The following is a 922,746-nucleotide window of genomic DNA, read 5'->3' as shown; positions in this document are numbered from 1 at the left end:
TTAACTGAAACATTTAAAGTATTTAGGTCTTGATGTGTAAAAAGAGGCTTAGAATTATTATTTTGAATGAATTCATACGAATAAATTTTTTTAATTACATTTCATTTATCTAAGTATAAGAATTTATTTATCGTTATTTGGTTTTTTTGGGTGGCTGAGGGGAATCTGCTTTGAATAACATAAAAGGTTTTACCCTAATCGAGTTAATGATCACTATTGGTATCGTTGCCATTATTACAACCATGGCAGCACCAGCATTTTCAAATCTTGTTGCTAAACAAAAGTTAGATGCTTCTGCTCGATCATTGGTATTGGTATTTGGTGATGCGCGTGCAAAAGCAGCAACGTTAAGAAGAATGGTCACGGTAACACCAACTGCAGGTACGAATACCGAAATTTTATTTCATTGGGCATCTAAATATGAAGATATTCAGCTTATTAATGGAACTCAATCGGTATCGTTTAATGAAAATGGTTTAGCTCGAAGAGTAAATGTTGTTGCAAATATTGAAACAGAAATTCCATTAAATTTTCAACTTTGTAGTGCGCGTTTAAAGCAGTCTAAGACAGTAGCTTTATCTAGAACTGGTGTTGTTGAAGCAATTAGAGATTCGGGAGCTTGCTAGTCATGTATAGAAAAAATCAGACAGGCGTAGGTATGTTCGAGGTTCTAGTTGCATTATTTGTTTTAGCAATAGGTGTGCTTGGATTTTCTGCACTGCAATTACGAGCTGTAGATGCAACAATTGAAGCAAACGATAAGACATTAGCGATGAATGTGGCTCGAGATTTAGCAGAAAGAATTCGAATCAATCGATTGGCGTTAGATAATTACATAACTGCAATCAATACTCGGGCATCGAATACAACTTGTCTAATTAGTAACGCTACAGCAACCTCAAGACCTACCTGCACAGGAGCAACTTTGGCACAGTATGATGCTGGTGAAATTGTGCAAATTGCACAAAATCAGGGGCAGCAAATTGTAATGGGCAACTGTCAGGGAAGTACACGGACATGTATTTATGTCGCTTGGGGACATACAACTATTTCTGGTGATGATGTTACTAGTTGCATGGTTAATGGTAGTTATGTTGCAAATGCTAAATGCATTGTGATGGAGGCCTTTTAAATGCAAATTTTAAAGCATAAAGGTTTCACAATTGTTGAGCTTATGGTGTCGCTTGTATTGGGATTAATTATTTCAGCAGCGGCAATTCAGTTGTTCTACACGGGGCAAAAAAGCGCGATGATTCAACAAGGTGGATCAAACCTTTTGAATAGTGGTTATTTTGGTTTGGATTATATGATTAATGATCTAAGACTTGCTAACCTAGAGGCACAAGAGACTTTAATTGATAATCAAGTATTACACGGTGGTCTTGTTTTAGATAGGCGAAATATATCAACTACTACAGCATTTCAAATGACTGGTGCTAATGCTGGAAATAGTTATTTAACATCAGCAAACATTGGCCCAACGAATTTAAATATACCTAATGTAGGAAGTGATCAATTAGTTATTCAATATAAAAATACTGTTGCAAATCGATTCGATTGTGAAGGTAATGCAATTCCAGTGAATAGCTATGTAGTACAACGGTATTTTTTACGTCGAGATGCCAATGGAACAGTAAATGAACCCAATGCACCACTTGCTTTAGCATGTACTGCAGCAAACTATAATCAAGATAATTTAGCTTCACTTAATTTAAGTGGCGAAGGGCGTATTGTGATACCTCGGGTAGATCATTTTCACGTGCTTTTGGGAGTTGCTGATGATACTCAAAATACAAGTGTATCTCCTGCTGTAGCTGGTCAAGATGGGGTTCTTGATCGATTTTCATATATGACAATTGCTGGTTATCAACAATTAAACCCAACTGCCCCAGCAAGAAAGCCTCAAATTGTTGCGATTAAAATAGCTGTTTTGGTTAGGTCTCCAAATAGTGTTGGAAGTTCAGATTTATTTAATGCTACTAGAGCTTATCAATTATTTGATGTAAGTGGTCCTTTAACTGCACATGCAAATAATCACTTATATCTGCGCAATGTTTTATCGCAAACAGTTGCTCTTAGAAATGGCTTTGGTTTGGAGAATTAATATGAATTATTCAATACGTTCTTCAAGTCAAAAAGGTGCAACGCTGATTATTGTTTTAATCATGCTTCTTCTTATTACCATTGTGGGTACATGGGCAATTCGTGGAAGTATTACGAGTTTAAATATTGCAACAAATACACAAGCTCAGGCGCTATTGAAACAAAGCTCAGATGCTGTGTTTTTTAAGTTAGAAAATGATACTTCTAATGATTTAACGCTAGCAAATATGCAAATTGGTGATGGGATTTTAGCGTATTTGTTGAGAGCTGAAAATAAAGGTAAAGAGCTTGTTTTTTGTGTGCGTGGCAATGTCGCAAACAATTGGGAGGGTGCTCGACAGGGAAGTATTGTGTATTGGCAGGGTTCTACTATTAATAATAGAGAATTAGGTGCTAATGGTTTTTGTCAAACAACGCGATCAGCTGATTTTACCAGTGGTCGGCAAGCTGTTTTAACGCGAGTAGCAATTCGAGTAGCTCCGAACAATAAAGATTTTGGACATATGGTGGATGGTGATGATAAAGCAGGCAAAGGGAAAGATATTTCCACTGTTATTGTTAATGCTACATCACTTTTACCAAATTTAAGTACGGCTACAGATGCACAGGTAAATAACTGTATTTCAAACTTCACAACATTTGTTGATGGATCTTTGAATAATGAGACGGTGATTGATTGCCTTTCAAGAAATAATATTCCTTATAGTTCGCAAGAAATGGTATATACCTTGCGCGCTGTAAAAAGTAGTTAAGGGGAAAATAAAATGAAAAAAGTAAATGACTTAGTCCATATGAGAAAGTATTTCCCCGAAGATACTCTTATGAAAAAAATAAATGTCACAGCTCTGTCAGCAATGATTACAACAGGTATTTGTTTGGCGAGCTATCCAGTTTATGCAAGTGATATTGAAATATATAAAGTGCCTGAAGAGAGTGTTGGTTCTACGACACTGCTTTTTATGTTGGATACTTCAGGAAGTATGGGGACAAGAGATGAGGGAACGGGCTTTCCAACAAGAATGGAATATCTTAAACAAGGTATGAAAGATGTGCTATTCGGTAGTGTAAATAATGAGCCTTTAGATGGGAAAACTATTATTGGTTTATCTACTTTTACAAATAATAATGGCGTAATTAGACTACCTACTCAAGCGCTTAGTACGCCTAGTACTGGTGAAAAGGTAACAAACAAAAAAGAATATTTCTTTAGCGTGAACGGTCAAAATTATGAGTGTACTTCAACGCACTCTTTAACAGAAACATGTAAAACATGGGTTGCCAAAGGATCAATATCTACCACTGGATACTCATCCGAAAGATGTTATTTATCTAAAAATTGTACCGTTTATTACAAACTAGGGAAAACTAGAGGCAAAGAATATAGAGATGAAATTTATAGTATTGCTTCTGGATTGTCTGCGAGTGGAACCACTCCAACCCCTTATGCTTATGCGGAAACTGCAGCCTATTTATTAGGTACATCATCGGTACCTAGAGTTAAGCTAAACAATGCACCTGTATATTATGCTCTTACAGGGGGTATTCTGTGTATTGGCAGCAATGTAATAAATTTAACAGTGATGGTACCGCATGTTTGACATGGGGGGGTGGCAGAGTGCCATTGGTGGATTACCTTCAAATCTAAAAAATGGCTTAACTGAAGACAGTTGCGGTACTAATAATAATGTAGAAACACAATATAGTGCTACAAAATGTTATTATAAAACAGGTGATTACTTCACACCTTCCTCGTATTCTGGTATTACAGGCTCCCCTAAATCAGTCTCCTCTGTATTAAATGATATGTTTTATATTCAACCAGAGTCTTTAAGTGTTCAAGCAACAGATTCTGCTAAAAAGGAGTGTAGTGGTCAAGGAATATACTTCTTAACCGATGGTCAACCTGAGCCGGCAGGTGTTGGTGTAGGGCAAGATAACAAAAGCGGTAGTGCATATGAAATGATGACATCTGCATTGGGAGCTAAGGCTAGCAGCTTTGATTGTACTTCAAGTCCATTAGGTAAGCTTAAAGATAACGAATACTTTAAAAAAGATAGAACTCATGCTTGGACTTGTATTGGAAGATTGGCAGAAGCTTTGCTTGATCCTTCTAAAAATCCAGCAAATATTCAGATCAAAACAGCAGTAGTTGGTTTTGGGAATGCATTTAATGGAAAAACAGATCCTAGTAACGATGTAAAAGAAGCTATGCAATGGGGCGTTGTTGGTGGCGGTGGGTGGTATTCTGGTTCTAATTCTAAAGACATTGTTGATAGTGTTAGTGCATTTGTAACAGAATTAGTGAGAGATATTCCAAGTTTAAGTACAGGAACTTCTGTAATTCCAGAAGATGCTTTAAATCCAACAGTTATTCAAGGATATGCTTATTTTCCTCAGTTCGAACCAAAAGTGAACCCTGTGGATACAAATCAAATTTGGTTCGGAAATTTGAAAAAATATTATGTAGTGAATAATGGGGTGTATGCAAGTGCGGTTGCACCAACTGTAGATAACTTAGTTGTAAATAATGGTGTATTAAAAGATATTCCAGATATTTGGAAATCAAATAGAAGTTATGCTGATAATTATCCAGTATTTGCAAAACATGGTGCATTAAGTCAACTAAAATTAGGTCATACTTTAAATGTAACCAATAGAAATTTATTAACTGATTATAAGTATGATAATAATACTAGAGTTAAAGATGCTAAATTAATTAAAATTAAACATACTTATACAACAGATCAAAATACTAAAAGTGATACGACCTACTCAAATCAATTAATGGGGTTGTTGGGGTACGATATTCCTACTACAGTAGAAATGAATAACTATGACTTGACTAATGTTTCCCCTGATTTACGCCAAATGGGTGCTCCACTTCATTCGGAACCTATGTTGTTAACTCAATCAGGTAAAGTGGAGGTTAGGAGGAATTCAACAACAAATCAGATAGAAACCATTACAACAGGGCGTCAAGACTATGTATTATTTGGAACTACACAAGGTTTAGTTCATGTTGTAGACAGTAATACAGGTGTAGAAAAGTTTGCTTTTGTGCCAAAAGAAATTATAGAAAAGCAGTCTGAAACTTTTAAAAATAAAGGCGGAAATTTAGTTGGTGGCAAAAATGCTTTATATTATGGCATGGATGGTGAATGGACTAACCATAGTGTTTATGTTACTGACAAAGATGGTGTTTTAACCGCGGGAACAGTAGAGCGCCCTATTTACGGAAGCTCAACAACAAATCAAAAAATATCAGGGCATCAATGGGCATATGGTGGTATGCGTATGGGGGGGAGAAGTTATTACGCTTTAGATTTATCTGATATTGAAAAGCCAAATTTAAAATTCCATATTGAGCCAAATTCAGGAAAAGTTTACTCATACGATCCTGTATCTGAAGTTATGTCCACGAAAACATACAATGATATTTCTCAAATGGGGCAGAGTTGGTCAAAACCTGTATTGGGTTATGTGAACTGGAAAGGTTCTCGTAAGTTGGTGATGTTTGTTGGTGGTGGCTATGATGCTGGCGGTGATAATGGTGATGGTTTGTATTCAAATAATGTACGAACTGGTTATGCTGGCTATGAGCAATATAATTACACCCAGTCAAATGGTATTGGTTCTGGTGTGTATATGTTTGATGCGGAAAATGGTGATTTATTGTGGAAAGCGAGTGCCACAAATAAAGCAGACTCAAAAGTTAAATATTTAACTCAGCCAGATTTAAAATATAGTGTTGTAAGTTCAGTACATACAGTAGATCGTAACAATGATGGTATCGTTGATCATCTATATTTTGGTGATTTAGCTGGGCAAGCGTTCCGTGTAGATTTTGCAAATGATGGACAACCAACGAATTCTAATTTTACATCTCAAGTAACAAAAATTTTGAATGTAAATAAAACAGACGGTAATAGTCCTCGGTTTTACTTACCACCTACATTTACAGCTCACAGTAGTTCTGGTAAGCCCAATGGTGCAAATATTGTCATGGCTATATTTGCCTCTGGTAATAAGAGCTCGCCGTTGTTAGGAACATCAGATTCACCAACTAAGCAAAACACAAGTGGCTTAGAATACAATGGTGTTTATGCTATTTATGATTTCGATGCTTATAACAATAATCTTGGTGAATATCCATATTACACAGCAACAAAACCATTAAGACCTGCTAGAACTTTAGCTGCTGAAAATGCTAATGCAGGATCTAATGTATTAAAGTATATGAATGGAGCATCAGCAGGTGCATCTACGAGTGAATGGGGTGGGTGGTACTATTTATTTAAGCAAAAAATGGATGAGTCTGTTGTTGGGGTGAATGGTGCTGGAGCAGGTATTATTAAAGCTTTAAGACCATTAATTGCGATGGAAAATAATTTATATGTAAGTCAATTTGACCCAACAGATAATGGAACAACAACAAGTTGTGGAGCTGGTGTCAAAGGACATACATTTGCAACGCGGATATGTTTACCACAAGGAATTTGTACAGATGGGGCTAAATATACATATAACTTAGGGTCTGGTGATGTAAAACTAAATGTTGGTCCTGGAAGCACATCGGGTGCACGTGAGTTGGTTGTTCCAGATCCGACGAATGCTGGTGGTAATAAGGGTAAAATTTGTACAGGTAGTGGTTGTGGTGGAGGATTTATTCCAGCAGGTGGGCCTATTAAATTTATCCCTAATAAATGGTATGAGAAATATTCTCGTATTGGCAATACTAGTGGTGGCTAAAGTATGCAAACCAAGGGTTTTACATTAATAGAGCTAATGATTGTGGTTGTTGTGGTGGCGATTTTATCTGCCATCGCACTTCCTATGTATAATGAATATACACGTCGAGCTACAGCATCTCAGGTGATGCAAGAAATGCAAAAAATAGTTGAACAATTAGAGCGTCATAAGTCTAAGAATTTTAGTTATAAAAACTTTAATGCAGATTTTTTGTATCGTAATAGTGCGGGAACTGTATCTACATCTTTTTCAAATGCGAATGCAACCGTCACATTGCCGATTAGTGCTACAGGAAGTGCTATAACGTATAGGATATATATTCGTGACGGAGGTAATCCAACATTAAGGTTGGTCGATGCTGCTGCAACTGGAAAAAGTTGGATAATATTAGCTGAAGCAAATTCAAAATTAAATAATGGTGATGCATGTACAACGTGTAATTCATCACAACAACAAAATGATAGTTTTTTAATGGGAAGTGCGGGAATTCAATGTAAAACAAAGTTAGCTTTAAAAGCTACGGATACATTGAAAGTTGCAACATTAATTTTAGCTCAACCGTGTGGGGGTAAAGGTGAAAATTGGTAATATAAAAGGTTTAACCTTAGTTGAGTTACTTATCGTTATTGTGATTATTGCTATTATTTCAGCAATAGCGTACCCCTCATATCAGAATAATAAAGTGAAAGTTCAAAGAAATGATGCTAAAGCAGAAATGCTTTATATTGTTCAGCGAATGCAAGCATATAAATCTGCTAATGGTACTTATCTAAATGCAACTCTTAATGTTCTTTATGGCGCAACAATAACGCCTAAAAATGGAACTGCGTTATATAATTTAAGTTTTCAAGCATTACCTACAGCAAGTAGATGGGTGTTAGTTGCTACTCCTATTGTAGGTACAGTGCAAGCTGGTGATGGTGTTATTTGTATAAATGAACAAAATCAAAAGTTTTGGGCTAAAGGTGCTACAAACTGTAACTTATCAAATGTGTCAGATTGGGATGGAAGATAAAGCTAAATTCAAAACTGTGGATAAATCACTTTTTAACCTTTCCCTTTTGAATAATTTCAAGTAAAATACTGCCCTCTATGAAAGGGGTTTGAAATGTATCGATGGTCGATGCACGGATAATCCGTAAAAACTATAAGGTTCTATCATGGTTGTTATTCGTCTTGCACGCGGTGGTGCTAAAAAACGTCCGTTCTATCAAATCATTGTGACTGATAGCCGTAATGCACGTGACGGTCGTTTCATCGAACGTATTGGTTTCTTCAACCCTACAGCTCAAGGTAAAGCAGAAAAACTTCGTTTAGATGCTGACCGTTTTGCTCATTGGGTTTCTCAAGGCGCTCAACCGTCTGAACGTGTTGCTTCTTTAGCTGCTCAAGCTAAAAAAGCTGTAGCTGCTGCGTAATTCAATTAAGTAGTAGATAGCCCATGACACCAACACAGAATGTTCCAGAAGATCGAATTCAGATTGGACAGCTACGTTCAGCATATGGATTAAATGGGTGGCTCTGGGTCTATTCCAATACAGAACCTATGAGCAACATCTTTGACTATCTTCCTTGGTACATTGAGACTAAGGAAGGTTGGCAAACAGTAGATGTAAAACGCTGGAAACCGCATGGTAAAGGCTTGGTTGTTAGCTTAAAAGGTGTAATTGATCGCACCGCTGCTGATGGCTTAGTGGGTACCAATGTTTGGATTTCAAAAGCGCAACTTCCGAAAGCAGGTATGGATGAGTTTTACTGGACAGATTTACAAGGCTTAACAGTGTTTGGTTTAGATGAATCTGAACAAGAAGTAAATCTCGGTAAAATCCATGAAATGTTTGAAACAGGTGCTAACGATGTCATGGTGGTTCACGCAACACCAGATAGCGTTGATGCTGAAGAGCGTATGATTCCATGGCATAAAGATGTGGTGCAGCGAGTTGATCTTGAAGCTGGTCGTATTTACGTTAATTGGGGCGTAGATTACTAATCCTTAAAGGATGAACGCATTCGGAAAATAGAGGAGTCTGCGATGTTTTTTGCAGTCATAACGCTTTTTCCTGAAATGTTTGAAGCGATTACAGCCTACGGAATTAGCGGGCGTGCAGCAAAACGCGAAATAGTACAAGTCACTTGTATTAATCCTCGTGATTATGCTGAGGGCAACTACAAACGAGTGGATGAACGTCCATTTGGTGGTGGTCCGGGTATGGTGATGATGGCTGAGCCATTGGCGAAAGCAATCCAACATGCCAAAGAGCTTGCGACGCAAGCGAGCGCAGTTCAGGTACCTGTGGTGTATATGTCACCACAAGGGAAAACTTTAAACGAACCTGCGGTGCAACAATTTGTCGAATACGATGGATTGATTGTATTGTGTGGACGTTATGAAGGTGTCGATGAACGTTTGATCCAGCAATATGTTGATCAGGAATGGTCAATTGGAGATTACGTATTATCTGGCGGTGAACTTCCTGCGATGGTTTTATTAGACAGTATTATTCGGAGACTTCCGGGTGCAATGTCTGATGAGCAATCACACGTTCAAGACTCATTTGTGGATGGTCTTTTAGATTGCCCACAATATACCAAGCCAGATCATTTTGAAGGTTTGGATGTGCCTGAGGTGTTAAAGTCTGGGCATCATGCAAATATTGAAAAATGGCGGTTTTTGCAACGTTATCAGCGTACACTTGAACGTCGCCCAGAGTTGGTGGAACAAGTCGAACTGACAAAGCAGCAAAAAAAATGGCTAAAAGATTCGCAAGGGAAATAATAGTTTCTATTGTTTTCTAAGCAAATATACGAAGCTTTGCTTCGAATCGGTACTTAATTTTATGTTAAGTATTCTTTAATAGGCTCTTATGCATTGAAGTGGTCAAGCATAAAGAGAAAGATAATCGGGTGTATGCGCTTTAGCCTCTATACCCAGCGATGATTAGACCTCTTCTGACTCGCACATATTGGAGATACCCCATGAGCGGTAAGCATCCTTTAGTACAAGCTGTTGAAAACGCACAATTAAGAACTGATCTTCCTGCATTTGCACCAGGTGATACAGTAGTTGTATCTGTAAAAGTTAAAGAGGGCGACCGTGAGCGTCTTCAGGCTTTTGAAGGTGTTGTAATTGCGATTAAAAATCGTGGTTTAAACTCTGCGTTTACAGTACGTAAAATCTCTAGCGGCGTTGGTGTTGAGCGTGTATTCCAAACTCACTCTCCAATCGTAGCTAAAGTTGAAGTTAAACGTCGTGGTGCTGTTCGTCGCGCGAAACTTTACTACCTACGCGAATTGTCTGGTAAAGCTGCACGTATCCGTGAAAAATTACCAGCTCGTAAAGTTAAAGCTTCTTAAGTTTCGACTAAAGTTAAGTTTTATACGAGTTCGAGAAATGCGCCTTTGGGCGCATTTTTTATGCTTTAAATTTTTAAATATTACTCAGTAACATTGATAAAAACACCCGCAGATTGTTAACATGGCGCAGTTTATAAATAACCTAATTTTTATATGAAAAAATCGTCTCCTAAAATCCAACGTCGCCATATTAGTGGTGTATTTCTTTTAAATAAGCCTTTAGGTATTAGCTCTAATGGTGCATTACAAAAAGTGCGTTGGTTGTACCGTGCGCAAAAAGCAGGGCATACAGGAGCATTAGACCCTTTAGCATCTGGCTTATTGCCTATTTGTTTAGGGGAAGCAACCAAGTTTTCACACTATTTATTAGATTCTACAAAGCGTTATCAAACGACGGTAAAGTTGGGTAATAGCACAACAACGGGTGATGTAGAAGGCGAAGTTTTTCTTGAAAAAGAAGTAGCAGAGTTAACAGAAGAAAAAATTAAAGAAGCTTTAGCGAAATTCACAGGCGATATTTTACAAGTACCACCCATGTATTCGGCTTTGAAAAAAGATGGGCGTCCTTTGTATGAATTGGCGCGTCAAGGTATTGAAATTGAGCGTGAAGCACGTCCAATACATATTTTTGCAATAGAGTTACTGTCTTTTACAAATGACAGTATTACGTTAGATATCACTTGCTCAAAAGGTACTTATATTCGAGTACTAGGTGAAGATATTGCACAGGCATTGGATACATATGGTCATCTGACTTATCTACATCGTATTCAAACAGGACAGTTTGAACTCATTCCAACATATACCATTGAATATTTAGAAAGTTTGACAGAAATGGAGCGAGAGGCTTTATTGCTGCCTGTATATGCACCCATTGATCATTTTCCAAAAATTCAAGCACCAGAAGGGCGTGCGGAATATTTTAGCCGTGGTATGGAAAGTAATATCGATCATGCTGCTGAAGAGCAAGTGGTGGTATTTGATGGCGATAAATGTTTAGGTTTAGCCGAAATTACCGATAAAAAGAGATTAGTGCCAAAAAGAGTACTAAACTTGTAATACGTTTTTAACGTTTGATCAAAAAGCATAAGGAAGGCAACCGTGGATATTGAGATTATTCTCAGCTTGATTTTTTTTGCTTTTTTCGCAGGAGCAATTGATGCTGCTGTTGGTGGTGGTGGACTTATTCAAATCCCTGCCATTATGGGTGCAATGCCTCAGCTTAGTCCTGCAACAGTTTTTGGTACAAATAAACTCGCATCAATTTGTGGTACGGCATCGGCTGCGTATAGTTTTATCCGTAAGGTTAAACTCAGATGGAAATTATTAGCAGTTATTGGAATATGTGCATTTGTTAGTTCATTTGCAGGTGCTGCATGTGTTTCCATGATTCCAAAGGAAATTTTGCGACCATTTATATTGATCATGTTGATTGTGATTGCAATATATACTTTTACAAAGAAAGAATTTGGTCAGGTACATGTACGTCAAGAATTAACACCTAAAATTTTAGTATTAGCGGCTGTTGGTAGTTTGCTGATTGGATTTTATGACGGTATTTTTGGACCGGGTACGGGCAGTTTCTTCATTTTCTTCTTTATTCGTTTTTTACAAGCAGACTTTTTACATGCATCGGCATTGTCTAAAGTTGCCAATTTTATGACAAACTTTGCAGCACTTAGTTTCTTTATTCCAACGGGTCATGTGCTTTTTGGTATTGCCTTTATGATGGCTGTTGCAAACGTTTGTGGCTCATTGATTGGTGTAAAAATGGCACTTAAATATGGTAGCGGTTTCATTCGAATTTTATTTTTAATTTTAGTTTCAGTATTAATTGTTCGACTAGGTTATCAAACATTTTTCCCTGCTTAAAACTTATTGTTTAAAAAATAAGCTACAAAAATATACACAGACCTCTGCAAAGTTATTGCATAAATAGTGAGTGTAAAATCATTCACTTATTTTTGTGAGATTGAGTTGATCATATAGCTTACTGCCAGAGGTCATAATAATGAATATATTTGAAGCATTACGTAATAGTCATAATAAACAAAGAGAAATTGCAGAAAAGTTAATACAAACTTCAGGAGATACACCTGAAAGACGTGAATTGTTCGATCAGTTAAAAAATGAATTATTTGCACATGCCGTTGCAGAAGATCGTTATTTTTATATTCCATTAATGATGACAGATTCGGGACTGAATATTACGCGTCATGCACTTGCAGAACATCATGAAATGGATGAATTACTTGAGCAGTTAACTGAAACAGAATTTAGTAATTCTGGATGGTTGGCTATTGCGAAAAAACTGTCTGAAACGGTTCATCATCATTTAGAAGAAGAGGAACATACATTTTTTCAACAGGCAGGAAAAATTTTAGAAGATAAACAAAAAGAAAGTTTGGCGAAGCAATATCAAACTGAATATAAAAAATATATTAAGTCAGATAAAGACAGCTTAACCTAAATTGTAAAATCTAAGAATTAAAAAAGGATGCACAAGCGCATCCCTTTTTATAAGTTTATGGTGTATTTGTTGTTTTACTCGATCTTAAAGCAACGCCAATAGAAGCAAGCATGACACATGAAAGTGCAATCCATTGTAAAAAGCTAATTTTTTCACCCAATAAGAATAAACCTGCTAATGCTGCAAGTGCAGGAGAAAGACTGAGCAGTGTGCCATAACTGAGTTTATTTAAACGTTTTAAGGCTTGTAGATCTAAAGCATAGGGGATGGCTGTTGCTAAAATAGCAATTGCTAAGGCTTTGCCCCAATATTGGGTTTCGAATAACGCGGGTGCGTTGTTGTATAAACCAATAGGCAACAAGCTAATGGCAGATAAAGCAATGGCAATGGTAAGTGCATGCATACCTATATTTTGGTGAGCCACTCTTTGTCCAAAAAAGATATATCCTGCCCAACACAAACCTGCACCTAAAGCATAAATTGCACCAATAATAGAGAAGTTATCGCCTTGTGCTTGCCCCCAAGGCACCATCAGGGCAACGCCTAAAATGGCAAGAAGAACCCAAATATAATCACTACGTTGTTTAATCGAAAGCAAGGCTAAACCTAAAGGACCAATGAATTCTAAGCCCACAGCAATGCCTTGAGGCAATTTACCCAAAGATGCATAAAAGAGCACGTTCATTAAACCTAAGGCTGCGCTATAGCACAGCAAATCTCGCCATTTTAAAAAAGATAATCGTTTTAAGATGCTCCAAGAACGAAACATGATGCAAACAATAACGGCTGCAAAACATAAGCGTAAAATGGTGACAGAAAGTGGATCTAAAACGGTGAATAGCTGTTTGGCAAACGATGCGCTAATTTGGTAAGAAATCATGGAAAGAACCATGAATAGCACAGCGAGAAGTTGGGATCTTGGCATTTTTATATCACTACACCAAAAGAGGTGTAAGCATTAAAGTCGTAGCTTGAGTATAACCATTTTGCTTATTTTTTGATGTCTGAAATATAGCCGAAATGTAAATTAAAAGTTTTGATTGTAATTCAGATTCGGTATATCTTTTATCGGAAGAATATTTGCTATTAATTGCTTTGCCATAAAAATAATCAATGTTTCTTCTATATATTTAAAAGGAATACTTACTATGATAAATAAAAGTGAAGAACTAAAATCAGTAATTCAAAAGTTAATAAAATTATTTAAAGAACAAAATTATAAAAATTGGGAAGAAGAGTATACAAAAATATTATTTTATATAGACGATGATCTAGAATATGCAAAATATAAAATAAGACGTACCTTTGGTGGGATGGGATCAATGAATGATATCATTCTATATGATAATGGTAATCTACTTATAGAAGAAAATAGGTTTTTGGATGAGTTAAGGTATCAATTATTTGAGTTGTGCTAGGGTTTAATTTCTAATATTCAAAATGGATGTTAAATATTAGATATAGACTTAAAATCCAGATTTTTCTTGGCTTGTTGTGTGGTGTAGGTACAACCAATTGATGCTGTAATAATAGTGGCTAAAGCAAGCCATTGATTCCATAGCAGTTGTTCGCCTAAGAAAATAAAACCTGATAATGCTGCAATTGCAGGTTCAACACTCATTAACGTACCAAAACTAAGTGCGCTTAAATTGCGTAAAGCAATCATCTCTAAAGTAAAAGGTAGTGCACTTGCAAGAACAGCCAAAGCAATAAAATACATTAAGCTTGTCGGTTCAAAAGTATGTGCGGGTATTCCAAAAAATAGAGCAATAGGCATTAAAACTAACATGCCAATAAACATACCTAAACACACAGTATGATTGCCCGAAATACCTGATGGTTTTTGTCCTGCAATAATATAAAGTGCCCAACAAGCACCTGCAGCTAAAGCCAAAAGAATTCCAATAGGGTCTAAAGATTGCGCCGCTTGATTAAAAGGGAAGAGCAAAATTAAGCCAAGAATAGCAAGCCCAACCCAAATGAAATCGAACTTTTGCCTTGCATAATAAAGTGCAACGCTTAAAGGGCCAATAAATTCAAATGAGACAGCAATACCTAATGGAAGCCGATCAATAGCCAAATAAAATAGCATGTTCATCCCTGCAAGGGCTAAACCATAGCTGATAATTGCAGACCATTTCACTTGTTTGAAATTGATTTGCCAAATTTTAAAAATAATTGCCAATACCAATGAGCCTAAAAGTAGACGCATTGCTGAAACGGTCAATATAGGAAATTGACCGAATAAGTATTTAGCGAAAGAACCACTACTTTGCATGCTGATCATTGCGATCAGTAAAATAAGAGGCGCTTGCACATGTGGTGCAATTTTAAAACTCGGCATGAACTAAATTCGTTTGGTTTTCACAAGTAGCGGATGATGAAAAACATAAAATGACGCAATAAAAAAACCACAGCACGAATGCTGTGGTTTTAAATATAAACGAATATTAGAACAATACACGTACGCGAATTGTACCTTCAACTTCGTGAAGTGTATCAAGCGCTTCTTGAGATGCTGTTGCATCTACGTCCATAACTAAGTAACCAACATCACCTTTAGTCATTAAAGATTGACCAGAGATGTTGATGCCGTGTTCAGCAAACAAGTTGTTAATTTTAGAAAGAACACCCGGAATATTTTTATGAATATGAAGTAAACGATGTTTACCTTCAGTCAACGGTAAAGCAATTTCAGGGAAGTTTACAGCAGATAAAGTCATACCTTTATCTGAGTAAGCAACGAATTTCTCACCAACTTCTAAACCAATGTTTGCTTGCGCTTCGATTGTAGAACCACCTACGTGAGGTGTTAAAATCACGTTAGGGATGTTACGAAGTGGAGAAACAAATTCTTCACCATTCGCTTTCGGCTCTTTAGGGAATACGTCAACCGCAGCACCTGCAAGATGACCAGATTTCAATGCATCTGCCAAGTCTTCAATAACAACACATGTACCACGTGCAGCATTGATGAAAATTGCACCTTCTTTCATTTGTGCAAATTTTTCTTTGGTCATGAAGTTGCGCGTAGATGGAACATCAGGAACATGCAGTGATACAACATCAGCATTTGCCAATAATTCATCTAGGCTACCCACTTGACGTGCATTACCTAAAGGTAATTTAGTCACTGTGTCGAAGTAGATCACTTTCATACCCAAGCTTTCTGCAAGTACAGAAAGTTGAGAACCGATAGAGCCGTAACCAACGATACCTAATGTTTTACCACGTGTTTCATACGAGCCAACAGCAGATTTGTTCCAACCGCCTGCATGTGTATCTGTAGATTTTTCAGGTACACGACGAAGAAGAAGGATTGCTTCAGCAAGCACAAGTTCAGCAACTGAACGTGTGTTTGAATATGGTGCGTTAAATACAGGAATACCACGACGCATTGCTGCATCTAAATTCACTTGGTTCGTACCAATACAGAAACAACCCACAGCAATAAGCTTGTTTGCAGCTTCGAAAATTTCTTCAGTCAGTTGAGTACGAGAACGAATACCAATGAAGTGAGCATCTTTTACCGCTTCTTTCAACGCTTCACCTTCAAGCGCAGTTTTATGGTAATCGATATTGGTGTATCCAGCAGCATTTAAAGTGTCTACAGCGTTTTGATGAACGCCTTCTAACAACAAGAAACGAATTTTATCTTTAGGCAAAGAAAGATGTTGGCTCATTACGGCTCCGCTACAAAGGCCAAATTTAGTGGCGATATAATAGCATAGGAAATTAGCCTATATACATTTCCTTTATGGCTTTGGGCAGAGGTATTTTTCTAAAATATGTGACAAGGTTTGTCGAAATTGGTCTAATTAACTGTGTAATTTCAAAGGCGACATTCTAAAAATACGATTTTCTGCGGGATTTTGTAAAAATGGCTTATAATACTGCCTCGTGAAAATCTGACACGTTCATGCTGTCGGATTTATCTTCACGATCAGTCTAAGAAATGTGCATTTGAACATGGTAAATATTGTTTAAAAACAGCACTCTCTAAGACACTAACTACTTGTTTACTTCTTGCAAGGTCTGAAAACGATGAATGCTCCAGTCGCTTTAACCCCAGAGTTATTGACCCAATTAACTGCAATTGTTGGTGAAAACCGCATTAAAACAGATGCGGATAGCCTCCAAAATTGGGGACGTGACCATACTAAGCACTTCGACCCTAATCCATCGGTTATCGTTTTTCCATCGACGACTGAACAAGTACAAGAAATTGTAAAACTTGCGAACCAATTTAATGTTGCGGTAACGCCATCGGGTGGTCGTACAGGTTTATCTGCAGGTGCTGTGGCTACCAACGGTGAAATCGTGGTGAGCATGGACAAAATGAACCAAATTCTTGAGTTCTTCCCAGCAGATCGTATGGTTCGAGTTCAAGCAGGTGTGGTAACTGAGCAACTTCAAAATTATGCTGAAGAACAAGGCATGTACTACCCAGTAGATTTCGCATCTGCAGGTTCATCGCAAATTGGCGGTAACATTGGTACAAATGCTGGCGGTATTAAAGTAATTAAATACGGCATGACACGTAACTGGGTTTTAGGTTTAACGGTTGTGACGGGTAAAGGCGACATCCTTCGTTTAAACAAAGGCATGATTAAAAACGCTACGGGTTATGCGCTTCAACACTTATTTATTGGTGGTGAAGGTACTTTAGGTTTAGTAACAGAAGCTGAAATTAAACTTGAACGTCAACCACATGATTTACAAGTTATGGTATTGGGCGTTCCCGATTTTGACGCGATTATGCCTGTACTTCATGCCTTCCAAAAGAAAATTGATTTAACCGCATTTGAGTTCTTTGGTGAACTTGCAATGCAAAAAGTTTTGGCAAATGGTCATGTGCAACGTCCATTTGAAACTGAATGTCCATTTTATGTATTGCTTGAATTTGAAGCGCCGTATGAACCAATTATGGATGCGTCGATGGAAATCTTCGAGCATTGCATGGAAGAAGGTTGGGTGCTTGATGGTGTAATGAGCCAAAGCTTAGATCAAGTAGAAAGCTTATGGCGTTTACGTGAAGATATCTCTGAATCGATTGCGCCATTTACACCATATAAAAATGACATTTCTGTGTTAATTACGCATGTTCCTGCATTTATTAAAGAAATTGATGCAATCGTATCTGAGAATTATCCTGACTTTGAAATTTGTTGGTTTGGTCATATTGGTGACGGTAATTTGCACTTGAACATCTTAAAACCTGAAAACTTAACGAAAGATGAGTTTTTTGGTAAATGTCAGGTGGTGAACAAATATGTATTCGACACTGTGAAAAAATATGACGGTTCGATTTCTGCGGAACACGGTGTAGGTATGACGAAAAAACCTTACCTTGAATACACGCGTACTGCTGAAGAAATTGAATACATGAAAGCGTTGAAACAAGTATTTGACCCGAACGGTATTATGAACCCAGGTAAATTGTTCGATCTTTAATTGTTTTACAATTCTCTTATTTTTCAAAATTAAAAGATGCAGCATTATTTAAATGCTGCATCTTTTTTTATAAATAGAGACAATAGAATGTTAAAAAAAATAAGCTTTTCCGTATTTACAATATTGGCTTTAATGGGGTGTGCAAGCACTCAAAATTTAAGTTCAACTTCAAGTAATAAAGAAGAAACAAGAGTTTATCCTGAAACAAAAGCTGGTTCTCCATTAGATCAGGTATATAAAACTGTTGAAGATTTTCATGACTACAACACGATTCAAATAAGCCAAAAACTTTCGGCAGAAAATAACATTCGTGAAGCTACCGTAACCTTAATTCAAGAGGGTTGGGCAGATGATTCAGTGGTTGGAACGCGAAAGGATTTTAAATTTAGATTTATAGATGGCGAGTGGAAACAACTGAGTGTTGATGAAACGCAAAAGTGTGGACGTGGCGCAGATACGACGACATATCACAAAAAAACATGTCCTTAATTGAAAGTGTTTTGCTAGAAAGACACAGATTTTCTATAGTGTAATTTTAAAAGGCATAGCATGATATATGGTATGCCTTTTTTATTTTGAGTAATGAAGATGTTAAAAAAAATAGCAATGATGTCTGTATGTGTTGGGCTTTTGGCAGGCTGTGCAACCACGAAGGATTTAGTGTCTAAGGTAGGTGTGGGAACTTCTCATACGCCATTTGAGCAAGTTTTAAAAGCTCATCCAGATTTGAAGTCTGAGTTAAATACAATTGAAATTCGTCAGGTATTTAATAGTGTGGAATCGCCAAATGTAGCGCAAGTGATGGTGTTGCAAGCGGGTTTAATGGATGATTCTGTGAGTGCGATTCGTACGATTTATAGTTTTAAGTTGCAGGGTAATGACTGGAAACAGGTAGATAAAAAAGAAGAGTTTAAGTGTGGACGTGGTAAAAATACCAAGACTTTCCAAACGGCACTTTGCCCTTGATATTAGCCCAAAATATGATTGATTTTTAATGTATTTTGGCTCATAAAAGCGTATCAATTGATACGCTTTTTTTATTTGGGGAAATATAAAAACAATGAATATTTTAATTGTCGGGAATGGTTTTGATTTGTCACATTATTTACCGACCAAGTATGATCATTTTATGATTGCAATGGATGCTATAGAAAATGGGGATATTGCTAAAGGTGAGATGGGTTTTGATGATCTATTTATAAAGGATTATTGGCATAAAAATAATGAAACTGAAGAAGAATGGCAGAATAGTTTTTTTCAACATACAAAGGCGATGTATAAAACTGAGGAAATTAAAATTTCTGTTGATGAAGTTGAGAAACTACAAAATCAATTAAAAGAAAATGTTTGGTATCAGTATTTTTCTGAACATGTTCGAGAGGTTAAAACTTGGATTGATTTTGAATTAAAAATTGAAGAGGCTTTAAATATATTGAGCGGATTGTTTGCCAATATTTATCAAGTTTACGAATCAAAAGGGAAATTTGATTATGATATTAGCTTAGAAACGCTAATTGAAGATCAAATTTATAAAATAAGTAAAAGAAGATTTGATATTTTAAATTTACTAGGTATTTTTAAAAAGAATGAAAGATTTGGATGTAATATACCTAATGGTTTTGGTAAAAAAGATAAGATAGCAGGTTACTTTTCACCAATATGCTTTATCGTACCTGATGACGGTACTTTAGGTTTCAATTACTCTAAATATATGTCTATGTTACATTCTCAACTTGATGAATTTACGAAAATATTTAATCTATACTTAGAGCTGATAGTAGATAGATTAGAACCAAAAGTAAAATTTAAAATTGAATCTAAAGATTGGATTCAACCTGATCATATTTTTTCATTTAATTATACGAATACATTTAGAAAATTCTATGAAAGTGAAGTTAAAGCTGAATTTCTACATGGTCGTTTTGGAGAAAAACAAAATATTGTGCTAGGAGTATCGGATTTAGAAGATGAATCCTTAAAAAAGCTAAAAGCTTATGGGTTTACGAAATATCATCAAAAGCTTTTTAAAGATACTGAGTATTTATTTTTAGATCATTTTAAAGAAAGCATTGAATCTGGAAAACGTAAATTTGAAAATGATTTAAAATTATTGAGTGCAAATGCATTGAACAGTGTCACCACTAAATTTATACAAATGGGGCGAGGTGACCATAACGTTATATTGGATTTGAATTTTTCTATTTGGGGCATTCATTAGATTCATCGGATAAGGATTATATTAATGATTTATTTTGCTTAAATGATGATATGGATCGTAGAGTTCGAGTTGTCGTTTATTATTATGATGATAATGCCAAGTTTATGTTGTTAAATAATCTATTAGCTATTTTAGGTAAAGACAAAGTTGAAAAATGGATGAAAAATAAATGGCTTATTTTTGAAAAGAATCCCGAAGTTAAATTTTAGAAACCATTCCTGAACAAACCGCATAAAGACAATAAATCATCGCTCTGCTACAATACACCTACTCATCCCAAGGTGTATTGGCATGAGCAAACAAATCTCACAGCAAAAACCAATGAAATAGACATCACGTGAATACGATGTTTTTCAAAGCCTAAAATAGGCAAATCTCCAAAAAACTTAAATTCAAAAACTCAGAGTTTGTCATTGGGCAGAAGCTTATCTCCCCCAAAATAAATGTGGTTCAGACAAACCAATAACCACACGAAGAAATAAATGCAAAATATACAAACAGTAAAACTAAACCGTGCCACATTTATGTTTCCGTTGGCATTGGTACTTTTCGAATTCTCCGTCTATATCGGCAACGACTTAGTCCAACCTGCCATGCTCGCCATTACCAAAGACTTTGGCGTAAGTAGCACATGGGCACCATCTTCCATGTCATTCTACCTACTGGGTGGGGCATGTGTTGCTTGGCTACTCGGGCCACTTTCAGACCGCTTAGGACGTAAAAAAGTCCTATTGGGTGGCGTACTCTTTTTCGCATTAAGCTGCCTGCTTATTCTACTAACAACCAATATCGAAAGCTTTTTAGTACTACGCTTTTTACAAGGCTTTGGCTTGTCGGTCATTGGCGCAGTAGGTTATGCAGCAATCCAAGAAAACTTCGAAGAACGAGATGCCATAAAAGTTATGGCACTTATGGCAAACGTATCCTTACTTGCACCGCTTTTAGGTCCTGTATTGGGTGCATTTATGATTGACCATATATCTTGGCATTGGGGCTTTATTGGCATAGCAATCATCACGCTTATAAGTTGGTTTGGCCTAAAAGCAAAAATGCCAGATGTAAAAGTCAGCAGACCAAAACAGCCACTGACTTATATTTTAGATGACTTTAAACAAGTCTTTAAAAATAAAAGATTTCTTGCCTTAACCTTGGCATTACCTTTGGTCGCAATGCCATTAATGCTGTGGATTGCACTTTCACCCGTTATGCTTGTGGAATATTTAGGTTTAAGTAGCATGGAATATGGGCTTGCTCAATTTCCAATATTAGGTGGGTTAATTGCGGGAAATTTAGTGCTACTTAAAATCATCGATAAATATGCTTTAGGCAAAACTGCGATGATGGGCTTACCACTCATGTTTTTAGGCACATTCATTTTAATACTCGGATCAATTTGGCAAGACTACTTTGTGCATAGCCTCATTGTAGGAATGACTTTAATTAGTTTTGGCGAGGGCATTAGCTTCTCTGTGCTTTATCGCTTTGCACTCATGTCCTCTGAAGTATCAAAAGGGACAGTTGCTGCAGCAGTTTCCGTACTGATGATGATGAGCTTCTTTATATTTTTAGAGCTTGGACGAATATTATTTGAAAGTTTCCACATTTGGGCATATAGCTTAACCTGTTTTGCATTCATTGCTTTTTGGTTTACTTTGCCACGTTTGCATTTGAAAAAAGTGATGCAAGAGCGCGTTGAAAATGGGCAGTTTTAAATTATTTAATCTATAAGTAAAAACCTCCAAATGTGGAGGTTTTTTATTTTGAAAACATCACATGATTATGATTTTTCTAAAGTCTTTAACTTACGGTCAAATACAAAAGGACCAAATGGCAAAATTGATGCAATTAAACCTAAAATAAACATCTTAATTGACCATTTTTGCTTTTCACAAACGACAAATAAAACAGCAAGAAATAAAACGAAAAGTACGCCGTGCCCCATACCTACATATTTCACAAGAATTGGATTATCCAACATGTATTTAACAGGCATTGCAATGAAAAGAAGAAGTAAGAAGGAAATACCTTCCAATACCCCCACAAAACGTAGAGTTTTAATATTCATGTTCACTATTAAGCCAATGAGAATGAACTTGGAGTGTATAGCAGAAAGATGAATGATTGAATGAGAAATACAAGAAATCTGTAAAGATTTTCAAGGGAAATATCATTCAAGTTCATGACTAAAATCTATATTTAAAAAATGATGAATGCTCTATTTAATCTCTAATTTTAATAGGGTTGTTTTAAGTGATATTAATTCAGGCAAAGTTTCGAGTAATAAACTCATTTGTTTTAATACCAAAAGTAGGTCATCGGACAAAGCATCTTGGTTATTGAGCTTAGAAATTTCATCTAATTTAAGCTGAATCATCTGCTCAGAAATAGCCTCTTGATGAAGTAATACCGCTTCTAAAGTTTTTTGCGTCCATTGCATAAGTGTAAGGACTTGAGCGTCTTCAACATGTTCTCTATGACTGCCTAAAGCAGAAACATAGCTGAGTTGGCTGTGGCTATAAACTAAATAACGAAAGGCATGATGAATGAGTTCAGGGTTCGGGTTGGGTTCTGTACTTAAACTTGAAATCATGGTGGAAAGTTCAGTTTGTGCATTGTGTGCAGAACGACGTGCTTTACGGTATTCAATACTGTTATTTTTGCCAAATTGATATTGTTTCACCACAGCATCTAAATAATCTAAAGTTGTTTTGCTGCTTTTTTTGATGGTGTTGGAAATATTGCGGAAATCCCAATCTGGCCAAATGGTACTTACCGCAAACCATGCAATAAAACAGCCTAAAAGCGTATCGATAATGCGCGGTAAAATAATGGCATAACCTGCACCTTTTAAGTTAAAAATCAGTAAAACCATTAAGGTTGCCATGAGTGTTGCCACAGCATATTTTTTTGCACTTAAATAGAAAAAGCATACGCCAAAAATAATGGTTAAAAGTAATTGTCCCTCAATACTTGGCACAAAATACAAAATTGGAATGCCAAAAAGTACCCCTAAAAGCGTGCCTAAAGTTCGCATTTTTAAACGGCTTTTGGTGGCAAAGTAGCGCATTTGGCACACGAATAAACTGGTCAGTAAAATCCAATAACCGTTCTTTGCAAAGGGTAAAAGTGAAATGGAATACCCCACAGCAAATACAAAGGCGATGCGTACCGCATGACGAAATAGCGCAGATTGAGGGGTTAAATGTTGTTTTAACTTCAGCCATAAATCGTGTATGTCTTGAATATCATCATCAAGTAAATTCAAATTATCTACATGCTGTTGATAGTGCGATTCTTGTTGTGTTTGTAAGTTTTTAAGCCCAGTAAAACGCTCTAAAAAGGTTTCTAAATTGGTGAGAATTAATTGTAAATTTTTAACATCAATATTGTTCGGATTATTGGCAATCCAATCGTGCATAGAGCTTTTTAAATAGTGTAAAGCTTGTATGCGTTCTTGGCTTGGTTCATAGGTTTTATTGTGCAAAATACATTGCGCAAGTTCTTGGCAACTAATGGCATGTAAACGAATATTTTTTTGAATTCTAAAGATTAAATCTGTACGGCTAAAATTTTTGTGAATATGTTCATAATGTAAATAATTCGAGCTCGCTTGTTCGTGAATATCTTGTGCTAAAAAGTATAAATTGAGCCAGTAAATTGTATTTTGATTTGCCCTTGAGGCTTTTAAACGGGTGAGTAATGATGTTTTAGTTTTATTAAGCGCTTGTACAACGTCACTATTTTTTAAAGATAATTCATATAAAAGAGATTCTACATTTTGAGTATTGTCTGGGTCGAAAAGTTTGGCTTTTGCAAAAAGAAGTTCCGCTATTTTTTCGAAGTTTTGGCTTAAATTATCTTGTACCGCAAGGGTGGGTTTTATTAAATAAAATACAATTGCGGTAAGTCCATACCAGAGTGTGCCCATCACAAAACAGGTGGGTTGGAAGTACCATTCCGAATATTCACCCAAGCCAAACATGGTGTAAATAGAAAGTAAAATTGTCCCAAAAGAGATGGTCGCATAACGCTGTCCAAGTGCGCTAAGTAAAATAAGAACAGCACTAGAAAGTGATAAAAATAAAATGAAATAGAATTTATAAGGATGTAAAAAATCTAAGATGGTGCTGACACCAAAAAATAGCACGCAGACATACAGTAAATTGCGTAAACGAATACTGAGCCGATCATCAAAATCTGTAAGTGCAGTCGCAATTGCACCAAGGGTAACGGGAACAATCAGTTCCTGATAACCCAAGTAGAAAAGACCAAGTGTTGTGCCTGTTAAAACAATACAAATTTGTAAGCAATAGACCAGAATTGCATTTGTTTTAAAGGCTTGAAACCATGAGCTAAAATGATTCACAGACATCATCTAAATAAATTTTTATGGTGAATTTTAAAGTGAACTTTTTTTGCTTTGCTGTCAATTTAAACAGTTTATAAATCTGAATAGATTTGTCATTTGAGCTCTGTGCATAAACTGGAACTTATCCACATTTTTATTTTTGGTAAAGATGAGTTATGAATAACATTTATAAAAAAAGAGCCAAAAAATGGCTCTTTTAAAAATTAAATTGGCATATGTTTAGGCTTTGGGTTCTTTGTGCTCTTGTAAACTGTCATCTTCAAGATCATATACCAATGTGCCTTTGGGCATCATAATGGGCTCAGGTTGAGCCTCATGTAACCATTCACGCCAAATGGCTAAAAGCACCGCAAGTATCACGGGGCCAATAAATAAACCGACCATACCAAAACTTGCTAAACCACCCAATACACCAAACATAATCAGCAAGAATGGAATTTGTGTTGCGCCTGAAATGACCAATGGGCGAATCACATTATCTGCAGTACTTACGACACAAACGCCCCATGCCATAACACCAATGGCTTCAACGGTTTGTCCTTGTGAAAATAGCCACAGTGAAACCGAGGTATAAGCAACAGGAGGGCCAAATGGAATGAGTGCAAATAAGAACGTGACAATGGTGAGTACCATTGGGTTAGGAACACCTGCAGCAAAGTAACTTACGCCTGCTAAAAGTGATTGAGCGACAGCAGTTAAACCTACACCATAAACAACAGCACGAGTTGTGTCTGAAATTGTTGAAATATAATGGTGAATTTGTGGGCCAACAACTTTCTCAAAAGCTTGACGCACTTGGTTCAAAATGGTTTGACCGTCTCGGTAGAAAAAGAATAAAGACATCACAGCAAAACACAGTTTGAAGATGTTTTTACTCACTTCATTGAGTACTGCTTTTCCGTAATTTAAATGCCCTTGTATCCAAGCCGAAACATTTTGAATAATGCTGTTTGGGTCTTGGTTAATATCATTTAGTGTACGTGAAATTTCTTTGCCAATTAAAGGAAGTTCGCGAACAAAATCGGGCACACTTAAGTGACCCGAGAATACCTGCTTTTGTAGTGAGAAGTATAAGTTTCGACCTTCGTGCTGAAGTAAGAAAATAGCGCAAATAACAGGAATACCAATCACAAGCACCACTAAAATAATCATAATAGTTGCGCTTAAGGTTGGTCTGTTTCTACCACAAAAATTCAGAATTCTTTGATATAAAGGCCATGTCATATAGGCAATAATTGCAGCCCAAAGCACAGGTACAATAAAGTATTTTAGAACATCGAAGCCTAAATAGAGCAGAATGAAAAAAAGTCCGAATAACAAAAATTTTTGTATTGTAGGTGCGTATTTTTGTGTTGAATTCACTAGGTTATTCCTTAATTCATAAGCCATATTAACTCAAAAAAAAACTTCCGCAAATGCGCACTGAGTAAGTTCTAGTGAATAACGTTTACAGTGTGATTTTAATTCATTTACTTGTGTACTAAATTTTGTTTAAAACCACTCACTCGGATCTTCAATAATGGCTTTTAAAATAGGCTGCCACTGTTTTTGAATTTCTATGAAATTCTTTTGTGTTTTGTCAAAAATGCTTAAACCTTGCATCGCCAGTTGTCCATAAGCGGCACGTTCTGAAATCCATGTAATAGGTTTTTGTTCAACTTTGCTAAAAAAGTCCTGCATTTCTTTTGAATTTATACCATTGGGTTTCACGCGGTTAGCAAGTAATAAAATTTGCACTTTACCTTTGCGAATACGTTTAATATCTTGCAGATGTTTGAGAAAACGACGTGTGCTGTCGATATCAAAAAAAGAAGGTTGTAGCGGGGTAATAATGGCATGTGCTTCACTTATAAGTTGTTCAGCATGCTCACCAGAAAGTGCACCTGGTGCATCAATAATTAAATATTCAATATTCTTCGGGGCATCACCAATTGATTTTTCATGACGCCAATCTAAGGTTTCAATAGGTGCTGCTGTTTTTGGACGTTGTTTTAGCCATTGCAAAGCAGATTTTTGATTGTCTGCATCTGCAAGTGCTACACGATAGCCTTTCTGAGCTAAAGCTGAAGCTAAACTAATTGCTGTAAGTGTTTTACCGCAGCCGCCTTTTTGGTTTGCAACTAATATTGTTTTCATGACCCAACTAATAAAGAAAGATGTAATTCCGCTCACAGCTAGCATATCATTGTTTATTGGCTGAAATATGACACAAAACAAAAGTTGTATGCAGTCTTACTTATTTGCTTATTTAAGAACTAGGAAAGTGTAATGTCCATATGGATGGCAATGTTGATTGGTGCAAGTGTAGGGATTATCCTCACCACCATTATTTTAAGTAATTCAAGAAATGGACGTATTAAAGCAGAATATGAACAATATATTGCAGAGTTGGAATTAGAACATCAACACGCTTTAGTTCATGCGCAAAAACGAAGTGTGAATACTAGTCGTGCTGTTCTTAAAGGTAAAATGGCAGAACAACTTGCACCAATTATGCCTGAATTTCAATATTTACCTAGCGATGCAAAATTTTTAGGTGATCCTGTCGATTATGTGGTTTTTGATGGGTATACAGATTTCCGCGATGGCGATGGCGATGCTGAAGATATAGAAGTGGTTTTAATTGATATTAAAAGTGGTGGAGCAAGATTAACCAAAGGTCAGCAAGCCATTGAACAAGCCATTAAAGAGGGACGTGTCCGCTTTGAAACCATTCGAATAGATTTTCAAGATTAATTATTAGTTGCATGTTATCTACTCTTGACTAAATCTTGGAATCAAAAAATGATGGATGAAAGAACATTAATATTTACTTGAAATCATGATCCAACTCAAAAGATTCTTATTGTTACGAAAAATATAAAATTTATCCTTAATCTAGGTTTAAGATAAAAATGATAGAAATGCAAAGACAATAAAATGAACAGTTTAAATAAGTTCATATTGTGTTGTGCAAATAATTGAAAAATGGCGAGGTATTTATAATGAAACGTTTATTGTTGGGGATGTTGCTTGTAGGTTCTGCGCTACAGATGACAACGCATGCATCTACGGAATATAACATCGCCAAAGGTTTAGCACCTGTAGAAAGTACGCAATCTATTGCACCATTGAAAGATTTTAAAGGTGATTTCCGAATTTTGGGTTCAAAAATTTATACAGATGATGCTCAAGCAAAATTTTCACCTATCGATTATGCCGTGAGCTGGGGCTTATTTGCTCAGTCTGAAATTGCAAGCCAAATTTATGTCAGACAGTTTGATCGCTTTTTAAATTGGAAAATGGATAAAGTTCCTGTTCCAAAAGAGTTAGCAATGCAAATGGTGTCGAATATGCACATCATTCCTGCAAATCCAGAAATTGCCAAAGAAATTAAGCAAGTGAAACGTGGCGATTTAGTTCGCTTGAAAGGTGAGCTTGTTGAAATTAAAGATAAAGACTTGGTTTGGACATCATCTTTAAGCCCAACCGATACAGGTGATGGTGCTTGTGAAGTATTCCGTGTAAGTTCAATTCAGTGGATTGAAAAAGTTTAAATACAGCTCCAATGACATAAAAAACCGCTTATATTTAAGCGGTTTTTTATCGCGTCATTTTTCAATTATTTTGCTGTTAAAGCCGTAGCTTCAAATGCAATACCATCCCAACCATGAATCATAAATTGGCGAATGTTTTGGTGATCTGTTGCTTCAGGTGTTGCAAGAACAGAAGCATAATGTTCTGCAAATAAACTCAAAGTTTGTGCTTGATTTAAATCATTAAGTTGAGCAAAAGAAAATACTTTCGCACTGCCTTGGTTTTCTGTAGCAGCATTGGCTTGAGCACCATTTTTAAATGCTGTAGGTGTATGGTTATAACGTGCTTCAATAAATGCGATTACATCAGAAAATTTTGCTGTGCCTGCTTGAAGCTGAGCCAATAAATCTTGAGCCATGATTGATTTTATCCTTAGAAAATAGTGTAAAAGCTTGCCGACTATAGCAATTTTTTAAGCTAAATTTGAATACTCAAATCAAGTTTTAGTGCTATAAATAAATTTAAAATATCCGTAAGGATATTTTGTATATTGTTTTAACCCATATTGGAATTTACATGAATTGGTTATTGGTCGCGCTTGGTGGTGCAATTGGTGCAACATTTCGCTACGGCGCAGGCGTATGGTTTGCGAAACCTACAGGATTATTTCCTTGGACAACGTGGTCAGTGAACTTACTTGGCTGTTTTCTTGCAGGCGTATTTTTTGCATTTAGTCAAAAATTTTCAATTCTTCAAAATGAAGCACGCTTACTTTTAATGGTGGGTGTTTTAGGTGGATTTACTACATTCTCAAGTTTTGGTTTAGAAACATTTCAATTAATAAAACAAGGTCAAGTTCCAATGGCTTTGGCTTATGCAATGAGTAGTTTAATTTTAGGTGTGATGGTACTTGCAATTGGTTTTTATGTATTTCAACTGATTTTACAAAACAAGTAATTCAAAATTTAGAATATTAAAATAAAAAAAGCCTAAGTTCTGGAGTGTCACTTAGGCTTGGGAATAGAAGGACTTTATATTTGTTTTCTTAAAATAATCTGAAAAACTTGTTATCGTTTGAAACGTGCAAAGCGTTTATTAAAGTTCGCAACACGACCTTCATTACTTGTTTGACGTTGTTCACCTGTATAGAACGGGTGAGATGCACTTGAAATATCCAAGGTCACATAAGGGTACATTTTACCTTCATGCTCTTTCGCTTGGGTTGTTTGCAATGTGCTACCAATAATAAAAAAGGCATTTGCATTGGTATCGTGGAAAAGAACTTCTCTATATTCAGGATGGATGTTAGGACGCATGATTTATCTTCCATTACTTAATACATATTATGTTATAACATAACAATTGTTATTGCAAATAAACTCACATTACAGAATGTAAGTGAGTTTAGGTTTTTATATTAATGACGTGGTGGAACAAGCTCATCGAATACATCGGTTAAATTGTCATTCACTTTTAAGTGAATAAGATTCCAATATTGACCTGAAACCGTTCGGTTTACCATTAAGGTATCGGGTGAAGGTTTGAAAACATCCCAATATTTTAAAGAGCGTTTAACCAGTTCTACACCATCATGATGCGCAGAATTTTCAGCAAAATCATATTGTGTTGTAAGTGGTCGCATCAGCACTTCAAGCCATTCTTGATAGAGTACTTCGGGAAATTTTCCAAGTTCAGTCAAGGAATGTAGATCATCCAATTTCTGTTCCATTTCAGCAATATTGCTTTCACGTGCCGCATTAATCAGTTGCTTAAAATTCGCAATAACATCTGCTGAAAGGGTTTTAACACCACCGTAGTCATACACAATGACAGAGCCATCTTCACGAAAAGCAAAGTTGCCGGGGTGAGGGTCGCAGTGGAAACGTTTTAAATAGAAAATTTCTCGTCCAATTGCTTTAAATAAACGGCGACCTAATTCATTGCGGGTTTCTTGTGACCATGTACTTGCGGTTTCAATACTTTCACCTTGTTCTAAACTTAAAGTCAAAATATGACGAGATGAAAAGTCTTTAAATACACGTGGAATAATAATTTTACTGTCTAAAGACTCATGGAAAGTTCGAGCAACATCTAAGTTTTGTGCTTCAATTTGATAATTCAATTCGTTATCTAAACTTTCTTGAATTTCTTTAAATAACTGCTCTTGAAGTTTGCGGTCAATTTTTAAAACACCCATTAAACGCAGTGCCAAACGAACCTGCTTCAAGTCACTTTCGCAGGCTTCATCTACGCCTGGATATTGAACTTTCACAACAACGTTTTCGCCCGAAGGAAGTGTCGCTTTATGAACTTGCCCAATAGATGCCGCGGCAAAAGGAATTTCTTCGAAATGTTTAAAAATTTGATTGATTGGCTTACCAAGTTCTTTTTCGACTTGTGCTTTAATTTCGGCAAAAGGCATTGCAGGCGCTTGTCTTTGTAATTTTGAAATAGCACGTGCAACTTCAGGCGGAAAAATATCTTTATATTGAGATGCGATTTGCCCAACTTTCATAACCGCACCTTTCATTTCCCCTAAAGTGTCGGCAATTTGAAGTCCAATTTCTTGAAACATTTGGCTTCTAGATGCATTTTTTTGATCTTCATCTGCTCTAAGATTTTTAATCGAGTTGGATACAGTTTTAGTCGCAATACTTGCAGTCATGCTCGCAAGTTTCATAAAGCGACGACCGGGCGTACTAGCCGATTTAGCCATTCGATTTTCCTTAAGATCATTTTTATAGGATGACTTTGATGATAAGTCTAGAATGCCAAAAAGCCTACTTTATTTTGTTAAGACTATGGAGATTTCATGTGTTTTTATCGTCTAGATATAAAAAAGCCGAAAATGAATTCGGCTTTTTTTATTGCATCAAGTTTTGGTTATAAAAATTTTTGTGCAAGTCGTTGATTATTGAAATATAAGCGAGTAAGGAGTAATACGCAGGCAACGCTTAATCCAACAATTAAGCCAACCCAAACACCTGCCGCACCCATTTCTGTAAAGCGTGCTAAATAAATACCAACAGGGAAAGCAATAACCCAATAGGCAAGCATGGTAATCCACATTGGTCCTTTGGTATCTTGCATACCACGTAAACAACCTGCTGCACTCACTTGCCATGAATCCATGAGTTGATAGGCGATGGCAAATAACACAAGGTAAACCGCAATTTGTGTTACGTCATAATCACTTGTGTAAAAAGATACAATTTCAGGGCGGAAGAACCAAAGTAAGCTCATTGAAACGAGCGCAAGAATTGTGCCTGTTGCTAGACCTAAAACTTGGACTTTACGCATTGCTATTATATTTCTTTCACCATAGTAAGTGCCAATACGAATGGTTAGCGCAATAGCAAGCGACATTGGAATCATGAACAATTGCGAGGTAATAGAAATTGCAATTTGATGCGCTGCAACGGTCACTTCACCCAATGGGCTGAGAACAATAGCTGCGGTACTAAAAATACTGACTTCAAAGAAAATGGCTAAACCAATAGGAAGTCCAAGCGCAAGAATTCGTTTTACCCAATAAAAATCTATTTTTTCAAATAGGGAAAAAGGTTGAGATTTTTGGTAAGCCGATGCTTTAAAAATATAAAGCGCTAAAGCAATGAACATCAACCACTGTAAAATAGAGGTAGCAAAACCACAACCAGCGGAACCTAATTCAGGAATTGGTCCTAAACCGTACATAAATACCAAGTTCAATGGAATAAGCACAACCAATGCAACTAAGCTAATGACTGTTACGGGGCGAGGGTGACCTAATGCTTCTGAATAACCACGAAGTGCGGCATACATAGTGACTGCAGGCATACCTAAACCAATGGCGTGTAAGAATAAACTTGCTTTCGGAAGTAATACATCAGGTACGCCAAACAGCGGTAATAGGAATGGCATTGTCTGTAGAATTAAACCTGCAATTATTCCTAAAATAAGTGCGATCCATAATGATTGTCTTGCAATCGTTGCAATTTTTTCAGGTGTTCTAGCACCTTGTGCTTCGGCAACCAAAGGCGTTGTTGCAATCATAATGCCACTAAAAAGGAGCATGATTGGAATCCATAAACCTACGCCAACGGCAATTGCAGCCAAATCATTTGCAGAAAGATGTCCCGCCATAATGGTATCAATTAGACCAAAACCTGCTTGGGCGAATTGAGTGATCAAAATGGGGATCATTAACTTAAATAATTGTTTTAACTCGTAACCTGTACTTGTAACTTTAGACACTAAAAAAACTCATTTGGTGCTTAGTATTAAAATATTAGCGTTGTAGAGTGAGAAGCACACCAATGAAAATCACTACACCACCTAAAAAGCGTTGCCAATTAATAGGCGTTTTTTCTACGCCCAATAATCCGAACTGGTCTAAAATCATAGACGTTATAATTTGACCAAAAATAATTAAGCCTGAAAGTGTGAGTAAACCTAATTTAGGAGCAGCAAATAGGCTCATGCTGATGGCATAAACACCTAAAAATCCACCCATCCATAAATACCAAGGCATAGTCATCATGTGACTAAAATCGGGCTTGGCTGAATTTTGAACGAACACTAAAAAGCAAAGCAGTATTGTACCAATCAAAAATGAGAAAAGGGCAGCTTGTAAAGGAGATTGTACATATTCCCTCAGTTGGGTGTTAATTGCGGTTTGAAAAGTCAAAGCAACGCCAATACCTAATACTAGAGGAAGTAATAAAATAAGCTGACTCGATATTTTCATCATTTTAGCAGTCTATTTTTTATGTAATTTTCATCAGTTTAAAGTAAATACCAATATATTTCATGAGCAATAGAATCTCTCATGTTAAAATTTGCAAAGTCTTATTTTTGAGTCATCTCCTTGTCTGAGCTAAATCCTGCAATTGTTCCATTGTCTTTATATATTCATATGCCTTGGTGTGTGCGTAAATGCCCATACTGCGACTTTAATTCGCATGCAGTACCCGATGGAAAATTGTCTTTAGACTTAGAACAAGAATACTTAAATGCTTTGGTTGAAGATTTCAAAACTCAATTAGATTTTGCTCAAGGGCGTGAAATTCACAGTGTGTTTATTGGAGGAGGTACGCCATCTTTAATTTCTGCAAAAGCTTATCAATGGTTATTTGCACAATTAAAAGCATTACTTCCTTTTGAAGATGGCTGTGAAATTACTTTAGAGGCGAACCCGGGAACGGTTGAACACGATCCTTTTGCAGGTTATTTAGAAGCAGGAATTAACCGCCTTTCGATTGGTGTGCAAAGTTTTAATACCGATCATTTGCAAAAATTAGGTCGTATTCACTCGAATGATGATGCAATTTCTGCAATTAAACATGCCAAAGAAGCAGGTTTTGAGCGTGTAAATGTGGACTTAATGCATGGTTTACCTGAGCAAACTTTAGAACAAGCATTGCTAGATTTAAAATTGGCCGTTGAAAGTGGCGCAACGCATGTGTCTTGGTATCAATTGACGATTGAACCGAATACGGTATTTTTCCGAACTCAGCCTATTTTACCTGTAGATGATGTTTTGGAAGATATTCAAGAGCAGGGTGAAGCGTATTTAAAAGCCAATGGTTTTGTGAATTATGAAGTTTCGGCATGGCGTAAAGAAAAGCCATCTGCACATAATTTAAATTATTGGAAGTTTGGCGATTATTTGGCAATTGGTGCAGGTGCACATGGAAAGATCACACAAAAAGATGGTGTTTATCGATTCCAAAAAACGCGGTTGCCGAAAGATTATTTAGCTAAAGTTCCTGCGGAAAATTTGCAATTTAAGCGTATTGAAAAGAACGATATGCCTTTTGAATTTATGATGAATGCACTACGTTTAAACAATGGGGTAGATGCAAAACTTTATGCTGAACGTACAGGGTATAGTTTGGATGATTTATCTGAACTACTTACATCATTGCGTGAGCGTAAATTGATGGTGAATGATGAACAGCAAATTTCATGTACGGAGCAAGGGCATGTGTTTTTAAATTCGGTGTTGGAAGAGTTTTTGTGATTTTCTAAGATACCTGATTCATATTTAAGAAATAAATGTCATATTGTGAAGTAGAAGATTATTACTTGGAATGATCTTCTTAAAGTTCGCACAATATTTACGAATAAGAAATAAAATTTATGCCATTCACTTTTTCACATACAGTTGCAACATTCATATTTAGTCCTTGGATAAAACAAAAGAAGTTGTCATTAACAGGTATTCTTTTAGGATGTATCGCACCTGATTTTGAGTATTTTCTTAGAATGAAAATGCAGGGTGATATTGGGCATCATTTAGTTGGTGTTTTTTTGTTAGATTTACCTATAGCACTTATTGTTGCTCTTATTTTTCATGGCCTTATTCGTGATGAACTAATTGATAATTTACCTATATTTTTCAAAAATAAATTTATTAGATTTAAAAACATAAATTGGTTTTCCTATTTTAAGCACAATATCTTGATTGTTGTTATTTCTATTCTATTGGGAGTTTCTACGCATATTTTATGGGACTCATTTACACATAAAACGGGATATTTTGTCGTTCATTTTCAGCTTTTACAAAGTGATTTATTGTTGTATGGGGTAAGAGTTCCTTTTTATAAAGTATTACAGCATTCAAGTGCTTTATTGGGATTACTAGGTGTGGCTTTTTATCTTTTTAGATTACCTTCCTATTCATCTGAGCAAATAAAGAAGGACAGTACTCAAAAATATTGGGGATGTGTATTTTTATTTCTGCTCATATTTATGTGCATCTGGTCTTTTTTGAATCTGGGTTTAATAAACTTTATCGTTCATATTCTTGTCGCTTTTATAGCATGTACTTTTTGGAGTTTCGTATTTACTTCAATCGTATTAAAGATGATAAAAAATGGCATTCAAACATAGAAGTGTGACTTTAACGGTTTATTTATATTAGCGATATGTTAAATGTAATGTAGCTGTTGAGTTTACTTTACCTGCTATAGTTGGTAATGAATCTAATTTGTAGTATTTGGCATAAAAACTATGACTGGTGATTGGTGTACTTGCACTGTTTGTGGTTCCAAAAGGAAAGCTTTGACCAAGTTTAAGAGGAATATTAGTGGTTGCATCAAAAATTTGAATACCTACATTTGTCGCACGCTCACTAATATTTGCAACATTATCTAATACACCTACTGAAGCTAAACTATTTGATGCAATAACATTATTGTTATCTACTATTATTGAGTTGAGCTGTGTATTTGCTAAAGCAGATCCACAAGTGGCAGAAATAGTAAAATTTACTTGTCCACTAGTTGATCCCTGAGGTGTTAAAGAAGAAGCTGCTAATGTGGGCAATAGTACGTTTGAATTATTAACACTACATGTCCTTGCCGTAGTTGGTGTTACTTGAATCTTAATTTCAGCAATTTGTGTCGAACTTTCAGTATCAGTAACACTTGGTAATTGGATGTTTACGTATGTCCATACTACGTTTAAAGTCCCTATATTTATGGATGTTATTGGTATAGCCTCAATGGGTGTTTTATCAAAGGCTATTGAAAGATCGTGAATTCGCAGGCCTTGGGTATTACCTAATGAGCCAGCAATATTGGGTGTAGAAGCATCAATATTATATTGAAGTGCTAGGGCTTGGTTATCACTGTACTTAAAATAAATATAAGCATGATTGTTAATAATAGGATTATCAGTATTAACAATTTTAAAATACGTTGCCCCATTAAATGTTTTGGTTAAGTTGCTAATATTACTACCAATAAATGTGCGAAATCGGGAGGTTTTGGTGATTGATACAGCCGGAATGGGCGAAGAGCATGTAATTAACCCAGTACTTTGAATTTCTGTGTTAGATGCGGGAATGACTAGATTTGTTATAGGGTCTGAAGAAACTAAAGTTTTTGTCACATTTTTATCTGTACTATTATTCGAAGGGTGTAAGGTACTTCCAGTATTACCACAAGTAATTTCGGCATATTGACTAGGTGCTATTACCATCATTAAGACGAAATAAAGTATTCTTTTTATATTCATTATTTACACTCCACATTAATAATTTTAAAGAGTGCTTTATTTTCAATATGATCTAATTTTTCTTTATTAGGCACCCTGAAGTTACATTGCTGCATGTTTTCGGTTCCCCATTGGATAGTAATTTGATCTTGAAGAAACTCCTCATTTTCAATAAAAAGTTGATTTGATTGACCAAATGTACCAATAAGCTGATTATTAGAGTTTTTGACTTGTAGTCCAATTGGAATTTGAACGTTATTAGGTGTAGTTAATTCTAATAAAATATTTGAAGTTTTTTGTGTATCTAAATGAATGAGTGTAGAACTATATCGGCGAGGAATGATAGACATTTGATTTTCTTTCAATTGAATATCAATTGGTAAGTTTTGAATATCTATACCAATTTCATTCTTTTGATACGGTGATACATTAGAGTAAATAGCATTACCAAAGCGATCTGTTTTAATTCCCCAGCCATTTATAACATTGGCATGAATAACATCTTTAGCATGAAGAATGGTATATGTATCTGAAATATTATTAGTCGCTGTTAATCCATATGGATGTAATACAAAAGCACCATTCGTATTAAAGCCATACTGACTATAATTTTCAGCAAATGAGGCATTCGCGCCAAATTTAAACTGTGGAAAGTTATATCCTATATTGGTAGAAAAAGAGCTTTCATTTTTAGAGTCATTAAAAGTATTGTTATTAGAAATACCAAAATAACCTTGAGATTGCTCCCCAAATGTTGATGATGCACCAATAGAGCTTGTGAAGGTGTTTGTAGGTTGATTTGTATGTTGAATAGTGGAATAAATATTTGCTCTTCGCTTATTCCAATCCAATGGAATACTTAAAGTAATATAATATCGATCTTCGTTACTTATTTGGTTTAAATAATTATATGTTTTTGAAAATCCAATAGAATAACTTAATTTTTGAAATAAATTGGAATATCCCACTTGGTATTGTACATAATCATCATTGGTATTCCAGTACTTACTTTGAGTAGCACTTAAGTAAAAGCTACCTAATTTTTTGGAAAGTTGCTGATAAATTGAAATGTCTATTTGTTGTTTAAGTAAATAAGTTCTAAATAAATTATCTAGCTCAGCTTCATTTAAATAATTGTAATTTTTTAAACTCATTGTATTGCTTAAGGACATATATTTTTGAGTCTGATATAAAGCACCAAGCATTAGGTTTGTTTGTGTATTTATAAAATTATATTGATATGTTGTACGGTATTTATATCCTTCAATATCCTTATTAAGTAAATTTGCATTTGAATAATCTCCACTAAATTTCACGCCTCCTAATTTTGTATTTGCTCCAATACCAAGTATATAGTTTTGGAAAGATTCACTAAAATTTGTACCTGAAAATAAGGTTAAGTTGTTGGTAAGCCCGTACTCAAAGCTAAACTGTGCTAAATAGTCTTTGGTTATTTTTTCATTTAATCGATAACGACCTAATGCGAAACTATAATTAAATTGATGGGGGCGGATTAGATTAAATGAACCTTGATTTGGAATAATAAAACTCGATTTATCACCGTTTGTTTCTGTAACTTGTACTGTTAAATCTCCGCTATTGTTAATAGTTGTTAAATCATTAATAACAAAGTTGCCTGCGGGGACATTACGTTCATAAACTTTTTGACCATCTTGGAAAATAGAAACCAATGCATTCGTATTTGCAATTCCTTGAATAACGGGAGCATAGTTTTGTTGAGATGATGGTCTCATTGAATTATCTGTAGCTAATTGAAAGCCTCTAATATTTGCAGAAGAAATATTATAGCTTTGAGTATAAAAGTCACCAGTGGTTAAACGAGACTCTATAGGTAATAAATCGGTTGATACTGCATTTAAATAAGAAGTATATTTATTTAATTTAGTTTGATCGGAGCTAAATGATCCACCATGACGAAAGTTGAAACCATTCCAATTAATACCACCTTTTAAATTTAAAAATAAATAATCTATTCGATCTTGTGTGTTGAATTTTGATGTATTGCCATTTAGGTCATAACCAATAAAGGCAGAACTCACCCCTTTATCAAATTGATCAATGGGGATATATCCTTTTGGACGTTCATTAATGATTGCTAAAGGTAGAGATATTTTTAAATGTAATGTGTTTTGATCAAATTCATAGAATGAATTTTTATCGATCTCTTTTATATTTATACATTCTTGTTGCAATAGTGATTTAAAAAAATCATTCTTTAAATCAAATAATTCTATTAAATTTGCATTTACACAAAGTTCTGGAGTTATATTTGTCTCAGAAGGCTTAAAGCTAACAGTATGATTACCACGATTTATATTATTTATTGAAATTTCAACATTATATATTCCTGAATTTACTGTGTTTTTATATATGAAAATATCTGAATTTATTGCTTGAGTGCTACCACCAAAGAGTGACTTTGAATCAAACTCATAGATTGGTTCATTTGTTTGTTTTATTGAGTTTGTATCAGGTTCTAAGGCAACAATGATTTGAGCATTGCTCAAAGTGATTATGCCAAGAATAATATACGCAATATTAGTTTTTAACTGGAATCGTATAGAACCTGTTAGCCCCGAAGTCATCAATAATGGCATATTTAATTTCAATCACTTTGAAGGAATTATTAGATTTTATTTTCAGCTCTGAAAAAGGCTCAAGCATATGAGCTGAATCATCAATTACATTTTCTTTTTCTGGATTGTATATAATACTTAAGAAGCTTATATAGTATGGTGAATGATTTTTTATTTTTAATTCATTCGTTTGTTGTGAATAATTAAAAATCAAATTTTTGTAAGCATCAACCAAACTCATATTCAGTTTATCAGGTCTATAGAAAAGTTTTATTCTCGAACGAATTGAAATATTTAATTTATTTTGTTCCTCATTTTTTAATGATGATGGAATATCTAATACGTTAAACCAAAATAAACTTTCTCGATCTTTAGGTAAATAATCTGTATTTTTTATTAATAACCGAATCATTTGTCCTTTTTCTGGTCCTATTTGAACTAATGCTGGGGTAAGAATAAAAGGAAGTTTATCTGCAGATGGTATGTTATTAGCATCGCCATCATCGAGCCAAACTTGAGCTAATGCTGGAGTATTTGCAGAATTATTTAATTGTACAGTTATAATTTTTTTACTAGATGGATAAATAATTCGAGTACCAGTTATTGTAATTGCAGCATGTAATGATTGAAAAAATAAAAAACTACTAAGGGCAAATAATAATGGTACTTTCATATAATTTTCCCATTTTATTTATAAATAAGATTATAAGTTATTGTTCCTAATACTGGTCCAGCTACAACAGGATAGGCTTTAGCGTAGTAACGAGCATAATATGAGAAATCAGTTTTATTTGTACCTACATTTGTTTTTACAGATGTTGTTTGATTTAATTCATTCGCTGTTAAATTAATAAATATATTTTCGCTGTTTAAAATTTCAATATCTACACTGTTACCAGTAGTAGCATTTGTATTGATGACACGACCTTGGGCATTTACTTTAGTTGTATCATACATAAAATAAGGTGTTGCATATTTTGTAGGGGTTGACAGGGTGCAATTAGCCCCATCTAAATGAATTGTAAAAGGGATTTGCCCAGCAGTACTGTTTAGACTTGGGAATGCTGATATAGCTAATGTTGGGAGTGTAAGAGTAGGGCTGTTGGCAGCCGTTACACCAGTTGAAGAGACAGTAGTTACACATGTTTCATCGACAAGTAATCCACTAAAAGTAATTACCCCTCCTGCAAAAGTTGGGGATGTAATCGTAATGAGGGTGATAAGTCCATATATTTGATTCTTGTTCATAGTATTTCTCTTTAGTTTATGGCTTTTTTTTGTGATTTCTTTTATATTTTTATGTAAAAATACATTAATAAATTACATTATAATTAAAATATGTGCAAGTTGTTCAAAAACTTAATTTGACCATGATCTTTTTTACATTTAGTAATAGTCGAATAAATGAAATAAAACTTATTTTCATCTCCACATATAGTTTATAAAAAAGACCGCCTAAGCGGTCTTTTTTACAAGCTTATAAATTAATAATCGAAACTGAAATGCTCAGGTGCAAGTGAAGTCATCGTTTTAGATGGATTAATCATCGCCTCAGCATGACCTTGCGTACGTGGCAATAAACGCTCGAAGTAGAAATCTGCAACTTTAATTTTTGCTTTATAGAATTCAGGAACATCCGCGCCATTACCCGAAGCAAGCTTTTCAGATGCAACAGCAGCTTGTTGTGCCCAGAAATAAGCCATCATCACGTAACCTGAGAACATCAAGAAATCTACAGAAGCACTTGATACAACATCACGGTCTTTACGTGCAGCAAGCATTAAACGAACTGTTAAAGCATTCCATTGAGCGCAAAGTTTCGTTAAATCCCAAGCAAAACGACGCATATATTTATTCGTTGCGTGTTGACCACAGAATTTCAAAATTTCCCCTGTGTAATCACGAATGACCTTTCCTTTAGAAGACAGTAAAACTTTACGACCAATTAAGTCTAAAGCTTGAACGCCTGTTGTACCTTCATAAAGCGTAGAAATACGTGAATCACGAACAATTTGTTCCATGCCCCATTCTTTAATATAACCATGACCGCCATAAATTTGCATGCCGTGGTTCGCAGCTTCATAACCTAATTCAGTTAAGAAACCTTTTAAAATAGGTGTGTAGAAACCCAAGTGTTCATCATGTGCTTCAAATGCAGCATTGTCGCCACGAAGTAGGGCATCATTCATTTTATCTGCAAGCATTGCTGCATGATAAATCATTGAACGACCGCCTTCGGCAATGGCTTTTTGAGTAAGTAACATGCGACGTACATCTGCATGATGAATAATTGCATCTGCAACTTTTTCAGGATCTTTTTTACCAGAAAGGGCACGCATAGACATACGTTCTTTTGCATAAGGTAAAGAACCTTGGAATGCTAATTCAGCATGTGCAATTCCTTGAATGGCTGTACCAATACGCGCAGTGTTCATGAAAGTGAACATGGCATGTAAGCCTCTATTCGGCTCACCAATGAGATAACCTTTTGCGCCATCAAAGTTAAGCACAGCCGTTGCAGAAGCACGAATCCCCATTTTGTGTTCTAAAGAACCACAAGTCACAGGATTACGCTCACCAATACCGCTATCTGCTGTTGGAATAAACTTAGGTACAATGAATAACGAAATACCTTTAGTACCTGCAGGCGCATCTGGAAGACGAGCAAGCACAATATGAATGATATTTTCTGTTAAATCATGCTCACCTGCAGAAATAAAGATTTTTGTACCTGAAATGGCATATGTACCGTCTGCATTAAGTTCTGCTTTGGTTTTAACTTGTCCTAAATCTGTACCGCATTGAGGTTCTGTTAAGCACATTGTGCCTGCCCAAGTACCTGCAACTAAATGGGGTAAATAGGTATTTTTTTGTTCATCTGTACCAAATTGCATAATGGTATTGATACAGCCAACGCTTAAACCAGGGTACATCTGGAATGACCAGTTTGCTGTACCCATCATTTCAGATTTAACTAAATTTAAAGATTGCGGTAAATTTTGACCACCAAATTCTTCAGGATAAGACAGACCTTGCCATCCACCTTGTACAAATTGGTCATACGCTTCTTTAAAGCCTTTCGGTGTTTTAACTTCACCATTTTCAAAGTGGCAACCTTCTTCATCGCCAGATTGATTTAAAGGAGATAGAACATTTTCACAGAAATCGGCAGCACCTTCCAAAATCATATCTACAGTTTCGGAATCTGCATATTCACCGTTAGAAAGTGTTTGGTAATGTGACGTAAAGTCAAAAACTTCGTTCATTAAAAAACGAATGTCATGCAAGGGAGCTTTATACGCTGGCATATGTTTAATCCTAATATATAAATTGTTTTGGATTATCTAAGTCGATGTTTTGATTATTCACATCTACCGTAAAATTACATTGATGTTTAGAGCTATTAAAAATGTCAGAAAAGCGAATTTTGTAGAGTAGATGTCATTGTGAATTGTCGAGATCTACCATATGAAGTATTGATGATTTAATCCAATATAGCATGATAGAAAGCAGATTAAATAGTGAATTCACCTGTTTTATATTAGGATTTTTACAGCTAAATGTCGTATTTTTTGTAATGAATAAAATTGGGCTGTATGGTCAAAAAAATAAAATTTAAAGATATTCAAAAATCGCAATTTGAAACAATAAAAGAACCACTTTGGTTCTTTTATTGATGAAAAATGATTTCAAATAAAATCTTTTAAATTGGGTTTTACACCATTCCAAATTGAAAAAGATTCAATCGCTTGTCCCACAAGCATACCAAAGCCTTCAGAAGTTGGAACACCGCGCGCTTTGGCTTGATCTAAAAATGATGATGGTTTGCCATATGCCATTTCATAAGCATGTTTAAATTGAAGTGCTTCGGGCAACACTAAAACATCACCACTTAAACTTGCAGAAGTTGCATTAATGGCAATATCAAAATGACCTGCTAATTCATTTAAAGCAATGGCTTGAAGTTGCGCTTCAGGAACAGCATCTTTTAAGTCTGCAACCAATTGTTCTGCGCGTGCTAAAGTACGGTTCGCAATGACAATTTTTTTAACACCCGCTTTTACAAGTGGATAAATCACGCCACGCGTTGCACCGCCTGCGCCAATAATTAAAATTTCAGTATTTTCTAAATTCCAATCGAGTGTATGAATGGCATCGACCAAACCTTGACCATCGGTATTGTCTCCATGAAGTTTGCCATCTTCTATCCATAATGTATTGACTGCTTTGGCAATTGTGGCACGTTCCGTTAGTACAACACATTGAGCAAATGCTTGCTCTTTAAATGGCACGGTCACATTCATGCCTATGCCACCGCTAGCAAAGAATTCTTGGATATTGGCTTCAAAGCCATCAATTGGGGCAAGGCGTTTAGAATATTGAAGTGAAATTCCAGTTTTTTCTGCAAAGGCTTTATGCAGTTCAGGAGAGCGTGATTGTTCAATTGGGTTGCCAATTACCGCAAATTGTTTGCTCATTGCGCATGATCCTTGTGCTGAAATGGCAATTAATATACGTTAAAAATGAGTAGCGCTCAAAGTCGGAAAATAAATAGATCTTATATTTTTTCTTTATATCTGAAGTTGATAGTGTTTCTTAGTTTATGGATTACAAATATCTAAGATCATTTCAAAGACAGTAATGACTGCTGTAAAAAACAAAGAAATACCTGCAATAACACTTACAGTAATCGACAAACCATCAGATAGATTGTTTTCATATATAAACGTAATGCTCATTGAGCAAAGTAATAAAGTAAAAATTGCGATAAAAATAAATAATTTTTTATTCAGAGTATTCATCATCATTGTAGTCCTTGCTTGCCTTAGATGTAATGTGCCATCCAAGTGTTGCAATAAGATGAATAGCGATAGAGTGAAGTGCTCTAACAAAATGTATTAAATCGTACTTTATGCCATGGGGATAGTTAAAAGATGTATGTAAATATATTGCTATGTAAGTTGCGGTCTTTTTCTTATAAAAAAAGCCATCGAATTGATGGCTTTTTTTATTTATTAAACTGTTATTTTTTTAGCTCATCAAGCCAGTTTTGAGGTTTAAGATAATAATCAGTTAGGCGTTTTTCAGCAGAGTTTTCATCCCATTCTGGACGATATGACCAACCTGCAAGTGGGGGCATACTCACTAAAATAGATTCAATACGTCCGCCTGTTTGCAAGCCAAACAAAGTACCACGGTCATAAACCAAATTATATTCGACATAACGACCACGACGGTACAATTGGAAGTCACGTTGAGCAGCTGTGTAAGGTTTATCTTGATTACGTTCAAAAATAGGAACAATTGCTTCTAAATAACCGTTTCCTACAGCTTGTATATACTTAAAGCAAGTTTCAAAATCCCATTGATTTAAATCATCAAAGAACAAACCACCCACGCCACGTTGTTCATCGCGATGTTTTAGATAGAAATAATCATCACACCATTTTTTATGTTCTTCATAAATTGCATCACCAAAAGGTGCACACAAATCATGTGCTGTTTGATGCCAAGATAAAACATCTTCATCATTTGGATAAAAAGGCGTTAAATCGAAACCACCACCAAACCACCAAATTGGGTCTTGTCCTTCTTTTTCAGCTACGAATAAACGAACGTTTGCATGTGAAGTTGGAATATTTGGATTTTTAGGATGAATCACGAGTGAAACACCCATTGCCTGTGCTTTTGCACCTGCAATATTCGGATGGCGCTCTGTTGCAGAAGCAGGAAGTTTTGAAATATTGATGTGAGAGAACATCACACCGCCTTTTTCAATCACTGTCCCATCTTGTAAAACGCGTGAACGACCACCGCCACCTTCAGGACGTTCCCATTCATCAATGATAAATTCTGCTGAACCACCGCCAATTTTTTCTTGTTGTTCTAAACGGGCACAAATACGTGCTTGTAAGTCTGTTAAATAATCACGAACACGTTGAATATCAGCTGAAGTAGGATTCTGCATCACGACCATCATAGGGAGTTATTAATGGTTTACATCAAAACATAAATTGGCTGAAATTTTAAGGGGTTTTTCTCGATGTTCATCATCGGTGGTTTAAAAAGCCTTATAATTATTAAGGGATTTGTGATGGGTTGTTGAAATATTTGATGAAGCCCATCACAATGGAATAAATTGCGGTATAAATAACTTGAGTTGTGGTCACAACGTAGCCGAAAAAAGTGGGTAAATATGGGTATTTCTTTAGTTCAAAAATATAATGTTCCTGGACCACGTTATACCAGTTATCCAACGGTACCGTATTGGGATAATAGTACTTTTTCTCTTGAACTTTGGAAGCAAAGTTTAAAAAAATCTTTCGATGAATCGAATCAATCTGAAGGCGTAAGTCTTTATATTCACTTACCATTTTGTGAAAGTCTATGTACATTTTGTGGTTGCCATAAACGTGTCACAAAACGCCATGAAGTAGAACAACCTTATATAAAAGCAGTATTAAAAGAGTGGGATTTATACTGTGAATTATTGGGTGATAAACCTATTGTTAAAGAAATTCACTTGGGTGGGGGGACACCAACATTCTTTTCCGCTGAGCATATTCAAGAGCTTATTCAAGGTATTTTAGATAAATCTGAAATTGCAGATGTGCATGAATTTAGCTTTGAAGGACATCCAAATAACACCACGAAAGAACATCTACAAACTTTATATGACTTAGGTTTTAGACGCGTTAGCTATGGTGTTCAAGACTATAACGAAACTGTGCAAAAGGCGATTCACCGTATTCAACCTTTTGAAAATGTAGAGCGCGTAACGCAGTGGGCGCGTGATATTGGTTATGAATCTATTTCACATGATTTAGTTTTTGGTTTGCCATTTCAGAACTTAGAAGATGTTTTAAATACCATCGATCAAACCAACAAATTAACGCCAGATCGTTTGGCATTTTATAGCTACGCGCATGTGCCTTGGATTAAAGGTAATGGGCAACGTGGTTTTAAAGATGCAGATGTGCCTAAAGATGATTTAAAGCGTCAATGCTATGAAGAAGGCAAAAAGAAACTGCTTGAAAATGGCTATTATGAAATTGGAATGGATCATTTTGCTTTGGAAAAAGATGGTATGTATCAATCTTTCCAAGAAGGCTCATTACATCGTAATTTTATGGGTTATACCGCATCTAAAACACAGTTGATGATTGGCTTGGGCGTATCTTCAATTGCAGACAGTTGGTACAGCTTTGCGCAAAATGAAAAAGTTTTAGAAGATTATTATGCGCGACTTGAAAACAACGAAATTCCAGTTTTTCGTGGACATGTTTTAAGTGCTGAAGACTTAATTATTCGAAAACATATTTTGAATTTAATGTGCAGATTTAAAACGTCTTGGGCAGATCCTCATCTGTATTTCCCAGAGATTTATGATGCTGTTGATCAACTGAAAGAAATGCACAAAGATGGTTTATTAGAATTTGGTGATCATGAAATTTCAATTACGGAAAAAGGAAAACCATTTGTCCGTAATATTTGCATGGCATTCGATTTACGTATGAAGCGAAAAGCGCCAAATACACAAATTTTCTCAATGACGATCTAATCCCTCCTTTGCGGAGCAATGCTCCTTATCCTTTTAAAAGAAGGAAAGCCTCCCTCCTTTAGTAAAGGAGGGTTAGGGAGGATTTGTATAAATTTAAAAATCGTCCTTCTGATACATATGCGACATACGATCATGTTTGGTTTTTAAATATTCTTCGTTATAAGGATTAAGACCAACGGTTAAAGACACACGATCAACCACATTAATCCCTTGATCTTTTAAAGCCTGAATTTTAAGTGGATTATTTGTGATCAATTGAACTTCTTTAATTTTTAAATGATCGAGCATGATATTGCACATATCATAACGTCGCGCATCGGCAGGTAAATTCAACATTAGGTTGGCATCGACGGTGTCATGACCTTGGTCTTGAAGAGCGTAAGCACGAATTTTGTTGGTTAAACCAATACCACGACCTTCCTGACGAAGGTATAAAATTACGCCTTTTCCTGCTTCGCTAATCAGCTTTTGAGTGGCTTGTAATTGAGGTCCACAATCGCATTTTAAAGAAGCGAAAGCATCGCCAGTCAAGCATTCTGAGTGAATTCGTACCAATACTGGACCCGTGGGCGGAGTATCCAAACCTGTAGATAGCGCAACATGCTCTTCACCTGTTTGAGGATCTTGAAAAACCGTAATTTTAAATTCACCGAAAGCGGTTGGAAGTTTAGAAGTCGCAACAAATTCTATAGGCACAGCTTAACCTGTTAAATCGTTTAATAATTGAATAAAGTATAGCGTAATGCTCAGACATTAGTAGAAAAGCTCATAATAATTATGTATAAGATTTTCTTTTTTGTATAAACAAGACAATAATAGTTGATAATTAGTAGAGTTATTCAGGATAATCTACGCACCAAATACGCGCCAAACTGAAAATCATAGCTCAAAACTACATCGCTAGAAGTGTTGTTGATTGAAGGTGATACCATTCGATTATATGATCGATAAATTCCCATTGACCTAGCTTAGTATTTGCCAGGCTTTAGAAGGCTTTGCCATATATGTTGTATACCGAAATACCAACTCTTCGCCCTGTAACACCGTTGCTTGATGGCATAGATCATCCACAGCAATTACGTTTACTCGAGCAAAGCCAATTAGAAAAGTTGGCGGATGAGTTACGTCAGTACATTTTGTACTCGGCAGGTCAAAGTGGCGGTCACTTTGGTGCAAACCTAGGTGTAATTGAGCTTACAGTTGCTTTGCATTATTGCTTCAATACGCCTAAAGATCGCCTAGTGTGGGATGTTGGTCATCAAGCCTACCCACATAAAGTGCTTACAGGCCGCCGTGAAGAATTAAGTACAATTCGTTCTAAAGATGGTTTAGCAGCATTTCCTGCACGTGAAGAATCTGTTTTCGATACTTTTGGTGTTGGACATTCATCTACTGCGATTTCTGCAGGCTTAGGCATGTCTTTAGCACGTCGTTACCAAAAAGACCCTTGTGATGTGGTTGCTATTATTGGTGATGGTGCAATGACGGCAGGTATGGCGTTTGAAGCCATGAATGATGCAGTTGCTCATAATGCAGATTTAATGGTTGTTTTAAATGACAACGATATGTCTATTTCATGCAGTACAGGCGGATTTGCAAAACATTTAGCTGCAATCTGGGAACGTGGCGAATCTGTAAATATTTCAGAAGATGGCGAAGCATATGTTCAGTCACACCCTGAATGGACATACAACTCACGCTTACACGCATCTGCAACAGATGCGGCAGATAATTTATTTAAAGCCATTGGTTTTGACTACTTTGGTCCTTTTGATGGACATGATGTCAATCAATTGGTTCACGTTTTCAATGCATTAAAGAAGCGTAAAGGTCCACGTTTAATTCATATTTATACCGTGAAAGGTAAAGGTTTTGCGCCAGCAGAATCAGATCAAATTAAATATCACGCAATTTCTAAATTGAATGCTCAAGCATCTACAACAAAAATTCCAAAATATTCAGATGTATTTGGTCAATGGTTGTGTGATGAAGCAAAGCAAGATGAACGCTTACTTGCAATCACACCTGCAATGTGTGAAGGCTCGGGGATGGTTCAATTTGCCAAAGAATTTCCTGAACGTTTCTTTGACGTTGCTATTGCAGAACAACATGCGGTGACTTTAGCTGCAGGTATGGCTTGTGAAGGCCTGAAACCAGTTGTAGCAATTTATTCAACATTCTTACAACGTGGCTATGATCAGCTTATTCATGATGTTGCCTTACAGAATTTAGATGTAACTTTTGGAATAGACCGTGCAGGTTTAGTGGGTGAAGACGGCCCAACACATGCAGGTGCATACGATTATGCATTTATGCGTACCATTCCAAATATCGTAATTATGGCGCCTAAAGATGAAAACGAATGTCGCCAAATGTTGCACACTGCATATCAACATAAAGGTCCTGCGGCTGTTCGTTATCCACGAGGTACAGGCGTAGGTGTGGCTATTCAAGAACAAATGACAGCTTTAGAAATTGGTAAGGCTGAAGTTGTTGCTAAATTCAATGAGCAATACGACGAATATGTTTCAGTTTTAGCATTTGGTAGTCGTGTTCAATCTGCAATTGAGGCGGCTCAAGCCCTTGCTCAAAAACTTGAAATGGCAGTTCGTGTTGTGAATATGCGTTTTGTTAAACCACTCGATGAACAAATCATTTCATCTCTTGCAGAAAGCACAGCATTGTTTGTGACTGTTGAAGAACATGCAATTATGGGCGGCGCGGGCAGTGCAGTGAATGAATACCTAGCAAAAGCAGGTATTGTGAAGCCAATTCTAAACTTAGGTTTAGATGATAGCTTCATGCATCAAGCTGCACATGAACAAATGTTAGAGCAAGCAGGATTAGATGCAAAAGGCATACAAGCCTCTATTCATCAGGCTTTGCTTCGACTCACAAATGCTGTTTCTTTGTAGTATTTAAAATTTAACAACATTTTTTCAACATAAAAGCGCTTATATTTGCTAAGATATAGGCGCTTTTATGCATTATTCTTTATCAGTATCTTCAAATTTGTAGTGGGTGTTCAATGGAACCTATGGTGGTTATGGCTGCGCGTGCGGCTCAATTAGTTGGTCAAGAGCTTTTAAAAGCGCATCAAAATCGTCATAAACTCGATCTACAAGTCGAAGAAAAAGGGATTGATGGTCCTGTAACGCGTGTAGACCGTTACTTGGAACAGTTGGCTATCGATACTCTACGTAAAAGCTATAAAACTCACAGCTTCCTTGGTGAAGAGTTTGGTTATCAAGAAGGTAAAGGTCAAGACGCTGAATGGTGTTGGGTGATCGATCCTCTTGATGGCACATTAAACTTCATTAACGGTGTCCCTCATTTCTGTATTTCTATCGCAGTTCAACATAAAGGTGTAACTCAACACGGTGTTATTTATGACCCTGTGAAAGATGAGTTGTTCTCTGCAAGCCGCGGTCGTGGCGCTATGTTGAATCAACGCCGTATTCGCGTAAATGTAAAAGATAGCTTAAACAACACATTCTTATCTGTTGGTCATGCATTCCGTAAAGTTCGTAATGGTGAAGTTGTTTCTTATGCGAAAAATCATTTCGATGCATTGTTAAATGTAACTGAATCTGGCGCTCAATTCCGTCGTACGGGTTCTGCTGCATTAGATCTTGCATATGTAGCTGCTGGTCGTTTTGATGGTTATTTTGAACTTGGCTTGAAGCCTTGGGATATTGCAGCGGGCGAATTAATCGTTAAAGAAGCTGGTGGTACTGTAGTCGATGCACGTGGTGGTAGCGAATCTATGGAAAATGGTCAAGTACTTGCTTGTTCTATGAAAATGCTTAAACCGCTTATGAAAGCAGTTGTTCCTGCTTGGGGCGATGCTGCTAAGTAATAGAACTTAGATCTAAAGTTTATGAAATTTTAAAAAGCCCTCTCAATGAGGGCTTTTTATTGTTTAGAGTTTATGCATTTTGTATCAACGGCTTTAAGCTCAAAGAAAAGATGATTAGAATCAAAAAATATTGAAAAACAAAATAACGTCTGCACGATGTTGATATCGTAAAAAGGAATTTAAATTGGCTGACTATATTCATTCATTTGCACTTTTTTTCACATTGCTTAATCCATTTATGATGAGTATTTATATGCTTGGACTCATCAAAAATTTAAGTGCACCTGTTTTTAATAAGGCTCTTATACAGGGTTCGCTTGTTTCCTTTGTTGTGTTTGTGCTTTTTGCATGGGGCGGTGAGGCAATTTTTTCTGAATATCTTCAAGTGCGGTTTGAGGCCTTTCAAATTTTTGGTGGCATCATCTTTTTAGTTATTGGTTATCGTTTTGTGTTTGAAGGTGCAGATACCATTGGTGATATACGTGGTGGTAATGCTGCAGGCATGATTGCAATGCCATTTATGATTGGACCAGGAACAGTCAGTGCATCGGTGATTACAGGCTCGAAAATATCAGTTTTAGGTTCGGCAGGCGTAATTGGTTTGACCTTGGTTGTCAGCTGTAGCTTATTAATTCTTATGAAATTTGCACACGATAATTTAAAAGTAAAACATGCCGATTATGTAGATCGCTATGTCGATATTGTTGGACGTATTGCTGCACTTTTAGTTGGAACCATTGCAATTGATATGATTATTAATGGTGTTGTGGGTTTAATTATAGACTTTTGAAAATAAAAAATTGTTCTTTATCAGGTAAATTCATCGATTAAATCAGCTGATCTGAATAAAAAAGGTGACATTTAAAAAAAAACTGCTATACTCCGCCAACGCACTTAAATTTCCGTTCTTTACCTGAACATTATCTTCTAATCATTGTATGCGCGTGCTGTCCATAGAGAGGACATATCCTTCGCGCCCCAATCGCTTAAGCGATTCTTCAGGTTTGCGGCCGTAATCATATACGTGCGTTATATCCACATCGACGTTACTCGGATCGCTGCTGAATCATATATTTTCAGCTCTAATTGCTGTACCGCTTTTTGCCGATGTCCATAATTGTTATTTATTTAATGGAGCACCCACTTTAGGGTGAAACTCTCTATGAGCAAAACTTTTGCTGATTTTTCCCTTGACGAGTCGTTAACACAGGCTCTTGAAGGTCTAGGCTTTACTTCGCCAACTCCTGTACAAGAACAGGCAATTCCAGCGGCACTAGAAGGTAAAGACCTTTTAGTATCAAGCCAAACTGGTTCTGGTAAAACTGCTGCATTCTTACTTCCTACGCTAAACGCATTAGCAAACGAAGATGCACTTGTACCATTTAAAGACCGCATGAAAGCGGTTACTCAACCAAACATCTTGGTAATTTCTCCTACACGTGAATTGGCACAACAAGTATGCCAAGACGCGATTGCACTTGTACGTCACATGAAAGGTGTTCGTATTGCTGCAATTATGGGTGGTATGCCTTTTGGTAAACAAATCCAACAGTTAAAAGGTGCACAAGTGGTTGTAGCGACTCCAGGTCGTCTACTTGACTTAGTAAACCGTCGTCAAATCAAACTTGATAAAGTTGATGCTTTAATCGTTGATGAAGCAGACCGTATGCTTGATCTAGGTTTCTCTGAAGACTTAGAAGCAATTGGTGAATTGGCTGCAAACCGTAAGCAAACTTTAATGTTCTCTGCGACTTTTGCACCACGTATCATTACACTTGCTGAACGCATGATGAATGATCCAATGCGTATCTCGATTGAAACTGGCCACTCTACAAATACTGATATTACTCAGACTTTGCATTGGACTGACGGTTTTGAGCACAAGAAAAAATTATTAACTCACTGGTTAAGCGCTGAAGATGTTGATCAAGCAGTTGTATTTGCGTCAACTCAAGAAGACACAGATATGTTGGCTGAAGAACTTGCTGAAGCAGGTTTATCAGTTGTAGCACTTCATGGTGCTATGCCACAAACTGTTCGTAACCGTCGTTTACGTAGCATCCGTGAAGGTCGTGCTAAGATTTTAGTTGCAACTGACGTTGCTGCTCGTGGTCTTGACGTACCAACAATTTCACACGTAATTAACTTTGGTCTTCCAATGAAGAACGAAGACTATGTTCACCGTATTGGTCGTACTGGCCGTGCTGGTCGTACTGGTAAAGCAATTACGCTTGCAACTTACCGTGAACGCGGCAAGATTCGTGCATTAGAAGACTTCCTTGAAGCTCGTCTAAACGTATCTGAAATTGAAGGTCTTGAGCCGTCTCCACCTCCTGCACGTGGTAGTCGTGATGGTGGCGGTCGTGGTCGTGATGGCGGTCGTGGCGGTCGTGATGGTCGTGGTCGTGGCGGTTTTGGCGGTCGTGATGGCGGTGGTCGTGCGCGTTTTGAAGGTGAAAGCAACTTTAAACGTCGTGAAGGCGGTGATGATCGTCCACGTCGTGAAGGTGGTTTCGGTGATCGTCCGCAACGTTCATTTGATGATCGTCCAAAACGTGATTTCGGTGATCGTCCAGCTCCACGTCGTGAAGGCGGTTTTGGTGATCGTCCACCACGTCGCGAAGGTGGTTTCGGTGATCGTCCACAACGTTCATTTGATGACCGTCCAAAACGCGATTTCGGTGATCGTCCAGCGCCACGTCGTGAAGGTGGTTTCGGTGATCGTCCTCGTTCTAACGATGACAACCGTGGTAACCGTGTAGATTACAAACCTCGTGAAGGTGGTTTCGGTGATCGTCCAAAACGTGATTTTGGTGATCGTCCAGCTCCACGTCGTGAAGGCGGTTTCGGTGATCGTCCAAAACGTGATTTTGGTGATCGTCCAGCGCCACGTCGTGAAGGTGGTTTCGGTGATCGTCCACAACGTTCATTTGATGATCGTCCAAAACGTACTTTTGGTGGTGAAGACCGTCCACGTCGTAGTTTCGATGACAAACCTCGTGGCGAACGTCCGTCATTTGGTGGCGAAGATCGCCCACGTCGTAAATTTAACGACTAAGAAAATCTTTAGTTGAAAAAAAGCCGATGTTCATACATCGGCTTTTTTTGTTGTTGTGAATTTGCATTAAAAATTAATTATTGTATAATAAATCACATAATATTTACTTTTTGATAACAATGAAGAATAATCTAATAGACAAAACACAAAATAAGCATATGAGTGAGCTAGTTATGCCACTTGTAGGTTTCGTACTCGTCTTTTGTAATCTGCTTTTTTATCTATATACTAATTTTTCGTAATCTACTATTTTGAATATACATTATTACAAGTATTAAATTTATATAAGAGCAATTTAATAGAGAGGTAACAATTTTATCTCTAATCATTTATATTATATGCGCTGAAATATTTATTCAGGAAAGCTCGGCTATGAATAATCAACAACCCCCAGAAGCTCAATCACTAATTGAGGTGAAAAATTTGAGCTTTAAACGAGGGGAGCGTGTTATTTACGATAATATTAATATGCACATCCGCCGAGGTCAAATCACCGCAATTATGGGGCCTTCTGGTACAGGTAAAACAACGTTATTGCGTTTAATTGGTGGTCAGCTAACACCAGATTCTGGTGAAATATTATTAGATAATAAAAATATTGCAAATATGTCTCGCCAAGAGTTATTTGCTGCGCGCGCACGTATGGGGATGCTTTTTCAAAGTGGCGCATTATTTACTGATATGACAGTTTATGAAAATGTTGCGTTCCCAATTCGTGCACATACCAAACTATCTGAGCATTTAATTGCTGAACTTGTCGCGCTTAAACTCGAGTCTGTTGGTTTGCGCGGTGCAGAAAAGATGATGCCAGCTGAATTATCTGGCGGTATGAATAGACGTGTTGCTTTAGCGCGTGCAATTGCTTTAGACCCTGAACTTATTATGTACGATGAACCCTTTGCAGGACAAGATCCCATTGTTATGGGGGTTCTGACTCGGTTGATTCGTTCGCTACGAGAAGCTCTGGACTTAACAACAATTATTGTGTCGCATGATGTTGCTGAGACATTATCGATTGCAGACTATATTTACGTCGTTGCTGAAGGTAAAGTGCAAGGTGAGGGAACACCCGAACAATTAAAAGTTCATCCATCACCATTTGTACAGCAGTTTTTAACAGGTTCTGTTGAAGGACCGGTAGATTATCAATTTAGTCATCAAGCGTATTTAAGCAATGAGGTTGGTTCATGAATGCTATTGCCTTATTAGGTAGACGCGTTATTGAACGTGTTCGCGGCATTGGCGTTGCAACGCTTATGCTTTTGCAGATTTTGACATCGTTACCCACATGGCAAGGTACTAAGCTTTTTATCTACCAAATGTATCGTGTTGGTGTGATGTCTTTGCTGATTATTGTGGTTTCAGGCTTGTTTATTGGTGCCGTTCTTGGTCTGCAGATGTACAGTATATTGGTGACTTTTGGTAGTGAAGCGATGCTTGGTACGGCTGTTGCTTTAACATTATTAAGAGAGTTAGCACCTGTAGTTGCAGCGTTACTTTTTGCGGGTCGAGCAGGTTCTGCATTGACTGCGGAAATTGGTCTAATGAAAGCGACAGAACAGCTTTCTAGTATGGAAATGATTGGTGTTGATCCATTAAAACGTGTGATTTCACCACGCTTATGGGCAGGTATTTTTAGTTTACCTATGCTTTCTGTGATTTTTGCTGCTGTGGGTATTATGGGCGGTAAAATGGTTGGTGTGGACTTCTTAGGTGCCGATGAAGGCTCTTATTGGAGTGGAATGGAAAGCAGTGTTCAGTTCTATAAAGATGTCTTTAACGGCACTATTATTAAAAGTTTTGTATTTGCATTAATTTGTACATGGATTGCGGTATATCAAGGATATGCTTGTGAGCCAACATCTGAAGGTATTGCAACTTCAACAACACGTACAGTGGTGTATTCATCACTTTGCGTTTTAGGTTTTGATTTCGTGTTGACTGCGGTCATGTTCGGAGGTATTTAATGAAATCACGTACTAGTGAGCTGGCAGTCGGCATATTCGTCATTCTTTTTGGTATTGCACTATTTTTCTTGGCAATGCGTGTGAGTGGTTTGGTTGGCACAAATATTAGTGACAGCTATGAAATGTCAGCAACATTTGACAATATAAATGGTATTAAACCACGTGCAAAAGTTGCTTTAAGTGGCGTGAAAGTGGGGCAGGTAGATTCAGTTACCCTAGATCCTGTAACTCGTCTTGCAACAGTACATATGACTTTGGATGGAACGCTAACATCATTCAATGACAAGCAACTTGCACAAGTGCAAAAAGAAGCATTGGAAGAATTACGTTACAGTTCAGATTATGAAGCAGCATCTGCAACACAACAAAAAGACATGGAAAAGCAACTCATTGCTAACATGAAATCCATCACAAATATTGATGAAGATGCGTATATTATGGTGGCAACAAATGGTCTTTTGGGTGAGAAATATCTCAAAATTGTACCAGGTGGTGGCTTAAGTTATTTAAAACGTGGTGATCAGATTTCAAATACCCAAAGCACAATGGAAATTGAAGATTTAATTTCTAAGTTTGTAACGGGTGGTGCTGGTGAAAGCAAGGCTAAGGAAGATGATAAAGCGAGTTCTGCGAAAACATCTTCTGATACAACTGATGCAGAACCATCATTTGTTGAATAAATAATATTTGGAGCACATAAATGAATACTTTATTAAAACAGACATTAACAGTCAGCATTCTTTCTGCAATGATTGCAAGCACAGCTTTTGCTGCTCCTGCTGAAGCACCTCCTGCATTTGTGAAAAAAGTAGCTGATGGTTTAATTTCACGCTTAAAAGCAGACAATGCTAAGTTGAAAACAAACCCAGCTTTGGCAAAAACAATTGTTCGTCAAAATTTAGATCCGTATATCGATTCTCAAGCATTTACCCGAATTGTGATGGGTACTTATGCGACTAATCAAAATAGTTCTGCTGCACAGCGTGCTCAGTTTGAAAAGAATTTCCGTGAAACTTTAATTGAAAATTATGGTTCAGCATTTGCAAAATTCTCAAATCAAACTTATACCTTGCGTCCTTATAAAGATACAGGCAGCAAAAACCCTGTTGTAACGATTGATTTCAATAATAAGGGCGAAAAAATTCCAGTATCTTTCCAATTGGTAGATAAAGGAACTCAATGGAAAGTGCGTAATATCAACGTATCTGGTATCGACTTAGGTTTACAATTCCGCAATCAATTTGCCGCGACAGTGAAACGTAATGGCGGAAACTTAGATAAAGCAATTGCGAACTTTAAACCAGATGCAGAAGCTGCTGTAAATAAATAATTATAGGTGATCAGTGATTGAATACATCAATCAGCAGTTAGTGGTATCGGGTAAAATCGATTACGACAATGCTGAAGAATATTATCAAGAAGGTTTGGCGATCCTCCAGACTCAGATTCAACTACCTGTGGTGGTTGATTTGTCTCAACTAGAGCATGGTAGTACTTTAGCTTTGGCAGTATTGGTGCGTTTATTGCGTCATACACCTGAGGCAAAAGGCTTACAGTTTAAATCTGTACCGCCAAAAATGATGAATATTATTCAGGCTTGTCACTTAGAAAGTGATCTGCAATTACTGAGTTAAACCCTAAAATAAAAAAGCACCGAAAGGTGCTTTTTTTTATTTCACTGGAAGTACTTTGTGAATTTCCCTCTCCTGTTAGGAGAGGGCTAGGGAGAGGTTTTGTTGCCCTCTCTCTAACTCTCTCTCAAAGGGAGACAGAATTTCAATAGGTGAAAATGGGTGCTTTCAAATCCATTTTTTCCAGCGGAAATAAATCATGGGGCCAATAAAGAATGCTAACAAAATGGCACTTACCATGACAAAACTTGTTGTACCGTGAGCAAAAGGAAGAACATCGGTATTCATACCATAAACACTTGCAACGAGCATAGGTGGCGCAAGCATACTTGGTAAAATAGAGAATCGACGGATCGTGTCATTCTGTTCGGTATTAATGAATCCAGACGTTGTATCAAGTAAGAATCGAACTTTTTGGAATAGGAAAGCATCATGTTCGACAAGTGAGCGAACATCTTCACTTAACTCTCGGATATCTGCATCGTATATATGACTGCCTAATGCACGAGGACGTGCTAAAAAGGTCAGTACACGACGTAAATCAATTAAACAGAGTTGTGCTTTTCCAAGCGTATCTTCTAATTGAGCAAGTCGAGTAATCATGTCATCTAAATCTAAGATTTGTTCACGATGACGGTTGTTCAAAACTTCTGTGGAGTATTTTTCTAAGTCTTTGTGGATATCTTCTAAAATATCCGCAAGCTCATCGAGTTTTGCTTCTAATAAGCCTAAAAGTACCCAAGTTGGGTCTTTGTAATCAATTTCATAATCATTACGACGTGCTCGTGCTCGGAACGCACGAAAGGCAACGAGCTTTTCACCACGTAATGTAAATAAGCGATCTTTATGAAGAATAAAGGCAACGGTTTGAACCATTGAAAGAATACTTGAGTTTTCTTCAGGTTCACCATCAAGTTGGAAGTTTTTATTTTTCGTTAAAAAATATGTGCTGATATGTAAAATACCGTCGTCATCACGGTAGAATCGAGCAGAAGATGAAATGTCTTCTAAAGATTTGAGGGTTGGAAGATTTTGATCGTAAGCATCGAGCACCCATTGTTGTTCTTCTTGAGATGGTGCAATGAGATCGATCCAGACCAAGTCTTGATGTAAGTCAAAACCGCCATTGATTGTGGCGTCTGCTAAACTACCGCGCTCGGTCGGGTAAAAGGCTTCGAGCATTCGTCTTTTCTCCTTTGCGCAGTATCCATATTCGTAATGCGTGTATTTTAGACAAGGTTTAGATTAAAAGCACTGTTCATATCGTTATTTTATTTAAAAAAATGAGCTGAACGTTATTTAATTGTATTTCAACACGATAACATGGTGAAAAAATGACAAATTCTATTGCTGTTTTTTGTGGTTCGGCTTTTGGTACAGATGAAATTTTTACTCAAACAGCACAAGAACTTGGTAAAGCAATTGCTCAACAAGGCAAAACTTTGGTGTATGGCGGTGGTCGTTCAGGCTTGATGGGTGTTGTGGCTGATAGTGCATTGCAGGCAGGTGGAAAGGTCGTTGGTGTTATTCCTGAAGTGCTTGTGAATAAAGAGTTGGCGCATCCAAATTTAACAGAGCTTCATGTTGTAAAAGATATGCATGAGCGTAAAACAAAAATGTCCGAGCTTTCTGATGCTTTTATTGCAATGCCGGGTGGTTCTGGAACATTAGAAGAAATTTTTGAACAATGGACTTGGGCGCAGTTGGGTATTCATTTAAAACCTTGTGCATTTTTGAACGTCGATGGTTTTTATGATGATTTAATTAAATTCATTGAAGTAACAACAACTAAAGGTTTTACTCATTCTCGCTTTAATGATTCATTAATTTCATCCTCTTCAATTAACGAAATTTTAAGTCAAATTGAAACATTTGTAGCACCTGAACCGAAATGGGGAATGGTTGAACGTCCGAAAGAAGTGAAAAAAGCATGAACATAATTACGGTTGCAGCGGCAATTATTTTAAATGAGCAACAGCAACTTTTAGTGGTGCGTAAAAAAAATACCGAATTTTTTATGCAAGTGGGTGGAAAGCTAGAACCGAATGAACAACCTGAAGTGACGATGCTTCGTGAAATTCATGAAGAAATTGGTTGTGAAGCGCAAATAGAAAGTTTTGTAGGTCGATTTGAAACGATGGCGGCTAATGAACCTGATCATCAATTGATTAGTTATATGTATCACGTTTCGTTACACGAGCAACCGCACGTTGAAGCTGAAATTGCAGAAATGAAGTGGATTGATATCGATGATCAAGATACTTTGCTTGCGCCATTAACGCTTGAAGTGGCAATTCCTTGGGTGAAGAAATACTTATCTGAAGTTATGGTTTAAGTTTCATTCGTTTATTAAAAAAGGAAAGATAGAATCTTTCCTTTTTTATTTTAGGGGGTGAACTTTAATTATCTGCATATGCTAAACAAGCGGCATAAATTTTTTGACAGCCTAGTTCTTCTAATTTTAGTTTTAAGGCGTGAATTGAACTACCTGTAGTGACAACATCATCTAGAATTAATACACGACGATATTGGATTTTTGAGCTGTGGTTAATTTCAAATTGTTCATCAATATTTTCAAGTCGTTCTAAGCGGTTTAAGCCTTTTTGTGAATGTTGATGTGAGCGTGAAATGGGTTGCCAAACAGGAATATTTAAATCTTGAGCAAGTGTGTTTGCTAGAACTAAGGTTTGATTAAAGCCACGTTCAATCAAGCGCTCATTTGAAATAGGCATAGGCACTATGGCTTGTATTTTAGGAAAGCGCAGTTCTTTTAAAATACCTGAAAGTAGCGTTTGATAATGCAGTTGTTGTTCATATTTAAACTTTTGAATGATTCGATCGATTGGGTAAGCGTAATGGCAAGCCACTGAAATATCCATTTCTTGGCGTTGAACCGTTTGCTTATACCAAGGCAAACTATCCCAACATTCAGCACAAACAGAATATTTCACTTGAGCATCGACACCACACAGTTGGCAATGTGTAAATGAGCGCATTAATGCTGAAGTATAGTGTAGAAGATTAAACATAGGCATACCTTGGTGCTTCAGGTAACCATCGTTTTAATAAAGCATCTGCATGACTTGGGTAATCTTTTAAAATTTGTTGTGCGACATAATGCGCCTGACTCAGAAGATGGTCATCACGTTCTAATTTAGCAACACGAAAACCCATATCTCCCGTTTGTTTGGTACCTAACAATTCACCTGGTCCACGAATCTCTAAATCTTTTTCTGCAATTAAAAAGCCATCATTGGTTTCACGCATTATGCGTAAACGTTCTTGTCCATTTTGTGATAATGGATTCTTGTAAAGCAGGGCGCAGAAACTGGCTTTCGCACCTCGACCAACACGACCTCGTAATTGGTGAAGCTGTGAAAGTCCTAAACGTTCTGCATTTTCAATGACCATAATCGACGCATTTGGAACATCTACACCCACTTCAATAACTGTCGTGGCAATGAGGAGTTGAAGTTCATTGTCCTTGAACTGCTGCATGACTGCTTGTTTATCATCGGCTTTCATTTTGCCGTGAACCAAGCCCACTTTTAAGTGTGGAAAACGTTCACGTATTTCTTGATAGCTTGCTTCGGCAGCTTGAGCATCTAAAGTTTCAGATTGTTCCACAAGGGTACAAACCCAATAGGCTTGTTTGTCTTCTGCACAATTTGTCGCAATTCGATTTAAAACTTCTTCACGACGGTCAAGCGGAATAGTGACGGTTTGAATAGGTGTACGACCCGGAGGAAGTTCATCAATAACAGAGGTGTCTAAATCACCATAAGCAGACATTGCAAGCGTACGTGGAATCGGTGTGGCAGTCATAACAAGCTGATGTGGAGTCATTCCATCTAAGCCCTTATTGCGTAAAGCAAGGCGTTGATCTACACCAAAACGATGTTGCTCATCAATAATTACTAAACCAAGTTTGGCAAATTCAACATTTTCTTGAAATAGTGCATGTGTTCCGACAATTAACTGTGCTGAACCATCTTGAATGGTTTTTTCTGCTACTGCACGAGCTTTACCTTTTTGTTTGCCTGAGAGCCAAGATACCGACAAACCTAAAGGTTCAAACCATTTTTTGAAATTCAAATAGTGTTGTTCTGCCAAAATTTCTGTGGGTGCCATCAGTGCAACTTGCCAACCTTCTTCAAGTGCGTGACATGCCGCTACACCTGCAACTAAAGTTTTACCTGCACCTACATCACCCTGAACCAAGCGAAGCATGGGTTTATTGAGTTTTAAGTCATCTGCAATTTCTTTAGAAACACGTTTTTGTGCGCCTGTCATTTCAAAAGGTAAGGCACTTAATAATGCTTTTGCGTACTTTTTACTTGGCGAAAACGAAGGGGCTTCAATTTGTTGAATATAGGCACGTCGTGTTAATAAGCTAACTTGATGTGCGACCAATTCTTCAAAAATTAAACGTTGCTGCGCAGGATGTGAACCTTGCGCGAGTTGAATCATATTGGCATCTACAGGTGGATGATGAATATAATTCAATGCTTCTTTTAAAGCATATCCATTGGTGAATTTTTTAGGCAGTAATTCGGGTAAATCATCACTATGTTGTTGCAGTGCCTGCTTTACATATTCACGTAGTTTAGATTGTGTTAAGCCTTCTGTACTTGGATAAATTGCAGTGAGTTGTGTTTTTGGTAAAGGTGTATGTTCGCTAATGACCTGAATTTCAGGGTGATAAAGCTCTAAACCGCGAGCACCTACACGAACTTCGCCAAATATTCTTAAACGATTTCCAAGCTTTGCTCGATCTGTAATGCCTTTATAAATATGATAAAAACGTAAAGTAACTTTACCAAAATCATCATCGAGTAAAACCGCCATAGATTTGCGTTTTCCCGGTGGAAAATCGACACCTTTGACAATACCTTCAAGCAAATAGCTTCTGCCTACATCCAATTGGTTCATAGGAATGATCGTGCTACGATCTTCATAGTCACGTGGAAGATGAAACAGTAAATCATCTGTATTAAAGATATTTAGCTTTTCTAGTAAAGCGGCAGAGGCATTTCCTACGCCTTGCAATTGGTGGACTGCGGCCATGTCCTCTCAACTCAGTATGTGATTGGTGCTAAATGCATATTTTATTTATAGGTTATGGTAAAACATCTCAGCGCGTTGCTAAACAACTATTTGCGCTGGATCATCAAATTACCACAATTAGTTCAAGTCCGAAAACAGATGAATACGCAACGCATCTTATTCAAGATATTCATCGTCTTAATTTAAGTCAAATTTCACCTATCGATTGTGTTTATATTTTATTGTCGCCTAAGCAAAGCAATGTTGATGGCTATAGGGAAGCATATTTAAATTCTGCTCAATTGATTATTTCAGCGCTGAAAGATCATCCGATAAAACGCATAATTGTTGTTTCTTCTACGCGGGTTTATGGTGAGAATGCAGGGCAGGGAGTTGATGATGAGTCGCCAATTAATCCATGTGATGAGCAAGGGCAAATTTTGGCAGAGATGGAGCAAGTGTATTTAAAGGCTTTTTCTGAAAAATGCACCATTATTCGCCCAACAGGCATTTATGATGGTTTATCTAAACGCATGATTGGTCTTGCTGAAAATACAAAAACGTACCCCAATATTCATTGGTCGAACCGAATTCATGTTAATGATTTAGCCAGTTTTTTAGCGCATGTGCTTCACGTGGAACATCTAAAGCAGAGTTATATTGTGACCAATAACAAGCCTGAGCCCTTGCATGAGAAGATTCTAAAAATTCAGAAAGAACTAAATTTGCTTGAATTGGTTTTGGAAAGCACAAAGGAAACAGGGAAACGTATTTTTGCCACAAGAATGTTGGATGCTGGATTTCAATTAAAACACGATTAATTTGTTCTATTAAAAAAGCCTCTCACTGGAGAGGCTTTTTTTGCTTATTTTTTCTTACGCTTTTGGCGTTTCTTCGCTTGTTGAGCAGCTAATGCATCTAGTGCTTCTTTTAATTCTTCATCTGTAAATGAAGTAATGTGATGAAGCATTTGCAAGGTAACATCATCTAAAACAAGATTTGCATATTGAGTGACATTTTTAAATTGTTCATCAAAGACAATAGCGTTGTTTTCGTTGGTGCTGATATAACCTTTTTGCGTAAGCACTTTAATAAAGCTTTGGAATAGTGCTTTATCGAAAAATTCAGGTGAGTTGAATTCATAAAGTACAGATAAACGCTGACCTACTAAATGGCTAAGTTCTTCAACTTGGCGTGTAGAAATATTGCCTGAACCACGTTGCGTAATTAAAGATAAAGTCATGTAGTAGCGTTCAAGACTTTGCATAACAGGCGTTGCAAGAACAACAAGCTGATTATGATCTTCAGTATTTGGTGCAGGAGAAATTAGATTTCCATCTGCATCTTTGCTAATGAGTTTTGCATTCAATAAAGCATCAATATACGCTTCAGTTGGCACTTGAATTTCGTCTTCATTCCACTTTAAGAACAATTCAGCTTTTAAGAATGGATATAAAGTTTTGATGACATTGCATAAATCTTTCGGTGCAATAGAACCATTATGATTGACTAGTGCTGCAATTAAAGATGGTAAAACAAAGGCATGTAAAATGTTATTACGGAAGTAAGTTAGCAATACGCCTTGACCTTCTTCAATCGCAATAATATCGCCTAAAACATGATTGACTCGTTTAATTAGTTTGAGTTTTAAACCATAAGCAATAATTTCTTTGCCTGATAATGGCGTCACTTGAATGCGTTCATCATAAGGTAGTGATGCAAGCAAATTACGGTAAGTATCAATTTGTTTTACACAAATTTCTTCATCTAAAGTGTGTTTTGGCGTAGCAAGCAGAATAAGAGAAAGTAATGAAACAGGGTTAATCACCGCGGCACGGTTAATGTTTTCTAAAATTGCATTTGCAGAGCTATTTACAGCTTGTGAAACTTCATCTGGAATAGCATCATCATTTTTAGTGACCGTGACATTCTCTGCATGATGTTGCTTTAGCATGTCATCTAAGAAAACAGGCTCGCCAAAGTTCACATGAACCTTACCAAACACTTTCTCAATTTTACGTAGGGTTTTAATAATCCCCATAATTGATTCAGACTCTTTAGCCTTACCATTCATTTCACCAACGTAAGTTGAACCTTCCATTAAGCGTTCATAGCCAATATAAGTTGGAATAAATACGATAGGTTTAGAGCGACCACGTAAATGACTGTGAACCGTCATAGCCAACATGCCTGTTTTAGGCGGTAAGATGCGACCTGTGCGTGAACGACCACCTTCAATGAAATATTCAAGCGGTGTATTGCGTGACAAAATGCTATACAAATATTCTTTAAATACGGTGGTGTACAAACCATTTCCACGGAATGAACGACGAATAAAGAATGCGCCACCACCACGTAAAATTTGACCTACAAAAGGCATGTTTAAATTATCGCCTGCAGCAATGTAAGGCACCATCAAACCACGTTGATAAATCACATAAGAAAGCAATAAATAGTCGATGTGGCTACGGTGACATGGCGTATAAATAATTTCGTAGTCTTTGGCTAATTCACGAACCGTACTAAAGTTGTGAACATCTACACCATCATAAAGCTGTGTCCAAAGGCGAGTCAGTGCCATAAATGCAAAACGCACCGTTGAGTGTGAATAATCAGATACGATTTCGTTTAAACACCCTACAGCGCGACGTTCTGCTTCAAGCAAACTAATTTTGCTACGAATACTTTCACGACGAATAGCATCTTGAACATCGGGAGATTTGATCAATGAATGCATGACATTGCGACGGTCTGATAAGTCAGGTCCTAAAACAATTTCACGTTGATTATCTAAGTAGTTATTTAAGGTATTTAAAATATATGTTGCAGGTGAAATATTTGGATGGGTTACTTTCGCAAATTCAATAAGCTTACGTAGTGATTGTGGCTCATGGAATTCTAAGTAAGATTGACGACCATGCATCCCAATATTTACAAGCTGTTTTACAGTTCCTGGTGTAGACCAAGTATCTGTCATTAACAGTTTTAGCAATGAATCTTCTTTATCGGGTGAACGTCCCCAAAGTAGGGTCACAGGCACAAGATCAATATCTGCATCTGGATATTTTTCTAGTAACTCAACCAAGCTAAGTAAGCGTGGAGGGAGCTTATGTGCAGATGGATTTAAAATATTATTTTCATCTGAATGTTGTAAGAAAAGGACAGAGACTTTTTCTTCGTGATCTTTAATAATAAGCGGGTCTAATGCAGGTGCTAATTTTAAGCGACGTGTTTCGCCATCAACCACTAAAGCATTGCTGCGAGAATGGTTTTGTAAAACATAACAAACCACTTTAGGTTTGTTCGAGGCATCACCTTGTTTTTCTGCAGTTTGGGTTGCTACAGGAACTTCACCAAGAACTTGTGGCGTTACCACGAGGTCAAGTAGCTTGCTAGAAAGCTTGCGATAAATTTGACCGAAACCACTCTTGGACATAAGAACTCCTACTTAAATGACCGTTATTACAGAGATATTTTTTTAAGGGCTGTTATTTTGAATATATCTATTCAAAAACAATATGCCATTTTCTAACAATATTCGTAAGTACGGGTAATTTTACAGTTAAAAAGCATACTTTTAGAAGATGTATTCAAAAAATCATATGACAAGCGAGTCAGTAAAACTTTATTGCTTTGCTTGGTTTTATGGCAAAATAGCCTTCTTTTTTAGTTGTCACACACAATTAAAGCCTCATTTCATTGTGATCATATCGATATAGGTTGCCCCATGAATACGTTAACTCAGGAATTGGTTGATTTACTTAGCCTTGAAAAACTTGAAGAAAATATCTTCCGTGGACAAAGCCGAAATTTGGTAGGCAAGCGTGTCTTTGGTGGGCAAGTTTTAGGTCAGGCATTACGTGCTGCTTCATACACAACAGATCGTCCTGCACATTCATTACATGCGTATTTCTTATTTGGTGGCGATGTAAACGCCCCAATCATTTATGCGGTTGATCGTATTCGTGATGGGCGCAGTTTTGTCAGCCGTCAAGTACGTGCAATTCAGCATGGTAAAACCATTTTCATGTGTATGGTTTCATTTGCAGAACAAGAAGAAGGCTTGAATTATCAAACGACAGAGCCTGAATATCCTGCGCCTGAAACTTTAAAAACTGAAGCAGAATTAAAAACTCAAATTGTGGAATTTGTGCCTGAAAATGTACGCGCAAGTTTTATGCGTGATCGTCATGTCGAGCTTCGCCCTGTGATGCCAATTAATCCTTTCGCACCACAGCCTGAAGCACCAAACTATGCACATTACATTCGTACGCATGATAAAATTGCCGCAGATGTGGATGAAACTTCGTTACATCAAGCGATTGCTGCGTTCTATTCAGATTTTACTTTAATGACGACAGCACTTCGTCCGCATGGTTTAAGTTATCTTTCTCCAAGTTTACAATGTGCGAGCATTGACCATGCGATGTATTTCCATAAGCCATTCCGTGTAGATGAGTTTATGCTTTACGACATGGATGCAACCATTAGCGCAAGTTCGCGTGGTTTGAATTTTGGTCGAATGTGGCAAAATGGTCAGTTGGTCTGTAGTACAACACAAGAAGGCTTAATTCGTTTGCGTGAAATTGAATCGCTATAAATTTAAGTTTTCAATATTTCAAAAGCCGAATCATTATTCGGCTTTTTTATTTTTAAGATTCACTTGAAGATTTAGTGGCAATGGTATGTGCCATTTTTATGATTATTATGACAACCTTCAGAATTTGTTCGACCTGAATGTGCAAATACAACATTCGTGATTATGGTTACGACGATAAATAGAATAATTTTTTGCATAAAGCCCCCTAAAGAAAAAATATAAAATTTAATTATAATCATATATTTATTATTTTTGGTTGGCATGTTTTACTAGAAATTCATTCTTTGTATTTGGTTTAGATTTAAAAATGAAGAATAAGCATATGACAAAATAATTCTCGATTCTAAAAAGCGTGCATGGCATATTGTGGGTCAAATTAATTAAAAAAAGCATTCTAGGATGAGTTTAAATTCACAAATTCTAATTGCAGCCATATTGGGTGTGATTTTTGGTTTCGTTCTAAACCTCTTTCCAAATACACAATTTTTTGATGCAAGTATTTATGGCTTAAGTATTGTCAGTAGTATTTTTATTGGTTTACTTAAAATGCCGTTGATTCCCTTAATCTTCAGCTCAATTGTGGTTGGGGTTTCAAATTTAGAGGCGTCAGGTCAGTTAAGTAGAACGTGGAAAATTACTTTAATGTGTTGTGTCACCACAACAACATTGGCGCTTATTTTGGGCTTAGCATGTGCGCATTTATTTAATGTCGGCAAAGGTGTCGATATTGTTATGTTCCAAGATGCAATGAGCGCACATAACACGCCCGACACATTAACACCGTCATCTTTCTTCACCAATTTCATTCAAAATACTTTAATTAATCCATTTAAAGCATTTGCAGAAGGCAATGTTTTAGCTGTGGTTGTTTTTGCCTTATTTGTAGGCGTGGCTTTAGTGAAAGGTGGTGAAAATTTCAGAACGGTTCGTAAGCTCAGTCACCAGTTTTTTGACATTATGATGTTGATGATTGGCTGGGTGATGAAGCTTGCACCATTGGGGATCTTGGCATTACTTGCAAAGCTTATTGCCACCGAAGATGTGTCTGTATTAAGTCGTTTAGCTGAATTTGCCGCCGTGGTCACAGGTACAACAATTTTCCACGGGGTAGTGGTGTTGCCATTGTTGTTGTGGATTTTTGGCAAAATGAATCCATTGACCTTTTTTAAAGGGACACGTGCAGCATTAATTACTGCATTTGCAACAAGCTCAAGTTCTGCAACTATGCCACTTTCTATGAAGTGTGCGCAGGAAAATTTAGGTGTTCGTCCGCAAACAGCAGGTTTTGTTATTCCATTAGGTACGCAGTTAAATATGGATGGGACAGCACTTTATGAAGCTGCTGCTGCTTTATTTATTGCAAACTTAATGGGTTTAGATTTAACCATTGGTCAGCAACTGATTGTATGTGCAACCGCAATGATTGCATCTTTGGGTGCGCCAGGTATTCCAAGCGCAGGCATGGTAACGATGATTATGGTTTTGCAATCGGTTGGTTTGCCTGCCGAAGCCATCGCAATTTTATTACCGATTGATCGTTTGTTAGATACGGTTCGTACCGTGGTTAATGTACAAGGGGATATGATGATTAGCGTGGTTGTTGATCGTTATACCAAAGAAGAAAATACGGTTTAGTTTGTCTATTTTAGAAACTGAGCAATAAAAAAGGTCGGATATTCCGACCTTTTTTATCTGTATGAAAAGAAGGTTAATCTTCTTTTTTTACATCAATGGCTTCAACAGATGCGTCATTTTCAACATCAAGGTTGTCTTCAAATTCGATGTTGTCAAAACTGCCTTCTTCAAATTCGAATTCACCTTCTTCAAAATCATTTTCAGAAGCTTCTGGAATGCTATCTAAATCAAAATTATTTGATTGTTCAAGCGTAAAGTTCAAACGACCTGCCATTACACTTGCAAGCTCTTCTAAACCTTCTTTGTTCATTGAAGAGAAAAGTTGAATTGAGAAATTCAATTTCATCTTTTTCAATTCTGCCTTAACTTCTTGTAATGCTTTAGAAGCGGGGCCACGGTTGAGTTTGTCTGACTTGGTTAAAAGTACATGAACAAATAATTGTCGTGAATACGCCCATTCCAACATCATTACATCGAAATGTTGTAATGGATGTCGAATATCCATAAGCAACACTAAGCCTTGTAGGCTTTCACGATGAATAAGATAGTTTTCTAATTCTTTTTGCCAAACAATTTTCATGGCTTCAGGTACGGCAGCATAACCATAACCTGGTAAATCGACCAAGCGTTGGTCTGGGTTGCCTAAGCTAAAAAAGTTGATCATTTGTGTACGACCAGGCTTTTTAGATGCACGAGCCAATTGCTTTTGATTGGTTAGTGCATTAATCGCGCTCGATTTACCTGCATTTGAACGACCTGCAAATGCAACTTCATAACCTGTATCTTCAACACAAAGATTAAGCTTAGGCGCACTCATTAAGAATTCAGCTTTTCGTAACCAATTTAATGAGCGAACAGAGTACTCAGTAATGGCAGAATCAACTTTTTTCACATAGCTGATCTTTTGCTTAGGCGCATTTGCTATCTTACTGTTTTTAGACTTTCCTCTGCTGTGGTGCATAGCTTAACTTCAATCAATAATCTACAAACGACTATTATAAAGGAAGTCGAACATTCAAGCGACCTTTGCAGATTTTAAAGCGAAGTAAATTTACAAAGTACTTTATAAATGAATGAGGGGAATGGCAGATAAAGTTGAATATTTCGCTTGAGGTGATGTATTCAGAACATCATTGAGTGTGTATTGATTTAAGCTGACGTAAAACTGTTCAAGTGCTTGATCTAAAATGCCTTTTAATCCACATTTACTGCGTAAAACACAGGGTGGGGTGTTACATTCAACAATTTGATGATCGCCTTGTAAAATTCTAACAATTTCACCAAGTTGTGAGTTTAATGCTTTTGGATTTAATCGAATTCCACCACCTTTGCCACGTGTGGTAATAATCCAATCATGTTGTCCCATAAAATGAACAATTTTCACCAAATGATTTTTAGAGACATGCAAATCTTCCGCAATTTCGGCAATGGTATACGGCATATCTCTCGGTTGAGCGATATACATTAAAATACGCAGTGCATAATCGGTAAATTTGTTGAGTTGCATGTAGTCACATAAATGATGGGGAGCTTTCTAGTTTAGCGTGAAAGTTCCCCTAAAGGAACTTTCAGCACAGAATCATCTATTTAGAACAAAGCAATAATGCTTATAGAGGAGCGGTAACTTGTACTGTATCGCCTACTTTATAGTTCTCTACCAAGATATTCGTTACAGAGAATTCTGTACGATTTTCTTCTGCTTTAACACTAAATGTAAATTCGTTATTTGCTTGAGCATCTGCGAATTTAAATTGTTGAGGTTGTTGAAGTTCATGATTTGGAACTTTAACTTTAACTGAAATGTATTGTCCTGCTTCAGCATTTACAACATCTTTGCCATCAGTTGCTTTAATTGTAAATGTCTTACCGTTTTCATTTGTTTCAATTGCACTAATGTTAAATGAACGCCATCCGCTCCAACCACCTTGTTTTGCAGCAAGGTTTTCGAACTTCTGTTTTTCTGCATTAATTAAAATATCAGCCAATTGTAGATAAGCTTCTTTCCATGCCGCAATTAAGTCTGAATCCATTGGTACATCTAAAACTTCACTAATTGAATGAAGTAAGTTTTCACCCACAATTGAATATTGATCTGGTCGAATGTCTAAGCTGACGTGTTTCGTTGAAATGTGCTCAATTGCTTTAGCCAATACGCTTGGATTTTCAATATTCTCAGCATAAGCCAAAACAGCAGCGGCAAGAGCGCGTGGCTGACGACCTGTACTTTGATGATCGAGGTTAAATGTATTTTTAAGTTCAGGATTATTGTTCAACATGCGGTTGTAGAAATAGCTTGTAAGTGCAACACCATTCTCACGAAGTACAGGAACAGTAGATTTAACGAGTTTAATATATTGCGGGTTCATAGTTCGGCTTCTAGTGAGTTATAAGATATATTTAAAATACATCTTATAAAATGTATTTACAATACATCTGAATGAAATAACCATAAAAAAAAATATGGGATATTTGAAATATCCCATAAAAATATTAACTTAGTTAAATGTAAAAATTATTTTTTTCCAAATAAGGAACCAAGTAATCCACGTACAATTTTTTGCCCTGTAGATCCGCCTAAGCTACGCGCAGCACTTTTTGCAAAAGTTCCAACAGTATCTTGAATGATTTTTTCACGTTGCTTTGCAGCACGTTCAGCTTCTTTTTGCTGTTCTTTGGCGATGCGTTCTTGCTCCTTGGCTTGTTGTTTTGCAAAAGCTTCGGCTTCTTTCGTTTGCTGCTTTTCTAAAGCTTCTCTTTCTTTTGCAGCTATTTTTTCTTGTTCCGCTTGAGCAGCTTGTTGTTGGGTTTCAGCAACTTTATTTTGTAAAAGTTCAAATGCACTTTCACGGTCAATCTCTTTTTCATAAATACCTGCAACAACACTTTGACTGATTAAAGCATTACGCTCATCTGTACTGATTGGGCTGAAAGATGAGTGGGGAGGCATAATCCATGCACGTTCCACCATTTGTGGAATCCCTTTTTCATCTAAACAGCTAACCAATGCTTCACCTACACCAAGTTCGGTAATGGCTTGATCTACTTTAAATTCAGGATTCGCACGGAATGTATCGGCAGCAGTTTTCACTGCTTTTTGGTCTTTAGGTGTAAATGCGCGTAAAGCATGTTGAATGCGGTTACCTAATTGACCTAAAACACTTTCAGGTAAATCGAGAGGATTTTGTGTGACGAAATAAATACCCACGCCTTTAGAGCGAATAAGGCGAACCACTTGTTCAATTTTTTCTTGTAGTGCTTGGCTTGCATTGTCAAAAAGTAAATGTGCTTCATCGAAGAAGAAAACAAGCTTTGGTTTATCCATATCGCCAACTTCAGGAAGTTGTTCGAAAAGTTCTGAAAGCATCCAAAGTAAGAACGTTGCATAAAGCTTTGGTGTGTTCATCAATTTATCAGCAGTCAATAAATTAATATTGCCTCGACCTTGGCCATCGGTTTGGATGAAATCCATAATATTTAAACTAGGTTCACCAAAAAACTTATCTCCACCTTGATCTGCAAGAGCAAGTAAATTGCGCTGAATTGCACCTAAACTTGCAGGAGATAAATTGCCGTAATCAGCTTGATAACTTGCTGCATTTTCGCTGACATGGCTAATCATGGCTTTTAAATCTTTAAAGTCTAAAAGCAATAAACCTTGATCATCTGCAATTCTAAATACAGCGGAAAGCACACCTTCTTGCGTATCGTTTAAATTCAACATACGTGCAAGAAGTAAAGGTCCAATTTCAGAAACTGTGGTACGAATAGGATGACCTTGTACACCAAATAAATCCCAGAAAACTACGGGATATGCAGCAAAATCTATCGATTCAATATTTAGTGTTTTTAAGCGTTCGTCAAATTTTGCATTGCTTTCACCTGCTTTAGCTAGGCTTGAAACATCGCCTTTTGCATCGGCTAGAAATACGGGTACACCAAGACGGGAAAAGCTTTCTGCAAGTACTTTTAATGTTACAGTTTTACCTGTCCCTGTCGCACCTGCAATTAAGCCATGTCGATTGGCAAATTGAGAATGTAAAACAACATCTTGCGTTGTGTCAGATGTCTTTTTCGCAACAACAATTGGTGTACCCATATTTATTCCTATTTCATTGTAATTTATGACTTATTTAAGGTTTTAATTGCGTTTTCTATATCTTGTATTAAATCTTCAGGATGTTCTAGCCCTATGCAGAAGCGAACCAGTAAACCTTCTTTTAAATGAGTATGTTCTAAAGTTCGCATCTCATTCAAGTTATATAGCATTACAAGGCTAATTGGACCACCCCAACTGAATCCTAATTTAAATAAAGTGAGCGCATCACAGAATTTTCGCACATCTTCTAAAGTATATTTAGGATCTAAAATAACGCTGACTAAGCCTGCGCTATGACCTTCTTTACATACATCTTTCCAGTATTGATGTCCTGCAGAAGCTTCATCATGAGGATGTAAAACTTGTATAAATTCTTTTTGCTGTTTTAGCCAATCTAAAAGTTTTATAGCACTTTTAGATTGATGCTCATAACGGAGTTGCATTGAAGATAAACTACGTTGAATTTGAGCAACATCATCACCTGAAATACTAATACCGTGAATTGCATGCATACGGAAGAGTTGATGATGTAACTTTTGATTACGTGTAACGATTGAGCCCATTAAAATATCACCGCCACCACTAGGATATTTTGTGAGTGCATGAACAGTAACATCGACACTTAAATGTGCATCGCTAAAGTCGAAGGCATTAAAGGCTAAACCTGCGCCCCAAGTATTGTCTAAAGCGGTAAGAATATTGTGTTGTTGTGCTTTTTTCGCAAGATTAACTAAGTCTGGGAATTCTAAAGTCACAGAACCTGCTGCTTCTAACCATAAAAGTTTGGCTTTTTCTGTTGGTTGAAAAGATGAAGCATCTATTGGGTTATAAACTTTGACTGAAATACCATAACGAGACGATAAGTTTTGTAAATGTTCCATGTTTGGACCATAAATATTATCTGCAACCCAAACTTCATCACCTTGAGATAAAAAACATGAGTTCACTAGGTTAATGGCAGATAACCCACTTGGTGCAAGTAGTGAATATTTTCCGCCTTCTATTTGGGCAATATTATCGCCAAGCGTAAATGTTGTAGGTGTTCCATGAGTGCCATAACTATAGTCGTAATCATCTGTCCAATGGCGATTAAACAAAGCATCTGTATTATCAAAAATAATTGTAGATGCACGATATAGGGGAGGTTGAATTGTATTTATAAGTTGAGGGGCTTTTCTTGGTGCGTGAATCAGTTGTGTTTGTTGGTTCTTTTTCACAATAAATCTCTTGGAATGTATTTAATGAACCTAGCTTAAGAGAAAAATATCGCTTTATGCTAATGAATTACGTAATTCTGTTAAAAATCGACAAATAAATAAAAGTTGGCTTCATTTTTGCAAAACTCAAACCAGAGCTATAACAATTAGGTTAACGCGCATGAAGTCGCATTTAAAAGTACATTATTTTCAGCATATTGCTGGCGAAGGATTCGGAAGTTGTTATGAATATTTAAAACAACTCGATGCACAAATAACAGCAACAGAATTCTTTGCTTTGCCTTTAGATCGTTCATTGGATATTGAAGCCTTGCCCACGGTAGAAGAAGTTGATTTGCTTATTATTATGGGGGGTACAATGAGTGTGAATGATGAGGTGAATTTTCCATGGCTAAAAGTAGAAAAAAGATGGTTGAGACGATACCTATCATCAGGTAAGCCGGCTTTAGGTTTGTGTTTAGGAGGGCAGTTAATTGCAAATGCATTAGGAGCAGCTGTAAGCCGTAATCCACAGCAAGAACTAGGTTGGGGGTGGTGAAAAAAATAGAGGATGTGCCTAAAGATTGCTTTAAATTACCAGACTCATTTAATGTAATGCAGTGGCATAGCGAAACATTTGAAATTCCAAAAGGTGCAATACATCTTGCACAGAATCATATTTGCCGAAACCAAATGTATCAAATTGGAAAAAACATACTCGGATTTCAGTTTCATCCAGAAATTACGCCCAGTGCTTTAACATTATTTTTAGAGAATGATGATGAGTTGTCCAATTTTTCAGGAAAGTATGTTCAAGAGAGATGGGTGCTTGAAAAAACACCAAAAACAAGCTTTATTGAGGGAAATCAAATACTAAAAGATGCAATAGATTATTTGATAAAAGCAAAGCTGAGTGAATTAAAATCGGTTACAAAATAATCGGAAAGATAATTTAGATTATCTCTATAAAGGATAAAATAGATTTGCTTATGCAATAAACAATCGTTATAATGAGCGACCCTTTAATGAAAGGGGTTAGCTATAAATAATTAGCTAACATCGTGACAGTCATGGCATCGATCATGACCTTAGTGATTTTCACTGCCTTTGACACTTGCCTTACTTTTGTGGGGGAGATGCGTCAAGGGTGATTCTTTATATATTTTGGCTTGGAGTTAACTGGTATGTCTAACCAGAGAATTCGTATCCGTCTTAAGTCTTTTGATCATCGTTTAATTGATCAATCTGCTCAAGAGATCGTAGAAACAGCAAAACGTACTGGCGCACAAGTTTGTGGTCCAATTCCGATGCCTACACGTATCGAACGTTTTAACGTTTTAACATCACCACACGTTAACAAAGATGCGCGTGACCAATACGAGATCCGCACTTACAAACGTTTGATCGATATCGTTCAACCTACAGATAAAACTGTAGATGCGTTGATGAAATTAGATCTTGCAGCTGGTGTTGATGTTCAGATCGCATTGGGTTAAGGCTTTCGGGTTAATTAACGTTTTAAGTTAATTAGGCCGCTTTTTTAGAGGTTTATGCACATGGCTATTGGTTTAGTCGGTCGCAAGTGCGGTATGACACGTATCTTTACAGATGCTGGTGTTTCTGTGCCTGTAACAGTGATTGAGGTTGATCCTAACCGCATCACTCAAATCAAAACGCTTGAAACTGATGGTTATCAAGCGATTCAAATCACTACTGGTGAACGTCGCGAATCTCGCGTAACTAACGCTCAGAAAGGTCACTTTGCGAAAGCTGGTGTTGCTGCTGGTCGTCTAGTTCAAGAATTCCGCGCTACAGAAGCTGATCTTGAAGGTCGTGAAGTTGGTACTTCTCTTACCGTTGAATTGTTCACAGTGGGTCAAATTGTTGACGTAACTGGTCAATCTAAAGGTAAAGGTTTCCAAGGTGGTGTTAAGCGTTGGAACTTCCGTACGCAAGACGCAACTCACGGTAACTCACTTTCTCACCGTGCTGTAGGTTCTACAGGTCAAAACCAGACTCCTGGTCGCGTATTCAAAGGCAAAAAAATGCCTGGTCACTTAGGTGCGGATCGCGTAACTACTCAGGGTCTTGAAATCGTTTCTATCGACACAGAACGTTCAGTTCTAGTTGTTAAAGGCGCGGTTCCTGGTGCTACTGGTGGCGACGTTATCGTTCGTCCTACGATCAAGGCCTGAGGGGAAATATTGTGAATTTAAATACTGTTTCCGGCTCTGCTGTTGAATTATCTGAAGTTGCTTTCGGTCGTGACTTTAACGAAGCACTTGTACACCAAGTTGTTACAGCTTATTTAGCTGGTGGTCGTCAAGGTTCGAAAGCTCAGAAATCACGTGGCGATGTATCTGGCGGTGGTAAAAAACCTTTCCGTCAAAAAGGTACTGGCCGTGCACGTGCTGGTTCTATCCGTAGCCCAATCTGGGTTGGTGGTGGTAAAACTTTTGCTGCTCGTCCACAAGATTGGTCTCAAAAAGTTAACCGTAAAATGTACCGCGGTGCTATGCAATGCATCCTGGCTGAACTTGTTCGTCAAGATCGCTTAATCTTAGTTGAAGAGTTTGCTGTTGTAGCTCCAAAAACTAAAGAATTGCTTGCAAAACTTAACGACTTGAATGCTACTCGTGCATTAATCGTTACTGATGCTGTTGATGAAAACTTGTATCTTGCTGCTCGCAATATTCCACATGTAGATGTGGTTGATGCTGCTGCAATTGATCCTGTTAGCTTGATTGCGTTCGATAAAGTTGTTATGTCTGTTGCTGCTGCTAAGAAAATTGAGGTAGAACTAGGATGAACAACGAACGTTTATATCAAGTCCTACAAGGACCTGTATTTTCAGAAAAAGCACAAGTTTTAGGTGAAACTGCTGGTGTTCAAGTTTTTAAAGTTGCTTTAAGCGCTAACAAACTTGAAATCAAAAAAGCAGTAGAACAATTGTTTGGTGTGGAAGTTGTTAAAGTTAACACGACTATCACTAAAGGTAAGACTAAACGCTTTGGTAAAACATTAGGACGTCGTTCTGATGTTAAAAAAGCATACGTCACCCTGAAAGCTGGCCAAGATGTTGAAATGGCTGACTTGGGCGATACCGCTGAAAGCGCAGCGGAATAAGGACGAGAATTATGCCTATTCAAAAATGTAAGCCAACGTCACCAGGACGCCGCTTTGTAGAGAAGGTTGTTCACGACCATCTACATAAAGGTGCTCCTTACTCACCGTTGGTTGAAGCTAAAAAACGTACTGGTGGTCGTAACAATAACGGTCACATTACGACTCGTCACGTTGGTGGCGGTCATAAACAGCACTACCGTCTTGTTGACTTTAAGCGTAACAAAGATGGCATTCCTGCTGTAGTTGAACGTATTGAATACGATCCTAACCGTACTGCACACATTGCACTTGTATTGTATGCTGACGGTGAGCGTCGTTATATTATTGCACCTAAAGGCCTTCGCGCTGGTGATCAAGTACAGTCTGGTAACGATGCTCCAATTCGTCCAGGTAACTGCTTGCCACTTCGCAACATGCCAATTGGTTCTACTCTTCACAACATCGAGCTTAAAATCGGTAAAGGCGCACAATTAGTACGTTCTGCTGGTACATCTGCTCAATTGTTGGGTCGTGACGGTTCTTACGCAATCATTCGTTTGCGTTCAGGCGAAATGCGTAAAGTACACGTTGAATGTCGTGCAGTTCTTGGTGAAGTTTCTAACCAAGAAAGCAACTTACGTTCACTAGGTAAAGCTGGTGCATCACGCTGGCGTGGTGTTCGTCCTACCGTTCGTGGTATGGCGATGAACCCAGTTGACCATCCACATGGTGGTGGTGAAGGGCGTAATAAAGGTATTCAACCTGTAAGCCCATGGGGTCAAAAAGCTAAAGGGTACAAAACACGTACCAATAAGCGTACGACTAAGATGATCATTCGCGACCGTCGCGTTAAGTAACAAGTAAAGGAATCTGACAATGCCTCGTTCTCTGAAAAAAGGCCCATTCGTCGATGCGCACTTGTTCGCTAAGGTTGAAGCGGCTATCGCGGCTAATAACCGTAAGCCGATCAAAACTTGGTCGCGTCGTTCGATGATCCTCCCGGATTTTGTTGGTTTAACAATTTCTGTTCATAATGGTCGTAACCATGTTCCGGTAATTGTATCTGAACATATGGTTGGTCATAAACTCGGTGAATTCGCGCCAACTCGTACCTATCGTGGTCACGGTGTTGACAAGAAGTCTAAACGTTAAGGTGCTATGATGGAAGTTACTGCTAAATTACGCGGTGCCGCTATCTCGGCACAAAAAGCACGTTTGGTTGCAGATTTAATCCGTGGCAAATCTATTGCTCACGCGCTTAATATCTTGAACTTCAGCAATAAAAAAGCTGCAGTGATAGTTAAAAAAGCATTGGAATCTGCAATTGCGAATGCTGAACACAATAACAGTTTAGATGTAGACGACCTTAAAGTTTCTACGATTTACGTTGATGAAGGCACTAGCCTTAAACGTATTTTGCCACGTGCTAAAGGCCGTGCAGATCGTATTACTAAGCGTACTTGTCACATTACCGTTAAGGTAGGGGTTTGATATGGGTCAGAAGGTTCATCCAATCGGTATCCGCCTAGGTGTTGTGAAACGTCATAACGCTAATTGGTATGCGAGTCCGAAACAATACGCTGAATACTTGCTTAAAGATTTGCAAGTTCGTGAGTTTTTGAATAAAAAACTTAAGAATGCAATGATCAGCAATATTCTTATCGAACGTCCTACGGGCGCTGCTAAAATTACTATTAGCACTGCACGTCCTGGTATCGTTATCGGTAAAAAAGGCGAAGACATTGAGAAATTACAACGCGAATTAACATCTATTATGGGTGTTCCTGCGCAAGTAAGCATCAACGAAATCGACCGTCCAGATTTAGATGCTCGTCTAGTTGCTGAAGGTATTGCTTCACAATTAGAAAAGCGTGTTATGTTCCGTCGTGCTATGAAGCGTGCGGTTCAAAACTCTATGCGTGCTGGTGCTAAAGGTATCAAAGTTGAAGTTTCAGGTCGTTTAGGCGGTGCTGAGATTGCTCGTACAGAATGGTATCGTGAAGGTCGTGTACCTTTGCATACTCTACGTGCTGACATTGATTACTCATCAGTTCGTGCTGAGACTACTTACGGTACGATCGGTGTTAAAGTTTGGGTATTCCGTGGTGAGATTTTAGGTGGCATGAAACAAGTCATGAACCCTGCTCCTGCTGAAGAACGTCCAGCTAAACGCGGTCGCGGTCGTGGTGAAGGTCAAGAGCGTCGTGGTCGTCGCAATGATCGTTCTGCTGAAAAAGGAGAATAATCCATGTTGCAACCTAAACGTACTAAATTCCGCAAAGTGCAAAAAGGCCGTAACACTGGTTTAGCACATCGCGGTAGCACTGTATCTTTTGGTACAATTGCACTTAAATCAATTGAACGTGGTCAAATGACTGCGCGTCAAATTGAAGCAGCGCGTCGTACAATCAGCCGTCGTATTAAACGTGGTGGTAAGATCTTTATCCGTGTTTTCCCAGACAAGCCAATTACTGAAAAACCATTAGAAGTTCGTATGGGTAAAGGTAAAGGTTCTGTGGAATACTGGGTTTGCCAAATCAAACCAGGTAAAGTCTTGTACGAAATTGATGGTGTTAACGAAGAATTGGCTCGTGAAGCGTTTACGCTTGCGGCTGCTAAACTTCCGTTTAAAACCACTATCGTGACTCGGACGGTAATGTAATGAAAACTAAAGATCTACGTGAAAAGTCGGTAGAAGAATTGACAACTTTGCTTGATGAGCAACAGTTAAATCAATTCCGTCTTCGTATGGCTAAAGCAACTGGTCAGTTGGGTAAATCGCATGAAGTAGCGCTTACTCGTAAGACTATTGCTCGTATTAAGACCCTCCTTACCGAAAAACAGGGGAACGCACAATGAGTGAGCAAACAGTTCGCACGTTAACAGGTAAAGTAGTAAGTGACAAAATGGAGAAATCTATTGTTGTTCTTATCGAACGCCGCGTTCAACATCCGTTGTATGGCAAATCAATCCGCCGTTCAACAAAATTACACGCTCATGATGAGAACAACACAGCTAAAACTGGCGATGTTGTAACCATTAAAGAAAGCCGCCCAGTTTCTAAAACTAAGTCTTGGACTTTAGTTGAAGTGATTGAAGCAGCTGCTGAGTAATTAGACGTTCTTGTTGCATCATCGGTTGATTTCGAGTACTCTTTGAGCCTTTCGAAAATGTGACCGGTGATGCTCGGTTTTGGAGTAGGGCAATGATTCAAACCGAAAGTATGCTAGACGTAGCAGACAACAGTGGTGCTCGCCGCGTACAATGTATTAAAGTACTAGGTGGTTCACATCGTCGTTATGCTTCCGTTGGCGACATTATTAAAGTTACTGTAAAAGAAGCTATTCCACGTGGTCGTGTTAAAAAAGGCGACGTGATGAATGCTGTAGTTGTTCGTACAAAGTTCGGCATCCGTCGTCCAGACGGTTCTGTAATCCGTTTTGATGATAATGCTGCTGTTATCTTGAATACGAACAAAGCGCCGATTGCAACTCGTATTTTCGGACCAGTGACTCGTGAACTTCGTACAGAACAGTTCATGAAAATTATTTCATTGGCTCCTGAAGTACTATAAGAGGCGATCATGGCTAAGATTAAAAAAGGCGATCAAGTAATTGTGATCGCAGGTAAAGAAAAAGGCAAACAGGGTTCTGTTCTGTCTGTTTCAAATGACCGCGTTCTAGTTGAAGGCTTGAACTTGGTTAAGAAGCATCAAAAGCCGAACCGTGCAACAGGTGCTGAAGGCGCTGTAGTTACACAAGAAGCTACGCTTCATATCTCAAACGTGGCAATTTTTAATGCTGCAACCCAAAAGGCTGACCGTGTTGGTTACCAAGTTGTAGAAGGCACGAAAACTCGTATCTTCAAGTCAACTGGTGAATCAGTGGCGGCAGCGAAGTAATAGGTTGAAATAGGCGATGGCCAGACTTAAAACACGTTATAACGACGAACTTAAGACTCAGTTACAAGAAACTTTGGCTCTTAAGAATGTGATGGATATTCCACGCATTACTAAAATCACCATTAACATGGGTGTTGGTGCTGCTTCAGCTGACAAGAAATTGTTAGATGGCGCTCTTTCTGATATGCAAGCTATTGCTGGTCAAAAACCAGTTCTTACATTAGCTCGCAAATCAATTGCTGGTTTTAAAATCCGTGATGGTTGGCCGATTGGTTGTAAAGTTACTTTACGCGGCGAACGTATGTACGAATTCTTAGACCGTCTGATCTCTATCGCGATCCCTCGTATCCGTGACTTCCGTGGTTTCTCTGCGAAATCATTTGATGGTCGTGGTAACTATTCAATGGGTCTTAAGGAACAAATTATGTTCCCTGAAATCGATTTTGATAAGATTGACCGTATTCGTGGTATGGATATTACCATCACTACGACTGCTCGCACTGATGACGAAGGCCGTGCGCTTATGCGTGCATTCGGCTTCCCGTTCAAATAAGAGGTCGATATGGCTAAGAAAGGTATGATTAATCGCGAATTGAAACGCGAAGCTACTGTTGCTAAATACGCTGCGAAACGTGCTGAATTAAAAGCAATTATCGCAAACGTAAATGCATCAGACGAAGAACGTTTCGAAGCGATGATGAAATTTCAAGCATTACCTCGTAATGCGTCTCCAGTACGTCTACGTAACCGTTGTGGTTTAACTGGTCGTCCTCATGGTTACTTCCGTAAGTTCGGCTTAAGCCGTAACAAATTACGTGAAACTGTAATGCAGGGTGATGTACCGGGCGTTGTTAAGGCAAGCTGGTAAGGAGCACTATAAATGAGTATGCAAGATACCGTTGCCGACATGCTAACACGTGTTCGTAACGCACAAATGGCTAAGAAACAAACTGTTTCTATGCCGAATTCTAAGTTGAAAGTTGCAATTGCAAACGTACTTCAACAAGAAGGTTATATTTCAAACGTAGAAGTTGCTGATAATGAAGGCAAGCCTACTTTGACTATTACTTTAAAATACTTTGAAGGCAAACCAGTTATCGAAACTGTGAAACGCGTAAGCCGTCCAGGTTTACGTCAGTATCGCGGTAAAGATGCACTTCCAAGCGTTAAGCAAGGTTTAGGTATTGCAATTGTTTCTACAAGCAAAGGCATCATGACTGATCGCGCTGCACGTGCTGCGGGTATCGGTGGTGAAGTTGTTGCTTTTGTTTCTTAATAGGTGATTCCTCATGTCTCGTGTGGCTAAAGCCCCAGTAACTGTACCTAACGGTGTAACAGTTACTCAGAACGGCCGGCAGGTCGAAGTGAAAGGCACAAAAGGTACTTTGTCTTTCAACCTGCATGCGCTGGTCGAGTTAAAACAGGAAGAAGGTCAGCTTCATATTGCTCCAGTTAAAGAATCTAAAGATTCTTGGATGCAAGCTGGTACTGCTCGCGCTGTTCTTAACAACCTTGTAAAAGGTGTTAGCGAAGGTTTCGAACGTAAGTTGCAACTTATCGGTGTTGGTTATAAAGCAGCGGTTAAAGGTAATATTATTAACCTTAACCTTGGTTTCTCACACCCGATCGATTACAACCTTCCTGAAGGTGTAACTGCAGAAACTCCAACTGCTACTGAAATTGTTCTTAAATCTGCTGATAAAGCAGCTTTAGGTCAAGTAGCTGCTGAAATCCGTGGTTACCGTCCTCCTGAGCCTTATAAAGGTAAGGGTGTTCGTTATTCTGACGAAGTTGTACTTCGTAAAGAAGCTAAGAAGAAATAAGGCGCGAGGTTCTTATGAACGAAAAGAAACAATCCCGTTTGCGTCGTGCGAAAAGCACACGCTTGCACATACGTGCATTGGGTGCGACTCGTTTGTGTGTAAACCGCACTCCGCGTCACATCTATGCTCAAGTTATCTCAGCAGATGGTGGCAAAGTTTTAGCGCAAGCTTCAACTTTAGACGCTACTCTACGTGCGGGTACAACTGGTAACGTTAATGCAGCCCAACAAGTTGGTGCTTTAATTGCTGAGCGTGCGAAAGCTGCTGGTGTAACTAAAGTTGCATTTGACCGTTCTGGTTTCAAATATCATGGTCGTATCAAAGCCTTGGCTGATGCTGCTCGTGAAAACGGTTTGGAGTTCTAATCATGGCTAAAGTTGAACAAAACGAAGGTCTTGTTGAAAAGCTGGTTGCCGTTGATCGTGTAGCCAAAGTTGTTAAGGGTGGTCGTATCTTCTCTTTCACAGCATTAACTGTTGTGGGTGATGGTAATGGTCGCGTAGGTTTTGGTCGTGGTAAAGCACGTGAAGTTCCAGCTGCTATTTCTAAAGCGCTTGAAGCTGCACGTCGTAACATGATTACTGTTGATCTTGTTGATGGTACTGTTCAGCACCCTATCAATGCTCGTCACGGTGCAAGCCGCGTTTACATGCAACCTGCTTCTGAAGGTACTGGTGTAATTGCTGGTGGCGCTATGCGTGCAGTTTTAGAAGCTGTTGGCGTACGTAACGTATTGACTAAATGTTATGGCTCTACCAATGCTGCTAACGTAGTAAACGCAACTTTTAATGGTTTGCGTGATATGACTTCTCCTGAGAAAGTCGCTGCGAAACGTGGTTTGTCAGTAGCACAAATTCAAGGGTAATCAATCATGAAAACGATTAAAGTTACCCAGACTAAATCTGCAGCTCATCGCTTGAAAAATCACAAGCTTAGCCTGCAAGGTTTAGGTCTGCGTCGTATTGGTCATACTGTAGAAGTGCAAGATACGCCTTCTAACCGTGGTATGATCAACCAAGTCTACTATATGGTTAGTGTAGAGGAGTAAGCCATGACTCTGCGTTTAAATGAACTTGCACCTGCAGAAGGTGCAAAACGCGACAATTTACGTAAAGGTCGTGGTATTGGTTCTGGCGTTGGTAAAACCGGTGGCCGTGGTGTGAAAGGTCAAACTTCACGCTCTGGTGGTGGTGTACGTGCTGGATTCGAAGGTGGTCAAACTGCGTTGTATCGTCGTTTACCTAAATTCGGTTTCACTAGCCAAATCGCTTTGAAAACTGCTGAAGTACGTTTATCTGAGCTTTCTAAAGTTGAAGGTGATATTATTTCACTTGAAACTTTAAAAGCTGCGAATATTGTTCGTAAAGACATGATTCGTGCTCGTATCGTACTTTCTGGTGAAATTACTCGTGCCTTCACTGTTAAAGGTATTGTGTTGACTAAAGGCGCTAAAGCTGCTCTTGAAGCTGCTGGCGGTAAAGTCGAGGAGTAATCCCCAGTGTCTATGACTCCTAGTTCTTCAGGTCATGTAAACATGATGAAAGGTCAACCGTTTCATGTGAAATATCGTGAAATTATTCGCCGAATGATGTTCCTCATTGGTGCTTTGTTGGTTTTTCGACTAGGAGCGCATATTCCAGTTCCGGGCATTAATAATGCTGCCCTCGAAAACCTTTTTAATGCAAATCAAGGTACTATCCTTGGTTTGTTTAACATGTTTTCGGGTGGTGCATTAGAGCGGATGTCGATTCTTGCTTTAGGTATCATGCCGTATATTTCTGCATCTATTATTGTACAGTTAATGTCTACGGTAGTGCCTTCGCTCGAAGCTTTGAAAAAAGAAGGCGAGCAAGGTAAGCGTAAAATAAATCAATATACGCGACAAGGAACTTTGTTTCTTGCACTTGTGCAAGCAACGGGTATGTGTGCTGGATTAATTAGTCAGGGTATTACTTTGACAGATGGTCTTGCATTCTACATTCCTGCAGTAACTTCTTTGGTTGCTGGTACAATGTTTCTCATGTGGTTAGGCGAGCAAATCACCGAGCGTGGTGTGGGTAATGGTATTTCCATGATCATCTTCGCTGGTATTGTTGCAGGATTGCCGAATTTAGTTCTGCAATCATTAACATCGGTTGATAGTGGTCAGTCAAGCCTGATTGGTTTGGTTGTATTTGGCTTACTATCTTTAGGTGTTTTGGCGGCAATTGTATTTATTGAGAAGGCGCAGCGTCGTATCCCAGTAAATTATGCTCAAAAACAACAAGGTCGTCGTGTGTTTACTGCACAACAGACACATTTGCCATTAAAAATTAATATGGCTGGTGTTATTCCTGCAATTTTTGCAAGTTCATTGCTTTTGTTCCCTGCGAGCTTAGGGCAATGGGTGGGAAGTACTGATCCAAATGCAGGATTTATTAAACGTGGTCTGCAAGATTTAGCACTCGTGCTTTCGCCTGGACAGCCGTTGTATTTGGTGCTCTTTGGTGCGTTAATTATCTTTTTCTGTTATTTCTATACTGCGCTAGTATTTAGCCCTAAAGAAGTTTCAGAAAACTTGAAACGCAGCGGAGCTTATGTGCCTGGTATACGTCCAGGTGAGCAAACTGCTCGTTACTTAGATCATATTCTCAATCGTTTGACATTTATTGGCGCGATTTACATTACAGTGATCTGTTTAATGCCGATGATTCTGCAAAGCTCTTTTGGTATTCCATTTAGCTTAGGCGGTACATCTTTGCTGATCGTTGTGGTTGTTGTGATGGACTTTATGGCTCAGCTTCAAGCACATCTCACATCGCACCAATATGATAATCAATCACTAATGAGAAAAACGACTGCTCATCCTAAGGGATAAGCGCACTTAGAGGTTTCATCATGAAAGTACAAGCTTCTGTAAAGAAAATTTGTGGTAGCTGTAAAGTTATCCGTCGTAATGGGGTTATTCGCGTAATTTGTAGCGCTGAACCTCGTCATAAACAGCGTCAAGGTTAATCTAAATTAAGACCTGTTGATTTCAGTAGGCTAATTAGGTTATTATCCGCCCCTCAAGATTTTTGTGGGGCGGTTGATTATCTCAATTGCCTTTTTGGAGAAAATTGAATGGCTCGTATTGCCGGTGTAAACATTCCGGATAACAAGCATGCTGTTATCTCTCTAACGTATATCTTTGGTATTGGTCGCCATACTGCTAAGAATATCTTAGCTGCTGTAGCTATCGCTCCAACGACAAAGATTCGTGAATTAGATGATGCTCAGCTTGATGCGATTCGTGCAGAAGTTGCTAAGGTTCCGACCGAAGGTGATTTACGTCGCGAAATTTCCATGAACATTAAACGTTTAATGGATTTAGGCTGCTACCGCGGTCTTCGTCATCGTCGCAGCTTGCCTGTCCGTGGACAACGCACTAAAACTAACGCTCGTACCCGTAAAGGTCCGCGCAAACCTATTAAGAAATAAGATTTCTGGAAGCTAAAAGATGGCTAAAGATACTCGCGCACGCAAGAAGGTCACTCGTACCGTCTCTGAAGGTGTCGCACACATTCACGCTTCTTTTAATAACACCATTGTGACTATTACCGATCGTCAAGGTAATGCACTGGCTTGGGCTACCTCTGGTGGACAAGGCTTCCGTGGATCACGTAAATCAACTCCGTTTGCTGCTCAGGTAGCTGCTGAAGTTGCTGGTAAAGCTGCTTTAGATTACGGTTTGAAAAACTTGGACGTCCTTGTAAAAGGTCCTGGTCCTGGTCGTGAGTCTGCGGTTCGTGCTTTAGGTGCAGTGGGTTATAAAATTAACAGCATTACCGATGTGACGCCAATCCCGCACAACGGTTGTCGTCCACCTAAAAAACGTCGCGTGTAAGGAGAAACATTCATGGCTCGTTATATTGGTCCAAAATGCAAACTCTCTCGCCGCGAAGGGACAGACCTGCAACTTAAATCAGGCGTTAAACCGTTTGATGTTAAGACTAAAAAACACGCTAAAGCTCCAGGCCAACATGGCGGAGCTCGTGGCGGTAAACAATCAGAGTATTCACTACAATTACGTGAAAAACAAAAAGTACGTCGTATGTACGGTGTTTTAGAGCGTCAATTTAGTAACTACTATAAAGAAGCTGCTCGTGTTAAAGGCGCAACAGGTGAAAACTTGTTGAAATTGCTTGAAAGCCGCCTAGATAACGTTGTTTATCGCATGGGTTTTGGTTCTACACGCGCAGAAGCTCGTCAGCTAGTATCTCACCGTTCAATCACTTTAAATGGTCGTCGCGTTAACATCGCGTCAATCCAAGTTAAAGCGGGCGATGTGATTGCAGTTCACGAAGGTGCTAAACAACAATTACGTATTAAAAACGCAATTGAGTTAGCTGCTCAACGTGGTATTCCTGCTTGGATGGAAATTGATCATTCTAAGTTGGAAGGTACGTTTAAAGCTGCACCAGATCGTTCTGATTTACCTGCTGAAATCAACGAAAGCTTGATTGTAGAATTGTATTCTAAATAATCCTTGAGGTAGCAATATGACGCGTACTGCAAATGAGTTTCTAACTCCGCAAGCGATCAAGGTCGAAGCGGTTAGCGGGACCTCGGCAAAAGTTATTCTAGAACCCTTAGAGCGTGGCTTTGGTCATACTCTTGGTAATGCTTTACGTCGCATCCTTCTTTCTTCTTTACCTGGCGCTGCTGTGGTTGAAGTTGAAATTGAGGGTGTTGAGCACGAGTACAGTACTTTGGAAGGCTTGCAGCAGGACATCGTCGAGCTCTTGCTGAACCTAAAAGGATTGTCGATTAAGCTGTTCGATCAAAACGAAGCATATTTAACATTAGAAAAACAAGGTCCTGGCGATGTAACAGCCGCTGATCTTCGTTTACCTCATAATGTTGAAGTGGTTAACCCTGAACATTTGATTGGTACTTTAAGTGCTTCAGGCTCATTAAAAATGCGCCTGAAAGTTTCTCAAGGTCGTGGTTATGAAACTTCTGATTCACGCTTCCCTGAAGGCGAAACTCGCCCAGTGGGTCGTTTACAATTAGACGCTTCTTATAGCCCAATTAAACGTGTGTCTTACACCGTAGAAAATGCGCGTGTAGAACAACGTACTGACCTTGATAAGCTGATCATTGATCTTGAAACAAATGGTACTGTTGATCCAGAAGAAGCAATCCGTAAAGCGGCAACAATTTTGCAACAACAAATTGCAATTTTTGTTGATCTTCAGAAAGATCAAGCACCAGTTGCTCAAGAGCCTCGTGAAGAAGTTGACCCAATCTTGCTTCGTCCAGTAGATGATCTAGAGCTTACTGTTCGTTCTGCTAACTGTTTGAAAGCAGAAAATATTTACTACATCGGTGATCTTGTTCAACGTACTGAAGTTGAGTTGTTAAAAACTCCTAACTTAGGTAAAAAATCGTTGACTGAGATTAAAGATGTTCTGGCTTCAAAAGGCTTGCAACTCGGCATGCGTTTAGAGAACTGGCCTCCGGCTAGCCTCCGTATGGACGATCGCTTTGCCTATCGTAGCCGTTAATTAAGTAGGACTATCACCATGCGTCATCGTAATAGTGGTGTGAAATTAGGCCGTACAAGCAGTCATCGTAAAGCGATGTTCCAAAACATGGCTAATTCTTTGTTCGAACATGAGTTAATTAAAACTACTGTTCCTAAAGCGAAAGAATTACGTCGTGTAGCTGAGCCTTTAATCACTTTAGCTAAAGTCGATACAGTAGCAAACCGTCGTTTAGCGTTTGCTCGTACTCGTTCAGCAGCAACTGTTGGTAAATTATTTACCGTTCTTGGCCCTCGTTACAAAGAACGTAACGGCGGTTATCTACGTGTGCTTAAAGCAGGCTTCCGTGCAGGTGATGCTGCGCCAATGGCTTATGTTGAGCTTGTAGATCGCGAAGTTAAATAATTTCGTAAGAATAGCTTCAGTTGTTCTTAGAAAAAGCCGGTTTTTAACCGGCTTTTTTTTATGTTTGAAATAATATAATGGATTAAACACAAACGTATTCATGTTGATCTATGTGTTCTAATATGGAGGATATAGCTCAAGTCAAACTGATCATGCAAAAAGAAATAGATATTTTAATTATTGGTGCTGGTATTTCTGGTATTGGCTTAGCATCACACTTATCAAAAGAATGTCCAAAACGCAGTTTTAAAATAGTTGAGCAACGCCAAAATATTGGTGGTACTTGGGACTTATTTAAATATCCTGGCATTCGATCTGATTCGGATATGTCGACCTTTGGTTTTAACTTTAAGCCTTGGACAAAGGCGAGTGTATTGGCTGATGGTACTTCTATAAAATCTTATTTATCTGAAGTCGTGACTGAACAGCAATTAGAAAAGCATATTTATTTTAATCATCGTATTTTATCTCTGAACTTCAATTCTTCAAAGAAGAAATGGGTCGTTGAAATTGAAAATGCTCAACATCAAATGGAAGTTTGGGTAGCAAATTTTGTCTGTGGATGCACTGGCTACTATAATTATAATCAAGGCTTTCAGCCGATATTTCCTCAGCAAGAGGTATTTAAAGGGGAATTAATTCACCCGCAGCATTGGCCTGAAAATTTAGATTATAAAAATAAGAAAATTACTATTATTGGTAGTGGCGCAACAGCAATTACTTTAGTTCCTGCTTTAGTGAAAGGTGGTGCGAAGAATGTGACTTTATTACAACGATCACCAACATATATTGCATCTGTTCCATCTGTAGATAAATTTTACAAAAAAATACAAAATATATTGCCGTTGAAAATGACATATCAACTTACACGTGCACGTAATGTTGGTATGCAGCGCCTTGTATATGTGTTGGCACAGAAACAGCCTCAATTGTTGAGAAAATATTTATTGAGCTCTATAAAAAAACAGTTGCAGGGCAAGGTGGATATTAAGCACTTCACTCCTACATATAATCCATGGGAGCAACGTTTATGTGTTGTACCTGATGGTGATTTGTTTCAAGTTTTACGTGATGGGCAGGCAAGTATAGAAACAGATCTTATCGAAAAATTTACAACCTCAGGTATTTTACTTAAGTCAGGTAAAACGATAGAAGCCGATATTATTGTTTCTGCGACAGGTTTGGAAATTCAAATATTGGGCGGCATAAAAACCACAATCGATGGTGTAGCTTTAGATACCTCTAAAACAATGTTGTATCGTGGTGTGATGGTCAGTGATGTGCCAAATATGGCAATGATGATTGGTTATGTGAATGCATCTTGGACTTTAAAAGTTGATATTGCGTCTAAGTATATTTGTCGCCTGTTAAATTATATGGATCAAAATAATTATAAAGGGGTAGTGGCCCAAGGCGATATAAATGAAATGTTAGATGATACCGTGATGGGTAGTTTGTCATCAGGCTATATTTCAAGAGCAATGGATGTTTTGCCTAAGCAGGGTAAAAGTAAAATTTGGCAGGTGACGAATAATTATTTGGCAGATCGAAAAGCCTTAAAAGCTGCAAAATTTAAAGATGATATTTTGAAGTTTCATTAATTTTTAAATGTATTCATCGCACTGGCTTTTCATATAAATGCATCGAAACTTTTTAAGGGCTAGGTTACACTAGAGATTACTGAAATAGATTTATTTTTGGATAAAACGATGACTGAAGAAATTAGTTTAGAAGAACGTAAGGTAATTTACCGTGCACGTCGTGGCTTGAAAGAAATTGATGTCTATTTTGATCCTTATGTTAAAAACTATTATTTGAAAGCTGATGCTGAAGAAAAACAGATGTTCTTTGAATTGGTTGAGCAAGAAGATCCAGATCTTTTAGATTGGTTTATGGAAGTTTCTGAGCCTCCACGTCCTGAGCTTAAAGACTTCATTAAGAAGTTGAAGTTTTACGTGCATGGTGCATAAAGAATTTCATTTGAAACACAGTCGAATCTCGATTGTGTTTCAATTAGTGATTATTCTCTTAATTATTTTCATACTATATCCATTATTAAATATTGTATTTTTTATCTTTTCGATTGTTTTATTAATCATCTCATTTCTATTCTTTCATAAAAAAGCACACATTGAATATTTTGCATATTTAGATGAAGATGTGTGGAGTTTAAAATATAATAATAATGAAAAAATATATAGAGTTGAACTTCAACGTATTTTAAATCATCAATTATATATTGTTGTTTACTTAAAGAAATCTGAACAAAAACCTTTGGTTGTCTGGTTTGATCAATTAGATCGTGATGAGTGGAAGAATTTAAAAAAATTAGCGATTTTGAAATAAAAGTCATGTAAAAACGATGAAAAGTTAAGCATTGTTAGACAATTTTCATACAATATTTTTTATTTCCATATACATTAATGTTATGAGATCAAAATAAATAAAGAATTCGAATTTTTACTTATTTCTCAATTGTTTTCAAGGAATAGCCCGTTTGGGTCATCAGTTTATAAGTAGCATGTGCAGAACCGTCGCAGTGCTACTTTTTTTTATCTAAATTTTTCTAAGAATATTGTGTTTTATCTTGAAGAGTTTTTTAGCTTCCTTTGCAAGATTGGGCTACATAATAAAATTGCAGATAAAATAAGTGCAAAGCCAATGATGCTATACACGTCTGGTAATTCGTGCCAAAACAAATATCCCCAAATTCCTGCAAAAATAATTGCAATATAATTGACTGGACCAATTTGACCTGCAGGCGCAAGTTTATAAGCATTAGACATAAAAATTTGACTAATATTTGCCAAAACCCCCGCACAAATTAAATAACCTAGCTCTGTATAGGTGTATGGTCGCCAAACAAAAAACATGGGAATAGATGAAATAATTGTTCCAAAGAAACAAAAATAAAAGACAATACGTTCGGGTGGTTCTGTTGAAGTGAGTGCACGCACAGTTACAAATGCCATAGCAGCTAAAAAGCTTGAAACAAGCCCAATAACAGAGAGTAAATTAAGTAAGCCTGAATCGGGTTTTGCAACGAAAAGTACGCCAAATAGCCCGATAGTTGCTGCAAAAATCATGGGTTTGGTGACTTTTTCTTTTAAAAATAACCATGCAATAAGCGGAATGAAAATAGGTGAGGAGTAAGAGAACACCATTGCATTTGAAAGTTTGAGATGTGCAATTGCATAGAAAAAACCATACATTGCCATTAGCCCAACCACTGAGCGCCACGTATGCATCCAAAGTTTTTCTGTTTTAAAAAATGCAGTGCCGTATTTCATGATGAATGGTATGAAAATGCATAGACCCACAATATTTCTAAAAAATACCACTGTGGCATTATCTACTGTATAAGATGCATATCGGATACATACACCCATCAGTGAAAAAAGCAGAGCTGAGCAAGTTAAGCAAAGAATGGCTTTGAGCAGATTTTGCTTTGAAGAAATAGGGGTCATGAAAAACGGCTAGGATGAGTTTTCATCATTCTAACCGAATTATGTAAAAATGAAATTTTATTGCGATTCAGCGAGCTGAGCTTCGAGTAGTTTAATTTGCTCTTCTTTAAGTTCGATGAGTTGATCGACATCGGAATGCTGTTCTTTGAGTATTTTTTCTTGGTCTTTCAATTGGCTTTGAATATCGCTGAGTTTAGCGACTTCTTCTTTGGCTAAAGATGCATTTTTAGGAACAGCTTCTTGAAGAATTTTATCTGAAATTAAAGCAGAAGTATTTGCTTCTGTTGGAATGACGTCACTTGCAGGAAGATCAGGTTCACTTGCTACAACAGCTTCTGATGCAGGTGTTTCAGTATTCAATTTGCTTTCATCTTCAGTCGATGAAAAGTTCAAATATGCAAAAATTACAGCAATAATTAGAATGAGAAAACCAATAATTCCCCATAAAAGTTTTGGATTATTTCTTTCTCTTATTGCCATATCATTAATCCTGTCATTATTTTTGACGTGGTTTGAATTGTATTACCCCAATATCATCTGGAATAGCAGGGGCTTCTGGCTCATCGATATGAGTCGGACGGTTCTCGCTATAACCACAATCAATACATTCAATCCACTCATTTTCACCTGAAGTAAGCATGACAACACGGTCTAAGGCCTGACATTTTGGGCATTTTGCACCAGCGATGAAACGACGCTTAATAGTCATCATACTTACCTAAAATTAAAACTAAGACAGGTAGTTTAAGATTTTACTAGGCTTTCGTCCAACCCTGATGACGTAATAATGCATCAATTTTCGGCTCACGTTTGCGGAAATTGATAAATGCATCAAGTGCTTGATCTTTTCCGCCAACTGCTAGAATAAACTTTCTAAACTGTTTGCCTGTTTCTGTGTTGAAAATACCATCATTTTCAAAACGATCAAACGCATCGCTTGCTAAGACTTCTGCCCATTTATATGAGTAATATCCTGCTGCATAACCACCTGCAAAAATATGGCTAAAACCGTGTTGGAAGCGGTTATAAGGTGTCGTTGGCGCAACAGAGTATTTATGGCGAATATCATCCATTGTTGCCTGGATGTTTGTCGCATTTAAAGCAGGGTTGGCTTTATGAATATTCAAGTCAAATAAAGCGAATTCAATTTGACGTAAGGTTTGCATACCTGATTGGAAGAAACGTGCATCTAACAGTGCTTTTAAAAGTTCTTTAGATAATGTTTCTTTGGTTTCGATATGTTCGCTTAATAGATCTAAACTTTCATGATCCCAAGCCCAGAATTCCATAAATTGGCTAGGAAGTTCTACCGCATCCCATGCAACACCGTGTGTGCCTGCAACAGCAATGTTATCTACTTCAGTTAACATATGATGTAAGCCGTGACCAAACTCATGGAATAAAGTAATCACCTCATCATGCGTTAATAGCGCAGGTTGATTGCCAACAGGTGGAGTAAAGTTACATACCATGTAGCAGATTGGATTTTGTAAGCCATTTGCGGTTTGCATGCGTGAACGGAATCCACTCATCCATGCACCGCCACGTTTTCCACTACGTGCATATAAATCAAAATAGAAGCCACCTACAACTTTGCCTTGATCTTCTAGTTCGAAATAGCGAGCATCTTCATGCCAAACAGGTGCTTGGCGTTCTACAATGTTAATGCCGTAAAGACGGTTCACAATACTGAATAAGCCTTGCTGAATTTTAGGTGCAGGGAAATAGGGTTTGAGTGCTTCTTGTGAAAGATTAAATTGTTGAACTTTGAGCTTTTCTGAATAGTATGTGGTGTCCCAAGGTTCTAAATCTGAAATACCATCTTCAGATGCAATAGCTTTTAATTCTGCAATTTCTTTTTCAGCAGGTGCGCGAGCATGTTCGGCTAAATCAACAAGGAATTTATCTACAGTTTCAACATCTGGCGCCATTTTGCTAGCCAATGAAAGTTCTGCATAATTTTGGAAACCAAGAAGTTGTGCCATTTCTTGACGTAAGCTTAAAATTTCTTCCATTGTTGCTGTATTGTCAAATTCAGGGTGATCACTCATTTCCGATGCACGTGTTGTATAGGCTTTATAAAGCTCTGCACGTAATTCACGGTTTTCGGCATAAGTCATAATCGCAAGATAAGATGGAATATCTAAAGTTGCGACAGCTTGATCAAGTTCGCGTTGCTGACCATATTGTTTTAATAGCTCGATGCTACTTTGTGGCAAGCCTTTGAGTTGATCTTCAGAAAGTACTTTGAAATAAGCTTGCGTTGCATCTAACACATGGTTTGAAAAGTCAGATGATAGTTGTGATAAACATGCAGAAATTTCTGCATAACGTTTTTTGGCTTCGCCTTCTAAAGCCACACCTGAAAGTTTAAAGTCACGAAGTGCGAGTTTAATTGCGCTTTGCTGTGCTTCTGAAAGTGTTGAAAATTCGGCAGAATCATGTACGTGTTGATAGCTTTGATAAAGCACCGTGTGTTGACCAAGCTCTGTGTAATATTCACTTAAAGCAGGAAGGAGTGCTTGATAGACTTCGCGTGTTTCTGCGTTGTTCATGACTGCATTTAGATGAGATAAAACGCCCCAAGCTTCGCTCATATTGTTTTCTAGCGTATCGACTTGCTCGAGTATTTTTAATTGCTCTTCATGTGATTGAGGGACATCTTTAAGTTCTTTGAGAAAGGATTGTCCTTGTTGAATCGCGTGTTCAATATTTTGTTTTAATGATTCAAGTGTAATTTGATCGAATTGTGGTACTGGCAAAGTTGCCTTTTCTAATGTCATTGCAATACGCCATAAATTTCTAAGTTAATGTAGATGTAAGGGCTGTAGAGGGATAAATCAAGAAGAATTATGAGCTTTCGCTGAATTAATCATTTTAAAGTATGATTTGAAATGATCAGATAAAAAATTTTTAGATAAAAAAGAGCGCCTAAGCGCTCTTTTTTCATTTTTAAGAATTAATCTATTTTTACTTTCGCATTAGATTTTTTCTTTTTTGCTTTGGCTTTTTTCTTAGCCTTGGCTTTTTCTATTTTCTCAGCAGATTTCTTACTTGGTTTTGTGTAAGACGCAGGTTTAGCTTTTTTCTTACGAAGTGGTTTTTCACCATCTTCACTGACTTGAGCTTTAGGGCGTTCACCAAATACTTGCTCTTTGTTTTGAGCAGGTGCTTTGGTCGCAACTCTTGGTGCACGACTGCGAACCGTACGACCTGCATGTGTCAACTGTTGAAGCAATTCAAAATCAATCTTACGATCTTCTAAGTTTACTGATGCAACTTTAATTTTGACTTCATCACCTAAGCTAAAGGTCTGACCACGACCTTGCCCGACTAAACTTTGACTTGCTTGATCGAACACAAAGAAGTCATCGCCCAATTGGCTGACATGAATCATGCCATCGACATAAAGATCTTTTAAGGTAACAAATAGCCCAAATTCAGCAACAGCTGAAATCGTACCGACAAACTCTTCACCTAAATGCTGATGCATATAATGGCATTTCAACCAAGTGGTTACAGAGCGAGATGCTTCATCTGCACGACGTTCAGTTGCAGAGAAATGTGTTCCTGCTTCTTCTAAAGCACCACCAGAAAGCGGAGATGGCTTTTGTTTTAAGTGTGCTTTGATTGCTCTATGAAGCAACAAATCTGGATAACGACGAATTGGCGATGTGAAATGCGTGTATGCATCGTATGCCAAGCCGAAGTGACCTGCATTGTTTGGACCATAGTAAGCTTGCATCATTGAGCGTAAAAGTACGGCATGAATGCTTGGTGCATCAATACGGTCTTTGGTTGCTTCAATAACAGCTTGATAATCTGCTTGCGTAGGTTGTTCTGGGAATTGCAAACCTAATAGTTTTACAAAGTCACGAACTTTTTGAATGCGTGAAAACTCAGGTGGCTCATGAATACGGTAAAGCATTGGAATTTCATTTTTCAATGAATATTCTGCCGCTGCAACGTTCGCAAGTAACATACATTCTTCAATGAGTTTATGCGCATCGTTACGGCTACGTGGCAAGATTTGAGTAATACCACCAAGCTCATCGAAAGTCATATATGTTTCGACGGTTTCAAATTCCATTGCATGACGTTCAGCACGTAAGCCTTTTAGCACTTGATACAACTGGAACAATGTATTTAAAGATTTACGAACATCACGATTTTCGGTAATTGCATTGCTGTCGCCATCAAAGTATTGTGCAACTTGGTCATAGGTTAAGCGTGCTTTTGAATGCATGACAGATGGATAGAACTCGTATCCTGTTACTCGACCTGCACGTGATAGTTTTAAATCACACACCATACATAAACGATCAACATCTGGATTTAAAGAACATAATCCATTTGAAAGTGCTTCAGGGAGCATTGGTAATACAAAGTGAGGGAAGTATACCGATGTACCACGATCTTGTGCTTCGTTATCTAAAGGCTTATCTGTGCGAACGTAATGGCTTACATCGGCAATGGCAACAACAACACGGTAACCACCACCTGAACGTTTCTCAGCGAATACTGCATCATCGAAGTCACGCGCATCTTCACCATCAATAGTCACTAATGGTAAATCACGTAAGTCGATACGACCTTCACAATCTTGTGCGGAAGGTTCTTTGAAGCTTTCCGCATCTTTAACCACTTCAGCAGGAAATTCGTAAGGCAAACCAAATTCTAAAATAGTTTGCGGAATAATAATTTCCGTATCTGCTTTATCTGCCATAGATTGAACAATATGACCTGTGGCAAATTCTTCACGTGTTGGGTAGGTATCAAGTTCAACACGAAGAGAATCGCCAACATTGACTTTGGCATGTTCAATCAGTTCTTTTTCTAAGGTAATAGGCTGATGTGCATTGGGGTTTGCAGGTTGAATAAAATATTCACCTTCATGAATAGCCAATTTACCAATAATTTGTTTAACACGATGCTGAACAACTTCTGTAATAAAACCCCAAGGCTTACCTTTACGATCTACAGAGGTTTGGCGCACTTTTACACGGTCGCCATTAAATACAAGGCGAAGTTCGCGTTCAGGTAATAACATATCGTCATGACCTGAGATGTTGGCGTTACCCATACCCTTAGAATTGATATAAACAGTCGCTTCGTAAACAGGCTGTTCTTCGGCAATTTGGAATTTAAACCCATCTTTCATGAGTTGACCATCACGTACCATTGCGATTAGACGATGACTCAACGCGTCAATACTTTTTTGATCTACAATTTTAAAGTGTTCAACCAAATCTGCATGAGAGAGTGGTGCAGCTTGCTTTTCAATAGTCTCTAAAATAAGAGTACGGCTTGGAATGGGATTTTCATAACGTTCAGCTTCAGCTTTCGCTTCAGGATCGACCCAATTTTTCATAATATCTGTGACTTCAAGTGAGAAGAATAGGTTTAGCATAAGTCATGCAACAAAATACTGCACGTAATTGATGACAATAATGTGTATTCAATCATTTTTTCTAAAACGAATACCATCATAAAAACAAAAAAGAGATGAAAATTGATCAAAAGTAGCAAAATAAAGCTCAAATTGTTTAAAAAGTATTTAATTGATCGAAAATATGCAAAATATATAAAGACTAGGCTTGCAGTATCTACGTTTAATTTGTATTATGGCGCCTCGTTACGGTGAGATGGGTGAGTGGCTGAAACCACATCCCTGCTAAGGATGCATACGGGTAACTGTATCGAGGGTTCGAATCCCTCTCTCACCGCCAACGAATAACTTGTAATGCGCTCATAGCTCAGCTGGATAGAGCACTTGGCTACGAACTAAGGGGTCGGGAGTTCGAATCTCTCTGAGCGCACCAATCAAGTTAATCGTGAACGAAGTCGAAAGACACTCAGGTACGCGCTCATAGCTCAGCTGGATAGAGCACTTGGCTACGAACTAAGGGGTCGGGAGTTCGAATCTCTCTGAGCGCACCAACTTAAACATTATTGCAAGTGTTTAAAATAAAGAACCGCACATGTTGCGGTTTTTTTGTGTCTGTAATTTTCATGTGAACATGTCAAAACTCATCGCTCATTTAAATGAATTTATGGTTTAAAAGTTTGAATGTGCTGAAGGATTATCCATAAAATTGAATGTTGAATAATAACTAAACACTTGAAAGCTAAATTATAAAATAATACTTAACATATCTGAATTATCACGTATAATGCCTCCCATTAAGACGTCGCGCTCATAGCTCAGCTGGATAGAGCACTTGGCTACGAACTAAGGGGTCGGGAGTTCGAATCTCTCTGAGCGCACCAACTTGATCATCATCAAGATGTAAAATAGAAAGAAACCGCATTTAGTGCGGTTTTTTTGTGCCTGAAATTTAGCGTTAGTCGTGTTAGAAAAATATATCACCAAATAACATCATTGTTTCAGCGTATAAAAACAGAAGAAGCTCTTTTTCTAGTGTAATATTTAGCTTACTTTATAGAATATTGATGATGCATAGATGTCTGAAACTAAGCCTACTTTGTCTGTACGTTATTTTTTAAATTTAGAAGAATCGCAAGATGGTTTCGCACTTGCGACTTTTGGTAAAAAACAATTTACCCGTTTTATTACGCCTGCAGTCAGCCTTGGTATTGTTATTTGGGGTTTCTATTTAGGTTTTGAAGGTGTAGGACGTTATTACGTTGCTTTAGGCGCTGTGTTTTTACTTTTACAATTATTTATGCGCTATTGGTTTTTACCGATGATGTTTAAGCGTCAATTTGTGAAATATCAGTTTGGTAAAAGCGAACAAGGTTTGGATTTATTCCAAGATTATGCAGATCTTTATGCAAATGGTCGTAAAGCCGTTGTAAATTATGCAGATGTGCAAAATTTTGCGATTGGTAAACTCACTTATATGCTTGAATTAAAAAATAAAACAGTCATTATTGTGCCAAAGCGTGCCATTAATGATTCAGCAGACAGAACCATTTTCGAAAATACATTTAAAAAATAATTTAATTTCAGTGATAGAAAGGGAACATCATGAGTACACGTCCATCTAAAATTGTGTGTGTCGGTCGTAGCTATGCAGATCATGCGAGAGAATTAGGAAATGCAATTCCTGATCGCCCAGTTTTGTTTATTAAGCCACCAAGCAGTTTAACTTCGCTAGAAGATGGTATTTCATGGAATCCTGATTGGGGCAATTGCCATCACGAATGTGAGCTGACTTTACGTATTGATCGTACTTTAAAAGCAGAAACAGATCCGAAAAAAGCTTTGGAAGCGATTGGTGCGATTACTTTAGGTTTAGATTTAACTTTGCGTGATTTGCAAGATGATTTGAAAAAGAAAGGTCAGCCTTGGGAACGTGCAAAAGCTTTTGATGGTTCATGCATTCTTGCAGATTGGATTGATGCATCAGAAGTTAAAGATTGGGACGATGTGCATTACACGCTACATATTAATGATGAGCTACGTCAAAAAGGTGATACATCTTTCTTAATTTTTGATATTGGTTATTTGCTTTCAGACATTAGCCAAGTGTTTACTTTAGAACCTGGTGATGTGGTAATGACAGGTACGCCAGCAGGTGTTTCTGCATTGGCAAAAGGTGATCGCTTAAAAATGACTTTAAAAGGTCAAGCTCAAGATTATGTTTGGAATACTGAAGTAAAAGCTTAATTCTTCAATATTGAAACAAATAAAAAAGGACTGTTGAGCAGTCCTTTTTTATTGCTTAGGTTTTTGATAAATCCTAATCAATCTTATTTGAGTAATTCTGTGAATTTACTACGAAGTTTTAAAAGTTTGGGTGGAATTGAAAAATTGCAGTAACCCTGTGTTGGATTCTTTGCAAAATAATTCTGATGATATTCTTCAGCAGGGAAGAATTGAGGTGCTAAACTGACTTCAGTGACAATTGCTAAATCATCTTGTTCGAGTTGTTCAATTAAACTTTCAGCTTGTTGTTTTTGTTCATCATTAAAATAATAAATGACAGAGCGATATTGTGTGCCAATATCATTTCCTTGGCGGTTTAAGGTTGTAGGATCATGAATTGCAAAAAACACATTTAGTAATTGTTCATATGAAATTTGAGTTTCATCGAAGTCAATTAAAATAACTTCTGCATGATTGGTGTCGCCACGGCAAATATCATCATAGCTTGGATGTGTTGTGTGACCACCTGCATAACCACTGGTAATGTGCGTAACGCCTTTTAGTTGTAAGAAAACAGCTTCTGTACACCAAAAGCAGCCACCACCCAATAATGCTTGTTGCATGAAATGATCCTAAATATTTATATATGGCTCAATATATGGGGGGAATTTATACAATTACAATATTCTTCATATAAATAGATACAAAAAAAGCCTACAAAAAGTAGGCTCTTTTTAAAATTTTATTAACGCGGTTGAATTGCGCTTTCAAACTCAATTACAGAATTACCTTGGTTATCAAGAAGCTGTAATACTTTGCCTTCTACTTTGTAGTGGGTTACTTGTGTTAAAGCCTTGTTGAATAACTGATCGATATTTGCATTGTTCATACAAGCCATGCGTGTAGATGCAACTTGGCTGAAAGAAATTGAGTGTTTACCAGCATCGAATGAACCCATTAAACGGTTACAACCATCTGAACCTGTTACACGTTTTGTTGCTTCGTCAAATTGTAAGCTTGCGATATTACGTTCTGATGGATTTGTGATAATGGTTGAATTACCAATTTTAGTTGCAACCCAAGTTTTATTTTGTAGTTGATTGAGGTTCGCAGTCGTCCCTGGTAGTTGCGGTAATGATTGGCAACCAACGAAAGCCAATGTTGAACCTAGAAGTGAAACTGCTAAGAATTTTTTCAACATTTTATAAATTTCCTTATGAGTGGATTTAACTAATATAGCTAAAAAAATTAGAAACTTATGAAATTATTTGTATACAAATCTTTCAGATTTATAGGCTTCTTGTTTAATCTGTTTGTAGATATGGTGTTGAAAGGTGATTACGAATAATTTTTGAATATTTTTCACTCGTTAATTCATGCATATTTTGTACTTTGGGATTTACATGCGCTCTTTCATACCATGTTTTCATCGACCAATTCTGATCAAGTGCGCGTAAATCATATAAATAATTAGGTAGATAGCCAGAAGCAAGCAAACGATAATCAACAGGTAATTGATGATTTGAAACAGATTGCACCATATCAAAAACAAGTGTCGTGCAGTTACTGGTGAGGGTGTTATACCATTTGGGCTGCTTTTCTAAGTCTGCAGATTTTTTTAAGTATTCTTCGAATAAAGCTCGCATTTCGGCTTTTGGCATTTGAACAGGAAAAAAGTAAACTTGTTCACCTCGTACATTACTACGCGTGTAAATAATATCTTTTTCATCTGCAGCAATTAAGCTGAGTTCAAACTTTCTAAAAAAACCACCAAGCGTAGAAAATTCTTCATTTTTTTCTTTTCGAATTTCAATAGAAAAAGTCAGTGGCGCACTATTTTTAAAATCGAAACTCACAAGTGTGTGGGCAATCTGAGGTCCCATCCAATACGATGTAATCACATTCACACCTGAAATTTCATTCAAATTTACAGTGCGAGTTTCCCATTTTTCATCATAATCTTGTTCTGTGCGCCAATTGAAATTTCGAACATTTTTAAGCGTAACAATATCGCCGTGTTGTTCAAATTTTAGTGTTTTTGCAACTTCAGGATTCCATTCTCTATCTGCCAAAGCGGGTATGCTGAAGTACCAAAACAAGCCACATAAAAACATAAAGCAATAAAGTAGGATGTCTTTTCCACGGCTAAAAAAATGCTGTGTTGCATAAATGCCTAAAACACTAAGTGCAAATGCAATCCAAATTCCAATAAGAATTCTACTGATGAGCCAGCCAAATGGTTCTTGAAACCAAATGGCTAAACATAGCCAAACAGATGAAAGAATGACAAAGAGACTAAAAAGGGAATGGATGAATCCGATTCCCAAAGCAGCGAAGAATTCCTTTCTACCGATATTTTGCATAATTGTTATTTTTTAAAAGATAATTACTTTATTTTCGGTAAGTTGCGAACTCAAAAGCAATCCCTGTTTTGTCGTCAATATGTTTTTCAGAGGCAACTTTTATAAAGTTATTTGGAATTTCAGGATAGTGCGCATCGCCTTGAACATCAAGTTCTACATGTGTAAGTTCTAAACGGTCTGCAATAGCAATGGTTTGTTTGAAAATTTCACCGCCACCAATAATAAAAACAGTTTCTGGTTTTTCAGATGCTTTTACGTCTTCAACGGCCTGAGCCAAGGCATCTTCAATACTATGTGCAATTTTAGTGCCTTCAAATGACCAGTTTGTATCGCGTGTAATAATCCAATTTACACGTTTTGGTAAGGTACGACCCATTGATTCAAGGGTTTTTCGTCCCATAACAACAACGCCACCTTGGGTAATTTCTTTGAAGTGTTTAAGGTCTGCAGAAATATGCCAAGGTAAGTCGTTGCCTTTACCAATGCAGTGTTTCTGATCCATTGCAACAACGTGAACAACTTCTAAATTTTGAAATGCCATAACAGACTCTAATCAGTTTAATCCCTCCCTTTGCGAAGTAGCACTTCTCACCTTTGTAAAGAGGAGGAGTGATACAAAAGTTCCCCCTTTTTTAAAGGGGGATACAGGGGGATTATTTTATAAAAGAAAGTAAATACTAAACCGCTACAGGTGCTTTAATACCAGGATGTGATTCATAACCAATAATCTCAATATCTTCAAATTTAAAGTCAAAAATATCTTTAATTTTAGGGTTAAGTTTTAATTGGCATAAAGGCAAGGGTTCACGGCTTAACTGAAGTTGAGTCTGTTCAAAATGATTGGCATATAAATGCGTATCACCGCCTGTCCAAACAAAATCACCTACATCTAAATCGCAAACTTGCGCAATCATGTGTGTAAGAAGAGCATAGCTTGCAATGTTAAAAGGTACGCCTAGAAATACATCTGCACTACGTTGATACAGCTGACACGACAATTTTCCGTTTTGTACAAAAAATTGGAACAATGTATGACAAGGTGGAAGTGCAACATTTCCAGCTTCATTCGGGTTCCAACCTGACACAATTAAACGACGTGAATTTGGATTGGTTTTAATTTCATTCACAAGCCATTTAATTTGGTCGAAACCATCTTGCTCGTATAAGCCATTTTCTTTTTTTGTACCACCAAAGTTACGCCATTGATGACCATAAACAGGGCCAAGTTCACCTTCAGGACGACCAAAACGTGCAGTTTGTTCTGCCGTAGACCATTCATCCCAAATAGAAACTTTGTTGTCTTGCAAATACTTAACGTTTGTATCGCCTTTTAAAAACCAAAGTAATTCAATTACAATTGAACGGAAGTGAACTTTTTTAGTGGTTAAAAGCGGAAAGCCTTTAGAAAGGTCAAAACGCATTTGATGACCGAATACAGAACGTGTACCTGTACCCGTGCGATCGCCTTTGTCGCCACCGTTGTCTAGGATATGTTGTAGTAGGTCTAAATACGCTTTCATAAATGTCCTGTCATTGTCCTCATGGGGAAGTCAAATATAAGATAAGACTATAAGGATGCTAAAATTATTGAGATGAGTTTATCTTAATTTAATTATATTTTTAAGTAATGAATTTGAGAAAGTCTATCTTATTGAAAGTAAAAATAAAAAATACACATTAAGTTGATTTAATTGTATTTAAAACAATATCTTATCTTTAATTTATTTTATTTAAATCGATTGGTAATTTAGTATTTATAATAAAAATGATATTCAAATCTAAATTGAAGTTGTTTAGCTAAAATCAAGATTGATTCAGTGGTATTTTTATTCCTAAAAGTTTTTTAACTAATAAAAATGATAAATTAGATTTATATTATATGCAGGCTATAATCGAACTAATTTAAAAATATACCCAGTCCAGTGGAGTCAATCGACATGGCAGGCGACATTCAAAAAGCAAAGACATTGTACGATAAATTGTGGGATGACCACTTAGTAAAACAACGCGATGATGGTTCAGCTTTACTTTATATCGATCGTCATTTATTACATGAAGTAACGTCTCCACAAGCATTTGAAGGCTTGCAACTTGCAGGTCGTAAACCTTGGCGTTTAAGCGCAAATATAGCAACACCAGACCATAACGTTCCAACCTCTAAAAAAGAACGTTCAGAAGGTATTGCAGGTATTGAAGATGATACATCGCGTATTCAAGTTCAAACTTTAGATGATAATTGCAAAACTTTTAATGTTGTTCAGTTTGATATTAATGATGTACGCCAAGGGATTGCACATGTTGTTGGGCCTGAACAAGGTTTAACTTTGCCGGGTATGACCGTTGTATGTGGTGATTCTCACACTGCAACACATGGTGCATTTGGTTGCTTGGCACATGGTATTGGTACTTCAGAAGTTGAACATGTATTGGCAACGCAATGCTTAGTTCAAAAGAAAATGAAAAATATGTTGGTACGTGTTGACGGTAAATTGGGTCAAGGCGTGACATCAAAAGATGTTGTTTTAGCAATTATTGGTAAAATTGGTACCGCTGGTGGTACGGGTCACGCGATTGAATTTGGTGGTCAAGTATTCCGTGATATGTCGATTGAAGGTCGTATGACGGTATGCAACATGGCAATCGAAGGTGGTGCACGTGTTGGTATGGTTGCTGTTGATGACAAAACCATTGAATACGTGAAAAACCGTCCTTATGCACCGAAAGGCGAGCAGTGGGATGCGGCAGTTGCATATTGGAATACTTTACATTCTGATGAAGATGCGCATTTCGACACAGTAGTTGTATTACAGGGTGAAGAGATTGAGCCACAAGTATCTTGGGGTACTTCACCTGAAATGGTGATACCTGTTTCCCAAGCGGTTCCAACTTTAGAACAAGCGAAAGATGAAGTTCAACGCAATGACTGGACGCGTGCTTATAACTATATGGGCTTAAATGGCGGTCAAGCATTGGCTGATATTCAATTAGACCGTGTATTCATTGGCTCTTGCACAAACTCTCGTATTGAAGATATTCGTGCAGCTGCTGAAGTTGCCAAAGGCAAAAAAGTAGCTTCATCGATTAAACAAGCGATGGTTGTTCCGGGTTCTGGTTTGGTGAAAGCACAAGCAGAAGCTGAAGGTTTAGATAAAATTTTGGTTGAAGCTGGCTTTGAATGGCGTGAACCTGGTTGTTCAATGTGTTTGGCAATGAATGCTGACAAATTGCAACCGGGTGAGCACTGTGCTTCAACGTCTAACCGTAACTTCGAAGGTCGTCAAGGTAATGGTGGTCGTACACATTTGGTGAGTCCGGCAATGGCAGCAGCAGCTGCAATCGCGGGTCATTTTGTGGATGTGCGTACGTTCTAAGATTATTCCCTCATCCCAACCTTCTCCCTGAGCCACATCATGGCGCAAGAGAAGGAGTTCCCTCTCATTTTAGGAGAGGGCTAGGGAGAGGTTACGGATTCAGTGAGAAATAACCATGAAAAAATATACCGTTGAACAAGGTATCGTTGCACCATTAGACCGTGCCAATGTAGATACAGATTTAATTATTCCAAAACAGTTTTTGAAATCGATCAAACGTACTGGTTTTGGTGAAAATTTATTTGATGAATTACGTTATTTAGATGAAGGTTATTTAGGCTTAGATAACTCTAAACGTCCTAAAAATCCTGATTTTTCTTTGAATCAAGCGCGTTATCAAGGTGCTTCAATCTTGATTTCACGTGCCAACTTCGGTTGTGGTTCAAGTCGTGAACATGCGCCGTGGGCATTGGAAGAATACGGTTTCCGTACTGTGATTGCGCCAAGCTATGCAGACATTTTCTTTAATAATAGCTTTAAAAATGGCATGTTGCCGGTGATCTTGTCTGAAGAGATCGTAGATCAATTATTTAAAGAATGCTTTGAGACCGAAGGTTATCAATTAACTATCGACTTGGAAGCTCAAGAAGTGCGTACGCCAAAGGGTGAAAGCTTTAAGTTCGAGGTTGATCCATTCCGTAAACATTGTTTATTGAATGGCTTAGATGATATTGGCTTAACTTTACAAGCATCTGATGATATTCGTGCTTTTGAAGAAAAGACAAAACAATCACGCCCTTGGGTTTTTAATGACATTAATGGCTAATTCACAAGATATTTAGTCATAGATTAGAGCTCTAACTCTTGATAACATCAAATCATAATTACTCTTATTATGAATTTGACATTCTTGGGCTAGGTTTAAATGATGACGAAATCTTTGGGTCAAATTATTTTGTTGTGCGGTGCTGCTATTTCTTTATCGGCATGCCAAAGCTTAGATACTGCTCGATTAAAAAAGATTAAGGAAACATCAAGTACGCAATCTAATGCGAAGCTCTATTGTTCAGGTGTTGATGTTTGCGAATTTGAACGTTTAGATGAAATTCAAGTTGTAAATGAAGACAATCATCGAATTGATCGTGATGCACTAAAGCAAGGGGTTGTACGTTTAGATACGGCTTCGAAAGAATCGAATTCACTTTATTTGTCTGTACCTGCACAGCAACATGAAGTGGTCATTCGTTTTTATCCTGTGACTAAAGATCGAGCGGAAAAGTTACATGTCATACATCGCTTTAAAGCACAGCAAAACTATACATTTCACATGTACCGTGAGCGAAACTTCGTAAGTGGTAGCCTTTTGAATGTATCTCCACCAGAGCCTTTGTGTGTAGATCTGAAAGAAGGCAAAAAAATAATTCGTACTTTTTGTAAGCCTTACAACGTTTTAAATGGACTTGGCGAGTTTACAGAGAAAAAACTTTAAATTTCATCAATTTTAGATTGATACTAAAAATGGAAAAACTCATGTCAAAACATATCTTGATTTTACCGGGTGACGGCATTGGTCCTGAAATCGTAAAAGCGGCTGAACAAGTGCTTACACGTGTAAATGAAAAATTCAACTTAGGTTTGACGTGGGAACAAGGTTTATTAGGCGGTGCTGCAATTGACGCACATGGCGAACCATACCCAGCTGTAACAGCAGAACAAGCGAAAAAGGCAGATGCACTTTTGTTAGGTGCTGTAGGCGGTCCTAAATGGGATACGATTGAGCGCTCAATTCGACCTGAACGTGGTTTATTAAAAATCCGTAGTGAATTGAATTTATTCGCAAATTTACGTCCTGCTATTTTGTATCCACAATTAGCTGACGCTTCTAGTTTAAAGCCTGAAATTGTTGCTGGTTTAGATATTCTTATTGTTCGTGAATTAACAGGTGGTATTTACTTCGGTCAACCGCGTGGTATTCGTGAATTAGAAAATGGCGAAAAACAAGGTTTCAATACCGATGTTTATGCTGAATCTGAAATCAAACGTATTGCTAAAGTTGCTTTTGAAATGGCAAATTTACGTGGCGGTAAAGTGTGCTCTGTAGATAAAGCAAACGTACTTGAAGTGACTGAGCTTTGGAAACAAACGGTTACTGCATTGAAAGAAGGGCAGTACCCTGAAATCAATTTATCTCATATGTATGTAGATAATGCTGCAATGCAGTTGGTTCGCGCACCTAAACAATTTGACGTGATTGTAACAGGTAACTTATTTGGCGATATTTTGTCAGATGAAGCAGCGATGTTGACAGGTTCTATTGGTATGTTGCCATCTGCATCTTTAGATGAAAATGGTAAAGGGATGTATGAGCCTTGTCATGGTTCTGCACCAGACATCGCAGGTCAAAATATTGCGAACCCATTAGCAACTATTCTTTCAGTTGCAATGATGCTTCGTTACACATTCCGTGCTGAGGAAGCAGCTAAAGCCATTGAAGATGCTGTGGGTGATGTATTAGATCAAGGCTTACGTACCGCAGATATTATGTCTGAAGGCAACACAAAAGTAGGTACAGTTGAGATGGGTCAAGCAGTTGTATCTGCATTGAACTAATTTTATTTGTATTAAAAAACGCAGCTTAATCGCTGCGTTTTTTAATTTAAGAATCTGAATTTTTAGAATTTGAAAGATCGCTTTTCAATATTCATTTTTTAGGCATATAAAAAAGCCACTTCACAGTGACTTTTTTGCTATCGCTAAAACTTAACGTGCACGGTAAGTGATACGACCCTTAGTTAAATCATAAGGTGTCATTTCAACTTTCACACTGTCGCCAGTTAAAATACGAATATAGTGTTTACGCATTTTACCAGAAATGTGGGCAATCACTTCGTGACCGTTTTCTAAACGTACACGGAACATAGTATTAGGAAGCGTTTCGGTGACAACGCCTTCGAACTCGATGAGTTCCTCTTTATTGGCCATAGCCTACCTGAGTATCAAATTGGAAAGGCGCAAATTATAGTCAATTTTTTTGCATATTACAAGGTTCTAAGCCTTTAACTATGCTCATCTGTCAATCAAATAGGCGAATCATGCGTTTAAACTTTTTTTCATAAAACATGGTTTGCTCTGTTGTCAGTTTGGTCAATCGCAGTTAATCTAAATTGAATGTTTTAAGTATAAATAAAGAACATACAAGGAAGGTTTTTGAGTGAGTCAGCAAACAGATGCATCGGTAATACTACGATTGGGCTACCAAGCGATTCGTCGTGCTGGTTTGCCTACAGATGAAATTTTGACAAAGGCAGGTGTCGCTTTAAGTCAAGTTGATGCCAATGACCGCACTCCATTGAATTCGCAATATGCTTTTTGGGTGGCAGCAGAAGAAGTTAGCCGAGATACAGATATTGGTTTGCATTTAGGTGAAAATTTACCTCTGTATCGTGGGCAAGTGATTGAACATCTGTTTATTTCTTCTGTAAATTTTGGGGAAGGCTTAAAGCGTGCACTGGCATATCAACGTTTAATTAGTGATGCTTTTCATGCAACTTTGGTTCTTGAAGATGGTCGTTGCTATTTAACCAATGGCGAACAACCTCATGCTGAAAATATTGTAAATCGACATTTTTCTGAATGTGCGATGAGCGGTGTTTTACGCTTCTTTAAATTTATTACTGAAGGTCGTTTCGAACCTATTTATATCGATTTTAATTTTAGTCAGGGATCATCTGATGATGAATATCTAAGGGTGTATGAATGCCCTGTAAGTTTGGGGCAAAAGGAAACACGTCTTTATTTTGATCCTGCAATTTTAGATTATCAATTGTGGCAAGCAGAGCCTGAACTTTTTCATTTACATGAACAGTTAGCCGTTGAAAAATTACAAGAACTTGCACGTTATGATTTGGTGGGTGAGGTCAGACGTGCGATTGGTTTCACCTTAGAAAGCGGTGAAACAACTTTGGAAACAGTGGCTTCACAATTAAATATCACGCCACGTCGTTTACGTACGCAATTGAGTGAAGCAAATACAAGCTTTCAGCAAATTCTTTCAGATTATCGTTGTCGTTTAGCAAAACGCTTATTGGCAGGTACAAATGAAAGCGTAGAGCGTATTGTGTATTTAACAGGTTTTTCTGAGCCAAGTACGTTTTATCGTGCATTTAAGCGTTGGACAAATGAAACGCCTGTGGAATACCGAAAAAGAAAGCAACGTTAATCCTTATATTTTTAGAATCCACCCCAACCCCTCCTTTGTCAAAGGAGGGGGACCTCTCTTTTTAAAGGTGAGAAGCACAGCTTCGCAAGAGGAGGGATTTAAACATTAAAAATAATTAGCTTATTCCGGCATATTCAACCAATGTGGTCCTAAAGGCATTTTGGGCAAATCAAACTGTTCAGGGTAATCCGCATGAATGAAATATAAGCCATCAGGTGGTGCAGTAATACCTGCTGCTTTACGATCTTCCGCTGCAAAAATTTCATCAATATGGTCAATTTCATACATACCTTGACCAATTTCCAATAAGCATCCGACAATATTTCTCACCATATGATGTAAGAAACCATCGGCTTGAATGTCTAAAACTAAATAACAACCATGACGAATAAGTCTTGAATGGGTGACATGACGTACAGGTTGATTTGATTGGCAAGCAGCTGCTCGGAAACTTTCAAAATTATGCGTGCCTTCAAATTTTTTAGCCGCTTCCATCATTTTTTCAACATTCAGCGGGTTAAAAACATGCGTCACTTGTTTGTGTAAAAGTGCAGGGCGTTGTGGATTGTTATAAATTACATAACGATAACGACGTGCTTGAGCTTTGAAGCGTGCATGAAAGTCCGAATCCATTTCTTTAATCCACTGGATAGAAATGTCTTTGGGCAATGTGCTATTTGCACCCATTAACCAACCACGAATTGGACGAATAGCGTGAGTATCAAAATGTGCAACCATATTTGTGGCATGTACGCCTGCATCGGTTCGACCTGCACCGTGTAGCATAATGGGCTCATTGGCAATTTTAGACAAAACCGTTTCAATGGTTTCTTGCACGCTTACTACGCCAGATTGTTGAGTTTGCCACCCTCTATATTGAACGCCAGAAAACTCAATACCGACTGCAAAACGTTGCATATTCACCTCAAATCCACTTAATTTTTCCAATGGTCATGCCATTGATCTACCGCGTCGTATTTTAAATACATTTTTAATGTTTTTGCATAAAGATCTGCGTGACTTAAGCTATTACTCACTAAAAACTTTGCATGACTGATCCACTCGCTTATGGCATAACGCTGATCGAGTAATCCAAATGGCACTTGACTGGTAATAATCACGGCACATTTTTTTGCTTGGATATTTTGTAAAACCTGTATCAGTTTTTCATTCACTGCAATATTTCCTGTGCCAAAACCTTGTAAAATTAAGGCATTTGGAGGATTTTTTAAGAATAATGCTAAGTTTTCAATTTGCTGATCAACTGAAATAGGTTGCCACATTAAACTCACACAATTAAAGTTTTGAGCTTTAGCGATGAGCGCATCATTCACTTGAATTACGTCTGTATTCGCGTAGATGGGCGTATTTTCTTCAATGCCAGTAAATGCATCTAATTCTGTTGTATGACGTTTTAACGCTGTTTGAGCGTGAATTAAGCGATGATGGAAAGCGAGGTAGACACCTTGTGCACATTTCACAACGGAATCTAAAGCAAAATTAAGATTATCTATGGCATCTGTAAATTCACGTGTGTCATTGCCTTTGACATTAAGTAAAGGATATTGACTGCCTGTAAGCACAACATGAGCAGAATGACCAAGGCAATTTGCTAAAACGGCACTGGCATAACTCAAGGTGTCTGTTCCGTGAATAATCACAAAATTTTGATATTGTTTTTGCTGTAATTCTTGAATAAATTGAGTCAGCCTTAACCAATCTTCCGCAGTACACGCGCTACTGTCTTTAATAACAGGTGATACAAAGCATTCAATATCTAATTGAAGTGGAAGTACATGTTGTAATAATGGAATAAATTTTTCCGCAGGCATTGGTGCTAAAGGTTCGCCAACACAGCCGAAAGTTCCGCCCATATAAATTAAAGCAATTTTTTTCATCATAAAAAAAGCAGCCAAGAATGACTGCTTTAGTGTAAATCGTTTTTTATTAAGATGCGATTTGATTCAGTAACTGATCTGCAACTTGACGTTGTTCAGGTGAATATTCGGTTTCGTTGTCCGCTAAAATTTCCCGAGCTGCATCATAAGCACCTAGCTCAATATATTTTTGAGCTAAGTCTAAATCTAGCTCAATTTCATTCATATCGATAAGAGAAGGGAATGATTGAACCAAAGGATCGGTGTTATCAAGCTGATTTTCTGAAATGCTAGGAGCTTGATTTGCTATTGGAGTGGCTTCTTCTACAAAAGTAGAATCTAAACTTTTTTCAATTTCAGTTGGTGTAATGCCAATGTCTGTCGTAGGTTGAGTGTCTAAATTAAAACTAAAATCAGGTTGTTCATCTAGAATAGGAGAAGGCTTTTCTGTCTCTTCTACATTAAATTTATGTGTAGAAAAATCTAAATCAAATTCATTTGTTTTGAGAGGAGCTTCTTCAATAACATCAGCTTGTTGGCTTACTTTTTCTTCAATAACGTCATCATTGTTTGAAAGTGTAAAAGAAAAATCAAGCGGTTTAATTTCATCTACAGTAGATTTTAATTCAGCTTGTGGTTGAATATCTTTAGCTGTAAATGATGGGCTAAACTCTAGTGCTGAAGTCTCTATTGTGGGTTCATCAATTTCTTGAGTCTCTACAATTGGAGATGGTGTGAAGTCTAATTGTGTCTCTTCAATATCAGCTTTTACATTTTCTGTTGCGTTAAATGTTGGCTTGCTAATAAGTGCATCAAAAGCATTGTCCGAGAGTGGAGCTGGAGCAATAGGTTTTACAGGTTCTTGAACTGCTTCTACATGGTTTGGTGTAAATTGGATAAAATCATTTTCTTTTGCCGATGATTTTCCCTGATTGACTTTAGCTTCTGCTTGTTGAGCAATATCATGCAGTTCTAATGCATTTAAATGGCTAAGTAGTTGATTGATCGCAAAATCATCTTTTTGTTTAAGATGAACATCAAGCAATAACAGGTACAGTTCATGTTGAGAGTTATCGCGTTTTAAGGCTTGGTTAATTTGAGCTTCTGCTGCAAAGAAATTACGATCTTGAATTAAAGATTCAATTTTTTTGCGTGTATCTGCTGAAATGGGCTGTGTTTTTTTGGTTTCAACAACATCATCTTCAACGATTTTCGTAGGTTTGGAATGAGTACGTGTTGAACTTGTTTTTTTTGCCTTATTTTTCGCGTTTCCTTTTTTAGAAGGCTGACTTGATCCTTGAGCATCTTGACGCTTTTTGACCACAAGTAAAACGACAATCAAAATGATGAGTGGAATCACATACATCAGCATATCTATACCCCTTATGGATCATGTCTTTTAGATGAAGACAAATCCTGAAAAAAACTTTTGGTTGTAACACATTAGTTATGAGATTTTTTTGCGGCTTGTTGTTTTTTCAACTGCTGTTGAAGTTGAGCAAGACGGGCATTTAATAATTGAATTCTATGATCCTTTTGATTTAATGCCATTTCCAACTGAGTTACGTTTCTCTGTAATTTAACGGTTTTTTCACGAGATGTCATAACCTTTGATGATAAATCATCGGAAGTTATATTACTTTTCGTGCTTTTTGATGCAGAACCGTGCGCTGAGTTCTGTTCGCTCTGTGCAACTAAACTCATTTCCGCTTGGTTTAATTTGTATTTTGCTGTTCCAGATTGTTTTGTTTGATTGTGATCTATTTTATTTTCAGCAACTTTTTTTGCTTTTTCTTCTGCTGTTGCCTCTTTTAAATTGAGCGTTGCCCCACGTTTTAAGCGGTTAACATCACCTTTAATAAAAGCATGTTCATTGTTGGTTTTAATTTGTTGCATCACTGAGTTTACAGAGCGATTTTGTTGATCTGCAATTTTCGCAGCAATTGCCCATAAAGATTCATTCGTTCTTACAACATGTTTTTCTACATGACTTGTTGAAATATTATTTTCAGTCTTTTTGGATTCAACTTTTTGCTCTTGGGTTTTTAAAGCATCGGTTTTTTTAGCGTCTGTCTTTTGAAGTTCAGTTTTCTTTGTTTCAGCTTTTTGTGGCTCTACTGATTTGACAGCAGGCTTTGCACTCTTTTTCTCAATTTCACCACTTGCATACTTGTTCACTAATGGATCTGCTGAAATATTAGATTGTGGAATAGGAGGGGCAATTTGAATAGTCTGATCAGGCACTTTTTTAACAGCGTTAGTTTGTGCTGTTACAGGTTTTTTAGGTGTTACTTTTTCTATTGTTTGCTCAGTGTGAGTTTCTTTTGGTGCTTGTTGAGCGTTGGTAGTAGGTGCTGCAGATTGTAGAACAATAGGGGTAGGTGTAGGTGGTAAAGGCGTTGCTGAAATCGTTTTTTGTATTTGAGGTGAAATGTTTTTTGATGGTTCCAGATTTACCATTAGGCGTGTTACAGCAGGAGCTGTATATGCACTACTTGTAGGTAAATTTAAAGCAATGTCTTTTTCATTCACAATCACAATAGGCGTTAATGCATTTTCTTTTGTTGTTGTTTTATTTTGTGTTGGAGCACTATTACGAGCAAGCGGCTTTTTAATTTGCTGTAAACGTGTTGTAGAGCCTTCTTTGATTTTAACAATAATGTTCAATTCAGCATCGGTAATTGGTCTAGAAGATGTAATAGTGATTACGCCTGTTCCATTTGCATTGCGACGTGTGAAAAAGTTTAAATGACCAGGAGGCTGATGTGTCGCACCAATGGACATTAAATCTTCAGCTTTAGCTAAGCTCACTTCAATGGGTGTGTTTATGTCCGATTGACGGAAATTTAATTCGGCATAAAGTAATTCACCTGCACTTGATTGAATAACAGCAGGGTCGACATTGAGCGCATAAATATTTTGTGATGCAATAATTGTTAAAATCGCGATCTTTAATTTGTTATACGTGGTCATATTAGTCTATTAGCTCGGTCACAATCGCAAAGCGGAAATTATAATTATAGATTAGCGATTTGTTGTCTATTTGTAAAACAAATACCGTGAACTGTCATAAAAAAGCCGATCATGAAAGATCGGCTTTTTTAGATTTTTAGTTGCGCTTAAGCACTTTTAAAATCAATTAATATACGAAGCATACGACGTAAAGGTTCAGCAGCACCCCAAAGTAATTGGTCACCCACTGTAAATGCACCTAGGTATTCTTTACCCATATTCAATTTACGTAAACGACCTACTGGAACACTCAAAGTACCTGTTACTGCTACAGGTGTAAGATCTGTCATAGATGCTTCACGCGTATTTGGAACAACTTTAGCCCATTGATTTGCACTACGTAACATATCTTCAATTTCATCAAGCGGCACATCTTTTTTCAATTTCAATGTTAAAGCTTGAGAATGGCAACGCATTGCACCAATACGTACACAATGACCATCAATAGGAACAATTTGTTGATTGCCTAAGATCTTGTTGGTTTCAACTTGACCTTTCCATTCTTCTTTCGATTGACCGCTTTCAAGCTGTTTGTCGATGTATGGAATTAAAGAACCTGCTAAAGGCACACCAAAGTTTGCAGAAGGGAAGCCTTCACCACGTTGAAGTGCTGCAATTTTAGAGTCGATATCTAAAATTGGAGATTTAGGATCATCAAGCAAATCTTTAGTATTGTTATATAAATAACCCATACCATTGATGAGTTCACGCATGTTTTGCGCGCCTGCACCAGATGCTGCTTGATATGTCATTGATGTTGCCCATTCCACTAAATTGTTTTGGAATAAACCACCAAGACCCATCAACATAAGTGAAACTGTACAGTTACCACCTACAAATGTTTTAGTACCATTTACTAAACCATCTTTAATTACATGCATATTCACAGGATCTAGCACGATAATTGCTTCATCATCCATACGTAATGTAGATGCAGCATCAATCCAATAGCCAGCCCAGTTTTCCGCTTTTAATTTAGGGAAAACTTCAGACGTATAATCACCACCTTGGCAGGTAATAATGACATCCATTTGCTTCAGACTCTTAATGTCTGTCGCATCCATAAGTGCTGGGGCAGTTTTACCGCCAAACGCAGGCGCTTTGCCACCTGCATTACTGGTAGAGAAGTAGAACGGCTCAAAATGAGCAAAATCATTCTCTTCAACCATACGTTGCATAAGGACAGAACCAACCATCCCGCGCCAACCGACCAGACCTACTTTCATGTCACTTTGCCTCGGTGCGTTAAAATAAAAAAAGGGGGTTTGAGTGTATCAAAAGAGCACGTAACTGCAAGTGCTACAGAATGAAAACAGCATTTATATTGTGGAATATAACTTGTTTATGTTACATGGAAAATTGATATAAATTTATGAATCAATAAAAAATTAAGAATATAAGAGAAAAGATATGATCTGGATTGAGATATTAGCTGTTGTGGTTGTTTGGTTGAGCTTCTGGTCACTGATTCCTCGAGATGAGTGGTGGTTTCGTGGTGCAGACTTCCCGCGTTTACAAATACTTGTCTTAGGATTTTGTGCATTTGTATTGTTGTTGATTTGGGATTCACCATGGGATATTTGGCGTGAAATACTACTTGTTGCTCTCATTGCAGCCTTGGCATATCAGCTAAAAATGGTATTGCCTTACACCTTTATTTGGAAAAATCAGGTGAAAAAAGTTCGAGAAGGGCAACTTGATCCGAAAAAACAAATTTCAATTTTAGTTTCAAATGTATTAACGCCAAATAAAAAATATGATGCATTAATTTCACATATTAAAACGTATCAACCAGATATTGTTTTGACCTTGGAAACAGATGAAGTTTGGCAAAAAGAGCTTTCAGTTATAGAACCTGATTATCCATATCGAGTTCCTGTTCCTTTAGATAATTTGTACGGTATGCATTTATATAGCCGTTTAGAATTATCAGATACAGAAGTGAAATTTATTTTAAGTGATGAAATTCCATCTATTCATACAACAGTCACTTTAGATTCAGGGAATAAAGTTCAGCTGTATTGCTTGCACCCTAAACCGCCAAGTCCAACCGAAGCAAAAGATTCAACATTACGTGATGCGGAACTTTTAATTGTGGGTGATCAGATTAAAGATTTAGATGAAAGTTGTATTGTGATGGGGGATTTAAATGATGTGGCTTGGTCTAGAACCACACGTTTATTTCAGCGTATTAGTGGTTTATTAGATCCACGCGTTGGGCGTCATTATGTCAACACTTTTCATGCTGATTATCCATTACTACGTTGGTCTTTAGATCATGTGTTTCATAGTACCGATTTTGCTTTGGTAGAAATGAAGCGATTGCCTCATATGGGGTCAGATCATTTCCCTATTTATGTGGTTTTACAAACAGGACGTATATTCGAGAAAATTCAGCAAGAACTAGAACAAACCGATGCAGATGAAGAAAAAGCACAAGCTGCTATTCAGCAAGGAATTGAAAAAGCAGAGAAAGAAGAAAAAATTGTGACAGATGAAATTGCGCAGGATTATAAATCTTAAAAGTTAGACTCATGCCTTTGTAGTCAATCTCCTACAAGGTTTTGAGGATTTAGAGGCTAGTTATAAAAGTGGGGGGGGCTTATTGTTATTACATCAGCACATGGAACGGGAATGGATAGTCCCACTATGGAAGACCAAGCTGAAGGAAAGACATCAAGGACATGATGTGTGGTTAGGATAGCCAGATATAAAATAAAAAAGATATGAAACAGCACAACCCCATATAGCCCGAGTTTTACAGGATGTAAAGCTCGGGTTGTTGTTTTTAAGGGGGATAAATTTTTAATCCAAATGATTAATATAAGCTTTCTGAACCTTCAGGTCGTGTTTTAAAACGACGGTGAAACCACATGTACTGTGTAGGTGCAATACGAAGTTGACGTTCAATAATTAAATTGGTGCGTGTCGCATCATCAAGTTCATCATCACTTGGTAAATTTTCGACAGGTGGTTCAATTAAAACTTTGTATTTTGGATTAGAAATATCACCATCACGATAGAAATAAAGCGGAATTGCTTCTGCCTTGGTCATTTTTAATAAACGACGATGTGCGGTTACTGTCGCGGCAGGAACACCAAAGAAGGGTGCCATAACACCTTGTTTTAAGCCAAAGTCTTGGTCTGGGCTATACCAAATTGCACGTCCATTTTTTAAATGACGGATTAAACCACGCATATCATCATGGTCAATTTGATGCGTATAAATGGTTGAACGACATCGGTAAATCAGCATATCAAGCAATGGGTTGTTTTGCGGACGATAAACAACATCTGGGTCAAAATATTGTGCGCAAACATAACCGCCAGCATCAAGCAACGTTGAGTGTGTACCTAGAAGTAATGCACCTTTGCCTTGTGCTTGAGCATTTTGAATATGTTCTAAACCTTCAATTTCTACACGACCGTTAAACCATTTTGGGCAGTACCAAGCATTTAATGTTTCAAAAGCGCCAAGCATTTGGTCGATAAACACTTGTTTTGAGTTTTCGAGAACTTCAGCTTCAGACCATTCAGGAAAGCAGAGTTCTAAATTTCGAATTGTGGTTTTACGACGCGATTTTAAATATTTGAAAGCGGTTGAGCCTAATAGCTTTGCAAGTCTATGTTGAATTGACCAAGGTAAAATAGCCAAAATCATCAGGAAGATAATACCCATCCATACGCCCCAATATTTGGGTAATAAAAATGACCATTGAAATTCACCGGGTTTGTAATCTGGCTTTTTACTCATTGCAAAGAGGTAACCTTAAAAATTTTATATAGTTTAACATGAACTGATTGTGCAAATAAAAAGACACCTAAACCAAAGGCGTAGATGTCTTTTTATTGACTTGGAATTAAGCTTAGTTGCCTTTGCTTAAGTTCTCAAGTTGTTCCCAGCGTTCTAACTTTTCAAGCAAAAGCTCATCAATTTCAGTTAAACGGTTTGAAAGCTTCATGGCTTTATCTGCATCAGATACAAACATAGAACCATCTGCAAGTTGTGCATTAATGTCAGCTTGCTCTTTTTCAAGTGCTTCCATTTCGGCAGGAAGTTGCTCTAAAGCACGTTGATCTTTATAGCTCAATTTTGCTTTTTTAGGCACAGCAGCTTCGGCTTTTGCGATGGCTTTTTTCACATCACTTTTTTGATCTACAGCAGTTTGATCTGGACGTTGTTCTAGGTAATCTTGGTAACCACCGATGTATTCATCGATATGACCTTTACCGTCAAATACCCAAGTTGAAGTCACAACGTTGTCCATAAATGCACGGTCATGTGAAATCAATAACAATGTTCCTTTGTAGCCACCTAACATTTCTTCAAGTAGCTCTAAAGTCACCATATCTAAATCGTTTGTTGGCTCATCCATTACAATTAAGTTAGATGGTTTAAGTAGTAACTTCGCCAATAGAATACGGTTACGTTCACCGCCAGACAATGCTTTTACAGGTGTACGTGCACGTTCAGGTGAGAATAAAAAGTCTTGCAAGTAGCTGTAAATATGACGACGGCCGCCATTTACATCTACAAAGTCGGAACCTTCAGAAACGTTATCTTTTACAGATTTTTCTAAATCAAGCGCATTACGCAATTGGTCAAAATAAGCAACCTCTAGCTGAGTACCTGTTTTAACCGTACCGCTATGTTCGAGTTCACCTAAAATTGCTTTAATTAAGGTGGTTTTACCTACACCGTTATCACCGACTAAACCAATACGGTCGCCACGAAGGACAAGAGTAGAGAAGTCTTTGATGATCGGTGCATTATTACCAAAGGTCACACTAAGGTTAGCGATATCAAACACTAATTTACCTGAACGATTGGCTTCTTGCGTTGCCATGTTCACTTTACCTTGTTGTGAACGACGTGCTTTTGACTCTTCACGCAATGCTTTTAAATCACGTACGCGACCTTCATTACGAGTACGACGTGCTTTAATACCTTGGCGAATCCAAACTTCTTCTTCTGCAAGCTTTTTGTCGAATAAAGCATTTTGCTTTTCTTCAGCTTCCATTTGCATGGCTTTAAGTTCTAAGTAACGTGAATAGTTACCTTCGTAGCTACGCAACGTACCGCGGTCAAGCTCGACAATACGCGTTGCAATGCTGTCTACAAATGAACGGTCATGCGAAATAAATAATAATGTTAAATTATTTTGATCGAGTAAGAATTTTTCTAACCATTCAATACTTTCAACGTCTAAATGGTTGGTTGGTTCGTCAAGTAATAAAACGTCAGGTTGAGTGAGTAAAGCACGTGCAAGAAGTACACGACGTTTACGACCACCCGATAAATCTGCAAGGTCTGCTTCAGGATCTAAGCCCATTTTACTTAAAATAGAATTTACTTTAGTTTCTAAAGCCCAGCCATCTAGCTGATCCATTTTATGTTGCAAGTTCCCCATGCGGTCACAAGCTTCCATATCACCAAGTACACAAGCATCGCTTGCCTCATGGTAGGCTCTCATTACTTCAGCTGCTTCACCCGCGCCATCGGCTACGATATCGGCAACTTTTCCTGAATCCATGGGTACATCTTGAGCAAGCATGGAAATGGTAATGCCATTTTGTAAAGAAACCTCACCAGTATCTGGTAATAAAGTTCCCTCAATCAGTTTAAGTAAAGTAGACTTACCTTCACCATTACGACCGATTAAACACACTCGTTCGCCACGCTCTAAACTGAAGTTCGCGCCGTCGAGTAGGGCAGGTCCGCCAAACGCAAGCTGGACGTCCCTTAAAGTAATATAGGCCATAATGTTTCCTAAAATCCTACATGAGGAGTGTAAATTGACTAAACAACAAAATCTTGATGAACAGGCGTCATTTTCCGCACCCATTGAAGATTTGCAAGTGCGAATTGCCTTTTTAGATGAATTAGTTGATCAGTTGAATGAACAATTGGTCATTCAAGGTCGGGAACTTGCTGATTTAAAAAAACAAATGAATATTTTGTATCAACGTGTAGAAGCATCAGATATTTCTGATGGAATAGCAGCATTTGATCCATTGACAAACAAGCCACCGCATTATTAATGAGTTTTAAGACATTAACAACTTTTTTGATGAGAGATATATTCTAAGTTTAGAATATATTTGATCTTTATTGTTGTTATTTGTCGAATAAAACTAAACACAAAAAGACCGTATTTATGAGCCAAAAAGTCATTTTATTTGATCTTGAAGATAATCCGCCTACAGCATCTTTACTGCGTAAAATTATTGAACATTATGCAACGATATATGTGTTTAATTGTAGTGGTAAGTTCGAATTTCCTTTGGGAGATTTGACGGAGTTTTCGAGTTGGGTAAACAGCGGTCAAGTTGTTGTATTAGATACGCCTCAAGCTTCACAGCGAGAGTTTGAGTATGCGGTTGTGGTCGGGCAGTTATTGGCATTATTAGATGCAGATAGCCATGTAGAAGTTATTTCTGCTACCGACAGCAGTGACATGTTGATATTAATGCTACAAAGCTCGAATATCAGTTGTCATCTAATTCAGGTGGAATTAGAAAATAAAGATGTAAAATCTGCGAAATATGTTATTCCAAGTATTCAATCTATTATAGAAAGTCCAGACTTAAAATTAGTAAAGCAGTATTGCGATGCTTTAGAAAAAATGTCAGGTAAGCCAAATAATATTGAAAAGCTTAAAAATTCAATTTTGAATGTATTAAATGTTGAAGCAGAAAAAGCACAGCATTTAATTGGCATGCTCATAAATTTGAAAATTGTCAAAAAATTTGATGAGCAAATTTCATTTCGTAAGAAAGTCTTAAAGCAATGGGCATTGCTCGATTTAGACAATATTGATGAACAACAAAATTCGACTCAATCTACGTCGAATTTTATGGCGCATATCAATACTGAAAAACAAGCTTCAGACCTTACTTCAGATGCGAATGCCAATATTCAAAATGCTCAAAATGGGTTGTTCAAGAACTTCGCAATGATTGATCCTGTTCAATTAGAATTTGCACGAAAATTACGTGAGCTTAAATCGAATAAACCTAAAGATATTTATGAGTTACGTGACTTATTAGAACAACTTTTTCCGCAATCTAATATTCGTCTGCTTTTAAAAGAGTTGTTGGATAAAGGTTATATTTATTGGAATGGTCATGAGGTTTTATATAGTCATGAAATGTTTTTGAATTAATAATATGGTCATTTATTTGAACTTTAAGTTAAACGAGGGTTCTGCTATCAGATGCTCTGCGTTTAATTTACGATAATTTACTAAAACTCCTTAATGCATTAGTCTATAAGGAGTTTTTTTTAAATAAAAAACACTATTTGTAAGAAAAAACAATAAATAAATAGTGCAAGAACTATTTTAAACTTGCGTTTTATATTGCGCTTATGCAACTCTAATATAGGAATATTGAGGCTTTTCTATGGAAAATACTGGAATTTGGGTTGCAGTTATCATTGTTGTTTTTGTTTTAGGATCAATTTTTGGTCTACGTGTAAGTCCTAGAGAAAGAGCTTTAGGTATGATGCGTGATAAAGCAAGAAAAATGGGACTACATCCTCGATTAGTTGCAGCACCTGCATGGACAAAAATTCCAATGGCGACTGAAAATCGTGCCAGCATGGTTGCTTACTACAGTATTTTACTTCCAGAAGCTCGACTTCCTTTAATGCGTGCACGAATTGTAGATCAGCAGTTTGATCTTGTGCATGGGGATGAAAAATTTAAAGATTTTCCCATTGCATTAAAAGGTATTTATGCTATTGATATGCAAGCTAACTGCGTAGGACTCTATTGGGATGAAGAATCTGACCTAAGAGCCACTCAATTAGATGATATGAAAGCATTATTAATTTCATTGGCTGAATTTTAATTTATACCCATATAAACAGGAATAACGGTTCATTATGGCGAACGCTCCTCGGTCCACATCCAAAAGCACTACTACAGCAGCTAAATCTTCCGAAGCTGGGAAAAAACGTGCACTCGTGATTGTGGAGTCGCCTGCAAAAGCGAAAACAATCAACAAATACTTAGGTTCTCAGTACATTGTTAAATCATCTGTGGGTCACGTACGTGATTTGCCAACAGGTGGTTCTGCGAAGTCGACAGAGAAAAAACCTGCTACGCGTACAAAGTTAACCGATGCTGAGAAAGCTGAAAAAGCTCAAAATGCATTAATTAACCGTATGGGTGTAGACCCTGAACATGACTGGAAAGCAAAGTATGAAGTGCTTCCAGGTAAAGAACATGTTGTTGCAGAACTAAAAAAACTCGCATCGCAAGTCGATGAAATCTATCTCGCAACGGATATGGATAGAGAAGGGGAAGCAATTGCTTGGCATTTAAAAGAAGTGATTGGTGGAGATGATTCACGTTATCAACGTGTTGTTTTCAACGAAATTACGAAAAATGCTATTCAAGAAGCTTTTAAACAACCTTCTCGCCTAGATACTGACAAAGTTAATGCACAACAAGCACGTCGTTTCTTAGACCGTATTGTTGGTTTTATGATTTCGCCACTACTGTGGGAAAAAATTGCCCGTGGTTTGTCGGCAGGTCGTGTGCAATCTGTTGCAGCAAAACTCGTTGTGGAACGTGAACGAGAAATTCGTGCATTTATTCCAGAAGAATATTGGCAAGTTTTTGCAGATACGCAATCTCAAAAAGATGACATTCGTTTAGAAGCAGTGAAACAAGGTGGTAAAACCTTAAAACTGCAAAATAAAGCACAAACAGATGCTTTATTAAAAATTTTAAACGATGCTGAATATAAAGTTTCAACACGTGAAGATAAGCCAACTAAGGTTAATCCTAGTGCGCCATATATCACGTCTACGCTTCAACAAGCGGCAAGCACACGTCTTGGTTTCTCTGTAAAGAAAACCATGACTATGGCACAACGCTTATATGAAGCTGGTTTCATTACCTACATGCGTACGGACTCAACATTCTTAAGTGATGATGCTGTAAGTATGGTGCGTTCGCATATTGAAACTGAATTTGGTGAGAAATATCTTCCTGAAAAACCAAATAAATACGGTAATAAGGCAGGCGCACAAGAAGCCCATGAAGCAATTCGTCCATCGAGTGTTGCACTCAAAGGCGATCAGCTTGCAGGTGTAGATCGAGATGCTCAACGTCTTTATGACTTAATTTGGCGTCAATTTGTTGCGTGTCAAATGACACCTGCACAATATTTATCATCGACTATTTTGGTTGATGCAAATGGCGTAGAACTGAAAGCGAAAGGTCGTACTTTAGTATTTGACGGTTTCACCAAAGTTCGTGGTCAAAATAAATCTGATGACGATGTGTTATTACCTGCAGTAAAAGTGGGTGAAGTGCTTAAACTTGAGAAGCTTGATCCATCTCAACACTTCACAAAACCACCTGCACGTTTTACAGAAGCATCGCTTGTAAAAGAACTCGAGAAAAAAGGTATTGGTCGTCCATCGACCTATGCTGCAATCATCTCAACGATTCAAGATCGTGGTTATGTGAAAATTGATAACCGTCGTCTTTTTGCAGAGAAGATGGGCGAAATCGTGACTGATCGTCTCGATGAAAACTTCAATAACTTAATGAATTATGCGTTTACCGCAGATTTAGAAAGTCAGCTCGATAAAGTTGCAGATGGTGATCGTAACTGGAAAGAGTTGCTTGATAGTTTCTATGGCGATTTCAAAAAGCGTTTAACGACTGCTCAGGGCGAAAACGGTATGCGCCGTAATCAACCTGTAGAAGTTGAAGCGGTTCATTGTAAAGAATGTGACCGTCCAATGCAGATTCGTACAGGTACAACAGGCGTATTCTTAGGATGTTCAGGTTATAACTTGCCACCCAAAGAACGCTGCAAAGGTACATTTAACTTAACGCCAGTAGAATCGCTTGCAGCATTGTCTGATGATGATGCAGCCGAAACAGCTGACTTAATGTCTAAAAAGCGTTGTCCAATTTGTGAAACAGCAATGGACAGTTACGTGATTGATGGCGGTCGTAAATTACATGTTTGTGGTAATAACCCAGACTGTAATGGTTATGAACTTGAAGAAGGTGAGTTCAAAATCAAAGGTTACGATGGTCCAACCATTCCATGTGACAAATGCGAAGGTGAAATGCAATTGAAGACAGGTCGTTTTGGACCGTACTTCGCTTGTACAAGCTGTGACAATACACGTAAAGTTTTGAAAAGCGGTCAACCTGCGCCTCCACGTGTAGATCCAATTAAAATGGAGCATCTACGTTCTACAAAACATGATGATTTCTTTGTATTGCGTGATGGTGCGGCAGGTTTATTCTTAGCTGCAAGTAAGTTCCCTAAAGTGCGTGAAACACGTGCACCTAAGGTTGCTGAGCTTCGTAGTGTTGCTGAACAGCTCGATCCAAAGTATCAATTTATTTTGCAAGCGCCAGATGTTGATCCTGAAGGGAATCCAACATTGGTGAAATTCAGTCGTAAAAACCAAGTGCAATATATTGGTTCTGAAACGCCTGAAGGTAAGCAAACAAAGTGGAGCTTAGTTTACCAAGATGGTAAATGGGGCGAAGCTTAAAATGCTCATCTAAGTGATTAAAAAAATGCTGACTTTGGTCGGCATTTTTTATGTCAATTTAAAACCTAAGTTTGTGGATATTGTCCATTTTATCCACAGTTTACTTTTTAAATGTGGGTAAGTTTTCCTCAATTAGAAGAAAACTTTTATGGTTTAACAGTGTAACGACTTGAAATTGCAATTCGATTCCATGTGTTAATCACGATGGCTAACCATTCAACAGCACTTATTTGTGCATCGGTTAAAAAGGGTAAGGCATCTTCATAAATAGCATCATCCACTTGTCCTTCAGACACTAAGGTAATGGCTTCGATCAAGCTTAATGCTGCACGTTCTTGTTCATTAAAATATTCAGTTTCAGACCATGCATTTAGCAAAGTTATACGATCTATACTTTCACCTGCTTTTAATGCATCTTGCGTATGTAAACGAATGCAAAAAGCACATTGATTCATTTGTGATGCACGAAGTTTAAGTAAGTGAGCAAAACCATGAGTTATTCCTGACTCATCAAGCTTTTGCATTGCGATTTGATCGAGCTCAATTACTTTTTGATAAAGTTCAGGTGCAGATTGTCCTAAATTAATTCGCTTCATGGTTATTTATCATATTGCTGTATTTACATATAGTATGAAGCATCAACCTTACATCCTAAAGTTCTTTAGCACATGCCTACAATAAAAACATTTGTTCTTGCACCAGATTCATTTAAAGAAAGTATGACAGCCGAACAGGCGTGTATGGCAATGCAACGAGGTATTCAGCAGGTATTTCCGCAAGCACAGTGTATTCATGTTCCTATGGCAGATGGTGGCGAGGGAACGGTTGATGCGCTTATACATGCGTTAAGTGGAGAAAAAGTTCATTGTTCAGTTCAAGGGCCATTGCCACATCAAACGATTCAAATTTATTTTGGGCTTGTGGATGATGGTCAAACCGCCATTATGGAGATGGCAAAAGCCAATGGCATAGATTTACTTGAAAAATCACAGCGTAATCCATTATTTACCAGTACTTTCGGCACAGGGAAAATGATTCGCCATGCTTTAGATTTAGGCGTGAAAAAAATCATTATTGGTTTAGGTGGTAGTGTGACCAATGATGCTGGAAGTGGTATGGCACAAGCTTTGGGTGTTCGTTTTTTAGATGATTTTGGAAATGAAGTTCAGATGTGTGGTGGTGTTTTAAATCAAATATCGAAAATTGATTTAACTCAACTTGATGTTCGCTTAAAAGACGTTGATATTTTAATTGCTTCAGATGTGAATAATCCTTTGTGTGGTGAAAATGGTGCATCTTATGTTTTTGCTCCGCAAAAGGGTGCTACGCCTGAAATGGTCAAACAACTCGATGCAAATCTTCTTCACTTTTCCAATATTGTTGAATCGGTTTTAAATTTTGATGTTCGAAATGTTGCGGGTGCAGGAGCTGCAGGTGGTTTGGGTTTTGGCTTAATGGCTTTTGCCAATGCAAAAATTCAATCGGGTGCGAGTTTAGTCATAGAGCAAACAGGTTTGGCTGAAAAGATTGCTGAAGCGGATTATGTGTTTACAGGTGAGGGAAGTATCGATTTTCAGACCAAGTTTGGGAAAACCCCTTGGGCTGTGGCGCAAGTTGCGAAGCGGTTGAATAAGCCTTTAATTGCTTTTGCAGGGCGTGTTGGGGATGATGTTGAGCCTTTATTTGATGAGGGTTTTACTCAAATTATTTCGATTAATGAACCCAATTGTAATTTGGAAGTTGCTTTGAAAAATGCAGAGAAGAATTTAGAAAAGAAAGTTGCTAAAGTGTCTTTACTTTTGAAAGATCAAAAGTAACAAAAATCTTTTATTGAGCTGAAGGTATTTCCATATACCTCAGCTCAATGAGCGACATCCATGTCGCTATACGCTTATCAGAATGCTAGAAAATATAAAGTGGTATGTAATTAAATGAGCGATATATTATTGGGTTTAATAACTGGATTGATTTCTGGTGTCGTAGCGGGTCTTTATACAGCCGTAATCGGAGTAAAATATGCTGCTTTTGAAGAAAATAAAAGAGAGATTTTGAAAGTGCTAAGAAGCATTCATTGGGATGAAAAATATCTACAGGGACATGAAGAACAAGAATTAAATAGAATATGGTTAGCTTCGAGAGATTTTTGACAATGAAACAAAAAGAGGCTGGTAAATTGGTAACTACTCATTACGGAATTTTGATGAAAGATATTCAAGGAAAGTCCGATAAAAGTGTTTTAAGTCTAGAGATCATTATGAATTTTCAAGTAGCTATTAAAGAGCTTAAAATGAATAAATTGGAATTATTAAAGTTTTGGTAGTAGCTCTGCTAAACTACAGCTTAACCAAGCACGATGAGACACCATGAGTTTAGCCAGCCTAATTGATGAATTAAATCCACAACAAAAACAAGCTGCGACAACAGAGTCAAAGCATAGTCTAGTTTTGGCAGGTGCGGGCTGTGGTAAAACCAAAACCATCGTAGCGCGTGCTGCATATTTAATTGATCAAGGTGTTCCTGCAAATCAAATTCAAATTTTGACTTTTACGCGTCGTTCGGCAAGTGAAATTGTTGCACGTGTAGAACTTGCATTGGGTGATCAAGCCAAAGGTTTACGTGCATCTACCTTCCATACATTTTGTATGTATCTTTTACGCCGTATTCCAAAAGCATTTGGCTTAGAACAATTTTCAATTATCGATCGTGATGATCAATTGATGATGTTCCGCCTTATTCGAGGAAAAGATGATAAGAAAAATCCAAATCAATTGCCTAAACCACAAGAACTCTGCGACTTATATTCTTTTGCACGAAATACACGTCAGAAACTTAGTATTGCCTTAGAAAAACAACATCCTGAACATATTGTTTTTAAAGACCAAATTGCTGAGATTATGAAAGAATACGAAACACGAAAACGTGCACGTAGTTTTCTTGATTATGATGATATTTTAGCAATTGTAGCTAAAGCTTTAGATGAGTCAGATGGTTTGGTCGATTATGTATCTTCAATTTGTCGACATATGTTGGTCGATGAAATGCAAGATACCAATCCTCTGCAATGGGCTTTGTTAGAGCCTTTAAAAGAAAAAGTAAGCCTCTTTTGTGTGGGTGATGATGCACAATCAATTTACGGTTTCCGTGGTGCAGATTTTGAAAATATTCATCATTTTAAAGATCGAGTACCCGATGCAAAAATTCATAAATTAGAAAAAAATTATCGTTCAACGCAAGAAATTTTAGATTTATCGAATTGGTTATTGGATCAGAGTGAAATTAAATACGATAAGCATTTAGAAGCACATCGAGGTGAAGGTGTTAAGCCAAGATTACATATTTTTCCAAATGAATTTGATGAAGCCAAATGGATTGCAGTTGATATTAAAGAACGTCATTTCTTAGAAGGAAAACCGTGGAAAGATCACATGGTTTTGGTGCGTTCAAGTTTTGCGGCTCGTCATATTGAGGCGGCTTGTATTGCTTCAAATGTACCTTATCGATTTATTGGTGGTATGAAGCTTCTTGAAACAGCGCACGTGAAAGATTTGGTGAGTTTGTTACGTGTAATTGCCAATCCATTAGATGATATTGCGTGGATGCGTTTTCTCACCTTATGGAATGGCGTGGGTGATGTAGGCGCAAGCCGTTTGGTACAGCAATTACTTATAGAACCTGAGTTTGATAAGCTTGTTGAAAAATTAGAAGGTTTTGGGCGTATTCCAGAAAAAACGTTACTCATGATGAAGCAAATGAATGTGCTTCGTGGTGAAGTGAAAGAATGTGTGAGTTTAGGTGTTCAAGCGCTTGAAGATCAATTAGCCGAAAACTATAAGAAAGATTGGAATCGTCGCCAAGGTGATTTTGAACTCGTCAAACAATTGGCATCTAAGCATGATCAATTGAGTGAATTTTTAGAAGCTTATGTGCTCGATCCTGTTTCAATTTCAGAAATTGAACGCCAGTCTGAAACGGATGCCGTGACTTTAATTACTATTCACTCTGCAAAAGGCACAGAACAAAAAGTTTGTTATGTTGCGAATGTAACTGCAGGGCAATATCCAAATGCACGTGCCCAAGGTAATTTTGATGATGTTGAAGAAGAGCGTCGTGTTCTTTACGTGGCTTTAACTCGAGCACAAAATGAATTGATTTTAACCAAGCAAAATTTAAACTTATGGGCAAAAGATATTATTGATGAACAAGGTCGTAAAGTTGAAAGTTATTTCTTAAATGATTTAACTCGAAATTTATGCACTATGGAAACGCATCATAAACCACGGCAACAAACTGTGAAAACGGCATTAATTGAGCGTCAGTCGATTAATTTAGATTTTGGTATCGATCTCGATTAAACTATAGCGAGATGTTTTGTACAAAAAGTAGAGTAGGCGAGTGCTTTTTGGTGATTTTTGCCTATTTTAAGGTTGTAAGATGAAAATTTTAGTTCGTAACTTAGAACGCACTGTAACAGAACCAGAACTTTTAAAATTGTTCCAAGGCTTTGGTACTGTTGGATCTTGTACATTGGTTCTAGATGCAGAAACAGGAAAATCGAAAGGTTTTGCTTTTGTTGAAATGCCACATGCGCGTGAAGCAATTAAAGCAGTAAAAGGATTAAACACTTTACGCTTACACGGACATGGTATTCGTGTGAAATTGGCTGAAGATAAGCCTAAAGCGGAAGAACAGCCAAAAGCTGCTGAATAAAAGTGATATAAAAAGGGAGCAAATAAAGCTCCTTTTTTATGCATTGATTAAATTGAAATAGATCATGCATAAATTTTATTGTGAATTATCAATAATTACGTTTAATCTAGATGATGACAAAAACGCCAAATATTAGGAATCATCTTCATGTCACGAGTTGCTCGCTTTCACGCAGATCGCACAAATCAAAAATTATATTTTGCACGTCTTTCGTGTCAACAAGCAGAGCAAACTGAACATATTCAACAAGTGCAAGCATATCGTGAAGCTGCGGTCTTTCATTTGCATGGTGCTGTTTTAGCTTTTTTACAGGAATTGGTTCGTTACTACAGATTAAGTGATGCAAATCCAACATTAAAGTCTATTGAAGAACATATGACAGCAAAAGGGCAGGTTTCGCCTGAAATTAGCATTTTACAAAAGCTTGCGAAAGATGGTTTTATTGCAGAGTTAAAACGTGCTTATCGTTTATGTCAGTACACGCCAGAGCCAAGTGCACCAGAACCAGAGCAAGAAACATCATCTAACTTAATTATAAAAGTGACGCAAACTTCACAAGCTTGGTTGCCGGACACAAAAATTTTAAGAGAATGGCATCGAGATATTACGCAACTGATTGATGGTTTTCGTAACGAGATGGTCGAATTTTAATACTCAGATGAATGGCTCTTGAATTCTAAAGTTATGACCTAATATTAATCATTCAATGAATGAAAATACATTTGCTACCATGTTGAACATGGAGGATATATGTCGATAGAGCAATTGAAAGAGTTATTTGGTAGTCAAGAAGCGATCTTAGAACTCGTTCAACTTGAAGATGGTGAATTGGCATTGCGTAATGCAGGTTCTGAAGATCCTTTGGTGAAAATTCAGTTTAATGATGAAGTTCGTGCATTATTGGGTGAAAAAATGCCCGTGGTTGCACAGCAAATGATTCAGGCTGCTTTATTTGCACTTATGGAAAAGGAAGTCGCTGAATTTGAAGCAGTTGTTGTAGATGAAAAACCAAAATTTATGAGCTAAATTTTTTGCTAAAAAAGCGCACCATTGAGTGCGCTTTTTTAATTTTGATTTAAATATTTTTAATGCGATGAAGATTGATGATGTGCAATGTCAATTTGATGGAGAATATGATTGGTCATATTTTTCGCCATTTCTTCTTTTGCAAAATAAACTTCACCAATATTATCTTTACGAATCACTTCAGCTTCGGCTTTACTTTCCGCACAGACTAAAACTTGAATTTGCGGATTTAGTGTTTTTGCAATATCTACAATTTTATGAATATCTAAAATATCCATAGGGGAAAGGACTAAAAGACGTGCATGTTGGATATGCGCTTGAATGAGTACACTTGGCTCGGTTGCAAGACCACAAACAGCAGCGATATCTTTTTCACGCAAATTTTCTACAATTTCACGGTTTTCTTCTGCAATCACAACTTTAATATTTTGTTCCATTAAAGTTTTGGTAATACGACGACCAACTTCACCATGTCCAACAATAACGACCTGATCACGTAGGTAATCTTGTGAAACGGCATCTGGAAGCATAGCTAATGGGTCACCACTACGCTCAAGTAAACGCGCCAATTGTGAGCGATTACGGATCCAGTTTTGTATTGGTTCTACCGCAGAGAAAATAAATGAGTTTAAGGTAATTGAAATTAAAGCACCTGCCAAAATTAAATTTTGACCCTCAAGTGATAATAATTGTAGAGAGACCCCAAGCGTTGCCAAAATAAAGGAAAACTCACCAATTTGGGCTAAACTAGCCCCAACTGTAAGTGCTGTATTAATTGGATATCTAAAGAAAAGCACCAATGCCATGGCTGCAATTGTTTTACCAATCATAATGATGGCAACAACGCCAAGTACATGAAGGGGTTGCTCAATTAAAATTCGTGGGTCGAATAACATTCCGACAGAAACGAAAAATAAAATAGAGAAAATTTCACGAAGTGGGAGTGTTTCTGCTTCTGCGCGTTGACTAAAGTCCGACTCTTTGACCACCATCCCCGCAAAGAACGCACCTAAAGCCATAGAAACGCCAAAGACTTTATATGCACCAAAGGCAATGGAAACTGCCGCAGCAACAACGGTCAGGGTAAATAATTCACGAGAACCTAAACGTGCGACCACTTGCATAATCATTGGAACAAGTCGTTTACCAATAATGAGCATGAATGCAATGAAACCAACAACTTTAAGTAAGGTAATGCCTAATGTTAGCCAAATATTTTCATTTGCAGCATCTGCTGATAATGCTTGTCCGCCAAGTAAAACGGCTGTTGCAGGTAAAAGTACTAAGACTAAAACCATAACAAGGTCTTCGACCAATAACCAACCGACTGCAATTTTTCCGTTAACAGAGTTTATTAAACCTCTGTCGCCTAAAGCTTTGAGTAGAACAACGGTACTTGCGCAAGAAAGACTTAAACCAAAGACCAATGCAGAGCCGAAACTCCATCCCCAAAGCATGGAAATACCCATACCAAGTAAGGTTGCAACTGTAATTTGTAAAATAGCACCAGGTATGGCAATACGACGTACTTGTACTAAATCTTTTAATGAGAAGTGCATACCAACACCAAACATAAGGAACATTACCCCAAGTTCGGCAAGCTGATTTGCAAGATGTAGATCACCAACAACCCCAGGTGTATTGGGGCTAATAATAATACCGGCAATAAGATAGCCAATAAGAGGTGGTAAACGTAATCGGGCGGCTATATAGCCAAAAATAAGGGCAACCCCAAAGCCAACGGCAAGTAATATTATGAGCTCTACATCATGTGGCACTAAAAACTCCTTAAGTCAAAGTTAAGGTTTAAGATAAATAAGCACAAAGAATGCCAAAAAAATCATTTATAAAGTGTAACAAGCCGAATAAAAAAAAGGCAAAAAAAAACGACCTTTGGGGTCGTTTTTCTTAAAAAGCTAAAATTATTTAATTTTAGCTTCTTTGAAGATTACGTGTTGACGGATTTTTGGATCAAATTTTTTGATTTCCATTTTTTCCGGCATAGTACGTTTGTTCTTAGTAGTGGTATAGAAATAACCTGTACCAGCTGAAGAAACTAGACGAATTTTATCACGCATTGTACAGACTCCTTAGATCTTTTGACCTTGAGCACGAAGGTCAGCAACAACCTTTTCGATACCCAATTTGTCGATAATACGCATACCCTTAGTAGTTAGACGAAGACGTACGAAACGTTTTTCGGTTTCTAACCAGAAACGGTGGTGATGCAGGTTCGGCTCGAACCGGCGTTTGGTTTTGTTATTGGCGTGCGAGACATTGTTTCCAACGACTGGACGCTTGCCGGTAACTTGGCAAACCTTAGACATGGTGAACTCCATTGCTAGACAGCACCGATTGTGCTGCTAGTCATTAAAAGTAAACGGATGAAATCATTCAAGGGGCGTTTTATACCAAAAATACGCTTAAAAGACAAGCGAATTTATGAAAAACACGACCTACTCATGTGCGATAGCTCATGCCTTGATCAGTTATCGAAGTAGAGTCTTCGAAATTAGTCGATGAATCGGCTTATCGAACGGAGGGAGAATGAATTTCAAGCTATACAACTTGGGATTAGACATCATAGACCGTTCATGTGACAAACTGAAAAAACCTTCTGGACCGTGATATTTTCCCATACCTGAAGCACCAACGCCACCAAAAGGTAAATCGTCTTGTGCAACATGGGTTAAAACAGTGTTCAATCCAAAGTGACCTGAATGTGTGCGCTGTGCGACATAATCTGCACGCGCCTGATCAAAGTCGAAATAGTATAATGCAAGTGGACGCGGACGGCTATTAATAAACTCAATTACATCATCTATTTGATGATATTCCATAATAGGAAGGATGGGTCCGAAGATTTCATTCTTCATGATTTCCATGTCGGAAGTCACGCCAGTCAAGATTGTTGGCACAATTTTACGATTTAAACTGGCATCTTCGCTTTGTGGATTTATTTCAATTATTTTTGCACCAAGTTCTCGTGCATTTTCTAAATAACCCTGCAAACGATTATATTGTTTGTCATTTACGATAGATGTGTAATCTGGATTATTTAAAATGCTTGGATACATTTCGAGCACATATGTCTTGAAATATTCGATGAATTCAGCTGTTTTTCCTTTAGGGAGAAACATAAAGTCAGGTGCAACACAGGTTTGTCCTGCATTCCATAATTTTCCTACGGCAATTCGCTGTGCAACATCGGCCATATCGCTTGATGAATGTACAAGTACAGGCGATTTACCACCAAGTTCTAAAATAACAGGAACTAAGTTTTCTGCTGCTGCTGCCATAATTGTTTTACCAACATTGGTTGAGCCAGTAAAAATAATTTTATCGAATGCTAAATGACAAAATAAGTCAGAAATAACACCGCCACCATTTACTACAGCTACAAGTTCTTGTGGAAAAGCTTCTGCTATTGCTGTTTCTAAAACACGACCAAAATTTGCAGATGCACTCGAAATTTTAATCATGGCGTGATTACCTGCTGCAAGCGCACAAATAAGTGGGCCAACGGAAAGTAATAAAGGGTAATTCCATGGTGCAATAATGCCAATAACACCTAAAGGTTGATATTCAACCCAAGCTTTTGCAGGTTGATGGATGATTCCAACATGACGTTTAGAGGGTTTCATCCAAGCTTTTAGGTTTTTACTGTAATATTTGATATGCTCTAAGCAAGTTAGGAGTTCGCCAATTTTTGTTTCGCTTACTGAGCGGTTTCCATAATCTTGATTAATTGCTTCAGCAAATTGATCTTGATATTTAACTAAGACACGTTTTAATCGAGCAAGTCGGTCAATACGTTCTTTCGCTGTAGGCACAGGATAACGCTGATAAGCGAATTTTTGTAATGAAAGAAGTTCATTTAAACGCTGTTCGTCAAACGAATGCGCGGTCATCGTTGTATTTTTTGTTTGACTGTTCATGGCAAATTACATTTAATAAAAGCGAATAAGTTAGTTTTTAGAGTATTTACTCTAAATAGTCAAGATACTTCATGTTAGTTTGTTAACATTATATACAGATGGTTATGTCAGGATGTCTCAGTCAAAAACGGTCAAAACCAAAGAGCGTATTTTACAGCTAAGTTTGCAATTGTTTAATGAGCGCGGTGAGCGTTCAGTAACAACGAATCATATTGCCGCTGAGCTAAATATGAGCCCTGGTAACTTGTATTATCATTTCCGAAATAAAAGTGAAATCATTAAAGAGTTAATGGAGCAGTATCAATCTGAAACGCTTGAAATGTTGGCATTACCAGATGATCGAGTTTTAGATGCAAATGATAAAATTCGTTATTTCCAAGTATTAAGTAGCCAATTATGGGCATATCGTTTCTTGCATCGTGACGTTTATCATTTGGTTGAGAATAACGAAGACTTCAGAAAAATGTATCCACGTTTTGCAGGTCAAGTGATGCAGCAAGGGCAGAAGGTCTATAAGGCTTTTGTGAAAGCTGGCTTGATGGAAATGACGGATTCAGAAATTGAAGCATTAACCATTAATTTATGGATTGTTTTGACCAACTGGACAAACTTCCTTTATATGTCGGGTCATATTAAAGATTCAAATACATTGGAAGAAAAGTGGGTATGGCAAGCTTTACGTCAAATGGTCTTCTTAGAAGGTGCTTATTTGCGTGGTGAAAGCAGAAATACGTATGAAGGATTATTGGAATCTTTTGGTTCATCTGAATTATTCGAAAGTCTTTCATCTGCAAAAAAAATAGATAGTGAATAATTCTATTTTGTCTGCAATAGAAAAGCGTTAGAATACTCGGCTTATTTTAATTTACTGATTAGCGATATAAAACAACATGAATATGACGACTGCCAACACTGCACGTTTGTTAATTACCTGTGAAGATAAACCAGGTATTGTGCAAGCTGTTTCTAGCTTTTTGTATCATCAAGGAGCGAATATTACAGCTCTTGATCAATACGCTACAGCGGCTCAGGGCGGGCGTTACTTTATGCGTGTTGAGTTTGAGCTAGATAACTTACAAAGCCGTAAAGAAAACCTAACCCAAACTTTTGCATCGAATGTTGCTGAACGTTATGAAATGCAATGGCGTTTGGCTTTAGTGAGCGATGTTAAAAAAGTAGGTATCTTGGTTTCAAAAGTAGACCATGCATTGCTTGAGCTTTTATGGCGTCATGCGCGTGGTGGTTTACCATGTGAAATTACGAAAGTTGTTTCTAACCACGACACATTACGTGAGTCTGTAGAAAACTTTGGTATTCCATTTGAAGTTGTACCTGTAAATAAAGAAAATAAACGTGAAGCTTATGCACAAATTGATGAGTTGATGCAAGGTAATGACTTGCTTGTGCTTGCACGTTATATGCAAATTTTAGATGAAGAATTTGTAAAAAAATGGGAAATGAAAGTGATCAATATCCATCATTCATTCTTGCCTGCTTTTGTAGGTGCAAATCCTTATAAACAAGCGCATGAAAAGGGTGTGAAGCTTATTGGTGCAACAGCTCATTATGTAACAGCAGACCTAGATCAAGGTCCTATTATTGAGCAAGATGTTGAACGTGTAAGCCATGACTTTACCGTGGATCAACTTCGTGACTTAGGTCAAGATGTAGAGCGTAATGTGTTGGCACGTGCGGTTAAATGGCATTTAGAAGATCGAATTATTGTAGATGGTAATAAGACTGTTGTATTCCAATAAGTCTTTATTTGATACAGATAAAAAGGCATACTAAAAGTATGCCTTTTTTATTGAAGATATGAATCACAAGTAATATAAATCAATAAAAAAGTAATAAAAATAGACAAATTAAATGTTGCAAATGAAAACACTTCTCATTTATCATTGTGCCACTTTAATTGTACAAACCGATAAGTTTAATTGCTGCTTTGAAACTGCAATTTTCTTTTGAAGGTAACAGAATTTAATGACTCAATCTGCCGCACCTATAATGCCTGAACATAATCCGATGAAAAAGAAAGTCATTATTGCTTTAACTGCAGTAATTGTCGGACATTTGAGTATTATGTGGGCTTTGAGTCATATCAAGACTTTAGAAATCAAGCCAAACGAAACCAAACCAATGAGTGTTCGTTTCGTAACAATTGCAGATGAACCGGTGGTTGAACCCGTAAAACCAGTTGTTCAACCGCCAAAACCAGAACCCAAAGTTGTTGTTGAGCCTGTTGTACAACCTAAAATTATTACTCAAAAGCAAAAAGTAACTGAGAAAAAGGTTCAACCTAAAGAAGAAGTTGTAGATAAAAAGAAAGTTGATCAAGAGCGTTTAGACAAATTAAAGCAGCAACAAGAACAGCAAGAACAACAAAAGCGTTTAGAGCAACAACAGCGTGATCAACAGCAACGTGAACAAGCTGAACGTGATCGCCTTGCAAATGAACAACGTGAAAATCAACGTCGTCAACAAGAAATGAATACTCCGAAAAAGCTAAACATCGGTCAAATTTCTTGGTCACGTTCACCAAAACCAGTTTATACAAACAAAGATTTACAAGGCTCTAATCGCATTATTGTTGTTTCTATTGAAGCAGATGCGAAGGGTAGCATCACCAATGTAAGAGTAATTAAATCAAGTGGTATAGATGCCCTTGATCAAAAGATTGTACGCGCTGTAAAAAGTGCAAAATTCAAACCTTATAAGGAAAATGGTATTTCATATCCGTTTAAAGCGGATCAACCATTTGAACTTACATTGAATTCTAACGGCTAACATTTATCAGGAGTTCGAGTATGAACTTTTCAGTTTATTGGCAACATGCAGATGCAGTCAGCAAAACGCTGTATTTTGTATTATTGGTGATGTCGATTACGACATGGACCGTCCTTATTTTACGTTTAATAGGAACGCGCCAACTGAAACAAATTGCTTATGCTCAACTTTCTAAAGCTATTAATGCATTGAAAAATAAGCTTTCACCGTTATCGTTTGAACAACGTAAAGCGGTTGCAGAGCAAGCACTTCTTCGTCAAATTTCTGTTGAAAAATCTTCTGCTGAAAAAGGCGTTGCAGTACTTGGAACAATTGCTTCACTTGCACCATTTGTTGGTTTATTTGGTACAGTTTGGGGTATTTTCCATGCTTTAGTTGCTGTTGGTAAAAGTGGTCAAGCAGGTTTGGCTCAAGTTGCAACACCTGTAGGTGAAGCACTTATTATGACTGGCTTTGGTTTAGCGGTCGCAATTCCTGCGGTTATTGCATATAACATTTGCACACGTTTCAACAAAACATTAAGCAATGAATTGCAAGATCATGCACATAGCTTATTAATTGACACCATGTTGCAACAAGATTCATCAGCTCAAAAAGTTGAAGTACAAGAAACAGGAAAAGGTTTAGTTGGAGGTCAAGTTTAATGGCTTTTCAATTGGGTGAAGACAACGATAGTGGCATGAATGAGATGAACCTCATTCCACTTATCGACATTATGTTGGTATTGATGATCATCTTCTTGGTGACTGCGACCGTTGCCAACCCATCGATTCCATTAACTTTGCCGCAAACATCTGCTGAAATTCAAGATCAACCACCAAAAGCAATTACGGTAAGTATTAATGCAAATGGTGATGTGGCTTGGGATGATAAAATGATCACTTTGGATGAGTTAGAAACTCGTTTTAATGAAGCTGGTCAGCAAGAGCAAAAACCAACTGTACAACTGCGTGCAGATAAAGAATCTAAATACGATACTGTTGCACAAGTGATGTCACGTGCGAGTGAAGCCGGACTCAGTGATATTGCCTTTGTAAATGAAAACTAATATTTAGAAATTTTTTCTAAAAGCGATCCAAGTGGGTCGCTTTTTTGTGCTCAAATTTAAAGTTAACGCTTACGAAATTGATCGGGCGTCAGGTTCATCCATCGTTTAAACATATTAATAAAAGCTGTCGCGTTGGAATAGCCTAAATCGAGCGCAATACTTTCCACTTTTTTACCTTCATTCAGCATCGACATGGCTTTCATTACTTTCAGCCTTTGTCGCCATTCATTTAACGACATACCAAGTTCTTTTTGACTATAACGAGCAAGAGTACGTTCGGTCATATTACTCATTTTTGCAAGTTCTTCTAAAGAACTATGATCTGATGGGTTTTGATGTAAGTAATCTAAAATTTGTTTAAGCCCTGAATGATTTGAATGTGGTAAATAAGTGCGAATTATTTCTGCATCCTTTAATTGATCAAGCAAAACATAAAGTAAGCGCATATGTGCAGGATCATTCAGATCTTTAGGATAATCACGTAATTGATGTAATAACGCACTCACAAGCGGCGTGGTGAGCATAATGCCTGCATGTTTAGGTAAGTGTGCGCAGAGGTTTTCATGGACATATAAAGTGCCATGAGAGACTTGTGTTCTATTCAAACCACTGTGTTTTAAGTTGGGCGGAAGCCAAATACCATAAGGTGGTGGGGTGATGTAATCATTATTGGCGATATTCACTTCTAGAACGCCATTAAATGAATACACAAACTCACCCCAAGCATGTCCATGCACAGGATAAACCGACTGAGCAGGGTCTTCTCTAAAATGAATCCAGAGAGGGGCAATAATCTCATCATTGGTTTTGAGCTGTTTGAAGGTGCTTATATCATCGTTGCGATTTTTGCCCATGTGAAAATTGCCTGAATAAGATGATTATTTGTCTGAATAAGATTATATATTTAATTTACGACAGTTTTATAGTGTGTTTCTTTGTTGTAATTGAGTAAGCATCGTGGAATTGCGTAAGTCGCTAGATGCACAAGCATCTGGCTTAATGGTTATATTGTGTATTGTTTGGGGAGTACAGCAGGTGGTGCTGAAATTGGCTGCGCCTGATATATCACCGATTATGCAAATTGCCATTCGATCGGGTTTAGCTGCAATTTTAGTGTATCCACTTATTCAATTACCGAAAGGAACGCATTTATATACCAAAGAGTATGTCTTGCCAGGTATTTGGCTCGCATTTTTATTTTCTGCTGAGTTTATTTTTGTGGCTGAAGCTTTACGCTTTACATCGGCATCTCATACAGTGGTATTGCTGTATACCGCTCCAATTTTTGTAGCTTTAGGTTTGCATTGGAAATTGCCATCAGAGCGGTTATCTACAATTCAATGGGGCGGTATTTTCATTGCATTTTCAGGTATTGTTTTGTCCTTTGTTGGGCGTGAGCAAAAAGTAGGTATCAATTTACAGCAAGTTTTGTTTGGTGATGCTTTAGCGTTATGTGCAGGTATTATGTGGGCATTGACCACAATTTCTTTACGCTTAACAAAACTAGGTGATGCACATCCTACACAAACGCTTTTCTATCAATTGGTGGGAGGGTGTCTTTTTTTATTGCCTGTCGCTTATTTTACAGGACAAACGGTAATTCATTGGACTGTACTTGCTATAAGTAGCTTGGCATTTCATGTGTTTGTGATGTCTTTCTTTAGTTTATTGCTTTGGTTTTGGTTGCTTAGAAAATATTTAGCCAATGGTTTGGGGGTTTTCTCCTTTTTAACGCCAATTTTTGGTATGGTCTTTGGCGTTGCATTCTTAAATGAAAATATTGAAACCAACTTTATTTTAGGTACTTTGCTAGTTATGGCAGGAGTATTTATTGTGACTTTGCATCAATGGATTAAACGCAGTTTAGCTTTTCCTAAATCTCTTAGATAAATTTTAAAATGAATACTGTAAATAAATATACGTGGCTTGGCTTTAGTTCAATTTTAATTTGGGCAAGTTTAGTAGCAGTTGTAAAACTGATTACTGAACAAGTTACGCCTGTTTCAGGTATAGCCATGATTTACAGTTTTAGTGCTTTGTGCATTTTAATATTTGGAAGCATGCCTTCACTTAAAGAAATGCCCAAAGCCTATTTGTACGGTTGCGGTATTTTATTTGTGAGCTATGAAATTTTATTCTTAATTTCTATTGCGCTATCACATAACCATGAACAAGTCTTAATTATTGCCATGATTAACTATTTATGGCCACCTATTACCATTTTATTTTCAATGTTTGCAAAGCAATTAAATTTTAATAATTTTGTTTTTGTTGGATTTATTTTGGCTGTGATTGGTTTATTACTTGTCGTGAATCCAAGAATATTAGATGTAGCTCAGTTTATTCATGTATTAGCACAAAATCCAAAAGCATATTTATTTGCATTTTTGGGCGCACTTTTATGGTCTTGTTATAGTGTTTTAACGAAAAAATATGCGCAAGGTTGTAATGCAGTACCGTTATTTTTTGTGCTTACTGCTGTTGCTTTATGGGTTTTACATTTTGCATTAAATGAGCAATTCATTATGCCAAGCTTGAATTTATGGTTGGCAATAGCAGTTGTTGGAAGCTTAATTGGTATTGCATATAGCAATTGGAATCAAAGTTTACAATTTGGAAATATCCAAGTTTTAATTTTGGCAACGTATTTCATGCCAATTTTATCATCTATGATGTCTATGCTTATTTTAGGTGTGATTCCTTCTTTTGCTTTTTGGATTGGCACGGCATTGGTAACAGTTGGGGCATTAATTTGCTGGAAATGTACTTTTGCAAATATTCAAAATGAATTTAAAAATTAAGCAAATGCATGATAAAAAGCCCTCAATTAAGAGGGCTTTTTAATGTCTGTGAAAAGATTAACTTTTACTTTGCTTCAAATATTTTTGAAAGTGGAATTGAAAGTTTTGCAGATAAGTAATCATCGGCCTCAATAAGAGCAGGTCCTATTTTTTCCATCCACTCATTTGCTTTAAAGTCATCTCCAATATCGTGTTTATGTGGGAGTGAATAGGGGAGATTGCTATAAAAACTCCAAAAATCGACTTGTGATAGGTTTCGAACAAGTACAAATTTATCGTCATCTGTGCGTTTAATTAAATCTTGTTTTTCTAGCATTAAAATATACGAAGGTAATCGTCCAATTTCATCACGTCCTAAAACTTCTAATGCTTCATGTTCACTGACAGATTTTCCGATTTTTTGTTTTTTATAAAACAGCTCAAGTAAGTCTAAAAGCATAAGTAATGGATGATATTTTTGATCTTTTCCTGAGTTGAATGCAGTCAGTGCATAGCTAATTTCAACACCAAGTAAAACAATATTCCAAGAGAGGAAAATCCATAACAGGAAAATAGGGACAGCAGCAAAAGCGCCGTAAACAATTTGATAACTGGTAAAATTCGACATGGTGTAGCCGAATAAATTTTTCAGTAATTCAAATACAATTGCACTGAATAAGCCTGCAATAAATGCAGCTTTAATCGGGACATTTCTGTTTGGAATAGTCCAGTTCAGAATAAAAAAACCAAGAATAGATAAAGAAAACGAAATCACCCATAAAATAAGTGCACCATCTAGTTCATAACCAGCAAAGTTATTACTTAATACATTCATTGAAGCGAGTGTTGATGAAATAACAAAAGCACTTCCAAGTAAAATTGGTCCCAAAGAAATAATGGTCCAATAACGCATAAAACCTAAAATGCCGCCACGGGTTTCTTTTACCCGCCAAATACGATTAAACACCGTTTCAATGCTTGTAAGCATCATGACTGTGGTGAAGAATAAAAAGAGCACGCCAATGACGGTTAAATTACTCGATTTTTCAGTAAATGCACTGAGTGCTTTATCAAAAGCAATGGTAGTGTTGGGTAAGAAGTTACTATAGATAAGCTGTTGTAATTGTTGTCTGGCAGGTTCTAGTGCTTTAATTGAAGAAATAATCACAAGAAAAACGGTGAGCATTGGTACAACCGCAAACAGCGTTGTATAGGTTAAAGAGCCTGCTTGTTCACGGCAACGATCTGCTTCAAAGCGACGTAAAACAAATAGAATAAACTGAAACCATGTCTTTTCATAAAAAGGTAGTTTTTTAAAATACTCAATGATCATGCTTTAGTAATCTCAATTGTTTTTAGTGATATTTCTCAACTTTCTTGAATAAGCTTACCCAAAAAAAGATAAAAATACCGTATAGTTTTCTTTTTTGTTCTGTTTGTTAAAAATATGCAACCTTATATTTTAGTTCTATATTACAGTAAATATGGCTCAACAAAAGAGATGGCACATTTAATTGCAAATGGTGTTGAATCTACTGGAATGGCTGTAAAAATTCGTACAGTTCCAAATTTATCGACTGTGGTAAAAGAAGCAGAGCCAAGTATTCCAAGTGATGGCGATATTTATTGTAGCTTAGATGATTTAGCAAACTGTTCTGGTCTAGCTCTAGGTTCACCAACGCGTTTTGGTAATATGGCATCGGAACTGAAATATTTTTTAGATCAAACCACAAGTTTATGGTTAAACGGTGCATTACATAATAAGCCTGCAAGTGTGTTTACGGCTTCGGGTTCTATGCATGGTGGGCAGGAAAGCACCTTATTAACAATGCTTCCACCATTGTTTCATCACGGTATGATTATTTTGGGTTTAACCAATGAAAAGCCCGCGTTATCGAATACAAAAACAGGTGGAACACCTTATGGTGCAACGCATGTTAGTGGTGCTCGACATGATCAAAGTTTAAGCCAAGATGAAAAATGCTTATGTGAAGAGCAGGGTAGAAGACTTGCAGAAACAGCGTTGAAGTTATTGAAATAATAAAATGAAAAGGAGAATATTAATTCTCCTTTTTTTCTGCCTTAAAGCGTTTGCCACATTTGCTACATTGGTAATCTAAGAAAATGTTTTGATCTACAATTACACCTGCTTTTTTACCAACACGATGGCCTAGAAACCCACCTGTTACACCCACACTAATTGCACCAATAAAAGTGCCAACAGTTCCACCCACAATAATACCTAAAGGACCTGCAACCGTTCCAATGGCAGCGCCAATAGATGCACCAGATGCTGCTCCGCCCACGGTACCTGCGGTTGCTCCTGCACCACTGAGTAATACGCCACCTAATTTTTGTAAGTTTTGCTCATGGTTGCGTTGTTCAATTTCGCTAGATCCACATTTTGGGCATTGCATGATTTTATTCCTTGAACGGTGTGTTTTTAATAAGAACACATTATTTTCTCATTTGAGTTTAACCGATTATTTCCAAATAAGTTATATGCACAATCTTCCAAAAAAAATCTTATATCTGTTTAAGTGAAAAATATCTCATAAAAACAATTAAGTGCGTGGTTTTAATCTAACTTATTAAAATAGATATAAAAAATATCCTAATGCATAAAATAGAATAAATAATGATCTTTTTATGATTTTTTTGAAAGTAGATTGTCGCGCTATTTTTATTTCAGTTGATGGAATTGGATAAGTAAAACGTTCATGAGTAATTTAAATTTGGCTAAACACAGCTCCGACTTTGATATTGATTCTTTACCGATATTGAATTTGGAGTTGTTTAAGCGAGAGGATAGTCAGGCTCAATTTTTAAAAGATTTACAAACCATTGCCAAAGAAATTGGTTTTTTCTATTTGGTTGGGCATGGTATTTCAAAGCAAAGAATTGAAGAGATTCAGAATATTTCTAAACAATTTTTTAGTTTAGATCAAAATAAAAAAGATGAATTGGCGATGATTAATTCACCGCACTTTCGTGGATATAGCCAACCAAATGCAGAAAATACAAGAAATGTTCCCGATTTTCGTGAACAGATTGATATTGGACCTGAGTTAGATGCTTTAGCTGTAAATGATGAAACACCATTATGGGCGCGTATGCAAGGACCCAATCAATGGCCGAAAGAATGGTCTGAATTTCAAGAAATCACGACAGCTTGGTTAAATGATTTAAGGCAAATCGCCATCGACTTACTTCATGCATTTATGTTGGCTTTAGGGCAAAAAGAAGATGCTTTAGATCATCTAATTTCAGGTTCTCCAAATGAATTGCTGAAGTTAATTCATTATCCAAAAGTTGATGATTCTTATCATCAAGGTGTTGGTGCGCATAAAGACTCCAATATTTTAACCTTGTTGTTGCAAGACCAAACAGGCGGTTTACAAGTGTTAAAGGGTGATGATTGGGTTGATATCCCCTACGTGGAAGATGCTTTTATTATCAATATTGGTGAAATTTTAGAGCTAGCAACAAACGGATATTTAGTTGCTAACGTCCACCAAGTTCATTCACCAAAACAGCAAGATCGTTATTCTGTGGCTTATTTTATTTCGCCTAATTTATTTTCAGGAGAAATTCCTGTTTTAGAACTTGCGCCTGAGTTACAGAAGTTGGCAAAAGGTCCAACGAGCGATCCGTTGAACGTCATTCTTAAAAATGCAGGTCAGAATAGTATTAAAAGTCGCTTACGCTCACATTTAGATGTGACGCAAAAATTTTATCCTAAGCAATATGCTGAAATACAAAATAATATAAGGTAATAAGATGAAAAACTTAATAAAAACGGTTGTTTCGGCAGTTGTTGCAGTTTCATTGGTCGCATGCTCTACACAAAAAGAAGAGAGAACAGTCGCACAAACTGAAACCGATAAAATTGTTTTAGGTTCTATTGGTTCAGATGCGCAAATTTGGAAATATATTGCGCAATCTAAAGAAGCTAAACAGCTAGGCTTAGACATTGAAGTGAAAGAAATTAATGATGGTGTCGCACTGAATCAGGCGGTTATAGACAAAGAAGTTGATGTGAATGCATTTCAGTCTTGGGCTTATTTTAAAGCATTTAATAAATTGAAAGGCGAGCCACTTGAAGCCATAGCAACCACTTATTTAGAACCTATGGGGCTATATTCAAAACGCTATAAAAGCTTAGATGACTTACCGCAAAAGGCTGTAGTTGCAATTCCAAATGATGTGGCAAATACATCTCGTGCGCTGAAACTTTTGGAACAAGCAAAAGTGATTCAACTGAAAGCGAATTTCAATCCAATATCAGGCGGCTTAAATGATATTGAAAAAAACCCGAAACAGATTTCAATTAAGTTGGTGAAAGGGGCACAAGGACCACGTGTTTTAGATGATGTAGATGTGGTGGCAATTGGAAATACAAATGCTTTAGAAAGTGGTTTAAATGTGATTCAAGATTCTCTTTCACATGAAACCGTTGAAAACAAAGTGGTCGAAAATATTAATATTTTAGTGGTAAGAAAAGACCGTAAAGATGATAAAAACTTACAGAAATTAAATACGCTATATCATCAACCATTTGTTGAAGAATATATTCAAAAAAATTTTGGTGGTACCAAGCTCGATATTAATCAGCCTGTATCAACGCTTAATTAGAAATTAAAAAATGAAGCAATAAAAAAGCGCCCTAAAAAAGGCGCTTTTTTATATTCACAAAATTAATCGCGAACAAATTCAACAGTACCGTTTACTAAAGATTTAACACGCGCTAAAGATTCTACGCGGTAACCTTTTTCAAGAAGCAAATCACGACCTGGTTGGAAAGATTTTTCAATCACAATACCAATACCAACAACTTCAGCATTTGCTTGATGAATTAAGTCTGCAAGACCTAAAGCAGCTTGACCATTTGCCAAGAAATCATCAATCACTAAAACTTTATCAGTTGAGCTGATGTGTTTGTTTGAAATCGCAATAGTGCTTTCAATTTGCTTAGTGAAAGAGAAAACTTTTGAGCGATACAAATCATCTTTCAACGTTAAAGATTGGTATTTACGTGCAAAAATTACAGGAACACCAAGTTCTAAACCAGCCATCACAGCAGGAGCAATACCTGAAGCTTCGATGGTAATGATTTTGGTGATGCCAGCATCTTTGAATAGACGAGCAAATTCTTGACCAATGAGTTGCATCATTGCAGGGTCAATTTGGTGATTTAAGAAAGAATCGACTTTCAGAACTTCCTCAGATAGGACGATACCTTCAGCTAAGATTTTCTGTTCAAGTGCTTGCACGGGAGAATCCTCAAGAGCAGTTGCTTTTTAAAGCAAAAGCGTATTTTAAAAAGCAACTGAAAAAAAGCAAGCAAAATTGAAAAAATAATTAATTAGTTTGCCCTTTATAGCTTGTTAGTAACAAACCATAAGATGTTTTTTTATCGACATGAGTAACTTTTACAGGTAGATAATCTAATTTAGGTGCTAACCAGAAAATAGTTTCTCGACCAGGTTTTTCATGTTTTAAAACAACTTTCATGGTATCGAAAGTACCATAATTGGTTTTAACTTGTTCATTACCTTGTTTCACAAATCGACGTGATTCAATTTCTTTTGCATCAGCAAGCAAATATGCCGATTTTAAAGCACCATTTTTAAGATCTTCACGTAATTGTAGTTCTGCATTTAGCTCATCAAGCACACCAGATTTCCATGCAAAAGAACGGTTGGTATCATCCTTTTTGGTGTTAATTAGTTTGGTACTTGGGTTGAAGTTAATTGACATGGTGTTGTTATGTACAAGAACTTTACTCGTACGACTAAAATTTGATGAAGAGATTTGCTTATTATTAAAGGTAAATTTACTTGTTTCAGTTGCAGATGCTAAACCAACAGCTTTAGCAGCAAATACATAAGTCCAATTATTACCAGATTGGCTTAACGTACGTGTAGCCGAGCCAATATTTTTACCATTGTAGTTAAATTGATAACCTGCTTGAAATGGACTCATTGCGAAAGCTTGGCTTGAAATACCGCCCATTACCACGGTTGCAGTAATTGCAGAAAGGCTGAGAGCTTTTAAAATATGTTTAGCCATAAGTTGAGTTCCTATTAGTCAGGGATATGTGTATCCACAGATTAAAACTTGTTTAAATAATTATGCAGATAGATCATGGAGATAAATCCAGTATTTCTCAATTTTCTGTATCTAAAATGTATCGAATTAAAGTTGTTTCAAGTGCTATTTCTGCTTAATCGGTGTTACGACCACATCACTTAAATCTTCAATATTACTTTCGATTCGTTCACTCGACATCTTACTAAAAAGTGCCATTAAATTAACGTTACCCATTACAACAAGTTGAGCTTCACGAAGTACGGCATGGTTTACATTTACTTTAGCCAAAGTCTCAATAATTGATTTATTTTTGCCTAACCAGCGGTTTAAATCTAGGTAAAGTAAATCATCTTTTACTTTAATGACATTGAGCTTTTCTAAAATCATGCCTAAAGGATCTTTATTTAAAACTTTTTGATAGAACCATAATGCACATTTCACACCACCTTTATGGAAAATACTTGGATATTTTGCGTCAAGAATCGTGGTTTCACTAATTTGTTCAAATACAATAAGTTGAGATTTCTTGTTTAGCTCCATGAGCGCGAGTTTTAAGTCTACGCTTAAGGTAATACTCAACCCGTTATAATCGAGTGTTGCATATAGGCGTAACCAATCATCGTGCAAATCTGCATGAAGGTCTTTGAGCATTTTTACGTTATCTGTAACGAAACGTTGAAAAGTCGCATTAAGAAACACTTGAGACATGGGAAATTCACGTTCGTCTTCAATGTAATCTTCAGCTTTTTGATAAGCTTGTTTTAAGCGGTTGGAGATATTTGAGATGAGCGTTTGCATATCGTGTTCCAAAAATTGGGTCTATCTTTGACTCAAATGACTTTAATTATATTAAAAATACGAGTTTATCACTTGCAGTTTATCAAAATAAATAGCACCATTTTCAATAGTTTATAAGCTTAGTTTATTTATTGATAGGTTTCACTGTTATCTATGTAAATAGATAACTTAGTCTATATTATTCTGTTTTTACAGTTTGGGAAAACTGACTTTTGTCCGTTTATTGTGATGTCGATTAAAACATTTTTGATACCATTAAAAAGCCACTGGTGGCAAGATTCTATTTTTACTGCGGCATTATTGGTTGCAGGAATATTGCATCTTATTGTTTTAACTTTGCAATTTGCAGAACCAACCGAATCGGATACGTCTACAAAAGATATTGCTGTTTCTATTCGTCCTGCCGAAGCAGAAGTTAAAAATGCAGATTTTTTAGCACAAGAAGATCAACAAGGGTCGGGGACTTTTCGTGAAGCGCATCGTATATCGAGTGATATGCCTGCTGCTATGGAAGATGTCAGTACTGGTGATAAAGAACTTGAAAGTCTAGAGCGAATGCAACAACAACGTGAGTTGAGCTTTGAAGAAAAAGTGTTAATGACCACTTTAAGTTGGAAAAAAGAAGCCGAACAAAACAATCGTAAAAAAGCGATGGAAGAGCTAAACAGTCAATTTCAAGCAAAAGCTTCTATGGTTGCAAGTATTGAAGCACAATATTTAAAACGTCAGCAAAATTTTAGTCGAACTCAAAAAGTAAAAACTTTAGATGGTATTCAGGCGAAAAAAGATGTTTCGGCTGCTTATATGGATAAGTTCCGTGAAAAAGTTGAATTTTACGGTAACCGTTATTATCCAGATCAAGCGAAACAAATGCGTTTATCTGGCGAAGTTCGTTTAATGGTGATTTTAAATGCAAACGGTGGTATTCGAGCAATTCGTTTAATTGATAGTTCTGGTCATATGGTTTTAGATGAAGCTGCAAAAGCATCGGTACGTAAAGCAGCGCCATTCGGGGCTTTCGACTCTAAAATGAAAGATATATCCGAACTTCGTATTATTCGTACATGGCGTTTTGATCCTGCTGAAGCAGAAATTGAAGTGCATTAAGTTATTTAACTGTATATGAAAACCCTTCCTCTCAAAGGGAGGGGCTTTTAATTATAATTTGTTAATAATTAAAGTTCCCTCTCCTTGTAGGAGAGGGTTAGGGAGAGGTCTTCATAAAACCTCTAATAGAAAAGCGAGCCGTAGCTCGCTTTTCTATTGATGAAATTAATTTTGTTCCAAATAAGGATTTTCAAATCCTAACTTGGCTAAAATTTCAATTTCTAATGCTTCCATTTCTTCTGCATCTTCATCAGAAGTTTCATGGTCATAGCCCATTAAATGCAAAGTTCCATGTACAAGCATGTGTGTGAAATGAGTCAGTGGAAGTTTGTCTTGCTCCCGAGCTTCACCTAATACAACAGGAATACAAATGACCAAATCGCCAATAGGAAATGAATCTAAAATTTCAGCCATTTCATCGGGAAGGTCACTTGGGAAAGATAAAACATTGGTCGGTTTATCTTTGCCACGATATTCCAGGTTGAGCTTGTGACTTTCATCATTATCTACACAAGCAATACCAATTTCACAATCGCTTTTTGTGTCGATATGACGTAAAGCTGTTTCTACAACTTTCTTAATATGTGCACGTTTCAAAACCAATTCAGGGGATTGAAAGTCCTGTTGTAGGGAAAGACTCAGTTTCAAAACAAATCCTTAAATCATGTTTAAATTAGTCTTGTGCATCGGCTGCTGTATCATTTTCAGCAATTAATGCCGCTTGGAGTGCTTTACGTTCCGCACGAGCTTCTGCGCTAAGACGTTGTTGATCGCTGTCCCATCCTTCGTATGCTTCTACAATTTTTTGAACTAATTGGTGACGCACAACATCGCGAGAATGGAAGCGGGTAATATGAATTTCTTTGACATTTTCAATGACACGTAAAGCATGTGATAAACCTGATTGTTGTCCTCGAGGTAAATCGACTTGCGTTACATCGCCAGTAATGACGGCACGTGAACCAAAACCTAAACGCGTTAAGAACATCTTCATTTGTTCAGGTGTGGTGTTTTGTGCTTCATCTAAAATGACGAAAGAATGGTTTAGTGTGCGACCACGCATATAAGCAAGTGGTGCAACTTCAATGACTTGGCGTTCAATGAGTTTAGCAACCTTCTCAAAGCCAAGCATTTCGTACAATGCATCATAAAGTGGACGAAGGTAAGGGTCGATTTTTTGGCTTAAATCTCCAGGTAAGAAACCTAGTTTTTCACCTGCTTCAACAGCAGGGCGCACAAGTAAAATACGTTGAATTTCATTACGTTCAAGCATATCTACTGCGGCTGCTACTGCAAGATAAGTTTTACCTGTACCTGCAGGGCCAATACCAAAAGAAATATCACTTTGTAAGATGCGTTGTACATAACGCTTTTGGTTCGCACCACGCGGGTTGATGCGACCTTTTCGAGTTTGTAAATAAACATCTTCTAGGCCAGTATGTTCTTGGTCTAAATCTGTTTGTAGTTCATGGTCTGTTTGGCTACCTTGAATCATAAGATGCAAGGTGTCTGAGGAAATTTGCTGAGATGTTTCAGCTTCATTGTGCAGACGTTGGAGCAAACTTTCGGCTCTCTCGACTGCTTCTGTATTTCCATCGACAAAGAATTCTTCGCCACGATGGGAAATTTGGACATTTAAACGTTGTTCGATTTGTTTTAAGTGACCGTTATAAGCACCTAACATACTTTTTAAACGGTCTACTGAAACACCAGGAAAAGCTACTGTACGTCGAATCGTTGCAGTCAAGAGAGTTCCTTAAAAGTAATCTTGTTATAACCCTACATTACGCCACGTCAGGTTCAAGATTCAAGAGCTCACCGTAAACTAAATTTAAAGTTTTTATTTCAGTAATTTCAATTTCTGCAAAGCGACCTACCCAAGATGCATCACCAATAAATGTGACATAACGAGTGTTGTCTGCTGTGCCGACTAAAAGGTTAGGATCTTTGTCTGAAATTTTTTCAATAAGAACGCGTTGAATTGTGCCAAGCATCGCATCAGTTTTATCGATACTTGAACGTTTAATCCATTTTTGAACTTTGCCTAAACGTTCTTTTTTCACATCTTCAGGAATGGTATCTTCCAATTCTGCGGCAGGCGTACCCGGACGTTTTGAGTAAACAAAGCTATAAGAATGGTCAAAATCCATATCTTTAATAAACTGATATGTTTCTTCAAAGTTTTCATCTGTTTCACCAGGGAAACCAATAATGAAATCTGAAGATAAATGCATATCTGGACGGACTTTACGTAACTTGGCAATTTTTTCGATGTAAACGTCGATGGTGTGGTTACGTTTCATTGCCTGAAGTACATCGTTTGAACCACTTTGTACAGGCAGGTGAAGATGAGAAACCATTTGTGGTAAATCTCGGTAGCATTGAATTAAGTCATCGTTAAATTCAAGCGGGTGAGATGTGGTATAGCGTAAACGACCAATTCCCGGGATTTCTGCAACTAAACGAAGTAAGTCTGCAAATGTGCAAATTTCACCTTCGAAAGTTTCACCACGGTAGCCATTTACGTTTTGACCTAAAAGTGAAATTTCACGAACGCCTTTTTCTGCCAAAGTTGCAATTTCAGCAAGTACATCATCAAGTGGACGAGAAACTTCTTCACCGCGTGTATATGGAACCACACAAAATGAACAGTATTTAGAACATCCTTCCATAATTGAAACAAATGCTTTATGACCTTCAACACGTGGTTCAGGTAAAAAGTCGAATTTCTCAATGTCTGGGAAAGAAATATCAACCAACTTGATTTTATCTTTCTTTGGTTTTTCTATTTGCTCAAAGTGCTGATCAAGCATTTGTGGCAAACGGTGTAATGTTTGTGGGCCAAAAATCATGTCGACATAATTGGCACGTTTTTGAATGTTGTCACCTTCTTGAGATGCAACACAGCCACCTACACCAATAATCAGGTCAGGATTTTTTTCTTTCAGCTTGCGCCAGCGACCCAGTTCAGAGAATACTTTCTCTTGTGCTTTTTCACGAATAGAACAGGTATTCATGAGAAGAATATCTGCATCTTTCGGGTCTTTGGTTAGCACATAACCGTGTGAGTCGCCTAAAAGGTCTGCCATACGGTGACTGTCATACTCATTCATCTGACACCCTTGCGTTTCGATGAACAGTTTTTTGACTGAACCGTTGGCTGGGGTGTGCTGTGGCTGGGTAACAGTGTTTTCTGAGGCAGCTTGGGCACTATTGGGAATGAAGGTTTGAACCGTCATGTAGGCTCCTAAAGGATAAATCTTTATGAAACATGCTCTTATGTCAGGATTTTAGACCTAGTGTATGTACACATGGGTTCCATCTGCATCATAAATACTGAGCAAAATTCAAGGAATGTAAGAAGGCGCATAGTTTAGCAGGAAAATGTTAGAAACTTATAATTTAAAATAAACACGTATTTGTATTGATTTATGGACTAAAATTGTTTGAAAATTAATATTGTTGAATCATGAGGTTACACAACAGAACAGTAGAGTTGTTTTAGAATAACTAAACTACATTTGCTGTTGGTTAATTTCTATATATAAAAGGCACAGTAATGAGAGAAAGCATAAATATGCTCACAAAGATTAAAAAAGAAAAAAAACGCTATAAAAGTCTTGTGTTGGGTATGGGTTCTTTGTGTATGTTTTCTTTTGCTTATGCAGGAGATGAGCAGTTTAATGATGCCTTGAAAGCTGCAAATTCAGGAAATACACAAGCCTTACAACAATATCAAAACTCTATGCAAAATGATGTTTTGGGCTATTACCCAGAATATTGGAATTTAAATAACAATTTGGCTTTTCAGCCATCAAGTGCAATTATAAGTTTTGCTCAGCGCTATCCTCAGTCTGCAATGGCTGAAAAGCTGGCAGCAGATTATGTCGAAGAAAAAGTAAAACAATCGGATTTTTCGAGTCCTATACCTGTACTACAGTATGTTTCGAATCCTGATAAAGCTGAAAGCTGTGCAATGGCTCAAGTACGTGCGCGTTCAGGTGATCCTTTAGTTTTTGCAGAATTTAAAGATGTTTGGCTCACGACAGATTCACAATCTGATTTTTGTCATGGCTTGGCACGTATGATGTCATCAAGTCCTTTAATGACCAAAGAAGATAAAGAACAGCGTCTTTGGGGGCAATTGCGCTCAGGAAAAAGTGGTTTGGCTGTAGCAACGGCACAAAGCTTGGGATTGAATTTAACGCTTGCACAATTTAATTCTATTCAAGTAAATCCTTTAAATTATATTTGGTCTGCGCCAAAAGCTTCAGATGCTGACTATGCATATTTAATTTATGCGATAGGACGTGTGGCGGATAGCGATTTAAACTCAGCATTATCGTCCATGAATCGTAGTGCGGAAGGTACTCCAGATAAAATCCAAAAAGCGATATATCGCACTGTTGGTTATATTGGTGGCACAACGGTGATGAAGAATAATTTCAATCAAGATGTATTGAAAGCACTAGATGCAAGTTACGGACTGCCATTTAGCCCAGAAGAAGCTGAAATTTATGCAAGACAAGCCATTCGTTTTAGTGCGTGGGAAAGTTTAATTCGTGCCATTGATTCAATGTCTGTTACTCAACGTCAAGAAGAGCGTTGGCAGTATTGGTTGGCACGTGCATATGAGCAACGTTCAGATTCTGCATCTAAACGTACATCTAAAGAAATATTTAAAAAACTTGCAGAAGGAACCGGATATCACAATCTATTGGCTAAAGATCATGTAGGACAAACCTATAATCTTGCATCAAGTTACGAGCCTTCTAGTAAAGATATTCAGCGTTTAAGCCAAGATATTCATTTTAATCGAGCGTTTGCTTTAAGAGATGTAGGCGCACCTGCGACTTATATTAACCGTGAGTGGAACTGGGCAGTTCGCCAAGCATATTTAAAACAAGATGATGAACTGATTCTTGCTGCTGCGAAACGTGCAACAGATATGGGTTGGTATGATCGCGCGATTTATGCGGCAGATCGTACAGTGAATAAACACAATTATGTTTATGGCTATGCAACGCCACATCGAGATTATGTTGTAAATCATAGTCAAAATGCAGGAATCGATCCTGCTTGGGCCTATGGTTTAATGCGTCAGGAAAGTCGTTTTAATACCACGGCTCGCTCACATGTTGGGGCAGGTGGTCTTATGCAAATTATGCCTGAAACAGCGAAATTGGTTGCTCGTAAAATGGGTGAAACTTATAATCCTGCTGCATTAAGTGATATGAATGTAAACATTAGATATGGTACATATTACTTATCGACTATTCAGAATCAACTCAGTAATAGCCCTGTTTTAGCAACTGCAGGATATAACGCAGGACCTAATCGTGCACGCCGTTGGCAACCTGAATATCAGAGCATTGCTGCTGATCAATATGCAGAAACCATTCCTTTGAGTGAAACACGTGATTATGTAAAACATGTCATGACCAATGCGGTTCACTATGGTTTATTGCTAGGTCAAGGTTCACAATCTATTGGTAAGCGTATGCAAGACATTCCTTTGCGTAGTACTGGGCAATAGACGACTTAGACTTGGTCTAGTAAAAGTCATGACTTTGATGAGTATTTAAAAGATGAAAAAAGGTGTTCAACAGAAGATGATGAAACTGGGTATGCTTATTCTCAGCATGTTTGGTTTAAGCATTGTTACACCTCATCTTTTTGCAAATACACCTGCAGGCTATGTTTTAGAAATTCAAATGACACCTGCTATATGTCTTCTAGATACATCTAAAGTCAAAAAACGGAAATGTTTGGAAGGTTATACTTTAAACATTCAAGGTTTGTACCCTGAAACTTCTCGTAGAGATTGTAGTACTAATTCATCTGCAACTTTAACGCCTTTACAAGCAAAAGTGGTTGCTCGTGTTATGCCAGATGAGGCTGCGCGTCGACAATTGTGGGGCGCTGTTGGTGGATGTACATCTATGAGTGCGAGTCAGTATTTTAGAACCATTATTAATTATGCAGATCACTTGAAAATTCCATCGGTCATGACAGGGCAGCAAACAACGGAAATTCATACACTTGCACTTCAAACAATGTTAACGAGATTAAATAAAGGCTTGCCTGTAAGTTCGTTGCGCTTTCAATGTGCAAAAAATCGTAATACAAGTTATTTAACTGAATTAAATATTTGTTACGCGACAAATGGAAAGTATAAATCGTGTTCAAGCAATGTCGTTTCTAATTGTCCAAGTACATTTACAATTAAAGGTTCTTACTAAGCTTTTTAGGCTTTTAATTTATATTTTCTATGAGACTTTTGTTCAATTAGATTCTGTTTTACATGCATCAAGCGAATGATTGGAGTACAATCTTTGCCGTTTATGATGATTAAGATTAAATAGAACAGCTATTTAATTGCATTGACTATCCTCTCAATTGGAGATAATTACATGAAGCAAGCAGTTCGTGTTGCCATTACTGGCGCAGCTGGTCAAATTGGTTATAGCTTATTATTCCGTATCGCAAGCGGTGAAATGTTGGGTAAAGACCAACCAGTTATTCTTCAGCTATTAGAAGTTCCTTTTGAGAAAGCTCAACAAGCGCTTAAAGGCGTAATGATGGAGCTTCAGGACTGTGCATTTCCACTTCTAGAAGACATGATCGGTACTGATGATCCTAAAGTTGCATTTAAAGATGCTGACTATGCATTGTTAGTTGGTTCACGTCCTCGTGGTCCTGGTATGGAACGTGCTGACTTATTAAAAGTAAACGGTGAAATTTTCATCGGTCAAGGTCAAGCACTTAATGAAGTTGCTAGCCGTGACGTTAAAGTTCTTGTTGTCGGTAACCCTGCTAACACGAATGCTTACATCGCTATGAACTCTGCTCCAGATCTTCCTGCGAAAAACTTCACAGCAATGTTGCGTCTTGACCACAACCGTGCGGCATCTCAAATTGCTGCTAAAACTGGTAAAGCAGTTAAAGACATTAAAAACCTTACTGTTTGGGGTAACCACTCTCCAACAATGTATGCTGACTACCGTTTTGCAACAATCAACGGTGAAAGCGTTAAAGACATGATCAACGATCAAGAATGGAATGCAAACACATTCCTTCCTACAGTTGGTAAACGTGGCGCTGCAATCATTGAAGCTCGTGGTTTATCTTCTGCTGCTTCTGCTGCTAACGCTGCAATCGACCATATGCGCGATTGGGCTCTTGGCACAAATGGCGAATGGGTAACTATGGGTATTCCTTCAGATGGTTCTTACGGTATCCCTGAAGGTGTAATGTTCGGTTTCCCTGTAACAACTGAAAACGGTGAATACAAAATCGTTCAAGGTCTTGAAATCGACGAATTCAGCCGTGAACGTATCAACTTCACGTTGAACGAACTTGAAGAAGAGCGCGCAGCAATTGCTGACATGCTTAAATAATTTAATCTTTCTAGATTAAGTTAAAAAAAAGCACTCCATTTGGAGTGCTTTTTTTATACAAAATTAATGAAATAATATGTTTAATTTATAAATTTTCTGTTATAAACCAATAGATAATAATAAAATTCAAAGGTGAGTGTTATGTTTGATGCGCAGATTACTCTGGAAACATTGTTCCAACAGCTGGGTCTTGCTTCAGATGAAAAAGATATGGATTTATTTGTAGATCAGCATCAATTGACAACCGATGTAAAGCTGTATGACGCGCCTTTTTGGAATGAAGAGCAACGCCTTTTTCTGACCACTCATGAAACCAATGATAAATGGGGAGTTGTTATTGAGCTTCTTGATGAGTTATTACATGATGATTAATGATATTTGAAGCAGTATTCACAATTTGAAACAACCTAGCGGGAAATATCGCTAGGTTTTTTTATAAATATCTTATAGGTTGGTTAAATAATAAACTACAAATAAACTACAAATAAACTACAAATAAACTACAAATAAACTTATAAGGAGGGCGAAAGCTCATGCAGAACAAACCATCCTTAGAATTATTGTTTTCACAACTTGGTTTAGCCAATAGTCCAGCTGCAATTGAGTTGTATGTTCGTACACATCAGTTACCCGCACAAGTTTCTCTTCATGATGCGCCGTTTTGGAACAAAGGACAGAGATCATTACTCATTAGCCATTTAGTACAAGATGATGATTGGGCAATTTGGGTAGATGAACTGAATCAACAATTGCATTTAGATGCTTATCAGATGCAACCCGTACTGATTTAGAAATACCATATTTAAGCGAATAAAATAAAAGCCTCAATAGAGGCTTTTATTTTTCAGGAAATTTAGTGGAGTTTTGCTTGAATAAGTTGAGAAAACCAAAGTTCTTCTCTAAAAGAATTAAATGCAGGATGTTCATTCAATATTTCTAAATCACATAATTGAGTTTTACTATATTTTATCAACCAATGACGTGTCATAGCTGGTTCTTTTTTAACAGCAGAAGCATAAGCTAAGAAGAAATAAATATCGCCATGTTCGGCTTTAGACATTGGCTTCATAATTTGTTGGGTAATAATGGCATAACGTTGTTCTTGAGTAATTTCATAGAACATCATATATGTTTTGGCTAAATGCAAAGATAAATTGATATATAAATCAAAAGGCATTTCGGTAAATTCAATACGTGCTTGTTCAAGCAAAACAATGGCTTCTTGTAAAAAGTGAACCTGTTCTTGACGAAGATCACTGATCATGACCAATTGAAGACGTAAATCAGCACGTTCTAATGCAAGTTGAGGTGTATTTTCATTTAGGTAAGCTTGGTCAGTTTCACCAATACGTTGAATAATTTGCTTCGTGTTTTCACGCATAGTGAACATCCTCATTGAATCATCCAAACTATATGAGGATGTTTCTTTAAATTTAAAGTTACAAAATAGAATCGTTATGACGCAACCATGAAGTAATAGATAAGCGTTGATGTTTTGCTTCTAAAACTTCGTGTAATAAATCACTTTGAAATAAAGCAATACGGTTTGGTTTAGGTTGAAGTGTATGCCATACATTATTTTTATCTTCTAAGCGTAACTCGCCACCCCAACCATCTTGCCAATCTTCATGTAAATAATACACAGCAGAAATAATACGACCATTTTTACCTTGAGGGTTATCTCGGTGCAAAGCGTAAAATTCGCCTGCGTTATAACAAGCAAAATGCGCTTCTACATTATTGATACCCAAATAAAATGCCCGATTAAATTGTTCAGCAAGAGCATAAAGTGTTTTGGTGTGTTGATGAGAAACTTCTAAGGCTTCATTGAGCCACAAAATATGGTCACTGCGAATAGTTGAAACAATGCCATTTTGAATTGCAGCATCGCGAAATTGATTTAAATGAGAGGTGCATTCTTCTACAAGTTGATGAATATATTCAGAAGAATAAGCATCATCAATAATTGCAAAACCATGTTGATCTAGACCATCTAAGATCTGATCAACATTCCACGACTTTGGGAGAAGAACTGCTTCCATAACTGCAAACTCAAAATAATAAAAAGTGTTCGTTATTCTAGAACAAGATATGCTCCTGAATGAAACTAAATTTCATGCTAAAATACTCGTTGATATGAGGAATAAATGAAACATGAATTACCGTCACCATTACCATGCAGGCAACTTTGCCGATGTCATGAAGCACGTTTTACTGCTTCAATTGCTGACTCGACTCAATGCAAAAGATAAACCCTATCGCTATGTAGACACGCATGGTGGTGCAGGTAAATATGATTTATCGACATCTGAAGCACAAAAGTCTGGTGAGTTTTTAACAGGTATTCACCGCTTAGTTAAGCTTGATGATTCTATTAAACGTAATGCACCTGAAGGCATTCAACAATATTTGAAAGTTGTTGATGCTATGCGTGAAAACTTTGGTAAGGGTGCTTACCCTGGTTCACCATGGTTTGCACTAGAAGGTATGCGTGAAATAGATAAAGCTACTATTTTTGAAATGCAACGCGATGTATTCCAACAATTACGTCATAACATTTTCGATAAGCGTGCAGGCTTGCATGAGCGCGATGCTTACGAAGGTCTTTTAGGTGTTATTCCACCAAAAGAAAAACGTGGTTTGGTTATGATTGACCCTCCATACGAATTGGAGCGTAAAGATTTCCCGCAACTTGTAGAGCTTTTAGTTGCTGCATACAAAAAATGGCCGACAGGTTGTTTCGCAGTATGGTACCCAATTAAAGATCGCGCGATGATCGAACGTTTTGAAAAGAAAATGTATAAAACGGGTATTCGTCGTCAATTGGTTTGTGAAATTTGTGTATGGCCAGATGACACACCTGTTGGTCTAAATGGTTGTGGTTTACTTGTGATTAATCCACCATGGAAATTCTCACAAGATGCAGATGAAGCATTACAGTGGTTATTCCCACATTTACGCATGAGCGAAAATGGTGGACACGCTGCTGTACGTTGGTTAGTTGGCGAATAATTTATAAATAAGTCAGAAATGGTCACATTTAGGAACGAAGAATGACAAATACAAATAAACCTGAACGGGAAATCTCCTCAGCAAAGGAAAGTGGTTTCGATGGAATCACTTTTGAAGTTGAAGAGGAAGAACATACTCATGAAGGGCAGAAAGTAAAACGTCGTGGTATCTATTTGTGGCCAAATTTGATCACAACAGCAGCGTTGTTATCTGGCTTTTATTCGATTATTGCGAGTATGAATCATGATTACACGCATGCTGTTTATGCCATTTTTATTGCAGCATTATTAGATGGTTTAGATGGTCGTGTTGCACGAGCAATTGGTGCGCAAAGTCCATTTGGTGAGCAATTTGATTCATTATCAGATTTGCTCGCTTTTGGTGTTGCACCAGCAATTTTAATGTATAGCTGGAGTCTGCACGATTTAGGTCGTATCGGCTTGGCAGCTTGTTTTGTATATACCGCATGTGCTGCATTTCGTTTAGCACGCTTTAATGTACAAATTGGTGTTGTTGATAAACGCTACTTTATTGGTGTTGCAAGTCCACTTGCAGCCGTCATGATTATTTCACTTGTACTTGTAGCACGTGATTTCCCAGAATTATTCAATTTAAAAGAAGCTGGTAGTCAAATTCTAAATGCTGTAATCATTGTTGCAGTTGGCTTGTTGATGATCTCAAACATCAAATATTATTCATTTAAGACGGTAGAACGTAAGCGCGTTCCATTCTTTGTTTTACCAATTATTGTTTTCATCTTTGCTGCAATGACTTACAACATACCTGTAGGTATATTTGTTATTTCTATTCTTTATGCATTATCGGGCTTTGTAACGACATTCTTTGCAAGAAATAATGCGGAAACAACATGATTTAAAATGAGGAGTTCGATATGACATTGTTTCAAGATTTTCTAGATCAATCTAAACAATGCAATCGGGCTTCTCAACGCTCTTATGAAAGTTTGCCTTATCATCCTCCGAATAAAAAATATAAAATAATTCATAATGCGCTAATCATCCCGAATTTACCTGCGCCACTTCATTATCTAAACTTCCATAGCTTAATTGGACAGCCTAACTCACCTATATTTCAAAATAATAGTTCAAGCCAAAGCCATGGGGTAGATATAGCAACTGTATTGGCAAGCACGAGTGCTCAAATGGTTGGGCATTTACATACCTATTCAATTCAAAATGAATGTTCATTTCTTCAAGATAAATTTCAATTTTCAGATAGAGAACAAATTACAGGTCATTTTCCTGAGTTCTTTGTAGAGCGAGAAGATTCTGAATTAAGTTTTAAACTCAAGATCACAACAACAAATACAATTTCACACTTTTTGAAAATAAGAATGTCACTTGCAGAATATTGGTCATCGTTATGTTTATGTGAGGGAGAGGTGATTTATAAACAGCAAAAAATACATATTAAACAGATTGGATCTTTTGAATATGCACGAATGGTGAATTTCCCATATGTATCTTATGCATTTTTTACATATCAAATCATCAATCTAGAAAATAATAGACAGCTCTTGTGTATGCAAATAAGAAATGAAACAAATCAAATACTACAATCGAGAATGTATTTAAAAGATGGTGTAAAAGGACAAACAGAAATGTTTGAAGACAATGTTGCTTTTAATGTTGATCGAGTTTATCCAAAAATAAAAACACCAAACGGACAACATATGTATTTGCCACGAGAATTTTCATGGGCATGTTTAGATCATGATGGTTGTGGAATATTGGTTGTAGCTCAAAGTAGGGGGGATTTCAAATTTGGGGTTGGTGCAGGTTATGTGGGGAGCTTTAGCTATAGCGTAAAAATAAATAATCAAGAAGAAATAGGCGAAGGTGGCTATTGTGAATACATCGATTGTCGTTCTTTAAGGTGGCAGGAACAAAATAAGGATGATGAAATATATAATTCCAATGCTAATTTCGTCCCATTTATGACCAAAAGATAATAAAAAGTGGTTATTTTGTAGAATAAATAAACAGACGGATAAAAAAAGAGAAATAAATTAAAAAAGGGGGTTGCGTTGGGTAGGGAATGCTGTAGAATGCACATCCATCGGCGGTGATGAAGATTAAAACTTCTGATAAAACAGCAACTTAGCATGAAGTGTTAAGATTGGGTTTTAGAAAGAAAGTTTAAAATAATTTGAAATTACTAGTTGACTTTCTAGAGATAGAGAGTAATATAGCTGACCTAGCTTGCTACTGACGAAGTAGCAAGAAGATCATTAAGAGATTATGAAGAACAACTTGTGTGGATTTTTACTGGTTGATCGATCGAAATTATTTTCATTGATTGAATGGTAGAAATTACTCGAAGTTTATTTGAGAAATATTTGTCAGAAAATTGATGAGCCAAGATTGGTGCCCTTTAAGGCACTAAGCAATATTAAACTGAAGAGTTTGATCATGGCTCAGATTGAACGCTGGCGGCAGGCTTAACACATGCAAGTCGAGCGGGGAAAGGTAGCTTGCTACCTAACTTAGCGGCGGACGGGTGAGTAATGCTTAGGAATCTGCCTATTAGTGGGGGACAACAGTTGGAAACGGCTGCTAATACCGCATACGCCCTACGGGGGAAAGCAGGGGATCTTCGGACCTTGCGCTAATAGATGAGCCTAAGTCAGATTAGCTAGTTGGTGGGGTAAAGGCCTACCAAGGCGACGATCTGTAGCGGGTCTGAGAGGATGATCCGCCACACTGGGACTGAGACACGGCCCAGACTCCTACGGGAGGCAGCAGTGGGGAATATTGGACAATGGGGGGAACCCTGATCCAGCCATGCCGCGTGTGTGAAGAAGGCCTTTTGGTTGTAAAGCACTTTAAGCGAGGAGGAGGCTACTTAGATTAATACTCTAGGATAGTGGACGTTACTCGCAGAATAAGCACCGGCTAACTCTGTGCCAGCAGCCGCGGTAATACAGAGGGTGCGAGCGTTAATCGGATTTACTGGGCGTAAAGCGTGCGTAGGTGGTCTTTTAAGTCGGATGTGAAATCCCTGAGCTTAACTTAGGAATTGCATTCGATACTGGGAGACTAGAGTATGGGAGAGGATGGTAGAATTCCAGGTGTAGCGGTGAAATGCGTAGAGATCTGGAGGAATACCGATGGCGAAGGCAGCCATCTGGCCTAATACTGACACTGAGGCACGAAAGCATGGGGAGCAAACAGGATTAGATACCCTGGTAGTCCATGCCGTAAACGATGTCTACTAGCCGTTGGGGTCTTTGAGACTTTAGTGGCGCAGCTAACGCGATAAGTAGACCGCCTGGGGAGTACGGTCGCAAGACTAAAACTCAAATGAATTGACGGGGGCCCGCACAAGCGGTGGAGCATGTGGTTTAATTCGATGCAACGCGAAGAACCTTACCTGGTCTTGACATAGTAAGAACTTTCCAGAGATGGATTGGTGCCTTCGGGAGCTTACATACAGGTGCTGCATGGCTGTCGTCAGCTCGTGTCGTGAGATGTTGGGTTAAGTCCCGCAACGAGCGCAACCCTTTTCCTTATTTGCCAGCACTTCGGGTGGGAACTTTAAGGATACTGCCAGTGACAAACTGGAGGAAGGCGGGGACGACGTCAAGTCATCATGGCCCTTACGACCAGGGCTACACACGTGCTACAATGGTCGGTACAAAGGGTTGCTACCTCGCGAGAGGATGCTAATCTCAAAAAGCCGATCGTAGTCCGGATCGCAGTCTGCAACTCGACTGCGTGAAGTCGGAATCGCTAGTAATCGCGGATCAGAATGCCGCGGTGAATACGTTCCCGGGCCTTGTACACACCGCCCGTCACACCATGGGAGTTTGTTGCACCAGAAGTAGGTAGTCTAACCGTAAGGAGGACGCTTACCACGGTGTGGCCGACGACTGGGGTGAAGTCGTAACAAGGTAGCCGTAGGGGAACCTGCGGCTGGATCACCTCCTTAACGAAAGATTGACGATTGGTAAGAATCCACAACAAGTTGTTCTTCATGAAGATGTATCTGAGGGTCTGTAGCTCAGTTGGTTAGAGCACACGCTTGATAAGCGTGGGGTCACAAGTTCAAGTCTTGTCAGACCCACCAAATCTGACTAACGCAGTATGAGAGTACTGAGCAAACAGAAAGCAAAGATACATTGAATCTAATGATAAGCTGGGGACTTAGCTTAGTTGGTAGAGCGCCTGCTTTGCACGCAGGAGGTCAGGAGTTCGACTCTCCTAGTCTCCACCATCACATCATTGACTACTTGGTAGTCAAATGAATGTAAGATGAGCTAAGAAACATACAAACAGCTAGATAGCTTATAGAGATTAACAAGTATAAGCGTTAATATACGCGGACTTGGTAATCTCTGTGATTTATCACAGTTTCTAGACCTGACGAAGGCTAGAGCAATCATTAACAGATTAATTTGAGTTGAAATAAATTGTTTAAGGCTCAGAACTGAATTGAATTTAGCAGTAACTTGTTACTGTTGAGTGAAATGAAGAACTGAGAAACTAGCGATTAACTGAATCAAGCGTTTTGGTATATGAATCTAATAGAAGCTGTACTGTAGTTAAATCTACGGACAACAAACTGTATGAGTGTGTTGAAAGACACAATCTGTTGTTATCCTCCTTGTAGGGATTAACGACTGTTTGGGGTTGTATAGTCAAGTAATTAAGTGCATGTGGTGGATGCCTTGGCAGTCAGAGGCGATGAAAGACGTAATAGCCTGCGATAAGCTCCGGGGAGGCGGCAAATATCCTGTGATCCGGAGATTTCTGAATGGGGAAACCCACTTAGCATAAGCTAGGTATCATACACTGAATACATAGGTGTATGAGGCGAACGAGGGGAAGTGAAACATCTCAGTACCCTTAGGAAAAGAAATCAATTGAGATTCCCTCAGTAGCGGCGAGCGAACGGGGAACAGCCCATTAAGTCATATAAGCTTTAGTGGAACGCTCTGGGAAGTGCGACCGTAGTAGGTGATAGTCCTGTACACGAAAGGGCTTATATGATGATGACGAGTAGGGCGGGGCACGTGAAACCTTGTCTGAATATGGGGGGACCATCCTCCAAGGCTAAATACTCCTGACTGACCGATAGTGAACCAGTACCGTGAGGGAAAGGCGAAAAGAACCCCTGTGAGGGGAGTGAAATAGATCCTGAAACCGCATGCATACAAGCAGTGGGAGCCGGCATTGCGTCCGGTGACTGCGTACCTTTTGTATAATGGGTCAGCGACTTATGTTCAGTAGCGAGGTTAACCGAATAGGGGAGCCGTAGAGAAATCGAGTCTTAATAGGGCGAATTAGTTGCTGGGCATAGACCCGAAACCAGGTGATCTATCCATGAGCAGGTTGAAGGTTGGGTAACACTAACTGGAGGACCGAACCCACTGTCGTTGAAAAGCCAGGGGATGACTTGTGGATAGGGGTGAAAGGCTAATCAAACTTGGTGATAGCTGGTTCTCCCCGAAAGCTATTTAGGTAGCGCCTCGGACGAATACCATTGGGGGTAGAGCACTGTTTCGGCTAGGGGGTCATCCCGACTTACCAAACCGATGCAAACTCCGAATACCAATGAGTACTATCCGGGAGACAGACTGCGGGTGCTAACGTCCGTAGTCAAGAGGAAAACAATCCAGACCGCCAGCTAAGGCCCCAAAATTGTAGTTAAGTGGGAAACGATGTGGGAAGGCATAGACAGCTAGGAGGTTGGCTTAGAAGCAGCCACCCTTTAAAGAAAGCGTAATAGCTCACTAGTCGAGTCGGCCTGCGCGGAAGATGTAACGGGGCTAAAACTACATGCCGAAGCTGCGGATTTGCAATTTATTGCAAGTGGTAGGGGAGCGTTCTGTAAGCCGATGAAGGTGTATTGAGAAGTATGCTGGAGGTATCAGAAGTGCGAATGCTGACGTGAGTAACGACAAAGCGAGTGAAAAACTCGCTCGCTGAAAGACCAAGGGTTCCAGTCCAACGTTAATCGGGGCTGGGTGAGTCGACCCCTAAGGCGAGGCCGAGAGGCGTAGTCGATGGGAAATTGGTTAATATTCCAATACTTCTGTGTAATGCGATGAGAGGACGGAGAAAGTTAAGTCAGCCTGGCGTTGGTTGTCCAGGTGAAAGGTTGTAGGCATGTATCTTAGGCAAATCCGGGGTACTCTATGCTGAGAACTGATAGCAAGCTAATTTATTAGCGAAGTGGCTGATACTATACTTCCAGGAAAAGTCTCTAAGCTTCAGTTACACAGGAATCGTACCCGAAACCGACACAGGTGGTCAGGTCGAGTAGACCAAAGCGCTTGAGAGAACTCTGCTGAAGGAACTAGGCAAAATGGTACCGTAACTTCGGGAGAAGGTACGCTGTCGACGGTGACGGAATTTACTTCCTGAGCGGTTGACAGCCACAGAAACCAGGCCCCTGCAACTGTTTATTAAAAACATAGCACTCTGCAAACACGAAAGTGGACGTATAGGGTGTGATGCCTGCCCGGTGCTGGAAGGTTAATTGATGGGGTTAGCGTAAGCGAAGCTCTTGATCGAAGCCCCAGTAAACGGCGGCCGTAACTATAACGGTCCTAAGGTAGCGAAATTCCTTGTCGGGTAAGTTCCGACCTGCACGAATGGCATAATGATGGGGGCGCTGTCTCCAGCAGAGACTCAGTGAAATCGAATTCGCCGTGAAGATGCGGTGTACCCGCGGCTAGACGGAAAGACCCCGTGAACCTTTACTGCAGCTTGACATTGAACTTTGATCTTACTTGTGTAGGATAGGTGGGAGGCTTTGAAGTCGTGACGCTAGTTGCGATGGAGCCAATCTTGAAATACCACCCTGGTAATATTGAGGTTCTAACTCTGCTCCATAATCTGGAGCGAGGACCATGTCTGGTGGGTAGTTTGACTGGGGCGGTCTCCTCCTAAAGAGTAACGGAGGAGTACGAAGGTGCGCTCAGCGTGGTCGGAAATCACGCGTAGAGTATAAAGGCAAAAGCGCGCTTAACTGCGAGACCCACAAGTCGAGCAGGTACGAAAGTAGGTCTTAGTGATCCGGTGGTTCTGTATGGAAGGGCCATCGCTCAACGGATAAAAGGTACTCTGGGGATAACAGGCTGATACCGCCCAAGAGTTCATATCGACGGCGGTGTTTGGCACCTCGATGTCGGCTCATCTCATCCTGGGGCTGAAGCAGGTCCCAAGGGTATGGCTGTTCGCCATTTAAAGAGGTACGCGAGCTGGGTTTAGAACGTCGTGAGACAGTTCGGTCCCTATCTACCGTGGGCGTTGGAAATTTGAGAGGATCTGCTCCTAGTACGAGAGGACCAGAGTGGACGAACCTCTGGTGTACCGGTTGTGACGCCAGTCGCATCGCCGGGTAGCTATGTTCGGAAGGGATAACCGCTGAAAGCATCTAAGCGGGAAGCCTACCTCAAGATAAGATTTCCCAAGGACTTTATGTCCTCTAAAGAGCCGTTGAAGACTACGACGTTGATAGGTTGGATGTGGAAGTGCAGTGATGCATGAAGCTGACCAATACTAATTGCTCGTGAGGCTTGACTATACAACACCCAAACAGTTGTTGTTTCGAAAGATTTCAAAGCAAAATGCTTGATTTAGTGAACGCTAGAACTTAAACTTTAACTCAAATATCTGTTAATAACTCATTTGACGAAAGCTAGGCATGCGAAAGCAATTAAGACCATAGCGAGTAAGCATAAACAGTTGTGCTGGCGACAATAGCAAGAGTGAACCACCTGATCCCTTCCCGAACTCAGAAGTGAAACCTCTTAGCGCTGATGGTAGTGTGGGGTTACCCATGTGAGAGTAAGTCATCGCCAGCTCATTAATTCTAAAACACCCCCTGTCTTATGACAGGGGGTGTTTTTTTATGCTTAAAAAATAAGAAATTATAGCTAGAGCCTTAAAATTAGAAAATCATCATAAAAAATCCCGAATAAATCGGGATTTATAATTAAATATATAGGCTAAGCGTTATTTAACTGCCTTCTTGCATGTTTAAATGCTGTTCTCAAACCTTCTTCAAGTGTTGGATGGTAGTACGCTTGATCGAGAACATCATCTAAAGTGACTTCTTGATGAATCATCCATGAAAGTAAATGTGCCATATGTTCAGCCGAGTCTACAAAAAGCTCTGCACCTAAAATTTTTCTAGTTGTTTTATCTATATAAACTTCAATCGCACCTTTGTTCTTACCTAGAACAATTGCACGTCCTTGTTTTTCATAAGAAACAAAACCTGTAATAAAATCAATATTTTGCTGTTTTAACTGTTTATAGCTTCGTCCTGCTGTTGCCATTTCCGGTGAACTGAACACTATACCTAATGGTGTGAGTGTTTTAATATTTTTAATCTGTGGATAATTTAAACAGTTATGAACAGCACCTCGACCTTCATTTGCAGCTTCATGTTGAAGTGGGGTGTTGGTCAATGCATCACCTATAATAAATATAGGAAAATCTGCGAGTTGCTTAGTTTTAGGATCTACAGGAAGAGTTTTTAAATCGTTGAATGAATCATCAATATTTTCTAAATGAAGCGTATTTAAATAACTACGTCGTCCTGTTGCGACAAGTAAATATTCGACATTTATGTTTTGTGGTTGACCATCTTCAATAAATTGAATATTTACTCCATCTAGCGTTTTACTTACAGATTCAGGCAAAACCTCAAACTTAATATTAAATTCTTTACTCAATGTTTGTTGTGCAAGTTCTTGTAGGTGTGGGCTTGTTAAAGCACCAACTTTCCGACTTCTAGCAAATACAGTTGTATCAACCCCTAAACGATGCATAGCTTGTGCAAGCTCAATAGCAATTACACCGCTACCAATTACAGCTATAGATTTTGGTAATGTTTCTAGCTCAAAAACTTGATCGGATGTAATGAGACGATCACCTAATTCATCTTTCCATTTTTGTTCAAAGGTTGGGGTAGAACCGACAGCAATGATGAATGATTTAGCTTGATATTCTTGATCATTCACGAAAATTGTATTTTTATTTTTAAATGATGCCTTTCCTGAAATTTTATGTGCATCAGGCCAGCTATTTACATCTTTAATTGTGGCTGCTGTAAAACGATCTCGTAGCTGTCTTACATGTGACATCACATTTGATGTATCTATCGTGCTTTTTACTTTTAGCGCAACTTCATCTGCATGTTGAATATCATACATACGATTGGCCATTGAAATAAGGACTTTACTTGGCATGCAACCGACACGGGCACAGGTTGTATCCCAATGCCCATCATTTACAATGAGGATGTTTTGTGTGTATTTAACCGCTTCTTTATACGCTGCAATGCCTGCCGTTCCAGCACCAATAATAATGATGTCGTACATAGTGAATTATAAATTTAAATGAATTTATATTATTCATACCATATTTGAAGGCTGAAATTATGCTTATTTGTAAATAAAAAACGGCAATGAATTGCCGTTTTAAATCATTAAATTGTTGTACCCATACTGATGCCAACAGTAGGTTTAAGTTCTATGGAGCTGCATCCAAAGAGGGATGCAGAGCAAAGTAGCAGAATCAAAAATTTATTCATGGAGTAAGCCTTGTGTTTTTGCCTGATTGAATAATGTACTTGAGCGAGTTCCGCTTCGGCAAACCATTAAAATTGGTTTTGGTAGTTCATTATAATATTTGGCAAATTCCGCAATGTCTGTTTGAGTAATTTTACCGCTCGTGACAGGCTGATAAATTACACTCACATGCTGACGTTCCGCAATTTCTCTTAATTCACTTACTTTAACTTTATTTCCTTCTTCACTGTCTGGTCGGTTCACTACAACAGATTTAAAGCCTTGTTGTAATAATTGACTAAACTTTTCAGAAGACATTTGACCTGAAACGCTGAGCGTATTGGTTAAAGCTTTACTTAAACTTTCTTCTGCAAAAACTGTCGTGGAACAGCTTAAAATTAAACAACAAATGAGTCTTTTTAAGACATGATTAGTCATCTAATAAATCCATTTGTTTTGCAAGTTGGAATAAGTTGTTTGAGCGATTACCAGTACGGCAGAACATGAGTACTGGTTTTGGTAATTCGTTATAATGATTTGCAAAAGCACGTACGTCTAATTCTGTAATTTGACCTGCAACAACAGGCTGATGAACATAGTCTAGACCTGCAGCACGAGCAACTTCTTCAATTTGAGCACTTGTTGGTTGATCAGGGCCACCTTCCATATCTGGACGATTATTAATAATAGATTTAAAGCCTTTTTCAACAACTTGAGATACATGTTCTGGCGCAATTTGACCTGCAAATCCTACATTTTCACTCATTTCATTACTCCATAAGTTCATCAATACATTTATGCTTTATGATAGCATTATGATGAAAAAGGAATGCATTGTTCTTTCATTTTTATAGATAAGTTTTTATGCATATAGATAATTAAAAAATTGCAATGGAGTGCATATGTTCGCTTATACGGTTGAACCCTTATATGTGAAAAGTGGGCAAGATGTCATTGCTGCAGATTTTTATCATCCTAAAAATATAGAAAAACCACCTGTTATTATTATGGCGCATGGTTTTGCAGCTTTACGTCAGTTTAAGCTCGTTCAATTTGCGAAAAAATTTGCACGAGCAGGTTATGCCGTTGTTTTATTTGATTATCGATATTGGGGTGGAAGTACAGGGCGACCTCGTGAATTGGTGTCTTTAAAAGCCCAATTAGATGATTGGCGTACGATGATTGCTCATTTATCTGAACGGCAATCTATTGATGCAGAAAGTATGATTTTATGGGGTACAGGTTTAAGTGGCGGTTATGTCTTATCGTTGGCATCATCTTTAAAAAATATTAAAGCGGTGATTGCCCAAGTTCCATATGTCGATGGGGCTGCAAGTGTAAAGAATTATCCGTTACAGCAATTATCTAAAGCACTAAAAATATCTACTCAAGATTATATGGGCGCTAAAGTTGGCTTATTGCCGAAAACACTTCCCGTTGTAGATACATCAAACTTATGCTTTTTACCTTCAAATGATAGTTATGACGGATATTTATCTATTCTAAATACGGATTATTTTTGTAGTGGAGAAATTCCTGCACGGGCATTATTTAGTTTAATGCGTTATCGTCCTATACAAATCGCACGACAAATTTCTGTGCCTGCGTTATTTATTGCAGCAGAGCAAGATAGCATTGTTCCTATTGAGTCTAGCCGTGAAACTGCGACAAATATTGCCCCTTATGTCGAATATCATGAGTGGAATATGAAACATTATGATATTTTTCATGGGAAATGGTTTGAAAAAGCAATTTCAACCCAATTAGAATTTCTACAACAGCATTTTGGAGCCTGTTAGATGATTATTGTATGCCCTGAATGTGGTGCGAAAAATCGTGTGCCTGAGGAAAGCTTCTTTCAAAGCCCTTCATGTGGACAATGTCACGATACATTAATTCCGCTAGCACCCATTGAGCTGAATGAGAAAAATTTTAGTAATTTCATCTCAAATAGTGATTTACCTATTTTGATTGATTTGTGGGCAGAATGGTGTGGTCCTTGTAAAATGATGGCACCGCATTTTGCTCAAGTCGCTAAGCATTATCCAAATGTAGTTTTCGCTAAAATAGACACTGAAGCAAACCCTCGACTTAGTGCAGCATTTAATATTCGCAGTATTCCTACATTGGTTTTAATGAATAAAACCAACGAAATTGCTAGAATAAGCGGAGCATTAAGATCGACCGAGTTACAACAGTGGTTAGATCAACAGTTAAATGCCCATAAATAAACTCAATTTGGAGTGAACGTGTCAGATTCTCATGTAAAGCCTGAAGGTACTCTATCCCTTCAAACTATTGCAATGCCAGCAGATACAAACTGGAGTGGCGATGTATTTGGTGGTTGGATTGTGTCGCAAATGGATTTGGCTGGTGCAATTCATGCAGAGCGCTTTAGTAAAGGACGCTGTGCAACCATTTCAATTAATCAAATGACATTCCTTGTACCTGTAAAAGTAGGGGATGTGATTAGTTGTTACACCAAAATTTTAAAAGTAGGTAATACTTCAATTCAAATGCAAATTGAAGTTTGGGATAGTCACGATAGTTCACGTGAAGCAAAACGTGTTACTGAAGGTGTTTTCACTTTTGTTGCTGTAGATGTAAAAGGCAATAAACGTCAAATTCCTGAAGAAGTTAAGTTGAAATATGCTGAATCTCAAAAGTAAGAGATATAAAAAATCCCAGATCTGAATCTGGGATTTTTTATTTTAAAGATCATTTATTTTTTAACTGATCTTTAGACACCCAAGCCCAGAGCATTTCACATTGAATCGGCTCTTCATTGCTTTCATCTGTAACAGATACAGAGACCAAAGTTTCACCTTTTGCTGTGGTTTGCATAAGCTGCTGTTGCTCAGTCGTTAACGTTGCTACAGCAGTCATTGCACCTTTAGTTGGTCGCTTAAAATCAAGTTTAAAGCTTTTAATCAGCACAATTGCAGTATCAGGAACATTCATTGCGGTGACAAATCCTGTTGCTGTTTCTGCAATAAGTGCCATTGCACAAGCATGAAGTTGCCCAATATGGTTTTGCATGCCTTTGTGATTCGCAAGATGAACCACAACTTTATTGGACTGCATTTCTAGATATTGAACTTTTGCTGTGCCAACCATTGGAACAATTCGACCAAAAGCTTTGTTCCACAGTACATTACGAATCTTCTTTGGAAATTTAGACGTCGTTTTAACAAGTTTCGATAAGCGATTGATCTGAGCCATGAATGTCCTTTTTAGGCAGTTTTGCCTTAATCTTTAAAGTTATTGAACTGTAAAGGTACGCCAAATTGTTGCTCTTTTAAGAAAGCCATAATTTGTTGCAAAGTATCGCGTTTTTTATCTGTCACGCGAATTTTGTCACCTTGAATAGAAGATTGCGCTTTAATGCCACTTTCTTTAATGGCTTTATTAATTTTTTTCGCAGTATCTGAGTCAAGACCATCTTTAAGTTTGATCACTTGAATGACATTTTTACCAGATGCCGTCATTTTTTGTGGATCAAGCGCTTGAATATCTACTTTGCGTTTAAAGAAATGATTTTCGAGCATGCTATAAACTTGTTCACATTGGAAATCACTTTCAGTTGAAATTTTGATTTCTTTGTTTTTTTCACTCAATTCAATTTTTACATCTTGTCCACGGAAATCGAAACGTGTCGCAATTTCTTTTTCAGTGTTTTGAACTGCATGATTTACTTCAAAAATCTCTAATTCTGAAACAATATCGAAAGATGGCATATTTTAGACCTTTACAAGTGGAAAGAATATCTGAGATGCTAGGGATGTTTTCTTCATTTGCCAAGTGCTGTTTACATCAAAGGAGTGCGTAATGATCCGTAAACAAGATATTACATCATTTGAGTTTCCAGAAAATTCAATTATCTGGGATGTACGAGATACAAATGCGTTTGCTGAAGCACATGTTAAAGGTGCTGTGAATCAGCCCATTACTAGCTTATCAGTAGATAGTTTAACTCAAGTGTCAGCGGATCAACCCATTTACATTTTATGTGGTGGTGGAAGTAAAGCACCTCGTGCTGCTGAATTATTAGAAGGCTTCGATAGTCAGCGTGAATATGTTGTATTAATGGGGGGTACTCGTGCCGCTCGTGATGCAGGCTTGCCCTTAGAACAAGGTGCATAAATGCAAAATAAAAAGCGCCGAAAGGCGCTTTTTTTGTTGGTCGAGAATTTTATTTTATCTTCCTATGGAAAAGGGCTAGGGGATAATGTTATTAATATTTAATCTCTCCCAACTTCTCTTTGAAAAAGGGAGTCGCTTTAAAGCTGAGGCTTAAAATAAGGCTTTTTTGCTTTTACTTTCTTTTGAAAACGAGTTGCACTCAATTTTTTGACTAAACTTGAAGGAACAGGACAAGCCTCACCTAAAATTTGAGAAATCAAAATTTCAGTACAAAGTGGCGCAAATAAAAAGCCTTTAGAACCTAAGCCTGCAAAAGTATAAATTTCATCTTTAGGATTCAATTTTCCTAAAAGTGGGAAATAGTCCTGACTTTGTGCTCGAACCGAAGCACGACCTTGCCAAGTTGAAACATCTACTAATTTTTCCGCATATTCAGGAAATACACTGTGGATAAGATCATAGTTATGAACATGGTCTTCTAATAAAACGTCGTTATCATCTCTATTTGGATAAAATGACGCGCCCAAAATTAAATGTTGAGCATCTAACTGCATGCAATAACCGCCATAGCTCTGTGCTTGATGCATGGCTAATGGTTGATTTTCATTATTAACCCAACTCACTTGACCGCGAATTGGCTTTAAGTTTGGGTAATTTTCAAAGAGTCGTTGGCTATTCCGAGCTGCACAAACAATCACATGATCAAAGTGTTTGATAATTTGATTATCTGACCAAACAGCAACGCCAGTTTCGCTTTGAGCGACTTGAGTAATCTCTGCTTGTTCGAAGCGAATGAGCGGATGTTCTAAGATTTGATCACGTAATTGATGTGGTGATACCGCACCCGCATGTAATAGGTTTAAGCTTGAAAATTCAGTGTATAAATCACCTGCATTTTCTTTTTGCGCTTTAAGCACATTTTGAGGATATTGTTCGGCTAAGCAAAGCAAATCATCCGCATTTTTCAAAGCCAATTGATTCACTTGAATTGGTCGAAATGCATCAAACTTTTGGTAATGACGAATTGCATGTTGCCAAGCCAAAGTCATTAAATGTTCTGAACTTTGTTCGATTGGACAAAGTTTTGGATTTAACAATGCAAGTGGATTGCCTGAACCACCAGAAAGAGGCGCTGATTGGTCGTAAATGACAACTTTATGACCTCGTTGAGCAAATGCCCACGCTGAGCTTAAACCTGCTATTCCTGCGCCAATAATCGCAATTTGGCGTTGTTTAAAATGTGATTGAGCTTCTTCTTTGAGTTTTTCTTCTTGGTTAGATAATAATTCAATATTTTTTTCAGATGAATGATTCAAATCTTCGGTTGTTTCAGGTGCTTCCCAAATCGCTTTTAACATTTCACGTTTGTGCTTAAAACCGCGAGGACGTGAAACGGTAATTCCATTTTCCTTTAAACCGCGTTTCAAAACACCCGCAACGCTAAAGGATGAAAAAGTCGTTCCAATATCAGATAAGCGGACAAGATTTTTTAAAACATTTTCTTCCCAAATATCTGGATTGCAAGACGGTGCAAAACCATCTAAAAACCATGCATCTACCGCTTTGGTTTTTTCCATGACAGGGAAAATATCGTGGGCATCGCCCAACCATAAATCTATGGAAAAATGATCTTGAGGAAATGAAAGACGATGGCAACCTGCAATGGGAAGCGGGTATTGTTCAATGAGTTGAGCCGATAAATTGCTTAATTCTGGCCAGACATTTAAGGCACGGATTAAATCTTCTTTGGTGAGTGGGAATTTTTCGACAGAAATAACATGAAGATGACTTTGGTTATTTGGGCGAATTTGTTGCCACAATTGCCATAAAGCAAGAATATTTAAGCCTGTACCAAAACCTGTTTCACCCACACAAAAATATTCAAAATCTTTTAAGTTTTTTAAGCGAACAGGAAGATCATTACCATTTAAAAACACATGGCGAGTTTCTAAAAGACCATTATCTTTTGAAAAATAAATATCACTAAATTGCTTTGAAAAAGGAACATCAATTCCATCTACAGGATGCCAATCGAGATTGGCAGTTTGAATGACATTAGACAAAAAATATGTAACCTTTAATCAAATATTAATTTAAGAATGTAAAAGCTTTACCACTGACGACGACGTTTTGCATATACATAACTTGCAATTAAGAAGCCAAGTAATACGCCAACAGCAAGGGTCGTTGCCCCATACAAAAACATTTGAGCGCTGCGTTCACTTTGTAAAACTTGAACTTGAACGCCTAAATTATCATTTTTCAATTGTAACTCTTGGTTTTGAGTTAAAGCATCTAAATTGGCTTTTTCAAGTTGCTGTAAACGTGTTGCTTGATCACTCACTAAAGTTTTCACTTTCGCTTCGTGTAGCACTTTATTTTTAGCAATTTGTTCAGCAGTCAGCTTTTTATTTTCGATATCTTGAGGCGTATTTCCTACAATAGTATTACGCGCGGTCGTTGGTTTATTCGCAGGAATCGGTTGTAATGGATTTTGTGCGACCGTAACTGCAGGCGTTGGAGCAGCTGGAGCTACCGCTGCAGGAGTTGGTTCAACAGCCCAAGCAGCTGAACCTAATAGTGTGAGGCTTAAAACACTAGAAACAACGATACGCATATACCTTATCCTTTAGGAAATGCTTTATTGAAAGGTTTAACGTCAATATGACTATAAACACCTTCTTTCAAGAATGGTTCTTCTGCTAACCAAGCATCAAGTGCTTCACGGCTGTCGAACTCGACAATAATTGTACTACCGTAAAAACCTGCTTGAGGATTACTTGGATCTTTTGGCATAGCGCCAGCCACAATTAAACGACCTTCATCATCTAGTTTTTGTAATCGTTCTACATGTGCAGGACGAGCGGCTAAGCGTTTTTCTACTGTCCCTTCATGATCTGTACAGCTTACGACGAAAAATGGCATGTTTTAATCCGTTTCTTATAGCAAAATAGTTATTCAGAAGATTTAAAGTATTTTCGTAATACAATAAACTGAATAATAATAAAGGAAAACATCACGATCATGTCACCAAATGCGGTGAATTCACCCCAATATTTTCCATTTGCATAAAGAAATGCAAAAAACACATGCAAAAATGACATGACAGCAAACATTGCAGCCCAAGCATAGTTTAAATTTTTCCAACCTTTTTCAGTTAAGTTAAAGACGGGACCAAATAAACGTTGAATGAGTGGCTTTTTATCTTTAGTGAAAAATGGTGAAAGCAAAAATGCACCAGAGAACACTAAATTCAGTAAAGCTGCTTTTAATTTAATGTAAAAATCATCTGAAAGCATTAAGGTGATGCCACCAAAAATAACCGTCATAAACAATACAATCCATTGTTGTTTATCTAAACGGAACTTTTGAATAAAGAACAAAGCACCGTATACCAACAACATTGAAAAAATTAAGCCTGTGGTTGCAACTAAAATATTATTATTATCTACGCCCCCCGTAGAACCAATAAATTGTAATAGCGGATGCTCAGTATTTTTAGGATCTACAGTTTTATATAAATAAAAGAAAATAATGAGTGGCACAAAGTCTAAAAGTGCTTTCATGTTAGAGTATCTAAATCTGATTAAATAATTGACATAGTATAAGTGATGGAAGGCATAGATTTACATACACATAGTAATATTTCTGATGGAACTTTGTCTCCAGAGCAACTTGTGCATGCAGCCATTGAAAAAGGCATTCACACGCTTGCATTAACAGACCATGACACGATGGATGGTCTGATTTTAGCGGAGCAAGCGGTGAAAGATGCTCAGATTAAGATTATTTCTGGTGTTGAAATATCTAGTCAATGGTCACGTCCTGCGACAAAAAAATCTTATGGTGTTCATGTGGTTGCATTAAATATGCAAAATCCTGCACCTTTACAAGCACTACTTGAGCAACAAAAAAAGATTCGTGCAGAACGTGCTAAACAAATTTGCGATTTGCTAACGCCTCTAATTGGTGAAGATATCTATTTAGATGTTATTGCGAAGGTTGATCATATTCCTGATCGAGTTACACGAACTCACATTGCAAAAGTGTTAGTGGAAAAGAAGTTTGTAAGTCGACCACAACAGGCTTTCGATAAATACATTAAAGAGGGCAAAAAAGCCTACGTAAAATTTGATGGCTTAGGCTTAGCCGAAACTGTAGATGTTATTCATCAAAGTGGTGGTTTTGCAGTACTAGCACATCCTACACGCTACGATTTATCTGCAACCAATATTCGTTATTTAATTGAAATATTCGCTAAATTTGGTGGAGATGCTGTAGAACTTCCACCTGCGGTTGAGCCTGCATCAACACGACAAATGGTCGATCGCATGATTGCTGAATTTGGTTTGAAAGTATCCGTCGGAAGTGACTTTCATGGCGAGAATATGCCTTGGATTCGTTTGGGAAATATTCCACGAGTGAAAGAAGGGCAAATGGGTATTTGGGATAGTTTTGTTTAATTTATATCTCCCTCATCCCAGCCTTCTCCCTAAGGGAGAAGGAGTTCCCTCTTTTTATAGGAGATGAGAAACATGGTTTCGTAATAGGAGAGGTCAAAAAATTTAAAGTAAATTATGATCCATGGCTTGAATAGGCAGTGGAGTAGGTTTGCCCAAAGTACCTAATAATTCAATTTCAATCGTACGAACCATGGCATCTAAAGGTAAATCATTACTTTGCGTACCAAATGGTTCTTCAATTTCAGAACTTAAAGCATCTAAACCTAAAAAGGTATATGCCAAAATACCCACTAAAAGTGGTGTAGCTAGTCCAAGTGTTGAACCCAAACTAAATGGCAACATAAAACAGAAAAAGTAAACGGTGCGATTTAACAGTACAGAATAAGCGAAAGGTAATGGTGTTGTTGCAATACGATCACAACCTGTTTGCACCAAACTAAGTTCAGTTACATGCGCATTCATTTGCGTATAAATAATATCGGAAATTTCACCATCTTTTAGGGCTTGCATTAGCTCCCATTGAATCAGGCTTAATGTGTATTGAGGAGCATTCACTTGTTGATAAAGTTGGGTCAAAGCTTGCTGACTCATACCACTAGTTTCAACAAGTTCAGTTGGATTTGCTGTTTGATGACGCAAACGATCTCGAAGTACATTTGCAAACACAATCACATGATGAATCACACGTTCGCGACGACCTTGGCTTAACATTCGACAATCACGGTCAAAATGGCGAGCATTGGCTATTAATAACCCCCAAAGTTTACGCGCTTCCCACCAACGGTCATAACAGGCAGAGTTTTTAAAACCTAAGAAAATAGAAAGAACAACACCAATTAAGGTGAAGCCAACAAGCGGTAATTCTGGAAAATTAAAAAAGCCAATATAAGATAGTCCACCAATAATGGTCGACAACAGCATTACGACACCCAAAGGGGGTAATACCTTGGGCAGAATAGTACCTTTCCATGAAAATAGAAGCTTAAATATACTCGCTTGTTCTCGAACAATCATTTATTAGAATCATCACTATTTTGGGTTGATCTTCATGGGTTAAACGTTATTTGTCAACTTTATTAACAAAAGCTTAACCTTATTTTAGAAGATGCTGTTCAGCAAAAGAAAATGTACCATCGGGCGAAATAATACAATGATCGACTAAGTTGATTTCAACCATTTCGCAGGCTTTTTTAATCTGTTGTGTGAGGCGTAAATCTGCCGAAGAAGGTTGAGCTGAACCAAATGGATGATTATGTGCAATCACAATTGAAGTCGCATGTTGGCTAATGGCAAAACGAAGAAGTAGATTCATAGATATTTCACACGAATTAATCGAACCATAAAATAATTTTTTAAATGAAATCTTTCTTAAATGTGCATCTAGGCATAACACTGCAAACACTTCTTGAGTTTCTCCTAACAGCTCAAACTTTAAAAAATCCATCAGTAATTTTGAGTTGCTGATTTCTAATTTTTCTTGTTTTAAATGTTGTGAAATATAGCGACGACCGAGTTCCTTTACAGCCATCAATTGTGCATATTTGGTATTTTCTATGCCATGAAAGTGTTTTACATCTTCCAAAGATGCATCAAGTAAAGCGGTAATATCACCAAAATGTTGAATTAAGATTCTCGCCAATTCTACAGCGGAATGTTGTTGTGAGCCTGAACGTAAAAATATAGCAAGAAGTTCAGCATCGGATAAGCTTGCCGCACCTTGTTGCATTAACCGTTCACGCGGCCGCTCTTGTTCGGGCCAGTTTTTAATAGAAAAATTCATTGTTTTAAGACTTATTTATTATAAATGTAAGATATTTTCCCAAGTCACATACTTGGGAAAGGTATTATTTAATGATATTGTGAGCGCCACTGCAACAGAAAGGTAAGCTGTTTGTGAGTTTTGACCTGAGTGTAATTTCAAATAAAAATATCATTGTCGCTGTAACAGGCGGTATTGCTGCATATAAAAGTGCGATTTTAGTTCGTCGTTTAAAAGATGCTGGCTTTAATATTCGCGTTGTGATGACCAAAGGTGCGCAAGCCTTTATCACGCCACTTACATTTCAAGCTTTATCGGGGAATTCTGTTCATACGGAATTATTAAATCCTGAAGCTGAAGCAGGAATGGGGCATATTGAATTAGCGCGTTGGGCAGATCTTGTCCTTGTTGCACCGGCATCTTGCGATACCTTGGCAAAATTTGCAGCAGGTTTGGCAGATGATTTACTTTCAACTTTATATTTAGCGACCAAAGCACCTGTTTGGGTTGCTCCTGCAATGAATCAGCAAATGTGGGCAGCTAAAGCAACGCAACGAAATTTAAATACGCTTGTTGAAGATGGTGTGCATGTCATTATGCCTGATGCAGGTGCGCAAGCGTGTGGGGATATTGGTTTAGGACGTATGCCTGAGCCTGAGGAACTTGCTTATCAAGTGACTGAATATTTCCATAAAGCGCAACGTACAATTGCTGAAAAATTTGGTCAATTGGCAGGTAAGCATGTGGTGATTACCGCAGGGCCAACACGTGAATCTATTGATCCTGTGCGCTATATTTCAAATCATAGTACAGGGAAAATGGGCTTTTCTTTAGCAGCAGCGTGTTATTCGGCAGGTGCAAAAGTTACGCTTATTGCTGGGCCTGTAAGCTTAGATACGCCAAATGGCGTGCGCCGTATTAATGTTCAATCTGCGGTGCAAATGCTTGATACAAGTATGCAAATGCTAGATGAAGGCTGTGATATTTTTATCGCGACAGCCGCAGTTGCAGACTATAGAGTGGCATCAGTTGCTGAGCATAAAATTAAAAAATCAGGTGATGAACTCAATGTGTCATTGGTTAAAAACCCTGATATTGTGGCAACTATTGCACAGCAAGCGAAACGACCATTTATGGTGGGCTTTGCAGCGGAAACACGCAATGTTGAAGAATATGCCGCAGGGAAATTGGTTGCGAAAAAACTCGATATGATTGCATGTAATGATGTTTCACGAGCCGATATTGGCTTTGCATCAGATCAAAATGCAATGACCGTATTTTTTGCCGATCATTATCAAATGCAAAAACGTGATTTAGAAAAAGCATCTAAGCAGGAAATTTCACAACAATTGGTGGATGCAATTCACGATGCTTTAAATCATACAGCTGAAATTGAAGAAGATTTTTAATTTACAGCGTTTGAAATTTGTTCCATATTAAATGCAGCCTAGGCTGCATTTTTTTTGCAAACTCAAAAGGGAAAGGAATGAACAAATTTATAAAAGTAGGATTATTTAGTGCGACATTTTTAATTTTAGCTACTGCACAGGCAGCAGAACCATTAGAAGATGCAATGAAATCTTTGGCTAAAAACTCTAAAGTATTTGATCAAGCACAAAATGTTGACGTGGCGAATAAAGCTTTAGCTGAAATGGCGAATGCAACGCAATTGGCAAAGGAAAATAAGCCCAAAAAATTAAGAAAATTGGCTGAAACAGATGCGAAAGTTATCGCGTACGAAGAAACCTTTAATCGCTTATTTATTGAAATTGAGCATGCACAACATCTTGTATATGAAAATAAATTAGATGAAGCTAAATTAATTTCAGAGAAATTTAATGAAATTAAGAAACAAGGTCATAAAGCGTATCGATTTTAGTTTTAAAATATTCACACATAAAAAAGACCGCATTATGCGGTCTTTTTTATGCTTAAAGCTTATGCATTGCCTTCGGCAGCAGCAGCTTGAGCACGTTTCATATTTTCTTCGAACTCAGCATCAAAATTGATTGGAGTAAGAAGTAATTGAGGGAAACTACCTTTTGTTACCATATCATTTACAGCTTCGCGTAGGAATGGGAACAAAATGTTTGGGCAGTATGCACCAAGAATATATGGAAGGCGTTCTTCTTCAACAGCATCAACCAAGAAAATACCAGATTGAGTTACATCAACAATAAAAGCAGTTTCGCCAGCATTTTCTGCTTGAACAATCACTTTTAAAGAAACTTCAAAGTGAGTTTCATCAATTTTTTCAGCAGAAGATGAAAGATTGATGTTTAATTCAGGTTCCCAAGCTTTGGTAAAAACTTGAGCGCCAGGAACTTCAAAAGAAATATCTTTAGTGTAAATACGTTCTAATGCTAGTTGTGGTTGAGTTTCTTGTTCACTCATTATTGGATCCTTAATATTTCTAAGTTAATTATAAAATTACGCTACTACTAAGTGGTCTAGTTTCGCTTCACGATCTAAAGCATAAAGCTGGTCAAAACCACCAATAAATTGATCTTCAATAAAAATCTGTGGAACAGTACGATGGTTGGTGCGTTGCATCAACTCAATACGTGCTTCAGCAGGTTCTTGAGATAAATTAATTTCGTTGTATTCGATACCTTTACGTTCTAGAAGTTGTTTTGCACGAACGCAATAAGGACATGAATTTGTTGAATAAATAGTCACTTTAGCCATTCTATTTTCTCCTGAAACGTAAATTATTTTGCTTTCACAAGTGGTAAGCCTTGAGCTTTCCAATTGCTAACACCACCATCTAAGCGATAAGCATCTGAGTGACCCACTTGTTGTAATGCTGTACCTGCAACTTGACCTAAGTTACAGATAAACACGATTGGGCGTTCTGCTGTTTTTAACTCTTCGATATGGCTTGTAATTTTGCTGTAAGGAATATTACGGCTGCCGCTAATATGACCTTCGCGGAAATCTTTAGCGTCACGTAAATCTACAAGCATTGCATTTTTAGCTTTCACTAAAATGCCTAAAGATTGCGGAGAGATCTTACGACCATTACGTTGACCTTCTAAAACGAAGAACAACACTACAAGTACAGCAAGTGTTCCAAATAAGAGAGGATGATTCCCCATAAACTCGAACCAACGTTCCACAAATCACCTAATTACAATTTAATATTGTCGAAGAGTATAGCCTATAAATATGGCGATCAAAATCGCGTCTTCAAGGGCTGATGTTGAATAAAAATTAATTTTTTTGCTGAGCTTCAGCAATTTCATCAATTAAACGTAAAAAACTGTCTAAACGACGAGGTAAAATTTCACCATTTTGTGCCGCTAAACGCAGTGCACATTGTTTTTCATGTTTATGCGTACAGTTTCTGAATTGGCAATATCCCAAAAGCTTATCAATTTCAGGAAAACCTTCTTGCACTTTGTCTATGTTTAAATGCCATAAACCAAATTCACGAATTCCTGGAGAATCAATGAGCGCAGCACCATCACCAAAGCCAATCAGGCGGGTAGATGTTGTTGTGTGCTGACCAAGCGCAGAGTTTTCAGAAATGATATTGGTCTTTTGGGTTGCATCGGGAACAATAGTATTGATGATTGAGCTTTTACCCACACCCGATTGACCCACAAAAGCAACGGTTTCACCTGCTAATCTTTCCGCAAGTTTAGACACATTATCCATAGACTGCGTAAGCATGATTTCATAGCCTAAATTTTGGTAATCTTTTACCAAATCTAGAATAGGGTCATTTTCTTTGAGTAAATCGGTTTTATTCATGACCAATAATGCAGGAATTTTAGCATCTGCACAGGCCACTAAATAACGATCGATTAAACCTGGAGCAGGTTCAGGAAGTGGTGCAAATACAATGACAATTAAACTAATATTTGCAGCAACAGGCTTCACTTTGTGATAACGATCTGGTCTTGTAAGTAAAGATTGACGTGGATGAATGGCAGTAATAATACCTAAACCCGTAATAGGGTCTGCTTGCCATTTTACGCGGTCACCTGTCACCAATAATTCTAAATTGGTACGGGTATGACAACGCCAAACACTACCCAATTCAATGGGTTTCCAAAAAGGTTCAGGTTCGCCATCTTTAACAATCGGTTTTTCAGGATGTACGTCAGGAGTCGAGAGTGTTTGCACTTCAAGTTGGCGTCCATAATGTTGAACCACCAGACCTTCTAAATCATTTGAAGTATCTAAATCTTCTTGACGTGTTTTATGTTGTTTCTCAATACGACGTTGTTGCTGTTCGGTTAAACGTCGTTTACGAATTAAAGCCATTCATATCCTAAAAAACCTTGAATCTAAGATGGCAAAAATAGCACGAAGAAGGGGGACAATTACAGCTATCATTCAAGAAATTTGCTACTATGTTGTTTTTAAGCCCAATAAGATTGCACATTTATGAGCAGCACTCCTGATACACGCCTCATTTGGATTGACCTTGAAATGACAGGTCTAGATACAGATAACGACGAAATTATTGAAATTGCGACCATTGTGACAGATGATAATTTAAATATTTTGGCAGAAGGTCCTGTGCTTGCTATACATCAGTCTCCAATTAAGCTTAATGCAATGGATGAGTGGAACACTCGCCAACATGGACAATCGGGTTTAATTGAACGTGTACGTCGTAGTAAGCTCACTGCGCAAGATGCAGAACAGCAAACGCTTGAATTTCTAAAAAAATGGGTAGATCCAAAATCATCTCCGATGTGCGGTAACTCAATTTGCCAAGACCGTCGTTTTATGCACCGTTTAATGCCTGAACTAGAACAATTTTTCCATTATCGCAACCTAGATGTATCTTCTGTAAAAGAATTGGCTAAACGCTGGCGCCCAGAGATTATGGGTGGATTGAAAAAGAATGCATCACATTTAGCAATGGACGATATTCGTGATTCAATTGCAGAACTTAAATATTATCGTCAATATTTCTTTATTATGAATAAAGATTAATACTTGTTATAAGTAATCGAAAAGGGGCGAAAGCCTCTTTTTATTGGCTGACGCTTAAAATATGCGTATAATTTATACATGTTACAAAAATGATTTACGTTGTTCATTTTTATGAAGATGATGACGTATAAAATTGAATGATGAATTATAACAACGAGTTTTATTATGCAAAGTAATAACCCTATTTTATCTCGTGTTGAAATCCAACATGACTATTCAGCGCCTATGACCATTCAAGGTGCAATTCAAAAGGCAACTCTTCTTACTGTTATTTCAGCAGTCGTTGGTGTTTCATTTTTCTTTTATGTGTTTATGACGGCTAACTTGTCACTTGCATATACAGGGGCAATGGTTGGTGCAATTGGTGGTTTAATTCTTGCGTTAATTGCAACATTTAAACCCAATACGGCTCGTACTTTAGCTATTCCTTATGCATTATTTGAAGGTGCTTTTTTAGGTGGTATTTCTGTTGTTTTCCAATTGAAATATCCAGGTGTTCCTTTACAAGCCTTATTGGCAACATTCGTCACGACTTTAGTGATGTTTGGTTTGTACAAATACGAAATTGTTCGTGCGACTGAAAAATTTAAATCAGTGGTGATGTCTGCATCAATCGCCATTGCCATTGTATTTGTTGTACAATTTGTAATGCGTATGGCTTTTGGTTCAAGCATTCCATTTTTGTTTGAAACAAGTCCTCTTGGAATTGGTTTTGCTGCATTTGTTGCAGTCATTGCATCTTTAAATTTAATTTTAGATTTCGACTTAATTGAAAATGGTGCAGCACAAGGCGCGCCAAAATCAATGGAATGGTTATCTGCAATTGCATTATTGGCAACATTGGTTTGGATGTATTATTCATTCTTACGTTTATTGGGCATGCTCAATAGCGACGACTAATTTGCTATAAATAATAAAACGCTCCAAATTTGGGGCGTTTTTTGTATTTAAAATTTATAGAAATGAAAAAAGATGCATTATGCAATTTAGTAATTTAAAAATTTTAGGCATTATGTGGACAGATTATATTAAGTGAGAATCTCATGGCACAAGGATTATTAGTAGGTAAACGCTTTCTTATTGCAGGTATTGCAAGCAAATTATCAATTGCATTTGGTATTGCAGAAGCTCTTCATCGTGAAGGTGCAGAGTTAGCATTTACTTACCCGAATGAAAAATTAAAAAAACGTGTAGATGATTTTGCTGCACAATTCGGTTCAACTTTAGTATTTCCTTGTGATGTAGGTGTTGATGCTGAAATTGACAGTGCTTTTGCAGAACTTGCAAAACATTGGGATGGTTTAGATGGTCTTGTGCATTCAATTGGTTTTGCACCTGCGCATACTTTAGATGGCGATTTCACTGATGTAACTGACCGTGATGGTTTTAAAGTTGCTCATGATATTAGCGCATATAGCTTTATTGCGATGGCACGTGCTGCGAAGCCTTTATTGGCTGCGCGTCAAGGTTGCTTATTAACGCTGACGTATCAAGGTTCTGAGCGCGTAATGCCAAACTACAACGTGATGGGAATGGCAAAAGCATCTTTAGAAGCAGGCGTACGTTATTTAGCATCTAGCTTGGGTGCTGAAGGTATTCGTGTAAACGCAATCTCAGCAGGTCCTATCCGTACACTTGCAGCTTCAGGTATTAAATCTTTCCGTAAAATGTTAGATATTAACGAAAAAGTTGCACCGCTTAAACGCAACGTAACGATTGAAGATGTTGGTAATGCTGCATTGTTCTTATGTTCACCTTGGGCAAATGGTATTACTGGTGAAATCTTATATGTAGATGCTGGTTATAATACTGTAGGTATGAGCGCATCTTTAATGGATAGCGAATAAGTCTTTCCATTTTTAAGATGTAAAAAAACGGTGCCGATGCACCGTTTTTTTATTGCTCATAAAACAAATTTAAGGTTTAAGGTAATTGCTTAATTGGGTTACCACCTAAAGCTTGCATTAAAGTCACATAAGCATTGTATTGGCTTTGCTTGGTTTGCACTAAAGATAAACGTGCTTCACGCGTGGTCTTTTGAGCATCAATTAAATTTTTCAATGCAATTGCGCCATTTTTATAACGAACTTGAGTTAAATATTCAGTTTTTTCGGCAAGCTGAACATTACGCTCTTGTAAGGCAACTTGTTTATCTAACTCATTACGAGCAGAAAGGGCATTCTCAACATCTGCAAAAGCTTTGTACATGGTTTGACGATATTGAATAATTGACTTTTCATATTCTAGTTCATTTACTTTCAAATCACGTTTCATATCATTCCATTGTAAAAATGGAAGTGATAATCCTGCACCTAAAATTGCAGCAGGGTTTGAAAGCACTTGAGATAATGAAGTACTTGTACCACCAGTTACAATGCTACCTGTTAAATTGATAGAAGGGTAGTAGCTTGCTTTGTTGGCATCTTTATTGGCTAAAGCTTTACGTAAGCGTAGTTCAGTTGCTTTTAAATCTGGACGACGTGATAAAAGCTCAGCAGGTAAGCCCGCAGAAATTTTAGGTAGATTAGACTGTGGTAAGTGTTGCGGTTCATTAATATTTAATTGTTGAATAGGTTGATTTAACAAAACAGCCAAAGCTGTACGTGTTTCAACTTTTTGTTGTTCAATTTGGCTTAAGCTTGCTTTTTGACTTTGAACGGCTTGTTCTGCAGAACTTAAATCTAAACCTGAAACAGCACCTGCACGATATTGCACTTTAACCAAATCATAGGTTTTTTGAGTACTTGCTAAGTTTTGCTTTGCAACCGAAAGACGTTCATTTAAATAGCCCAGTTGCCAATAAAGCTGTGCTGTTGTTGCAATTAAGCTTTGTGCTGTTGCTTGTAAATCTTGTTCAGATGCTAAAGCTTCCCAACGCGAAGCTTCGGTTTGATTGGCAAGTTTACCAAACAAATCTAGTTCATAACTCAAGCCAGGGTAGCTAAGTGAAATTCCTTGTGATGAATCTCCATCGCCATCTAAACTAAAGCGATGTCCAATATTTGCACCTGCATTGCCAACGCGAATACCTTGCTGACTTTGAGATTGTTTGGCTTGAATGCGTGCTTGTTGCAAGTTAATCCCTGCAACTGCTAAATCTGTATTAGCCGATAGAACTTTATCGACCAATTGATTGAGTTGAGCATCACCAAACAAAGTCCACCATTGGTCAGCATAAGCATCTGCATAAATTTGTTTGCTGACATTTTTTGAATTTTGAAAGCTAGATGGTGTAGAAATAGTGGGCTGTTCATAGGGTGATTTTACCAAAGCCGCACAACCGACCAATGAACTACCTAGAATTAAAGCACTTGCAAGCTTAGTTAAATGTGTTTGCATGATTGTTTCCTATTCTCTAGAGAGTGCATCGACAGGGTTTAATTGCGCAGCATTACGTGCAGGAATAAAGCCAAACACAATACCAATTAAACTTGAACATACAAAGGCTGCAACAATTGAAGTTGTTGAATACGCCATTTGGAATGATCCACCTGCAAAATGAGTAATGAGCTGACCAATTCCTAAAGAAAGGAGCACACCTAAAATACCACCCAAAATACAAACCAAAACGGCTTCAATCAGGAACTGTTGCAAGATGTCACTTTGACGCGCCCCAACTGCCATACGAACACCAATTTCTTGGGTACGTTCGGTTACAGATACAAGCATAATATTCATTACGCCAATACCACCCACCACAAGGGAAATCACAGCAATTGCTGAAACAAGTAGTGTCATTGTTTGCGTGGTCTGTTGGATGGTTTCACGAATACTGTCAGAGTTTTGCGTAAATACATCCTGAGCGCCGTGACGTTGTTCAAGTAAGCTTAAAATTGCATTTTCAGCGGCAGTACTAGGGTATTCATCTTTAATACGCACAATAATGCTTCGTACATTAGATTGCCCCAACATACGGCTCATAACTGTTGAATAAGGAAGATAGACATTTAAGCTGTCAGAATTTCCCATCATGCCTTGTTGTGCATCGACTACACCAATAATACGGCTTGGCACACTACCTAAAAGTACAACTTGCCCAACAGGATTAGTTCCATCACTGAAGAATGTTTTCTCTGTGTTGGTGTCAATCACAACATCTTGGGCTTGTTCAATAACACTATTTTTATCGAATGCTTGACCCGATTTAAAAGTTAAGCCTTTCACATAAAAGAAGTCTGCACTTACACCATTTACAGTGGCTGAGGCTTCTGTGTCTTTATAACGAGCAGTTACACTCGAATTTACAGATGGGCTTACACCATCGACATAAGGTTGATCTGCAAGTGCTTCACCATCGGCAGGAATAAGGGTTTTGACTTGAGATGCTCGTGAGTTATCACCAAAACCACGACCTTGATAAATGGTGATGGTGTTTGTTCCTAAGCTACTAATATTTTCTAGAATTTGCTTTTGTGAGCCATTCCCTAAAGCAACCACAGATACAACAGATGCGATACCAATGATAATCCCTAGCATGGTCAGGAATGTACGCATACGGTGTGCATTCATGGCTAATAACGCCATACGGAATGCTTCACCTAAACGATCTGCAAGCGCTCGCCAAGCAGGAATTTTTTTCTGAGGTGCACGAACTAAAGTTTGTTTTTCTAGGACTTCATTTTCAGTATTTTCAGGCACATTAGGTAGGTCTGAAATAATATTACCATCACTAATTTCAATAATTCGCGTGGCATTTTTAGCAACGTTATGGTCGTGCGTGACTAAAATAATGGTATGACCTTTGGCATTAAGTTCACGTAAAATACGCATTACTTCAATACCGCTATTTTTGTCCAATGCACCTGTTGGTTCATCGGCAAGAATAACGTCACCACCATTCATTAAAGCACGAGCAATAGAAACACGTTGTTGTTGACCACCAGAAAGCTGACTTGGTCTGTTTTGTGTTTTATCGCCTAAACCTAAGTTAGTAAGAAGTTCAGTTGCACGCTTTTGACGCTCAGTTGCATCTGCACCTGCATAAATAGAGGGAACTTCGACATTTCCTGCTGCGTTTAAATCGCCAAGTAGGTGATAACGCTGAAAAATGAAGCCAAAATATTCACGACGTAACTGTGCAAGTTCATCTGGCTCAAGTTCACGCGTTTCACGGCCACTCACTTTGTAGCTGCCTTCTGATGGTTGATCTAAACACCCTAGAATATTCATGAGTGTAGATTTACCAGAACCCGACTGACCTACAATTGCGACAAGTTCACCTGGGTAAATTTCTAAGTTTATCCCTTTAAGAATCTGAACTGTGTTTTCACCAGCAGGGAATTCACGAGTCAGATTCTTGACCTCGAGTAGAGGTGTTAGATTTTGACTCATATTACATTCTCATTCCTGGACCACCACTACGTTTTGCAGCGTTGTTTGATGAGTCTGAACCGTCTGCAATGACAACTTTATCGCCTTGTTTTAGACCGCGTAAAACTTGTGCTGTTACACGGTTGTTTAAGCCAATTAAAACAGGCTGCGGTTTAGCTGAACCATCTGATTGAACAACACGAACCATATTCATTGATGCTTTGCCATCTTGAATTAATTGCTTTTCAGCATCGGTAAGTTCTAAGCGTTTCGGACGATCTGGATTATTTTCTTTATCTGCAAGGCGTTCTTTTTGAGCCGTATTTTTATCTGCTGATGCTTTGCGTTGTGGACGGTTTGAAGCTTGAATTGCAGCGGCAGGAACAGTGAGCGCATTTTTTGCTTCACTTAGAATAATATAAACTTGTGCAGTCATATCAATACGTAATTTTCCATCTTCATTGGGTACATCAAACAAAGCATTGTAGTAAACAGCAGTACTTGAAGATGATGATGTTGAATTATTACTTTCAGTATTAATTGACTTAGGCGCAGGCTCTACTTGACGAAGTTTTGCATAAATTTTCTTATCATTATTGCCTAAAGTTGTGAAGTAAACCGTTTGACCTTCTTCAACTTTCATAACGTCGGCTTCAGAAATTTCAGCTTTAATGGTCATAGTGTCTAGCTTTGCCAATTTAACAATGGTTGGCGCACTTTGATTGGCGTTAACGGTTTGACCTTCTTCAGTGACAATGGCAACGATTGTTCCATCCATTGGAGCAACAATTTGGGTGTAGCCTAAATCTTCTTTTGTTGTCGCAAGTGTTAAGCGAGATTGTTCAATTTGTGCATTGATGGCTGTAATGTCTGCTTGAGCCGTTTTATAACTTGCTAGTGCAGATTCAAGCTCAGCTTTTGATGTTGCATCTTGGGCATACATGGCTTGCTGGCGTTTATATTCAGCTTCAACTTTTGCCAAATTAGCTTGTTTTACTGTGAGCTGTGCTTGTTGATTTTTAATATTTGCTTCAGCAGTTTTTAATTCATTTTCCTGACGTACAGAGTCAATTTGTGCAATCAGTTGACCTTGTTTAACTTGGTCACCCAATTCTACATACATTTTTTTGACTTGCCCCGAAACCTGAGCACCTACGCTGACCATTTTAGTTGCTTCAAGCACACCTGTCGCTAATACCGAGTTTTCAATATCACCGCGAGAAACTTCAGCAGTAATAAACTGAGTTTGTTCTTGTTTGGGCTTAAAGAAGTACCAAGCAGTAAGCGCAATAGCCAGAGCACAAATTGCAGCAATAAAGATTTTGGTTGGTTTTATTTTTGGCATAATCATTAAGCAAAGTCATAGATAATGCATGTAATTATAAGAGTTAATTGAGGATAAATAGTGAACTTTTTTATATAAATAATAGTGATTCTTATTTATGGGACTATGATTTTTAAATGAATTAAGCGTGAAATAAGGTTTTACCACAAAAACTGGCTATGGCTTGTTGAATCAGATGTTCAGTATTTTCATGACCTAATCCTTTAATGGATGAGTCAATTCTAAGCAATAAAGAGGGCCATGCTAAAAAATCGTTGGGGTTTAAACGACGCAACGCTTGTTGATATGCCCCCACTTTGTTTTTCCAAATACCCAATTGCAATGCATGATTTGGTTGTTCAAATAGTTGCATGAGTAAGCGCATTTCTTTACTCAAACTCCATAGAATTAGACTATTCGGCTCACCAGAATCGGTTAAATATTGAAAAATTTTGATCGATTGAGCAAGGTTGCCTGCAAGGAGAGCATCGCTTAAATCATAAGTGCTATAACGTGATTGATCTTGTAAACATGCATATAAATGATCAATTTGGATGATTTCTGCATCGGCAAAAGTATCTCGAACACGCATTAAGCTATTTTTTGCTGCAAGTAAGTTATGTTCATGATGTTGTTCAAGCCATTGCCATGCATCATTGGCTAATTGAATGCCAAGCTTTTGTGCTTCAACAGCTAAAATTTGCTGACGATCTTTAGGATAATTTGCGGTAAGCGCAACATTAACGCCATTGGCATCGATCACTTGGAAAAAGCTTGTTTTTAAGCTACTACTATCTTGCTTAGGCATAACGATCAAAAGTAAATTTTGTTCATTATTTTGTATATAGCTTTTTAATTCTTTAATACCATTTGCATCTGGCTTAATGTTGCCATGAACTTCAATTGCAAGTTGATTGGAAAAAAGAGATAAGCTGTTTAAAGCATTAAATACAATTTTCCAATCACTTACGCTTGTAATGTCATAGCGTTGGCGTTCAATGTCTTGCTTCTGCCAACTTACACGAAAAGCATCAATTAAGTTTTGTTCAAGCAACGGCTCTTGACCATGTAGTACCCAAGCACCACGGGCTTCATCTACACGTTTAAGTGCTTGTAGATAGTCAAGTTTCATTGCTTAAATCTCTAAAATTATTCAGATACTGTCGGTTTAACAACAATTTGTTGTAAGCGGTTCGATGAAATTTGGCGAACAATTTGTTGCGCAACATCATCAATTAAAACTTCTGTTAAATAAGTTTGCTCTTGATTTTCAGTGTTTACAGTCTCGTCATTATATTGGTAACTACGCGTTGCCATAATAGTACGAGGTTCTGTTAAAGGCGTTCCTTGAGCATCATCAATACGGAAAGTAACATTCAAACGTAAAATGTTTTCACGTAATTTACCAGAAAGCTCTAACTTACGTTCAGAGTAATCAAGTACATGTAACGTATAAGCATCACTTCCATTACTCAGTTTTACACCCGCAGATGTTAAGTAAAGCGATAGTTTTTCTTCTAAAGAAGCAGTGTTTTCAGGTAAAACAATATTCATTTTAGAATAAGCCACAGGAACACTTGATGGGTTTGTACCTTTCAAATGAAAGCCACAACCGACTAAGCCTGCACTTAGACCCAAAGTTAGTACAATTGCTGCAACACGTTGTCCTAAATACATGCGATGTCCTCTAATTTATATTCCATTTATGGAAGAATTTTTTTCTGAGCGTTATTGATTGTAAAGTCAAAGCCCGTTGGCTGGCAACGGGCTTTGTGTTTTTTCAGCCTCCCTTTAGTAAAGGGAGGTTTGGAGGGATTAGTCCTTAAAGTCCATTCTCTTGCGCCATATATGGCTCAGGGAGAAGGTTAGGATGAGGGTGGTTTTTTAATTAACCTCTCCCTAACCCTCTCCTAAAAGGAGAGGGAATAAAGGGTTAAACCACCAAATTCACGAGTTTATTTGGAACAACAATTTCTTTCTTAGTTGGACCTGTTAAGAACTGTTGAACTTCAGGTAATGCTTTTGCTTGCGCTAAAATATCATCTTTAGAAGCATCTACAGATACTTCTAATTTACCACGAAGCTTACCGTTCACTTGAACCACAATTGTTTGTGTATTACGTGTTAATGCAGACTCATCCACAGTTGGGAATTGAGCAGATGTTAACTCGATACCAAACTCAGCCAATAAAGTTTGGCTTAAATGTGGTGCAAATGGTGCAAGCAATGTAAGAAGTGTGATGATTGATTCACGTGCAACAGCAACGTCATTATCATCTTTTACTTCAAACTTATTGTTTGAGTTTAACAATTCCATCATTGCTGCAATGGCTGTGTTAAATGCATGACGACGCTCAATGTCATCACCCACTTTTTGAATCGTTTCGTGTGTTTTACGACGTAAATCTTGTGCAGCAGTTGAAAGTGCAGCTTTGTCGATGTTCGAAGCGTTATTGCCTTTTTCAAGGAAACCAGTTGCTAAACGCCAAACACGTTTTAAGAAACGGTTAGAGCCTTCAACACCTGCATCAGACCATTCAAGTGATTGGTCTGGTGGAGCAGCAAACATCATAAATACACGTGCAGTATCTGCACCATATTGGTCAATGATGGCTTGAGGGTCGATACCGTTGTTTTTCGATTTCGACATTTTTTCTTGACCGCCAACCACAACTTCTTGACCATCACCTGTGTATTTAGCAGAAAGAACACGACCTTTTTCGTCTTTTTCTAATTCGATATCGGCAGGGTTAAACCACGTTTTCTTGCCTGAATCTGCTTCACGATAGAATGTATCTGCAAGTACCATACCTTGTGTTAACAAGTTCGTGAATGGTTCATTGCCTTGAACTACACCTTCATCACGCATTAACTTGTGGAAGAAACGTGCGTATAACAAGTGCAGAATCGCGTGTTCAACACCACCAATGTATTGGTTTACAGGAAGCCAAGTTTGACCCGCTTCAGGTTTAACCATACCGCCAGTAAAGTCTGGAGATGCATAACGTGCGTAGTACCAAGATGATTCTACAAATGTATCCAATGTATCTGTTTCACGACGTGCGTCGCCACCACAGCAAGGACACGTTGTTTCGTAGAATTCAGGCATTTTGTTCAATGGGTTACCTGAACCATCTGGCACAACGTCAGTCGGAAGGACAACAGGAAGTTGTTCTTCAGGCACTGGCACTTGACCACATGTATTACAGTTAATCATTGGAATTGGACAACCCCAATAACGCTGACGAGATACACCCCAATCACGTAAACGGAATTGAACTTTAGAATTCGCAAGTTTTGTCGGTTCTAATTTAACAATGAATGCATCGTATGCAGCTTGGAAAGCTAGACCATCAAATTCGCCTGAATTTACCAGTTTACCTTCTTTCGAGCCGTACCATTCTTGCCAAGTATTTGCATCAAAGTCAGCATCATCTGCGCCTTTAGCATCAATAACTTGTTTGATGGTTAAGCCATATTTATTCGCAAATTCGAAGTCGCGTTCGTCATGTGCAGGAACTGCCATTACAGCGCCTGAACCATAAGACATAAGAACGTAGTTTGCTATCCAAACAGGAACTTCTTCACCTGTTACAGGGTGCTTAACAGATAAACCTGTCGCCATGCCTTTCTTTTCAGCAGTCGCAAGGTCAGCTTCTGCTACAGAACCCATACGGCATTCTTCAATAAATGCAGCCAATTCAGGGTTTGTTTCTGCCGCTTTAAGCGCCATAGGATGTTCTGCTGCTACAGCAACATAAGTCACACCCATTAAGGTATCGGCACGTGTTGTAAATACAGTTAAACCATCAGCGTACACTTCAGGGTTGGCAGAAGGGAAAGTAATGTCCATCCCTTGTGAACGACCAATCCAGTTACGTTGCATGGTCAAAACTTGCTGTGGCCAGCCATCTTTTAATGTGTCTAAATCGTCTAATAATTCTTGTGCATAGTCTGTAATGCGGAAGTAGTACATTGGAATATCACGTTTTTCAACCAATGCACCTGAACGCCAACCACGACCATTTTCAACTTGTTCATTTGCTAGAACGGTTTGATCTACAGGATCCCAGTTCACTGTTGAAAGCTTACGGTAGATCAGACCTTTTTTATAAAGTTGAACAAATAACCATTGTTCCCAACGATAGTATTCTGGTGTGCATGTTGCAAATTCACGATCCCAATCTACAGATAGACCTAATTTTTTGAGTTGATCACGCATGTAATCAATATTTTCAAAGGTCCATTTTGCAGGGGCAACTTGGTGTGCAATTGCCGCATTTTCTGCAGGTAAACCGAAAGCATCCCAACCCATAGGTTGAAGTACCGTTTCACCTTTTAAACGGTGAAAACGGCTAATAACGTCACCAATTGTATAGTTACGTACGTGACCCATATGTAGTTTGCCACTTGGGTATGGGAACATCGAGAGGATATAACGACGTGGACCTTCTACTGTGTCGGCAACTTTAAAGGCTTTGCGAGTTTCCCAGTCCTGTTGGACAGTAGGTTCAATCGCACTGGCTTGATATTCTGGGTCAATGTGAGTAGTCATAAACGTATACTATAAAAACAACGGTTAAAAAAGTTTGTTGCACAGCATAGCGCAAAATGCACCTAAAAGTGAATTTTGGCTATGTGATTCTTTAGGAAAAATTAGAAATATTTGAATTCAGTTTTATTCGGTAGAATGCAAACTAACGTGAAGTCGATTCAATTGGAGTTGGTGTTTCTTTAGGAGCTACTGAATTTGGTTGAGTTTGTTCGGTTGCAGGAGCCGTAGCAGATGTTGCAGGTGATGGCGTTTGAGCTTTGGCTACTGTTGCAGTTTTAGATCCGTAAGTTTCTACACGACCTTTCTTTTTCGCATTTTTAGGCGGAGGTGTGGCTGTGTAATGTGTAGAACCTTTGGCATCTACCCATTTGTAATATTCTTTCGCCATTACAGAACTTGAGCTAAGACTAAGTATAATTGATGAGCTTAATAAGCAAATCTGAGCTGTAGTTTTTTTCACAATGTTGAGTCCCCAAATAATAAAAATAAAGCCATGTTGCGTATTCTAGCAAAGCCTGAAAAATTTAAAATGATTTCGAGTGTTTTTTAATCTAATTAGGGTGTGTTGTTATTGTGAAACTTAGTGATGATATATGTAAAAAGCATTTTGGATAAATAAAATATATGCTTTGTTTTTATACGAATTACATAAAAAACTTTCTTTTAATTAAAATTATTCATTCTTTATTTTTATAATTAAAATGCGAAATAATTATAAGTAAAAATAATAAAATTAAAATATATTAGTAACTTATATTTTATTCTTCTTTTTTTTGGAGAAAGATGTACACATTATAAAGCTAAAAAAAAAGTTTCTATATGAATGTCGGGTAAAAAGCCAATTTTTAAACTTGACAAGGCTACCTTAAACAACAAAAATGCAGTCTAGTTTTATATGCCTTAAATCGATCACCCTTCGAGTAAGTGTCATGTCATGCAATGGACAACTTCTCTAGCCGAGAAGCTGAACAAAATGAAAAAAATGTGTTTATCCCAACATGTTTTAGACCCCATATTGCTCAAACAGCACTCAGGTCAGAAATTTTTCCTATTGCCATGAAAACTATGAAATATGTGTGCTATAACAGTGCAGACAATTAATGAATTAAACATTGCAAATGTCTCTCATTCTGCAATGAAAAAAGATTAGGGTGAATTACGTTGGAACTTTTATCTGGTGGTGAAATGCTCGTTCGCGCATTGGCGGACGAAGGCGTTGAGCATGTATTTGGGTACCCAGGCGGCGCGGTTTTACATATTTATGACGCGTTTTTTCAACAAGACAAAATTAACCATTACTTAGTACGTCACGAGCAAGCTGCTGGTCACATGGCAGATGCATACTCGCGTGTTACAGGTAAAACTGGTGTTGTTCTTGTTACTTCAGGTCCAGGCGCTACAAATACAGTTACCCCAATTGCAACTGCTTACATGGACTCAATCCCAATGGTGATTTTGTCTGGTCAAGTTGCATCACATCTTATTGGCGAAGATGCATTCCAAGAAACAGATATGGTCGGGATTTCACGCCCAATCGTAAAACATAGTTTCCAAGTGCGTCATGCAAGTGAAATTCCTGCAATTATTAAAAAAGCATTCTATATCGCGTCTTCTGGTCGTCCAGGTCCTGTTGTTGTCGATATTCCTAAGGATGTTACAAATCCAACAGATAAGTTTGCATACGAATATCCTGACAAAGTGAAGATGCGTTCGTATCAACCGCCACATCGTGGTCATTCAGGTCAAATTCGTAAAGCAATTGATGAGCTTTTACATGCTAAACGCCCAGTGATTTACTCGGGTGGTGGTGTTGTTCAAGGCAATGCATCTGAACAATTAACAGAGCTTGCTCATGTACTTGGTTTTCCTGTAACAAGCACATTGATGGGCTTAGGTGCTTTTGCTGGTGATGACCCACAATTTGTGGGTATGTTGGGTATGCACGGTACATATGAAGCCAATATGACCATGCATAATGCAGATGTAATTTTAGCCATTGGTGCGCGTTTCGATGACCGTGTAACCAATAATCCTGCTAAATTCTGCCCAAATGCAAAAATCATTCATATTGATATCGACCCTGCTGCGATTTCAAAAACCATTATGGCGCACATTCCAATTGTGGGCGCAGTAGAGCCTGTTCTTACAGAAATGTTGGCTCAATTGAAACAACTTAAAGTTTCAAAACCAAACCCAGAAGATATTGCGGCTTGGTGGGTAAGAATTGATGAGTGGCGCAAAGTTCATGGTCTAAGATATGACGCGCTTCCAAATGGTGAAATGCGTCCACAACAAGTTGTAGCTGCGCTAGATAAAATAACAAATAGCGAAGCAATTATTACTTCAGACGTTGGTCAACACCAAATGTTTGGTGCGCTTTACTACCGTTATAAACGTCCACGTCAATGGATTAACTCTGGTGGTTTGGGAACGATGGGTGTTGGCTTGCCATATGCAATGGCAGCAAAACTTGCATTCCCAGATCAGCAAGTGGTTTGTATTACAGGTGAAGCATCTATTCAGATGTGTATCCAAGAGCTTTCTACATGTAAGCAATATGGCTTAAATGTGAAAATTCTATGCTTGAATAACCGTGCTTTAGGTATGGTTAAACAATGGCAAGATATGAACTACGAAGGTCGTCATTCAAGTTCTTATGTTGAATCATTACCAGACTTTGCGAAGCTTATGGAAGCTTATGGTCATGTTGGTATTCAAATTGACCATGCAGATGAGCTTGAATCGAAACTTGCTGAAGCAATGGCAATTAACGATAAGTGCGTATTTATCAATGTAATGGTGAACCGTTCAGAACACGTTTATCCAATGTTGATTGCTGGTCAATCTTTGGAAGATATGTGGTTAGCTAAAGGGGAGCGTACGAAATGAGACATATAATTTCTGTGCTTGTTGAAAATGAAGCAGGTGCGCTTTCTCGTTTGGTTGGTTTGTTTTCTCAACGTGGTTATAACATTGAGACATTAAACGTAGCTCCAACAGAAGACCCAACACTTTCACGATTAACACTTACAACGTATGGTGATGATCATAAAATCGAACAAATTACCAAACAGCTGAATAAATTGGTTGAAGTTGTAAAAGTGGTTGATTTGTCTGAAGGTGCGCACATTGAGCGTGAACTTATGCTCATTAAAGTGAAAGCTTTAGGTGCTGCACGTGACGAAATTAAACGCACAGCAGATATTTTCCGTGCGCAAGTAGTTGATGTAACACCAACGACTTACACCATTCAAATTGCAGGTACAACAGAAAAGATTGATGGTTTTATTGATGCGTTAGCAGAAAATACCATTCTAGAAGTTGTGCGTTCAGGTGTATCTGGTATCGCACGTGGCGAAAAAGTTTTAAGTATTTAATATTTTTATTTAACAAATTCTCTCTCCTGAAAAGGAGAGAACTGAACCCAGTGAATACAAAAATCACAAGGTTGAGTTAAGGGAAGCAAAAAGCATTTAAGCGGAGACAGCAATGCAAATTTTTTACGATAAAGACACTGACTTATCTATCATTCAATCTAAGAAAGTAGCAATTATTGGTTACGGTTCACAAGGTCACGCGCATGCGCTTAACCTTAAAGATTCTGGCGTTGACGTAACTGTAGGTCTACGTGCTAACTCTACTTCTTGGAAAAAAGCTGAAAATTCAGGTCTTAAAGTTGCTGAAGTTGCTGCTGCTGTAGCGCAAGCTGACGTAGTAATGATCTTAACTCCAGATGAATTCCAATCTCAACTTTACCGTGATGAGATTGAGCCAAACATCAAGCAAGGTGCTACTTTAGCGTTTGCTCATGGTTTCTCAATTCTTTACAACCAAGTTGTTCCACGTGCTGACTTAGACGTAATCATGGTTGCTCCAAAAGCACCAGGTCACACAGTACGTTCTGAATACCAACGTGGTTCAGGTGTTCCTGACTTAATCGCAATTCACCAAGATGCTTCTGGTAATGCACGTAACGTTGCGCTTTCTTACGCTTCAGGCGTAGGTGGTGGTCGTACGGGTATCATCGAAACTTCATTCCGTGAAGAAACTGAAACTGACCTTTTTGGTGAGCAAGCAGTTCTTTGTGGTGGTGCTGTTGAATTGGTTAAAATGGGCTTCGAAACTTTGGTTGAAGCTGGTTATGCACCAGAAATGGCTTACTTCGAATGCTTACACGAACTTAAATTGATCGTTGATTTGATGTTTGAAGGCGGTATCGCAGACATGAACTATTCAGTATCTAACAATGCTGAATATGGCGAATATGTAACGGGTACTGAAGTTATTAACGAACAGTCTCGTGAAGCTATGCGTAATGCGCTTAAACGTATTCAATCTGGCGAATACGCGAAGATGTTCATTAACGAAGGTGCTTTAAACTATCCTTCTATGACTGCTCGTCGTCGTCAAAATGCTGCTCATGGTATCGAAGTAACGGGGAACAAGTTACGTGCGATGATGCCTTGGATTCAAGCAAACAAGATTGTAGATAAAGAAAAGAACTAAGTTTCTTTTTTTTGGAAAATGGAAAGCTATGCTTTCCATTTTTTTTATATGCTGTAATCGATTTTTTATTTAATTGGTTAAATATATGAATATAAATATTGATATTGGTTTGATTTTAACTGTTATTTTTGGGGTTATAAGTTTATTTGGTTTTTGTATAGCTTGGAAAACGTGGAATAGACCGAAAATAAGTTTGGTTTCGGAAAGTTCAACAATTTTAGCTAATTTAACACACACAAGTTTTGAAATATCAGTTGCTTATAAGGATGAGGTTATATCAAATAATTTAATTTTTATTAGTGCGCATTTAATTAATAATGGAAATGTGGATATAGATGTTAGGGATGTTGAAGAGCCAATAACGGTTAAGCTTCCTGAGTCCGCAAAATGGATGACTTTTGAAATCAAAAATAATAAGCACGGTATGAAGATTGAAGAGAGTTTGAATAAAAATAATTTAAGGTTGAAAACGGGCTTATGGAAAAAAGGGGAAGGGTTTAAATTTAATGCGTTAATTGCATTTGATAATGATGATGTTTTATTAGGACGCAAGAAAATTTTTGATGAGCTAGTTGTTTCATCAAGGATAAAGGGGTTAGGTAGTGTAAAGATATTAACTTTAGGTGAGGAAAAAACTTATAAAAGTAAATTTGCAAAAATTCTACGATTGTTTGTGTATCCATCTTTGGCATCAGGGATATATATATGCCTTGGACTGATTATATTATCTGGTGTACTTAATAAAGATAAATATATTCTAAATGCTTACAAAGATAGTGAAGTTATTAATTTAAAAATTAATGATTCTAAACCTAGTATCTATCAGGGTGATCTAGCATTGGGTGGTGATGTTATTGAAAAGGTAGATAGTATTAAATTGATGGCTGAAAAAGTGAATGAAAAAGAAGAGCATCGGTTTATGGGGGGCGTAACGATTTTAATGGGTGTGTTATTATTTATTTTATTAACTCATAAAGATTTTAAATCTTATTTATTAAGACGAAAAATTGATAAAAACTAAATTTTATAAAAATGTCATGAGTATCACATCAAACTGTCACACATTCTATCTATGCTCAATAAAAGTACATAAAGTATAGATAGGTGTGGAAATGACAACAATCGACACAGCCTTATTAAAACAGCCTATAATTTTCGAAAAAAATCATTTCTACTTTAAAAAGAAAGAACGAGTTTCGATAACCCATCCATTTTTAGAAGACCTTGTTCGCCCACGCTTAAGAATCGCAATAGTCACGGAAACTTGGCCACCTGAAATAAATGGAGTGGCATTATCACTTCTGCAATTATGTAAAGGCTTACAAAAACAAGGTCATAAAATACTACTGATTAGACCTGAACAAAAAAAATCATGTGAAGAATTTCAACCAAATCAGGAGTGCTTAGTAAAAGCGCAAAGTATTCCAAAATATCCACATTTACAATTTGGTTGGCCACAACTCAACAAAGTATTGCAAGCCATCGAAAAATTTGCGCCAAACGTTGTTCATATTGTGACAGAAGGCCCTTTAGGCTTTACGGCATTACGTGTAGCAAAAGCCAAAAAACTTCCTATTTCAAGTGGCTTTCATTCATCATTCCATGATTTTAGTCGCTTTTTCGATCTGGCATTTTTACTTAAACCCATCCAACATTATCTTCGTTGGTTTCATAACAATACCAATGTCACATGCGTTCCAAGTGTAGATACAGAAAAAACATTAAGAGAATTTGGCGTGAAATGCCCATTGGTTGTTGTAGGAAGAGGTGTGGATACCATTCGCTTTTCACCTGAATTTAGATCTGCTGAACTACGTGCAAAATGGGGCGCAAGTGATGAAACCCGAGTGATGATTTCAGTCGGGCGTTTATCGCCTGAAAAAGAAACGGATGTTGCCATTTACGCATTTCAAAGCATGAAGAAAACAGAAAAATACCCATCTAAATTGGTCATTGTTGGAGATGGACCAGATCGACAAAGGCTTGAATCTGTCATTGATTATGAAGATGTAATCTTTACAGGTAGTTTGAGCGGAAAACAACTTTCGGAAGCCTATGCAAGCGCCGATGTTTTTATATTTCCAAGCCAAGTAGAAACATTCGGAAATGTTGTACTTGAAGCTATGGCTAGTGGATTACCTGTTATTGCCTACGATTATGCCTGTGCACACTTACATGTTTCACATGGCACAACGGGTTGGTTATCTGAATTGGGTAGGTCGGTCGACTTTTTTAAAAATGTGCAAAATTTACCGCAACGTTCAGAACTTGCCGAGATGGGTAAAGAAGCCAGAAAAATGGTCAAAAATATTGGTTGGAATCATCCTGTTCAGCAATTTGAGCAGGTTTTGTATGCAGTGGTTAAGGAGACGCAAATGACGTCCTAAATATTAAGCAAAAGCTTAAGGAGAAATAAAATGAATTTTCAAACTGTAAAAATAAGAATGTTAGATCTCGACCTCAAAGGTTGCTTGTACTTAAATCAATTTTCACATGAAGAACGTGTAGCTACTTTTTTTAAAATCATTAGTAAGCTAGGTGATGGTGCATTTTGGTATGTCATGCTCGTTTCTGTGTGGGTGTTACAGGGTGTGCAATATACGCCACAGATACTTTACGTGGTTTTGGGTGGAGCGGTTGGAACGCTGATTTATAAAATTCTAAAAAGTAAAACAGTTCGACCACGACCTTATCAGGTGCATCAGGTAATTCGATTAGGTGAGAGACCGCTCGATCATTTTAGTTTTCCATCGGGTCATACCCTACATGCTGTTATGGCGACCATTATTTTTGGATATATTCAACCTATCTTACTTGTGCTTATGTTGCCGTTTACCGTATTGGTTGCAGTGTCTAGAATGATTTTAGGTTTGCATTATCCGAGTGATGTTGTGGTTGGTGCTGTTATTGGTGGTGCTGTTGCAAGTGGCATTGTTTTAAGTGCACCTTATTTTAATGTGATGATTTAACTTTAAAAACTCAATTCATGGCATTGAAGTGCGTTTGCAATTAAAATAAAGATGAATGTGGTGAAAGATTCACTGAATTTTCAAAAAATTTGATAAAATAAGAAATATTTGACGTTTTAGGAAATCCCATGGGTTTACGTTGGACAGATACAATGGATATCGCGATTGAGCTGTATGAAGCACATCCCGATGTCGATCCACAATGGATTCGCTTTACAGATTTACATGCTTGGGTATGTGCATTGCCACAATTTAGCGATGACCCAACAAAATCGACAGAAGGTTTGTTAGAGGCAATTCAAATGGCTTGGATTGACGAAGCAAACTGATTTTCACATTAAAAATCAAATTATTTACATATCAAAAGCGGAAAAAAGCGCATTATTCGGTATAATGCGCCAAAATTTCGTGTCTACATTGACTTAAGGAGCCTATCATGGCTATTGAACGTACATTATCTATCGTTAAACCAGATGCAGTTGCTAAAAACCACATTGGTGACATCTTTGCTCGTTTCGAGAAAGCTGGTCTTCAAATCGTTGCAACTAAAATGAAACATTTGACTCAAGCTGAAGCTGAAGGCTTCTACGCTGAGCACAAAGAACGTGGTTTCTTTGCTGACTTAGTTGCTTTCATGACTTCTGGTCCAGTTGTTGTTTCAGTTCTTGAAGGCGAAAACGCTGTTCTTGCTCACCGTGACATCCTTGGCGCGACTAACCCTAAAGAAGCTGCTGCTGGTACTATCCGTGCAGACTTCGCTGTAAGCATCGACGAAAACGCTGCTCACGGTTCTGACTCTGTAGCATCAGCTGATCGTGAAGTTAACTACTTCTTCGCTCAAACTGAGATTGCTCCACGTACTCGTTAATTCGAAGTATTCAAACCAGATAAGTGTTATTATACTTATCTGGTTTTTTTATTCTCTGAATAATGCTTTGCTCGCATATTGAGCTTCTCCCTTCATCTTTAGACATAGTTTAGGTAATACACATGAGTACTGAAGTAGTCGCTACATCAGCAATTTCTGATGCACAGCAACAATCTCCATCCGCTCCGACGCAGCAAAATACTGTTACGAAAGTGAACTTACTTGGCATGTCACGTCTGCAAATGGAAAAATTCTTCGAAGAAATTGGAGAGAAAAAATTCCGTGCAGGACAGGTGATGAAATGGATTCATCAATTTTTTGTAACCGATTTTGCAGAAATGACCAATATTTCTGGCAAGTTACGTGAAAAATTGGAAAAAATTAGCTTTATTGAAGCACCAGAAGTTGTTCATAAAAACTATTCTAAAGATGGCACTCGTAAATGGGTTTTCCGTGTAGGCGAAGGTGATGGTTCTTTAGTTGAAACCGTACTTATTCCTGCAGAGCATCGTAGTGGCTTACGTCGTACTTTATGTATTTCTTCACAAGTAGGCTGTGCGCTAGATTGCTCATTCTGTTCGACAGGTAAACAAGGTTTCCAACGTGACTTAAACCAAGCTGAAATTATTGGTCAGCTTTGGGTGGCTAACTATTCATATATGGAAGATGTGCCAGTTCTTGAGCGCGAGCGTTCGGTAACAAACGTGGTGATGATGGGAATGGGCGAACCACTTCTTAACTACGATGCCGTGCTTAACTCAATGCGTATTATGCTCGATGACTTTGCATATGGTATGTCAAAACGCCGTGTGACTTTATCGACTTCAGGTGTTGTGCCTAAAATTGATCAATTGGTGAAAGATATTGATGTCGCTTTAGCGATTTCATTGCATGCACCAAATGACGAGCTTCGTAATGAACTTGTACCGATTAATAAAAAATATCCACTTGAACAATTGATTGCTGCATGTCAACGTTATATAACAAAAGATGGCAACGAAAGTTCACGTAAACATGTCACTATTGAATATGTTATGTTAGACGGTGTGAACGACAGTTTGGTTCACGCAGAACAAATGATTAAGTTGTTGAAAAATTTACCAAGTAAAATCAACTTGATTCCATTTAACCCGTTTCCACATGCACCATACGAACGTTCAAGTCGAAATAAAATTATTTCTTTCCAAAAAGCTTTGTCTGATGCAGGATTTGTGTGTACGATTCGTCAGACACGTGGTGATGATATTGATGCTGCATGTGGTCAATTGGTTGGTCAAGTTGCAGATCGTACTCGACGTGCAGAACAATGGAAAAAGAAAGTTGCAGCGCAAAATGAGATCATACGCTCGCAAGGATAATGAAATAGGGGAAGTCAATTGCGTAAGCCTAATCTAAAAATCTTAATCTCATCTTTAATGGTGAGTGTTACTTTTTTGGTTGTGGGTTGTCAGACGGTTTCTGATCGCAAGGTTGATCCTAAAAAAGCAGTTCAAGCGAGAACTCAATTGGCTGCTGAATATATTAAAACAGGTGATTTTGACGCAGCTAAACGTGAATTAGACCAAGCAATGGTGTTAAATTCACGAGATGCGCTTGCAAATATGATGATGGGTGTGTTGTTACAGCGTGAAGGTAGTGCGCTTAATATACAAAAAGCTGAACGTTATTTTAAAACTGCGGTTTCTTCAGCGCCTAAAAATGCACAGGCTCGTAACAACTATGGTACTTATTTGTACCAAACAGAACGGTATAATGATGCTTTAACGCAATTTAATATTGCAGGCTCAACACTTGGTTATGATCAGCGTTATACTGCACTAGAAAGTGCGGGTAGGGTTTATTTAAAGCTTGGTGATGTAGCCAATGCCGAAAAAGCATTTAATCATGCCTTAAATGTTAACCGTAGCTCGTATTTCTCTATGGTTGAGCTAGCAGAAATTCATTATTTAAGACAAGATATTCCTGCTGCAACTAAACTTTATGATAATTCTGTTGGTTTGGTTGGGCAAAATAATCAAAATGCACGTGCGTTATGGGTAGGTATTCGACTTGCACGCGCAAATGATAATCCAATGCAAATGCAAGTTTTGGTTAATCAACTGAGAGCTTTATATCCAGATAGCCCTGAATATCAACGTTATTTGCAATTACAGTACAGTACTGAGGTCGTATGGAAGTAAATCCTAATTCACAGCAACCGACAGGTTTAAATGCCACACCAAATGCATTAGGAAATGTACAGCGTCCGGGTGAATACCTTCGTCAAATTCGTCTGAATCAAAAGAAAGAATTAGAAGATGTTGCAGCTGAACTTAAGATCTCAGTAAAGACTTTAACGGCTTTAGAAAAAGATGAATATACATCTTTACCTGAAGCAACGTTTATTAAAGGCTATTACCGTACTTATGCAAAATTTCTTAATGTTGATGCGACAGCAGTCATTCAACGTTTCGATGAAATATATACCAATGATACGGGTTTGCTTCCAAATCATGCCTTAAATAACTCTCCTATTAAATTTATGGGCAAATTGCCAGGTTCTAATAGTGAGCGTAATCGCAAGTGGTTAAAGCGTTTTGCTTTGCTTGTACTTGTTGTTGTCGTTATTTGGGGTGTTATTGCGGCTATTCAGAATTTTTCAAAATCAGATGAATCTGAAAAACCTGAAGTAACGACATCAGAGCAATCGGACGTTCAAGTATTAACAATGAATGACGCTGCTGTAGTGTCTGGCGATCAATTGGTATTGAAATTTAATCGTCCTACGTCAGTACACATTGTTGACTCAACAAGCAAAGTACTTGCTACAGGTCGTCAATCATCAGAATTAAAACTTCATGGTGAAACGCCATTCCAAATTCGCTTGGATGATGCATCTGCAGTATCTTTAAGTCTTAATAACGAAGATATTTCATTGTCTCCATACACAGTGAACGGTAAAGCAGAATTCCGTTTATCACGTTAATGGATCGAGAGTAGAGCGAAATCATGATTGTAAACCCAATTAAACGCCGTCCCACTCGTAAAATTCGAGTGGGTTCTGTGTATGTTGGTGGTGATGCGCCAATCAGCATCCAAAGTATGACCAACACAGAAACATGTGATGTCGATGCAACAGTTGCGCAAATTCAACGTTGTGTAGATGTTGGTGCCGATATTATGCGTGTATCTGTTCCATCAATGGAGGCAGCTGCTGCATTTGGTGAAATTCGTAAGCGTGTAAATGTACCTTTGGTTGCAGATATCCACTTCGATTATAAAATTGCACTTGCTGTTGCAGACTTGGGCGCAGATTGTCTGCGTATTAACCCTGGTAATATTGGTTCAGAAGCCAAAATTCGCGAAGTGGTTGCAGCTGCACGTCATAACGATATTTCAATGCGTATTGGTGTAAATGCAGGCTCATTGGAAAAAGATATTCAGAAAAAATATGGCGAACCTACAGGTGAAGCTTTACTTGAATCTGCAATGCGCCATATCGATATTTTAGACCGTTTAGATTTCCAAGAATTTAAAATTTCGGTAAAAGCATCAAATGTGTTTTTAACCATGGATGCTTATCGTTTATTGTCTGCGCAAATTGATAATCCGCTGCATTTGGGTGTAACCGAAGCAGGGGTATATCGTACAGGTTCAGTCAAATCGGCAATCGCATTAGGTGGTTTGTTGATGGACGGTATAGGCGATACCATGCGTATTTCCTTGGCTGCAGAACCTGAAGAAGAAATTAAAATTGGTTTTGATATTTTAAAGTCATTGGGTCTTCGTTCAAACGGCATTAATTTTATTGCATGTCCAAGTTGTTCACGCCAAGAGTTCAATGTTATTAAGGTCATGCAAGCGCTTGAAGAGCGTTTAGAAGATATTCGTACACCAATGGATGTTTCAGTGATTGGTTGTAAAGTGAATGGTCCAGGTGAAGCTAAAGAAGCTGATATTGGCGTAGTTGGTGCTGCACCACGTTCATTAGTTTATCGTAATGGTGAAAAAAGCCATTTAATCGATACCAATCAATTGGTTGACGAAATTGAAAATATGGTTCGTCAACGTGTTATCGAGCTTGAAGACGCTAAGTCGAAAGAGATTATTCGCACAAGTTTTTCTGAGTAGATCATGAGTTCAATTGTAGCAATTAAAGGTTTTAATGATATTCTCCCAACGCAAACACCTGCTTGGAGACGTTTAGAACAACATCTATCGGCATTGATGGATGCTTACGGTTATCAACAAATTCGTTTGCCCATTGTTGAGCAAACAAATTTGTTCAAGCGTTCAATTGGTGATGCGACAGATATCGTAGAAAAAGAAATGTACACCTTTTTTGATAAAGGTAATCCGCCAGAATCTTTGACTTTACGTCCTGAAGGCACTGCGGGTTGTGTACGTGCAATGCTTGAGCATAATTTGCTTCGTGGTGCTACGCCACGTGTGTGGTATGTGGGACCAATGTTCCGCTATGAAAAACCACAAAAAGGTCGTTATCGTCAATTCCACCAATTTGGTGTGGAAACTTTTGGTGTTGCAACGCCAGATCAAGATGCTGAACTTATTTTAATGACTGCACGTTTATGGAAACGTATGGGTGTTGCAGATAAAGTTCAACTTGAATTAAATACTTTGGGTGAGTCTGACGAACGTGCAGCATATCGTGCGGCTTTGGTTGAATTTTTAGAAGTTCATAAAGCAAATTTAGACGAAGATTCACAACGTCGTTTAACTACAAACCCATTGCGTATCCTTGATTCTAAAGATGCTAAAACTCAAGCACTTTTAGAAAATGCGCCAAAACTTCACGACTTTATGGGTGAAGAAACATTGGCACATTTTAATCAATTGCAACAGTATTTAACGGATGCTGGTGTGAGCTTTGTGATTAATCAAAAACTCGTTCGTGGTTTAGATTATTACAACAAAACTGTATTTGAATGGACAACGACACATTTGGGTTCTCAAGGAACTGTATGTGCCGGTGGTCGTTACGATGGTTTGGTTGGTCAGCTGAAAGGTAAAGCGGATCAAACTGTTCCTGCTGTTGGTTTTGCAATGGGTATGGAGCGTTTATTACTTCTTCTTGAACAAGTTGAAGACAATACGCCAGTACGTGATTGTGAAGTGTTCTTATTGGCAGATCCTGCATCTCAAGGTAAAGCACTTGTACTTGCAGAGCAAATTCGTAATCAATTAGAAGATGCAGCAAGTTCTATTCGTTTCAAGGTGGGTTCACAAGGTTCAATGAAGAGCCAAATGAAAAAAGCCGATCAGTCTGGTGCTATTTTCGCGTTGATTTTAGGTGAACGTGAATGGGATGCTCAGAAAATTAACGTGAAAGAGTTAGCAACAGCAGAACAAACTGAAGTTGCAATTAATGAAATCGTCCCTTTCATTATTGAAAAACTTTCTTCAAAATAAGCCAAAAAATACGAGGAATAAGGTAATCACATGAGCGCATTAAGTGAAGAAGAACAACTTGATAGTTTAAAATCTTTTACTAAGAAGTATGGTTCTGCCATGATTAGTGGGGTTTTAATTGCGTTGATTGCCTTTTTCGGGTGGCAATGGTGGCAAAAAAAGACTTTGGCTGAAAATCAAATGAATACAGCCAAAGTTCAACAACTTATGGATGATGCTGCAAATGCAGAATCAAATCCAAATGCATATAATGATTTAGTCGCGACTGCTGACAAAATTGTGAAAGAAGCTCCAGATTCAGCTCAAGCGATTCAAGTTCAATTGCTTATGGCTAAACTTGCATATGATAAATCTGATTATGCTGGCGCTGAAAAAGCATTAAAGAAAGTTGAAAACTCAAAAGTTAAAGACGAAGGCTTAGTTTCAATTTTGAAACTTCGTTTGGGTTATGCTCAACTTGCACAAAATAAATATGATGAAGCAATTAAAACATTTAATTTAGTCACAGAGCCATCATTCAAAGCGGTTGTAGATGAAGCTCGTGGCGATGTATATGTTGCTAAAAAAGATATTGAAAATGCAAAAAAATCGTACCAAAGTGCATGGAATGAATTATTAGAACATAAACAAGATCGTCAAATTTTACAAATTAAACTCGAAAGCGTTGGCGTTTTAGTAGAAGATGCAGATGTAGAACGCCCAATATTAGACACTCAAGTGGATGAGACTTCATGAGCAGAAATAATAAAATACCTTTAGTACTGACAGTTTTAGCACTTGCATTGGCTGGATGTTCTGGCAATAAAGTAAAAGTTGAAGAGGTGAAACCAAATCCTCTTCCAAAAATTACACAAACAACAAGCCTTGTTCCTGTATTTTCACAAAGTGTTTCTGCAACATCAGCAAAAGATCCATTGCGTTTGCAACTTGATGCTTCAGATGGCGTTATTTTTGCGGTAGATCCAAAAGGTAGCGTAACTGCATATCGTGGTAAGCAAAAAGTTTGGCAAAAACAAGTAACGAAACAAGGTCTAAGCTCAGGTGTTGAAGCATCAGACGGTCTTGTTATTGTTGGTAGTGAAAAAGGTCAACTTTTTGCTTTAGATCAAGCAACGGGTGAGCAAAAATGGACAGCACAATTATCGAGTGCCATTTTAGCACCATCTTTAATTATTTCTGATCGTGTTGTTACTATTACAAATGACGGCACTGTATATGCACATAGCACAGTGACAGGTCAGCAATTATGGACTTATGACTTACCAAGCGTTCAATTTAGTTTGCGTGGTACGGCATCGCCTGTTGCAATCGATCCAAGAACGGTTCTAATTGCATCTTCAAATGCATATGTTTATGCACTTGATGTATTAACGGGCACACCGCGTATGCAACGTCGAGTTGCTGTAAGTGATGGTCGTTCAGATGTGCAAAAATTAAATGACGTTGATGGCGATCCTGTTGTAGCGGGTCAATTTGTTGTAACGACAAGCTATCAAGGTCAAGTAACAGTTTTAGATTTGGCTTCACAACAAGTAGTGTGGAGTGAAGACTCAAGCAGTACTAAACGCCCTGAAGTGGTAGGTAATGGCGTATTTGTTGCCTCTACAGATGGTAAGCTGACTGCGTACGAAATTACAACAGGTCATAAATTGTGGGAAAATGATAGTTTACTTAACCGTAAATTGAGTAATCCTGTAATCCTTGGCACACAATTGGTTGTAGGTGACTTAGATGGTTATTTACACATTGTAGATCCACAATCTGGTCAGCTTATTGGTCGTTCAAAAACAAGCGGTGAAGTACGTTCATTGCGTGTAATTGATAACCAACTTTATGCATCAACTCAAAAGGGTGCGTTGACAGTTTGGCAGAATCGTTAATTTTTTCTTCGCTTATGTTAAACTAAGCGAATATCCGTATTTTTTAACGCGGGGTGATTGAAAATTCAATGCCCCGTGTTTTTATTTAGATTATTCATCTATTTTTTCTTCCAAGTTTCTGATGTTCAGGCCACTCAAACTGGCTGATCTTGTTTTAAAGGTTAATCTATGAAACCCGTAATTGCGCTCATTGGTCGTCCGAACGTCGGAAAATCAACACTGTTCAATCAGATAACCAAGAGCCGTGACGCATTGGTTGCTGACTTTGCTGGTCTTACTCGAGACCGTAAGTATGGCGATGCTGTGTTCCAAAATAAATCGTTCATTGTTGTTGATACTGGGGGTATTGGCGAAAATGAAGGCGGTATCGACTCATATATGGCAGAACAGTCAAAAACTGCCATCAATGAAGCAGATATTATTGTATTTGTTGTTGATGCACGCGCAGGCTTACTTGCTTCAGATGAGCAAATTGCTCGTGAACTTCGTACTCTTGGTAAAAAAGTTTATCTTGTTGCCAATAAAGTCGATGGCGTACACGCTGAAGCCGCACTTGTAGAATTCTACAAGTTAGGTATGGGCGAACCAATGCAAGTGGCAGCAAGCCACGGTCGTGGTGTACAGCAAATGCTTGAAGATGTACTTTCAGAAGTACCTGAAGACGAAGATGCTGCAGAGCATGACAAAGCAACAGGTCTACGTCTAGCGATCATTGGTCGTCCAAACGTGGGTAAATCTACACTTGTTAACCGTTTATTGGGCGAAGAACGCGTTGTTGCGTTTGACCAACCAGGTACTACACGTGACTCGATTTATATTCCATTTGAACGTGATGGTCGTAAATACACGCTAATTGACACTGCAGGTGTACGTCGTAAAGGTAAAGTAGATGAAATGATTGAGAAATTCTCAATCGTGAAAACGCTACAAGCAATTAAAGATGCACATGTTATTGTTGTTGTTCTTGATGCACGTGAAGGTGTGGTAGAGCAAGATTTACATTTAATTGGCTATGCATTAGAAGCGGGTCGTGCCATGGTTATCGCCATTAATAAATGGGATAACATGAGTGAGTACGATCGTAAGCAATGTAAGCTTGATGTAGATCGTCGTTTTGACTTTATTCCTTGGGCAAAAGTACACTTGATTTCTGCGTTGCATGGTACGGGTGTTGGTGAGATGTATCCATCAATTCATCGTGCATTCGATTCTTCGCATTTGAAAGTATCTCCAGCGAAAATCACTCAAATTTTAAGTGATGCTGTTGAAGCACATGCACCACCAATGGTACAAGGTCGTCGTATTAAAATGCGTTATGCGCATATGGGCGGACAAAACCCACCAACGATTGTTGTACATGGTAATAAAGTAGATAAAACTCCTGCGGATTACCGTCGTTACCTAGAGAATGTATTCCGTCGTGTTTACAAACTTGAAGGTTCACCCGTACGTATTGAATTTAAAACATCTGAAAATCCATTTGAAGGTCGTAAGACAGTTATGGATGAACGTATTGCAGCGCGTAAGCGTCGTTATGTTCAGAAATTTAAGAAAGCAGAAAAGAAATATAAAAACTAAGATTTATATTTCTTTGATGTAAAAAAGCCCACTTATGTGGGCTTTTTTATTTTAGCGATTATAGGAGTGCTTTTCTAAATACATATTAGAAAGATGATTAATAAAATAAGGTGTTAAGTCTGAAAGTTTAAATGGGAACTTAGATTTAAATTCTATTTCTTTATGTGTTGGTGCGAAAATAAAATCCATTACCTACAACGATAATTTTTTTGTGCAAGATCTTATAATCCATTAAGTGAATTTATATTTTGGATGGTTCTGATTTCTTATGTTCACTAAGTTGATTTACACGTTATTGTGATTTTTTCAAAATTAAAATCATGAATACAAACTTGATAGCCTTGCTTGTAGAATAGTATCGCAACAGCGGCATGAGTCCCTTATGCTACATCGCTAATGAATATACTTACTGTTCATTTACTTCGTCTTGTATTGCTTTAATTATTCGAATTTTCATTTAATTTGAGCAGAACAAAAATTGCAAAACCGTATAGCAAGAGTGTTTTTATGGAACAGTTATTAAAAATCATGCAACAGTTACGTGCTGAATGTCCTTGGGATCAAGCACAAACGCCTGAAACACTTACGAAATATGCAATTGAAGAAGCTTATGAGGTCGAGGCTGCTGTACGTTCAGGTTGTGCTAACGATGTGAAAGAAGAATTGGGCGATTTATTACTTCAAGTGGTTTTCCAATCTCAAATGTATAGTGAGCAGGGGTTATTCAATTTTAATGATGTGGTTGAAGCAATCAGTGAAAAGTTAATTCGCAGACATCCACACGTTTTTCGTGCAGACGAATTTTCTAAACTCAATGCAGATGAAGTATCAGAGCTTTGGCAAAAAATTAAGAAAGATGAAAAGAAAGATAAAGCTAAGCATCGTTTAGATCAGTTAAAACATGGCCCAGCATTACAACAAGCACATGAAATTCAAAAGAATGCAGCGCAAATTGGTTTCGATTTTCCACATGTAAAAGGTGCTTATGAAAAACTTGAAGAAGAATTAGAAGAGTTTAAACAGGCAATGGCAGCCAATAATTCCGACGAAATACTCGATGAATTTGGTGATTGTTTATTTTCATTAATCAATGTTGGACGTAAACTGAATGTTTCGAGTGAAATGGCGTTATTAAGCACTATTCACAAATTTAGATCTCGTTTTGCTTTTATCGAAGATCAGGCTGTTATTCAAAATAAGAATGTAGAAGAAATGTCTTTAGAAGAAATGGATGAACTTTGGGAGCAAGCGAAAAAGTATTTAAAACATCAGGTTAATCATGATAATAAAAAAATTGAGTAAGATTTTACATCTTATATTTGTCACTTTTGTTTTCGGTTCAATTTCAACTTTAAGTATGGCGCAAAATACATATGAGAAAAAATATACGCAATGGAAAGAGGCGCAACAACAGCAAGATCAACGCTTAAAAAATAAGGTAGAAGCAAGTTCAAACCATTATTTATCAAAGCCGAGCTTATCGAAACCTAGTTCATCTGCTACAAATGTTTCAAGTGGTGGTTCTAAAATTCGATTAAATTCTGCAAGTATTGAACAGCTTATGCAATTAAATGGTGTTGGGCAGAAAAAAGCAGAGGCAATTGTGGAATATCGCAATCAAAATGGAAAATTCAATTCTGTGGAAGATTTCATGAAAATTAAGGGCGTTGGCCCTGCATTATTCAATAAAAACAAAGATAAATTAGCTTTGTAGATATACTGAAAATGGTTTTTTGCGCTAGATGGTTCATCAAGAAGTGGATAATCAAATTGCCCTTTGATTGTGTAAGATATATCATTAGCGACATCTTATATATTTTACGTTCAGACGTAGGAGACAGCGTCTTTTGCAAACTTTGCGCGCGTCAAAATGTGGTTTATCAACCGCTCAATTACCTTCTTACATTTTAGATGTTATTGATGCTTTAACAAAAGCAGGTTATGAAGCCTATATCGTAGGTGGTGGTGTTCGTGACTTAATGTTGGGTCTAAATCCTAAGGATTATGATGCCGTTACGAATGCGACCCCCTCACAAATCAAAGACGTTTTTGGTCGTCGTTGCCGTATTATTGGGCGACGCTTTGAACTTGCTCATGTATATTCTGGTCGCGAATTGGTTGAAGTTGCTACTTTTCGTGCCCCACCAAAGAAAGAAGTGACCTCTGCCGCAGGCATGATTTTACGAGATAATAATTGGGGAACAATCGAAGAGGATTTTGCTCGTCGCGATTTTTCAATTAATGCGATGTATTATCAGCCACGAAAAGGCATTGTTCTCGATTTTTGTAATGCTGTAGATGATATTAAAAACAAAACTCTTCGTTTATTGGGTGATCCAAAAACTCGCTTTGAAGAAGATCCTGTACGTATGTTACGTACATTGCGTTTTGCAGCCAAATTGAACTTCAGTATTGCAGATGAAATTTTAGACGTTTTCACGCCTGAGTTAACGAACTTATTGCGTGATGTGTCTCCACATCGTTTATATGATGAATCGCAAAAATTATTCACGATGGGGCACTTAAATCGTGTGCTTCCAATGTTGATTGATTTTGGCATTTGGCCACAACTGTTTGCCGAGATTCAACCCAAAGTAAATACTTTTATCGAACGTGCTGCAAAAAATACAGATCAACGTATTTCTGTGGGTAAAACCATTAATCCTGCATTTTTCTATGCTGTGTTGTTGTGGGAACTATTCTTAAAGCGTAGCGAAGTGTATTTAGCAAAAGGCATAACACCTGCTGAAGCACGTGCACAAGCTGGTTTAGATGTGCTTAAACGTCAAGGCACACGTACCATTATTCCTCGTTTTGCGGAAACGTTTATTCGTGAAGTTTGGGAAATGCAAACACGTTTGTTGAATCCCAAACCACAACAAATTGCAGCTTTATCTAATCATGCGCGTTTCCGTGCAGGTTTTGACTTTTTGTTATTGCGTGAAAAATCAGGTGATACTGAAACTCAAGGCATGGGCATGTGGTGGGATAACTATCAAAACATGACGTCTGACGAAAAAGAACGTGCGATTAGTCAATATAATCGTCAACGTGCAAAAAGTCGTCGTAAGGCTGTTGTTCAAGAAGATGTTGTTGATACACGTTCAAATTCCCAAGATGAAATTGAACCTTTAGTGAATGAGCCTGAAACACGTAGCCGTCGTACACGTAAGCCAAAACAACACCAAGAAAACAGAACGCCTGTTGCTTCAACTGTGAATGGTGAAATTGGTGCAGATCATCCAATTATGAAACGTCGTCGTGTGAAACGTGATTTAACCCAAGTTGTATTTGGACCAACTCAATGAGTGTAGTGGCTTATATTGGTTTGGGTAGCAATTTAGGCGATTCTCGTCAAATTTTGATTGAAGCTGTTCAAAATCTTGTAACTTTGGGAAAAGTGACGACATCTAAATTGTATGAAAGCCCGCCAATGGGGCCACAAGATCAGCCAAACTATTTAAATGCAGTTGCACGTTTAGAAACGCATTTAGAACCTTTTGTTTTATTAGATGAATTACAACGCTTTGAAAATGAATCTGGTCGTGTACGTTTACGTCGTTGGGGCGAGCGCACACTCGATTTAGATTTACTTATTTATGGTCAAGAGAATATTCAAAATGAACGTTTAACTGTGCCACATGTTGGCATCCTCGAACGTGATTTTGTAGTAATACCATTGTTAGATTTAGATGCAGAAATGCAACTAAAGGGACATGTGTTAAAAAATCTGTCTATTTTAGAACATCCTACTGTCACAGTCTTAGATGACGGAGATTGGGCAGGTTTATAATTTAAAACATGTTCTATGCATTTTTTAGAGGAACATCTTCATGATTAGTCTCAGCGATTTAAAAAAATTTAAAGCCGATGGACGTAAATTTTCTTGCCTCACTTGCTATGATGCAAGCATGGGAAAAGCGATGGAAGTTGCTGAAATTGACAGCATTTTAATTGGGGATTCTTTGGGGATGACCATTCAAGGACGTGATTCAACACTTCCTGTGACCATTGAAGATATGGCATATCACACCGCTGCTGTACGTCGTGGTAATAATCATTCGTTTATTATGACTGATTTGCCGTTTATGACTTATGCAACCTTAAATGATGCATTGCTAAGTGCAAAGACTGTAATGCAGGCTGGCGCGCAAATGGTGAAGCTAGAGGGTGGTGAATGGTTGAGTGAAACGGTTCAAGTTCTAACGCGTAATGGTATTCCTGTTTGTGTGCATTTAGGTTTAACACCGCAATCTGTACATGTATTGGGTGGTTATAAGCTACAAGCACGTACACGTGAAGCAGCAGATAAACTCATTGCCGATTGTCGTGCGGTGGTTGAAGCTGGCGCAGCATTATTATTACTTGAATGTGTTCCTGCACAATTAGGCAAAGAAATTACTGAACTGTTCCCAGATGTTCCTGTTATAGGCATTGGGGCAGGTCATGAAACCGATGGGCAGGTTCTAGTTGTACAAGATATGTTAGGTTTAACTTTCGGTCGTGTTGCTAAATTTGTTCGTAATTTTATGAAAGAGCAATCAGGGGAAAATGCAATTCTTGATGCGTTCAAAGCGTATCATGTTGCGGTAAAAGAAGGTTCTTTCCCAGCACCTGAGCAAACTTTCCAAGTAGAGCTGTAAATATGAAAATTGAATCCACTATCCAAGGTCTATCTGAATCGCTTAAAACAGCTCGAACGAATCAGAAAATTATTGGTTTAGTTCCTACAATGGGGAACTTACACCAAGGGCATTTAAATCTTGTTCGTGAAGCACGTGAAAAGTGCGATATTGTTGTGGTAAGTATTTTTGTTAATCCAATTCAATTTGGACCAAATGAAGATTACGACAGTTATCCACGTACATTAGAACAAGATAGTAAATTATTGGAAGAAGTGGGTTGCGATTTTATATTTGCACCATCTGTTGAACAAATGTATGGCAATCAACCACGTTTAACCAATATTTCAGTTAGTGATATCACTGCCGACTTATGCGGTTTGCAACGTCCAGGTCATTTCGATGGCGTTGCCGTTGTAGTAACAAAATTATTTAACATCGTACGTCCTGATTTTGCATTCTTTGGTGAAAAAGATTTCCAGCAGCTTGCTGTTATTCGTCAATTTGTACGTGATTTAAATATGCAAATTGAAATTGTGGGTGTTCCAATTGCACGTGCAGAAGATGGCTTAGCACTGAGTTCTCGTAATGGTTATTTATCTGAAGAAAACCGTCAAATTGCGCCAACAATTCATCAAGCTTTAAAAATAGCAGAGCAAGATTTACAACAAGGTAAAAAATTGGCCGATGTATTGGCAAATATTGCATCTACATTAACACAAGCCGGTTTTGTTGTGGATTATGTTGAAGCTCGTACGCCAGAACTTCAAAAAATTGAAGAATTTAACCAAAATATTGTGTTGTTTGTTGCTGCTAAAATTGGGGTAACACGCTTAATTGATAATTTACAGGTTCAGCATAACGCATAACTTGCTTTTAAAGGACAGCATGCCATGAAGCGTATATTGATCGTTACAGGACAATCAGGTTCAGGGAAATCATCTGCTTTACAGGTGCTTGAAGATTTAGGTTATTACTGTATTGATAATTTACCTTTGGCATTGCTTCCTGAAATTGTTGCAAAGCTAGACCGTGAAAATAATTTAGAGCAGTTGGCTTTGGGGGTTGATGTTCGAAGTACACGTGCGGATTTACAAGAATTCGACTCAGTATTTGAGCAATTACAAAAGCATGGTTCGGTTGATATCATTTATTTAACCACTCAAGATCAAGAAATTATTACACGCTTTAGTGCTTCACGCCGTCCACATCCATTATCAAATCGTTTTAATACCTTAACGCAATGTATTGAAGAAGAAAAAACCTTACTTATTCCAATTCAGTTCCGAGCAACAATTCAAATTGATACGACTGACAAAAGCGTACATGATTTAAAACATATGCTGTTGTCTAGACTGGGACAAACTGATAACTTAATTGTAATTTTGCAATCTTTTGGTTATAAGCATGGTATACCTTTAGATGCCGATTATGTTTTTGACATGCGTCATTTGCCAAATCCACATTGGGATTTAGAGTTACGTCAGTATTCAGGTTTAGATGAACCTGTACAAAAATTCTTGGAATCGAATGGTCAAACAACCGAAATGTTCCAAGATGTTTATAATTTTTTAGATAAATGGTTGCCTGCTTTTTCCGAGGGTCATCGTCACTACATTACGATCTCTATTGGTTGTACAGGTGGGCAGCATCGTTCAGTTTATATTGTGGATAGACTCAAAAAAGCCCTTGAGGCAAAATGGTCTATTCAGGTTTTACATAGAGAAATGAAGCACTGGTCATGATTGACACAACTGTTGACGTAATTAATAAACTAGGGTTACATGCGCGTGCGTCTGGAAAACTCATTGAAGTCACTACTAAATTTCGTTCATCTATCCAAATAGGGAAAGATGGTAAACTAGTAGACGCTAAAAATATTATGTCTTTACTTATGCTAGGTGCAGGTAAAGGCACAACTCTACGCTTAGTGATTGAAGGTGCAGATGAAGAAAAAGCTTTATCTGAGATTCAAGCACTGTTTGCGGCAAAATTTTACGAGGCAGATTAATCGTGGCACGTCGATCGCAACGTTTTACTGAAGATGACTTTGAATCTTTAGAAGGGCGTGCAAGCAAAACCGAACAAAAGAAAGCAGTTCAACGCATGGCTGCTTTAGGTGAACAATTAGCAGAATTGAGCGCCAAACAAATTAAGAATCTTCCTGTGGAAGAGCGTTTAATTGAAGCTTTGGAAGATGTGAAACTCATTACTTCAGGTGAGGCACGTCGTCGTCAATTTCTACGCATTGGTAAATTGTTGCGTAATGAAGATGAAACCGTCATTTTATCTTACTTAACGCCAAAACAAGGTGCAAAGAAAACAGCTCAACTCAATCGTTGGGTAGATCGTATGGTTGTTCAAGGAGAACCTGCGATTAAAGAGTTTATGAAAGCGCATAATGCTGCTGAACATCATCCAATTCGCCAACATATATTGCGTATTAATCGTGATATTTCGAAACAATTACCTGAAGAAGAAATTGCAGCTGCTAAGTTGAAATTGTTTAACTACATTCAACAAGTTGCTTTAATTTCAGATAACTAAATTTTAGTTATTTTCTATGTTAAAAAAGCGACCTTTGAGGTCGCTTTTTTATTGGGTTTAAAATTCACATTAGTAAATGTAAATTAATCAAATTTACCTGTAGCACGTTCTTTTGCCCATTCACGAAGTACAAATTTTTGTAATTTACCTGTCGATGTCTTTGGGATTTCAGTAATAACGACATCTTTAGGAACCTTAAAGCGTGCTAAATGTTCTTTGCAATACGCGATAATTTCTTCAGGTGTTGCCGTTTTTCCAACTTTTAATTCAATAAATGCACACGGAACCTCTTGCCAAATTGGGTCGGGTTTCGCTACAACAGCAGCAGTTAAAATTGCAGGATGCTGATATAGCACTTCCTCAACTTCAAGTGATGAAATATTTTCACCGCCTGAAATAATCACATCTTTAGATCTATCGGTAATTTTTGCATAGCCATCGGGTTGGCAAACAGCTAAATCACCCGTATGGAACCATCCACCTGCAAATGCTTCTGCTGTTGCTTCGGCATTTTTTAAATAACCCTTCATCACAATATTGCCGCGGAACATAATTTCACCCATTGTTGTTCCATCGTTGGGAACGGGTTGCATGGTTTCAGGATCTAAAACTTTCATGCCGTCTTGTAATGGATACGGAACACCTTGGCGAGAATGTAGTTGAGCTTGTTCTTGAATGGAAAGATCAGACCAACCTGCCTGTGATGCACACAGTGCAGATGGGCCATAAGTTTCAGTTAAGCCATAAACATGTGTAACGTTGATGCCAATATTTCGCATACCTTCAATAATTGCCGCAGGAGGGGCTGCACCTGCCACCATCACTTCTACGCGATGTTCAATTTTAATTTTATGTTCATCGGGTGCATTAATAAGCATAGATAAAACAATGGGCGCACCACAGAAATAATCGACACGATGTGTATCAATGAGTTTGTAGATAAGTTCAGGATCAATTTTACGTAAGCAAATATTGGTTCCACCATTTGCCGCAATTGTCCAAGCAAAACACCAACCATTACAGTGGAAAAGTGGAAGTGTCCAAAGATAGGTTGCACGTGGCGTCATACCGCAGGCAATAATATTACTTGCTGCGTTGATATAAGCTCCACGGTGATGATAAACAACACCTTTAGGATTACCCGTTGTGCCTGATGTGTAGTTTAGGCTAATGGCATCCCATTCATCTTGTGGTAAGTGCCATTCAAAGTTTTCATCACCTTGAGTAAGCCATGCTTCATATTCAATTTGCCCAATGCTTTGACTTTCACCATCAAATTCAACATCTGCAACATCAATAATATAAATTTCTTGGGATATCAGCGCTAAAGCTTCTTTTGCGACATTGGCAAATTCAGGATCGACCAATAAAACTTTAGATTCTGCATGTTCAAGCATAAATGCCAATGTTTTTGCATCTAAACGCGTATTGAGTGTGTTTAAAACAGCACCTGCCATTGGAACTGCAAAATGCGCTTCGATCATGGCAGGAATATTAGGAAGTAAAACTGAAACGGTATCGTTTTTACCTACACCTAAATTTTGAAGCTGATGTGCGAATTGGCGGCAACGTTTATATGTATCGCGCCAAGAAATGTGTCTAGAACCGTGAATAATGGCATCTTGGTTAGGATAGATATAGGCTGCACGTTCTAAATAGCGTAGAGGCGAAAGTGCAACAAAATTTGCAGGTGTACGTGGCAATTGATCATATGCGCTAACCATTATTATTACTCCATGTAATTTAATTATTTCCCCATGCTTTGAAGATATGCATTTTTAAGGATAATTTCCTTTATTCTTTGGTCGAGTATTTACTCTAATAGTGGGAATTTAATTAATGATCAAATTTGAAAGAGAAATGGAAAGCTGGAATTGAACAAAGATCAAAATTTTATGTCTTAAATATGATGATGATATGGTTTTTTGTTTAAGTATTTTTATGATTGGAATCTTTTATCATCAATCAGCTTGTATAATGTTTTTTAAAAATTAGCAGCAATTTAGTCATGTTAGAAAAAATAAGTTTTGAAAAAAAGTTCATCTTAGTTTTAATTATATATTTTTTATTTTGGATGGTTATTCCACCTGTATTCTCTTCAAGCTTTCCTTTAGATGTGCCAGAAGGCATTTATTGGGGGAAAGAGTTTCAACTTGGATATTATAAACATCCTCCATTTTCTTCATGGATTTTATATAGTTTCTATGCTGTTTTTGGTGTATTTGGTCCATATATTCTCAGTCAAATTTGTATTTCTTTAACGATCTTTTTTGTCTATTTACTCGGAAAAAACATCGTTTCTAAAGAAAAAGCATTTTATTCAGGAATATTTGTACTTTCGATTTTTTATTACACATGGCCTTCAATTGAGTTCAATCATAATGTTGCTCAAATGCCAATTTGGGCGGGCTTAATTTATGTATTTTATTTAGCACTGAAAAAAAATACATGGAGTGCATGGTTAATATTTGGTGTAGTTACTGGTATTGGTATGCTCACCAAATATTCGGTTGCAATTTTAGTCTTCGCAATCGTTTTATTTTCTTTGTTAACGTCATATAGACGATTATGGTTGACGGCTAAACCATGGGTTGCTGTTGTAGTTGCACTCGCGCTTTTTAGTCCGCATGTTTGGTGGTTGTATCAACACGATTGGTTAACTTTTACATATATTCAGTCACGCTCACATGAAGATTGTGGCGGTGTAAATCATTTAGCTGCATTTAAGTATTTGGCATCTCAAATCGTGAATTGCCTACCTTTACTTTTAATTTTGCTTTGCAATAAAAGTTTATCTTTTAAATTTAGAAATATTAAAATAGACGATAGAAACTTCTTGTTTTTTATTGGGATCTTTCCTGGCTTGTTTTTATTTCTACTAGGCTTAGTTTCTGGGGCAAATATTCGAGATATGTGGGCGTCTCCTATGTGGAGTCTTGTTGGCTTAATTTTGGTTGCAATGATTCCCGAAAATATCTTTCAAAACCATAAAAAAGGTTTGGCTAAAGGTTTAGTCATTTGGTTGTTTATTATTAGCGTATTAATGGCTTGTTATATTCAGTTTGGTGGTCAACTCCGTCATAAGCCATCTCGAATGGATTGGCCTCAGCAAGAATTGAGTTTGAAAGCAGAGCAAGAGTGGAAGCAAATAAGCCATTGTCAGCTAGATAATATTGGTGGAGATAACTGGCTTGCAATTCTTGTTGCAACTAAAATGAATCAAATGCCTTCAGTGATGATGGATACGTCAGCAGCGTATTCACCATGGATGAATTTACAACGTTTGGAACAAAAGGGGAGTTTTATGCTTTGGGAAAAAGATCAAAAGCCAATACTTCCATATGTTTCCGACTTAGAAAAAAATGATCAATTGGTTATTTATCATGGTGAGTGGCAAATCACTTGGGCTAAAGTACCCAATAAACAACCTTTAATTATTCAGTGGCAAGCCTTTGTGCCGAAATCATGCATTCAACCAAAAGAATAGACTGATCTTATGCTTACGAAAAATAATGATGTTTTAGATAATCGGGGAATAGAGTTATCTATTATTTTACCTGCATACAATGATGCGAAAAATGTAGATCTTCTTTTACCGTTGCTTTTTACAATGCTTGCAAAGAAGCAAGTAAATTGTGAAATTATTCTTGTTGATGATGGTGGTAAAGATAATTTACATGAAGTTTATGAGAAACATCTAAATCTTACACCCATCAATATCGAATTTAATTTAATTCAGTTTTCTCGAAATTTTGGTAAGGAAGCTGCTTTAAGCGCGGGGCTAAAAGAGTCACAAGGTAAGCTTGTCGCAATGATGGACTCAGATGGTCAACATCCATTATCTGTACTCGAAGAAATGCTTGAAGCAATTCAGAACCCTGCAATAGATATGGTGGCGGCAGTTCAAGAAACGCGAGAGCATGAAAATATTCTTCTCAAGCTTTATAAACATGTTTTTTATCGTTTTATGCAAGATTCTCAACGCTATAAGCTTGAACCTCATGCAGGAGATTTTCGAGTAATGAAGCGAAAAGTGGTCGATTCACTTCTCGCTTTACCAGAACGCCAAAGATTTATGAAAGGCTTATATTCTTGGGTTGGGTTTAAAACTTTATATTTGCCATTTCAAGCACAAGAACGCTTAGAGGGCACAAGTTCATTTAACTTTAGTGGTTTATTTGAGCTAGCAGTCATTGGGGTAACTTCCTTTTCATTGAAACCTTTACGTTGGATTACTCGTATGGGGTTCTTGGTGTCTGTGATCGCAATTTTATATGGTCTCTTTATTATTGGAGATACCTTATTTTTTGGTAAAGATTTGAAAGGTTGGCCAACACTTGCTGTCGGTATTATGTTTTCAGCAGGTTTACAACTGATTTGCCTAGGTGTGATTGGTGAATATATTGGTCGTATTTATGATGAAGTCAAACAAAGACCGTTATACATAGTGGATAAAAAATGGAACAACAAAAAGCAAGATCAGTAAATCTGCAAAAACAAGGTTTATTCTTCTTCATTGTAGGAAGCTTAACGGCGCTAGTGCATTTTCTATCGCTGATATTCTTTGTCCAAGTTTTAAATATCCATCCGAATTTTGCCAATTTTTTTGCTTTTTTAATTGCGTTTATTTTTGGATTTACAGGGCATTTTAATTTTACTTTCCGTTCACAAAGTCAAAAAAGTGAATGGAAATTAAAGCTTGGAAAATGGTTTGCAAGTTCTGTGTTTGGTTTTGCATTGAATCAAGTAATGTTCGCGTCTGGAGTCTATCTGTTAGGTGAAAAGTACTACATTTTTATTTGGATTGTTGCCACAGCTCTTGTGACCGTTTGTACATTTCTACTTGCTAAGTTTTGGGCATTTCAAGCGAAGAGTAATTCATGAAAAGTATTATTATTAATGTAGATGATTTGGGCTTTTCACATGCAGTGAATCAAGCGGTAATTGACTTAGCGGAAAAGAAAAGAATTCAAGCAACGAGTTTTATGAGCTTAGGTGAAATTCATCAAAATGAAGTTCAAGCCTTAAAAAATCATCACATTGATATTGGTTTACATTTTGATTTAACTGGCTTAGCAGGTGTGGGAAGCTTAAAAGATGTGTTATTAAAAGCATATTTAAGAAAATTTAATCGATCTGAGCTTGAAGTAATTATTCATCAACAATTTGATCACTTTGAAAATAAAATTGGAAACATCCCCAGTTTTATTGATGGTCATCAGCATGTACATCAGTTTCCTCAAGTGCGTCAGACTTTATTGGCGTGTATTGAACAACGATATAACCAGAAAATTCCTTTAAGAAATACTCAAACCTATCAAACAGATTTAAAAGCAAAAATCATCTACTTTTTAGGTGGATCTGCTTTAAAACAGGAATTAATCAAACAACAATGGCCTCATAATCCATCATTTGCAGGTATCTATGGTTTTAATACAGGCTTAGATGGCCTGAAGGGATTATGGGAAAGTTGGCTTGAAAATGCGCCCAATAATAGTGTCATTATGTGCCATCCTGCACAAATAGATCCAAATTGGACAGATGAAATTTATGCTGCGCGTTGCATTGAGTATGAGTGGTTGTTAAGTGATGAATTCTTGGAACTTTGGAATAAATACCATTGTCATGCGCAATCTTGGAAAAACTTGGCGCTTTAAAATTTAAAAATACATTTCAAGTTATATTGAGTCATTGAAAAACAAGCCAAATCAGGATTGATACGCTTAAAAAGGCATTAACGGTTTATTAAAATGGCTAAGACGTGTAAAATTCTAGCTGATTTTTATTTATCCACCGTTTTTATCTTTTGAGGGTTTCCCTCGATCATAATCTCGCGGTGATATGCTCCATTGTGCGGGGCATCACTCCTTAAGGATTTTTTATGCCTATTATTACTTTGCCAAATGGCGATCAAAAACAATTTGATCATGCTGTTTCTGTTATGGACGTTGCACTAAGCATTGGTCCTGGTCTTGCAAAGAACACAGTTGCAGGTCGTGTAAATGACCGCCTTGTAGATGCAAGCGACTTAATTACAGAAGATGCGACCTTACAAATTATTACGCCTAAAGATGAAGCTGGCGTAGAAATTATTCGCCATTCTTGCGCACATTTAGTAGGTCATGCTGTTAAGCAACTTTTCCCAGAAGCGAAAATGGTGATTGGCCCTGTTATTGAAGATGGTTTTTACTACGATATCTTCAGTGAAAAGCCATTTACTCTAGATGACTTAGCAGCAATTGAAGAGCGTATGAAAAAGCTCATCGATCAAGACTACGATGTTATTAAAAAAATGACACCGCGTGATGAAGTGATTGCAGAATTTACCAAACGTGGTGAAGACTATAAATTACGCTTGATTGCAGACATGCCTGAAGAAACAGAAATGGGCTTGTACTACCATCAAGATTATTTAGATATGTGTCGTGGTCCACACGTTCCAAATACTAAATTCTTAAAATCATTCAAACTCACTAAAATGTCAGGTGCTTACTGGCGTGGTGATGCGAAAAACGAACAGTTACAACGTATTTACGGTACAGCTTGGGCAGATAAAAAGCAGCTTGCAGCGTATGTAAAACGTATTGAAGAAGCAGAAAAACGCGATCACCGTAAAATTGGTAAAGCGCTAGATTTGTTCCATATGCAAGAAGAAGCACCGGGTATGGTGTTCTGGCATCCGAACGGTTGGACAATTTACCAAGTACTTGAACAATACATGCGTAAAGTTCAACAAGCGAATGGCTACGAAGAAATTCGTACACCGCAAGTGGTTGATTTCTCGCTTTGGGAAAAATCAGGACATGCTGCAAACTATGCAGATGGCATGTTCACGACGCATTCTGAAAACCGTAATTATGCAATTAAACCAATGAACTGTCCTTGTCACGTACAAGTATTCAATCAAGGTTTAAAATCGTACCGTGATTTACCAGTACGCTTAGCAGAATTCGGTTCATGTCACCGTAACGAGCCATCAGGTTCATTACATGGCATTATGCGTGTACGTGGTTTTACCCAAGATGATGCACATATTTTCTGTACTAAAGAACAAATTGGTCAAGAAGTTGCAGACTTTATTAAACTTACTTTAGATGTTTATAAAGACTTTGGCTTCGAAGAAGTACAAATGAAACTTTCAACACGTCCTGAAAAACGTGTGGGTGATGATAAACTTTGGGATATGGCTGAAAAATCTTTAGCAGATGCTTTAGATGCAGCAGGTCTTGAATGGGATCTTCAACCTGGTGAAGGTGCATTCTACGGTCCGAAAATTGAATTCTCATTAAAAGATTGCTTAGGTCGTATCTGGCAATGCGGTACAATACAATGTGACTTCAACTTACCAGAACGTTTAGATGCGTCTTATGTAACTGAAGATAACGATCGAGATCAACCAGTTATGTTGCATCGTGCAATTCTTGGCAGTTTCGAACGTTTTATTGGTATACTAATTGAACATTACGCAGGATTTATGCCACCATGGTTGGCACCAGTTCAAGCGTGTGTGATGAATATTACAGATTCACAAGCAGTTGCGAGTGAGTCAGTCGTCGCAAAACTTAAAGAAAACGGTATTCGAGCTATTTCAGACTTGAGAAATGAGAAAATCGGCTTTAAGATTCGTGAACGTACATTAGAGCGTATTCCTTACTTATTGGTTTTAGGTGACCGAGAAGTAGAGGAAGGAACAGTAAATGTTCGTACTCGCTCAGGAACAAATTTGGGTACTATGTCAATCGATGCTTTCGTTGATTTAGTAAAAGCAGCCGTAGCCGAACGCGGCCGGTACATTGTGGAGTAACAGCGATTAAACAGCCTGACCGTAATCAACAGGGCGGAAAGTCAAACCGTCCTGCTTTGAATGATGAAATTCGTGCAAAAGAAGTCCGTCTTGTAGACGAAAATGGTGAGCAAAAAGGTATTGTTAGCCTTGCAGAAGCAGTTCGCGCTGCTGAAAGCGTAGATCTTGACTTGGTTGAGATTGTTGCAAATGCAGAGCCACCAGTCTGCAAAATCATGGACTTTAACAAGCATTTGTTTGATCTTAAGCAAAAGCAGAAAGAAGCGAAGAAAAAACAACATCAAGTACAGGTGAAAGAAATCAAGCTACGCCCTGGTACTGATGTAGGTGATTACAACGTAAAATTACGTTCAATTATCAAGTTCCTTGAAGAAGGTAACAAGGTAAAAATCACTTTACGTTTCCGTGGTCGTGAGATGGCTCACCAGCAGTTAGGTCTTGCTCAATTACAAAAAATTGAAGCTGACGTAACAGATTATGGTGTTGTTGAACAAACGCCAAAAATGGAAGGTCGTCAAATGGGTATGCTACTTGGTCCTAAAAAGAAAAAGTAAGCATCTCTTGATAAAAAAAGCACTGCACTTGCAGTGCTTTTTTTATGTATAAAAATGATTTGTATATGTTTGGCTTTAATCATATAAATAGAGAGGTAAATAGGTAAGTTATTGGCGTTTCTATAAGGCTATATGTGCTTAAATAAACGTTAAAATAATGAAAAATTATATCGATTAATTTTGTGAAATTTAAAGTATTAGCAACAATTCAAGTTTATTAATCATGCTATAACAGTTTTATATAGTTAAGAATAGAAAAAACCAAAGGGATAAAACATGATAGATCTATATTATTGGGGAACACCCAATGGTCTGAAAATAGCAATTGCTTTGGAAGAGATGGGTTTAGATTATGCAATTATCCCTATTAATATTTTAGAAGATGATCAGTTTCAAGCAGATTTTTTAAGAATATCACCTAATAATAAAATTCCTGCCATTGTCGATCAGGATGGTCCAAACCATCAATCCATCTCAGTGTTTGAATCTGGTGCTATTTTGCAATATTTAGGACGTAAAACAGGTTTGTTTTATCCGCAAGATGAACAAGCACGTGTTGATGTTGAGCAATGGTTGATGTGGCAAATGGGGGGCTTTGGTCCATTGTTGGGGCAAAACCATCACTTTAATAAATTTGCATCTGAACAGGTTCCATATGCAATTGAGCGTTTTAATAAAGAAGCAAAACGATTATATGGTGTGTTAGAAAATCAACTCATTGGACAGCAATTTGTTGCAGGTGAGTATTCAATTGCAGATATCGCAATTTATCCTTGGATACGTCGCTATGAATGGCAAAATATTAATTTGGATGAATATCCAAATGTGAAAGCATATATGGAGCGAATAGACGCTCGTCCTGCTGTACAGGAAGCATTAGCGATACAAGTTTAAAATTTCTTTTATGCTAAGATGAAAGACCACCCAAAGCGGTGGTTTTTTATTGGATAAAATTGCATGAAAGACTTCATTTTAAACTTCACTCGAATTCTGGAAAATAACGCTAAAGTCTATTGGAGTATCATTATTGGTATTGTTGGATGTTTAGCATTGTTTGTGGTTGAGGCTATACATGTGCAAAATATTTTGGCAGCACTTAATACCAAAGACCAAATTCTAATGAAAACAACCATCGATCCTATTTCACAAATTTATTTTTGGGTACGTGTGGCTGTTATTGTTGTAATGGTGATTTGGGCAAATTTTGAATATTTAAAAACCAAGAAAAAATTAGGCTTGAAGTAAATCTAGATGTGGGCTTTCTTTTTACTTTTTATTTCTGCTTTTGGTGCGGCAACATTATTGCCACTACAGTCAGAAGCCGTTCTTCTTGGTTTGTTTGCAGAAGGAAGCCAATCTGTTTTTTGGTTAATTGTGGTTGCGAGTTTGGGAAATGTCCTTGGCTCGTGCGTGAATTGGTATTTAGGTTTAAAGATAGAACATTATAAAAATAAAAAGTGGTTTCCTGTTTCTGAAGCTAAAATGCTTCAAGCGCAGAGTATCTATCAGAAATATGGCTTTTGGTCTTTGTTACTGAGTTGGGTGCCTATTATTGGAGATCCCATTACTTTAATCGCAGGGCTTTTAAAAGAAAATTTTGTTCGATTTTTATTGGTTGTGAGTGTTGCTAAAGTAAGTCGTTATTTGTGTGTTTATTGGATTTTTAGAGGTTTTTTCTAATTATTCATAAAGGAAGATGACTAAAACATATTAGAAGTAAATGAATTTAGTCATCCATATTTTAAGATTTAAGCACAACCATCATACTTAAATTGAATTTCATCTTTTAGGTGAGACTTTTTATAAATCCAAAATTTACGCGGTACATCAACATGAGCATTCGAAATAGATTGAATTACTTTTTGGTCTAAGTCGTAAACACCAGAACCTTTCTTAATTTTGACTTTTTTCACATCGCCATGTTTGTCTACTTTAAAGCTAAAAGTGACACTACGATTATGACCATTTAAATTATCTGTATTTACAGAAATTTGAGGTTGTGCACGATATTGGAAAGATGTTTTCTCACCTGATTTTTGTGCAGCCCAATTTTTAGAATTAAAATCATATGAACATTGAACTTCATCTTCTTCAATGAATCTTAAATTAAATGTTTGAAAACCAATGGTTGCGACAGCATTATCTTCTTCAATATACGGTTTAACTTTAGATACACGAACAGCTTGAATTAAAAGGTCGTCTAAATTTTTTAATCCTGTACTTTCTTGAACCGTTGCTTTGGTGACATTACCCGATTCATCGGCATATACGCGTAAAATAGCAGCACGATTTTTTTCTTTTAAATCTTCATTTTTGTATTTAGGTTGGGGAAATTTTTCCCACTGAATACGTGTGGTTAAATGCGCACCTAATGCTGCACTTTTTTGGGTATTCAATTTTTTAGATGTATTATTTTCTTGGCTATATGCTGTAGAAAAAGGTAATACAAGCAATAAACTAGCACACAGGATACTTTTCATAATTTGAATATCTTAATCGAGTTGTATATCGAAAATAGTGAATTAAACTCAGCAAGTATTTCCTGAATTGAAAATACTCGCAAGTATTAAATAAAATTAAGTGAAATTTCTTATGTGTTGTTACCTTTATTAATATCGACAGAGAATAGATCTTTGGTTTTAATCCAACTCACCGTAACGACAGCCATGGTGATACATCCTCCAAAAACTGTTGCCATAACAGCCCCCATATACTTCGCTGCAAAGCCAGACTCAAAAGCACCAAGCTCATTACTACTTGAAACGAACATACCGTTTACTGCGGCAACGCGTCCACGCATATTTTCAGGTGGATAAATTTGTAAAATCGTTTGTCGAATAACAACAGAAATACTGTCGCAAGCACCCGTCATTGCCAGTGCGAATAATGATAGCCACATATAGTTTGAAAATGCGAAAACTAATGTGAATATTCCAAAGCCAGCAACTGCAAGTAGCATATTGCGCCATGCATGATGTGTTGGTGGGAACTTGGTTAATATCATCATGGTAATGAGTGCGCCAATCGCTGGTGCTGCACGTAAATAACCCAGTCCTTCGGGTCCAACTTTTAAAATATCTTCTGCAAAAATAGGAAGTAGGGCAATCACACCACCAAAAAGTACAGAAACTAAATCTAATGAAATTGCCCAAAGTACAATTTTAGTTTTCAAAATAAATTTAAAACCATCTTTTAAGCTTTCTCTTATGTTCTCAGTTTCTATTGACGGGAATGTACGTTTTTTTAAGAGGTTGACTAGGATAAAGCAAATTGTTAATAAAACAGCGACAGAGATTAAGCTCGTTTCACGACCTAAAAATGCCAACATAAAACCACCAAGCATTGGTCCTAAAATTGCACCCGTTTGCCAGCCAATGGTTGTCCATGTCGCGCCATTGGCATATAAATCTTTGGGTATTAAAAATGGTTTTAATGATGTTGCTGATGGACTATATAAGCCTCGAATTGTACCTAAGCCAAAAATGACGGCATAAATACTCCAAGCAAGAGTATGTGTGGAAATTTGACCTAAGCCATAGCTATGAAATAACCACCATAAAATGATGGGCATGGGCACTGCAAAAAATAAACATATTTTCATAATGATTTGTTTATTAAAACGATCTGCAAAATAACCACCCCAAAGTGACAATCCGATATACGGTATGGCTTCTGCTAAACCAATTAAGCCAAGCGTAAGTGGGTCTTTGGTAATTTGATATAAAGAATAGGCAACAATAATTTCTTGAATAAGAATAGCTAAAGTTAAAAAAAGTTGATTTAAGGTAATAATTGAAAAGTCACGATACCGAAGTGCCGCGAAAGCGTCCTGTGCTATTTTCATGTTGTACTATTTTTAAAGAGATGGAAAATTATACTGCGGAATATCTGTAAGTTTATATGTTCATTTTTTAAATATATAGCGCAAAATTTGAAGACAATCTTGGTCTTAATAAAAATAATTGCTTTTGTTTTGAGCAGGGATGCATTAGAATATGCGCTCCCTTACCTGCAGGTCGTTTTTGCAATGGTGCAGACGTTCCGAACAGGTGTTCAAAAGAGGTTGTTATGCCTAAGATGAAAACTCGCCGTGGTGCAGCTAAACGCTTTAAAGCGACTGCTAACGGTTTTAAGCGTAAACAAGCGTTCAAACGCCACATTTTGACCAAAAAATCTGCTAAGCGTATTCGTCAATTACGCGGCTGTGTAATGGTTCACGTAAGTGACGTTGCTTCAGTTCGCCGTATGTGCCCATACATCTAAGGAGATTTATAAATGGCTCGTGTAAAACGTGGTGTTCAGGCGCATCGTCGTCATAAAAAAATTCTTGCTCGTGCTAAAGGTTACTACGGCGCTCGCTCACGTGTTTATCGTGTAGCGTTCCAAGCAGTAATTAAAGCAGGTCAATATGCTTACCGTGACCGTCGTCAAAAGAAACGTCAATTCCGTGCTTTATGGATTGCGCGTATCAATGCTGGCGCACGTCAAAATGGTTTGTCGTACAGCCGTATGATTTCTGGCTTGAAAAAAGCTCAGATCATCATCGACCGTCGCGTACTTGCTGACATCGCTATGCATGATTCAGTTGCATTTGCTGCTATCGCTGAAAAAGCGAAAAGCGCATTAGCTGCTTAATCATCTTAGATGATTTAAAAAAGACCGCTTTTAGCGGTCTTTTTTATTGCCTAATATTTACTGTGGGAATAATTCTGTGTGAATATCCCCATTGCAACCGAAATATTGAACTTTTGCACCGTTAATCCAAACAATATACCCAATACAGCCAGCCTCATAAGTGAGGTCTTTAAACTCGGGATATATCACAGTACCTGATTGAGCTTGCAAAATTGCAGATTTAATTTTTGCAGCATCAAAATTTTTAGAAATCTTTTCAGGATGTGCTTCAAACTCTAAACGTAAGCTACTTCCATTTGAAAAATAGTAGGTCATTTCTCCACGTCGATAGTTAACATTATACGATTCAATATCTATTGAAATAAGTTGTTGAATAACTTCACTAAAGTTGATTTTGCCTGTATTGGATTTGGTGAATACATTATTAATAATGGAAATTTGTTGTGGATTAAAATGAGACATCAAGCTTCTACTTTTATTGATTGTTAAGTTTATCGATTTATAATTTTATTCAAATGTCGACATGCATTTTAGCGCATTTAAAATGCATGTCAAAACAGTGGTTATAAACCAAAATAATAGCCAATGAGGCAAATAATAATGGTGATAATAATTAATGTGAACACGCCTGATTTTCCAGAAGTTGTTTCAGGGGTGGGCTTATTTTCCTTTTTGAAAATTACACTATTTGGGGTTGTTGTTTCTTCTAAAGGCTCTAACGGATTGTCTTTCACAGCAATTGGCGTTAATTGCGCAGTTTTATAATGATTTGCAACTTTTGTAATGAATTTGGCATGTAAATCATCAATATGTTGCGCAAAATTACGAATATTTAACTGTTCCTCAGGATTAATGACACTGCCATCTTCATGGTAAGGATGTTGAATTTTCTGTTCAATGTATTCAGATAGCGCATCTAATTCATGTAGAGCTTGGTGTGCATAATCTGCTTGATATTCTGTGGGTAATAAAGCGAGATGATTGGCGTGTGATGTTTGTGGTTCATTTAATGATGTTGCATTAGATGATGCAATTCCATAATAGGGTGCATTTAAACTTAATGGTGCTTTATAGCCCATTGCATATGGGTGGTTGAATAACTCTTTTGTCATAAAAGCTTGGATATCATCCCATTGTGGTTGTTTGAAATCGGCATCTAAAAGCTTTATTAGTTTTGAGTTAAGTTCATATCGCCATAAAATTTCATGACGTAAAGGGCTAGATTGTGTTTGTGGGGCTTTGTAGTTATCTTCAGATAAGTACCATTCAGGTAGCTCTTTACCAAAAATCCACGCTGTTTTTTTATTGGCTGCATGGCTCACAATAAAATGAGGGTAAGCAAGTAGCTCTACATTTACATTGGGATTTTTTTCATCTACTAATAGTGCTGAATTATGCAGGCTTAAACGCTGAACGCCTTGTTTTTTTAAGCCTTCTAGCCAAATATGAAAATGTTGAGCGAGTAAATGCTGAGAAATTAAATCTCGAAATAGAAAAATATGTTGATCGAAAATAGAGTGGTTAATCCAACGATTAAAGTTTAAATCCTGATTTAAAAACTCATTTCCGTAAGTAACTAAGGCTAATTGTTGTTTCCAAATTTGATCTAGTGCCATCGTGAATGATCTCGTCGTTATTCGCTTTATCTTATACTTTTTATAAATCTAGATGCTAATCAAATTTTACTTACAGCATAACTTCATAAAAGTGACTAAAAACTGTTAGAATATGTGGTTTTATTATATTTTTTAAATTGTTGCTTTGAGAGTTACTATGTCACTGGAAGCCCTGACCACTGAAGCGCTTGCTGCAATTGCAGCAGCAGAGGACCTTGCTACACTCGATCAAGTACGAGTGCAATTTACAGGGAAAAAAAGCCAGCTTGCTGAACAATCGAAGTCGCTTGGTAAGATAGATCCTGAAGAACGTAAAGTTTTTGGTGCCCAAATTCACGCTGTACGTGAAGCAATTACTGGCGCATTAACTGAACGCCAAGCAGAATTGCAAAAAGCAGTACTAGAACAAAAGCTTGCAAGCGAAACTGTAGATATTACATTACCAGGTCGCGGTCAAACGATTGGTAGTATTCATCCTGTTACTCAAGTGCAAGAACGTATTTGTCAGTTCTTTACTAAAGCAGGTTTTACTGTAGCGACAGGTCCAGAAGTTGAAGATGATTATCACAACTTTGAAGCATTGAATATTCCGGGTCATCACCCTGCACGCGCAATGCACGATACCTTCTATTTTGATGTTAATCATTTACTTCGTACGCATACTTCAGGTGTGCAAATCCGTACGATGGAAACAACTCAGCCACCAATTCGTATTGTGTGTCCAGGTCGTGTGTATCGTTGTGACTCAGATCAAACGCATTCACCAATGTTCCATCAAATTGAAGGTTTATACGTTGCAGAAAACACAAGCTTTGCAGAACTAAAAGGTTTGTTGGTTAATTTGCTTAACGAATTCTTCGAAAAAGATTTGAAAGTACGTTTCCGTCCATCTTACTTCCCATTCACTGAGCCAAGTGCTGAAGTGGATATTATGGATGAGCGTGGTAAATGGTTAGAAGTTTTGGGTTGCGGTATGGTGCATCCAAATGTATTACGTTCTGCGGGTATCGATCCTGACAAATACAAAGGTTTTGCATTTGGTTTAGGTGTAGAGCGTTTTGCAATGCTTCGTTATGGCATTAACGATTTGCGTATGTTCTATCAAAATGATGTGCGTTTCTTACGCCAATTTGCTTAAACAGATTTTTTGTAAATCCTCTCCTAACCTCTCCTTTATAAAAGGAGAGGGACTTCTCGAAATCAATTAAAAGTAGAGGAGTCCTCCCCCTTAAATAATGGGGGAGTTAGAGGGGGATTAAGAATTTAGATATATAGGTTTTTATAAATGAAAATTAGCGAAAATTGGTTACGTACGTGGGTAAATCCTGCCATTGATAGCGACACACTTTCAGACCAACTAACAATGCTTGGTTTAGAAGTTGATGATTTATCTCCTGCTGCAAAACCATTTACTGGTGTTGTTGTTGGTGAAGTGCTTACTGTTGTACAACATCCTGATGCTGACCGTTTGCGTGTAACCACTGTAAATATTGGTACTGGCGAGCCTTTACAAATTGTATGTGGCGCACCAAACGTACGTGAAGGTATGAAAGCACCTGTAGCAACCATTGGTGCTGTATTACCAGGCGATTTCAAAATCAAAAAAGGCAAGCTACGTGGTGTTGAATCACAAGGTATGCTTTGTGGTGCATCTGAAATTGACTTAGAAGATAAAATTGATGGTCTTTTAGAGCTTCCTGCTGATGCGCCTGTCGGTGTCAACATTCGTGAATATCTAAACTTAGATGACAACGTGATTGATATCAGCATTACGCCAAACCGTGGTGATTGTTTTAGTATTCGTGGTATTGCACGTGAAATTGGTGTAATTAACCAACTTCCTGTAAGTGCACCTGAAATTAAAGAAGTTGCTGCAACAATTTCAGATGAGAAAAAAGTTGTTGTTGAGACTGATGGTTGCCCACGTTATTTAGGTCGTGTGATCAAAAACGTAAATACTAAAGCGCCAACACCTGAATGGATGGAACGTGCTTTGGCTCGTTCAGGTATTCGTCAACACAGTATTCTTGTCGATATTACCAACTATGTACTCATGGAATTGGGTCAACCACTTCATGCATTTGACGGTGGTAAAGTTGAAGGTGCAGTACATGTTCGTCAAGCAACTGCAGCTGAAAAGTTAACACTGTTAAATGAGCAAGAAGTTGAGCTTTCTGAAAAAATCATGATTATTGCAGATGACAATAAAGCATTAGCAATTGCAGGGATCATGGGTGGCTTATCTTCAGCTATTTCAGATACAACAACTGAAATTTTCTTAGAATCTGCATTCTTCGATCAATTACATATTGCAGGTCGTGCACGTAGCTTTGGTTTACATACAGATGCATCTCAACGTTATGAACGTGGTGTAGATTTTGAATTGCCATTGGTTGCTATGCACCGTGCATCTCAGTTAATTGCTGATCTTGCAGGCGGTGAATTTGGTCCAATTACTGTTGCAGAAAAAACAGAGCTATTACCAAAGCGTGATGCGATTGAATTAAATCAAGCTCAAGTCGATCAACTACTGGGTTATAAAGTTGAAAGCGATTTCATTACAGATGCATTAACACGTTTAGGTTGTAATGTTACTGTGAAAGCGGAAGGTGAGTGGACAGTTGTTCCTCCATCACACCGTTTTGATATGGTTATTTACCAAGACTTAATTGAAGAAGTTGCACGTATTCACGGTTATGACAACATTCAAATCAGCTTGCCTGTTATTGATGTCAAACTTGCGAAATATCAAGATCAGTTTGAACTTGCTCAATTACGTCAAACAGTTGTTGCTTTAGGTTATCAAGAGGCAATTAGCTTTAGCTTTGCAGATTTGAAACTTGAGAAGCAATTGAATCCTGCGGTAAATCCATTGGCATTGGCTAACCCAATTTCAAGTGATTTAGCTGTTATGCGTTCTACATTGCTTTCAAGTTTAATTCCATGTGTTCAACACAACATTAACCGTCAGCAAAGCCGTGTACGTTTCTTTGAGTTAGGTTTACGTTTTGATTATCAAAATGCATCTTCAATTCAAGACTTAAAACAAATTCCAACTTTGGCATTCATTGCAGTCGGTTCAAAAACTGTTGAATCTTGGCATGCTAAGCCACAAGTCATGGATTTCTTCGATTTTAAAGGCGAAGTGGAAGAAGTTTTAGCTGCTGCTCGTTTGAATGTTGAATATGTACGTTCAGAAAAATCTTGGTTACATCCAGGTCAATCTGCTGAAATTTTAGTAGATGGTCAATCAATCGGTTATTTAGGTCGTTTACATCCATCTTTAGAAAGTGCACTAGATTTGGGCATAACTTGGGTTGCTGAACTCGATCAAAAGGCTGTTTTGCAAACTTATGTATCTAATTTTACAGAATTATCACGTTTTCCTTCAGTTAGACGTGATATTGCCCTTTTAATTAATGATAAGATTAATGTTAGCGAAATTCAGAAACTTATCGAAAAAACAGGTGGAGAGTTATTAGACTCTACTTGGTTGTTCGATGTGTACACTGGTCAAGGTGTTGAAAACGGCAAGCGTTCACTCGCATTTGCATTGTTATGGCAACATCCATCACGTACACTAGAAGATGCTGAAATTAAATCTGGTATGGACAACATACTTCAAATTTTAGAACAAACTTACCAAGCAACATTGAGGGCCTCATGACAGCACTAACAAAAGCAGAAATGGCTGATCATTTAAGTGAGCTCACGAGTTTAAATCGACGTGAAGCAAAACAAATGGTCGAGTTATTCTTCGATGAGATTAGCCAAGCGCTAATCTCTGGGGAACAAGTTAAACTTTCAGGTTTTGGGAACTTCGAACTACGTGACAAACGTCAACGTCCAGGTCGTAATCCTAAAACAGGTGAGGAAATTCCGATTTCCGCTCGCCGTGTAGTTACCTTCCGTGCGGGACAAAAATTCCGCCAACGCGTTGGAAATGAGCAGATCGATTGATCTGCTTTTTTAATGCTTTAAATTTGATGATGTGTCTTAAATTTTAATTCGAGTGAGTCCTAATTATTTTTAGTTCTTTTGTTTAGCGAGGAATAATCTAATTGTTGGTCATACTCTATAAATTTCAGGCATAAAAAAAGAGAACCGTAAGGTTCTCTTTTTTTAAGTAAATAATCGTTAGATTATTTAGCTTCAGAAGCAGCAACTTCAGAAGCAGCATCGATAGCTTCAGATGCAGCAACAGTAGCTTCAGAAGCAGCAGCTTCAGCTTGAACAGCAGCATCAGATGCAGCAGCAACTTCAGAAGTAGCAACTTCAGATGCAGCAGCAGGAGCTTCTTCAGTTTTTTTAGCACAACCAACGAAAGCTAAAGTAGTAGCAACTGCAGCAGCAATAGCGATTTTTTTGAATAACATGGCATCACTCTCTAAAAGAATTAGATTAAAAAAAACCTACGTTAGCCTGTAGTATGCTCTTATTATTCCTAAATTTGTTAGGCAGTAACAATGCAGGAGCAGTCTAACTGGTCTGCGGCTATGCTATCACTGAGCCTTTTGAATTGCTACTGGTTGATAAAAAAAAAGTGTATTAAAAGTGGGTAAATTGGCTATTTGTTAACAGAAAATAACTATTAATAATTGAAAGTAGATTGGATAAATGCAATATAACTCTCTAAAATTATTAATGTTTTCTTTCTATTTATTTTAATAATCATTAACTTAAAAATAACTTTACACGAATTTATGATGTTTGTTGCGTTATGTAATTAAAGTCAACCAATTAAAAAAAGGCCATCATTACGATAGCCTTTCTATTTTTAAATCAAATGAAAATTAATTTGAAGCTTTACGTTTCATTTGATCAAAGAAATCATCATTTGTTTTGGTTTCTTTCATGCGGTCTAGCAAGAATTCCATTGCCGCTAATTCGTCTTGAGTATGAAGAAGCTTACGTAGAATCCACACTTTACGTAGATTATCTTCGCTCATGAGGCGTTCTTCACGACGAGTACCAGATTTCTTAATGTTCATAGCAGGGAACACACGTTTCTCTGCAATACGACGATCAAGTGTAATCTCTTGGTTACCCGTACCTTTGAATTCTTCGTAGATCACTTCATCCATTTTACTGCCTGTTTCAATTAAAGCAGTAGAAATGATTGTGAGTGAGCCGCCTTCTTCAATGTTACGTGCAGCACCAAAGAAACGCTTAGGACGTTCTAAAGCATGCGCATCTACACCACCAGTTAATACTTTACCCGATGAAGGAATAACAGTGTTGTAAGCACGTGCCAAACGAGTAATAGAGTCAAGAAGAATAACAACATCTTTCTTGTGCTCAACTAAGCGTTTTGCTTTTTCAATGACCATTTCGGCAACTTGAACGTGACGAGCAGGAGATTCATCGAATGTAGATGCAATTACTTCACCACGAACAGTACGCTCCATTTCAGTTACTTCCTCAGGACGTTCATCGATAAGAAGAACGATTAAGAAGACTTCAGGGTTGTTACGTACAATTGATTGTGCGATGTTTTGCAACAACATTGTTTTACCCGCTTTTGGCGGAGCAACAATAATTGAACGTTGACCCTTACCAATAGGAGCAACTAAGTCGACAACACGCGCAGTTAAATCTTCAGTTGTACCATTACCTAATTCCATAATTAACTGTTCAGTCGGGAATAAAGGGGTTAAGTTTTCAAATAAGATTTTATTACGTGCATTTTCAGGTGTGTCGTAGTTAATTTGATTTACTTTTAGTAATGCAAAATAACGTTCGCCTTCTTTTGGTGGGCGAATAGTACCAGTGATGGTATCACCCGTACGAAGGTTGAAACGACGAATTTGAGATGGACTAATATAAATGTCATCTGGGCCAGCTAAATACGAACCTGCAGCTGTGCGCAAGAAGCCAAAGCCATCTGTTAGAATTTCTAGAACGCCATCACCAAAAATCTCTTCACCATTCATCGCATGGCGCTTTAAGATGGCAAAAATAATGTCTTGCTTGCGGTTACGAGCAACTCCTTCGAGGCCCATAAACTCGGCAATTTTGATGAGTTCGCCAATCGGTTTTTTCTTGAGTTCGGTTAAATTCATATGTGATCAGATAGAATGTGAAATTCTGAGGTACAAGTTAGATAGGAAGCACAATGAGTAGGCCGCAGACATGCAAAAAACGAAAGTAATTGGTTCGCACAATAACAATTCAAAGAACTGAAATTTTATTTAAAATAAAAAGAAGTGTGAAAACAATTTCTGTTGCCGAGCGGCATCTTATGTGTTGTGTCTTGTAAGAAAGAAAGGGAATAGAAACCCTAAATTTCTTGATTATGCAATATAAGAGAGAATTTGTGGTTTGTCAATTTATAGCCGAAAAAAATACGCTATATTTTAATAGCGTATTTTAAAAAGACTAACTTCTTAGATGTTTTCATCAATGAAAGCAGTTAATTTTGATTTAGGTGCAGCACCAACTTGTTGCGCTACAACTTCACCATTTTTGAACATTAATAGCGCAGGGATGTTACGGATGTTGTAGTTCACAGCAGTTTGTTCGCATGAAGTTACATCAACTTTAACAATTTTAACTTTACCTTCGTATTCTGAAGCTAAAACTTCTAATACAGGTGCAATTGCTTTACAAGGTGCACACCAACCTGCCCAAAAATCTACAAGTACAGGTGTGTCAGACTCTAATACGTCTGCTGTGAAGTTATCATCAGTTGTGTTTACAATATTGCCAGACATGGTTTTGCTCCAAAAATAATCTTTTAAAGATGGTATCAATGTTCTTAGTATTACATAGCCATCTTTAACAATGTAGGGGTATAACTAAATTTTCAACCTTTCGCAATTTTTTGTCTAATTGATGCTCACGATGGTGATTATCGTGTAACACAATTGTCATAAATAAGGGAAATATCAGCGTGTTAAAAAAACACATTATAAATGGCTTTTAAATTGCATGTAGGTGAATTACTCTAGTCGTAGTTCTGAATAGGTTTGTTTAAAGAATGTCTGATTTTTTAATTGATGAAGAGTTACTTGCAGCCATTGATATGGGGTCAAATAGTTTTCATTTGGCAATTGCCCGTGTTGATCACGGAGAAGTAAAAAAAGTTGCGTCAATGTCAGAAAAAGTACAATTGGCAGCAGGCTTAGATGAAAATAAAAACTTAACAGAAGCTGCGCAACAACGTGGATTAGCATGTTTGGCGCGTTTTGTTGGACGTTTGGGAGCGGTTCAGCCTAATCGCTTGCGTATTGTGGCAACCAATGCTTTGCGTCAAGCAAAAAATGGTCACGAATTTATCCAAAAAGCAGCTGAAATTTTACCAAAGCCTATTGAAATTATTGCGGGGCGTGAAGAAGCTCGTCTAATTTATTTGGGTGTATCTCACACCATGGCAAATAGTGGACGACGTTTAGTTGTCGATATTGGTGGTGGCTCTACCGAGTTGATTATTGGTGAAGAATTTGAACCCATTCATACAGAATCATTGCAAATGGGTTGTGTTGCATTCACCAAAAAGTTTTTCCAAGATGGTGAAATTAGTCATAAAGCTTTTGATAAAGCCGTTGTTGCTGCCCGTAAAGAATTGTCTGGTATTGCCAATACATATAAAAAAGAAGGTTGGGATACGGTAGTTGGTTCAAGTGGAACAATTAAAGCTTGTCGCCAAATTGTCGTTAATATGGGCTGGAGCGATGAGAAAGAAAGCTTAACGCGCGAAGGTCTAGATAAATTAAAAGATAAGCTCTTTAAATATAAACATGTTTCCGATATGGAATTTGATGGTCTAAAAGAAGATCGTCGAGCAGTTTTGCCAGCAGGTATTGCGATTCTATATGCGGTATTTGATATTTTGGAAATCGATTCACTTTTATATTCCGATGGTGCGTTACGTGAAGGCGTAATGTACGATCTTTTAGGTCGTTTCCAACACGAAGATATCCGAGATCGAAGTGTTCAAGCTTTAATGGGGCGTTATAGCTCTGATGCTAAACAAGCTGAGCGTGTTGTTAAAACAGCACAACATTTGTTTGAAAGTGTTGCTAAAAAACTCAATTTAACCAGTGATGATAGTGATTTACTTCGTCGTGCTGCGTATTTACATGAAATTGGTTTAGCAATTAGTCATGCAGGATATCATCGTCATGGTGCATATTTATTGCAACATTCGGACATTGCAGGCTTCTCGCAAATTGACCAAAATCATCTTTCGCATTTAGTTGCACATCATCGTAGAAAGCTTAGAAGTGACGCTAAATTTGACATTATGAAAGTGGGTGGTAGCAAATTACTGCACTTATGTCTATTGCTTCGATTATCTGTTTTATTAAATCACAGTCGTAGCGATGAGATGCTTCCTGCCATTGAATTGATAGTACATAATGCGCAACAATGGCAACTAAGTGTTTCTGGCGATGCAAAACAGTGGCCTTTACTTGTTGCAGACTTGCACGATGAGCAAGCGCAGTTCAAGCATTGTGACATTGAATTGAATATTCAGGCGGAACAATTCATTCATTAACGTATGGTTAATTTACGGATAAGGTCGACCTATGAAAAATAAAACAGCCCAATCTAAAGCATGGGCAACAGTTCAAATTGCACGTCATCCTGAACGTCCGCAATTCTTAGATTACGTTGGTGAAATTTTTACAGAATTCGATGCTTTGCATGGTGATCGCTTATTTGGTGATGATGGTGCAATGGTAGGTGGTTTAGCGCGTTTTGATGGTCAACCTGTGATGATTGTTGGTCAACATCGTGGTCGTAGCACGCGTGAAAAACTACAACATAATTTTGGTATGAGTAACCCAGAAGGTTATCGTAAATCTCAGCGTCTTTTAGATATGGCTGAGCGTTTTAATCTTCCTGTTTTGACATTTATTGACACAATGGGCGCGTACCCAGGTGTTGGTGCTGAGGAACGTGGTCAAGCTGAAGCAATTGCAACAAGTCTTGCACAACTTTCAAACTTGAAAGTACCTGTTATTGCAACAGTGCTTGGTGAAGGTGGTTCGGGCGGTGCTTTAGGTATTGGTGTTGCTGACCGTGTGGTGATGCTTTCTCATAGTATCTATTCAGTGATTTCACCTGAAGGTTGTGCATCTATTTTGTGGAAAACGGCTGAAAAAGCTGAGCAAGCAAGTGAAGCACTCGCTCTTACAGCTGAAAAATTGAAAAAGATGGGCATTGTTGAATATGTTGTCGATGAAGGTGAGGGTGCTCACTTAAATCCTGAACAAGTTATGCAAAGCCTCAAGTCTGTGTTAAAACAAGCACTTGAAGAATTGCAACCAATGGATGCGAATGAACGATGCGAAGCGCGTTACCAGCGTTTAATGAAGTTTGGCAGCGACAATTTAGGTCTAACTGCTTAAAACAGCTTCAGAATTTTTCAGAAAATTCTTCGTTTTTAATTGGATGTAGCGGTGGCATGGATTCCATGTTGCTTCTGCATCTAATGTCATTTTTGTGCCCTGAAAAAGTTCGTGCAATTTATGTCGATCATCAATTGCAATCTTCAAGCGAGCAATGGGGACAGTTTGTTTTGGCGCAATGCCAGCAACTGAATATTCCTTGTATTGTTCAAACGGTAGATGTTGCGGATGGCAATTTAGAAAGCCAAGCTAGATCTGCACGATATCAAGCCTATTCACATCATATTCAGCCTCACGAAATTCTATTACTTGCACATCATCAACAAGACCAAGCTGAAACATTAATGCTTCGATTACTTTCGGGTGCAGGAATTCATGGTTTGGCTGCTATGCGTGAAATAGATGTTCGGCAAAATTTAACCATCTGGCGACCACTTTTAAATATTTCGCATGAGAAAATTTGCCAATGGGCAAGTCAGTTGAATGTGCAAAATATTCAAGATCCAACAAATTACGACACACATTATGATCGAGCATGGTGCCGTGAAGAATTGTGGCATATTTTGCAAAGTCGCTATCCTAAAATGCAGCAAGCTTTAAGTCGAACCAGTTATTTAATGCAAGATGCTGAAGATATTTTGCATGAGGTTTTATTGCAAGATTTAGCCTTATGTGGAAATGACGTTGAATTAGGTCTTCATATTTTTAATCAGCTTAATCCGCCAAGACAACGTCAATTATTGTCTGCTTGGATGAAAGGTGGTGATCAGTATCGTCCATCTTTTGATATGGTTGAGCGTATTCAAAATGAAGTCATTCATTCAAAGAAAGATTCTCAAGCAGCTTTGCATTGGAATGGTTATTTTTACGTGCGCTATCAAGATCAATTGTATCGCATTAAAAAAGAAGAATATTTAGCTGAAAAGACAGAAATTTTTGAAATTCAAAATATTAAATTTGAGCTAAATGAATCTGTTTCGTTAGCATCTGGGCAATATAAAATTCAAACTGAAAATATTGGACTATCTTTTGAGTTGTTAAATAAGAAGCTCACTATTGAGCAACGAAAAGGTGGTGAAAAAATTCATTTGTACGGACGTATTGGTTCTTGGCCGTTAAAGAAAGCCATACAAGAAGCACATATTTTTCCGTGGCAGCGTCATACAATTCAAATATTAAGCATAGATAATGTTATGCTAGGTGCGTTTACACCGAAAGGTTTTTGGTTTGCACAATCTGTGTATTGTGAAACAGGTGGTTGGCAACCAAAGTTAATGAACAAAGATCAAACTCATAGATGAGCGTGAAAAATGACGGCAGTTTTAGATTGTAATATTAGTTTTATTGGTGGCGGTAACATGGCTCAAGCCTTAATTGGTGGCTTGATTGCTCGAGGTTTGCCTGCAACTCGTATTACAGTTTCAGATCCAGTAGAACAAGTACGTCAGTTATTGCAAGAAAAGGATGTGCAAGTTACTGAAGATAATATGGCGGCAATTCAAACAGCAGATGTTGTTGTTTTTGCAGTAAAACCACAAGTTTTGGCACAAGTTTTAAAGCCATTAAAAGGTCTTTTTGCTGGTAAATTAGTGATTTCAATTGTTGCTGGTGCAGAAATCTCAACTATTTCAGAATTACTTGGCACAGACCAAGTTGTGCGTGTTATGCCAAATACACCTGCATTGGTTCAAACAGGTGCACATGGTTTATATGCGACAGAAGCTGTATCTGAAAAAGACCGTAACTTAGCAAGCCAAGTTTTGGCTGCAACAGGTTTAACCATTTGGGTAAATACTGAAGCACAAATTGATGCTGTAACTGCGGTTTCAGGTTCAGGCCCTGCGTACTTTTTCTATTTAATGGAAAGTATGATTCGTGCAGGTAAAAATTTAGGTTTAGATGAAAAAGTTGCAACGGATTTGACTTTGCAAACTGCATTGGGTGCAGCGCAAATGGCAATTACAAGTGCAAATACGCCTGCTGAATTACGCAAAAATGTAACGTCACCAAATGGTACAACACAAGCTGCGATTGAAGTGTTTGATCATGGTCAAGTTTCACAAACCATTCAAGCTGCTTTGGCTGCTGCACAAAAACGTAGTCAAGTGCTTGCACAAGATTTGAGTGATAGCGTTAAATAAGATTGATTTAATTAGGAAAGTTTATATATGGGTGCAAATTCTGCGCTAATTTTTGGCATCATCATTAACGTAGCGATTTTGCTCGTATTCTTCCGTTTTCTAATGCAATTAGCTGCGGTAAGTCCTTATAACCCAGTTGTTCTTTCAACGGTGAAAGCAACGAAAATTGTCGATGTTTTTAGTCGCATTTTTCCAACAGTTGCAAAAGGTCGAGTAAATTTAGCGGCATTAGCTTTGGTTATTGTGCTGTATTTACTAAAAATTTTTGGTGTGATGTATTTGTCGGGTGCAATGCCAAATAGTCCAATTCATTTGGTGATTTTGACTTTTGTAACGATGATTCAAGACTTAATTCGTTTCTGTCGTTATTTAATTTTCGCAACGATTATTTTAAGTTGGGTGGTGATGTTTACACAATCACGTTCACCTTATATTGAAGTCATTCAAGAATTGGCTGAACCTTTACTTGCACCATTTCGTCGTATTTTGCCGAATATGGGGATGATTGACTTATCGCCAATTTTTGCTTTCTTAACGTTGTTCGTAATTGAAATTATTATGAATGAAGTGGCAATTGTGTTGCTTACGGGTCTCTAATTTGACCGAATAAAAAAGGACGCTGATGCGTCCTTTTTTATTTTGGGCGATTTGAACACCTATCCCTGAACCTCTCCTAGAAGGAGAGGTCTTAGGCTGAAAACCTCCATCCCAACCTTCCTCCTACAAGGAGGAAGGAGCTTTACATTAATGCGCTTCATCCCAGTTTTTGCCTTTACCTACTTCTACAATAAGAGGTACCGAAATTTGTAGAACAGATTGCATCACTTCAGCAAGTTTTGGTGCAAGCTCATCTGCAATATCTTCATCAACTTCAAATACCAATTCATCGTGTACTTGTAACAGCATTTTGGCTTGATCTTTCGGAAGCATTTTTTCCACTTCAATCATTGCTATTTTAATGATATCGGCAGCAGAACCTTGAAGTGGCGCATTAATGGCAGCACGTTCAGCAGCTTTACGAACCATCATATTTCGAGCATCAATATCTGGTGTATATAAACGACGACCTAAAATAGTTTCTACAAAACCTTGTTCCAAAGCAACTTGACGAGTACGTTGCATATATTCGTAAATGCCAGGGTAACGATGGAAATATTGCTTAATATAGTCTTGAGATTCTTGGCGAGTAAAACCAAGTTGACGAATTAGACCAAATTCTGACATGCCATAAAGTAAACCGAAGTTCACCGCTTTGGCTTGACGACGTTGATCACTCGTTACATCTTCAAGTGCAATTCCTAAAACTTCGGCAGCTGTACGACTATGTACATCTTGTCCATTTTTAAATGCATCAACCAAGGCTTCATCTTGTGAAAAATGTGCCATTAAGCGTAATTCAATCTGCGAATAATCGGCTGCAAGTAAAATTCGACCTTTCGGAGCAATAAATGCTTTACGAATTTGGCGTCCAATTTTTTCACGTACAGGAATGTTTTGTAAGTTCGGATTTGTTGAAGATAAACGCCCCGTAGCTGTTAAAGCTTGGTGATAGCTTGTATGTACACGATGCGACTCATCATTTGCTTGCTTCAATAAACCATCTGTATATGTACTTTTGAGTTTAGATAAACCACGATATTCCAAAATTAAATCTGTAATAGGATGATCAATTTTTTCTAAAACACTTTCACTTGTACTGTATTGCCCAGTCGATGTTTTTTTGCCACCTTTTAGACCTAACTTATCAAATAAAACTTCACCAACTTGTTTTGGTGAGCTGACATTGAAGCTTTCACCTGCAATTTCAATAACTTGGTTTTCTAAGTCTTGAATGGTATTGGCAAATTCAACGCCTAACTGATCTAAGAAACTTAAATCAAGTTCGATCCCGTTTTCTTCCATCATGGTTAGAACACGAGCAACAGGCATTTCAATATTATGAAGAAGATTTAATAGTTCAGGATGCTTCTGTAGCTTTGCATCTAAAACTTCGTATAAACGATAAGTGACATGCGCATCTTCAGCAGCATAATGTGCAGCAGTTTCAATCTCAATTTGATTAAATGTTTTTTGTTTAACGCCTTTACCCGCAACTTGTTCATAGGTTGTGGTTAAGTGACTTAAATACAAACGTGAAACATCATCCATGCCGTGACGTGTTGCAACAGAATTCAACACATAAGATGCAAGCATGGTATCGAAATACCAACCTTGTAGCTGAATCCCGTGATTTTCTAAAACGTGAGCATCATATTTTAAATGATGACCAATTTTTTGAACTTCAGGATTTTCTAAGATTGGTTTAATTTGAGCTAAAACTGTTTCACGATTGAGCTGTTCAGGAGCACCTTCATAATCATGTGCAAGCGGAACGTAATAAGCATCTTTCGCATCGAAAGCCACAGAAAAACCAACAATTTGTGCAATACGATAATCTAAGCTTGTAGTTTCTGTATCAAAAGCAAAGCGTTTTTCTGTGCTTAAACGTTGAAATAGCTTATCCCAACCTGCCTGCGTTAAAACAGTGTGATACGTTGCTTGACCCAATTGATCATCGATACTTGTAACAGAAGCTTGATCTTCATTGGCTACAGGCGCATCTTCAGTTGTATTTTTCACAACGGCTTTTGCTGTTTGTTTGTAGCTTGAGTTGTTTGGATTATTCGGATGATCTAAAGATTGTAATTGGTTACGGAATTCGAGTTCTGTATATAAATTACGAAGCGCTTCGACATTTGGATCTTGTAGTTTTAAGTCATCATAGCCAAAGTTTAAATCGAGGTTAATGACAATACTTGCAAGTTGATGATCGAGCGTAATGCCTTCAACACTGTCTTTAATATTTTGACCGACTTTGCCTTTAATTTTGTCGACATTTTCTAAAATGCCACCAATAGAGCCATATTCGGTTAAAAGTTTTGCAGCAGTTTTAGCACCAACACCCGGAACACCCATAATACCGTCAGAGGCATCACCCATAAGGGTTAGGTAGTCGATCATTTGATTTGGCCAAACGCCAAATTTTTCAAATACGCCATTTATATCGAGCGGGCGTTCTTTAAAGCTATCTTCCAAAGTGACTTTGTCTGTAACCAACTGCGCCATGTCTTTATCGCCAGTTGAAATAAGAACTTGGTGACCTAAAGCTTCTGCACGTTTTGCTAAAGTACCAATAACATCATCGGCTTCAGCACCCGGAAGAGTATGTAATGGAATACCTAAGGCACGAATAAGTGCATGTAAATATGGAATTTGTTGTGATAGTTCATCAGGCATGCTTGGACGGTCACCTTTGTAAATAGGTGAAAGTTCATGTCTGAAAGTAGGTTCTGGCGTATCGAAAATAACAGCCATGTGCGTAGGTTGAATCCGACGCATTAATTTTTGAATTGCGGCAATTGCGCCACGGACTGCATTTGTTTGCAAACCTGTTGACGTGGTTAATGGGGGCACAGCGTGAAATGCACGAAATAAAAAGTATGAGCCATCGACCAAGACAAATGGTGGCATTGATAAAATCCTTATCCAAATAACAGCGTTATTGTACGTGATTTTTAAGGTTGTCGCAGAAACATGATTACAACTCTAGATTACCGAATATCAGATGAATGTTAAATATCTCTATGAATGTGGGTGTTATGATGGTTAAAAATGTAATGAGCCAATTTATACGATGTTAAAAAGGCAAAATGAAATTCGCATGATCTGGTTGATGGTGCTAATTATTGTTGCAGTATCTGCATGGTTTTTAGATATTCGCATTCTGACTTATATCTGTGGAATCGCTTTTGTAATGAGCGTCATGCAATATGCAGATGGAATCAGTCATTCTATGGATGATCTATCTCAAAAATCGCATGTATCATTACAACCCACATCTAAAGTGCCTTTGTATTTATCATCGTTTTTTGCACTGGTTTCAGGAGTTATGGATTGGCATTTAGGGTTAACCATAGGTATTACGGCTTGGATTTTCTTCTTTTTAAGATGGTTAAAACGAATAGAAAATTCACTCGTTCATGTCGAACTTAAATTACAACAACAGCCTTTTGCGGCACATCAAGACAATTTGCAACTACCGCCCATTGTTCCAATAGTGGCATCTCAACAATTAAGTGAAAATTCAGAACAAAGTTTGTCTGAACAAATTAAACAATGGATTTTTCAGGGCAATCCTGTATTAAAAGTTGCAATTGTTGTTTTAGTGATTGGCGTTGTACTTTTACTTCGCTTTGCTACGGAACATTGGCAATTAAGCTTGGTGATGAAACTTGCTATTGTGGCTTTGGTGAGTGGAAGCGTTTCAGTTTTAGGTTATGCCTTATATAAAAATAATCGTAGTTTTGCTTTGGCTTTAGAAGGCTTGGGCTTAGCAGGCTTATTTTTGACTTTATTTTTTGCCTATTACAATAGTGTGATTCCAAATATTACCATCGCTTCAATCTGCTTTATTGCTGTTATGTTGCCAACATTGTGGCTAAGTTTAAAACAGCAATCTGTTGAATTGGCGATTATGGCAATGGTGATTGCATATTTAGCCCCATTTACGCTACCTGTTCGAGATGCAACAGCCGTAGAATTTATTGCATATTATTTGGTGATTAATGTAGCCGTAGCGATATTAAGCACCTTACGTCCATGGAAGTTCCTCAATCAAATTGCATTTTTAATGACTGTATTCTTCGGTGGAGGATATGCACTTTATAAAGGATACATTACAGAAAAAAATCAACTCACTGCGCTTGTTCTTGCACATAGCGCGGTATTTATTTGGCTTGGATTTCGTTTTAGTCAATTGATTGCAAAAGCAGATTTATCTGAATTTAAGTTCAAGCCTGCTTTAGATATTGCCCTTATTTTTGGTGCGCCTATTGTGGGATATGCATTTTTATATGTTATGCATATTGATGAAACTTTATGGCAAGCAGGATTAAGTCTTATTTTCGCAATTTTATTTGCTCTGCTTTATCAGTTTTTAAAAAGAAGTCAGACAGTTGATTTTATTTCACAAAGTTATTTAAGTCTTGCGCTCATCTTTCTTGCGCTTATTCCACCTATTTTATTGCCAGATCAATGGAGTGTGATGGGGTGGGCGATAGAAGGATTACTCATCTTCACTTTTTCTTTATATCAACAATCTGCAATGAGTCGTTACTTGGCGATGGGGTTGTTAGTTGTCGCAGGTTTATCGAGTTTTCATTCTGTGGCAGAGCATAGTACGTTCCCAAGTACAATGTATTGGGTATTAAGTGTTTGTTATTTATTGGTGGTGATCATTGCGAATTGTACCGAAAAATTTCAACAACAACTCAGTACGGCAACCATTACTTTTTTAAGCTTTCTCAGTTTTTCATCGACCATTTTATTGATTGTTTTGTTGCAATACGAAATACATGGAAAGCTCACCGATGTGTTGGTGCTACTCATCATCAGTACACTTTATTTAATTATTAATGAACTGCTACTTTCTGCCAAAGCAACGTGGTCTTGGCTTATTCCGAAGTGGGCGGGACTTGTTCCAATCTATATCTATGCAACACTTTTAGTTGTGGGTTATTCGGAACAAGGTTATTTAGTTTGGGATTCATCTATAGAGCGTGTGTGTTTTGCTGTGGTTGGTATTTTATTTACCATTTTATGGTTAAGACCACTTATGGGTGTTCGTGCTGAAAAAGAGTGGGTCAGTCTAGGAACACTAAGCAGTTTAGCTTTAGCAAGCTTAACCATTTTTCCAACCATGCCATTTATTAGTATGGTCATTCTTCCATTGGTATTTTGTGCGTGGTGCTATTGGAAAGTTGAAGATTCAGATTGGAAAATATTTTGGCAAGCTCGAAGCACTTTGTTGTTAACCGCTGCATGGATTATTTGTTCGCAATTATTTTCACAGCAAGCATTTTATGGCTATGTTTTTCCAATTCTTAATCCATTTGATTTAGTGAGTTTGGCAATTCTTGCAAGTTTTATTTGGATGCTTTCTTTGCAAATTAAAACAGGTTTAGATAAAGGCATGGTCGCTGTTCTCATGGTGCTGAGTTTACTTTGGTTGAGTAGTTATATGGTGCTACGTGCCTTACATGTTTATTTGGGAACACCAATTAATGAGTTAGCCATTTGGGATCATGCGATTATTCAACTTAGTTTAACTTTGCTGTGGGTAAGTTTGGCATTTATCACCATGAGTATTGCGAGTCGTAAACAATTACGTGCGATGTGGATTTTGGGCGGAAGTATTTTAGTGATTGTGACTTTAAAACTGGTACTTTTCGATTTATCTCACATTGGAACATTAACACGGGTGATTTCATTCTTAGGTGCAGGTTTTATTATGTTAGTTATTGCGTATATAGCACCTATGCCAGAAGGTGAAAAAGAGATTTTAAAATCTCAGTAAATGAATTAATAGAAAATCTAGAATGTTAAAGCATAAAAAATCCCTCTTATATGAGGGATTTTTTATAGATTACTTCAAGTCGGGTTCTCGGATAATCTCTTTGGCATTTGCATATTGATCAATATCTTCATTGCTTAATGGGCGAAGTGGGTGATCAACAAAGCCCATTTTTGGTACGGGAATTTCAATTTGATTTGAAAGGAAACCATTTCGAATACGTTCCTGCATTTCATCTCGAACTTTTAAGAAGTTTTGCTGTTGGCACCAAACTGCAAATAGCAATTCAATAGAAGATTCACGGAACGCTGTTACAGTAACCGCAGGTTTTGGATCTGTTAGTACCAACGGATATTTATTGGCAACATCCAATAAAACTTCACGAACCTTAATAATGTCTTCATGGAAGTTAATGGCAAGCGTAATCGGGATTCGCCGTATGGGGAACTTAGATAAGTTTTGCACAGGGGCTCGAATAAGTTGCTCATTGGGCAAACGGACATAAATATTATCTTGAGTAAGTAATTTGACTGAGAGTAAATCAATCGAAATTACTTCACCTTCAATGGTGTGTCCACGAATAAGGGTAATTTGAATGGTATCGCCAATTTCAAATGAACCCTCACCAATCAGGAAAATACCACTAATTAAGTTCGATGCAGATGTTTGCGATGCAAAACCAAGAGCAACCGTTAAAATACCTGCTGCACCTAGAAAAACACTGAGTTTGAAACCTGCTTCTTTTAAACTTGCTATGATAAAAAATAGGAAGATTGTGTAGAAAATGCCACGTCGCCAAATCAGGCGTTGATGCGCATTGAAACGAGAACCAACAGTACGAATAAAGGTATTTGAAATAAAACGTGCAATCAAAAAACCAATACAACATAAAAGAATCGCAACTAAAAACTCAGTTAATCGATCTGTATTAATATTGGTAAAAATACCTGTGAGGGTTTGGGTAACATCTTTTGTAATTTGATTTTGTGACATGTTATCCCCTAGAAAAATGATTCAAACATATTAAACAACATTCCTGCAGGTTCACGAGGAGGATGAAGATAAGTGACTTCACCTGCAAGTGGTGGAGTTCTGTTTTCTAAGCGAATGCGTGGTGGTTTATCTAAACCTTCATGTATCACTTTAATTTGTGATGTCCACAAACGCCCTGTAGTTTCACTATAAAACAGAGGTAAGGCAGGAACGGGAACACTCATTCGGTCAAAGCGAAGTTGCTGATTGCTTGTGTTGTGAAACTCAATAGGCGTGACTGCACGAAAAGCACGACGTGTAAGATTCTTTAACTCGGTACGACCATCTACTGAAGTGGCATAACAAATTTCACCTGTACGTGGATTAGGTCCAAACCAAGTGTCTTTTGGCAAAATAATAGGTAAATCGAAAATAGGTTCTTTATGACCTTCAATAAAACCAGATAACCATAAAGGTGTACTGATATATAAAGTTCCGCGTTGACCCGCAGGAATATAAATTGGATCTACAGGTTTAATCACAACAGAACGGTTTGCAAGACGAGGCTTGAGCTGTAATTTACTTTGCGTGCTTCTAAACATGTAGCGTTCAATTTCTACAGGCTGAGGAAATCCAAAGTTGGGATCATCAATTTTATGCCAAGCTTGTTCGTAGTCGTATTGAACTTGTGGTCGATGGTATTCTAAACGCCATTCTTGCATGCTACGCGTAATGCGAAAGAGTAAAGAACCAAATTGCCACGCTTGAGGAATATTGAGCTCAAATTCTTTTTCTCCCCACCATTGAATATCGTGAAGATTAGATTTTAAGAAAGTATTATTTTCTGACAATTCAATATCCCTTTCAATTTTTAAGCGCTAAAGCAGGCTTTGCACTGCTATTTTCTAAAGTATACGCAAATTTAATTATTTCACTATTATTATGGAAACAAACACAAGTTGGTTAAATAATTACAAATCAGTAAATATAAATATATAACACAATTTTAAAAGTTCTTTTTAATCTACAAAAAAGAAAAATCAGTAGTTTGGGCTACTGACTTTCTCATATTTATAAATTGTTTTACCAAAGTTCGGCAATTTTTTTCATGAGCTGCGCGCGAAATGGTGCAGTAGGATTACCTGCGTTACGATGTGTTTCATTTTCATAAAATTTTTGCCAAGTTTGAATCATCTCCAAAGAAACATCTTGAGTTTTTAAATGATCGACATCTTGTTTTGTAATGTTATTTAATCGTTTTTCTGCACCATCTGGACCAGTTCCCCAGCCAATAATACCTTGTCCAAAAGAGGGAAGACTCATGTTGTTTGGTGTGGGGGGATATCTAGGCGTTGAATATTCGGATCCACCAATGATTTAGCTTGAGGTCTAAGCTTTTCTGAAATTTGAATTTCTGCAAATGATGATGAAGAAATACAAATAAGTAATGCACCGATTAAAGAGGTTTTAAACATGATTTTTGGGAGATGATGTAAATAAGAATCATTATTATATATAAAATTAAATAGATTTGAAATCTGAATATAAAGGTGTGAATGGTTTTTAAAGTTTAGTATTTAACCAATATACGATGTTGCATTAAAGGCATAGAATCGCGAATAATTTTTTGTTCTGCTAAATCAAAAGGAACGGTAATAAGTTGAGCACCTTCACTTTCAAGGCTAGCTAAAATTTTCCCACGAGAGTTGGATGCAGCGGTGTGTCCCCATGTTTGACGTTTTTCACCGTGCCAACCTTGTTGTGCTGCACCTAAAACTTGACACTGGCTGTCTATTGCACGCGCTTGTAATAGAAGTTGCCAATGCATTTCACCTGTGGTGTAGGTGAAAGCGGCAGGTGCAGTCAAAATATGAGCACCTTGATTACGAAGTGTCAGTGCAAGTTCTGGGAATCTTAAATCGTAGCAAACCATTAAACCAATATTGCCAAATGGTGTTTTTACAACAACAATATCTGTTCCTGGTTCAAAGTTTTTAGATTCTTGATATCCACCAACAGCATCACTCACTTGAACATCAAATAAATGAATTTTGTCGTAACGCGCTTCGGTTCTTTCGGGACTAATGCATAAGCTAGAAGTCCTTACTCGACCATCTGAAATGACATCACCATTTGGACGGAACGGGCATGGGAGAGTGCCCGCAATAATCCAAATTTGATATTTGTGTGCTAAGTCTTCAAGACGTTTCTGAATACTTAGAAATTGTTCAGCAGTTTCACGTTGTTTTCCAGCAGCAAAACAAATGAAGTTTTCTGGAAATACAATAAGTTCGGCACCATCTGCTTTACTTTGTTGAATTAATGATTCAACAACAATGAAATTTGCTTCAATGCTGTTTTGGGAGTTCATTTGTGCAACGGAAAGTAAAGTCATGGGAGGAGATACCAAAAAGTAGATTAAACGTTCTGATTAGACGTTTGTTCAAGGTTATCTTGTTCTTTCTGAAGTTGTTTCACCAAAGGTTCGAACATATTTTCGTTACTGTGGTTTAGCTTCATAAGTGTTTTGTGAGCATCTAAAACGGTGGTGAGCATTGCGCTATGCGTAATATGTTCTTCCATAAGAGCAAGTGTGCAAACAGATGGATCGCCACAATAATTTAAGATCACAAAAACCTGACCCAAGCCCATACTATTGGCTAAGGTGGTAATGTCCGGATTTGTAGATAGCATTACGGCCTGAATTTTATGAACTTGTTTAAGTTTTAAACCCAGTTTTGCCAAAATGCCTAAAACTGTACTATCTATAAATGTTGTTTGCGTCATATCTACGATAGCGCCAACGACATTTTGTTGCTGTTCAATTTTACTAAGTAGTTTGTCTAGACTGATGCAAGATTGGGCACGCACTTCGCCAATAAGCTTAAATATATGCGTTCCATCCAAGCTTGCGTATTCAACATGACCTGTTGACATATAAATGCCATTTGCAGAGAAGGATAGAAAATTATCCCATAGCCAATCTGTAGACTCAAGTATTAAACAGTCGTATATGATGGGTTTATTCTATAAGTAATTGAAAATTAAATTAATTCATTCTTTTTAAGCTGAGAATAGCAATATCATCAGCAACATGTTCAGGTGCTTGAAAAGATTGGTTTTTCAAATGGAAGACCAATTGTTCGAACTGTTCACTCAGTCCACCATCAAAGGGTTCAAGTGCGCCATCTGAGCAAATAATGAAGCGAGCTTGTTTATTTAAAGTGCATTCAAACTCTTCAACTTCTAAATCTTCCGTTAAGCCCAAAGGGAAACTACTGGTATTTAAAACTTTGGGTGCTTGGTTGGGTTCAAAAATAATTGCAGGAGGATAATGTCCTGCACTAGACCAACGTAATTGATGTGTTTCTAAGTTTAAAATACCGCTAATCATCGTGATATGCTTTTCAATATTTTCTTGAACAAGCATGCCATTTAATTTTTTAATTAATTCTCTTGGAGATTTTGAACGACCATGAAAGGCAGCCATCCAAGACGTTAATAAACTACTCGTTACACCGTGGCCTGAAACATCGGCGAGGTAAAACATAATTTCTTTATCGCTGATTTTCCAATAATCGAACCAATCACCAGATAAGTAAGCTGAAGGCTTAAATAATGTTTCAACTTTATAATTCGTTAGTTCAATAGGATTTGGAAGTAAGCGTTTTTGTAATTCTGCTGCTGATGGTAAATCACGACTATCTTGATTGCGTTTATATTGTGCATCAATTTTAGAAAGGGCTTTTTGTGGATTACTAGGTAAATTATTCCATAACCATCCTGCTAAAGCGCCCATTTCCCAAGCTTGGGCTAAAGCAATTCCCTCAGAATCGAAAGCCAAAACAATAGTTGGTAAAGACCATTGATGCGTTAAATAGTCTTGAACATCTGCAATTGCAATAATGGTTGGATCATACAAAGAAATATCTTCTATGCGAATCATTTGCACACTCGGAAGCGTCTCAAGTACATAATCTAATTGAGGAATATTGCGTGTGGGCTGAATGAAATACATATAAAGTGTGTATGAGCCTAAATGGTAAAGATAAAAGTACTATAACAATAAGATGGAGAATTACTAGAAAAAGTTAATCATCTCCATCTCTTGTAATGTGTGTTTACTTGCTAGCTGGAGTCGTATCTGTGTCGTCTAGATCATCATCTGAGACATCATCAATAAAGCTAAGACCATCTGTATCGAGACCTTTTTTCTCTGCAATAACAAAGTTTTTACGTTGTAAATAAATATCTCGCATTGCGGAATACTTATCACCTTGTAAAACGCTTTCAAGGTCAAGCAATTGAGATCGAGCATCTATACCACGTAAAGCTTGGTCAGACCAATAAAGACTATTTTTATTCATATATGCTTGAGGGCGACCAAAAGTGTCAACCGCTAAGCCAAAACCATCACGAATTGTACTTGGACCAAAAATAGGTAAAACAAGGTAAGGTCCAGATGAAACTCCATAGTAGCCTAGCGTTGTTCCGAAGTTTTCTTTCTCGGCATCTAAACCAAGTCTACGAGCAGGATCTGCAAGACCTAAAGTGGTAAGCGTATTAAAGGTAAAACGACCTAAAGTTTTAAGCGCACGTAAAGGGCGACCTTGAATGGTTTGGTTTACTGCATTCCAAGGTTCACCCAAATTTGAACGAAACTGTTGATGAGACTCACGAACATCAGTTGGAATTTTTGCTTGATACTGAACAGCGATAGGGCGCACAACCGTTCTATCCAAGGCATCATTAAATGCAAATATTTTTCGGTTTAAAGGTTGTAATGGATCTTTAACTTCATCTGGCTGAGCAGCATTGGCATTAACTTTAAAGTTTTTTGCTTTAATGTTTCTTAACTCTTTAATGGAAGCTGATGTAGATGATGTCTCATCGATACTCATTTCTTGATTACTATTGGTTGTATTAGCTGTGCTATCCGATGCATGAGTAAGCCCAGAAAAAATCCCAAATGAGCAAAGTGCTAACCCAATAATTTTTTTATCTTGCATAAGTAATTCCAGTGCTTTCTATATAAAAAAGCAAATGAAGAAAGTAGTAAAACAATAATAGCAGTATTTTTAGTATTCGTAATGCTCCTAAATTAAACAAATATGAGAAAAAAACCTTTATTTTGTAGAATAAATAAACAGACGGATAAAAAAAGAGAAATAAATTAAAAAAGGGGGTTGCGTTGGGTAGGGAATGCTGTAGAATGCACATCCATCGGCGGTGATGAAGATTAAAACTTCTGATAAAACAGCAACTTAGCATGAAGTGTTAAGATTGGGTTTTAGAAAGAAAGTTTAAAATAATTTGAAATTACTAGTTGACTTTCTAGAGATAGAGAGTAATATAGCTGACCTAGCTTGCTACTGACGAAGTAGCAAGAAGATCATTAAGAGATTATGAAGAACAACTTGTGTGGATTTTTACTGGTTGATCGATCGAAATTATTTTCATTGATTGAATGGTAGAAATTACTCGAAGTTTATTTGAGAAATATTTGTCAGAAAATTGATGAGCCAAGATTGGTGCCCTTTAAGGCACTAAGCAATATTAAACTGAAGAGTTTGATCATGGCTCAGATTGAACGCTGGCGGCAGGCTTAACACATGCAAGTCGAGCGGGGAAAGGTAGCTTGCTACCTAACTTAGCGGCGGACGGGTGAGTAATGCTTAGGAATCTGCCTATTAGTGGGGGACAACAGTTGGAAACGGCTGCTAATACCGCATACGCCCTACGGGGGAAAGCAGGGGATCTTCGGACCTTGCGCTAATAGATGAGCCTAAGTCAGATTAGCTAGTTGGTGGGGTAAAGGCCTACCAAGGCGACGATCTGTAGCGGGTCTGAGAGGATGATCCGCCACACTGGGACTGAGACACGGCCCAGACTCCTACGGGAGGCAGCAGTGGGGAATATTGGACAATGGGGGAACCCTGATCCAGCCATGCCGCGTGTGTGAAGAAGGCCTTTTGGTTGTAAAGCACTTTAAGCGAGGAGGAGGCTACTTAGATTAATACTCTAGGATAGTGGACGTTACTCGCAGAATAAGCACCGGCTAACTCTGTGCCAGCAGCCGCGGTAATACAGAGGGTGCGAGCGTTAATCGGATTTACTGGGCGTAAAGCGTGCGTAGGTGGTCTTTTAAGTCGGATGTGAAATCCCTGAGCTTAACTTAGGAATTGCATTCGATACTGGGAGACTAGAGTATGGGAGAGGATGGTAGAATTCCAGGTGTAGCGGTGAAATGCGTAGAGATCTGGAGGAATACCGATGGCGAAGGCAGCCATCTGGCCTAATACTGACACTGAGGCACGAAAGCATGGGGAGCAAACAGGATTAGATACCCTGGTAGTCCATGCCGTAAACGATGTCTACTAGCCGTTGGGGTCTTTGAGACTTTAGTGGCGCAGCTAACGCGATAAGTAGACCGCCTGGGGAGTACGGTCGCAAGACTAAAACTCAAATGAATTGACGGGGGCCCGCACAAGCGGTGGAGCATGTGGTTTAATTCGATGCAACGCGAAGAACCTTACCTGGTCTTGACATAGTAAGAACTTTCCAGAGATGGATTGGTGCCTTCGGGAGCTTACATACAGGTGCTGCATGGCTGTCGTCAGCTCGTGTCGTGAGATGTTGGGTTAAGTCCCGCAACGAGCGCAACCCTTTTCCTTATTTGCCAGCACTTCGGGTGGGAACTTTAAGGATACTGCCAGTGACAAACTGGAGGAAGGCGGGGACGACGTCAAGTCATCATGGCCCTTACGACCAGGGCTACACACGTGCTACAATGGTCGGTACAAAGGGTTGCTACCTCGCGAGAGGATGCTAATCTCAAAAAGCCGATCGTAGTCCGGATCGCAGTCTGCAACTCGACTGCGTGAAGTCGGAATCGCTAGTAATCGCGGATCAGAATGCCGCGGTGAATACGTTCCCGGGCCTTGTACACACCGCCCGTCACACCATGGGAGTTTGTTGCACCAGAAGTAGGTAGTCTAACCGTAAGGAGGACGCTTACCACGGTGTGGCCGACGACTGGGGTGAAGTCGTAACAAGGTAGCCGTAGGGGAACCTGCGGCTGGATCACCTCCTTAACGAAAGATTGACGATTGGTAAGAATCCACAACAAGTTGTTCTTCATGAAGATGTATCTGAGGGTCTGTAGCTCAGTTGGTTAGAGCACACGCTTGATAAGCGTGGGGTCACAAGTTCAAGTCTTGTCAGACCCACCAAATCTGACTAACGCAGTATGAGAGTACTGAGCAAACAGAAAGCAAAGATACATTGAATCTAATGATAAGCTGGGGACTTAGCTTAGTTGGTAGAGCGCCTGCTTTGCACGCAGGAGGTCAGGAGTTCGACTCTCCTAGTCTCCACCATCACATCATTGACTACTTGGTAGTCAAATGAATGTAAGATGAGCTAAGAAACATACAAACAGCTAGATAGCTTATAGAGATTAACAAGTATAAGCGTTAATATACGCGGACTTGGTAATCTCTGTGATTTATCACAGTTTCTAGACCTGACGAAGGCTAGAGCAATCATTAACAGATTAATTTGAGTTGAAATAAATTGTTTAAGGCTCAGAACTGAATTGAATTTAGCAGTAACTTGTTACTGTTGAGTGAAATGAAGAACTGAGAAACTAGCGATTAACTGAATCAAGCGTTTTGGTATATGAATCTAATAGAAGCTGTACTGTAGTTAAATCTACGGACAACAAACTGTATGAGTGTGTTGAAAGACACAATCTGTTGTTATCCTCCTTGTAGGGATTAACGACTGTTTGGGGTTGTATAGTCAAGTAATTAAGTGCATGTGGTGGATGCCTTGGCAGTCAGAGGCGATGAAAGACGTAATAGCCTGCGATAAGCTCCGGGGAGGCGGCAAATATCCTGTGATCCGGAGATTTCTGAATGGGGAAACCCACTTAGCATAAGCTAGGTATCATACACTGAATACATAGGTGTATGAGGCGAACGAGGGGAAGTGAAACATCTCAGTACCCTTAGGAAAAGAAATCAATTGAGATTCCCTCAGTAGCGGCGAGCGAACGGGGAACAGCCCATTAAGTCATATAAGCTTTAGTGGAACGCTCTGGGAAGTGCGACCGTAGTAGGTGATAGTCCTGTACACGAAAGGGCTTATATGATGATGACGAGTAGGGCGGGGCACGTGAAACCTTGTCTGAATATGGGGGGACCATCCTCCAAGGCTAAATACTCCTGACTGACCGATAGTGAACCAGTACCGTGAGGGAAAGGCGAAAAGAACCCCTGTGAGGGGAGTGAAATAGATCCTGAAACCGCATGCATACAAGCAGTGGGAGCCGGCATTGCGTCCGGTGACTGCGTACCTTTTGTATAATGGGTCAGCGACTTATGTTCAGTAGCGAGGTTAACCGAATAGGGGAGCCGTAGAGAAATCGAGTCTTAATAGGGCGAATTAGTTGCTGGGCATAGACCCGAAACCAGGTGATCTATCCATGAGCAGGTTGAAGGTTGGGTAACACTAACTGGAGGACCGAACCCACTGTCGTTGAAAAGCCAGGGGATGACTTGTGGATAGGGGTGAAAGGCTAATCAAACTTGGTGATAGCTGGTTCTCCCCGAAAGCTATTTAGGTAGCGCCTCGGACGAATACCATTGGGGGTAGAGCACTGTTTCGGCTAGGGGGTCATCCCGACTTACCAAACCGATGCAAACTCCGAATACCAATGAGTACTATCCGGGAGACAGACTGCGGGTGCTAACGTCCGTAGTCAAGAGGAAAACAATCCAGACCGCCAGCTAAGGCCCCAAAATTGTAGTTAAGTGGGAAACGATGTGGGAAGGCATAGACAGCTAGGAGGTTGGCTTAGAAGCAGCCACCCTTTAAAGAAAGCGTAATAGCTCACTAGTCGAGTCGGCCTGCGCGGAAGATGTAACGGGGCTAAAACTACATGCCGAAGCTGCGGATTTGCAATTTATTGCAAGTGGTAGGGGAGCGTTCTGTAAGCCGATGAAGGTGTATTGAGAAGTATGCTGGAGGTATCAGAAGTGCGAATGCTGACGTGAGTAACGACAAAGCGAGTGAAAAACTCGCTCGCTGAAAGACCAAGGGTTCCAGTCCAACGTTAATCGGGGCTGGGTGAGTCGACCCCTAAGGCGAGGCCGAGAGGCGTAGTCGATGGGAAATTGGTTAATATTCCAATACTTCTGTGTAATGCGATGAGAGGACGGAGAAAGTTAAGTCAGCCTGGCGTTGGTTGTCCAGGTGAAAGGTTGTAGGCATGTATCTTAGGCAAATCCGGGGTACTCTATGCTGAGAACTGATAGCAAGCTAATTTATTAGCGAAGTGGCTGATACTATACTTCCAGGAAAAGTCTCTAAGCTTCAGTTACACAGGAATCGTACCCGAAACCGACACAGGTGGTCAGGTCGAGTAGACCAAAGCGCTTGAGAGAACTCTGCTGAAGGAACTAGGCAAAATGGTACCGTAACTTCGGGAGAAGGTACGCTGTCGACGGTGACGGAATTTACTTCCTGAGCGGTTGACAGCCACAGAAACCAGGCCCCTGCAACTGTTTATTAAAAACATAGCACTCTGCAAACACGAAAGTGGACGTATAGGGTGTGATGCCTGCCCGGTGCTGGAAGGTTAATTGATGGGGTTAGCGTAAGCGAAGCTCTTGATCGAAGCCCCAGTAAACGGCGGCCGTAACTATAACGGTCCTAAGGTAGCGAAATTCCTTGTCGGGTAAGTTCCGACCTGCACGAATGGCATAATGATGGGGGCGCTGTCTCCAGCAGAGACTCAGTGAAATCGAATTCGCCGTGAAGATGCGGTGTACCCGCGGCTAGACGGAAAGACCCCGTGAACCTTTACTGCAGCTTGACATTGAACTTTGATCTTACTTGTGTAGGATAGGTGGGAGGCTTTGAAGTCGTGACGCTAGTTGCGATGGAGCCAATCTTGAAATACCACCCTGGTAATATTGAGGTTCTAACTCTGCTCCATAATCTGGAGCGAGGACCATGTCTGGTGGGTAGTTTGACTGGGGCGGTCTCCTCCTAAAGAGTAACGGAGGAGTACGAAGGTGCGCTCAGCGTGGTCGGAAATCACGCGTAGAGTATAAAGGCAAAAGCGCGCTTAACTGCGAGACCCACAAGTCGAGCAGGTACGAAAGTAGGTCTTAGTGATCCGGTGGTTCTGTATGGAAGGGCCATCGCTCAACGGATAAAAGGTACTCTGGGGATAACAGGCTGATACCGCCCAAGAGTTCATATCGACGGCGGTGTTTGGCACCTCGATGTCGGCTCATCTCATCCTGGGGCTGAAGCAGGTCCCAAGGGTATGGCTGTTCGCCATTTAAAGAGGTACGCGAGCTGGGTTTAGAACGTCGTGAGACAGTTCGGTCCCTATCTACCGTGGGCGTTGGAAATTTGAGAGGATCTGCTCCTAGTACGAGAGGACCAGAGTGGACGAACCTCTGGTGTACCGGTTGTGACGCCAGTCGCATCGCCGGGTAGCTATGTTCGGAAGGGATAACCGCTGAAAGCATCTAAGCGGGAAGCCTACCTCAAGATAAGATTTCCCAAGGACTTTATGTCCTCTAAAGAGCCGTTGAAGACTACGACGTTGATAGGTTGGATGTGGAAGTGCAGTGATGCATGAAGCTGACCAATACTAATTGCTCGTGAGGCTTGACTATACAACACCCAAACAGTTGTTGTTTCGAAAGATTTCAAAGCAAAATGCTTGATTTAGTGAACGCTAGAACTTAAACTTTAACTCAAATATCTGTTAATAACTCATTTGACGAAAGCTAGGCATGCGAAAGCAATTAAGACCATAGCGAGTAAGCATAAACAGTTGTGCTGGCGACAATAGCAAGAGTGAACCACCTGATCCCTTCCCGAACTCAGAAGTGAAACCTCTTAGCGCTGATGGTAGTGTGGGGTTACCCATGTGAGAGTAAGTCATCGCCAGCTCATTAATTCTAAAACACCCCCTGTCATAAGACAGGGGGTGTTTTTTTATGTATATAAAATTAGAAATATGAAAAATAATGGAATTATAGCTAGAGCTCGCTGATAGATTTACTTGATCTTTTTAGTGCGTGAAGTAATTGACCTAATAATATATCTTTTTCAGCAAGTACCATAATAATCATGGGATATTGTGCATTGGGAATAGAGGTTAAAATGGCTTTTCCATTTTCAGCATCTAATGTGATTGATTGGCATTCTATAAGTTGTAGTTCAGTCATAAGTGCGCTGACCATGGCATGGAGTGAGCTACTCACAGCTGCTAATTTTGTTCTGTTGAATGAATCTTTTTTGTATAGTGTCGTTAATTCAAAGCCATCTGTTGAACACATCATAATAAAATTAACACCGCTAACATTGTTAAAGATATGCTGAATTTCTATTTTTGCCTGCTGAATTATATGTTCAGGTGTTTTTCTTTCTTTTTTAAGTGCAAACATAGGCATTCTCCAATTATGATGTGATGTTGTAATTAATTTCTATAGATGTGATGAGTGCTTCAAGTAAGAGTTTTACATCTGTTTTTTTTCGTGCATCGATCATAAATAATGGATGATATAGATCATTTTTAATCAACCAATCTTGGTATATATATGTCGATTTATCTAAATCTTCATCTGTATGTGTAATTCCTATCGCAATATATTCTGTATATTCTTGAAAGACCTCTAAATAATGTTCAAGTTCTTCAATTGAGTTTTCTAAGCTGTGATCGATGAGGATGATTGCTCCAATTGCCCCCTTACAGATAACAGACCATATAAAATCAAAGCGCTCTTGTCCTGGTGTTCCATATAAGCCAATCACCAATCCATCATCGAGGGTAACCTCACCATAATCGATTCCTACAGTTGTCTGAAGCTTTGAATGGCTTTCCTGATCTGTATTTAATGCTTCTGTTACAAGAATTGGTATTTCAGAAAGTGAGCGGATGGCTTCAGTTTTTCCTGCTCCCATAGTTCCAGCAAAAACAATTTTGTACTGTTGGATGATCATTGAGAATCCTCATGTTTATAAATGCAATTTTTTTCTTAAACTACTAAAAAAATCTTTGATAAAGCCAACATCTTCATCTTGTACTTTCTGAGTGGGCGGGGTGTAATGCTTATCCCAGATATTAATTTTCTCAACATTATTTATTGTAATATTTGCACCAATAAACCGTCTTACTAAATGAATTGGAATGTTTAATTGGCTTGCAATAGTGGAAATTTTTCCACCTTGGATAAAGCAGGCTGTTAGCTGAAATATTATTTTTTTATTTTCTAAGTCAAAGGGCTTTGGCCAGTAGTTGATTTTGAAATGTCCATCTTCAGGGCAAAGTGGAATGGAGAGGTTTTTACTATTCCAAAATAGATTCCAAATCCAGTCATTTAAAATGAGTGTATTTTTTCGATCAACTTTAGTAAGCGCATTGGTTGTCGCAACTTCACAATTAAAATTGAAGTCAGTTTCAAGGCTATTTCTAGATGAATTGACCCAAACTTGATTTTTTTCTAATTGGATGACTGCCAATGTACCTAAGCTGTCGAATAAATGAAGCTTAATATCTTTATGAGTTTTATATAAGTCATCAAAAAAATTAGATATTCTTTCTATATCATCTTCATGGTTTTCGAAACCAATATTGCTTGGAATATTCATGTTTGAATTGAGAACTTTTTGATTTGAAGAAAGATCTTTAATGGCGTTTTTTTTGGTGTGAGTGGATTGAAATATATAGTGTTATAAGTTCCTATGTTCATAATATTCCACCTTTAAAAGCAAGTAATGGGGAAATAAAAGCCCCTTATAATGTTTTATAAAGGGCTTAAGTATTTTAAATTATGCAAAGTCTAAACCTTTCTCATAACTTTTGAGTTCATGACGAGCCATCGCTAAGTTTGCTTTAGCACGATCAAGTACTAGATATAAGAACACATTCTCATTGTTCACCAATGGGCGAATAAGATGATACTGCTTACCGAGTGTAATTAAGATGTCTTCAATAGTGTCGTTTAAGTTTAAGGCTTGAGCTACACGACGTTTTGAGCGAACTACTTCGGTATTACCTGCAGCTGCTAATTCTAAGTCAAGATCACCTCCCCTTGAGTAGCTAATGCTAAGCCGCTCTCGCCATCTACTAATGCAGCAGCGTAAAATCCGTCAATACCTGTTAATGATTCTAATGATACTTTAGCCATGTTATTTCTCTCTTTTTTATAAATAATATTGCTACTTTTGATAGGAAATCATTAAGTAGACTTCTATTTATAGAGAATAAGTTAGAAAGATCAACGTATTAATTTTTATATATTTTTGATTAGAAAAAAATGAGATTTAATTTAGTGATAGTTTTGGTCAATTGCTTTGAGATCTATTTAACCTTTTAGGTAAAATTTTGTATCTTTTTTAGTAAAATTGAAATATCTATGATGTTATAAATGAAATTGTAACTATTTGTAAATAGCGTTTGTTTCATTAATTAAAAAGACCACGTAAAAGTGGTCTTTTATAAAAAACATGCTTATGCAAAAACACTACATAAAGCTTGAGCGAGAACCCAAAGAATAATAATAGCAACAATAGGTTCTAAAATTTTAGCCCAAGTTGGTACTACAGTTTCAGTTGTAACTTGAACGTCATCTGCATGAGAATGATGTTGAACCATTTGATTGAACTCCTTCATTGTTGAATCTAATGATATATCTTCTTGGTTAATTGGTTTAGAACCTCTTAGTTCTATTAGTCCATTTGTTGACCAAACCCAATCATTCGCTTGACCAGAAAGATGTTCTACCTGACCAATAATGAGTTCTTTTAACCCTAAAATTCCGTAATTACCTGTTTTTTCGAGCTGTTGAAGCTCTTGAAGTTGAAGTAATACCATCTCTGAAATGCTGTACTCAAGTTCTGTTTTGGCAAGCTTAGATTCATTATGTATAGAGGTTGTTAGGCTATGCGCAATTTCTTGGATGTATAAAGGATCGAGGTTATGAATTTCTTGAAATTGTTGCTGCCCATTGTCTTGCCAAAGCGTAACAAGTTTACCTAAAACAAGTGTATTAACTTCTTGTATGTATTGGTCGCGTAAATCACAATCATATTTGTTCAAAAAAGGTGTTTTTTGAATTTTTATTTGATTATTAAAGTATTGGACTAAATCAAAAGCCATTAATACACTCCGAATGTTAGTCTAGTAGTTTTAGACTTGGTTTTTTCTTGGTTGTTTCAGTTTTTTCTTTAGTGTTTGATTTTAAAGCATCTTGATTATTATTGATATGCTCATATTCATTTGCATCAAAGAATAAACCTTGTCCATTTTCACGAGCATAGATACCTATTAATGCTTGAAAGGGAATGTAAATATCTCTAGATACACCACCAAATCTAGCAGAGAAACTAATTGCATCGTTACTCATATTAAGTGCGTGTACTGCATGAGGGGCTGTATTTAATACAATTTGTCCATCTTGAATAAACTGCTCAGGTACTAATGTATTCGGTTGCGTCGCATCAACCATCAAATGTGGGGTTAAGTTGTTATCACAGATCCACTCATACATTGCGCGTGTTAAATATGGGCGAGTAGGGGTTAAGTTTAATTCTGGCTCAGACATAATATGACCTAAATATTTTTCAGTAATTCACGGTAATGGTTTTTTTCCTGCATAGTCAGTGACTTTATGAAAGCAGGTCGCTTAAATATTCGTTGCATATAAAGTAATATTGGTCTGCAATGCTGTTGAGGTAAATCAATTCCCATACTTTTTAAGCGTAAAAAAATCGGGGCAAGCATGCAGTCTAAAATTGTAAAACTTTCAGACATGAAATAAGGGTAATGCTGAAATAAAGGTGTGAGTGATACAAGAGTATCTTTAAGCTGTTTTTGCGCTTTTAAACTTGATGCTTTATCAAAGCTATCTGGATGTCGAAGCATGGTATCTGCAAGTTTCAACCAATCTTGTTCAAAACGCCAAATATATTGACGTTGTTCGGCTCTGGGCATTGGTGCATCGGCATAGAGTTTATTTTGTCTATAGCGATCATCTAGATATTCTGAAATTATACTTGTATTGAAAAGTTTTAATTCATTTTCAACGAGCATAGGTAATTGGTTATATGGGTTTAAGCTTGCAACATCTTCGTCATCATCTTCAACTAAAATGAGATGATATTTAATTTGTTTCTCAGTAAGAACATAACGAATCCAATGAGAGCGAAAGTCATCTGCATGACTGTATAGCGTAATTCCTTGGAGTGGTGCAGGCTCGACTGACATATTTCACGGCAATAATAAGTTAATCAGATAGGATACTAAAAATAGAGTATAAAATCACGATGCTGTTAACGAATAAAATAAAGAAAATATTGTGCAGACTTTATAGTGTGGATTCCTAAATTTTAACAATAAAAAAAGCCTTGGAAAATCCAAGGCTTTTTTGTCCGATTCGGTAAACGAATTAACGTTTAGAGAATTGAGGACGTTTACGTGCTTTACGTAAACCAAGTTTCTTACGTTCAACTTCACGAGCATCACGAGTAACGAAACCAGCTTGACGAAGAGCAGATTTTAAAGTCTCGTCAGAAGCGATTAGTGCACGAGTAATACCGTGACGAATAGCGCCTGCTTGACCACCAATACCACCACCAGCAACAGTGATGTAAAGGTCGTATTTGTTAGTCGCTTCAAGAAGTTCAAGCGGTTGGTTAACAACCATACGAGCAGTCTCACGACCGAAGTATTGTTCTAAAGAACGGTTGTTGATTACGAGTTTACCAGTACCAGCTGATAGGAAAACACGTGCAGTTGCGGTCTTACGGCGACCTGTACCATAGTTAGTAGCCATGTGCTGTATCCCTTAGATGTCCAAAACTTGTGGCTGTTGAGCAACGTGCGGATGCTCAGTACCAGCGTACACTTTCATTTTTTTGATCATTGCGTAACCAAGAGGACCTTTTGGTAACATACCTTTAACAGCTTTTTCTAAAACTGCTTCAGGTTTGTGAGCGATTAACTTTTCAAAGTTAGTCTCACGGATACCACCAGGGAAACCAGTATGGCGATAGTATTTCTTATCGTGAGCTTTTTTACCAGTCACAGTAATTTCTTCAGCGTTAATAACAACGATGTAATCGCCAGTGTCAACGTGAGGAGTATAAGAAGTCTTGTGCTTACCGCGTAAACGACGAGCGATTTCAGTCGCAAGGCGACCTAAAGTTTTGCCAGAAGCATCAACAACGTACCAGTCGTGTTGAACTTCAGCTGGCTTAGCGCTGAGAGTTTTCATTAAACCACTACCTATTATAGTTGGTTTGGACTATGGAATCTGTCCAAACTAAAGGAGACGCGATTCTAAACGATTAAGTGAAGAATCACAAATGAAAATTAGAATTTCAAGCGCTGTATTCTAGTACTAAAATCATATATGTGCAAAGAATAATCTTTATGATTTTGTAATATTAATCGACACAAATTACATTAATCGATATTTAGTTGAAAAAGTGATTATTTTCATCTTCTTAAAGCTTATTCTGTTGGACGCTTAATGAAGATGTATAATAGTCATTATTCAGTTTTAAAAAAGAGATTGAGGCGCGTATGCATCCTCTATATATAACAAGTGGTGAACCCGCAGGTATTGGTCCTGATATTTGTTTAAGCTTGGCAAATCGAGTGGATGAACGACCAATCGTGGTTCTTGCTGATAAAGAGTTGTTAGAAGTACGCGCTGAGCAATTGAAGATTAAAATAGATCTGATTGAGTATGTTGGACAAGAGTATTCATCTGCAAAAGGTGAGCTGTATGTTGAACATATTCCTGTACATGAAAAAGTTGTTTTGGGGCAATTGAACCCTAAAAATTCAGCTTATGTTCTAGAGCAATTACGTCGTTCTGCTGAGTATGCAATAACGGGTAAAAGTGTTGGCGTTGCCACAGCACCTGTTCAAAAGTCGATTATTAATGATGCTGGAATTCATTTCAGTGGCCATACAGAATATTATCAAGAATATGCAGGCGTGGAACGTGTTGTGATGATGCTTGCAACGAAGTCTTTACGCGTAGCACTGGCGACAACACATCTCGCTTTACGTGATGTTCCCGATGCAATCACCAAAGAAAGATTGCATCAAGTGATTGATATTTTAATTCATGATTTAAAAACAAAATTTAAGATAGAACATCCAAATATTCTTGTCTGTGGTTTAAATCCACACGCAGGTGAAGATGGTTATTTGGGTATGGAAGAGATTGAAGTCATTAATCCAGTACTTGAATCTTATCGTTCACAAGGTATTCACATGAGTTTAAGTTTGCCTGCGGATACCTTATTTACCCCTGAAAATTTAGAAGATGCAGATGCAGTTTTAGCGATGTATCACGATCAGGGCTTACCTGTGTTAAAATCTCAAGGATTTGGTGAAGCCATTAATATTACTTTAGGCTTGCCGTTTATTCGTACATCTGTAGATCATGGTACTGCGCTCTCCCTAGCGGGTACTGGACAAGCAAAAAGCTCTAGTTTGCATGTTGCTGTCGATTTAGCACTAGATCTTGCACGTCACTAATTCACGTTGGAAAAATTTTATGTATCAAATTAATGCCTTAAACCCAAAAGACGAAGGGCATCAGGCTCGTAAACGATTTGGTCAAAACTTCTTACATGACCAACGTGTCATTGCCAAAATTGTGCGTTCAGTGAACCCACGTCCGGGTCAAAATATTTTAGAAATTGGTCCTGGTCTTGCGGCTTTAACATCGCCTCTTATTGGTGAATGTGATGCCTTGACGGTGGTCGAGCTTGACCGTGACTTAGCTGCGGGCTTACCAGGTCGTGTACCACATCCTGAGCGTTTAACCATTATTGAAGCGGATGCGTTGCGCTTTGATTATTCGACTTTGTTTGAAGAAGGTCGTCCGCTACGTGTGGTGGGAAACTTACCGTATAACATCTCGACACCACTGCTTTTCCATCTCTTAGAATTTGGTAGCAAGGTGCAAGACATGCACTTCATGCTACAAAAAGAAGTTGTTGATCGTATTACTGCTGCACCAAATACTAAAGAATATGGTCGTTTATCGGTGATGATTCAGTATTTCTGTAAACCAACATTCTTATTTGAAGTACCACCAGGGTCATTCAATCCTCCGCCAAAAGTAACATCTGCGGTGTTCCGTTTAGAACCTTATGATGTAAAACCTATTGTTGCCAATAATGAAAAAGCTTTAGCGCGTTTGGTTGGACATGTATTTACACAGCGTCGTAAAACTTTGCGCAATAGCTTAAAAGGTATGCTAGTTGAAGATGGTTTTGAAAATGCAGGCGTAGATCCTATGGCGCGTCCTGAAACTTTGACATTGGCACAGTTTGTTGCACTATCGGATCAAATGGTGGCTTAAGTGACACGTTCAACTGTTCGATATAATTATGTAATCGGTGATGTTCAGGGTTGCTTTGAAGCGCTGAAAGCTCTTTTAAAAGAAATTCAGTTTGATGCAGACCAAGATTTTATTTGGTTTGCAGGCGACTTAGTTGCTCGGGGTGAAAACTCGGTTGGTGCAATTCGATTTATTAAAAAACTGGTTGATCGTGGTGTTGCTGCAACAGTTTTAGGTAATCATGATCTGAATTTATTGGCAGTTGCGCGTGGCATTAAAAAAATCAAAGAGAAAGACAATACGCAAGATGTGATTAACGCTTTAGAAAGTGATGATCTTATTGATTGGTTGCGTAAGCAACCTTTGTGTTTATTTCCAAATGATCAAACGGTTTTAACGCATGCAGGTATTCCAACCAATTGGACGGTTGAACAAGCGGCACAATATGCCAAAGAAGTTGAAGTTGTAGTAGGACATGACGATTTTGCCGTGGTTGATGCTTTTTTAGAAGAAATGTATGGCAAAGAACCAACACTTTGGTCTGAAAACCTAAAAGGTAATGAGCGTTTACGTTGTATCACCAATTATTTAACCCGTATGCGCTTAACCGATGCAGAAGGTCGCTTGGAATTTAGCTTCAAAGATGCTTTAGATGAACCAATGCCTGAAGGGTTTAAACCATGGTTTCAATTTGAATCTCAATCCGCAAAAACACATCAAGTTATTTTTGGACATTGGGCCGCACTTGAAGGGCAGACAATTTCAGAAAACATTCAAAATGTAGATGGTGGCTGTGTTTGGGGAAATAATCTTCTTGCATATCGTTTAGAAGATAAAAGGATGTTTGCTGTTCATAATCCGATGTTTTCGTAATATTAATTTAAACGATTATAAAAAAGCCATGTTATTACGTGGCTTTTTTATGGATAAATATATAAAATTAATAAAGTTTTGTAGTGATATAAAAAATTAAAAATAATTGGAAAAAATAAGATGTTAGAACTAGAAGATTTAAAAAACTGTTACCCACTTGTTGTGACACCAAGTCATGACGGTAAATATTTTCACAACTATTTAATATCTTTATTAAATTTTCAGAGTTTAGCCATGAGTATTGGCATGCCTTTGCAGTTTTATTTGATGAGAGGTGAAAGTTTAATCACAAGAGCAAGAAATAATGCTGTAGCTGAATTTCTTGCAAATAAAGAATGGACACACTTATTTTGGATTGATTCTGATATTGGGTTTGATGCAGATGCAGCTTTAAGACTTTTAAGCGCTGATTATGATGTTGCTGCGGGTGTTTATCCGTTAAAACGTGAAGATTGGCCAAGTGAGGGTTTGCCACAAAAAATGACCGAACATGATTTTATCAATCATTATCAAAAATATCCGATTAATGCTTCAAAAAATAAAGATACAAACAAAGTTCAATTAGAAGTTATGGATGATGGCTTTATTGAGTTAAGTGAAGCACCCACTGGATTTATGGTGATCAAGCGCTGTGTTTTTGAAAAAATGATGAAGCAATATCCAGAACTACAATATGTAAGTGACTCCTTTGAGTCTAAGAATCAGGGGTTACATTACCGATTTTTTGATGTGATGGTTCATCCTGAAACTAAACGTTATTTATCTGAAGATTATGGTTTTTGTTATTTATGGGAAAAAATGGGGGGGAAAGTTTACGTAGATGCGAAATCAAATTTAACCCATCAAGGGTCAAAACTATACTCAGGAAATTTTGCAAATTCGATTAAAACAAATTTAGCAAATGCAGTTCCTGCTGAGGTCGGAACTCCAATGGAAATTATTGGTATAGAAAACCTTTAGCTTGTTTTATAAATAAAAAGCCACGTGATTACGTGGCTTTTTATGATCAAAAATTGAATAAATTATTCTTGGCGAATCCAAGTTTGACTACGACCAATTGCGGAAATACCAATGTAACCACGAAGTGTTAAGCGTTTTCCTGTATTGTTAAGTTTTGCTTTTGCGCTATAAATTTTACCTGTTAAAGGGTCAATTACACGTCCGCCATCATAGTTGTTTTCAGAAACATTTTTTAAGCCTTTTAAAACATCCATGCCTAAGATGGGTTGGTTGGTATAAGGCGCAGGGCAGTCTTTACATTTTTCTTGCGGTACATAGCCTGGACGTGGGGTAACTTTTATAATTTTTGCAGTGTAAATATTGTTTGGGTCTTTGCGAATTTCAAGAATGGCTTTAGATGTCCCTGTTTTATCATCAATTTGTAGCCATTTACCTGTAATATCATTTGCAAATGTATGTGCGCTTAAAAGCAGTGCAACTGCACTTGCTACAACGAATTTAATTTTCATATCAGATTCCTTTTGATAGAAGATAATTGTTATTTTGTAATCAATAAAATATAGTATTGCTTGTTATTTAGTCAATATATAATATTATAATATTTAAGTGATTTTGATTAAAAATAATTTATTTATTCAATCATTAGCACCATGAAAAAAGCCACTTCTGAAAGTGGCTTTGTTTTATTCTTCTTTTAACCAAGTTTGACTACGTCCTAAAGCTGAAACGCCAACATACCCTCTTAAAGTTAAACGTTTTCCATTGGTACTTAATTTGGCTTTGGTGCTATAGATATTGCCAGAAAGTGGATCAATAATTTTGCCATGAGAGTATGTGTTATTTCCTGTAAATTTTAATCCTTTTAGAACATCCATACCTAAAATAGGTTGATTGCTATAAGGTGCAGGGCATTTCACACATGTCTCTTTTGGGCTATAACCAGGTCTTGGCGTAACTTTGATAACTTTTGCAGTATAAGAACCATTTTTTTCTTTGCGCATTTCAAGAACAGCTTTAGATGACCCCGTTTTATCATCAATATTTTTCCAAACCCCTGAAATATCTTCAGCAAATGCTAGATTTCCAAATACAGAAAAAACAAGTGAAGTTATAGGCACAAGCACTTTCATTTAATAATCCTTTTTTACGTGAAAGTTAATTTATTTATAATATGTTTTATCTTTAAATAAAACAATAATTTAAAAGAAATAATGCTTATGTGCTTTGTAGGAATAAAATAAATGTTGGTAGCCATATTGCTGTAAATACAGCATTAACAGCCATACCAAAAGCAGCATAGCGACCTGCAACACTTCCGCGTTGCCATGCTTGAGCGGTACCAATGGCATGTGCTGCAAGACCTAAAGCAAGACCAGAAGCTCTTTCATCATTGATATTTCGTAAAATAAAGGGCGAAAAGGCAGCGCCAATTACACCCGATAAAATAACGATAAGAATCACTAAGCTAATAGGTGCTTGTAAAAGGGTCGCAATATTAATAGCAATAGGTGTGGTTACTGCTCGAGTGGCGAAAGCCATAATATCGGGGCTAGCCATATGTAATAGATATGCAAGACCCATTGGCAAAGCAACAGCACTTAAACTTGCGAAGACCAATATGCCCAAAATACCTTTTAAAGGTAAATCATCATAACGCATGGCTGCCAATGGAATAGCAAGCGCAACAGTGACATAACCCAATAAGTTATTGAATATTGGATTAGCATTTTCCATATATTCTTCATAAGGAAGTCCAAAAATGAACAGTAACCCCATAATAAAGAACATACCAAAAACAATGACAGGCACTTGAGGAATTTTTCTATTACATGGTTTGGCAAGCATGTAAGCAATAAAAGTAATGATAAAAGCGTAGATAATTCCAATCATTTTTATTCTCCTATAACCAACGCTTGGCCATTTTTGCGTAAACCCATAGGGGAATAAGTGTGCTAACAAACAGTATGATAAGAAATGCTGGAATTTTATCACCCATGTGCGCCATCATCAGTAATGAACCTGCACTAATTGGTAAAAAGGCAAAAGCACTTTCTTTCATAATTTTGTTATTGGTATCGACCAGTCGAATGGGCAGTGAGCCAAATTTTCGCCATAGGAAAAGAACAATAAGTAAGCTAATTAAGCCAACTAAATTTCCAAGTTCAGGATGGTTGAATTGTGTAGTAATCCAGAGTGCAGATTCACGAAATCCAACAATCATTAAAATTGTTCCAACCCATGCAGTCCAATCAATACCTTTTATAAATTCCATTTAATTTTTACTTTTAATCCGTTATTAATCAAGTTTTAATCTATTTCTTCCTGAATTTCAAATTCTTCTAGTTTTCGTTCGAAAATTTTAGCTTTTTCGCCCAATATTTCACCAATTGGTAAATGTGCTTGCTTAATTAATTGCTCAATTTTGTGCGGTGCCATAATCACATGAAGATGCAAGTTTCCTTCATCATCATAATTTTCAGATTGAATGACATTGAGCGCATAAAGTTGGGTGCGTAATTTTCCATAAGATGGTTTAAGTGTTAATTCAAAGCTTTGAATATGTCCCATGAGCGCTTCATGAACGGCTTTTTTAAGTAAGTCTAAGCCTTTACCACTATGGGCAGAAACATATACACGGTCTGGTAAATGTGGTTTTGAATAGATGATTTTTGCATCTTCATCTGATTGATCAATTTTGTTATAAACCCGAATAACGGGCACATCTGCACCAATTTCAGTGAGTACTTTTTCAACAGCTTCAATTTGTTCTAACATGTCTGGACTGCTTGAATCAATCACATGAAGCAATAATGTGGCTTCTAGTGTTTCTTCAAGTGTCGCTTTAAATGAATCGACTAAAGAATGTGATAGGTTTCGAACAAAGCCCACTGTGTCTGCAAGTACGAGTTTACCAATACCATCCCAATCTAAACCACGCAGTGTTGGGTCTAGTGTGGCAAAGAGTTGGTCGGCTGCATAAACATCGCTATTTGCTAGAATATTGAAAAGTGTAGATTTCCCTGCATTGGTATATCCCACCAAAGAAACCGTTGGAATAGCTGCTTTTTGTCGTGCTAAACGACCTTGTTGTCGCGTTTGTTTAACTTTCTCAATTTTACTTTTGAGTTGTCCCATACGAAGTTGTAATAAACGACGATCGGTTTCTAAAAGTGTTTCACCTGGACCACGTAAACCAATACCACCTTTTTGGCTATCTAAATTGCCACGGCTACGAATCAGGCGTGAAGCTAAATGTTGAAGTTGTGCAAGTTCAACTTGCAAACGACCTTCGTAAGTTCGGGCACGCTGAGCAAAAATATCAAGAATAAGTTCAGTTCTATCGACTACTCGGCATTTCATAATTCTTTCTAAATTACGTGCTTGAGCAGGGGTGAGTGCATGATCAAAAATAACGAGGTTTGCTTCTCGTTCTTCGACAAGTTGAGCAATTTCTTCTGCTTTACCTGAACCGATAAAGAGTTTTGCATCTGGGCGAATACGTTGTGCTTGAACATGTTCTAAAATTTCGGCACCCGCAGATTTTGCGAGAAGGAAAAATTCATCCGCATCCAGATCATCGAGCATTTGTACAATGACGCTTACGAGAATGACTCGTTCACCTACTTGATGTTCTGTTAAATCTATCACTCAGCCGAATCTCTACAAATACAATAAAGTTATATTCTAGAGTATATCTGTTAGGTGTGCTGTGCTATTTCTTAAAGCGCTGCAACAAAGAGATGAGCAAAAGTAATGATGGCGCCAAAATACAAAATACAGCCCCCAAGAATGAATTGTAGAGCAGATAAATAGCTTGTAGCATTTTGAGGTTGATCATTGTCTTGAGTGTTCATAGAAATCGCTTTAAATCTATTAATTCGATAGAAATATAATATTTAATTTGATTGCTGAATTAAAATTGATAAAAATGATTTTTGTGTTCGTTTTTTATAATCGATGCAAGTTGATGGTGAAAAGTATAAGATAATGCCAAATAATGATGATGCTGAACGTGACCATCTTATTGACCCTGCAACTTCAATAAATTAAATATTAAATATGAATGCAATTTCTAAATTTTTTCTCTATTCAAAAAAGCTTGTAACAGGTACTGCTACTGTTCTTCAGGGTTTTTATTTGGTTTATCGTTATGGTTTATATAAAGATCCAAATAACCCGAAGAATACGCGTTATGTACAGTATTTTTGTCGAAAGCTATGTCGTGAATTTAATATTGAAGTCAAAGTACATGGTGAAATTCCACGTACGCCTGCTTTATGGGTGAGTAATCATGTTTCATGGTTAGATATCGCTGTATTGGGTTCGGGCGCTCGTGTTTTCTTTTTGGCTAAAGCTGAAATTGAGAAATGGCCACTTTTAGGTAAACTTGCAAAAGGTGGCGGAACTTTATTTATTAAGCGTGGTTCTGGTGATTCGATTCGTATCCGTGAGCAAATTGCAGAATTTTTACAACAAGATATTCCTGTATTATTTTTCCCAGAAGCAACCACAACAGATGGAACACGAATTAAAAAAGTACATGGTCGGATTTTAGGTGCTGCAATTGAAGCGCAACGTCCTGTTCAAGCTTGTGTGATTTGTTATGTGAATCAGAATGGCGAGCAAGATATGGTCGCGCCGTATATTGGTGATATCGGCTTTGCAGAGCATGTAAAACAAGTGATTGAAATGCCAAAAGTCACAGCACATTTAATGGCTTTAGCTCCAATTTCTGTTGAAGGTCATACTGTTGATACTTTAACGGCATTGGTTCAGCAGAAAATGATAGAAGGTTTGGCGACATTGCAAAAAGAAGTTGTAACATCGCCATCATCAAGCTAAAAGCACATCAAACTCAATACTACATAAATCCTTCAAGTGGCAGCCACGAAACAAATTTCAAGGCTGCTTTTTTATACCATTTTAACTTGGGTTCTTTGCGTAAAGTTTCAATTGAACCATCTTCTTTTTTGAGTCGCCAATTAATGTTATTTTTCGAATCTAAAACAAGTTTATAGGCATATTTGGGTAAGTTTGTATCCATTGTTTGATGAACTGTGCGTGCTAAACTTGGGCTATTCAGTAAAACACCAATTTCCGAATTTAAATAAGATGATCGTGGATCAAAATTAAATGAGCCAATAAACACTTGTTTTTCATCAATTGCCATTAGTTTTGCATGCAAGCTTGAACGGCTTAGACCTTTTAATTTAACTTTGGCTCGATTTGATAATTCTTCGGTATTTTCATATAAATTTGTTTGAAGAGGCGCATGTAAAAACTCATAAAGTTGAACATGATTATCTAAAAGTTCTTGTCGATATTTTGAATAAAATGCATGTACAACAGGAACATCATTGGCTTTAAATGAATTTGTTAAAACACGAACATGTACACCAGATTTTGCTAATTCACTGAGTTTTTCTGTGCCTTGTTTTTCTGGTACAAAATAAGCAGAAATAATATCGACACTTTTTGCAGGCTCTTCTAAACGGTTAAGTAACTGAAAATTTAAATGTTCTTCTTTAGATGCTTTAGATTTAATTTTACTTGGCGAGTCACTTACAACTTCTGCACGCACCCAATCGAACTGAATATTGTTATTGAGCCATTGTTCAAATGCTTGAGAACGATAGGCTAAATCTAAATAGTTTTGAACGGTTACTTCTTGATAGTGTTGTTCAAGTTGTTGCTTTAAACCATCGTAACGTAGTGTGTAGTGCCTTGGGTTGACTAGTTGCTTAACAGGATATGCATAGTCATCGTTCCAATATTCATCAAATGAGTGAATAATTTCATCCGATGCTGCGCCAGCCAAAATAACATCGACATCGGAAAATTGATAATTATCACTGACGTTGTAATATTGGTTGCTCATGTTGCGCCCACCAATAAGCGCAAGTTGATTGTCGACAATGAAGCTTTTGTTATGCATTCGTCTGTTAATGCGCTTCAAATCCAAAACCATATCCATTGCACGGTAGTGACGGAAACGATAAGGGTTGTAAAGTTTGACACTGATATTTGGGTGTTGGTCTAGTGCTAAATAAATGCCTTCCATACTTTTTGCATTGTTATCATCAACCAATAGACGAACTTTCACGCCACGATCAGCCGCGTTTATAATGGAATGTAGGGCAAGCGCACCTATTTTGTCGTTATCCCAAATGTAATATTGTAAATCTAATGTTTTTTCAGCACGATCAATAAGATGAATACGTGCCGCTAATGCTTCAAGAGGATCATAAAGCACGTGATAACCCGTTAAATTTTTATTTTTTTCACGTAAAGGTTCAATTATTTTTGCAAGTGATGTTGTAGATGTATTGATATCAAATGCATTTTGAATGGGTTGTGGAAACTGTTTTGGAAGTGTTGAACATGCAGGAACTCCAACCACAAGTGTACTCACGAGTAGAATTTTGGCGAATGCGCTATAATTCGATTGATGAATATTGTGTTGATCTTGCAAGTGAAAATTCCTTGTAGTTCTATATAAAAATATAATGGAAAAAAATTGGTTTGAGTATAGTTCTCAGCTGTGAAAAGATAAAGATAGGTGACGTAAGAATAACGTCAAGGAAAATATAGAGAATAAATATGTGGGATCCAAGTTCAATGATTATATATTTTTATATCGTGATGGGTCTGCTTGCCATTTGGAGCATTTCTCAAGCATGGGTGAGTCAGGCAAATACTGAAACAATTCATCCATTTAAAGCTTTTGTTCATTTACTTGCATTTTATTTATCTTATTTACTTATTCCTGTTTTTATTTTTAGTCTTTATGCAGGATATGTTGGATATTACTCTATTCACGAAACCATCTTCATTGTATTGGTGAGTGGTCTTTTAATTTATGCTCGATTTATTGAACCATTTTTTATTAAAGTTCAAACAACAAAATATCAAATCAATCCAGATCAGGCTTTAAATAAGTCTGTAAAAATTGCACTCATTGCAGATTTACATATTGGTTTATTTTCAGGACACGAACGTCAACTCAAACTTATTGTCGATAAAATTAACCGTGAGCAACCGGATTTAGTCGTGGTTGCAGGGGATTGGACGTATGAACCTGAAAATAAATTGGTCGAAGAGCTAACTGTTTTAAAAGATATCCAAGCACCTGTTTATTCGGTGAATGGCAATCATGATGAACAATATCCAGGACCACCTATTCAAGAACTTCTTGCAAATGCATTATCGCAAAATAATGTAGTTGATATTGAAGGTCAAATTGTCGATTTTGATGAGTTTCGATTATTGGGGGTTGGGGATTTATGGGCGGGTAAAACCGATATGCGGTATATGCCAGATTTACCGCAAGATAAACCGTGGATCATTCTTTCGCATAACCCGGATACTGTAGATATGGTACCTAAGCTTCCAACGAGACCGCTCATGCTTTCAGGGCATACGCATGGTGGACAAGTGGAACTTCCGTGGCTAACCGATTACATCATGAAAAAAGTGTCGATTTTAGGACATAAAAAAGGGCTGTATCAGCATGAACATGCAGATGTTTTTGTGACTGTAGGAACTGGTATGGTGGGTGTACCCTTTCGTTTTCGAGTGCCGCCAACCATTGATATCATCGAATTGCATTAATGAATAAATAGAAATAAAAAACCAGCATCATGTGCTGGTTTTTTATACTTAAATATAAGCAATTAAACTTGGTTGTTTACATCATCATGTTTTGTTTCACGAATAAGCAAGAATGCTAAAAGTGAAAGAATTGATGCAGCTGTTAAGTAGTAACCTACAGCATACAAGCCATAACCTGTCGCAAGTTTAGTTGCGATTAATGGCGCAAAAGATGCACCAAAAATACCAGCTAAGTTAAAAGTAAGTGCAGAACCTGTATAACGTACTGAAGTCGGGAAAATTTCAGAAAGTACTGTTCCGATAGGACCGTAAGTTAAGCCCATAATTGCAAGACCAATACACAAGAATAAGAACACAACGATTGTGCTACCAGATTCGAGCAAGTCTGCAAAGAAAATACCAAAAATAGCAGAAACTACGCATACACCAATAGATGTTGCTTTACGACCAAATTTCTCTGCAAATACAGCAGAAAGAGGAATGAATGCAGCAAAACAAAGTGTTGCAACCAATTGAAGTTTTAAGAATTCTTCACGGCTATAACCGAGCTTTGTTGTTCCCCATTGCAATGCAAATACTGTTGTAAGATAGAACACAACGAAAGTACAAATTGCAGCAATCGTACCAAGTACAAGCATACGAGAATGTTTTTTAAATACTTGTACAAATGGAACGTTTACTTCTTTTTGTTTATCTAAAACTTTTTGGAAAGCTGGTGTTTCATGAAGTTTTAAACGAATCCACAAACCAACAATTACAAGTAAAGCACTTGAAATAAATGGAATACGCCATCCCCACTGCATAAAGTCTGCTTCAGACATGAAGTGACCAAGCGTTAAGAATGAGCCTGTCGCTAGAATAAAGCCAATAGGTGCACCCAATTGAGGGAACATACCATACCAAGCACGTTTGCCTTCAGGCGCATTTTCTGTTGCTAGAAGAACAGCACCAGACCATTCACCACCTAAGCCTAAACCTTGACCTAAACGGCAAAGAGCAAGTAAAAGGGGTGCGAAAATACCAATTTGTGCATATGTTGGAAGTAAACCAATACAAACAGTTGAAATACCCATGGTCAATAGTGCGGCAACAAGCGTTGCTTTACGTCCAATTCTGTCACCTAAGTGTCCAAAGAGTGCAGCACCAATTGGGCGAGCAATAAAGGCAATAGCGAAAGTAGCAAGAGATTGGATTGTTGCAGTCATTGGATCTGTACTTGCAGGGAAGAACAAATGCGGGAAAATGATGACAGCAGCAGTTGCGTAAATATAAAAATCGAAGAATTCGATTGTCGTACCCACTAAACTAGCAGTAAGTACGCGAAATTTTGAATTTGTTGGTTGCTGAGCAGCAGCAGTATTCGAAGACGACATGATAGACCTTACACTTACTAAAATTAAAAAAACTTAGTTTTAAAAGCGTAATCTTTTTAGAAAAACGTAATTTCTTAAAAAAACAACGGCAACCTTCTCAATTCGACTTGCTCAGGGTCACTGAAATGAAGAATGAGATGATTAAATCACGTAAAGATAGATAGACAGAAATTGTGATCCTGCGCCTATCAATACAAAAACATGCCAGATAGCGTGTGTGTATCTTACTCTTTTTAATGCATAAAACAATGCACCAATGGTATAAGATAATCCACCAATGATTAAAAAAGTGAGCGCATCTTTACTTAGGAAGCGTTGCATATCGTCCATTACAAGTACTGCAAGCCAACCCATGACCAAATAGGCAATTAGTGAAATTTTTTGAAAACGATGAATGAATATTAACTTGAATAGTGTTCCTATTAGCGCAATCACCCATAAAGCAATTAATAAATATTTTGCTTTATCGGTTGGAATGGCAATGGCTAAGAATGGGGTATATGTTCCCGCAATCAAATAGTAGATGGCAGTATGGTCTAATTTTTTATACCAAAAACGTTTTTCAGGTGTTTTCGCCATGTGGTATAGCATAGATCCTGTAAAAAGAAGGATCATACTAAAGCCATAAACCCAGAGTCCAAACCATTGACCTGTGCTTAAATAGCTACCCTTATAAATCATTAAAACTGTTGCAATACAGGCAAGTACTGCACCAAGACCATGAGTCCAGACGTTAATTCGTTCTTCTGAAATATCGTAATCTTGAATGAGTGGCGTATTCATAGGCTTGTGCCATATAGTTAAATATACAAGTGTATAGTAATTCAATTTTCATTTTTGTGTAAGAACATTTACACTTTAACTGCAATTTACTTTAGGTTTTACTCATGTCTCAATTGGCAAATCTCTCAGTTCAAGAACAGCAATTCTTAGCAACCTTTCAGCAAGCTATTGAAACACAAAGTTTTGATCGAATAATTTTTAGCCAGTACAAAGGTGAATTGGAAAGTTTAGAAAAAATAACCTTGCGAGTCATTTTACTGCAAGGCGAGCAATTTTTAAGCTGTTTGTATAGATATAAGACTCAAGATGTCACTAAAAATATTCCTATTCAGCAAGCAATGGATGTCGTGACTGATTTTTTGAATGTGTGCAAACAAGCAAATTTGATGACAACTGAGCAAGAGCTTCAATTAAAGAAAAATAAGAAAAAAGTGATGTTGAGCATCAGCAAAAATAAACCTGCACTGAAAGCCAGTGAACAACAAGGGCATGACCGCATAAAGCATCGTTTTGTAGATCAGGATAGTGCCTTTTTACAAGGCTTGGGCATTACCGATGCAAAAGCACAAATTATTCCGAGCATGGCGCGTAAATGGAAGCAGATTAATAAGTTTGTCGAAATTTTTTCAGGTGCATTAGAACAAATTAAAACCGATGATCATGCATTAAATGTTGTCGATTTTGGTTCGGGAAAAGGCTATTTAACTTTCGCTTTATACGATTACATGACCAAAAATATTCAAACGCCACATGTAACAGGGGTGGAATTGAATGAAAAAATGGTTCAGTTTTGCCAGAACTTAGCCTTAGATGCTCAATTCAATCAGCTCGATTTTTTCCAAGGCGATGTACGTACTTATGCGCCAGAACGTTTAGATGTGATGATTGCATTACATGCGTGTGATGTCGCAACCGATTTTGCCATTCATACGGGCATTCGCTTAAATGCACAGATGATTATGTGCGCGCCGTGTTGTCACAAAGAGCTTCGTCCGCAATTAAAAGCCCCAATGGTTTTACAGCCAATGTTGCAATTTGGCATTCATGCAGGACAACAAGCGGAAATGCTAACAGATACAATTCGTGCTTTAATTTTAAAAGCTTATGGTTATGAAACTAAGGTTTTTGAATTTGTTGCTTTAGAGCATACCAGTAAAAATAAAATGATTTTGGCAACAAAACGAAAAGATTACACAGCACCAGATCAAGCTGTGCTTGCACAAATTCAAGCTTTAAAAGAGATGTATGGTATTAAAAAGCATTCTTTAGAACTTTTGATGAATGATGCGTGGGATCAGCAAGATATTGGCTGTAAGTGCTAAGGAACTAAAATGACAGAATCAAATTCAGCCAATGATAAAATCGTTTCAGGTTGTTGGGATGAACTGAAACAAGATGCTCAAATGATTCGTGAGCGAGTTTTTATAGAAGAGCAAAACATTGCAGCGGAAGATGAGTGGGATGAGCAAGATGCTATTAGTCTTCATTTTGTGATGTATGATCAAAATAGGGCAGTCGCAACGGCTCGTTTATTGGAAAATAACAGCATTGGTCGTGTAGCTGTATTGAAATCTCATCGAGGCTTAGGTCTTGGTAAGTTGTTGATGCTTGAAATTATTGAAGTGGCAAAGAATCAGCAACGAAAGCATCTTCAATTATCTGCGCAAGTCTATGCAATTGCCTTTTATGAAGGGCTTGGTTTTAGCGTAAATGGTGATACTTATTTAGATTGTGGAATTCCACATATTGATATGAATTTGTCTTTGAACTGAACGTGAAATTTATATAAAAAAGCGAGATGATTATTCTCGCTTTTTTTCATATGCTGAAATTCTCAGATGAATAGGAACAAGCATAAATTAGCTTTTTAGAGTTTTAAAATCATTTAAGGCAACAATACAACAGCAGATAATCCAAAAAACAAGATATTCATCACCACCAATAGACCACGTCCAAGCGAAATGACCACGCAAAATATTTAATGCGATAACAGCAACAAATAGAATAACTGCGGCACCAATTGCGGCATAGCGAGTACAAATACCAAATATTAATGCTAAACCACAGAAAAGCTCTCCAATTGCTGCTAAGTAAACCCAAAATTCAGGAGGGTTTAATCCAACATTTGCAAAGAAATTTACAATATTAGGGTTAAGCTGCATAAAACCTGTAAATTTCCCAAAAACCTCTGGGATTAAAAACAAACCACAAATTATTCTTAAAATATTGGATGTATTTGCTAAATTAAATTTATCTACATTTATTTTAAAATCGTTGCTATAAAATAACTTCATTGGACATTTCAACTCAATTAAATTGTGTTGTTTTAGTCTATGCGTAGTTGAACTGAAGTTAAGGGCGAATAATAGAACACAGTTTTTTGTTTCTGATTGAAAGTATGTGTAATAAATAATGAAATAGAAAGTGAGTTTAAAATTTTTAAGATCAGTAAAAGCAAGATATAAAAAAGCGAGACAGAAGCCTCGCAATTTTTAAAGATATCGATTAGTGACCATGCGCACTTGATGCATCAGACATATTCGCATGCTCTTCTTCTGACATATTCATTTCAGCAACAGTTGCTTCAGATGATGCTGTTGCTTGATGTGCAGAATGGTTTTGCGCTTGCTTTTGACTTGGCATGTAATCTGGTTCATTGGTTACAGCTAAGTAGAAGAATCCGAGAAAAAGACAACTTAGAACAACGGCAACGTAAAAAAAAGGTGATTGCCATAAAGATTTTTTAGTAGCAGGTTTATCACTCATAACGAGGATCCTAATCAATGAAAACTAGAAGTTGTGGATTGTTATAGCATAAATTTAGGCTGATTTTTGAAGAAACTTATAAATACCTATAATAATTAAGGTTTTTATTTTTCCATAGATTATAAAAATAAGGAGCTAAGAATCTCCTTATACAAAAATTATTTATTCAAGTTTTTGAGATTTATACGCTTTATTAATCAGTCATTGTGAGAGGGAGTGTTTCTCGTAAATTTGAAATTTCTTATAAAAAAGCCCATCACAGGATGGACTTTTTTATTTGTGCTGAATTAATGATAACCGTGAAGTTGACGGTATAAACCAGGAGTTACCCCCGTCCACTTTTTAAATGCACGGTGGAATGTACTGGTCTCACTAAAGCCAACTTGTTGAGCCACATCTTCTAACGTCAATGTTGGATTCAACAGTAAATGAATCGCTGCATCTCGACGTAAAGCATCTTTTACACCTTGATAACTTTTCCCTTCAGCGGCTAAACGACGTCGTAACGTTTGTGGAGATAGGTACAACATCGATGCCACATCATTGAGCGTTGGCATTTCTTCACCAATTTGGCTCTTTAAGACATCACGAATACGTGAAGTTAAAGAATTGGTATTTTTGAATTTCACAAGAAGCTGAGCAGGTGCCGCTTTTAAGAACTCTTCAAGCGTTTCTTCTGTTTGGCGAATAGGTAAATCTAAATAATCTGCCGCAAAGGTAATTTCGGTACGAGGCGTATCGAATTGCATGACAGGTGCAAAGAATAATGCATCATATTCATCTGCATGATTTGGGCGTTCATAACCAAAATGAACACGTTCAAGTGGAATACGACGATCAATTAACCAAGATGCAAGACCATGCCAAATCATCAGCATACTTTCAGTCATGAAATGATCTGGATCATTTTCTTTAGGAATAAGTGGAACTAAACGTGCTTCATGTTTGTCACGTTCAAGATTTACACACCATTCATCACCAAAGAGTTTATAGAATTGTGTAGAAAGCTCTAAAGCATCACCCAAGGTTTTTGCATGAATGATGAGCTGACACATAATAGCAAATGAACCTAAACGACGAGATTGCGTTGCTGTAAAACCAATGTGTTCATCTTGCGTGACCATCCACAACATTTTTACAAAGCGTGTATATTGTTCGGGTGATATACGTGCTTTGGGCTGACGTAATAATTCTGCTTCAATGCCAACGTGAGATAGCAGAGTTTCCACATCCATGCCTAAGCGTTTTACCCCAGTAAGGGCAGCATTCACAAAGTGAATACTAATTGTATCTCGGCTTGCGTTAAATACTTCAGACTCTTTTGCGTTCACGTATATTTGACCTAAATGACATTAAAAAAATATATTTGGCAATTTACAAGATTGTTTTTGCCAATTTCATACATGGTAAATTGCCGAAACTATCAAGGTAAATGGCTGAACATGACATTGTTTTTATACTTTTATGTTACTTGTAAAAGACAATAAACGTCAAAATTAGAGTAAAAACTCGAATGATGTTTTGTTTAAGTCTTTGAATAGTATTGTTATATATTTATGTTTGTTTGCTTCTATTGCAAGCGTGCTTTTGTAAGTTGATGATATTTTGTTTGTGCATATTGAATCAATTTGGTCAGTCGTCTTTCTAACGATAATGTCAGTTTGATGTGAGTTTGTAGGTTTCGGCAGATTTTTTGCAATATATGCAAAGTTATTTTGTTTGCCGAATTGACAATAAAAAAGCCTGTATAAAATAGGCTTTTTTACTAAATATCAGAAAATTAAAAACGTTTTGGAATTTTTTGACCATTTGGAACAGGCGTTTCGGCTTTTTTTAATACACCAAATAACCAAGTTTCAGCATGATGTACAGCATCTTTTAAGGCATCACCCAAAGCTAAACGTCCTGCAATAAAGCTTGCAAGTGAACAGCCAGAACCGTGATATTCACCTTCTAGACGAGGGCATTTGGTTTCAGAAATAAGCTCACCTTGAATATATAAGGCATTGCGAATGTAGTCAGGTGTATCTTCATGTCCACCTTTGACTAAAACGGCATATGCACCCATTTCAAAAAGCTTTGCTGTTGCAAGTTCTAAATTTTCTATACCTGTTAAGGCTCTTAGTTCAACTGTATTTGGCGTTAAAATTGTTGCCAAAGGAATAAGTTGTGCAAAAGCTTGAACTAAAGTTGCTTGATCACCCAAAGAACCACCGCTATTGGCAACCAAAACAGGATCTAAAACATATTTATAATTTGTGTGTTCTGTTAAAAATTCAGCTAACGCGGCAATATTATCGGTTGTGCCTAACATGCCAGATTTAATACAAGTAATAGGCAAATCACCGACAACTGCATTGGCTTGAGCAAGTAGCAGTTCTTTTGATGTTGCTTCGAAACCAAAAACTTGTTGTGAGTTTTGAACCGTTAAAGCTGTACACGCAATAGCAGCATGTGCACCACTTTGACCAATCGCTTCAATATCTGCTTGTAAACCTGCACCGCCAGAAGGATCTAATCCAGAAAAACAAAGTACTGTTGGGCGCACGCGCTCATCCTTTAATTATTCAATTTGACTAGTATATCGTAACTCGGTTGTATCAATAGAAAATTGGTGGCTATTCATTATCAGTTATTGACTAAGTTTTTTATAACTTTCAACTTGCTCTACAGCTAAGACATATAAGTTCTCAAATGTAAGCTTCATTTGCTCATCTTTAGCATAATCAAGCATTTTTTTAAGTTTTTCTTGATACTCAGCATGCCCCGATTTATACATAAATAGTAAGTATCCCCATTCACTATATGCATATTCAGGATCACTTCTCCGCATTCCCTTCAACTCTTTTCTAAACTCTATAGCTAATCTAGCATAACATTGCTCATATTCTGCTTTTGATCGCTTACTGATATAGACGAGATCACATTGAAGTATTAATCGCTCTATAGTAAATGAATCTTTTAACATTTTATTATTTAGTTCATAAGCTTCTTTATACATACTTAGAGCAGAATAAATATTTAATTGTAGTTTTTCACGCTCATAATTATTTTTAATTTTATTAACTTCAACTAAACTTTCTTTTAAAACCTTTTCAAGTGCTTCTGTATCACTAAGATCTTCCGTATTAATTTTCTTTTTATAGTTATCTATAATTAATTGATCTTCTGCGCTGATAATCTCCTTTTTCACATCATTAGCTGATACTTTGTTTTCCATATCAGCAACACCTTGCTCACTCGAAGAGCAAGCTGTGCTTCCAAATATAAAAAAACCGACTAAAAAAATAAAAGAATATTGCATCAAACTTCTCTAGCAGCTGAATTGAAAGTGAAGCTATGTTTTACAAAGCTTGGGCTAGGGAAAACTGTTCCGCCATCAAACACTAATTGATAACCCATATCCAACTCAACTTTCAAAAGAGATAAATCTGGTTTAGGCAAAGTAATATTTACAAAACCTACTGGCTCTTTCCCTCGTTCAGTATTCCAAATACCACTATCTGATTTCAACTTATGCGTGCCTAACAACTCAAACTGTCTATTATTTTCCTTATAAAGCCTCAATGTCGCAGAAGGAATAATTTTATTCGCTTCATGCTTAACAACTGGTGGTACATAAGATACTGTTACAAATAGTTTTTTATCCTTAACAATATAGGTAACTATAAATTCACATACTCCTGAAATTACCTGAACAGTAACTCCACCACCACTACGACCAAACTTATCTTGATCATAAGGCATAATCCCGCAATAAAACTTCACATACTCAGTTTTATTACGCTCAGTATAATAATTTTCAAATTTTCTATTATCAGTAAAACTATTATTCAAATTTTGCTGGAGACTAGGCACACTAACATTCAGCGGATTTTTAGGAATATTGATAACAATCCCACCTGTAACATTATGTTTGAATGTTGTTTGTGAGTTTTTAAGTACGGGTGGTGGACTACACTTACAAATGCAAAGATCACCATCTAATGCAGGTATATCCTTATGATTATCAAAAGGTCGTCGCATTCCTGCTGCTTGGATAATTCCTGTAGACCCACATGCAGGGCAGTTCACTTTATCACCGATATTACTTGCTAAACGTCCATGCCATATAAAGGATTTTCCTCCTCCAGTATGACGTTGAACAATTCCGCCTACGGTGGTTTTGTCATTCTCAAAAATTTGATACCGAATCATGAAGCAACCTTTCTAGAAAGCCAATGATCAACTAAAAAACCTTCAGGCAAAGGCTCATCTTCATAAATTGTGATTTCTAAATCTTTATGAAGTAGTCCTGATTCTTCAATCACATCACCGTTATCTAAAACACTTTGGTTAATTGCTACAGGGAATTCATTCAAGACCAAGCAACCGCTACAACCTGAAATAATTTTATCGGTAGAACCATCAGGATAAACCACCAAATCACCAACAGTCGCAAGACGCTTTTCATGAAGCGTGGCATATCCAATTTCACTATAACGAGCTTGAACCACACCACTATTTTTAGTGGTAACTCCTTCTGTGACAACGCAAAAAACTTGATGAGGTCGTTTAGTATTTTCAATTTGTTCAGAAGAAAGCTGTTTTAATTCGTTTTGAGCGTAATCTTTTAATTTTTTCATACAAATATTCTTTATTATTGATTTAAAAAGTGTGACTTACGTCACTATTTTCAAGAATATAATCTAAATAATGAAAAAAACAAACAACTAGATGTAAAATTGATTCAACACTCGATAGCCTTTTTTATCGAATGTGTGAAACCACAAAATAGGAAAGAGTGTACTCCGTGATTAATACCGTACTCATAGATTTAGATGGAACTTTAACAGACCCAAAAGTAGGAATTACGACTTCGGCACGTTATGGATTAAACAAAATTGGGCATCCGATTGCAGATGATGTAAATATCGATTGGATTATTGGGCCGCCACTGAAAGCATCATTGGCTAAAATTTTAAATGTTTCTATCTATGATGATTTGGCTGAACAAGCTTTATTGGGATATCGCGAGCGTTTTGCTGTCACAGGTTTATTTGAAAATTTGGTGTATCCAAGCGTTGCTGAAACATTAAAAGCCTTAAATGAACGAGGTTATAATTTATATGTCGCAACGGCAAAACCGACCATCTACGCAAAGCAAATTTTAGAACATTTTAATTTGGCACAGTATTTTAAAGTCATTTATGGAAGCGAACTTACAGGTGAGCGTACCAATAAAGCCGAATTGATTGCCTATATTTTAGAGCAAGAGAAATTGAATGCAGAACATTGCTTGATGATTGGCGACCGTGAGTATGACATTTTAGGCTCACGTAAAAATGGTATTGAAACTATTGCTGTTGAATATGGTTATGGTTCAAATGACGAATTAAATAAAGCAGAACCTAAAGCGCGAATTCAGCAATTTGCAGATGTGCTAAAACATCTACCTGCAATAAACTAAAACGATTGAGATGGGCTAAAAAATCAGCTCATCTCTAAATATAAGGTTTCTTTCACTTCTTCCATCACAATATAGCTGTGTGAAGATGCTGAAGATGGGAGCTTTTTCAGAAGATCACCCAATAAGCGTCTATATGCACTCATTTCTTTTAAACGTGCTTTCACCAAATAATCGAACTCACCAGAAATTAAATGACATTCTAAAACTTCAGGGATTTCAATCAAATCACGTGCAACTTGATCAAAAACATCGCCCGATTTAGCAGAAAGCTTAATTTCTAAAAAAACCAATAAATTACGATCAATCATCTGCGGATTCACACGAGCGTGGTATCCCATAATAATGCCTTCACGTTCTAAACGTTTTACTCGTTCCGAACATGGCGTGGTCGATAAATTTACACGAGATGCCAATTCACTGATCGCAATTCGCCCATCTTTTTGCAAAATATTTAAAATCTGTCGATCAGTTCTGTCTAATGGTCGCATGAATAATTTCCTTTTATTCTCAAAAAATCAGGACAAAAATATTAAATTACCTAGATGAATGGTGGTAATTCAGTGAATTTAACTATCTAACCAAAAATATACTAGTTAAATCAACTGAAAACAAATTCGAGGGATTCGAGATGCGCGTAATTGTATTAGGTAGTGGTGTTATTGGTGTGACCAGTGCGTACTATCTTGCGCAGCAGGGAGCAGAAGTGACTGTGCTAGACCGTCAAACAGGTCCTGCGGAAGAAACAAGCTTTGGCAATGCGGGGCAAATTTCTCCGGGATATTCGACGCCGTGGGCTGCTCCAGGAATTCCTTTTAAAGCGGTAAAATGGATGTTCCAACATCATGCACCGCTTGCTATTAATATTGATGGAAGCATGTGGCAATTGCAGTGGATGGCGCAAATGCTAAAAAACTGTAGCGCTGATCGTTATGCCATTAACAAAGAGCGTATGGTGCGTGTGGCGGAATATAGCCGAGATTGTCTAAAGCAATTACGTGAAGATATTGGTATTTCTTATGAAAACCGTTCTAAAGGAACGCTACAAGTTTTCCGTAACGAAGCACAATTAGAAGCTGTTCAACGTGATATTGAAGTATTAAAAGAAACAGGCGTTGCATTTGAGTTGCTCGATAGCGAAGGCTTGGCGCGTGTGGAACCTGCGCTTGCAGAAGCTAAAGATAAGTTAGTAGGTGGCTTGCATTTACCCAATGATGAAACAGGCGATTGTTATATCTTTACCAACTCTTTGGCAGAGAAAGCGAAAGCCATTGGTGTAGATTTTCAATTTAATTCAAATGTAGAAAAACTCATTGTGGAAGGCGATGAAATTAAAGGCGTATTGGTCAATGGTAAGGTACTTACTGCCGATAAATACGTGCTTGCCTTTGGTAGTTATTCACGTGATTTCTTAAAACCACTTGATCTAGATTTACCTGTATATCCTGTGAAAGGTTATTCATTGACTGTACCCATTGTAGATCCATCACATGCACCGCAATCTACAGTTTTAGATGAAACGTATAAAATTGCGATTACACGTTTTGATCAACGTATTCGCGTGGGCGGTATGGCAGAACTTAGCGGTTTTAACTTGGGTTTAAATGAAGATCGTCGTGGAACACTAGAAATGGTGACACGTGATTTATTCCCAGGTGGCGACCTTGAAAAAGCAAGCTTCTGGACAGGCTTGCGTCCAATGACACCAGACAGTACACCAATTATCGGTGCAACGCGCTTTAAAAATCTTTTCTTAAATACTGGTCATGGCACATTGGGTTGGACAATGGCATGTGGTTCAGGAAAGCTAATGAGCGATTTAGTTTTAGATAAAACACCTGAAATTAGTACCGAAGGCTTATCGCTGCAACGTTATGCCATAGCCTAAGACTCAAATTGGTTAGCTCAAGGAAGAGAAAATGCCACGTCCAATTACTGCAATTATTCATCAAGATGCATTGCAACATAACTTAGAAATTGCGCGCAAACACATGCCCAATAGCAAAGTTTTTGCTGTGGTAAAAGCAAATGCATATGGACATGGTATTGAGCGTGTTTATCATGCTTTTCATACCGCAGATGGTTTTGCATTTATTGATTTAGATGAAGGTAAGCGATTACGCGCTTTAGGTTGTAATCGTCAATTGCTTTTGCTTGAGGGTGTCTTTTCTTTCGATGATTTGTATGTCTGTCAGAAATATCAAATCAGTTTTGCAATTCATAGTGAACATCAAATTCAGTGGCTTGAACAATTTTCACAACAACATCCTGAAGCAAAGTTTGATGTCTTTTTAAAAATGAACAGTGGGATGAATCGCCTAGGATTTACCCCTGAAGAATATTCGCAGGTTTGGCATAGCATTTCACAGATCACGATCATTCAATCCATCACACATATGACGCATTTTTCAGATGCAGATGGAGAACGTTTTGGACAAGATGGAATTGTATATCAACATGAAATTTTTGAATCTATTACTCAAAAATTAGAGGGTAAAACTTCAATCAGTAATAGCGCTGCAATTTTAAGACATTCAAAACATCTTCAATCGGATTATGTGCGTAGTGGCATTATGCTTTACGGCAGTTCACCCGATTATCCAACACATGATATTCAAGATTGGAATCTTAAACCAACCATGAGTTTAAGAAGTGAAATTATCGCTATTCAAAATATCAAAGCAGGCGATAGTGTGGGGTATGGCTCAAATTTTGTTGCCGAATACGATATGAAAATAGGTGTGGTTGCGTGTGGCTATGCAGATGGATATCAACGTATTTCACCCACAGGAACACCTGTTTTGGTCGATTCTATCCGAACACAAACCATCGGGCGTGTCAGTATGGATATGCTTGTTGTCGATTTAACATCTATAAGAAATGCTCAAATTGGAAGTGAGGTAGTGCTTTGGGGATGTTCATCTCAAGGTGCTGTTCTATCAATAGATGAAGTTGCAAGAACTTCTGGAACTGTTGGATATGAGTTGATGTGCGCTGTAACAGCACGCGTTAATTTTGTGCAATCACAATAAAAGGAAATAAAAATGTCTCAATCAGATATTCAAAGATTTAATAGCAACGAAGTGATGAGTTCGGTTGTTGTATTTAATAAGGTTGTTTATTTGTCAGGTCAAGTGCCTAAAAATACCGATCAAGATGTTGTGGGTCAAACCACTGAAATTTTAAATACGATTGATCAACTTTTGGCGTTGGCAAATACAGATAAAACACGCATTTTATCTGCACAATTATTTGTGAAAAATTTAAGTGACTTTCAAACGATAAATTCAGTTTGGATTGATTGGTTAAAAGGTCATGAAACACCTTCACGTGCAACCATTCAAGCGGATTTAGTGAACCCCAATTGGCTTATTGAAATTGCAGTAACAGCAGCGCAACGTGATTAATCTTTTGAAATAAATTGATTGATCAGTATTAAAAATAATTAATGCACACGTTTAACAACTGATTGATTAGTTGTTAAACGTGAAAAGTAACATAAATGTTTGGTTTTAGGATTTAAATCAAAGTATGTTATCTAGCTTGTAAAAGACGGTTAAATGGATGTTTTATTATGAAAACAACAGGTCTTGATGATGCAAAATCATCGCCAAATGAATTACAACGCAAATTATCAAATCGACATTTACAGTTAATTGCGATTGGTGGTGCGATTGGAACAGGATTGTTCATGGGTTCAGGGAAAACCATTTCTCTTGCGGGTCCATCTATTCTGTTCATTTACATGATTATTGGTTTCATGTTCTTCTTTTTAATGCGTGCTTTAGGTGAAATTTTACTTTCAAATTTGCACTATAAATCTTTCATTGATATGGCAACCGATTTAATTAGCCCAGCTGCTGGTTATTATATTGGCTGGTCTTATTGGTTGGGTTGGGTGCTTGTTGGTATTGCAGATTTAGCTGCAATTATTAACTATTTAAGTTTTTGGTTACCACCCGATATGGTCTTTACCCCAATGAGGCAGGCTTTAATTAGTGCCGCATGTGTTGTTTTTATTTTAGGTATTAATCTTCTTACTGTAAAACTGTTTGGTGAAATTGAATTCTGGTTTGCACTTGTCAAAATTTTAGCCATTTTAGGTTTAATTGTGATTGGTGGATACATGGTATTCACAGGTTTTCAAGCACCTACAGGTTCTGTTGCTAGTTTTAGTAATATTTGGTCGCATGGTGGTATGTTCCCTAAAGGAGCAATGGGCTTCTTGGCAGGTTTCCAAATTGCAATGTTCGCTTTTGTAGGTGTGGAATTGTTAGGAACAATGGCAGCAGAAACCAAAGATCCTGAAAAGAACTTACCCAAAGCCGTGAATGCGATTCCAACACGAATCATTTTGTTCTACGTGTTGTCACTATTGATGATTATGGCGGTTACACCTTGGGTTGAAATTCCAGCAGATCAAAGTCCATTCGTAAGTTTATTCTTGCATGCAGGTATTCCAGTTTCAGCCATTATTATGAATTTGGTTGTACTTTCATCTGTCATGTCATCTATGAATAGCGGTGTATTTTCTACAAGCCGTATGTTGTTTGGTTTGGCGCGTGGTGGTCAAGCACCACAAAAGCTTGCAGAACTTTCAAGACGTTCAGTGCCTGCAAAGGGTTTATATTTCTCTTGTTCATTCATTATGATTGGCGCGGCTTTCCAATATTTTGTACCGAATACAATGGAAGCATTTACATTGGCAAGTTCGCTGTGTGTGATTCTCTTTATTAGTATTTGGGGCTTAATTATGGTGTGTTACATCCGCTATCGTAAATTAAGACCTGAACTACATGAAAAATCTCAGTTTAAAATGCCAGGTGGCGTAGCAATGTCATATGTTGTATTGGCATTTTTACTCTTTGCTTTAATTATTTTGAGTTTAGAGCCTGATACATTAAAAGCTTTAATTATTAGTCCATTGTGGTTAGTTATTTTGGCAATTACTTACCGTGTGCTTTATAAACCACGTATTAAAAAATTAGACCTTTAAAAAATATTCATAGCTAAGCTTTTAGGCGCCATGAATACTTCGGTATTCATGGCTTTTTTGTATCTATTTTTAACCAGTTTTAAAGTAAAGTTATTTTTAATTTATAGTGTGGAAAAACAGCGCTAAGACATTTGAATGAGAAATTACAGTATAGATATTTTAAGAGGCTTATCTATTTTATTGGTACTGATTCACCACTTTAATATTCCTTATAAGCTTCACGATACATTTTTAGGCATACAATTATTTGAAGAAAGCTTAACTACGCTAATTGCAAGAAATGGTAATTATGGCGTAACCATGTTCTTTGTTATTTCAGGATTTCTCATTACTCAAAATACTTTGCATAGATATGGTTCAATCTCGAATATAAAAATCAAAGACTTTTATATTCGACGTTTTGCAAGAGTTGTTCCTTGCTTGGTTTTACTTGTTGTTTTAGTCGGTTTTTTAGGGTGGTTAGGATGGCAACCCTTTTTAAATCAAAGCCCAAATAATATTGAAATATCTTATGCAACAACAGTGTTTGCAGCTTTTAGTTTTTGGATGAATATTCTGATTATTCAATATGGATGGGTAAATTATGCTTTAGGTGTGCTTTGGTCTTTATCGGTTGAAGAAGTTTTTTATATTGCATTTCCAATTTTATGTTTGGTCTTAAAGCGAGAAAATTTATTTGTTATCTCTCTTTTAGTCATTATCGCTTATGCGCCTTATTTTAGATCATTGCATTTTGGTAGTGAAAATGGTGCCTATTTGTACCATTATTTTTCAAGCTTCGATGGTATTGCTATAGGTAGTTTGACTGCGCTGATTGCATCTAAATTTTCATTGGGAGCGGTGAATCGTTTTTATTTAATCCCCATAATATCCTTGCTGATGTGTTGCGTTTATTTTTATGCACCCATTAAAGAAGTCAGCACTTGGGGGATAAGTGTATTTGCATTTTTAACGGCAATATTATTATTTTGCTTTTCTCAGAAAAATAAATCAGTTCAACCTAAATTTGTACTGGGTAAATTTTTAGTGTGGATGGGGCAGAGAAGTTATGAAATGTATTTATTTCATCTTATTGTTTTGGGTGTCATAAAAGTTTTTTACTTGCCCAAGCAAACGCTGCCCATAGAAAAAATAATATTATTGCCTGTGTATTTTGTTGCCGTATTTATTTTAAGTTGGCTGATTGAAAAATATTACTCAACGCCTTTGAATCATAAAATTCGTTATCTTTGTTTAAAACAAAAATAAAAAAAGCCTCCAATTTAGGAGGCTTTTGATGGTACTTAATATCTGCTAACTTTTAGAAGCTTGGTTTAACAACCACTAAAATCACAACAGCAAATAAAATTAGTGTTGGCATTTCATTAAAGTAACGCCAAAACTTATGTGATTTATAGTGAGCATTATCAATCAGTTTTTTACGGTAATAACCACACACTAAATGGTAAAGAACCAGTAATCCAACTAAACCTACTTTAAGATAAAACCACATTGCTTCATGGTAATGCCTTGTTGCATCACCCCAATCCACTAAAAAGTGAGCTGTAATGAGCGTTGCAATCATGGCAGGCCACATAATGCCACGGTATAACTTACGTTCCATTACTTCAAAGCGTTGATGACTGGTTACATCTTCACTCATTGCATGGTAAACAAATAAGCGTGGTAGATAGAATAGCGCTGCAAACCAACATACCACGGCAATTATATGTAATGCTTTTACCCATAAGAAAGCATCAGAAGGAGCATCCATTGAATATCCTTTTGGGGATTATTCATCCCACTTCTTGAAAACGAGGCAAGCATTTACGCCGCCAAAACCGAAACTGTTACTCATTACAGTATTCAATTTTGCATCACGTTTTTCAAGTACGATGTCATAACCTTTTGTACCTTCATCAAGTTCAGTCACGTTGATGTTTGGTGCAATAAAGTCATTTTGCATCATTAAAATAGAATAAATAGCTTCTTGAACGCCTGCTGCACCTAAGCTATGACCCGTCATAGATTTAGTTGAGCTAAGTGGAGGAACTTGACCTTCACCAAATGCACGACCCATTGCTTGAAGTTCTGTAATATCACCTGCAGGGGTAGATGTACCATGTGTATTTACATAGTCAATTTTATCTACGCCATGTTGTTTTGCTTCTTCAAGCGCCATTAAGATACAACGAGTCGCACCTTCACCGCTTGGCGCAACCATGTCGGCACCATCAGAGTTAGCAGCATAGCCAACAACTTCTGCAAGAATTTTTGCACCACGAGCTTGAGCATGTTCTAAAGATTCAAGGATAACGAAACCACCACCACCCGCAATCACAAAACCATCACGGTCAGCAGAGTAAGGGCGAGACGCTTTTTCAGGAGTATCGTTATACTTAGAGCAAAGTGCTCCCATCGCATCAAACAACAAGCTTTGAGACCAATGATCTTCTTCACCACCGCCTGCAAGCATTAAATCTTGTTTGCCTAATTGAATGAGGTTGTACGCATAACCAATTGCATCGGCAGACGTTGCGCAAGCACTTGTAATAGTATGAGCAACACCTTGTAATTTAAACGCAACGCCAACGTTTGCTGTAATGGTATTGGTCATGTTGCGAGGTACAAAGAAAGGGCCAACTTTACGAGCACCTTTTGTTTCTAGAATTTCATTCATTTCTACAACAGAAGCAGTTGAACCACCACCTGAACCACCAGCAATACCATAACGTGGATTACCACCAAGTTGCTCAGCTGTTAAGCCTGCATGTTCTACCGCTGCAACAGCTGCATTATATGCATACATTGCACATACGCCCATGAAACGCTTTGCACGACGATCAATACCGTCAAAATCTTGAACCGCAGCAGCACTTACATGACTTTTAAAATTAAGTTCTTGGTAGACTGGATTTAGACGTGTTCCTGAAATACCATTTTGTAAAGCGTGGTTTACTTCTTCTAATGTATTACCAATGCACGAGTTAATCCCCATGCCAGTGATTACAACACGTTTCATCTACAGATCCTTTATATGGTGATAATGTTGAGCGGTGAATTCTAGAAACATTAATATGCAACTAAAACTGGAAGCACTTCTCAATATTTTTTTCAATGTGTTCATGATAGCAGAAAGATTTTTGAATTCTTATGGCAAATATTATGACTATTTTCGAGTTGTTCGATTTATGAGATAAGGTGTAATTGTTTAATGAATAGATACACAATAATATTGAGATAAATAGAGACTGTGCCTAGTATTTACTGAATAAACTGAAAGCTTAGGAGTGTGAGGGATAATGAAAGATTCTAATAATAAACGTTCAAGAGGATTCCTCATAAATGCTTTTGGAGTGGCTAAAAAGCTCAGTGAAGTTGGTTTAGATGTAATTCAACAAGTCACAGCGAACGATGTTTCTAAGCAAAATTTAGCATTAGATCGAACACGTGTGATTGAAGGGAGTGCACGATCAAAAGGTGTATTTGAAGCAAATGTGTATGAAAACCCACAACAATTACTGCGTACGCATGTACCACATGTTTCTCGTCAACTGCTTGGTCGTCATTATGGAACAATAGACCGTGTTGCTAACTTTGTATCTCCACAGTTTTCAGACAAAGTTTCCGATTATCTCTTTGATCAGCTTAATACATTTACCAATAATATAAGCTCGGTTGATGCTGTATTGGATCAGGCAGGTATTCGCGATTTAGAAGAATTAACGAAAGATGTCAGCCGATCACAACGAATTAGCAAAGCATTGGCTGAACAAAATAAATGGATTACATCAGTGCAAGGTGCATTAACAGGTGCGACAGGTGTCATGGGCTCTACTATAGATATCCCTGTTTCTATTGTGATGTCTTTGCGGACAATTTACCAAGTGGGTCGTTCATATGGTTTTGAGTTAAATAAAGAAACGGAACAAGATATTGTTCAATTTGTTTTTAAACAGATTAATCTGGGTTTAATTGCAGAAAAACAAGCAATTTTGATGGGACTAAAAGCCATCTCAAATACATTAGAAACGCATGATGTTTATCAATTACAGCAACTTCTTGGGTCAAGTAATGATATTGAGGCACTCAAACGCTGGCTTACGAATGAAGAGGGTGATGCGAAATGGCAATGGTTAAATCATCTTCCAAAATTTTCAGTGTTGACCAAGTTAAGACCCGTTGCGAGTGCTTCTGTTGGAGCTTTATATAGTTGGAAGCTTATTGATGAGGTTAATGAAAAAGCCCAAATGGTGTTTTCACAAGCACGTACATATTTAATAGAGCATAAAGATGTACATTTATCTCCATTGGATGCCTATCAAAAATCACGAGAACTGATTGCACAAGCAACACCCAAAATCGTTGAGCAAATAAAATCAAATATAGATGATGGGCGGGGGGAAGTAATTAAAGACATCTCTGAAGATGTTGCCGAAGATTCTGTAAATAAAAAGAATGTTAAAAATGCATCCTTAACAGAAACAGAAACAGAAACAGTGACTGTGAAAAAGGCTCCACCTACACGTGCCCGAAGTTCTGCAAAAAACAAAGCAGGACGTGTGGCAAAAAAAATCAGTCTTGAATGAGCAAGCGACGAAAACGAATGTAGAAATAAAATCTACGAATGGTAAAAGATAAGGTTACAAAAAACTCTTTCAATCAGACGAAGCAATATGTAATGCAATAACAAGTCAGCAAAGGCATTTGTGTTGAAATAGTTAGTATTTCATATATTGTCGAATATTGACCATTTCATTATCTTGGCATACAATTGCATGCCCTCAAAAAGTGGTATTTTTTGGGGCTTTTAATTAACGGGAGAATTGCCAAATGGCAACAACAAATCAGTTGATCCGTAAGGGTCGTACAACTTTGATTGAAAAATCAAAAGTTCCTGCGTTGAAGGCTTGTCCACAACGTCGTGGTGTTTGTACACGTGTTTACACAACTACACCTAAAAAACCTAACTCTGCAATGCGTAAAGTTTGCCGTGTTCGCTTAACTTCTGGCTTTGAAGTATCAAGCTATATCGGTGGTGAAGGCCATAACTTACAAGAGCACAGTGTTGTTCTTATCCGTGGTGGTCGTGTAAAAGACTTACCAGGTGTACGTTACCATACAGTTCGTGGTTCATTAGACTGCGCTGGTGTTAAAGATCGTAACCAGTCACGTTCTAAATACGGTACTAAACGTCCTAAGAAATAATCTTTCGAGATCATTTTTAAGGTCGTAACACCGCAATCCTTTATCGTCTCGCTTGTCCGATTTCTGCATTTAATTTTGTGAAATTCAAGCGACGTGTAGTAAGGCCAGCTAAAGGTACATGACACTTTGTACATATGCTGGATAAACCTGAAGTGTCATATTTATAGGTAGTTTAAAATGCCAAGACGTCGCGTAGTCGCTGCTCGTGAAATCCTTCCGGATCCTAAGTTCAGTAGCCAAACAATCGCTAAATTCATGAACCACGTAATGCAAGATGGTAAAAAATCTATTGCTGAAAGTATCGTTTACGGTGCTTTAGACCGCGTTCAAGAAAAATCAAAAGTAGACCCAGTTGAATTTTTTGAAGCTACGCTTGAAAAAGTTCGTCCTATGGTCGAAGTAAAAGCACGCCGTGTTGGTGGTGCTACATACCAAGTGCCTATGGAAGTACGCCCATCCCGTCGTACTGCCTTAGCTATGCGTTGGTTAGTAGATGCTGCTGCTAAGCGTTCTGAAAAAACTATGGCTTTACGTCTTGCTGGTGAGTTGCTTGATGCAGCTGAAGGTAAAGGTTCAGCAGTTAAGAAGCGTGAAGATGTGCATCGTATGGCTGAAGCCAACAAAGCATTCTCTCACTACCGTTTCTAATAGGTTTAAAAACCTTAATCAGGATGTCGACTTTTCATTGAATTGTCGTCAAAGCGCTTTAAGCTGTTTTTACAGCTTAAAGCGTCCTGTTTTAAACAATAAATTTAGGAATGCAAGAAATCATGGCTCGTCAAACTCCAATTTCTCGTTATCGTAACATTGGTATTTCTGCGCACATCGATGCGGGTAAAACCACAACAACTGAACGTATCTTGTTCTACACAGGTGTATCTCACAAAATTGGTGAAGTACATGATGGTGCAGCAACAATGGACTGGATGGAGCAAGAGCAAGAACGTGGTATTACAATCACTTCAGCTGCGACTACTACATTCTGGTCAGGTATGTCTAAGCAGTTCCCTGAACACCGTATCAACGTAATTGATACACCGGGACACGTTGACTTCACAATCGAAGTTGAGCGTTCTATGCGTGTTCTTGATGGTGCATGTATGGTTTACTGTGCTGTAGGTGGTGTTCAACCTCAGTCAGAAACTGTATGGCGTCAAGCGAACAAATACCAAGTGCCTCGTTTAGCATTCGTGAACAAGATGGACCGTACAGGTGCCAACTTCTTCCGTGTTGTTGAACAAATGAAGACACGTCTTGGTGCGCACCCTGTACCTGTAGTAATCCCTGTTGGCGCGGAAGACAACTTCCAAGGCGTTATCGATTTGATCGAAATGAAACAGATCATTTGGGATGAAGCGTCACAAGGTATGAAGTTCGAATACGGTGAAATCCCGGCTGATCTTCAAGCTTCTGCTGACGAATGGCGTACAAACATGGTTGAAGCTGCGGCTGAAGCATCTGAAGAATTGATGGATGAATACCTAAACAATGGCGATTTGACAAAAGAACAAATCATCGCTGGTATTCGTGCTCAAACTTTGGCTTGTGAAATCCAACCAATGCTTTGTGGTACAGCATTCAAAAACAAAGGTGTTCAACGTATGTTGGATGCTGTTATTGATTTCTTACCATCACCAACTGAAGTTAAAGCAATTGAAGGTGTTCTTGACGACAAAGCTGAAACTAAAGCTATTCGTGAAGCATCTGACGAAGCTCCGTTCTCTGCACTTGCATTCAAAATTATGAATGACAAATTCGTAGGTAACTTAACTTTCGTACGTGTTTATTCTGGTGTTCTTAAACAAGGCGACCCAGTATATAACCCAGTTAAATCTAAACGTGAACGTATCGGCCGTATCGTGCAAATGCATGCGAACGATCGTCAAGACGTTGAAGAAATCCGCGCTGGTGATATCGCTGCATGTGTAGGTCTTAAAGACGTTACTACTGGTGATACACTTTGTGATGAGAAAAACATCATTACTCTAGAGCGTATGGAATTCCCTGAGCCAGTAATTTCTTTAGCTGTAGAGCCTAAGACAAAAGCTGACCAAGAAAAAATGTCTATCGCGCTTGGTCGTTTGGCTAAAGAAGATCCATCATTCCGTGTTCGCACTGATGAAGAATCTGGTCAAACAATTATCGCAGGTATGGGTGAGCTTCACCTTGACATTCTTGTTGACCGTATGAAACGTGAATTTAACGTTGAAGCGAACATTGGTAAACCAATGGTTGCTTACCGCGAAACAATCAAAAAGACTGTTGAGCAAGAAGGTAAATTCGTACGTCAAACTGGTGGTAAAGGTAAATTCGGTCATGTATACGTTCGTTTAGAACCTATGGATGTAGAAGAAGCTGGTAAAGAATACCAATTCGTTGAAGAAGTTGTAGGTGGTGTTGTACCTAAAGAATTCTTTGGCGCAGTTGACAAAGGTATTCAAGAACGTATGAAGAATGGTGTATTGGCTGGTTACCCTGTTGTGGGTATCAAAGCGACATTATTCGACGGTTCTTACCATGATGTCGATTCTGATGAATTATCGTTCAAAATGGCGGGTTCTTATGCCTTCCGTGATGGTTTCATGAAAGCGGATCCTATCCTTCTTGAACCAATCATGAAAGTTGAAGTAGAAACTCCAGAAGACTACATGGGCGATATCATGGGTGACTTAAACCGTCGTCGTGGTATGGTTCAAGGCATGGAAGATTTACCTGGTGGTACTAAAGCAATTAAAGCTGAAGTTCCATTGGCTGAAATGTTCGGTTACGCAACTTCAATGCGTTCTATGTCTCAAGGTCGTGCGACTTATTCTATGGAATTTGCGAAATATGCTGAAACTCCACGTAACGTGGCTGAAGGTATTATTTCTAAGTTCCAAACTGGCGGTAAAAAAGGTGACGACGAGTAATCTTTCGATTACTATAAGCCCAAACTAATTCATAGTTAAAACCAAATGCTCATGGGCTAACCCCCATGAGTTGTTTAAAAAGGAAGATCTCATGGCTAAGGCTAAGTTCGAACGTAATAAGCCACACGTTAACGTGGGCACAATTGGTCACGTCGACCATGGTAAAACAACTTTAACAGCTGCAATTGCAACTGTTTGTGCAAAAACTTTTGGTGGCGAAGCGAAAGACTACGCTGCAATTGACTCTGCACCAGAAGAAAAAGCACGTGGTATTACAATTAATACTTCACACGTAGAATACGATTCAGTAATTCGTCACTACGCGCACGTAGACTGTCCAGGTCACGCCGATTATGTTAAAAACATGATTACTGGTGCTGCTCAAATGGATGGCGCGATCCTTGTATGTGCTGCGACTGATGGTCCAATGCCACAAACTCGTGAACACATCCTTCTTTCTCGCCAAGTAGGCGTTCCATACATCGTTGTATTCTTAAACAAATGCGACCTTGTAGATGACGAAGAATTACTTGAATTAGTAGAAATGGAAGTTCGTGAACTTCTTTCTATGTATAACTTCCCTGGTGATGACACTCCAATCATCCGTGGTTCAGCTTTAGCTGCACTTAATGGTGACCAAGGTCAATACGGCGAACCAGCTGTAGTAGCTCTTGTTGAAGCTCTAGATTCTTATATTCCTGAGCCAGAACGTGCTATCGATCTTCCATTCCTTATGCCAATTGAAGATGTATTCTCAATCTCAGGTCGTGGTACAGTAGTAACTGGCCGTGTTGAGACTGGTATCGTTAAAGTAGGCGAAGAAGTTGAAATCGTTGGTATTAAAGATACAGTTAAAACAACTGTAACTGGCGTAGAAATGTTCCGTAAACTTCTTGACGAAGGTCGTGCGGGCGAGAACTGTGGTGTTCTTCTACGTGGTACTAAACGTGAAGACGTTCAACGTGGTCAAGTATTGACTAAACCAGGTGCGATCAAACCGCATACTAAATTCGACGCAGAAGTATACGTACTTTCTAAAGAAGAAGGTGGTCGTCATACTCCATTCCTTAACGGTTACCGTCCACAGTTCTACTTCCGTACAACTGACGTAACTGGCGCTATCGCTCTTCAAGACGGCGTAGAAATGGTTATGCCTGGTGACAACGTAGAAATGTCAGTAGAATTAATCCACCCAATCGCAATGGACCCAGGTCTACGTTTTGCGATCCGTGAAGGTGGTCGTACAGTTGGTGCTGGTGTTGTTGCTAAAGTAACTGCATAAGTATTAATTGTGTGAAAAAAGCGCCTCTTTGAGGCGCTTTTTTTATGCATTAAATATTCGCATTAAGTTTTAAAATCCATATAATCTGCTCATTATTTTAAATTATAGAAGAACGAATAATGTTTCGTTTGATGCAAGCGGCAGATATTGATGCGGTAACACAAATTGAAAAGCTTGTGCAAAGCCATCCATGGACTAAAACTCAATTTGAAGAGTCTGTAGACTCTTATCAAAGTACGGTTTATGAAGTAAATGGAAAAGTGGTCGGATTTTGTATTTTACAGCCAGTGTTAGATGAAGCAAATCTTCTGCTTATGGCGGTTCATCCAAATCAACAAGGAAAAGGGGTTGGTTATAAGCTTTTAGATGAATCTATCGCTTTGCTGAAAAATGATCCTGTTCAGATATTTTTAGAAGTAAGAGAAAGTAATTTAGCTGCAATTGGTTTATATGAAAAATCAGGTTTTCATCAAATAGACCTTAGAAGAAATTATTATCCAAATGTGGATGGTACAAAAGAGCATGCTGTAATTATGGTGAAATCATGCACAGATGATTTTTCTAAATTATTTAAATAAGCTTTTGTCAGTATTTATTTAATGATTGGGTGATTCCAACCTGTCGGTAGGGTTGTCATTAGTGAATTGCCCAATTGTTGAATTTCATCGCTTGTTAATGAGCGATTTAAACGTCTCCATTGACCATCTAATAATAAATCAAGTGGAATAAATTGAGATTTATAGTTCATTTTACTGGAATGTGGTACCCAATAGCCTAAATAAACGTACTGTAATCCTAAACTACGTGCATATTCGATTTGTTTTAAAATGGCAAAAGTACCTAAAGAGCGTTTACTTTCCTTTGGTTCAAAAAAGGTATAAACCGCAGATAAGCCATCATCAAGTTGGTCGCATGTAGAAACTGCAATAAGTTTTTGATTTAAACGAAATTCAATAAAAATACTGTCTGTGCAGCTAATGACTAAGAACTTTTCAAATTGCTCTTGAGTTGGCGGAAACATATCACCGTCGGCATGTCGCTCATTTATATATTTTTCATATAATTGAAAATGTTCATCGGTTGCATCATTGGTTGAAATAATGCGTATCTCAAGATCTTGATTTTTTTTCCATGCCTTTTTCTGAATGCTATTCATGGTAAATTCTTGAGCAGGTACGCGTGATGATATGCATTGACGACATAAGTTACATTCTGGTCGATAGGTGAAATCGCCACTACGTCTAAAGCCAACTCTAGATAATTCAGAAAGTGTGACCACATCGATACGATGTTCTGGGTCGAGGAAAACCATTCGTGCTGTTTTTTTTGTTAGATAGCTACAGTCATGTGGTGGCGTGATGTAATACTGTAATTCATTGAGTAGGGATTTTGGTTGGTATGAATTCATTGAAATATCCCTCTTATTTTCATTCAAATAAATAATTATTGGATGCTATTGTTTTACTTGAAAATACACTGTCTTTATATATTTTCCAATCCACTTGGGGGAGTTTTACAACATTTTTTAACGATTCTAAATATGCTTGTCTAGAAATTGTACTTGCACCTAAACTTAAAAGGTGCTCATTGACTAATTGGCAGTCAACCCAGGGTAGATTATTTTCTTTGGCTAAAAGCATTAGTGTATAAAATGCCATTTTTGAAACATCGGTTTCTGTACTAAACATTGATTCGCCAAAACAGCCTTGACCAATGCTTACACCATATAATCCACCGACAAGCTTTTCATTTCCCCAAACTTCAATGCTATAACCATATCCAGCATCAAAAAGTTGGCAATAACCTTGAATAATATCTTCACTAATCCAAGTTTCATTTGCGTAACTTCTGGGTAAGGAGCATGAGCGAATTACCTGTTCAAAAGCATGATTTATTGTGATTTTATAATCAAATTTTTTCATGTTTCGTATAAGTGATTTACTTGGATGATATTGTTTTGGATTGATAATACAGCGTGGCTCAGGACTCCACCAACAAATAGGTTCACCTTCGGAAAACCATGGGAAAATCCCATGTGTATAAGCTTCATATAGCGTAGAAGGAGATAAGTCTGCACCAATACAGATTAAGCCTTCACCATCCAAATCGACTTCAATGGGATTGGGGAATATATATTGTGAAGGTGGAAGCATAAGAAAATCATCTACAAAATCAGTTTTTATATTAGCTGATCTTGTGGGCGATGTTAATGATTAAGCAAAAAGCTTTAATTTCTGAGCAATTTTAAGTTTGTCTGAATCGATAAAAATTTGTGCTTTTTTCTCAATAATAATTAAACTTTTTTCTAGGTCGGAGGTCATTTCTCCATTTTCATCTAAAACGAATAAATTTAAATTTTGTATTTTCTTTAATGTGAATTGAGCAAATTCTAGAGCTGTTTTTAAATTTTCATAGAAATATGCTTTGTAAAATAGCTGACTAAAATGATCAATCGGGATACCAATACCTGAATAAGGATTCGCTAATACTTGGTAGTTTTGATGAAAGCTTGCCTGTTCAAGGATATATAGGTTGAGGTCTTGAGATTGTTTTAAAATTTGATCTGTTGGTTCATTAAAGCACGGCTGTACAATACCTAAGTGGCATAAGACGATCAGCGCATTAGAAATTTGGTTATAGTTCAGCTCTGGGGTGTTAGATTCAATTTGAGATACGGTGATTGGTGCATATTCATTATTTAAGAAACAATCGCTAATAGGTTTGTAAATGTCCTGAATTAAATTAAATTCACCCAAATAACCGTTAATTGTAAGAGGGATTTGGTTCGGAGAGGTGAGAAGAATGAAGGATAATTTTTTGAATTTTTCATTGATTTCTAGAGGGGGTAATGTATTTTTCCCTCGTATAAATAAATCCCGTCTAAATTGTGTATTAGCAAAATAATCACGGCATTGTTCTTTGAAAATCGGGTGTTCGATAGCGTTAATAAATTGCTGATGCTCTTCACTAAAATTAATGTTATCAAGATGTACATTTAAATCACTTGAGCTTGCATAAGATAACTTAATATCCTCCAAAGTTTTCATGACTTGTTGAAATGAAAAGCATTGCCAGTCTTGATTTAAGTACTCATGGATTAAGTAATTAGGATTCTGCTTTTTAAGATCTAAAACTTTTTGAAGTGCGTTGGGGTTTCTAATGGTAAAAGTGGGTTCTTGTTGAAGCAGAGCTTCACTAAAATCTAAAGAGTCCTTTACCTTTTGTAGTGGGTTGAGGCTTTTACTATTAAATTTAAAATGACTATGAAATAGTTCACGAATTGGCATATTTGCCGCCCAACCCGTTAGGCAGTTGTAACTAATATAAACAATACCATTTGGTTTTAAGTATTTACGGATAAATTTGAGAATAATTGCTTGGTTTTCGTGGCTAATCCAACTCCAAATACCATGTAAACTGATGCTATCAAACTGAGGTAAATCTTTTGCAAATAACTCTTCAAAGCTTGCATCAAAAAGATAATGTTCTGTTTTTGCTTTTGCCGCAAGAATATTGGCATGAGCAGCATGAGCAGGATTGAAGTCAGTACCATAAAAAGTCCCTAAATTTGATGCGGCATGAATATTTAAGCTTACACCTTGCCCGAAACCTAACTCACAGTGATTTTGTTCTTCAGTGTTATCTGGCGTGTCTATCCCGCTAAGTAATAGACAAAATTTTTGATAGTTAGGACTTAAATCCTTGTAATAACCATAAGTGTAGTTTACTTCTGTTTGGTAACCATCGGTCCAATTTGTTGTCATTAGAATCGCCAATATTATTTTATTTGTGGTAGTTATAATTGATTTTTAGTTAAAATAAAACCACCCGAAGGTGGTTAAATTTATAAGAAAAATGATTAATCACTTAATGCATCAAGGTATTTTTCCGCATCTAATGCAGCCATGCAACCCGAACCTGCAGATGTGATTGCTTGACGATAAATACTATCGGCAATATCACCTGCAGCGAATACACCAGTAACGGACGTTTGAGTTGCATTACCAGCAGTTCCACTTTGAACTTGAATGTAACCATCACGAAGTTGTAATTGACCATCAAACATTTCGCTGTTTGGTTTATGACCAATAGCAACAAACAAACCTGTTACATCAATATCTTGAGTCGATTCATCTTTTGTAGATTGAAGACGCACAGAAGTTACACCCGTGCTATCACCAATCACTTCATCTACTTGGTGATTCCAAATAATGCTGATTTTGCCTTCTTTTTCTTTCGCAAAAAGATGATCTTGAAGGATTTTTTCAGAACGCAAAGTATCACGACGGTGAACGAGAGTAACGTGTGATGCAATATTTGATAAATAAAGCGCTTCTTCAACAGCAGTATTACCACCACCGATAACCATTACTTTTTGGTTTTTATAGAAGAAACCATCACATGTTGCGCAAGCACTTACGCCTTGACCCATGAATTTTACTTCAGATTCAAGACCTAAATATTGAGCTGTTGCACCTGTACAAATAATGAGTGCATCACAAGTGAATTCTTCCATATCTCCTTTTAGTACAAAAGGGCGTACGTTTAAATTTACTTCATTAATATGGTCATACACAATTTCAGTGCCGAAACGTTCAGCATGTGCTTGCATTTGCTCCATAAGGGCAGGCCCTGTTAAGCCTTCAACACCACCTGGCCAGTTATCAACTTCAGTTGTTGTTGTTAATTGACCACCAAGTTGTAAGCCTGCAATAAGCGTAGGCTTAAGGTTTGCACGAGCAGCATAAACTGCTGCGCTATAACCAGCAGGACCAGAGCCAAGAATAACCAAACGTGAGTGACGAGCGCTCATCTGTTGAATCCTTTTTTATTTAGAAATTTGTGAAATTATACGTGAAACTGTATAACAGTTGTGTGAGATTAAAGTCGATATTATTGATCATTTAAATCGATTTGAACTATATAGAATGATGTTAAACACTTACTCACATTATCTTGCATCTTTTTTTGGTGAACAGGTGCATAATATAAAGTTAATTATCTGTAGATCCGAATTGGGTTTGCGACAAAAATACGATGAATAATTGGTTACAGGATAGTATATGACAGCGGTGTCGGGTGCCTATGCACAGCGCTTTATAATCACATTATTTTTAATCTCATTTGGGATTTATCTGTTCCTTGCAACAGTAACATATACACCTTTTGATCCGGGCTGGATGCATGTTTCGAGTGATACGCAAACAGTTTCAAATGCAAGCGGTGTAGTGGGTGCTTGGTTTGCAGACTTATTGTTTGGCTTTTTAGGCTGGGCAAGTGTGTTAATACCTTTATATTTTTTCATTGAAGCAATTCAACTGTGGTGGCCTAGAAGTTTCTTGAATAAGCCATTTCGTTATGCTGCACAGTTTTTTATTTTGCTTTCAACATCGAGCATCTTATATTTATTCTGGAATGTTCCTGCTGATACTTTAGAAAATGCATCAGGCGGTATTATTGGTTATGAACTAGGGCAAAGCCTTTCTTCACTTTTAACGATTTACGGTGCAAGTGTTTTCTTAATTGTATTTTGGGTGGTGTTATTTACACTTGCATTCGGTATTCAATGGAATAGAACTTGGAGTACGATGAAGGCAACACCTGCTTATCTACAAGATTTGTTTTATAGAAACGTACCCGAAGCAGATTCCAGTTTTAGTCATGCGCCAATTCAAGCGGATAAAGTCGTAGCTAAAAGTTCACCGATTACAAATTCGGTTCAATCGGAACCATTGATAAATACAAAAACGGCTGTTGAGCAATCTCCTGTAGATGACCATATCGCAAATCGTTTGTTTGCAGATATGGTTGATCGTGAGGAGCGTGAATATCAAGTACAAAACGAAAAACAATCTAATATTCAATTCGATAAAGATGATGAATTAGAATTTGAGATTGAACTTGAAAAAGCACATCAACTCGAGCAAGAAAGCTCTAAAGTTGTTGAAACAGGTGAAGTTTGGCGCGCAATTCATGATGATTCTGAACAGAAGCATAAAAATGACATTAATGAATTGTTAAAAGCTTCGCAAGATAGTCGTCAGGCATATGATTCTTCTGTAAATGGGCAGGAACAAACATATTCACAGACATCGACCAAGCAAAATATCAATTGGGATGATGACGAGATCTTTGACGAATTGTTGGCTGCGGTTCCAAATAATAAAACTGCAACAGATGTGCATACGCCATTTAATCATGTCGATAACTCTGTAGCAGAGCATTCAGTGGCAGATGGTGTAATCCATTCTATCGCTACAACAGTCGCACCAACTTTAGCAGCTCAAACAGCATCTACTGTTGCAATGACAGCTGCATCTACCAATATTGTACTGGATGATTTTGATCACTTAGATGATTTCTTGCTAGATGAAAGCAAAGAAGTTGAAACAACTGAAGTCAAATCTACCAGCAGCTATGCGCAGTCTAGTCCATTTGTAAAAGCTCAAATTCAGACAGATTTTCAACCCGTTGCACCTTTGGTATCTGAAGATGAAAAGGAATTAGTGAGTAGCAATAAAGATGCGTTTCGTGAGGCTTGGCAGGGTACGACAGGTGGTGCGGTTGAAGATGAGCTAGATGTTAAAGAAGATGATTTTGATTTAGATGCGCCTTTAACAGATGCCTTTGGTCGACCTATGTCACGTGCAATGCAAGTTGCTGCGAAACGACGTGATCTTCCAACGCTTCCAGGCTTGGATATTTTAGATAAAGTTGATCCAAATAAGAAAGTGAACTTTACCGCGGAACAATTGGCGCGATTATCTGAATTATTAGAAATTAAACTTCAAGAGTTTAACGTTAAAGCTAAAGTGATAGAGGCTCAACCGGGACCTGTTGTTACGCGTTTTGAGTTAGATTTGGCACCAGGTGTAAAAGCATCCAAAGTGACCAATATTTCACGTGACTTAGCGCGTTCAATGTCGATGGCTTCCGTTCGTGTAGTCGAGGTTATTCCGGGTAAACCTTATATCGGAATTGAAGTGCCAAACAGTACACGTGAAATGGTGCGCTTAATTGAGCTACTTGAAACACCTGCTTATCGTGATCCAAATGCATTATTAAGTATGGCAATGGGTAAAGATATTTCGGGTAATCCTGTATTAGCCGATTTAGCCAAAGCCCCACATATGTTGGTTGCTGGTACGACGGGTTCGGGTAAATCGGTTGCTGTAAATGCGATGTTATTGTCGATGTTACTCAAATACACGCCTGAACAATTGCGTTTAATCATGATCGATCCAAAGCAATTGGAACTTGCAAACTACAATGATATTCCACACTTATTAACACCTGTTGTTACAGACATGAAAGATGCTGTAAATGCATTGAACTGGTGTGTGAATGAAATGGAACGTCGTTACAAATTAATGTCTTTGCTTAAAGTTCGTAAATTAACGGACTATAACCGTAAGGTTGAAGAAGCCATTGCTAATGGTGAAGACTTAATTGATCCAACATGGAAACCTGACGATACGGCAACGATAAATCGTGCACCACGTTTACAACCTATGCCATTAATTGTCATTGTTGCCGACGAATTTGCAGATATGATCATGCAAGTCGGTAAAAAAGCAGAAGAAATGATTACACGCTTAGCGCAAAAATCACGTGCTGCAGGTATTCACTTATTGCTTGCAACTCAACGTCCAACAGTAGATGTTGTAACAGGTCTTATTAAAGCGAATATTCCAACTCGCGCAGCTTTACGTGTAAATAGTAAGCTCGATTCGCGTACCATTTTAGATGCTGGTGGTGCAGAAGATTTACTGGGTCATGGTGATATGTTGTTCCTTGGGCCGGGTAAAATTGAACCTGAGCGTGTTCATGGCGCATTTATTTCAGATGATGAAGTTAACCGTATTTGTGATGCATGGCGTGAGCGTGGTGATCCAAATTATGTCGACGAAATTCTGACACCTTATGATGAAGACACATCATCGCGTGGTTATGAAGATGGTGAGGGTGGTTCTGATCGAGATGCGTTGTATGATCAGTGTGTTTCATTTGTACTAGAAACTCGTAAAGCATCTACATCATCGTTACAGCGTAAATTTAGCCTTGGTTATAATCGTGCAGCTCGTATTATCGACCAAATGGAAGAAAGCGGTATCGTAAGTGCAATGGGGCCAAATGGTAAGCGAGATATTTTGGTTTAATTCCATGATTGGGTTAAATCGTTTAATTTTAAATCCAATATGAACTAAAAGCAGTTTGTCACTCCAAACTGCTTTTTTATTGTGAGAATGTAAGATGTTGTGGGCTTTATTAACGCTGTCATTTATCCATTTATGTGCATTGGTTACACCTGGGCCAGATTTTTTTATGGTGTCTCAAACAGCAATTAGTCGTTCACGTAAGCAGGCTATTTTTGTTGTGTTAGGTATTACATGCGCCATTTTTTTATGGGCCTTGTTTGCACTTCTTGGTTTAAATTATATTTTTGAGAAATTTGTGTGGTTGCGTAAAGTCTTATTGGTTTTAGGTGGAATTTATTTATGTTGGTTAGGTTTTCAAATGCTTAAATCTGCATTTGCTAAGAAAACTGAAACTGCTGAAATAAAAGAAATTATATTGCCTCAAAGTAATATGCGTTTTTTCTTACAAGGATTATTTACCAATTTATCAAATCCAAAAGCTGTCATTTATTTTGGCAGTGTATTTTCGATGTTTCTTGCCAATCCCATCTTGAATGACTCCCATACATTGCTATTGCTTGTAGTGACATTTGAAAGCCTTGTATGGTTCTTATTTGTGGTGTTTATTTTCTCATTGCCAAGTTTTAAGCATGCATATCAGAAGTCTACAAAATGGATTGATGGAGTAGTAGGTGGCTTATTTACTACGTTTGGTGGTTATTTAATTTTTAGCAAATAAATACAAAAGTTTAGAAGATAAAAAAAGACCACTTATTGCGGTCTTTTTTTATTTAAGAATATTTAAGCAAACTTTGCTAGAACATCTAAAAATTCAGCACTTTGGCGAGGGTATTCGGCAATAATATCATGAATACGCTGACCTTCAGGATTCGTAGCATTGACATCACGACCATCTGCAACAAATTGAGTTAATAAGCGCGTGTAGTCAAATGGGCGCATGTGTTTGAATGCATGATAAAGCACATGAAAATCAGCATTCACACCTTCAGGAGGAAGCTGAGTTAAATAGGCAAATACACGCTCATCTGACCATTCTTCATTAAACGTTGCTGGTTGAGACAATGCCATTACTAGCTCCTTGGTGTTTTTTAAATAATAAAAAAGGGCAAAATATGATTAAGCAAGAGACAAAGTACTTTATTTACTTTGTCTTGAAGCCAATACTTGCCGAGTAGTCGGTGCAAAAATTGCAATTAGCCTATTCGAAGCATAGCTTCTCGTCTTGCGACAGGGAGAAGCAGTGCTTCGCTGATCCTGTCTCATATTTTGCCCTGATTCAATTTGCTTGACTAATCAAAAATCAAATTAACGCTCTTCAGGCAAATTGATATTCATTTCAAGCATTTCGATATTTGCTTCAGAACGAACAGACATTTGAATGTGTTCTTCATCTACACCACGAACATAGCGGTTTACAACCTGCATGATTTCTTTTTTCATTTGGTCGATTTTATCTTGGCTTAAACGTTTACCAAGACCTTGTTCAGATGCAACAATTACTTTTAAACGATCTTTCGCCATTTGAGCACTAGATGGTTTTTCTTCGCTGCTAAATAATTTACTCCAGAATCCAGCCATCTTATCCTCCAAATAAACGTGCTAACCAACCTTTAGGCTTAACCGTGATGTGACGGTAAGGGCGATCTTCACCAAGGAAGCGAGCAACTAAGTCATCGTAAGCTTGTCCTGCAGCCTCTTCTGTAAATAAAATTACAGGCTTACCTTCGTTAGATGCTTGTAAGACACTTTTACATTCAGGAATTACACCCAGTGTTGGGATACGCAAAATATCTTTAGAAATATCGTCGATTGTTAACATTTCTTGTTTGTCAGCACGTTCAGGGTTGAAACGTGTGATACATAAATGTTTACGAATACGACCTTCATTCTGTTCTACTTTCTTGGTTTTGCTATCAAGCATACCAATAATACGATCTGAGTCACGAACAGAAGAAATTTCTGGGTTAGTTACAATAATGGCTTCATCTGCATGATACATGGCTAAAATTGCACCACGTTCAATCCCAGCAGGAGAGTCACAAATAATGTAATCAAACTCTTGTGAAAGTTCATCCATAACGCGAGCAACGCCTTCATCTGTTAAGGCATCTTTATCACGTGTTTGAGAAGCAGGTAAAATGAAAAGATTTTCTAAATCTTTATCTTTAATAAGTGCTTGTTGTAATCGAGCTTCGTTATTTAATACGTTTACAAAATCGTAAACAACGCGACGCTCACACCCCATGATTAAATCTAGGTTACGTAGACCTACGTCAAAATCGATAACAACTGTTTTATGACCGCGTTGGGCTAAACCTGTTGCAAAAGATGCGCTTGTCGTAGTTTTACCTACGCCACCTTTGCCTGATGTTACGACAACAATTTTCGCCACCGAATCCACTCCTGTAATGGTTTCAAATTCCCCTATTGTTTGGGGCTTTTTGGTGTTTATTTATACATTAAAATTGCAGAGCGTCAAATACGAGCTCTTGGTTATCATTTAAGTATATGTGTACAGCTTTTTTAAGTACGTGCTGTGGAATGTCATCTGCAACACAATATGTTCCTGCAATAGAAACGAGTTCCGCTTCTAATGAGTGACAAAAAATTCGCGCTAAATGGTTTCCACCTGCCCCTGCAATAACTCTACCACGGACGCTACCATAAATATGTACATTTCCTGAAGCAATTACTTCAGAACCGCTATTAATGCCATTATTCAAGATGATATCACCATGATCTTGCACAAGGCTTTGACCTGTTCGTAGCATTTCATCATGATATGACGTCACGTGTGTGATGATAGGCGCTATGATTTTTTCAGGTTGAACATCGGTTGATGCATCTACTTTGACTTCTACAACTTGTTCTTTCGTCGCTTTAACTTGTTGCATTTGACGATCGGGAGGAATAACAGGGAACTGAATTGCACGTGCTTGTTCAGATAAAGGACCTTCAGTAACAGCCATTGGCTGTAAGTCGAGATCTATTAACAACTGAATAAGTGCAATGAGCTCTTGGTCTACTGAACTTTCAATGACAGCCAGCGTACCTTGTGGCGCTGTTTTTTCAAGCATAGGTGATAATTGCTTGCGGATAGCATCATGATCATTGGTATCTAGGCTAATGCGAATTGCATTGACCATTCTGCCTTTTATCCGTATTTCAGCCATATTTTTTCCTTAATTCTTCTAACCTATATTTGTGGTCGAAGCGCTATTGTATGTGGAGCAAATGCTAGAACAATTTTAATGATTTCTCTAGCATGGTTTTCAATTTATTTTACATCGAATCTGGTTATATTTTTCCATGCTCATTTTTACTTTCTTCGAGTATTTGTTGCCATTGTTTGACTTTTACCTGTTGTTGAATGGCTTCTAAACTTTCAAATACAGCAGACTCTACCAGTTTGACGATATGCTCATTATTTTCAAATGGTATCTTACTAATACGTTCAGAGATATATTTATAACTGCTTAATTTAGGTTCTACACGGTTGGTTGCAAAAGGTTCAATTAAACCTTGTGTAATATTTTCCCCTAAACGCTGACCAATACTTTGAATTTGTTGTTCAATACGACCACCAACAATTGGAATAAGGCGAAGTAATTGAGTGAGTTCAGGTGTATCTTCAATGGCTTTATTGACAATTTGTCCAACATCTTTGGCAATAAGTTGGCGATGTTGTTGTAATTCTTTGCCTAAAGAATCTTGTAAAATATCTGCCAAAGCAACAGCAAATAATTCACGATGATGATTGACCAAATCTTCAATGAGCTTTTTATGCGTAGTACTTGTACTGAGTTCTGTTTTTATACCATTTAAGACCGTTAAAACAATTCGGCTAGAGAGTTCTTCCATCACCAAGTTGTAATAAAAATAAACTTGTTTGTACCAACTTTCAGGGAAAATTTTATAACCATGATCATGTAGTTGGTAGGCGATTACACCTGCGCGTAATAAACGTAAAAAACGTAATTGTGGCAGAATTGCGAGTACTTCATACCAATGTATAAAAGGGAAGAAGAACCAGCGTTGATGTTGCTTTAAAACAATAGCAATCATCCAGCGAATAAAAAGCTCAATAATTAAAAAGCTAATAAACCAACCTTCGGTAATGATGACCCAAGGTCTAAGCGCAGTTCGATAAAACTGTAAAACATCTGGCAAATGAATAAAATTAAATAACCATTCACCAAAATCGCTCATTAAAATTGCATTTGAGCATAAACAAAATAAATTTATGATGATTAAAAACATCATAAATACGTCATAAGCTAACGCGACTTTCCATCCCCACGAACCTTGCTGTACAAAATTAAAAGTAGGTGTGATTTTTTTCTTGCTCGCATTTTCACTCATTTTGTTTAAAACGACTCCGTTGATGCAATTTTTTGTTTCATTTTTTCAATAAGTTGGTCTTTTTCAGTCCATAAATCATCAACCCATTCTTGGAAGCGCACACGATATTCGGCATCATCTTCATAATTGCCTCCGTGAACCCATTCAGGAATTTCTATTTTACGTAAATTTACCGCAATTTTAGGTACATCACCTAACCAAAATTCACCATAACCAGGTGCACCATTGGGGTAAATGATAGTCATATCAACAAGTGCATCAATTTTTTCACCCAAAATATTTAGTGCTAATGCTAAACCGCCTGCCTTAGGTTTAAGCAAATGCTTATACGGAGACTTTTGCTGAGCATGTTTTTCTGGCGTAAAACGTGTACCTTCCAAGTAATTTAGCAAGGTAAATGGTTGGCTAAGTAACTGTTCACACGACTTACGTGCTTCTTCAATATCGCGATATCTCAACGCAGGATTTTTTGCAATTTGTTCTTTTGAATGACGTTTCATCATTGGGAAGCCTAAAATTTTGAAGGCTTGCCCAACAAATGGAATAAAAATAAGTTCCCATTTTGTAAAGAAACGTGTCAAAGGCATACGCGTTAAACCAAAATATTGGTTCACTGTTGTATCGACCCAACTTTGATGATTACAGGTCATTAAGTAACGACCTTGCAGATTCAGATCTAAATTTTCGTCGACAGAAATATTCCATTGTGTGTTGGGTAATACATGATCAATTAACCAATTGTTTACACTTAACCAACTGTTGGTAATTTGAATATTTGTTTCATCAACTTTACGTGATTTTTTAAATAGTTTTGTTAAACCTAAAGCAAGAACAGGCGGACCATGAAAGAATGTACTTCCTGCGACAATTGAGCCCACAGTAAGACCATTTGTAATTTTTTTCAACAAAGGTTGTTTTTTGATGGTGCAGACATATCTCATCCTTAGGATAAAATGATTTTGATTAGAGTTTATGCTAAATATAAAACGACTTTATGATATAAAAAAGTGTTAATGTTCAACTATGTGAAAAATATGATGAACTTGATCAAATAATTTAAATAAATATTACAAATTGTAATCAAACAACTTATTATTAACAAAAAATCAATGGTCTAACTACAAATTTTATTCCATTATTTTTCACGACAACAAAACATTAACATATATAGGAGTCATGCAGATGCGTGCACTAGCAATTTCAGCAGTAGTCGGGGCAATGGTTCTTTCAGGTTGCCAAACAACAGGTAATAACATTGGCGGCGTTGAATACGATAAAGCAGCGATCGGTGCAGTAGTTGGTGCTTTGGCGGGTTATGGTGTTTCTAAAGGGAATGCAAATACATCTAGCCAAAACAACCGCGCAGCAGCAATTGGTGCAGTATTAGGTGGTGTTGGTGGTGCTTACCTTGACAATAAAGAGAAAAAATTACGCGCAGCAACAGCGGGTACTGGTATTGATGTAAGCCGTAATCCAGATGGTTCTGTTGGTCTAATTATGCCAGGTAACATTACATTTGATACGAACAAATCTGCGATTAAGCCAAACTTCTACACAACTTTAAACAAAGTTGCGCAAGTTTTAGCTGAAGATAACAAGAGCGCGATTCTTGTAACAGGTTATACAGATAACACAGGTAATGATTCAATCAACATTCCTTTGTCTCAAGCTCGTGCGCAATCTGTTGCTAGCTACATCGCTTCACAAGGCGTGTCGACTACTCGTATTAATGCACAAGGTCAAGGCGCGGCTAACCCAATCGCTGACAACTCAACTGCAGCTGGTCGTGAACAAAACCGTCGTGTAGAAATTAGTGTTTATGCAACTCAATAATCTATATTGAGCATAAATAAAGAACCACCTTCGGGTGGTTTTTTTATACCGAAAATTAAACAAAAAAAGCTGACTGAATTTTTTCATTATGCAAGTTGAAGTGAGATGTCTATAATCAACCTCGAATCAGGAAGAGGAAAAATTATGTCACTCGCAAGTCAGTTGAACGACAAGCAACTTGAAGCCATGAAATATACTCAAGGACCCTTGTTAGTACTTGCAGGGGCAGGTTCGGGCAAAACCTCAGTAATTACACGTAAAATTGCATATTTAGTTAAGCATTGCGGTATTCCTGCACATCGTATTACAGCAATGACGTTTACCAACAAAGCTGCACGTGAAATGAAAGAACGTGTAACTAAACTCATGACGCGTGAAGAAGCAAAAGGTTTATCTGTTTCGACATTCCATAACTTTGGTCTGAATTTACTTCGATTAGAACTTAAACATACGCCATTAAAAAATAACTTTTCTATTTTAGATGCAGATGACTGCAAACGTATTTTGATGGACTTAATGCATCGAGATAATTTGTCGGGTGCAGAAAGTAAGGAACTCATTGCCAAAGCAATGAAAATGATTTCAGATTGGAAAAACGATTTAATTCCGCCAGAACAAGCACATACAACATGTGAGACTGCGGAAGATGTTCAGTTTGCGCATCTTTATCAACTTTATGAACGTAATTTACGTGCCTATAACGCCGTAGATTTTGATGATTTGATTGTGATGCCAACGCGTCTATTACAAGAAAATGCAGAAGTTCGTGATAAATGGCAAAACCGTGTCCGCTATCTTTTGGTTGATGAGTATCAAGATACCAACACTGCACAGTATATTTTGGTGAAACTTCTTGTTGGCGTAATGGGACAATTCACTGCCGTTGGTGATGATGACCAATCTATTTATGCTTGGCGTGGTGCAAAGCCTGAAAATATGGCATTACTGAATGAAGATTTTCGTAATTTAAAAGTCATTAAATTAGAACAAAACTATCGTTCAACCAGTCGTATTTTAAAAGCAGCCAACACTGTTATTGGAAATAATCCGCATTTATTTGATAAAAAATTATGGTCAGATAAAGGTCATGGCGATGTTATTCGTGTGATTACTTGCCGTAATGATGATGATGAAGCAGAACGCGTAGTCAAAGATCTCATCACACATAAATTGATGAATGGTAAAAACTGGAAAGATTATGCGATTTTGTATCGAGGAAATTTCCAAGCGCGTATTTTAGAAACTCAATTACGTCAGATGCAAATTCCTTATAAGCTTTCGGGTGGTCAGTCGTTCTTTGGTCGAGCAGAAATCAAAGATATTATGAGTTATTTACGACTCATTATTAACCCTGAAGATGACAGTGCATTCTTGCGAATTATTAATACGCCAAAACGTGCAATTGGTCCTGTAACGCTTGAAAAGTTAGGCTTATTTGCACAAGAAAGTAATTTGTCATTGTTGGGTGCAGCAGGTGATCAACGTTTAACGATGGCGATTCCTAAAAAAGCGACCACGCAATTGGCAGAGTTTGCAGATTTTATTAATACCTTCACTCGAAACTTGATTGAAGATGATGAACCTGTGCCTATTATTCGCCAAATGATGTTTGAAGCAGGTTATATCGACTACATCAAAGAATCGGCTGCAACACCTGCTCAAGAAAAAACCAAGCTCGATAATATTGAAATTTTATACAGCAGTATTCAAAGTCTGATTAATCGGGCGGAAGATGTTGATGATAAGAATATTGAAAGTGTAATTCGTAAAATGGTGTTGCTTGATATGTTAGAGCAACAACAGGAAGAAGAAGATACAGATAAAGTGAATTTGTTGACGCTTCACGCATCGAAAGGACTTGAGTTTCCATACGTGTATTTAATTGGTTTGGAAGAAGAAATTCTTCCACATAAAAACTCAATCGCTGCGGAAACTGTGGAAGAAGAGCGTCGTTTAATGTACGTGGGCATTACCCGTGCACGTCAAGGTTTAACCATTACTTTGGCAGAACAACGTAAAGCAGGCGGTCAAATGAAACAAATGACGCCAAGTCGGTTCTTAGATGAACTCCCACAAGATGATTTAGATTGGCTTGGACGCAAGAAAAAGCTTGCAGGGGATATAGATCCTAAGCTACAAGCTCAGCAGTATTTAGAAAACTTACGTGCGCTGATTAAGCGTTAATAAATTTACTCAATAGGAAAGAAACTATGAAAGTTCAAGTTAAAGTACTTGATAGCCGTTTAGGTGGCGAGTGGCCAATGCCAACATATGCAACTGCAGGTTCTGCAGGTTTAGACTTACGTGCATGTGTTGAAGAAGCAACTGTAATTGAACCAGGTCAAACTGTTTTAGTAAAAACAGGTCTTTCTATTTATATTCAAGACACAAATTTTGCAGGCTTAATTCTGCCACGTTCAGGCTTAGGTCATAAGCACGGTATTGTTTTAGGTAACTTAGTGGGTTTAATCGATTCAGATTACCAAGGTGAGCTTATGGTATCGGTTTGGAACCGTAGTCAAACTGCATTTACATTAGAACCAGGCGAACGTTTGGCTCAATACGTTTTAGTTCCTGTCGTTCAAGCAGAATTTGAACAAGTTGAAGAATTTGTTGCAACCGAACGCGGTGCGGGTGGTTTTGGTCATACAGGTAAAAACTAATTTTATTTGACCCTAAAAAGCGATAGAGTAAGAATGCTTTATCGCTTTTTGCTTAAATGTAACAAAAAGTGTATTAAAAATTACAGATACCTGAGAAAATAAAAATTGTAGGGTTCTACAATCATTTTTTGAATTGTATTTCATTTATTTCCCACATTAAAAAACATTGCCTATGAATCTAGCTCAGCAAATTTTCCCAATTCAGGTATTCCGTGCCTACGATATTCGTGGCAAGGTCAGTATGCTTACGCCTGAATGTATCTATGCTGTTGCTTGTGGTTTAGCTGAACAGTTCATTGAACATGGTCAAAAGAAAATTGCCTTAGGATATGATGCCCGTTTAACAAGTGCTGAATATGCAGAAATCATTCAACACGTATGCATGAAAAAAGGTTTAGAAGTCACCTTAATTGGTCAATGTTCTAGCCCAATGTTGTACTTTATTGCAGGTCAAAATGACGGCAATGGTATTATGGTGACAGCAAGTCATAATCCTAAAACCGACAATGGAATTAAATGGGTGCTTAATGGTTTACCGCCTACACCTGAAATGATTCAAGACATTGCAAAAAAAGCTCAGAATCATTTCCAAACATCAAACTATAAAATTAGAAATGAAGCGAAAGCTGAACATATTGCAAAGTTTTGCTTGGCATATCAAAAGTATTTAATTTCAGATATTCATTTAAAAAATAAGTTTAAAGTTGTTATTGATGGTTTGAATGGTTCAGCAGGTGAATGTGCCGCACATATCTTGGAAAACTTAGGTTGCAATGTGGTTGCACTTCGCTGTCATGCCGATGGGCATTTTCCAGATCATGCACCAGATCCATCAAAAGAGCAGCATTTAGAAAAATTAAAAGTAGCAGTAATAGAACATGGTGCAGATATTGGCATTGCCTTAGATGGCGATGGAGATCGACTTGTTCTTGTAGATGAAAAAGCCAAAGCACTATCTGCGGATCAGTTGTTATCACTTTTTTCTGAAATATGTTTGAAAAGTCATCCGAATAGTGAAGTTGTTTATGATGTGAAGTGTTCGACTATGGTTCGAAATACTATTCGTCATTTAGGTGGACAAGCTAAAATGATTCGAACAGGTAGCACATTTTTACGCACATATTTAGCAAACTCGAATGGTCATGCCGTATTTGGTGGTGAATATGCGGGGCACTATGTCTTTAATGATGCACGTGGCCTAGGATATGACGATGGCTTATATGCTGCTTTACGTGTTCTAGAATATTTAAGTGAATCTGGCTTTAAAACAGTTTCAGAATTATTTGCAAAATATCCTGCACGTTTTAGTACAGAAGACACTTATATTAGTACGCACGATGTAGAACCATCTCAAGTACTGCAATATTTTGAAAAGCAAAGCCTAAATCTAAATGCAGAATTAAGTAAAATTGATGGAATTCGACTTGATTTTAAAGATGGATTTGGCATTATTCGAGCATCGAATACGGGCGAGTATTTCACCGTACGTTTTGATGCCGATAGTTCAGCACGTTTAAATGAAATTCGAAACACATTTGTTAACATGTTAAGTGATCGATACTCTAAAATCGCACAAGACATTTTAGATGCTCAATAAGGAGAGGCGAATGCCACATCAGCATACTGGCATCGACAAAGCACAAATCTTGACAGAAGCTTTGCCGTATATTCAACGTTTTTCGGGTAAAACCCTCGTTGTAAAATATGGCGGCAATGCAATGACCGATCCTGAGCTAGAAAGTTCGTTTGCTCGAGATATCGTCTTGTTAAAAACAGTGGGTTTAAACCCAATTGTTGTGCATGGTGGTGGTCCTCAAGTCGATTCTTTCCTTAAGCAATTAGGACGTGAATCTGACCGTATTGACGGTATGCGTGTAACCGATCCTGCAACAATGGAAGTTGTTGAAATGGTATTGGGCGGCAGCGTGAATAAATCGATTGTGAATTTGATTAATCAACACGGTGGTCGTGCTATTGGTTTAACAGGTAAAGATGGCAACTTAATTCGCGCTCAAAAACTGTTAATGCAAAAAACCATGGAAGATGGTTCCGTTCAAGAAATTGACTTAGGTTTAGTGGGCGAAGTGGTTGGTGTTAAAACTGACGTACTTGAAATGTTTACAGATAGCGACTTTATTCCTGTTATTGCACCTTTGGGTGTCGATGATGAAGGCAATACTTACAACATTAATGCAGACTTGGTTGCAGGAAAAGTTGCAGAAGCATTAGGTGCTGAAAAATTAGTATTGTTGACCAATATTAAAGGCGTATTAGACGAAAACAAAAACTTACTTACAGGTTTAACCACGCAAGAAGTTGATCGTTTAATTGAAACAGGCGTGATTTACGGTGGCATGATTCCTAAAGTAGGTTGTGCATTAGATGCTGTAAAAGGCGGTGTTGTTAGCGCGCATATTGTAGATGGACGTGTTCCTCATGCAACATTGTTAGAAATTTTCACAGATCATGGTGTCGGTACTTTAATTACCAACCGAAGCAAGTGAAAATACAGCTAGCATGATTAAAAAAGAGCCTGATTTAGGCTCTTTTTTAATACTTAGATTCTCGAATGAATGATATTTGTAAGCGGAATAAAATATTTTTCAAAAATGGAAATAATTAAATATTGAAAACAAAGCAAATAAGCGAAAAAGAAGAACTTATTTGACATTGTGATTTGCAAATCGGTTGCTGTGTCATGCAGAATATCTGTATTACATAAATAGATTTGCTTGATAGAAAAATTATGTGCCAACTACTTGGAATGAACTGCGCAACACCTACGGATATTACATTTTCATTTCGTGGTTTCTCGCAACGTGCAGGAATTACCTCTGACCATTGCGATGGTTTTGGTATCGCTTTTTTTGAAGATAAAGCATGTCGTTTATTTGTAGATAATCAATCTGCGGTGGAATCTCCAATTGCAGAGCTTATAAGAAACTATCCAATTAAATCACGTAATGTGATTGCACATATTCGTAAAGCGACTCAAGGTAAAATTACCTTAGAAAACTCCCATCCATTTGTACGTGAGTTGTGGGGACGCCAGTGGATTTTTGCTCATAATGGCGATTTGCACGGATTTAATCCGACTTTATCGGGGCGTTTTACCCCAATTGGTAATACCGACAGCGAGCGTTCTTTCTGCTATTTACTCGATCAATTGGTGCAAAAATTTGGATATGAAGAGCCAACTTTAGATCAAGTTTTTGATTTATTAATAGAAGTTTCACCAAAAATTGCAGAACATGGAACATTTAACTTTTGTCTTTCAAATGGACAAGCGCTTTTTAGTTACGCTGTAACGAAGTTACATTGGTTAGTACGTGAATATCCATTTAAGCCTGCTCAGCTTATTGATATTGATGTTGAGGTGGATTTTAGTCAGGTGACAACACCCGAAGATCGCGTTGCCGTGATTACAACTGAGCCATTAACACAGAATGAAGAGTGGTTAGCATACAAGCCAGGGGAAATGATTTTATTTCAACATGGTCAACCTATTCGCCGTGAGCTTACATTTATTGATCGCCTTGAACGTGAGCGATTAAACCCTGAATTAAAGCGTGTGACCAAAGCAGATCAATATTAGTTTTAATAAATATGGTTGTTAATTTTTTTAAATTATTTTTATGTTTTTTATAGGTTTAGTTTGTTTTTAAAGTGACTTTGATTCAATATTTTGTTTAATTAATAATTGAGTCTTTTGGTCGGTTTTTTGGTAAATAAACTATATATTACAATGCTTTATATTTATTTTTCTGTAAATTGGCAAATACCAAGTAATTTACTTGATTTTTATTTCATTTAAATGTGGCTACTATGCTTTGTAAGCGTTTTGTAACTTACAGATCAACAGGTGATCGCATGAAGATGAAATGGATTCCAGAATATAATACTGGTATCGATGTGGTTGACGATCAGCACAAACGAATTCTCGATTATATTAATGAAATTGTTGATATCGCGGATGATATAAATAGAAATCGTACGAAACAAATTTTAGATAATATTATTGATTATACGCAGTCTCATTTTACTTTTGAGGAATCACTGCAAGAAGAAGCGGACTATAAATATCGAGTGCCACATAAGCGTGTGCATGATTTATTTATTAAAAAAATTGAATCTTACCGTGATCGTTTTGAGATGGGGCAGTCGATTGAGTCTGAGCTTCATGAAGTATTGTCTAAATGGTTAATCAACCATATTCAACACGATGATGCCGATTATGTAGGTGCTGTAAAAGAAAATATGATGGGGATTATTAAAGAAAAAGAGCAGAAAAAAGGTAAAAACTGGTTCGCCCGCTTTTTTTCATAATCAAGGATGAATAACATAATAAGAATTATAAGTAGGTTTTAATATTCAGCGAAGCAAATTATCTTTCGAGATAGTTTGCTTTTTCTTTTTATAGGGTTTTGATTTTCCGCGGTGAGCAGGGCAAAATAGCCATAGATTTTTATTAGGAAAGCATCATGCAAGATAATGCTCTATCAAGATGGATATCGCCGCTGATGGCGTTTTGTCTGTCATTTATTATTATTGCAACATTAGCACCTGTTACAGGTATTTTAGTTGAACGCCAAATAGACTTTTGGTTGCTTTGGCTTGGAACTATGGTGATTTTAGCTTTACCTATATGCTACCTAGAAATTGCATTAGCAAAACGTTCAAAAATAACAGCTTTACAAGCATTATCAAATTTAACGAGAGACGCCGATGCTTCACAAAGATGGCGTCTTGTGGGTTGGTTATCTGTCATTTTCATTCCTTTTCTTGCAGGTGGAATGCTTTCTAATGCAAGCCAATTATTGACTCAATTTGCATCTGTAGGCATTGAAGCACATCTTATATTTATTGGACTTGCCATTGTCGCATTTGTGATTTCATTTGTTCCACGCCAAATTATTGTGCTTTTAACAGCAGTTGCAGTGATTGCATCGCTCATCTTAGCAAATACGACAGGTCTGACTTTACCTGCATGGGAAGTTACACCTTTAGCGTTTAGCGAATGGGGTAGTGCAACGATTCTTGCATTGGTTGCCAGTGGTTTAGGCATGGGAATTTATTGGCAAAGTAGTCTTGCTGTTGTAAAAACAGAAGATGCTGCAACTAAAACGGCATTACCTATTTGGTTTGCACAATTATTAGCAGTTGTTGCATTTGGCTTTTTTGCCACTCAAGCACAAATTCCTGCATTTGTACTTATATTTGCAGTTATTACTTCAGCAGGGCTTATTTTACAACTTGCACGTGAACAACTTGCACAACGTAATATCAATATTGCTATTCAATGGTTACTTTTAATTGCTGCAACATTATTATGGGCAATTCCAGCTATCGCACCTATTTTTAATATTGTTCTTATTCTTTGGGGCTTAGTTATTTGCTTCATTTATGCAATATTTGTAGGTTGGGTAATGAAAATTAGTCATTTGCGTAAAGCATTAAATTTTAGCAATGAGGCTGTTTATAATATTTGGCGTATTGCGGTTCGTATTGTTCTACCACTTTCAATTATTCTTGCGATTGTGTCTTACCTTGGGCAAATTTTATAATGTCGATGAGTCAAGACGTTTGGGTTGCTTATGCCGCCCAAGATCAGCAATTTAATATTCGTGTCGATTTTGTTGAAGGCATGACAGCACTCGATGCAATTGATAAAAGTGGTATTCGTGAGCAAGTTGAATTACCTGAAAATTTGCAATTGGGGGTTTTTGGTGTACGTTTAAAAGATTTATCTCAAGTAATTGAAATTGGGGATCGTGTAGAGATTTATAGGGCTTTAACGATTAACCCTAAAGAAATTCGAAGAAAACGTGCAGAAAATAATCCGACAAGTCGCTATTGTCGAAGTAATCGCTTTAAACAATTGAAGTAATAAAAAAAACCCCTCATTGAGGGGTTTTTTTTTAATTCAAAGTGATTATAGTGGGGGCGCATTTAGAATTGCTTCTTTAGATCCTGGTAAACCTGGTTGAGATTCAGGAATAGTTTCTAAACCTTCAATGTTTTGTACAATACCGTTACCATCAAAGAAAATTTTTAAATGCTGACCATGTGCTGCTGAAATTTTTGCTTTTTTAGCATAAGTTCCTGGGATGTAATTGTAGATATAGTCCCAGCGTAAAGGGTTTAAAGGGTCTGATATTGTTGGGCTTCCGAGCAAAAAGCGTACTTGTTGGTGACTCATGCCGACCTGTACTTTTGATGCTTGAGCTTGAGTCAAAGGTGTACCTTGAGGAATATCAACTTTATAAACGCCCAAGGTTGAACAACCTGTGAGCAGTGAAGCGACGAATAACGTCAACATGATTTTTTGCATTTTGCTACACTATCCCAAATTAATTATGATGCATTTGATCCAAGGATAGATCATACTGCATCTAAACTTTGTTGCATATTCCAACTTTCATTTTGTTGAGAGACTTAATTACATGCCTATTTCAAATCAAGATTTACGTAAAGCTGGACTAAAAGTTACACTTCCGCGAATTAAAATATTGGAATTATTAGAAAATTCAAAACAACATCATTTAAGCGCAGAAGACATTTATAAAACTTTACTCGATCAAGGGGAAGATGTCGGTTTAGCAACTGTATATCGTGTATTAACACAGTTCGAAGCTGCCGGCATTATTCAGCGCCATCATTTTGAAAACAATCATTCTGTTTTTGAAATTATGCAAGATGACCATCACGACCATATTGTTTGTCAAAACTGTAACAAAGTTATGGAATTTCATAATGATGTTATTGAAAATGAACAACATGAAGTGGCGAAGAAGTTCGGTTTTGAACTTACGGGTCACTCACTGAACCTTTATGGTTACTGTGATGCTCAAGAATGCCAAGAAGCATTCCGTAAAAAGTAATAGATCTGAAATAAAAAAGGCTTCTTGAAGAAGCCTTTTTTATGTTTAAAAGATTTAAATACTATTGTCCATCGAATGTAATACGACTTGTAGATTCCGACAAACGGCTTGCTCCACCTTCTTCAGACAATTTAATTTGAAGTCTTAAATCATTTGGTGAGTCAGCATGTTTCAAAGCTTCTTTATAGCTAATTTGTTGTGCTTTATACAAATCGAATAAAGCTTGGTCAAAGGTCTGCATTCCTAATTCACGTGAGCGTTTCATCAACTCTTTAATTTCATTGATTTCACCTTTACGAATTAAATCGGAAATAAGTGGTGAGTTAATGAGAATTTCGATTGCAGCTCGTCTTGAATTACCATCGATAGTTGGAATGAGTTGCTGTGCAATAATGGCTTGCAGATTTAAAGATAAATCCATAAACAATTGGCTATGACGATCTGCTTCAAAGAAGTGAATGATACGATCTAGCGCTTGGTTTGCATTATTTGCATGTAATGTGGCAAAAACTAAATGACCTGTTTCGGCAAAGGCAATGGCATAGTTCATGGTTTCACGAGAGCGAATTTCACCAATCATGATGACATCGGGTGCCTGACGTAAAGTATTTTTTAATGCAACCTCAAAAGAGTCTGTATCTATACCTACTTCACGCTGTGTAATAATACAACCTGCATGTTCATGTACAAACTCAATCGGGTCTTCAATAGTAATGATATGACCTTTTGAGTTTTGATTGCGAAAGCCAATTACAGATGCAAGTGATGTCGATTTCCCCGTACCAGTTGCACCCACAAAAATAACGATTCCTCGTTTTGCTAAAGCGAAATCTTTTAAAATAGGTGGAAGATTGAGCTCTTCAATTTCAGGGATTTTGGTTTCAATACGACGTAATACCATACCAGGTTGATCACGTTGTTGAAAAGCACTTACACGAAAACGTGCTGACTTCTCTTTGTTAGAAATTGCAAAATTACATTCGCGTGTTTCTAAAAATTCCCGCTTTTGCTTGTCTGTCATAATCGAGTGAACGAGCTGACCAACTACATCACCCGATAATTTAGTTTTAACAACTGGTACAATTTGACCATTAATTTTCATTGATGGTTCGACATCTGCCGTAATAAAAAGGTCAGATGCTTTTTGCTGAATCATTAAGTTTAATAAGTCATTAAAGTCCATAAGGATATCTCTGCTTCAATGTCTTATAGGAATGATTCAGGTTGTTTTGCAGCAGTACGCGCAGTTTGTGGGCTAATGACACCTTTATTGACTAAAGTTTTTAGGCTTTGATCTAGGGTCGTCATGCCATAGTTCGCACCTGTTTGAATTGCAGAGTACATTTGCGCAACTTTGTTTTCACGAATTAAGTTACGAATAGCAGGAATACCAATCATAATTTCGTGAGCAGCAACACGGCCGCCACCATTTTTCTTCAAAAGTGTTTGTGAAATTACAGCTTGGAGTGATTCAGACAACATGGCACGAACCATGTCTTTTTCTTCGGCAGGGAATACGTCAATCACACGGTCAATGGTTTTAGCGGCAGATGTAGTATGTAGCGTACCAAAAACTAAATGACCTGTTTCTGCCGCAGTTAATGCAAGACGAATGGTTTCAAGGTCACGCATCTCACCAACCAAGATAATATCTGGATCTTCACGGAGCGCAGAGCGAAGTGCTTCATTAAAGCCGTGCGTATCACGATGAACTTCACGTTGGTTGACCAAACATTTTTTAGATTGGTGTACAAATTCGATTGGGTCTTCGACCGTTAAAATATGGTCATAACGGTTATCATTGATGTAGTCGACCATGGCTGCAAGTGTGGTTGATTTACCCGAACCTGTTGGGCCTGTAACTAAAACAATACCGCGTGGATATTCACAAATTTCTTTAAAGATTTGAGTCATACCCAAATCTTCCATTGTTAAAACTTTTGATGGAATTGTACGGAATACAGCGCCTGCACCACGGTTTTGGTTGAATGCGTTCACACGGAAACGAGCCACGCCTGGAACTTCAAATGAAAAGTCAGTTTCTAATTTTTCTTCATAATCACGACGTTGTTTATCGTTCATAATGTCATAAACAAGCTTATGAACTTCTTTGTGTTCTAAGGCTGGTAAATTAATTTTTCGAACTTCACCATCTACACGAATCATAGGTGGCATACCTGCAGAAAGGTGTAAATCTGACGCATTGTTTTTTGCAGAAAACGCGAGTAGTTCTGTAATGTCCATTTAAATCCCCGATAACGAATAAATCTTAATTATTTTGTTAGAATAATAAGGCTTTCCATCGGCTTAACCAACATTTTGTTCAAGTCGAATGTAAATAATCATCTTGAAATGAGAAATACGTCAATGAATAGTCTGCAAACATCGCGAAATTTAGTTTTAGAGCAAATTAAAAATGCGTGTAAATTAGCGAATCGTTCAGAAAATGATGTTCAATTATTGGCTGTTTCAAAAACGCATCCAAGTGAAATTTTGCAAGAAATGTATGAAACAGGGCAACGTGCATTTGGTGAAAACTATCTTCAAGAAGCATTAGATAAAATTGAAAAACTCAAAAATTTAGAAATAGAGTGGCATTTTATTGGACATGTTCAACGTAATAAAACCAAGCATTTGGCTTCAAACTTTGCTTGGGTGCATGGAGTAGATCGTTTGATTATTGCCGAGCGATTATCGAGCCAACGCGAAGCCTCACAAGCGCCTTTGAATATTTGTTTGCAAGTGAATATTGATGCTCAAGATACGAAAGATGGGTGTTCGCCTGAAGATGTTGCTGATTTAGTAAAAACCATTAGCCAATTACCACATTTGAAATTGCGTGGATTGATGGTCATTCCCGCACCTAATAATACACAAGCTTTTGCTGATGCTAAATTTTTGTTTGAAAAAGTAAAAACTGAACATGCACATCCTGAAGACTGGGATACTTTAAGCATGGGGATGTCTGGCGATATGGTTGATGCAATTGACGCAGGCTCAACAATGGTTCGTGTTGGAACAGCTTTGTTTGGGGCAAGAGATTATTCCCTTAAATAACGAGTGATATTTAATCCTCCCTAACCCTCCTTTTTTAAGGAGGGGACTCTAGAGAGCTATTAACCCACCACTTCAATTGTACTTGCGCCTGCACCTACAGGTTGAACCTGAATTTGTACAGGAATTCGTTCATGCATATCTTGAATATGTGAAATGAGCACCACTTTACGTCCTTGGCTTTGTAATTGATCGAGTGCATTCATCACCATATGTAAAGATGATGCATCTAGTGTTCCGAAACCCTCATCAATAAAGAGTGATTCAATTTTCATTGAACCTGAAGCCATACTTGCAATGGCAAGTGACAAGGCAAGGGCAGTTAAGAAAGACTCACCGCCTGAAAGTGATGATACTGAACGTGTTTCACCATCCATGTCATGATCGACAATTGCAAGACTAAGTGAGTTATCTAAGCGCTTTAATGTATAACGCTGAGAAAGCATTGCAAGTTGTTGATTTGCATATTCCAATAAGATGTCTAAATTATACTGCTGCGCATAATCACGGAATTTTTTACCTGTTGAGTCGCCCATTAAACTCGAAATTTTATTCCATCGATGTTCTTCTGTTTGAATCTGCTTAATTTGATCGGCAAAAGCTTGTTGTTGAGCGACGTTTCGATGATGCATTTCAAGTTTTAATTTCACTTCATCTCGCTGTTCAGCCAAAGTTTGCATATTGTTAACAAGGCTTGAGAACTGATTGTTTAATGCATCGAAATCTAACTCGGGCTGATGTTCTAAGTGTTGTTTAAGTTGGCTTTGAATGGTTTTAATGCCTGCTTGTAAATCGGCATAAGCACGTTCAATTTCAGAAACACGTTGTTTAAGCTGTTGTTCTTGTTCAAAACTCATAGAGCTGAGTTGCTCAAGCAAGGCAATATTGAAATCAGTGCGGTCACTGAGCCAATCTTGAATCGTATCTTGAACATGTTTTATATGAGCATTTAATTGCGCTTGTTGAGTCAGGCATTCTTTTAAGCGACTTTGAGTAGTTTCAAAGGATTGACGAAGTTGGTCGAAGCTTTGGCGAGTATTGTTAAATTTAAGCTGTAAATTTTGGCGATTTTTATCGAACTGCGTTAACCAGTCATGAGGTCTTTCAACAGTAATTTGCGTCATTTCAAAAATAGCTTGAGTTGCAATATCACTATTTTTTTTGCCATCGAGCGTTAATGTTTCAATGGTTTTCTCGGCAGTTCCAATTTTTTCCTGACTGAATTTGATTTGTTGCTGACATTGCTCAAGTTGTTGTGATTTCTGACCACGTAGCATTTCACAATCATGGCGTTCAATTAGAATGGTTCGACGTTGTTGTAAGTTCGTATAAAGTTGTTTTGATGCTTTTAATGTATTGGCTTCCCAAGCTTGTTTTTCTACGTCATTTAACAAACTGAGGATATGCTGAATATTGGATTCAGCTTGTTGCACATTCGATAAATGCTGTGTGGTGTGTTGAATTGACGGTATCAGTTCATGACGAAGTTTTTGTGCATTTTCATGTGCCGTTAAACTATTTTCAAGTTGTTGTTGTCCGTTTTCAACGTGCATTTTTTGTGTTTGAAGGGTTTGAGTGAATACCTCATGATTTTGTGAAAAGTCAAAGCTGATACCAAGCACGCTGAGTTGTTTTTCAAGTTCAGATTGGAGCTGTTGTCGTTGTGTTGCAAGAGTCGCAAGTTGTTTGGTATTCGCATCCAATGATGCATTTTGCTGAGTGAATGTCGTGTGTAATTTTTGCCATGCTTCAAATGCCTGTTTTTCAGCTTCAATAGCGTGTTGCTCTTGTTGTTCTTGTAGTTTCAATAACTCATCAGAAAAATCTTCTTTATCAGCATAAGGGTGATGGGTACTACCACAGACTAAACAGGGTTCACCATCGACCAATTCTGCTCTGAGTTTTTCAATATTTTCAGTATTGAGTAAACGCTGTTGTTGCAAGATTTTTTGCAGTTGTTCACGTGCCAATTTTTGTTCTTGGTAACTTGATTCGGCAGATTTTAATTCAGTTTGAAGCTGATTGATCTGCTGATTAAGCGTATTTTCCCAGCTCGTGAGTTTGTGATATTCAGCATCTAGCTGTTGGAAATTTTGCCATTGATGTTGAACCACATTGAATTGATTTAACTGTTGTACAAGTTGATCACGCTCATTACGCAAAGCGCTAATTTTTTGATTCAGTGCATCATTTTTACCGAATTGTTGTATTAACTCTTCAAGTTGTTTTTGTTTAGTTGAGAGTTGCTGATTGGCTTGTTGTACATCACCATAGTTATGTTCAAATTGTTCATAATTTTCTATGAAACGTTGAACTTGGAAGGTATGGGCTGAAAGGGCATCATCTAGCGAGGCAAAATGATTTGAATTTTCTAATTTTGACGTGTGTTGGGCAATATTGTTGTTGAGTTGCTCTAGTTGTTCTTTAATTTGTTTTTCATGATTCACATGTGGAATTAGTTGGTTTTCAAGTTCTTTAAAATGGCTTTGTGCTTTTCGAAGTTGCTCAACCAATACAAGACGCTCAGCGATGCGATCACGTACCAATTGAATAGTTTCTTGATGTTGAATCTCAAATTGATGCTGTTGTTTTTGCTCTGCTTCAACTTTTTCAAAGCTTAACTTCTCAGCTGTGTATTGCTGTTCAACGGTATTGAATTCTTGCTGAGCCTTTTCTAACTGAGGTTGTAATTTTTCAAGATCGGCACTGAAATTTTTATTTTGAATGACATAGGGGCGAATAGAGGCAAAGCGTTCAAGTTGTTGTAGTTGCGCTTTTTCAGGTGCAAGTGCATCGAGTTGTGGTTGCTGAATGTTGAGTTGTTGCTGATGTGTTTGAGCATCGGTTTCGTATTTTTGTTTTTGTTCAAACCATTGTTGCTGCTTTTGAAGATGCAGTTTTTCAGCTTCTAATTTTTGATGTGCTGTATTTACACTTTCGAATTGAGCATTCGTGATTGTGAAATCTTCATCCGATAAGATTTCAATATGTCCTAAAACATTTTCAAGTTCTTTTCGTTGGTTGGCAATTTGCTTGGTTTTTTCAAAAGCCAATTGTCCAATTTTTCCAAAAATATTCGAATTTGTAAGGTATTCAAGTAATTCACCACGTTCATTATCACGTGATTTTAAGAAAGCTGTTACTTCAGATTGAGCCAATAAAACGGCACGAGTAAATTGTTCGAAAGAGAGTTGGGTAATTCTATGAATTTGAGATTCAACAGCCTTAGCTTTATCTGCAACAACATTACCATCGGTTAAGCATTTTAAAGAGCGCTGTACACTTTGTAATTTTCCATTTGGATTTTCACGCGCACGTTTAATTTCCCATCTTGCCAAATAAACTTTTTGATCTTGTGCGACAAACGTAAGTTCAGCAAACCCATGTCCTGTACCACGACGTAAAACCGTTAATGGCGAATTGGTTAGAAGCTCTGAACCATCTACATCAATCAGTTTCCCATCACTGCCTTTTAATCGAGGAATTTGATTAAACAGTGCCAAACACATGGCATCTAAAATGGTCGATTTGCCAGCCCCTGTTTTTCCGACAATAGCAATTAAACCTGCGCTTGCTAAAGGTTCACTTTCAAAATCAATAAAATGTTCACCCGCTAAAGATGCCAAATTTTTAATACGAATAGATAAAATTTTCATGGCAAATCCTTAAACCTTGTGTTCATCTTCAAGTGATTTTTGTGCTTCATCAACCAAGCTTAAAAAGTCTTTTAAGACTGACTCATCTGCGCTATAACCTTGCTTTTCCCAAATTTGTTGGAAGAGTTTTTCTGGTGTGGGCGGTTCTAAATTTACAACTTGATTGTTATCTGCATCATTGTTTTTGTTCTTATATTGGCGTGAAATGCGAACTAATCTATAACGATTTGGCGGTAAAGCATCTTCAAATTGTTGACGTAAATTGGGCTGAGGCGGTGTATCTGTGTGGTATTCAATATCAACATATTCACGTTGATCAATCGATTCAATTTCACCTGATGACAATGCTGCTAATTTTTCAAAAACAATATTGAGTTCATCACTAATTTTGTGAAGTTGAACTGCTCTTGGAATTTCTAAAACATCAAACTTAAAGCGTTCTTCATTGTGTTTTGTTGGGTCAATTTCTATATCTACCACTTGGTGTTTGTAGTTAATTTCACTAAAAGATAATGGAATAGGTGAGCCACTATAGCGAATATGTGCTTGTCCAACTTTCTGAGGTTTATGTAAATGTCCAAGTGCAACGTAATCAATCACATCATCAAATAACGACGTTGAAAGCGCTTCTTCATTACCAATAATAATGGGACGTTCAGAGTCAGACGTTTCGCCACCTTGCATATGTGCATGTGACATTAAAATAAGTGCTTGATCATCCGATTTACGTTGTTTTGCTGCTGAAATAAGTTGTTGATGTAAATATGCGATGGCACTTTGACTATTGGTGGTTTGATCATTAAAACCTGTAATTTCCGCAGGGCGTAGAAATGGTAGGGTTAGGCACCATGCCACAATTTTTTTATGCTCATCATAAATGGGCTGTAAAAGTCGATCTAAGTTAAGGCTTTTATCTTCATTCCACGCAATGACACCCACAGCTTTTGCATTGTATTTTTCTAATAAGGGTTCGACTTGTTCAATGCGATAACCAGAATCGTGGTTACCTGCAATCATGAGGGTTTGCATGTGTGGCGCAACATCATGTGCATCTGCTAGAAATTGATAAAGCTGTTTTTGAGCTGCTGATGCAGGGTTAATTACATCAAAAATATCACCTGCTATAAGAAGAGCATGTGGTTGTTTTTCTTTAATTTGTTGAATAAGCCAAGATAGAAACTGTTCATGTTCAAATTGACGTGAATGGTTATAGAAAAATTGTCCTAAATGCCAATCTGAAGTATGAAAAAAGCGAACAGTCATGAAATCCCTAAATCATTAACTTGGTGTAGTTGTAAATTAACATAGCTTGAATATAAATTGAGTGAACTTATTGATAAAACGACAGATCAAGTCGTGAAGATTTTGTGATGAATTTTGAGTGAAAGGCGTTAAATGTTTTTTATTAAAATTGAGCATTATAAAAAAATAAAGACCGACGATTCGAGTGATGGAAGAATCGTCGGTCCAAGAAAATCTGCTTAGAACGAAAATTTTGGCTACTAAACAAAATTTATGTTCAAGCAAGCTTATTGCTTTAGGTTTTAAGGTCACCGAAGTATTGTGGATGCCGGTACAAATTTACGGTTGTTGCTGACCTTGCACCCTATATAACGACATGTATACATGAATGGTTGACACAAACATGAAAAAAAACTCAATTTTTTTTATACTAGTGTTTTGAAGTTGTATTGGTCATCTTAATGGTCGCTTTAACTCGTTATTTTATTTGGTTTTTTGTTGTTTGCTTGATTTTTACATGTATCTGTGGCGTATTGGCGGCACTTATGCCGACGGGAATGGGGGCTATTTTAACTATTGTTCCTTATTTAATTGCCATGATTTGGGTGCTTTTTAAGTTTCTCAAACAACAGCATCGTGCGCCCACACAGGCAGAACGCCAGAAAATTACATTGGGTTTTAGCGTTATTTATTGGTTATATAACTTGTGTTTCTTGCTTTTAGGAATTGTGATTGCTTCTCGATCGAATCCAAATGCATGGCAAGATTTAACGTTATATTTACAAAATACTCAGTTCTTAATGATTATGCTGATTATGTTCTTATTAATCGCAATTCCATTGTATTTACTGACATATTGGTTTTATGGAAAGCAAGCACAACGCATGGCGGAAAAAATGTTTGATGCTTAATATTGCTTGATTATTCAGCAATCTTTTTATATAGAATGGAAGTATCCATCATCATAATAATGAGATTGCTGTATGAAAAAGCCTTTGGTTTTAATTACGGGTGCGTCAGGTTTTATTGGGTCTAAATTAGTCGCACATTTATTAAAACAAGATTATCAAGTAGTTGGCTTAAGTCGTCAAAAAAATAAAGCACCTAATCACCCATGTTTGCAATGGATTTCCGATCTTAATGAATTAAAAACAGATCAAATTGATTATGTAATTAATTTAGCAGGGGAAAATATTGGTAAGGGGCGATGGACAGATTCACGAAAAGAACAATTAATTCAAAGCCGAGTGAAAACGACCGAGCAGCTTTATCAATATTTAAATAAACGAAAAATACAACCTAAACGAATCATTTCGAGTTCGGCTGTAGGGTTTTATGGCATAGATCTTTCTGAACAATGGACAGAAATTTGTACTGAAGACTCATCATCACAAGCTATTTTTATGTCGGAACTTTGCCAGAAGTGGGAAGCCGTTACGACTGAATATCCAAATCAAAATACTAAAATAATGCGTTTAGGTGTGGTGTTTGGAAAGGGTGGTGGTGCGCTATCACAAATGCTTTTACCTATAAAAATGAATTTGGTGAGAAACATTGGTCACGGGCGTCAGCCTTGTGTTTGGGTACATATTGAAGATGTGATTAAAGCAATTGAATTTCTCATGTTTAATGAAACTGAAGCAAAAGTTTTTAATGTGGTTGCACCAGAGAAAGTGAACCAGAAAACATTTGCAGATGTTGCCTCAATTATTTTAAAGAAAAAGCCTTTATTCAATTTACCCAATTTTGTTTTTAAATGGCTTTTAGCAGAGCAATCTCAGCTGATATTAAACGGGCAATATGTAAAACCCAAAGCATTACAAGATGTAGGTTTTGAGTTTCAATATCCAACATTAAAACAAGCTTTAAAAGACTTGCTATAAGGTTATTTATTCTTAATAAAAGGAGTAGCACATTGTATTTTAATCATATTTTTTTAAAATAGGTTGTAATAGTCTGTCTGAATTTCACATGTTAAAACAAGGATGTGTTGAAATAAGAGTGTGTTAAAATACAGTTGTTCATGAATAGCTATTGTAGATAAGAAAAAACTTCAATTTGAATGTATGGAATTTTAAAATAATTAGGTAAATTTGTATGATGTGGATGCTTAAAGAAAGCACATTTTTAAATAAAAAAAATATATCATTTTTGGTGTTTTTTTTATGCTGTGCGCTTGGTGCATTCTTTTGTTTAAAATTAAATCATGCTGAAGTTGAAGCAAAAACAGCACATACCACACAAATTACGAATAACTATGCAAGTTCAATAGAAAAAACAATTCGTCATTCTTTATCTTCGGTGAATACGCTTGCGGTTATGGTTCATCAGAGTAATGGCTCTATTTCAAATTATAGCGAACTCGCAAAATATATGTTGCCAATGTATGAAGGTGCATATGCATTATCTATTGCTCCAGATGGTGTTATGCGACAAATTGAACCTGAGCTACAAAATAAGAAAGTGAAAAATCATGACTTATTTGAAGGAAAGGACAAAGCAAAAGAAATTCAAAATATTAAAGAAGGCGAACTGCTATTTTTAGGACCTTTTAAGTTAATACAAGGTCCTCAAGGTGCAGTTGGAATGCTCCCTGTGTTTTTTAAAAAAGAAGATGGGACTCAATATTTTTGGGGATATACTTTAGTTTCATTGCAACTACCAAATGCCTTTGCAGATGTAAAATTAAATAGATTGGTTAAAGATGGTTATGCTTATGAATTGTCTGGAATTAATCCATTTACTCAACAAAAAGAAATTATTGATGCATCAAAAGCACCAGTTTTAGATACAGCAATATCTGCTCCAGTTAAACTATATGGCGCAGATTGGACACTTAAGGTTTCATCCCTAAATACTTCCGTAAGCTTGTCGATGCTCATTTTTGAGTTTTTATCTGTGCTTACTCTGGCAGGGCTTGTTGTGTGGTTAACATATTCAATTTTAACCATGTCTGAACAGCGTGAGCAGCTTAAAAAAATTGCAATGTATGATCCATTAACCGATTTACCCAATAGAAGATTATTAAATATTCAGCTCGATAATTTTATTAAAATGCATAATGATGAAGATCATCAAATTGTGGTGTGTTATTTAGATTTAGATGGGTTTAAAGCAATTAATGATGCATGTGGTCACGATGCAGGAGATCAATTGCTTACGATTGTTTCAAAAAGATTGGTTAATACAATTAAAGAAAATGACTTTATTTCTAGAATTGGCGGAGATGAATTTGTCATTGTTTTAAATCAATTAGATTCTATTGAGCAAGCAGAAAATATTCTTAAAAGAATAGTAAAAATAGTCAATGAACCGATTTCTATTGGTGGTAAATTTGTTGATATATCCGTTAGTTTAGGTGCTGCTATTTATAAAAAAGATGGAGAAGAGCCTGAGCATTTATTACGTGTTGCAGATCAGGCGATGTATCAAGCGAAAAAAATGGGCAAAAACAGATATTATTTTGCCCAAGATAATGGATAAATCATTTATCTATTTTTAACTTAGTTTTTTTATTGTTGCTATACCAAATCCATTTTGACTAAATGCTTTGGATTATATGCGACTGCATTTTCAATCTTTGGTTGTTTTAATATCAGTTGTCTAAGCAAACGTGCAGATGCAGCACCCATACATAAACCATTTCTGAAATGACCGAAATTTGCCCATAAGTTTTTAATATTTGGCATGGCACCAATATATGGAATGCCATTGGGTGAACTTGGTCTTAAACCTGCCCATTCATTCACAATGGGGAACTGAGCAAGCTCAGGTACCATATCGAAACATGCATCTAAAATGTTTTCTTTAACCGCTTCATTGATGGTTGTATCAAATCCAATGTTTCGCATGCTCGAGCCACACACCACATGTCCATCCATACGTGGAATGAGATACATAACTTTATTCATACACATGGTTGGTAGCCAATTTTCAGGGGTTTTAAACAACAGCATTTGTCCTTGAATAGGTTCAACAGGAATGCTTAAACCAAGCTGAGTTTCCCAATGTTTTGACCATGCGCCTGTGGCAAGAACATATTCATCTGCAACATAATTTTGACCAGATGAATCTACAATAGAATAGATTTTATTATTTTGGATATTAAGCGTTTGAATAGGGCAGTGTTCTTTAAACTGAACTTTCGGATGCTGTTTTAAATATGCAGTAATGGACTGTAAAACACGTGGATTTCGTACATTAGCAATTTGCGGAAAATACATCGCATGTTGATACTTTTTATGAATGTGTGGATTGACTTGCTCAAGCTGTTCGTGTTGTAAATATTTCGCTTGTTGCATGGGTTCATTATGTTGTTGTGCGTAATTTAAACCTATTTCAAAATCATCTTCATCTAAAATAAGCATGCCTGTTTCATGAATTTGAAAGTCAATTCCACTTACAGGTTTAAGTTTCTCATTCCATTCTTGGTACAAAGCTTTTGCATGCTTTGCTAGGTTATTCACAGCTTGTTCGTATCGCCACGGATACATCGGAGATAAAATACCGCCACCTGCCCAAGAGGCTTCTCTTCCTGCGTGTTGCTGATCAAAAATAGTGACAGAACATCCTTGCTCAACCAGTTCTAATGCAGTCATTAATCCACTAATTCCTGCGCCTATAATGGCGATATGCATCAGAGTTCAATCCTTTTAAATAACGTAATAATTTGAAAAGCTTATCTATAGACAATAAAAAAGCCTTCCTGAATTTCAGAAAGGCTTGGTTGAAATGATTATTTCATTTCTTTTAATTTAAGTGCTGCTTCTTCTGCAAAGTATGTCCAAATACCATCTGCACCTGCACGACGGCAAGACATAAGTGATTCGATAATCACGCTATCAGATAACCAACCGTTTTGAATTGCACCTGCAAGCATGGCGTATTCGCCACTTACTTGGTAAACAAAAGTTGGTACGCCAAAAGTATCTTTCACTTCACGAACGATATCTAAGTAAGGCATACCCGGTTTGACAATGACCATGTCTGCACCTTCTTGAATGTCGAGTGCAATTTCATGAAGTGCTTCAGCACGGTTGCCAATGTCCATTTGGTAATTGTATTTGTTACCACCTTTTAAATTGCTCGATGAACCTACTGCATCACGGAATGGACCGTAGAAGCTAGATGCATATTTTGCAGAGTAAGCCATGATATTGGTATAGATATGACCATTGGCTTCTAAAGCGTGACGAATTGCGCCAATACGACCATCCATCATGTCACTTGGTGCAACAACATCTGCGCCTGCTTCTGCATGACTTAACGCTTGTTTAATTAAGCATTCAACCGTTTCATCATTTAACACATAACCTGTGTCATCAATAATGCCATCTTGACCATGCGTTGTATAAGGATCAAGTGCACCATCGGTAATGAGCACCATTTCAGGTAATTCTTTTTTCAATAAACGTACAGTTTCTTGAACTAAACCATCTTCACGCCAAGCGGCTTCTGCCGTTAAACTTTTGTCTTCTTGTGGGGTCACAGGAAATAGTGCAAGTTTAGACACACCAAGTTCTAATAATTTTTCAGATTTTTTAAGCAGTAAATCAGCAGATAAACGCTGAACATTTGGCATACTTGGAATATCTTGTGTTTGGTTTTGACCTGGCAAAACAAATACAGGATAAATGAGGTGATCAGCCGTCAACTGTGTCTCTCGAACCATTGCGCGCAATTGGTCATTTTTACGAATGCGACGCATACGAGTGGCAGGAAATGCAGGACGATTGAACGTATAAGTCATAACAATCTCATTGATCAGTATTAAACTTCGTCTATTGTAGTCGCTTATCTTGGGTTGTGCGCGATACATCTTATTTTTTTATTTAATTTTGGTAATTCGAGTTAGCGATGACAGAAACAGAAAAAAGTTGGACAGGAAATATTGAAGCAGGCTCGAATCTTGAAATCGATGTGGTTTTAGATCAGTTATGTCAGGCTTTCAATGGTTCACCATTTTATAAATTTTGTGGCATGACCATGCGTGTGGTGGATGGTGTGATTGAAGCACATGTCGAAATGCAAAAAGATTTAATTGGTAATGTTGCTTTTCAAATTTTACATGGCGGTGTTGCTGCCACTATTTTAGATAGTATTGGTGGTATTACAGCAATGGGCGAACTTTATAAAAAAGCACAGCCTGACGAACTTGTGGAAACAGGAAAAAAAGTATCGCGCTTGGCGACTGTAGATATGCGTGTCGATTATTTAGCACCGGGACGTGGTCAATATTTTACAGCAAGAGCAGAAACACTACGTTTAGGTCGTAAAGGTTGCACCATGCGTATGACTTTAATGAATGATGAAAATAGAGCCATTGCCACAGCTATTGCATCTTATGCATACTAATTGAACGATAGAATGGTGAAATATAATATTCATACAATCGGTATGGTTTTGAAAACTATGCCGAAATTTTTAAAATAATACTGATGAGTTATATTTTTATTCTCAAAATATGATTTTTTATATATAAAATACGATAATTAAAAAAGCAAGACTTTCTCATCGACACCTCAGCGAGGACATTGAAGTCCATTCCTTGTTTAACAAGGGGATGCCTGATGACCAAGTTTATCGAATTTAGGAAAAATCGATGACAGATGTTCAAGATACGCTGCCAGAAACACCATCTTCAAATCAAGTAACAGAGCAACAGCTAAAAGCAAAACGTAAAAAATCACTGGGTATTGTTGCGATACTTTTAGTGATTGCTTTGGTTTTATTTTTAATTTGGAAATTTTTGCTGAATAACACTGTCAGTACAGACAATGCTTACGTAGGTGCAGAAACAGCATCTATTACCTCTATGGTGACTGGGCAAGTTTCAGAAGTTTTTACCAGTGATACTAAGCAAGTTAAGAAAGGCGATTTATTAGTACAAATTGATCCGCGTGATGCAGAAATTGCAGTTGCTCAAGCTAAAGCTGAACTTATTAAAGCACAGCGTCAATATAAACAAACGCAAGCAAATAGTAGCTCTTTAAGTTCACAAATTTATGTGAGTGGTGATGCAATTCAAAGCGCAGTTGCACAAGTTGCAAAAGCCAAAGCAGATTTAGTAAAAGCACAAGACGATTATAATCGCCGTGTGCAATTAAGTACTTCGGGTGCAATTTCTAAAGAAGAGTTAAGTACATCTCAAGCAGCTGTAAATACTGCCAAGGCGGCATTTGATGTTGCTCAAGCAGGGTTGGCTCAAGCAAAATCAAGCCAAAAAGCAGCGCAAAGTAATTTAGATGCAAACGAAGCACTCATTCGTGGTGCAAATGAAGAAAGTACGCCTGATGTTTTGGTGGCACAAGCCAAATTGAAACAAGCTTTACTTGATTTAGAACGTACACAAATTAAAGCACCTTTAGATGGTGTGGTGACACGTCGAAATATTCAAGTGGGACAACGTGTTTCACAAGGAACATCGTTAATGATGATTGTTCCTGAAAATCAGTTATATGTAGATGCGAACTTTAAAGAAAGCCAATTAGAAAAAGTACGTCCGGGTCAAAAAGTAACTTTAACTTCAGACTTGTATGGCGACTCTGTTGAATACACAGGCACAGTTGTTGGTTTTTCTGGTGGTACAGGCGCAGCATTTGCTTTAATTCCTGCACAAAATGCGACAGGAAACTGGATTAAAGTGGTTCAGCGTTTACCTGTTCGTATTCAGTTAGATTCAAAAGAATTGGCAGAACATCCACTTCGTGTTGGCTTGTCGATGGAAGTTAAAGTCGATTTGAAGTCGAAGTAATCGCTTATGAAATACGATACTGCAATAAGCGAGCTTAAAGGTGGTCGCTTAATACTCGCTGCATTTGTTTTGGCATTGGCAAATTTTATGGTTGTGTTAGACATGACCATTGCCAATGTATCTGTACCGCATATTACAGGTAGTCTAGCTGTATCTGCATCACAAGGTACATGGATTATCACCTCATATGCAGTTGCTGAAGCCATCGTTGTTCCATTAACAGGATGGCTTGCAGGACGTTTTGGTGCAGTTCGTACATTTAGTGTGGGCTTATTGGGCTTTACCATTTTTTCTATTTTATGTGGCTTATCTACAAGTTTAGAAATGTTGGTATTTTGCCGAATTGGACAAGGTCTTTTTGGCGGTCCAATTATGCCACTCAGTCAAATGTTACTTATGCGTATTTTCCCACCTGAAAAGCAATCTCAGGCAATGGGGATGTGGGCAATGACCACTGTCGTTGGACCTATTTTAGGACCAATTTTAGGTGGTACGATCAGTGATAATTTCTCTTGGCATTGGATTTTCTTTATCAATATTCCAGTCGGTATTTTCTGTGCATTTGCCGCAATGCGTTTGTTGAAATCTGTAGAAACACCAATCAATAAATTAAAAATTGATATTGGCGGATTATTTCTGCTTGTTTTATGGATTGGTGCTTTACAGCTCATGCTCGATTTAGGGCATGAATATGACTGGTTTAATCATCCCTTTATTACAACATTAGCCGTTGTTTCATTTGTGGGATTAATTGTTTTTACAATTTGGGAGCTAACAGAACGGCAACCTATTGTGAATATTGGAATTTTTAAATATCGAAGTTTTACCATTCCTGTTCTAGCTTTAGCATTTGGTTTTGGCGCTTTTTTTGGCAGTATTGTGCTTATTCCACAGTGGCTTCAAATTAATTTAGGCTACACCGCAACATGGGCAGGATATTTAACGGCAACCATGGGCTTTGGTAGTTTATTAATGTCGCCCATTGCCGCCAAACTTGCGACCAAATATGACCAACGTGCTTTAGCATGTTTCGGTTTAATGTTACTTGGTGCGGTAACCTTAATGCGAGCCTTTTGGACAACCGATGCAGATTTTATGGCATTGGCTTTACCGCAAATTATTCAAGGTTTTGCTGTCCCATTTTTCTTTATTCCGTTGTCAAATATGGCACTTGCTTCAGTTTTGCCACAAGAAATGGCATCTGCTGCAGGTTTGATGAACTTCTTAAGAACAATGGCGGGGGCAATTGGAGCATCGCTTGCAGTGACTATTTGGGATGATCATTCCAAACTTGCCCGAAGTGAATTGGTCGGCAATTTACATGTAGATGAAGTGCAAAATACTTTAGTTCAAACAGGATTTAGCGCTCAAGGTGCTTTGGGCTATATTTCAAGTCTTGTCGATAAAGAAGCCAATACCTTATCTGCCAATCATGTATTTTTAGTTTTAGCGATGGTGTTTATTTTTGCCGGATTAATTATTTGGCTTTGTCCGAAACCTAAAATAGGGGTGTCGGGCGGTGGACATGCGCACTAACTAAACTTTGATAGATCTCTGTCATCTCAATATTAAAAGATAGACAGAGATCTAAATTTTGACAAACATTTAAAAGTTAGATATCAGATTTGGCGCGCTTTAAAGCCGTTTTCCACTGCTCTAAATGACTTTCACGTTTATCATTATTCATGTGTGGCTCAAAACAACGATCGAGTTTCCAAGATGCAGAGATATCAGATAAATCTGTAAATACACCTGCTTTTAAACCGGCCATCGCTGCTGCACCCCATGCGGTAGATTCCAACATTTTTGGGCGTAAAACAGGCACATTTAAGATATCTGCTTGGAACTGCATGAGCATATCATTTTGGCTTGCACCACCATCTACACGAAGCTCTTTGAGTGGTTGAGCAATGTCAGATTGCATTGCACTTAATACATCTGAAACTTGAAATGCAATGGCTTCTAACGCTGCACGTGCAATATGTGCTTTGGTTGTACCACGTGACATACCACATAAAAGGGCGCGGGCATCGCTATCCCAATGTGGCGCACCTAAGCCTGTAAATGCAGGAACAAGTACCACACCATCTGTATGTTCTACAGTAGATGCCAATTTTTCGATATCACAGCTTTTTTGAATAATCCCTAAACTATCTCTGAGCCATTGAACAATTGCACCTGCCATAAATACACTACCTTCAAGCGCATAAGTGGTTTGCCCTTGAGCTTGCCAAGCCAATGTAGACAGTAATTTATTTTGACTGTATTGAACGTCATGTCCTGTGTTAAACAGCATGAAACAACCTGTCCCATAGGTGTTTTTTGCTGTACCTGCTTCAAAGCAAGATTGACCAAAGAGAGCAGATTGTTGATCGCCCAAAATACCTGTAATAGGGATGGTTGCACCAAGTAAACCCTGTGCTGTATTGGCAACATAGGAATCTGACTGAATAATTTTAGGTAAAACTGATTTTGGAATATCAAATAATTCGAGTAGTTCTTCATCCCAACTTTGATTTTGCAAATTCATTAACATGGTTCTAGAAGCATTACTGGCTTCAATAACATGCTCTGCACCTTGGGTTAAGTTCCAAACTAACCAGCTATCAATTGTGCCAAAAGCAACATGACCTTGCTCTGCTAAGTCCTTTAAACCATCTACATTTTGTAATAGCCAAACCAGTTTTCCTGCACTGAAATAAGGATCAATGCGTAAGCCTGTTTTTTGTTGAATCAGGTGATTGAGATTTTGTTGAGTCAGCTCATTACACCAATCTGTAGCTCTACGGTCTTGCCAGATGATTGCGGGAGCGAGTGGCTTACCTGTGCGTTTATCCCACACTACCGTTGTTTCACGCTGGTTGGTTAAACCAATGGCTTTAATGTCTTTTGCAAGTATTCGCGCATTGGCTAAAGCTTGTTGTACCACAGCAATTTGTGATGACCAGATTTCTTGAGCATCTTGCTCAACCCATCCTGAATGGGGCGTTTTAATATGTGTTTCACGTTGAGCTGTTGCTTGAACTATGCCAAGTTCATTAAAAATAATTGCACGACTAGATGTCGTTCCCTGATCGAGTGCAAGTAAATAGCTCATAGAAATGCATTTTTAAGATTTGAAGCTTTGAATATTAACGCAATTTTGTAAATAAACGCACTTAGATGTGTAAGTGCTTAAAAAACAGGCATTGAATTTGGAGTTTTATGCTATGATGATTCAGTACTTTGGGGATGTTTCTGGCTTCGACGCTGGTGATGAAACTCATAGATGCATGCCGAGAGCGCATTTTCTCTCGTAAATCAAATTTGCATTTTTTAGTCGCAAACGACGAATCATACGCTCTAGCTGCCTAAGGGCAGCTTGTCCGCCTCTCCGAATACTTGTGGTTAGAGAGTCCGACTGAAGCGCACGCACACAAGTCCGTATTAAAGTCACGCCTCGGGGCTTTGTACTAAATTTAGAGGATCGCCTTAGTACCCTGTTCGTCGGGCCGCAAAGGGTTAAATCAATAGACGATATCTAAGCATGTAGTATTCTCGAGCGTAATGCTGGCGGACGCGGGTTCAACTCCCGCCATCTCCACCAAATTCTTAAATTCATATGAAGTTACATAACTAAATATGACTAAAAAAGCCTTAAACATTAGTGTTTAAGGCTTTTTTTATGCATATACATAAATAGCGACGAATATGTATAGTCTTGTATTGTTTGTATGGTGCCATGTATATTGTGAGTTGTAATAAAATCACCATACAAGGCTTTAACGATGAAAAGAGTCGATATAAAAAAATATCCTTTATCTGATACTACTCTTGCAAGTTTAGAGCCTGAAGAAAAAGAGTACCGTGTTAAAGATAGCAATAATCTATATTTCACTGTTCATAGTAAAGGAAACAAACGCTGGGAATTAAGATACAAAAGACCAAGTGATGGTAAGTGGACATGGTTGGGTTTAGGAGGATATCCGTCAGTCGGGGGAAAACTTGCAAGAAAAAATGCAGAAGAAATGAGAAAATTAATTTCAGAGGGGATAGATCCAAAAATTGATAGAGAAAATAAAAAGCAAGCCGATTTATTAAGCAACTCATTCACATTTGAGCAATTAGCTATAGAGTTTTGTTTAACTAAAACATGGACAGAGGCGACGAGAGTTAGAAATGAAGGCGCATTAAAAAACCATATTTATCCAGTCATGGGAAAACTGGATTATAGAAAAATAACAAAAAAGGCATGGTTAGAGTTATTTCAAGCGATTCAAAAAAAATTACACCCTAAAACAAAAAAACCTATTGTTGAAATGGGTAAAAGGCTATGTACATTATGCAGAGAGATTTATGATTTTGCAGAAGTTACAGGTCGTATAGATTACAATCCAGTCACTGGTATTACAAAATTTTTGGACAAACATGAAAAGCAAAATATGCCACATGTTTCAGAAAAAGAGCTGCCAGAATTATTGAAAAAAATACGAGCATATCCAAATAGAATGACGGCTATTGGATTAGAATTGAGTATTATGTTAGGTACCCGCCCATCAGAAATGAGGCAAGCTGTATGGGAGGAATTTGATTTTCAGGAAAATCTATGGTCTATTCCTGCACATAGAATGAAAAAAAGGAAAGAGCATATTATCCCTTTACCACTACAAGCCTTATCACTTCTTAACGAGCTAAAAAGAATCACTAGTGATTCTTTATTCTTGTTTCCTAGCAGAAGTACCATGAAACAACCCATTTCCAATAATACATTTAATAAAGCCTTAAAGTCATTAGGTTACCAAGGACGCCAGACTCCGCATGGGTTTCGGCATATTTTAAGTACTACTTTGAGAGAAAAAGGCTTTAGAAAAGAATATGTTGAGACTGCCTTAGCTCATGCTGTTGGTGGAGTTGAAGGCGTTTATAATAAAGCTCTTTATTTAAAACAAAGATCTAAAATGATGCAAATTTGGGCAGATTATTTGGATGCATTAATAAATGATCAGCATTTTAATTTTGATACTGAGCAATTTGATGTCATCGATAATTTAAATACTTTGACTTCTGACAAAGTTAAGGTATCTCAATTAAAATTATTTATTCTTGATATGTTGAAAGATGAAAATGATTTAGCATCTTAGAGCGACATGATCTATTTGTCTAAAATCTTATTGGCGCTATACCTACTCTAGTTTTACATTCTGAATTTTAAGGTCTAAGATGATCTAAATTGTCTAAGCTCAAATTGAGCATTAGACAATTTAGACTTCATTAGATATTACAATCTACGTTCAAAGCCTTACCATGTATATATTTTAGTTGTTTTAGGCAATTTAGATGTTCTCAAGAGCTTTATTAGTCAATGAGATATATTCTCTTTTTCCGATTTCTTCTATATTGATATAGTCAGCTTCGATTAAGTATTTTAGGGCTGCATCTCTTAATTGAGCAGTTTTTACTTTCCTAACATTTTGATTAATGCTAGATTTTAAAATTACTTTATTTCCACGTTTATATTGCTCTTTAATCCAAGAAAATAGTATTTCACTATCTGTTTTTTCACCCTTATTATAATATATTAGCCATTGATTTAGAGAATACTTACATATATCAATAGCATTTCTCATGATTTTGGCATCAATTATATTTTTAGATTCAAAAAAAGAAAGAATAGCCGCAACTCTTAAAACATATTGTTTTGTTCGTTTTGCATTTGCTTGAATAGAATAATATAAACCATCTTTTTGAGATTCAAAATTAATATAATTTTCATATTCAATATGAATATCGTCAGCTTCGTCATTTTTCATAATAACTTGTCTTTCAGCTGTATCAATAGCTAAATTTATTGGGTCAAGCAGTTCTCGACATAAGCTCCAATACATATTTATATCATTATCATCATAAGACTTTAATTTACGATTATCTTTTGTGATTTGCTTAAAAGGCAATGATTCAGGCGCAGCAAATAAAAATCTTGCAAAAAAACCTTGTTTTTTGCACATTTCATTTTCAAGAGATGGTCGTGCAACAACGTCTTGTACCGCTATATCCAGACAAAAGCGTTTATTCATAACAAGAGTACTATCATCACCTCCTAAATTTGTAGTTACTGTTCCTCGATCAACTAAATCTGTTAATGTGCTTAAAGCATCTGATTTTGTATCACTTTGCAGAGAATAGCCGCCAAATAAATAACCGCCTTCGCCGGTGCTCCAAATAAAACTTGTAGAAGGGCTAATACTCATATGCTTTAATACACCTTGCGTAGTTGCTCTTACAAAAATAGATTGAGGACTAATCGGACGTTCACCTTTATTTTTTTGATGCGCTATTTTCCATGCTGTTATTTCTTCATTATAACTTTGCATATTCGTATTATCGACTTCGATTGCAATTTTTGCAGCATCATCTTTACATACATCTTTTCCTTCGCCTGATGGAAACACTGTCAATACAGCCAAACTTGCTGGCTGTCCACTTTCTTTTTTATCGCTTGGCGCATTAATAAATCTTTGTGCGATAAATGACATTTGAGCTAAATATGTTTGAGCCGCGACTGCAATAGGAACATGATGATAAAAAGCGGATTTTTTAATCGCCCTTGCAATTATTTTTGGAAAAACATCGATTGGATATTCTTCAACTTTTTCAATGAATTGGTTGTTTGATAATTTAGATAAAGGAATATTACTCATTTTAATATTCCTCTCTTTCAGATTTTTTTAACTCAAGCCACTCCTGTAGCTCTTTAATATCAAAATATGCATGAGCTTGACGTTCTTTTGAAAATTTTATAGGTCGAGGAAATGATGGGTCTTTCTGTTGTAACTTTGTCAGACCATCACGTGTAAGACTTAATAATTCGCAGACTTCTTTTTTTGTCTTTAGCATTTCAATTCTCATGTAAAAAGTAGATACATGCATTTTTATAAATAATCAAAAAAAGAGTAATGCTCTTAAACCCACAAAAAAAACAGGATTAGATGGTCTTGACATAGATTGTTATATGTGATTTTGACTAGGTGGGGGAGTCATTGTTGAGTCCGTACCTAACGATTTCCATCGCAATAATATTATGATCTTGATCACGTATATATTTTTTCTCATATTCTGTAATTGTAAAATGAGGATTTCCTTTATCTATTAAATCCATTATTTTACCTTTATCTTTTTGACGGTCATATATAATTGAAACTATTTCACAAATAATAGCACTGGAAAGAATGTGATTTTTAAGAGATTTAAACATGTTATATAAATTTCTAATGAATTTATTAATTTTTAAATCTCTTTCTCTATCAACTAATTCTTTATTATTTATATTTGATTGTTTAATATTATCAATATAAGTATTAAAAATATAATCAAAATCCGATAATTTTTTTAGGTCTAAATTTTTTAAAATTAAATTTTCACAAATTTCTCTTTGTTTTTCATTTTGAACAATCATTGCTCTTAATGATAAATATAAATTTGCTGTCATTAATTCAATTTCATCTTTAAACCATGATTTAAAATCAAAAAAATCCTCTGTTTCATTAGTGAATTTAATGTAATTATCATATATTTTCTGGGTTTTATTATTTTTATAATTTTCCTCATTTTCAATATTGTAAATATCATAGTCTGTGGATTTATCAAATGCTGTTATTATAATTATAAGACCAAAAATTCCTAATTTTTCACTTCGAAAATATCTTAATAATTTATTGTTATTTAATAAGTTTTTAAGTGTTATTAAATTATCATTATTTTCTAGTAGTTTTATAGAATAGTAAAAATCAAAAGCAGCAAATAATATTTCTTCATTTTTAAAATAATTATTAAAGAAAGCGTCATCTGCTTGTTTTAATAATTTAGATTCATACTCTTCAGAACTTATACATTTTTCAAAATCAACTTGATCTAATTTAAATAATTTTGAAATTTCTTCACTATTCATATTAAGCCTCTTAATTAATATTGCTTCAAGGTGGATTTAAAATTAACTATAAAAATTAAAATATTGAAAATTTTGATGATTTAAACAACAAAAAAAGTAGTTACTGAGATAAAGAATGGAATGGCAGTACTCACCATAAATCTTATTGTTTTTACATTGAAATTAACTGATTGTTTTTGTGAGTATTTTTTATATTTCAATATGAAATATAGACTTGATATAAAACAAGCGATTAGAAAACTCATCATTATAGCCATTCGGTAATAGTCAATGGATAGGTCTGTTCCTACTGTAAATTTCTGAAATTGGTAATAGTTGCTTCCTGTGAGAAATAAAAAACATAGTAACCCTAAACCTATTGAGCGATATTCTGTATTTTTATCCTGATCTTTGTATAAAACCTTAGTAATCATCATGCTTAAAGTAAGAAAAAGTGGAATCAAAATAACTATAAAACTGACAAGTAAATTTCTAAATAACCAAGATTTAATATCTGGATCATTTCTAAATTGATAGATATTCCAAAATGGGAAAAAGGCCACTGGAAAGAAATACACATAGGACAGCTTGAAAGAATCCATATTTTTAATCATGAGTGATCACGGTTCCTGCTATATAGTCTAATTTCACTGCTTACTCTCTGGAAATAAAGTCACATTTTGAAGTGTATTATTTAATTAAAACCAGTATAAAACCTTTCAATCAACTGCCGTGTCTTGACCAGCAAGTTAGTGAAGACATTATCCCGTTCAAAAAGTTTTACTTTATAGTTCGGTAAGTCTTTCAACTCTTCTTTACGTGGCAAACGATGCGTATATTCATAGTGATCGAGTACTTCTTTCATCGCTTCAGGCTTTAGATTTTCCTGTTCACAAAGCTGCTGGTAAGCCTGTTCTTTTTCGATATCCCAAAATTGTGCAAAGGCATCTTGTACGCTTTGACCATTGATCATCTTAGGCATGTTTTCTTCAATGAATTTTTGAATCAGGTCTTGCTTATCGTGCAAGCTAATATCACTACTGATTAAATCGTAAATTTGCGCTTGGTACTTCTGACGCTTGTCCTCTGAGTCTGTATCAACAACAAGCTGTAGCAGGTTGATGATATATCCAACATTGATACGGTCACTGTGCAGTAAATCCAGTTGAAAATCGACATCATCCAATACCGATACTTTTTCTTCCTTAGTGGTCTTTCTAACGGCACGACACAAGTCAGCATACTTAGAGGCGAAGTTCGCAAAGTGCTGCTTATCCAGTTGTGTTTGGTCTTGATCGTATTCAATAAAGGTCTGTAATTGTGCGTTATAGCGCATCACTTCACGGAAGGCCTTAATAAATTCGAGTTGCTGTTCTTCAGTGACAAGGTCATCGACTGATTGGTAATTGGGCGTTAAGGCAAACAGTTTGCTCACCGCTGCTTGGTAATCCTGTTCGATTTCCGCATAGCTTGGAACAAGGACGATCTTGGTCGTTTCTTTATTGGAAAATAGCGCCAGTGCTTCATCTGTGGCGCGTTTCAGGTTGCGGAAACAGATGATATTGCCAAATGGTTTTTTATCGTTATAGACACGGTTGGTGCGTGAGAATGCTTGAATCAAGCCATGATATTTTAGGTTTTTATCGACATACAAGGTATTTAACGGCTTAGAGTCAAAGCCCGTGAGGAACATATTGACCACGATTAGAATATCAATCTGTCTGTTTTTTACGCGCTGTGCAATGTCGCGGTAGTACGCATAAAATTGATCACCAGAATTGTAGTTGGTTTTAAACTGTCGATTGTAATTCGCAATGTAGCGATCCAGCTTATCCCGACTGGATGAATTGACCTGACTTGGAATATCTGCGGCTTCTTCGTGAATCAAGCCATTTAAGTCATCAGTCGGTACAGCCTCATTTGCAGCATAGGAAAAGATGGTGGCAATGGTCAACGGTTTAAATATCCGACCTTGTGCTTCATCTTCAATTTGCTTTTCAGCCTGCACCTTTGCAAAGATGTCGTAATATTGGGTCAGTGTTTCGACCGAACTAACACAGAACATCGCGGTAAATTCACGATTACGGGTTTTGGTATCGTGGATATTGACAATGTAGCGGGCAATCATTTCTAGGCGTTGCGGGTTGTCATACAGTTCTTTTGTATCGATGCCTTCTACATCTTCCTCATAACTTTCATTCGTCGCAATGCCTTTGGCGGTGTATTTGCCACGATAATCAATCTGGAACTGCAAGACGTTACGGTCACGGATGGCATCGACAATCACGTATTTATGCAAACACTCATTAAACAGGTAGTCTGTGGTGAGTTTTAAACCTGCTTTGCTTTGGCTGTTCTTTTCAAAAATAGGCGTACCGGTAAAACCAAACATTTGTGCATTGCTGAAGAATTTTTTGATGTTCTGATGGGTCTCACCAAATTGACTGCGATGACATTCATCAAAAATAAAGACTACTTTTTTATTTTTAAGATAATCAATCGATTCTAAATAACGGTCGGTGCTGATGGCCCGATTGAGTTTTTGGATGGTGGTTACAATCAGTTTGTCATGACGTTGGTCAAGCTGTTTAACCAAGGTAGACGTGTTATCGGTACTGTCCACGCTCTCGGCTTTAAAAGCATTGAATTCTCTTGAGGTTTGCGTATCGAGGTCGTTACGATCCACCACGAACAGGACTTTTTCCACGTCCGGCATCTGCATTATGATCTGGCTGGCTTTAAACGAGGTCAGGGTTTTGCCTGAACCTGTAGTATGCCAGATATAGCCATTCTGCTCCGAGCTTTGTACATGCTGCACGATTTTCTGTACAGCATAAATCTGATAGGGACGCAGCACCATCAGGCTTTTGGTGGTTTCTAGCAGCACCATGTACTGGGTCAGCATTTGGGCGAGATGCTGCTGATTGAGGAAAGCGTCGGCAAAGTCGACAATTTCATTGATGTGTTTGTTGCTGACATCGGCCCAGGGGAAGGCGAACTCAATGCCAGTGGTGCCGTTAGAATAATAACGAGTATTGGCGCCATTACTGATCACAAATAGCTGGATAAAGCCAAACAGGCCCTGTCCAGCCCAATAGGCTTCACGGGTATAACGCTGGGTCTGGTTAAAGGCTTCGGCTATTTCCATGCCCCGTTTTTTTAATTCTATCTGCACCAAAGGCAAACCGTTCACCAGTAAGGTCACATCAAAACGGCTGGTTCTGCCATTATAGTCGCGGTGATCAATGGTGATCTGGTTGGTGACCTGATAGATATTTTTGCTTGGGTCATCGGACAGGAAAAAGATGTGTTTGCTTGTACCATCATCAAATTTGACTGGGAACAGATCACGCAGATTCTTGGCTCGCTCAAACACTGTGCCCGTGTTTAAAAAACTGATGACTTGTTTCCATTCCGTTTCTGACAGTGGCGCAAGACCATTGGCGCGTTCAATCTGGGTTTTCAGGTTTGACAGTAGCTGGCTTTCGTCCTTGAGTGTCACTGATGCATAACCCAGTTGTTTGAGTTGATCAATTAGTTCGTTTTCAAGTTGATATTCGCTTTGTACTGTCATTCCTTTCCCCTCTATAATCTTAAATTATTCACTTCAATGTTTGTTTAATTAAACTCAGGATATATTCTATATTTTCACTATCCTTAACTTTCACAGCAAAATAATTTCCATCAACCACATCCTTAAAAAAATTTCTAGGATCATCGATTAATTTTCTTCTTTGCTCACTAATATCAAAGCGTATGAAATCTTTAAAAAAATGTACATATAAAAGATTGGAATTTTTACATTTAAAGGCAATGTAGTTTTTTCGAATATTCATTTCTATGTCAGGTGCTAGATTTAAAATCGAGTCTCTAAATTGCTCATATAGTTCTTTAATATCATCTGATCTATTTGCCAAATGATAATCTTCATCATATTGCACAATGTTTTGAGTAATATTTTGAATAATTGGAGATTGGATAGATTGCAATTGTTTTAAAGAAGGAGATTCTTTCGATTTCTTTATTTTATTTATGGAAAGAATACCATTTTCAAAACGTTCAACTTCCCATAGTTCAATACCTATGTCTTTAAAATTAGTAGATTGTTTTTGAAAGTCTGTGAAGTGTGGTGAAACAAATAAAATTCGGCTTTGTGACCAATCAATATCTTTTAATTTTAGGTTTTTATTTAAATATTCATTGTAGGCAATCACAAAATTAGCTTGGTATTCCAACATCAGATTTAAATAAGTAAAACCTTGATCAACAACACTATAGTTACGTTCCCGCTTGTATTCAATGATCACAAAAGCCAGACTTTCTGGATCAAAGGCTAAAGTATCGATACGATTATTTTTTATAGTAAATTCAGATTTAACCAGTTCTAAACCTGTTAGAAGCATTAAATTATTTTCAAAGATTGACTGAATCTCTTTTTCTAATTTAAAAGGTTGTTCTATTAATGCGGCTAATGTCTGATCTTGAATTTGATAATGCTTCATATATTCCCCCTAAACAAACATCTGCTGCAACAAGCCTTTTTTCCAAGTTTTAGCCTGTTCAATTTGCTGCGCTATAACTTCAATTTTCTGGTCGATGGCAGATAAGAAGTTGGAGATTTTGGTTTGTTCTTCTAGGCAAGGTAGTTCTATTTCTACTTTTCCAATATTGGTTTTGGAAATCCCTAGAACAGAAATACCAGTTGCTAATTTTTTAATTTGCTCACGAACTTCAAAAGTTTGCATCAAATAACCACAGAAACCCAATGCAAAAGGATGAATAGGTCTAGCAATATAAGTATGTAAACCAGCAATAATTTTTTGGCTTCCTAAATTAATAACTTCAATAGTTTTACCAATATCTTTGTAATCCTCTGATGCATCCGCAATCACTAGATCACCAACTTTTAGAAATTGATCTTCACTAATTTTATTGGTGTCAATTCCCTCATTTAAAAATGGTACAGTTTCTTTAGATACATCAAAGAGCATAGAAAACTTTGTATGAATATCACCATAATGAATATTCATAATTTCACCATCTTCAGACAACAAAGCGCGAGAATAGGAGTTAGTGTTATAAAAATTAAATTTTTCTAAAAACTTAAATTTATCCCACTCCCCAAAATCACTCCCATCATCCGCTTTAAAACGAATTTGTTGACTAAACAGCTTCTTCATCATGCCTTGTTTATATTGGCTAAGCAGCTGATGTTTTTGCGTGAGTTGACTAATTTTGTCATCCACGGCAGAAAGAAAAGAAGCGATTTTGGTCTGTTCAGCGTTACAAGGAAAGCTGAAAGTAAGTTTATTTAGGTTAGCAATAGTTAATGCTTTTTGTGTTGATCCAATTGAACTAGCTAAAACATCTTTTTTCTTTGCATCCAAAAGAATCATCAAGAACTTAGGATCAGTATTAATATCTTTTAACCAAATTAAATTTCCATCTTTAAAGTAAAAATCATAATTTGTATTAATTAAATAGGTATTAGCTAAAGTGCCTACAGCAGTTATCAAAATTTCATTATTTTTTGGCACACCATATTTTTCTTTGAATTCCTTAAATTGAGCATGTGAGATATACAAAACATTGGAAGGAAAAATCCCAGATTTTAATTCTGTAATTTCTTTACCTCTAAAAAATGGAATTCCATCAGAAACGTAGTCTGCTAAATGAACTCTTTTACTTGATGTGAGATTGGATACCTCTGAAATCGATTTATTGCTCCAATCTCCATCAAACTCTTCAAACCGTAACTTAGGCGCAACCATTACTTCACCTCCGCAAAAGGCGAAGCAATCCCAAGCGCTTTGCAAAACTCCGCAATCACCGCATCGGTCTTTTGGCTGTCTTGTTCTAAAGCCTGTAGCTGCTGTGCAATCGCATTCAGATCAATCTCGGCTTCCGCTTCAAAGGTATCCACATAACGCGGAATATTCAGATTGTAATCATTGTCTTTGACTTCTTGTAAAGTTGCTACATGGGCATATTTCTCAATATTCTGGCGCTTTTCAAAAGCCGCAATAATATTGTCCAAATGCTCCGGCAACAGCTTGTTTTGATTCTTTTGCTTTTCAAACCCGTTACTGGCATCAATAAACAGAATATTGCCCGTATGCTCACGGTTTTTCTTCAAGACCAAAATACAGGTCGGAATCGAGGTGCCATAGAAAATATTGGCCGGTAGACCAATAATCGTATCCACTACATTCAACTGTTCAATCAGGTACTGACGAATCACGCCTTCACTGGAACCACGGAACAACACCCCATGCGGTAATACCACCGCCATAGTACCGTTGTCGTCCAGTTGATACAGCATGTGCTGCACAAAAGCCATATCGGCTTTGGAACTTGGTGCCAGTTTGCCATAGGCGGCAAAGCGTTCATCCTGTAAAAATAATGGATCGGCTGACCAGTTGGCTGAAAATGGAGGATTAGCCACCACTGCATCAAACTTATGCTCTAAATGCTGCGGTCGGGTTAAGGTATTTTCCTGCTTGATGTCGAACTTGGCAAAATGCACATCATGCAGAATCATGTTCATGCGCGCCAAGTTGTAGGTGGTACGGTTCATCTCTTGACCGTAAATCATATCCACATCTTTGACTTCACGTTTTACCCGTAACAACAACGAACCTGAGCCACAGGTCGGATCATAGACTGAACGTAAACGCTCTTTGCCTTGGGTGACAATTTTAGCCAGTAAAGTCGATACCGTTTGCGGTGTATAGAACTCACCAGCTTTCTTGCCCGCGCCTGATGCAAACTCACCAATCAGGTATTCATAAGCATCACCCAGTACATCAGCTTCGGTATTGGAAATATCAAAATCAATATCATCTAGATGACTTAGAACCTTGGCCACCAATTCATTACGGTCACTGGCATTGTTACCCAGCTTGGTCGAATTCAGATCTAGGTCTTCAAACAGGTTAGCAAAGTCATCGGCAGAGTCGGTGCCCAAAGTACTTTGCTCAATCGATTTTAAAGTTGCAGTTAAATCATCCAGAATGAATTCACCCTGACGGCCACGCTCGGCTAGGGTATGGAATAGTTGTTTTGGTGTAAGCGCATAACCGACTTCAGAAATGGAATTTTGCTTAATAACCTCGATATATGGCTTATGTTCAGCATTACTTTCATCTAATTCATTATAAGTGAAATCGACTTCTTCATTTTTGAGTAAAGCGTCACCGTAGTTCACGGCTTTTTCTGATAAGTATTTATAAAAAATAAAACCGAGAATGTAATCACGGAATTCATCGGCGCCCATGGTGCCACGCAAAGTATTGGCAATATTCCAAAGTTGTTTTTGTAATTGTTGCAGTTGTACGTGGGTCATTGTTATAGAAGTCCGATGAAAAGAATAAAACATGACTAGTGTACCGAAAATTAAAGTTTTTTCAGCAAAACTGGAAATAGAAAGACAAAATTTGTCGCACTAAATGCATATCAATAATATTGATATATAAGGTTTTATTTGGATTTTAAAAGATTAACAGGCTCAACTATCATAATTTAAATTAAGTCTTATATCAAAATTACAGATGTTTAGAAAAATATTTATAAGTAAAATAAATAACAAGGCAGTTTGTTAAAGTTGGTCATATTCAGCATCAATATACGCATTAATTAATGTCCAATCTTCAGTTTTTGAAATTTCACGTGGAAGCTCTGCTTCAAAGGATTCATAAAAATATCTACGCATACAATACTCAGTATAAGAATCCGCATAGGTTTCATACCGCGCGATGATTGTTAAGTCCATCATCGGCATTTGTGCCTGATCCCATCGTTGTCTTTTCCGACTGAAAAAGAATAGTTTCCCGAAGGTATATAAACGTCCCGCCTGCTGTCGATTGCCTCTGAATACTGCATAAACTTTAAAATAATTCTGCCATGCAAGAAGATCATTGAGCGCTTTGGTTTGATCTTTCTGTGAAATTACTCGATTGAGAATTTGGGTTAATTCTTTTTTTTGTTTCTCTACTTCAGTTTTCTTAAATCGCCACGTCCATGAGAAATTCTTATTACTTTTACGGTAAAACTTAGTCTGATGTTCAGCATACTTTTTATGGCTTAACCGTACTAATTCAGCCTCACATTTCCCAAAATCTAAGCATAGATAAGGTTTATTCAATATGAAATTAAATTGTTCATTGTCTTTATAGTATTGACGGATAAAAGTTAATTCTTGCCCGACTGTAATTTTGTCCCAGATGACAGGTTCAAGTTCAGCAATTTTATCTTTTAATGTATATGCTGAACTGGTTGTTGAAGTCACTTTGCCTATGGTTTCTTTGCTGTGACGATGGCTATTAGGGGTTTTGATCAACAAGACAAATAACCATGCATCTTTATAAAGAATGTCTTGAACAATGAGATCAGCAACAGGTAATCCTTGTTTTAGTCGATATGTTCTTTGCCGACTGGTTAAATTTAATGAATATCGTTCGGTTAATTTATGAATAATCTTTTCAATATCAATTTTACCTAATTCAGTTTGCACTATAAATTTGCAGTAAAAATATGATCCTCTTGTGACCTTATCTTGAATTTTTTGTGCGGTGTATTTTGTGTGGGGGCTGTAATCAATCATTTTATGTCATCCAACTATGCACTTTTCATGTCAATCAACAATCCACTTAAGTCCAAATTTCTTCATCCATTTTTGAATTGTTCATCAACAATAATTTTCTCTACATTTCCCATTTTGCTGAGCGCGTCAGCCATCAGCATTAATCAAATTGCGCTAGCACTGTCACCTCACGTTGTAAGGTGACAATAAAGTAGTTCCTAGTGCGCATTACGAACCTTGATCAGCAAATCTTATACTTGTTTAAATAATATATCAATATTATTGATATAATGAATTAACTTTGATAATATGGCTGCATATCAATCGAATTGTGGATTGACCATCCATTCCAACTTTCTTTTTTTGAAGTGGTTTGAATGGCTGACCACCATTCAAAAACTTTGATACATATTGCCCTGAATATAAGACTAACCATCTTCATATTGCCGATGTAGCGGACTGCTGGGGAAACCTCGCTCGGTACGTTGCAACGGGGGCTAGAGGATTGCAATATCCTTTTTCTATCCGTTCATTCACTTTTTAAGAGTTCCAAGCAAATAAAAAGTGGTTGGGCGACAAGGAAACGGGAGCCTATAAGCGATTTATCGTGAAATGGTCATTTGGTTAGTAATAGCCAAGTTAGGTGTGAAATTATGAAAATAGTGGAACATTGAAACCCTGTTCAAAGTGATACAGTCAGGAGCAGCATAGGATGTGCGATAGTCTCCGTTAATAGCTGAATGTGTATGCTTGATCGAACAAGTTTTTTACTTGGAAAAGTATGCTCATTTCCAATCACGATGGCTGCTGAGAGTGCCGTAAGGTACTAGGGCTTTGAGGCTAACGCTGGAAAAGCTGGCACCATTTTGCGCAAGCTGAATGGGTCGCTGGATAGCTTAAACGTGTAACGGCATTAATCGATAGATGCTGATTGGAGTGTAAGAGTTTTACCCTTTACAAAGTTGTGTATACATCATATCCCGATATTTTTTAAGGAACTACGGTCGGGGGAAACAGGAAGCATGTATACAGGCGAGAGGATAAACGGTCTGCACATTAAGACACTTTTGAAATAACTTGGGAAGCACTGAATAAAAAGGCTTAAATTGGTTAAAAGTCTGTTGTATTTTTTTCAGTGTGGGAGCGATGGTGAGTAGCGCATATAAAGCAAGTATTTACTTGCAGAAATTGTGATACAAATCTTAATAGTAAGATTTGTATTAAATGAGATAGCTAGCTTAAAGCGAATCCTAAAACATTTCGATTTTTTTCAATCGGGATGCTCATTGCGAAAACTTGAGTCGGCACATGCGTGAGCATGTTGGACAATATGTAGAAAAGAAAGGTTAATGAAACACTGGTCGTGTTTCTCAGTCGGGGATTGGTCTCTCTGACTAGGCCGAGATTGGTACAGTGTAAGTATTCTGAAGTTTGGTCACTGATGAAAATATATTTATACGGGTTTGCCTGAGACTTAAATCAGGATAATGCTACACCAGCATGAAAAAATCGTGGCTTGTTCTTCCTGATTAGACAAGCATAAAACTATTGCCTAGCAGTAGAAATATGAAATGGAATATGGCCTAAGTCGGCATGAAAAAATTGAACCGCCAGTACAGGCGTAATCATCTGCTCAACAAAGAGCGTTAACAAATGCATTAGGCTCGATCCCTTAGGGACGAGCCTTGTCTTTTCTCTGCTTTATTTTTTAATAATTTGCACTATTAATCATCGTCTTGTATGGTATTTTGTATGGTTTAAATTTATTTTTAATAATATGTATTATATTTCAATAATTTAAATTACAAGTTCAATTGTCGCCATCCCACCAAAATTCAAAAAAGCCTTAAATCTTATTGATTTAAGGCTTTTTTATTGGCTGTATAAAAAACATGAATCGCTATGGTGTGTACATGCACCGTGTACACTGTCTTGTACATTACAATATTTATTGAACTCGCTGGTGTAAAAGCCATGAAAAGAACAGATGTAAAACGTCGTCCTCTATCTGATACCGTACTTGCTAATCTAGAACCTGAATTAAAAGAGTATCGAGCGTTAGACGGTGCGGCAATAGCTTATATTTCCGTGTAAAGCCTAATGGTAAAAAAGCACGGCTATTCAGATATAAAAAAGCTGATGGTAAATGGTTATGATTGGGTGTTGCTACTTATCCTGAATTATCGGGTAAGGGTGCAAGAAAAAAAGCATCAGAGATTATTTAAGATATCTTATACGGCGATAACCCAATCATTCCTAAACAGGAATACAAACGCCAAGAGACTAAAATAAATAAAAAAATTGAAGAGAATAGATTCTAGCTTATACCAGTGTTGATCAGTCAGTATTATTCTAGGCATAGCGAGAAGTAAACTTGGTTTGGCGATTGAATTTTACTTTCTAGCTATTTTTTGAACAGAAAAAGTCAACAGGTCCTAATTTATTTACTATCTCATGAATATAAAACAATAATTTAATTTGAAATAAAGCTATAAATAAGATTCTTGCAGTAAACTTTCTTGTATATACAAGGTCAAATATTGTTTATACTAAATTTAGTTTATGAATAAATATATTGAGAAAATTCCTAGTTTTTTCCCTATACAGAACCTTTATTATGTTATTAGAGACTAAACATGTCTGAAAATTTAAGCAATTCTTTCAATGTAGAGAGCCCAATTCCTCTGTACGAACAAGTAAAAAAATACATTAAAAATAAAATATACACGGGTGTATGGAAAGTTAATGACAAAATTTTATCAGAAAGTGAGTTAGTTAAAATCACGGGTTGTAGTCGAATGACGGTAAATCGTGCATTAAGAGAACTAACAGCAGATAAAGTATTGGTACGCGTTCAAGGCGTTGGATCTTTTGTTGCGAATGAGCAAGGTCATTCAGCATTATTTCAAATCAATAATATTGCAGATGAAATTATTGCAAGGAATCATGTCCATCGTGCGGAAGTTTTAAAATTAGAAAAAGTATCTGCAGATGCTCAACAAGCAATTCTGATGCAAAGCCAAGAAGGGGTTTCATTATTTCATTCAATTATTATACATTTTGAAAATGATGTGCCTGTACAAATTGAAGATAGATTAGTCAATGCGCTTTTAATTCCAAATTATTTAGAACAAGATTTTACGCAGATGACTCCCAATGCATACTTAATGGCAAAAGCCCCAGTGACAGAGGGTGTGCATATTGTAGAAGCAATATTAGCAAGTGCCCAAGAATGTAAGTGGTTGAAAATTAATAAAGGAGAACCCTGTTTATCAATTCGACGTCGGACTTGGTCAAATAAGCATTTAATATCTACTGCGCGGTTGATTTACCCTGGAAGTCGTTATTATTTAGAAGGCAAGTTTAAGCCTTAATTCATGTAGATATTATCCCTTTGAGGGTGATCTTTTGGGCATTTTTATGCCTGTAAATTGTAGAAAAATGGGGGAATTGTATTCGTACATTGTTTCTTATGATTATAAATAATGAATCATAATCACCTAAAAATAAGCTCAATCATCTTCGTTATTTGTTAGAAATTAATCTATCTGACTGCTGTAAAAATCTAAAAATTTGATGTCATCTCCCCGCATATTTACCTTGAAATCACATTTTTTGTACACCAAATCATCTGCTTTTATAAAAATATTTCTTTTTAATTCATAGCGCTAAAAATAATTTTAAGTTTTTTTAAATAAAGTGCTTTTCAAACGCATAAATTGCTGCTTATTATGTATACATGTATATACAAGTTGGTGCATGTGCATACAACTTTGGCTAAATACAATCACAATAAAAGAATGTTCAATGGAAGGAGTCCAGCAGTGATAACAACAAAATTTCGTGATGTGGAAATTCGAGCACCACGTGGAAAATCTCTAAATGCAAAAAGTTGGTTAACTGAAGCTCCACTACGGATGTTAATGAATAATTTAGATCCTGATGTCGCTGAAAATCCAAAAGAATTAGTGGTTTATGGTGGTATTGGTCGTGCAGCTCGTAACTGGGAATGCTACGACAAAATTGTTGAAAGTTTAAAAAAATTAGAAGATGACGAAACGCTTCTAGTGCAATCTGGCAAGCCTGTTGGTGTTTTTAAAACTCACAAAGATTCACCACGCGTACTTATTGCAAACTCGAATTTAGTACCACATTGGGCAAATTGGAAACATTTCAATGAGCTCGATGCTAAAGGTTTGGCAATGTACGGTCAAATGACCGCAGGATCTTGGATTTATATTGGTAGTCAAGGCATTGTACAAGGCACTTACGAAACTTTTGTTGAAGCAGGACGTCAGCATTACAACGGTAATTTAACAGGTCGATGGATCTTAACTGCTGGTTTAGGTGGAATGGGAGGCGCACAACCTCTTGCTGCAACGCTTGCAGGTGCTTGTTCACTTAATATTGAATGCCAACAAACCAGTATCGATTTCCGTTTACGTACACGTTATGTCGATGAGCAAGCAACGGATTTAGATGATGCATTGGCTCGAATTGAGCGTTATACAAAAGCAGGTAAAGCAATCTCTATTGCACTTCATGGCAATGCGGCTGAAATATTAGCTGAATTGGTTCGTCGTGGTATTCGTCCAGATATGGTCACAGATCAGACAAGTGCACATGATCCACTCAATGGTTATTTACCCGTAGGATGGACTTGGGAAGAGTACAGAGAACGCGCAGAAAAAGAGCCTGAAGTTGTGGTAAGCGCTGCAAAAAAATCGATGGCTTTACATGTTCAAGCAATGTTGGATTTCCAAAAAATGGGCGTGCCTACATTTGATTATGGAAATAATATCCGTCAAATGGCATTGGAAGAAGGTATTGAAAAAGCCTTTGATTTCCCAGGCTTCGTTCCTGCTTATATCCGTCCATTATTCTGTCGTGGTATTGGACCATTCCGTTGGGTAGCACTGTCAGGTGATCCTGAAGATATTTATAAAACTGATGCAAAAGTGAAAGAACTTATCCCTGATGATGAACATTTACATCGTTGGTTAGATATGGCTCGTGAGCGTATTAGTTTCCAAGGTTTACCTGCACGTATTTGTTGGATGGGTTTAGGGTATCGCGCAAAATTAGGTTTGGCATTCAATGAAATGGTACGTTCAGGCGAATTGTCTGCACCTGTTGTCATTGGACGTGATCATCTAGATTCAGGCTCAGTGTCTAGTCCAAACCGAGAAACAGAAGCCATGCAAGATGGTTCAGATGCAGTATCAGATTGGCCATTGCTTAATGCGCTATTGAATACTGCGGGCGGTGCAACTTGGGTTTCTTTGCATCATGGTGGTGGTGTTGGAATGGGCTTCTCACAACATTCAGGTGTAGTCATTGTTTGTGATGGCACAGATGAAGCAGCAGCTCGTATTGCCAGAGTGTTAACCAATGATCCTGCGACAGGTGTTATGCGTCATGCCGATGCAGGTTACGACATCGCAATTGAATGTGCAAAAGAGCAAGGGTTAAATTTGCCAATGATTACTGGCGAATAGAAATTGGAATTCTATCTTGCTCAAGCTATGTTTTTTTAATAGCTAGCACGATGGTGCAGTAAATAATAAGTAATAGGAATAGATAAATGGAACTTCTTCTACAACCAGGTCAGCTTCAATTAACTGAACTTCGTCATGCATTTTTTAACCCAATTAAAGTCAAACTTGATGCGCAAGCAATTCCTGCAATTCAAGAGAGCGTAGCCTGTGTGGAAAAAATTGTGAACGAAGGGCGCACAGCTTATGGTATTAACACAGGTTTTGGTTTACTTGCATCAACAAAAATTGCACCTGAAGATTTAGAACAATTACAACGTTCGCTTGTACTTTCTCATGCAGCAGGAGTGGGTGAAGCATTAGATGACAGTATGGTTCGATTAATTATGTTGTTAAAAGCAAATAGCTTGGCACGTGGTTTTTCAGGCATTCGTTTAAAGGTAATTGAAGCAATACTTGCTTTAATTAATGCAGAAGTATATCCGCATATCCCATTAAAAGGATCTGTTGGTGCATCGGGAGATTTAGCGCCATTAGCACATATGTCGCTTGTATTACTTGGTGAAAGCAAAGCACGTTATAAAGGTCAATGGTTAGCTGCGAAAGACGCTTTAAAAATTGCAGGTTTAGAACCTATCTCTTTAGCTGCGAAAGAGGGTTTAGCACTTTTAAATGGTACTCAAGTTTCGACAGCTTATGCATTACGAGGCTTATTTGAAGCAGAAGATTTGTTTGCAGGTGCAACAGTTTGTGGTGGTTTGAGCGTAGAGGCGATGTTGGGTTCTCGTTCACCATTTGATGCACGTGTACATGCTGTGCGAGGTCAAATTGGTCAAATTGATGTTGCTGCGGCATATCGTGATTTATTAGGCGAACGTAGCGAAATTAGCTTATCACATGAAAATTGTAGCAAAGTTCAAGACCCTTACTCACTTCGTTGTCAGCCTCAAGTTATGGGGGCATGTTTAACACAAATTCGCCAAGCTGCTGAAGTTTTGAGAATCGAATCAAATGCAGTTTCGGATAATCCTTTGGTATTTGCTAAAGAAGGTGATGTTATCTCAGGTGGTAACTTCCATGCAGAACCCGTTGCAATGGCAGCAGATAACTTAGCCTTGGCAATTGCAGAAATTGGATCACTCTCTGAACGTCGTATTTCTATGATGATGGACAGACATATGTCACAGCTTCCTGCATTTCTTGTTGATAATGGTGGAATTAACTCAGGCTTTATGATTGCTCAGGTAACTGCGGCAGCGCTTGCAAGTGATAACAAAGCACTCGCTCATCCTGCAAGTGTGGATAGTCTGCCAACTTCAGCAAACCAAGAAGATCATGTATCTATGGCACCAAATGCTGGGAAACGACTGTGGGCGATGGCAGAAAACGTGCGTGGTGTACTTGCTATCGAATGGCTAAGTGCATGTCAGGGTTTAGATTTCCGCAAAGGTTTAAAAACTTCGCCTAAGCTAGAAACGGCAAGAAAAATCCTAAGAGATGAAGTGACTTTCTATAGTGAAGATCGTTTCTTCTCACCTGATATTGAGCGAGCGAGTGAATTATTAGCAAGTGGTCGTTTAAATAGTTTGGTGATTCATCCATTGCTTCCAAGTTTAACAAGCTCAACATAATTTTATGTAGAGCTAGAACCTGTATGGAACAAATAACACAGCAAATTTAATACAAGGTTACATACAAAAAGTTGAATCAATGATGATACAACACAGGGCCACATGATGTGGCCTAAGTAAATAAAAATCTACCTCATGGATTGGAGATGAAAATGTCACAGGATTCCACATTACAACGTGGCTTAAATACCCGTCATATTCGCTTTCTTGCTCTAGGTTCTGCAATTGGCACAGGTTTATTTTATGGTTCGGCGACAGCAATACAAATGGCAGGACCATCTGTACTTATTGCTTATGTAGTCGCGGGTATTGCCATATATATTGTGATGCGTGCATTAGGCGAAATGTCAGTACACAACCCTGTATCAGGGTCATTTAGTCATTATGCAAGTAAATATATAAGTCCTCTTGCTGGTTTCACAACGGGATGGACTTATGTTTTTGAAATGGTCATTGTTGCATTGGCAGATGTGACAGCCTTCGGGATTTACATGGGATTTTGGTATCCAGATGTCCCAAGATGGATTTGGATTTTATCCCTCATTTTATTTCTAGGGGCAATTAACTTAATACACGTAAAAGTCTTTGGTGAATTAGAGTTTTGGTTATCTATATTAAAAGTGAGCGCAATTGTTGCCATGATTTTAGGTGGCTTTGGCTTAATGATTTTTGGATTTAATTCAGACCACGGCACAATTGTTTCAGGCATACAAAACTTATGGATTTATGATGGTTTCATGCCAAATGGTATTGCGGGTTTAGTTGCTTGTTTATCTGTAGTTGTATTTGCTTTTGGTGGTATTGAAATTATTGGTATTACTGCAGGTGAATCTAAAGATCCAAAAACTTCAATTCCTAAAGCAATTAATGCAGTGCCAGTTCGTATTTTATTATTTTATGTACTGACTATATTTGTGTTAATGGCAATTTTTCCTTGGAATCAAATTGGTACACAAGGCAGTCCATTTGTACAAATTTTTGAGAGTTTAGGGATAAGTTCGGCAGCAACCATTTTAAATATTGTGGTCATTTCTGCGGCAATTTCTGCAATTAATAGTGATGTTTTTGGAGCAGGTCGTATGCTCTATGGTATGGCTAAAGAAGGTCAAGCACCAAAGGTATTCACTAAAGTTTCTAAAAATGGTGTGCCATGGATGACGGTTGTTGTTATGGCGGCAGTGCTTTTAATTGGAGTTGTACTGAACTATCTCATACCAGAAAATATTTTCCTGATTATTGCATCAATTGCGACCTTTGCTACAGTTTGGGTCTGGCTCATGATTTTGCTTGCTCAAGTAGGAATGCGACGGAAATTATCGAAAGAAGAAATTAAGCAGCTTGATTTTCCTGTCATAGGCTGGCCATTTGCACCTGCATTTGCAATAGTTTTTATGCTGTTCATTTTGGCAATGATTGGATATTTCCCTGACTCACGTCCCGCAATTTACGTAGGTGGTGTTTGGTTGGCAATCTTATGTGTTGCTTATTATATTAAGATTAAACCTCAAGAAAAAAGGTTAAAAAATCTTCATTCAGCCGAATCTAAATCCGAAGACAATCACTAAATTAAGCTTCGCTCAAAACATAGGTTTTGAGCGAATGGAGGCGAAAGAATGAAAAAACTTTGGATAAACTGCCATATTGCAACCATGGAAAATGCACAATATTCATGCATTGAAAGTGCTGCAATCATTACTGAAGATGAAGCCATTTATTGGATTGGCGAAGAAAAAAATCTTCCGAATATTCAATGTGATGAAACTATTGATTTAAATGGTGCATGGGTGACACCCGGTTTAATTGATAGTCATACACATAGTGTATTTGGTGGCAACCGAAGCGTTGAATTTGAACAGCGTTTACAAGGTCTAAGTTATGCAGAAATTGCTAAAAATGGTGGTGGAATTGCAAGTACTGTAAATGCGACACGTAAAGCAACAGAAGAAGAATTATATAATTCAGCATTAAAACGTGTGCAGAATTTTAGCCGAGAAGGTGTTACGACCATTGAAATTAAATCTGGATACGGTCTAGATTTTGAAAATGAACGTAAAATGCTCAAGGTCATCAAACGATTAGCGGAAACTTTACCACTCACAGTAAAAAGCACATGTTTGGCTGCACACGCTCTGCCTCCAGAATTTCAGGGACGAGCAGATGAATATATTGATTATATTTGCGAGGAAATGCTTCCAAAACTCAATGAAGAAAAACTAGTAGATGCTGTAGATGCATTTTGTGAGCATTTGGCATTTTCACCGGCACAGGTTGAGCGAGTTTTTAAAGTGGCGCAAGCCTTAAACTTACCAATAAAGCTACATGCGGAACAGCTTTCCTCTTTAGGTGGATCGAGCTTAGCGGCAAAGTACCATGCACTATCGGCAGATCATCTGGAATATATGACTGAAGATGATGTTGTAGCCATGGCAAAGTCAGGAACGGTTGCTGTGCTTTTACCCGGTGCTTTTTATATGTTGCGTGAAAAACAATATCCACCTATTCAAAGCTTACTCAATCATGGTGTGAAAATTGCCTTATCAAGTGATTTAAACCCCGGAACATCACCCGTACTTTCACTTCGCTTAATGATGAATATGGGAAGTACATTATTTGGTTTAACACCCGAACAAACTTTAGCGAGTGTCACAATCCATGCGGCTTATGCACTTGGTTTGCAACAAAGTCATGGAAGCTTAGAAGTTGGCAAAATTGCAGATTTTGTTGCATGGGATATAGAACATCCATCTGAAATTACATATTGGTTGGGTGGAGATTTAAATAAAAAAGTGATTCAAAAAGGTCAAATCATAAAATTTTAAATCAATATTTAATCAATAAGTGAAAACCAATATGAAAGGGAATGACCGTGAATAATGTATATCAATGGAATGGTCGCCATGATGGTAATGGTGATGAACATTTAAGAATGTATCATGTGATGAATCAATCACAACATGCTAAATTCGCGCTGATTGGTTTTAGTTCTGATGAAGGTGTACGACGTAATCAGGGGCGTATAGGGGCCGCGCAAGCACCCGATTTAATACGAAAACAATTGGCGAATTTACCCGTTCATACACCTGTTTCTATAACCGATATGGGAACAATAGCTTGTATTGATAATAATTTAGAACAAGCACAGTCAAAGTTAGCAGATCAAGTTGATTTAGCCTTGCAACAAGGGATGAAACCCATTGTTTTGGGCGGTGGACATGAAGTTGCATTTGGTAGTTTTAGTGGGTTATTTCAACATCTTCAAAAAAACAATACTGAGCAAAAAATCGGGATTATTAATTTTGATGCACATTTAGATTTGCGTGAAGACAGTCAAGCGACATCAGGTACACCATTTTTACAGGCAGCTCAACTTTCACAACAGCATCATCAAGAATTTCATTATTTGTGCATTGGCGTTGCTAGACATTCCAATACTAAAAAGCTATTTAATACGGCCAATGATTTGAATTGCCAATATATTTTTGATGATGAAGTTGAACGTCAAAATTTAGAATCTTTATTATTAAAGATTGATTCTTTTATGAAACAGGTTGATGTACTTTACGTTACTGTCGATTTAGATGTTTTTTCTGCTTCAATTGCGCCGGGTGTAAGTGCTCCTGCTGTTAAAGGCATTGAGTTAAGAATATTCGATTTGCTTATTGCTCATATTCAAAACAGTGGAAAAGTGAGGTTGTTAGATATTGCCGAGTGCAATCCTAATTTTGACCAAGATCAACGAACAGCAAAACTAGCAGCATATATAGTTTATAACTTTATTTCGCATGATTTGTAGTATTGGATGAGTAATTGTCAATTGATTTAGTTATTTATAAGTGGAAACTATTTTAAAAAGCTACGCTTTGAAGTGGCTTTTTAAATCATGCATTTTGAATAAAAAATGTATTTGACTATAATTTAATGAATTTATATTGATCAGTTTCTTAGATTGGTTGCTTCAGTAGAGTAAACTTTTCGTATCCAAATATTCAGATGTAAACAGCGATTTAATGAAATATTATAAATAGAACTACCAAGAAAAAACTAATAAGGAAAAGATGAATTAATGACACGGAAAAGGGAAATTGCCTTAATTCATCTTTAATTCATACTGAGATTGTACCGAACAGAGGAACATCTCAAATGAAACATACACGCATTAGAACATTCAATACAAAAGCAACTTATCCAGAACAAAACTTAGATAACGATTTATGCCAAGCCGTTGTTGCTCGTGGTAGTACGGTATTTTTACGTGGTCAAATTGGTCAAAACCTAGATACTTCAGAAAGCGTGTGCATTGGCGATGTTGCAGGTCAAGCCGAACAAGCGATGTACAACATCAAAATGTTACTCGAAGAAGCGGGTGGCGAGTTAGAAGATATTTGCAAAATCACCATTTATATTATTGATCCTCGCTACCGTGAAGATGTTTACCGTGTTGTAGGTAAATGGCTTAAAGGTGTATTCCCAGTTTCAACAGGAATTGTCGTATCTGCACTTGCTCGACCTGAGTGGTTGGTCGAAATTGATGCAACAGCAGTCATCCCAGACTAACTAAATAAAAAAGGAAACTGCCTATGACATTTTCAATTATTGCTCGTTGCAATAAAACGGGGCAATTTGGAGGAGCTATTAGTTCTTCCTCTCCAGCTGTTGCAGCACGGTGCATTCAAGCCAAAGCAGGAGTGGGAGTTGCTACATCTCAGAACATTACAGATCCATACTTGGCAAACATTTTGCTAGATATGACCAAGTATGATCTGGCTCCAGAAGAATCTATTGCAGAATTGGTCAAAAATACTGACTTTATTGAGTATCGTCAGCTATCTGTGATCAATTCTGATGAAAAACCTGCTGCATTTAGTGGCGAGTATACATTAGGTGTTCATTCTCAGTGCGTAGGAGAGCATGCTGTTGGTGCAGGAAATCTTCTTGAAAATGAAGATGTTCCAAAAGCAATGGTAGATGCTTTTCATCAAGCAACTGGAAGTTTGGCTGAACGTTTGATGATTGCGCTACAAGCAGGTTTAGCCGTAGGTGGGGAAGCGGGTCCAGTTCATTCTGCAGGTCTTTTAGTTGTCGATAAACTGGAATGGCCTGTCATTAATTTACGAGTTGATTGGTCTGAAACTCCAATTGAAGATTTATATCAACTTTGGAAAGTTTATGAACCGCAAGTTGAAGATTATGTTGTTCGTGCGCTCAATCCATCAGGCTCTCCAAGCTATGGTGTACCAGGTAGTGAATAATTCTTCATCAAGCGCTTATCAAGGATGCAACAGTGCTAAACAGAATATCATTACGTCAAATGCAATATTTCGTTGCTACTGCAGAAAGCGGTAGCATCATTATTGCTTCGGAGAAAATTCACGTTTCTTCGCCATCTATTTCAGCAGCAATTGCACATATAGAATCTGAATTGCAGGTTCAGTTATTTATTCGCCAACATGCTAAGGGGTTAAGTGTTACGGCAATTGGCGAAAAAGTGATGCAAGAATGTAAATATATTTTAAGTCAGGCTGGGAATTTATATTCTTTAGCAGCAGATTTTTCAGGATCAATTCGTGGTCCATTAAAGCTTGGATGTTTTACTGCATTTTCACCGATGATTTATGCAGAAATTATTCATGGTTTTACGAATTTATATAAAAGTGTCAATTTAGAATTATGCGAAGATGATCAGCAAGTTTTACTCAATAGCTTGGTTCGAAATGAGTTAGATGTTGTTTTAACTTACGATTTAAATATTGACCAAGATCTTATCAATTTTGAATCTTTAGCTGTTTTGCCTGCGCATGTTCTTGTAAGTGAAGCACATCCCTTAGCGAAAAATGTTGCGGTGACTTTAGAAGAGCTAGCAGAACATCCAATGGTATTACTCGATATGCCATTTAGTAATGATTATTTTATTTCTTTATTCCGAAATCATAAATTAAGCCCAAAAGTGGCACATTCATCTCGTCATGTTGATGTTGTGCGTTCAATGGTTGCTAATAATTTGGGATATACCATTTTAAATGTACGACCAAAAAATAATTATTCTTTAGATGGAAAGCGCCTTGTACGTTTGCGTCTTGCAGGTGAGCATCGTCCTATGAAAATAGGTTTAGCGACTGCTAAAAATGCAACGTTAAATACGGTTTCTCAAGCATTTATTAGTCGTTGTCGTGCATTTTTATCTAATCAATATATCCCTGGAATGGGAGATGCGCATTTCTTTGATCCGCATGTTCGTATGAAGCGTGTTGTGGAGGAGGCTTAAATTTATGAACGATTTTAATAGTATTGCTCTCTTGTCTAAACTTATAGCATTCGATACCACATCATATAAGAGCAATTTAGATTTCATTTTATTTATTAAAGAATTATTCGAGCAAAATAGCATTCAAGTCGAATTGAATTTTAATGCTGAAAAAAACAAAGCAAATTTACTGGCAAGTATTGGACCGTTAGATCAAGCAGGAATTATTTTATCGGGGCATTCAGATGTTGTTCCTGTTGAAGGGCAACAGTGGGATACACCAGCTTTTGAAGCAACTCACAAAAATGGCAATATTTATGGACGTGGCACAGCAGATATGAAAGGCTTTTTAGCCTGTGCCGTGATCACAATGCTAAAAGCTTCTAAACTAGAATTAAAAAGACCGCTGCATTTATGTATTTCTTATGATGAAGAGATTGGCTGCATTGGTGTACGTGGAATTCTAGATCAACTCGCATCAACGCTTATTTCTCCAATTATGTGTGTCATTGGTGAACCAACAATGATGCAACTTGCATTGGCACATAAAGGAAAAACTGTATTTCGAGCACAATGTTGTGGGGAAGAAGGGCATTCTGCTTTAGCACCGAATTATGTTAATGCGATTCATGTAGCAAGTAAATTGGTGGAATCTTTACAAAATGTTCAGCAATATTTAAGGGAACAAGGTCAACAAGATTTAGGCTATGACATTCCTTACACCACGGTACATGTAGGAAAAATTGCAGGTGGAACGGCATTAAATATTGTGCCTAATTCATGTGTTGTAGATTATGAAATTCGACATTTAGCACAAGATAATAGCTTAGATATTCAGCAGAAAATTATTGAAAATATTAAACAAGATTTTCAAGTTCATATTGATGTGGAAGAGGTTAATCAGTATCCGGGATTAAAAACATCTTCAACCATTGAGGCTGTTCAATTTATTCAGAAACTATTACCTGAAAGCACATCTGTTGGAAATATTTCTTTTGGTACTGAAGGTGGTTTGTTGCAAGGTGCGCTGAATTGTCCTGTGGTGGTTTGTGGGCCGGGTGATATTGCTGTAGCACATAAACCCAATGAGTATGTTACGGTAGATCAGCTGAATCAATGTGATATTTTCTTAGAAAAGATATTAATGAGTTTGCAAGTATGATTATTTTAAAATAATATTTGTATATTAATTAATTTATGTGTATAAATATTTAAAAATATTTTTTTAAATAAATTAATTTATGCATTATTTTAATGCATTTTTATTTAATAAATTAAAGATCAATTATTATATTGGTCTTTTTTATTGCTTAAAAAAAACAATATTAATGACTCAATTTTTCAAAATTACTTATTTATATAAATTCCGATATAACAAAGGGAAGAGATAAGAATCATGTAAGTGAGGTTTTGAATGGATTTTAATTGGGCATACACATTCAGTTTGTTTTCACATAAAAGTTTTTGGCTTGCAACGTGGACAGTAATTGAGCTTAGTGTTTTAGTCTGGGTGATTGGCATTGTGTTGGGGTTTATCTTGGCATTTGCAAAACAATCCAAATTCAAAGCTGTAGCATGGGCAAGTGATTTATATATTTGGTTTTTTAGAAGCTTACCTTTATTGGTTTTACTTGTATTTACCTATAATTTGCCACAAATTTTCCCTGCATCGAGCATTGTTTTAGCATCACCTTTTATTGCGGGTTTACTTGCCATGACTTTAAGTGAGGCAGCTTATATTGCAGAAATTCACCGTGGTGGTTTAACTGCAATTCATAAAGGTCAAATTGAAGCAGGTAAAGCATTAGGCATTAAATACTCAGGTATTCAGTGTTTAATTGTTATTCCACAAGCATTTCGGGTGGCATTACCTGCACTTGGAAACGAATATGTTTCAATTGTGAAATTAACATCTTTAGTCTCTGTTATTTCTTTAACTGAAATTTTATTAGTAGGACAACGCCTATATACGCAAAACTTTTTGGTTATGGAAACGATGCTTGCAGTTGCGTTTTACTATGTTTTAATTGTGACTTTATTTGGTTGGTTACTGGGTTGGTTTGAAAGAAAGATTGATATTACCAACCGTAAGCCCGGGTTGTTAGAAGACAATGATCCATTGAATCAACTTCCTATTGCATCGGTACGCGCACGTAAAGAAATTTCAACAGATCAAGCTGGAAAGTATGCGCTAGAAGCAATTGATATTCATAAATCTTACGGTAATCAAGAAGTTCTTAAAGGCATAGACTTAAAAGTAAAATGGGGCGAAGTCATTTCAATTATTGGGCCATCAGGTTCAGGAAAAACAACACTTATTCGTACTTTAAATGGTTTAGAAACTTTAAATAAAGGAACTGTAAATTTATTGGGGCAACCGTTTTTAAAAGATCAGGAAATTACAGAACATTCACCTGAATACAAAAAGCAGATTATTCACGTGGGAATGGTTTTCCAAAGCTTTAATTTATTTCCGCATAAAACAATTTTAGAAAACGTGATGCTTGCGCCTTTGTACCACAACTTAGGAACAGTATTAGACAGCAAAATTACAGCACTTGCGATGCTTGAAAAAGTAGGCATGAAGCAACATGCGAATAAATATCCGCATCAACTTTCGGGTGGTCAACAACAACGTGTTGCAATTGCCCGTGCTTTGGCAATGCAACCATCCATTATTTTATTTGATGAGCCAACTTCGGCACTCGATCCTGAGCTTGTAAATGAAGTACTTAAAGTTATTGAAGAGCTAGCAAGTGAAGGTTTAACAATGATTATTGTGACACATGAAATGCGTTTTGCATTTAAAGTTTCAGATCGTGTGGTATTTATGGAAGGTGGTCATGTTATTTTAAATGATGCTCCAGAAATATTGGAAAAATCAGAAAATGAACGTTTCCAAAGATTTATTTCGAAAGAGTAATGAAAACTATATTTAATAAAAGCAGCTATTTTGGCTGCTTTTTTATATTCATAAAGATGTACTTTGGATAATTTTTATTTTTATAAAGCTTTGCATTAAAAAATCCTAATCGGATTATTAAAAATAATCATCTATATTTTAATTACAGAATAAATGAATACTTAACTTTGGGGAAATGTAATGAAAAATAAATCAATTTTAGTCGGTGCTCTTGTTGGTAGCTTATTCTTAACAGCTTGTGCAAAAAAAGATGAAACAGCTTCAACCGAATCAACTGCTAAAAAATCTGTAACTGTAGGTTCAGACTTAACATTTCCACCGTATGAGTTTTTAAAAGATGGTGTACCTAGTGGTGTCAGCGTTGAAATTATGGAAAAAATTGCGGAAGTTGATGGCACGTATAAACCTGAATGGATTGACACCCGTTGGGCAAACTTAATTCCAGGTTTGAAAGGTGAGAAATTCGATATTTTATTTTCCTCGATGTACATCACCAAAGAACGTCTTGAACAAATTGACATGATCCCATACTACAAAACGGATATTTCATTGTTGGTATTGAGCGATTCTAAGCTAGATCCAAAAGGACCAAACGATTTATGTGGTCGCACAGTTGGTGCAATGAAAGGCACGGCATTTTCTGCACAAGTACAAGAAATTTCAAAAGAACGTTGTGTTGCTCAAGGGAAACCTGCAATGACCATTCGTGAATTTGAAACATCACCACAAACAACACAAGCATTGCTTGCTCATGCTGTAGAAATTCAATATGACGATGCGGCTGTGCTTAAAGCCGCAGAAAGTCATTTAGCTGGAAAAGTCAAAATCACATCTACTGAAGAATTTTTCCCAACTGTAGGGGGAATTGGTATTCGTAAAGGTGATACTGCGACGTATAAACTAATTGAAGATGGCATTAACAAAATTAAAGCATCGGGTGATTTCGAAAAAATCTTGGCTTCTTATGGTTTAAAAGCACCAACAGATGAAGACATTAAAGCTGTGATGAATAAATAATGATGAAGTGATAAGGAAACTAAAATGTTAAACCAAACACAAATAGATCAATTTCATAAAGATGGTTTTTTAGTTGTTGAAAATGTTTTAAGCCAAGATGAATTATTAGGCTTAAGAGCTCAACTTGAATCTTGGGTAGATGAAAGCCGTGATTATACAGAAGCATATGGCGAAACAATTGATGGTCGTTCACGCTTTGATGTCGATCCAACAGACCATAGTGCCGATCATCCATCATTAAGACGTGTAAGTTCTCCAACAGAAATTTCAGATGCTTATTTTGAAACAGCGATTCACTCAAGTATGGCGGAAATGGCAGGTCAGCTTATTGGTGGAAGTGGAACACGTTTTCATCACAGTAAAGTGAATGCAAAACTACCGCATACGGCAACAACTGTAAAATGGCATCAAGACTTTCCATTCACACCACATACCAATGACGACATGATTACTGCATTGCTCATGGTGGGAGAGGTGACTGCTGAAAATGGTCCTTTACAAGTGATTCCGGGTAGTCATAAAGGTGAGTTGTACAACCATTGGCAAGATGGACGATTCACAGGAAAAGTAGAAGATACAGTAGAGGCTGAAAAGTGCCAAAAATATGTATCATGTGTAGGTTCTGAGGGTTCCGTTTGCTTTATGCATACACGCTTACTTCATGCATCGGGTGCGAATAATACAGAGCTGCCACGTTATTTATTTATTACGGTTTATGCTGCTGAAGATGCTGTTGCATTGTCAGATAACCCATTACCAAGCGTACATCAAGGACAATTGGTGTATGGCGTGGAAAGTGGTCAAGTGCGTATGTCTGAAAATCAATTAAGACTTCCACAAAAACCCAAAGGTGCATCTTTCTTTGTGCAACAAGCTGGTTTAGAAATGGCTTAACCAATGTAGATCAACAAAAAGTAAATAAAGAAAAAGAGCTTCAATTGAAGCTCTTTTTTATACGTTAATCGAATGAAAAAAATTAATAGATTAATCCATAAAACTTGGGTCTTCTTGGGCTAAAATATCTTTCATTTCTTCAAAATGTGCAATGCTGAAATCTTCAATTTTTACCCAATCTTGAGCAGTTTTCTCAGCAACATCATCACCTAGAATATTCAAGGTTTGTCCTGTTGAATAGGCATTTATTAAAATTTGGCTAGCACGTTCAAAAGTGTACATATCATCAAAAGCAATACCAATATCATGTGAACCAATCAGCACGCCATGATTGCCCATCAATAGGCGAGTATTATCTTTTAATAAAGCTGCTAAACGCTGACCTTCTGCAAGCTGATCTGCCATTCCGCTATAGTTCGAATCGTAAGAAACACGATTGAAATAGCGTGCGCTGTTTTGTTCAATAGGTAGTAAAGTTGGATTTTTTAAACAAGAAAGTGCAGTGGCGTAAATAGGGTGTAAATGCATAAGAACTTTAATGTCTGGACGTAATTTGTGGATTTGTCCATGAATAGCCCAAGCCGTTGAATCAATTTTTCCTTTCTCGAAACTTGCAGAATCATCGGCATGAACCAAAATTAAGTCACTGGCTTTCACCTTCGAAAAATGCACCCATTTAGGGTTCAATAAAAATGATTTCCCATCTTCCGAAACTGCTGCACTAAAGTGGTTTGCAACGGCTTCATGCATACCTAATTTTGCACTTAAACGAAGCGCTGCAGCTAAATCTATGCGTGTTTGTGATTCACTTTTCATTTAAGTTATCTCATTGGAATTTATAAAAATTCTAAATTGTTTTAGCTATTTGTTTGCATCGCTTTTTTAAGATTACTAGCACGGAAATTCAAAATTACTTTATGAAAAAAACTCACGTATAACATTTTTAAGCCAATTAAAAATGTGTCATGGGAGTTTCAAAATGAATGCAATGTTAAAGATGAAACCGCTTGTTGCAGCAGTATGTTTAGTTTGGGGATTAACTGCATGTAGCGAAAAAACTGAATCAAAAGCAGAAGATAAAACGGAAACGACTGCAAAGGTTTATCAAATTGGTAGTGATATGACTTTCCCTCCATTTGAGTCTATTGAAAATGATCAGCCTGTTGGTTTTGATATTGATATTGCGAATGGAATATTTGCTAATTCAGGTGAAACTGCCAAGTTTGTAGACAGCCGTTTTTCTAATTTAATTACAGGTTTAGAGGCGAAGAAATTTGATTTAGTAATGTCAGCTTTATACATCACAAAAGAGCGTTTAGAAAAAGTAGACATGGTTCCGTATTACATGACAACGGAAGCATTAATTGCACTTTCAGACTCACCTTATCAACCGAAAACACGTGATGATTTATGCGGAAAAACCATCTCAGCACAAAAAGGTTCAATGTTCCCAAAACAATTACATGAAATGTCTGCTGAAAGTTGTGTTGCTAAAGGCAAAGGCGCAATTACCGTTCGTGAATTTGATACATCACCTGAATCTGTACAAGCATTGTTAGCAAAAGCGGTAGATGCACATTATGACGATGCGAGTGTTGCGAAAAGTACGGTAGATAAACTGAAAGGTCGTATCCAAATTAGTTCTACAGAACCGTTCTTTCCTGTGCTTGGTGGTATTGCGATACCAAAAGGAAATGCTGAAATGCTTGAAAAAGTGAAGTCAGGCTTAGATGCAATGAAGAAATCGGGTGAATACGACAAGCTCATCGCGAAATATAACTTACAAGCACCATCCGATGAAGAAGTGCAAAAGTATATGCCTCAATAATTTATTCAACCGAATTAATCGTTTTTTAATCAGCTCTTAAATGAGAACATCATTATGCAAAAAAATGCGTTAAATAAATGTATCGCACTCGTAGTTTTAGGGTGCTTGGGGACTCCAGCTGTAGCAGCAGATTTAAAAATTGGTAATCCTGAAACAGATTTGGGGGAACTTTCAGTTTCAGGTTTTTTACGTGCTAAATACCAAGATAAAAGCTGGTCTGATAGCGACCATAAATTAACTTTTGATGCTGCTAAAATTAATGTGGACTATAAGTCACCAAAAATATTTGGACATATTGAATACCGTTGTTATCAGTTTGATAAGTTATGTGATTTTTCTACACTTGTAGATACGTATGCAGGTTATAACTTTAATGATAATCACTTGGTACAAGCAGGTTTACAAGCTGTACCATTTGGTCCAGGTCGTTTTTGGGAAAGTAATAACTATGGCGGTATAATCACCCAAATTGGTCTAGAAGATGTTCATAATTTAGGTTTGAAATATCAGGGTAAATTTGATTCAGGAACCAAAGTTGAACTTGCTTATTTTGTAGGTGATGGTGGTAACTATGGCGGTTCTTCTAAAGATGCAAGCAGATACTCATCAAATTATGTAAACCCTAATACATCTGGCAATGCACATTTAGATGAAAAGAATATGTTTGTTGTTCGTGTGCAACAAGATATTGGTGGATTACCCGAAGGTTTAAGTTCTAATGTGGGCGCATCTTATTGGTATTCAGATATTGATAATAAAACGTACAACGCAACAGGTGATCGTAAAGCTTGGGCGCTATTTGGGAACCTTGCTTACAACGATTTAGCAGTTAGCTTAACTGTAGGTCAAAATGATGTAGATAATAAAGATCCGATTAATCCAAAATCATCTTTAATGGGATCATTTGATGATAACTACATGGTTGCGAATAAAGGAACTTTTTATACAGCTGATGTGAGTTATACCTTTAAAGATGTAGGTAAGTTTGACTCGATCAGCACTTATGCGATGTATAGCAGCTACGATAAAGATGAAAAAGGCTATGCAACGTCTACACGTAATATTATTGGTGCAGCAGCAAGTTATAAGGACTTAACATTCTATGCTGAATATATTCTAGGTAAAAATGATGCGATGTTAAGTACAGCATCAGGGTTTGATGATGCTTATGCTTCTGGTGGAGATAAAGGCACAAATAAACAGGTGAATTTACAAGTTTCATATAGCTTCTAAGTGTTCATTTAGTTTTAGCTTTAAACACCGCATAAAGAAATTTATGCGGTGTTTTTATTTTATAAGTATGAATTTTAAAACTCTATTCACTAATTTAATCCTAATGCTGAAAATAATTGAGCTAGGAAAAAGCGCTATATAGCTATGCAATACATGTTTTCTTGGATTTTGTTGTATTACTTTAAATCTAATGTTTTTCAATTAAATATGCATTATGCGAAGAGCTAATAATAGGGGCGTTGTGGTGATCTAAATTCGAGTAAGAATCAACTAAAAACATAAAAATATTAGATGTATTCTGAGTTGATGTAACACTCGATTGTTAATGGATAGGTTGTAAAAGAAGTTGCAAACCTCATTTTCTTTTATACCTAAAATATTACTCATAGGTAGCTCTTTTTAATGAATTTATGTGGTAAATCTGGGTTTATTACATAAATGTGACATATATTGCGATTGAAATTTAAAAAAAAGAACTAAATCAAATATTAGGTTTTAGAGTTAAAACCTCGCTTAAAAAACCATCTATACCGATTAACTTGTTTAAAAACATATACATATTGTGAGGTATGTGTGGTGTTTATGCTTAAAATAATAATTACCCTATAAATATAGTGTAGTTTATTTAAATTATATATTAAGTGATTTTTACATAAAAAACAAATCCTTACTTTTTATGTGTGATTATTGAACGCAACTTTACCCTGTAAGTAACTTCTTGTAAGTACTATGCGTAGACCGTTTGGTAAACAATTTTTTTAATAATTACAGGGTATTCTTATGAAAATTAATGCATTAAATTTAACTCTATTATCAACAGTTTTATGTTCAGCTACAGCATTTGCTGCTGATCCTATAACCGTTAATGGTGGAACTGTGCATTTTACGGGTGAGTTGGTAAATGCAGCATGTGCTGTTAGCACAGCATCTGCAAATCAAACTGTTGAGTTAGGTCAATACCGCACAGCTTCATTAGCAGAAGCTGGTAAAAAAACAACACCTGTACCGTTTAAAATTCAACTAGTTGATTGTGATCCTACTGTTCAGGCGACAGCGGCTGTTGCTTTTTATGGTCAAACTTCTGATGTAAATCCAGAACTACTATCTGTATCTGCTGGCGGTACTAATGCAACAGCTGCACAGAATGTTGGTATTGAAGTTGCTGATGATAAATCTAAAATTTTAGGTTTTAGTGGTAAGGATTTCTCTAACCCTAAAACTTTATTAGAAGGTAATAACGATCTTAACTTTACTGCACGTTATGTATCTACTGGTACAGCGACTCCAGGTACAGCAAATGCTGATGCAACTTTCGTTGTTAAGTATGAATAAATAATCATTATCTAGAATAATAACTATTTCAAAATAATATAAAAAAACTTTATGGCGATTTATATCGCCGTAAAGTTTTAATAAAAATCTTAATTTTAACGTGTGTAATCTGTAAGCTATTCAAGAGATTAATATAATGTCAAATTTATTTAGAAAAAGCCTTATTGTTTTAGGTTTAATTTTATCATGTCTTACCACTGTTTCTTATGCAAGTAATACGGCTATTGGTGGTGTTTCTTTAGGTGTTACTCGCGTTATTTACCCTATTGATGCAAAACAAGTTTCTTTACCTGTTATTAATCATAGTAAGAATGATCGATATTTAATAAATTCTTGGATAGAAACTGATTATCAAAAAAAATCTAAAGATTTTTTAATTACTCCGCCTTTATTTGTTGCTGAAGCAAATACCGAGAATACTCTTAGGATTGTAAATGTTGCTAATAATTTACCATTCGACCGCGAATCTGTTTTTTTGGGTAAATGTAAAATCAATTCCATCAGTAAATAAAGAAGACTTAGAAAGTAAAAATCTTTTACAGCTTGCAGTTTTATCGCGAATTAAATTATTTGTTCGTCCAAATGATTTGCCATATAAATCTGAAAAAGCTTTAGAGATGATTTCTTTCGAGAAAGGTTCTAATGGGATTGTGGTAGATAATAAGTCACCGTACTTTATTTCATTTGTGAATGTTTATATTGGTGATAAAAAGCAACCAAATGTTATGGCAGCACCATTTGAAAAAACTACAATTTCTAGTGTGTTTGGTAAAAACTTTAGTTATCAAACCGTTAATGATTTCGGCGGATTAACACCGAAAACTGAAATTAACTTACATTGATATTTATGATGACTACTCATTTTAAAATACATCAAATCAATATTACATATGTGAAAAGTAAATATTTTACATATCCTGTATCGGTTGTATTGAGTTTATTTATTACGACTAACCTTCATGCCGAGCAGGTATTTAATCCTGCATTTTTGAGTGATGGTTTATCTGGAAGTCAAATTTCTGACTTGTCAAAATTTGAGAATACGACACATCAGTTGCCTGGTATATATCGTGTTGAAGTCTCAGTTAATAATGAATTCATGTTTACACAAGATGTAAATTTTATTGAGAAGCCTGATATTAATGACCCTACAGGATTATTTCCGTGTTTTAATTTAAAAACATTGGAGCAATTTGGCATTAATATAAATCAGTATGAAGAATTAACTATCGCTGGAAATTCGACTTGTATTGATTTTCTTTCTATTATTGAAGACTCTACATCTAACTTTCAATTTGATAAACAAAAATTATCTGTAACTTTTCCTCAAATATCTCTTAAAAACCAGGTTCGTGGATATATTCCACCAGAACAATGGGATAATGGTATTTCAAGTTTATTTACTAACTATAATTTGTCGGGATACAATAATTCAAATGACAAAAGTCAGAGCATTTTTTTAGGCTTAGACAGTGGATTTAATTTGGGTTCTTGGCAATTTCGTAACTCAAGTAGCTTTAGTTATAATTCTAATAAAAATAGCTCATCTAAAAGTTGGACTAATTTAAATACATATGCTCAAAAAACATTAGTACCGATCAGTAGCCAATTAACCATTGGTGATAGTTCATCCAATAATGATATTTTTGATAGCTTTAGCTTTCGTGGTGTTCAGCTATCATCGTTAGATAATATTTATCCAGATAGTCTACAAGGTTATGCTCCTACCGTACGAGGTATTGCAAAAACCAATGCCAAAGTCGTAATCAAACAAAATGGAAATATTGTTCAGCAAGTTACTGTTCCGCCAGGTCCTTTTACAATTAATGATTTAAATCAGACAAATACCAGTGGTGATTTAGACATTACTATTGAAGAAAATGATGGAACTAAGCAGCGCTATATTATCCCATATTCAACATTACCTATTTTTCAACGCGAAGGTAGGACTAAATATAATGTGATTGCTGGACGATTCAGGAGTGGGCATAAATTTCAAGAAAATCCAACTATTGTTCAATCAACCCTAGCACATGGTTTAGGTGGCGGATTCTCTATATATTCTGGAACACAGCTATCCGATAGATATCAAAGTTTTTTATTAGGTCTAGGTAGTAACTTAGGTCAGTATGGTGCTGTGTCTTTTGATATCACGCATGCGAATAGTACATTGGCCGATAATTCTACCCATGATGGTCAGTCAGTCCGATTTTTATATGCAAAATCATTAATTAATACAGGTACAACTTTTAGGTTGTTAGGGTATAGATATTCAACTAGAGGATTCTATACGTTAAATGATACTGCCTATAATAAGATGAGTGATTCAGGATCTACAAACCCGAGTATTACAGATTACTATAATTTAAATAATACAAAAAAAGGGCGTTTTGAGGCGAATATTTCTCACTCTTTCGGTAAAAAGTATGGATCTATATATTTATCTGGCAACCAACAGACATTTTGGGGAACAAAAAACAAAAATACATGGTTTCAAGCTGGTTATGCCAATTCTTGGAATGATTTTAACTTTTCATTGGCTGCAAGTTATGTTCGATCATCTGAAGTTGATCAGAGTGACACACAGTTTACTGCAAATGTATCGTTTCCTTTAGATAAGTTATTTTCTAAGGCGTATAGAGATAAAAATCAACGTAGTAGATCTTATGTTACAGCATCAACAAACCAAGGGCCTCATGGTAATACTTCATATAATACAAGCATTAATGGCACATTATTAGAAGATCGTAATTTAAGCTATAGCCTTAGTCAGGGCTATATTAATGATCGAGATAGTAATGGTTCTGTGAGTGTCGGTTATCAAGGTGGGTATGGTAATGTCGGTGCAAGTTATAGTTATGATAAAGATAATAACCAATTTTCATATAATGCATCTGGTTCAGCGCTTGTCCATGCGAATGGCATTACATTTGGTCAGGTAATAAGTGACACAGCTATTTTAGTAAAAGTTCCTGGTGCTAAAAACATTAAAATTGAAAACTATACTGGTGTAAAAACAGATTGGAGAGGCTATGCAATTGTTCCTTATGCAAGTGCATATAGACAAAACCGTATTGCACTAGATACAAATAGTTTTGGCGACAATGTGGAAATTAATAATAACGTTGAAAATGTAGTTCCAATACAAGGTGCTATTTCCCGAGCAACATTTACAGCAAATGTGGGTGTACGAGCATTGGTTACTTTATCTAAGAATGGTGAGTTTATACCGTATGCAAGTAGTGTTATTGAAACTGAAAGTTCTTCACAAGGTTTTGTTGCCGATGAGGGGCGCGTTTATTTAACAGGCTTGCCTCATAAAGGAACCTTAAATGTTACATGGGGAAGTGATAGTAACTCGAGTTGTTCAATTCCTTATGATATTTCTGAAGCTGATCTTTCTCAATCTATCATTCAGTTTGAACTTGAATGTGAATAGGTAAACAAGAAATGAAATTTAATTTTTTAATATTTGCTTTACTGTTCGGTTGTTCTATTCAAGCGAATGCACATATATGTTGGAATTCAAAAGGACAAGGGTAGTGGATGAAGTATTTTATGACTTATCAAATACCTTCACTAGCTCAAATAATAAGCCTGGAGAAATCGTAGAGCTTTTAAAACAGTTTAATTATAGAGTTACCGCCGTTTGTCCGAAGCACAGTTCTAGTGAGAGTAATAATAGAACAAGACGTAGCTATGTAACAGAGTTTCCTATTGTAGAGACGCTTGGAGGGTATCAGTATCTTAAACTCAATGATTATTTATTGGGTGCAATGGCGATTACAGACTCTTATGCTGGAACTTTTTATCCTCCTGTTGACCATAAACAAATGGGATCTCATCCAAATGTTTCCAAAGGGACTGCTTTTCCAGTTACAGATTCGAACTTTAGATTTCGCTTAAAAGTGATTAAGCCTTTTATTGATTTTATTCCAATACCTAAACGTACGCTATTTAAGGTGTATGTCACTATTGGATATGATGCGCTAACGACTCCTGTTTATGAAATTTCTTATAGTGGTAGTGTTACTGTGCCTCAAAGCTGCGATATTGGAGTTGGGGACACTCTGGACATTGATTTTGGTAAAATTTCATCTCAGGCTTTTGTTCAAGCTGGTGCTGGTAATAAACCAGTGGGTACAAATGAACAAGTTAGAACTTTAGCTATTCAATGTAAGAATATTAATTCGTATGCTGCTTTAACAATTCGACTAGAAGCAGAATTAGTCTCTGGCGAAATCATGCAAACGAGTAATCCTGATATTGGGGTTAAAATATCAGATAATAAAGGAAAGGTTTTAATACCAAATAATATAAATAGTACTATTCCATTTATATTTAATAATCCTCCTGTAAATGTTGTTATTAAAGCTTGGCCAATTAGTCTTACTGGAAAAGCACCTGAAGTTGGACCTTTTAGAGCTCGTGGTTATCTACGAGTTGATTTTGAATAAGAGGTTTATTTATATGAATTTATTTATAAAAACGGGGCTGTTATTTGTTTGTATAGGTTTTAGCCATATAGGCTATGCCGCTCTGACTGAACTTGCACGAATTAATGTGGAATTATTTGGTGAGGTCACTACATCTACATGTGGTGTCTTAGAATCAGAGCAACATAAGTATATTGACTTAGGTGTTCACTCTATTAAGAGTTTGAATGGTGTTGGCACTAAAACAAAACCTGTACCTATTCCTTTTACTTTGAGTAACTGTCATCCTAATAGCCCAATAACATTAACGTTTAGTGGCACTCGAGATGTTTCAAACCCTGAATTTTTAGCACTTGAGAGCTTGCCTAATATGGCGAAAAACGTAGCAATTGAGCTTCTTGATCATGATAAAAAAAGACTTCCTCTTAATACGAAAAGTCAGACTTTAACTGCTGATCAAGATGGTCGGATTGTTACAAACTTTTATGCTAATTATATTGTTACTCGTGATTCAGTAACCCCAGGTGTTGCTAATGCTAATGCACAATTTACAATTCAATATGATTAAATAAAGTATAGCTTCTAAGTGTTCATTTAGTTTTAGCTTTAAACACCGCATAAAGAAATTTATGCGGATTTTTTAGACCTTTAGATGTTAAAATTTTATAATCAATAATTAGAATTAAGCACTTAACAAATATGAAACTAATAGAAATTGAGCCTTATTTCTGGGAGTTATATCAAGATGAAAGTGCAATGTATCTCCGTATTGCTATTCACAATAGTTTTGTGACTTGGGATAAATCTATCTACTTAGATGAGAACGCCATCAATCATTATTTTAAGGAAGGTAAACTTAGTGTTGATGCATTAGCGAAAAGAATTGAAAGTAGTATAATTAGAAAGGATTATGATCGATTCTATTCTTATCAAATTGTAAATAAAGAACAAAAACAAAGAATGGATGGAGCATTTATGGCTTGGAAAAACACTAATCAGGCATAAAGTAAACAATTATATAAATCTTAGAATAATAAAAGAGGCATAAAGCCTCTTTTTAAGCAAATAATCTAAGCTGCTTGACCTAATCCTTTTGGAATACCATTACGACCAGGGAAGTCTTTCGCCAGTTTCCGAGCATTTGGCATTTGTAGCCATAAACGTAATAATTTACGACGTTTTTCAACCTCATCATAATCTTCAAAAGAGGAGCGAGAGTGCATAACACAATAATTATTACAGAATTGAATATCACCAGGTTCAAGCATCATATCAAGTCTAAGATCTGATTCTTGGCTGATTTTATCAAAAATATTTAAGGCATCCGTTTGAACTTGTGAAAGCGGAACTTGACGACGATCATGCCCAAGTTCAATGTAATAACGTAAATATCGGCATGCTAATTTTCCCTCAAAATAACTAAAAATAGGAGATAAAGAAGGTTCAATTTCACCTAAATGGTCATACCAAGCAGGATGATAAAAATAGCCTAAGTATTCAGGATATTTTTCTAGAATTCGATTATAAACCGTAGATGAGCTGACAATACTGCTTAAACCACCTTGTTTAGCTTTACGAATTGAAAGTAAGCCTACAACATCGCTTAGGTCTGCATGGTAAGGCAAATAATCATTGGTTTCATAAACACGCGTCATTTTCTGGGTTTTATCACCAATATTTTCGACATAACCAATAAGATCACCACGTGCATTTTGAGTAACGGAATTACCCATGTGCAAACCTAAAATATAATAAATATTTGCCAGTTGGTTTTCATTGTATTTATTGGCATCTAAACCACGAATCACAATGAATCCGTAACCATTTTCGAGTTCATTTGTAATGTAATCAATTTGGAATAAAAATTCAGGATCGTCAATCAATGCATCTTCTTTAACAAAATCGGGTGCAACTAAATTTCGAGCTTCTAGTTTTGCTTGTACAGCATCAAGAACATTTAAAACATGTGGGGTGAGGTGGTAAATCCAATCGGTATTATTTGCGATTTCACTTCCAACCCATGCGCATTTATCGGTAATTTTTTCTTTCAATATTGTATTCATTTTCCCCAATCCTCATGAATGTGTTTGTTTGTCATACATAAACATGCACATATTCCAAAGGTGAATATGTGCATGTTGAATTAAGATTTAGGCTGTGTTTTTCAGCAGATTTTTATCAGTGGTGTATTCAAGATATTTACGCTGAATGTCGATGTGTTCTGCAATGTGTTTTGCATCGTGCCAAACACCCCAAATGAAGCTTGAACCACGACCTGTTAAATAGGGCAAACCTAAGAAATAAACGCCACGCTCAGGTGAAATTCCTTGTTTATGTTTTGGTTTATTGAACTCATCGAATGCATTCACTTGTAGCCAGTTAAAGTCATAACTAAAGCCTGAAGCCCAAATAACAGAGGTAATATTTGCCTCTGCCATATCCAATTCTAAAATTGGATTAAGCACACATTCTGGGTTTGGGAGTTGATGTCGTGCTTGTGGTTCTGTTGGTAAATCTAAACCATTTTTTGCCACATATGCATCTGCTTCATCATAAAAAGCCATGAGTACAGCATCACCATCTTCTAAATTTTTCTTTAAATCGGCTTTAAATTTAATGATGTTGTTGTCAAAAGATTCAGTCATACCAACGAGAGTAATCCCTTGTTTTTCTAAAGCGCGAAAATCGATATTGATACCGCCATGTGCACCACTAACAGCTAAGCCTTTAAGTGGTCCATTGTCTGTACGCATAAAGTCCCATCCGCCTAAAACACCTAACCACCATACGTTGTCACGGTTACGATAAGTACGCGGTGGACGCTCATGTTGACCAACAGATAGATAGACTTTTTTGCCTGAACGATTAATTTCATCTGCAATTTGAACGCCCGATGAACCCGCACCAATCACTAAAACAGCACCTTCAGGAAGTTGTTGTGGGTTTTTATATTGGTCTGAATGAATTTGATAAAAAGATGGATCTTTTGCTGCTACAGGCGGAATGACTGCTTTTTGGAAAGCACCTGTCGCAGAAACAATACGTTGTGTATAAATCGTTCCTTCAGATGTTTCTACGGTAAAACCTAAATGTTTTTCAGATTTATATGCTTTATTTACCGATACACCTGTATGAATTGGTAAGTTAAATTTTTCGGCATATTTTTCAAAATAATCGGCAACTTTATCGTGGTGAACAAAACTATCAGGATCTGCATCAAATTCTAGACCGGGGAAACAATCGTGCCAGCAAGGACCATTGGCAACAAGTGAATCCCAACGACGTGTACGCCAAGCTTCAGCAATTCTATTTTTCTCAAGCACAACATGTGAAATACCTAAAGTTGTTAGATGTTCACTCATTGCTACGCCCGCTTGACCTGCACCGACTACAACAGTATCGACATTTAAATTATCTAATTTCATTTTATAAATCCTTCTTGCCAAAGCTTGCTATCTAAATTCGCTGTTTTATCTTTTTATATTTTTGAAATATTGAAACTCCAAAAATTAAAAATCTGTTTCGATGGATTCAATATAAGTAGCTCTGTTGAATAGCGAAAATCATATAAGCAGAACGCTTGCATCAAAAAAACCGAATTGCTTAAGGCGCTTGAAGTTCATATAAAAGTGAAGAGATTTTTGAGCTTAAAAATTTATTGTTTGTTCTATTTTTTGTGGTGAATTGGGACTTTTCATTCACAAGTGAATGCATCAATAAAGTCATTTTATAAAAAGGGTATGACATGAAATCACGTGCAGCGGTTGCATTTGCGCCAAACGAACCATTACAAATTGTGGAATTAGATGTTGAAGCACCTAAAAAAGGTGAAGTATTGGTAAAAATTACTCATACAGGCGTTTGCCATACCGATGCTTTTACATTGTCAGGTTCAGATCCTGAAGGAATTTTCCCTGCGGTACTCGGGCATGAAGGTTCAGGTATTGTCGTTGAAGTTGGTGAAGGTGTGACAAGCGTTCAAGTGGGTGATCATGTTATTCCGCTTTATACTGCGGAATGTGGAGAATGCTTGTTCTGTAAATCGGGGAAAACCAATCTTTGTGTGTCTGTTCGTGCTACACAAGGTAAGGGGGTAATGCCCGATGGTACAACACGTTTTTCTTATAATGGTCAGCCAATTTATCACTATATGGGTTGTTCAACTTTTTCTGAATATACCGTTGTTGCAGAAGTTTCTTTAGCAAAAGTAAACCCTGAAGCAAACCCTGAACATGTGTGTTTATTAGGATGTGGTGTAACGACAGGTATTGGTGCTGTACATAACACAGCGAAGGTTCAAGAAGGGGATTCTGTCGCGGTGTTTGGATTGGGCGGAATTGGATTAGCTGTAGTTCAAGGCGCACGTCAGGCAAAAGCAGGGCGCATTATTGTGGTAGATACCAATCCTGAAAAATTCAAATTAGCAGAAGAATTTGGCGCAACCGATTTCGTAAATCCAAAAGACTACGACAAACCTGTGCAAGAAGTGATTGTGGAAATGACGAGTTGGGGCGTAGATCATTCATTTGAATGTATTGGCAATGTGAATGTAATGCGTTCTGCGCTTGAATGTGCACACAGAGGTTGGGGACAATCGATTATTATTGGTGTGGCAGGTGCAGGTCAGGAAATTTCAACACGTCCGTTTCAATTAGTGACTGGGCGAACTTGGAAAGGTACTGCATTTGGTGGAGTTAAGGGGCGTACGCAATTACCAAAAATGGTTGAAGATGCAATGAAAGGTGAAATTCAGCTTGAACCATTTGTTACCCATACTATGGGCTTAGATCGAATTAACGAAGCTTTCGATTTAATGCATGAAGGAAAATCAATTCGTACAGTTATTAATTTCAAAGATTAATCATCTCAATAAGAAACTAAAAAAGTCCCATTTATTGGGGCTTTTTTTATAATTGGAATAAATTTTTTAAATGATAGATATAAAAAAACCAATGTTCTAAACGGGTGAACATTGGTGAAAGCAAATTGAGGGAATGTCTGCTTAAAAATTTAAAATGACAATGAGTATTAAGCTACAAATGGAAATTCATCTTCAGGCAATGGATCACCTGTAGACAGAACATCAATTAAATGAGGATATTGAGGGGATGTTTTCCCACCTCTATTCACATAAACAGCTTCATCACCTAACCAACGAAAAGACACTGCACGACGTGAATGTTCTTTTGATAAATTTCCTGGTGCGCCGTGAATGGTTAAATAGTTAAATGCAATTGCATCGCCAGGTTCAAGTTCCCAACCTAAAATATTGTAATCATTTCGGTTGCTGTCGATATCGGGTAAAACCTCTTCTTTAGAACCTGCATGATCGTAATATTCGCCATTAAAACTAAGTGGCTTAAAATGTTTGCCCCATTTATGTGAGCCTGCAATAAATTCAATAGCAGATTCACGAGAAATAGGATCAAGTGGAATCCATAAACTCAGTGTTTGTTTGGCATCTACAGGATAATACGGAGCATCGTGATGCCAAGGTGTGACTTTGGCTGAACCTGTTCCTTTGACAAGCACATGCTCGTGGAACATACGTACAGATTGAGAGCCCATAATAGACTTTACAATTTCAGCAGCAGGACTTTCTTTCACAAAGGTGTTGAAAGCATCAATGCGTTGCCAATTACAATAATCTGCCCAAAAACGACCTTGAGTTTGTCCTGGTGTGTAATCACGGAACCATTGACCGGGTTGTTGTTCATTGGTATTTACACCAGATTCAAGCAGGGGAATCCAATCTTTAAACAATCCACGGATGATGACTACGCCATCACGTTCAAATAATTCGTGTTCGGTTTCCAACATGTCAATCACTCCTTAAAATGAGGTTTGCATCAGGTCTGTTGTTTGATGTTAAAACGACTATAAGGAGAGTTAGGTCTTAGTGAAATACGTGCTTTAGAAAGCTATGATTTTGTTTTTTTGAATTAATACTTTTTTTGTACTGTACAAATGTCTTAATCATATTCAGTGAAGGTTAAGATTATTCTGAATAGTAATTAAAAAACAAGGAGAAGTAATCTGAAATAGATACAATTTTATAGAGTTGATGTGAGTATTTATTTCTTAATAATAACAATTATTTATGTTTTTTAAATTAAATTAAATTTCAAAAAAAATATTTGATACAAAAATAGTATAAGCGAAATATTTAAATGGTATTAGACAGATAAGATGGTTTCGATAATTCTAACTCCTGAGATTAATTTAAAAAATCAAGTTTTTCTTATCCATAGGATTTGGGTTTTAAAATTAAGGAATTTAGTATGCAAAAAATAATAGATGAAAAAGCACGGAAAAAAGCCATCACAGCCGCAGGGATTGGCAACTTCGTAGAATGGTTTGATTTTGTATTATATGCACAATTTGCAGCAGTCATTGCGATGCATTTTTTCCCATCAGATAACCCAACGACAGGTTTACTAGCAACATTTGCTGTTTTTGCTTTAGGTTTTTTTGCTCGCCCAATTGGAGGCGTTATTTTTGGTCATTATGGCGATAAACATGGGCGTAAAAAAGCATTATCTGCAGCGGTTTTACTCATGAGCATCGCTACTTTTGCAATTGGTCTAACACCAACATTTGAGTCTATTGGCTTAATGGCACCTATTTTATTAGTTGTTTGGCGTGTTTGTCAGGGATTATCTGCTGGTGGTGAGTATGCAGGTTCAAGTTCATTTGTAATTGAGTTTGCACCTAAGGGTAAAAAAGCACTTTATGGAAGTATTAATCCAATTGCTACAGCGCTTGGGATTATTGGTGGTGCATTAGTTGGCTTATTTATGACACAAGTAATGGATCCTGAAGTGATTAATTCTTGGGGGTGGCGTATTCCATTTATGATTGCTGGACCGCTTGGAATTATTGGTTTGTACCTTCGTAATAAAGTAGAAGAAACACCTGAATTTCAGTCAATTCAAGCACGAGTAAAAGAAGAAAAGCATGCACCATTGGTTGAAGCATTTAAAGCATCGAAAATGAATATGCTGACTTTATTTGGATGGGCTTCATTGAATGGTCTAGGTTTTTATATGCTAACAGGCTATATGCTAACTTTTATGACTAATTCAGCACAAATGGCTAGACCACAAGCTTTGTCTGTGTATGTGATTGCACTTATTCTATTTTCATTTTCATGTTTCTTTGCTGGGAAATTAATTGACCGAATCGGAATCCAAAGAGTAGCAATAACATCTGCAATTGTAATGTCTATTCTAATTGTTCCAGCCTTTAAGCTATTAAGTACTGGTGAAGTTGCAACAGCAATTATTGGCTTAAGTATATTCGGCATTGTTATGGGGTTTATTTGTACTGTAACTCCTTTACTAATGGTTGTTTTATTTCCTGCACATATTCGTTATAGCGCGAGCGCATTGGCTTACAATTTAGCGTATGGTTTATTGGGTGGAACAGCCCCATATATTGCTACCTATTTGATATCAGAAACAGGTAATAATTTATCTCCAGCTTACTATGTTGTAATTGTTACAGTTATTGGTTTAATACTCACGATTAATGGTTTCAGGTTTAATAAAAAAACTGAGCAAGAAAATTCAATTTCTAATCTGGTTAAGTCTTAATGAGTATAAATAAAGTTTATATATGCGATGCTATTCGTACACCAATTGGTAGATTTGGTGGTGTGTTTAAAAACTTGAGCCCATTAGATTTAGCCGTACCTCTTATCCAACATTTGGTTTCTAAAAACTCAGAAATTCCCAAATATTTAGATGAGCTAATTGTTGGACAAGGCTATGGGACACCTGAAGCTGCGAATATTGGTAAGGCTTTGGCTTTAGATGCAGAGCTACCAGATCATGTTTGTGGTTATACCGTAGATCGTCGTTGTGCATCTGGACTTCAAGCAATTATTGATGCGACTATGATGATTCAAACAGGTAAAGCAAATTTAATTATTGCTGGTGGTGCAGAATCATTAAGCCAAGCTCCATTTTATAGTTCAAAAATACGTTGGGGCAGTTTTGGTGATTTGACACTGAAAGACTCATTGAAGTACGGAAGGATTTATGCAAATGGGCAGAAAAATCCAATTCTTGGCGGAATGTTAGAAACGGCTGAAAACTTAAGACGTGAATATCAAATTAGTCGACAAGAGCAGGATGAACTTGCTTATCAAAGTCATATGAAAGCATGTAAAGCAATTGAACAAGGTAAATTTAAAAAAGAAATTTTACCTATTTCTGTCAAGGGGAGGCTAATTGAACAAGATGAGCACCCAAGACAGGATACAACGCTTGAGCAACTTGCTAAATTAAAACCAATTTTAGAAAAGGACGATGCTGAGGCAACAGTTACAGCCGGTAACTCATCTGGGCAAAATGATGCGGCAGCATTTTGTTTAATTGCTAGTGAAGAGATGGCTAATCAATTAGGTTTACAACCAATTGCTGAAATTATTGATTGGGCTGTTGCTGGTGTACCAAGTGCAGTAATGGGTATTGGACCCGTACCCGCAATTCAAAAAGTGTTAAAAAATACAGGACTAAGCTTATCAGATATAGACCGAATTGAAATCAATGAGGCATTTGCTGTACAGCTAATTGCTTGTACAAAAGCACTTAATTTTAGCGAACGAGAACTGCAAAAATTAAATGTAAATGGATCAGGAATTTCATTAGGTCATCCGATTGGGGCAACAGGTGCTCGTATAATGACCACGCTAATCAATGAATTAAATTCAACAAGTAGTCATTATGGTCTTATTTCAATGTGTATTGGGGGAGGACAAGGAATGGCTGCAATTATTAAGAGCATAAACCACTAAGGAAGAGAGGTATAAAATGTTATATATGGTTCAAATGACGGTTAAAAAACCACATGATATTGATCCAAATGTTTGGGCAGACATTATTGTTAAAGAGCGTGAATATGGGCAAACCTATATGAAAAATGGAAAATTTGTACATATTTGGAGAACTGTAGGGAAGTTCGCCAATGTGAGCATTTTTGATGTTGAATCGAATGATGAATTACATCAAATTTTATCTGGATTTCCATTATTTCCATATATGGACATGGAGGTAACAGCACTTGCCGAACATCCATCAGCATTAAAGAAATAACAAAAAAGCCTATTCAACATGAATAGGCTTTTTTTAATTTGAAAATGTAATAGGTGAAAGTGTACTTAATGCATTTTTCAGTAGTATGGAAGGATTACCTTCGCGCCATACAATAGCTAAATCAACATAATGTTCAGATTCTTCTAATGGGATATAGTTAATTGTAGATGGCTGTATATATTCAAGAGATTCAAGTGACAATGTAATTCCAAATCCTGCTGCAACTAAAATTAAAATAGAGTAGGTATCATCTGCCTCTTTGACTATGTTTGGATTGAAGCCCGCTTTTCTACATGCAGATACGAATACTTCACGAATGACAGAACCTTTATATGCATGATTTGTAATAAAATGCTCATTTTTTAATTCGTTTATTGATATAGATGGTCGATGTGCAAGAGGGTGGTTTTTTGGAAGTGCTACGATTAAGCGGTGACGACTAATCAACTTTTGTGAGATACCAAGTGTAGAAATTGGTAGCAAAACAACTCCTGCATCAATATCACCATTTGCAACACTTTCTAAAACCAAATTGGAATTTGCTTTGCGATGAATTTGAAAATCAATATTTGGATATAGTTTTTCAGTTTGTAAAAATAATTCAGGTAAAACAACACTGGGTAAGGCTCCAGAAAAACCAATATTTAAAGTTCCGAGGCTTCCTAAATTTGACTTACTTACAGCTGCAACTGCGTTATCTAAAGAAAGTTTAACTTTTCTTGCTTCAATAACTAATGTTTCACCCTCAGGTGTTAGTTTTAAGCCCTTTGGAATCCGTTCAAAGAGTTGACAACCTAATTCTTCTTCTAATTGCTGAATTTGTTTAGATAAAGGAGGTTGAGCTATAAATAATCTTTTGGCAGCTCGTCCAATATTCAATTCTTCTGCAACAACTAAAAACGAACGTAAGAGTCTAAATTCCATTTCATACACTCTCTAACTATGATGATGATATAAAAAAAGTATTTGAATATATATCACAAAAATTCAAAATCATACTTACAGAATATACCAAAGATCTTTAAGTGAGGAATACATGATTTTTTATAAAACATTTGGAAAACAAGGAAGTAAGGCATTGGTTCTAGGTAGTTCTTTAGGTACGTCTTCAAATATGTGGAATAATATTATTGAGGATTTATCTGAAAAATTTTATGTAATAGCTTTTGATACACGTGGACATGGGAAGTCACAAGAACAAGGTCTTGAATTAAACTCAGTTGAGCAATTTGCACAAGATGTTATTGAAATTGTTGATTCATTAAAAATTGATAAATTCTCATATGCAGGTCTATCACTTGGTGGTGCTATAGGGCAAATGCTTGCAATTAAATATCCAGAGAGAGTTGAAAAACTTATCTTATGTTGTACTGCAGCAAAATTTGGTGAACCTGCTTTCTGGCAAGATCGTGCCAATTTAGTATTAGAAAAAGGTATAGATGCTATATTAGATGCTACAAAAAATCGCTGGTATAACCCAGGTTTTTCGGATGCAAATGAGTTTGCACAAAGTTTATTAGATGAGCTTCTTACATTTAATCCTAAAGGATATGCAAATACATGTAAGGCGGTTGCAGATTTTGATGTACGTAGTCGATTAAAAGAAATCAAATGTCCAACATTAGCTATTGCTGGTACAGAAGATTTGTCCACTCCAGTTGCAGTAATGCAAGAGCTTGTAAATGGAATTCCAAATGCTGAATTGATTGCAGTAAAAGGTGCTGCACATATTGGAAATGTAGAAAAACCGGAAGAGTTTAAAACAGCAATTCTCAATTTTGCATAAATAAAAATAGGGGAAATTAGCTTTTATATTTCCCCACACTCTATGGAAAGATAAATGATTTCTAAAATTGTAGATGATATTAATAAGGCAATATCGGTAATTCAAGATGGCGCAACCATTGCAATTGGTGGATTTGGTGGAGCAGGGCAGCCTGAAGATTTAATAGATGCTTTAATTCAGCATGGTGCTAAAGATTTAACACTTGTGAGTAATAATGCGGGAAATCATGAAGAAGGAATTGCTGCCTTATTGAAAGCAAGACAAGTAAAAAAAATAATATGTTCATTTCCTCGTATGAGTCATTCTTATGTATTTGATGAATTATATAAGGCAGGAGAGCTAGAGTTAGAGCTTGTCCCACAAGGAAACTTAGCTGAACGACTGCGTGCTGCAGGGGTTGGATTAGGTGCGATTTATACTCCAACAGGTTATGGAACATTGTTAGCAGAAGGTAAAGAAACGAAAGAAGTTAATGGGCGGAATTATGTATTGGAATATCCTATCCATGTAGATGTTGCTTTGATTAAAGCTGAGAAAGGTGATCGTTGGGGAAATATTACCTACAGAAAAGCTGCACGTAATTTTGGACCAGTTATGGCAATGGCTGCAAAACATACAATTGTGTCGGTGGAAAAAGTTGTTGAGCTTGGGGGGTTAGACCCTGAGTTAGTAATTACACCTGGTATATTTGTGAAATCTATTGTCTGTCGTAACTCTAATTTAGGAGAGTGTACCGTATGAGCTTTCAAGTGCGAGATCAAATTGCGGCACGTGTAGCTAAAGATATTCCAGAAGGTGCATACGTAAATTTAGGAATAGGTTTACCGACAATCGTTGCGAATCATTTTGATCCAGAAAAAGAAGTATTTTTACATACTGAGAATGGAATTCTTGGACGTTGGATTGCTGCAGAGGAAGGAAATGAAGATTGGGATTTAATTAATGCAGGGAAGGAACCTATTCAATTATTACCAGGTGCTTCTTTTTTTCACCATGCTGATTCTTTTGGAATGATGAGAGGTGGTCATTTAGATATTTGTGTTCTTGGTGCTTATCAAGTATCTGAAACTGGTGATTTAGCAAATTGGCATACTGGTTCATCTAATGCGGTTCCAGCTGTTGGTGGTGCAATGGACTTGGCTGTTGGCGCAAAAAAAGTTTTTGTTGTTATGGAGTTACTTAACAAGTCTGGACAGTCAAAGCTTCTTAAAAAATGTACTTATCCTCTTACGGGATTAGGCTGTGTAAGTCGGATTTATACAGATTATGCAACATTTGAGATAACAAAAGAGGGCGTTGTGGTGTTAGAAATTATAAAAGATATAACGTTTAATGAATTGCAAAAATTAATGGATGTAGTGTTAATTCAAAATATATAACGTTACATTTACCGTTTTAAGGGTGCTATTGTTTAGCGCCTTTTTTATAGCGGAAAAATATAGATTTTATATTGTGAACTTCAATCTAAAGTTGAGCAAAAAAAGATTTGTGGAGGAGCTAAAAATATATAACAATCAGCATTAGAAGAGGCCCTCTAATGCTGTAAAAGGACATAGTAAAGGGAATGTTTAGATGACTGAGCGATTGGCTAGGTCTTGTATAGCATCCGCGTTATAGCCTAATTCTTTTAAAATTTCTGATGAGTTTTGTCCTAAATCAGGAACTGGCTTAATGATGAAATCCTCTTCTTTCTTTAAACCAACAGGTTTTAGTGTTGGAACTTTTCCAATAGGCGTATCGATTTCTGTCCAGCGATTACGTGCTTTTAGTTGCGGATGATTCCAAACATCTTGCATTTCATTCACACTTGCATTGGCAATTTTTGCTTGTTCAAGACGTTCAATGATTTCGGTTTGTGTAAGTGAATTGAAAATATTTTCAATAATTTGACGTAAAGGCTCTCTGTTTTTAGAGCGTTGAGTATTGTTTACATACTCATCTTGTTTTGCCAGTTCAGGTTGTTGTAAAACAATTTCGCAGAAAGCTTGCCATTCACGTTCATTCTGAATACCTAGCATCACTTTCTTTTGATCACCGGTTGGAAATGGACCATAAGGATAAATTGTTGCATGAGATGAACCTGTACGTGGTGGCGCAGATTCACCACGAAGCGTGTAATACAGAGGATATCCCATCCATTCCGTCATACTTTCAAGCATGGAAATATCAATACGTTTGCCTTTTCCTGTTTTTTGACGCTCTAATAATGCAGCAAGAATATTAGTATAGGCATACATACCTGCTGCAATATCTGCAATTGAGCAACCGGCTTTTACATAAGAATCTTCTGTACCTGTAATAGACAAAAAGCCAGATTCACTCTGAATAAGTAAGTCATACGCTTTTTTATTACGATATGGACCAGGATTCTCTAAGTCATCGCCATAACCTGAAATATCACAAACAATAATTTTAGGATTAATTTTATTTAATTCCTCATAAGAAAGCCCAATGCGTGAAGCTGCTCCTGGTGCAAGGTTTTGTACTAAAACATCTGCTTTTTCAATAAGCTGTTTTAAAATGTCTTGTGCAGGCTCAGCTTTTACATCTAAGGTTAAGCTTTCTTTCGAGCGATTTGTCCAAACAAAATGCGATGACATACCATCAACACGTTCATCATATTTACGGGCAAAATCACCAACTTTAGGTCGTTCTATTTTAATGACACGCGCACCTAAATCTGCCAACTGACGAGTACAAAAAGGTGCTGCAATTGCATGCTCTAAAGTAACTACAGTAATGCCTTCTAGTGGAAGCATATTATTCTCCTGTAAATGTTACGGTGGCTTTCATTGCAACTAAACCATCTGATTTTTCAATCCACAAGTCACCTTTGTCTGAATGAATATCACCACAAATTGAAAACTCGTTGAAATCGAAAACTGGATTCACTGCTCTAAATTCAAATGATGAAACTGTTTTTGTAGGATTTTCTTGTTCAAAAGTATGCAACAACAAAGTTGCTAGTAATGGACCATGAACAATTAAACCTGGGTATCCTTCAACTTCAGTTGCATATGCACGGTCATAATGAATTTTATGCCCGTTAAATGTGATTGCTGAATATCTAAATAGCGTTACCGTATCAACAGGAAATTGCTTTTTATATGTGTAAGGTCTGCTTTCAATTTTAATTTGTGAACTTTGATTATTTGCTTGTGTTTGAACTCGATTAGAGGCTTCTCTGTAAACGATGTCGTGTTCTTCAATAATGGCAAGCGTGTCGTCTGCATAAATAGAATGACGCACAGTAACAAAATACATGTTGCCACTTTTACCTTGTTTTAGCTCAACCTTTAAAATCTCAGATTCACGTTTAATATTTTGATTAATTTGAATAGGATTTAAAAACTCTAAACGCCCACCAGCCCACATTCTTTTAGGAAATGGGATAGGGGGAAGGAAATTCCCTTTTTTAGGATGTCCATCTTCAGCAAGTTCTTGACCATCAACTAAAGGTAAAAAATAAAACCAATGATGCAAATTTGGTAAAACTTGTGGTGCTTTATTTTTTTGATTTAATAAAGCTTGCATCATAGATACTGGGCGTATATCACTAAAATCGACTGTTATTTCTTTTTTACCAATCCATGCATTAAAATTTTCCATATCTGAAAGTCCTAATTTTATTATTTGTTTTAATTTGCTTGTTTTAGAATTTTTTCAGCACGAAGAATGACTGGTAAATCAATCATTTTTCCCTCGAGACTGATGGCTTGACCTTGTGCTTCATTTACAGCATCTAAAACTTTATTTGCCCATGCAATTTCAGCTTCTGTTGGAGTAAATGTAAGATTTACAATATCGACCTGATTGGGATGAATACAAAGCTTGCCTGTAAACCCAAGGTTTTTAGCTTGTTGTGTTTCTAGTTTCACAATTGCTTCATTTTTAAAGTCGACAGTGACGCCATCAATAGGAGCTTCTATTCCTGCAAGTTTAGAAGCAAGTACAAATTCATTTCTAAATGAAAGAAGCTCTTCATACCCACCTTGCATATTCATTTCTAGTTGAAAATCTATTGAGCCAAACATTAGGGCATTCACATTTTCAGCTTGTGCAATTTGACGAATATTGGCAAAACCTAAAGGTGTTTCAATAAGAGCATATGTCGCAATTTTTTTGACAGCATGAATTGCTTTAATATCTTCTACAGATTCAGTTTTAGGTAAAATAATAGCAATGACGTTATCGAATTTGGCTAATTGAATATCTTCAGAGAACCATTCGGTATTTATAGCGTTTGTACGAATCATTACCTGATATTGAGGATGTTCAATCAACCATTGTTTTAAGCTTTCTCTTGCCGATATTTTTAAATCTGTAGGAACTGCATCCTCCAAATCTATTATTACTGCATCTGCTTGGGTGTTGAGCGCTTTTTCAAAGCGCTCAACACGATTAGCAGGAACAAATAAGTAAGAACGTGCAGATTTATTTACTTTTTTCATTATTCATTCCTTCTACTTAAAAAGAACGTGGTAAATCAAGTAAATGCTCTGCAACATAACTAAAAATTAAGTTTGTTGATATAGGTGCAACTTGATATAAACGAGTTTCACGGAATTTACGTTCAATATCATATTCATTGGCAAAGCCGAATCCACCATGAAATTGTAGACAGTTGTTAGCGGCTTCCCAACTTGCTTTTGCTGCTAAATATTTCGCCATATTGGCTTCGGCACCACATTTTTCACCACGGTCAAACATTTCACATGCACGGAAGCGCATTAAGTTTGCAGCTTCAATTTCAATGAAATTATCAGCAAGGGGGAATTGAACACCTTGGTTTTGACCAATTGGACGACCAAATACAACACGATCTTTCACATATTGAGTAACACGATCCATAAACCAGTAACCATCACCAATACATTCAGCAGCAATTAAAGTACGTTCGGCATTTAGACCATCTAGAATATATTTAAAGCCTTTACCTTCTTCACCAATCAGGTTTTCTTCCGGAATTTCTAAATTATCGAAGAAAATTTCATTTGTTTCATGGTTCACCATATTGGGAATAGGGCGAACAACCATGCCATTTTTTTCTGCTTCTCGAAGGTCAACCATGAAAATAGACATGCCTTCAGACTTTTTAGTTACTTCAGCTAAAGGTGTTGTACGAGCAAGCAAGATCATCCAATCACTATGCTGAACACGAGAAATAAATACTTTTTGACCATTAATTACATAACGATCACCTTTCTTAACAGCAGTCGTTTTAATTTTTGTGGTATCTGTTCCTGTCGTTGGTTCAGTGACTCCCATTGTCTGTAAACGCCACTCACCTGTCGCAATTTTAGGTAAATACAATTCTTTTTGAGCTTTTGAACCGTGACGAAGCAGTGTACCCATGTTGTACATTTGACCGTGACAAGCACCTGCATTGCCACCACTACGGTTAACTTCTTCCATAATAATAGAAGCTTCTGTTAAGCCTAAACCTGATCCGCCATACTCTTCAGGAATCATTGCTGCCATCCAACCAGCTTGAGTGAGTGCATCTACAAACTCTTCAGGATAGCCTCGCTCTTCGTCAATTTTACGGTGATATTCATTTGGAAATTCTGAACATAAGGCACGAACAGCTTCACGTATTTCTTGATAATTATTAATGGTACTTTTCATGAAAGATATCCTTATCGAACAATATATTTAACTTATGATCAATCATATATTGTTATTTAAGGTTGATTAAAATAGTATTAAGTGATGGATATAATCTCAAAAAGATATTGATATGGACATTAAACAATTACGATCTTTCGTGACAATTTCGGAAACAAAAAATATTACAAAAGCTGCAGCGCTGCTTAATATTGTACAGCCAGCCGTTTCAAGACAAATTCATTTGCTTGAAGAGGAATTAGGTGTGGAGTTGTTTGAGCGTGGTCGCCATGGTATGAACTTAACCAATGAAGGAAAAGTTTTAGAAGGCTATGCACGTAGAGCTTTGAAAGAGATTGAAGCTGCAAAAATTGAACTGACTTCTTCAGATGGATCTTTAAAAGGTACAATCAATATTGGCATTTTAGCAAGTCTAAGCGAATTACTTTCTGTTTCGCTCATGCGAGTTATTAAGAAAAAATATCCTGATGTGAGTTTAAAAATTTCTGTGGGATATTCAGGACATTTGAAGGAGTGGCTTGAAGCAGGAGATATTGATGTAGCACTTATTTATGGTTCTGTATCATCAAAGTTCTTAGATATTCAGCCCATTGTCCGTGAACAGCTTTGGCTTATTGGACACTATGACTCAGATTTAAAACATGATTGTGCTTTGGAATTAGAGGAGGTGTCTCAGCATCCTTTAATTTTACCGTATGCACCACACAGGTTAAGGACTTTAATTGAGCAAGGTTTTAATCAAGAAAATCTCATTTTAAAAATTGGTGCTGAAATTAATGATCTTAATGTTCAAAAACAATTGGTGAAAGAAGGATTTGGTTTTACGATTTTGCCTCTTGTCTCAGTAAAAAATGATTTGCAAAAAAAATCTGTCAGAGTTGCACCCATTAATCATCCGTATTTCACAAGAGATGTTGCGTTGGCTTTACCAAATACAAGACATATTTCCAAATTGGTCCATACCATTGCACAGGAAATTATATATTGTTCAAAAGTTGCAGTAGATGTGAAAGCGTGGCTGGGGGGAGAATGGATTAAAAAATAGATGTTATTTGCATAAATTTTAACTATTAGATGGGTATGATCAAAATATTTGATGGAATTTTATTTTGAATTTATTTGATATAATTTATTGATATTATTATATTTTTTTTAATTTTTTTGTAATGGTTATTTGGCTGCTCACTTATTGAGATTGTTCTTGAAAATTTAATCTGATAACTATAGCGAAAAGTTATAGCAAGAAAAAATTGAATAATTTTAAGACTCAAATGTCTTAAAAATGGCTAAGGAGAAGCCTAATGAGTGAGAGTGTTACAAATACAGAATTCCATGGTGCGCCAGATAAAAAAACACGAATTAAATCTATTATTGGTGGTTCAGCTAGAAACTTAGTCGAATGGTATGACTGGTTTGCATATAGTATGTTCACCTTATATTTTGCTCGTTCATTTTTTCCAGCGGGAAATCAAACTGTAGAATTATTACAGGCAGCTGCAGTCTTTGCTGTAGGTTTTTTAATGCGTCCAATTGGTGCTTGGATGATGGGGATTTTCGCAGATCGTAAAGGGCGAAAAGCGGGTTTAACATTATCTGTCACACTTATGTGTATAGGTTCTTTATTTATTGCATGTGCACCGACATATGAACAAATGGGTATTGTTGCTCCAATTGTATTGATTGTTGCACGGTTACTTCAAGGTTTGAGTGTAGGTGGCGAATATGGTGCTAGTGCAACCTATTTAAGTGAAATGGCGGGTAAAAATCGTCGTGGTTTATTTTCCAGTTTTCAATATATGACCATTCTTGCAGGTCAATTATTGGCTTTATTTACATTGATTGTTTTACAAAATGTATTAACTGAAGAACAATTATATGACTGGGGCTGGCGTGTTCCGTTCTTTATTGGTTCTGGTTTGGCATTACTGATCTTTCTTATCCGTCGTGGTATGGCAGAAACAGAATCATTTAAAAATGCAGACCGTGAAAATGCTCCAAAATCGAGTGCATTATCATTATTTAAAAATCACCCGAAAACAGCATTGGCTGTAATTTTCTTAACTGCAGGTGGAACTTTATCTTTTTATGCATATACAACCTATATGCAAAAATTTTTGGTCAACACATCTGGTTTTACTAAAGAAACGGCAACAATAATTTCAGCGGCATCAATTTTTGTATTAATGTTATTACAACCAATTGTAGGACATATTTCAGACAAAATTGGTCGTAAACCAGTCATGATTTTCTTTGGTGTTGGTGGTGTTCTCTTTACGTATGCAATCTTTACATTAATTTCACAAACAACAAATCCATTTGTTGCATTTGGATTAATTGTATTTGGCATGATGTTTGTTTCGGGATACACGGCAACAGGTGCTGTTATTAAATCTGAAATGTTCCCTGCGCATATTCGAGCTCTTGGTGTAGCTTTGCCATATGCAATTGCAAATACGATTTTTGGTGGAACATCTGAATTAATGGCATTGCAATTTAAGAGCATGGGACATGAAAACTACTACTTCATTTATGTTACCGTTATGGTAGGCATATGTTTGATTTATTTCCTAAGAATGAAGGATCAGAAAAAATATAGTCAAATTTTAGAAGATTAATTTTTCTAAATATGATTTACAAATAAGCCTATATAGGCTTATTTGTATTTTAGAAATGATAAAAATAGATAGGATTAGAAAAATGTATACAGCTTCGTGTTTATGCAATGGTATTCAGCTTAAAATAAGCCAAAATATTTCTAAAATACTAGTTTGTCACTGTAAGCAATGTCAAAAAGCACAAGGTGCAGCATTTGTGGCAATTGCGCCTATTGAAATCAAAAATTTAGATATTATTCAAGGGAAAGAGTTACTTTCGGAATATTATGCAACAGAGAATAAAAAACGTGTGTTCTGTAGTCAATGTGCATCGCCAATTTATAGCGCACGCTTAGATTTGCCCGATGTGATTCGTTTACGTGTTGGAATTATTAATGAAGATATAAATGCAAAAATTTATTCACATGCATTTACTCAATATAAAGCGTGTTGGTTTGATTTACCTGATGATGGTGCTTTAATTTTTGATGAAAAAGTAGTGGTATAAGTTTCTATTGTATAGCTATTAATACTTTTGAATTAAACACTTAAATTAAAAATGCGCTATGATGAAGCAGTTCGTGTTTGACTGTGGGGATATCGATATGAATTTTCTGAAAAAGAAAAACAAAGCAAGTTTTGTGTTTTTTATTCTTGTACTTTATTCATGTATTGGTACTGCATTAGGCTTCTTATTTATAGGGTATCTGATATAAATTTAGATAGACTAAATTTAGAAAAATGAAAGCCGAATCTTGAATTCGGCTTTATACTTTAATTAGCTTTCAGTTTTTCAATAATTTCATCTAAAGGCTTCACACGTTTTACTTCATCCCATAATGCTTTCGCTTCAGGATAATGTTTCGACATCATGCCTAGCCATTGTTTATAACGACCAACCATATTCATTTCTTTTTTATAAGAACCATTTAAAAAACGAATTTGTAATGCTAATAGTTCATTCCACGTTATGAGTGGTTCATCTGTATTTTGACGAATACATTGGGTTAAGTCGGGTGTTGTTACTGCGCCACGACCAATCATTAAATCTTCACAGCCCGATTCAATTCGGCACTGTTTAGCATCTGCATTTGTCCAAATTTCACCATTGGCAATGACATTAATTTTTAAAGCTTCACGAATAGGATTTAATTGATCCCAAAAAGCAGGAGGAGTATAGCCATCTGCTTTTGTACGTGCGTGAACTGTTACCCAGGCTGCACCTGCATCTTCAATTGCATGTGCATTTTCAAGCATAAAGTTTCTGTCCATATAACCCAAACGCATTTTAGCAGATACAGGAATATGGCTTGGTACAGCATCTCGAACGGCTTTTACAAGTTCGTGTACCACTTCGGGTTCATCAAGTAAAACAGAACCGCCACGATGTTTATTGACCGTTTTTGCAGGGCAACCAAAGTTCATATCAATGGCAGGAGCACCAAGCTCAGCTGCACGAATGGCATTGGCTGCAAGCATTTCAGGGTCATTACCTAAAAATTGCACATGCACAGGCGTTCCAGCTGCAGTTTTACCATCATTGAGTAATTCTGGGCAGTATTGGTAAAAAATATGGTCGGGTAAAACGGAATTGGTGACACGAATGAATTCGGTTACACACCAGTCGAAACTGCCTACGGATGTAAGCACATCTCGCATAATTGGGTCAGTTAAGCCTTCCATGGGTGCAAGCACAAGTTTCAAAGTGTGTTACCTGATAGTGAAAAAAGGCTGTTATACGGTTTTTTAGAAAACTTGTCTAGTGCAAAGTCATTTGTAACCTGAAGAGAATAAAAATGATGATCTAAAGATTCACACATTTTTATTCCTTCGTTTTTCATATATATGATGACTTAAAAAATAGGTACGTTAAAACCAATAACAGGACCCTTTTCAGTAATATCCCAACGGAAATTGCCAGATGTATAGTCTTGATGGAAGTAGCGATAGCCCGCTCTTAAATTAATAATGCGTTTGAATACAGGAATGTTATATCCAATATAGGTATGAGCAGATAAGGTATTTTCAGCACCAACGGTGACTTCCGATGCTAAATTCCATGGAGAATCAAAGTTGTATCTAAGACGAGCACCCCAAAAGAATTCATTCCAATTGATGTCCACTTTTTTTGTTAAGCCTAATGCAGCTACAGTCGCTTCAGCTTCGGTATGGTGAATACCAATGGTTGGTTCAAAAATTAGTTTTGGTCGCTTTAATGAATTTTCAGTCGGAGATTTATAGGCTTGGTAATAAATGCCGTAACTTGTCTGATCTAACTTTGTTTCTAAGGCTAAAGGAATATTGTAAATGCTTTCATCTTTAGATGTTTTAACAAGTTGTTTATCAATGTAAATACCCCAGTCGCCCTTACTAAAATCGAGATATCCCATATAAACTTGATCAAGATTTTTTAGGGTATCGCTGAATGGCTGATCGGCGTTATATTTAATATTCCCTTCACTTAATGTTCCATCTATATCTGCTGCAAAAACATAAAAATTAGCATTAATTTTAGGCTTTCCTTTGAAGGATTCAGTAAAGCTATTTTCTGCAAAGATTATTTGACTAGATAGTGCGATTGCTGTGAGTAGAAAAATCTTTTGTATATTCATAAGTATTTGCTCTTTTTATTGGACTTTAGCAGTTTGCATTAAGTAATAAAACAAAATAATTCACAAATAATACTATTGAATAATAACGAGAATTCGCTCGTAAAATAAGGACAAAAAAATTGGGTGGATTGAACGCTATTGGTTATTGTGTTTTATCGACCCAAAATCATTTCCAATACAAATTTAGAGCCAATAAAACCAAGGGCTAATAAGAAAAAACCCATAATGGTAAAACGAATGGCTTTTTGACCACGCCAACCAAATTTATAATGACCAATAAGTAATGCGCCATAAATAAACCAAGAAATGATACTAAACGCAGTTTTATGCGCTAAATGCTGACCAAAGAAATTCTCAATGGTAAAGAAACCAAAAGCTAAAGCAATGGTCAATAAAGCAAAGCCTGCAATTAACATATCAAACAGCAAAGATTCCATAGCTTGATATGAAGGCAATAAACCGACCCAAATACGACGTTTTTGTTTATTTTTTAATTCACGGTTTTGGAACCATAAAATTACTGCTTGAATCGTTGCCATCAACAAAATTGCATAAGCACAAAGCGAAAGAATAATATGAATATCTAAGCCTAAAGAATGCTGTTCAATAAACTGTTTTGGCTGGCTAAATGCAAAACCTAGAATTAAACCACCCGCAGCGACAGGAATACCCAATAAATTCATGGCAGCAACAGGACGATAACTACTAAACAAAGCGCTTAATAACAGCATTAAACCTGAGGTAAATGAAACAAGATTGAACACATCGTAGTTAATGCCCAATGGTGTCAGCATATCGATATATAAAACTGCACTATGCAGAACTAAGCCTAAACCGAGAACAACACCAAAAAACCATTGGTTTGTATCATTTTTTGATATTAAGTGGCTGAACAAATACCAAAAAGCAGTCACATAAGCGACCAAAGCTAAGACTGTATAAACCAGAGGCAGGCTAATCATGACAAACCTTTTTCAGGATGATGGATATTCATTTATATAAATTCTACTCGAACTACAGTATCCTATAGCATTCTATGCATAAATTTTCTATTTTAAAGAAACATTTTTTTGCGACTAGTTATTTTAAGCGGATTTTGCAATGTTTGATACCTTAACAGAACGACTCACGCAGAGTTTAAGAAATGTTACTGGCTCCGGGCAGCTAACCGAAGACAATATTAAAGATACGTTACGTGAAGTGCGTATGGCACTTCTTGAAGCTGATGTTGCATTACCTGTAACTCGTGAATTCATCGCGAAAGTTAAGGAAGAAGCATTGGGTCAAGAGGTGATGACACAGTTATCACCAGGTCAAGCTTTCGTTAAAATTGTACATAACGAATTGACCAAAATGATGGGTGAGGCGAATGAAAGCCTAGACCTAGCAGCAAAACCACCTGTTGTTATTCTTCTTGCAGGTTTGCAAGGTGCGGGTAAAACAACAACGGCTGCAAAACTTGCTCGTTTCTTACAAGAACGCCAAAAGAAAAAAGTGGCGATGGTTTCTGCCGACGTTTATCGTCCAGCGGCAATTAAACAGTTACAAACTGTTGCGGGCGAAGTAGGCGCGATTTTCTTTGAATCGAGCGCAGACGAAAAACCAATTACCATTGCGAACCGTGCAATTGAACAAGCAAAAATTCAATTTGCTGATGTCTTAATTGTCGATACAGCAGGTCGTTTACATGTCGATGATGACATGATGGACGAAATTAAAGAGCTTCACGCTGCAATCAAGCCAACTGAAACACTGTTCGTTGTAGATGCAATGACAGGTCAGGATGCTGCAAATACAGCAAAAGCCTTTAATGATGCATTACCACTTACAGGTGTGATTTTAACGAAAACTGATGGTGATGCACGCGGTGGTGCGGCACTTTCTGTTCGTGCAATTACAGGTAAGCCAATTAAATTCTTAGGTATGGGCGAAAAGCTTGATGCCTTAGAGCCATTCCATCCTGAACGTGTTGCACAACGTATTTTGGGTATGGGTGACGTACTTTCTTTAGTTGAAGAGCTAGAACGCAAAGTCGATAAAGAAAAAGCCGAAAAAATGGCGAAAAAATTGCAAAAAGGCGGAAGCTTCAACTTTGAAGATATGCTGATGCAATTTGAACAAATGAATAAAATGGGCGGCATGATGGGCTTCTTAGACAAGTTGCCTGGTATGAGCAATGCTGGTCTTCAAGATGCACTTGCACAAGCTAACCCAGAAAAACAAGTCAAGAAAATGGAAGCGATTATTCAGTCGATGACACTGAAAGAGCGCCGTAATCCTGATTTGATGAACCCAAGCCGTAAAAAGCGTATTGCCGCAGGTTGTGGTATGGATGTTGTTGAAGTGAATAAACTCATTAAACAACATGCGCAAATGGCGAAAATGATGAAGAAATTTGCTAATCCATCTGGTATGGCAAAAATGATGCGTTCATTGGGTGGCATGCAAAAACAATTTGGTGGTGGCGGTGGTATGGGACCATTATTTGGTAATAAGAAATAATAATCTGATTCATCCAATAAAAAAGGCGCTTCATGCGCCTTTTTTATATTCTCGATTTGGCTTTTAGTTTTTCTCAGCGTGATTTATATAACGTTGTAATCCACGTAGTAACAAATCTGCTTCTATAACAGGATGATATTCTGCTAAAAACTTAGCAAAAAGAGGAGCATCGCCACCTGTTAAAATAAGTTTACGCGGACTTTGCTCAAGCACATTTTTAATAATACTCACTAAACCTAGCAAAATACCGTGATGTACAGCATCTATGGTATTTCTTCCGGGGCTGAGTTGATCAAAAGCCGCATCTGGTATTTTAATGCCTTTGGTATTTTGAATGAGTGAATCACGCTGTAAATATAAATTTGGCAGAATATAGCCGCCTAAATGATTTAATCCATCTGCTAAATCTATGGTTAAAGCTGTACCGCAACTAATCACACAATATTTTTCATCAGGCTTATTTGCTACAGCAAGTACTTGCAACCAACGGTCAATCCCGAGTTGAGTTGTATCATCATAACCACATTTTAAACCCGCATATTCAGCATGAACTTGTGCGCAAACAACTGGAATTTTCAACTGCTTTATAATTTTTTTGATGCGTTCATTGCTGGTTTTATCTTGAACGGAAGATACACCAACTTGATGAATGCCTAAATTTTTAAAATGTTGAATAAGCCCTAACAGTAAATCGGCAGGAGACTGTAAATGCAATTCAGCAGCATGTTCTATCACTTGATCATTTTCAGTGACCCAATATTTAAGTCGAGTATTTCCAATATCTAACCATAAACTTTTCATTGCCAATACTCTATTTACTTGGGTTTAACAGGCGCATACGTCCTTGATAATAGGTTGAAGTTGATGTTTCAGATTTTAAAATAATAGCACCATCATTTTGAATTCCTATAAACTCTCCGCATGTTTTCATGCTCTCATGCTTAAATTCTATGGAATGATACTCAAATTCTATAGCTTGATTGATAAATGCCGCATGATGGTTAAAACGAGCTGCCAAATTATAACAATGATGATTAAACCATTGACCTGCTTGTTGAATGGCTAAATAAAGTTCTGCAATTAAAGTTAGGCGATCAATTGGATTTAAACCAATTTCTTTAAGTGATGTAATATCTTGATTAATTTGAGAATCAATCACAGGTGATACATTAATTCCGACACCAACCACCGCTTGATAAGATGAGATCGGCTCTACCAATATCCCACCTAATTTCTGATCTTTATAATAAATATCATTGGGCCATTTTACTTTTAAACCTAGAGCATCAAAACTTGGCATTTGAATAATATTAAGTGCAATTTCAAGTGCTAATCGACCGTCGATGGGTGTTTGTAAATTCAGCAATGTGCTTAAATAGATATTGCCTTCAGGTGAAACCCATGGTCTTTTATTTTGTCCTCGACCTTGAGTTTGCTTGCGACTACAGATTAAAACACTGCTAATTCCTTTTAGTGCCACTTCGCGAACATCATCGTTGGTAGATGTTGTGACGGGTTTTAATATTAAAAGCTCGGGAAGTTGATTCACTTCTGTGAGTTTTTGTTGAAGTAGGCGAGTATCTAAATCCATCAGAATTTTAAAATATGGGAAAGTAAAACATGGAGTTAATCATATATCTGTTGATTGGTGCAATTGCAGGATTTACCGCAGGACTTTTTGGCGTGGGTGGTGGTCTCATTATTGTGCCTATTCTCTATGTGGTATTTACCCATTTAAATTATGATCCAAGTGTCGTTATGCATATGGCAGTAGGAACATCTCTTGCAACTATTATCGTAACTTCAATAAGTTCTGTATCTGCACATCATAAAAAAGGCGCAGTGTTATGGAATGTTGTACGTAACTTGGCACCTGGTTTAGTCGTTGGCTCATTTTTAGGAGCAGGTATTGCAGATTTACTTTCGGGACAAGGTTTGCAGTTACTGATTGGCTTCTTTGCTGTTTGGGTGGCATTTAAGATGTTCACAGGTGCAAATGCAGTCATTGACCCATCTAAAAAATTACCATCTACAGGAATGCAGGTTTTAGCAGGTGGTGGTATTGGTGTGGCATCTGCAATTTTTGGAATTGGTGGCGGTAGTTTAACTGTGCCATTTTTAAATAAATGTGGTGTGGTGATGCAAAAATCTGTAGCAACATCATCGGCATGTGGTTTACCTATTGCTGTTGCAGGAGCTTTAGGTTTTATGTGGTTTGGTCATGTTGCAAAAGTCGAAGTGCCTAATACCATTGGTTATATTCATGTTTATGCCTTTATTGGTATTAGTATAATGAGTTTTATAACGGCAAAACTTGGGGCAAAAGTTGCGCATATATTGTCACCTGCGATGTTAAAAAAATGTTTTGCGGGTTTGCTATCAACAGTTGGTTTGTATTTTATTTTGAAAGGTTTTAGTAGTTTCTTTTGATTTAATAAAATGAAGTTGGCTGTATAGACATAAAATTGTCTAACAATGTCATGGTTAAAATGTGTTTTTATCTTTAAATATAGATGAATAGTTTTTTAAAACTAGTGTTTGCATCTATATAAAAACAAGATAGGCACAGTATGCAACAACATGATAAATATAGTATATCTGAACAAATTGCACAGCATATTGCCGAGCAAATCATTAGTGGTGAATTGGTTGAGGGGGAGCGTATTCAAGAGATACGCTTTGCTCAAGAATTGGATGTGAGTCGTGGTTCTATACGTGAAGCATTACTATTGTTAGAGCGCACACATTTAATTGAAATATATCCGCGTCGTGGCGCAGTTGTGTCGGAAATGTCGGCACAACAGGTTTCATCTTTATTTGATATGTCGAGCTTGTTACTGGGGCAAATTGTGCAACGTATTGCAGATATTTTGCAGACACATGAAATTGAAAATTTAAAATATTTATTAGAACAATTATCTGAAGAGTGTCATTTAGGGCATACAGAAAATTTTTACGATTTAATCTTTCAAGGATTATTGAAACATCAAAATAAAGTGAATAATCCATATTTACTTAAATATTATAAAGAGCTATTGCCATCGCTACGTAGAAGTTATTTTTTAACACTAAATACTTCTAAAAGAGAGCTACAAGAATCGTTAGAATTGTTTAAACTTGTGGTGACTGCGATTGTGAGTAGAAATTCGCAACAAGCAGCAATAAATATGGAAGATTTTTGTCGACACTTACGTGATTTAGTGTTGGAATCTCTAACACGAATGAAACAAATAGAACTTGCGTGGGCAAGACGCTCGCGCCGTTGATTAGGACATTATGCGTTTAAGCAGCTTAAAACTTTCCGGCTTTAAATCATTTGCCGATAGTACAACATTAAATTTTAAAGCGAACCGTACTGCAGTTGTGGGGCCAAATGGCTGTGGTAAATCGAATGTAATTGATGCTATTCGTTGGGTAATGGGTGAGTCAAGCGCTCGTCAATTACGTGGTGGTAGTATGCAAGATGTTATTTTTACAGGAACGGCAAAACGTAAACCTGTGGGAGTGGCAAGTGTAGAGCTTCGTTTTGACAACACTTATGGAAAATTAGGTGGAACGTATAACGCATATAACGAATTGGCTGTTCGTCGTCAGGTCAACCGTGATGGTAAATCTGAATATTTCATTAATGGTACCAAGTGTCGTCGTCGTGATATTACCGATATTTTCTTAGGAACAGGTTTAGGACCACGTTCTTATGCGGTTATTGAGCAAGGGATGATTAACCGCTTAATTGATGCCAAACCTGAAGAAATGCGGGTATTTCTTGAAGAGGCAGCAGGTGTTTCACGCTATCAAGCACGTCGTCGTGAAACGATGTTGCACTTGGAACATACCACACAAAATTTATCTCGTTTAGATGATATTGCCTCGGAACTTCGCTCACAATTAAAAACCTTAAAGCGTCAATCTGAAGCGGCAGTTCAATATAAAGAATTAGAAACCCAAATTCGTACCATTAAAATTGAAGTTTTATCTTTCCAATGTGAACACAGTACGCGTTTACAAGAAGAATATACAGTTCACATGAATCGTTTGGGCGACACTTTTAAGTTGGTGCGCTCTGAACTGAATACATTTGAGCATGATTTAACGGCAACAAGTGAATTATTCCAACGTCTTATTCAGCAATCGACACCTTTGCAAAATGAATGGCAACAGGCAGAGAAAAAGCTTTCTGAATTGAAGATGACTTTGGAACAAAAACAAAGTCTGCTACAACAAAATACTTCGACATTATCGCAATTAGAAGAACAGAAAGTTCAAACTAAAGAACGTTTACAACTTATTGAACTGCAATTGGAAACTTTGCAAGAACAGCAAGAAGGGCAAACTGAACAGCTACAAACGCAAGAAAGCCAAAGTCAAAATCAATCACAAGGCTTTAATGATTTAAAAGCACAGCAACAACAGGCAACACAACAATTTGAGCAAATTAAAACTCAGGTTGAAAAGCAACAACAGCAAAAAATGCAGATGTTGGCGCAAAGTGAGCAATTAACGAAAAACATTGCTCGAATTGAACAGCAAAAAATAACTTTACAACAGCAAGCGCAGCAAATCCAAAACCAATATCAGCAAGATGATATTGAACAGCTTGAGCAAGAAAAGCGTGATTTAACTACACAAATCATGACCATTGAACAAAATATTCAAACACAGAAAATTGAATTAGATGCACGACAAGAACAATATTCTGTTCAAAAAAATGTCGTGAATCAGCTCAAGTCTGATATTCAGGTTTTGCAATCGGAGCAAAAGAATTTAAATCAATTGATGACTAAAAACAGCCCTAAAAAAGAAGTACAGGGTGAGCAATTGATGCAAAGTTTAAAGCTAAATGAAGATGGTAAAGCTCAAGCGAATTTAATTGAAAAGTTCTTGTCGAAATGGTTGTCTGCACAAGTTTTAGATGCTTCAAATACGTTTCAAGAAAGTATTGCACGTCAGCTAAAACCATCGAAAAAACAAGAAAAAATTCAATTGGATGATCTTCCTTGTTTAGCCGATTGGATTGAAAAACCGCAGCATTCATTGTGGCAACAGGTTGCAGTTGCACAAACTTTAGATCAGGCATTAAAGCTTCAAAGTAAGCTGGCTATTGGTCAAAGTATTTTGTCTTTAGATGGTTATCACGTAGGTTCGGATTGGGTGATTGGTCTGTTTTATGATGATGCATCTCAGGCGGGGCAAGGGGCGTTAAGTCACCGTATTCGTTTAGATGAAATTGAACAGGCTTTGGCTACACAAACAGCATTATTTCAAGATGCTGAAGTTCAACTTCCTGAAATTTTGCACCATGTTCAACATCAACAAAAAATATTGCAAGATTTACACGATCAGCTGAAACAAGCGCAAAAAGCGTTGCAAACAACCGATGTAAGTTTGGCAAAAGTACAAAGTGCAGCGCAGGCATTTACGGTGCAAAAGCAACAATTGCAAAATCAGCTACAACAGTTAGATGAGCAATTAGAAGAAGATGCAATGCAAAAAGATGACTTAGAAATCGATTTGCATTCATTAAGTTTAAAGCTTGAGCAAGTTTTGCCAAACTATAAAACTATGCAATTTCAGGTCGATGAGCTGAATGAGCGAATTGAAAACTCGCAACAAGATTTACAGCACTCTCAGCAAGAGTTAGAGATTGTGCGTCGTCAAGCGGTACAAACCAAGCAACAAGTTGAACTTCTTGAGAAAGATGCGTCTTTCTTAAAAGCACAATATCAACAAATTTTGGCGCAAATGGAACAAGCGAAAAAGTTTGTAGATCCTGTTCAATTAGAATTACCTGCTTTGCAAAGTCAGTATGCAGAACAGCAAGCATCTACTGAAAAGCTACAGAAAACTTGGAATGAATGGCAAGTTGAATTGAATAGCGTACAAGAAAAACAACAAAGCTTGACTGAAAAGCGTCATCAGCATCAACAACAAGATGAAAAGCTTAGAACTGAGCTTGAAGAGAAGCGTTTAGCTTGGCAATCTGCAAAATCAGATTTACAACACTATTCAGATCAGTTAAAAGAGTTGAATAGTGAAGTAATTTTAGGGCTGAATATTGACTTAGTTGCACATCAGCAGAAGCTTGAAAAAGTTCAACAGCAATTTGAAAAAATTGGTGCGGTAAATTTGGCAGCATCTGCTGAATATGAAGAAGTATCTACACGTTATGCGGAGCTTAGTCATCAAATTGACGACTTAAATAAAACAGTAGATCAACTACAAGCAGCAATGAAAAGCATTGATCAAGAAACGCGTAAATTGTTTATGACGACATTTGATCAGGTCAATAAAGAGCTTCAAGAATTATTTCCAAAAGTATTTAATGGTGGTGAAGCAAGTTTAAGCCTAGAAGATGATTGGCAATCTGGTGTTAAGCTCATGGCACGACCACCGGGTAAAAAGAACAGTTCACTTGCCTTACTTTCAGGTGGTGAAAAGGCATTAACAGCTTTGGCTTTGGTATTTGCAATCTTTAGATTGAACCCTGCGCCATTCTGTGTTCTCGATGAAGTTGATGCTCCATTGGATGATGCAAACGTAGGACGGTTTTGTAATCTTGTAAAAGAGCTTTCCGAACAGGTTCAGTTCATTTACATTACACATAATAAATTGGCAATGACCATGGCAACAGATTTACTCGGGGTAACCATGCCAGAGCCAGGAACATCAAAATTAGTAACCGTAAACTTAGAAGAAGCGGCTGAATACGGCTTGGTGGAGGCATAGAATGGAAATTACAACAATTGTCGGAATTGCAATTGCCGTTATTATTATAGTGATTGGTTTAAAACTTCTTTTGAAGAAACCAAGAGATACAGCTCCATCTTTAGAAAGTGAATTGCAATTTAACGAAGATAGTCAAAAGCCTATTATTCCAAGACATGTTCGTGACCAATTACAACTTACCGATTCAGAAGAAACAGTTCGTGTTGAACCTACTTTAGATGCTAAACAGGTTCAAACAGAGTTTGAATTCGATAAAGCTGAACCTAAGCTAAATGAAGAAAAATTAGCTAAAAATACATCTGAAGTAACGCAAGAAAAAGCTGAAGTTAAAGCTGAAGAATCATCTAAAAAACCAGAAATTGAAGATGGTTTAAGTGCTGAAGTTGAAGTGCCTGCCAATGAGCCTGTTGCAACATCAGAAACAAAAGCAGAATCATCATTTACCTTAAATTCAAATATTGAAAAAGCAGAAATTTCTGAGTTTGAAGAAGAGAGCAGTATTTTAGATGCACATCTTTATGAGCAAAAAGTTGTAGATGATGAATGTGCGCTCGTTACGGCAGAATCGTTTATTGCATTTAACGTTGTCTATAAGGGTCGTGTTCTTTCAGGTGAAAAAACCTTAAAAGTACTTTTAAAGTACGGTTTACGATTTGGTGAAATGAAATGTTTTCATCGTTATAATGAAGATGGTACGAAATTACTATTTTCTGCGTTGCAAATTACAGACACAGGCACAGAAGGCTTCGACTTAGAAACACTTTCAACTGAAGAAGTGAAGGGGTTAGCGCTGTTTCTTGCATTGCCACATAGCGATGTCCAAAATGCATTTGATACAATGGTGAGTATTGCAGGACTTATTGCACGTGAAATTGATGGAACGGTTTATGATCAAAATGATTTTGAACTTACACCACAATTACGAGAATATTGGCGTCATCAAGCGATTGATTATCGCTCAGGTCAAACAGCAAAAGTTTAAGTGAATTGAAAGCTGAGTTTTAGCTTTCTATAATACACATTATGCAAAAATTATAGGGCGGAAATACCGCCCTTTTTTATGGTGGATATATGACACAAAATTCGACTGTCGTTGCGCAAATGCGTCAATTGATTCAATTACTGGCTCAGCATAATCATGCTTATTATGTAATGGATCAACCCACTATTGAAGACAGTGAATATGATCAGTTATTTCACCAACTGAAAGCTTTAGAACAACAACATCCAGATTTAATTCAATTAGATTCACCCGTGAATAAAGTGGGTGGAAAACCATTATCGAAGTTTGAAAATATTACTCATGTTGTGCCAATGCTTTCGTTGGGTAATGTTTTTAATCAGGAAGATTTGTTTGCCTTCGCACGTCGTGCGGAAGAACGCTTGCCGAATCAAAAAGTTGAATACGATGTAGAGCTGAAATTTGATGGTTTGGCAATTTCATTGTGGTATGAAAATGGCGTACTTGTACGTGGCGTAACTCGTGGCGATGGTGAAACAGGCGAAGTTATCACTCAAAATGTAAAAACCATTCGTAATTTGCCAAAAGTATTATCTTCAGAAAAAGGTGCAATTCCCGAACTTTTAGAAGTTCGCGGTGAAGTGCTTATGCCAAAATCGGGCTTTGAAAAGCTCAATGCGGAAAATGAAGCCAAAGGTGAAAAGACCTTTGCTAATCCGCGTAATGCTGCAGCGGGAAGTTTACGTCAATTAGACCCGAATATTGCAGCATCTCGTCCACTCGCATTTTATGCTTATGGTATTGCACAGTGCGAACCGCATCATGATCAAACCACAATGTCTGCAAGCTTAGAATGGCTTACACAATTTGGCTTTGCAGTAGGTGAACGTCATTTTGTTTGTGAAAGCATTCAAGATGTGCAAAAAGCCTATGAACAAATTAACCAAGAACGTCCCAATTTAAGCGTTGAAATTGATGGCATGGTCATTAAAGTAAATGATCTTAAACAACAAAAACAACTTGGATTTTTAAGTCGTGAGCCACGTTGGGCAACAGCATATAAATTTCCTGCAGTTGCAGCCTTAACGACGGTTGAAAATATTGATTGGCAAGTTGGGCGTACAGGAACACTTACACCTGTAGCACGGTTAAATCCTGTGGCTGTTGGCGGTGTGACTGTTTCCAATGTAACGCTACACAATATTGGTGAAATTCACCGTTTAGATGTGCGTGTAGGCGATACAGTTAGCGTTTATCGTAGTGGCGATGTAGGTGTCACCATGAACTCAAGTGTTTCAAGTAGAACTCAATTAGATTTTCAAATGGCAGTATAAGGGTAGCAGTAATGTCTAACTATAAATTTAACGACAACCAAATCGCCATTATTGAAAAGCTAGGGCTTAATTTAAATATAGACGATGCAGAGAAGTTATTTTCTTCTAATGATCACAGTTTGGAAAAATTGGAAATATTGCTTAAAGCTGCCAATGCTTTTTACAGATCTGGTTATCCGATTATTGAAGATGATAAGTATGATGAATATCTTACCTACTTCAAAACTCTTGATCCAGATAATCCATTCTTATTAAGTGTAGAGCCTGAAGTTTTAATCGATAGCAAGACTGTTCCACTTCCAAAGAAAATGCTTTCTACTGATAAAGCATATTCTTTTGAAGAAATTAAAAAATGGACTGAAAGAATTACTAAAGCCGCATCAGAAATTGAATTTGATCAAAATTTAATTGAGATTAGGGTTACACCAAAACTTGATGGTTATGCTGCTTATGATGATGGTATAACTCTCTACACCCGAGGTGATGGGACAAGAGGTCAAGATATTACTCGTGCATTTGAACGAGGACTCAGAGTAGCAAAAAATGCAGGAAGGGGTTTAGGACCTGGCGAAATAGTAATCAAGAAAAGTTACTTTAATAAAGTGTTGAGTGAAAAGTTTGAAAACTCACGCAATATCCAAGCAGCAATTATTGCTGAAAAGAAAGTTGATGAAGATGTTCAAAATGCAATTGATGACGGTGCTTGTGTCTTCTACCCTTTTTCGCTATTAGATAGCTGGACGGGAAGTATAGAGGAGTTGTTGTCAAACTTTGAGAGTATTCTTGAAAGTATATGGAACTCAGTTGATTTTGATATTGATGGATTAGTCTTAGAATCAACAAATGCGCCGATTAAAGAGCATATGGGTTCTACGAGAAGATTTCATAGGTGGCAAATCGCGTTTAAAGTGAATGATGAATCGGCTGAAGTCGAAGTATTGAAAGTTATTCCTCAGACCTCAAGGACTGGTCGAGTTTCACCAGTAGCTGAATTGGTTCCGACCAAACTTAGTGGGGCTACTTTAAGCAGGGTAACTGTGCATAATTATAGGATGGTGAAGAAAAATGGAGTTGGTCCTAGCGCAATCATTAAGCTAGTTAGAAGTGGCTTAGTAGGTGTCACCATGAACTCAAGTGTTTCAAGTAGAACTCAATTAGATTTTCAAATGGCAGTATAAGGGTAGCAGTAATGTCTAACTATAAATTTAACGACAACCAAATCGCCATTATTGAAAAGCTAGGGCTTAATTTAAATATAGACGATGCAGAGAAGTTATTTTCTTCTAATGATCACAGTTTGGAAAAATTGGAAATATTGCTTAAAGCTGCCAATGCTTTTTACAGATCTGGTTATCCGATTATTGAAGATGATAAGTATGATGAATATCTTACCTACTTCAAAACTCTTGATCCAGATAATCCATTCTTATTAAGTGTAGAGCCTGAAGTTTTAATCGATAGCAAGACTGTTCCACTTCCAAAGAAAATGCTTTCTACTGATAAAGCATATTCTTTTGAAGAAATTAAAAAATGGACTGAAAGAATTACTAAAGCCGCATCAGAAATTGAATTTGATCAAAATTTAATTGAGATTAGGGTTACACCAAAACTTGATGGTTATGCTGCTTATGATGATGGTATAACTCTCTACACCCGAGGTGATGGGACAAGAGGTCAAGATATTACTCGTGCATTTGAACGAGGACTCAGAGTAGCAAAAAATGCAGGAAGGGGTTTAGGACCTGGCGAAATAGTAATCAAGAAAAGTTACTTTAATAAAGTGTTGAGTGAAAAGTTTGAAAACTCACGCAATATCCAAGCAGCAATTATTGCTGAAAAGAAAGTTGATGAAGATGTTCAAAATGCAATTGATGACGGTGCTTGTGTCTTCTACCCTTTTTCGCTATTAGATAGCTGGACGGGAAGTATAGAGGAGTTGTTGTCAAACTTTGAGAGTATTCTTGAAAGTATATGGAACTCAGTTGATTTTGATATTGATGGATTAGTCTTAGAATCAACAAATGCGCCGATTAAAGAGCATATGGGTTCTACGAGAAGATTTCATAGGTGGCAAATCGCGTTTAAAGTGAATGATGAATCGGCTGAAGTCGAAGTATTGAAAGTTATTCCTCAGACCTCAAGGACTGGTCGAGTTTCACCAGTAGCTGAATTGGTTCCGACCAAACTTAGTGGGGCTACTTTAAGCAGGGTAACTGTGCATAATTATAGGATGGTGAAGAAAAATGGAGTTGGTCCTAGCGCAATCATTAAGCTAGTTAGAAGTGGCTTAGTTATTCCAAAAATTGAAGAAGTTATTAAATCAGTAGAGCCAGAGTTACCTGAAAATTGTCCTAGTTGTGATGCTCACCTTATTTGGGAAGGCGATCATTTAATTTGCCCGAATAAATCAGACTGTCCTGCTCAAACCGAGAATACACTGATTCATTTTTTTAAAACATTGGGTAATGTCGATGGTTTTGGGCCAAAAGTGATTGAAAAAATAGCTAATCAAGGTATTAAGCACATCCACGAAATCTATCAGATTCCTAAGCATCAATTTGTCGAGTTTGGATTTGGAGAGAAAACATCGCAGAATCTTATCGATCAACTCCAAGCAAGTAGAGAAATTGAAATAGAGGATTGGAGATTTCTTGCAGCATTTGGGGTAACCCGATTAGCTGGCGGAAACTGTGAGAAATTACTTCAGCATCATGCCATAGTTCAGGTTTTCGAAATATCAGTCGAGGATATGGTGAAAATAGATGGATTTGCACAATTAAGTGCAGAAGCTATTGTTGAAGGTTTAGCAAATATTAAAGAAGAGTTTTTTAAAGTATATAACCTCGGTTTCAACTTAAGTGTTACGCCCAAGAAGTCTGATAGAGAAAGTTTAGATTCGCCTATAGCTGGAGCAGTCGTTGTATTTACTGGCTCAATGCAACAAGGTTCCCGTGACGATATGGAAAAGAATGCAAAAGCACTTGGAGCTAAAGTGGCTAAATCGGTTACCGGTAAAACTACCTATCTGGTAACTGGCGACAAGGTCGGTGAAACTAAGATTAATGCAGCTCGTGATAAAGGCGTTAAGGTATTAACTGAACAGGAATACCTTAACTTAATTGGTTAACTTTAAATATTTAATTGTACTAGCTCAGGCCTAAGCTGACAGCTACCCAGTTTTTCTGGTGCTAGCGCCAGATTAGGTTTGAGCTAAATTGCGACACAAAAAAGATGTGCTATTTCATAGTCGAGAGTAACCTGTTTTTTTCTAAAAGTGTTTGGTGATCATGAGACATTAGATTTCATGTGATGAAAGTCCGAGCCTCACTGGGCACTCTTTTTCTGCGAAATTAAAAACCAATGTTTCTGCATTTTTTGTAGCAGACTTTTATTAATCTTAATGCCAGAGGCAGAACCAAGTACTGCATCCACAGCACACTTTGGGCAAATAGCAGTATGAGATATTTGAGGTTTATCAATCGTATCCGGATAGTAATGTATAGTATATATTATGGAATTTTTGAATAGCCACTAAATTTGGTTACACATTAGAAATACCTCAACTAAACTCCTAAAAAAGTTCAGCACATTTCAATTTTGGCTAAAATCTACTCCCAAATATTTTCCATTAGAGATATATTGCTTTTGATTAAGCTAATTTCATCATTTAATTTTTCTATTTTTTTGTTTAAAAAATCTGTTACTTCAGGATTATCTTCACATAGTGATTTTATAAAAGAAATGTTATGTTCCTTTTCTTGAATCTGTTTTAAGAGTTCTAGTTCCTTTAATTCAAATATTTGTCCCAATTTATTACGAATTGGACTTACTCTTAATTCATTCATTAACTCTGTTTCACAGTAGCTGAATCGTTTTTGTGTCGATTGGGATGGATCAATACTCAAATATTTATAACGAACAAGTATCTTTAGTGCTCTATAAATTTCAAATTGATTTTTTTTATTAATTTTTACATTGCTACCCATTATTAATTTGACAAAATCTTTAGCCTTCCAATTCGAGATATTATGATTCTTAAAAATTGTCATGAACTCATCATAGAAAGGTAATGGAGTAGGTTTAGCCATCAGATTGATCTCACAACACGAAAAGAGGATTATAATCCGTGGATGTATAGTCCTCAATTGCTGATATTACTGTTTTTTATACTTTTTAGTAAAAATGACAGAATTAGCATCAAAAATTGGGCAGTCGATCCGTCAAAAAAGAACGCAATCCAATATCACACAAGAATCTCTTGCACTTCAATGTGGAATTGATCGGAGCTATATGGGGCGTATTGAACGTGGCGAGGTCAACCTCACTGTCGAAAAACTTTATGAAATTGCACGAGCATTAGAGACCAATGCAAAAGAGTTATTACCATAAGTTCAACCCCAAGTCCTGTCGCATCTTCTTTAATTCAAATAGCTTTTTTTGTTGATTTCTCCCACAATACGCTCAAAGAAATTTGAGAGTCATCAGTGTGATTACAGGCGAAATTAAAAGCAAAATTGACCAGATCTGGAACTCTTTTTGGAGTGGTGGTATTTCCAATCCTCTAGAAGTCATGGAGCAAATGACTTATCTGCTATTTATCCGCCGACTAGATGAAATTCAGATTACCAAAGAAAAGAAAGCCAACCGTCTAAAAACTGCTGTAGAAAAGCCAATTTTCACACCTGAGCAAGATCATTTACGTTGGTCAAAATTTATTACGCTTGGCGATCCAACGCAGCTTTATGACACCATCGCCAATGAAGTTTTTCCCTTCATTAAAAGCATTGGCAATGAAGATGACACCACATACAGTCATCACATGAAAGATGCTCGTTTTACGATTCCAAACGCGGCGCTTTTAACTAAAGTAGTTGATCTCTTGGCTGAAGTGCCAATGGATGACAAAGATACCAAAGGTGATATTTACGAGTACATGCTCGGTAAGATTGCATCAGCAGGTCAGAACGGTCAGTTCCGTACACCTCGACATATCATCAAGATGATCGTGGAGATGATGCAGCCAAAACCAACCGATACCATCTGTGACCCTGCATGTGGTACAGCAGGCTTCCTCGTTGCAGCCAGTGAATACTTAAACGAACATCACAGCACCGAGATTTTTGCCAATCCTGAAGCAGCAAAACGCTTCAGTGAAGAAACCTTCTTTGGTTATGACTTCGACAGCACCATGCTTCGCATTGGTTCGATGAATATGATGCTGCACGGTGTTGAAAACCCAAGTATTGAAAACCGCGATTCTTTGAGCCAAGAACATTCACATATTGAAAGTCAGTTTAGTTTGATTCTTGCCAATCCTCCATTTGCAGGCAGTTTAGACTATGAAAGTTGTGCCAAAAATATTCAGGATATTGTCAAAACTAAAAAGACAGAATTGTTATTTTTAGCTTTGTTCTTGCGCATATTAAAAACAGGCGGTCGTGCTGCGATTATTGTGCCTGATGGGGTGTTATTCGGCTCTTCTAAAGCGCATAAAGATTTGCGTCAAAAAATTGTAGAAGAGCAAAAGCTTGAAGCGATTATTTCGATGCCTTCAGGTGTATTTAAGCCGTATGCAGGCGTTTCGACTGCCATTCTGATTTTCACCAAAACTGAATCTGGTGGTACAGACAAGGTTTGGTTCTATGACATGCAGGCAGATGGTTATTCGTTGGATGATAAACGTAATGAGCTAGATGCTTCTAAGCACGAAAATAATAATATTCCTGACATTATTGCCCGTTTTAATAACTTAGAAGCTGAAGGTGGTCGTAAAGCGACTGAGCAAAGCTTCTTAGTTGATAAAGCTGATATTGCTGCCAATGGTTATGACTTGTCGATTAACCGTTATAAGGAAGTAGTTTATGAGCAAGTTGAGTATGAAGCACCAAATAAGATTTTGGCTGATTTAGAATTGCTTGAGCAGGACATTCTAAAAGGAATGAATGAGCTTAAGGAGTTATTGAAATGAGTTACCCTTTAGTTTGTTTAGGTGATATAGCTGAATTCATTAATGGGGTCGCTTTTAAACCTGAAGATTGGGGAACAGAAGGTAAGCCTATCATTCGTATTCAAAATTTGAATAACCCAACGAAAGAATATAATTATACAAAACGAGAAGTTAGAGGTACTAATATTGCACGTAGGGGGGATTTATTAGTTTCATGGTCAGCTAGTTTGGGAGTCTACGAGTGGAATGGTCAAGATGCTTGTATCAATCAGCATATCTTCAAGGTTGTTCCTAATGAAAAGATTGATAAGGATTATCTAAAACGTGCTCTTGAATTATCTATAGTTGAAATGGAGTCCCAAGTTCATGGGGCGACAATGAAACATATTACCCGTGGAAAATTTTTAGGTAATAAAATCCCTCTGCCTCCAATTGAAGAGCAACGCCGAATTGCTTCTATTTTAGATAAAGCGGAAGAGTTACGCCAAAAGCGTCAGCAAGCAATTGAAAAATTAGATCAGCTTTTGCAAGCTACCTTTATTGATATGTTTGGTGATCCTGTAAATAATCCTAAAGGGTGGAATAAGGTTAGATTTGAAGAAGCTGTAGAATTTTTAACTGGATTTGCATTTAAAAGTGCTGATTTTAAAGAGTCTGGAATTAAACTTTGTCGAGGAATAAATGTTTTACCAAATACATTAGATTGGGATGATACGGCTTATTGGGATATTGTAGATGTTGAAAAATATTCAAGATTCAAAATTCAGCGAAACGATATTTTAGTAGCTATGGATCGTCCATGGATTTCAACAGGATTTAAAATTGCGCTAGTTCAGAGAAATGATCCTAATATGCTTTTGGTACAGCGAGTTGCAAGATTAAGAGTAAAAGAAGATTTTGGAGCAAACTTTCTTTTCCAAATATTATCTTCATCTGAATTTAAAAAACATTGTCGCATTACTGAGACAACAGTGCCTCATATATCTCCAACGGATTTTAAATCATTTGAGTTAATTAAACCTGATAATTATTTAATTGAAAAATTTGAAAAAATTGCGAAATTAATCCATAGTCAAAAAGCTAAAATGTGCAATTTAAGTTCAGAACATAAGAATCTTTTTGATTCATTACAAAACCAAGCATTTAGCGGAAATTTATAACTTTATTTAATTTTAGATTTGAGGGTATATACATGAGCAACTTTCAGTTTTTAGAGCCTGAGTTTAGCAAGCTAGCACTCACCGCCAAAGAAGCTGAAAAGCTTGTGTATATTTCCCCTCAAGCATCCTTAATGTTTGCCCGAAACTCCTTAGAAAATCTTGTTTTTTGGCTGTATCAATACGATAAAAAACTGACACAACCCTATGATCCATCGCTATATAGCCTGATCACTGATGTAAAATTTAAGGAAATTATCCCACCCTATATTTGGGACAAGATGGATAATATCCGCATGATCGGTAACAGTGCGGTACATGGTAAAAAATTTAAACAACTGACCACTGAAGAAGCCGTTAAACACATCAGCCATCTATTCCTGATCTATGTATGGTTTGAGCGTAATTATGGCTCACCATCAAAAGATCGCTCTCAGGCTGTTCTATTTACCCCCAGACTGATTCCTAACACAGATAGCACCAAACCAGTCACAGCAAACAAAGAGCAGCTACAGCAAGAAGCCAAAGCCTTTGATAAAGAATTTGCTGAACAACACAAAGCGTTACGTGAGCGTGAACAAAAACTGTTAGAACTCTCCGCAAGTTTGGAAGAACGTGAAAAACTACTCGCCAATATTGATGCTGATCTAGCGCAGAAACGTCAGCAAGTTGAACAAGCCAAACTTGCCAACAGCAAAGTTCAAGATCATACCGATTATAAAGAAGATGAAACTCGTAAGCTTAAAATTGATCTTCTGCTTGAAGAAGCAGGTTGGGAAATTGGCGTTACTGCGCGAGAAGAAGTTCCAGTCACAGGAATGCCAAGCACTTCAGGTAAAGGTTCAGTTGATTATGTGCTGTATGATGCCGATGGATTACCTTTAGCATTGGTAGAAGCGAAACGTACCTCGGTCGATCCTGAAGTGGGTCAACAACAGGCAAAACTCTATGCCGATTGTTTAGAGAAGCAAACAGGACAACGCCCTGTCATTTTCTACACTAATGGTTATCGCACCCGTATCTGGAATGACGTACAAGGTGGCCCACCTCGTTTGGTTCATGGCTTCTACACCCAAGCTGAACTAAAACGCCTGATTGAAAGACGTAAAAATGACCCTGATCTTGGCAGTTTCCCAATCAATGTCAATATTGTAGAGCGTTACTATCAGACCCGCGCCATCAAAGCCATGCTCGCTGCGTTTCAACGTAAGGAACGTGCAGGCTTGCTCATCATGGCAACAGGTACAGGGAAAACCCGTACTGCGATTGCCTTGGTCGATGTGTTGATGAAAGCCAATGTGGTACAGAAAGTCCTGTTCCTTGCTGACCGTACTTCACTGGTGGTACAAGCCACCAACGCCTTTAAAGCCAACCTACCTGATTCTGCACCTGTCAATTTGGTCGAAAGTAAGACACAGAATGGACGGGTTTATCTTTCTACCTATCAGACCATGATGGGCTTGATTGATGAAATGAATGCGGATGGCACACGTAAATACGGTACAGGCATGTTTGACCTGATTATTGTCGATGAAGCCCATCGTAGCGTGTACCAAAAGTTTGGCGAGATTTTTAAATACTTTGACAGCCTGCTTGTCGGTTTGACCGCTACACCACGCGATGAAGTAGACCGCGATACCTATGCATTGTTTGGTTTAGAAAGCGGTGTCCCGACCGATTACTATGATTTAAACCAAGCCATTGCTGACGGTTATCTCGTACCACTTAAAGCCTATTCAGTGCCATTGAAGTTCATGCGTGAAGGCGTGAAATATGATGAACTTTCAGAAGAAGAAAAACTGCATTGGGATGAACTGGACTGGGATGGCGGTGATGCCCCTGATGAGGTAACGGCATCCAAGATCAATAAGGAACTGTTCAATACTGGTACGGTAGACAAGATGCTTCAGTACTTGATGGAAAATGGCATCAAGGTTGAAGGCGGAGATATGTTGGGTAAAACCATCATCTTTGCAGTCAATCAGAACCATGCCAACTTCATTGCTGAACGCTTTGATAAAAACTATCCGCACTATGACGGCAAGTTTGCCCGTGTGATTACACACTCGACTAAATATGCACAGAGCTTGATTGACAGCTTCAGTAAAAAAGATCTGGCTGATCCACAAGTTGCCATTTCTGTAGATATGCTTGATACAGGGATTGATGTTCCTGAAGTGGTTAACCTGGTCTTCTTCAAAGCTGTACGCTCGAAAGTGAAGTTTACGCAGATGATTGGGCGTGGTACACGGCTTTGCAAAGACCTGTTTGCCCCTGAAATGGACAAGAAAGAATTCTATATTTTCGACTACTGTTCCAACTTTGAATACTTCAATGAAAATCCTGATGGTGCGCCTATTTCGACCACAGAACCATTGGGACAACGACTATTCAAGGCTCGATTGAATGTTTTGAGTTTGCTCAATTCACCCGATTATCAAACAGAAGAAATGAAAGCTGTACAGCAAGAAATGCGTCATAGCTTACAGACTGAAGTGAAGTCGATGAATAAGGACAACTTCATTGTTAAATCTGAAATTGAGCATGTTGAACATTTTAAAAATGACACTGCATGGGACAATTTGGATGACCTTACAATTGGTACATTACGAGAACACATTTCAAAACTTCCCAACGAACTAGAGTCCGAGACACTAGAAGCCAAGCTGTTTGATATGCTCTGCTACAACATTGAACTTGCTGTGTTGGAAAAGAATAATAAGGCAATTCAGGTTTATACCAATAAAGTCATCGAAATCGCCTCTAAACTTGAAACCAAAGAAAATATTCCTGTAGTCGCTGCACAGATAGCCTTAATTCAAGATATTCAAACTGTTGAATATTGGAAAGGCATCACCTTGCCAATGCTTGAATCCATGCGTAAACGCATTCGTGGATTGGTGAAATTGATTGAGAAATCCACCTCGACCATCGTGTACTCAATGCTGGATGATGAGCTAGGTGAGGCAACAGAAGTCAATATTCCTGTGGTTTCCAGTGGTGTAAACCTCGCTCAGTATCGTAAGCGTGTAGAAAGTTTCATTAAAGCCAATACAGACCACATTACTATTGCTAAATTAAAACGTGGTTTGGCTTTGACCCCAACAGACTTAAGTGAGCTAGAACGCTTTGTTTTTGAAGCTCAGGAAGTTGAAAGTAAAGATAAATTTGAGGAATGTTTTGGTACAGAAAAACCTTTACCACTATTCATTCGCTCTTTAGTTGGATTAGATCGTCAGGCTGTACAAGGAGCCTTCTCTAAATACCTGCAAGGTTCAACTTATAACGAGAAACAAATTCGTTTTGTGGAAATGCTGATTGATCATTTGACACAAAATGGCGTGTTGGATGCTGCACAATTGTATGAACCACCATTTAATCAGATCCATTTTGAAGGGATTGAGGGTGTGTTTAGTGATGGGGATGCTGACAACATATTTGGGGTTGTTGAAGCGTTTAATGAAGCGGTGGCTTAAAGATTAATATATTAGGGGGATATATGACTGCGATAACTAAGAAGTACTATGATTCATGTGAATGTATTTGGATTGAAGAAAAAAATACTGATGGTTCTGAAAATGAAAATTTTGAACCTAGCATAAAAGGAAAATTAAAATCAGCACTACAGATGCCTAATATCATGGTACTAGCAGGTAGTGGGACCTCATTAGGTGGTATTGTTAAAGGTCCAAGAATGTGGGATTTATGGATATCATGCACGACTGATGATATGAAAAAAATTTCTGAAGATTGTTTTAATGAATGTAAGTACGACGATAAACAAGATCATAATCAAAATATAGAGGTTTGCCTCTCACATTGTGAAGCATATTTACAAGTAGGAGAAGTAAAGGAAAAAACAGAAATATTTATCAATAAATGTAAAGATATTATTCTCAATAAATGCCGTTTTATTTCTGATAAAGAAATACAGTTAAGTGGTCACAAAGAGTTTATTAGAAAGTTAGCTAGAAGAAAATCAAAAGATCCAAGGGTTAAGCTTTTTACAACGAACTATGATACATGCTTCGAAGATGCGGCTGGATTGTTAGGTATCACTGTAATAGATGGCTTTTCTTTTTCAATGCCTCGTATTTATGATGCTAGATTTTTTGATATGGATATCGTCCGAAGAAATACTACATCATCTTCAACTAATATCCATTATTTAGAAGGTGTATATCATCTTTATAAACTTCATGGTTCTACAAATTGGAGCCGCGATGCAACTAGTTCTTATATCATTAAACAAGTTGAAAATGTAAAGGCTGAAGATAGCTGTATGATCTTCCCTGCAAAGGGAAAATATCAGCAATCATATATACAGCCACACTTGGAGTTAATTGCTCGCTTTTCACAAAGTTTAAGAGAACCGAATACATGTTTAATTATTGCTGGTTTTGGCTTTAACGATGATCATTTATCTGAGCCAATTTTGTCAGCAATTCTTTCTAATCCACACTTAAAAGTGATTATTGTATCCACTAGTATTGAAAATGACTTTGATGCAACCCCTCCTAAAACCTCTAAGTATTGGAAAATTTTTAAAAAGATTGCAGATGACAGAAAGAATGATGAAATTATCTTTATTAATTGTGACTTTCAGCAGTTTTCAAGTCTTATTCCTGATCTTACAGCATTGTCTCCTGCAGAGAACCTTCATGAAAATATGAAGAAGTTATTTGGAGGTACACATGCATAATGGTGTGATCAAACCAGAATTACTTTTTGGAAAAGTAAATGCTGTTACTGCCAATTCTGTCAACTTTGAATATATTAATTTACAACATCAAGCAACCTACTATCATGGCAAACGCTATGGAAAGGGCGAAGTTGGTGAATTCATATTAATCGAAAGTCAGGTGAATTTAATTCTTGGACGTATTGTAGAAATTAAAAAAGATGATTTAGATAAGTCTAATTTAGATATTGCTGGACGAATCCAACTTCTAGGAACAATTCAAATGGATAGTTTGCATGTTACTGCTGGAGTTGAATACTATCCAAATATTAATGATCTCATCTATTCAGCACCTCATGAACTTATCGCTCAGCTTCCTAAAAGAATGAATAAAGGAACAGTAAAGGTTGAATTAAATTTAGGTTTCATAGATTTAGATCACGGTTGCGATATAAATGTAACACCTGAAAAACTATTTGGTCGCCACCTAGGAATTCTAGGTTCAACAGGTGGTGGTAAAAGTTATACTACTGCCAAAATATTAGAGGAATGTCTAAAGTTTAATTCAAAAATAATTATTCTTGATCCAACGGGAGAATATAAAGATTTCATTGGCGATGATATTGAAAATGTTCATTTAAGTGATCCCATTAGCCCAGCCATTGGGTCTTGCGCTGTCAGTTTGCCAGCAGAATGCTTCCAAGAGACGGATTTTATAGCATTGTTTGAACCTTCAGGCAAAGCACAAGGTCCTAAATTTAGAGATGCTATTCGCAGTCTTAGACTTGTTCATTTATTAATGCTTAAAAAAGATCAGCATTTAGAAAAAATTAATGACGGTGTTTTTTTAAAAATTGGTAAAAACGAAAGTAATTGGACAGAATCTATCAAGTATGTTCGAGGTACTGAACTTATTGAAAATCCTTATACTCCATTTAACCCATTGAGATTATGTAAACAAATTCACCAAGAATGTATTTATCCAGCAGATCAAAATGGAGCATGGAAACCTGACCCATCAGGATTTAGTTATTGTCTTTCATTAATATCGAGAATACACGGAATAACGACATCTAAAACTTTTAGATTTGTTTTTAAACCAGCAGAATTACCGACTCTTCTAAACAAAATAGATGAATTCTATTCCTCTAATAAAAAAATATTAAGAATCGACTTAAGTGATGTAGGATTTGAATTTAAGGCTAGAGAAATTGTTGCGAATGTGATCGGACGGCATTTATTAAATCAGGCACGATCTAGAAAATTTTCAGATAAACCGATAGTTGTTTTTTTAGATGAAGCTCATAATTTTATTGGGAAAAGTATTGGTAATGAAGATAACATTGCCAAATTAGATTCATTTGAATTAATTGCAAAAGAAGGGCGAAAATTTGGTTTAAATATTTGTCTAGCGACTCAGAGACCAAGAGACATAACTGAGGATGTTTTAAGCCAGTTAGGAACATTGATTGTTCATAGGCTCACTAATGATCGTGATAGAGAGATTATTGAACGTGCCTGTGGTGAAATTGATAAAGCAGCATCTGACTTTCTACCTAGTCTGCAACCTGGAGAGGCGGTTCTCATTGGAAATGATTTTCCAATTCCATTAACCATTAATATTCATAAACCATTCATAATACCAAATTCATCTGGCGCAGATTTTCAGAATAAATGGGTTTGATAATTATTATCGAAAGCGTCCAATTTAAGTAATATTCAATTCTGAGCACTAACAGAACTGGCATAACAAGTTAAACAGATTTTCAGTTTATAATTACATATAGTCACATCTTTATTAATATATTAATTGAGTGTAGTGATATTTAATTTTTTTAGCTCACATATTTCAGTCCATATCTGAGCTGAAGAACAAAGGCTGATTGGTTTTATGTGAACTTCTTAAATCCATCTATCGTTGAGAGAAGAGAATCTAAAGCTTCAGCTTCGTTTATTTCCTTTAAGCGGAACAAATTTGCAATTGAGATCATTTTCTTTACACGAATTCTAATTTGAGGAGAAACATTGCTCATATCTATATTTGCTTGATCGTTTTTTTCATTATATTCAGTGGCTAGATGCACATAATGTGATAAAGATTCATTGTTTGCGTGCATGGTAACTTTACGGCATGCATTTGAAGCAACACTCAGAATACTTGAAAAGCTACCTTGTGCTGATATTTTCTTAATTGATTTAGCTATATTAAGGGTAATAAATCTATGGCGAAAAGAATGATTAGTTAGGTGCCTCAGAGCCTCACAATACTTACTGCCGTTAATAACCTTTTTTGCATAATTTTTTAAATAAGTAGATTTCAATGGTTTTCCTGTGACTGAATCGACAAAAAGAGCATCATGCTCCATATCAGGAAACATATCTTCAATTACATGGACGTATAAAAGAATAACTTGAATATCCTCATGGGTAGTCCTCACTGATCGAGTTTTACCTTTGTATTTTCCTTTCCTTATGGGAATATTTCGGATTATTGGCTGCTTGTCACTGATGAATAATGAATCCGCTGCCTTTTTTATCATAGTTCGGGTTATCTCGTGAGCTTCACTTATTCTAGAGCCTGTAACATCTAGTAATGTGGTTAAGGCTTCCCACCTGCTTATGAGGAATGTATTTATTCTTGGGTGATTGGTTGTGCAGTTGATGGCATCTAGCCACATAACTAACTCGTGATCATGAACGTATTCAACTTCAGAGGCAATGTTAATTAGTCCGACAAGTGATTCATGATAAAAATACTCACCTGTTATACTTCCTTTCTTGAATTTAAGTTTTTCATAATGCACGCTGAATATTTTATCTGAATCTTTCCCTGTAGTACCCAGTTTCCATTCTGGATACATTTTACTGAGATAATCTATATACTCAATTGCAGTCCTTCCATGTTGAATAATAGTACCGTCTTTAATATTCCTATCTTTTGACTCCTTAATATATTGATAAAGAGTGCTATCATTAATCTCACTCAGATTTATAGAATTATCTTCAAGGAAATCACAGAACAAATTTAAACTATATGCTTTTTTTTGAACGGTTTTTGCTAATGGGCGAATATTATATGTTTGTGAACCACCGCCATAATGAGTAATAAATGAATTAGCATCCCAATCAAACTTACCACCTTTCTTTAAAATCATGGGAAGTGGGCAATCATTGTTTTGATCTATTCGCCTACTAGTATTGAGAAATTTAAGGTTAGGATCTTTTGCAACGACTACAGAAGACATTATTTAACCAGCCAGAGTCGATTTCTACCTAGGATTTGAGCTTGAGATAGAATAAGTTTTCTATATGCAGCATCGATTTCCTTATCTTCTCGACATTGATCTAAAAGACTCATATAAGCTCTATACACTTCCGCTAATGCAACACGTAATTCCTCGTTTTCAATTTTTAATTTATTGACTTCATTTTGTGAGATTCTGGCGGTGGAATTACCTTTATCCTTCCTTTCTGATTCTAGGAGTTGAGAAAGCCTATGATTGGCATTTTTAATTGAATCAATTAGATCGTTTAAATATTTTAAGTTATGCTCAGCATGAGCTGTATTGTAAGAATAAGATATAATATTAAGATCACTATCATCCCACTTATGAACTGAAGTTTGTGAGATGGCGTTTTTTTTCATTTCCAAGCTGCTAGGTATATCTTCAAAGCATTCTATCTTATTTATGAGTTCAGTTTTTCGCTTTATAGATGAGGATATTTCAATCTTTTTATCGATAACTGGTTTCGAAGTTTCGCCCTTCTTAAACTTTGACATAACTAAATTCCTAGTTTTATGGTTTAATAAAGTAAAAGAAAACTTCGTTTCCATCAATTTTACAGAAACGGACTTGTTGACCTGTTTTTTCTTTATGTTCGTCAATCAATCTACGGACCAGTGTCTCTAGCACAGTTGAAATATTTGTTGACTGTCTGGCTTTGTTAATGATGCTTCTCACTGCTTGATCACCATTAATATGCTTGTTTAATGATGCCCCTATCTGTGCAATAGTAGCCTCAGCTTCGTCGATCCATTCATCATCAGGTGACACTTCTGCATAATAGAATGTTTGATCGAGGTTAGAGTGACCCATGAACCAAGATAGCTCATCTAATCCAATTTGATCTGAGAAGTTAAAATACACTACAGCAAATAGTCTTCTAAATTGGTGTGTTGATGGATACCATCTTTTTCCACCGATCAGGGGGGATTCAATCCAGTCCATAAACATATTAATGGAAGCATTAATATAGTCATCGCTTAAAGGGTTTTTAGAGTTTTCCCCGCCATCTTCACGAGCCGCACTGATTGATCTATATGACAATGCACAACCAAACAAAAATAGTTCATTCTCATCTCCTATAAAACCTCGTCTTTCTTCAAGCTCACATACAATTAAAGCGAACTCTAGACCGTAATCGTATATTAAATCAGGGATAGGTCTATGTACTTTTTCTAACTCTAACCTTTCTGAGCTTTTAGGGATTTTCATGACTATGTCAAACAAACCATCAACTGGGGATTGTACAAAGCAATTACGGTTTAAAGTCCGCAATGATGTTGCTCTGCCAGCAGAGAAGCTGGCGATCAGAATCCATATTGCAGCTGTGTAAAGTCTGATAGCCATATTAACAGACATGCCATTTCTTAACTCGCTATAGTCAAATTTACTGACATCTGCTTTTTCCCATGACGTAATGATTAAAGGTTTGAGAGCGCTTGGGATCTTAGTTGTTTTATATACATAATTCTTTATCTTTAGGCTATGTTGCCTGCTGGTTGATAAAGCTATACCAAGTTCTTTTATCCTGTTAACTTCGCCTTTAGATAAATCCGAAAGGTACTGACGAAGTGGCTCTCCATAAACGCGTGCAAAATGTAATGCTGAGGAAGTTGTATGAAGGGATAATGAAATTGGCATCAATGGAGTTTTCACTCTATCGATCATTTCATCAAAAATAGTCCTTCCCACAGAAAACAGTTTCATTGGCGAATACTGAAACTTATATTTTTGGGCAGTTCTTGCAGTAAAAAAGGCTTCCAATTTAGAGATTTCATTAGAGATTGTACTTTGACTTGGATACAGATCAAAGTCTATGTCAAACTCTCGTGTACATGCATTATTGTATTCTCGCTTATACGCCATTTGAGAAAAAAAGCCATCATCTTTTGATTCTAAGTATTTAATTACCTTGTATTTAAGACTTTTAAATTCCCTAGTTGTAATAGCAAACTCAGTTTTTATTAAAGACCAGTTTATATCGCTCTTTGAGCTCCATTTTATTAATATAAAATTAACTGCTTTTTCAAACAAATCCCTCTCTACATTGAAAGATAACAAGTAATGTTTCAACTCTTTTAATTTGATTTGCTCTAGGCTTCTAACTAAAGGTTCGCTCTTGGAAATACGAAATTCATTTGCATGGTAGATGAGATGAATTACAGATATAGCGATATCCGAAATCCTAGCTGGTCTTGTAATTTTACCTGTTGTATCAAGATAAAGAAGACTATTACGGATATCTATTAATAATGCTTCATTAATTTTGTCAGTTAGATACTCATTATCTGCAATCTTTTTTTTGAATTCAAACTTTCGGGCTTTATTAGGGTTTTCCTTATAGAAGGATAAATTAATACCAACTTTGGATAAGTACCAAGTTTTATCATTTATAGACTCGTTCAACATCCATCGAGGTTTAGGGTATAAGGAATTAACAATGGTCTCTGGCAAGTCATTAGGGTCTATGCGTTCCTTTATAGGGCTTAAATTACTTTTCATTATTTACACACCTAATAACTATTTTTCTCGACATTTAACTGTGCTTTCCTAAGTATATGCTTCATCATTACTGAGGACTCTTGCCCAATCTTATCAAGTACATCTTTACAGTTTTTCTTTAACTTCTCATCTTTACCATCTTTCGCATACTTTATAGCTAACTGAAGGTTTAGATCAGATACACAAAAATACAGTGGGATATCTTCCTCATTATCTATACAAGGGTTAGTTAGTTTTTCGTATAAATTACCTCCCATATCTGGATTATTGAAAACTTGTTTTAGCTGTAATTTAAATTCGGCCTCACTCATATTTAGTGACTTGAAAGGTAATTTATCAGATGAGGTAGCCATAAACAGAAATATCTTTTGAAAGTTTCTTATTTTGAGTCTGTAAATTATTTCAGTTAAATATTTCGGGATGTAACGATTAAGGGTTGTCTTAACAGTATTACCAAAATATGTCGCAGTCTTGATGGAGTCGCCATTTGATTTTAAATAAATTAAAACACCTTTTGATGTACGTACTTTTTTTAATGTAGCTTCCTGCAAAGTCGTGTTCTGAGGTGAGAGCGTCAAGCAGAACTTATTAAATTTATTTTGGAATGTTTCAGGACATGGAACAGTGACACCGTGACAAGTTAGGCAAACCCATAGATCTCGTATTCCGAAGGTCTCTCTGATTCTTGCTGCCATTTCTAATGCCATTCTTAAGCAAGTTGCTGCATTTATTTCATATGCATCTATATCGGCTAATGATTTATAAGATCCTTCTGCCTTTCTTGAGCGAGCGTTTCTAGCTCGTGGCTTTAAAGTTTTAATTCTTACAGAACCCTCATCATCCACTATAACAAATTCATGGCCGTGACCGTCAGATGATATTTTTACTCTATAAAGCGAGTACGGATTAATCCCTAATTCTTCTGTGATGATGGTTTGCATCGCAGATGCAATACTGCTTGTTAAGCCTAGATATCCAAGGATATCTTCGCTTATAGCGAGACCGTTAATATTATGTTGAGTTTTGCCATTTAGTAGATCATTAAAGTAATGATCGTAATAAGCAGTTAAATTATTTAAGCGTAGTGGATGTGTGCTATTAAAAGGGTTTATCTTTGACTTAGAATTGCTGCCTTTTGTTCTACTTACGAGAAATTGAGGGTGGTTCATGAATTCATCAAACTGGCTTTGCTCTATGATGATATTTTTATTACAAAACTTTTTGTACCCCTGAAAAACGATCTCTTGGGCGTTTTTCACAAGGATACACAAGTTATATGAAAGTTCGCTCTTTAAAGACTCGATAAACTGGGGAGTGTTTATGTATTCATCACGCTTTTTTTCATCATACATGTCCACTTCACATATGAGCGGGTTGTTTTTTCGCACCTTTTGCGTATTTGTACACCTACGAAAATTGTCCGGCATTTCAACGTTTTCTGGTAATAGGCTATGTTTAACTAACACATCAAGTGAGTTCTTAACGTTCTGGAATTTACCATACGCAGTATTTCTTTGATATTCATCAAGCAAGTTACCTCTATATTTTAAAAGCTCACCTTGAATAATTCTGGGATGTTTATACCACTCAATATTAGTTGATGAAATTTGCTCTAAAAATTGAATTAAGGGTCCTCTATGATGTTTCTTATGCTTAAAACTGTTAACGTGCTCTTTTAATCTATTCGCAATTTCTGGAGTGCAGGTGGAGTTTAGTATTTTCTTAAAGTTCTCATCGGCGCCGGATTCATGTGCGAAAAGATTTGATATTTCTTCTGGTATAATTTCTGACTTAATTAGTTTGAATTGAGATTCAGTTGGTAAAGTAAGAAAATTATCTAGTTTGTTTAATTCTTTCTTGTTAAAAAATTCTGTATTAATTAATCGTTTAATGATCATTATAAGATTATTGATTAAGATCATACTGCTTTTAAAAGTGTGTCTTTTGCAAAGGTCTATTCGAATATATTGTAGGCTTTTAGCTAGTTCACCTGAATCGTTATTGTTAAGCGGTTCATACAGTATTGCTATGTACCTTTTCATTAAAAATGATAGTTGGGTTTGTCGCTGCTTATTCGACTGAGATATAAAATTAGAAATTAAATAATAAACATCAGCATTCAAAATTCCTGATAAGTATTCAAGTCTTAGCACAACAGTAGGTGAGAGGGAGGTATCTTTAGCGTTGTCTACTGTATCTGATTTGGAAAGGTCATAGTTGAACTTGAGAGAAACCTCGAATGGAATTTTCTCAGCCTTACAGGCTTCGTATTGAGATTCAGTGAGAGTACACATGAGAGAAGATAGACCATCGACATTTCCACCTTTGAAATAGCTCTCATCAATCATGTACTTTATGAGCAAGCAAATCTTTTTATACCTTTCATTTGCATATTTAAATTTATTCTGCTGGCAAAGGTCCGCACGAATGTAAGTAAGGTTAAGAATTAGCTCGGTTGTATCATCATTGTTGAAAGGTGAATGGATCAGTTCGATGTACCGAATCAAGATAAGGGAAAGTAAGGGTTGCTCATTCGTGCTCTTAGAATCAATCCATTTTCTGACTAACGCACCTACACCAATAAACGTAGATAAAAAAATGAGCCTTTCGTTATGATTTATCACAGCCATTCTCTTTTTGATAGTTTCAACTAGTGAGGATGTTCTAGTTTTATATCAAAATTTCAGTTATTACAATAATATTTGAATAGTGAAAAGTTAGTTGTAAGGTGACACTTCCTGGTGATTCCAAAGGTTGAGAAAGTTTGGCCTGAATTTCGTCCTGTAGATACGGTAGAAATTCATCTTCCTGAACAATGTCCTGTATGTTCATCTCCTGTGGTGATGCCTGAAGGCGAAGCACTTGCGCGCTGTTCAGGTGGTTTGTACTGTGCAGCTCAACGTATTGAAGCGATTCGTCACTTTGTCTCACGTAAAGCCATGGATATTGAAGGTTTAGGTGATCGATGGGCGGAATCTTTATTACATTTAGATTTACTCAAAGATGTTGCCGATATTTATCATTTGCATGAACATCGTGAGAAATTACTCACCATTGAAAAAATGGGCGAAAAGTCTGTTCAAAACCTGATTGATTCAATTGAAAATAGTAAGAAAACGAGCTTTTCGAGTTTTATTTTTGCATTGGGTATTCGTGGTGTGGGCGAAACAACAGCAAGAATGCTTGCAAATACCTTCCAAACTTTGGAAGCGCTTCGTGCCGCAGATTTAGAAGCACTCAAGAAAACGCCAGATGTAGGTGATATTACTGCTGAATGGATTATCGACTTTTTCCAAGCACCGCATAATTTAGAAGTGGTTGATCGTTTAATTACGGCAGGGATTCATTGGGATGCACCTGTTGCGCCAACACGTCAGCCATTAAATGGTGAAAGTTGGGTGGTGACAGGTACATTGAGTAGCATGGGACGTGATGATGCAACGCAGTTACTTCAAACTTTAGGCGCACGTGTAAGCGGAAGTGTTTCGGGTAAAACGAAATGTGTGGTTGCAGGTGAAAAAGCGGGTTCTAAACTTGAGAAAGCAGAGAAACTTGGTGTGCCAGTTTTGAATGAAGAACAATTCATTGCCTTGATGAAAGAATATGGTCAAATCGAAAGCTGATCATTCTAGAAAATAATGTAAATTAAAAAGACACCGAGGATGATAAGTTTGAGGTGTCTTTTTTTATCGCTGTTGCAAAGTAATAAAATTTGCTGAGTGTGATATAGCACAGACACATATCACGATAGGCTCGTCATTGTGAGTTGAATTCACGTACAATATCGATTCATTTGCAGGTATATATCCTGTTTTATTGATTCTGTTCTCCCGTTGATTATTGGCATAAATATGGCGCAAGCAAAGAAATCTTTTCCGCAACAAAAATCGGAATTACATGCACGAAATCTGCATCGCAGTCGTTACGATTTTCCTCAGTTAATTAAAAGTTGTCCGGAACTTGCACCTTTTGTCAGCCCAAATCAATATAGCGATCTTTCAATCAACTTTTCTGATCCACAGGCAGTAAAAATGCTCAATAAAGCATTGCTCAAGCATTTTTATGGCATTCAATATTGGGATATTCCTCAAGATTATCTTTGCCCACCTATTCCGGGTAGAGCGGACTATATTCACTATTTGGCTGACCTGTTGAGTCTGAATAATAAAGGTCTAATTCCAACAGGACACGCTGTTCACGTGTTAGATATTGGGGTTGGCGCGAACTGTATTTATCCGATCATTGGTCATCGTAGTTATGGTTGGAAATTTGTCGGTTCAGATATTCATGTTGCATCGGTTAAAAGTGCTCAATTTATTGTGGAGGCAAATCCGAATTTAAAAAAGGGGATTCAGATTCGATTGCAGAAGACACCGAGCAATATTTTCAAAGGTGTGATAAAACCCTCAGATCGTTTTGATTTAACCCTATGTAACCCACCATTTCATGCCTCGCAAGATGAAGCGAACGCCACCGCAACTCAGAAATTAAGAAAACTGGGTAAACCAGTTGACCGCACTAAGGTGGTGTTAAACTTTGGCGGGCAAAAGAACGAATTATGGTGTGATGGTGGCGAAGAGCGATTCGTTTGCCAGATGGTACAAGAGAGCACACAATTTGCTGAACAATGTCTGTGGTTTAGTACACTTGTTTCCAAGAAAACAACATTGCCTATGCTTTTAAGTACCTTGCGTAAGAGCGGTGCAGTGGATGTGAAAACCATTAAAATGACGCAGGGGCAAAAAGAGAGTCGCTTTGTGGCTTGGACTTTTTTAGATTCAAAACAACAGCAAGCGTGGAAAAATACGCATTGGACTTCAGCGTAGCTTATCTTACTGAGGAAGAGTGAGCTTGTTAGTGCATGAGTGGTTTATGTGAATAAGCAAGCTCTCTTTTGCGTAGATATTTAGTCATGTTGATAGGTGCTTAGCGTTTTTGATTCGTATATGCTGTTTGACTATATGCCACCATGATTTTGCATCTAGTTGCAGAAAACAAATATGCTATTGATACAGATCTCTTGTATTGGACTTCTTAGAGCATGTGTTATGAGTGTTACAAATTTTAACCAATCCCAAAAGTAAGGATTTTGTTTGCTGAAATAAACATCATGATTTGCAACATATTGTTTTATAAGCGGGTATTCATTAAATACAACTGCAAATGCAAGTACTTCTCATTTTAATTATATAAAAATCATTAACTTACAAATTAAAAGCTTTGCAAATAGAGTATGAATTGGCCATAATATTTACATAAAGGTATGGAGTATTAAAAATGCGTGGCAATCCAGAAGTCGTAGACTATCTAAATATGTTAATTGGTGGTGAACTGGCTGCTCGTGACCAATACCTAATTCATTCTCGTATGTATGAAGATTGGGGTTTAAGTAAAATCTTCGAACGTATTGATCATGAAATGCAAGAAGAAGCACAACATGCAGATGCAATCATCCGTCGTGTATTGTTCCTAGAAGGAACACCAAACATGAACCGTGAAGATATTGATGTAGGCACAGATGTCGTTTCTTGCTTAAAAGCAGATTTAAAACTTGAATATCATGTACGTGAAAAACTTGCACAAGGCGTAAAACTTTGTGAAGAAAAAGGCGATTACATTACCCGTGATATGTTACGTCAACAAATGGCAGATACAGAAGAAGATCATACTTATTGGTTGGAAAAGCAAATCCGCTTAATCGAATTGATTGGTCTACAAAATTATATCCAATCTCAAATGTAAAATTGAGACGAATAAAAAATCCCGCTTGGTGCGGGATTTTTTATTGAAGTTGATTTCTTATTTAATACCTAATGCATTCTTCATAATAAAGAACATATCTGTTTGATCAATTAAACCTGAGATATTTGCAGCATGTGGACCATAAGCGGCTGTATGAACCTGCGCACCTGTGTGTTCTTGGCTTTCAGTGGTTGATGTACCGTAATTGATGGTCATTGGTACATTGTCTTTGGTTATAAGCGAAACTGTTTTACCTGGGCTTTTAGATTCATTTGGAATAATTTGACTGGTATGTGCATGATCGCCCGTCACAATAATTAAAGTGTCAGGATTGTTTTTGGCAAACTCTAAAGCGACCTGAACTGCATCATCTAAAGCAACGGTTTCACCAATTTGACCGCAAGCATCTGCAATGTGATTTGCTTTATCAATTGATCCACTTTCCACTTGTAAGAAAAAGCCTTTTTCATTTTTTTGTAAAAGTTCAATGGCTTTTGCTGTCATCGCTTTTAGGCTTGGGGTAGATGCACTACGTTCAGGATTAATCTTACATTTTTCAGCAGCACGCAAATTACCATTCAGTTCGGCTTGAGGACCAACCCAAGAAACAGGCAAGTTACCCTCTGCAAATAAGCCGAGAACAGGTTTATTTTGATTTGCTTCTGTTATCGCATTTAAGCCATTTAAATTTTGAACGACTTGGTAATTCAATGATCTTGCTTGTTCTAACAGTGTTTTATCTTTGAATTTTCCTGCTTTGGCTTTTTCATTAAATGTGATTGATCCGCCACCCAAAGTCACATCTGCACGTGCTTGTAAAAGCTGTTCAGTGACAGAACCAACACCACCATTTTCTAAAGCGTTTGTTGGACATTTTTCAGAAGTTACTTTCGGACCATAACATTTTCGAGAAGTTACATGTGCTACAAGTGCAGCAGGGGTCGCATCTTGAAGCTCTGTTGTGGTGACATTACCTGTCGCATAACCTGCTTTTTTCGCAAGTGAAAGAATCGACTCATGTGGTTTTGCATGAATATCAATACCTAATGCGCCATTATACGTTTTTACACCTGTAGCCCAAGCAGAAGCAGATGCGGCTGAGTCGGTCACATAATTAATTTTTTTATCTTTATCAATAGAATATGTGGTGTATGAACCTGTAAAAGGCAATACATCTAAACCTTTAAAATAACCCGATGCACCTTCTGCATAATTTCGTGCAGAGGTGAGTTCTGAGTCGCTAGTACCATCACCAATAAACAAAATGACATGTTTCACAGGTCGGTTGTTAATAGATTCTTTTAAAGCTTCAGTGCGATCTTCTTTTAAGCGTGTTGCACCACCAAAAGCAGTTAAATCGCCTTTTGCAGATGGCTGAGGGAGTTGACCATTTGAGCTTGATTTTACATTTAAATTTTTAGAGATATTAGAATTTTGAGCAACATTATTCGTGCTACATGCAGACAAACTTGCAATTAAAAAAGGCAATAAAAGGATTTTAAATTTCATATTCGGTTTAACATTTCGTTAGATATTTTCATTTAAGCTAAAAGGTTTATATTTAAAAAAAATGACAATCCTCTTTATTCTTTTCTAATCATTGAGCATTTATGTTTTGCTGTTGCTTATATCTCTTGAGATAATCGGTAGATAGAACGGTTTTAAGCACATGGAATTATTTTGAAAAAAAGTATTTTGCTCATAACAGGTTGGGGCGGTGGAACAAAACTTTTACAGCCATTAAAACAACAACTAGAAACCGAAAATTATACGGTTAAACTCATTAATATTTTTAATGCTTTAGATGTGAATGTTTTAAAAGAACATGTAGAGCTTGCGAAAAATTATGATGTTTTAATGGGATGGTCTTTGGGCGGGCAACTTGCGACAATTTTGGCAAATGAAATTTCAAAACGATATCAGGAGCAAAAAGTTTTAATTACTTTAGCTTCAAATCCTTGCTTTGTTGCGAATGAAACTTGGCAAACTGCGATGGATCAGCCGACATTCCAAGCTTTTAAACAATCTTTTAAAGATGATGCGATTTCAACATTAAAAAAATTTGGTTTTATGGTTTGTCAGGGAACAACCACCACCAAACAAGATTTCTTAACATTGCAAAGTTTAATTCAGCCACAAAATTTAGATGTGTTAAATACAGGTTTAGATTGCCTTGAACAGTTAAATAATGTTGATATTTTGAATGATTACACAGGTCATCAATATCATATTTTTGCAAAACAAGATTTTTTAGTTAGTTACAAAGTTCAGCGTAATTTTCAGAAATTCACTGCAAAGTTTTTAGAGCTAGATTTAATTTCAGGTTCGCATGGTTTCCCATTATTTAGTTTTGAAGAAGTAAGTTGTAAAATTTTTGAATATTTAAACAAAATAAAACAAATAAATAGATAAGTGGTTTTTATCGCAATTCATTTTTACTTCATGCAGGTTTAATATGCGCCCAATGAAAAAAATATCTGCATGGAGCATGGGATGACCGAATTAACAGATCTAGAATTTGATCAACAGCATTTATGGCATCCTTATACATCTATGACTCAGCCTTTACCTTGTTTTAAGGTGAGACAAGCTTATGGCGCAACAATTGAACTTGACGATGGTCGAAAACTTGTCGATGGCATGTCTTCTTGGTGGTGCGCCATTCATGGGTATAACCATTCTGAATTGAATCAGGCAGTAAAAGAACAATTAGAAAAAATGTCACACATTATGTTTGGCGGTTTAACGCATGATCCTGCAATTCAATTAGGGCGTTTACTTCTAAAGATTACACCGCCTAATTTAAGCAAAATTTTCTACGCAGATTCAGGTTCAGTAGCGGTTGAGGTTGCCTTAAAAATGGCGGTTCAATACTGGGCTTCAAAAGAGCAATCACAGAAAAATAATTTTATCACCACACGCTCTGGTTATCATGGCGACACGTGGAATGCGATGTCGGTATGTGATCCTGTGACAGGAATGCATCAAATTTTTGGTACAAGTTTGCCGAATCGAATTTTTGTTTCAGCACCCAAAATTGGTTTTTATGATGAATGGAATCAACAAGATATTTCTGAATTAGAACACGCATTAGCACAGCATCATCAAACTATTGCAGCATTTATTATCGAGCCTATTGTACAAGGTGCAGGAGGTATGCGTTTTTATCATCCTGAATATTTACGTCAAGCAAAGTTGCTGTGTGAAAAATATGATGTGTTGATGATCTTTGATGAAATTGCCACAGGTTTTGGGCGCACAGGAAAATTGTTTGCATGGGAACATGCGCAAGTTGAACCTGACATTATGTGTATAGGTAAAGCCTTAACAGGTGGATATATGACGCTTTCAGCAGTGTTAGCGTCTACGGACATTGCTGAAACCATTAGTCAGGGTGAAGCGGGCGTATTTATGCATGGGCCAACTTTTATGGCAAATCCATTGGCATGTGCAGTTGCATTAAAAAGTACCGAACTTTTATTGTCACAAAATTGGCAAGAAAATATTTTAAGAATTGAGCGAAAGTTAACGCAATATCTTGTGCAATTGGCTGACTTTAATCATGTTCAAAACGTGCGTGTACTTGGTGCAATTGGCGTGATTGAACTTAAAAATAATATTGATATGAAAAGCCTACAACAACAATTTGTAGATCGAGGAATTTGGGTGCGACCTTTTGGAAAATTGGTTTATGTCATGCCGCCCTATGTGATTCGTGATGATGAGTTGGCTCTTTTGTTGAAAGGTATTGTAGATATTGTTTCTCAAATGCAGGAGCAAGCTGTATGAGCCTTTTAAATCATTATGCGATACAGCTAGATCAGCTTAGAAATAACGGTAATATTCGACAATTCAAGTCGAATATTCAGCAAGATAAATACATTGAAATTAATCAGCAGAAAATGCTGAATTTATCTTCCAATGACTATTTAGGTTTGGCTTCAAATACGCAATTACGTGAACAATTTTTTGATGAAACACCCAATGAACGTCGAGTAATGAGTTCATCATCATCACGTTTATTAACAGGTAATTTCCCTGAATATGAACAATTAGAAGCTTATTTTAGTCAATTGTTTAATGGTCGATCTGCGCTACTTTTAAATAGTGGCTATCACATGAATATTGGTATTTTAGCGGCTTTAAGTGACAGTAAAACACTCATTTTGGCAGATAAACTTATTCATGCCAGTATGATTGATGGCATTCGTTTATCCCCTGCAAAATATGTACGCTATAGACATAACGACTTAGAACATCTCGAAATATTAATCAATCAATATCATGATAATGAAAGTATTGAACGTATTATTGTGGTGACTGAATCTATTTTTAGTATGGATGGTGATGAAACCAATTTAACTGAATTGGTGCGTATTAAAAAAACTTATTCAAAAGTCATGCTTTATGTTGATGAAGCACATGCCATTGGTGTACGTGGACATCTAGGCTTAGGTTGTGCAGAACAATATGGTGTGATGGATGATGTCGATTTTTTAGTGGGTACTTTTGGTAAAGCAATTGCATCGGTTGGTGGTTATTTAATTTGTCATGAAATTATTCGTGATTATTTAATTAACACGATGCGTCCTCTTATTTTTAGTACAGCTCAACCACCAATCTGTATGGCATGGACGCAGTTTATTTTAAATAAAATGGTTGCTATGCAGGCAGAACGTCAATACTTATCGAATATAAGCCAAAACTTACAACAGGCTGTTCGAGAGAAAGGATTTGTCTGTCCATCTAGCTCACATATTGTGCCTGTTATTATTGGAGAGTCGCAAACGACCGTTGAAAGAGCGCAGATCTTACAAAAATCGGGTTTTTATATTATGCCTGTGCGTCCACCAACTGTACCGCAAAATAGTGCTCGATTACGTGTTTCTTTAACGGCAAAAATCACACAAAATGAAATACAGAATTTGGTGGAATTATTGTGATTTCATCTCATAAAATGAATAAAGATGATGTTTCTAAGCGGTTTGCAAAAGCGCAAAAGAGTTATGTGGATCATGCTGTTGTACAGAAGAAAATATGTACGCAATTATTTATGTATATGCAGAACCAAAATTTATTAGAAACTCAAAATCGTATTTTTGAAATTGGTTGTGGTACGGGAAATTTTAGTCAAATCATCTTAAATAATTTTAAATATGAACAATATTTTTTAAATGATATTTACAGTGATGTACGTGAAAATTTTGTTCATTATTCCAATTTAAACTGGTGTATTGGGGATGTGGAGAAATTAGAGTTCCCACAACAACTCGATTTAATTGTATCGAGTTCAGCTTTGCAATGGATGGATGATTTAAATCATATATTTAGAAAAGCACATTCGGCATTAAATAAAGGTGGATATCTTTGTTTTTCTAGCTTTGGTCAAATGAACTTAAAAGAAATAAAAATGCTGACAGGGCGTGGCTTAGATTATTTATCCTTAGATGAAATGAAAAAAATACTTGAGCAGATAGGTTTTGAAATTGAAATTTTAACTGAGGTAACAGAGCAACTTTTGTTTGATGAACCTCAACAGATCTTAAAGCATTTAAAAGCGACTGGTGTGACTGCAACGTCGAATCAATTTCGTTGGAATAAACAAAGTTTGGCAAATTTTTACGAAAACTATGAGCAATTTAAGTCAGAAAATCAGCAATATTCGCTGACGTATCATCCTATTTATTGTATCGCTCGGAGAAAGTGAAATGACGAATGTTTTTTTTGTGAGTGGAATAGATACAGGAATTGGGAAAACATATACCACGGGTTATTTGGCAAAATTATGGAATGAGCAAGGTATTCAGACCATCACGCAAAAATTGGTTCAAACAGGCAATATTGGTATTTCAGAAGATATTGAAAAGCATCGAGAAATTATGGGTATGGGGTGGTTTCCTGAAGATAAAACCAAACTTACCATGCCTGAAATTTTCACTTATCCTGCGTCACCGCATTTAGCGACAAAAATTGATGGCCGAGATATTGATTTCGATAAAATTAATACAGCGACTGAGCAATTATCTAAAAAATATCAACGGGTTTTACTTGAGGGTGCGGGCGGTTTAATGGTGCCTTTAACGCAAAATTTACTGAGTATTGATTATATTCAGGCCCAGAAACGACCTGTAATTTTGGTCAGTTCTGGGCGCTTAGGGAGTATTAATCATACCTTGTTGAGTTTAGAGGCTTTAAAAATTCGAAATATTGAGCTTTATGCTTTGGCTTATAATTTAAGTGATGAATTGCAGGATGAAATTATTTCTAAAGATACAGCAGAATATTTAAAAAATTATTTATCTAAACAATTTCCTCAGGCACTTTGGATCGATATTCCTGTCATTTCTTAGAAGTCGAGCATAAAAAACCACTCAGTTGAGTGGTTTTTTTTATGTTTGAAATAGAAGCTTAGAAATTAAAATTTCTTGAAGCCTTTATTCATGCCATAAGGTTTACGCGGTGCATTTTCATCACGACGTTCACGGTTTCCATAGCTGTCATCACGACCACGTTTAGCCGTGTTATCGCTACGACGATCAGTATTAGATGATTCAACTTCATCTGTATCACGACGTTGCTGACGTAAGTAACCACCACGACGTGCTGCCATAGGTTTGTCTTGCATACGTTCGTTACGACGTTTAGCCATACCAAATAAGCCAGTACCTTGACGTGGTTTAAGCTCTACAGATTTCGTTAAATTGTCGATATCTTGTTTATCAAGTTCAATCCAACGACCTGTACGTAATTCACGCGGAAGAATAACTGTACCGTAACGCGTACGTAATAAGCGACTTACTTTAAGACCTTGTGATTCAAAAATACGACGAACCTCACGGTTACGACCTTCTTTTACAACCACTTGATACCAACGGTTAATACCTTCACCGCCAATTTCAGAGAATGACTCGAATTTAGCAGGACCATCATCCAACACAACACCTGTTGTCATAGTTTTGATGATTTTAGGTGTTACTTCACCCATCACACGAACAGCATATTCACGTTCAATTTCATTTGATGGATGCATTAAACGGTTTGCAAGTTCACCATCATTCGTGAAAAGTAATAAACCTGTAGAGTTAATATCTAGACGACCAACCATAACCCAACGATCACCAGGAATTTGTGGTAATTGTTCAAATACAGTAGGGCGGTTTTCAGGGTCGTTACGCGAACAAATTTCACCTTCAGGTTTGTAATAAATAATGACGCGACGACGAATTTCATCTTCAATTTGGAACTGCACTTTGCGACCATCGATGCGAAGCTCATCAGTTGGCTCGATACGTTCACCCACTTGGGCTACTTGACCGTTGACACTTACACGTCCAGCAGCAATGACTTCTTCCATATAACGGCGAGAACCCAAACCAACGCGTGCAAGCACCTTTTGCAATTTTTCACTCATGACAGCATAACCTTAGAAATAATCATAACAGTTCACCTATTTACGACTTCGGTGCATTAGCATCGAGCGCCATAAAAGCTTCCTTGGCATCCTGTAAGGGAGGCAATTGACCAATTGATGACAGGCCAAAAGCATTTAAAAATTGTGACGTTGTGACTAACAACGCAGGTCTTCCAGGGAGTTCACGAAAACCAGATTCCTTAATCCAGTTCCAGTCAAATAATGTACGCAAAATTTGACTATTTACCGTTACTCCACGAATTTGTTCAATATCTGCACGCGTCACGGGTTGGTGATAGGCAATAACAGATAAAGTCTCCAACATGGTTGGAGATAAGCGCACAGGGCGTTCAGGCCAAGTTTGAGCAATTAAGTTTCTATACTTTGCTCTCACCTGAAAACGATAACCTTGTGCGGTTTCAATCAGTTCAATTGAGCGACCATGTTGCAACATTGCAAGTTGTTGTAAAAATTGGCGCAATTGTTGTTTATTAAATTGGTCTTGAAATGCTTCTTTTAATCTTGCTAAAGATACAGGCGCTTCACTTGCAAAAATGATGGCTTCGAGTTGCATTAATATTTCATGATGATTTTCACCTTCGCTTAACGGTGTAATTTGTTCATCATTCATACTTTTGCTCCTTGAATTGCAAGCGGTGCATCTATGCCTGTTGAGATAATTGAAATCTTTTGTTGACGTGTTAATTCTAAAATCGCCATAAATGTAACGACCATGCCCATACGACCTTGGCTTGGTTTTAATAATGCTTCAAACTGCAAAACTTCACCCGATTGAATTTTATATTCGATATAAGCAATACGTTCTTCGAGGGCAACAGGTTCTTGTACAATTTGATGTGTTGCAGGTTCGGGACGATTAAACACACAAAGCAATGCATCACGTAGTTGGTCGGCTGCATAGCCCACATTATTTACGGTAACTTGTCCAAAATTAACATTGGTATTAAATGTATCTCTATCTAAAACAGGCATTTGCCCTAAGCGTTCAGTCGCTTGCTTAATGCGTAAATAGGTTTCTAAGCGATCAATTAATTCTTGTATTGGGTCTTTTTCAATTGCAGATATTGATGGAGGTTTTGGAAGAAGCAAACGAGATTTTAAATATGCGAGTAATGCTGCCATCACCATATAATCTGCGGTCAATTCAATATTTAGGGTTTTCATTGCATCCATATAAGATAAATATTGAGATGCAATTGGGGCGATATCAAGCTGTAATAAGTCGAAACCACTTTTTTGAATAAGATAAATTAAGAAATCGAGTGGTCCTTCGAAATGCTCTAAGAGAATTTCAAATGCTGCAGGAGGGATGTATAAATCCTCAGGAATCGTATCTTGCCACTCATCCAATACACGGATTTGTTGTGGTTGTTCCATAGGGTTATGGACGGTTTGATTCATTACAGTTATAGGCCACGCGAATTTTCAAAGGCATGAAAGCTATTTTTTCGGCTTAAAGAGAGAGTGCCAAAATAAATAGCGGAGAAATAAAACACATGCAGTTTAATAGATTTTTGTTTTTAAATAAATCAAATTAGACGAACATTTGTATAAAAATTAGAAATAAATATAAAGTATTTATTTCCGTGATGATCTGAACTTTTGTTTTTACTATAGATTTTTAAGTGATTTGATTTAAGAGATACTTATTCAAAAGCATTCACATCACCCACACCTCGACGGAGAATTTCTGGATTGTCACCAGATAAATCAATAATGCTTGTTGTATTTAAAGTACCTAAACCACCATCAATTAAAACATCAATTCTTTTTGATAGTTGTAAGTCGATATCATAAGGATCATCAATTGGGTCAGTTTGATTGGGGAGAATAAGTGTACTGGTAATTAATGGTTCACCAAGTTCTTTTAATAGCATTTGGCAAATAGGGTTACTTGGAATACGCAAACCAATGGTTTTCTTTTTAGGATGCATCAAGCGACGTGGAACTTCACTGGTTGCAGGCAAAATAAAAGTAGTTACAGCAGGCGTATTATTTTTAAGTAAACGATACATCGCATTATCAACTTTTGCATAGGTCGAAATGTCAGATAAATCTGCACAAATAATGGCGTATTGGTGTTTAGGGCCTAAACCACGAATTTGAGAAATACGTTCCATGGCATTTTTATTACCAATTTGGCATCCAATCGCGTAGGCGGCATCGGTTGGATAGACAATAACATCGCCTGCACGAATACGTTCTACAGCTTGGCTAATAAGCCTTGCTTGAGGATCTTCAGGATGGATTCTTAAATGAAGCATAATTATTTTCTCCTGATGCCTTTTTGCTCATTATCACTTGAGTTTAGAATATCTTTCAATAGTGAAATGTTGAATTAAATAAATTAATCTAACATTTCACGAATAAACTCATTACTTTGTAATCTTTTGCCACTTCGCGTACACGCACAAATACAATCAATAAAGCGAGCAGCATCGCGTGGAAGTTTGGCTTCACCAGAAAAATAACGTTGAACTTGAGTATAGACATTATCTTTAAAACTAGCGCCATTTCCGCCTTCGCCCGTTAAGTTATCTAAAGATACACGAAACTTTCTTCCAAAAGATTGGGCAAATAGCCATTCAATGGCTTGCGGTTTAATTTCCACTTGTTCAAATAAAGCTTGTTGCTCTGCGGTACGACCATCTGGGGCATACCAATAACCCAAGTCGGGAAGTAGACGACGTTTATCGCCTGCAATGCTCCAATGGCTTATTTCATGTAATGCACTATTAAAGAAACCATGTGCAAATTGAATACGTGCGGGACTATTTTCATTCACAGGAAAATATTCAGGTTCAAAATCACCTTTAACCAATATTACATTAAGATGGGAAAACCAATGATTAAAGTGTAAGATGAGCCAATCAACGTGTTCTGTTTCTGATGATAAATTCGCCCATGAAGAAAGTTGCACTTGTTCGAGTGAAGTGTCAGAATTAGAAGTTGGAAGTGTGCTAACAAGTGATGAAATATTCACTTCTGTTTGCGGCTGCAACAGATGCATGACTGAAATTACCCAAATGGTCTGTCTAAATAAGTACAAAATTGTATCTTAATCTTTGACAGAGTACTTATGAATTTGTAGAATTGCCGCCTTAATTATGTCAGCAAATACCTTTCCGGCACAGATTGAGCCGTTTAAATGGGCCGAACAAGGCTTTGTATGGGCAGGAACTCTGCCATTATCTCGCTTTGTTCGCATATCCCGTGAAGCTGTTGGATCAATTGATGATCAATTGATTAACATAGACTGTAAGCTATCAATGGATGCATATCATCGTATTGTGTGGCTAAGTGGTCATGTTGAAACGAAAGTTTCAGTAGAATGCCAACGTTGTTTGGATCCTGTTGAAATTGAACTCGTTTTAGATTTTCATTTAGCTCTTGTAGATGATGAGTCACTGATAGAGCGCTTGGATGAGGATGCTGATTTCATCGTATTAGGTGAAAGTGAAGCAACGACGAAAGGTAGCTTTGATGCGCCTGCAACCGCTGATTTACTCTCACTCATAGAAGATGAGTTGTTATTGTTGATGCCGTTGTCTCCAAGACATGAGTTTTGTGAACATAAGCATCAACCTGCCGTAGAAGAACTTGTTGAAGAAAAACGAGATAATCCGTTTGAAATTTTGGCAGGTTTGAAGGGTAAACTTAACTAATTTTTGTGTTATACTGTGAAGTATAAGACAACTGAATTTGTTCTGATCCATTTTTCGATATTTGTAAGGAGCCATCATGGCCGTTCAGCAAAACCGTAAAAGTCGCTCTCGCCGTGACATGCGCCGTTCACATGACGCTTTAACTGAGAATGCATTAACTGTAGACCAAGCTACTGGTGAAACTCATCGTCGTCACCACGTATCTAAAGACGGTATCTACCGTGGTCGTCAATTATTCGCTAAAGCATCTGCTGAATAATTGATGATGTATTAAGCGTCAAGCTTAATGAGAAAAAGGGAGCGAAAGCTCCCTTTTTTTGTTGCATTTGGCAATTACCAAAACAAAAATTAAGTGTTAAATTCCTTTCCGAAAATTGGCTTTCATAAGAGTTTGTTGATTATTTAATCGGTTGTTAAATAATAATAGCTCTTCATTCAAGGATTTTTTATGTCTGCTAACCAACTAGAACAAGCGGCTCAAGCGACAAAAACTGCATTTGTGTTTCCTGGTCAAGGTTCACAAAAAGTAGGGATGCTTGCTGAAATCGCAGAACAATTTAGTAGTGTGCAAGAAACTTTTGCTGAAGCATCGGCTGCAGTGGGTTTCGATTTATGGCACATTGCGCAAACTGGTGAAGGCTTAGATCAGACAGAATTCACACAGCCTGTATTACTAACTGCAAGCGTTGCATTGTGGCGTGTATGGTTAGAGTTAGGCGGTGTTGTACCCAAATATCTAGCAGGTCATTCACTTGGTGAGTACAGTGCACTTGTTGCTGCTGGTGCTTTAAGCTTGGGTGATGCTGCAAAGCTTGTAAACTTACGTGGTAAGTTAATGCAAAGTGCTGTACCGCAAGGTCAAGGTGCTATGGCAGCTATTCTGGGTTTAGATGATGCTAAAGTCATTGAGCTGTGCGAACAAGTAAATGTACAAGGTCGTGGCTCTGTTGAAGCAGCAAACTACAATGCCAAAGGGCAAGTGGTTATTGCAGGTGATAAAACTTTAGTTGAAGCCGTTATGGAATCTGCTAAAGAAAATGGCGGTAAAGCCATTGGTTTACCTGTTTCAGTACCATCACATTGTTCACTTATGAAACCTGCGGCAGAACAGTTTGCAGAAGCATTGGAACAAACTGCCATTGAGCTACCAGGTATTCCTGTAATACAAAATGTAAATGCTGCAATTGCGACAGATGTGACTCAATTACGTCAAGCATTAACTGCGCAATTATACCAATCTGTACAATGGACTAAAACATTGCAATACCTTCAAGACGAAGGCGTTGAGTACATTGTGGAGTGCGGTCCGGGTAATGTTTTAGCAAACTTAGCGAAGCGTTTACCAAATATTGAGAAAGCATTCCCACTCGACACAAAAGGTCGTTTGGAAGATGCACTAAATACCATTTTAGTGGCTGAAGGGAAAATTGCATGACACAGGAACGCAAAGTTGCATTAGTGACAGGTGCAAGCCGAGGAATTGGCGCAGCCATTGCTCAGCAACTTATTCAAGACGGTTATTTTGTTGTTGGTACAGCAACATCTGAAGCGGGTGCAGAAAAACTTTCTGCTGCTTTTGCTGAAAATGGTGCAGGAAAATTACTTGATGTACGTGATGGTACTGCTATTGATGCATTGGTAACAGATATCGAACAAAATTATGGTCCAGTCCTTGTTTTAATTAATAACGCTGGTATTACCAAAGATAACCTATTATTACGCATGTCTGAAGATGATTGGGATGACATCCTAAACATTCATTTGAAAGCCGTTTATCGATTATCAAAACGTGTTTTAAAAGGCATGACAAAGGCACGCTTTGGTCGCATTGTAAATATTAGCTCGGTTGTGGCGCATTTTGCGAACCCAGGTCAAGCGAATTATTCTGCTGCAAAGGCGGGTATAGAAGCATTTGGTCGTAGTCTTGCAAAAGAAATGGGTAGTCGTCAAATTACAGTAAATGCTGTTGCACCTGGTTTTATTGCAACAGAAATGACTGAACAATTAAGCGAAGAAATTCGTAAAAAAATGAGTGATCAAGTGGCATTGAACCGTTTAGGTGATCCACAAGATATCGCGAATGCAGTGAGCTTCCTTGCAAGTGAAAAGGCAAGTTATATCACTGGAACTGTTTTACATGTAAATGGTGGTTTATACATGAGCTAATTGGCTGATGTATAAACTTTCAATATTTTATAGATTCAATTAAACTAACGGCATTAAAAACGCCACAAGCAATGAGGAGAATTCCTGTGAGCGATATCGAACTACGTGTTAAGCAAGCAGTTGCAGAACAACTTGGTCTTAAAGCAGAAGAGATTAAAAACGAAGCATCTTTCATGGATGACTTAGGTGCAGACTCTCTTGATCTAGTAGAATTAGTAATGTCTTTCGAAAACGATTTCGACATTACTATTCCAGATGAAGATTCTAACGAAATCACAACTGTTCAATCTGCTGTTGACTATGTTTCTAAGAAACTAGGTTAATTGCCGATTTCAGCTTTGCTGAATGAAAAAGCCACCTTTTAGGTGGCTTTTTTGTTTTTAAACTAATTAATTTACATAAAGTTACTTTTCTCTATGTAATGCTTATATCCAAATACTTATTTTAAAGTTATAAAAATAGAGCAATAAAACAACTCAATAGAGTTACTTAATAAAATTATAAGGAGAAAAAAAATGGGGCTTTTTGATTTTGTAAAAGGCATTGGTAAGAAAAATACAGCACCTGCAGAACCACAGGCTACACCATCAGCAGAACCAACCGCACAAGAAGTTGCAAATAAATTATTAGGTCATATTAAGGCTTTAGGTTTACCTATTGCAGGTTTAAGTGTGTCTTATAATGGTACAACTGACTTAGCAACGGTAAAAGGGCAGGTTCAGAGCCAAGCAGATCGGGAAAAAATTATTTTAGCTGTGGGTAATATTGATCATGTTGCACAAGTAGATGATCAACTTACGGTAGCTACACCAGAGCCTGAAAGTAAATTTTATACGGTAAAATCGGGTGATAATCTTTCTAAAATTTCAAAAGAATTTTATGGAGATGCAAATAAATACAATAAAATTTTTGAAGCAAACCGACCTTTGCTAAAAAATGCAGATGATATTTTTCCAGGGCAAGTTCTGCGGATTCCTGAATAAAATAATGATGTTTTAATGAATGTAATTAAAAAGGCGCATATTGCGCCTTTTTCTTGAATGTTTTTATTCTTTAAAGATTTTCCATATTGTGTCTTTATCTGCCACTTTAATAGTGAAATTAAAGTTTGAATCTGAACTTACAATAAGAACAGCAGGTGCTTCCATGATGACTTTTAGAATTGTGCCTTTTTCATAAGTAATAGTTGGGCAGTTTTCTTTAGTAAGAACAATGGGTTCTAATAATTCTATAAGATATGGTTCCATGAAGACCTCTAAGCTCTCGAGTGGAAATTTATATTTTAATTTCAACAAGATCATGTTTGTGTGGAGGATTTTGTTAGCAAATGTAAAAAAATGTACGTGTATATTTTATTTTATAAGTTGTTTAAAATATTCACTTATTTAAATTAATGGATTAATTTTATACAGAAATACAAATAAAACAATCATCTTAAATTGAGCAATTGAAATGTCATATACAAATAAAAATAATTAACAGCAAAATAAATGTTGTTTTTTGGCAGTATGATGCGTAGGTTACTGAAATAAATAATAAAGGTTTATCTATACTAAATGTTTAAATCATTTTTTCCAAATCCCAAATGGTTTTTCGGATCACTCGTTCTGTGGTTTATTATTAACTGTGTACTGTGGTACTCGGGTGGCAACACTTGGGGGCAATATATAGGCTTTGCGCAAGGCTATTATGAGGCAGAATTGCCTATTAGTATTACGCGTTTCTGGTCGGCACAATTTTTGTGGTTTTATCTTTGGTTTTTTATATCGACTGCAATTTTTGCCATATTTTGGAAGCTAAAATCGAATAATCCTTGGCAAAGATGGTCTGTTTGGGGATCGGCATTTATTTTATTCAATATTTGGTTTTCGGTTCAAACCAGTTTGGTTTTAAATGCATGGTATAGCCCATTTTATGATTTGATTCAAAAAATGCTGGGTAGTGGTGGTGGAGATATTCATCAGCTATATGGTGAAATGACTTCGGTTATGTATATTTTGATGGTTTACGTTACCATTGCCGTATTAAATTTATACTTTGTTAATCATTACGTTTTCCGCTGGCGTATGGCAATGAATGATTACTATGCTGCACATTGGGAACGCTTACGCCATATAGAAGGTGCTTCACAACGTATTCAAGAAGATACGATGCGTTTTGCTAAAACGACAGAAACTTTGGGTGTGAGCTTAATTGAAGCGTTAATGACATTAATGGCATTTTTACCTGTTTTATATCAACTTTCAAATCATGTAAAAGTATTACCAATAGTAGGTGAAATCCCTCATGCCTTAATGTGGGCAGCAGTGCTTTGGTCTGTATTTGGTACAATTGTTTTAATTGCAGTTGGTTATAAATTGCCTGGTTTGGAATTTAATAATCAAAAGGTTGAAGCCGCATATCGTAAAGAATTGGTTTATGGTGAAGATGATGCAAATAGAGCCGATCCGCAGACTTTAACCGAATTATTTACTCATGTTCGTGTGAATTATTTCCGTTTATATTTTCATTATGCATATTTTAATTTAGTGCGTATTTGGTATATGCAGTTAGATAATTTATTTGGTTTATTTGTTTTATTCCCAAGTATTGCTGCAGGTGCCATTACTTTAGGTTTATTAATGCAAATTAACAATGTATTTGGAAAAGTGCGTGAATCTTTCCAATATTTAATTCAGGCTTGGCCAACGATTATTGAATTACTTTCAATCTATAAGCGTTTACGTGCTTTTGAAGCCACTTTGGATGATCAGTAATTTATGGATTGTTCATAATTAATATCATTCAAAATTAAACATTTTTAAAATAAGTTAAGATTTAGGTCTTAACTTATTTTTTTGTTTAATTTTTTCATAGGTTACATAGTCATAATAGGTATTTTGTTTGCCTTTGTGATACAAAGAAGTTAAATATTTTGGAATTAAAATAATGTCATCTCCTTTAAAAAATACGATTTGTAGAAAATTTTCTCGTGTGGGTTCATCTGCATTAATGGCAGTGGCTTTGTTGGGTTTGGCTCAAGTTGCAATGGCAAGTACAACTGTAGATAAGCTGAGTGATTGTTTGGTGAAATCGACGACCGATGCAGATAAGAAAACGGTTTTACAATGGACGTTTGTAGCGTTGTCTGCACATCCAGATTTACAAAGTTTTAGTCAAGTTACGCCTGAACAGAAAGATGGTTTGGATAAGAATTTGGCGCAAGTGTTACAGCGTATTTTGGTAGAGCAATGTTCTGCTGAAACCAAAGCCGTTATTCAAACTGATGGTTTGCAAGCGGTAGGCGATAGCTTTCAAAAATTAGGACAGGAAACAGGTGAGAAAATTTTAAAAACACCTGAAATTAAAGATCAATATAAAGGTTTAGTTCGTTATTTAGATTTGAGTAAGTTGGTAACGACTTTTTTAACGCCTGAATTGTTTAATAAGTTGGGCGTTTTACGTTAATTATTGTATTGAATAAACAGAAAAGATGATGCGTTGTTTGATCTATCTTTTCTGTTTATCTTAAATTACAAACAATGTTATCTAAGCCAATTAATCGTTAAATATTAATACGCTTTTTCCTTTGGTATGACCCTCTAGAATATCCGCATAGGCTTGTGGAGCTTGCTCAAATGGATACTGACGACTTACAGCCCATTTAATTTTCCCTTCTGCTACACCGTTTACAACATATTTTAAATTTGCAGGATTGCGTTTGACCCAAACGGGTTGAATTTTATTAGAACTTACTTTACGACCTGCAATCGTCCCCATAAATCCACCTGATTTTACGGTTTTAAGTGAGGCTTGCGTTGCATTTTCATTGCCAATCATGTCAATGGAAACATCAAATTTTTCAGGATGTATTGCTGTTAATCTTTCAACTAAGCCATCACCATAAACAACGGCTTTTGCGCCCAATTGTTGAATATATTCTTGGTTTTGAGCTGATGCAGTTGCGACGACGTTAATGCCTTTATTTACGGCTAGTTGAATTAGAATTGATCCAACACCACCCGAACCACCATGAATGAGTAGTGATTGTGCAGGGCCCATTTCATCTAAAATCGTCATTGCTGTTTGTGAAACGCCTGCCAAAGTTCCTGCAATTGCCCAATCGATATTGTTTGGTTTTTGAATGAGATTTCCGACAGGAACATCAATGATGGTCGCGTGGGTAAATGCACCGCCTGAACCAAGCACTTCATCGCCTACTTTCCATTGTGTTTGGTTGTCTGCAACTTCTGTAATGATGCCTGCGAATTCTGTTCCAAAGGTTTGGGGAAGTGCTGCGTGTTTGAATTCGCCTGTCATGCGACGTGCATCGATAGGGTTAATGCCTGATGCTTTGACTTGAATGCGTGCCATGCCTTTTGCTAGTTTTGGAAGTGTGTGGTTTTCTAATTCGAGTACGTCTGATTGTCCGTATGCATGCGCAAGAAGGATTGTTGTGTTCATGAGTTTTGCCTAATTCTTGAGTTATGTTTGTGATTATAGAAAGGCGTTTTGTGCAACTACAGTGCTAAAAATGGGACAGTGTTTTCTTGTTTTTTAATGGGTGGTTTTGAGTAATGAAAGATGGTTTAAATCAAACCTCAGCATAAGTTTTACAGAGAATAGAATAGGTGTGTTTACTTTTTATTTAAATAAGTGGCTATTTAAGCTTTAGTTGAAAAAAAGGTAGTAATTTACTAAATTTTTTGACTTTAATCGAAAATACGGGTGAGAAGGTGGAAAAATCCTTTGATTAGATACCAAACTCCTCTTATAAGAATGTTTATAAATAGTTCAAAACTAAAATCGATTAGCCATTTGAAAAATTGAAAGGTTGATCTTTTAAGCCACTTAATAGCCTTTATAAAAAGACGATAGGCATCAGATATAAGAATAAAAGGCGTTCTATATTTATATTTGCATATATAGTGATATGGCGCTTTTATAGAATGAAAAGGCACTTTTTTGCTAAATATAAATGAATATAGCCAAAGAATAAAAAGAATACCAAAGACGGATAATATAATTTGAGCTGTGGACATATTTATTAGAATAAAGTTTTGCGTGTATGGAATTTTAACTTAAATTTTAATAGTTCGGTTTTGAGTAATTCTTTTCATGTGATTCATCATTTTTATTGTTTTACCTCTCCCTAGCCCTCTCCTAGAAGGAGAGGGAATGTACATTACAAAATATATGATGGTATTTAATTGGTAATGAAGGCTCCTTCTCCTTTAGGGAGAAGGCGGGGGATGAGGGTATTTTGAATACGTCCTAAGTCTTCGAGTTTGGAGATAGAGGATAATTTTTTGATAGTCATGTTGTTTTTGGTGTGAAGTGTTTTGTTGATTGTATGTCTAAAATTTTAAAGTCTAAGTAATGATGCCCTCTCCTTAAGGGAGAGAGTTATCATTCACTCAATAGTTAGATTATATTAATTTTCTCAAATGAAAAATCTCTGTGAATTTTTAAATCATAAATTTGTTTTGCAAGTGTATTTAGATCAACATAATAAATATCATCTATATTGAAAGATGGAGTGGTTTTGCGTATTTGCTCATCGTCTTCTGCCCAAAACTGTAATGGGTAATCAGTTGAATTTAAATTGTTATAATAAATGATGATAGTATTGGTTATTCGTACTAAATACATCATAAGGCATCTAAAGATATGTTTTTTATAGTCAATATAGTCACCATTTCCATATTCGTATGGACAATGATCTAGCTTGACCCAAAATACAGCATAGCTCCTTAGGGCACTGTATATTTTGTTAAAATCAACGGTATCATTTATCAAGACAACTAAGTCTTTAACGATTCCTATAAATATATCAAATAGCATTATTAATTTACTATCAGTATTTTTATAATTGCTCTTTAGTGTTGAAAAGGAGTCTGAAAATCCGAGCAGCATTTCTAAGAAACTAGGATTATAACCAACATCATAAAATACATTAGGTAGATAGCTAGTATTATACCGAAAACTATTTTCACCTGAGTTATGATTAATGTAGGTGTTATACCAATAATCAAATATAGATGAATTTTGAGTTGTATTTTTTTGAAAGTGAAATTGAGGATAATATTTCTTTATAAGATCGGGGTATTTGTTTAATAATCCTATAATGTAATCCCACCCAACAACTGAAATTTTAAAACTATAATTTTTTGATAATTGTCGTGCATATTCCTGAATAGATACATCATTTGGAGCTGTTGTAGCTAAGATGAAATCACTAATAGGAGGAGTGAATTTTTTAGCTTTTTCTACTTCTTCTAATAATTCTTTTTCAGTAACGATATTTGTATTAAAAGTATTATCTTTACCTTTGCACTGTACTGCATGTAGTTTTCCTTCATATTCTCCAAAAACGTCAACTCCATGCTGTGATTGACCTGCCCTGCCATTTTTTTGGGTATTAATATCTTTCCATTCATATGCCCATAAATCACGGCATAAATCTTCAAATGTTGACCAATTTGCAACAGGTGGAATTTGATAATCATTTAATGGCATATTTATCTCTGATATCTAATGATTAATATAAAAAAACCTCGCATTAAGCGAGGTTTTTATCTCATGAAACCAACTAATTAGTCCATTATAAACCAATCAATTTCTTCATTAATTCATTTACTTGAGCAGGGTTAGCCTTACCACGTGACGCTTTCATCACTTGACCAACAAGACCGTTGAAAGCTTTTTCTTTACCCGCTTTAAACTCTTCAACCATCTTCTCGTTCGCAGCAAGCACTTCCTTAATAATCGCTTCAATTGCGCCTGTATCAGTTTCCTGTTTCAAGCCTTTTTCCGCAATAATTTCGTCCGCAGTTTTGCCTTCTTCCCACATAAAGCCGAAAACTTGTTTTGCAATCTTACCGCTAATCGTGTTGTCCACAATACGCGCGATCATACCGCCAAGTTTTTCAGCAGAAACAGGAGAATCTGTCAAATCTAAGCCTGCTTTATTTAAAGCACCAGAGAATTCGCCCATTACCCAGTTTGCAGAAACTTTACCTTGCGCAGCACCGCCCGCAGAAGCCACAACAACTTCATAAAAGTCTGAAAGCTCTCGAGTTAAAGTTAAAACGTGTGCATCGTACTCAGTTACACCAAAGTCCGCGACAAAACGCTCACGACGCGCTTTAGGTAACTCAGGTAACGCAGCACGAGCAGCTTCAACTTGCGCATCTGCAATAATTACAGGCAATAAGTCAGGGTCTGGGAAGTAGCGGTAATCGTTCGCTTCTTCTTTAGAACGCATAGAACGCGTTTCCATTTTCACAGGGTCGAACAAACGTGTTTCTTGGTCGATTTTACCGCCATCTTCCAAAATATCCATTTGACGTTCAATTTCAACATTGATCGCTTGTTCAATGAAGCGGAATGAGTTCAAGTTTTTCAACTCGCAACGCGTACCAAATTCATTACCCGGACGACGTAACGACACGTTACAGTCACAACGGAATGAACCTTCCGCCATGTTACCGTCAGAAATACCTAACCAACGCACTAAAGTGTGAATCGCTTTAATATAAGCAACGGCTTCTTCAACAGAACGCATATCGGGTTCAGATACGATTTCTAAAAGTGGCGTACCTGCACGGTTTAAGTCGATACCTGACATACCTTCAAATTGGTCATGAATCGATTTACCTGCATCTTCCTCTAAATGCGCACGTGTTACGCCAATGCGTTTAATGCCATCTTCAAGTTGAATGTCGATATGACCCAAGCCCACAATTGGGTTGTCCATTTGGCTAATTTGATAGCCTTTTGGAGAGTCTGGGTAGAAATAGTTTTTACGTGCAAATACAGAAGCTTGGTCGATGTAAGCATCAATACCCAAACCAAAGCGAATCGCTAAATCTACAACTTCTTTGTTCAATACAGGAAGTACGCCTGGCATTGCCAAATCGACAAGGCTCGCTTGTGTATTTGGATCATTACCAAAAATAGTCGATGAACCTGAGAAAATTTTAGTATTGGTTGCAAGCTGAGTGTGAATCTCGATACCAATAACCACTTCCCAACCATCAATTAAGTTAGATTTTGGTTGAGCCGCTTTTGTAGAATTGTTTTGAGCTTGAGCCATTATGCATTCTCCTCAGCAATTGCAGCGCGTTTTGTATGCCAATCGGTTGCTTGTTGGTACTGATGCACCACAGACAACAATTGAGATTCTGACCAGTAGTTACCAATTAGCTGTAAGCCAACAGGTAGGTTATCTTTATCAAAACCAACAGGCGCGTTAATTGCAGGTAAGCCTGCTAGGTTCACTGCGATGGTGTAAATGTCACCCAAGTACATTTCAACTTGAGATAAATTTGCACCAATTTTATAAGCCGTAGTTGGTGCCGCAGGAGCCGCAATCACATCTACAGATTCAAATGCTTTTAAGAAGTCTTGTTGAATTAAACGACGTACTTTTTGTGCTTTTACATAGTATGCATCGTAGTAACCCGCAGAAAGTGCATAAGTACCAATGAGGATACGTTGCTGAACTTCTTTACCAAAACCTTCAGAGCGTGAACGCTTGTATAAATCCATCAAATCAGCAGGATTTTCACAACGGTAACCGTAACGTACACCGTCAAAACGTTGTAAGTTAGAAGATGCTTCAGCAGGAGCAATAAGGTAATAAGTTGGAACATAAGCATCTGTCATGGTGAGATCAATCTCAACCAATGTTGCGCCCATTTCTTCTAACTTTTTAAGTGATTCTTCAACACGTGCTTTAACGTCTGCATCTAAACCTTGAACATTGAAGTACTGTTTAGGAATACCAATGCGTAAACCTTTAACCGATGTACCGTTCAAGTTCGCAACGTAGTTATCTACATCTTTTTGAATTGATGTTGAATCTTTAGCGTCATGACCTGCCATTACGTTCATGAGGTACGCACAGTCTTCAGCCGAACGCGCCATAGGACCACCTTGGTCTAAAGATGATGCATAAGCAATCATACCAAAACGTGACACACGACCATAAGTTGGTTTAAGCCCTGTAAGACCACAGAATGATGCAGGTTGGCGAATTGAACCACCTGTATCTGTACCTGTAGAAATTGGTGCTAAATCGGCAGCAACGGCAGCAGCAGAACCGCCAGATGAACCACCTGGAACACGATCAAGCGCCCAAGGGTTTTTGGTTGCGCCAAAGTAAGATGATTCACTTGTAGAACCCATGGCAAATTCGTCCATGTTTACTTTACCAAGTGTCACTAAGCCCGCAGCTTTACCTTTCGCTACAACGGTTGCGTCGTAAGGAGAGATAAAATTGTCCAGCATTTTAGAACCAGCAGTGGTTTTAATGCCTTGGGTACAAAAAATATCTTTATGTGCAATGGGCACACCTGTTAATGCTGTTGCATGACCCGCTTTAAGTGCAGCATCGGCAGCATCGGCTTGAGCCAAAGCTTGTTCAGGCGTAACCGTTACATAAGATTGAACTTGCGTATCAATTTTTGCGATACGTTTTAAATAATGTTCGGTAAGTTCTCGTGAAGAGAATTTGGCTTGTGCTAAACCCTCTGAAAGTTCACGAATCGATAAGCGATGTAAATCTGACATAAGAAGTATTCTTTACGTATATATGAAATAAATGGTTAAACTGAATAAAAAATTATTCGATCACACGAGGAACTAAATACAAGCCTTCCTGAACAGCAGGAGCAACGGCTTGATATTCATCACGGTGATTATTTTCAGTCACCACGTCTTCACGTAATGGTTGAGGATTGTCAAATGGGCTCTTTAATGGCTCTACACCGTCAGTGTTGATGCTCTTTAAAGTGTCCATCATTCCTAGAATTTTATTTAAACTTTCCGCGTATTCAGTAGATTGTGCGTCATTTAAAGAAAGACGCGCAAGGTGTGCAATCTGTGATACGGTTTGTGCATTTAAATCTTCAGAATGCTGTGCATCTGATGTAGACATAACATCACCTAAAATCAGTATTAAAAAAAATCAAAATATCATGCGATATAATAAGCGATTGACTTGTTCAAATCATCACATTTAGTTAAAGTTGTCGCTTGCGCTCACATAACGATTAATAGAGAACGACTCCGTGATTCTAAAACGACTAATTGGCTTGTTTTCACCAGACTTAGCCATAGACTTAGGTACAGCAAATACACTTATTTATGCACCAGGAAGAGGCATTATATTAAATGAGCCCACGGTTGTGGCGATTCGTCATAGTGGTTCTCAAAAAATCGTTGCCGCTGTAGGTCTTGATGCTAAACAAATGTTAGGTCGTACACCTGCTAACATTTCTGCAATTCGCCCAATGAAAGATGGTGTAATTGCTGACTTCGAAGTCACAGAAACAATGTTGAACCAATTTATTAGTAAAGTACATGAAAAACGCTTATTTCCACCAGCACCTCGTGTTGTGGTTTGTGTTCCATGTAAATCGACTTTAGTTGAACGTCGTGCAATTCGTGAAGCAGTATACAATGCTGGTGCCCGTGATGTACGTTTAATTGAAGAACCAATGGCTGCTGCTATTGGTGCAGGCATGCCTGTTGAACAAGCTTGTGGTTCTATGGTTGTAGATGTTGGTGGTGGTACCACTGAAATTGCAATTATTTCATTACAAGGTTGTGTTTACGCAGATTCACTACGTATTGGTGGTGATGTATTCGATGAACAAATTATTAACTATGTTCGTAAAGCGCATGGTTGTGTAATTGGTGAAACGACTGCAGAAAATATTAAAAAAGAAGTGGGTATGGCATTACCAGACGAAGGTGCAAAACCACTAGAAATTGAAGTTCGTGGTCGTAACCTTGCAGAAGGTGTACCTCGTTCAATTACTGTAACTTCTGACGAAATTTCACAAGCCATTTCAGATCCATTACAAAGCATTATTCAAGCTGTAAAATCTGCACTTGAACAAACGCCTCCTGAATTATCTTCAGATATTGCAGAGCGCGGTATTGTATTAACAGGTGGTGGTGCATTACTTCGTAACTTAGACAAACTTCTTGCACAAGAAACAGGTTTGCCTGTAGTTGTTGCAGAAGAGCCTCTTACATGTGTTACTCGTGGTGGTGGTAAAGTATTAGAATTATTCGATAATCCAAACCATGACATGTTATTTGTAGGCTAATAAAAGGAAAAGGCGGGTGCAAGCAAATCTGTTTTCAAGACAACCGCCATCTTTTCGCTCTTTTATCATTGCGGTAATAACGTGTTTGGTGGTGCTATTTTTTAACTGGCGTATGCCACACCTTGTTAAACCCGCAAGAGATGTCTTGTATACGGCATATAATCCTATATATGCCGTTGCAAGCTATCCCGTTTTGTCGAGCGAATGGCTAAGTCGACAAAGTAAGTCTGAGGCTCAATTGCGCCGTGAAAATACCGCGATGCAAGCTGAACTTTTACAGGCAAATGTACGCTTACAAAAACTTTCTGAACTTTCTGCTGAAAATACGCGTTTACGTGGCTTGTTAGATACACCACTTATTATTGATGGTCGTATGGAAATTTCAGAAGTGATTGGAACAGATGTAGATCCTTTACGTCATATTATTGTGATTAATCGGGGTTCAAGTAATCAGCTTAAAGTTGGTCAAACAGTTCTCGATGATAAAGGAATAATGGGGCAAATTATTTCTGTATTGCCTCGTAGTAGTCGTATCATGTTGTTATCAGACAAAGAACATTCATTATCGGTGCGTTTAGAACGTAGCGGTATGCGTGCAATTGTGTCTGGTACAGGTGATTTAGGGCTATTAAAAATGGAATATGTACCAACAAGCGCAGACATTAAAGTAGGCGAAAAAGTATATAGTTCAGGTTTGGGTGAGCATTTTCCAGCAGGATATTTAGTGGGAACAGTTGCAAAAGTGAGTCGACACAATACGGGAGAGTTTGCCCATATTGATGTTACACCTGCAGCACAATTGGCGGGTGGTCATCACGTTGTTGTGTTGTTTTCTAATTCTTTAGCGAAGGAGCAGCCAGATGCCATTCGCTAAGTTATCAACGAAAAAGCCAACAGATCCATTATTTCCTATTATATTTTCAGTTGTTATTGCCTCTGTATTGACTGTTTATCCATTATCTTATGATATTTCAGGTTGGCGCCCTGCATTTATGTTTATGGTGATGCTGTTTTGGGTGATGTGCCAACCAACATGGTGTGGCGTATGGTTTGCCTTTGCGACAGGTTTATTTGTTGATTTATTAATAGATGCACCTTTAGGTTTAAATGCTTTAAGTTTTGTATCTGTTACATTTTTTGCGCGTTACTTTACGCGTGAAAGGCGTGTACTTACATTTGCGAATCTATGGGTCATTGTAATATTGGCAATTACTGTACATATTGCATTTATCTTTATTCTGCAAATTTTATGGGGAATGAATTTCCAACTTGCACGTCATTGGCAGCCATTATTGAGTACAATTTTAGTTTGGCCAATTTTGTATTATCTACTGAAAAAATGGCGAATTTAATTTTAGCATCAAGCTCACCACGTCGACGTGAGCTATTACAACAACTCGGTTTGGACTTTCAAATTAATAGTCCAAATATCGATGAGTCTATCTATTTAAATGAATCTGTTGAGCATTATGTTGAGCGTTTAGCTTGTAGCAAAGCAGATGCAATATTCGAAGAATTTCCAAATGCCATCATTATTGCGGCAGACACAAGTGTTGCAGTAGATCATCATATTTTAGGAAAGCCAGAGTCTAAACAACATGCCTTTGAAATGTGGCATTTAATTTCAGGTCGTAGGCATGATGTTCTTTCTGGTGTGTGTGTACGTACAAAGCATAAAAAATTAAGTATAGTGGTACGTACAGAAGTTGAATTTCAAGAATTAACGCCACAAGAGATGGACGATTATTGGAATACAGGCGAGCCATTAGGTAAGGCTGGAGGGTATGCGATACAAGGGATTGCAGCTCGTTTTATTCCCAATATTATGGGTAGTTATACCAATGTTGTAGGCCTACCACTACATGAAACAGTACAGTTATTGCAGACAGTTAAGGTACTAAATTAATTGCTGAAAAAGAATTTTATAATGTTTTGAGTGTTGTTATGTCTGAAGAGCTGTTGATTAACGTCACCCCCATGGAATGTAGGGTCGCTTTAATCCAAAATGGGACAGTCAATGAGCTGTTTGTTGAACGAGATGCTAAACGTGGTTTAGTTGGAAATATTTATAAAGGCAAGGTCGTGCGTGTACTTCCAGGTATGCAAGCTGCTTTTATTGAAATCGGGTTGTCTCGTACCGCATTTTTACATATCAATGATATGATTTGGCCTAAAAATCAGCCTGCTCCAAATGTCTTTGACCTTTTACACGTTGGACAAGTGCTAACAGTTCAAGTAATGAAAGATATGTTGGGCACTAAAGGCGCGCGTTTAAGTACAGATCTTTCTATTCCTTCACGATATTTAGTGCTGATGCCTTACGGTAATCATACTGGTGTTTCACAGCGAATAGAGTCGAGTGAAGAGCGTGATCGTTTAAGAACAATGATTGAGCGTATTCAAGAGATACATCAACTTCCAGGTTCTGTCATTGTCCGTACCGCTGCAGATGGAGTCGAAGAAGAAGCTATTGCACAAGATATGGCTTATCTTGCAAAGCTTTGGGAGCATATTCAACGAAAGCAAAAAAGTATTACAGTTCCATCTTTAATTTTTGAAGAACTACCACTTCCTCAGCGTGTGATTCGTGATTTAGCCAATGAAAATACGTCTAAAATTCATGTAGATTCAAGAGAAGTTTTCTCTAAATTACAGGAATTTGTTGAAGAATTTGTGCCGAATATGCAGGATCATCTACTTCATTATCCGGGCGAACGCCCAATTTTCGATTTGTATAATGTTGAAGAAGATATTCAAAAAGCGCTTCAAACTCGAGTGGCATTGAAGTCTGGCGGCTATTTGATGATTGATCAGACAGAAGCCATGACCACAATTGATGTCAATACCGGTTCTTATGTGGGTGGTCGTTCATTAGAAGACACCGTATTTAAAACCAATATGGAAGCGACGCAAGTTATTGTGCGTCAATTGCGCCTGCGAAATTTGGGCGGCATTATTATTATCGACTTTATTGATATGCAAGAAGCACATCATAGAGATGAAGTGCTTTCTCAGTTTGAACGTATGTTAGAACGTGATCATGCCAAAACTAAAATTACTCAAGTTTCTGAGCTTGGTTTGGTTGAAATGACACGTAAACGCACACGTGAATCGCTTGAACATTTGCTTTGTGAATCTTGTCCTACCTGTCAAGGTCGAGGATATGTTAAAACAGCGGAGTCAATTTGTTACGAGATATTTCGAGAAATCATGAGATATGCTCGAGCATTTGAATCTCAGAGTGGCTTTACTGTCGTTGCGCATCCATCGGTGATTGATCGACTTTTAACGGCAGAAGCGACAGCAGTCGCAGATTTAGAGCATTTCGTGAATCGCGTTATAAAATTTCAAGTTGAAAATTTATATACGCAAGAGCAATACGATATCATTTTAAGCTGAAATTGTAACAAAATATCGTTAAACAGTTGTTACATCTCTGATTTTACTTTTAATTGTGAATTCTCAATACTTAACACATGTAATAGCCAAAGCTATTTCAGCTATTTGAAATAGCTCTAGCAAGTGAGATAGAAAAATGAGTATGAGCAAAGCAATTGTGAAACAAGGCTTAAAAGTTTTAGATTCAACAACGAAAAATCATTCGTATTTAGTCGATGCTGAAGGAAAAGAAGTACAAATTACTTCGACTATGGTTCGTAATGTATGTCATCAGTTGTTAAATCAATGTCGAAAAATTAAAAACTAAAAAAAGGGCTTAGATGGCCCTTTTTTTATCATCTGTGATTATTCAGTATCTGTTAAATTTTCTGTACTATTAATAAGAGATTCAAAGCGTTGAATTTCATCTTCTAAATGCGTCAGTAAATTTTGCATTTTAGGTAATGCGTTGCGACAGGCAGTTAAACCCACTTCTAACTTATCTAAATAGCTCGTCATTGTAATATTCAGTGCTTGCCCATCTAAGACAATAGAAGCAGGGTAGAGCGCATCTAATTTTGCGCCATTCCAATATAAAGGTTCAGATGGCCCCGGCACATTTGAAATTACAAGGTTGAAAGCTTGGCGTTTTGGCATCAGTCCTGATGCGATATTTAAACCTGCTGCGCCATAAACAAATGCGCTGTAATTTAAAATTTGACTCGAGTTCATTCGCTTAAATTTTTTCTTCGCATTTAACATACTTCGACGAATAATTTTTAATCGCTCTAAAGGTTCTTCTTTATGCGTGCCTAAATTTGCCAGAATCATGGTAATTCGGTTAGAAAGCTCTGAATTATCATCACGTACTGATGCTGGTACCATTGCGATCAGTGGCTTCTTTGGTAAAGCATTTTGTGTAATGAGGTATTCTCTTAATGCGCCTGAGCACACAGCAAGAACGATATCGTTAATGGTTACATTGAGTGCCTTTGCAATGGCAGTTAGGCGTGAAAACTCATAAGATTGTGCAGCAAAACGACGTGAAGAACTGACACGTTGATTTAAAATACTGCTAGGTGCTTGAAAGCTAGAAACGTAATCTGGATTACGTCCAATATCTTTGGTAATGGTTTGAGATAACTCGTAAAGGACACCAGGAGTAGATTCTAACTGGTTTTTAACAGTTGAAATAAAACCTTTAATTTTACTTGCTTTAGGTTGTTTTAAACGTTTTGCACGAGGTCCTTCTACACACCAAGGCGGTACAATACTTTTTGCATCTGGATCATGTGATAAAGACTTTTCAACAAGTCGCATACCTGCAATACCATCTACCATTGCATGGTGGATTTTGAAGTACATCGCAAAACGATTACCTTCAATTCCTTCAATAATATGGCAAGTCCACAAAGGTTTTGCACGGTCAATTAAAGCGCTGTGTTCTTGCGAAATATAGGTGAGTAATTCACGAATACGTCCTGGTTTTGGAAGAGCAATATGTCGGAAGTGATGATCTAAATCGAATTCCTGATCTTCATCCCAAAACAAACCATTTAGCTTGTTATTAAATGGTGGAATTGGAATAGATTTTGAAGTACGAATATCTGCAACCAAATCTTGAATAAAAGATGCGGGCGCATTTTCAGGAATTTGAAATAAAAAAAGACCACCTACATGCATAGGCTGTTGACGTTTTTCTAAAGAAAGAAAAATGAAGTCAATGGGGTGTAATGGACGCATATTGCTGGTTGCCTCACTGCAATGCTAACGCTACTCCTGTATGAGCGGCCTTATTAGTATTTTTAAATAGAAAGAAATTATAGCTGTTATTTGATAAAAAAGAATGAATTAATATGTATTAATAAGTCTAAAAAGAAACCACGATAAACGTGGTTTTTGAATTGAATTTCTTGAAGATTATTTTTTTAAATTACCTGAGTGTAAACCACATTCTTTGTGGGTTGCTTCTTCCCACCACCAACGACCTTCACGTTCATGTTGGTTTGGTAAAACAGGGCGTGTACAAGGCTCGCATCCAATAGAAGTAAAACCACGTTCATGTAATGGATTATATGGAATTTCCATCATACGAATATAGTTCCAAACATCTGTACTTGACCAGTTCGCAAGCGGATTGTATTTAATAAGCTGTTTCCCTACACCTGAAAAGCCGACATCTGCTTGTACAACAGGAATTTCATTACGTGTTCCCGGGCTTTGATCTTTACGTTGACCTGTAATCCAACCATCTAAAGTAGCTAATTTTTTACGAAGCGGTTGAACTTTACGAATACCGCAACATTCTTTGTGATCATCTTGATAAAAACTAAAGAAGCCTTTTTCAGTTACAAGCGCTTGTACTACTTCAGATTCGGGAAAACAAATTTCAATATCAATTTTATAATGTTTACGAACTTGGTCGATAAATTGATATGTTTCAGCATGAAGACGACCTGTATCTAAGCTAAAGACACGAAATGGCTTACCTAAGTGTGATGCCATATCTATAAGAACAACATCTTCAGCCCCTGAAAATGAAATTGCAATTTCACCTTCTTGGCTAAGTGCAAGTTCTAAAATTTCATTAGGAGATTTATCTGCATATTCCGATGCAAGTGCATCGACAAGATCAATGGTGGGAATAGTTGTCATGAGTGTCCTGGCTATAGGCTTGGCTACATCTAAACCTATATTAATTTATTTCACATGTATTTTAATAGAAATGAAATAGTAGACTTATCACTAAAAAATAAATACTTATGAATAAAATAGATTTAAAAAACAGCACTGAGTTTAAATGCTTCAGTTATGATGATGCAAAATTTTTCATATACAAAAAAGGGGAATGCCATGGAAGTTGTTTGTCTTGATTTAGAAGGAGTTTTAGTTCCAGAAATTTGGATTAACTTTGCCAAAAAAACTGGAATTAAAGAACTAGAAGCGACAACACGAGATATTCCTGACTATGATGTTTTGATGACTCAGCGTTTAAATATTTTAAAAGAACATGGTTTGGGCTTAAATGATATTCAAGCCGTAATTGCTGAAATGGGACCTTTTGAAGGTGCTAAAGAGTTTGTTGAGTGGGTGCGTACGCATTTTCAATTGATTATTTTATCTGATACTTTCTATGAATTTGCGCATCCCTTGATGAAGCAATTGGGTTGGCCAACTATTTTTTGCCATAAACTAGAAACAGATGAAAATGGTGTCATCACAAATTATAAACTTCGCCAGCCTGATCAAAAGCGTAAAGCTGTACAAGCATTACATGGTTTAAATTTCCGAGTGATTGCAGCGGGTGACTCTTATAACGACACAACAATGCTTGGTGAGGCAGATGCAGGTTTTTTATTTGATGCACCTGAAAATGTGATTGCAGAATTTCCACAGTTTCCATCAATAAATGGCTATGCTGCACTTAAAGAAGCAATTCGTAATGCTTCAGTTCGTGATATTTCTGCTTAGTTGTGATTGATTAAGTAAGAAAAAAGGCGCATTAAGCGCCTTTTTATATTCTAAATATCAGAATTTATAACCAATTTTCATACCATAACCAATTGCATGGTTATCAGTGAATTCGCCAACAGGTTTTCCACCTGTTTGAGCTGTAGCATCGCCTAACCAGAAGTATTTAACACCGGCTTGAATGAAGTAGTTTTCAGCAGGGCTATATTGAGCACCTAAACCAAGACTCCAATAGCCTTCAGTTGGGCCAAGTATTGTTACAGGGTTTCCTGCACCTGAGTCGTAACCTACAGCAGCCGTTGCAGCCCACTTGCTGTTAAATTTATGAGATGTACCAACAGTTGCAGAATATTGATCATCTGAATAAGAAATTAGATCTTGACCTAGTTGGCCTAAGTGAGTCGGTGATACAACGAATTGATCCCAGTGTACCCAACGTAAATTTGCGAAAACTAAAGTATTTAGGGAAATGCCAGTTTGTAAATCAATATTTACAGACTGAGGTGTTACGGCTTGAATTTCATTAACAAGGATGTTTCCTCGAGTGTAAGCAGAGCTTTCATGAGAAGTAGCATTATGTTTAATTTCAGAACGATAAGTTACAGCTGCTTTTAATGCGATCTCTGGTTTTGAATAAGCAAACCCAGCAGCCCATCCGTATGCTTCTTTTTGATCGACTTGGATGTTGTAATTAGAGCGACTATAAGCAGCACCACGTAATGAGATGTCAGCCTCTACTGTTTGCCATACAGGCCCTGCATAAAAATTCCAGTTTTCTGTCGGTTGGTAACCAATTAAAGTAGTAATATTATTTGTTTTAACTTTTACGCTTGTACCTTCAGTTGAAGATGCAAAGTCTGAACCATCTACTGCGTATTGAGCATCGGCACCATAAGGTTGGTCATAGATAAGACCTAGTGAAATTTTGTCTGTTGCTTGAATTTTTACAGCTGCAGTTGCGAAAACATAGTTATCACCCATGTCTCCCACTTTATTGTTATTATTGTCTTTACCTTTTACCGTAGGGTCTAAAATAGAAATGCCTGCTTCAGCATAGTTACCTGATTGTAAAAATGCAGAAATAGATTGACCAGAACGATCAAGACCAGCAGCCATTGTGCACAATGGAAGTGTTGTTAGTGTAAGTGCAATATAAAGTTTGTTGAGCTTCATGGTCTTTCCCTGATGCTATTTGTAACTAAAAGTGGTGGAAAAGTAACACAAATAAAAAAAGAGTAAATACTCAACTATATAAAATACATTGACTTGTAAGGTTAAAATATAAATTAACTAGAGTAAAAGACCTAAAAAATAAACTTATGTGAATGATTCCTAAATGAAAAATAAAAGTATGGATGTATTTAATACAAAAAGTTTAAATGTTTATAAAAAGAACAATTAAAATATGGGGGATAAATATTATTTTTTAAGCAATTAAAAAAGACCACTTTAAGTGGTCTTTTTATTTTAACTAAGAACTTAAGTTCTTAGAATTTATAGCCGATTTTCATACCATAACCAATTGCATGGTTGTCTTTAAATTGACCAACATTGTTGCTACCAGCTGTTAATGCCTGTGCATCACCTAGCCAGAAGTATTTAACACCACCTTGAATAAAGTAGTTAGAAGCAGGGCTGTATTGAGCACCTAAGCCAAGGCTCCAATAACCTTCAGTTGGACCAAGAGTGGATACTGGGTTACCAGCACCAGAATCCCAACCTACAGATACGTTAGCACCCCATTTTTCTGAGAATTTACGACCCACACCAGCATTAATTGTCCACTGATTTTTATTGTATTCAACTAATGTGTCTGCGATTCTTGCAGGGTTATTTTGTAATAATTTACCGAAAGCATAAGGGGTAATAGAGAAACCATCCCAATTTACCCAACGAACATTTGCAAAGGCAACGGTATTTTCAGCAACACCTGTTTGGAAGTCTAAATTTACAGATTGAGGAGTAGTTACTTCTGTTAATCCTTTACCATTGAAGTTTGCTAGTTGAGTATTTAATGCACCTAAACCTGTTTCATTGGCTTCTAATTCATGTTTAATTTTAGAGCGATATGTTAAAGATGCTTTAAGTGCTATTTCTGGAATTTGGTATGCAACACCAGCAGCCCACCCCCATGCATCGTCATTTTTCATTACCGCATTGTATGCGCCAGTGCCAAAGTCACTATAGGCAGCACCACGTAAGTGGACTTCTCCTTTTGCTTGTTGCCATACTGGACCAGCGTAGACATTCCAGTTTTCATTAGGTTGGAAGCCAACTAAAAGTGTTAAATTCTCAGTTGTTACTTCGGCTGATGTGCCTTCTCGACCTGTTGGGGTTTGTGTTGCAAAGATATGATTATCAGAATTATATTGAGCTTTAGCACCAAAAGGTTGATCAAATAATAAACCTACTGAAATTTTGTCTGTAGCTTGAATTTTTAAAGCAGCAGAAGCTGAGTGATAACTTGCAGCCATATCGCCTGTATTGTTACCAGCAATATCTTTACCAGAAACATCCGCATCTAAAACTGAAAGACCAGCTTCTGCATAGTTACCTGGTTGTAAGAAAGCTGAAATTGATTGACCTGTACGGTCCATTGCCGCAGCGAAAGCACCAGTCATTGGTACAGTTGCAAGAATCATTGCTACGCTAAGCGTTTTTAATTTCATTGTTCATTGTCCCTTGAATATAAGTCTTTATCACTTTTTAATTTAGTTTGTGGTGATTGGAGGTAACGGCTTTACAAACCATAATCAAAAGTTACTCCATGCGACAAAAATATCACAATTAAAATAAGAGTAAATACTCTAGAAAAAAAATATTGAGAATTTTGTGGTTTTAATAGAGTTTAAACTCTATTTTATATATCGTTTTTACATATTAATTGTTGAATTTTAATAAGTTGTTTTTTGAACTAAATGGTCTAAAAAAAATAATTTTTTTGTAACTAGTGCCTTTTTTTGATACACATAATTGATATATATGTCACATATTAATGCATTGTATGAAAATATTGATTAGTTATAGCGCGAAAAGTGGCTTAAATAAAAAAAGACTATTCAATGAATAGTCTTTTTTTATTGGTTAAATATTTAGAATTTGTAACCGATTTTAAAGTTATAGCTTAAAGCATGATTGTTATTAAACTCTGTATCATATTGGTCTGAATTTAGGGCTATTTGTTTAGAGTGCTGACCTTTAACATCATCTAACCAAATATATTTGATACCTGTTTGAACAAAATAATTTGATGCAGGGCTATATTGAACACCTAAGCCAGCACTCCATGAACCATTAATTGGGGTGTAGTGACTGATATGATCACCGACACCAGAATCCCAGCCTAAAGAACCGTTTACTTGCCATTTGTCTGATAGTTTTTGTATTACACCTAAGTCAATAGACCATTGATCTTTTTTATATGCAATAGGGTCATAGCCACCCTGTAATCCAGTCTGTATGGGACCATTTGATTGGAAGTTAGCAATCCTGTGTTTGTAGTCTAGAAGATTCATTTCAAAATTCTTCCAATTTATCCAACGTACATTAGCGAGTAGGGTGGTTTTTGAATTAATTTGACTATTTGTTTCTATATTTACAGATTGTGGAGTGGTAAGTGAATCATCCCCAGTTGGTCTCGATGCTAAGTTTGTAAAGGCTGGTGTGTTCTGTAATTCTTCGGCAGAGAACTTATGTTTTATTTTAGACCTGTAGGTTATGGATGCTAAATGCTTGCTATCATTTGTTTTGAAGGATAACCCACCCACCCAACCATATGCTTCATCATTAAATTTTGCAGCATAAGTAGATTGCTCAATTGTTTGAACACCTGTGCTGTGTGTGCCTCGTGGCGTAAAATTACCGTTTAAATATTGATATGAAGGACCTAAGAATATATTCCAATTATTATTGGGTTGATAGCCAAATAGCATAGTAATATTTTTCGTATCAATTTTAAACTGAGTTTTTGTACTGGGAAGTCCTAAGTATAGTAATGCTTGTTCGTAATTGGTGTCTATTCCAAAAGGTTCATCATAAATTAAGCCCATAGAAATTTTTTCGTTTATTTGAGCTTTTATTGTTAAGTCGGGAACTAGGAATGTGCTGTTTAAGTCACCTAAGTTCAGATTTTGGTAAGCAGAGGCAACAACAAGGCCCATAATATTGTTGGTGGTTTTGGCAGAAATACTCTGATCTGTAACATTAAATCCTGCTTCAAAATAGTTACCAGGTTCTAAAAAGGCAGAAATTGATTGATTTGAGCGTTCTAGCGCAGCAGCAAAGATACTAGTTGCTGGCAATGTTGCTATTAAAGTAGCAACATAAAGTTGGTTTAATTTCATAGTAATTTTCTTGGTTTTTATGGCGATGTAATGTGCAGTTGTTACTTGAAGTGTGAATTGTGTTGTTTTATTGTTTAAAATTTAGCATTAAAAACTATACTTGTGTAGTTATTTTGTTTTACTAATTATGTGAATTTGTAGGCATTAAGACATTTTTTTAATCTAATTATTAGCTATATTTATGTCTGAACCTTTTAAGTAAAGATTGTAGTTGAATGTTGATCTAGTTTATTGATATGAAAAAAGTCTAAATAAAGTAATTTTTTTTGAGTTTTTTTGAAATATATCTATATTTATCAGTGTTTAATTTTTTTTTAATATATATTTAAGTGTATTTTAAAATAATATGGTTTGTGCGCCCTGCGGGACTCGAACCCACGTCGGTCGCTTAGGAGGCAACTGCTCTATCCAGTTAAGCTAAGGGCACAAAGAGTGTTGCCTAATTTAGCTGAAAATAGGTCAAAAAAAAAGGTTATCGCCGAAGTAATAACCTTTTAATTTAACGCGAATTTCTAAATTTCGTCACTTTCAACTTTTACATCACTTAAATCTTTCGGATTTAATCGATCAAAAAGAACCAACATTAGTGTGATCCAAATAGGAATCATCACCACAGACTCTTTAAAACCTTGATCCCACATGATGTATAGAACAATAGCAATAAAAATTAAAACAATATAATTACTTACTGGTGCCCAAAGCGCAGGATAAGATGTTTTAAAATTCAAAACACGCTTCGCACGTCTAAATTGTAAATGGGTGAGGGTAATCATCGCCCAGTTAAGAACCAATGCACCAACGACCACATACATTAAATGACCAAGTGCTTCTTCTGGTACAAAGTAGTTTAAAAGTACACAGCCAAAAATTAATAATGCAGAAAGCAAAACAGCTGGAATTGGTACACCTTGTTTATTTACTTTAGCAAATACTTTTGGTGCATTTCCTTGTTTAGCTAAGCTGTAAAGCATACGGCTATTGGCATACATACCGCTGTTATAAACAGATAATGCAGCTGTTAAAATAATAAAGTTGAGTAAATGTGCAGCCCAATTAATGCCAAGTTGACTAAAAATCATCACAAATGGGCTTTTATCTAAACCGCCAAGTTCTAATTGATTCCAAGGCACTAAAGATAAAAGAATTGCAAGAGAGCCGATATAGAAAATCAAAATTCGGAAAACAACTTGGTTGATTGCTTTAGGAATGGTTTTCTTTGGATTGTCTGCTTCGGCAGCTGCCATTCCAATAAGCTCAATACCACCAAATGCGAACATAATGAAAGCGAGCATAAAGAATAGACCTTCAAATCCATTCGGAAAGAATCCACCTTGGCTCCAAAGGTTGCTAAAAGATGCTGTTGAGTTTGAATCTGCGGTTAGTAATAAAAATAGACCGAAAATAATCATAGAGACAACAGCGGCTACCTTAATGATAGACAGCCAGAATTCAGATTCGCCATAAAATTTTACATTGCCTAAGTTAACGGCTGTAATGATAACGAAAAAGAACAGTACAGATGCCCATGCAGGAATAAAGGGCCACCAATAGTTAATATATTTAGCAACAGCAGTCAGTTCTGTCATTGCCACTAAAATATATAAAATCCAATAGTTCCAGCCAGTTAAAAAGCCTGGAAACTTACCCCAATATTTATATGCAAAGTGACTAAATGAACCTGCTACAGGTTCATGAACAATCATTTCGCCTAATTGACGCATAATTAAAAAAGCAATTAAGCCACCAATCGCATAACCCAAAATAATAGATGGACCTGCGGATTGAATGACTTGAGCGGAACCTAAGAATAAGCCCGTACCAATTGCACCACCCATGGCAATTAATTGGATATGACGGTTCTTTAAGCCACGCTGAAGTTCAGTAGTATTTTTATTCAAGTTTTTCAGCCCGACGATGAATAAGTATCAAGATTGTAATAGATCGATTGCAATTAGCCTAGAGAAACGCTAAAAGGCAACGAATATCATGATATTTGTAAAAAATATTTATAAATAAAATATATATAAATATTAGTACAATCAAGTAAATAAATTAAACAAATAGTGTAAAAAAGTTGAAAAATATTTTTTGGGGTGTGTTGTTTTTTTATACTTAAGTCATGTATGCATACAGCGAGATTAAAAACACAGTATGCTAGATTTGGTTATTAGAAAATATTGTAAATATAAAGACAAAGGGATGTCTAAATGAGCTTTGCAGCACAAGTTAAAATTCAAGCAACTTATATGCGTGGTGGTACAAGTAAAGGTGTATTTTTTAAATTAGATGATTTACCTCAAGAAGCTCAAGTTGCAGGAAAAATAAGAGATCAAATTTTACTTCGTGTAATTGGAAGCCCAGATCCGTATGGAAAACAAATAGATGGAATGGGTGGGGCAACGTCAAGTACAAGTAAAACGGTTATTTTATCTAAAAGTTTACAGCCAAATCATGATGTGGATTATCTGTTTGGACAGGTTGCAATAGATAAGCCTTTTGTAGATTGGAGTGGAAATTGTGGCAATCTAACTGCGGCAGTTGGTGCTTTTGCTATCAATAATGGCTTGGTAGATTTAGACAGAATTCCTGAAAATGGGATTTGCACTGTTCGTATTTGGCAAAAGAATATTGAAAAAACCATTATTGCACACGTGCCGATTACGCAGGGGCAAGTTCAGGAAACAGGAAATTTTGAACTTGATGGAGTGACATTTCCTGCAGCGGAAGTTCAAATTGAATTTTTAGACCCTGCAGATGATGGTGAAGATGGAGGGGCAATGTTTCCAACGGGAAATGTTGTCGATACTTTAGATGTGCCAAATGTTGGAACATATCAGGCGACATTTATAAATGCGGGTATCCCTACTATATTCTTAAATGCAGAAGAGCTTGGTTTTGATGGTACTGAGTTACAAGATGTAATTAACGGTGATGCTAAAATTTTAGAAAAATTTGAAACCATTCGTGCCTATGGTGCAAAGCAGATGGGGTTAATTCAAGATATTTCCGAAGCAGTAAATCGTCAACATACACCTAAAATTGCATTTGTAGCATCATCAAAAGCATATACATCTTCAAGTGGTAAACTCATTTCAGAGCAAGACACCGATTTATTGGTTCGTGCACTTTCTATGGGGAAACTGCACCATGCCATGATGGGAACAGCTGCTGTTGCTATTGGTACCGCGGCTGCAATTCCTGGAACATTGGTGAATTTAGCTGCAGGTGGTGGAGTGCGAGAAGCTGTGCGTTTTGGTCATCCATCGGGGACTTTGCGTGTTGGTGCGCAAGCATTAAAAGAAAATGGTCAATGGGTAGTGAAAAAAGCAGTAATGAGTCGCAGTGCTCGAATTTTGATGGAAGGTTGGGTGCGAATTCCTGCTGATCATTTGAGATAATTAATCTTCAGCTGATGGATAAAACGCCTCTATAATTAGAGGTGTTTTTGTTTATTTTACTTATATAAAAATAATAAAAGTTGATGTGGGTTTATACATCAAAAAAAAAGTATGAATATCTATTTATATGTACAATAGCCAACAGTTAAATTGACCATCTTTAAATGGCTAATTTTAATTTGGAATTTATAAAATTATAGAGGCTCACGTGTCATCATCAGCAGACATACAAAATAATGTACTTTCCGCAGCGCAACAGCGTATTCAACAAGATTTGTTGACCGCTTTAGATGCATTTGCGATTCCTGAACCTTTAAAAGGCGCGGTGCATCATGCGGTTATGTTGGGTGGTAAGCGTGTTAGGCCTGCATTGGCATATGCAACAGCATCTATAAAGCCGAACTTAAATTATGCGGCAGTACGTCGTGCCGCAGTTGCGATTGAGCTTATTCATTGTTATTCGTTAGCACATGATGATTTGCCTTGTATGGATAATGACTTATTGCGTCGTGGTCAACCGACTTGTCACGTCGCTTTTGGTGAAGATACTGCACTTTTAGCGGGAGATATTCTTCAATCGATGGCATTTGAAATTTTAGGAAGTCGTTTGTTTGATCAGGGTGCTGCGGTCGATGCTTCAATTGTCTTGAAACAAGTGCAAATTTTAGCGACAGCTTCATCAAAAATGGTATGTGGTCAAGTTTTAGATTTGCAGGCAGAAGGCAAGCGTGTTGATCAAGAAGCATTGGAAAATATTCATCGTAATAAAACAGGTGCACTTATTTCTGCGGCTGTCATGATGTCTGCAGTTGCTATTTTTGATGGGGTGGATGTTGCAATTCCTAAATTACGCGAATATGCACAAGCCATTGGTTTAGCATTTCAAGTTCAAGATGATATTTTGGATGTTACTGCTGAAACGGAAGTTTTGGGTAAAACAGCAGGTAAAGATGAGTTGGTAGAGAAATCTACCTATCCTGCATTAATGGGCTTAGATAAAGCTATTGAGTATGCACAGGAATTACATGATCAGGCATTTTTAACTTTAGAATATTTTGGTGGTTCTGCTGAAGAATTGGTTTTAATTTCTCAGTTTTTACTTCACCGTAAAAAATAGCTTTAAAAATGAGAAGCAATTTTTCTTTAGTAAAGAATGAAATAAAAAAAGCGTGCAATGAAGGCACGCTTTTTTTAGTTTTTAAAAACTATTCTGTAATGGTTGCATCAGGAACAATAATTTTTTTCCCATTTTTGATGGCTTGTAGTGCATCAGCATCAAAGTCAATGAGTAGTGAGTTGTTTGCAACATTAATTGAATATTTGCTAATGAGTTTTTTATCACCATTCAGTGTTTCCACTTTGTATTCATCGGCAATGTTGAGAATGCCATCTAAATTTGTGGTTGCAGACGCTTTGTCATGGCGAAATAATTCATAGATATCACGTAAATCAAAAATAGCATTTTCAGCATCTGGGTGCTTACTGATGTAGTTCTCAACATGGCGAATAATAAGTTGTGCGTATAAGAAATAATTGGGTTTATGAGTAATATCTAAATTCATGTATTTGCGCCCTTATTGTTTAATTTTTGATTGGATAACATAGAAATAGCACACTTAAAGAGAATATTTAAATAGCTTTATGTATTGTTTTTCAAATTTTTTACAAAAACAAATAATTATATAAATGTTAATTTGGGGGAAAATACAATAAAACAAATAGATAAATTAATTTTTATGAGATTAATAATCATTTATGGGTAAATATTCGATTAAATTATTATGTTTTTTATGTTGATTAAATTTTTACATTTTATTTTTTGATGGCCTAAAACGATTAAAGCCTGAGTTGTGTGCTTAAAATGTAAAAAATATCGAAAATGATGAAAAAATCATCCAAAAGACTAGGGCTTATAAACTAGCAAGATACATCATCAATCAGGTACAATTGGAAGGATTAATTTTGTGTTTGGTGTATTTGAAGGCCAATACATACATTCTTTGTTAATAAATAGGCCTGCCAGGAGTTATCCCCGCATGAGTGCCATTACTCCATACGAATGGGCAATTATTGCCTTCGTGATCGGCGTTACATTTTTATGCGCTTTTATGCTCACTGTCCCGTTACTCCTTGGGGGTAAGTCGTGGGGGCGAGCTAAGCAAGAACAATTCGAGTCGGGTGTTGTAGGTGCCGGTGGCGCACGTATTCGCTTGTCCGCTAAATTTTATTTAGTGGCAATTTTCTTTGTTGTCTTCGACTTAGAGGCTCTTTATCTATACGCATGGGCTGCTTCAGTTCGTGAAGTAGGATGGGTTGGTTTTGCTACAGCTGCTGTATTTATTTTAGTTTTACTCGTTGGTTTGGTTTATGAGCTATCAACAGGAGCACTTAATTGGGCACCTTCAGATAAGCGTAAAGCAGCAGGGATTAAACCTAAAGTCGGTTCTCCAAATATGGATATAGCTGAAATTACGCGCTTTAACTCAATTGAAGAGTTGGTTATGGACCCTACAGGTCAAATTCCAGCGCAATCTTCTGGTCGTGTGAAACCAAAAACACCGACTGCATCATCTGACAAGGAGTAAATACGGGATGAAATACACCTTAACCCGTGCGAATCCGGATGCTGATCAATATCCACTTCAAGAGCGTCAAATCGTTACAGATCCGCTTGAAGATGAAGTGAATAAAAATGTGTTTATGACTCGTTTAGAGGATTTAGCACATACAGCAGTAAACTGGGGTCGTAAAAACTCAGTTTGGCCGTTTAACTTTGGTACATCTTGCTGCTACGTAGAGTATGCAACGACTTTAACTGGCGTGCATGACTTATCACGTTTCGGTGCCGAAGTAATTCGTGCTTCGCCACGTCAAGCAGACTTGATGATTGTTGCAGGGACTTGCTTTGTTAAGATGGCACCTGTAATTCAACGTTTGTACGAGCAAATGCTTGAGCCTAAATGGGTTATCTCAATGGGTGCATGTGCAAACTCAGGCGGTATGTACGACATTTACTCGGTTGTACAAGGCGTGGACAAAATTATTCCTGTCGACGTTTATGTGCCGGGTTGCCCGCCACGTCCTGAAGCATTAATTCAAGCATTAATGTTGCTACAAGACCAAATTCAACTCGAGCGCCGTCCACTTTCAGCGGTGATTGGTGATGATCTTAAGCCAGTGTATAAGCCAAAGATGCAGCCAGAACGTGATCGTAAGAATGCACAGCGTATTGCAGTGAAAAACTTACGCTCGATGGATGAAATTAAATAATTTAAGTGACAAATTTTTGATGCACCCGAATGGGTGTAGTTGTCGTTTAAGTTGACTGAATTTGTATTAAATAGGAAGCCAAGCCAATGGCTGAAACTGAAATTGCTATGCCAGAGTCAACGCCTGTTGATTCACGCCCTGCATTTGCAATTGTAGAAGAGCTCAAAACCAAATTTGGTGAGAACTTCTATGTGCAAACGACTTTTGAAGATTTTCCAACGGTCTGGGTTGAGCGCGCACGTGTACAAGACGTTTTAATGTTCTTGCGCAAAGTCGAACGTCCTTACGTGATGTTATTCGACTTATCTGCTACAGATGAGCGTTTACGTACCCATCGTGACGGTTTGCCTGCATCTGACTTTACAGTGTTCTATCACTTGTTATCGTTAGAGCGAAATAGTGATATTCGTATTAAAGTTGCTTTGTCTGAGAATGATGTAAATCTTCCTACGGCAACGAACATTTGGCCAAATGCCAACTGGTACGAGCGTGAAGCTTACGATATGTTCGGGATCAATTTCGAAGGGCATCCAATGCTCCGCCGTATTTTGTTACCTACATATTGGGAAGGTCACCCACTTCGTAAAGAATATTCTGCACGTGCGACTGAATATACGCCGTACATGCAAAACCAAGCGAAACAAGATTTCGAACAAGAACATTTACGTTTTGTACCTGAAGATTGGGGTCTAAAACGTGGAAATGATGATGAAGATTTCATGTTCTTGAACTTGGGTCCTAACCATCCATCTGCGCACGGTGCATTCCGTATTATTTTGCAGTTAGATGGCGAAGAAGTGAAAGACTGTGTGCCTGATATCGGCTATCACCACCGTGGTGTGGAAAAGATGGCTGAACGTCAAACTTGGCATTCATTCATTCCGTATACAGACCGTGTCGATTACCTAGGTGGCTGTGCACAGAACATGCCTTATGTAATGGGTGTGGAGCAAATGGCAGGAATTACAGTTCCTGACCGTGCACAATGTATCCGTGTCATGATGTCTGAATTGTTCCGTATTAATAACCACTTATTGTTTATTGGTACAGCGATTCAAGATGCGGGTGGTATGACCCCTGTATTCTATATGTTTGCAGATCGTCAAAAAATCTATGATGCGATTGAAGCAATCACAGGTTACCGTATGCACCCAGCGTGGTTCCGTATTGGCGGTACAGCGCATGACCTTCCAAACAACTGGCAACATCTCATTCGCGAAATCCTAGATTGGATGCCGAAGCGTATGAACGAATACTACACAGCAGCATTGAAAAACTCAGTGTTTGTTGGTCGTACGCGTAACGTTGCTCAGTATGATGCGAAATCTGCATTGGCTTGGGGTGTGACTGGTACAGGCTTACGTGCAACAGGTATCGATTTCGACGTTCGTAAATATCGTCCGTATAGCGGTTACGAAAACTACGACTTCGATGTGCCATTAGAGTATGAAGGCGATGCTTATGCACGTGTCATGGTTCACTTCCGAGAAATCGAAGAATCATTGAAAATCGTGAAGCAATGTTTAGACAACATGCCTTCTGGTGCATATAAAGCAGATCATCCATTGGCTGTTCCACCACCAAAAGATAAAACATTACAAGATATTGAGACGCTAATTACGCACTTCTTGAGCGTATCTTGGGGTCCTGTAATGCCTGCTGGTGAAGCATCTGTAATGGCTGAAGTGGTAAAAGGTGCGTCTAACTACTACTTGACTTCAGATAAGTCAACGATGAGTTACCGTACTCGTATTCGTACACCAACTTTCACGCATTTACAGCAAATGCCTTCTGTGATTAACGGCAGCTTAATGTCTGACTTGATCATTTATTTAGCGACAATTGACGTCGTAATGGCTGACGTGGATCGCTAAGGGGTAAACGCATTATGATGATTTTGACAGATAAAAAACCACGTGTGACGGTTGAAGGAATTTTAACTTCGGAAGAAATTCATGAAATTGAACATCACATTGGTCACTATCCGTATCCACGCGCTGCATGTTTAGATGCATTGAAGTGTGTACAACGCCGTAATGGTTGGGTAGATGATGCGCAAATGAATGCAATTGCTCAAATGTTAAGTATGACAGTTGCAGATTTAGAAGGTGTTGCTACTTTCTATAATCGTATTTATCGCCAACCTGTAGGTCGCAACGTAATTTTATTATGTGATTCAATTGCATGCTTCTTAATGGGCGCGGAAACTTTAGCAGAAGCTTTCCAACGTGAATTAGGTATTCAATTTGGTCAAACGACAGCTGATGGTCGTTTCACTATTTTGCCAATTTGCTGTTTGGGTAACTGCGATAAAGGTCCAACCTTAATGATTAATGAAGATACTCACGGTTTAGTGGAAGTGTCTTCAGTTAAACAGTTATTGGAGAAGTATGTATGAATACTGAACCAAAACCAATTTATGGCGACGGCAACCCAGAAACTCATCCGCTAACATGGCGTTTGAGCAAACAGGAAAACGTGCGCAGTGCAGATGATTACGAAACACTTGAAGGTTATGCAGGCTTTAAAAAAGCATTAGGTATGAAACCTGCTGAAGTGTTAGATGTCATTAAAGCTGCAACTGTAAAAGGCCGTGGTGGTGCAGGTTTCCCAGCAGGGATTAAGTGGTCATTGATGGCGCCAAATGATGGTGGCCCTCGTTACCTCATCTGTAATGCCGATGAAATGGAACCAGGTACTTTCAAAGACCGTTTGTTGATGGAAAAACTTCCTCATCAATTGATCGAAGGTATGTTGATTGCAGGCTATACGCTTGAAGCAACACAAGGTTATATCTTCATCCGTGGTGAATACATTGAAGCTGCTCAATACTTAAATGAAGCATTAGAGCAAGTTCGTGCGAAAGGTTACTTAGGTGAAAACATCCTAGGTACAGGTTGGAACTTCGATTTACACGTACATACGGGTGCGGGTCGTTATATTTGTGGTGAAGAAACTGCATTGATTAACTCGCTTGAAGGTCGTCGTGCAAACCCTCGTACTAAACCACCATTCCCGCAAGTTGCAGGTGCTTGGGGTCGTCCTACAATTGTCAACAACGTAGAGACCTACAACAACTTACCAGCAATCATGCTTCGTGGTCCTGAATGGTATATCGGTTTATCTGAAGGTAAGTCGAAAGATCCAGGTACGAAAATTTACGGTGCTTCAGGTAAAGTGAAATTCCCTGGTTTATGGGAACTTCCATTTGGTACAACTGCGCGCGAAGTGATCGAAGATCATGCTGGTGGTATGCGTGATGGCTTAACGCTGAAAGCATGGTTACCAGGTGGTGCATCTACAGACTTCTTGGCTGCTGAACACATTGACTTGCCTATGGATGCTGAAAGCATCATGAAAGCAGGTTCACGTTTAGGTACGTGCTTGTTGATGGTTGTTGACCAAACTCAATGTATGGTTTCTGCAACACGTAACTTAGAAGAATTCTTTGCACGTGAATCTTGTGGTTTCTGTACACCATGTCGTGATGGTTTACCTTGGGCTGTTAAAGCGCTTAAAGCACTTGAAGATGGTACAGGTAAGAAAGAAGATATCGATCACTTACAAGAACTTACTCGTAAGCTTTGGATTGGTAAAACTTTCTGTGCTCACGCACCTGGTGCGATGGAACCGCTTATGGGCGCACTCAAACATTTCCGTGGCGAATTTGAAGCAAAAGTAGTTGATGCTGCTGCTCAAATTAGCAACGTAGAACAAGCTTAAGGAATTCGACTATGGCTACAATTCATGTCGATGGCAAATCGTATGAAGTCGATGGTTCAGAGAACTTGCTACAAGCATGTTTATCTTTGGGTATTGATATTCCGTACTTTTGTTGGCATCCATCCTTAGGTTCTGTCGGTTCTTGCCGTCAATGTGCTGTGACCCAATATGCGAATCCGGAAGATACCCGTGGTCGCTTGGTTATGTCATGTATGACGCCTGCGTCTGACAATACCTATATTTCTATTGAAGACAACGAAGCAAAGACATTCCGTGCTTCAATCGTTGAATTCTTAATGACGAATCACCCACACGACTGTCCAGTGTGTGAAGAAGGTGGTCATTGTCATTTACAAGATATGACTGTGATGACACAGCATGATCGTCGTCGTTACCGTTTCACAAAACGTACGCATTATAACCAAGAGCTAGGCTCATTCATTTCTCACGAAATGAACCGTTGTATCGCATGTTACCGTTGTGTTCGTTACTACAAAGATTATGCTGGTGGTACAGACTTTGGTGTGTATGCAAGTGCATCACGTGTTTACTTCGGTCGTCCTGAATCAGGTACTTTGGAATCTGAATTCTCAGGTAACTTGACTGAAGTATGTCCAACAGGTGTATTCACTGATAAAACGCATTCTGAGCGTTATAACCGTAAATGGGACATGCAGTATGCGCCAAGCGTATGCCAAGGTTGTTCTTCAGGTTGTAATATTTCTCCGGGTGAGCGTTATGGCGAATTACGTCGTGTAGAAAACCGTTTCAACGGTGAAGTAAACCAATACTTCCTATGTGATAAAGGTCGTTTCGGTACAGGTTATGTGAATAACGCTGATCGTCCACGTCAACCACAATTCCGTTCAGGTGAAAGCGTTACTACAGTTTCTGTAGATAAAGCACTTGATACAGTAATTGAAAATATCCAAGGCAAAAAAGTATTGGGTATTGGTTCACCACGTGCATCTCTTGAGTCTAACTTCGCGCTTCGTGAATTGGTGGGTCAAGAAAATTATTCAACAGGTTTGTCTCAAAAAGAACAAAGCCTTGTTGAATTAGCGGCTTCAATCATGCAAACAGAGGGTGTTTATAACCCGAATATGCGTGAAATTGAAAGCTACGATGCTGTGTTGATTTTGGGTGAAGACTTAACTCAAACTGCGCCTCGTATGGCTTTATCTGTTCGCCAAGCTGCGAAAAATAAAGGCAAAGAGATGGCAGCTGAGCGTCGTACGCAAGAATGGTTGGCTGAACCTGTTCAACGTATTGCACAAGATGCTAAATCTCCAATCTATATTTTAGCTGCAACGCAAACTCGTTTAGCTGATGTTGCGACAGGCGAAGTTGTTGCTTCTCCTAACGATATCGCGCGTTTAGGTTTTGCAATTGCTGCAGGCGTGAAAGGCGAAAGCATTCTTGGTTTAGATGATGATGCGAAAGCATTTGCTCAAACCATTGCTGATACTTTAAAAGCTGCGAAAAAGCCACTTATCATCTCGGGTACTAGCTTACAAGATGCTGCAATCATGGAAGCTGCTGCACAAGTTGCACAGAACCTTGGTAATGCAGGTCTGACATTGACTGTTCCTGAAGTGAACTCAATGGGCTTAGCAATCTTTGGTGGTCAAAGCTTAGAACAAGCTTTTGCACAAGATTACGATGCAATCATTGTGGTTGAAAATGACCTTTACCGTCGTTTACCTGCAAAACAAGTTGATGCTGCTTTAGCGAAAGTGGAAGATGTGATTGTTCTTGATCACGCTGAAACTGAAACTGTTAAGAAAGCCTCTGTGGTTCTTTCTGCTGCAAGCTTCGCTGAAGGTGATGGTACTGTTGTATCTCAAGAAGGCCGTGCACAACGTTTCTACCAAGTGTATGACCCAAGCTACTACAAACCAGAACTTGCAATTAAAGAATCTTGGCGCTGGTTACACGCTTTAGAAACAGGCGTAAAAGGTCAAGCAATCTCTTGGACTGTTCTTGATGATGTGATTGAATCAGTTGCGAAAAACGTACCTGCTTTAGAAGCAATTCAAGATGTAGCGCCAGATGCAGGCTTCCGTGTTCATGGTCTTAAAGTTGCGCGTGAACCACGTCGTTACTCAGGTCGTACGTCTATGCGTGCACCATTGTCTATTCATGAGCCGAAACAACCTACAGATAAAGATTCTGCATTAACATTCTCTATGGAAGGTTATGTAGGTAATCAAACGCCATCTCCACTTGTACCATTTGCATGGTCTGCAGGTTGGAACTCTCCGCAAGCTTGGAATAAATTCCAAGATAAAGTGGGTGGTTCATTAAAAGGTGGTGATTCTGGTATTCGTCTGTTTGATCGTTTAGCGAAGCGTCCTGCGCGTACTTTCGTTGCTCCAGCACCTGTACTTGTGAATGCTGAAAGCTTCCGTCTTGTACCTATGCATCATATCTTTGGTTCTGGTGAATTTACTGTGAAAACACCTGCAATGGAATCGCGTATTCCTGAAGCGGTATTTGCAGTAGGCGAACAAGATGCTGCACGCTTGAATGTTCAAGATGGTCAAACAATTACGGTTAAAGCAGGGGAAACTTCAATTGTTCTTCCTGTACTCGTAATTGAATACTTACCAACAGGTTATATTGGTTACCCAATTGGTTTAGCACCAACGGTATCACTTGCAGAGCCTGTTTCAGTCGCGGTAGGAGTGTAATTCATGGAACAAGAATTAATCCGTCAAACGCCGATGTGGGCTGAAAATTGGCCAATTGCCTATTCAGTCATTCAAGCGATTGTGATCTTACTTGTTGTGGTTTTGATTGCAGCTTTGATGTCTTTTATTGAACGTCGTTTACTTGGCTTATGGCAAGACCGTTATGGTCCGAACCGTGTAGGTCCAGGTGGTATGTTCCAGATTGTTGCCGACATGCTTAAAATCATGTTCAAAGAAGACTGGACACCAAAATTCGCTGACAAATTAACATTCCGTATGGCTCCAGCAGTTGCGATGGCAACTGCGGTGCTATCGTTCATGGTTATTCCTGTTTCACCTTATTTAGGTGTTGCAGACATGAGCATTGGCTTATTGTTCTTTATGGCAATGGCAGGTATTGCAGTATATGCAGTACTTTTCGGTGGTTGGTCATCAAATAACAAATATGCGTTATTGGGTGGTTTACGTTCTGCAGCTCAAACTATTTCTTATGAAGTGTTCTTGGGTATTTCCCTCATGGGTGTGGTGGCAATTGCTGGCTCATTTAACATGCGTGAAATTGTAGAAGCACAGAAAGATGTTTGGTTTGTTATTCCACAATTCTTAGGTTTCTTAATTTTCGTGGTTGCGGGTGTTGCGGTAACGCATCGTCATCCATTTGACCAACCAGAAGCTGAACAAGAATTGGCAGAGGGTTACCACGTCGAGTATGGCGGTATGAAGTGGGGTATGTTCTTCGTTGCGGAATACGTAAACGTTGTACTTATTTCAGCACTTATCGTGACTTTGTTCTTTGGTGGTTGGTTAGCGCCATTCAACTTAGATATTCCATTCCTTCCAGCTGCATTCTGGTTCATTATTAAAACAGCATTCTTTGTAATGATGTTTGTATTGGCGCGTGGTTCATTAATGCGTCCACGTTATGACCAAGTAATGAATTTTGGTTGGAAAATTTGCTTGCCATTGGCATTGGTGAACCTTTTGGTGACTGGTGCTGTGATTCTGATGAATCAGGCCTAAGACAGCAGGGAGAATAAAATGTTTAAGTTTCTAGCTGGATTTGGGTCAATTATACGTTCACTGTGGATGGTTTTCTCACACGTGACACGTAAACGTGACACCATTTTATATCCGGAAGTGAAAGCCGAAGACATCGTGCCACCACGTTTCCGTGGTCGTATCGTGTTAACTCGTGACCCAGATGGTGAAGAGCGCTGTGTTGCTTGTAACCTATGTGCGGTTGCCTGCCCAGTAGGTTGTATTTCACTACAAAAAGCAGAAAAAGAAGATGGTCGTTGGTATCCGGAATTTTTCCGTATCAACTTCTCACGTTGTATTTTCTGCGGTATGTGTGAAGAAGCATGTCCAACGACTGCAATTCAAATGACACCTGATTTCGAGTTAGGTGAGTATGTGCGTCAAGACCTTGTATATGAGAAAGAAAACTTACTTATCTCAGGTCCTGGTAAATATCCTGACTATAATTTCTACCGTGTAACAGGTATGGCAGTTGCAGGTAAAGATAAAGGTCAAGCGCAACGTGAAAGTGCGCCAGTTGATGTACGGAGTCTATTACCATGATGTGGCCATTTTATTTGATGGCACTTGTGGCCATTGTCTCTACAGTTCGTGTTGTAACAAACACGAACCCTGTACACGCTTTATTAAGCTTGATCGTGTCATTACTTGCTGTTGCAGGTATGTTCATGATCGTTGGTGCGCCATTCGCTGGTGCGCTTGAAATTATTGTTTATGCTGGCGCGATCATGGTGTTATTCGTGTTCGTTGTAATGATGCTAAATCTTGGTGAACATACAGTTGAACAAGAAAGCAAATGGTTAACATCATCTGCATGGGCATATCCAGCATTAATGAGTTTCTTAATGGGCTTATTGCTTGTTTGGATGCTTGGATCAGATTACACGCACAGTGTGGCGCTTATGGGACAAGAAATTGTAGGTCCTAAAGTAGTTGGTCAAGCACTCTTTACTCACTATTTATTATTGGTTGAAGTAGCCGCAATGTTATTGCTCGCAGCACTTGTTGCAGCATTCCACATTGGTAAACGTGAACCAAGTGCTGAAGAGGAAAAAGAATAATGGGCAACATCCCTTTAGAACATGGTTTGATCGTTGCGACCATTCTTTTTGCACTTGGTTTTTACGGTGTAATGGTTCGACGCAACCTATTATTTATTTTAATGAGCCTTGAAATCATGATGAACGCTGCTGCTTTAGCGTTTGTATTGGCAGGTAGTGCATGGGCACAACCAGATGGCCAAATCATGTTCATCTTGATCTTAACGCTTGCTGCGGCAGAGGCGTGTATCGGTCTTGCGATCGTGCTTCAGTTTTACCATCGCTTCCATCATTTGGATGTGGATGCTGCTAGTGAGATGCGCGGATGAGTTATTTATATTTAACAGTATTGTTTCCGCTCATTGGTTTTATCCTTTTAGCGGCAGGACGTACAAAGCTTCCTGAAAATGTTGCGGCAATTATTGGTGTAGGTTCTGTTGGACTTTCAGCTTTATTTGCATTAATTGCAGGTTTCGATTTCGTTAATAATGGATCGGTTGCAACAACTCAACATCTTTGGACTTGGTTTAATGTTGGCGGTTTTTCTCCAGCATTTAGCTTACATTTAGATGGTCTATCATTATTGATGATGGGCATGATCACAGGTGTGGGTTTCTTAATTCATATCTTTGCATCATGGTATATGCGTGGTGAAGAAGATTTCGCGCGTTTCTTCTCTTATTTCAACTTATTCGTAACAAGCATGTTGCTTCTTGTTTTAGGCGACAACTTAGCATTGTTATTCTTAGGTTGGGAAGGCGTTGGTCTTTGCTCATACTTGCTCATTGGTTACTACTACCAAACACCAGCAAATGGTTTTGCAGCAATTAAAGCATTTACAGTAACGCGTATTGGTGATGTATTTTTACTGATCGCACTGTTCTTGATTTACCAACAATTCGGCACATTACACATTGCAGAAGTTGTAGCTGCTGCGCCAACAGTTTTGGCTCAGAGTTCTTCAATTGCAATTTGGACAGCTTTAATGTTGTTCTTGGGTGCTGCAGGTAAATCTGCGCAAATTCCATTGCAAACTTGGTTAGCAGATGCAATGGCAGGTCCTACACCTGTTTCTGCATTGATCCATGCTGCAACAATGGTGACAGCGGGTATTTACCTATGCTGCCGTATGTTCTCTGTATTTGAACAAGCACCTGAAGTGATGGTGTTTATCTCAATTACAGGTGCGGTGACATTGATTGTTGCTGGTTTTGCTGCATTGGTTCAAACAGACATCAAACGTATTTTGGCTTACTCAACAATGAGTCAGTTGGGCTACATGTTTATGGCTGTGGGTGCTGAAGCTTACCAAGCTGGTCTGTTCCACATGTTGGCACATGCCTTCTTTAAAGCGTTATTGTTCCTTTCTTCTGGTGCTGTGATTCTTGCTTACCATCACGAACAAAACATCTTCAAAATGGGTGGCTTGTTTAAACATAACAAATTCCTATTTGCATGTTTCGCGATTGGTGGCGGTGCCTTAGCTGCAATTCCATTCTTAACTATAGGTTTCTTCTCTAAAGATGCAATCCTTGGTGCAGTTTGGGTTCAGGGTCAATCAATTGCAATTTATGATTGCTTGTATTGGACAGGTGTTGCTGGTGCGTTCTTAACATCAATTTATACATTCCGTTTAATTTGGGTTGTATTCTTTGGTAAAGAAAACACGCCTTACCACGCAATTAAAGGTGCATCTTACTGGTTACCTTTAGGTATTCTTGCAGTGCTTTCAACTTTTGTAGGTGCAGCATTAAAAGCACCTGTAGAAGGTATTCTAAACGCAGCGCGTATTCCTGCATTCAATGTGCCTGAAGCACTTGAACATGGTATGCATTCTGCTGAATACACAGCGGTAGGTATTGCACTTGTAGGTCTTGTGATTGGTGTCGTGTTGTTTGCTTTTGCTTACAAAGCGGTTAAATCATTTGCAACAACTTGTTTTGGTGCTGGTCTTGTAAATATCTGTCGTAACGCACTTGGTTTCGATGCGCTGTATAACCTAGTATTTGTAAAACCATACTTGTTTATTGCGAAGATTCTAGGTCGTGACCCAATTGATAGCTTGTGGTTAGTTCTACCTGCTATTGTGAAAGGTGGTCATAGCTTTACAAGTTCACGTCAAACAGGTTCATTACGCGATTACGCATCAAGCATGGCTTTGGGCATTATTGTGTTATTGATGATTTTGATCGTGACTCAGGTTGTGGGGAAATAAGATGGAAATCACAAACAATTGGATTTTACCCGCACTGATCCTTGTACCGTTCATTGCAGGTTTTGCATGTTGGTTAGTCGATAAGGTTGACCAACACTTACCACGTTACATCGCACTTATTGGTATGCTTGTTACTTTAGGGCTTACTGTTGTGCTTTGGGCTCAGGGTGGATATGACTATTCTTTACAGTCAACACCAGTATGGGCAGCAGAATTCCATCTTGAATGGATTAGATCTTTAGGGATTAACATTCACTTAGCGGTGGATGGTTTATCACTTCTTATGGTTGGCTTAACTGCATTACTGGGTGTACTTGCAGTTGGCTGTTCATGGGGTGAAATTCAGAAGAATGTTGGCTTCTTCCACTTAAACCTTTTATGGTCTTTAGGTGGTGTAATTGGCGTATTCTTAGCAATTGACTTGTTCTTGTTCTTCTTCTTCTGGGAGATGATGCTAGTACCTATCTACTTCTTGATCGCACTTTGGGGTCATAAAGGGGCAGATGGTAAGTCACGCGTTTATGCTGCAACTAAGTTCTTCATTTACACGCAAGTTGCTGGTTTAATCATGCTCATTGGTATTTTAGGTCTTGTGATCTTTAATGCGATTGCGGTAACAGGTCAAATTAGCTTTGCTTATAATGATTTATTACTTGCTGCTCACCAATTAGAAGCTTCATATCCTGCATTTGCTTATGGCTTAATGATCTGTTTATTCATCGGTTTTGCGGTAAAACTTCCAGTTTTCCCATTACACGGTTGGTTACCAGATGCACATGCTCAAGCGCCTACAGCAGGTTCTGTCGACCTTGCAGGTATCTTAATTAAGACTGCTGCTTATGGTTTACTACGTTTTGTTATTCCATTCTTCCCAGCGGCTTCTGCACAATTTGCAGATATTGCGATTATTTTAGGTTTAATTGGTATTTTCTACGGTGCTTGGTGTGCATTCCAGCAAACAGATATGAAACGCTTACTTGCGTACACATCTATTTCGCACATGGGCTTCGTATTACTTGCAATTTATGCAGGTAACATCCTGACATTCCAAGGCTTAATGATCATGATGTTGGCACATGGCTTGTCATCTGCTGCATTGTTCATTATGTGTGGTCAAGTGTATGAACGTTTACATACACGTGATTTACGTTTGATGGGTGGTATTCGTGGTCAATTCCAATATTTACCATTTTTCTTAATGTTCTTCGTTGCTGCGCTTGTGGGTATTCCAGGTTTGGGTAACTTTATTGGTGAATTCCTGATTCTGATGGGTTCATTTGGTAAATTCCCAGCATTCACAATTATTGCTGCTGTAAGTTTAGTGTTTGCAGGTTTATACGGTTTAATCCTGATTCACAAAACATTATTTGGTACGCCAAATGAAGAGCAAAAACAACATTATGCAAGTCCGTTAAAAGACTTAAATGCGCGTGAAGTTGTTATTCTTCTAGTATGTGCTCTTGGTCTTGTATGGCTTGGTATCTACCCACAATCATTCCTTGATATTTCTAATTCAAGTATGGCGTGGTTGGCTCATAGCTACATCCCAGTTCAAGAAGTCGTTGAAGTTGTTCAACAAGCAACTATTCAACCTGAAAATGTGGGGATCCAATAAGTCATGAACTTCACAATGTCGTTTTCTGAGCTTATGCCATTGGCTCCTGTGATGATCGTAGCGTTGACTATGGTTGTCGTGATGATTCTCACCGCAATTAAACGTAATCATAATTTAATTGCGACAGCTTCAGTGGTTGGTTTAAACCTTGCTGTAATCTTAATTTTAATCACAATGTTTGGTGGTAATTTTGTACCATCAAGCGTGATGGGCATGTTTATGGTTGATCCATTTACTATGCTTTATCAGTTAATTATTTTGATTGCATCTCTTGCTTGTTGTACTTTGTCTCATGCTTATATTGAGTCATATAAAGACAACCGCGAAGAATTGTATATTTTAATGTTGGGTTCGGTTACGGGCGCAATGTTAATGGTTGCAAGTTCACATTATGCTTCTTTCTTTATCAGCCTTGAGTTGATGTCGATTCCTGTATATGGCTTATTGGCATATACACATCAGCGTTCTAAATCGTTAGAAGCAGGTGTGAAGTATCTTGTACTTTCAGCGACTGCATCTGCAATGTTATTAATGGGTATGGCGTATATCTACGCTTACACAGGTTCATTATCATTCTATGATTCTGTTCAAACATTGTTGCAAAGCTTAGATCAACCGCTTGTGTTGATTGGTATTGCATTCATTATCTTTGCCGTAGCATTTAAATTATCTCTTGCGCCATTTCATAAATGGACACCAGATGTTTATGCAGGTGCGCCAGCGCCAATCGCAACATTCTTAGCAACAGCTGCGAAAGTTGCAACTATTGGTCTGTTTGTACGTTATTTACTTTCTTCAGGTGCAATTGCAATTCAATCGGTAGTAACAACTTTAACTGTTATTGCTGTGTTATCTATTCTTGTAGGTAACTTCCTTGCAGTTCGTCAAGTGAACTTAAAACGTATTTTGGCTTACTCTTCAATTGCTCATTTTGGTTATTTGTTAATTGGTTTAATTAGCTTAACGTTCGCTAGCCTTGGTAATGTATCTGTTTATGTTATTACTTATGTATTAACGACAATTGGTGCATTTGGTGCAGTAGCGCTTATGTCTAGCCCATATAACAATACAGATGAAGCAGAGAGTCTGGCTGAGTACCGTGGTTTATTCTGGCGTCGTCCAGTATTAACTGCCGTATTAACAGTGATGATGTTATCTCTTGCGGGTATTCCATTAACTGCGGGCTTTATTGGTAAGTTCTTAGTGGTAATGGCTGCTGTAACAGCTCAACATTGGTTCCTTGCTGCAATGATCGTTGTGGGTTCGGGTATTGGTTTGTACTACTACTTACGTGTAATTATCGTAATGTACATGACTCCACCAGAAAATCCACGTATCGACGCTGTAGATCATTGGGGTCAAAAAGTGGGTGGTATCATGGTATTGTTAGCTGCTTTAGCTGTATTGGTGATAGGTGTTTATCCAGATCCAATTATTAGCTTGGCTGTACAATCTGAGATTCTTTCTCCGCTACATATGATGATGAGTTCACGTTAATCTAGATAAAAGATCGACGTAATTTAAAAAAGCCTCCAAATTGGGGGCTTTTTTATTTTTTCAAAATGCAAAATGCATTTATAATGGTGAAAATTTATTTACCCTTTTAGGTGTTCTCCCGTGGCTATCCATGAAATTCAACATCCATTAATTCGACATAAACTTGGTTTACTCCGTCGCGCTGAGATTAGTACTAAAAACTTCCGTGAGCTTGCTCAAGAAGTAACGATGTTGCTGACTTATGAAGCGACTAAAGATTTACCTGTATGTGACCATGAAATTGATGGTTGGGCTGGAAAAGTAACAACTCAGCGTATCGCGGGTAAAAAAATTACAGTTGTGCCAATTTTACGTGCGGGTATTGGCATGTTAGATGGTTTCTTAAATCTAATTCCAAGTGCAAAAGTTTCTGTACTTGGTTTAGAACGTGATGAAGAAACTTTAGAAGCACGTACTTATTACAAAAAATTAGTACCAGATGTACAAAACCGTATTGCAATGATTATTGATCCAATGCTTGCAACAGGTTCATCTTTAGTTGCTGCAATTGATGTATTAAAAGCAAGTGGTTGTAAAGATATTCGCGTTATGGTTTTGGTTGCAGCGCCTGAAGGTATTAAACGTGTTGAAGCAGCACATCCTGACGTTGTTATGTTTACAGCATCTATTGATGATGGCTTAAACGAAAGTGGTTATATTGTTCCTGGTCTTGGCGATGCAGGCGACAAAATTTTTGGTTCAGTTCAAAAAGATTAATTTTGATTTGAACAAAAAAGAGGCTTCTACAGCCTCTTTTTTATATACTGTACAAATAGCATTTCTAGAATAGGGTAGCATCATGAAAGATGAATTATTGCAGGGTAAAATTAAACAGTACGATCCTGCAAAAGGTTTTGGATTTATTGGAACAACAGATGGTGACGTATTTTTCCATATTTCAGATTTCCCTGTGGCAGAAGGCGAACCTAAACGTAATGAACGCGTAAAATTTTTAGCTGTGGAAAATGGCGATAAGTTTAAAGCTGTGCGTATAGAGCGCGTTGAAGATAAGTCTGCGAAAGCGAAAAAAACAAAGGTTGTGACCCACAATAAGTCGATTACAACATCGTTATTATCAAACTTCCGTAAATAATACTGACGTTATTGAAGTATATTTAGATAGATAATAAATATAAAAAAAAGAGGCATTTATGTCTCTTTTTTTATTAGAATAATAAACTATAAAAATAGGGGGATTTATGTTTTCTGAGGGGAAAGTTAAGATTTATAATGCCGATAGAGGCTTTGGTTTTATTCAAATTGATGGGGAGAAGAAAGATGTATTCTTTCATATAAAAGACTTTCCAAATAAAAATACTCCACCAGAAATTGGTGAAAATTTAAAGTTTCGAATTGTCGACGATAGTGGAAAATTTAAAGCTGATAATATTGTTCGAGTAGATTTTAGCGATTCGAATCAAGTTGCAATGAATGTAATACATCAAGAATATCATCAATATAGAGCAAGAGAACCCAAAGAGTCTAAAGGTTATTGGGGTAAAGTAATTACAATAGTTGGTTTAGCTATTATTGCTGTATTAGGTTTTAAAGTGTATGAAAAATATCAGTTTTACCAAGCGAGCAAGCAATCAAAATTTGAATATTTCAAAGAAATTCAGCTTAAAGCAACAGAAAAAATTAAAGAAAGTTTAGGAAGTTTACCTGATGTTGTGCCGTTGCCTCAAAAAGAAGAACGAAGAGTTCAGACAATTTACAGTGACAGACAAAATACAGCTGACGTGAATCAGTCATTTAGCTGTGATGGTCGCCAACATTGTTCACAAATGCATTCTTATGAAGAAGCGGTATACTTTTTAAGAAATTGTCCAAATGTAAAAATGGATGGAAACCATGATGGGGTTCCTTGCGAACGTCAATTTGGGCGTTGAATTTAAGATTTCTTGGTTATATATCTGAAGTTAATTAATAGAGTTTTTTTTATAAGTTAATTTTTGAGCACCAATAAATTCACAATGGAAGTTCCCTCTCTTAATAGGAGAGGGTTAGGGAGAGGTTTTTATGCAAAAATTCCCTCATCTTCTTGTGGAATATATTTCTAATCCTAGAGGGAGAAGGAACTTTCACTTTGTAGGTTAAATAATGATGAGTGATTATTTTTCGATTTATGAAAGAAGTTTAATAAAAAAGCGCCTTTAGGCGCTTTTTTTATTATGCGTAACTTACTTATTTATCGCAAAATTTCATAAATGCTTTTAAACCAGGACCTTGATACTTTTGACGATGCACGAGCATAAATAATGGACGAGCTAGCTGCCAAAATGGCGTATCTAAAATAACTAAATGTTCTTTTTCAAGTAAAGGTTCAATGGCAAGTTTAGAAATACATGACATACCTAAACCACCTGCTACAATTTTCAAAATAGCTTCGTTATGCCCAAGGGTTAAACGAATATTGGCATCTGGTACATCTTTCAGAATAGCATTATCAAAGACTTCACGCGTACCTGAACCTTCTTCACGTAATATCCATTCGACATCTTTAAAATCATTGATTGTTAAAGCACGATTTAATTTCGCAAGAGGATGATCTGGTGAGCAACATACTGCTAACTCATCATCACGCCAATGAATACACTGTAATTGTGGTAGATGACATGAGCCTTCGATGAGCGCTAAATCGAGTTGAAATTGATTTACAGCTTCAATCATTTGACGCGTATTACCAACTTGAAGTTGTAAGTGAGCTTGAGGCTGAACTTTTAAAAAGTCAGCCATAAGATCAGGCATCAAATAGTCGCTGATGGTGAGCGTTGCACCAAGTCGTAAATCTATACTTTGAAGTTCGCCTTTTGCAGCTTGTTCAAAGGAATCGCAACGACCTAAAATTTCGAGTGCTTGAGGAAGTAGGAAACGACCTAAGTCATTGAGTTGCAGTCTTTTACCTAAACGGTCGAAGAGAGGAGCACCTAAGCCATCTTCTAGATCTGCTAAAGCCATACTTGCAGCACTTTGGGTGAGCTTAACGGCATCGCTTGCTTTAGTTACCGTACCTTCCTGAGCGACTGCTACAAAAACAGCCAATTGGCGTAATGTCATGCGCATGGGTTGAGCCTTAACATATAAAGTTATTCACAAATTATAACGCCATGCTAACATGAGCTTAGTCTTTCATGCCACGTACAAATCATGTCAATTGAGAAATTTAGTCTAGAAAAAGTTTTATCTGTACATCGTTGGACCAATACACTCTTTAGTTTTACCATGACGCGTCCATCTCATTTTAAATTTACAGCAGGTCAATTTGCGCGTATTGGTTTAAAAGTGGGAGATGAATTGGTGGTTCGAGCGTATTCAGTTGTATCTTCCCCATTTGATGAAACTCTAGAATTCTTTTCAATTGTCGTACCTGATGGTGCTTTTACATCAAACTTACAACATTTAAAAGTGGGCGATGAGCTTTATTTAGAAAAGATTCCATATGGTTATTTAACTCTTGCACGTTATCAATTACCTTTGCCAAAAGATTTATGGTTATTGGGAACAGGAACGGGTTTAGCCCCCTTTATTTCTATGCTTCAAGATTTTGAAACATGGTCAAATTATAAAAATATTCATTTGGTTTATAGTGTAAGAACAGCATCTGAACTGGCTTATGCAGATCGTATTCAAGAAATTGCTGAAACATTTGGTGAAGGGCATACAGGTTTTAAATTCACGCCAATTATTACCCGTGACCCAGAAGCACCTTTGCATGATCGTTTGCCTGTTTTGATTGCAAATGGCGAATTAGAAAAAGCTGTTGGATTAGAGCTAAACCCTGAAACTACACATATTATGCTTTGTGGTAATCCTCAAATGGTTGAAGACACCAAAGAAGCCTTAAAAGCACGTGGTTTAACGATGAACCGTCGTGGTGAAGGAAATATTGCTGTAGAGAATTATTGGTAACGTCCTTTACTCCATCTCCCTTCGGGAGAGGGCTGGGGAGAGGGTAAATCCCTCCCAACCTGGAGGAGCAGAAGGCACAAAAAAACCTCCATTTTGGAGGTTTTTTATTAAATGGATATTTTAATGAACGAACATATCCATAAACTCACGAAGTTCATGAATTGCAGTTTCGACATCCGTCGTTAACCATGTTGGTTCAAAGATCCCCATATAATGTTCTAAGCGATCATAAGGAACGACCAAGCGGATAGGACACTCTTCCTCAAGCAATCGCCAAGGAATAATAGGTACTTCATTATCTAGAAACGACACAATATTACGAGTGTCGATGACCATTGCATTAATACATTCGGGGAATGGCATCACCGAAAGTTCTTCTGTACGACGACGAAAATATTCTAAGTCGCCCCATTTAAGAACAAAAGAAGGCTTATTAAACTCAATGATACCAATAAGATGTTGGTCACGAGTGTAGTGCAAGGAACATTGATGTGTGACGTCAGTGTCTAGATCAAGCGTTACACTTTGCTGACGATACGCCATATAACTCTTAAAGTGCATAAATTGGGCGCATAGTATAGCTCAAATTTAAGCTTAACAGGCACATATCTATTGAGCGATCTATTCTGCATTTGAATGAAACTAAAAGATGAAAAATATTTAAGCAAAAATATATAAATATCATTGAAATTATGGCAGTGTATTTATTATACAAAATAAGTCGATAAAAATAATTCAAGGAAGGGAACATGACAAAGAACACCAAGAAAAAAACAAATAATTATTTCGCACCTATTGCCATTGCAGGAATCACAGTCGGATTACTTGCAAGTGCATATAAATTTGTTTTTGCAGAGAAACAAGATAAATCGAATGAAATACAGAAAACAGTCAATGAAAAAAAGACTGAAAAAGATGATCAAAAATAGAAATTTTGACAAGGAGTTTAACGATGGAGATTTTAAAAATGATGAATAATTTATTTAAAAATGAAAATGTTACAAATCAAAAAAAACAGCCTGTACATATTGTAGAAGCTGTAGAAAAAATGGATAAAACCATTGCACGTGTAGAATTTGGGAAAAACGTACGTTTATTTCAAACCGATTATTTAGAGTAATCTTAAAAAGGGAAGAATCACTCTAAAAAAGTATGATCTTTTATACATATTCCGATGCGGCATGTGCAGAAGACCATGCCCATTGAAAGTTAAAACCACCTAAATGACCCGTTACATCTAAAATTTCACCCACGAAAAATAAGCCTTTTTGCTTTTTACTTTCCATGGTTTTTGATGAAACTTCTGTTGTATCCACACCGCCTAAAGTAACTTCTGCCGTTCTATAACCTTCAGTTCCTGATGGTTTAACCTCAAATGCATGCAAACGTGATGCAATGTGTTCAAGTTTTTCATCGCTGATATTGGCAATAGATATTTCTGCTTGTTCTACCCAAATGAGTTGCTGTAATTCCGCAACTACACTTTTAGGGAAATATTCAGACAACAGGGTACGTAATAAAACTTTCGGTTGGCTTTGTTTTTTTGCTTTGAAGAAATCTTTTAAATCTACAGCGGGTAAGAAGTCAATTTTAAAGCTTTGACCTGCATCCCAATAGTTTGAAAGTTGCAGTGAACTTGGACCGCTTAATCCACGATGTGTAAATAATAACGCTTCTGTAAAGCTGTTTAAGTCATTTGAAAGAGTTGCTTCAACCGCATTACCGCTTAAACGAGTGGTTACTTCTTTAAAGCCATCTGTGAATGTAAATGGCACAAGCCCTGCACGTGTAGGATAAACATGATGACCAAATTTTTTGGCAATATCATAACCAATCGCAGAACCGCCTAAAGTTGGAATAGATAAACCACCTGAAGCAACCACAACAGATTCTGCATGGAAATAGCCAATATTTGTCGCAACTTGAAAACCTTGATCATCTAAGGCATTTACAGCTTTCACTTCGCAGTTGGTTTTAATATCGACCAAACCTGTTTTTTCACATTCTGCCAAAAGCATCGCTAAAATTTCTTTTGCGCCATTGAGGGTAAATAATTGACCGTGTTTGCGTTCTTCATATTCAATGCCGTATTCGCAAACCATGCCTATAAAGTCCCAGTTTGTATAACGCGACAAAGCAGAAATTACAAAATGCGGATTATGAGATATAAAGTTAGATGGCTCTACATATAGATTGGTGAAGTTACATTTACCACCACCAGACATTAGAATTTTTTTGCCCACTTTATTGGCTTTTTCAACCACAACAACTTTACGACCACGTTGAGCCGCCATATAGGCTGTCATCAAACCAGATGCACCAGCACCTAAAACTAAAACATCGTACTGATTTGCAGACATGACAAACTCACAGGAGATAAAAGCAGGGCATTATAGACAATTTTACGCTGTTTTTCAGACTTATTCTGTTTTAAGGCGACCTTGTAAACCACCTGTATGAATTGCCAAAATACGTGTAGATGATTTGATCTCTTGTCGTTGAATCATTTGGGAAAGTCCAAACAGCATTTTTGCGGTATAAACTTGCTCTAAAGGAGTCGAAAATTCATGTTCAAAATTTTGCATAAATTGTAAAAGTTCAGGTGTGGTTTTTGCGTAACCGCCACAGCAAAATTCATCTGTGATTTTCCAATTACATTTATGCGTAAGTTGTTGAACATCTTTCGTTAAAAAATCACCTTTTAAAGCAGAAAAACCAAGCACATTTTGATGATTGGCGCTTGATTCAATCAGTCCTGAAATGGTTCCGCCCGTTCCCACTGCACAACAAATTAAGTCGAAATTAGCTTTATTCGATTCAGTTAAAATTTCTTTACAACCTTGAATGGCTAAATCATTGGTTCCGCCTTCGGGAATAATGTAATAGTCAGGATATTTTTCTTTTAATTGCGCTAAAAAATCAGCTGAATCTTTTAAACGATAATGTTCACGGGAAATGAACTCTAATTGCATGCCAAATTGTTGAGCAGTAAATAAAGTATGATTTAAAGATTGATGAGCAAGTTCTTCACCACGAATTATTCCGATACTCTTGAAACCAAATTGATGGCTTGCAAAAGCTGTTGCAGCAATGTGATTTGAAAAAGCACCGCCAAAGCTTAAAACACCTAAATAGCCTAAGCTTTTTGCCTCTAGAAAATTATATTTGAGCTTAAAAAACTTATTACCCGAAATAGCAGGATGAACTAAATCTAGACGTTTTATGGTGATGTTTACGCCATGCAATTGAATAGATTGTTCAGGAATATTTTCAGCAATATCATCAAACATAAAATTATAAAAACATTCGGTTATGTGTCTGTTTGATGATTTTAACGCGAAATATAAGATTGAGATATTCATTTAAATTTTGATGAATCATTTATAAGAAAATAATATGTATGTTTTTTAATCAGAAATGTTATGCTGATATTGAAAATACGGAAGAGGGATTTGCTATGAAAAATACAGCCCTAGTTTTAATTATATTCGGAAGCTTTAGTTTAGTGGCATGTGATACACAAACAGCAACGGAACAGCTTCAATTAGAAGCACGTACCATGATTATTGGAGGCGTTCCTGTTCACGATAAAGATTATAAAATAGATGAAACATTGAATAATCAAATTCAGCAAAAATAACAGCTACATTTCATTAAATTTTTAAAGCAAATTTTTACGTGAAAGCGTAAACTTGCACAGAATTTTTTGCTCATATTTCCAAGGTGTTTTTGTGGAATCATTCTTAATTTTATGCTCGATTGCATTTGCCCTAATGTTAGGTGCGGTAAGTCCTGGTCCTGCATTTATTTATGTAGCAAAAAATTCGATAGGTGTTTCACGTAAACATGGCTTATTTACGGCTTTGGGTACAGGTACGGGCGCAGCTTTATTTGGTCTGTTAGCTGTATTGGGTTTACAAGCCATCTTGTTGGCTGTGCCATCTGCATATTTAATATTAAAGATTTGCGGTGGTATTTACTTACTTTGGCTTGCGTTCAAAATCATTCGTCATGCAAAAGAACCCATGAGCATGGGAAGCGATGAAGCAAAACAAATGACATTTGCACAAGCATATCGTTCGGGTTTGGTGGTGCAACTTAGCAATCCTAAAATTGCGATTATTTTAGCCAGTGTATTTACAGCATTATTACCAAAAGAAATTCCAACTTATTATTATTTTGTTTTGCCTATTTTGTGCTTCTTTATCGATGCTGGTTGGTATTCATTAGTGGCAATGGCACTTTCAGCCGAAAAGCCACGTAAAGTTTATTTAAAGTTTAAAAAAGTATTTGACCGAATTGCAGGCGGTGTAATGACGGTTTTAGGCATTAAACTTATTTTTGGTATGAAATAGCTTTTAAATCAAAATGTAAACTAGAACACAAAATAAACATTAAAATCGAAATTGGCTTGATATTATACGCGCTCTAAAAATAGCCAGTGATAAAACTAGGGGAAATTATGCTAAATAAATCATTACTTGTAACGGTTTTGGGTTGTTTGTCTTTAACTGCATGCTCAACTGTTGAAACATCTAAAACACTTCAATCTCCACAAGTTACTGCTGCAACATCTGCGGTACGTTATAACGGAGTGAAAACACCTGTATCTATTGGTAAGTTTGATAACCGTTCAAGCTACATGCGTGGTATTTTTTCTGACAATGTTGACCGTTTAGGTGGTCAAGCGAAAACAATTTTAGAAACTCACTTACAGCAAACTGGTTATTTCTCTGTTTTAAACCGTGATAATTTGTCTGAATTACAACAAGAAGCAGGTTTCTCTAAATCAAGCCAAGCGATTAAAGGCGCACGTTATGTATTAACGGGTGATGTTTCTGAGTTTGGTCGTAAAGAAGTAGGCGATCATCAATTATTTGGTATTTTAGGTCGTGGTAAAACACAAATTGCTTATGCAAAAGTGAACCTAAATGTCGTAGATGTTAAAACTGCTGAAGTGATTCATTCTGTACAAGGTGCAGGCGAGTACGCATTAAGCGAACGTGAAATTTTAGGCTTTGGTACAAATGCATCTTACGATTCTACATTGAATGGAAAAGTACTCGATTTAGCAGTTCGTGAAGCTGTAAATAATCTTGTTTTAGATGTTCAATCGGGTAAATGGTCAATTCGATAATAGGTTTTAGCTGATGAAAAAAACAGTTTTAGCACTTATCGGACTCAGCCTTATTTTGGTTGGATGTGGCGGTGGCACAACGTCTTTGTACCGTTGGGGTGAATTTCCTCAACAAACTTATAATTATATGAGTGAAAAGTCGAAGATATCTCCTTTAGAGCAAATTGCACATCTTGAAAAAGATCTTGAAAAATCTAAAGCAGAAAATCGTGCTGTACCACCAGGTTTATATGCACATTTGGGTCTATTGAATTTAGATATTCAAAATGCGCAACAAGCTGCTATGTATTTTCAGCTAGAAAAGCAGGTTTATCCTGAATCTACTGTATTGATGAACCGTTTGCTACAACGCATGGGTGCTAAAAATTCAAATGGAGTGAAAAAATGAAAAAATTCAGTCTTTTCACTTCTATGGCTTTGAGTTTAAGTTTGTTTTCTACTTATGCATTGGCAGATCAAGGTGAAGATCGTGCTACTTATATGGCGCATGTACCTGCTTCTATTTTGGTTTTACCACCAATTAATGAATCGCCAGATACGCGCGCAACCAATAGCTTTTGGGCTACGGTAACACCGCCACTTGCAGAGGCAGGTTATTATGTATTTCCTGTAGCTGTTGTTGATACCATGCTTAAAGAAAATGGTGTGACCAATGGTTTCGATGCACAAAGTATTCCTTTGAAAAAGCTCAAAGAAATTTTTGGTGCAGATGCAGTGATGTATTTGAAAGTGAAGCAATATGGTTCGCAATATCAGTTGATCGATTCGGTTGTTACGGTTGAAGTTGAAGCGAAGTTGGTTGATTTGAATACAGGTGCTTTGCTTTGGGAAGGTCGTAATAAGCAACGCCAAGGTAGTAATGACAACAATAATTCTTTAACGGGCATGTTGGTTTCTGCTTTGATTAATCAGGTTTCGAATCAAGTGAGTGATACGGGGTATGATGTTTCTCGTATTGTGAGTTCGAATTTGTTTTATGTGAATCAGAAGAAGAATAAGGGTTTGTTGTATGGACCTCGTTCACCGAAAGCAGTTCAGAATGCAAATTAAGATGTAAAAAATCCCCTCGAGTAGGGGGTTTTTTATGGGGAATGTTTGCTTTACTTTTGAATGATAAAAAGCAACAAAAATCCTTTGTTCGTTAGTGGGTATATCCTTATTGCAATTTATTACCTCTCCCTTGCGCAGCAGTGTTGCTCATCTCCTAAAAGGGGAGGGAAATGCACTAAATTATTATAATAATGGATTCTCCCTCTCCCTATGGGAGAGGGTCGGGGTGAGGGTATTTATATAATTTTCCTTACTTTTGTCAGGGCAAAAGTAACAAAACCCATTTGTTCGTTAGAGGGCACATCCATGTGCCCCTAACGAATGTGCGACATCCATGTTGTAGGTCATTTGAATTCATATAGCATAGATTTATATAGAGCTTTTTTTTGTGTGAAATAGTTGGTAGTGTTGATATTAAAAGAATAATAATCATGGAGATTGAAATAGATAAAAGATGTGATGATTTTAATTTCTAGTTGGTTTTATACGGTCACATAGCACAGTAATATGTTTTCCTGTCTAGTTGTTATTAAATAATGAGAAGAGAATGAATAAAGAGTTGATACCTATTTTTGTGGGCTTAATTACAGCAATGGCAACATTAACAGCTGTTTTTATTACTAACTATTTTAATATGATAGGACTTACGCACTATTATTTATAGATTCTCTGTGGTAGCAGATGATTTTTATCGAGAATAAAGTCATCAATGAAGTTTTTGATCATTGGTCTAAATAACTTCTTCTGCCAACGATATACATTTTCAAAGATCCGCTCAAACTGGTTCTTTTGTATCTCAACATAGGCCATCAAGGCTGAAAAAATATGATTCGAAATCAGTTTAGATCGTCTTACTTGAAACTTTTCAATATGACAAACCTGTTTAATCACTCGGTGATATTGTTCTATTTTCCAATGACTTGAATGTAATTCATGAAAACCCTCAAAGGACAATAAATCATCTTCATCTTGATGCACAATATAAAACCTCTGCTGTTCTTTTAACTGAGTCTTAAATAATTGTACAAAGCCAAAATCTTTGAGCCAGACCACTTGACCCTGATGGAAATTTGGCAATAAACGCAGTTGAAACCATTGTCCTTTTTCTGGGGAAACCTTACGGTTACAGTCGATACCAAACATAAATCGAATACCATGTTTTCTTATGGTTTTTAGATTTCCAGTCGATGAATACCAACTATCACCTGTAATAAATTGAATCTTTGCACCCCAACTGAGTACTTCACTTAACATATCCATAAAGTAATCATTCTTGGTTTTACCTTCAGATTTGTCATAAATTCGGAAATTAATTGGAATATTTTGACCATTTTGATCTGTCGCATACAAGGTAATGAGATTAATACCCTTGACGGATCGATGGTGTTTGCCTGACCAAAAATAGCTAACCAAGTCCATATGTTGACTATATGGTTTATCTAAAACAGTATCATCAATACTGACTATAAGTTTATTATTATCAATATGTTGAATTGCTTCTTGATATAGGTCGTGAGGTGTGTAGTCTTCACGTTCTAGAAAGCGATTTACACTATCATGCGAGATGTTATAAGTCTCGGCAAGTTGTGTGCAGCTAATAGAGTTCGGTTCTGTCATGAGAAAGCCCATATAAATGGGTAGAGTACAAGTTGCTGTAGAAGCATTTTTAATTCGTCTGATCACAGATACTTTATAAAGTATTTTAATACTTTTTTGAATCCGTCAATGCGTAAGTCCTATATGAAATCTTTAGAAAAAAATCTAAGATCTCAGTCTCAATTAAAAAGTTATGAAATCAAATTAAATAAATTGGAAGATATTTATGAATTATTTGAAAAGTGGGAAATAAATTTTTCTATTGCTTACTTAAATTATTTGTATTTTCATAATAACAAAATTAGTGAATCAGAACTCAATGAACTTATAAAAAATCCTACACCTATTTCTGGGAGCTTTCAAAAAATGATGGCTTTACTAAACATACACTTTCCTGAACTAGAAGAAGAATACAAAAAAGTTAACTTAGCTAGAAGTGAAGTGGTTAAATATATGAAAATAGAAAAAAGTATAAATATTCAAAATTTTGTTCAAGCACAAGAGGATTTTGAAAAAGTCTCTAAAAAATTTAAAAAACAAATTTCCTTATTAGCCAAAAAAAATAAAGAAATAATATAAGTTATTCTATTGAGCATTATTTAAAGAAAAAGCCCCTACAACGTAGAGGCTTTTTTTCATCTTAATTTAATAATTAAGAAACTTTATCACCTGGTTTAGCACCAGTTTCAGGAGAAATCACCCAAACACCTTCGCCATTACCCGCAGCTAAAACCATACCGTTAGAAATACCAAAACGCATCTTACGTGGTGCAAGGTTAGCAACCATTACCACCAATTTGCCTTTTAGGTCTTCAGGTTGATAAAACTCACGAATACCGCTAAATACGTTACGTGGCTCAGCTTCACCGACATTTAAAGTCAATTGAAGAAGCTTATCAGAACCTTCTACAGTAGAAGCTTCTAAAACTTCAGCCACACGAAGGTCAACTTTCATAAAATCATCAATATTAATAATTTCAGCTTCGCCAACTTTAGGTTCAGGTTTCTTTTCGACCTTCTTCTCTTTTTTCTTTTCCACTTTTGGCGCTTCAGCAGGGGCAGCTAAAGAATCTTTAGAAGCATCTACCATAGCAGCAACAGCTTTCGGGTCAACACGTTGCATGAGCGGTTGGAACAATGCAATTTCATGACCCACAAGAATCGTTTCACGAGAAGCGAAGTCAAACGCATCTAACTGTAAGAATGCTTGAACTTGTTCAGCCAAAGTCGGCAACACAGGCGCAAGGTAAACAGCCAATTGACGGAATAGGTTAATACCTACAGAACAAACGTCATGTACTTGTTGTTCTTCGCCTTCAATTTTTGCTAAAGCCCAAGGCTTTTTCTCATCGATATATTGGTTGGCTTTGTCAGCAAGTGCCATAATTTCACGAATCGCAGCAGAGAACTCACGCGCTTCATATTGAGAAGCAATAGAAGCACCTGCATCAATAAAGCTTTGAACCAATTCAGGCTCTGCACATGTTGCACTTAACTTATTATCAAATTTAGTATTGATGAATTTTGCACAACGGCTTGCGATGTTTACCACTTTACCAACAAGGTCAGAATTCACTTTTTGAACGAAATCATCAAGGTTCAAGTCAGAATCTTCAACTTTGTCAGAAAGTTTAGACGCAAAGTAATAACGTAAATATTCAGGGTTTAAATGCTCTAAATACGTTTCCGCTTTAATGAATGTACCGCGAGATTTCGACATTTTCTGACCATTTACAGTCAAGAAACCATTTACGAATAGACCTGATGGCGTACGGTAGTTTGCACCTTCAAGCATTGCAGGCCAGAACAATGCGTGGAAATAAACGATGTCTTTACCAATGAAGTGATACACCTCATTTTTAGAATCTTTTTTCCAATAATCGTCAAAGCTCAGTTCAGGACGTTTGGTTTTAATGTAGTTTTCAAAGCTCGACATGTAGCCAATTGGTGCATCTACCCAAACGTAGAAATATTTGTTTGGCGCATCTGGAATTTCAAAACCAAAATATGGCGCATCACGTGAAATATCCCAATCATTTAAGCCATTTTCAAACCATTCATCTAACTTATTTGCAATAGAAACAGGTAAACGACCTTCGTCACGTGTCCATTTTTGTAAGTATTCTGCAAAGTTTGGAAGTTTAAAGAAGTAGTGATCTGAAGATTTTTCTACAGGAGCAGCGCCGCTTAACGTCGATTTTGGATTTAACAGTTCAGTTGCGTTGTACGTTGTACCGCAAACTTCGCATGAATCGCCGTATTGATCTTCCGCTTTACATTTAGGGCATGTGCCTTTAATGAAACGATCTGACAAGAACATGCCTTTTTCAGGATCGAATAACTGAGAAACAGGACGTACAGCAATATTGCCTGCTTCACGGTTTTTAATATAAATTTCAGATGAACGTGCTTTGTTTTCATCGCTATTTGTAGAATCATAATGGTCAAAATGAACACCAAAACCATCAAAATCACGTACATGTTCTTTTTGAACATTGGCAATTTGCGCTTCTGGTGAAATGCCATTTGCTTCGGCACGTAGCATAATTGCAGTACCGTGAGCATCATCCGCACATACATAAGTCACGTTATGACCCATTGCACGCATGGCACGAACCCAAATATCTGCTTGGATATAACCGAGTAAGTGACCCATATGGATTGGACCATTGGCGTATGGAAGGGCGTTAGTAACTAAAATATTACGCACGGATATAACTCTCTCATTCGTATTTTATGCAATGGGCATAATTTTACATGAGATATCGCGCAGATGCACAAAGGTTTCAGTGAAATCTTTTCATAAAGTAAATATTTATATATTGCGAAGCCAATAACAGCGATAATAGTCTATTAAAGTAATGCCGAAAGAGTGATAAACCCATGATCGATGATGATTTTGATTTCGACCAACCTGTAACGCGTATTCCGCAAAATGAGCAGCGTAATAAACAGCTGGGTAATCATATTTTAAAAGAGGCAGAACAATATTTAGAAGCCATTTCTGCAGATGAACATACTTTTCTAGTTCAAACGCTTCAATCATTATCGAAAAATGAAGAATATTTTAATGTTTTGGCAGATCAGCTCAATCAACCTTTGGGTGAGAAAGTTGCCAATGATGCGTTGAATTTACTGTATTTTTGGCGTGAAAACCAAAATTTTGAAAATGCATCTGAGTTTAAATTATTAGATGTGATTAACGGTGAACATTTTCAAACTGAAATGTTGAAAGCTTTTGATGCGCTTGAAATTGGTGATAATAAAGCACAACGCAGACTTGTGATTTTAGAAGCTTTAAAACTGTATAAACTCGGTTTTCATGCAGGTTGTATCCCTGTTCTATATGCACAATTAGAAGGGATTTTGACAGAAGTTTTAGTTCAAACAGGTTTCTTAAAGCAAAACGGAACAAAATTTGTTGATGTTTATAAAATTGTTCCGGGCTTAAAAGGTAATGAAATTAAAAGCTTGTGGCATAAGTCAAAAATTGCAGTTGAATTAAATCGTTATTTTGCAGAATTAGCGGCTTATAAAATGGATAGCAGTTCTGTGGTAACGGCAACGCGTCATAATATGTTGCATGGCACAGATGTTGAGCATTTTAACCAAGAACGAAGCTTTATTTTATTTATTTGGTTGTTTAGCGCAGTGAGTTTTATCAGTACCGTTCGTGCTTAAATAATTATCTCGTTACCATCCAGTTTTTTCATAAGTCACTTTTAGATTTATGAAAGAAGTCGAATAAAGCAGTTTATTTTTCTTGTGAAATAAGCTGCTTTATTTTTGTCGCTTTCTCGAAATGATCAAGCTGATGTATCTGAATCCACCACGTTGCAACTTGCATTAAAGTTTCAGGATCATCATTTTTATTGGCAAAGAATGCATAAAAAGATAAGCCGACATTTTCACCTTTATTTTTAATTTTTTTATCACAAATATTGATGATTTTTTCTTTTAGTAAATGATTCAGCATGTTAGTCGCTTTAATATAAATAAGAATGAAAGAGAGACTATACGCAATTTTATGTATCTACTTTGTTTCTATTTGATGAATTAATTTTTTTTTAAGACATTTATCTGTATAAATAATAGTTAAGTCCATTTAATAACAATGAGGGAAAAATAATGTCGAATACGAATAATTTAGATGATTTAAAGAATAAAGCTGCTGAACTTGGTGAAGATGTAAAACTAAAAGCCAAAGAAGTACAACTTGAAGGCGAAAAACTTGTAGATGATGTAAAGCATTCTGCAAAAGAAGCGAAGCTTGAAGGTGAAAAAGCTTTAAATGATTTGAAAAAAGATGCGAATGAACACAATGGTGATTTAAAAGATAAATTAGATCATTTAAAAACGGAAACAACTCAAAAGTTAGATGAAGCGAAGCTAAAAGCAAATGAGCTCAAGCAAGATGCTTCTGAAAAATTTGATGATTTGAAAGCGCAAGCGACTGAAAAACTCGATGAGCTTCAGAAAAAAGCATCGGATATTCTAAATAAGTTTAAAGGCTAATTTATTTCATCTTTCAAAATTTTATTTTAATCAAAGCGAGAGTCATTTAAATGGCTCTCGCTTTTTTAATGTTTCAAATAAGCAAATACAATGTAGTAAATGAATAAATCCAACTGTTTTGATAGGATTTTTATAAACAGTGCTGAACTTTACTTAACCTTAGCCTAAATAATCGTTAAACTATGACATTCTGCTGTATATCCAGACTTGGAGTAATTGTATGTCGTGGCTTTCTTCACTTAAATCTGTCTTTTCACCTGCCAAAGGGGTGAATGAAGAAGAAATCCAAAATGTGCTTCAAAATTACATTTTGCCAAATTCGACAAATCAATTAAAAGATCGAATTACGCAAGTAAATGTAGAAGGTCATACATTGCAAATTACAATTAATACAGTGCCTGCTGAAGCAGATGATTTGCAAAAAATCCATGATGATTTAGCGGATGCTTTGGAAAAATGTGGCATCACAGAATTGAATATGCATGTGATTCAGCAAAAAACAGGCAGTTGTGGTCACGACCATAAAGAAGGTGAAAGCTGTTCAACGCCTAAGCCTGAAACAGCAAAAAGTAATTTACCGCCTGTCGTGGATGCATCGGGTTCAGCCAAAGCAGAAGAAGATCCGAACAATCCACCTATTCAAAAAGCTGCTCCACAACAACGTGATGTGCCAAAACATCCACGTATTCAAAATGTGATTCTGGTTTCATCGGGCAAAGGTGGTGTAGGTAAATCTACAACAACGGTGAATATTGCACTTGCACTTCAAAAGCTTGGTTTAAAAGTGGGTGTATTAGACGCAGATATCTACGGCCCGAGTATTCCGACAATGTTGGGTAATGCAGGTCGTACGCCAATGATTGAGGCAGAACAATTTGTTCCTATTGAAGCATATGGTATGGCAGTGCTTTCAATTGGGCATTTAACAGGGGATAACAATACACCTGTGGCTTGGCGTGGTCCTAAGGCAACAGGTGCGCTTATGCAGTTGTTTAATCAAACATTGTGGCCAGACTTGGATGTACTTGTGATTGATATGCCACCAGGTACAGGTGATATTCAATTGACACTTGCTCAGCGCATTCCTGTAACAGGTGCGGTCATTGTGACAACGCCACAAAACGTTGCCTTGCTTGATGCGACTAAAGGTATTGAGTTATTTAACCGTGTACAAATTCCTGTCATGGGGGTGATTGAAAATATGTCGACACATATTTGTTCGAACTGTGGTCATGAAGAGCAAATTTTTGGTACAGGTGGTGGCGATAAACTTTCTGAACAATATCAAATTCCATTACTTGGTCGTTTACCGTTAAATGCATCTATTCGTGAAAATGCCGATGCAGGTCAACCATCTGTCATTGTGGGTGATGCTGCAGCAGAAAACTATATGGACATTGCACAAAAAATTGCAGGCAAATTATCAAAAGTTGAAAAAGATCAAAGCCGAATTTTCTAATTTTGTGCCATTTATAACGCAATTTTAAAAGCTCATCATATGATGGGCTTTTTTATGTGTAGAAAATTAGATTGCAAATTAGTTGATTAATCCACAATCCGACAAGCGGTTAAAAAACACCTTATTTTGTGATTATTTACTCTAATTTTAATTCCTAGAATATGAGTTCTCCCTAATCATGAAAAGAGTGTATTGAAAATGATGACTCAAAAAATTCTAGCTACTGTAATTTTGTCACTTAGTGCCGTGGCTTTCAATGCTTCAGCAGCAATCATTAATAATGTAGATTTTCCTGCTGAGTTTGTTCAAGCAAAAGACAAAGTTGCTTCTGCCGATCAAGAGCAAGTAACCGCTGCTGATCATGCAAAATAAAACTTAAGTTTTGCAGAGATTAAAGAGGGCATTAGCCCTCTTTTTTATTGTAGATTTAACATATTGATGAATAAAAAATCAGTTAAATCATAAAAATAGTTAAATTTACAATTCAGTTACATTTTTTCACAAGTAATTCTTATTTTCAGCGCTTAATTCCCGATATTGAATAACACCCATATCTATTTTGTTTTAGGCATTCACATGAAATCTATCATTAAAGCTTTAGTTCTTAGTTTATCAACAGCAATTGCTGTACCTACTATGGCAACAACTACATCTGCACCAACGTTGAAACAAGTAGCAACTTCTGTTGCACACCAAAAAACTGCTGAGAATAAAGATGTTAAAAAAGTAAATACACAAAAACAAGTAGCATTAAAGAAAGCTGAAAAGAATAAAAAAGCCCTTGCTGACAAAGAGTTGAAAGAGCAAAAAGCAGTTCAAGAAAAGCTAAATAAAGCAAAAGTAAAAGCAGATAAGCAAGCGGCAAAATCAAAAGCGAAACAAGAAAAAAATCAAAAAGCCTTAGCGGAAAAACAAGCAAAAGCACTAAAAGAAAAAACAAAAGCAGATCAAAAAATTCAAATGACAAAAGATATTAAAAAATCTGTATTTACAGGTTAATATTTTTTTAATCATTAGATTAAATTGATTTAAAAGACCCAAAGATTGGGTCTTTTTTTATGTTTGTATGAAAATTAAACACTATGACTTTGCAGTCTATATCGTAATAATAAGAGTGAATTTATGCTTAATGCATTGATAATCATCATTATATTTAATTTTTTGTTGCAATTAGATAATTCCGCTTACAATTGATTTTTTGCTAAGATTTATCAACTGATCTATTCTTCGCTGATTCTCAGGTGAGGTCTTTATATGATTTCATGGTTATTTATCGGTTTAGTGGTGACTATTCTTTTAACACCAGGGCCAACAAACACGTTGCTTGCATCGTCAGGTATACAAGTTGGCATACGCAAATCTTTCCGATTAATTCCTTCTGAAGCATTTGGCTATCTTATTTCAATTACGGCTTGGGGTTTCCTTATTGGAAAAGTTGCTGCGTATATGCCGTTACTCCCTGTAGTTCTTAAATTATTTAGTGCAAGTTATATTATTTATTTAGCAATTAAACTTTGGCGTACAGCAAATGTTGAAGTGAGTTTTAGTCAGCCGACCATTCGTGCACGAGAGTTGTTTGTTGCGACTTTGCTAAATCCTAAAGCTTTATTATTTGCTTCGGCAATTTTCCCAGCAATTGCATGGCTGAATATTAATTATTATGTTTCACACATGCTGACATTCTTATTACTTATTGTGCCTATTGCATTTTTTTGGACTTATATTGGTTCTGTATTGGCATCGAATAAAATACGTTGGTTAAATCAAACCAATTTGCAAAAAACAGCATCTTTAGTCTTACTTAGTTTTTCAATTCCGCTAAGTTATTCTGCAATTTTAAGCCTTTGATGGGATATTCATCTCATTCCTTGAATTGAATTTCTTGCAAGATGCATAGACTTATTTTCATTAAGCTAGATTTCAGTTAAAGTACTTCGCAGTGAATTATTTAGCATTATTTGGATAGAACTCAATGGCAATTAAATCGGATCGCTGGATTCGCGAAATGAGCGAAAAGCACGGCATGATTGAACCGTATGCTGAAAATCAAGTCCGTTTAGATGAAAATGGTCAAAAACTGATTTCATACGGTGTTTCAAGTTATGGTTATGATGTACGTTGTGCGCGTGAATTTAAAGTTTTCACAAATGTACATTCTGCAATTGTAGATCCGAAAAACTTCGATGATAAATGTTTTGTCGATATTGAAGCAGATGTTTGTATTATTCCACCAAACTCATTTGCCTTAGCGCGTACTGTAGAATATTTCCGTATTCCACGTAATGTGTTAACGGTTTGCTTGGGTAAATCTACATACGCACGTTGCGGTATTATCGTGAACGTAACACCACTTGAACCAGAGTGGGAGGGTCACGTGACTTTGGAATTCTCAAATACAACAAACTTACCTGCTTATATTTATGCAGGTGAAGGTGTTGCACAAATGTTGTTCTTTGAATCTGACGAAGTATGTGAAACATCTTATAAAGACCGTGGTGGTAAATACCAAGGTCAAACAGGCGTAACTTTACCTAAAGCTTAATGTTTTAAATAAAGTAAAAAATCCCGCTATTTAGCGGGATTTTTTATGTCATGCAGTTTTATATTTTGATCTTTTAACGTCCTCAATTGAAAAAATTAAAAGATCTATAAAACTGAATATTTCAGATTTTACTTGGCAAATTTTGCAAGCAATTCTTCTTTGGTTAAGTTCGTAGATTCTGCATCTGTACGACCTTTATATTCGAATGTACCTGCATCCAAACCTTTTTCGCCAATGACGATACGGTGTGGAATACCTGTTAATTCGATGTCAGAGAATTTAACCCCTGGACGTTCGTTACGATCATCAAGAAGTACATCAAAACCTGCCGCTTGAAGTTCTGCATAAAGTGCTTCAGCAGCTTCTACAGTGCGTGGAGATTTATGTGCATTCATTGGAACAATCGCAACATCAAAAGGTGCAATGGCAGCAGGCCAAATAATACCTTTGTCATCGTAATTTTGTTCAATTGCAGATGCAACCACACGTGTTACACCAATACCATAACAACCCATTGTCACAACTAAAGGTTTACCATCATCACCTAATACTTTACAGCCTAAAGCTTCTGAGTATTTTTGACCCAATTGGAAGATGTGACCCACTTCAATACCACGTTTAATTTGAAGTGTACCTTTACCATCAGGAGATGGATCGCCTTCAACAACATTGCGTAAGTCATAAACTTCTGTGAATTGTGCATCACGTTCCCAGTTTACGCCTGTAGCATGTTTGTCTGCTTCGTTAGCACCTGCAACAAAGTCAGAAAGCACAGAAGCTGCACGGTCAATAATTACGGTTAAGCCTTTTTCAACTAAACCTTGAGGACCGCAGAAACCAGGTGTTAAACCAAATTCAGCAATTTGTTCTTCAGTTGCAAAAGTAAGTGGAGATGCAATTAAAGGATGTTTTTCAGCTTTAATTTCATTCAGTTCGTGATCGCCACGAATGAACAATGCAACAACAGGTACTTTTTTACCTTCTTCTGCTACACCTTGAACCAATAATGCTTTAACAGATTGAGCAGGATCAGATTTTAAGAATGCAGATACATCTGCAATTGTTTTTTGATTTGGTGTTTCTACAATTGCTAATGCTTGAGTTGGTGCAGCACGCTCACCAACAAGAACAGCTTCAGCCATTTCTACGTTCGCTGCATAATCAGAATCTGTAGAGAATGCGATATCGTCTTCACCACTTGAAGCCAATACGTGGAATTCGTGAGAACCTGAACCACCAATAGAACCTGTATCTGCTTGAACAGGGCGGAAGTTTAAGCCTAAACGTGTGAAGATTTTGCAGTACGCATCGTACATCACATCATAGGTTTCTTGTAATGATGCTTGGTCTACGTGGAAAGAGTAAGCATCTTTCATAATGAATTCACGTGAGCGCATTACACCAAAACGTGGACGAATTTCGTCACGGAATTTTGTTTGTACTTGGTAGAAGTTTGCAGGAAGTTGCTTATAACTTTTCAATTCGTTACGAGCAATATCTGTAATCACTTCTTCGTGTGTAGGTCCAAGAACAAAGTCATTGTTATGACGGTCTTTAAAACGTAATAATTCTGGACCGTATTGCACATAACGACCCGATTCTTCCCATAAAGATGCAGGTTGAGTTACAGGCATAAGCACTTGAAGAGAACCTGCGCGATCCATTTCTTGGCGAACAATCGCTTCAACTTTATTTAATACGCGAACGCCCATCGGCAACCAAGTATATAAACCTGAAGCCAATTTACGAATCATCCCCGCACGTAACATGAGCTGATGTGAAATAACTTCAGCATCATTTGGGGTTTCTCTTAACGTTGCAAATAAAAAGCGACTCGCGCGCATGGAAACTGTCCTAATAAATTTTGCGTGAAAGCAAAGAGTATACAATAAAAAATGAGGTGAGAATTTGTCGATCTCACCCCAATATTTTGCCAAATATGGTCAAGGGAAATTATGACATGATTTTTTTAGTTTGACGCATCATAAAGTTTTTTAAATCGTCTAAATAGGTAAAAATCACAGGAACAACGACTAAGGTCAGTAGGGTGGAGGTAATAACGCCACCAATCACTGCATGTGCCATAGGCGCACTTTGTTCACCGCCTTCGCCTAAACCAAGTGCAAGAGGTACCATCCCCATCACCATTGCACTTGTGGTCATTAAAATTGGGCGCAAACGTGTTTTACCTGCTTCAATAATAGCATCGTATCTGCTTGTGCCTTTATCCATTGCTTTTTTAATAAAGTCGATGAGTAATATGGCATTTTTAGTGACCAAACCCATCAGCATGATAATGCCAATAATAGAGAACAAGTTCATGGTCGAATTGAACAAGAACAAGGCAAGAAATACACCAATGAGCGATAAAGGCAACGATGCCATAATTGCCGCAGGATGTATAAAGCTATTGAATTGTGAACCTAAAACAATATAAATAAACACAATAGAAAGGGTAATTGCCGTTAAAGCATAACCTGCCGATTCTGCCATGTCTTTGTTTGAGCCTTGAGTATCGAAGCTATAACCGACAGGGAGTTTGAAATCGCTTTGAATTTTTGCAATATCTCCACCAATGTCACCTGTAGGTCGTCCTGATGTATTTGCTTCTATCAAAATTTCACGAGATAAATCACGACGATTAATCTGTGATGCACCAAGTGTTTCATCAAATTGGGCAACAGATGCTAAAGGAATCAGAATTGGATTGTTATCTGCATCAGTTTTTTGCGATGTTAAATACATGTTTTGAACATCGCTTGGTAAGCGACGTTTGTCTTCATTTAAACGCAGATTTACATCGTAAGTTTCACCATTTTCATCTTGCCAAGAAGTCACATCATCACCTGCAATAAGCGGGCGAACAACGTTGGCAATTTGATTTACTGAAAGTCCTAAGTCACTTGCTAAAACGCGATTGATTTGAACATTTAAGGTCGGTTTCGGTTCTTTAAATGAACTTTCTAAATCGACAATACCATCGACTTTGGAAATTTTAGCCATAAAACGATCTGAAATTTTTTGAAGTTCGTTTAAGTCAGGACCTTTAATTGAAATCATCACTGGTTTTTTACCACCTGAAACGACTTCATCTGCCGATGCAATTGAGGTAATGGTAATCCCTGCAACCGATTTTAAGCGTTCACGGAATTCGTTATTTAACGCATTGAGTTTTTGTGTGCGTTCAGAACGAGGGGTTACAGAAACACGCAAACTCACATGATTTTTGCCGCGATCTGTTGTGCTATTGATAGAACCATAAGTGGTTTTTACTTCAGGATGCTGACGAATAATGGCATCGACCTGTTGTAATTTTACTTGTGAATATTCTAAAGATGCATTTACAGGTGTTTCAAATTTAATGCGAATTTCACCTTTGTCGGGTACAGGTACAAATTCTGTTCCGACAAATTTAGAGAGTCCTAAAGCGCCAAATAAAGAAGCAACGGCTATTAATAAAGTGATGAAACGGAACTTTAAGGCAAGTTTTAACAGTTTTTCATAGTGTTCGTTTAAATTGTCGAGTTTGCGTGAAATCCAATCGAAGAATTTTTGTAGTTTGTTTGGCTTTTTATTTGGATTGTGCTTTTCTGCCCAATGTGCAGAAAGCATCGGATCTAGGGTAAAACTAACAAACATCGAAATCAGAACAGCTGTGCTTACCGTCACACCAAATTGATAGAAGAAACGTCCAATAATACCGCCCATAAAGGCTACAGGTAGGAATACCGCAACAATCGTCAGGGTTGTAGCTAAAACAGCAAGACCAATTTCCTTGGTGCCATCTAATGCCGCAGTTACATGATCTTTGCCCATATCTGCATGGCGCACAATGTTTTCACGCACCACAATGGCATCATCAATAAGTAAGCCAATACTTAAAGATAGTGCAAGTAGTGTCATCATGTTAATGGTGAAACCAAATGCCCATATAAAAGCTAATGTACCTAAAAGAGCAATAGGTAAAGTCAAACCTGTAATGATGGTAGAACGGAATGAACCAAGGAAAAGTAGAACAATCAATATGGCTAAAACAGCACCTTCTACAATGGTACGAGCAACATCTTTAATACTGCCTCGAATTCCTTTAGAACTGTCTACAACAACTTTTGCGGTTGTGCCTTTTGGAAGTTGTTCATTTACAGATGCTAAGGTTTTATTCATGTTGTCGACAACATCAATCACATTAGAATCTGAGCTTCTTAATATATCTACGGCAACGGCAGATTGACCATTCAGATAAGCACTCGATTCCATTTCAGCTTGGCTGTCTTCAACGTTTGCAATTTGTTTAAGATAAATGGGCGCACCATTTTTATTGGCAACCACTAAATCGCCAAAGGCAAATGGATGAATGACTTTTGATTTAATTTCGACAACAAGTTCTGAATTGGCTTGTTTCAGCGTTCCACCGGGCAGATCAATATTTTCAGATTTAAGTGTGTTGATGACTTGGTCTACACCAATGCCAAAACTTTGTAGTTTTTGTGGATCGACCTGAATACGAATTTGTCTTTGTGCATCGCCTAATAAGTTGACCGTACCAACACCAGAAACAGTTTTGAGTTGCGGGATAATACGTTGATCTAAATAAGAGCTTAAATCTCGTAAGGACATCGTATTCGATTCAAATACAATCGACATAATTGGGCTTGTTGTCGGGTCGTATCGTTCGACAATGGGGTCTTGAATTTCATCACGAAATTCGGCAGAAACAGGTGCAACTTTATCTCGAACATCTTGTGCTGCGACAGATGAAGAAACATCTAAATTAAATTCTGCAATGATGGTCGATAAGCCTTCACTTGATTGTGAAATGACTTGTTTAAGACCTGAAATCGTATTGATTTGGTCTTCCATTTTTTTTGTAATTTCAGATTCAACGGTTTCGGGGGATGCACCCGGATAGTTGGTATAAATTACGACAAAGGGGAAATCGACATCTGGAAATTCTTCCACGCCCATGCGTTGCCAAGACGATAAACCCAATACCATCAAACAGAACATCATCATGATCGTAAAAACGGGATACTTCACACTAATTCGGGTTAACCACATAATATGTATCCTAATTTTTAGTTTTTACTCATGACCACTTCTTTATGAATGTCCTGATCTGTGAATTTAATTCGACTGACCACATCATTTTGTTGTAAGCCTGAAATGACTGCAGTGTTTTCATTGTAGCGTTGTTCAAGAATTTGAATATTTGCCTTGGTGATTTTGTTTTGGCGAATTACCCAAACATAAGGCTGAGTTGTTGCATTTACAATTGTATCGAGTGGGATAATTTGTCCTGAAATTTGCGTAGATGAAACAATATTTCCATCAACAAATGAACCAATACTTAATGAGTTAATGGTCGTTGTTGGTTTTGCAAAGAACTCAATTTGGCGGCTGTTTGAATCTGCAATCGGGGAAATGCGCTGAATTGTGCCAGTAAGTTTGTTGGCATTACCTTGAATATTAAACTCAACTTTTTGACCAATTTTTAGTGCAGATTGAGCATCGCTTGGAACTTTGGCTTGTAATTCGAGTTCATTGATATCGACAATTTCAAAAAGAGTTTGTCCCGCGCTCACGGTTTGACCCGGTTCAACTTGACGTTTTGTAATCACGCCATGAATAGGACTGGTAATTACACCATCTTGATTGGCTTTTTGTGCAATATTGACATTGGCTTGCTGCGCACGCGCGTTTTCCAATTGGCTTTTATAATCAAGTTCACTTTGCTCATATTCAACACGTGAAATAAATCCCTGATCTAATAAACGCTTTTTACGTTGCATCATGCTTTTTGCTTGATTGGCTTGTGCTTGCGCAGAATTTAAGTTCGCTTGAGATTGGGCTAATCGAGCTGCATTGTCTTGATTATTTAAGCGTACAAGAACTTGTCCTTTAGATACAGTTTGACCGACCTCTGCATTGACTGTAGTGGCAGTCGCAGTTACTTGAGCTTGAATACTACTTTGATTTACTGCACGAATTGTGCCTGTAAAAGCAGTTTTTTCAATTGAATTGCCTTGCTTAACTTGAATTAAATCTGCCTGAATAAGTTCAATTTTATTATTTTGTGCTTCTGTTGTTTTTGGTGCATCTTTACTACAAGCACTTAAAGCGATACATACACATAGCGTAGTCATACGAAGAGGCGTACATAAATGTGTTTTTAATAATGTTGCTTTAGCGTGCATTAATTCATCCTTTGATGGTAGAAGCGCTTTAAAATTCAATTTATTCAATTACTTTTAGTCGTGCAATAATTTTGTCGTACTCTGCCTGTGTATTTAGGTAACTAACTTGTAATGATTGAATATTTTGTTTCATAGAACTTAAGTTGTTTAGATTGTAAGCGAGATTGTTTTTCAAATTAGCAGGTACTGCTTTACCTTTACGTGTAAATTCCATTTCTTCACGCTTAAATTGAACCCGATCATTTTGTAATTGTTTTAATTGTGTTTGTTGATAATCGATTTGTTTTTTTATCGCTTGTAATGCCACATTACGTTTTTGAGTCGCAATATTACTATTGTTATATGCTCTTTTTAATTTTTGATCATTTTCATGTTGCTTTGCTTGTACTGCACGTTGTGGTGCTTGTTTTAAATCTGCTTCTACGCTGTAAGCTCTATTTTTCTGAATGACTTGCATATTTTTATCTAAAGCTTCATAACCATGGCGAATATGCGCAGGTGTAACAGTAGAACTAATATTGGCAATACCACGACTATCGTAATATCTATACCATGCTGCTTTATTTGGATTGTTAGCAAAACTCATCATAGGGTATAGGCTAAGTATGCTTAGGATTAAAATTCTTTTAATTTTGAGATTACATATTTTAATTATGCAATTGGACGTATGCTCATGCCAGTTCACTTTTTTCCCCAAGATAAAGTTGACTAAATTGCTTATTTTAAAGTAATAATGAAGCTATTTTAGAATAGTTTCATCTATATTAACTTTATATCACTCAAAAAAAAATCGTTGAATCTTGTAAAGTGTGAAGCTGTTGTTGTATTGCTGGTTAAAGTGTAAATTTATGAAGAATAAGTTCATTGAAACTGCAAGTAAAGATATGTTAAAAATGCTTACAATCTGTAATGAATTACAAATTAATCGCTTATCCAAAATGGGAAGGGTCAGTTAAATGGACGATAAATTGCAAAATCTTAAAGTCATGGTAATTGATGATTCAAAAACAATTCGTCGTACTGCAGAAACTTTATTGCAACGCGAAGGTTATGAAGTTGTTACAGCTGTAGATGGCTTTGAAGCATTGTCCAAAATTGCTGATGCAAATCCGGATATTGTATTTGTAGATATAATGATGCCACGTTTAGATGGTTATCAAACTTGTGCGCTCATCAAAAATTCACAAGACTACCAAAATATTCCTGTCGTTATGCTATCGAGTAAAGATGGTTTATTTGATCAGGCTAAAGGTCGTGTTGTGGGCTCAGATGAATATTTGACAAAACCATTTAGCAAGGATGAATTGTTGAACGCGATTCGTAATCACGTTTCGGCATAATCTAAATGGCTGTTCTTGGGGAAAATTATGGCTCGAATTTTAATAGTAGATGACTCACCAACCGAAACATTTCGTTTTAGAGAAATCTTAACTAAGCATGGTTTTGATGTGATTGAAGCTGTAAATGGTGCAGATGGGGTAACGATGGCGCAAGCTGAATTACCAGATTTAATACTTATGGATGTGGTGATGCCTGGTGTAAATGGATTCCAAGCAACTCGTCAAATTTCACGTGGTGCATCAACAAAACATATTCCAATTGTCATTGTAAGCACAAAAGATCAAGCAACTGACCGTGTTTGGGGAAAACGTCAGGGTGCAAGTGATTATTTAACGAAACCAGTCGATGAAAACCAACTAATTGATGTGATTAAACAACACCTCAATGCAGGATAAAATATGGCAGCGAATGGATTTATCGAATTACTTCGGTTGTCCAAGCGTGGCAATAAAAACTACGCTTCAACTGAAAATGAAGTAAACCGATGGTCAGGCATTGCTTTTGAAATGATGGGGCAATATTTTGTTGCTCCGCTTGGGGAAGTTTCTGAGGTAATTTATCCACCAAAATATACGCTTGTTCCAAATACGCAACCTTGGGTTGTGGGACTTGCAAATATTCGAGGAAGATTGCTCTCAATTTCTGATTTATCTCATTACGTTTCAGGTAAAAAAAGTCAAAATACTCAAACTCAAAAAGTGATGTGTATTAGCCATAACGACCATTATGTCGGTTTAGTTGTAGATCAGGTTTTAGGAATACAACACTTTAATAAGAAAAGTTTCTTTTCTAAACATGAGAATTTAGAAACGAATTTACAAGAATACTGTCAAGGTTATTTTCAACAACATAATCAACAGTGGAATGTTTTTTTATTTAGTCAATTATTAAAGAATCCTAAATATCTGAATGCATCAATGAATTTTTAAAATTAACAATCGTAACCTTATTTTGTAAGGCTAAAGTTTGTAATCGGGGGAAAGCTGAATGGGCTTTAAGTTTAAAAAGAAAAAAACGGGTGAAGTCAGTCCAAAAAAAGAATCTGCATTGGCGAAAAAACTTCAACCGCAAATTGATCAATACGCGCGTGTATTTGGCGATACAGACAAGTCAAAACCGTTACTTTTAGCCGCAACAATTGCTTTAGTGATTGCTGCAATCAGTCTTTTTTCACTGTTTTATACAGTACCCCATTCAAATAATTTGACTCAAAGTTTGGGTGATTTACGTTTGTTATCTCAAACTGTATCTCGTCAAGCGACTGAGGCAACAGCTTCTGGTACAAAAGAATCGATTGATAAGTTGAAAAATCTACAATCAGAATTCAATCGTAATTTGGAAATTGTAAAAAGTGGTCACTCGGCTACAGCAGAACTTGAAGCTGTTGAAAATGACTGGTTTAAAGTATCAAAAAATATTGATTTGATTGTTTCACAACAAAAATTCATTAATACCTTATACGATACAAATATTGCAATTGGTGAAGCGATTCCAGGTATTCAAGCCGAATATAACTTGATGGTTGACCAAATGGCACGTCAAAACTTGCCAAGTAGTCAGGTGGTTATTGCAAAAAACCAAGTATTCCTTGCAGAGCGTATTTTACGTTCTATTAGTTCTGTTTTGGTTGGGGTAGAAAACTCGCGTGAATCTGCCGATGATTTTAGTGTTGATACAGAAACCTTTGGTTCGTATTTAAAAGCGCAATTAAATGGTAGTGCAGAATTAGGTGTACAGCGTATTTCGGATGCCGATTTACGTGCTTCTTTAGAAAGTATTGAAGCTGACTATGACAATGTATTGAAATCTGCTGCGTCAGTTGTTTTAAAAAACTCGAATCAAATTGTACAAGTTCGTAAAGCATCTTCTGAAATTTTTGCAAAATCGGATGAACTACTGAAAAACTTGAGTCAAATTTCTAACGGTTCAGGTTTATACATTATTGTTCCTGCAATTGTTCTAATTTTGGCACTTGTTGCGTTCTTAGTGGTTGTTTATAAATTATTAACACTGCGCGGTGTTTCAGACAAACAACGTGTAACACGTTTACAAGATGAATATGACCGTAACCAAAACGCAATTTTACGTTTACTTGATGAAATTGCCGATTTAGCAGATGGTGACTTACGTTCTTACGCAACGGTATCTGAAGATTTTACAGGTGCAATTGCCGATTCTATTAACTTCGCCATTGACCAATTACGTGACCTTGTATCGCGTATTAATGATACATCTCAAGAAATTGCACAATATACAGCGAACACTCAAGGCATTACCAACCAGTTAGCTGAAGCATCTGAACATCAGGCGCAAGAAATTGCAGGCGCATCTGCCGCAATTAATGAAATGGCATTGTCTATTGACCAAGTATCTTCAAATGCCGATGAATCTGCTTCGGTTGCGGAACGCTCTGTACAAATTGCCTCAAATGGTGCAGATGTTGTAAACCGTTCTATTGATGGTATGGATATCATTCGTGAACAGATTCAAGAAACCTCTAAACGTATTAAGCGTTTGGGTGAGTCTTCACAAGAAATTGGTAACATCGTTGCCCTCATTAACGATATTGCAGACCAAACGAACATCTTGGCATTGAACGCCGCAATTCAAGCGTCTATGGCAGGTGAAGCAGGTCGTGGTTTCGCCGTGGTTGCCGACGAAGTACAGCGTCTTGCAGAACGTTCAGCATCTGCAACTAAGCAGATTGAAAGCTTAGTTAAAACCATTCAAACAGATACCAACGAAGCCGTTATATCAATGGAACAAACGACTTCAGAGGTTGTACGTGGTGCGAACTTATCTAAGGATGCTGGTGTTGCCTTAGATGAAATTCAAACGGTATCAAACAACTTAGCGAAGCTCATTGCAAACATTTCCGATGCAGCAAAATTACAGTCTGCATCTGCAAGTCATATTGCAACAACGATGAACGTTGTACAGGAAATTACATCGCAAACGACAAGTGCTACTTTTGATACAGCACGTTCGGTATCTGAGCTTGCAGGTATGGCAGAATCATTACGTGAGTCTGTAACTGACTTTAAATTACCTGAATAGGGCTTAACAGCTTGGGGAAGATGTATCTACTTTTCGAGGTGGGTACATCTATTCAGAGATGAGTATTTATGCTGTAAGTATTTTTAGAGTACAGCATGATCACGACAGATTCAGTTTAAGTGCCTTTCGGTGCGGATAACGTAAGAAGCCTTAGCTATGAAAGAAATATTAAAAAATTTAGTTGAATCGACAACGCTTCCTGAAGATAGCTATCTTGAGCAAGATCAAGAAATTTTAGAAATTTTTGTTGAAGAAATTGAAGAAATCTTCGAAGAGCTCGATCCATTACTTGCTTCGTGGTTGGAAAATCCAACAGAACAGGAATTGTTAAAGACCATACGTCGCCATTTCCATACTTTAAAAGGTTCTGGACGTATGGTGGGTGCGCGTTCGGCTGGTGAAATTGCATGGGTTGTTGAAGATCTTTTAAATCGTGTTTTAGCAGGTGCGGTTCAAACAGATAAAAAAGTAGAGCAGTTTGTTGCGACCGTTTATCACATTTATAAATACAAACTTTATCCGCTCTTTAAAAATGTACAGCCGACACAAATAGATTTAAGACCTTTGGTTCTGATGGGGCAAAGTTTACAGCAACAAGAAAGTCTTGAACCTGCACTTGAAGAATTATTGCAATTAGCATCAACCGTAAATTCAGAAGATGATTTAACTGGATTAGAAATTGTTATTGATAATGCAGTTGTTGATGGCTTAGAGATTGAAAACTTTGAGGTGATTGAGCCATTCGTTGAACATGTAGACGTAAATGAAACGATAGAGCCTATTTATTTTGCTGAAGACGTTAAAGATATTGAGCAGAATGAAAACATTAATTTAAGTGAAATTTCAACAGAAAAAGACACTGAAGAAAGTGCATTGTTGGCAGAAACAATTGACATTTTCATTGAAGAGGCTGAAGAACATCTTATTGTTATTCATGAGTTTTTAAGCAATGAAAATATTGCCGAAAAAGATTATAACAATCTAATTCGCGCATTGCATACATTACGTGGTAGCTCAACCATGGTAAATTTAGACCATGTATTTGATGCGAGTACCAAAATAGAACATCTGTTTAAAACCTTGGTAGACGATGGTTTAGACGTTAGCTATCAAGAAATGTCTGCATTACTGAAATACTCAGACTTTATTCAAGATTATTTAGAAGAACTTAGCCAATCATCGAGTGAAAAATTACAGTCAATTTACGACAATTTTGTGCAAGATTGGAATCAATTCGAGTTTGTAGAAAGATCAAATGAAATTGTAGAAAGTACACAGGGTATTGTGACTCGATTGATGGATTTGAATATCGATCGATTATTAGATGCAGAATTCGAATTTGATCAATTGGCGAGTGATGAAAATTATTTACGTGAGTTAAGTCATCAAGCGCAATTATTGGTCGATGGAACGCAAGTTAAAGCTGCGGAAAGTATTCATCATCTCACGCAAGAGCTGAAAACGGCTTATGATGCACTTTTAGATAAACCACAATTATTACATTCAGATTATGCGTACGATGTATTTAATACAGTACATCAAAAACTGATTTATTTATTCGATCATCTAGCTTCAAGTCAGCGCGTAAGTTTGTCTGAAGATGATTTATCTGCGTTACAGAATTTATCTGTATTTGTTCAGCAAGATATTGAAAATATTCCAGTTAAAACAAATGAAATTCAGCAAAATCCAGCACTTGACTTAAATCAATCTTCTATTGGTTTAATTGATTCTGCTCCTGAAATTTTGGCTTTTGAACAGCCAGAGCTTCAAGTTGAAAAGTCAGAAGAAATTCATTTTGATTTCAATCAATTAAATTTTAATGTTGAACCTTTAGCTGTTGAGAAAACTGAAGAAACGACTGTTTTAAATGATTCAGTTTTAGATCTTCAAGTATCTGAACCAAGCTCAGCTTTAAATTTAGCGCAGTTATCTCAGCGTATTGCATCTGATCGATTAGCTGTAGATTCAGAACTCACCAATAGAGACTTCGATTTAGATTTACTTGATATTTTCCTTGAAGAAGCCGATGAACTTTTAAGCTCTATTGATGAAGAAGTCGATACTTGGTCTAAAGATCACGAGAATAAAACATCTTTAACTAATTTAATGCGTTATTTGCATACCTTAAAAGGTGGCGCAAATATGATTTCTGCAAAAAATATTGGCTTAATAACGCATAACTTAGAAAGTATTTATGAGCGTTTAATCAATAAACAGTTTGAAGCATCACCTGCGTTAATGAGTGTTATTCGTTTGGTACAAGATGATGTTTCAGATCGTATTCAAGCAATTCGCGATGAAACGATTGATTATCCTGCAACAGAAACAGTCAATATTCTTCAAAATATTGTCGCGATTACACAAGGTCAAGAGATTGTCAGCACGGAAAGTGTTGCTGAAACAATGACAACAATTGATCTTGAACCTATTCAATCGCTTCAAGATAGTGTTGAAACTGCAATTGATCATTCTATTTCAATTGAAAAAGATACCATTGAAAGTCATGAAGTCGCATTCGAAACAACCGAAAAATTATCTTTCGATGTAGATGAAACACTAGAGCCAGTTGAAGAATTTAAAGCACAAAGCTTGGTGGATGAATCTGAAATTTCTGATGGCTTTGTAAAAACTGAAACACATTCTGAAGAGCAAAGTCTGCATGAAATTGCAGAGGAGTCTTTCTTTGAAGAAGCAGAAGAGCTATTAGAAACGACTGAAAGCTTAATCCAACAATGGATTGATAACAGAAGTAGTCGTAGTATTTTACTTCAATTACAACGTGCCGCGCATAGCTTAAAAGGTGGCGCACGTATGATTGAGGTAGAGCCTGTTGCTGCAATTGCATATCAACTTGAAAATACATTCGAACAGTTTGCATTCCATCAATTTAACTCAAATGCTTATGACAATTTATTATTCACAACGGTTGCATGGTTAAAGCAAGCAATCTTTAAGCGTGATTACAGTAATTTTGATGGTCTAAACGCAAGTTTAGCTGCAATAGAATATGTAGATGTCACCGTACAACTTCCTGAAAGTGTTGCACAATTAGATGTTATTGATACTGTAGCGACCTTTGAATTTGTTCAAGGTGATGGTACAGAACCACCTGCAATGTTGGGTGAGTGGAATGATGTTAATCAAGACGACAACAGTAATGAGATGATTCGTATCTCGGCAGATCTTGTCGAGAAAATGATTGATTTATCTGGTGAAAACTCGATTAACCGTTCACGTGTTGAAATGGAACTTAGCCAATTTAACGGTACTTTGTACGAGATGGAACAAGCGATTCAGCGTTTAGCTGATCAGTTGCGTCGAATGGAAGGTGAGCTTGAATCACAAATTATTGCAAAACATGGTAATGAAAATTCACGTTATGCAGACTTTGACCCATTGGAGATGGATCAATATTCATCTTTAAACCAATTGTCAAAATCGCTTGCCGAATCAACATCCGATTTGGTCGATTTCAAAAATACGTTGGCAGATAAAATTCGTGGTGCGGAAGGTCTGCTATTACAACAATCACGTATTCAATCTGAAATTCAAGAAAGTTTGATGCGGACACGTTTGGTACCATTTTCACGTTTATTGCCACGTCTACAGCGTATTGTGCGTCAAACAGCATCTTCATTGAACCGTCCAACAGAGCTTGTCGTTCATAATACAGAGGGTGAGCTAGACCGTACTACGCTTGAACGGTTAGTGACGCCATTTGAACATATGCTTCGTAACGCAATTGACCATGGTATTGAAGATCCTGAAGTTCGATTGGCTGCGAAAAAACCTGAAGTTGGTTTAATTGAGTTAAATATTAGTCGTCAGGGTACAGATGTAATTGTAACGTTTAGCGATGATGGTAAAGGTATTGATGCTCAAGTCATTAAAGAAAAAGCATTAAAATTGGGCTTGATTACGCCGGATCAAGATCTCGATCAACAAGAAATATTGCAATTTATTTTCCATCCTGGTTTTAGTACTGCGAAAGAAGTGACGCAAATTTCAGGGCGTGGAGTTGGTCTAGATATTGTACAAAGTGGTATTAAAGCATTGGGTGGTCACGTTACGGTAACTTCGACACTCGGTAAAGGAACAGCATTTAGTATTCGCGTACCAACAACAGTTGCAGTTAGTGATGCATTGATGGTGAAGGCGGGCGATCAACAATTTGCATTACCATTGGCACAAATTGTACGTATTGTACGTATTGCACCTGAAACACTAGAAGCATACTTCAATAGTAAAGATGACTATTTTAAAATTGATAATGAAAGTTATAAATTACGTTATATTTCAGAATTTATTAGCAATCAGCCTGTACCACGCCTGAACAATGTTGGACACTCATTACCTGTTATTCTCATTAAAGGCAGTGCTGGTCAAACCATTGGATTATTGGTCGATCAACTTGTGGGTTCACGTAGTCAAATTGTGGTAAAACCAATTGGTCAGCAATTCTCTAAAGTGGATGCAATTGCGGGTGCAACCATTATGGGGGATGGTCATGTCTGTCTTATTTTAGATAGTCAAGGTATCGCACGACAAGTTCAAGCAACTAAGCGTCAATTAGTAAGCTCTAAACAACGTGAAATTCAACGTAATAATGCACGTCAATTAGTGATGATTGTCGATGACTCAGTGACTGTACGCAAGGTAACAACCCGTTTGTTAGAGCGTCAAGGTTACGATGTTGTCACAGCAAAAGATGGTGTAGATGCTGTTGAGCAACTGGAAAATGTGAAACCAGATCTTATGCTGCTAGATATTGAAATGCCACGTATGGATGGTTTTGAGGTAACAAGCCATGTGCGCCATCATGATCTTCATCAAGACTTGCCAATTATTATGATTACTTCACGTACAGGTGAAAAACATCGTGAACGTGCATTTAGCTTAGGTGTATCCAACTATATGGGTAAACCGTTCCAAGAAGCAGAGTTACTTGAGAACATTGAAACTTTATTGGCAGTAAAACAGGGATGATTAAATGAGTCAAAATTTAGTAAGTTCATCGCTGATTGATCAAATTAGTCAGCAAGAGTTACATCATTTAATTACGGTATCGACAGGTTTTATCGATGCATATATTGTTGAATGTCATCATAAAGCACCAATGCTTATCCCTCAGAATATTGTACTGTCAGCACTTGATAGCCCAACAAAAGTGAAAACAGTCGATTGGCATGAATTGAATTTGCCTGTTTTTTCTGTGTGTGATCCAAATAAAATACTAGGTGTGGCTTTGGTCATTGAAGGCGATGATGTCGATCAACGCTTTGCCTTAATGTGTAATGAAATGCCCGAAACAATTCGTTTGCGTATTTCTGAAATTGTAGATGATGAGCGTGAAAATACCGATGCAACTATTTTCCAATATGTGAAAATGGGTGAAATGGACTATCACATTCCTCATTTGGGGAATATTCAAAGTTCACTTGGAATTAAATAAGCAACATCTTTAAAAGTAAAAAAGGAACTCAATAGAGTTCCTTTTTTTTAATTAAATTTTTATTGTCTAAATTAAGCCAAAAGATTTTCTAAAATTTGTTCATAAATTTCAGAAAGTGGCTCTAAATCATCGACATTTACATGTTCGTTAATTTGGTGAATGGTTGCATTCAATACGCCTAATTCAAGCACCTGTGCGCCTGTAGGTGCAATAAAACGACCATCTGATGTGCCACCGCTTGTAGAAAGTTCGGTCTCAACACCTGTCACATTTAAAATCGCACTTTTCGCAGCATTAACAAGTTCACCGACAGGGGTTAGGAACGGTAAACCTGAAAGTGTCCAAGAAATATCATATTCAACATTATGACGATCTAAAATTTCTAAAGTACGCGCTTTAAGTTCTTCAGCTGTTACTTCAGTTGAATAACGGAAATTAAATAAAGTATTTAATGTGCCAGGAACAACATTGGTCGCGCCTGTGCCTGAATTAATATTTGAAATTTGGAATGTAGTTGCAGGGAAGTATTCGTTACCGTTATCCCAAACAGTTTCACATAATTCAGCAATTGCTTTAGATACTGTATGAATAGGGTTCACTGCAAGGTGTGGATAGGCAACATGACCTTGTTTGCCTTTCACCGTTAAATTTGCATTTAAAGAACCACGACGACCATTTTTAACAATATCGCCTAATTTATTTGTGCTTGATGGTTCACCCACTAAACACCATGTCATTTTTTCATTACGTGCTTCTAAGGTTTCAATAACTTTAACTGTGCCGTTAATTGACGGACCTTCTTCATCAGAAGTAATTAAGAATGCAATAGAACCTTTATGATTCGGGTGTTTTTTGATGAAACGTTCAGAAGCAATCACCATTGCTGCTAATGCAGTTTTCATATCTGCACTGCCACGGCCATATAACTTACCATCACGAATTTCAGGCGCAAATGGATCTGAATTCCAAGCATCTAAGCTACCTGTTGGTACAACATCTGTATGGCCTGCAAAACAAAATACAGGAGATTCTGTGCCTTTACGCGCCCAAAGGTTATCTACATCATCAAAACGCATGTTTTCAATATTGAAACCAATTTTTTCTAAGCGTTTTGCCATAATATCTTGGCAAGTATGATCAATAGGGGTCACCGAAGGTTGGCGCAATAATTGTAAGCTAAGCTCAAGAGTTTCAGACTGAGTCATACCAATAAAAACACATCAAAAAAGTCAGCCTATAATAGGCGAAACTGAAACATAAGGGGAGTTTTTAGATATAAAAAAACCCTATCAACGATAGGGCTCTGTCGTCATATATAGTAAATTATTTTCTACTGATGCTATCTGATGTTTTTTCCGCAGTGTTCGTTACAACGCTTCCGGCTTTAGAAACGTCTTTACCCACACCCTTTACGGTATTACAACCAGTTAATACAAATGCAAGTGCGATTGAAGCTGCAATAATTTTTTTCATAATGTGTTCCATACCTTTAGGTTAAATTTTTATTACCTTTTTAGATTAAAAAATAAACTAAAAAGTAGTGTTGATATTTTATGGTTGTTTGGTAAGCAAATGTAGCTGATAAATTCAGCATTTAAGGTGTTAATAAATGAGTATTTCTATACATATAATGGTGTTGGTTTTTACGTTGAAAATATAAACCATCTGTCCACCAGCGCGCAGTTTCACTGGTTTTCTGTAAATCTGGACAAATCCATTCTTGACGGCTTAAACGATAAAACTCTTCAGATGGAGGCAAGATAGTCGTTCCCCAAGTGCCTAATCGTCTAGCAGGATTAATCCATGCTGGGTGCATTTCATTTAAATGGTATTTAGGTAAAAATAATTGACCTTTCATGACTGCAAATTTATGTGAAATTTCTTGTTCTAATACATGACTAAATTGAAATTGTTTTTGTGTGAAATGATTTAATTTACGTGCAAAAGTATCACTTCTATTTAAGCCATACCAAAAGGGAAGCGAAAAATCTTTTTCTGCTAAATAGTATTTAAGTGCAACTTCCCAATGTTCAATGCGGTTTTCTTTATTATTGAATATAAGGAAATCGAGTTCACCAACAGTTTTTGGTCCATCTATAATTTGAATACTATGTTCTATTAATTTGTAATAATGATATTTGTCATCTAGTAACCAAAACCAAAAGAACATTTCAAAACGTAAGCCTAAACGTGTACTTTTTAATTTAGATAGAAAAATATCGAGTTCTGTACTGTCTAAATCGAGCTGCTCTAAGCGACTTTCATAGTTTTTATAGTGTTCTTGCCAATGTTCATTTGTATGTAAATTAAAGGAATGAGCAATACTGAGCTCTGATGGAATACTCGATAAAATATTAGGACTTGCAATTGCAAATGCAAGTTGACGAACAATAGGTTTTTTATATTTTAGCCAAGGTTCTACGAAAAAAGATGTTTGAGCGTATGGCATTTAAAATCCAAGCTAAAAAGTGCAGAAATGCAACGGATAATCATTTAAAACCACTTATACTACAAAAATGAGATACGCAGGAAAAATCTATGAGAACGTTGTTTTGGCGAAGTTTGGTGATCATCTTCGTAATACTTGGCTTTATAGGGGCATTATTACCCGGTATGCCAACAACAGTGTTTCTTATCTTGGCTGCATGGGCAGCATCTAAGGGGTGGCCACAAATGGATGCTTGGTTATTGAATCATCCTAAATATGGTCCTACATTAAAGGCATGGCGTGCAAATGGCACAGTTCCAAGAAAAGCCAAATGGTTTGCCAGTATTATGATGCTAATTAGTGGGGTGCTGATGTTACTAACAACTGCGCCTCTTGCTGTTAAACTTTTCACAGATGTTACTATGTTAATTGTCGCAATTTGGCTGTGGTTAAGACCAGAACCAACAACTCAGGGGAATTAGGGATCATTATGAAATACGCTTTAGAACAAGCAGACATTTTAATAGATTTAGAAGAACAAACTTTATATGTGCCAAAACATAATAAATATTATGTCATCTCAAGTGGCTTGAACGGTATTGGTGAAAAAGAAAACTCGGGGAAAACACCAAGAGGATGGCATGAAATTGCTTTAAAAGTAGGTGAGAATGCTCTTCAGAATACAGTTTTCATTGCTCGAAAAGAAACAGGTGAAATTTATAACCATGATTTAGTAGAAGCATTTCCAAAAAGAGATTGGATATTGTCACGCATTCTTTGGTTAAGTGGCTTGGAAGATGGATTTAATTTAGGTGCGGGGTGTGACACTTTTAATCGTTATATCTATATACATGGAACACCAGACACAGAACCAATGGGTATTCCAAAGTCACATGGCTGTATTCGAATGCGAAATTTAGATGTTATTGAGTTATTTGACTTAATTCCTGAACGTGCACTGGTATATATCTCTGAAAAAAAATTGCTGAATATTTAAAAAAAATAAAAAAATGATGCTGATTTTTACTTTTTTATTAAAAAAGTTACGGATGAAAATGTGAAAACAAGTATTAATTTCTACAAATAATTGAAGAATCTGTTTGTTTTTGAATCGAATAACCTATTTTTTAATCACTCGAGCTGAAAATATGGAAAACAGTTAGAAAAGCGTTTGACACTCCGTCAGGATTCTCTATAATGCACCTCATCAAGCGATGAAGTCGATTTGAAAGGGCGCTTAGCTCAGTTGGTAGAGCGTCTGCCTTACAAGCAGAATGTCGGCGGTTCGATCCCGTCAGCGCCCACCAAGCTTCTTTCAAAGTTAAGATACTTATAGTGCAGCGGTAGTTCAGTTGGTTAGAATATCGGCCTGTCACGCCGAGGGTCGCGGGTTCGAGTCCCGTCCGCTGCGCCACTTTAGTTCTTAATACATTGTTTGTACTTTAATAGCGATATTATGTAAGTGCAGCGGTAGTTCAGTTGGTTAGAATATCGGCCTGTCACGCCGAGGGTCGCGGGTTCGAGTCCCGTCCGCTGCGCCATTTACGTAATAGACCTTTTAAGGGCGCTTAGCTCAGTTGGTAGAGCGTCTGCCTTACAAGCAGAATGTCGGCGGTTCGATCCCGTCAGCGCCCACCAGATTTTTTGTGATGCAGCGGTAGTTCAGTTGGTTAGAATATCGGCCTGTCACGCCGAGGGTCGCGGGTTCGAGTCCCGTCCGCTGCGCCATCCTAAAATCGAAATGTTAGACCCTAATAAGGGCGCTTAGCTCAGTTGGTAGAGCGTCTGCCTTACAAGCAGAATGTCGGCGGTTCGATCCCGTCAGCGCCCACCATCTTTTATTTATTTAAAAGATAAATACTTAGAAATAAGTATAGCGATGCAGCGGTAGTTCAGTTGGTTAGAATATCGGCCTGTCACGCCGAGGGTCGCGGGTTCGAGTCCCGTCCGCTGCGCCATTTTTCATTCCCTGAAGTGAAAAATGTAATTCAAGCAAGTTTTATGACTTGTGTCATAGAAACAACTTTGTTGTTTTTATTCTTCAGGGCGCTTAGCTCAGTTGGTAGAGCGTCTGCCTTACAAGCAGAATGTCGGCGGTTCGATCCCGTCAGCGCCCACCATATATTTGAATTTAATTAAAAATAAACATATTATAAAAACAAATTCAATAATTATATTTATCATGAAAAATCCATATTATCGAAAAGCCAACTCTCAAAGCCTATCCAATCTTAGTATTAAAGACCATTATAAAAATTTTCTAGATACGATTATTACTCAAGGTTTTTTAATAGGCTTATATCACGAAGGGTGGGCTCTGTGTGCAACACATACAGGGCAACAGAGCTTAGCTATTTGGAGTCATAAGAATTTAGCTAGCTTGCTTATAAAAGGTGATTGGGTAAATTATAAAATTCAGAAAGTTTCATTAAGTATATTTATTGAAAAAATCATTCCATATTTAAAAGAAGCTAAATATATTCTTTCGCTGAATTTATCCCCAGAAGGTCAAAATATTCAGCTAAGTCCTGAAAAAATGTTATTAGATTTAAAATCTATCCTATATAAACTTCATACGGATAGACCAGATTTATATGAAAAATTAGAATTACCTTTACCGCGTAATATTCGTATTCATTAAATTATTCTTCAAAAAGTTAATATTCATTTAATATCCAGCCACTTAAAAATGCAAAGTATTCACGTAGCCACGAATTATATCGAATATTGAATGGTGTGGTCGCACTGAGCATATAGGGGTTTTGATAGCCTACTTTTTTTGCAATTTTCGATGCACGAATTGTATGGAAGTCACTTGTAACAATTGCAATCGGGTGCTGTAGTGATATTTCATGCTCTTTTAATCGTTTTTGACTATTGATTAAGTTTAATTCAGTGCTCGTACTTTCTTTTTCTAGAATCATTCTATTGAGCGATATTTGGTATTCTGTATTTAAATAATTTGCCATCACTTGTGCTTCAGATAAAACTTGACCGTAATCGATGCCACCGCTTAATACCATAAGCGTTTGGGTCTGTTGTTTAGCAAGCATTGCTGCAGCATCTAATCTTGCTTGTAATGCTGGAGATGGTTTGCCTTGTTCAGTTCCGCTACCTAGTACAATAATTGCAGATACGGGTGTTTGAATTGAGTTAGGACCCAGATTTATTTTTAAATAACTAAAAAATACCACTACGCTGATAAACCAAATAATTCCTGCTGTGATCCCAATTTTCCAAATGGCAAAAAGTTTAGGTTTTTGTTTTAGAAAATGATGAACTTTTGCTTGAAAAATAAGATAGAAACCAACTGTAATCCCTATTAAAAATGGAAGTATTGTTCCAAGATGGAGTTTTCCAAGTGAAAAAAGATAAATGCCATCTACAATAAAAATTAAACTGAGTATCCATAAAAGTACAGAAATTGTTTTTGACATATTAAATTGAGAAATTATCAATTATTGTTTAAATCAGTGTAATAAAAAACCGAGTACGAATACTCGGTTTTTGTTATTTAATTATGTAAGTGTGTGGATAAGCTTGGCTTTAATAAACATCACGTCTATAGCGGCCATCTTGGCGAAGTTGATCAACTGTAGTTTCACCTAAAATATGAACAAGTGTGCTATCAATATCTGTTGCCATGCCATTAATGCTGCCACAGACGTAAATTACAGCACCTTCATCGATCCATTTTTTCAGCTCATCTGCATTTTCAGCAAGTTTATGATGAACGTAAATTTTTTCAGCTTGGTCTCTTGAAAAGGCAAGATCTAAACGTTGAAGCATGCCCATATTTTTCCAAGCCTCAATGGTTTCTTGGAAGAAATAGTCATGCTGAATTTGACGCTCACCAAAAATAAGCCAATTCTGTGAATAATCTTGGCGCACACGTGTGTGGAGAATGCTCATTAAACCTGCAATACCAGTACCATTACCAATACAAATAATTGGTCGGTTATCATCAATAAGATGGAAAGATTCATTGGTACGAATGCGTAAATCAAGGGTTGTATTCAAGTTTGCATACTGAGTTAACCAACCAGAACCAAGTCCCAATTGTCCTAGTGTATTGGACTGTTGGCGTACAACTAATCGTAAAACTTGTTGAGAGGGAATACTTGCAATTGAATATTCACGCGCAGGTAAGTCTACGAGTTGTTCTAATAGGTGATCTAAATTGGCAAATGGCTCTATTTCACTTGTTAGGTCTTTATATAACAGAGCCTGTTCAATTCTAATGCCTGAAGAATCTACTTTTGTATTTTCAATTATTTGATGTTTAAGCATAAATTGATGAATTCTGCCAGGACTATTACCTGGTTGAATTTCAGCAATATCACCTGCTTGCCAAGTTGCATCATGAGATGGAACAAGTTCAATGCTATATGCAGGTGCACCTAAACTATTTTCATTTAATAAAATACGATTTTTTAATGTCCATTGATCGAATGTTTTATCAATTGAAACATGGTGTAAATCGAGATTTGTTGCTTTTGCAAGAGAAGCATTCCATTTCTGAATGTACTCTTTGTTCGCATTATCAACCTCAATTACGTCAAAAAATGCATGAGCTTTATTGTTTTTTAGCCATGCATCAATTGCATGCCCAAAACTACAATATGTTTCAGCATACTCTTTCGACCCAAGTGCAAGTACCGCATAATTTAAGTGGTTTAAATCGGCAGATACATTTAAGACTTTTTTTGCAAAGCCAGAAGCTAGATCGGGTGCTTCACCTGTGCCATAAGTACTTGCAATAAATAAAACTTGATCTGTATTTTGTAAATCTTGTAGTGAAATTTGCTGTGCAGATTTTACAGTTACAGGTTGATGTGCTTCTTGTAAGCTTGTTGCTGTGCTCCATGCAAGTTGTTCTGAAACACCCGTTTGTGAAGCGTACACAATAAGCCAAGGTTTTGCATTTGGATCTACGATAAAACCTGTTTGTGAGTTACGTGCAGCAAGGGTTAATTTCTTTTGCTTACGACGTTTTAAATACAGCATCCATCCTGTAACGAAGAACAGAGGCATTAATAACGCAGCAACCATTGCAAAGAATTGATAAACAGGGCCGAAGAAACTACCACGGTGAACAGGTAGCATACTGCTCATAATTTTTTCATTTAACTTTTTGTCTTCATAGATTTCGATATCTTTAATTTCAGAGGTTTTATAGTTAAATGTTGCTTTGTTACGAGCACGTTCATGTTGTGGAACAGCATCTACAAAACTGATCTCCATTTCACCATTTGGCTTTTTAGGAATATTCAGTGTGAGGGTAGAGTAGTCGCGACCAATTTGGCTGTTAAAACCTGTCCAAGCTTGTGTTAAAGCAATATTAATTTGTTCAGGATTTAAGCCTTTACGATCTCTATTATTCTTTTTAGATTCATCATTATGACCAGATCGAGTTTGCAAATTTACTTGACTATCATCACGACGAGATTGAGCTTCAGTATTTTGTTCTCGATTAGAGCGATTAGCCTCAGAGCGCGCTTCACCATTTCCTTCTTTGTGTTCACCTTGATTTTGTGGATTGTTGCCACGACCTTCAGGACGAGGTTGATTTGCTTGCATTTCAGGTTGTGGACGTTCAACACCAAGCACTTTAAACATGCCGTTGCGCCACCAATCATATGACCAATACAAACCAGTGCATGCAAGTAATAGGTAGAAAATAATAACCCAAGTTCCTACAACTGCATGTAAATCCCAAAGGAAATTACGACCTTTAAGTTTTGGTTTTACAGCAAACCATTGTTTTAATGAATGCTTCTTTGGCCAACGTAAATAAAGACCACTCAGAACAAAGAAAATTAATATCAGGGTACATGCACCAGTAATTTGTTTACCAACAGGGCCAACTGTTAAATTACGGTGTAATTGCTGAATAAACTGAAAGAACTGCTGACCTTTTATTTCAGGTAGTTGTTGTGCATTGTAGGGATTAATTAAAATATTTTGACCACGACGAGCACCTTCTTTTTCAATATTTACTGTTGATGATGCAGTAGGGTCTTTGGCAACAGTAATACTATTTATTTTTATTTCTGCATTTTCTTTATTGAAATGTTGGTAAATTTCAGCAGGAGTAAGTTTAGGTGTATTTTGAACTTGAACCACATAACTGTCTTGGTTAATCAGTTTTAGAATTTGCTGTTCATATGAGTAAATAGCACCAGTGACTCCCATTAAAGAAAGGATAAGACCTGCTGTAATCCCCAGAAACCAATGAATTTGGAAAAATGTTTTTTTTAACATGAGCGAAAGGAGTGGTTGAATGTTTGGTGATTATTATATATGAACAAATTGAAGATAAAATGGATTTTAAATAATAATTATTATCATTAGCATCAATGATATGAATAATAAAAAAACCTCCTAAAGGAGGTTTTTTTATTCAGTAAACTAAAACATTAAATGTTTTTAGCATCACCGACAGATTCTTTTAAATGCGTACGAATCGTTTTAAATGAGAAGTTTTTAGAATCTAGGCGTTTAGGAAGAATATATGCACCTTGTTGATCTTTTACTTTGAAGTTAAGTAAAAGAAAATCTGGTGTGTTATACCATTCATAAATATCTTTCCAAGCAACAGCACCAACGCCTTCTTGAACGCCCATTTTTTGACGCATTACGATACCGTGAGGCTGAACGCCTAAACGGATACCTGTAGTTGCTTGAACAGGAAATTCATTCATTTTGCGTTTAACGTACCATTCTAAACCGAATCGACGAGCTAAGTAATAAGCAACGACACTGACAAGAGCAACCCAACAAAAAATTGTTGAATAATTTTTCAGTAGAACGATACCTAAAATAGAAAGTAAGGCAACAACACCCATGATAGCCCAAGCTTTCATGCCAATTTTATTGGTGCTACGCCAAATCGTTAGTTGAGCATGACGCTGCTCAGCTTCAGAAATTTCGTAGTTCACAGGTTGTAGCGTATAAGCGTATAAGTTTTTCGCGGTCATAGTGAAATTAACAAATTTAGAACTGTAAAAAGTGTAGCATTAATTGAATCATTTCAGGAGTATATTGTTGCAAATTCACCCTATTTATAAAGATGCTAATTCGGTTGAATTTTCATCTCTATCATGACTCAAGCTTTGCTTTAGGCGACTAAGTTGATTCAATATACTCATCATCAAAGATAATTGCTGTAAAATAATGAGAGATTTTTGGTCTTCATCTGTATTTGCCGTTAAACGTTGACGAATTTTTTGTAGCATATTTTGAGCACTTAAATCAGGGACTTCATCACGAAGAACTGCACCATTAATATCATTCAGAGCTTTATCTAGCAATGCTAAAATCTCAGGATCTTCAATTTTTTCTCGATGTGCACCTAAAGCAGCAATATAACTCAGGAAAGTGTGGTTCAAGCATAGAAATTCAAAGGCAAGTGATTTTTGGTTTGGATCGAAATCGGGTTCAGTTGCTAGCGTAGAAATTAGAGAAGCAACATCGGCATCTGTATTATGCGCAGCGCGACGAACAACACGATAATTCAAACCATTATTTCGACCTGTTTTATATTGCTCAATAATTTCTGCTAAATAATTGCATTGTGCATTGAGTGAGCGAGAAATGTTACGTGGTAATCGTCTAAATTTCCAATCTGGGAAGATATAAGTCACACCTAACCAAGCCAAAGCACAGCCAATAAGTGTATCCATCATACGAGGTAATGCTGCTGTGAAACCTAATCCGTCTAAATTAAAATTAATTAATGCAAGAATGGTGATAAATGCTGTTGCTTGAGCATATTGTTTGCTGCGTAAGTCAAAGAATAAAACCCCACTAATGATTAATAAAAGAAGTTGACCTTCTACAGATGGGATAAAATATAAAATGCCATAGCCAATAATAATGCCTATCAACGTGCCAATAACCCTTAAACGTAAACGACGTTTTGTTGCATTAAAGTTAGGCTGAACGACGAATAGGGCTGTAAGCAGAACCCAATATCCATATTGAATGTCGGTAAGCTGTACAAAAATATATGACACTAAGAGTACAAGAGAGAGTCGAATTGCATGGCGGAAGAGTACAGATTCAGGTGTTAGATTCTGTTTAATACGCACCACAATATCAGCCCAACCTTTTAAATCATCATCTTTGAGTTGGTTTTCAATATGTTTAGATTTATCGAGTGATATTGTACGTTCTGTTTCAAGGTTTTTGAGTTGAGCATCAATTGATTTTAAATTTTGATACAGGGAGTAAAGCGCATTTACCCAAATTTGATCAAAAGAATCATCTTTTTTTAATTTTTCAAGAGAGTATTTTAGGTTTTGAAATGCATGCTTAAAGCGACGATTATGATTGTAAACTTCACGTTTCATTATACTTTGACTTAAGTCTTTACATGCTTTTCCTTGTAAGGACAAAATGCGTTGAAAACGGAAAAGTACATCACTATGTTCGAAAATTTTTGCTAATTTTTGATAATCAATATGCGCAGAATCTGCACGCTCATGTATGTCTTGAGCAACAAAATAATATTGTAAGCTACGACGTGTATCTTTTTGTCCGCGGTCACCTTTTAAACGTGTGAGTAATGCGGTCTTCATTTGGTTGAATATTCCGACTAATTTTCCATTTTCCAATGAAAGATCAATCATGCTTTGTTGATAACTATCTGGTGTCATATCAACATCAAAAAGATTAGATTTTGCAAAAAGAAAATCACCTAGAGATGAATAACATAATGAAAGTTTATCTTGCACTTCACGCACAGGAAAAAGGAGGAAGCTAATAGTGGAAATAAGTCCATACCATGCCGCACCGATGACCAATAAAGAGGGTTGGATATACCAATCTTCAAAAAGGTGAACACCTAACATTGAATAGACAGAAACAACTAAACAACCATATGCAATAGTGGCGTATCTGCGACCTAATGAACCGAGTAAAATTAAACAAATACAAGAAATAATAAGACCACATGCAAATAAAATTGGATGTGGAAAAAGCAACTGAATAGATGTTGCTGTAATAAAGAAACCTAAATAGGTAAAAAGTTGGTTTTGAATTCTGGCAGAAAATCGGTCGTCAATATCGCTAATACCTGCTGCAACAACACCTAAAGTTAAGGGAATAGTTGCAAGTTGATTTCCTATAAAATAGGGAAGAAACGCGGTTCCTGAGAATGCAATGATCATTCTGATGCTGTACATAAACGTCGTGTTATAAGTCGTTTGTTTTAGACGTGTAAGCCAATGTTTCAAAGCAAATCCTTTATTAGTTTTTGACTAGATCATTCGTGATGTATTTGTACGAAAGATGAATCTGAATAGAATGTTAAATCATACTATGAGCATATTAATTTTGTCTGTAATTTAAGATAGAAAATAGATATTTGATCTTATTTGGTTGAAGTTTTTTTAATGCTATTTGGGCTGGGAAGTTAAATTCATGTGATATTCATATAAAAAATATCACAATATTTAAGTGGATAATGTTGATATACCTATATTTATTATTGTTTTAATACTGTATTTTTATAATATATGTTATATATCAATCAAATAGCTTTATATTTTAAAAAGAAAGATAATACAAAAGTCTTATATTTTTTGATTTAATAAAAAATTAATCTACATTAAAAACAATAACTTATATTAAGATAATCCATTTTATCAATAATTAATAGTTACTTATTCTATAAAACTGATTTTAATCTTGGTAAGAACTTGTTACATTAAATCCATAATTCAATCTATGTCTTATTTTTGGATTGAGTTAATAACTAAATTACACGTGTTGTAATAATTACACTTTAAGCTTCTGTATGCAGATGTGTCTTCTATAGAGCTTTTGAGTTTTACGGTTATTAAGGAATATATAAATAACCTTAAAAGAAAAAGTCACGGACGCAAATTTTAATTTTGGAGAATTTTATGAGTCAATTGCTTACTACTAAGTTTGTAGCAAAAAGCTTAGCGGCAACTGTATCTGTTTTAATGTTAAGCACGGTTGCAAATGCTGCAACAGCAGAACAAGCACAAATTAAGCAACTTCGTCAGGAAGTGGAAACATTAAAAACACTGATTCAACAACAACAACAAGTGCAATTACAGCAAGCTTCTCAAATTGAGCAAGTAAAAGCTGCACCAGCACAATCAGGTTTTGCTGGTTTAAAATCTAAAGCTGGCGCAAATGTAAATATTTACGGTTTTGTTCGTGCTGATGCTCAATATAAAATTGAGGGTGCTGATGGCATTTTTAGTTCGATTGATAAAGCTGATCTTACTAATTCTAAAGCAAATGAAGATCGTTTTTACGCAACTGCAAGAACAACGCGTTTAGGTTTAGACTTTAAAGCACCTGTGGAAGGTGCGGATGTTGGTGGTAAAATCGAAGTAGATTTTGGTAGTGGCTCAGGTGATGGGGCATTACGTATGCGTCATGCTTATTTAACATATAACAATTGGTTAGTAGGTCAAACAACATCTAACTTCTTGTCTGGTGCAACAGTACCTGAAATGATTGATTTTAGTTCACCACTAGGTATAGGTACAAAACGTACACCAATGGTTCGTTATGCTGACAAAATCAATGCAAATACATCTTATGCAGTGTCTTTAGAAAAAGGTGCTGATGTAAACCGTTTACCTGCAGCAACAGCAAAAGTTGATTACAAATTCAACAAAGGTGTTGTGAATGCACGTGCTTTAGTGCAAGAAGTACGTAATCGTACATCTTTAGAAACAAGTGCTGCTTATGATGATAAGAAAGTAGGTTGGGGCTTAGCAGTTGGTGCAAATGTAAAACCAGTTGATGGTTTATCTCTAAACGTAGATTACTCGCATGTGAAGGGTGATAATTTCTATTTAGGTTATACAAGCTCTAATACTGCATATGTAGTAGATGGTAACGATATTGATTTATCAGAATTTGATGCAGTAACTGTAGGTGCAACTTATCAGTTTACTCCTAAAGTGCGTAGTACTTTAGGTTATGGTGCTATTTTCTATGATAAAGAATCTGTAAAAGTTGATGCAAATAAAAAGCTACAACAAGCTTGGTTAAATGTACTTTATAGCCCAGTTAAACCATTAAGTTTTGGTGCTGAATATGTTTATGGTAAGCGTGATACTGTAGACAACAAAACAGGTAAAGAAAATCATGTTGGCTTCATGGCTAAATACGATTTCTAATTTAAACATTAAAGTTTAAATTTAAAAAACAGGAGCAATATGCTCCTGTTTTTTATTGTTTGTTTATTCTGTTATTTATTCTGTTATTTATTCTGTTATTTATTAGTAAATTGTAAAGTATAATTAAATAATTAATCATAAAAATGCATAATGCACTCACATTTATAGGGTGTGAATACGTTTTGAATAAAATATGTTCTCACTTTAATTAAAGAATTTCTAATTTTATAGCTTATAGGATTGCATATGGATGAGCATTTGAACGAACGCTTGTTGGCGTTGGTCAATACACTAAATACGCCACTTTGGGATTTTTTGGTGATCTTCCTTTTAGCTGTAGGTGTGTTTTACACACTTATTACAGGCGGAGTACAACTTCGTTTGTTTTTCCACAGTATTAAAGTAATGAAAGGAAGTCGTAAAGAAGGTAATGATGACCATGGGATTACCCCCTTTCAAGCCTTTGTCACTGGTTTAGCGAGTCGTGTTGGTGTAGGTAATGTTGCAGGTGTTGCAATTGCAATTGCGATTGGTGGTCCAGGTGCCGTATTTTGGATGTGGTTTACCGCTTTTTTAGGTATGAGTTCTGCATTTGTAGAATCATCTTTAGCACAGCTATTTAAAATTAGAGATAGAGAGAATCAGCAGTTTCGTGGTGGTCCTGCCTACTATATTACCCAAGGCTTAAAGCAAAAATGGTTAGGTGTTGTTTTTGCAATTACCTTAATCTCTACATACGGTTTTGTTTTTAATGCCGTGCAAGCCAATGCAATTGTGGGTGCAACTTCACATGCATGGGGATGGGATAAAGCAAATCCTATTATTGCATTAGGTGGTTTTAACTTTGAAATTTCTTGGGTCGGATTATTTTTAGTATTGCTTACGGCATTAATTATTTTTGGTGGTATTAAGCGTATTGCTAAAGTTGCTGAAAGTTTTGTTCCTATTATGGCAGTGCTTTATCTTGCTGTAGCCCTTTATATTGCCGTTACAAACTATTCAATTTTGCCAGATATATTCCATCTTATTTTTAGTAAAGCTTTTGAATTTGATGCAGCAGCGGGTGGTTTCTTTGGTGCAATGGTTTCAATGGCGATGATGCAAGGGATTAAACGTGGTTTATTCTCGAATGAAGCAGGTATGGGTTCTGCTCCTAATGCGGCAGCTGCATCGGATGTGAAGCATCCTGTAAATCAGGGTTTGGTACAAATGTTGGGTGTGTTTGTTGATACTTTCGTTGTGTGTACTTGTACAGCAATTATTATTCTAGTATCGGGTTTGTATCATGATGCTGGGTTTGAAGGTGTGACGCTGACGCAAATGGCATTGGAAAGTCAAATTGGATCTTGGGGTGGTGATTTCTTAGCGATTATTTTATTTATGTTCGCATTTTCATCTATTATTGGTAACTATGCTTATGCCGAAGGCAATATTCAATTTATCAATAACAATAAACAAGTGATGTTTGTGTTCCGAGTTTTTGTGTTGATCATGGTTTATTTTGGTGCTATTACAAGCGTTCCTTTAATTTGGTCGATGGCAGATTTATTTATGGGAAGTATGGCATGTATTAACTTGCTAGCTATTCTTTTACTAACGCCATTCTTACTGATGCTTTTGAAAGATTACCGAACACAATTGAAAAATGGTGTGAAAGAACCTGTATTTAATTTGGATGATCATCCTAAATTTAAAGACAAAGTAAAATCTGATATTTGGTAATATTGAATTAAATGATTAAAGAGCCTCTTTTATAGAGGCTTTTTTATTATTTTGAATAAAGAGAAGTATTAAGCTTCAAGTGAAATTTTTAACGAAAATTAACGTATACCACTTCAATTTATCCATGAATTAAATGTATGGTGTAAAGGGTAAATTAACTAGCTTTGTAGAATAATGTTGAAATCAAATTTTTTAATTTTAAGTTGTTTAAGTTTAATACTAGTTGGGTGTCAAAGTATGCCTCAATTAGAGTCTTATAAAAATAAACCACAACAGAGTTTAAGTTATTTACCTGATGCACAAGAATTACCAAATCAAGTTAACTTTCAGCAAATTGAAAAAAAAGAAAAAAAGCCAGTTATCGCCTTAGTTCTTGGAAGTGGTGGTGCACGTGGATATGCACATATTGGTGTAATTGAAATATTGGAAAAATATAATATTCATCCAGATTTTATTGTAGGTACGAGTGCAGGCAGTATTGTTGGAGCACTTTATGCAAGTGGTAAAAGTGCCGATGAATTAAAAGAAATTGCTTTAAGTTTAAAAGCGAATGATGTTCGTGATGTTAAGCTAGATATGAAAGGCTTTTTTGAAGGTAAGAAAGTTGAAGATTTTATTAACCAACAGGTAAATGATACACAACTACAAAAATTAAAAATTCCGATGTATGTGGTAGCAACAGAATTACAAGATGGTAAAAAAGTTGTTTTTAATTATGGCAATACAGGGCAGGCAGTAAGAGCATCTGTTGCTATACCTAGCATGTTTATTCCCACGAAAATTGGCACAGATGAATATGTGGATGGGGGGTTAGTTAGTCCTGTTCCTGTAAAGACTGCGAAAGATTTAGGAGCAGATATTGTCATTGCTGTGGATATTTTGGCACAGCCTACACACACAGAAACATCGAATATATGGGGCTTGTTTAATCAAAATATTAATATTATGCAAAAACATTTGGCACAAGAAGAACTTAAGTACGCAGATATTGTGATTCAACCAGATTTGCGGGAAAAAGTGCATATATTTGATGTAAGTGGACGTGAAGAAACGATGAGTGTAGGTAGGGAGGCTACAATGAATAAAGTACTAGAGTTAAATCAAATCATTGAAAAGGCGAAGTATTCTTTTGTGAAAGAACAATAAAAAGGATTTTAAAAAAATTAAATGAAAACATAAAGACCTACATTTATTAGGTCTTTATTTCTATTAATAAAATTTAAAAATAAATAATAGATGAAATAAAGTACTGAAAATACTCCTTTAATTATTTTAATTAATATGTTTTTTCTATAAGTGTATTTTTTAAATTTCATATAAATTAATTAATTCAACAGTTTATATTTAACGTTTGTTATATTTAGTGGTGTTTTTTTTATAAGTAAAATTCAGTTTTTAGTTTTATAGATGATAAATAATAGGGTGTTGAATGTATAAAGTTAGGTTGGGTGCTAAAGTGACAATGGCAGCCATTGAAAATATTGAATTTGAAGTTGTGAAGCAAAATGTAGATGGTTCATTTGAAATAGAAGCAGTTTTAGATGCGAATCAAGTTCTTAAGTATGAGAATATTGCCAAAGAGATGTTAAAAGTATCAACACGACCACAAAAAAATAAATAGCAATGACGCTGAAAAGTAGAAGTACTTTGCAGAAATTAGGAGATAATGAACATTGCATTGTTTATTTTTGTATATAGCTAATTATGATATTTATAAGATATCTTTTAGGTTGGAATATTAAAAAATAGTAAAAACAATCAATTAGAATGGGCTTTAATGGTATTAGATATACATTTTTATGAATGATACCCTAATCATTATAAATAATAATGATGAGTTTTTTGTCGATTTAAACGCTCAATATTGTGAAAAAGCGATATAATATTATTCACATATCTTATTGTCTTTAAAAGAGTCTAGAGTCCGTAATGTCCCCATTAGATCAAATTGCCCCAATTTTAGAAGACCAGTCTGAGTTAACAATGTCTGTATTAATGACTCCAGATATGGCGAATTTTTCAGGTAATGTTCATGGTGGAACAATTTTAAAATTACTAGATCAAGTGGCTTATGCTTGTGCAAGCCGCTATTCTGGAAGTTATGTTGTTACGCTTTCTGTAGATAAAGTAACTTTTAAAGAACCAATTCATGTTGGTGAAATGGTGACTTTTCTTGCAAGTGTGAACCATGTAGGTCGTACTTCTATGGAAATTGGTATTCGTGTTGAAGCACAGAATATTCAAAAGCGCACAATTCGCCATACAAATAGCTGCTACTTTACAATGGTTGCTGTAGATGAGAATGGTAAGCCAAAAAATATTCCTGCATTAAATTTAGATAATGATTGGAAGCGTTGTCGTTTTGAATCTGCGGAACATCGCAAAGTAGCGCGTTTACAAGAAGGTCATCATCCCTCTTGCAGTATTTATAAAAAATCTAAAAAATGATGTGTTGTTAATTGAATTAATTAGGAAAAAGATCTCAGATGAGGTCTTTTTTTTCGTCATATGATTTTTATTGAGTCATCTAAAAAAGCTTATGGATCACTTTGGGCTATTTAAAGATAAATAATGATCTAGCCAATACTTTTTTCTTTATATCTAAGATAAAAAATAGCTGAAAAGCAGTGCAATTCAGCTATTTAGATAGATTTGAGTAATACAAAAAGGTGGAGATATTACTCAAATTTATTTGTTATGCTCAATAAAATTATTGAGCAGCGGCTTCAGAAGTCGCAACTTCAGAAGCAGGTGCATTTGTTGCTTGATCTTGAGCAGCGGCAGCTTCAGTATTTTGAACAGGAGTTTGTTCAGCAGAAGCAGCAAAAGTAGTAGCAGCTGCAGCAGCGATAGAAGTAGCAAGTAAAATTTGAGCAAGTTTCATTTTGGTAACCTTATTAATTAAATTTCATATAAATATAAAAATCGATATCTACCATCACATAGATATTGAGTTCGATCATGCTAAGTGCTGAACGTATTTTGGGCAATGAAAGCAACAAAGTGAAACATTGCTATTAACGTAGAAAATACATAAGTCATATAAGTGTGATTTTTATGTTAATAGTGGATTAAAAGATCCATATAATTTGTATGGAAATATGTCATGGTGCTTATTATTTAATCTTTTCAGTAAAATTAATTGTACATAACTTCTGCGTGAATCAAAAAACAGTCATCTACTAATGTAATTTTTTATTGCTACAGACTTATTTGTGTATCTCAATCATCTTCTTTTAGTCTTGAACTCTGTCTTTTTCTTGGTAGCATGAGTAGATACACATTGAACGGTGAGTTTCTTTTGAAATTTATTGCGCCAACAAAAGCGATTCCAACACATATTATTTCTGGTTTTTTGGGGGCTGGTAAAACAACCTTATTACAGCATTTTTTAAGTCAAAAGCCTGAGGATGAAATTTGGGCAGTATTGATGAATGAGTTTGGTCAAATTGGAATTGATCAACAACTTATGCCTCAAACAGATGGTTTTGCTGTTCAAGAATTATTAGGTGGTTGTTTGTGTTGTAGTAGTCAGTTGCCTATGCAAATTGCTTTGTCACGGTTGATTTCAGAAAATAAAGTAGATCGACTTTTTATTGAGCCTACAGGGTTGGGGCATCCTGCACAATTATTAGAACAACTTACAGAGCCACATTGGTTACAGCATTTAAGTATGCGTAGTTTAATTACCGTAGTTGATGGTTCACGTTTAAGTGATACAGATTGGTCGCAACAAAATTTATATCAAGATCAACTAAAAGCAGCGCAAGTTGTTGTGATCTCTCATCAAGATCAAATGTCTGATACAGACATTCTTGCTTTAGAAAAATTGAAAAAAGAATATGACGCTTATCAACAGAAATGGATTTTAATTTCGCAAGGTAAATTATCTATTCAAGATGTTGATCAAATTTATACAGGCACAAAACGCTTAATACAACCATTGTTAAAAATTCAACAAAATTTAGCTCAGGATGAAAAGCCTATCATTAAACAGTTACCTTATCATTATGTTGAAAGCGCTCAAGGTTATAGCGTTGCAGGATGGAAGTTGTCAAAAAGTTGGAGCTTTAATTTTTATGATGTGCTTGATTTATTATGTGAACAAAAAGATTGGCTAAGAATTAAAGCGGTGTTTCATACCAATGAAGGTTGGAAATCTTTTAATTTCAACCCTAATCAATTTAATTATCAATCTGCTCAGGAAGGAATTGATAATCGCATTGAAATTATTTATCAAAATGAACGTGAATGGTTAAGTTTTGAAGATGCATTATTTCACTGCAAAATAGATTAGTTCAACGGTAAATCTTCTCTGCAAAAAAAGTTGAAATCTTATATGCTAAGCGCCAAATTTGAGGAAATTTTCATGGCGCTTAAAGCAACAATTTATAAAGCAGATTTAAATATTGCCAATATGGATGTTCATCAATATGGTGACTATCAATTTACAATGGCATTACACCCATCTGAAACGATTGAACGTTTAATGGTGCGTATTTTGGCGTATGCGCGCTATGCAGATGAAGCTTTAGAATTTACCAAAGATTTGTTTGAAACAGATGAGCCTGCATTGTGGGAAAAAGATTTAACAGGTCAGCTCACAAAATGGATTGAAGTGGGCAGTCCAGATGAAGATAAAGTAAAAAAAGCCAGTGCACGTTGCAAACAAGTTGCTGTAATTACGTATGGTTCATCTGTAGATGAATGGTATAAGCGCAATAGTAAATTGAAAACATTGAAAAATGTAGAAATTTGGCAACTTTCAACAGCAACAACAGAAGCTATTCAAGCTTTATGCGAACGTACCATGCAGTTGCAATTGAATGTGATGGATGGTGAATGGACGCTTATTGGTGACAATGCTCAAGCTGTCATTGAGTGGACTCAATTACAATAAGTTAGTCTAATTGATTGAAAAAAAGGAAGATGCTATACGTGATGTTAGCATCTTTTTTTATGTCAAATTGTTTGAATAATAAAAGCTAGATTCATGGATTGAGAAAATATGCATAAGTTCTAAAGATGTAAAACTTCAAATTTTTAGTCCAATCCCGTTTATACTATAAGTTGAAATATTGGTATGTTTATAGGTGAAATACTGTGTCAGCAGAATTAGAAATCATTGAGTTAAAAGTGGGTGAAGGTAAAGAAGCAGTTAAAGGTGCTTTAATCACAACACATTACACGGGTTGGTTAGAAGATGGTACAAAGTTCGATTCTTCTATCGATCGTGGTAACTACTTTGAAACTGTGATTGGCACAGGTCGAGTAATTAAAGGTTGGGATCAGGGCATTATGGGTATGAAAGTGGGCGGTAAACGTAAACTTATCGTTCCATCACATTTAGCTTATGGTTCACGTAAAATGGGAAATATTATTCCTGCAAATTCAAATCTCATTTTTGAAATTGAATTGTTCGATGTGAAAACACGCGATTAATTTATATTCTTTGAATAAGGCAATGTGAGTTGCCTTATTCAATATAAAAAATAATTAAAATTAAAATTTTTAACATTTAATAAAAATAAAGTGAATTATATCTAATTTATGTGCCATATTTTTTTGTTAATTTGCATAAATCATGTACATTAAAAAGGGTGTAAGCCGTGAATCAATATCGTGGGTACGCTTATGGTTAAATTACTAATTATTATTGTTTTTATTATTTCTGCTTTTTCATTTTGGAAAGTTTTTTGTAAAATTAAAATCAACCAAGCTTTTAAATCTAAATATTTTGCAAAGCTCAATGCTGTCAAAGTGTCTGTGACAAAAGCATCAGCACACACGTCTCCAGAAATTGTTGAAGTTGTGGATGAGTATGAACAACAACTTTTTGATGATGTCGCAACGATTTTTTTAGAATCTAAAACACATGACATGGCAAAAACAAATGCAGTAAATATTCAAGAAAATATTCTCAGCAAAATGCCTATTCAAACACAAACAAGTTTAAGAAATTTAGATTTAGAAGAATGGTCAATTTATTGGGGGTTTTATCACCAATCTTTAGAATATTACGTGGGACGTTATGGCGTGTTTATTACCCATGTAGATCGAGATGGGTTAGAGCACCAATACACTTATCGTATTCAAGATTAATAAAATGAACCATTAAATTTTAGTGATTTACACGAGTCAGCATATTTAGGCTAAGCACATTTCATCGAATGTATTAATCATCGATTGCCAAATTTTTTCCGATCCTTTGCGGAAATATCCCATATGCCCAATTTCCTTTAATCCATATTGCTTCGCTGTAATATCAATGTATTGCACTGTGGTTTTTGAGTAATGTTGCATAAATGCATGACGAGATTTAGGTAAAGCCCAAGCATCATCTAAAGCAGCAACCGCAAAGATAGGTGTTTTTACTTGAGCATATAAATCGAATAGATGTTTTTGATCTGGATCTCCAAAAAAATACGTTGGATTTTTACACCATTTTTTCCATTCTGTATAAACACCTTTGGGTAAATCTGCCCCCATATTTACTTTGCTCCACGCTAAATAGCCCGAATGTGCAACCATAGGTGGGAAAACAATATTCCAAACAATTTGAACTTTAATTCTTTCCTTTAAAGGCATATAGCCATGCCAACCTGCACCTGTTCCAAAACAATACATCGCCTTAATGTGATGATGATTTGATGCAAGCCCCAAGGATTGTCCGCCATAAGAATGCCCAACCATAAAAAGATCTAAAGCTTCTTGTTTTAAATAATTGATTGCACCAGATAAATCGAGCCGTCCCCAATCTAGGTAAGACATTTCAGAGCCTTTTAAGCTTTTAGGCGCAGATTGAGCAACACCGCGATAATCGAAACATAAAACTTGATAGCCTGCTTGCATGGCATATTCAGCAAAGCGTCTGTAAAAAGTTTGTGGAACACCTGTTGCACTTGCAACGAGTATTTGTGCTTTAGGTTTTGGTGGAGAATAAAGTGTGCCTGTAAGTATGTAGTCATCTAGGGCAGGGAATTGAACGGTGTTTACATACTCTTTCATTTGATGAGTCGCTATATTATTCATTCTTTAATCCCTGAATTTGTTTTTTATGTACTTTCACTGTTTTACTCAATTGCTAGATTGAAGTCAAAACTCACAAGTTCATCACTGTATCCAATTAAAATTACACGAGAATACTTGAGAATTAGTTCAAAAATTTGATAATGATCAGCATGCTTTCTGAATATTGAAAATATGTCGCCTTTAGAAGTTTTTGCCGTAATTATTAGTGTAATTGGTGTGGTTCTGACAATTCGTCGTCATATGTGGTGTTGGGGTGTAAACCTCATTTCTTATGTTGTTTATGGCTACTTATTTTTTGAATATAAGTTGTATGGCGAAACCATTTTACAAATCGTTTTTGTGTTCTTGGGGATGTATGGTTTTTATCATTGGTCTAAAACCAAAAAACAAGATCATGAAATTAGAATTGAACCTATTGCTGCTCAAAAAGTTTTATTTCATATAATAATTACTGCAATAGGTGGTTTAATCTTTGGTTTAAGTCTGCACTATTTTACCGATGCAGCATTACCACTTTTAGACTCTCAACTTGCTGCATTTAGTTTACTTGGAGCGTATTGGACAAGTCGAAAACATATCGCTACATGGGTGCTTTGGGTATTTGTTGATATTATTTATACAGGCATGTTTATGTATAAAGATTTATACCTAACGGCGGTTTTATATGCATCATTCGTGGGCTTGGCAGCATGGGGATGGCATCAATGGACGCAAGTGCAAAACAAACAAAATCAAGTAATCATTGAATAATTTAAAGGGATAGGATGATTTTGGATTTCGATCAGTTTAAGAAAGAACAGTTTCTCGCTGTAGCATCTAAAATTAAAGCTTCTCCTCATTTATATTTAAATTTCGATACTGTTGCAGACTTTTATCAAGCTCATTTTTTAGATGAATTTCCAAGAGGAACAACATGGTCTGCAACAGGTTTAGATGATGGCGCAGAACAGTTTTATGCCGTAATCGAGTTTAAAGACTTGGTGATTAAAATCAGTAAAACTGATTTTGTAGAAATTACGGTTAATTGGGTTTAATCTTCGATTGAGAGATGGGCAGATGTCCATTGAATTTGGTTTCGACCCGAATTTTTTGCTTGGTAAAGCTGTGCATCTGCTTGATGCAATGCCTCTTGAAAAAGGTTCTGATCTTGGAAAAAACTTATACCAATACTAATACTTAAATAAATAGCATTATTTTCATGTTCTAATGGTGTCGATGCGATGGTTTCACGAATACGTTCTGCTACGCATAGTGCAGTATCAGTTGATGTGTCTTGTAAAAAAATGACAAATTCCTCACCACCAATACGTGCAATTTCATCATAACGACGAACTGCTTTTCGCATAATATGACTTACATGTTGTAAAGCCAAGTCACCAATATAATGCACATAAATATCATTAATTTTTTTAAAGTGATCTATATCGCAAATGAGAAGCGCATTTTGTGAGTTAGGGTGAGGTTCTAAATGCTCAATGATTTCATTGAAGGCACGTCGATTGAGTAAGCCTGTAAGTGGGTCAATATTGCGTTCATATTCAAGTTTTCGGATGGAATCTCGAATAGAGCATGCACACAGTAAAATAAAAATGAGACTGGTAAAAAATAGAATGAGAAATTGAGAACTTGCCCAAATAAAGGGAAAATCTTCTAGGCTTCGGTTGTTCTTTATCAGACTTACAAGTACAACTGCACGAATAGAAACTGCCAATATAGAACCCGATAAACTGAGCTTTAATAGGCGTTCTAAAATATGCGTATGTTTAGCATTTATAAATGGTTGAGCGTTATTAAAAAGTATAGCAATGGTGGCTAAAGCAATTGCAATAAAGCGAACTGCTAAATTTTGTTCTATATAAGAGTAATATCCAACAGTGGAAACGGTAATGGTTAAAACAAGGGTTAAAAATTTCCAAGAAGTTTTGATTCTTAATCGTTTATACACCGCATGAGTACATAAAATAATGCTAATTAAAAATAGTAAGGTGATGAATGGTGCAAATAAAAAAAGGTCATTTGGAAGTAATGCTGTTTGTATCAGTTGTGCAAGTGCAGAGATAAAAATAGCAGAGCCAAACCATGTCATTTCAATTGATACAAGTTTCTTTGTGCGTAATATAAAAATCAGAAATGATGTCGCAAAAAGAAACAGCGGAATCAATAGGCTGAAATAATTCAATCCGTTAAATGTCATGGAAAAATACATGTGAAATTTTATTTATTATATCAATAGCTAAGTTATTGATGTTTTCCATTGGTCATAATTTAAATGGTATTTTTTAATGGTTTTAATTTGAAAAAGTGATAATTTTATAACTTATTATCTTCATTGAAGTTTGCGATTAATTGAGCAATTGTCTATGACTGAAATTTTAAAAGTCGCACAAAAGGGCGAAGCTGTTTTAGCTTTACATGCAGCTGAAGTAAGTATGCAAGAGTTTGGTTCAACATGGTTAAATGCGCTTGCAGATGCGATGCATGCCACCATGCTTGCGCGTAATGGCGTGGGTATTGCAGCACCACAAGTGTACGTATCTCGCCGTGTGATTATCGTTGCTTCACGACCAAATATTCGTTATCCAGATGCGCCTGAAATGGACGCTATTGTGATGATTAATCCTGAAATTACTCAGCGTTCAGATAGGCAAGTATTGGGTGAGGAAGGTTGCTTGAGTGTGCCTAATGAAAGAGGGCAAGTTGCAAGAGCTGAAGTGATTCGAGTGAGTTACCAAACTTTAGCGGGAGATAGTGTAGAACAAGAATTTTCAGGTTTTCCTGCACGTATTGTGCAACATGAAATAGACCATTTAGATGGTATTCTTTTTGTTGAACGAACTTAATGACATTTATAAGTGGATATATGTTGTAGATAGGGCTTAGAAAATTAGAGTGAATATAAAATGACAGACCAAAATATGCTCCAATTTTCACTTTCTTTAGATGATATTCAAATATCTGATCAAGCACAAAATTTTGAACTTTCCCAAGGTTTAAGTGATATTCAGAAACAAAGCATACGCCGTGGATATGTTGATGCTTTGGCTATTGAGAATATGATTTATGTGATTGAAGAAATTTTAGAAAAAACTCATATTGATCATAAAACTCAGCACTATGCGCAAACATCAGATATGTTTATAAAGGAATTATCTGCAATATTTTTTAATTCAGATATGTGTATTGATCAAATTAAGTTGGAACATGCATTTAATGAGTTTATTGAACATACTGAATATTATGTAAATAAAGTCGGAGATGAAAAGATTCATCTATTTATCTACTTTGTTTTTATTCGAGAGATGATGCATCATTTAAATATTATTGAAATTGATATTTTACCGTAGGATTTTTTCTGTAAATACCCTGTGATTTTCTAAAAAAAAGCCTCGAACAAATCGAGGCTTTTTTAATAAAGATCTTATTTAATATGCTGTGCAATGTCTGTGAAAATCACGCCTAAACCATGAGCACCTGCATCAGGATAGCCTAAGCTACGATCACCAACTGTACCTGCACGTCCCATACGTGCCACAATTTCTTTAGTCGATTCTGCACCTTGAACGGCAGCCTGTGCACCAAGTACAAAGTTTTCTTTAAATGATTTATCTGTATTTGCAGACCAAGAATTGGCACATGGTACAAGCGCATCAACTAACGTTTTATCACCCACAACCGCACCACGACCAAATGAGCGTTCGCCTGTGGCTTGAATGCCTTTTACTGCATCTTGTAAAAGATGAGCAAAATCTGCAACAGTTAAAACATCTTTACCTTTAACAGCTTTGCTTGCGGCACGGAATGCAGAACCCCAAATTGGACCCGAAGCACCACCACAATGTTCCATAATAATCATTGAACAATTTAGTAAAAAATCATCCATTTTTTCAGCTTGTAAAAGCTCATGCCATTGGCGTTTAAGTTGTTTAAAGCCTTTTGCAACACTCATGCCAAAGTCACCATCGCCCGCGTGTGCATCTAGCTCACAGAATGGTACTTCATTTTTAATGATGCATGCGCTCATGACATCTACTACATAACGCATGTTTTCAATGGTGAATTGCTCATTGCTAATTACAGCATGTTCAGCATGTGTTTCCACATCTGTATTCACTTCACGTTTTACTGTTTCATCTTTTTTTGAAAATTCAAAAGGTAGGGCAGGCGAACCATCCATTTTAAATGCAGGGGTATTTGCTTCAGCATCTAAATAAGTTTTTAGTTCATCATCTACAGCAAGAAGTGAAACCGAAGCACCGTTCATATCGATACTTGTCATGTAATTACCAACGAATGTGCGGTAAATTTTGATACCTTTGCTTGCAAGGTGTTCGCATACATCATTGTTAAATACATACAGTTCTTGTAATGGTGTAGTACCAAAACCATTCACCAAAACTGCAACTTCTTTTAAGTTAGGACGATCTAAAAATAAGTCATCGACAATGCGTTGCGCGAGCTCTTTCGATGGCAAGATTTTTTCACGACGAATACCAGGTTCACCATGAATACCTACGCCATATTCCATTTCGTCATCTGCCAAGGTAAATGTTGGCGTGCCTTTCGCAGGAACGGTACAAGAGGTGAATGCAAAACCTAAGCTTGTTACATTGTCTGCAGCTTTTTGTGCAAGTTCTTTTACACGTGCAAGGTCGTAACCTTTCGTTGCCGCAGCACCTGCAATTTTATGTACAAATACAGTACCTGCAACACCACGACGACCCACCGTGTAAAGGCTGTCTTTTACGGCAATGTCATCGGCTACTTTTACATAATCTACTTTAATGTCGTCATCTGTTGCTAAAGCTGCGCCATTCTGGAAATTCATCATATCGCCAGAGTAGTTTTTGATGATCATTAACACACCTTTGTCAGTTGCGACTTGTGTTAATGCTTTATAGATTTGGATTTGCGATGGGGATGCAAATACATCGCCACATACGGCAGCGTCGAGCATGCCTGTACCTACAAAGCCTGCGTGTGCAGGTTCGTGACCGCTACCGCCACCACTAATAAGGGCAACATTTTGGTGTTTCTGTTTTCGTGAAACAATTTTGTATGATTCATTGAATGCGAGTTCTGGGTGCGCAAGGACGAAGCCTTTGCACATTTCAACGACGATGTTTTCAGCACCGTTCATTAATTTTTTCATGGAAACACCAGTAGTCTAAATTGGGGGGAGATTAAGATTTAATGGCTATTATAAAACGGATTTATTCACTAAGTGGTAAAAATGTTGGATGATGGGTTATGTGATTAATTTTGGTAAAAGTATTGTTTTGTTGAAGCTTGCTGAAATTTATTTTTTAATCCCTCCCAACCTCCCTTTAGAAAAGGGAGGAGTGGTCACGTAATTCATTTGCTACGTGGAATGCCCCTCTTTATTAAAGAGGGGTTAGGGGAGATTCTAAAAAAGAGAAAAAAATGAAACCCTATAATAAAAACTTAAAACAAGCCTCGCGGGATTTACGTAATAACATGACCGATGCTGAAAAGTTGTTGTGGTCACGACTGCGCAATAAGCAAATTTTAGGTTTGCAGTTTTATCGGCAAAAGCCAATCTTAAATTACATCGTGGATTTTTATTGTCCTGCTGCCAATTTGGTCATTGAGTGTGATGGTGATCAGCACTTTACGGATGAAGGATTAGAAGCAGATCAAATTCGTGATAAAGAGTTGGCTCAACTTGGATTAAACGTATTAAGATTTGATAATGGACAGGTGATGGGGCAGATTGATGATGTGGTGGAGAGCATTTATCAATTTATTCAGCAGGAATCTCCCTAAATCTATCTTTGGAAAAAGAGGGACTTCACGCGAATTTGATTGCGGTTATGGAGTCGCGTAGTTCCTCCCTTTTGTAAAGGGAGGTTAGGAGGGATTTCGAATTGAACTGAAACGCATTCAAAATTTAATCCCAATCTAACTTTTTAAAAGTCAACATATAGCCGTGGAAAATACCATCTTGGGTTTCATCTTTTTCTTCTATATTCTCTAAAGTAAAAGAATCAATAATTGATTTACCTTGACCATACGATGTAACAATACATCTCCTATCATCAGGATTTTCAACTAATGCAACATGATTTGCTTTAATCTTTTCAAGATTAACTCTCAAGCATAATTGTCCACAATAGATATGATTTTCAAGATGCTCACATTCAAAAAAAGTTTTATGACAGATTGAACAATTCCCAATTGAAGAGGTAAAAGCTGCACTTAGATAAAATTTTCTTTGGGGGAAAATACTATTTTCGATAGCTTCAAGATGTTTTAAAAAATTATCTATACCTTCATAAGTATTTATTTTGCTAGCAATATTCAAATATTCTTTTGCATCTATTAGTGAATCCCATGCTTTTTTATAATCATTTTCCTCTAGAAATATCCAGATTTTTAATGAAGATAATGAACTATTCAAAAAACATTGCATATGAAAAAGCTGATCTGCTTCATAGCTATGATTTTTCTGGATAGCTTGATATTTCATACTCTTTATATAGTTAATAAAAGTTTTGCAATCTTCTATGGCTATTTTTTTAAGGGATAAACTAACCGTGAATTTGTTATAAATCTGAAACTCGTCTATCTTTTTACAAAATTGTAAGTGAATATCTTTAAAGGTGATGGTGTTCATATTATTTCTTTAAGCTTTCAATTACTTTTTCAATTTCGATGAGTCCATCTTTGGGACCTTCATACATAAAGTTTGAATATTCTGTTTTTGATTTTTGAACAATAATATTTAGCTTAACATTTGGTTCTTTATGACCTTTAAAGTAATCAGATATATAGTTTGAGAGGACATTGAGTGCTATTGATACTAATTCAGGATTTTGTGCCAAGGCGGCTGTTGTAAATAATAAAGTTGGTCCAAACCATTCTATAGATCGTTGTTCTAAGACTATATTTGGTTCTTTTACATAATTAATATTTATGAATTTTTTAGCAAATTTGTAAAAAGAAACTGTTGATGCTACATATATGTTTTGTTCATCTTCTATCAATTCAGGAAGAATCATTAAATCGGAATAATTATCTAAGTTGGTAAGTTGTAAGTCTGTTTGTTGTATTGTCATATGTTTAGAATTTATTTATGTTTAGCCAAAGCTTAACAAAAAATCCCTTCAAATGAAGGGATTTTTTATCAAAATTAGCTGAATCAATTAAGAAATCGAATCATCCAAATTTGGCGCTAACCAACGTTTCGCTTCATCCAAGGTCCAACCTTTACGCTTCGCATAATCTTCCAACTGATCGCCAGAGATTTTGCCCACGTTAAAGTATTCTGTTTCAGGGTTTGCATAATAGAAACCGCTGACTGATGAAGGTGGCCACATTGCAAAACTAGAGGTTAAGAACGTACCAATCTTGTCGGTAGAACCTAACCAATCAAACAATGGCGCTTTCTCAGAATGTTCAGGACAAGCAGGGTAGCCCGGTGCAGGACGAATACCGACATACTTCTCTTTAATCAAATCATCGTTATCTAAAGTTTCATCAGCTTGGTAGCCCCAGAATTCTTTACGAATGCGTTGATGCAAATGCTCAGCAAAGGCCTCAGCGAAACGGTCACCTAAAGCTTGAACCAAAATCGCATTATAGTCATCACCTTTAGCTTTGTATTCTTGCGACATTTCTTCTGCACCAAAGATCGAAACAGTGAAACCACCTAAGTAATCTTGGGCAACGTCTTTTGGCGCAATAAAGTCAGCTAAAGAGTAGTTTGCTTTGCTTGTCACTTTGTCAGACTGCTGACGAATATGTTCAAAGCTATGTGTAACGACCCCATTTTCATCCGTTACCGCAACTGTATCTGCTGCAACACGGTTCGCAGGGTAAATGCTGAATGTTGCACGTGCATCAAAGCGTTTGTTTTCGATAATGTCTTTCAACATAATTTGCGCTTGTTCATACAAATCACGTGCTGCTTCGCCCACCACTTCATCTTCAAGAATTTTCGGGAATTTGCCCGCCAAGCTCCAAGAAATAAAGAATGGAGTCCAGTCGAAGTATTCAACCAATGTTTCTAAAGGATAGTTAGTGAAAGTCTGTGAACCAATGAAGTTTGGTTTTACAGGTGCATTCTTATCGAAATCAATTTTAAAACCATTTTTAACAGATTCAGCATAAGAAAGTTTCGCAGCTTTAGGCTGTTTATTGGCTAAACGTACACGGATTTTTTCATAATCCGCAGCATAGTCAGCTGCCAATTGCGGCTTCATTTCTGCCGATAATAACTGAGTTGCAACACCCACCGCACGTGAAGCATCCGCCGTATAGTACACGCCATCATTTTGATATTGTGGTGAAATTTTCACAGCAGTATGTGCTTTAGATGTTGTAGCGCCACCAATCATCAATGGAATGTTAAAGCCTTTACGTTGCATTTCTTTCGCAACAAAAACCATTTCATCGAGTGACGGTGTGATCAAACCTGATAAACCGATGATATCCACTTTCTCATCAATCGCAGTTTGTAGAATTTTCTCGCACGGTACCATCACGCCAAGGTCAACGATGTCATAACCATTACAACCAAGTACAACGCCTACAATATTTTTACCAATGTCGTGTACGTCGCCTTTAACCGTTGCAAGTAAGATTTTACCTTTAGATTGAGCACCTGTTTTTTCAGCTTCAATAAATGGGTTAAGCCATGCAACCGCTTGTTTCATTACACGTGCAGATTTAACCACTTGTGGTAAGAACATTTTACCTGAACCAAACAGATCACCGACTACGTTCATACCCGCCATTAAAGGACCTTCGATCACATCGAGTGGGCGAGTAGATTCTAAACGTGCTTCTTCAGTATCTTGGTCGATATACGTGGTGATGCCTTTGACTAATGCATATTCAAGACGTTTTGCAACGCTTGCATTACGCCACTCAAGGTTTTCTTCAGCTTTTTGTGCGCCCGCTTGACCACGGTATTTTTCAGCAACAGTCAGTAATTTTTCTGTTGCATCCTGACCGCTTTCACCTTGATTTTGGTTGAGTACAACATCTTCAACGGCAGCTTTTAACTCTGTATCAATATCATCGTAAATCGCCATTTGACCTGCGTTTACAATACCCATGGTCATGCCTTGTTGGATGGCATGATATAAGAACACTGAGTGAATGGCTTCACGTACAGGCTCATTACCACGGAATGAGAACGATACGTTTGATACACCACCTGAAATCATTGCATGTGGTAGGTTTTGTTTAATCCAACCTGTTGCTTCAATGAAGTCCACACCGTAGTTGTTGTGTTCTTCAATCCCTGTTGCTACCGCAAATACGTTCGGGTCAAAGATAATATCTTCAGCAGGGAAGCCCACTTCATTCACAAGTACATCGTATGAACGCTTACAAATTTCACGTTTACGTGCTGCTGTATCTGCCTGACCATCTTCATCGAAAGCCATTACAATAACAGCGGCACCGTACTGACGACATAAACGCGCACGTTCTACAAATTCGTCATAACCTTCTTTTAAAGAAATTGAGTTAACAACAGCTTTGCCTTGAACGCATTTTAAACCTGCTTCAATGATGTCCCATTTTGATGAGTCAATCATGATTGGCACGCGTGAGATGTCAGGCTCGGAAGCGACAAGATTCAGGAAATGCACCATTGCACCTTGTGAATCGAGCATGCCTTCATCCATGTTAATGTCGATGATCTGTGCGCCAGCTTCAACTTGTTGACGTGCAACATCTAAGGCTTCGGCAAAGTTTTCTTCTTTAATTAAACGAAGGAATTTTTTAGAACCCGTAACGTTGGTACGTTCACCTACGTTTACGAATAATGAATCTTTAGTGATGTTAAATGGCTCTAATCCACTTAAACGACATGCAGGTTCAATGTCAGGAATTTGACGAGGTGTAATACCATCAACCGCTTGTGCAATCGCACGGATGTGGTCAGGTGTTGTACCACAGCAACCGCCTGTAATATTAATTAAGCCACTTTCAGCAAATTCTTTAATAAATGCAGCTGTTTCTTCAGGCGTTTCATCATAACCACCAAAGGCATTCGGTAAGCCTGCGTTTGGATGCGCTGACACAAACGTATCGGCAACGTCAGACACGGTTTTTACGTGTGGACGCATTGCATCCGCACCGAGGGCACAGTTAAAGCCAATAGATAAAGGCTCTGCATGGCGCATTGAGTTCCAGAATGCTTCTGCTGTTTGACCTGTTAAAGTACGACCTGAGGCATCTGTAATTGTGCCTGAAATCATAATTGGTAATTCATAACCAATTTCTTTAAATACTTCTTTTACCGCAAAAATTGCAGCTTTAGCATTTAAGGTATCGAATACAGTTTCAATTAAGATGATGTCTACACCACCTTCAATCAATGCTTTAGTCGATTCAATATAATCAACTTTTAAAGCATCAAAAGTGATGTTGCGGAATGCAGGATCATTCACGTTAGGTGAAATAGATGTTGTACGTGATGTAGGACCAATAACACCTGCCACGAAACGTGGTTTTTCAGGTGTTGAATACTTTTCACATGCTGCTTTAGCAAGACGAGCCGCAGCAATGTTGATTTCAGGAACTAAATCTTCCATGTGGTAGTCAGACATTGAAACACGTGTACCGTTAAAGGTATTGGTTTCAATAATGTCAGCACCTGCTTCTAAATAAGCTTCGTGAATACCTTGAATAATTTGAGGTTGTGTAAGGACTAAAAGATCGTTATTACCTTTGAGGTCTGATGCCCAATCTGCAAAACGTTCACCACGGTAATCTGCTTCTTCTAATTTATGGCGTTGGATCATGGTACCCATCGCACCATCGATAATTAAAATTCTTTTGCTAAGAAGCTCTTTTAGGGTGGCAAGTGTAGACATTCAAACGTTCTCAGAAGGAATTAAAAAACGGTAATAATCTTAACAGATTAGCATATTGAATTCTGCGCTGCTTTCGTCAGAAAGTTGGATATAGATGATTTGAAAAAGTTATAAGACAAAGAATGTATTTTAATCAAGTTTAATAGGTTAATAGTTCAGCAAAGTAGGGGAGTTTATTTAATGACTATTTGATTAAAAGTTACACAAAGTAACAAATATTATTTATTTAAAAAGATAACAGATTTAAGTACTTAGTTTTAATTTAATAAAATAACTACTCAGTCACAGTATTTTTAATTAAAAGTGGTTGATTAAATAATAAACGATAATAAAATGAGTTATAAATCACAAAAAAATTAAAAAATAAGCTGTATGAATAAAGTCTATAAGTTAATTTGGTGTATGTCTCGCAATATTTGGGTAGTGTGTTCTGGGTTGGGGCGTGCATCGACAAAATCTAGCCATAGAAAAATAATAATTACAGGTTTTATTGCATTAAATTCAACTATTGTTTTTGCTGTAGAGTGTACTTCAGGAGTATCTCCTAAATATGCAATAACGAATCAGCAAAATGCACCGTGTACTATATCTATTGCCAACGATAACTTTTCTAATGCTTATAACTATCTATTAGTACGTCGCGGTAATGTTACGTTTACAGATGACTTTACATTGGTTATGTCTGGAAAGTCTGGTGTTTTTGCAGGGAATGTGAGTGGGATTACTGCTCAATACTCACCTTCTACGATTACTGGTAAAAATTTAACTATGACACTTAATGCTACAGGTTTTACAGGAAATGTTATTGGTGTCGATAATAGTAGTGCAAATACCATTAAATTTAATGATGTAAGAATTACGGCAAATCCAAGTCTATGGTCAAGCTATAGTTATGGCTTACTTGCTGGATCATCAACCGATTCGGGCGATTCTTCAGCAGCATCAAGCTATTCCGATATTATTGTGAATGATGCAACAATTACAATTGCAAATAATAGTGGTCAAAGTGCTGCATTACGTGCGATTCAAGGTGGACATAACAATAATATTGTAAATGGAAACGGCTCTACAGGGCGTATTACTGTAAATGGCAATTTAACGGCAAATGTTTCAGGTTCAAATTCAAGTGGTATTTATGTTTCTGGTGTAAGTAATACTCCAGTTGTGATTTTAAATGGAAGTAATAATTATATTAAGACAGTAAATAGCACAAATGGAAGTGCTGTTAAATTAGGTAAGGCGAATGATATTCTCGGTGGAGGGGCTGGTCAGCTGATTTTGAACGGTTCTCTTACTATCGACACTACGCAATCGAGCGGGGTGGCGATTCGTTTAATCGATAATTCATTTTTTGATAGTTCAAATACAAACTCATCACTTACAGTAGATGCAAAAGGTAGTGCAATTCATGTGAGTAATTCAGATGTTGGAACAGGAATAAACAATGGTAATGCGACATCTACGGGCGCAAAAATATATTTAAATCAAGCAAATTTGAAATCTACATCAGAAGATAAATCTTTAATTTTAGTTAACTCAAAGCAAAAAAATGTAGAGATAAAAGTCAATAAAACAAGTGATTTAACTGCGAGTTCAAAAGCTTGGCTGTTAGAAGTACAAGGTGACTCAACTGTCGATGCTAAATTTGAAAAAAATGTATATTTACAAGGGTTAGTTTCAAAATCAACAGTCGGCGATTTAAATATTGAATTGAAAGATAATTCTAAATGGCAGTTAGCTAAGAATAACGCTATAACATTATCCACTTTTTCAAATTTAGTATTAGATGAATCTACTTTAAATGCATTTGATGTAGAGCAAGCAAATTGGAGTGCTTCAAATTTTACATTACAAGGCCAAAGTGTTAATTCTAAAAGTGGTGTGATTAATCTTGATAATGGCAAGGTTGGAGACAAACTTACAATTGATGGTAATTATATAGCGAGTGGCTCTGCAACAGTTAAAATGAATACTTTGTGGAATGGTCCTGGTGATGATGTCGGTACAAACTCATCTTCTGATGTTTTGACTATTACTGGGCGTGCGACAGGAATGACGACAGTCGTTCCTGTGAGCGCTAATGGAACATTAAATTTAATAGATGGGAATGTGACACAAATCCAAAGTATTATTAATACAGTTCCTGTGATTAATGTTGAAACAGCAGGTACTCAAGCATTCCAAGGTAATGCAAGAACAACAGGTATATCTCAGGTACAGCTTGCTATGAGAAGTAATTCAGTTACAAATCAAGATGAATACTACTGGACAGCGAAAGCAACACAAAGAAATATTGAAATTATAAATCCTGAAACACCAAGCTATACTCAAATGCCTATTGCGAATATGGAGTTAGGTTATACAACATTAGGAACATTACATGAACGTCGTGGGGAAAATCAGACACTCGCATGGGATGACTGTGGAACATGTGTTAAAGATAACCAAGGTCAAAGTTGGGGGCGTGTAGTTGGTAGTCATCTAGATTTGGAAGGAAAAAATCGCTTTAACATAAATGGTGAACAGTACTTAATGCAACTAGGTCATGATTTTATTATTCACGAAAATATGGAAAAGCAGTCTCGTAATCATACAGGTGCATATATTTCATATGGTCGTAGCGATATGGAATTTGAAGACCGTTATAGAGCTATTGATGGACAACTTGTTGATCATAAAAATACAGGTAATGGAAAAACGGATGCATTTAGTTTAGGGCTATACAACACATATTATAATAGAAATGGCTCATATGTAGATTTAGTAGGTCAAGTATCTCATTTACGCAATACTTATAATTCTGAAGGTTTAGAACAAGTTAAACAAAATGGTTTAGGTGCTGTAATTTCATTAGAAGCTGGACGTCCATATGTATTAACAGAGCATAAAGATAACGAATCTGGATGGATGGTAGAACCTCAAGCACAATTAATATATCAATACTTAGGTTTAGATTCATTTAATGATAATGTTCGTACAGTTGATCAGAATGATCAACATGGTTTACGTGGTCGTTTAGGTGTTCGTTTAGCGCGAAATAGTGAAGCCAAAGATTTGAGAGCGAATACGGTTTATTTTACGGCAAATGTACTTCATGATTTTTTACAGCAAAGAGACATTAATATTGGTCCAGATACGATTAATGAAAAATACAATAATACATGGGGATCGGTTGGAGTAGGCGCACAATTACCTATAAGCCAACATGGCTATTTCTATGCTGATGGACGTTATGAACATTCATTTACATCAGAAAAGCGAGAAACTTATAAAGGTACTTTAGGTCTGAAATTTACTTGGAAATAAGCAAGTCAAACATAACCAAATTGAAGTTTAAAAATATAGATGAAAAGGTTATAAAATGAAAAAAAATTATATTGTGCCTCTAACGACAAATTGTATAAATATTATGGGACAACAAGTGTTAAGAGCATGCCTACAACCCGACCGTCGCGTAAGCTTGGATATTATTGGAATAAAGAAAAGTAAAAAATAAATAATCTTCTGTAAAAAGTAAAAAAGAGGCTATAAGCCTCTTTTTATTGTCATAAAAGTTTCATTCACTTGTCATAAATGTAGTGCATATTAGAAAGATACAAAAAGACATGATGGTTTTTTAATCAATTATGCGTATTGTTACAAATGAGTGAAACATGAGAATAAGGATGGGGATGTGATAGTTGTTTTATATAAGGCTTTGATAATACTTAGTTAATGATGTTTTTTTAACTGGTTTTCTCGGTAAAATCATACAATAAAGCATCAAAACTGACTTTATATGACAGTGTTTTGTCATATAATTGTCATAATTAAATTGAACAATAAGCGGATTGATCATCCTCTTTATTTGCTTGCATGAATTCTAATCAAACTCCTGTTGATTCAGCACAACAATCGGTTCAAACAAAATCGACCAATGTTCATGTGCCAACGCCTAAATATTTTGTACCGGTCTTTTTAACCGTCATTATTGCGACGCTTGTATATATTGGTATTCAATTGTCCGCAGATTTAGCTCACGTTCCAGCTTTGAGCTTATATTCAATTATTCTTTTATCTACAGCACTATTCATTGCGCTTGGATTTGAGTTTGTAAACGGTTTTCATGATACAGCCAATGCTGTAGCAACTGTGATTTATACCAACGCATTATCTGCACCTGTTGCGGTAATGTGGGCAGGTTTTTGTAACTTCCTTGGTGTGATGGTTGCAAGTGGTGCTGTTGCTTACGGCATTATTGCATTGCTACCTGTTGAACTTATTATGAATGTAGGTTCAGGTGCAGGTTTTGCAATGGTTTTTGCCATGCTAATTTCTGCAATTTTGTGGAATTTAGGCACTTGGTTCTTGGGTATTCCTGCATCGAGTTCACACACTTTAATTGGTTCAATTTTAGGTGTGGGCATTATGAACTATCTTCTACATTCAAGTAGTGGTGCTTCAGGTGTAGATATGGAGCAAGTGACTAAAGTCGGTAAAGCATTATTATTTTCTCCACTAATTGGTTTTGCTTTCGCAGCATTACTATTTTTGTTAGTGAAAAAAGTTTTTAAAAAGCAGATGGAATTATTCCAGCCGCCTGAAGGTAATAAGCCACCACCGCCCATTATTCGTGCAATCCTTATTTTTACATGTACAGGTGTAAGCTTTGCACATGGTTCAAATGACGGTCAAAAAGGTATGGGTTTAATCATGCTGATTTTGATTGGTTGTGTGCCATTGGCTTATTCATTAAATAAAAATTTAGATCAACAACATCTTCAGTCTTTTGAGCAACTTTCAGCTCAAACAGCAGCTGCTATATATCCTAATCATTTAGATATTTCTGATGTACAAGCACGAGAAGTACTCACAAAATATATTCAAACCAAAGAAGCAAATGCAGAAGTTGTACCTGCTTTAGCAAGTCTTACAGATCATTTGGGTGAGCGTGTAGGGCATTATGGTGATTTAAAAGATATTCCTGAAGCTGAAGTTTCTAACTTACGCAATGACATGTATTTAAGTACAATAGCATTCAAACGTTTAGAAAAAGCAGAGCAATTACCTGCAATTTCTGATGCACAAAAGAAAGTTGTTAAAGAATATCGTAGCAATTTAGATTCATTCTTACAGTACATTCCAAACTGGGTAAAAGTTGCCGTAGCATTGGCACTTGGTCTAGGAACAATGGTTGGTTGGAAACGTATTGTTGTAACTGTAGGTGAGCGTATTGGTAAAGAGCATATGACTTATGGTCAAGGTATGTCAGCAGAACTTGTCGCAATGACGACTATTGCAGCCGCAGATGGTTTTGGTATGCCTGTGTCGACAACCCATGTTCTAAATTCTGCTGTGGCAGGTACGATGGTTGCTAATAAGTCTGGTCTAAACTTCAAAATGGTAAAATCAATTTTATCGGCTTGGGTGTTCACACTACCTGCAACAATCTGTTTATCAGGTGTTCTGTACTGGTTATTCCTTAAAGTGTTTTAATTCACTTTGAAAATAAAAAAAACGCTGCGAATTGCAGCGTTTTTTATATCTTATTGTTACTTTTTAAGTCGATTAAATAATTTCCCAATAGGCAATTTATCATTGGCAAAGCCATATAAAGCTGCAAAAGGAAGTGCTGTACGTGCCAAATAAGCCACACGCCATAACCCGCCGTGATTTGCACCTTCCATCATTAGTTCTAAAGGGTGATCTAGTTTTACTTCAGGATTTGCCACTGATTGTGGATGACGTAAGTCATGAATCCATAAGCCAGCCATAATTGCATTGGTAGTTGCAGGCTCAAAGGCTTCAACATCAAATAAACTTGCACCGTTAAATGCCGCTTTTAGTAATGGATTTTTAGTCACAGAATGCGTTGTTGTTGATGGTGCAATATTAATACTGACGTGTTGCCCCTTATGTCTTGCTAAAGTTGCGCGCCATTGTTGAATGCGTTTTGCTAAAGCATAATTTGGACCTTGTTCAATGACTAAACAATCGGCAATACCATATTCCTTTCCATTATCAGATTGATACAGTGCAGATGAATTTTCTTTAAATAAGTGTTTTAAGCTTAAAGATGACACCGCTTTAGACAATGTTTTCTCAAGATGTGAGCGATCATTAAATTTAGCTGAAGAAGCTTCGACAATTGTTTTAGGAATGGCATACACATCGGTTGGGGTACACATAAACATTAAACTTGTATTTGCTTTATGTGTGCTGACAAATTGCATAATGGCATCCATTGCCATCGCAACACGAACATGCTTTTCACCATCTAAATAGGCAATAGCAGCCAAATCTAAATCGTGTGGATTTTCAATCAGCCATTGTGCAATTTCAGGTGTTTGCGTTAATAAATTTGCACCAAGCTTAGATTTTAGAATTTCAACGTCTGCATTTGCATCTAAATTTTCTTGAGAGGGTGCATAAAGTGTCGCATTGCCCGATTTTACTGTATTTAAAATTCTATCCCAAACACGTTCATTGGGTAAATCGACAGCAAGAATATTGGCTTTCCATTTTGATAGCCATGTTAAAGGACCTGCTTCAGATGCAGCACCAAATAACACCATGGTTCTATCTGAAAGATCAAACCATTCAGGATGTGCAACAGCTTCACGTAAGGCATTCGCATGACTTGGTTCTACAATGCCATTATTTTCCCAAATTTCAATTTGCTCGAGTAAAGCATCTCCCTGAAGTTTTTTTCCTTTATAAGGTACATACCATTCAGGTTCTACACTGCTTTCACCTTTAAATGTAAATGTATGAAGTGTCTGACTTGCTAAATCCATAACATTTGCAAAAGAATGCTTTTTACCATCTTTATAAAAATCGAAAGATTGATGTGCTTTATTTAAACCAAGTTCAGCAATTTCAATCGGGTGATCAACATTTTGAATACCAGACTCTACCAATGCTTTGAAATACTTAGGATAGGTTTTTCGCCAATTTTTTTCTTTAAATGCTAGAGCAGATAAATCTGAGTCCACTGTTGAAAGCGCTTCAGCAATAATTTCTCGCCCAACTTTTGATGTACTAGGTTTTGTGTTCGGATTTTTAATAGGAAATTGGAGACCATCTAGGGTAGAGGACATTGCAAAATATCTCGATATTGATGATGAAAATATACAGTTGTATACAATATCCTTGGAGCTTTGCTAAACCGTTGGCATTAAGTTCCAAAATCGAAACAATCTGTGTTTTGTTAAATTAAATGTAATATAAATAAGTTTTTAGGATTAAATTGATGAGGTGGAGTGGTAAATTTCATGGTAATTGTAGGGTGAAAATTACAGTATGTTGTTTTTCGATGTAAAAATATATTTTTATGTAAAATGTGAATTGAGTCACATATTAGTTGGTATAATGTTTGTTAAATGATCTATTTTAACTTGAGAATATACTGAAAATGACATCGGTTTATCTATTTACATCTAAATCTATGGGATTACCATCTGCTGTATTTACATCTTATGAATTAGCGTCAACTTGGATTAAAAACAACTACTTAAGTGGTATTTTAACGGAATATCCATTAGATCAAAGTTGTTATGATTGGGCGATTGAAGGTGGTTATTTTAAAGAAAAATCAGCCATTGATCGGGCACCTACATTTATTGAAAAATTTGTATCTGCATATCAGCAAAATTGGCATTTCGAGCATGGTGAAGAACTATGTAATCAAAACATGAGAAATAGTGCTTAATAAAATAAAGAGACCAAGTAAGATCTCTTTATTAAAACAGATTAAAATGGCAAATTAGAAAGCTTATTGATGAAATGTGGAATTAGACGAGGTTCAATAATAATCGTTATAATGACACCGTAAGCTGCACCCCATAAATGTGCGCTGTGATTAATATTACTGTTCCCCTTTTTGCCTGACCAAATACTATAAGCAATGTATAAAACAGCAAAAATGATAGAAGGTACAGGAATAAAAAATACAAAAATGAGTTTCCATGGCTCAAATAAAATATAAGCAAATAACACGGCTGAAACAGCACCAGAAGCGCCTAAGCTTGCCCATCTATGGTCATTTTTATGCTGTAAATAACTTGGAATAATGGCTGCAATTAAACCACCTAAATAGAAAAGAACGAATCCTAATCCTGAAAAGTATTGACGGTAGAATGTTTCAATAATGCTTCCAAAGAAAAACAGGGTAAACATATTGAATAATAGGTGCATGCCATCTGCATGAACAAAGCCGTGCGTAATGAAACGATCATATTGACCTTTTTGCATTGCAGGTGGCCAAAAAATAAGGCGGTTCATAATATTCTGATTTGAAAAAGCCAGAAAAGAAATGATTACGGTAATAATAATAATCGTAACGGTATGATTAAAAGGTAAGTCGAGCATAGTTAAATGAAGATCTTTCAAAATTCTTTAAAGCATCATAATGCCACTAAAATGATCAATAATCAGAACTTTTATAATTAATCCGACAAATTTAGTTGAATTTTAAAAATTACCCCACATCTTCAGTTAGAATAGCCACTTCAGCTTGAGGAAATATTGATATGTCGACTGATAACACCAGCACTGCAGTTGCAGAAGAAATTCCAAACTTATTAATTACTCCAACTGCTCAAGAGTATTTAGCGGATTTATTGTCAAAACAAAATACGCCAGGTATTGGTGTGCGTGTTTTTGTAGAAAATCCAGGTACACCACGTGCTGAATGTTGTATGGCGTATAGTGCTCCTGAAGAAGTACTTCCTACAGATTATAAACAAGATTATCCAGATTTTCCTGCATATGTAGATGCACCATCTATTCCATATTTGGTAGATGCGGTTATTGATTACAATAAAGATCGTTTTGGTGGTCAGTTAACATTCCGTGCGCCAAACTCAAAAGTACCACGTGTAGGTCCTGATGCCTCTATGGAAGAGCGTATTACTTATATTTTGCAATCTGAAATTAACCCCGGTTTGGCAGGACATGGCGGTAACTGTGCACTTGTTGAAGTTGTTGAAGATGAAGAGCATGGTTTAACTGCTGTACTAAAATTTGGTGGTGGTTGCCAAGGCTGTTCTGCAATTGATGTGACTTTAAAGCAAGGTGTTGAAACAACACTTAAAGAGCATATTCCTGAATTGGGACGTGTGGTTGATCAAACGGATCATACTCAAGCAGATGGTGCTTACTTCAAATAATTCATTTTGAAATAGTACAATTAAAATTTTATAAATAGCTTCCAAAAGGAGGCTATTTTTTTATCTATATAAACAATGCTAATGATAATAATTATTAATACGAATTGTGTTTAGTTTAATTTTTGTTACAATGCGAAACATAAAACACACACTCTCTTCTCAAACGTATATGAGTTCATTCATGATGAATAAGACTTTTTTGAAATCTGCACTTGCTTTTGCCATATCAACAATAACGTATTCAGTGACAATTGCTGCAAACGTAGCAGATGAGCAGAAAAAAGATAATCAAGCTGAAGTTACAAAATTAGATACGATTGTTCTAACTGCAGAAGAACAAATTAAACAGTCATTGGGTGCTTCTATAATTACAAAAGAAGATTTGGAAAAGCTACCAGTAGTAAATGATATTTCTGAGTATGTTCGTCGTATGCCGGGTGTTAACTTAACTGGAAATAGCGCGACAGGTCAGCGTGGCAATAATCGCCAAATTGATATTCGTGGTATGGGGCCAGAAAACACATTAATTTTGGTAGATGGTAAGCCAATTACATCACGAAATTCAGTGCGTTATGGTTGGCGTGGTGAGCGTGATACAAGAGGTGATTCTAACTGGGTACCTGCTGATGCAATTGAATCGATTGAAGTATTACGTGGTCCTGCAGCAGCTCGCTATGGTTCGGGAGCTGCTGGAGGTGTAGTAAATATTATAACTAAAAAAGTAACGAATGAATTACATGGATCACTTGAGCATTACTACAATGCACCAGAAGATAAGAAAGAAGGTGATTCATACCGTACTACAGCAACATTAAGTGGTCCAATTATTAAAGATGTTTTAGGATTCCGTTTATATGGAAGTCAAAATAAAACTCAGCCTGATGCTCTTGATCTAAATAGATCTATTGATAGTGTAGCTGCAGGTCGTGAGGGGGTAAAAAATCAAGATGCAGGATTAAGATTGGCATGGCAATTAAATGATGATCAATCAATTATTTTGGATACTGCATTTGGTCGTCAAGGAAATAGATATTCTGGTGATTCGCAAAATAATAATGATCCATATGCAAAGGCTATTTTAAAAGAGTTGTACGGTACAGAAACGAATACAATGTATCGTGATAGCTATGCATTAACACATGAAGGAAATTGGGCTTGGGGAAAAAATAAATTAGTCGCACAATATGATAAAACAAAAAATAAACGATATATTGAAGATTTAGGAGGTTCAACGGAGGGGAGTATTAGTAATATTGGTGAAAAACAAACCTCTGAATTAAATACTTTACGTTTGAATGGTGAAGTGAATATTCCTTTTGAATTTTATGTTCCACAAAACTTAACCGCTGGTGTTGAGTGGGTGGATGATAAATTTACAGACCCTGCATCGACACGTGCAACCACGACAGTTGATTTAGCATCTGCTGGCATTATATTGCCAAATGACCGTACGGAAATGAAATCACATATATTTTCAACATATATTGAAGATAATATAGATATTAGTGATCAGACAAATGTGGTTGCAGGACTGCGATATGATGATCACAGTAAATCAGGAAGTAATTGGAGTCCAAGCTTGAATATTACTCAAAAGCTTGGGGAGCATTGGAAATTAAAAGGTGGTGTTGCTAGGGCATATAAAGCACCAAATATGTATCAAAATGCTGAAGGCTATATGATTACAACCAATGGAAATGGGTGCCCTAAAGATTTACCAACTTCAGTACAATGCTATTTATTTGGTAATGAAACACTTAAGCCTGAAACGTCAATTAATAAAGAAATTGGTGTTGAATATGAAAAAGATATTGTTAAAGCAAGTTTAGCGTGGTTCCGTAATGATTATAAAAATAAAATTGCTGCAGGACAAATACAAAGTGCTTTTATATCAAAAGGTAATGGGGTAACAAGAGATACAGTTATTTTAAAATGGGAAAATGTACCTGAAGCCCTTGTACAAGGAATTGAAGGTAGTATTGGTCTATCTTGGGATAATATTCATTGGACGAATAACTTTACTTACATGATGGACTCGAAAGATAAATCAACAGGTAATCCATTGTCATTAGTACCCGTATATACAATTAACTCAATTTTTGAATATGACGTTACAGATAAATTAGATGTTAATTTTGTTTATACGCAATATGGACGACAGAGTTCGAGAACCGTAGCAGAGATGCGACTTGAAAATGGAACTGGTTCGGGTGGTTTGGAAAGTACGCTAAAACCTAGTGTAGTAAAAAGCTATGGTATTGCAGGAATTAATGTGGGATATAAATTAAGCAACAATTTGAATACTCGTATTGGTATTAGTAATTTATTTGATGAGCAAAAATTACGTGACAGTAATTCAACTAGTCAAACTTATAACGAACCAGGTCGTGCATATTATGCAAGCTTAAAATACCAGTTCTGATTCAAATTTATTAAAAAAGACCGTTAAAGCGGTCTTTTTTAATGACCTAAAGAATGTGAATGTGATGTTTACTGTGTAACATCATGAGTAGTAAATGTATGTGTATGTAAATATTAATGATAATGATTTGCGTTAATATTTACAAAAAAAATAGAATCCACCAACTTTTTAATATTTTTTAACAGTTGGTGGGTTTGATGCAACATAAGTTTAGCAAAACATTATTAGCAAGTTTTATATTAAGTAGTGTTGGAAGCACTGTTTATGCAGAAAATAATAATGAACAAAGTCGCATGAAAAATGAGTCAACTAAACTTGAAACAATTGTTGTTTCGGCAAGTGGTTTTGAACAAAATATAAAAAAAGCAGCAGCGACAATTTCGGTATTATCACAAGAAGATATTAATAAAAAAGCCTATCGTGATGTTACAGATGCATTGAAAGATGTACCAGGTGTTGTTGTGACAGGCGGTGGTAGTTCAAGCGATATTAGTATTCGTGGTATGGGTAGTGCTTACACCGTCATTATGATTGATGGGAAAAAAGTAAATACACGCTCTGTACGTCCAAATAGTGATAACTCTGGTATTGAACAAGGTTGGTTGCCAGGTATTGAATCTATTGAGCGAATTGAAGTTATTCGTGGACCAATGTCTGGACTTTATGGTTCAGATGCGATGGGTGGTGTGATTAATATCATCACTAAAAAATCTGCTACAGAATGGTCAGGTGCTGTAAAAGTTGATACGACTTTACAAGAAAATTCAGATTCAGGAAATATTTATCAAACCAATGCCTATGTTTCAGGTCCATTAATTAAAAATTTACTTTCTTTGAAAGCCAATGGTACATATTCAAAACGTGAAGAAGATAATATTATTGGTGGCTATAAAGAACAAAAAATGCGTGCGGGTGGTGCGACTTTAACATTAACGCCAAATGATCAGCATGCGATAGATTTTGAATATAAGCGTTCAATTCAAAACCGTAATAGTACTGTTGGAAAAACAATTGAGAATAAACCAAATAAAAAAGGTGAATATCCTACAAATTCTTTAACTGACTATTATCGTACCGAATACAGTATTTCACACAGAGGTGAAGTCGGTCCTGTAAAAACCAACTCATATATTCAACGTGAAGAAACAGAAAATCCTTCACGACAAATGGAAGCTGTAAACACAACATTTAATACCAACAACCAGTTCCAGCTTGGTGCGCATAACCTTAGTTTTGGTGGAATGTATTTAAAAGAAGAATTAGAAGATAAAGGAAATAAACTTGGACAAGCTGGAAGTAAATTATCTAGCTTAGATCGTTATAGTTGGGCATTATTTGCCGAAGATAATTGGCAAATTGTGGATCCATTTGTTTTAACAACATCACTTCGTTTAGATAAAGATGAAAAATTTGGTGATCATTTGAGTCCTAAAGTTTATGGTGTTTGGACTTTAAATGATGAATGGATTGTAAAAGGTGGTGTTTCTACGGGCTATAAAACACCAGCATTACGAGCGACTGTCCCAGGGTGGGGGCAAGCGACAGGTGGTGGTAATAGTAATGGTGTGATTGTTGGAAATCCTAATTTAAAACCTGAAAAAAGTGTGAACTATGAAATATCTGCAAATTGGGATAATAACGATAATTTAAATGCAGGTATTACCGTATTTAATAGTGAATTTAAAGATAAGATTACCGAAATACGTGATTGTGATAAAGGTTCAGGTAGTGCGGGTTGTTCATGGTTAGGTGAAAACTTTGACTTTGTCAGTCTTCGAGAGAATGTAGATAAAGCAAATATGCGCGGTGTTGAAACCACATTTGGTTGGCAAATTAACTCTGATGTCCGTTTAAATGCAAATTATACATTTACAGATACAGAGCAAAAAAGTGGTGTAAATAAGGGTAAACCACTGAATGAAATGCCAAAGCATATGTTTAATACCACGGTTGATTGGCAAGCGACAGATACTGTGGGCGTGTGGAGTCGTATGAATGTTCGTAGTAAAACATCACCTTATTTAAGTCGTACATCTATGGCGGAAGGTAAACCTGCATATACCATGGTTGATGTCGGTTTAAACTACAAACCTACGGATAAAATTCAAGTAAATGCAGGTATTTATAATTTATTTGATAAAAAAATTGATACAGCAACATACGATTATGTTTTAGATGGTCGTCGTTATAACTTAGGTTTAACGTATAAATTCTAATCATCTACGAGAGAATTTAAAAAGCCTCCAATTGGAGGCTTTTTTTATGTCGCGAGAATTTTTTGAGCAGATTCAGAATAATAAAACTTTTCCAAATAATATCGCGCACGATTTTTTAACTGTTCAGTTGAAACCATGTGTTGAATAATAGGCGTTAGTAAATTTTGTAATTCATTTTCAACCAAAGCTTCATCAATATTTAAATCACATAATATTAAGTCAAAAGAACGTTGTTGATTACGTGCATACCATGCATAAATACCATCATGAACTTGTTGTTTTAAGTAGTCAGTTTGGCGAATAAAGTCCCAAATCTCATGTCCCATTTCTACAGTCTTTGGTAAATCTTGAGTTTCGATATAACTTTTTAAAACAGATAAAGGTTTATCTTTAATTTTATGCCAAAGATTGGCTTGGAAATGATAAAGCTTATTGTCGTCAAAATGATTATTCAGTACATGTTCACTCATTTGACTGAGCTTCTGAATATTCTTTTGCAAATAGTTATTGATGGTATTTTCAAGATTAGAATCGGTTACTGTTTCAAGTACAGATTTACCAATTTTCATAAAACTCGAAACACCAGGCACACTTTTCACCATGGCAGAATTATCTAAATAATCTTGTATGGAATGCTGAATAAGTTGAGTCACCATTGCTGAAAAGGCTTGGTTATTCACAACTGTTTTAATGAGTCGCTCGCGATGTCCACTTTTGCTTGCCACATATTGAGCAATTTTATCTACGGTTAAAACAGGAATGACATCTGCAATTTTTGTCGTTTCATTAATAGGGTGTACCAATGCAAAGCGAATATGTTCAGAAATTTGTTCAATTAAAAATGAACTTGCAGGCGTAGCTAGAATTTGTTTTTGAATCAGCTGATTAATTTGTTCAAATGTCCAAATATCTTCTAATCTTTGTTTTCTAAACCATTGGTGAAAGTGTGAGAATTCATCTTCTACTATTTTGGCTTGAGAAAATTCATGATCTAAAAATTCGAGATGAGCATCTATGAGTTGCTCAATCATAGGGTTTTTTTGCATAAAGATTCTAAAAGCCTAATTGAAAGGTATTAGTTTATCAGCAAGTGGATTCTTTAGGTCCTGTGTCTTTGAAAGGAATGGTAAATAATGTTGAGCAACCAGTTTCTCTGCTTCAATAATAGGTACATGTCCGACATTATTTAAAATGATAGGCTTTTCAGCGCGTTTTAATAGTGCCTGTAATTCACTAGCAACTTCATAATTGATAATTTGATCTTGTTTGCCCCACATAATGAGAGTAGGTGCTTCCACATTACGCGTTAAGCGAGCAAAACTATCGGGTGTGTAAATGCGGTTGAGTTTAACAATTTGATCGATGGCTTGATTGGTCTTAGATGCTTTTGAAATTAAAATTTGTTCTTGTGCAGATTGTAATTCATTTGGCATTTTAGGTGGGGACATCATTAATTTATGAATGACGTGTGCAAAATCACCCTGCTTATAAATTAATAAGTCTTTAAGTGTTTTTGGGTCTTTTGCATAACTGGTATTGGCTTGTTTATAAATACCTGCGCTACTCAATAAAAATAAACTTTGTGTATCAAATGGATATTGCGATGCATAAACGGTTGCAATAGAGCCACCCAAAGAGTGACCTGCGATATTTAAGTCTTTATCAATGTGAATTGCTTGAGCAAATTGGCGTAGTTCTGAAGTGATATTGGGGATGGAGCTATCGAAGGTTTTTGGAACGGTTGTATCACCATCTGTAGGTAAGTCTGGAATAATAACGTGATAATGAGGTGTTAAGTAATGCGCAACACGATTCCAATGATCGCGAGTTCCTGTTAAGCCAATGAGTAATACGGCAGGTTTGGATGTATCACCACCTTCATTGTATGTCCAAGAAATATCGCCAACTTTAATATTTTTTGTGCTTAAACCTGCATGTATGCGTTCTTGTTTTAAGTATTTTTGTAGGATGCTAAATTCGTTGTTTTTTGTATCTCGTGGCTTGTCTGCATAAGAATGTGGCGAACAAAATACAGCCAAACTAATATAAAGTGCATGTCTTAAATGGGTCAATCGAGTATTAAGTTGTTCCATGTGTTCACCCCTAACTCTAGATTCTTGCAAATTTATTTGAATATTGGATTTATATTTTGCCTATAAAGCTGCGTGATAATTATTGAATCCCTTTGATTCTATTATAAATAATTAAATCTGACTGTCATCCTATGTTTTTGTGATGTTACTTTTATGCTTTTATTAAAATGTGAACATGAGCATGAAAAGTCATGTTTATTTTTAGTGGTTCAATACTATAAAAAATAAACAGCTATTATTTTTTGCAAGTGACAATCAAAAAGCATGAGATTAAACTATGACAACTTAAAAGATCGGTGGTAGGAATAATGCTAACAGCAGCAGAAGCTTTAGATCGTTTAAAACAAGGAAATTTACGTTTCGTACAAGGTGAAACAAGTCATCCTAAGCTTTTGACACATCAACAACGGGCAGAAATGGCGGGTAGTCAAGAACCATTTGCCATCATTTTAGGTTGTTCAGATTCTCGCGTACCAGCTGAAATGGTTTTTGATCAGGGGCTTGGAGATCTATTTGTTATTCGTGTTGCTGGTAATATCGTTGCGCCATCTCAAGTAGGTAGTGTTGAATTTGCAGCTGAAAGTTTCGGTTGCCCAATTGTTGTCGTATTGGGTCATACGCATTGTGGTGCGATTCATTCAACAATTGAAGTGCTGATGAACCCAGAACAATCATCATCTGCAAACTTAATGTCAATTGTGAACCGCGTTCGTCCTTCTGTTGAAATTTTAATGCAAACAGAACTTAAGGATGATTTGGAAAAACTTTCGCAACATGCTGTTCGTTCAAATGTTTTTGCGTCAGTAAACCAACTTCGTCATGGTTCAGCTGTACTTGAGAATTTAATTGGTCAAGGTAAATTAAAAGTTGTAGGTGCAGAATATTCGCTAGAAACAGGTGAAGTAACTTTCTACGATTTCTAAATATTTTAGAATTAAAATGAAAAATAAAAGGCGCTTTATAAAGCGCCTTTTATATATGGATAGGTATTATTCAACAAAATGGGTTGTGCTTTGGCATTTGGATGTATTTGGTCTTTTTGCATTAAGTCTTTATGACCTGCAACATCTTTTAAAAAGAAAGGCATGAGCTTTACTTTGTATTGATTACTCACAATTTTATAATTATTTTCAAAGGCTTGTTGATACGCTGTGCCGTAGTTTGGTGGCATTTTCATGCCAAGTAAAATGACTTGAGCTTTTGTTTTCTGACTTTGTAATACAAGTTGCGCTAGGTTTTTTTGAATAAGCTGCGGTGGTTGACCACGTAAACCATCATTTCCGCCCAGTTCAATTACCACAATATCAGGTTTATGTGTTGCTAATAATTTAGGTAATCTTGCTACAGCACCACTGGTTGTTTCACCACTGACACTTACATTGACCACTTTATGTTTTTTGGGATATTGTTGTTCTAGACGATTTTTGAACAAACTCACCCAACCTTGATTCACTTGAATTCCATAACCAGCGCTTAAACTATCTCCAACGATCATAATAGTTTTTGCTGAAACGAACATAGGCACTGCGCTAAAGCACACTAAACAGACATACGCCAATATACGATTTTTATAATTGCGATTTTGCATAAGGGACAATATGACCAACTTCACCAATAATAATTCCATCATGCCACAAGCAATTATTTCTGCACAGCAATTGACCCAAAAGATCCAACTTGGCAATAAAGAACTTACAATTTTCGCAGATTTAAATTTAGAGATACAACAAGGCGAACAAGTTGCAATTACAGGGCGTTCAGGGTCGGGAAAATCGACATTATTAGGAATTTTAGCAACTTTAGATCAGGCTCATTCGGGTAAGTTGATTGTATGTGACGAAGCTGTACATCAACTCAATGAAGAGCAACGTGCTTTGCTTAGATTAAAAAATATTGGTTTTGTTTTTCAATCATTTCAATTGCTCCCACATTTAACTGCACTTGAAAATGTGATTTTACCGCTTAGATTGCAAACGAGTTTTAACTATAAAGATGCTGAAAAAAAGGCTTTTGCATTACTTAAAAGAGTGGGTTTAGAGCGTCAAGCAATGCAAACACCTAAAGTTTTATCGGGTGGGGAACAGCAACGTGTTGCTATTGCACGAGCGTTAATTAGCAACCCAAAAATTATTTTTGCAGATGAACCTACAGGTAATTTAGATGGTGAAACAGCAAAAGAAATTGAGCAGTTATTATTTGAATTAAATCGTGAAATTGGAACCACCTTGGTTTTAGTCACGCATGATGTTCAGCTTGCAGCGCAATGTCAAAAACATTATGAATTATTGAATGGTCAGCTGATTGATCGAACGCAAGGAGCATCAATATGAATGCTCTTTTTCGTCCCTTATTCATTCAAAGCTTTAAAAGTTCGGGAATTTACTTACTTATTATTGCTTTAATTTTAGCCATTAGTGCAACCACGGCTTTAAAGTTTAGTAATGAACAAATACAAAATGCTGTTGCGTTACAAGCTGCTGAAATGCTCGCAGCAGATTTAGTCATTACTGATAATGATCCGATTGAAAATACGTGGCGAAATAAAGCTCAAGAACATCAACTTAAACAATCTAATGTGACTGTTTTTGGCTCTATGGCATTTACCAATGATCAGTTTGTTATGGTCAATGTAAAAGCCATTGATGATGAATTTCCTTTACGTGGCGAATTAGAAGTTAGCCCAAATTCATCTCAAAAAATTCAATCTGGTGAAGTGTGGCTGAGTTCACGTGCAATGGATTTATTGAAAGTCAAAATAGGCGACAAACTTCATATTGCAGATGGTGAGTTTAAAGTTAGTGCCGTTATTGAACATGATTCCAATCAGGAGCTTGGTTTCTCAGCATTTTCACCTACGGTGATCATTTCCCAAGCAGATATTGCGAAAACCAACGCAATACAAACAGGTAGTCGCATTGAGTATCGTGTATTACTTTCAGGTAATGTAAAAAATACAAAAGGCTTTGAGCAAGATTTCAAAGCAATTGTTCAATCCAACAAAAATAAGTCAGAAGTTGATGGTCAAAATATTGATGAACAAAAAAGTTTAAAACTGCGTAAAGCAAGTGAGGGGAATACTCGCTTAATGAAGCCAATTGCAAATTTGGATACATTTCTACAATTGGCAAATATTTTAACAATTTTGCTGTGTGGTATTGCAATTGCGCTTACAAGTCAACGTTATGTACAGCAAAATCAAGATCATATTGCATTGCTACGTTGCGTAGGTGCGACTAAAAATCAAATATTATTGGCTTATTTAAGTTTGCTGAGTGTGGTTTTAGTTATTGCTATCGTTGTTGGTTGTTTTGTTGGATTGGCACTAGGTTATGGCTTATTACAGCTAATGCTTCAGCTCATTCCACATATTCAATTACAATTTTCAGCAGTTGATATGCTTTCAGGACCTTTACCTATTGCAATGCTCACGAGTGCTGTCGTGCTATTAGGTTTTGTTGTACCAAGCTTAATGCAATTATTAAAAACACCACCTATTCGTGTAATTCGTCAGTCAGAAAAATCTGTGAAGTCTATGCTGTGGATGTTATTTACAGGCACATTAAGCTTAGTGATTTTTAGTGCAGTTTTAACTGAAAACTTAGTTTTAAGTTTGTGGGTGATTGGTGTAATTATCATCCTCTGTGCTGTTTTATATATGAGTATTTGGCTTATTTTAAAGTTTATACAATCTTTAAAATGGAAAATTTCAGCTTATGTACGTGTGCCATATCAATCTGCATTTCAAATTACCGCTTTGGCTTTAGGGTTGAGTTTAGTTACGGTTTTAGCGGTATTAAGAACGGACTTACTAGATCGTTGGCAACAACAATTACCCGAAGGCACACCCAATCAATTTGTGTATGGCTTACCGCCTTTTGATATGCCTGAACTTAAAAATAAGTTGGATGTAAATCAATGGAAAAGTACGCCTTTATATCCCAATATTCGTGGCAGATTAGTTGCGAAAAATGATCAACCATTTTCACAAGAATTGGTGAAAGAAAATAATTCTTTACGTCGTGAACTGAATTTAACACAGGCGGAGACTTATCCATCAGACAATTTTATTGTGGCGGGTGAACCTGCATTTAGCGATAGAAATGAAGTTTCTATAGAAGCTAAAACAGCAAATGAACTTGGTATTCAAGTGGGGGATCGGCTGACCTTTAGTTTGCCTGAAGGTGTTTTAGAAGCCAAAGTCATTAATTTAAGATCGGTAGAATGGGAAAGTTTCAGTCCTAATTTTTTCTTTATTTTTTCACCAAAAACTATGGATGAAAATGCGGGAAGTTATTTAGGCAGTTTTTATGTACCTGAACAGGATAAACCTAAATTAATTCAACTGATTCAGCAATTTTCAAATACTGTATTTATTGATATCAGTCTTATTTTAGATGAAGTGAAACGTATTGTAAGTGTGCTAGTTCAAATTATAAGTCTGCTTGCAATATTGGTCAGTATTTCAGGAATCTTAGTCCTTATTGCATGTTTGAACTTACTGATGGAAGAGCGAAAAAGAGAAGTTGCTTTATTGCGCTCATTTGGTGGGTCTAAGCAAAAGCTTAAACAAATGATGACTTTAGAAATAGGTTTTATGGGCTTAGTGGCAGGGGTTGTGGCGTGTTTGTTTGCCGAAATTATTAGTGCAATTGCAAGTTATAAAATGGATTTAATCATGCAAATGCATTTGGAAATCTGGCTGATTTTACCTATTTGTATGACCTTGCTTTGTGCCTTGATTGGACGTTATCGCCTCAGCTATTTATCTGAAATTCCACCACTACAAAGTTTAAGAGAGATGAATCAGTAATAGATTCATCTCTCTTATTTTTAATTTAGTTTAAAACGTTAAAAGTATAATTATTATTCGTTTAAATGTTCAAGAAGTGCTTGCCAAAGTGAGCTGATATATTCAATCTGATTTAAGCAGTATGTATATGCAACATAACAAATAATGCTCCCAAGAATGATACCAAACCATTTGAAGCTTACATTTTTATGGGAGCGTTGACCTAAATACCAAATGAATGAAAGTAATAGTCCCATCAACATGCCACCAATATGTGCTGCATTGTTAATGCCTGAAATCATAAAACCCATACTCAAGTTAATTGCCATTACAATGACTAAAGTCTTTTTATCTAAGATGAATTTTTGACGAGGTAGTGGTGGTAAGAGTGCAAGTAAGGTCAAAGCTGCACCTAAGCCCATAACCGCACCTGAAGCACCTGCGCCAACACGTGGTAATAATTCAGGAATCATTTCATTCGCGTTTAGTAAAGTGTAGCTATTTTGAATAGAAATATAACCACTTAATAAGCTTCCTGAAAGACCAGCCAGCACATACAAACCTAAGAAATACCAACGTCCAAAAAGTTGTTCAACCACACTGCCAAAAATATATAAAGCCCACATATTGAGCATTAAATGAATAAGCCCAAAGTGAAAAAACATGCTACTAAATAACCGGAAGGGTTCTACTAAAAAAGTTAAAGGTGCATAATCGGCACCCCAACGAATTGCATCCGCAGAGTTAGGGTTTGAAACGTCCATACCTGTAATCACTTGCCAAGCAAATAAAGCGATATTTATCGCAATAATGAAAGCAGTGATCCACCAAAGATGGATATCAAGTTTTGTATGAATAATGGGTGGATTTTGATTTTGCATGTGATTTTTGGGATATGATTCATTATGATAAAAATGTGAAATAAGCTTTTAGTCTTGGCTTATAACTTCTAAGATAGCACGAAAAAATTAGACAGGGGTACGGTTCTAAGGTGAAAGCTTTTATTCTACGTATATTGATGATACTCCTTGCTTTGGTATTAATCATACAATTATGGATTTTTGCCAGTTTGGCTTGGTGGCGTACGCATCCTGTAAACACCACAATGTTTATGCGAATAGACTATTTTTCCGATATGTCTAAGCCGATTCAGCATGAATGGCGTGATTATGACCAAATGAGCGACTATTTAAAGCACGCAATTGTTGCTGCTGAAGATGGGAAATTTATGAGCCATAACGGTTTTGACTGGGATGGTATGCGATTTGCTCTAGAACGTAATAAAGATAAGGGCAAACTGGTTGCAGGTGGTTCGACCATTTCACAACAATTGGCTAAAAATTTATTTTTATACAATAAAAGATCATTTATTCGTAAAGGGCAAGAAGCTGTCATTACATGGATGATGGAGCGAATGTGGTCAAAAGAACGTATTTTAGAAGTGTATTTAAATTCGGTTGAATTTGGTGAAAATATTTATGGTATTGAAGCTGCAACTCAACATTATTTTGGCAAATCATCAAAAAGTTTAAGCCGTGAACAAGCCATATTTTTAGCAGCAATACTACCTAACCCAAAGTATTTTCAAGATAGACGCCATGACAGTAAGCTAAAGTATCGCAAACGTATGATTCAAAAGTATATGCGATATAGCCAAATTCCTTAATGTTTAGGTGTTGTAAAGAGTAAATAAAAAGTCCAATAAAATTGGGCTTTTTTTATGAAATTGTCACAATTTTGAAGCATACTTAGAAGTATGGGTAGACTTTAAAATAATGATGGTGATCTATGAATACGGCTGTTAGTGAAACTCCTGCGCAAGCTCCACAAATTGAATACGCATATAATGATCGTTATATAAACCGTGAACTATCAATTTTAGACTTTCATCTTCGTGTATTAGAGCAAGCTGTAGACCCACTTCATCCGCTATTAGAACGTATGAATTTCTTGCTTATTTTTTCCCGAAACTTAGATGAGTTCTTTGAAATTCGTGTTGCAGGAATGATGGAGCAACTCGATTTAGGTAATGAAAGTCATAGCCCAGATGGTTTAACGCCAAAACAAGTTTTAGAGCAAATTTCTAAAACTGCACATGAAGCGATTGAGCGTCAATATCGAATTTTAAATGAAGAAATTTTACCTAAATTACAGGAAGAAGATATTTGTTTCTTACGTCGTGGTGAGTTAACACCTGCTCAATCGGCTTGGGTGAAAAAATATTTCCAAGAACAAGTCGCACCTGTATTAACACCAATTAGTTTAGATCCTGCTCACCCATTTCCACGTTTGGTGAACAAGTCACTTAACTTTATTGTGACTTTGGAAGGGAAAGATGCATTCGGTCGTCAAATTGATCTTGCTGTCGTTCCTGCGCCAAGATCATTGCCACGTGTAGTTCGCTTGCCCAATGAGCTAACCGATGGTAAAGAACATCATGTTATGTTGTCTGCCATTATTCATGAACATATTTCTGATTTATTTCCAGGAATGACGGCAACAGGTTGTTATCAATTCCGTGTAACGCGTAATGCAGATTTAGCTTTAAATGAAGATGTTGAAGATTTAGCAAAAGCGCTAAAAGGGGAGTTAAATTCACGTCGTTTTGGTCGTGCAGTTCGTTTAGAAGTGACGCAAAACTGTCCACAAAATATTTATGAATACTTGTTAGATGAATTTGATTTACATGAAGATCAACTTTATAAAGTACAAGGACCTGTAAATCTTGCACGTTTATTAACCAATTTTAAACGCCCACATTTGCGTTACGATTCGCACACGCCAATCATTCCAAAAGTGCTCAAAAAATCTGAAAATATTTTTAGTGCAATGCAAAAGCAGGATATTTTGCTGCATCATCCCTTTGAATCTTTTGCACCTGTCATTAATTTACTTCGTGAAGCTGCGCGTGATCCACAAGTATTAGCCATTAAGCAAACACTTTACCGTAGTGGTCCTGACTCTGAAATTGTACAAGTCCTTGCTGAAGCGGCTAAAAATGGTAAAGAGGTTACAGCTGTTATTGAGCTTCGTGCACGTTTTGATGAAGAATCGAATATTGCGGTTGCCAATGTTTTGCAAGAGGCAGGCGCTGTTGTTGTATATGGCATAGTGGGCTATAAAACACATGCCAAAATGATTTTAGTGGTACGTCGCGAGAATAACAAACTTGTTCGTTATGTGCATTTGGGGACAGGTAATTACCATGCAGGTAATGCCCGTATTTACACCGATTATGGCTTGCTAACGACAGATAAAGAGCTTTGTGAAGATGTCCATCGTGTATTTCAAGAGTTAACCGGAATGGGCAAAATGGCGAAGCTTAAAAAGCTTTTACATGCGCCATTTACATTACATGCACAGCTTATTCATTTTATTGAAGATGAAATTGCCAATGCAAAAGCAGGTAAGCCTGCAAAAATTATTGTGAAAGTGAATGCTTTAACCGAAGTTCAGCTGATTAATAAATTGTATGAAGCATCTCAGGCAGGTGTTCAGATTGACTTAATTATCCGTTCGATTTGTTGTTTGCGCCCTGGTTTACCTGGTTTGTCTGAAAATATTCGTGTTCGTTCAATCGTTGGGCGTTTTTTAGAACATACTCGGGTTTATTACTTTGGTAATAATGGTGATGCTCGAATTTATTGTTCAAGCGCAGATTGGATGGATCGTAACTTATTTAATCGTGTTGAAGCATGCTTCCCAATTGTTGATCCTGCCTTGAAAAAGCGTATTTATCAGCAAGGTTTATTGGCGTACTTAAAAGATAATCAACAAGCATGGTTACTGCAAGGTGATGGTACATGGTTGCGTACAGGTGTTGAGGAAGGGAAATTGCCACATAATGCTCAACGACTTCTACTGGCTGAGATTAAGTAAAATAAATAATAAAAAAAGGAGTCATAATTGACTCCTTTTTTATGTTTGAACTTAAACTAAATCGCTTAGTTTAAGTTTTGCGTAATTTTCTGCAAAATTTGTAGGAGCACATCAAATTCACTTTGAAGCGGTGTACTCTTACGTGTCACTAATGCCAAGGTACGGCTTGGAGCAGCATCAATTTGCTTCACGACTAAATCTGGATTTGCTTTTACCATATTGGTATGAATTGCAATTTCAGGAAGTAATGTAAAGCCAAGATTTGCCGAAATCATTTCAACAAGCGTAGGCAATGAACTTGCTTTTAAGCGATGATCATTTTTACGCTCGCCAATAGGGCAGGCACTTAAAGCATGATCACGTAAGCAATGACCTTCTTCAAGCAACATTAAACGAGAAAGATCGAGCTGATCTAAAGATTTCGCATTTGCCGCATTTTGGTCTGATTTATGATAAACCAAGCATAAATTTTCACGTGCAATTTCAGCAACTTTTAAGCTTCGAGTGTCGAATGGTAGCGCAAGAACAACCATGTCTAGGTTGCCATACTCTAATTTTTCAACAATTTTTTCACTTTGTGCTTCGTGGAAATGAAGTTGAATTTTAGGGAGTTGCTTATGCATTTCATCTAATAATTGCGCCAAAATAAATGGAGCAATTGTTGGAATAACGCCAAGATGCAAATCACCTGTCAGTGGTTCACTCATTTCACGGCTTAAACGCATAAGGTCTTGCGCATCAGCCAATAGAACACGGGCTCGTGCAACGACTTGTTCACCCAAAGGGGTTAAACGTACGTTTTGGCGATCACGTTCAACGAGTACGCCACCCAATAATCGTTCCAACTCCATGATACCGCCCGACAAAGTCGATTGGGTCACAAATGAACGGCGCGCGGCTTCTGTGAAGTGCAGCGTTTCAGACAGCGTAACTAGATATGACAGCTGTCTTAGGGATGGTAGTGCAGCCATAGTGTCCTAATTTTTCGATTTAAAGTGATGTACAAATAATCCGCTAAGATATGGAATAAAGTGCGGAGGGACATCATGCCCCATTCCTTCAATTAATTCAAACTTAGCGCCCGGTATTGCTTTTGCAACAGCCTTACCATGTCCAGGAGGTAATAAACGATCACAAGAGCCATGAACCACAAGTGTTGGCTTTTGAATTTGCTTATTTAATTGTAGCAATGATCCTGTACATAATATTGCTAAAAACTGTTGAAGTATACCCGTTGGGTAGTAACTCCGATGATAAAGCTTTTTCGCGGTCTGCATTGCTTCTAGTTGGTTCACGAAACCTGGTGATCCAATCGTTTTTAACAAATGGATACTATGATTAATAATACCATTTTCATCAGATGACTCTGGCTTACCAATTAAACTTAACAGTTGTTTTGGATAAGGCAAAGGTAAAAAAGGTTTATTATTACTGGTAAAGAGTAAGCCAAGGCTTTGCACTTTTTCAGGGTAATTTGATGCAAGAATTTGCGCAATCATACCGCCCATCGAAGCACCAATCACATGCGCTTTTTCAATACCAAGTTCATCAATAAGTAAAGCTGCATCTTCAGCCATATCATATAAACTATAAGGTGCACCTTGATTTTGTAAACCTAGGGAAAAACGACCCATCATTTTTATGGTATTTAGTTTTGGACCTTTATTTCGAATTTTACTTGATAGCCCAATATCACGATTATCATAACGTATTACACGAAAGCCTTGATCAATAAGCGACTTACAAAAAAAATCAGGCCAAAAAAGTAATTGTGCACCTAAGCCCATAATAAGCAAAATGGCAGGATCTTCCTTTTTTCCGCCTAATTCTACATGCAGCTCTATGCCGTTTGTTAACTGAACTTTAGTTTCAGACATAAAAGAGGTGTAAGGGGAGTCCTGATATTTTAGGGCACTATTCATTTTTATTTTCCTACAACAAGGATGTTTTTAGGCATCCTTGTCATTTAAACCTTAAACAGATGCAGGAATCAAGTCAGGAACAAGTTTAGTTAAAGTTAAACGTTGTTTCGCTGCAGTTGCACCTAATAATACAAAGCCACGTAAAGTGTCAGATGAATCGAAAGCTTTTGCAATCATACCATCATCTAATTCTTCTGTTTGCCATGTGACTTCAAGGTCATTTGGAACAGCTAAAACAGTCAGTGGTGCAGCAGGTGTTTTTACCGCAACAGGCATTGCAGGGTAGTGAACTGCTGTATTTGCACCATTGAGGGTTTTAGCAAGTGCGCGTGCTTGTTGCATAATTGGCATAACGTAAGGCAGTAAAGTACCATTTACTTCTGCACAGTCACCAACGGCATAAATATCTGCTTGATTGGTTTCAAGTTGATTATTGGTAATCACACCACGTGCAGTTTGAATATTTGCTGTTTTAGCAAGTGCTATATTGGGTTGTAAGCCAATTGCAGAAAGAACCGCATCTGCAACAAAAGATTGTCCGTTTGCTAAGGAAACGACATAGCTGTTGTTTTCTGCTTTAGAAATTTTTTCAACAGTTGTGCCAAGTACAAACTTAACGCCTGTATCTTCTAGACCTTGTTTGAATGCAGATGCAACATGAGCAGGAAGTAAGCGACAAAGTGGCTGCGTTGCTAAATCAATGACGGTGACTTTGTGATCTGTGTTTTGTAAGTCATTGGCAAATTCACAACCAATTAAGCCAGCGCCTAAAATGACCACACGTTTATCGTGATTTTGGTCAATTTGCTTACGAAAAGCAGTGTAGTCACTTAGGTTGTTAACAACATGAATATCATCACTTGCATCGCCTGAAATGGCAAGACGAATTGGATTTGCACCTACAGCTAAAATAAGTTTGGCATAGGTTAAAGATGATTCAACACCATCTTTTTCAATGCTTAAAAGGTGATTTTCTGCATCTATGCTTTTCACCCATGTATTTTTTTCAATGCGCATATTGAGCTGAGCACTCATTTTTTCTGCATCGCCTAAAGCTATTTGCTCAGGTGCTTTTTTGCCTACTAATGCGTTTGAAAGGGTTGGTTTTGCATAATTTACTGCGTCATCGGCACAAATCATAACAAGTTCTTGTTCTGTATTAAGTTTACGGAACTCACGTGCTACGGTATAACCCGCCATACCTGAACCAATAATGACGATAGGATGCATAACAATCTCCACGTTAAAAGGAATAGTGCATAAAAAAGACCAGAGTATGGTCTTTATACTGATGCTTAGATTTCAATCATTTCAAAATCTGCTTTAGATACGCCACAGTCAGGGCATGTCCAATCATCTGGAATATCATCCCATTTAGTACCTGCTACGATACCATCTTGAGGACAGCCTTCTGCTTCGTCATAAATCCATCCACATACGATGCATTGATATTTTTTCATTTGACTCTCCAATACCGATCTAAAAGGGATCGGTGAAAATCCTTATAAAGGCAAGATACTATTTTATATGACAATCAGCGTTCATATAGATACGTAAATTTTTACGCAGTTATGTATCTAAAGTAAAGTAGATATACATCTTTAATTGCGCATTTTTAAAACTGAAGGTAATTAATGAACAAAACTTGTCACAAATACAGAGTGAATTTGTTTATTTGGCGAAATGTCATTTCTATCGTTTGAAAATCTAAGAAGTCAGTTTGTTTATAAATAAAACAATATGCTTGATTACGACTTAAGTTGAACAGAAATTTTTGAAAGAATCAGGTATTTTATAATTAGATGAATCTATAATTAATATTTAGATAAAAAATAAACCAATTAAAACAACCGGTTACTATTTTACTTGTGTTCGCTATGCATTCGTTTTAGCCTCCTTTTGCTAGCTCTTATTGAAAATAAGCGGTAAAATTCACTCATTCCTTCCCAATTAAATTTTCTCCCATGAGTAATCAGTCTACAGCTTTGTGGTCACACATTCGTACGGTTCAAGATTTTCCAAAACCAGGCATTTGTTTCTTCGATCTTACGCCATTATTTATGAAAAACATTGGTCTTTTGACTGATGCTCTTATTGCGAGTATTCCTGCTGAAAAACTTGAAGAAGTTGAAAGCTTTATTGCAGTTGAGGCACGTGGTTTTGTATTGGCAAGCTTGCTTGCACAACGTACAGGCAAAGGTTTAATTCTGGTTCGTAAAGCAGGTAAATTGCCACCTCCTGTTGTAGGCGTGGGTTATAGCTTAGAATATGGCTTAGATCGTTTAGAAATGTCTGCTGAAATTCAAAGCCAAAAAGTGATTATTGTAGATGACGTACTTGCAACTGGTGGTACTTTAAAAGCAGTTAAACAACTTGCTGAAAAATGTCACCACAATGTTTTAGGTGCGAGCATTTTCTTAGATTTACCAGATTTGCATGCCGATTTAGGTCTAGATATTTGGACTGTTTTAGATGATAAATCTAAACCTGAAACAGTTGCAGCATAAGTTTTATTGATTATTCGATTGCTAAAAAGCCACATTGATTGTGGCTTTTTTATTTTCTAGATTCGTGTTTTTAACCGCTTTAAAACGTTTTCTCAATTTCTACAATTAAATCATTCATTTTTTCAGGATGATCTAAGCGGTGATGCCCACCCTCGATACTTTGGATTTGCATATAATTTTCCAAAAACTCTTTGGTCGCATGCATATCTAAATTTTCATCACCCAACTCTAAATATGCCATTTGCTGAATGTCATGATTTAAGTCTGCATCGGTAATTGGGGGATAATCATCGCGGAAATTTGGTCTTAAACTAGGGTTGGCAATGACACATGGAATTTGATGTTGAAATGACATCAGTAACGCCCAGTAGCCACCCAAGCTATGACCGACAATAATATTGGGTTTAATTTTTTCAACAATATCATGATAAAACTGCGAAACAGTTTCAAAATTTAAATTACGATAATCGACGTTAATACAATACTTTTGCTGAGCATCAAGCGCATGAAATTTTGTTGAATCTCTTGAAGAGTCCAAGCCATGGAAAAACAAAATTTTTGAAATACAAGTCGTCATTATTTTTTATTCACAAAGCGAAGAAAATAAAAATGTTAAAACGTGATTTTTCAACAAATGGTCAACCTTTATCTTAATGAAAAATTGATCTTATAAATGTTAGATTTTCGTCTATTTTATGGCTGGTTTTAAGCCTTTAGTCTAGGTTTTAATCCATTTTTTTGACTTAAAATGAATAGGTTTTGGTCTGTATAAAATGGTAAAGAAGAATTTAATGATTATTATTTTGTACTACACGGCAGATTTTTATCAATGAACAGTATTTCCCACTGCGCATTGTGATGTAAATCTGCTATGCTATGCCACTTCTATTTCTTATCTAATTACGAGGCAGAGATGACGCAAAATAACGCTCAATCGACTTCTGAACAACCTATTTCCGAAAACGATTTAATTGCACAGCGTCATGCCAAGTTAAAGCAAATCCAAGAACAAGCAAAAGAAACGGGTGTTAGCCCTTGGCCAAATACGTTTAAACGTGAGCATTACGCACAAGATTTACAAGACCAGTTTGCCGAAGTATCTAAAGAAGATATTGAAGCAGGTGAAAAGGTTTATGTATCTATCGCAGGTCGTGTGATGTTGAACCGCGGTTCATTCATCGTAATTCAAGACATGACGGGTCGTATTCAGTTATATGTTGCACGTAAAGAACTTGCACCTGAAGTATTAGAAACAATTAAAGGTTTAGACCTTGGCGATATTATTGCTGTTAAAGGCTATGTAGGTCGTTCAGGTAAAGGCGATCTTTATGTACATATCGAACACTTCGAACTTTTAACTAAATCATTACGTCCACTTCCAGATAAGTTCCATGGTTTAACAGATACAGAAGTGAAGTATCGTAAACGTTACCTCGACTTAATCGTAAATGAAGAAACACGTAAAACTTTTGAAATTCGTGCAAAAGTGGTTTCAGGTATTCGTGCATATTTAACCAACGAACGCTTCATGGAAGTTGAAACACCAATGATGCATGTGATTCCAGGTGGTGCATCTGCGCGTCCATTTGAAACGCATCATAATGCTTTAGATATGCCATTGTTCTTACGTATTGCGCCTGAGCTTTACTTAAAACGTTTGGTTGTTGGTGGTTTTGAACGTGTATTCGAAATTAACCGTAACTTCCGTAACGAAGGTGTTTCTACGCGCCACAACCCAGAATTTACGATGATTGAATTCTATCAAGCTTATGCAGACTATAAAGACTTGATGGAACTCACTGAAAAAATGCTTGAAAAATTAGCCATCGACATTTTAGGTTCTTCAGATGTTCCTTATGGCGAAGAAGTGTATAGCTTCAAAGGTCCATTCAAGAAAATTTCAATGTTTGATGCCATTCTTGAACATAACCCAGAATTTACTCCTGAAAATGTAGCTGATCGTGAATTCCTTGCGAATTTCGTAAAAGAAACATTAAAAGAGCAAGTGAAGCCTGGTTTTGGTTTAGGTAAACTTCAAACTATCGTATTTGAAGAAACAGTTGAAACGCAGCTTCGTCAGCCTACTTTCATTACAGAATATCCTGCTGAAACTTCTCCATTGGCACGTCGTAATGATGATAATCCACATATCACAGACCGTTTTGAGTTCTTCATTGGTGGTCGTGAATTGGCAAATGGCTTCTCAGAATTGAATGACCCAATTGACCAAGCGGAACGTTTCCAAGCACAAGTAAATGAAAAAGATGCAGGCGATGATGAAGCAATGCATTACGATGCAGACTTCGTTGAAGCTTTAGAATACGGCTTACCTCCTACAGCAGGTCAAGGTATTGGTATTGACCGTTTGGTTATGTTATTCGCGAATGCACCAAGTATTCGTGATGTGATTTTATTCCCTCATATGCGTCATAAAAACGTATAAGATGTGAATAATAAAAAACCCGCCAAGTGCGGGTTTTTTATTGTTTAAAGTTTAAATGTTTATAATTTTATAGATTAACGACTTGAAAAGCATACTTGATGCTTTGGGTTAAAAATGAAATTGAATAGATGAATGACAGTCAGTTTAAATACCTGATTAATTATATTTTATAAGCAATATCAAAAAAGCTTTATATGATGATTTTGCATATTAATATCACAAAACAAGCAATAGCAAAGATAACTAAATCACTATAATGAATATCAAATTTCATATGTGTCATAAGGACACGTTTTTCTAAGCTGGTGTTGTCCATGTCGTTAAATGAGGAAAGACTTACTCATCTAAAACAGCTTGAAGCTGAGAGTATTCATATTATCCGTGAAGTAGCAGCTGAGTTTGAAAACCCAGTTATGCTTTATTCAATTGGTAAAGATTCAGCAGTCATGCTGCATTTAGCCCTCAAAGCATTTTATCCTGCAAAGCTTCCATTCCCACTACTTCACGTAGATACAGGTTGGAAATTTAAGGACATGATTACCTTCCGTGACAACATGGCAAAAAAACACGGTTTTGATTTGATCGTGCATCAAAACAAAGAAGGGAAAGATGCGGGCATCAATCCATTTGACCATGGTAGTTCTAAATATACAGACATCATGAAAACTCAAGGTTTAAAACAAGCCTTGAATAAATATAAGTTCGATGCAGCTTTTGGTGGCGCGCGTCGTGACGAAGAAAAATCACGCGCAAAAGAACGTGTGTATTCATTCCGTGATGACAAACATCGTTGGGATCCTAAAAATCAACGTCCTGAACTTTGGAATCTTTATAACGGTAAAGTAAACCAAGGTGAAAGCATTCGTGTATTCCCATTATCAAACTGGACTGAGCTTGATATTTGGCAATACATTTACTTGGAAAGCATTCCATTAGTACCACTCTATTTAGCTGCAGAACGTCCTGTGGTTGAACGTAGCGGTACGTTAATTATGGTTGATGATGAACGTATGCCTTTAAAAGAAGGCGAAGTTCCACAAATGAAATCGGTACGTTTCCGTACATTGGGTTGTTACCCACTTACGGGTGCTGTTGAGTCTGAAGCCGATACATTGCCTGAAATTATTCAGGAAATGCTTTTGGCAACCAGTTCTGAACGTCAAGGTCGTATGATTGACCATGATGAAGCAGGCTCGATGGAGAAGAAGAAACAAGAGGGTTACTTCTAGAATCTCTCCCTAAAAATCTCCCCAAACCCCTCTTTATTAAAGAGGGGCTTAAAAGCGGAGGAAGTCTCCCTTTACTAAAGGGAGATTTAGAGGGATTAAAGATATTAGAACCGATTTCAAAAGAATATGTGGAGTTTGAGCAATGTCTCATCAATCAGATTTAATTAGCCAAGACATCTTGGGTTATTTAAAACAACACGAAAATAAAGACCTTCTACGTTTTTTAACTTGCGGTAACGTAGATGATGGTAAGTCGACTTTAATTGGTCGTTTGCTTTACGATTCAAAATTGATTTATGAAGATCAATTGCAAGCGGTAACACGTGACTCGAAAAAAGTCGGTACAACAGGTGATGCGCCTGACTTGGCTTTACTTGTAGATGGTTTACAAGCTGAGCGTGAACAGGGTATTACCATTGATGTGGCTTACCGTTATTTCTCTACAGAAAAACGTAAGTTTATTATTGCCGATACCCCAGGACATGAACAATATACGCGTAACATGGCAACAGGTGCATCTACTTGTGACCTTGCGATCATCTTAATTGATGCGCGTTATGGTGTTCAAACGCAAACACGTCGTCATACATTTATTGCAAGCTTGTTAGGCATTAAGAACATTATTGTTGCGATTAACAAAATGGATTTGGTGGAATTTTCTGAAACACGTTTCAATGAAATTCAAGCTGAATATGCAGGTTTTGTTGCGCAATTAGGTGATCGTAAACCGTCAAACATCATCTTTACGCCAATTTCTGCATTGAATGGCGATAACGTGGTGAACAAGTCTGAAAATACACCTTGGTACACAGGTCAAACGTTAATGGGTTCTTTGGAATCTGTTGAAATTAATCGTACATCTGCGAAGCAAGATTTCCGTTTCCCTGTTCAATATGTAAACCGTCCGAACCTAGACTTCCGTGGTTTCTGCGGTACGATTGCTTTGGGTGATATTAATGTTGGCGATACAGTTAAGGCTTTACCATCGGGTAAATCATCAACTGTTAAAGAAATTGTGACTTTTGATGGCAACCTTGAACGTGCTGTTGCGGGTCAGGCTGTAACGCTTACATTAAATGATGAAATTGATATTTCACGTGGTAATGTTTTAGTACGTGTAGATCAAGCTGAACCATTTATTTCACGTTCTGTGAATGCGACTGTGGTTTGGATGGCAGATCAACCACTTGTGATTGGTAAATTGTATAACTTGAAAGTGGGTACGCAAACTGTTCCTGCAAAAGTGACTGCGATTAACTTCCGTACAAACGTGAATACGCTTGAAAAAGCGCAAGTTGAAAGCTTAGAGCTAAACTCTATTGCCAATGTAACCGTTGAGTTTGATGCACCTGTTGTATTTGACCGTTATCAAGACAGTCGTTATACAGGTTCGTTTATCTTTATTGATCGTTTAAATAACGTGACGATTGGTGCGGGTATGGTGGAGGAGTCTGTTGAATGGACTGCACATACAAACCCTGTAACAGCGGAAGCTCGTGCTGCTCGTTTAGGTCAAAAACCTGCGTCTATTACTGTTTCAGCGAAAGCATTGGAAAATGCGCAAGCACTTGAAAACTTGTTGCTTCAACAAGGTGTGGTTGCTATTGCGAAAGCAGGTTTAGATGCTGCTCAAGTTGCACTTTTACGTGAAACGGGTATTGCTGTTATTACGACTGTAGATGAAGCTACAGATGTAACATTTACTGTAGATGCTGTTGAAGAGTTGGTTGAAAAGATTGTTGAGTTGGTTCGTCTGTAATTTAATAAAATAGTTTAAAATACCCCACAAATTGTGGGGTATTTTAATAAAAATGGTTGAATTAGAAGATGCGGAAGATATAGTTTGTATATTTAAATTCATTTTAGGTTTGTGTAGAAAAATTAATATAGAAGAAAATCCTGAAATTAAACATGAATACTATTTGAATTTAGATGAAGCTTTAATAATATTTAAAAGTGTACTTGCTAAAGAAAGAAGAAAATCTACTTGTCGACTAAAGAAAGCTAAAGTTGAATTAAGTGAGATGAGTTTTGATGAGGAAGAAAAAGGATTATTAGTTTTAACTCAAAAACTGATTAATCGAATAAGTACGTGGATTGAATTGTTAAATAAGCTTGAAAGCATAGTTTATTTTTCAACTGGTAGAATTTTGTTTTTTAAAGATAAAATTCGTGCTTATGATTATTTAAAAAAAGTTAAAGATACTTGTGAGGAATATTATTCAGCTAGGTTAATTTTAAATTTAGCAGATGAAAAATTATTTGAATATTGTAAAGATATTGGGTTTGAAGATACTTTTTTAAAAGTATTGCAAGCATCTTTTAACCACAATAACTCATTTAAAGATTATAGTTTACCAAATGAGTTAAATAGAGTAGATAAGAAAAATAAAGTTTTAATATATTTACTAAATTTCTATGTGCATAATATTTTGGATAAATTAATTGTTAGATTTGATGATCATGAGCGTAAGGTTGCTCATTATACTTCATTGTTTGGTTTTGATAAGTTAATTGTTGAAAGCAAGCCTTTGCGTTTAAATTCGGCAGATTTAATGAATGATCCTAGTGAAGGGCAATTAATTTTTCCATACTTAGGAATTTCTAATGAAACTAATGATAATACTTTTTTAAGTTGTTTCACATTTAATCATAACTCATTAAATCAGTTTAGATTATATGGACGTACAAATAATAAAGAAGGAACTGGTATAAGTTTAGTTTTAGATAAAACTTATTTTTCAAATACTGCTAATGGTTTTATTTTTGATAAATTGATAGAAAGTCCTTTAAAAAAAGATAGAGTCGATGATGGTTTTACAGAATATTTACCTTTATTTAGGTGTGTTTATATAGATACGAAAACTGGTTTTATTGATGTTGCTAAAAGAAATAAAACTTCATTCTATCAGGAGTATGCTACTCATGATTTAAGTATTGATGAAATTAAAGCACATTGGGTTGAATATGAAAGCTCTATAAATAGTATAAATAAAAATGTATATGAAGATTTACAGAAAATTAGTGAAATAGTTTCTCTTTTAAATAAAAATAAAAAAGATGATAAAACTTTAGAGAGAATTATAAAGAAAACTTTAAGGCCATTGAGGTTTGTCTTTAAACACTTAGCATTTCAAGAAGAGCAAGAGTGCAGAGTTTTTTATGTAACTACACTTAGTGATACAAAAGTTAATATACCAAATAATGAGCAAAGAGTCATTTATGAATATGGTGCAGATATAAAGGATAGTTTAAACAATATTTATATAGGACCAGCTCTAAGTGAAAAATTTACTTACATTCGTAAAGTTCTAATTGATACAGAGGTTAAGATACAGGTTTGTGACAGTCCTTTTTTTAATCAGTAGTGGATATTAAGTATAATTTGAATTAAGATATATCTTAACTAAAACTAAGATATATCTTATTTATGTCAAAATCAGAAATCCTTGCTGAAATTGATGGCACTTCACAGCCCAGAAAACGCTTGTTTGAAGCAGGGGAAATGAAACTACTCGTGCTTCATTTTATTTCACAACAGCCCAAATTCAGTTACGACATCATTAAAGATGTATCGGCACTTGTGGGTGGAAACTACAAACCAAGCACAGGCACCATTTGCCCAACCATTAACTACCTAGAAGAACAAGGCTATACAGAAGTTCATTTAAGTGAAGATGATCGAAAGCAATATCACATCAACCCCAAAGGCTTAGAGCATCTACAAGCACAAAAGCAAAAATTAGAAAAAACACTTAATCGCTTTAATACACGTAACAAAATTCAGAACAATGCAGATTTAATGCAAATTAAACAAGCAATGGAACAGCTAAAATCTTCACTCAGACAGCACTTACAAGATGATGAAATCCATCCTGAAAAAGTTGCAAAAATTGCCGAAAAAATCCACCAAGTAGCAGTAGAAATTAAAGATCTATAGGTTCAGTAAAAGTTATGAGTCGTATTAAAATTCATCCAAAACATATGGCATGGCTCATGCCATTCATTCTTTCAGGCATTATGAGTGGCGCAATTTCTTGCTACAACATGATTTTAAATAAAGGATTAGTACACGACTTTTTTCAATTATGGTTATCTGCTTGGAGTAAGTCTTGGTTGTTGGCATTTCCATTAATTTTGATTGTTTTACCTTTGGTACGTAAATTTTTATTAAACTTTATTGATACAAGCAAGTTGTAAAAAATAAGCTATAGAACCTTCATTCGCTGTCATTCATAATGAAAATGAAACCATTATTGGCAATGAGATATATCAATGAAATATTTAACCATCTTCATCTGTTTAGGCTTATCTGCATGTGCAACACAACCATCCAAAAATATTCTTCAAGAAACAAAAGAATGCGCACAATACAGAGCAATGATGACTGCACCAATGCCACCAAGCGAACATGAAAAACTCAAAGTTGCATGTGAGCAATCACAACAACATCAACAATAAATTCCAAATACAGAGTATGAAAATAGGTTTAAAGGCATAAAAGTAAGTGCTAGACCAAAGTGCGAGTACACTTCATTCCAAGTGTTAACTATGTTCAAATACGCATAAGAAACATGAATAGTGAATAAATAAGGAAAGGCAAATGTCACAAGCAAGCATGCAACAAGTCATTATTACAGAACCGGGCGATGTCGATAAACTTGCCTACGAAACAGTTGCAATTCCAACACCACAAGCAGACGAAGTACTGGTAAAAGTACATGCATTTGGTATTAACCGCCCAGATATCTTACAACGCCAAGGCTTATATCCAATGCCAAAAGGCGTAACACCTGTACCGGGGCTAGAAGTTGCAGGTGAAGTATTTGCTGTTGGTGAAAGCGTGACACAATTTAAAGTGGGCGATAAAGTTTGCGGACTAACCAATGGTGGTGGCTACGCACAATATTGCGTTGTGCCTGAAAGCCAAACTTTAAATATTCCTGAAAATGTAAGCTACGTTCAAGCGGCTGCCATTCCTGAAACATTTTATACGGTTTGGGCAAATATCTTCCAAATGGGCAAAGCCAAAGCAGGCGAAACTGTACTCATTCATGGTGGAACAAGCGGTATTGGTACCACAGCACTCATGCTTTGTAATGCATTAGGATTGAAAACATTTGCAACCGTGGGTTCAGATGAAAAAGTACAAGCCATTTCAAACATCACTACAGCCATTAACTACAAAACTCAAGACTTTGAGCAAGTAATTAACGAAGCAACCGATAATGCAGGCGTGGACGTTATTCTCGATATTGTTGGTGCGCCATATTTAGCACAAAATTTAAATCTATTACGTCGTGATGGTCGCTTGGTGTATATCGCCTTTTTAGGTGGTGCAAAAGCCAAAGAAGTGAAGCTTGGTCAAATTATGATGAAACGATTGACCATTACAGGCTCAACCATGCGTGCACGTAATACAGCAGAAAAAGCTGAAATTACCCAAGGCTTAAAAGCCAATGTTTTACCACTTTGGGCAAAAGGCGAATGCTTACCTATGATTTATAAAACATTCAAATTCGACCAAATTCAAGATGCACATGCATGTATGGATACAGGTGAGCATGTCGGTAAAGTCGTGGTAGAAGTTTTATAAGTTTTAGACTGCCAATGATTTAAGCTATAAATCAAAAAACCACTGCATTTGCGGTGGTTTTTTATTGCTAAGCCCAAATGAAAAGATGCGGTATAGGTTTGAAGATATATTTCCATGATGATTTATGCGAAAATACGACTTTATCTATTTATTAGTCCAAAGGCATTTCATGACTGACCAATCTCCTGAATCTTTAAGCGATATCGAAATTGTAGATATTTTACAATCCATGAAAAACGATGAGCTCAATATAGAAGCAAAAGAGATTATTCGTAATGGCGGTAAAGCAGGTCGTCAGGAAGCGCATAAACAAGCACTCGTTGCATTGCATACAGCATTTGAAGAGCGTTTTGTAGAGGCAGTAACTCTAGCTTTAGGCTTAAACGAAGGTCAGGCGAAAAAAATTCGTTATAAAAAAGACCGTATTCGTATTTTGAAAGTACGTGGCATCGATTATTTAGCAATTGACGGTGCAGAAACAGCACAAGTATTGTCACAAGTAGCACAAGCAATTGTTCGTGAAGATGCAATTGTGAATTCTGGTCTTCACAATATTTTTCCATTTTGGAAAGAAGGCTGGCCGATGGTTCAGTTCGATAATGCATATACGATTTTAGAAGATGATATTAACATTCACTACCAAGCAGTTTTAGATGCTTTACTAAGCAAATAATTTTAGTTCGGTATTTTAAATGCCAATAAAAAAGCACCCTAAGGTGCTTTTTTTTATGCTTAAGATATTATCCAAGTGTTGAATAAAGAGGGAACACACCAAATACAAGTGCAGCAACAAGCATGACTAAACAGGTAATAATTGCCCATTTAATGGTGAATTTTTGATGAGCACCAAATTCAATACCTGCCAAGCCAACAAGTAAGTAAGTTGATGGAACAAGAGGAGATAATAAATGCACAGGCTGACCAACAATAGATGCACGTGCCATTTCTACAGGGCTAATACCATAATGAATTGCTGCTTCTGACAGAATTGGAAGTACGCCATAGTAGAAAGCATCATTTGACATAAAGAAGGTTAAAGGCATACTGATAATAGCAGTAATAGGTGCTAGGAAAGGACCCATACTTTCAGGAATAATCGCTACTAGCTCTTTAGACATGGCTTCAACCATACCTGTACCTGCTAAAATACCTGTAAAAATACCTGCCGCAAAAATAATACCAACCACGTTTAAAGCACTACCTGCATGGTTTGCAATTAGTGATTTTTGCATGTCGATGTCTTTATAGTTCACAACAAGCGCAATACTCAGTGCAATCATGAATAAGATAGACATTGGTAAAATGCCATAAATTAATGACACCATAAGTACAACAGTCAGTAAAGCATTGAACCAACGTAAGTGTGCGCGGTTCGCTTCAGGATTTGTTGAAATTTGAATTGAATCGCCATGACTGATATCTAATTCAACAATACCTAAACGCTTACGTTCCATACGGCCATACATGAAGCCGACGATATAAAGCCAGAAAATGGCAAATATCATAGGTAAAATCATAGGAACGAATACATCACTTGGGTCTACATGCAAAGCACTTGCTGCACGAGCAGTAGGACCACCCCAAGGTGTTAGGTTCATAATACCGCTAGCAAGCATCATTAAACATGCCATGATAAGCGGGCTCATACCTAAGCGTTTGTAAAGCGGTAGCATTGCAGCCACACAGATCATATACGTTGTTGAACCATCACCATCTAAAGAAACAATGAGAGTTAAGGTAATTGTACCCATGACCACTTTCAGTGGGTCACCTTTTACAAGGCGTAAAATCCATTTTACAGAGGGGTCAAATAAACCTGTATCAATCATGATTGCAAAATAGAGGATTGCGAAAAGCAACATCACACCAGTAGGTGCTAGTTTTTTGACGCCTTCAAGCATCATTTCACCAAGCTCGTTCAGGTGAATATTGTCTAGTCCTTCTACAAAGAAACTAAGACCGTATGCAATTAGAGCAAATAGAACGGGAATTAATGTAAGTGCAACAAGCGGTGTTAGGCGTCTAGACATGATTAAATACATGAAGCAGATAATCATACCCAAACCAAGAATGGTGAGCATTATTTCAATCCTTTGAATTATGTTGTGAGTATTATTTTTTCTTAAAAGCGTTACGATAGTAGTGAAAAAATGATGAATTAGAAACAATGTGGAAAAAAAGTGATTTATTCGATCATTTTATGGGGAAATAGTATATAAAAAACAATAATTTAAATTTTAAATTTGATGTCGAAGAGAGAAAATAATCTTGAATATGTGTAAGTATAGGTAATTACGTGTTAATTCATGTAATTTGGTTGATTTTTTTGGTTATTTAATCATCTAAAGTCGATTGTTTTTATATCAATAAAAGTGCAAAAGAATAATTTTTATACTATTTTGTTGAAATAGACTAGTCATCAATTTCACTTTTTTTATAAGGTGGTGATATAAAAAAGAATCAGATTACTCTGATTCTTTTTCAATAGTTTGGTTAACTTCATTGATGCGAGTAACTAACAACTGGTCAATTTTAAAGTGGTCGACATCGACAACTTCAAATTTATAATTGCCATAAATTACCGTGTCAGCAGGACGTGGAATTTTACGCAGTTTATACATCATAAAACCAGCTAGGGTTTCATAGTTTTCATCATCTGGCATGGTGTCAATTTCAAGCGCATGCTTCAAATCTTCAATTGGTGTACTACCATCAATCAACCATGAATTTTCGTCACGTTTAATAATTTGCAAATCTGCTTCAATAGGGGTAACCCAATCACCCATCACGGTAATCATGATATCTGAAAGTGTAATTACACCAACAACAAGTGCGTATTCATTAATCACCACAGCAAATTTTTCTTTGGTTGAGCGAAAACGATCGAGCAACTCAGAAAGGGTTAATGTATCTGGAATGGTTAAAACATTACGGATGGTGTTTTCATTGAGTTGTAGTAAAGATTGATTATTTAGAATACGAACCAAAATATCTTTAGCATCTACATAGCCAATCACATCGTCAATATTTTCACTACAGACTAAAAACTTAGAATAAGGGAATTCAGCCAGTTTTTGACGAATACTTTCTTCAGATTCTTTGAGAGTGAAAAAGACGACATTTTCACGGGTTGTCATGCTCGACGGGACATTTCGTTCTTCAAGTTCAAATACATTTTCAATGAAATGATGTTCTTGCTTTTGCAATACGCCTGCTTGCGCACCTGCATCCATAACTGCAGAAATATCGGCAAAAGTAATGTTGTCATCACGAGTTGTATTTACTTTAAATAAGCGAAAGAGTAAATTCGCTAAACTATTGATAAACCAAGCCAAAGGTTTACAAACAACAATAAAGACTTGAATAGGGTTAATAACAGAAATGGCAATTTTTTCAGGTGCGATCATTGCCAAGCGTTTTGGCATAAGATCGGCAAATAAAATAAATAATGATGTCACTAACGTAAATGAAAGCGTAAAACTAATGGTTTCTGCCCAAGGGCCAACATAAAATTGGTTTACAAAGCTAATGAAGTAGGGGCGAAATGCACCTTCACCTAAAATACCGCCAAGAATTGCGACAGCATTTAAACCAATTTGTGACGCTGCAAAGAAATCTGCAGAGTTACCTTGTAAATCTAAAACTTTCTGTGCTCGGTCTTCACCCGATTCAGCAAGAATCTTAAGTTTTACTTTTCGAGCACCTGCTAATGCAATTTCAGTTAAAGATAAAAATCCAGCCCCTGCAATAAGGACTAAGATAATAAGAATATTTTGAAAAAGGCTCACGAATCCACCTGTGGCTCATCATTATTATGAATATTTTTAACACAAATTAACCTGAGGTTATATAAAAATATTCGCTCAGGTTCATAAAGGATAATCTTAATAAATAAGAACTTATAAATAAATAGGAATTAATAAGTTGAATTTTGAGTGTTATTTAATAAAAACTCTCGATTCTCTTCTTCAATCATTTGACGAGCAACATATAGAATAAGTTGGCGTAACCAACGATGTGCAGGATGATGATGAAGTAAAGGGCACCATGCCATTTTTAATTCAAATTCAGGAATATAAAAAGGAGGATCTTTAATTAACAGATTTTGACTATTCGATTGTAAACTTGCAATACGCGTTGGCAATGTTGCAATTAAGTCTACATTTGAAGCAAGTAATGCAGGCATTTGGTAATGGCGGGTAAATACTGAAATTTTACGTTTTTGACCAATACGCTCTAAAGCTTGATCAATCCAGCCTAAGCCAGCTTGTTTTTCAGGATTAACACCAAAGCCAACGCCCATACCTGTTTTAGATACCCAAATATGTTGTGCATCTAAATAACTTTTTAAGTTTAAGTTGGTTGCAGCAGGGTGCTTACTATTTAACAAGCAAGAAAAGCTGTCACGCCAAACTAAAACTTGATGGAAACTTTGTGGAATTTCATTGAATCTATTAATGGCTAAATCGACTTTACCTTGTTCCATATCTCGATAAGACACATCACTAGGCGTTAAAAAGTCGAGTACGACATTTGGTGCTTCAGAGCGTAAGGCTTTAACTAGGCGGGGAACTAAGGTTGCCTCTGCATAATCTGAAGTCATAATTCTAAATACACGGTTAGATGTATAAGGACGGAATTCTGTACGCGGCTCTAAAATCATCGATAAATCAGACAACGCATCACGAATGCGAGGTTGAAGTTCTAAAGCACGTTCAGTGGGCGTCATTCCTTCAGAAGAACGAATAAGTAGCGGATCGTTAAATAAATTGCGTAATCTGCGTAAAATATTACTCATTGCAGGTTGAGTGACACCCAATTGTTCTGCGGCACGAGTTACATTTTTTTCGCGAAGAAGTACATCAAGATAAATAAGAAGATTAAGATCTACCCGCTCTAGATTCATACAGGAAATACCGAAAATAAAATCAAGAAATTATAGTGATTATGCCATAAGGAGTAGGGCTTGTGTAGAAATATGGTGGAAAAAACAACAGATTAGCGAGATAAAAATAAGAGCGTCGAATTTAAAAGTAAAGTGTTATCAAGGAGCTTCATCATTAATATTGAAGATAAATACAAAATAGCAGTGAAAATTGACGCTCATTTACAGGATTAAATAAGCTTTAAAAATAAGGGAATAAATTTTGACTTAAAAATGATCATTTTTTGCTATGTTAAATTGACTGTAAGATAAATTTTTACTGTCAAAATAGTCAATTTTTCATATTTTAAATAGGGGGCAGACTTAAGTCGAATAAATAAAAAATGAACAATTTGATTGAAAATAAAACAAATTAATTTAGATTAAATATTATTAAAAACAATTACTTATATTGCTGTATTTTGATTATAATTAGACTTTAATCTATATATTTTTTAAATAAATAGTGAAGATTCTTAGAGAATATTGGATTAATTTTTTAAGTCAATCTACTCTGTATCCATAGCAATGAAGCGGTTGAAAATTAAACAGCCTAAAAGCAAGTTTAATTTTCAATTGAAAAATCCTAAAAATACATACAGGGTAAAATATCATGACAACATATCAAACAGCGATTGATGCAATCCGCGAATTAAAAGCAAAATTCGGTAACACTTGGGCGGACATCAGTCCTGAAGATGCTGCGCGTATGCAAATCCAAAACCGTTTCAAAACTGGTTTAGATATTGCGAAATATACAGCTGCTATTATGCGTCGTGATATGGCTGCATATGATGCTGACTCTAGCCAATACACTCAATCATTAGGTTGCTGGCACGGTTTCATCGCACAACAAAAAATGATTGCGAACAAAAAATACTTCGGTACAACTGATCGTCGCTACATCTACTTATCTGGTTGGATGGTTGCTGCACTTCGTTCAGAATTCGGTCCTCTTCCTGACCAATCTATGCACGAAAAAACTTCAGTTCCTGCATTAATCGAAGAAATCTACACTTTCCTTCGTCAAGCTGACGCGAAAGAATTAAACGACTTGTTCCGTGCGCTTAAAAAAGCAAACGAAGCAGGCGACACAGCTAAAGCTGCTGAAATCACTGCACAAATCGATGGTTTCCAAACTCACGTTGTACCAATTATTGCAGATATCGATGCTGGTTTCGGTAACGAAGAAGCGACTTACTTGTTAGCTAAGAAAATGATCGAAGCAGGTGCTTGTGCACTTCAAATCGAAAACCAAGTGTCTGACGCGAAACAATGTGGTCACCAAGCTGGTAAAGTAACGGTTCCTCACGAAGACTTCATCGCGAAAATCCACGCGCTTCGTTATGCATTCTTAGAAATGGGTCTTGATGACGGTATCATTGTTGCACGTACTGACTCTGAAGGCGCTGACTTAACTCAAAAAATCCCAGTAGTTAAAGAGCCAGGCGACATCGCTTCTCAATATATCAGCTACTTAGAAACTTCTGAAATTGACATCGCTGATGCGCAAGAAGATGAGATTCTAATCAAACGTAACGGTAAATTACACCGTCCTAAGCGTCTTGCTTCTGGCTTGTACCAATTCCGTGAAGGCACTCAAATTGATCGCGTTGTACTTGACTGCGTATCTAGCCTTCAAAATGGTGCAGACTTACTTTGGATTGAAACTGCAACGCCAAATGTTGATGAAATCGCTCACATGGTTAACCGTGTACGTGAAACAGTGCCAAATGCGAAGCTTGTTTATAACAACAGCCCATCATTCAACTGGACTTTAAACTTCCGTCAACAAACTTATGATCGTTATGTTGCTGAAGGTAAAGATGTTTCTGCTTATGACCGTGCGAAATTAATGAGCGCTGAGTATGACGAAACTCAATTAGCGAAAGATGCTGATGAAAAAGTACGTACATTCCAAGCAGATGCTTCTCGTGAAGCAGGTGTGTTCCATCACTTGATCACACTTCCGACTTACCATACAGCTGCGCTTTCAACTCACGAGCTTGCTAAAGGTTACTTCGGTGAAGAAGGTATGCTTGCTTATGTTGCTGGCGTACAACGTAAAGAAATCCGCGGTACAATTGCATGTGTTAAACACCAAGCAATGGCTGGTTCAGACATCGGTGATGACCACAAAGAAATCTTCGCTGGTGACAATGCATTGAAAGCTGGTGATGACTCTAAAAATACAATGAACCAATTTGGTGGTTAATCCTCTAAGTTGATTTAAAAGGAACCCTGCGAAAGCAGGGTTTTTTATTAAAACAACTGTAAAAGTGATGTGTTTTTTATAAAAATAAATATATGTGATATTGTTTGCAAAAAAATACATGTATAAAATAATGCAAAATAAAATTTTAAAACATTGGCTCATTGAGCCTAGTTGCCTTATTCAAAAATCGAAATCTAAATATTTACGTTATATTTTTAGATATCTTTTCAACTGGAAAGCACATTATGGCTGGGGTTGAATACTTAAACTCATCGAATGATATGCTTTCTTGGAAGAAAGCATATGGTCCAGACTTATATCTAAAAACTCAATATCCGTATTTAAGTGGACAATTTAAGCCACAACAAACATTAGCGTGTTTAAAAGACCATTATGATTGGCTTGTATCAAATATTGATTCTAATCATTATTCTCAAGAAGAAACGTTACTTTGGAAACAGGCTATTGAAAGAGATGATACATCTCAAGATTTGGCCGTTTATTTGAAGTATAAAGCACCATTTTTACATGAAGGTGAGATGGCATTGATTTTGAAGTTAAATAATCAAATTCAGTACACAATTTCATTTACATATATTTTGAATAATAATGTGCCAACATTTTTCATAGGTGGCTTGCAGGGAGGAAAACCCGAGGTTACGAGTCCAGAGCTAATCAAAAATTTAACTAAACAATTACATGGTTTACGTCCAAAGCAATTAATGATTCATGTAATTTCAATCATGGCAGATTTTTATCATTTAAGTTCACTTATTGGTGTATCTAATCAAAACCATGCTTTTCAAAGTAGTCGTCGTAAAAGTAAGCGAGCAAGAGTGAAAGCAAATTTGAATCATTTTTGGCAAGATTTTGACTCGCATATAAGTGATGATGGAAATTTTCATTTTAAGCCTATTTCTAATTTAATAAATTTAGAAGAAGTTCAATCTAAAAAAAGAAGTCAGTATCGGAAAAGACAAATTATCCTCGATGTAATGGTCGAGCAATGTATGAGAAATCTACAGAAAATTTCTAAAACTTAAGTCATGTTTTTTAATTATTGAAATTACATTTTATTATTTATATGTGAATGCATAAATAGATGCATTTTTTTAGAGTTTTACTTCTATTAATTTTTACACTTGATAGAATTCACTCTCTTTATGTATTGGTTGGTTGTTACTCTAGTGTTTGAAAAAGCTGCAGAAAAAAGTTTAGGTTTGATGGGGTGGGAAATTGACAACCATTGGCCTTTAGATTTAGATCAGTGTGTGATGATTGCTGCGCCACATACCAGTAATTGGGACGCACTTTATGCACGACTTGCATTAAAAGCATTGGGTGTAAATGTTCGCTTAACCATTAAAGATAGCTATATGAAACTTCCATTTGGGCCTTTTGTGCGTGCAATGGGTGGAATTGGAATTGATCGTCGTCCGAAAGAAGCAGGGCAAGAGCGATTAAGTATGGTTCAGGTGGTGACGGACTTATTTAAGACGCATCCTAAACTTGTCATGTTGGTAACACCTGAAGCAACGCGAGCTAAACAAGAAAAATGGAAGACTGGGTTTTATCATGTCGCTGTAAATGCCAATGTACCTATTGCTTTGGCTTATATGGATTATGCAAATAAAAAAACAGGTGTTGGAAAAATTGTTTATCCCTCTGGTGATATGGATAAAGACATGAAAGAAATCATGGGTTTTTATTCAAATATTCACGCTAAGTTTCCAGAAAGCTTTAGTGTGGACACGCGTTATTTTTCTGAATAATTGAGTGTAAAAGCAAGCTGATAATTTAAGCTCGGCTTGCTTTAAGTTAATGCTTATTAGTCTGTGTTCTTGGTCACACCACCTAGGCTTTGACAGGCTTCTTTGTAAATAGCATATTGTTGTTCTACAACTTCATGTAAAGAAATCTCAAAAAGCTTTTCACCATGTTTATAACTGTCAATATATGAACTTGCTTTTTGCTTTGATGAATAAAGTGATTGTTCATAATATGAAGTAATCGAACTATGCGGAATTTGGGCACTTTCCACATTTATGCATTGGAATTGAATTAATAATGTTTCAGCTTTTTTTATATCTTTAGATGTACCTATACAGCCTGTAAGAATGAATGTAAGGCATAAAAAGCTTAAAATTTTCATGATCAAAATAATATGGAGTATTGGGTGTGGAATATTGTATAAATCTTTTTACATCCAAATTCATATGAATTATATCGTTTGATCAAAAAATGAATAAATGTGACAAAATGCACACAAATAATCAATTTTGTTTTTCAAACATCCGCTATTTAAAAGTGTCATCCCATCGCGAATTTGCATAATAGATTTTTTGTTGCCCAATGAGTGATATAGAGCAGAGCGGTTTGAAATAAAGCCAATTAAAAATAAAGTATTGAAGATATTGTGAAATAGCATTATTCAATATTATTTAACTAAATTAAAATGAGCTGATGAAAATAAAGAAAGTAACAAATTGTTAAGATAATTGTTGAATTGTACTCAATTACTGAATATTTAGAACGTTTTGTTATACTTCGCGCAACTGTAAGCGCATTAGTTTTCGGTTAAAATTATTAAGTATTTTTAAATAGTTGAGGCATTCAAACTTTGATTTGAAAAATCAATTATCGAATTTTGCACAGTATATGACCGAGTTTTGTTACAATCGGTTAATTGCATACTTTGTTGCATATTTGAATACAAATAATAAGTTTTAATTAGAAACTAATGTTAAGAAATTTAAAGAGAGTCTATAAGGATCTCAATAAATTCATAAAAGGAATATAAATGTCTAATCTCTCATACGCAAATGCAGAACATGGTCCTTGGAAAACGTTTTTAGAACAAGTAGATCGCGTTGCGCCATATTTAAGTGAAGATCTTGTAAAGTACGTTGATACTTTAAAGCGTCCTAAACGTGCTTTAATTGTAGATGTTCCAATTATTATGGATGACGGTAGTATTCGTCATTTTGAAGGTTACCGTGTTCAACACAACCTCTCGCGTGGTCCAGGTAAAGGCGGTATTCGTTACCATCCAGATGTTGAAATTAATGAAGTTATGGCACTTTCAGCATGGATGACCATTAAAACAGCTGTTGTAAACTTACCATTTGGTGGTGCTAAAGGTGGTATTCGTGTTGACCCACGTACATTATCTCCACGTGAATTAGAGCGTTTAACACGTCGTTATACAAGCGAAATTAGCCATATTATTGGACCTCAAAAAGATATTCCTGCACCAGATGTAGGTACTAACCCGAATGTAATGGGTTGGATCATGGATACTTATTCATCTAGCCAAGGTCACACAGTAACTGGCGTTGTAACAGGTAAGCCAGTTCATTTAGGTGGTTCTTTAGGTCGTGTGAAAGCAACGGGTCGTGGCGTATTTATTACAGGTTACGAAATTGCGAAAAAAATTGGTTTAAGCCTAGATGGTGCGAAAGTTTCGGTTCAAGGTTTTGGTAACGTTGGTAGTGAAGCTGCAAACTTGTTCAGCGAATACAAATCTAAAATCGTATGTATTCAAGATCATACAGGCACAATCTTTAATGCTGATGGTATCGATTTAGAAGGTTTGCATGCACACGTTGCAGCAACGCAAGGCGTTTTAGGTTTTGCTGGTGCTAAACAAATTGATAATGAAGATTTCTGGGATGTAGAAACAGATATCATTATTCCTGCTGCATTAGAAGGTCAAATTACTGTTGAACGTGCGCAACGTTTAAAAGCGAAAATGATTTTAGAAGGTGCTAACGGCCCAACATACCCAGAAGCCGATGACGTTTTAGTAAGTCGCAACATTGTTGTTGTGCCTGACGTAATTTGTAATGCTGGCGGTGTAACTGTAAGTTACTTCGAATGGGTTCAAGATATGGCTAGCTTCTTCTGGAGTGAAGCTGAAATTAATGAACGTCTTGATAAATTAATGATTCAAGCTGTAGCTGATGTTTGGAATTGTGCTGCTGATAATAAATGCACAATGCGTACAGCAGCCTATATTCTAGCGTGTGAACGTATTTTACGTGCACGTAAAGAGCGTGGTATTTACCCAGGTTAATTCTTGGTTAAAATAAAAAAGCCTCCATATTCGGGGGCTTTTTTATGACTTTAAAATATAAATGGCACTATTTTTTAAGTTGGTCATATGCAACTTTAGTATCTTGTAATTGAACTAATGAAGCATGGCGTGCAGATAAAGGGTCTTTATTTTCAATAGCGGTCAAAATGGCTTTATGTCTTGGTAAAGAATGATTTTGCAAGTTTGGTCTTAAACTTGTGACTTGAATAGACTGCTGTAATGGAATAACTAGCATTTTTAGCATATATGCAAGCAAGTCATTGTGTGTGGCTTGCGCAATTGCTAAGTGAAATTGAATATCAGGATAGATAAACTCTTCAACGTTATTTGCTTTTTCCATGTCTTTATAAGCATTTTGAATTTTTTGGATATCTTCATCTGTTGCTGTACTTGCTGCTATATATGCAAGTTCAGGTTCTAATACACGTCGAACCGTAGATAAAGTTTTAAAAAATTCATTTTCTGGTGTGGTTTGAATTAACCAAAAAAGTACATCTGGATCGAGTAGGTGCCATTCATCTTTAGGGCGTACAACGGTTCCAATTTTTGGTCGTGAATAGGTTAGGCCTTTTGCATTGAGTACACGAATGGCTTCGCGAAAAACAGGACGGCTCACTTTAAATTCTTCACATAGTTCAACTTCACTGGGGAGTTTTTCGTTTTCTTTTATTTCACCAGAGACTATTTTTAAACCTAATTGTTGCACAATGAGCGCATGTTGACTTTTACTTGGGGAAGGATTCTTGTAGTCAGAGTTATTCATATTTCAAATTTAAGCACGGTTATCGTCTTATGGTATAGGTGACCTTGAAATTTAACAAGGTCACCTAATACATGACTTAATTAATGAGAGTGGCGTGGTACTTCAGAACCGCGACATCCTATCAAAAAGTCAAAGTCACAACCTTCGTCGGCTTGTAACACGTGATCTACATAAAGTTGACGATATCCACCAATAAATGTTTTTGGTGTTGGTAGAACTAAATCATCTAGACGTTGTTTGAGTTCTTCATCACTAATATCTAAATGTAATTTTCCTTCGTATGCATTAAGCTCAATAAAGTCACCATTTTGTACAACAGCTAAAGGACCAGCTGCCATTGCTTCGGGAGCAACATGTAGTACAACAGTACCGTAAGCTGTACCACTCATACGAGCATCGGAAATACGCACCATATCTGTGATGCCTTTTTCTAAAATTTTAGGTGGTAAGCCCATGTTTCCAACTTCTGCCATGCCTGGGTAACCTTTAGGACCAGCATTTTTTAGAACAAGAACACATGTTTCATCAACATCTAAGTCTGGATCGGCAATACGTGCTTTATAGTCATCGAAGTTTTCAAATACAACGGCACGTCCACGATGTTTCATTAGTTCAGGTGATGCCGCAGATGGTTTAAGTACCGCACCTTTAGGTGCTAAGTTACCGCGTAATACACACATACCACCATCTTCACGAAGTGGGTTGTCAATTGTGCGGATTACTTCATCATTATAAATAGGTGAATTCTGGCAGTTATCCCAAATAGATTCGCCATTTACTGTTAATGCATTTGGATGTGGAAGTAAGTTAGATTCACCCATGCGACGAATCACTGCAGGTAAACCACCGCTATAGTAGAACTCTTCCATTAAGAAACGACCTGATGGTTGTAAATCTACAATAGTAGGTGTGCCACGACCAACACGGTTCCAATCATCAAGTTCAAGATTTACCCCAATACGACCTGCAATTGCTTTTAAATGAATAACAGCATTTGTAGAGCCACCAATTGCAGCATTTACTTTAATGGCATTTTCAAATGCTTCTTTCGTTAAGATTTTAGATAAAGTGAGATTTTCTTTTACCATGTCTACAATACGCATCCCTGAAATGTGCGCAAGAACATAACGACGTGAATCTACAGCAGGAATAGCAGCATTATGTGGAAGCGATGTACCTAAAGCTTCTGCCATACATGCCATTGTTGATGCAGTACCCATGGTATTACATGTACCAGCAGAGCGAGACATACCTGCTTCTGCAGATAAAAATTCATTTAAATCGATTTTGCCTGCTTTAAGTTCTTCATGCATTTGCCAAACGATAGTACCCGCACCAATGTCTTTGCCTTTGTGCTTACCATTAAGCATAGGGCCACCTGTAACAACAATTGCAGGAACATCACAGCTTGCAGCACCCATTAATAGAGCAGGTGTTGTTTTATCACAGCCTGTTAAAAGTACGACACCATCAATCGGATTGCCACGAATTGCTTCTTCAACATCCATACTTGCTAAGTTGCGTGTCAGCATAGCTGTTGGACGTAAATTAGATTCACCATTAGAAAATACAGGGAACTCTACTGGAAAACCACCAGCTTCTAAAATCCCTTTTTTAACGTGTTCTGCAATTTTTCTGAAATGAGCATTACAAGGCGTTAATTCAGACCATGTATTGCAAATACCAATAATTGGTTTGCCTTCAAATTCATGATCAGGAATGCCTTGATTCTTCATCCAGCTACGATACATAAAACCGTTTTTATCTGTTGTACCGAACCAAGCAGCCGAACGAAGTTTGTGATTAGAGCTCATACCTAAATCCCTATATAGTATTACTATTAAAACTGAACGAAGTAAAAATACACTAAAAAAATAATATTTAAAAGGTTTGAAATTTAAATAGTATTACTATATTTTATTTAAAAATGTAATTATCAACAGCAAGAAGCTGTTATTTGTAATATCAAGGAGTCGAATATGGAATTCGAAAAAGATGTTATACGTAAAGTTACGCTCAAATTAATTCCAGCCTTAATTGTTTTGTACTGTGTTGCTTATATTGACCGTGCAGCGGTTGGTTTTGCACATTTACATATGGGTGCTGATGTAGGAATTGGTGATGCAGCTTATGGTTTAGGTGCAGGCCTATTCTTTATTGGTTATTTCTTATTTGAAGTACCAAGTAATTTGTTTTTAGATAAATTTGGCGCACGTCGTTGGTTTGCACGAATTTTATTGACATGGGGCTTAATCACCATGGCAATGGCACTTATTGAAGGTCCGAAAAGCTTTTATGCACTTCGATTCTTACTTGGTGTTGCAGAAGCAGGCTTTTTCCCTGGGGTACTTTATTTAATAACACAGTGGTTCCCAGTTCGACATCGCGGCAAAATTATGGGGCTTTTCATTTTGTCTCAACCCATTGCGATGGTAATTGCTGGTCCATTATCTGGTCTGTTATTAGGCATGGATGGTATTGCAAACTTACATGGTTGGCAGTGGTTATTTGTGATTGTCGGTTTACCTGCGGTATTACTCGCTTTACCAACACTACTGTACTTACCAGACAATATTAAAACGGTTAAATGGTTAACAGCAGAGCAAAAAACTTGGCTAAGCAACGAGCTTGTTAAGGATGAAACTGAATACGATCAAACACGTCACGGTAACCCCTTACATGCTTTAAAAGATAAACGCGTTTTGTTGTTGGCATTATTTTATTTGCCTGTGACGTTAAGTATTTATGGTTTAAATCTGTGGTTACCAACCATCATTAAGCAATTTGGTGGTGTAAGTGATATACAAATTGGCTTCTTATCGAGCATTCCATACATCCTAGGTATTGTGGGTTTACTGATTATTCCACGTAGTACAGATCGTTTAAATGATCGTTATGGACATTTAGGTTTCCTATATGGCTTAGGTGCATGTTCAATGTTCTTGAGTGCATGGTTATCTGCACCAGTTTTACAGCTCATTGCACTTTCTTTAGTGGCATTCTGCTTATTTTCAACAACCGCTGTGTTTTGGACTTTACCAGGTCGTTTCTTAACAGGTGCAAGTGCTGCTGCGGGTATTGCACTCATTAATTCTGTGGGGAACTTGGGTGGATATTTAGGACCATACGGTATTGGTTTATTAAAAGAATATACAGGAAATATGGCTGCGGGCTTGTATTTCTTAACAGTCGTAATGCTTTTTGGACTAGTTTTGACCTATATTATTTATTCAAAATTAGAGAAGAAAAAAGCCTAAGTTTTAAAAATAAATGTAAATACATCAGTGTAATAGGAAGCAAAGATGCAAGTTATACAGTTTGAAATAAACGGAAATTCACGTGCTGTTGGTAAAGTTGAAAATGATACGGTTCATGTTGTTAAAGGTGTAAACAGCGTACGTGATTTAGCTTTGTTAGCAATTGATAATAAGCAAAGTCTTGAACAGCAAATTGAAACTTTAGGTTTACAAGAAGATACGTATAGCTATGCATCGTTGCTTGAGAATTTACAAGTTTTAGCCCCACTTGATCATCCAGATGTAGCGCATTGCTTTATTTCTGGCACTGGTTTAACGCATTTAGGTTCCGCTTCTGCGCGTAATAAAATGCATCAACAGAATTTAAGTGATGTAGAAGCTGAAACAGATACATTACGTATGTTCAATTGGGGAATTGAAGGCGGTAAACCAGAACAAGGTCAGGCAGGTGTTCAACCTGAATGGTTCTATAAAGGTGATGGTTCAATTGTTGTAAAACCTGGTGAATCTTTGCCATTACCACAATTTGCTGAAGATGGTGGTGAAGAACCTGAAATTGCAGGTTTATACGTGATTGGTTCAGATCTTAAACCATACAGAATTGGTTTTGCGCTTGGTAATGAATATTCAGACCATGTTATGGAGCGTCGTAACTACCTGTATTTAGCGCATTCTAAATTACGTTACTGTAGTTTTGGTCCTGCATTATTAACAGGTGAATTACCAGAGCATTTAGAAGGTGTAAGCCGTATTCGTCGTAATAATGAAGTGATTTGGGAAAAATCATTCTTATCTGGCGAAAACAACATGAGCCACAGTATTAGCAACCTTGAATATCATCATTTCAAATATCAACAATTCTTAAAACCAGGTGATGTCCATATTCATTACTTTGGTACAGCAACATTATCTTTTGCAGATGGTGTACGCACTGAAGTAGGTGATGAATTTGAAATTGAAATGAAAGAATTTGGTTTACCACTGAAAAATAAATTGGTGCAAGCTGAACCTGAATTAGCTATTGGCTCTGTAATTACACTTTAAGGAAATAGACATGATTGTTGGACAAAACTTTATTGCTGGAAATCGTAGTGCTGAAGGCAATAAAAAACTTCAAAGTTTTAATGCATCGACTGGTGAAGCATTAAATTTTGAATTCGTTCAAGCAACAGAAGCAGAAGTAAATAAAGCTTGTGAGGCTGCACATGATGCATTTTTAAAGTTTCGTCATACTTCTCCAGAACTTCGAGCACAATTTTTAGATGCGATTGCAGATGAACTTGATGCATCAGGAGAAGATTTTTTAAATATTATTTCTCAAGAAACAGCTTTACCGCTTGCACGTTTACAAGGTGAGCGTGGTCGTACAAGTGGTCAAATGCGTTTGTTTGCTAAAGTTTTGCGCCGTGGTGATTTTTTAGGTGCAAGAATTGATACTGCACAGCCTGAACGTCAACCTTTACCACGTGTAGACTTACGTCAAATTCAAGTGGGTGTTGGTCCTGTTGCTGTATTTGGTGCAAGTAATTTCCCACTTGCATTTTCAACTGCAGGCGGTGATACAGCATCTGCATTTGCAGCAGGTTGTTCTGTTGTTGTGAAAGCGCATAGCGGACACATGGCAACTGCCGATTATGTTGCGCAAGCGATTGAACGTGCAATTGAAAAAACCAATATGCCAAAAGGCGTATTTAATATGGTTTATGGAAATGGTGTGGGTGAGTTTATTGTTAAACATCCGCGTATCAAAGCTGTAGGTTTTACAGGTTCACTTCGAGGCGGTCGTGCATTATGTGATATGGCAGCTGCACGTCCTCAGCCAATTCCAGTATTTGCGGAAATGAGTAGTATTAATCCAATGATTTTATTGCCACAAGCATTGCAAAATCGTGGTGAAAAAATTGCTCAGGAATTAGCAGATTCTGTCGTGATGGGGTGTGGTCAATTCTGTACGAATCCTGGTTTAATTTTAGGTATTAAATCAAAAGAATTGAGTGATTTGGTACAAAATCTTGCAAAAAATATAGGTGCTAAACCATCTCAAACAATGTTGAATGCAAGTACGTTGAAAAGCTATGTAAGCGGATTAAACCATCTTGGTGAACATGCTGGTATTGAGCACTTAGCAGGTCAAACTCAAGAAGGTAATCAAGCTCAACCACAACTTTTCAAAGCATCAGTTGACTTATTATTAGCTGGCGATCAATTACTTCAAGAAGAGATTTTTGGCCCAACTACAATTGTGATTGAAGTGGAAGATAAAGCGCAATTACACGCGGCATTATCTAGCATGAATGGTCAATTGACTGCATCACTTATTGGTGATGATACTGATTTTGAAACGTTTGCAGATCTTGTACCTGTGCTTGAAGAAAAAGCAGGTCGTTTACTTGTAAATGGTTATCCAACAGGTGTTGAAGTATCTGATGCAATGGTTCATGGCGGTCCATATCCAGCAACTTCGGATGCACGTGGTACATCTGTAGGTACGTTGGCAATTAATCGTTATTTACGCCCTGTATGCTTCCAAAACTATCCGCAAAGTTTGTTGCCAGAAGCGTTACGCGATGAAAATCCATTGAATATTTTGCGCTTAGTAAATGGTGAAAATACACGTAATACAATTTAAGTATTAAGTGAATAAAAAAAGAGACCATTCACTGGTCTCTTTTTTTTCATTAATGAATAGAGGTAACCTATTTAACGTTAAAGCAAGGATGATAATTATTGAGAGCAATGTGAATTAAGTCTTGGAGTTATATTTACATGGGAGTTTAAAAAATAGACGTTTTAACTCAGCATGTTTTTTATGGAAAATATGGTAGGATGCTAAAGCAATAAACATAGATTATATTATATTGGTTATTGATAACAAATAGTTATCGCATGAAAAGGATTTATAATGACTGATCTAAATTATGCTAGTTTAAATAATTGGCTTAAATACAAACACTTAGTGCTAATAGAAACACTTGCAAGAACGAATAATATGCATTTAGCAGCAGAGCATATGAATTTAAGTCAGCCTGCTGTAAGTAAAATGCTAAAAGAAATTGAAAATTTATTGGGGTTCGCTGTATTTGAACGTTTACCAAGAAATATGCCAGTTACGGCACTTGGTGAGTTTGTTGTTTTATATGCACAACGCGTACTGAATGATGCAAAACACTTTGTTGAAGAATTAGAAATCATGCGCTTAGGCGGTCATGGTTTTTTAAGGATTGGTGGGATTTTTGCTGCAACTGCAATTGTTATTCCAAATTCAATTATTAAAATTAAAAAGAAATGGCCATTATTAAGTATTGATGTTGTTGAGCAGACGAGTGATCATTTAATGGAAATGTTAAGTGAACATACAATTGATTTGGCGGTGGGACGCTTTACCAATGAAATGCAAAGTCAATATTTCGATTTTCGACCATTAGGACCTGAACCATTCTGTATTGTTGTCAATCAAAGCCATCCTTGCGCGGCAATGGATTATTGTGAGCTTAAAGATTTACTTGAATGGCCTTGGTTGCTGTATCCGAAAGGAACGCCAATTCGCGATAGAATGGAAGGGGCTTTTTCACGTGCAAATGTAAAAGTGCCGTTAAACACAGTAAATACCATGTCTATGCAAACGTTCTTGCAGATGTTGAAAACATCGCCAATGGTTGCAATGTTGCCTGAGGCAATGGTACAGCAGCAAGTGAAAGAAGGGCATTTGAAAATTATAAAAACAGAGTTACAGCTTAAAGCACAAGATTATGGTGTTTTAACACGTAAAGGCGAATCTATTTCTGATATTGCACAAACTTTTATTGATATTTTATTGGCTCAGGTTTAAATGTTTATCTAAGCAATAAAAAAAGACTAAGTGAACTTAGTCTTTTTTTATGTTTATAAAGTTTTGAATTAACCTTTAAATCGAACTTCAGGAATACCTGTAACACCAAGACCATGAATAGCAAACAGACTTCCGCGTAGTTGATTATCGCCAGGGAAGCGTGGTAGCGGAGGTTGAGACATTGACGTTGCGTATAGAATATCTAAATTTTTACCACCAAAAGCAAGACTTGTTACTTTTTTCACAGGCATATCAATAATACGGTCTATGGTACCATTTGGTGCATAACGAATGATTTTTCCTGAATATACTTTTGCACTCCATAAGTAGCCTTCGCTATCTACAGTTGCACCATCAGCAGAACCACCATCACTCATATCAACAGTTGCTAAGACTTTTTTATTTGTTAGTGGTGCACCATCTTCAGCACTATAATCATAAGTCCAAATTTCGCCTTGCCATGTGTCATTAAAGAAGAACTGACTTCCGTCTTTATTCCAACAAACACCATTTGAAGTATTGATATCAGTTTCAAGAACTTCAATTTCTAAGTTGTGATTTAAACGATAAAGTTTTCCTGTTTTTTCGGCTTCGTCACGATTCATAGAGCCAAAAACATAACGACCTTGACGGTCTACGGCACCATCATTTAAACGGTTGAAAGGCATATTTGGTTCTGGGTTTGCAATGAATTCCAAATCACCAGTTTCAAAATCTAAAGTATGTAGACCATCTTCTAGAGCAACGATTGCACCATTATGGTTTTCACGTAGGGCATAAGAGCCTACTTTTTGGAATGTTTCCCAAGCTCTTAAATTTCCACCGTGCTCATCACATGAAAATAATCTGCCATCAAAAATATCAACCCAAAATAAACGTTGACGAATTGGATCCCAAGTTGGTACTTCACCTAATTTAGTCTTGATGTCTACAAGTACTTTAATTTCCATATTATCTATTTCCAAGTGCCGATATTGAATTGATATTGAAATACAATGCCAAATTGTGGACACACTAAAGCTCAAATATTTTTTAATCCAATGATTAATTATTAATTTGTGATAATAATTAGTTATTGGAAGTAATATTTTAATAATTAAATGGAAGTGAGGGAATAAGACAAAAGGACAAGATGTAAATATTCTCTAGATGATTTAAATTTTTTATGACTCGATAATCAAAACTAATTTTTAATATGAATTAAATATCAATTTAAAGATAAGAATAAATCTATCGAATGATATTTTTTTAAACTTAAGGTATTAAATTTAACTATTAATTTATTAAAACTTAATAATTAAATGTGTGGAATTATTATAATTAATTCGATAACTAAAAGTAATTAAATATTAATTAAAAATAATTGGTAATTATCAAAGCTGCTCTTTATATTACAGAAAATTTTAGTCGGAATAATAAGTAAAACGACTGTACATGGACAGATCATGCTTCGCATGATTAAAGGAAGGGAATATGAGTTTAAAAAAGGTGCATCGTCACTCTTGGGTATCGTTAGTTGTATGTTGGTTAATCTGGTTAGTTATTGCATATGACCGCGAACTAATTTTCCGTGCTGCAAATATGATTTGTGAAGAGTTCTCACTCACGCCAACTGAGTGGGGCTATACAGTTGCAGCTATTACAGTGTCTTTAGCACTACTCAGTATTCCTGTGAGTGCTTACTGTGATTTAAAAGCGCCAGGTTGGAAACGTGCTATTTTCCAATGGCCTTTAATTATTGGCTTTACGTTCTTATCATTACTTTCTGGCATCATGTCTTTTAGTAATACTTTTTATAAATTTGTTATTTTACGTATTATGGTTTCAATTGGTTGTGGTGTTGCAGAACCAATTGGCGTAAGTAATACAGCAGAATGGTGGCCTAAAGAACACCGAGGTTTTGCGATTGGTGCACACCATGCTGGTTATCCAGTAGGAGCTGCACTTAGCGGTGTTGTAATGGCATCAATTATTTATTACTTCGGTCCTGAAAATTGGCGCTATGCATTTTATTTAGGAATTATGATATCTGTACCAGTGCTTACATTCTGGGCAATTTATTCAAATAAAAAACGTTATGACGAATTTCACGATTCTTGTGTGGAAAATGGTTTTACACCACCCACAGAGAATCCATGTTTAGAAACAGCTGCAAAAAATCCAACAAAATCGAACAAAGGTGTTTTGAGAAAGACGCTGAAATCTCGTGGTATTTTGTTCACAGCAGGGAGTACCTTAATTACTCACATTGTATATTTAGGTTTCTTAACAATTTTCCCTGCGTATTTATATAACATTGTTGGTTTAGATTTAGCAAAAGCAGCAGGTTTAAGTGCGGTATTTACCATTACAGGTATTATGGGGCAGGTTTTCTGGCCTACGCTTTCAGATAAAATTGGTCGTCGTAAAACATTAATTCTTTGTGGTATTTGGATGGCTGTAGGGATCGCGAGCTTCTGTTTAACGCAAGGTGTTATATCTGTCATTATCATTCAATTGATTTTTGGTTTTTCTGCAAATGCAATTTGGCCAATTTTCTATGCAACGGCATCTGACTACGCTGAAAATGAAGCGATGGGTACTGCAAATAGTATTATTACTGTAGCACTTTATGTGGGTGGTGCAATTGCGCCAATCTTAATGGGTTCATTATTAACATCATTTGGTGGTTGGCATAATCCTAAGGGTTATATGCTTTGCTTCATTTTAATGTCTGTATGTGCCTTGATTGGTGTAGCTCTACAAGTCATTTTAGGTTACTTAGATAAAAAAGATAAAATTATTTCAGCTTAATTTCTGAACATAATCTAAAGACGGCAATTTCAATTTAAACACTGAAACTGCCGTCTTTTTTGAATTTTCCAAAGTTTAATTTCCGATTTTAAAGTGAAAGCTTTATTACGGGGAACGCATGTCTAAAAAATCATAAAAGGGAATAATTTATGAATAAAATGCTTTTATTGGCAGCTACATCGCTATTCATAACACAAACTATATTTGCACTTGATGTACATGGATATGTTCGATTAGGTGCAGGTTCCGATACCAGTGGAAATGGTCAAGAATGTTTTCAACTTTCTGGCGCACCCGCAAAATACCGTTTAGGTAATGAATGTGATCAATACGGAGAATTATTTGGTTCTCAGAAATTAATAGAGTTTGCAGATAATTCTAAATTAAGTATTAATGCAATGGGTCAATTTTCAAATGATTATAATAAATCACTTAAATTTAGTGGTGATCATGGATTTACCCGTTTAAGCCAAGCCTATTTAAACTGGGAAAATTTATCGGTATTAAATGGCGGTAATTTATGGGCAGGGCGCAGATATTACAATCGACATGATATTCATATGTCAGATTTCTTTTATTGGAATGAAAGTGCAACAGGCTTTGGTATAGATAAATACAAACTAGGTGATTTAGAACTTAGTTATGTTTTTTCTAGAAAAGATAATGTTTTCCAAAAGGAATATATTAATCGACACGATATAACTGTAGGTAATATCGCTGTAAATAAAAATAATCATATTCAAGCAGGTATATCTTTAATTGATGCGAATAAAAATGGTTGGGCATTTTCTTTAGAAAATACAACAACAGACTTTTTAAATGGTAAAAATACATTTTCTATTCAATATGGTGTTGGTGCTGGTACGGGATTAAGCTATACAGGTAATCCATCATTAGATCGTGAAAGTAAAAATTTCCGTGCTTTAGATTATGTCGATTGGGAAAGCGATAATAAAATCTTCAATGGTCAGTTCCAAGTCATTTATCAAGAAACAGATATTGAAAACCAAGACAAACAAAAATGGTTTTCAGCAGGAACACGAACGGCTTATGTAATTAATGATAAATTCAAAATTTCATCTGAAATTGGTTATGACCAAATTAATCAATCTAATGAAACACGACGTTTAACAAAATTTACCCTTGCGCCAACATTAGCCTTAAATGGTACGGGTTATTATGATCGTCCTGAAATTCGACTTTATTATACCTATGCACATTGGAATGATAATGAACAAAAAATACGTGATGTAACAGAGAATAATTTTTCAGGTACAAATCACGGGTCAAATGTCGGTATTCAAATTGAGCATTTTTGGTAATTTAAATCAAAACTGCGTGATTTGAGAGTGGCTGATGTAAAGGTTTATTACCTAAGCATTAGCCATTTTTGTTTAAATAAAAAAATCTAACTTGATGAATAATTGTTTTTTTTATCACTTATGAATAATAGAATTTTTTTATTCATAAATTAAATAATATTAGAATGATTCAATTGATATTGAGTTGCCTGTTTTAAATGAAGCAATTCAGATGGTTGATCATCTCAATTAGCGCAATAGTTACATGATATAAATTCATCTTTAAGTGAATGTAATTCATTATTTATATTAAAAAATAGGCTTAAATAATTAAAGTATATTGATTTATATATGTATTTTAATTTTTTGTGCAAGTTGAATTAAATTAGACAATCTTCACATATTTCTATTCAATCAATATTCAAATAAATGTTGGTTAATTCATGTCTAGTAACACCTCTCAAATAGCTAAAGCGCAATATATCAACAATAAAGCAGAACATATTGGCAGTTTTTTAAGACCGCTAAAACTTAAAAAAGCCCGTTATGATTTTGCAGATCGTGTGATTTATGAAGAAACGTTACGGCAGGTTGAAGATGCAGAAATTTATAATCTCATAGACATTCAATTAGATAATGATTGTACGGTCATGACAGATGGTGACTTCCGTCGTGGTTGGTGGCATTACGACTTTCTTGAGCATTTAGATGGCATTCAATCTTATAAAACTAGAGATGGTGTGAAGTATAAGGATGCCGTAGCAAAAGCTTACGATGTGCGCGTTATTGGTGATATCGACTTTCCTGAAGATCATCCTTGTTTGGCACAATATCGCTTTTTACATGAAGCGACTGATGGATTTGCAACTGCAAAATTTTGCTTGCCTAGCCCAAATATGATGTTGTATCCACATCTACGTAATAACCGCCATTATGCCAATCGTCTACATGATCTTGTTAATGATTTAGGCAAAACATATAAAAAAGTAATAGATGCTTTATATCAAGAAGGATGTCGATACATTCAAGTGAATGATATGTTTTTTGCGTATCTATGCGATGAAGAGCAACGTGAAAAAGAAATTCAACTTGGGGTAAATCCTGATGATTTAGCCGCATATTGCGTTGAAACTTTAAATCTAGCACTTAAAGATAAGCCCGAAGATTTAGTGATTGCATTACATATTGATCGTGGGAATTTTTTATCAAGTTGGTTGTATCAAGGTGGTTATGAAATTATTTCAAGCTATTTATTTGAAAAGTTACAGAATGTTGATCGGTTTTTATTAGAATTTGATACAGAGCGTTCAGGAGATTTTAAACCTTTAAGTAAATTGAAAAATACACATACGGAGGTATTTTTAGGTTTAATTTCAACTAAAAAAGAATCAATTGAAGATAAAGCAAAAATCATTGAACTTATTCAGCAAGCTTCAGAATATCTGCCTTTAGATCAATTAGGAATATGTTTACAAAGTGGTTTTGCCTCGATGGAAGAGGGTAATAAAATTTCTTACGATACACAGTGGAAAAAACTAAAGTTAATGAATGAGATTGCTGCCGAAGTTTGGAAGTAAGTTAATACTTAGATTAGCATTCGTTCATAAATCACTTTTTGAGTGTAAAAAAATCACAATGAAATTTCCCTCTTCTATAAGGAGAGGGCGAGGGAGACGTTTTGGGAATAAATAGCCAGATTTTCTTACCAAAGATCTTTCTCATTCCAAAAGAAAAATGAGCCTTATTTATAAGTTCAATTATGATTAATAAATTTTTTCCAATTTATGAAAGACGTTTAGGGTGTACTTATTTTTCAATTTTGTAGTACTTCGTGCAGAGTCACTCAAATTTTTTTATAATCTATTTTTATATTCGATCCTTAAGATCTTTCATTTGCTTATGTCGCAATTCTCTCAAACTTTCATTCAAAATCAATTTTGTATATTGGTGGAATATTTAACATCAATGAAAGAAATCTTGCCTGTAAAACAGCAGTTTGCGAATTATCCTGCATTTATCACATTGGCAGATCGTGTTCATTCTGATTATGATGTTGAACCCCTTATTGCGGCACAAGCTTATCCTAAAGAGATTGAAAAGATTCTGCATTTTGCAGGGAAAGGGCGTGATATTTCAGATTTTGAGGCATTTTTAGATCGTGCTGAGGCAGCAAATCAGAAAAATTTGTTGTTATTAACAGGGGATAAGCTTAAAAATCATCAATCTGCTGACAATGGTGAATTTCATCGTACTCGCTATTTAGAATCTGTAAATGCGGTGATGGCGGCAAAGCAACGAAATGGTTTTTGTATTGGTGTTGCTTTAAATCCGTTTAAATATGCCGAAGCAGAAAAAGATGCGCAATATTTAAAACTACATAAAAAAATAAAAGCAGGTGCAGATTATATTATTACCCAGTTGGGTTATGACTTAAATGCGTTAAAACAGGCAAAGCAATTTTTAGAGCGTCATCAGTATTCACAAAAGCTATTTGCATGTGTGATGCCTTTAACTTTAGCACGTGCCCAATTTATGTTGAAAAATAAAGTTGCAGGCATTGTGATTACGCCACATATGTTGAATATATTGGCAAAGGAAAAAGAAGATCATCTTACAGATCGAGTTTATTTACGCTGTGCTTTGCAAATTTTAATCTGTAAACATTTGGGCTTTTCGGGCGTACATTTATCTGCCTGTCATAAGCCTACTGAGCAATTACTGCTAGAAAGTTATGTGAATGAATATAGGCATTTAGATTTAACTGCATGTGAAATATTGTGGGAGAAATTGTGGCAGATAGAAACAGGGAAAGAGTTTTATCCTGAAATGTCTTATTATTCTAAACCTGCAACATCGGCTCAAATTCTTAAATATCAGCACCTACATTTTATGCATGATGCATTGTTTGCATCTAAAGTTGCAAAAGGATTAGGGCAATTTATTTTTAAACGCAGTGTGTGGAAAAGTACATCTGCGAAAAAAGCATTACTCAAAACTGAATTTATAAGTAAGCATAGTGTGGTTGGTTGTGAAAGCTGTGGGCAATGTCGTTTAGGCGATACCTTATATATCTGCCCTGAAACTTGTCCTAAAGGTTTGGCAAATGGTCCATGTGGTGGAACAAGCTTAGACCGCTGTGAGTTTGGAGATAGAGAATGCATTCACTCGGTGAAAGCACGTTTAGCCAAAGCAGTGGTGCAAACTCAAACTTTAAAAGAGAACTTAATAGCAACTGTACCCATTGACGTTCGTGGTACAAGTTCTTGGAAAAATTGGTATCTAAATTCAATATAAAATTGAAAAGTAACATCAAAAAAAAAGCGGAGTCATTCAGTTTACTCCGCTTTTTTTATACCAATATTCTTTGGTTAATATGCTAGAACTGACCGTTTTCCGTACGTTCTTTCATCACTTTTTTCAGCATACTACGAGGTAAAGTAAACCATAATAATATGAGCACTAAACAACATAAGCTAAAAGCAACAAGCGCATAATTTTCAAATAATATGCGTGATAGTTCAAGCACAATGAAATAGCTGAACATCATAAGCATAGACATAGCAGAAGCAACCGTTCCCTTAGATACGTCTGATGACATCATTGCTAAACGATATAGCACAGAAAAACAAATGCCTTCACCAAAGCTCATAATGGTCATGCCAATAATGAGCGTCCATACAAAATAAGATGGAATAAATAAACCAATTAAGATGATCAACGCACCAATGAGCATTGTTGGTAAACCGAATAAAATGGTTTGACCTAAAGGATATTTATCTACAACTTTAACTAAAATAACGCTGCCGAGTATTAATGCACCTAAAACTGGAATTTGTGCTAAACCATATTGCATGCTGCTAAAACCAAGTTTTTCTACAAGCATGATAGGTGACAAAGAAATCCAAAGCATAATCGGTAAGCATGCCAATGGTAATGCGCTGGTCATAATGATGAATCGTTTATTTTTAAATACTTTTCCAAAATCTGACCAAATTGTATTTAAAGGACGCTTGACCAATTGAGATGTTTGATCATTTGGCATAGCAACTTTAAGACCCAACCAAGCTAAAACTGCCAAAACTGCGATACCAATAAAACCCCAATGCCAAGATACATAATCAATCATGAATGCACCAATAATGGGACCCAATAATGGAGCAAATAAAGTCATATTGCCCATAATTGCCATTACTTTAATTGCAGTACGTTCTTCAAAATTTTCTTGAACAGCTGCATAACCAACAGCACTAATAACAGTTAAGCCCATACCTTGTAAAAAGCGTAAACCTAAAAAGCTTTGAATATTCGAAGTCAGTAAAATAAGTAGGCATGTTATTGTAAAGAATAAAGCACCTGCTAAAAGAATTTTCTTACGACCAATTCGATCTGAAAGAGGGCCAACAAGCCAAGCAATACAGCCGCCACCCAATAAATAAAATGACATAGCAGATGGCGCCCAAGAGCTACTGACACCAAAATCACGGGTGACACTGAGCATGGCAGGTTGGATTAAATCATTGCCAAGATAAACAGCGAATTCAAATAAGACCAATGCTAGCGGAAATAAAAACGCAGCAAGAGTGAGTTTAGAAATTTGAGGGTTAGACATTATTTTCAACATAGCATTTATAGCCTGTCTATATTGAGATGAACGAATAATGACGATCTCAATATCATGACAAGCAAGGAGATTAAATTTAAGTTTTGGAAACAGAAAAAAAGAAGTACTTAAAACAAATATTGAAAAATTATGTTTGCATCAAAGAACAGATTAATTTCAAAAAGGAGATTCCAAAAAATACACTCATCGGTAGATGTAGGTATTTAAAAGTGCGCATATTCTAGCACATCAATTTGATGAGCCAAAATCCATCAAATTTTAAGATGCTATTGAGCTAGATTGAAAGGGTATTAATATGCCAACTTAGGCTTGATAATATACGTATTTTTCATTTATTCATCTTCCATTGCATTGGAATAAAATTTAACACCAAGTTTAATTCGATCACGACCATGACTCATGCGCCAACGGTTTGTGTCACGTAATGAATATACACAGCCGCAATATTCTTGCTGATAAAATTCTTCTTTTTTACTAATTTCGAGCATACGAGTAGCACCGCCAAATTTACGCCAGTTGTAGTCCCAATAGGTGATACCGTCATAATGAGAAGCAGAACGATGTCCACAATCATTAATTTGTTGCATGTTTTTCCAACGTGAAATGCCAAGTGAACTACTGATTAAATTAAACCCATTTTCTGCTGCATAAAGTGCGGTACGCTCAAAACGCATGTCGAAACACATGGTGCAACGAATACCTTTTTCAGGTTCATTTTCCATGCCTTTTGCACGTTCAAACCAATTATCTGTGTCGTAATCTGCATCTATGAGTGGAATATTATGTTTTTCGGCAAAGCGTATATTTTCTTCTTTGCGAATAATATATTCCTTTACTGGGTGAATATTTGGATTGTAGAAGAATATTGAAAAGTCGATGCCAGATTCAATAAGGGTTTCCATAACTTCACCAGAACAAGGCGCACAGCAGGAATGAAGCAGGAGTTTGTGATGACCCTCTGGCAGTGTAAGTTTTTGACGTTCAAGTTTGTTCGACATAGCGATAAGGCTTAAATCTAAACGCTATATTTTAACGGTTTGAATAAGCCGAAAAGGGTGGATGTGCTGATATTTTCTAAGGCTAAGCTGAATGGATTTCATGTGTGCACAGATGATGATATTAATTTAAAAGATTCGACACTCAGTACTTTAAGTATGATGGTATAAATGATTATTAACTTTTATTATTTTTTACATAATTAAGGTTTTTTAAATGAGTAAGAGTTAAAAATGAAAGAAAAAATTAGATTGCTTATTCTTGTGCTGAGTTTAGCTTTTCTGTATGGCATTATTTATCTTATATTTACTCATACAGCTAATGGGAATCCTATTTGGGGTGTTATTCCTGAAATATTAGTTTATATCATTCCTGCGTATTTTATTTCTAGCATTATGATAGAGATCACTATGGGTGAAAGTCCCTTTAGAAATATAAAAGTAGCATTAAAAAAGGCATTGATATTACTTTTATTCTTCCTTTTATATGTCGGATTTTATTGGCTATTTTATAAATATATTATTATCGAGAATCATTTGGAAGCTACATTTATTGGGGAAAAGTCATATTTGGTTTTTCTTGGTGTAATGATTTTTTTTGGTTTGCGGTTCGCAAATAAACTGTATTCTAAATAGATAATAAATTAATGATATATGAGGTGAGTAAGTAATAAGAATGGCATGCTCAATATAGTGAGCCAAAAATTATTGTAATAATAAAAAGAAGTACTCCGACGATGCCGCTGCATGTCGTTACCCTGAACCCGATGAGTTCAAAGCTGGTTGCATGAGTTAAGCAACATTAGAGTGTATTGAACAATAAAAATAAATCCGTAACAAACTAATTTTCATAAATATTTTTGCCGAAACGCCATCTAAAAATAGGAAGCAATTTTAAACAATATTTTTACAGTATACACTGGGTATACATGGAATTTAAGCTGTATTTTTTGAACTGAGGTATACACTAGGTATACATTTTATAGAATAAAAAAAGGCCTGTGTGGCCTTTTTTAAAGTTGAGTCTCAATTAGGTTGGCAGGTATTCAAATACCTATTTTTACCTAAAAACTCGAGTACATCTCTTTTCGTGTACCCAACTTTTCTGGGTCCTACTTTGACAAAAGGAATACCATTGCCTTGGCATCGTTTAGCCTGAAGCCATGAGAGTGACATATCGCATACTAATGCGACGACTTCGGGTGAGAACACTGCATCCTCGGGAAGATTCCAAAATTGATGAATTGAGCTCAAACGTTGCTCTTCTGACATACGAGCAATACGATCTAATCTTTGTTTCATTAAAATTTTTATTTCCTATAACAGTTTTGCAATTTAGATATATCTACAGAGATATCTTGTGATGGCTAAAACGTAACATATGAATTTTTTTAAAAACTCATTTCGTTGAAAACTTCAAAAAAATGGTTATTTTTAAAATTTATAAAATAAAAAAATCACATCTATGCTTGCTGAATGGATGATTTAAGCCCGCTTGTTAGGTACAAGATTTGGTACTTAAACCCCAAATATCATGAGTTAAGTACCAGATTTGGTATCTTAAGAATCAGCTTAAAAATGGTTTGAGTACATCAAAAAGATTCTCACCATTTTTACGATCAATGAGTCGAGCCGCCATTCCTAATTTTTGTGGTCCATCCACATCAGCGATTTGGGTATCGCCAATGAACAATACTTCATTGGGTTGGCACTCTAATTGATTTAGAAAATGTTGATATATCGTTGGATCAGGTTTATTGAAACCTACCTTAAAGCTCCATGCATAAGCATCTAAAGGTGGAAGTAGGTGCTGTGCTTGAATGCCATAAGGCGTAGCCGCGTTAGAACAAATCGCCGATTTGTAGCCTAATTTTTTAAGCTCAATCAGCATTGGAATTGAATCTTCAAACGCATGCATATGCTCTAAGTCATGTTGAAGAGCGGTATTCATTTCTGCTAGTAGGGAAACAGGAAGTTGATACCCAAAATAAGAAGCGATTGTTGCAAAATCACCGTCCAGTGACATGATCATTGCAGCATCATTTGTTTGTGGTTTTCGCCCTTGTTGTTTAAGCCACTTCATCATTTTTTTATAAGGAGATTGGCTGTTTTTTATTTCTATTAGTGTGCCAAATACATCAAAGACGACTGCTTTATAGGGTTGGTTATTCATCATTTTTGTCTCATTAGAAATACAAACATATGCCTTCAAACTTTTATCCTCAATGAGGAGCTAGGATGATTTGAATAGGTAAAGAGTATTGCGTTAATTTAAGTCTAAACCTAATTGCTCAGGGCTATACCAGCGCATTTTTAGGTGTCCCAACTGGTCTTTGAGATAGGCTGCTTTGTGAACAATAAATTTTTTGCGTTTCAGCCATTCATCTAGGCGGGCATCATCATAGTGAATATCAACTTTCAGTTGTAAAAGTTGGTGATATAAGCTGCGCTTTTCACTAGACATTGCTTCTAGTGTCACAGCTGATGCCATAGGTGCTAAAGGCATGGGTAGACCTTCTGTTTTGTTAGGTTGAGCTGGTCTTTTAGAAGGGATTCCACTCGTTACCTTTACAGTAGATGGCTGCTTGACCACGTTGTGCGATGGTTGGGCAGAAATCGCTTGGACGTTTTCCTGATTTACTGTCTCAGGCTCAACTGATTGAATAGAGTTTTTTAGCAGAGAACTGAGCTTTCGATAGTTGATTGAATAGAAGTTCGTTTGAATCCATTTATTTTGAGATAGTTTTTTGACTACTAAAACACCTACTTTCTTTAACTTAGAGACTATGCGTTTGATCGTAGATGGACTGTATGCACCGAGGGTCTTAGTCCATTGCTCATAGCTATGGTAAAAGTACTTCTGTTGTTGCATGACTTGGGCATCATTACTTTGCAGACAGTAATGTAGCTTTTGTAAGAAGATTGCGGATGCGACTCCATACGCTTGGGCAAGCGTAGGAGAGGCAATTAACGGATAGTCGCCTTGGACTAATAATTTTGTTTTTTTAGTCATGAGAAGTGCTCACTTAAAGCTTAGTAAGCAGGTTCAGACAATTTGTGACGTAGACGTTGTTGGGTTCGGCGTAGCCAATCTGCAGGATATTCTTGAGTATCAATATCGAAATATTGACCAGACCAGAATTCTTGGTTGAGTTCATCGTGATATTGATGATGTGAATTTTGCTGGTGTAATTGAAGCGGTTGTTCCGATTCGAAATCGGATGGAGTGTTGTCTTGAGCGTTATTTTCAGCTTGGTCTAAAGTCTTGAAAATATCGAGTAAGGCTTGGCGCTGTTTATGCGATAGAATTTTTGCGCTTTCAACAAGAAGTTGTTTAGCAAGTTTTTTTGGTGTGCAAGGGTTTGCACCATTGAATTTGTGATTCATAGCAGTAATCCTAGATAGGTTTTGATGACCTACCACATCTCAATTTCCACATGAGATGGTGGCAGTCTAACAGGGGTGGAAATACTGAATCTAGGATCAGCCAGCCGAAGCTGCCCTGTTAAACCGCCATAACGACTGCTTAACAGTAGGCAAAAAAATAGCCGCAGGAGCGACAATTTATTGCCCCTAGATAGTAACAGGTTTCCACGCCTGAACACGGATTTTGCTGTGTTGGAAGAAGATTATCCCGCAATCTGAGGTAGGTCAAGGCCTTGAAATGAAGTTTTTATAAAAATGTGAAAAATAAAATAATGGTCATATCCTAGATATATTTAATTATTTTATTGTTTATTTTATTTATAAAGAAGAACAGCTCAAATTGACCCAATGGAGTAGTTCACATTGAGATGATCATGAGTAGCGAAATGATCTATATTGGTAGATAAGCGTTTCAACAGTAGCTAGTCACAAGGCTAGGTGCTTCATAATCTGCGCAGGAGTAGTTGAACATCTACTTATGAGCTGCATAAATGAATTACTCGGCTCATTATATAAGCCGATTATGAGCGAAAATATCATTCCATAAGATATGAACTCATATCTGACGAGCTCATGAACTAACTTTCTGGTTTACTGGATTTCTAGGATCTAAAGCAATTTTAGTTAATTTCTCATTTAGCTCTGTAAAAGGTGGAATATGTATATATCTAGCAAATAATTCGGTTATATCATGTTCGTGTTGGGCGTTAAATTGGTGTATGGCATATAGTTTGATCATCTCTATCAATGCATTCGTGGGATGGATATGTTCATTGTTGACGAGCTCTTTATACAAAGATAAAAATGCACCACCTAAAAAAAACTTTTCATGATTCATTTTTTTTCTTTCTTTATTTTTTTCTTGTTTATCAGCTTTATCTTCAGAAGATTGAGTATTTTGGGCAACAGTATTTTTGATTTGATTTAAATTATTACTCCTATAATTATTGAGTAGTTTTTGTAGTTGAAAATATTCATCACGTGTTAACGCAAACCACTCTTTATCAAAATCTAAAATTTGTTTTTCATTTATTGTTAATTTTTCTTCTGGAATGCTTTTTATGTATTTTATTATTTCATGATTTTTGCATCTTTCATTTGATTTATATTTAAATTTATTAATTAAGTCCAAATGAATATTTATAAATTCTTCAAACTTAGATTTATCCATATCTTTTATATTGGCATTGCTCAAAACTTCGAATAACTCATCTTCACATTTATATGTAGGCACAGACCACAACACTTTTTTATAAGTATAAAGATAATTATATAAATCATTTTTTGTAATTTTTTTCTTAGGTCTACCAGCCATGATTTAGCTCCAATGATGAGTGAAGTAACATCTATAACAGGAACCCAAAATCCATGATTATTTTCATGTGAAAATTTTAAAAAATAGCCATTCTACTTTTTTAAAAAACAATTAATAAGAAAGCTTTCACGTAAGAAATTTTTGGGCTATGCACAAAAAATTCTTACCTCGTCTCCGTGTCTTTTAATAGGCAAATTACGCTGTAATTTGCCTATTAAAAAACACTCCAACTCACCCGGTGGGACCATTTAATCTTAAATTATTGATATTTATAGAAATTGTGTTTTAAACAAGCATTACACTATATTTTGAATAGCATTAAATCATATTTTTACGAAAGTAGTGTGCGTATGTGAATATGAGACCCTATATTAACGAGGATCTGGAAGGTCAACTAAGTTGCTAAGCAATCTGATGAGGTCGAGATATAACCTATTTTTGGAACTATTTATTTAATTTAATTTCTTAATTTTTTATTTATTTTATATTGAGTTTTTAAATAAAAGGATTAGATAGTGTTTTATTTTGATTTGAGACATAATCGGAAAATAGATAAAAAATCTTCTTATAATGCATATTGTTATATAAGCCGGATTAAGCATTTTGAGCTTAATAAAAGTGATTTAAATGAAGAGTTAGAATTTAAAACTTCAGGGAATATGCCTGAGTGGGCAAAATATAATCCAGAGAAATTTTGGGGTGCAGTTGATAAATATGAAAAGCAAGAAACTAGAGCATCTTGTAGTATTACAATTGCTTTACCTAAAGAATTATCTAAAGAACAAAGAATTGAGTTATCACAGAATTTAGTAAATGCTTTTTTTTGTGATGAATTTAAGCTTCCTTATAGCTGGGCTATTCATAGTCATAAAGGTGCTTTAGATGGTGAATCTGATCAACCGCATTTGCACCTACTATATTCTGAAAGGACAACACTCGGAAATATAGAAAGGCCACCAGAATTGTTTTTTGAGTTATACCGACCAAAAAATCCTGAACGAGGGGGTGCCCAGAAGATTACAGCTGATGTGTTGGGTTTTGGGCAAAATCAAATTAGACATTACCGCCAGTTGACTGAACAATTGATAAATAAGTCATTAGAAAAGTATGCTCCAATGAAGATAGTTCGTATAAATAACATTGACGTTCAAGTACCTAGTCAAGTTTCATGCCTATCTAATGCTAACTACAATAGGAAGTTCGGAACAAAACTCAAAGATACGCCGCAAATTGAACGTTGGAAGCTCTATAGCCCTGATCCAATTATTCAAATGGATATAAAGCCATTAATTGATAAAGTGAAAAAAATCCGAGAAGAGAACTTATATGAACTTTATAAAAATGAATATGAATTGGAACTTAAACGTATCCACAAGATGAAAGCTGAAATCAATAAAGCAAAAAATAATGATAGGGATTATGGGATGTCGATGTAGTTTTGGAGCAAATATATTTTATTGAAATGAATATTTAAAATGAGATTTGTTAAGTTGAACCTATCCATAGTTTTGGAATAGCCTTACCACAGTTACCACAGTTACCACAGTTACCACAGTTACCACAGTTACCACAGTTACCACAGTTACCACAGTTACCACAGTTACCACAGTTACCACAGTTACCACAGTTACCACAGTTACCACAGTAAAAAACCTGCAAATATATGCAGGTTTAGTTCACAATTTCGATTTAGAAAGAAAAATCGGTCAGATACAGTCTTTCAGGTTGCTTTAATTTTGATTTACCAAAATATAAGTGGCACAATTCTTTGAATGATTCTTCTTCATTTAGGAAGTCATATAAATCTAATAAGTCTTCTCCAATAAACAGTATGCTTCCGCCATAATCTGAACTCAGATGTACATATAATCCATCTAATTGGAAATATTCTTCTTCTGATAAAACATATTCAAATGGCTCTTCTATTTCACAGTGGTCACTATAAGCGGGATTACAACAACATTCCTGATGCCAATCGTCCCATGCCTCTTGCACTTGACTTGCTAGTGCTAATATCCAGTCTTTCAATCGGCAAATGTAAAAATCATATTCAATAGGGGGGTGATAATTCCCTGTCGCTGTAATTTGCTCGAGAATTTCATCAAATGCCTGCTGACACCATATATTCACTTCATGCTGTGATTTATGTGTGAGCAGGGTGAGATTTTCATCGAGGTTTTCCCAGCCACTTTGTTTTAACGCATTGGCTAGCCTTTCTATTTTTTGAAACTTTTTCAAAATTTTTCCTAAATTTATACTGGGTATATGCGTTTTACTGATAATTTTTTAATTTGTAAATATGAATATAAAAAACAATAAGATATGAATCTTTTGTGCATTTTATTTTATAAGATTATTTCGTGTTATAAAGAAATAAAAGAATTCAAGTCCACCAAGCTTTTTAATTATTTATTCGTTTTGAGTAAAAGCAAAAGCGGATCAAACGAAGGTGAATTATTGAAAATTTAATTGTTGCTTATTTGATCAAATTCGGTTTTTAGCACTCACCTGATTGGCAAAAAAATAATGGGAGATGATCTTTTTTTCATTTTTGTTCATCAAACTCATCTTTAAAATTTTAAAACATGTAGTTTTCTGGTTTTTAAGTAAGCAGAAAAGACATGGATTCAAATACACCGACATTTGATCAACAGCGTACATATTCATCGCAAAATTTATCTTTATCAGCACAAGAAAGCCGTTATTCTTTAGATATTAATAAAAGAATATTCCCCGACAGTCGTGAAGTAAAAACATCATTAGACTGGCGTACTTCTAACCGCATATTTAAAGCTAAGCTCCAAGAAATCATTCAAAAAACACTTAAAAATAAGCAAGGAAATCAAATTCAGCAGTGTGGTAAAGCAGTAAAGTGGCTTAATTCAAATGTGGATGTTTTTTATCATGTAGATTCTAAGAAAGTCATATTCAGCAATATACTAGACTGTCGTAAGGGTTGGACATGTCCACGTTGTGCAAGTCGATTGGCTGCTCAAAAGAAAGCAGAATTATTACAACTTCAAAAAGTGGTGCGTAATGAGGGCTTACATGTTTATATGATGACATTAACGATTCCACACTCATTGAAAGATAATTTAAGTGATTTACTAGAACGTCTCAGCCGTGTTCAAAGTAAGTTTACAGATGCACTTCGGGGGAAAAAATGGAAACGCATATTTCCTAAAAATGGTCATATCACAGTGCTTGAAATTACCTATTCAGCGAGTTTTGGGTGGCATCCGCATTTGCATGTTCTAGTGATTTCTGAGCAATATTATACAGACAAAGAAATTAAAACGATTGAAAAAGAGTTATATGAAACCTGGTCTGCAAAATGCCAAATTAGTGGTGTTCAAAAACCGCATAAAAAATTTGGGGTTAAATTACAAAATTGTGCATCGGAAGTAGAGCGATTAGACACTAAAGTGATTCATTACTTGGTTAAGCACGGGTTTATAAATGAAATTGATGAGAGGAGAATAGAGGAGAAGATGACCCACGGCGAAAGCCTAACAATTTGGGAAATTGCACTTTTATCTCAACATGTGGATCAACATATTGCTAGGAAATATGGGTTGATTCTGCGGGAATATACTCGGTCAATGGTGAATAAACACTTTATACGATGGTCTGAATTACTCACCGACTATCTCAAAAATAAAGGATATGATTTTAAAGACAGGGCAGTTCAGAAAGTAAAAAAGCAAATACAAAAACAAGTATGGTTAGCAAAGAGGAATTTAGTTGCCCAAATTGATCACCCTTTATGGCTAAGAATTTGTCGAAAGCCGTATGTGCTACAGCATCAACTTCTACAGAGTATAGAGTTAGACATCAAATATGGCATTGCTGAATGTCGTATATACCCAAGAACAGATCGATTGCTTAAATATATTCGGCAATCAAAGCTCTATGATTGATGTGCATTAATGGCTTAAAAGTATGATGTAAGGGCTGATAATGACAGCTAAATTAACCTGTTGAATCGCTAGTCCAAATAAAACCACAGCCCATCAATTTGAGTGTCATAGTCAATGTGTACATCGATAAAATGACTGTATTTCATGTTCTCTGCATTACGTTCATGATGAGAAAAAAATGCACCTTGTAGTGCATCACAGTGATAACAGCCATTAGATAAATAGGCTTCGCCTCGTGTCTTACTAAAACGCTTTTTAATCACTCCATATTGATATAACTGAAGAAGGCTAGGTTGGTTTAAAATTTCATTATGTGTATGTGAGAGGTCTTCTACATCTAGGCGGTATATTTTAGTAAACCCCTTAGCATGTGGAATAAAGTAATTAATTTCCATAATGGTATTGGTTGGCTTTTTACATTTCCAACATTGGATAGTATTCATTGCAACTTGGAGAGAGCGCCTTGCATGGGGTTTTAAGGAGTACTGAACTGAGCCAGTCATGAGTGCTTTGAAAAAATCTATAAATTCAATTTCCACTAAATCAGCATTATCCCAATTGTGAAATGCCCCACTTGCTATCAATTGGTAATTTTTTTTATTGAGCCAAATTGAAAAAATAGGCAAGTCATAGCTTTGATAATCTAAGACATCCCATTTATTTTTTTGAGTGGTTCGCATAAACCAGACGGCTCGAATACCTGAAGCAATATACTTTTCTTGACGGCGCTTGGTTTCTTCAATGCTTTGTGGTGACCACTGAATTTCAATCACAATTTTGGCGTTATTCTTCTGGGCATAAATATCAGCAATCCAAGTTTCACCTAATGGCATTTGACCACGAAACTCAGGCGTTACATTCCATCCATTTTCATGCAAATATTTTAAGATGAGATATTTACAGAACTGATGTTCACGACTTTCACCAGAACTAAAACCACAACTGCTTGAGGGGTGATGTGCAAAATATTGTGTGCCCAATTTACTCTTTTTAGGAATAGCGCGAGTCTGACAGCAAGGCATATGCATGCTGAGATTTTTATATTTGTCTTTTAGACGATCCCACTGCTCATCATTGAGCATAAAGCTATAAATTTCTTTATTTTCTATAATGCTTAAAAAACCCATAGGTACTACTAATTAATACTCTTTTGTACAGTCTATCTCTAGTAAATTGCCTTGTAAATCAGGCACAATCAACCTTATAAATTTCTAGTATTCTGCCTATTGGCAAGCGGTATTTTATCCAATCACAAATAATAATTTTTCACAGGTAGCAACTTTCATTTGGTCGGTTGCTGACTTACTTCGTGGTGACTTCAAACAATCTCAATATGGGCGTGTAATTCTACCGTTCACCTTGTTGCGCCGTTTAGAGTGTGTATTAGAAGCAAGTAAAGCAGATGTATTGGCAGCCAATGAGAAAGTTAAACTCATGCCATTACCAGAAGAAGCCAAAGAAAAGATGCTATTAAAAGCAACCAATGGCTTATCGTTTTTTAACACTTCAGAATTAAGTTTAGTCAGCCTTGGTCAAAAAGACATTCGTTCAAACCTTAATACTTATATTCAAAGTTTTTCAGCAGATGCACGTGAAATTTTTGAGCATTTTAAATTTGAGGAGTTTATTGGTTTATTGGACGATGCCAATTTACTTTATAAAGTTGTTCAGAAATTCGGTGCGACAGACCTGAGCTACGGCGCTGTGTCTAACCATGAAATGGGGCTAGTGTTTGAAGAGCTGATTCGCCGTTTTGCGGAAGGTTCGAATGAAACCGCAGGGGAACACTTTACCCCACGTGACATTGTGCGTTTAACCACAGGCTTGGTGTTTGGTAAAGATGATGATGCCTTAACCAAAGATGGCATTATTCGTACTGTATATGACCCAACGGCAGGTACAGGCGGCTTCCTATCATCGGGTTCAGAATATGTCCGTGAGCATAATCCTGATGCTGTGATGCGTGTCTTTGGTCAAGAGTTAAACCCTGAGTCATACGCCATTTGTAAAGCAGATATGCTGATTAAAGGTCAGGATGTACGCAACATCAAATTAGGCAATACGCTCTCCAATGACCAACTTGCCTATGAGAAATTTGACTACATGCTATCGAATCCACCCTTTGGTGTGGATTGGAAGAAGATTGAATCTGATATTAAAGATGAGCATGAACAAAAAGGCTTTGAAGGGCGTTTTGGTGCAGGTTTGCCACGTGTCTCTGATGGTTCGTTATTGTTCCTAATGCACCTCATTAGCAAGATGCGTGATACAGATAATCATGATCAAGGTAGTCGTATTGGTATCATCCTGAATGGTTCACCGTTATTTACGGGCAGTGCAGGTAGTGGCGAAAGTGAAATCCGCCGTTATATCTTAGAAGCTGACTTGTTAGAAGCCATTATCGCGCTACCTACCGATATGTTCTATAACACAGGCATTGCCACCTATGTTTGGGTACTCAGTAATAAAAAAGATGCTGAGCGTAAGGGCAAAGTCCAACTGATTGATGGTACTCACCTGTATAGTAAAATGCGTAAGTCACTTGGCTCAAAACGTAATGAAATGAGCGAAGACGATATTGCGATGATTACGCGTTGTTATGGAAACTTTGAAGTGACCGATGCCCGTGAACTGGATAAACCTGCCGATGTAAAATCTAATCGTGGTCGTCAATCTGCGAGTCCTAAAAATGAATCTGCAAAAACCTTCTCAAGCAAGATTTTTAATAGTTATGAATTTGGCTATCGCCGTGTGACCATTGAGCGTCCTTTGCGTTTATCTGCTCAAGTGAGTGATAAGGCTGTCGAGTCGTTACGTTTTGCACCGAAGCCATTTAATGCAGTGATGCAAAAGCTATACGAGCAGTACGGCGCAACGTGGACGGCAGACAGCTATGGTGATTTAGCTGAATATGAAACCGAGATTCGTGCGCTGATTAAAGCTGAATTTAGCGAACTCAAAGAAAAAGACATTAAAACCGTACTTGAGCCAAAACTCTGGTTAGAGCAACGTAACTTACTTACTAAAGCCCAATCGCTACAAGCCAAGATTGGCACGGCGCAGTTTGATGACTTTAATGCCTTTGATGATGTATTCAAACAAGCTTTAAAAGATGCCAACATTAAATTAGAGACCAAAGAGAAGAAGCAATTCATTGATGCTATTACGTGGAAAAATGCCGATGCTGAACCTGTAATCAATAAGGTCATTAAAGGCACAGAAAATGCCTTGTATGGTCAGTTTGTGTATAACGGCAAAGTGGTCGAGTTTGTACAAGATGGTGATTTACGTGATGCTGAGAACATTGCGCTTAATCCAAATGTCAGCACCACCGATTTAATCGAGTCTTACTTTAAGCGTGAGGTTCAACCACATGTGCCTGATGCGTGGATTAATGCCGATAAGCGTGATGATAAAGATGGCGAAATTGGCATAGTGGGTTATGAGATTCCGTTTAACCGTCATTTTTATGTATATGAACCGCCACGTGATTTAGCCGAGATTGATACGGATTTAGATGCGGTAAGCCGTGAAATTATGGCACTTCTACAAGAGGTGCATTCGTAATGGCGAAGTATGAGAAATATGCTGAGTATAAAGATTCAGGTGTGGAATGGGTTGGTGATGTTCCCCAATCATGGGAAGTTAAGCCTGTTTTAGCTTTATTCACACCTGAAATGATAAAAAATGTAGATGGTATTGAAACTAATGTCTTATCGCTAAGTTATGGTCGAATCATTCAACGAGATGTAGAGAATAATCATGGTTTATTACCTGAATCATTTAATACTTATCAGATCGTAAAGTGTGGTGATATTATTTTACGCCTTACCGATTTGCAAAATGATAAAAGAAGCCTGCGTGTAGGATTGGCAACTCAAAAAGGTATTATCACTTCAGCCTATCTCAAATTGTCTGCATTAAAAGAAATTGATCCTAAATTTGCTTATAGACTTTTACATTCTTACGATACAACAAAAGTATTTTATGGAATGGGCGGTGGTTTACGCCAATCGATGAAATTTGAGGATTTTAGACGCCTACCTATACTTGTCCCGCCTAAAAGTGAACAAACTCAAATCGCCAATTTCCTCGATCATGAAACCACAAAAATTGATAGCCTGATTGCTAAACAAGAAAAGCTGATTGAACTGCTAAAAGAAAAGCGTCAAGCGGTTATTAGCCATGCGGTGACCAAAGGTTTAAATCCTAATGTCACGATGAAAGATTCAGGTGTGGAATGGTTAGGGCAAGTGCCTGAGCATTGGGTTGTGGCTCAGTTAAAATTTAATATGCTAGATATTCAGACAGGTCCATTTGGTAGTCAATTACATGCAGAGGACTATATTGAAGATGGGATTCCTTTAATTAATCCAGCACACATGATAAATGGTGTACTTGTTCCTGATAGTCAAATTACAGTAGATGAAACAACTCAAGAAAGATTAAGCAGACATAAATTAGCAGTTGGCGACATTATTTTTGCTAGACGAGGTGAGCTTGGTCGTTGTGCAATTGTTAGAGAAGAAAATGTAGGATGGCTTTGTGGTACAGGTAGTCTAAAAGCGAAACTAAACGATAAATTACTCCCTGAGTATGCGTACTTGTTAATTACATCGGACGGTCTTGTTTCAGAGCTTTCCTTAGAATCGAAAGGTTCAACAATGGATAATTTGAATACTGAAACTTTAGGTAAAGTGCGGACACCTGTTCCTCCGATTAAAGAACAAACAGCAATTTTAATTTATGTAGAGCAAGTTTCAGGTAAATATAAAAAACTAATCGAAAATGCTGAATCCGCTATTCAACTGATGCAAGAACGCCGTACAGCCCTAATATCCTCTGCGGTTACAGGCAAAATAGACGTGCGTCATTGGCAAAACCCAAATAAAAATAACGATGCTAAAAAGGAGCTTGGCGTATGAGTGCAGATGTAACCAAAGAAACAGCATTTCAAAACGACATCATTGCCCAAATGCAGTCGCATGGTTGGCAGATTGGCTCAGGTACAGGCTATAACCGTGAAAAAGCCCTCTATACCCAAGATATTCTAGACTTTGTGCAAAAGACTCAAGACAAGGAATGGCAGAAGTTTAAAAGCATTTTCCCCAATGACACCGAACGCCATTTTTTAGATACGGTCGAAGCACAGCTTAAAAAAGCCAATATCAACGCCACTGATGTTGAATCACGTAGCTATGGCACATTAGGTGTATTACGTCATGGTATCCGTACACGTGGGGTGCGTTTTTCATTTTGTCAGTTTAAACCTGAACACGGTTTAAACCCTGAACTGAATGCACGCTATAAGCAAAATATTTGCCGTGTTGTACCTGAATTGGTCTATAGCCCATACGCTAATAAAGCAGAGTTCGAGGCAACAGGCAAACAAGCCAAAAAATGGCGTATTGACCTTGTGCTGTTTATTAATGGCTTTCCAGTGGCAACCATGGAGCTGAAGTCAGAGTTTAAACAAGCTGTGCAAAATGCGATGACACAGTACCGCAAAACGCGCTTGCCCAAAGACCCTGAAACCAATAAGCCTGAACCACTCTTAATGTTTAAACGTGGCGCATTGGTACACTTTGCCGTAAGTCAGTATGACGTTTATATGGCGACACATCTCACTGGTGATAGCACTTACTTCTTACCATTTAACAAAGGAACGAAGGATCAGGGCGCAGGCAATGACGTACCAGAGAATCCAAATGAATATGCAACAGGCTATTTATGGAATGAAGTTTTAACGCCGGATAGCTTATTGAATATTGTCGGTAACTTTATCCATCTGCAAATTGAAGAAAAAGAAGATTGGGAAGGGCGGAAATACAAGAAAGAAAGTCTGATTTTCCCACGTTATCATCAGTGGAAAGTGGTCAATAACTTAGTACAGGATTCACTGGCTGAGGGCACAGGGCAGAAATACTTGATTCAGCACAGTGCAGGTTCAGGTAAATCCAATTCCATTGCATGGACGGCGCATCAACTCTCAAGCTTGTACGATGCCAACAATAAAAAGATGTTTGATTCGGTGATTGTGGTCACTGACCGCACCATCTTAGATGCACAGCTACAAGATACCATCTATCAATTTGAACATGCCGATGGCGTGGTGGGACGCATTAACAATAAAGAAGGTGACGGCTCAAAATCGGAGAAATTGGCTAAAGCTTTGGAAATGGCACAGCCGATTATCATTGTGACCATTCAGACTTTCCCATTTGTACTCCGTGCGATTGAAAACAGCACCAGTCTCAAAGAGCGTAAATACGCCGTGATTGCCGATGAAGCCCATTCATCACAAAGTGGTTCTACGGCGCGTCAGCTTAAAGAAACCTTGATGATTGAAGAACGTGAAGAAGATGAACAGCTGTCTTCTGAAGATGTACTTGATGCAGTCATGGCTTCACGTAAGGGCAGTGCCAACTTAAGCTTCTATGCTTTTACTGCAACACCTAAAGATAAAACTCTACAGCTTTTTGGTCGCTTGCCTGATCCAAGTATGCCGCCGTCAAAAACCAATATTCCTGTGGCATACCATGTTTACTCAATGCGTCAGGCGATTGAAGAAGGCTTTATTTTAGATGTATTGAAAAACTACACTAACTATAAAGTCATCTATAAGCTCAAACAGAAAATCGAAGAAAAAGACGCAACGGTTGATGCCAAGAAAGCCAAGACCAAGCTGAATCAGTGGGTACGCTTACACGATCATAATATCTCGCAAAAAGTGCATATCATCATTGAGCATTTCAAGAAGAATATTATGGGCTTACTCGGTGGACAAGCCAAAGCCATGGTGGTGACCAGTTCTCGTAAAGAAGCGGTACGTTATAAACAGGCCTTTGATAAATACATTGCTGAACAGAACTATGCCAACATTCAAGCCATGGTGGCATTCTCAGGCGATGTAGAATTTAATGCCAATGATGCAGACAGTAGCCATCTGTTAGGTCAGAAATTTACTGAAAGCAATATGAACCCAAACTTGAAAGGTCGTGAGATGCGTAAGGCATTCGACAGCGATGACTTTCAGGTGATGATTGTGGCGAATAAGTTCCAGACCGGCTTTGACCAGCCGAAATTGTGTGCCATGTACGTGGATAAAAAGTTGGGTGGTGTCGAATGCGTACAGACTCTATCTCGCTTAAACCGTACTTATCCTGCTAAAGCTGAATCAGGTACGTTTGTGCTGGATTTCTTCAATGAGCCACAAGACATTCTTGATGCATTCCAACCGTATTATCAGACAGCGGAGTTGGCAGATGTCTCTAATCCAGATCAAATATATGATTTGTGTACCAAGCTCAAAGCCTCAGGTATTTTCCTGTGGACGGAAGTAGAACAGTTTGTTGATGCCTTCTATAGCAAAAATAAATCCAGTGCAGCACTCTCAAACATTTGTAAGCCTGCAATGCAACGCTGGCAACAGCGATATAAAGAAGCAGTCAATGATTACGATGTCACAAAGAACCGGTTAGACATTACCAAGCGAACGGGTGAGCCTGTACTCATTGCCAATGCTGAAAATGAATTTACGGAAGCGAAGAAAGCTCGTGATGCTTTGGAAATTTTCAAGAAAGACTTAGGGAGTTTTACGCGTTTCTATGAGTTCATGTCTCAAATTATTGAGTATGACGATAAAGACTTAGAGAAACTCAGCCTGTTTGCTCGAAACTTACGTCCAATGCTCCGTGAGCAAGTGGCGGATGAGGACGAAATTGATCTCAGTAACGTTGCAATGAGTCATTACCGCTTGTCGAAGCTACGTCAGCAAGATATTCAGCTTAAAGCCAATAGCACTGAGCATAAGTTGGATCCTGCCAATGATGTCGGGACGGCGAAAGCTAAGGATAAGAAAGAAGACTTTTTGTCAGTGATTTTAAGCCGTGTGAATGAGCTGTTTGTGACAGATAAGCTAACTGATCAAGACATGATTAACTATGTGCATACCGTGGCAGATAAAATGTCTGAAAACTCACGCATGATGAAGCAGATTCACAATAATACTCGTGAACAAGCGATGCTCGGTGAGTTTGATACGGCGCTTGATGATGCCGTGTTAGAGAGTAATGAAGCTCATATAGAGCAAATGACACAGCTTATGAGTGATCCTGCGAAGATGAAGCAGTTTGCGCATATTATTTATGATGTCTTACTCAATAAAGCGCTTTAAATTTTTAATAAAGAAATAAGTATTAGAGTGAAAATATGAATTTTTGGCATATGCAGATTCATCCTAGTGATAAAGAAGCAGTTAACCGTAGTGAAGCAAAAAGAATTATTCTCGAAAGTGGTGTTATAGGTTTAGGAAATCAATGGCCTAATGATAGAGGACAACCACAAAAATTTAAAACGAATGTCAAGGTAGGGGATGTTGTACTCATTAGAAGCGATGGTCCACTTGCTCTCGTAAAAGTAATAAGTGAGTGCTATGACAATGTTGATAATAGTGTTTGGTTCGATTTGGTTAGAATGAATAGCCACCAATTCTGTAGACATCTTTTAATTAGATATGGAGGTTAAGTTGACCTTAAATATTATTACTTCCTATATTCCTTAGAAAATTTAGCTTTATGAGAGTAATACGAATAATCAGAAACAGTTTGACTTAGCAAGGACTTAGTTTTAGTCTCTGTACCTGCTTCAGGTGCTTCTATAGAGAAGTGAAACTGGGAAGTTAGTACACGTATGTGTAAGCTAACACTGCCCCCGCAACGGTGAATAGGATAGCAACATCCTTAAGTCCGGAGACCGGCCTGCTGCACAACCTAACTAATGCGGCGGGCGTTAAAGAAGGGATCGCATACTTCTATTATATTGAGTTGGTATTGCTTACCCAAAATCCGTCCGCGCGCTTCACATTTATATTTGCACGGGCGGTGCGAAATTTTGGGGTATATCATGAATCAAATGTATACAACTGCTTTAGGTGGTTTGTTAGTCTTATCTCCATTGTCTATGGCAATGGCAGCAGAAAAATCTGTTTTCCAACTTCCTAAAATCAATGTCGTTGCCAACTTGGTTGAGCAAAATAATGCCGATACTTTAGCGGCCGTTACTGTGATTGATCGTGAAGAAATCGAAAGAAAGCAGTTTAACTCTCTACAAGATTTATTACGTACTGTACCAGGGGTAACATTCACTAATAATGGGGGACTAGGTAAGGTAACAAGTGTTTCTATTCGTGGTACAAATTCTAAACATGTGCTTGTGTTAGTAGATGGTCTGCGTTGGAATGCAGCTACTGCAGGTTCATCTTCATTCGAATTTCTCCCTATTGAGCAAATTGAACGAGTTGAAGTCGTAAAAGGTCCTCGTTCAAGCTTATACGGCTCTGAAGCTATTGGTGGGGTAATTCAAATATTTACACGTAAAGGTACGCAAGAAGGTATTAAGCCATTTGCGTCGCTTACATACGGTTCTCATGAAACTTATAAGGCTAATGCTGGCCTGAACATTAAAAATAATAAGAATTGGGCGAATTTAAGTGTTGCAGGAATGAAAACCCAAGGCCTTGATGCAACTGCCGCTCCAGTAGAAACAGATAAAGATGGTTATGAAAATTATTCAGTATCTTTAAATGCTGGACATCAATTTAACGATCAATTATCTGTAGATATGAATGCCTTACATATTGAAGGTGAAACGGAAATTGATAATACCGGGGGTCAAGAGCCTTATACTAAACTTATTGAATCTGTATATGGTGTAGGCCTTAATTATCAAGCCAACCATCTATGGAACACGAAACTGAAGGTTGGTTATTCCCAAGATAAACAGGAAGGATATATTAAAACAGGTTTAGACAATGTCTATGAAACCCAAAAAGAAACAATTTCATGGTTGAACACACTAGCATTTAATGAAAACCATAATTTAATTTTAGGAACTGATTATCTAAAAGATAAAATTAGTGGAATTAATGGCCCTTCACTTTTTGACAAAAAAAGTAGAGATAATTTTGGTTATTTTGCTCAATATTTAGGAAATATTAATAATTTTGATATTGAGGCCGCATTGCGTCTAGATGATAACGAGCAATATGGAAATCATACAACAGGCAATCTAGCACTTGGTTACCAGTTCAATGAAGCTCTAAAGACGTATGTCTCTTATGGTACAGCATTCCGAGCACCTACGTTTAATGAGTTGTATTACCCTCAAGATGAATGGGGTGGTGGCAACCCTAATTTAAATCCAGAAGAATCAGAGAATATTGAACTCGGTTTTAAAGGTAATATAGGTAATGTGAATTGGGCATTGAATGGTTTCCGTAATGATATTGACCAAATGATTGTACGTTGGCCAGCGATCAATGTTGATAAGGCATTAATTAAAGGGATAGAGGTAGAGTTAGGTCAGGCAATAGGTCAATTCGATTGGAATATAAATTACACTTATCAAGAGCCTGAAAATCGTAGTGGTGATAATAAAGGTAAACAAATCACTAATATTCCTCAGCAAATACTTAATTTAAGTGCGGATTATAATTTTGATAAATGGATAGTAGGTGGTGCTGTACACGCAGAGGATAAGCGTTATAGTGCTGATAACAAATCATATATGGGCTCTTTTGCAACAGCTGATGTACGATTAACTTATCAAGCTACTCCAGAACTTTCGGTTCAAGCAAAATTAGCCAATATGTTTGATAAAGAATATCAAACAACCCAAGGCTACAACCAAGATGGTCGTACTGCTTGGGTGACCTTGCGTTATGCGATGAAATAATAATTCGTATTGGAAACTGAGGGATCTTCATTTATGCGTGAAAATCCTTCAGTAAAAGCATATGTAATAACAGTTATAATTCATTGTTATTATTGTTTTTATAGTTTTATTCTATCTAAGTTTAGCTAATCAAATACCAGTAAAGTTTTGTTGTTATACCTTCAATACTCCCGTTTTGAATGTAGTGCACATGAAAAACCAGACGATTCGTCGTCTGGTTTTTCATTCATAAACTGAAATACTGATACAGCATTCTCTTTTCGTTGAAAGAAATATCGATTAACGATACTTCTAATTTTATAAAGTGACCTTCTCAGAAGTCATTTTTTATTTGGTTTATCTATGCAAAGTAATACATCTCCTAAAGCGAAGACCCAATATGCCAATAATAAGGTAGAGCATATCGGTAGTTTTTTAAGAGCATTAGAACTCAAAAAAGCACGTTACGACTTTGCTGATCGGGTCATTTATGAAGAGACATTAAGACAGGTTGAAGATGCAGAAATTGACAATCTGATCGATATTCAGCTTGATCTAGATTGTACCGTTATGACAGATGGTGATTTTCGCCGTACTTGGTGGCATTTCGATTTTCTTGAGCAATTGCAAGGCATAGAAAGCTACAAAACACGTGATGGATTGAAATATAAAGATGCGATCAGTAAACCGATTGACATCCGTATCACAGGGAAAATTGCTTGGTCAGAAGAACACACAAGTCTGATTCATTATCGTTATCTACATAAAGCAATTGAAGGTTTTGCAACTGCTAAATATTGCATACCAAGTCCAACTATGTTGCTTTTTCCACACTTAAGAAACAATCGGTTCTATGCAGATCGTATCAATGACTATATTGCAGATATTGGGCAATCTTATCGAGAAGCAATTCAAGCGCTTTACCAAGAAGGTTGTCGATATTTACAACTGAATGATGAGTTTTGGGCCTATTTAAGTGATGAAGAATATAGAGCAACTGAAATCACTTCTGGTATGTCAGATCATGACTTAGCAATGCTAGGTGTAGAAATACTCAATCTTGCACTCAAAGATAAACCAGAAGATTTATTTATATCGTTGCATATTGACCGTGGCAACTTTAGTTCGAGCTGGTTGTATCAAGGTGATTATCACTTTATCTCTACATATATTTTCAAACAGTTGACCAATATCGATCGTTACTTATTGGAATTTGATACAGATCGGGCAGGTGGATTTGAACCTATTGCGCTACTCAAAGGCACACAAACAGAAGTATTTTTGGGCTTAGTCTCTTCGAAAAAAGAGTATGTGGAAAGTGAAGATGACATTTCACAGCGTATCCATGACGCAACTCAATTTTTACCCATTGAGCAATTAGGGCTGTGTTTACAGAGCGGTTTTGCTTCAACTGAAGAGGGCAACAAAATTTCCTATGATACCCAGTGGGAAAAAATCAAGTTAATGAATAAGGTCGCAAAAAAGTTCTGGCCTTAATTTCATCATGGATGTCTTGTAAAAGTGATCAGTCAAAGTATGCGTATTATTGCCTTGGTAATAACTGTAAATGCTTTAATTAATCCTTTTGCAAGATATTCAAATTAATCAGCATGTTTAAAAGTTTTAAGTAAGTTATCCGTTGGTTTGAGAGTAAAGATGTTAAAGGATAAAGAATTTATTGGTCGAGTATGTCGAATGATAAATACCAATAACCCAATTGATTTTAGTGTGTTAAAGGTAATTCGTTCTAAGGAAAATAGCATTCTAGGCTTCGAGATATCTAGAAAAAATACAAATGGTGCTCAATCAGAAACGGCTCTAAAAGATGATGTGAAGTTTCAGGAAAATGATATCTGGGTAAGTGGTTCTGATCTGATCATTCAGCTACTTGAGCAAAAAATTAATACGCTTAGGCGTCAAATTAAAATCAGCTCAGCTAAAAGAAAATAAAGAATGTGAACAGGAGAGAACATTCAAATTGTATTTATCTACAATGACATGTTCTTTCCTGAATTTTAAATAATGTTTTAGCTTTAGGATATTTGGTTAATCAAGGGACATGCTTAATTTTTTTCAACACTTAGAACATTATAAATTTTGTATTTTAGTTGAATATTTGACTTCATCTAAAACTCAACATGTAGCACAAGATATTGCGGGTTTCTCAGCTTTTATTGCAATTGCTGACCGTGTCCATTCAGACCATGATATGGCACCGCTTGAGGCTAGTCAGCATTATTCAAAATCGAGCGATAAAGTTCTGCATTTTTCTGGGAAAGATCGAGATATTCAGGATTTTGAATTATTTTTAGATCAAGCCAAATCAGCCAATATTAAGAATCTTTTATTGCTGACAGGCGATAAGCTCAAAGAGCACAGTTATGGGGGGATGAATCTGGACGTACCCGATATCTAGAATCGGTGAATGCCGTGATGGTAGCCAAGCGCCGTGGTGGATTTCATCTAGGTGTGGCCTTTAACCCGTTCAAATATGCTGAAGCTGAGCGTGACGCACAATATCTAAAACTACACAAAAAGATGAAGGCAGGCGCAGATTTTATTATTACCCAATTAGGGTATGACATGGATGCTTTAAAACAAGTAAAGGCTTTTTTAAATCGTCATCATTACCAACAAAAAATACTTGCTTGTGTTATGCCGCTGAGTTTTGCTCGTGCCAATTTTATGGTGAAAAATAAAGTCGCTGGTATTGTGATTACACCCTATATGTTAGGGGTGTTGGCTCAGGAAAAACAGGATGGGTTGAGTGATCGGGTTCATTTACGCTGTGCTTTACAGATCCTGATGTGTAAACATCTTGGGTTTGCCGGAGTTCACCTTTCAGCCTGTTACAAGCCTGAAGAGCAGATGCTTTTGGAAAGCTATATAGAACAATATCGGCATCTGGATTTGAATGCACTTGAAGCTCTCTGGAATTCATTATGGCAAGTGAAGACTGGAAAAGAGTTCATGCCAGAATTGCCTTATTACTCCCGTCAGCCGACATCCAGTCAGTTGATTAAATATCAGCAACTACATTTCATGCATGAGGCATTGTTTGAGTCCAAAATTGCCAAGGGTATCGGACGCTTTATTTTTAAAGCCTCATTTTGGGAGCATACACCTGCTGCAAAAGCATTACTGAAAACTGAATTTATCTCTAAGCATGGCGTTGTGGGCTGTGAAAGCTGTGGTCAATGCAGGCTAGGAGATACTTTATATATCTGTCCTGAAACCTGTCCAAAAGGATTGGCGAATGGTCCTTGTGGGGGGACTACCTTAGACCGCTGTGAATTTGGAGATCGAGAATGCATTCATTCTGTGAAAGCCCGGCTTGCCAAAGCCGTGGGACAGACTGACGTTCTAAAAGAAAAATTGATTCCAACTGTACCACTTGAAGTACGTGGCACTAGTTCTTGGAAAAATTGGTATACAGAAGCTTAATTCATTACATTAATTACGTTTAATGAATATCAAAATCAAAAGAATAGGCGTGATCAAAAGATATAGTGAAATAAAACCAATACTGTTTCCATAATGTGAGCAAAGTGGAAACAAGGATAATCCTAAAAGCAGTATTCCTAGAAATCTAGAGATCTGGGGATACTGACTAAGTACAGCAAAGCGACTTTGTTGTGTTTTTATACGCTGCTTTGAGCTCACTGCAAAAAATAACAGCATAGCTAAAATGATCAAGCCTAGACCAATGATAAGTTTCATTTAGCGTATACCGTTTATAAACTGATTTTGAGTCACTTGGTTTGATGCAATTGGTGCTATTTTTTGATGTAAAAATATAGCCAACAAAGCAAACAGAAGAATGAGTAGATCAACTCTCAAGAACATCCAATACGATGAGAATGAAGAAATAAGATGATGATTGAATAAGTAGCATAGGTTTATGATAGGTAGTATAAGAGCGAGAATGATGAAGCCCTTGAGTAAGCTTTTCCAAAGTTGATGCTGTGGCATTAAACAAGCGATTAAAAAGCAAATGAACCACACTGAGAAAAATGTAGTAATTTCATAATTGGGTAAATTGTAAGGTGCTGTCACTAAGCGGTTTATATAGAAATAACTCAGTACGGCAATACCAAGACCTATAGTTGCAGTCATATTAAGTCTGTTGACCAGATATGCACCAAGATGAAAGCTTTGTTTTTTATTTTTTATCTGTCTTTTTAAGCTCCATAAAAATAAGCCTGAAGCAATCATTGTTGCTCCGAGTATGCCCGATAAAAACAAGATGAATCGTAAACTCGGCTGTGCATAACGTGCCATGTGTAAGCCATATATTCCATTATTCAAAGTTGCTAATGCACTTGTATTTCGATTGTTTTTAAGCAATTCACCTGTATGTGCATTAAAAATAAACTGATCTTGGTTACGTGTGATCGTACGATCTTCTTTTTTATTAATTGTTATATGGGCCGATGATGTATTTGGACTTTTTACTGTAATTGTATCTAAGGGTGCAACTCCCCATTGTCGAGTCGTGTGCTTTAAAAAGTATTGTATAGGGCGCATTTCTGCTTTTTCAGGAGTTGAAAGTAAATCCTGCTGAGGTATTGTACGGATCTCTTCAAAATACTGAAAAGGATTGTCAGGATAGCTGAGTTTTAAATTTGCAGGGAAGAGTACATAAAAGAACATCGCCAAGCCTGTAAATGCCGTCACAAAGAAAAACGGCATCGCTGTGACAGCGGATACAGTATGATAGTCAAGATAAGAGAGTTGTCCCTTATTAGTACGTAAAGTAAAAAATTCGATCAGTAATTTTTTATGAGTAATCACACCAGAAATCAATAAAATTAATAAAATAAAGGCAGTAAAAGTGACGATGATCTGTCCTGTCATATAAGACATGCCATAGAGTTGAAAGTGCAGTCGATAAAAGAAATCACCACCTTGGGTATTTAATAACTGTAATTCACTGCCAGTTGAAGCATTTAATATTCTATTTTCGAAAGCACCTTCAGCCGTTTGCCAAAAGACACGATTTACAGGTGCATTATCATGAGCAACATGGATAAACCAACTTTTTGCATCGGGAGCATGTGTTTGTAAATAGGCAAAAGCGGATTGAGCTGCCTCATTAGAGCTAGTTTGCATAGTTGCAAATTGAGGTTGCATCCAGTAATTGATTTCAGTTTTATACAAACTCAATGATCCCATCACAAAAATGAGAAAGAGCAACCAACCAAAAATTAAGCCTAGCCAAGAATGCAAAGTTGCCGTAGATTGTCTAATCGATTTCAGCATGAATTATCCTAAAAACTTGTGTGTAAGAAATAAAATGCTGAGTACAATCAGGCTTAATAGAGACAACCATTTCAGGTTCTTGATACAAAAAATCAAAATGACAAATGCGATATAAAAGATAAGTGCGACCAATGAGCCAAGCAAAACAGATTCGGCTTTAGGTAAAAAAGATTGGCATAAATGAATCAAATTGAGGGCAAAAAAATAAGTGCATAGATAGCCAATACCAAAGCCAATCATAAAGCGATAAAGTGTAATTAAATGAAGTTTCAAGGCGTTTGATCGCAGTATATTTGATGATGAAATTGAAAGCTAAATAGCCAATCTTAGAGAGTTTTGATCTGTATAACTCTTTTGAATTACAAAGATGAGATACCCAAATAGATTGGCTATTTTAGCGTATTAAGTCTCGTCATCCATGGCATTCGAATAGAATTTCACACCTAATTTAATCCGTTCACGACCTTGGCTCATACGCCAACGGTTGGTGTCGCGCAAGGAATAGACACAGCCACAATATTCTTGTTGGTAGAACTCTTCCTTCTTGCTGATTTCGAGCATACGAACAGCACCACCATTTTTACGCCAGTTGTAATCCCAATAGGTAATGCCTGGGTAATGTGAAGCAGAACGATGACCACAGTCATTAATCTGCTGCATGTTCTTCCAACGGGAAATACCAAGCGAGCTACTTATTAGACTGAAGCCATTTTCGGCTGCATATAAAGCTGTACGCTCAAAACGCATATCAAAGCACATGGTACAACGGATGCCTTTCTCAGGTTCATTTTCCATACCTTTGGCACGTGCAAACCAATTGTCAGTATCGTAATCACAGTCGATAAAAGGGATATTATGTTTTTCGGCAAAGCGAATATTTTCTTCCTTACGAATTTCATATTCTTTTATCGGGTGAATGTTAGGGTTATAGAAAAAGATTGAAAAGTCGATACCTGATTCAATCAAGGTTTCCATCACTTCACCTGAGCACGGCGCACAGCAGGAGTGAAGCAGGAGTTTGTCATGACCTTCTGGGAGAGTCAGTTTTTGACGTTCAAGTTTATTTGACATGGAAATAGGGCTTAAATCTAAACCCTACATCTTAACAATCTAATCTCATGGTTAAGGTGATTTTTGCTCATGTTTAAATGAGTGATCTTCAGGATGTAAGTTGTGAATTAAATTCATCTTTTGGTGAGGAAATATCGTTTTACTCATGTATTGGTGTGGGTATAAATTGCACTGGTGAAATATGATTAGAGCTTAAACAAATCAATTGAATGAAGCCAAATTTTAAAATTGAAGGCTGAGCTATTTTTTCTTTGGAAAAGCTAAAAATAGCTCATTAATTTGAATACTTAAATTTCGCTAAAAGTCATAAAAAAATTGAATCGGGTTCTAAACATATTTTGTTCAGTGTATATCTAAGCCGTCATCATTTTTTTTGTACAAATATAAATGAGAGCCGACTTATTTATATCTTTTGATTTTTTATCGAATGATGATGGTCTTTCATGGAATATGTAGAACACAACACCTCCACGGTCAATCCAAATTCTAAAACACGTGTTTTATTTGCGAGTCTGGTAGGTACAACAATTGAATTTTTCGACTTTTATATTTATGCCACGGCTGCTGTACTGGTTTTCCCGCATTTATTTTTCCCTGAAAGTAGTGGTAGTGCCGCATTACTGCAATCTTTAGCCACTTTTTCAATTGCATTTATCGCACGTCCAATTGGCGCTATTATTTTTGGACATCTTGGTGATCGAATTGGCCGTAAAGCCACACTCGTTTCTGCATTGCTATTAATGGGGATTTCTACAGTTTGCATCGGACTATTACCGACCCATGCACAAATTGGTGTGGCTGCACCCATCTTGTTAGCATTGTGTCGTTTAGGGCAAGGGCTTGGTTTGAGTGGCGAGTGGAGTGGTGCGGTATTATTCGCCACAGAAAATGCACCAAAGGGTAAACGTGCATGGTATGGCATGTTCCCACAGCTCGGTTCTCCAATTGGTTTTATTCTTGCGGCAAGCTCATTTTTATTATTAGGTGCATTTTTATCAGATGAAGCCTTTATGCAATGGGGCTGGCGAATTCCGTTTATTGCAAGTGCATTGCTAGTATTCGTTGGCTTATATATTCGATTAAAACTACACGAATCTCCAGCTTTTCAAAATGTTTTAAACAAGCAATCAGCAGTTAAAGTACCTTTGAAGGATGTGCTCACCAAACATATTGGAAAAGTGGTATTGGGTATGTTGGCGACAGTATGTACCTTGGTTGTATTTTATTTGATGACGATATTTGCATTGAATTGGGGGACAACCGCATTAGGGTATAGTCGAGATACTTTTTTAAAAATCCAACTGATTGCAACAGTGTGTTTTGGTCTGTGTATTCCTATCTCTGCATTATCCGCTGAGAAGTTTGGTAGAAAAATAACATCCATTGCCATTTGTATTCTGACCATGATCTTTGGATTGTTCTTCTCAACATTTTTTGTTGCTGATAACGTATTATCAGTATTGGTGTTCCTGTGCCTTGGTTTAAGTATTATGGGCTTAACTTATGGACCACTTGGGACCATTTTGTCTGAAATTTTCCCTGTTTCAGTTCGATATACAGGAACAGCCTTGTCTTATAATTTTGGTAGTATTTTAGGCGCATCATTTGCCCCTTTGATTGCAACTCAATTGGCTCAAAATTATGGTTTGCATGCTGTGGGATATTATTTATCTATCGCGGCAGGTGTTTCTCTATGTGCTTTCATGTGTATTCGTGAAACAAAAAATGAAAACATTATGAGCTGATTGTTTTATTGCACATGATGCTCAATTTCGGGCTTATTCAATCGTATATTTTAAAATGAATAAGCCCACAACTCAGATACACCTTATCCCAACTCGTTTTCTCATCATTAAATGTTCATCATTGTATCGATATACAGATGCATTCGATTTCTATTTAATACGTGTCCAACACTTGATCTTTCAATATGGATATTTGATGAGGCGATCTCATCCATTGCATGTTAAAAAAACACCAACATGAGATTTACTCATCTCATCCTGAATTTATATCGTTTTACTCATTTTATGATTCACGTTTAAATAAAGCCATTCAGAAATTTAGATTTTTTATAAAATTTTTAGGTGGCAATCTCCATGAGCACAGCATTCCAATGTTCAATTAAGCGCATTCGTTTTGATGAGAATTATGAGCCAGCAAGCAATACACGTCAGACCACTAATTTTGCCAATTTGGCACGTGGTGAAAGCCGCCAAGAAAACCTGCGTCGTACACTTGCGATGATCAACAATCGTTTTAATAGTTTGGCTACAGTCGACAATCCAAAAGGCGATCGCTATTCACTTGAGATCGATATTATTTCTGCAGAGATTGATATTGAGGGCAACGGTCAAACCTTCCCATTTATTGAAACACTAAAAAGCACCATCATTGATCATAAAACCAATCAGCGCATTGAAGGCATGATCGGAAACAGTTTTTCTTCTTATGTTCGTGATTATGACTTTAGTGTTGTGCTTCCTGCATTAGGCTGTAAGTTTAATGAGATGCCTGAAGATTTTGGAGACTTGCATGGCAAGTTATATTTACATCTAGTGAACTCTGAAGTATTTAAAACAGAATTTAGAAACAATCCTGTTATTTGTTTAAGTGTTTCTACAACAAAAACTTATTACCAAACAGCTAACGTGCATCCAGTACTCGGTGTCGAATACACCAATGATGATTACTCACGTACTGATGCCTACTTTGCCAAAATGGGCTTAAGCGTTCGTTACTTTAAGCCTCAAGGCGCGAATGCACCATTAGCTTTCTACTGTGCAGGCGATCTACTTCGTGACTACACTGATTTTGAATTGATCAGTGCGATTGCGACTATGGAAAGCTTCCAAAAAATCTACCGTCCTGAAATTTACAATACCAACTCTCCGGCAGGTGTGGAATATCAACCAAGCTTGAGCTATGGCGATTACTCACTGACACGTATTGTTTATGACCGTGTTGAACGTGGTGAATTGGCGGTGAAACAAGGTAAGTGGACAGAAGAAAACTTCATCAAACCGTATAAAGACATTTTGGACGAGTGGGCTGCGAATTTTAAAATTGAAAATGCTCAGCAAGACCAAGCGGCTTAATCCATTGCATTGATAGACGAATTTAAAGAAAGAAGATTAGACATGGCTATTTTATTACCAACATCAACAGCAGGCAGCTTACCGAAACCGTCATGGCTCGCTGAACCTGAAAAATTATGGTCAGCATGGAAACTTGAAGGCGAAGAACTTCTTGAAGCTAAACGTGATGCGTTAAAATTATCATTACATGAGCAAGTCACTGCTGGTATTGATATCGTAAGTGACGGTGAACAAACCCGTCAGCACTTCGTAACCACGTTCATTGAACATCTTGAAGGTGTGGATTTCGAAAAGCGTGAAACCATGCGTATTCGTAACCGTTATGAAGCAAGCGTACCTTCAGTGGTCGGTGAAGTATCACGTAAAAAAGCTGTATTTGTAGACGATGCTAAATTCTTACGTAGCCAAACCAATCAACCGATTAAATGGGCGTTGCCTGGTCCGATGACCATGATTGATACACTTTTTGACGGTCACTACAAGAGCCGTGAAAAATTGGCTTGGGAATTTGCCAAAATTCTGAATCAAGAAGCTTTAGAGCTCGAAGCGGCAGGTGTCGACATTATTCAGTTTGATGAGCCTGCATTTAATGTGTTCTTTGATGAAGTAAATGATTGGGGTATTGCGACATTAGAGCGTGCGCTTGAAGGACTCAAATGTGAAACAGCTGTGCATATTTGCTATGGCTACGGCATCAAGGCAAATACGGATTGGAAACAAACATTGGGTAATGAATGGCGTCAGTATGAAGAGTCCTTCCCTAAATTACAAAAGTCAAAGCTAGATATCATTTCGTTAGAGTGCCAAAACTCACGTGTACCGATGGATTTAATTGAACTGATTCGTGGCAAAAAAGTCATGGTTGGTGCAATTGATGTAGCAACCAATCAAGTTGAAACTGCAGAAGAAGTCGCAAATACCTTACGTAAAGCATTGCAATTTGTGGATGCAGATAAACTGTATCCTTCAACCAACTGTGGTATGACACCGCTATCTCGTCAAGTTGCACGTGGCAAGCTTGAGGCTTTAAGTGCTGGAGCTGCCATTGTTCGTAAAGAGTTAGAAGCTTAATCAAACGTAGTCTTGTGTTAAGCAGAGCAAATAGTCGTAAGATCATTTGCTCTGTCTTATGTATGAGTACGTGATATGTATATTTGAGATGAAAGAGATGATTGAAGCAACAGACTTTAGAAATGCAATGTCTTTACTTACGACTGCGGTGAATGTGATTACAACCTCAGGTGAGGCAGGGATGCATGGCTTTACTGCATCTGCCGTATGTAGCGTGACGGATACTCCGCCAACATTATTAGTCTGTATGAATCAATCCTCTCGCTCTCATGTACATTTTGTTGAGAATCAAGTCTTGGCAGTAAACGTACTAAGCACGCAGCATGAACAAATTTCGAATGCTTTTGCTTCAAGTAAGTTCAGCTCAGTAGATCGTTTCAAACTCGGTGAATGGGGTACGTTGGAAACAGGCTCGCCGATTTTAGAAGATGCCTTAGTCAGTTTTGATTGTCAGATTGAGAATATTCAACAAGTCGGTACACACAGTATTTTCATGTGCCGTGTTCTTAAAGTTCGACAAAGTGATCAAGAGGAAAGCTTGGTGTATTTTAACCGTGCTTACCATCAAGCGGGTCAATTGGAACACGCTTAACTCAATACCTTAATTCCTTCATTTTTTTAAAAGTTAGTCTATTGTGGAACTTATAACCTTTTTAGTTATCGGGGCTTTTGCTGGTTTTGCAGCGGGGCTGTTTGGTGTCGGTGGTGGTACGATTATTGTGCCACTGCTTTTTATTGTCTTTACCCAAATGGGCTATGACCCCGATGTGGTTATGCACCTCGCATTAGGCACATCTTTGGCAACCATTGTTGTGACCTCGATTAGCTCATTGATGGCGCATCATAAAAATGGTGTTGTGATTTGGCCTGTTTTTAAAAATCTAGCGCCACCTATGGCGATAGGTTGCTTTTTTGGGGCGGGTATCGCTGGTTTGATATCAGGATTACATCTACAAATCATTGTTGGCTTATTCCTGATTTGGGTTGCATATACCATGTTTACAGGTGCCAAAAAAGCAATTGACCCAACGAAAACATTACCCTCATCAGGTCAACAAGTTGCCGCAGGTAGTGTCATAGGGATTGCATCAGCAATCTTTGGTATTGGTGGTGGAAGTCTGACGGTTCCATACCTGAATCGTTATGGTGTAGTCATGCAGAAGGCTGTTGGAACATCTGCGGCGTGTGGACTCCCTATTGCAGTTGCTGGTGCATTAGGTTTTATGATTTTTGGTATGAATGCTGAAATCAATGTGCCAAATACCATCGGTTATGTTCATATTTATGCCTTCATAGGCATCAGTATCATGAGTTTCATTACGGCTAAGTTTGGTGCGAAGGCAGCACATGCTTTATCGCCAGCAATGTTAAAGAAATGCTTTGCAGTTTTACTGGTTATTGTAGGAAGCTTCTTCCTTGTGAAAGGATTAATTTAATATCACAAGCAAAAACCAAATAATGCTTAAAAGCCCACTGTATGTGGGCTTTTAAGCCTAAATTTTAATATATCCTTACATGGATTTTGAGTTTCTCCCCAAATGATCGAACTAAAACATTTAAAAATGCTGTTTGCTCTAAGAGAGCATGGCTCTTTAGTCGCAGCAGCGAGTGATCTCTGTATTACACCTTCAGCAGTATCTCATCAGCTACGTGAACTTGATCAGTGGATGGGAGTTGAAGTCGTCAACCGTAAGACGAGACCCATTACTTTTTCTAATATTGGGCTTAGACTACTACAGCTAGCAGATGAGATTTTACCTCAAGTTCAAATTGCACAAAGCGATATTACGCGAATTATTCATGGACAAACTGGTCGAATCACTTTTTCATCAGAATGCCATAGTTGTTTCGATTGGCTCATGCCACTATTGAATCAGTATCGTATCCAATATCCAGATGTCGATTTAGACTTCGCATCAGGATTTGAAGCGAATCCACATGAGTTATTGCAAAATGGGGAATTTGACTTACTGATTACAGCAGATCCAATCACTTTAAAAGGTGTTGAATATTTTCCGGTATTTGAGTATGAGTCTCGTCTTGTATTATCGACAACACATCCATTGGTGCGTGCAGAGCACATTACTGTTCAAGAGTTAGCGGAAGAAACGCTGATTACATATCCAGTGGATAAACATCGTCTGGATATTATGTCAAAGCTATTTATTCCTGCAAATATTCAACCCAAAAATATTCGAACCACAGACTTGACACAAATGCTGATTCAGCTTGTGGCGAGCGGACGTGGTATTGCAGCGCTACCTGATTGGGTAGTGAATGAATATGAAATGAAAGGCTGGGTCACTTCCCGACGTCTCGAATGTGTCTCACCAGAAGGTTTACGTCGTACCTTATATGCTGGTTTTAGAACGGATGAAAAAGACAAAGATTACTTTGATGGTTTCTTAAAGCAGCTTGAGCGATTCTCAAAGAAAAGAATCTCTTACTACAGTTAGTTCTCTGAGTCTTTATCATTGCATTATCCTAGGGGGGATTTAGACAATAATAGTTTTATGATTCAATGCACTAAATCAAATTTGGGTTCACATTGGGTAAAAAATAATTGCCACATTTTTTGCCACACTTTTTTTAAATCCTATCAAAAACTATCAAATGAAATTATATAAATGATTGAAAATACAAACAATTATATTTGATAGATTTTGATAGAGTTAAGCTTTAGCGGGTTCAACTCCCGCCATCTTTGAAAGCTTTGTAAACAAAAAAATTTATTTCAGTCTGCTATTTAAAAATTCTATGTGGCTTTTTTGTTAAATATTCTCGATTGAGGATAATATTTTTAACTCCTTTAGAAAGAATATGATTTTCAATCTTATTCATTGCATTTCTTAAGTCTTTCGCATCAATTTGAGTATAGTCTGCTGTAATATCTGAGTCATCTTGATAAGAATGATTAATCAAAGCCTTAACGGTGTACATCCCAATACCACAACGGTTTGCAATAGAAGTAAATGTACGTCTTAAATCATGAAAGGTGAAAGGTATGCCTGTGGTTTCCGTAATTTTGTGGCGAACATGCCTGCGATCTTTGATATGGTTTTGGTTATTCGTTGCTGGGAAGACATATTTAGAGCCATTCGAATATTTTTTTCGTTGTTTAAAAATATGCAGTAACGTATCTCCTAAAGGTAAAAGGAGGTCTTCACCATTTTTAGGATTAATAATTTTTAAAGTCCCGTACTTCAAGTCAATATTAGTCCACGAAAGTTGCTCAACCTCATTACGCCTAAGACCAGTGAGTACAAATGTCAAAAGGAAATCTTGGTTTAGATAACCATATTCATTCGCTTTTTCATTCCCTCGCCATTGGGTTTGAACAATCGCTGATACCCAATCTGCTTGTTGTTCACTGTTGATATAATTTTTTCTAGGCTTTAATTTGTTAAATAAATCATGCTCATAAAGAATTTTTACGGGGCTAAAATCTGTAATAAGTGGTTGATTATTATTAGTCAATCTTTTTCGGTGATAGTTATAAATTGCAGAAAATAGCTTAAGGGTGATGTTGGCATGAGATTTATTGGTTTGTGATATTTCAGCATGCTTACCAACTACCATTTCCATAGTTATCTCTGTAATTTTTAGATGATGCCAATCTTTTAAGTACAGGTTCATATCTCTATCATATACAGAAATTGTATTAGGCTTTAAATCTGATTTAGCTTCGATATAGTGCCTATAGGCATCAATCACAGTCGGAATTTTTTGGTGGTTTACACGTTCTTGAGATGCTTTTTGACGTCTTTGTTCTTTTTCATCATTAGGGTTTTTTCCGTCAGACATTTTTAAAAGATATTCAGTTGCTTTTTGCCGTGCAACCTCAGGTGTGTATACACCGTGATCTCCGATAGTCACACGACATGGAACACCATTAGGCATCTTCTTTTCAACGGTATATACAAGAGAGTGACGAGTAGCTCTAATTGCAAAGCCACTGAGTTTAAGATCACGAAAGAAGACCTGTTTCCCACGAGGAATATCAAAACAATATTGTTTTGACTCTTTTAGTTGTTCATCTGCATGTGGGTCGTTCAGCTGTTTAATCAGATTCTTAACGAACGAAAGGGTAATGAGTACTTTTTTGTTTGACATTTTTCATTTCCTAACAGCACTAGCTGCATAAGTGATTAGATCTTTGGTATACATGGAGTATACAAAGCGCTAGAAAATGAAAATTGATTTGGTGGGGATTTTTGAAATTTTGTTCATGACTGTTAAAAAACAATCACTTAGAACACTCCGACGATGCCGCTGCAATGTCGTTACCCTGAACCCGATGAGTTCAAGGTGGACGCGACGCATATTTGCTGGGTTTTCTACACGAGGGTAGACATACACTCTAAATACACAGAACACATCCGAAGATATAAGTATCGGCAGGGATATAGACTCGCTGGCGAACATCTCAGAGTACATTTAGTATAACGGATAAAGCCCGCTTATTAAACTAAACGGGCTTTATTGATGTAAACAGACGTTTCAATTGCATAGTCTTTATGCAAATTTTCTGACAATTAAGAAAATTCTTTTACATCTTCTAAAATTGTAGAAAGTAAACGTTCACAATGTTCATATTCTTGAATAGATTTATTCATTGCTAGTACTTCTTGCATAAGTTCCAAAGCAACCATAATCGTAAGTTTGCTAGGTTCCATACGGGGTGCTTTACGACGGAAATCGCTATATTTCTCATTTAAAAGTTCAGCAGCACGTTCTAAATCTGCTTGTTGATCGATAGTGGTTGCCAAACGAAAGCTATGACCTAGCACTTTAATATCAACAGGAATTTGTTCGCTCATTTATGCTTCCTCATTCACTTCAGCAGGGTGTGCAAGCTGCTGAATTTCTTGTGCATGTTGATCTTGCGCTGTGCCTAAAATAGACAGACGTTGAATAATGGCTTCAACTTTTGCTTTTGCATGTTCATTTTTTTGCAATAAACGATCACGCTCATTTTTCAATGCTTGAATTTCTTGATGTGAATGACGCTGTTCATTTTGCAACTTTTCTTTCATCACACGTAATTCATTGCGCTCAGCAAGAATTTCTTGAAAACGATTTTTCAGATCGGTACAACTTTTTTCTAAACGACCATAACGATCGGCAAGTGTCGTTGCATCATCATTCAATTGTTTTAATTGTGATTGTGATGAATTAAGTTGATTTGTAAGGCTATGAATCTCTTCTTCTTTTGTAGAGATTATCCCATTTTTTAAATCAATTTGAGCACTATGTTGCTCATTTGAACGTGATTGAGTATCTGATAAAGACTGATTCTCAGACTCAAATTCAGCGAGTCGTGTTTTTAAAACACCAACATGCGCTTGTAGACGCTGTAATTCTTCTAACATATCGTAGTCGCACAGTATTGCAAACAAAGGTAATATATAAGAAGTATAGAGATTGGATAAACGAATGCAAGACGATATTTCAGGTTGGTCAGATTGGGACCTCAATTTTAAGGGTATTGAAGAGATTTCTAGCCCAAGTGAATTACATGGTTTGTTGACGGGCATTGTGTGTATTACACAAGCACCAACACGTGAAGAGTGGATTAAAATTCTTGAAACTTTAGAAGTTCCTGAGCTTAATCCCGAAGCGCTTGAAGTTCTTACAACGGAAGGTGATGACGTAGCGCATGCTTTGTCTGAAGATGAACTCGATTATTTGCCTATGTTACCAGATGATGAACATACATTATCTGAACGTGTACAAGCTTTAGCAGATTGGTGTACGGGTGTTGTTTTAGGTTTTGGTTTGGCATCTGGGCATATACGACCAGACGAACAAGAGTGGATTGAAAACCTTCAAGATGTTGCTGCTGTTGAGTTTGAAGAGTCAGATGACGATGATGAAGGCGAAGAAAGCTATCAAGAATTATATGAATTTGTTCGTTTAATTCCTGTTAGCTTAGCAATGGGGCGTAAGAAAGTTGCAATTGACGACACACCTTTATTGAAACATTTCCCAGCTAAAAATTTACAAGCGAAAGCAACAGATGCGACAAACGTCGTTGAAATGTTCACGCCTCATCGCTCAAGTTAATTGAGCATATTTTTAGGTATTTTGTTGCATGAAAGTTCACATTTAAATTTAAATTTTGATGATGAATTTAATTGCAACAAAATATATCAAACAATCAAAAAGAAGTTATTTTAAATGAAGAAACTGACTCAAGCCGACTTTCAAGAACGTCGTGACATTCTTGCAGGGGAAATGGGGCTACGTAGCATTGCAATTATTGCAACAAGCCCCGTCGCAATGCGTAATAACGATGCAGATTATAAATTTCGAGCAGACAGTAGTTTCTTTTATTTAACGGGCTTTGCAGAACCTGAAGCAGTTGCTGTTATTGAAACCTTTGATACAGAAGAGGAAGGCTATTGTTATAGTTTATTCTGCCGTGAACGTAACCGTGAAATGGAAATTTGGAATGGTTATAGAGCAGGTGTAGATGGTGCAATAGAAGATTATGAAGCAGATGAAGCTTTTGCAATTGATACCTTAGATGAAGAAATTATTGGAAAATTACTTAATAAGGATAAAGCTTTTTATCGTATTGGTCATGATTCAGATTTCGATATACGTGTTGCAAAATGGGTCAAACAAGCCGAAGAGAATCAACGTGGTGGCTTTAATACACCTGCACGCTTAATACAATTAAATCGAATTATTGATGAAATGCGTTTACATAAGTCTGCCGATGAAATTGAGCTTATGCAAATTGCATCAGACATTAGTGCAGAAGCGCATACACGTGCAATGCAAACCGTTAAGCCAAACATGATGGAATATGCTTTAGAAGCTGAATTGAATTATGTCTTTGGTAAAAATGGTTGCGTACCATCGTATAACAGCATTGTTGGTGGCGGTAAAAATGCCTGCATTTTACATTATGTTGAAAATGATCAAGTGCTTAAAGATGGCGATTTAGTCCTTATTGACGCTGCATGTGAATATCAACTTTATGCATCTGACATTACGCGTACTTTTCCTGTGAATGGTAAGTTTAATGCAGAGCAAAAAGCTTTATACAATATTGTTTTAGATTCTCAAATTGCTGCAATTGATGCGGTAAGAATAGGAAACTCATATAAAGAACCTCATAACGTTGCGGTAAAAATCTTGGTTCAAGGTTTACTCGATTTAGGCATTATGCAAGGCGATTTAGAGCAAATTATTGCAAGTGAGCATTATCGCCAGTTTTATATGCATGGCACAGGACATTGGTTGGGTATGGATGTGCATGATGTAGGTTCATATAAACAGAATGGTAGATGGCGTAATTATGAAGAGGGAATGGTGGTAACTATTGAGCCTGGTCTTTATATTGCACCAGATGATTCCACTGTAGATGAAAAATGGCGTGGCATTGGTATTCGTATTGAAGATGATGTTGTAGTCACAAAAAATGGTCCATTGGTTTTAACCAAAAATGTCGTAAAAACGGTTGAAGATATTGAAGCATTGATGGCGTTATAAAACCTGAGTGTTTTTGCAGTACATGAATATGAGCCAAAGTAGAAGGAATTCTATTTTGGCTTTTTTATGAGTTGATTTGAATAGATTTACTTGAGTTAGAGTTAAAATTTTTTAAGTACCATATTTAGCTTGCTTGTATGAAATTTTTATATTGTAGTAAGATACGATCCTGTGTTTTTTGATTAAAATTTCTTAATAATTTGGAATAATTCTATATATTAATTTATGATAAAAAAACAAAATATTTGCATTTTAATGAATGAATATTCATGAAAAAATTCACTTTAATTGTGGGGATGATAGAAAAATAGCAATGAAACTGGATCTTGGTAAGGTATAAATTAAAATTAAAATTTTTATAAGTGTTTTGCACTGTTTAAGATTACTAAACAACCGATTTATAATAAATTATGAAAATTAAGTGTATATAACTCCAATTAGAAAATTATCCTTGATCCTCTTGATCCTCTTGATCCTCTTGATCCTCTTGATCCTCTTGATCCTCTTGATCCTCTTGATCCTCTTGATCCTCTTGATCCTCTTGATCCTCTTGATCCTCTTGATCCTCTTGATCCTCTTGATCCTCTTGATCCTCTTGATCCTCTTGATCCTCTTGATCCTCTTGATCCTCTTGATCCTCTTGATCCTCTTGATCCTCTTGATCCTCTTGATCCTCTTGATCCTCTTGATCCTCTTGATCCTCTTGATCCTCTTGATCCTCTTGATCCTCTTGATCCTCTTGATCCTCTTGATCCTCTTGATCCTCTTGAAACTTTTAAAACATAAAGCAAAAAGGTTTTCTAAATACAAAAGGCAATAAAAACCCTACCAAATTATTATACTTTTCCATCAACTTGAAACGAAGTTCTAATATCTTTATTATTTATTTTTACTAATCAATAAATTTAATTACTATTAATAAATAAGGGTGGAAATGAAAACTTTATTCAAGGAAAAAACGTTAAGTATTGTCTTACGTAGTATCCTTTTAGGATGTCCTATTCTTGTGGCTCCTCATACCTTTGCAGCTGCAACAAACTATCAAACAGAAGAATTTAAAGCTAATTGGGGCTTAAATTCTATTGGTGCTCATCATGCTTATGAAAAAGGCTATACGGGTAAAGGTGTTGCAATTGGCGTTTCAGATTCAGATTTTCCAGCGGGCATTCATGAATTAATTAACAATCTTACTTTTGTCGCGCCTAATAAAAAAGGTAAAGAACACGATGCAAGTTTAGTGATTGGTAATGATGTTACCAACGATTTTGACCCTGCAAAATACAAACATGGTGCACATGTGTCAGGTATTATTGCAGGACAAAAAGATAATATAGGAATGCATGGGGTAGCATATGGTTCCAAATTATTTGTTCAGAATATGGCAAATAATATTTATCCGTTAATTGATGGTACTTCTGTTCGAGTAATTAATAATAGCTGGGGAACGGAAAATGATGCGCATTACGGAATAGATGCAAATAATCCGAAATATGCAGATTTGACTGGGATTGATGGTAAAACTCAATTTAACCTAAGAAACTATAAAGAAGCGAATAGTAAAAATAGACCACTTGAATTTTTAGAAAAAGTTTTAGATAAACAAACAGGAATCACGATTAAAGATGCTGTAGATGCGACAACGGATACCATTTTTGTAGGTGGTGTTAGGTATGATGTAAAGAATGATAAATCTAATGAAAATGGTGAAATAAATAGAATTAGAGCTATTCAGGATGCAGCAAAAAGCGGAGTGATCAATGTTTTTGCAGCGGGGAATTACAATCATTATAATGAGCCTGGTGCGTATCAGGGACTACCGATGGTTTATGAGGGACTTCTACCGCATTATCTTACTGTTGCAAATTTAATTTCTGTTCGTAGTGATCAAATCGAAATTCCTGAAGATAGTAAAGTTATTACAACTACGAAAGGATATCAGCTTTTTGAAGTTGAGCATCAAGGTGAAAAATATTTAAGACTAGTTGATTTAGAAGAAGGTGCTATAGATTATTTGTATAAAGAAGTAGGTTCGAATATTGAGTTAACCGATATTATCGTGAGTGATAAAGCTACGAAGGAGGTATTGTTTGCTGGTTCATCTCAATGTGGATATACCGCATTATGGTGTGTAGCAGCTCCAGGAACTGGTATTTACAGTTCAACATTTGATAAAAATGTAAATAATGAGCTAGTCGATAATTATGAAAATATGACAGGAACATCAATGGCTGCACCTCATGCTACAGGTGCATTAGCTATTTTGATGGAACGATTCCCATATATGACATCAAGCGATGTTAATAATGTATTAAAAACAACTACTCAAGATATGGATGAACAGGGAGCAGTTAAAGATGGTAGCTCTCGTGTTATTGATCAATATTTTGGTTGGGGTAAAATTGATTTAGAAAAAGCAATTAAAGGACCTGCAATTTTTGCATCATCTGATGATGTGAAAGATATGCTTGCCGATGATGTTAAACAAAATTTAGGAAATGATTTAGATAGATTGGCAGCTACCTTTGGTAATGGTGATTTTACTGTAAACATGGGTAAAGGTGTTGTTTATGATAAAGGTACACCTAGACAGCGCACATGTGATGCTAAAGAATGTGAATTCGATACGTGGTCAAATGATATTACGGGTAGTGGCGGTTTAATTAAAAACGGCAGTGGTGTTTTACAACTTACTGGTAAAAATACCTATAAGGGCGAGACTCATATTAATGAAGGTGGTTTGGATCTTGCAGGTTCTCTGACATCTAATTTAACTATTAATAAAGCTGGTATTCTTTCTGGGCAAGGGCGAGCTGGGAATGTAAATATAAACGACGGAAAATTTATTCCATCTCTTTATAATGCTAATGGACTGAGCACATTTACCATTCATGGTGATATTAAGTTTACTCCAGACTCTACATACACAGTAAAAATTAAAGATGAAAGTCAGCAAGTAGATAAGCTAGTGGTTAAAGGTAAAGCTTATTTGAACAAGGCTAACTTTAATATGTATGAGGAAAAACCTGATAACTTACTCACTAAAAATGATGTGAGTCGTTATCAAGGTAATGAATACACATTAATTGATGCAGAGAAAATAGATCAATCATTTAATGATAATTATATTAAATCTATTACTACAGATGATGTTAAGCCTGAACTTGAAAAAGTAGAACAAGATAAAAAGCTTCAATTGAAATTTAAAGATTTAGCAGCGGATAAAGCGGCGGCAGATAAAGCAGCGGCAGATAAAGCAGCAGCGGAAAAAGAAGCTAAAGACAAGGCAGAACAAGAAGCTAAAGATAAGGCTGAACAAGAAGCTAAAGATAAGGCTGAACAAGAAGCAGTAGATAAAGCTAAACCAGTTGATGTTGCAAGAGCTGAAAAAGTTGCAAATATTGCATCAATTCAAGGTGATGTTGTGGCTGAAGAGTTCCACGATTTAGATCGTGGTCGTCAAGTGATCAATAATCGTTTGCGCTATGTGCAACGAAATGATCATAGTAATAATATTTGGGTTGAACTACAGGACTCTAAAGGTAAATCAAGCTCTAGAGCTTTAAATAACTTCTCGAATATTAAAGCTCATAAGTATGATGTTGATAATCAACGTGTTGCATTTGGTGCTGATACTCTTATTGAAGATTGGACAGTCGGTGTGATGGGTGCGATTAACAATAAAGATATTGATGCAAACAACCATGGTTCAGCAAAAGTTGATAATTATCAATTTAGTATTTACGCAGGTAAAAGTATTGACAACATTAACTTACGATTCAGCGGTGCGCTAGGTCGTAACGAAGTTGAAACAACTTATTATGATTTAGATGATGGTCGTTATAAAGCGAAATATCATGGTCGTACTTATCAAGTAAATACAGAAGTTGGTTATGCATTCAAACTTGATGATTTGCATTTTGAACCATACGTAGGACTGTCTTACGATTATGTTAAAAATAACAAATTCTCTCAACAAAATGGTCAAGTTTCTTTAGCTGGTGATGAAACAAGTTATGATCGTTTTTCTTCACAACTAGGTTTAGATGTATCTAAAAAATGGAAGTTCAGTGATACAACTAATATTAGTTTGAATGGTGGTTTGGCTTGGCAACATAGCTTTAAAGACATTAATGATGGTGCTAAATTAACATTGATATCTAATAACGGTGCTATTGCTGGTTATGCTGGTTATATAGATGTTCCTTTTAGTAAAGATTCTGCAATTGTGAATATTGGTGTAAGTTCTGATATTAAGAATACACATGAATTCTTTATTAATTATGAAGGTAATTTTGCAGAGAAGTATAGCGAGAATGGTGTAGTGTTTAAGTATAATTACAAGTTCTAATTGACTTAAATAAATTACATTTCATAAAAAGCCGATCTGATGATCGGCTTTTTTATATAAGCGGAATTATCTTCATAGTGAGCGATAAGACTATTATTTAAGTCTCTACTCTATTAAGTCTCTTCCATTTTCTAATTTGCGTTCTAAAGTTGGTGAAAGGAGCAACTGTATTTATATGAATCCACTTGTATATAGGCCATTGTGCAGGTGTGGTTGCCCATTTTCTTTGATTAGGTAGAAAAAGTTCATCATCTGTTAATGTCTGAATCCAATCTATAACTTCCCTTACTTTTTTAAATAATAATTCTTTCTTCTCATCAATAGAATATTGAGAATATGTTTGATAGAAATCTTGATATAGAAGACCTAGATTATTCCATTTAAATCCATCTTTTGGGGTTGTGACCGTAAATCCTGCTTTTTCATTTATTTCCCATTCTAATAATAAGCTAACCCACCCTAATTGATAGGAAATATTTTGAGAAGGGGTTTTATCAATACCTAAAATAGTTTTATTCTTTTCACTTTCTAAAATATCACTAAATTCTAATAAATATTTATTAAATGAGCTGTTAATACTCTCTATAAGTTCTTGTTTAGTTTCATAGCTTTTCATTTATAAGTTTTCCTATCATTAACATAATATGCCTTATGTGAGGCTATTTATATTCTCTATAATCATGCTGTTGCATTATTTATTGAAATCTATGTTAGTTAGGTTAGACACACTTACTTAATTTTATTTCATACACTTTATATTTAAGCATTGTTTCATAACCGCTGAGAGTGATTTTTTAGAACTTTAACTAGAAACAAACATGTCTTCTTTGCACGAATCATTATAAAAAACCTCATCTTTCAGGTAATATAAAATCCATTAAAGATTTTAAGTATTTCGGGCTAAACCCTCGAAAACAGCATAAGAAGGATACAGGCATGCAACAAGAAGTAATCATTGTTGGTGGTGGTATGGTAGGGCTGAGTTTATCCCTCATGTTAGCGAAACAAAACATTGCAGTGAAGCTACTAGAAGCCATTAAATATCCAAATTATGACGATGCAAATCTTGCACCATATCACTCAAGTTTCGATGCACGAAACAGCGCTTTATCTCGTCGTAGCGTACAAATTTATCAAGAACTTGGCTTATGGGATTCATTACAAGAACATGCAACACCAATTTTACAAGTTCACATTACAGAACAAGGTAGCTTTGGTAAGGCAAGGCTGACAGCAGAGCAAGAAAAAGTAGAAAGCTTTGGTCAAGTGATTGAAAATGCATGGTTAGGTCGTGTGTTATTAACGCAAGTTTTAAAAGAAAAAAATATTGAACTGATTGATGGTGTAAATGTGACATCACTTACTCAAGATGAAAATTCAGCACATATTGAAGCAGAACGAAATGGCGAAAAATTATCACTGAATGCCAAACTTGTTATTGCTGCCGATGGTCGAGATTCTTTCTGCCGTAAAGCATTAGGTATTGGTGCATCAGTACATGATTATGATCAAGTTGCCATTGTTACAACTGTTCAAACGTCTAAACCTCACACGCATATTGGTTTTGAGCGTTTCAGTGAATTAGGACCATTAGCATTACTTCCTTTACCGGGTGAATACCGCCGTTCAGTGGTTTGGCCTGTGAAAAAAGGTACAGAAGATGAATGGTTAGGCGATGAAAATGATCAACACTTTTTAGATGCCTTACAAGAAACCTATGGTGACCGTGCAGGTAAATTTCAAAAAACAGGTAAACGCTTTTGTTTCCCACTGTCACAAGTCCTTGCAGAAAAACAAGCGGTAGGACGTGTTGTACTTATGGGTAATGCAGCACATACGATACATCCTGTTGCAGGGCAAGGTTTTAACCTATGCATGCGTGATGCTTATGTATTGGTACGCTACTTAAAAGATCAATTGGCTAAATCGGCAGATTTGGGTGAACCATCAATGCTTTTAGACTATGAAAAATCACGCTTAACCGATCAGCAACGTGTGATTAAATTCTGTGATTCTGTGGTGCGTGGTTTTAGTAATCAGAACCCATTCTTAAAATTTATTCGTAACACAGGTTTGGTTGCTTTTGATGTCATTCCTGGAATTAAACCTTTGGTTGCAAACTATGCAATGGGGTTAAAAGCATGAGTCAAAATGAAAAAGTACTAGATGCCGTCATTATTGGCGGTGGCTTGGTGGGTGGTTTAACTGCATTATTACTTGCAAAAGGTGGCGTACAAGCCACAGTTTTAGATGCTGCACCCATCCTCGATTCAGAAAAAACTTTAGCCGTTGCCAATCCACGTGTTTTAGCATTAAGCCAAGCGACGATTCATTTACTTAAAACGGTAGATGTTTGGGATGGACTTGCTCGCCATATGCCTTACAGCGGTATGCAAGTTTGGAATAAAAATGGTTATGGTGAAATCAACTTTGGTGATGTGTCTGAAAGTACACCATCAATTGAACAAGCTTTAGGTTCAATGGTTGAACCAAGTATTTTGAATTTGGCGATTCAACAAAAAATGCTTGAGCAATTAAAAGATTATCGAACTCAAGTCAAGGTTTCACGTGTCGAACAAGGCATTGGTGTTTGGTATATTCAACTTGCCGATGGAACTCAACTTAAAACTAAACTTCTGATTGGTGCAGATGGCGCAAATTCTTTTGTGCGTGATCAAGCATTTATTGGTTTAGATGTTCTAGATTACAAACAAGCAGGTGTGACTTGTGCAATTCGCACAGCACAGCCACATCAACATATTGCTCGACAAATTTTCTTGGAAACAGGTCCTTTGGCATTTTTGCCAATGGCAAGTTTAAAAGCGGAGCAAGATGGCTATTGGCAATCGATTGTTTGGACATTGCCAGACGATTATGCAGATGAATATTCAGCATTGAGTGATGATGATTTTAAAGCATTGCTCACACGTGAAAGTCATCATATGTTGGGTGAAATTTTAGAAGCGACGCCACGTGCTAAATTTCCACTTAAAGCACGTGCTGCACAGCAATATGTGAAAGAAGGTTTAGCTATCATTGGCGATGCTGCGCATGTGATTCATCCTCTTGCGGGACAGGGTGTGAATATTGGTTGCTTAGATGCTGCGATATTATGTGATGTGTTATTACACGATTATCAACGTGGTGTTTGGGCACATGCACAAACTTTGAAGCGTTATGAACATTTACGCAAAGGTCAAAATGACGCCATGATGCATGGAATGTCTGCGATTGGTTGGTTGGAAACGACGCCATTTTTTCCTGTAGTTTTGGCACGAAACTTTGGTTTGAAGCAGGTCGAAAATCAGCCTGTTTTAAAAGATGCATTTATGGCACAAGCCAATGGTTTACAGCTATTAAAAAGCACACGCTACGCAGTTTAAACTTGAAAGTATATTTTTTGATCGGTTGTTAATATATTCTTACCAATTTGATTAAAAAATAATCCACTTTCCGATATTTGACTCTATGCGAAATGCGAAGAGATTGTTAAATTTCTTCGTAAATCATCACCAATAAAATTGGTTGTGAAGTACACGCAATGTGGGGATATGAAAATGACTGATATGAATGATTATGATGATGATGTAGAAGATTCTACTGTCGATGATGATGAAGCTGATGCTGCCGAAAAAGGCGCAACAGGTGGCGATGAAAAAGCGAATGACATTGATGTTTCAGAAGCAGAAACATTAACTGTAACGGCTAAACTAAAGCAACGTCAGTCTTTGGAAGATGAAGTTGCGGCATTTCTTGCCCGCGGTGGAAAAATTACAGAAGTTCCAGCCGATGAGTCAGCAAAAGACTAAATAAAAACACCACTTATGTGGTGTTTTTTTTAATAGAGATAGTTTTTTGTTGAAAAATTAATCTATTAGAAAGAACTTTTCTTTTGGTAAATTAAATAAATAGGGTAGAAAATAAAATGTAATAAAACTAAAAATATGCAATTTACAATGTAGGCTACTATAAAAGGTGGAGCATGCATTGATGCTATAGTTGCGATAAAAAACTGGAAAATTACAATAACACTTTGAAATACATAGGTTAAATAGAAATATTTTTTATCATAGTTTGAAAAGAACATTATGTTGCTTATGAAAAAATATATAGAGAAATAAGCACAGATAAGAGCAATGCCTTCGTTTTTTGCTGTTTGAAGTTCACCAGTTATGTAATGAGGATAGGGTTGTAATCCAAAGTAAATAATATGGATAATTCCAAGTAACCAAATAATATTAAGTATTTGGATTTTTTTAGGAATTTTAATTTTTATATATTTCATAATTGTTTTAATGTTAATTATTAAGGGTATTTTTAATTACATTCTTATGAAGTGGCTTAACTCCATAAGAATGTAATATTTTCTGTCCTAGCGTTCTACTTGGTTAAGCTCCAAAGCACGTTGATAAGCAATTTTCTTCTTAATACCTGTTAAGTCTGCTGCAAGTTGAGATGCTGCTTTTACAGATAAGTCTTGTAATAAACGCGTTAAAAGCTGATCGAGCTTTTCTTGCTCCATATCTTTTTCAACACTTGCACCACCAATGACTAAAACAATTTCACCTTTTTGTTGATTTGAATCATTTGCAATAAATTCAACTAATTCACCTAAAGTCATCTTTTTAATGGTTTCAAATGTTTTGGTAATTTCACGTGCAAAGCCAACAGGGCGATCTGCACCAAAAACATCAGCCATATCTTTTACGCACTCTAAAATGCGATGAGGCGCTTCATAAATAATCAGTGTTTGAGTTTCATCTTTTAAACGATTCAAATGCAGTAAACGCTGAGATTGTTTAGATGGTAAGAAGCCTTCAAAACTGAAACGGTCACTTGGTAAGCCAACAGAACTTAATGCAGCAATAGCAGCACAAGCACCTGGCACAGGAATAACTTGAATACCTTTGGTTTGAGCGGCACGAACAAATTTAAAACCTGGGTCACTAATCAGTGGTGTACCGGCATCACTAATGAGCGCCATGTTTTCACCTGCCAATAATCTTTCGATTAAATGATCCGTTTTATTGCTTTCATTGTGATCGTGGCATGCTGTAAGTGGTGTGTTAATACCAAAGTGTTTAAGTAGCTTTGCAGATGTACGTGTGTCTTCGGCAGCAATAAGCTTCACCGATTTTAAAACTTCAATAGCACGATAGGTAATATCATCTAAATGCCCAATTGGTGTGGCTACAACGTATAACTGAGCACTCATATTCAATCTCCAATGGGTGTGCTGATGTCACAATGAATTTATATCATCGTAACGAAGAATCCGCTATTCTACCTGAAATTGCCGTGGCATTGGCGATGCAAAGCAGATCTTCAAGTTTATTGCTTGAATCATAAACATATAAAAAAAGCATAAATAAAATGAAAAATACAGATAAAGATAAAGCAACAATGGGAGCTTGGGCAGAACATCAAGCAGGTTTGTTTTTAACAGCAAATGGTTTTCAAGTGCTTCATAAAAATTATCACTCCAGATTTGGTGAAATAGATTTAATTGTAAGAAATGCTCAAGACTTGATTTTTGTTGAAGTTAAGGCACGTTCACAAACGAAATACGGTCAATCTCATGAAGTGATATCAAATTCGAAACAAAAGAAAATTATAAAAACAGCATTAACATATTTATCTGAATATCCAGATATGAGTGATTTGTATTGTAGATTTGATGTAATTTGTTTTGATTTTCAACAACAATTTGCAAAAACTGTACAGCATGACTTTTCACATTTCACTTATGATCTGAATTGGATAGAAAATGCTTTTACTTTTGATCCAGAGTTTATTAATCTTTGAGCATAAGTTAAATGTATTTAAATGTTTGAATATTAAATAAAGATGAAAAATTGAATAAGGAGTCTGGCCGAGTGATGAATCGTATTGCAATAACTTTACTATGTGTCGCAAGTTTATCTGGCTGCGCAAGTTTTATTTCAGGTGGAACAGGTAGCGCACCTGTAGGTACTGAAAGTGGTGCAAGATCGCTAGGGCAAGTTTTTATTGATAATTCAATTCAGCGCACAGCTAAAATTAATTTATATAAACTCGATTCTAGATTTAAACAATCACGTGTAAATATTGAAAGTTTTCACAGCAATGTTTTATTGACAGGGCAAGTGCCAGATCAGCATTTAAAACAACTTGCTGAAGATAATGTACGTGCGATGAGCGATGTCAAAACAGTTCATAACTACATTACGGTAGGTAATCAAATTAGTTACTCTACGATTATGCAAGATACCACTGTGACTGCAAATACACGTGGTTTAATGATGAAAGCACCTGTAGTGTCTGATAGTAAATTACGCATTCATACAGAAGATGGCGTTTTATATGTTATGGGACGTTTAAATACTGCTGAAACCACAGATTTGAATCAAGTGTTACAGCAAGTGGGTAATGTCACAAAAATTGTCACATTGATTGATAATACAGAAACAGCATCATCAAATAATCAATCATTTGCACAACCTACGGTGCAAACTCCTGTTGCGATAGATCCAAATGCAGCACCTGTAAATGCTCAATAAAGTTGAACCCTTACTGAAAAAGTTAAATACCAAAACTCAAAATTTGAAATATTTGTACGAAGAGTTTCGAATTTATGATTTTGGTAGTTATGCTTTAAATCGGTTAACACCGAAAAAAGGTTATTCGGTGCGTGAAAATGTTGCTTATGGTTTGGCAGCACGTCACCGTTTAGATTTATATCAAACGACATTTCCAAGAGATCACCGCCCACTCATTGTATTTGTACATGGTGGGGCTTGGTTGCATGGCGATAAAAAAGATTATCGCTTTGTGGGTGAGGCTTTTGCAAAAGAAGGTTTTGATGTCGCGGTTATTAACTATACTTTAGCACCGCAACATATTTTTCCTGCTTATGTTGATGATTTGACACTTGCTTTAAATTATTTAGATGCACATCAATCAAAACTCAATATTTCAACACAACGTGTTGTGTTGTTAGGGCATTCAGCGGGTGCATTTAATGTCATGTCTGCCATTTATCATCCACAAAAATACGAAATAACATGTAGAGCGAATATTAAAGCTGTGGTTGGATTAGCAGGACCGTATCATTTTGATTATAAAGATGACCCGCTATGTGCCGATGCTTTTGATCAGGAAGAACCTTATCAGAATGTCATGCCTTCTTATTTTGTGGAATCGAACCATATTCAGCATTATTTATTCATTGCTGAAAATGACAAAATTGTGCATTTAAGCAATGCTACTAATTTTGATGAAAAGCTTAAAGAATTTGGGAACCATAGTGAAATGGTGGTGATTCCTAAAACAGGTCATGTCACTTTAATGGGCTCTGTTTCGAGTTTGTTTAGCCGACTTTACAGCACTAAAAAAGAAATTATGCGGGTTCTCGATCAGGCTTTAACTGAAGTTTAAAATTTAGCGATAAGCCTAGATTTAAAATCACTTAAAGCCAAGTTTTAGTGTCATCTGCAACTTTTGAACCTTGTGTTACATGCATAATCATTGCATGAGCGATACTGCCTTTAAATGGAATTTCAGGCAGTTCATCAAATTTGAAAAATTGAGCGTCGCTAATTTCTTCTTCTTGTAAATGAATATCACCCGATTCATATTCTGCTTTAAAAGCAATCATTAAATTACTTGGAAAAGGCCAAGGTTGACTTGCTAAATATTGAATATTCTTTAATTTTAATCCAACTTCTTCTTCAGTTTCGCGACGTACTGCATCTTCAAGCGTTTCACCAACTTCAATAAACCCTGCTATTAAACCGTACATATTGCTTTTATTTTTTGCATTTTTGGCAAGCAGGATCTCATCATTTCCACGTGTAATCACAGTAATCACACAAGGCTGTACACGAGGATATTGGTGATAGCGACAAGAAGGGCAAATCATTGCAAATTCAGTGGCATGAGCTTCTGTTTTTTCACCGCAATGACTACAGAATTTATGATTACGACGCCATTCTAAAAGCTGAATTGCTCGGCTGGCTTGTTCGAATTGTTGGGTGTCCCAAAATTGTAGTAATTGACGAATGGGGACGAGTTGTAAGCCATGAGGAATGGTTTCGCTGTTTTGTAAATCACGGGCAATCACTTGATCACCCGTGCTAAAACTTAAATCACTTGCAAGTTTTTCAACTTTGGGAAGTTGGAAGTTTTCATCGACTAAAAGTTGTTGTTGATGGAAAATATACGCAAGTGATAATTCAGTCATTAGGCTACAGATTTCAGTTTTTCGCTACTTGCCAATGCTACATCAAACATAGACTGTAAAACAGGTTGTTTGTTTTTTAAGTTTTCAATCAGCATATCTGCACTTGCAAGCGTATCAAAAACAGAATGAACATGTTCAGTGCTCAGTGGCTTTTCAGCTTGAATTTGTGTTTCTACAAATTGCGCTGCATTTTTCAAAGCGGTTTGTCCTGTAGTAACATTTAAGAATAGCAATGCACCCGCAACCTCTTGTAATTTAGCAGGAATATTAGCGATAGCTGTGACATCTTGATCTTTAAGATGTTGTTCTAAGCTTGTAGTTACCAAATCAATGCTTAATTTAGCTTCATGTAACAAGGTTGTATGTGCTTCATCTAAGCGATCAAGTGCGATATTTCGGTTGTTTACGCGAAGCTGTAAACGACTAGAGGTATGATGGCGCTCTAAAATTCCAATCGCATTCATTGCAGAAAGTAGCTCATTCATTAATTTTTGAGCGAAATTTTCATCTTTTAGAATATCAGTATTATCTAATTCTTTTGCTTGGTTTATTAAAGATGAGTATGCATCATTCAAATTGAGTACTAGGAATATATTGGCAATATCTTTAATTCTTGCTTGTAATTCCTGTGTTTTTTCAGCGCTCATACTTTGATAGTTGTATTCAATATCTACACGTAACTGCGCCATTTCTGTAGATACTAACTCACTAATGGTGTGAATGGTATCGTAATCTGGACCATATAAATGACGACTAAATACTTGCAGTTGTAAGTCGGTTAGCAGTTGATCACCAATATTCAGTTGCTCACGAATATGTTGTGATGTGCTGTTTTCTTGGCGAATAGCTAAACTTAAAATATTCGATAAATGATGTAAATTGGCTTTAAAACGATCAGGTGTTCCAAAGTATTGACGAATATTACTTTCAATTTCAATGAATGTGCGTAAGCGTGGTTCATTAATAATGAGGTGATCAATATTGTCAAAAACGTAACACACCAAATTCCAATATTGTTTACTTGGATGACCCTGTGAAAGATTTGCTAAATATGCACCAATAATTTTAAATGCTTGTAAATCTAAAGCTGTTGCTTCTTGTTTTAATAGTTTGCTTAACGCCAATTTATATAAGCGATGAACATACTGAGATTTTTCCAAAGAAGGTGCTTGAGGCAAATTAAAGTCAGGTGTAAATTCACCTAAAAAAGCATCTACTTGATAACCTTCTTGTGTAACAGGTTTCCCTAAAGCAATTTCTAAACGATTTAATGTATCGAGTAAAAATTGTGGAATTTCAACTTCACGTAAACAAATAAACTCAATATAGCGTTTGAGCATATTTGTGCCTTCACTTAAGGCAATAATTTCTTGTGTGTTGATTTGGCTTGGGTTCCCCATAATTTTGCGCATAAGTTCAGCAGAATATTCAGCTGTTTTCGCAAGATTACTCATCCCAATTAAATTCAATACTTGAGCACATTGTTCTAACTGAACTAAAGCATCATCAATGCCAAAAGGTAGTGTTTGATCTTCCGCTAATGCACTAACTGCCGTTTCAACATGCAAAATGGAGCTATCCACCTCATTTTTTATTATTAGTAATGCCGTTGGGTCAAAGTGTATTGAGGTTTGGTAAGACATTGATCTGCACCTATCCTAAGTTATATCTGTATTTCGGATGCCCAAAAGCGAGCAAAATCTTTATGACTTACTATAACTTAACTGTTCTTAGTTTAAATATAGAAAACAGAAATCTATTCAAATTTTATTTGGCAAAAAGGCAGGCTTCGCCATGTTTTTCCTCAAAATGTTTGATCCAATTCTCATGTTCGGCTAATTCTTCTTCAGATGGTAAAATGGTAGAAAGTTCAATTTGAACATCTCTACGAGTTGCTTCACCTTCTAAAACTTCTGTATTAGAAAGGGCATCGATATCGAAAGATACTTGCCCACCTGTCATTGCTAAATAAACATCAGACAGAATTTCCGCATCGAGTAATGCACCGTGGAAAGTACGATCACGGGCAGGAACTTCATAACGGCGTACTAAAGCATCTAGGGAGTTTTTTTGCCCAGGATGCTTGCTCTTCGCCATTGCTAGTGTATCGGTAACTTCACAAACAGCTGAAAGTTTGCCTAAACCAGCGCGTTCAAACTCCATGTTTAAGAAGTTCATATCGAAGTTTGCGTTATGGGCAATAATTTCTGCGCCTTTCAGATAGTCATATAAGACATCTGCAATTTCGGCATATTTAGGTTTATCTTTAAGAAAGTCATCTGAAATACCGTGAATGTTTTCAGATTCGCCCACTTCTTTTTCAGGGTTAATATAGATATGAATTGAACCGCCTGTAAGTTTGCGGTTAATCATTTCAACCGCACCCACTTCAATAATACGGTCTGTATCTTGGAAGTAAAAACCTGTGGTTTCCGTATCTAGAATAAGTTGGCGAGGACCTTGGGTATCAATTGTCGCAGGTGCAATCACAATATGTGGATGAATTTTCTTATTGTTTTTTTCTTCAATAATGGTTTCATTCGATTCTTCAGCTGCTTCTATTTCTGTCACGATTTCAGGCTCTTCGACAAGGTCATCTATAGGTTCTTCAGCATCATCTAGCTCATCTTCAGCTAAATCGAAGCCAAAAGGGTCGTCTAGAAGCCAGTCATTTTCAACTTTTTTTTTATCTTGCATAGGGTTTTTCAATTTTTCTTCGGTTTCATCTGCACCTTGGTTTGCAAGCTGATCTGCCATTTCATTTCCTGCATGACCTGCATGACCTTTAATCCAATTCCATTCAATTTCACGACCCTGACATGTTGCATCAAGTTCTTTCCATAGGTCTGGATTTTTAACATCTTTCCAGTTTTTCTTTTTCCAACCGTGAATCCATTCTGTAATGCCTTGTTTCACGTAGTTGGAATCTGTCCAAATAATTAAATTGGCATCTTTTGAACAGGCACGAATACCTTCTATAGCAGCCGTTAATTCCATTCGGTTATTTGTTGTATGGGCTTCACCACCACAAATCTTACGTTCTTCATTTCCTTCAATAATATATGCACCCCAACCACCTAAGCCAGGATTGCCACGACAAGCGCCATCTACATAAAGTGTGATTGATTGAGACATAAGTCATTTCCAAAATTTGAGTGAAACAAAAACAGTGCTATTGTATATCGCAAATTGATCGATTAAGTGGTTTAAATCTTAATTTTTTAATTTCTTGTAACATTTATACATGAATAGCAGTAAATTATAGCCTTGTGTCGCTGTAATGCTTCATTACAATGTCTATATTAAAAATAATTTATACGATTTGTTTGGATTCCTTATGTATAAACCAACCACGCTAGTGTGGCAACCGACAGTACCATCAATATTTAAAATTACAGCAGTAGGATCTGCACTTGTTGCTTTAGGGCTAATGACAGGATGTGCTTCAAGTCAAAGTGCAAGTGGTTCTTCAAAGTCAAAACAACTAAGTGGTGGCTATTTAGATGCAAACAGTTTGGACTCTTTAGAAGACTTACTTTCTGCAACAGATATGCGTGCCGTAGAGGGTGATCGTTTACTTGTTTTGAAGCATGGTGATGTGTGGAAGCGCATGAGCGTTGGTTTTAAAATGAACACAGATCAGTGGAATCCGCGTATTGATGCACAGCGTAGTTGGTTTATGTCGCGTCAACCGTATATTGATCGTTTGAGCGCACGTGCATCGCGTTATTTATATCACACCGTAAAAGAAGCTGAACGTCGCGGTATTCCGACAGAATTAGCCTTACTTCCAATTATTGAAAGTTCTTATGACCCTGCGGCAACAAGTAGCGCAGCCGCAGCAGGTTTATGGCAGTTTATTCCAAGTACAGGTCGTATTTATGGCTTGAAACAAACCAATTTGTACGATGGTCGACGTGATGTTGTTGAATCTACACGTGCTGCCTATGAGTTTTTGGGCGCACTCTATAATCAGTTTGGTTCTTGGGAATTGGCATTGGCTGCCTATAATGCAGGTCCGGGGCGTATTCAACAGGCAATTAATCGCAATAAAGCTGCGGGTTTACCTACCGACTATTGGTCGTTGAAATTACCGCAAGAAACCATGTATTACGTGCCACGTTTTATGGCTGTTGCACAAATTGTAAAAAGTCCGAGCAAGTATGGTGTAAGTTTGCCACCTATTGCGAACCGTCCTCACTTTAGAGAAGTGAACGTTGGAACGGCTAATTTAAGTGATATTGCATCTTTAACAGGGTTAAGTCGTGCTGAATTATATGCTTTAAACCCAGCACATCGTGGTGAACGTATTGATAGCGAAAGCCCAATGCGTATTTTAATTCCTGCCGATGTTAGCCCATCTATAGATGCAAAATTGAAAAAGTTAGGTGGTGCTTCATCATCAAGTTCTTGGTTGGCATCATCAAATAGCACAAGTTCATCGACGACTATTACGCCAAGTAAAACAACGCCACCTGCTTTGCAAACTTCAGTTACGCCAAAGCCTGTAACTACACCAGTTGCAACGGTTAAAACGCCTGTTGCTACAACTGTACCAGTATTAACAGCGAGTGCTAAAACACCCTCACATTTAGCTGTTACGCCTAGAGGCTCAAATGCTTTAGCCTCTTTTGCAAATAGCGCAGATATTCCAAGTGCACCGCGTATTCCTGTAGCAGTAACACCTGCGGTAAATGTGAAACAAGTGAGTGTTGAACCCCCAATTTCTGCTGCTGAACGTGAAAAAATTACAGCGGCTTTAAAAGCTGAAGATGCAACCCAAAAGCTAGAAGATGTGCTTAAACCTGTAGCATCTCAAGCTGAACAAGACCAAGTGATTGCAGAACTTAAACGTCTTGCGCCTCAAGGGACTGAAATTGTCGATCCTTATGATGGAAAAATTAAGTTAACTGCAATTCAAACCAGTTTGTCTGTTGCAGAGCAAGAAGGAAAAGAGCTGACAAAAGGCTTCTCGTATCCTAAATCTGTTGCAGATAATACAAAACCAGATTCTGACGAAGCAAAACGTAATGAAGGTAAGAACTTCATTAAGACAGATTCTGAAGTGGTTGTGGTTGCACCAAAAGGTAAGCGTAGTACTTATAATGTAGTTTCAGGTGATACTTTAGCAACTATTGCATTGAAAAATGGTGTGAACTGGCGTGATGTTGCGAAATGGAACCAAATTGATCCAAACGCAATGTTATACGCAGGTACAACCATCTATTTATATGATGCGAAACCTGTAGTAGACGCTAAGCCAAAAACGCAGCCTGAAACATATAATGTTCAGCCAAATGATTCTTTAACAACGGTTGCAGCACAGTTTGGTTTATCTGTTAAGCAATTGGCTGACTTTAATAATTTATCGACCACAAGTAATTTATTGGTAGGGCAAAAGCTTTCGCTTAAAGATAATTCAAGTTCTAAGCGTGATACGTCTACATCGAATAAAACAGTCAAAGTTCAAACCAAAACTTATGTGGTTAAGCGCGGTGAATTTTTAAAACTGATTGCAGATCGTTATGCATTGTCTAATCAAGAATTGGCAGATTTAACCCCTGGATTAAATTCAGGTAGTAACTTGATGGTAGGGCAAAAAATTAATGTGCCTGTAAATGAAGTTTCTGTATCAAATGCAAAAGCGGATGATAAGCCGACAAGCACGAAGTCGGACAACGCATCATTTACACCAAGTTATAAAGTTGAAAATTATACGGTTCAACGTGGTGATACGCTTTATAGCATTGCAACACAAGCTAAAATTAGCCTTACAGAGTTAGCAAGTTTAAATAACATTGCAAGCAATAAGGGACTGCAAGCAGGACAAACATTAAAAGTTCCTGCAGGATCGAATGTTCCAGATACTTATACCGTTCAATCGGGTGATTCTTTATCTGTTATTTCGAATAAATATAATTTAGGAATGGATTATATTGCCAATATCAACGGCATTAGTCGTAATACAGGTTTGCGTGTAGGACAGAAGTTAAAACTTACTGGTGATGAGCCAAAAGCTACAGCTAAAGTTGAAACTGTTGCAGAGAAAAAGCCAGATATTCATGTTGTGAAATCGGGTGAAACTTTAAGTAGTGTTGCACGTAAATATGATTTACAAATCAGTCAATTGGCAGATTTTAATGATTTATCTTCTAATGCCAGTTTGCGTGTTGGACAGCGTTTAAAGCTTGAAGGTTCAAGTTCATCTACATCTACAAACTCAGCTTCATCTAAACAAAATGTAGAAACTCCGAAAAAAGGCACTGTTTCAGCTGTATCTGCGAAAAATACAGAGAAGTACAGTGTAAAATCGGGTGAGTCTTTAAATTCTATTGCAAGTCGTGTGGGTATTAGTGTTTCTGAGCTTGCATCTATGAATGATTTGACTGCTAAGTCGGGTTTAAGAGTAGGTCAAAGTATTTCGATTCCAAAACTCGTTACATCTTATACGGTTAAGCGTGGTGACACTTTAATTGGTTTGGCAAAACGTTATGGAACAGATACTAAAACACTTGCAGACTTAAATGATATTCAACAGAATACTTCACTTCGTTTAGGGGATGTTATTAAAGTTCCAAATCTTTAATGATGCATTTGACAAAGGAATGATGTCTTTATGACAGTTCGATGGGTAAAACGCGTTTGTTTTGCCACAAGTCTTTTATTTTCAACACAATATGGGTGGTCTGCATTGCAGACCACTTCTTATATTGCCATTCATAACACCCCTAAATATGCAAATTTACCTGCTATGCCGTATGCCAATCCGCATGCGCCTAAAGGTGGTTATCTCAGCATGTCGGGTAAAGAAACGTTTGATAACTTGAATGCCATGAATGGTAAAGGCAGTGCTGTTGAAGGTATCGATTATATTTTCGATTCTTTAATGAAAAGCTCACTCGATGAACCTGGGGTGATGTATCCCTTAATTGCTCAGAAAGTCACTTTTGATCCTGTCAAAACCAAGTTTGTGATTTACCATCTTAATCCAAAGGCTCGTTTTAGTGATGGAACACCGCTTACAGCAGAAGATGTAAAATTTAGCTTTGATGCTTATCAAACCAAGTCGAATCCGGGTTTGCAAATGTATATTGCAGATTTGGCAAAAACAGAAGTCTTGTCTAAACATCAAGTGAAAATGACCTTTAAGTCTGAAAGTAATTCCGAAATGCCTTTAATTTTGGCAAGCCTGCCTATTTATTCCAAAAAAGATTGGCAAAAGCGTGATTTCACCAAAGTCACCATGCAACCCATTTTAGGTTCAGGCCCATATACCATTGAACGTATAGATGCAGGGCGGAGCATTACCTATAAACGGAATCCAAATTATTGGGCAAAAGATATTCCTTTGAATAAAGGGAAATATAATTTTGATCACATAAAATATGTGTATTACCGTAATTTAGACGTTGCTTTTGAAGGGTTTAAATCGGGTCAATATACGTATCATGAAGAATATATGGCACGTAAATGGGTGACAGCTTATAAGTTTCCTGCTGTGAATTCAGGTTTAATTGTTCAGCAGAAGTTTCAGCATCATAATCCTGCAACAACGCAAAGTTTTGTTTTTAATACGCGTAAAAAACCATTTAATGATATTCGTTTTCGTCAGGCTTTAAGTTTGGCTTACGATTTTGAATGGCAGAATAAAGCACTGTTTTATAATCAATATCAGCGTTTGCAAAGTTATTTTTCAAATAGTGAGTTAGAAGCCAAAGGTTTGCCGAGTGCAGCTGAAATGCAAATTTTAAATCCACTATTAGCAAAATTGCACCCCATTCAAAAGCAAAGTGTTTTAGGTCATTTGAAATCACCTGTATCGGATGCGAGTGGTTTTAATCGTCAAAATTTATTAACAGCAAGACAATTATTATTAAAAGCAGGTTATCGGTATAAAAATGGAAAATTATTGGGCTTAGATGGTCAGCCTATTCAATTTGAGTTTTTAATTTTTCAAGACAGTTTACAACGCACACTTATGCCGTATGTGCGTAATTTAAAACGCTTAGGTATTGATGTAAACGTACGACAAATTGATGTGCCACAATATATTGAGCGCATGCGCCGTGCAGATTTTGATATGACGACGAATGCTTTACCTCAATCTTTAAATCCGGGGAATGAGCAAGCACAATTCTGGGGAAGTGCAGCTGCAGATCAACAAGGAAATTATAATTATGCGGGTATTAAAAATCCTGCAATTGATCAAGCAATTCAACTTGTGATTCATGCTCCTAACCGTGAACAGCTTATTATTCGAACCAAAGTTTTAGATCGCTTATTGCGTTCAGGTTATTATCAAATTTTGACCTATGGCAAAGGTGAAAATTGGTTGGCATATTGGAATATGTACGAGCAACCAAAAGTGAAGCCAAGGCTTTCAGTTGGTGTCGATTATTGGTGGAGTAATCCTGTAAAAGCCAATAAAGTGACGCAATATTTGCGTAAGCAATAACATGTCATCATTTGGGGATTGAACATGGGCGCCTATATTTTTAAACGATTATTGCTGATTATTCCGACATTATTTTTTATTTTATTGATTAATTTTGTGGTCATTCAAATTGCACCGGGTGGGCCTGTAGAGCAAGCCATACAAAAGGCAGAGGCTTTTCAAGGTATTGGACAAACTACATCTGTTGGTGAAACGGCAAATGAATCGAGTAAATACCAAGGTGCCAAAGGTTTAAGCGATGAAATGGTGAAGAAAATTGAAGCGCAATATGGCTTCGATAAACCTGCTTATGAACGCTTTTGGCTTATGTTGAAAAGCTATTTACATTTCGACTTTGGCACAAGTTTTTTTAAAGATAAACCTGTTACCCAACTTCTGTGGGAAAAGCTTCCTGTTTCATTGTCTTTAGGGCTTTGGAGCACTTTGCTCATTTACTTCATTTCAATTCCATTAGGGATTAAGAAAGCCAAACAACATGGCATGGCTTTTGATAAAGCAACATCAATGTTATTAGCCATTGGATATGCCATTCCTGCTTTTGTTTTTGCACTTTTATTGATTGTATTTTTTGCAGGTGGAACATATTTACAATGGTTCCCATTGCAAGGTTTAGTGTCTGAAAACTTCCAGCAATTAAGTTTTTGGGAGCAAATTAAAGATTATTTTTGGCACATGACTTTGCCTTTATTGGCAATGGTGATTGGTGGATTTGCAGGACTGACTTATTTAACCAAATATTCCTTTATGGAAGAATTAAGCAAGCAATATGTACTTGCTGCTCGTGCAAAAGGTTTGAGTGAAAGCCGTGTGTTGTATGGACATGTATTTCGTAATGCAATGTTGATTGTGATTGCAGGCTTACCTGAGGCACTTATTGGTATCTTCTTTGTTGGAAACCTATTTATTGAAATTATTTTTAATTTAGATGGTTTAGGTTTGCTTGGTTTTGAAGCCATTGTTCAACGAGATTATCCTGTTATTTTTGGCACATTATTTTTATTTACGCTGTTGGGTTTGTTGCTTCGGTTATTGAGTGATGTGCTTTATCAAGTGATTGATCCACGAATTAATTTCGATTCGAGAGGTGTAAAATAATGTCACCGATCATGCAGGCTCGAATAGAAAAATTTAAAGCCAATAAACTTGGTTTTGCCTGTCTTATTATTTTTATTGTCATATTTATTTTTTCATTGTGTGCAGAATTTATTGCCAACGATAAACCGTTGTTGGTGAAATACGATGATTCATATTATGTGCCTGTATTAAAAAGCTATCCGGAAACGACTTTCGGTGGTGTTTTTGAAACCGAAGCAGAATATAAAGACCCTGCGGTTATTCAGTTAATTAAAGAAAAAGGTTGGGTGATTTGGCCTTTAATTGAATTTTCGTACCAATCACCAAATTTAGATTTAGCTGTTCCTGTACCATCTGCGCCAACATCTCAAAATTGGTTAGGAACAGATGATCAAGGTCGAGATGTCCTTGCACGTATTTTATATGGTCTTCGATTGTCACTCTTGTTTGGCTTTGCTTTGACGTTGGCTTCTGCATGTATTGGTATTATTGTGGGTGCAATTCAAGGCTATTATGGGGGATGGATAGATCTGATTGGTCAGCGCATTTTAGAAGTGTGGGGCGGTTTGCCTATGCTTTTTATGGTGATGATTTTAGTCAGTATGTTTACGCCAAGTATTTATTGGTTGTTTATCATTATGTTGATCTTTGGTTGGCCGGCATTGGTTGGATTGGTTCGTGCAGAATTTTTAAGAGCAAGAAATTTTGATTATGTTCGAGCGGCAAGAAGCTTAGGTGTAAAAGATAGAACCATTATATTTCGCCATATTTTACCCAATGCGATGAGTTCAACTTTGTCACAGCTTCCATTGATGCTTACTGCAAATATTACAGCATTAACCGCTTTAGATTTCCTAGGATATGGCTTGCCTCCAGAGTCTGCATCTTTGGGTGAATTATTATTACAAGCAAAGAATAATTTAAGCGCACCTTGGCTTGCACTTTCAGGCTTTTTTACCCTAGCTATTGTTTTATCTTTACTCATTTATATTGGGGAGGCGACGCGTGATGCATTCGATCCAAGACGTCAATAATCTTCCAATCGTGTTGGATATTGCACATTTAAATATTCAACATCATGATCAAAACTTGGTTGAAGATTTAAGCTTTCAGCTCCGTGCAGGCGAAACAGTCGCTATTGTGGGAGAAAGTGGTTCGGGTAAATCGATCAGCAGTTTGGCTATTTTAGGTTTATTGCCAAAAAGTTTAGTGGTGCAAGGTAACGTTCAATTTGAAGATCAAGAATTACTATCTTTATCTGAAGCAGAAAAAAGGCAAATTCGTGGTCATAAAATTTCCATGATTTTTCAAGAACCCATGACGGCATTGAATCCACTTCATCGTGTTGAAAAAATCATTGGTGAAACACTTATCTTACAAGGGTTAAGTAAAGAACAAGTCAAAGAGCGTGTTATAGCGTTGTTAAATGATGTGGGTATACCTGAACCCGAGGAGAAGCTAAAGCGCTACCCACACGAGCTGTCAGGCGGTCAGAGACAGCGTGTAATGATTGCTATGGCGTTGGCTTTAGATCCAACTATTTTAATTGCAGATGAGCCGACAACAGCATTAGACGTTACTTTGCAGGCACAAATTTTAAATCTACTCAAATCATTGCAACGAAAAAGAAATATGGCGATGATTTTAATTAGCCATGATTTAAATTTAGTGCGTAAATATTCAGATCAAGTAATTGTGATGAATAAGGGTAAAGTTGAAGAACTGGGTGGCGTAGATCAACTCTTTAATTGTCCACAGCAAGCGTATACGAAAAATTTACTAAATCACGATTTTGGTGATGCTCTCAAAATACAAACATCTACGCCATTATTAACGCTCGAAGATTTATCTGTTCGATTTCCAATTAAACGTGGATTGTTGAATCGTGTGAAAGATTATGTGACTGCTGTTGAACCTTTGCATTTAGCGCTTCAACATGGTGAATCAATTGGTATTGTAGGTGAGAGTGGTTCAGGTAAAAGTTCACTTGCTTTGGCAGTTGCACGTTTAATTGAAAGTCATGGAAAAATTGCGTTATTAGGACAAGATTTAAATCAGCTTTCTGAAAAAACTCTTCGACCTTTACGCTGTGAATTTCAAATTGTATTCCAAGATCCTTTTAGTAGTCTAAATCCACGGTTAACGGTGGAACAAACCATTGCAGAAGGTTTAAGTCTTAAAAATCTTCCAAAGACCCAAATTTTAAATTTAGTTGATGATGCTTTGCAAAAGGTAGATTTACCGGCATCATTTAAAACCAGATATCCACATGAATTGTCAGGCGGGCAGCGTCAGCGTATTGCTTTAGCTCGTGCTTTGGTCTTAAAGCCTAAACTTATTATTTTAGATGAGCCCACATCAGCCTTAGATAGAACGACTCAACGCTCAATTGTGGTGTTATTACGTCGTTTACAGCAAGAAGATGGCGTGAGTTATTTATTCATTAGTCATGACTTACACGTTGTGAGAGCGCTATGCCAAAAAGTCTTAGTTTTACATCATGCGCAAGTCATGGAATTTCAGGAAACAGAAGCGCTTTTTAAGCATCCAAAAACTGACTATACACGTGAGTTGATTGCAGCTAGCCAATATTAGATTACCATGATGCTTTCCAATACTCTTGAAAAATAGATGGAGACCACTGTCCTTTTTCTAAGGCTATTTTAAATGAATCGCGATTTTTGATTTTTTCAAGATAAGAACAAATATGAGGGAATTTAAGATCGCTTTGTTGAGCAGACCAATATGCGGAAATTGGAAACCATAATAAAAGATCAGCAATGCTAAAAGAGTTTCCTGCGAAGTATCCATATTGAGTTAAATGTGTGTCAATTTTTTGTATGTGTTGTTCAAGTAATGGATTTAAATAGGCTTTATCAAAAGCATATTTTATGACTTTGGGAAAAATATGAAGAGGGAAAGGGGATTGAATAATAAGTTGATGAAAAACTTGTTTTAAGACTAGATCTGGAAGAAATGTTGCTTCAGAAAAGTTTTTCCAATAGCAGAAGTTTTTATACTCTTCATTGAAATACTTTGAAGAATCAAGTTTCTTTGTTGAGAAAATCATATATTCCATAATTGCTGCTGTTTCACTCAATATGAAAAATTCATTATTCTGGGTGATTTGAATTGTCGGAAATTTTGCAGATGAATCTAGTGCTTTGAGTTGTTTAAGTCCTGAATCATTGTTTTGCATTGAGCATTGAATAACTTCATATTCTAATTGTAGTTCTTCTAATAGCCAGATAATACGTTGCGATCTAGAGTTGGGTAAGTGAAATAGTTTAATTTGCATGGTTTAATTATCTCGGTTTAATTTTATTATCTAGAACGGCTTATTTGTTATAAATCAAAATGTATTAAACATACAAACACAAAAAAGCCCAAGTCATTATGCTTGGGCTTTTTTGTGAGATAATTAAATAAATTTAACATCTCGAATATGGCGTCCCTACGGGGATTCGAACCCCGGTTACCGCCGTGAAAGGGCGATGTCCTAGGCCTCTAGACGATAGGGACAGCTGAAGTAATTATTTGTAAAACCATGTTCTTTCAATTGAAAGTTTGTGGCGTCCCTACGGGGATTCGAACCCCGGTTACCGCCGTGAAAGGGCGATGTCCTAGGCCTCTAGACGATAGGGACTTAATACAAACATTACTTCTGAAATTGGCGTCCCTACGGGGATTCGAACCCCGGTTACCGCCGTGAAAGGGCGATGTCCTAGGCCTCTAGACGATAGGGACGTTTCAGAGGTGGGCGTATATTAGGTTGAAAAGGCTAGGGTGTCAAACGCTTTTCGGCAAAAAAAACATGATAATGAAACGAGTGGGTAATTTATCAACATAATTGGCGAATTTATTGAAATAATGATGGTAAATGAATCAACTTTATTCATATTTATAGATTAAGTTGCCAATATGAAAGTAGATCGCCATTAAAATTTAAGCATAAAAAAGAGTAACCGAAGTTACTCTTTTTCTAATTCACATCTTATTCAGATTTATTATGGTAAAGCCCATAATAGCTTGCATAACAAAGACCAATAAATGCTAAACAGCCAAAGAAGCTAATTTGCATTGCTGGATCAAAGACCATGCTTACACAGGTAACAAAACAGAACAGGAAGCCAAGAATGGGCACAATAGGGAAAAGTGGGGCAGCAAAGCCTAACTCTTCTTTTGTACGTCCTGCTTTATACCATTGACGTCGGAAATTAAATTGGCTTAAGCAAATACTCATCCAAACCACAACCATGGTAAATGCAGCAATACCAAGCAAATTGGTGAAAATTGTTTCAGGTGCAAATTGCTCAGAAAGCAAACCTGGCAAACCACCAATCATGGTTACAGTAACAGCGACATATGGAATACCGCGTTTATTCACTTTAGAAAATACAGCAGGGAGCTGTTTTTTGTATGAAAGTGACCACATCATACGAGATGCGGCAAATAAACCAGAGTTTGCAGCAGACAATAATGCAGTGATAATCACGAAGCGAATAATATCTTCAGCGTATGGGATACCAATGTGCTGGAATACTGTTACGAATGGACTGCTACTTACACCTTCAGCAGCAAGACCTGCTTCTTGATGAGGTAAAAGTGAAGTCACAACAATAATGGTGCCTACAAAGAAAATGAGTAAGCGGAAAATAGCGGTATTAATTGCTTTGGGTACATTCTTAGCAGGATCTTGAGTTTCACCTGCTGCTACACCAATAAGCTCTGTACCTGAAAAGGCAAAGTTCACAATCAACATGGTTGTGAAAATAGGGAATAATCCCTCTGGGAACCAACCTTGAGCAGTTAAGTTCGTAAATAATGGTGCAGATTCGAAACCGCGATAACCAAGTACACCAAATATTGCGAGTAAACCTAAAAGAATAAACGCAACAACAGTAATTACTTTAATTAAGGCAAGCCAAAATTCAGATTCGGCAAACCATTTGGTTGAAATCATGTTTAAGGTAAACACGAAAGCACCGAAAATAAGCGTCCACATCCACATTGAGCTGTCTGGTAGCCATTCCTGCATTAATAATGCAGCAGCGGTAAATTCAGTTCCAAGCGTAACTGACCAAGTAAGCCAATATAACCATGTAATGGTATAGCCTGTTCCCGGACCAATATAGCGTTTCGCATAGGCACCGAAAGAACCAGATTCAGGCATGTGTACGGCAAGTTCTCCTAAGCATAGCATTACCATATATGCGATAACGCCGCCTAAGAAATAAGAGATGATGGCACCTACTGGCCCCGTTTGTGCAATGACTTCACCCGACCCTAAAAATAGGCCAGTCCCGATTGCGCCACCAAGCGAAATCATGACTAAATGTCGAGTACTCATAGCGCGTTTTAAAGGCGCAGAATTGCCCTGATGCGAAGCATCATTCGGAGATGAGTGCATAGGATTATCAAAAATAAATAATAAATGAAGCCGACCATTGTAGTGAAAAACTACAAATCTGCAATGAAATTATAATGATTTTGTATAACAAGTGATCGCATGGTGCGATATATGGCGTCCCTACGGGGATTCGAACCCCGGTTACCGCCGTGAAAGGGCGATGTCCTAGGCCTCTAGACGATAGGGACGTTTTGAGGTGATGCGTATGTTATTGGGTTTTTATAAAGCTGTCAAACCACAAACTTAGTTTTTTTGATATTAATGCGCTGATTGTTTAATTTTTGGTAAATATTTTAAAAGTGAACTAATTTAGATATTTATTTAGACCATACAATACTTAACTTTTCTTAAAATTTGATGATAAAAAAAGCGCAATCTCAAGATTGCGCTTAATTGTTTAATTCTTCTTATGATAAAGACCATAATAAATTGCGTAACATGCAGTCATAAATAGTAAACAACCAATGAATCCTGAGAGCATTTCAGGATCTGCCGCCATACTTAGTCCTGTTGCTGTACAGCAAAGGAAGCCTAAAATAGGTACGAGTGGGAACCATGGCGTACGGAATTTTAGTTCAGAAACCGAATGTCCTTGTTTTAACCATTGGCGACGGAAGTTAAACTGACTCCAGCAAATACTCATCCAGACAATCACCATGGTAAATGCGGCAATGCCCATTAAGTTTTTAAAGATGACATCTGCACCAAACTGTTCAGACAATAAGCCGGGTAAGCCACCAATCATCGTTACCAATACAGCTACATATGGAATACCTGTTTTGGATAATTTACCAAAAATTTTGGGTAATTGTTTTTGTGCTGAAAGAGCCCACATCATACGTGAAGCGGCATAAAGCCCTGAATTTGCAGTCGATAATAATGCAGTAATAATAACAAAACGGATAATATCTTCTGCATAAGGAATACCCATTAAATTAAATACAGAAACGAATGGGCTACTGCTTAATCCACCATGTCCACCTACATTTAGACCTGCATCTGTATATGTAAGTAAAGAACTAATAACAATAATGGTTCCTACAAAGAAAATGATTAAACGCCAAACCGCGGCATGAATGGCTTTGGGAATATTTTTTTCAGGATTTTCTGTTTCACCTGCAGCAATACCAATCATTTCCGTACCATTAAAGGCAAAGTTTACAATTAATAAAGTGGTGAACAGAGGTATAAGTCCATTGGGTAGCCATCCATGTTCAGTTAAATTGTGGAACATTGGTGCAGATTCATAGCCTTGGAATGGAACAAAGCCAAAAATGCAGGCAAAACCAACCATAATAAAAACGAGAACAGTTGCGACTTTAATGAAAGATAACCAAAACTCAGACTCGGCAAATGTACGTGTTGAACTTAAATTGGAGATAAGTACACCAGAGGCAAAGATGAGCGTCCATAACCAAATAGAGGTTTGAGGAAACCATTCTTGCATTAAAATTGCTGCGGCAGTAAATTCTGTTCCAAGTGTTGCTGACCAACCTAGCCAGTACATCCAAGACACCATATAGCCTGTTCCAGGGCCAATATAGTTAGAGGCAAATGCACCAAATGAACCTGAAACGGGTAAATGCACTGCAAGTTCACCCAAGCAAAGCATGACCATATATGCAATTAAACCGCCAATAATATAGGCAAGAACAGCACCTAAGGGGCCTGCTTGTGAAATGACTTGACCAGATCCCATAAAAAGACCTGTACCAATTGCACCGCCTAAAGACAGCATAATTAAGTGACGAGATGTCATTGCGCGCTTAAGCGCAGGAGAGCTTTCGTCAGCAGGCGATTGCTGTGACGGTTTAGAGGGAGATTGCATAATCAAAAAAATTATTGAAAGGTATAATTTAAGTATATTAAGAGTGAATATTCACGTAAATCAGATTTTTCTGATAAGTATTATGAATTTATAGGTTGTTTGGATAAGTTAAGAGCAATATTTGAATGAATAAAAAGGGCCCAATTGAGCCCTTGAATTAAATATTAAAATTTGAAAGTAATATCGGCAATGAATTGTCGTCCAATTTCAGGTTTTGCTATACCTGTATCAAGATATTCATTTTTATGATTGGTGAGGTTATTAATTGTCAAACCTAATATAGTTTGAGTGTTTTTAGTACTTGGAATTGTATAGCTTGTACGCATATCCCAACTAAAAGAAGGTTTTGTTTCATATGGCGTATAGACATCATAGATGCCATCTTCGAGATTAACTTTATATTTTACTTTCATTGCATCGGCTGCTGCTTTATAGCTAAAAAAGTTAGAAATAGTTAAAGGTAAATGATCAAATCCAATGTCCCAACTTAAACGTGCTGTCCAAGGCGTATTGTAGTTTGAGGCAGGAATAAAATCTGAACTGATTTTTTCACCATCATAAATGACTTCAGGTGTATTCGATGAACTACTTGTGTAGTCGGTGAAATTGCGCGTTGTTTTTGTATAATCAAGTGCTAAATTAAAACGATGTGAGCTGTTTGCAATATGTATGGGAGTTATATTGTTGATTGAAAGCGTATAGATATCAGATGTAGATAGACCTGAATTATCGTAGTGGTATGTATTCTTCTGATTAAACTTTGGATCTTTTATTTTTAAGATGGTTTTAACTTGATCTTTATTATCACGTCCAACCCATTTTAAAACGACATTGGTATTTGCAAACTGAGTTTGTACAGCAAATACTGTTTCATCAGAATAAGGTGATTTTAGTTTTGAGCGGTAGTTAATGTTGCCAAAATTAGCATCAGGTTTCCATTCATTCGTCCAATGACCATTTTCAGAAACACGATTTTCATCTTTTTGATATTGATCTAAACGATCAGATAATTCATTTGAAAATGAATTTAAACCATAATAACGGTTCCATCCTGTTGTAAAAGTTAAACGATTATTACCAAAAGGTTTGTAGTTAAAGCTTGTTCGTGGTGCGATATTATTATTTTGAGTTAATGAATCATAATCGAATCGTACGCCAATAGTTGATGACACATAATTTTTATAATGCATTGAATCTTGAATAAATGCATTCCATCTATTTTGTTCGATATTGATATTATGAGCGTAATAGGCTTTACGTTTGTCAAAAACTTGACCTGTAGATGGGTCGCAATCTTCTAGCTCTAATCCATTGTCGATGCAATTTTCTGCTCGTTGAGGTTTATTTAAAGATGCGTAAGAGTAGGTGTTATTTGCTCTAGATGAATTTGCTTCGTAGTGACCTAGTCCAGCACCAACTTTAAAAGTGTGTGTTAAAAAATGAGTTTCAATTGGCGTAAATTCAGCCGTAACACTGTATTCAAGTTTCTTTTCTTCTTGTGCTAAGTCGCCTAAATTTCCTTCTTGTTGAGATGCTTTTTTAGAATTCCAATTTTTTGAATCAGATTTTGCCCATATATATAAGTTGTCAGCAGCTTCTCTTGATGCATTTTGAGATTGATAGTTGAGATGTTGTTTTAGTGTGACAGTATCTAATTTGTTTTTAAGATCAACGTAAATACTCTTACTATCTGAAACATGTGTAGATTCAGAGTTTAGAATATCTTCCTTGAAATAGAGTCCTTTATTTTCAAAGAATTGAGCGCCAACTTTTAACTCAGTTGTATCGGATGGTGTATAAAAAAATTCTAAACCACCATTGTGACTTTCTCGTGTTTGTTCAAAGTTTTTAGGTTCATTTAAATTGGTTTTTAGTGGTATTGCTGAATGTCTATAACTGCCATAGGCATTAAAGCCCAAAGTATCAGTTAAATTTCCATAAATATTTGTACTAAGACCTTGTTTGGTGAAGTAAGGTTGATTTTTTTCACTATTAGAATTTTCGAAATCTTCTAATGAGTCTGAGTCGGGAAAGTTGATTTTAGACCATGAATCGGTTGTGTAGTCATAACTTATGTTGCCGTGGATTTTTCCAACTTCTGTTTTGGGTTTACAGGTTTCTGCACTTACAACACCACCTGTGAACTCTCCATATTCCGCGCTAACGTTACTATCGAGTAAAGTGATATCACAAAGTAAATCTGTATTTACGGCAACGGTTTGTGTCGTTCCCATTAAATTTGTGGGATCGTTAGATTCTTTACTCCCAATTGGGTTGATGTTGTTATTTACACTCATGCCATTAATTAAATATTTATTTTCATAGGGCATACCTCCATTAATACTGATATCAGAAGGTGTGAGTTCTCCTTGTTGTAAACCATTTTTTGCCTTATTGGAAAACTGCACATTCGGATTTACTTTTAAAAAATCAGTAATATTTTTAGAGCTATTTGGTGTTTTTTCAATATCTTCTTTTGTATATACAGTCTGACCAATGTGCTGTTTATCCTCCGCTGCTTTTAAAACAAGTGGAGATAATTGCACCGATGATTTCTCGGTATCATTACTTCGTATAGGCGTTTCATCATTTGCATAGATAGATGCACTGATAATCGAAAAAATGGCACAACTAATGTAAGTACGAGCAAATGTCATAAGAGGAGATGTAGATATAAATCTAAAAGAAAGCGATTATCATTTAATAAAACAAGATATTCAATATGAATGAGAATTATTTACATTTAAAATTAGATTGATTGATTATTAAAAATACAAATTGTGTGCTGAGGAGGTGTGATTAGATGTAAAAAAGCACCCTATAAGATGATATTAATCATTAACATTTCATGAAATATTAAAAACGAATATCTAGGGTGCTTTTATCGCACGAACTTATTGTTCAGACGATAGGAGAGTATCTACAAGGTGTGGTGCAAGCTTGTTCAAAATAAAGCAGAAAAGTTCCGCAGTTTTTTGTGTGTCATATAAAGCTGAATGCGCTTCTTTGCCATCAAACTCAATACCCGCTTGAATACAAGATTTAGCAAGTACAGTCTGACCAAACATCACAGCGCTTAAAGTTACTGTATCGAAAACCGAAAAGCTGTGGAATGGATTTTGATTTTTAGTTCCAGTACGTGCAATTGCTGCTTGTACAAAACCTAAATCGAAATGCGCATTATGACCCACCAAAACAGCATGCGTACAATTTTGTTGGCGACGGACATCATTTACAGCTTTAAAAATACGTTTTAACGCAGTTTTTTCATCTTCCGCCATTGCAACGCGCATTGGATTGAATGGATCAATACCAATAAAATCTAAAGATCTGCGGTCTAAATTTGCGCCTTCAAATGGGTTGATATGCGCGTGATACGCTTCGCCCGGAACAAATTGACCTTGCTCATTGTAAATAATAGGAATCGCTGCGATTTCTAATAATGCATCGGTCTGTGAATTGAAACCTGCTGTTTCTACATCAACAACAACAGGTAGGAAGCCACGGAAACGCTGACCAATGATTGGTAGAGTTTCGTCTGTCACAATTTTCTCCATTGGATCGTTTTGCCCGCATAAAGTGGGACAATTTTTTCACCATCCAAGTAGTCTAAACTTTCAGGGATAGTTTGGTCTTCTTTCACCAAAGTAATAGTATTGGTATTACGTGGAAGACCGTAGAAGTCTGCACCGAAATGGCTTGCAAAACCTTCTAGGCGATCAATTTTACCAACTTGATCGAAGGCTTGAGCATATAACTCGATGGCAGTAGGCGCACTATAACATCCAGCACAACCACATGCATTCTCTTTAGCATTTTTAGAGTGCGGTGCGCTGTCTGTTCCTAAGAAAAATTTAGGGTTACCACTTGTTGCAACTTCTAATAATGTTTGCTGATGTGTTTGACGTTTTAAAATTGGCAAACAGTAGAAATGCGGTTTAACACCACCTACCAACATATCATTACGATTAAATAATAAATGTTGAGGTGTGATAGTTGCAGCCACATTACGATCGTGCTCTAAAACAAAGTTAGCTGCTTCACTTGTTGTAATATGTTCTAAAACAAGTTTTAAACCTGGGAATTGCTTCATGAGTGGTGAAAGTACTTCATCTAAGAAGCGTTTTTCACGGTCAAAAATATCGACATGATTATGTGTAACTTCACCATGCAACAATAATGGCACTTGATGCTTTTCTAATTGTTCAATAACAGCATAAACTTTACTAATGTCGCTTACGCCATTATCTGAATTAGTCGTTGCGCCAGCAGGATAAAGCTTAATTGCATTTACATTTTCAGAATTCTTAATTTTTAAGATTTCTTTTGGGGATGTTTGATCTGTAAAGTAAAGAACCATGCGAGGGTCAAAATGAACACCTTCAGGCACGTGTTCCATAATACGACTACGATATGCTTCTGCTTCTTCCACAGTTTTAACAGGTGGAACTAAGTTCGGCATGCAGATTGCACGAGAAAATTGTTTTGCAAGATCAGGTACTGTACGTTTTAGAGAGAGTCCATCACGTAGGTGAGCATGCCAATCATCGGGTTGAAGCAAGGTTATCGTATTCAAAATAATTCTTACTAAAAAATAAAACAAATGATAATCGAAATGGGGTGAAATTGGTAACCGCAAAAATGAATAAAGAGATAGATTTAAGTAAATATTTGCTATTTTTGTGGATGGAACTTAAGTACTAAAGTTTTGATCTATTTAAAAGTGGAAACTCTTCATTATTAAAGTGAGAAAAACAATTTCAGACTTGGTTTTATCTTCTATTTTAACTTCAAGTCTATAAGTAAAATAAAAGATAGATGCTGGCTTAAATCAAAAAAAATTTAAATATAAGATCTCCTTTATTAATTTTTTTGATCTTAAAAGAGATTTATTTTCTTGGGATAATAAAAAACCGCGCAAAAGCGCGGTTTTTTGAACGCAAACTAAAACTTAGTTTTTGTCTTTTAATTGTGGAACAGCAGAACCTGTACCAACAGCCAATAAACCAGTATTTGTATAAATACCAAGTTTAGCGCGAGTATCTGTAATATCTAGGTTACGCATTGTCAATTGACCAATACGATCCATAGGAGAGAACATTGAATCGCCTTTTTCCATGGTTAAGCGTTCAGCTTCATATGTCAGGTTTTCAGATTCAGTGTTCATGATGGTGTAATCATTACCACGACGAAGTTCTAAAGTCACAGTACCTGTGATTGCTTTAGCTACCCAACGTTGAGCTGTTTCACGAAGCATAAGCGCTTGAGAATCGAACCAACGACCTTGGTAAAGAAGGCGACCCAAACGTAAACCGTTGATACGGTATTGTTCGATTGTATCTTCGTTATGAATACCTGTTACTAGGCGCTCATAAGCAATATGAAGAAGTGCCATACCTGGAGCTTCGTAAATACCACGAGATTTCGCTTCGATGATACGGTTTTCGATTTGGTCAGACATACCTAGACCATGACGACCACCAATACGGTTTGCTTCTAAGATGAACTCAACTGGATCTTCGATACGTTTGCCGTTTAATGCAACAGGGAAACCTTCTTCAAAAGTAATTGATACTTCTTCAGGAGCAATTTCAACGTCTTCTTTCCAGAAAGCAACGCCCATAATTGGATCAACAATTTTGATACCCGCATTGAGGTATTCAAGATCTTTTGCTTCGTGCGTTGCACCTAACATGTTTGAATCTGTTGAGTATGCTTTCTCTTTTGACATTTTATAGTCAAAGCCGTTATCGATAAGAAATTGTGACATTTCCGCACGACCACCAAGCTCATCAATAAACGTTTGGTCTAACCAAGGTTTATAAATTTTAAGCGCAGGGTTAGTTAACAAACCATAACGGTAGAAACGTTCAATGTCGTTACCTTTATAAGTTGAACCATCACCCCAGATGTTTACGTCATCTTCTTTCATTGCTGTAACAAGCATAGTACCTGTTACTGCACGACCTAAAGGTGTTGTGTTGAAGTAAGGAACGCCACCAGTAGAAATGTGGAAAGCGCCACATTGAACTGCTGCAATACCTTCTAATGCAAGTTGTAAGCGGCAATCAACTAGGCGTGCTTTAACTGCGCCATAAGCTTCAGCTTTCTTAGGAATCGCATCGTAATCATCTTCATCTGGCTGACCTAAGTTTGCAGTGTATGCATAAGGTTCAGCTCCTTTTTGTTTCATCCACAAAAGAGCAGCAGAAGTATCTAGACCACCAGAAAAGGCGATACCAACTTTTTTGCCTACAGGTACATTCTGTAAGATAGTTGCGTTATCAGACATTGTTCATCCTAACGATTTTGAATAATAGGCACCCAAGTGGTGACCTAGGAGAAGATATATGGCTGTTATTGTATCACTTTTAAAAAGAAATTTTTTTCAAAAAATTCGTTAAGCAACAAATTTAATAAATCTCATGAGTGATTTTGACCCTGAAATAAAAGATTGTTTTTTTTTTAGTCAAATTCTAAGTGTTTAGATGGGGGCGCGTATCATTTAGTCCGACAAATTGATTTTCAATAGGTGTGAATATGTGATCATGACGTGCAATTAAATACAGTCCAATATTACGATATTGCTCAGGTATATTCATATAGTATGGAATCTTATATTTTGAAATAAGTGACTTGGCAATCATTGAAATTCCTATGCCTAGCTGAGTAAATTGGATTAGAGCTTCCAAATCATAAATATGCGTTAACTGACCTTTATTCAGTTGATGATCAATATAAAGTTGATCTAATGTTTTGGCATAACAACATTCGGTTGAAGCCAATAAAATATTTTGATGATTAATTCCGTCTCTAAAATCATTTGAGTTAATTAAGTTTTTTCCAATCAAAACCAAGTGGTCGTCTGCTTTATGAATGTATTGCAGGTTCTTGTGTTGGGGCTTTCCTAGTATATAGGCAATATCTAAATGTCCTTGTAAAATTTCATCTTCAATGAAACCTGTAGCGCCTGTTTTCATGGTAATCGAAAGGTCAGGATAGGTTTCATAAAGCTGTTGAAAAGCAGGGTAGAAACGCATACCACCTAAACTAGCATTGGTTCCAAAGCGTAAGAATTTTTTTTGTTGATGAATTTTGTTTTCAGTTTCTTCCCAAGTAAACAGCATTTTTTTGTATTGGCTATATAAATGTAATCCCGATTCAGTGAGTTCAACACCTTTCGGTTGGCGAATAAAAAGTTGTCGGTCATAGTGATTTTCAATTTTTTTGATTTTAGCCGTCATATTCGATTGTAGGTAGTTCAGCTTATTGGCAGCAGCAGTGATACTTTTTAATTCGGCAACGGTAACAAAAGACTTGATGTCGTTAATGTCGATATTCATGGCGCCCCCTTAAGCAAAATTACATTATGATCGTGATGCATATTCAAGGCATAACATAATCTAGGAATAAATTTTATTTAATGGTATTAAAAAAAATGATGGATATATTAAAACATAACATTATTCGTGATGGTTTATTTTGTTTAAAATAATTTCAAATTAAATCATCAGAGCACAAATAATGAATTTGAGAGTCATGAGCGCAATTGGATTGCTTTGTTTGGTTTGGAGTTCGTTGTGGGGGTTGGTCAAACATAGTTTGCAAATATTCCCTCCATTTTTGTTTATTTCAGTGCGCCTGATCTTGGCTGCTTTCACCTTAATTATCGTTCAATTACTTTTAAAGCGGTCAGTCTTTCCTGCTCGAGAAGAGTGGAAAGGGTTAATTATTTCTAGCATGTTGCTTTGCTTTGGTTTTTATGCAACTCAAACCTTTGCTATGCAGTTTGTCGATTCAGGGCTTTCTGCGATCTTGGTTTTTACTATGCCGATTTTTATTGGGATATTGGCACATTACTTTTTAAATGAACGCTTAACCGCGCAAAAAATTTTAGGATTAGTTCTTGGAACATTTGGTTTGATTTCAATACTTTGGACGCAGTTACATGATATTCATCTGAATTTCTCATTGTTTGGGCAATTATTTCTGATTGTTTCAGGCTTTTTTTGGGCAACGACTACGGTTTATAGCAAAAAATATTTTGCTACATACGACAAAATGAAATTGACCATTTGGCAAATGCTATTAGGTGGTGTCATTTTATTGCTAGCATCACTTTGTTTTGAGCCAGTTAATTCCCATGTTTGGCTTAATCCAGTGAATGATGGATTACTGTTTTATATTGCTGTGATTGGAACAGGATTTGCTTTTGCACTGTGGAATTGGATTGTTAGTCAGGTTGATGCGGTTGTCGCATCCATTTCAATTATGGTTATTCCTATCTTAAGCTTATTTTTTGGATATGCGTTATGGGGGGAGGCACTAACCTTGAACATTATTATTGGAGCGGTATTTATTTGTTTCGGTATCATTTTTAGCTCTGTCAAAATGAAATCAAAAAAACGAGGTGAGAATGTGCTGTGTAATGAGCAGAGATAATTTTCCTTAACATTTAAAGCCATATTGAATTGATGCAATGTGGCTTTTTAATTTTGTGAGATGGCTGTTAAAACCATTAAAAATTGCAATAGAAGCTAAATAAGCAGTTTTGAAAGAGGATAATAAGATTAAAGTTTTAAATGTGCATTTTTAAGAATAAATAAAATAATGATAAATAACGTTTATTAAAGTTTGAAAAGTGATGGGTGCTTTGCTTTTTACTCTAGATCTAAACGATCTACAAAAGCCATTATTCACTTATATCGACTAAAGTAGTAAGCAACAGATTTTGTAAAATCATGAATTTTTCATAGTGATTAAAATCAATAACTTACTGATTTTTGAAAAATTAAGTGGTTATGAACAGAACTTTTAAAAGCACAATAATTGGTATGACCAATAATTATATTAATCTTTTATATTGATCTTAAAAGAAACAAATCTTAATATTAAAAAGTAATTTTTGAATAATTTTTTTGCTTAACTTAATATTGGTCATACCAATATGGGTGTTTAAGATTACTGTTAAGTAGAAAATAGCATTTCATGGAGAAGAGGATGCTACAAAATTGGCAACAGATTTATGACCCTATGGGCAATATTTGGCTTTCAAGTATTGTTGCACTTATTCCAATTGTATTTTTCTTTTTAGCACTCGCTATTTTTCGTATGAAAGGTAGCGTGGCAGGAACAATAACCGTTGTCCTAGCTTTGCTTGTTTCTTTATTTGCTTACGGTATGCCAACGCAAATGGCATTTGCTTCTTTGGGTTATGGCTTTTTATATGGTTTATGGCCAATCGCATGGATCATCATTGGCGCATTATTCCTATATAAAATTTCTGTAAAAACAGGTCAGTTCGATATTATTCGTTCTTCGATTCTATCTATTACAGAAGATCAACGTTTACAAATGTTATTGGTGGGCTTTGCTTTTGGTACTTTCTTAGAAGGTGCCGCAGGTTTTGGCGCACCTGTTGCAATTACAGCAGCATTACTTGTTGGTTTAGGGTTTAAACCTTTATATGCAGCAGGTTTGTGCTTAATTGTGAATACTGCACCTGTAGCCTTTGGTGCAATGGGTATTCCAATTATTGTTGCTGGTCAGGTTTCTGGCGTAGATACAATGGAAATTAGCCAAATGGTCGGTCGTCAATTACCGTTCATGGTGCCAATTGTTCTTATTTGGATTATGGCGATTATGGATGGTTGGCGTGGTGTGAAAGAAACTTGGCCTGCAATTTTTGTAGGTGGTGGATCTTTCGCATTGGCTCAATACTTAACATCTAACTTTGTTGGTCCTGAATTACCCGATATTACTGCAGCTATTGCAGCGTTAGTGAGCTTAACGGTATTGCTTAAATTTTGGAAACCGAAACATATTTTCCGTTTTCAAGATGAAGAGACAAAAGTGGATGAAGCTGTTGCTGAGGCAGCACGTAAAACATATACCCTAGGTCAAATTGTGAAAGCATGGTCGCCATTTGCGGTATTAACAGCAATGGTTACCCTTTGGAGTATCAAACCATTTAAAGATTTGTTCGTAAAAGGCGGTCCATTAAATGATTTAGTGTTCTCAATTAAAGTGCCATTTCTGCATCAAATGATTCAAAAAATGCCACCTGTAGTTCCTGAAATCACTGATTACGATGCCATTTATAAATTTGATTGGTTATCTGCGACAGGTACTGCAATTATGATTGCTGCCATCATCACCATTATTTATCTAAAAATGAAACCGAAAGATGCCTTGAATGCTTTTGGTGAAACTGTAGGTGAGTTAAAAACACCAATTTATTCAATTGGTATGGTGTTGTCTTTTGCCTTTATTGCGAACTATTCGGGTATGTCTGCAACGCTTGCTTTAGCACTTGCACATACGGGCGGTGCGTTTACATTCTTCTCGCCATTTTTGGGTTGGATTGGTGTGTTCTTAACAGGTTCAGATACATCGGCAAATGCGTTGTTCTCTGCACTTCAAGCGACTACAGCTCAACAAATTGGTGTACCTGAAGTTCTACTTGTTGCTGCCAATACCAGTGGTGGTGTAACAGGTAAAATGATTTCACCTCAATCTATTGCAATTGCATGTGCGGCAGTAGGTCTTGTGGGTAAAGAATCCGACTTATTCCGTTTTACGGTTAAACACAGTATAACGTTCACAGTAATGATCGGTATTATTATTACGCTACAAGCTTATGTGTTCCCGTGGATGATTCCATAACACGCAATAAAGGACAGGATTGAATGAAAGTCTCCGACAAAATTGTACAAAGTCTACGCATATTAATTGAACAGAACAATATGCAAGTCGGAGACCGTTTGCCTGCTGAAAGAAAGCTATGTGAGCAATTGGGTGTATCACGTTCATCTTTACGTGAAGCGATACAGCAATTGATCAGCCAAGGTTTGTTATTAAGCAAAGTTGGTGCTGGAAATTACTTACAACAATTGCCAATTCATTGGTCGCAACAAAGTATTGTGCAACCTTTAAGTAATTTAATTGATGTAGATCCTGAGTATCGTTTTGATGTTCAAGAGTCTCGTTTAATTCTTGAAGGTGGTACAGCTTGGTATGCAGCGCAACGAGCAACAGCCGAAGATATTGTAAAAATTCGCGAATGTTATGACGAAATTGCGCATTACCAAGGTTTTGGTGATGATGATGAAGCAGCTCGAGCAGATGCAAAATTTCATCTTGCTATTGCCGAAGCATCTCACAACGTTGTTCTTATTCAGCTGATGCGTAGCTTATTCGATTTACTTCAATTTAACGTGGTTTTGGGTCGACGCAAAGTTTACTCAGAATCACATCGTTTTGATCAATTGCAAGATCAACATTTTAATGTCATGTCTGCAATTGAACGTCAAGATCCAGAAGCTGCACGTCAGGCAGTTTGTGGACATATTGAGTTTGTCATTCAACAAGTACGCTCGATTGATGAGGAAGAAGCTCGTCAACAGCGTGCAAGTCGATTAAACAGGATCTAAATTATGATTATCTCTTCTGCGAACGATTACCGTGAAGCCGCAAAGCGACGTCTTCCGCCATTTTTATTCCACTATATTGATGGTGGAGCTTATGCGGAATATACGCTTAAACGTAATGTAGAAGATTTATCAAAAATTGCACTTAGACAACGTGTCTTAAACGATATGTCTGAACTAAGCCTTGAAACAAAATTGTTTGATGAAACTTTATCGATGCCTGTTGCATTATCACCTGTAGGTTTAACAGGGATGTATGCGCGTCGTGGAGAAGTTCAAGCGGCTGTCGCAGCAGATAAAAAAGGCATTCCATTTACGCTATCTACAGTTTCTGTATGTCCAATTGAAGAAGTTGCGCCTGCAATTAAACGTCCAATGTGGTTTCAACTTTATGTACTGCGTGACCGTGGTTTCATGAAGGATGCATTGGAACGTGCAAAAGCAGCTGGTTGTTCTACATTGGTATTTACCGTGGATATGCCTGTTCCGGGCGCACGTTATCGTGATGCACATTCAGGTATGAGTGGTCCAAATGCAGCAATGCGTCGTTATATGCAATCTTGCTTCCATCCGCATTGGGCTTGGAATGTGGGCATGATGGGGCGTCCGCATGACTTAGGGAATATTTCAAAATACTTAGGTAAACCAACAGGCTTAGAAGATTATATTGGCTGGTTAGGCAATAACTTCGATCCCTCTATTTCATGGAAAGACTTAGAGTGGATTCGTGAATTTTGGGATGGCCCAATGGTCATTAAAGGGATTTTAGACCCTGAAGATGCCAAGGATGCTGTACGTTTTGGTGCAGATGGTATTGTGGTTTCAAACCATGGTGGTCGTCAGTTAGATGGTGTTTTATCTTCAGCTCGTGCCTTGCCACCCATTGCAGATGCTGTAAAAGGCGATATTAAAATTCTTGCAGATTCAGGCATTCGTAACGGTTTAGATGTTGTTCGTATGCTAGCGCTAGGTGCAGATACTTGTATGTTGGGTCGTGCATTTGTTTACGCTTTAGGTGCTGCAGGCGGTGAAGGTGTAAGTAACTTACTCGATTTAATTGATAAAGAAATGCGCGTTGCGATGACTTTAACGGGTGCGAAAACAATTGCAGATATTACATCTGATTGTTTGGTGCGATTGGAAAAAGAATTAGTTAAGTAATCTGCATCATTTATTTGATATCTGATGCGTCACTTACATCATTGAAATTCTATTGAAAGTCCCTTCTCTTGTACCATATATGGCTCAGAGAGAAGGTTAGGATGAAGGGTATTTCCCCCAAATTCTTTAAAAAGCACCTCTCCCTAACCCTCTCCTTAGAGGAGAGGGAACACATTCACAAATGGATGACTTGACGACCATGCAAACTATTTCATCATCACAGACCGTTCAAAAACTGATAGATGTTGTGGGTAAACAACATGTAATGACTGATGATAGCGATACACGTTTATATCGTCAGGGTAGACGTTATGGTTCAGGAGAAGTTTTTGCAGTTGTTGCACCGGGTTCATTGGTTGAACAATGGAAGGTTTTGCAAATTGCTGTTGAAGCCGATTTTATTGTCATCATGCAGGCGGCAAATACAGGTTTAACAGGTGGCTCTACGCCATTTGGTGAATATGATCGTCCTGTATTGCTTTTAAGTACACGTCGTTTAGCAGGTATTCAAGTCATTCAAGACGGTAAGCAGGTGGTTTGTTTACCGGGCGCAACGCTTGATGCATTAGAAAAAGAACTTGCAACGTATAACAGAGAACCCCATTCAGTGATTGGTTCATCGTGTATTGGTGCTTCTGTTTTAGGTGGTGTATGCAACAACTCAGGCGGTGCTTTGGTACGTCGAGGACCTGCTTATACTGAACTTGCTTTATATGCCCGTGTAAATGAGCAAGGCAAATTAGAATTAGTGAACCATTTAGGTATTCATTTAGGAAATACGCCTGAGGAAATCCTAGGAAATCTACAAAATAAAAAATATGCATCTTCAGATGTTCTAAAAGAAGAGCATCGCTGTGCATCTGATCAACATTATTCACATGATGTTCGCCAAGTTGATGAAAACACGCCTGCACGTTTTAATGCAGATCCGACACGTTTATTTGAAGCATCAGGTTCGGCAGGGAAAGTATGTGTATTTGCGGTTCGCTTAGATACCTTTGAAAAAATCCCAAGTCAGGTGTTTTATGTAGGTACAAATTCACATGATGATTTGACTGAAATTCGTCGTTTCTTATTGAAAGATTTACCAAATGTGCCAATTGCAGGGGAATACATCCACCGTGTTGCCTACGATATTGGTGCAAAATACGGTAAAGATACTTTTATGTTCATTGAAAAATTTGGTACGGCAAAAGTACCTGCTGCATTTGCAATGAAAGATAAAGTCGATGGCTATTTGCAGAAATTTGGCTTACGAGGTTTAAGCGATAAAGTTCTGCAATTGGTGACTAGATTTTTACCGTCACACTTACCCAAACGCATGAATGAATTTCGTGATTTATATGAGCATCATTTAGTATTGCGTATAGATCATCAAGATGTCGAGCAAGTGAATACTTTCTTTAAAGATTACTTTGCGAAGCATGAAACAGGTTATTATTTTAAATGTACAGATGATGAAGGTCGTAAAGCATTTTTACATCGTTTTGCGGTGGCAGGTGCGGCAATTCGTTATCGAGATACGCATTTAAGCGAAGTTGAAGATATTGTTGCGCTTGATATTGCACTTAGACGTAATGATCGTGAATGGGTTGAAACTTTACCGCAACAGATGGATGAAAAAATCATTCATAAATTGTATTACGGTCATTTCTTATGTCATGTATTCCATCAAGATTATATTGTGAAAAAGGGTGTTGATCCTTTAGCGATGGAACATGAAATGTGGAAGTTGTTGGATGATCGTGGGGCGGAATATCCTGCTGAACACAATGTTGGGCATTTATATATGGCGAAGCCATCTTTGAAAAATCATTACCAAAAACTTGATCCAACCAATAGTTTTAATGTGGGGATTGGTCATACGTCTAAATTGAAAAATTGGAAGTAATGGCAAAAGTTAAAATAACGATAAAGTGGTAAAGCCCTATCTCAGGCGTAGCGTAAGCTACGTCTTTTTTTGGTTTTGATTTATAAAAAATATCTAATGTGTAACTAAAATAAATAAGCATCACGATGAGCCAAAGCTAAAGGAGTGATATTTCATTCATAATTTTTTATAAAAATACAAAGCGTCTAAATAAAATAAAAGTGTTTCTTTTATTGATTGCTAAGTTATGCAAGTTGGCATTGAAGTGGATGTGTCTTTTCTTCACCTTGTAGGTATAAGCTTTTTGTTGAGTGGTTCACACCTAAAATGTAATTTGAGTGCGGTTGATTTTGAGCTGTCCAGCCAAATTGTTTAATTGTATATAATGATTGGTTGGAGTTGCTCTGAGAAGTGGCTTGACCATTCCAACATTTATTTTGCGTACATACCGTAACTTTTGAATGGTCTTGAATAGAAACTTTAAATTTAGAATCTAAAATAGCACCTGAATGACAGTTTTTATTTTTACATTTAACTTCATTAATTGTATTTTGACATTGCCAAGATGAAGTGTTTGCCCAAATTAATGAGGGGCAAAAACTTGTACAAAAGATGATAATTAGATGTTTCATAACAGAATCCTATTTTTATTTGAATGTTCCGCTTCATTCATTTTAATTATTGTTTATGGTGTTTATATAAATATTTTTAGTAGTCGTATTAAAATCTAAACACGTAAAAATGTGATTTAAGTCACATAAAGTATTTTATAGTGTGATCAATATTTGTGCAATGCTTTGGTAGTAAAATTTTTATTTTTTTGCAAAATTTTAAATTTTAAATTGTTTTTTAAAGACATTTTGCACTATAGGTGATTGATTTTATTTGAATGGTTTTGTAGTTTGGCTGTGGGGAAATAATTTAGAGATAAAAGTGGCAGAGAAAAATACGCAAGCGTTGGTTTTACAACAGCCGAAAGATCAAATGATTCATTTAGATTTACAACATTCAACTGATACAACTGCAATTTGGTCTTTTGTCATTGCGATGGTGGTTGCTTTTATATTGGGGATTTCAGCCACGATTATTGCGATATGGTATGGACGAAAAAGTTTCCAATTAACAGAAATGTCTTTTAAAACCGTTAGTGAGGATATCAAACAAGCAGCAGAAACTCATAGACTTATTAATGATAATATTTTACGAAGTCAAGAGAACAGTAGAAGTATAGAAATTAAATTAACTTTTAATCAAGATTGGTCTGAAAAACTAATAAGTAGCTTATCAGAACTGACATCGAATCTAAGTGGTTGGATATTAAGAGTCATTGGGCTATCTAAACAAATAGAAAAGTCGGAACAGAGTATGCCTAATTTTCGCTTATCAGAAGATACATACTTTATGAGCGAGATTAAACTTATTAAAAGTAGTTCTGATGATATTCATAAGTTAATCAATAAACTAGTTATCTATGTTTCATTATTTAATAGTGAGAATGAATATAATGAAATATTATTTTTATTAAACTCTTTAAAAATAGAGATATTGGATTTAACAACTAAATCTATACAAATGGAAAGTTTAGATACGGAAGCAGAAAAGATCTATGAAAAGAATTTATTGATATTTTCTGAAATAAATAAATTATTGCAAAATGAAAAGGTTAAAATATTAAAAGCAGCCTAAGCTGCTTTTTTAAATCACTTATCTTTCGGCTCTGGCGGTGTTAAACCAAATTGCAAATATGCCATATTGGTTGCAATACGCCCACGAGCAGTACGCATCACATAACCTTGTTGAATTAAGTAAGGTTCAATGACATCTTCAAGCGTACCTGAATCTTCCGCCATAGCCGCAGCCAAAGCTTCAACACCCGCAGGGCCACCATCAAAACGCTCTAGCAACATACTTAAATAACGACGGTCTAAAGTATCTAAACCATCTTTATCGACTTTCAACATGTCCAAAGCAAGTTGCGCCATTTCTTGCGTTACTTCGCCTGTGCCTTTCACTTGTGCATAGTCACGAACACGACGTAATAAACGGTTTGCAATACGCGGAGTACCACGCGCACGACGTGCAATTTCTTTTGCACCATCATCTGTCATAGGAACATCCATTAATTTTGCAGAACGCGAAACAATGTGTGTTAAATCTTCAACAGAATAAAACTCTAAACGCTGAACAATACCAAAACGGTCACGAAGCGGAGAGGTAAGTAAGCCCGCGCGAGTGGTTGCTGCAACTAAGGTAAATGGTGGTAAATCGAGTTTAATTGAACGTGCCGCAGGACCTTCACCAATCATAATATCGAGTTGGTAATCTTCCATTGCAGGATAAAGAATTTCTTCAATTACAGGCGATAGACGGTGAATTTCATCAATAAATAAAACATCGCCTTCTTCTAAGTTGGTCAGCATTGCTGCCAAATCGCCTGCACGTTCTAAAACAGGCCCCGAAGTCGATTTTAAATTACCACCCATTTCACGGGCAATAATATTTGCAAGTGTGGTTTTACCTAACCCTGGTGGGCCAAAAATAAGGGTGTGATCGAGTGCTTCGCCACGTCCACGTGCTGCGCCAATGAAGATTTCCATTTGTTCACGCACAACAGGCTGACCAATGTAGTCATCAAGCGAAGTTGGTCGAATGGCACGATCAAAATGATCTTCAGGTTTTTCAGAGCCACTAATTAAACGGTCTTGCATATATTCTGAGTCTTCTCTAATCGGCTAATTATCTATTCATTGACTTTAATGCAGCACGGATAATTTCGCCTGCTTCTGTGTAATCGCCTTTAACAGCATTAATCAGCTTTTGTGCTTCAAGCGGTTTATAACCTAAAGATTGTAAAGCGGCTTCTGCTTCGGCAACAGCAGAATTCCCTGTAAATTGAATTTGTTCAACTGTTGAGTTTGTTGGTTGTGTGTGCGCAGACATGGCTTTAAAGCGATCACGTAATTCAATCATCAAACGTTCAGCGGTTTTTTTACCCACGCCTGGAACTTTAACAAGTGTGTTTACATCTTCATTTTCAACAGTGTGAATGAGCATTTCGGTGCTTAATGTAGATAAAATAGCAAGTGCCATTTTAGGTCCAACACCGTTTACTTTAAGTAATGTACGGAAAATCGTTTTTTCACGTGCATCTAAAAAACCATAAAGAAGTTGTGCATCTTCACGAACTGCTAAATGCGTCCAAATTGTGGCTTTTTGACCTTTCTGTAATTGGCAAAATGTAGAAAGTGGCGTGTCAATTTCATAACCAACGCCATTTACATTGAGTAAAACTGTTGGTGCTTCCAATGCTAAAACTTCACCAATTAAACATCCGATCATCTTTTATTTTCACTTATTTGTTAATAGCTCAATAGTAGAGGTGATTGCTTTTAAAGGCAAAAGTTCCTACTTGTTATTTGCAGATATTCTATCCAAACACGTTATGGTTTAGTCAACTTAAGAATTACATTAAACCTGCTTTATTGCCCTGTAGTTCTTGCGCCAAGTTATATGCCTGATGATCTGAGAATTTAGAAATCAAATCGAGAACTTGCATAATATTGTCATAGTGATCATTTGAAAAATGAGCACCTGCACGTGTCAAGATTGTAAATAATCGCTGTTCTTTAAAATTCAGGGTTTTATTTGGCGTAGTTAATGGAATAAAAGCATCTAAAATTGTTTGTAAACTTTGATGTGCAATAATCTCTAAACCTGCTTTTTGTGGATGTTCAAAGATTTTATTACGTGCTAAATCTTTTGCTCGGTTAATGCTAAGCTCAATATCGGGTGAGCAATATTGTAATAAGCTTCCTGTAAGTTGACCCGATAAAATCTCGCCATGTTTTCTTGCAAATGCTGTAGTCACTTCATCGACAAGGCGTTTCATAACACGACCACGTAAAGCTGCAATTTTTTGTTGCCAGGTGGTTGTGGTCATTGCGAGTTCTTCAGGAACACCATATTCACCAATTAAGTCTAAGAAAATGGGTTCAACTTCCTCATAGCTTAGCATGTTTAAAATAATGCCATCTTCAAGGTCAATTAAGGCATAGCAAATGTCATCGGCAGCTTCTAATAAATAAGTCAGTGGATGACGGCAATAGTGATATTCGTCCAGTTGAATTAAACCAAGTTGTTCTGCAATTTGCGCCAAAATGTCTTTTTCGGATTGGTAGCAACCAAATTTTGCTCGTTTACTTGCAGGAATATTGCCTTGTGAGCTAATGGTTTTAGACAACCAAGGATATTTTAAATAAGCGCCTAAAGTGGCGTAAGTTAAACGCATACCGCCATTATTGGGGTGGTAATCGATTTTAGTCAGTAAGCGTAAACCTTGTGCATTGCCTTCAAATTGGCGTACATCGGCTTCTTGTTCTGGGGTTAAGTCTTTTAAAAAGTCTGTATGTGAGGCATCGTCAAACCATTCACGAATGGCATATTCACCTGCATGTCCAAAAGGGGGATTGCCAATATCATGCGCTAAACACGCGGCTTGAATAATAGCACCGACATCGGCAGGAGTAATCCACGGTGGTAATTCATCTTTAATTTTTTCAGCTGCAAGCATGCCCAAAGAGCGTCCAATACAAGACACTTCTAAAGAATGGGTTAGGCGCGTATGGATGCCATCATGTTGCGTTAATGGATGAACTTGGGTTTTGCGGTTCAGTTGTCTAAAACTTTGTGAAAATATAATGCGGTCATAATCTTTATGGAACGGACTTCTTGCTTGTTCTGTACTTTGTTTTTTACTACCTAAACGAACTGTTGATAGTAATTCTAACCATCTCATTTGAGTCATTTATCGTTATTCGCTAATTTCTTAAACTCATCATGCCAAAAAAGTGGGTAAAGCTCTAGTAGGGAACGACATAGCTTGTCCTATATTTATAATATGTATTGTAAGAGAATTACAAAACCAAACAACGAAATGTGCCAATTGAAATTAAGATAAGCATAAATAAAGCAAAGAGTTTGTAACGATGTTTGTACCTAAAATTTTAACTGCCTGTGTTTTATCTTCAATGTTTGTATTGGGTGGATGTGAAACAATTCAATCGAATAAATTAGAAACGACAGCAGTTTCATCATCAAAAACAATTCAATTAAATTCCGCTGAAATGATGAAGCATTTACAGGCTTTTGAAAAAATTGCGAAAGACAATGGCGGAAATCGTGCCGTAGGTACAAAAGGCGGTTTGGCATCGGCTCAATATATTTTAGATGAAGCGAAAAAAGCAGGTTTAACTGCACAAATGCTTCCTTTTGAAAACCGTGAAAAAGTGGTTGGACAAAATATATTTGTTGAAATTGCAGGTCAAACCAATGAATCGGCTGTACTGATTGGTGCGCATTACGACTCTGTAAAAATGGGACCAGGTATTAATGATAATGCTTCAGGCGTGGCATTACTTTTAGATTTAATGCATCAATATACTGCAACTAAAACCAAACCTAAAAATACCATTGTATTAGCCTTTTGGGATTCAGAAGAAACAGGTATTGCAGGTTCGCAAGATTATGCAAAGAAACTAAGTCCTGAACAGCTTAAAGGTATTAAGGCTTATATTAATGTCGATATGGTAGGCACTAAAAATCCGGATGTGATGATTGCCGATGCAAGTAAGTCTTCTGTAGATGATATGGAAAAAATGCTGAAAGAGCGTGGCATGGCAGAAAGTGATTACAAACCGTTATTAGATGGTTTGCGTAGCATTCCAACACATACAGGTGATATTGCTTTAGAAAACTTACTGACAGAATTTTTCAAAGATAAAAAAGTGACCTTGAAAAAGGATGTATCGACTTTAACAGCAAGTGATACTGCACCATTTTTAGGTAAAGTACCTGTGACCTCTATTATTATGTTCAATGAAAAAATGAATGGTGATGAATTAGAGTTTGCACCGTGTTATCACAAAGCGTGTGACACCATTGAGCAAGTCGATCCAAAATCTTTACAACTTGCAGGCGATGCAGTTGTTTATTTATTGAATAACATCCAATAAATTCATTTTTTAAGGGTAAGTTTTATTTGTTGTTGTTTTTATTGCATAGAAAACAAATTTTCACAATAAATTTAATGACAAGTAGAACTTCCTTTAGAATTATTTAGATACAAGCTTTTTGTTGAGTAAAATCAAAGGGCATTCAATTTTTTTATCTGAAAATAAAGAATTTCTTTGAAATTATTGCAAAATTTGACGTGATAAATCTGTATTTTCATCTAGCCGATTTAGCCAATACACAGTAGAATATGCGCTCTCTTCAAGTCACATTGTGGCATGGTTCTTAAGACCAGCCCGTGGAGCCAAAATCAGCATGTTTATCGTGGCCGGTGCATCAGCACACTCTTCTTTCAAGAAAACGCAACTATTAACACGTCTATCTTCAATTAGTTCTGTTCAATCTATAGAAAGCCAATGGGTTTATCTATTTGACCAAGCGCTGAATGAGCAACAGCAACAATCTGCTTTACAGCTACTAAACGATGGTCAATCTTTTGAACTACGCCAAGCTACAAGTGATGAAGTTCAAATATTAGTTACACCACGTGTAGGTACTATTTCTCCGTGGTCTTCTAAAGCGACTGATATTTTTGCCAATTGTAATACCCCGATACACCGCCTTGAACGCGGTGTTTTGTTTACTTTGAAAGGTCTAAAAGACTTATCTAAAGAAGTAATTTTGGCATTGCATGACCGCATGACAGAAAGCGTGTTCAATCAAATTGAAGATGCTGCTGCATTATTCTCTGAAACTGAACCAAAACCATTAAACTCAATTGATATTTTGGGGCAGGGTAAAGATGCTTTAGTTAAAGCAAACTCTGAATTTGGTTTTGCACTTTCTGATGAAGAAATTGATTATTTAACTGATGCTTTCATTAAAATGGGTCGCAACCCGCACGACATCGAATTGATGATGTTTGCACAAGCGAACTCTGAGCATTGTCGTCATAAAATCTTTGGTTCTGAATGGACAATTGATGGTGAAAAACAACCATTGTCTTTGTTCCAAATGATTAAAAATACTTATAAAGAATCTCCAACAGATGTATTGTCTGCATATAAAGACAATGCTTCTGTAATTGTGGGCTTCGATACTCAGCGTTTTTATCCAAAACAAGATGCTGAAACAGGTCAACATGTTTATAAGTATAAGAGCCAAGCTGCTCATATTCTTATGAAAGTAGAAACACATAACCATCCAACAGCCATTGCACCATTTGCAGGTGCTGCGACTGGTTCAGGCGGTGAAATCCGTGATGAAGGCGCAACAGGTCGTGGTGGTAAGCCTAAAGCAGGTTTAACAGGCTTTACAGTTTCTAACTTAAATATTCCAGGTTTTGAACAACCTTGGGAAGAAAATTACGGTAAACCATCTCGTATGGCTTCTCCACTTCAGATCATGATTGATGGTCCTTTAGGTGGTGCGGCATTTAACAACGAATTTGGTCGTCCTGCTTTAAATGGTTACTTCCGTACTTTCGAACAAAATGTAAATGGCGATGTAAAAGGCTTCCATAAGCCAATTATGATTGCTGGTGGTTACGGTAACATCCGTCCTGATCATGTAGAAAAAGATGCAATTCAACCGGGCGATTTATTAATTGTTCTTGGTGGTCCTGCAATGCTGATTGGTTTAGGCGGTGGTGCAGCATCTTCTGTAGATAGCGGTAAATTGGGCGAAAACCTAGATTTTGCTTCTGTACAACGTGAAAACCCAGAAATGGAACGCCGTTGCCAAGAAGTGATTGATACTTGCTGGCGCATGGAAGATTACAACCCAATCGTATCTGTACATGATGTGGGCGCGGGCGGTGTATCAAATGCAATGCCTGAGCTTGTGAACGATCACGAACTTGGTGCTGTACTTGATCTTCGTAAGATTCCATCTTTAGAGCCGGGCATGTCTCCAATGGAGATTTGGTCGAACGAAGCACAAGAGCGTTATGTCCTTGCAATTCGTCCATCATCACTTGAATTGTTTGAGTCAATTTGTGAACGTGAGCGTTGTCCGTTTGCTGTATTGGGTGAAGCAACTGAAGCACGTCACTTAACTGTTGAAGATCCATTGTTTGAAAACAAAGCTGTGGATATGCCAATGCAAGTGATGCTTGGTGGTACGCCACGCATGAGCCGTTCATACGAAACAATTGAGCGCAAAGGCGATGACTTCACAGCAGAAAAAGTAACTGATCTTAAAGATGCAATTTACCGTGTTATTAAGAATCCAACTGTTGCTTCTAAGTCGTTCTTAATCACCATTGGTGACCGTTCGATTACAGGTATGGTTGCTCGTGATCAGTTTGTAGGTCGTTGGCAAGTTCCTGTGGCGGATGCTGCGGTTACAACAACAAGCTTAGTAGGTTACACAGGTGAAGCAATGGCAATGGGCGAACGTCCACCTGTTGCATTGTTAAATCCTGCTGCATCGGCTCGTTTATCGGTTGCTGAATCGATCACCAACATCATGTCTGCAAAAATTGACCAAATTAGCGATATTAAATTATCTGCGAACTGGATGGCTGCGGCAGGTCAACAAGGTGAAGATCAAGCATTATTCGAAGGTGTAAAAGCCATTGGTATGGAAATGTGTCCTGCTTTAGGTATCGCAATTCCTGTAGGTAAAGATTCTTTATCTATGCGTACCACGTGGAATGACGAAGGCGAAGATAAATCTGTAACATCTCCTATGACAGGCGTAATTACAGCATTTGCACCTGTAACAGATGTTCGTAAGACATTGACACCAGAACTAAAAGATATTGAATCTGTACTTGTACGTATCGACTTGTCTAAAGGTCAATTCCGCCTTGGTGGTTCGATCTTGGCGCAGGTGTATAAAGCAATTGGTTCGGTTACTCCAGATGTAGACAGCTTCGATGACTTCAAAGCATTCTTTGCATTGGTTCAAGATTGGAACAATCGTGGCTTAATTAAAGCGTATCACGACATTGGTGATGGTGGCTTGGTTGCGACTGTTGCAGAAATGATGTTTGCTTCACGCTTAGGTGTAGCACTTGAAGAGCAATCTACTGCAAGTTTATTTGCAGAAGAAATTGGTGCCGTGCTTCAAATGAGCAAAGCAGATTGGGCAGTATTAGACGCTGAAGTAACAGCATCAAGCCTTAAAGATGCGATTGCAGTGATTGGTACGGTAAACAACACAGATACGTTAACTGTAAATGGTTTAGCACTTGATCGTGCAGATTTACAAGTGGCTTGGACTGAAGTTTCTCATCAAATTCAACGTTTACGTGACAACGTAAAAACAGCGGATGAAGAGTTTGCTTTAATCACAGATAAATCTCATGCAGGTATTATTGCAAAACCTACATTCGATTTGAACGAGCCAATTGAAGCGCCATACATCAATGGTCGTCGTCCTAACATGGTGATTTTACGCGAACAAGGCGTAAATGGTCATGTAGAAATGGCTGCGGCGTTCGATAAAGTTGGCTTCAATACTGTTGACGTTCACATGAGTGACTTGCTTGCAGGTCGTATTAGCCTAGATGATTTTGAAGGCTTAGTGGCTTGTGGTGGTTTCTCTTACGGTGACGTATTGGGCGCAGGCGGTGGTTGGGCTAAATCTGTATTGTTCAATCCGAAACTTCGTGATCAATTTGAGAAATTCTTTAACCGTGATGAAACATTCTCTTTAGGTGTTTGTAATGGTTGCCAAATGTTATCTCAACTTGCACCGCTTATTCCGGGTGCGGACAACTGGCCACGTTTCCACCGCAATGAGTCTGAAATGTTCGAAGCACGTGCTGTAAACGTTCGTGTTGAAAAGTCGAATTCAGTATTGTTACAAGGTATGGAAGGTTCGATTTTACCAATCGCAATTGCGCATGGTGAAGGTCGTGTGGTTGCACCTGAATCTAGCATTGCAGCATTGAATGCGGGTAATCAAGTAATCTTGCGTTATGTAGATAGCCAAGGTAACCCAACTCAGCATTATCCATTGAACCCGAACGGTTCACCTGAAGCGATTTCAGGCGTGACATCTACAGATGGTCGTGCAACGATTATGATGCCTCACCCTGAGCGTAACTTCCGTGCAGTTCAGCATTCTTGGAAGCCTGAAGATTGGGATCAAGATGGTGCTTGGTTACGTATGTTCCGTAATGCGCGTAAGTTTATTGGCTAATCCTGATTAAGTTTCTAAAAAGCCACCTTCGGGTGGCTTTTTTATTTTGTTTCAATTTAGATTTCTTTTTTTAATTCTCCCACTGGACTTGGTTTAGATTTTGCTTTTATATGGTAGTGAATAAGGTTTTGTGTGTTGTATGCACATTTTAGTAGCAATATAAAAGAAAGATGGATAACTAAACAATTTCAGTATCAACACTCAGGTATGAGGTGATGTCATGACGAAAACTTTTAAAATTATGGATAATAAGGCTGAGTTTAAGCAAAAAGGTTGGATGTTATTTGGAGCAGTTTTTGCTTTGCAAGCTTTGGTTTTAGGTGCAGGTTATTTGCTTTATAGCATTTGATTGATGAAATGAAAAAACCACCGTAAGGTGGTTTTTTTGTTATATGAGATATTTGTCTTACTTTTGAGAGGGCAAAAGTAACAAAACTCTTTTGTTAGACTGATGGGACGTCCTTGTCCCACAGTCTAACGTGCGACATCCATGTCGCAAGTCACCTGATTGATTTAGGTTAAAACTTTACTTTTTCTTTTGTTATTATGTGATTATTAAAATATTTAAGACTAACTAGAAGTTATCTAATATATAAATGAAAGCTCCTTCTCCCTTTGGGAGAAGGTTGGGATGAGGGGTGTTTATGATAAAAACATCTCCCTAACCCTCTCCTATGAGGAGAGGGAATACCATTGTGAATTTTTTAATGTTCACGAATATTCTATTAAGGAATTTTAATGCTTAAACTTATCTATTACGTTCCTGAATCTCATCTTGAAATGACTAAACTTGCGATTTTTGAAGCAGGGGCAGGTGGCATAGGCAACTACGAACATTGTGCTTGGCAAGTGTTAGGAACAGGACAATTTAAACCCGTAAAAGGTGCAAATCCATTTATTGGTGAACTCGACACTTTAGAAAAAATACCCGAATGGCGAGTAGAAACGATTGTGCCTGAAGAGAAAGCATCTGCTGTAGCAAAAGCACTAAAAGCAAGCCATCCCTACGAAGAGCCCGCCTTTGAGTTTTTACAAATTATAGAAATAAATTAGTTTTATTCAGTATCTACTTTTAGTTTAAATTTCTTTTGAATATAGCCGTATAAAGGTCCAACGGTACTCATCACACCAATCATACGAACTACATGAAAGGCTGTCACCATAGGTACACCCAAATGTAAAATTTTGGCAGCGAGCGTCATTTCTGCAACACCACCTGGCGCTAAACCTAAAATTAAAGTGGGCAATGGAATATCTACAAAAAACAGTAAAATATAAGCACTGACAAATGCGAATAAAATACTTAAAACATTAGCCAAAGCCACAACAGACATATATCTTGGTGCTGTTTTAAAAAATGTCGGGCTAAATTTATTACCTAAAGACCATCCTAAAAGAACCTGCCCTAAATGCAAAATTGAGGGTGGAATAGAAGATAGATGAATGCTGTTTGCAGTTAAAAGAATAGCAACCAATAAAGGTCCAAAAGTCCAAGGGTTTGGAAGCTTAAATTTTTTAAAAATAAAGCAGCCTAATAAACATAAGGCAAATAAAACAAGAAAATTAGACCAATTAACAGGAATACTTAAAATTGCGGAAGTGTCTGCACCGTGCCATCCCATGAATTTATAAAAGAATGGAATAAACACAACCACTAAAAGCACGCGTAATGCATGCGCAGAAGCCACTTTATCGACACGAGCTGAATATTGTTCAGCTAAATTAGACATCTCATTTGCACCACCAACCGCAGATGCAAACCAAGCTGTTTTAAAGTCGACATTACCCCATTTATAAATAATAAAAGCAGTGAGTGCACCTAAGCATAAAGCAAAAACTAAACCTACAATTAAGACCGCCCAATGGCTTAACACCACATGAATCATGTCTGGAGTGAAATATAAACCAAGTGATAAACCAATAATGAGTAAGCCAATTTGACGTGCAGATTTATGGCAGTCGATAGGTGCATTGTTGATTTTCAAAAGTGCAGTAACAAAAAGAGGACCTAATAACCAAGGTATAGGCAAATTAAGTTGCTGCGCAATGAAAGCACCACAAAGGGCAAAGCAAAAGCTATAAAGATATTTAAAATAAAGCATGCTGTTTTTATACGCAGTTTAAAGAGGAGTATCAACATCCATTTGATATAAAGAAAATATCTACATCAATTAAAGAACCTGTATTTCTATCTAACAATTAAATCGTATTCTTTTGAAAGTTCACGGAGTTGGTTGGTTTGCTTATAAACGTATTGAGTGAGTTCATCACCTGTCATTGTGAGTGGTAATAAATCGTATTGCTGACGAATTTTCTGAAACTTACCATCTTTCGCCATGCTATCAAATGATTTTTTCCACCAGTTATAAGCTTCATTACTGACATTTGGACCCATGTAATAACCACGAATAATAGGCCATTCAATATCAAAACCTTGCTCTTTTGCGGTAGGAATAGAGGTTAAATTGCCAGATAAACGCTCTTTAGAAAATACAGCCAATACACGCATTTCCCCAGATTTCATGTGTGGAACAATTTCAGCAACGCCAGCACTAACCACTTGAATATGATTGTCTAATACTGAAGTTACAGCTTCACCGCCACCTTCTAAGGCAATATAGGTCATTTTTTTAGGATCAATTCCCGCAACTTTTGCAAGCATTGCAGTTTGCATCCAGTCTTGACCACCAATACTACCACCAGCTGCAAAACTGATTCCTTGAGGATTCTTTTTTAAGGCATTAACCAAATCGTTTAAGTTTTTAAATGGAGAGTCTGCTTTTACTGCAACCATGCCATAATCAGTACCAATGACAGATAACCAACGAACATCTTTTTCGTTATATTTTCCAAATTTGCCTTGTGCAATATTGAGTAAAGAACTTGTAGAGAAAGCAATAATCGCATTATTGTTCGCTGGGTCATTGGCAATAATTTTGTTATATGCGACGGCACCTACACCACCTGGCATATAAGTGACTTGCATGGGTGCTTTTAAAGTGTCTGTCGTTGTTAAAGCATCTTGAGCTAGTTTGCAGGTCAAATCAAAACCACCACCAGGTTTAGCTGGAACAATACATTCTGGGTTATTCGGTTCACCCGATATCCCTTTTTTATTGCAAGCAACAAGGCTTAGTCCAATAGTAAGTATTGATCCTGTGATGAGTAATGATTTAATCATCATTTGTTGATGCTCCATTTATTGTAATTTTCCACTAATTATTAAACCATTCTGGTAAAAAGTTTAGAACCTAACATTCACACAATGATGATATCAGTACACTATTTTTTTTTAAGATGCACTTATAAAATTATTATAAATTGTTAATATAAAAGGTTTTGTTAATTTTATGCTTGTTGAAAACGTAGATGTTTATTGAGTTTTAGGCAAATTTTGAAGTGAAAGAGAGAAAAAATAAATTGGGTTTATTTCAACCAAAGTGAAATGGGGAATTATAAGTAACTTTTAAAATATAGATCAGAATGATCATATTTTTGAAATATATAAATGTTAAAAACTTGATAAAGACTATAAATATGTCTGTTAAATGAATTTTTTTAAACCAACTATTTTCCAACCTAGACTTAGTTAGTCTATTTTTTTAAATGGATGTTAAGGAATAATAATGCGCAAGAAAAAAATAGCTCAGTTGATAACAGCGGCGACATTAAGTTTGTTTACAATACAACTTACCCATGCTGAAACAATTAAAGCTCCTACAATAAAAATTCAGGAACAAATAAATGTCTTAGAAAAAGGCAATTGGGATCAATTTAATCATGCACAGCTCAATCAATTTATCTTAGAAAATGGCAATAAAAGTGCAAAATATAATGCTCAAAAACCGCCATATGTCGTTTTTGATTTTGATAACACATCTATTTTCTTAGATATTGAAGAAGCGACACTGATTTATCAACTTGAAAATTTACTGTTCAAGGTTAGTCCTAAAGAACTCAATAAAGTGATTCGTACCAATATTGAAGATACAAACTTTAGTTCAGATTTTAATAATCAAGATGGTCAGCCTGTAAATATCAACACCATTTCGCCCGATATTATTGAAAGTTATACGTGGCTTTATAAAAATTATGTTGGCTTAAAAGGGAAGAAGTCTTTAGATGAGGTGAAACAAAATCCTCATTATGAAAACTTCATTACCAAAATGCGATATTTATACGCAGCCATAGGCGACACTTTTGATCATTCGGTTTCTTATCCTTGGGTGACTTATTTATTTGCAGGTTATGCACCAAATGAAGTGAGCCAACTTGCTAAAGCAACGTACGCTTGGCAACAACAGCAAAAAATTGCACCTGTAACTTGGACATCTCCTCAAGCATTGGCTGGTAAAGCAGGTGTCGTTTCTGTGACTTGGGATAATGGTTTAAGACCGTATAAAGATGTTCAAAACTTATATCAGGCTTTGATGCAAAATGGCTTTGATGTTTATGTATGTTCAGCATCATTTATAGATGTGATTAAGGGAATTGCAACAGATCCAAATATTGGATTTAATGTTCCGACCGATCGTGTGTATGCAATGCAATTACAACATGATAAAAATAATAAAATTATCGCCAAATTTAATGAGGATTATTTCCAAACGCAAGGCAAAGGAAAATCACAAACCATCGAAAAGTTTTTGGTGAGTAAATATGGTTATGGTCCGAGCTTTATAGCAGGAGATAGCGAAGGCGACCAAAACATGATGCAGGATTTCGCAGATACGCAAAAAGTCTTGATTGTGAACCGTTGGAGAAAACTAACAACAGATATTGGTCAGTTTTCGAAAGTTGCTTCTGAAAGTTATGGCACGCAAAACCCGAAATATTTATTACAAGGTCGAGATGCCAATACAGGCTTATTTGTACCATCAACAAAAAGTATTGCTTTTGGTTCAACAGAGGCAAAGGCATTTAAATAAGTTTGAATTAGTTTTTTGATAAAGATCGACCTATATCCAATATTGAATATAGGTCGTTTTTTTATATTTTTTGGATAAATAAACTTCGGTCAAAACGGTATTGTGGGAAGAATACACCATCTTCTGCACGTTCACCTGCGGCAATCACCATCACTGGATATTGCTGATTGTTCAGGTTTAATATTTTAGCCACTAAAGGCTCATCGAAACCTTCCATCATGCAACTGTCAAAACCATAAGCACGTAAAGCTAAAACTAAGTTTTCACATGCAAGAGCAGTGGTTTTACTTGCCCAAAGTTTTGCATCATCTGTACTAAATGCTGTCACAGGCAATTGCTTGTCTAGGGTACGTGCAACTTTGAAAGCTACTTTCTTAAAGTTACCTAGTGAATTAAAGTAACCTGTCTTATAGTTGTATGGAATGAACTTGTAATATTTTTTCACCATTGCAGGAACTTCTGGGAATGGGAACTCATTAATATTACGTTTTGCCATTTCATCAATACGATCTGTACGTGCAACACAAACAATAAGTTCAGATGCTGTTTTTGCCGCAAGTTGACCTAAACATGCTTTAACCAATCGTTTTTTCTTTGCAGGATTTTGAACAACGTAAAATGTCCAAGGCTGTAAATTCGATGAATTGGGCGCAAGTAAGGCTAAATCTAAACAAGCATCAAGCACATCTTCAGGAATAGCTTTGTCGGTAAATTTACGCACAGAACGACGGCTTTCTACCACTTTACGAAAGTTATCGATATCAATATCTTGTGGTGCAGCTTCGTAATAGCGTTTCTTTTCAGTATTTGACATAAGATTTTAAAATCTCAGAAATGAAAATGCACCTCAAGCATAAACCGTTGGTGCATTAAAAGATTAATTAAATTGTGAAAAATCAGGCTTACGTTTTTGCATAAATGCAGTAACCGCTTCTTTCATTTCTGGTGATGAAACACGTTGCATGAAAATTTCTGCTTCATGGTCAATACAATCGACAATTTCTTCTAGGTTATGTTTCATTAATGCTTTGGTTTGACGTAAAGATGCAAGTGGTAAGGCTGCTAGAGTTTGAGCTTGTTTCTGAGATGTTGCATAAACATCATCTTCAATACTATTGATAATGCCTGCACTTAACGCTTTTTCACTATTAAATTTTTGTGCGGTAAATAATAATTCAGCCGCTTTATGATAGCCTGCTTGTTGAATGAGTAATTTACTCGAAGCACCTTCAGGTGAAAGACCTAAGCTGACAAATGGAATTTGGAATAGGGCAGTATTGTCGCTATAAACAAGGTCTGCATGTAAAAGAATAGTCACACCAATGCCAATGGCTACACCACGAACTGCTGCAATTAAAGGTTTTGAAAAACGTGCCGCAGATTTTAACACCACAAATGGAGGTGCGTCGCCTGCTTTACCTTGTAAGGGCGATTGAATAAATTTCATAAAGTCTTGCATGTCATTGCCTGCGCTAAAGTCGGCATCTTGACCACGTAAAACCACAACACGAACCGTATTGTCTAAATCTGCTTGATCTAAAGCTTCAGCAATTTTTAAATATAATTCGCCATAAACAGCATTCTTTGCTTCTGGGCGGTTAATGGCTAAAGTCAGTACGCCATTTTCTAAAGTGGCATTTAAATGTTGATGAGGCTGTTGAATACAACTAAGTGTCATCGTACTATCCTTGCTTTAAACTTAATTTAATTTTATGCCCCATTATGTCGTATATTTATTTCAACGCCATAACTCATGAGTCATAAAAAGTCAGATCTGCTATGAATTATAAATTTGATTATCTCGTTTTTATTGGTCGGTTTCAGCCTTTTCATTTGGCACATATGAAAACCATTCAAATTGCTTTGGAGCATAGTCAAAATATTATTTTGGCATTAGGTTCTGCGCAAAATGAACGGAATATTAAAAATCCATTTTTAGCAACTGAACGTGAACACATGATTTTATCTAACTTTTCCAAAGAAGATCAAAATCGCATTAAATTTGTTCATGTAATTGATGTTTATAATGATGAAAAATGGCAAAAACTAGTGAAATCATTAGTTGCAGATGTCATTAATGATTCAGATAAAGTTGGTTTAATTGGTCACTTTAAAGATGATTCATCTTACTATTTAAAATTTTTCCCTGAATGGGAGATGGTTGAGCTTGAAAGTTTAGAAGGTGCTATGTCTGCAACACCTATGCGTGAAGCTTATTATCGGGGTGAAATTTTGCGTGAAGCATTTCCTGAAGGTTCAATTAAGTTTTTAGAGCATTTTCAAGAAACTGAAATTTATCAAAAATTACAGCAGAAATTTAAAGATCAAGATAAAAGTAATATCGTACTTTAAAGATTAGTGATTTAAACGAAGCCATCAAAATGATGGCTTTTTTGTGTCTTGAATAAATAATTGTTTTGTCTGGTCTAAAATGACCGAGGTTAATATTTTTAATGGTTCGGACTGCTGTTTCCAATGGTGCCAATACAGTTGGATATCGGTTTGAGCTTCAGGAATGAGAGGAATGAGTTGACCACTTTCAAGCTCTTTACGAATTTGCATTTCTGGCGCCATACCATAGCCTAAGCCTTGAATGATTGCCTGAGCGAATGATGCTGCTGCAGGAATAAAATGATAGGGATAGCTTTGCATATTTAAGCCAAATAATTCCAATATACAGTTTGAGTGAAGCTGATCTTTATCGCCAAAAATAACAGCAGGAGCGCGTCTTAAACTTTCCCGATTTACACCGTATTGAAACCATGTATTTTTAAACTCAGGCGTAGCAACCATTAAATAACGCATTGCTCCTAAGTGATGAGTGACACAGCCTTTTAAATGCACTTGTTCTGAACTAATACAGGCATTTACGATCCCTGTTTCCATAAGTTGATGTGTTTGAGATTGATCATCGATACTTAATTGAAGTGAAATTCGCTCACGAATGAGTGTGGGTTGTAGTGTAGGAAGTAGCCATGTATCTAATGAGTCGGCATTGGTGGCAATATTAAGTTTGAAAAATGAAGATGTATCCGATTTTCCTTTCAACTGCTGTAATAAATTTTGTTCCATCAAACGTTGATGTTGTAGGTGTTCAAGTAGTAATTGACCTGTAGATGTAACACGACAGGGACGCTCACGAACAATCAATGTATTGCCTAAATCTTTTTCTAAGCTTTGTACGCGTAATGTGACCGCAGATGCTGTGATATGTAAGCGAATAGCCGCTTGTTCAAAACTACCCGTTTCTGCGACTGCGAGAAAAGCTTCGCAAGCTTTATGTGGAAGCATAGATTAACCTAAGTATTTTTTAGTTATATTGATATTTTCTTAATAATACTTATTTTTAAAAAAATTACGAGATAATTCGCCACATATTAAAATGACGGTGATTTGAAATGCTACATACAGTACTTCAAGGCTTTTTAGTGAGTATTGGGCTGATTATTGCAATTGGTGCGCAAAATGCTTTTGTCTTGAAACAGGGCTTAAAACAAGAACATATTTTTTGGATTTGCTTAATTTGTGCAATGTCAGATGCAATTTTGATTTTTGCAGGTGTTTTTGGTTTTGGGCATGTTGTGCAAAGTCATACAGCTTGGATTGATATTGCTAAATATTTAGGCGCGATGTTTTTATTTTTGTATGGTTTACAGCATTTTTATCAAGCTTGGACAAAGAAACAAAGCTTAGAAGCGAATGGCAAAGATGAAACGAGTTTAGTTAAAGTCTTACTGATTTGTTTGGCATTTACTTGGTTAAATCCGCATGTGTATTTAGATACGGTGGTTTTAATTGGTGCTATTTCTACACAAATTACGGGTGATAAAGTTCATTTTGCCGTGGGCGCAAGTTTAGCTTCGTTTATTTTCTTTTTCAGCTTGGGTTATGGTGCGAAATATTTACAGCCATTATTTAAAGATTATAGAGCGTGGAAAGTTTTAGATGTAGGTGCTGGCTTCTTGATGTGGGGAATTGCTTATTCGTTAATTGCGTAATTTAAAATGAAAATGTGAAATATAAGCAAGGATGCTGATATTATAAAAATAATAATTATGTTTTAAAATAATAGCTTATATTTTGAAAAAGAAAGGGGTGTTTATTGAGGTTTAGTTGGGACTGGGGAGCTATTGGAAATTTCACAGTAGCTGGCGCAACTATATTTGCCGCATACAAGGCTGTTTCAATTTCAGATCAATGGCGTATTCAAAAAAGAAGTGAGATTGTTTCTGAAATTGCAAAAAAAGCATATAAGGGGAAAATTGTATATCAAGATAAAATTAAAAATTTATATCCAAAAATTCTTACAATTTTAGGGGATAAAGATTTTAATGATAATAAAGAAAAAAGAGACTTTAGAATGGATAATTTAGTTAGTGCAATGAAGGAACTCACAGAGGCTCATATAGAATTAATAAGTGATCTTGGTATTATAAGTAAGTACTATTCTAATGAGAGTATTGAAAGCACAATTAATAATCTTATTTTAGAAAGAAAAGAGCTTGATGTAGTGATTTTTAAAGTTTTAAGTATTGCTACTAATCAAAAACAGTTATCTGCTGAGGAGCATAATGAAATTTCCAAAAGACTTTTTGATAAAACTAATAAAATGAAAAAATAGTCGATTTGCCTAATTTTGAACAAAGTTTAATAAATTATATACTTCATACAAACACTTGAATTGATTTAAGAGGTTGATGCCTATAAGTATTTACAGGCATCATATTCAAAAATATTAACCCTGAAGTGCTTTTAAGTCTTCTAAAACTTGTTCAGCATGACCTGCCGCTTTTACCTTACGGTATTCTTTAACCAATTGACCGTTATGGAAAATGAAAGTAGAACGCTCAATGCCCATTACTTTTTTGCCATACATATTCTTTTCTTTAATTACATCAAAATGCTGACAAAGCACTTCTTCTTTATCACTAATTAAATTAATTGTGAGGTTTTGCTTCTCAGTAAAGTTTTGATGCGCTTTTACAGAGTCACGTGAAATACCTAAAATAGTGGTATTTAAAGCATCAAACTGATCTTTTAAGCAAGAAAAACCAACGGCTTGAGTAGTACAACCAGGTGTAGAATCTTTAGGGTAAAAATAAACAATTAACCATTCAGTTGGAACTTCACTTAAATTGATCTCGCCCGTCGTTGTAGGAAAAACTTGATTAAGCAAACTTAATTGAGCTGACATATGAATACTCTAAAATTCTGAATTATGATTAAGATCATACTGAATGTAGCGCAGAATTGATAAGACTTTTCAGATAATTTTTTAGCTTAAAGTGATTTGTAAAAGCTATAAAAAAAGCCACATGACGTGGCTTTTTAAATTAAACAAACTTATTTTTGGAATTTAGCAAGTTTTGTTTCTAATGCTGTACCTAAGCAAGCTTTAACTTTAGGTTGTTCAGACTTACCAAAGCTTTGTAATGCAGTTGCGTATTTTTTCTCATCTTTTGCATTGCGAGCGCTTTGTAATTCCCATTGAAGAGAATTTGTCATGCGACCTTGAGATTCAACATTACATTTACAAAGTTTATTCACTTCATCTTTTGTTAAAGCTTTTAAAGCACCAGCTTTAGTTTGCTCATCTACACAAACACCAATCAAACCTTGTTTAACATTGCTGCTTTTATAGGCTGCTGCCATTTTTGCTTGCGCATCAGCTGTATTAGCAAAGCTCGCTGCTGAAAAAAGTGTAGAAATAGCAAGAACACTTGAAAGAATAATTTTTGATTTCATAAAGTCAGAATTCCTCTTAAACTGGAATATAACGAGTAGGGTCTTGAATACCTGCTTCCACAAAACCTTGTTTGCGTAAACGGCAGCTATCACATAAACCACATGCTCGCCCTTGGTCATCTGCTTGGTAGCAAGAGACGGTTTGACTATAGTCTACGCCATGCTCTACACCTAAGCGAATAATATTTGCTTTAGATAAATTCAAAAGCGGTGTTTCAAATTTAAGCGGTTTTCCTTCAACACCCACTTTGGTTGCAAGGCGAGCCATCTTTTCAAAAGCATCAATAAATTCTGGGCGACAATCTGGGTAACCCGAATAATCGACAGCGTTAATACCAATAACAATGGCTTCTGCACCAAATACTTCCGCAGCAGCTAAAGCATAAGATAGGAAGATGGTGTTACGAGCAGGTACATAAGTTACAGGAATGCCTTCTTGTTCTTGTTCTGGAACAGAAATGCTGTGATCTGTAAGGGCAGAACCACCTAAATTCCCTAAGTCGATATTAATAGTGCGATGCTCAACACCTGCGCGTTCTGCTAAAGCTTTTGCAGCATCTAACTCTGTCGTTGAGCGTTGACCATACATAAAGCTGAGTGCAATACATTCATAACGAGCTTGAGCCCATGCTAAACACGTTGTTGAGTCTAGGCCACCAGACAACAAAACAATGGCACGAGAACGCATATTAAATCTCCAAAAAAATCATTAAATAGATGTGGATTAACCCTTAGCGACCAGTTTCATCATTCCAAAGAAGTTTGTGCAACTGCAATTGGAAACGAACAGGGAGATGATCGTCTAAAATCCATTGTGCTAAATCACGCGCAAGTTGAGGTAAACGAACCGCACCTTTTTCCACTGCAAACGCAGGAGAGAACCAAACCGTGCTTACTTTTTCATTTAATTTGTACTGTTCAACTTGTTGTTTAGACCATTCATAATCTTCATGGTTACAAATCACAAATTTGATTTGATCATGAGATGTTAAATGATCGAAATTAGAAAGCAAATTTCGTGCAACTTCACCAGAAGTTGGCGTTTTTAAATCTAAAACTTTAGATACACGTGAATCGACTTTAGAAACATCTAAAGCACCACTGGTTTCTAAAGAAACTTCACAACCTAAATCTGCTAAACGCTGCATGAGTGGTAATGCATTGGGTTGAGCAAGTGGCTCACCGCCTGTTACGCAAATATAGGGTGTTTTAAAATCTAATGTTGTTTGAATAATGTCATCTAAAGATTGACGTTCGCCACCTTCAAATGAATATGTTGTATCGCAATATGTACAACGTAGCGGACAACCTGTAAGACGAATAAATACAGTCGGTAAGCCTGCTGCATTTGCTTCACCTTGCAATGAATAAAAAATCTCCGTGATGCGTAAACCCGCAGACGGATCAGAAACAGGAATAGCAGAAGATCGGAGAGTACTCATAACAAAATTAACCAAGGAAGATGGAACACTATAAAAACAAAAATCTCTACGACCATGACTGACCGTAGAGACGAGGAACATTTAAAGTTCCGCAATCATTTTAATGAAGAATATTAGTCTTCACGTAATAAATCGTTTAGGCTCGTTTTAGCACGAGTTTTCGCATCTACTTTTTTCACAATAATTGCAGCATAAAGGCTGTAAGTACCGCATTTAGATGGAAGGCTACCAGATACAACAACAGAACCAGCAGGTACACGGCCGTAATGGATTTCGCCAGTTGCACGGTCATAAATCTTAGTCGATTGACCAATGAACACGCCCATTGAAATTACAGAACCTTCTTCAACAATTACGCCTTCAACAATTTCAGAGCGCGCACCGATGAAGCAGTTATCTTCAATAATAGTAGGGTTTGCTTGAAGTGGCTCAAGAACACCACCAATACCAACACCACCAGATAAATGAACATTTTTACCAATTTGAGCACATGAACCAACAGTTGCCCATGTATCTACCATTGTACCTTCATCAACGTAAGCACCAATGTTTACGTAAGATGGCATTAATACAACGTTTTTCGCTTGGAAAGAACCTTTACGAGCAACAGCAGGTGGTACTACACGTACGCCAGCAGCCTTAAATTGTTCTTCCGTCCAATCGCCAAACTTAGTATCAACTTTGTCATAGAAACGAAGATCACCAGCTTCCATTGGTTTGTTGTCATTTAATTTGAATGATAACAATACAGCTTTTTTAACCCATTGATGAACAATCCATTCGCCATCAATTTTTTCAGCAACACGTAAAGTGCCGTTATCTAAGCCAGCAATAACTTCTTCAACTGCTTGACGGATTTCAGTAGAGCAGTCCGCTGCTGTGAAATTAGCACGGTCTTCAAACGCTTGTTCAATGATTGTTGAAAGCTGAGACATGATCTTCCTTCCAGAAAAAAATTTTCACAGATTTTACACTATATTGACCAAGAAAATGACTTAAAACCGAATTAGCAGTGAATTTATTCTAAAATATTTTGATTTTTTTAATCTTATATAACCGAATGTGATCTAATATTCTAAATTTCTCCATAATTGTACTAAACGTTATAGAAATCACGTAAAACAAAACAAAAAATAAGCAAAATGTGCTTAAAAAAATAGCGATTTTCAATCTATATTAAATTCGTTGGTTATCAATCAAAATTACGATTCAAGGTTTAATTACACTGAATGGAGTATTAAATGAAATATTTAAAAACAGCTTTATTTGCATCAGTTCTAACAACGGCAGCAGGTACTGCAATGGCAGACGGTGCAGTCATTAAAGATGGTTATATTTTTGAACATAATAAATTAATACCAACAGGTGTTCGTGCTGAAGTCGGTACAACGGGTTACGGTGGTGCAATACAATGGACAGCAAGTCCTTATGTTGGTTTGTCACTTGGTTATAACGGTGGCAATATTTCTTGGCGCGATGATTTATCTGTAAACGGTACTAAATATGATGTTGATATGGACAATAATAATGTCTATTTGAATGCAGAAATTCATCCGTGGGGTACAAGCAATAATCGTTGGGCTCAAGGAACATATTTTGCTGCAGGTGTAGCTTATTTAGATAACGATTATGATTTATCGCAACGTTCTAAAGATGGTAATGTGAAACTCAATGGTACGAATTATAGTTACAATGGCGAACTTCGCGGACAAATGAACTATAAAAACAATATTGCACCTTATGTAGGTGTGGGTATTGCGCCTAAGTTTAGTAAAAACTGGGGTGTATTTGGTGAAGTTGGTGCGTATTACACAGGTAATCCAACTGTGAATTTAGATGCAGACGGTACATTTATTAATGCCAATGGTGGCAGTGCAGCTGCTGACTTAAAAGCAGAGCAACAAAAAATTGCCAATGATGATAAATATGCTTGGATGCCAGTGGGTAAAGTTGGTGTGAATTTCTATTGGTAATTTAGAAGTTTGATCATTGAAACATAATAAAAAAGAGGCGAATTCGCCTCTTTTTTATATTTAAAGATTTGTTATTAATCTTCAGGATATGCCATTTTTTTCAGGGCTTTGATGTCTGCATCGGCAGAACATAATGAAATGAATTCATAGCCATAACCACGAAGTAAATGACCTTTACGAACGGCAATCCATGTTGTATTTACGCCAAAAATATCGGTTGGAATTTGTTTTAAACGATGGTCGCGCTCTGTGTCATAAGCGACATCGTTGACAATACCAACGCCCATGCCAAGTTCAACATAAGTCTTAATAACATCGGCATCCAGAGCAGACATCACAATATCAAAATCTGCGCCTGACTCTTCAAATGCTTTATCAATTTTAGAACGACCTGTAAAACCACCGTGATAGGTGATAATTGGGTATTCGGCTAAATCTGGAATTGTAATATTGCTTTTGCTTGCCAGTGGATGACCTTGTGGCGTAATAATACTGTGTTGCCACTCATAAAAAGGAACACTTGCAAGATTACTTTCCGCTGTTAACGATTCTGTTGCAATACCAATATCTGCTTCGCCTTGAAGTAACATTTCTGTAATTTCAACAGGGCTTGCTTGTTGCAAAATCAAATGGACTTTAGGAAATTCTTTTTTGAATTTGTTCACAATAGGCGGTAATACATAACGCGCTTGCGTATGCGTAGTTGCAATTGTAAGCGTACCTTCATCGACTCTATTAAAATCATCTGCAAGACGTTTAATATTGTCTGCATCTACCAACATTCGTTCTACGATACCAAGTAAAGATTGACCGGGTTCTGTTAAGCCAAGTAAGCGTTTACCTTTACGAATAAAAAGTTGTACGCCTAATTCATCTTCTAAATCTTTGATGTGTTTACTTACACCAGACTGTGATGTGTATAACGCAGCAGAAGCCTCAGTAAGATTATAATTTTGTCTTACGGTTTCTCGTATGATACGTAGTTGTTGGAAATTCATGATTCTTGTTCCCTTTTTGCGAAAGGGGCTTTAGCCCCATTCCAACGTCTTAAGCGACTTGATTTTCAAATAAGTGTAATTCAGTCACGCTTAACCAAACAGTTTGGCTTGGACGGAATTGATGTAATTTTGCTTCATCAGGCGTTAATGTAATTTCAATTAAGTTGCCTTGACGATCTTGTAATTCTGCTACTACTTTACCTGCAATCCAGACTTCACGTAAGAAGGTGGCTTGAATGGCATTGTCTTGAGGCTGTGCATGAAGGCGTAACTCATCTGGACGAGCAAAAGCAATCACACTACCTTCAGGCGATTTCTTTAAGCTTTCGAGCTGAATACGGTCTTCACCAATTTGAATGATGCCATTTTGATTGTGACCTTCAAAACGGTTTGCTTGACCTAAAAAGTCAAATACAAATGGTGTTGCAGGTTTTTCATACACTTCACGTGGCGAACCAATCTGCTCTACATTACCTTTGTTCATAACAATAATTTGGTCTGCAACTTCAAGTGCTTCTTCTTGGTCATGCGTTACGAAAATAGAGGTGATGTGTAATTCATCATGCAAAGTACGCAACCAACGACGTAATTCTTTACGAACTTTGGCATCGAGTGCACCAAATGGTTCGTCAAGTAAAAGTACGCGAGGTTCAACTGCTAGTGCACGAGCAAGTGCAATACGTTGACGTTGACCACCCGAAAGTTGAGCAGGATATCGGTCTGCCAAGAAACCAAGTTGAACTAAGTCTAAAAGACGCGTCACACGTTTTTTAATTTCAGCTTCAGATGGACGAGTTGAGCGAGGACGTACACGTAAACCAAATGCAATGTTGTCAAATACAGTCATGTGACGGAACAAAGCATAATGTTGGAATACAAAACCAACTTCACGTTCACGCACATGAACATTGGTCGCATCTTCGCCTTCTAAAATAACTTGACCGCCATCTGCAGATTCTAAGCCTGCAATAATGCGAAGTAGCGTTGTTTTACCACAGCCAGATGGACCAAGTAGGGCAACCAATTGACCATCTGGAAAATCTAAAGAGATATTGTTAAGTGCATGGAATGCACCAAAATGTTTTTCAATATTTTTAACTTGAATACTCATGAGGTCATTCCTTAAGCTTGTGCATCTTCATTGCGTTTGTCTTGTTTTTCTTGGCGAATCTCAACCCATGTTTTTAAGATTAGGGTCACAATTGCGAGTAAAGCCAAAAGTGAAGACACAGCAAATGCAGCACTGAATGTATATTCGTTATATAGAATTTCTACGTGTAATGGCAATGTATTGGTTTCACCGCGAATATGTCCTGAAACCACAGACACCGCACCGAATTCACCCATTGCACGTGCATTACAAAGAATGACACCGTAGATTAAACCCCATTTAATATTGGGTAAGGTTACTTTCCAAAAAGTTTGCCAACCCGAAGCGCCAAGAACAATAGCGGCTTCTTCTTCTTCTGTTCCTTGTGCTTCCATAAGAGGAATAAGCTCACGCGCAACAAAAGGTACAGTAATAAATACAGTTGCTAGAACAATGGCAGGAACGGCATATAAAATTTTAATGTCGTTATCCATTAACCAACTTCCCATCCAACCTTGTGTACCAAAAATCAGCACAAGCATTAAGCCTGCAATAACAGGTGATACTGAAAATGGCATATCAATAATGGTGGTTAAGATAGATTTACCACGGAAGTTAAATTTCGCAACACACCATGCCGCTGCAACACCAAATACCACGTTCATAGGTACTGCAATAACAGCTGTAAGAAGTGTTAATTTCACTGCAGATAAAGTATCTGGATGAACCAATGCTTGGAAATAAACGCCTACGCCTTGTTTAAATGCTTCTACGAAAACCAAAATCAAAGGCAATATTAAGCAACTTAAAAAGAAAATAAGCGCAATGGTTAGTAGCGTATAACGAACCCAAGTAGGCTCACGTGTAGCATCACGAGATTGTAATTTTTCTGCTAAAGCAAAGCTGTTCGTATTCATCGAGCAGTTCTCCCAGTACGACGACTCGCCCATGCTTGTAATAAGTTAATTAAAAACAGAATTACAAATGAAAGCACAAGCATCACCACTGCGATTGTTGTCGCACCTGCATAATCATATTCTTCTAAGCGAGAAATAATCATGAGCGGAGCGATTTCAGTTTTGAACGGCATATTGCCTGCAATAAAAATAACCGATCCATATTCACCAACACCACGTGCAAACGCTAAAGCAAAGCCTGTAATAAGTGCAGGGAATAGAATAGGTAAAATTATTTTAGTGATAATTTGGAAACGACTTGCCCCTAAAGCAGACGCTGCTTCTTCAAGTTCAGTTTCTAAATCACTTAGTACAGGTTGAACTGTACGAACCACAAAAGGAATACCAATAAAAATTAGGGCAAGGGTAATACCAATAGGGCTATAAGCTACTTTAATACCCAATGGTTCAAGGTACTGACCAATCCAACCTGTAGGTGCATAAAGTGAAGTTAATGCAATACCTGCAACCGCTGTAGGTAAAGCAAAAGGTAAATCGACTAAAGCATCTACAATGCGTTTGCCTGGGAAGTTGTAACGGACTAAACACCAAGCGAGTAATAAACCAAAAACAACGTTAATAACAGCGGCAATAACGGCTGCACTAAAACTGAGTTGTAATGACTTTAAAATACGTTCAGAAGTTAAAATTTCCCATAAACCATCCCATCCAATACCAAGCGATTTAATAAAAACAGCTGAAAGTGGAATAAGCACAATTAATGACAAATACGCTAGGGTAAAGCCTAGGGAAAGACCAAATCCTGGCAGCACTCGGGATCGCTGCGACATGATTACTCCTCAAAAAGAGAGCACTGACCAAAATAAGTCAGTGAAATAAATAAATTGAAAACAAGCATAGTTTGCAGACGTCAAATAGCAAATTTAAAAAAATACTTGCTTACATCAGAAATATTGATATGTTTCGATGGCTTATCTGAAATTAAATAGTTCGATAACTCAGGAAAAGAACCAAAACCTGATGCAACATTAATATGTCCAACTTGACCTAAGTTGATTGGATCTAATTTCCAAGATTCAGCCAATTGCAATGCATCTTGAAAATCTAACCATGGATCATTTTCGCTAATTATTAAATGTGTGGGAGCATGTATTTCTAATTGGTGAAAATAAGTGTGATAGTCATTTTGGCTATCTCTAGCAAATCCTGCATCTCCAAAACGGGCAGGGTTTGCAGGTGCAACTAACACTAAATTTTTTACTTTGCTATTTAGCTCAGGATGCTGTGCTAAAGCGGCAACTGTCGTTAAACAACCAAAACTATGAGCAACAATCTGAATATCACCTTGAATAGGTGTCACAGTTTTAACAAATTCAGCAACCCAATCTTTTAAGATGGGTAAGTTCCAATCTTTTTGTTGAACGCGAGAACAAGATGACATGATTTGTCTTTGTAATATAGATTGCCAATGATTGTATTCACTACCACCAACACCCGGAACAATTACGGTATGTGTCATGATCTTGCTCCCTTATTCAGCGCATTATTTAGCGCTATTTGCTTTTACGATTTGGTCAAACACACCGCCATTTTCGAAGTGTGCTTTTTGTACTTTGTCCCAACCACCAAATTCTTGATCAATGGTCACAAGTTTGAGCGGTTTAAAGGTGTTTTTGTATTTTGCTAAAGTGGTCGCATTACGTGGACGATAAAAATTACGTGCGGCAATGTCTTGACCTGCAGGTGAGTACAAGTAGTTTAAGTAACCTTTAGCTAAGTTTAAGTTGCCTTTTTTCGCAGCATTTTTATCTACAATGGCAACAGGTGGTTCAGCCAAAATTGAAAGTGATGGCGTTACAATTTCAAACTTACCTGGTTGTTCACGAATCGCTAAATGCGCTTCATTTTCCCAAGCAAGTAATACGTCACCAATACCACGTTCAGCAAATGTTGTTGTTGAACCACGAGCGCCAGAATCTAACACTTTTGTATTTTTATAAACTTTAGCCACGAATTCTTGCGCGGTTTTGTCATTACCACCTGTTTGATGTTTTGCCCAAGCCCAAGCAGCTAAATAGTTCCAACGTGCGCCACCTGAAGTTTTAGGGTTAGGTGTAATAATGCCAACGTTTGGTTTTACTAAATCTCCCCAATCTTTAATGCCTTTAGGGTTGCCTTTACGCACTAAGAAAACAATTGTTGATGTATATGGTGTTGAATTTTGTGGAAGTTTCTTTTGCCAATCTAATGGTAATAATTTTGTTTTTTCAGCAATAACGTCAATGTCAGCAGCAAGAGCAAGCGTAACAACATCAGCATCTAAACCATCAATAACAGCACGAGCTTGTTTACCCGAACCACCGTGAGATTGTTTGAAATTGATTTTTTGACCTGTACGGCTTTCCCAATATTTTCCAAATTGTTTATTTACGTCTTCATATAATTCACGGGTTGGATCATAAGATACGTTTAAGAAATCTTTGGCTACAACTGAAAATGATGTTGCAGAAATTACTGCAGCAAGAAGCCCAAGCTTTAATTTAGATGAAACACTCATGCCAACCTCAATATTATTAATGTTTTGAAACATGTGTGCAGAATAGCGATTTTCTTTATGCAAAAAAAATAATAAAAAATGAATTTTATATGAATAAAAAAGCTAAGATGGTTGTCAAAAAAAATGCACTGGCTTTACGAACAAAACCAATGCATTTGAATTGTTGTTAAAATAATTTATAGCGTTATTTCGAGCTGTTTTCTTTTACGATTTGATCGAATACACCGCCATTATCGAAGTGTGCTTTTTGTACTTTTGTCCAACCGCCAAACTCTTTATCAATGGTCACAAGTTTGAGTGGCTTAAACACATTTGTGTATTTAGCCAAAACAGCTGCATTACGCGGACGATAGAAGTTTTTCGCAGCAACTGTTTGCCCAGCAGGTGAATATAAATAGTTCAAATATGCTTTTGCTAAATTCTCATTACCATCTTTTTTCGCATTTTTGTCGACAATGGCAACAGGTGGTTCAGCTAAAATTGAAAGTGATGGGGTAATGATCTCGAATTTACCTGGTTGTTCGCGTGTTGCTAAATGCGCTTCATTTTCCCATGCAAGTAATACATCACCAATGCCACGTTCAGCAAATGTTGTTGTTGCACCGCGTGCACCAGAATCTAACACTTTTGTATTTTGATAAATTTTACGAACAAATTCTTGAGCTGTTTTGTCGTTACCACCTTTTTGATGTTTTGCCCAAGCCCAAGCCGCTAAATAGTTCCAACGCGCACCACCTGAAGTTTTCGGGTTTGGTGTAATAATAGCAACATCAGGCTTAACTAAATCGCCCCAATCTTTAATGCCTTTTGGGTTGCCTTTGCGTACAAGGAATACAATGGTCGATGTATATGGTGTTGAGTTTTGTGGAAACTTTTTCTGCCAATCTTTTGCAACTAAACCACGTTCAGCAATTTCATCAATATCTGCTGCTAAAGCTAAAGTCACAACATCTGCGTCTAAACCATCAATTACGGCACGAGCTTGTTTGCCTGAACCACCATGCGATTGTTTAAAATTGATATCTTGACCTGTTTGTTTTTTCCAATATGCGCTAAATTCTTTGTTAAAATTATCGTATAACTCACGTGTTGGGTCATAAGATACATTTAGGAAGTCTTTTGCAGATGCACTAAAAGCTGTTGCTGATACAAGTGCAGCAAGAACGCCTAGTTTAAATTTATTTGTAATGCTCATGTTTTCCTCAAATTTATTTGAATATTTTGTAAAGGTTGGGCAAGAATAGCTTTAGTTTTTTTGCAAAAAAAATAATAAAAAAAGAATTTGATGTGAATTAATATGAATAAGAAATGAGTTATTCATTTCTAAACCGTTTAGAAATCCATAGGATATACGCTATATGCAATGTTTTAAAAATGCTGAAGAAATTTTGGATATCTCATTGCTAGATCGCGCATTTCATTATGGGGATGGTTGTTTTAGTACGGGGCGTATTCGAAATAATCGTATAGAACTAGAGCATTTACATGTAGAACGTTTAAAACATGCTTGTGAAAAGTTAAATTTAAGTATCGACTTAAGGCTTATTCAAAAAACGATAGACGAACTCAAGCAAGAACAGGGCAATTTAAATGGCACAATAAAAATCATTATTAGTCGTGGTGAGGGGCAGCGTGGTTACAGTTTGCCTGAGCATGATGCAGATTTATGGTTTTATTTTTATCCTAAAACACTTGCCGATTTTCAATATGAAATGATTGAAGTTGGTGTTTTAAGTCAAGCTATTGGTTTAAGCATGCCAAATTTGGTCGGGCTTAAAAGCTTAAACCGTTTAGAACAAGTATTATTAAAAAAAGAAGCTGATGAAAAAAACTGGGTAGAAGCCTTAGTTGTCGATATTCAAGGATCTGTGGTTGAGGGGGTGAGTAGTAATTGCTTTGTGCGAATAAACAACACGTGGCTAACACCCGAACTTCGCTATAATGGCGTTCATGGTATTATGCGCACGGAAATTCTTCAGCGCATGCAACAACATGGAATTGCTTGCGAGCAACGTCTTATAGATCAGAATGAAATTAAAAACATTCAAAGTCTGTTTTTTTGCAATGCATTAAGTCCAATGAAAATAGCGACAGAAATTAATTCTGAATGCTTAAATACTCAGGACTGTATTGATTTATTTCACCATCTTAAACTGAATCAGATTCGCTAATATGTCTAGTCCTAAGCCAAAAGCTAAAAAGAAAACGAAAAAGCAGTCATCTACTTTTTCATCTAAAACCATTTTAACGACATTGGTGATTTGTGCCGTTGTTGTGGTGGGTGTGCTGTGGAGTAGTTTATTCAAAAACTATCCTGTAGATGCGCCTAAACAACGACTTGTGATTAGTTCAGGTGATACCTATTCAGGTTATATTGATCGTTTGGCTCAAGAAGGCAAAGTGAGCTTTCCAATTGTGCTGAAGCTTTATCAGAAATTGATGATTCATGACACGTTAAAAGCAGGTGTTTATGAAATTCGCCAAGGCATGAGTGTGCGCCAAGTATTGGATATGATTTCCAATATTGATAATACTGACATGAATCGAGTTCAAGTTATTGAAGGCACAACATTTAAAGATTTAATTAAATCTTTAAGAAAAAATCCTTTGGTGAAAAAAGATGTCAGTCATTTATCGAATGCTGAAATTTTAAAAGCCTTAGATATTCCGTTTGATCATCCTGAAGGTTTGTTTGCGCCAGATACGTATTTCTATGATAAAGGCGAGTCTGATAAGACTATTTTATTGGATTTGTATAAGCGTCAAATGAAAGCTTTGGATGAGGCTTGGGAACAACGAGATAACGATTTACCTTATAAAGATAAATATGAAGTCTTAATTATGGCTTCAATTATTGAAAAAGAAACCAATGTAGATAGCGAACTTGAACAGGTTTCAGGTGTCTTTGAGCGTCGCTTAAAATTAGGCATGCGTTTACAAACAGATCCGACTGTTATTTATGGTATGGGTGAACGTTATCAAGGGAAAATTACCCGTGATGATTTAAGAACCATGACACCTTACAATACTTATCGAATTAATGGTTTGCCACCAACGCCAATTGCTTTACCAAGTAAGAAAGCCATTGAAGCGGTGTTGCATCCTGATAATTCAAACAATATTTATTTTGTGGCGACAGGAAATGGTGGTCACAAATTTACAAGTAATTTAGACGACCATAATCGTGCGGTTCAAGAATATCTGGCTGTCATCAGATCTAAAAAATAAGGAGTAAAGATGTTTATTAGTTTTGAAGGGACAGAAGGTGTTGGTAAAACGACTTTAATTCGTCGTATTTATGAATATTTAGAACAGCAAAATAAAGATGTGATTCTTACACGTGAACCAGGTGGAACACCAATGGCAGAACAAATTCGTTCGCTATTATTGTCTGTGAATCACGAAGAAAAAATGTGTAATGACACTGAGCTTTTGTTGATGTATGCAGCTCGTGCACAGCATTTAGATTTAGTGGTTATGCCTGCGTTAAATGCAGGAAAAACGGTACTGTGTGATCGCTTTACCGATGCAAGTTTTGCTTATCAATGTGCAGGTCGTGGTTTAAGCCAAGAAAAACTTGCACTTTTGAATGAAAATTTCGTGACGCGTATGCCTGACTTTACATTTTGGTTAGATGCACCCATTGAAACAGGAATGGCACGTGCTCGTGAACGTGGTGCATTAGATCGTTTTGAACAAGAGAAAGTTACTTTCTTTGAGAAAGTAAGAGCAGGATATGCAACATTAGCAGAACGACATCCTGAACGAATTAAACGTTTAGATGCAACGCAAACACCCGATCAAGTCTTTGAACAAGCTTTGGCATATTTAAAATCTGCATAGTCAAATTTTAATATCAATATGTTTCATTAAATCCCTTATAGTAAATGCTCTATAAGGGATTTTTTTATAAAGATGAAAAGTAATAAAACGGAAATTATTGAATTCTTAAAACGCGATTTTCCACAAAGCTTAGAACATTGTGAAATTGAAGATGTTTTTGCCCAAGGCTCAAAATTAATTTATAAGATCGATCATCAACAGCTCAGACCGGGTGGAACGATTTCAGGCCCAACCATGATGACACTTGCAGATTTAGCACTTTATGTCGCAATTTTAGGTGAAATAGGTATTGTTGCCTTAGCGGTAACAACCAATTTAAATATCAATTTTTTACGTAAGCCTGTTGGTGATAAAGACCTAAAAGGTGAGTGTCGTTTAATTAAAGTGGGGCGAAGTTTAATTGTCGGGGAAGTTTGGATTTATTCTGTAGGTATGGATGATCCTGTTGCACATGTAACAGCAACCTATTCCATCCCTAAAAAAATAGAATAAAAATTGTTCAAATTAAAAAAGAGTGCTAAGTTGTTTATAAATAAAAATTTCTTTAATAAATAAAATTAAATATAGAAATGGAATAACGATGCAAGCAAACGATCATGAGTTAGTGAAAGCTTTTCAAAATCAGGTGTATCCATTATCTGAAAAGTTAAAGGAAATGCTGAATGAACATTATAGTCATCAAACCGAAAGACGAGGCTGTGGCTATACGCAATCGACACGTTTACTTGCAGAATATATCAATCAACCACGACTGGAAAATGAGTTTATTGACTTAAAATTATTTCATGAATATTCATGGAAAAATATAAAGAAAATTTTAGATCGAAAATCACTTTATCCTGTAGAAATTTCAAGTTGGCGAAATTTAGATATAAACCCAAGTATCAATCATTTTTTAACAAATCATAAAAGTGATGATGATTTTGTTCGAAGTTTAAAAGAAGAAATAGACTTTCAAACTGCGTTAAGAACAATCATAGATAAAGTCCAGCTTGAAGAAAGTCAGATTCTTTGCCAAATGGTCATTGATGTTGTTTTACCTCAAACAGCTGAACAAAATCATATGGTTGAATTAAAAACATTGGCGGAAAAACCTAAAGTAGGTTCTTGCCCAATGGCTGAAAACTTTTTCTTAAAAATTGCACATGGTTCGGTGCTTAGACAGGGTGAAATTAATATTATTGTCGATGAAAAAGAGCAGCCACTTCTCATTGAAAAAATGAATATGGGGGATAATCATTCCTGTATCAGTTTACAAACCTTGTTGATGAATGGTGTACGTGTTCCCGCAGGTTCTTTGTTTTCTCTTGATTATGATATTTCGCAAATTGCAAATAAAAGACCAAATAAACAATTCAAAGGTTATGTTATTCCATATACAGCGTTGAATGGTTTTTGGTTTTTAAGATTAACCACATTGGCAATTTCACCCGAGAACCGAAAAAGGGCATTTTCAACACATTATAAGCAACAAGTTGCCAATGGTTTGTATAGTCCAGGCACGACCGAACTGACTCAATTATTAAATGTTGCGCAGGCGCAAATATAAGGAGGAGTAACCATGTTACATGTTTGTTATTCACCATTATATGTTGCGAAAACACATACCAATAGCATGGAAAAATTATCTGCGGTTGCAGAAGAACTTTCTAAGTTTGAATATGTGGAACTCCATGAAACCAAGTTAATTGATCAATCCATATTTTATGAATTGCATGATGAAAAATATGTAAATGCCGTTTTAACAGGTGAGCCTTTAAAACTAGCGACTATGGCAGGTTTTAAACCGTGGAATGAGCAATTCAGAGATGCAGTTCTGCATATTAATTCGGGGCAAATATTAGCGGCTGAGTTAGCATTCGAGCATGGAATATCGGCAAATATTGCACAAGGTTTTCATCATGCAACTTATGCATATGGTGGTTCATTTTGTACGTTTAATGGCTTGGCATTGGTTGCAAAAAAATATCCGAATAAAAATATTTTTGTGCTCGATTGTGATCAGCATGTAGGGGATGGAACAACAGATTTTGCTGCACAATTAGATAACTTATTTAACTTTTCGATTCATGGTGATCCTTTAGGAATAACAGGAAATTCGCGCTCAGAATCGCGTGTGATTCATAAAAATAAAGGTAACTTTGCTCAATACACCATGGCAATTTATGAAGCCTTTCAAAAAGCTTTAGATTGGAATGCAGATTTAATGATTTATCAAGCGGGTATGGATTGTCATCAAAATGACCCTTTTGGTTCGCCGTGGTTAACAACAGAATTGATTGAAAAACGAGATGAACTGGTTTTTAGTTTGGCAAAAAAACATAAAATTCCGTTGTTCTTTGTTTTGGCAGGTGGATATCAAGCCTTACCCGATTTAGTGCCGTTGCATCTTAAAACCTTTGAAATGGCGTATATGATTTACTATTAAACGATAGAGACAAATAATGATAGAAATAAAAAAAGGAGCAATATATTTATTACTCCTTTTGTTTTAAGAAAGAATGTTTTCTTGCTGCGTATTAAAATTAGGTGGGCTAAGAACCGTACGCTGTAAATCATCCATTTGGTCAGGATAATCTAAGGTGTAATGTAAACCTCTAGATTCTTTGCGTTGCATGGCGCATCGAACAATCATTTCTGAAACAAGCACCAAATTACGCAGTTCAATTAAGTTTTTGCTGACTTTATAATCTTGGTAATACTCAGAAATTTCATTTTTAAGCATTTCAATACGGTGTAAAGCACGTTCTAAACGCTTGTTGGTACGAACAATGCCCACGTAATTCCACATGGTTTGGCGAAGTTCATCCCAGTTTTGCAAAATAACCACATCTTCATCTGGATGGGTGACTTGTGAATCATCCCAAGCAGGAACAGCAGGCGATTGGTCGTCAGCTTTGAAATTGGCTTGAATGTGTTTGGCTGCACTCATGCCATAAACAAAGCATTCTAAAAGTGAGTTACTTGCCATTCGGTTAGCACCATGTAAACCTGTATATGATGTTTCACCTATTGCATATAAGCCTGAAATATCGGTTTGGCTATGATCATCAACCATTACACCGCCACAGGTATAATGTGCAGCAGGAACAACAGGAATCATATCTTTGGTGATATCAATGCCAAGTTCTAAAAGACGTTCGTATAAAGTCGGGAAATGTTCTTGAATAAACGCTTTGGGTTTATGCGTAATATCGAGCCAAACATGACGAATACCTAAACGCTTAATTTCATAATCAATGGTTCTTGCGACAATGTCTCGTGGTGCAAGTTCAGCACGATCATCAAAACGTAACATGAAGCGTTCACCATCTGGCAGGCGTAAATATGCACCTTCACCACGCATTGCTTCTGTAATTAAAAATGAACGTGCTTGAGGATGGTATAAACAGGTTGGATGGAATTGATTAAACTCCATATTTGCGACACGACAGCCTGCACGATATGCTATTGCAATACCATCGCCCGTGGCAATGTCTGGGTTAGATGTATGTAAATAAGCGCGCATTGCACCGCCACAAGCGAGTGCGGTAAATGGTGCTAAAAAGGTATGAACAAGATCTGTATTTTCATCTAAGGCATATAAACCCAAAGCTTTATTTGCTTCGTTTGAACCTAATTTTTGTGATGTGATTAAATCAATCGCCACAAAGTTTTCAAATATTTGGATGTTTTGTTTTTCTTTAGTACGTTCAACCAGTGTGGTTGAAATCGCCTTTCCTGTGGCATCGGCAGCATGAATAATCCGACGTTGAGAATGACCGCCTTCACGAGTTAAATGCAGTTGCTCTTGATCATCCAAGGTAAATTGAACACCTTGTTTTAATAGAAAATCGACAGAGGCTTGACCACCTTCAACAGTTTGTTGAACTGCTTCTTTTTCACATAAAAATGAACCTGCAATCATGGTGTCATTGATATGTTGTTCAATAGAATCTGTTTGATCTAATACTGCTGCAACACCACCTTGAGCATAATAGGTGCTTGCATCTGTCAAAGATGATTTTGCTAAAACCGCAATTTTAAAATGTTGTGGCAAAGATAAAGCAAGCGTTAAGCCAGCACCGCCACTCCCCACAATAATCACATCAAATTGATGTAACGTATCTAAATTAGGCATATCTATTAGCTAATTTTGAGAAAAGTCCGAACATCAGAACGCTTTTTATACAAAAATACAAGTGCAATTTAGTTTTAAATTATGAAATAAAATGATGTGTTTTGAAAATTTAAGGAATATTTAAGTTATTGTTTATAAAACATATAAAGAAACATTTTATTACGTAAGAATATATTTCTTTGTGATAATAATTGTCTATAACATCTAAATAACCAGTCGAGTGACCATTTAATATGAAGACGAATGAATTAAAAAAAGGAATCTATGCTGCTGTTTTTACGATGGTAGCAGTACAAACAAATGCAGGAGCACCAGTCGATTTTTCTAATTTGGTGGAAAATGTTAGCCCTGCGGTTGTTAGCGTAAATGTTGTAAAAAAAATGACTCAAGAAGAGCTCATGCAACAACAAGTTCCTGAAATTTTACGTCGATTCTTTGGTAATCAAATTATTATTCCTCAGCAAAAAGCACCACAAGAAAAAACAGGTTTTGGTAGCGCATTTTTTATAGGTAAAGATGGTTATCTACTGACGAATCATCACGTTGTAGAAAATGCATCTAAAGTGACTGTAGTTTTGAATGACCGCCGTGAACTCGATGCGACTGTGGTAGGAAGTGATGAACGTACAGATGTCGCTTTACTGAAAGTATCTGGGAATAATTTCCCTGAACTTAAAACAGGAAATGTTGATACCTTAAGAGTAGGTGAGCCTGTACTTGCCATTGGTTCGCCATTTGGATTTGAGTATTCAGCATCAGCGGGTATTGTGAGTGCAAAAATGCGTAATATGACAGGGGAAACCTCTGTTCCATTTATTCAAACCGATGTGGCTTTAAACCCAGGGAACTCGGGTGGTCCTTTATTTAACCAAAAAGGTGAAGTAGTTGGTGTGAACTCACGTATCTTTAGTGGTACGGGTGGTTATATGGGGCTTTCATTTTCCATTCCAATTGATGTTGCGATGGATGTAGCAGATCAATTAAAGAAAAATGGTAAGGTGACACGTGCTTATTTAGGTTTAAGTTTGCAGGATATTGACCGTGATTTGGCAGAATCTTATAAACTACCAAAACCTGAAGGTTCGCTTATTACACAAATTTCACCGAACTCTCCTGCGGAAAAAGCAGGTTTAAAATCGGGTGATGTGATTTTAAAAATTAATGGCACGCCAATTTTAAGAACAGTTGAATTGTTTAGTTATTTAAACCGACTTGTTCCGGGTCAATCGGTTCAGTTTGAAGTATTACGTGATGACAAACGTCAAAATATTTCAGCACAATTATCAACAGCACCTGATGACACACCTGCTAAAAATAAAGCAGGAAATGCACAAAATAAAGGTCCTATATTAGGTGTAAGTATTCGTGATTTAACGCCACAAGAGCAAAGCCGTTTAGCCACTAAAAGTGGTGTCTTACTTCAAGATGTATTACGTGGTGGTGCAGCAGCACAAGCACGCTTACTTCCAGGTGATGTAATTGTTCAGGTGAATAGTCGTGATGTAAAAAATGCAGCTGAATTTGTAGAAACTATTGCTCAGTTCAAAAAAAATAATGTTGTACGTATGACTATTATTCGTGATGGACAACGTGCAATTGTGGGTGTTCGTATTCAATAAAATTGTCACTTAATAAAAACCGTTCGATCAGAGCGGTTTTTTGTTTTTAATCTGTGATGATATTTGGTTAGACTTAGGGATATGTTATGGCAATAAAAATTGAAGGAAGATAATGAGTACTATTTTTGATTTAACATTGAAGGTAATGCCAGAACATATTGATATATTAGGTCACGTCAATAATGTGATGTATGTGCAATGGATGCAAGATGTTGCATCGGCACATATCGAAGAATTAGGTTTGGGCTTAAAACAATATATCGAACTCAAACATGCTATGGTCGCAGTTGAACACCATGTGCAATATCGCAAAGCGGCATTTGAAGGGGAAACCATTGTTTTAAGAACGTGGCTCAATGAAATTAATTCTTTATATTTATTTAGACAATATGCTTTTTATCGTCCATCTGATAAGGCTCTATTATTTGTTGGAAATACCAAGTGGGCATGTATTGAAATAGAAACGGGCAGACCGAAAAGAATGTCGCCAACATTTACACAAGCATATCAGCCTATATCAGATGAAAAAGATCCTTTCGATTTTTCTGAATACAATATGAAATAAAATTTTGAATAAAGTATTTAGGTATTTGTATTTAAATAGGACTTACGCACTGTTATTTATAGACTCTCTGTGGTAGCAGATGATTTTTATCGAGAATAAAGTCATCAATGAAGTTTTTGATCATTGGTCTAAATAACTTCTTCTGCCAACGATATACATTTTCAAAGATCCGCTCAAACTGGTTCTTTTGTATCTCAACATAGGCCATCAAGGCTGAAAAAATATGATTCGAAATCAGTTTAGATCGTCTTACTTGAAACTTTTCAATATGACAAACCTGTTTAATCACTCGGTGATATTGTTCTATTTTCCAATGACTTGAATGTAATTCATGAAAACCCTCAAAGGACAATAAATCATCTTCATCTTGATGCACAATATAAAACCTCTGCTGTTCTTTTAACTGAGTCTTAAATAATTGTACAAAGCCAAAATCTTTGAGCCAGACCACTTGACCCTGATGGAAATTTGGCAATAAACGCAGTTGAAACCATTGTCCTTTTTCTGGGGAAACCTTACGGTTACAGTCGATACCAAACATAAATCGAATACCATGTTTTCTTATGGTTTTTAGATTTCCAGTCGATGAATACCAACTATCACCTGTAATAAATTGAATCTTTGCACCCCAACTGAGTACTTCACTTAACATATCCATAAAGTAATCATTCTTGGTTTTACCTTCAGATTTGTCATAAATTCGGAAATTAATTGGAATATTTTGACCATTTTGATCTGTCGCATACAAGGTAATGAGATTAATACCCTTGACGGATCGGTGGTGTTTGCCTGACCAAAAATAGCTAACTAAGTCCATATGCTGACTATATGGTTTATCTAAAACAGTATCATCAATACTGACTATAAGTTTATTATTATCAATATGTTGAATTGCTTCTTGATATAGGTCGTGAGGTGTGTAGTCTTCACGTTCTAGAAAGCGATTTACACTATCATGCGAGATGTTATAAGTCTCGGCAAGTTGTGTGCAGCTAATAGAGTTCGGTTCTGTCATGAGAAAGCCCATATAAATGGGTAGAGTACAAGTTGCTGTAGAAGCATTTTTAATTCGTCTGATCACAGATACTTTATAAAGTATTTTAATACTTTTTTGAATCCGTCAATGCGTAAGTCCTATTAAATTAAGCTTTTGGTGTGTTGAAACAGAATTAAGCTCTAGTGAACCTGTATGGAAAGAGTATTTTCATATTCCATACAGGTTTAATTTTATTAAAATGAATAATTAAAAAAAGAATTACTTTAGATGTGATGATTTATTCGATTTAATTTGCGCACACTGTTGCCCTACACGAGCGAGTGCTTTTTCTAAACCTTTTACTCTATGTGCATTATTGTGTTTTTTCGCATGAGCAATTTGTTGCTGTAGTTTTTCTTTTTTAATTTGACAAGACTTGTAATCGTGGGCAAATGCCTGAAAAGAAATTAAAGAAAAAGAGAGAATAAATAATGATTTGAACAACATGTTATAACCCTAAAAAACCAAACAAAAGATAAAAAATAAATTTAGGGGAACTTAATAAATGATTGTGTGCATAAAGGGAAGTGTATGTAATATTGTGTAAGTAATCATCACAGTTTGGTTTTTGAAAATTTTGGCGTTAACTAAGTACAGATTTTAAATCTTTGTATAAACAATAAGAATACTATTGAGAGTTAGCTTAATAAGCTGAAAACAAAATTATTATAATGAATACTTTGAAAAAACCATCTGCTATAATCTTTCGCAACTTTATTCTGCTTTTGCTGTGCACTCATTATTGCATGCATAGCGCATTTATTTCCAAGGTAGCCCATGGCGCAAGCTAAAAAATCTGTTGATATAAAAAACATTCGTAACTTTTCGATTATTGCGCATATCGATCACGGAAAGTCGACGCTAGCCGATCGCTTTATTCAAACCTGTGGTGGTTTGCAAGACCGTGAAATGCAAGCTCAAGTTTTAGATTCTATGGAATTAGAACGTGAGCGTGGTATTACGATTAAAGCCGCATCGGTAACTTTGTATTACACACATCCGAATGGTGAAGAATATCAACTTAACTTCATTGACACACCTGGACACGTAGACTTTTCATATGAAGTATCTCGTTCACTTGCTGCCTGTGAAGGTGCATTGCTTGTGGTCGATGCTGCTCAAGGTGTAGAAGCTCAATCTGTTGCAAACTGCTACACCGCAATTGAACAAGGTTTAGAAGTTCTTCCTGTACTCAATAAAATTGACTTACCTCAAGCAGAACCTGAGCGTGTCATTCAAGAAATTGAAGATATTATTGGTATTGAAGCAACTGAAGCACCAACATGCTCTGCTAAAACTGGTTTAGGTATTGAAGGTGTTTTAGAAACACTTGTAAATATTATCCCAGCACCTGTGGGTGATCGTGATGCACCTTTACAGGCATTAATTATTGACTCTTGGTTCGACAACTACTTAGGTGTTGTATCTTTAGTTCGTATTAAGCATGGTCGTGTGCGTAAAGGCGACAAGATGTTGATGAAATCGACAGGTCAAACGCACATTATCACTTCTGTTGGTATTTTTAATCCTAAACATACCGATACAGGTGTATTAGAAGCTGGCGAAGTTGGTTTTGTTATTGCTGGTATTAAAGATATTTTTGGTGCGCCAGTGGGTGATACCATTACTTTGGCAAATACGCCAGAAGTTGAAATTTTACCGGGTTTTAAAAAGGTTAAACCGCAGGTTTATGCAGGTTTATTCCCAATTGATGCAAGTGATTTTGAGCCGTTCCGTGAAGCACTTCATAAGCTTCAAATTAACGACTCAGCATTATTCTTTGAACCAGAAAGCTCAGATGCATTAGGCTTTGGTTTCCGTTGTGGCTTCTTAGGTATGCTACACATGGAAATCGTACAAGAACGCTTAGAGCGCGAATACGATTTAGACCTTATTTCATCTGCTCCGACTGTAATTTATGAAGCAGTGATGAAAAATGGCGAAACCATTTATATCGATAGCCCTTCAAAAATGCCTGATGGTTCAACAGTTGAAGATTTACGTGAACCAATTGCAGAATGTAATATTCTCGTTCCTCAAGAATACTTGGGCAATGTAATGACATTGTGTGTTGAACGTCGTGGTATTCAAAAAGATATGAAGTTTGTTAGTAATCAAGTTGCGATTACTTTTGAAATTCCTATGGCTGAAGTTGTTATGGATTTCTTTGATAAATTGAAATCTTGTTCGCGTGGTTTTGCATCACTCGATTACAATTTTGTACGATTTGAAAGTTCATCTTTGGTTAAAGTTGACGTGCTGATTAATGGCGATAAAGTGGATGCTTTAGCCATGATTTGTCACCGCCAAGATGCTCGTCATCGTGGTATTGCACTTGTGGAAAAAATGAAAGATTTGATTCCACGTCAAATGTTTGATGTTGCCATTCAAGCCGCAATTGGCGCACAAATTATTGCGCGTTCAACTGTTAAGGCAATGCGTAAAAACGTACTGGCTAAATGTTATGGTGGTGACGTTTCACGTAAGAAGAAACTTCTATCTAAACAGAAAGAAGGTAAGAAACGCATGAAGCAAGTGGGTAGTGTTGAAATCCCACAAGAAGCGTTCCTTGCTGTATTAAAAGTAGAAAGATAAAACAACAGAGGTCATTTAGCTCATGGATTTTGATTTTAATTTAATCCTCGTACCGGCAACACTTATATTCTTTTTTGTGTGGCTATTAGATAAGTTTGTCATTAAACAAAGACAAACGAAAGGGCGTGGAAATGAACATTTCATTATCACATGGGCTTATGATTTTTGGCCAGTTTTAGCAGTCGTTTTAATTTTGCGTTCATTCTTATATGAACCATTTAATATTCCCTCAGATTCTATGGTGCCAACTTTAGAAACAGGTGATTTTATTTTGGTGAATAAGTTTGATTATGGCATTCGTTTACCGGTCATTAATAAGAAAATAATAGACGTTGGTGAGCCTGAACGTGGTGATGTCATCGTATTCCGCTACCCACCGCAACCAACCATTAGTTATATTAAACGTGTTGTTGGTTTACCAGGTGATCATATTGTTTATGATCATGGGCAATTGATTATTAATGGTAAAGAAGTTGCTAAAGTGCCTGTGCAATTTAGCCGCGAAAAAGATGTACAAGATACACCTACATCTATTTATCACAAAGAAACTTTAGGTAGTCATACATTTACAATGCGTGAGCTAGAAGGTGTAAATGTTGCACGCCAAGCACCATTCATAAACTATTTAGAAAACGGTAAATATTCAAATACAAATGGTTTATATTGGGAAGTGAAAGTACCAGAAGGTCATTACTTTGCGATGGGGGATAATCGCGATCAAAGTGCTGATAGTCGTTTCTGGGGCTTTGTGCCAGAAGAAAACTTAACGGGTCGAGCAATCTATAAATGGATGCATAAAGAGCCTGGATTTAAAATTCCATCATTTGGTCGTAACGGGGCAATTGATTAAAAAATAATGGGGAAGTAAGTATGCGTAAATCTCAGTTAGGGGCTTCGTATAGTTCAATCTTATTGGCAGTGATTTGCTTTGCTTTAATTGCAAAATTTGCAATAGCTGTTTGGGGACCTTATTTTGATGATAGAATGATTAATGGAGAAATTTCAGCTTTGTTGAAAAATAGCCCTGAAGATATTTCTCCTGAAAAATTCAATAATCAAATGAGTCAGCGTCTTTCGATGAACAATATTATCAATGTTAAATTTGAAGATATTGCAAAAGTTTCGAAAAATGGTGAACTTATTGTGAAAAAGGATTATGAGGTAAGAAAGCCTTTCTTACTCAATATAGATTTAGTGTTAAAGTTCGAGAAAAATTTTGATCAAAGCTCAGTCAAAGCTAAATGAAAGTCGTTTAGTGAGTCGTATCGGATATCAGTTTAAACAACCTGAATTGTTACAACTGGCATTGACCCACCGATCGGTGAGCCATAAATTAAACTATGAGCGTCTAGAGTATCTAGGCGATTCACTGTTAGGGATGATTATTGCTAATTATCTCTTTCATGCTTATCCGCATGAAAATGAAGGCCGTTTAACGCGTATGCGTGCAACCTTAGTGCGTCAAGAAGCGCTAGGGAAAATTGCCAATGACTTAAAATTAAGCCAACATTTAATTTTAAGTACAGGTGAATTAAAGTCTGGCGGGCATCACCGTGAATCTATTTTGGCAGATACTGTTGAAGCAATTATTGGTGCAATTTATGTCGATTGTAATGATCTGACCATATTGGAACCTATTGTTTTAAAATGGTATGTGCCTTATCTAGATCATATTGAACCCACAGATCAACTGAAAGATCCTAAGTCACGCTTACAAGAGTATTTACAAGCACGTAAAAAACCTCTCCCGGTTTACGAGGTTGTGGATATTCAAGGCGATGCCCCAAATCAACACTTTAAAGTGGAGTGTATTGTTGAGGGCTTGCCTGTGAAGTATGGAGAAGGATCTAGCCGTCGCTTTGCTGAACAAACAGTAGCAGCGGATATTTTAAAATTATTGGAGATCAAGTCTTAATGACTACTCATTCCGATCACATCGATGCTGATCACGAGTCGCAAGAAAGCGACAGTAACGACCTTATTAGTCAATTTTTTAGTGCGCAAGGAACAGACATTCCTGCGGATTATAAAAGTGGTTTTGTTGCGATTGTAGGTCGCCCAAACGTAGGTAAATCTACACTTATGAACCATTTATTGGGTCAAAAGTTATCGATTACTTCACGTAAACCACAAACCACACGCCACAAAATTGTGGGGATTGATACACGTGAGAAATCTCAGGCTGTATTTGTAGATACACCAGGGATGCACAAAAAAGAAGTACGTGCCATCAATAAAATGATGAACCGTGCGGCACATTCTGCATTACGTGATGTGAACCTTGTTCTATTTGTGGTTGATGCGCAAAAGTGGACTCCAAACGATGATTTAGTTTTGGAAAAACTTCAAAATGCAGAAATGCCAGTCATTCTTGTTATTAATAAACTTGATACTTTTGAAAATAAGAATGAAGCATTACCTTTAATTCAAGAACGTGCGAAGTTGATGAACTTTGCTGAAATTGTTCCTGTTTCTGCATTACGTGGTGCGAATTTAGATCATTTGCGCGATACGATTGAAAAGTATTTACCATTCCAGCCACCGCTTTATTCAATGGATCAAATCACAGACCGTTCAGAGCGTTTCTTAGCATCTGAAACAATTCGTGAAAAAATCATGCGTCAATTGGGTGAAGAGCTTCCGTACGATTTAACCGTTCAAATTGAATCTTTTAAAACAGAAGAAGCAACGGTAAATGAAAAAACAGGTCGTCCGAAAGCAGCTTGCACATATATTGATGCCACAATTTTCGTAGATCGCCCAAGCCAAAAAGCCATTGTGATTGGTGAGCGTGGTGCGAAATTGAAAAAAATTGGTATGGATGCGCGTGTTGATATGGAGCGCATGTTCGAGCAGAAAATCATGCTTACGCTTTGGGTTAAAGTGAAAGGCGGATGGTCTGATGATGAACGTGCATTAAAAAGTTTGGGTTATAGCGATATCTAACTCAAGTTTATAAGCCATCTTTAGGGGAATTGTGATGATGAAAGTTCTAGCGATAGGGATATGTGTTTTATTCCTTCAAGGCTGTATTACTAAAATTGTTACAGTTCCCGTAAAAGTTGCATATAAAGCGACAAAGGGTGTTGTTAAAGGAACAGCATCTGTTGTTGGCGCAGTCATTCCAGATGGGCATGATGATGCCGATTCAAATGAAGATGATGAAGATAATCAAAAAAAATAAATTAAGGATTAAAAACTGACCTCATGCGCAATGAAATTTTGCATGGTTATTTAATTCATCACAGAAAATATCGTGACCGTAGCCATATTGTGCATTTATTTACGCAAGAGCATGGTCGTGTTGATGGTATTTTAAGGCAAACGCCACCACCGCAATATCAGCCGATATGTTTACAAGCTTCAGGAAAATCTGAGCTTAAAAATTTTAGTAAATTGGAAATTGTGAATCAGCCTATTTTTTTTCATGGTGATGCATTTTTTTCAGGCTTTTATTTAAATGAAGTTCTATTAAGACTTTGTCCACCTGAAGTAGAAATGCCACAGACTTTCATTCAGTATTCAAAAACTTTAGAACAATTACAAAAATTATCTCAACAAGAAGATCAAAACCTATTTTTACGCCAAATTTTGCGTCAGTTTGAACATGAATTATTGGATGATTTAGGTTATGCAATTGATTTTTCAGTCGATTCAAATCAGCAATTAATATCGAATGAAATGAATTACCAATTTCAATTAAATGATGGATTTCTTGCTACTGCTCAAGCTTCTCGATCTGCAATATCGGGCGCTTTAATACAAACAATGATGCAGTATGAAAAAGGTGGGGAATTCAATCTACAACAGTTACAATTGCTCACTAAGCTATATCGACAAGTGATTACTTCACTTTTAGGGGATCGCCCTTTAAAAAGTAGACAATTGTGGGTTCAAAACGCTCAAACTCATCGTTAAGTAGGAAAGTATTATGGCTGCATTATTAGGTGTAAATATTGACCATGTTGCAACTTTGCGACAAGCACGTGGTACCTCTTATCCAGATCCTGTTAATGCTGCATTAATTTGTGAACAAGCGGGTGCGGAAGGTATTACCTTGCATTTGCGTGAAGATCGTCGTCATATTCAAGATGCCGATGTATATCGTATGCGTCCAGCCTTGAAAACACGTATGAATTTGGAAATGGCAGTAACCGATGAAATGGTTGAAATTGCGAAAAAAGTAAAACCACATCATATTTGTTTTGTGCCAGAAAAACGCCAAGAAGTAACAACGGAAGGTGGTTTAGATGTTGTTGGTCATTTTGAAGATGTTAAGAAAGCAACGCAAGAATTAACAGCAATTGGTTGTGATGTTTCATTATTCATTGATGCTGATTTTGCACAAATTGATGCAGCGGTTGCATGTGGTGCACCTACAATTGAATTGCATACAGGTGCTTATGCTGATGCTGAAACACCTGAAAAGCAACAAAACGAGCTTGAACGTATTATAAAAGGTGCTGAATATGCAGCATCAAAAGGTTTGGTGGTTAATGCGGGTCATGGTTTAAATCTTGAAAACGTGACACCTATTGCTAAAATTCCACAAATTCACGAATTAAATATTGGTCATTCACTTATTGCTGATGCTGTTTTTATTGGATTAGCAGATGCTGTGAAAGAAATGAAAGCAGTCATTAAGTCGGCGCGTTTATAAATTATGTCTACAATTAATTATGATGAACTCATGCAACCTGTTATTGGTTTCTTGGGTTGTAAAACTCCTCAGTCTTGGCTTGATGAAGCATTAAATAATCTAGAAATTTTAATGCAAGATCATGCTAATTGTGAAAAAAAAGCGGCAAGTACGGCAATGAACTTGATGTTTCGCTATAACTTTTATGTCGATTTACAAGTGAAATTGGCACAGCTTGTACGTGAAGAAATGTTGCATTATGAGCAAGTTCTTTCACTAATGAATAAGCGTGGACAAGCTTGGCAAAGTTTAAGTGCAGGGCGTTATGCAGGTGGTTTGCGTAAGGAAATTCGTACTTATGAACCTGAAGCATTAATTGATGTATTGGTGATTGGTGCATTTGTAGAAGCACGCTCGTGTGAGCGTTTTTATTCGCTTGCACCGCTTGTAGATGAAGAATTAGGGCGTTATTACCGTTACTTATTAAAGTCTGAATCTCGCCATTATGAAGATTATTTGGCGCTTGCTTTAGATGTTGCAACAACTGCGAAATTGAAAAATCCTGAAGAGGATATTCAACAGCGTATTGAGCATATACGTAAAGTTGAAGCAGAATTAATTTCAACACCAGATGAGCTTTTTCGTTTCCATAGTGGTGTACCTGTTAAAGCGGCTTAATTCGTTTTAATCATTGTAAGAATCCCTCTATATGAGGGATTTCTTATTTAAGTCTATAACTGGTTTTAATTTCTTGAACTACTTGTTGTAAATATTGATTGTTAATAGAGGATGTTTCCTTATTTGATGTAATAAGGGGGGATTCTAAGCTTGATGGTAATTCAGTTATGTTGGTTCAATGTTTTGACATGGAAATCAATAGATATATACCATTCATCAAATTCGTCGTTAGATTGTATTTCATTGATCAATATTTCTAGCTTGGGTGAGAAATTCATGAATTAAATTGAGCTTTAAAGCTTATGTATTTTAAATATTATAAATATAAAAAACCCACTTCGTAATGAGTGGGTTTTTTAGTATTTGGCTCTCCAACCTGGGCTCGAACCAGGGACCTGCGGATTAACAGTCCGTCGCTCTACCGACTGAGCTATTGGAGAATCTGCATGCGATTATAAGGACATTTGAAAGAGGGTCAAGGAAAAACTGTCATCTTTCTTACATTTTTCATCTGTATGCTTTTTATTTGAACAAAATTGAAAAAAATGAAGAAATATCTCATGAAGTGCTTGCAAAGAAAAAAATCAGTTGGTAGTCTGATATTAACAACAGAGCGTTTGAGCGAAAGCTTAGACAGTGTGGATTTAACCCCAACTTGCCAGCACTAAAATGGCTAAATAGGAGACAGCGAATGAATACGCTCACTATCCCTCAAATTTTTGCAAACTTTTCTTTTTACAAAGAAAATTACCTTTCAATTATCAAAAATGCTGACCAATACTATGTGCCTGTGGAAGGTGCTGAAGTACAAGTTTGGCCTTTGGCTTCGCATCAACTTTTTTTAGGCGATTTATTGCAACTTTGGTTTGCAGATAAATGGACTGTAGATGTGAATAAAAGCGAACTAATCAACACAATTTTAAGAGATAAAACGCTGAATCAATCGGAGCAAGATTTATTTGTATATGAGCTCAATGGGAGTTCAGTTACAGGGCAAGATACTTCTAAAGCATGGTCACTTCGTGAAAATAAATCGGTTGATATTTCAGTCGGCACAATCTTTCAATTTTATTGTGTTTTCAAAGGTCTTTCACGACCTATTCAAAATTTACAGCAAACAACTCAATTAAAATCTGCTATTTAATATAAATGAATAAAGAGCGCAAATTGAATGCATTTCGCGCTCTAAAATGATTTGGTTATTGAATATTATGGGCGAATAATCATGCAAGTTGCGGTTGCATGCGCATAAAGTTTACCATCTTTATCTACAATTTTTCCTTCAGCAATACCCAAACTTCTGCTGATATTAATGATGTCACCATAAGTAGTCAGTTCTTGGTTGATTGGAATCGGGCGACACATTTTTACATTTAAGTCGATGGTGCCATAACCAATACCTGCTTCAAGCATAGAAAATACGGCACAACCTGTAACAGAATCTAGAACAGTTGCGGCAAAACCGCCATGAACGCCACCCAATGGATTGATATGTCGTTCATCTGCTTTAGCTGTAAATATCACATGACCTTTTGTGACCTGTCCTGCTGTCATTGGAATAGTTAAACTCATTGATGGTGGCGGAATAACACCATCACACATCGCCTGCATAATTTGTAAACCTGACATTTCCTTAATATTCATTTCTATTTCCTTGGTTTTTTATTCTAAGTTCCAAAAGAAACTTGTTTATTAGAATAGGAAAATAAGAAGCTCAAGGTCAATCAGTTAATGTGAGCGTTACAGTCTAGACATATAGGTCTTATCAAATGTATCGAATTTATTTAATATTTTAAGTGAAATTTCTTCACCTGTTGCTGATGTTGCAGATGTGTGTTGGCAATTTACATTAATGATATCAATGTTTAAGCAGAAGGTTCTTGGGCTTTCAATGACAATAAATTGAGGAGAGTGTTTTTTCAAACATTTGGCAATATATCTTTTTAAGTCTTCAGTTTGATAGACATCAATAATTTGGTAACGCATGGGAGAGGCTTTACGATCAATTAGATATCTATTTTAGAGTGTGAATAATCAACTATCTATAGTTCTAAAGTATCAATATGTACAAAGCTTATATTTAATCGTTATAACTTGGTTTTAATTTTCAAATCTTATTTCAGAGATTCTTGGAATCATTGCTTTAAATATTGGATATTTCAGTACTTCACTCCTAAGTTGAGCTAATAATTTAAAATCGCATATAGACTTCTTTCGTAAAAATTTCTCCCTTGCTGAGCGAACTTCTCATTTTTTATAAGAGAGGGGGTATTCGTTGTGAGTTTATTAATTACTCAAAAAATATTTTATGAAAGAAGTCTAAATGAGTGTTAATGAATTTTGTTCGCATCTAGGTGGCGAGCACCTTCTAGTATCATGCGAATCATAATCATTGTTTGTTCGGCTGTTTCTTTGCGCTGTTCCACTGGAATTTCAATGACTTTTGCACCCATATTAAATACCAATTGTGTGATGGCTTTAGACACAATGTCGGGGTGTGCGAGTTTACTGCCATTGGTTTGTTCTAAGCGAATTAGGTCTTCTTGTAGTTCTTGCTGAAAGTAATTAAGTTGATGTTCAACAGCTAACTTATAAGAATGTGAGCCTGTATAGCCTTCACGTAATAAAAGGCTTAAATTGCCTTCATCTGCATTGAGCTGTTCAATAAAGACTTCAACAGAAGTACGAATAATACTGCTTTGCTTTGAAGCTTTTAAACGGGCTTGATGTAAAATTTTACGTAACACACCACCAGAGCGCTCAATCAGTTCAATAGCTAATTCATCAATATCTTTAAAATGGCGATAAAAACTATTTGGAGCGATACCTGCTTCACGTGCAACTTCACGCAAACTTAATGATGCAATGCTTTTTTGTGGACCAATTAAATTGAGTGCTGCTTGAAAAAGTTCTTCTTTTGTAATTGTTGCTTTACGACCAACCGTACGCGCAGGAACAGTTTCCTGTATGTTTTTAGCTTCCTGTAAAGTAGTGATATTGCTTATTTTCATTGATGGTTCAGTCATAGGTACAGTTGTAAATTAGCTTTAAATCATTATAACCATTACGTCTACACTTTGAAATGATTGGATACAATACAACTGTATATACAAATATATATACATGTGTATAATAATTAAAAGTTCAAAGGCGTGGTGTATAAACTATGCATACAATCGAAAAAACGAAATCTCCTTTATCTGCATTGGTAGATGTGGTGATTGATCCATATTCAGCAAATTTCTGGCTTCAAAAATTGAATCCACTTTGGTCTGTAAATCAGGCTTTGGGTTCTATTGTTAAAAAAGAAATTATTGCGAATGATACTGTTGCATTAACGATTGAATTCAATCGTAAATTCAGTGTGGGTGAAGCAGGACAGCATCATCCAGTATTTGTCGTTGTAAATGGAATTCGTTACGAACGTACGTATAGTTTGACTCAAGTGAATGCTAAAAAAGTGTTGCTTGTTGCTAAAAAAGTTGAAAATGGTGTTGCAAGTTCTTGGTTGTTAGAGCAATCGAAAGTAGGTGATATTTTAGAATTTGGTCGTCCTTATGGCGATATGCAACTTCCAGAAAATACGCAACCTTTAATTCTACTTGCTGCGGGTAGTGGTATTACGCCAATGCATAGCTTAATTCAAGCTTTGGTTGTATCAAACAAAATTAATGAAATGCCTGTAACGCTTATGTATTGGGTGAAAACTCAAGCCGATGTAGCATTTAAAGCAGAGTTTGAACAATTAGCTACACAATATGAAAATTTCAAAGTTGAATTTTTCTATACGCAAGATGCAGTACATCCTGCTTCACGTTTAAATGAATCTCATGTAAAAGCATTTCAAAATATTGAGCAAAGTACAGTATATGCATGCGGCCCATCAGGGTTTACAGCAAATGTTGAAGCTTTATTTGCTGCTGCTCATTGCATTAAAACAGAAGCATTTAGTATGAGCCCTGTTTTACATGATGAAATTGGTTTTGTGAATGTGACTTTAACTCAGTCAAATAAAGTGGTTGCGATTCCGAAAGGTCAGCCGATTTTATTGGGTTTAGAGCAACAAAATATTAAACCAAAGCACGGTTGCCGTATGGGTATTTGCAATAAGTGTGCATGTAACAAAGCTGAAGGCTCAACCAAAAATTTAGTGAATGGTTCACAAAATAATGAACCAGGTAATTTACTTAAGATTTGTGTTAACTCAGCACAAACCGATTTAGTCATAGATTTATAAGAGGTTTATTAATATGAATATGCCAGTAAAACTTGAATATTTTAAAAACCCAAAAAATCGTGAACTCACTCAAATTGAGCAAGATGAGTTAGCACGTGAATTAGATGCAATTCGCCAAGAAGTTTTAGATGACTTAGGTGAAAAAGATGCAAAATATATTAATCGTGTGTATTCCACTGTTAAGTATTCAGAAATTATTGGTCGTGCATTGTTATTTGCAGGATGGTTTCCACCAGCTTGGATATTAGGAACAGGCTTACTTGGTTTTTCTAAAATCATGGAAAACATGGAGTTAGGTCATAATGTTATTCATGGTCAATATGATTGGATGAATGATCCTAAACTCAATGGTACAAAATACGAATGGGATATTGTGGGTACAGCAGACGATTGGCGTCAAACACATAACTATAAACATCATACTTATACCAATATTAAAGGTATGGATGATGATATTGGTTATGGCGTATTACGTTTATTCCCAGAACAACGTTGGAAAAAAGGTTACTTATTGCAACCTTTGTATAGCATTCCATTCTGCTTACTTTTCCAATGGGGCGTAGCAATTCAAAACCTTGAAATTGGTAAATACCTAAAAGGGCGTATGACCAAAGAAGAGTTTAAATCGCGCTTTGCACCAATGAAAAAGAAAATCACCAAACAATTGGTGAAAGACTATGTATTTTTCCCTGTAATTGCAGGTCCAGCTGCTTTACCTGTATTGGCTGGTAACTGTGTTGCTAATGGTATTCGTAACATTTGGACATTCAGTATTATTTTCTGCGGTCACTTCACTAAAGATGTTGAAGTGTTTTCAAAAGAAGTTTTACAGGATGAAAGTCGTGGTCATTGGTATATGCGTCAAATTCGTGGTTCTTCCAACTTAACAGGTTCAGAAGCGTTCCATATTTTGACAGGTCATTTAAGCCATCAAATCGAACATCATTTATACCCTGATATTCCTGCGCGTCGTTACCGTAAAATGGCACCTAAAGTTCAAGCAGTCTGTGAAAAGTATGGTTTAAATTATAATAATGCAAGTTTAGTAAAGCAGTACGGTAGTGTAATTAAACGTATTGTGAAATATGCATTTCCATTCAAAAAATAATCAAATGACAGATTTAAAAGCCACCTTTAATAGGTGGTTTTTTTATGCATGATCATAAAATTTGATAAAGGATTTCCCTCTATGTATGAGTAATTTATATGTGAAAAATAGAGTAATTATTCTATGTAAAATTGAGTAATTTTTTACCAAAAGAATAAATTTGTATAAATTATTTAGACTTTTTTATATTAATGGATTACTTAATATACATATGTTAGTTAATTTAAATAATGATTTAGCTTGTTCTTGATCTGTTTTTTATAAAAATGATAAATAGTTTGCAAATATGTAATAAAATGCAATAAAAATAAACTTAATGGAAAAGTATGTTAATAGTGTTAATATATTTCTGCCTAAATTATAGGCATAGTTAAGTAAAACTGGATAATTGTTATGAAAAAAATAAGTTTAGCGTATTGGGGGCTTGCGATTGCCGCGACTTTAGCGACAGCTAATACATCTGCAGCAATTACAGGTCAAGTTGATGTGAAATTAAATGTATCTTCTGGTTGTAAAGTAGATAACTCGAATGCAAATGGCAACATGAATAAATTCGGTACTTTGGACTTTGGTAAAACAGCTTCAACTTGGTCGAATATTTTAACAGCTGAAGTTGCATCAGCAGGTAATGGTAGTGACATTACTGTGACATGTGATGAAGGTGTACCTGGCTTTAAAGTAAGTGTTGATGGTGGCGAGAAAGGCAGTCGCTTGTTATCGAATGGTACTGATGATGTTGCTTATAATATTTATCAAGATGCTGCACGCTCGAAAATATATGAAATCAATACAGCAGTTCCTTTCACGACTACAGGTACAACTCCAGTGAGTATTCCTTTATATGGTGCAGTACCAGCAAAAACTACAGCAGTATCGGAAGGTGATTATACAGATACCCTTTTAGTTACAGTATCTTTCTAATTTAAAGAACCAATGGGAGGCCGGAAATGAAAAAAACAATCGTTAAGTTTGGAGTAGCACGTTTATTCAGCATACTTATATTTTTCATTGCCGGTTCTTCTTTTGCTGGACAAGGTCAAATGCGATTGAATAGTACTCTTAACCTAGTGCCAGCATGTTTAATAAATGGAAAAACAGTGGTAACAGGTACATCAGATCGAAAGTTTGGTGATATAGATTTTGGTGATCAATCTGCAGGATTTAGTTCTGTAAATACAACATTAACCAATGAGTTTAATGCAATAAAAATTCATTGCCCTGTTAATAGTAGGGTAAGTGTTAGCTTTAGTGCGGGGCAAAATTCAGCAAATGTTCCCAATGTAAATAAGTCAAAAGCTGAGAGAGCTATGACAGATGGTGCAGGGCACTACATTGCTTATCAGATATATAGAGATAATAAAAACGGTGTGGTTCTATCACCTCAAACTCAGTTGAGTTTTGACGGTGGAGTAGAGCAACAAGTTCGAATTTACTCGGAAGCTTATAATGCTGGTGGTCTTGTGAAAGGTCAATATATAGATCAAATCACTGTAACTGTAGCATTTTAAGAGCCACTAATATGTTTAGGTTTATACTTTTTATTATATGTTCTTTTACATATATCCCTGTGTATGCGATTACTACAGCAAATATTAAAGTTTCGGCAACTATTCAAAAGGGCTGTATATTTAAAGAGTCTTCTGTCGCTTTAGATTTTGGTAGTTATCCAACAAGTTCTCAAGAAAAAAATGTAACTGCAAGTATTTTAAATGATAGAAATACTTGGAGTTTAGAGTGTACACCAGATATTCCCGTTAGTATTGTATTTGGTAATGGGAATAATTTTGATAATACAAATCAAACCCGACGTTTAAGAAATGAAAGTGGTGGTTTTTTTATTGATTACCAAATTTATTCAGATATTAATCGCTCAAAAGTTATAGGTATTAGTTCTCCTTCAAATACTCTATTTTTAAAAAGTAATACTTCAAAAAATATTCTTGATTTTGGTGTTTATGGCTTAGTTGATTTAAGTAAAGGTAAGCCGAATAAACCTTCTGGAAAATATTTGGATGAAGTTCTTATTACAGTTATTTGGTAATTATTATGAATATTTTTCAGAATTTAAATCATTTATTAATAAAGCTATTTTCTTTTTTATTTTTATCGCTTATAGCAACACAATTTATTTATGCAAAGTCTAATTTTTTAATTTGGCCAATATATCCTGTTTTGGAAAGCCAAGATAAAGCTGCACCTGTTTGGTTGGAAAATGTGGGTGATGAAGCTTCAATGGTTCAAATCAGGGTTTTTAAATGGTCTAAAGTAAATAACGAAGATCAGTATCAAGAACAGCAGGAAATTATTGCGAGTCCCCCCATTGTTAAAGTAGTTGCTGGTGATAAGCAAATGATTCGATTAACTAAAGCAATGAATGTTCCAGATTCAAAAGAATATAGTTATCGTATTATTATTGATGAATTACCGATTAATTTAAATAAGGATGATGAAGTGAGTAATGTTAGCTTTAAAATGCGCTACTCACTCCCTTTATTTAGTTATGGTAGGGGAATAGGGAGTGGAAATAGTCAAACTACTCAAAAAATGAATAGTAAAAACCCGAATGCACGCCCAATTTTAAATTGGTCAATTATTGATGGTAAAAATCTAATAGAAATTGAAAATATTGGATTAATTTCGGTGAGAGTATCTGGTTTTCAAGTAGATGGTAAAGAATATAAGTCTATGGCTGGGAATAATACTTTTGGATATGTTTTGTCTGGAAGTAAGTTGGCATTTAATTTAAGTGATGAATTAAAAAGTTTGATTCTGAAAAATAAATCAATTTATGCAATTGTTGGGCAGAATCAAGAGCCTATTCTCATAAATAAAAAATAATAGGGGTTTATTTGTGATTATACACTTAAAGTTTAAGATGAGTGCTTTAGCTCAATGTATTACTTTAATTGCATCATCTTCTTTTACTCATGTTTATGCACAAACATTTACTGAGATACCTTCAGCGAGTATAAATGTAAAAGATATTCCTTTTCTCATAAATAAAAAATAATAGGGGTTTATTTGTGATTATACACTTAAAGTTTAAGATGAGTGCTTTAGCTCAATGTATTACTTTAATTGCATCATCTTCTTTTACTCATGTTTATGCACAAACATTTACTGAGATACCTTCAGCGAGTATAAATGTAAAAGATATTCCTTATTTAAAATTTTATTTAGAATTGGTTATAAATACATATTCCACTCAAAAAGTTGTTCCTGTAATTGTTAAGGATGATCAGTATTTTATTCTTAAAAAAGACATTGAAAATTTAGATTTAGATTATTCAAAATTTACCAATGAAAGCACTTTATCTGAAGAAGAGCTCATTAAATTGGGTTTTGCAAATACCGCTAATGAATGGGTTAAATTTGAATCGGATAAAGAGGGTTACACAGTTAAGTATGAAAGTCAGAGTCAACAATTACATTTAAATTTACCTGCAGAATGGCTGCCTGAACAAATGTTGGGGCGAGACTATTGGTATAAGCAAACACCTGCTCGAAGTGGAGTAGGTCTTCTTAATAACTACGATGCTTATTATTCTGTACCCCATGAGGGTGGAAGTGTATTTAACTTATACACAGAACAGCGATTTTTTAGCCCGTATGGTTCTTTAACAAACTCAGGTATTTATAATTCAGTAGAAAATAATTTAGGACAAAAAAAATCAAATGAATATATGCGCTATGACACAACATGGCGTTTCGATGATGAAAAATCCATTTATACTGTTGAGTTGGGTGATATTTACTCATTGAATAAAAATAGTTGGGCGAGCTCTGTACGAATGGGGGGGATACAGATTCGGAAAAATTATTCTATACGCCCAGATTTGATTACTTATCCATTGCCTCAATTTAAGGGGGAGGTTGGTTTACCAAGTACGGTCGATTTATTCATCAATGGTCTAAAAAACTCTACAGATCAGTTACAACCAGGTCCATTTTTAATTACAAATGTTCCTTTTATTAATGGGCGTGGTGAAGCTGTTATTGTGACAAAAGATGCTGTTGGTCGCCAAATTTCAACTACTGTTCCTTTTTATGTTTCAGGTGATCTTCTAAAAAAGGGGATGCTGGACTATTCAGTATCGCTTGGAACATTGCGTGAAAATTATGGTCTGAAAAACTTTGATTATGGTGATTTGGTTGGATCCATTGATGCACGTTATGGTCTTGGTAACTGGTTAACAGGTGAGTTTCATTTAGAGGGTAATGATAAAACTTGGAATACAGGCGTTGGTGCTGTATTTAAACTATATAATTATGGCGTTTTAAATACTTCTTATACTCAAAGTTTTATTGAAGAATCTCCATTTGCAGATAAAAGCGATAAAGACAAAGGTCATCAATTTACCGTTGGTTATCAGTATCAACAAAATCACTTTGGTTTTAATGTTTCTCATACAAAGCGTAGTGAGGGTTTTTCCAATCTCGCAACCTATTACAGCTCAGATTTAAGCTCTACAAAATCTTCTGAAAATACGAATGCAAACATATTTATATCAGGGCGCAATAGTGGAACTTTCGGCTTAGGATATTTCAATATTAAGCGAGATAATTTTACGAGTACTGAATTGTTGAGTTTATCTTGGGCACCGGTTCTACCGAAATTTATGTATGGTGCTTCTGTTTCTTTAAGTGCAAACCAAGATTTAAATGATAAAAGTTGGAGTGGTGCACTACAAGTGACATTCCCACTTGGTCAAACGCCAAGTCGGATGAGCGCAGGACATCAATATCAAGAGAATGGTGCAAGTTCAACATATCTTAATTATAGTTATCAAATGCCTACAAGTGGTGGAGTGGGGGTAGATCTTACTCATAGATTTAATGAGCAAGGCAAGGACTTCAATCAAGCTCAAGTTCGATATCGTAATCGGTATATGAATGTGGATGCAGGTATTTCTGGGGATAATAATTATGATCAATGGTATGGAGTATCGGGCTCGGTTGTATGGATGAAAAACTCACTATTCTTCTCAAACCGTTTAGGTGAGTCATTTGCACTTGTAACAGCAAATAAAAATGCAAATATTCCAATACGCTACGAAAATAATTTAATTGGTGAAACCAATAAAAATGGATATTTATTCGTACCTAATGTCACGCCATATTACAGTGCGAAATATGCCATCGATCCATTAAATCTACCATCTAATTATTCAACACCCGTGATAGAACAGCAAATTTCTGCGAAATTAGGAACGGGTATTGTGATTGATTTTCCTGTTAAAAAAGTGACATCGGCAACTATTTACTTAAAGTTGGTCGATGGTTCGGCTGTACCTGTAGGTTCAATTGTCCATCAAAATGGCAAAGACTCTACATATGTGGGTATGGATGGCATGGCTTATATTGAAGAAGTAAATCCAACAAATACTCTGAATGTTGTATTAGAGGATGGATCTTCTTGTCAGGCTAAATTTGAAGCAGAAATAAATACAATTGAAATTCAAAGTATCGCAAATGTTGTGTGTCAGATGCATGGGGATGAAAGTGAATAAAATATTAAAATATCTATCTGTGAGCCTATTCACTATAGCTACACAATATGTATATGCAGAATGTGATACGTATGCAACTCCAGCTGTATTAGGACCCGTGAGTTCATTCAATGTTCCTAATTTATCTGCTCAGCAAATGTCTGGTGGGTTATCCTGTGTAGGTACATTAACATTGGTATCTACTTCTTTTATAAAATACAGACCACTAAGTGTTCCTGCAACATTATTGCATCAAGATGGGGTAAATAAAGCTCGTATTGTTATTCGGGACAATAATAATAATATTTTACAAACAGGAGTAGAGCGAGATTTAAGCTCTTTTTCATTAATATCGTTATTTGGTGGCCCGAATAGTAGTATACCTTTCTCTGTAACGGTGACGGAATCAACAAACTTAAAGCCTGGTGTGTATCAGGGTAACCTTAGAATTAAATGGTTTTATTATGTTGGTGCCTTAGGTATAGGTGGGATTAATCTCTGGACGTTTAAAAGTGAAGGAGCATCTTATTTTCCTTTCTTGGGGATCACTTGGGGGGCTGGTCGTGATGCAAATGTGCCAATCGTATTAACAGTAACGGAGGATTGTAAAATTAATGCAAGTGACATCAGCTTTGGATCTGCAGCTTTAGTTTCAAAGTTTGATACTGTAAATGGTGTTGTTCAAATTACATGCTCAGCTCAGACACCTTATAGCGTAGGTTTGTCGAATGGGCAGAATTTTAATGCAACAAGAAGAATGAAACATCAATCTCAATCTAATTATATTGGCTATGAAGTATATAAAAATGTGACACAACAGCGTTGGGGAAGTATTGGATCTGAACGTTGGAATAGTAATGAGGCAAGTGTAAACCCTTTGATATATGATGGTATTACCAATCAAAATTTTTCCTATACAGCAAAAATTACTGAGCCTTCAACGGTGATTGCACCTGAAGGGGTTTATACAGACACATTGCAAATTGAGGTGAAATTCTAAAAAATTTCGTTTATTTAGTTCTAAGTAAAGAATTTAGAATTATGCACTTTGTTCAACTCTTTCTAATAAGGGGAGTTGATCATTTTTCCCGACATAGTATGAATAGTGTGCTAAATGAAGCATTTGTAAGTCTTCATAGCTATTACCATAAGCATAAATATGTTGATATTGGTTTAGTTTATATCTTTCTACAATTCGTATGGCTTTTTGTTCAGCACTACAATCTGCAGAAGAATACCGACCTGTATAATGTTGATCAATAATTTCTGTTTTTGTACAAATAACATCTATACCTAAGTTTTTAGCAATATATTTTAAATAGATATCTACCGTTGCGGAAACCAAAACAACATCATCACCTAAAGCTTGATGATCGTGTAATCTTGCTAATAATTCAGCATTATAGTTTTTGTGAATATGATGTACATATTCTTGCGCGATCGCGTCAATTTCATCGACATGACTATTTTTAAACATGGCATGAAAGAGTTTTGGACGCATTGCATGTGCAGGATAGGCCTTTAAATAATAAGCCTGAATCCAAGGTAAAATTTTAAATCCTTGTTTTATGATATGTCTCTTATGTAAGTCCCAAATAGAAATGTCCGGTTTCTCCAAAGTAGAAATGTCCGCTTTTAGAATACTCAACTAGAGATTTTCTTAGCGGACGATTTAATATGTTGGTGTCTATGTCGGATAAAGAACTTAAACGATTGTCAGTCTTACAAGAAGTCTGTGATCGACGCATAACGCAATCTAAAGCTTCAGAGCTTTTACAACTCTCAGAACGCCAGATCCGGCGCTTAATTCAAGCCTATAAAGCTCACGGTCCCGCAGCATTGGCTCATGCCGGTCGTGGTCAATCGAGTAATTCTAAGCGATCAGAAGAACTAAGATTACACTGCCTGACTATCATTGCAGAACAACTCTATGGTTTCGGGCCGACCCTAGCACATGAAAAGCTTAGCACTGTACATGGGTTGGATATTTCAGTGGAAACGCTACGTTGCTGGATGATTGCAGCTGGCTTATGGATTCCACGCTCCAAACGCATGAAACGCCCATATCAACCCCGCTATAACCGTGATTGCTTGGGTGAACTCATTCAAATCGATGGCTCATATCATGACTGGTTTGAAGGAAGAGCCGCTAAATGCTGTTTACTGGTTTATATTGATGATGCGACCAGTAAATTACAGCACTTACGTTTCTGTGAAACAGAATCAACCTTTGATTATATGCTTTCGACACGCTGCTATATCGAACAACATGGCAAGCCTTTGGCTTTTTATAGTGATAAACATTCAGTATTTAGAGTGAATCAGAGCAGTAAACAAGAAACTAAAATAACGCAGTTTGGACGTGTGCTGAGTAGATTGAATATTGATATTATCTTTGCCAACTCCCCACAGGCCAAGGGTCGTGTAGAACGCGCCAATAGAACCCTTCAGGATCGTCTGATTAAAGAGATGCGCCTAGAAGGTATCAATAGCATTGCAGAGGCGAACGCCTGGTTGCCCTGCTTTATTGAGCAATTTAATCGTAAGTTTGCCAAAGTGGCATCGAATCCCAAAGACCTACATCGCTGCAGCACTGAAACCCCTCAGGAATTAGATAGTATTTTTACTTGGCGGGAACCACGTAAAGTCAGTAAAAGCCTCACCATTACCTACGATAAGTGCATTTATATTTTAGAAAATATTGAACAAAACCATACTTTGATGGGTAAATATATTGAGTTCTTAGAATATCCAGATGGTACGGTTGGCATTGAGTATCAAGCAAGAAAGATCAATTACAGCATCTTTGATAAATTAAGTCAGCTGAATCAGCGAGAAGTAGTTGAGAACAAGCGTTTAGGGTCTGTCTTAGCGCATATTCAACAACAGCATGAGGAATTAGAACAACAAAACAAACGTAATCGCTCTCAAAAAATGCCAAGCAGACGTGCACAGAAAACAGTAATTCAACAACGAAATATAAATCCTGCGCTTGACTTAGAAATGTCCTTATAGGACATTTCTATTTGGTTATTAGGTAGGACATTTCTACTTTGGAATAACATCTTAGATAGCGCATAGAAAATGAACCCTGTGAAACTATCTTTTTTATACAGGGTTCCATCAAAGTCGAATAATGCTAGATTTTTATATTTTTTGCTTTTCTCATACATGTTTCAAAGCGTCCGTTTACGCGTGAAGCGAACCAATTTGTGTTGTAATCACGGCTTAGTTTTGGTCCTGTAATGACCACTTCAGGCATCATTGCATAGATTGGTTCTTTATTTGTTGCTTCTTTATAGAGCTTAGAAATAGCTCTATAGGTTGCTGTATCTTCGAAGTCTTTATCTTTTTCTTTTTTCAAGTCTGAGCGAATTTGGCGCGGAGTCACCAAAACATTATTTTTGGCAAATACATTAATCAATTCACGTTCAGATTGGCTTTGAGTCGATTTAGCATTACCATCTTTATTATAAAGGAGTAAGTCACCATCTAAATCGAGTTCTGCTGTGGTTAAGTCATTCAGCATGCTTTGGAATGCAGCATTACGACTTGAATAGCGACCAGAGTTATAGTCGGCAAAGCGATAAATAGGTTTATCGTATTTAGCAGAGTACATCATTAAACGATGAATACCGTAATATAAACCACCATATTGGCTATATAAGTCTGTGCGTAAATCGGCAATGCTGCCACTTTGGCGTTTATGTTCTTTGGCATAACCAATATGTACTTGCATAGAACCCAATGTGGTAATTGGATTCATTTTCTCGCCAATATCTTGTCCAACAAGTTTTGCCGCACCTGTTAAAGCACTCACATGATAATGCTTCGACATATAATCAAAAATTTCACGATACAGTTCATCGAGTTGACGTTCTGTTTTTACACGACGCATTTGACTTAAATAGTTATCTTCAGGACTTGGTTGATTTTTTAAGACATCTTGGAAGTAAGCCGCGATTGGTGTGCCAATGGTATCGCCCAATTTATCTGTAAATTTTTCTTCTAAGCGTTCTTGAACTTCTTTAACCGCTTTAGCACCTAAGCCTGCAACTTCAGGATCTGCGTGGAAATTTGATTCTTGATCGACCACAGCAATAATGGAGCACATATTTTCTTTGGTTTGCGGAATACCAAATTGTTCAGAAATATCGTAGATATCTTTAGACCAAGATTCACGGTCACTTACTCGGTTTGGTAACAAACGCTTGAGCTGTTCTTGCTTTAATGTTGGCTCATCTTTCGCCCACCAAGAGCTATCACCACATGCGGTTAATCCAATAGCTAAAGCTAAAACTGACAAAGGTTTAAGCATTGAAAAAACAACTTTTTCTTTCATATTGATGAAAACTCGATTAGAGATGATGAGCCCAATGGGTAGATGCAGTATACTATGCAAGTCGTAAAAGTTAAGAATATATATGTATATTGGTCCTTATCAACTGTCAAATAATTTGATTGTCGCTCCGATGGCGGGAGTAACTGATCGCCCGTTTCGAACACTGTGCAAGTATTTTGGTGCGGGGCATGCTGTTAGTGAAATGATGACGTCTGATAAAACTTTGCGTATGAGTAAGAAAAGCTTATATCGTGCCAACTTTGATGGTGAGCTTGCTCCAATATCAGCGCAAATTGCAGGCTCTGAACCAGCAGATTTAGCTGAAGCTGCACGTTATCAAGTGGCAAATGGCGCGCAAATTGTTGATATTAATATGGGATGTCCTGCAAAAAAAGTTTGTAATAAGCTTGCAGGCTCTGCACTTTTACAAGATGAAGATTTAGTTGCTCGCATTTTAGATACTGTTGTTGCTGCAGTTGATGTGCCTGTGACTTTGAAAACACGTTTGGGTTATTTAAACGGTCATGAAAATATTATGCGAGTTGCAAAACGTGCAGAAGAAGCAGGCATTGCTGCACTCGCTTTGCATGGTCGTACCCGTGAAGATATGTATTTAAATACTGCACGTTATTCTTTAATTAAAGATGTTAAAGACATGCTTAGTATTCCTGTGATTGCCAATGGTGATATCGACAGTCCTGAAAAAGCCAAATATGTACTTGATTATACAGGCGCAGATGCGGTGATGATTGGTCGTGCTGCACAAGGTCGACCTTGGATTTTTCGTGAAATTGCACATTATTTAAAAACAGGCGAACACTTAGCTGCACCAAGTATTCAAGAAGTAAAAGATGTGTTGTTAGGACATTTATCAGAGCTTTATGAGTTTTATGGTGAATATTCAGGATGCCGTATTTCACGTAAACATATTGCGTGGTATACAAAAGGTTTACGTTCAAGTAATGAGTTTCGCCAAAGTATGTACAAAGTTGAATCGACTGTTGAACAATATAAAGTAGTAGAAGATTACTTTAATAATTTACTAATTCATGGTGAAATCATGAGTGATGTTCAAGTTGAACATGTCAATTTATTAGAAACGAAATGAAAAAACAAAACCCGCTAAATGCGGGTTTTTAATACTCTAGATTCTATGCCAAGAAATATTCGATACTTTACTTAATTTTATTGTGTAAATTTTATGACCTATTTCCTATACGAATTCAGTCACTTTAATTAGAGTTATTTCCAAATCACTTTTTAGGTACCCATAAATTCACAACTGACGTTGCCTCTCCTTATAGGAGAGGGTTTTATGAAAGAGCTTTAATATTTACATGATTATTTTAGTATTTAAAAGCTTTTTCAAACACTTATATTAAAGCATAATGCATTTTTTGAGTTGAAGATAAAACTCATCTTTTAATTCATTTGAGTTAAAGATGTAATTCATAATGCCTTTATGTTGTGTTTTAGGAACAATAAAATGATGTTTCCACGCACATTGCGAGGCTGATGCAAAAAGTTTCTCAGGAATTTGATTTGGAACGACTTCATCATTTTCGGCAGAAATTATGAGCAGTTTACCTTTAAAATCACGAAGAATTTCCCAAGCATCAGAATCTAACCAACTATTTTTAGTCCGAATAATTTCACTAAATTGTTCACCAAAATTAATGTTATATGCTTCTGGCGTATAAACACCGGGAACAAATAATATTAACGCATCTAGCTGAAGGTTTTTGCTTAATTGAATTGCATTATAAGCGCCCATACTCACACCAATACATACATCAATTTTTGTTTCTTGATGTTGTAATAAATGCAATGCTTGTTGGGTACGACTTTTTAATGAAGAATCCGCTAATTTCCCAGTCGATTGACCATGACCAATACAGTCAAAAGCAATTGAACCAATATCGTGATATGCGAGTAAATTCCTTAAATGAAGAAATACTTCTTGAGAACGAGCACCTCCGTGAATCATTAAACTTTGACGTTTAGTGGTGGGTTCTAAAGATGATGCAGATAAATTAAAACCGTTAAAATTCACATTAAAATACTGTGGTGAAGTTTGAAATGTCATGCTTGTAAAATTCATCGTTTAAAACTGCATTTCTAAAATAAGTTGGTTTATTAAGTCTGTTGCTTCTAATTCGCGAATCTCAGAAACATTTGCACCTGCCCAAAATGCGCCATAGCCATAATCATTATTTTTTGATGCAGCCGCATGAAGTTGTTTACCTAAATCGTAAGTATATGGATATGCAGGAACGGCAGGGCGGTTTGGTGTATCGATTTCTTTATGCCAGTGGTTGATAATTCCTCGTGCAGGACGACCAGAAATACTGGCTGTAATTTGGGTAAGGGGTTGATCAAATAAAGCCTTACGATAAGCATCATTTGCACTAGAAGTTTTGCATTGTACAAAAGCAGTTCCAAGTTGTACGGCATCTGCACCTAATTTTAAAAACTGTTTAGCTTGATGACCATTCATAATTCCACCTGCTGCAATTACAGGAAGTGTGCAATTTTTTTTGATGAGTTGAACAAGGTCGGATGTTGTAATTGCTGCATCAAAAGTTTCGTTGAAAATTCCTCTATGTCCGCCTGCTTCAATACCTTGAGCAATAATGATATCGATACCTGCTGCTTCAATGGCTTTAGCTTCGGCTAAATTTGTTGCAGAAACGAGTGTGATAATTTCTGCATTTTTTAAAGCCTGAATTTGATGAGCATGAGGAGTACCAAAATGAAAGCTAACGGCTTTAGGTTTGGTTTCTAAAACTAGATTTAGAAAATCATCATTATCTTTAAAGCTAGGATAAATACAGTTGAGTGTGGTGGGTACATCCGCACCAAATTCTTTCAATTTATCGGCAAAAAGTTCAATCCACTTTTGTGAAACTTCACTGTTTAAAGCAGAGCTTTCATGACAAAAGAAATTCACTTGAAATGGCTGATCTGTTAATTCTTGAGTGCGCAAAATTTGTTTATGAGCTACATTAACTGAACTTGCACCTAAGCCGAGTGAACCAAAGCCACCTTGATTTGATACTTCAGCCGCAAGTTCAGGTGTTGATACACCTGCCATCGGGGCAAGTAAAATAGGGTGTTTAATTCCTAAGGTGTTTAATAAACTCATTTGCATACTCCATATTGCTTATTACACTTTGCCTAAGCCTTTAATATTTGGCAAATAATACTCAGTATTTTCTTTATAAATAGAATAAAACTGAATGGATTTTTTACATTTTAAGCGTCAAGCTCTGTCGTAATTATGATGATTGGTCATCGTATTTTTCATATAAATTTTATAATCAGTTTTTATCTTAAATTACATCTCCCATGTATGATCGTATTCGTGAAAAACTGCAAATTTTAGCTGATGCTGCCAAATATGATGTTTCATGTTCATCGAGTGGTAGTAATCGCAAAAATAAAGATAAGGGCTTAGGTAATACAGGTTCGGGTATTTGCCATAGCTATACAGAAGATGGTCGCTGTGTGTCTTTGTTGAAAATCTTATTTTCTAATGTTTGTATTTTCGATTGCTCATATTGCGTTTCACGTCGTTCAAATGATGTGAAAAGGGCAGCATTTACAGTGCAAGAAGTGGTCGATTTAACCATGAACTTTTATCGCCGTAATTATATTGAAGGGCTATTTTTAAGTTCAGGGATTTTTAAATCGGCAGATTACACTATGGAGCGAATGCTTCAGGTGGTCAAAAAATTACGATTAGAAGAAAATTTTAATGGATATATACATCTAAAAACCATTCCTGGTGCATCTCAGGAAATTATTACCGAAGCAGGTTTGTATGTAGATCGAATGAGCATTAACTTAGAGATGCCAACGGAAGCAGGTTTACAGAAATTTGCGCCTGAAAAATCACATGCAGAAGTGCAAAAAGATTTAGGCATTGTGCGAGATCGTCTCATTCAGTTAAAAGAAGAACGACAGGTTATTCGCTCGACACCAAAATTTGTGCCTGCGGGGCAAACCACACAAATGGTGGTGGGGGCGCATAACGAATCTGACAAAGATATTATTTTAATGGCAGATCATCATTACAAAACATTTAAGTTAAAAAGGGTTTATTTTTCTGGTTATATTCCAATTAATGAAGAAGAAAAAGCGTTGCCTGCAGTTGGTTCTGCACCACCATTATTACGTGAAAACCGTTTATACCAAAGTGATTGGTTGATGCGTTTTTATGGTTTCGATGCCAATGAACTTGTAGATGATGAACATCCTAATTTAGATTTAGATATAGACCCAAAACTGAGTTGGGCGTTGCGTCATCCTGATGCTTTTCCTGTAGACATTAACCGCGCAGATTACAAAATGATTTTACGTGTTCCTGGAATTGGGGTGAAATCTGCCAAAAAAATTGTACAAGCACGTCGTTTTGGGCAAATTCATATCGATCAACTAAAGCAAATGGGTGTTTCATATAATCGTGCGCAACATTTTATTCGCTGTGTAGATAGTCAAAAGTTCCAAAAAGAACAGCATTCTGCGCAAATCCGTAGACAAATTTTACAATCGGGGCAGTCTAAATATACCCAACAGCTTTCACCGCAATTAGGATTTGGTTTCTAATGGCGACTTATTATTTTGATGGAACATTCACAGGACTATTAAGTTGTGTGTTTCGTAGTTTTCAGTTCACAGAATTTGACGTCAACATTACAGCAAACGAGCACAGTCAAAATGGTTTATTTGATGATTTTGTCGTGGTGGCTTCAAATGAAGAACATGCACAACGTGTCTGGCAAGGGCTCAAGCAAAAAACTTCTGCAAATAGCCTAATACACTTTTATTACAGTTTTTTATCTGAACAAGAAGAGGCTTTTCAGCATTGCTTGAATTTTGCGATTTATGTGTTTCGGTCACAAAAGCCTGTAGATCGAAATTTTGGTCATCCAAATGTTTTGGGTATTTCACAATGGGCAAAGCAAGTGGGGCGTGAAAAGCATCGAATGGAAGCTTTTGTTCGCTTTAAAAAGTGTAAAGATGGGTTATTTTTAAGTTTGGTCAAACCCGATTTTAATGTATTACCACTCATAGAAAAGCATTTTAAATCACGTTATCAAGATCAAAAATGGCTCATTTATGATGAGCAACGTAAATTCGGTATTTATTATGATTTAGATACTGTGCATCAAATTGAAATGAATGCATATGAAATAGATACGCAGCTTCAAATAGGGCACAGTCAAAGTTTTAGTATTGAACTAGATGATGAAGAAGTGCTTTATGATCAATTGTGGAAAGATTACTTTAAGAGTGTAAATATTCAGGCACGTAAGAACATGAAGCTTCATATTCAGTATGTACCAAAACGCTATTGGCGTTATATGAATGAAAAGACACTTTAAAACTCGCGGTTAATGAGATTATTTCATGCATAATGATATGCATTGTTGAATATTAAATGTGAGATCAAAATGAAGCCGTTGCTTTGCGCGACTTTAATTGCAAGTGTTGCTTTTATAGGTTGTTCGAAAACAGAAGAGGTCAAACCTGTAATAGATGAAAGCAAATATAAAGTTGCGGATGTCGCAACCTTGCAGACACGTTTTGAGCAATTAAATAAAAAATTATCTTTAGATTTTAAACAATTCAAAAAAGATGAAAGTATTGCTTTTGCACACCAACTTCCGCTTGATGTAGATAATTTGAAAACATTAAATATGCATTTGGTTGCAAGTACATCGTTAAAGCCGACCAAAGTTGCTTATTGTGATTTAATGAATGGCTACTTTACAGAGATGTATCGACTGGGTCATTACAACTTAAATTTAGTTAAAGAACTAAAATTGCCAAATGCTGCACAAGAAAATCTTCAACAAGACTTTTCATCGGCCGATCTTTTTTATGATTTTATCTTGAATAGATATACAACGTATCGTCAAGTACAGCAGGTCATGGGTTACGGTTGTAATTTAAAAGAGGCATTGTAATTACGAGTTTTTCCAATGCCTATCATCAAATGATAGGCATTGATGTGTATTAAGTATAAATAAGAAAAATAGTGGTATCTAAAAATAGATATAAAACGACGGAGCCTGGTTAAAATCGATTAATTAATCATTAATTCGTCATTAATAAATTATCTATATAATTAAGTAATTGTATTTAATTAATTAATATCTATTTTATATGAATTGTATTGTTTAATTATTGAGCTTTGAATGGATTTTGATGCATTATTTTTGTATATTTTTTGATTCAAATTCAAACAAATAATAATTAACTATATGAAATTGATGTGTATTTTATTTATAAATATTAGACTAAAGGTTTAGAGCGATTACTATCATTGGCACTTGCTTTTCATTAAAATCCTCGCAGTTATTTTTTGTAGTTATTGTTTATAGTTACTGTAAACATATAGCTTTTTAAATGTTTTGGATTTTGTTAAAGGGTCTCCCATGGATATTCACGCAGATGAGCATGCTCAGCCGCCTAAAAAGCAAAAGTTCTATCAAATTTTATATCTACAAGTCATTTTTGCAATTCTTGCGGGTATTGCATTAGGTCACTTCGCTCCTGAACTTGGTGAAAGTTTAAAACCACTTGGTGATGCATTCATTAAGCTTGTGAAGATGATTATTGCGCCAGTAATTTTCTTAACAGTATGTACTGGTATTGCCGGTATGACGAATATGGGTTCAGTAGGTCGAGTAACAGGTAAAGCGATGCTTTACTTTATTACGTTCTCTAGCTTAGCGCTTGTTGTGGGGATGATCGTTGCAAATATTATTCAACCTGGTAAAGGTTTGAATATCGATCCTACACATCTTGCAGGTGATAAAGTTGCGACTTATGTCGAGCAAGCTCATGATGCATCTATTGTAGATTTCTTCATGAACATCATTCCAAAGACTTTGGTAAGTCCATTGGTTGGTGGTGAAATCTTACAAGTATTATTTGTTGCAGTGTTGTTTGGTTTGGCTGTTGCGAGTGTTGGTGAAAAAGGGAAACCCGTTACAGAATTCTTGAATCATTTAACAACACCTGTATTTAAGCTTGTTGGTATGTTAATGAAGTTTGCTCCTGTAGGTGCTTTCGGTGCGATGGCATTTACAATTGGTGCATACGGTATTTCAAGTATTGGTAACTTAATGTTATTAATCGCAACGTTCTATATCACATCATTGTTATTTATTCTTGTGATTTTGGGTGCTGTAGCGAAATACAATGGCTTCTCAATTATTGATTTAATTCGTTATATTAAAGATGAATTATGGCTTGTATTGGGTACATCTTCTTCTGAAGCGGCTTTACCGACTTTAATGGACAAGATGGAAAAAGCAGGCTGTGAAAAGTCAGTTGTAGGTTTGGTTATTCCAACAGGTTATTCATTTAACTTAGATGGTACAAACATCTATATGACAATGGCTGCATTGTTCATTGCACAAGCTTGTAATATCGATCTTTCTATTGGCGAACAAGTAACATTATTACTCGTTGCTATGATTAGTTCTAAAGGTGCGGCAGGTGTAACGGGTGCAGGCTTTATTACTTTAGCTGCAACGTTGTCTGTAGTTCCTGCGGTTCCTGTTGCAGGTATGGCATTGATTCTGGGTATTGACCGTTTCATGTCTGAATGTCGTGCATTAACGAACTTGGTTGGTAATGCGTGTGCAACTATTGTTGTTGCGCGTTGGGACAAAGCTTTAGATAAAGAAGTTTTAGATGCGACTTTGAAAAAGAAAGCGTAATTTAAAGATTTAAAAAAGCCCTTCGGGGCTTTTTTTTGCTCATAATTTACATTCATCGTGTTTAAGAAATTAGTAGTAAATGATGCATTTATTTTGAGATGGAAGTTGATTGAGTTAATTTGATATAGCGATAAAAGTTGAGGATGGATGGGGAATTAAAACAATTATGGATAATACATATAAATTTTTAATTGTATTTCTCGGGAGTATTTGGGGGTAAACTGAGTATAAGGGTTTGGATGTTTGATCAAGAGAATAAGTATGCTAATCAAATATTATATTAAAAATATAATTCTTTCATTTTTTGCTTTAGCAGTTATAACGGCTGTATTTATGGCAATTTTGGACTATACACCTGAGGACTTTGTCTATTGGGGAATTGCTGCTGCAATTGGTGTTATGTTTATCGGTTTGATTCTAATAGGTTATTACAATGCATATGCGGCACAAAGTCAAAATTTCAAACATACTTTGTATTTACATTTGTCATTGGTAATTTTTTTATTATCTGTTGAACTTCTCTTTGGAAACAAGGAATTATGGATAAATCTTCTTAGAAATTTGATGTATTTTATAGCACTGCAAATTGGTGTTTATATTTATATGAAAAAGAAGGGTATATCTTGGAAAAACCATCAAAACTCAATTTAGATTTCAATCAATATTGAAATTTCAGTGATAAAAAAAGCCCATCATGAGATGGGCTTTTTCGTATTCATTTTTCTATTAGCAACCTGTTAGTTGTTCAGGTTTTGGTTTTTCATTAGGGAAGAAAATAGGGCGAAGTTTTACACCAACACCGTTACCTATAAATGCAAAAACAAGCCACAACCAACCATGTAAGCTACCAGATGCAATACCACTAAAATAAGCACCAATGTTACAGCCATACGCTAAACGTGCGCCATAACCTAATAATAAACCACCTACAACAGCAGCAATTAAAGAGCGTTTTGGAATATTAAAGTTAGGTGCAAATTTACCTGCAAGGCTTGCTGCAAATAAAGCACCAATCATAATCCCGAAGTTCATCATTGAAGTAATGTCGAACCATAAAGATTCAGCAAGTGCTTTCGCATTTGCAGGTTGTTGCCAATATGCCCAAGATGCTACATCTACACCAACAAAACTTGCAGATTTTGCAGCCCAAACAGCAAGTGCAGAAGTCACACCCCAAGGACGACCTGCAAGCGCAAGCGTTGCAAAGTTAAGAAGGGTAAGAATGATTCCACCCCAAATGAGTGGCCACGGTCCACGAATAAAACGTTTCCAACCTTGATGTGAACTTTTAGGTTCAACTTCAAGTGAACCATGACGCTTTTTCTCTGCAAATATAGTGATTGCAGCAATTACCGCAAATAATACAAAGTTAAGTACTAAAGCAGGTGCAACGCCCAAACTACTTACAAGTGAAATAGGCTCTAAATGAGGAAGTGCAAACCACCAACCAATGTGTGAAGTCGCAATTAAAGAACCAAGGCAGAAGAAGAAAAGCGTCACGATCATACGAGCACTACCACCACCCACAGTATAAAGCGTACCTGAAGCACAACCACCGCCCAATTGCATCCCAATACCAAAAATAAAGGCACCAATCATGACAGACATCGAAACGGGGCTAACATTACCTTTAACAGGATTACCAAATAATTCACCTGTACCTAAAGCAGGGAAGAACAGTAAAACTGCAAGGGCAAGCATAATCATTTGTGCGCGTAAACCACGCCCACGACGTTCTTTAATAAATACACGCCAGCTTGATGTAAAGCCAAAAGATGCATGATACAAAGTCATGCCAAGTGCGCCACCAATCAAGAACAATAATGCTTGATTAAGACCAACAACCTGATATGCACCAAGAGTACCAATAATTAACAAAATAAATGCCACCCAAACCGATACATTAGATCGATTTGCAGGCGCTGCAATAATAGACATGGGAGAAATAGATAAGACTAAAAAAGTAGGATTATTTTAAAACATTTAAAGTTTTAAAATATTATAAAAAGGGACTAAAGCTTGAATTAATGCTGAATATAACTGATTTTATAAATCAGTTATATTTATAAAGAAATTGATTTTTAGGTCATTAAAATGTACTTACATCAAAAAATGAACCGACTAAGCTTGCGAATCCCATAGCGAGAACGCCCCATAAGGTCACGCGTAAACAGCCTCGAAGAATGGATGTTCCTGCAAAATAACTTGAAATTGCACCTAAAATTGCCAATGAGATAATCCCAACAATCATCACCGTTTTATCAACTAGGCCTTCAGGGCTAAGCAATATTGCAAACATTGGAAATAGTGCGCCTAAAGAAAAGGCAAGGGCAGAAGACCCTGCAGCTTGTAATGGGTTGGCAGATGTATTCTCATGAATTCCAATTTCATCACGGGCATGTGCTTCTAATGCATTATGAGCTGTGAGTTGAATGGCGACTTCATGGGCTAAATTAGGTTCTAAGCCACGTAAAACATAAATATGTGTAAGCTCTTTCAATTCTAATTCAGGATTTTTTTCAAGCTCTTTACGCTCAGTATGTAAGTCGGCTTCTTCAATATCAACTTGAGATTTTACCGAAATATATTCACCTGCCGCCATAGAGGTAGCACCTGAAATTAAACCTGCAATACATGTAATTAGTAATGTTTGAGTAGAAGCACCACTTGCAGCCATTCCTATAATTAAGCTTGTAACGGAGATGATTCCATCATTTGCACCCAAAACTGAAGCGCGTAACCAACCTGCACGTTGGATCAGGTGATTTTCATGATGATGTGAATACATGTGAGGCTCTCTTATATTGAATGCTGAATGAACCATAACCAATATTTGGTGGATCAATCAAGTAAATAAAAATTCTTATCTGCGAAATAAAAAAGAAGCCTCAAATTTGAGGCTTCTTTTTTATATTTGGAATTATTGCTGAACTTTTTCTTTAACGTCAGCAGCGCCTTTTTCAACGGCACCTGCAACATGTGCAGTTGCATCTTTTACAGCGGCTTTAGCATCATCAGCAGCAGCAGCTGTTTTAGCAGCAGCTTCATCGGCAGCTGCATTAATTTTAGCAGTAGCTGTGTCAGTTGCAGATTTTGTTTCAGAAGCAGCATGATCAGTTGCTGTCGCAATGTCTTGAGTAGCTTGAGAAGCAGCATTTTCTAAGTGTTCACCTGTAGTTGCACCTGTCTCAGGCGCTTTTTCTTTGTTACATCCCACTAGCGCAACAGTAGCAACAAGACCTAAAGCAATAAATAGTTTATTCATTCTGATTTTCCTTTTGTTATACCCATAGTTTGGGTTAGTTGAAAATATAATCTATTTTTCTAATATAAGAATATCTATTATTGTTTATTAAATGTAAATTTTTTTTAAAAACTTCTAATAAAAAAAAGGCTTAGCATCTTTCGATACTAAGCCTTTCTTGTGATTTTTCGTTTATTTCAAAACTTAAAGACCACTACGAATAATGTAATCAAAAGCAGATAACGATGCTTTCGCGCCTTCACCTGTTGCAATGATGATTTGTTTGTACGGAACTGTTGTACAGTCACCTGCAGCAAACACACCTTGTACATTGGTTTCGTTGCGTTCGTTAATTACAATCTCACCACGGTTTGAAAGTTCAACAGCTGTTTCTTTTAAGAAATCGGTGTTTGGTAACAAACCAATTTGTACAAAGATACCAGCAAGCTCAACCGTTTTAATTTCATCTGTTGCACGGTCTTTGTATTTAAGTGCAGTCACTTGTGAACCATCACCAACCACTTCTGTAGATAATGCATTTTTAATCACAGTGGTGTTTGGCAAACTGTTCAATTTATCTTGAAGCACTTGGTCAGCACGAAGTTTTGTATCAAACTCTACAAGCGTTACATGTTCAATAATACCTGCAAGGTCAATCGCAGCTTCTACACCTGAATTACCACCACCAATCACAGCAACACGTTTACCTTTGAACAATGGACCATCACAGTGTGGGCAGTAAGCTACACCACGTGTACGATATTCTTGTTCACCCGGAACGTTCATTTCTCTCCAACGTGCACCTGTCGAAAGAATCACAGTTTTAGATTCAAGTTTCGCACCGTTTTCTAAAGTGACTTCAACCAAACCATTCGCTGTTTGATCTGCACCTTTAATATCAGATACACGTTGTAGGTTCATGATGTCTACACCATATTCACGAACGTGTGCTTCCATTTCAGCAGCAAACTTAGGACCTTGTGTTTTTTGAACTGACGTGAAGTTTTCGATATCCATCGTATCCATCACTTGACCGCCCATACGTTCAGCCACGATACCAGTGCGAATACCTTTACGAGCAGCATAGATTGCAGATGTGTTACCTGCAGGGCCACCACCAATCACCAATACATCAAACGCTTCTTTGGCATTTAATTTTTCAGCATCTTTTGCAGCAGAGTTTGTATCTAATTTTGCAATGATCTCTTCTAAAGTCATACGACCTTGACCAATGTGTTCACCGTTTTGGAATAACATTGGAACCGCCATGATTTTGCGTTCTTCAACTTCATCTTGGAAGAATGCACCATCAATCATGGTTGCTGTTGTACCTGGGTTGTTAATTGCGATTAAGTTAAGCGCTTGAACAACATCAGGGCAGTTATGGCAGCTTAAAGATACAAATACATCAAAGTCAGCTGTTAAGTTTAAAGCTTTGATAGAAGCTAAAACATCGTCAGATACTTTTGGTGCATAACCTGAAACTTGTAACAATGCCAAGATCAAAGATGTGAACTCATGACCCATCGGTAAACCTGCAAAGTTTACACGTGGTTGTTCACCTACTTTTGCAATACCAAAACTTGGCGCACGAGCATTCGTACCGTCAAAACGAGCAGTCACTTGATCAGAAAGCGCAGCGATTTCTGAAACCAATTCTTTAATTTTGTCTGATTTGTCAGAGCCATTTAAAGTAGCGACAATTTCGATAGGGCTTTCAAGGCGTTCAAGAAGTGTTTTTAATTGAGCTGAAGTATTTTGATCTAACATTGCTAACGTCTCCAAAGGAGTAAATGTTTATTTGATGAGAGAATCATAGAACAAACCATTAAATAGGTGAAACAGTTTGTTTTTATGCTAATAATCGGTTTTTTGGATTGATTGATTAAATAGTACAATTAATCAACAATATATGTGTGAGTCTCTAAATACAAATATGGTGTTGAAATGATGGTTTTCAAGTAGTTTTCACGTAATTTAAAAATTAAACTCATAATTAAGAATATTTTGATGAAAATAAAATGAATCTGATTATGATAGTGAGTATTGAAAAAATGAGTAATGAATATGAGTTTGAAAAAAGGGATTTATCAACATTATAAAGGCAATTTATATCAAGTTTTTAATGTAGCAACGCATAGTGAAACACGAGAGCAAGTTGTGGTTTATCAATGTTTGTATGGGGATTATTCAATGTGGGTACGTCCATTAACTATGTTTACTGAAACCATTACAACAGCAGATGATCGTGAAATTGAACGCTTTAAGTTAATTCAAGAAACGGAATAATTAAAAGAATATTGAGTGAAAAGGAATGTAAATGAGCTTGGAATTCTTAGCAAAAATAGATGTGTTGTATCAACAGTTTCAAGCACATGATCAAGCATATTCGGATCGTTTAAGTCGTTATCGAAATATTGAACCTGAATCTGCAGAATTGTTAAATGTTTTAATTCGGACACAACAATCTAAACGTATTTTAGAAATTGGCACATCTACAGGCTATTCCACTTTATGGCTGGCGCATGCGGCAGAATCAACTTCAGCAAAAATCACAACATTAGAGATTGATGCTACACGATCTGAACTTGCACGGAAAAATGCAATAGATTTTTCACTTGATCATGTTATTGAGTTTCTTGTTACAGATGCTCAGGACTATTTGAGCAAAACTACAGAACAATTCGACTTTATTTTATTGGATGCAGAACGTGATGCATATTGTGATTATTGGAATGCTTTACAGCACATCTTAAAGGCAACAGGTGGGCTTTTAGTGGTGGATAATGTGCTCTCTCATGCATCTGAAGTGGAAGGTTTTTTAAATTTAGTTCGTGAAAATCTAAACTTTAACACAACGACTTTAGCTGTAGGTGCGGGACTATTTTTAGCTACACGGAATTAATGAGTAAAGATGTTGAGGATTGAGAAAAAGCCATCAAAACTGATTGATGGCTTTATTTTTTATTGCATAGAAACACGTTTAAAGTTGAGGTCGTATTCTAAGTACTTATGAACAAAAGATGTTTTATCGCTACATCGTACTAAATTGTTGTAGATAAATTCAGGAACAGGGTGGAATAAGTCTGCGCTTCCATCATCGTAAAAAATTTTTAAATATCTTGATGTTGTATTGTATTTATAAAAGGTGACGACAATAGTTTTTTCCATAAGCAACCTCGTTATTATCATGTTTTAGGTCATGTAAGAATTTCTTTTATTTTGCTAACTAGGTTATTTATGTATATCACAAATGAGAAATGAAACAACGTATAAATCTAAGATTTATATTCATTATTTGTAGATGCTTGTAGATAAGAATGTTGAATATAAGAATAAAAAAACCACGCTAAAAAGCGTGGTTTTTTTGAATCAGTTCAATCTAATTTGAAATTAGATTTTACCAACTAAGTCGATTGAAGGAGCAAGAGTTGCATCGCCTTCTTTCCATTTAGCAGGACAAACTTCACCTGGGTGAGCGTGAACGTACTGAGCTGCTTTAACTTTACGAAGAAGTTCAGAAGCATCACGACCAATACCGCCAGCGTTGATTTCAACGATTTGGATTTTACCTTCAGGATCGATAACGAAAGTACCACGATCTGCAAGGCCATCAGCTTCGATTAATACGTCAAAGTTTTTAGCAAGAGTCCAGTTAGCATCACCAACCATTACGTATTCGATTTTTTTGATTTCTTCAGAAGAATCGTGCCAAGCTTTGTGAGTGAAATGAGTGTCAGTAGAAACTGAGTAGATTTCAACGCCTAATTTTTTGAATTCAGCGTAGTTGTCAGCAAGGTCACCAAGTTCAGTTGGGCAAACGAAAGTGAAGTCAGCTGGGTAGAAAAATACTACTGACCATTTGCCTTTAAGATCAGCTTCAGTTACTTCAATGAATTGACCATTTTGGAATGCAGTTGTTTTAAACGGTTTAACTTCAGTATTAATTAAGCTCATCATTGTCTCCATGATTGAGGTGAGTCTTGGTTTTCTATTAGATTATAGAAATTATTGGTTTTGCTGAAACAGTATTTTTACATAACTAAAATCGGAAAAACCGAATTTAAGTAAATTTAGCTTTTCAGCACACAAACAATTCTTATCATTTAACAAAATATAGATGATGGTTAGATGACAAGAATTGTCTTTCAAGTGCTTTCTTAAACATGGAGTCTTCCCATTAAAAAATCAAGGGTGATAGTTAAAATAATTAAATAAATATCATTTGGTTTTATTTTGGTAATACTTGATATTGTTTAATATTTATTCTATTTATTTAGAAAATAAAACATGAAAAATATTGTTTTAATGATCCTCATGTCTGTGTTTGTCGCATGATTAAATACATTGCCTGATTTAAAAGATAAATTTTTGTAAAAGACAACATACCATTTTGAAATTATATAACTAAGAATTTATGAAAAATGAGCTGAATGCATTCAATAATAAGGCTTTAAAAGTGGCTTAATATGGAATTGATAAAAGCCGTTATTTGAGAATATGTTGTATCTAAAAAATAGATTGCTTAATTATCGTAAAAACATTGCGCTGCAATGATTGGGAATCTATTTGAAAACAGGTAGAATATTCTCTTTTAATTTAGCTGTAGGGCGTTCACTTGGTTGCGAAAGATTTAAATGTTGAAAATATGGTGATGGCGAAAGATCTTCACCGTTTAAATCGATTGCGTAAAGGTAAAGACGCCAATGAAAAACAACATCAAGAATTACTAGAAAAATCAAATGCAAAAGTACGTGAACGAATTGCACGTATTCCAAATATTAAACTCAATCAAGATTTACCAGTAACTCAATCTGCCGACAAACTTATTGAAGCCATTCAAAGGCATCAGGTGATTATTGTTGCAGGTGAAACAGGTTCGGGTAAAACCACTCAATTACCACAAATTGCCATGCTTGCGGGGCGCGGTTTAACAGGTTTAATTGGTCATACTCAACCACGACGTTTAGCCGCACGTAGCGTATCTCAGCGTATTGCAGAAGAAGTAGGCGAAAAATTAGGGGAATCGATTTCCTTTAAAGTTCGTTTTAATGAGCAAGGTTCGCAGGACTCTATTGTCCGTTTAATGACAGATGGTATTTTGCTTGCAGAATTATCTCATGATCGATTTTTAACGAAATACGATACGATTATTATCGATGAAGCGCATGAACGTTCGCTGAATATCGATTTTATTATGGGTTATTTAAAACAGCTTTTACCGCGTCGTAAAGATCTAAAAGTCATCATTACTTCAGCAACATTAGATGTAAATCGCTTCTCAAATTACTTTAATGGTGCGCCAATTTTTGAAGTGGAAGGTCGTAGTTTTCCTGTAGAAGTTCGTTATCGTCCAATTTCAGAAATGAGCATTGTAGGAAGTGATGATGATGAATTTGATGATTTTGAAGAAAACTTGCCACGTGCAGTTGTTGCCGCAGTAGAAGAATGTTTTAAAGATGCTCAAGATAAAGGACATCCTGAATACGCAGATACTTTAATTTTTGCGAGTACAGAACAAGAAATTCGTGAGCTTCAAGAAACTTTACAGAAGTTTGGACCACGGCATACAGAAATTTTACCTTTATATGCACGTTTGGCTTTAGGTGAACAACAAAAAATCTTCAATCCAACGGGTGGTGGTCGACGTATTATTATTGCCACCAACGTTGCGGAAACTGCATTAACTGTGCCCAATATTCGCTATGTCATTGATAGTGGTTTTGCGCGTATTTCACGTTATAACTACCGTTCTCGTGTACAGCGTTTGCCTATTGAAGCTGTGTCGCAAGCATCTGCAAATCAGCGTAAAGGGCGTTGTGGTCGTATTGCACCAGGGGTGTGTATTCGTCTTTATTCTGAAGATGATTTTCAGGGTCGTCCTGAATTTACTGAACCTGAAATTAAACGAACCAATTTAGCATCTGTTATTTTACAAATGCAAAGTTTGGGTTTAGGCACATTCGATGATTTTGATTTTATTGAACCACCTGATCATCGTTTAGTAAATGATGGTCGTAAGCTTTTAATTGAGCTTGGGGCGATGGTGGAGAAGAAAAATCCTTCTCTTTTACAAAGAGTGAGCAGCGCTACTGCGCAAGGGGGAGATTCTGCTGAAACTAATCCCTCTCTTGCGGCGAAGAACGCCTCACTTATTGAAAAAGGGAAACTTGCTCAAAGTAAGGCAGATTCCCTTACCAAAATTGGTCAGCAAATGGCGAAAATGCCTATTGACCCACGTCTTTCGCGTATGATTTTGGGCGGGGCACATTTTGGTGTGCTCAATGAGGTTTTAATTATTGTTGCTGCTTTGGCTGTGCAAGATCCGCGGGAACGTCCTGCAGATAAGCAAATGCAAGCCGATCAAAAGCATGCTTTATTCCGTGAAGAAGATTCAGATTTTTTGTTCTACATTAAGCTTTGGGAAACATTAATTTCCAATCGTGAAATGAGCGAAAATAAACGTCGTACATTTGCACGAAATCATTTCTTAAGTTGGCTTCGTTTACGTGAATGGAAAAAAACTCACGAACAGTTGGTCGATTTAGCCAAAGGTTTAAAACTGTCTTTCAATGAAAAGAAAGCCAATTATGAAAATTTACATCGTGCACTTTTAACAGGATTATTATCGTTTATCGCCAATAAAACCGATGAGCGAAATGTCTTTATGGCAGTACGCCAACAAAAGACCCGAATTTTCCCTGCATCGAGTTTGCATAAGACCAATACGCCTTGGGTGATGGCATTTGAGATGGTGGAAACCTCTCAAGTTTATATCCGAACACTTGCAAAAATTGAACCCGAATGGATTTTACTTGCCGCGGGCGATTTGTTGAAACATCACTATTTCGAACCGCATTGGTCTAAAAAAGCAGGTGTAGTAAATGCTTACGATCAAATTTCATTATTCGGCTTAATTATTGAGCCTAAACGCCCAATCAATTATGAAAAAGTCGATCAACCTGCTGCGCATGAAATCTTCCTTCGAGATGGTTTAACCACAGGTAATTTGGGCATTACACCACCATTTTTAAAACACAATTTACTCAAATTAGAAGAAGTGGAGCGTGTTGAAGATAAGTTGCGTCGTCGAGATTTGGTGGTCGATGAAGAAACCATTTATCAATTTTATGCATCTAAAGTACCGCCTGAAGTGGCAAGCCGTCGTTCGTTTGAAGACTGGCGTGCGACAGTTGAGCCGAAAAATCCACGCTATTTATTTGTAGAAGATTATGCGCTTTGGATGAATGATCGTCCAACAACGCAACAATTTCCTGATTTTTTACGTAATGGTGAATTACGTTTAGCTGCTAGTTATCGTTTTGACCCAAGTCATGATCAAGATGGTGCGACGGTTAAAATTCCTGTGCAAGCACTTCCTCAGGTAGATGAAAATATTTGGTCTTGGGGAATTCCAGGTTGGCGTCAAGATTTAATAGAAGCCTTATTAAAAGCATTGCCTAAAGATAAGCGACGTCATTTGGTGCCAATTCCCGATACAGCACGCAAACTAATGTCACGTGTAGATGCAATGCATTTGAATCAGCATATTTTTAGTTTTTTGGCTTATCAATTACGTGGCGATCAAATCTCTGAAAAAGATTTTTCCTTTGAACGTGTAGATGAATATTTGTTGCCATTTATTAAAGTGGTCGATGAAAAAGGGCGTGTGATTGAACATGGACGTGATTTAGCAGAATTAAAAGCACGTTGTCGTACAGAAACACATAGCCCTGTAAAACAATTAAAAGGTGAATTTAAAAGCTTTCCTGAAAGTTTTGTATTTGAAGCATCGCAAAAAGTAACAGGCGTAATTGTTAAGCAATATCAAGCATTGGTCCCAAACAAAGCCTTTGTAAATTTAGAGCAAAAAGATGAATCTGGTGTGGTCATTCAAACTTTTAATGATCAGGCAGAAGCCATTAAAAAACATCGTGACGGTATTATTCATTTGGTGCATATGCAGTTGGGGGATTTAACCCGACAATTGAAAAAACAAATATCTAAACCACTTGCTTTGGCATATTCGCCATTGGGTGATAAAGCCAAGTTAGAGCAAATGTTAGTGTATGCAACGTTACAAATGTCGGTGAATACGCTCCCTGTAAATGCTGAAGAATTTCAAAAGCTCGTTTTAGATGTGAAGAAAAATTTCTTAACGCATGGGCAAACGGCTTTAAGTTTGATGAGTGATATTTATATTCAATGGCAGGATATTCGTCGTAAATTATTGGTTTTGGATGATTCAATCTTCGGAAAGAATATTGATGATGTTGAAGATCAGCTCGATTTGATGATGTTATCAAACTTTGTGTATGAGAAATCACCTGATGTTTGGCAAGAATTTCCACGCTATTTAAAAGCATTGGTACAGCGACTTGATCGCTTACCGAATAATTTAACACGAGATAATGCAGCCATTGTTAATGTTGATCCTTGGATGGAAAAACTCTTTAAATATAAAAATGATGCACGTCTTAAAGAAGTCTATTTTATGGTTGAAGAGCTTAGAATTTCATTATTTGCGCAACCAATGAAGACAAAAATGCCAATTTCACCAGCACGCATACAAAAAGTATGGGATAAGCTTGGAATAAGTTAATATATAAGTAATTTCGAGAAGGAGTTTTACATGGGCATCCGCATTACAGGTACTGGCCTATATCACCCAGAAGACATTATCACCAACGAAGAATTGGTTGATAGTTTAAATGCTTATGTGGAACGTTATAACCAAGATAACGCTGAAAAAATTGCAGCAGGCGAGTTAGAAGCGCTACGTGGTTCAAGCGCAGAATTTATTGAAAAAGCATCTGGCGTAAAACGTCGTTATGTTTCAGAAAAAACAGGGATTCTAGATATCAATCGTCTACGTCCAACATTACGCGAACGTTCAGATGATGAATTATCGCTTCAAGCTGAGTGGGGCGTAACAGCAGCAAAACAAGCGATGGAAAATGCGGGCGTTACTGCTGAAGACATCGATGTGGTTGTTTTATCTTGTTCTAACTTACAACGTGCTTATCCTGCTGTAGCTATTGAAATTCAAACTGCACTTGGTATTCAAGGTTATGCTTATGATATGAATGTTGCATGTTCTGCTGCAACATTTGGTATTAAGCAGGCTTATGATGCAATTAAAGCGGGTGCGCGTCGTGTATTACTTGTAAATGTAGAAATTACATCGGGTCATACAGATTTCCGTTCACGTGATTGTCACTTTATTTTTGGTGATGTTGCGACAGCATCGATTATTGAAGAAACAGAAACTAAATCTGGTTTTGAAGTTCTAGATATTAATTTATTCACGCAATTCTCAAACAATATTCGTAATAACTTTGGTTTCTTAAACCCAAGTGAAACAACAGATACTGACGATAAGCGTTTCCGTCAAGATGGTCGTAAAGTTTTCAAAGAAGTTTGTCCGCTTGTTGCAAAAATGATTACTAAGCAATTAGTGAAAAATGAAATTGATCCAACAGATGTGAAGCGTTTTTGGCTACATCAAGCCAATGCAAGTATGAATGAATTAATTCTTAAACTTGTTGTTGGTAAGCAAGCAGCTGAAGCAGACCCTGCACTTGTGCCAATTATTTTGGACGAATTTGCAAATACTTCATCTGCTGGTGTAATTATTGCATTGCATCGTACTGCGAATGAAGTGAACAATGGTGAATATGGTGTTCTATGTTCATTTGGTGCTGGTTATTCAGTTGGTTCGATTCTTGTACAGAAAAAATAATAGCTATATATTTTAGTTTGGAAAAAAGAGGATTTTTAAATCCTCTTTTTTTTATAAGTAATTCTCTAAAGTGATAATATTTTCGTGAATAATATATCTTTTATTTAATTAATATGGTGATTTTAAAATCTATTATTGTTTTTTTTGTGATTTATTTGTAAGTATTGTTGTTTTTGTTAAGTCATTGATAATTGAAAATTTGTGGTTTATTTTGTATTAAATTATTTTTTAAAAAAAATATAAAAAACAATAATATAGTGGATATTTAAGTAATTCTTAACTATTAAGTGTTAATTTCAAGCTATTTTTTGTTGTTGAATTATTAAAAAATATTTGATAAATAAAGTTTAGTAAATTACTTGGTTTTGGGTGGGGATATGTCTATATATAAAATTTTTGATAAAACAACAGGGAAAGTTGTTGAAAATGGTGCTACAACAAATCCAGTTGTTGTGGAGTTAAATGTTGAACAAGAACAAATTAAAAGCATTGCAAAGACAGGTGATGATTTAACCATTAACTTGGAATCTGGTGAGCAAGTCACTGTTAAAGATTATTATTCAGGCTCTAATGCAAATCAAATGGTCGTTAAAAATGCTGAAGGTCAGTATTTTGAATTAAATCTAGATGGATTAAATGCAGAAGGTTTATTCACTGAAGTAAATTATTCGCCAATAGAAAATTTCACAGATTATTTATATAAAGATGCATCGATTTTCAGCAATATGGCTGTTATTGGTGGGGGTATTGCTGCTGGTTTAGCTGGTATTGCTGTGGCTGTTTCAAATAGTGGTGGTAGCTCTAATAATAACTCAAGTGCTGGATCATTAAGTAGTTTAGATAGTTCTAGAGAGCTTCTAGAAAGTGCTATTGAAAAAGCAAAAGATGCAGCAGAAGATTTAACAGGTGCAGAAAAAGCTCAAGTTGAAGATGCAATCGACAAAGCACAAAATATCTTAGATGACAAAACATCGACAGATAAAGAACTTACAGATGCAGTTACGGAGCTAAACAAAGTCGTAACAGATGCAGAAAAAGCACAAGATGCGAAATCAGATGCACGTGTAGAGTTAGAACAAGCATTAGAAGATGCTATTGAAAAAGCAAAAGATGCAGCAGAAGATTTAACAGGTGCAGAAAAAGCTCAAGTTGAAGATGCAATCGACAAAGCACAAAATATCTTAGATGACAAAACATCGACAGATAAAGAACTTACAGATGCAGTTACGGAGCTAAACAAAGTCGTAACAGATGCAGAAAAAGCACAAGATGCGAAATCGGATGCGCGTGTAGAGTTAGAACAAGCATTAGAAGATGCTATTGAAAAAGCAAAAGATGCAGCAGAAGATTTAACAGGTGCAGAAAAAGCTCAAGTTGAAGATGCAATCGACAAAGCACAAAATATCTTAGATGACAAAACATCGACAGATAAAGAACTTACAGATGCAGTTACGGAGCTAAACAAAGTCGTAACAGATGCAGAAAAAGCACAAGATGCGAAATCGGATGCGCGTGTAGAGTTAGAACAAGCATTAGAAGATGCTATTGAAAAAGCAAAAGATGCAGCAGAAGATTTAACAGGTGCAGAAAAAGCTCAAGTTGAAGATGCAATCGACAAAGCACAAAATATCTTAGATGACAAAACATCGACAGATAAAGAACTTACAGATGCAGTTACGGAGCTAAACAAAGTCGTAACAGATGCAGAAAAAGCACAAGATGCGAAATCGGATGCGCGTGTAGAGTTAGAACAAGCATTAGAAGATGCTATTGAAAAAGCAAAAGATGCAGCAGAAGATTTAACAGGTGCAGAAAAAGCTCAAGTTGAAGATGCAATCGACAAAGCACAAAATATCTTAGATGACAAAACATCGACAGATAAAGAACTTACAGATGCAGTTACGGAGCTAAACAAAGTCGTAACAGATGCAGAAAAAGCACAAGCATCCAAAAATATAGATTCGCTAAAGGCAGAGTTATTTGGATTGATTGCAGAAGCAGAAGCGGCATTAAATTCAACTAATCCGAAACTTGATGGTAAAGAAGAAGTAGCGGTTGAAGTATCGAAAGCTAAAGCTGAATTGATTGCAAATTCGACAAGATCAACAAGCGAAGAAGTTGAAAAAGCGATCGCTGATCTTAGCAAAGTGCTTACAGATGCAGTTTCTAAAGAAACAGCAGAAGAAGCTTTGGAAGCAGACATCGCTATTGCAAAACTAGCCTTAGAGTCTAAAGAACCGGCGTTAACATTGGCTCAAAAGCAAGAGATTCAAACACTTATTGATTCTGCTGAGGCGGCATTAAAAAATAGAAGTTCAACCAAAGAAACTTACAATGCATTAGAAAAGGCATTGGAAGATGCAGTAGCCCACGAGCAATTGTCAGCAGCTAAAGCAGAGTTGCAAAAAGCAATTGAAGCTGCGACACAGGCGTTAACAGATGGAATTAAGTCAGGCAAACTAAGTGATGCTGAAATCAAGACATTGACAGATGCACTAGCAAAAGCAAATGGATTGACAACATCAACGGATGTTAAAGCTTTATTAGATACAGCTAAAGATTTGAGCTCATTAGTTCCTAAAGTTAATGTGGATATTGACGCTTTAAAAGCCGAAATAGCAGACGTTTTAGCACAGGCATTATCAGCACTAAATTCAACTGATCCGAAACTTGATGGTTTGGAAAGAGAAGCTTTAATTGTGGAAAAAGCTAAAGTTGAAGCTATTTTAGAAATAGATAATGTAACTATTGAGCAATTACTAAAGGCAAAAGAAAATTTAAAACAGATAATTAAGACATCAATTGAAGCTGAAATCGCAGAAACAGTGATGGAAAATGCTTTGAAAGAAGCATTATCTAAAGCCAAGCTTGTATTTAATGTAGCTCAAGATAAGCTACCTGTTAATGATTTAAAAGTATTGAAAGATATTATTAATGAAACAGAGTATCTGTTGGGTCAGGTTGCAACAAAAAATCAATTGGAGACTGCAAAGAATAATATTGTTCTAAAGACCTCTGATGCAATTGTTGATCTTGATATATTTGCTCAAACAAAGTTTGATGATTCACTTCAAAAAGCCAAAGATGTTTTAGCTAAACATAGAGAGGATATGAGTTCAGATTCGGAATATGAGTTAATAGAAGCAATAACTTTAGCCAAATCATTTGAACTTAAGGATGTTTCAACACTAAGTGTATCTGAAGCTTTGAAGTATATTGAAGACTTATTAAAACATGCGGTTACTTTAAATCATATTACTTCAACTATTTCTGATGAAATTAACTTTGCGAATGATATTGAAAATACTGTCTATGCAGGTTTAAACCTAATTGTTCCCGTTGAAAAAATAGTTACTTCGACTACTGATAAATGGTGGACAGATGTGGGTGGTGGTCTTGTTGGATTAGGGCTTGGCAATGTTCTAGGTGCTGATATTGCTAAATCTACGGCTGGTGTTCAATTTACTATTGGTGAGAATAGAACATGGGATTTTAACGCTACTATTTCTGTGAATACCTTATTAGGTGGTTCGGGTGTTAAGCTTGTGTTGATGCAGAAGATTTATAATGCTGATGGTAGTACGGATTGGATTCAGAGTACATTGGCATCTGGTGTTTTAGGTGGTGCAGTCTTTATTGGGAATAGTATGACAGTCCCTATTTTGGGCTTAGGGGCAGGTGAATATAAACTATTGGCTATGCCAACAAATGGTCTAAGTGTTGCTCAATTCTTAACTATAGAAATGAATGAAATTTATAGCTCGAATTGGGCTAGTGATGTAGAGGTTGATAGTAAAAATATTATTTTATACAAGGGAAATGTTATTGATGAAATTCAGGATATTAAATTTGGAGAATTAGATGAATTTAATAATTTGAAATCTTATACAGTGACTAAAATCTACATTAATAATGAGTGGATTGAGTTAAATAGTAAGCTTGGCTCTATTAATATCAAAGGGGTATATGGTGAGTTAAAAATTGATGCTCAAGGTAATTATACATATGAGCCAACCAAGCTTACGGTTCAGAGTATAGGTAAAGTTGATGAATTTAAAATCATTGTTGGTGATGGTAATCAGGTATTAAGTTACCAATTAAATGTTCAAATTCAAAGCCCACAAATTTCATCTAATAATGATGTTGTGAATCAAAAAACTGTGAGTAAAGATGGGTCTAAAATATTAACTGAAGATATTAATTCGGCTGAAGTTTACCTTACTAATAAGCTAGATAGTAATATACTGCTTAATAAATATGTGAGTAATGTAAAGGAAGTTAAATCTTTCGCTAATGGAGAAGTGTTAGATGCGCTGAAAATTTCATTTAATGTTGGTAATCATAATGGTACTAGTGTTTTTAAATTAACCAACACCTCAATTAGTACAATGAGTAATATGGTTTATAAATTGTACCGTATTGAAGCGGATGGTTTAGAGAGCAAAACTATTTACTATAATCCAATTAGTAAATCTGAATCTGAATCTGATTTTGGATATTTAAATTGGGGGCTGGGTGGTGTTCTTGATTTAAGTGGTTTATCTCTTGGTCAATATACATTAAGTTTAGGTAAGACGAGTGGTGTTGCGGCTACAGCAGGTGTAACTTTTACTGAAATAGGTTCGAATATTACAAATGTTGTATTTGATGCTGAAGGCTCAGGTTCTAAACGACTAGATTACGGTCAAACATTAAAAACTAATGAATACTTAAATTTTGAGATAAATGGTGTTGGAGTACAGGGTGTATTCACAGCAAAAATTGATCATACAAGTTTATTTAAGCTTAGAGAAAGTGAATGGGTTTTAGAAAAGCTAAATCATTCGACAGGTAAGTATGAGGTATATACAAATTTCTCTGAAGGTATGAATAAGGTTTTTGATAATGAGAATCCAATTTATATTAATGGTCTTGATGTTGGATCGTATCGCTTTATGTCTAAAAACATCGTTTCATTGAAGTTGCAAGATATTAAAGTACAAACAGTTTATGTTCATGAGTATGAAGTAGATAAGGGCATTTCTTTAAATCCAATCAAAGGCTCAGTCTTAGCTAATGATAGTTTTGATGCTAAAACCACCTTCTTTGAAGTTCTAGATGGTAGTGGTAATTTTATTCGCATTAATTCGGTTGATGGTTATAAGACGATTTTAGGTGAATACGGTACGCTAAAAATTTGGAGCACGGGCTATTATGAGTACGTTGCAGATAGAGTTAAGGGTGTAGATGATATTAATCAGAAAGATGTTTTTGAGTATAAGTTAGTTGGTATAGGTGGTGATTCAGTTAAATCTAAACTCTCAATTAATATTGGTTCTAGCTCTTTAACACAGTTAGAAAAAGGCGGTACGAATATAGAATTATCAGGTAAAGAAGATTTTAATGATATTTTATTGGGTAATGAATTTAATAACTGGATTTCAGGTAATGGTGGTCATGATTCTTTAATCTACAAAGTTTTAAATGAATCTAGCCATACAGCAGGAAATGGTCATGATATTTGGACAGATTTTGCTGTCGGAAATGCAGCTAAAGATGAGGCTGATTCAATAAATCTTAATGAGATTCTAGTGGGTTTTGATAAATCAAAATTGAATGATTTTATTTCGATTAAATACGATGAAGTATCAAAAACTGCTGTAATTTCTGTAGACCGAGATGGTAGTAGTTTAAAATATGAAAAAACTGAATTATTAACGCTTCAAAATATTCAGAACAGTCCATCTAAGCAACTTGATGCGATTAAAACAGGTGAGGATTTAATGAAACTCTTACTTGATAACAACCAAATCATTTTCTAATCTAATTGTAGAAAACTGAAAATAAAAAATCCCTAACTTCGGTTGGGGATTTTTTTATGCAGAAAGCCATAAAAGTTAATGTTAAAACTTTATGAAAAATAGTGCTTAGGTTAAGATGAGCCATCATTAATAAAAGCACTTATGAAAACCTATGCAACCATTTGTTCTATACAATTCAGAGCAACGTAAAAAAGTTGAATTTGTTCCACGTAAAGAAGGACATATCGACATGTATGTGTGCGGTATGACAGTTTACGACTACTGTCATATTGGTCATGCTCGCGTAATGGTTGCATTTGACTACATTATTCGTTTCTTACGCAGTCAGGGTTGGAATGTAAAATATGTTCGAAATATTACAGATATCGACGACAAGATTATTAAACGTGCCAATGAAAATGGCGAAAGTATTACCGCTTTAACAGATCGTTTTATTCAAGCAATGAATGACGATGCTGAAAATTTAGGATGCTTACATCCAGATGAAGCACCACGTGCAACAGACTATATCGATCAAATGCAAAATATGATTGGTACGCTTGTTAATAAAGGCACAGCATATCCATCGGCAAATGGTGATGTGTATTTTGAAGTTGAAAAATTTGCAAAATATGGTCGTCTTTCAGGTCGTAAACTCGAAGATATGCAAGCAGGTGCATCTGATCGTGTAGATGTTGAAGTAGAGAAAAAACATCCATTTGACTTCGTACTTTGGAAACATGCCAAAGAAAATGAACCATCATGGGCTTCACCATGGGGTAATGGTCGTCCAGGTTGGCATATTGAATGTTCAGCAATGTCGACATGCTGCCTAGGAAATCATTTCGATATTCATGGTGGGGGTTCAGACTTAACATTCCCACATCACGAAAACGAAATTGCACAATCAGAAGCTGCAACAGATGAACAATATGTAAACTACTGGATGCATGTTGGTTTCATTAATGTTGATGGTGAAAAAATGTCTAAGTCTTTAGGCAACTTCTTTACTATTCGTGATGTAATGGATAAATTCCATCCTGAAGTTATTCGTTATTTCATCGTATCATCGCACTATCGTAGCCCTGTAAATTTTTCAGATACTGCGTTAAAAGAAGCGAAAAATACACTGTCACGTTTCTATCATTCTTTCAAAGCATACCAGCAAACTTATGGTACGGACGTTGTTGCAGCGTATGATGAAGCACTGGTTGAACGTTTTAATGCTGCAATGCGCGATGACTTTAATACCTCAGAAGCGATTGCAGTTTTATTTGAAATTAACAAAGAATTGAACCGTGCAGTTAAAGATGAGAATTCAGAGCAAGCAGCTGTTTACTATGCAACTTTACGTCATTTAACCAATATTTTAGGTTTAGTTCAGCACAATGTAGATGATTTTTTAAAGTCAGATATTGGTCAAGAAGCCTTGGGTTTATCTGCTGAACAAATTGAAGATTTGATTCAACAGCGTGTCGACGCAAAGAAAGCGAAAGAATTTGCGCGTGCAGATGAAATTCGCCAATCTTTACTCGATCAAGGTGTAGTTTTAGAAGATACGCGTCAAGGGACAATTTGGCGTCGTGCTGATTAATTGATCAAATGAAATTGTAGAGAGTTGACATCATCATAAAACTCTCTATAATTCACCTCATTGCGGGAATAGCTCAGTTGGTAGAGCATAACCTTGCCAAGGTTGGGGTCGGGAGTTCGAGTCTCCTTTCCCGCTCCAGAATACGAAAAAGCGCCTATCGAAAGATAGGCGCTTTTTTTATGCCTAAATATATTTCGCTGCTGTCTAAAAATAATTACAGTCAAATACTTTATTTACTCAATGCTAATGGATGTATTCCGAATGCCTAACAGTGGTTTAAAAAAGAGATTTCTTACACATTTTGAACCATTGTGATTGAATAGATATGATAAAATTGCGAAAATTAAGCAGAAATGCATATGAATGGCTCTTATAGGGCAAGGTCTTAAAGTTGAATTCAGAAAACATGCCAAATCAAATTGATTTTCAAAGCGTTGCTTTAGAAACATTAAAAATAGAAAAACATGCATTACAAGTTCTTACGACACAAATTGATGATCGTTTTACGCAAGCTTGTGAAATTATTTTGCAATGCAAAGGTCGTTTAGTTGTGACGGGTATGGGAAAATCAGGTCACATTGGTCGCAAAATGGCAGCAACTTTTGCTTCAACAGGAACACCTTCATTTTTTATGCATCCCGGTGAAGCAGGGCATGGCGATTTGGGCATGATTGTTCGTGGCGATGTTTTAATTGCAATTTCCAATTCAGGAAAAAGTGATGAAATTATGATGTTAGTGCCTTTGGTTAAGCATCTAGGTGTGCCATTGATTACTATTAGTAGTGACAATAAAGGGCCAATGCCAAAAAATGCAGATGTTGCACTGACACTAGGTAATATCCAAGAAGCATGCCCATTGGGTTTAGCACCAACTTCAAGCACAACGGCAACACTTGCTTTAGGTGATGCTTTGGCTGTTGCATTGTTGGAAGCTCGTGGTTTTACTGCTGATGATTTTGCACGTTCACATCCTGCAGGTGCTTTAGGCAAACGCTTATTACTCGATGTAAAACATCTTATGCATACGGGTGATGAGCTACCAAAAGTATCTCCAGACACACCAATGAATCAAGTGCTTTATGAGATTTCAAGTAAGCGATTAGGTCTAACCACCATCGTTGATGAAAATGACGTTTTGCTTGGTATTTTTACGGATGGTGATTTACGTCGTTTGATCGATAAGCAGCAAGGCTTTGATATTCATTTATCTATATCTGAAGTCATGACGAAGCATCCTCAGACTATTGGGCAAAACTCTCGTGCCGTGATTGCATTAGAGAAAATGAATGAAAAGAAAGTAAATCAATTTGTTGTGGTTGATACTGAAAATAAAGTGATTGGCGTAATTGGTATGCATGACTTAATTCAAGCTGGGGTAAAATAGATAATGGCATCATATGTTTTGTTAGAACAAGCACGTCATGTTGAGGCTTTGGTTCTAGATGTTGATGGTATTTTGAGTGATGGTTTTGTTACGCTTACAAACTCAGGCGATGAAATTAAATCTTTCGATATTCGTGATGGATTAGGCATGAAGCTTGTACAACAAGCAGGTGTTAAAGTCATTATTATTACTGGTCGTAAAAGTAATATCGTAGAACAACGTATGTCTGCATTAGGTGTAGATTTAGTATTTCAAGGTCGTGAAGATAAAGGCGTTGCATTAAAAGAGGCATGTGCACAATTTAATCTTAAACCTGAAGATTGCTTATATATGGGGGATGATTGGCCCGATTTATCTGCATTTGCAATTGCAGGTATGAAGGTTACTGTTCCAAATGGTCATGTTGAAGTGCGTCGTCGTGCAGATTTAGTGACACAAGCGATGGGTGGGCGTGGTGCTGTACGTGAAATTTGCGATATGATTTTAATGTCGAAAGGCGTATACACACAGTTACTCGAAAAATATGCATCTGCGCCACAATAATGTTATATACATTCAAAAGCTTGAGTTGAAATCACACTTATGGATACAAAAAAATTATATGTCGTCGCTTTAATGATTGCAGCTATAAGTGGTGGTTATTATTATTTGGGCGGGAAAGGTAAAAAGCTAGAAGTCGATTCTTCTAGAAGCATGACTTATTCTGCCGAACAAATTAATTTGACTCAAACAGATGAAAAAGGCTTGATATCTTTAAAGGCGCGAGCAGATCGTTTAGAACAAGATATGCAAAAAAATAGTGCTAGGTTAACGAATCTGAATGCAGATACTTTTCAAGATTCTAAACCCGATGGGAGCTTTTTTGCTAAAGTTGTGAATTCTTATGACAATAACTCAAAGGTTGTCATGTCTAATCAGGTTTTAGCCACACGTTTTCTAGATAGTGGTGAAAAAATGACATTTAAGACATCAGAACTGACGGGTTATCCTAAAACTAGAGATTTGCAAACAGATAAGCAAATTACCGTTGAGTCCCCACAAGCTAAATTTTTAAGTCAGGGGATGAAGGCAAATTTTAACAACGGACAATACGAATTTTTTAATATTCGAGGAACATATGAACGATAATTCTAAGCTTAATACATTGAAATTTTTAGCTAAAAAATCTTTACTCGTGGCAAGCTTGGCAATTGTATCCTCGAGCGCGGTATATGCAATTCCATCAGATCGTCAACAACCATTATCATTGGTTGCAGACAGAGCAACGTTTAATGAAAAGTCTGGCGTAACAACATATAGCGGTAATGTCATTATTGAACAAGGCACAATGAAGGTTCAAGCTGCATCACTTGTTGCAAACTTAAATGCAAATAAACAAATTAGCGTAATTACAGCAACAGGTGGACCTGCAAAATTTCAGCAAAAGCTTGATTCTGCCAAAGGGTTAGCAAAAGGTCAGGCACAAAAAATTGTGTATAACGCAGAAACAGGAATTATCACGCTTTCAGGTAATGCATTACTTGAACAAAATGGCTCAAGTATTCGTGGTGCAACATTAAAATACAGCATGAATAAAGGTGATATTGAAGCAATTGGTACTCCAAATAGTACAGGCTCTTCAAATGGTCGTGTACAAATCGTGATTCCGCCAACAAGCTCTAAATCTTATCCTGGAGCACGTGATTAATGGATGAACTAGATAAAACACAAACTTTATGTATTAAGCATTTAGCTAAAAATTATAGTAAGCGTTGGGTTGTAAAAGATGTTTCTTTCACTATGAAAAGTGGTGAAATTGTCGGTTTGCTTGGTCCAAATGGTGCAGGGAAAACAACAAGTTTCTATATGGTTGTCGGTCTTGTGCGTATGGATAAAGGCGAAATTCATTTAGATGATTTAGATTTATCTGATTTAGCCATGCATGAACGCGCACAAAAGGGTATTGGTTACTTACCTCAGGAAGCTTCAATTTTTAGAAAACTGACGATTTCTGAAAACATCATGGCAATTTTAGAAACGCGTAAAGATTTGAATAAAGATCAGCGTAAAAAACGCCTTTTAGAACTTTTGGCAGATTTTAAAATTACGCATATTAAAGATTCATTGGGTATGAGTGTTTCTGGTGGTGAGCGTCGTCGTGCTGAAATCGCACGTGCTTTAGCTGCAGATCCTAAATTCATGTTACTTGATGAGCCTTTTGCAGGTGTCGATCCAATTTCAGTCGGTGACATTAAAGATATTATTAGTACCTTAAAAAACCGTGGTATTGGTGTGCTTATTACAGATCATAATGTACGAGAAACACTCGCAATTTGTGAAAGAGCTTACATTGTAAGTGAAGGTTCTGTGATTGCAGAAGGCTCTCCGCAAGATGTTTTAGCCAATGAAACAGTACGTCAAGTTTACCTTGGTGATGATTTTGTAGTCTAAGTATTAGAATTTCATGCAGATTTTTATGTAAACATCTGCATGAATTATAAATTGAAAAATACGGTAATAAAACTTAACAAAAAATACACATTAACAAACAAATAGCGATAAAATAAAACAAAATTATTTTGTTAAATTGATCATGTTTATCAGACAAAAAACGGTAAATATAAAGCTATTTATTTCGAGTGCCATGAAGCCACTCAGCTTGTTATCGCTTGCTATATTTCTCCCAAATCATGCATATACTCAAAGCCCCAATAAGCATTCTACAATGGTAGTAAAAGATGCTTTATCGGGGATTTTATCTCCCAAATCGAACCCAAATTTTAATCAGGCAAATTTTAGCGAACTAAGTGATTTTAGTGTTTATAGACAACAATCCGAAGCATTGCCGATTATTTCTCAAGGTTCATATAGTCAAATTTCGCCTCGTGTGATTGTTTCCCAAATACAAAAGCCACAAAGCTTTAATCATGCGATTTTAATAGCATTGCAACGTAGTCCAACAGTGACACAATCAATTGCAAACCTATCTTCTCAGAACGCTACAATTGACGTGGCTCGTGCAAGTTATTATCCACAAATCTCGGGTGGTTTTTCTTCTGCCGATTTAACTGATCAAAAAGGTTATGGACAAGTTCTGAGTTTGAATGCAACGCAAATGCTTTACGATTTTGGTAAAGTTAAAAGTAGCGTTAGTATTGAACAAGCAAAATTAATAGCATCTCAAGCCAATGTATTAGTCGATATTGACAAAATTGCTTATGATACTGCTATTGCGATTGTAAATATTAAACGTTATCAAAGTATTACCGCAATTGCTAAGCAGCAAATTGAAGGGATGTCTCATATTGCTGAGATTACTAATTTACGCGCAAAAGCGGGTATTAGTACGCAGGCAGACCCTGTGCAAGCGCTATCAAATGTCGAGTCGGCTCAAGCAAATTTAATTGTGCAAGAAACGCAATTAAGCCAATATCAACAAAAACTTCGAACGCTTGTTGGTGTAGATGCAAGAACGCTTGATTTTCAAATTCCTGAAACAATTGTTGCAGATTCACATTTATATGAAGAACCTAAATTCAATAGGGTTCCTAAAATGATGGTTGCGCAAACAGAAGTAGCAATTGCAAGATTACAAAAAGAACAAACCAAATTAAGTAATTACCCAACTTTAAGTGTGAAAGGTTCTCTTAGCCAAGCTGTAAATGGTAAGCATCCAAGCAATAATGAAGATGATGGAACAGATAGTTCAATCATGCTTGAAGCGACAAGCACTTTTTATCAGGGGGGGCTGTTTCCTCTAGAAATAAAGCGGCTAGTTTTGCCGAAGAAGCTGCAAAAGCAAAAGTTAGTTCTGTTTATTTAGATGTTTTAGATGAGTTGAGAGTGATTCGTGAAGAAATTGATAATAAGCAAAAATTATTTGGCATTTTAACTGCACGTAAAGCAACAACCATTCGTACACGCGAGTTGTATCAAGAGCAATATAAGTTGGGTACGCGCTCTGCGGTAGATTTATTGAATGCCGAACAAGCGATTCATAGTGCAGCGCAAGAAATTGAAAATGCACGTTATGACATTTATGCAGCACTTATTAAATACCTTTCGATTACGGGGCAATCTTTTGATGCTTATCAATTGAAAAATACATCAATCCAAGGGTTTATGGTGAAGCCATGAGTACAAAAATTAATTATCAACCTTGGCTTCAGGCAGTTTTGTCGATTGCAAAGCATTACCGCATAGAACCTTCTGAAGAGCGCATTCGTTTGCAACTCGATTGGAATCCGAATCAAACGGTAGATGATGTTCTTGCCGTGATGACGCGCCAAATTGGTTTAAGTATTCGTAAATCTACATTGAATAAAGATTTATTGAATCCTTGGCGTTTACCGATCATTGTTGAAATGAATGATGGTCAAGTGGGGGTGGTCGATAAAATAGATGCTGAAGGGCATGTAAATATTCAATTTAGTGGTGATGGTGGCTTATCTCAAACATCAACCATTGATGTTTTAGAACAACATATTCGTCATGTTTATATTTTACGTCCTGAAAAATCTGTACCCGATGCACGTATTGATGAGTATATAAAACCGTATGAGCAAAGCTGGTTTTGGTCAATTGTTCTTCGAGATTGGAAACGTTATACCGATGTGATGTTGGCATCATTATTGGCAAATATTTTAGCTTTAGCTACCATTCTATTCTCCATGAATGTGTATGACCGTGTTATTCCTGCACAGTCAGTATCTACACTTTGGGTGCTTGCTAGTGGTGTTTTACTCGCTTCAATTTTCGAGTTTGTGCTGCGTATGGCACGTATTTATTTATCCGATACTATTGGTAAACGTGCAGATTTACGAATTTCAGATCGTGTTTTTGGTCATGCTTTGCGTATTAAAAATAAAGAAAGATCGAAATCGACAGGGACTTTTATTTCACAAATTCGTGAATTAGAAGGCGTACGAGATTTGGTCACATCAACCACTATTTCAGCCATCGCAGATTTACCATTCTTTTTATTATTCCTCGCAATTTTCTGGATTATTGGTGGCAATTTATTCTGGGTGATGTTGATAATTGTGCCACTGATGATTCTTCCTGGTTTCTTAGCGCAAAAACCTTTAGCGAAACTTGCCAATGAGGGGATTCGTGAAAGCTCCATTCGTAATGCGATGTTGGTAGAAGCCGTTCAGGGTATTGAAGATATCAAACTTTTACGTGCCGAAACTCGATTCCAAAATCAATGGAATCACATGAATGAAGCATCTGCCGAAGTTTCTATGCGCCAACGTAAAATAGTGGGCTTTATGAATACTTGGACGCAAAAAATCCAAGGTTTGGCATTTGCAATTGTCGTTTTAGTTGGTGCTTTTGCTGTGATGGAAGGGGAAATGACCACGGGTGCATTGGTGGCGTGTTCAATTTTATCTTCACGTATGCTTGCACCTATTTCACAATTGGCAGGAGTTTTAGGACGTTGGCAACAAGCCAAAGCGGCTAAAAAAGGCTTAGATGAGTTGATGAAAAAGCCTGTCGATCAGCCTGATCATGCACACCTTATTCATAAACCTGCAATTCATGGTGACTATGAATTCTCAGAAGTCCTTTTCCAATATGGAGAAGATGATCCAAAACCAAGCTTAATTATTCCTAAATTGCAGATTAAAGCAGGCGAAAAAATTGCCATTCTTGGTCGAAATGGTGCAGGTAAATCAACGCTATTACAGTTGCTTTCGGGTATGCAAACACCTGTTCAAGGGAAGATTAAACTCGATGGCGTAGATATGTCACTTATTGATCCATCAGATGTGCGTCGTGATATGTCACTTTTAAATCAAAGTTCAAGTTTGTTTTTTGGAACTGTGCGTGAAAATATTACGCTTGGTGCACCTTTAGCAAGTGATGATGAAATTTTACATGCCTTAAAAATGACAGGTGCAATCAACTTTGTTCAAGACAAAAAAGAAGGTTTGGATCATATGATTTTAGAGGGCGGAATAGGCTTCTCTGGTGGTCAACGTCAAGCCTTACTGTTATCGCGCTTATTAATTCGTAAGCCAAATATTTTACTCTTAGATGAGCCTACCGCAGCCATTGATGATGTCACTGAAAAGCAATTTATTGATCAGTTGAAACAGCAACTTGATCATAAAACATTGGTTATTGCGACACACCGTAGAGCAGTTCTAGAGTTGGTAGATCGTATTATTGTGATGAATGACGGCAAGATTGTGATGGATGGTCCTCGTGATCAAATTTTAAATCAGTCGCAAGCGAAACCTCGTGTGCAACAGCATCAAATTCAAGCTGGAGTTCAATCATGAGTGAAGCAAAGTTAAATCAAAAGCGTAACATGACTGTTACTGAGCTTGAGCCACCATTACCTAAAGCTAGCATGCTGATTTGGATTGTATGTATAGGGCTTTTGGTTTTATTGGCTTGGGCGTGGTTTTTTAAGCTTGAAGAAGTTTCAACAGGTACGGGTAAAGTTGTTCCTACATCGAAAGAGCAAATTGTTCAGTCTTTGGATGGCGGTATTTTGACAAAAATTCACGTGAAAGAAGGTCAAGTTGTAGAACAAGGACAAGTGCTTGCACAATTAGACCCAACACGTTTTGAATCTAATGTTGGTGAAACAGCATCATTATTGATGTCGTCTAAAGCAACAGCTGCTCGTTTACGTGCAGAAGTAAGTGGTACGGCATTATCTTTTCCGTCAGAGGTGCTGAAAGAACCTAAATTGGTTGCTGAAGAAACGGCTCTTTATAATTCAAGACGTGCTAATTTAGAAGAATCATTATCAGGCTTAAAGCAAGCGTTAAATTTAGTGAAGCAGGAATTGAGCATGACCGAACCACTTGTTGCAAAAGGTGCTGCAAGTGACGTTGAGGTACTTCGATTAAAGCGTCAAGCCAATGATTTACTAAATCAAATGAATGATATTAAAAATCAATATTATGTGAAATCTCGTGAAGAGTTAGCAAAAGCTAATACCGATATTGAAACACAACAGCAAGTGGTAAAAGGGAAGTCTGATACCTTAAACCGTACGCTTTTTAAATCGCCTGTGCGTGGTATTGTGAAAGAAATTGATGTGATGACCATAGGTGGGGTTATTCCACAAAATGGTAAAATCATGACCATTGTGCCATTAGATGATCAGCTTCTGATTGAAGCACGTATTTCACCTCGAGATATTGCCTTTATTCATCCTGAGCAAGAAGCACTTGTTAAAATTACCGCATATGATTATGCTATTTATGGTGGCTTAGCAGGTAAAGTAACAGTTATTTCACCTGATACAACTCGAGATGAAGTGAAGCAAGACCAATTTTATTATCGTGTTTATATTCGTACCAATACAGATAAGCTGACCAATAAAGAAGGTAAGCAATTTAGTATTACCCCAGGTATGGTGGCGACAGTTGATATTAAAACAGGTTCAAAAACTGTACTTGAATATCTGGTTAAACCATTTAATAAAGCACGTGAAGCATTACGTGAACGCTAAAACTAAATAATTCACTTATAAAAACCTCTTTTCGAAGAGGTTTTTTATTGCCAAATTTAGCCCTAAAACACGTTATAATGACTTAATTGCTTAAGTTTTTTCATTTATGCCATTTACCATTGCCCAAGCTGTAGAATTTGAAGAAGATATAAAGAAAAGTCGCTTTCAAGCCATTGCTGTACCTGTAGAAAATGAACAAGCGGTGAAAGACTTTTTAGAAGCCAATAAAGATCACACCACAACACACCAATGTTGGGCTTGGAAAATAGGGCATGATGTACGGTTTAATGACGATGGTGAACCATCTGGCACAGCAGGGCGTCCAATATTAGCCACAATTGAAGGCAATGAGCTGACCAATGTACTTGTGTTAGTCAACCGATGGTATGGTGGTGTTAAGCTTGGTACAGGTGGTCTTGTACGCGCCTATGGTGGAAGCGCAGGGCAATGCTTGTTACTTGCTGAAAAAATTGAACTGATTAAAAAAGAAAAAATTTACTTTGAATGTTTATTTAATGAATGGTCAATTTTACAATATGAATTAAAACAAAGCGAAATTGAATATCAGGAAAGTTATACCGCAGATGGTGTTCAGGTAAATGCACTCGCACAAATTCATCAAATTGAACCGCTCGCTCATAAAATTCAAGATTTAACCCGAGGACGTGCGCAACTCAAAATTGTTGAGGAGCCATCGAATGACTGATATCGATCCATTATTAAAATATCGTGAACAGCATAAACATCGTTTGAATTATATGCCTTGGTTATATTGGTCGTTAAAGCCAAAAAATCGTGCGTGGGCAGATGAGTGGCAAAAAGAATATCAAGCATATTTGATGTCGATGGAAACAGTTGAAATCGGTGAAAATTGTTTTATTTCACCCTTGGCACATATTTTTGCTGAACCAGGTCGTAAAATTATTATTGGTGATAATACTTTTATTGCAGCCGATTGCACTTTGCATGGGCCACTTGAAATTGGCAATGAAGTTGCTATTAATCATCACTGTATTTTAGATGGTGGACGAGTCGGTATTAAATTGCATGATCAAGTTCGTATTGCAGCCTATTGTCACTTATATGCTTTTGATCATGGTATGGAACTTGATATGCCAATCTATCAACAACCTGTGCGCTCTCAAGGGATCGAAATAGGCAAAGATGTTTGGTTGGGTGCGCATGTTGGTGTGAAAGATGGCGTGAAAATTGCCGATCATGCAGTGGTTGGTATGAACAGTATGGTTACGAAAGATGTCGCTGAAAATGAAATTGTGTCAGGCAATCCTGCAAAGTTAATACGTTATCGAAAATAATAAATGAAGCTTAAACTTACATAATTTGATGAAAACTATAATAAAGATGTGCTAATTTAAAAATAACAACAATGAATTAAAAAATGTGAAACATAAGGAGGGTTTTATGAAACGTGTAGTGGCTTGTATTGATTCATCCCCTTGTATTAATGCACTTGCTGAAGCTGCAGCTTGGATTGCCAAGAAAACCAATCGAGAACTTGTGTTATTACAAGTTTTGGACTATTACCCTGCAAGTTATCATTTAGGGGAAATTAGTGGTGTGATTGGTTTTGAAAGTAATGCCATGCTTTTAAAAGAGCTTGCGGAGCTTGAACAAAAACAAAGTGAATTAGCACTCGATTATAGTAATAATTTACTCAATCATATTTCTGAATTAATTCAAGAAAAACACGATATTGTACCTACTCGAATTCAAGAAAAAGGTGATTTTTTAGAACAAAGTTTTAATGTTCTTCAAGAAGATGATATTGCATTAATTGGGCGTTTAGGCGAGCGATCTGCTGAACGAAAAAAAGCAATGGGAAGCAATGTTGAAAACTTTATTCGTGGTGCAAATTGCACCGTAATGACTGTGGGTGAAACATTTAAGCCACCTACACGTTTTATCTTTGCTTATGAATATTCTCCAACGTGCGTGAAGATGATGCATCGAATTGCAAAAACTGATTTACTACGATTATTGCAATGTCATTTGTTATATGTGGGGGATCATCCTGAAGTGCTTAAAGAGCCTGAAAACTTTTTGAAGCAAGCAGGTTTAGATGTCGTTACAGAATATAGATATGGTGATGTTTCAGAAAATATTTTGGAATATCAAAAAGAACATGGTATTCAACTTATTCTGTTGGGTGCATTTAGCCATAGTAAAATCAAACAATTCTTTTTGGGGAGTATTACAACCGCTATTTTTAGGAACTCAATCGTACCTTTATTGGTGGTTAAATAAGGATATTTCTATTGTTTAGAGTAATTTGTCTAAACTGATTTATTTCTGTCCATAGTTATCCTCATTTACTGTGGATAACTATATGGACAGTGTGTGTAAGTCTATAAAGTTAAATAATAAAAAAACAAAGTTTGTTTTTTGTTCGCTGTTAAAAAATTATTTAACAATCGCAATTGCAAAGCCATCATGTCCTTTACTACCAACCGTTTGTAGGGCAGTGCAAGAAAGAATTTTAGGATGATTTTGCATCGCTTTAAACATGTCACGAATGCCTTCAATACTTGGTTTATGATTGTCAGGATTTAAAATTTCACCTGCACGAATCACGTTATCTAAAAAGATAATGGTGCCTGAATGCGATAAATTTAAGCTCAATTCTAAATACTCAGGATAGCTTTGTTTATCGGCATCAATAAAAATAAAATCGAAAGGTGCTGTATCTTCAGGTAAAGCACGAAGAATATCAGCTGCACGACCACATTTTAATTCGACAGTAGGTTTAAGCTTAGCATTGTCGATATTTTCTTGACCTAATGCTGCGTGTGTATCACGACCTTCCATTGTTAAAATATAACCATCTTCAGAAAGTGCACGAGCCAACCACATGGTGCTGTAAGCAGCAAAAGTACCAAGTTCAAGTACGCGTTTGCAATTGTTCATTTGAATGAGCATTTGCAATAACATGCCTTGGTTTGGCGCAACAGCAAGATGATCTGGGAAGCCTTTATCGTCAGTATTTTTTAAAGTCTGAGTCAAAATTGGATCTTCAGGAGTTAAATGTGACTCGATATAACTATCAATTTCTGTCCACATTTGTTGCATAGTACATTTACCTTTGTTGCGTTGCGTGCATTTTATACCTTTATGCTCAGACTGCAATTTTTAAAGCAAAAAATCCATCTAAGATATCAATAAGACATAAAAAAGAGGTCAATTGACCTCTTTTTTAAGATTTTAATTTAGTAATGACACATCGATGATTTACGAGATAAATCGGGTCCCCAAGTACGGAAGCCTTGAGAGTCAATATGAATTTGACCAGTAGAATACAAGCCTAAGCCCATGTTTAGGCTACTACCGTATTGTGACCAAAATTGGCAAAGCTTGAATTTGCTATATTCAATATATGCATAATCTTCTGGTTGAGGAATTGCAGGACCAATACGGAAATCGATGGCAGAGTTAAATAAATGACGTGATGAACTTGCACCACCAGCGCATTGATTTAAAGCTAAGTCACGATAAACAGAGGTTACCGTGAAGTCTGTTAAAACTTTAGATGCAATTAAGTATTTAAAAATGCGTAATGTAGGAACTTGATTTGCCCATAATTCACGGCTAGGAACCATGTATTCAGAACGACCACATTTTTGCCAATCACGTGCGGTGCGTAGTAATTCATAGCTAGGAATAATATTACCTACGCCATTTTTTTCTAAGAATATTTCATAATCTCGGATTTGTTTTAAATTATTACTTACGGCAGTCCATGAGTTATATGCATAAGGAATAACTTTAGGCGGAACCTTTCGATCAAAAGTCACATTTTCTTGAGGGATGAAAATTCTTTTACCCTGTGTAGATGTAGAACCTTGATTGGGATTAGAAGAACATCCAATCATGAAAAGTGGGATAAAACTAAACGAAAGCACGGCTTTCAAAAAATGCTTCATTATTTAAATCAGAAGTTTATTAAAATCAGAAATATAATAATCTAAAAAATGAGAATTATTCAGAAAATATTGAAATGAAATGTGTCTTTTGTGGGTAAAAAAAGATCAGCAAGTGCTGATCTTTTTTTTAATCTTATTTTTCAAGATATTGTAATTTATCTTCTTTGCCATTCCATTCTTCACGGTCGGCAGGTTGGTCGCCAATTTGCGTGATATTTGGCCATGTTTGCGACAGTTCTGCATTTAGCTCGATAAAGACTTCTTGACCTGCAGGTAACTCGTCTTCCGAGAAAATTGCATTTGCAGGGCACTCTGGTTCACATAGCGCACAGTCAATACATTCATCTGGATTGATGACAAGGAAGTTTGGACCTTCGTAGAAACAATCAACAGGACAAACTTCAACGCAGTCTTGATATTTACATTTAATACAATTTTCTGTGACAACAAATGTCATGGCGACGGCTACCTAAAAATTTGGTCTAATAACTAATGATGTATTTTAGGCAAAAACACATCAAACAAACAATTCCTTTTATTGATATTTATTATTTAAATCTATGAAAAGGGCAAAATGATATGATTTTTATTGATAAATGATAATTAATATCACTTAGCTAGATGTTTGGAAATAGCCAAGTGATTTTTAAATTAACTATTTTTCAGTTGTTGTGAACCAATCCAATGTTTAGAAAATTGATAAGCGGCTCGTCCTGAACGTTGCCCACGTGATTGACACCATCTTAGAGCTTCAATACGCGCTTCATCATCCATGACCATATTGGCTTTATGTAAGTAATTTTCAACAATTTCTAAATATAAGTTTTGATCCATAGGATAAAACGAAAGCCATAAGCCAAATCGGTCTGACAATGAAATTTTTTCTTCAATGGCTTCCTGAGGATGTAGCTCTGTGTATTGAGGGACATCAACTTTTTGAAGTGGGGTATTTTCATGCATAAATTCAGGCAATAAATGTCTGCGGTTACTGGTTGCATAAATAATAAAATTACCTGAACCCGATTGTAATGAGCCATCTAAAACACTTTTTAAACTACGGTAGTTTTCATCTTCCGCATTAAAAGCCAAATCATCACAATACACGATAAACTTTTCAGGACGATCTTTAATAATGTCTTGAATTAAGGGTAAATCGGATAAATCATCACGTTCAATTTCAATGAGTCTTAACCCTTGTGATTCATATTCTGTAAGTAATGCACGAACAATAGATGATTTTCCTGTACCGCGAGAACCTGTTAGTAGCACATCATTGGCAGGTAAGCCTTTTAAAAACTGTAAGGTGTTTTGAATGACTTTTTCTTTTTGACGCTCAATACCTTTTAAGTCTGCTAAATACATAGTTTTTGCTTGAACAATGGGCTTTAATTGTTTGTTTTGCCATTTATATGCAGATGTTGAAAAATCTGAACTGTGTTGAAGCTCGGGCAAAGCTTGTTGTACTTGTTGCAGTACGGTGGTCATTAATTTTAAAAGGTTTTCGGGTAAATCAATTAGTGCCATGATTTTTCAGCTTATATTTCAATATAGAGGAGGCTAGATATTGCTTAAAGAATGTATACCAAACTTCAATAACTTGCCAAGTAAAACACGTTTTAATCATTGAACTCTTTATAGAAGTTCTGCATAGTGAGAATTAGGGTTGATGTATAAAAACATGGAAGAGGGTTGTAATGTTATTTAAAGATTTTGGAAATGGCATGAATACACATAAAAACAAACGGATTAAAGAATTAAAAAAACAAATTGAACAGGCTGAATCTTATGAAGAATGGCAGCATTTAGCGTTAAAAATAGATGAAGAAACGGGTGCACAAGCATGGAAATATGATAATTCATCGCCTTATTTTGATGCAGAAATAATTGCGCATCGTTTAATTTTACTCCGACGTTATAGAGCGCAAAATCGTATTTCAGATTTAATGCATATTTTGCGTGAAGGTTTAACTTACGATATTGCCAATATTGCACATCCAATGTTGTTTACAGCAACCATGGTTGGAACAAAAAAAATCATTGAAGATTATGTTGCAGAGGTAAGTAATAGTTTGGCATTTGTGGCATCAGAACAATGTCAAACGATAAACAATGAAGAGAAAATCGTATTTTTCCAGGCCTGTCAAAAAGCTTATGGTCAGCCTGCATTAATGTTTTCAGGCGGTGCAACGCTAGGTTTGTTTCATACAGGTGTTTGTAAGGCATTACTAGAGCAAGATTTAATGCCAAAAGTGATGTCGGGTTCAAGTGCAGGGGCAATTATGACTGCAATGCTTGGCGTTTCTAAGCCTTCAGATATTCAACAAATTTTAAGTGGTGAAAGTTTCTTTAATGAAGCATTTAAATTTAGAGATTGGCGTGAAATTCTTAAAGGGAATGGCGGTATTGCTGATGTTAGATTCCTTAAACAATTTTTAAAGAACAATTTAGGTGATTTAACTTTTGCTGAAGCTTTCGAGCGATCTGGCTTACATATTAATGTTGCTGTTGCGCCGTATGATGCTTCTCAAGATGCACGAATTATGAATACCTATACAGCTCCAGATTTGTTGGTTTGGAGCGCTGTATTGGCTTCGTGTGCTGTACCTGTATTATTTCCACCTGTACGCCTTACAAGTAAACGCCAAGATGGTAAATACACACCCTATATGGCAACAACTACATGGGTAGATGGCAGTGTACGTAGTGATTTTCCACAAGAGAAAATGGCACGGTTATATAATTTAAATTACACCATTGCATGTCAGGTAAATCCGCACGTTGTGCCTTTTATGCAAAGTGATGAAGAACGTTTTCGTAAGGATATGCTCAGTTGGCCTGAACGTATTGTGCGTCGTCAAGGAAAAGTAATTTCAAGAGGTATGATGGATTTTGCACGTGAACGCGTGGGAAGTGTACCGACGGTAAGACGTTTGCTTGATCATGGTTATGGGGTAATAGATCAGCGTTATTATGGTGATGTAAATATCGTGGGGCATTTTAACTTGCGTCATTACAGTTATATGCTACAAAACCCGAAAGAACACTTATTTAAGATGTTGCAACGTGAAGGTGAGCGAGCAACATGGCCAAAAATTTCATCTATCGAAGTTCATGCACGTGTAGGTAAAACCATTCAGCATTGCTTAGAGCTTCTCACATATCAACAAGATAAAGTGCAATATGCAGGTTCAGAATATATTCAAATTTAATTTGGAAGATATACTTTCTAAAAAATTAACTTGTGCAAGTCAGCCGAATAGTTTGGCTTTAGGACGCCGTGTATTTTATTGGTTTGAAGAACATCAACAATATTGGCTAAAAACCCAAGCACTGCAAAATGAAGTCAGCCTAGAAGATGCTTTTCAGCGTGAGCTTGATTTCTATTCATCCTTAAGTGAAAAGCAGATTGAAAGCATTGCATTGCCTTTTCAAATTTTAAAGCATTCCACGGTGGTGAATAATTTTAATATCGGCATGCCACTTCTGATTTTACCCCATGCAAAGTTTTTATTTGATGAACCTACAAATACACTCAACATAGATCAAATTAAACATAAAATGCTTCAAGCACTTTCTGTATTAGAAAATTTGCATAAAGCAGGGTGGTTACATGCAGATTTAAAAGCAGAACATTTTGTTGAATATAACAATCAAACCAAACTCATCGACTTTGAACAAAGCATAAAAATTAAAGATACGCTTAAATTTTCACAATTAAATGCAACACCAAGACATATGGCGCCTGAATTATTTCACGCAGAAGCAAAAAGTATCGCTTCAGATATCTATGCTTTAGGTATTGTTTTTTATGAATGGTTAAAACAAGAGCGACTTTTTGCAAATAATTATTATGATTGGGCAGTTTTACACTGCCAAACGTTAAAAATTGAACTGCCAGAATCATTTATTTGTTTTAAAAGGACATTGGATGCAATGTTAATAAAGCAAAAAACAGATAGGTTGATTGATATTTCAGCATTAAAAATGAGCTTAATTACTGAAAATGTATAAGAAAAAACCAAAAAATATCATTTTGTTTTTTATTTAAACAAACGATGGTTTTTTTAATAAAAAGGGCTTGTCATCATTAAGTGATCTCTATAATATACACAGCCATTGGGGACGTGGCGAAATTGGTAGACGCACTGGATTTAGGTTCCAGCGCCGCGAGGCGTGAGAGTTCGAGTCTCTCCGTCCCCACCAATAATTATCAACTAAGTTTGATAGTTATTAGGCAATAGAGGATTGGTGTAATGGTAGCATGACGGTCTCCAAAACCGTTCGTCAAGGTTCGAGTCCTTGATCCTCTGCCAACTTAAAATCTAACAGTATGTTAGTACCCTATGATGGGGACGTGGCGAAATTGGTAGACGCACTGGATTTAGGTTCCAGCGCCGCAAGGTGTGAGAGTTCGAGTCTCTCCGTCCCCACCATCATTATTAAAGCAAGGCATTGTCCTTGCTTTTTTATTGCCTGAAATTTAGTAAATACTGACTTTTAATAATAAAACTTAAGACAACTTAAATGTATAGATGTAAAAATGCCCATTAAAAAATGGGCATATGAAAATCCTTTTCACTATTCGCGTGAATATTCACTTTGTGTTATGAACACATTAAGCTTTTAAATGATCCTCAAACTCTTCACCCAATTGAACTGCAAGGGCATTACCTGAAAGTTCGCAAGTCACTAAGCCATATTCTTTTTTGAAACTAAAAGTAAAACCACGGTTATCTGTTAGGTTTTTTACTGAATATCCTAATTTTTCTAACCAAATACGAAATGCGATTAAATTTTTTGCCTTAACTACTTTTTTCACGAGAAAGCTCCTTGTTTATCCCTAAATATATTAATAGGGATGGATAAAACTTTTTAAAGGATAAAATTAAATAAAAATGAATTATGTTGAGTTTTTATTTTTATATTTTATAAAAAGTTGTAGTTTTATGCGTCTAAAATTGGATGAGTGGTTGTTAAGTTATTGTAATATAGTTTAAAAATATTTTTTAATATTTATTTTCTTTTTTTATTCGATGTTAAAAAATGTAAGTTGGAAATATTTTGTAAATATTAAATGAGAATCAATGTTTGTTTGCTCTTTATTGATGATTGAAGGATATATTGATATTTAGAAAAAATAGTTTTTTGGGGGGATGCGTATATAAATACGCATCAAATAAAATGTTAAATTAGAAATTATCTTTAAGCTCTCTGAGTTCTTGAAATTTTTTAACGTTGTTCGCGCGTAGAAAAGGATTGGTTTTGAGTTCAAGGTCAATTGTGCTTGGTAGTGTGCATTGATTTAGTAGGCGTAAGCTTTCAACTTCTTGAGTGCGTTGAATAATATCGACATTATTGGGTTCAACGTGTAAGGCAAATTTAGCGTTTGAAAGCGTATATTCATGTGTGCAATACACTTTTGTGCGTGGTGGTAAAGCAGAAAGTCTATTGAGTGAATGATACATTTGTTCAAATGTACCCTCAAAAACTCGACCACAACCCATAGCAAATAAGGTATCTCCACAGAATAAGCTATTAATGGCATCGGCAAAATAAACAATGTGTCCAAGTGTGTGACCTGGAACAGCAATAATATCGATTTTTAAGTCGTGAAACTTGAATGAATTTTCATGCGAAAGTGGGTGGGTGATAAACGGAATTTTACTCAGTTCTTCACGCGGGCCATAAACAGGAATATTACGGTTGATGAGTAATGCAGGAACACCACCTACGTGGTCTTTATGCCAATGTGTGAGCCAGATTTGTGCCAATTGAAGTTTGTTTTCAGAGCAGAATGCTTCAACTAATTTCGCTTCGGTTGGATCGACTGCAATGACTTCTTTGGTGCTAGTATTTTCAATTAACCATATATAGTTCTGTAGCTGATTTTTTACATCAATAAAATGAACTTTATAGGTCATAAGCACTCACCAAAATTAATCAATAGATTTGATTAAATAGTACCTTTTTCTATAAGATCTGTGTATTAAAAATGCGCCATAAGAGGCGCATTTTTTATTTAAATAATTAAATTAATAATCCCAGAACATGCGCTGAATTTCTTTTGTATCTTTAGTTTTTGTTAAAGCTAATGCAGCCAAAATTCTTGCTTTCTGTGGATTTAAGTCATGTGCAACTACCCAGCCGTATTTATCATCAGGTTGTTCGGCATTGCGTAATACAAAACCTTGAGGCACACGTGATGAGCGAATAATTTGTACACCATCTGCCTGTAATTGATTTAGTGTTGGTACGATATATTTCGCTACAGAGCCATTACCTGTACCTGCATGAATAATCGCTTTTGCACCTGCTTTTTGATAAGCAAGATAGGCATCTGGCAACATATTTGTTGAGCCATAAACAATTTGTACAAGTGGTAGGGCATCACCCTTAATGTTTTCAATGTTAAATTCTGATGCATTGTTGAAGCGTTTTGCTACGTTTCGGAACCAATAAGGCTTACCTTCAACAAGCGTACCTAATGGACCCCATTGGCTTGCAAATGCATTGGTATGAATATTAATAGTCTTTGAAACATCACGCGCTGCAAAAATATCATCATTCATTAGAATCATTACGCCTTTACCTTTGGCGCTGTCCGATGCTGCAAGTGCGACTGCACTATAAAGGTTCAGAGGGCCATCGGCAGAAAGCGCTGAAGGTGGGCGCATAGAAGCAACAAGTACAATTGGCTTGTCGGTTTTAATCACTAAACTTAAGAAAAAAGCCGTTTCTTCAACTGTATCTGTACCATGTGTAATGACAACGCCATTCACTGATGGTTTTTTCACTAAGTCATTTACTTGACGTGCAATACTCAGTAGTTCTTTATCTGTAATACTTTCAGATGCAATTTGAAGAGCCTGAACGCCTGTAACATTGGCTAAATTCTGAATTTGCGGAACCGCATTTAATAAATCATCTACGGGAACTTTAGCGGCTGTGTAAGTTGCACTATTGGTGGAGCTTGCACCTGCACCTGCAATGGTACCGCCTGTTGCAACAACGACAACATTATTTTTAGCGAAAGATGAAATTGGAATAAGTAAGCTAAGAGAAAGAGCTAATGTGGTTAATGTTTTTTTCATTACATTTCCTTGTTTGTTGTCATTTGTAAAACATCCTGAGTAATTAACTTAACCAAAGAAGTTTGTTCAGGATATAGTCAAAACTAAATATCAATTTAAAAATCATCATTTGAAATGATGAGTATTGATATCAAAGGCAATGCAATAAAAAAGCCAAGTGTGAACACTTGGCTTAATTTTTTTAAATGATGAATTAACGCATTTTTGCTAAGAAGCGACCTAAGCGGCTAATTGCTTCGCGTAATTCATTTTCAGCGGGTAAGAACACCACACGGAAATGATCGGGCGTTGGCCAGTTAAAACCTGTACCTTGAACCAAGAGTACTTTTTCTGCACGAAGCAAATCAAGCATAAGCTGTTCATCATCCTGAATAGGGTAAACATTTGGATCAAGTTTAGGGAAGCAATACATTGCGCCTTCTGGTTTTACACAAGACACGCCTGGAATTTCATTTAACATTTCCCATGCAATGTTGCGTTGTTCGTATAAACGACCACCTGGGCGAATTAAATCGTTAATTGACTGATAACCACCTAATGCTGTTTGAATTGCATATTGCGCTTGATGGTTTGCACACAAACGCATAGAAGCCAACATATCTAGACCTTCAATGTAGTCTAAAGCACGTGATCGATCACCTGTAATTGCCATCCAACCTGAGCGGTAACCTGCAATACGATATGCTTTAGAAAGACCATTGAAAGAAACGCACAGTTGATCGCCCGCAAGCGCAGCAACTGAAACATGTTCAATACCATCGTAAATAATTTTGTCGTAAATTTCATCTGCGAACAAAATGAGGTCATATTTTTTAGCAAGAGCGACAATTTGCTCTAAAACATGGCGTGGATATACAGAACCTGTAGGATTATTTGGGTTAATAATCACAATACCGCGTGTATTTGGTGTGATTTTGCTTTCCATATCGGCAATATCTGGGTACCAACTCTTTTCTTCATCACATTTATAGTGAATTGCTGTACCGCCAGATAAGTTAACCGCAGCTGTCCATAATGGATAGTCAGGCATTGGAACAAGCATTTCATCGCCATCATCCAATAAGCCTTGCATTGCCATCACAATAAGTTCTGATACGCCATTACCAATATACACGTCATTGACATGCATATTGAGAATGCCTTTTTGTTGGTAGTACTGACAAATGGCTTTACGTGCAGGGAAAATACCTTTTGAGTCTGTGTAACCAATGGCATTTGGTAAGTTTAAAGCAACATCATTAATAATTTCTTGTGGTGCTTCAAACCCAAAAGGAGCAGGGTTACCAATATTTAATTTAATAATTTTGTGACCAGCTTCTTCCATCTCATTGGCCGCTCGTAACACTGGTCCGCGAATGTCGTAGCATACATGCTCGAGTTTTGAAGATTTTTTAATTTCGCGACGGGGTTGGAAAGTGTTCGACATTTTGATGTTCTCGGAATGAGTGGTAGTCACTTTTGCGTAACGGTATAAATAGCTTTTAAATGTCTCAGTGGTTACAAGATCAAGATGATGTTCATCTCTAAGTAGTGTAACTATTTTTTCATGCGTAAACCCTACCTGTTGATACTGTTTAATGACAGGTAATAGGTTTTTAAAAAGAACGCTCTTTTTTTGCGACATTTTTTATCCTGAGTAAGAATATGACTAAGCCTATCACTAAATTTACGCATAAAAAAGCAATTAATGCGTAATTTGCTTACTTTGTTTTTAAGTTTTGCTTACTTTTTGCTTTTTTAGCATTATAGGTCTTTTGTAAAATGTTGAATAAAGACTAGAAATTTTAATATGAATCACGTAAATATAGAATTATCTTATTTTAAACAGCAAGATGGAAAGGTACGTAATCATGGGAAAACTCAATAAAACAGAAAGAGAATGGCAAAGAGAGTTATCACCTGAAGAATTTCGTATTACAAGACAGAAGGGAACAGAAGCGCCATTTACAGGTAAATATTGGAATACTAAGCAGGAAGGCGTTTATTATTGCCGTTGCTGTGGAGAAGAATTATTTGCATCTGAAACAAAATTTGATAGCGGTTGTGGTTGGCCAAGTTTCTACAAACCAATTAATTCATCTGTAGTGGAAGAACAACAAGATACGTCACATGGGATGGTCAGAACTGAAATTATTTGTCATCATTGTGATGCACATTTAGGACATGTTTTTCCAGATGGACCAGAGCCGACAGGATTGCGCTATTGCGTAAATTCGGCATCACTAGAATTAAAATCACAAGAAAAAAATGATGAGGATACCTATCCATGACAGATGTTTATCAATTCGATGCTGAATTGTTGGACGGTCAAAATAAATCTTTTGCCGATTATAAAGGCAAAGTTTTATTGATTGTGAACACAGCGAGCAAATGTGGTTTTACGCCACAATTTTCGGGATTAGAAAAACTTTATCAGAAATACAAAGATCAAGGTTTTTTGATTTTAGGATTTCCATGTAATCAATTTGGTGGGCAAGACCCTGATTCAAATGAACAAATAGGTTCTTTTTGTCAAAAAAACTATGGGGTAACTTTTCCTATGTTTGCCAAAGTGGATGTAAAAGGTGCTGAAGCGCATATACTATTTCGTTACTTAACCAATAATAGTAAAGGTGTTTTGGGTAATGGAATTAAGTGGAATTTCACTAAATTTCTGATTGGTAAAGATGGTGCTGTGCTTGATCGTTTTGCACCAACAACGAAACCAGAGGCGTTGGAAGAAGAAATTGAAAAAGCATTGAAATAAGTGATTAAATAAGGCAATCGAAAGGTTGCCTTAAATTATTGACACTTAAAATGCAAAATAGATATCGAATAATCATGAGTTTACTTTTGGGAGCTTTTACAGCTTTCCAATACGTTCACGCGGAAGATAAAGATCAGTACAGTAAACTACTCAAAATACTAGAAACTCCGCAACCTAAGTATGAAATTCAAGATCGTGATTATAAAATTGACACGAAATTGTATAAAAATGAATATGAAGTCGATTGGGCATCAAGACCGCAATTTAATGTTAGTGCACAAGAATTTAAATATTATAAAAATGCTATTCAAGTGAAAATGACTGTTATTGCGAGTACAGGTTATATTGGTGATGCCGTTGTTGTTAAAAGTTCGGGTTCTAAAATAATAGATCAAAAGGTATTAGATGCTGTGAAGCTTGCTCGTTTAGATAAAATTCCGTACGTCGATAAAGCCGTAACATATAACCTAATATATGATTTTGAAATAAAAAAACCACTGTAAGCACAGTGGTTTTTTATGCGTATTATTTAAACTTAAAGAATAGCTTTAAGACGTTTTACGACTTCTTCACATTGAGCAATGTCTGCAACCAATGCCATACGCACGTGATTTTCACCCGGATTACCTTGCTCTGTATCACGAGATAAGTAACGACCTGGTAAAACTTTAATGTGTGCTTTTTCCATGAGTAATTTGGCAAAAGTTTCATCATTATCTACTTTTAACCAGTAGTAGAAACCTGCATCTGGTTTTTGAAGTGGTAATAAATGACCCAATTCATTTTGGAATAATTCAAACTTAGCGCGGTAAAGTTTACGGTTTTCTTCAACGTGTGTTTCATCATCCCAAGCGGCAATAGACGCAAGTTGATGTTGAATAGGCATCGCAGCGCCATGGTATGTGCGATATTGCAAATAAGGTTTCAATAAGTTTGCATCGCCCGCAACAAAGCCCGAACGCATCCCTGGTAAGTTTGAACGTTTAGAAAGTGAATGAAATACCACGCAATTCTTATAATCATCACGTCCTATTTCAGCGCAAACTTCTAATAAACCCACAGGTGCTTCATCGAACCAAAGTTCTGAGTAACATTCATCTGATGCAATGACAAAGTTGTATTGGTCTGAAAGCGCAATCAGCTTTTTGAACTGTTCTTTTGAAAGAACTGCACCTGTAGGATTACCCGGTGTACACACAAAAAGAAGGGCTGTTTTTTCCCAAACTTCAGCAGGCACAGCATCAAAATCGCCTAGATAGTTATTTTCTTCTGTGCAGTTGATGAAGTAAGGTTTAGCACCTGCAAGTAATGTTGCACCTTCATAAATTTGATAAAACGGATTTGGCATCACCACATAAGGCGCTTCTTCACGATTTACCAATGCTTGAACAAAAGAGAAGATTGCTTCGCGTGTACCTGAAACAGGTAAAACATGCGATTCAGCACTTATCGCATTAAGTTTAAAACGACGAGATAACCAATTCGCAATGCTTTCACGTAATTCAGGTAAGCCTTTGCTATTTGGATATGTAGACAAATGTTTGAAATTGTCGATGATCGCTTGTTTTACAAACTCCGGTGCAGGATGTTTCGGTTCACCAATAGATAAAGGAATTAAAGGTAAATCCGCAGTTTTCACATCCTGAAAAAGTTTATTTAACTTTTCAAATGGATATGGGTGTAATAAAGACAAGCTAGAGTTCATGGAGCGAATACCAAACAATTAAATTAATGTTGTACACATACTTGATTTGAAGCTTCATCTAATGCCGATTTTAATTGTTCAGCAAGAGTTTTGGCTTCTTCGTCAGTCATTGGGATGCCATCTTTTTTAGTGACATAGAAAATATCTTCTGCGCGTTCGCCAAGTGTAGCAATTTTTGCAGAGTGAATATCTAAACCTTGCATCATAAATAAACCACCCACTTTGGCAAGTAAACCCGGATGATCTAGAGTAGCAATTTCAACCATATTTTGATTGAGTGCTTCATTGAATGAAATATCAACTTTATTTTCAATATCAAAATGGCGTAATTGGCGTGGAATACGACGTTGCATTAAACCTGGGTATTTGTCCGATTGACTGAGTGCTTTCACTAATGCATCTACGACCGTTTCTTCACGTTCAGGGTCTGTAAGTAATGTACCAAAACGGTCAAGAACCACATAAGTGTCTAAGCTAAATGCGGTGCTTGCGGTAATAATACGTGCATCTTGAACATCCAGATTCATACGGTCAAGAATGGCTACGGTTGTTGCGAATAAATTTGGCTGATCTTGTGTGTAAATAAAGATTTGAACGGCATCTTGCGCATATTTACGGTGAGCACGCATAAGAACAAGTGGTGCAGAATTATGACCATGTTGAAGAATAGCGCGTGTATGCCATGCAATTTCATCGGCAGATTCTTTTAGGAAGTATTCATCGCCTAGCTCTTGCCAAACTTTTTCAACTTCATTGAGCGCAAAATCATTGACCAATAACTCACTTGCAGCAAATTTAGTGTCTTCAATGAGCATTTGATAATCTACAGGACGACCTAAACCTGAGCGAATGACATCACGGGCATGGGTGTATAATTGACGCATAAGTGATGCGCGCCATGTGTTCCAAAGCGTAGGGTTTGTGGCATTAATATCGGCAACAGTAAGGGCATATAGATAATCTAAATGCTCCATATCTCCCATTTTTTCAGCAAAAAGCTTCACAATATCTGGGTCTGAAATATCTCGTTTTTGCGCGGTAACAGACATACCAAGATGGTTTTTAACTAACCAAGCAACTAAATTACATTCACGTTCTGTTAAGCCGTGTGCGCGGCAGAATGAAATGGCATCCGATGCGCCAAGTTGACTGTGGTCACCGCCACGACCTTTGGCAATGTCATGAAAAATTGCGGCTAAATATACAATGTCACGTCTTACCAGACGTTGGAAAACTGAACTTACAACAGGAAAGTCTTTGGCAAATTCGGGTTCTTTAAAACGGTTTAAATTACGTAATAATAATAATGTGTGAGCATCAACTGTATAAATATGGAACAAGTCATATTGCATTAGCCCCATAATTTGCCCAAATGCAGGAATATAATTGCCTAAAACACCATAACGTTTCATTGCATTCATGGTTTCATATAAGCGATCTGGTGATCGAATAATGGACATGAATAATGCTTGATGTTCAGGATTATCTCGGAAACTTTGATCTATACTTTTTGCTGAAAGCGTAAGTAAGCGTAACGTACGCGCGCGAATGCCATCAATATCAGATCGATTTGCCAATAAATAGAAGATTTCTAAAATTGCACTTGGCTTTTCAGAGAACGTTTTATGATGTTGTACCGCTAATTTTCCATCTACAATTTTGAAGTTTTCATTAATTTCTTCAATTTTACGTTCGTAATCGGGCAAGCGAGGGGTAATGACAGATTCATTGAAATAGGCTAAAAGCATTTCATTGAGTGTTGTGACTTGTTGCGCCGTTCTGTAATAACGCTTCATGAACTGTTCAATAGAATAGTTTGCCGATTGACCTTCTTCACATTCATAACCGAATATTGTTGCAATATCACGCTGATAATCGAACAATAAACGGTTTTCATCACGTTTAGTCATACGGTGCAAATAGTGGCGAATTTCCCAAAGGAAGCATTCTGCTTCTTCTAAAACACCCAATTCAAATTCTGAAATGAAGCCTAAATGGACTAAATCATAAATGCGATTTACACGGAAATGACGTTTTGCAATCCAACCAATTTGGTTAATGTCACGAATACCACCTGGTGCATTTTTAATATCGGGTTCTAAATTACTTTCTGTATTGTTATGTTGAGCATAGCGTTTTGCTTGCTCTTCCATTTTTGCATCAAAAAATGTTTTATCTGTCCAAGACTGAGAAACTATACGACGTGGCCATTTTGCCAAATGTTCATTGCCTGTAATTAAACGTGCTTCAATGAGTGCTGTTGCAACGGTTAAATCGTTTGTTGCTTGAACGACACAATCTTGAATGGTGCGAACGCTAATAGCAGGTTTGAAATTACCGACATCCCATAAAGATGAAATAAAGGTAGAGATTAATTTTTCTTGTTCAGTTGTAATTTCATGCTCTGACAAAATCATGATGTCGACATCTGAATAAGGCAACATTTCACGACGGCCATAACCACCTACGGCAAATAAGCCTAAATTAGTGGTTTGAAGTTCTGCGTGTTGCCATAGGAATTTCAGTGCTTCATCAATTAAGTTTGATCGAGCAAGAATTACTTCACGGATAGACTGTCCCTGATCAAAATACGCTTGAAGCTGATTTTCCACGTCTGAACGCCATTGATTAATCGCTTTAATATCGTGGTTGCTTTTAACGTAATTGTGTAAGGGTAAAGTATTGATCATGAACAGTATCCGTTGTTTATCTCTAACTTAGTTTTGATTGACTTTGACAAGGCTTGCCGTGTTTTTTGCGAGTTCACGTGCTTGATCGGTAGATTCTGCACGTGCAGTTGCAACGCCCATACGACGACGTTTAAAGCCTTCTGGTTTCGCAAATAATCGTAAGTCTGTGTTTGGATTTGCTAAAGCAAGATCTAAGCCAGAATAAGACAAGTTAGTATCATCTACGCCTGCATAAATGACAGCACTTGCTGCAACACTATGACGTGTTGTATTTACGGGTAAGCCTAAAATAGCACGTGCATGTAATTCAAATTCACTTTGGAATTGAGATGCAAGCGTCACTAAACCCGTGTCATGCGGGCGAGGAGACACCTCACTAAACCATACTTTATCTGCTTTTACAAACAGTTCCACGCCAAAAATACCGCATCCACCTAATGCCACAGTGACTTTATGTGCAATACGCTTTGCTTCTTCTAATGCTGCAGGTGTCATGGCTTGAGGTTGCCAACTTTCAACATAATCGCCTGAATCTTGCAGATGTCCAATTGGGTCGCAGAAAGAGGTTTCAATTTCGCCTGTTTCTGGGTTTTTAGAACGAACTGTTAATAAGGTAATTTCAAAATCGAAATCAATTTGAGATTCAACAATGACAGTCCCTTGATTTACACGACCACCTGTTTGTGCATATTCCCAAGCTGCATCAACTTCATCGAAGCTTTTTACACGAGATTGACCTTTACCTGAAGAAGACATCACAGGTTTTACAAAGTTTGGATAACCAATATCATCACATGCCGCACGGAAAGATTCTAAGGTATTGGCAAAGCGATAAGCCGATGTTGGTAAACCAAGTTCTTCAGCAGCAAGTTTACGAATCCCTTCACGGTTCATGGTTAAATTGACGGCTTTTGCAGAAGGGATGATAGTCGCAATGTTTTGTTCTTCGATTTCAAGTAGGACTTCGGTTGCAATCGCTTCAATTTCAGGAATAATTAAATGGGGTTTAACGTGATGAATAAGTTTTTTTAATTCTGTGGCATCTGCCATATTAATTGTATAAGCATAGTGTGCAACTTGCATTGCAGGTGCATTTTCGTAGCGATCTGCCGCATGCACTTCAACACCTAATCTTTGTAAAGAGATCACCACTTCTTTACCCAGTTCACCTGAACCTAAAAGTAAAACTTTAACAGCAGAAGATTGAAGTGGGGTACCAATAGTAACGCTCATGTAAATCATCCATGCTTAATTTTATGGACTTTTAGCATATCAGAACTCGAACAAGTGTTAAGCATGGATTCACGTAAAATAATGATATTGTCTAACAGTTTTTTTTATAACTTTATTTGGCAATATCATCTTTGAAATTTATAATTTTTTGACTTAAAAGCAATTAAAATGGCATTGGATAGTACGTATAAACAAGCCCATAAGCCAATGCCGCGGTTAATGTCGCAGGCACAATTTGTTTAAATTTGAAATATAAACCTGTGAGTACAGTAAAGCCAACAAGCATCGCAAAGCTTTTATTTGGTGTTTCTAATAAAGGCGGTAATGTTGCGACCACAAGCATAGAACTAATGGCGGCAATACCAATACTTCCAAGTGCAATTTTAATCCAAAGCGAACCGCGTTTTTGTGAACCTTCTTGGCGCTTTTGAATAAAGTAAAATGGCCCAAAACGAGAAGCAAAGTTGGCAATACCCACAATAATACCAACAAGAATAATCTCAAGATTCATGATGATCTCCAACAAGTTCTTCATCGTATTGCTTTAAAACATAATGTTTAAATAAGCCTGCCAAAATACCTGATGTAATACCAATGAAAATGGCTGCTGAAAGGTCAATGAAATAACACGATATTGCAGAAACAATAATAGTGATAGCAACAATAAAAGTATGCTTACGTTCAAATGCAGCCAATAAGAAACTTAAGAACAATGCAGGCAATAAGAAGTCTAAAGCGGCTTGTAAAAATTGCGGTAAGTTGCTGACTTGATCTGCAAAAAGACCGCCCAAAAAAGAACCTAAAGCCCAAGACAACCAACTAAATAAACTTAAGCCTAGCATCCAAGATTCAGACCATTCTTGGCGACGTTGAGAAAGCTTAATCATGCCTGAGGCAAAAACTTCATCGGTTAAGCCCCAAGACCAAAGAGCCGTTTTTTTAAGATTAAGTTTATCTTGAATTAAATTTTGCAGTGCAGGGCCGTATAGAAGATGACGAATATCTAATGCAATGACGGTCAGAGCTGTCATCCAAATAGATGTACCGCTACCTAAGAGGGCAACCACTAGAAATTGACTTGCACCTGCATACATTGAGCATGAAAGAAAAAGTGCTTCCCAAGCAGTGAATCCAAATTGTGTGGCAGATACACCAAATGCAAATGAAACAGGAAGATAGGTGAAAATAATGGCTTGGCTATCTTTTGCACCTTGCCAAAATCCTGCGGGTTTTAAAATTGTTGTTTTTCCCAAAGACACATTTCACCTTACAAAGTATTAAACAAATAAATAAATGTAGATTGAGTATTCTAGCCGAATTTACTAGCATAGTGCCTGATTGTTTTAGGTAGCATGCATAAAATGTTGAAGTTTAATGTTCGTTCTTTATTGATCGTTTCTTTATTGAGCAGTGGTTTTTTATTACAAGTGTGTGGCAATAATGATTCGAAAGATCAATCAGTTGAAATTAAGCCTGCACCTAAGTTGACAAATGATGCAACGACATATGCACATGCAGCTTGGGACTTTATCAATAAAGTTGATCCACTCATTTATGCAAATAAGGTTGATCAATTAGAAGAACAGGTGCGTAAACCTGCACGTAAATTAAGTACAGATTGGCGCATTAATGTGAAAATGACAGATTCTGTGACTGAAGGTAAATATGCTTTATGTCGTAAGGCATTAACCAGTCTAGAAATTTGGGCACGTGAAACGATTGATCAATCGAGTTCTGTCGATCAGAAAAAAGCAGATTATGAACGTGATAAAGCACAATGTAAGGGTGCAATTGATAATCCGGCATTGGGAAATACAGACCCGAAAAAGAATGGCGTTTAACTGGTCATAATACGAATAATTAAAAGCAGAACTTCATGTTCTGCTTTTTTTGATTTTGAATTCTTTAAAAGTTATGAATCTATAAATGGTTTTTAGCGTAAGCCCAAGTAAAAAACGCATAAAATATTTTTGAATTCTTCCCAGAAATCATTTTTTAGAAATAACGTATTATTCTTGTTCTTTTAAATTAAGGGCAATGCGATGTAGTTTTTCATTATCAAGCACTTCAATTCTTTTAAATGTAACTTTAATCACACCTTGTTTTTCTAGGTTTTGTAGTTCTTGATTAATCGTTTGTCTTGAACAAACTAACATTTGTGCAAGTTGTTCTTGAGATAAATGAATAATATTGTTTTCTATGTGTAGATGATTACCGTATCCGCCTAATATCACCAATAAACGCTGTGCAAGTCGTTGATAAATGGTTTGAGTTTGAATAGAAATAAGTTCTAGAAAAGCGAAACGTAATTTTTGGCTAGTAAGCTTTGCGATATAAAACCAAAACTGAGGATGGTCATTTAAAAGCTGAATCATTTCTTGAGCATGAATATGTAGAATGACCGATTTTCTAGTCGCAATTGCATCATGTGAGCGTGGTTGCTGATCGACTAATGAAATTTCACCAAACCACATAATAGGTTCAACAATTGCAGCAACAGCCTCTTTGCCTTGAATGTCGATATAGCCTAAGCGAACAGAGCCTTCTAATACGGCATAAAGACCATTAAAAATATCGCCTGAAAGGAAAATTTTCTGATCTTTTTCCGCATGTAAAAGTTGGGATTTTCCTAAAATAAAAGTTTGAAATATAGGGGGGAGCTCAGAAAACCATACGTTATTTTCTAATTGTTTTATATCGCGTAGCTCTAACATAAAACTTCCTTTTTCTTATCATTGTAACTGTCGGGTAGCCGACAACTTGCCTGTTTAATATCTTATATATTGTAAGAAGAATATAAGCAAGGAGATTGCTATGACGAGATTAGAAAAACTATTAAGCCAATATGCAGCGTATCATTTAGATCGTAAGAATGTATTCACTCATTTTATTGGAATTCCACTTATTGTATTTGCCATTTTGTGTTTAACAGCAAAAGCAGGTTTTGTTGTTGCAGGTTTTCCTATTACTTTGGCGCTATTATTAATTGTAGCAAGCGTGATTTATTATCTGAGCTTAGATTTAATTTTTGGTGTGGTTATGGCGGCTATTTTTGCAATAGCTTATCCGTACGCATTAATGATTACTGAAATGTCTATTACGCATTGGCTTACATTGAGTATTTCAACATTTGTTATCGGATGGATTTTTCAATTTGTTGGGCATTTTTATGAAAAGAAAAAACCTGCATTTATGGATGATGTGATTGGTTTAGCGATAGGACCATTATTTGTATTGGCAGAGCTAATTTTCTTAATGGGTTTGAGAAAACCACTTGAAGAAAAAATGTTGATTGAAGCGAAAAAACTACGTTCAGAGATGGATCAAAAATCTTTAAAAGCTGTGAATGCCGATTAAGCTTTAAAGATTTAAGACTTAGATTTTCAAATGAAGCCCCACAGTAGGGCTTTTTCTTTATGGAAACCAAACTAAATAATTGATTTAAAAATCAGAAAACATCCAAATAATAAAATGAATATTCCTATATAAAAACGAATGGCTTTAAATGATGGCATGAGGATATCAGTCATCCAATATTCACTGAATTGCAGCTAAATAACGACGGTTTACTTCTTGCCAATTCACCACATGATAAAAGGCTGCAATATATTCAGGACGACGGTTTTGATATTGTAAATAATAAGCATGTTCCCAAACATCTAAAGCTAAAATAGGGGTGTTGCCATGCATTAGTGGTGAGTCTTGATTGGCGCTACTTTCCACAACTAGCTTTTTATCAGGCGTAACACTTAACCAAGCCCAACCACTTCCAAAACGACTAATTGCAGCTTTCGTAAAGGCTTCTTTAAATTTTTCAAAACCACCGAGTTCTTGTTCAATGGCTAAAGATACTTGTCCAATCGGATCTCCACCACCTTGAGGGCTCATCACTGTCCAAAATAAGGAATGATTGGCATGGCCACCGGCGTTATTAATAACTGTATTTTTTAAATCGGCAGGAACTTCATTCACACGAGAAACCAGTTCTTCAACGCTTAATTTTTCCCAGTCTGTTCCCTCAATCGCTGCATTGATATTATTGATATAGGTTTGGTGATGTTTTGTATGATGAATTTCCATTGTCTTAGTATCTAAGTTTGGTTCAAGTGCGTTATATGCATAAGGCAAAGCAGGTAGAGAATAAGCCATGGTTTTCATCCTGTTTTATAGTTGAGTATTTTAGTAGGAATGAGTGTAGGGCAATATTTATGCTATGTAAATATTAATGATTATTATTATTGTTTGTTATTTATTATTATTTGCCTTTTATTTAATATTGATGAAGTTGTTTTGCACAAAAAAAAGCCCCTAAAGTAGGGGCTTTTTTAGTATTTAATATTTATACATTAAAACGGAAGTGTAAAACATCGCCATCTTGAACGATGTAAGTTTTACCTTCTAAACGCCATTTACCTGCTTCTTTCGCGCCAGCTTCACCGTTGTATTGAACGAAATCATCGTAAGCAACACATTCAGCACGAATAAAGCCTTTTTCGAAGTCTGTATGAATAACACCGGCAGCTTGTGGCGCTGTAGCACCAACTTTAACAGTCCAAGCACGAACTTCTTGAACGCCTGCTGTAAAGTAAGTTTGTAAGCCAAGTAAGCTATAACCTGCACGAATAACCACGTTAAGACCTGGTTCTTCCATGCCCATTGCTTCTAAAAATTCAGCACGATCTTCATCTTCTAAAAGAGAAATTTCTGCTTCAATTTGGTTGCAAAGAGGAACAACAATGGCATTTTCTTCAGCAGCTAATTTTTTAACAGCTTCTAAATGTGGGTTGTTCTCGAAACCATCTTCAGCAACGTTTGCAATGTACATCGTTGGTTTTAAAGTCATTAAACCAAAACCACGAACAAGTTTACGTTCGTCATCGTCTAAATCTGCCGCACGAGCAGGTTTGCCTTCGTCTAATAATGGCTGAATTTTTTCTAGAATTGCTTTTGTTGCAATTGCTTCTTTATCGCCACTTTTTGCAGATTTTGCTAAACGTGTAATTGCTTTTGCAACAGCTTCAAGGTCAGCAAGTGCAAGTTCAGTGTTGATTGTTGCAATATCATCTAATGGATCAATTTTACCATTAACATGAATAACGTTTTCATCTTCAAAACAACGAACAACGTGTGCAATTGCATCTGTTTCACGAATGTTCGCAAGGAATTGGTTACCCAAGCCTTCACCTTTAGATGCGCCTGCAACTAAACCTGCAATATCTACAAATTCCATAGAAGTCGGGATAACGCGTTGCGGTTTTACAATTTCCGCTAATTTGTCCATGCGAAGGTCAGGTACAGGTACGATGCCTGTATTTGGTTCAATTGTACAGAATGGGAAGTTTTCTGCAGCAATAGCAGCTTTAGTCAATGCATTGAAAAGTGTAGATTTACCAACGTTCGGCAAGCCGACAATACCGCAATTAAAACCCATGAAATGACTCACACAGTGTTATATGAAAAATTGTGAATGATTTTACATGAAAGCCATGATAAAGTCAGGTCGCTGTTTTGATAATTAAAAAATACTTATAACAATAGAGTGGTTGGTTTATGTCAAGAAAAATTGGTATTGTAATTGTTATTCTAAGTCTTTTATTTTATGGTTTTTTATTGTTGTTACTTACTGGAGTATCTGCTTCAGGTGGTCCTGGAAGTGGTATTGATCCATTAGCTCTTTTTTTTGAATTACCGAGTTTTATACTTTTTATTATTGGGTGCTTATTTATTTTTATAGCTCGAAATGATGATGACAAAAATGATAGTTAATTTTTAATAAGAGACAATATATTTATTGTCTCTTATTAACTAGCTCTAAATTTTACGTTTATCGAGCTGAGCTGAGAGTGCATCACCTGTGGCTTGAATCAGCATCACTAAAACAACAAGCACTAAAATCACCGCAAGCATAATTTGCATATCAAAACGTTGATATCCATAACGGTAAGCAATATCGCCTAAACCACCTGCACCAATTGCACCCGCAATTGCAGATGAGTTAATCATCGTTACGAGCGTTACGGTAAAGCCTGCAACAATTCCCGGAAGTGCTTCGGGTAAAAGCACATGCCAAATAATTTGTTTACGGTTACAGCCAATGGCTTGAGCTGCTTCAATTAAGCCCGTATCTACTTCGCGTAAGCTCACTTCTGCAATACGAGCAAAGAAAGGTGTTGCTGCAAGGGTAAGCGGAACAACAGCCGCCCACACGCCGTAACTTGTTCCTACAATAAAGCGTGTAATAGGAATAAGTGCGACCATTAAAATTAAGAATGGAATAGAACGAGTAATATTTACAATCCAACCTAAAACTTGGTTAATACTTTTTGATGGATAAATACCGTGATCGGATGTAATGACAAACACAACCGCAAGGGGCAAACCAATGAGTAAAGCAACAAATGCAGATACCCCAACCATCAACAAAGTATCAATAGTTCCTGTGATTAGTAAATCAATGAGTTGTTGCATAGCCAAGTACCTCAATGTGTGCAATATGTTGTTTTAATTTTTGCTTTAATGCGTCTATATCTAAATGTGGATTTGATGTGGTGATAATAATAGAACCAATCAAATGCCCTTGAATGCTATCGATATGACTTTGATATAAATGTACAGGCGCATCAAAAGCATCAAAAATATCTTTAAGATTTGGCGATTGATGAACACTTGCTTCGTAACGTAATTTCAACACGATTGATTGCTGTTCATTTTCTAAAATAGGCTGAATTTCAAAAGGTAATTCAAGCTGTTCAAGATTTAATAATTCTTGCGTAATTTTTTGCTGAGGATTGGAAAATACAGACCAAACCTGACCAGATTCAACAATTTCACCTTTATCAATGACCACAACTTGATCGCAAATTTCACGAATCACTTGCATTTCATGGGTAATTAAAACAATGGTGATACCTAACTTTTGATTAATTTCTTTCAAAAGAGAAAGCACAACCGATGTACTTTCTGGGTCAAGTGCAGATGTTGCTTCATCACAGAGTAAAATTTCAGGTTTATGAACCAAAGCACGTGCAATACCGACACGTTGTTTTTGTCCGCCTGAAAGCTGTGAAGGATAATGATCTGCTTTATCGCCTAAACCCACCAAATCTAAGACTTCATTAACACGTTGTTCAATTTCATCTTTTTTATGGTTAGAAATTTTGAGCGGTAAAGCGACATTTTCACGTACTGTTTTTGCAGACATTAAATTAAAGTGCTGAAAAATCATGCCAATACGTTGGCGTAAAGCAATCAGCTCTGCATGGTTTAAATGCTCAAGCTCTTCTTTATGAATATGAATACTGCCTTCGGAAATACGTTCTAAACCATTTAAAGTTCGAATTAACGATGATTTTCCTGCACCACTTTTTCCAATAATTCCAAAAATTTTTCCTTCAGGAATATCTAAATTAATATCTTTGAGTGCGTGAACTTGCGTACCTTGAACATCATAAAATTTGTTTAAATTTCTGATGGTGATATGAGGGACTGCAAATTCAACATGAGATCCAAAACTGACCATATTTATTCTCCTTATTTCCAGCCTTCAAACCACATACCTTTGCCGAAATCTTTGTCTAAAATTGCACGAACTTTCTCGGAATTCTGGAAGGTTTCAACCACGGTTTTAAGCTTGTCATCTTTATCTTGATAGTCTTTACGCGTTACGAAAAGAATGGCGAATTTTTTATTGATTGGGTCAATAAATAGGGCAGAGTTCGGATCTGCAACTTTTGCCAATTTTAAGTAATGTGGAAAGCCTAGAATTAAGTCTGCTTCATTGTAAGCATGAGCAGTTTGTGGACCTTCAACTTCAATAAGTTTGAGGTTTTTAGGATTACTAGTGATGTCTTCTAATGTTGTGAGTTCATTATTGACATCTTTAACGGTAATTAAGCCTGCACGTGCTAAAAGTGTTAAACCACGAGATAAATTGACAGGGTCGCTTGGTACAACCACTTTGGCATTGTCAGGTAAATCTTTTAAAGTTTTATACTTTTTAGAATATAAACCGACATGACTTCCCGAACCTTTACCAAATGCGTGTAAGTCGTAGCCTGTTTCACGTACAGCATTGGCTAAGAACACGCTTTGTTGGAAAAAGTTTGCATCGATATCGCCATTTTGAACGGCAACGTTTGGTGCTTGCCAGTCTGAAAATTCAATAATTTCAAGATTGATCCCTTTAGCTTTCACATCATCTGCAACGCTTTTTAACAGCTCTGCATAAGGTGGGCTAATACCAATTTTTAATACATTGTCGTGCGATGTATGATTTAAAAACCTGTACCCCACGAGACCTGCAATAATTGCAATGACCACCACGGCAATTGAAATAAGCTTTTTATTTTTTACTTGTGTAGACATCATAAATCCCTTATTTCCAGCCTTTGAACCAAAGTTTTTCACCAATTTCATCATTCAGTTGTTGTTTTACTTTGTCTGAATTTTGGTAAATTTGAATGAACTTTTTCAGTTGTTCAGCTTTTTCAGGAGACTTTTGTTCATAGTCTTCACGCACTACAAATAAAATGGCATAAATTGTGTTATTAATTTCATCTAAAATTAAAGCATCATTTGGATCGATGGTTTTCGCCAAACGTAAATACATTGGGTAAGTAAATACTAAATCTGCATCATCTACCGCACGTGCAGTTTGTGGACCTTCAACTTCAATAAAGTTTAATTTTTTAGGATTTGATGCAATATCTTGTAAGTTCGATAAATGATTTTCAGGATCTTTTAAAGAAATTAATTTTGCATGTTGTAGAAGTAATAGCGCGCGACCTTGGTTTACAGGATCATTTGGAATCACCACACGTGCACCATCTTGAACATCTGCAATAGATTTATACTTTTTAGAATACAAACCCACGTGTGTGCCTGAACCAATACCAAGCGGTTTTAATTTAAAGTCCGCATTGGCTTTTAATGCATTGGTTAAGAAGGGTTGATGTTGGAAATAGTTGGCATCAATATCACCATGATTTAAAGTGATATTGGGTGTGTTCCAATCGGAAAATTCAACTAATTTTACGTTAATTCCTTCTTTTTTTGCTTCATCTACAGCCACCTGTAATGGTTTAGCAAAAGGAGGGCTAATTCCAATGACAAGTTCTGTCGTATTCGTTTTTTTCTGATATGTCCACGCTACAAGCGCGACAATAATTGCAACTAAAGCTACCCCGATAATCGTAAGCTTCGATTTTGATGATTGTGCCATTTTGCACCTCTAAATTTAGTTTTATTAAGCTGTTTGTTTTTGAGTTTGAATCTGGTCTAAATGCGCATCCGAGCTTTGACATCGAAATTGGTGAATAGGATGAGTGTCTGGAAGACGATCGCCTTTTTGAAATATTTTGTGGCGTAAGCTTCCTTGTTCATATGCTGTTTTATAGCGTCCGCGTTTTTGTAATTCTGGAATCACATAATGAATAAAATCGTGGTGTGATTCAGGTGCAACGGTGCGTGTTAGGTTAAAACCATCGAGTCCTGAAATATCAATAAATTCGATGAGTTTTTCAGCTACAGTTGCACCACTGCCTACAATCAGTGGATAACGACCACCTAATAAATGCTGTGCTTTTAAATCTGCAATGGTGACTTTTTGCTCTTTAAAACGATTATTTACAGAAACAATGCTATTGGTCTGTTTGTAGGGAATGGCTTCATCATCGGCAAATTGACCTAAGTCTGTGCCAATAGAACTCGAGAAATGTGCAAGACCTGCTTCAGGACTTGCATACTGAACATATTCACGTAATTTCGTTTCTGCAAGTTCATCTGTTTCAGCAGAAACGACAGTAATACCTGCAAAGAGTTTTAAGGCATCTCCATCACGTCCTTGTTCAGAAGCCAATGCACGAATTTTATCGACTTGAACTTTGATTTTTTCAGGCGTATCTCCACCAATAAACATCGCTTCTGCATGATTGGTTGCAAACTGCATACCTTTAGGCGAAGCACCTGCTTGGAAAAGAACAGGGGTGCGTTGTATAGATGGTGATACTTGAAATACGCCTTGGCTATTGTAGAAACGTCCGTGATGTTCAATCGCATGCACTTTACTTGGATCGGTAAAAATACGATTGGCTTTATCTTTTAGGACAGCATCATCTTCCCAAGAACCTTCCCAAAATTTATAGCAAAGTTCTAAAAACTCTTCGGCTTGTTCATAACGAAGGTCATGATCTTTTAAGCCTTTTTGTCCAATAAGACGTTCTGCGCTGTCCAAATAGCCTGTAACAATGTTCCAACCAATACGACCTTTTGTAAGATGGTCTAAACTGGCAAAACGACGTGCAAATTGATAAGGCGATTCATAGCTTAAATTGACGGTAATCCCAAAGCCTAAGTTTTTAGTAACCGCAGCCATTGCTGAAACCAATGTACTTGGATCATGGCTTGGGAGTTGAATCGATTCTTTTAGGGTTAAATCGATGCCATTTTGATAGACATCATAAACACCTGTAATGTCTGCAATGAAAAGACCATCGAACAAACCTTTTTCTAATGTTTGCGCAAGATCTGTCCAATAGCTTAATTCATTAAAGCGGTGCGACTCATCTCGTGGATGTGTCCATAAACCATGGTTGATATGACCTACGCAGTTCATATCAAAAGCATTGAGTAGAATTTTTTTTGGCGCAGTTTCCTTTTGCGTAGTGTTGCTCATTACAAAGTCCCCCGACGTGGTGGTAAAACACCGTTTAATACGTAATTTGCGATAAAGTAATATTTCCAACGTGAACTATCATGTAGGGTGTGTACACGTGCATTGCGCCAAAAACGGTCTAAACCATCATTGCTTTGGCTACCACGGCTACCTGCAAGTTCAATGAGTTTTGAAGATGCTTTTAAGGCTGTTTCAGTGCTATGCGCACGAACTTTGGCAACATCAATAGAGGCTTTGGCAATGTTTTCTGCATTTGGATAGGGTTTTGCTGCATCAATAGATTGAGCAGCTTGTTTTAATAACACTTCAGATGCACGAACATCGGCAGCAATACGACCAATTTCATAAATCGTTAAAGGATCAGCTGTTGCGACATCTACGCCTGAATCAATCCAAGAACGTGCCTGACGAACACGAAGCAAGGTTTCTTCAAATGCTGCACGTGCAATACCCACTTCAATGGCTGCATGTATAATTTGTGCAAAAGGACCAACAAGCGTGGGTGAGCTAAAAGAAGTATCAAATGGAATGACATCTTCAGATGAAACAATCGCTTTATCGAACTTAACTGTGCCACTTCCTGTTGTTTTCTGACCAAAGCCTGTCCAATCATCAATCAGGCTAATACCTTCACTATGACGAGGAATAAAAGCTAAAAATTCACGTTCATTGTCATCTTTGACTAATGTTGGAATTCGATGAGCAAACAAACTTCCTGTGCAATAGAATTTCTCGCCATTTACAATAAATTGGTCATCGTAAGGGCGAATAGTAGTGTGTCGAACAGCGGCATTTTTTGTTTTAAATTCTGCAAGAGCATTACCAAAACGTGCGCCTTTTAAAACTTCTGCATATAATTTTTGCTTTTGTTGTTCCGAACCTGTGTTGCGTAGAACTTCAAGTGCATAAAAATGATTTTGTGGAATTTGCCCAAGTGAGCCATCTACACCACTAATTAAAGCAATAATTTTAGCTACAGTAAGACTTGAAACATCTGCGCCACCATATTCTTTAGGCACAGTAATAGCCCAAAGACCAGATTGGCTATAAGCCTCTATTTCTTCAAAAGGCAAAATTCTGTCAGCATCACGTTGAATGGCATTGGTTTTGAATTGTTCTGCTAGGGTTTTTGCAATTTCTAAGGCTTCTGCATCAGATTGAATAATATGTGCATCGGCAAGTTGCGTTGCTTCTAAGGGCACAATAGTTTGAAATGAAGTCATGTTGTTCTCCTTAAATCCACGCGTGTTTTGCAGGCAGTTTATGATTGAGGTAATAATCACCTAGGGCATGCAGTTTCCAGCGAATTGGATCATGTAAGGTGTGTACACGTGCATTACGCCAATGCTGATCTAAATTGTGTTGGCGTAGGCTTGAACGGCTACCGCCCAGTTCTAAGAGTTTTTCTGAAATTTGTAGGGCAGCATCATTGGCATAAATTTTTGCTTCAGCCACAATAATTGATGCTTTTGCAGCTTCTTCAGCGGTGATCGACTCTTTAGCTTCAAGTTCATCTAAATATTCTGCAGCTTCATCGAGCAGTAAAATGGCAGCATCTAAAGTAATGTTGAGTTTGCCAACTTCTTGTAGGGTGTAATGTTCTTGACTGGCTTTGGCAACGCCTGAGTCGATAATTGGGCGAGCTTTATGAATGGCTGTTAACGTGTCATCAAAAGCAGCTTCTGCAATACCGACATCAATGGCAACTTGTAGAAGCTGAGAGAATGATCCACGAACAGATGGTTTTTCTTGCAAAATGCGATCATCTAAAATAAGGAACGGATCGACTTCAACATGTTTAAGTTTTACTGTTCCACTAGATGTTGTACGTTGCCCAAAGCCATTCCAATCATCTACAACTTCTACGCCTGCTGAATAACGGTCTACAATAGCTAAAACAGTATGTCCTTCAGGATGAATGGCTTTAATGGCTAACCAATCTGCAAAGCTACTTCCTGTTGAATAAAATCTTTCACCATCTATAAAGTAACGACCATTTTCATAGCTAATTTGAGTACTAATGGTTGCGGTGTTTTTTGTATTACGTTCAGGTCCACCATTTGCAAGACGTTTTCCGTTTAAAATTTCGTTAAAAATAAATTTTTTTTGTTCTTCTGTTCCAACAGCGTTCACTATGTTTAATAGACCAAATTGGTTTTGTGGAATTTGTCCTAAACTAGAATCTGCTTTGTTAATAATACGAAATACATGCGCTAAGATTTTATTTGATACACATGCACCGCCGTATTGTTTTGGAATACGAATTCCACTCAAGCCTTTTTGGCTAAATAAATCGACCTCAGCAAAAGGAAGTGAACGCTTTTGATCACGTTCATTTCGACCTTCCAAAGCAAAATCTGCAACTTGATAAGCGGCATTTATTGCTTCTTGGTCATTTTCGATAATACGAATATTTTTAGGAATAATACGAGACATAGCGACACCTTTAATGATGTTCAAAAGCTACGCTCGAATGCTTAAAATATTAAATGACCGATTGTGCTGAACTTAGCAGAAAGAAACTTTAAGAAAAAAAGTGATTATTAATTACTCTAATTTGATAAATTAATTATTTGAAATTTAATGATATTATTAAAATAATTAAAAATAGATGTTTTATTTTGAATTGTGTTTTATCAACTTAAAAGATAAAGAAGCGATAAAATTATATAAAAGCTGACAAAATTAATAGGGATTAAAGTATCAATACAAACAGACATGACATTGTATTTTGCAGAGGGTGTGTCTAAAGTATCGAACATAAGAACAAGTTGTATTTATTATTTTGGAGAATCTATGCGAACTTTGTACCAGTTTCCTTTATCACACTTTTGTGAAAAAGCACGTTGGATGCTAGATCATAAAGAACTGGAATATGTGGCGCATAACTTAGTCCCCATTGTTCATCGTGCATTTGCAAAACTAAAAACAGGGCAATACAAACTGCCTATTTTGCATGATCAAGAACGTTGGATTGCAGATAGCACTCAAATTGCTTTGTATTTAGATGATATTTATCCTGAAAGAACCTTATTACGTGCAGAAAAATTGCAACGAAATGAAGCCTTAGAAATTAATGATTTAGCCAATGAATTGGGTCGTCATGTTCGTCGGTGGACGATGGCACATGCTTTATCTAAAGATGAAGAATCATTAGATCTTTTGATTGGTGAAAAAGGCTATTTGCGACAATTTGAAAAATATTCAAAACCCATTATGAAAAGTCTAGTTTCAAAAGGTTTGAAATTAGATGAAGCGCAAATTAGCGATTCAAAAATAAAAATGGATGATTTGGTGAATACACTGAATCAAAAGCTTATTGATCAACAAGGGCGTTACTTTGTAGGAGATCGATTAGGTTTGGCTGATATTGCAGTATGTTCGATGCTCGCTCCGATTTTAGAAATTGAAGCTACGCCGTGGGAAAAAGAACATGGTGAAATTTCATCTGAAGCATTTAGGGAATTTAAAGCAACATTAACCGATATGCCTTTGGGGCAATATGTACTCCGAGTTTATCAAACTGAACGGAATGCTCGTGTAGATTGGCGAGGCGTTTAAAGTCTTTAAAGTGTCATCAGCAATAATTAGAATAATTCCGTATTTTTGAGAAAAGGTACGGAATTTTTTATTGAAGTGATCTTTTGGTCAGAAAAAATACGCTAAATGGTAATAAAATTGAAAATATTTTCAATTATCTGTGTTATATCTAATATTAATCTTATCGAATTGTTTAAAACATAAAAATAACAGGAGGATATGATGGAGTTAGATCGTTACGATAAGCATATATTGGAAATTTTAACCAATGAAGATGTGAATCTAAATGAATTGTCCGAGCGTATTAACCTATCTGTCAGCTCGGTACATCGACGTATTAAAAATTTAATAGATACTAAAGTGATCTCGGGCTTAAAACGGGATATTAATTATCAAAAATTAGGGTTTAGTTTGCATGTTTTACTACAAGTTTCACTTAGTAAACATGACACAGATACTTTTGCAAAATTTTTAGAAGAACTTGAAAGCATTCCAGAAGTCATCAATGCATTTTTAGTTACAGGGCAATCGGCAGATTTTATTGTCGAAGTGATTGCAAAAGATATGGAAAATTATAGTGAAGTGCTACTGCGTAGAATTGGAAAAATTGAGCATGTCGTTGCACTACATTCGAGTTTTGTCATTAAAGAATATAATGTATTTAATTGCAGTGGATTGCTGAGCGGGGTTTAAGTTTTAGGCTCAACTCACATTGTGAAGTTTATCTAGAACTTAATATTCATGGCATTATTTATTCGATTTTTCAGTATTGGTATTTTAATTGCTGTATTGTGGATAGGCTTAGATACTTTTTACGTACATTCTAAAGTTGCTTATACTTTTTCAAAACATTTGGATGTACTGTGGTATGTGTTTACTTATTTATTATTGTTTTGGGGAAGCTTAGTATTATTTAAACAACATAGAATCATTCAGAAATACGGTTTCAGGCTATTAACTGCCTTTATTCTTTGGGTAGTTACATTGCCTATTTACATGGTTCTAACTTTGAGATTTCATGTTGCTGTGGGATGGTCGCTTTAAATTTTTAAGTTATTTAAATGCTTTAAATGCTGATCTAAGATATAAAAAACGCACCTAAAGGTGCGTTTTTTTTACAGAATAGGTTTATGCATCTAATTCTGCAAGAACTTCATCAGAGAATTCAACGTTTGTATAAACGTTTTGAACATCATCAAGATCTTCAAACATATCAATCATTTTTAAGATTTTTTTCGCTTGTTCGATATCTGTGATTTCAGCTTTAGTAGAAGGGCTCATCACCACTTCAGCATTGTCAGATTTAAGACCTGCAGCAGATAAAGCATCTTGAACATCACCAAATGCTTCAGGCGTAGTAATCACTAAGATTTGATCTTCATCAACTTCAATATCTTCAGCGCCAGCTTCTAATGCAACTTCCATGATTTGATCTTCTAAAGAAACATCTTCAAAAGTAATCTCGCCACGTTTCGTGAATAAGAAAGCAACTGAACCGTTGGTACCTAAGTTACCATCAGTTTTAGAGAAGCAGTGACGTACATCAGGCACAGTACGGTTAAGGTTGTCTGTCATTGTTTCAACAAGAACAGCAACACCACCAACACCGTAACCTTCGTATGTAATTTCTTTTAAATCGTCGTTATCATCGCCACCAGCACCGCGTTGAATTGCACGATTAATCACATCACGTGTCATGTTTACAGACAGTGCTTTTTCCACAACAGCACGTAGACGAGGGTTACTTCCCGCATCTGGGCCACCGAGTTTTGCAGCAGTTGTTAATTCACGGATGTATTTGGTAAAAAGTTTACCTCGGCTAGCATCTTGTTTTGCTTTACGATGCTTAATATTGGCCCACTTGGAATGACCCGCCATGCGAAATGCTCCTTGTAGATTGGCTGTATGCCGATCGAATTGTGCAAATTCTACCATAAGGGGTTTTTTCGGATAAAGTGTTTCAAAACAAGATTTGTTCAGTTTGTTTAAACTTTTGAAAAAATGCTTAAATTCGAGGCAAAAGATGAAATAACGAGAGCTATTTTTATTTTGAGTTGAATTAAAATCATCCAAACTTAATTATTGATAAAAAGTGGGATATAAAAATCATGTGTTTTTATATCCCGATTATATTATTTTGGTTCTGGAATAACGATATCTAAACCTACTTTTTCTTTATACAGCTGTTTCAGTAAGGCTAAATCATGATTGATTTCTGTAGGATAAATTTTTCCTAAAATCCCACCACGTTTATTTTTTGAATCTGCATATAATAAAACAATAGGTACATTTGCAGCTTTTGCAATATGCCAAAAACCTGTGCGAATAGGGCGACGTTCTTCACCATTCCTAGCCCGTGTTGCTTCAGGTGCAATTACCAAGTTGAACTTATCATTCTTTTCGAAATGTTCAACCATTTGTGACACGATATCTTTGCTCGATTTACGATCTACGGGAATACCACCCACAGCATCTAAAAGCGGTTTAAAAGGCCCTTTGAATAATTCTTTTTTGATTAATGTATGAATTTTTATGTCATAAATTTGGAAGAGTGCAATAGAAAGTACAGCATCCATCATTGATGTATGTTCAAAGCCAACAATGACTTGTTTATCTTCAAGAATATTATCTTCAACTTTATATGTCCAACCTGATACTTTGAAGGCTGTCTCACCAAGAAATTTTTTAAACATAAGAAAAATGACACAGAAACCGAAAGGCCTAATTTCTACTTATTAGTTGAAACAGTCAATATTAAATTTAGAAAACATGTTATGTCGATTGAAAATATAAAGCTTAAAGAGGTTTAATATTTGATTTTGAATATCAAATATTCAATTAAGACTTGAAAAATGTTTTTAGATATAAAAGAACTCTTAGTTATGGTGATTTATTGCTACCCAAATGTGTGAATAGTTGTTAGACTTTTGTCGTACAAAAAAATTCACAGTTATGTTTGAAATTAAGCTTTTGATTCTTTGGGGCGGTAAATGATCTATTTTTCAGCATTGGTATTCGCTATGGTCATGTTTACTATTGTCGTTTTATGGTCGGTTGTCGAATACCTCATTCAAAGTAAAAGCGATGAGGCTTTTGAACCTAAATAAGTTCAATTGAAATTTATTTTAAAAATAAGCGTTTGATTAATTTATTTTTTAATAACATATTGATCTTGTATGTGATTTTTAATTTATGAGTTTTATCTTTCATTTTTTTTGATGGCTGGCTGATGAGGGTTTTATGTTAAGATGGTTAAAAATTAAACAAATCATTTAAATTCATAGTCTTATTCCTGCTTTATTAATATTCAATTGTTTTTTAAACTGCTTGTATTTTATATTCTTCTTCGTTAGTATTCTTGGCGATTGGACTTGTTGTATAAATAATTTCAATATATAGGGCCTATAGCTCAGTTGGTTAGAGCAGCGGACTCATAATCCGTTGGTCGACAGTTCAAGTCTGTCTGGGCCCACCATATAAAACAACCACTTAGGTGCATTAATCCTAAGTGGTTTTTTTGTTTTTAGATTCTGGTAAGCAAATGGTAAGCAGCTTAAATCAACATTATTTTTAACAGGCTTTGTTGTATAAAGACTTTAAAGATAGAATTTACTGTAATTACTCAAATTCAAGTGAAAACGTGGGTATGGGGGCGATCTAATTCTGTAAATTTATTTAAGACGGCTATACGTGCATTAATCTCATTGATCTGACTGTCAAAATTCCTTGTGCTGAGTTTATCGCCTAATAATTTGATGCAATGCATCTCGGTTTCGACCAAGTTATCGCCGTTGATGCCATAGACCACTTTTTCCAAATGCTTATCACTAGACGCTTGACCATTTCAATAATTTATTCCTCTCTATATATTTCGTTCACTTGCCTTTCCAAAACTTTAAACTTTTCCTTAGTAGAATCACCGTATGTGTTTTTAGGTCTAAAATCACGTGTTGGGAGTGTTTAATGTCATAAGCCTGTCTGTATAGGCAGAGTCGATATCTATAGGAATTTGAGCAAGTAAGTTTCTAAATGCTTGTGAATCACTGACATCGTTGGCAGTTACTGTACAGTACTTGTTTCCAGGATTTTAGCATCTATATCGATATGTAGCTTAAGCCACTGCCGCTGATATTAAGGCTGATGCTTCGTACGTTTCCAATTGCTTTTACTTAAAAATTTCAAGTCAGTACAATCGACAATTAGATGCAGTCCATTGCTGCTTTTTTAATAGTTAATTGCAATATCAATATGCTTTTGTTTTCTACATAGGGTGGAGTATCTTGCGTTGAAAAATTCAAGCTAGATAGCCTAATAAGCTTTGAACCAAACCCAATTGAGATATTCCCTAAACCGATTCAGAGGAGATTATAAGAGTGTCAATTGCTTGTATGATAAATTTTAGGTGTGAGCTTATTCATTTGGAAATAGTATTGTTGAATAAGCTCCCAGAATGAGTTTATGCGATAAAGCCACTCTATCCTAGAATCTGTTTATATAGATTTACAAGGTTCTCATCTATGCAAGGAATTAAATGATTGATTTTAGGGTGAGCAATAAGATCAGCTTCAGTTCTTTTAGATTTTTCTCGAATTTCAATAGTCCAATTCCTATCTCTGTATTGTCGCCAATTTAATTTAATTTTAAGAGGACGATTATAGCCCTTTAACTCCATAATGAATATCTGATCACATATTTCATCGAATAAAAATATGTGTGAGCGCTCAAGATAATCATGTCTTTTTAGCAGCAATTCCAAAGTATTTATAATAAATGAACAGCAATCATTTACTAGACTTGTACTGCCAATACTATAACCCCATTGATGTAATAAATATAATGCACACAGGCTATCTAAAGATCCATATTGAGCTAATTTTTCTAAATCAGATTTATTAAAATCTTTTATATGTCCATTTATTATTAAATTTTCAAATATATAATTAGGAAGATTATTTAACTCTATTAAAATTAACTTTTCTTCTGTAGTTCGATATTTTAAATTTTTCCATATTGAGTGATTGATGATATTGGATGAGCCAATACATTTCGAATCAATAATATCAATCCATTCTTGCTGTGGGGTAGATAATCCAAACTTATATTTTTTAAATAAATTTGATTCATGACTTTTTTCAGTATCTTTACATAATAACTTTGCTAAACCGAAATCATTCTTAATTTTCCCAAAAGCTATTAATTGATTATGAAAGAAATCATACCAACTCAATGTTTTAGCGAAATCTATCCTAGTTCTTAGTGGGCGTCCCATATATCTCTCTTTTTTATTTAAGCTCATAAATATCTTAACCCAAATTCTGGTAAAGAAAAAATAGATTTTAAGACAATTTCATTACCAATTTATTTATGTTTTTATAAGTTGAAATCAACTGGAATTACAAAATATGGTACTTAAGCACAAACAAAAGCCCATTACAGATGATCGGCTTTTGTTAACAACTAAGGAAACAGCTAGGTTGCTGGGATATGCAGAACAAACATTGCGTAAATGGGCACTGTATGAAAATGGACCAATAAATCCTATTAGACATGGTCGTAGTCTTCGATGGAGTAAAGCAGAAGTCTACAAATTTGCTTGCTCACAAGAAGACTAAATTTGAAGATGATATGAGCTAGTTGCTCATATCTATTCATTAGACTGCTAGGCGAGTTAGGTAATGTAATAACGAATTATCTACAAGCCAGCAGAAAGTTTATTTGGGTTGTATAAATTTTATTTAAAGAGAACAATTACTTGAAGCTTTTAATTTGTGATTGATTGGGTGGGGTTAGAAGGCTTTAAAGCTTAACTCTGAATAATTTTCACTTTTGAAAAAATTCAATGCTTTCAGACTGTATGAGCACAAACTTCAAAGCTATCATCCTGCAGGTAAAAAAGTTAATCACAAATATACTTATAAATAATTGTCCTACGTTAAAGGATCAATAGTGTTAAAAATGCCAGTAGATGAAAATAAAATAGAATCTAGATTAAGAAGTCTTTCTGAAAGTATTGCTCTTATGCATATCGATTTTGCAGGATTTTTTGAGGAGTATAGCCTTAAAGAATCAATAGACAGTATAATGTTAAATTATGAAAGTGGTTCTTATACTAGTGCGATAAAATCATGTTCAGAACAATCATTTTTAATAAAAAATAATAAATTAATTGATCTATATAAAGCTGAATATGGTAAATCCTATTTTTCAAATTTAATCATTGAAAGCAAAATTGTATTTGAGTTGAATGTTGTTATTTCATATATTGCTCATAATTTACAAAAAAAAGGTTATAGTGAAAGCCATATTTCAACACTTTACTATTACTTTTATTTGTTACTAAAATTGATTTCACCGAAAAATTGTGAATATCGTGATGAAGATGGTTTTAGTGAGATTTTGGAATCGATTAATATATTTTTAATAAAATCATGTGAATCAATAGTTGATGATTTAGATGAAAAATTTGTTTCAGATTATAATAAAAAATTTAATAAATTATTTTTCTCGGTTACTAATATTGATAAAATAACTATAGTAAAAAAGATTTTTGAATATTTAAAAATATTCATTGTAAAAATAAAAAATATCGAAAATTTAAAAAACAATAAGAAAAGCACAAAGGCTAAATCAAAATTCAAAAGAATTAAAGTTAGTGACCCTAGTCCACAAGAGGCTATAAGTATTTGTGTTCCAGAAGGATCTTATGATTCTATTGAGGATGAAATATCTGAAGACGATACTCAAACAATCCTTAATGTTAAAGCTGATAGTGTTGCTGGTAGAGTAAGTGGGTATGTACAATCAGATAAAAAAATAGCTGAAATTATAATCAGGAGAAATTATCCTACAGTATCAAATCCTTCGTTTTTAGAACAAATTCTATTACGAAAAGTATTTCAGGTACTGATAGATAAATTTCAAGCTCAGCCAGACTCACAAGAAAGTGCTATTGCTGCAATGTTCTTAATGTCGTTATTTACTGGGGTGTCAGCGACACATTTTCTTAATATAGACCTTCTCTTAGAAGATCAGCGAATTTCTAAAGCTAAGGATGCAGATGGTTATCTTTTTAGATATTACGTTGGTTTAGATAATACTGAAAAAAGTAAGAATAGAACGCTAATCAACCAACTTTGTCTTACTACAGCACAGAATTGGGATATTCATGTTCCAGCTTCGTGGGTAGACACTATTTTAAATCATCAAAATTTGTTAATAGTGGATTTGAATTTGAAAATTAAAGACTGGTTCTCCAGATATTGTTTAGGTGTAATAAATATTGGTTCTATAGCGCAGCAACTACATTTCCATATGGCACGCATTGATCCTAAAGGCCTTTTGAAAGAATTTATTAAAAATAAAAAAATTCATCATGAACCTGAATTAGCCTATGCTGTTTTCAATGCCATTGAAATGAATAAATATTATCAAAAATATCTTGAGAACGTCACTGACGTACAATTCCAGTCTAGTGATGATTCTAGCTCCGATAAAGCAATAGATTATCCTGTCATTTGGGAGCGAAACGAAAGAAAAATTGGGAGTAGGAAACTATGGAATACAAAAGATGCTCGGAATTTTATTCATAGATTAAAAAGTGATTTGGAGTCAACTCTCAATAATGAAAAAAAATCGCTTTATGAAAAGGTGAATAGTTATGCCATATGGATGTGGACAATTTGTTTATTAACTCTTGGTATCCGCCCTAATTCAGGTGCTCCAGGACCATTGAAGTATTACGATGCAACAAATGGCTTTTATTACGTTCATGATAAAAAAAGCGAAAGTCGTCCTTTTGGTCGTTATATACCGATAACCAGTTTTTTGAAAGAAGAAATATCGAAATACCAAAATTTCTTAATGGAACAGGGTTTAGCTAATAAGGTTGAAAAAGATACAGATTTATCCCTCATTTATATCATGGATAAAAGGAAAAAATTGCAGGAAATCACGGCAGATTTCGTCCAATGTAATTTAGAGTCAATGAATTTTTATTTGTATAAAAATTGGGCTAGACATTTTTTAATCAATTCTGTGAAGTTACCGATAGATATTCAAAAGACATTGTATGCACACGATAGTCTAGATCTTGGATTTAGTTATGGGTCTTCACTTAGTTTTTATGCATATAAAACGAAAATTCTCAATGCTGTTGACGGAATGTTGATTGAGCTTGGCTTGGTGATAAAAGTATGAGTAAATTATCATTAGAACTTCAGACTGACTTAAAAAATAAAGCAATAAATTTATGTTGTGATATCACTAAGTTATTTGATGAATTTAATTCTAAAAAGCGAAAAACTGATAAGTCATGGCGTAATCTTAATGTTAATACTCAAAAATTAATTGGAGTTATGCAACATGAACTTAACGCTCAACTTAAGTTAATGAGTGAAATACAGTTAAAAAATGAATATTTAACGTATTGGCGCGAATTGTGGTTTGTAGAAAAAACAAAAATTATTGATAAATATTATGATATTACGAAAGTGGTAGATTTATCGATACCTGATTATTTTATATCTAATAGTGCAAAAAAGGAAATTAATGCTACTCCACACAAATTAATAGAGGGTTCGCAATTAAATAATTTTAAGAATCAATTAGAGAAATTTTGGATAGAAAAAGAAGTTTTTAACTATGATTCAGAATATTTTAAAGATATAGAAAGTAAAGAAAATTTATCTACTAATCATTGTCTGTTGAGGATTCTATTTGCTCAGTTGACATTAAGTTTAATTTTTCACTCAAATTGTCCATTTGAAAATCATCTAGTTAGTATAGTTAAAACAGTCTTTAAAAACTTTACTGAATATGGTGTATGTGATCTCAGCCCTATTGATGGATTAGAATATATTTATGATGTTAAGGACGCATCAAAATTACAAGCAAATGGTTTTTTATTGAGTTATCTAATTCCAAATAAAAGATATGCAAATTTGTTTTTGGATGGGAATACGTACCAGAGTTGTCAGGTCAGTCTTGAACCTATTACATTGATTATTTTGAATAGATTAGTTGCCGAGATACCTAAAACACATTATTTGAGTTTAGATCAAATTTTAGGATTTGATATAAATGATACTAATAAATTTAAAAATTGGATGTTAAATGAGTTAAGAAAAATTTCTCAGAATAATGAAGTTGTTAAAAAATTTAAAGCTAAAGGGTTTATGGCATTTAACCATATTGATTATATTGCATGGAATAAGAGAAAGGTATCAATAGATGGGTTTTTATCCGCATTAAATGTAGGGAAGTATGCTACGTCAGCAATTTCAATAAATTACTTAAATCAGCTAGAGCAAAGATTAAAAATTCCTTTAGAGGAGTTAAGGATTCAATATGTCCAAAACAAACTAATTAAGAGTGAAAAAGTAAATCAGTTATCTTTTCAAGCCATTAAGTGTACGGATAATTTTTCTAATACTATGCCCAAAGAAGTAAAGAGAATTTTAAGGATAGGATCTAAAAGCAATGATCAAAAACGGTTCAAAAGATCTTTAAAATTTAATTTGGCAAAGGTAAGAAATGAATATGATTTAGAGTTTATTAAGGGCGAAAGTGATCCAGATATAGCATCATTAAGTGTTCAAATTTGTTTGCTAAGTTGGTTTGAAATGAATTTGACAAATGGTATTAAATTATCTTCTCTTCAAACCTACAAGTCGGTGTTTTCAGTAGAGCTTTATTGCTATGCTGTTGAACATTCAATTAATTTATTAGATGCAGATCAAAGTGATTTTGAAGATATGTATGAGTACATATTAAGCGTGAAGATAAAAAATGATAAAAATACCACACTTGAGGAAACTAACTTAGAGAGTTATGAAAAAAAGCATGATACATATTCAGCTGCTTTAAAGCAGCTTAAGGCATTTCATAAACATATTTCTAGTGTGTTCAATGCTCCAAATTTGGATGATTGGTTTTCATATTATAAAACAGAGAATACTCAAGTTTGTCGTAGCGGATATATATCAAAAGATATGTTTAAATACATTATTGATAAATTATTGCCTAACTCAAAAAGACTTTTTAACCTAAAGATGGATTGTCATGACTTACGAATGGTAAGAATGATATGTATTTTGGGATATCGTTGTGGTCTGAGAATAAGTGAAATTTTAGGGCTTAAACTAAGTGACTTAACGACGTTAAGCTTAGAAAAACATGAAAATAATTCTAATAAAATTGAATATTGGTTATTTGATGAAAAAATAGAGTTTTTGAAAATACAAATTAGAAATAATTATGATCGACAGCTTAAAACTAGAAATGCACAACGTGCTTTGTGTTTAAGTGAATTACTGACTGAAGAAGAATTGCTAGAATTTTGTCATCTGCTCAAAATGATAGTTATAAATAAAAAAGAAAATCGTATTTGTTTAGGTGCTAACCGGTTCATCTTTGAAAAAAATGGTGCTGGACTTATTAAAGCAAGTTCAGTTAGACAAGTATTCAAATGTTGTTTGGATTTAATTTTTGGTGATGAACAATATAATTTCTCTTTTCATACATTGAGACACAGTGCAGCGAATAATCTTGCTATTGTGTTGAAGGGTAGTGATCAACTCAGAATAGCTTGGACAGATTATTCAGATAATCATGTTAAAAATATTCGAAACTATATTTTAGCTGAATCGACTTCTTTGGAAGATAGAGCCGATGTTTGGAAACATTTGGCTTATATGTTAGGTCATTCATCGATAGAAATGACAGCAAACCACTATTTGCATGTTGGAATGATTTTGTATGCCGATGCATGTAATCGACAAGAAAATTACATACCTAGAAAGTTGTTACAGCATTTGCTACCTAAGCATACTAAAGCGGGAGTAGGTCGTAGTAAAAAGTTTATTATTGATATTAATATTTTGAATTACAGAAAAATATTATGTGATTATTTGAGAAATAGGGTAGGTTATAAAAATGAATTGACCCCTGATTATAAAATGAATGGTCACCAGTCACACTTTTTGGGAGGGGATCATACATTGAGCTTAGACCAAGATGTTTTTTTAGAAGAGCTAAATACAATACAAAATCCTATAGTTTTTAGTTCAGACTCCGAACTAAGAAAATTTTTTTTAGAATATATAGAATTGATATATAGCAATCGGTATTACACCCAAAAACGTGGGAATCATAAAAGATCCTCTGAAGAATTATTGGAGTTTCTTGCAGAATATGCTCAGCATGATAATTATCAAGCAATGCGTTTGATAAAACAGGCTTATGGTAAAGCTCAAGATCAAATAAGATTTCAGGATCAACTGACTCGGTTATCAAATCTTTTTCTCGATCATGTTTTGATTGTAGATGCTAAAATTAAATTTTATATTAGAGATGAAATAAGTTATGCAAATTATTTGGAGTTTTTAGTAAATCTAAAGGCAATTGTAGGTAATGATTTTTTTCGCAATATCTATTATAGAGAGCATGAATGGGAAGAATTTAGTAAAGTGATGAAGATTCGGAAAAATAAAAAATATGAAGTACTAGTTTTAAAGAATATTAATCCTAAAGCTAAGTATATGCAGATATTGATTTCTATTCTTTTTTATAGTTTGTCTTTGAAGATTGTAAATAAACATTTAGATACAGTTACTTAAGCTGCATATTGAGCAAGTATTTTTATATGTTGTACTTTAAATAAAAATATTTATACGTGCGTTAAATAATTTAACAGGTTTAAGAGTGCGATTTCAAAAAATGGAGGCGGACTAAATGAAGCATACGTATATAGATGTAGATCATTGTATTCAAGAAGCTTTACAAGGGAATATTGTCCACTTAAACGATAATTTATATTTTTTAAGTGCTGAAACAGCCTTACAGCAAGTCCTTATACCTGAGCATGTTTGCTGTACAGCACCATACTGGATCATTGGATATGAGTTGCCTAAACCGATTCAAAATAAACAGGAATTAGAGTCATTATTTGCATGGCATAACTTTTTTGTTAAATTTGCTAGCAATGCTGATGAATTTAAAGATTTCAATCCTAGAGATGAGTGATTAACCCTTATAGTGTCTCATCCATTCTAGTTTTTAAATTTATTAGTGCGAGCACGTGATAACTTCAGTATCAACTGGATATAAAAGGATTATTTGTGAGTAGAAGTATAAAAAGGCAACTCAGTTTCTTTTTAATCGTACTTTGCGGATTCATTACATATAATTATATTGCTACTCGTCAAGCGGAAAATATGGAATTGAATTCCAACGTTCAAGAGCGTGAGCGAGCATTTATGCTAAAACGAGCTGAATACATAAAAAATCACGGTGCGACCAGTATGCTGAGCAAGAGATTCATCAAGAATTGGCATTCAAAAGTGGGCATGCTTTAATGAATAGTTCGTCTTCGTATCAGAGTGTTGAAAAGCAAGAACTAGAGCAATCTGTAAAGTGAGGTAAATATTATGGTAGAGCGGATTGTTTCTAGAGAGAGCGCAAATAACAGTTGGGTCCGTAGTAAAAAATCAGCAAGATGAAATTCAGAGGGTCTTAAGGAAGTCCTCAACTGAGATTTCCTGTTCTACATAGAAAACACCATTTTGGTCTGCTTTCATTTTTTTAATAGAATTACCTTGGAGTTTGTTGATCTCGAGCAGATCTTTAAGTATTTGATCTGCAATTTTATTCTTCCAATCATTTTCTGGATCTAAAGAAATCGACATGAGTTTCTCCTAGTTCGGATGTGGTATAAATTTCATTATCAGTATCACAGAAAATTTGAAATAAATTGATGTGGTGGAAAAAGTGGCCAAATATAGGTATGAACATTTAAATGTGGATAATGAGCTTTATTTATAGGCAAGCTTTTGTAGTTCATCTCTATGTTGATGAATTATACGTTTTAAATGATGTGATACAATACGTTGCGTCGCTTGGTTGTTTTCAAATACCATAGGTATAACCTCAATAATTGGGCGTGATCTTTGTTCAATATTTTTAAAATTGATTAGTCTTCTCATTTTTCCATAAAATTTTAATGGTGTTATGTAATTTTATACTAATTAGAACCATGAGCTAAAGTTTAAAAGTCCTAATTGTACTATTGAGTATCAAAAAACCATGTGACATCACTTATTTTAGGTTTTGAAGGGACTGATGCTTCATCATTAATATTGCAGACAATTTTAAAATCGAGTTATCTGACGCTTTAAAAAGGTTTCAGAAAAATATATCTATTTAAACTTCGATAATCAAATTTTCTCTAAACCCATTTTTACCTTGTTCTGGCAGATAACCCAAAGGATTGATCACTAATCTACATCCGTCGACTACAGTATCCACTGATGTATGCGTATGTCCTGCAATCCATAACCTAAAGCCTTTTATATCTAGGTCATTAATAAAATAGGGATTGAGGGCTGATGCAACAGGATGCGTACCCCAATATGGATCAAGACAAGCTAAATGAGGCGGGAAGTGCGTAATGACAATCACATTATCTTGATCCTTAAATTGCATAATATTTTGATGATATTTTTTAAATAGTTCAATGTAGTCATTAGCAGTTATTGTTCGATGATCACTGCCAATCATGATTTGATCAAAATCATAAATCGATTGTTCAGCATCTTCTTTAAATTTTTGCAGATCGTTAGATGTTTTACGAGTTGAGTTGGAACGAAAGTTCGTAAACAATGTACCGCCAACAAATATTTTATCCTGTATCTTGATATGGTTGTCATCAAACAGAGCATTTTGAGGATAGTTTTCTTTTAAGAAATCCACGACTAAATCGTAGTTTGAGCAGTAATAATCATGATTACCCAAAACAAAGATAAATTTTTTATCCATCGTTTTACATTTTTCGGCAAACTCAATTGCACCACTTAAGCGATTAGAAAAATCGCCAGCGTGAATAATGACGTCAGCTTCATCTGATAATGAATATTTCGAATTGTGAGTATCCGATAAAATTTGCAGTTTCAATACACTTCCTTAATTAAACCGAATTACTAAATTTATAGAGTTTCGTAGCTAATTACTTTATACATCAACTAAATATTGTAGAAATTACACATATTAATCTGTATGGATAAGCTTTTAAAAATATTAGTTAATTATTTTTAAAGTCGATCGATTGTTTTTTGATCATTTAATTTGACCAATTGATTTTATGTACATAAGATAAAGATGTTGCAGCAAAATCTGTAATCAGGCGTAGGAAACCTGCATTTTCATAGGTAAGGAGCTATTTGTTATAAAAAGCTAATAGCTTCTTATAGGCTTTATTTTGCCCAAAATTATGGTGGGCTAAATAGGTGGCTTTACAGCCGGCCATCCCTATGAATGGTTTTCCTAAACTTATTTAGCTCGCCACCATTTCGCCGTAGGAAAGTGAAATGAATGGCCAAATAATCATAGGTGCAAAATGAGCCACACTACTATAAATACATCTTGAAGGTCTCCTCGGTCTACTGCGTATTTTCATGCAGTAGATCATTTCAACTTCACATCAAATTTATCTAACAAAATACGTGACTGGGAGATCTGTCATGGGAACAACTACGATTTTAAAAAATGTATTAGACCGCAAACCAATGGTCGCTTTTCCAACTCAATATGCTCTTAAACCTAGGCATTTTGAGGTAAAAATAAAAGATTTAGAAAATAGTCAAATTATTGAACAGCTGTATAAAGCAGATAATCAACGTTCTACAGAGTACTGGCGTCTGGAAGAAATTGTTGAGTTTATGCAGGAATGTATGTCCAATCCTAATACTTGGCTCACAGTGCTATATTGGATGGATGAAAATGGGAATATTTATGTAATTGATGGTGGGCATAGAGTTTCACTTCTCGTTGCATGGATTAAACGTTATTTTGCTGATGAGCAAGTTATTAGTGCCCCAAACTTTAATGATCAGCAAAAAGCTGATTTACGATATATTCGGGATAGAATAAAAGAATGCTCTGACTTTCAAAAAATAATGACTGATCCTAGTTTGATTAAAATAAAAGAAAATATCGAGAAGCTCAGTATTCGATTTATGCATGTAGTGGGTTCACCTGAAGATGCAAGAAAAGCATTTGAGTCCATTAATTCTAAATCAAAGCGTTTAGATCGTTGGGAAGAGGCCCATTTAAAAAATAGGGGAAGAGATACTTTCTATGCAATTTATGCATGCTGCTATCTGAGTGATAATAGAGCGAATTTAATTGATCTGGGTGAAAATGAAATTAACCGCATCATTGTTTTAGGCGAAAAAATTCATAATTTATTGTTTAGAAATATTTTACTAGATACAGACCTAACTCATGGTAAGCGGATTGGATTGGTCACAGAGCTACTTAATATCATATCTAACGATTCAGATATGGATTCAGATGAATCGGATGGCCAGGCTTTAAGAGTGTACGAAAGATTATCGGAGCTCTATACAATTCTATTTAGAATTGCCAAACCAGAGGGTGATAACCGAAATGTCAGTTTAGGTTTACATCCTCAATTATATTTCTTTAAAGATGGTCGTTTTCAAATCACATCGTTTTTGGCGTGGTTTGCAATTATTGCAGAATTACACAATGAAAATAAACTTCAGTATTTTACGAGTGTACGTAAAAGTGTAGAGACTTTAATTGCTAATTTTCCAATAGCAACTACAGAGACTGTTGGTAAATTTGGCAGTGGAATTAAAGGTTATGATCGACTACAAATCGTCTATAAAGCATTTATCAAAATTAGTTCTAAAGTTGACATTGATTTTGATGATGAATTAAACCTGAATACAATCATCTTGGCTTTGTCTAAATCATTTGATTATTTAAATTTTAATGAACACCTAGAAGCAGGCTTTCATGGGATCAGGGATGAACAGGCGATTAAAGATATTGTTGCCTACGTGCAAAAATTAAAACCAGATGAAAGACCAAAATCACATAAATTTTCATTAACAACCAAGACGATTCTTCGACAAAAATTTAATATTCATAATCAGAATTTTTGTCGTATATGTGACGGTCTTTTACATTCTTCTTCGACAGAAGTTGATCATCGTATTGCGATGTCATTGGGGGGAGAGGGTCATATAGATAATGCAGTTTTATTGCACCCTTACTGTAATCGTTTAAAATCGGATCGAACTGAGGAAGAAGCACGAGCAGCCTTGTTTGGTGCTTAGATTTTACTATAAAAGCACATCAAATTATGGTGTGCTTTTTTTATGAAAAAAATACATCAATAGCCTACGTTAATTTTTAAGTTGTTTAAATAATATAGTCGATTCTGATATGGTAATAGAATCAAATTTTTATTATTTTAAACGTATGAAAAAAATAGATTATTACAATCAGTTTGCGGATGAGTTTGCTCTAGCCACGTTGTATGTGGATATGGAAAGTATATACCAACCATTTTTAGCTGAGTTGCCCAATTCTGCATGGATTTTGGATTTAGGTTGTGGCTCAGGGCGTGACACTTTGGCTTTTAAAAATAAAGGTTATCAAGTAGGTGCCATAGACTATTCTGAAGTATTAGTCGAACGAGCGACTCAACTTACTGGTATCGCTGTTCAGCAGCAAAGTTTTTATGAGCTTGATATGCACGATGTTTATGATGGGGTATGGGCATGTGCCTCTTTACTACATTGTGCTCGTAATAGACTCCCTAATGTTTTAAAACGTATTCATGCTGCATTACGCCGTGGCGGTGTGTGCTATATGTCTTTTAAATATGGAACAGCAGATAGAGAAAAAGGCGGTAGGGCGTTTACTGACTTAAATGAAGAGCAGGCTCAGGAATTGTTAGACCAGTTGAATGGGGTTAGGGTATTAAAACAGTGGATTACAGTAGATCAGCGACCTGATCGACAAGAAAAATGGCTGAATGTACTTTGGAAAAAACATGCCTGACTTTATTCCTACTGCACAAGAACAACTTAAATTTCTAAAAAATATTCAGCTGATTTTACAGTCGGGTAGTTTTAGTAGCACCTATAAATTTGCATTGCTGATTAGCCTAAGCCGATTAGCTATTGAAAAAGGTGAAGATTCAGGTGAGAGTCTATCACTCGAATATACGGATATCGCTGAGAAGTTTATCGAGCTGTATTGGAAGCAAGCGGTACCCTATACCTTTAATGATGAAGGGCAGCTGATTTTAAATCAGAACAATGGTAAACAAGCTGCCATTGTGAATCGCATTATACAGCTTCGGCAAAGCTACTCTTCTTTGGGGTTATTAAGACGAGATTCATTGGTGTGGTTGAAGCTAGTTAAAGATGTCGCTCGCACTGTAAAAGACATGCCAGTCCGCTACTTGCAAAATATCAATGGTCAAAATTTTGAGTTTTTATATCAGCTTGATCGGTGTGGAAAGCAGCTCATCCTTTTGCCTCAAGTCATGTTTTGCTTACGACAGTTCAGTGAAATCATCGAAGAGCTTTGCCAGAAACGTTGGATTGACTATATCCGTAAGAACAGCAGCAATGCACCTATTTTGAATCAGTTGCCGAATCTTGAACAATTCATGTTTGAGCCGAGTCGGAACCAATTAAATGCTGTGGCTAATGTGTTGGTCGAGCTACAGGACTGTAAATGCTTCTACTGCAATAAACCGATGCGCAATGGCAATTACGCCGTTGATCATTTCATTCCATGGTCTATGTATCCCTCAGATACAGGTCATAACTTCGTGTTGGCAGATTCAAGCTGTAATTCTAAGAAGAGTAATTTACTCGCTTCAAGTGATTTTTTGCATAAGTGGCAAGAACGTAATGAAGAACAGGATTTGATCATTGTGGATCGAATATCCGTACTTGGTTTTTTAACAGATAAAGAGCGGTCACATAAAGTGGCAGACTGGGCGTATGCTCAGGGAAAAGAAAATAATTATTTAATGTGGATGGGCTAAGTTTATAGGGGGTAGGCATGGTGCGATATCAGTACGCAAAAAATGAACATGGGGAAATCGTCAAAGCTGTTGATTTAGTTGGTATCGAGGATAAAGCTAAATATATTTGCATTGGCTGTGATAATCCATTAATTGCTAAAGTAAATGGGAAAATCAACAAGCCCCATTTTGCCCACAAAACCGTACTAGAGTGTAATGGGGAAACTTATTTACACCGTTTGGGTAAACGTGCTTTTTTTGAAACTTATCAAAGATGTTTAACTGAAAACAAACCATTTTATATTACGTTCCACGTGCCCAAGAAATGCCAAAAATTTAAAAGAACCATTCGAAAATATTGTGATCTTGGTTATACAGAGAAATGCTTTGATCTCACAAATTATTTTTCACAAATACAAGTTGAGAAGAGGCATGACCAGTTTATTCCAGACCTATTGTTAACCCGTCAAAATAATGCCGAAGATTGTATTTATATTGAAATTGCTGTGACTCATTTTTTGAGTGAGAAAAAAGAAAGCTCAGGCAAACGAATTATTGAAATACCATTAGATTGCGAAGAGGAAGTCGAAAAAATATATAGGGCAGATTTAAAGCCAAGCGATGCTCTCTTTTTGGGATTCAATCAAGAAAGTGCTCCAATAGTTGATGCTGATTGTAAATGTATGCACAAACGGTATTTTTTATTTCTTGTTTGGGATTCGGGTAAGGCTTGGTTAGGTTTGGAATACTTGTCAGATATTAAAGCTAAATTAGCCAAGTTCCAGAATAAAATTGAATATAGCAATATTATTGAAACCGATTTGGAGTTTGAAAACTCAAATGTACTGATGGGATATGCTCATGGGGATATGTTCATTTCACAGTTAAAACTTGCAGTTGAAAAGAAAGTACCAGTAAAAAGCTGTTTTTTGTGTAAATACAGTGGTGATAATTATAACTATTCCGAAGGACTTCCTATTTATTGCAAAGCCAAAAAGAAAGCATCTAATTCGAATCAGGCTGCAGAATGTGATTGGTATCGTCTTGCTTAAAAACGGATTGAAAATGATGGAATAGTGACGTGTGTTTGGTTTTTGATCTAATTTGCTTTATTTCCGGCAAAATCAAAAAAATACTTTCTCCATAATGGTATTTATCCACTCATTATCGAGTTGGTTAAACATGAAATAAGGAGATAAAAATGAGTAAAGCAGGTTGGCCAAGTACAACAGGAAATCCTTCAGGCGGTGGTCGTGATAATAATCCACCACGTAAGTAAGGAGTAAAACAGATGCATTTAAGATTACAGGTTTCAGGTCCAAAAGGCATCGGGCTTTTTTCTCCTGAAACAATTGATGAATTGGAATTAGTGTTAGGGCACAAAGCCATTGTATTAAAGGAGCCTCGAGCACAATTGGGGCTCGGTGGTATTGTGAATGTCTTTAAGACAGCACAGTCTTTGAATGTGCATTTAGATGTTGGCGATAAAGAGGATTCTTGGGATTTTCTTTTAATACCTTATAAGCCTTTTGATAAATCAATTTTGAAAATTTATAAGAATGATGCGCTTTGGAAAATCAGACGTAGTTATGAAACTTTCCCAAGATGGTCACAAATTGATTATGAAGAAGCTGTGGAGTTCTTTAATGAGATTTCACAAGTCGCTGCTTGGCCTAGCACCACCGGGAATCCTTCAGGTGGTGGTCGTGATAATAATTCACCAGGTAAGTGAGAGATCATATGAAAATTAAATTATTGGTCTCTGAAGCAAATGGTAAATATTTGTACGAACCTAAAACTGTTGCTGAACTTGAGCATATCTTAGGTGCACCAGTTGTGCTTTTAAAAAAGCCTATCTACGCATTAGGGCTTGGCTGTGTGATTAATGTGTTTAGAACAGTTCAAGCTTTAAACATTAGGCTTGAGGTTGGTACAGCAAAGGATGATTGGGGCTTTATCATTCGTCCTGAGAATAACTTTAATCCAAGTACGAATATTGTTTACGAAGAAAATGCTTGGCGGCAAATCAGAAATTCACATACGGACTATCCTTTGTGGTCGCAGATTGATTATGAAGATGTAGTAGCTTTCTTTAAGGAAATTCGTTTCGGAGGAGGTTGGCCAAGTAAAACAGGCAACCCCTCTGGCTCAGGTCGCTACAACAATGTTTAAGTGATCTTAGCGATCTCATTAAATTGGCTAGGCCACTGAAAAGTGGCCTTTTTGCCATTAGGTACATAGAACATTTGCCATAAATCCATAAACTCACGGGTAGAGCTGAGTCCTTGTAAAACTTCAGGAGAATTTGTTTTATGACCTTCGTAGACAAGGAATTGGAAGTAATAGATAAGCCATAGAGCATTCATTTCATTGAAGACAACGAAATCATCATCCTTGATGGTTCGTGAAAGTAGAAAACGAGAATTAGACTCTGTGATTTTTTCATATAGATCATCAAACATCAGTTTAACTCGATCAAATGGAGTCGTGAAAAACTGGTCTATATCGGTTAAGTAGCAAAAGCGATCTTCAGCTCTCATTTTTTTTAGTAATTGACGCATCGTTTTAAGACGTGGGTGATCTTCATTGTCGTAGTTATTACTGTCATTATCAAGTAATTCCGTATTTAGATATTTGTCAAATGAGCTGATACTAGGGAGTTTCTCTAATGGTTTTTTATTTGCGTGTGAGGCTAGTGAGTAGATGATGAAATCGGAAAAGCTACTTGATGGGCCATAAGATTTATTTTTCTTAAATCGAAATTTAAACAACTGATTAAAGCACAGTAGATCCATTTTACTGTCTAAGATCAGGATTGTATCAAGGTGAATTAAGAGCAGCATAATGAGATGAGTGGGTTGATTCATTTTCTCAAGGGATAGATATACATGGTTATGTCCTGTGGTGACAATGCTTTGAATAAATTCATGCAACTCAGTGATGCTTGCTTCTGAAAAACCGGTCAACTCAGCTTGATCGAATAGCGCAACATGCTTATTCCAATTTTGATACATCTCATTTTGCAAAGGGTAGAGCGATAGACATTTCAAAATATAAGCAAATGTTATCTGGATATTTTCAGCTTGATCAACTACTTGGCTGGAATTGCTATCCAATACATCAAGCCCTAATACTTCAGACAGCATACTCTTTAATTCGATAGGTGAAAGTTCTTCTTCAATCTGACTCGATTTTTTAACCACTTGTTCTAAATTATTACCAAGTTTTCGATCAAATTTTGTCAATATTAAAAAATTAAAATGTGTTAAATCCACGAGATATCCTTTATTTTCTAGAAATTTTATGCGACATAATTTGGCGTATAAGCCTAAAGAATCCACTATATAGTCTGCCGAATTACTTGAAAATAGTGTTAAATACAGGCATTAAAATTTAATACTTTATTTGGGTTCTTATGGATCATTCAGTACATAACAAATTGGTTTCATTTATCTGGTCGATTGCTGATGACTGTCTTCGAGATGTCTATGTACGTGGTAAATATCGTGATGTCATTTTACCAATGGTTGTATTACGCCGTTTGGATACCTTGTTAGAACCGACTAAAGATGCAGTACTCGAAGAAGTACGCTATCAACAAGTCGAAATGGAACTCACCGAGTTTGATGATGAACCACTGAAAGAAGCATCAGGCTATGTGTTCTATAACACTTCTAAATGGACACTGCGCTCACTGTACACAGCGGCATCGAATAACCCTGAAATTTTATTTGCAAACTTTGAAGAATATTTAGAAGGTTTTAGCGCCAACGTTAAAGAAATTATTCAATGCTTTAACCTGTATGCTCAAATCCGTCACATGTCACATAAAAATGTGCTGTTAGACGTTGTTGAAAAATTCTTGTCACGGTATATCAACTTAACACCACAAGATGCAGTCGACCCAGACGGCTACCGTTTACCTGCACTGACGAACTTGGGCATGGGTTATGTCTTTGAAGAATTGATTCGTAAGTTTAATGAAGATAACAATGAAGAGGCAGGTGAGCACTTTACCCCACGTGAAGTGATTGAGTTAATGACGCATTTTGTCTTTGACACAATCCAAGACAAATTACCGTTAACCATCACTGTATACGATCCAGCCTGTGGTTCGGGCGGGATGCTGACTGAAGCACAAAACTTTATTGAAGAGCGTTACGCCGTAGAAAATGGCAATCGTGACGTGATTCTGTATGGTAAAGAGATCAATGATGAGACTTATGCTATTTGTAAGTCAGACATGATGATTAAAGGAAATAACCCTGAAAACATTCGTGTTGGTTCAACATTAACTACAGATGAATTTGTCGGCACCAAATTTGACTTCATGCTCTCAAACCCACCGTATGGAAAGAGCTGGGCATCAGAGCAGAAGTACATCAAAGATGGTTCAGATGTGGTAGATCCACGTTTCATCGTGAAACTAAAAGACTATTGGGGCAATGAAGAAAGCTGTGATGCTACACCACGTTCAAGCGATGGTCAGCTTTTATTCCTCATGGAAATGGTCAATAAGATGAAATCGCCTGAGCATAACGGCATTGGTGGTCGTATTGCTTCTGTTCATAATGGTTCAAGCTTATTTACAGGTGATGCAGGTGGCGGTGAAAGTAATATTCGTCGTTATATCATCGAAAATGACTTACTGAATGCGATTGTGCAGTTGCCAAACAACTTGTTCTATAACACGGGTATTACGACCTACATTTGGTTGTTGTCGAATAACAAACCACAACAGCGCAAAGGCAAAGTACAACTGATTGATGCAAGTTTAATGTTCCGAAAATTGCGTAAAAACTTGGGTAATAAAAACTGTGAGTTTGCCCCAGAACATATTGCTGAAATTATGCAGACTTATCTTGCAGGTCAAGATGTAGAACGTCAGCTTGATGCGCAAAATGATCCTATCGGTATTGCAAGTAAGGTCTTTGATAACCAAGATTTTGGTTATTACAAGGTCAATATTGAGCGTCCAGACCGCCGTAGCGCGCAATTTAGTGCAGAGCGTTTGCAAGGTTTACGTTTTGATAAGTCGTTGTCTGAGCCAATGGAATATATGTATAGCACTTATGGCGATGACATCTATACCGAAGCGAAGCTTGATGCGGTGAAAAAAGAAGTATTAGCATGGTGCGAAGATCAAGAGATTACGCTGTAAGTCCCAAATAGAAATGTCCGGTTTCTCCAAAGTAGAAATGTCCGCTTTTAGAATACTCAACTAGAGATTTTCTTAGCGGACGATTTAATATGTTGGTGTCTATGTCGGATAAAGAACTTAAACGATTGTCAGTCTTACAAGAAGTCTGTGATCGACGCATAACGCAATCTAAAGCTTCAGAGCTTTTACAACTCTCAGAACGCCAGATCCGGCGCTTAATTCAAGCCTATAAAGCTCACGGTCCCGCAGCATTGGCTCATGCCGGTCGTGGTCAATCGAGTAATTCTAAGCGATCAGAAGAACTAAGATTACACTGCCTGACTATCATTGCAGAACAACTCTATGGTTTCGGGCCGACCCTAGCACATGAAAAGCTTAGCACTGTACATGGGTTGGATATTTCAGTGGAAACGCTACGTTGCTGGATGATTGCAGCTGGCTTATGGATTCCACGCTCCAAACGCATGAAACGCCCATATCAACCCCGCTATAACCGTGATTGCTTGGGTGAACTCATTCAAATCGATGGCTCATATCATGACTGGTTTGAAGGAAGAGCCGCTAAATGCTGTTTACTGGTTTATATTGATGATGCGACCAGTAAATTACAGCACTTACGTTTCTGTGAAACAGAATCAACCTTTGATTATATGCTTTCGACACGCTGCTATATCGAACAACATGGCAAGCCTTTGGCTTTTTATAGTGATAAACATTCAGTATTTAGAGTGAATCAGAGCAGTAAACAAGAAACTAAAATAACGCAGTTTGGACGTGTGCTGAGTAGATTGAATATTGATATTATCTTTGCCAACTCCCCACAGGCCAAGGGTCGTGTAGAACGCGCCAATAGAACCCTTCAGGATCGTCTGATTAAAGAGATGCGCCTAGAAGGTATCAATAGCATTGCAGAGGCGAACGCCTGGTTGCCCTGCTTTATTGAGCAATTTAATCGTAAGTTTGCCAAAGTGGCATCGAATCCCAAAGACCTACATCGCTGCAGCACTGAAACCCCTCAGGAATTAGATAGTATTTTTACTTGGCGGGAACCACGTAAAGTCAGTAAAAGCCTCACCATTACCTACGATAAGTGCATTTATATTTTAGAAAATATTGAACAAAACCATACTTTGATGGGTAAATATATTGAGTTCTTAGAATATCCAGATGGTACGGTTGGCATTGAGTATCAAGCAAGAAAGATCAATTACAGCATCTTTGATAAATTAAGTCAGCTGAATCAGCGAGAAGTAGTTGAGAACAAGCGTTTAGGGTCTGTCTTAGCGCATATTCAACAACAGCATGAGGAATTAGAACAACAAAACAAACGTAATCGCTCTCAAAAAATGCCAAGCAGACGTGCACAGAAAACAGTAATTCAACAACGAAATATAAATCCTGCGCTTGACTTAGAAATGTCCTTATAGGACATTTCTATTTGGTTATTAGGTAGGACATTTCTACTTTGGAATAACATACGCTGAACAATAAAGCCCAAGCCAAACTGTTTGATGTGAAGCATTGGAATGCTTTAAAAACAGCATTGGACAGTGCTTTAAGCATCATGCAACAGGTCGGTACAGATGAATTCTCAGACTTTAACCTGTTTAAGAAGAAAGTCGATGAAGCCATCAAAGCTTTAAAGATGAAGCTATCAAATTCTGAAAAGAACAACATTTTAAATGCGGTGAGTTGGTATGACGAAAGCGCAGAAAAAGTGGTGAAAAAAGTCGTGAAGCTGAATGACGCTGAGCTTGCTGATTTACTTGAACACCTGGGTTGTACAGAAGCTGATTTAGCCGACTTTGGCTATTATGCAACAGTGAAAAAAGGCGAGTTTACGACTTATGAAAGCAATAGTGACTTACGTGATAGTGAATCTGTACCGTTAAAACAGCAGATTCATCAGTATTTTTTAGATGAAGTAAAACCGCATGTGGCTGAAGCGTGGATTAATCTTGATTCTGTGAAGATTGGTTATGAGATTAGCTTTAACAAGTATTTCTACCAGCATAAGCCATTGCGTTCATTAGAAGAAGTGGCTCAGGATATTTTAAGTCTTGAGAAGCAAGCCGATGGTTTGATTGCACAGATTTTGGGTCTTTAAGGGGAAGCATGATGTTTGAAAAATATGATGCTTATAAAGATTCGGGTGTGGAGTGGATTGGGAAAATCCCTACAGATTGGTTTAATGAAAGATTAGGAACGATCTTAGAGCCAATTTCAATTAAGGGTAATGCTGATAAAGACTTACTCTCGATTACTCGTGAGAAAGGGGTAATCCTAAGAGATGTCGAAGATGATTCCGAAAATCATAACTTCATTCCTGACGATTTAAGTAATTACAAACTGATTGAAAAAGGTCAGTTTGGTATGAATAAAATGAAAGCATGGCAAGGTTCATATGGTGTATCACCATATACAGGTATTGTCAGTCCTGCTTACTATATTTTTAAATTTATTAAGCCAATTTATCCTGATTTTTTCCATTGGGCGATAAGAAGTAAGACTTATATTTCTTTTTTTGGAAGTGCATCTGATGGTGTTCGAATTGGGCAATGGGATTTATCAAAAGATAGAATGAAGAATATTCCATTTGTGTTTCCTAATATTGATTCACAAAAGAAGATTGTTGAATTTATCCAAGATAAAGCGGGAAAAATCGACCAAGCGATTGCGATTAAAGAACAACAAATTGCTTTACTCAATGAACGTAAGCAAATTGTCATTCAAAAAGCGGTGACTCAAGGTTTAAATTCAAATGTACCGATGAAAGATTCGGGTGTGGAATGGATTGGTCAAATTCCTGAGCATTGGGAAACATATTTTAATCGACGTTTGTTTCGTGAAAATTCACGTCCAGTGAAAGGTGATGAGCTACCACTATCCTTGTCTCAAAAAGACGGTGTTATTCCTTCTGGAGAGATGAAAGAGAGGTCTTTAAGTCCTTCCCATCGAAATAACTTTAAGTTGTGCTTTCCAAATGATTTAGTGGTTAATAGATTCAAAGGACATTTGGGTGTATTTTTTCAATCTAATTATACGGGAATTGTGACATTTCACTATGGTGTATTTGAGCCTGCCAAAAACGTTTATACAAAGTATTTTGAATTGCTGTATCACACTGAGCAATACAAAACCTTGTATGCGGGTGCATCGAATGGAATGAGCATAGGCTTACAAAATTTATCTAACTTAAATTTTTATCGTATTAAATCTATTGTGCCTCCATTAGAAGAACAGAAGTTAATTTGTGAGTATGCTGATAAAGTTGAAAACGAGCATAATAATCTGATTCAGAAGTTAGAGTCACAGATAGAGAAATTGAAAGAATATAAAACCACACTTATTAATGATGCTGTCACAGGCAAAATTAAAGTGGCATAAATAATTAAACCTAGCGAACTACGGTTGGCTAGGTTTTTTAATATTTCGGGGGGAATATGAGCTTATATACAGTAGACACAGCCAATAAAAAACTAAAACCATTAAATGGTACAAAATTGAGCGAACAACAGCTGACAGAGCGTTACGACTTACAAGAATGGTTGGTGAGCCACCCTGAAGCATTGGGCGAAGAACTGCTGATCATCCAAAAAGAATTTGATGGCTTTGATGGCACAGGCGAACGCTTAGACCTGTTGGCCTTAGACACCAAAGGACAATTAGTACTGATTGAAAACAAACGTGATGACAGTGGACGTGACGCCGTGTGGCAGGCACTTAAGTATGCATCTTATGTAGCGCCGTTTACGGCAGAAGATATTATTAACGTTTATGCGAATTACCTGAGTAAGTATCGACCCATTGATCCTGATTTGGATGCCGATGCGTATGAGCCTGAACATGTTCATCACACAGCACGTGTATTGATTGAAAAATTCTTAGGCGAAAACTCTGATATAGATTGGATGAGTAAGCTGAATCCCAAAGCCACGCAACGCATCATTCTCGTTGCAGGTGAATTTAGAAAAGAAGTCACCAATACTGCGCTTTGGTTAATTGAGCGCGAGATTGATGTTAAATGTGTAAAGGTTTCGCCATATATATTGAATAGTCAGTTATTGGTCGATATTCAGCAAATTATTCCTGTACCAGAAGCATCAGAATATATGGTGCGTTTAAGCCGTAAAGATGCGGAAATCAAAGTCATTAAAGAAAGAGAAAGTTCACTTGGACAATTGAGAATAGCCTATTGGACACAGTTGTTAGAGGATTTTCAAAATCGGAACTTTGACCTTTTCCGCAATGTAAATCCAGTTGGTGCAGGATGGCGTAGTGCAGGTGCAACAATTGCACAGTGTAACTACAACTTGATTTTCGCCCAAAAAGAACTCCGTGTAGAACTTGAGTTTGCAACAAGCAATATCGAAAACAATAAAAAGCTCTTTGATTTCTTCTATGCACGTAAAACAGAAATTGAGCTAAGTTGTGGTCTACAGTTGGATTGGCGTAGATCGGAAGATCAAAAATTATCAAAGATTGTAGTTGCTAACGCCGTAGAGGGTTATAACAAAACTCACTGGCCTGAGTACATCCAATGGCATTTTGAAAACGTGCAAAAGTTTGAACAGGCATTTAAGCCATATATGAATGAAGCGTATCAAGTGATTAAGTAAGAAAACATAGATCTAAAAATTTAAAATTGAGGGTAGGTTGTGTCAGAATCACAAGCGTTGATTAAAGTAGCAGTGTGCAATGTGGCACAGTTGCTGAGCAGTAAACGAATTAAAACAGAAGATCAAAGATATATTCAGGGGCAATTAAGCATTCCTGAGTATCAGCGCCCCTATGTATGGGGTGAAAAGCAAATTGATAAACTGATTGAAGATTTAAAGGATCATCAAGAACAATTTACTAACAGTCCTTATTATCTGGGGAGTGTGATCTTACATGCACAAGATGAATGTTTGAATATTATTGATGGGCAGCAGCGCTTAACAACACTTGCTTTACTTGGCTATCTAAATAGCGAGCTTGATGATGTATCACTCACTTATCAAGCAAGTCTGAGTATTCAGCACATTAAGCAAAATTTACAGTACCTTGAAAAAGTACGGAGTAAATGGGAAGACTATATAAACTTTGAAAATATTGTTGTATCACTCGTAGTAACTGAGTCAGAAGATGATGCTTATAAATTCTTTGAAACTCAGAATACAGGTGGTGTAAGGCTCACGGGGCCGGATATTATTAAAGCGCATCATCTGCGTGCTATTCCTGAACCTTATCGAAATCACTATGCGAAAGAATGGGAAGATTTAGGTGAATTACAAGGCATAGTCATGACGCTGTTAAGAGGGCGTTATTGGAATAGTTTGAAAGGACGAGCAGTTCCTTTTTATCAAGAAAAACAAAAAATTCGAGATGAAGTTGTTGATGAGTTTGCCAACAGAACCTTAAAACATCAAGACGATGTTGCTTATGGCCTTATGCGTGTTACGTATACACCTATGGCGAAACAAGCAAAGCAAGATTTACAAAATGGTTACCAGCTTAGACAGCCGTTAAATGAAGGTATTAATAGTATTTCCTATATGGAATACTTTCAAAATTTATACAGTAAATATTATAAAGATTTAAAAGTCAGCTATTTACCAGAGTATGCTAAATTTATTGATTGGTTAAAAGAGCTAGAAGGCTGTCGTTTTTTAGAAGAACTTTTCGTCACTGGGTTGATGTTATACCTCAGTCAATTTGGTGAATATAAGCTTGATGCCTTCGCTAAGAAATTGTTTAGGGTGGCCTATTCAAAACGTGTCAGTAATAAAAAAGCAGTAAGGGCAGATTCTATTCCAGAGTTTTTAAGAGAACATAAAGTCTTAGATCACATCGCTTATGGATTTACAGCAGAACAGGTCTTTGAAAGTTTGGATTGCTTTGATTTAAAAGTAGATGAAGATGGACTCAATGAAAACACGGTCAAGCGACATTTTGTTGAGGAAACCAATAAATACTTCGAATTAGGAATACGCTCAGCCCAATATGCAGAAAGATTTGCAGATCAGTTGAGTCAAAAGATACGGAAATTAGGGGAATAAGAATGAATCACGCAGTAAATACAGAGCTTTTATGCTTAAAGCACGTTGTAGATGCGAGTTATCAATTCGTTATCCCTAGCTATCAACGTCCGTATGTATGGAGTTCAATTCATATCGAAGATTTACTCAATGATATTGAGGAAGCATTCAAAAATGATGAACCTCACTATTTTATTGGTACAACATTGTCATCCAAAAAAGATCTTTCAACTTATGAATTAATTGATGGGCAACAACGTACAACAACATTGATGTTATTTGCCTTGGCTTGCCATGATTACAAAGATTCAGTTTTAAAAGGGCATCCGATACTCAAAGTCTCAACTTACGCTAAAAAGCCAAGATTGCATTTTGAGATTAGGGAAAGAATTGAATCCTATTTAGGTTTTCAAGCAGGGCTTGATGGATTTGGTCAGCCATCGCAAGATCAATTGGCTGAAGACGCTTATTTAAAACATATACATGCAGGTCTTGAGTACATAAAACAAAGACTTCACAAAATAAGTCAAAGTGAGTTGGATCTTAGGGAATTTATAGACTACATTTTTGAAAATGTAAGATGGATTAATAACATTATCCCGGAAAAGACTGATTTGAATAAACTGTTCTCGAGTATGAATACTTCGGGAATACAGTTAGAGCCAGTGGATATTCTGAAATCCAAAATTTTTAAAAAAATTACGAAGAATAAGAAGCTTTATGAGGCAATTTGGGATGCTTGTCAAAATATGAATACATATTTTGAACGGGTGTTACGTAAAAAGATTGAAGCTTCATCATGGAATAAATTGAGTTATGAGGATCTTGAGCACTATGATGCAGAAAGCATGGTGTTTGAGGTTGAATCTGAAGGTTCTAAAAAGTCATTTTTGAAAGGTTTATCTATTCAAGAGATAGATAGTAAACGTAATATTTCAAATTATGAAAATGATAGTGAAAAAGAAACAGAACATGAAGATCAGATAGAAGCAGATATTCCGGAGGAAAGTAAAAATCATTGTCGATCTTTTATTAGCTTCGAGTTGTTATTAATTCATGCATTGCGTATCTACAAAGTGTTAAACGATGAGAATGATATTGAAGAGCGTCTGATTTCTTCAAATTTACAAAAGATTTTTAAAGACTTTGTAATTCAAGCCAGTGAGAAAGAGATAAAAGATTTTTTAGATGTATTATGGCAAGTGCGATATCAATTTGATACGTGGTGTGTGAAGTGGCTAGAGAATGAAGATAGTGGTGGTGAGGAATTACGTTTAACTTCGATAAATCGACAGAAAAAGAAAGAAGCTAAAAAAGCATATTTTAATAGGACAAAGAAAGAACATTCTGCTTTAGAGCTTTTACAAAGTGTGCGAATTTTTACTGGTGAACGTAGTGCTCAGTATTGGTTAACGCCATTTTTAATTGGTTTAATAAATGCTGATTCTTCTTTAGACCAAGATGATGTCGTTGAGTGGTTAGAGAAAATTGATAATGATTTATCATTAGCAGCAGATGGAGTGACTCAAAAAGAAGCTAGTTATCAACTTTGTATTGAGGATGAAATAGGAACAAAAGACTGGCAAGAAATCCAAGATTACCTAGAAAGTCAAAAAGGGACTTCTTTTGAACATTATTGGTTCCAAAAATTAGAATATGTTTTATGGAAAAACTATGGTCGTCGTACAGAGAAGAAATTTAAAAATTATCGTATTACTGCAAAAAACTCAGTAGAGCATGTGCATCCACAAAAAGAGAGATTTGGGGCTGTATTGCAGGAGTCATATTTGCATGCTTTTGGTAATTTGGTTTTACTCAGTCCAGGGCAAAACTCAGAATATAGTAATAAGCCTGTGACGGTTAAATTGGCAGAGTTTGAGAGAAAGCCATCATATGATTCGTTAAAGCTTAAATATTTGTTTGATACTTTTAAGAAGTCAGAAAGTAAAAATTTAGATAAGCCAGTTGTTAAGATGCATCAGGATCGGATGATTGAACTGCTAAAAATGCATTATTGTGGGGTTGAGGGTAATAAATAATATGGTCAGTTTAACCAATGAACGTGCTTTAGAAATGGCGATTGAAAAAGCGCTGACTGGAACATGCCTCGAAAATGTTAAAGCAGGTTTAACCGATATTTCTCTACCTCATCATGGCTTTGTATCGGGTTCACCTGCAAATTTTGACATGTTGTATGCCTTAGATACCCAATATTTCTGGCAGTTTTTAGAACAAACACAAGCTGATGAGCTGGCAAAGATTCAGAAATTTAATCCACACGATTGGCAACGAAAAATCTACGAACGCTTTGATCGAATGATCCGAAAGCATGGGGTGGTTCATCTACTTAAAAAAGGTCTCGCCGTAGATCAAGCGCATTTTCAGTTGATGTACCCAGCGCCGTTGGCAAGTAGTTCTCAGAAGATTAAAGACCGATTCAAGCAGAACATTTTTAGTGTAACTCGCCAATTACGTTACTCAAAAGCCAATCCATTACAAGAAATTGATATGGTGGTATTCGTAAATGGTATTCCGATTATTACTTTTGAATTAAAGAATGAATGGACAGGGCAAAATGCTCGTCATCATGGGCAGAAGCAATATAAACAAGATCGTGATATCACACAGCCCTTATTGAGCTTTGCTCGTTGTATTGTGCATATGGCTGTCGATACCGATGAAGTCTATATGACCACGAAGCTTGCTGGGGCGAATACATTCTTCTTACCGTTTAACAAGGGACATAATGCAGGTGCAGGAAATCCGCCAAATGCAGAGGGGCATAAAACGGCATATCTTTGGAAAGAGCTACTTTCTAAAGAAAGTCTGGCAAATATCATTCAGCACTTTGTTCGACTAGATGGTGATGAGAAAACCTTACTAGACAAAAGAAATCTTTATTTCCCTCGTTATCAACAGCTTAGCGTAGTGCGCCGTCTTATTTATGATGTTTCAACTAAAGGGGTTGGTCAAACTTACCTCATTCAGCATTCCGCAGGTTCAGGTAAGTCAAATTCGATTACATGGGCGGCATTTCAGTTGATCGAAGCTTACCCAGCAGAAAAAGATATTGCAGGAAGCCGAGGGCTAGAACACCCATTATTTGATTCAGTGATTGTGGTGACGGATCGCCGTATTCTTGATAAACAGCTTAAAGAGAACATTAAGGAGTTTTCTGAGGTCAAGAATATTATGGCACATGCCCATAAGTCATCAGAATTGAAATCTGCTTTAGAAAATGGAAAAAAGATCATTATTACCACGATCCAAAAATTCCCTTTTATTATTGATGGAATTGCAGATTTAAGTGATAAGCGTTTTGCTGTGATCATTGATGAAGCCCATAGTTCTCAATCAGGTGTTGCACATGACAAAATGAATGAAGTTATGGGTAAGGCAATCGAAGATAGTGATGGTGTAGATGCTCAAGACAAAATTCTAAGTGCGATGTTGGCACGTAAGATGAAAGGCAATGCATCCTATTTTGCTTTTACTGCAACGCCAAAGAACACGACTTTAGAGAAGTTTGGTGAAAAGCAAGCTGATGGCTCGTTTAAACCTTTCGATCTGTACTCAATGAAACAAGCGATTGAGGAGGGATTTATTTTAGATGTCTTGTCAAATTACACGACATACAAGAGCTTCTATGAAATTGAAAAATCGATTCTAGATAATCCGTTGTTTGACACGAAAAAAGCCCAGAAAACATTAAGAAGTTATGTAGAGAAAACCCAACAGACGATTGATATTAAAGCTGAAGTGATGCTTGATCATTTTATCCAGCATGTTGTAAACACCAAGAAATTAAAAGGCAAAGCCAAAGGAATGATTGTGACTCAAAATATTGAGTCTGCGATCCGCTATTACAAAGCGATTGACCGACTGCTAGAGCAAGCGGGTTATCCATTTAAAGCCATCATTGCATTCTCTGGTGAGAAGAAAGTGGATGGTATTGAATATACAGAAGCGATACTCAATGGATTCTCTGACAATGACACTAAAGATATGTTTGATCGTGGCTATGTTGGTGAGAAAAAGCCTGCAGGGGTGAATGAAGATCAGTATCGATTGCTTATTGTTGCTAATAAATACCTAACTGGCTTCGATCAGCCGAAGCTATGTACGATGTATGTTGATAAAAAGTTGGCTGATGTACTATGCGTACAAGCACTGTCTCGATTAAATCGTTCTGCACTTAAATTAGGCAAGAGAACTGAAGATCTATTTGTTTTAGATTTCTTCAATGAAATAGAAGATATCAAACAATCATTTGATCGTTTCTACACTTCGACTACTTTGTCACAAGCTACTGATATTAATGTACTCAATGAGTTGAAGGATGAGTTGGATACTGTTGGAGTATATGAATCCACTGAAGTGGAAGACTTCGCTACAAAGTATTTCGATTCAGTGGATGCAGAAAAATTAAGCCCGATTATTGATATCGCCGTTGCACGTTTTGATGCTGCATTAGAACTCAGTGCTGAAGATAAAGCTGATTTCAAAATCAAGGCAAAGCAGTTTGTGAAGATTTATGGTCAGATGGCATCAATTTTACCGTATGAAGTTCCAGCTTGGGAAAAGCTATATTGGTTCCTAAAATTCTTGATTCCGAAACTTAAAATTGAAGATCCTGAAGCGGATGCATTGGATGAGTTGCTCAACTCAGTGGATTTAAACTCATATGGTTTACAGCGTAAAAAACTGAGTGAACATATTGAATTAGATGCTGAAGAAACGGTTCTAGATCCGACAAACTCTAATCCACGTGGTGCTCATGGCGGTGAAACGGAAGAAGATCCATTAGATGAAATTATTAAAACATTTAACCAACGTTGGTTTGGTGGTTGGGCTGCAACACCTGAAGAGCAAAAAGTGAAGTTTGTGAATATATTAAAACAGATTAAGGAACATGCTGATTTTGAGAGCAAGTACTTAAATAACCCTGATCCGCATACCAAAGATTTAGCCTTTGATAAGATCATGAATGAAGTCATGCTACGTCAAAGAAAGATCGATATGGATATGTATAAGCAATATTCAAAAGATACTGCTTTTAGAATGTCATGGAAATATAGCTTGCAACAGGGTGTGATGCGATAAGGAAAATATATATGTGGAGTTGGATACAAGGGGAGTTTTATACATTCCTGATGGTTTTGGAGCGTTATCCAAGAGTTTGGATACTTCCTTGTATCTTTTTTCTATTTTGTATTGGTGTTATTGCGTGGCTCAATTATCAACTAGGTCATTATTTTGTGACACGTAGTGTGGTGCAAATGATACCTTTTCTGGATCAATTCATTGTGAATTTTTACGATAAAATTCGTGGGAAAATACTGAATCGGTATGAACCGTACCGGGTTTGTCGGAGACTTTTTTTATTTAAGTTAGGCCACCTGACCTAACGGGTTAATCTTATCATAGTACATTGCTTCAAACTCAAAAGGCGATACATAACCCAGTGCACTGTGTACACGCTTTTTATTGAACCAATCTACCCAGTTTAGTGTCGCAAGTTGTACATCTGCTAAACCTTGCCAATCTGCTTTTAGATATTCAATCACCTCTGTTTTGTATAAGCCATTCATCGTTTCAGCCAGAGCATTATCGTATGAATCACCAGTTGTACCGACTGATGCTCGTAAATTTGCTGCTTCTAAACGATTGGTATAACGAATGGAAAGATATTGCACGCCTCTGTCACTATGATGAATCACGTTCTTTGGCATGCCTCGATCATGCAATGCTTGCTCCAGTGCATCGAGCACCATGTTTGTATTCATACGTGTTGATACTTTCCATCCAACAATTGCTCGTGAGAACACATCAATAATAAAGGCGGTATAGACCCAGCCTGAATTTGTTTGAATATACGTGAAGTCAGCGACCCACAGCTGGTCAGGCTGATCAGCACTAAAATTGCGTTTCACCAAGTCATCTGCTCGTTTTTGATCATCTCGGCTACGGGTAGTTTGTTTATTCTTACCACGCCAAACACCTTGTATACCTAGTTTTTGCATCAATCGAGCAACTGTACAGCGCGCAATAATATAGCCTTCACGTTTCAGTTTTTGCCAGACTTTACGTACACCATACCGACCTGAACTTTCCTTCCAAATTCGTTTAATCTCCTCAGCATGATGCAAGTCATGTAAATCTCGCTTTGCTCGATGTTCCCTTGCGAAGCAATGCTTCTCATCGCAGAGATCTAGAGTGCGGTAATAGGTTGAAGGTGCGATTGGTAAAATTCTACAAATCGCCTCGACTCCGTACAGCTCTTTATTATTATGGATAAAATCCACCATTATTTGTGTGGGCGGTCGAGCTCCGCCTGGGCGAAAAAAGCGGCTGCTTTGCGTAGAATCTCATTGGCGCGTTGCAGTTCTTTATTTTCGCGTTCGAGTTGTTTGATACGTTCTTGGTCTGAAAGCTGCTGTACTTTGATTGGATTCTGTTGATTCAAATACTTTTGATGCCAGGCACGTAGTGTTTCAGGAGTACAACCCTTGCGCAGTATACTGCTCAGGGAGCAATAGCGGTGATCGCAGCCCAATTCGATGGATAATCTTTTTCAGATTCAATCAATAATTGAACCGCTCTTTCTCTGATTTCAGGGGTATATTTTAATTTTGTCATCGGGATAGTCTCTCAGAATATTAACTCTCCGACAAACCCGGTACGGTTCAGTGCAATATTTTGTACCTAACCCAACATAAACACTCATTAAGTACAATTTTGAGTACTCAATGGGTAATGGTGGAAAATTTGTTTTAAAGGATAAAGTGAATAGCCGCCACTTTTTTAGAAAAATTTTTAACTATATTATTTTTAAATTTTTGAAAAACAATGCATTTACTTGCCTTTCTTTGATTGTGAGCTAGGTTTGTAATTTGTGATATATTGCACATAATTATTTAATAAAAATCAACTTTATAATAGTTGAAGGGGAACGGTTGTGAATTTTTTAGCTATTGTAGCATTTTTGCAAAGTTATTTTATTATCCCAGGTCTTATGGGAATATTTGTCGCTGTAATTAGCTATAGGTTCTACATAAAATATATTAAACCAGCAAAACAGCTTGATACTCAATTAGGCGATGCCATAAAAGCTTTAAAGAAAGTTGAACAGCAACCTAATGTTAATACTCATGCTTTAGATCATGTTTTTGAAAATAGTATTCCATTAAAACATGCATGGTTAAATTACAAACATTCTTTCCATGATAGCTATGAAGTTGTCGATGGCGCAGATGTTTTAAAAGCATCTCGTGCGACTATATCGAGTGATATTTTTTTCTCGCAATCGGTTATTGTTGATACTCCACTAAGAGTTGAATTTTATAAACATCTTCCCGGGATTATCACGGGTGTCGGCATTATTGCTACATTTGCAGGCTTACTGTGCGGATTATTAGCTTTTGATCCAGCAGGTAATCCTGAAAAAGTGCAAGATAGTCTTGGATTACTCTTAGGTGGTGTGAGTGAAGCCTTTATGGCATCTGCATTGGCTATTGCTACAGCAATGTTAATTACATGGCGTGAGAAATCGTGGTTAAGACAGTGTTATGCTCAGTTGGAAATGTTAACAACAGAGATAGATGATTTCTTTGAATCTGATGATACCGGTGAGGAATATTTAGCGAAATTACTGAAATCATCGCAAGCAAATGAAACGAATGCACGTCAGTTGAAAGATAGTTTAGTCAATGAACTAAAAGTAATGATGACTAACTTGGTTGATGAAAATAAAAAGAATCAAATGGCTTTTACATCACAATTAACTGATAGCTATGCCAAAACAAGCAAAGATATGGCTGATCAAATAGGTCAGTCTATTTCCGATAATTTACAAGCACCATTAGAGAAAATTGCGTCAAGTGTACAGCAGGTCAGTGGTGATCAAAGTTCTGCTGTCCAAGAGTTAATGACAGATGTACTCACTGCATTTATGACCAAACTAGAATCAACATTTGGTACTCAAATGAATGGTATGAGTGAGATGATGACTCAATCAGTATCTGCAATGAGAGAGATGCAATTAGGATTCACTCAATTAATTACTGATATGAAAGTGAATAGTGAAAATTCGACAAAAAGCTTAGAAAACCAAATGTCTAAAATGATTGAGGATATTCAGCAAAAGCAAAATGCGATGTCCGATCAAATGAATTCAATGGTCGAACACTTGTCTAAGGGTGCAGAAAAAATTGGAGAACAGGGACAATATGCGATTGAACAATTAAATGGGAAAGTTTCTGAGCTGATTGGACATATGGGCGGAACTATGTCGGGTGTGATGGCGGATATTGCTAAACAGCGTATAGAGCAAGATCGTACAATTGCGGATAATCAGCATAAGTTACATGAACAATCTTCAATCCTAATTGATAGTCTTGGGGTAGAGATCAAAGAATTAATCGTGCATAGTCAAAATGCAGTTGAATCTTATAAAAACAATATTCAAAAGCTCACTCAGGTGACGACTGATAGTATTACAGGAATGAACAACGGCGCAGAAAAAATGCGTATAGCTTCGGAACAATTTAATATAGCTGGTACTTCACTTATTAGTGTCACAGATAAAACATCACAATTGATCTCAGAAGTAACCACTACATCTACTCATCTGACTAGTGCAAGCAATAATCTTATTTCGTTATTGAGTGATTATAAAAATTCTCAGGATAGCGTTAATAAGGCGATCAGTACGCTTGAGGGGCTGATTAAACAAGCGCAATCTGAAGCCGGTATGAATACTAAAATGCTTGAGGATATGAATCAAATGACAACAGCATTGAATCAAGTAAAAAAAGAGATGCAAGACTATCTTGAACAAGTCAGTGATGTGTTGGTGAAGAGTTTTGATAGCTTCGGGGCATCGGTTGAGACGAGTCTGAACCATTCTTTAGGTATATATGATAATACGCTTGACCAAGCAGTTAAGCGTCTTTCAAGTGGTGTAGAAGGCTTAGGTAGCTTTGTTGAAGATCTTGAAGATATCGTTAGACAAAAGAAAAACTAAGTCTGGAGTACATGAGCAATGCTAGGTAATCGGTACTCTAAAAAGGCACGTCCTAAAGATGAAGGTGAAAAACCTTTTTGGATTTCTTTTGCGGACTTAATGACAGCATTAATGACTTTATTTCTCGTTGTTATGGCTGTATCACTCATGATCGTCACTAAAAAGATTAATGAGGCTACTCAAGCTGAAGATCAAAGAAGTGCAGAAATTTTAAATATTTGTCAGAGTATCAAGCACAGTGTCAAATTGAAAGATGCAGGCATTGAAGTTGATTGTAAAAATAACCGCATTAATTTTGGTGAAGCTGGTCGTTTTTCACATAATGATTATCGTTTAAATGAGGTGGGTCGTAATCGTCTAAATACTATTGTGCCAATTATTCTTGAAGAAGCAAATAACCCACAAGGTGAAAAATGGTTTAAGCAAATAGTGATTGAAGGCTTTACAGATACAGATGGTTCATATCTATATAATTTAAACTTGAGTTTGCGTCGTTCAGAATGGGTGATGTGTAGTTTACTTGATCCTAAATTTAGTTCAGGCCTAACTTTAACTGAACAGCAAAAAAACCAGGTTAAGCAATTATTCTTGGCGGGGGGGTGTCTTTTAACTCGGCTAAAGATAGTAAGGAAGCATCTCGCCGTGTTGAATTGAGAATGCAGTTTTATGGCTTAAAAGAAAAAGAAAGTGCAGAGCCTCAACCTCATTTTGTTTCAGCGCCGATTGAAACATGCCAATTGACGCGGTGATATCTATGAGCATAGCGAACTTGAAACGTCGTTTGGAGGAAAAATTAAGTGGTCATTCAGTTGTAGATGTTACAAATGCGAAATTTATAAAGCCTCAACGACTGCTCAAAACACTTTCTGTGCTTGATCAGAAGTTTGATGATTTAGAAAATAGCCTTCCTTTAGATGAAAAAATTTTTAGGTCAATTTCTAAATTAGAAAGCTCTGGTTTTGGGCACCTCACACGAAGAGATTGGAAAAATTTGGCTTGGGCATTAAGCAAAATACTACCAGGTGCACAAGAAAAACTTATCTTTAGTGATATTGGTAAAAGGATTATCCAGCACTTTCAACAATCAGAGATGGACCTTATTGGACTCGTTTATTTTCCATTGTTGTACAGCTATTTTGCTTTAGAAAATGAAGATGTAAAAAGTAAGCCAGCAATTTGGGTTCAATTGAGAGATATATTGAATACAAATAGGTCTGGTGTTTATAGAGAATTAAAACGTCCTAAAAAATGGATGAATACCCTTGTTGATTATTCGGAAATTTTATCTAATTCACCAACAAAATCATTTGTTAAAAGATTTTTAGAAGACAAAGATGCAAGTAGTATTGCAAATGAATTAGAAAGCTTAAAGATGGCTCCTAATAGCTGGTTTTGGGATAATTTAATTAAGTCTTCTATTCAATCTATTAAAGATATGAATGAGCAGGATTATTTGAAAATTATTCCCCGATTTATAGACTTAGCTGAACAAAATGTTTTGTACACCACTGATATTCTTATTGCGTTGTTAGAACGATACGCTAGGACTTCTAAGCGGGAAATAGTAAATGAAGTTTTGAAGCATTTAGCCTTAAATCAGTGGGGGAATCCACAATATGATTCTTCTGCGGGATGGAATAATGTAAATTCTGAAACAAAACGTATGGTTATCCAGTGGTTTGTTAGAGCTGATTTAGAAGCATTTTTTAAAGTCTTTAGCTATGGTGCAGAAACACGCAGATTTAATTATTGGATGCGTTTTATTAAACAAGTTTCTCTCTCTGAAATATTTTTGAATGAAGATGCAATCTTTCGTGCAACTAGACAGCAAGAGGAATTCAAGAGGAAAAACCAAGGAAGATTCAAGCGAATTATTGGTAAGAGTTCAGCAGCCAATGCATTTATGATAAAGATTGGTGGTTATTATATAGTTGAGTTCTCTGAACTAAATAATGCTACTTATTTTTATAGAAAGCTACCTTACAAATCTTTTAAATCAGATCTTCAAGTCGTCAATATTACAGATTTAAAATCTACGGCAAAGGCTGATTTTTATTTATCACATAACGGTGCTTGGGAGAACTCCTTCGACAATAGATTAAAAGGTCTGGGAATTTATCCAGACTAATTTTTGAAAGGTATATTTAAATGAAACTAGCATTTTGGAAAAGAAAAAAGAGTACTGAATCTGTAAGAGAAGAATCTATTCAATTAAATTCCAAATCTTTTACGTATGATGAAGTAGGTGTAGTTTACTCACATACAAAAAATGCTAAAACAGATGCTGATTTCTATTGGGAAAGCTTGGAAGAGGAAGAGCTTGCATACCTTATGGATGACCACTTTGTGTTGCCTTGGGAAGAGTTTTTTCAACTTCAGCAAGATTCAGAACATGAAAATGTAATTCATTTACTAAACTTTCCAACACAGACTTCTTTTCGTCCAATAATTAGAAGTGAAGGAGGGTTAAGTGACCCAGATTTCAAAATAATTTTAGATGGTTGGTTGAACGAAAATAATATTAAGGTTAAAAGTTCTATTCAGCGAGTTGGAGCTATTTTAACTATTGATGGCACAGAACATTTATTGAGTGAATCAAGTTTTCAACTTGTCGAAAAATTAAAAGAGTTTTCACGTATAGAGAATAAAGATACGAAACAGAACCAGAAATATTGGGCGAATATCAGAAAATTGGCCAATAAGTCTAATGCAAATTTAGATGATTTTTTACGAAAGACAGTAGTTTTAGCACCTGAGAAACTACAGTTAAATCTTCGAAAAAATTTGATTAGTCAGGAATCTGTTGTAGAGATTCAGCCTGAATTTGATGAAGCTCCATCAAATTGGCTGAAGACGTTTGATCAATATAATAATGTTCAAGATCAGTACAGTATTAGCTTAGCTGATGGTGGAATTGCACATGTAGTGATTGAACCTCAAGTGAAGCAAGTTCTGAATGAAATTAAAAAAATGCCGAACAGACGTATTTCTGGTGAGAGCGCGCACGCATTTTTACATAATCCATTTGCTCAACTAGGTGATGATGCAATTGAAGTTATTTCACCTGAGAGTTTTGAGGAGTCCAAGCAGCAAGCAGAAATTCATACTTATACTTTACAAATAGAAAAAAATTATGATGAGTTAAATCATTATGTTTCTGCGAAATTAGAGCTACAAGAGAATTCTGAAAGAGAACAAAATCCAATTTTCCTAGAACTATATAATATGGATCAGACTTCTTATTTTATTCAAGCATATGAGAAAAAATCCCCTATTTTTATATGGGCAGGATATGAAATTGACCGAAGTAGCTATTTAGATGATCAAATTGAAGAATTAAAAAATGACCTAAATCAAATTCAAAAATATCAAGATGAACTACAAGCTCAAAAAGTATTGGATTTATCGAATTATAGCGGTCGTGTTATTGGTATTGGTGAAGCAGAAAAGCTGAACTCTGAATTTATTAAAAGAGATAGCGGTGAATCTGAATGGTTGCCACAACATTTAATGGAGTTAGAGCAGCAACTGCAAGATGAAAATTTTGATGAAACCATTGAATTACTTGAGCAGCGGATTAAGCAAGCAGAGCAAAACAGTCAAGATGAAGTTGAAATTCCATATGCAGATAAAGAAGTGTCATTAGATGATGCCAAAAATTTACTAGACCGTTTATATGCTTCCAAGAAAGAAGAGCCCAAAGAGATATTAGAAGAATCTAACGCTAATTCACAGAAAAAGAAAAAAGATACATTATTAATTGCGAATAATATTGATGAAGCTGAATTTACAAAACAGCGAGTAAATCGCTTACTTTTTGATGAGAATAATCCTCCATCAGCTAAATTGCCCGCTAGTTTTAGAAACCAAGAATTTAGCTTAAAGCAGCATCAAGAATATGGAATTGCATGGTTGCAGAATCTGCACCAGTATGCGCCAGAACAAGTCAGTGGATGTCTTTTAGCTGACGATATGGGCTTAGGTAAAACACTTCAGCTCTTATGTTTTATTGGTGAGTATCTTGAAAATGCTGAAGATAAGAAACCAGTGTTAATTGTGGCTCCAGTTTCACTGTTAGAGAATTGGGAAGCCGAAGCAAATCGATTCTTTAGTGGTAAATTTGCCAAAATATTAAGTTTATATGGTGATAACTTAAAAGATAGAAAAATCCCCAAGCATTTGATTTCAGCACAGTTAAGAGAAAATCATGGTATTACACACCTTTTAGAGGACGATTGGCGTGGTGATGCTGATATTGTTTTAACAACCTACGAGACGATGCGTGATCTTGAATTTTCTTTAGCTAGAGAAGACTGGAGTATAATGATTTGTGATGAAGCACAAAAAATTAAAGTTCCTACAGCAATGGTGACAAAGGCTGCAAAAGCTCAAAAAGCAGATTTTAAAATTGCATGTACAGGTACTCCAGTAGAGAACTCTTTAACCGATCTTTGGTGCTTATTCGATTTCATTCAAGAAAACTTATTAGGTCCTTTAAATGAGTTTGGTAAAAGTTATCGAAAACCTATAGAAAATGCTGAAAATAATGATGAAGCAGCACTATTAAAGCTTCGTGAGTTGATAGCCCCTCAAGTCTTACGAAGAATGAAACATGATGTCGCAGATTTACCCGCTAAAACTGAGGTAGATCACTGTAAAAATATTGAAATTTCATTATTGCAAAGACAATTATATATTGATGTGGTTAACCGCTTTAAAAAATTGTCTGCAGAAGGTAATCAGGGAGCGATGTTAACTTCTTTGCATAGTATGAGAATGATCTGTGCTCATCCATTACAGTTTCAGCCAAGTGCTACTTTAAATGATTCTCCAAAAGTAAGTTGGTTAATCAAAACTTTAGAATCTATCAAGCAAAAAAATGAAAAAGTCATTATTTTTACTGAATTTAGAGACATTCAAGTATTTCTTAAACGAATTCTTCTGGAAAGATTCGGCTTAAACGTTACAACGGTCAATGGTGATTCAAATACGAGCAGTAAAAAAGGCTTAACACGGCAAAACTTGATTGATAAATTTCAAGAAAAATTAGGATTTAATATCATTATCTTGTCCACTACAGCAGTAGGGTTTGGTGTTAACATTCAACGTGCTAATCATGTCATTCATTATACACGTAGTTGGAATCCAGCTAAGGAAGATCAAGCGACTGACCGTGCATATCGTATTGGGCAAGATAAAGAAGTTTTTGTTTACTATCCAACAGTTGTAACGGACGAATTCAAGACTTTCGAAGTAAAGTTGGATCGACTTTTATCAAGTAAAAGAGAATTAGCTGATGATATGTTAAAACCAAATATGGATCTAGGTCGTGAATTAATCAAATTAATTTAAAGGTTAATCCTAAATAAATTTGTCTAGAGTAAAGATATGGATTCTCATGGTTTTTATACTTATTATGCGAAATACAATTTTAGAATTATTTCATATTATTCAACTAACTAAAGATTACAGTAGTAATCTTTAGTTCATATATTGATTGATCTCTCAGAAAATTATAGTGGGTACCGAAGAATGAAACACACAGTTAAAACTAAGACTTTTTAGCTATTTCTCTTTTCATGTAATTAAAAAGTTTGTCTCCATTTTTAGGTGCATCCTGTGGATTTAGAATACCTTCGGTAACTAATCGTTCTCTTAATTTGCCTTGAGTGGTGATGTCATTAAATTTGGAATCTTTTTTCAACATTTCTATCAAAGATTTAAGATCTTGAATTTCTGGGTCATTAAAAAATCGTATTAAATACTCAATAAGCGAATTTTGTGGCTTAGCCATTGTCTCATCAGCTGCTGACACTGGTAGAGATTCCTCATTTACCTGATGTTCTACAATTAAACTGATTTGCTCAGGTTGTTGTGCTGACATAGGTGGTTGCTGATCGACTGATGGTGATTGAGCCGCTGTTACAATAGGTGAAGTTATTAGTTGATTGCTCTGTGCCTCAGAATGGGTATTTAAATCGGTTATTTCTGGTACCTGTGCTATTTGTGGCTGAGTGTCCAGATCCTTTTCTGATGGATGAGTGATGTTTGTTGATCCTGTGGCTTGAGTAAGATGTGAAGCTTTTGTCTCTTCTATATTTTTTGAAGGTGTAATTTCGGTTGATCGTAAATTAAAGACGGTATTAAAGCCAATCCAACTTTTAGAAATTTCTTCATTAAGCTGATTTAATATTGTTTCATATTGTTCTTCATCTGTAATATCGGGTAAGGCTCGTTCTAAATCAAATTGGTTTGTAGGATGAAAGCATGGATATACCTTTGACTTAAAGTAATATAAAGTATTGATGAATTCATCTGGTAATAGCTTACCAATGGTATATATAACTAAATATGGCAATTTTTTGTATTCTGAATATTCTGAATATTCTGAATATTCTGACTGTCCATAGAAGAAGTTAAGATCGTAGATGTCTTTTTTCAATGTACTTAAATCTATTGAATAGTTATGTTTAATTAACATTTCATAGTGAAAGTAGACAGATAATGCAAGTAGTGGTAGATGCTTAATTTGGGCCTCTAAAAGAATGTATTCAGTCAGAATTTTCTCTCTCAATATTTTATTAGATAAAAATTTTGAGGTGAGCTCATCTTTAGTCTGCTGTTCTTTCAAAGAAGCATAATCTTCTTTTGAACTACATAAATTTGAGATTTCCTCATATTTTTCAATTAGAACGGGATCATTAACTTCGAGTTTAAACAATAAACGAGTGAACATGCCGGCATAGGCTTTAGATTGTTCATACTTTTCTAAATGTGAAAAAGCTGAAAAAAGTCTATTTGTAAATTTATCATCTTGTTTTTTAGATGAGTTATTTCATATTTTGCTGGGTTGAAATATTCATTTAGAGTTTTATTATTTATTAAATCAAGTAAAGACTCTTCGGGAATTTTATTGTCCCATATAAGTCTGGTAAATTTTAGTGCCTTCTCGTGCTCTAAAATCTTTTTTTGATCTAAGCGATATGCTTCCCAAAATTTTTCTATCTCCAAATCTATTGCTAAACTAACCTGTAGATTATTTGCACTATGCTTTAATGCAAATTTACCCCGTTCCGTTAATGCATAAAATTGTTGCACGGCTTCTAAGCTAATGTAGCTAGCTAAAGTATGTTCAGACTGATAAGTAGAAGATGAATATGATTTAGATAGTTTAGCAAGAATATACTCATTATCATCTAAATGCGTAATATCAGCCGCAGTATTCATGAGATTAAAAAAACTCTGCTGAGTATTTAAATAAGGCTGGATCCTAGAACTATGTATTTTTAATAAGCCTTGAGCGATCCAGTTATTCCATTCTTTAAAGCTAAGTACAATATATTGGCCATTGATCATTAAAAGAACTCCTCATCCTCATCATCTTGATTAGGCTGATATTTAATTTGAGTAATATTTGGAAGATTTTGAATTAGTTTATGGGGAGTAGACGTGTGGTAACTCATAAATAGATTGCAACGACTTCGTGTGGTTGCAACAAAGAGCAAGCGTTTATCTAAATCTGGATTTTTTTCCAACACAAATGGTTTGACAATATCTTTATTACTATTTAATTGTGGAATAAAGACTTGCTCAAAATCTAGACCTTTTGAGCTATGATATGTCATAAGGTATACCATAGGCTTTGATGGCATCTCGTTAAAATTACCAAAGTCATTGCCTAAGTATCTGATGTTTATGTTATTGTCTCTTAAATAAGCATTTACTTGTCTATAATCATATCGGTCACTTTTACCTGTTTGATATGCAAACAATTCATCAGCATTTTTAGAACAAAAATGTTGGACGATCACTTGAATAAGCGAACTAATATCTTTGTGATGTGATAGCAATATACAACTAGGCTTGTCTGGTCTAGCTCTACTTAATGCTTCTTTCGCTGTCCAAATGAATTCTTGATTTTGATTTTCGAATTGGATCAGTCTAGCGGTTGTATTTGCCAAAGTATTTCCTGGTTTTCCACTAAGTAAATGATTATTCGGCAAAATGCTGAAAGCAATTTTAGCTAAAAACTCTGTAAGCCTATGAATAATCATTAATACGTGCTGGAATGGATTAACCGTTGAAATTATTTCTGTTTCTGTAGCCGATTGTTCATAAATAGATTGGGCACAATCACCAGCAATAATTAAATGGGTTGATAGTTTCTTTATTGTATTTAAATCTTCAGCAGAAATATCTTGAACTTCATCAAGAAACACGAAATCGCATGGCCAATTATTTTTTAAAAATTTGGTATGTGTAAGGAAGTGTACACCTTCCACATTCTCTTCTTTAAAGGCACTAATTGCTAAATCCTTAAGAGCGTGTGTGTATGTCAAATAACAAAAAGAAGCATTAGGGTATTCAAGCTTAAGTTCTTGTGTTAAAGCTGCTAAAACTGTTGTTTTTCCAGTACCAGCAGCTCCTCGAACCCAATGAACATGACTTAAATTGTTTTTAATTGATAGAATGTATTGGCGTTGCTCTTCACTCAAATTTTGCTTTTTAATCCACCAAGCCATAATTAACCCTCTTTCATGCCTAGATTTGGTTTTAGACTAGATACTAAATTTTCAGAGGAATATATCTCTTTATTCTCATGGATTATTCTTTTCTTCATATCAGTTGCTGTAGATTTAAGCTGTTCATAATCTTCAAGTATGTCACAAACTTCAATAAGGTCATCACAATCTCTGATACGTACAGAGCTAGTATATATTTCATCCTGAAGTAACAAGAGGGCTTTTTCTAAAAGAATAGTGCCTTCTTTATCAGCTCGAAGTTTAAGAATTTTACCAAGTTTTAATAAAGCGGAGGTGAAATTTGGATCATGTTCTAATGCTTTGCGAAGATAGAGTTCCTCTTTTTCTCCGTATGACTTACAAGCAATGTTAAACGCATTAACAGCATTTGGTGAGCGTTTGTAGGCAATTTCGGCCCATTCATTAGATTTTTGTGATTTACCGGCTCGAGCATAATTATAACAAATGTTAGTAGCGTGATTAGCATTACGATCTAAGCGTTCGATAGCGATGTATAGATCTGCAGCTAGTTCATATGCTCCCGCTTCTGAACAGGCTGAGGCATACTCAACGGCAATATCTACGGGAGGGCGACCATTATAATCTAAAAGTGCTTGATTAAACTTTTGCTTTGCTCGAAGCATATGTTCTTCCACTTTTGTTAAAGTATTATTGGCTAGAGGATTTAGAATAGAGGTGTTTACTTTTATACCATCAATTACAGCTTCAACATTAAGAAGTTTTTCATGATTAATATTGGCGTAGACATCAACGATAGCTCCTTGCTTAAAATAATCATCTTCTGTCTCTATAGTCAAAATGCCTAAAAGTTTATTTTTGCTTCCTACGCAAATAGGTAAATCGATAATGTTTTGATCATCACGAGTGACTATTAGTTGAGTATGGAATGGCTCTGGGGTAGGAACCTCAGTTGATGCTGGTATGATTGTTTCCAAATGCTCATGAGAGGTGATGATATATATAGCTTCTGAAACAATAGGCCTAATAAAATCAATTCCTAGACCATGATAGCTAAATGAATGAATTGCAGCTCCGAGAGAAACATGAGCTCTTACATCCTTAGGTAAGATAGCTTCAACTTCATCTGAAAACTCATTCATGTAATTCATTACGCATGATTGCACTAATGGGTTAAGACAACTTCCTCCGATGAAAAGAACACCATCTATGTCTTCACGTTCTATATTTGCTTTAGATAATGCATCTTCAATCGGAGAGGATAAATGCATTGGTGTGTGTATACCATCATACATCCCCACAAAATCATCCATAATGATTTTAAACTCATCAAGGCGTATAGACGGTTTAGTTAAATTTAATCTAGAGTCTCTGACTTTGATTCCTTCCAGAGAATGTAAAGTGAAAATTTCGCTGGAATATTGATCTAAGCTTCTAAATTGATTTATATTTTTTTGTTTAAGCCATTTGCAAACAGCTATTTTTAATTGTTCTGCTGTCGCTTGCAAAACAGGGATGACAATTTCTGAAATATCTCTTGAATCGGGTTTGAAATGTGTGTTCTCTCTTAAAAGTTGAGGTAATAGTATATTTTTGGCAATTGCTCGATCGATGTCATCGCCACCTAGAGCCGTAAATTTTGAAATTGCCAAATTTTTTGATGAAAACTTGTTGTTGCAAGCATCAACTTGAAGAACTGTCACATCACATGTTCCTGCACCAAAATCGTACACTAGTATGTTTGTTGGTCTAGACTTAAGTTTTTCTAAAAAAGGATGTGTAGCATTATTTCTAGTACAATCATATACAAAGCTTAAAAATGCGGCATTAGGCTCATCAATTAAACAACATTGATTCTGAACAATCCCACATTCTTCCAAGCTATTAAATAGACTACGTCTTTGATTAGCTTCAAATGAGGCTGGTACGGAGAAAGCAAATTTGTAATTTTCCAAATTTGAATTTCCAGTTTCATTCTTAATACTTTCTAAAAGCTTACTAAAAAAAACTTGAGTAGCATCTTCTGCTGTCTCAATGATATAAGGCTGAGCCTTGCTCTCAGATAGAGCGGTCAATGGATAAGTGGGACCTATTGCTAACCCTAAGCGCATTTTAAATGATGAAAAGACATTGCGACTTTCAGTTAATAGCGATTTTAATCGATATGCATCTTGGCCCCAAATAAGAGTTTTATTTCGCCACGCAAGTACTGTATTCACTAGGTGATGCCGTATGGTCGCACCATATTCATCAGGTTGATTAAGAGTAAGTGTTTTTACTTTTTCAACGGAGTTCTCAGTAATGACTACCTGACTTACAACTGTTGTGGATGTGCCAAAATCAATACCAATATAGAGCTTATTGGGATATGAAGGAAGTTGGTTTTTTTCTGAATTTTGATTAATAAGCCAATTTGTATTGGAAGAATGTTCTATAGGCATTTTAATTAAGGTTTTTTGAAGGAGAATAAATCTATTATGTTTTTCTTATAGGTTTTATTCAATAGTAAGCTGAACCGTACCGGGTTTGTCGGAGACTTTTTTATTTAAGTTAGGCCACCTGACCTAACGGGTTAATCTTATCATAGTACATTGCTTCAAACTCAAAAGGCGATACATAACCCAGTGCACTGTGTACACGCTTTTTATTGAACCAATCTGGCTTTGTTGCGTAAACATTCTTCAAGATACTGATTTTTAAGGATTTGTTTAAATTTCAATCCAAAAATAAATTAAATAAAATCATAGTCTTATATATTTATGCAACAAAGCCGTTCTGCTGTGATCACAGCTGTACAGCCTGTCACATATTTTTAACAGCTGTTGTAGTTATAATTCCTTAAACATTATTTCTTTTTTGATTAAAAACCATTCTAATGGTTACCAGATTTTTTAATGTTATATTTTTTAATAAAATCATTTATAATACAATCATGTAATTCAATAAGGCCATCCTGGCTAGCTAAAAATGGTAGCCAAATATCATTATGATCTATAAAAAAATCTTTTTGTTCCTGAGTTAAAGAAGAATTTTTATTTTTTTTTATAAACTCTTCTTTAATTAAAAGATATTCTTTTTGCTTTTCCTCAAACTGTTCCAAAAATATATCCATAGATTTGTACAGAGGTAAATTTTTAGTTTGTAACCAAAAGTTCATAAATTCATAGCGTTTTTTCATCAGAGACTGTTCGCTTTTTATCCTATTTTCAGCTACTTGAGCTTGAGCTTGTTCAGGCCATTTTTCTGTTTCTTGTCTTAATTCATGTATTTTATCTTTTAATTTTTTTAAAAAGTTCATATGCACTAGATCTGATATAATTGAAAATATATTTAGTATCTTATTATATTTATTTAATAGGCGGATTCAAGCGGCAAGTGCAACAGTATAAAAACCAGCCATAACTTCACTAGGCGTATACCAACCTAGTGTTTTTCTAGGACGATGGTTGAGTGCAAATTCTATCTGCTCTATTTGTTCGTTTGACACGTCATCAAACGATGATGATTTTGGCAGATATTGCCGGATTAAACCATTCGTATTTTCATTCCTTGCTCGTTGAATAGACTTGTAAGGATCAGCAAAATACGTATCTATGCCGGCATCAGTGATTCTTTTGTGTTCGGCAAATTCCTTACCATTATCAAAAGTAACACTATAAGCATGGCTCATCCGTAAACGATCTAATGCACAAGTAATCGTTTGAGAGGATGCTCTCGTTGGCCCTAAATGAACAATATGTACGTACAGGCTCTTTCGATCAACGAGAGTTAATAAAGCACCTTTATGATGTTTACCAATTACAGTGTCACCTTCGAAATCTCCTAAACGTTGTCGTTGATCAATGACCTGGTCTCGGCAATGAATACTTGTTTTATCAATGATTTGCCCCCTACGATCCGTGTTTTTGTAACCTCGTTTTCGATATTTCTTCTGATGCCTTAAATGTAGGTGGAGTTTACCGCCTTTTGATTTATCTTCATAAATGTACTGGTAAATCCACTCATGTGAAGGTACATCCAGCCAACCGCGTTGTGTTAAAGCGCCTAAAATTTGTTCTGGTGACCAGTCCAAGCCAATCAAGTAATCAATATAAGCGAAGGCAAATGCTGTCATGGGTGATGAAGGACGGTACCGTCTTTGACTTGCAAATTTCGCTGCCTGTTGAGCTCTATATCCACGTTGCCCAGTATTTCTTTTTAATTCACGGTAGATGGTTGATCGTGAACGCCCTAACTCCCGAGCAAGGCTAGCGATTGAACTTTTACTTTTCAAAGTAGCATAAATTTCGTATCTTTCATCTTGAGAAAGTTGGGTGTATTTCTTCATTGTGTGCTTTCCAATTGCGAGTTGAAAAAGTCCAATGATTCTACGAATACACCTAACTTTTTCAACTAACTACAAATGTGTCGCACTTGAGATTTGAATCTGCGATATAAAAAAGGCTTTGTTTCATAAACCTAGAATGGAAGGCTTATTCAGTAATATAATTTCAAAATGCATAAACCTGCCCCCTAAAATCTATCGTACAACCAATTGGTCATCTTATAAAAAAATATTATCTATGATTTCTTAAATTTTTTAGAACGAGAAGAATACATTCTCTTAATCAAAATGGTCGATATAGCTAAATTCTAAAAACACTAGCACATGGAAACATCTGTAAAACCTCATTTCCTATGGTTTTAGGTGTGATAATAAATTAAGTATTCAGTTATAAGTTGAATCATGTTAATACGATGAAAAATATGGAAAGTAGCTGGATATCGAATCTTTATCTAAGCCAAATTTCATATGACATTATTTTACGATGATTTATATAACCAAGCTCGGATGAATGAGCTTACTGATCATACTGAACGTTATAAAAAAATGCTCTGTACACGACAAAAATAGATAACTCATTGAAATAATGGTCACAATAATTGTTTTCTAACGACCAATACTATGACGCATCCCAATGAGTTAGGACTTACGCACTGTTATTTATAGACTCTCTGTGGTAGCAGATGATTTTTATCGAGAATAAAGTCATCAATGAAGTTTTTGATCATTGGTCTAAATAACTTCTTCTGCCAACGATATACATTTTCAAAGATCCGCTCAAACTGGTTCTTTTGTATCTCAACATAGGCCATCAAGGCTGAAAAAATATGATTCGAAATCAGTTTAGATCGTCTTACTTGAAACTTTTCAATATGACAAACCTGTTTAATCACTCGGTGATATTGTTCTATTTTCCAATGACTTGAATGTAATTCATGAAAACCCTCAAAGGACAATAAATCATCTTCATCTTGATGCACAATATAAAACCTCTGCTGTTCTTTTAACTGAGTCTTAAATAATTGTACAAAGCCAAAATCTTTGAGCCAGACCACTTGACCCTGATGGAAATTTGGCAATAAACGCAGTTGAAACCATTGTCCTTTTTCTGGGGAAACCTTACGGTTACAGTCGATACCAAACATAAATCGAATACCATGTTTTCTTATGGTTTTTAGATTTCCAGTCGATGAATACCAACTATCACCTGTAATAAATTGAATCTTTGCACCCCAACTGAGTACTTCACTTAACATATCCATAAAGTAATCATTCTTGGTTTTACCTTCAGATTTGTCATAAATTCGGAAATTAATTGGAATATTTTGACCATTTTGATCTGTCGCATACAAGGTAATGAGATTAATACCCTTGACGGATCGGTGGTGTTTGCCTGACCAAAAATAGCTAACTAAGTCCATATGCTGACTATATGGTTTATCTAAAACAGTATCATCAATACTGACTATAAGTTTATTATTATCAATATGTTGAATTGCTTCTTGATATAGGTCGTGAGGTGTGTAGTCTTCACGTTCTAGAAAGCGATTTACACTATCATGCGAGATGTTATAAGTCTCGGCAAGTTGTGTGCAGCTAATAGAGTTCGGTTCTGTCATGAGAAAGCCCATATAAATGGGTAGAGTACAAGTTGCTGTAGAAGCATTTTTAATTCGTCTGATCACAGATACTTTATAAAGTATTTTAATACTTTTTTGAATCCGTCAATGCGTAAGTCCTATAATTTTTCTTTTTATCCAATTTAAAATTAGGTGCGTACACGGCCTCAACATTTCAATAAAGTACAAAAGGTGTTTGCGTAGGCAATAACCTTACTTTTGATAAGCCAAAAGAAAGCAAAAGCCTTTGTTACCCATACATAACATCCCTATTATGATGGATAACGTGTGGCATCCCTGCCACACTCGTGTATCCAAACGTTGCTTAAATTAAACTATGTAATAGTGGCGACATAAAGGTGCTCTTATCGCTATATATTAAAAACTTAGTGGAACACTGTTTCTAAAGCTTTTAAACCCACTTTGGGATCAAGTAGACCGTTGTAAATTTCAGGGATTTCACGTTCCACCCCCAAAAATTCATAAATGGCAAGCATCGCCCCACGAACTGAATATTCCACAGTAAAGACCACGTCATCTTCAATTTCCACAAACTGTCCAAGGAAAGCAAAGTTTTGTGAGCCTTGTGGAATTACCTGTGGACGATCCCCCGGTTTACGGCAGGCGAATAGGGCAGAGGCGTATGGCATCATGGCGGTAGTAACATCAGTCGTTGCCAAAACATGATCTAAAATGTCGTCAAAACCGAGCTGTTTAATCAGTTCTGTTAGGATTTCTTGCCCCGTGGCTTCGGACATTGGTTTTTTGATGTAATCGCCTATATGGTCAATTTGGAAACCGTAGCCCCATAAGGTATATAAACCTTCAGGTAAGTCGGCAAAGTGTGGCTGTGCAGGAACCACGATGGATAAATGCCAACCCGACTCATACCAAGTCATGAGTGCGCCTGTGCCTGGTTCATTGCCTGTATAGTCAATAATACGTTTAAGTAGCACGTCATCTTTCATGGTCAGAGTGAAAGACTCCCACTTATGTTCATCGACATTGCCATAAAAAGTCATTGGACGGCCAAAGTCTGGGGCTTTTTGTGCCAGCGTTTCCCAAAGCGTCCAGCCATGATCTTCTCGATGACGAATAAGGGCAGGCACGTCATGATTACCGCCATAACGTGAGTCTGCTGTAATAGAGCCTAAAGTGAAAATAGCTAAATCATTGGCTTTCAGATTAATTTGCTCTGAGCCTTCAGGCAATTGTACATATAGGCGTGAAGCGTAGCGTTCTTGAGTTTCAGCATTGGTAATGAAGTCTGCATCTGTGACATAGTGTCCAAAACGCACATCGACGCCTTGTGCGACTAACCAACGCTGTAGGGGCAGAATCATCGAGTCATATTGGTTGTACTTGGTACGTTTCACACCCGCTAAGGTATGAATGCGTGGCAATTCTTGAATAAAACGCAAGAAATAGCGTCTTAACTCTGCCGCACTGTGCCATTTTTGAAAAGCGAAAGTGGTGCGCCACATGCGCCAGAAATTGGTTTCAAAAAAGGCCTCATCAAAAAACTCATCAATGCGGCGGCTACCAATTTTTTCTTCTTTTGAAGCCAATAGGCGCAGCATCTGTGCACGATGTAGTGTATTCAGACCAAGCTTTGCTGCATCCGCAATGACATGTTCGGCATCAATTAAACGTGCATTGGCGTGGGTTTTCACTTTTTCATTAAACTCACGACATTCTTCACGAACGGAAATGTCTGGATTTTCCAAAGATGGAATACTGGAAAATAAGTCCCATAGGCACAAATAAGTTTCATCGGTCAGCATTCGCCCACCACGTGTCACCCAAGCTTGCGCGGCATGTGGAGTATCTCCACCATCCATTGAGCCACCTGAAATATCGAGTTCTTCTAAAATATGGATATTTTTGGCAGGGACTTTGGCATCACGGATTGCAAATGCAGCAGCAGCCATACCTGCGATACCACCACCAATAATCCAAAGATGGGACTGTTGCGCGTCTAATGGGGTGCGCTTCTTATTTTGCATGGTTCACCTTTAATTATGAAGTAAAAAAATTGGTTTAGAAAAACCTTAAAAATAGTATGTCTTTTTATATATGAAAAATGTATGAAAAGGGAAGCAATTCCCCCATTATATTTTGTAATCAAAAATAAGCACATGATGGCTATCTTTAATACACATTTGTCTTTTTATTAAAATTGAATATGATCTAAATATCTGATGTTGCAGTTTATTGTTGAGTAATTGCTCTAGTATTGTTTTCACTATGCCCTATGCTAAATTTCCTAGGACTTACGCATTGACGGATTCAAAAAAGTATTAAAATACTTTATAAAGTATCTGTGATCAGACGAATTAAAAATGCTTCTACAGCAACTTGTACTCTACCCATTTATATGGGCTTTCTCATGACAGAACCGAACTCTATTAGCTGCACACAACTTGCCGAGACTTATAACATCTCGCATGATAGTGTAAATCGCTTTCTAGAACGTGAAGACTACACACCTCACGACCTATATCAAGAAGCAATTCAACATATTGATAATAATAAACTTATAGTCAGTATTGATGATACTGTTTTAGATAAACCATATAGTCAACATATGGACTTGGTTAGCTATTTTTGGTCAGGCAAACACCATCGATCCGTCAAGGGTATTAATCTCATTACCTTGTATGCGACAGATCAAAATGGTCAAAATATTCCAATTAATTTCCGAATTTATGACAAATCTGAAGGTAAAACCAAGAATGATTACTTTATGGATATGTTAAGTGAAGTACTCAGTTGGGGTGCAAAGATTCAATTTATTACAGGTGATAGTTGGTATTCATCGACTGGAAATCTAAAAACCATAAGAAAACATGGTATTCGATTTATGTTTGGTATCGACTGTAACCGTAAGGTTTCCCCAGAAAAAGGACAATGGTTTCAACTGCGTTTATTGCCAAATTTCCATCAGGGTCAAGTGGTCTGGCTCAAAGATTTTGGCTTTGTACAATTATTTAAGACTCAGTTAAAAGAACAGCAGAGGTTTTATATTGTGCATCAAGATGAAGATGATTTATTGTCCTTTGAGGGTTTTCATGAATTACATTCAAGTCATTGGAAAATAGAACAATATCACCGAGTGATTAAACAGGTTTGTCATATTGAAAAGTTTCAAGTAAGACGATCTAAACTGATTTCGAATCATATTTTTTCAGCCTTGATGGCCTATGTTGAGATACAAAAGAACCAGTTTGAGCGGATCTTTGAAAATGTATATCGTTGGCAGAAGAAGTTATTTAGACCAATGATCAAAAACTTCATTGATGACTTTATTCTCGATAAAAATCATCTGCTACCACAGAGAATCTATAAATAATAGTGCGTAAGTCCTATAAAACTATAAAGTGATACAGTTGACACAAAAAATAAATGTTCAAAATATACATTTATTTTGATATAAAGATGTTGAAATGTGCACTGCGTCACAATAATAATTTTTCAGTAGATTCATGGAAAGATATTTGTGTAGGAAATGTGCTTGAAATTGTTCCTTAAATTGTTCTAAGTCCACAAGGGATAGTTATGTTGAGATTGTCACTTTTAGCTGTTGTAGCTTCATTGGGGGTAGCGGCTTGCACATCAAGCCCATATACGAAGCCATCAGATTTACGTTTTCAGAAAAAAACGCAAGAAAATAATCAACCTATTGTATTAAAGCGAGATGAGAAGCTTTGTGGTGGTGATACAGCAGAACAGCAAAATTGCCCGATTGAATTTTATATTGACAGTATTAAAGCTGGAAATTTTTATATAAATAATTCGGCTCAATATGCATTGAAACCAGAAACATATAATTTCAAAGTAAAAAACTGTACTGAAGAATCATGCCAAAGTTGTGATGTTGACTTAAACGTAGGAAAGCTAACAAGCAATGAATTTGTACTCTCTGTCAATACAAACGGTAAACCTTTTATTTCCAATAATGGTCAGCCTTTAAGTTGTGAGGTGAAGCACAAGGTTGCTGCTCAGGAACAGATAATACGAGTGGATTTAGCTGCGGACACTTTATTTAAATTTAACGGTTCTTCCTTGAATGATTTACTGCCAAAGGGGCGTCAAGAGGTCTTGAATGTTGCTTCGCAAATTCATAACAACTTCGTTTCTGTAAGCCGCATTAATTTAGTTGGTCACACAGATCGTTTGGGAAGTGATAGCTATAACAATCAATTGGGGCAAAACCGTGCAGACACAGTACGCAACCTGTTGGTTCAAAACGGTGTATCTGAAAATAATATTTCAACGTCTAGTGCAGGCAAAAATCAACCTGTGACGAATGGTTGTTTTGATGTAAAACAGCGTGAAGAACTCAAAGCTTGTTTACAGCCTGACCGCCGTGTAACTGTCGAAATTACAGGCATTACTAAATAGTTAAAGTTTTAGAAGATAAAAGAATATAATTTTTTGGGTAAAAATATGACTAATTTTATTGTAATTGAGAAAGACTCATTAAATAAGTCTACAGTAAATGCGACACAGATTACATTAACCGAAGCTTCTATTGTTCATACTAAAATGAGCCGTGATGACGTCGACGAATTTATCCGTGATGGCAATAACTTAGTGCTTAAGTTAAAAAATGGTGAAGTTGTTGTTATTGAGAATTTTTTTATAACATATGACGATGTCGCTTCAGATTTGGTTTTTGAAGAAGATGGGTGTGTTCTATATTGGTTTGATGGCGTATCGGGTTTTAAAGGCATTCCAGGATTAGAAGCATTATTGCCTGCTGTTGAAAGCAGTCAACTCGTTGGATTGTTACCTTGGTTGGTGGGTGCTGCTGTAGTTGGTGGCGCTGCAGCAATTATTGATCACAATGACAAGGATGAAGAACCGAAAGATACTACAGCACCTACAGCACCAACTGTTGAGATTAATGATGGTGGTGATGGTGTTATCAATCCAACTGATCTTGTCAACGGCAAAGTTACAGTGACTGTTAAGCCGACCGAGCCAGTTGTAGAGGGTGATAAGATTACGATCACTCATCCAGATGGTTCAATAGAAGAAATTGAAGTTACAGCATCAAGCAAAGATGACATTAACAACAATGGTATTACTGTTGAAGTAACTCCTGCTGCGGAAGGTAAAGATACAGTTGTTACCGCAACAGTGACCGATAAAGCTGGCAATACGTCACCAGAAGGCAGCGATAATTCAACAGTTGACTTGGTAGTTCCGGGCGATGTTGACGGTGACGGTGAAAAAGACCTAACAGGTGCGCCAGTTGTTGAAATTCAAGATGGCGGTGATGATGTCATTAACCCATCAGATGTTGATGAGAATGGCAAAGTTGATGCAAAAGTAACCTTCCCGAAAGATGCGGGTTATAGCGTTGGTGATACTGTTGTGATCAAAGATCAAGATGGCACTGAACTGGTTAACCGTCCATTAACAGCTGAAGACCTTGAAAACGGCATTACTGTCAAAGTAACTCCTGCAGCGGAAGGTGAAGACACTATGTCAAACATAACGCTCCTTTCATTCATTTTAAATTTGAATTTATCTTAAGTTAATTTTGGATAAAGATAGATAAAAATTGTAATGAAAATGGCTGCAATTACAGTACTCATTTAATGCTATGACGCAGCATTTGAAAAACTCCCACGGTATGAATTTACCAAGATGCTTAAATCATGAATTTTATAAAATCAAAGATATGGCTTGTGCTGTTTCTTCCGTTTTGTGCACCAATAATGCCTATTTATGCAGCAAAACCAAAAAATTATTTAGACTCAGCTAAAGCAAACATCGAACAGTTTTTTTCGTCGCAACCTGCAGATTTGAATCAAGTGAGTATTCAAGAACTAAGTAAATACTCATGGGGTGAGCAGACAGCGCAAGATACTTTGCCAGTTATCAAATTGAGTGGTATTCAACAACAACTTAAAGGTATGGAAAAAATAAGCATTAACTCTGAAGCTGAGCTAACACTTTTTGATGCAATTCATCAAGCGCTACAGCGTCGACCTGAAATCACTCAGAGTATTGCTACTATTGCAGGCCAAGGTGCAAACATTGATGCGGCGAAAGCACAATATTTTCCTCAAATCTCTGGTGGTATTAGTACAGCTGATTTAACGACTGGCGAACGGGGAAGACAGCTTTACAGTTTATCAGCGACACAGGTTTTATATGATTTTGGAAAAATCAAAAGCGATATCAATATAGAAGAAGCGAAGTTATTACGAGAACAAGCAAATACATTAAATAGCATTGATGATATTGCATATCAAACAGCGAATGCGATGGTCAATATTAACCGTTATCAAGAAATCGTTCGTATTGCTAATCAACAAATCAAAGGAATTGCTCGAATTGCAGAAATCGCTAATTTACGGGCTAAAGCGGGTATTAGTAGTCAGGCAGATCCGATTCAGGCACAGTCAAATTTAGAAGCGGCCCAATCAAATTTACTCATACAAGAAACGCAATTAAAGCAATATCAGCAAAAGTTACAAATGCTACTAGGCTATGACGTCTCTCATGTGAAGATGCATATTCCAGATACGATCATTCGTAATGCGGGTTTATACAATGACCCAAACTTCACTCAAATTCCTAAGATGATCGTAGCTCAGGCATCAGTGCAAGTTGCTAAATTACAAAAAGAACAAACAAAACTGAGCGCTTATCCAACAATTAATATTAAAGCTAGCTTAAATCAAGCTTTGAATGGGAAAAATCCGAATAATAATGAAGATGATGGTTTTTATAGCTCTGTTATGTTGGAAGCGAATAGTAACTTTTTCCAAGGCGGGGCGACTCGAGCAAAAATCCGTTCTGCAAATTATGCGGAAGAAGCAGCAAAAGCGGCGGTTAACACAGTTTATTTAGATGTCTTAGATCAAATACAACTCATTCGTGTGCAGGTCGAAAATAAGCAAAAGCAAATGGATGTTCTAGCGTTAAGAAAAGAAACCACGGCACGGACAAAAGAGTTGTATCAAGAACAATATAAATTAGGCACCCGCACAGTGGTGGATTTATTGAATTCTGAACAAGCAATTCATGCTGCCGCACAGGAAATTGAAAATGCAAGATATGATATTTACGCGGCCCTAATTCAGTATATCTATGTTACTGGTGCTTCAAGAGCATTTTATCAACTAAATAATACTTCTATTCAAGGGTTTGAAATTTTACCATGAGCAAAACTATGAATTATCAGCCATGGCTTCAAGCCGTTCTAGCAATTGCAAAACATTATCGTATCGAACCATCTGAAGAGCGTTTACGCTTGCAACTCGATTGGAATCCGAGCCAGTCACTTGATGATATTTTGATTTTGGTGAGCCGTCAGATCGGGATGAGTCTAAGAAAAACTGAATTTAGTGAAGATATTTTGAATCCGTGGCGTTTACCACTTCTTATTCAAATGAGAGATGGGCAAGTTGGCGTATTGAATCAACTCGATGCCAATGGGAATGCGAATATTCAGTTCAGTGGTGATCAGGGATTAGCACAAGTACTTACTGTAGAGTTATTAAAAGAAAATGTGAACAATGTTTATATTTTAAGACCTGAGAAATCAATTCCTGATGTCCGTATTGATGAGTATATTAAACCATATGAGCAGAACTGGTTTTGGACGATTGTACTCAAAGACTGGAAACGCTATTTGGATGTGATGTTTGCATCATTAATGGCCAATATACTTGCATTGGCGACAGTTTTATTTTCAATGAATGTTTATGATCGAGTTATTCCTGCACAGTCTATTCCAACTTTATGGGTATTAGCCGGTGGTGTACTAATTGCAGCAATATTTGAATTTTGTTTACGAGTTGCACGTATTTATTTATCAGACATTATCGGAAAACGTGCAGATCTAAAAATCTCAGATAAGGTATTTGGTCATGCTTTAAGAATTAAAAATAAAGAGCGATCCAAATCCACAGGTACGTTTATTTCGCAAATACGTGAATTGGAAGGTGTTCGTGAATTAGTCACTTCTACAACCATTTCAGCGATTGCAGATTTGCCTTTCTTCTTTTTGTTTTTGGCCATTTTTTGGCTGATCGGTGGCAATCTGTTCTGGGTCATGGTTTTGGTTGTACCTTTAATGATTATTCCTGGAATTTTGATTCAAAAGCCATTGGCAAAATTAGCATCTGAAGGAATGCGTGAAGGTGCTATTCGCAATGCAACACTGGTGGAAGCTGTTCAAGGTATAGAAGATATTAAGTTATTGCGAGCGGAATCTCGATTTCAGAACCAATGGAATCACATGAATCAAGCTGCTGCAGATATTTCAATGCGCCAACGGAAATTAGTTGGAATTGTGGGGGCGTGGACTCAGAAAGTGCAAGGGCTTACTTTTGCGATTGTCGTACTGGTTGGATGTTTTGCTGTAATGAAAGGGGAAATGACTACAGGTGCATTAGTTGCTTGTTCAATTTTATCATCGCGCATGCTAGGACCAATTACACAGATTTCAGGAGTTCTAGGGCGTTTTCAACAAGCTAAAGTTGCTAAGACAAGTTTAGATGAGCTTATGAAGAAACCAGTTGACCAAGCACCAAATGCACATTTAATTCATAGGCCTGTTTTGAATGGACATTATGAACTTAATAATATTGTCTTCAAATATAGTGAAAACGATGCAAAACCTACTCTCATCATTCCGAAACTTGAAATTCAAACTGGTGAGAAAATAGCGATTTTAGGTCGTAATGGTGCAGGCAAATCAACGCTATTACAGTTGCTATCTGGGATGCAGGAGCCTGTTCAAGGGAAAATCAAATTAGATGGGGTTGACTTGGGGTTAATTGATCCAACGGATGTACGTCGAGATATGGGCTTACTCAATCAGAATCCACATTTGTTTTTTGGCTCTGTACGTGAAAATTTGACATTAGGCTCACCTTTGGCGACTGACCAAGAGCTTTTAAATGTGCTCAAGCTCACTGGGGCATTAAACTTTGTATTAGATAAGAAAGAAGGTTTAGATCATCAAATTTTAGAAGGTGGTGTTGGTTTTTCTGGTGGCCAGCGTCAAGCTTTACTTTTATCACGATTATTACTTCGTCAACCAAATATTCTATTGCTTGATGAGCCGACAGCCGCAATCGATGACGTTTCTGAAAAACAATTGATTGACAACCTGAAAGGCTGGTTGGGCCAAAGAACGTTAGTCATTGCAACCCATCGTCGAGCAGTACTTGAGTTGGTGGATCGAATTATTGTAGTACATGATGGAAAAATTGTTATGGATGGTCCTAAAGAGCAAGTATTAGGTAATACTCAAACCAATATAGCGAGTACAGCATCATGATTAGAAATCCTATAGAAAGAAAAGATGCTGTAAAAGTTCAAGATTTAGAACCACCATTGCCCAGACCCAGTCTATTTATTTGGATTATTTGTTCGGGGCTTCTGGCTTTATTGATCTGGGCATGGTTTTTTAAACTTGAAGAGGTTTCAACTGGTACTGGTAAAGTCATTCCTTCATCTAAAGAACAAGTGGTACAGTCTCTTGAAGGTGGAATTTTAACAAAGCTTTATGTGCATGAAGGGCAAATCGTACAAGAAGGGCAGGTACTTGCCCAACTTGACCCAACTCGCTTTGCATCAAATGTTGGTGAATCTGCTTCCTTACTACTGGCATCACAAGCAACAGCAGCGCGATTACGTGCAGAAGTCAATGGAACTGCTTTAAAGTTTCCGAGTGAAGTACTTAAAGAGCGAAGTTTAGTTGAAGAAGAAACAGCACTGTATCATTCACGACGATCTAATATAGAAGAATCTTTGTCAGGTTTACAACAGGCACTTATTTTAGTTGAACAGGAGCTACAAATGACTGAACCATTAGTAGCTAAAGGTGCAGCTAGTGAAGTCGAAGTATTGCGGCTCAAGCGCCAAGCAACTGATTTGCGCAATCAAATGAATGATGTGAGAAATCAATATTTGGTAAAAGCTCGAGAAGAGTTGGCAAAAGCCAACACAGATATCGAAACGCAATTACAAGTCGTAAAAGGTAAATCAGACTCTTTAAATCGTACTCTTTTTAAATCACCTGTACGAGGAATTGTTAAAGAAATTGATGTTATGACTATTGGCGGAGTGATTTCTCAAAATGGCAAGTTGATGACAATTGTTCCTCTGGATGAACAACTTTTGGTTGAGGCACGTATTTCACCGCGAGATATTGCTTTTATTCATCCTGGGCAAGATGCACTCGTGAAGATCACTGCCTATGATTATTCTATTTATGGTGGGTTGAAAGGAAAAGTTTCAATTATTTCACCAGACACATTGAGAGATGAAGTTAAGCAAGATCAATTTTATTATCGAGTGTATATTCGAACGGATTCAGGAAAATTGATGAATAAAGCAGGCAAACAATTCAGTATTACTCCTGGCATGGTTGCAACAGTCGATATTAAAACAGGGGAGAAAACGATTTTAGATTATCTAATAAAACCATTTAATAAAGCGCAAGAGGCTTTAAGAGAAAGATAGTTTTGAGTGAGCCTGTAAATAAATTTGAGGGTGTAAATAATTTTGTTTTTGTGCTTTTTATATGTGAATACGGCTTTGTTGCACAAAGATTTGAAATGCAAAGCGCCCCTAATTGAGCCAAATTTAAGGCGTAACTTGGGTAAGTGGTCGACCTAATTCCGTAAATCTGTTGAGGACTGCTACACGTGCATGAATTTCATTCACCTGACTAGGAAAGCTTCTTGCCATTAATTTATCGCCTAATAATTTGATGCAATGCATCTTGGTTTCCACCAAACTGCGGCGATGATAGCCTGACCATTTTTTCCATAATGTCCTGCCTAAACGTTTAACTGTTCGAAGTAATTCATTTCGCTCTAGCGAGCTACTCTTTGTATCTTTCCATGGTTTCGCATTTTTTCTAGGTGGAATCACCGCATGTGCTTGCCGATCTGCAATGACCTGACGGCATTGCTTGGTGTCATAAGCTCCATCGGTATAAACAGAGTCAATCTGCTCATCTTGTGGAATCTGATTAAGTAAATCACCAAGCACCTGTGAATCACTGACATTATTGGTTGTGAGCTGAATAGCGCGTATTTGTAGGGTTTTGGCATCTATACCAATATGTAGTTTACGCCATTGGCGACGATATTCAGCTCCATGTTTCTTGCGTTTCCATTCGCCCTCACCTAGAAACTTCATGCCTGTAGAGTCTACGAGTAGATGCAGCCCATCGCTACTTTTTTGGTAGCTGATTGCAATATCAATATGCTTTTGTCTTCTACAAAGCGTACTGTAATCTGGTTCGGTCCAATTTAATCCGCAAAGTTTAATCAGACTTTGCACAAAGCCAGTGACCATACGTAAAGATAGACGGAATAAGGATTTAATCATTAAGCAGCATTGGATAGCTGCGTCGGAGTAGGTTTGATTTCGCCCTTGTTTGCCTTTTGATGGAGCATACCATTGCGTAGCAGGATCAAACCAAATGGCAATATTTCCCCGACTCATGAGTGCTCGGTTATATGCGGACCAATTGGTTGTGCGGTAGATTTTGTGTGTAGGCTTCTTCATTTGAAAATTATATCGCTGAAAAAGCCTTTACAGATAGGTTTGTGCAAGAAAGCCGGTTACCATTATAGTCTAAATTATAAACGGGAAATCTCAACAGACCCTACAAATGTGTAATAATAACAAATAGTATGAATTTTATCATATTTGCGATTGAAGCCTATGTTATTAATTTGTTGCTAAGAGTTATTAGTGTGAAAAATATTTTAACCTTACTTAGTGTTTCGCTAGGGGTATCGGCTTGTTCATCGATGGTGTGTTCAAAGCCGCCAGAATTACGTTTTCAGGAAATGAAGTCTGGTTATTCACAGTTGCTTAATGTTACAAGAGATGGAATTCTATGTGCGGAAGACACTGAAGGAAATCAAAACTGCTCAATTGAATTTTATATTGATAGTATTAAAGCTGGAAATTTTTATATAAATAATTCTGCTCAATATTCATTGAAGCCCGAAACGTATAATTTCAAAGTAAAAAACTGTACTAAATCATCATGTCAAAGTTGTGATATTGACTTAAGCGTAGGGAAGTTAGCGAGTACTGAATTAGTATTATCTGTCAATGCTGATGGTAAACCTTTTATTTCCAATAACGGACAGCTATTAAGTTGTGAAGTAAAACATCAGGCCACTGCTGAGGAACATACAATTCGAGTGGATTTAGCCGCAGACATTTTATTTAAATTTGACGGTTCTTCTTTAAATGATTTGCTACCAAAAGGTCGTCAAGAGGTATTGAATGTTGCTTCGCAAATTCACAATAACTTTGTTTCTGTCAGTCGTATTAATTTAGTTGGTCACACAGATCGTTTGGGAAGTGATCGCTATAACGATCAATTGGGCCAAAACCGTGCAGATACAGTGCGTAACCTATTGGTCCAAAATAGTTTGGCAGAAATTGTGGTTTCGACTGCAAGTGCGGGCAAGCGTGAGCCAGTGACTAATGGTTGTTTTGAAGTAAGGCAGCGTGAAGCGTTACATGCATGTTTGCAACCAGATCGCCGAGTTGCGGTTGAAATTACAGGTTTATCTGAGTAATTAGCTTTTAAATTTAAGAAATATTTAATTTATATATTGGATGTGTGATGAATAATTTTATAGTAATTGAAAAAGACTCTCTCAATAAAGTAAGCATTAATGCTGAACGTATTGTTTTGTCCGAATCAAGTATTGTTCATACAAAAATGAATCGTGATGATGTATCAGAATTCATTCGTGATGGGAATAATTTAATTTTAAAGCTCACGAATGGAGAAGTTATTGTTATTGAAAACTTCTTTGTTGTGGATGCTGAAGGGGTGACATCAGATTTAGTCTTTGAAGAAGATGGTTGTGTTCTTTATTGGTTTGATGGTCTTTCGGGTTTTAAAGAAATTTCAGGATTAGAAGCATTATTACCAGCAGTTGAAGGTAGTAAACTCGTTGGATTATTACCATGGTTGGTGGGTGCGGGTGTTGTTGGAGGTATTCTTGTTGGGCAAGATGGTGATGATAAAAATACTCAGAAAGATACTATTAAACCTTTTGCACCAGGTGTGACTTTAATCACCGACAGCGGCAGTGACAATAAAGATGGCATCACCAACAAGGGTGACTACACTGTTTCGGGTATCGAAGAAGGTGCGACCGTTGAATACAGCACCGATGGCGGTGTGACATGGAGCAGTAATAAACCGGTTGCGCAAGAAGGTGAGAACAGCATCAGCGTACGTCAAACTGACAAAGCTGGGAATGTTTCGGATCCGACAGAAATTAAATTTACGGTTGATACCGTTGCACCGACGATTGCGATCACAGGTCCTCTGGCTGGTGACGACGTAATCAATGCGACTGAAAAAGGACAGCCATTAACCATCAGTGGTACGACCACAGGCGTGGAAAACGGCCAGCAGGTGACGGTGACCGTGGGCGTCAAGACCTACACCGCGACGGTGACGGACAACGCCTGGAGCGTGACGGTACCGGCGGAAGCTGTGGGCGAACTGCCTACAACAGGTTCTGTGTCTGTGACTGCTGACGTGAGCGATAAGGCTGGCAACCCTGCAACGCAGGCAAGCAACCCGATCAGCGTGGACATCGCCGCACCGACGATTGCGATCACAGGTCCTCTGGCTGGTGACGACGTAATCAATGCGACTGAAAAAGGACAGCCATTAACCATCAGTGGTACGACCACAGGCGTGGAAAACGGCCAGCAGGTGACGGTGACCGTGGGCGTCAAGACCTACACCGCGACGGTGACGGACAACGCCTGGAGCGTGACGGTACCGGCGGAAGCTGTGGGCGAACTGCCTACAACAGGTTCTGTGTCTGTGACTGCTGACGTGAGCGATAAGGCTGGCAACCCTGCAACGCAGGCAAGCAACCCGATCAGCGTGGACATCGCCGCACCGACGATTGCGATCACAGGTCCTCTGGCTGGTGACGACGTAATCAATGCGACTGAAAAAGGACAGCCATTAACCATCAGTGGTACGACCACAGGCGTGGAAAACGGCCAGCAGGTGACGGTGACCGTGGGCGTCAAGACCTACACCGCGACGGTGACGGACAACGCCTGGAGCGTGACGGTACCGGCGGAAGCTGTGGGCGAACTGCCTACAACAGGTTCTGTGTCTGTGACTGCTGACGTGAGCGATAAGGCTGGCAACCCTGCAACGCAGGCAAGCAACCCGATCAGCGTGGACATCGCCGCACCGACGATTGCGATCACAGGTCCTCTGGCTGGTGACGACGTAATCAATGCGACTGAAAAAGGACAGCCATTAACCATCAGTGGTACGACCACAGGCGTGGAAAACGGCCAGCAGGTGACGGTGACCGTGGGCGTCAAGACCTACACCGCGACGGTGACGGACAACGCCTGGAGCGTGACGGTACCGGCGGAAGCTGTGGGCGAACTGCCTACAACAGGTTCTGTGTCTGTGACTGCTGACGTGAGCGATAAGGCTGGCAACCCTGCAACGCAGGCAAGCAACCCGATCAGCGTGGACATCGCCGCACCGACGATTGCGATCACAGGTCCTCTGGCTGGTGACGACGTAATCAATGCGACTGAAAAAGGACAGCCATTAACCATCAGTGGTACGACCACAGGCGTGGAAAACGGCCAGCAGGTGACGGTGACCGTGGGCGTCAAGACCTACACCGCGACGGTGACGGACAACGCCTGGAGCGTGACGGTACCGGCGGAAGCTGTGGGCGAACTGCCTACAACAGGTTCTGTGTCTGTGACTGCTGACGTGAGCGATAAGGCTGGCAACCCTGCAACGCAGGCAAGCAACCCGATCAGCGTGGACATCGCCGCACCGACGATTGCGATCACAGGTCCTCTGGCTGGTGACGACGTAATCAATGCGACTGAAAAAGGACAGCCATTAACCATCAGTGGTACGACCACAGGCGTGGAAAACGGCCAGCAGGTGACGGTGACCGTGGGCGTCAAGACCTACACCGCGACGGTGACGGACAACGCCTGGAGCGTGACGGTACCGGCGGAAGCTGTGGGCGAACTGCCTACAACAGGTTCTGTGTCTGTGACTGCTGACGTGAGCGATAAGGCTGGCAACCCTGCAACGCAGGCAAGCAACCCGATCAGCGTGGACATCGCCGCACCGACGATTGCGATCACAGGTCCTCTGGCTGGTGACGACGTAATCAATGCGACTGAAAAAGGACAGCCATTAACCATCAGTGGTACGACCACAGGCGTGGAAAACGGCCAGCAGGTGACGGTGACCGTGGGCGTCAAGACCTACACCGCGACGGTGACGGACAACGCCTGGAGCGTGACGGTACCGGCGGAAGCTGTGGGCGAACTGCCTACAACAGGTTCTGTGTCTGTGACTGCTGACGTGAGCGATAAGGCTGGCAACCCTGCAACGCAGGCAAGCAACCCGATCAGCGTGGACATCGCCGCACCGACGATTGCGATCACAGGTCCTCTGGCTGGTGACGACGTAATCAATGCGACTGAAAAAGGACAGCCATTAACCATCAGTGGTACGACCACAGGCGTGGAAAACGGCCAGCAGGTGACGGTGACCGTGGGCGTCAAGACCTACACCGCGACGGTGACGGACAACGCCTGGAGCGTGACGGTACCGGCGGAAGCTGTGGGCGAACTGCCTACAACAGGTTCTGTGTCTGTGACTGCTGACGTGAGCGATAAGGCTGGCAACCCTGCAACGCAGGCAAGCAACCCGATCAGCGTGGACATCGCCGCACCGACGATTGCGATCACAGGTCCTCTGGCTGGTGACGACGTAATCAATGCGACTGAAAAAGGACAGCCATTAACCATCAGTGGTACGACCACAGGCGTGGAAAACGGCCAGCAGGTGACGGTGACCGTGGGCGTCAAGACCTACACCGCGACGGTGACGGACAACGCCTGGAGCGTGACGGTACCGGCGGAAGCTGTGGGCGAACTGCCTACAACAGGTTCTGTGTCTGTGACTGCTGACGTGAGCGATAAGGCTGGCAACCCTGCAACGCAGGCAAGCAACCCGATCAGCGTGGACATCGCCGCACCGACGATTGCGATCACAGGTCCTCTGGCTGGTGACGACGTAATCAATGCGACTGAAAAAGGACAGCCATTAACCATCAGTGGTACGACCACAGGCGTGGAAAACGGCCAGCAGGTGACGGTGACCGTGGGCGTCAAGACCTACACCGCGACGGTGACGGACAACGCCTGGAGCGTGACGGTACCGGCGGAAGCTGTGGGCGAACTGCCTACAACAGGTTCTGTGTCTGTGACTGCTGACGTGAGCGATAAGGCTGGCAACCCTGCAACGCAGGCAAGCAACCCGATCAGCGTGGACATCGCCGCACCGACGATTGCGATCACAGGTCC

At 36.7% G+C, this 922,746-nt stretch carries 835 protein-coding genes, 27 tRNA genes, 6 rRNA genes, 2 other RNA genes, 14 pseudogenes, 1 riboswitch and 1 other annotated feature; of the genes and pseudogenes, 532 read left to right on the top strand and 352 right to left on the bottom strand.

Features of this window, described 5'->3' with window-relative positions; all coding sequences use genetic code 11:
* Positions 1-170: 170 nt before the first annotated feature.
* From GTK57_RS04430 to GTK57_RS04360, 15 genes are all read left to right on the top strand, one after another.
* On the top strand, positions 171-626 hold the full coding sequence (locus GTK57_RS04430) for a pilus assembly FimT family protein (RefSeq protein ID WP_163121539.1): 456 nt from the start codon (positions 171-173) through the stop codon (positions 624-626).
* A gap of 2 nt (positions 627-628) precedes the next feature.
* A complete protein-coding gene (gene pilV / locus GTK57_RS04425; protein ID WP_163121537.1) occupies positions 629-1,132 on the top strand; it encodes a type IV pilus modification protein PilV in 504 nt (167 codons plus the stop codon).
* Positions 1,133-2,104 (top strand): PilW family protein, encoded by a 972-nt coding sequence (locus GTK57_RS04420; protein WP_152872870.1) that lies wholly within the window; start codon positions 1,133-1,135, stop codon positions 2,102-2,104.
* A 1-nt stretch (position 2,105) separates the two neighbouring features.
* Positions 2,106-2,855 (top strand): PilX N-terminal domain-containing pilus assembly protein, encoded by a 750-nt coding sequence (locus GTK57_RS04415; RefSeq protein ID WP_152872869.1) that lies wholly within the window; start codon positions 2,106-2,108, stop codon positions 2,853-2,855.
* Positions 2,856-2,867: 12 nt separating this feature from the next.
* Complete coding sequence (locus GTK57_RS04410) at positions 2,868-3,701, top strand: vWA domain-containing protein (protein WP_163121535.1); 834 nt, start codon at positions 2,868-2,870, stop codon at positions 3,699-3,701.
* A gap of 1 nt (position 3,702) precedes the next feature.
* The gene (locus GTK57_RS04405) at positions 3,703-6,852 is read left to right on the top strand and encodes a pilus assembly protein (protein WP_163121533.1); all 3,150 of its coding nucleotides are present in this window, start codon (positions 3,703-3,705) and stop codon (positions 6,850-6,852) included.
* Positions 6,853-6,855: 3 nt separating this feature from the next.
* Positions 6,856-7,440, top strand: a complete 585-nt coding sequence (locus GTK57_RS14830; protein WP_163121531.1) for a type IV pilin protein — start codon at positions 6,856-6,858, stop codon at positions 7,438-7,440.
* Positions 7,427-7,867 carry a type IV pilin protein gene (locus tag GTK57_RS04395; RefSeq protein WP_330221017.1) on the top strand — a complete coding sequence of 147 codons (441 nt, stop codon included), beginning with the start codon at positions 7,427-7,429 and terminating at the stop codon, positions 7,865-7,867. The genes GTK57_RS14830 and GTK57_RS04395 overlap by 14 nt, the downstream gene beginning before the upstream one ends.
* 145 nt (positions 7,868-8,012) lie before the next feature.
* A complete protein-coding gene (gene rpsP / locus GTK57_RS04390) occupies positions 8,013-8,270 on the top strand; it encodes a 30S ribosomal protein S16 (RefSeq protein WP_068973809.1) in 258 nt (85 codons plus the stop codon).
* Between the two features lie 23 nt (positions 8,271-8,293).
* Entirely contained in the window at positions 8,294-8,842 is a 549-nt protein-coding gene (gene rimM, locus GTK57_RS04385; RefSeq protein WP_163121529.1) for a ribosome maturation factor RimM, read from the top strand.
* A gap of 42 nt (positions 8,843-8,884) precedes the next feature.
* The gene (gene trmD, locus GTK57_RS04380) at positions 8,885-9,628 is read left to right on the top strand and encodes a tRNA (guanosine(37)-N1)-methyltransferase TrmD (protein ID WP_163121527.1); all 744 of its coding nucleotides are present in this window, start codon (positions 8,885-8,887) and stop codon (positions 9,626-9,628) included.
* A gap of 200 nt (positions 9,629-9,828) precedes the next feature.
* Positions 9,829-10,206, top strand: coding sequence for a 50S ribosomal protein L19 (rplS, locus tag GTK57_RS04375; protein WP_152872874.1), 378 nt, complete (start codon positions 9,829-9,831; stop codon positions 10,204-10,206).
* Between the two features lie 153 nt (positions 10,207-10,359).
* A complete protein-coding gene (gene truB / locus GTK57_RS04370) occupies positions 10,360-11,265 on the top strand; it encodes a tRNA pseudouridine(55) synthase TruB (RefSeq protein WP_163121525.1) in 906 nt (301 codons plus the stop codon).
* A gap of 42 nt (positions 11,266-11,307) precedes the next feature.
* On the top strand, positions 11,308-12,078 hold the full coding sequence (locus GTK57_RS04365) for a sulfite exporter TauE/SafE family protein (protein ID WP_163121523.1): 771 nt from the start codon (positions 11,308-11,310) through the stop codon (positions 12,076-12,078).
* A gap of 139 nt (positions 12,079-12,217) precedes the next feature.
* Positions 12,218-12,676, top strand: coding sequence for a hemerythrin domain-containing protein (locus GTK57_RS04360; protein ID WP_163121521.1), 459 nt, complete (start codon positions 12,218-12,220; stop codon positions 12,674-12,676).
* A gap of 55 nt (positions 12,677-12,731) precedes the next feature.
* On the opposite strand, the gene GTK57_RS04355 is transcribed toward GTK57_RS04360, so the two are convergent.
* Positions 12,732-13,601, bottom strand: a complete 870-nt coding sequence (locus tag GTK57_RS04355) for an EamA family transporter (RefSeq protein WP_163121519.1) — start codon at positions 13,599-13,601, stop codon at positions 12,732-12,734.
* A 223-nt stretch (positions 13,602-13,824) separates the two neighbouring features.
* Here GTK57_RS04355 and GTK57_RS04350 point away from each other — a divergent pair, with 223 nt between their 5' ends.
* Positions 13,825-14,094, top strand: a complete 270-nt coding sequence (locus tag GTK57_RS04350; protein ID WP_163121517.1) for a DUF6966 domain-containing protein — start codon at positions 13,825-13,827, stop codon at positions 14,092-14,094.
* 29 nt (positions 14,095-14,123) lie between these two features.
* Here the strand turns inward: GTK57_RS04350 and GTK57_RS04345 are convergent, their stop codons facing one another.
* Together GTK57_RS04345 and serA are read right to left on the bottom strand one after the other, a co-directional pair.
* Positions 14,124-15,020: an EamA family transporter gene (locus tag GTK57_RS04345; RefSeq protein WP_163121515.1), complete on the bottom strand. Its 897-nt coding sequence runs from the start codon at positions 15,018-15,020 to the stop codon at positions 14,124-14,126.
* 106 nt (positions 15,021-15,126) lie between these two features.
* Positions 15,127-16,359: a phosphoglycerate dehydrogenase gene (serA, locus tag GTK57_RS04340; protein WP_152872882.1), complete on the bottom strand. Its 1,233-nt coding sequence runs from the start codon at positions 16,357-16,359 to the stop codon at positions 15,127-15,129.
* Between the two features lie 361 nt (positions 16,360-16,720).
* Here serA and GTK57_RS04335 point away from each other — a divergent pair, with 361 nt between their 5' ends.
* The 6 genes from GTK57_RS04335 to craA all read left to right on the top strand — a co-directional run bounded on the left by GTK57_RS04335 (position 16,721) and on the right by craA (position 22,060).
* Complete coding sequence (locus GTK57_RS04335; protein ID WP_163121513.1) at positions 16,721-18,130, top strand: FAD-binding oxidoreductase; 1,410 nt, start codon at positions 16,721-16,723, stop codon at positions 18,128-18,130.
* An 87-nt stretch (positions 18,131-18,217) separates the two neighbouring features.
* On the top strand, positions 18,218-18,619 hold the full coding sequence (locus GTK57_RS04330) for a hypothetical protein (RefSeq protein ID WP_163121511.1): 402 nt from the start codon (positions 18,218-18,220) through the stop codon (positions 18,617-18,619).
* Positions 18,620-18,718: 99 nt separating this feature from the next.
* Positions 18,719-19,096, top strand: coding sequence for a hypothetical protein (locus GTK57_RS04325; RefSeq protein WP_152872885.1), 378 nt, complete (start codon positions 18,719-18,721; stop codon positions 19,094-19,096).
* A 94-nt stretch (positions 19,097-19,190) separates the two neighbouring features.
* Positions 19,191-20,348, top strand: coding sequence for an AbiH family protein (locus GTK57_RS04320; protein ID WP_228720284.1), 1,158 nt, complete (start codon positions 19,191-19,193; stop codon positions 20,346-20,348).
* Positions 20,333-20,557, top strand: a complete 225-nt coding sequence (locus tag GTK57_RS14640) for a hypothetical protein (RefSeq protein ID WP_228720283.1) — start codon at positions 20,333-20,335, stop codon at positions 20,555-20,557. Before GTK57_RS04320 ends, GTK57_RS14640 begins: the two co-directional genes overlap by 16 nt.
* 273 nt (positions 20,558-20,830) lie before the next feature.
* Positions 20,831-22,060 (top strand): chloramphenicol efflux MFS transporter CraA, encoded by a 1,230-nt coding sequence (craA, locus tag GTK57_RS04315; protein WP_152875041.1) that lies wholly within the window; start codon positions 20,831-20,833, stop codon positions 22,058-22,060.
* A gap of 65 nt (positions 22,061-22,125) precedes the next feature.
* Here craA and GTK57_RS04310 read toward each other — a convergent pair whose 3' ends face one another.
* The 4 genes from GTK57_RS04310 to GTK57_RS04295 all read right to left on the bottom strand — a co-directional run bounded on the left by GTK57_RS04310 (position 22,126) and on the right by GTK57_RS04295 (position 26,853).
* Positions 22,126-22,413: a DUF3817 domain-containing protein gene (locus tag GTK57_RS04310; protein WP_152875042.1), complete on the bottom strand. Its 288-nt coding sequence runs from the start codon at positions 22,411-22,413 to the stop codon at positions 22,126-22,128.
* Positions 22,414-22,563: 150 nt separating this feature from the next.
* On the bottom strand, positions 22,564-24,720 hold the full coding sequence (gene yccS / locus GTK57_RS04305; RefSeq protein WP_163124598.1) for a YccS family putative transporter: 2,157 nt from the start codon (positions 24,718-24,720) through the stop codon (positions 22,564-22,566).
* 216 nt (positions 24,721-24,936) lie between these two features.
* The gene (locus GTK57_RS04300; protein ID WP_163121509.1) at positions 24,937-26,079 is read right to left on the bottom strand and encodes an AI-2E family transporter; all 1,143 of its coding nucleotides are present in this window, start codon (positions 26,077-26,079) and stop codon (positions 24,937-24,939) included.
* Between the two features lie 129 nt (positions 26,080-26,208).
* A complete protein-coding gene (locus GTK57_RS04295; protein ID WP_152875045.1) occupies positions 26,209-26,853 on the bottom strand; it encodes a ParA family protein in 645 nt (214 codons plus the stop codon).
* A 132-nt stretch (positions 26,854-26,985) separates the two neighbouring features.
* Here GTK57_RS04295 and GTK57_RS04290 point away from each other — a divergent pair, with 132 nt between their 5' ends.
* Together GTK57_RS04290 and GTK57_RS04285 are read left to right on the top strand one after the other, a co-directional pair.
* Positions 26,986-27,453 carry a Holliday junction resolvase-like protein gene (locus GTK57_RS04290; protein ID WP_152875047.1) on the top strand — a complete coding sequence of 156 codons (468 nt, stop codon included), beginning with the start codon at positions 26,986-26,988 and terminating at the stop codon, positions 27,451-27,453.
* A gap of 248 nt (positions 27,454-27,701) precedes the next feature.
* Positions 27,702-28,253, top strand: coding sequence for a hypothetical protein (locus GTK57_RS04285; protein WP_163121507.1), 552 nt, complete (start codon positions 27,702-27,704; stop codon positions 28,251-28,253).
* Positions 28,254-28,318: 65 nt separating this feature from the next.
* On the opposite strand, the gene GTK57_RS04280 is transcribed toward GTK57_RS04285, so the two are convergent.
* A complete protein-coding gene (locus GTK57_RS04280; RefSeq protein ID WP_163121505.1) occupies positions 28,319-28,651 on the bottom strand; it encodes a HopJ type III effector protein in 333 nt (110 codons plus the stop codon).
* Positions 28,652-28,809: 158 nt separating this feature from the next.
* On the opposite strand from GTK57_RS04280, the gene crcB reads away from it, so the two are divergent.
* Positions 28,810-29,190 (top strand): fluoride efflux transporter CrcB, encoded by a 381-nt coding sequence (gene crcB, locus GTK57_RS04275; protein WP_163121503.1) that lies wholly within the window; start codon positions 28,810-28,812, stop codon positions 29,188-29,190.
* Positions 29,191-29,300: 110 nt separating this feature from the next.
* On the opposite strand, the gene GTK57_RS04270 is transcribed toward crcB, so the two are convergent.
* From GTK57_RS04270 to GTK57_RS04255, 4 genes are all read right to left on the bottom strand, one after another.
* Positions 29,301-29,549, bottom strand: a complete 249-nt coding sequence (locus GTK57_RS04270) for a type B 50S ribosomal protein L31 (RefSeq protein WP_152875056.1) — start codon at positions 29,547-29,549, stop codon at positions 29,301-29,303.
* Positions 29,550-29,650: 101 nt separating this feature from the next.
* Positions 29,651-30,949 carry an ABC1 kinase family protein gene (locus GTK57_RS04265; protein WP_163121501.1) on the bottom strand — a complete coding sequence of 433 codons (1,299 nt, stop codon included), beginning with the start codon at positions 30,947-30,949 and terminating at the stop codon, positions 29,651-29,653.
* A 167-nt stretch (positions 30,950-31,116) separates the two neighbouring features.
* On the bottom strand, positions 31,117-32,418 hold the full coding sequence (locus GTK57_RS04260) for an MATE family efflux transporter (protein ID WP_163124595.1): 1,302 nt from the start codon (positions 32,416-32,418) through the stop codon (positions 31,117-31,119).
* An 85-nt stretch (positions 32,419-32,503) separates the two neighbouring features.
* A complete protein-coding gene (locus GTK57_RS04255) occupies positions 32,504-32,962 on the bottom strand; it encodes a DMT family transporter (RefSeq protein ID WP_152875067.1) in 459 nt (152 codons plus the stop codon).
* A gap of 120 nt (positions 32,963-33,082) precedes the next feature.
* Here GTK57_RS04255 and hemW point away from each other — a divergent pair, with 120 nt between their 5' ends.
* Entirely contained in the window at positions 33,083-34,237 is a 1,155-nt protein-coding gene (gene hemW, locus GTK57_RS04250; RefSeq protein ID WP_163121499.1) for a radical SAM family heme chaperone HemW, read from the top strand.
* A 119-nt stretch (positions 34,238-34,356) separates the two neighbouring features.
* Positions 34,357-35,109 carry a DUF4184 family protein gene (locus GTK57_RS04245; protein WP_163121497.1) on the top strand — a complete coding sequence of 251 codons (753 nt, stop codon included), beginning with the start codon at positions 34,357-34,359 and terminating at the stop codon, positions 35,107-35,109.
* Between the two features lie 27 nt (positions 35,110-35,136).
* On the opposite strand, the gene GTK57_RS04240 is transcribed toward GTK57_RS04245, so the two are convergent.
* The 8 genes from GTK57_RS04240 to hemF all read right to left on the bottom strand — a co-directional run bounded on the left by GTK57_RS04240 (position 35,137) and on the right by hemF (position 44,781).
* Positions 35,137-36,237 (bottom strand): fimbrial protein, encoded by a 1,101-nt coding sequence (locus GTK57_RS04240; protein ID WP_163121495.1) that lies wholly within the window; start codon positions 36,235-36,237, stop codon positions 35,137-35,139.
* Positions 36,237-38,744 carry a fimbria/pilus outer membrane usher protein gene (locus GTK57_RS04235; protein ID WP_163121493.1) on the bottom strand — a complete coding sequence of 836 codons (2,508 nt, stop codon included), beginning with the start codon at positions 38,742-38,744 and terminating at the stop codon, positions 36,237-36,239. The genes GTK57_RS04240 and GTK57_RS04235 overlap by 1 nt, the downstream gene beginning before the upstream one ends.
* A gap of 31 nt (positions 38,745-38,775) precedes the next feature.
* Complete coding sequence (locus GTK57_RS04230; RefSeq protein WP_163121491.1) at positions 38,776-39,486, bottom strand: fimbrial biogenesis chaperone; 711 nt, start codon at positions 39,484-39,486, stop codon at positions 38,776-38,778.
* Between the two features lie 14 nt (positions 39,487-39,500).
* Complete coding sequence (locus GTK57_RS04225) at positions 39,501-40,061, bottom strand: fimbrial protein (protein ID WP_163121489.1); 561 nt, start codon at positions 40,059-40,061, stop codon at positions 39,501-39,503.
* Between the two features lie 236 nt (positions 40,062-40,297).
* Positions 40,298-42,121 (bottom strand): acyl-CoA dehydrogenase C-terminal domain-containing protein, encoded by a 1,824-nt coding sequence (locus GTK57_RS04220; RefSeq protein WP_163121487.1) that lies wholly within the window; start codon positions 42,119-42,121, stop codon positions 40,298-40,300.
* Between the two features lie 381 nt (positions 42,122-42,502).
* The gene (gene aroE, locus GTK57_RS04215; protein ID WP_163121486.1) at positions 42,503-43,291 is read right to left on the bottom strand and encodes a shikimate dehydrogenase; all 789 of its coding nucleotides are present in this window, start codon (positions 43,289-43,291) and stop codon (positions 42,503-42,505) included.
* A gap of 123 nt (positions 43,292-43,414) precedes the next feature.
* Positions 43,415-43,618 (bottom strand): hypothetical protein, encoded by a 204-nt coding sequence (locus GTK57_RS04210; protein ID WP_228720281.1) that lies wholly within the window; start codon positions 43,616-43,618, stop codon positions 43,415-43,417.
* Between the two features lie 218 nt (positions 43,619-43,836).
* The gene (gene hemF / locus GTK57_RS04205) at positions 43,837-44,781 is read right to left on the bottom strand and encodes an oxygen-dependent coproporphyrinogen oxidase (RefSeq protein ID WP_163121482.1); all 945 of its coding nucleotides are present in this window, start codon (positions 44,779-44,781) and stop codon (positions 43,837-43,839) included.
* A 228-nt stretch (positions 44,782-45,009) separates the two neighbouring features.
* Between hemF and hemN the strand changes: the two genes are divergently transcribed.
* Complete coding sequence (gene hemN, locus GTK57_RS04200) at positions 45,010-46,374, top strand: oxygen-independent coproporphyrinogen III oxidase (protein ID WP_163121480.1); 1,365 nt, start codon at positions 45,010-45,012, stop codon at positions 46,372-46,374.
* Between the two features lie 93 nt (positions 46,375-46,467).
* On the opposite strand, the gene ribA is transcribed toward hemN, so the two are convergent.
* Positions 46,468-47,070 carry a GTP cyclohydrolase II gene (gene ribA, locus GTK57_RS04195; protein WP_163121478.1) on the bottom strand — a complete coding sequence of 201 codons (603 nt, stop codon included), beginning with the start codon at positions 47,068-47,070 and terminating at the stop codon, positions 46,468-46,470.
* A 308-nt stretch (positions 47,071-47,378) separates the two neighbouring features.
* Between ribA and dxs the strand changes: the two genes are divergently transcribed.
* The 9 genes from dxs to GTK57_RS04150 all read left to right on the top strand — a co-directional run bounded on the left by dxs (position 47,379) and on the right by GTK57_RS04150 (position 56,892).
* Positions 47,379-49,289 (top strand): 1-deoxy-D-xylulose-5-phosphate synthase, encoded by a 1,911-nt coding sequence (gene dxs / locus GTK57_RS04190; protein ID WP_163121476.1) that lies wholly within the window; start codon positions 47,379-47,381, stop codon positions 49,287-49,289.
* Positions 49,290-49,402: 113 nt separating this feature from the next.
* Complete coding sequence (locus GTK57_RS04185; RefSeq protein ID WP_152874903.1) at positions 49,403-50,233, top strand: inositol monophosphatase family protein; 831 nt, start codon at positions 49,403-49,405, stop codon at positions 50,231-50,233.
* A gap of 184 nt (positions 50,234-50,417) precedes the next feature.
* Positions 50,418-51,023 carry a MarC family protein gene (locus GTK57_RS04180; RefSeq protein ID WP_163121474.1) on the top strand — a complete coding sequence of 202 codons (606 nt, stop codon included), beginning with the start codon at positions 50,418-50,420 and terminating at the stop codon, positions 51,021-51,023.
* Between the two features lie 372 nt (positions 51,024-51,395).
* Positions 51,396-53,291: a DEAD/DEAH box helicase gene (locus GTK57_RS04175; protein ID WP_152874907.1), complete on the top strand. Its 1,896-nt coding sequence runs from the start codon at positions 51,396-51,398 to the stop codon at positions 53,289-53,291.
* 372 nt (positions 53,292-53,663) lie between these two features.
* Positions 53,664-54,482: an ABC transporter ATP-binding protein gene (locus GTK57_RS04170; protein ID WP_152874909.1), complete on the top strand. Its 819-nt coding sequence runs from the start codon at positions 53,664-53,666 to the stop codon at positions 54,480-54,482.
* Positions 54,479-55,258: a lipid asymmetry maintenance ABC transporter permease subunit MlaE gene (gene mlaE / locus GTK57_RS04165; protein WP_163121472.1), complete on the top strand. Its 780-nt coding sequence runs from the start codon at positions 54,479-54,481 to the stop codon at positions 55,256-55,258. The genes GTK57_RS04170 and mlaE overlap by 4 nt, the downstream gene beginning before the upstream one ends.
* A complete protein-coding gene (gene mlaD, locus GTK57_RS04160; RefSeq protein ID WP_163121470.1) occupies positions 55,258-55,938 on the top strand; it encodes an outer membrane lipid asymmetry maintenance protein MlaD in 681 nt (226 codons plus the stop codon). The genes mlaE and mlaD overlap by 1 nt, the downstream gene beginning before the upstream one ends.
* 20 nt (positions 55,939-55,958) lie before the next feature.
* Positions 55,959-56,588: an MlaC/ttg2D family ABC transporter substrate-binding protein gene (locus GTK57_RS04155; RefSeq protein ID WP_163121468.1), complete on the top strand. Its 630-nt coding sequence runs from the start codon at positions 55,959-55,961 to the stop codon at positions 56,586-56,588.
* Positions 56,589-56,601: 13 nt separating this feature from the next.
* Positions 56,602-56,892, top strand: coding sequence for an STAS domain-containing protein (locus tag GTK57_RS04150; RefSeq protein WP_163121466.1), 291 nt, complete (start codon positions 56,602-56,604; stop codon positions 56,890-56,892).
* Positions 56,893-57,057: 165 nt separating this feature from the next.
* Here GTK57_RS04150 and GTK57_RS04145 read toward each other — a convergent pair whose 3' ends face one another.
* Positions 57,058-58,071: a magnesium and cobalt transport protein CorA gene (locus tag GTK57_RS04145; RefSeq protein WP_152874913.1), complete on the bottom strand. Its 1,014-nt coding sequence runs from the start codon at positions 58,069-58,071 to the stop codon at positions 57,058-57,060.
* A 152-nt stretch (positions 58,072-58,223) separates the two neighbouring features.
* On the opposite strand from GTK57_RS04145, the gene GTK57_RS04140 reads away from it, so the two are divergent.
* Together GTK57_RS04140 and GTK57_RS04135 are read left to right on the top strand one after the other, a co-directional pair.
* Positions 58,224-58,823, top strand: a complete 600-nt coding sequence (locus GTK57_RS04140; protein WP_163121464.1) for an LOG family protein — start codon at positions 58,224-58,226, stop codon at positions 58,821-58,823.
* Positions 58,820-59,224 carry an NUDIX hydrolase gene (locus GTK57_RS04135; RefSeq protein ID WP_163121462.1) on the top strand — a complete coding sequence of 135 codons (405 nt, stop codon included), beginning with the start codon at positions 58,820-58,822 and terminating at the stop codon, positions 59,222-59,224. The genes GTK57_RS04140 and GTK57_RS04135 overlap by 4 nt, the downstream gene beginning before the upstream one ends.
* Before the next feature lie 64 nt (positions 59,225-59,288).
* Here GTK57_RS04135 and GTK57_RS04130 read toward each other — a convergent pair whose 3' ends face one another.
* Both GTK57_RS04130 and recG read right to left on the bottom strand, forming a co-directional pair.
* The gene (locus GTK57_RS04130; RefSeq protein ID WP_152874918.1) at positions 59,289-59,924 is read right to left on the bottom strand and encodes a ComF family protein; all 636 of its coding nucleotides are present in this window, start codon (positions 59,922-59,924) and stop codon (positions 59,289-59,291) included.
* Entirely contained in the window at positions 59,911-61,956 is a 2,046-nt protein-coding gene (recG, locus tag GTK57_RS04125; RefSeq protein WP_163121460.1) for an ATP-dependent DNA helicase RecG, read from the bottom strand. Before recG ends, GTK57_RS04130 begins: the two co-directional genes overlap by 14 nt.
* A 32-nt stretch (positions 61,957-61,988) precedes the next feature.
* Here recG and GTK57_RS04120 point away from each other — a divergent pair, with 32 nt between their 5' ends.
* A complete protein-coding gene (locus GTK57_RS04120) occupies positions 61,989-62,756 on the top strand; it encodes an NAD(P)H-binding protein (RefSeq protein WP_163121458.1) in 768 nt (255 codons plus the stop codon).
* 44 nt (positions 62,757-62,800) lie between these two features.
* Here the strand turns inward: GTK57_RS04120 and plsB are convergent, their stop codons facing one another.
* Positions 62,801-65,371: a glycerol-3-phosphate 1-O-acyltransferase PlsB gene (gene plsB, locus GTK57_RS04115; RefSeq protein ID WP_163121456.1), complete on the bottom strand. Its 2,571-nt coding sequence runs from the start codon at positions 65,369-65,371 to the stop codon at positions 62,801-62,803.
* 291 nt (positions 65,372-65,662) lie between these two features.
* On the opposite strand from plsB, the gene GTK57_RS04110 reads away from it, so the two are divergent.
* A complete protein-coding gene (locus GTK57_RS04110; RefSeq protein WP_163121454.1) occupies positions 65,663-66,535 on the top strand; it encodes an acyl-CoA thioesterase in 873 nt (290 codons plus the stop codon).
* Between the two features lie 71 nt (positions 66,536-66,606).
* Here the strand turns inward: GTK57_RS04110 and GTK57_RS04105 are convergent, their stop codons facing one another.
* Positions 66,607-66,732, bottom strand: coding sequence for a YHYH domain-containing protein (locus GTK57_RS04105; protein WP_152874924.1), 126 nt, complete (start codon positions 66,730-66,732; stop codon positions 66,607-66,609).
* Between the two features lie 202 nt (positions 66,733-66,934).
* On the opposite strand from GTK57_RS04105, the gene GTK57_RS04100 reads away from it, so the two are divergent.
* A complete protein-coding gene (locus GTK57_RS04100) occupies positions 66,935-68,170 on the top strand; it encodes a dicarboxylate/amino acid:cation symporter (RefSeq protein ID WP_163121452.1) in 1,236 nt (411 codons plus the stop codon).
* A gap of 73 nt (positions 68,171-68,243) precedes the next feature.
* Here GTK57_RS04100 and yihA read toward each other — a convergent pair whose 3' ends face one another.
* The 5 genes from yihA to GTK57_RS04075 all read right to left on the bottom strand — a co-directional run bounded on the left by yihA (position 68,244) and on the right by GTK57_RS04075 (position 73,483).
* A complete protein-coding gene (gene yihA, locus GTK57_RS04095) occupies positions 68,244-69,131 on the bottom strand; it encodes a ribosome biogenesis GTP-binding protein YihA/YsxC (RefSeq protein ID WP_152874619.1) in 888 nt (295 codons plus the stop codon).
* A gap of 102 nt (positions 69,132-69,233) precedes the next feature.
* Complete coding sequence (locus tag GTK57_RS04090) at positions 69,234-69,677, bottom strand: RrF2 family transcriptional regulator (protein WP_163121450.1); 444 nt, start codon at positions 69,675-69,677, stop codon at positions 69,234-69,236.
* A gap of 100 nt (positions 69,678-69,777) precedes the next feature.
* Positions 69,778-70,536, bottom strand: a complete 759-nt coding sequence (locus tag GTK57_RS04085; protein WP_163121448.1) for a globin domain-containing protein — start codon at positions 70,534-70,536, stop codon at positions 69,778-69,780.
* Positions 70,537-70,682: 146 nt separating this feature from the next.
* On the bottom strand, positions 70,683-72,266 hold the full coding sequence (locus tag GTK57_RS04080; protein WP_163121446.1) for a helicase HerA-like domain-containing protein: 1,584 nt from the start codon (positions 72,264-72,266) through the stop codon (positions 70,683-70,685).
* Positions 72,267-72,289: 23 nt separating this feature from the next.
* Positions 72,290-73,483 carry a PLP-dependent transferase gene (locus GTK57_RS04075; RefSeq protein ID WP_163121444.1) on the bottom strand — a complete coding sequence of 398 codons (1,194 nt, stop codon included), beginning with the start codon at positions 73,481-73,483 and terminating at the stop codon, positions 72,290-72,292.
* Positions 73,484-73,643: 160 nt separating this feature from the next.
* Here GTK57_RS04075 and GTK57_RS04070 point away from each other — a divergent pair.
* From GTK57_RS04070 to GTK57_RS03915, 32 genes and pseudogenes are all read left to right on the top strand, one after another.
* A pseudogene (locus GTK57_RS04070) lies at positions 73,644-74,401 on the top strand (type 1 glutamine amidotransferase).
* 245 nt (positions 74,402-74,646) lie between these two features.
* Entirely contained in the window at positions 74,647-74,958 is a 312-nt protein-coding gene (rpsJ, locus tag GTK57_RS04065; protein WP_000070912.1) for a 30S ribosomal protein S10, read from the top strand.
* 60 nt (positions 74,959-75,018) lie between these two features.
* The gene (rplC, locus tag GTK57_RS04060; RefSeq protein WP_152874614.1) at positions 75,019-75,657 is read left to right on the top strand and encodes a 50S ribosomal protein L3; all 639 of its coding nucleotides are present in this window, start codon (positions 75,019-75,021) and stop codon (positions 75,655-75,657) included.
* A gap of 11 nt (positions 75,658-75,668) precedes the next feature.
* Entirely contained in the window at positions 75,669-76,271 is a 603-nt protein-coding gene (gene rplD, locus GTK57_RS04055) for a 50S ribosomal protein L4 (RefSeq protein WP_163121442.1), read from the top strand.
* Entirely contained in the window at positions 76,268-76,588 is a 321-nt protein-coding gene (rplW, locus tag GTK57_RS04050; RefSeq protein ID WP_086179953.1) for a 50S ribosomal protein L23, read from the top strand. The genes rplD and rplW overlap by 4 nt, the downstream gene beginning before the upstream one ends.
* Before the next feature lie 11 nt (positions 76,589-76,599).
* The gene (rplB, locus tag GTK57_RS04045; protein ID WP_152874612.1) at positions 76,600-77,424 is read left to right on the top strand and encodes a 50S ribosomal protein L2; all 825 of its coding nucleotides are present in this window, start codon (positions 76,600-76,602) and stop codon (positions 77,422-77,424) included.
* A 19-nt stretch (positions 77,425-77,443) separates the two neighbouring features.
* Complete coding sequence (rpsS, locus tag GTK57_RS04040; protein ID WP_004281508.1) at positions 77,444-77,719, top strand: 30S ribosomal protein S19; 276 nt, start codon at positions 77,444-77,446, stop codon at positions 77,717-77,719.
* 9 nt (positions 77,720-77,728) lie between these two features.
* On the top strand, positions 77,729-78,058 hold the full coding sequence (gene rplV, locus GTK57_RS04035; RefSeq protein WP_152874611.1) for a 50S ribosomal protein L22: 330 nt from the start codon (positions 77,729-77,731) through the stop codon (positions 78,056-78,058).
* 1 nt (position 78,059) lies between these two features.
* A pseudogene (gene rpsC, locus GTK57_RS04030) lies at positions 78,060-78,876 on the top strand (30S ribosomal protein S3).
* Positions 78,816-79,229, top strand: coding sequence for a 50S ribosomal protein L16 (gene rplP, locus GTK57_RS04025; RefSeq protein WP_067669331.1), 414 nt, complete (start codon positions 78,816-78,818; stop codon positions 79,227-79,229). The pseudogene rpsC and the gene rplP overlap by 61 nt, the downstream one beginning before the upstream one ends.
* Positions 79,229-79,426 carry a 50S ribosomal protein L29 gene (gene rpmC / locus GTK57_RS04020; RefSeq protein ID WP_152874609.1) on the top strand — a complete coding sequence of 66 codons (198 nt, stop codon included), beginning with the start codon at positions 79,229-79,231 and terminating at the stop codon, positions 79,424-79,426. Before rplP ends, rpmC begins: the two co-directional genes overlap by 1 nt.
* The gene (gene rpsQ, locus GTK57_RS04015) at positions 79,423-79,680 is read left to right on the top strand and encodes a 30S ribosomal protein S17 (RefSeq protein WP_152874608.1); all 258 of its coding nucleotides are present in this window, start codon (positions 79,423-79,425) and stop codon (positions 79,678-79,680) included. The genes rpmC and rpsQ overlap by 4 nt, the downstream gene beginning before the upstream one ends.
* 92 nt (positions 79,681-79,772) lie before the next feature.
* A complete protein-coding gene (rplN, locus tag GTK57_RS04010) occupies positions 79,773-80,141 on the top strand; it encodes a 50S ribosomal protein L14 (protein WP_067762909.1) in 369 nt (122 codons plus the stop codon).
* Positions 80,142-80,150: 9 nt separating this feature from the next.
* A complete protein-coding gene (gene rplX, locus GTK57_RS04005; RefSeq protein ID WP_152874607.1) occupies positions 80,151-80,468 on the top strand; it encodes a 50S ribosomal protein L24 in 318 nt (105 codons plus the stop codon).
* A gap of 16 nt (positions 80,469-80,484) precedes the next feature.
* Positions 80,485-81,021, top strand: a complete 537-nt coding sequence (gene rplE, locus GTK57_RS04000; RefSeq protein ID WP_152874606.1) for a 50S ribosomal protein L5 — start codon at positions 80,485-80,487, stop codon at positions 81,019-81,021.
* A 9-nt stretch (positions 81,022-81,030) separates the two neighbouring features.
* Positions 81,031-81,336: a 30S ribosomal protein S14 gene (gene rpsN, locus GTK57_RS03995; RefSeq protein ID WP_067762906.1), complete on the top strand. Its 306-nt coding sequence runs from the start codon at positions 81,031-81,033 to the stop codon at positions 81,334-81,336.
* Between the two features lie 12 nt (positions 81,337-81,348).
* Entirely contained in the window at positions 81,349-81,744 is a 396-nt protein-coding gene (rpsH, locus tag GTK57_RS03990) for a 30S ribosomal protein S8 (RefSeq protein WP_152874605.1), read from the top strand.
* 13 nt (positions 81,745-81,757) lie between these two features.
* Complete coding sequence (gene rplF / locus GTK57_RS03985) at positions 81,758-82,291, top strand: 50S ribosomal protein L6 (protein ID WP_152874604.1); 534 nt, start codon at positions 81,758-81,760, stop codon at positions 82,289-82,291.
* Between the two features lie 14 nt (positions 82,292-82,305).
* The gene (gene rplR / locus GTK57_RS03980) at positions 82,306-82,656 is read left to right on the top strand and encodes a 50S ribosomal protein L18 (protein ID WP_152874603.1); all 351 of its coding nucleotides are present in this window, start codon (positions 82,306-82,308) and stop codon (positions 82,654-82,656) included.
* Positions 82,657-82,658: 2 nt separating this feature from the next.
* A complete protein-coding gene (gene rpsE, locus GTK57_RS03975) occupies positions 82,659-83,156 on the top strand; it encodes a 30S ribosomal protein S5 (RefSeq protein ID WP_067762902.1) in 498 nt (165 codons plus the stop codon).
* A 6-nt stretch (positions 83,157-83,162) separates the two neighbouring features.
* A complete protein-coding gene (gene rpmD, locus GTK57_RS03970; protein ID WP_152874602.1) occupies positions 83,163-83,339 on the top strand; it encodes a 50S ribosomal protein L30 in 177 nt (58 codons plus the stop codon).
* Between the two features lie 3 nt (positions 83,340-83,342).
* Positions 83,343-83,783, top strand: coding sequence for a 50S ribosomal protein L15 (gene rplO, locus GTK57_RS03965; RefSeq protein WP_152874601.1), 441 nt, complete (start codon positions 83,343-83,345; stop codon positions 83,781-83,783).
* Positions 83,784-83,828: 45 nt separating this feature from the next.
* Positions 83,829-85,148: a preprotein translocase subunit SecY gene (gene secY, locus GTK57_RS03960; RefSeq protein WP_171500268.1), complete on the top strand. Its 1,320-nt coding sequence runs from the start codon at positions 83,829-83,831 to the stop codon at positions 85,146-85,148.
* Between the two features lie 20 nt (positions 85,149-85,168).
* Positions 85,169-85,285 carry a 50S ribosomal protein L36 gene (rpmJ, locus tag GTK57_RS03955; protein WP_000867907.1) on the top strand — a complete coding sequence of 39 codons (117 nt, stop codon included), beginning with the start codon at positions 85,169-85,171 and terminating at the stop codon, positions 85,283-85,285.
* A gap of 108 nt (positions 85,286-85,393) precedes the next feature.
* Entirely contained in the window at positions 85,394-85,750 is a 357-nt protein-coding gene (gene rpsM / locus GTK57_RS03950; RefSeq protein ID WP_152874600.1) for a 30S ribosomal protein S13, read from the top strand.
* 19 nt (positions 85,751-85,769) lie between these two features.
* A complete protein-coding gene (rpsK, locus tag GTK57_RS03945; RefSeq protein WP_004281491.1) occupies positions 85,770-86,156 on the top strand; it encodes a 30S ribosomal protein S11 in 387 nt (128 codons plus the stop codon).
* Positions 86,157-86,168: 12 nt separating this feature from the next.
* On the top strand, positions 86,169-86,795 hold the full coding sequence (gene rpsD, locus GTK57_RS03940) for a 30S ribosomal protein S4 (protein ID WP_152874599.1): 627 nt from the start codon (positions 86,169-86,171) through the stop codon (positions 86,793-86,795).
* Positions 86,796-86,811: 16 nt separating this feature from the next.
* Entirely contained in the window at positions 86,812-87,819 is a 1,008-nt protein-coding gene (locus GTK57_RS03935; protein WP_152874598.1) for a DNA-directed RNA polymerase subunit alpha, read from the top strand.
* A gap of 18 nt (positions 87,820-87,837) precedes the next feature.
* Complete coding sequence (rplQ, locus tag GTK57_RS03930; RefSeq protein ID WP_034587447.1) at positions 87,838-88,203, top strand: 50S ribosomal protein L17; 366 nt, start codon at positions 87,838-87,840, stop codon at positions 88,201-88,203.
* Between the two features lie 152 nt (positions 88,204-88,355).
* Positions 88,356-89,804 (top strand): flavin-containing monooxygenase, encoded by a 1,449-nt coding sequence (locus GTK57_RS03925; protein ID WP_163124592.1) that lies wholly within the window; start codon positions 88,356-88,358, stop codon positions 89,802-89,804.
* A gap of 108 nt (positions 89,805-89,912) precedes the next feature.
* Positions 89,913-90,173: an FAD assembly factor SdhE gene (locus GTK57_RS03920; protein ID WP_152874597.1), complete on the top strand. Its 261-nt coding sequence runs from the start codon at positions 89,913-89,915 to the stop codon at positions 90,171-90,173.
* A gap of 34 nt (positions 90,174-90,207) precedes the next feature.
* A complete protein-coding gene (locus GTK57_RS03915; protein WP_206752273.1) occupies positions 90,208-90,549 on the top strand; it encodes a hypothetical protein in 342 nt (113 codons plus the stop codon).
* A 236-nt stretch (positions 90,550-90,785) separates the two neighbouring features.
* Here GTK57_RS03915 and GTK57_RS03910 read toward each other — a convergent pair whose 3' ends face one another.
* The 5 genes from GTK57_RS03910 to rnr form a co-directional block, all read right to left on the bottom strand.
* Complete coding sequence (locus GTK57_RS03910; RefSeq protein ID WP_163121438.1) at positions 90,786-91,670, bottom strand: DMT family transporter; 885 nt, start codon at positions 91,668-91,670, stop codon at positions 90,786-90,788.
* A gap of 57 nt (positions 91,671-91,727) precedes the next feature.
* Positions 91,728-92,150 carry a hypothetical protein gene (locus tag GTK57_RS03905; RefSeq protein WP_163121436.1) on the bottom strand — a complete coding sequence of 141 codons (423 nt, stop codon included), beginning with the start codon at positions 92,148-92,150 and terminating at the stop codon, positions 91,728-91,730.
* A gap of 16 nt (positions 92,151-92,166) precedes the next feature.
* Positions 92,167-92,373, bottom strand: coding sequence for a YheV family putative zinc ribbon protein (locus GTK57_RS03900; protein ID WP_171522155.1), 207 nt, complete (start codon positions 92,371-92,373; stop codon positions 92,167-92,169).
* Between the two features lie 52 nt (positions 92,374-92,425).
* Positions 92,426-94,453: a M3 family metallopeptidase gene (locus GTK57_RS03895; RefSeq protein ID WP_163121433.1), complete on the bottom strand. Its 2,028-nt coding sequence runs from the start codon at positions 94,451-94,453 to the stop codon at positions 92,426-92,428.
* Positions 94,454-94,629: 176 nt separating this feature from the next.
* The gene (gene rnr / locus GTK57_RS03890; RefSeq protein WP_188110917.1) at positions 94,630-97,044 is read right to left on the bottom strand and encodes a ribonuclease R; all 2,415 of its coding nucleotides are present in this window, start codon (positions 97,042-97,044) and stop codon (positions 94,630-94,632) included.
* 265 nt (positions 97,045-97,309) lie between these two features.
* Here rnr and GTK57_RS03885 point away from each other — a divergent pair.
* The 6 genes from GTK57_RS03885 (at position 97,310) to GTK57_RS03860 (ending at position 99,303) form a co-directional block, all read left to right on the top strand.
* Positions 97,310-97,399, top strand: a tRNA-Ser gene (locus tag GTK57_RS03885).
* 16 nt (positions 97,400-97,415) lie between these two features.
* A tRNA-Arg gene (locus GTK57_RS03880) sits at positions 97,416-97,492 on the top strand.
* Between the two features lie 41 nt (positions 97,493-97,533).
* Positions 97,534-97,610, top strand: a tRNA-Arg gene (locus GTK57_RS03875).
* 253 nt (positions 97,611-97,863) lie between these two features.
* Positions 97,864-97,940, top strand: a tRNA-Arg gene (locus tag GTK57_RS03870).
* Positions 97,941-98,134: 194 nt separating this feature from the next.
* Complete coding sequence (locus GTK57_RS03865; RefSeq protein ID WP_163121431.1) at positions 98,135-98,632, top strand: YcxB family protein; 498 nt, start codon at positions 98,135-98,137, stop codon at positions 98,630-98,632.
* 29 nt (positions 98,633-98,661) lie between these two features.
* Positions 98,662-99,303 carry a fumarylacetoacetate hydrolase family protein gene (locus GTK57_RS03860; protein ID WP_163121429.1) on the top strand — a complete coding sequence of 214 codons (642 nt, stop codon included), beginning with the start codon at positions 98,662-98,664 and terminating at the stop codon, positions 99,301-99,303.
* 83 nt (positions 99,304-99,386) lie between these two features.
* Here the strand turns inward: GTK57_RS03860 and msrA are convergent, their stop codons facing one another.
* The 5 genes from msrA to thyA form a co-directional block, all read right to left on the bottom strand.
* Entirely contained in the window at positions 99,387-99,905 is a 519-nt protein-coding gene (gene msrA / locus GTK57_RS03855; protein WP_152875713.1) for a peptide-methionine (S)-S-oxide reductase MsrA, read from the bottom strand.
* 122 nt (positions 99,906-100,027) lie between these two features.
* Positions 100,028-100,483, bottom strand: coding sequence for an META domain-containing protein (locus GTK57_RS03850; protein WP_152875715.1), 456 nt, complete (start codon positions 100,481-100,483; stop codon positions 100,028-100,030).
* Between the two features lie 103 nt (positions 100,484-100,586).
* On the bottom strand, positions 100,587-101,645 hold the full coding sequence (locus tag GTK57_RS03845; protein ID WP_163121427.1) for an Lnb N-terminal periplasmic domain-containing protein: 1,059 nt from the start codon (positions 101,643-101,645) through the stop codon (positions 100,587-100,589).
* A 28-nt stretch (positions 101,646-101,673) separates the two neighbouring features.
* Positions 101,674-102,186 carry a dihydrofolate reductase gene (locus GTK57_RS03840; RefSeq protein ID WP_163121425.1) on the bottom strand — a complete coding sequence of 171 codons (513 nt, stop codon included), beginning with the start codon at positions 102,184-102,186 and terminating at the stop codon, positions 101,674-101,676.
* Positions 102,187-102,322: 136 nt separating this feature from the next.
* Entirely contained in the window at positions 102,323-103,165 is an 843-nt protein-coding gene (thyA, locus tag GTK57_RS03835) for a thymidylate synthase (RefSeq protein WP_163121423.1), read from the bottom strand.
* Positions 103,166-103,582: 417 nt separating this feature from the next.
* Here thyA and leuC point away from each other — a divergent pair, with 417 nt between their 5' ends.
* From leuC to leuB, 4 genes are all read left to right on the top strand, one after another.
* Positions 103,583-105,016, top strand: coding sequence for a 3-isopropylmalate dehydratase large subunit (gene leuC, locus GTK57_RS03830; RefSeq protein ID WP_163121421.1), 1,434 nt, complete (start codon positions 103,583-103,585; stop codon positions 105,014-105,016).
* A gap of 115 nt (positions 105,017-105,131) precedes the next feature.
* Entirely contained in the window at positions 105,132-105,782 is a 651-nt protein-coding gene (leuD, locus tag GTK57_RS03825; RefSeq protein WP_152875724.1) for a 3-isopropylmalate dehydratase small subunit, read from the top strand.
* Positions 105,783-105,884: 102 nt separating this feature from the next.
* Positions 105,885-106,445: a hypothetical protein gene (locus GTK57_RS03820; RefSeq protein WP_163121419.1), complete on the top strand. Its 561-nt coding sequence runs from the start codon at positions 105,885-105,887 to the stop codon at positions 106,443-106,445.
* Between the two features lie 41 nt (positions 106,446-106,486).
* Complete coding sequence (gene leuB, locus GTK57_RS03815; protein ID WP_163121417.1) at positions 106,487-107,566, top strand: 3-isopropylmalate dehydrogenase; 1,080 nt, start codon at positions 106,487-106,489, stop codon at positions 107,564-107,566.
* Between the two features lie 150 nt (positions 107,567-107,716).
* On the opposite strand, the gene infA is transcribed toward leuB, so the two are convergent.
* A complete protein-coding gene (gene infA / locus GTK57_RS03810) occupies positions 107,717-107,938 on the bottom strand; it encodes a translation initiation factor IF-1 (RefSeq protein WP_001284370.1) in 222 nt (73 codons plus the stop codon).
* A gap of 229 nt (positions 107,939-108,167) precedes the next feature.
* Between infA and GTK57_RS03805 the strand changes: the two genes are divergently transcribed.
* Complete coding sequence (locus GTK57_RS03805; protein WP_163121415.1) at positions 108,168-109,175, top strand: AraC family transcriptional regulator; 1,008 nt, start codon at positions 108,168-108,170, stop codon at positions 109,173-109,175.
* Between the two features lie 120 nt (positions 109,176-109,295).
* Here the strand turns inward: GTK57_RS03805 and truA are convergent, their stop codons facing one another.
* The 5 genes from truA to asd all read right to left on the bottom strand — a co-directional run bounded on the left by truA (position 109,296) and on the right by asd (position 115,290).
* Positions 109,296-110,093 (bottom strand): tRNA pseudouridine(38-40) synthase TruA, encoded by a 798-nt coding sequence (truA, locus tag GTK57_RS03800; RefSeq protein WP_163121413.1) that lies wholly within the window; start codon positions 110,091-110,093, stop codon positions 109,296-109,298.
* Between the two features lie 17 nt (positions 110,094-110,110).
* Positions 110,111-111,076, bottom strand: coding sequence for an asparaginase (locus GTK57_RS03795; RefSeq protein WP_163124589.1), 966 nt, complete (start codon positions 111,074-111,076; stop codon positions 110,111-110,113).
* A gap of 46 nt (positions 111,077-111,122) precedes the next feature.
* A complete protein-coding gene (locus tag GTK57_RS03790) occupies positions 111,123-112,424 on the bottom strand; it encodes a fimbrial protein FimV (RefSeq protein WP_163121411.1) in 1,302 nt (433 codons plus the stop codon).
* 71 nt (positions 112,425-112,495) lie between these two features.
* Entirely contained in the window at positions 112,496-114,025 is a 1,530-nt protein-coding gene (locus GTK57_RS03785) for a FimV/HubP-related protein (protein WP_163121409.1), read from the bottom strand.
* A gap of 146 nt (positions 114,026-114,171) precedes the next feature.
* The gene (gene asd / locus GTK57_RS03780; RefSeq protein WP_152875838.1) at positions 114,172-115,290 is read right to left on the bottom strand and encodes an aspartate-semialdehyde dehydrogenase; all 1,119 of its coding nucleotides are present in this window, start codon (positions 115,288-115,290) and stop codon (positions 114,172-114,174) included.
* Between the two features lie 184 nt (positions 115,291-115,474).
* On the opposite strand from asd, the gene GTK57_RS03775 reads away from it, so the two are divergent.
* Positions 115,475-116,587, top strand: a complete 1,113-nt coding sequence (locus tag GTK57_RS03775; RefSeq protein WP_163121407.1) for an endonuclease/exonuclease/phosphatase family protein — start codon at positions 115,475-115,477, stop codon at positions 116,585-116,587.
* Positions 116,588-116,882: 295 nt separating this feature from the next.
* On the opposite strand, the gene GTK57_RS03770 is transcribed toward GTK57_RS03775, so the two are convergent.
* On the bottom strand, positions 116,883-117,818 hold the full coding sequence (locus GTK57_RS03770; RefSeq protein WP_163121405.1) for an LpxL/LpxP family acyltransferase: 936 nt from the start codon (positions 117,816-117,818) through the stop codon (positions 116,883-116,885).
* Positions 117,819-117,930: 112 nt separating this feature from the next.
* Positions 117,931-119,826, bottom strand: coding sequence for an ATP-binding cassette domain-containing protein (locus GTK57_RS03765; protein WP_152875832.1), 1,896 nt, complete (start codon positions 119,824-119,826; stop codon positions 117,931-117,933).
* Between the two features lie 34 nt (positions 119,827-119,860).
* On the opposite strand from GTK57_RS03765, the gene GTK57_RS03760 reads away from it, so the two are divergent.
* From GTK57_RS03760 to topA, 4 genes are all read left to right on the top strand, one after another.
* Positions 119,861-120,106 (top strand): SlyX family protein, encoded by a 246-nt coding sequence (locus GTK57_RS03760; RefSeq protein WP_152875830.1) that lies wholly within the window; start codon positions 119,861-119,863, stop codon positions 120,104-120,106.
* A gap of 116 nt (positions 120,107-120,222) precedes the next feature.
* Positions 120,223-121,230: a hypothetical protein gene (locus GTK57_RS03755; protein WP_163121403.1), complete on the top strand. Its 1,008-nt coding sequence runs from the start codon at positions 120,223-120,225 to the stop codon at positions 121,228-121,230.
* Positions 121,231-121,468: 238 nt separating this feature from the next.
* Positions 121,469-121,918, top strand: coding sequence for an ammonium transporter (locus tag GTK57_RS03750; RefSeq protein ID WP_152875333.1), 450 nt, complete (start codon positions 121,469-121,471; stop codon positions 121,916-121,918).
* Between the two features lie 34 nt (positions 121,919-121,952).
* On the top strand, positions 121,953-124,601 hold the full coding sequence (gene topA, locus GTK57_RS03745) for a type I DNA topoisomerase (RefSeq protein WP_163121401.1): 2,649 nt from the start codon (positions 121,953-121,955) through the stop codon (positions 124,599-124,601).
* Positions 124,602-124,747: 146 nt separating this feature from the next.
* Here topA and GTK57_RS03740 read toward each other — a convergent pair whose 3' ends face one another.
* Positions 124,748-125,197, bottom strand: a complete 450-nt coding sequence (locus tag GTK57_RS03740; RefSeq protein WP_163121399.1) for a carboxymuconolactone decarboxylase family protein — start codon at positions 125,195-125,197, stop codon at positions 124,748-124,750.
* A gap of 81 nt (positions 125,198-125,278) precedes the next feature.
* On the opposite strand from GTK57_RS03740, the gene GTK57_RS03735 reads away from it, so the two are divergent.
* The 7 genes from GTK57_RS03735 to GTK57_RS03705 all read left to right on the top strand — a co-directional run bounded on the left by GTK57_RS03735 (position 125,279) and on the right by GTK57_RS03705 (position 130,334).
* The gene (locus GTK57_RS03735; protein ID WP_163124586.1) at positions 125,279-126,418 is read left to right on the top strand and encodes a glycerate kinase; all 1,140 of its coding nucleotides are present in this window, start codon (positions 125,279-125,281) and stop codon (positions 126,416-126,418) included.
* A 114-nt stretch (positions 126,419-126,532) separates the two neighbouring features.
* Positions 126,533-126,748, top strand: coding sequence for a hypothetical protein (locus GTK57_RS03730; RefSeq protein ID WP_163121397.1), 216 nt, complete (start codon positions 126,533-126,535; stop codon positions 126,746-126,748).
* A gap of 2 nt (positions 126,749-126,750) precedes the next feature.
* On the top strand, positions 126,751-126,921 hold the full coding sequence (locus tag GTK57_RS03725) for a hypothetical protein (RefSeq protein WP_163121395.1): 171 nt from the start codon (positions 126,751-126,753) through the stop codon (positions 126,919-126,921).
* Between the two features lie 43 nt (positions 126,922-126,964).
* Complete coding sequence (locus tag GTK57_RS03720) at positions 126,965-128,953, top strand: ATP-dependent helicase (protein WP_163121392.1); 1,989 nt, start codon at positions 126,965-126,967, stop codon at positions 128,951-128,953.
* Between the two features lie 79 nt (positions 128,954-129,032).
* Entirely contained in the window at positions 129,033-129,308 is a 276-nt protein-coding gene (locus GTK57_RS03715; protein WP_152875322.1) for an RNA recognition motif domain-containing protein, read from the top strand.
* Between the two features lie 147 nt (positions 129,309-129,455).
* Positions 129,456-129,959: a DUF6586 family protein gene (locus tag GTK57_RS03710; RefSeq protein ID WP_152875321.1), complete on the top strand. Its 504-nt coding sequence runs from the start codon at positions 129,456-129,458 to the stop codon at positions 129,957-129,959.
* Positions 129,960-130,058: 99 nt separating this feature from the next.
* Positions 130,059-130,334, top strand: coding sequence for a hypothetical protein (locus tag GTK57_RS03705; protein WP_152875320.1), 276 nt, complete (start codon positions 130,059-130,061; stop codon positions 130,332-130,334).
* A gap of 59 nt (positions 130,335-130,393) precedes the next feature.
* Here GTK57_RS03705 and GTK57_RS03700 read toward each other — a convergent pair whose 3' ends face one another.
* From GTK57_RS03700 to GTK57_RS03685, 4 genes are all read right to left on the bottom strand, one after another.
* On the bottom strand, positions 130,394-132,112 hold the full coding sequence (locus GTK57_RS03700; protein ID WP_163121390.1) for a cation:proton antiporter: 1,719 nt from the start codon (positions 132,110-132,112) through the stop codon (positions 130,394-130,396).
* A 144-nt stretch (positions 132,113-132,256) separates the two neighbouring features.
* Positions 132,257-132,412 (bottom strand): 50S ribosomal protein L33, encoded by a 156-nt coding sequence (rpmG, locus tag GTK57_RS03695; protein ID WP_001205031.1) that lies wholly within the window; start codon positions 132,410-132,412, stop codon positions 132,257-132,259.
* Positions 132,413-132,424: 12 nt separating this feature from the next.
* Positions 132,425-132,661 (bottom strand): 50S ribosomal protein L28, encoded by a 237-nt coding sequence (gene rpmB / locus GTK57_RS03690; RefSeq protein ID WP_053578814.1) that lies wholly within the window; start codon positions 132,659-132,661, stop codon positions 132,425-132,427.
* A gap of 162 nt (positions 132,662-132,823) precedes the next feature.
* Positions 132,824-134,272: a coniferyl aldehyde dehydrogenase gene (locus GTK57_RS03685; RefSeq protein WP_163121388.1), complete on the bottom strand. Its 1,449-nt coding sequence runs from the start codon at positions 134,270-134,272 to the stop codon at positions 132,824-132,826.
* Positions 134,273-134,384: 112 nt separating this feature from the next.
* Here GTK57_RS03685 and GTK57_RS03680 point away from each other — a divergent pair, with 112 nt between their 5' ends.
* From GTK57_RS03680 to GTK57_RS03660, 5 genes are all read left to right on the top strand, one after another.
* Positions 134,385-135,086 carry a TetR/AcrR family transcriptional regulator gene (locus GTK57_RS03680; RefSeq protein ID WP_152875317.1) on the top strand — a complete coding sequence of 234 codons (702 nt, stop codon included), beginning with the start codon at positions 134,385-134,387 and terminating at the stop codon, positions 135,084-135,086.
* Between the two features lie 76 nt (positions 135,087-135,162).
* Positions 135,163-136,029 carry a formyltetrahydrofolate deformylase gene (gene purU / locus GTK57_RS03675; RefSeq protein ID WP_152875315.1) on the top strand — a complete coding sequence of 289 codons (867 nt, stop codon included), beginning with the start codon at positions 135,163-135,165 and terminating at the stop codon, positions 136,027-136,029.
* 226 nt (positions 136,030-136,255) lie between these two features.
* Positions 136,256-137,059 carry an energy transducer TonB gene (locus GTK57_RS03670; protein WP_163121386.1) on the top strand — a complete coding sequence of 268 codons (804 nt, stop codon included), beginning with the start codon at positions 136,256-136,258 and terminating at the stop codon, positions 137,057-137,059.
* Between the two features lie 20 nt (positions 137,060-137,079).
* A complete protein-coding gene (locus GTK57_RS03665; RefSeq protein WP_152875311.1) occupies positions 137,080-137,703 on the top strand; it encodes a MotA/TolQ/ExbB proton channel family protein in 624 nt (207 codons plus the stop codon).
* On the top strand, positions 137,703-138,107 hold the full coding sequence (locus GTK57_RS03660) for an ExbD/TolR family protein (RefSeq protein ID WP_163121384.1): 405 nt from the start codon (positions 137,703-137,705) through the stop codon (positions 138,105-138,107). The genes GTK57_RS03665 and GTK57_RS03660 overlap by 1 nt, the downstream gene beginning before the upstream one ends.
* Positions 138,108-138,169: 62 nt before the next feature.
* Here the strand turns inward: GTK57_RS03660 and GTK57_RS03655 are convergent, their stop codons facing one another.
* The gene (locus tag GTK57_RS03655; protein WP_152875307.1) at positions 138,170-138,961 is read right to left on the bottom strand and encodes a helix-turn-helix domain-containing protein; all 792 of its coding nucleotides are present in this window, start codon (positions 138,959-138,961) and stop codon (positions 138,170-138,172) included.
* A gap of 103 nt (positions 138,962-139,064) precedes the next feature.
* On the opposite strand from GTK57_RS03655, the gene GTK57_RS03650 reads away from it, so the two are divergent.
* Together GTK57_RS03650 and yddG are read left to right on the top strand one after the other, a co-directional pair.
* Positions 139,065-139,997, top strand: a complete 933-nt coding sequence (locus GTK57_RS03650) for a DMT family transporter (protein WP_171522134.1) — start codon at positions 139,065-139,067, stop codon at positions 139,995-139,997.
* Positions 139,998-140,005: 8 nt separating this feature from the next.
* Complete coding sequence (gene yddG, locus GTK57_RS03645; RefSeq protein ID WP_163121382.1) at positions 140,006-140,908, top strand: aromatic amino acid DMT transporter YddG; 903 nt, start codon at positions 140,006-140,008, stop codon at positions 140,906-140,908.
* A 64-nt stretch (positions 140,909-140,972) separates the two neighbouring features.
* Here yddG and GTK57_RS03640 read toward each other — a convergent pair whose 3' ends face one another.
* Positions 140,973-142,220 (bottom strand): YihY family inner membrane protein, encoded by a 1,248-nt coding sequence (locus GTK57_RS03640; protein ID WP_152875305.1) that lies wholly within the window; start codon positions 142,218-142,220, stop codon positions 140,973-140,975.
* Positions 142,221-142,334: 114 nt separating this feature from the next.
* Here GTK57_RS03640 and wrbA point away from each other — a divergent pair, with 114 nt between their 5' ends.
* Positions 142,335-142,928, top strand: a complete 594-nt coding sequence (wrbA, locus tag GTK57_RS03635; RefSeq protein WP_152875304.1) for an NAD(P)H:quinone oxidoreductase — start codon at positions 142,335-142,337, stop codon at positions 142,926-142,928.
* Between the two features lie 19 nt (positions 142,929-142,947).
* On the opposite strand, the gene GTK57_RS03630 is transcribed toward wrbA, so the two are convergent.
* On the bottom strand, positions 142,948-143,304 hold the full coding sequence (locus GTK57_RS03630) for a hypothetical protein (RefSeq protein WP_152875302.1): 357 nt from the start codon (positions 143,302-143,304) through the stop codon (positions 142,948-142,950).
* A gap of 303 nt (positions 143,305-143,607) precedes the next feature.
* Between GTK57_RS03630 and GTK57_RS03625 the strand changes: the two genes are divergently transcribed.
* Both GTK57_RS03625 and GTK57_RS03620 read left to right on the top strand, forming a co-directional pair.
* Positions 143,608-144,663, top strand: coding sequence for an isopenicillin N synthase family dioxygenase (locus GTK57_RS03625; protein WP_163121375.1), 1,056 nt, complete (start codon positions 143,608-143,610; stop codon positions 144,661-144,663).
* 4 nt (positions 144,664-144,667) lie between these two features.
* Positions 144,668-145,522 carry a MetQ/NlpA family ABC transporter substrate-binding protein gene (locus GTK57_RS03620; RefSeq protein WP_152875300.1) on the top strand — a complete coding sequence of 285 codons (855 nt, stop codon included), beginning with the start codon at positions 144,668-144,670 and terminating at the stop codon, positions 145,520-145,522.
* Between the two features lie 62 nt (positions 145,523-145,584).
* On the opposite strand, the gene GTK57_RS03615 is transcribed toward GTK57_RS03620, so the two are convergent.
* The 3 genes from GTK57_RS03615 to GTK57_RS03605 form a co-directional block, all read right to left on the bottom strand.
* Positions 145,585-146,160, bottom strand: a complete 576-nt coding sequence (locus tag GTK57_RS03615; RefSeq protein ID WP_163121373.1) for a xanthine phosphoribosyltransferase — start codon at positions 146,158-146,160, stop codon at positions 145,585-145,587.
* 88 nt (positions 146,161-146,248) lie between these two features.
* Entirely contained in the window at positions 146,249-146,959 is a 711-nt protein-coding gene (locus tag GTK57_RS03610) for a DUF3108 domain-containing protein (RefSeq protein ID WP_152875298.1), read from the bottom strand.
* Between the two features lie 144 nt (positions 146,960-147,103).
* Positions 147,104-147,778: a hypothetical protein gene (locus GTK57_RS03605; RefSeq protein WP_152875297.1), complete on the bottom strand. Its 675-nt coding sequence runs from the start codon at positions 147,776-147,778 to the stop codon at positions 147,104-147,106.
* Positions 147,779-148,006: 228 nt separating this feature from the next.
* Here GTK57_RS03605 and GTK57_RS03600 point away from each other — a divergent pair, with 228 nt between their 5' ends.
* Positions 148,007-148,885, top strand: coding sequence for an energy transducer TonB (locus GTK57_RS03600; RefSeq protein ID WP_163121371.1), 879 nt, complete (start codon positions 148,007-148,009; stop codon positions 148,883-148,885).
* A gap of 165 nt (positions 148,886-149,050) precedes the next feature.
* On the opposite strand, the gene ybeY is transcribed toward GTK57_RS03600, so the two are convergent.
* The 3 genes from ybeY to miaB are packed head-to-tail and all read right to left on the bottom strand — an operon-like array spanning position 149,051 to position 152,124.
* A complete protein-coding gene (gene ybeY / locus GTK57_RS03595; protein WP_152875296.1) occupies positions 149,051-149,533 on the bottom strand; it encodes an rRNA maturation RNase YbeY in 483 nt (160 codons plus the stop codon).
* A gap of 25 nt (positions 149,534-149,558) precedes the next feature.
* Positions 149,559-150,632: a PhoH family protein gene (locus GTK57_RS03590; protein ID WP_152875294.1), complete on the bottom strand. Its 1,074-nt coding sequence runs from the start codon at positions 150,630-150,632 to the stop codon at positions 149,559-149,561.
* Between the two features lie 37 nt (positions 150,633-150,669).
* Positions 150,670-152,124, bottom strand: a complete 1,455-nt coding sequence (miaB, locus tag GTK57_RS03585; protein ID WP_152875292.1) for a tRNA (N6-isopentenyl adenosine(37)-C2)-methylthiotransferase MiaB — start codon at positions 152,122-152,124, stop codon at positions 150,670-150,672.
* A 392-nt stretch (positions 152,125-152,516) separates the two neighbouring features.
* On the opposite strand from miaB, the gene GTK57_RS03580 reads away from it, so the two are divergent.
* From GTK57_RS03580 to GTK57_RS03560, 5 genes are all read left to right on the top strand, one after another.
* Positions 152,517-154,421, top strand: coding sequence for a lytic transglycosylase domain-containing protein (locus GTK57_RS03580; protein ID WP_407925927.1), 1,905 nt, complete (start codon positions 152,517-152,519; stop codon positions 154,419-154,421).
* 52 nt (positions 154,422-154,473) lie between these two features.
* Entirely contained in the window at positions 154,474-155,127 is a 654-nt protein-coding gene (locus tag GTK57_RS03575) for a ribonuclease T2 family protein (RefSeq protein WP_163121367.1), read from the top strand.
* Between the two features lie 171 nt (positions 155,128-155,298).
* A complete protein-coding gene (locus GTK57_RS03570; RefSeq protein ID WP_067868465.1) occupies positions 155,299-156,285 on the top strand; it encodes a malate dehydrogenase in 987 nt (328 codons plus the stop codon).
* A gap of 141 nt (positions 156,286-156,426) precedes the next feature.
* Complete coding sequence (locus tag GTK57_RS03565; protein ID WP_152872844.1) at positions 156,427-156,657, top strand: DUF2789 family protein; 231 nt, start codon at positions 156,427-156,429, stop codon at positions 156,655-156,657.
* A gap of 161 nt (positions 156,658-156,818) precedes the next feature.
* Positions 156,819-157,076, top strand: a complete 258-nt coding sequence (locus GTK57_RS03560) for a DUF2789 family protein (protein WP_163121365.1) — start codon at positions 156,819-156,821, stop codon at positions 157,074-157,076.
* A gap of 62 nt (positions 157,077-157,138) precedes the next feature.
* Here the strand turns inward: GTK57_RS03560 and GTK57_RS03555 are convergent, their stop codons facing one another.
* Both GTK57_RS03555 and GTK57_RS03550 read right to left on the bottom strand, forming a co-directional pair.
* A complete protein-coding gene (locus GTK57_RS03555; RefSeq protein WP_163121363.1) occupies positions 157,139-157,666 on the bottom strand; it encodes a hypothetical protein in 528 nt (175 codons plus the stop codon).
* Positions 157,667-157,724: 58 nt separating this feature from the next.
* Complete coding sequence (locus GTK57_RS03550) at positions 157,725-158,327, bottom strand: 2OG-Fe(II) oxygenase (RefSeq protein ID WP_152872841.1); 603 nt, start codon at positions 158,325-158,327, stop codon at positions 157,725-157,727.
* A 112-nt stretch (positions 158,328-158,439) separates the two neighbouring features.
* Between GTK57_RS03550 and GTK57_RS03545 the strand changes: the two genes are divergently transcribed.
* The 8 genes from GTK57_RS03545 (at position 158,440) to rrf (GTK57_RS03510) (ending at position 167,131) form a co-directional block, all read left to right on the top strand.
* Positions 158,440-159,297 (top strand): 23S rRNA (adenine(2030)-N(6))-methyltransferase RlmJ, encoded by an 858-nt coding sequence (locus tag GTK57_RS03545; RefSeq protein ID WP_152872840.1) that lies wholly within the window; start codon positions 158,440-158,442, stop codon positions 159,295-159,297.
* A gap of 41 nt (positions 159,298-159,338) precedes the next feature.
* Positions 159,339-160,169 (top strand): CDP-diacylglycerol--serine O-phosphatidyltransferase, encoded by an 831-nt coding sequence (gene pssA, locus GTK57_RS03540; RefSeq protein ID WP_163121361.1) that lies wholly within the window; start codon positions 159,339-159,341, stop codon positions 160,167-160,169.
* A gap of 20 nt (positions 160,170-160,189) precedes the next feature.
* The gene (locus tag GTK57_RS03535) at positions 160,190-161,269 is read left to right on the top strand and encodes a DUF6670 family protein (RefSeq protein WP_152872838.1); all 1,080 of its coding nucleotides are present in this window, start codon (positions 160,190-160,192) and stop codon (positions 161,267-161,269) included.
* Positions 161,270-161,711: 442 nt separating this feature from the next.
* Positions 161,712-163,248, top strand: a 16S ribosomal RNA gene (locus GTK57_RS03530).
* A 61-nt stretch (positions 163,249-163,309) separates the two neighbouring features.
* Positions 163,310-163,386, top strand: a tRNA-Ile gene (locus tag GTK57_RS03525).
* A gap of 71 nt (positions 163,387-163,457) precedes the next feature.
* Positions 163,458-163,533, top strand: a tRNA-Ala gene (locus tag GTK57_RS03520).
* Positions 163,534-163,955: 422 nt separating this feature from the next.
* Positions 163,956-166,851: ribosomal RNA gene (locus GTK57_RS03515) — 23S ribosomal RNA — on the top strand.
* Between the two features lie 165 nt (positions 166,852-167,016).
* Positions 167,017-167,131 (top strand): 5S ribosomal RNA (gene rrf / locus GTK57_RS03510).
* The 16S, 23S and 5S rRNA genes sit together here with 2 tRNA genes alongside, the layout of an rRNA operon.
* A gap of 144 nt (positions 167,132-167,275) precedes the next feature.
* Here rrf (GTK57_RS03510) and GTK57_RS03505 read toward each other — a convergent pair.
* From GTK57_RS03505 to GTK57_RS03495, 3 genes are all read right to left on the bottom strand, one after another.
* Entirely contained in the window at positions 167,276-168,655 is a 1,380-nt protein-coding gene (locus GTK57_RS03505; protein ID WP_163121359.1) for a dihydrolipoyl dehydrogenase, read from the bottom strand.
* Positions 168,656-168,859: 204 nt separating this feature from the next.
* A complete protein-coding gene (locus tag GTK57_RS03500) occupies positions 168,860-169,282 on the bottom strand; it encodes a beta-lactamase hydrolase domain-containing protein (protein ID WP_163121357.1) in 423 nt (140 codons plus the stop codon).
* The gene (locus GTK57_RS03495; RefSeq protein WP_163121355.1) at positions 169,275-169,610 is read right to left on the bottom strand and encodes a TIGR01244 family sulfur transferase; all 336 of its coding nucleotides are present in this window, start codon (positions 169,608-169,610) and stop codon (positions 169,275-169,277) included. The genes GTK57_RS03500 and GTK57_RS03495 overlap by 8 nt, the downstream gene beginning before the upstream one ends.
* A 136-nt stretch (positions 169,611-169,746) precedes the next feature.
* Here GTK57_RS03495 and GTK57_RS03490 point away from each other — a divergent pair, with 136 nt between their 5' ends.
* The 3 genes from GTK57_RS03490 (at position 169,747) to GTK57_RS03480 (ending at position 171,513) form a co-directional block, all read left to right on the top strand.
* Positions 169,747-170,643: an alpha/beta hydrolase gene (locus GTK57_RS03490; RefSeq protein WP_163121353.1), complete on the top strand. Its 897-nt coding sequence runs from the start codon at positions 169,747-169,749 to the stop codon at positions 170,641-170,643.
* Positions 170,644-171,075: a thioredoxin TrxC gene (gene trxC / locus GTK57_RS03485; protein ID WP_152874764.1), complete on the top strand. Its 432-nt coding sequence runs from the start codon at positions 170,644-170,646 to the stop codon at positions 171,073-171,075. It abuts the gene before it with no gap.
* A 72-nt stretch (positions 171,076-171,147) separates the two neighbouring features.
* A complete protein-coding gene (locus tag GTK57_RS03480) occupies positions 171,148-171,513 on the top strand; it encodes an acyl-CoA thioesterase (protein WP_152874846.1) in 366 nt (121 codons plus the stop codon).
* A 49-nt stretch (positions 171,514-171,562) separates the two neighbouring features.
* Here the strand turns inward: GTK57_RS03480 and GTK57_RS03475 are convergent, their stop codons facing one another.
* Both GTK57_RS03475 and GTK57_RS03470 read right to left on the bottom strand, forming a co-directional pair.
* Positions 171,563-172,066, bottom strand: coding sequence for a DUF4442 domain-containing protein (locus GTK57_RS03475; protein WP_163121349.1), 504 nt, complete (start codon positions 172,064-172,066; stop codon positions 171,563-171,565).
* A gap of 26 nt (positions 172,067-172,092) precedes the next feature.
* Positions 172,093-172,581: a YajQ family cyclic di-GMP-binding protein gene (locus GTK57_RS03470; protein WP_152874766.1), complete on the bottom strand. Its 489-nt coding sequence runs from the start codon at positions 172,579-172,581 to the stop codon at positions 172,093-172,095.
* 91 nt (positions 172,582-172,672) lie between these two features.
* Between GTK57_RS03470 and GTK57_RS03465 the strand changes: the two genes are divergently transcribed.
* Positions 172,673-172,987, top strand: coding sequence for a rhodanese-like domain-containing protein (locus tag GTK57_RS03465; protein ID WP_152874767.1), 315 nt, complete (start codon positions 172,673-172,675; stop codon positions 172,985-172,987).
* Positions 172,988-173,124: 137 nt separating this feature from the next.
* Here the strand turns inward: GTK57_RS03465 and mnmC are convergent, their stop codons facing one another.
* The 4 genes from mnmC to GTK57_RS03445 are packed head-to-tail and all read right to left on the bottom strand — an operon-like array spanning position 173,125 to position 176,553.
* Entirely contained in the window at positions 173,125-175,050 is a 1,926-nt protein-coding gene (gene mnmC / locus GTK57_RS03460; protein ID WP_163121347.1) for an FAD-dependent 5-carboxymethylaminomethyl-2-thiouridine(34) oxidoreductase MnmC, read from the bottom strand.
* A gap of 47 nt (positions 175,051-175,097) precedes the next feature.
* Positions 175,098-175,604 (bottom strand): hypothetical protein, encoded by a 507-nt coding sequence (locus GTK57_RS03455; protein ID WP_163121345.1) that lies wholly within the window; start codon positions 175,602-175,604, stop codon positions 175,098-175,100.
* A gap of 5 nt (positions 175,605-175,609) precedes the next feature.
* A complete protein-coding gene (locus GTK57_RS03450; RefSeq protein WP_152874770.1) occupies positions 175,610-175,912 on the bottom strand; it encodes a YciI family protein in 303 nt (100 codons plus the stop codon).
* A gap of 29 nt (positions 175,913-175,941) precedes the next feature.
* The gene (locus GTK57_RS03445) at positions 175,942-176,553 is read right to left on the bottom strand and encodes a septation protein IspZ (protein ID WP_152874771.1); all 612 of its coding nucleotides are present in this window, start codon (positions 176,551-176,553) and stop codon (positions 175,942-175,944) included.
* 45 nt (positions 176,554-176,598) lie between these two features.
* On the opposite strand from GTK57_RS03445, the gene GTK57_RS03440 reads away from it, so the two are divergent.
* On the top strand, positions 176,599-177,450 hold the full coding sequence (locus GTK57_RS03440; protein ID WP_163121343.1) for a PHP domain-containing protein: 852 nt from the start codon (positions 176,599-176,601) through the stop codon (positions 177,448-177,450).
* Positions 177,451-177,552: 102 nt separating this feature from the next.
* Here the strand turns inward: GTK57_RS03440 and GTK57_RS03435 are convergent, their stop codons facing one another.
* Together GTK57_RS03435 and radC are read right to left on the bottom strand one after the other, a co-directional pair.
* Positions 177,553-178,464, bottom strand: a complete 912-nt coding sequence (locus tag GTK57_RS03435) for a bestrophin family protein (protein WP_163121341.1) — start codon at positions 178,462-178,464, stop codon at positions 177,553-177,555.
* Between the two features lie 79 nt (positions 178,465-178,543).
* Complete coding sequence (gene radC, locus GTK57_RS03430; protein WP_163121339.1) at positions 178,544-179,230, bottom strand: RadC family protein; 687 nt, start codon at positions 179,228-179,230, stop codon at positions 178,544-178,546.
* Between the two features lie 113 nt (positions 179,231-179,343).
* On the opposite strand from radC, the gene coaBC reads away from it, so the two are divergent.
* Positions 179,344-180,618, top strand: a complete 1,275-nt coding sequence (gene coaBC / locus GTK57_RS03425; protein ID WP_163121337.1) for a bifunctional phosphopantothenoylcysteine decarboxylase/phosphopantothenate--cysteine ligase CoaBC — start codon at positions 179,344-179,346, stop codon at positions 180,616-180,618.
* 77 nt (positions 180,619-180,695) lie between these two features.
* Positions 180,696-181,088: a cytochrome b562 gene (locus GTK57_RS03420; RefSeq protein ID WP_163121335.1), complete on the top strand. Its 393-nt coding sequence runs from the start codon at positions 180,696-180,698 to the stop codon at positions 181,086-181,088.
* A gap of 59 nt (positions 181,089-181,147) precedes the next feature.
* Here GTK57_RS03420 and secB read toward each other — a convergent pair whose 3' ends face one another.
* The 4 genes from secB to rsgA all read right to left on the bottom strand — a co-directional run bounded on the left by secB (position 181,148) and on the right by rsgA (position 183,481).
* Positions 181,148-181,603 (bottom strand): protein-export chaperone SecB, encoded by a 456-nt coding sequence (secB, locus tag GTK57_RS03415; protein ID WP_152874777.1) that lies wholly within the window; start codon positions 181,601-181,603, stop codon positions 181,148-181,150.
* Between the two features lie 36 nt (positions 181,604-181,639).
* The gene (gene grxC / locus GTK57_RS03410; protein WP_152874778.1) at positions 181,640-181,897 is read right to left on the bottom strand and encodes a glutaredoxin 3; all 258 of its coding nucleotides are present in this window, start codon (positions 181,895-181,897) and stop codon (positions 181,640-181,642) included.
* A gap of 23 nt (positions 181,898-181,920) precedes the next feature.
* On the bottom strand, positions 181,921-182,328 hold the full coding sequence (locus tag GTK57_RS03405) for a rhodanese-like domain-containing protein (protein ID WP_163121333.1): 408 nt from the start codon (positions 182,326-182,328) through the stop codon (positions 181,921-181,923).
* A gap of 94 nt (positions 182,329-182,422) precedes the next feature.
* Positions 182,423-183,481: a ribosome small subunit-dependent GTPase A gene (gene rsgA / locus GTK57_RS03400; protein WP_152874779.1), complete on the bottom strand. Its 1,059-nt coding sequence runs from the start codon at positions 183,479-183,481 to the stop codon at positions 182,423-182,425.
* Between the two features lie 123 nt (positions 183,482-183,604).
* On the opposite strand from rsgA, the gene orn reads away from it, so the two are divergent.
* The 3 genes from orn (at position 183,605) to GTK57_RS03385 (ending at position 186,009) form a co-directional block, all read left to right on the top strand.
* Positions 183,605-184,162, top strand: a complete 558-nt coding sequence (orn, locus tag GTK57_RS03395) for an oligoribonuclease (protein ID WP_163121331.1) — start codon at positions 183,605-183,607, stop codon at positions 184,160-184,162.
* A gap of 165 nt (positions 184,163-184,327) precedes the next feature.
* The gene (locus tag GTK57_RS03390; RefSeq protein ID WP_152874781.1) at positions 184,328-185,062 is read left to right on the top strand and encodes a Bax inhibitor-1/YccA family protein; all 735 of its coding nucleotides are present in this window, start codon (positions 184,328-184,330) and stop codon (positions 185,060-185,062) included.
* A gap of 143 nt (positions 185,063-185,205) precedes the next feature.
* Positions 185,206-186,009, top strand: a complete 804-nt coding sequence (locus GTK57_RS03385) for an enoyl-ACP reductase FabI (RefSeq protein ID WP_163121329.1) — start codon at positions 185,206-185,208, stop codon at positions 186,007-186,009.
* A 76-nt stretch (positions 186,010-186,085) separates the two neighbouring features.
* Here GTK57_RS03385 and GTK57_RS03380 read toward each other — a convergent pair whose 3' ends face one another.
* The 7 genes from GTK57_RS03380 to GTK57_RS03350 all read right to left on the bottom strand — a co-directional run bounded on the left by GTK57_RS03380 (position 186,086) and on the right by GTK57_RS03350 (position 195,790).
* On the bottom strand, positions 186,086-187,501 hold the full coding sequence (locus tag GTK57_RS03380; RefSeq protein WP_163121327.1) for an efflux transporter outer membrane subunit: 1,416 nt from the start codon (positions 187,499-187,501) through the stop codon (positions 186,086-186,088).
* Positions 187,502-187,510: 9 nt separating this feature from the next.
* Positions 187,511-189,493 carry a MacB family efflux pump subunit gene (locus GTK57_RS03375; RefSeq protein WP_152874784.1) on the bottom strand — a complete coding sequence of 661 codons (1,983 nt, stop codon included), beginning with the start codon at positions 189,491-189,493 and terminating at the stop codon, positions 187,511-187,513.
* A gap of 1 nt (position 189,494) precedes the next feature.
* Positions 189,495-190,817 (bottom strand): MacA family efflux pump subunit, encoded by a 1,323-nt coding sequence (locus GTK57_RS03370; protein ID WP_163121325.1) that lies wholly within the window; start codon positions 190,815-190,817, stop codon positions 189,495-189,497.
* A 121-nt stretch (positions 190,818-190,938) separates the two neighbouring features.
* Positions 190,939-191,928, bottom strand: a complete 990-nt coding sequence (gene holA / locus GTK57_RS03365; protein ID WP_152874786.1) for a DNA polymerase III subunit delta — start codon at positions 191,926-191,928, stop codon at positions 190,939-190,941.
* A 17-nt stretch (positions 191,929-191,945) separates the two neighbouring features.
* Positions 191,946-192,473, bottom strand: coding sequence for an LPS-assembly lipoprotein LptE (locus GTK57_RS03360; protein ID WP_163121323.1), 528 nt, complete (start codon positions 192,471-192,473; stop codon positions 191,946-191,948).
* A 256-nt stretch (positions 192,474-192,729) separates the two neighbouring features.
* Complete coding sequence (gene leuS, locus GTK57_RS03355; RefSeq protein WP_163121321.1) at positions 192,730-195,351, bottom strand: leucine--tRNA ligase; 2,622 nt, start codon at positions 195,349-195,351, stop codon at positions 192,730-192,732.
* A gap of 142 nt (positions 195,352-195,493) precedes the next feature.
* On the bottom strand, positions 195,494-195,790 hold the full coding sequence (locus GTK57_RS03350; RefSeq protein ID WP_378226893.1) for a DUF4124 domain-containing protein: 297 nt from the start codon (positions 195,788-195,790) through the stop codon (positions 195,494-195,496).
* 722 nt (positions 195,791-196,512) lie between these two features.
* Between GTK57_RS03350 and GTK57_RS03345 the strand changes: the two genes are divergently transcribed.
* From GTK57_RS03345 to yjgA, 25 genes are all read left to right on the top strand, one after another.
* Entirely contained in the window at positions 196,513-198,240 is a 1,728-nt protein-coding gene (locus tag GTK57_RS03345; RefSeq protein ID WP_152874789.1) for an acetolactate synthase 3 large subunit, read from the top strand.
* Complete coding sequence (gene ilvN / locus GTK57_RS03340) at positions 198,237-198,728, top strand: acetolactate synthase small subunit (protein WP_152874790.1); 492 nt, start codon at positions 198,237-198,239, stop codon at positions 198,726-198,728. Before GTK57_RS03345 ends, ilvN begins: the two co-directional genes overlap by 4 nt.
* A 112-nt stretch (positions 198,729-198,840) precedes the next feature.
* Positions 198,841-199,857 carry a ketol-acid reductoisomerase gene (ilvC, locus tag GTK57_RS03335; RefSeq protein ID WP_152874791.1) on the top strand — a complete coding sequence of 339 codons (1,017 nt, stop codon included), beginning with the start codon at positions 198,841-198,843 and terminating at the stop codon, positions 199,855-199,857.
* A gap of 85 nt (positions 199,858-199,942) precedes the next feature.
* Positions 199,943-200,878 carry a hypothetical protein gene (locus GTK57_RS03330; protein ID WP_163121317.1) on the top strand — a complete coding sequence of 312 codons (936 nt, stop codon included), beginning with the start codon at positions 199,943-199,945 and terminating at the stop codon, positions 200,876-200,878.
* A 91-nt stretch (positions 200,879-200,969) separates the two neighbouring features.
* Positions 200,970-202,244 carry a glycosyltransferase family 4 protein gene (locus tag GTK57_RS03325; RefSeq protein ID WP_163121315.1) on the top strand — a complete coding sequence of 425 codons (1,275 nt, stop codon included), beginning with the start codon at positions 200,970-200,972 and terminating at the stop codon, positions 202,242-202,244.
* A gap of 30 nt (positions 202,245-202,274) precedes the next feature.
* A complete protein-coding gene (locus GTK57_RS03320) occupies positions 202,275-202,826 on the top strand; it encodes a phosphatase PAP2 family protein (protein WP_163121313.1) in 552 nt (183 codons plus the stop codon).
* 128 nt (positions 202,827-202,954) lie between these two features.
* Positions 202,955-203,155 carry a Fe-S cluster assembly protein IscX gene (gene iscX, locus GTK57_RS03315; RefSeq protein WP_152874795.1) on the top strand — a complete coding sequence of 67 codons (201 nt, stop codon included), beginning with the start codon at positions 202,955-202,957 and terminating at the stop codon, positions 203,153-203,155.
* 107 nt (positions 203,156-203,262) lie between these two features.
* Complete coding sequence (gene ndk / locus GTK57_RS03310; RefSeq protein WP_120401584.1) at positions 203,263-203,694, top strand: nucleoside-diphosphate kinase; 432 nt, start codon at positions 203,263-203,265, stop codon at positions 203,692-203,694.
* 122 nt (positions 203,695-203,816) lie between these two features.
* On the top strand, positions 203,817-205,052 hold the full coding sequence (rlmN, locus tag GTK57_RS03305) for a 23S rRNA (adenine(2503)-C(2))-methyltransferase RlmN (RefSeq protein WP_163121311.1): 1,236 nt from the start codon (positions 203,817-203,819) through the stop codon (positions 205,050-205,052).
* 18 nt (positions 205,053-205,070) lie between these two features.
* Positions 205,071-205,874 (top strand): type IV pilus biogenesis/stability protein PilW, encoded by an 804-nt coding sequence (gene pilW, locus GTK57_RS03300; protein ID WP_194240561.1) that lies wholly within the window; start codon positions 205,071-205,073, stop codon positions 205,872-205,874.
* Positions 205,865-206,659, top strand: coding sequence for a helix-turn-helix domain-containing protein (locus GTK57_RS03295; RefSeq protein ID WP_152874797.1), 795 nt, complete (start codon positions 205,865-205,867; stop codon positions 206,657-206,659). Before pilW ends, GTK57_RS03295 begins: the two co-directional genes overlap by 10 nt.
* A 23-nt stretch (positions 206,660-206,682) precedes the next feature.
* A complete protein-coding gene (gene ispG, locus GTK57_RS03290; protein WP_163121309.1) occupies positions 206,683-207,804 on the top strand; it encodes a flavodoxin-dependent (E)-4-hydroxy-3-methylbut-2-enyl-diphosphate synthase in 1,122 nt (373 codons plus the stop codon).
* 3 nt (positions 207,805-207,807) lie between these two features.
* Positions 207,808-209,103, top strand: a complete 1,296-nt coding sequence (hisS, locus tag GTK57_RS03285) for a histidine--tRNA ligase (protein ID WP_163121307.1) — start codon at positions 207,808-207,810, stop codon at positions 209,101-209,103.
* 30 nt (positions 209,104-209,133) lie between these two features.
* Positions 209,134-209,838 carry a YfgM family protein gene (locus tag GTK57_RS03280; protein WP_152874800.1) on the top strand — a complete coding sequence of 235 codons (705 nt, stop codon included), beginning with the start codon at positions 209,134-209,136 and terminating at the stop codon, positions 209,836-209,838.
* Complete coding sequence (bamB, locus tag GTK57_RS03275) at positions 209,835-210,983, top strand: outer membrane protein assembly factor BamB (protein ID WP_163121305.1); 1,149 nt, start codon at positions 209,835-209,837, stop codon at positions 210,981-210,983. Before GTK57_RS03280 ends, bamB begins: the two co-directional genes overlap by 4 nt.
* Before the next feature lie 168 nt (positions 210,984-211,151).
* Positions 211,152-212,561 carry a ribosome biogenesis GTPase Der gene (gene der / locus GTK57_RS03270; RefSeq protein WP_152874802.1) on the top strand — a complete coding sequence of 470 codons (1,410 nt, stop codon included), beginning with the start codon at positions 211,152-211,154 and terminating at the stop codon, positions 212,559-212,561.
* Between the two features lie 507 nt (positions 212,562-213,068).
* Positions 213,069-213,863, top strand: a complete 795-nt coding sequence (mazG, locus tag GTK57_RS03265) for a nucleoside triphosphate pyrophosphohydrolase (protein WP_163121303.1) — start codon at positions 213,069-213,071, stop codon at positions 213,861-213,863.
* The gene (locus GTK57_RS03260; protein WP_407925926.1) at positions 213,838-214,275 is read left to right on the top strand and encodes a ComEA family DNA-binding protein; all 438 of its coding nucleotides are present in this window, start codon (positions 213,838-213,840) and stop codon (positions 214,273-214,275) included. Before mazG ends, GTK57_RS03260 begins: the two co-directional genes overlap by 26 nt.
* A 133-nt stretch (positions 214,276-214,408) precedes the next feature.
* Positions 214,409-215,869: a polynucleotide adenylyltransferase PcnB gene (pcnB, locus tag GTK57_RS03255; RefSeq protein ID WP_163121299.1), complete on the top strand. Its 1,461-nt coding sequence runs from the start codon at positions 214,409-214,411 to the stop codon at positions 215,867-215,869.
* Positions 215,866-216,354: a 2-amino-4-hydroxy-6-hydroxymethyldihydropteridine diphosphokinase gene (gene folK / locus GTK57_RS03250; RefSeq protein ID WP_163121297.1), complete on the top strand. Its 489-nt coding sequence runs from the start codon at positions 215,866-215,868 to the stop codon at positions 216,352-216,354. The genes pcnB and folK overlap by 4 nt, the downstream gene beginning before the upstream one ends.
* A 40-nt stretch (positions 216,355-216,394) precedes the next feature.
* Positions 216,395-217,204 carry a 3-methyl-2-oxobutanoate hydroxymethyltransferase gene (gene panB / locus GTK57_RS03245; protein WP_152874807.1) on the top strand — a complete coding sequence of 270 codons (810 nt, stop codon included), beginning with the start codon at positions 216,395-216,397 and terminating at the stop codon, positions 217,202-217,204.
* Between the two features lie 2 nt (positions 217,205-217,206).
* On the top strand, positions 217,207-218,052 hold the full coding sequence (gene panC / locus GTK57_RS03240) for a pantoate--beta-alanine ligase (RefSeq protein ID WP_163121295.1): 846 nt from the start codon (positions 217,207-217,209) through the stop codon (positions 218,050-218,052).
* A 24-nt stretch (positions 218,053-218,076) separates the two neighbouring features.
* On the top strand, positions 218,077-218,928 hold the full coding sequence (gene rapZ / locus GTK57_RS03235; protein WP_152874809.1) for an RNase adapter RapZ: 852 nt from the start codon (positions 218,077-218,079) through the stop codon (positions 218,926-218,928).
* Positions 218,925-219,194: an HPr family phosphocarrier protein gene (locus tag GTK57_RS03230; RefSeq protein ID WP_152874810.1), complete on the top strand. Its 270-nt coding sequence runs from the start codon at positions 218,925-218,927 to the stop codon at positions 219,192-219,194. The genes rapZ and GTK57_RS03230 overlap by 4 nt, the downstream gene beginning before the upstream one ends.
* Before the next feature lie 2 nt (positions 219,195-219,196).
* Positions 219,197-219,730, top strand: coding sequence for a ribosome biogenesis factor YjgA (gene yjgA, locus GTK57_RS03225; protein ID WP_163121293.1), 534 nt, complete (start codon positions 219,197-219,199; stop codon positions 219,728-219,730).
* Positions 219,731-219,813: 83 nt separating this feature from the next.
* Here yjgA and GTK57_RS03220 read toward each other — a convergent pair whose 3' ends face one another.
* Positions 219,814-221,454, bottom strand: a complete 1,641-nt coding sequence (locus GTK57_RS03220; RefSeq protein ID WP_163121291.1) for an acyl-CoA synthetase — start codon at positions 221,452-221,454, stop codon at positions 219,814-219,816.
* Between the two features lie 284 nt (positions 221,455-221,738).
* Between GTK57_RS03220 and GTK57_RS03215 the strand changes: the two genes are divergently transcribed.
* The 9 genes from GTK57_RS03215 to GTK57_RS03175 all read left to right on the top strand — a co-directional run bounded on the left by GTK57_RS03215 (position 221,739) and on the right by GTK57_RS03175 (position 229,768).
* The gene (locus GTK57_RS03215) at positions 221,739-223,217 is read left to right on the top strand and encodes a glycosyltransferase family 39 protein (RefSeq protein WP_163121289.1); all 1,479 of its coding nucleotides are present in this window, start codon (positions 221,739-221,741) and stop codon (positions 223,215-223,217) included.
* Between the two features lie 9 nt (positions 223,218-223,226).
* Positions 223,227-224,216, top strand: a complete 990-nt coding sequence (locus GTK57_RS03210; protein WP_163121287.1) for a glycosyltransferase family 2 protein — start codon at positions 223,227-223,229, stop codon at positions 224,214-224,216.
* On the top strand, positions 224,189-224,614 hold the full coding sequence (locus GTK57_RS03205) for a GtrA family protein (protein ID WP_163121285.1): 426 nt from the start codon (positions 224,189-224,191) through the stop codon (positions 224,612-224,614). Before GTK57_RS03210 ends, GTK57_RS03205 begins: the two co-directional genes overlap by 28 nt.
* Positions 224,611-225,387: a ChbG/HpnK family deacetylase gene (locus GTK57_RS03200; protein WP_152874815.1), complete on the top strand. Its 777-nt coding sequence runs from the start codon at positions 224,611-224,613 to the stop codon at positions 225,385-225,387. Before GTK57_RS03205 ends, GTK57_RS03200 begins: the two co-directional genes overlap by 4 nt.
* Before the next feature lie 224 nt (positions 225,388-225,611).
* Positions 225,612-227,534, top strand: a complete 1,923-nt coding sequence (thrS, locus tag GTK57_RS03195) for a threonine--tRNA ligase (RefSeq protein ID WP_152874816.1) — start codon at positions 225,612-225,614, stop codon at positions 227,532-227,534.
* A 5-nt stretch (positions 227,535-227,539) separates the two neighbouring features.
* Positions 227,540-228,088 carry a translation initiation factor IF-3 gene (infC, locus tag GTK57_RS03190; protein ID WP_163124574.1) on the top strand — a complete coding sequence of 183 codons (549 nt, stop codon included), beginning with the start codon at positions 227,540-227,542 and terminating at the stop codon, positions 228,086-228,088.
* A gap of 276 nt (positions 228,089-228,364) precedes the next feature.
* Positions 228,365-228,982 carry a glutathione S-transferase family protein gene (locus GTK57_RS03185; RefSeq protein WP_163121283.1) on the top strand — a complete coding sequence of 206 codons (618 nt, stop codon included), beginning with the start codon at positions 228,365-228,367 and terminating at the stop codon, positions 228,980-228,982.
* 63 nt (positions 228,983-229,045) lie between these two features.
* Positions 229,046-229,333, top strand: a complete 288-nt coding sequence (locus GTK57_RS03180; protein WP_163121281.1) for a hypothetical protein — start codon at positions 229,046-229,048, stop codon at positions 229,331-229,333.
* A 6-nt stretch (positions 229,334-229,339) separates the two neighbouring features.
* The gene (locus GTK57_RS03175; RefSeq protein WP_163121279.1) at positions 229,340-229,768 is read left to right on the top strand and encodes a YqaA family protein; all 429 of its coding nucleotides are present in this window, start codon (positions 229,340-229,342) and stop codon (positions 229,766-229,768) included.
* A 68-nt stretch (positions 229,769-229,836) separates the two neighbouring features.
* On the opposite strand, the gene GTK57_RS03170 is transcribed toward GTK57_RS03175, so the two are convergent.
* Positions 229,837-230,568, bottom strand: coding sequence for a TonB family protein (locus GTK57_RS03170; protein ID WP_152874821.1), 732 nt, complete (start codon positions 230,566-230,568; stop codon positions 229,837-229,839).
* A gap of 110 nt (positions 230,569-230,678) precedes the next feature.
* Positions 230,679-231,932, bottom strand: a complete 1,254-nt coding sequence (locus tag GTK57_RS03165) for an MFS transporter (RefSeq protein WP_163121277.1) — start codon at positions 231,930-231,932, stop codon at positions 230,679-230,681.
* Between the two features lie 224 nt (positions 231,933-232,156).
* Between GTK57_RS03165 and rpmI the strand changes: the two genes are divergently transcribed.
* Entirely contained in the window at positions 232,157-232,351 is a 195-nt protein-coding gene (rpmI, locus tag GTK57_RS03160; RefSeq protein WP_004278281.1) for a 50S ribosomal protein L35, read from the top strand.
* A gap of 12 nt (positions 232,352-232,363) precedes the next feature.
* Positions 232,364-232,723 carry a 50S ribosomal protein L20 gene (rplT, locus tag GTK57_RS03155; RefSeq protein WP_152874823.1) on the top strand — a complete coding sequence of 120 codons (360 nt, stop codon included), beginning with the start codon at positions 232,364-232,366 and terminating at the stop codon, positions 232,721-232,723.
* Between the two features lie 57 nt (positions 232,724-232,780).
* Here rplT and GTK57_RS03150 read toward each other — a convergent pair whose 3' ends face one another.
* Together GTK57_RS03150 and GTK57_RS03145 are read right to left on the bottom strand one after the other, a co-directional pair.
* Positions 232,781-233,185, bottom strand: coding sequence for a DUF1398 family protein (locus tag GTK57_RS03150; RefSeq protein ID WP_163121275.1), 405 nt, complete (start codon positions 233,183-233,185; stop codon positions 232,781-232,783).
* Positions 233,186-233,286: 101 nt separating this feature from the next.
* Positions 233,287-234,339, bottom strand: a complete 1,053-nt coding sequence (locus GTK57_RS03145; RefSeq protein WP_163121273.1) for a hypothetical protein — start codon at positions 234,337-234,339, stop codon at positions 233,287-233,289.
* A gap of 157 nt (positions 234,340-234,496) precedes the next feature.
* On the opposite strand from GTK57_RS03145, the gene pheS reads away from it, so the two are divergent.
* The 3 genes from pheS (at position 234,497) to GTK57_RS03130 (ending at position 238,299) form a co-directional block, all read left to right on the top strand.
* The gene (gene pheS, locus GTK57_RS03140) at positions 234,497-235,477 is read left to right on the top strand and encodes a phenylalanine--tRNA ligase subunit alpha (protein WP_163121271.1); all 981 of its coding nucleotides are present in this window, start codon (positions 234,497-234,499) and stop codon (positions 235,475-235,477) included.
* A gap of 147 nt (positions 235,478-235,624) precedes the next feature.
* Positions 235,625-238,006 (top strand): phenylalanine--tRNA ligase subunit beta, encoded by a 2,382-nt coding sequence (gene pheT / locus GTK57_RS03135; protein WP_163121269.1) that lies wholly within the window; start codon positions 235,625-235,627, stop codon positions 238,004-238,006.
* On the top strand, positions 238,003-238,299 hold the full coding sequence (locus tag GTK57_RS03130) for an integration host factor subunit alpha (RefSeq protein ID WP_004649746.1): 297 nt from the start codon (positions 238,003-238,005) through the stop codon (positions 238,297-238,299). Before pheT ends, GTK57_RS03130 begins: the two co-directional genes overlap by 4 nt.
* Positions 238,300-238,481: 182 nt before the next feature.
* Here GTK57_RS03130 and GTK57_RS03125 read toward each other — a convergent pair whose 3' ends face one another.
* The 3 genes from GTK57_RS03125 to trxA form a co-directional block, all read right to left on the bottom strand.
* Positions 238,482-238,715 carry a hypothetical protein gene (locus GTK57_RS03125; RefSeq protein ID WP_152874828.1) on the bottom strand — a complete coding sequence of 78 codons (234 nt, stop codon included), beginning with the start codon at positions 238,713-238,715 and terminating at the stop codon, positions 238,482-238,484.
* Between the two features lie 417 nt (positions 238,716-239,132).
* Positions 239,133-240,401, bottom strand: coding sequence for a transcription termination factor Rho (gene rho, locus GTK57_RS03120; RefSeq protein ID WP_152874829.1), 1,269 nt, complete (start codon positions 240,399-240,401; stop codon positions 239,133-239,135).
* A 324-nt stretch (positions 240,402-240,725) separates the two neighbouring features.
* The gene (trxA, locus tag GTK57_RS03115) at positions 240,726-241,052 is read right to left on the bottom strand and encodes a thioredoxin (protein ID WP_152874830.1); all 327 of its coding nucleotides are present in this window, start codon (positions 241,050-241,052) and stop codon (positions 240,726-240,728) included.
* 266 nt (positions 241,053-241,318) lie between these two features.
* Between trxA and ppx the strand changes: the two genes are divergently transcribed.
* The 5 genes from ppx to GTK57_RS03090 are packed head-to-tail and all read left to right on the top strand — an operon-like array spanning position 241,319 to position 246,433.
* Positions 241,319-242,839: an exopolyphosphatase gene (gene ppx / locus GTK57_RS03110; RefSeq protein ID WP_163121267.1), complete on the top strand. Its 1,521-nt coding sequence runs from the start codon at positions 241,319-241,321 to the stop codon at positions 242,837-242,839.
* Between the two features lie 31 nt (positions 242,840-242,870).
* Entirely contained in the window at positions 242,871-243,695 is an 825-nt protein-coding gene (locus tag GTK57_RS03105; protein ID WP_152874832.1) for an acetyl-CoA carboxylase carboxyltransferase subunit alpha, read from the top strand.
* On the top strand, positions 243,632-244,996 hold the full coding sequence (tilS, locus tag GTK57_RS03100; protein ID WP_163121265.1) for a tRNA lysidine(34) synthetase TilS: 1,365 nt from the start codon (positions 243,632-243,634) through the stop codon (positions 244,994-244,996). The genes GTK57_RS03105 and tilS overlap by 64 nt, the downstream gene beginning before the upstream one ends.
* 9 nt (positions 244,997-245,005) lie before the next feature.
* Positions 245,006-245,836, top strand: a complete 831-nt coding sequence (gene proC / locus GTK57_RS03095) for a pyrroline-5-carboxylate reductase (RefSeq protein WP_152874834.1) — start codon at positions 245,006-245,008, stop codon at positions 245,834-245,836.
* 27 nt (positions 245,837-245,863) lie between these two features.
* Positions 245,864-246,433, top strand: a complete 570-nt coding sequence (locus GTK57_RS03090; RefSeq protein ID WP_163121263.1) for a YggT family protein — start codon at positions 245,864-245,866, stop codon at positions 246,431-246,433.
* 147 nt (positions 246,434-246,580) lie between these two features.
* On the opposite strand, the gene polA is transcribed toward GTK57_RS03090, so the two are convergent.
* The gene (polA, locus tag GTK57_RS03085) at positions 246,581-249,346 is read right to left on the bottom strand and encodes a DNA polymerase I (protein WP_163121261.1); all 2,766 of its coding nucleotides are present in this window, start codon (positions 249,344-249,346) and stop codon (positions 246,581-246,583) included.
* A 163-nt stretch (positions 249,347-249,509) separates the two neighbouring features.
* Between polA and GTK57_RS03080 the strand changes: the two genes are divergently transcribed.
* Positions 249,510-252,230 carry a DUF2339 domain-containing protein gene (locus tag GTK57_RS03080; RefSeq protein ID WP_163121259.1) on the top strand — a complete coding sequence of 907 codons (2,721 nt, stop codon included), beginning with the start codon at positions 249,510-249,512 and terminating at the stop codon, positions 252,228-252,230.
* 69 nt (positions 252,231-252,299) lie between these two features.
* Here GTK57_RS03080 and GTK57_RS03075 read toward each other — a convergent pair whose 3' ends face one another.
* The 7 genes and pseudogenes from GTK57_RS03075 to GTK57_RS03040 form a co-directional block, all read right to left on the bottom strand.
* Entirely contained in the window at positions 252,300-253,220 is a 921-nt protein-coding gene (locus GTK57_RS03075) for a mechanosensitive ion channel family protein (RefSeq protein ID WP_163121257.1), read from the bottom strand.
* Positions 253,221-253,228: 8 nt separating this feature from the next.
* Positions 253,229-254,050 carry a hypothetical protein gene (locus GTK57_RS03070; protein ID WP_152874839.1) on the bottom strand — a complete coding sequence of 274 codons (822 nt, stop codon included), beginning with the start codon at positions 254,048-254,050 and terminating at the stop codon, positions 253,229-253,231.
* 232 nt (positions 254,051-254,282) lie between these two features.
* A pseudogene (locus tag GTK57_RS14635) lies at positions 254,283-254,674 on the bottom strand (DUF4951 domain-containing protein).
* A 95-nt stretch (positions 254,675-254,769) separates the two neighbouring features.
* Positions 254,770-255,594, bottom strand: a complete 825-nt coding sequence (locus GTK57_RS03055) for a carbon-nitrogen hydrolase family protein (RefSeq protein WP_163121251.1) — start codon at positions 255,592-255,594, stop codon at positions 254,770-254,772.
* A 23-nt stretch (positions 255,595-255,617) separates the two neighbouring features.
* Positions 255,618-256,136 (bottom strand): anti-anti-sigma factor GigB, encoded by a 519-nt coding sequence (gene gigB / locus GTK57_RS03050; RefSeq protein WP_152874841.1) that lies wholly within the window; start codon positions 256,134-256,136, stop codon positions 255,618-255,620.
* A 112-nt stretch (positions 256,137-256,248) separates the two neighbouring features.
* The gene (gene gigA, locus GTK57_RS03045; protein ID WP_152874842.1) at positions 256,249-257,217 is read right to left on the bottom strand and encodes an RsbU family protein phosphatase GigA; all 969 of its coding nucleotides are present in this window, start codon (positions 257,215-257,217) and stop codon (positions 256,249-256,251) included.
* A 103-nt stretch (positions 257,218-257,320) separates the two neighbouring features.
* On the bottom strand, positions 257,321-258,208 hold the full coding sequence (locus tag GTK57_RS03040) for an MlaA family lipoprotein (RefSeq protein WP_163121249.1): 888 nt from the start codon (positions 258,206-258,208) through the stop codon (positions 257,321-257,323).
* A 549-nt stretch (positions 258,209-258,757) separates the two neighbouring features.
* Here GTK57_RS03040 and GTK57_RS03035 point away from each other — a divergent pair.
* From GTK57_RS03035 to rrf (GTK57_RS03015), 5 genes are all read left to right on the top strand, one after another.
* A 16S ribosomal RNA gene (locus GTK57_RS03035) occupies positions 258,758-260,293 on the top strand.
* Positions 260,294-260,354: 61 nt separating this feature from the next.
* Positions 260,355-260,431: transfer RNA gene (locus GTK57_RS03030), tRNA-Ile, on the top strand.
* A 71-nt stretch (positions 260,432-260,502) separates the two neighbouring features.
* Positions 260,503-260,578 (top strand) — tRNA-Ala (locus GTK57_RS03025).
* 422 nt (positions 260,579-261,000) lie between these two features.
* Positions 261,001-263,896: ribosomal RNA gene (locus tag GTK57_RS03020) — 23S ribosomal RNA — on the top strand.
* A 165-nt stretch (positions 263,897-264,061) separates the two neighbouring features.
* Positions 264,062-264,176 (top strand): 5S ribosomal RNA (rrf, locus tag GTK57_RS03015).
* An 89-nt stretch (positions 264,177-264,265) separates the two neighbouring features.
* On the opposite strand, the gene GTK57_RS03010 is transcribed toward rrf (GTK57_RS03015), so the two are convergent.
* From GTK57_RS03010 to rplM, 9 genes and pseudogenes are all read right to left on the bottom strand, one after another.
* The gene (locus GTK57_RS03010; protein WP_163121247.1) at positions 264,266-264,673 is read right to left on the bottom strand and encodes a roadblock/LC7 domain-containing protein; all 408 of its coding nucleotides are present in this window, start codon (positions 264,671-264,673) and stop codon (positions 264,266-264,268) included.
* 13 nt (positions 264,674-264,686) lie between these two features.
* Positions 264,687-265,229, bottom strand: a complete 543-nt coding sequence (locus GTK57_RS03005) for a GTP-binding protein (RefSeq protein WP_163121245.1) — start codon at positions 265,227-265,229, stop codon at positions 264,687-264,689.
* 15 nt (positions 265,230-265,244) lie between these two features.
* The gene (locus GTK57_RS03000; protein ID WP_163121243.1) at positions 265,245-265,877 is read right to left on the bottom strand and encodes a hypothetical protein; all 633 of its coding nucleotides are present in this window, start codon (positions 265,875-265,877) and stop codon (positions 265,245-265,247) included.
* Between the two features lie 180 nt (positions 265,878-266,057).
* A pseudogene (locus GTK57_RS02995) lies at positions 266,058-266,416 on the bottom strand (roadblock/LC7 domain-containing protein).
* A 323-nt stretch (positions 266,417-266,739) separates the two neighbouring features.
* On the bottom strand, positions 266,740-267,387 hold the full coding sequence (locus GTK57_RS02990; protein ID WP_163121241.1) for a hypothetical protein: 648 nt from the start codon (positions 267,385-267,387) through the stop codon (positions 266,740-266,742).
* A 16-nt stretch (positions 267,388-267,403) separates the two neighbouring features.
* Positions 267,404-267,832 carry a ClpXP protease specificity-enhancing factor gene (locus GTK57_RS02985; RefSeq protein ID WP_152875558.1) on the bottom strand — a complete coding sequence of 143 codons (429 nt, stop codon included), beginning with the start codon at positions 267,830-267,832 and terminating at the stop codon, positions 267,404-267,406.
* A gap of 8 nt (positions 267,833-267,840) precedes the next feature.
* Positions 267,841-268,494 carry a glutathione S-transferase N-terminal domain-containing protein gene (locus GTK57_RS02980; protein WP_152875556.1) on the bottom strand — a complete coding sequence of 218 codons (654 nt, stop codon included), beginning with the start codon at positions 268,492-268,494 and terminating at the stop codon, positions 267,841-267,843.
* 181 nt (positions 268,495-268,675) lie between these two features.
* Positions 268,676-269,062, bottom strand: coding sequence for a 30S ribosomal protein S9 (gene rpsI, locus GTK57_RS02975; protein WP_152875554.1), 387 nt, complete (start codon positions 269,060-269,062; stop codon positions 268,676-268,678).
* A 12-nt stretch (positions 269,063-269,074) separates the two neighbouring features.
* Entirely contained in the window at positions 269,075-269,503 is a 429-nt protein-coding gene (rplM, locus tag GTK57_RS02970) for a 50S ribosomal protein L13 (protein WP_152875552.1), read from the bottom strand.
* A 311-nt stretch (positions 269,504-269,814) separates the two neighbouring features.
* On the opposite strand from rplM, the gene pdxA reads away from it, so the two are divergent.
* From pdxA to GTK57_RS02950, 4 genes are all read left to right on the top strand, one after another.
* Positions 269,815-270,783 (top strand): 4-hydroxythreonine-4-phosphate dehydrogenase PdxA, encoded by a 969-nt coding sequence (gene pdxA / locus GTK57_RS02965; RefSeq protein ID WP_163121239.1) that lies wholly within the window; start codon positions 269,815-269,817, stop codon positions 270,781-270,783.
* Positions 270,784-270,802: 19 nt separating this feature from the next.
* Complete coding sequence (gene rsmA, locus GTK57_RS02960) at positions 270,803-271,615, top strand: 16S rRNA (adenine(1518)-N(6)/adenine(1519)-N(6))-dimethyltransferase RsmA (RefSeq protein ID WP_152875548.1); 813 nt, start codon at positions 270,803-270,805, stop codon at positions 271,613-271,615.
* Complete coding sequence (locus GTK57_RS02955; protein ID WP_163121237.1) at positions 271,616-272,467, top strand: symmetrical bis(5'-nucleosyl)-tetraphosphatase; 852 nt, start codon at positions 271,616-271,618, stop codon at positions 272,465-272,467. It abuts the gene before it with no gap.
* Positions 272,468-272,587: 120 nt separating this feature from the next.
* Entirely contained in the window at positions 272,588-273,427 is an 840-nt protein-coding gene (locus tag GTK57_RS02950) for a hypothetical protein (protein WP_152875546.1), read from the top strand.
* Between the two features lie 62 nt (positions 273,428-273,489).
* Here GTK57_RS02950 and GTK57_RS02945 read toward each other — a convergent pair whose 3' ends face one another.
* The 6 genes from GTK57_RS02945 to GTK57_RS14780 all read right to left on the bottom strand — a co-directional run bounded on the left by GTK57_RS02945 (position 273,490) and on the right by GTK57_RS14780 (position 277,281).
* Positions 273,490-273,936 carry a DUF2147 domain-containing protein gene (locus tag GTK57_RS02945; protein WP_152875545.1) on the bottom strand — a complete coding sequence of 149 codons (447 nt, stop codon included), beginning with the start codon at positions 273,934-273,936 and terminating at the stop codon, positions 273,490-273,492.
* Between the two features lie 174 nt (positions 273,937-274,110).
* Positions 274,111-274,557 carry a DUF2147 domain-containing protein gene (locus GTK57_RS02940; protein ID WP_152875543.1) on the bottom strand — a complete coding sequence of 149 codons (447 nt, stop codon included), beginning with the start codon at positions 274,555-274,557 and terminating at the stop codon, positions 274,111-274,113.
* Positions 274,558-274,642: 85 nt separating this feature from the next.
* Positions 274,643-275,317 (bottom strand): LrgB family protein, encoded by a 675-nt coding sequence (locus GTK57_RS02935; RefSeq protein WP_152875541.1) that lies wholly within the window; start codon positions 275,315-275,317, stop codon positions 274,643-274,645.
* A gap of 10 nt (positions 275,318-275,327) precedes the next feature.
* Positions 275,328-275,699 (bottom strand): hypothetical protein, encoded by a 372-nt coding sequence (locus GTK57_RS02930; protein WP_152875539.1) that lies wholly within the window; start codon positions 275,697-275,699, stop codon positions 275,328-275,330.
* Between the two features lie 35 nt (positions 275,700-275,734).
* Entirely contained in the window at positions 275,735-277,075 is a 1,341-nt protein-coding gene (gene hflX, locus GTK57_RS02925) for a ribosome rescue GTPase HflX (RefSeq protein ID WP_171522133.1), read from the bottom strand.
* A gap of 71 nt (positions 277,076-277,146) precedes the next feature.
* Positions 277,147-277,281, bottom strand: coding sequence for a hypothetical protein (locus GTK57_RS14780; RefSeq protein WP_267313480.1), 135 nt, complete (start codon positions 277,279-277,281; stop codon positions 277,147-277,149).
* Positions 277,282-277,486: 205 nt separating this feature from the next.
* On the opposite strand from GTK57_RS14780, the gene GTK57_RS02920 reads away from it, so the two are divergent.
* Entirely contained in the window at positions 277,487-278,269 is a 783-nt protein-coding gene (locus GTK57_RS02920) for a lysophospholipid acyltransferase family protein (RefSeq protein WP_152875537.1), read from the top strand.
* Between the two features lie 19 nt (positions 278,270-278,288).
* On the opposite strand, the gene GTK57_RS02915 is transcribed toward GTK57_RS02920, so the two are convergent.
* A complete protein-coding gene (locus tag GTK57_RS02915; RefSeq protein WP_163124557.1) occupies positions 278,289-279,848 on the bottom strand; it encodes a phospholipase D family protein in 1,560 nt (519 codons plus the stop codon).
* A gap of 179 nt (positions 279,849-280,027) precedes the next feature.
* On the opposite strand from GTK57_RS02915, the gene GTK57_RS02910 reads away from it, so the two are divergent.
* Positions 280,028-281,038, top strand: coding sequence for a metallophosphoesterase (locus GTK57_RS02910; protein WP_152875534.1), 1,011 nt, complete (start codon positions 280,028-280,030; stop codon positions 281,036-281,038).
* 62 nt (positions 281,039-281,100) lie between these two features.
* Here the strand turns inward: GTK57_RS02910 and GTK57_RS02905 are convergent, their stop codons facing one another.
* Both GTK57_RS02905 and trhA read right to left on the bottom strand, forming a co-directional pair.
* Complete coding sequence (locus GTK57_RS02905) at positions 281,101-282,414, bottom strand: MFS transporter (protein WP_171522154.1); 1,314 nt, start codon at positions 282,412-282,414, stop codon at positions 281,101-281,103.
* Between the two features lie 138 nt (positions 282,415-282,552).
* The gene (gene trhA / locus GTK57_RS02900; RefSeq protein ID WP_163121235.1) at positions 282,553-283,194 is read right to left on the bottom strand and encodes a PAQR family membrane homeostasis protein TrhA; all 642 of its coding nucleotides are present in this window, start codon (positions 283,192-283,194) and stop codon (positions 282,553-282,555) included.
* A 104-nt stretch (positions 283,195-283,298) separates the two neighbouring features.
* On the opposite strand from trhA, the gene GTK57_RS02895 reads away from it, so the two are divergent.
* Both GTK57_RS02895 and GTK57_RS02890 read left to right on the top strand, forming a co-directional pair.
* A complete protein-coding gene (locus tag GTK57_RS02895; protein WP_152874072.1) occupies positions 283,299-284,516 on the top strand; it encodes a class I SAM-dependent methyltransferase in 1,218 nt (405 codons plus the stop codon).
* Between the two features lie 9 nt (positions 284,517-284,525).
* The gene (locus GTK57_RS02890) at positions 284,526-284,966 is read left to right on the top strand and encodes a GNAT family N-acetyltransferase (protein WP_152874071.1); all 441 of its coding nucleotides are present in this window, start codon (positions 284,526-284,528) and stop codon (positions 284,964-284,966) included.
* Between the two features lie 87 nt (positions 284,967-285,053).
* On the opposite strand, the gene GTK57_RS02885 is transcribed toward GTK57_RS02890, so the two are convergent.
* The 7 genes from GTK57_RS02885 to GTK57_RS02855 form a co-directional block, all read right to left on the bottom strand.
* Positions 285,054-285,488: a DoxX family protein gene (locus GTK57_RS02885; RefSeq protein WP_152874070.1), complete on the bottom strand. Its 435-nt coding sequence runs from the start codon at positions 285,486-285,488 to the stop codon at positions 285,054-285,056.
* Positions 285,489-285,699: 211 nt separating this feature from the next.
* Positions 285,700-285,960 carry a hypothetical protein gene (locus GTK57_RS02880; protein ID WP_152874069.1) on the bottom strand — a complete coding sequence of 87 codons (261 nt, stop codon included), beginning with the start codon at positions 285,958-285,960 and terminating at the stop codon, positions 285,700-285,702.
* Between the two features lie 287 nt (positions 285,961-286,247).
* Positions 286,248-287,291, bottom strand: coding sequence for an AraC family transcriptional regulator (locus GTK57_RS02875; RefSeq protein ID WP_163121233.1), 1,044 nt, complete (start codon positions 287,289-287,291; stop codon positions 286,248-286,250).
* Positions 287,292-287,740: 449 nt separating this feature from the next.
* Positions 287,741-288,508 (bottom strand): hydroxymethylpyrimidine/phosphomethylpyrimidine kinase, encoded by a 768-nt coding sequence (locus GTK57_RS02870; RefSeq protein WP_163121231.1) that lies wholly within the window; start codon positions 288,506-288,508, stop codon positions 287,741-287,743.
* An 84-nt stretch (positions 288,509-288,592) separates the two neighbouring features.
* Positions 288,593-289,264, bottom strand: a complete 672-nt coding sequence (locus GTK57_RS02865; RefSeq protein WP_152874068.1) for a hypothetical protein — start codon at positions 289,262-289,264, stop codon at positions 288,593-288,595.
* Entirely contained in the window at positions 289,264-290,157 is an 894-nt protein-coding gene (locus tag GTK57_RS02860; RefSeq protein ID WP_152874067.1) for a PAAR domain-containing protein, read from the bottom strand. The genes GTK57_RS02865 and GTK57_RS02860 overlap by 1 nt, the downstream gene beginning before the upstream one ends.
* Complete coding sequence (locus tag GTK57_RS02855; protein WP_152874066.1) at positions 290,154-290,585, bottom strand: hypothetical protein; 432 nt, start codon at positions 290,583-290,585, stop codon at positions 290,154-290,156. The genes GTK57_RS02860 and GTK57_RS02855 overlap by 4 nt, the downstream gene beginning before the upstream one ends.
* A 167-nt stretch (positions 290,586-290,752) precedes the next feature.
* Here GTK57_RS02855 and GTK57_RS02850 point away from each other — a divergent pair, with 167 nt between their 5' ends.
* A complete protein-coding gene (locus GTK57_RS02850) occupies positions 290,753-291,409 on the top strand; it encodes an HAD-IA family hydrolase (protein WP_163121230.1) in 657 nt (218 codons plus the stop codon).
* Between the two features lie 23 nt (positions 291,410-291,432).
* Here the strand turns inward: GTK57_RS02850 and GTK57_RS02845 are convergent, their stop codons facing one another.
* A complete protein-coding gene (locus GTK57_RS02845) occupies positions 291,433-291,897 on the bottom strand; it encodes a winged helix-turn-helix transcriptional regulator (RefSeq protein ID WP_152874065.1) in 465 nt (154 codons plus the stop codon).
* A 140-nt stretch (positions 291,898-292,037) separates the two neighbouring features.
* Between GTK57_RS02845 and GTK57_RS02840 the strand changes: the two genes are divergently transcribed.
* From GTK57_RS02840 to GTK57_RS02820, 5 genes are all read left to right on the top strand, one after another.
* Complete coding sequence (locus GTK57_RS02840; RefSeq protein WP_152874064.1) at positions 292,038-293,294, top strand: D-amino acid dehydrogenase; 1,257 nt, start codon at positions 292,038-292,040, stop codon at positions 293,292-293,294.
* Positions 293,295-293,325: 31 nt separating this feature from the next.
* Positions 293,326-294,438, top strand: a complete 1,113-nt coding sequence (gene alr / locus GTK57_RS02835) for an alanine racemase (RefSeq protein WP_152874063.1) — start codon at positions 293,326-293,328, stop codon at positions 294,436-294,438.
* A 12-nt stretch (positions 294,439-294,450) separates the two neighbouring features.
* Positions 294,451-294,813 (top strand): RidA family protein, encoded by a 363-nt coding sequence (locus tag GTK57_RS02830; RefSeq protein ID WP_152874062.1) that lies wholly within the window; start codon positions 294,451-294,453, stop codon positions 294,811-294,813.
* 167 nt (positions 294,814-294,980) lie between these two features.
* Positions 294,981-296,402 (top strand): amino acid permease, encoded by a 1,422-nt coding sequence (locus GTK57_RS02825; protein ID WP_163121228.1) that lies wholly within the window; start codon positions 294,981-294,983, stop codon positions 296,400-296,402.
* 135 nt (positions 296,403-296,537) lie between these two features.
* Entirely contained in the window at positions 296,538-297,650 is a 1,113-nt protein-coding gene (locus GTK57_RS02820; RefSeq protein WP_152874060.1) for an acyltransferase family protein, read from the top strand.
* A gap of 52 nt (positions 297,651-297,702) precedes the next feature.
* Here the strand turns inward: GTK57_RS02820 and GTK57_RS02815 are convergent, their stop codons facing one another.
* Together GTK57_RS02815 and GTK57_RS02810 are read right to left on the bottom strand one after the other, a co-directional pair.
* A complete protein-coding gene (locus GTK57_RS02815; RefSeq protein ID WP_152874059.1) occupies positions 297,703-298,155 on the bottom strand; it encodes a CopD family protein in 453 nt (150 codons plus the stop codon).
* A gap of 18 nt (positions 298,156-298,173) precedes the next feature.
* The gene (locus GTK57_RS02810) at positions 298,174-299,403 is read right to left on the bottom strand and encodes a beta-ketoacyl synthase N-terminal-like domain-containing protein (RefSeq protein ID WP_152874058.1); all 1,230 of its coding nucleotides are present in this window, start codon (positions 299,401-299,403) and stop codon (positions 298,174-298,176) included.
* A 280-nt stretch (positions 299,404-299,683) separates the two neighbouring features.
* Between GTK57_RS02810 and GTK57_RS02805 the strand changes: the two genes are divergently transcribed.
* From GTK57_RS02805 to rimI, 6 genes are all read left to right on the top strand, one after another.
* Complete coding sequence (locus GTK57_RS02805) at positions 299,684-300,970, top strand: EcsC family protein (protein ID WP_163121226.1); 1,287 nt, start codon at positions 299,684-299,686, stop codon at positions 300,968-300,970.
* A gap of 244 nt (positions 300,971-301,214) precedes the next feature.
* Complete coding sequence (rpsL, locus tag GTK57_RS02800) at positions 301,215-301,589, top strand: 30S ribosomal protein S12 (RefSeq protein WP_004648013.1); 375 nt, start codon at positions 301,215-301,217, stop codon at positions 301,587-301,589.
* Between the two features lie 177 nt (positions 301,590-301,766).
* Entirely contained in the window at positions 301,767-302,237 is a 471-nt protein-coding gene (gene rpsG, locus GTK57_RS02795; RefSeq protein WP_152874056.1) for a 30S ribosomal protein S7, read from the top strand.
* Positions 302,238-302,359: 122 nt separating this feature from the next.
* The gene (gene fusA, locus GTK57_RS02790; RefSeq protein WP_152874055.1) at positions 302,360-304,498 is read left to right on the top strand and encodes an elongation factor G; all 2,139 of its coding nucleotides are present in this window, start codon (positions 302,360-302,362) and stop codon (positions 304,496-304,498) included.
* Positions 304,499-304,589: 91 nt separating this feature from the next.
* On the top strand, positions 304,590-305,780 hold the full coding sequence (gene tuf, locus GTK57_RS02785) for an elongation factor Tu (RefSeq protein ID WP_163121223.1): 1,191 nt from the start codon (positions 304,590-304,592) through the stop codon (positions 305,778-305,780).
* A 119-nt stretch (positions 305,781-305,899) separates the two neighbouring features.
* Entirely contained in the window at positions 305,900-306,358 is a 459-nt protein-coding gene (gene rimI, locus GTK57_RS02780; RefSeq protein WP_152874127.1) for a ribosomal protein S18-alanine N-acetyltransferase, read from the top strand.
* Positions 306,359-306,372: 14 nt separating this feature from the next.
* Here rimI and GTK57_RS02775 read toward each other — a convergent pair whose 3' ends face one another.
* The 4 genes from GTK57_RS02775 to trxB form a co-directional block, all read right to left on the bottom strand.
* Positions 306,373-307,188: an arginyltransferase gene (locus GTK57_RS02775; RefSeq protein WP_152874126.1), complete on the bottom strand. Its 816-nt coding sequence runs from the start codon at positions 307,186-307,188 to the stop codon at positions 306,373-306,375.
* Positions 307,189-307,207: 19 nt separating this feature from the next.
* Positions 307,208-307,933, bottom strand: coding sequence for a leucyl/phenylalanyl-tRNA--protein transferase (gene aat / locus GTK57_RS02770; RefSeq protein ID WP_152874125.1), 726 nt, complete (start codon positions 307,931-307,933; stop codon positions 307,208-307,210).
* Between the two features lie 60 nt (positions 307,934-307,993).
* On the bottom strand, positions 307,994-309,544 hold the full coding sequence (locus GTK57_RS02765) for a class I SAM-dependent methyltransferase (protein WP_152874124.1): 1,551 nt from the start codon (positions 309,542-309,544) through the stop codon (positions 307,994-307,996).
* A 95-nt stretch (positions 309,545-309,639) separates the two neighbouring features.
* Complete coding sequence (trxB, locus tag GTK57_RS02760) at positions 309,640-310,593, bottom strand: thioredoxin-disulfide reductase (protein ID WP_163121221.1); 954 nt, start codon at positions 310,591-310,593, stop codon at positions 309,640-309,642.
* 250 nt (positions 310,594-310,843) lie between these two features.
* Here trxB and GTK57_RS02755 point away from each other — a divergent pair, with 250 nt between their 5' ends.
* A complete protein-coding gene (locus GTK57_RS02755) occupies positions 310,844-313,939 on the top strand; it encodes a DNA translocase FtsK (protein ID WP_163121219.1) in 3,096 nt (1,031 codons plus the stop codon).
* Between the two features lie 94 nt (positions 313,940-314,033).
* Positions 314,034-314,657: a LysE family transporter gene (locus GTK57_RS02750; RefSeq protein ID WP_152874121.1), complete on the top strand. Its 624-nt coding sequence runs from the start codon at positions 314,034-314,036 to the stop codon at positions 314,655-314,657.
* A 62-nt stretch (positions 314,658-314,719) separates the two neighbouring features.
* Here the strand turns inward: GTK57_RS02750 and GTK57_RS02745 are convergent, their stop codons facing one another.
* The 6 genes from GTK57_RS02745 to GTK57_RS02720 all read right to left on the bottom strand — a co-directional run bounded on the left by GTK57_RS02745 (position 314,720) and on the right by GTK57_RS02720 (position 319,242).
* Positions 314,720-315,007 carry a PA4642 family protein gene (locus GTK57_RS02745; protein WP_152874120.1) on the bottom strand — a complete coding sequence of 96 codons (288 nt, stop codon included), beginning with the start codon at positions 315,005-315,007 and terminating at the stop codon, positions 314,720-314,722.
* A 237-nt stretch (positions 315,008-315,244) separates the two neighbouring features.
* Positions 315,245-315,517 (bottom strand): cell division topological specificity factor MinE, encoded by a 273-nt coding sequence (minE, locus tag GTK57_RS02740; RefSeq protein ID WP_152874119.1) that lies wholly within the window; start codon positions 315,515-315,517, stop codon positions 315,245-315,247.
* A gap of 1 nt (position 315,518) precedes the next feature.
* Positions 315,519-316,331, bottom strand: a complete 813-nt coding sequence (minD, locus tag GTK57_RS02735; protein WP_163121217.1) for a septum site-determining protein MinD — start codon at positions 316,329-316,331, stop codon at positions 315,519-315,521.
* Positions 316,332-316,398: 67 nt separating this feature from the next.
* Entirely contained in the window at positions 316,399-317,112 is a 714-nt protein-coding gene (gene minC / locus GTK57_RS02730) for a septum site-determining protein MinC (protein ID WP_152874118.1), read from the bottom strand.
* 124 nt (positions 317,113-317,236) lie between these two features.
* The gene (locus GTK57_RS02725; RefSeq protein WP_152874117.1) at positions 317,237-318,301 is read right to left on the bottom strand and encodes a preprotein translocase subunit SecA; all 1,065 of its coding nucleotides are present in this window, start codon (positions 318,299-318,301) and stop codon (positions 317,237-317,239) included.
* A 5-nt stretch (positions 318,302-318,306) separates the two neighbouring features.
* Positions 318,307-319,242 carry an acyltransferase gene (locus tag GTK57_RS02720; protein ID WP_163121215.1) on the bottom strand — a complete coding sequence of 312 codons (936 nt, stop codon included), beginning with the start codon at positions 319,240-319,242 and terminating at the stop codon, positions 318,307-318,309.
* Positions 319,243-319,483: 241 nt separating this feature from the next.
* Here GTK57_RS02720 and GTK57_RS02715 point away from each other — a divergent pair, with 241 nt between their 5' ends.
* The 9 genes from GTK57_RS02715 to GTK57_RS02675 all read left to right on the top strand — a co-directional run bounded on the left by GTK57_RS02715 (position 319,484) and on the right by GTK57_RS02675 (position 328,684).
* A complete protein-coding gene (locus tag GTK57_RS02715) occupies positions 319,484-320,134 on the top strand; it encodes an OmpA family protein (protein WP_152874115.1) in 651 nt (216 codons plus the stop codon).
* A gap of 144 nt (positions 320,135-320,278) precedes the next feature.
* Positions 320,279-322,318 (top strand): UvrD-helicase domain-containing protein, encoded by a 2,040-nt coding sequence (locus GTK57_RS02710; protein ID WP_152874114.1) that lies wholly within the window; start codon positions 320,279-320,281, stop codon positions 322,316-322,318.
* 26 nt (positions 322,319-322,344) lie between these two features.
* Complete coding sequence (dut, locus tag GTK57_RS02705; protein ID WP_152874113.1) at positions 322,345-322,797, top strand: dUTP diphosphatase; 453 nt, start codon at positions 322,345-322,347, stop codon at positions 322,795-322,797.
* A gap of 172 nt (positions 322,798-322,969) precedes the next feature.
* A complete protein-coding gene (locus GTK57_RS02700; RefSeq protein ID WP_163121213.1) occupies positions 322,970-324,394 on the top strand; it encodes a phosphomannomutase/phosphoglucomutase in 1,425 nt (474 codons plus the stop codon).
* Between the two features lie 10 nt (positions 324,395-324,404).
* Positions 324,405-325,301, top strand: coding sequence for an acetylglutamate kinase (gene argB, locus GTK57_RS02695; RefSeq protein ID WP_152874111.1), 897 nt, complete (start codon positions 324,405-324,407; stop codon positions 325,299-325,301).
* 242 nt (positions 325,302-325,543) lie between these two features.
* Complete coding sequence (locus tag GTK57_RS02690) at positions 325,544-326,392, top strand: class II glutamine amidotransferase (protein ID WP_163121211.1); 849 nt, start codon at positions 325,544-325,546, stop codon at positions 326,390-326,392.
* 275 nt (positions 326,393-326,667) lie between these two features.
* Positions 326,668-327,123 carry a bacteriohemerythrin gene (locus GTK57_RS02685; protein ID WP_152874109.1) on the top strand — a complete coding sequence of 152 codons (456 nt, stop codon included), beginning with the start codon at positions 326,668-326,670 and terminating at the stop codon, positions 327,121-327,123.
* 155 nt (positions 327,124-327,278) lie between these two features.
* Positions 327,279-328,361, top strand: coding sequence for an SLC5/6 family protein (locus tag GTK57_RS02680; RefSeq protein ID WP_163121209.1), 1,083 nt, complete (start codon positions 327,279-327,281; stop codon positions 328,359-328,361).
* Positions 328,361-328,684 (top strand): RnfH family protein, encoded by a 324-nt coding sequence (locus GTK57_RS02675; RefSeq protein ID WP_378226764.1) that lies wholly within the window; start codon positions 328,361-328,363, stop codon positions 328,682-328,684. The genes GTK57_RS02680 and GTK57_RS02675 overlap by 1 nt, the downstream gene beginning before the upstream one ends.
* Before the next feature lie 45 nt (positions 328,685-328,729).
* On the opposite strand, the gene GTK57_RS02670 is transcribed toward GTK57_RS02675, so the two are convergent.
* Positions 328,730-329,128, bottom strand: coding sequence for an outer membrane protein assembly factor BamE (locus GTK57_RS02670; RefSeq protein ID WP_152874107.1), 399 nt, complete (start codon positions 329,126-329,128; stop codon positions 328,730-328,732).
* Positions 329,129-329,240: 112 nt separating this feature from the next.
* Here GTK57_RS02670 and fur point away from each other — a divergent pair, with 112 nt between their 5' ends.
* A complete protein-coding gene (gene fur, locus GTK57_RS02665; RefSeq protein WP_152874106.1) occupies positions 329,241-329,678 on the top strand; it encodes a ferric iron uptake transcriptional regulator in 438 nt (145 codons plus the stop codon).
* Positions 329,679-329,739: 61 nt separating this feature from the next.
* Here fur and GTK57_RS02660 read toward each other — a convergent pair whose 3' ends face one another.
* Both GTK57_RS02660 and GTK57_RS02655 read right to left on the bottom strand, forming a co-directional pair.
* Positions 329,740-330,861 (bottom strand): PilT/PilU family type 4a pilus ATPase, encoded by a 1,122-nt coding sequence (locus tag GTK57_RS02660; protein ID WP_163121206.1) that lies wholly within the window; start codon positions 330,859-330,861, stop codon positions 329,740-329,742.
* Between the two features lie 23 nt (positions 330,862-330,884).
* Entirely contained in the window at positions 330,885-331,922 is a 1,038-nt protein-coding gene (locus GTK57_RS02655) for a type IV pilus twitching motility protein PilT (protein ID WP_152874104.1), read from the bottom strand.
* 123 nt (positions 331,923-332,045) lie between these two features.
* On the opposite strand from GTK57_RS02655, the gene GTK57_RS02650 reads away from it, so the two are divergent.
* A complete protein-coding gene (locus tag GTK57_RS02650) occupies positions 332,046-332,735 on the top strand; it encodes a YggS family pyridoxal phosphate-dependent enzyme (RefSeq protein ID WP_163121204.1) in 690 nt (229 codons plus the stop codon).
* 59 nt (positions 332,736-332,794) lie between these two features.
* Here GTK57_RS02650 and GTK57_RS02645 read toward each other — a convergent pair whose 3' ends face one another.
* Together GTK57_RS02645 and GTK57_RS02640 are read right to left on the bottom strand one after the other, a co-directional pair.
* Positions 332,795-336,388, bottom strand: a complete 3,594-nt coding sequence (locus GTK57_RS02645; protein ID WP_163121202.1) for an AAA family ATPase — start codon at positions 336,386-336,388, stop codon at positions 332,795-332,797.
* Positions 336,389-336,397: 9 nt separating this feature from the next.
* Positions 336,398-337,651 carry an exonuclease SbcCD subunit D gene (locus GTK57_RS02640; protein WP_163121200.1) on the bottom strand — a complete coding sequence of 418 codons (1,254 nt, stop codon included), beginning with the start codon at positions 337,649-337,651 and terminating at the stop codon, positions 336,398-336,400.
* Between the two features lie 440 nt (positions 337,652-338,091).
* On the opposite strand from GTK57_RS02640, the gene GTK57_RS02635 reads away from it, so the two are divergent.
* The 3 genes from GTK57_RS02635 to GTK57_RS02625 all read left to right on the top strand — a co-directional run bounded on the left by GTK57_RS02635 (position 338,092) and on the right by GTK57_RS02625 (position 341,113).
* Positions 338,092-338,541: an ABZJ_00895 family protein gene (locus GTK57_RS02635; protein WP_152874099.1), complete on the top strand. Its 450-nt coding sequence runs from the start codon at positions 338,092-338,094 to the stop codon at positions 338,539-338,541.
* A 72-nt stretch (positions 338,542-338,613) separates the two neighbouring features.
* Complete coding sequence (locus tag GTK57_RS02630; RefSeq protein ID WP_163121198.1) at positions 338,614-339,513, top strand: TIGR01777 family oxidoreductase; 900 nt, start codon at positions 338,614-338,616, stop codon at positions 339,511-339,513.
* A 214-nt stretch (positions 339,514-339,727) separates the two neighbouring features.
* Positions 339,728-341,113 carry a sensor domain-containing diguanylate cyclase gene (locus GTK57_RS02625; protein WP_163121196.1) on the top strand — a complete coding sequence of 462 codons (1,386 nt, stop codon included), beginning with the start codon at positions 339,728-339,730 and terminating at the stop codon, positions 341,111-341,113.
* A gap of 38 nt (positions 341,114-341,151) precedes the next feature.
* Here the strand turns inward: GTK57_RS02625 and thiO are convergent, their stop codons facing one another.
* Positions 341,152-342,267 (bottom strand): glycine oxidase ThiO, encoded by a 1,116-nt coding sequence (gene thiO, locus GTK57_RS02620; protein WP_163121194.1) that lies wholly within the window; start codon positions 342,265-342,267, stop codon positions 341,152-341,154.
* A 98-nt stretch (positions 342,268-342,365) separates the two neighbouring features.
* A complete protein-coding gene (gene hemB / locus GTK57_RS02615) occupies positions 342,366-343,379 on the bottom strand; it encodes a porphobilinogen synthase (protein ID WP_163121192.1) in 1,014 nt (337 codons plus the stop codon).
* 107 nt (positions 343,380-343,486) lie between these two features.
* Here hemB and GTK57_RS02610 point away from each other — a divergent pair, with 107 nt between their 5' ends.
* The 3 genes from GTK57_RS02610 (at position 343,487) to GTK57_RS02600 (ending at position 346,919) form a co-directional block, all read left to right on the top strand.
* A complete protein-coding gene (locus GTK57_RS02610) occupies positions 343,487-343,984 on the top strand; it encodes a thioesterase family protein (protein ID WP_152874094.1) in 498 nt (165 codons plus the stop codon).
* Between the two features lie 247 nt (positions 343,985-344,231).
* Positions 344,232-345,383 carry an HlyD family efflux transporter periplasmic adaptor subunit gene (locus tag GTK57_RS02605; protein WP_152874093.1) on the top strand — a complete coding sequence of 384 codons (1,152 nt, stop codon included), beginning with the start codon at positions 344,232-344,234 and terminating at the stop codon, positions 345,381-345,383.
* Between the two features lie 6 nt (positions 345,384-345,389).
* The gene (locus tag GTK57_RS02600) at positions 345,390-346,919 is read left to right on the top strand and encodes a DHA2 family efflux MFS transporter permease subunit (protein ID WP_152874092.1); all 1,530 of its coding nucleotides are present in this window, start codon (positions 345,390-345,392) and stop codon (positions 346,917-346,919) included.
* 76 nt (positions 346,920-346,995) lie between these two features.
* Here GTK57_RS02600 and glpK read toward each other — a convergent pair whose 3' ends face one another.
* Complete coding sequence (gene glpK / locus GTK57_RS02595) at positions 346,996-348,480, bottom strand: glycerol kinase GlpK (RefSeq protein ID WP_163121190.1); 1,485 nt, start codon at positions 348,478-348,480, stop codon at positions 346,996-346,998.
* Between the two features lie 130 nt (positions 348,481-348,610).
* On the opposite strand from glpK, the gene ssrA reads away from it, so the two are divergent.
* Together ssrA and GTK57_RS02585 are read left to right on the top strand one after the other, a co-directional pair.
* Positions 348,611-348,969: a transfer-messenger RNA gene (gene ssrA / locus GTK57_RS02590) on the top strand.
* A 181-nt stretch (positions 348,970-349,150) separates the two neighbouring features.
* The gene (locus GTK57_RS02585; protein ID WP_163121188.1) at positions 349,151-350,503 is read left to right on the top strand and encodes a tyrosine-type recombinase/integrase; all 1,353 of its coding nucleotides are present in this window, start codon (positions 349,151-349,153) and stop codon (positions 350,501-350,503) included.
* Positions 350,504-350,695: 192 nt separating this feature from the next.
* Here GTK57_RS02585 and GTK57_RS02580 read toward each other — a convergent pair whose 3' ends face one another.
* The 9 genes from GTK57_RS02580 to GTK57_RS02540 all read right to left on the bottom strand — a co-directional run bounded on the left by GTK57_RS02580 (position 350,696) and on the right by GTK57_RS02540 (position 361,798).
* Positions 350,696-352,060 carry a DUF3987 domain-containing protein gene (locus GTK57_RS02580; RefSeq protein WP_071209218.1) on the bottom strand — a complete coding sequence of 455 codons (1,365 nt, stop codon included), beginning with the start codon at positions 352,058-352,060 and terminating at the stop codon, positions 350,696-350,698.
* 1 nt (position 352,061) lies between these two features.
* On the bottom strand, positions 352,062-352,256 hold the full coding sequence (locus tag GTK57_RS02575) for a helix-turn-helix transcriptional regulator (RefSeq protein WP_002047799.1): 195 nt from the start codon (positions 352,254-352,256) through the stop codon (positions 352,062-352,064).
* Between the two features lie 127 nt (positions 352,257-352,383).
* The gene (locus GTK57_RS02570) at positions 352,384-353,307 is read right to left on the bottom strand and encodes a hypothetical protein (RefSeq protein ID WP_163121186.1); all 924 of its coding nucleotides are present in this window, start codon (positions 353,305-353,307) and stop codon (positions 352,384-352,386) included.
* An 80-nt stretch (positions 353,308-353,387) separates the two neighbouring features.
* Positions 353,388-353,900 carry a hypothetical protein gene (locus GTK57_RS02565; protein ID WP_163121183.1) on the bottom strand — a complete coding sequence of 171 codons (513 nt, stop codon included), beginning with the start codon at positions 353,898-353,900 and terminating at the stop codon, positions 353,388-353,390.
* A gap of 80 nt (positions 353,901-353,980) precedes the next feature.
* The gene (locus tag GTK57_RS02560) at positions 353,981-356,860 is read right to left on the bottom strand and encodes a type I restriction endonuclease subunit R (protein WP_163121182.1); all 2,880 of its coding nucleotides are present in this window, start codon (positions 356,858-356,860) and stop codon (positions 353,981-353,983) included.
* A 28-nt stretch (positions 356,861-356,888) separates the two neighbouring features.
* Entirely contained in the window at positions 356,889-357,788 is a 900-nt protein-coding gene (locus tag GTK57_RS02555) for a DUF5655 domain-containing protein (protein ID WP_163121180.1), read from the bottom strand.
* A gap of 9 nt (positions 357,789-357,797) precedes the next feature.
* Positions 357,798-359,057, bottom strand: a complete 1,260-nt coding sequence (locus GTK57_RS02550) for a restriction endonuclease subunit S (protein ID WP_163121178.1) — start codon at positions 359,055-359,057, stop codon at positions 357,798-357,800.
* Positions 359,057-360,631, bottom strand: coding sequence for a type I restriction-modification system subunit M (locus GTK57_RS02545; protein ID WP_163121176.1), 1,575 nt, complete (start codon positions 360,629-360,631; stop codon positions 359,057-359,059). Before GTK57_RS02545 ends, GTK57_RS02550 begins: the two co-directional genes overlap by 1 nt.
* Before the next feature lie 252 nt (positions 360,632-360,883).
* On the bottom strand, positions 360,884-361,798 hold the full coding sequence (locus GTK57_RS02540; protein WP_228720280.1) for a hypothetical protein: 915 nt from the start codon (positions 361,796-361,798) through the stop codon (positions 360,884-360,886).
* 2,043 nt (positions 361,799-363,841) lie between these two features.
* On the opposite strand from GTK57_RS02540, the pseudogene GTK57_RS14630 reads away from it, so the two are divergent.
* From GTK57_RS14630 to GTK57_RS02470, 15 genes and pseudogenes are all read left to right on the top strand, one after another.
* A pseudogene (locus GTK57_RS14630) lies at positions 363,842-364,161 on the top strand (Arm DNA-binding domain-containing protein); the annotation flags it as partial.
* A gap of 342 nt (positions 364,162-364,503) precedes the next feature.
* Positions 364,504-365,241, top strand: coding sequence for a histidine utilization repressor (gene hutC / locus GTK57_RS02530; RefSeq protein ID WP_163121172.1), 738 nt, complete (start codon positions 364,504-364,506; stop codon positions 365,239-365,241).
* Between the two features lie 453 nt (positions 365,242-365,694).
* The gene (gene hutU / locus GTK57_RS02525) at positions 365,695-367,365 is read left to right on the top strand and encodes a urocanate hydratase (protein WP_171522153.1); all 1,671 of its coding nucleotides are present in this window, start codon (positions 365,695-365,697) and stop codon (positions 367,363-367,365) included.
* Positions 367,366-367,451: 86 nt separating this feature from the next.
* Complete coding sequence (gene hutH / locus GTK57_RS02520; RefSeq protein WP_152874089.1) at positions 367,452-368,993, top strand: histidine ammonia-lyase; 1,542 nt, start codon at positions 367,452-367,454, stop codon at positions 368,991-368,993.
* A gap of 152 nt (positions 368,994-369,145) precedes the next feature.
* Positions 369,146-370,558, top strand: a complete 1,413-nt coding sequence (locus tag GTK57_RS02515) for an amino acid permease (RefSeq protein WP_163121170.1) — start codon at positions 369,146-369,148, stop codon at positions 370,556-370,558.
* 48 nt (positions 370,559-370,606) lie between these two features.
* Positions 370,607-371,812 (top strand): imidazolonepropionase, encoded by a 1,206-nt coding sequence (hutI, locus tag GTK57_RS02510; RefSeq protein ID WP_163121168.1) that lies wholly within the window; start codon positions 370,607-370,609, stop codon positions 371,810-371,812.
* A gap of 47 nt (positions 371,813-371,859) precedes the next feature.
* Complete coding sequence (gene hutG, locus GTK57_RS02505; protein WP_163121166.1) at positions 371,860-372,786, top strand: formimidoylglutamase; 927 nt, start codon at positions 371,860-371,862, stop codon at positions 372,784-372,786.
* A gap of 347 nt (positions 372,787-373,133) precedes the next feature.
* Positions 373,134-373,547, top strand: a complete 414-nt coding sequence (locus GTK57_RS02500) for a RidA family protein (protein WP_163121164.1) — start codon at positions 373,134-373,136, stop codon at positions 373,545-373,547.
* A 23-nt stretch (positions 373,548-373,570) separates the two neighbouring features.
* The gene (locus GTK57_RS02495) at positions 373,571-374,242 is read left to right on the top strand and encodes a DUF1028 domain-containing protein (protein ID WP_152874084.1); all 672 of its coding nucleotides are present in this window, start codon (positions 373,571-373,573) and stop codon (positions 374,240-374,242) included.
* Positions 374,243-374,274: 32 nt separating this feature from the next.
* The gene (locus tag GTK57_RS02490; protein ID WP_163121162.1) at positions 374,275-375,255 is read left to right on the top strand and encodes a LysR family transcriptional regulator; all 981 of its coding nucleotides are present in this window, start codon (positions 374,275-374,277) and stop codon (positions 375,253-375,255) included.
* 4 nt (positions 375,256-375,259) lie between these two features.
* A complete protein-coding gene (gene argE, locus GTK57_RS02485) occupies positions 375,260-376,396 on the top strand; it encodes an acetylornithine deacetylase (RefSeq protein WP_163121160.1) in 1,137 nt (378 codons plus the stop codon).
* Positions 376,397-376,648: 252 nt separating this feature from the next.
* Positions 376,649-377,299 (top strand): annotated as a pseudogene (locus GTK57_RS14865) (amino acid ABC transporter permease); the annotation flags it as partial.
* A gap of 96 nt (positions 377,300-377,395) precedes the next feature.
* Complete coding sequence (locus GTK57_RS14860) at positions 377,396-378,157, top strand: amino acid ABC transporter ATP-binding protein (RefSeq protein ID WP_456236765.1); 762 nt, start codon at positions 377,396-377,398, stop codon at positions 378,155-378,157.
* A 180-nt stretch (positions 378,158-378,337) separates the two neighbouring features.
* Entirely contained in the window at positions 378,338-379,174 is an 837-nt protein-coding gene (locus GTK57_RS02475; protein ID WP_152874081.1) for an ABC transporter substrate-binding protein, read from the top strand.
* Positions 379,175-379,198: 24 nt separating this feature from the next.
* A complete protein-coding gene (locus GTK57_RS02470; RefSeq protein ID WP_152874080.1) occupies positions 379,199-380,068 on the top strand; it encodes a phytanoyl-CoA dioxygenase family protein in 870 nt (289 codons plus the stop codon).
* 90 nt (positions 380,069-380,158) lie between these two features.
* Here the strand turns inward: GTK57_RS02470 and GTK57_RS02465 are convergent, their stop codons facing one another.
* A complete protein-coding gene (locus GTK57_RS02465) occupies positions 380,159-380,884 on the bottom strand; it encodes a class II aldolase and adducin N-terminal domain-containing protein (protein WP_163121156.1) in 726 nt (241 codons plus the stop codon).
* A gap of 163 nt (positions 380,885-381,047) precedes the next feature.
* On the opposite strand from GTK57_RS02465, the gene GTK57_RS02460 reads away from it, so the two are divergent.
* From GTK57_RS02460 to GTK57_RS02425, 8 genes and pseudogenes are all read left to right on the top strand, one after another.
* Positions 381,048-381,896 carry an ABC transporter substrate-binding protein gene (locus GTK57_RS02460; RefSeq protein WP_152874078.1) on the top strand — a complete coding sequence of 283 codons (849 nt, stop codon included), beginning with the start codon at positions 381,048-381,050 and terminating at the stop codon, positions 381,894-381,896.
* A gap of 54 nt (positions 381,897-381,950) precedes the next feature.
* Complete coding sequence (locus GTK57_RS02455; RefSeq protein ID WP_228720279.1) at positions 381,951-383,129, top strand: hypothetical protein; 1,179 nt, start codon at positions 381,951-381,953, stop codon at positions 383,127-383,129.
* Positions 383,130-383,909: 780 nt separating this feature from the next.
* Positions 383,910-384,461 (top strand): type 1 fimbrial major subunit FimA, encoded by a 552-nt coding sequence (gene fimA, locus GTK57_RS02450; RefSeq protein ID WP_152874077.1) that lies wholly within the window; start codon positions 383,910-383,912, stop codon positions 384,459-384,461.
* Positions 384,462-384,597: 136 nt separating this feature from the next.
* Positions 384,598-385,303, top strand: a pseudogene (locus GTK57_RS02445) (fimbria/pilus periplasmic chaperone).
* Between the two features lie 8 nt (positions 385,304-385,311).
* Positions 385,312-387,900, top strand: coding sequence for a fimbria/pilus outer membrane usher protein (locus tag GTK57_RS02440; RefSeq protein WP_152872830.1), 2,589 nt, complete (start codon positions 385,312-385,314; stop codon positions 387,898-387,900).
* A gap of 103 nt (positions 387,901-388,003) precedes the next feature.
* Complete coding sequence (locus GTK57_RS02435; RefSeq protein WP_228720277.1) at positions 388,004-388,918, top strand: fimbrial protein; 915 nt, start codon at positions 388,004-388,006, stop codon at positions 388,916-388,918.
* Between the two features lie 13 nt (positions 388,919-388,931).
* On the top strand, positions 388,932-389,465 hold the full coding sequence (locus GTK57_RS02430) for a fimbrial protein (RefSeq protein ID WP_163121154.1): 534 nt from the start codon (positions 388,932-388,934) through the stop codon (positions 389,463-389,465).
* Positions 389,466-389,596: 131 nt separating this feature from the next.
* A complete protein-coding gene (locus GTK57_RS02425; protein ID WP_163121152.1) occupies positions 389,597-389,902 on the top strand; it encodes a hypothetical protein in 306 nt (101 codons plus the stop codon).
* A 65-nt stretch (positions 389,903-389,967) separates the two neighbouring features.
* Here the strand turns inward: GTK57_RS02425 and GTK57_RS02420 are convergent, their stop codons facing one another.
* The gene (locus GTK57_RS02420; RefSeq protein WP_163121150.1) at positions 389,968-390,960 is read right to left on the bottom strand and encodes a TauD/TfdA family dioxygenase; all 993 of its coding nucleotides are present in this window, start codon (positions 390,958-390,960) and stop codon (positions 389,968-389,970) included.
* Between the two features lie 87 nt (positions 390,961-391,047).
* Complete coding sequence (locus GTK57_RS02415; protein WP_163121148.1) at positions 391,048-392,322, bottom strand: flavin-containing monooxygenase; 1,275 nt, start codon at positions 392,320-392,322, stop codon at positions 391,048-391,050.
* A 320-nt stretch (positions 392,323-392,642) separates the two neighbouring features.
* Here GTK57_RS02415 and GTK57_RS02410 point away from each other — a divergent pair, with 320 nt between their 5' ends.
* Positions 392,643-393,758, top strand: a complete 1,116-nt coding sequence (locus GTK57_RS02410) for an S-(hydroxymethyl)glutathione dehydrogenase/class III alcohol dehydrogenase (RefSeq protein ID WP_152872738.1) — start codon at positions 392,643-392,645, stop codon at positions 393,756-393,758.
* Between the two features lie 167 nt (positions 393,759-393,925).
* On the opposite strand, the gene GTK57_RS02405 is transcribed toward GTK57_RS02410, so the two are convergent.
* Positions 393,926-394,717, bottom strand: a complete 792-nt coding sequence (locus tag GTK57_RS02405) for a phytanoyl-CoA dioxygenase family protein (RefSeq protein ID WP_152872739.1) — start codon at positions 394,715-394,717, stop codon at positions 393,926-393,928.
* 461 nt (positions 394,718-395,178) lie between these two features.
* On the opposite strand from GTK57_RS02405, the gene GTK57_RS02400 reads away from it, so the two are divergent.
* The 3 genes from GTK57_RS02400 to GTK57_RS02390 are packed head-to-tail and all read left to right on the top strand — an operon-like array spanning position 395,179 to position 397,995.
* Positions 395,179-396,492, top strand: coding sequence for an MFS transporter (locus GTK57_RS02400; RefSeq protein ID WP_152872740.1), 1,314 nt, complete (start codon positions 395,179-395,181; stop codon positions 396,490-396,492).
* Entirely contained in the window at positions 396,492-397,697 is a 1,206-nt protein-coding gene (locus tag GTK57_RS02395) for an acetyl-CoA C-acetyltransferase (RefSeq protein ID WP_152872741.1), read from the top strand. The genes GTK57_RS02400 and GTK57_RS02395 overlap by 1 nt, the downstream gene beginning before the upstream one ends.
* 16 nt (positions 397,698-397,713) lie before the next feature.
* Positions 397,714-397,995 (top strand): muconolactone Delta-isomerase, encoded by a 282-nt coding sequence (locus GTK57_RS02390; RefSeq protein WP_152872742.1) that lies wholly within the window; start codon positions 397,714-397,716, stop codon positions 397,993-397,995.
* Positions 397,996-398,028: 33 nt separating this feature from the next.
* Here the strand turns inward: GTK57_RS02390 and GTK57_RS02385 are convergent, their stop codons facing one another.
* The gene (locus GTK57_RS02385) at positions 398,029-398,919 is read right to left on the bottom strand and encodes a LysR substrate-binding domain-containing protein (RefSeq protein WP_163121146.1); all 891 of its coding nucleotides are present in this window, start codon (positions 398,917-398,919) and stop codon (positions 398,029-398,031) included.
* 112 nt (positions 398,920-399,031) lie between these two features.
* Here GTK57_RS02385 and pcaD point away from each other — a divergent pair, with 112 nt between their 5' ends.
* From pcaD to GTK57_RS02370, 3 genes are read left to right on the top strand one after another with little or no spacing between them, the layout of a single operon-like run.
* Positions 399,032-399,781 carry a 3-oxoadipate enol-lactonase gene (pcaD, locus tag GTK57_RS02380; RefSeq protein WP_152872744.1) on the top strand — a complete coding sequence of 250 codons (750 nt, stop codon included), beginning with the start codon at positions 399,032-399,034 and terminating at the stop codon, positions 399,779-399,781.
* A gap of 54 nt (positions 399,782-399,835) precedes the next feature.
* On the top strand, positions 399,836-400,522 hold the full coding sequence (locus GTK57_RS02375) for a 3-oxoacid CoA-transferase subunit A (RefSeq protein ID WP_152872745.1): 687 nt from the start codon (positions 399,836-399,838) through the stop codon (positions 400,520-400,522).
* The gene (locus GTK57_RS02370; RefSeq protein ID WP_152872746.1) at positions 400,519-401,160 is read left to right on the top strand and encodes a 3-oxoacid CoA-transferase subunit B; all 642 of its coding nucleotides are present in this window, start codon (positions 400,519-400,521) and stop codon (positions 401,158-401,160) included. The genes GTK57_RS02375 and GTK57_RS02370 overlap by 4 nt, the downstream gene beginning before the upstream one ends.
* 189 nt (positions 401,161-401,349) lie before the next feature.
* Here GTK57_RS02370 and GTK57_RS02365 read toward each other — a convergent pair whose 3' ends face one another.
* Genes GTK57_RS02365 through GTK57_RS02350 form a run of 4 tightly spaced genes read right to left on the bottom strand, consistent with a single transcriptional unit; the run spans position 401,350 to position 405,409 of the window.
* Complete coding sequence (locus GTK57_RS02365) at positions 401,350-402,540, bottom strand: CaiB/BaiF CoA transferase family protein (RefSeq protein WP_152872747.1); 1,191 nt, start codon at positions 402,538-402,540, stop codon at positions 401,350-401,352.
* A 1-nt stretch (position 402,541) separates the two neighbouring features.
* Positions 402,542-403,390, bottom strand: coding sequence for a MaoC/PaaZ C-terminal domain-containing protein (locus GTK57_RS02360; protein ID WP_163121144.1), 849 nt, complete (start codon positions 403,388-403,390; stop codon positions 402,542-402,544).
* A gap of 29 nt (positions 403,391-403,419) precedes the next feature.
* Positions 403,420-404,232 (bottom strand): HpcH/HpaI aldolase/citrate lyase family protein, encoded by an 813-nt coding sequence (locus GTK57_RS02355; protein WP_163121142.1) that lies wholly within the window; start codon positions 404,230-404,232, stop codon positions 403,420-403,422.
* 16 nt (positions 404,233-404,248) lie between these two features.
* Positions 404,249-405,409 (bottom strand): acyl-CoA dehydrogenase family protein, encoded by a 1,161-nt coding sequence (locus tag GTK57_RS02350; protein ID WP_152872750.1) that lies wholly within the window; start codon positions 405,407-405,409, stop codon positions 404,249-404,251.
* Positions 405,410-405,521: 112 nt separating this feature from the next.
* Here GTK57_RS02350 and GTK57_RS02345 point away from each other — a divergent pair, with 112 nt between their 5' ends.
* The 4 genes from GTK57_RS02345 (at position 405,522) to GTK57_RS02330 (ending at position 408,719) form a co-directional block, all read left to right on the top strand.
* Positions 405,522-406,454 (top strand): LysR substrate-binding domain-containing protein, encoded by a 933-nt coding sequence (locus GTK57_RS02345; RefSeq protein WP_163121140.1) that lies wholly within the window; start codon positions 405,522-405,524, stop codon positions 406,452-406,454.
* A gap of 256 nt (positions 406,455-406,710) precedes the next feature.
* Entirely contained in the window at positions 406,711-408,024 is a 1,314-nt protein-coding gene (locus GTK57_RS02340; protein ID WP_163121138.1) for an MFS transporter, read from the top strand.
* Positions 408,025-408,106: 82 nt separating this feature from the next.
* A complete protein-coding gene (locus tag GTK57_RS02335; protein WP_152872753.1) occupies positions 408,107-408,511 on the top strand; it encodes a GFA family protein in 405 nt (134 codons plus the stop codon).
* 97 nt (positions 408,512-408,608) lie between these two features.
* Entirely contained in the window at positions 408,609-408,719 is a 111-nt protein-coding gene (locus GTK57_RS02330) for a hypothetical protein (protein ID WP_163121136.1), read from the top strand.
* A 58-nt stretch (positions 408,720-408,777) separates the two neighbouring features.
* Here the strand turns inward: GTK57_RS02330 and GTK57_RS02325 are convergent, their stop codons facing one another.
* The 3 genes from GTK57_RS02325 to GTK57_RS02315 all read right to left on the bottom strand — a co-directional run bounded on the left by GTK57_RS02325 (position 408,778) and on the right by GTK57_RS02315 (position 411,577).
* On the bottom strand, positions 408,778-409,707 hold the full coding sequence (locus GTK57_RS02325) for a tRNA dihydrouridine synthase (RefSeq protein WP_194240560.1): 930 nt from the start codon (positions 409,705-409,707) through the stop codon (positions 408,778-408,780).
* Between the two features lie 149 nt (positions 409,708-409,856).
* Positions 409,857-410,615, bottom strand: a complete 759-nt coding sequence (locus GTK57_RS02320; protein WP_163121134.1) for a hypothetical protein — start codon at positions 410,613-410,615, stop codon at positions 409,857-409,859.
* 152 nt (positions 410,616-410,767) lie between these two features.
* Entirely contained in the window at positions 410,768-411,577 is an 810-nt protein-coding gene (locus GTK57_RS02315; protein ID WP_152872755.1) for a cytochrome C assembly family protein, read from the bottom strand.
* Between the two features lie 139 nt (positions 411,578-411,716).
* Here GTK57_RS02315 and ffh point away from each other — a divergent pair, with 139 nt between their 5' ends.
* Entirely contained in the window at positions 411,717-413,117 is a 1,401-nt protein-coding gene (gene ffh / locus GTK57_RS02310) for a signal recognition particle protein (RefSeq protein WP_152872756.1), read from the top strand.
* A gap of 63 nt (positions 413,118-413,180) precedes the next feature.
* Here ffh and GTK57_RS02305 read toward each other — a convergent pair whose 3' ends face one another.
* Both GTK57_RS02305 and GTK57_RS02300 read right to left on the bottom strand, forming a co-directional pair.
* Positions 413,181-413,918, bottom strand: a complete 738-nt coding sequence (locus GTK57_RS02305) for a type III pantothenate kinase (RefSeq protein WP_163121132.1) — start codon at positions 413,916-413,918, stop codon at positions 413,181-413,183.
* A 10-nt stretch (positions 413,919-413,928) separates the two neighbouring features.
* A complete protein-coding gene (locus GTK57_RS02300; protein WP_152872758.1) occupies positions 413,929-414,708 on the bottom strand; it encodes a biotin--[acetyl-CoA-carboxylase] ligase in 780 nt (259 codons plus the stop codon).
* Positions 414,709-414,737: 29 nt separating this feature from the next.
* On the opposite strand from GTK57_RS02300, the gene GTK57_RS02295 reads away from it, so the two are divergent.
* The 7 genes and pseudogenes from GTK57_RS02295 to GTK57_RS02265 all read left to right on the top strand — a co-directional run bounded on the left by GTK57_RS02295 (position 414,738) and on the right by GTK57_RS02265 (position 425,265).
* Positions 414,738-415,547, top strand: coding sequence for a sulfite exporter TauE/SafE family protein (locus GTK57_RS02295; RefSeq protein ID WP_152872759.1), 810 nt, complete (start codon positions 414,738-414,740; stop codon positions 415,545-415,547).
* 140 nt (positions 415,548-415,687) lie between these two features.
* Positions 415,688-416,383 carry a GntR family transcriptional regulator gene (locus tag GTK57_RS02290; RefSeq protein WP_163121130.1) on the top strand — a complete coding sequence of 232 codons (696 nt, stop codon included), beginning with the start codon at positions 415,688-415,690 and terminating at the stop codon, positions 416,381-416,383.
* Between the two features lie 10 nt (positions 416,384-416,393).
* Complete coding sequence (smc, locus tag GTK57_RS02285; RefSeq protein ID WP_163121128.1) at positions 416,394-419,843, top strand: chromosome segregation protein SMC; 3,450 nt, start codon at positions 416,394-416,396, stop codon at positions 419,841-419,843.
* A gap of 1 nt (position 419,844) precedes the next feature.
* A complete protein-coding gene (locus GTK57_RS02280; RefSeq protein ID WP_163121120.1) occupies positions 419,845-420,825 on the top strand; it encodes a cell division protein ZipA C-terminal FtsZ-binding domain-containing protein in 981 nt (326 codons plus the stop codon).
* An 89-nt stretch (positions 420,826-420,914) separates the two neighbouring features.
* Positions 420,915-422,075, top strand: a pseudogene (ligA, locus tag GTK57_RS02275) (NAD-dependent DNA ligase LigA); the annotation flags it as partial.
* Positions 422,076-422,149: 74 nt separating this feature from the next.
* Entirely contained in the window at positions 422,150-423,316 is a 1,167-nt protein-coding gene (locus tag GTK57_RS02270; RefSeq protein ID WP_163121116.1) for a hypothetical protein, read from the top strand.
* An 11-nt stretch (positions 423,317-423,327) separates the two neighbouring features.
* Complete coding sequence (locus GTK57_RS02265; protein ID WP_163121114.1) at positions 423,328-425,265, top strand: BRCT domain-containing protein; 1,938 nt, start codon at positions 423,328-423,330, stop codon at positions 425,263-425,265.
* 481 nt (positions 425,266-425,746) lie between these two features.
* On the opposite strand, the gene GTK57_RS02260 is transcribed toward GTK57_RS02265, so the two are convergent.
* Positions 425,747-426,226, bottom strand: a complete 480-nt coding sequence (locus GTK57_RS02260) for a hypothetical protein (protein ID WP_163121112.1) — start codon at positions 426,224-426,226, stop codon at positions 425,747-425,749.
* Between the two features lie 94 nt (positions 426,227-426,320).
* On the opposite strand from GTK57_RS02260, the gene GTK57_RS02255 reads away from it, so the two are divergent.
* From GTK57_RS02255 to GTK57_RS02230, 6 genes are all read left to right on the top strand, one after another.
* Complete coding sequence (locus GTK57_RS02255) at positions 426,321-426,527, top strand: helix-turn-helix domain-containing protein (RefSeq protein ID WP_092691596.1); 207 nt, start codon at positions 426,321-426,323, stop codon at positions 426,525-426,527.
* A 97-nt stretch (positions 426,528-426,624) separates the two neighbouring features.
* The gene (locus GTK57_RS02250) at positions 426,625-428,106 is read left to right on the top strand and encodes a type I restriction-modification system subunit M (protein WP_163121110.1); all 1,482 of its coding nucleotides are present in this window, start codon (positions 426,625-426,627) and stop codon (positions 428,104-428,106) included.
* A complete protein-coding gene (locus tag GTK57_RS02245; protein ID WP_163121108.1) occupies positions 428,103-429,245 on the top strand; it encodes a restriction endonuclease subunit S in 1,143 nt (380 codons plus the stop codon). Before GTK57_RS02250 ends, GTK57_RS02245 begins: the two co-directional genes overlap by 4 nt.
* Before the next feature lie 32 nt (positions 429,246-429,277).
* Positions 429,278-432,718 carry a DEAD/DEAH box helicase family protein gene (locus GTK57_RS02240; protein WP_163121106.1) on the top strand — a complete coding sequence of 1,147 codons (3,441 nt, stop codon included), beginning with the start codon at positions 429,278-429,280 and terminating at the stop codon, positions 432,716-432,718.
* A 32-nt stretch (positions 432,719-432,750) separates the two neighbouring features.
* Positions 432,751-433,944, top strand: coding sequence for an SIR2 family protein (locus tag GTK57_RS02235; protein ID WP_228720328.1), 1,194 nt, complete (start codon positions 432,751-432,753; stop codon positions 433,942-433,944).
* The gene (locus tag GTK57_RS02230) at positions 433,937-435,607 is read left to right on the top strand and encodes an ATP-binding protein (protein WP_163121102.1); all 1,671 of its coding nucleotides are present in this window, start codon (positions 433,937-433,939) and stop codon (positions 435,605-435,607) included. The genes GTK57_RS02235 and GTK57_RS02230 overlap by 8 nt, the downstream gene beginning before the upstream one ends.
* Positions 435,608-435,812: 205 nt before the next feature.
* On the opposite strand, the gene GTK57_RS02225 is transcribed toward GTK57_RS02230, so the two are convergent.
* Genes GTK57_RS02225 through GTK57_RS02210 form a run of 4 tightly spaced genes read right to left on the bottom strand, consistent with a single transcriptional unit; the run spans position 435,813 to position 442,339 of the window.
* Positions 435,813-437,168, bottom strand: coding sequence for a site-specific integrase (locus tag GTK57_RS02225; RefSeq protein WP_163121100.1), 1,356 nt, complete (start codon positions 437,166-437,168; stop codon positions 435,813-435,815).
* Positions 437,168-437,704 carry a hypothetical protein gene (locus GTK57_RS02220; RefSeq protein ID WP_092692924.1) on the bottom strand — a complete coding sequence of 179 codons (537 nt, stop codon included), beginning with the start codon at positions 437,702-437,704 and terminating at the stop codon, positions 437,168-437,170. The genes GTK57_RS02225 and GTK57_RS02220 overlap by 1 nt, the downstream gene beginning before the upstream one ends.
* Before the next feature lie 16 nt (positions 437,705-437,720).
* Positions 437,721-439,709 carry a hypothetical protein gene (locus GTK57_RS02215; RefSeq protein WP_163121098.1) on the bottom strand — a complete coding sequence of 663 codons (1,989 nt, stop codon included), beginning with the start codon at positions 439,707-439,709 and terminating at the stop codon, positions 437,721-437,723.
* A gap of 11 nt (positions 439,710-439,720) precedes the next feature.
* Positions 439,721-442,339, bottom strand: a complete 2,619-nt coding sequence (locus GTK57_RS02210; protein ID WP_171522132.1) for a hypothetical protein — start codon at positions 442,337-442,339, stop codon at positions 439,721-439,723.
* A gap of 111 nt (positions 442,340-442,450) precedes the next feature.
* Between GTK57_RS02210 and GTK57_RS02205 the strand changes: the two are divergent.
* The 3 genes and pseudogenes from GTK57_RS02205 to ftn all read left to right on the top strand — a co-directional run.
* Positions 442,451-443,332 (top strand): annotated as a pseudogene (locus GTK57_RS02205) (helix-hairpin-helix domain-containing protein); the annotation flags it as partial.
* A gap of 228 nt (positions 443,333-443,560) precedes the next feature.
* Complete coding sequence (gene rlmF, locus GTK57_RS02200; RefSeq protein WP_163121096.1) at positions 443,561-444,535, top strand: 23S rRNA (adenine(1618)-N(6))-methyltransferase RlmF; 975 nt, start codon at positions 443,561-443,563, stop codon at positions 444,533-444,535.
* 451 nt (positions 444,536-444,986) lie between these two features.
* Positions 444,987-445,451 carry a heteropolymeric bacterioferritin subunit Ftn gene (gene ftn, locus GTK57_RS02195; RefSeq protein ID WP_152872765.1) on the top strand — a complete coding sequence of 155 codons (465 nt, stop codon included), beginning with the start codon at positions 444,987-444,989 and terminating at the stop codon, positions 445,449-445,451.
* A gap of 57 nt (positions 445,452-445,508) precedes the next feature.
* On the opposite strand, the gene phoA is transcribed toward ftn, so the two are convergent.
* A complete protein-coding gene (phoA, locus tag GTK57_RS02190; protein ID WP_163121094.1) occupies positions 445,509-446,960 on the bottom strand; it encodes an alkaline phosphatase in 1,452 nt (483 codons plus the stop codon).
* 171 nt (positions 446,961-447,131) lie between these two features.
* Between phoA and GTK57_RS02185 the strand changes: the two genes are divergently transcribed.
* The 5 genes from GTK57_RS02185 to bioD all read left to right on the top strand — a co-directional run bounded on the left by GTK57_RS02185 (position 447,132) and on the right by bioD (position 451,801).
* Positions 447,132-447,863 (top strand): YqiA/YcfP family alpha/beta fold hydrolase, encoded by a 732-nt coding sequence (locus tag GTK57_RS02185; RefSeq protein ID WP_163121092.1) that lies wholly within the window; start codon positions 447,132-447,134, stop codon positions 447,861-447,863.
* An 81-nt stretch (positions 447,864-447,944) separates the two neighbouring features.
* Positions 447,945-449,240, top strand: coding sequence for an adenosylmethionine--8-amino-7-oxononanoate transaminase (gene bioA, locus GTK57_RS02180; protein ID WP_163121090.1), 1,296 nt, complete (start codon positions 447,945-447,947; stop codon positions 449,238-449,240).
* Complete coding sequence (locus GTK57_RS02175) at positions 449,237-450,394, top strand: 8-amino-7-oxononanoate synthase (RefSeq protein ID WP_163121088.1); 1,158 nt, start codon at positions 449,237-449,239, stop codon at positions 450,392-450,394. Before bioA ends, GTK57_RS02175 begins: the two co-directional genes overlap by 4 nt.
* Positions 450,395-450,408: 14 nt before the next feature.
* Positions 450,409-451,158: a malonyl-ACP O-methyltransferase BioC gene (bioC, locus tag GTK57_RS02170; protein WP_163124542.1), complete on the top strand. Its 750-nt coding sequence runs from the start codon at positions 450,409-450,411 to the stop codon at positions 451,156-451,158.
* A 1-nt stretch (position 451,159) separates the two neighbouring features.
* Entirely contained in the window at positions 451,160-451,801 is a 642-nt protein-coding gene (gene bioD, locus GTK57_RS02165; protein WP_163121086.1) for a dethiobiotin synthase, read from the top strand.
* A gap of 65 nt (positions 451,802-451,866) precedes the next feature.
* Here bioD and rluB read toward each other — a convergent pair whose 3' ends face one another.
* The 5 genes from rluB to GTK57_RS02140 form a co-directional block, all read right to left on the bottom strand.
* The gene (gene rluB / locus GTK57_RS02160) at positions 451,867-452,862 is read right to left on the bottom strand and encodes a 23S rRNA pseudouridine(2605) synthase RluB (protein WP_163121084.1); all 996 of its coding nucleotides are present in this window, start codon (positions 452,860-452,862) and stop codon (positions 451,867-451,869) included.
* 40 nt (positions 452,863-452,902) lie between these two features.
* A complete protein-coding gene (gene scpB, locus GTK57_RS02155; protein WP_152872772.1) occupies positions 452,903-453,493 on the bottom strand; it encodes an SMC-Scp complex subunit ScpB in 591 nt (196 codons plus the stop codon).
* A complete protein-coding gene (locus GTK57_RS02150; protein WP_163121082.1) occupies positions 453,490-454,284 on the bottom strand; it encodes a segregation and condensation protein A in 795 nt (264 codons plus the stop codon). Before GTK57_RS02150 ends, scpB begins: the two co-directional genes overlap by 4 nt.
* 245 nt (positions 454,285-454,529) lie before the next feature.
* Complete coding sequence (locus tag GTK57_RS02145; protein ID WP_163121080.1) at positions 454,530-455,147, bottom strand: L-threonylcarbamoyladenylate synthase; 618 nt, start codon at positions 455,145-455,147, stop codon at positions 454,530-454,532.
* A gap of 83 nt (positions 455,148-455,230) precedes the next feature.
* Positions 455,231-455,893, bottom strand: a complete 663-nt coding sequence (locus tag GTK57_RS02140) for an elongation factor P hydroxylase (RefSeq protein ID WP_152872775.1) — start codon at positions 455,891-455,893, stop codon at positions 455,231-455,233.
* Positions 455,894-455,990: 97 nt separating this feature from the next.
* On the opposite strand from GTK57_RS02140, the gene GTK57_RS02135 reads away from it, so the two are divergent.
* The 6 genes from GTK57_RS02135 (at position 455,991) to lysM (ending at position 459,697) form a co-directional block, all read left to right on the top strand.
* Positions 455,991-456,548 (top strand): YceD family protein, encoded by a 558-nt coding sequence (locus GTK57_RS02135; protein ID WP_152872776.1) that lies wholly within the window; start codon positions 455,991-455,993, stop codon positions 456,546-456,548.
* 76 nt (positions 456,549-456,624) lie between these two features.
* Positions 456,625-456,807 (top strand): 50S ribosomal protein L32, encoded by a 183-nt coding sequence (gene rpmF, locus GTK57_RS02130; RefSeq protein ID WP_004279227.1) that lies wholly within the window; start codon positions 456,625-456,627, stop codon positions 456,805-456,807.
* A 189-nt stretch (positions 456,808-456,996) separates the two neighbouring features.
* Entirely contained in the window at positions 456,997-457,983 is a 987-nt protein-coding gene (fabD, locus tag GTK57_RS02125; protein ID WP_163121078.1) for an ACP S-malonyltransferase, read from the top strand.
* The gene (gene fabG, locus GTK57_RS02120; protein ID WP_152872779.1) at positions 457,980-458,714 is read left to right on the top strand and encodes a 3-oxoacyl-ACP reductase FabG; all 735 of its coding nucleotides are present in this window, start codon (positions 457,980-457,982) and stop codon (positions 458,712-458,714) included. The genes fabD and fabG overlap by 4 nt, the downstream gene beginning before the upstream one ends.
* Positions 458,715-458,800: 86 nt before the next feature.
* Positions 458,801-459,037, top strand: coding sequence for an acyl carrier protein (gene acpP, locus GTK57_RS02115; RefSeq protein ID WP_163121076.1), 237 nt, complete (start codon positions 458,801-458,803; stop codon positions 459,035-459,037).
* A 192-nt stretch (positions 459,038-459,229) separates the two neighbouring features.
* Complete coding sequence (lysM, locus tag GTK57_RS02110) at positions 459,230-459,697, top strand: peptidoglycan-binding protein LysM (protein ID WP_163121074.1); 468 nt, start codon at positions 459,230-459,232, stop codon at positions 459,695-459,697.
* 63 nt (positions 459,698-459,760) lie between these two features.
* Here the strand turns inward: lysM and GTK57_RS02105 are convergent, their stop codons facing one another.
* Complete coding sequence (locus GTK57_RS02105) at positions 459,761-459,961, bottom strand: hypothetical protein (RefSeq protein WP_163121072.1); 201 nt, start codon at positions 459,959-459,961, stop codon at positions 459,761-459,763.
* A gap of 309 nt (positions 459,962-460,270) precedes the next feature.
* Between GTK57_RS02105 and sbmA the strand changes: the two genes are divergently transcribed.
* A complete protein-coding gene (gene sbmA, locus GTK57_RS02100; protein WP_163121070.1) occupies positions 460,271-461,470 on the top strand; it encodes a peptide antibiotic transporter SbmA in 1,200 nt (399 codons plus the stop codon).
* Between the two features lie 172 nt (positions 461,471-461,642).
* Positions 461,643-462,161, top strand: a complete 519-nt coding sequence (locus tag GTK57_RS02095; protein WP_163121068.1) for a hypothetical protein — start codon at positions 461,643-461,645, stop codon at positions 462,159-462,161.
* Positions 462,162-462,251: 90 nt separating this feature from the next.
* Here the strand turns inward: GTK57_RS02095 and GTK57_RS02090 are convergent, their stop codons facing one another.
* The 5 genes from GTK57_RS02090 to gatC form a co-directional block, all read right to left on the bottom strand.
* Positions 462,252-463,157, bottom strand: a complete 906-nt coding sequence (locus tag GTK57_RS02090) for an NADP-dependent oxidoreductase (protein WP_163121066.1) — start codon at positions 463,155-463,157, stop codon at positions 462,252-462,254.
* Between the two features lie 960 nt (positions 463,158-464,117).
* Entirely contained in the window at positions 464,118-465,212 is a 1,095-nt protein-coding gene (locus GTK57_RS02085; protein WP_163121064.1) for a hypothetical protein, read from the bottom strand.
* Between the two features lie 85 nt (positions 465,213-465,297).
* On the bottom strand, positions 465,298-466,791 hold the full coding sequence (gatB, locus tag GTK57_RS02080; RefSeq protein WP_163121061.1) for an Asp-tRNA(Asn)/Glu-tRNA(Gln) amidotransferase subunit GatB: 1,494 nt from the start codon (positions 466,789-466,791) through the stop codon (positions 465,298-465,300).
* The gene (gatA, locus tag GTK57_RS02075; protein ID WP_163121059.1) at positions 466,791-468,269 is read right to left on the bottom strand and encodes an Asp-tRNA(Asn)/Glu-tRNA(Gln) amidotransferase subunit GatA; all 1,479 of its coding nucleotides are present in this window, start codon (positions 468,267-468,269) and stop codon (positions 466,791-466,793) included. The genes gatB and gatA overlap by 1 nt, the downstream gene beginning before the upstream one ends.
* 52 nt (positions 468,270-468,321) lie before the next feature.
* Positions 468,322-468,636 (bottom strand): Asp-tRNA(Asn)/Glu-tRNA(Gln) amidotransferase subunit GatC, encoded by a 315-nt coding sequence (gene gatC / locus GTK57_RS02070; RefSeq protein ID WP_152872789.1) that lies wholly within the window; start codon positions 468,634-468,636, stop codon positions 468,322-468,324.
* Between the two features lie 133 nt (positions 468,637-468,769).
* On the opposite strand from gatC, the gene GTK57_RS02065 reads away from it, so the two are divergent.
* From GTK57_RS02065 to GTK57_RS14560, 6 genes are all read left to right on the top strand, one after another.
* The gene (locus tag GTK57_RS02065; protein WP_163121057.1) at positions 468,770-469,816 is read left to right on the top strand and encodes a rod shape-determining protein; all 1,047 of its coding nucleotides are present in this window, start codon (positions 468,770-468,772) and stop codon (positions 469,814-469,816) included.
* A 16-nt stretch (positions 469,817-469,832) separates the two neighbouring features.
* The gene (mreC, locus tag GTK57_RS02060) at positions 469,833-470,690 is read left to right on the top strand and encodes a rod shape-determining protein MreC (RefSeq protein ID WP_163121055.1); all 858 of its coding nucleotides are present in this window, start codon (positions 469,833-469,835) and stop codon (positions 470,688-470,690) included.
* Complete coding sequence (mreD, locus tag GTK57_RS02055; protein WP_152872790.1) at positions 470,677-471,168, top strand: rod shape-determining protein MreD; 492 nt, start codon at positions 470,677-470,679, stop codon at positions 471,166-471,168. The genes mreC and mreD overlap by 14 nt, the downstream gene beginning before the upstream one ends.
* Positions 471,156-471,722 carry a Maf family nucleotide pyrophosphatase gene (locus tag GTK57_RS02050; RefSeq protein ID WP_152872791.1) on the top strand — a complete coding sequence of 189 codons (567 nt, stop codon included), beginning with the start codon at positions 471,156-471,158 and terminating at the stop codon, positions 471,720-471,722. Before mreD ends, GTK57_RS02050 begins: the two co-directional genes overlap by 13 nt.
* A gap of 38 nt (positions 471,723-471,760) precedes the next feature.
* Positions 471,761-473,215: a ribonuclease G gene (gene rng / locus GTK57_RS02045; RefSeq protein WP_152872792.1), complete on the top strand. Its 1,455-nt coding sequence runs from the start codon at positions 471,761-471,763 to the stop codon at positions 473,213-473,215.
* Positions 473,216-473,351: 136 nt separating this feature from the next.
* Positions 473,352-473,522, top strand: coding sequence for a PA1571 family protein (locus GTK57_RS14560; protein ID WP_171500216.1), 171 nt, complete (start codon positions 473,352-473,354; stop codon positions 473,520-473,522).
* Positions 473,523-473,560: 38 nt separating this feature from the next.
* On the opposite strand, the gene GTK57_RS02040 is transcribed toward GTK57_RS14560, so the two are convergent.
* Together GTK57_RS02040 and GTK57_RS02035 are read right to left on the bottom strand one after the other, a co-directional pair.
* Positions 473,561-474,937 (bottom strand): WS/DGAT/MGAT family O-acyltransferase, encoded by a 1,377-nt coding sequence (locus GTK57_RS02040; RefSeq protein ID WP_152872793.1) that lies wholly within the window; start codon positions 474,935-474,937, stop codon positions 473,561-473,563.
* Positions 474,938-475,114: 177 nt separating this feature from the next.
* The gene (locus tag GTK57_RS02035; RefSeq protein ID WP_163121053.1) at positions 475,115-475,849 is read right to left on the bottom strand and encodes a phosphoadenylyl-sulfate reductase; all 735 of its coding nucleotides are present in this window, start codon (positions 475,847-475,849) and stop codon (positions 475,115-475,117) included.
* Positions 475,850-476,047: 198 nt separating this feature from the next.
* Between GTK57_RS02035 and thrH the strand changes: the two genes are divergently transcribed.
* Positions 476,048-476,665: a bifunctional phosphoserine phosphatase/homoserine phosphotransferase ThrH gene (thrH, locus tag GTK57_RS02030; protein ID WP_163121051.1), complete on the top strand. Its 618-nt coding sequence runs from the start codon at positions 476,048-476,050 to the stop codon at positions 476,663-476,665.
* Positions 476,666-476,722: 57 nt separating this feature from the next.
* Here thrH and GTK57_RS02025 read toward each other — a convergent pair whose 3' ends face one another.
* The 5 genes from GTK57_RS02025 to GTK57_RS02005 all read right to left on the bottom strand — a co-directional run bounded on the left by GTK57_RS02025 (position 476,723) and on the right by GTK57_RS02005 (position 482,906).
* Positions 476,723-477,838 (bottom strand): OmpP1/FadL family transporter, encoded by a 1,116-nt coding sequence (locus GTK57_RS02025; protein WP_163121049.1) that lies wholly within the window; start codon positions 477,836-477,838, stop codon positions 476,723-476,725.
* A gap of 314 nt (positions 477,839-478,152) precedes the next feature.
* The gene (locus GTK57_RS02020) at positions 478,153-479,334 is read right to left on the bottom strand and encodes an OmpP1/FadL family transporter (RefSeq protein WP_163121047.1); all 1,182 of its coding nucleotides are present in this window, start codon (positions 479,332-479,334) and stop codon (positions 478,153-478,155) included.
* 423 nt (positions 479,335-479,757) lie between these two features.
* Positions 479,758-481,008 carry an OmpP1/FadL family transporter gene (locus GTK57_RS02015; RefSeq protein ID WP_163121045.1) on the bottom strand — a complete coding sequence of 417 codons (1,251 nt, stop codon included), beginning with the start codon at positions 481,006-481,008 and terminating at the stop codon, positions 479,758-479,760.
* Positions 481,009-481,362: 354 nt separating this feature from the next.
* Positions 481,363-481,435: transfer RNA gene (locus GTK57_RS02010), tRNA-Arg, on the bottom strand.
* Positions 481,436-481,520: 85 nt separating this feature from the next.
* On the bottom strand, positions 481,521-482,906 hold the full coding sequence (locus tag GTK57_RS02005; protein ID WP_152872800.1) for an amino acid permease: 1,386 nt from the start codon (positions 482,904-482,906) through the stop codon (positions 481,521-481,523).
* Positions 482,907-483,215: 309 nt separating this feature from the next.
* On the opposite strand from GTK57_RS02005, the gene prpF reads away from it, so the two are divergent.
* Together prpF and GTK57_RS01995 are read left to right on the top strand one after the other, a co-directional pair.
* Positions 483,216-484,406, top strand: coding sequence for a 2-methylaconitate cis-trans isomerase PrpF (gene prpF, locus GTK57_RS02000; RefSeq protein ID WP_163121043.1), 1,191 nt, complete (start codon positions 483,216-483,218; stop codon positions 484,404-484,406).
* A 208-nt stretch (positions 484,407-484,614) separates the two neighbouring features.
* Positions 484,615-485,523, top strand: a complete 909-nt coding sequence (locus GTK57_RS01995; protein ID WP_163121041.1) for a polyprenyl synthetase family protein — start codon at positions 484,615-484,617, stop codon at positions 485,521-485,523.
* 88 nt (positions 485,524-485,611) lie between these two features.
* On the opposite strand, the gene GTK57_RS01990 is transcribed toward GTK57_RS01995, so the two are convergent.
* Positions 485,612-485,968: a hypothetical protein gene (locus GTK57_RS01990; RefSeq protein ID WP_152872802.1), complete on the bottom strand. Its 357-nt coding sequence runs from the start codon at positions 485,966-485,968 to the stop codon at positions 485,612-485,614.
* A 474-nt stretch (positions 485,969-486,442) separates the two neighbouring features.
* Here GTK57_RS01990 and ndhC point away from each other — a divergent pair, with 474 nt between their 5' ends.
* The 16 genes from ndhC (at position 486,443) to GTK57_RS01910 (ending at position 503,425) form a co-directional block, all read left to right on the top strand.
* Positions 486,443-486,991, top strand: coding sequence for an NADH-quinone oxidoreductase subunit A (gene ndhC / locus GTK57_RS01985; RefSeq protein ID WP_163121039.1), 549 nt, complete (start codon positions 486,443-486,445; stop codon positions 486,989-486,991).
* Positions 486,992-486,998: 7 nt separating this feature from the next.
* Positions 486,999-487,676 carry a NuoB/complex I 20 kDa subunit family protein gene (locus tag GTK57_RS01980; RefSeq protein ID WP_152872804.1) on the top strand — a complete coding sequence of 226 codons (678 nt, stop codon included), beginning with the start codon at positions 486,999-487,001 and terminating at the stop codon, positions 487,674-487,676.
* A gap of 86 nt (positions 487,677-487,762) precedes the next feature.
* The gene (nuoC, locus tag GTK57_RS01975) at positions 487,763-489,550 is read left to right on the top strand and encodes an NADH-quinone oxidoreductase subunit C/D (RefSeq protein WP_152872805.1); all 1,788 of its coding nucleotides are present in this window, start codon (positions 487,763-487,765) and stop codon (positions 489,548-489,550) included.
* 14 nt (positions 489,551-489,564) lie between these two features.
* On the top strand, positions 489,565-490,074 hold the full coding sequence (gene nuoE, locus GTK57_RS01970; RefSeq protein ID WP_152872806.1) for an NADH-quinone oxidoreductase subunit NuoE: 510 nt from the start codon (positions 489,565-489,567) through the stop codon (positions 490,072-490,074).
* Entirely contained in the window at positions 490,071-491,399 is a 1,329-nt protein-coding gene (nuoF, locus tag GTK57_RS01965) for an NADH-quinone oxidoreductase subunit NuoF (RefSeq protein ID WP_152872807.1), read from the top strand. The genes nuoE and nuoF overlap by 4 nt, the downstream gene beginning before the upstream one ends.
* Positions 491,400-491,410: 11 nt before the next feature.
* On the top strand, positions 491,411-494,092 hold the full coding sequence (nuoG, locus tag GTK57_RS01960; protein ID WP_163121037.1) for an NADH-quinone oxidoreductase subunit NuoG: 2,682 nt from the start codon (positions 491,411-491,413) through the stop codon (positions 494,090-494,092).
* 3 nt (positions 494,093-494,095) lie between these two features.
* Entirely contained in the window at positions 494,096-495,112 is a 1,017-nt protein-coding gene (nuoH, locus tag GTK57_RS01955; protein WP_152872809.1) for an NADH-quinone oxidoreductase subunit NuoH, read from the top strand.
* Between the two features lie 18 nt (positions 495,113-495,130).
* Positions 495,131-495,673, top strand: a complete 543-nt coding sequence (nuoI, locus tag GTK57_RS01950; protein ID WP_152872810.1) for an NADH-quinone oxidoreductase subunit NuoI — start codon at positions 495,131-495,133, stop codon at positions 495,671-495,673.
* The gene (gene nuoJ / locus GTK57_RS01945; RefSeq protein ID WP_171500219.1) at positions 495,673-496,191 is read left to right on the top strand and encodes an NADH-quinone oxidoreductase subunit J; all 519 of its coding nucleotides are present in this window, start codon (positions 495,673-495,675) and stop codon (positions 496,189-496,191) included. Before nuoI ends, nuoJ begins: the two co-directional genes overlap by 1 nt.
* Positions 496,191-496,499 carry an NADH-quinone oxidoreductase subunit NuoK gene (nuoK, locus tag GTK57_RS01940; protein ID WP_005007970.1) on the top strand — a complete coding sequence of 103 codons (309 nt, stop codon included), beginning with the start codon at positions 496,191-496,193 and terminating at the stop codon, positions 496,497-496,499. The genes nuoJ and nuoK overlap by 1 nt, the downstream gene beginning before the upstream one ends.
* Complete coding sequence (gene nuoL / locus GTK57_RS01935) at positions 496,496-498,385, top strand: NADH-quinone oxidoreductase subunit L (protein WP_163121035.1); 1,890 nt, start codon at positions 496,496-496,498, stop codon at positions 498,383-498,385. Before nuoK ends, nuoL begins: the two co-directional genes overlap by 4 nt.
* A gap of 7 nt (positions 498,386-498,392) precedes the next feature.
* Entirely contained in the window at positions 498,393-500,000 is a 1,608-nt protein-coding gene (gene nuoM / locus GTK57_RS01930) for an NADH-quinone oxidoreductase subunit M (protein WP_171522150.1), read from the top strand.
* A 3-nt stretch (positions 500,001-500,003) separates the two neighbouring features.
* Entirely contained in the window at positions 500,004-501,497 is a 1,494-nt protein-coding gene (nuoN, locus tag GTK57_RS01925; protein ID WP_152872814.1) for an NADH-quinone oxidoreductase subunit NuoN, read from the top strand.
* Between the two features lie 120 nt (positions 501,498-501,617).
* A complete protein-coding gene (gene upp, locus GTK57_RS01920; RefSeq protein ID WP_163121031.1) occupies positions 501,618-502,253 on the top strand; it encodes a uracil phosphoribosyltransferase in 636 nt (211 codons plus the stop codon).
* Positions 502,254-502,335: 82 nt separating this feature from the next.
* The gene (locus tag GTK57_RS01915; protein WP_152872815.1) at positions 502,336-502,629 is read left to right on the top strand and encodes a cold shock domain-containing protein; all 294 of its coding nucleotides are present in this window, start codon (positions 502,336-502,338) and stop codon (positions 502,627-502,629) included.
* A 106-nt stretch (positions 502,630-502,735) separates the two neighbouring features.
* Positions 502,736-503,425 carry a cold shock domain-containing protein gene (locus tag GTK57_RS01910; RefSeq protein ID WP_163121029.1) on the top strand — a complete coding sequence of 230 codons (690 nt, stop codon included), beginning with the start codon at positions 502,736-502,738 and terminating at the stop codon, positions 503,423-503,425.
* 295 nt (positions 503,426-503,720) lie between these two features.
* On the opposite strand, the gene gigC is transcribed toward GTK57_RS01910, so the two are convergent.
* Positions 503,721-504,599, bottom strand: a complete 879-nt coding sequence (gene gigC, locus GTK57_RS01905) for a LysR family transcriptional regulator GigC (protein WP_152872817.1) — start codon at positions 504,597-504,599, stop codon at positions 503,721-503,723.
* Positions 504,600-504,683: 84 nt separating this feature from the next.
* Between gigC and GTK57_RS01900 the strand changes: the two genes are divergently transcribed.
* Positions 504,684-505,445, top strand: coding sequence for a ferredoxin--NADP reductase (locus GTK57_RS01900; RefSeq protein WP_163121026.1), 762 nt, complete (start codon positions 504,684-504,686; stop codon positions 505,443-505,445).
* Positions 505,446-505,565: 120 nt separating this feature from the next.
* Here GTK57_RS01900 and GTK57_RS01895 read toward each other — a convergent pair whose 3' ends face one another.
* The gene (locus GTK57_RS01895) at positions 505,566-505,988 is read right to left on the bottom strand and encodes a hypothetical protein (protein WP_163121024.1); all 423 of its coding nucleotides are present in this window, start codon (positions 505,986-505,988) and stop codon (positions 505,566-505,568) included.
* Positions 505,989-506,194: 206 nt separating this feature from the next.
* Here GTK57_RS01895 and GTK57_RS01890 point away from each other — a divergent pair, with 206 nt between their 5' ends.
* Both GTK57_RS01890 and GTK57_RS01885 read left to right on the top strand, forming a co-directional pair.
* Positions 506,195-506,374: a hypothetical protein gene (locus GTK57_RS01890; RefSeq protein ID WP_163121022.1), complete on the top strand. Its 180-nt coding sequence runs from the start codon at positions 506,195-506,197 to the stop codon at positions 506,372-506,374.
* Positions 506,375-506,397: 23 nt separating this feature from the next.
* Complete coding sequence (locus GTK57_RS01885; RefSeq protein WP_163120762.1) at positions 506,398-506,565, top strand: hypothetical protein; 168 nt, start codon at positions 506,398-506,400, stop codon at positions 506,563-506,565.
* A 40-nt stretch (positions 506,566-506,605) separates the two neighbouring features.
* Here the strand turns inward: GTK57_RS01885 and GTK57_RS01880 are convergent, their stop codons facing one another.
* Complete coding sequence (locus GTK57_RS01880) at positions 506,606-507,805, bottom strand: BaiN/RdsA family NAD(P)/FAD-dependent oxidoreductase (protein ID WP_163121020.1); 1,200 nt, start codon at positions 507,803-507,805, stop codon at positions 506,606-506,608.
* Between the two features lie 60 nt (positions 507,806-507,865).
* Positions 507,866-508,735, bottom strand: coding sequence for a 1-aminocyclopropane-1-carboxylate deaminase/D-cysteine desulfhydrase (locus GTK57_RS01875; protein ID WP_163121018.1), 870 nt, complete (start codon positions 508,733-508,735; stop codon positions 507,866-507,868).
* Positions 508,736-508,902: 167 nt separating this feature from the next.
* On the opposite strand from GTK57_RS01875, the gene GTK57_RS01870 reads away from it, so the two are divergent.
* The 5 genes from GTK57_RS01870 to GTK57_RS01850 all read left to right on the top strand — a co-directional run bounded on the left by GTK57_RS01870 (position 508,903) and on the right by GTK57_RS01850 (position 511,632).
* Positions 508,903-509,085, top strand: a complete 183-nt coding sequence (locus GTK57_RS01870; protein ID WP_163121016.1) for an NF038215 family lipoprotein — start codon at positions 508,903-508,905, stop codon at positions 509,083-509,085.
* 133 nt (positions 509,086-509,218) lie between these two features.
* Positions 509,219-509,800, top strand: coding sequence for a LysE family translocator (locus tag GTK57_RS01865; RefSeq protein WP_152872836.1), 582 nt, complete (start codon positions 509,219-509,221; stop codon positions 509,798-509,800).
* A gap of 107 nt (positions 509,801-509,907) precedes the next feature.
* Entirely contained in the window at positions 509,908-510,582 is a 675-nt protein-coding gene (locus tag GTK57_RS01860; protein ID WP_163121012.1) for a CsgG/HfaB family protein, read from the top strand.
* Positions 510,583-510,595: 13 nt separating this feature from the next.
* A complete protein-coding gene (locus tag GTK57_RS01855; RefSeq protein ID WP_163121010.1) occupies positions 510,596-510,970 on the top strand; it encodes a DUF4810 domain-containing protein in 375 nt (124 codons plus the stop codon).
* The gene (locus tag GTK57_RS01850) at positions 510,967-511,632 is read left to right on the top strand and encodes a DUF799 domain-containing protein (protein ID WP_163121008.1); all 666 of its coding nucleotides are present in this window, start codon (positions 510,967-510,969) and stop codon (positions 511,630-511,632) included. The genes GTK57_RS01855 and GTK57_RS01850 overlap by 4 nt, the downstream gene beginning before the upstream one ends.
* Before the next feature lie 654 nt (positions 511,633-512,286).
* Here the strand turns inward: GTK57_RS01850 and GTK57_RS01845 are convergent.
* Complete coding sequence (locus tag GTK57_RS01845) at positions 512,287-513,315, bottom strand: IS701 family transposase (protein WP_163120773.1); 1,029 nt, start codon at positions 513,313-513,315, stop codon at positions 512,287-512,289.
* Between the two features lie 57 nt (positions 513,316-513,372).
* Here GTK57_RS01845 and GTK57_RS01840 point away from each other — a divergent pair, with 57 nt between their 5' ends.
* Entirely contained in the window at positions 513,373-513,807 is a 435-nt protein-coding gene (locus tag GTK57_RS01840) for a hypothetical protein (RefSeq protein ID WP_228720276.1), read from the top strand.
* Between the two features lie 73 nt (positions 513,808-513,880).
* On the opposite strand, the gene metG is transcribed toward GTK57_RS01840, so the two are convergent.
* Positions 513,881-515,938: a methionine--tRNA ligase gene (metG, locus tag GTK57_RS01835; protein WP_163121006.1), complete on the bottom strand. Its 2,058-nt coding sequence runs from the start codon at positions 515,936-515,938 to the stop codon at positions 513,881-513,883.
* A gap of 173 nt (positions 515,939-516,111) precedes the next feature.
* Here metG and GTK57_RS01830 point away from each other — a divergent pair, with 173 nt between their 5' ends.
* Positions 516,112-516,909 carry a hypothetical protein gene (locus GTK57_RS01830; RefSeq protein ID WP_152872828.1) on the top strand — a complete coding sequence of 266 codons (798 nt, stop codon included), beginning with the start codon at positions 516,112-516,114 and terminating at the stop codon, positions 516,907-516,909.
* A gap of 73 nt (positions 516,910-516,982) precedes the next feature.
* Here the strand turns inward: GTK57_RS01830 and GTK57_RS01825 are convergent, their stop codons facing one another.
* Positions 516,983-517,204, bottom strand: a complete 222-nt coding sequence (locus GTK57_RS01825; protein ID WP_378226831.1) for a DUF6500 family protein — start codon at positions 517,202-517,204, stop codon at positions 516,983-516,985.
* A 152-nt stretch (positions 517,205-517,356) separates the two neighbouring features.
* Here GTK57_RS01825 and GTK57_RS01820 point away from each other — a divergent pair, with 152 nt between their 5' ends.
* The 6 genes from GTK57_RS01820 to dcd all read left to right on the top strand — a co-directional run bounded on the left by GTK57_RS01820 (position 517,357) and on the right by dcd (position 521,744).
* Entirely contained in the window at positions 517,357-517,743 is a 387-nt protein-coding gene (locus GTK57_RS01820; protein ID WP_163120997.1) for a hypothetical protein, read from the top strand.
* Positions 517,744-517,963: 220 nt separating this feature from the next.
* Positions 517,964-519,202: an iron-sulfur cluster carrier protein ApbC gene (apbC, locus tag GTK57_RS01815; RefSeq protein WP_163120995.1), complete on the top strand. Its 1,239-nt coding sequence runs from the start codon at positions 517,964-517,966 to the stop codon at positions 519,200-519,202.
* Between the two features lie 198 nt (positions 519,203-519,400).
* Entirely contained in the window at positions 519,401-519,574 is a 174-nt protein-coding gene (locus GTK57_RS01810; RefSeq protein WP_163120993.1) for a hypothetical protein, read from the top strand.
* Positions 519,575-519,778: 204 nt separating this feature from the next.
* On the top strand, positions 519,779-520,201 hold the full coding sequence (locus GTK57_RS01805) for a hypothetical protein (RefSeq protein ID WP_163120991.1): 423 nt from the start codon (positions 519,779-519,781) through the stop codon (positions 520,199-520,201).
* 255 nt (positions 520,202-520,456) lie between these two features.
* The gene (locus GTK57_RS01800; RefSeq protein WP_163120989.1) at positions 520,457-521,050 is read left to right on the top strand and encodes a LysE family translocator; all 594 of its coding nucleotides are present in this window, start codon (positions 520,457-520,459) and stop codon (positions 521,048-521,050) included.
* Between the two features lie 124 nt (positions 521,051-521,174).
* Entirely contained in the window at positions 521,175-521,744 is a 570-nt protein-coding gene (gene dcd / locus GTK57_RS01795; RefSeq protein WP_152875746.1) for a dCTP deaminase, read from the top strand.
* Positions 521,745-521,872: 128 nt separating this feature from the next.
* Here the strand turns inward: dcd and GTK57_RS01790 are convergent, their stop codons facing one another.
* The 4 genes from GTK57_RS01790 to GTK57_RS01775 form a co-directional block, all read right to left on the bottom strand.
* Positions 521,873-523,588: a proline--tRNA ligase gene (locus GTK57_RS01790; RefSeq protein WP_163120987.1), complete on the bottom strand. Its 1,716-nt coding sequence runs from the start codon at positions 523,586-523,588 to the stop codon at positions 521,873-521,875.
* Between the two features lie 109 nt (positions 523,589-523,697).
* Positions 523,698-526,802: an efflux RND transporter permease subunit gene (locus tag GTK57_RS01785; RefSeq protein WP_163120985.1), complete on the bottom strand. Its 3,105-nt coding sequence runs from the start codon at positions 526,800-526,802 to the stop codon at positions 523,698-523,700.
* Between the two features lie 17 nt (positions 526,803-526,819).
* A complete protein-coding gene (locus GTK57_RS01780) occupies positions 526,820-527,938 on the bottom strand; it encodes an efflux RND transporter periplasmic adaptor subunit (RefSeq protein ID WP_163120983.1) in 1,119 nt (372 codons plus the stop codon).
* A gap of 40 nt (positions 527,939-527,978) precedes the next feature.
* Entirely contained in the window at positions 527,979-528,527 is a 549-nt protein-coding gene (locus GTK57_RS01775) for a hypothetical protein (protein WP_152875752.1), read from the bottom strand.
* 367 nt (positions 528,528-528,894) lie between these two features.
* On the opposite strand from GTK57_RS01775, the gene pilG reads away from it, so the two are divergent.
* The 6 genes from pilG to GTK57_RS01745 all read left to right on the top strand — a co-directional run bounded on the left by pilG (position 528,895) and on the right by GTK57_RS01745 (position 537,791).
* Positions 528,895-529,278 carry a twitching motility response regulator PilG gene (gene pilG / locus GTK57_RS01770; protein WP_152875753.1) on the top strand — a complete coding sequence of 128 codons (384 nt, stop codon included), beginning with the start codon at positions 528,895-528,897 and terminating at the stop codon, positions 529,276-529,278.
* Positions 529,279-529,305: 27 nt separating this feature from the next.
* Positions 529,306-529,674, top strand: coding sequence for a response regulator (locus tag GTK57_RS01765; protein WP_163120981.1), 369 nt, complete (start codon positions 529,306-529,308; stop codon positions 529,672-529,674).
* Positions 529,675-529,677: 3 nt separating this feature from the next.
* Positions 529,678-530,208, top strand: coding sequence for a chemotaxis protein CheW (locus GTK57_RS01760; protein ID WP_152875756.1), 531 nt, complete (start codon positions 529,678-529,680; stop codon positions 530,206-530,208).
* Between the two features lie 58 nt (positions 530,209-530,266).
* Entirely contained in the window at positions 530,267-532,336 is a 2,070-nt protein-coding gene (locus tag GTK57_RS01755) for a methyl-accepting chemotaxis protein (protein ID WP_152875758.1), read from the top strand.
* Positions 532,337-532,492: 156 nt separating this feature from the next.
* Positions 532,493-537,325 (top strand): hybrid sensor histidine kinase/response regulator, encoded by a 4,833-nt coding sequence (locus GTK57_RS01750; protein WP_163120979.1) that lies wholly within the window; start codon positions 532,493-532,495, stop codon positions 537,323-537,325.
* A 4-nt stretch (positions 537,326-537,329) separates the two neighbouring features.
* On the top strand, positions 537,330-537,791 hold the full coding sequence (locus GTK57_RS01745) for a hypothetical protein (protein ID WP_152875761.1): 462 nt from the start codon (positions 537,330-537,332) through the stop codon (positions 537,789-537,791).
* A gap of 71 nt (positions 537,792-537,862) precedes the next feature.
* Here the strand turns inward: GTK57_RS01745 and dapE are convergent, their stop codons facing one another.
* The 3 genes from dapE to GTK57_RS01730 form a co-directional block, all read right to left on the bottom strand.
* On the bottom strand, positions 537,863-538,996 hold the full coding sequence (gene dapE, locus GTK57_RS01740; protein ID WP_152875763.1) for a succinyl-diaminopimelate desuccinylase: 1,134 nt from the start codon (positions 538,994-538,996) through the stop codon (positions 537,863-537,865).
* A 118-nt stretch (positions 538,997-539,114) separates the two neighbouring features.
* On the bottom strand, positions 539,115-539,264 hold the full coding sequence (locus tag GTK57_RS01735; protein ID WP_152875764.1) for an entericidin A/B family lipoprotein: 150 nt from the start codon (positions 539,262-539,264) through the stop codon (positions 539,115-539,117).
* Positions 539,265-539,385: 121 nt separating this feature from the next.
* Positions 539,386-540,240, bottom strand: coding sequence for a DUF1853 family protein (locus tag GTK57_RS01730; RefSeq protein ID WP_163120977.1), 855 nt, complete (start codon positions 540,238-540,240; stop codon positions 539,386-539,388).
* 89 nt (positions 540,241-540,329) lie between these two features.
* On the opposite strand from GTK57_RS01730, the gene GTK57_RS01725 reads away from it, so the two are divergent.
* The 11 genes from GTK57_RS01725 to GTK57_RS01675 all read left to right on the top strand — a co-directional run bounded on the left by GTK57_RS01725 (position 540,330) and on the right by GTK57_RS01675 (position 542,860).
* Positions 540,330-540,701 (top strand): YbaN family protein, encoded by a 372-nt coding sequence (locus GTK57_RS01725; RefSeq protein WP_163120975.1) that lies wholly within the window; start codon positions 540,330-540,332, stop codon positions 540,699-540,701.
* 8 nt (positions 540,702-540,709) lie between these two features.
* Positions 540,710-541,216, top strand: a complete 507-nt coding sequence (gene elsL / locus GTK57_RS01720; protein WP_163120973.1) for a cell wall-recycling L,D-carboxypeptidase ElsL — start codon at positions 540,710-540,712, stop codon at positions 541,214-541,216.
* A 234-nt stretch (positions 541,217-541,450) separates the two neighbouring features.
* Positions 541,451-541,526: transfer RNA gene (locus GTK57_RS01715), tRNA-Val, on the top strand.
* A 30-nt stretch (positions 541,527-541,556) separates the two neighbouring features.
* Positions 541,557-541,633 (top strand) — tRNA-Asp (locus tag GTK57_RS01710).
* 50 nt (positions 541,634-541,683) lie between these two features.
* Positions 541,684-541,760 (top strand) — tRNA-Asp (locus GTK57_RS01705).
* Positions 541,761-541,781: 21 nt separating this feature from the next.
* Positions 541,782-541,857: transfer RNA gene (locus tag GTK57_RS01700), tRNA-Val, on the top strand.
* A gap of 13 nt (positions 541,858-541,870) precedes the next feature.
* Positions 541,871-541,947: transfer RNA gene (locus GTK57_RS01695), tRNA-Asp, on the top strand.
* Positions 541,948-541,977: 30 nt separating this feature from the next.
* Positions 541,978-542,053: transfer RNA gene (locus GTK57_RS01690), tRNA-Val, on the top strand.
* Between the two features lie 47 nt (positions 542,054-542,100).
* Positions 542,101-542,177, top strand: a tRNA-Asp gene (locus tag GTK57_RS01685).
* Positions 542,178-542,263: 86 nt separating this feature from the next.
* Positions 542,264-542,339, top strand: a tRNA-Val gene (locus GTK57_RS01680).
* Positions 542,340-542,401: 62 nt separating this feature from the next.
* The gene (locus tag GTK57_RS01675; protein ID WP_163120971.1) at positions 542,402-542,860 is read left to right on the top strand and encodes a DUF2750 domain-containing protein; all 459 of its coding nucleotides are present in this window, start codon (positions 542,402-542,404) and stop codon (positions 542,858-542,860) included.
* 16 nt (positions 542,861-542,876) lie between these two features.
* Here the strand turns inward: GTK57_RS01675 and GTK57_RS01670 are convergent, their stop codons facing one another.
* From GTK57_RS01670 to yccS (GTK57_RS01655), 4 genes are all read right to left on the bottom strand, one after another.
* Positions 542,877-543,656, bottom strand: coding sequence for a YdcF family protein (locus GTK57_RS01670; protein WP_163120969.1), 780 nt, complete (start codon positions 543,654-543,656; stop codon positions 542,877-542,879).
* Positions 543,657-543,765: 109 nt separating this feature from the next.
* A complete protein-coding gene (locus GTK57_RS01665) occupies positions 543,766-546,483 on the bottom strand; it encodes a PepSY domain-containing protein (protein WP_163120968.1) in 2,718 nt (905 codons plus the stop codon).
* A gap of 155 nt (positions 546,484-546,638) precedes the next feature.
* Positions 546,639-547,199 (bottom strand): YcxB family protein, encoded by a 561-nt coding sequence (locus GTK57_RS01660; protein WP_152875775.1) that lies wholly within the window; start codon positions 547,197-547,199, stop codon positions 546,639-546,641.
* A gap of 84 nt (positions 547,200-547,283) precedes the next feature.
* The gene (yccS, locus tag GTK57_RS01655; RefSeq protein WP_163120967.1) at positions 547,284-549,458 is read right to left on the bottom strand and encodes a YccS family putative transporter; all 2,175 of its coding nucleotides are present in this window, start codon (positions 549,456-549,458) and stop codon (positions 547,284-547,286) included.
* 672 nt (positions 549,459-550,130) lie between these two features.
* Here yccS (GTK57_RS01655) and GTK57_RS01650 point away from each other — a divergent pair.
* The 5 genes from GTK57_RS01650 to GTK57_RS01630 all read left to right on the top strand — a co-directional run bounded on the left by GTK57_RS01650 (position 550,131) and on the right by GTK57_RS01630 (position 555,560).
* Positions 550,131-551,390: a DcaP family trimeric outer membrane transporter gene (locus GTK57_RS01650; RefSeq protein ID WP_152875778.1), complete on the top strand. Its 1,260-nt coding sequence runs from the start codon at positions 550,131-550,133 to the stop codon at positions 551,388-551,390.
* 246 nt (positions 551,391-551,636) lie between these two features.
* Positions 551,637-553,112 (top strand): alanine/glycine:cation symporter family protein, encoded by a 1,476-nt coding sequence (locus tag GTK57_RS01645; RefSeq protein WP_163120966.1) that lies wholly within the window; start codon positions 551,637-551,639, stop codon positions 553,110-553,112.
* 174 nt (positions 553,113-553,286) lie between these two features.
* Complete coding sequence (locus tag GTK57_RS01640) at positions 553,287-554,258, top strand: patatin-like phospholipase family protein (RefSeq protein ID WP_163120965.1); 972 nt, start codon at positions 553,287-553,289, stop codon at positions 554,256-554,258.
* A 283-nt stretch (positions 554,259-554,541) separates the two neighbouring features.
* Positions 554,542-554,733, top strand: coding sequence for a hypothetical protein (locus GTK57_RS01635; protein WP_152875783.1), 192 nt, complete (start codon positions 554,542-554,544; stop codon positions 554,731-554,733).
* Between the two features lie 308 nt (positions 554,734-555,041).
* Positions 555,042-555,560, top strand: coding sequence for an acyl-CoA thioesterase (locus GTK57_RS01630; RefSeq protein WP_152875784.1), 519 nt, complete (start codon positions 555,042-555,044; stop codon positions 555,558-555,560).
* Positions 555,561-555,822: 262 nt separating this feature from the next.
* Here GTK57_RS01630 and GTK57_RS14555 read toward each other — a convergent pair whose 3' ends face one another.
* On the bottom strand, positions 555,823-555,996 hold the full coding sequence (locus tag GTK57_RS14555; protein WP_171500297.1) for a hypothetical protein: 174 nt from the start codon (positions 555,994-555,996) through the stop codon (positions 555,823-555,825).
* Positions 555,997-556,413: 417 nt separating this feature from the next.
* On the opposite strand from GTK57_RS14555, the gene GTK57_RS01625 reads away from it, so the two are divergent.
* From GTK57_RS01625 to GTK57_RS01610, 4 genes are all read left to right on the top strand, one after another.
* Positions 556,414-557,409, top strand: a complete 996-nt coding sequence (locus tag GTK57_RS01625; RefSeq protein ID WP_163120964.1) for a CobW family GTP-binding protein — start codon at positions 556,414-556,416, stop codon at positions 557,407-557,409.
* 72 nt (positions 557,410-557,481) lie between these two features.
* Positions 557,482-558,012 (top strand): YaeQ family protein, encoded by a 531-nt coding sequence (locus GTK57_RS01620; protein WP_152875786.1) that lies wholly within the window; start codon positions 557,482-557,484, stop codon positions 558,010-558,012.
* Positions 558,013-558,215: 203 nt separating this feature from the next.
* Positions 558,216-558,554: an FKBP-type peptidyl-prolyl cis-trans isomerase gene (locus GTK57_RS01615; RefSeq protein WP_163120963.1), complete on the top strand. Its 339-nt coding sequence runs from the start codon at positions 558,216-558,218 to the stop codon at positions 558,552-558,554.
* Between the two features lie 192 nt (positions 558,555-558,746).
* Positions 558,747-559,214, top strand: coding sequence for a hypothetical protein (locus GTK57_RS01610; protein WP_163120962.1), 468 nt, complete (start codon positions 558,747-558,749; stop codon positions 559,212-559,214).
* A gap of 45 nt (positions 559,215-559,259) precedes the next feature.
* Here the strand turns inward: GTK57_RS01610 and GTK57_RS01605 are convergent, their stop codons facing one another.
* A complete protein-coding gene (locus GTK57_RS01605; protein ID WP_163120961.1) occupies positions 559,260-560,144 on the bottom strand; it encodes an alpha/beta hydrolase family protein in 885 nt (294 codons plus the stop codon).
* 171 nt (positions 560,145-560,315) lie between these two features.
* Between GTK57_RS01605 and pnuC the strand changes: the two genes are divergently transcribed.
* A complete protein-coding gene (pnuC, locus tag GTK57_RS01600) occupies positions 560,316-560,894 on the top strand; it encodes a nicotinamide riboside transporter PnuC (protein WP_163120960.1) in 579 nt (192 codons plus the stop codon).
* Positions 560,895-560,908: 14 nt separating this feature from the next.
* Entirely contained in the window at positions 560,909-561,178 is a 270-nt protein-coding gene (locus GTK57_RS01595; protein WP_163120959.1) for a hypothetical protein, read from the top strand.
* Here the strand turns inward: GTK57_RS01595 and GTK57_RS01590 are convergent.
* Entirely contained in the window at positions 561,175-562,230 is a 1,056-nt protein-coding gene (locus GTK57_RS01590; protein WP_163120958.1) for a GGDEF domain-containing protein, read from the bottom strand. The two genes, GTK57_RS01595 and GTK57_RS01590, sit on opposite strands and share 4 nt — an antisense overlap.
* 274 nt (positions 562,231-562,504) lie before the next feature.
* Here GTK57_RS01590 and def point away from each other — a divergent pair, with 274 nt between their 5' ends.
* The gene (gene def / locus GTK57_RS01585) at positions 562,505-562,984 is read left to right on the top strand and encodes a peptide deformylase (RefSeq protein WP_163120957.1); all 480 of its coding nucleotides are present in this window, start codon (positions 562,505-562,507) and stop codon (positions 562,982-562,984) included.
* A gap of 60 nt (positions 562,985-563,044) precedes the next feature.
* Entirely contained in the window at positions 563,045-563,488 is a 444-nt protein-coding gene (locus GTK57_RS01580; protein ID WP_163120956.1) for a hypothetical protein, read from the top strand.
* Between the two features lie 74 nt (positions 563,489-563,562).
* Here GTK57_RS01580 and dhaK read toward each other — a convergent pair whose 3' ends face one another.
* Positions 563,563-565,293 carry a dihydroxyacetone kinase subunit DhaK gene (dhaK, locus tag GTK57_RS01575; RefSeq protein ID WP_163120955.1) on the bottom strand — a complete coding sequence of 577 codons (1,731 nt, stop codon included), beginning with the start codon at positions 565,291-565,293 and terminating at the stop codon, positions 563,563-563,565.
* Between the two features lie 272 nt (positions 565,294-565,565).
* Here dhaK and GTK57_RS01570 point away from each other — a divergent pair, with 272 nt between their 5' ends.
* A complete protein-coding gene (locus GTK57_RS01570; protein WP_163120954.1) occupies positions 565,566-565,928 on the top strand; it encodes an endonuclease domain-containing protein in 363 nt (120 codons plus the stop codon).
* Between the two features lie 124 nt (positions 565,929-566,052).
* Here the strand turns inward: GTK57_RS01570 and GTK57_RS01565 are convergent, their stop codons facing one another.
* The 3 genes from GTK57_RS01565 to metH all read right to left on the bottom strand — a co-directional run bounded on the left by GTK57_RS01565 (position 566,053) and on the right by metH (position 570,994).
* On the bottom strand, positions 566,053-566,778 hold the full coding sequence (locus GTK57_RS01565; protein WP_163120953.1) for a hypothetical protein: 726 nt from the start codon (positions 566,776-566,778) through the stop codon (positions 566,053-566,055).
* Position 566,779: 1 nt separating this feature from the next.
* Positions 566,780-567,220: a hypothetical protein gene (locus tag GTK57_RS01560; protein ID WP_163120952.1), complete on the bottom strand. Its 441-nt coding sequence runs from the start codon at positions 567,218-567,220 to the stop codon at positions 566,780-566,782.
* An 87-nt stretch (positions 567,221-567,307) separates the two neighbouring features.
* Positions 567,308-570,994: a methionine synthase gene (gene metH / locus GTK57_RS01555; protein ID WP_163120951.1), complete on the bottom strand. Its 3,687-nt coding sequence runs from the start codon at positions 570,992-570,994 to the stop codon at positions 567,308-567,310.
* Between the two features lie 372 nt (positions 570,995-571,366).
* On the opposite strand from metH, the gene GTK57_RS01550 reads away from it, so the two are divergent.
* Both GTK57_RS01550 and GTK57_RS01545 read left to right on the top strand, forming a co-directional pair.
* Positions 571,367-574,300: an autotransporter outer membrane beta-barrel domain-containing protein gene (locus GTK57_RS01550; RefSeq protein ID WP_228720274.1), complete on the top strand. Its 2,934-nt coding sequence runs from the start codon at positions 571,367-571,369 to the stop codon at positions 574,298-574,300.
* Between the two features lie 549 nt (positions 574,301-574,849).
* The gene (locus tag GTK57_RS01545) at positions 574,850-576,469 is read left to right on the top strand and encodes an inorganic phosphate transporter (protein WP_163120949.1); all 1,620 of its coding nucleotides are present in this window, start codon (positions 574,850-574,852) and stop codon (positions 576,467-576,469) included.
* Positions 576,470-576,525: 56 nt separating this feature from the next.
* Here GTK57_RS01545 and GTK57_RS01540 read toward each other — a convergent pair whose 3' ends face one another.
* A complete protein-coding gene (locus GTK57_RS01540; RefSeq protein WP_163120948.1) occupies positions 576,526-578,073 on the bottom strand; it encodes a hypothetical protein in 1,548 nt (515 codons plus the stop codon).
* 314 nt (positions 578,074-578,387) lie between these two features.
* Here GTK57_RS01540 and GTK57_RS01535 point away from each other — a divergent pair, with 314 nt between their 5' ends.
* On the top strand, positions 578,388-578,684 hold the full coding sequence (locus tag GTK57_RS01535; RefSeq protein ID WP_152875801.1) for a DUF7710 domain-containing protein: 297 nt from the start codon (positions 578,388-578,390) through the stop codon (positions 578,682-578,684).
* 41 nt (positions 578,685-578,725) lie between these two features.
* Here GTK57_RS01535 and GTK57_RS01530 read toward each other — a convergent pair whose 3' ends face one another.
* Positions 578,726-579,343: a rhomboid family intramembrane serine protease gene (locus tag GTK57_RS01530; protein ID WP_152875823.1), complete on the bottom strand. Its 618-nt coding sequence runs from the start codon at positions 579,341-579,343 to the stop codon at positions 578,726-578,728.
* Positions 579,344-579,504: 161 nt separating this feature from the next.
* Here GTK57_RS01530 and nfuA point away from each other — a divergent pair, with 161 nt between their 5' ends.
* From nfuA to GTK57_RS01515, 3 genes are all read left to right on the top strand, one after another.
* On the top strand, positions 579,505-580,143 hold the full coding sequence (gene nfuA / locus GTK57_RS01525) for a Fe-S biogenesis protein NfuA (protein WP_152875802.1): 639 nt from the start codon (positions 579,505-579,507) through the stop codon (positions 580,141-580,143).
* A 184-nt stretch (positions 580,144-580,327) separates the two neighbouring features.
* Positions 580,328-582,565, top strand: coding sequence for a FepA family TonB-dependent siderophore receptor (locus GTK57_RS01520; RefSeq protein ID WP_163124539.1), 2,238 nt, complete (start codon positions 580,328-580,330; stop codon positions 582,563-582,565).
* 197 nt (positions 582,566-582,762) lie between these two features.
* Positions 582,763-584,781 carry a ligand-gated channel protein gene (locus tag GTK57_RS01515; protein ID WP_163120947.1) on the top strand — a complete coding sequence of 673 codons (2,019 nt, stop codon included), beginning with the start codon at positions 582,763-582,765 and terminating at the stop codon, positions 584,779-584,781.
* A 44-nt stretch (positions 584,782-584,825) separates the two neighbouring features.
* On the opposite strand, the gene GTK57_RS01510 is transcribed toward GTK57_RS01515, so the two are convergent.
* Positions 584,826-585,827, bottom strand: coding sequence for a hypothetical protein (locus GTK57_RS01510; protein ID WP_163120946.1), 1,002 nt, complete (start codon positions 585,825-585,827; stop codon positions 584,826-584,828).
* A gap of 15 nt (positions 585,828-585,842) precedes the next feature.
* A complete protein-coding gene (locus GTK57_RS01505; protein ID WP_163120945.1) occupies positions 585,843-586,874 on the bottom strand; it encodes an alpha/beta fold hydrolase in 1,032 nt (343 codons plus the stop codon).
* 308 nt (positions 586,875-587,182) lie between these two features.
* On the opposite strand from GTK57_RS01505, the gene GTK57_RS01500 reads away from it, so the two are divergent.
* On the top strand, positions 587,183-587,797 hold the full coding sequence (locus GTK57_RS01500; RefSeq protein WP_152875806.1) for a carbonic anhydrase: 615 nt from the start codon (positions 587,183-587,185) through the stop codon (positions 587,795-587,797).
* 35 nt (positions 587,798-587,832) lie between these two features.
* On the opposite strand, the gene GTK57_RS01495 is transcribed toward GTK57_RS01500, so the two are convergent.
* Positions 587,833-588,462, bottom strand: a complete 630-nt coding sequence (locus tag GTK57_RS01495) for an arylesterase (protein WP_163120944.1) — start codon at positions 588,460-588,462, stop codon at positions 587,833-587,835.
* 10 nt (positions 588,463-588,472) lie between these two features.
* On the opposite strand from GTK57_RS01495, the gene GTK57_RS01490 reads away from it, so the two are divergent.
* Both GTK57_RS01490 and GTK57_RS01485 read left to right on the top strand, forming a co-directional pair.
* Positions 588,473-589,204: an ABC transporter ATP-binding protein gene (locus tag GTK57_RS01490; RefSeq protein ID WP_163120943.1), complete on the top strand. Its 732-nt coding sequence runs from the start codon at positions 588,473-588,475 to the stop codon at positions 589,202-589,204.
* Positions 589,201-591,684 carry an ABC transporter permease gene (locus GTK57_RS01485; protein WP_163120942.1) on the top strand — a complete coding sequence of 828 codons (2,484 nt, stop codon included), beginning with the start codon at positions 589,201-589,203 and terminating at the stop codon, positions 591,682-591,684. Before GTK57_RS01490 ends, GTK57_RS01485 begins: the two co-directional genes overlap by 4 nt.
* 53 nt (positions 591,685-591,737) lie before the next feature.
* On the opposite strand, the gene GTK57_RS01480 is transcribed toward GTK57_RS01485, so the two are convergent.
* Complete coding sequence (locus GTK57_RS01480) at positions 591,738-592,544, bottom strand: rhomboid family intramembrane serine protease (protein WP_163120941.1); 807 nt, start codon at positions 592,542-592,544, stop codon at positions 591,738-591,740.
* Between the two features lie 110 nt (positions 592,545-592,654).
* Here GTK57_RS01480 and mtgA point away from each other — a divergent pair, with 110 nt between their 5' ends.
* Both mtgA and ppk1 read left to right on the top strand, forming a co-directional pair.
* Entirely contained in the window at positions 592,655-593,329 is a 675-nt protein-coding gene (mtgA, locus tag GTK57_RS01475) for a monofunctional biosynthetic peptidoglycan transglycosylase (RefSeq protein ID WP_163120940.1), read from the top strand.
* 122 nt (positions 593,330-593,451) lie between these two features.
* Positions 593,452-595,542 carry a polyphosphate kinase 1 gene (gene ppk1, locus GTK57_RS01470; protein WP_163120939.1) on the top strand — a complete coding sequence of 697 codons (2,091 nt, stop codon included), beginning with the start codon at positions 593,452-593,454 and terminating at the stop codon, positions 595,540-595,542.
* Between the two features lie 65 nt (positions 595,543-595,607).
* Here ppk1 and oxyR read toward each other — a convergent pair whose 3' ends face one another.
* The 4 genes from oxyR to rubA form a co-directional block, all read right to left on the bottom strand.
* The gene (gene oxyR / locus GTK57_RS01465) at positions 595,608-596,513 is read right to left on the bottom strand and encodes a LysR family transcriptional regulator OxyR (RefSeq protein ID WP_152875812.1); all 906 of its coding nucleotides are present in this window, start codon (positions 596,511-596,513) and stop codon (positions 595,608-595,610) included.
* 6 nt (positions 596,514-596,519) lie between these two features.
* Complete coding sequence (locus GTK57_RS01460; RefSeq protein ID WP_152875813.1) at positions 596,520-597,464, bottom strand: alpha/beta fold hydrolase; 945 nt, start codon at positions 597,462-597,464, stop codon at positions 596,520-596,522.
* A gap of 51 nt (positions 597,465-597,515) precedes the next feature.
* Positions 597,516-598,694: an NAD(P)/FAD-dependent oxidoreductase gene (locus GTK57_RS01455; protein ID WP_152875814.1), complete on the bottom strand. Its 1,179-nt coding sequence runs from the start codon at positions 598,692-598,694 to the stop codon at positions 597,516-597,518.
* Positions 598,695-598,759: 65 nt separating this feature from the next.
* The gene (gene rubA, locus GTK57_RS01450) at positions 598,760-598,924 is read right to left on the bottom strand and encodes a rubredoxin RubA (RefSeq protein WP_152875815.1); all 165 of its coding nucleotides are present in this window, start codon (positions 598,922-598,924) and stop codon (positions 598,760-598,762) included.
* Between the two features lie 504 nt (positions 598,925-599,428).
* Here rubA and GTK57_RS01445 point away from each other — a divergent pair.
* Positions 599,429-599,971 carry an adenine phosphoribosyltransferase gene (locus GTK57_RS01445; protein WP_152875816.1) on the top strand — a complete coding sequence of 181 codons (543 nt, stop codon included), beginning with the start codon at positions 599,429-599,431 and terminating at the stop codon, positions 599,969-599,971.
* A 79-nt stretch (positions 599,972-600,050) separates the two neighbouring features.
* On the opposite strand, the gene GTK57_RS01440 is transcribed toward GTK57_RS01445, so the two are convergent.
* A complete protein-coding gene (locus GTK57_RS01440; RefSeq protein WP_163120938.1) occupies positions 600,051-600,548 on the bottom strand; it encodes a YqiA/YcfP family alpha/beta fold hydrolase in 498 nt (165 codons plus the stop codon).
* Between the two features lie 336 nt (positions 600,549-600,884).
* On the opposite strand from GTK57_RS01440, the gene lysS reads away from it, so the two are divergent.
* The 9 genes from lysS to GTK57_RS01395 all read left to right on the top strand — a co-directional run bounded on the left by lysS (position 600,885) and on the right by GTK57_RS01395 (position 609,912).
* Positions 600,885-602,414 carry a lysine--tRNA ligase gene (gene lysS / locus GTK57_RS01435; protein WP_152875818.1) on the top strand — a complete coding sequence of 510 codons (1,530 nt, stop codon included), beginning with the start codon at positions 600,885-600,887 and terminating at the stop codon, positions 602,412-602,414.
* A gap of 314 nt (positions 602,415-602,728) precedes the next feature.
* Positions 602,729-603,643 (top strand): sulfate adenylyltransferase subunit CysD, encoded by a 915-nt coding sequence (cysD, locus tag GTK57_RS01430; protein WP_163120937.1) that lies wholly within the window; start codon positions 602,729-602,731, stop codon positions 603,641-603,643.
* Positions 603,644-603,785: 142 nt separating this feature from the next.
* Entirely contained in the window at positions 603,786-605,402 is a 1,617-nt protein-coding gene (cysN, locus tag GTK57_RS01425) for a sulfate adenylyltransferase subunit CysN (RefSeq protein ID WP_163120936.1), read from the top strand.
* A 52-nt stretch (positions 605,403-605,454) separates the two neighbouring features.
* On the top strand, positions 605,455-607,011 hold the full coding sequence (locus GTK57_RS01420; RefSeq protein WP_163120935.1) for a DUF2971 domain-containing protein: 1,557 nt from the start codon (positions 605,455-605,457) through the stop codon (positions 607,009-607,011).
* A 62-nt stretch (positions 607,012-607,073) separates the two neighbouring features.
* Positions 607,074-607,583: a PadR family transcriptional regulator gene (locus GTK57_RS01415; protein WP_163120934.1), complete on the top strand. Its 510-nt coding sequence runs from the start codon at positions 607,074-607,076 to the stop codon at positions 607,581-607,583.
* Positions 607,584-607,597: 14 nt separating this feature from the next.
* Positions 607,598-607,843, top strand: coding sequence for a DUF2798 domain-containing protein (locus GTK57_RS01410; RefSeq protein ID WP_163120933.1), 246 nt, complete (start codon positions 607,598-607,600; stop codon positions 607,841-607,843).
* Positions 607,844-607,918: 75 nt separating this feature from the next.
* Positions 607,919-608,104 (top strand): hypothetical protein, encoded by a 186-nt coding sequence (locus tag GTK57_RS01405; protein WP_152874015.1) that lies wholly within the window; start codon positions 607,919-607,921, stop codon positions 608,102-608,104.
* A 142-nt stretch (positions 608,105-608,246) separates the two neighbouring features.
* A complete protein-coding gene (locus GTK57_RS01400; protein ID WP_152874016.1) occupies positions 608,247-609,239 on the top strand; it encodes an NAD(P)H-quinone oxidoreductase in 993 nt (330 codons plus the stop codon).
* Between the two features lie 169 nt (positions 609,240-609,408).
* Positions 609,409-609,912, top strand: a complete 504-nt coding sequence (locus GTK57_RS01395) for a hypothetical protein (protein ID WP_152874017.1) — start codon at positions 609,409-609,411, stop codon at positions 609,910-609,912.
* A 67-nt stretch (positions 609,913-609,979) separates the two neighbouring features.
* On the opposite strand, the gene GTK57_RS01390 is transcribed toward GTK57_RS01395, so the two are convergent.
* The 3 genes from GTK57_RS01390 to GTK57_RS01380 all read right to left on the bottom strand — a co-directional run bounded on the left by GTK57_RS01390 (position 609,980) and on the right by GTK57_RS01380 (position 614,145).
* On the bottom strand, positions 609,980-611,320 hold the full coding sequence (locus GTK57_RS01390; protein WP_163120932.1) for a CitMHS family transporter: 1,341 nt from the start codon (positions 611,318-611,320) through the stop codon (positions 609,980-609,982).
* Positions 611,321-611,704: 384 nt separating this feature from the next.
* The gene (locus GTK57_RS01385; RefSeq protein ID WP_163120931.1) at positions 611,705-613,027 is read right to left on the bottom strand and encodes a hemolysin family protein; all 1,323 of its coding nucleotides are present in this window, start codon (positions 613,025-613,027) and stop codon (positions 611,705-611,707) included.
* A 128-nt stretch (positions 613,028-613,155) separates the two neighbouring features.
* Entirely contained in the window at positions 613,156-614,145 is a 990-nt protein-coding gene (locus GTK57_RS01380) for a LysR family transcriptional regulator (RefSeq protein WP_152874019.1), read from the bottom strand.
* Positions 614,146-614,776: 631 nt separating this feature from the next.
* Between GTK57_RS01380 and GTK57_RS01375 the strand changes: the two genes are divergently transcribed.
* The 3 genes from GTK57_RS01375 to GTK57_RS01365 all read left to right on the top strand — a co-directional run bounded on the left by GTK57_RS01375 (position 614,777) and on the right by GTK57_RS01365 (position 618,150).
* Complete coding sequence (locus tag GTK57_RS01375; protein ID WP_152874020.1) at positions 614,777-616,378, top strand: isocitrate lyase; 1,602 nt, start codon at positions 614,777-614,779, stop codon at positions 616,376-616,378.
* Between the two features lie 245 nt (positions 616,379-616,623).
* Positions 616,624-617,421: a DUF535 family protein gene (locus GTK57_RS01370; RefSeq protein ID WP_163120930.1), complete on the top strand. Its 798-nt coding sequence runs from the start codon at positions 616,624-616,626 to the stop codon at positions 617,419-617,421.
* A 144-nt stretch (positions 617,422-617,565) separates the two neighbouring features.
* Positions 617,566-618,150: a 1-acyl-sn-glycerol-3-phosphate acyltransferase gene (locus GTK57_RS01365; protein ID WP_171522148.1), complete on the top strand. Its 585-nt coding sequence runs from the start codon at positions 617,566-617,568 to the stop codon at positions 618,148-618,150.
* A gap of 56 nt (positions 618,151-618,206) precedes the next feature.
* On the opposite strand, the gene GTK57_RS01360 is transcribed toward GTK57_RS01365, so the two are convergent.
* On the bottom strand, positions 618,207-618,530 hold the full coding sequence (locus GTK57_RS01360) for a hypothetical protein (RefSeq protein WP_152874023.1): 324 nt from the start codon (positions 618,528-618,530) through the stop codon (positions 618,207-618,209).
* Between the two features lie 648 nt (positions 618,531-619,178).
* On the opposite strand from GTK57_RS01360, the gene GTK57_RS01355 reads away from it, so the two are divergent.
* Complete coding sequence (locus GTK57_RS01355) at positions 619,179-620,453, top strand: Glu/Leu/Phe/Val family dehydrogenase (protein ID WP_152874024.1); 1,275 nt, start codon at positions 619,179-619,181, stop codon at positions 620,451-620,453.
* 67 nt (positions 620,454-620,520) lie between these two features.
* Here GTK57_RS01355 and GTK57_RS01350 read toward each other — a convergent pair whose 3' ends face one another.
* A complete protein-coding gene (locus GTK57_RS01350; RefSeq protein ID WP_152874025.1) occupies positions 620,521-621,237 on the bottom strand; it encodes a FadR/GntR family transcriptional regulator in 717 nt (238 codons plus the stop codon).
* Between the two features lie 80 nt (positions 621,238-621,317).
* Positions 621,318-623,051 (bottom strand): IlvD/Edd family dehydratase, encoded by a 1,734-nt coding sequence (locus GTK57_RS01345; RefSeq protein WP_163120928.1) that lies wholly within the window; start codon positions 623,049-623,051, stop codon positions 621,318-621,320.
* Between the two features lie 165 nt (positions 623,052-623,216).
* On the opposite strand from GTK57_RS01345, the gene GTK57_RS01340 reads away from it, so the two are divergent.
* The 4 genes from GTK57_RS01340 (at position 623,217) to GTK57_RS01325 (ending at position 628,323) form a co-directional block, all read left to right on the top strand.
* Positions 623,217-624,494, top strand: coding sequence for an MFS transporter (locus tag GTK57_RS01340; RefSeq protein WP_163120927.1), 1,278 nt, complete (start codon positions 623,217-623,219; stop codon positions 624,492-624,494).
* A gap of 45 nt (positions 624,495-624,539) precedes the next feature.
* Entirely contained in the window at positions 624,540-625,538 is a 999-nt protein-coding gene (gene araD1, locus GTK57_RS01335; protein ID WP_152874028.1) for an AraD1 family protein, read from the top strand.
* Positions 625,539-625,548: 10 nt separating this feature from the next.
* Positions 625,549-627,123 (top strand): aldehyde dehydrogenase (NADP(+)), encoded by a 1,575-nt coding sequence (locus tag GTK57_RS01330; protein WP_163120926.1) that lies wholly within the window; start codon positions 625,549-625,551, stop codon positions 627,121-627,123.
* A 273-nt stretch (positions 627,124-627,396) separates the two neighbouring features.
* Positions 627,397-628,323, top strand: a complete 927-nt coding sequence (locus GTK57_RS01325) for a LysR family transcriptional regulator (RefSeq protein WP_152874030.1) — start codon at positions 627,397-627,399, stop codon at positions 628,321-628,323.
* Between the two features lie 68 nt (positions 628,324-628,391).
* Here GTK57_RS01325 and GTK57_RS01320 read toward each other — a convergent pair whose 3' ends face one another.
* Positions 628,392-629,273, bottom strand: a complete 882-nt coding sequence (locus GTK57_RS01320; protein ID WP_163120925.1) for an SMP-30/gluconolactonase/LRE family protein — start codon at positions 629,271-629,273, stop codon at positions 628,392-628,394.
* A 523-nt stretch (positions 629,274-629,796) separates the two neighbouring features.
* Here GTK57_RS01320 and GTK57_RS01315 point away from each other — a divergent pair.
* The 4 genes from GTK57_RS01315 to GTK57_RS01300 all read left to right on the top strand — a co-directional run bounded on the left by GTK57_RS01315 (position 629,797) and on the right by GTK57_RS01300 (position 635,711).
* The gene (locus GTK57_RS01315; RefSeq protein ID WP_152874032.1) at positions 629,797-631,116 is read left to right on the top strand and encodes an MFS transporter; all 1,320 of its coding nucleotides are present in this window, start codon (positions 629,797-629,799) and stop codon (positions 631,114-631,116) included.
* A gap of 149 nt (positions 631,117-631,265) precedes the next feature.
* Entirely contained in the window at positions 631,266-632,438 is a 1,173-nt protein-coding gene (locus tag GTK57_RS01310; RefSeq protein WP_163120924.1) for a maltoporin, read from the top strand.
* Positions 632,439-632,860: 422 nt separating this feature from the next.
* Complete coding sequence (locus tag GTK57_RS01305; RefSeq protein ID WP_163120923.1) at positions 632,861-633,994, top strand: 5-methyltetrahydropteroyltriglutamate--homocysteine S-methyltransferase; 1,134 nt, start codon at positions 632,861-632,863, stop codon at positions 633,992-633,994.
* A gap of 322 nt (positions 633,995-634,316) precedes the next feature.
* Entirely contained in the window at positions 634,317-635,711 is a 1,395-nt protein-coding gene (locus tag GTK57_RS01300) for a methylenetetrahydrofolate reductase C-terminal domain-containing protein (RefSeq protein WP_163120922.1), read from the top strand.
* Between the two features lie 82 nt (positions 635,712-635,793).
* Here the strand turns inward: GTK57_RS01300 and GTK57_RS01295 are convergent, their stop codons facing one another.
* Both GTK57_RS01295 and GTK57_RS01290 read right to left on the bottom strand, forming a co-directional pair.
* Positions 635,794-637,026, bottom strand: a complete 1,233-nt coding sequence (locus tag GTK57_RS01295; RefSeq protein WP_163120921.1) for an MFS transporter — start codon at positions 637,024-637,026, stop codon at positions 635,794-635,796.
* A 344-nt stretch (positions 637,027-637,370) separates the two neighbouring features.
* Positions 637,371-638,036 (bottom strand): epoxyqueuosine reductase QueH, encoded by a 666-nt coding sequence (locus GTK57_RS01290; protein ID WP_163120920.1) that lies wholly within the window; start codon positions 638,034-638,036, stop codon positions 637,371-637,373.
* Positions 638,037-638,267: 231 nt separating this feature from the next.
* On the opposite strand from GTK57_RS01290, the gene GTK57_RS01285 reads away from it, so the two are divergent.
* Positions 638,268-638,669, top strand: a complete 402-nt coding sequence (locus tag GTK57_RS01285; RefSeq protein WP_152874038.1) for a hypothetical protein — start codon at positions 638,268-638,270, stop codon at positions 638,667-638,669.
* Positions 638,670-639,600: 931 nt separating this feature from the next.
* On the opposite strand, the gene GTK57_RS01280 is transcribed toward GTK57_RS01285, so the two are convergent.
* The 4 genes from GTK57_RS01280 to GTK57_RS01265 form a co-directional block, all read right to left on the bottom strand.
* Complete coding sequence (locus tag GTK57_RS01280; RefSeq protein WP_330221016.1) at positions 639,601-640,209, bottom strand: HAD family hydrolase; 609 nt, start codon at positions 640,207-640,209, stop codon at positions 639,601-639,603.
* A gap of 90 nt (positions 640,210-640,299) precedes the next feature.
* Complete coding sequence (locus tag GTK57_RS01275) at positions 640,300-641,046, bottom strand: hypothetical protein (protein WP_163120919.1); 747 nt, start codon at positions 641,044-641,046, stop codon at positions 640,300-640,302.
* Positions 641,047-641,066: 20 nt separating this feature from the next.
* Complete coding sequence (locus tag GTK57_RS01270) at positions 641,067-641,420, bottom strand: hypothetical protein (protein ID WP_163120918.1); 354 nt, start codon at positions 641,418-641,420, stop codon at positions 641,067-641,069.
* A gap of 610 nt (positions 641,421-642,030) precedes the next feature.
* On the bottom strand, positions 642,031-642,774 hold the full coding sequence (locus tag GTK57_RS01265; RefSeq protein WP_163120917.1) for a hypothetical protein: 744 nt from the start codon (positions 642,772-642,774) through the stop codon (positions 642,031-642,033).
* Positions 642,775-643,289: 515 nt separating this feature from the next.
* Between GTK57_RS01265 and GTK57_RS01260 the strand changes: the two genes are divergently transcribed.
* Complete coding sequence (locus GTK57_RS01260) at positions 643,290-644,210, top strand: MobA/MobL family protein (RefSeq protein WP_163120916.1); 921 nt, start codon at positions 643,290-643,292, stop codon at positions 644,208-644,210.
* Between the two features lie 49 nt (positions 644,211-644,259).
* Here the strand turns inward: GTK57_RS01260 and GTK57_RS01255 are convergent, their stop codons facing one another.
* Positions 644,260-644,433, bottom strand: coding sequence for a hypothetical protein (locus GTK57_RS01255; protein WP_163120915.1), 174 nt, complete (start codon positions 644,431-644,433; stop codon positions 644,260-644,262).
* Between the two features lie 30 nt (positions 644,434-644,463).
* Complete coding sequence (locus GTK57_RS01250; RefSeq protein ID WP_163120914.1) at positions 644,464-645,012, bottom strand: hypothetical protein; 549 nt, start codon at positions 645,010-645,012, stop codon at positions 644,464-644,466.
* 383 nt (positions 645,013-645,395) lie between these two features.
* Between GTK57_RS01250 and GTK57_RS01245 the strand changes: the two genes are divergently transcribed.
* Positions 645,396-646,694 carry a protein rep gene (locus GTK57_RS01245; RefSeq protein WP_163120913.1) on the top strand — a complete coding sequence of 433 codons (1,299 nt, stop codon included), beginning with the start codon at positions 645,396-645,398 and terminating at the stop codon, positions 646,692-646,694.
* A gap of 68 nt (positions 646,695-646,762) precedes the next feature.
* Here the strand turns inward: GTK57_RS01245 and GTK57_RS01240 are convergent, their stop codons facing one another.
* A complete protein-coding gene (locus tag GTK57_RS01240; RefSeq protein ID WP_163120912.1) occupies positions 646,763-647,821 on the bottom strand; it encodes a competence protein CoiA in 1,059 nt (352 codons plus the stop codon).
* Between the two features lie 121 nt (positions 647,822-647,942).
* On the opposite strand from GTK57_RS01240, the gene GTK57_RS01235 reads away from it, so the two are divergent.
* From GTK57_RS01235 to GTK57_RS01200, 8 genes and pseudogenes are all read left to right on the top strand, one after another.
* Positions 647,943-650,261 carry a type I restriction-modification system subunit M gene (locus tag GTK57_RS01235; protein ID WP_163124530.1) on the top strand — a complete coding sequence of 773 codons (2,319 nt, stop codon included), beginning with the start codon at positions 647,943-647,945 and terminating at the stop codon, positions 650,259-650,261.
* Positions 650,261-651,619, top strand: a complete 1,359-nt coding sequence (locus GTK57_RS01230; protein ID WP_163120911.1) for a restriction endonuclease subunit S — start codon at positions 650,261-650,263, stop codon at positions 651,617-651,619. The genes GTK57_RS01235 and GTK57_RS01230 overlap by 1 nt, the downstream gene beginning before the upstream one ends.
* Complete coding sequence (locus GTK57_RS01225; protein WP_163120910.1) at positions 651,616-654,870, top strand: type I restriction endonuclease subunit R; 3,255 nt, start codon at positions 651,616-651,618, stop codon at positions 654,868-654,870. Before GTK57_RS01230 ends, GTK57_RS01225 begins: the two co-directional genes overlap by 4 nt.
* Before the next feature lie 35 nt (positions 654,871-654,905).
* On the top strand, positions 654,906-655,220 hold the full coding sequence (locus GTK57_RS01220; RefSeq protein ID WP_194240559.1) for a hypothetical protein: 315 nt from the start codon (positions 654,906-654,908) through the stop codon (positions 655,218-655,220).
* 105 nt (positions 655,221-655,325) lie between these two features.
* Positions 655,326-655,471: riboswitch (cobalamin riboswitch) on the top strand.
* A 127-nt stretch (positions 655,472-655,598) separates the two neighbouring features.
* A complete protein-coding gene (locus GTK57_RS01215) occupies positions 655,599-657,428 on the top strand; it encodes a TonB-dependent receptor domain-containing protein (protein ID WP_163120909.1) in 1,830 nt (609 codons plus the stop codon).
* 342 nt (positions 657,429-657,770) lie between these two features.
* Entirely contained in the window at positions 657,771-658,904 is a 1,134-nt protein-coding gene (locus GTK57_RS01210) for a 5-methyltetrahydropteroyltriglutamate--homocysteine S-methyltransferase (protein WP_163120908.1), read from the top strand.
* Positions 658,905-659,063: 159 nt separating this feature from the next.
* Positions 659,064-659,357 (top strand): hypothetical protein, encoded by a 294-nt coding sequence (locus tag GTK57_RS01205; RefSeq protein ID WP_163120907.1) that lies wholly within the window; start codon positions 659,064-659,066, stop codon positions 659,355-659,357.
* Positions 659,358-659,466: 109 nt separating this feature from the next.
* Positions 659,467-660,851: pseudogene (locus GTK57_RS01200) on the top strand (methylenetetrahydrofolate reductase C-terminal domain-containing protein).
* A gap of 276 nt (positions 660,852-661,127) precedes the next feature.
* On the opposite strand, the gene GTK57_RS01195 reads toward GTK57_RS01200, so the two are convergent.
* Together GTK57_RS01195 and GTK57_RS01190 are read right to left on the bottom strand one after the other, a co-directional pair.
* Positions 661,128-662,669, bottom strand: a complete 1,542-nt coding sequence (locus GTK57_RS01195; protein WP_075175392.1) for a PepSY-associated TM helix domain-containing protein — start codon at positions 662,667-662,669, stop codon at positions 661,128-661,130.
* A 402-nt stretch (positions 662,670-663,071) separates the two neighbouring features.
* Positions 663,072-663,740 carry an epoxyqueuosine reductase QueH gene (locus tag GTK57_RS01190; RefSeq protein WP_075175394.1) on the bottom strand — a complete coding sequence of 223 codons (669 nt, stop codon included), beginning with the start codon at positions 663,738-663,740 and terminating at the stop codon, positions 663,072-663,074.
* A gap of 443 nt (positions 663,741-664,183) precedes the next feature.
* On the opposite strand from GTK57_RS01190, the gene GTK57_RS01185 reads away from it, so the two are divergent.
* The 6 genes from GTK57_RS01185 to GTK57_RS01160 all read left to right on the top strand — a co-directional run bounded on the left by GTK57_RS01185 (position 664,184) and on the right by GTK57_RS01160 (position 670,365).
* Positions 664,184-665,485, top strand: coding sequence for an MFS transporter (locus GTK57_RS01185; protein ID WP_067728744.1), 1,302 nt, complete (start codon positions 664,184-664,186; stop codon positions 665,483-665,485).
* Positions 665,486-665,839: 354 nt separating this feature from the next.
* Entirely contained in the window at positions 665,840-666,838 is a 999-nt protein-coding gene (locus tag GTK57_RS01180) for a putative oxygenase MesX (RefSeq protein ID WP_005267231.1), read from the top strand.
* Between the two features lie 42 nt (positions 666,839-666,880).
* Positions 666,881-667,909: a methionine synthase gene (locus GTK57_RS01175; RefSeq protein ID WP_163120906.1), complete on the top strand. Its 1,029-nt coding sequence runs from the start codon at positions 666,881-666,883 to the stop codon at positions 667,907-667,909.
* A gap of 97 nt (positions 667,910-668,006) precedes the next feature.
* Positions 668,007-668,501 (top strand): flavin reductase, encoded by a 495-nt coding sequence (locus GTK57_RS01170; RefSeq protein ID WP_163124527.1) that lies wholly within the window; start codon positions 668,007-668,009, stop codon positions 668,499-668,501.
* A gap of 43 nt (positions 668,502-668,544) precedes the next feature.
* Positions 668,545-669,345 (top strand): sulfite exporter TauE/SafE family protein, encoded by an 801-nt coding sequence (locus GTK57_RS01165; protein WP_163120905.1) that lies wholly within the window; start codon positions 668,545-668,547, stop codon positions 669,343-669,345.
* A gap of 102 nt (positions 669,346-669,447) precedes the next feature.
* Positions 669,448-670,365 carry a LysR family transcriptional regulator gene (locus GTK57_RS01160; RefSeq protein WP_163120904.1) on the top strand — a complete coding sequence of 306 codons (918 nt, stop codon included), beginning with the start codon at positions 669,448-669,450 and terminating at the stop codon, positions 670,363-670,365.
* A gap of 286 nt (positions 670,366-670,651) precedes the next feature.
* Here the strand turns inward: GTK57_RS01160 and GTK57_RS01155 are convergent, their stop codons facing one another.
* From GTK57_RS01155 to GTK57_RS01140, 4 genes are all read right to left on the bottom strand, one after another.
* Positions 670,652-672,022 carry a tyrosine-type recombinase/integrase gene (locus tag GTK57_RS01155; RefSeq protein WP_163120903.1) on the bottom strand — a complete coding sequence of 457 codons (1,371 nt, stop codon included), beginning with the start codon at positions 672,020-672,022 and terminating at the stop codon, positions 670,652-670,654.
* Positions 672,023-672,162: 140 nt separating this feature from the next.
* Positions 672,163-672,345, bottom strand: a non-coding RNA gene (gene ssrS, locus GTK57_RS01150) — 6S RNA.
* Between the two features lie 99 nt (positions 672,346-672,444).
* Positions 672,445-672,729, bottom strand: a complete 285-nt coding sequence (locus tag GTK57_RS01145; RefSeq protein WP_152874039.1) for a cell division protein ZapA — start codon at positions 672,727-672,729, stop codon at positions 672,445-672,447.
* Positions 672,730-673,281: a hypothetical protein gene (locus GTK57_RS01140; RefSeq protein WP_163120902.1), complete on the bottom strand. Its 552-nt coding sequence runs from the start codon at positions 673,279-673,281 to the stop codon at positions 672,730-672,732.
* 64 nt (positions 673,282-673,345) lie between these two features.
* On the opposite strand from GTK57_RS01140, the gene GTK57_RS01135 reads away from it, so the two are divergent.
* Positions 673,346-673,975 carry a UPF0149 family protein gene (locus GTK57_RS01135; RefSeq protein WP_163120901.1) on the top strand — a complete coding sequence of 210 codons (630 nt, stop codon included), beginning with the start codon at positions 673,346-673,348 and terminating at the stop codon, positions 673,973-673,975.
* A 114-nt stretch (positions 673,976-674,089) separates the two neighbouring features.
* Entirely contained in the window at positions 674,090-675,412 is a 1,323-nt protein-coding gene (pepP, locus tag GTK57_RS01130; protein ID WP_152874042.1) for a Xaa-Pro aminopeptidase, read from the top strand.
* A 417-nt stretch (positions 675,413-675,829) separates the two neighbouring features.
* Here the strand turns inward: pepP and GTK57_RS14610 are convergent, their stop codons facing one another.
* Positions 675,830-676,222: a hypothetical protein gene (locus tag GTK57_RS14610; protein ID WP_228720273.1), complete on the bottom strand. Its 393-nt coding sequence runs from the start codon at positions 676,220-676,222 to the stop codon at positions 675,830-675,832.
* 124 nt (positions 676,223-676,346) lie between these two features.
* Between GTK57_RS14610 and GTK57_RS01120 the strand changes: the two genes are divergently transcribed.
* The gene (locus GTK57_RS01120) at positions 676,347-679,760 is read left to right on the top strand and encodes an autotransporter domain-containing protein (protein ID WP_163120900.1); all 3,414 of its coding nucleotides are present in this window, start codon (positions 676,347-676,349) and stop codon (positions 679,758-679,760) included.
* 97 nt (positions 679,761-679,857) lie between these two features.
* Here the strand turns inward: GTK57_RS01120 and GTK57_RS01115 are convergent, their stop codons facing one another.
* Positions 679,858-680,376 (bottom strand): ClbS/DfsB family four-helix bundle protein, encoded by a 519-nt coding sequence (locus GTK57_RS01115; RefSeq protein WP_163120899.1) that lies wholly within the window; start codon positions 680,374-680,376, stop codon positions 679,858-679,860.
* A gap of 320 nt (positions 680,377-680,696) precedes the next feature.
* On the opposite strand from GTK57_RS01115, the gene ubiH reads away from it, so the two are divergent.
* The 3 genes from ubiH (at position 680,697) to GTK57_RS01100 (ending at position 683,569) form a co-directional block, all read left to right on the top strand.
* Complete coding sequence (ubiH, locus tag GTK57_RS01110; protein WP_152873925.1) at positions 680,697-681,905, top strand: 2-octaprenyl-6-methoxyphenyl hydroxylase; 1,209 nt, start codon at positions 680,697-680,699, stop codon at positions 681,903-681,905.
* Positions 681,902-683,143 (top strand): FAD-dependent monooxygenase, encoded by a 1,242-nt coding sequence (locus GTK57_RS01105; protein WP_163120898.1) that lies wholly within the window; start codon positions 681,902-681,904, stop codon positions 683,141-683,143. The genes ubiH and GTK57_RS01105 overlap by 4 nt, the downstream gene beginning before the upstream one ends.
* Positions 683,144-683,317: 174 nt before the next feature.
* On the top strand, positions 683,318-683,569 hold the full coding sequence (locus GTK57_RS01100) for a hypothetical protein (protein WP_152873923.1): 252 nt from the start codon (positions 683,318-683,320) through the stop codon (positions 683,567-683,569).
* A 563-nt stretch (positions 683,570-684,132) separates the two neighbouring features.
* Here GTK57_RS01100 and rsmI read toward each other — a convergent pair.
* Complete coding sequence (gene rsmI / locus GTK57_RS01095; RefSeq protein ID WP_163120897.1) at positions 684,133-684,975, bottom strand: 16S rRNA (cytidine(1402)-2'-O)-methyltransferase; 843 nt, start codon at positions 684,973-684,975, stop codon at positions 684,133-684,135.
* A gap of 158 nt (positions 684,976-685,133) precedes the next feature.
* Between rsmI and GTK57_RS01090 the strand changes: the two genes are divergently transcribed.
* The 3 genes from GTK57_RS01090 (at position 685,134) to GTK57_RS01080 (ending at position 687,176) form a co-directional block, all read left to right on the top strand.
* Positions 685,134-685,565 carry a YraN family protein gene (locus tag GTK57_RS01090; protein WP_228720272.1) on the top strand — a complete coding sequence of 144 codons (432 nt, stop codon included), beginning with the start codon at positions 685,134-685,136 and terminating at the stop codon, positions 685,563-685,565.
* Positions 685,566-685,636: 71 nt separating this feature from the next.
* Positions 685,637-686,299: a BON domain-containing protein gene (locus GTK57_RS01085; RefSeq protein ID WP_163120896.1), complete on the top strand. Its 663-nt coding sequence runs from the start codon at positions 685,637-685,639 to the stop codon at positions 686,297-686,299.
* Positions 686,289-687,176 (top strand): alpha/beta hydrolase, encoded by an 888-nt coding sequence (locus GTK57_RS01080; protein WP_163120895.1) that lies wholly within the window; start codon positions 686,289-686,291, stop codon positions 687,174-687,176. Before GTK57_RS01085 ends, GTK57_RS01080 begins: the two co-directional genes overlap by 11 nt.
* Before the next feature lie 31 nt (positions 687,177-687,207).
* Here GTK57_RS01080 and nudC read toward each other — a convergent pair whose 3' ends face one another.
* The 3 genes from nudC to dnaQ all read right to left on the bottom strand — a co-directional run bounded on the left by nudC (position 687,208) and on the right by dnaQ (position 691,116).
* Positions 687,208-687,981: an NAD(+) diphosphatase gene (nudC, locus tag GTK57_RS01075; RefSeq protein WP_163120894.1), complete on the bottom strand. Its 774-nt coding sequence runs from the start codon at positions 687,979-687,981 to the stop codon at positions 687,208-687,210.
* Positions 687,981-689,624, bottom strand: a complete 1,644-nt coding sequence (locus GTK57_RS01070; RefSeq protein ID WP_163120893.1) for a chemotaxis protein — start codon at positions 689,622-689,624, stop codon at positions 687,981-687,983. The genes nudC and GTK57_RS01070 overlap by 1 nt, the downstream gene beginning before the upstream one ends.
* Positions 689,625-689,748: 124 nt before the next feature.
* On the bottom strand, positions 689,749-691,116 hold the full coding sequence (gene dnaQ, locus GTK57_RS01065) for a DNA polymerase III subunit epsilon (RefSeq protein WP_163120892.1): 1,368 nt from the start codon (positions 691,114-691,116) through the stop codon (positions 689,749-689,751).
* Positions 691,117-691,318: 202 nt separating this feature from the next.
* Here dnaQ and GTK57_RS01060 point away from each other — a divergent pair, with 202 nt between their 5' ends.
* From GTK57_RS01060 to GTK57_RS01040, 5 genes are read left to right on the top strand one after another with little or no spacing between them, the layout of a single operon-like run.
* Complete coding sequence (locus GTK57_RS01060) at positions 691,319-694,567, top strand: LysM peptidoglycan-binding domain-containing protein (RefSeq protein ID WP_163120891.1); 3,249 nt, start codon at positions 691,319-691,321, stop codon at positions 694,565-694,567.
* Between the two features lie 30 nt (positions 694,568-694,597).
* On the top strand, positions 694,598-696,436 hold the full coding sequence (locus tag GTK57_RS01055) for an extracellular solute-binding protein (RefSeq protein WP_163120890.1): 1,839 nt from the start codon (positions 694,598-694,600) through the stop codon (positions 696,434-696,436).
* A gap of 24 nt (positions 696,437-696,460) precedes the next feature.
* Positions 696,461-697,531: a microcin C ABC transporter permease YejB gene (locus GTK57_RS01050; protein ID WP_163120889.1), complete on the top strand. Its 1,071-nt coding sequence runs from the start codon at positions 696,461-696,463 to the stop codon at positions 697,529-697,531.
* On the top strand, positions 697,531-698,544 hold the full coding sequence (locus tag GTK57_RS01045; protein ID WP_163120888.1) for an ABC transporter permease: 1,014 nt from the start codon (positions 697,531-697,533) through the stop codon (positions 698,542-698,544). Before GTK57_RS01050 ends, GTK57_RS01045 begins: the two co-directional genes overlap by 1 nt.
* The gene (locus GTK57_RS01040) at positions 698,519-700,105 is read left to right on the top strand and encodes an ABC transporter ATP-binding protein (RefSeq protein ID WP_163124518.1); all 1,587 of its coding nucleotides are present in this window, start codon (positions 698,519-698,521) and stop codon (positions 700,103-700,105) included. Before GTK57_RS01045 ends, GTK57_RS01040 begins: the two co-directional genes overlap by 26 nt.
* Position 700,106: 1 nt before the next feature.
* On the opposite strand, the gene GTK57_RS01035 is transcribed toward GTK57_RS01040, so the two are convergent.
* The 12 genes from GTK57_RS01035 to GTK57_RS00980 form a co-directional block, all read right to left on the bottom strand.
* Positions 700,107-700,808 carry a glutathione S-transferase N-terminal domain-containing protein gene (locus GTK57_RS01035; protein WP_163120887.1) on the bottom strand — a complete coding sequence of 234 codons (702 nt, stop codon included), beginning with the start codon at positions 700,806-700,808 and terminating at the stop codon, positions 700,107-700,109.
* A gap of 148 nt (positions 700,809-700,956) precedes the next feature.
* Positions 700,957-701,032, bottom strand: a tRNA-Glu gene (locus tag GTK57_RS01030).
* Between the two features lie 48 nt (positions 701,033-701,080).
* A tRNA-Glu gene (locus tag GTK57_RS01025) sits at positions 701,081-701,156 on the bottom strand.
* Positions 701,157-701,181: 25 nt separating this feature from the next.
* A tRNA-Glu gene (locus GTK57_RS01020) sits at positions 701,182-701,257 on the bottom strand.
* Positions 701,258-701,504: 247 nt separating this feature from the next.
* The gene (locus GTK57_RS01015; protein WP_163120886.1) at positions 701,505-702,920 is read right to left on the bottom strand and encodes an amino acid permease; all 1,416 of its coding nucleotides are present in this window, start codon (positions 702,918-702,920) and stop codon (positions 701,505-701,507) included.
* Between the two features lie 112 nt (positions 702,921-703,032).
* Positions 703,033-703,108, bottom strand: a tRNA-Glu gene (locus GTK57_RS01010).
* Between the two features lie 209 nt (positions 703,109-703,317).
* Positions 703,318-704,748 carry an amino acid permease gene (locus GTK57_RS01005; protein ID WP_163120885.1) on the bottom strand — a complete coding sequence of 477 codons (1,431 nt, stop codon included), beginning with the start codon at positions 704,746-704,748 and terminating at the stop codon, positions 703,318-703,320.
* A 164-nt stretch (positions 704,749-704,912) separates the two neighbouring features.
* The gene (locus tag GTK57_RS01000) at positions 704,913-707,405 is read right to left on the bottom strand and encodes a TonB-dependent receptor plug domain-containing protein (RefSeq protein WP_163120884.1); all 2,493 of its coding nucleotides are present in this window, start codon (positions 707,403-707,405) and stop codon (positions 704,913-704,915) included.
* A gap of 237 nt (positions 707,406-707,642) precedes the next feature.
* Complete coding sequence (rnt, locus tag GTK57_RS00995) at positions 707,643-708,305, bottom strand: ribonuclease T (protein WP_152873909.1); 663 nt, start codon at positions 708,303-708,305, stop codon at positions 707,643-707,645.
* Entirely contained in the window at positions 708,290-709,324 is a 1,035-nt protein-coding gene (gene pyrC, locus GTK57_RS00990; RefSeq protein ID WP_152873908.1) for a dihydroorotase, read from the bottom strand. Before pyrC ends, rnt begins: the two co-directional genes overlap by 16 nt.
* A 375-nt stretch (positions 709,325-709,699) precedes the next feature.
* The gene (argG, locus tag GTK57_RS00985; RefSeq protein WP_163120883.1) at positions 709,700-711,040 is read right to left on the bottom strand and encodes an argininosuccinate synthase; all 1,341 of its coding nucleotides are present in this window, start codon (positions 711,038-711,040) and stop codon (positions 709,700-709,702) included.
* A gap of 184 nt (positions 711,041-711,224) precedes the next feature.
* Entirely contained in the window at positions 711,225-712,091 is an 867-nt protein-coding gene (locus tag GTK57_RS00980; RefSeq protein WP_163120882.1) for a LysR family transcriptional regulator, read from the bottom strand.
* Between the two features lie 181 nt (positions 712,092-712,272).
* Here GTK57_RS00980 and GTK57_RS00975 point away from each other — a divergent pair, with 181 nt between their 5' ends.
* The 5 genes from GTK57_RS00975 (at position 712,273) to dld (ending at position 719,229) form a co-directional block, all read left to right on the top strand.
* A complete protein-coding gene (locus GTK57_RS00975) occupies positions 712,273-713,190 on the top strand; it encodes a DMT family transporter (RefSeq protein WP_163120881.1) in 918 nt (305 codons plus the stop codon).
* Positions 713,191-713,748: 558 nt separating this feature from the next.
* Positions 713,749-715,413 carry an L-lactate permease gene (gene lldP, locus GTK57_RS00970; protein WP_152873904.1) on the top strand — a complete coding sequence of 555 codons (1,665 nt, stop codon included), beginning with the start codon at positions 713,749-713,751 and terminating at the stop codon, positions 715,411-715,413.
* A 23-nt stretch (positions 715,414-715,436) separates the two neighbouring features.
* Complete coding sequence (lldR, locus tag GTK57_RS00965) at positions 715,437-716,180, top strand: transcriptional regulator LldR (RefSeq protein WP_163120880.1); 744 nt, start codon at positions 715,437-715,439, stop codon at positions 716,178-716,180.
* Between the two features lie 3 nt (positions 716,181-716,183).
* A complete protein-coding gene (lldD, locus tag GTK57_RS00960) occupies positions 716,184-717,338 on the top strand; it encodes an FMN-dependent L-lactate dehydrogenase LldD (protein ID WP_163120879.1) in 1,155 nt (384 codons plus the stop codon).
* A gap of 199 nt (positions 717,339-717,537) precedes the next feature.
* Positions 717,538-719,229: a D-lactate dehydrogenase gene (gene dld, locus GTK57_RS00955; protein ID WP_163124515.1), complete on the top strand. Its 1,692-nt coding sequence runs from the start codon at positions 717,538-717,540 to the stop codon at positions 719,227-719,229.
* A 224-nt stretch (positions 719,230-719,453) separates the two neighbouring features.
* On the opposite strand, the gene GTK57_RS00950 is transcribed toward dld, so the two are convergent.
* A complete protein-coding gene (locus GTK57_RS00950) occupies positions 719,454-719,840 on the bottom strand; it encodes a hypothetical protein (RefSeq protein ID WP_163120878.1) in 387 nt (128 codons plus the stop codon).
* A 253-nt stretch (positions 719,841-720,093) separates the two neighbouring features.
* Here GTK57_RS00950 and GTK57_RS00945 point away from each other — a divergent pair, with 253 nt between their 5' ends.
* Positions 720,094-720,894, top strand: a complete 801-nt coding sequence (locus tag GTK57_RS00945) for a hypothetical protein (RefSeq protein ID WP_163120877.1) — start codon at positions 720,094-720,096, stop codon at positions 720,892-720,894.
* Between the two features lie 14 nt (positions 720,895-720,908).
* Here the strand turns inward: GTK57_RS00945 and ruvB are convergent, their stop codons facing one another.
* The 3 genes from ruvB to GTK57_RS00930 all read right to left on the bottom strand — a co-directional run bounded on the left by ruvB (position 720,909) and on the right by GTK57_RS00930 (position 724,012).
* Positions 720,909-721,916: a Holliday junction branch migration DNA helicase RuvB gene (gene ruvB, locus GTK57_RS00940; protein WP_163120876.1), complete on the bottom strand. Its 1,008-nt coding sequence runs from the start codon at positions 721,914-721,916 to the stop codon at positions 720,909-720,911.
* Between the two features lie 28 nt (positions 721,917-721,944).
* Positions 721,945-722,547 carry a Holliday junction branch migration protein RuvA gene (gene ruvA / locus GTK57_RS00935; protein ID WP_163120875.1) on the bottom strand — a complete coding sequence of 201 codons (603 nt, stop codon included), beginning with the start codon at positions 722,545-722,547 and terminating at the stop codon, positions 721,945-721,947.
* Positions 722,548-722,671: 124 nt separating this feature from the next.
* Positions 722,672-724,012 carry a deoxyguanosinetriphosphate triphosphohydrolase gene (locus GTK57_RS00930; protein ID WP_163120874.1) on the bottom strand — a complete coding sequence of 447 codons (1,341 nt, stop codon included), beginning with the start codon at positions 724,010-724,012 and terminating at the stop codon, positions 722,672-722,674.
* Positions 724,013-724,193: 181 nt separating this feature from the next.
* Between GTK57_RS00930 and GTK57_RS00925 the strand changes: the two genes are divergently transcribed.
* From GTK57_RS00925 to GTK57_RS00915, 4 genes are all read left to right on the top strand, one after another.
* Entirely contained in the window at positions 724,194-725,219 is a 1,026-nt protein-coding gene (locus GTK57_RS00925; RefSeq protein WP_163120873.1) for a M20/M25/M40 family metallo-hydrolase, read from the top strand.
* Between the two features lie 313 nt (positions 725,220-725,532).
* Positions 725,533-729,369 (top strand): phosphoribosylformylglycinamidine synthase, encoded by a 3,837-nt coding sequence (gene purL / locus GTK57_RS00920; RefSeq protein ID WP_163120872.1) that lies wholly within the window; start codon positions 725,533-725,535, stop codon positions 729,367-729,369.
* A gap of 220 nt (positions 729,370-729,589) precedes the next feature.
* On the top strand, positions 729,590-729,718 hold the full coding sequence (locus GTK57_RS14775; protein WP_267313479.1) for a KGW motif small protein: 129 nt from the start codon (positions 729,590-729,592) through the stop codon (positions 729,716-729,718).
* A gap of 389 nt (positions 729,719-730,107) precedes the next feature.
* A complete protein-coding gene (locus GTK57_RS00915) occupies positions 730,108-730,422 on the top strand; it encodes an NGG1p interacting factor NIF3 (RefSeq protein WP_163120871.1) in 315 nt (104 codons plus the stop codon).
* Positions 730,423-730,424: 2 nt separating this feature from the next.
* On the opposite strand, the gene GTK57_RS00910 is transcribed toward GTK57_RS00915, so the two are convergent.
* Positions 730,425-731,471 carry an AbrB family transcriptional regulator gene (locus GTK57_RS00910; RefSeq protein ID WP_163120870.1) on the bottom strand — a complete coding sequence of 349 codons (1,047 nt, stop codon included), beginning with the start codon at positions 731,469-731,471 and terminating at the stop codon, positions 730,425-730,427.
* A gap of 86 nt (positions 731,472-731,557) precedes the next feature.
* Positions 731,558-732,550: a tripartite tricarboxylate transporter substrate binding protein gene (locus tag GTK57_RS00905; protein ID WP_163124513.1), complete on the bottom strand. Its 993-nt coding sequence runs from the start codon at positions 732,548-732,550 to the stop codon at positions 731,558-731,560.
* A gap of 445 nt (positions 732,551-732,995) precedes the next feature.
* Between GTK57_RS00905 and GTK57_RS00900 the strand changes: the two genes are divergently transcribed.
* A complete protein-coding gene (locus GTK57_RS00900; protein WP_163120869.1) occupies positions 732,996-734,297 on the top strand; it encodes an HAD family hydrolase in 1,302 nt (433 codons plus the stop codon).
* A 61-nt stretch (positions 734,298-734,358) separates the two neighbouring features.
* Here GTK57_RS00900 and GTK57_RS00895 read toward each other — a convergent pair whose 3' ends face one another.
* Together GTK57_RS00895 and GTK57_RS00890 are read right to left on the bottom strand one after the other, a co-directional pair.
* Positions 734,359-735,111: a nitroreductase family protein gene (locus tag GTK57_RS00895; protein WP_152873890.1), complete on the bottom strand. Its 753-nt coding sequence runs from the start codon at positions 735,109-735,111 to the stop codon at positions 734,359-734,361.
* Between the two features lie 63 nt (positions 735,112-735,174).
* Positions 735,175-735,975 (bottom strand): enoyl-CoA hydratase, encoded by an 801-nt coding sequence (locus GTK57_RS00890; protein WP_163120868.1) that lies wholly within the window; start codon positions 735,973-735,975, stop codon positions 735,175-735,177.
* Between the two features lie 101 nt (positions 735,976-736,076).
* Between GTK57_RS00890 and GTK57_RS00885 the strand changes: the two genes are divergently transcribed.
* On the top strand, positions 736,077-736,649 hold the full coding sequence (locus tag GTK57_RS00885; RefSeq protein WP_163120867.1) for a nicotinate-nicotinamide nucleotide adenylyltransferase: 573 nt from the start codon (positions 736,077-736,079) through the stop codon (positions 736,647-736,649).
* 24 nt (positions 736,650-736,673) lie between these two features.
* Here GTK57_RS00885 and GTK57_RS00880 read toward each other — a convergent pair whose 3' ends face one another.
* Entirely contained in the window at positions 736,674-737,588 is a 915-nt protein-coding gene (locus GTK57_RS00880; protein ID WP_163120866.1) for a LysR family transcriptional regulator ArgP, read from the bottom strand.
* 107 nt (positions 737,589-737,695) lie between these two features.
* Between GTK57_RS00880 and GTK57_RS00875 the strand changes: the two genes are divergently transcribed.
* Together GTK57_RS00875 and GTK57_RS00870 are read left to right on the top strand one after the other, a co-directional pair.
* Complete coding sequence (locus tag GTK57_RS00875) at positions 737,696-738,295, top strand: LysE/ArgO family amino acid transporter (protein WP_163120865.1); 600 nt, start codon at positions 737,696-737,698, stop codon at positions 738,293-738,295.
* A 104-nt stretch (positions 738,296-738,399) separates the two neighbouring features.
* The gene (locus tag GTK57_RS00870) at positions 738,400-738,918 is read left to right on the top strand and encodes a hypothetical protein (RefSeq protein WP_163120864.1); all 519 of its coding nucleotides are present in this window, start codon (positions 738,400-738,402) and stop codon (positions 738,916-738,918) included.
* Between the two features lie 114 nt (positions 738,919-739,032).
* On the opposite strand, the gene GTK57_RS00865 is transcribed toward GTK57_RS00870, so the two are convergent.
* From GTK57_RS00865 to dapD, 5 genes are all read right to left on the bottom strand, one after another.
* Positions 739,033-739,491 (bottom strand): peroxiredoxin, encoded by a 459-nt coding sequence (locus tag GTK57_RS00865; RefSeq protein ID WP_163120863.1) that lies wholly within the window; start codon positions 739,489-739,491, stop codon positions 739,033-739,035.
* A 149-nt stretch (positions 739,492-739,640) separates the two neighbouring features.
* On the bottom strand, positions 739,641-740,042 hold the full coding sequence (locus GTK57_RS00860) for a hypothetical protein (protein WP_152873883.1): 402 nt from the start codon (positions 740,040-740,042) through the stop codon (positions 739,641-739,643).
* Positions 740,043-740,058: 16 nt separating this feature from the next.
* Positions 740,059-740,730: a 7-cyano-7-deazaguanine synthase QueC gene (queC, locus tag GTK57_RS00855; RefSeq protein WP_163120862.1), complete on the bottom strand. Its 672-nt coding sequence runs from the start codon at positions 740,728-740,730 to the stop codon at positions 740,059-740,061.
* 43 nt (positions 740,731-740,773) lie between these two features.
* Entirely contained in the window at positions 740,774-741,484 is a 711-nt protein-coding gene (queE, locus tag GTK57_RS00850; protein ID WP_163120861.1) for a 7-carboxy-7-deazaguanine synthase QueE, read from the bottom strand.
* 113 nt (positions 741,485-741,597) lie between these two features.
* Complete coding sequence (gene dapD / locus GTK57_RS00845; protein WP_152873880.1) at positions 741,598-742,419, bottom strand: 2,3,4,5-tetrahydropyridine-2,6-dicarboxylate N-succinyltransferase; 822 nt, start codon at positions 742,417-742,419, stop codon at positions 741,598-741,600.
* A 306-nt stretch (positions 742,420-742,725) separates the two neighbouring features.
* Here dapD and carO point away from each other — a divergent pair, with 306 nt between their 5' ends.
* Positions 742,726-743,457, top strand: coding sequence for an ornithine uptake porin CarO (gene carO, locus GTK57_RS00840; RefSeq protein ID WP_163120860.1), 732 nt, complete (start codon positions 742,726-742,728; stop codon positions 743,455-743,457).
* Positions 743,458-743,531: 74 nt separating this feature from the next.
* On the opposite strand, the gene GTK57_RS00835 is transcribed toward carO, so the two are convergent.
* The 7 genes from GTK57_RS00835 to GTK57_RS00805 all read right to left on the bottom strand — a co-directional run bounded on the left by GTK57_RS00835 (position 743,532) and on the right by GTK57_RS00805 (position 750,214).
* The gene (locus GTK57_RS00835; RefSeq protein ID WP_163120859.1) at positions 743,532-744,455 is read right to left on the bottom strand and encodes a CysB family HTH-type transcriptional regulator; all 924 of its coding nucleotides are present in this window, start codon (positions 744,453-744,455) and stop codon (positions 743,532-743,534) included.
* A 49-nt stretch (positions 744,456-744,504) separates the two neighbouring features.
* Positions 744,505-745,566: a sulfate/molybdate ABC transporter ATP-binding protein gene (locus GTK57_RS00830; protein ID WP_163120858.1), complete on the bottom strand. Its 1,062-nt coding sequence runs from the start codon at positions 745,564-745,566 to the stop codon at positions 744,505-744,507.
* An 11-nt stretch (positions 745,567-745,577) separates the two neighbouring features.
* The gene (gene cysW, locus GTK57_RS00825; RefSeq protein WP_152873876.1) at positions 745,578-746,462 is read right to left on the bottom strand and encodes a sulfate ABC transporter permease subunit CysW; all 885 of its coding nucleotides are present in this window, start codon (positions 746,460-746,462) and stop codon (positions 745,578-745,580) included.
* On the bottom strand, positions 746,459-747,292 hold the full coding sequence (cysT, locus tag GTK57_RS00820) for a sulfate ABC transporter permease subunit CysT (RefSeq protein WP_152873875.1): 834 nt from the start codon (positions 747,290-747,292) through the stop codon (positions 746,459-746,461). The genes cysW and cysT overlap by 4 nt, the downstream gene beginning before the upstream one ends.
* Before the next feature lie 80 nt (positions 747,293-747,372).
* The gene (locus GTK57_RS00815; protein ID WP_163120857.1) at positions 747,373-747,981 is read right to left on the bottom strand and encodes an alpha/beta hydrolase; all 609 of its coding nucleotides are present in this window, start codon (positions 747,979-747,981) and stop codon (positions 747,373-747,375) included.
* A gap of 24 nt (positions 747,982-748,005) precedes the next feature.
* On the bottom strand, positions 748,006-749,019 hold the full coding sequence (locus tag GTK57_RS00810; protein WP_152873873.1) for a sulfate ABC transporter substrate-binding protein: 1,014 nt from the start codon (positions 749,017-749,019) through the stop codon (positions 748,006-748,008).
* Positions 749,020-749,203: 184 nt separating this feature from the next.
* Complete coding sequence (locus GTK57_RS00805; RefSeq protein ID WP_152873872.1) at positions 749,204-750,214, bottom strand: sulfate ABC transporter substrate-binding protein; 1,011 nt, start codon at positions 750,212-750,214, stop codon at positions 749,204-749,206.
* A gap of 163 nt (positions 750,215-750,377) precedes the next feature.
* On the opposite strand from GTK57_RS00805, the gene pabC reads away from it, so the two are divergent.
* From pabC to GTK57_RS00775, 6 genes are all read left to right on the top strand, one after another.
* On the top strand, positions 750,378-751,190 hold the full coding sequence (gene pabC, locus GTK57_RS00800; RefSeq protein ID WP_163120856.1) for an aminodeoxychorismate lyase: 813 nt from the start codon (positions 750,378-750,380) through the stop codon (positions 751,188-751,190).
* A gap of 1 nt (position 751,191) precedes the next feature.
* Positions 751,192-752,247 carry an endolytic transglycosylase MltG gene (gene mltG, locus GTK57_RS00795; RefSeq protein WP_163120855.1) on the top strand — a complete coding sequence of 352 codons (1,056 nt, stop codon included), beginning with the start codon at positions 751,192-751,194 and terminating at the stop codon, positions 752,245-752,247.
* Positions 752,248-752,256: 9 nt separating this feature from the next.
* Positions 752,257-752,862: a dTMP kinase gene (gene tmk, locus GTK57_RS00790; protein ID WP_163120854.1), complete on the top strand. Its 606-nt coding sequence runs from the start codon at positions 752,257-752,259 to the stop codon at positions 752,860-752,862.
* A gap of 72 nt (positions 752,863-752,934) precedes the next feature.
* Entirely contained in the window at positions 752,935-753,354 is a 420-nt protein-coding gene (locus GTK57_RS00785) for a PaaI family thioesterase (RefSeq protein WP_163120853.1), read from the top strand.
* A gap of 88 nt (positions 753,355-753,442) precedes the next feature.
* Positions 753,443-754,411 (top strand): hypothetical protein, encoded by a 969-nt coding sequence (locus GTK57_RS00780; RefSeq protein ID WP_163120852.1) that lies wholly within the window; start codon positions 753,443-753,445, stop codon positions 754,409-754,411.
* Positions 754,412-754,423: 12 nt separating this feature from the next.
* Positions 754,424-755,290 (top strand): arginase family protein, encoded by an 867-nt coding sequence (locus GTK57_RS00775; protein WP_163120851.1) that lies wholly within the window; start codon positions 754,424-754,426, stop codon positions 755,288-755,290.
* Between the two features lie 63 nt (positions 755,291-755,353).
* On the opposite strand, the gene nadB is transcribed toward GTK57_RS00775, so the two are convergent.
* Entirely contained in the window at positions 755,354-756,988 is a 1,635-nt protein-coding gene (nadB, locus tag GTK57_RS00770; RefSeq protein WP_163124510.1) for an L-aspartate oxidase, read from the bottom strand.
* A 227-nt stretch (positions 756,989-757,215) separates the two neighbouring features.
* On the opposite strand from nadB, the gene GTK57_RS00765 reads away from it, so the two are divergent.
* A complete protein-coding gene (locus tag GTK57_RS00765; RefSeq protein ID WP_163120850.1) occupies positions 757,216-758,601 on the top strand; it encodes a Do family serine endopeptidase in 1,386 nt (461 codons plus the stop codon).
* A gap of 112 nt (positions 758,602-758,713) precedes the next feature.
* Positions 758,714-759,166 carry an acyl-CoA thioesterase gene (locus tag GTK57_RS00760; protein ID WP_152873863.1) on the top strand — a complete coding sequence of 151 codons (453 nt, stop codon included), beginning with the start codon at positions 758,714-758,716 and terminating at the stop codon, positions 759,164-759,166.
* A 52-nt stretch (positions 759,167-759,218) separates the two neighbouring features.
* On the opposite strand, the gene GTK57_RS00755 is transcribed toward GTK57_RS00760, so the two are convergent.
* A complete protein-coding gene (locus tag GTK57_RS00755) occupies positions 759,219-760,247 on the bottom strand; it encodes an IS701 family transposase (RefSeq protein ID WP_082188993.1) in 1,029 nt (342 codons plus the stop codon).
* 174 nt (positions 760,248-760,421) lie between these two features.
* Complete coding sequence (locus GTK57_RS00750; protein ID WP_163120849.1) at positions 760,422-760,649, bottom strand: DUF1090 family protein; 228 nt, start codon at positions 760,647-760,649, stop codon at positions 760,422-760,424.
* Positions 760,650-760,979: 330 nt separating this feature from the next.
* Here GTK57_RS00750 and lepA point away from each other — a divergent pair, with 330 nt between their 5' ends.
* The 9 genes from lepA to miaE are packed head-to-tail and all read left to right on the top strand — an operon-like array spanning position 760,980 to position 768,114.
* Positions 760,980-762,797 carry a translation elongation factor 4 gene (gene lepA / locus GTK57_RS00745; protein ID WP_152873861.1) on the top strand — a complete coding sequence of 606 codons (1,818 nt, stop codon included), beginning with the start codon at positions 760,980-760,982 and terminating at the stop codon, positions 762,795-762,797.
* A gap of 22 nt (positions 762,798-762,819) precedes the next feature.
* Positions 762,820-763,647, top strand: a complete 828-nt coding sequence (lepB, locus tag GTK57_RS00740; protein ID WP_152873860.1) for a signal peptidase I — start codon at positions 762,820-762,822, stop codon at positions 763,645-763,647.
* Positions 763,648-763,667: 20 nt separating this feature from the next.
* Positions 763,668-764,042: a DUF4845 domain-containing protein gene (locus GTK57_RS00735; RefSeq protein ID WP_152873859.1), complete on the top strand. Its 375-nt coding sequence runs from the start codon at positions 763,668-763,670 to the stop codon at positions 764,040-764,042.
* The gene (gene rnc / locus GTK57_RS00730; protein WP_152873858.1) at positions 764,014-764,712 is read left to right on the top strand and encodes a ribonuclease III; all 699 of its coding nucleotides are present in this window, start codon (positions 764,014-764,016) and stop codon (positions 764,710-764,712) included. The genes GTK57_RS00735 and rnc overlap by 29 nt, the downstream gene beginning before the upstream one ends.
* Positions 764,712-765,743, top strand: coding sequence for a GTPase Era (gene era / locus GTK57_RS00725; protein ID WP_163120848.1), 1,032 nt, complete (start codon positions 764,712-764,714; stop codon positions 765,741-765,743). The genes rnc and era overlap by 1 nt, the downstream gene beginning before the upstream one ends.
* 34 nt (positions 765,744-765,777) lie before the next feature.
* Positions 765,778-765,981, top strand: coding sequence for an NF038104 family lipoprotein (locus GTK57_RS00720; RefSeq protein WP_163120847.1), 204 nt, complete (start codon positions 765,778-765,780; stop codon positions 765,979-765,981).
* A 23-nt stretch (positions 765,982-766,004) separates the two neighbouring features.
* Entirely contained in the window at positions 766,005-766,715 is a 711-nt protein-coding gene (recO, locus tag GTK57_RS00715) for a DNA repair protein RecO (protein ID WP_163120846.1), read from the top strand.
* Positions 766,716-766,728: 13 nt separating this feature from the next.
* Entirely contained in the window at positions 766,729-767,457 is a 729-nt protein-coding gene (gene pdxJ / locus GTK57_RS00710; protein ID WP_163120845.1) for a pyridoxine 5'-phosphate synthase, read from the top strand.
* A gap of 3 nt (positions 767,458-767,460) precedes the next feature.
* Entirely contained in the window at positions 767,461-768,114 is a 654-nt protein-coding gene (miaE, locus tag GTK57_RS00705; RefSeq protein WP_152873853.1) for a tRNA-(ms[2]io[6]A)-hydroxylase, read from the top strand.
* 364 nt (positions 768,115-768,478) lie between these two features.
* Here miaE and GTK57_RS00700 read toward each other — a convergent pair.
* Positions 768,479-768,554: transfer RNA gene (locus GTK57_RS00700), tRNA-Asn, on the bottom strand.
* A 251-nt stretch (positions 768,555-768,805) separates the two neighbouring features.
* Between GTK57_RS00700 and GTK57_RS00695 the strand changes: the two genes are divergently transcribed.
* Positions 768,806-769,258: a hypothetical protein gene (locus GTK57_RS00695; protein WP_163120844.1), complete on the top strand. Its 453-nt coding sequence runs from the start codon at positions 768,806-768,808 to the stop codon at positions 769,256-769,258.
* A 65-nt stretch (positions 769,259-769,323) separates the two neighbouring features.
* Here the strand turns inward: GTK57_RS00695 and GTK57_RS00690 are convergent, their stop codons facing one another.
* From GTK57_RS00690 to fabR, 3 genes are all read right to left on the bottom strand, one after another.
* A complete protein-coding gene (locus tag GTK57_RS00690) occupies positions 769,324-769,758 on the bottom strand; it encodes a PaaI family thioesterase (RefSeq protein ID WP_163120843.1) in 435 nt (144 codons plus the stop codon).
* Positions 769,759-769,854: 96 nt separating this feature from the next.
* The gene (locus GTK57_RS00685; protein ID WP_163120842.1) at positions 769,855-770,100 is read right to left on the bottom strand and encodes a hypothetical protein; all 246 of its coding nucleotides are present in this window, start codon (positions 770,098-770,100) and stop codon (positions 769,855-769,857) included.
* 344 nt (positions 770,101-770,444) lie between these two features.
* A complete protein-coding gene (gene fabR, locus GTK57_RS00680) occupies positions 770,445-771,125 on the bottom strand; it encodes an HTH-type transcriptional repressor FabR (protein ID WP_171522130.1) in 681 nt (226 codons plus the stop codon).
* Positions 771,126-771,280: 155 nt separating this feature from the next.
* Here fabR and GTK57_RS00675 point away from each other — a divergent pair, with 155 nt between their 5' ends.
* The 8 genes from GTK57_RS00675 to GTK57_RS00640 all read left to right on the top strand — a co-directional run bounded on the left by GTK57_RS00675 (position 771,281) and on the right by GTK57_RS00640 (position 779,948).
* The gene (locus tag GTK57_RS00675; RefSeq protein ID WP_163120840.1) at positions 771,281-772,351 is read left to right on the top strand and encodes a flavin reductase family protein; all 1,071 of its coding nucleotides are present in this window, start codon (positions 771,281-771,283) and stop codon (positions 772,349-772,351) included.
* Positions 772,352-772,364: 13 nt separating this feature from the next.
* Entirely contained in the window at positions 772,365-773,459 is a 1,095-nt protein-coding gene (locus GTK57_RS00670) for a fatty acid desaturase family protein (protein ID WP_163120839.1), read from the top strand.
* A gap of 393 nt (positions 773,460-773,852) precedes the next feature.
* The gene (locus tag GTK57_RS00665; RefSeq protein WP_163120838.1) at positions 773,853-774,380 is read left to right on the top strand and encodes a Csu type fimbrial protein; all 528 of its coding nucleotides are present in this window, start codon (positions 773,853-773,855) and stop codon (positions 774,378-774,380) included.
* 26 nt (positions 774,381-774,406) lie between these two features.
* Positions 774,407-774,967 (top strand): spore coat protein U domain-containing protein, encoded by a 561-nt coding sequence (locus GTK57_RS00660; RefSeq protein ID WP_163120837.1) that lies wholly within the window; start codon positions 774,407-774,409, stop codon positions 774,965-774,967.
* 59 nt (positions 774,968-775,026) lie between these two features.
* A complete protein-coding gene (locus GTK57_RS00655; protein WP_163120836.1) occupies positions 775,027-775,500 on the top strand; it encodes a Csu type fimbrial protein in 474 nt (157 codons plus the stop codon).
* Positions 775,501-775,505: 5 nt separating this feature from the next.
* The gene (locus tag GTK57_RS00650; RefSeq protein ID WP_163120835.1) at positions 775,506-776,297 is read left to right on the top strand and encodes a fimbrial biogenesis chaperone; all 792 of its coding nucleotides are present in this window, start codon (positions 775,506-775,508) and stop codon (positions 776,295-776,297) included.
* Between the two features lie 185 nt (positions 776,298-776,482).
* Complete coding sequence (locus GTK57_RS00645; RefSeq protein ID WP_163120834.1) at positions 776,483-778,969, top strand: fimbria/pilus outer membrane usher protein; 2,487 nt, start codon at positions 776,483-776,485, stop codon at positions 778,967-778,969.
* The gene (locus tag GTK57_RS00640; RefSeq protein ID WP_163120833.1) at positions 778,962-779,948 is read left to right on the top strand and encodes a Csu type fimbrial protein; all 987 of its coding nucleotides are present in this window, start codon (positions 778,962-778,964) and stop codon (positions 779,946-779,948) included. The genes GTK57_RS00645 and GTK57_RS00640 overlap by 8 nt, the downstream gene beginning before the upstream one ends.
* A 39-nt stretch (positions 779,949-779,987) precedes the next feature.
* On the opposite strand, the gene GTK57_RS00635 is transcribed toward GTK57_RS00640, so the two are convergent.
* Complete coding sequence (locus tag GTK57_RS00635; protein WP_194240558.1) at positions 779,988-780,596, bottom strand: HAD family hydrolase; 609 nt, start codon at positions 780,594-780,596, stop codon at positions 779,988-779,990.
* A 41-nt stretch (positions 780,597-780,637) separates the two neighbouring features.
* Here GTK57_RS00635 and GTK57_RS00630 point away from each other — a divergent pair, with 41 nt between their 5' ends.
* Complete coding sequence (locus GTK57_RS00630; protein WP_171522146.1) at positions 780,638-781,963, top strand: ISNCY family transposase; 1,326 nt, start codon at positions 780,638-780,640, stop codon at positions 781,961-781,963.
* 20 nt (positions 781,964-781,983) lie between these two features.
* On the opposite strand, the pseudogene GTK57_RS14605 reads toward GTK57_RS00630, so the two are convergent.
* Together GTK57_RS14605 and GTK57_RS00620 are read right to left on the bottom strand one after the other, a co-directional pair.
* Positions 781,984-782,121 (bottom strand): annotated as a pseudogene (locus GTK57_RS14605) (HAD-IB family hydrolase); the annotation flags it as partial.
* Complete coding sequence (locus GTK57_RS00620) at positions 782,088-783,290, bottom strand: DUF1615 family protein (protein WP_163120831.1); 1,203 nt, start codon at positions 783,288-783,290, stop codon at positions 782,088-782,090. The gene GTK57_RS00620 and the pseudogene GTK57_RS14605, both read right to left, overlap by 34 nt.
* Positions 783,291-783,372: 82 nt before the next feature.
* Between GTK57_RS00620 and dusB the strand changes: the two genes are divergently transcribed.
* Positions 783,373-784,398 (top strand): tRNA dihydrouridine synthase DusB, encoded by a 1,026-nt coding sequence (dusB, locus tag GTK57_RS00615; protein WP_163120830.1) that lies wholly within the window; start codon positions 783,373-783,375, stop codon positions 784,396-784,398.
* A 270-nt stretch (positions 784,399-784,668) separates the two neighbouring features.
* Here dusB and GTK57_RS00610 read toward each other — a convergent pair whose 3' ends face one another.
* Positions 784,669-785,376, bottom strand: coding sequence for an alpha/beta fold hydrolase (locus GTK57_RS00610; protein ID WP_163120829.1), 708 nt, complete (start codon positions 785,374-785,376; stop codon positions 784,669-784,671).
* An 18-nt stretch (positions 785,377-785,394) separates the two neighbouring features.
* The gene (locus GTK57_RS00605; RefSeq protein WP_163120828.1) at positions 785,395-786,435 is read right to left on the bottom strand and encodes an NAD(P)H-dependent flavin oxidoreductase; all 1,041 of its coding nucleotides are present in this window, start codon (positions 786,433-786,435) and stop codon (positions 785,395-785,397) included.
* A gap of 203 nt (positions 786,436-786,638) precedes the next feature.
* Between GTK57_RS00605 and GTK57_RS00600 the strand changes: the two genes are divergently transcribed.
* The 5 genes from GTK57_RS00600 (at position 786,639) to GTK57_RS00580 (ending at position 791,677) form a co-directional block, all read left to right on the top strand.
* Complete coding sequence (locus GTK57_RS00600; protein WP_163120827.1) at positions 786,639-787,898, top strand: putative DNA modification/repair radical SAM protein; 1,260 nt, start codon at positions 786,639-786,641, stop codon at positions 787,896-787,898.
* Entirely contained in the window at positions 787,898-788,677 is a 780-nt protein-coding gene (locus tag GTK57_RS00595; protein ID WP_163120826.1) for a TIGR03915 family putative DNA repair protein, read from the top strand. The genes GTK57_RS00600 and GTK57_RS00595 overlap by 1 nt, the downstream gene beginning before the upstream one ends.
* 69 nt (positions 788,678-788,746) lie before the next feature.
* Positions 788,747-789,262, top strand: a complete 516-nt coding sequence (locus tag GTK57_RS00590) for a hypothetical protein (RefSeq protein ID WP_152874396.1) — start codon at positions 788,747-788,749, stop codon at positions 789,260-789,262.
* Between the two features lie 471 nt (positions 789,263-789,733).
* Positions 789,734-791,026, top strand: a complete 1,293-nt coding sequence (locus GTK57_RS00585) for a dicarboxylate/amino acid:cation symporter (protein WP_152874397.1) — start codon at positions 789,734-789,736, stop codon at positions 791,024-791,026.
* A 261-nt stretch (positions 791,027-791,287) separates the two neighbouring features.
* On the top strand, positions 791,288-791,677 hold the full coding sequence (locus GTK57_RS00580) for a hypothetical protein (RefSeq protein ID WP_163120825.1): 390 nt from the start codon (positions 791,288-791,290) through the stop codon (positions 791,675-791,677).
* Between the two features lie 75 nt (positions 791,678-791,752).
* On the opposite strand, the gene GTK57_RS00575 is transcribed toward GTK57_RS00580, so the two are convergent.
* The 4 genes from GTK57_RS00575 to ahpF all read right to left on the bottom strand — a co-directional run bounded on the left by GTK57_RS00575 (position 791,753) and on the right by ahpF (position 796,040).
* Positions 791,753-792,964: a YeeE/YedE family protein gene (locus GTK57_RS00575; RefSeq protein ID WP_152874399.1), complete on the bottom strand. Its 1,212-nt coding sequence runs from the start codon at positions 792,962-792,964 to the stop codon at positions 791,753-791,755.
* Positions 792,965-793,115: 151 nt separating this feature from the next.
* Positions 793,116-793,814, bottom strand: a complete 699-nt coding sequence (locus GTK57_RS00570; RefSeq protein WP_163120824.1) for a VIT1/CCC1 transporter family protein — start codon at positions 793,812-793,814, stop codon at positions 793,116-793,118.
* A gap of 132 nt (positions 793,815-793,946) precedes the next feature.
* Positions 793,947-794,291 (bottom strand): hypothetical protein, encoded by a 345-nt coding sequence (locus tag GTK57_RS00565; protein ID WP_163120823.1) that lies wholly within the window; start codon positions 794,289-794,291, stop codon positions 793,947-793,949.
* A 183-nt stretch (positions 794,292-794,474) separates the two neighbouring features.
* Entirely contained in the window at positions 794,475-796,040 is a 1,566-nt protein-coding gene (gene ahpF / locus GTK57_RS00560; RefSeq protein ID WP_163120822.1) for an alkyl hydroperoxide reductase subunit F, read from the bottom strand.
* A gap of 297 nt (positions 796,041-796,337) precedes the next feature.
* Here ahpF and GTK57_RS00555 point away from each other — a divergent pair, with 297 nt between their 5' ends.
* Together GTK57_RS00555 and GTK57_RS00550 are read left to right on the top strand one after the other, a co-directional pair.
* Positions 796,338-796,559, top strand: coding sequence for a DUF1653 domain-containing protein (locus tag GTK57_RS00555; RefSeq protein ID WP_152874403.1), 222 nt, complete (start codon positions 796,338-796,340; stop codon positions 796,557-796,559).
* 31 nt (positions 796,560-796,590) lie between these two features.
* Positions 796,591-797,175, top strand: a complete 585-nt coding sequence (locus GTK57_RS00550) for an O-methyltransferase (protein ID WP_163120821.1) — start codon at positions 796,591-796,593, stop codon at positions 797,173-797,175.
* Between the two features lie 59 nt (positions 797,176-797,234).
* Here GTK57_RS00550 and GTK57_RS00545 read toward each other — a convergent pair whose 3' ends face one another.
* On the bottom strand, positions 797,235-797,441 hold the full coding sequence (locus tag GTK57_RS00545) for a KTSC domain-containing protein (RefSeq protein ID WP_163120820.1): 207 nt from the start codon (positions 797,439-797,441) through the stop codon (positions 797,235-797,237).
* 222 nt (positions 797,442-797,663) lie between these two features.
* Complete coding sequence (gene ahpC, locus GTK57_RS00540) at positions 797,664-798,227, bottom strand: alkyl hydroperoxide reductase subunit C (RefSeq protein ID WP_152874406.1); 564 nt, start codon at positions 798,225-798,227, stop codon at positions 797,664-797,666.
* A gap of 691 nt (positions 798,228-798,918) precedes the next feature.
* On the opposite strand from ahpC, the gene GTK57_RS00535 reads away from it, so the two are divergent.
* The 16 genes and pseudogenes from GTK57_RS00535 (at position 798,919) to GTK57_RS00460 (ending at position 822,488) form a co-directional block, all read left to right on the top strand.
* A complete protein-coding gene (locus tag GTK57_RS00535; RefSeq protein ID WP_194240568.1) occupies positions 798,919-802,872 on the top strand; it encodes a DUF3418 domain-containing protein in 3,954 nt (1,317 codons plus the stop codon).
* Positions 802,873-802,902: 30 nt separating this feature from the next.
* Positions 802,903-804,012: a beta-ketoacyl-ACP synthase III gene (locus GTK57_RS00530; RefSeq protein WP_163120819.1), complete on the top strand. Its 1,110-nt coding sequence runs from the start codon at positions 802,903-802,905 to the stop codon at positions 804,010-804,012.
* Positions 804,013-804,389: 377 nt separating this feature from the next.
* Positions 804,390-809,813, top strand: a complete 5,424-nt coding sequence (locus tag GTK57_RS00525; protein WP_163120818.1) for a BapA/Bap/LapF family prefix-like domain-containing protein — start codon at positions 804,390-804,392, stop codon at positions 809,811-809,813.
* Positions 809,814-809,964: 151 nt separating this feature from the next.
* Entirely contained in the window at positions 809,965-811,386 is a 1,422-nt protein-coding gene (gene cysS / locus GTK57_RS00520) for a cysteine--tRNA ligase (protein WP_152873224.1), read from the top strand.
* A 62-nt stretch (positions 811,387-811,448) separates the two neighbouring features.
* A tRNA-Gly gene (locus GTK57_RS00515) sits at positions 811,449-811,524 on the top strand.
* 268 nt (positions 811,525-811,792) lie between these two features.
* The gene (locus GTK57_RS00510) at positions 811,793-812,770 is read left to right on the top strand and encodes a KpsF/GutQ family sugar-phosphate isomerase (protein ID WP_152873226.1); all 978 of its coding nucleotides are present in this window, start codon (positions 811,793-811,795) and stop codon (positions 812,768-812,770) included.
* Between the two features lie 3 nt (positions 812,771-812,773).
* Positions 812,774-813,313, top strand: a complete 540-nt coding sequence (locus tag GTK57_RS00505) for a KdsC family phosphatase (protein ID WP_152873228.1) — start codon at positions 812,774-812,776, stop codon at positions 813,311-813,313.
* 39 nt (positions 813,314-813,352) lie between these two features.
* Complete coding sequence (gene lptC, locus GTK57_RS00500; RefSeq protein WP_163120817.1) at positions 813,353-813,898, top strand: LPS export ABC transporter periplasmic protein LptC; 546 nt, start codon at positions 813,353-813,355, stop codon at positions 813,896-813,898.
* Positions 813,888-814,457, top strand: a complete 570-nt coding sequence (gene lptA / locus GTK57_RS00495) for a lipopolysaccharide transport periplasmic protein LptA (protein ID WP_152873232.1) — start codon at positions 813,888-813,890, stop codon at positions 814,455-814,457. The genes lptC and lptA overlap by 11 nt, the downstream gene beginning before the upstream one ends.
* Positions 814,457-815,200 carry an LPS export ABC transporter ATP-binding protein gene (gene lptB, locus GTK57_RS00490; RefSeq protein WP_163120816.1) on the top strand — a complete coding sequence of 248 codons (744 nt, stop codon included), beginning with the start codon at positions 814,457-814,459 and terminating at the stop codon, positions 815,198-815,200. The genes lptA and lptB overlap by 1 nt, the downstream gene beginning before the upstream one ends.
* Before the next feature lie 193 nt (positions 815,201-815,393).
* A pseudogene (locus tag GTK57_RS00485) lies at positions 815,394-816,886 on the top strand (TolC family protein).
* Positions 816,883-819,036, top strand: coding sequence for a type I secretion system permease/ATPase (locus tag GTK57_RS00480; RefSeq protein ID WP_163120815.1), 2,154 nt, complete (start codon positions 816,883-816,885; stop codon positions 819,034-819,036). The pseudogene GTK57_RS00485 and the gene GTK57_RS00480 overlap by 4 nt, the downstream one beginning before the upstream one ends.
* Entirely contained in the window at positions 819,033-820,223 is a 1,191-nt protein-coding gene (locus GTK57_RS00475; RefSeq protein ID WP_152873239.1) for an HlyD family efflux transporter periplasmic adaptor subunit, read from the top strand. The genes GTK57_RS00480 and GTK57_RS00475 overlap by 4 nt, the downstream gene beginning before the upstream one ends.
* Before the next feature lie 106 nt (positions 820,224-820,329).
* Complete coding sequence (locus tag GTK57_RS00470; RefSeq protein WP_152873241.1) at positions 820,330-820,929, top strand: IMPACT family protein; 600 nt, start codon at positions 820,330-820,332, stop codon at positions 820,927-820,929.
* On the top strand, positions 820,922-821,539 hold the full coding sequence (locus tag GTK57_RS00465; protein WP_163120814.1) for an acyltransferase: 618 nt from the start codon (positions 820,922-820,924) through the stop codon (positions 821,537-821,539). Before GTK57_RS00470 ends, GTK57_RS00465 begins: the two co-directional genes overlap by 8 nt.
* 106 nt (positions 821,540-821,645) lie before the next feature.
* On the top strand, positions 821,646-822,488 hold the full coding sequence (locus GTK57_RS00460) for a universal stress protein (protein ID WP_152873245.1): 843 nt from the start codon (positions 821,646-821,648) through the stop codon (positions 822,486-822,488).
* 156 nt (positions 822,489-822,644) lie between these two features.
* On the opposite strand, the gene GTK57_RS00455 is transcribed toward GTK57_RS00460, so the two are convergent.
* The 4 genes from GTK57_RS00455 to GTK57_RS00440 form a co-directional block, all read right to left on the bottom strand.
* Positions 822,645-823,310, bottom strand: coding sequence for an O-methyltransferase (locus tag GTK57_RS00455; protein ID WP_163120813.1), 666 nt, complete (start codon positions 823,308-823,310; stop codon positions 822,645-822,647).
* A gap of 137 nt (positions 823,311-823,447) precedes the next feature.
* A complete protein-coding gene (locus GTK57_RS00450; protein ID WP_163120812.1) occupies positions 823,448-824,161 on the bottom strand; it encodes a D-Ala-D-Ala carboxypeptidase family metallohydrolase in 714 nt (237 codons plus the stop codon).
* A gap of 133 nt (positions 824,162-824,294) precedes the next feature.
* Positions 824,295-824,618 carry a ferredoxin FdxA gene (gene fdxA, locus GTK57_RS00445; RefSeq protein WP_152873250.1) on the bottom strand — a complete coding sequence of 108 codons (324 nt, stop codon included), beginning with the start codon at positions 824,616-824,618 and terminating at the stop codon, positions 824,295-824,297.
* 194 nt (positions 824,619-824,812) lie between these two features.
* A complete protein-coding gene (locus GTK57_RS00440) occupies positions 824,813-825,685 on the bottom strand; it encodes an ATP-binding protein (protein WP_163120811.1) in 873 nt (290 codons plus the stop codon).
* A 170-nt stretch (positions 825,686-825,855) separates the two neighbouring features.
* Here GTK57_RS00440 and GTK57_RS00435 point away from each other — a divergent pair, with 170 nt between their 5' ends.
* The 5 genes from GTK57_RS00435 (at position 825,856) to GTK57_RS00415 (ending at position 828,594) form a co-directional block, all read left to right on the top strand.
* Positions 825,856-827,370 (top strand): DUF3336 domain-containing protein, encoded by a 1,515-nt coding sequence (locus tag GTK57_RS00435; protein ID WP_163120810.1) that lies wholly within the window; start codon positions 825,856-825,858, stop codon positions 827,368-827,370.
* Positions 827,342-828,172: a protein kinase domain-containing protein gene (locus GTK57_RS00430; RefSeq protein WP_206752272.1), complete on the top strand. Its 831-nt coding sequence runs from the start codon at positions 827,342-827,344 to the stop codon at positions 828,170-828,172. The genes GTK57_RS00435 and GTK57_RS00430 overlap by 29 nt, the downstream gene beginning before the upstream one ends.
* Before the next feature lie 107 nt (positions 828,173-828,279).
* A tRNA-Leu gene (locus GTK57_RS00425) sits at positions 828,280-828,364 on the top strand.
* A gap of 36 nt (positions 828,365-828,400) precedes the next feature.
* Positions 828,401-828,474 (top strand) — tRNA-Trp (locus tag GTK57_RS00420).
* A gap of 35 nt (positions 828,475-828,509) precedes the next feature.
* Positions 828,510-828,594: transfer RNA gene (locus GTK57_RS00415), tRNA-Leu, on the top strand.
* A gap of 182 nt (positions 828,595-828,776) precedes the next feature.
* Here GTK57_RS00415 and GTK57_RS00410 read toward each other — a convergent pair.
* The 4 genes from GTK57_RS00410 to GTK57_RS00395 form a co-directional block, all read right to left on the bottom strand.
* Positions 828,777-828,980, bottom strand: a complete 204-nt coding sequence (locus GTK57_RS00410; protein WP_163120808.1) for a hypothetical protein — start codon at positions 828,978-828,980, stop codon at positions 828,777-828,779.
* Between the two features lie 370 nt (positions 828,981-829,350).
* A complete protein-coding gene (gene gloB, locus GTK57_RS00405) occupies positions 829,351-830,082 on the bottom strand; it encodes a hydroxyacylglutathione hydrolase (protein ID WP_163120807.1) in 732 nt (243 codons plus the stop codon).
* Between the two features lie 111 nt (positions 830,083-830,193).
* Positions 830,194-831,252 carry an asparaginase gene (locus GTK57_RS00400; RefSeq protein ID WP_163120806.1) on the bottom strand — a complete coding sequence of 353 codons (1,059 nt, stop codon included), beginning with the start codon at positions 831,250-831,252 and terminating at the stop codon, positions 830,194-830,196.
* Positions 831,253-831,445: 193 nt separating this feature from the next.
* The gene (locus GTK57_RS00395) at positions 831,446-832,876 is read right to left on the bottom strand and encodes a pyridoxal phosphate-dependent aminotransferase (protein ID WP_152873262.1); all 1,431 of its coding nucleotides are present in this window, start codon (positions 832,874-832,876) and stop codon (positions 831,446-831,448) included.
* Positions 832,877-833,102: 226 nt separating this feature from the next.
* Here GTK57_RS00395 and msrB point away from each other — a divergent pair, with 226 nt between their 5' ends.
* From msrB to GTK57_RS00380, 3 genes are all read left to right on the top strand, one after another.
* The gene (msrB, locus tag GTK57_RS00390; RefSeq protein WP_152873301.1) at positions 833,103-833,522 is read left to right on the top strand and encodes a peptide-methionine (R)-S-oxide reductase MsrB; all 420 of its coding nucleotides are present in this window, start codon (positions 833,103-833,105) and stop codon (positions 833,520-833,522) included.
* Positions 833,519-833,998 carry a glutathione peroxidase gene (locus GTK57_RS00385; RefSeq protein ID WP_163120805.1) on the top strand — a complete coding sequence of 160 codons (480 nt, stop codon included), beginning with the start codon at positions 833,519-833,521 and terminating at the stop codon, positions 833,996-833,998. The genes msrB and GTK57_RS00385 overlap by 4 nt, the downstream gene beginning before the upstream one ends.
* 74 nt (positions 833,999-834,072) lie before the next feature.
* Positions 834,073-834,501 (top strand): energy transducer TonB, encoded by a 429-nt coding sequence (locus GTK57_RS00380; RefSeq protein WP_163120804.1) that lies wholly within the window; start codon positions 834,073-834,075, stop codon positions 834,499-834,501.
* 32 nt (positions 834,502-834,533) lie between these two features.
* On the opposite strand, the gene dapC is transcribed toward GTK57_RS00380, so the two are convergent.
* The 5 genes from dapC to GTK57_RS00355 all read right to left on the bottom strand — a co-directional run bounded on the left by dapC (position 834,534) and on the right by GTK57_RS00355 (position 840,864).
* Positions 834,534-835,703, bottom strand: a complete 1,170-nt coding sequence (dapC, locus tag GTK57_RS00375; RefSeq protein WP_152873266.1) for a succinyldiaminopimelate transaminase — start codon at positions 835,701-835,703, stop codon at positions 834,534-834,536.
* 23 nt (positions 835,704-835,726) lie between these two features.
* Positions 835,727-838,393, bottom strand: a complete 2,667-nt coding sequence (gene glnD / locus GTK57_RS00370; protein WP_152873267.1) for a [protein-PII] uridylyltransferase — start codon at positions 838,391-838,393, stop codon at positions 835,727-835,729.
* A 27-nt stretch (positions 838,394-838,420) separates the two neighbouring features.
* Positions 838,421-839,635, bottom strand: coding sequence for a formate-dependent phosphoribosylglycinamide formyltransferase (gene purT, locus GTK57_RS00365; protein ID WP_171522129.1), 1,215 nt, complete (start codon positions 839,633-839,635; stop codon positions 838,421-838,423).
* Positions 839,636-839,789: 154 nt separating this feature from the next.
* Entirely contained in the window at positions 839,790-840,137 is a 348-nt protein-coding gene (gene ygaH / locus GTK57_RS00360) for an L-valine transporter subunit YgaH (protein WP_152873272.1), read from the bottom strand.
* Positions 840,127-840,864, bottom strand: a complete 738-nt coding sequence (locus GTK57_RS00355) for an AzlC family ABC transporter permease (protein ID WP_171522147.1) — start codon at positions 840,862-840,864, stop codon at positions 840,127-840,129. The genes ygaH and GTK57_RS00355 overlap by 11 nt, the downstream gene beginning before the upstream one ends.
* A 123-nt stretch (positions 840,865-840,987) precedes the next feature.
* On the opposite strand from GTK57_RS00355, the gene GTK57_RS00350 reads away from it, so the two are divergent.
* Positions 840,988-841,467, top strand: a complete 480-nt coding sequence (locus GTK57_RS00350) for a hypothetical protein (protein WP_163120801.1) — start codon at positions 840,988-840,990, stop codon at positions 841,465-841,467.
* A gap of 168 nt (positions 841,468-841,635) precedes the next feature.
* Here the strand turns inward: GTK57_RS00350 and GTK57_RS00345 are convergent, their stop codons facing one another.
* Entirely contained in the window at positions 841,636-842,340 is a 705-nt protein-coding gene (locus tag GTK57_RS00345; RefSeq protein ID WP_163120800.1) for a Crp/Fnr family transcriptional regulator, read from the bottom strand.
* Positions 842,341-842,440: 100 nt separating this feature from the next.
* Here GTK57_RS00345 and GTK57_RS00340 point away from each other — a divergent pair, with 100 nt between their 5' ends.
* Positions 842,441-842,983 (top strand): Mpo1 family 2-hydroxy fatty acid dioxygenase, encoded by a 543-nt coding sequence (locus GTK57_RS00340; RefSeq protein ID WP_163120799.1) that lies wholly within the window; start codon positions 842,441-842,443, stop codon positions 842,981-842,983.
* A gap of 180 nt (positions 842,984-843,163) precedes the next feature.
* On the opposite strand, the gene GTK57_RS00335 is transcribed toward GTK57_RS00340, so the two are convergent.
* Positions 843,164-843,775: a superoxide dismutase gene (locus GTK57_RS00335; RefSeq protein WP_163120798.1), complete on the bottom strand. Its 612-nt coding sequence runs from the start codon at positions 843,773-843,775 to the stop codon at positions 843,164-843,166.
* Between the two features lie 190 nt (positions 843,776-843,965).
* Positions 843,966-845,057: a redox-regulated ATPase YchF gene (gene ychF / locus GTK57_RS00330; protein ID WP_152873282.1), complete on the bottom strand. Its 1,092-nt coding sequence runs from the start codon at positions 845,055-845,057 to the stop codon at positions 843,966-843,968.
* A 119-nt stretch (positions 845,058-845,176) separates the two neighbouring features.
* On the opposite strand from ychF, the gene GTK57_RS00325 reads away from it, so the two are divergent.
* Positions 845,177-845,392: a hypothetical protein gene (locus tag GTK57_RS00325; RefSeq protein WP_163120797.1), complete on the top strand. Its 216-nt coding sequence runs from the start codon at positions 845,177-845,179 to the stop codon at positions 845,390-845,392.
* Positions 845,393-845,437: 45 nt separating this feature from the next.
* Here the strand turns inward: GTK57_RS00325 and GTK57_RS00320 are convergent, their stop codons facing one another.
* The 7 genes from GTK57_RS00320 to GTK57_RS00290 are packed head-to-tail and all read right to left on the bottom strand — an operon-like array spanning position 845,438 to position 852,734.
* Positions 845,438-846,094 (bottom strand): methionine ABC transporter permease, encoded by a 657-nt coding sequence (locus GTK57_RS00320; protein ID WP_152873286.1) that lies wholly within the window; start codon positions 846,092-846,094, stop codon positions 845,438-845,440.
* A complete protein-coding gene (locus GTK57_RS00315) occupies positions 846,078-847,145 on the bottom strand; it encodes a methionine ABC transporter ATP-binding protein (RefSeq protein WP_152873288.1) in 1,068 nt (355 codons plus the stop codon). Before GTK57_RS00315 ends, GTK57_RS00320 begins: the two co-directional genes overlap by 17 nt.
* Before the next feature lie 11 nt (positions 847,146-847,156).
* Positions 847,157-847,990, bottom strand: coding sequence for a MetQ/NlpA family ABC transporter substrate-binding protein (locus GTK57_RS00310; RefSeq protein WP_163120796.1), 834 nt, complete (start codon positions 847,988-847,990; stop codon positions 847,157-847,159).
* 10 nt (positions 847,991-848,000) lie between these two features.
* On the bottom strand, positions 848,001-848,846 hold the full coding sequence (locus GTK57_RS00305; RefSeq protein WP_152873292.1) for a MetQ/NlpA family ABC transporter substrate-binding protein: 846 nt from the start codon (positions 848,844-848,846) through the stop codon (positions 848,001-848,003).
* 24 nt (positions 848,847-848,870) lie between these two features.
* Positions 848,871-850,298 carry an LLM class flavin-dependent oxidoreductase gene (locus GTK57_RS00300; RefSeq protein WP_163120795.1) on the bottom strand — a complete coding sequence of 476 codons (1,428 nt, stop codon included), beginning with the start codon at positions 850,296-850,298 and terminating at the stop codon, positions 848,871-848,873.
* Positions 850,298-851,521, bottom strand: coding sequence for an SfnB family sulfur acquisition oxidoreductase (locus tag GTK57_RS00295; RefSeq protein WP_163120794.1), 1,224 nt, complete (start codon positions 851,519-851,521; stop codon positions 850,298-850,300). Before GTK57_RS00295 ends, GTK57_RS00300 begins: the two co-directional genes overlap by 1 nt.
* A 10-nt stretch (positions 851,522-851,531) precedes the next feature.
* Positions 851,532-852,734, bottom strand: a complete 1,203-nt coding sequence (locus GTK57_RS00290) for an SfnB family sulfur acquisition oxidoreductase (RefSeq protein ID WP_163120793.1) — start codon at positions 852,732-852,734, stop codon at positions 851,532-851,534.
* Positions 852,735-853,094: 360 nt separating this feature from the next.
* On the opposite strand from GTK57_RS00290, the gene GTK57_RS00285 reads away from it, so the two are divergent.
* Positions 853,095-853,859 (top strand): glutathione S-transferase family protein, encoded by a 765-nt coding sequence (locus GTK57_RS00285; RefSeq protein ID WP_163120792.1) that lies wholly within the window; start codon positions 853,095-853,097, stop codon positions 853,857-853,859.
* A 201-nt stretch (positions 853,860-854,060) separates the two neighbouring features.
* The gene (locus GTK57_RS00280; RefSeq protein WP_152873408.1) at positions 854,061-854,531 is read left to right on the top strand and encodes an Lrp/AsnC family transcriptional regulator; all 471 of its coding nucleotides are present in this window, start codon (positions 854,061-854,063) and stop codon (positions 854,529-854,531) included.
* 435 nt (positions 854,532-854,966) lie between these two features.
* Here GTK57_RS00280 and GTK57_RS00275 read toward each other — a convergent pair whose 3' ends face one another.
* Complete coding sequence (locus tag GTK57_RS00275) at positions 854,967-855,716, bottom strand: YebC/PmpR family DNA-binding transcriptional regulator (protein WP_152873410.1); 750 nt, start codon at positions 855,714-855,716, stop codon at positions 854,967-854,969.
* A gap of 254 nt (positions 855,717-855,970) precedes the next feature.
* Positions 855,971-856,531, bottom strand: coding sequence for a 1-acyl-sn-glycerol-3-phosphate acyltransferase (locus GTK57_RS00270; protein ID WP_152873412.1), 561 nt, complete (start codon positions 856,529-856,531; stop codon positions 855,971-855,973).
* A 705-nt stretch (positions 856,532-857,236) separates the two neighbouring features.
* On the opposite strand from GTK57_RS00270, the gene GTK57_RS00265 reads away from it, so the two are divergent.
* Positions 857,237-857,313 (top strand) — tRNA-Ile (locus GTK57_RS00265).
* Between the two features lie 153 nt (positions 857,314-857,466).
* Here the strand turns inward: GTK57_RS00265 and GTK57_RS14600 are convergent.
* A pseudogene (locus GTK57_RS14600) lies at positions 857,467-858,169 on the bottom strand (IS5 family transposase); the annotation flags it as partial.
* Between the two features lie 143 nt (positions 858,170-858,312).
* A complete protein-coding gene (locus GTK57_RS00260; RefSeq protein ID WP_227555023.1) occupies positions 858,313-859,134 on the bottom strand; it encodes a hypothetical protein in 822 nt (273 codons plus the stop codon).
* Positions 859,135-859,240: 106 nt separating this feature from the next.
* On the opposite strand from GTK57_RS00260, the gene GTK57_RS00255 reads away from it, so the two are divergent.
* From GTK57_RS00255 to GTK57_RS00240, 4 genes are all read left to right on the top strand, one after another.
* A complete protein-coding gene (locus tag GTK57_RS00255; protein ID WP_125275013.1) occupies positions 859,241-859,450 on the top strand; it encodes a helix-turn-helix domain-containing protein in 210 nt (69 codons plus the stop codon).
* 334 nt (positions 859,451-859,784) lie between these two features.
* Positions 859,785-862,034, top strand: coding sequence for a hypothetical protein (locus GTK57_RS00250; protein ID WP_016167546.1), 2,250 nt, complete (start codon positions 859,785-859,787; stop codon positions 862,032-862,034).
* Positions 862,031-865,453, top strand: a complete 3,423-nt coding sequence (locus tag GTK57_RS00245) for a site-specific integrase (RefSeq protein WP_163120791.1) — start codon at positions 862,031-862,033, stop codon at positions 865,451-865,453. Before GTK57_RS00250 ends, GTK57_RS00245 begins: the two co-directional genes overlap by 4 nt.
* Positions 865,454-865,568: 115 nt before the next feature.
* Positions 865,569-865,859: a hypothetical protein gene (locus GTK57_RS00240; RefSeq protein ID WP_125275018.1), complete on the top strand. Its 291-nt coding sequence runs from the start codon at positions 865,569-865,571 to the stop codon at positions 865,857-865,859.
* A 479-nt stretch (positions 865,860-866,338) separates the two neighbouring features.
* On the opposite strand, the gene GTK57_RS00235 is transcribed toward GTK57_RS00240, so the two are convergent.
* Complete coding sequence (locus GTK57_RS00235; protein ID WP_163120790.1) at positions 866,339-866,521, bottom strand: hypothetical protein; 183 nt, start codon at positions 866,519-866,521, stop codon at positions 866,339-866,341.
* Positions 866,522-867,035: 514 nt separating this feature from the next.
* Complete coding sequence (locus GTK57_RS00230; RefSeq protein WP_125275063.1) at positions 867,036-867,785, bottom strand: metallophosphoesterase family protein; 750 nt, start codon at positions 867,783-867,785, stop codon at positions 867,036-867,038.
* 566 nt (positions 867,786-868,351) lie between these two features.
* Between GTK57_RS00230 and GTK57_RS00225 the strand changes: the two genes are divergently transcribed.
* The 6 genes from GTK57_RS00225 to GTK57_RS00200 all read left to right on the top strand — a co-directional run bounded on the left by GTK57_RS00225 (position 868,352) and on the right by GTK57_RS00200 (position 873,858).
* A complete protein-coding gene (locus GTK57_RS00225; protein WP_125275062.1) occupies positions 868,352-869,977 on the top strand; it encodes an HNH endonuclease in 1,626 nt (541 codons plus the stop codon).
* 145 nt (positions 869,978-870,122) lie between these two features.
* On the top strand, positions 870,123-870,707 hold the full coding sequence (locus GTK57_RS00220) for a class I SAM-dependent DNA methyltransferase (RefSeq protein WP_125275064.1): 585 nt from the start codon (positions 870,123-870,125) through the stop codon (positions 870,705-870,707).
* Positions 870,700-871,707: an HNH endonuclease domain-containing protein gene (locus GTK57_RS00215; RefSeq protein ID WP_163120789.1), complete on the top strand. Its 1,008-nt coding sequence runs from the start codon at positions 870,700-870,702 to the stop codon at positions 871,705-871,707. The genes GTK57_RS00220 and GTK57_RS00215 overlap by 8 nt, the downstream gene beginning before the upstream one ends.
* 17 nt (positions 871,708-871,724) lie before the next feature.
* A complete protein-coding gene (locus GTK57_RS00210; protein WP_163120788.1) occupies positions 871,725-872,738 on the top strand; it encodes a competence protein CoiA family protein in 1,014 nt (337 codons plus the stop codon).
* A gap of 239 nt (positions 872,739-872,977) precedes the next feature.
* Positions 872,978-873,418, top strand: a complete 441-nt coding sequence (locus GTK57_RS00205) for a hypothetical protein (protein ID WP_163120787.1) — start codon at positions 872,978-872,980, stop codon at positions 873,416-873,418.
* An 8-nt stretch (positions 873,419-873,426) separates the two neighbouring features.
* Positions 873,427-873,858: a hypothetical protein gene (locus tag GTK57_RS00200; protein ID WP_163120786.1), complete on the top strand. Its 432-nt coding sequence runs from the start codon at positions 873,427-873,429 to the stop codon at positions 873,856-873,858.
* On the opposite strand, the gene GTK57_RS00195 is transcribed toward GTK57_RS00200, so the two are convergent.
* A complete protein-coding gene (locus tag GTK57_RS00195) occupies positions 873,855-874,961 on the bottom strand; it encodes a hypothetical protein (protein WP_163120785.1) in 1,107 nt (368 codons plus the stop codon). The two genes, GTK57_RS00200 and GTK57_RS00195, sit on opposite strands and share 4 nt — an antisense overlap.
* Positions 874,962-875,101: 140 nt before the next feature.
* Here GTK57_RS00195 and GTK57_RS00190 point away from each other — a divergent pair, with 140 nt between their 5' ends.
* The 8 genes from GTK57_RS00190 (at position 875,102) to GTK57_RS00155 (ending at position 887,970) form a co-directional block, all read left to right on the top strand.
* The gene (locus GTK57_RS00190) at positions 875,102-876,847 is read left to right on the top strand and encodes a type I restriction-modification system subunit M (protein ID WP_199287340.1); all 1,746 of its coding nucleotides are present in this window, start codon (positions 875,102-875,104) and stop codon (positions 876,845-876,847) included.
* A 101-nt stretch (positions 876,848-876,948) separates the two neighbouring features.
* Positions 876,949-878,274 (top strand): ISNCY family transposase, encoded by a 1,326-nt coding sequence (locus tag GTK57_RS00185; protein WP_171522146.1) that lies wholly within the window; start codon positions 876,949-876,951, stop codon positions 878,272-878,274.
* 86 nt (positions 878,275-878,360) lie between these two features.
* Positions 878,361-878,954 (top strand): hypothetical protein, encoded by a 594-nt coding sequence (locus tag GTK57_RS00180; protein WP_228720271.1) that lies wholly within the window; start codon positions 878,361-878,363, stop codon positions 878,952-878,954.
* Between the two features lie 11 nt (positions 878,955-878,965).
* Positions 878,966-880,234: a restriction endonuclease subunit S gene (locus GTK57_RS00175; RefSeq protein WP_199287339.1), complete on the top strand. Its 1,269-nt coding sequence runs from the start codon at positions 878,966-878,968 to the stop codon at positions 880,232-880,234.
* 56 nt (positions 880,235-880,290) lie between these two features.
* Complete coding sequence (locus GTK57_RS00170) at positions 880,291-881,466, top strand: DUF4268 domain-containing protein (protein ID WP_163120782.1); 1,176 nt, start codon at positions 880,291-880,293, stop codon at positions 881,464-881,466.
* 39 nt (positions 881,467-881,505) lie between these two features.
* The gene (locus GTK57_RS00165) at positions 881,506-882,888 is read left to right on the top strand and encodes a DUF262 domain-containing protein (RefSeq protein WP_163120781.1); all 1,383 of its coding nucleotides are present in this window, start codon (positions 881,506-881,508) and stop codon (positions 882,886-882,888) included.
* A 2-nt stretch (positions 882,889-882,890) separates the two neighbouring features.
* A complete protein-coding gene (locus GTK57_RS00160) occupies positions 882,891-884,906 on the top strand; it encodes a DUF262 domain-containing protein (RefSeq protein ID WP_163120780.1) in 2,016 nt (671 codons plus the stop codon).
* A gap of 1 nt (position 884,907) precedes the next feature.
* On the top strand, positions 884,908-887,970 hold the full coding sequence (locus tag GTK57_RS00155; protein WP_163120779.1) for a type I restriction endonuclease subunit R: 3,063 nt from the start codon (positions 884,908-884,910) through the stop codon (positions 887,968-887,970).
* A gap of 287 nt (positions 887,971-888,257) precedes the next feature.
* On the opposite strand, the pseudogene GTK57_RS00150 reads toward GTK57_RS00155, so the two are convergent.
* Positions 888,258-889,506: pseudogene (locus tag GTK57_RS00150) on the bottom strand (IS3 family transposase).
* Positions 889,101-889,217, bottom strand: a sequence feature (AL1L pseudoknot). (Overlaps the previous pseudogene by 117 nt.)
* Before the next feature lie 319 nt (positions 889,507-889,825).
* Between GTK57_RS00150 and zorA the strand changes: the two are divergent.
* From zorA to GTK57_RS00130, 4 genes are all read left to right on the top strand, one after another.
* A complete protein-coding gene (gene zorA / locus GTK57_RS00145; protein WP_228720270.1) occupies positions 889,826-891,892 on the top strand; it encodes an anti-phage ZorAB system protein ZorA in 2,067 nt (688 codons plus the stop codon).
* Positions 891,893-891,910: 18 nt separating this feature from the next.
* On the top strand, positions 891,911-892,546 hold the full coding sequence (locus GTK57_RS00140) for a flagellar motor protein MotB (protein ID WP_228720269.1): 636 nt from the start codon (positions 891,911-891,913) through the stop codon (positions 892,544-892,546).
* Between the two features lie 100 nt (positions 892,547-892,646).
* Entirely contained in the window at positions 892,647-894,020 is a 1,374-nt protein-coding gene (locus tag GTK57_RS00135) for an EH signature domain-containing protein (RefSeq protein WP_163120778.1), read from the top strand.
* 20 nt (positions 894,021-894,040) lie between these two features.
* Positions 894,041-897,244, top strand: a complete 3,204-nt coding sequence (locus GTK57_RS00130) for a DEAD/DEAH box helicase (RefSeq protein ID WP_163120777.1) — start codon at positions 894,041-894,043, stop codon at positions 897,242-897,244.
* Positions 897,245-897,443: 199 nt separating this feature from the next.
* On the opposite strand, the gene GTK57_RS00125 is transcribed toward GTK57_RS00130, so the two are convergent.
* From GTK57_RS00125 to GTK57_RS00095, 8 genes are all read right to left on the bottom strand, one after another.
* Positions 897,444-898,628 carry a hypothetical protein gene (locus GTK57_RS00125; protein ID WP_228720268.1) on the bottom strand — a complete coding sequence of 395 codons (1,185 nt, stop codon included), beginning with the start codon at positions 898,626-898,628 and terminating at the stop codon, positions 897,444-897,446.
* A gap of 32 nt (positions 898,629-898,660) precedes the next feature.
* Positions 898,661-899,248, bottom strand: coding sequence for a hypothetical protein (locus GTK57_RS14595; RefSeq protein ID WP_228720267.1), 588 nt, complete (start codon positions 899,246-899,248; stop codon positions 898,661-898,663).
* On the bottom strand, positions 899,248-900,414 hold the full coding sequence (locus GTK57_RS00120) for a 3'-5' exonuclease (RefSeq protein ID WP_163120776.1): 1,167 nt from the start codon (positions 900,412-900,414) through the stop codon (positions 899,248-899,250). The genes GTK57_RS14595 and GTK57_RS00120 overlap by 1 nt, the downstream gene beginning before the upstream one ends.
* Positions 900,415-900,416: 2 nt before the next feature.
* Positions 900,417-902,834: an Hsp70 family protein gene (locus tag GTK57_RS00115; protein WP_163120775.1), complete on the bottom strand. Its 2,418-nt coding sequence runs from the start codon at positions 902,832-902,834 to the stop codon at positions 900,417-900,419.
* A 431-nt stretch (positions 902,835-903,265) separates the two neighbouring features.
* The gene (locus tag GTK57_RS00110; RefSeq protein ID WP_004776956.1) at positions 903,266-903,691 is read right to left on the bottom strand and encodes a hypothetical protein; all 426 of its coding nucleotides are present in this window, start codon (positions 903,689-903,691) and stop codon (positions 903,266-903,268) included.
* A gap of 66 nt (positions 903,692-903,757) precedes the next feature.
* Entirely contained in the window at positions 903,758-904,720 is a 963-nt protein-coding gene (locus GTK57_RS00105) for an IS30 family transposase (RefSeq protein ID WP_005095842.1), read from the bottom strand.
* A 653-nt stretch (positions 904,721-905,373) separates the two neighbouring features.
* A complete protein-coding gene (locus tag GTK57_RS00100; protein ID WP_082188993.1) occupies positions 905,374-906,402 on the bottom strand; it encodes an IS701 family transposase in 1,029 nt (342 codons plus the stop codon).
* A gap of 320 nt (positions 906,403-906,722) precedes the next feature.
* Positions 906,723-908,342 carry an oleate hydratase gene (locus tag GTK57_RS00095; RefSeq protein ID WP_163120774.1) on the bottom strand — a complete coding sequence of 540 codons (1,620 nt, stop codon included), beginning with the start codon at positions 908,340-908,342 and terminating at the stop codon, positions 906,723-906,725.
* Positions 908,343-908,659: 317 nt separating this feature from the next.
* On the opposite strand from GTK57_RS00095, the gene GTK57_RS00090 reads away from it, so the two are divergent.
* The 6 genes from GTK57_RS00090 to GTK57_RS00065 all read left to right on the top strand — a co-directional run bounded on the left by GTK57_RS00090 (position 908,660) and on the right by GTK57_RS00065 (position 916,833).
* On the top strand, positions 908,660-909,688 hold the full coding sequence (locus GTK57_RS00090; protein ID WP_163120773.1) for an IS701 family transposase: 1,029 nt from the start codon (positions 908,660-908,662) through the stop codon (positions 909,686-909,688).
* Between the two features lie 206 nt (positions 909,689-909,894).
* Complete coding sequence (locus GTK57_RS00085; protein WP_163120772.1) at positions 909,895-910,740, top strand: OmpA family protein; 846 nt, start codon at positions 909,895-909,897, stop codon at positions 910,738-910,740.
* Between the two features lie 45 nt (positions 910,741-910,785).
* Positions 910,786-911,880 (top strand): BapA/Bap/LapF family prefix-like domain-containing protein, encoded by a 1,095-nt coding sequence (locus tag GTK57_RS00080; protein ID WP_163120771.1) that lies wholly within the window; start codon positions 910,786-910,788, stop codon positions 911,878-911,880.
* 125 nt (positions 911,881-912,005) lie between these two features.
* Positions 912,006-913,520: a TolC family protein gene (locus tag GTK57_RS00075; RefSeq protein ID WP_163120770.1), complete on the top strand. Its 1,515-nt coding sequence runs from the start codon at positions 912,006-912,008 to the stop codon at positions 913,518-913,520.
* Entirely contained in the window at positions 913,517-915,646 is a 2,130-nt protein-coding gene (locus tag GTK57_RS00070) for a type I secretion system permease/ATPase (protein ID WP_163120769.1), read from the top strand. The genes GTK57_RS00075 and GTK57_RS00070 overlap by 4 nt, the downstream gene beginning before the upstream one ends.
* Positions 915,643-916,833: an HlyD family type I secretion periplasmic adaptor subunit gene (locus tag GTK57_RS00065; RefSeq protein WP_163120768.1), complete on the top strand. Its 1,191-nt coding sequence runs from the start codon at positions 915,643-915,645 to the stop codon at positions 916,831-916,833. Before GTK57_RS00070 ends, GTK57_RS00065 begins: the two co-directional genes overlap by 4 nt.
* A gap of 123 nt (positions 916,834-916,956) precedes the next feature.
* Here the strand turns inward: GTK57_RS00065 and GTK57_RS00060 are convergent, their stop codons facing one another.
* The gene (locus tag GTK57_RS00060; protein WP_163120767.1) at positions 916,957-917,889 is read right to left on the bottom strand and encodes an IS5-like element IS17 family transposase; all 933 of its coding nucleotides are present in this window, start codon (positions 917,887-917,889) and stop codon (positions 916,957-916,959) included.
* A 128-nt stretch (positions 917,890-918,017) separates the two neighbouring features.
* On the opposite strand from GTK57_RS00060, the gene GTK57_RS00055 reads away from it, so the two are divergent.
* Complete coding sequence (locus GTK57_RS00055) at positions 918,018-918,923, top strand: OmpA family protein (protein ID WP_163120766.1); 906 nt, start codon at positions 918,018-918,020, stop codon at positions 918,921-918,923.
* A 47-nt stretch (positions 918,924-918,970) separates the two neighbouring features.
* Positions 918,971-922,746 (top strand): Ig-like domain-containing protein (locus GTK57_RS00050; RefSeq protein ID WP_163120765.1); only part of this gene is annotated, 3,776 nt, incomplete at its 3' end.

The organism is Acinetobacter portensis, assembly GCF_010646905.1.
GTDB classification, from domain to species: domain Bacteria; phylum Pseudomonadota; class Gammaproteobacteria; order Pseudomonadales; family Moraxellaceae; genus Acinetobacter; species Acinetobacter portensis.
This window is presented reverse-complemented; position numbering and strand designations above follow the sequence as displayed.

Excerpts from the sequence above, each read along its gene's own strand:
- iscX (WP_152874795.1), top strand. The coding sequence starts at position 202,955 with ATGGGTTTACGTTGGACAGATACAATGGATATCGCGATTGAGCTGTAT.
- GTK57_RS00205 (WP_163120787.1), top strand. The coding sequence starts at position 872,978 with ATGCATTTAAGATTACAGGTTTCAGGTCCAAAAGGCATCGGGCTTTTT.
- GTK57_RS02640 (WP_163121200.1), bottom strand. The coding sequence starts at position 337,651 with ATGACTGTTCGCTTTTTTCATACTTCAGATTGGCATTTAGGACAATTT.
- GTK57_RS14830 (WP_163121531.1), top strand. The coding sequence starts at position 6,856 with ATGCAAACCAAGGGTTTTACATTAATAGAGCTAATGATTGTGGTTGTT.
- GTK57_RS00340 (WP_163120799.1), top strand. The coding sequence starts at position 842,441 with ATGACGAGATTAGAAAAACTATTAAGCCAATATGCAGCGTATCATTTA.
- GTK57_RS04320 (WP_228720284.1), top strand. The coding sequence starts at position 19,191 with ATGAATATTTTAATTGTCGGGAATGGTTTTGATTTGTCACATTATTTA.
- GTK57_RS03500 (WP_163121357.1), bottom strand. The coding sequence starts at position 169,282 with ATGACTAATCATGTCTTAAAAAGACTCATTTGTTGTTTAATTTTAAGC.
- GTK57_RS00060 (WP_163120767.1), bottom strand. The coding sequence starts at position 917,889 with ATGAAGAAGCCTACACACAAAATCTACCGCACAACCAATTGGTCCGCA.
- cysW (WP_152873876.1), bottom strand. The coding sequence starts at position 746,462 with ATGAATACGAACAGCTTTGCTTTAGCAGAAAAATTACAATCTCGTGAT.
- GTK57_RS01060 (WP_163120891.1), top strand. The coding sequence starts at position 691,319 with ATGTATAAACCAACCACGCTAGTGTGGCAACCGACAGTACCATCAATA.
- GTK57_RS03620 (WP_152875300.1), top strand. The coding sequence starts at position 144,668 with ATGAAAAACTTAATAAAAACGGTTGTTTCGGCAGTTGTTGCAGTTTCA.
- GTK57_RS01805 (WP_163120991.1), top strand. The coding sequence starts at position 519,779 with ATGAAATCTATCATTAAAGCTTTAGTTCTTAGTTTATCAACAGCAATT.
- pdxA (WP_163121239.1), top strand. The coding sequence starts at position 269,815 with ATGCATCCTCTATATATAACAAGTGGTGAACCCGCAGGTATTGGTCCT.
- GTK57_RS03475 (WP_163121349.1), bottom strand. The coding sequence starts at position 172,066 with ATGGCTCAGATCAATCGCTTATCGAAACTTGTTAAAACGACGTCTAAA.
- GTK57_RS03325 (WP_163121315.1), top strand. The coding sequence starts at position 200,970 with ATGACAACAATCGACACAGCCTTATTAAAACAGCCTATAATTTTCGAA.
- GTK57_RS01215 (WP_163120909.1), top strand. The coding sequence starts at position 655,599 with ATGAATCAAATGTATACAACTGCTTTAGGTGGTTTGTTAGTCTTATCT.
- GTK57_RS03360 (WP_163121323.1), bottom strand. The coding sequence starts at position 192,473 with ATGTATTTAGGACAACGTGTTGCAGCAATTGTACTAACTTTGGGTCTA.
- GTK57_RS03200 (WP_152874815.1), top strand. The coding sequence starts at position 224,611 with ATGAAAAGTATTATTATTAATGTAGATGATTTGGGCTTTTCACATGCA.
- GTK57_RS01330 (WP_163120926.1), top strand. The coding sequence starts at position 625,549 with ATGATTGTTGGACAAAACTTTATTGCTGGAAATCGTAGTGCTGAAGGC.
- rsmA (WP_152875548.1), top strand. The coding sequence starts at position 270,803 with ATGTATCAAATTAATGCCTTAAACCCAAAAGACGAAGGGCATCAGGCT.
- GTK57_RS02920 (WP_152875537.1), top strand. The coding sequence starts at position 277,487 with ATGAATGCAATTTCTAAATTTTTTCTCTATTCAAAAAAGCTTGTAACA.
- fur (WP_152874106.1), top strand. The coding sequence starts at position 329,241 with ATGCCTATTTCAAATCAAGATTTACGTAAAGCTGGACTAAAAGTTACA.
- GTK57_RS03785 (WP_163121409.1), bottom strand. The coding sequence starts at position 114,025 with ATGACCACGTATAACAAATTAAAGATCGCGATTTTAACAATTATTGCA.
- ispG (WP_163121309.1), top strand. The coding sequence starts at position 206,683 with ATGATTGTAAACCCAATTAAACGCCGTCCCACTCGTAAAATTCGAGTG.
- rplR (WP_152874603.1), top strand. The coding sequence starts at position 82,306 with ATGAACGAAAAGAAACAATCCCGTTTGCGTCGTGCGAAAAGCACACGC.
- craA (WP_152875041.1), top strand. The coding sequence starts at position 20,831 with ATGCAAAATATACAAACAGTAAAACTAAACCGTGCCACATTTATGTTT.
- GTK57_RS02630 (WP_163121198.1), top strand. The coding sequence starts at position 338,614 with ATGAAAAAGCCTTTGGTTTTAATTACGGGTGCGTCAGGTTTTATTGGG.
- rplP (WP_067669331.1), top strand. The coding sequence starts at position 78,816 with ATGTTGCAACCTAAACGTACTAAATTCCGCAAAGTGCAAAAAGGCCGT.
- rplF (WP_152874604.1), top strand. The coding sequence starts at position 81,758 with ATGTCTCGTGTGGCTAAAGCCCCAGTAACTGTACCTAACGGTGTAACA.
- ilvC (WP_152874791.1), top strand. The coding sequence starts at position 198,841 with ATGCAAATTTTTTACGATAAAGACACTGACTTATCTATCATTCAATCT.
- GTK57_RS02750 (WP_152874121.1), top strand. The coding sequence starts at position 314,034 with ATGTTGTGGGCTTTATTAACGCTGTCATTTATCCATTTATGTGCATTG.
- fimA (WP_152874077.1), top strand. The coding sequence starts at position 383,910 with ATGAAAATTAATGCATTAAATTTAACTCTATTATCAACAGTTTTATGT.
- GTK57_RS01320 (WP_163120925.1), bottom strand. The coding sequence starts at position 629,273 with ATGGAAATTAAAGTACTTGTAGACATCAAGACTAAATTAGGTGAAGTA.
- GTK57_RS00630 (WP_171522146.1), top strand. The coding sequence starts at position 780,638 with ATGTCGGATAAAGAACTTAAACGATTGTCAGTCTTACAAGAAGTCTGT.
- pabC (WP_163120856.1), top strand. The coding sequence starts at position 750,378 with ATGCAATGTTTTAAAAATGCTGAAGAAATTTTGGATATCTCATTGCTA.
- GTK57_RS00860 (WP_152873883.1), bottom strand. The coding sequence starts at position 740,042 with ATGAAATCAAAAATTATTCTTTCAAGTGTTCTTGCTATTTCTACACTT.
- GTK57_RS00075 (WP_163120770.1), top strand. The coding sequence starts at position 912,006 with ATGAATTTTATAAAATCAAAGATATGGCTTGTGCTGTTTCTTCCGTTT.
- recG (WP_163121460.1), bottom strand. The coding sequence starts at position 61,956 with ATGGCCGCAGTCCACCAATTGCAAGGCGTAGGAAATGCCTCTGCCGCT.
- GTK57_RS03845 (WP_163121427.1), bottom strand. The coding sequence starts at position 101,645 with ATGCAAAATATCGGTAGAAAGGAATTCTTCGCTGCTTTGGGAATCGGA.
- rplN (WP_067762909.1), top strand. The coding sequence starts at position 79,773 with ATGATTCAAACCGAAAGTATGCTAGACGTAGCAGACAACAGTGGTGCT.
- GTK57_RS00470 (WP_152873241.1), top strand. The coding sequence starts at position 820,330 with ATGCCATTTACCATTGCCCAAGCTGTAGAATTTGAAGAAGATATAAAG.
- GTK57_RS04270 (WP_152875056.1), bottom strand. The coding sequence starts at position 29,549 with ATGCGTCCTAACATCCATCCTGAATATAGAGAAGTTCTTTTCCACGAT.
- GTK57_RS03555 (WP_163121363.1), bottom strand. The coding sequence starts at position 157,666 with ATGCGTGAAAACACGAAGCAAATTATTCAACGTATTGGTGAAACTGAC.
- GTK57_RS02910 (WP_152875534.1), top strand. The coding sequence starts at position 280,028 with ATGTGGGATCCAAGTTCAATGATTATATATTTTTATATCGTGATGGGT.
- GTK57_RS01675 (WP_163120971.1), top strand. The coding sequence starts at position 542,402 with ATGAAAAATCCATATTATCGAAAAGCCAACTCTCAAAGCCTATCCAAT.
- topA (WP_163121401.1), top strand. The coding sequence starts at position 121,953 with ATGGCGAACGCTCCTCGGTCCACATCCAAAAGCACTACTACAGCAGCT.
- gigC (WP_152872817.1), bottom strand. The coding sequence starts at position 504,599 with ATGCGCATGACATTACGCCAATTGGCTGTTTTTGTAGCAGTCGCTCAG.
- GTK57_RS00215 (WP_163120789.1), top strand. The coding sequence starts at position 870,700 with ATGCCTGACTTTATTCCTACTGCACAAGAACAACTTAAATTTCTAAAA.
- rpsK (WP_004281491.1), top strand. The coding sequence starts at position 85,770 with ATGGCTAAAGATACTCGCGCACGCAAGAAGGTCACTCGTACCGTCTCT.
- GTK57_RS03455 (WP_163121345.1), bottom strand. The coding sequence starts at position 175,604 with ATGCGTATCGTTGTTTCTAGTGTTTTAAGCCTCACACTATTAGGTTCA.
- GTK57_RS03660 (WP_163121384.1), top strand. The coding sequence starts at position 137,703 with ATGGCTTTTCAATTGGGTGAAGACAACGATAGTGGCATGAATGAGATG.
- GTK57_RS02040 (WP_152872793.1), bottom strand. The coding sequence starts at position 474,937 with ATGCGTCCATTACACCCCATTGACTTCATTTTTCTTTCTTTAGAAAAA.
- GTK57_RS00450 (WP_163120812.1), bottom strand. The coding sequence starts at position 824,161 with ATGAAGCATTTTTTGAAAGCCGTGCTTTCGTTTAGTTTTATCCCACTT.
- GTK57_RS02755 (WP_163121219.1), top strand. The coding sequence starts at position 310,844 with ATGACAGCGGTGTCGGGTGCCTATGCACAGCGCTTTATAATCACATTA.
- GTK57_RS02335 (WP_152872753.1), top strand. The coding sequence starts at position 408,107 with ATGTATACAGCTTCGTGTTTATGCAATGGTATTCAGCTTAAAATAAGC.
- pheT (WP_163121269.1), top strand. The coding sequence starts at position 235,625 with ATGAAAATTAGCGAAAATTGGTTACGTACGTGGGTAAATCCTGCCATT.
- dusB (WP_163120830.1), top strand. The coding sequence starts at position 783,373 with ATGTATATTGGTCCTTATCAACTGTCAAATAATTTGATTGTCGCTCCG.
- GTK57_RS04140 (WP_163121464.1), top strand. The coding sequence starts at position 58,224 with ATGACAAATTCTATTGCTGTTTTTTGTGGTTCGGCTTTTGGTACAGAT.
- oxyR (WP_152875812.1), bottom strand. The coding sequence starts at position 596,513 with ATGGCTGCACTACCATCCCTAAGACAGCTGTCATATCTAGTTACGCTG.
- GTK57_RS03370 (WP_163121325.1), bottom strand. The coding sequence starts at position 190,817 with ATGCCAAAAATAAAACCAACCAAAATCTTTATTGCTGCAATTTGTGCT.
- rpsP (WP_068973809.1), top strand. The coding sequence starts at position 8,013 with ATGGTTGTTATTCGTCTTGCACGCGGTGGTGCTAAAAAACGTCCGTTC.
- aat (WP_152874125.1), bottom strand. The coding sequence starts at position 307,933 with ATGCTTCCACCTTCACAATATATATTCCCCAATCCCATTGAAGTCGAT.
- GTK57_RS01460 (WP_152875813.1), bottom strand. The coding sequence starts at position 597,464 with ATGAATAGTGCCCTAAAATATCAGGACTCCCCTTACACCTCTTTTATG.
- GTK57_RS01240 (WP_163120912.1), bottom strand. The coding sequence starts at position 647,821 with ATGGGTTTTTTAAGCATTATAGAAAATAAAGAAATTTATAGCTTTATG.
- GTK57_RS04130 (WP_152874918.1), bottom strand. The coding sequence starts at position 59,924 with ATGCCTATGTTTAATCTTCTACACTATACTTCAGCATTAATGCGCTCA.
- GTK57_RS01785 (WP_163120985.1), bottom strand. The coding sequence starts at position 526,802 with ATGTGGTTAACCCGAATTAGTGTGAAGTATCCCGTTTTTACGATCATG.
- trmD (WP_163121527.1), top strand. The coding sequence starts at position 8,885 with ATGTTTTTTGCAGTCATAACGCTTTTTCCTGAAATGTTTGAAGCGATT.
- GTK57_RS02560 (WP_163121182.1), bottom strand. The coding sequence starts at position 356,860 with ATGACAGTACAAAGCGAATATCAACTTGAAAACGAACTAATTGATCAA.
- GTK57_RS00105 (WP_005095842.1), bottom strand. The coding sequence starts at position 904,720 with ATGAAGAAATACACCCAACTTTCTCAAGATGAAAGATACGAAATTTAT.
- GTK57_RS01500 (WP_152875806.1), top strand. The coding sequence starts at position 587,183 with ATGCTAACAGCAGCAGAAGCTTTAGATCGTTTAAAACAAGGAAATTTA.
- GTK57_RS02430 (WP_163121154.1), top strand. The coding sequence starts at position 388,932 with ATGAATTTATTTATAAAAACGGGGCTGTTATTTGTTTGTATAGGTTTT.
- GTK57_RS03440 (WP_163121343.1), top strand. The coding sequence starts at position 176,599 with ATGGAAGGCATAGATTTACATACACATAGTAATATTTCTGATGGAACT.
- rplO (WP_152874601.1), top strand. The coding sequence starts at position 83,343 with ATGACTCTGCGTTTAAATGAACTTGCACCTGCAGAAGGTGCAAAACGC.
- GTK57_RS02305 (WP_163121132.1), bottom strand. The coding sequence starts at position 413,918 with ATGAAAAGTTTATGGTTAGATATTGGAAATACTCGACTTAAATATTGG.
- GTK57_RS00255 (WP_125275013.1), top strand. The coding sequence starts at position 859,241 with ATGGTACTTAAGCACAAACAAAAGCCCATTACAGATGATCGGCTTTTG.
- GTK57_RS01820 (WP_163120997.1), top strand. The coding sequence starts at position 517,357 with ATGTCGAATACGAATAATTTAGATGATTTAAAGAATAAAGCTGCTGAA.
- GTK57_RS03925 (WP_163124592.1), top strand. The coding sequence starts at position 88,356 with ATGCAAAAAGAAATAGATATTTTAATTATTGGTGCTGGTATTTCTGGT.
- GTK57_RS02090 (WP_163121066.1), bottom strand. The coding sequence starts at position 463,157 with ATGAACACAACAATCCTTCTTGCGCATGCATACGGACAATCAGACGTA.
- GTK57_RS02775 (WP_152874126.1), bottom strand. The coding sequence starts at position 307,188 with ATGAATTCATACCAACCAAAATCCCTACTCAATGAATTACAGTATTAC.
- yccS (WP_163124598.1), bottom strand. The coding sequence starts at position 24,720 with ATGTCTGTGAATCATTTTAGCTCATGGTTTCAAGCCTTTAAAACAAAT.
- GTK57_RS03040 (WP_163121249.1), bottom strand. The coding sequence starts at position 258,208 with ATGCAAGATAAAAAAATTATTGGGTTAGCACTTTGCTCATTTGGGATT.
- GTK57_RS03705 (WP_152875320.1), top strand. The coding sequence starts at position 130,059 with ATGTCGATAGAGCAATTGAAAGAGTTATTTGGTAGTCAAGAAGCGATC.
- lepB (WP_152873860.1), top strand. The coding sequence starts at position 762,820 with ATGGATTTTGATTTTAATTTAATCCTCGTACCGGCAACACTTATATTC.
- rpmI (WP_004278281.1), top strand. The coding sequence starts at position 232,157 with ATGCCTAAGATGAAAACTCGCCGTGGTGCAGCTAAACGCTTTAAAGCG.
- GTK57_RS01610 (WP_163120962.1), top strand. The coding sequence starts at position 558,747 with ATGGTTAAATTACTAATTATTATTGTTTTTATTATTTCTGCTTTTTCA.
- GTK57_RS02980 (WP_152875556.1), bottom strand. The coding sequence starts at position 268,494 with ATGTCAGTCGAGCCTGCACCACTCCAAGGAATTACGCTATACAGTCAT.
- GTK57_RS00430 (WP_206752272.1), top strand. The coding sequence starts at position 827,342 with ATGCAGGTTCAGAATATATTCAAATTTAATTTGGAAGATATACTTTCT.
- GTK57_RS01345 (WP_163120928.1), bottom strand. The coding sequence starts at position 623,051 with ATGAGCTCTAATCACAAACTTCGTTCGGCTGCTTGGTTCGGTACAACA.
- GTK57_RS00270 (WP_152873412.1), bottom strand. The coding sequence starts at position 856,531 with ATGTTTAAAAAATTTCTTGGTGAGACAGCCTTCAAAGTATCAGGTTGG.
- GTK57_RS04230 (WP_163121491.1), bottom strand. The coding sequence starts at position 39,486 with ATGAAAGTACCATTATTATTTGCCCTTAGTAGTTTTTTATTTTTTCAA.
- GTK57_RS03535 (WP_152872838.1), top strand. The coding sequence starts at position 160,190 with ATGACATTGTTTCAAGATTTTCTAGATCAATCTAAACAATGCAATCGG.
- GTK57_RS01830 (WP_152872828.1), top strand. The coding sequence starts at position 516,112 with ATGATCGATGATGATTTTGATTTCGACCAACCTGTAACGCGTATTCCG.
- GTK57_RS02745 (WP_152874120.1), bottom strand. The coding sequence starts at position 315,007 with ATGGCATTGTCTCAACCAGCAACGTTTAATGAAGAATGGTCAGATGAG.
- lptA (WP_152873232.1), top strand. The coding sequence starts at position 813,888 with ATGAACGATAATTCTAAGCTTAATACATTGAAATTTTTAGCTAAAAAA.
- minE (WP_152874119.1), bottom strand. The coding sequence starts at position 315,517 with ATGGCTGGATTCTGGAGTAAATTATTTAGCAGCGAAGAAAAACCATCT.
- GTK57_RS00910 (WP_163120870.1), bottom strand. The coding sequence starts at position 731,471 with ATGCTTTATTTTAAATATCTTTATAGCTTTTGCTTTGCCCTTTGTGGT.
- der (WP_152874802.1), top strand. The coding sequence starts at position 211,152 with ATGAAACCCGTAATTGCGCTCATTGGTCGTCCGAACGTCGGAAAATCA.
- panB (WP_152874807.1), top strand. The coding sequence starts at position 216,395 with ATGATTAGTCTCAGCGATTTAAAAAAATTTAAAGCCGATGGACGTAAA.
- trxB (WP_163121221.1), bottom strand. The coding sequence starts at position 310,593 with ATGAGCGCTCGTCACTCACGTTTGGTTATTCTTGGCTCTGGTCCTGCT.
- GTK57_RS02565 (WP_163121183.1), bottom strand. The coding sequence starts at position 353,900 with ATGATTAAAAATATGGATTCTTTCAAGCTGTCCTATGTGTATTTCTTT.
- era (WP_163120848.1), top strand. The coding sequence starts at position 764,712 with ATGACTACTCATTCCGATCACATCGATGCTGATCACGAGTCGCAAGAA.
- GTK57_RS03630 (WP_152875302.1), bottom strand. The coding sequence starts at position 143,304 with ATGCAATGCCCAAAATGTGGATCTAGCGAAATTGAACAACGCAACCAT.
- GTK57_RS02270 (WP_163121116.1), top strand. The coding sequence starts at position 422,150 with ATGTCTAACTATAAATTTAACGACAACCAAATCGCCATTATTGAAAAG.
- GTK57_RS02465 (WP_163121156.1), bottom strand. The coding sequence starts at position 380,884 with ATGAAAAGTGAATCACAAACACGCATAGATTTAGCTGCAGCGCTTCGT.
- ndk (WP_120401584.1), top strand. The coding sequence starts at position 203,263 with ATGGCTATTGAACGTACATTATCTATCGTTAAACCAGATGCAGTTGCT.
- rpmG (WP_001205031.1), bottom strand. The coding sequence starts at position 132,412 with ATGCGTGATAAAATTCGTCTAGTTTCTTCAGCTGGTACAGGTTATTTC.
- GTK57_RS00455 (WP_163120813.1), bottom strand. The coding sequence starts at position 823,310 with ATGCAACAAATGTGGACAGAAATTGATAGTTATATCGAGTCACATTTA.
- GTK57_RS04350 (WP_163121517.1), top strand. The coding sequence starts at position 13,825 with ATGATAAATAAAAGTGAAGAACTAAAATCAGTAATTCAAAAGTTAATA.
- GTK57_RS01990 (WP_152872802.1), bottom strand. The coding sequence starts at position 485,968 with ATGAATTTAGATATTACTCATAAACCCAATTATTTCTTATACGCACAA.
- GTK57_RS03375 (WP_152874784.1), bottom strand. The coding sequence starts at position 189,493 with ATGAGTCAAAATCTAACACCTCTACTCGAGGTCAAGAATCTGACTCGT.
- GTK57_RS04085 (WP_163121448.1), bottom strand. The coding sequence starts at position 70,536 with ATGAACCCGCAATATATTAAACTCGTTAAATCTACTGTTCCTGTACTT.
- GTK57_RS01875 (WP_163121018.1), bottom strand. The coding sequence starts at position 508,735 with ATGTTTGATGATATTGCTGAAAATATTCCTGAACAATCTATTCAATTG.
- asd (WP_152875838.1), bottom strand. The coding sequence starts at position 115,290 with ATGAAAGTAGGTCTGGTCGGTTGGCGCGGGATGGTTGGTTCTGTCCTT.
- GTK57_RS00765 (WP_163120850.1), top strand. The coding sequence starts at position 757,216 with ATGAAGACGAATGAATTAAAAAAAGGAATCTATGCTGCTGTTTTTACG.
- glpK (WP_163121190.1), bottom strand. The coding sequence starts at position 348,480 with ATGAGCTATTTACTTGCACTCGATCAGGGAACGACATCTAGTCGTGCA.
- grxC (WP_152874778.1), bottom strand. The coding sequence starts at position 181,897 with ATGGCTAAAGTGACTATTTATTCAACAAATTCATGTCCTTATTGCGTT.
- GTK57_RS03720 (WP_163121392.1), top strand. The coding sequence starts at position 126,965 with ATGAGTTTAGCCAGCCTAATTGATGAATTAAATCCACAACAAAAACAA.
- dapC (WP_152873266.1), bottom strand. The coding sequence starts at position 835,703 with ATGAACTCTAGCTTGTCTTTATTACACCCATATCCATTTGAAAAGTTA.
- hemF (WP_163121482.1), bottom strand. The coding sequence starts at position 44,781 with ATGCAGAATCCTACTTCAGCTGATATTCAACGTGTTCGTGATTATTTA.
- GTK57_RS01550 (WP_228720274.1), top strand. The coding sequence starts at position 571,367 with ATGAATAAAGTCTATAAGTTAATTTGGTGTATGTCTCGCAATATTTGG.
- GTK57_RS04220 (WP_163121487.1), bottom strand. The coding sequence starts at position 42,121 with ATGCCAGCGTATAAAGCTCCCTTGCATGACATTCGTTTTTTAATGAAC.
- GTK57_RS04330 (WP_163121511.1), top strand. The coding sequence starts at position 18,218 with ATGTTAAAAAAAATAAGCTTTTCCGTATTTACAATATTGGCTTTAATG.
- rubA (WP_152875815.1), bottom strand. The coding sequence starts at position 598,924 with ATGAAAAAATATCAATGCATCGTATGTGGATGGATTTATGACGAAGCA.
- rplM (WP_152875552.1), bottom strand. The coding sequence starts at position 269,503 with ATGAAAACTCTCAGCGCTAAGCCAGCTGAAGTTCAACACGACTGGTAC.
- GTK57_RS00650 (WP_163120835.1), top strand. The coding sequence starts at position 775,506 with ATGAATATTTTTCAGAATTTAAATCATTTATTAATAAAGCTATTTTCT.
- GTK57_RS03505 (WP_163121359.1), bottom strand. The coding sequence starts at position 168,655 with ATGTACGACATCATTATTATTGGTGCTGGAACGGCAGGCATTGCAGCG.
- GTK57_RS02675 (WP_378226764.1), top strand. The coding sequence starts at position 328,361 with ATGTCGATGAGTCAAGACGTTTGGGTTGCTTATGCCGCCCAAGATCAG.
- GTK57_RS00245 (WP_163120791.1), top strand. The coding sequence starts at position 862,031 with ATGAGTAAATTATCATTAGAACTTCAGACTGACTTAAAAAATAAAGCA.
- GTK57_RS03665 (WP_152875311.1), top strand. The coding sequence starts at position 137,080 with ATGAACTTTTCAGTTTATTGGCAACATGCAGATGCAGTCAGCAAAACG.
- fabG (WP_152872779.1), top strand. The coding sequence starts at position 457,980 with ATGACACAGGAACGCAAAGTTGCATTAGTGACAGGTGCAAGCCGAGGA.
- GTK57_RS03185 (WP_163121283.1), top strand. The coding sequence starts at position 228,365 with ATGATAGATCTATATTATTGGGGAACACCCAATGGTCTGAAAATAGCA.
- cysT (WP_152873875.1), bottom strand. The coding sequence starts at position 747,292 with ATGTCGCAGCGATCCCGAGTGCTGCCAGGATTTGGTCTTTCCCTAGGC.
- rplW (WP_086179953.1), top strand. The coding sequence starts at position 76,268 with ATGAACAACGAACGTTTATATCAAGTCCTACAAGGACCTGTATTTTCA.
- GTK57_RS00900 (WP_163120869.1), top strand. The coding sequence starts at position 732,996 with ATGCGCAAGAAAAAAATAGCTCAGTTGATAACAGCGGCGACATTAAGT.
- GTK57_RS00285 (WP_163120792.1), top strand. The coding sequence starts at position 853,095 with ATGCGAACTTTGTACCAGTTTCCTTTATCACACTTTTGTGAAAAAGCA.
- GTK57_RS14560 (WP_171500216.1), top strand. The coding sequence starts at position 473,352 with ATGAGTATGAGCAAAGCAATTGTGAAACAAGGCTTAAAAGTTTTAGAT.
- GTK57_RS03055 (WP_163121251.1), bottom strand. The coding sequence starts at position 255,594 with ATGACTTTACTTTCCGTTGCACAAATGAACTCCCAAAACAGCATTGAA.
- scpB (WP_152872772.1), bottom strand. The coding sequence starts at position 453,493 with ATGAATGATGAACAAATTACACCGTTAAGCGAAGGTGAAAATCATCAT.
- GTK57_RS01000 (WP_163120884.1), bottom strand. The coding sequence starts at position 707,405 with ATGACATTTGCTCGTACTTACATTAGTTGTGCCATTTTTTCGATTATC.
- GTK57_RS03580 (WP_407925927.1), top strand. The coding sequence starts at position 152,517 with ATGGGTTCTTTGTGTATGTTTTCTTTTGCTTATGCAGGAGATGAGCAG.
- GTK57_RS02765 (WP_152874124.1), bottom strand. The coding sequence starts at position 309,544 with ATGACAACAAATTGGACCGATGGTTACCAAACAGAAGTAAACTACACT.
- GTK57_RS03005 (WP_163121245.1), bottom strand. The coding sequence starts at position 265,229 with ATGATCATCCAACAGTACAAAATTGTTTTTGCTGGAACTATGGGAGCA.
- orn (WP_163121331.1), top strand. The coding sequence starts at position 183,605 with ATGAGCAGCACTCCTGATACACGCCTCATTTGGATTGACCTTGAAATG.
- tuf (WP_163121223.1), top strand. The coding sequence starts at position 304,590 with ATGGCTAAGGCTAAGTTCGAACGTAATAAGCCACACGTTAACGTGGGC.
- GTK57_RS02340 (WP_163121138.1), top strand. The coding sequence starts at position 406,711 with ATGAGTGAGAGTGTTACAAATACAGAATTCCATGGTGCGCCAGATAAA.
- GTK57_RS01520 (WP_163124539.1), top strand. The coding sequence starts at position 580,328 with ATGAATAAGACTTTTTTGAAATCTGCACTTGCTTTTGCCATATCAACA.
- GTK57_RS00170 (WP_163120782.1), top strand. The coding sequence starts at position 880,291 with ATGAGCTTATATACAGTAGACACAGCCAATAAAAAACTAAAACCATTA.
- hisS (WP_163121307.1), top strand. The coding sequence starts at position 207,808 with ATGAGTTCAATTGTAGCAATTAAAGGTTTTAATGATATTCTCCCAACG.
- GTK57_RS04310 (WP_152875042.1), bottom strand. The coding sequence starts at position 22,413 with ATGAATATTAAAACTCTACGTTTTGTGGGGGTATTGGAAGGTATTTCC.
- GTK57_RS00290 (WP_163120793.1), bottom strand. The coding sequence starts at position 852,734 with ATGTCTCGTATTATTCCTAAAAATATTCGTATTATCGAAAATGACCAA.
- secY (WP_171500268.1), top strand. The coding sequence starts at position 83,829 with ATGAAAGGTCAACCGTTTCATGTGAAATATCGTGAAATTATTCGCCGA.
- GTK57_RS00580 (WP_163120825.1), top strand. The coding sequence starts at position 791,288 with ATGCTAATCAAATATTATATTAAAAATATAATTCTTTCATTTTTTGCT.
- GTK57_RS01055 (WP_163120890.1), top strand. The coding sequence starts at position 694,598 with ATGACAGTTCGATGGGTAAAACGCGTTTGTTTTGCCACAAGTCTTTTA.
- GTK57_RS00475 (WP_152873239.1), top strand. The coding sequence starts at position 819,033 with ATGAGTGAAGCAAAGTTAAATCAAAAGCGTAACATGACTGTTACTGAG.
- GTK57_RS01645 (WP_163120966.1), top strand. The coding sequence starts at position 551,637 with ATGGATGAGCATTTGAACGAACGCTTGTTGGCGTTGGTCAATACACTA.
- GTK57_RS01880 (WP_163121020.1), bottom strand. The coding sequence starts at position 507,805 with ATGTCTGCAAATCAGTACGATGTTTTAGTTTTAGGTGCTGGTGCATCT.
- GTK57_RS03730 (WP_163121397.1), top strand. The coding sequence starts at position 126,533 with ATGAGCGATATATTATTGGGTTTAATAACTGGATTGATTTCTGGTGTC.
- GTK57_RS00115 (WP_163120775.1), bottom strand. The coding sequence starts at position 902,834 with ATGCCTATAGAACATTCTTCCAATACAAATTGGCTTATTAATCAAAAT.
- pepP (WP_152874042.1), top strand. The coding sequence starts at position 674,090 with ATGAAGAAACTGACTCAAGCCGACTTTCAAGAACGTCGTGACATTCTT.
- GTK57_RS02710 (WP_152874114.1), top strand. The coding sequence starts at position 320,279 with ATGTCACTCGCAAGTCAGTTGAACGACAAGCAACTTGAAGCCATGAAA.
- GTK57_RS01850 (WP_163121008.1), top strand. The coding sequence starts at position 510,967 with ATGAAAAAATTCAGTCTTTTCACTTCTATGGCTTTGAGTTTAAGTTTG.
- ppx (WP_163121267.1), top strand. The coding sequence starts at position 241,319 with ATGTCTGATTTTTTAATTGATGAAGAGTTACTTGCAGCCATTGATATG.
- GTK57_RS00085 (WP_163120772.1), top strand. The coding sequence starts at position 909,895 with ATGTTGAGATTGTCACTTTTAGCTGTTGTAGCTTCATTGGGGGTAGCG.
- GTK57_RS03600 (WP_163121371.1), top strand. The coding sequence starts at position 148,007 with ATGTCGATTAAAACATTTTTGATACCATTAAAAAGCCACTGGTGGCAA.
- GTK57_RS00805 (WP_152873872.1), bottom strand. The coding sequence starts at position 750,214 with ATGAGCATTACAAATAAATTTAAACTAGGCGTTCTTGCTGCACTTGTA.
- GTK57_RS00185 (WP_171522146.1), top strand. The coding sequence starts at position 876,949 with ATGTCGGATAAAGAACTTAAACGATTGTCAGTCTTACAAGAAGTCTGT.
- GTK57_RS03495 (WP_163121355.1), bottom strand. The coding sequence starts at position 169,610 with ATGAGTGAAAATGTAGGATTTGCAGGTCAAATTGCGCCAGAACATGTA.
- GTK57_RS02600 (WP_152874092.1), top strand. The coding sequence starts at position 345,390 with ATGAAATACGATACTGCAATAAGCGAGCTTAAAGGTGGTCGCTTAATA.
- GTK57_RS03295 (WP_152874797.1), top strand. The coding sequence starts at position 205,865 with ATGGAAGTAAATCCTAATTCACAGCAACCGACAGGTTTAAATGCCACA.
- rpsL (WP_004648013.1), top strand. The coding sequence starts at position 301,215 with ATGGCAACAACAAATCAGTTGATCCGTAAGGGTCGTACAACTTTGATT.
- GTK57_RS02810 (WP_152874058.1), bottom strand. The coding sequence starts at position 299,403 with ATGAAACGTGTTGTAATCACTGGCATGGGGATTAACTCGTGCATTGGT.
- GTK57_RS03905 (WP_163121436.1), bottom strand. The coding sequence starts at position 92,150 with ATGGCAATAAGAGAAAGAAATAATCCAAAACTTTTATGGGGAATTATT.
- GTK57_RS00575 (WP_152874399.1), bottom strand. The coding sequence starts at position 792,964 with ATGTCTATTATTGCAGCGCCTGCAAATCGATCTAATGTATCGGTTTGG.
- GTK57_RS00620 (WP_163120831.1), bottom strand. The coding sequence starts at position 783,290 with ATGAAAGAAAAAGTTGTTTTTTCAATGCTTAAACCTTTGTCAGTTTTA.
- GTK57_RS02645 (WP_163121202.1), bottom strand. The coding sequence starts at position 336,388 with ATGAAAATTTTATCTATTCGTATTAAAAATTTGGCATCTTTAGCGGGT.
- purL (WP_163120872.1), top strand. The coding sequence starts at position 725,533 with ATGTTTATCGTGGCCGGTGCATCAGCACACTCTTCTTTCAAGAAAACG.
- GTK57_RS02095 (WP_163121068.1), top strand. The coding sequence starts at position 461,643 with ATGTCATCTCCTTTAAAAAATACGATTTGTAGAAAATTTTCTCGTGTG.
- GTK57_RS01760 (WP_152875756.1), top strand. The coding sequence starts at position 529,678 with ATGGCAGCGAATGGATTTATCGAATTACTTCGGTTGTCCAAGCGTGGC.
- GTK57_RS01180 (WP_005267231.1), top strand. The coding sequence starts at position 665,840 with ATGAGCACAGCATTCCAATGTTCAATTAAGCGCATTCGTTTTGATGAG.
- GTK57_RS01355 (WP_152874024.1), top strand. The coding sequence starts at position 619,179 with ATGTCTAATCTCTCATACGCAAATGCAGAACATGGTCCTTGGAAAACG.
- cysD (WP_163120937.1), top strand. The coding sequence starts at position 602,729 with ATGTCGTTAAATGAGGAAAGACTTACTCATCTAAAACAGCTTGAAGCT.
- GTK57_RS03125 (WP_152874828.1), bottom strand. The coding sequence starts at position 238,715 with ATGTTATTCAAAAAAATCGCTATTGCTGCTGCAGTTGCTACTACTTTA.
- GTK57_RS03320 (WP_163121313.1), top strand. The coding sequence starts at position 202,275 with ATGAATTTTCAAACTGTAAAAATAAGAATGTTAGATCTCGACCTCAAA.
- GTK57_RS00505 (WP_152873228.1), top strand. The coding sequence starts at position 812,774 with ATGGCATCATATGTTTTGTTAGAACAAGCACGTCATGTTGAGGCTTTG.
- GTK57_RS02405 (WP_152872739.1), bottom strand. The coding sequence starts at position 394,717 with ATGTTGGAAACCGAACACGAATTATTTGAACGTGATGGCGTAGTCATC.
- nuoK (WP_005007970.1), top strand. The coding sequence starts at position 496,191 with ATGGGCAACATCCCTTTAGAACATGGTTTGATCGTTGCGACCATTCTT.
- rimM (WP_163121529.1), top strand. The coding sequence starts at position 8,294 with ATGACACCAACACAGAATGTTCCAGAAGATCGAATTCAGATTGGACAG.
- GTK57_RS02350 (WP_152872750.1), bottom strand. The coding sequence starts at position 405,409 with ATGAAAAGTACCATTAATAATTATCAAGAAATACGTGAAGCTGTTCGT.
- GTK57_RS00835 (WP_163120859.1), bottom strand. The coding sequence starts at position 744,455 with ATGAATTTCCAACAACTACGTATCATACGAGAAACCGTAAGACAAAAT.
- GTK57_RS00385 (WP_163120805.1), top strand. The coding sequence starts at position 833,519 with ATGACAGATGTTTATCAATTCGATGCTGAATTGTTGGACGGTCAAAAT.
- GTK57_RS01400 (WP_152874016.1), top strand. The coding sequence starts at position 608,247 with ATGTCACAAGCAAGCATGCAACAAGTCATTATTACAGAACCGGGCGAT.
- GTK57_RS00735 (WP_152873859.1), top strand. The coding sequence starts at position 763,668 with ATGCGTAAATCTCAGTTAGGGGCTTCGTATAGTTCAATCTTATTGGCA.
- GTK57_RS00155 (WP_163120779.1), top strand. The coding sequence starts at position 884,908 with ATGGTCAGTTTAACCAATGAACGTGCTTTAGAAATGGCGATTGAAAAA.
- GTK57_RS01590 (WP_163120958.1), bottom strand. The coding sequence starts at position 562,230 with ATGACATGGTTTGGCTCTGCTATTTTTATCTCTGCACTTGCACAACTG.
- rplX (WP_152874607.1), top strand. The coding sequence starts at position 80,151 with ATGGCTAAGATTAAAAAAGGCGATCAAGTAATTGTGATCGCAGGTAAA.
- GTK57_RS03105 (WP_152874832.1), top strand. The coding sequence starts at position 242,871 with ATGAAAAATAAAACAGCCCAATCTAAAGCATGGGCAACAGTTCAAATT.
- mreD (WP_152872790.1), top strand. The coding sequence starts at position 470,677 with ATGCCATTCGCTAAGTTATCAACGAAAAAGCCAACAGATCCATTATTT.
- GTK57_RS00590 (WP_152874396.1), top strand. The coding sequence starts at position 788,747 with ATGAAGCCGTTGCTTTGCGCGACTTTAATTGCAAGTGTTGCTTTTATA.
- mazG (WP_163121303.1), top strand. The coding sequence starts at position 213,069 with ATGGAACAGTTATTAAAAATCATGCAACAGTTACGTGCTGAATGTCCT.
- GTK57_RS02375 (WP_152872745.1), top strand. The coding sequence starts at position 399,836 with ATGATTTCTAAAATTGTAGATGATATTAATAAGGCAATATCGGTAATT.
- GTK57_RS03685 (WP_163121388.1), bottom strand. The coding sequence starts at position 134,272 with ATGAACAGTCAAACAAAAAATACAACGATGACCGCGCATTCGTTTGAC.
- GTK57_RS01245 (WP_163120913.1), top strand. The coding sequence starts at position 645,396 with ATGGATTCAAATACACCGACATTTGATCAACAGCGTACATATTCATCG.
- GTK57_RS00865 (WP_163120863.1), bottom strand. The coding sequence starts at position 739,491 with ATGTCAGCTCAATTAAGTTTGCTTAATCAAGTTTTTCCTACAACGACG.
- GTK57_RS03490 (WP_163121353.1), top strand. The coding sequence starts at position 169,747 with ATGTTCGCTTATACGGTTGAACCCTTATATGTGAAAAGTGGGCAAGAT.
- rpsS (WP_004281508.1), top strand. The coding sequence starts at position 77,444 with ATGCCTCGTTCTCTGAAAAAAGGCCCATTCGTCGATGCGCACTTGTTC.
- GTK57_RS01035 (WP_163120887.1), bottom strand. The coding sequence starts at position 700,808 with ATGCAAATTAAACTATTTCACTTACCCAACTCTAGATCGCAACGTATT.
- GTK57_RS02700 (WP_163121213.1), top strand. The coding sequence starts at position 322,970 with ATGAATCTAGCTCAGCAAATTTTCCCAATTCAGGTATTCCGTGCCTAC.
- ilvN (WP_152874790.1), top strand. The coding sequence starts at position 198,237 with ATGAGACATATAATTTCTGTGCTTGTTGAAAATGAAGCAGGTGCGCTT.
- trxA (WP_152874830.1), bottom strand. The coding sequence starts at position 241,052 with ATGTCTGGCAATATTGTAAACACAACTGATGATAACTTCACAGCAGAC.
- GTK57_RS00720 (WP_163120847.1), top strand. The coding sequence starts at position 765,778 with ATGATGAAAGTTCTAGCGATAGGGATATGTGTTTTATTCCTTCAAGGC.
- rpsJ (WP_000070912.1), top strand. The coding sequence starts at position 74,647 with ATGTCTAACCAGAGAATTCGTATCCGTCTTAAGTCTTTTGATCATCGT.
- queE (WP_163120861.1), bottom strand. The coding sequence starts at position 741,484 with ATGAGTACTCTCCGATCTTCTGCTATTCCTGTTTCTGATCCGTCTGCG.
- GTK57_RS02225 (WP_163121100.1), bottom strand. The coding sequence starts at position 437,168 with ATGTCTTCTGTAGTCGTTGCAAAAGATCCTAACCTTAAATTTCTCAAT.
- GTK57_RS00890 (WP_163120868.1), bottom strand. The coding sequence starts at position 735,975 with ATGACACTTAGTTGTATTCAACAGCCTCATCAACATTTAAATGCCACT.
- GTK57_RS02945 (WP_152875545.1), bottom strand. The coding sequence starts at position 273,936 with ATGAAAATTAAATTCGTTGTAGCAAGTGCAGTTGCACTGCTTTTAAGC.
- pnuC (WP_163120960.1), top strand. The coding sequence starts at position 560,316 with ATGTCGCCTTTAGAAGTTTTTGCCGTAATTATTAGTGTAATTGGTGTG.
- GTK57_RS03080 (WP_163121259.1), top strand. The coding sequence starts at position 249,510 with ATGTTAAAAAGGCAAAATGAAATTCGCATGATCTGGTTGATGGTGCTA.
- GTK57_RS01370 (WP_163120930.1), top strand. The coding sequence starts at position 616,624 with ATGGCTGGGGTTGAATACTTAAACTCATCGAATGATATGCTTTCTTGG.
- GTK57_RS03330 (WP_163121317.1), top strand. The coding sequence starts at position 199,943 with ATGAATATAAATATTGATATTGGTTTGATTTTAACTGTTATTTTTGGG.
- GTK57_RS03680 (WP_152875317.1), top strand. The coding sequence starts at position 134,385 with ATGTCTCAGTCAAAAACGGTCAAAACCAAAGAGCGTATTTTACAGCTA.
- GTK57_RS00395 (WP_152873262.1), bottom strand. The coding sequence starts at position 832,876 with ATGTCGCAAAAAAAGAGCGTTCTTTTTAAAAACCTATTACCTGTCATT.
- GTK57_RS03465 (WP_152874767.1), top strand. The coding sequence starts at position 172,673 with ATGATCCGTAAACAAGATATTACATCATTTGAGTTTCCAGAAAATTCA.
- GTK57_RS02050 (WP_152872791.1), top strand. The coding sequence starts at position 471,156 with ATGGCGAATTTAATTTTAGCATCAAGCTCACCACGTCGACGTGAGCTA.
- fdxA (WP_152873250.1), bottom strand. The coding sequence starts at position 824,618 with ATGACATTTGTTGTCACAGAAAATTGTATTAAATGTAAATATCAAGAC.
- GTK57_RS02370 (WP_152872746.1), top strand. The coding sequence starts at position 400,519 with ATGAGCTTTCAAGTGCGAGATCAAATTGCGGCACGTGTAGCTAAAGAT.
- GTK57_RS00510 (WP_152873226.1), top strand. The coding sequence starts at position 811,793 with ATGCCAAATCAAATTGATTTTCAAAGCGTTGCTTTAGAAACATTAAAA.
- GTK57_RS02410 (WP_152872738.1), top strand. The coding sequence starts at position 392,643 with ATGAAATCACGTGCAGCGGTTGCATTTGCGCCAAACGAACCATTACAA.
- GTK57_RS01445 (WP_152875816.1), top strand. The coding sequence starts at position 599,429 with ATGAGTAATCAGTCTACAGCTTTGTGGTCACACATTCGTACGGTTCAA.
- GTK57_RS04335 (WP_163121513.1), top strand. The coding sequence starts at position 16,721 with ATGAATGCTCCAGTCGCTTTAACCCCAGAGTTATTGACCCAATTAACT.
- carO (WP_163120860.1), top strand. The coding sequence starts at position 742,726 with ATGAAATATTTAAAAACAGCTTTATTTGCATCAGTTCTAACAACGGCA.
- GTK57_RS00135 (WP_163120778.1), top strand. The coding sequence starts at position 892,647 with ATGAGCATAGCGAACTTGAAACGTCGTTTGGAGGAAAAATTAAGTGGT.
- leuS (WP_163121321.1), bottom strand. The coding sequence starts at position 195,351 with ATGACTACTCACATTGACCCAGAATATCAAGCCAGTGCGATTGAACCT.
- GTK57_RS00280 (WP_152873408.1), top strand. The coding sequence starts at position 854,061 with ATGGAGTTAGATCGTTACGATAAGCATATATTGGAAATTTTAACCAAT.
- GTK57_RS02680 (WP_163121209.1), top strand. The coding sequence starts at position 327,279 with ATGCAAGATAATGCTCTATCAAGATGGATATCGCCGCTGATGGCGTTT.
- GTK57_RS00830 (WP_163120858.1), bottom strand. The coding sequence starts at position 745,566 with ATGAGTATTCAAGTTAAAAATATTGAAAAACATTTTGGTGCATTCCAT.
- lptC (WP_163120817.1), top strand. The coding sequence starts at position 813,353 with ATGGATACAAAAAAATTATATGTCGTCGCTTTAATGATTGCAGCTATA.
- GTK57_RS01745 (WP_152875761.1), top strand. The coding sequence starts at position 537,330 with ATGAGTCAAAATTTAGTAAGTTCATCGCTGATTGATCAAATTAGTCAG.
- GTK57_RS03655 (WP_152875307.1), bottom strand. The coding sequence starts at position 138,961 with ATGGGCAAAAATCGCAACGATGATATAAGCACCTTCAAACAGCTCAAA.
- dcd (WP_152875746.1), top strand. The coding sequence starts at position 521,175 with ATGGCAATTAAATCGGATCGCTGGATTCGCGAAATGAGCGAAAAGCAC.
- GTK57_RS00685 (WP_163120842.1), bottom strand. The coding sequence starts at position 770,100 with ATGCGTTACCAAATTATTGATGTCTATCAAACTGAAGACTTAAAAAGA.
- GTK57_RS02295 (WP_152872759.1), top strand. The coding sequence starts at position 414,738 with ATGGAGTTAATCATATATCTGTTGATTGGTGCAATTGCAGGATTTACC.
- GTK57_RS03670 (WP_163121386.1), top strand. The coding sequence starts at position 136,256 with ATGACTCAATCTGCCGCACCTATAATGCCTGAACATAATCCGATGAAA.
- GTK57_RS02265 (WP_163121114.1), top strand. The coding sequence starts at position 423,328 with ATGTCTAACTATAAATTTAACGACAACCAAATCGCCATTATTGAAAAG.
- GTK57_RS03865 (WP_163121431.1), top strand. The coding sequence starts at position 98,135 with ATGTCTGAAACTAAGCCTACTTTGTCTGTACGTTATTTTTTAAATTTA.
- rlmF (WP_163121096.1), top strand. The coding sequence starts at position 443,561 with ATGGCGCAAGCAAAGAAATCTTTTCCGCAACAAAAATCGGAATTACAT.
- gloB (WP_163120807.1), bottom strand. The coding sequence starts at position 830,082 with ATGACCTATAAAGTTCATTTTATTGATGTAAAAAATCAGCTACAGAAC.
- GTK57_RS01380 (WP_152874019.1), bottom strand. The coding sequence starts at position 614,145 with ATGAATCTAGAGCGGGTAGATCTTAATCTTCTTATTTATCTTGATGTA.
- GTK57_RS02930 (WP_152875539.1), bottom strand. The coding sequence starts at position 275,699 with ATGGAATTTATAAAAGGTATTGATTGGACTGCATGGGTTGGAACAATT.
- GTK57_RS02855 (WP_152874066.1), bottom strand. The coding sequence starts at position 290,585 with ATGAAAAAATTAAAAGATTACGCTCAAAACGAATTAAAACAGCTTTCT.
- GTK57_RS02575 (WP_002047799.1), bottom strand. The coding sequence starts at position 352,256 with ATGCTAAAGACAAAAAAAGAAGTCTGCGAATTATTAAGTCTTACACGT.
- GTK57_RS04170 (WP_152874909.1), top strand. The coding sequence starts at position 53,664 with ATGAATAATCAACAACCCCCAGAAGCTCAATCACTAATTGAGGTGAAA.
- GTK57_RS00310 (WP_163120796.1), bottom strand. The coding sequence starts at position 847,990 with ATGTCTACACAAGTAAAAAATAAAAAGCTTATTTCAATTGCCGTGGTG.
- GTK57_RS02345 (WP_163121140.1), top strand. The coding sequence starts at position 405,522 with ATGGACATTAAACAATTACGATCTTTCGTGACAATTTCGGAAACAAAA.
- thrS (WP_152874816.1), top strand. The coding sequence starts at position 225,612 with ATGCCTATTATTACTTTGCCAAATGGCGATCAAAAACAATTTGATCAT.
- GTK57_RS03710 (WP_152875321.1), top strand. The coding sequence starts at position 129,456 with ATGTCACGAGTTGCTCGCTTTCACGCAGATCGCACAAATCAAAAATTA.
- GTK57_RS01230 (WP_163120911.1), top strand. The coding sequence starts at position 650,261 with ATGGCGAAGTATGAGAAATATGCTGAGTATAAAGATTCAGGTGTGGAA.
- ubiH (WP_152873925.1), top strand. The coding sequence starts at position 680,697 with ATGCAACAAGAAGTAATCATTGTTGGTGGTGGTATGGTAGGGCTGAGT.
- GTK57_RS02470 (WP_152874080.1), top strand. The coding sequence starts at position 379,199 with ATGTTAAACCAAACACAAATAGATCAATTTCATAAAGATGGTTTTTTA.
- cysS (WP_152873224.1), top strand. The coding sequence starts at position 809,965 with ATGCAACCATTTGTTCTATACAATTCAGAGCAACGTAAAAAAGTTGAA.
- msrB (WP_152873301.1), top strand. The coding sequence starts at position 833,103 with ATGGGAAAACTCAATAAAACAGAAAGAGAATGGCAAAGAGAGTTATCA.
- GTK57_RS04265 (WP_163121501.1), bottom strand. The coding sequence starts at position 30,949 with ATGGCTAAATCGGCTAGTACGCCCGGTCGTCGCTTTATGAAACTTGCG.
- GTK57_RS01160 (WP_163120904.1), top strand. The coding sequence starts at position 669,448 with ATGATCGAACTAAAACATTTAAAAATGCTGTTTGCTCTAAGAGAGCAT.
- GTK57_RS03550 (WP_152872841.1), bottom strand. The coding sequence starts at position 158,327 with ATGGAAGCAGTTCTTCTCCCAAAGTCGTGGAATGTTGATCAGATCTTA.
- GTK57_RS04100 (WP_163121452.1), top strand. The coding sequence starts at position 66,935 with ATGAGTTTAAATTCACAAATTCTAATTGCAGCCATATTGGGTGTGATT.
- alr (WP_152874063.1), top strand. The coding sequence starts at position 293,326 with ATGCCACGTCCAATTACTGCAATTATTCATCAAGATGCATTGCAACAT.
- wrbA (WP_152875304.1), top strand. The coding sequence starts at position 142,335 with ATGCAACCTTATATTTTAGTTCTATATTACAGTAAATATGGCTCAACA.
- GTK57_RS01440 (WP_163120938.1), bottom strand. The coding sequence starts at position 600,548 with ATGACGACTTGTATTTCAAAAATTTTGTTTTTCCATGGCTTGGACTCT.
- GTK57_RS03740 (WP_163121399.1), bottom strand. The coding sequence starts at position 125,197 with ATGAAGCGAATTAATTTAGGACAATCTGCACCTGAACTTTATCAAAAA.
- rpsD (WP_152874599.1), top strand. The coding sequence starts at position 86,169 with ATGGCTCGTTATATTGGTCCAAAATGCAAACTCTCTCGCCGCGAAGGG.
- GTK57_RS00175 (WP_199287339.1), top strand. The coding sequence starts at position 878,966 with ATGTTTGAAAAATATGATGCTTATAAAGATTCGGGTGTGGAGTGGATT.
- GTK57_RS02245 (WP_163121108.1), top strand. The coding sequence starts at position 428,103 with ATGAGTTACCCTTTAGTTTGTTTAGGTGATATAGCTGAATTCATTAAT.
- GTK57_RS01395 (WP_152874017.1), top strand. The coding sequence starts at position 609,409 with ATGACTGACCAATCTCCTGAATCTTTAAGCGATATCGAAATTGTAGAT.
- GTK57_RS00235 (WP_163120790.1), bottom strand. The coding sequence starts at position 866,521 with ATGTCGATTTCTTTAGATCCAGAAAATGATTGGAAGAATAAAATTGCA.
- GTK57_RS00550 (WP_163120821.1), top strand. The coding sequence starts at position 796,591 with ATGAGCTTGGAATTCTTAGCAAAAATAGATGTGTTGTATCAACAGTTT.
- GTK57_RS02990 (WP_163121241.1), bottom strand. The coding sequence starts at position 267,387 with ATGGCTTTTGATTTAGTCCAATACTTTAATAATCAAATAAAAATTCAA.
- GTK57_RS00070 (WP_163120769.1), top strand. The coding sequence starts at position 913,517 with ATGAGCAAAACTATGAATTATCAGCCATGGCTTCAAGCCGTTCTAGCA.
- GTK57_RS01900 (WP_163121026.1), top strand. The coding sequence starts at position 504,684 with ATGTCAATTGAGAAATTTAGTCTAGAAAAAGTTTTATCTGTACATCGT.
- GTK57_RS02105 (WP_163121072.1), bottom strand. The coding sequence starts at position 459,961 with ATGGAACCATATCTTATAGAATTATTAGAACCCATTGTTCTTACTAAA.
- GTK57_RS02610 (WP_152874094.1), top strand. The coding sequence starts at position 343,487 with ATGACAGAAACAGAAAAAAGTTGGACAGGAAATATTGAAGCAGGCTCG.
- GTK57_RS01515 (WP_163120947.1), top strand. The coding sequence starts at position 582,763 with ATGCAACATAAGTTTAGCAAAACATTATTAGCAAGTTTTATATTAAGT.
- GTK57_RS01135 (WP_163120901.1), top strand. The coding sequence starts at position 673,346 with ATGCAAGACGATATTTCAGGTTGGTCAGATTGGGACCTCAATTTTAAG.
- GTK57_RS01405 (WP_152874015.1), top strand. The coding sequence starts at position 607,919 with ATGAAATATTTAACCATCTTCATCTGTTTAGGCTTATCTGCATGTGCA.
- GTK57_RS03820 (WP_163121419.1), top strand. The coding sequence starts at position 105,885 with ATGACGAAATCTTTGGGTCAAATTATTTTGTTGTGCGGTGCTGCTATT.
- GTK57_RS01270 (WP_163120918.1), bottom strand. The coding sequence starts at position 641,420 with ATGAATCACAAATTCAATGGTGCAAACCCTTGCACACCAAAAAAACTT.
- GTK57_RS02940 (WP_152875543.1), bottom strand. The coding sequence starts at position 274,557 with ATGAAAGTGCTTGTGCCTATAACTTCACTTGTTTTTTCTGTATTTGGA.
- GTK57_RS03935 (WP_152874598.1), top strand. The coding sequence starts at position 86,812 with ATGACGCGTACTGCAAATGAGTTTCTAACTCCGCAAGCGATCAAGGTC.
- GTK57_RS01040 (WP_163124518.1), top strand. The coding sequence starts at position 698,519 with ATGCATTCGATCCAAGACGTCAATAATCTTCCAATCGTGTTGGATATT.
- GTK57_RS01545 (WP_163120949.1), top strand. The coding sequence starts at position 574,850 with ATGAATTCTAATCAAACTCCTGTTGATTCAGCACAACAATCGGTTCAA.
- GTK57_RS01145 (WP_152874039.1), bottom strand. The coding sequence starts at position 672,729 with ATGAGCGAACAAATTCCTGTTGATATTAAAGTGCTAGGTCATAGCTTT.
- queC (WP_163120862.1), bottom strand. The coding sequence starts at position 740,730 with ATGCGTTCTCGTGCCATTGTTTTGTTGTCTGGTGGCCTAGACTCAACA.
- smc (WP_163121128.1), top strand. The coding sequence starts at position 416,394 with ATGCGTTTAAGCAGCTTAAAACTTTCCGGCTTTAAATCATTTGCCGAT.
- GTK57_RS02545 (WP_163121176.1), bottom strand. The coding sequence starts at position 360,631 with ATGACCCACGTACAACTGCAACAATTACAAAAACAACTTTGGAATATT.
- GTK57_RS02840 (WP_152874064.1), top strand. The coding sequence starts at position 292,038 with ATGCGCGTAATTGTATTAGGTAGTGGTGTTATTGGTGTGACCAGTGCG.
- nfuA (WP_152875802.1), top strand. The coding sequence starts at position 579,505 with ATGTCGACTGATAACACCAGCACTGCAGTTGCAGAAGAAATTCCAAAC.
- GTK57_RS00335 (WP_163120798.1), bottom strand. The coding sequence starts at position 843,775 with ATGGCTTATTCTCTACCTGCTTTGCCTTATGCATATAACGCACTTGAA.
- GTK57_RS04290 (WP_152875047.1), top strand. The coding sequence starts at position 26,986 with ATGTCCATATGGATGGCAATGTTGATTGGTGCAAGTGTAGGGATTATC.
- hutI (WP_163121168.1), top strand. The coding sequence starts at position 370,607 with ATGAAAAAACTTTGGATAAACTGCCATATTGCAACCATGGAAAATGCA.
- GTK57_RS00130 (WP_163120777.1), top strand. The coding sequence starts at position 894,041 with ATGAAACTAGCATTTTGGAAAAGAAAAAAGAGTACTGAATCTGTAAGA.
- GTK57_RS04090 (WP_163121450.1), bottom strand. The coding sequence starts at position 69,677 with ATGCAACTCAACAAATTTACCGATTATGCACTGCGTATTTTAATGTAT.
- GTK57_RS02720 (WP_163121215.1), bottom strand. The coding sequence starts at position 319,242 with ATGAGATATGTCTGCACCATCAAAAAACAACCTTTGTTGAAAAAAATT.
- infA (WP_001284370.1), bottom strand. The coding sequence starts at position 107,938 with ATGGCCAATAAAGAGGAACTCATCGAGTTCGAAGGCGTTGTCACCGAA.
- GTK57_RS01100 (WP_152873923.1), top strand. The coding sequence starts at position 683,318 with ATGACTGATATGAATGATTATGATGATGATGTAGAAGATTCTACTGTC.
- GTK57_RS01890 (WP_163121022.1), top strand. The coding sequence starts at position 506,195 with ATGACAAAGAACACCAAGAAAAAAACAAATAATTATTTCGCACCTATT.
- miaB (WP_152875292.1), bottom strand. The coding sequence starts at position 152,124 with ATGACGGTTCAAACCTTCATTCCCAATAGTGCCCAAGCTGCCTCAGAA.
- GTK57_RS00315 (WP_152873288.1), bottom strand. The coding sequence starts at position 847,145 with ATGGTCAGTTTTGGATCTCATGTTGAATTTGCAGTCCCTCATATCACC.
- rpmC (WP_152874609.1), top strand. The coding sequence starts at position 79,229 with ATGAAAACTAAAGATCTACGTGAAAAGTCGGTAGAAGAATTGACAACT.
- GTK57_RS02025 (WP_163121049.1), bottom strand. The coding sequence starts at position 477,838 with ATGAAGCTCAACAAACTTTATATTGCACTTACACTAACAACACTTCCA.
- rplS (WP_152872874.1), top strand. The coding sequence starts at position 9,829 with ATGAGCGGTAAGCATCCTTTAGTACAAGCTGTTGAAAACGCACAATTA.
- rpsN (WP_067762906.1), top strand. The coding sequence starts at position 81,031 with ATGGCTAAGAAAGGTATGATTAATCGCGAATTGAAACGCGAAGCTACT.
- GTK57_RS00295 (WP_163120794.1), bottom strand. The coding sequence starts at position 851,521 with ATGACTTCATTTCAAACTATTGTGCCCTTAGAAGCAACGCAACTTGCC.
- GTK57_RS00225 (WP_125275062.1), top strand. The coding sequence starts at position 868,352 with ATGGGAACAACTACGATTTTAAAAAATGTATTAGACCGCAAACCAATG.
- GTK57_RS03895 (WP_163121433.1), bottom strand. The coding sequence starts at position 94,453 with ATGACATTAGAAAAGGCAACTTTGCCAGTACCACAATTCGATCAAATT.
- lldR (WP_163120880.1), top strand. The coding sequence starts at position 715,437 with ATGAAAGTCTCCGACAAAATTGTACAAAGTCTACGCATATTAATTGAA.
- GTK57_RS04355 (WP_163121519.1), bottom strand. The coding sequence starts at position 13,601 with ATGCCAAGATCCCAACTTCTCGCTGTGCTATTCATGGTTCTTTCCATG.
- GTK57_RS00930 (WP_163120874.1), bottom strand. The coding sequence starts at position 724,012 with ATGACTCAAATGAGATGGTTAGAATTACTATCAACAGTTCGTTTAGGT.
- nuoJ (WP_171500219.1), top strand. The coding sequence starts at position 495,673 with ATGTGGCCATTTTATTTGATGGCACTTGTGGCCATTGTCTCTACAGTT.
- GTK57_RS01490 (WP_163120943.1), top strand. The coding sequence starts at position 588,473 with ATGACCAACTTCACCAATAATAATTCCATCATGCCACAAGCAATTATT.
- GTK57_RS03180 (WP_163121281.1), top strand. The coding sequence starts at position 229,046 with ATGAAAGACTTCATTTTAAACTTCACTCGAATTCTGGAAAATAACGCT.
- GTK57_RS02475 (WP_152874081.1), top strand. The coding sequence starts at position 378,338 with ATGAAAAATAAATCAATTTTAGTCGGTGCTCTTGTTGGTAGCTTATTC.
- fabD (WP_163121078.1), top strand. The coding sequence starts at position 456,997 with ATGTCTGCTAACCAACTAGAACAAGCGGCTCAAGCGACAAAAACTGCA.
- GTK57_RS00345 (WP_163120800.1), bottom strand. The coding sequence starts at position 842,340 with ATGTTAGAGCTACGCGATATAAAACAATTAGAAAATAACGTATGGTTT.
- GTK57_RS01775 (WP_152875752.1), bottom strand. The coding sequence starts at position 528,527 with ATGATGAGTTTTGCTAACAATCCAAATAAAGCAGCATGGTATAGATAT.
- GTK57_RS01045 (WP_163120888.1), top strand. The coding sequence starts at position 697,531 with ATGTCACCGATCATGCAGGCTCGAATAGAAAAATTTAAAGCCAATAAA.
- lldP (WP_152873904.1), top strand. The coding sequence starts at position 713,749 with ATGCTACAAAATTGGCAACAGATTTATGACCCTATGGGCAATATTTGG.
- purU (WP_152875315.1), top strand. The coding sequence starts at position 135,163 with ATGAATATGACGACTGCCAACACTGCACGTTTGTTAATTACCTGTGAA.
- GTK57_RS02085 (WP_163121064.1), bottom strand. The coding sequence starts at position 465,212 with ATGCCATTAAATGATTATCAAATTCCACCTGTTGCAAATTGGTCAACA.
- GTK57_RS03010 (WP_163121247.1), bottom strand. The coding sequence starts at position 264,673 with ATGTTTGCACTTAAAAAAGAAAGAAAAACACCTGAACATATAATTCAG.
- leuB (WP_163121417.1), top strand. The coding sequence starts at position 106,487 with ATGTCAAAACATATCTTGATTTTACCGGGTGACGGCATTGGTCCTGAA.
- GTK57_RS02865 (WP_152874068.1), bottom strand. The coding sequence starts at position 289,264 with ATGCAATATTCTTTTATTTTTTTAGTCGGTTTTTTTATATTTGGAAGC.
- rnt (WP_152873909.1), bottom strand. The coding sequence starts at position 708,305 with ATGGAGAAAATTGTGACAGACGAAACTCTACCAATCATTGGTCAGCGT.
- gigB (WP_152874841.1), bottom strand. The coding sequence starts at position 256,136 with ATGTCAACAGGTCATGTTGAATACGCAAGCTTGGATGGAACGCATATA.
- GTK57_RS00200 (WP_163120786.1), top strand. The coding sequence starts at position 873,427 with ATGAAAATTAAATTATTGGTCTCTGAAGCAAATGGTAAATATTTGTAC.
- gatA (WP_163121059.1), bottom strand. The coding sequence starts at position 468,269 with ATGTCAGATTTACATCGCTTATCGATTCGTGAACTTTCAGAGGGTTTA.
- GTK57_RS01635 (WP_152875783.1), top strand. The coding sequence starts at position 554,542 with ATGTATAAAGTTAGGTTGGGTGCTAAAGTGACAATGGCAGCCATTGAA.
- GTK57_RS00065 (WP_163120768.1), top strand. The coding sequence starts at position 915,643 with ATGATTAGAAATCCTATAGAAAGAAAAGATGCTGTAAAAGTTCAAGAT.
- GTK57_RS01790 (WP_163120987.1), bottom strand. The coding sequence starts at position 523,588 with ATGCGCGCGAGTCGCTTTTTATTTGCAACGTTAAGAGAAACCCCAAAT.
- GTK57_RS03130 (WP_004649746.1), top strand. The coding sequence starts at position 238,003 with ATGACAGCACTAACAAAAGCAGAAATGGCTGATCATTTAAGTGAGCTC.
- rplE (WP_152874606.1), top strand. The coding sequence starts at position 80,485 with ATGGCCAGACTTAAAACACGTTATAACGACGAACTTAAGACTCAGTTA.
- GTK57_RS14555 (WP_171500297.1), bottom strand. The coding sequence starts at position 555,996 with ATGAAACTTGCTCAAATTTTACTTGCTACTTCTATCGCTGCTGCAGCT.
- GTK57_RS02175 (WP_163121088.1), top strand. The coding sequence starts at position 449,237 with ATGAGCCTTTTAAATCATTATGCGATACAGCTAGATCAGCTTAGAAAT.
- GTK57_RS00585 (WP_152874397.1), top strand. The coding sequence starts at position 789,734 with ATGGATATTCACGCAGATGAGCATGCTCAGCCGCCTAAAAAGCAAAAG.
- GTK57_RS01865 (WP_152872836.1), top strand. The coding sequence starts at position 509,219 with ATGTTAGGTGCGGTAAGTCCTGGTCCTGCATTTATTTATGTAGCAAAA.
- GTK57_RS00055 (WP_163120766.1), top strand. The coding sequence starts at position 918,018 with ATGAATTTTATCATATTTGCGATTGAAGCCTATGTTATTAATTTGTTG.
- GTK57_RS00775 (WP_163120851.1), top strand. The coding sequence starts at position 754,424 with ATGTTACATGTTTGTTATTCACCATTATATGTTGCGAAAACACATACC.
- ndhC (WP_163121039.1), top strand. The coding sequence starts at position 486,443 with ATGAGTGCCATTACTCCATACGAATGGGCAATTATTGCCTTCGTGATC.
- GTK57_RS02260 (WP_163121112.1), bottom strand. The coding sequence starts at position 426,226 with ATGGCTAAACCTACTCCATTACCTTTCTATGATGAGTTCATGACAATT.
- GTK57_RS03450 (WP_152874770.1), bottom strand. The coding sequence starts at position 175,912 with ATGCCATTTTTCGTCGTAAGCTGTACAGATCATGAAGGGACAGTAGAA.
- GTK57_RS01325 (WP_152874030.1), top strand. The coding sequence starts at position 627,397 with ATGACTGATCTAAATTATGCTAGTTTAAATAATTGGCTTAAATACAAA.
- GTK57_RS01565 (WP_163120953.1), bottom strand. The coding sequence starts at position 566,778 with ATGAACACCATCACCTTTAAAGATATTCACTTACAATTTTGTAAAAAG.
- GTK57_RS01195 (WP_075175392.1), bottom strand. The coding sequence starts at position 662,669 with ATGCTGAAATCGATTAGACAATCTACGGCAACTTTGCATTCTTGGCTA.
- GTK57_RS00110 (WP_004776956.1), bottom strand. The coding sequence starts at position 903,691 with ATGAACTTTTTAAAAAAATTAAAAGATAAAATACATGAATTAAGACAA.
- lldD (WP_163120879.1), top strand. The coding sequence starts at position 716,184 with ATGATTATCTCTTCTGCGAACGATTACCGTGAAGCCGCAAAGCGACGT.
- fusA (WP_152874055.1), top strand. The coding sequence starts at position 302,360 with ATGGCTCGTCAAACTCCAATTTCTCGTTATCGTAACATTGGTATTTCT.
- GTK57_RS03860 (WP_163121429.1), top strand. The coding sequence starts at position 98,662 with ATGAGTACACGTCCATCTAAAATTGTGTGTGTCGGTCGTAGCTATGCA.
- tmk (WP_163120854.1), top strand. The coding sequence starts at position 752,257 with ATGTTTATTAGTTTTGAAGGGACAGAAGGTGTTGGTAAAACGACTTTA.
- GTK57_RS04155 (WP_163121468.1), top strand. The coding sequence starts at position 55,959 with ATGAATACTTTATTAAAACAGACATTAACAGTCAGCATTCTTTCTGCA.
- GTK57_RS02825 (WP_163121228.1), top strand. The coding sequence starts at position 294,981 with ATGAAAACAACAGGTCTTGATGATGCAAAATCATCGCCAAATGAATTA.
- GTK57_RS04285 (WP_163121507.1), top strand. The coding sequence starts at position 27,702 with ATGAAACGTTTATTGTTGGGGATGTTGCTTGTAGGTTCTGCGCTACAG.
- GTK57_RS02890 (WP_152874071.1), top strand. The coding sequence starts at position 284,526 with ATGACAGAATCAAATTCAGCCAATGATAAAATCGTTTCAGGTTGTTGG.
- GTK57_RS00300 (WP_163120795.1), bottom strand. The coding sequence starts at position 850,298 with ATGAGCAACACTACGCAAAAGGAAACTGCGCCAAAAAAAATTCTACTC.
- GTK57_RS00190 (WP_199287340.1), top strand. The coding sequence starts at position 875,102 with ATGGATCATTCAGTACATAACAAATTGGTTTCATTTATCTGGTCGATT.
- GTK57_RS04120 (WP_163121458.1), top strand. The coding sequence starts at position 61,989 with ATGCATATTTTATTTATAGGTTATGGTAAAACATCTCAGCGCGTTGCT.
- GTK57_RS02580 (WP_071209218.1), bottom strand. The coding sequence starts at position 352,060 with ATGAGTAATATTCCTTTATCTAAATTATCAAACAACCAATTCATTGAA.
- miaE (WP_152873853.1), top strand. The coding sequence starts at position 767,461 with ATGTCTACAATTAATTATGATGAACTCATGCAACCTGTTATTGGTTTC.
- radC (WP_163121339.1), bottom strand. The coding sequence starts at position 179,230 with ATGAATTTTTCTATTAAAAACTGGCCCGAACAAGAGCGGCCGCGTGAA.
- trxC (WP_152874764.1), top strand. The coding sequence starts at position 170,644 with ATGATTATTGTATGCCCTGAATGTGGTGCGAAAAATCGTGTGCCTGAG.
- GTK57_RS03840 (WP_163121425.1), bottom strand. The coding sequence starts at position 102,186 with ATGGCATTTCAAAATTTAGAAGTTGTTCACGTTGTTGCAATGGATCAG.
- GTK57_RS14775 (WP_267313479.1), top strand. The coding sequence starts at position 729,590 with ATGACGAAAACTTTTAAAATTATGGATAATAAGGCTGAGTTTAAGCAA.
- GTK57_RS01155 (WP_163120903.1), bottom strand. The coding sequence starts at position 672,022 with ATGTCAAACAAAAAAGTACTCATTACCCTTTCGTTCGTTAAGAATCTG.
- rpmD (WP_152874602.1), top strand. The coding sequence starts at position 83,163 with ATGAAAACGATTAAAGTTACCCAGACTAAATCTGCAGCTCATCGCTTG.
- GTK57_RS04295 (WP_152875045.1), bottom strand. The coding sequence starts at position 26,853 with ATGAAAACAATATTAGTTGCAAACCAAAAAGGCGGCTGCGGTAAAACA.
- GTK57_RS03230 (WP_152874810.1), top strand. The coding sequence starts at position 218,925 with ATGATTGACACAACTGTTGACGTAATTAATAAACTAGGGTTACATGCG.
- GTK57_RS01290 (WP_163120920.1), bottom strand. The coding sequence starts at position 638,036 with ATGTCGAACAAACTTGAACGTCAAAAACTTACACTGCCAGAGGGTCAT.
- GTK57_RS01510 (WP_163120946.1), bottom strand. The coding sequence starts at position 585,827 with ATGCAAAAAAACCCTATGATTGAGCAACTCATAGATGCTCATCTCGAA.
- GTK57_RS00275 (WP_152873410.1), bottom strand. The coding sequence starts at position 855,716 with ATGGCGGGTCATTCCAAGTGGGCCAATATTAAGCATCGTAAAGCAAAA.
- GTK57_RS01170 (WP_163124527.1), top strand. The coding sequence starts at position 668,007 with ATGATTGAAGCAACAGACTTTAGAAATGCAATGTCTTTACTTACGACT.
- GTK57_RS01670 (WP_163120969.1), bottom strand. The coding sequence starts at position 543,656 with ATGTCAAAAACAATTTCTGTACTTTTATGGATACTCAGTTTAATTTTT.
- GTK57_RS02950 (WP_152875546.1), top strand. The coding sequence starts at position 272,588 with ATGTTAGAACTAGAAGATTTAAAAAACTGTTACCCACTTGTTGTGACA.
- sbmA (WP_163121070.1), top strand. The coding sequence starts at position 460,271 with ATGTTTAAATCATTTTTTCCAAATCCCAAATGGTTTTTCGGATCACTC.
- pssA (WP_163121361.1), top strand. The coding sequence starts at position 159,339 with ATGACAAATACAAATAAACCTGAACGGGAAATCTCCTCAGCAAAGGAA.
- GTK57_RS00160 (WP_163120780.1), top strand. The coding sequence starts at position 882,891 with ATGAATCACGCAGTAAATACAGAGCTTTTATGCTTAAAGCACGTTGTA.
- ppk1 (WP_163120939.1), top strand. The coding sequence starts at position 593,452 with ATGAATACGGCTGTTAGTGAAACTCCTGCGCAAGCTCCACAAATTGAA.
- GTK57_RS01280 (WP_330221016.1), bottom strand. The coding sequence starts at position 640,209 with ATGATGAATAACCAACCCTATAAAGCAGTCGTCTTTGATGTATTTGGC.
- apbC (WP_163120995.1), top strand. The coding sequence starts at position 517,964 with ATGTCGTGGCTTTCTTCACTTAAATCTGTCTTTTCACCTGCCAAAGGG.
- GTK57_RS03610 (WP_152875298.1), bottom strand. The coding sequence starts at position 146,959 with ATGGCTAAACATATTTTAAAAGCTCTCAGCCTTTCTGCAATTACTGCA.
- leuD (WP_152875724.1), top strand. The coding sequence starts at position 105,132 with ATGAAAAAATATACCGTTGAACAAGGTATCGTTGCACCATTAGACCGT.
- hutH (WP_152874089.1), top strand. The coding sequence starts at position 367,452 with ATGGAACTTCTTCTACAACCAGGTCAGCTTCAATTAACTGAACTTCGT.
- lysM (WP_163121074.1), top strand. The coding sequence starts at position 459,230 with ATGGGGCTTTTTGATTTTGTAAAAGGCATTGGTAAGAAAAATACAGCA.
- GTK57_RS14595 (WP_228720267.1), bottom strand. The coding sequence starts at position 899,248 with ATGATCAATGGCCAATATATTGTACTTAGCTTTAAAGAATGGAATAAC.
- rpsM (WP_152874600.1), top strand. The coding sequence starts at position 85,394 with ATGGCTCGTATTGCCGGTGTAAACATTCCGGATAACAAGCATGCTGTT.
- GTK57_RS00600 (WP_163120827.1), top strand. The coding sequence starts at position 786,639 with ATGTATGATCGTATTCGTGAAAAACTGCAAATTTTAGCTGATGCTGCC.
- GTK57_RS00570 (WP_163120824.1), bottom strand. The coding sequence starts at position 793,814 with ATGTATTCACATCATCATGAAAATCACCTGATCCAACGTGCAGGTTGG.
- GTK57_RS04260 (WP_163124595.1), bottom strand. The coding sequence starts at position 32,418 with ATGATCCCCATTTTGATCACTCAATTCGCCCAAGCAGGTTTTGGTCTA.
- folK (WP_163121297.1), top strand. The coding sequence starts at position 215,866 with ATGAGTGTAGTGGCTTATATTGGTTTGGGTAGCAATTTAGGCGATTCT.
- dhaK (WP_163120955.1), bottom strand. The coding sequence starts at position 565,293 with ATGAAAAAATTAATGAACGGTGCTGAAAACATCGTCGTTGAAATGTGC.
- GTK57_RS03605 (WP_152875297.1), bottom strand. The coding sequence starts at position 147,778 with ATGCAAACGCTCATCTCAAATATCTCCAACCGCTTAAAACAAGCTTAT.
- nudC (WP_163120894.1), bottom strand. The coding sequence starts at position 687,981 with ATGACTGAATTATCACTTGCGTATATTTTCCATCAACAACAACTTTTA.
- GTK57_RS00905 (WP_163124513.1), bottom strand. The coding sequence starts at position 732,550 with ATGATTAAATCATTACTCATCACAGGATCAATACTTACTATTGGACTA.
- GTK57_RS02020 (WP_163121047.1), bottom strand. The coding sequence starts at position 479,334 with ATGAAATTAAAAACGCTTAGCGTAGCAATGATTCTTGCAACTGTACCA.
- GTK57_RS02330 (WP_163121136.1), top strand. The coding sequence starts at position 408,609 with ATGAATTTTCTGAAAAAGAAAAACAAAGCAAGTTTTGTGTTTTTTATT.
- GTK57_RS04410 (WP_163121535.1), top strand. The coding sequence starts at position 2,868 with ATGAAAAAAGTAAATGACTTAGTCCATATGAGAAAGTATTTCCCCGAA.
- GTK57_RS01650 (WP_152875778.1), top strand. The coding sequence starts at position 550,131 with ATGAGTCAATTGCTTACTACTAAGTTTGTAGCAAAAAGCTTAGCGGCA.
- serA (WP_152872882.1), bottom strand. The coding sequence starts at position 16,359 with ATGAGCCAACATCTTTCTTTGCCTAAAGATAAAATTCGTTTCTTGTTG.
- GTK57_RS02625 (WP_163121196.1), top strand. The coding sequence starts at position 339,728 with ATGATGTGGATGCTTAAAGAAAGCACATTTTTAAATAAAAAAAATATA.
- GTK57_RS03565 (WP_152872844.1), top strand. The coding sequence starts at position 156,427 with ATGTTTGATGCGCAGATTACTCTGGAAACATTGTTCCAACAGCTGGGT.
- GTK57_RS00670 (WP_163120839.1), top strand. The coding sequence starts at position 772,365 with ATGAATATGCCAGTAAAACTTGAATATTTTAAAAACCCAAAAAATCGT.
- thrH (WP_163121051.1), top strand. The coding sequence starts at position 476,048 with ATGGAAGTTGTTTGTCTTGATTTAGAAGGAGTTTTAGTTCCAGAAATT.
- GTK57_RS01505 (WP_163120945.1), bottom strand. The coding sequence starts at position 586,874 with ATGGAACAACTTAATACTCGATTGACCCATTTAAGACATGCACTTTAT.
- GTK57_RS02280 (WP_163121120.1), top strand. The coding sequence starts at position 419,845 with ATGGAAATTACAACAATTGTCGGAATTGCAATTGCCGTTATTATTATA.
- GTK57_RS01315 (WP_152874032.1), top strand. The coding sequence starts at position 629,797 with ATGAGTTTAAAAAAGGTGCATCGTCACTCTTGGGTATCGTTAGTTGTA.
- GTK57_RS00380 (WP_163120804.1), top strand. The coding sequence starts at position 834,073 with ATGAGTTTACTTTTGGGAGCTTTTACAGCTTTCCAATACGTTCACGCG.
- bioA (WP_163121090.1), top strand. The coding sequence starts at position 447,945 with ATGACCGAATTAACAGATCTAGAATTTGATCAACAGCATTTATGGCAT.
- GTK57_RS01090 (WP_228720272.1), top strand. The coding sequence starts at position 685,134 with ATGAAAAATACAGATAAAGATAAAGCAACAATGGGAGCTTGGGCAGAA.
- GTK57_RS02320 (WP_163121134.1), bottom strand. The coding sequence starts at position 410,615 with ATGAATATACAAAAGATTTTTCTACTCACAGCAATCGCACTATCTAGT.
- pcaD (WP_152872744.1), top strand. The coding sequence starts at position 399,032 with ATGATTTTTTATAAAACATTTGGAAAACAAGGAAGTAAGGCATTGGTT.
- GTK57_RS00305 (WP_152873292.1), bottom strand. The coding sequence starts at position 848,846 with ATGGCACAATCATCAAAATCGAAGCTTACGATTATCGGGGTAGCTTTA.
- panC (WP_163121295.1), top strand. The coding sequence starts at position 217,207 with ATGAAAATTGAATCCACTATCCAAGGTCTATCTGAATCGCTTAAAACA.
- GTK57_RS04255 (WP_152875067.1), bottom strand. The coding sequence starts at position 32,962 with ATGAAAATATCGAGTCAGCTTATTTTATTACTTCCTCTAGTATTAGGT.
- GTK57_RS02355 (WP_163121142.1), bottom strand. The coding sequence starts at position 404,232 with ATGAAAAAAGTAAATAAATCTGCACGTTCTTACTTATTTGTTCCTGCT.
- elsL (WP_163120973.1), top strand. The coding sequence starts at position 540,710 with ATGAAATACGCTTTAGAACAAGCAGACATTTTAATAGATTTAGAAGAA.
- GTK57_RS02230 (WP_163121102.1), top strand. The coding sequence starts at position 433,937 with ATGCATAATGGTGTGATCAAACCAGAATTACTTTTTGGAAAAGTAAAT.
- rplQ (WP_034587447.1), top strand. The coding sequence starts at position 87,838 with ATGCGTCATCGTAATAGTGGTGTGAAATTAGGCCGTACAAGCAGTCAT.
- GTK57_RS03145 (WP_163121273.1), bottom strand. The coding sequence starts at position 234,339 with ATGGCACTAGATCAAATTTGGAAACAACAATTAGCCTTAGTTACTTAC.
- GTK57_RS00780 (WP_163120852.1), top strand. The coding sequence starts at position 753,443 with ATGCAAGCAAACGATCATGAGTTAGTGAAAGCTTTTCAAAATCAGGTG.
- GTK57_RS00895 (WP_152873890.1), bottom strand. The coding sequence starts at position 735,111 with ATGTCAAATACTGAAAAGAAACGCTATTACGAAGCTGCACCACAAGAT.
- metH (WP_163120951.1), bottom strand. The coding sequence starts at position 570,994 with ATGTCTACACTTGCCACCCTAAAAGAGCTTCTTAGCAAAAGAATTTTA.
- GTK57_RS02570 (WP_163121186.1), bottom strand. The coding sequence starts at position 353,307 with ATGAATAGTGAAGAAATTTCAAAATTATTTAAATTAGATCAAGTTGAT.
- GTK57_RS01755 (WP_152875758.1), top strand. The coding sequence starts at position 530,267 with ATGGGCTTTAAGTTTAAAAAGAAAAAAACGGGTGAAGTCAGTCCAAAA.
- GTK57_RS01620 (WP_152875786.1), top strand. The coding sequence starts at position 557,482 with ATGGCGCTTAAAGCAACAATTTATAAAGCAGATTTAAATATTGCCAAT.
- GTK57_RS01105 (WP_163120898.1), top strand. The coding sequence starts at position 681,902 with ATGAGTCAAAATGAAAAAGTACTAGATGCCGTCATTATTGGCGGTGGC.
- GTK57_RS03390 (WP_152874781.1), top strand. The coding sequence starts at position 184,328 with ATGCAAAGTAATAACCCTATTTTATCTCGTGTTGAAATCCAACATGAC.
- GTK57_RS01640 (WP_163120965.1), top strand. The coding sequence starts at position 553,287 with ATGTTGAAATCAAATTTTTTAATTTTAAGTTGTTTAAGTTTAATACTA.
- GTK57_RS01605 (WP_163120961.1), bottom strand. The coding sequence starts at position 560,144 with ATGAATAATATAGCGACTCATCAAATGAAAGAGTATGTAAACACCGTT.
- GTK57_RS03280 (WP_152874800.1), top strand. The coding sequence starts at position 209,134 with ATGAGCGCATTAAGTGAAGAAGAACAACTTGATAGTTTAAAATCTTTT.
- hutC (WP_163121172.1), top strand. The coding sequence starts at position 364,504 with ATGTCTGAAAATTTAAGCAATTCTTTCAATGTAGAGAGCCCAATTCCT.
- GTK57_RS01910 (WP_163121029.1), top strand. The coding sequence starts at position 502,736 with ATGTTTTCTGAGGGGAAAGTTAAGATTTATAATGCCGATAGAGGCTTT.
- GTK57_RS00240 (WP_125275018.1), top strand. The coding sequence starts at position 865,569 with ATGAAGCATACGTATATAGATGTAGATCATTGTATTCAAGAAGCTTTA.
- GTK57_RS02400 (WP_152872740.1), top strand. The coding sequence starts at position 395,179 with ATGCAAAAAATAATAGATGAAAAAGCACGGAAAAAAGCCATCACAGCC.
- GTK57_RS02390 (WP_152872742.1), top strand. The coding sequence starts at position 397,714 with ATGTTATATATGGTTCAAATGACGGTTAAAAAACCACATGATATTGAT.
- dld (WP_163124515.1), top strand. The coding sequence starts at position 717,538 with ATGCAAACTATTTCATCATCACAGACCGTTCAAAAACTGATAGATGTT.
- GTK57_RS03850 (WP_152875715.1), bottom strand. The coding sequence starts at position 100,483 with ATGTTGAAAAAATTCTTAGCAGTTTCACTTCTAGGTTCAACATTGGCT.
- nuoF (WP_152872807.1), top strand. The coding sequence starts at position 490,071 with ATGAATACTGAACCAAAACCAATTTATGGCGACGGCAACCCAGAAACT.
- GTK57_RS02650 (WP_163121204.1), top strand. The coding sequence starts at position 332,046 with ATGAATAGTCTGCAAACATCGCGAAATTTAGTTTTAGAGCAAATTAAA.
- lepA (WP_152873861.1), top strand. The coding sequence starts at position 760,980 with ATGGCGCAAGCTAAAAAATCTGTTGATATAAAAAACATTCGTAACTTT.
- GTK57_RS01800 (WP_163120989.1), top strand. The coding sequence starts at position 520,457 with ATGATTTCATGGTTATTTATCGGTTTAGTGGTGACTATTCTTTTAACA.
- GTK57_RS01285 (WP_152874038.1), top strand. The coding sequence starts at position 638,268 with ATGAAAGAAAAAATTAGATTGCTTATTCTTGTGCTGAGTTTAGCTTTT.
- argB (WP_152874111.1), top strand. The coding sequence starts at position 324,405 with ATGCCACATCAGCATACTGGCATCGACAAAGCACAAATCTTGACAGAA.
- GTK57_RS02585 (WP_163121188.1), top strand. The coding sequence starts at position 349,151 with ATGAAAAGAGTCGATATAAAAAAATATCCTTTATCTGATACTACTCTT.
- GTK57_RS02725 (WP_152874117.1), bottom strand. The coding sequence starts at position 318,301 with ATGAGTGAAAATGCGAGCAAGAAAAAAATCACACCTACTTTTAATTTT.
- GTK57_RS01485 (WP_163120942.1), top strand. The coding sequence starts at position 589,201 with ATGAATGCTCTTTTTCGTCCCTTATTCATTCAAAGCTTTAAAAGTTCG.
- GTK57_RS03545 (WP_152872840.1), top strand. The coding sequence starts at position 158,440 with ATGAATTACCGTCACCATTACCATGCAGGCAACTTTGCCGATGTCATG.
- GTK57_RS02715 (WP_152874115.1), top strand. The coding sequence starts at position 319,484 with ATGCGTGCACTAGCAATTTCAGCAGTAGTCGGGGCAATGGTTCTTTCA.
- GTK57_RS03215 (WP_163121289.1), top strand. The coding sequence starts at position 221,739 with ATGTTAGAAAAAATAAGTTTTGAAAAAAAGTTCATCTTAGTTTTAATT.
- proC (WP_152874834.1), top strand. The coding sequence starts at position 245,006 with ATGACGGCAGTTTTAGATTGTAATATTAGTTTTATTGGTGGCGGTAAC.
- GTK57_RS02240 (WP_163121106.1), top strand. The coding sequence starts at position 429,278 with ATGAGCAACTTTCAGTTTTTAGAGCCTGAGTTTAGCAAGCTAGCACTC.
- GTK57_RS02215 (WP_163121098.1), bottom strand. The coding sequence starts at position 439,709 with ATGAAAAGTAATTTAAGCCCTATAAAGGAACGCATAGACCCTAATGAC.
- GTK57_RS00885 (WP_163120867.1), top strand. The coding sequence starts at position 736,077 with ATGAATTATAAATTTGATTATCTCGTTTTTATTGGTCGGTTTCAGCCT.
- GTK57_RS03715 (WP_152875322.1), top strand. The coding sequence starts at position 129,033 with ATGAAAATTTTAGTTCGTAACTTAGAACGCACTGTAACAGAACCAGAA.
- GTK57_RS01140 (WP_163120902.1), bottom strand. The coding sequence starts at position 673,281 with ATGTTAGAAGAATTACAGCGTCTACAAGCGCATGTTGGTGTTTTAAAA.
- rpsG (WP_152874056.1), top strand. The coding sequence starts at position 301,767 with ATGCCAAGACGTCGCGTAGTCGCTGCTCGTGAAATCCTTCCGGATCCT.
- GTK57_RS00695 (WP_163120844.1), top strand. The coding sequence starts at position 768,806 with ATGAATACGCTCACTATCCCTCAAATTTTTGCAAACTTTTCTTTTTAC.
- GTK57_RS00750 (WP_163120849.1), bottom strand. The coding sequence starts at position 760,649 with ATGTTGTTCAAATCATTATTTATTCTCTCTTTTTCTTTAATTTCTTTT.
- ruvA (WP_163120875.1), bottom strand. The coding sequence starts at position 722,547 with ATGATCGGATGTTTAATTGGTGAAGTTTTAGCATTGGAAGCACCAACA.
- mltG (WP_163120855.1), top strand. The coding sequence starts at position 751,192 with ATGTCTAGTCCTAAGCCAAAAGCTAAAAAGAAAACGAAAAAGCAGTCA.
- GTK57_RS04245 (WP_163121497.1), top strand. The coding sequence starts at position 34,357 with ATGCCATTCACTTTTTCACATACAGTTGCAACATTCATATTTAGTCCT.
- GTK57_RS03775 (WP_163121407.1), top strand. The coding sequence starts at position 115,475 with ATGATCTGGATTGAGATATTAGCTGTTGTGGTTGTTTGGTTGAGCTTC.
- GTK57_RS04405 (WP_163121533.1), top strand. The coding sequence starts at position 3,703 with ATGGGGGGGTGGCAGAGTGCCATTGGTGGATTACCTTCAAATCTAAAA.
- GTK57_RS00690 (WP_163120843.1), bottom strand. The coding sequence starts at position 769,758 with ATGAATATTAAGGAAATGTCAGGTTTACAAATTATGCAGGCGATGTGT.
- yddG (WP_163121382.1), top strand. The coding sequence starts at position 140,006 with ATGAATACTGTAAATAAATATACGTGGCTTGGCTTTAGTTCAATTTTA.
- thiO (WP_163121194.1), bottom strand. The coding sequence starts at position 342,267 with ATGCATATCGCCATTATAGGCGCAGGAATTAGTGGATTAATGACTGCA.
- rpsI (WP_152875554.1), bottom strand. The coding sequence starts at position 269,062 with ATGGCTACTAACTATGGTACAGGTCGCCGTAAGACCGCAACTGCACGT.
- nuoC (WP_152872805.1), top strand. The coding sequence starts at position 487,763 with ATGGCTGAAACTGAAATTGCTATGCCAGAGTCAACGCCTGTTGATTCA.
- GTK57_RS01005 (WP_163120885.1), bottom strand. The coding sequence starts at position 704,748 with ATGCAATCTCCCTCTAAACCGTCACAGCAATCGCCTGCTGACGAAAGC.
- GTK57_RS04110 (WP_163121454.1), top strand. The coding sequence starts at position 65,663 with ATGAATACGTTAACTCAGGAATTGGTTGATTTACTTAGCCTTGAAAAA.
- dapE (WP_152875763.1), bottom strand. The coding sequence starts at position 538,996 with ATGACTCAGTCTGAAACTCTTGAGCTTAGCTTACAATTATTGCGCCAA.
- GTK57_RS01340 (WP_163120927.1), top strand. The coding sequence starts at position 623,217 with ATGGAATTCGAAAAAGATGTTATACGTAAAGTTACGCTCAAATTAATT.
- purT (WP_171522129.1), bottom strand. The coding sequence starts at position 839,635 with ATGATTTACATGAGCGTTACTATTGGTACCCCACTTCAATCTTCTGCT.
- GTK57_RS01050 (WP_163120889.1), top strand. The coding sequence starts at position 696,461 with ATGGGCGCCTATATTTTTAAACGATTATTGCTGATTATTCCGACATTA.
- GTK57_RS02555 (WP_163121180.1), bottom strand. The coding sequence starts at position 357,788 with ATGAAGCATTATCAAATTCAAGATCAGACATTAGCCGCATTAATAGAA.
- GTK57_RS02015 (WP_163121045.1), bottom strand. The coding sequence starts at position 481,008 with ATGAAATTAAACCAACTTTATGTTGCTACTTTAATAGCAACATTGCCA.
- plsB (WP_163121456.1), bottom strand. The coding sequence starts at position 65,371 with ATGTCCAAGAGTGGTTTCGGTCAAATTTATCGCAAGCTTTCTAGCAAG.
- GTK57_RS00220 (WP_125275064.1), top strand. The coding sequence starts at position 870,123 with ATGAAAAAAATAGATTATTACAATCAGTTTGCGGATGAGTTTGCTCTA.
- GTK57_RS01375 (WP_152874020.1), top strand. The coding sequence starts at position 614,777 with ATGACAACATATCAAACAGCGATTGATGCAATCCGCGAATTAAAAGCA.
- GTK57_RS01480 (WP_163120941.1), bottom strand. The coding sequence starts at position 592,544 with ATGCAAAATCAAAATCCACCCATTATTCATACAAAACTTGATATCCAT.
- GTK57_RS04185 (WP_152874903.1), top strand. The coding sequence starts at position 49,403 with ATGGAACCTATGGTGGTTATGGCTGCGCGTGCGGCTCAATTAGTTGGT.
- GTK57_RS00480 (WP_163120815.1), top strand. The coding sequence starts at position 816,883 with ATGAGTACAAAAATTAATTATCAACCTTGGCTTCAGGCAGTTTTGTCG.
- GTK57_RS00565 (WP_163120823.1), bottom strand. The coding sequence starts at position 794,291 with ATGAATAAACTATTTATTGCTTTAGGTCTTGTTGCTACTGTTGCGCTA.
- GTK57_RS02290 (WP_163121130.1), top strand. The coding sequence starts at position 415,688 with ATGCAACAACATGATAAATATAGTATATCTGAACAAATTGCACAGCAT.
- GTK57_RS02460 (WP_152874078.1), top strand. The coding sequence starts at position 381,048 with ATGAATGCAATGTTAAAGATGAAACCGCTTGTTGCAGCAGTATGTTTA.
- bioD (WP_163121086.1), top strand. The coding sequence starts at position 451,160 with ATGACGAATGTTTTTTTTGTGAGTGGAATAGATACAGGAATTGGGAAA.
- GTK57_RS00120 (WP_163120776.1), bottom strand. The coding sequence starts at position 900,414 with ATGGCTTGGTGGATTAAAAAGCAAAATTTGAGTGAAGAGCAACGCCAA.
- phoA (WP_163121094.1), bottom strand. The coding sequence starts at position 446,960 with ATGAAATTTAAAATCCTTTTATTGCCTTTTTTAATTGCAAGTTTGTCT.
- rpmF (WP_004279227.1), top strand. The coding sequence starts at position 456,625 with ATGGCCGTTCAGCAAAACCGTAAAAGTCGCTCTCGCCGTGACATGCGC.
- GTK57_RS03575 (WP_163121367.1), top strand. The coding sequence starts at position 154,474 with ATGAAAAAAGGTGTTCAACAGAAGATGATGAAACTGGGTATGCTTATT.
- GTK57_RS01205 (WP_163120907.1), top strand. The coding sequence starts at position 659,064 with ATGTTAAAGGATAAAGAATTTATTGGTCGAGTATGTCGAATGATAAAT.
- recO (WP_163120846.1), top strand. The coding sequence starts at position 766,005 with ATGCGCAATGAAATTTTGCATGGTTATTTAATTCATCACAGAAAATAT.
- rlmN (WP_163121311.1), top strand. The coding sequence starts at position 203,817 with ATGAGTACTGAAGTAGTCGCTACATCAGCAATTTCTGATGCACAGCAA.
- GTK57_RS00815 (WP_163120857.1), bottom strand. The coding sequence starts at position 747,981 with ATGACACATACCGTAATTGTTCCGGGTGTTGGTGGTAGTGAATACAAT.
- GTK57_RS03470 (WP_152874766.1), bottom strand. The coding sequence starts at position 172,581 with ATGCCATCTTTCGATATTGTTTCAGAATTAGAGATTTTTGAAGTAAAT.
- GTK57_RS02150 (WP_163121082.1), bottom strand. The coding sequence starts at position 454,284 with ATGAATCAAACCGTCCATAACCCTATGGAACAACCACAACAAATCCGT.
- GTK57_RS01415 (WP_163120934.1), top strand. The coding sequence starts at position 607,074 with ATGTCAAAATCAGAAATCCTTGCTGAAATTGATGGCACTTCACAGCCC.
- GTK57_RS03150 (WP_163121275.1), bottom strand. The coding sequence starts at position 233,185 with ATGTCTCATTTTAATCCACAACAAATTTCCATTATTAATAATGTATTC.
- GTK57_RS01560 (WP_163120952.1), bottom strand. The coding sequence starts at position 567,220 with ATGACAATACAACAAACAGACTTACAACTTACCAACTTAGATAATTAT.
- GTK57_RS02415 (WP_163121148.1), bottom strand. The coding sequence starts at position 392,322 with ATGAAATTAGATAATTTAAATGTCGATACTGTTGTAGTCGGTGCAGGT.
- GTK57_RS01855 (WP_163121010.1), top strand. The coding sequence starts at position 510,596 with ATGAAAAAAACAGTTTTAGCACTTATCGGACTCAGCCTTATTTTGGTT.
- mlaD (WP_163121470.1), top strand. The coding sequence starts at position 55,258 with ATGAAATCACGTACTAGTGAGCTGGCAGTCGGCATATTCGTCATTCTT.
- ffh (WP_152872756.1), top strand. The coding sequence starts at position 411,717 with ATGTTTGATACCTTAACAGAACGACTCACGCAGAGTTTAAGAAATGTT.
- GTK57_RS01360 (WP_152874023.1), bottom strand. The coding sequence starts at position 618,530 with ATGAAAATTTTAAGCTTTTTATGCCTTACATTCATTCTTACAGGCTGT.
- leuC (WP_163121421.1), top strand. The coding sequence starts at position 103,583 with ATGGCAGGCGACATTCAAAAAGCAAAGACATTGTACGATAAATTGTGG.
- GTK57_RS04415 (WP_152872869.1), top strand. The coding sequence starts at position 2,106 with ATGAATTATTCAATACGTTCTTCAAGTCAAAAAGGTGCAACGCTGATT.
- cysN (WP_163120936.1), top strand. The coding sequence starts at position 603,786 with ATGTCTCATCAATCAGATTTAATTAGCCAAGACATCTTGGGTTATTTA.
- holA (WP_152874786.1), bottom strand. The coding sequence starts at position 191,928 with ATGAAACTTGACTATCTACAAGCACTTAAACGTGTAGATGAAGCCCGT.
- trhA (WP_163121235.1), bottom strand. The coding sequence starts at position 283,194 with ATGAATACGCCACTCATTCAAGATTACGATATTTCAGAAGAACGAATT.
- GTK57_RS02605 (WP_152874093.1), top strand. The coding sequence starts at position 344,232 with ATGACAGATGTTCAAGATACGCTGCCAGAAACACCATCTTCAAATCAA.
- truA (WP_163121413.1), bottom strand. The coding sequence starts at position 110,093 with ATGCAACGTTTTGCAGTCGGTATTGAGTTTTCTGGCGTTCAATATAGA.
- ahpF (WP_163120822.1), bottom strand. The coding sequence starts at position 796,040 with ATGTTAGATCAAAATACTTCAGCTCAATTAAAAACACTTCTTGAACGC.
- thyA (WP_163121423.1), bottom strand. The coding sequence starts at position 103,165 with ATGAAAGCGTATTTAGACCTACTACAACATATCCTAGACAACGGTGGC.
- prpF (WP_163121043.1), top strand. The coding sequence starts at position 483,216 with ATGAGCTTTGCAGCACAAGTTAAAATTCAAGCAACTTATATGCGTGGT.
- GTK57_RS01810 (WP_163120993.1), top strand. The coding sequence starts at position 519,401 with ATGATGACTCAAAAAATTCTAGCTACTGTAATTTTGTCACTTAGTGCC.
- ruvB (WP_163120876.1), bottom strand. The coding sequence starts at position 721,916 with ATGCAAGACCGTTTAATTAGTGGCTCTGAAAAACCTGAAGATCATTTT.
- GTK57_RS01495 (WP_163120944.1), bottom strand. The coding sequence starts at position 588,462 with ATGCAAAATCGCAATTATAAAAATCGTATATTGGCGTATGTCTGTTTA.
- GTK57_RS01530 (WP_152875823.1), bottom strand. The coding sequence starts at position 579,343 with ATGCTCGACTTACCTTTTAATCATACCGTTACGATTATTATTATTACC.
- aroE (WP_163121486.1), bottom strand. The coding sequence starts at position 43,291 with ATGAGCAAACAATTTGCGGTAATTGGCAACCCAATTGAACAATCACGC.
- gatC (WP_152872789.1), bottom strand. The coding sequence starts at position 468,636 with ATGTCTACATCAGATGCACAGCATTCTGAAGATTTAAATGCACAAACC.
- GTK57_RS00325 (WP_163120797.1), top strand. The coding sequence starts at position 845,177 with ATGTCAAGAAAAATTGGTATTGTAATTGTTATTCTAAGTCTTTTATTT.
- GTK57_RS02895 (WP_152874072.1), top strand. The coding sequence starts at position 283,299 with ATGTCTCAATTGGCAAATCTCTCAGTTCAAGAACAGCAATTCTTAGCA.
- GTK57_RS14780 (WP_267313480.1), bottom strand. The coding sequence starts at position 277,281 with ATGAACACTCAAGACAATGATCAACCTCAAAATGCTACAAGCTATTTA.
- nuoN (WP_152872814.1), top strand. The coding sequence starts at position 500,004 with ATGAACTTCACAATGTCGTTTTCTGAGCTTATGCCATTGGCTCCTGTG.
- GTK57_RS01870 (WP_163121016.1), top strand. The coding sequence starts at position 508,903 with ATGAAAAATACAGCCCTAGTTTTAATTATATTCGGAAGCTTTAGTTTA.
- GTK57_RS01840 (WP_228720276.1), top strand. The coding sequence starts at position 513,373 with ATGAAATCTTTAGAAAAAAATCTAAGATCTCAGTCTCAATTAAAAAGT.
- GTK57_RS02635 (WP_152874099.1), top strand. The coding sequence starts at position 338,092 with ATGGTCGCTTTAACTCGTTATTTTATTTGGTTTTTTGTTGTTTGCTTG.
- ftn (WP_152872765.1), top strand. The coding sequence starts at position 444,987 with ATGCGTGGCAATCCAGAAGTCGTAGACTATCTAAATATGTTAATTGGT.
- GTK57_RS01725 (WP_163120975.1), top strand. The coding sequence starts at position 540,330 with ATGAGAACGTTGTTTTGGCGAAGTTTGGTGATCATCTTCGTAATACTT.
- GTK57_RS02255 (WP_092691596.1), top strand. The coding sequence starts at position 426,321 with ATGACAGAATTAGCATCAAAAATTGGGCAGTCGATCCGTCAAAAAAGA.
- argG (WP_163120883.1), bottom strand. The coding sequence starts at position 711,040 with ATGTCTGATAACGCAACTATCTTACAGAATGTACCTGTAGGCAAAAAA.
- GTK57_RS04080 (WP_163121446.1), bottom strand. The coding sequence starts at position 72,266 with ATGGGTACACCAATTGTTGTTGCGAAAAAGACATCTGACACAACGCAA.
- GTK57_RS02395 (WP_152872741.1), top strand. The coding sequence starts at position 396,492 with ATGAGTATAAATAAAGTTTATATATGCGATGCTATTCGTACACCAATT.
- bioC (WP_163124542.1), top strand. The coding sequence starts at position 450,409 with ATGAATAAAGATGATGTTTCTAAGCGGTTTGCAAAAGCGCAAAAGAGT.
- araD1 (WP_152874028.1), top strand. The coding sequence starts at position 624,540 with ATGCAAGTTATACAGTTTGAAATAAACGGAAATTCACGTGCTGTTGGT.
- lptB (WP_163120816.1), top strand. The coding sequence starts at position 814,457 with ATGGATGAACTAGATAAAACACAAACTTTATGTATTAAGCATTTAGCT.
- rplC (WP_152874614.1), top strand. The coding sequence starts at position 75,019 with ATGGCTATTGGTTTAGTCGGTCGCAAGTGCGGTATGACACGTATCTTT.
- GTK57_RS02985 (WP_152875558.1), bottom strand. The coding sequence starts at position 267,832 with ATGTCTGAGCCAGAATTAAACTTAACCCCTACTCGCCCATATTTAACA.
- GTK57_RS01300 (WP_163120922.1), top strand. The coding sequence starts at position 634,317 with ATGTCGCAATTCTCTCAAACTTTCATTCAAAATCAATTTTGTATATTG.
- crcB (WP_163121503.1), top strand. The coding sequence starts at position 28,810 with ATGAATTGGTTATTGGTCGCGCTTGGTGGTGCAATTGGTGCAACATTT.
- GTK57_RS03165 (WP_163121277.1), bottom strand. The coding sequence starts at position 231,932 with ATGAAAATAGCACAGGACGCTTTCGCGGCACTTCGGTATCGTGACTTT.
- GTK57_RS01115 (WP_163120899.1), bottom strand. The coding sequence starts at position 680,376 with ATGAAAAGCTATGAAACTAAACAAGAACTTATAGAGAGTATTAACAGC.
- GTK57_RS02885 (WP_152874070.1), bottom strand. The coding sequence starts at position 285,488 with ATGAAGTTATTTTATAGCAACGATTTTAAAATAAATGTAGATAAATTT.
- GTK57_RS02550 (WP_163121178.1), bottom strand. The coding sequence starts at position 359,057 with ATGGTTGCGCCTAAGTTACGGTTTGAAGAGTTTGATGGAGATTGGAGC.
- pdxJ (WP_163120845.1), top strand. The coding sequence starts at position 766,729 with ATGGCTGCATTATTAGGTGTAAATATTGACCATGTTGCAACTTTGCGA.
- GTK57_RS04175 (WP_152874907.1), top strand. The coding sequence starts at position 51,396 with ATGAGCAAAACTTTTGCTGATTTTTCCCTTGACGAGTCGTTAACACAG.
- GTK57_RS04420 (WP_152872870.1), top strand. The coding sequence starts at position 1,133 with ATGCAAATTTTAAAGCATAAAGGTTTCACAATTGTTGAGCTTATGGTG.
- rpsH (WP_152874605.1), top strand. The coding sequence starts at position 81,349 with ATGAGTATGCAAGATACCGTTGCCGACATGCTAACACGTGTTCGTAAC.
- GTK57_RS01295 (WP_163120921.1), bottom strand. The coding sequence starts at position 637,026 with ATGTCTAACCCTCAAATTTCTAAACTCACTCTTGCTGCGTTTTTATTT.
- GTK57_RS01535 (WP_152875801.1), top strand. The coding sequence starts at position 578,388 with ATGACATCGGTTTATCTATTTACATCTAAATCTATGGGATTACCATCT.
- GTK57_RS01220 (WP_194240559.1), top strand. The coding sequence starts at position 654,906 with ATGAATTTTTGGCATATGCAGATTCATCCTAGTGATAAAGAAGCAGTT.
- GTK57_RS00925 (WP_163120873.1), top strand. The coding sequence starts at position 724,194 with ATGTTTGTACCTAAAATTTTAACTGCCTGTGTTTTATCTTCAATGTTT.
- pheS (WP_163121271.1), top strand. The coding sequence starts at position 234,497 with ATGTCACTGGAAGCCCTGACCACTGAAGCGCTTGCTGCAATTGCAGCA.
- GTK57_RS02145 (WP_163121080.1), bottom strand. The coding sequence starts at position 455,147 with ATGCTTCATTTAAGAATCCATCCTGAAGATCCTCAAGCAAGGCTTATT.
- GTK57_RS03445 (WP_152874771.1), bottom strand. The coding sequence starts at position 176,553 with ATGAAAGCACTTTTAGACTTTGTGCCACTCATTATTTTCTTTTATTTA.
- GTK57_RS00545 (WP_163120820.1), bottom strand. The coding sequence starts at position 797,441 with ATGGAAAAAACTATTGTCGTCACCTTTTATAAATACAATACAACATCA.
- GTK57_RS02425 (WP_163121152.1), top strand. The coding sequence starts at position 389,597 with ATGAAACTAATAGAAATTGAGCCTTATTTCTGGGAGTTATATCAAGAT.
- GTK57_RS02500 (WP_163121164.1), top strand. The coding sequence starts at position 373,134 with ATGAAACATACACGCATTAGAACATTCAATACAAAAGCAACTTATCCA.
- GTK57_RS02515 (WP_163121170.1), top strand. The coding sequence starts at position 369,146 with ATGTCACAGGATTCCACATTACAACGTGGCTTAAATACCCGTCATATT.
- GTK57_RS02220 (WP_092692924.1), bottom strand. The coding sequence starts at position 437,704 with ATGTCAAAGTTTAAGAAGGGCGAAACTTCGAAACCAGTTATCGATAAA.
- GTK57_RS01735 (WP_152875764.1), bottom strand. The coding sequence starts at position 539,264 with ATGAAAAAAATTATTGCAGCTTCAATCGCACTTGCATTTGTATTAACT.
- GTK57_RS02820 (WP_152874060.1), top strand. The coding sequence starts at position 296,538 with ATGAGAAATTACAGTATAGATATTTTAAGAGGCTTATCTATTTTATTG.
- GTK57_RS01350 (WP_152874025.1), bottom strand. The coding sequence starts at position 621,237 with ATGAATAACTCTGACTACAAGAATCCTTCCCCAAGTAAAAGTCAACAT.
- msrA (WP_152875713.1), bottom strand. The coding sequence starts at position 99,905 with ATGCAACAAGCATTATTGGGTGGTGGCTGCTTTTGGTGTACAGAAGCT.
- GTK57_RS01895 (WP_163121024.1), bottom strand. The coding sequence starts at position 505,988 with ATGGCGTATCGTCAGCAAAGTGTAACGCTTGATCTAGACACTGACGTC.
- GTK57_RS02830 (WP_152874062.1), top strand. The coding sequence starts at position 294,451 with ATGTCTCAATCAGATATTCAAAGATTTAATAGCAACGAAGTGATGAGT.
- gigA (WP_152874842.1), bottom strand. The coding sequence starts at position 257,217 with ATGTATTTCATTCAGCCCACACGCAATATTCCTCAATTAGATTATGTA.
- GTK57_RS01185 (WP_067728744.1), top strand. The coding sequence starts at position 664,184 with ATGGAATATGTAGAACACAACACCTCCACGGTCAATCCAAATTCTAAA.
- GTK57_RS02315 (WP_152872755.1), bottom strand. The coding sequence starts at position 411,577 with ATGATTAGCCTGCCTCTGGTTTATACAGTCTTAGCTTTGGTCGCTTAT.
- GTK57_RS00465 (WP_163120814.1), top strand. The coding sequence starts at position 820,922 with ATGACTGATATCGATCCATTATTAAAATATCGTGAACAGCATAAACAT.
- def (WP_163120957.1), top strand. The coding sequence starts at position 562,505 with ATGACTGAAATTTTAAAAGTCGCACAAAAGGGCGAAGCTGTTTTAGCT.
- GTK57_RS01730 (WP_163120977.1), bottom strand. The coding sequence starts at position 540,240 with ATGCCATACGCTCAAACATCTTTTTTCGTAGAACCTTGGCTAAAATAT.
- tilS (WP_163121265.1), top strand. The coding sequence starts at position 243,632 with ATGCGAAGCGCGTTACCAGCGTTTAATGAAGTTTGGCAGCGACAATTT.
- nuoG (WP_163121037.1), top strand. The coding sequence starts at position 491,411 with ATGGCTACAATTCATGTCGATGGCAAATCGTATGAAGTCGATGGTTCA.
- GTK57_RS02140 (WP_152872775.1), bottom strand. The coding sequence starts at position 455,893 with ATGCATCTGTTGCAGCCGCAAACAGAAGTGAATATTTCATCACTTGTT.
- hemN (WP_163121480.1), top strand. The coding sequence starts at position 45,010 with ATGGGTATTTCTTTAGTTCAAAAATATAATGTTCCTGGACCACGTTAT.
- GTK57_RS03765 (WP_152875832.1), bottom strand. The coding sequence starts at position 119,826 with ATGGCCTATATTACTTTAAGGGACGTCCAGCTTGCGTTTGGCGGACCT.
- GTK57_RS03795 (WP_163124589.1), bottom strand. The coding sequence starts at position 111,076 with ATGATGAAAAAAATTGCTTTAATTTATATGGGCGGAACTTTCGGCTGT.
- GTK57_RS00555 (WP_152874403.1), top strand. The coding sequence starts at position 796,338 with ATGAGTTTGAAAAAAGGGATTTATCAACATTATAAAGGCAATTTATAT.
- rng (WP_152872792.1), top strand. The coding sequence starts at position 471,761 with ATGTCTGAAGAGCTGTTGATTAACGTCACCCCCATGGAATGTAGGGTC.
- GTK57_RS01915 (WP_152872815.1), top strand. The coding sequence starts at position 502,336 with ATGAAAGATGAATTATTGCAGGGTAAAATTAAACAGTACGATCCTGCA.
- GTK57_RS00915 (WP_163120871.1), top strand. The coding sequence starts at position 730,108 with ATGCTTAAACTTATCTATTACGTTCCTGAATCTCATCTTGAAATGACT.
- GTK57_RS02210 (WP_171522132.1), bottom strand. The coding sequence starts at position 442,339 with ATGGCTGTGATAAATCATAACGAAAGGCTCATTTTTTTATCTACGTTT.
- rplB (WP_152874612.1), top strand. The coding sequence starts at position 76,600 with ATGCCTATTCAAAAATGTAAGCCAACGTCACCAGGACGCCGCTTTGTA.
- rpmB (WP_053578814.1), bottom strand. The coding sequence starts at position 132,661 with ATGTCTAAGGTTTGCCAAGTTACCGGCAAGCGTCCAGTCGTTGGAAAC.
- GTK57_RS03075 (WP_163121257.1), bottom strand. The coding sequence starts at position 253,220 with ATGTCACAAAATCAAATTACAAAAGATGTTACCCAAACCCTCACAGGT.
- GTK57_RS01540 (WP_163120948.1), bottom strand. The coding sequence starts at position 578,073 with ATGTCCTCTACCCTAGATGGTCTCCAATTTCCTATTAAAAATCCGAAC.
- GTK57_RS03790 (WP_163121411.1), bottom strand. The coding sequence starts at position 112,424 with ATGCTGATGTATGTGATTCCACTCATCATTTTGATTGTCGTTTTACTT.
- GTK57_RS00460 (WP_152873245.1), top strand. The coding sequence starts at position 821,646 with ATGAAACGTGTAGTGGCTTGTATTGATTCATCCCCTTGTATTAATGCA.
- GTK57_RS02670 (WP_152874107.1), bottom strand. The coding sequence starts at position 329,128 with ATGCAAAAAATCATGTTGACGTTATTCGTCGCTTCACTGCTCACAGGT.
- GTK57_RS01780 (WP_163120983.1), bottom strand. The coding sequence starts at position 527,938 with ATGCACGCTAAAGCAACATTATTAAAAACACATTTATGTACGCCTCTT.
- GTK57_RS00435 (WP_163120810.1), top strand. The coding sequence starts at position 825,856 with ATGTTATTTAAAGATTTTGGAAATGGCATGAATACACATAAAAACAAA.
- dxs (WP_163121476.1), top strand. The coding sequence starts at position 47,379 with ATGTTGTATACCGAAATACCAACTCTTCGCCCTGTAACACCGTTGCTT.
- rplT (WP_152874823.1), top strand. The coding sequence starts at position 232,364 with ATGGCTCGTGTAAAACGTGGTGTTCAGGCGCATCGTCGTCATAAAAAA.
- hemB (WP_163121192.1), bottom strand. The coding sequence starts at position 343,379 with ATGACTTATACGTTCAATCGTCCTGCATTTCCTGCCACTCGTATGCGT.
- GTK57_RS01225 (WP_163120910.1), top strand. The coding sequence starts at position 651,616 with ATGAGTGCAGATGTAACCAAAGAAACAGCATTTCAAAACGACATCATT.
- GTK57_RS00525 (WP_163120818.1), top strand. The coding sequence starts at position 804,390 with ATGTCTATATATAAAATTTTTGATAAAACAACAGGGAAAGTTGTTGAA.
- yihA (WP_152874619.1), bottom strand. The coding sequence starts at position 69,131 with ATGCACCACAGCAGAGGAAAGTCTAAAAACAGTAAGATAGCAAATGCG.
- GTK57_RS00595 (WP_163120826.1), top strand. The coding sequence starts at position 787,898 with ATGGCGACTTATTATTTTGATGGAACATTCACAGGACTATTAAGTTGT.
- GTK57_RS00350 (WP_163120801.1), top strand. The coding sequence starts at position 840,988 with ATGTTGAAGTTTAATGTTCGTTCTTTATTGATCGTTTCTTTATTGAGC.
- GTK57_RS02880 (WP_152874069.1), bottom strand. The coding sequence starts at position 285,960 with ATGAGTGATAAACCTGCTACTAAAAAATCTTTATGGCAATCACCTTTT.
- GTK57_RS03560 (WP_163121365.1), top strand. The coding sequence starts at position 156,819 with ATGCAGAACAAACCATCCTTAGAATTATTGTTTTCACAACTTGGTTTA.
- GTK57_RS01630 (WP_152875784.1), top strand. The coding sequence starts at position 555,042 with ATGTCCCCATTAGATCAAATTGCCCCAATTTTAGAAGACCAGTCTGAG.
- GTK57_RS01455 (WP_152875814.1), bottom strand. The coding sequence starts at position 598,694 with ATGCATCCTATCGTCATTATTGGTTCAGGTATGGCGGGTTATACCGTA.
- GTK57_RS00880 (WP_163120866.1), bottom strand. The coding sequence starts at position 737,588 with ATGCTTCCACATAAAGCTTGCGAAGCTTTTCTCGCAGTCGCAGAAACG.
- GTK57_RS02815 (WP_152874059.1), bottom strand. The coding sequence starts at position 298,155 with ATGGATGCTCCTTCTGATGCTTTCTTATGGGTAAAAGCATTACATATA.
- GTK57_RS03920 (WP_152874597.1), top strand. The coding sequence starts at position 89,913 with ATGACTGAAGAAATTAGTTTAGAAGAACGTAAGGTAATTTACCGTGCA.
- GTK57_RS01410 (WP_163120933.1), top strand. The coding sequence starts at position 607,598 with ATGAGTCGTATTAAAATTCATCCAAAACATATGGCATGGCTCATGCCA.
- rapZ (WP_152874809.1), top strand. The coding sequence starts at position 218,077 with ATGAAGCGTATATTGATCGTTACAGGACAATCAGGTTCAGGGAAATCA.
- GTK57_RS01595 (WP_163120959.1), top strand. The coding sequence starts at position 560,909 with ATGATTTTGGATTTCGATCAGTTTAAGAAAGAACAGTTTCTCGCTGTA.
- GTK57_RS03755 (WP_163121403.1), top strand. The coding sequence starts at position 120,223 with ATGAGCCAAAAAGTCATTTTATTTGATCTTGAAGATAATCCGCCTACA.
- ygaH (WP_152873272.1), bottom strand. The coding sequence starts at position 840,137 with ATGAATCTTGAGATTATTCTTGTTGGTATTATTGTGGGTATTGCCAAC.
- GTK57_RS03640 (WP_152875305.1), bottom strand. The coding sequence starts at position 142,220 with ATGATCATTGAGTATTTTAAAAAACTACCTTTTTATGAAAAGACATGG.
- GTK57_RS00095 (WP_163120774.1), bottom strand. The coding sequence starts at position 908,342 with ATGCAAAATAAGAAGCGCACCCCATTAGACGCGCAACAGTCCCATCTT.
- GTK57_RS00080 (WP_163120771.1), top strand. The coding sequence starts at position 910,786 with ATGACTAATTTTATTGTAATTGAGAAAGACTCATTAAATAAGTCTACA.
- GTK57_RS02690 (WP_163121211.1), top strand. The coding sequence starts at position 325,544 with ATGTGCCAACTACTTGGAATGAACTGCGCAACACCTACGGATATTACA.
- GTK57_RS00605 (WP_163120828.1), bottom strand. The coding sequence starts at position 786,435 with ATGAGTTTATTAAACACCTTAGGAATTAAACACCCTATTTTACTTGCC.
- minC (WP_152874118.1), bottom strand. The coding sequence starts at position 317,112 with ATGGCTGAAATACGGATAAAAGGCAGAATGGTCAATGCAATTCGCATT.
- GTK57_RS02860 (WP_152874067.1), bottom strand. The coding sequence starts at position 290,157 with ATGATTCGGTATCAAATTTTTGAGAATGACAAAACCACCGTAGGCGGA.
- GTK57_RS03220 (WP_163121291.1), bottom strand. The coding sequence starts at position 221,454 with ATGGTTAGCGCATATGATCAATTGCCACGTACACCTGCAAATTTTGTT.
- GTK57_RS03725 (WP_163121395.1), top strand. The coding sequence starts at position 126,751 with ATGAAACAAAAAGAGGCTGGTAAATTGGTAACTACTCATTACGGAATT.
- GTK57_RS03175 (WP_163121279.1), top strand. The coding sequence starts at position 229,340 with ATGTGGGCTTTCTTTTTACTTTTTATTTCTGCTTTTGGTGCGGCAACA.
- GTK57_RS01265 (WP_163120917.1), bottom strand. The coding sequence starts at position 642,774 with ATGGCTGGTAGACCTAAGAAAAAAATTACAAAAAATGATTTATATAAT.
- argE (WP_163121160.1), top strand. The coding sequence starts at position 375,260 with ATGAACGATTTTAATAGTATTGCTCTCTTGTCTAAACTTATAGCATTC.
- gatB (WP_163121061.1), bottom strand. The coding sequence starts at position 466,791 with ATGGCTCAAGCTCAAAACAATTCTACAAAAGCGGCTCAACCAAAATCT.
- GTK57_RS00665 (WP_163120838.1), top strand. The coding sequence starts at position 773,853 with ATGAAAAAAATAAGTTTAGCGTATTGGGGGCTTGCGATTGCCGCGACT.
- GTK57_RS04225 (WP_163121489.1), bottom strand. The coding sequence starts at position 40,061 with ATGAACAAGAATCAAATATATGGACTTATCACCCTCATTACGATTACA.
- GTK57_RS02455 (WP_228720279.1), top strand. The coding sequence starts at position 381,951 with ATGCAAAAAAATGCGTTAAATAAATGTATCGCACTCGTAGTTTTAGGG.
- GTK57_RS00980 (WP_163120882.1), bottom strand. The coding sequence starts at position 712,091 with ATGAATATCGACATTAACGACATCAAGTCTTTTGTTACCGTTGCCGAA.
- GTK57_RS01015 (WP_163120886.1), bottom strand. The coding sequence starts at position 702,920 with ATGCACTCATCTCCGAATGATGCTTCGCATCAGGGCAATTCTGCGCCT.
- GTK57_RS01275 (WP_163120919.1), bottom strand. The coding sequence starts at position 641,046 with ATGACTAAAAAAACAAAATTATTAGTCCAAGGCGACTATCCGTTAATT.
- rpsE (WP_067762902.1), top strand. The coding sequence starts at position 82,659 with ATGGCTAAAGTTGAACAAAACGAAGGTCTTGTTGAAAAGCTGGTTGCC.
- mlaE (WP_163121472.1), top strand. The coding sequence starts at position 54,479 with ATGAATGCTATTGCCTTATTAGGTAGACGCGTTATTGAACGTGTTCGC.
- GTK57_RS00875 (WP_163120865.1), top strand. The coding sequence starts at position 737,696 with ATGCTACATACAGTACTTCAAGGCTTTTTAGTGAGTATTGGGCTGATT.
- GTK57_RS04360 (WP_163121521.1), top strand. The coding sequence starts at position 12,218 with ATGAATATATTTGAAGCATTACGTAATAGTCATAATAAACAAAGAGAA.
- GTK57_RS00760 (WP_152873863.1), top strand. The coding sequence starts at position 758,714 with ATGAGTACTATTTTTGATTTAACATTGAAGGTAATGCCAGAACATATT.
- GTK57_RS01305 (WP_163120923.1), top strand. The coding sequence starts at position 632,861 with ATGTCTAGTAACACCTCTCAAATAGCTAAAGCGCAATATATCAACAAT.
- GTK57_RS04345 (WP_163121515.1), bottom strand. The coding sequence starts at position 15,020 with ATGCCGAGTTTTAAAATTGCACCACATGTGCAAGCGCCTCTTATTTTA.
- GTK57_RS00675 (WP_163120840.1), top strand. The coding sequence starts at position 771,281 with ATGCATACAATCGAAAAAACGAAATCTCCTTTATCTGCATTGGTAGAT.
- GTK57_RS00975 (WP_163120881.1), top strand. The coding sequence starts at position 712,273 with ATGAATTTGAGAGTCATGAGCGCAATTGGATTGCTTTGTTTGGTTTGG.
- GTK57_RS01660 (WP_152875775.1), bottom strand. The coding sequence starts at position 547,199 with ATGACCGCGAAAAACTTATACGCTTATACGCTACAACCTGTGAACTAC.
- bamB (WP_163121305.1), top strand. The coding sequence starts at position 209,835 with ATGAGCAGAAATAATAAAATACCTTTAGTACTGACAGTTTTAGCACTT.
- GTK57_RS00440 (WP_163120811.1), bottom strand. The coding sequence starts at position 825,685 with ATGGCACTAATTGATTTACCCGAAAACCTTTTAAAATTAATGACCACC.
- rimI (WP_152874127.1), top strand. The coding sequence starts at position 305,900 with ATGTTTCGTTTGATGCAAGCGGCAGATATTGATGCGGTAACACAAATT.
- GTK57_RS03380 (WP_163121327.1), bottom strand. The coding sequence starts at position 187,501 with ATGCAAACACATTTAACTAAGCTTGCAAGTGCTTTAATTCTAGGTAGT.
- GTK57_RS01175 (WP_163120906.1), top strand. The coding sequence starts at position 666,881 with ATGGCTATTTTATTACCAACATCAACAGCAGGCAGCTTACCGAAACCG.
- GTK57_RS04145 (WP_152874913.1), bottom strand. The coding sequence starts at position 58,071 with ATGCTCGAAGCCTTTTACCCGACCGAGCGCGGTAGTTTAGCAGACGCC.
- GTK57_RS03000 (WP_163121243.1), bottom strand. The coding sequence starts at position 265,877 with ATGAATATTCCAAGCAATATTGGTTTCGAAAACCATGAAGATGATATA.
- fabR (WP_171522130.1), bottom strand. The coding sequence starts at position 771,125 with ATGAAAATAAGCAATATCACTACTTTACAGGAAGCTAAAAACATACAG.
- GTK57_RS03385 (WP_163121329.1), top strand. The coding sequence starts at position 185,206 with ATGGCACAAGGATTATTAGTAGGTAAACGCTTTCTTATTGCAGGTATT.
- GTK57_RS03420 (WP_163121335.1), top strand. The coding sequence starts at position 180,696 with ATGAACAAATTTATAAAAGTAGGATTATTTAGTGCGACATTTTTAATT.
- GTK57_RS03210 (WP_163121287.1), top strand. The coding sequence starts at position 223,227 with ATGCTTACGAAAAATAATGATGTTTTAGATAATCGGGGAATAGAGTTA.
- GTK57_RS02805 (WP_163121226.1), top strand. The coding sequence starts at position 299,684 with ATGAAAGATTCTAATAATAAACGTTCAAGAGGATTCCTCATAAATGCT.
- GTK57_RS02440 (WP_152872830.1), top strand. The coding sequence starts at position 385,312 with ATGACTACTCATTTTAAAATACATCAAATCAATATTACATATGTGAAA.
- GTK57_RS02360 (WP_163121144.1), bottom strand. The coding sequence starts at position 403,390 with ATGGAAAATTTTAATGCATGGATTGGTAAAAAAGAAATAACAGTCGAT.
- GTK57_RS00785 (WP_163120853.1), top strand. The coding sequence starts at position 752,935 with ATGAAAAGTAATAAAACGGAAATTATTGAATTCTTAAAACGCGATTTT.
- nuoH (WP_152872809.1), top strand. The coding sequence starts at position 494,096 with ATGGAACAAGAATTAATCCGTCAAACGCCGATGTGGGCTGAAAATTGG.
- GTK57_RS00140 (WP_228720269.1), top strand. The coding sequence starts at position 891,911 with ATGCTAGGTAATCGGTACTCTAAAAAGGCACGTCCTAAAGATGAAGGT.
- GTK57_RS02655 (WP_152874104.1), bottom strand. The coding sequence starts at position 331,922 with ATGGACATTACAGAACTACTCGCGTTTTCTGCAAAAAACAATGCGTCA.
- GTK57_RS01980 (WP_152872804.1), top strand. The coding sequence starts at position 486,999 with ATGAAATACACCTTAACCCGTGCGAATCCGGATGCTGATCAATATCCA.
- GTK57_RS01420 (WP_163120935.1), top strand. The coding sequence starts at position 605,455 with ATGGTTGAATTAGAAGATGCGGAAGATATAGTTTGTATATTTAAATTC.
- GTK57_RS00320 (WP_152873286.1), bottom strand. The coding sequence starts at position 846,094 with ATGCAACAACTCATTGATTTACTAATCACAGGAACTATTGATACTTTG.
- GTK57_RS03205 (WP_163121285.1), top strand. The coding sequence starts at position 224,189 with ATGGAACAACAAAAAGCAAGATCAGTAAATCTGCAAAAACAAGGTTTA.
- GTK57_RS01120 (WP_163120900.1), top strand. The coding sequence starts at position 676,347 with ATGAAAACTTTATTCAAGGAAAAAACGTTAAGTATTGTCTTACGTAGT.
- GTK57_RS01210 (WP_163120908.1), top strand. The coding sequence starts at position 657,771 with ATGCAAAGTAATACATCTCCTAAAGCGAAGACCCAATATGCCAATAAT.
- rpmJ (WP_000867907.1), top strand. The coding sequence starts at position 85,169 with ATGAAAGTACAAGCTTCTGTAAAGAAAATTTGTGGTAGCTGTAAAGTT.
- GTK57_RS00660 (WP_163120837.1), top strand. The coding sequence starts at position 774,407 with ATGAAAAAAACAATCGTTAAGTTTGGAGTAGCACGTTTATTCAGCATA.
- rsgA (WP_152874779.1), bottom strand. The coding sequence starts at position 183,481 with ATGGCTTTAATTCGTAAACGACGTTTAACCGAACAGCAACAACGTCGT.
- GTK57_RS01190 (WP_075175394.1), bottom strand. The coding sequence starts at position 663,740 with ATGTCAAATAAACTTGAACGTCAAAAACTGACTCTCCCAGAAGGTCAT.
- GTK57_RS01825 (WP_378226831.1), bottom strand. The coding sequence starts at position 517,204 with ATGCTGAATCATTTACTAAAAGAAAAAATCATCAATATTTGTGATAAA.
- GTK57_RS02660 (WP_163121206.1), bottom strand. The coding sequence starts at position 330,861 with ATGGACTTTAATGACTTATTAAACTTAATGATTCAGCAAAAAGCATCT.
- GTK57_RS03625 (WP_163121375.1), top strand. The coding sequence starts at position 143,608 with ATGAGTAATTTAAATTTGGCTAAACACAGCTCCGACTTTGATATTGAT.
- GTK57_RS00535 (WP_194240568.1), top strand. The coding sequence starts at position 798,919 with ATGGTGATGGCGAAAGATCTTCACCGTTTAAATCGATTGCGTAAAGGT.
- GTK57_RS03170 (WP_152874821.1), bottom strand. The coding sequence starts at position 230,568 with ATGAAAAGTATCCTGTGTGCTAGTTTATTGCTTGTATTACCTTTTTCT.
- glnD (WP_152873267.1), bottom strand. The coding sequence starts at position 838,393 with ATGATCAATACTTTACCCTTACACAATTACGTTAAAAGCAACCACGAT.
- GTK57_RS01080 (WP_163120895.1), top strand. The coding sequence starts at position 686,289 with ATGCTCAATAAAGTTGAACCCTTACTGAAAAAGTTAAATACCAAAACT.
- GTK57_RS02300 (WP_152872758.1), bottom strand. The coding sequence starts at position 414,708 with ATGGATTTAGATACTCGCCTACTTCAACAAAAACTCACAGAAGTGAAT.
- GTK57_RS03570 (WP_067868465.1), top strand. The coding sequence starts at position 155,299 with ATGAAGCAAGCAGTTCGTGTTGCCATTACTGGCGCAGCTGGTCAAATT.
- polA (WP_163121261.1), bottom strand. The coding sequence starts at position 249,346 with ATGCCACCATTTGTCTTGGTCGATGGCTCATACTTTTTATTTCGTGCA.
- truB (WP_163121525.1), top strand. The coding sequence starts at position 10,360 with ATGAAAAAATCGTCTCCTAAAATCCAACGTCGCCATATTAGTGGTGTA.
- GTK57_RS03090 (WP_163121263.1), top strand. The coding sequence starts at position 245,864 with ATGGGTGCAAATTCTGCGCTAATTTTTGGCATCATCATTAACGTAGCG.
- GTK57_RS01665 (WP_163120968.1), bottom strand. The coding sequence starts at position 546,483 with ATGTTAAAAAAAACATTTTTCCAAATTCATTGGTTTCTGGGGATTACA.
- GTK57_RS03750 (WP_152875333.1), top strand. The coding sequence starts at position 121,469 with ATGGAAAATACTGGAATTTGGGTTGCAGTTATCATTGTTGTTTTTGTT.
- dapD (WP_152873880.1), bottom strand. The coding sequence starts at position 742,419 with ATGTCTCAGCTTTCAACAATCATTGAACAAGCGTTTGAAGACCGTGCT.
- ahpC (WP_152874406.1), bottom strand. The coding sequence starts at position 798,227 with ATGAGCTTAATTAATACTGAAGTTAAACCGTTTAAAACAACTGCATTC.
- rho (WP_152874829.1), bottom strand. The coding sequence starts at position 240,401 with ATGAATTTAACCGAACTCAAGAAAAAACCGATTGGCGAACTCATCAAA.
- dut (WP_152874113.1), top strand. The coding sequence starts at position 322,345 with ATGAAAGTTCAAGTTAAAGTACTTGATAGCCGTTTAGGTGGCGAGTGG.
- lysS (WP_152875818.1), top strand. The coding sequence starts at position 600,885 with ATGACGCAAAATAACGCTCAATCGACTTCTGAACAACCTATTTCCGAA.
- GTK57_RS02135 (WP_152872776.1), top strand. The coding sequence starts at position 455,991 with ATGTCAGCAAATACCTTTCCGGCACAGATTGAGCCGTTTAAATGGGCC.
- GTK57_RS02845 (WP_152874065.1), bottom strand. The coding sequence starts at position 291,897 with ATGCGACCATTAGACAGAACTGATCGACAGATTTTAAATATTTTGCAA.
- GTK57_RS01860 (WP_163121012.1), top strand. The coding sequence starts at position 509,908 with ATGCTAAATAAATCATTACTTGTAACGGTTTTGGGTTGTTTGTCTTTA.
- GTK57_RS00950 (WP_163120878.1), bottom strand. The coding sequence starts at position 719,840 with ATGAAACATCTAATTATCATCTTTTGTACAAGTTTTTGCCCCTCATTA.
- pilV (WP_163121537.1), top strand. The coding sequence starts at position 629 with ATGTATAGAAAAAATCAGACAGGCGTAGGTATGTTCGAGGTTCTAGTT.
- GTK57_RS02420 (WP_163121150.1), bottom strand. The coding sequence starts at position 390,960 with ATGAATACAATATTGAAAGAAAAAATTACCGATAAATGCGCATGGGTT.
- GTK57_RS03435 (WP_163121341.1), bottom strand. The coding sequence starts at position 178,464 with ATGATTGTTCGAGAACAAGCGAGTATATTTAAGCTTCTATTTTCATGG.
- GTK57_RS04240 (WP_163121495.1), bottom strand. The coding sequence starts at position 36,237 with ATGAATATAAAAAGAATACTTTATTTCGTCTTAATGATGGTAATAGCA.
- GTK57_RS04210 (WP_228720281.1), bottom strand. The coding sequence starts at position 43,618 with ATGATGAATACTCTGAATAAAAAATTATTTATTTTTATCGCAATTTTT.
- GTK57_RS00260 (WP_227555023.1), bottom strand. The coding sequence starts at position 859,134 with ATGAGCTTAAATAAAAAAGAGAGATATATGGGACGCCCACTAAGAACT.
- nuoE (WP_152872806.1), top strand. The coding sequence starts at position 489,565 with ATGATGATTTTGACAGATAAAAAACCACGTGTGACGGTTGAAGGAATT.
- ychF (WP_152873282.1), bottom strand. The coding sequence starts at position 845,057 with ATGGGTTTTAATTGCGGTATTGTCGGCTTGCCGAACGTTGGTAAATCT.
- GTK57_RS02935 (WP_152875541.1), bottom strand. The coding sequence starts at position 275,317 with ATGATTGGAATTATCTACGCTTTTATCATTACTTTTATTGCTTACATG.
- GTK57_RS04325 (WP_152872885.1), top strand. The coding sequence starts at position 18,719 with ATGTTAAAAAAAATAGCAATGATGTCTGTATGTGTTGGGCTTTTGGCA.
- rsmI (WP_163120897.1), bottom strand. The coding sequence starts at position 684,975 with ATGAGTGCTCAGTTATACGTTGTAGCCACACCAATTGGGCATTTAGAT.
- rluB (WP_163121084.1), bottom strand. The coding sequence starts at position 452,862 with ATGAGTGAAAAATTGCAAAAGGTGCTTGCACGCGTTGGTTTGGGTTCT.
- GTK57_RS01310 (WP_163120924.1), top strand. The coding sequence starts at position 631,266 with ATGAATAAAATGCTTTTATTGGCAGCTACATCGCTATTCATAACACAA.
- nuoI (WP_152872810.1), top strand. The coding sequence starts at position 495,131 with ATGTTTAAGTTTCTAGCTGGATTTGGGTCAATTATACGTTCACTGTGG.
- GTK57_RS01570 (WP_163120954.1), top strand. The coding sequence starts at position 565,566 with ATGAAACCCTATAATAAAAACTTAAAACAAGCCTCGCGGGATTTACGT.
- GTK57_RS01765 (WP_163120981.1), top strand. The coding sequence starts at position 529,306 with ATGGCTCGAATTTTAATAGTAGATGACTCACCAACCGAAACATTTCGT.
- GTK57_RS01885 (WP_163120762.1), top strand. The coding sequence starts at position 506,398 with ATGGAGATTTTAAAAATGATGAATAATTTATTTAAAAATGAAAATGTT.
- GTK57_RS03910 (WP_163121438.1), bottom strand. The coding sequence starts at position 91,670 with ATGACCCCTATTTCTTCAAAGCAAAATCTGCTCAAAGCCATTCTTTGC.
- GTK57_RS03770 (WP_163121405.1), bottom strand. The coding sequence starts at position 117,818 with ATGAGTAAAAAGCCAGATTACAAACCCGGTGAATTTCAATGGTCATTT.
- GTK57_RS00610 (WP_163120829.1), bottom strand. The coding sequence starts at position 785,376 with ATGACATTTCAAACTTCACCACAGTATTTTAATGTGAATTTTAACGGT.
- GTK57_RS01750 (WP_163120979.1), top strand. The coding sequence starts at position 532,493 with ATGAAAGAAATATTAAAAAATTTAGTTGAATCGACAACGCTTCCTGAA.
- dnaQ (WP_163120892.1), bottom strand. The coding sequence starts at position 691,116 with ATGTCTCAATCAATCACACTTTATGTAGATGGCGCTTGTCGTGGCAAT.
- pilG (WP_152875753.1), top strand. The coding sequence starts at position 528,895 with ATGGACGATAAATTGCAAAATCTTAAAGTCATGGTAATTGATGATTCA.
- GTK57_RS00125 (WP_228720268.1), bottom strand. The coding sequence starts at position 898,628 with ATGTTCACTCGTTTATTGTTTAAACTCGAAGTTAATGATCCCGTTCTA.
- GTK57_RS01580 (WP_163120956.1), top strand. The coding sequence starts at position 563,045 with ATGACAGACCAAAATATGCTCCAATTTTCACTTTCTTTAGATGATATT.
- GTK57_RS03480 (WP_152874846.1), top strand. The coding sequence starts at position 171,148 with ATGCCAGCAGATACAAACTGGAGTGGCGATGTATTTGGTGGTTGGATT.
- GTK57_RS02495 (WP_152874084.1), top strand. The coding sequence starts at position 373,571 with ATGACATTTTCAATTATTGCTCGTTGCAATAAAACGGGGCAATTTGGA.
- GTK57_RS01070 (WP_163120893.1), bottom strand. The coding sequence starts at position 689,624 with ATGTCTTACCAAACCTCAATACACTTTGACCCAACGGCATTACTAATA.
- secB (WP_152874777.1), bottom strand. The coding sequence starts at position 181,603 with ATGAGTGAACAAGAAACTCAACCACAACTAGCATTAGAACGTATTTAC.
- GTK57_RS04135 (WP_163121462.1), top strand. The coding sequence starts at position 58,820 with ATGAACATAATTACGGTTGCAGCGGCAATTATTTTAAATGAGCAACAG.
- GTK57_RS00530 (WP_163120819.1), top strand. The coding sequence starts at position 802,903 with ATGGGCATCCGCATTACAGGTACTGGCCTATATCACCCAGAAGACATT.
- GTK57_RS04280 (WP_163121505.1), bottom strand. The coding sequence starts at position 28,651 with ATGGCTCAAGATTTATTGGCTCAGCTTCAAGCAGGCACAGCAAAATTT.
- nuoL (WP_163121035.1), top strand. The coding sequence starts at position 496,496 with ATGAGTTATTTATATTTAACAGTATTGTTTCCGCTCATTGGTTTTATC.
- GTK57_RS00400 (WP_163120806.1), bottom strand. The coding sequence starts at position 831,252 with ATGAAAAAAACATTAACCACATTAGCTCTTTCTCTTAGCTTACTTATT.
- GTK57_RS02385 (WP_163121146.1), bottom strand. The coding sequence starts at position 398,919 with ATGGAATTTAGACTCTTACGTTCGTTTTTAGTTGTTGCAGAAGAATTG.
- GTK57_RS02035 (WP_163121053.1), bottom strand. The coding sequence starts at position 475,849 with ATGACAACTATTCCCACCATTGATCTTGTCGATGCACTTGCATCGGAA.
- GTK57_RS02685 (WP_152874109.1), top strand. The coding sequence starts at position 326,668 with ATGAAGATGAAATGGATTCCAGAATATAATACTGGTATCGATGTGGTT.
- rplV (WP_152874611.1), top strand. The coding sequence starts at position 77,729 with ATGGAAGTTACTGCTAAATTACGCGGTGCCGCTATCTCGGCACAAAAA.
- GTK57_RS04105 (WP_152874924.1), bottom strand. The coding sequence starts at position 66,732 with ATGCAAAAAATTATTCTATTTATCGTCGTAACCATAATCACGAATGTT.
- GTK57_RS02365 (WP_152872747.1), bottom strand. The coding sequence starts at position 402,540 with ATGCTTCCACTAGAAGGCATTACTGTAGTTACTTTAGAGCATGCAATT.
- GTK57_RS00810 (WP_152873873.1), bottom strand. The coding sequence starts at position 749,019 with ATGAGTGTTTCATCTAAATTAAAGCTTGGGCTTCTTGCTGCAGTAATT.
- rpsQ (WP_152874608.1), top strand. The coding sequence starts at position 79,423 with ATGAGTGAGCAAACAGTTCGCACGTTAACAGGTAAAGTAGTAAGTGAC.
- GTK57_RS01390 (WP_163120932.1), bottom strand. The coding sequence starts at position 611,320 with ATGCTCACCATTCTTGGTTTGGGTATGATTATCTGCTTCATGTATTTA.
- GTK57_RS00210 (WP_163120788.1), top strand. The coding sequence starts at position 871,725 with ATGGTGCGATATCAGTACGCAAAAAATGAACATGGGGAAATCGTCAAA.